This window comes from Halorussus halophilus (genome assembly GCF_008831545.1).
GTDB lineage: Archaea > Halobacteriota > Halobacteria > Halobacteriales > Haladaptataceae > Halorussus > Halorussus halophilus.
The window spans coordinates 336,051-1,232,398 of the sequence record NZ_CP044523.1 but is presented as its reverse complement, the minus strand read 5'-3'; the positions used below and the strand labels follow the sequence as shown (position 1 = coordinate 1,232,398).

General features: G+C 60.8%; 886 protein-coding genes, 12 tRNA genes and 7 pseudogenes (2 of these 905 cut by a window edge). 462 read left to right on the top strand and 443 right to left on the bottom strand.

Features of this window, described 5'->3' with window-relative positions:
• Both F7R90_RS06070 and F7R90_RS06065 read right to left on the bottom strand, forming a co-directional pair.
• A protein-coding gene (locus tag F7R90_RS06070) for an alpha/beta fold hydrolase (RefSeq protein WP_158056365.1) crosses the window boundary here: on the bottom strand, positions 1–142 show its beginning. The gene continues 815 nt to the left of window position 1, outside the view; the window shows 142 of its 957 coding nt (coding positions 1–142); its start codon is at positions 140–142; its stop codon lies off the left edge, out of view.
• A gap of 86 nt (positions 143–228) precedes the next feature.
• A complete protein-coding gene (locus F7R90_RS06065; RefSeq protein WP_158056364.1) occupies positions 229–2,277 on the bottom strand; it encodes a prolyl oligopeptidase family serine peptidase in 2,049 nt (682 codons plus the stop codon).
• A 108-nt stretch (positions 2,278–2,385) separates the two neighbouring features.
• Between F7R90_RS06065 and mvk the strand changes: the two genes are divergently transcribed.
• Together mvk and F7R90_RS06055 are read left to right on the top strand one after the other, a co-directional pair.
• Positions 2,386–3,375: a mevalonate kinase gene (gene mvk, locus F7R90_RS06060; protein ID WP_158056363.1), complete on the top strand. Its 990-nt coding sequence runs from the start codon at positions 2,386–2,388 to the stop codon at positions 3,373–3,375.
• Between the two features lie 3 nt (positions 3,376–3,378).
• The gene (locus F7R90_RS06055; RefSeq protein ID WP_158056362.1) at positions 3,379–4,125 is read left to right on the top strand and encodes an isopentenyl phosphate kinase; all 747 of its coding nucleotides are present in this window, start codon (positions 3,379–3,381) and stop codon (positions 4,123–4,125) included.
• Between the two features lie 478 nt (positions 4,126–4,603).
• On the opposite strand, the gene F7R90_RS06050 is transcribed toward F7R90_RS06055, so the two are convergent.
• Both F7R90_RS06050 and F7R90_RS06045 read right to left on the bottom strand, forming a co-directional pair.
• A complete protein-coding gene (locus F7R90_RS06050; RefSeq protein WP_158056361.1) occupies positions 4,604–4,897 on the bottom strand; it encodes a DUF7545 family protein in 294 nt (97 codons plus the stop codon).
• Between the two features lie 335 nt (positions 4,898–5,232).
• Positions 5,233–6,576, bottom strand: a complete 1,344-nt coding sequence (locus tag F7R90_RS06045) for an FAD-dependent oxidoreductase (RefSeq protein ID WP_158056360.1) — start codon at positions 6,574–6,576, stop codon at positions 5,233–5,235.
• 126 nt (positions 6,577–6,702) lie between these two features.
• Between F7R90_RS06045 and F7R90_RS06040 the strand changes: the two genes are divergently transcribed.
• The 5 genes from F7R90_RS06040 to F7R90_RS06020 all read left to right on the top strand — a co-directional run bounded on the left by F7R90_RS06040 (position 6,703) and on the right by F7R90_RS06020 (position 9,559).
• The gene (locus F7R90_RS06040) at positions 6,703–6,987 is read left to right on the top strand and encodes a DUF357 domain-containing protein (protein WP_158056359.1); all 285 of its coding nucleotides are present in this window, start codon (positions 6,703–6,705) and stop codon (positions 6,985–6,987) included.
• Positions 6,988–7,057: 70 nt separating this feature from the next.
• On the top strand, positions 7,058–7,333 hold the full coding sequence (locus F7R90_RS06035; RefSeq protein ID WP_158056358.1) for an ArsR/SmtB family transcription factor: 276 nt from the start codon (positions 7,058–7,060) through the stop codon (positions 7,331–7,333).
• Positions 7,334–7,388: 55 nt separating this feature from the next.
• A complete protein-coding gene (locus tag F7R90_RS06030; protein WP_158056357.1) occupies positions 7,389–7,694 on the top strand; it encodes a hypothetical protein in 306 nt (101 codons plus the stop codon).
• A gap of 246 nt (positions 7,695–7,940) precedes the next feature.
• Positions 7,941–8,693, top strand: coding sequence for a ferritin-like domain-containing protein (locus tag F7R90_RS06025; RefSeq protein ID WP_225741275.1), 753 nt, complete (start codon positions 7,941–7,943; stop codon positions 8,691–8,693).
• A gap of 167 nt (positions 8,694–8,860) precedes the next feature.
• The gene (locus F7R90_RS06020; RefSeq protein ID WP_158056355.1) at positions 8,861–9,559 is read left to right on the top strand and encodes a ferritin-like domain-containing protein; all 699 of its coding nucleotides are present in this window, start codon (positions 8,861–8,863) and stop codon (positions 9,557–9,559) included.
• Positions 9,560–9,767: 208 nt separating this feature from the next.
• Here the strand turns inward: F7R90_RS06020 and F7R90_RS06015 are convergent, their stop codons facing one another.
• A complete protein-coding gene (locus F7R90_RS06015) occupies positions 9,768–10,991 on the bottom strand; it encodes a putative manganese transporter (RefSeq protein WP_158056354.1) in 1,224 nt (407 codons plus the stop codon).
• Positions 10,992–11,149: 158 nt separating this feature from the next.
• Between F7R90_RS06015 and F7R90_RS06010 the strand changes: the two genes are divergently transcribed.
• Together F7R90_RS06010 and F7R90_RS06005 are read left to right on the top strand one after the other, a co-directional pair.
• Positions 11,150–11,329, top strand: coding sequence for a DUF7836 family putative zinc-binding protein (locus F7R90_RS06010; protein WP_158056353.1), 180 nt, complete (start codon positions 11,150–11,152; stop codon positions 11,327–11,329).
• Positions 11,330–11,808: 479 nt separating this feature from the next.
• Positions 11,809–12,048: a UPF0058 family protein gene (locus F7R90_RS06005; protein WP_158056352.1), complete on the top strand. Its 240-nt coding sequence runs from the start codon at positions 11,809–11,811 to the stop codon at positions 12,046–12,048.
• Between the two features lie 230 nt (positions 12,049–12,278).
• Here F7R90_RS06005 and F7R90_RS06000 read toward each other — a convergent pair whose 3' ends face one another.
• Entirely contained in the window at positions 12,279–12,725 is a 447-nt protein-coding gene (locus F7R90_RS06000) for a DUF555 domain-containing protein (RefSeq protein WP_158056351.1), read from the bottom strand.
• Between the two features lie 86 nt (positions 12,726–12,811).
• Here F7R90_RS06000 and F7R90_RS05995 point away from each other — a divergent pair, with 86 nt between their 5' ends.
• The 7 genes from F7R90_RS05995 to F7R90_RS05965 all read left to right on the top strand — a co-directional run bounded on the left by F7R90_RS05995 (position 12,812) and on the right by F7R90_RS05965 (position 19,597).
• Entirely contained in the window at positions 12,812–13,696 is an 885-nt protein-coding gene (locus F7R90_RS05995; protein ID WP_158056350.1) for a DNA-3-methyladenine glycosylase family protein, read from the top strand.
• Between the two features lie 571 nt (positions 13,697–14,267).
• Positions 14,268–14,555: an acylphosphatase gene (locus F7R90_RS05990; protein ID WP_158056349.1), complete on the top strand. Its 288-nt coding sequence runs from the start codon at positions 14,268–14,270 to the stop codon at positions 14,553–14,555.
• Between the two features lie 62 nt (positions 14,556–14,617).
• Positions 14,618–16,060: an NAD(P)H-hydrate dehydratase gene (locus tag F7R90_RS05985; protein ID WP_158056348.1), complete on the top strand. Its 1,443-nt coding sequence runs from the start codon at positions 14,618–14,620 to the stop codon at positions 16,058–16,060.
• The gene (gene moaC / locus F7R90_RS05980) at positions 16,050–16,562 is read left to right on the top strand and encodes a cyclic pyranopterin monophosphate synthase MoaC (RefSeq protein WP_158056347.1); all 513 of its coding nucleotides are present in this window, start codon (positions 16,050–16,052) and stop codon (positions 16,560–16,562) included. Before F7R90_RS05985 ends, moaC begins: the two co-directional genes overlap by 11 nt.
• Positions 16,563–16,654: 92 nt before the next feature.
• A complete protein-coding gene (locus F7R90_RS05975; RefSeq protein ID WP_158056346.1) occupies positions 16,655–17,614 on the top strand; it encodes a winged helix-turn-helix domain-containing protein in 960 nt (319 codons plus the stop codon).
• A gap of 196 nt (positions 17,615–17,810) precedes the next feature.
• A complete protein-coding gene (locus tag F7R90_RS05970; protein ID WP_158056345.1) occupies positions 17,811–18,749 on the top strand; it encodes an ABC transporter ATP-binding protein in 939 nt (312 codons plus the stop codon).
• The gene (locus tag F7R90_RS05965) at positions 18,746–19,597 is read left to right on the top strand and encodes an ABC transporter permease subunit (protein WP_158056344.1); all 852 of its coding nucleotides are present in this window, start codon (positions 18,746–18,748) and stop codon (positions 19,595–19,597) included. Before F7R90_RS05970 ends, F7R90_RS05965 begins: the two co-directional genes overlap by 4 nt.
• A gap of 16 nt (positions 19,598–19,613) precedes the next feature.
• Here the strand turns inward: F7R90_RS05965 and F7R90_RS05960 are convergent, their stop codons facing one another.
• The 5 genes from F7R90_RS05960 to F7R90_RS05940 form a co-directional block, all read right to left on the bottom strand.
• Complete coding sequence (locus F7R90_RS05960; RefSeq protein ID WP_158056343.1) at positions 19,614–20,255, bottom strand: class I SAM-dependent methyltransferase; 642 nt, start codon at positions 20,253–20,255, stop codon at positions 19,614–19,616.
• A 62-nt stretch (positions 20,256–20,317) separates the two neighbouring features.
• Positions 20,318–21,178, bottom strand: coding sequence for an ABC transporter permease subunit (locus F7R90_RS05955; RefSeq protein ID WP_158056342.1), 861 nt, complete (start codon positions 21,176–21,178; stop codon positions 20,318–20,320).
• Positions 21,179–21,215: 37 nt separating this feature from the next.
• A complete protein-coding gene (locus tag F7R90_RS05950) occupies positions 21,216–22,142 on the bottom strand; it encodes an ABC transporter ATP-binding protein (RefSeq protein WP_158056341.1) in 927 nt (308 codons plus the stop codon).
• Positions 22,143–22,207: 65 nt separating this feature from the next.
• On the bottom strand, positions 22,208–23,509 hold the full coding sequence (gene hflX, locus F7R90_RS05945; RefSeq protein WP_158056340.1) for a GTPase HflX: 1,302 nt from the start codon (positions 23,507–23,509) through the stop codon (positions 22,208–22,210).
• Positions 23,506–23,862, bottom strand: a complete 357-nt coding sequence (locus F7R90_RS05940) for a DUF2209 family protein (protein WP_158056339.1) — start codon at positions 23,860–23,862, stop codon at positions 23,506–23,508. The genes hflX and F7R90_RS05940 overlap by 4 nt, the downstream gene beginning before the upstream one ends.
• 643 nt (positions 23,863–24,505) lie before the next feature.
• Between F7R90_RS05940 and F7R90_RS05935 the strand changes: the two genes are divergently transcribed.
• Positions 24,506–24,826, top strand: coding sequence for an FUN14 domain-containing protein (locus tag F7R90_RS05935; protein WP_158056338.1), 321 nt, complete (start codon positions 24,506–24,508; stop codon positions 24,824–24,826).
• Here F7R90_RS05935 and gvpO read toward each other — a convergent pair whose 3' ends face one another.
• From gvpO to gvpA, 3 genes are read right to left on the bottom strand one after another with little or no spacing between them, the layout of a single operon-like run.
• Positions 24,827–25,363, bottom strand: a complete 537-nt coding sequence (gene gvpO, locus F7R90_RS05930) for a gas vesicle protein GvpO (RefSeq protein WP_192498416.1) — start codon at positions 25,361–25,363, stop codon at positions 24,827–24,829.
• A gap of 17 nt (positions 25,364–25,380) precedes the next feature.
• On the bottom strand, positions 25,381–26,382 hold the full coding sequence (gvpN, locus tag F7R90_RS05925; RefSeq protein ID WP_158056336.1) for a gas vesicle protein GvpN: 1,002 nt from the start codon (positions 26,380–26,382) through the stop codon (positions 25,381–25,383).
• A gap of 9 nt (positions 26,383–26,391) precedes the next feature.
• Complete coding sequence (gene gvpA / locus F7R90_RS05920) at positions 26,392–26,649, bottom strand: gas vesicle protein GvpA (RefSeq protein ID WP_158056335.1); 258 nt, start codon at positions 26,647–26,649, stop codon at positions 26,392–26,394.
• Between the two features lie 171 nt (positions 26,650–26,820).
• Here gvpA and F7R90_RS05915 point away from each other — a divergent pair, with 171 nt between their 5' ends.
• From F7R90_RS05915 to gvpM, 8 genes are read left to right on the top strand one after another with little or no spacing between them, the layout of a single operon-like run.
• Positions 26,821–27,468: a GvpL/GvpF family gas vesicle protein gene (locus F7R90_RS05915; RefSeq protein WP_158056334.1), complete on the top strand. Its 648-nt coding sequence runs from the start codon at positions 26,821–26,823 to the stop codon at positions 27,466–27,468.
• A 1-nt stretch (position 27,469) separates the two neighbouring features.
• The gene (gene gvpG, locus F7R90_RS05910) at positions 27,470–27,724 is read left to right on the top strand and encodes a gas vesicle protein GvpG (RefSeq protein ID WP_158056333.1); all 255 of its coding nucleotides are present in this window, start codon (positions 27,470–27,472) and stop codon (positions 27,722–27,724) included.
• Positions 27,724–28,239 carry a gas vesicle protein GvpH gene (gene gvpH, locus F7R90_RS05905; RefSeq protein ID WP_192498415.1) on the top strand — a complete coding sequence of 172 codons (516 nt, stop codon included), beginning with the start codon at positions 27,724–27,726 and terminating at the stop codon, positions 28,237–28,239. The genes gvpG and gvpH overlap by 1 nt, the downstream gene beginning before the upstream one ends.
• Positions 28,236–29,150: a hypothetical protein gene (locus F7R90_RS05900; RefSeq protein WP_158056331.1), complete on the top strand. Its 915-nt coding sequence runs from the start codon at positions 28,236–28,238 to the stop codon at positions 29,148–29,150. The genes gvpH and F7R90_RS05900 overlap by 4 nt, the downstream gene beginning before the upstream one ends.
• Positions 29,143–29,478 (top strand): gas vesicle protein GvpJ, encoded by a 336-nt coding sequence (gene gvpJ, locus F7R90_RS05895; RefSeq protein WP_158056330.1) that lies wholly within the window; start codon positions 29,143–29,145, stop codon positions 29,476–29,478. Before F7R90_RS05900 ends, gvpJ begins: the two co-directional genes overlap by 8 nt.
• The gene (gvpK, locus tag F7R90_RS05890; protein WP_158056329.1) at positions 29,475–29,798 is read left to right on the top strand and encodes a gas vesicle protein GvpK; all 324 of its coding nucleotides are present in this window, start codon (positions 29,475–29,477) and stop codon (positions 29,796–29,798) included. The genes gvpJ and gvpK overlap by 4 nt, the downstream gene beginning before the upstream one ends.
• Positions 29,795–30,550, top strand: coding sequence for a gas vesicle protein GvpL (gvpL, locus tag F7R90_RS05885; protein WP_192498414.1), 756 nt, complete (start codon positions 29,795–29,797; stop codon positions 30,548–30,550). The genes gvpK and gvpL overlap by 4 nt, the downstream gene beginning before the upstream one ends.
• A 19-nt stretch (positions 30,551–30,569) precedes the next feature.
• Positions 30,570–30,902, top strand: coding sequence for a gas vesicle protein GvpM (gene gvpM / locus F7R90_RS05880; RefSeq protein WP_158056328.1), 333 nt, complete (start codon positions 30,570–30,572; stop codon positions 30,900–30,902).
• Here gvpM and F7R90_RS05875 read toward each other — a convergent pair.
• Together F7R90_RS05875 and F7R90_RS05870 are read right to left on the bottom strand one after the other, a co-directional pair.
• A complete protein-coding gene (locus F7R90_RS05875) occupies positions 30,899–31,873 on the bottom strand; it encodes a hypothetical protein (RefSeq protein ID WP_158056327.1) in 975 nt (324 codons plus the stop codon). The two genes, gvpM and F7R90_RS05875, sit on opposite strands and share 4 nt — an antisense overlap.
• Positions 31,874–31,934: 61 nt before the next feature.
• On the bottom strand, positions 31,935–32,660 hold the full coding sequence (locus F7R90_RS05870) for a ribosome assembly factor SBDS (protein WP_158056326.1): 726 nt from the start codon (positions 32,658–32,660) through the stop codon (positions 31,935–31,937).
• 233 nt (positions 32,661–32,893) lie between these two features.
• Here F7R90_RS05870 and F7R90_RS05865 point away from each other — a divergent pair, with 233 nt between their 5' ends.
• Positions 32,894–34,678 carry a M3 family oligoendopeptidase gene (locus tag F7R90_RS05865; RefSeq protein WP_158056325.1) on the top strand — a complete coding sequence of 595 codons (1,785 nt, stop codon included), beginning with the start codon at positions 32,894–32,896 and terminating at the stop codon, positions 34,676–34,678.
• Between the two features lie 5 nt (positions 34,679–34,683).
• Here the strand turns inward: F7R90_RS05865 and F7R90_RS05860 are convergent, their stop codons facing one another.
• Both F7R90_RS05860 and F7R90_RS05855 read right to left on the bottom strand, forming a co-directional pair.
• Positions 34,684–35,133 (bottom strand): UPF0179 family protein, encoded by a 450-nt coding sequence (locus tag F7R90_RS05860; RefSeq protein ID WP_158056324.1) that lies wholly within the window; start codon positions 35,131–35,133, stop codon positions 34,684–34,686.
• 66 nt (positions 35,134–35,199) lie between these two features.
• On the bottom strand, positions 35,200–35,592 hold the full coding sequence (locus F7R90_RS05855) for a DUF5820 family protein (RefSeq protein WP_158056323.1): 393 nt from the start codon (positions 35,590–35,592) through the stop codon (positions 35,200–35,202).
• A 576-nt stretch (positions 35,593–36,168) separates the two neighbouring features.
• On the opposite strand from F7R90_RS05855, the gene F7R90_RS05850 reads away from it, so the two are divergent.
• From F7R90_RS05850 to F7R90_RS05830, 5 genes are all read left to right on the top strand, one after another.
• A complete protein-coding gene (locus F7R90_RS05850) occupies positions 36,169–38,232 on the top strand; it encodes a PrkA family serine protein kinase (RefSeq protein ID WP_158056322.1) in 2,064 nt (687 codons plus the stop codon).
• A 2-nt stretch (positions 38,233–38,234) separates the two neighbouring features.
• Positions 38,235–40,523, top strand: a complete 2,289-nt coding sequence (locus F7R90_RS05845) for a PrkA family serine protein kinase (RefSeq protein WP_225741274.1) — start codon at positions 38,235–38,237, stop codon at positions 40,521–40,523.
• 28 nt (positions 40,524–40,551) lie between these two features.
• Positions 40,552–41,859: a YeaH/YhbH family protein gene (locus tag F7R90_RS05840; protein ID WP_158056321.1), complete on the top strand. Its 1,308-nt coding sequence runs from the start codon at positions 40,552–40,554 to the stop codon at positions 41,857–41,859.
• A gap of 1 nt (position 41,860) precedes the next feature.
• On the top strand, positions 41,861–43,852 hold the full coding sequence (locus tag F7R90_RS05835) for a SpoVR family protein (protein WP_158056320.1): 1,992 nt from the start codon (positions 41,861–41,863) through the stop codon (positions 43,850–43,852).
• Positions 43,853–44,359: 507 nt separating this feature from the next.
• Entirely contained in the window at positions 44,360–44,749 is a 390-nt protein-coding gene (locus F7R90_RS05830) for a secondary thiamine-phosphate synthase enzyme YjbQ (protein WP_158056319.1), read from the top strand.
• 10 nt (positions 44,750–44,759) lie between these two features.
• Here the strand turns inward: F7R90_RS05830 and F7R90_RS05825 are convergent, their stop codons facing one another.
• Positions 44,760–45,743 (bottom strand): ABC transporter permease, encoded by a 984-nt coding sequence (locus tag F7R90_RS05825; protein WP_158056318.1) that lies wholly within the window; start codon positions 45,741–45,743, stop codon positions 44,760–44,762.
• A 134-nt stretch (positions 45,744–45,877) separates the two neighbouring features.
• Here F7R90_RS05825 and F7R90_RS05820 point away from each other — a divergent pair, with 134 nt between their 5' ends.
• On the top strand, positions 45,878–47,098 hold the full coding sequence (locus tag F7R90_RS05820; RefSeq protein ID WP_158056317.1) for an ABC transporter permease: 1,221 nt from the start codon (positions 45,878–45,880) through the stop codon (positions 47,096–47,098).
• Positions 47,099–47,113: 15 nt separating this feature from the next.
• Here the strand turns inward: F7R90_RS05820 and F7R90_RS05815 are convergent, their stop codons facing one another.
• On the bottom strand, positions 47,114–47,959 hold the full coding sequence (locus F7R90_RS05815) for an alpha/beta fold hydrolase (RefSeq protein ID WP_158056316.1): 846 nt from the start codon (positions 47,957–47,959) through the stop codon (positions 47,114–47,116).
• A 209-nt stretch (positions 47,960–48,168) separates the two neighbouring features.
• Here F7R90_RS05815 and F7R90_RS05810 point away from each other — a divergent pair, with 209 nt between their 5' ends.
• Positions 48,169–49,593 carry an FAD-binding oxidoreductase gene (locus tag F7R90_RS05810; protein ID WP_158056315.1) on the top strand — a complete coding sequence of 475 codons (1,425 nt, stop codon included), beginning with the start codon at positions 48,169–48,171 and terminating at the stop codon, positions 49,591–49,593.
• A 27-nt stretch (positions 49,594–49,620) separates the two neighbouring features.
• Here the strand turns inward: F7R90_RS05810 and F7R90_RS05805 are convergent, their stop codons facing one another.
• The 3 genes from F7R90_RS05805 to F7R90_RS05795 all read right to left on the bottom strand — a co-directional run bounded on the left by F7R90_RS05805 (position 49,621) and on the right by F7R90_RS05795 (position 52,509).
• The gene (locus F7R90_RS05805) at positions 49,621–50,010 is read right to left on the bottom strand and encodes a DUF5518 domain-containing protein (RefSeq protein ID WP_158056314.1); all 390 of its coding nucleotides are present in this window, start codon (positions 50,008–50,010) and stop codon (positions 49,621–49,623) included.
• Positions 50,011–50,333: 323 nt separating this feature from the next.
• Positions 50,334–50,408 (bottom strand) — tRNA-Glu (locus tag F7R90_RS05800).
• A gap of 112 nt (positions 50,409–50,520) precedes the next feature.
• Positions 50,521–52,509: a 3-hydroxyacyl-CoA dehydrogenase/enoyl-CoA hydratase family protein gene (locus F7R90_RS05795; RefSeq protein ID WP_158056313.1), complete on the bottom strand. Its 1,989-nt coding sequence runs from the start codon at positions 52,507–52,509 to the stop codon at positions 50,521–50,523.
• A 115-nt stretch (positions 52,510–52,624) separates the two neighbouring features.
• Here F7R90_RS05795 and F7R90_RS05790 point away from each other — a divergent pair, with 115 nt between their 5' ends.
• The 7 genes from F7R90_RS05790 (at position 52,625) to F7R90_RS05760 (ending at position 60,957) form a co-directional block, all read left to right on the top strand.
• Positions 52,625–53,776 (top strand): acyl-CoA dehydrogenase family protein, encoded by a 1,152-nt coding sequence (locus F7R90_RS05790; RefSeq protein ID WP_158056312.1) that lies wholly within the window; start codon positions 52,625–52,627, stop codon positions 53,774–53,776.
• Between the two features lie 206 nt (positions 53,777–53,982).
• Positions 53,983–55,614, top strand: a complete 1,632-nt coding sequence (locus F7R90_RS05785) for a S8 family serine peptidase (protein ID WP_158056311.1) — start codon at positions 53,983–53,985, stop codon at positions 55,612–55,614.
• Positions 55,615–55,854: 240 nt separating this feature from the next.
• On the top strand, positions 55,855–57,351 hold the full coding sequence (locus F7R90_RS05780; protein ID WP_158056310.1) for an ABC transporter substrate-binding protein: 1,497 nt from the start codon (positions 55,855–55,857) through the stop codon (positions 57,349–57,351).
• Between the two features lie 32 nt (positions 57,352–57,383).
• Complete coding sequence (locus F7R90_RS05775) at positions 57,384–58,331, top strand: carbohydrate ABC transporter permease (RefSeq protein ID WP_158056309.1); 948 nt, start codon at positions 57,384–57,386, stop codon at positions 58,329–58,331.
• A gap of 58 nt (positions 58,332–58,389) precedes the next feature.
• A complete protein-coding gene (locus F7R90_RS05770; protein ID WP_158056308.1) occupies positions 58,390–59,259 on the top strand; it encodes a carbohydrate ABC transporter permease in 870 nt (289 codons plus the stop codon).
• Positions 59,256–60,497, top strand: a complete 1,242-nt coding sequence (locus F7R90_RS05765; protein WP_158056307.1) for an ABC transporter ATP-binding protein — start codon at positions 59,256–59,258, stop codon at positions 60,495–60,497. The genes F7R90_RS05770 and F7R90_RS05765 overlap by 4 nt, the downstream gene beginning before the upstream one ends.
• A gap of 7 nt (positions 60,498–60,504) precedes the next feature.
• Entirely contained in the window at positions 60,505–60,957 is a 453-nt protein-coding gene (locus F7R90_RS05760) for a RidA family protein (RefSeq protein WP_158056306.1), read from the top strand.
• A gap of 25 nt (positions 60,958–60,982) precedes the next feature.
• Here the strand turns inward: F7R90_RS05760 and F7R90_RS05755 are convergent, their stop codons facing one another.
• From F7R90_RS05755 to F7R90_RS05745, 3 genes and pseudogenes are all read right to left on the bottom strand, one after another.
• Complete coding sequence (locus F7R90_RS05755) at positions 60,983–61,405, bottom strand: GtrA family protein (RefSeq protein ID WP_158056305.1); 423 nt, start codon at positions 61,403–61,405, stop codon at positions 60,983–60,985.
• Between the two features lie 101 nt (positions 61,406–61,506).
• Positions 61,507–62,594: pseudogene (locus F7R90_RS22815) on the bottom strand (dipeptidase).
• 25 nt (positions 62,595–62,619) lie between these two features.
• Positions 62,620–63,990: an NAD(P)/FAD-dependent oxidoreductase gene (locus tag F7R90_RS05745; RefSeq protein WP_158056304.1), complete on the bottom strand. Its 1,371-nt coding sequence runs from the start codon at positions 63,988–63,990 to the stop codon at positions 62,620–62,622.
• Positions 63,991–64,212: 222 nt separating this feature from the next.
• Here F7R90_RS05745 and F7R90_RS05740 point away from each other — a divergent pair, with 222 nt between their 5' ends.
• Both F7R90_RS05740 and F7R90_RS05735 read left to right on the top strand, forming a co-directional pair.
• Positions 64,213–66,165: a serine hydrolase domain-containing protein gene (locus tag F7R90_RS05740; RefSeq protein ID WP_158056303.1), complete on the top strand. Its 1,953-nt coding sequence runs from the start codon at positions 64,213–64,215 to the stop codon at positions 66,163–66,165.
• A 44-nt stretch (positions 66,166–66,209) separates the two neighbouring features.
• Positions 66,210–67,007, top strand: a complete 798-nt coding sequence (locus F7R90_RS05735) for an enoyl-CoA hydratase/isomerase family protein (protein ID WP_158056302.1) — start codon at positions 66,210–66,212, stop codon at positions 67,005–67,007.
• 15 nt (positions 67,008–67,022) lie between these two features.
• Here F7R90_RS05735 and F7R90_RS05730 read toward each other — a convergent pair whose 3' ends face one another.
• Positions 67,023–68,267 carry an MFS transporter gene (locus F7R90_RS05730; RefSeq protein WP_225741273.1) on the bottom strand — a complete coding sequence of 415 codons (1,245 nt, stop codon included), beginning with the start codon at positions 68,265–68,267 and terminating at the stop codon, positions 67,023–67,025.
• Between the two features lie 155 nt (positions 68,268–68,422).
• On the opposite strand from F7R90_RS05730, the gene F7R90_RS05725 reads away from it, so the two are divergent.
• The 3 genes from F7R90_RS05725 to F7R90_RS05715 all read left to right on the top strand — a co-directional run bounded on the left by F7R90_RS05725 (position 68,423) and on the right by F7R90_RS05715 (position 71,763).
• The gene (locus tag F7R90_RS05725) at positions 68,423–69,619 is read left to right on the top strand and encodes an amidohydrolase (RefSeq protein WP_158056301.1); all 1,197 of its coding nucleotides are present in this window, start codon (positions 68,423–68,425) and stop codon (positions 69,617–69,619) included.
• A 556-nt stretch (positions 69,620–70,175) separates the two neighbouring features.
• A complete protein-coding gene (locus F7R90_RS05720; protein ID WP_158056300.1) occupies positions 70,176–71,132 on the top strand; it encodes a D-2-hydroxyacid dehydrogenase in 957 nt (318 codons plus the stop codon).
• Between the two features lie 94 nt (positions 71,133–71,226).
• Positions 71,227–71,763 (top strand): hypothetical protein, encoded by a 537-nt coding sequence (locus F7R90_RS05715; RefSeq protein WP_158056299.1) that lies wholly within the window; start codon positions 71,227–71,229, stop codon positions 71,761–71,763.
• Here F7R90_RS05715 and F7R90_RS05710 read toward each other — a convergent pair.
• The 3 genes from F7R90_RS05710 to F7R90_RS05700 all read right to left on the bottom strand — a co-directional run bounded on the left by F7R90_RS05710 (position 71,697) and on the right by F7R90_RS05700 (position 74,157).
• Positions 71,697–72,599: a hypothetical protein gene (locus F7R90_RS05710; RefSeq protein WP_158056298.1), complete on the bottom strand. Its 903-nt coding sequence runs from the start codon at positions 72,597–72,599 to the stop codon at positions 71,697–71,699. The two genes, F7R90_RS05715 and F7R90_RS05710, sit on opposite strands and share 67 nt — an antisense overlap.
• Before the next feature lie 46 nt (positions 72,600–72,645).
• On the bottom strand, positions 72,646–73,680 hold the full coding sequence (asd, locus tag F7R90_RS05705; RefSeq protein ID WP_158056297.1) for an aspartate-semialdehyde dehydrogenase: 1,035 nt from the start codon (positions 73,678–73,680) through the stop codon (positions 72,646–72,648).
• A 303-nt stretch (positions 73,681–73,983) separates the two neighbouring features.
• Complete coding sequence (locus F7R90_RS05700) at positions 73,984–74,157, bottom strand: 30S ribosomal protein S17e (protein WP_158056296.1); 174 nt, start codon at positions 74,155–74,157, stop codon at positions 73,984–73,986.
• A gap of 138 nt (positions 74,158–74,295) precedes the next feature.
• On the opposite strand from F7R90_RS05700, the gene F7R90_RS22085 reads away from it, so the two are divergent.
• A complete protein-coding gene (locus tag F7R90_RS22085; RefSeq protein ID WP_192498413.1) occupies positions 74,296–74,463 on the top strand; it encodes a hypothetical protein in 168 nt (55 codons plus the stop codon).
• A gap of 9 nt (positions 74,464–74,472) precedes the next feature.
• On the opposite strand, the gene F7R90_RS05695 is transcribed toward F7R90_RS22085, so the two are convergent.
• Genes F7R90_RS05695 through cofD form a run of 4 tightly spaced genes read right to left on the bottom strand, consistent with a single transcriptional unit; the run spans position 74,473 to position 77,710 of the window.
• Positions 74,473–75,075, bottom strand: a complete 603-nt coding sequence (locus tag F7R90_RS05695; RefSeq protein WP_158056295.1) for a DUF447 domain-containing protein — start codon at positions 75,073–75,075, stop codon at positions 74,473–74,475.
• A complete protein-coding gene (locus F7R90_RS05690) occupies positions 75,072–75,908 on the bottom strand; it encodes a triphosphoribosyl-dephospho-CoA synthase (RefSeq protein ID WP_158056294.1) in 837 nt (278 codons plus the stop codon). The genes F7R90_RS05695 and F7R90_RS05690 overlap by 4 nt, the downstream gene beginning before the upstream one ends.
• A complete protein-coding gene (locus F7R90_RS05685; RefSeq protein ID WP_158056293.1) occupies positions 75,905–76,702 on the bottom strand; it encodes a tRNA-dihydrouridine synthase in 798 nt (265 codons plus the stop codon). Before F7R90_RS05685 ends, F7R90_RS05690 begins: the two co-directional genes overlap by 4 nt.
• A complete protein-coding gene (gene cofD / locus F7R90_RS05680) occupies positions 76,703–77,710 on the bottom strand; it encodes a 2-phospho-L-lactate transferase (RefSeq protein ID WP_158056292.1) in 1,008 nt (335 codons plus the stop codon).
• A 100-nt stretch (positions 77,711–77,810) separates the two neighbouring features.
• On the opposite strand from cofD, the gene F7R90_RS05675 reads away from it, so the two are divergent.
• The 4 genes from F7R90_RS05675 (at position 77,811) to F7R90_RS05660 (ending at position 81,578) form a co-directional block, all read left to right on the top strand.
• Positions 77,811–79,037 carry an HD domain-containing protein gene (locus F7R90_RS05675; RefSeq protein WP_158056291.1) on the top strand — a complete coding sequence of 409 codons (1,227 nt, stop codon included), beginning with the start codon at positions 77,811–77,813 and terminating at the stop codon, positions 79,035–79,037.
• Positions 79,038–79,105: 68 nt separating this feature from the next.
• Complete coding sequence (locus tag F7R90_RS05670; protein WP_158056290.1) at positions 79,106–79,957, top strand: hypothetical protein; 852 nt, start codon at positions 79,106–79,108, stop codon at positions 79,955–79,957.
• Positions 79,958–79,998: 41 nt separating this feature from the next.
• Positions 79,999–81,012 (top strand): amidohydrolase family protein, encoded by a 1,014-nt coding sequence (locus F7R90_RS05665; RefSeq protein ID WP_158056289.1) that lies wholly within the window; start codon positions 79,999–80,001, stop codon positions 81,010–81,012.
• A 65-nt stretch (positions 81,013–81,077) separates the two neighbouring features.
• Positions 81,078–81,578: a universal stress protein gene (locus tag F7R90_RS05660; RefSeq protein WP_158056288.1), complete on the top strand. Its 501-nt coding sequence runs from the start codon at positions 81,078–81,080 to the stop codon at positions 81,576–81,578.
• Positions 81,579–81,587: 9 nt separating this feature from the next.
• On the opposite strand, the gene F7R90_RS05655 is transcribed toward F7R90_RS05660, so the two are convergent.
• The 4 genes from F7R90_RS05655 to F7R90_RS05640 form a co-directional block, all read right to left on the bottom strand.
• Positions 81,588–82,538 carry a biotin--[acetyl-CoA-carboxylase] ligase gene (locus tag F7R90_RS05655; RefSeq protein WP_158056287.1) on the bottom strand — a complete coding sequence of 317 codons (951 nt, stop codon included), beginning with the start codon at positions 82,536–82,538 and terminating at the stop codon, positions 81,588–81,590.
• Positions 82,539–82,584: 46 nt separating this feature from the next.
• A complete protein-coding gene (locus tag F7R90_RS05650) occupies positions 82,585–82,926 on the bottom strand; it encodes a helix-turn-helix transcriptional regulator (RefSeq protein ID WP_158056286.1) in 342 nt (113 codons plus the stop codon).
• 200 nt (positions 82,927–83,126) lie between these two features.
• Entirely contained in the window at positions 83,127–84,959 is a 1,833-nt protein-coding gene (locus F7R90_RS05645; protein WP_158056285.1) for an acetyl-CoA carboxylase biotin carboxylase subunit, read from the bottom strand.
• Positions 84,960–85,106: 147 nt separating this feature from the next.
• On the bottom strand, positions 85,107–85,769 hold the full coding sequence (locus F7R90_RS05640; RefSeq protein ID WP_225741272.1) for a helix-turn-helix domain-containing protein: 663 nt from the start codon (positions 85,767–85,769) through the stop codon (positions 85,107–85,109).
• A gap of 81 nt (positions 85,770–85,850) precedes the next feature.
• Between F7R90_RS05640 and F7R90_RS05635 the strand changes: the two genes are divergently transcribed.
• Together F7R90_RS05635 and F7R90_RS05630 are read left to right on the top strand one after the other, a co-directional pair.
• Positions 85,851–87,257 carry a cytochrome P450 gene (locus F7R90_RS05635; RefSeq protein ID WP_158056284.1) on the top strand — a complete coding sequence of 469 codons (1,407 nt, stop codon included), beginning with the start codon at positions 85,851–85,853 and terminating at the stop codon, positions 87,255–87,257.
• 146 nt (positions 87,258–87,403) lie between these two features.
• On the top strand, positions 87,404–88,231 hold the full coding sequence (locus F7R90_RS05630) for a class I SAM-dependent methyltransferase (RefSeq protein WP_158056283.1): 828 nt from the start codon (positions 87,404–87,406) through the stop codon (positions 88,229–88,231).
• Between the two features lie 389 nt (positions 88,232–88,620).
• On the opposite strand, the gene F7R90_RS05625 is transcribed toward F7R90_RS05630, so the two are convergent.
• The 9 genes from F7R90_RS05625 to F7R90_RS05585 form a co-directional block, all read right to left on the bottom strand.
• The gene (locus F7R90_RS05625) at positions 88,621–88,947 is read right to left on the bottom strand and encodes an acc operon protein (RefSeq protein ID WP_368408543.1); all 327 of its coding nucleotides are present in this window, start codon (positions 88,945–88,947) and stop codon (positions 88,621–88,623) included.
• Entirely contained in the window at positions 88,928–90,472 is a 1,545-nt protein-coding gene (locus F7R90_RS05620) for an acyl-CoA carboxylase subunit beta (RefSeq protein WP_158058845.1), read from the bottom strand. Before F7R90_RS05620 ends, F7R90_RS05625 begins: the two co-directional genes overlap by 20 nt.
• Before the next feature lie 108 nt (positions 90,473–90,580).
• Entirely contained in the window at positions 90,581–91,939 is a 1,359-nt protein-coding gene (locus F7R90_RS05615) for a sodium-dependent transporter (RefSeq protein ID WP_158056282.1), read from the bottom strand.
• A 146-nt stretch (positions 91,940–92,085) separates the two neighbouring features.
• Positions 92,086–93,423, bottom strand: coding sequence for a sodium-dependent transporter (locus F7R90_RS05610; RefSeq protein WP_158056281.1), 1,338 nt, complete (start codon positions 93,421–93,423; stop codon positions 92,086–92,088).
• A gap of 143 nt (positions 93,424–93,566) precedes the next feature.
• Positions 93,567–94,292, bottom strand: a complete 726-nt coding sequence (locus F7R90_RS05605; RefSeq protein WP_158056280.1) for an SDR family oxidoreductase — start codon at positions 94,290–94,292, stop codon at positions 93,567–93,569.
• 689 nt (positions 94,293–94,981) lie between these two features.
• Positions 94,982–95,767, bottom strand: coding sequence for a sugar phosphate isomerase/epimerase family protein (locus F7R90_RS05600; RefSeq protein WP_158056279.1), 786 nt, complete (start codon positions 95,765–95,767; stop codon positions 94,982–94,984).
• Entirely contained in the window at positions 95,767–97,368 is a 1,602-nt protein-coding gene (locus tag F7R90_RS05595) for an HAD-IIA family hydrolase (protein WP_225741270.1), read from the bottom strand. Before F7R90_RS05595 ends, F7R90_RS05600 begins: the two co-directional genes overlap by 1 nt.
• Before the next feature lie 134 nt (positions 97,369–97,502).
• Positions 97,503–98,390: a glycerophosphodiester phosphodiesterase gene (locus F7R90_RS05590; RefSeq protein WP_192498412.1), complete on the bottom strand. Its 888-nt coding sequence runs from the start codon at positions 98,388–98,390 to the stop codon at positions 97,503–97,505.
• 145 nt (positions 98,391–98,535) lie between these two features.
• Positions 98,536–99,819, bottom strand: coding sequence for a CDP-glycerol glycerophosphotransferase family protein (locus tag F7R90_RS05585; protein ID WP_158056277.1), 1,284 nt, complete (start codon positions 99,817–99,819; stop codon positions 98,536–98,538).
• Between the two features lie 138 nt (positions 99,820–99,957).
• Here F7R90_RS05585 and F7R90_RS05580 point away from each other — a divergent pair, with 138 nt between their 5' ends.
• From F7R90_RS05580 to sucD, 4 genes are all read left to right on the top strand, one after another.
• Positions 99,958–101,151: a redox-regulated ATPase YchF gene (locus F7R90_RS05580; RefSeq protein ID WP_158056276.1), complete on the top strand. Its 1,194-nt coding sequence runs from the start codon at positions 99,958–99,960 to the stop codon at positions 101,149–101,151.
• A 102-nt stretch (positions 101,152–101,253) separates the two neighbouring features.
• On the top strand, positions 101,254–101,454 hold the full coding sequence (locus tag F7R90_RS05575) for a hypothetical protein (RefSeq protein WP_158056275.1): 201 nt from the start codon (positions 101,254–101,256) through the stop codon (positions 101,452–101,454).
• A gap of 88 nt (positions 101,455–101,542) precedes the next feature.
• A complete protein-coding gene (gene sucC, locus F7R90_RS05570) occupies positions 101,543–102,685 on the top strand; it encodes an ADP-forming succinate--CoA ligase subunit beta (protein ID WP_158056274.1) in 1,143 nt (380 codons plus the stop codon).
• Positions 102,682–103,551, top strand: a complete 870-nt coding sequence (gene sucD / locus F7R90_RS05565; protein ID WP_158056273.1) for a succinate--CoA ligase subunit alpha — start codon at positions 102,682–102,684, stop codon at positions 103,549–103,551. The genes sucC and sucD overlap by 4 nt, the downstream gene beginning before the upstream one ends.
• A gap of 37 nt (positions 103,552–103,588) precedes the next feature.
• On the opposite strand, the gene F7R90_RS05560 is transcribed toward sucD, so the two are convergent.
• The 3 genes from F7R90_RS05560 to F7R90_RS05550 all read right to left on the bottom strand — a co-directional run bounded on the left by F7R90_RS05560 (position 103,589) and on the right by F7R90_RS05550 (position 104,781).
• The gene (locus F7R90_RS05560; RefSeq protein ID WP_158056272.1) at positions 103,589–103,888 is read right to left on the bottom strand and encodes a hypothetical protein; all 300 of its coding nucleotides are present in this window, start codon (positions 103,886–103,888) and stop codon (positions 103,589–103,591) included.
• Between the two features lie 90 nt (positions 103,889–103,978).
• Positions 103,979–104,311, bottom strand: coding sequence for a DUF7344 domain-containing protein (locus tag F7R90_RS05555; RefSeq protein WP_158056271.1), 333 nt, complete (start codon positions 104,309–104,311; stop codon positions 103,979–103,981).
• A 233-nt stretch (positions 104,312–104,544) separates the two neighbouring features.
• The gene (locus F7R90_RS05550; protein WP_158056270.1) at positions 104,545–104,781 is read right to left on the bottom strand and encodes a DUF7511 domain-containing protein; all 237 of its coding nucleotides are present in this window, start codon (positions 104,779–104,781) and stop codon (positions 104,545–104,547) included.
• A gap of 325 nt (positions 104,782–105,106) precedes the next feature.
• Here F7R90_RS05550 and F7R90_RS05545 point away from each other — a divergent pair, with 325 nt between their 5' ends.
• On the top strand, positions 105,107–105,763 hold the full coding sequence (locus F7R90_RS05545; RefSeq protein WP_158056269.1) for a DUF7282 domain-containing protein: 657 nt from the start codon (positions 105,107–105,109) through the stop codon (positions 105,761–105,763).
• 107 nt (positions 105,764–105,870) lie between these two features.
• Positions 105,871–106,245 carry a CBS domain-containing protein gene (locus F7R90_RS05540; protein WP_192498411.1) on the top strand — a complete coding sequence of 125 codons (375 nt, stop codon included), beginning with the start codon at positions 105,871–105,873 and terminating at the stop codon, positions 106,243–106,245.
• A gap of 407 nt (positions 106,246–106,652) precedes the next feature.
• On the opposite strand, the gene F7R90_RS05535 is transcribed toward F7R90_RS05540, so the two are convergent.
• A tRNA-Val gene (locus F7R90_RS05535) sits at positions 106,653–106,727 on the bottom strand.
• Between the two features lie 64 nt (positions 106,728–106,791).
• On the bottom strand, positions 106,792–107,025 hold the full coding sequence (locus F7R90_RS05530) for a DUF7553 family protein (RefSeq protein ID WP_158058842.1): 234 nt from the start codon (positions 107,023–107,025) through the stop codon (positions 106,792–106,794).
• Between the two features lie 136 nt (positions 107,026–107,161).
• Between F7R90_RS05530 and F7R90_RS05525 the strand changes: the two genes are divergently transcribed.
• Entirely contained in the window at positions 107,162–108,127 is a 966-nt protein-coding gene (locus tag F7R90_RS05525; RefSeq protein WP_158056268.1) for an MBL fold metallo-hydrolase, read from the top strand.
• Positions 108,124–109,863: an adenine deaminase C-terminal domain-containing protein gene (locus F7R90_RS05520; protein ID WP_158056267.1), complete on the top strand. Its 1,740-nt coding sequence runs from the start codon at positions 108,124–108,126 to the stop codon at positions 109,861–109,863. Before F7R90_RS05525 ends, F7R90_RS05520 begins: the two co-directional genes overlap by 4 nt.
• Positions 109,864–109,887: 24 nt before the next feature.
• On the opposite strand, the gene F7R90_RS05515 is transcribed toward F7R90_RS05520, so the two are convergent.
• Positions 109,888–110,184, bottom strand: a complete 297-nt coding sequence (locus F7R90_RS05515) for a hypothetical protein (RefSeq protein ID WP_192498410.1) — start codon at positions 110,182–110,184, stop codon at positions 109,888–109,890.
• A 119-nt stretch (positions 110,185–110,303) separates the two neighbouring features.
• On the opposite strand from F7R90_RS05515, the gene F7R90_RS05510 reads away from it, so the two are divergent.
• Both F7R90_RS05510 and F7R90_RS22875 read left to right on the top strand, forming a co-directional pair.
• Complete coding sequence (locus F7R90_RS05510) at positions 110,304–111,167, top strand: NmrA/HSCARG family protein (protein WP_158056266.1); 864 nt, start codon at positions 110,304–110,306, stop codon at positions 111,165–111,167.
• Entirely contained in the window at positions 111,164–111,760 is a 597-nt protein-coding gene (locus F7R90_RS22875; RefSeq protein ID WP_394352015.1) for a hypothetical protein, read from the top strand. Before F7R90_RS05510 ends, F7R90_RS22875 begins: the two co-directional genes overlap by 4 nt.
• A 4-nt stretch (positions 111,761–111,764) precedes the next feature.
• On the opposite strand, the gene F7R90_RS05500 is transcribed toward F7R90_RS22875, so the two are convergent.
• Positions 111,765–112,079 (bottom strand): hypothetical protein, encoded by a 315-nt coding sequence (locus F7R90_RS05500; protein ID WP_158056265.1) that lies wholly within the window; start codon positions 112,077–112,079, stop codon positions 111,765–111,767.
• Positions 112,080–112,213: 134 nt separating this feature from the next.
• Here F7R90_RS05500 and F7R90_RS05495 point away from each other — a divergent pair, with 134 nt between their 5' ends.
• The 3 genes from F7R90_RS05495 to F7R90_RS05485 all read left to right on the top strand — a co-directional run bounded on the left by F7R90_RS05495 (position 112,214) and on the right by F7R90_RS05485 (position 115,259).
• The gene (locus F7R90_RS05495; RefSeq protein ID WP_158056264.1) at positions 112,214–113,278 is read left to right on the top strand and encodes a M20/M25/M40 family metallo-hydrolase; all 1,065 of its coding nucleotides are present in this window, start codon (positions 112,214–112,216) and stop codon (positions 113,276–113,278) included.
• Between the two features lie 274 nt (positions 113,279–113,552).
• Complete coding sequence (larA, locus tag F7R90_RS05490; RefSeq protein WP_158056263.1) at positions 113,553–114,791, top strand: nickel-dependent lactate racemase; 1,239 nt, start codon at positions 113,553–113,555, stop codon at positions 114,789–114,791.
• A 102-nt stretch (positions 114,792–114,893) separates the two neighbouring features.
• On the top strand, positions 114,894–115,259 hold the full coding sequence (locus tag F7R90_RS05485; RefSeq protein WP_158056262.1) for a hypothetical protein: 366 nt from the start codon (positions 114,894–114,896) through the stop codon (positions 115,257–115,259).
• A 10-nt stretch (positions 115,260–115,269) separates the two neighbouring features.
• On the opposite strand, the gene F7R90_RS05480 is transcribed toward F7R90_RS05485, so the two are convergent.
• Together F7R90_RS05480 and F7R90_RS05475 are read right to left on the bottom strand one after the other, a co-directional pair.
• On the bottom strand, positions 115,270–118,020 hold the full coding sequence (locus F7R90_RS05480) for an ATP-dependent helicase (RefSeq protein WP_158056261.1): 2,751 nt from the start codon (positions 118,018–118,020) through the stop codon (positions 115,270–115,272).
• 68 nt (positions 118,021–118,088) lie between these two features.
• Positions 118,089–118,502 (bottom strand): SRPBCC family protein, encoded by a 414-nt coding sequence (locus F7R90_RS05475; RefSeq protein WP_158056260.1) that lies wholly within the window; start codon positions 118,500–118,502, stop codon positions 118,089–118,091.
• A gap of 244 nt (positions 118,503–118,746) precedes the next feature.
• Between F7R90_RS05475 and F7R90_RS05470 the strand changes: the two genes are divergently transcribed.
• Together F7R90_RS05470 and F7R90_RS05465 are read left to right on the top strand one after the other, a co-directional pair.
• Positions 118,747–119,484, top strand: a complete 738-nt coding sequence (locus F7R90_RS05470; protein ID WP_158056259.1) for an MBL fold metallo-hydrolase — start codon at positions 118,747–118,749, stop codon at positions 119,482–119,484.
• Positions 119,485–119,602: 118 nt separating this feature from the next.
• A complete protein-coding gene (locus tag F7R90_RS05465; RefSeq protein WP_158056258.1) occupies positions 119,603–120,262 on the top strand; it encodes a helix-turn-helix domain-containing protein in 660 nt (219 codons plus the stop codon).
• A gap of 5 nt (positions 120,263–120,267) precedes the next feature.
• Here F7R90_RS05465 and F7R90_RS05460 read toward each other — a convergent pair whose 3' ends face one another.
• Together F7R90_RS05460 and F7R90_RS05455 are read right to left on the bottom strand one after the other, a co-directional pair.
• Positions 120,268–120,684 (bottom strand): hypothetical protein, encoded by a 417-nt coding sequence (locus F7R90_RS05460; protein WP_158056257.1) that lies wholly within the window; start codon positions 120,682–120,684, stop codon positions 120,268–120,270.
• Entirely contained in the window at positions 120,685–121,752 is a 1,068-nt protein-coding gene (locus tag F7R90_RS05455; protein WP_158056256.1) for an mRNA surveillance protein pelota, read from the bottom strand.
• 143 nt (positions 121,753–121,895) lie between these two features.
• On the opposite strand from F7R90_RS05455, the gene F7R90_RS05450 reads away from it, so the two are divergent.
• The 3 genes from F7R90_RS05450 to F7R90_RS05440 all read left to right on the top strand — a co-directional run bounded on the left by F7R90_RS05450 (position 121,896) and on the right by F7R90_RS05440 (position 124,628).
• Positions 121,896–122,411 carry an RDD family protein gene (locus F7R90_RS05450; RefSeq protein ID WP_158056255.1) on the top strand — a complete coding sequence of 172 codons (516 nt, stop codon included), beginning with the start codon at positions 121,896–121,898 and terminating at the stop codon, positions 122,409–122,411.
• Between the two features lie 83 nt (positions 122,412–122,494).
• A complete protein-coding gene (locus F7R90_RS05445; protein ID WP_158056254.1) occupies positions 122,495–122,812 on the top strand; it encodes a hypothetical protein in 318 nt (105 codons plus the stop codon).
• Between the two features lie 169 nt (positions 122,813–122,981).
• Positions 122,982–124,628, top strand: a complete 1,647-nt coding sequence (locus tag F7R90_RS05440; protein WP_158056253.1) for a methyl-accepting chemotaxis protein — start codon at positions 122,982–122,984, stop codon at positions 124,626–124,628.
• Positions 124,629–125,341: 713 nt separating this feature from the next.
• Here the strand turns inward: F7R90_RS05440 and F7R90_RS05435 are convergent.
• The 6 genes from F7R90_RS05435 to F7R90_RS05410 all read right to left on the bottom strand — a co-directional run bounded on the left by F7R90_RS05435 (position 125,342) and on the right by F7R90_RS05410 (position 130,997).
• A complete protein-coding gene (locus F7R90_RS05435; protein WP_158056252.1) occupies positions 125,342–126,019 on the bottom strand; it encodes a DUF4013 domain-containing protein in 678 nt (225 codons plus the stop codon).
• Positions 126,020–126,180: 161 nt separating this feature from the next.
• Entirely contained in the window at positions 126,181–126,924 is a 744-nt protein-coding gene (locus tag F7R90_RS05430; RefSeq protein WP_158056251.1) for a DUF4013 domain-containing protein, read from the bottom strand.
• Positions 126,925–127,060: 136 nt separating this feature from the next.
• Positions 127,061–127,759 (bottom strand): DUF4013 domain-containing protein, encoded by a 699-nt coding sequence (locus F7R90_RS05425; protein ID WP_158056250.1) that lies wholly within the window; start codon positions 127,757–127,759, stop codon positions 127,061–127,063.
• 162 nt (positions 127,760–127,921) lie between these two features.
• Positions 127,922–130,030 (bottom strand): ribosome rescue protein RqcH, encoded by a 2,109-nt coding sequence (gene rqcH, locus F7R90_RS05420; RefSeq protein ID WP_158056249.1) that lies wholly within the window; start codon positions 130,028–130,030, stop codon positions 127,922–127,924.
• A 90-nt stretch (positions 130,031–130,120) separates the two neighbouring features.
• A complete protein-coding gene (locus F7R90_RS05415) occupies positions 130,121–130,522 on the bottom strand; it encodes a hypothetical protein (RefSeq protein WP_158056248.1) in 402 nt (133 codons plus the stop codon).
• Positions 130,523–130,559: 37 nt separating this feature from the next.
• Positions 130,560–130,997, bottom strand: coding sequence for a hypothetical protein (locus F7R90_RS05410; RefSeq protein ID WP_158056247.1), 438 nt, complete (start codon positions 130,995–130,997; stop codon positions 130,560–130,562).
• A gap of 84 nt (positions 130,998–131,081) precedes the next feature.
• Here F7R90_RS05410 and surE point away from each other — a divergent pair, with 84 nt between their 5' ends.
• Complete coding sequence (surE, locus tag F7R90_RS05405; protein WP_158056246.1) at positions 131,082–131,912, top strand: 5'/3'-nucleotidase SurE; 831 nt, start codon at positions 131,082–131,084, stop codon at positions 131,910–131,912.
• A gap of 319 nt (positions 131,913–132,231) precedes the next feature.
• On the opposite strand, the gene F7R90_RS05400 is transcribed toward surE, so the two are convergent.
• A complete protein-coding gene (locus tag F7R90_RS05400; protein ID WP_158056245.1) occupies positions 132,232–133,887 on the bottom strand; it encodes a tRNA uridine(34) 5-carboxymethylaminomethyl modification radical SAM/GNAT enzyme Elp3 in 1,656 nt (551 codons plus the stop codon).
• A 313-nt stretch (positions 133,888–134,200) separates the two neighbouring features.
• On the opposite strand from F7R90_RS05400, the gene F7R90_RS05395 reads away from it, so the two are divergent.
• A complete protein-coding gene (locus F7R90_RS05395) occupies positions 134,201–136,126 on the top strand; it encodes a PAS domain S-box protein (RefSeq protein ID WP_158056244.1) in 1,926 nt (641 codons plus the stop codon).
• Positions 136,127–136,294: 168 nt separating this feature from the next.
• Here the strand turns inward: F7R90_RS05395 and F7R90_RS05390 are convergent, their stop codons facing one another.
• The 4 genes from F7R90_RS05390 to F7R90_RS05375 all read right to left on the bottom strand — a co-directional run bounded on the left by F7R90_RS05390 (position 136,295) and on the right by F7R90_RS05375 (position 140,033).
• A complete protein-coding gene (locus tag F7R90_RS05390) occupies positions 136,295–138,379 on the bottom strand; it encodes a DHH family phosphoesterase (RefSeq protein WP_158056243.1) in 2,085 nt (694 codons plus the stop codon).
• 57 nt (positions 138,380–138,436) lie between these two features.
• Positions 138,437–138,682 carry a hypothetical protein gene (locus F7R90_RS05385; protein WP_158056242.1) on the bottom strand — a complete coding sequence of 82 codons (246 nt, stop codon included), beginning with the start codon at positions 138,680–138,682 and terminating at the stop codon, positions 138,437–138,439.
• Between the two features lie 148 nt (positions 138,683–138,830).
• Complete coding sequence (locus tag F7R90_RS05380; protein WP_158056241.1) at positions 138,831–139,094, bottom strand: hypothetical protein; 264 nt, start codon at positions 139,092–139,094, stop codon at positions 138,831–138,833.
• A 66-nt stretch (positions 139,095–139,160) separates the two neighbouring features.
• Positions 139,161–140,033 (bottom strand): CPBP family intramembrane glutamic endopeptidase, encoded by an 873-nt coding sequence (locus F7R90_RS05375; protein ID WP_192498409.1) that lies wholly within the window; start codon positions 140,031–140,033, stop codon positions 139,161–139,163.
• A 108-nt stretch (positions 140,034–140,141) separates the two neighbouring features.
• Here F7R90_RS05375 and F7R90_RS05370 point away from each other — a divergent pair, with 108 nt between their 5' ends.
• Positions 140,142–140,978, top strand: coding sequence for a winged helix-turn-helix domain-containing protein (locus F7R90_RS05370; protein ID WP_158056239.1), 837 nt, complete (start codon positions 140,142–140,144; stop codon positions 140,976–140,978).
• Between the two features lie 214 nt (positions 140,979–141,192).
• Here the strand turns inward: F7R90_RS05370 and F7R90_RS05365 are convergent, their stop codons facing one another.
• On the bottom strand, positions 141,193–141,795 hold the full coding sequence (locus F7R90_RS05365; protein WP_158056238.1) for a YIP1 family protein: 603 nt from the start codon (positions 141,793–141,795) through the stop codon (positions 141,193–141,195).
• Positions 141,796–141,802: 7 nt separating this feature from the next.
• Entirely contained in the window at positions 141,803–142,387 is a 585-nt protein-coding gene (locus tag F7R90_RS05360; RefSeq protein WP_158056237.1) for a thymidine kinase, read from the bottom strand.
• A 473-nt stretch (positions 142,388–142,860) separates the two neighbouring features.
• On the opposite strand from F7R90_RS05360, the gene F7R90_RS22080 reads away from it, so the two are divergent.
• A complete protein-coding gene (locus F7R90_RS22080; protein ID WP_192498408.1) occupies positions 142,861–143,004 on the top strand; it encodes a hypothetical protein in 144 nt (47 codons plus the stop codon).
• A 727-nt stretch (positions 143,005–143,731) separates the two neighbouring features.
• Here F7R90_RS22080 and F7R90_RS05355 read toward each other — a convergent pair.
• A complete protein-coding gene (locus F7R90_RS05355) occupies positions 143,732–144,982 on the bottom strand; it encodes an outer membrane protein assembly factor BamB family protein (protein WP_158056236.1) in 1,251 nt (416 codons plus the stop codon).
• 57 nt (positions 144,983–145,039) lie between these two features.
• On the opposite strand from F7R90_RS05355, the gene F7R90_RS05350 reads away from it, so the two are divergent.
• The gene (locus tag F7R90_RS05350; RefSeq protein ID WP_158056235.1) at positions 145,040–145,603 is read left to right on the top strand and encodes a hypothetical protein; all 564 of its coding nucleotides are present in this window, start codon (positions 145,040–145,042) and stop codon (positions 145,601–145,603) included.
• A gap of 32 nt (positions 145,604–145,635) precedes the next feature.
• Here F7R90_RS05350 and F7R90_RS05345 read toward each other — a convergent pair whose 3' ends face one another.
• Complete coding sequence (locus tag F7R90_RS05345) at positions 145,636–146,214, bottom strand: NADPH-dependent FMN reductase (protein WP_158056234.1); 579 nt, start codon at positions 146,212–146,214, stop codon at positions 145,636–145,638.
• A 75-nt stretch (positions 146,215–146,289) separates the two neighbouring features.
• On the bottom strand, positions 146,290–147,714 hold the full coding sequence (locus F7R90_RS05340; RefSeq protein ID WP_158056233.1) for a serpin family protein: 1,425 nt from the start codon (positions 147,712–147,714) through the stop codon (positions 146,290–146,292).
• 108 nt (positions 147,715–147,822) lie between these two features.
• On the opposite strand from F7R90_RS05340, the gene F7R90_RS05335 reads away from it, so the two are divergent.
• Positions 147,823–149,580, top strand: a complete 1,758-nt coding sequence (locus tag F7R90_RS05335; protein WP_158056232.1) for an acyl-CoA dehydrogenase family protein — start codon at positions 147,823–147,825, stop codon at positions 149,578–149,580.
• A gap of 15 nt (positions 149,581–149,595) precedes the next feature.
• On the opposite strand, the gene F7R90_RS05330 is transcribed toward F7R90_RS05335, so the two are convergent.
• Entirely contained in the window at positions 149,596–150,543 is a 948-nt protein-coding gene (locus F7R90_RS05330; RefSeq protein WP_158056231.1) for an A/G-specific adenine glycosylase, read from the bottom strand.
• Positions 150,544–150,705: 162 nt separating this feature from the next.
• Here F7R90_RS05330 and F7R90_RS05325 point away from each other — a divergent pair, with 162 nt between their 5' ends.
• The 3 genes from F7R90_RS05325 (at position 150,706) to F7R90_RS05315 (ending at position 152,895) form a co-directional block, all read left to right on the top strand.
• Positions 150,706–151,041, top strand: coding sequence for a hypothetical protein (locus tag F7R90_RS05325; protein WP_158056230.1), 336 nt, complete (start codon positions 150,706–150,708; stop codon positions 151,039–151,041).
• 551 nt (positions 151,042–151,592) lie between these two features.
• On the top strand, positions 151,593–152,303 hold the full coding sequence (locus F7R90_RS05320) for an RNase P subunit p30 family protein (protein ID WP_158056229.1): 711 nt from the start codon (positions 151,593–151,595) through the stop codon (positions 152,301–152,303).
• Positions 152,287–152,895, top strand: coding sequence for a class I SAM-dependent methyltransferase (locus F7R90_RS05315; protein ID WP_158056228.1), 609 nt, complete (start codon positions 152,287–152,289; stop codon positions 152,893–152,895). The genes F7R90_RS05320 and F7R90_RS05315 overlap by 17 nt, the downstream gene beginning before the upstream one ends.
• 277 nt (positions 152,896–153,172) lie before the next feature.
• Here the strand turns inward: F7R90_RS05315 and F7R90_RS05310 are convergent, their stop codons facing one another.
• On the bottom strand, positions 153,173–153,331 hold the full coding sequence (locus F7R90_RS05310) for a ribbon-helix-helix protein, CopG family (RefSeq protein WP_158056227.1): 159 nt from the start codon (positions 153,329–153,331) through the stop codon (positions 153,173–153,175).
• Between the two features lie 211 nt (positions 153,332–153,542).
• Here F7R90_RS05310 and F7R90_RS05305 point away from each other — a divergent pair, with 211 nt between their 5' ends.
• Genes F7R90_RS05305 through psmA (F7R90_RS05295) form a run of 3 tightly spaced genes read left to right on the top strand, consistent with a single transcriptional unit; the run spans position 153,543 to position 155,085 of the window.
• On the top strand, positions 153,543–153,791 hold the full coding sequence (locus F7R90_RS05305; RefSeq protein WP_158056226.1) for a hypothetical protein: 249 nt from the start codon (positions 153,543–153,545) through the stop codon (positions 153,789–153,791).
• A gap of 48 nt (positions 153,792–153,839) precedes the next feature.
• Positions 153,840–154,319, top strand: coding sequence for an Rpp14/Pop5 family protein (locus tag F7R90_RS05300; protein ID WP_158056225.1), 480 nt, complete (start codon positions 153,840–153,842; stop codon positions 154,317–154,319).
• Positions 154,320–154,323: 4 nt separating this feature from the next.
• Positions 154,324–155,085 (top strand): archaeal proteasome endopeptidase complex subunit alpha, encoded by a 762-nt coding sequence (gene psmA / locus F7R90_RS05295; RefSeq protein WP_158056224.1) that lies wholly within the window; start codon positions 154,324–154,326, stop codon positions 155,083–155,085.
• An 85-nt stretch (positions 155,086–155,170) separates the two neighbouring features.
• Here psmA (F7R90_RS05295) and F7R90_RS05290 read toward each other — a convergent pair whose 3' ends face one another.
• The 3 genes from F7R90_RS05290 to F7R90_RS05280 all read right to left on the bottom strand — a co-directional run bounded on the left by F7R90_RS05290 (position 155,171) and on the right by F7R90_RS05280 (position 157,347).
• Positions 155,171–155,968, bottom strand: coding sequence for a M14 family metallopeptidase (locus tag F7R90_RS05290; protein ID WP_158056223.1), 798 nt, complete (start codon positions 155,966–155,968; stop codon positions 155,171–155,173).
• 42 nt (positions 155,969–156,010) lie between these two features.
• Positions 156,011–156,697 (bottom strand): DUF7344 domain-containing protein, encoded by a 687-nt coding sequence (locus tag F7R90_RS05285; protein WP_158056222.1) that lies wholly within the window; start codon positions 156,695–156,697, stop codon positions 156,011–156,013.
• A 161-nt stretch (positions 156,698–156,858) separates the two neighbouring features.
• Positions 156,859–157,347, bottom strand: coding sequence for a DUF309 domain-containing protein (locus F7R90_RS05280; protein ID WP_158056221.1), 489 nt, complete (start codon positions 157,345–157,347; stop codon positions 156,859–156,861).
• Between the two features lie 75 nt (positions 157,348–157,422).
• Between F7R90_RS05280 and F7R90_RS05275 the strand changes: the two genes are divergently transcribed.
• From F7R90_RS05275 to F7R90_RS05265, 3 genes are all read left to right on the top strand, one after another.
• Positions 157,423–158,214, top strand: coding sequence for a PHP domain-containing protein (locus F7R90_RS05275; RefSeq protein ID WP_225741269.1), 792 nt, complete (start codon positions 157,423–157,425; stop codon positions 158,212–158,214).
• Positions 158,215–158,322: 108 nt separating this feature from the next.
• A complete protein-coding gene (locus F7R90_RS05270; protein WP_225741268.1) occupies positions 158,323–158,985 on the top strand; it encodes a TetR/AcrR family transcriptional regulator in 663 nt (220 codons plus the stop codon).
• Complete coding sequence (locus F7R90_RS05265; protein ID WP_158056220.1) at positions 158,982–160,400, top strand: MATE family efflux transporter; 1,419 nt, start codon at positions 158,982–158,984, stop codon at positions 160,398–160,400. Before F7R90_RS05270 ends, F7R90_RS05265 begins: the two co-directional genes overlap by 4 nt.
• A gap of 373 nt (positions 160,401–160,773) precedes the next feature.
• Here F7R90_RS05265 and F7R90_RS05260 read toward each other — a convergent pair.
• Positions 160,774–160,857 (bottom strand) — tRNA-Leu (locus F7R90_RS05260).
• 98 nt (positions 160,858–160,955) lie between these two features.
• Here F7R90_RS05260 and F7R90_RS05255 point away from each other — a divergent pair.
• The 3 genes from F7R90_RS05255 (at position 160,956) to F7R90_RS05245 (ending at position 163,468) form a co-directional block, all read left to right on the top strand.
• Positions 160,956–161,747, top strand: coding sequence for an inositol monophosphatase family protein (locus F7R90_RS05255; protein ID WP_158056219.1), 792 nt, complete (start codon positions 160,956–160,958; stop codon positions 161,745–161,747).
• Positions 161,748–161,816: 69 nt separating this feature from the next.
• Positions 161,817–162,278 carry an Lrp/AsnC family transcriptional regulator gene (locus F7R90_RS05250; protein WP_158056218.1) on the top strand — a complete coding sequence of 154 codons (462 nt, stop codon included), beginning with the start codon at positions 161,817–161,819 and terminating at the stop codon, positions 162,276–162,278.
• A gap of 59 nt (positions 162,279–162,337) precedes the next feature.
• Entirely contained in the window at positions 162,338–163,468 is a 1,131-nt protein-coding gene (locus F7R90_RS05245) for a DUF63 family protein (protein WP_158056217.1), read from the top strand.
• Between the two features lie 17 nt (positions 163,469–163,485).
• Here the strand turns inward: F7R90_RS05245 and F7R90_RS05240 are convergent, their stop codons facing one another.
• The 5 genes from F7R90_RS05240 to F7R90_RS05220 form a co-directional block, all read right to left on the bottom strand.
• Positions 163,486–163,665: a zf-TFIIB domain-containing protein gene (locus tag F7R90_RS05240; RefSeq protein WP_225741267.1), complete on the bottom strand. Its 180-nt coding sequence runs from the start codon at positions 163,663–163,665 to the stop codon at positions 163,486–163,488.
• Between the two features lie 84 nt (positions 163,666–163,749).
• On the bottom strand, positions 163,750–164,811 hold the full coding sequence (locus F7R90_RS05235) for a DUF2332 domain-containing protein (RefSeq protein WP_158056216.1): 1,062 nt from the start codon (positions 164,809–164,811) through the stop codon (positions 163,750–163,752).
• 24 nt (positions 164,812–164,835) lie between these two features.
• Positions 164,836–166,587, bottom strand: coding sequence for a YcaO-like family protein (locus F7R90_RS05230; protein ID WP_158056215.1), 1,752 nt, complete (start codon positions 166,585–166,587; stop codon positions 164,836–164,838).
• 80 nt (positions 166,588–166,667) lie between these two features.
• Complete coding sequence (gene tbsP, locus F7R90_RS05225) at positions 166,668–167,492, bottom strand: transcriptional regulator TbsP (RefSeq protein ID WP_158056214.1); 825 nt, start codon at positions 167,490–167,492, stop codon at positions 166,668–166,670.
• A 444-nt stretch (positions 167,493–167,936) separates the two neighbouring features.
• Complete coding sequence (locus F7R90_RS05220; protein ID WP_158056213.1) at positions 167,937–170,036, bottom strand: CHAT domain-containing protein; 2,100 nt, start codon at positions 170,034–170,036, stop codon at positions 167,937–167,939.
• A 105-nt stretch (positions 170,037–170,141) separates the two neighbouring features.
• On the opposite strand from F7R90_RS05220, the gene glyA reads away from it, so the two are divergent.
• Positions 170,142–171,389: a serine hydroxymethyltransferase gene (gene glyA, locus F7R90_RS05215; RefSeq protein ID WP_158056212.1), complete on the top strand. Its 1,248-nt coding sequence runs from the start codon at positions 170,142–170,144 to the stop codon at positions 171,387–171,389.
• Positions 171,390–171,413: 24 nt separating this feature from the next.
• On the opposite strand, the gene F7R90_RS05210 is transcribed toward glyA, so the two are convergent.
• Positions 171,414–172,082 (bottom strand): PKD domain-containing protein, encoded by a 669-nt coding sequence (locus tag F7R90_RS05210; protein ID WP_158056211.1) that lies wholly within the window; start codon positions 172,080–172,082, stop codon positions 171,414–171,416.
• Positions 172,083–172,274: 192 nt separating this feature from the next.
• On the opposite strand from F7R90_RS05210, the gene F7R90_RS05205 reads away from it, so the two are divergent.
• Positions 172,275–173,168, top strand: coding sequence for a bifunctional methylenetetrahydrofolate dehydrogenase/methenyltetrahydrofolate cyclohydrolase (locus F7R90_RS05205; RefSeq protein WP_158056210.1), 894 nt, complete (start codon positions 172,275–172,277; stop codon positions 173,166–173,168).
• Positions 173,169–173,189: 21 nt separating this feature from the next.
• On the opposite strand, the gene F7R90_RS05200 is transcribed toward F7R90_RS05205, so the two are convergent.
• Together F7R90_RS05200 and F7R90_RS05195 are read right to left on the bottom strand one after the other, a co-directional pair.
• Positions 173,190–173,546, bottom strand: coding sequence for a hypothetical protein (locus F7R90_RS05200; RefSeq protein WP_158056209.1), 357 nt, complete (start codon positions 173,544–173,546; stop codon positions 173,190–173,192).
• Between the two features lie 63 nt (positions 173,547–173,609).
• Positions 173,610–174,326, bottom strand: a complete 717-nt coding sequence (locus F7R90_RS05195) for a DUF7117 family protein (protein WP_158056208.1) — start codon at positions 174,324–174,326, stop codon at positions 173,610–173,612.
• 103 nt (positions 174,327–174,429) lie between these two features.
• On the opposite strand from F7R90_RS05195, the gene F7R90_RS05190 reads away from it, so the two are divergent.
• The gene (locus F7R90_RS05190; RefSeq protein WP_158056207.1) at positions 174,430–174,681 is read left to right on the top strand and encodes a hypothetical protein; all 252 of its coding nucleotides are present in this window, start codon (positions 174,430–174,432) and stop codon (positions 174,679–174,681) included.
• A gap of 213 nt (positions 174,682–174,894) precedes the next feature.
• Entirely contained in the window at positions 174,895–175,320 is a 426-nt protein-coding gene (locus F7R90_RS05180) for a DUF7528 family protein (protein ID WP_158056205.1), read from the top strand.
• Between the two features lies 1 nt (position 175,321).
• Here the strand turns inward: F7R90_RS05180 and F7R90_RS05175 are convergent, their stop codons facing one another.
• Positions 175,322–176,050 carry a lamin tail domain-containing protein gene (locus tag F7R90_RS05175; protein ID WP_158056204.1) on the bottom strand — a complete coding sequence of 243 codons (729 nt, stop codon included), beginning with the start codon at positions 176,048–176,050 and terminating at the stop codon, positions 175,322–175,324.
• A gap of 106 nt (positions 176,051–176,156) precedes the next feature.
• Between F7R90_RS05175 and F7R90_RS05170 the strand changes: the two genes are divergently transcribed.
• A complete protein-coding gene (locus tag F7R90_RS05170) occupies positions 176,157–177,134 on the top strand; it encodes a DUF1028 domain-containing protein (protein ID WP_225741265.1) in 978 nt (325 codons plus the stop codon).
• A 9-nt stretch (positions 177,135–177,143) separates the two neighbouring features.
• Here the strand turns inward: F7R90_RS05170 and F7R90_RS05160 are convergent.
• Positions 177,144–178,454: pseudogene (locus tag F7R90_RS05160) on the bottom strand (cytochrome P450).
• Between the two features lie 127 nt (positions 178,455–178,581).
• Between F7R90_RS05160 and F7R90_RS22075 the strand changes: the two are divergent.
• Positions 178,582–178,728 (top strand): hypothetical protein, encoded by a 147-nt coding sequence (locus F7R90_RS22075; protein ID WP_192498406.1) that lies wholly within the window; start codon positions 178,582–178,584, stop codon positions 178,726–178,728.
• Between the two features lie 309 nt (positions 178,729–179,037).
• Here F7R90_RS22075 and F7R90_RS05155 read toward each other — a convergent pair whose 3' ends face one another.
• Positions 179,038–179,325, bottom strand: coding sequence for an amphi-Trp domain-containing protein (locus tag F7R90_RS05155; protein WP_158056201.1), 288 nt, complete (start codon positions 179,323–179,325; stop codon positions 179,038–179,040).
• A gap of 172 nt (positions 179,326–179,497) precedes the next feature.
• On the opposite strand from F7R90_RS05155, the gene F7R90_RS05150 reads away from it, so the two are divergent.
• Positions 179,498–179,785 (top strand): PadR family transcriptional regulator, encoded by a 288-nt coding sequence (locus tag F7R90_RS05150; protein ID WP_158056200.1) that lies wholly within the window; start codon positions 179,498–179,500, stop codon positions 179,783–179,785.
• A gap of 116 nt (positions 179,786–179,901) precedes the next feature.
• Here F7R90_RS05150 and F7R90_RS05145 read toward each other — a convergent pair whose 3' ends face one another.
• Entirely contained in the window at positions 179,902–181,212 is a 1,311-nt protein-coding gene (locus F7R90_RS05145) for an AI-2E family transporter (protein ID WP_158056199.1), read from the bottom strand.
• A 168-nt stretch (positions 181,213–181,380) separates the two neighbouring features.
• Between F7R90_RS05145 and F7R90_RS05140 the strand changes: the two genes are divergently transcribed.
• The 4 genes from F7R90_RS05140 to F7R90_RS05125 all read left to right on the top strand — a co-directional run bounded on the left by F7R90_RS05140 (position 181,381) and on the right by F7R90_RS05125 (position 186,384).
• Positions 181,381–182,637, top strand: coding sequence for an MgtC/SapB family protein (locus tag F7R90_RS05140; protein ID WP_225741264.1), 1,257 nt, complete (start codon positions 181,381–181,383; stop codon positions 182,635–182,637).
• A gap of 68 nt (positions 182,638–182,705) precedes the next feature.
• A complete protein-coding gene (locus F7R90_RS05135; RefSeq protein WP_158056198.1) occupies positions 182,706–184,037 on the top strand; it encodes an aminotransferase class III-fold pyridoxal phosphate-dependent enzyme in 1,332 nt (443 codons plus the stop codon).
• A gap of 652 nt (positions 184,038–184,689) precedes the next feature.
• Positions 184,690–185,124 (top strand): hypothetical protein, encoded by a 435-nt coding sequence (locus F7R90_RS05130; protein ID WP_158056197.1) that lies wholly within the window; start codon positions 184,690–184,692, stop codon positions 185,122–185,124.
• Between the two features lie 51 nt (positions 185,125–185,175).
• Positions 185,176–186,384 carry an alanyl-tRNA editing protein gene (locus tag F7R90_RS05125; RefSeq protein WP_158056196.1) on the top strand — a complete coding sequence of 403 codons (1,209 nt, stop codon included), beginning with the start codon at positions 185,176–185,178 and terminating at the stop codon, positions 186,382–186,384.
• A 20-nt stretch (positions 186,385–186,404) separates the two neighbouring features.
• Here F7R90_RS05125 and F7R90_RS22070 read toward each other — a convergent pair whose 3' ends face one another.
• Positions 186,405–186,542: a hypothetical protein gene (locus F7R90_RS22070; RefSeq protein WP_192498405.1), complete on the bottom strand. Its 138-nt coding sequence runs from the start codon at positions 186,540–186,542 to the stop codon at positions 186,405–186,407.
• A gap of 259 nt (positions 186,543–186,801) precedes the next feature.
• Between F7R90_RS22070 and F7R90_RS05120 the strand changes: the two genes are divergently transcribed.
• Positions 186,802–187,929 (top strand): acyl-CoA dehydrogenase family protein, encoded by a 1,128-nt coding sequence (locus F7R90_RS05120; protein ID WP_158056195.1) that lies wholly within the window; start codon positions 186,802–186,804, stop codon positions 187,927–187,929.
• Positions 187,930–187,980: 51 nt separating this feature from the next.
• Positions 187,981–188,502 carry an HAD family hydrolase gene (locus tag F7R90_RS05115; protein WP_158056194.1) on the top strand — a complete coding sequence of 174 codons (522 nt, stop codon included), beginning with the start codon at positions 187,981–187,983 and terminating at the stop codon, positions 188,500–188,502.
• Positions 188,503–188,975: 473 nt separating this feature from the next.
• On the opposite strand, the gene F7R90_RS05110 is transcribed toward F7R90_RS05115, so the two are convergent.
• Positions 188,976–189,221, bottom strand: a complete 246-nt coding sequence (locus tag F7R90_RS05110) for a DUF5822 domain-containing protein (RefSeq protein ID WP_158056193.1) — start codon at positions 189,219–189,221, stop codon at positions 188,976–188,978.
• 116 nt (positions 189,222–189,337) lie between these two features.
• On the opposite strand from F7R90_RS05110, the gene F7R90_RS05105 reads away from it, so the two are divergent.
• On the top strand, positions 189,338–190,879 hold the full coding sequence (locus F7R90_RS05105) for a gluzincin family metallopeptidase (RefSeq protein ID WP_158056192.1): 1,542 nt from the start codon (positions 189,338–189,340) through the stop codon (positions 190,877–190,879).
• A gap of 76 nt (positions 190,880–190,955) precedes the next feature.
• A complete protein-coding gene (gene panB / locus F7R90_RS05100) occupies positions 190,956–191,771 on the top strand; it encodes a 3-methyl-2-oxobutanoate hydroxymethyltransferase (protein ID WP_158056191.1) in 816 nt (271 codons plus the stop codon).
• Here panB and F7R90_RS05095 read toward each other — a convergent pair.
• From F7R90_RS05095 to F7R90_RS05085, 3 genes are all read right to left on the bottom strand, one after another.
• Positions 191,765–192,430: a DUF998 domain-containing protein gene (locus F7R90_RS05095; RefSeq protein ID WP_158056190.1), complete on the bottom strand. Its 666-nt coding sequence runs from the start codon at positions 192,428–192,430 to the stop codon at positions 191,765–191,767. The genes panB and F7R90_RS05095 overlap by 7 nt on opposite strands.
• Before the next feature lie 107 nt (positions 192,431–192,537).
• Complete coding sequence (locus tag F7R90_RS05090) at positions 192,538–193,125, bottom strand: LuxR C-terminal-related transcriptional regulator (protein WP_158056189.1); 588 nt, start codon at positions 193,123–193,125, stop codon at positions 192,538–192,540.
• A 68-nt stretch (positions 193,126–193,193) separates the two neighbouring features.
• Positions 193,194–193,970 (bottom strand): alpha/beta fold hydrolase, encoded by a 777-nt coding sequence (locus F7R90_RS05085; RefSeq protein WP_158056188.1) that lies wholly within the window; start codon positions 193,968–193,970, stop codon positions 193,194–193,196.
• 161 nt (positions 193,971–194,131) lie between these two features.
• On the opposite strand from F7R90_RS05085, the gene F7R90_RS05080 reads away from it, so the two are divergent.
• On the top strand, positions 194,132–194,377 hold the full coding sequence (locus F7R90_RS05080) for a DUF7127 family protein (protein ID WP_158056187.1): 246 nt from the start codon (positions 194,132–194,134) through the stop codon (positions 194,375–194,377).
• Positions 194,374–196,638 carry a CDC48 family AAA ATPase gene (locus F7R90_RS05075; protein WP_158056186.1) on the top strand — a complete coding sequence of 755 codons (2,265 nt, stop codon included), beginning with the start codon at positions 194,374–194,376 and terminating at the stop codon, positions 196,636–196,638. The genes F7R90_RS05080 and F7R90_RS05075 overlap by 4 nt, the downstream gene beginning before the upstream one ends.
• 207 nt (positions 196,639–196,845) lie before the next feature.
• Here the strand turns inward: F7R90_RS05075 and F7R90_RS22065 are convergent, their stop codons facing one another.
• The 5 genes from F7R90_RS22065 to F7R90_RS05055 all read right to left on the bottom strand — a co-directional run bounded on the left by F7R90_RS22065 (position 196,846) and on the right by F7R90_RS05055 (position 200,861).
• Entirely contained in the window at positions 196,846–197,007 is a 162-nt protein-coding gene (locus F7R90_RS22065) for a hypothetical protein (protein ID WP_192498404.1), read from the bottom strand.
• Between the two features lie 48 nt (positions 197,008–197,055).
• Positions 197,056–198,081 (bottom strand): sodium:calcium antiporter, encoded by a 1,026-nt coding sequence (locus F7R90_RS05070; RefSeq protein WP_158056185.1) that lies wholly within the window; start codon positions 198,079–198,081, stop codon positions 197,056–197,058.
• A 67-nt stretch (positions 198,082–198,148) separates the two neighbouring features.
• A complete protein-coding gene (locus tag F7R90_RS05065) occupies positions 198,149–199,054 on the bottom strand; it encodes a hypothetical protein (protein WP_158056184.1) in 906 nt (301 codons plus the stop codon).
• A gap of 4 nt (positions 199,055–199,058) precedes the next feature.
• A complete protein-coding gene (priS, locus tag F7R90_RS05060; protein ID WP_158056183.1) occupies positions 199,059–200,216 on the bottom strand; it encodes a DNA primase small subunit PriS in 1,158 nt (385 codons plus the stop codon).
• 78 nt (positions 200,217–200,294) lie between these two features.
• The gene (locus F7R90_RS05055; protein ID WP_158056182.1) at positions 200,295–200,861 is read right to left on the bottom strand and encodes a GNAT family N-acetyltransferase; all 567 of its coding nucleotides are present in this window, start codon (positions 200,859–200,861) and stop codon (positions 200,295–200,297) included.
• Positions 200,862–200,955: 94 nt separating this feature from the next.
• Here F7R90_RS05055 and F7R90_RS05050 point away from each other — a divergent pair, with 94 nt between their 5' ends.
• From F7R90_RS05050 to F7R90_RS05035, 4 genes are all read left to right on the top strand, one after another.
• Positions 200,956–201,387, top strand: a complete 432-nt coding sequence (locus F7R90_RS05050; protein ID WP_158056181.1) for an archease — start codon at positions 200,956–200,958, stop codon at positions 201,385–201,387.
• A gap of 81 nt (positions 201,388–201,468) precedes the next feature.
• A complete protein-coding gene (locus tag F7R90_RS05045) occupies positions 201,469–202,926 on the top strand; it encodes an RtcB family protein (protein ID WP_158056180.1) in 1,458 nt (485 codons plus the stop codon).
• A gap of 83 nt (positions 202,927–203,009) precedes the next feature.
• Entirely contained in the window at positions 203,010–205,307 is a 2,298-nt protein-coding gene (locus tag F7R90_RS05040; protein WP_158056179.1) for a hybrid sensor histidine kinase/response regulator, read from the top strand.
• Positions 205,308–205,397: 90 nt separating this feature from the next.
• Positions 205,398–205,646: a hypothetical protein gene (locus F7R90_RS05035; RefSeq protein WP_158056178.1), complete on the top strand. Its 249-nt coding sequence runs from the start codon at positions 205,398–205,400 to the stop codon at positions 205,644–205,646.
• 15 nt (positions 205,647–205,661) lie between these two features.
• On the opposite strand, the gene F7R90_RS05030 is transcribed toward F7R90_RS05035, so the two are convergent.
• Positions 205,662–206,009: a hypothetical protein gene (locus tag F7R90_RS05030; RefSeq protein ID WP_225741263.1), complete on the bottom strand. Its 348-nt coding sequence runs from the start codon at positions 206,007–206,009 to the stop codon at positions 205,662–205,664.
• 135 nt (positions 206,010–206,144) lie between these two features.
• Between F7R90_RS05030 and F7R90_RS05025 the strand changes: the two genes are divergently transcribed.
• Entirely contained in the window at positions 206,145–206,996 is an 852-nt protein-coding gene (locus F7R90_RS05025; RefSeq protein ID WP_158056177.1) for a translation initiation factor eIF-2B, read from the top strand.
• A gap of 12 nt (positions 206,997–207,008) precedes the next feature.
• Here F7R90_RS05025 and F7R90_RS05020 read toward each other — a convergent pair whose 3' ends face one another.
• From F7R90_RS05020 to F7R90_RS05000, 5 genes are all read right to left on the bottom strand, one after another.
• Positions 207,009–207,230, bottom strand: a complete 222-nt coding sequence (locus F7R90_RS05020) for a hypothetical protein (RefSeq protein WP_158056176.1) — start codon at positions 207,228–207,230, stop codon at positions 207,009–207,011.
• Positions 207,231–207,491: 261 nt separating this feature from the next.
• Positions 207,492–208,613: a Gfo/Idh/MocA family protein gene (locus F7R90_RS05015; protein WP_158056175.1), complete on the bottom strand. Its 1,122-nt coding sequence runs from the start codon at positions 208,611–208,613 to the stop codon at positions 207,492–207,494.
• A 374-nt stretch (positions 208,614–208,987) separates the two neighbouring features.
• Entirely contained in the window at positions 208,988–209,368 is a 381-nt protein-coding gene (locus F7R90_RS05010) for a DUF7522 family protein (RefSeq protein WP_158056174.1), read from the bottom strand.
• A gap of 65 nt (positions 209,369–209,433) precedes the next feature.
• Positions 209,434–210,405, bottom strand: a complete 972-nt coding sequence (locus tag F7R90_RS05005) for a sugar phosphate isomerase/epimerase family protein (RefSeq protein ID WP_158056173.1) — start codon at positions 210,403–210,405, stop codon at positions 209,434–209,436.
• A 102-nt stretch (positions 210,406–210,507) separates the two neighbouring features.
• Positions 210,508–211,005, bottom strand: coding sequence for a helix-turn-helix domain-containing protein (locus tag F7R90_RS05000; RefSeq protein ID WP_158056172.1), 498 nt, complete (start codon positions 211,003–211,005; stop codon positions 210,508–210,510).
• Positions 211,006–211,146: 141 nt separating this feature from the next.
• Between F7R90_RS05000 and F7R90_RS04995 the strand changes: the two genes are divergently transcribed.
• From F7R90_RS04995 to F7R90_RS04980, 4 genes are all read left to right on the top strand, one after another.
• Positions 211,147–211,593, top strand: coding sequence for a DUF7344 domain-containing protein (locus tag F7R90_RS04995; RefSeq protein WP_158056171.1), 447 nt, complete (start codon positions 211,147–211,149; stop codon positions 211,591–211,593).
• 7 nt (positions 211,594–211,600) lie between these two features.
• Positions 211,601–212,347, top strand: coding sequence for a DICT sensory domain-containing protein (locus F7R90_RS04990; protein ID WP_158056170.1), 747 nt, complete (start codon positions 211,601–211,603; stop codon positions 212,345–212,347).
• Between the two features lie 67 nt (positions 212,348–212,414).
• Positions 212,415–212,816 (top strand): acyl-CoA thioesterase, encoded by a 402-nt coding sequence (locus F7R90_RS04985; RefSeq protein ID WP_192498403.1) that lies wholly within the window; start codon positions 212,415–212,417, stop codon positions 212,814–212,816.
• A 132-nt stretch (positions 212,817–212,948) separates the two neighbouring features.
• Complete coding sequence (locus F7R90_RS04980; RefSeq protein WP_158056169.1) at positions 212,949–213,287, top strand: hypothetical protein; 339 nt, start codon at positions 212,949–212,951, stop codon at positions 213,285–213,287.
• Between the two features lie 131 nt (positions 213,288–213,418).
• Here F7R90_RS04980 and F7R90_RS04975 read toward each other — a convergent pair.
• A tRNA-Leu gene (locus F7R90_RS04975) sits at positions 213,419–213,503 on the bottom strand.
• A 122-nt stretch (positions 213,504–213,625) separates the two neighbouring features.
• Between F7R90_RS04975 and F7R90_RS04970 the strand changes: the two genes are divergently transcribed.
• A complete protein-coding gene (locus F7R90_RS04970) occupies positions 213,626–214,183 on the top strand; it encodes a DUF420 domain-containing protein (protein ID WP_158056168.1) in 558 nt (185 codons plus the stop codon).
• Between the two features lie 79 nt (positions 214,184–214,262).
• The gene (locus F7R90_RS04965) at positions 214,263–215,219 is read left to right on the top strand and encodes a DMT family transporter (protein ID WP_158056167.1); all 957 of its coding nucleotides are present in this window, start codon (positions 214,263–214,265) and stop codon (positions 215,217–215,219) included.
• A gap of 21 nt (positions 215,220–215,240) precedes the next feature.
• On the opposite strand, the gene purF is transcribed toward F7R90_RS04965, so the two are convergent.
• The 5 genes from purF to F7R90_RS04940 form a co-directional block, all read right to left on the bottom strand.
• A complete protein-coding gene (gene purF / locus F7R90_RS04960; RefSeq protein ID WP_158056166.1) occupies positions 215,241–216,710 on the bottom strand; it encodes an amidophosphoribosyltransferase in 1,470 nt (489 codons plus the stop codon).
• Positions 216,711–217,165: 455 nt separating this feature from the next.
• A complete protein-coding gene (locus F7R90_RS04955) occupies positions 217,166–217,339 on the bottom strand; it encodes a 50S ribosomal protein L37e (RefSeq protein ID WP_158056165.1) in 174 nt (57 codons plus the stop codon).
• Complete coding sequence (locus F7R90_RS04950) at positions 217,336–217,521, bottom strand: LSM domain-containing protein (RefSeq protein ID WP_158056164.1); 186 nt, start codon at positions 217,519–217,521, stop codon at positions 217,336–217,338. The genes F7R90_RS04955 and F7R90_RS04950 overlap by 4 nt, the downstream gene beginning before the upstream one ends.
• A gap of 288 nt (positions 217,522–217,809) precedes the next feature.
• Entirely contained in the window at positions 217,810–220,506 is a 2,697-nt protein-coding gene (locus tag F7R90_RS04945; RefSeq protein ID WP_158056163.1) for an AAA domain-containing protein, read from the bottom strand.
• Positions 220,507–220,583: 77 nt separating this feature from the next.
• Complete coding sequence (locus F7R90_RS04940) at positions 220,584–221,813, bottom strand: Cdc6/Cdc18 family protein (protein ID WP_158056162.1); 1,230 nt, start codon at positions 221,811–221,813, stop codon at positions 220,584–220,586.
• Positions 221,814–222,717: 904 nt separating this feature from the next.
• On the opposite strand from F7R90_RS04940, the gene F7R90_RS04935 reads away from it, so the two are divergent.
• Entirely contained in the window at positions 222,718–223,674 is a 957-nt protein-coding gene (locus F7R90_RS04935) for a zinc-dependent metalloprotease (RefSeq protein WP_158056161.1), read from the top strand.
• A 60-nt stretch (positions 223,675–223,734) separates the two neighbouring features.
• Here the strand turns inward: F7R90_RS04935 and F7R90_RS04930 are convergent, their stop codons facing one another.
• The 4 genes from F7R90_RS04930 to F7R90_RS04915 all read right to left on the bottom strand — a co-directional run bounded on the left by F7R90_RS04930 (position 223,735) and on the right by F7R90_RS04915 (position 225,540).
• Entirely contained in the window at positions 223,735–223,935 is a 201-nt protein-coding gene (locus F7R90_RS04930) for a hypothetical protein (RefSeq protein WP_158056160.1), read from the bottom strand.
• A 160-nt stretch (positions 223,936–224,095) separates the two neighbouring features.
• Positions 224,096–224,647 (bottom strand): hypothetical protein, encoded by a 552-nt coding sequence (locus tag F7R90_RS04925; RefSeq protein WP_158056159.1) that lies wholly within the window; start codon positions 224,645–224,647, stop codon positions 224,096–224,098.
• A 121-nt stretch (positions 224,648–224,768) separates the two neighbouring features.
• A complete protein-coding gene (locus tag F7R90_RS04920) occupies positions 224,769–225,302 on the bottom strand; it encodes a cob(I)yrinic acid a,c-diamide adenosyltransferase (protein WP_158056158.1) in 534 nt (177 codons plus the stop codon).
• A 1-nt stretch (position 225,303) separates the two neighbouring features.
• Complete coding sequence (locus F7R90_RS04915; protein ID WP_158056157.1) at positions 225,304–225,540, bottom strand: glutaredoxin family protein; 237 nt, start codon at positions 225,538–225,540, stop codon at positions 225,304–225,306.
• 273 nt (positions 225,541–225,813) lie between these two features.
• On the opposite strand from F7R90_RS04915, the gene F7R90_RS22060 reads away from it, so the two are divergent.
• Together F7R90_RS22060 and thrS are read left to right on the top strand one after the other, a co-directional pair.
• Entirely contained in the window at positions 225,814–225,981 is a 168-nt protein-coding gene (locus tag F7R90_RS22060) for a DUF7838 family putative zinc beta-ribbon protein (RefSeq protein WP_192498402.1), read from the top strand.
• A gap of 736 nt (positions 225,982–226,717) precedes the next feature.
• On the top strand, positions 226,718–228,646 hold the full coding sequence (gene thrS, locus F7R90_RS04910) for a threonine--tRNA ligase (RefSeq protein ID WP_158056156.1): 1,929 nt from the start codon (positions 226,718–226,720) through the stop codon (positions 228,644–228,646).
• Positions 228,647–228,651: 5 nt separating this feature from the next.
• Here thrS and F7R90_RS04905 read toward each other — a convergent pair whose 3' ends face one another.
• The 4 genes from F7R90_RS04905 to gcvPA form a co-directional block, all read right to left on the bottom strand.
• A complete protein-coding gene (locus tag F7R90_RS04905; RefSeq protein WP_158056155.1) occupies positions 228,652–230,667 on the bottom strand; it encodes a PQQ-dependent sugar dehydrogenase in 2,016 nt (671 codons plus the stop codon).
• A gap of 153 nt (positions 230,668–230,820) precedes the next feature.
• Positions 230,821–231,423, bottom strand: coding sequence for a cupredoxin domain-containing protein (locus F7R90_RS04900; RefSeq protein WP_158056154.1), 603 nt, complete (start codon positions 231,421–231,423; stop codon positions 230,821–230,823).
• Positions 231,424–231,554: 131 nt separating this feature from the next.
• Positions 231,555–232,973 carry an aminomethyl-transferring glycine dehydrogenase subunit GcvPB gene (gcvPB, locus tag F7R90_RS04895; RefSeq protein ID WP_158056153.1) on the bottom strand — a complete coding sequence of 473 codons (1,419 nt, stop codon included), beginning with the start codon at positions 232,971–232,973 and terminating at the stop codon, positions 231,555–231,557.
• Position 232,974: 1 nt separating this feature from the next.
• Complete coding sequence (gene gcvPA, locus F7R90_RS04890; RefSeq protein WP_158056152.1) at positions 232,975–234,318, bottom strand: aminomethyl-transferring glycine dehydrogenase subunit GcvPA; 1,344 nt, start codon at positions 234,316–234,318, stop codon at positions 232,975–232,977.
• A 211-nt stretch (positions 234,319–234,529) separates the two neighbouring features.
• Between gcvPA and F7R90_RS04885 the strand changes: the two genes are divergently transcribed.
• Entirely contained in the window at positions 234,530–235,213 is a 684-nt protein-coding gene (locus F7R90_RS04885; RefSeq protein ID WP_158056151.1) for an HAD family hydrolase, read from the top strand.
• Here the strand turns inward: F7R90_RS04885 and F7R90_RS04880 are convergent.
• The 11 genes from F7R90_RS04880 to F7R90_RS04835 form a co-directional block, all read right to left on the bottom strand.
• Entirely contained in the window at positions 235,210–235,548 is a 339-nt protein-coding gene (locus F7R90_RS04880) for a hypothetical protein (protein ID WP_158056150.1), read from the bottom strand. The genes F7R90_RS04885 and F7R90_RS04880 overlap by 4 nt on opposite strands.
• A gap of 54 nt (positions 235,549–235,602) precedes the next feature.
• Positions 235,603–237,243, bottom strand: coding sequence for a GTPBP1 family GTP-binding protein (locus tag F7R90_RS04875; RefSeq protein ID WP_158056149.1), 1,641 nt, complete (start codon positions 237,241–237,243; stop codon positions 235,603–235,605).
• Between the two features lie 120 nt (positions 237,244–237,363).
• Positions 237,364–238,431: a restriction endonuclease gene (locus F7R90_RS04870; protein WP_158056148.1), complete on the bottom strand. Its 1,068-nt coding sequence runs from the start codon at positions 238,429–238,431 to the stop codon at positions 237,364–237,366.
• A gap of 104 nt (positions 238,432–238,535) precedes the next feature.
• Positions 238,536–240,041, bottom strand: coding sequence for a BGTF surface domain-containing protein (locus F7R90_RS04865; protein ID WP_158056147.1), 1,506 nt, complete (start codon positions 240,039–240,041; stop codon positions 238,536–238,538).
• 95 nt (positions 240,042–240,136) lie between these two features.
• Positions 240,137–240,670: a J domain-containing protein gene (locus tag F7R90_RS04860; protein ID WP_158056146.1), complete on the bottom strand. Its 534-nt coding sequence runs from the start codon at positions 240,668–240,670 to the stop codon at positions 240,137–240,139.
• Positions 240,671–240,887: 217 nt separating this feature from the next.
• Positions 240,888–241,271: a glycine cleavage system protein GcvH gene (gene gcvH / locus F7R90_RS04855; RefSeq protein WP_158056145.1), complete on the bottom strand. Its 384-nt coding sequence runs from the start codon at positions 241,269–241,271 to the stop codon at positions 240,888–240,890.
• A gap of 2 nt (positions 241,272–241,273) precedes the next feature.
• On the bottom strand, positions 241,274–242,365 hold the full coding sequence (gcvT, locus tag F7R90_RS04850) for a glycine cleavage system aminomethyltransferase GcvT (protein WP_158056144.1): 1,092 nt from the start codon (positions 242,363–242,365) through the stop codon (positions 241,274–241,276).
• Between the two features lie 83 nt (positions 242,366–242,448).
• Positions 242,449–242,616, bottom strand: a complete 168-nt coding sequence (locus F7R90_RS22055) for a hypothetical protein (RefSeq protein WP_192498401.1) — start codon at positions 242,614–242,616, stop codon at positions 242,449–242,451.
• 257 nt (positions 242,617–242,873) lie between these two features.
• A complete protein-coding gene (locus F7R90_RS04845; RefSeq protein WP_158056143.1) occupies positions 242,874–243,074 on the bottom strand; it encodes a hypothetical protein in 201 nt (66 codons plus the stop codon).
• 70 nt (positions 243,075–243,144) lie between these two features.
• The gene (locus F7R90_RS04840; RefSeq protein WP_158056142.1) at positions 243,145–244,851 is read right to left on the bottom strand and encodes a Na+/H+ antiporter; all 1,707 of its coding nucleotides are present in this window, start codon (positions 244,849–244,851) and stop codon (positions 243,145–243,147) included.
• A 120-nt stretch (positions 244,852–244,971) separates the two neighbouring features.
• On the bottom strand, positions 244,972–246,549 hold the full coding sequence (locus F7R90_RS04835) for a S8 family serine peptidase (protein WP_158056141.1): 1,578 nt from the start codon (positions 246,547–246,549) through the stop codon (positions 244,972–244,974).
• A 562-nt stretch (positions 246,550–247,111) separates the two neighbouring features.
• Here F7R90_RS04835 and F7R90_RS04830 point away from each other — a divergent pair.
• Positions 247,112–247,555 (top strand): NYN domain-containing protein, encoded by a 444-nt coding sequence (locus F7R90_RS04830; protein WP_158056140.1) that lies wholly within the window; start codon positions 247,112–247,114, stop codon positions 247,553–247,555.
• A 21-nt stretch (positions 247,556–247,576) separates the two neighbouring features.
• On the opposite strand, the gene F7R90_RS04825 is transcribed toward F7R90_RS04830, so the two are convergent.
• Positions 247,577–248,029 carry a hypothetical protein gene (locus tag F7R90_RS04825; RefSeq protein WP_158056139.1) on the bottom strand — a complete coding sequence of 151 codons (453 nt, stop codon included), beginning with the start codon at positions 248,027–248,029 and terminating at the stop codon, positions 247,577–247,579.
• 342 nt (positions 248,030–248,371) lie between these two features.
• Here F7R90_RS04825 and F7R90_RS04820 point away from each other — a divergent pair, with 342 nt between their 5' ends.
• From F7R90_RS04820 to F7R90_RS04795, 6 genes are all read left to right on the top strand, one after another.
• Positions 248,372–249,601 carry a right-handed parallel beta-helix repeat-containing protein gene (locus F7R90_RS04820; protein ID WP_158056138.1) on the top strand — a complete coding sequence of 410 codons (1,230 nt, stop codon included), beginning with the start codon at positions 248,372–248,374 and terminating at the stop codon, positions 249,599–249,601.
• A gap of 261 nt (positions 249,602–249,862) precedes the next feature.
• Positions 249,863–250,714 (top strand): TatD family hydrolase, encoded by an 852-nt coding sequence (locus F7R90_RS04815; protein ID WP_158056137.1) that lies wholly within the window; start codon positions 249,863–249,865, stop codon positions 250,712–250,714.
• A gap of 194 nt (positions 250,715–250,908) precedes the next feature.
• Positions 250,909–251,493: a DUF2150 family protein gene (locus F7R90_RS04810; RefSeq protein WP_158056136.1), complete on the top strand. Its 585-nt coding sequence runs from the start codon at positions 250,909–250,911 to the stop codon at positions 251,491–251,493.
• A 53-nt stretch (positions 251,494–251,546) separates the two neighbouring features.
• Positions 251,547–253,319, top strand: coding sequence for a hypothetical protein (locus F7R90_RS04805; RefSeq protein WP_158056135.1), 1,773 nt, complete (start codon positions 251,547–251,549; stop codon positions 253,317–253,319).
• Positions 253,320–253,380: 61 nt separating this feature from the next.
• Positions 253,381–254,718 carry a hydroxymethylglutaryl-CoA synthase gene (gene hmgB / locus F7R90_RS04800; RefSeq protein WP_158056134.1) on the top strand — a complete coding sequence of 446 codons (1,338 nt, stop codon included), beginning with the start codon at positions 253,381–253,383 and terminating at the stop codon, positions 254,716–254,718.
• A 686-nt stretch (positions 254,719–255,404) separates the two neighbouring features.
• On the top strand, positions 255,405–256,397 hold the full coding sequence (locus F7R90_RS04795; protein ID WP_158056133.1) for a winged helix-turn-helix domain-containing protein: 993 nt from the start codon (positions 255,405–255,407) through the stop codon (positions 256,395–256,397).
• On the opposite strand, the gene psmA (F7R90_RS04790) is transcribed toward F7R90_RS04795, so the two are convergent.
• The 3 genes from psmA (F7R90_RS04790) to F7R90_RS04780 form a co-directional block, all read right to left on the bottom strand.
• Positions 256,394–257,134 carry an archaeal proteasome endopeptidase complex subunit alpha gene (gene psmA / locus F7R90_RS04790; protein ID WP_158056132.1) on the bottom strand — a complete coding sequence of 247 codons (741 nt, stop codon included), beginning with the start codon at positions 257,132–257,134 and terminating at the stop codon, positions 256,394–256,396. The genes F7R90_RS04795 and psmA (F7R90_RS04790) overlap by 4 nt on opposite strands.
• Positions 257,134–257,823, bottom strand: coding sequence for an Ntn hydrolase family protein (locus tag F7R90_RS04785; RefSeq protein WP_158056131.1), 690 nt, complete (start codon positions 257,821–257,823; stop codon positions 257,134–257,136). The genes psmA (F7R90_RS04790) and F7R90_RS04785 overlap by 1 nt, the downstream gene beginning before the upstream one ends.
• 112 nt (positions 257,824–257,935) lie before the next feature.
• Positions 257,936–258,649, bottom strand: coding sequence for a helix-turn-helix domain-containing protein (locus F7R90_RS04780; RefSeq protein WP_158056130.1), 714 nt, complete (start codon positions 258,647–258,649; stop codon positions 257,936–257,938).
• A gap of 106 nt (positions 258,650–258,755) precedes the next feature.
• Between F7R90_RS04780 and F7R90_RS04775 the strand changes: the two genes are divergently transcribed.
• Together F7R90_RS04775 and F7R90_RS04770 are read left to right on the top strand one after the other, a co-directional pair.
• On the top strand, positions 258,756–259,463 hold the full coding sequence (locus F7R90_RS04775) for a metal-dependent hydrolase (protein ID WP_158056129.1): 708 nt from the start codon (positions 258,756–258,758) through the stop codon (positions 259,461–259,463).
• A gap of 62 nt (positions 259,464–259,525) precedes the next feature.
• Positions 259,526–260,056 (top strand): GNAT family N-acetyltransferase, encoded by a 531-nt coding sequence (locus F7R90_RS04770; RefSeq protein ID WP_158056128.1) that lies wholly within the window; start codon positions 259,526–259,528, stop codon positions 260,054–260,056.
• A gap of 1 nt (position 260,057) precedes the next feature.
• Here F7R90_RS04770 and F7R90_RS04765 read toward each other — a convergent pair whose 3' ends face one another.
• A complete protein-coding gene (locus F7R90_RS04765; protein WP_158056127.1) occupies positions 260,058–260,630 on the bottom strand; it encodes a transporter in 573 nt (190 codons plus the stop codon).
• Positions 260,631–260,774: 144 nt separating this feature from the next.
• On the opposite strand from F7R90_RS04765, the gene F7R90_RS04760 reads away from it, so the two are divergent.
• Positions 260,775–261,974 carry a metal-dependent hydrolase family protein gene (locus F7R90_RS04760; protein ID WP_158056126.1) on the top strand — a complete coding sequence of 400 codons (1,200 nt, stop codon included), beginning with the start codon at positions 260,775–260,777 and terminating at the stop codon, positions 261,972–261,974.
• Between the two features lie 17 nt (positions 261,975–261,991).
• On the opposite strand, the gene F7R90_RS04755 is transcribed toward F7R90_RS04760, so the two are convergent.
• The 4 genes from F7R90_RS04755 to F7R90_RS04740 are packed head-to-tail and all read right to left on the bottom strand — an operon-like array spanning position 261,992 to position 263,994.
• Positions 261,992–262,225, bottom strand: a complete 234-nt coding sequence (locus tag F7R90_RS04755; protein WP_158056125.1) for a DUF7385 family protein — start codon at positions 262,223–262,225, stop codon at positions 261,992–261,994.
• Entirely contained in the window at positions 262,222–262,821 is a 600-nt protein-coding gene (locus F7R90_RS04750) for a GNAT family N-acetyltransferase (protein WP_158056124.1), read from the bottom strand. The genes F7R90_RS04755 and F7R90_RS04750 overlap by 4 nt, the downstream gene beginning before the upstream one ends.
• Positions 262,811–263,416 carry a GNAT family N-acetyltransferase gene (locus F7R90_RS04745; protein ID WP_158056123.1) on the bottom strand — a complete coding sequence of 202 codons (606 nt, stop codon included), beginning with the start codon at positions 263,414–263,416 and terminating at the stop codon, positions 262,811–262,813. The genes F7R90_RS04750 and F7R90_RS04745 overlap by 11 nt, the downstream gene beginning before the upstream one ends.
• A complete protein-coding gene (locus tag F7R90_RS04740; RefSeq protein ID WP_158056122.1) occupies positions 263,413–263,994 on the bottom strand; it encodes a GNAT family N-acetyltransferase in 582 nt (193 codons plus the stop codon). Before F7R90_RS04740 ends, F7R90_RS04745 begins: the two co-directional genes overlap by 4 nt.
• 124 nt (positions 263,995–264,118) lie before the next feature.
• Between F7R90_RS04740 and F7R90_RS04735 the strand changes: the two genes are divergently transcribed.
• A complete protein-coding gene (locus tag F7R90_RS04735; RefSeq protein ID WP_158056121.1) occupies positions 264,119–266,287 on the top strand; it encodes a glycoside hydrolase family 32 protein in 2,169 nt (722 codons plus the stop codon).
• Here the strand turns inward: F7R90_RS04735 and F7R90_RS04730 are convergent.
• The gene (locus tag F7R90_RS04730; protein ID WP_158056120.1) at positions 266,284–267,678 is read right to left on the bottom strand and encodes a glycoside hydrolase family 68 protein; all 1,395 of its coding nucleotides are present in this window, start codon (positions 267,676–267,678) and stop codon (positions 266,284–266,286) included. The genes F7R90_RS04735 and F7R90_RS04730 overlap by 4 nt on opposite strands.
• A gap of 81 nt (positions 267,679–267,759) precedes the next feature.
• On the bottom strand, positions 267,760–268,215 hold the full coding sequence (locus F7R90_RS04725; protein ID WP_158056119.1) for a pyridoxamine 5'-phosphate oxidase family protein: 456 nt from the start codon (positions 268,213–268,215) through the stop codon (positions 267,760–267,762).
• A gap of 117 nt (positions 268,216–268,332) precedes the next feature.
• Here F7R90_RS04725 and F7R90_RS04720 point away from each other — a divergent pair, with 117 nt between their 5' ends.
• Positions 268,333–269,778, top strand: coding sequence for a replication factor C large subunit (locus F7R90_RS04720; RefSeq protein ID WP_158056118.1), 1,446 nt, complete (start codon positions 268,333–268,335; stop codon positions 269,776–269,778).
• A 13-nt stretch (positions 269,779–269,791) separates the two neighbouring features.
• On the opposite strand, the gene F7R90_RS04715 is transcribed toward F7R90_RS04720, so the two are convergent.
• On the bottom strand, positions 269,792–270,100 hold the full coding sequence (locus F7R90_RS04715) for a HalOD1 output domain-containing protein (protein WP_158056117.1): 309 nt from the start codon (positions 270,098–270,100) through the stop codon (positions 269,792–269,794).
• A 253-nt stretch (positions 270,101–270,353) separates the two neighbouring features.
• On the opposite strand from F7R90_RS04715, the gene F7R90_RS04710 reads away from it, so the two are divergent.
• The gene (locus tag F7R90_RS04710; protein ID WP_158056116.1) at positions 270,354–271,478 is read left to right on the top strand and encodes a helix-turn-helix transcriptional regulator; all 1,125 of its coding nucleotides are present in this window, start codon (positions 270,354–270,356) and stop codon (positions 271,476–271,478) included.
• A gap of 101 nt (positions 271,479–271,579) precedes the next feature.
• Positions 271,580–272,230: a hypothetical protein gene (locus F7R90_RS04705; protein ID WP_158056115.1), complete on the top strand. Its 651-nt coding sequence runs from the start codon at positions 271,580–271,582 to the stop codon at positions 272,228–272,230.
• Here the strand turns inward: F7R90_RS04705 and F7R90_RS04700 are convergent.
• From F7R90_RS04700 to F7R90_RS04670, 7 genes are all read right to left on the bottom strand, one after another.
• Entirely contained in the window at positions 272,227–272,847 is a 621-nt protein-coding gene (locus F7R90_RS04700) for a hypothetical protein (protein WP_225741262.1), read from the bottom strand. The genes F7R90_RS04705 and F7R90_RS04700 overlap by 4 nt on opposite strands.
• Positions 272,848–272,954: 107 nt before the next feature.
• Positions 272,955–274,634, bottom strand: coding sequence for a Na+/H+ antiporter NhaC family protein (locus F7R90_RS04695; RefSeq protein ID WP_158056114.1), 1,680 nt, complete (start codon positions 274,632–274,634; stop codon positions 272,955–272,957).
• A 123-nt stretch (positions 274,635–274,757) separates the two neighbouring features.
• A complete protein-coding gene (locus F7R90_RS04690; RefSeq protein WP_158056113.1) occupies positions 274,758–275,495 on the bottom strand; it encodes an amino acid ABC transporter ATP-binding protein in 738 nt (245 codons plus the stop codon).
• Positions 275,488–276,327, bottom strand: coding sequence for an amino acid ABC transporter permease (locus tag F7R90_RS04685; protein ID WP_158056112.1), 840 nt, complete (start codon positions 276,325–276,327; stop codon positions 275,488–275,490). The genes F7R90_RS04690 and F7R90_RS04685 overlap by 8 nt, the downstream gene beginning before the upstream one ends.
• Positions 276,328–276,381: 54 nt before the next feature.
• On the bottom strand, positions 276,382–277,290 hold the full coding sequence (locus tag F7R90_RS04680; RefSeq protein ID WP_158056111.1) for a basic amino acid ABC transporter substrate-binding protein: 909 nt from the start codon (positions 277,288–277,290) through the stop codon (positions 276,382–276,384).
• A 141-nt stretch (positions 277,291–277,431) separates the two neighbouring features.
• Positions 277,432–278,346, bottom strand: coding sequence for a transporter substrate-binding domain-containing protein (locus tag F7R90_RS04675; RefSeq protein ID WP_192498452.1), 915 nt, complete (start codon positions 278,344–278,346; stop codon positions 277,432–277,434).
• 133 nt (positions 278,347–278,479) lie between these two features.
• The gene (locus F7R90_RS04670; protein WP_158056109.1) at positions 278,480–278,956 is read right to left on the bottom strand and encodes a COX15/CtaA family protein; all 477 of its coding nucleotides are present in this window, start codon (positions 278,954–278,956) and stop codon (positions 278,480–278,482) included.
• 714 nt (positions 278,957–279,670) lie between these two features.
• Here F7R90_RS04670 and F7R90_RS04665 point away from each other — a divergent pair.
• The 3 genes from F7R90_RS04665 (at position 279,671) to F7R90_RS04655 (ending at position 283,746) form a co-directional block, all read left to right on the top strand.
• Entirely contained in the window at positions 279,671–280,777 is a 1,107-nt protein-coding gene (locus F7R90_RS04665) for a M24 family metallopeptidase (protein ID WP_158056108.1), read from the top strand.
• 92 nt (positions 280,778–280,869) lie between these two features.
• Positions 280,870–283,128 carry an NADP-dependent malic enzyme gene (locus F7R90_RS04660; protein WP_158056107.1) on the top strand — a complete coding sequence of 753 codons (2,259 nt, stop codon included), beginning with the start codon at positions 280,870–280,872 and terminating at the stop codon, positions 283,126–283,128.
• 324 nt (positions 283,129–283,452) lie between these two features.
• The gene (locus F7R90_RS04655) at positions 283,453–283,746 is read left to right on the top strand and encodes a hypothetical protein (RefSeq protein ID WP_158056106.1); all 294 of its coding nucleotides are present in this window, start codon (positions 283,453–283,455) and stop codon (positions 283,744–283,746) included.
• 8 nt (positions 283,747–283,754) lie between these two features.
• Here F7R90_RS04655 and F7R90_RS04650 read toward each other — a convergent pair whose 3' ends face one another.
• The 8 genes from F7R90_RS04650 to F7R90_RS04615 form a co-directional block, all read right to left on the bottom strand.
• On the bottom strand, positions 283,755–284,114 hold the full coding sequence (locus F7R90_RS04650) for a hypothetical protein (protein WP_158056105.1): 360 nt from the start codon (positions 284,112–284,114) through the stop codon (positions 283,755–283,757).
• A gap of 138 nt (positions 284,115–284,252) precedes the next feature.
• The gene (locus F7R90_RS04645) at positions 284,253–285,662 is read right to left on the bottom strand and encodes a hybrid sensor histidine kinase/response regulator (RefSeq protein WP_158056104.1); all 1,410 of its coding nucleotides are present in this window, start codon (positions 285,660–285,662) and stop codon (positions 284,253–284,255) included.
• Between the two features lie 60 nt (positions 285,663–285,722).
• Positions 285,723–286,121 (bottom strand): DUF7344 domain-containing protein, encoded by a 399-nt coding sequence (locus F7R90_RS04640; RefSeq protein WP_158056103.1) that lies wholly within the window; start codon positions 286,119–286,121, stop codon positions 285,723–285,725.
• Positions 286,122–286,290: 169 nt separating this feature from the next.
• Entirely contained in the window at positions 286,291–287,355 is a 1,065-nt protein-coding gene (locus F7R90_RS04635; RefSeq protein WP_158056102.1) for an ABC transporter ATP-binding protein, read from the bottom strand.
• The gene (locus F7R90_RS04630) at positions 287,352–288,608 is read right to left on the bottom strand and encodes an ABC transporter ATP-binding protein (RefSeq protein WP_158056101.1); all 1,257 of its coding nucleotides are present in this window, start codon (positions 288,606–288,608) and stop codon (positions 287,352–287,354) included. The genes F7R90_RS04635 and F7R90_RS04630 overlap by 4 nt, the downstream gene beginning before the upstream one ends.
• Positions 288,608–289,678: an ABC transporter permease gene (locus F7R90_RS04625; protein WP_158056100.1), complete on the bottom strand. Its 1,071-nt coding sequence runs from the start codon at positions 289,676–289,678 to the stop codon at positions 288,608–288,610. The genes F7R90_RS04630 and F7R90_RS04625 overlap by 1 nt, the downstream gene beginning before the upstream one ends.
• Before the next feature lie 16 nt (positions 289,679–289,694).
• A complete protein-coding gene (locus F7R90_RS04620) occupies positions 289,695–290,681 on the bottom strand; it encodes an ABC transporter permease (RefSeq protein WP_158056099.1) in 987 nt (328 codons plus the stop codon).
• A 49-nt stretch (positions 290,682–290,730) separates the two neighbouring features.
• The gene (locus tag F7R90_RS04615) at positions 290,731–292,365 is read right to left on the bottom strand and encodes an ABC transporter substrate-binding protein (protein ID WP_158056098.1); all 1,635 of its coding nucleotides are present in this window, start codon (positions 292,363–292,365) and stop codon (positions 290,731–290,733) included.
• A 143-nt stretch (positions 292,366–292,508) separates the two neighbouring features.
• Here F7R90_RS04615 and F7R90_RS04610 point away from each other — a divergent pair, with 143 nt between their 5' ends.
• The 6 genes from F7R90_RS04610 (at position 292,509) to F7R90_RS04585 (ending at position 297,408) form a co-directional block, all read left to right on the top strand.
• Positions 292,509–293,144, top strand: a complete 636-nt coding sequence (locus F7R90_RS04610) for a reverse transcriptase-like protein (protein WP_158056097.1) — start codon at positions 292,509–292,511, stop codon at positions 293,142–293,144.
• Between the two features lie 328 nt (positions 293,145–293,472).
• Positions 293,473–293,976 carry a CBS domain-containing protein gene (locus F7R90_RS04605; protein ID WP_158056096.1) on the top strand — a complete coding sequence of 168 codons (504 nt, stop codon included), beginning with the start codon at positions 293,473–293,475 and terminating at the stop codon, positions 293,974–293,976.
• Between the two features lie 100 nt (positions 293,977–294,076).
• Positions 294,077–295,846, top strand: a complete 1,770-nt coding sequence (locus tag F7R90_RS04600; protein ID WP_158056095.1) for a purple acid phosphatase family protein — start codon at positions 294,077–294,079, stop codon at positions 295,844–295,846.
• Complete coding sequence (locus F7R90_RS04595; protein ID WP_158056094.1) at positions 295,843–296,157, top strand: DUF7545 family protein; 315 nt, start codon at positions 295,843–295,845, stop codon at positions 296,155–296,157. The genes F7R90_RS04600 and F7R90_RS04595 overlap by 4 nt, the downstream gene beginning before the upstream one ends.
• A gap of 78 nt (positions 296,158–296,235) precedes the next feature.
• On the top strand, positions 296,236–297,162 hold the full coding sequence (locus F7R90_RS04590) for a DMT family transporter (RefSeq protein ID WP_158056093.1): 927 nt from the start codon (positions 296,236–296,238) through the stop codon (positions 297,160–297,162).
• Positions 297,163–297,219: 57 nt separating this feature from the next.
• The gene (locus F7R90_RS04585; RefSeq protein WP_158056092.1) at positions 297,220–297,408 is read left to right on the top strand and encodes a hypothetical protein; all 189 of its coding nucleotides are present in this window, start codon (positions 297,220–297,222) and stop codon (positions 297,406–297,408) included.
• Positions 297,409–297,441: 33 nt separating this feature from the next.
• Here the strand turns inward: F7R90_RS04585 and F7R90_RS04580 are convergent, their stop codons facing one another.
• The 3 genes from F7R90_RS04580 to F7R90_RS04570 form a co-directional block, all read right to left on the bottom strand.
• Entirely contained in the window at positions 297,442–298,410 is a 969-nt protein-coding gene (locus F7R90_RS04580) for an aldo/keto reductase (protein WP_158056091.1), read from the bottom strand.
• Between the two features lie 303 nt (positions 298,411–298,713).
• Positions 298,714–299,010: a hypothetical protein gene (locus tag F7R90_RS04575; protein ID WP_158056090.1), complete on the bottom strand. Its 297-nt coding sequence runs from the start codon at positions 299,008–299,010 to the stop codon at positions 298,714–298,716.
• A gap of 240 nt (positions 299,011–299,250) precedes the next feature.
• Complete coding sequence (locus tag F7R90_RS04570; protein ID WP_158056089.1) at positions 299,251–300,051, bottom strand: ZIP family metal transporter; 801 nt, start codon at positions 300,049–300,051, stop codon at positions 299,251–299,253.
• Between the two features lie 112 nt (positions 300,052–300,163).
• On the opposite strand from F7R90_RS04570, the gene F7R90_RS04565 reads away from it, so the two are divergent.
• Positions 300,164–300,427 carry a hypothetical protein gene (locus tag F7R90_RS04565; RefSeq protein ID WP_158056088.1) on the top strand — a complete coding sequence of 88 codons (264 nt, stop codon included), beginning with the start codon at positions 300,164–300,166 and terminating at the stop codon, positions 300,425–300,427.
• 187 nt (positions 300,428–300,614) lie between these two features.
• Here the strand turns inward: F7R90_RS04565 and F7R90_RS04560 are convergent.
• Positions 300,615–300,766: transfer RNA gene (locus tag F7R90_RS04560), tRNA-Met, on the bottom strand.
• A 149-nt stretch (positions 300,767–300,915) separates the two neighbouring features.
• On the opposite strand from F7R90_RS04560, the gene F7R90_RS04555 reads away from it, so the two are divergent.
• Positions 300,916–302,109: a DUF7115 domain-containing protein gene (locus F7R90_RS04555; RefSeq protein WP_158056087.1), complete on the top strand. Its 1,194-nt coding sequence runs from the start codon at positions 300,916–300,918 to the stop codon at positions 302,107–302,109.
• A gap of 21 nt (positions 302,110–302,130) precedes the next feature.
• On the opposite strand, the gene F7R90_RS04550 is transcribed toward F7R90_RS04555, so the two are convergent.
• Complete coding sequence (locus F7R90_RS04550; RefSeq protein WP_158056086.1) at positions 302,131–302,535, bottom strand: DUF5830 family protein; 405 nt, start codon at positions 302,533–302,535, stop codon at positions 302,131–302,133.
• Between the two features lie 108 nt (positions 302,536–302,643).
• On the opposite strand from F7R90_RS04550, the gene F7R90_RS04545 reads away from it, so the two are divergent.
• On the top strand, positions 302,644–303,288 hold the full coding sequence (locus tag F7R90_RS04545; protein WP_158056085.1) for a TVP38/TMEM64 family protein: 645 nt from the start codon (positions 302,644–302,646) through the stop codon (positions 303,286–303,288).
• Here the strand turns inward: F7R90_RS04545 and F7R90_RS22810 are convergent, their stop codons facing one another.
• Positions 303,289–303,450, bottom strand: coding sequence for an HVO_2523 family zinc finger protein (locus tag F7R90_RS22810; protein ID WP_192498400.1), 162 nt, complete (start codon positions 303,448–303,450; stop codon positions 303,289–303,291).
• Between the two features lie 136 nt (positions 303,451–303,586).
• Between F7R90_RS22810 and F7R90_RS22505 the strand changes: the two genes are divergently transcribed.
• The 4 genes from F7R90_RS22505 to F7R90_RS04525 are packed head-to-tail and all read left to right on the top strand — an operon-like array spanning position 303,587 to position 306,224.
• Complete coding sequence (locus tag F7R90_RS22505) at positions 303,587–304,102, top strand: PGF-CTERM sorting domain-containing protein (protein WP_158056084.1); 516 nt, start codon at positions 303,587–303,589, stop codon at positions 304,100–304,102.
• 1 nt (position 304,103) lies between these two features.
• Positions 304,104–305,624 carry a molybdopterin-dependent oxidoreductase gene (locus tag F7R90_RS04535; RefSeq protein WP_158056083.1) on the top strand — a complete coding sequence of 507 codons (1,521 nt, stop codon included), beginning with the start codon at positions 304,104–304,106 and terminating at the stop codon, positions 305,622–305,624.
• A 40-nt stretch (positions 305,625–305,664) separates the two neighbouring features.
• Positions 305,665–305,940, top strand: a complete 276-nt coding sequence (locus F7R90_RS04530) for an ArsR/SmtB family transcription factor (protein ID WP_158056082.1) — start codon at positions 305,665–305,667, stop codon at positions 305,938–305,940.
• Positions 305,937–306,224, top strand: a complete 288-nt coding sequence (locus tag F7R90_RS04525; protein WP_158056081.1) for a hypothetical protein — start codon at positions 305,937–305,939, stop codon at positions 306,222–306,224. The genes F7R90_RS04530 and F7R90_RS04525 overlap by 4 nt, the downstream gene beginning before the upstream one ends.
• Before the next feature lie 22 nt (positions 306,225–306,246).
• Here the strand turns inward: F7R90_RS04525 and F7R90_RS04520 are convergent, their stop codons facing one another.
• Both F7R90_RS04520 and F7R90_RS04515 read right to left on the bottom strand, forming a co-directional pair.
• Positions 306,247–307,512 carry an aryl-sulfate sulfotransferase gene (locus tag F7R90_RS04520; protein ID WP_225741260.1) on the bottom strand — a complete coding sequence of 422 codons (1,266 nt, stop codon included), beginning with the start codon at positions 307,510–307,512 and terminating at the stop codon, positions 306,247–306,249.
• A 135-nt stretch (positions 307,513–307,647) separates the two neighbouring features.
• The gene (locus F7R90_RS04515; protein WP_158056080.1) at positions 307,648–310,749 is read right to left on the bottom strand and encodes an adenosylcobalamin-dependent ribonucleoside-diphosphate reductase; all 3,102 of its coding nucleotides are present in this window, start codon (positions 310,747–310,749) and stop codon (positions 307,648–307,650) included.
• A gap of 404 nt (positions 310,750–311,153) precedes the next feature.
• Between F7R90_RS04515 and F7R90_RS04510 the strand changes: the two genes are divergently transcribed.
• Positions 311,154–311,336 carry a hypothetical protein gene (locus tag F7R90_RS04510; RefSeq protein ID WP_158056079.1) on the top strand — a complete coding sequence of 61 codons (183 nt, stop codon included), beginning with the start codon at positions 311,154–311,156 and terminating at the stop codon, positions 311,334–311,336.
• A 178-nt stretch (positions 311,337–311,514) separates the two neighbouring features.
• On the opposite strand, the gene trpG is transcribed toward F7R90_RS04510, so the two are convergent.
• The 5 genes from trpG to F7R90_RS04485 form a co-directional block, all read right to left on the bottom strand.
• On the bottom strand, positions 311,515–312,192 hold the full coding sequence (trpG, locus tag F7R90_RS04505) for an anthranilate synthase component II (protein WP_158056078.1): 678 nt from the start codon (positions 312,190–312,192) through the stop codon (positions 311,515–311,517).
• On the bottom strand, positions 312,189–313,835 hold the full coding sequence (gene trpE, locus F7R90_RS04500) for an anthranilate synthase component I (RefSeq protein ID WP_158056077.1): 1,647 nt from the start codon (positions 313,833–313,835) through the stop codon (positions 312,189–312,191). The genes trpG and trpE overlap by 4 nt, the downstream gene beginning before the upstream one ends.
• Positions 313,832–314,548: a phosphoribosylanthranilate isomerase gene (locus tag F7R90_RS04495; RefSeq protein WP_158056076.1), complete on the bottom strand. Its 717-nt coding sequence runs from the start codon at positions 314,546–314,548 to the stop codon at positions 313,832–313,834. Before F7R90_RS04495 ends, trpE begins: the two co-directional genes overlap by 4 nt.
• Positions 314,545–315,549: an anthranilate phosphoribosyltransferase gene (gene trpD, locus F7R90_RS04490; protein ID WP_158056075.1), complete on the bottom strand. Its 1,005-nt coding sequence runs from the start codon at positions 315,547–315,549 to the stop codon at positions 314,545–314,547. Before trpD ends, F7R90_RS04495 begins: the two co-directional genes overlap by 4 nt.
• A gap of 123 nt (positions 315,550–315,672) precedes the next feature.
• Positions 315,673–316,413, bottom strand: coding sequence for a proteasome assembly chaperone family protein (locus F7R90_RS04485; RefSeq protein WP_158056074.1), 741 nt, complete (start codon positions 316,411–316,413; stop codon positions 315,673–315,675).
• 149 nt (positions 316,414–316,562) lie between these two features.
• On the opposite strand from F7R90_RS04485, the gene F7R90_RS04480 reads away from it, so the two are divergent.
• Positions 316,563–316,636 (top strand) — tRNA-Val (locus F7R90_RS04480).
• A 513-nt stretch (positions 316,637–317,149) separates the two neighbouring features.
• Here F7R90_RS04480 and F7R90_RS04475 read toward each other — a convergent pair.
• The 3 genes from F7R90_RS04475 to F7R90_RS04465 all read right to left on the bottom strand — a co-directional run bounded on the left by F7R90_RS04475 (position 317,150) and on the right by F7R90_RS04465 (position 318,871).
• Positions 317,150–317,701, bottom strand: a complete 552-nt coding sequence (locus F7R90_RS04475) for a DUF7504 family protein (RefSeq protein ID WP_158056073.1) — start codon at positions 317,699–317,701, stop codon at positions 317,150–317,152.
• A gap of 3 nt (positions 317,702–317,704) precedes the next feature.
• Positions 317,705–318,382 carry a DUF7344 domain-containing protein gene (locus F7R90_RS04470; protein WP_225741259.1) on the bottom strand — a complete coding sequence of 226 codons (678 nt, stop codon included), beginning with the start codon at positions 318,380–318,382 and terminating at the stop codon, positions 317,705–317,707.
• A gap of 150 nt (positions 318,383–318,532) precedes the next feature.
• Positions 318,533–318,871: a lycopene cyclase domain-containing protein gene (locus F7R90_RS04465; RefSeq protein ID WP_158056072.1), complete on the bottom strand. Its 339-nt coding sequence runs from the start codon at positions 318,869–318,871 to the stop codon at positions 318,533–318,535.
• Between the two features lie 87 nt (positions 318,872–318,958).
• Between F7R90_RS04465 and F7R90_RS04460 the strand changes: the two genes are divergently transcribed.
• Positions 318,959–320,101, top strand: a complete 1,143-nt coding sequence (locus F7R90_RS04460) for a CBS domain-containing protein (RefSeq protein WP_158056071.1) — start codon at positions 318,959–318,961, stop codon at positions 320,099–320,101.
• A gap of 35 nt (positions 320,102–320,136) precedes the next feature.
• On the opposite strand, the gene F7R90_RS04455 is transcribed toward F7R90_RS04460, so the two are convergent.
• On the bottom strand, positions 320,137–321,138 hold the full coding sequence (locus F7R90_RS04455) for a phosphate uptake regulator PhoU (RefSeq protein WP_158056070.1): 1,002 nt from the start codon (positions 321,136–321,138) through the stop codon (positions 320,137–320,139).
• Between the two features lie 269 nt (positions 321,139–321,407).
• On the opposite strand from F7R90_RS04455, the gene F7R90_RS04450 reads away from it, so the two are divergent.
• The 8 genes from F7R90_RS04450 (at position 321,408) to F7R90_RS04415 (ending at position 329,704) form a co-directional block, all read left to right on the top strand.
• Positions 321,408–322,499, top strand: a complete 1,092-nt coding sequence (locus F7R90_RS04450; protein WP_158056069.1) for a PstS family phosphate ABC transporter substrate-binding protein — start codon at positions 321,408–321,410, stop codon at positions 322,497–322,499.
• On the top strand, positions 322,499–323,569 hold the full coding sequence (pstC, locus tag F7R90_RS04445) for a phosphate ABC transporter permease subunit PstC (RefSeq protein WP_394352017.1): 1,071 nt from the start codon (positions 322,499–322,501) through the stop codon (positions 323,567–323,569). The genes F7R90_RS04450 and pstC overlap by 1 nt, the downstream gene beginning before the upstream one ends.
• Positions 323,566–325,188, top strand: a complete 1,623-nt coding sequence (pstA, locus tag F7R90_RS04440) for a phosphate ABC transporter permease PstA (protein WP_158056067.1) — start codon at positions 323,566–323,568, stop codon at positions 325,186–325,188. The genes pstC and pstA overlap by 4 nt, the downstream gene beginning before the upstream one ends.
• Entirely contained in the window at positions 325,185–326,093 is a 909-nt protein-coding gene (gene pstB / locus F7R90_RS04435; RefSeq protein ID WP_158056066.1) for a phosphate ABC transporter ATP-binding protein PstB, read from the top strand. The genes pstA and pstB overlap by 4 nt, the downstream gene beginning before the upstream one ends.
• Positions 326,094–326,513: 420 nt before the next feature.
• Entirely contained in the window at positions 326,514–327,194 is a 681-nt protein-coding gene (gene phoU, locus F7R90_RS04430; RefSeq protein WP_158056065.1) for a phosphate signaling complex protein PhoU, read from the top strand.
• Positions 327,195–327,248: 54 nt separating this feature from the next.
• Positions 327,249–327,926: a phosphate signaling complex protein PhoU gene (gene phoU, locus F7R90_RS04425; protein WP_158056064.1), complete on the top strand. Its 678-nt coding sequence runs from the start codon at positions 327,249–327,251 to the stop codon at positions 327,924–327,926.
• A 426-nt stretch (positions 327,927–328,352) separates the two neighbouring features.
• On the top strand, positions 328,353–329,108 hold the full coding sequence (locus F7R90_RS04420; RefSeq protein WP_158058833.1) for a DUF502 domain-containing protein: 756 nt from the start codon (positions 328,353–328,355) through the stop codon (positions 329,106–329,108).
• 221 nt (positions 329,109–329,329) lie between these two features.
• Positions 329,330–329,704 (top strand): 30S ribosomal protein S8e, encoded by a 375-nt coding sequence (locus F7R90_RS04415; RefSeq protein ID WP_158056063.1) that lies wholly within the window; start codon positions 329,330–329,332, stop codon positions 329,702–329,704.
• Positions 329,705–329,795: 91 nt separating this feature from the next.
• Here the strand turns inward: F7R90_RS04415 and radB are convergent, their stop codons facing one another.
• Positions 329,796–330,491: a DNA repair and recombination protein RadB gene (radB, locus tag F7R90_RS04410; protein ID WP_192498399.1), complete on the bottom strand. Its 696-nt coding sequence runs from the start codon at positions 330,489–330,491 to the stop codon at positions 329,796–329,798.
• A gap of 78 nt (positions 330,492–330,569) precedes the next feature.
• On the opposite strand from radB, the gene F7R90_RS04405 reads away from it, so the two are divergent.
• Entirely contained in the window at positions 330,570–331,304 is a 735-nt protein-coding gene (locus tag F7R90_RS04405) for a RuvC family protein (RefSeq protein WP_158056061.1), read from the top strand.
• 11 nt (positions 331,305–331,315) lie between these two features.
• Here F7R90_RS04405 and F7R90_RS04400 read toward each other — a convergent pair whose 3' ends face one another.
• From F7R90_RS04400 to F7R90_RS04365, 8 genes are all read right to left on the bottom strand, one after another.
• Positions 331,316–333,430 (bottom strand): CHAT domain-containing protein, encoded by a 2,115-nt coding sequence (locus F7R90_RS04400; protein ID WP_158056060.1) that lies wholly within the window; start codon positions 333,428–333,430, stop codon positions 331,316–331,318.
• Between the two features lie 62 nt (positions 333,431–333,492).
• A complete protein-coding gene (locus F7R90_RS04395; protein WP_158056059.1) occupies positions 333,493–335,550 on the bottom strand; it encodes a CHAT domain-containing protein in 2,058 nt (685 codons plus the stop codon).
• Between the two features lie 101 nt (positions 335,551–335,651).
• Entirely contained in the window at positions 335,652–336,995 is a 1,344-nt protein-coding gene (larC, locus tag F7R90_RS04390) for a nickel pincer cofactor biosynthesis protein LarC (protein WP_158056058.1), read from the bottom strand.
• 55 nt (positions 336,996–337,050) lie between these two features.
• Positions 337,051–337,863, bottom strand: coding sequence for a TrmB family transcriptional regulator (locus tag F7R90_RS04385; protein WP_158056057.1), 813 nt, complete (start codon positions 337,861–337,863; stop codon positions 337,051–337,053).
• Positions 337,864–337,947: 84 nt separating this feature from the next.
• Positions 337,948–339,609, bottom strand: coding sequence for a DUF255 domain-containing protein (locus tag F7R90_RS04380; protein ID WP_158056056.1), 1,662 nt, complete (start codon positions 339,607–339,609; stop codon positions 337,948–337,950).
• 226 nt (positions 339,610–339,835) lie between these two features.
• Positions 339,836–340,324, bottom strand: a complete 489-nt coding sequence (locus tag F7R90_RS04375) for a hypothetical protein (protein WP_158056055.1) — start codon at positions 340,322–340,324, stop codon at positions 339,836–339,838.
• 3 nt (positions 340,325–340,327) lie between these two features.
• Positions 340,328–341,260, bottom strand: coding sequence for a methenyltetrahydromethanopterin cyclohydrolase (mch, locus tag F7R90_RS04370; RefSeq protein ID WP_158056054.1), 933 nt, complete (start codon positions 341,258–341,260; stop codon positions 340,328–340,330).
• A gap of 209 nt (positions 341,261–341,469) precedes the next feature.
• Positions 341,470–341,781 (bottom strand): MTH1187 family thiamine-binding protein, encoded by a 312-nt coding sequence (locus tag F7R90_RS04365; protein ID WP_158056053.1) that lies wholly within the window; start codon positions 341,779–341,781, stop codon positions 341,470–341,472.
• Positions 341,782–341,940: 159 nt separating this feature from the next.
• On the opposite strand from F7R90_RS04365, the gene F7R90_RS04360 reads away from it, so the two are divergent.
• The 3 genes from F7R90_RS04360 to F7R90_RS04350 all read left to right on the top strand — a co-directional run bounded on the left by F7R90_RS04360 (position 341,941) and on the right by F7R90_RS04350 (position 349,335).
• Positions 341,941–347,979: a S8 family serine peptidase gene (locus F7R90_RS04360; protein WP_158056052.1), complete on the top strand. Its 6,039-nt coding sequence runs from the start codon at positions 341,941–341,943 to the stop codon at positions 347,977–347,979.
• A 96-nt stretch (positions 347,980–348,075) separates the two neighbouring features.
• On the top strand, positions 348,076–348,369 hold the full coding sequence (locus tag F7R90_RS04355) for a hypothetical protein (protein WP_192498398.1): 294 nt from the start codon (positions 348,076–348,078) through the stop codon (positions 348,367–348,369).
• Between the two features lie 30 nt (positions 348,370–348,399).
• Positions 348,400–349,335: a hypothetical protein gene (locus tag F7R90_RS04350; protein WP_158056050.1), complete on the top strand. Its 936-nt coding sequence runs from the start codon at positions 348,400–348,402 to the stop codon at positions 349,333–349,335.
• Between the two features lie 42 nt (positions 349,336–349,377).
• Here the strand turns inward: F7R90_RS04350 and F7R90_RS04345 are convergent.
• Positions 349,378–349,448: transfer RNA gene (locus tag F7R90_RS04345), tRNA-Gly, on the bottom strand.
• 247 nt (positions 349,449–349,695) lie between these two features.
• Positions 349,696–349,766, bottom strand: a tRNA-Gly gene (locus F7R90_RS04340).
• A 229-nt stretch (positions 349,767–349,995) separates the two neighbouring features.
• Between F7R90_RS04340 and F7R90_RS04335 the strand changes: the two genes are divergently transcribed.
• From F7R90_RS04335 to F7R90_RS04210, 26 genes are all read left to right on the top strand, one after another.
• Positions 349,996–350,886, top strand: a complete 891-nt coding sequence (locus tag F7R90_RS04335) for a putative RNA uridine N3 methyltransferase (protein ID WP_158056049.1) — start codon at positions 349,996–349,998, stop codon at positions 350,884–350,886.
• Positions 350,887–350,890: 4 nt separating this feature from the next.
• The gene (locus tag F7R90_RS04330; protein ID WP_158056048.1) at positions 350,891–351,907 is read left to right on the top strand and encodes a 50S ribosomal protein L3; all 1,017 of its coding nucleotides are present in this window, start codon (positions 350,891–350,893) and stop codon (positions 351,905–351,907) included.
• A gap of 3 nt (positions 351,908–351,910) precedes the next feature.
• A complete protein-coding gene (gene rpl4p, locus F7R90_RS04325; protein WP_158056047.1) occupies positions 351,911–352,657 on the top strand; it encodes a 50S ribosomal protein L4 in 747 nt (248 codons plus the stop codon).
• Positions 352,654–352,908, top strand: a complete 255-nt coding sequence (locus tag F7R90_RS04320; RefSeq protein ID WP_158056046.1) for a 50S ribosomal protein L23 — start codon at positions 352,654–352,656, stop codon at positions 352,906–352,908. Before rpl4p ends, F7R90_RS04320 begins: the two co-directional genes overlap by 4 nt.
• 3 nt (positions 352,909–352,911) lie before the next feature.
• Positions 352,912–353,631, top strand: a complete 720-nt coding sequence (locus F7R90_RS04315; protein WP_158056045.1) for a 50S ribosomal protein L2 — start codon at positions 352,912–352,914, stop codon at positions 353,629–353,631.
• A 3-nt stretch (positions 353,632–353,634) separates the two neighbouring features.
• Positions 353,635–354,060 (top strand): 30S ribosomal protein S19, encoded by a 426-nt coding sequence (locus tag F7R90_RS04310; RefSeq protein ID WP_158056044.1) that lies wholly within the window; start codon positions 353,635–353,637, stop codon positions 354,058–354,060.
• 3 nt (positions 354,061–354,063) lie between these two features.
• On the top strand, positions 354,064–354,525 hold the full coding sequence (locus F7R90_RS04305) for a 50S ribosomal protein L22 (protein ID WP_158056043.1): 462 nt from the start codon (positions 354,064–354,066) through the stop codon (positions 354,523–354,525).
• Positions 354,525–355,439 (top strand): 30S ribosomal protein S3, encoded by a 915-nt coding sequence (locus tag F7R90_RS04300; RefSeq protein ID WP_158056042.1) that lies wholly within the window; start codon positions 354,525–354,527, stop codon positions 355,437–355,439. Before F7R90_RS04305 ends, F7R90_RS04300 begins: the two co-directional genes overlap by 1 nt.
• On the top strand, positions 355,439–355,654 hold the full coding sequence (gene rpmC / locus F7R90_RS04295) for a 50S ribosomal protein L29 (RefSeq protein ID WP_158056041.1): 216 nt from the start codon (positions 355,439–355,441) through the stop codon (positions 355,652–355,654). Before F7R90_RS04300 ends, rpmC begins: the two co-directional genes overlap by 1 nt.
• A gap of 10 nt (positions 355,655–355,664) precedes the next feature.
• Positions 355,665–356,048 (top strand): ribonuclease P protein component 1, encoded by a 384-nt coding sequence (locus tag F7R90_RS04290; RefSeq protein WP_158056040.1) that lies wholly within the window; start codon positions 355,665–355,667, stop codon positions 356,046–356,048.
• Positions 356,039–356,371 carry a 30S ribosomal protein S17 gene (locus F7R90_RS04285; protein ID WP_158056039.1) on the top strand — a complete coding sequence of 111 codons (333 nt, stop codon included), beginning with the start codon at positions 356,039–356,041 and terminating at the stop codon, positions 356,369–356,371. Before F7R90_RS04290 ends, F7R90_RS04285 begins: the two co-directional genes overlap by 10 nt.
• The gene (locus F7R90_RS04280; protein WP_158056038.1) at positions 356,371–356,769 is read left to right on the top strand and encodes a 50S ribosomal protein L14; all 399 of its coding nucleotides are present in this window, start codon (positions 356,371–356,373) and stop codon (positions 356,767–356,769) included. The genes F7R90_RS04285 and F7R90_RS04280 overlap by 1 nt, the downstream gene beginning before the upstream one ends.
• On the top strand, positions 356,766–357,122 hold the full coding sequence (gene rplX, locus F7R90_RS04275) for a 50S ribosomal protein L24 (RefSeq protein ID WP_158056037.1): 357 nt from the start codon (positions 356,766–356,768) through the stop codon (positions 357,120–357,122). Before F7R90_RS04280 ends, rplX begins: the two co-directional genes overlap by 4 nt.
• Positions 357,119–357,820 (top strand): 30S ribosomal protein S4e, encoded by a 702-nt coding sequence (locus tag F7R90_RS04270; protein ID WP_158056036.1) that lies wholly within the window; start codon positions 357,119–357,121, stop codon positions 357,818–357,820. The genes rplX and F7R90_RS04270 overlap by 4 nt, the downstream gene beginning before the upstream one ends.
• Positions 357,817–358,341: a 50S ribosomal protein L5 gene (locus tag F7R90_RS04265; protein WP_158056035.1), complete on the top strand. Its 525-nt coding sequence runs from the start codon at positions 357,817–357,819 to the stop codon at positions 358,339–358,341. Before F7R90_RS04270 ends, F7R90_RS04265 begins: the two co-directional genes overlap by 4 nt.
• The gene (locus tag F7R90_RS04260; protein WP_158056034.1) at positions 358,338–358,520 is read left to right on the top strand and encodes a 30S ribosomal protein S14; all 183 of its coding nucleotides are present in this window, start codon (positions 358,338–358,340) and stop codon (positions 358,518–358,520) included. Before F7R90_RS04265 ends, F7R90_RS04260 begins: the two co-directional genes overlap by 4 nt.
• A gap of 2 nt (positions 358,521–358,522) precedes the next feature.
• Positions 358,523–358,915, top strand: coding sequence for a 30S ribosomal protein S8 (locus F7R90_RS04255; protein ID WP_158056033.1), 393 nt, complete (start codon positions 358,523–358,525; stop codon positions 358,913–358,915).
• 4 nt (positions 358,916–358,919) lie between these two features.
• Positions 358,920–359,456 (top strand): 50S ribosomal protein L6, encoded by a 537-nt coding sequence (locus F7R90_RS04250; protein ID WP_158056032.1) that lies wholly within the window; start codon positions 358,920–358,922, stop codon positions 359,454–359,456.
• Positions 359,457–359,459: 3 nt separating this feature from the next.
• Positions 359,460–360,167, top strand: a complete 708-nt coding sequence (locus F7R90_RS04245; protein WP_158056031.1) for a 50S ribosomal protein L32e — start codon at positions 359,460–359,462, stop codon at positions 360,165–360,167.
• Complete coding sequence (locus tag F7R90_RS04240; RefSeq protein ID WP_158056030.1) at positions 360,164–360,604, top strand: 50S ribosomal protein L19e; 441 nt, start codon at positions 360,164–360,166, stop codon at positions 360,602–360,604. The genes F7R90_RS04245 and F7R90_RS04240 overlap by 4 nt, the downstream gene beginning before the upstream one ends.
• A 2-nt stretch (positions 360,605–360,606) precedes the next feature.
• Positions 360,607–361,158 (top strand): 50S ribosomal protein L18, encoded by a 552-nt coding sequence (locus F7R90_RS04235; protein WP_158056029.1) that lies wholly within the window; start codon positions 360,607–360,609, stop codon positions 361,156–361,158.
• A gap of 3 nt (positions 361,159–361,161) precedes the next feature.
• The gene (locus F7R90_RS04230; RefSeq protein WP_158056028.1) at positions 361,162–361,806 is read left to right on the top strand and encodes a 30S ribosomal protein S5; all 645 of its coding nucleotides are present in this window, start codon (positions 361,162–361,164) and stop codon (positions 361,804–361,806) included.
• Positions 361,806–362,270 carry a 50S ribosomal protein L30 gene (rpmD, locus tag F7R90_RS04225; RefSeq protein WP_158056027.1) on the top strand — a complete coding sequence of 155 codons (465 nt, stop codon included), beginning with the start codon at positions 361,806–361,808 and terminating at the stop codon, positions 362,268–362,270. Before F7R90_RS04230 ends, rpmD begins: the two co-directional genes overlap by 1 nt.
• A 2-nt stretch (positions 362,271–362,272) precedes the next feature.
• Positions 362,273–362,761: an uL15m family ribosomal protein gene (locus F7R90_RS04220; protein ID WP_158056026.1), complete on the top strand. Its 489-nt coding sequence runs from the start codon at positions 362,273–362,275 to the stop codon at positions 362,759–362,761.
• A gap of 171 nt (positions 362,762–362,932) precedes the next feature.
• Positions 362,933–364,402 (top strand): preprotein translocase subunit SecY, encoded by a 1,470-nt coding sequence (secY, locus tag F7R90_RS04215; RefSeq protein ID WP_158056025.1) that lies wholly within the window; start codon positions 362,933–362,935, stop codon positions 364,400–364,402.
• 87 nt (positions 364,403–364,489) lie between these two features.
• On the top strand, positions 364,490–366,112 hold the full coding sequence (locus F7R90_RS04210; RefSeq protein WP_449272372.1) for a DUF7845 domain-containing protein: 1,623 nt from the start codon (positions 364,490–364,492) through the stop codon (positions 366,110–366,112).
• Between the two features lie 258 nt (positions 366,113–366,370).
• Here F7R90_RS04210 and F7R90_RS04205 read toward each other — a convergent pair whose 3' ends face one another.
• The 6 genes from F7R90_RS04205 to F7R90_RS04175 form a co-directional block, all read right to left on the bottom strand.
• Positions 366,371–371,863 (bottom strand): DEAD/DEAH box helicase, encoded by a 5,493-nt coding sequence (locus F7R90_RS04205; protein ID WP_158056023.1) that lies wholly within the window; start codon positions 371,861–371,863, stop codon positions 366,371–366,373.
• Positions 371,860–372,636 carry a hypothetical protein gene (locus F7R90_RS04200; protein ID WP_158056022.1) on the bottom strand — a complete coding sequence of 259 codons (777 nt, stop codon included), beginning with the start codon at positions 372,634–372,636 and terminating at the stop codon, positions 371,860–371,862. The genes F7R90_RS04205 and F7R90_RS04200 overlap by 4 nt, the downstream gene beginning before the upstream one ends.
• Complete coding sequence (locus F7R90_RS04195) at positions 372,636–375,677, bottom strand: hypothetical protein (protein WP_158056021.1); 3,042 nt, start codon at positions 375,675–375,677, stop codon at positions 372,636–372,638. The genes F7R90_RS04200 and F7R90_RS04195 overlap by 1 nt, the downstream gene beginning before the upstream one ends.
• Positions 375,674–376,573, bottom strand: coding sequence for a hypothetical protein (locus F7R90_RS04190; RefSeq protein ID WP_158056020.1), 900 nt, complete (start codon positions 376,571–376,573; stop codon positions 375,674–375,676). Before F7R90_RS04190 ends, F7R90_RS04195 begins: the two co-directional genes overlap by 4 nt.
• 966 nt (positions 376,574–377,539) lie before the next feature.
• Positions 377,540–380,686, bottom strand: coding sequence for an ATP-dependent DNA helicase (locus tag F7R90_RS04180; RefSeq protein WP_158056019.1), 3,147 nt, complete (start codon positions 380,684–380,686; stop codon positions 377,540–377,542).
• A gap of 578 nt (positions 380,687–381,264) precedes the next feature.
• Positions 381,265–383,943: an outer membrane protein assembly factor BamB family protein gene (locus F7R90_RS04175; RefSeq protein WP_192498397.1), complete on the bottom strand. Its 2,679-nt coding sequence runs from the start codon at positions 383,941–383,943 to the stop codon at positions 381,265–381,267.
• Positions 383,944–384,373: 430 nt separating this feature from the next.
• Between F7R90_RS04175 and F7R90_RS04170 the strand changes: the two genes are divergently transcribed.
• A complete protein-coding gene (locus F7R90_RS04170) occupies positions 384,374–384,637 on the top strand; it encodes a DUF7386 family protein (protein WP_158056017.1) in 264 nt (87 codons plus the stop codon).
• 23 nt (positions 384,638–384,660) lie between these two features.
• On the opposite strand, the gene F7R90_RS04165 is transcribed toward F7R90_RS04170, so the two are convergent.
• Genes F7R90_RS04165 through F7R90_RS04155 form a run of 3 tightly spaced genes read right to left on the bottom strand, consistent with a single transcriptional unit; the run spans position 384,661 to position 387,733 of the window.
• A complete protein-coding gene (locus F7R90_RS04165; RefSeq protein ID WP_158056016.1) occupies positions 384,661–385,818 on the bottom strand; it encodes a BREX system ATP-binding domain-containing protein in 1,158 nt (385 codons plus the stop codon).
• Entirely contained in the window at positions 385,815–386,702 is an 888-nt protein-coding gene (locus tag F7R90_RS04160) for a hypothetical protein (protein WP_158056015.1), read from the bottom strand. The genes F7R90_RS04165 and F7R90_RS04160 overlap by 4 nt, the downstream gene beginning before the upstream one ends.
• A complete protein-coding gene (locus tag F7R90_RS04155) occupies positions 386,699–387,733 on the bottom strand; it encodes a tRNA-guanine transglycosylase (protein WP_192498396.1) in 1,035 nt (344 codons plus the stop codon). Before F7R90_RS04155 ends, F7R90_RS04160 begins: the two co-directional genes overlap by 4 nt.
• A 440-nt stretch (positions 387,734–388,173) precedes the next feature.
• On the opposite strand from F7R90_RS04155, the gene F7R90_RS04150 reads away from it, so the two are divergent.
• Positions 388,174–389,628: a ParB N-terminal domain-containing protein gene (locus F7R90_RS04150; protein ID WP_158056014.1), complete on the top strand. Its 1,455-nt coding sequence runs from the start codon at positions 388,174–388,176 to the stop codon at positions 389,626–389,628.
• 8 nt (positions 389,629–389,636) lie between these two features.
• Positions 389,637–390,434 (top strand): HNH endonuclease, encoded by a 798-nt coding sequence (locus tag F7R90_RS04145; RefSeq protein WP_158056013.1) that lies wholly within the window; start codon positions 389,637–389,639, stop codon positions 390,432–390,434.
• Positions 390,435–390,581: 147 nt separating this feature from the next.
• On the opposite strand, the gene F7R90_RS04140 is transcribed toward F7R90_RS04145, so the two are convergent.
• Positions 390,582–391,286 carry a hypothetical protein gene (locus tag F7R90_RS04140; RefSeq protein ID WP_158056012.1) on the bottom strand — a complete coding sequence of 235 codons (705 nt, stop codon included), beginning with the start codon at positions 391,284–391,286 and terminating at the stop codon, positions 390,582–390,584.
• A gap of 2 nt (positions 391,287–391,288) precedes the next feature.
• Positions 391,289–393,490 (bottom strand): queuine tRNA-ribosyltransferase tRNA-guanine transglycosylase, encoded by a 2,202-nt coding sequence (locus tag F7R90_RS04135; RefSeq protein WP_158056011.1) that lies wholly within the window; start codon positions 393,488–393,490, stop codon positions 391,289–391,291.
• 116 nt (positions 393,491–393,606) lie between these two features.
• On the opposite strand from F7R90_RS04135, the gene F7R90_RS04130 reads away from it, so the two are divergent.
• Positions 393,607–393,870, top strand: a complete 264-nt coding sequence (locus tag F7R90_RS04130) for a hypothetical protein (RefSeq protein WP_158056010.1) — start codon at positions 393,607–393,609, stop codon at positions 393,868–393,870.
• A 21-nt stretch (positions 393,871–393,891) separates the two neighbouring features.
• Here F7R90_RS04130 and F7R90_RS04125 read toward each other — a convergent pair whose 3' ends face one another.
• The 3 genes from F7R90_RS04125 to F7R90_RS04115 form a co-directional block, all read right to left on the bottom strand.
• Positions 393,892–394,584 carry an HNH endonuclease signature motif containing protein gene (locus F7R90_RS04125; RefSeq protein WP_192498395.1) on the bottom strand — a complete coding sequence of 231 codons (693 nt, stop codon included), beginning with the start codon at positions 394,582–394,584 and terminating at the stop codon, positions 393,892–393,894.
• Between the two features lie 125 nt (positions 394,585–394,709).
• Positions 394,710–395,456, bottom strand: coding sequence for a hypothetical protein (locus tag F7R90_RS04120; protein WP_158056008.1), 747 nt, complete (start codon positions 395,454–395,456; stop codon positions 394,710–394,712).
• A 229-nt stretch (positions 395,457–395,685) separates the two neighbouring features.
• Positions 395,686–396,390 (bottom strand): hypothetical protein, encoded by a 705-nt coding sequence (locus F7R90_RS04115; RefSeq protein ID WP_158056007.1) that lies wholly within the window; start codon positions 396,388–396,390, stop codon positions 395,686–395,688.
• 80 nt (positions 396,391–396,470) lie between these two features.
• Between F7R90_RS04115 and F7R90_RS22040 the strand changes: the two genes are divergently transcribed.
• Complete coding sequence (locus F7R90_RS22040; protein WP_192498394.1) at positions 396,471–396,623, top strand: hypothetical protein; 153 nt, start codon at positions 396,471–396,473, stop codon at positions 396,621–396,623.
• 477 nt (positions 396,624–397,100) lie between these two features.
• On the opposite strand, the gene F7R90_RS04110 is transcribed toward F7R90_RS22040, so the two are convergent.
• The 5 genes from F7R90_RS04110 to F7R90_RS04100 form a co-directional block, all read right to left on the bottom strand.
• Positions 397,101–398,378 carry a site-specific integrase gene (locus F7R90_RS04110; protein WP_158056006.1) on the bottom strand — a complete coding sequence of 426 codons (1,278 nt, stop codon included), beginning with the start codon at positions 398,376–398,378 and terminating at the stop codon, positions 397,101–397,103.
• Positions 398,379–398,532: 154 nt separating this feature from the next.
• Positions 398,533–398,682 carry a hypothetical protein gene (locus F7R90_RS22035; RefSeq protein WP_192498393.1) on the bottom strand — a complete coding sequence of 50 codons (150 nt, stop codon included), beginning with the start codon at positions 398,680–398,682 and terminating at the stop codon, positions 398,533–398,535.
• Positions 398,683–398,702: 20 nt separating this feature from the next.
• Entirely contained in the window at positions 398,703–398,879 is a 177-nt protein-coding gene (locus F7R90_RS22030) for a DUF7576 family protein (protein WP_449272371.1), read from the bottom strand.
• Positions 398,880–398,887: 8 nt separating this feature from the next.
• On the bottom strand, positions 398,888–399,166 hold the full coding sequence (locus F7R90_RS04105; RefSeq protein WP_158056005.1) for a HalOD1 output domain-containing protein: 279 nt from the start codon (positions 399,164–399,166) through the stop codon (positions 398,888–398,890).
• Between the two features lie 84 nt (positions 399,167–399,250).
• Positions 399,251–404,263: a PAS domain S-box protein gene (locus tag F7R90_RS04100; RefSeq protein ID WP_158056004.1), complete on the bottom strand. Its 5,013-nt coding sequence runs from the start codon at positions 404,261–404,263 to the stop codon at positions 399,251–399,253.
• Positions 404,264–404,542: 279 nt separating this feature from the next.
• Here F7R90_RS04100 and F7R90_RS04095 point away from each other — a divergent pair, with 279 nt between their 5' ends.
• From F7R90_RS04095 to F7R90_RS04075, 5 genes are all read left to right on the top strand, one after another.
• Entirely contained in the window at positions 404,543–405,046 is a 504-nt protein-coding gene (locus F7R90_RS04095) for a hypothetical protein (RefSeq protein ID WP_225741257.1), read from the top strand.
• A gap of 248 nt (positions 405,047–405,294) precedes the next feature.
• Positions 405,295–406,152: a DUF4129 domain-containing protein gene (locus F7R90_RS04090; RefSeq protein ID WP_158056003.1), complete on the top strand. Its 858-nt coding sequence runs from the start codon at positions 405,295–405,297 to the stop codon at positions 406,150–406,152.
• Entirely contained in the window at positions 406,152–406,742 is a 591-nt protein-coding gene (locus tag F7R90_RS04085; protein ID WP_158056002.1) for a DUF7269 family protein, read from the top strand. Before F7R90_RS04090 ends, F7R90_RS04085 begins: the two co-directional genes overlap by 1 nt.
• A complete protein-coding gene (locus tag F7R90_RS04080; RefSeq protein WP_158056001.1) occupies positions 406,739–408,007 on the top strand; it encodes a DUF58 domain-containing protein in 1,269 nt (422 codons plus the stop codon). Before F7R90_RS04085 ends, F7R90_RS04080 begins: the two co-directional genes overlap by 4 nt.
• A 28-nt stretch (positions 408,008–408,035) precedes the next feature.
• Positions 408,036–408,755: a DUF7519 family protein gene (locus F7R90_RS04075; protein ID WP_158056000.1), complete on the top strand. Its 720-nt coding sequence runs from the start codon at positions 408,036–408,038 to the stop codon at positions 408,753–408,755.
• A gap of 461 nt (positions 408,756–409,216) precedes the next feature.
• On the opposite strand, the gene F7R90_RS04070 is transcribed toward F7R90_RS04075, so the two are convergent.
• On the bottom strand, positions 409,217–410,167 hold the full coding sequence (locus F7R90_RS04070) for an AAA family ATPase (RefSeq protein WP_158058829.1): 951 nt from the start codon (positions 410,165–410,167) through the stop codon (positions 409,217–409,219).
• 52 nt (positions 410,168–410,219) lie between these two features.
• A complete protein-coding gene (locus F7R90_RS04065; RefSeq protein ID WP_158055999.1) occupies positions 410,220–412,538 on the bottom strand; it encodes an amino acid permease in 2,319 nt (772 codons plus the stop codon).
• A gap of 145 nt (positions 412,539–412,683) precedes the next feature.
• On the opposite strand from F7R90_RS04065, the gene F7R90_RS04060 reads away from it, so the two are divergent.
• The 7 genes from F7R90_RS04060 (at position 412,684) to F7R90_RS04030 (ending at position 420,511) form a co-directional block, all read left to right on the top strand.
• Entirely contained in the window at positions 412,684–415,092 is a 2,409-nt protein-coding gene (locus tag F7R90_RS04060) for an amino acid permease (protein WP_158055998.1), read from the top strand.
• 183 nt (positions 415,093–415,275) lie between these two features.
• Entirely contained in the window at positions 415,276–415,908 is a 633-nt protein-coding gene (locus F7R90_RS04055) for a hypothetical protein (protein ID WP_225741256.1), read from the top strand.
• 95 nt (positions 415,909–416,003) lie between these two features.
• Positions 416,004–416,759 (top strand): twin-arginine translocation signal domain-containing protein, encoded by a 756-nt coding sequence (locus F7R90_RS04050; RefSeq protein WP_158055996.1) that lies wholly within the window; start codon positions 416,004–416,006, stop codon positions 416,757–416,759.
• 12 nt (positions 416,760–416,771) lie between these two features.
• Positions 416,772–417,125 carry a hypothetical protein gene (locus F7R90_RS04045; RefSeq protein WP_158055995.1) on the top strand — a complete coding sequence of 118 codons (354 nt, stop codon included), beginning with the start codon at positions 416,772–416,774 and terminating at the stop codon, positions 417,123–417,125.
• A 50-nt stretch (positions 417,126–417,175) separates the two neighbouring features.
• Positions 417,176–417,568 carry a hypothetical protein gene (locus F7R90_RS04040; protein ID WP_158055994.1) on the top strand — a complete coding sequence of 131 codons (393 nt, stop codon included), beginning with the start codon at positions 417,176–417,178 and terminating at the stop codon, positions 417,566–417,568.
• A gap of 256 nt (positions 417,569–417,824) precedes the next feature.
• Positions 417,825–418,262, top strand: coding sequence for a universal stress protein (locus F7R90_RS04035; RefSeq protein WP_158055993.1), 438 nt, complete (start codon positions 417,825–417,827; stop codon positions 418,260–418,262).
• The gene (locus tag F7R90_RS04030) at positions 418,259–420,511 is read left to right on the top strand and encodes an amino acid permease (RefSeq protein WP_158055992.1); all 2,253 of its coding nucleotides are present in this window, start codon (positions 418,259–418,261) and stop codon (positions 420,509–420,511) included. Before F7R90_RS04035 ends, F7R90_RS04030 begins: the two co-directional genes overlap by 4 nt.
• A gap of 26 nt (positions 420,512–420,537) precedes the next feature.
• Here the strand turns inward: F7R90_RS04030 and F7R90_RS04025 are convergent, their stop codons facing one another.
• Entirely contained in the window at positions 420,538–420,768 is a 231-nt protein-coding gene (locus tag F7R90_RS04025) for an Lrp/AsnC family transcriptional regulator (RefSeq protein ID WP_158055991.1), read from the bottom strand.
• Between the two features lie 123 nt (positions 420,769–420,891).
• Here F7R90_RS04025 and F7R90_RS04020 point away from each other — a divergent pair, with 123 nt between their 5' ends.
• From F7R90_RS04020 to F7R90_RS04010, 3 genes are all read left to right on the top strand, one after another.
• Positions 420,892–421,416, top strand: coding sequence for a hypothetical protein (locus tag F7R90_RS04020; protein ID WP_158055990.1), 525 nt, complete (start codon positions 420,892–420,894; stop codon positions 421,414–421,416).
• Positions 421,417–421,494: 78 nt separating this feature from the next.
• Entirely contained in the window at positions 421,495–422,151 is a 657-nt protein-coding gene (locus tag F7R90_RS04015; protein ID WP_158055989.1) for a helix-turn-helix domain-containing protein, read from the top strand.
• A 158-nt stretch (positions 422,152–422,309) separates the two neighbouring features.
• Complete coding sequence (locus tag F7R90_RS04010) at positions 422,310–422,972, top strand: helix-turn-helix domain-containing protein (RefSeq protein ID WP_158055988.1); 663 nt, start codon at positions 422,310–422,312, stop codon at positions 422,970–422,972.
• Between the two features lie 32 nt (positions 422,973–423,004).
• Here F7R90_RS04010 and F7R90_RS04005 read toward each other — a convergent pair whose 3' ends face one another.
• On the bottom strand, positions 423,005–424,567 hold the full coding sequence (locus F7R90_RS04005; RefSeq protein ID WP_158055987.1) for a TrkH family potassium uptake protein: 1,563 nt from the start codon (positions 424,565–424,567) through the stop codon (positions 423,005–423,007).
• Positions 424,564–425,901 (bottom strand): Trk system potassium transporter TrkA, encoded by a 1,338-nt coding sequence (gene trkA, locus F7R90_RS04000; protein WP_158055986.1) that lies wholly within the window; start codon positions 425,899–425,901, stop codon positions 424,564–424,566. The genes F7R90_RS04005 and trkA overlap by 4 nt, the downstream gene beginning before the upstream one ends.
• Before the next feature lie 720 nt (positions 425,902–426,621).
• Here trkA and F7R90_RS03995 point away from each other — a divergent pair.
• The 10 genes from F7R90_RS03995 (at position 426,622) to F7R90_RS22025 (ending at position 433,608) form a co-directional block, all read left to right on the top strand.
• Complete coding sequence (locus tag F7R90_RS03995) at positions 426,622–427,251, top strand: adenylate kinase (protein WP_158055985.1); 630 nt, start codon at positions 426,622–426,624, stop codon at positions 427,249–427,251.
• Between the two features lie 109 nt (positions 427,252–427,360).
• Positions 427,361–428,281, top strand: a complete 921-nt coding sequence (locus F7R90_RS03990; RefSeq protein WP_158055984.1) for a DUF106 domain-containing protein — start codon at positions 427,361–427,363, stop codon at positions 428,279–428,281.
• Between the two features lie 803 nt (positions 428,282–429,084).
• Entirely contained in the window at positions 429,085–429,663 is a 579-nt protein-coding gene (gene cmk / locus F7R90_RS03985) for a (d)CMP kinase (RefSeq protein WP_158055983.1), read from the top strand.
• A 4-nt stretch (positions 429,664–429,667) separates the two neighbouring features.
• A complete protein-coding gene (locus tag F7R90_RS03980) occupies positions 429,668–430,597 on the top strand; it encodes an RNA-guided pseudouridylation complex pseudouridine synthase subunit Cbf5 (protein WP_158055982.1) in 930 nt (309 codons plus the stop codon).
• A 49-nt stretch (positions 430,598–430,646) separates the two neighbouring features.
• Positions 430,647–431,711: a succinylglutamate desuccinylase/aspartoacylase family protein gene (locus F7R90_RS03975; RefSeq protein ID WP_158055981.1), complete on the top strand. Its 1,065-nt coding sequence runs from the start codon at positions 430,647–430,649 to the stop codon at positions 431,709–431,711.
• 58 nt (positions 431,712–431,769) lie between these two features.
• Positions 431,770–431,840, top strand: a tRNA-Pro gene (locus F7R90_RS03970).
• A gap of 283 nt (positions 431,841–432,123) precedes the next feature.
• On the top strand, positions 432,124–432,531 hold the full coding sequence (locus F7R90_RS03965) for a hypothetical protein (protein ID WP_158055980.1): 408 nt from the start codon (positions 432,124–432,126) through the stop codon (positions 432,529–432,531).
• Positions 432,531–432,737, top strand: a complete 207-nt coding sequence (locus tag F7R90_RS03960; protein WP_158055979.1) for a hypothetical protein — start codon at positions 432,531–432,533, stop codon at positions 432,735–432,737. Before F7R90_RS03965 ends, F7R90_RS03960 begins: the two co-directional genes overlap by 1 nt.
• A gap of 151 nt (positions 432,738–432,888) precedes the next feature.
• Positions 432,889–433,278 (top strand): hypothetical protein, encoded by a 390-nt coding sequence (locus F7R90_RS03955; RefSeq protein WP_158055978.1) that lies wholly within the window; start codon positions 432,889–432,891, stop codon positions 433,276–433,278.
• Between the two features lie 156 nt (positions 433,279–433,434).
• Positions 433,435–433,608 (top strand): DUF7563 family protein, encoded by a 174-nt coding sequence (locus F7R90_RS22025; RefSeq protein ID WP_192498391.1) that lies wholly within the window; start codon positions 433,435–433,437, stop codon positions 433,606–433,608.
• Positions 433,609–433,661: 53 nt separating this feature from the next.
• Here F7R90_RS22025 and F7R90_RS03950 read toward each other — a convergent pair whose 3' ends face one another.
• Complete coding sequence (locus tag F7R90_RS03950; RefSeq protein ID WP_158055977.1) at positions 433,662–434,270, bottom strand: hypothetical protein; 609 nt, start codon at positions 434,268–434,270, stop codon at positions 433,662–433,664.
• 155 nt (positions 434,271–434,425) lie between these two features.
• Here F7R90_RS03950 and F7R90_RS03945 point away from each other — a divergent pair, with 155 nt between their 5' ends.
• The 15 genes from F7R90_RS03945 (at position 434,426) to F7R90_RS03875 (ending at position 442,578) form a co-directional block, all read left to right on the top strand.
• Entirely contained in the window at positions 434,426–434,605 is a 180-nt protein-coding gene (locus F7R90_RS03945; RefSeq protein WP_158055976.1) for a ribbon-helix-helix domain-containing protein, read from the top strand.
• Positions 434,606–434,667: 62 nt separating this feature from the next.
• The gene (locus F7R90_RS03940; protein ID WP_158055975.1) at positions 434,668–435,747 is read left to right on the top strand and encodes a membrane-attack complex/perforin family protein; all 1,080 of its coding nucleotides are present in this window, start codon (positions 434,668–434,670) and stop codon (positions 435,745–435,747) included.
• Positions 435,744–436,214, top strand: coding sequence for a hypothetical protein (locus F7R90_RS03935; RefSeq protein WP_158055974.1), 471 nt, complete (start codon positions 435,744–435,746; stop codon positions 436,212–436,214). The genes F7R90_RS03940 and F7R90_RS03935 overlap by 4 nt, the downstream gene beginning before the upstream one ends.
• Positions 436,215–436,331: 117 nt before the next feature.
• The gene (locus tag F7R90_RS03930) at positions 436,332–436,958 is read left to right on the top strand and encodes a hypothetical protein (protein ID WP_158055973.1); all 627 of its coding nucleotides are present in this window, start codon (positions 436,332–436,334) and stop codon (positions 436,956–436,958) included.
• A gap of 200 nt (positions 436,959–437,158) precedes the next feature.
• Positions 437,159–437,461: a hypothetical protein gene (locus tag F7R90_RS03925; RefSeq protein WP_158055972.1), complete on the top strand. Its 303-nt coding sequence runs from the start codon at positions 437,159–437,161 to the stop codon at positions 437,459–437,461.
• A 7-nt stretch (positions 437,462–437,468) separates the two neighbouring features.
• Complete coding sequence (locus F7R90_RS03920) at positions 437,469–437,963, top strand: hypothetical protein (RefSeq protein ID WP_158055971.1); 495 nt, start codon at positions 437,469–437,471, stop codon at positions 437,961–437,963.
• 11 nt (positions 437,964–437,974) lie between these two features.
• Positions 437,975–438,757 (top strand): hypothetical protein, encoded by a 783-nt coding sequence (locus F7R90_RS03915; protein ID WP_158055970.1) that lies wholly within the window; start codon positions 437,975–437,977, stop codon positions 438,755–438,757.
• A 15-nt stretch (positions 438,758–438,772) separates the two neighbouring features.
• Positions 438,773–438,994 carry a hypothetical protein gene (locus F7R90_RS03910; protein ID WP_158055969.1) on the top strand — a complete coding sequence of 74 codons (222 nt, stop codon included), beginning with the start codon at positions 438,773–438,775 and terminating at the stop codon, positions 438,992–438,994.
• A 3-nt stretch (positions 438,995–438,997) separates the two neighbouring features.
• Entirely contained in the window at positions 438,998–439,432 is a 435-nt protein-coding gene (locus tag F7R90_RS03905) for a hypothetical protein (protein WP_158055968.1), read from the top strand.
• Positions 439,433–439,795, top strand: coding sequence for a hypothetical protein (locus F7R90_RS03900; protein ID WP_158055967.1), 363 nt, complete (start codon positions 439,433–439,435; stop codon positions 439,793–439,795).
• A 95-nt stretch (positions 439,796–439,890) separates the two neighbouring features.
• Positions 439,891–440,178, top strand: coding sequence for a hypothetical protein (locus tag F7R90_RS03895; protein WP_158055966.1), 288 nt, complete (start codon positions 439,891–439,893; stop codon positions 440,176–440,178).
• Positions 440,179–440,243: 65 nt separating this feature from the next.
• Entirely contained in the window at positions 440,244–440,768 is a 525-nt protein-coding gene (locus tag F7R90_RS03890) for a hypothetical protein (RefSeq protein WP_158055965.1), read from the top strand.
• A 2-nt stretch (positions 440,769–440,770) separates the two neighbouring features.
• Positions 440,771–441,550 carry a hypothetical protein gene (locus F7R90_RS03885; RefSeq protein ID WP_158055964.1) on the top strand — a complete coding sequence of 260 codons (780 nt, stop codon included), beginning with the start codon at positions 440,771–440,773 and terminating at the stop codon, positions 441,548–441,550.
• A 223-nt stretch (positions 441,551–441,773) separates the two neighbouring features.
• Positions 441,774–441,992 carry a hypothetical protein gene (locus F7R90_RS03880; protein ID WP_158055963.1) on the top strand — a complete coding sequence of 73 codons (219 nt, stop codon included), beginning with the start codon at positions 441,774–441,776 and terminating at the stop codon, positions 441,990–441,992.
• Positions 441,993–442,182: 190 nt separating this feature from the next.
• Complete coding sequence (locus tag F7R90_RS03875; protein WP_158055962.1) at positions 442,183–442,578, top strand: hypothetical protein; 396 nt, start codon at positions 442,183–442,185, stop codon at positions 442,576–442,578.
• Here F7R90_RS03875 and F7R90_RS03870 read toward each other — a convergent pair.
• Entirely contained in the window at positions 442,572–442,910 is a 339-nt protein-coding gene (locus F7R90_RS03870) for a hypothetical protein (RefSeq protein WP_158055961.1), read from the bottom strand. The genes F7R90_RS03875 and F7R90_RS03870 overlap by 7 nt on opposite strands.
• Before the next feature lie 166 nt (positions 442,911–443,076).
• Between F7R90_RS03870 and F7R90_RS03865 the strand changes: the two genes are divergently transcribed.
• Entirely contained in the window at positions 443,077–443,721 is a 645-nt protein-coding gene (locus F7R90_RS03865; protein WP_158055960.1) for a recombinase family protein, read from the top strand.
• Here the strand turns inward: F7R90_RS03865 and F7R90_RS03860 are convergent, their stop codons facing one another.
• The gene (locus F7R90_RS03860) at positions 443,722–444,987 is read right to left on the bottom strand and encodes a hypothetical protein (protein ID WP_158055959.1); all 1,266 of its coding nucleotides are present in this window, start codon (positions 444,985–444,987) and stop codon (positions 443,722–443,724) included.
• A gap of 111 nt (positions 444,988–445,098) precedes the next feature.
• Here F7R90_RS03860 and F7R90_RS03855 point away from each other — a divergent pair, with 111 nt between their 5' ends.
• Complete coding sequence (locus F7R90_RS03855; protein ID WP_225741255.1) at positions 445,099–445,869, top strand: hypothetical protein; 771 nt, start codon at positions 445,099–445,101, stop codon at positions 445,867–445,869.
• A gap of 16 nt (positions 445,870–445,885) precedes the next feature.
• Here the strand turns inward: F7R90_RS03855 and F7R90_RS03850 are convergent, their stop codons facing one another.
• The gene (locus tag F7R90_RS03850; RefSeq protein WP_158055958.1) at positions 445,886–446,425 is read right to left on the bottom strand and encodes a hypothetical protein; all 540 of its coding nucleotides are present in this window, start codon (positions 446,423–446,425) and stop codon (positions 445,886–445,888) included.
• Positions 446,426–446,512: 87 nt separating this feature from the next.
• Positions 446,513–447,070, bottom strand: coding sequence for a type II toxin-antitoxin system antitoxin SocA domain-containing protein (locus F7R90_RS03845; protein WP_158055957.1), 558 nt, complete (start codon positions 447,068–447,070; stop codon positions 446,513–446,515).
• Between the two features lie 1,101 nt (positions 447,071–448,171).
• On the opposite strand from F7R90_RS03845, the gene F7R90_RS03830 reads away from it, so the two are divergent.
• From F7R90_RS03830 to F7R90_RS03825, 3 genes are read left to right on the top strand one after another with little or no spacing between them, the layout of a single operon-like run.
• Positions 448,172–449,053, top strand: coding sequence for a beta clamp domain-containing protein (locus tag F7R90_RS03830; protein ID WP_158055955.1), 882 nt, complete (start codon positions 448,172–448,174; stop codon positions 449,051–449,053).
• On the top strand, positions 449,053–449,214 hold the full coding sequence (locus F7R90_RS22020) for a hypothetical protein (RefSeq protein WP_192498390.1): 162 nt from the start codon (positions 449,053–449,055) through the stop codon (positions 449,212–449,214). Before F7R90_RS03830 ends, F7R90_RS22020 begins: the two co-directional genes overlap by 1 nt.
• A complete protein-coding gene (locus F7R90_RS03825) occupies positions 449,211–450,242 on the top strand; it encodes a tyrosine-type recombinase/integrase (protein ID WP_158055954.1) in 1,032 nt (343 codons plus the stop codon). Before F7R90_RS22020 ends, F7R90_RS03825 begins: the two co-directional genes overlap by 4 nt.
• Before the next feature lie 213 nt (positions 450,243–450,455).
• On the opposite strand, the gene F7R90_RS03820 is transcribed toward F7R90_RS03825, so the two are convergent.
• The 7 genes from F7R90_RS03820 to F7R90_RS03790 form a co-directional block, all read right to left on the bottom strand.
• A complete protein-coding gene (locus F7R90_RS03820; RefSeq protein WP_158055953.1) occupies positions 450,456–450,983 on the bottom strand; it encodes a PH domain-containing protein in 528 nt (175 codons plus the stop codon).
• Positions 450,976–451,554, bottom strand: coding sequence for a PH domain-containing protein (locus F7R90_RS03815; RefSeq protein ID WP_158055952.1), 579 nt, complete (start codon positions 451,552–451,554; stop codon positions 450,976–450,978). Before F7R90_RS03815 ends, F7R90_RS03820 begins: the two co-directional genes overlap by 8 nt.
• A 66-nt stretch (positions 451,555–451,620) precedes the next feature.
• Positions 451,621–452,181, bottom strand: a complete 561-nt coding sequence (locus tag F7R90_RS03810) for a hypothetical protein (RefSeq protein WP_158055951.1) — start codon at positions 452,179–452,181, stop codon at positions 451,621–451,623.
• Positions 452,182–452,433: 252 nt separating this feature from the next.
• Positions 452,434–452,712 (bottom strand): HalOD1 output domain-containing protein, encoded by a 279-nt coding sequence (locus tag F7R90_RS03805; RefSeq protein WP_158055950.1) that lies wholly within the window; start codon positions 452,710–452,712, stop codon positions 452,434–452,436.
• Between the two features lie 311 nt (positions 452,713–453,023).
• Complete coding sequence (ilvD, locus tag F7R90_RS03800) at positions 453,024–454,727, bottom strand: dihydroxy-acid dehydratase (RefSeq protein ID WP_158055949.1); 1,704 nt, start codon at positions 454,725–454,727, stop codon at positions 453,024–453,026.
• A 58-nt stretch (positions 454,728–454,785) separates the two neighbouring features.
• Positions 454,786–456,897 (bottom strand): CHAT domain-containing protein, encoded by a 2,112-nt coding sequence (locus tag F7R90_RS03795; protein WP_158055948.1) that lies wholly within the window; start codon positions 456,895–456,897, stop codon positions 454,786–454,788.
• A gap of 3 nt (positions 456,898–456,900) precedes the next feature.
• Positions 456,901–457,656, bottom strand: a complete 756-nt coding sequence (locus tag F7R90_RS03790) for a DUF7504 family protein (RefSeq protein ID WP_158055947.1) — start codon at positions 457,654–457,656, stop codon at positions 456,901–456,903.
• A gap of 263 nt (positions 457,657–457,919) precedes the next feature.
• Between F7R90_RS03790 and F7R90_RS03785 the strand changes: the two genes are divergently transcribed.
• Both F7R90_RS03785 and F7R90_RS03780 read left to right on the top strand, forming a co-directional pair.
• Positions 457,920–458,879 (top strand): glycosyltransferase, encoded by a 960-nt coding sequence (locus tag F7R90_RS03785; protein ID WP_158055946.1) that lies wholly within the window; start codon positions 457,920–457,922, stop codon positions 458,877–458,879.
• An 85-nt stretch (positions 458,880–458,964) separates the two neighbouring features.
• The gene (locus tag F7R90_RS03780; RefSeq protein ID WP_158055945.1) at positions 458,965–459,927 is read left to right on the top strand and encodes a beta-ribofuranosylaminobenzene 5'-phosphate synthase family protein; all 963 of its coding nucleotides are present in this window, start codon (positions 458,965–458,967) and stop codon (positions 459,925–459,927) included.
• A gap of 171 nt (positions 459,928–460,098) precedes the next feature.
• On the opposite strand, the gene F7R90_RS03775 is transcribed toward F7R90_RS03780, so the two are convergent.
• Positions 460,099–460,935 carry an RAD55 family ATPase gene (locus F7R90_RS03775; RefSeq protein ID WP_158055944.1) on the bottom strand — a complete coding sequence of 279 codons (837 nt, stop codon included), beginning with the start codon at positions 460,933–460,935 and terminating at the stop codon, positions 460,099–460,101.
• A gap of 120 nt (positions 460,936–461,055) precedes the next feature.
• Between F7R90_RS03775 and F7R90_RS03770 the strand changes: the two genes are divergently transcribed.
• The 7 genes from F7R90_RS03770 to F7R90_RS03740 all read left to right on the top strand — a co-directional run bounded on the left by F7R90_RS03770 (position 461,056) and on the right by F7R90_RS03740 (position 468,562).
• Positions 461,056–461,967 (top strand): hypothetical protein, encoded by a 912-nt coding sequence (locus F7R90_RS03770; protein WP_158055943.1) that lies wholly within the window; start codon positions 461,056–461,058, stop codon positions 461,965–461,967.
• Positions 461,964–462,521, top strand: coding sequence for a hypothetical protein (locus tag F7R90_RS03765; RefSeq protein WP_225741254.1), 558 nt, complete (start codon positions 461,964–461,966; stop codon positions 462,519–462,521). The genes F7R90_RS03770 and F7R90_RS03765 overlap by 4 nt, the downstream gene beginning before the upstream one ends.
• Positions 462,522–462,600: 79 nt before the next feature.
• Positions 462,601–463,113: a DedA family protein gene (locus tag F7R90_RS03760; RefSeq protein ID WP_158055942.1), complete on the top strand. Its 513-nt coding sequence runs from the start codon at positions 462,601–462,603 to the stop codon at positions 463,111–463,113.
• Positions 463,114–463,180: 67 nt separating this feature from the next.
• Complete coding sequence (locus F7R90_RS03755) at positions 463,181–463,510, top strand: transcription factor S (protein ID WP_158055941.1); 330 nt, start codon at positions 463,181–463,183, stop codon at positions 463,508–463,510.
• A gap of 82 nt (positions 463,511–463,592) precedes the next feature.
• Entirely contained in the window at positions 463,593–466,286 is a 2,694-nt protein-coding gene (gene ppc / locus F7R90_RS03750; RefSeq protein ID WP_158055940.1) for a phosphoenolpyruvate carboxylase, read from the top strand.
• A gap of 81 nt (positions 466,287–466,367) precedes the next feature.
• Positions 466,368–466,928: a twin-arginine translocation signal domain-containing protein gene (locus F7R90_RS03745; RefSeq protein ID WP_158055939.1), complete on the top strand. Its 561-nt coding sequence runs from the start codon at positions 466,368–466,370 to the stop codon at positions 466,926–466,928.
• 230 nt (positions 466,929–467,158) lie between these two features.
• The gene (locus F7R90_RS03740) at positions 467,159–468,562 is read left to right on the top strand and encodes a sulfatase-like hydrolase/transferase (RefSeq protein ID WP_158055938.1); all 1,404 of its coding nucleotides are present in this window, start codon (positions 467,159–467,161) and stop codon (positions 468,560–468,562) included.
• Here the strand turns inward: F7R90_RS03740 and F7R90_RS03735 are convergent, their stop codons facing one another.
• Together F7R90_RS03735 and F7R90_RS03730 are read right to left on the bottom strand one after the other, a co-directional pair.
• Complete coding sequence (locus F7R90_RS03735; protein ID WP_158055937.1) at positions 468,563–469,939, bottom strand: sulfatase; 1,377 nt, start codon at positions 469,937–469,939, stop codon at positions 468,563–468,565.
• A 237-nt stretch (positions 469,940–470,176) separates the two neighbouring features.
• Complete coding sequence (locus tag F7R90_RS03730) at positions 470,177–471,094, bottom strand: alkaline phosphatase family protein (protein ID WP_158055936.1); 918 nt, start codon at positions 471,092–471,094, stop codon at positions 470,177–470,179.
• 112 nt (positions 471,095–471,206) lie between these two features.
• Between F7R90_RS03730 and F7R90_RS22800 the strand changes: the two are divergent.
• A pseudogene (locus F7R90_RS22800) lies at positions 471,207–471,815 on the top strand (DolP-mannose mannosyltransferase); the annotation flags it as partial.
• Between the two features lie 156 nt (positions 471,816–471,971).
• A complete protein-coding gene (locus F7R90_RS22495; RefSeq protein WP_225741332.1) occupies positions 471,972–472,475 on the top strand; it encodes a hypothetical protein in 504 nt (167 codons plus the stop codon).
• On the opposite strand, the gene F7R90_RS03720 is transcribed toward F7R90_RS22495, so the two are convergent.
• Both F7R90_RS03720 and F7R90_RS03715 read right to left on the bottom strand, forming a co-directional pair.
• Entirely contained in the window at positions 472,467–474,017 is a 1,551-nt protein-coding gene (locus F7R90_RS03720; RefSeq protein WP_158055934.1) for an alkaline phosphatase family protein, read from the bottom strand. The genes F7R90_RS22495 and F7R90_RS03720 overlap by 9 nt on opposite strands.
• A 22-nt stretch (positions 474,018–474,039) precedes the next feature.
• Positions 474,040–475,074 carry a glycosyltransferase family 4 protein gene (locus F7R90_RS03715; protein WP_158055933.1) on the bottom strand — a complete coding sequence of 345 codons (1,035 nt, stop codon included), beginning with the start codon at positions 475,072–475,074 and terminating at the stop codon, positions 474,040–474,042.
• 90 nt (positions 475,075–475,164) lie between these two features.
• Between F7R90_RS03715 and F7R90_RS03710 the strand changes: the two genes are divergently transcribed.
• From F7R90_RS03710 to F7R90_RS03685, 7 genes are all read left to right on the top strand, one after another.
• Positions 475,165–476,232, top strand: coding sequence for a sulfatase (locus tag F7R90_RS03710; RefSeq protein ID WP_225741253.1), 1,068 nt, complete (start codon positions 475,165–475,167; stop codon positions 476,230–476,232).
• Between the two features lie 67 nt (positions 476,233–476,299).
• Positions 476,300–476,626 carry a hypothetical protein gene (locus tag F7R90_RS22490; RefSeq protein WP_225741252.1) on the top strand — a complete coding sequence of 109 codons (327 nt, stop codon included), beginning with the start codon at positions 476,300–476,302 and terminating at the stop codon, positions 476,624–476,626.
• A 45-nt stretch (positions 476,627–476,671) separates the two neighbouring features.
• Positions 476,672–478,273, top strand: coding sequence for an alkaline phosphatase family protein (locus F7R90_RS03705; RefSeq protein ID WP_158055932.1), 1,602 nt, complete (start codon positions 476,672–476,674; stop codon positions 478,271–478,273).
• Positions 478,274–478,382: 109 nt separating this feature from the next.
• Entirely contained in the window at positions 478,383–479,942 is a 1,560-nt protein-coding gene (locus F7R90_RS03700) for an alkaline phosphatase family protein (RefSeq protein WP_158055931.1), read from the top strand.
• A gap of 46 nt (positions 479,943–479,988) precedes the next feature.
• Complete coding sequence (locus F7R90_RS03695; protein ID WP_158055930.1) at positions 479,989–481,455, top strand: oligosaccharide flippase family protein; 1,467 nt, start codon at positions 479,989–479,991, stop codon at positions 481,453–481,455.
• Positions 481,456–481,606: 151 nt separating this feature from the next.
• Positions 481,607–484,744 (top strand): oligosaccharyl transferase, archaeosortase A system-associated, encoded by a 3,138-nt coding sequence (locus F7R90_RS03690; RefSeq protein ID WP_158055929.1) that lies wholly within the window; start codon positions 481,607–481,609, stop codon positions 484,742–484,744.
• A 507-nt stretch (positions 484,745–485,251) separates the two neighbouring features.
• A complete protein-coding gene (locus F7R90_RS03685; RefSeq protein WP_158055928.1) occupies positions 485,252–486,223 on the top strand; it encodes a DUF368 domain-containing protein in 972 nt (323 codons plus the stop codon).
• Between the two features lie 26 nt (positions 486,224–486,249).
• Here F7R90_RS03685 and F7R90_RS03680 read toward each other — a convergent pair whose 3' ends face one another.
• Complete coding sequence (locus tag F7R90_RS03680) at positions 486,250–486,897, bottom strand: helix-turn-helix domain-containing protein (protein WP_158055927.1); 648 nt, start codon at positions 486,895–486,897, stop codon at positions 486,250–486,252.
• 86 nt (positions 486,898–486,983) lie between these two features.
• Here F7R90_RS03680 and F7R90_RS03675 point away from each other — a divergent pair, with 86 nt between their 5' ends.
• The 4 genes from F7R90_RS03675 to F7R90_RS22015 all read left to right on the top strand — a co-directional run bounded on the left by F7R90_RS03675 (position 486,984) and on the right by F7R90_RS22015 (position 489,090).
• The gene (locus F7R90_RS03675; protein ID WP_158055926.1) at positions 486,984–487,973 is read left to right on the top strand and encodes an NAD-dependent epimerase/dehydratase family protein; all 990 of its coding nucleotides are present in this window, start codon (positions 486,984–486,986) and stop codon (positions 487,971–487,973) included.
• A complete protein-coding gene (locus F7R90_RS03670) occupies positions 487,955–488,383 on the top strand; it encodes a hypothetical protein (RefSeq protein ID WP_158055925.1) in 429 nt (142 codons plus the stop codon). The genes F7R90_RS03675 and F7R90_RS03670 overlap by 19 nt, the downstream gene beginning before the upstream one ends.
• Before the next feature lie 237 nt (positions 488,384–488,620).
• Positions 488,621–488,923: a divalent-cation tolerance protein CutA gene (cutA, locus tag F7R90_RS03665; RefSeq protein WP_158055924.1), complete on the top strand. Its 303-nt coding sequence runs from the start codon at positions 488,621–488,623 to the stop codon at positions 488,921–488,923.
• The gene (locus F7R90_RS22015; protein WP_192498388.1) at positions 488,920–489,090 is read left to right on the top strand and encodes a hypothetical protein; all 171 of its coding nucleotides are present in this window, start codon (positions 488,920–488,922) and stop codon (positions 489,088–489,090) included. Before cutA ends, F7R90_RS22015 begins: the two co-directional genes overlap by 4 nt.
• Here F7R90_RS22015 and F7R90_RS03660 read toward each other — a convergent pair whose 3' ends face one another.
• Genes F7R90_RS03660 through glpK form a run of 3 tightly spaced genes read right to left on the bottom strand, consistent with a single transcriptional unit; the run spans position 489,091 to position 492,461 of the window.
• Positions 489,091–489,759, bottom strand: coding sequence for an HAD-IIB family hydrolase (locus F7R90_RS03660; RefSeq protein WP_158055923.1), 669 nt, complete (start codon positions 489,757–489,759; stop codon positions 489,091–489,093).
• Positions 489,760–489,810: 51 nt separating this feature from the next.
• Positions 489,811–490,914 carry a hypothetical protein gene (locus F7R90_RS03655; RefSeq protein WP_158055922.1) on the bottom strand — a complete coding sequence of 368 codons (1,104 nt, stop codon included), beginning with the start codon at positions 490,912–490,914 and terminating at the stop codon, positions 489,811–489,813.
• The gene (gene glpK / locus F7R90_RS03650) at positions 490,914–492,461 is read right to left on the bottom strand and encodes a glycerol kinase GlpK (protein ID WP_158055921.1); all 1,548 of its coding nucleotides are present in this window, start codon (positions 492,459–492,461) and stop codon (positions 490,914–490,916) included. Before glpK ends, F7R90_RS03655 begins: the two co-directional genes overlap by 1 nt.
• 216 nt (positions 492,462–492,677) lie before the next feature.
• Between glpK and glpA the strand changes: the two genes are divergently transcribed.
• The 7 genes from glpA (at position 492,678) to F7R90_RS03615 (ending at position 501,163) form a co-directional block, all read left to right on the top strand.
• Positions 492,678–494,396, top strand: a complete 1,719-nt coding sequence (glpA, locus tag F7R90_RS03645) for an anaerobic glycerol-3-phosphate dehydrogenase subunit GlpA (protein ID WP_158055920.1) — start codon at positions 492,678–492,680, stop codon at positions 494,394–494,396.
• On the top strand, positions 494,386–495,723 hold the full coding sequence (gene glpB / locus F7R90_RS03640; RefSeq protein ID WP_158055919.1) for a glycerol-3-phosphate dehydrogenase subunit GlpB: 1,338 nt from the start codon (positions 494,386–494,388) through the stop codon (positions 495,721–495,723). Before glpA ends, glpB begins: the two co-directional genes overlap by 11 nt.
• Positions 495,720–497,042 carry an anaerobic glycerol-3-phosphate dehydrogenase subunit C gene (locus F7R90_RS03635; protein ID WP_158055918.1) on the top strand — a complete coding sequence of 441 codons (1,323 nt, stop codon included), beginning with the start codon at positions 495,720–495,722 and terminating at the stop codon, positions 497,040–497,042. Before glpB ends, F7R90_RS03635 begins: the two co-directional genes overlap by 4 nt.
• A gap of 838 nt (positions 497,043–497,880) precedes the next feature.
• On the top strand, positions 497,881–498,795 hold the full coding sequence (gene pyrB, locus F7R90_RS03630) for an aspartate carbamoyltransferase (protein WP_158055917.1): 915 nt from the start codon (positions 497,881–497,883) through the stop codon (positions 498,793–498,795).
• A complete protein-coding gene (pyrI, locus tag F7R90_RS03625; RefSeq protein ID WP_158055916.1) occupies positions 498,792–499,253 on the top strand; it encodes an aspartate carbamoyltransferase regulatory subunit in 462 nt (153 codons plus the stop codon). Before pyrB ends, pyrI begins: the two co-directional genes overlap by 4 nt.
• Before the next feature lie 130 nt (positions 499,254–499,383).
• Positions 499,384–500,286, top strand: coding sequence for a hypothetical protein (locus tag F7R90_RS22010; RefSeq protein WP_192498387.1), 903 nt, complete (start codon positions 499,384–499,386; stop codon positions 500,284–500,286).
• A 46-nt stretch (positions 500,287–500,332) separates the two neighbouring features.
• A complete protein-coding gene (locus tag F7R90_RS03615) occupies positions 500,333–501,163 on the top strand; it encodes a hypothetical protein (protein ID WP_158055914.1) in 831 nt (276 codons plus the stop codon).
• Between the two features lie 5 nt (positions 501,164–501,168).
• Here the strand turns inward: F7R90_RS03615 and F7R90_RS03610 are convergent, their stop codons facing one another.
• Positions 501,169–501,495: a HalOD1 output domain-containing protein gene (locus F7R90_RS03610; protein WP_158055913.1), complete on the bottom strand. Its 327-nt coding sequence runs from the start codon at positions 501,493–501,495 to the stop codon at positions 501,169–501,171.
• 279 nt (positions 501,496–501,774) lie between these two features.
• On the opposite strand from F7R90_RS03610, the gene F7R90_RS03605 reads away from it, so the two are divergent.
• From F7R90_RS03605 to F7R90_RS03595, 3 genes are all read left to right on the top strand, one after another.
• Positions 501,775–501,963 (top strand): DUF1918 domain-containing protein, encoded by a 189-nt coding sequence (locus F7R90_RS03605; protein ID WP_158055912.1) that lies wholly within the window; start codon positions 501,775–501,777, stop codon positions 501,961–501,963.
• Between the two features lie 84 nt (positions 501,964–502,047).
• Positions 502,048–502,668, top strand: a complete 621-nt coding sequence (locus tag F7R90_RS03600) for an archaellin/type IV pilin N-terminal domain-containing protein (protein ID WP_158055911.1) — start codon at positions 502,048–502,050, stop codon at positions 502,666–502,668.
• 82 nt (positions 502,669–502,750) lie between these two features.
• The gene (locus F7R90_RS03595; RefSeq protein ID WP_158055910.1) at positions 502,751–503,179 is read left to right on the top strand and encodes an RNA-binding protein; all 429 of its coding nucleotides are present in this window, start codon (positions 502,751–502,753) and stop codon (positions 503,177–503,179) included.
• Positions 503,180–503,467: 288 nt separating this feature from the next.
• Here F7R90_RS03595 and F7R90_RS03590 read toward each other — a convergent pair whose 3' ends face one another.
• Both F7R90_RS03590 and F7R90_RS03585 read right to left on the bottom strand, forming a co-directional pair.
• Positions 503,468–504,073, bottom strand: coding sequence for a DUF2391 family protein (locus tag F7R90_RS03590; protein ID WP_225741251.1), 606 nt, complete (start codon positions 504,071–504,073; stop codon positions 503,468–503,470).
• 53 nt (positions 504,074–504,126) lie between these two features.
• Positions 504,127–504,480, bottom strand: coding sequence for a DUF7344 domain-containing protein (locus F7R90_RS03585; RefSeq protein WP_158055909.1), 354 nt, complete (start codon positions 504,478–504,480; stop codon positions 504,127–504,129).
• 372 nt (positions 504,481–504,852) lie between these two features.
• Between F7R90_RS03585 and F7R90_RS03580 the strand changes: the two genes are divergently transcribed.
• Entirely contained in the window at positions 504,853–505,494 is a 642-nt protein-coding gene (locus F7R90_RS03580) for a helix-turn-helix transcriptional regulator (protein WP_158055908.1), read from the top strand.
• Between the two features lie 40 nt (positions 505,495–505,534).
• Entirely contained in the window at positions 505,535–506,272 is a 738-nt protein-coding gene (locus tag F7R90_RS03575) for an SDR family oxidoreductase (protein ID WP_158055907.1), read from the top strand.
• Here the strand turns inward: F7R90_RS03575 and F7R90_RS03570 are convergent, their stop codons facing one another.
• The gene (locus F7R90_RS03570; RefSeq protein WP_158055906.1) at positions 506,273–507,115 is read right to left on the bottom strand and encodes an enoyl-CoA hydratase/isomerase family protein; all 843 of its coding nucleotides are present in this window, start codon (positions 507,113–507,115) and stop codon (positions 506,273–506,275) included.
• Positions 507,112–507,999, bottom strand: coding sequence for a 3-hydroxyacyl-CoA dehydrogenase family protein (locus tag F7R90_RS03565; RefSeq protein ID WP_158055905.1), 888 nt, complete (start codon positions 507,997–507,999; stop codon positions 507,112–507,114). Before F7R90_RS03565 ends, F7R90_RS03570 begins: the two co-directional genes overlap by 4 nt.
• A gap of 320 nt (positions 508,000–508,319) precedes the next feature.
• Here F7R90_RS03565 and F7R90_RS03560 point away from each other — a divergent pair, with 320 nt between their 5' ends.
• Together F7R90_RS03560 and F7R90_RS03555 are read left to right on the top strand one after the other, a co-directional pair.
• Positions 508,320–508,715 carry a PaaI family thioesterase gene (locus F7R90_RS03560; protein ID WP_158055904.1) on the top strand — a complete coding sequence of 132 codons (396 nt, stop codon included), beginning with the start codon at positions 508,320–508,322 and terminating at the stop codon, positions 508,713–508,715.
• 72 nt (positions 508,716–508,787) lie between these two features.
• Entirely contained in the window at positions 508,788–509,489 is a 702-nt protein-coding gene (locus F7R90_RS03555) for a LiaF transmembrane domain-containing protein (protein ID WP_158055903.1), read from the top strand.
• A gap of 11 nt (positions 509,490–509,500) precedes the next feature.
• Here F7R90_RS03555 and paaK read toward each other — a convergent pair whose 3' ends face one another.
• Together paaK and F7R90_RS03545 are read right to left on the bottom strand one after the other, a co-directional pair.
• Entirely contained in the window at positions 509,501–510,787 is a 1,287-nt protein-coding gene (gene paaK, locus F7R90_RS03550; protein WP_158055902.1) for a phenylacetate--CoA ligase PaaK, read from the bottom strand.
• A gap of 51 nt (positions 510,788–510,838) precedes the next feature.
• Positions 510,839–511,117 (bottom strand): sensor histidine kinase, encoded by a 279-nt coding sequence (locus F7R90_RS03545; protein ID WP_192498386.1) that lies wholly within the window; start codon positions 511,115–511,117, stop codon positions 510,839–510,841.
• A 9-nt stretch (positions 511,118–511,126) separates the two neighbouring features.
• On the opposite strand from F7R90_RS03545, the gene F7R90_RS03540 reads away from it, so the two are divergent.
• The 6 genes from F7R90_RS03540 to ppk1 all read left to right on the top strand — a co-directional run bounded on the left by F7R90_RS03540 (position 511,127) and on the right by ppk1 (position 518,108).
• Positions 511,127–512,311: a thiolase domain-containing protein gene (locus F7R90_RS03540; RefSeq protein ID WP_158055901.1), complete on the top strand. Its 1,185-nt coding sequence runs from the start codon at positions 511,127–511,129 to the stop codon at positions 512,309–512,311.
• The gene (locus F7R90_RS03535) at positions 512,308–513,759 is read left to right on the top strand and encodes a zinc ribbon domain-containing protein (protein WP_158055900.1); all 1,452 of its coding nucleotides are present in this window, start codon (positions 512,308–512,310) and stop codon (positions 513,757–513,759) included. The genes F7R90_RS03540 and F7R90_RS03535 overlap by 4 nt, the downstream gene beginning before the upstream one ends.
• A gap of 100 nt (positions 513,760–513,859) precedes the next feature.
• Positions 513,860–514,417 (top strand): FxsA family protein, encoded by a 558-nt coding sequence (locus F7R90_RS03530; protein WP_158055899.1) that lies wholly within the window; start codon positions 513,860–513,862, stop codon positions 514,415–514,417.
• Positions 514,418–514,554: 137 nt separating this feature from the next.
• Positions 514,555–514,628, top strand: a tRNA-Ile gene (locus tag F7R90_RS03525).
• A 292-nt stretch (positions 514,629–514,920) separates the two neighbouring features.
• A complete protein-coding gene (locus F7R90_RS03520) occupies positions 514,921–515,661 on the top strand; it encodes a metallophosphoesterase (RefSeq protein WP_158055898.1) in 741 nt (246 codons plus the stop codon).
• A gap of 2 nt (positions 515,662–515,663) precedes the next feature.
• Positions 515,664–518,108, top strand: coding sequence for a polyphosphate kinase 1 (gene ppk1 / locus F7R90_RS03515; protein ID WP_158055897.1), 2,445 nt, complete (start codon positions 515,664–515,666; stop codon positions 518,106–518,108).
• A gap of 7 nt (positions 518,109–518,115) precedes the next feature.
• Here the strand turns inward: ppk1 and F7R90_RS03510 are convergent, their stop codons facing one another.
• From F7R90_RS03510 to F7R90_RS03480, 7 genes are all read right to left on the bottom strand, one after another.
• Positions 518,116–519,507, bottom strand: coding sequence for a helix-turn-helix transcriptional regulator (locus tag F7R90_RS03510; protein ID WP_158055896.1), 1,392 nt, complete (start codon positions 519,505–519,507; stop codon positions 518,116–518,118).
• Between the two features lie 136 nt (positions 519,508–519,643).
• Positions 519,644–520,237, bottom strand: coding sequence for a DUF7344 domain-containing protein (locus tag F7R90_RS22005; RefSeq protein WP_192498385.1), 594 nt, complete (start codon positions 520,235–520,237; stop codon positions 519,644–519,646).
• 345 nt (positions 520,238–520,582) lie between these two features.
• Positions 520,583–520,897, bottom strand: a complete 315-nt coding sequence (locus F7R90_RS03500) for a hypothetical protein (protein ID WP_158055895.1) — start codon at positions 520,895–520,897, stop codon at positions 520,583–520,585.
• A complete protein-coding gene (locus F7R90_RS03495; RefSeq protein WP_158055894.1) occupies positions 520,894–521,907 on the bottom strand; it encodes a DUF7490 domain-containing protein in 1,014 nt (337 codons plus the stop codon). The genes F7R90_RS03500 and F7R90_RS03495 overlap by 4 nt, the downstream gene beginning before the upstream one ends.
• Positions 521,908–521,992: 85 nt before the next feature.
• Positions 521,993–522,373, bottom strand: a complete 381-nt coding sequence (locus F7R90_RS03490; RefSeq protein ID WP_158055893.1) for a 2Fe-2S iron-sulfur cluster-binding protein — start codon at positions 522,371–522,373, stop codon at positions 521,993–521,995.
• Positions 522,374–522,411: 38 nt separating this feature from the next.
• Positions 522,412–522,759 (bottom strand): VOC family protein, encoded by a 348-nt coding sequence (locus F7R90_RS03485; RefSeq protein WP_158055892.1) that lies wholly within the window; start codon positions 522,757–522,759, stop codon positions 522,412–522,414.
• 344 nt (positions 522,760–523,103) lie between these two features.
• Positions 523,104–525,488 (bottom strand): lamin tail domain-containing protein, encoded by a 2,385-nt coding sequence (locus tag F7R90_RS03480; RefSeq protein WP_158055891.1) that lies wholly within the window; start codon positions 525,486–525,488, stop codon positions 523,104–523,106.
• Between the two features lie 189 nt (positions 525,489–525,677).
• Here F7R90_RS03480 and F7R90_RS03475 point away from each other — a divergent pair, with 189 nt between their 5' ends.
• Both F7R90_RS03475 and F7R90_RS03470 read left to right on the top strand, forming a co-directional pair.
• The gene (locus F7R90_RS03475; protein WP_158055890.1) at positions 525,678–525,878 is read left to right on the top strand and encodes a hypothetical protein; all 201 of its coding nucleotides are present in this window, start codon (positions 525,678–525,680) and stop codon (positions 525,876–525,878) included.
• 66 nt (positions 525,879–525,944) lie between these two features.
• Positions 525,945–526,205 (top strand): hypothetical protein, encoded by a 261-nt coding sequence (locus F7R90_RS03470; RefSeq protein ID WP_158055889.1) that lies wholly within the window; start codon positions 525,945–525,947, stop codon positions 526,203–526,205.
• Positions 526,206–526,209: 4 nt separating this feature from the next.
• Here F7R90_RS03470 and F7R90_RS03465 read toward each other — a convergent pair whose 3' ends face one another.
• Entirely contained in the window at positions 526,210–527,211 is a 1,002-nt protein-coding gene (locus F7R90_RS03465; RefSeq protein WP_158055888.1) for a succinylglutamate desuccinylase/aspartoacylase family protein, read from the bottom strand.
• Positions 527,212–527,331: 120 nt separating this feature from the next.
• Here F7R90_RS03465 and F7R90_RS03460 point away from each other — a divergent pair, with 120 nt between their 5' ends.
• The 4 genes from F7R90_RS03460 (at position 527,332) to F7R90_RS03445 (ending at position 530,527) form a co-directional block, all read left to right on the top strand.
• Positions 527,332–527,877, top strand: coding sequence for a peptidylprolyl isomerase (locus F7R90_RS03460; RefSeq protein ID WP_158055887.1), 546 nt, complete (start codon positions 527,332–527,334; stop codon positions 527,875–527,877).
• 689 nt (positions 527,878–528,566) lie between these two features.
• A tRNA-Leu gene (locus F7R90_RS03455) sits at positions 528,567–528,651 on the top strand.
• Between the two features lie 164 nt (positions 528,652–528,815).
• The gene (locus F7R90_RS03450; RefSeq protein ID WP_158055886.1) at positions 528,816–529,916 is read left to right on the top strand and encodes a tyrosine-type recombinase/integrase; all 1,101 of its coding nucleotides are present in this window, start codon (positions 528,816–528,818) and stop codon (positions 529,914–529,916) included.
• 131 nt (positions 529,917–530,047) lie between these two features.
• Positions 530,048–530,527 (top strand): PDDEXK family nuclease, encoded by a 480-nt coding sequence (locus F7R90_RS03445; protein WP_158055885.1) that lies wholly within the window; start codon positions 530,048–530,050, stop codon positions 530,525–530,527.
• 41 nt (positions 530,528–530,568) lie between these two features.
• Here the strand turns inward: F7R90_RS03445 and F7R90_RS03440 are convergent.
• From F7R90_RS03440 to F7R90_RS03405, 8 genes and pseudogenes are all read right to left on the bottom strand, one after another.
• Positions 530,569–531,015, bottom strand: a pseudogene (locus tag F7R90_RS03440) (Eco57I restriction-modification methylase domain-containing protein); the annotation flags it as partial.
• A 314-nt stretch (positions 531,016–531,329) separates the two neighbouring features.
• Positions 531,330–532,325: a hypothetical protein gene (locus tag F7R90_RS03435; protein ID WP_158055884.1), complete on the bottom strand. Its 996-nt coding sequence runs from the start codon at positions 532,323–532,325 to the stop codon at positions 531,330–531,332.
• 307 nt (positions 532,326–532,632) lie between these two features.
• Positions 532,633–533,121, bottom strand: coding sequence for a hypothetical protein (locus F7R90_RS03430; RefSeq protein ID WP_158055883.1), 489 nt, complete (start codon positions 533,119–533,121; stop codon positions 532,633–532,635).
• A gap of 1,456 nt (positions 533,122–534,577) precedes the next feature.
• Entirely contained in the window at positions 534,578–535,765 is a 1,188-nt protein-coding gene (locus F7R90_RS03425; RefSeq protein ID WP_158055882.1) for a phage NrS-1 polymerase family protein, read from the bottom strand.
• Positions 535,765–536,442, bottom strand: a complete 678-nt coding sequence (locus F7R90_RS03420) for a hypothetical protein (RefSeq protein WP_158055881.1) — start codon at positions 536,440–536,442, stop codon at positions 535,765–535,767. Before F7R90_RS03420 ends, F7R90_RS03425 begins: the two co-directional genes overlap by 1 nt.
• A 59-nt stretch (positions 536,443–536,501) precedes the next feature.
• Complete coding sequence (locus F7R90_RS03415; protein ID WP_158055880.1) at positions 536,502–536,780, bottom strand: hypothetical protein; 279 nt, start codon at positions 536,778–536,780, stop codon at positions 536,502–536,504.
• Positions 536,781–536,807: 27 nt separating this feature from the next.
• A complete protein-coding gene (locus tag F7R90_RS03410) occupies positions 536,808–537,161 on the bottom strand; it encodes a hypothetical protein (RefSeq protein ID WP_158055879.1) in 354 nt (117 codons plus the stop codon).
• 664 nt (positions 537,162–537,825) lie between these two features.
• Entirely contained in the window at positions 537,826–538,209 is a 384-nt protein-coding gene (locus F7R90_RS03405) for a hypothetical protein (protein ID WP_158055878.1), read from the bottom strand.
• 328 nt (positions 538,210–538,537) lie between these two features.
• On the opposite strand from F7R90_RS03405, the gene F7R90_RS03400 reads away from it, so the two are divergent.
• Both F7R90_RS03400 and F7R90_RS03395 read left to right on the top strand, forming a co-directional pair.
• Complete coding sequence (locus F7R90_RS03400) at positions 538,538–539,566, top strand: hypothetical protein (RefSeq protein ID WP_158055877.1); 1,029 nt, start codon at positions 538,538–538,540, stop codon at positions 539,564–539,566.
• 228 nt (positions 539,567–539,794) lie between these two features.
• The gene (locus F7R90_RS03395; RefSeq protein ID WP_158055876.1) at positions 539,795–540,262 is read left to right on the top strand and encodes a hypothetical protein; all 468 of its coding nucleotides are present in this window, start codon (positions 539,795–539,797) and stop codon (positions 540,260–540,262) included.
• A 729-nt stretch (positions 540,263–540,991) separates the two neighbouring features.
• Here F7R90_RS03395 and F7R90_RS03390 read toward each other — a convergent pair.
• The 3 genes from F7R90_RS03390 to F7R90_RS03380 form a co-directional block, all read right to left on the bottom strand.
• Positions 540,992–541,462 carry a hypothetical protein gene (locus tag F7R90_RS03390; RefSeq protein WP_158055875.1) on the bottom strand — a complete coding sequence of 157 codons (471 nt, stop codon included), beginning with the start codon at positions 541,460–541,462 and terminating at the stop codon, positions 540,992–540,994.
• A gap of 153 nt (positions 541,463–541,615) precedes the next feature.
• Complete coding sequence (locus tag F7R90_RS03385; RefSeq protein WP_158055874.1) at positions 541,616–542,083, bottom strand: AlbA family DNA-binding domain-containing protein; 468 nt, start codon at positions 542,081–542,083, stop codon at positions 541,616–541,618.
• Positions 542,084–542,087: 4 nt separating this feature from the next.
• Positions 542,088–543,050 (bottom strand): hypothetical protein, encoded by a 963-nt coding sequence (locus tag F7R90_RS03380; RefSeq protein WP_158055873.1) that lies wholly within the window; start codon positions 543,048–543,050, stop codon positions 542,088–542,090.
• Positions 543,051–543,615: 565 nt separating this feature from the next.
• Here F7R90_RS03380 and F7R90_RS03375 point away from each other — a divergent pair.
• The 5 genes from F7R90_RS03375 to F7R90_RS03355 all read left to right on the top strand — a co-directional run bounded on the left by F7R90_RS03375 (position 543,616) and on the right by F7R90_RS03355 (position 547,747).
• Positions 543,616–543,954 carry a hypothetical protein gene (locus tag F7R90_RS03375; RefSeq protein ID WP_158055872.1) on the top strand — a complete coding sequence of 113 codons (339 nt, stop codon included), beginning with the start codon at positions 543,616–543,618 and terminating at the stop codon, positions 543,952–543,954.
• Positions 543,955–544,378: 424 nt separating this feature from the next.
• Complete coding sequence (locus tag F7R90_RS03370; protein ID WP_158055871.1) at positions 544,379–544,561, top strand: hypothetical protein; 183 nt, start codon at positions 544,379–544,381, stop codon at positions 544,559–544,561.
• A gap of 307 nt (positions 544,562–544,868) precedes the next feature.
• The gene (locus F7R90_RS03365) at positions 544,869–545,306 is read left to right on the top strand and encodes a zinc ribbon domain-containing protein (RefSeq protein ID WP_158055870.1); all 438 of its coding nucleotides are present in this window, start codon (positions 544,869–544,871) and stop codon (positions 545,304–545,306) included.
• Positions 545,296–545,670, top strand: a complete 375-nt coding sequence (locus tag F7R90_RS03360; protein ID WP_225741249.1) for a DUF2085 domain-containing protein — start codon at positions 545,296–545,298, stop codon at positions 545,668–545,670. Before F7R90_RS03365 ends, F7R90_RS03360 begins: the two co-directional genes overlap by 11 nt.
• Before the next feature lie 844 nt (positions 545,671–546,514).
• Complete coding sequence (locus F7R90_RS03355; protein ID WP_158055869.1) at positions 546,515–547,747, top strand: hypothetical protein; 1,233 nt, start codon at positions 546,515–546,517, stop codon at positions 547,745–547,747.
• Between the two features lie 617 nt (positions 547,748–548,364).
• Here F7R90_RS03355 and F7R90_RS03350 read toward each other — a convergent pair.
• Together F7R90_RS03350 and F7R90_RS03345 are read right to left on the bottom strand one after the other, a co-directional pair.
• Positions 548,365–548,868, bottom strand: coding sequence for a hypothetical protein (locus tag F7R90_RS03350; protein WP_158055868.1), 504 nt, complete (start codon positions 548,866–548,868; stop codon positions 548,365–548,367).
• A gap of 654 nt (positions 548,869–549,522) precedes the next feature.
• On the bottom strand, positions 549,523–549,918 hold the full coding sequence (locus tag F7R90_RS03345) for a hypothetical protein (protein WP_158055867.1): 396 nt from the start codon (positions 549,916–549,918) through the stop codon (positions 549,523–549,525).
• Positions 549,919–550,038: 120 nt separating this feature from the next.
• On the opposite strand from F7R90_RS03345, the gene F7R90_RS03340 reads away from it, so the two are divergent.
• On the top strand, positions 550,039–550,473 hold the full coding sequence (locus F7R90_RS03340; RefSeq protein WP_158055866.1) for a hypothetical protein: 435 nt from the start codon (positions 550,039–550,041) through the stop codon (positions 550,471–550,473).
• Positions 550,474–550,551: 78 nt separating this feature from the next.
• Positions 550,552–551,082, top strand: a complete 531-nt coding sequence (locus tag F7R90_RS03335) for a DUF5813 family protein (protein WP_192498384.1) — start codon at positions 550,552–550,554, stop codon at positions 551,080–551,082.
• 16 nt (positions 551,083–551,098) lie between these two features.
• On the opposite strand, the gene F7R90_RS03330 is transcribed toward F7R90_RS03335, so the two are convergent.
• Both F7R90_RS03330 and F7R90_RS03325 read right to left on the bottom strand, forming a co-directional pair.
• The gene (locus tag F7R90_RS03330) at positions 551,099–551,329 is read right to left on the bottom strand and encodes an Lrp/AsnC family transcriptional regulator (RefSeq protein ID WP_158055865.1); all 231 of its coding nucleotides are present in this window, start codon (positions 551,327–551,329) and stop codon (positions 551,099–551,101) included.
• Between the two features lie 2 nt (positions 551,330–551,331).
• Positions 551,332–552,027 carry a potassium channel family protein gene (locus F7R90_RS03325; RefSeq protein WP_158055864.1) on the bottom strand — a complete coding sequence of 232 codons (696 nt, stop codon included), beginning with the start codon at positions 552,025–552,027 and terminating at the stop codon, positions 551,332–551,334.
• Between the two features lie 80 nt (positions 552,028–552,107).
• Here F7R90_RS03325 and F7R90_RS03320 point away from each other — a divergent pair, with 80 nt between their 5' ends.
• Positions 552,108–552,338: an Lrp/AsnC family transcriptional regulator gene (locus tag F7R90_RS03320; protein ID WP_158055863.1), complete on the top strand. Its 231-nt coding sequence runs from the start codon at positions 552,108–552,110 to the stop codon at positions 552,336–552,338.
• A 67-nt stretch (positions 552,339–552,405) separates the two neighbouring features.
• Here the strand turns inward: F7R90_RS03320 and F7R90_RS03315 are convergent, their stop codons facing one another.
• Both F7R90_RS03315 and F7R90_RS03310 read right to left on the bottom strand, forming a co-directional pair.
• Positions 552,406–552,594, bottom strand: a complete 189-nt coding sequence (locus F7R90_RS03315; RefSeq protein ID WP_158055862.1) for a hypothetical protein — start codon at positions 552,592–552,594, stop codon at positions 552,406–552,408.
• A 99-nt stretch (positions 552,595–552,693) separates the two neighbouring features.
• Positions 552,694–553,770: a thiamine pyrophosphate-dependent enzyme gene (locus tag F7R90_RS03310; protein WP_158055861.1), complete on the bottom strand. Its 1,077-nt coding sequence runs from the start codon at positions 553,768–553,770 to the stop codon at positions 552,694–552,696.
• 138 nt (positions 553,771–553,908) lie between these two features.
• Here F7R90_RS03310 and F7R90_RS03305 point away from each other — a divergent pair, with 138 nt between their 5' ends.
• The 3 genes from F7R90_RS03305 to F7R90_RS03295 all read left to right on the top strand — a co-directional run bounded on the left by F7R90_RS03305 (position 553,909) and on the right by F7R90_RS03295 (position 556,598).
• Entirely contained in the window at positions 553,909–554,553 is a 645-nt protein-coding gene (locus F7R90_RS03305) for a helix-turn-helix domain-containing protein (RefSeq protein WP_158055860.1), read from the top strand.
• A 113-nt stretch (positions 554,554–554,666) separates the two neighbouring features.
• On the top strand, positions 554,667–554,963 hold the full coding sequence (locus tag F7R90_RS03300) for a HalOD1 output domain-containing protein (protein WP_225741248.1): 297 nt from the start codon (positions 554,667–554,669) through the stop codon (positions 554,961–554,963).
• A gap of 51 nt (positions 554,964–555,014) precedes the next feature.
• Positions 555,015–556,598 (top strand): amidohydrolase, encoded by a 1,584-nt coding sequence (locus F7R90_RS03295; RefSeq protein ID WP_158055859.1) that lies wholly within the window; start codon positions 555,015–555,017, stop codon positions 556,596–556,598.
• On the opposite strand, the gene F7R90_RS03290 is transcribed toward F7R90_RS03295, so the two are convergent.
• Positions 556,599–557,021, bottom strand: coding sequence for a hypothetical protein (locus F7R90_RS03290; RefSeq protein ID WP_158055858.1), 423 nt, complete (start codon positions 557,019–557,021; stop codon positions 556,599–556,601). It abuts the gene before it with no gap.
• A 246-nt stretch (positions 557,022–557,267) separates the two neighbouring features.
• Here F7R90_RS03290 and nadA point away from each other — a divergent pair, with 246 nt between their 5' ends.
• From nadA to F7R90_RS03265, 5 genes are all read left to right on the top strand, one after another.
• A complete protein-coding gene (nadA, locus tag F7R90_RS03285; RefSeq protein WP_225741247.1) occupies positions 557,268–558,392 on the top strand; it encodes a quinolinate synthase NadA in 1,125 nt (374 codons plus the stop codon).
• A gap of 6 nt (positions 558,393–558,398) precedes the next feature.
• Positions 558,399–559,961, top strand: coding sequence for an L-aspartate oxidase (locus F7R90_RS03280; RefSeq protein ID WP_158055856.1), 1,563 nt, complete (start codon positions 558,399–558,401; stop codon positions 559,959–559,961).
• Positions 559,948–560,763 (top strand): carboxylating nicotinate-nucleotide diphosphorylase, encoded by an 816-nt coding sequence (gene nadC / locus F7R90_RS03275; RefSeq protein WP_158055855.1) that lies wholly within the window; start codon positions 559,948–559,950, stop codon positions 560,761–560,763. The genes F7R90_RS03280 and nadC overlap by 14 nt, the downstream gene beginning before the upstream one ends.
• 535 nt (positions 560,764–561,298) lie before the next feature.
• On the top strand, positions 561,299–562,816 hold the full coding sequence (gene gpmI / locus F7R90_RS03270) for a 2,3-bisphosphoglycerate-independent phosphoglycerate mutase (RefSeq protein WP_158055854.1): 1,518 nt from the start codon (positions 561,299–561,301) through the stop codon (positions 562,814–562,816).
• Positions 562,817–562,859: 43 nt separating this feature from the next.
• Positions 562,860–564,359, top strand: a complete 1,500-nt coding sequence (locus F7R90_RS03265) for an HTTM domain-containing protein (RefSeq protein WP_192498383.1) — start codon at positions 562,860–562,862, stop codon at positions 564,357–564,359.
• Positions 564,360–564,382: 23 nt separating this feature from the next.
• Here F7R90_RS03265 and mptA read toward each other — a convergent pair whose 3' ends face one another.
• Together mptA and F7R90_RS03255 are read right to left on the bottom strand one after the other, a co-directional pair.
• Entirely contained in the window at positions 564,383–565,318 is a 936-nt protein-coding gene (mptA, locus tag F7R90_RS03260; protein WP_158055853.1) for a GTP cyclohydrolase MptA, read from the bottom strand.
• Between the two features lie 81 nt (positions 565,319–565,399).
• Positions 565,400–566,245: an NAD(+)/NADH kinase gene (locus F7R90_RS03255; protein WP_158055852.1), complete on the bottom strand. Its 846-nt coding sequence runs from the start codon at positions 566,243–566,245 to the stop codon at positions 565,400–565,402.
• A gap of 50 nt (positions 566,246–566,295) precedes the next feature.
• Here F7R90_RS03255 and F7R90_RS03250 point away from each other — a divergent pair, with 50 nt between their 5' ends.
• From F7R90_RS03250 to F7R90_RS03235, 4 genes are all read left to right on the top strand, one after another.
• The gene (locus tag F7R90_RS03250) at positions 566,296–567,627 is read left to right on the top strand and encodes a KaiC domain-containing protein (RefSeq protein WP_158055851.1); all 1,332 of its coding nucleotides are present in this window, start codon (positions 566,296–566,298) and stop codon (positions 567,625–567,627) included.
• Positions 567,628–567,907: 280 nt separating this feature from the next.
• Positions 567,908–569,257 carry an FAD-dependent oxidoreductase gene (locus F7R90_RS03245; RefSeq protein ID WP_158055850.1) on the top strand — a complete coding sequence of 450 codons (1,350 nt, stop codon included), beginning with the start codon at positions 567,908–567,910 and terminating at the stop codon, positions 569,255–569,257.
• 55 nt (positions 569,258–569,312) lie between these two features.
• A complete protein-coding gene (locus tag F7R90_RS03240) occupies positions 569,313–569,765 on the top strand; it encodes a DUF2240 family protein (protein ID WP_158055849.1) in 453 nt (150 codons plus the stop codon).
• A 24-nt stretch (positions 569,766–569,789) separates the two neighbouring features.
• Positions 569,790–570,185, top strand: a complete 396-nt coding sequence (locus tag F7R90_RS03235; RefSeq protein WP_158055848.1) for a hypothetical protein — start codon at positions 569,790–569,792, stop codon at positions 570,183–570,185.
• Here F7R90_RS03235 and F7R90_RS03230 read toward each other — a convergent pair.
• The gene (locus F7R90_RS03230; protein ID WP_158055847.1) at positions 570,159–570,818 is read right to left on the bottom strand and encodes an HAD family hydrolase; all 660 of its coding nucleotides are present in this window, start codon (positions 570,816–570,818) and stop codon (positions 570,159–570,161) included. The two genes, F7R90_RS03235 and F7R90_RS03230, sit on opposite strands and share 27 nt — an antisense overlap.
• An 80-nt stretch (positions 570,819–570,898) precedes the next feature.
• On the opposite strand from F7R90_RS03230, the gene pyrF reads away from it, so the two are divergent.
• Complete coding sequence (gene pyrF, locus F7R90_RS03225) at positions 570,899–571,720, top strand: orotidine-5'-phosphate decarboxylase (protein WP_158055846.1); 822 nt, start codon at positions 570,899–570,901, stop codon at positions 571,718–571,720.
• Between the two features lie 12 nt (positions 571,721–571,732).
• Here the strand turns inward: pyrF and F7R90_RS03220 are convergent, their stop codons facing one another.
• Entirely contained in the window at positions 571,733–571,939 is a 207-nt protein-coding gene (locus F7R90_RS03220) for an eL43 family ribosomal protein (protein ID WP_158055845.1), read from the bottom strand.
• A 129-nt stretch (positions 571,940–572,068) separates the two neighbouring features.
• Here F7R90_RS03220 and F7R90_RS03215 point away from each other — a divergent pair, with 129 nt between their 5' ends.
• Complete coding sequence (locus F7R90_RS03215; RefSeq protein WP_158055844.1) at positions 572,069–573,328, top strand: DNA double-strand break repair nuclease NurA; 1,260 nt, start codon at positions 572,069–572,071, stop codon at positions 573,326–573,328.
• A 9-nt stretch (positions 573,329–573,337) separates the two neighbouring features.
• On the opposite strand, the gene F7R90_RS03210 is transcribed toward F7R90_RS03215, so the two are convergent.
• Both F7R90_RS03210 and F7R90_RS03205 read right to left on the bottom strand, forming a co-directional pair.
• Positions 573,338–573,688: a DUF7113 family protein gene (locus tag F7R90_RS03210; RefSeq protein WP_158055843.1), complete on the bottom strand. Its 351-nt coding sequence runs from the start codon at positions 573,686–573,688 to the stop codon at positions 573,338–573,340.
• Positions 573,689–573,730: 42 nt separating this feature from the next.
• A complete protein-coding gene (locus F7R90_RS03205) occupies positions 573,731–574,504 on the bottom strand; it encodes an inositol monophosphatase family protein (protein ID WP_158055842.1) in 774 nt (257 codons plus the stop codon).
• An 87-nt stretch (positions 574,505–574,591) separates the two neighbouring features.
• On the opposite strand from F7R90_RS03205, the gene F7R90_RS03200 reads away from it, so the two are divergent.
• Both F7R90_RS03200 and F7R90_RS03195 read left to right on the top strand, forming a co-directional pair.
• Positions 574,592–576,472: an ATP-binding protein gene (locus F7R90_RS03200; RefSeq protein ID WP_158055841.1), complete on the top strand. Its 1,881-nt coding sequence runs from the start codon at positions 574,592–574,594 to the stop codon at positions 576,470–576,472.
• A 132-nt stretch (positions 576,473–576,604) separates the two neighbouring features.
• On the top strand, positions 576,605–577,033 hold the full coding sequence (locus tag F7R90_RS03195; protein WP_158055840.1) for a universal stress protein: 429 nt from the start codon (positions 576,605–576,607) through the stop codon (positions 577,031–577,033).
• Between the two features lie 255 nt (positions 577,034–577,288).
• Here the strand turns inward: F7R90_RS03195 and F7R90_RS03190 are convergent, their stop codons facing one another.
• Positions 577,289–579,514 carry a CDC48 family AAA ATPase gene (locus tag F7R90_RS03190; RefSeq protein WP_158055839.1) on the bottom strand — a complete coding sequence of 742 codons (2,226 nt, stop codon included), beginning with the start codon at positions 579,512–579,514 and terminating at the stop codon, positions 577,289–577,291.
• 598 nt (positions 579,515–580,112) lie between these two features.
• Here F7R90_RS03190 and F7R90_RS03185 point away from each other — a divergent pair.
• On the top strand, positions 580,113–581,948 hold the full coding sequence (locus F7R90_RS03185; protein ID WP_158055838.1) for a threonine--tRNA ligase: 1,836 nt from the start codon (positions 580,113–580,115) through the stop codon (positions 581,946–581,948).
• A gap of 127 nt (positions 581,949–582,075) precedes the next feature.
• The gene (gene arcD, locus F7R90_RS03180) at positions 582,076–583,533 is read left to right on the top strand and encodes an arginine/ornithine antiporter ArcD (protein ID WP_158055837.1); all 1,458 of its coding nucleotides are present in this window, start codon (positions 582,076–582,078) and stop codon (positions 583,531–583,533) included.
• A 23-nt stretch (positions 583,534–583,556) separates the two neighbouring features.
• Here the strand turns inward: arcD and F7R90_RS03175 are convergent, their stop codons facing one another.
• The 4 genes from F7R90_RS03175 to F7R90_RS03160 all read right to left on the bottom strand — a co-directional run bounded on the left by F7R90_RS03175 (position 583,557) and on the right by F7R90_RS03160 (position 587,049).
• Positions 583,557–584,597 carry a dipeptide epimerase gene (locus tag F7R90_RS03175; protein WP_158055836.1) on the bottom strand — a complete coding sequence of 347 codons (1,041 nt, stop codon included), beginning with the start codon at positions 584,595–584,597 and terminating at the stop codon, positions 583,557–583,559.
• Entirely contained in the window at positions 584,594–585,607 is a 1,014-nt protein-coding gene (locus tag F7R90_RS03170) for a DUF1611 domain-containing protein (protein WP_158055835.1), read from the bottom strand. The genes F7R90_RS03175 and F7R90_RS03170 overlap by 4 nt, the downstream gene beginning before the upstream one ends.
• A 75-nt stretch (positions 585,608–585,682) precedes the next feature.
• Complete coding sequence (locus F7R90_RS03165; RefSeq protein WP_158055834.1) at positions 585,683–586,138, bottom strand: hypothetical protein; 456 nt, start codon at positions 586,136–586,138, stop codon at positions 585,683–585,685.
• A 74-nt stretch (positions 586,139–586,212) separates the two neighbouring features.
• Positions 586,213–587,049, bottom strand: coding sequence for a ZIP family metal transporter (locus tag F7R90_RS03160; RefSeq protein ID WP_158055833.1), 837 nt, complete (start codon positions 587,047–587,049; stop codon positions 586,213–586,215).
• Positions 587,050–587,199: 150 nt separating this feature from the next.
• Here F7R90_RS03160 and F7R90_RS03155 point away from each other — a divergent pair, with 150 nt between their 5' ends.
• Complete coding sequence (locus F7R90_RS03155) at positions 587,200–587,958, top strand: YqjF family protein (protein WP_158055832.1); 759 nt, start codon at positions 587,200–587,202, stop codon at positions 587,956–587,958.
• A 43-nt stretch (positions 587,959–588,001) separates the two neighbouring features.
• Positions 588,002–588,415: a DUF6069 family protein gene (locus tag F7R90_RS03150; RefSeq protein WP_158055831.1), complete on the top strand. Its 414-nt coding sequence runs from the start codon at positions 588,002–588,004 to the stop codon at positions 588,413–588,415.
• On the opposite strand, the gene F7R90_RS03145 is transcribed toward F7R90_RS03150, so the two are convergent.
• Positions 588,412–589,647 (bottom strand): molybdopterin molybdotransferase MoeA, encoded by a 1,236-nt coding sequence (locus F7R90_RS03145; RefSeq protein WP_158055830.1) that lies wholly within the window; start codon positions 589,645–589,647, stop codon positions 588,412–588,414. The two genes, F7R90_RS03150 and F7R90_RS03145, sit on opposite strands and share 4 nt — an antisense overlap.
• A 200-nt stretch (positions 589,648–589,847) precedes the next feature.
• On the opposite strand from F7R90_RS03145, the gene F7R90_RS03140 reads away from it, so the two are divergent.
• Entirely contained in the window at positions 589,848–590,204 is a 357-nt protein-coding gene (locus F7R90_RS03140; RefSeq protein WP_158055829.1) for an Hsp20/alpha crystallin family protein, read from the top strand.
• An 8-nt stretch (positions 590,205–590,212) separates the two neighbouring features.
• Positions 590,213–591,883, top strand: coding sequence for an ABC1 kinase family protein (locus F7R90_RS03135; RefSeq protein WP_158055828.1), 1,671 nt, complete (start codon positions 590,213–590,215; stop codon positions 591,881–591,883).
• Between the two features lie 44 nt (positions 591,884–591,927).
• Here the strand turns inward: F7R90_RS03135 and F7R90_RS03130 are convergent, their stop codons facing one another.
• The 3 genes from F7R90_RS03130 to F7R90_RS03125 form a co-directional block, all read right to left on the bottom strand.
• A complete protein-coding gene (locus tag F7R90_RS03130; protein WP_158055827.1) occupies positions 591,928–592,770 on the bottom strand; it encodes a DUF2182 domain-containing protein in 843 nt (280 codons plus the stop codon).
• Positions 592,767–592,898: a hypothetical protein gene (locus tag F7R90_RS22670; RefSeq protein WP_267905107.1), complete on the bottom strand. Its 132-nt coding sequence runs from the start codon at positions 592,896–592,898 to the stop codon at positions 592,767–592,769. The genes F7R90_RS03130 and F7R90_RS22670 overlap by 4 nt, the downstream gene beginning before the upstream one ends.
• Before the next feature lie 67 nt (positions 592,899–592,965).
• Entirely contained in the window at positions 592,966–593,169 is a 204-nt protein-coding gene (locus F7R90_RS03125) for a heavy-metal-associated domain-containing protein (protein ID WP_158055826.1), read from the bottom strand.
• 149 nt (positions 593,170–593,318) lie between these two features.
• On the opposite strand from F7R90_RS03125, the gene F7R90_RS03120 reads away from it, so the two are divergent.
• From F7R90_RS03120 to speB, 4 genes are all read left to right on the top strand, one after another.
• Positions 593,319–594,449, top strand: coding sequence for an aminotransferase class I/II-fold pyridoxal phosphate-dependent enzyme (locus tag F7R90_RS03120; protein WP_158055825.1), 1,131 nt, complete (start codon positions 593,319–593,321; stop codon positions 594,447–594,449).
• A gap of 234 nt (positions 594,450–594,683) precedes the next feature.
• Positions 594,684–594,956 (top strand): hypothetical protein, encoded by a 273-nt coding sequence (locus F7R90_RS03115; RefSeq protein ID WP_158055824.1) that lies wholly within the window; start codon positions 594,684–594,686, stop codon positions 594,954–594,956.
• A 132-nt stretch (positions 594,957–595,088) separates the two neighbouring features.
• Positions 595,089–595,469, top strand: a complete 381-nt coding sequence (locus F7R90_RS03110; RefSeq protein ID WP_158055823.1) for a translation initiation factor IF-5A — start codon at positions 595,089–595,091, stop codon at positions 595,467–595,469.
• A 6-nt stretch (positions 595,470–595,475) separates the two neighbouring features.
• Positions 595,476–596,300, top strand: a complete 825-nt coding sequence (gene speB / locus F7R90_RS03105; RefSeq protein ID WP_158055822.1) for an agmatinase — start codon at positions 595,476–595,478, stop codon at positions 596,298–596,300.
• A 16-nt stretch (positions 596,301–596,316) separates the two neighbouring features.
• Here speB and F7R90_RS03100 read toward each other — a convergent pair whose 3' ends face one another.
• Positions 596,317–597,168, bottom strand: a complete 852-nt coding sequence (locus F7R90_RS03100; RefSeq protein ID WP_158055821.1) for a fructosamine kinase family protein — start codon at positions 597,166–597,168, stop codon at positions 596,317–596,319.
• 113 nt (positions 597,169–597,281) lie between these two features.
• On the opposite strand from F7R90_RS03100, the gene F7R90_RS03095 reads away from it, so the two are divergent.
• The 3 genes from F7R90_RS03095 to F7R90_RS03085 are packed head-to-tail and all read left to right on the top strand — an operon-like array spanning position 597,282 to position 598,489.
• Positions 597,282–597,815: a hypothetical protein gene (locus F7R90_RS03095; RefSeq protein ID WP_158055820.1), complete on the top strand. Its 534-nt coding sequence runs from the start codon at positions 597,282–597,284 to the stop codon at positions 597,813–597,815.
• Positions 597,816–597,817: 2 nt separating this feature from the next.
• Positions 597,818–598,210, top strand: a complete 393-nt coding sequence (locus F7R90_RS03090; RefSeq protein ID WP_158055819.1) for a pyridoxamine 5'-phosphate oxidase family protein — start codon at positions 597,818–597,820, stop codon at positions 598,208–598,210.
• Between the two features lie 51 nt (positions 598,211–598,261).
• Positions 598,262–598,489, top strand: a complete 228-nt coding sequence (locus F7R90_RS03085) for a hypothetical protein (RefSeq protein ID WP_158055818.1) — start codon at positions 598,262–598,264, stop codon at positions 598,487–598,489.
• A gap of 2 nt (positions 598,490–598,491) precedes the next feature.
• On the opposite strand, the gene F7R90_RS03080 is transcribed toward F7R90_RS03085, so the two are convergent.
• Positions 598,492–599,790, bottom strand: coding sequence for a WD40/YVTN/BNR-like repeat-containing protein (locus F7R90_RS03080; RefSeq protein WP_225741244.1), 1,299 nt, complete (start codon positions 599,788–599,790; stop codon positions 598,492–598,494).
• A 28-nt stretch (positions 599,791–599,818) separates the two neighbouring features.
• Between F7R90_RS03080 and F7R90_RS03075 the strand changes: the two genes are divergently transcribed.
• Positions 599,819–600,208: a rhodanese-like domain-containing protein gene (locus F7R90_RS03075; protein ID WP_158055817.1), complete on the top strand. Its 390-nt coding sequence runs from the start codon at positions 599,819–599,821 to the stop codon at positions 600,206–600,208.
• A 44-nt stretch (positions 600,209–600,252) separates the two neighbouring features.
• On the opposite strand, the gene F7R90_RS03070 is transcribed toward F7R90_RS03075, so the two are convergent.
• From F7R90_RS03070 to F7R90_RS03060, 3 genes are all read right to left on the bottom strand, one after another.
• The gene (locus F7R90_RS03070; RefSeq protein WP_158055816.1) at positions 600,253–601,776 is read right to left on the bottom strand and encodes a phosphoenolpyruvate carboxykinase (ATP); all 1,524 of its coding nucleotides are present in this window, start codon (positions 601,774–601,776) and stop codon (positions 600,253–600,255) included.
• Between the two features lie 245 nt (positions 601,777–602,021).
• The gene (locus F7R90_RS03065) at positions 602,022–602,774 is read right to left on the bottom strand and encodes an ATP-grasp domain-containing protein (RefSeq protein ID WP_158055815.1); all 753 of its coding nucleotides are present in this window, start codon (positions 602,772–602,774) and stop codon (positions 602,022–602,024) included.
• A gap of 176 nt (positions 602,775–602,950) precedes the next feature.
• Positions 602,951–603,577, bottom strand: a complete 627-nt coding sequence (locus F7R90_RS03060) for a hypothetical protein (RefSeq protein WP_158055814.1) — start codon at positions 603,575–603,577, stop codon at positions 602,951–602,953.
• A 548-nt stretch (positions 603,578–604,125) separates the two neighbouring features.
• Between F7R90_RS03060 and F7R90_RS03055 the strand changes: the two genes are divergently transcribed.
• Entirely contained in the window at positions 604,126–605,736 is a 1,611-nt protein-coding gene (locus F7R90_RS03055) for an MFS transporter (protein WP_225741243.1), read from the top strand.
• A gap of 243 nt (positions 605,737–605,979) precedes the next feature.
• Here the strand turns inward: F7R90_RS03055 and F7R90_RS03050 are convergent, their stop codons facing one another.
• The 7 genes from F7R90_RS03050 to F7R90_RS03020 form a co-directional block, all read right to left on the bottom strand.
• The gene (locus F7R90_RS03050) at positions 605,980–606,369 is read right to left on the bottom strand and encodes a hypothetical protein (protein ID WP_158055812.1); all 390 of its coding nucleotides are present in this window, start codon (positions 606,367–606,369) and stop codon (positions 605,980–605,982) included.
• Positions 606,370–606,567: 198 nt separating this feature from the next.
• A complete protein-coding gene (locus tag F7R90_RS03045; RefSeq protein ID WP_158058819.1) occupies positions 606,568–607,146 on the bottom strand; it encodes a SprT-like domain-containing protein in 579 nt (192 codons plus the stop codon).
• Between the two features lie 135 nt (positions 607,147–607,281).
• Positions 607,282–608,316 carry a hypothetical protein gene (locus F7R90_RS03040; protein WP_158055811.1) on the bottom strand — a complete coding sequence of 345 codons (1,035 nt, stop codon included), beginning with the start codon at positions 608,314–608,316 and terminating at the stop codon, positions 607,282–607,284.
• A gap of 102 nt (positions 608,317–608,418) precedes the next feature.
• Positions 608,419–609,474: a deoxyhypusine synthase gene (locus F7R90_RS03035; RefSeq protein WP_158055810.1), complete on the bottom strand. Its 1,056-nt coding sequence runs from the start codon at positions 609,472–609,474 to the stop codon at positions 608,419–608,421.
• Between the two features lie 430 nt (positions 609,475–609,904).
• Positions 609,905–610,387, bottom strand: coding sequence for a hypothetical protein (locus tag F7R90_RS03030; RefSeq protein ID WP_225741242.1), 483 nt, complete (start codon positions 610,385–610,387; stop codon positions 609,905–609,907).
• A gap of 57 nt (positions 610,388–610,444) precedes the next feature.
• On the bottom strand, positions 610,445–611,041 hold the full coding sequence (locus tag F7R90_RS03025; protein WP_158055808.1) for a hypothetical protein: 597 nt from the start codon (positions 611,039–611,041) through the stop codon (positions 610,445–610,447).
• A 121-nt stretch (positions 611,042–611,162) separates the two neighbouring features.
• Positions 611,163–611,828 carry a hypothetical protein gene (locus tag F7R90_RS03020; RefSeq protein ID WP_225741241.1) on the bottom strand — a complete coding sequence of 222 codons (666 nt, stop codon included), beginning with the start codon at positions 611,826–611,828 and terminating at the stop codon, positions 611,163–611,165.
• A gap of 303 nt (positions 611,829–612,131) precedes the next feature.
• Here F7R90_RS03020 and F7R90_RS03015 point away from each other — a divergent pair, with 303 nt between their 5' ends.
• Positions 612,132–612,743 (top strand): metal-dependent hydrolase, encoded by a 612-nt coding sequence (locus F7R90_RS03015; RefSeq protein ID WP_158055807.1) that lies wholly within the window; start codon positions 612,132–612,134, stop codon positions 612,741–612,743.
• A gap of 8 nt (positions 612,744–612,751) precedes the next feature.
• Here F7R90_RS03015 and F7R90_RS03010 read toward each other — a convergent pair whose 3' ends face one another.
• Positions 612,752–613,126, bottom strand: coding sequence for a DUF7522 family protein (locus F7R90_RS03010; RefSeq protein ID WP_158055806.1), 375 nt, complete (start codon positions 613,124–613,126; stop codon positions 612,752–612,754).
• An 83-nt stretch (positions 613,127–613,209) separates the two neighbouring features.
• Positions 613,210–613,977, bottom strand: coding sequence for a Nif3-like dinuclear metal center hexameric protein (locus F7R90_RS03005; protein WP_158055805.1), 768 nt, complete (start codon positions 613,975–613,977; stop codon positions 613,210–613,212).
• 121 nt (positions 613,978–614,098) lie between these two features.
• Here F7R90_RS03005 and F7R90_RS03000 point away from each other — a divergent pair, with 121 nt between their 5' ends.
• Positions 614,099–614,926 (top strand): hypothetical protein, encoded by an 828-nt coding sequence (locus F7R90_RS03000; RefSeq protein WP_158055804.1) that lies wholly within the window; start codon positions 614,099–614,101, stop codon positions 614,924–614,926.
• Positions 614,927–615,165: 239 nt separating this feature from the next.
• On the opposite strand, the gene msrB is transcribed toward F7R90_RS03000, so the two are convergent.
• From msrB to F7R90_RS02980, 4 genes are read right to left on the bottom strand one after another with little or no spacing between them, the layout of a single operon-like run.
• Positions 615,166–615,579, bottom strand: coding sequence for a peptide-methionine (R)-S-oxide reductase MsrB (gene msrB / locus F7R90_RS02995; RefSeq protein ID WP_158055803.1), 414 nt, complete (start codon positions 615,577–615,579; stop codon positions 615,166–615,168).
• A gap of 47 nt (positions 615,580–615,626) precedes the next feature.
• On the bottom strand, positions 615,627–616,373 hold the full coding sequence (locus F7R90_RS02990) for a DUF429 domain-containing protein (RefSeq protein WP_158055802.1): 747 nt from the start codon (positions 616,371–616,373) through the stop codon (positions 615,627–615,629).
• 33 nt (positions 616,374–616,406) lie between these two features.
• Positions 616,407–616,826 (bottom strand): pyridoxamine 5'-phosphate oxidase family protein, encoded by a 420-nt coding sequence (locus F7R90_RS02985; RefSeq protein WP_158055801.1) that lies wholly within the window; start codon positions 616,824–616,826, stop codon positions 616,407–616,409.
• 33 nt (positions 616,827–616,859) lie between these two features.
• Positions 616,860–617,717, bottom strand: a complete 858-nt coding sequence (locus F7R90_RS02980; RefSeq protein ID WP_158055800.1) for a ZIP family metal transporter — start codon at positions 617,715–617,717, stop codon at positions 616,860–616,862.
• Between the two features lie 121 nt (positions 617,718–617,838).
• Between F7R90_RS02980 and F7R90_RS22000 the strand changes: the two genes are divergently transcribed.
• Positions 617,839–617,985 (top strand): hypothetical protein, encoded by a 147-nt coding sequence (locus tag F7R90_RS22000; protein WP_192498382.1) that lies wholly within the window; start codon positions 617,839–617,841, stop codon positions 617,983–617,985.
• Positions 617,986–618,107: 122 nt separating this feature from the next.
• Entirely contained in the window at positions 618,108–618,521 is a 414-nt protein-coding gene (locus F7R90_RS02975; protein WP_158055799.1) for a DUF7344 domain-containing protein, read from the top strand.
• Between the two features lie 2 nt (positions 618,522–618,523).
• Here F7R90_RS02975 and F7R90_RS02970 read toward each other — a convergent pair whose 3' ends face one another.
• Together F7R90_RS02970 and F7R90_RS02965 are read right to left on the bottom strand one after the other, a co-directional pair.
• On the bottom strand, positions 618,524–619,057 hold the full coding sequence (locus tag F7R90_RS02970; RefSeq protein ID WP_158055798.1) for a hypothetical protein: 534 nt from the start codon (positions 619,055–619,057) through the stop codon (positions 618,524–618,526).
• Positions 619,058–619,107: 50 nt separating this feature from the next.
• Entirely contained in the window at positions 619,108–619,593 is a 486-nt protein-coding gene (locus F7R90_RS02965; protein WP_158055797.1) for a metal-dependent hydrolase, read from the bottom strand.
• A 116-nt stretch (positions 619,594–619,709) separates the two neighbouring features.
• Between F7R90_RS02965 and F7R90_RS02960 the strand changes: the two genes are divergently transcribed.
• Both F7R90_RS02960 and F7R90_RS02955 read left to right on the top strand, forming a co-directional pair.
• Positions 619,710–620,384, top strand: a complete 675-nt coding sequence (locus F7R90_RS02960; protein ID WP_158055796.1) for an SDR family oxidoreductase — start codon at positions 619,710–619,712, stop codon at positions 620,382–620,384.
• 68 nt (positions 620,385–620,452) lie between these two features.
• Positions 620,453–622,336 (top strand): molybdopterin biosynthesis protein, encoded by a 1,884-nt coding sequence (locus F7R90_RS02955; protein ID WP_158055795.1) that lies wholly within the window; start codon positions 620,453–620,455, stop codon positions 622,334–622,336.
• A gap of 24 nt (positions 622,337–622,360) precedes the next feature.
• Here the strand turns inward: F7R90_RS02955 and F7R90_RS02950 are convergent, their stop codons facing one another.
• Genes F7R90_RS02950 through F7R90_RS02935 form a run of 4 tightly spaced genes read right to left on the bottom strand, consistent with a single transcriptional unit; the run spans position 622,361 to position 624,084 of the window.
• The gene (locus F7R90_RS02950) at positions 622,361–622,684 is read right to left on the bottom strand and encodes a hypothetical protein (RefSeq protein ID WP_158055794.1); all 324 of its coding nucleotides are present in this window, start codon (positions 622,682–622,684) and stop codon (positions 622,361–622,363) included.
• 51 nt (positions 622,685–622,735) lie between these two features.
• On the bottom strand, positions 622,736–623,392 hold the full coding sequence (locus F7R90_RS02945) for an HAD family hydrolase (protein ID WP_158055793.1): 657 nt from the start codon (positions 623,390–623,392) through the stop codon (positions 622,736–622,738).
• A 46-nt stretch (positions 623,393–623,438) separates the two neighbouring features.
• Complete coding sequence (gene lwrS, locus F7R90_RS02940) at positions 623,439–623,807, bottom strand: LWR-salt protein (RefSeq protein WP_158055792.1); 369 nt, start codon at positions 623,805–623,807, stop codon at positions 623,439–623,441.
• Between the two features lies 1 nt (position 623,808).
• The gene (locus tag F7R90_RS02935) at positions 623,809–624,084 is read right to left on the bottom strand and encodes a 4a-hydroxytetrahydrobiopterin dehydratase (RefSeq protein WP_158055791.1); all 276 of its coding nucleotides are present in this window, start codon (positions 624,082–624,084) and stop codon (positions 623,809–623,811) included.
• A 140-nt stretch (positions 624,085–624,224) separates the two neighbouring features.
• On the opposite strand from F7R90_RS02935, the gene F7R90_RS02930 reads away from it, so the two are divergent.
• The gene (locus tag F7R90_RS02930; RefSeq protein ID WP_158055790.1) at positions 624,225–624,977 is read left to right on the top strand and encodes a DUF7504 family protein; all 753 of its coding nucleotides are present in this window, start codon (positions 624,225–624,227) and stop codon (positions 624,975–624,977) included.
• A 156-nt stretch (positions 624,978–625,133) separates the two neighbouring features.
• Positions 625,134–627,308 carry a CHAT domain-containing protein gene (locus F7R90_RS02925; RefSeq protein ID WP_225741240.1) on the top strand — a complete coding sequence of 725 codons (2,175 nt, stop codon included), beginning with the start codon at positions 625,134–625,136 and terminating at the stop codon, positions 627,306–627,308.
• 2 nt (positions 627,309–627,310) lie between these two features.
• Here the strand turns inward: F7R90_RS02925 and F7R90_RS22665 are convergent, their stop codons facing one another.
• The 4 genes from F7R90_RS22665 to F7R90_RS02910 all read right to left on the bottom strand — a co-directional run bounded on the left by F7R90_RS22665 (position 627,311) and on the right by F7R90_RS02910 (position 629,841).
• A complete protein-coding gene (locus tag F7R90_RS22665) occupies positions 627,311–627,442 on the bottom strand; it encodes a hypothetical protein (RefSeq protein WP_267905106.1) in 132 nt (43 codons plus the stop codon).
• A gap of 114 nt (positions 627,443–627,556) precedes the next feature.
• On the bottom strand, positions 627,557–628,951 hold the full coding sequence (gene hemA, locus F7R90_RS02920; RefSeq protein ID WP_158055788.1) for a glutamyl-tRNA reductase: 1,395 nt from the start codon (positions 628,949–628,951) through the stop codon (positions 627,557–627,559).
• Positions 628,952–629,140: 189 nt separating this feature from the next.
• The gene (locus F7R90_RS02915) at positions 629,141–629,545 is read right to left on the bottom strand and encodes a DUF5778 family protein (RefSeq protein ID WP_158055787.1); all 405 of its coding nucleotides are present in this window, start codon (positions 629,543–629,545) and stop codon (positions 629,141–629,143) included.
• A 101-nt stretch (positions 629,546–629,646) separates the two neighbouring features.
• The gene (locus F7R90_RS02910; RefSeq protein ID WP_158055786.1) at positions 629,647–629,841 is read right to left on the bottom strand and encodes a cold-shock protein; all 195 of its coding nucleotides are present in this window, start codon (positions 629,839–629,841) and stop codon (positions 629,647–629,649) included.
• Positions 629,842–629,970: 129 nt separating this feature from the next.
• On the opposite strand from F7R90_RS02910, the gene uppS reads away from it, so the two are divergent.
• Positions 629,971–630,894, top strand: coding sequence for a polyprenyl diphosphate synthase (uppS, locus tag F7R90_RS02905; RefSeq protein WP_158055785.1), 924 nt, complete (start codon positions 629,971–629,973; stop codon positions 630,892–630,894).
• Between the two features lie 84 nt (positions 630,895–630,978).
• On the opposite strand, the gene F7R90_RS02900 is transcribed toward uppS, so the two are convergent.
• Positions 630,979–631,587, bottom strand: a complete 609-nt coding sequence (locus F7R90_RS02900; RefSeq protein WP_158055784.1) for an undecaprenyl diphosphate synthase family protein — start codon at positions 631,585–631,587, stop codon at positions 630,979–630,981.
• Between the two features lie 147 nt (positions 631,588–631,734).
• Between F7R90_RS02900 and F7R90_RS02895 the strand changes: the two genes are divergently transcribed.
• Positions 631,735–633,060, top strand: a complete 1,326-nt coding sequence (locus F7R90_RS02895) for a DUF92 domain-containing protein (protein WP_158055783.1) — start codon at positions 631,735–631,737, stop codon at positions 633,058–633,060.
• Positions 633,057–633,476 (top strand): GNAT family N-acetyltransferase, encoded by a 420-nt coding sequence (locus F7R90_RS02890; protein WP_158055782.1) that lies wholly within the window; start codon positions 633,057–633,059, stop codon positions 633,474–633,476. Before F7R90_RS02895 ends, F7R90_RS02890 begins: the two co-directional genes overlap by 4 nt.
• Positions 633,477–633,712: 236 nt before the next feature.
• Here F7R90_RS02890 and dnaG read toward each other — a convergent pair whose 3' ends face one another.
• The 3 genes from dnaG to F7R90_RS02875 form a co-directional block, all read right to left on the bottom strand.
• Entirely contained in the window at positions 633,713–635,179 is a 1,467-nt protein-coding gene (gene dnaG, locus F7R90_RS02885) for a DNA primase DnaG (RefSeq protein WP_158055781.1), read from the bottom strand.
• A gap of 219 nt (positions 635,180–635,398) precedes the next feature.
• A complete protein-coding gene (locus F7R90_RS02880) occupies positions 635,399–636,007 on the bottom strand; it encodes a hypothetical protein (protein WP_158055780.1) in 609 nt (202 codons plus the stop codon).
• Positions 636,008–636,065: 58 nt separating this feature from the next.
• Entirely contained in the window at positions 636,066–636,788 is a 723-nt protein-coding gene (locus tag F7R90_RS02875; RefSeq protein WP_158055779.1) for a sugar phosphate isomerase/epimerase family protein, read from the bottom strand.
• Positions 636,789–637,073: 285 nt separating this feature from the next.
• Here F7R90_RS02875 and F7R90_RS02870 point away from each other — a divergent pair, with 285 nt between their 5' ends.
• From F7R90_RS02870 to F7R90_RS02855, 4 genes are all read left to right on the top strand, one after another.
• On the top strand, positions 637,074–638,501 hold the full coding sequence (locus tag F7R90_RS02870) for a glycosyltransferase family 1 protein (RefSeq protein ID WP_158055778.1): 1,428 nt from the start codon (positions 637,074–637,076) through the stop codon (positions 638,499–638,501).
• Between the two features lie 111 nt (positions 638,502–638,612).
• On the top strand, positions 638,613–638,834 hold the full coding sequence (locus tag F7R90_RS02865) for a DUF3311 domain-containing protein (protein ID WP_158055777.1): 222 nt from the start codon (positions 638,613–638,615) through the stop codon (positions 638,832–638,834).
• Positions 638,831–640,315, top strand: coding sequence for a sodium:solute symporter family protein (locus F7R90_RS02860; RefSeq protein WP_158055776.1), 1,485 nt, complete (start codon positions 638,831–638,833; stop codon positions 640,313–640,315). Before F7R90_RS02865 ends, F7R90_RS02860 begins: the two co-directional genes overlap by 4 nt.
• A gap of 36 nt (positions 640,316–640,351) precedes the next feature.
• Positions 640,352–641,251: an HFX_2341 family transcriptional regulator gene (locus F7R90_RS02855; RefSeq protein WP_158055775.1), complete on the top strand. Its 900-nt coding sequence runs from the start codon at positions 640,352–640,354 to the stop codon at positions 641,249–641,251.
• A gap of 173 nt (positions 641,252–641,424) precedes the next feature.
• Here the strand turns inward: F7R90_RS02855 and F7R90_RS02850 are convergent, their stop codons facing one another.
• A complete protein-coding gene (locus F7R90_RS02850) occupies positions 641,425–642,108 on the bottom strand; it encodes a potassium channel family protein (RefSeq protein WP_158055774.1) in 684 nt (227 codons plus the stop codon).
• 84 nt (positions 642,109–642,192) lie between these two features.
• On the opposite strand from F7R90_RS02850, the gene F7R90_RS02845 reads away from it, so the two are divergent.
• The gene (locus F7R90_RS02845; protein ID WP_225741239.1) at positions 642,193–642,618 is read left to right on the top strand and encodes a hypothetical protein; all 426 of its coding nucleotides are present in this window, start codon (positions 642,193–642,195) and stop codon (positions 642,616–642,618) included.
• 31 nt (positions 642,619–642,649) lie between these two features.
• Here the strand turns inward: F7R90_RS02845 and F7R90_RS02840 are convergent, their stop codons facing one another.
• On the bottom strand, positions 642,650–642,859 hold the full coding sequence (locus F7R90_RS02840) for an HVO_0649 family zinc finger protein (RefSeq protein WP_158055773.1): 210 nt from the start codon (positions 642,857–642,859) through the stop codon (positions 642,650–642,652).
• Between the two features lie 183 nt (positions 642,860–643,042).
• Here F7R90_RS02840 and F7R90_RS02835 point away from each other — a divergent pair, with 183 nt between their 5' ends.
• Complete coding sequence (locus tag F7R90_RS02835) at positions 643,043–643,786, top strand: Lrp/AsnC family transcriptional regulator (RefSeq protein WP_158055772.1); 744 nt, start codon at positions 643,043–643,045, stop codon at positions 643,784–643,786.
• Between the two features lie 32 nt (positions 643,787–643,818).
• On the opposite strand, the gene F7R90_RS02830 is transcribed toward F7R90_RS02835, so the two are convergent.
• Positions 643,819–644,529: a DUF1405 domain-containing protein gene (locus F7R90_RS02830; protein WP_158055771.1), complete on the bottom strand. Its 711-nt coding sequence runs from the start codon at positions 644,527–644,529 to the stop codon at positions 643,819–643,821.
• Between the two features lie 117 nt (positions 644,530–644,646).
• Here F7R90_RS02830 and pdxS point away from each other — a divergent pair, with 117 nt between their 5' ends.
• Both pdxS and F7R90_RS02820 read left to right on the top strand, forming a co-directional pair.
• Complete coding sequence (gene pdxS / locus F7R90_RS02825; RefSeq protein ID WP_158055770.1) at positions 644,647–645,555, top strand: pyridoxal 5'-phosphate synthase lyase subunit PdxS; 909 nt, start codon at positions 644,647–644,649, stop codon at positions 645,553–645,555.
• 64 nt (positions 645,556–645,619) lie between these two features.
• Positions 645,620–645,967, top strand: a complete 348-nt coding sequence (locus tag F7R90_RS02820) for a hypothetical protein (protein ID WP_158055769.1) — start codon at positions 645,620–645,622, stop codon at positions 645,965–645,967.
• A 16-nt stretch (positions 645,968–645,983) separates the two neighbouring features.
• Here F7R90_RS02820 and F7R90_RS02815 read toward each other — a convergent pair whose 3' ends face one another.
• Positions 645,984–646,862, bottom strand: coding sequence for a homoserine kinase (locus tag F7R90_RS02815; RefSeq protein ID WP_158055768.1), 879 nt, complete (start codon positions 646,860–646,862; stop codon positions 645,984–645,986).
• A gap of 540 nt (positions 646,863–647,402) precedes the next feature.
• On the opposite strand from F7R90_RS02815, the gene F7R90_RS02810 reads away from it, so the two are divergent.
• Positions 647,403–648,776 carry an NAD(P)/FAD-dependent oxidoreductase gene (locus F7R90_RS02810; protein ID WP_158055767.1) on the top strand — a complete coding sequence of 458 codons (1,374 nt, stop codon included), beginning with the start codon at positions 647,403–647,405 and terminating at the stop codon, positions 648,774–648,776.
• Between the two features lie 12 nt (positions 648,777–648,788).
• On the opposite strand, the gene F7R90_RS02805 is transcribed toward F7R90_RS02810, so the two are convergent.
• The gene (locus F7R90_RS02805) at positions 648,789–649,109 is read right to left on the bottom strand and encodes a DUF7344 domain-containing protein (RefSeq protein ID WP_158055766.1); all 321 of its coding nucleotides are present in this window, start codon (positions 649,107–649,109) and stop codon (positions 648,789–648,791) included.
• Between the two features lie 74 nt (positions 649,110–649,183).
• Positions 649,184–649,834, bottom strand: a complete 651-nt coding sequence (locus F7R90_RS02800) for a helix-turn-helix domain-containing protein (RefSeq protein WP_158055765.1) — start codon at positions 649,832–649,834, stop codon at positions 649,184–649,186.
• Positions 649,835–650,092: 258 nt separating this feature from the next.
• On the opposite strand from F7R90_RS02800, the gene F7R90_RS02795 reads away from it, so the two are divergent.
• Positions 650,093–650,698, top strand: coding sequence for a GNAT family N-acetyltransferase (locus F7R90_RS02795; protein ID WP_158055764.1), 606 nt, complete (start codon positions 650,093–650,095; stop codon positions 650,696–650,698).
• Between the two features lie 34 nt (positions 650,699–650,732).
• Positions 650,733–651,170 (top strand): hypothetical protein, encoded by a 438-nt coding sequence (locus tag F7R90_RS02790; RefSeq protein ID WP_158055763.1) that lies wholly within the window; start codon positions 650,733–650,735, stop codon positions 651,168–651,170.
• Here F7R90_RS02790 and F7R90_RS02785 read toward each other — a convergent pair.
• Complete coding sequence (locus F7R90_RS02785; protein WP_158055762.1) at positions 651,167–651,757, bottom strand: DUF6149 family protein; 591 nt, start codon at positions 651,755–651,757, stop codon at positions 651,167–651,169. The two genes, F7R90_RS02790 and F7R90_RS02785, sit on opposite strands and share 4 nt — an antisense overlap.
• A gap of 130 nt (positions 651,758–651,887) precedes the next feature.
• Between F7R90_RS02785 and F7R90_RS02780 the strand changes: the two genes are divergently transcribed.
• The 7 genes from F7R90_RS02780 (at position 651,888) to F7R90_RS02750 (ending at position 656,555) form a co-directional block, all read left to right on the top strand.
• A complete protein-coding gene (locus F7R90_RS02780; RefSeq protein ID WP_158055761.1) occupies positions 651,888–653,129 on the top strand; it encodes an NAD(P)/FAD-dependent oxidoreductase in 1,242 nt (413 codons plus the stop codon).
• A 108-nt stretch (positions 653,130–653,237) separates the two neighbouring features.
• The gene (locus F7R90_RS02775) at positions 653,238–653,474 is read left to right on the top strand and encodes a DUF7120 family protein (RefSeq protein WP_158055760.1); all 237 of its coding nucleotides are present in this window, start codon (positions 653,238–653,240) and stop codon (positions 653,472–653,474) included.
• Between the two features lie 103 nt (positions 653,475–653,577).
• Positions 653,578–653,820 (top strand): hypothetical protein, encoded by a 243-nt coding sequence (locus F7R90_RS02770; RefSeq protein WP_158055759.1) that lies wholly within the window; start codon positions 653,578–653,580, stop codon positions 653,818–653,820.
• A 73-nt stretch (positions 653,821–653,893) separates the two neighbouring features.
• The gene (locus F7R90_RS02765) at positions 653,894–654,307 is read left to right on the top strand and encodes a DUF7124 domain-containing protein (RefSeq protein WP_158055758.1); all 414 of its coding nucleotides are present in this window, start codon (positions 653,894–653,896) and stop codon (positions 654,305–654,307) included.
• Between the two features lie 48 nt (positions 654,308–654,355).
• Positions 654,356–655,651, top strand: coding sequence for a hypothetical protein (locus F7R90_RS02760; protein ID WP_158055757.1), 1,296 nt, complete (start codon positions 654,356–654,358; stop codon positions 655,649–655,651).
• Between the two features lie 71 nt (positions 655,652–655,722).
• Positions 655,723–656,256 carry a DUF5815 family protein gene (locus F7R90_RS02755; RefSeq protein WP_158055756.1) on the top strand — a complete coding sequence of 178 codons (534 nt, stop codon included), beginning with the start codon at positions 655,723–655,725 and terminating at the stop codon, positions 656,254–656,256.
• Positions 656,257–656,336: 80 nt separating this feature from the next.
• Positions 656,337–656,555, top strand: coding sequence for a hypothetical protein (locus F7R90_RS02750; RefSeq protein ID WP_158055755.1), 219 nt, complete (start codon positions 656,337–656,339; stop codon positions 656,553–656,555).
• Between the two features lie 7 nt (positions 656,556–656,562).
• On the opposite strand, the gene F7R90_RS02745 is transcribed toward F7R90_RS02750, so the two are convergent.
• Positions 656,563–657,546: a diacylglycerol/lipid kinase family protein gene (locus F7R90_RS02745; RefSeq protein WP_158055754.1), complete on the bottom strand. Its 984-nt coding sequence runs from the start codon at positions 657,544–657,546 to the stop codon at positions 656,563–656,565.
• Between the two features lie 55 nt (positions 657,547–657,601).
• Here F7R90_RS02745 and F7R90_RS02740 point away from each other — a divergent pair, with 55 nt between their 5' ends.
• Positions 657,602–658,324 carry a CehA/McbA family metallohydrolase gene (locus tag F7R90_RS02740; RefSeq protein ID WP_158055753.1) on the top strand — a complete coding sequence of 241 codons (723 nt, stop codon included), beginning with the start codon at positions 657,602–657,604 and terminating at the stop codon, positions 658,322–658,324.
• Positions 658,325–658,399: 75 nt separating this feature from the next.
• Here F7R90_RS02740 and F7R90_RS02735 read toward each other — a convergent pair whose 3' ends face one another.
• Both F7R90_RS02735 and F7R90_RS02730 read right to left on the bottom strand, forming a co-directional pair.
• Complete coding sequence (locus F7R90_RS02735; RefSeq protein WP_158055752.1) at positions 658,400–659,191, bottom strand: 2-oxo acid dehydrogenase subunit E2; 792 nt, start codon at positions 659,189–659,191, stop codon at positions 658,400–658,402.
• Between the two features lie 101 nt (positions 659,192–659,292).
• Entirely contained in the window at positions 659,293–659,706 is a 414-nt protein-coding gene (locus F7R90_RS02730; protein ID WP_158055751.1) for an Lrp/AsnC family transcriptional regulator, read from the bottom strand.
• A 102-nt stretch (positions 659,707–659,808) separates the two neighbouring features.
• Here F7R90_RS02730 and carA point away from each other — a divergent pair, with 102 nt between their 5' ends.
• Complete coding sequence (gene carA / locus F7R90_RS02725) at positions 659,809–660,870, top strand: glutamine-hydrolyzing carbamoyl-phosphate synthase small subunit (protein ID WP_158055750.1); 1,062 nt, start codon at positions 659,809–659,811, stop codon at positions 660,868–660,870.
• Between the two features lie 60 nt (positions 660,871–660,930).
• Here the strand turns inward: carA and F7R90_RS02720 are convergent, their stop codons facing one another.
• Together F7R90_RS02720 and F7R90_RS02715 are read right to left on the bottom strand one after the other, a co-directional pair.
• A complete protein-coding gene (locus tag F7R90_RS02720; RefSeq protein WP_158055749.1) occupies positions 660,931–661,683 on the bottom strand; it encodes an SDR family oxidoreductase in 753 nt (250 codons plus the stop codon).
• A gap of 91 nt (positions 661,684–661,774) precedes the next feature.
• Complete coding sequence (locus F7R90_RS02715; RefSeq protein WP_225741238.1) at positions 661,775–662,845, bottom strand: metallophosphoesterase family protein; 1,071 nt, start codon at positions 662,843–662,845, stop codon at positions 661,775–661,777.
• Between the two features lie 157 nt (positions 662,846–663,002).
• Between F7R90_RS02715 and F7R90_RS02710 the strand changes: the two genes are divergently transcribed.
• A complete protein-coding gene (locus F7R90_RS02710; protein WP_158055748.1) occupies positions 663,003–663,902 on the top strand; it encodes a Vms1/Ankzf1 family peptidyl-tRNA hydrolase in 900 nt (299 codons plus the stop codon).
• 2 nt (positions 663,903–663,904) lie between these two features.
• Here F7R90_RS02710 and F7R90_RS02705 read toward each other — a convergent pair whose 3' ends face one another.
• Together F7R90_RS02705 and F7R90_RS02700 are read right to left on the bottom strand one after the other, a co-directional pair.
• Positions 663,905–664,222 carry a cupin domain-containing protein gene (locus F7R90_RS02705; protein ID WP_158055747.1) on the bottom strand — a complete coding sequence of 106 codons (318 nt, stop codon included), beginning with the start codon at positions 664,220–664,222 and terminating at the stop codon, positions 663,905–663,907.
• 399 nt (positions 664,223–664,621) lie between these two features.
• Positions 664,622–664,834: a hypothetical protein gene (locus F7R90_RS02700; protein WP_158055746.1), complete on the bottom strand. Its 213-nt coding sequence runs from the start codon at positions 664,832–664,834 to the stop codon at positions 664,622–664,624.
• 129 nt (positions 664,835–664,963) lie between these two features.
• Between F7R90_RS02700 and F7R90_RS02695 the strand changes: the two genes are divergently transcribed.
• Positions 664,964–665,713, top strand: coding sequence for an MBL fold metallo-hydrolase (locus F7R90_RS02695; RefSeq protein ID WP_158055745.1), 750 nt, complete (start codon positions 664,964–664,966; stop codon positions 665,711–665,713).
• Here the strand turns inward: F7R90_RS02695 and F7R90_RS02690 are convergent.
• From F7R90_RS02690 to F7R90_RS02670, 5 genes are all read right to left on the bottom strand, one after another.
• A complete protein-coding gene (locus tag F7R90_RS02690; protein ID WP_158055744.1) occupies positions 665,658–665,978 on the bottom strand; it encodes a DUF7126 family protein in 321 nt (106 codons plus the stop codon). The genes F7R90_RS02695 and F7R90_RS02690 overlap by 56 nt on opposite strands.
• A 21-nt stretch (positions 665,979–665,999) precedes the next feature.
• Positions 666,000–666,917, bottom strand: coding sequence for a glutamine-hydrolyzing GMP synthase (gene guaA, locus F7R90_RS02685; RefSeq protein WP_158055743.1), 918 nt, complete (start codon positions 666,915–666,917; stop codon positions 666,000–666,002).
• Positions 666,917–668,566, bottom strand: coding sequence for a glutamine hydrolyzing CTP synthase (gene pyrG / locus F7R90_RS02680; protein WP_158055742.1), 1,650 nt, complete (start codon positions 668,564–668,566; stop codon positions 666,917–666,919). Before pyrG ends, guaA begins: the two co-directional genes overlap by 1 nt.
• Before the next feature lie 113 nt (positions 668,567–668,679).
• Complete coding sequence (locus tag F7R90_RS02675; protein WP_158055741.1) at positions 668,680–669,522, bottom strand: hypothetical protein; 843 nt, start codon at positions 669,520–669,522, stop codon at positions 668,680–668,682.
• A 429-nt stretch (positions 669,523–669,951) separates the two neighbouring features.
• Entirely contained in the window at positions 669,952–670,566 is a 615-nt protein-coding gene (locus F7R90_RS02670; protein ID WP_158055740.1) for an alpha/beta hydrolase, read from the bottom strand.
• 136 nt (positions 670,567–670,702) lie between these two features.
• Between F7R90_RS02670 and F7R90_RS02665 the strand changes: the two genes are divergently transcribed.
• Positions 670,703–671,569 (top strand): PspA/IM30 family protein, encoded by an 867-nt coding sequence (locus F7R90_RS02665; protein ID WP_158055739.1) that lies wholly within the window; start codon positions 670,703–670,705, stop codon positions 671,567–671,569.
• An 81-nt stretch (positions 671,570–671,650) separates the two neighbouring features.
• Here F7R90_RS02665 and F7R90_RS02660 read toward each other — a convergent pair whose 3' ends face one another.
• A complete protein-coding gene (locus F7R90_RS02660; RefSeq protein WP_158055738.1) occupies positions 671,651–673,033 on the bottom strand; it encodes a hypothetical protein in 1,383 nt (460 codons plus the stop codon).
• A 114-nt stretch (positions 673,034–673,147) separates the two neighbouring features.
• Between F7R90_RS02660 and F7R90_RS02655 the strand changes: the two genes are divergently transcribed.
• Together F7R90_RS02655 and F7R90_RS02650 are read left to right on the top strand one after the other, a co-directional pair.
• On the top strand, positions 673,148–674,215 hold the full coding sequence (locus F7R90_RS02655) for a hypothetical protein (RefSeq protein ID WP_158055737.1): 1,068 nt from the start codon (positions 673,148–673,150) through the stop codon (positions 674,213–674,215).
• A gap of 33 nt (positions 674,216–674,248) precedes the next feature.
• Complete coding sequence (locus F7R90_RS02650) at positions 674,249–674,692, top strand: desampylase (RefSeq protein WP_158055736.1); 444 nt, start codon at positions 674,249–674,251, stop codon at positions 674,690–674,692.
• 372 nt (positions 674,693–675,064) lie between these two features.
• Here F7R90_RS02650 and F7R90_RS02645 read toward each other — a convergent pair whose 3' ends face one another.
• Together F7R90_RS02645 and F7R90_RS02640 are read right to left on the bottom strand one after the other, a co-directional pair.
• Positions 675,065–675,340, bottom strand: coding sequence for a hypothetical protein (locus F7R90_RS02645; RefSeq protein ID WP_158055735.1), 276 nt, complete (start codon positions 675,338–675,340; stop codon positions 675,065–675,067).
• Between the two features lie 2 nt (positions 675,341–675,342).
• Complete coding sequence (locus tag F7R90_RS02640) at positions 675,343–676,389, bottom strand: zinc-binding dehydrogenase (protein ID WP_158055734.1); 1,047 nt, start codon at positions 676,387–676,389, stop codon at positions 675,343–675,345.
• A gap of 365 nt (positions 676,390–676,754) precedes the next feature.
• On the opposite strand from F7R90_RS02640, the gene F7R90_RS02635 reads away from it, so the two are divergent.
• Entirely contained in the window at positions 676,755–677,387 is a 633-nt protein-coding gene (locus F7R90_RS02635) for a MogA/MoaB family molybdenum cofactor biosynthesis protein (RefSeq protein ID WP_158055733.1), read from the top strand.
• 27 nt (positions 677,388–677,414) lie between these two features.
• Here F7R90_RS02635 and F7R90_RS02630 read toward each other — a convergent pair.
• Both F7R90_RS02630 and F7R90_RS02625 read right to left on the bottom strand, forming a co-directional pair.
• A pseudogene (locus F7R90_RS02630) lies at positions 677,415–678,311 on the bottom strand (PhzF family phenazine biosynthesis protein); the annotation flags it as partial.
• A gap of 45 nt (positions 678,312–678,356) precedes the next feature.
• Complete coding sequence (locus tag F7R90_RS02625; protein WP_158055732.1) at positions 678,357–678,944, bottom strand: NUDIX hydrolase; 588 nt, start codon at positions 678,942–678,944, stop codon at positions 678,357–678,359.
• A gap of 602 nt (positions 678,945–679,546) precedes the next feature.
• On the opposite strand from F7R90_RS02625, the gene carB reads away from it, so the two are divergent.
• Positions 679,547–682,690, top strand: coding sequence for a carbamoyl-phosphate synthase large subunit (gene carB, locus F7R90_RS02620; protein ID WP_158055731.1), 3,144 nt, complete (start codon positions 679,547–679,549; stop codon positions 682,688–682,690).
• A 30-nt stretch (positions 682,691–682,720) separates the two neighbouring features.
• Here carB and F7R90_RS02615 read toward each other — a convergent pair whose 3' ends face one another.
• The 3 genes from F7R90_RS02615 to F7R90_RS02605 all read right to left on the bottom strand — a co-directional run bounded on the left by F7R90_RS02615 (position 682,721) and on the right by F7R90_RS02605 (position 683,912).
• Positions 682,721–683,131 carry a hypothetical protein gene (locus F7R90_RS02615; protein WP_158055730.1) on the bottom strand — a complete coding sequence of 137 codons (411 nt, stop codon included), beginning with the start codon at positions 683,129–683,131 and terminating at the stop codon, positions 682,721–682,723.
• Between the two features lie 88 nt (positions 683,132–683,219).
• On the bottom strand, positions 683,220–683,492 hold the full coding sequence (locus F7R90_RS02610; protein ID WP_158055729.1) for a hypothetical protein: 273 nt from the start codon (positions 683,490–683,492) through the stop codon (positions 683,220–683,222).
• Between the two features lie 63 nt (positions 683,493–683,555).
• Positions 683,556–683,912, bottom strand: a complete 357-nt coding sequence (locus F7R90_RS02605) for a DUF5802 family protein (RefSeq protein WP_158055728.1) — start codon at positions 683,910–683,912, stop codon at positions 683,556–683,558.
• A gap of 198 nt (positions 683,913–684,110) precedes the next feature.
• On the opposite strand from F7R90_RS02605, the gene F7R90_RS02600 reads away from it, so the two are divergent.
• The 3 genes from F7R90_RS02600 to F7R90_RS22795 all read left to right on the top strand — a co-directional run bounded on the left by F7R90_RS02600 (position 684,111) and on the right by F7R90_RS22795 (position 686,719).
• Positions 684,111–684,764 carry a DUF1405 domain-containing protein gene (locus F7R90_RS02600; protein ID WP_158055727.1) on the top strand — a complete coding sequence of 218 codons (654 nt, stop codon included), beginning with the start codon at positions 684,111–684,113 and terminating at the stop codon, positions 684,762–684,764.
• A gap of 105 nt (positions 684,765–684,869) precedes the next feature.
• On the top strand, positions 684,870–685,823 hold the full coding sequence (locus F7R90_RS02595) for a DUF7096 domain-containing protein (RefSeq protein WP_158055726.1): 954 nt from the start codon (positions 684,870–684,872) through the stop codon (positions 685,821–685,823).
• A gap of 62 nt (positions 685,824–685,885) precedes the next feature.
• On the top strand, positions 685,886–686,719 hold the full coding sequence (locus F7R90_RS22795) for an ArsR/SmtB family transcription factor (RefSeq protein ID WP_158055725.1): 834 nt from the start codon (positions 685,886–685,888) through the stop codon (positions 686,717–686,719).
• 43 nt (positions 686,720–686,762) lie between these two features.
• Here F7R90_RS22795 and F7R90_RS02585 read toward each other — a convergent pair whose 3' ends face one another.
• A complete protein-coding gene (locus tag F7R90_RS02585; RefSeq protein WP_158055724.1) occupies positions 686,763–687,272 on the bottom strand; it encodes a hypothetical protein in 510 nt (169 codons plus the stop codon).
• A 569-nt stretch (positions 687,273–687,841) separates the two neighbouring features.
• Between F7R90_RS02585 and gatD the strand changes: the two genes are divergently transcribed.
• Together gatD and F7R90_RS02575 are read left to right on the top strand one after the other, a co-directional pair.
• Positions 687,842–689,083 carry a Glu-tRNA(Gln) amidotransferase subunit GatD gene (gatD, locus tag F7R90_RS02580; RefSeq protein ID WP_158055723.1) on the top strand — a complete coding sequence of 414 codons (1,242 nt, stop codon included), beginning with the start codon at positions 687,842–687,844 and terminating at the stop codon, positions 689,081–689,083.
• Between the two features lie 9 nt (positions 689,084–689,092).
• Positions 689,093–690,007, top strand: coding sequence for a GNAT family N-acetyltransferase (locus F7R90_RS02575; RefSeq protein ID WP_158055722.1), 915 nt, complete (start codon positions 689,093–689,095; stop codon positions 690,005–690,007).
• Between the two features lie 10 nt (positions 690,008–690,017).
• Here the strand turns inward: F7R90_RS02575 and F7R90_RS02570 are convergent, their stop codons facing one another.
• The 4 genes from F7R90_RS02570 to F7R90_RS02555 all read right to left on the bottom strand — a co-directional run bounded on the left by F7R90_RS02570 (position 690,018) and on the right by F7R90_RS02555 (position 694,088).
• Positions 690,018–691,244: a hypothetical protein gene (locus tag F7R90_RS02570; RefSeq protein WP_158055721.1), complete on the bottom strand. Its 1,227-nt coding sequence runs from the start codon at positions 691,242–691,244 to the stop codon at positions 690,018–690,020.
• Positions 691,245–691,321: 77 nt separating this feature from the next.
• Positions 691,322–691,597: a ubiquitin-like small modifier protein 1 gene (locus F7R90_RS02565; protein ID WP_158055720.1), complete on the bottom strand. Its 276-nt coding sequence runs from the start codon at positions 691,595–691,597 to the stop codon at positions 691,322–691,324.
• A 56-nt stretch (positions 691,598–691,653) separates the two neighbouring features.
• The gene (locus F7R90_RS02560; RefSeq protein WP_158055719.1) at positions 691,654–692,823 is read right to left on the bottom strand and encodes a potassium transporter TrkA; all 1,170 of its coding nucleotides are present in this window, start codon (positions 692,821–692,823) and stop codon (positions 691,654–691,656) included.
• A complete protein-coding gene (locus F7R90_RS02555) occupies positions 692,820–694,088 on the bottom strand; it encodes a potassium channel family protein (RefSeq protein ID WP_158055718.1) in 1,269 nt (422 codons plus the stop codon). The genes F7R90_RS02560 and F7R90_RS02555 overlap by 4 nt, the downstream gene beginning before the upstream one ends.
• A 124-nt stretch (positions 694,089–694,212) precedes the next feature.
• Between F7R90_RS02555 and F7R90_RS02550 the strand changes: the two genes are divergently transcribed.
• Entirely contained in the window at positions 694,213–695,370 is a 1,158-nt protein-coding gene (locus F7R90_RS02550) for an NAD-binding protein (protein ID WP_158055717.1), read from the top strand.
• 3 nt (positions 695,371–695,373) lie between these two features.
• On the opposite strand, the gene F7R90_RS02545 is transcribed toward F7R90_RS02550, so the two are convergent.
• From F7R90_RS02545 to F7R90_RS02530, 4 genes are all read right to left on the bottom strand, one after another.
• Complete coding sequence (locus tag F7R90_RS02545) at positions 695,374–696,915, bottom strand: HPP family protein (protein WP_158055716.1); 1,542 nt, start codon at positions 696,913–696,915, stop codon at positions 695,374–695,376.
• A 616-nt stretch (positions 696,916–697,531) separates the two neighbouring features.
• A complete protein-coding gene (locus F7R90_RS02540) occupies positions 697,532–698,263 on the bottom strand; it encodes a nucleoside phosphorylase (RefSeq protein WP_158055715.1) in 732 nt (243 codons plus the stop codon).
• Between the two features lie 117 nt (positions 698,264–698,380).
• Positions 698,381–699,295, bottom strand: a complete 915-nt coding sequence (locus F7R90_RS02535; protein WP_158055714.1) for a carbohydrate kinase family protein — start codon at positions 699,293–699,295, stop codon at positions 698,381–698,383.
• An 85-nt stretch (positions 699,296–699,380) separates the two neighbouring features.
• Positions 699,381–700,193 (bottom strand): DUF63 family protein, encoded by an 813-nt coding sequence (locus tag F7R90_RS02530; RefSeq protein WP_158055713.1) that lies wholly within the window; start codon positions 700,191–700,193, stop codon positions 699,381–699,383.
• Between the two features lie 146 nt (positions 700,194–700,339).
• Between F7R90_RS02530 and F7R90_RS02525 the strand changes: the two genes are divergently transcribed.
• Positions 700,340–700,750: an SPW repeat protein gene (locus F7R90_RS02525; protein WP_158055712.1), complete on the top strand. Its 411-nt coding sequence runs from the start codon at positions 700,340–700,342 to the stop codon at positions 700,748–700,750.
• A 378-nt stretch (positions 700,751–701,128) separates the two neighbouring features.
• On the opposite strand, the gene F7R90_RS02520 is transcribed toward F7R90_RS02525, so the two are convergent.
• The gene (locus tag F7R90_RS02520; protein ID WP_158055711.1) at positions 701,129–701,767 is read right to left on the bottom strand and encodes an ArsR/SmtB family transcription factor; all 639 of its coding nucleotides are present in this window, start codon (positions 701,765–701,767) and stop codon (positions 701,129–701,131) included.
• 112 nt (positions 701,768–701,879) lie between these two features.
• Between F7R90_RS02520 and F7R90_RS02515 the strand changes: the two genes are divergently transcribed.
• Together F7R90_RS02515 and F7R90_RS02510 are read left to right on the top strand one after the other, a co-directional pair.
• The gene (locus F7R90_RS02515; RefSeq protein WP_158055710.1) at positions 701,880–702,470 is read left to right on the top strand and encodes a hypothetical protein; all 591 of its coding nucleotides are present in this window, start codon (positions 701,880–701,882) and stop codon (positions 702,468–702,470) included.
• 106 nt (positions 702,471–702,576) lie between these two features.
• The gene (locus F7R90_RS02510; RefSeq protein ID WP_158055709.1) at positions 702,577–704,199 is read left to right on the top strand and encodes a transposase; all 1,623 of its coding nucleotides are present in this window, start codon (positions 702,577–702,579) and stop codon (positions 704,197–704,199) included.
• Positions 704,200–704,460: 261 nt separating this feature from the next.
• On the opposite strand, the gene F7R90_RS02505 is transcribed toward F7R90_RS02510, so the two are convergent.
• Both F7R90_RS02505 and F7R90_RS02500 read right to left on the bottom strand, forming a co-directional pair.
• On the bottom strand, positions 704,461–704,964 hold the full coding sequence (locus tag F7R90_RS02505) for a DUF302 domain-containing protein (RefSeq protein ID WP_158055708.1): 504 nt from the start codon (positions 704,962–704,964) through the stop codon (positions 704,461–704,463).
• Positions 704,965–705,091: 127 nt separating this feature from the next.
• Positions 705,092–706,060, bottom strand: a complete 969-nt coding sequence (locus F7R90_RS02500) for a ribose 1,5-bisphosphate isomerase (protein ID WP_158055707.1) — start codon at positions 706,058–706,060, stop codon at positions 705,092–705,094.
• 312 nt (positions 706,061–706,372) lie between these two features.
• Here F7R90_RS02500 and deoC point away from each other — a divergent pair, with 312 nt between their 5' ends.
• Positions 706,373–707,014, top strand: coding sequence for a deoxyribose-phosphate aldolase (gene deoC / locus F7R90_RS02495; protein ID WP_158055706.1), 642 nt, complete (start codon positions 706,373–706,375; stop codon positions 707,012–707,014).
• A gap of 12 nt (positions 707,015–707,026) precedes the next feature.
• Here deoC and F7R90_RS02490 read toward each other — a convergent pair whose 3' ends face one another.
• The 3 genes and pseudogenes from F7R90_RS02490 to F7R90_RS22895 all read right to left on the bottom strand — a co-directional run bounded on the left by F7R90_RS02490 (position 707,027) and on the right by F7R90_RS22895 (position 710,417).
• Positions 707,027–708,292 carry an outer membrane protein assembly factor BamB family protein gene (locus F7R90_RS02490; protein ID WP_158055705.1) on the bottom strand — a complete coding sequence of 422 codons (1,266 nt, stop codon included), beginning with the start codon at positions 708,290–708,292 and terminating at the stop codon, positions 707,027–707,029.
• Positions 708,293–708,348: 56 nt separating this feature from the next.
• A complete protein-coding gene (locus tag F7R90_RS02485; RefSeq protein ID WP_158055704.1) occupies positions 708,349–709,101 on the bottom strand; it encodes a mechanosensitive ion channel family protein in 753 nt (250 codons plus the stop codon).
• A 590-nt stretch (positions 709,102–709,691) separates the two neighbouring features.
• Positions 709,692–710,417 (bottom strand): annotated as a pseudogene (locus tag F7R90_RS22895) (DUF7847 domain-containing protein).
• A gap of 125 nt (positions 710,418–710,542) precedes the next feature.
• Between F7R90_RS22895 and F7R90_RS02470 the strand changes: the two are divergent.
• On the top strand, positions 710,543–711,793 hold the full coding sequence (locus F7R90_RS02470; RefSeq protein ID WP_158055701.1) for a tRNA (N(6)-L-threonylcarbamoyladenosine(37)-C(2))-methylthiotransferase: 1,251 nt from the start codon (positions 710,543–710,545) through the stop codon (positions 711,791–711,793).
• Here the strand turns inward: F7R90_RS02470 and F7R90_RS02465 are convergent.
• The 4 genes from F7R90_RS02465 to F7R90_RS02450 all read right to left on the bottom strand — a co-directional run bounded on the left by F7R90_RS02465 (position 711,790) and on the right by F7R90_RS02450 (position 717,215).
• Positions 711,790–712,635 (bottom strand): hypothetical protein, encoded by an 846-nt coding sequence (locus F7R90_RS02465; RefSeq protein ID WP_158055700.1) that lies wholly within the window; start codon positions 712,633–712,635, stop codon positions 711,790–711,792. The genes F7R90_RS02470 and F7R90_RS02465 overlap by 4 nt on opposite strands.
• A gap of 51 nt (positions 712,636–712,686) precedes the next feature.
• Complete coding sequence (locus F7R90_RS02460) at positions 712,687–713,580, bottom strand: plastocyanin/azurin family copper-binding protein (RefSeq protein ID WP_158055699.1); 894 nt, start codon at positions 713,578–713,580, stop codon at positions 712,687–712,689.
• 176 nt (positions 713,581–713,756) lie between these two features.
• The gene (locus F7R90_RS02455) at positions 713,757–716,210 is read right to left on the bottom strand and encodes a methyl-accepting chemotaxis protein (protein ID WP_158055698.1); all 2,454 of its coding nucleotides are present in this window, start codon (positions 716,208–716,210) and stop codon (positions 713,757–713,759) included.
• Positions 716,211–716,297: 87 nt separating this feature from the next.
• Positions 716,298–717,215: a cation diffusion facilitator family transporter gene (locus F7R90_RS02450; protein ID WP_158055697.1), complete on the bottom strand. Its 918-nt coding sequence runs from the start codon at positions 717,213–717,215 to the stop codon at positions 716,298–716,300.
• Positions 717,216–717,537: 322 nt separating this feature from the next.
• Here F7R90_RS02450 and F7R90_RS02445 point away from each other — a divergent pair, with 322 nt between their 5' ends.
• A complete protein-coding gene (locus tag F7R90_RS02445) occupies positions 717,538–717,993 on the top strand; it encodes a winged helix-turn-helix transcriptional regulator (RefSeq protein ID WP_158055696.1) in 456 nt (151 codons plus the stop codon).
• 15 nt (positions 717,994–718,008) lie between these two features.
• On the opposite strand, the gene F7R90_RS02440 is transcribed toward F7R90_RS02445, so the two are convergent.
• Together F7R90_RS02440 and F7R90_RS02435 are read right to left on the bottom strand one after the other, a co-directional pair.
• Positions 718,009–718,548: an HIT family protein gene (locus tag F7R90_RS02440; RefSeq protein ID WP_158055695.1), complete on the bottom strand. Its 540-nt coding sequence runs from the start codon at positions 718,546–718,548 to the stop codon at positions 718,009–718,011.
• Positions 718,549–718,604: 56 nt separating this feature from the next.
• Positions 718,605–719,180, bottom strand: a complete 576-nt coding sequence (locus F7R90_RS02435) for a hypothetical protein (RefSeq protein ID WP_158055694.1) — start codon at positions 719,178–719,180, stop codon at positions 718,605–718,607.
• Positions 719,181–719,425: 245 nt separating this feature from the next.
• Here F7R90_RS02435 and F7R90_RS02430 point away from each other — a divergent pair, with 245 nt between their 5' ends.
• The 3 genes from F7R90_RS02430 (at position 719,426) to F7R90_RS02420 (ending at position 722,152) form a co-directional block, all read left to right on the top strand.
• Entirely contained in the window at positions 719,426–720,109 is a 684-nt protein-coding gene (locus tag F7R90_RS02430; RefSeq protein WP_158055693.1) for a potassium channel family protein, read from the top strand.
• Positions 720,109–721,746: a TrkH family potassium uptake protein gene (locus F7R90_RS02425; protein WP_158055692.1), complete on the top strand. Its 1,638-nt coding sequence runs from the start codon at positions 720,109–720,111 to the stop codon at positions 721,744–721,746. The genes F7R90_RS02430 and F7R90_RS02425 overlap by 1 nt, the downstream gene beginning before the upstream one ends.
• 205 nt (positions 721,747–721,951) lie before the next feature.
• Positions 721,952–722,152 carry a DUF7835 family putative zinc beta-ribbon protein gene (locus F7R90_RS02420; protein WP_158055691.1) on the top strand — a complete coding sequence of 67 codons (201 nt, stop codon included), beginning with the start codon at positions 721,952–721,954 and terminating at the stop codon, positions 722,150–722,152.
• Between the two features lie 192 nt (positions 722,153–722,344).
• On the opposite strand, the gene map is transcribed toward F7R90_RS02420, so the two are convergent.
• Positions 722,345–723,244, bottom strand: coding sequence for a type II methionyl aminopeptidase (map, locus tag F7R90_RS02415; RefSeq protein ID WP_158055690.1), 900 nt, complete (start codon positions 723,242–723,244; stop codon positions 722,345–722,347).
• A gap of 224 nt (positions 723,245–723,468) precedes the next feature.
• Here map and F7R90_RS02410 point away from each other — a divergent pair, with 224 nt between their 5' ends.
• Entirely contained in the window at positions 723,469–724,992 is a 1,524-nt protein-coding gene (locus F7R90_RS02410) for a hypothetical protein (protein ID WP_158055689.1), read from the top strand.
• Between the two features lie 138 nt (positions 724,993–725,130).
• On the opposite strand, the gene F7R90_RS02405 is transcribed toward F7R90_RS02410, so the two are convergent.
• Positions 725,131–726,027: an isoaspartyl peptidase/L-asparaginase gene (locus F7R90_RS02405; RefSeq protein ID WP_158055688.1), complete on the bottom strand. Its 897-nt coding sequence runs from the start codon at positions 726,025–726,027 to the stop codon at positions 725,131–725,133.
• A 122-nt stretch (positions 726,028–726,149) separates the two neighbouring features.
• Here F7R90_RS02405 and F7R90_RS02400 point away from each other — a divergent pair, with 122 nt between their 5' ends.
• The 6 genes from F7R90_RS02400 to F7R90_RS02375 all read left to right on the top strand — a co-directional run bounded on the left by F7R90_RS02400 (position 726,150) and on the right by F7R90_RS02375 (position 733,326).
• Complete coding sequence (locus tag F7R90_RS02400) at positions 726,150–727,622, top strand: outer membrane protein assembly factor BamB family protein (RefSeq protein ID WP_158055687.1); 1,473 nt, start codon at positions 726,150–726,152, stop codon at positions 727,620–727,622.
• Between the two features lie 178 nt (positions 727,623–727,800).
• On the top strand, positions 727,801–729,189 hold the full coding sequence (locus tag F7R90_RS02395) for an outer membrane protein assembly factor BamB family protein (RefSeq protein ID WP_158055686.1): 1,389 nt from the start codon (positions 727,801–727,803) through the stop codon (positions 729,187–729,189).
• 88 nt (positions 729,190–729,277) lie between these two features.
• Positions 729,278–729,796 (top strand): metallophosphoesterase family protein, encoded by a 519-nt coding sequence (locus F7R90_RS02390; protein WP_158055685.1) that lies wholly within the window; start codon positions 729,278–729,280, stop codon positions 729,794–729,796.
• A 234-nt stretch (positions 729,797–730,030) separates the two neighbouring features.
• A complete protein-coding gene (gene icd, locus F7R90_RS02385; RefSeq protein ID WP_158055684.1) occupies positions 730,031–731,290 on the top strand; it encodes an isocitrate dehydrogenase (NADP(+)) in 1,260 nt (419 codons plus the stop codon).
• Between the two features lie 180 nt (positions 731,291–731,470).
• On the top strand, positions 731,471–732,361 hold the full coding sequence (locus F7R90_RS02380) for a cation diffusion facilitator family transporter (protein ID WP_158055683.1): 891 nt from the start codon (positions 731,471–731,473) through the stop codon (positions 732,359–732,361).
• Positions 732,362–732,441: 80 nt separating this feature from the next.
• Positions 732,442–733,326, top strand: coding sequence for a hypothetical protein (locus F7R90_RS02375; RefSeq protein ID WP_158055682.1), 885 nt, complete (start codon positions 732,442–732,444; stop codon positions 733,324–733,326).
• Between the two features lie 13 nt (positions 733,327–733,339).
• Here F7R90_RS02375 and F7R90_RS02370 read toward each other — a convergent pair whose 3' ends face one another.
• On the bottom strand, positions 733,340–733,678 hold the full coding sequence (locus F7R90_RS02370; RefSeq protein ID WP_158055681.1) for a cupin domain-containing protein: 339 nt from the start codon (positions 733,676–733,678) through the stop codon (positions 733,340–733,342).
• Positions 733,679–733,746: 68 nt separating this feature from the next.
• Between F7R90_RS02370 and F7R90_RS02365 the strand changes: the two genes are divergently transcribed.
• The 5 genes from F7R90_RS02365 to F7R90_RS02345 all read left to right on the top strand — a co-directional run bounded on the left by F7R90_RS02365 (position 733,747) and on the right by F7R90_RS02345 (position 738,157).
• Positions 733,747–734,160: a VOC family protein gene (locus F7R90_RS02365; RefSeq protein WP_158055680.1), complete on the top strand. Its 414-nt coding sequence runs from the start codon at positions 733,747–733,749 to the stop codon at positions 734,158–734,160.
• Positions 734,161–734,733: 573 nt separating this feature from the next.
• On the top strand, positions 734,734–735,264 hold the full coding sequence (locus F7R90_RS02360) for a DUF5817 domain-containing protein (RefSeq protein ID WP_158055679.1): 531 nt from the start codon (positions 734,734–734,736) through the stop codon (positions 735,262–735,264).
• Positions 735,265–735,612: 348 nt separating this feature from the next.
• Positions 735,613–736,833, top strand: a complete 1,221-nt coding sequence (gene hmgA / locus F7R90_RS02355) for a hydroxymethylglutaryl-CoA reductase (NADPH) (protein WP_158055678.1) — start codon at positions 735,613–735,615, stop codon at positions 736,831–736,833.
• Positions 736,834–736,877: 44 nt separating this feature from the next.
• Complete coding sequence (locus F7R90_RS02350; protein WP_158055677.1) at positions 736,878–737,354, top strand: pyruvoyl-dependent arginine decarboxylase; 477 nt, start codon at positions 736,878–736,880, stop codon at positions 737,352–737,354.
• 410 nt (positions 737,355–737,764) lie between these two features.
• Positions 737,765–738,157, top strand: coding sequence for a DUF5811 family protein (locus F7R90_RS02345; RefSeq protein ID WP_158055676.1), 393 nt, complete (start codon positions 737,765–737,767; stop codon positions 738,155–738,157).
• Here the strand turns inward: F7R90_RS02345 and F7R90_RS02340 are convergent.
• Together F7R90_RS02340 and infB are read right to left on the bottom strand one after the other, a co-directional pair.
• Complete coding sequence (locus F7R90_RS02340; protein WP_158055675.1) at positions 738,138–738,374, bottom strand: hypothetical protein; 237 nt, start codon at positions 738,372–738,374, stop codon at positions 738,138–738,140. The genes F7R90_RS02345 and F7R90_RS02340 overlap by 20 nt on opposite strands.
• A gap of 126 nt (positions 738,375–738,500) precedes the next feature.
• On the bottom strand, positions 738,501–740,300 hold the full coding sequence (gene infB / locus F7R90_RS02335; RefSeq protein WP_158055674.1) for a translation initiation factor IF-2: 1,800 nt from the start codon (positions 740,298–740,300) through the stop codon (positions 738,501–738,503).
• A gap of 171 nt (positions 740,301–740,471) precedes the next feature.
• Between infB and F7R90_RS02330 the strand changes: the two genes are divergently transcribed.
• Positions 740,472–740,954 (top strand): hypothetical protein, encoded by a 483-nt coding sequence (locus tag F7R90_RS02330; RefSeq protein ID WP_158055673.1) that lies wholly within the window; start codon positions 740,472–740,474, stop codon positions 740,952–740,954.
• A 32-nt stretch (positions 740,955–740,986) separates the two neighbouring features.
• Here F7R90_RS02330 and F7R90_RS02325 read toward each other — a convergent pair whose 3' ends face one another.
• Positions 740,987–741,181, bottom strand: a complete 195-nt coding sequence (locus tag F7R90_RS02325; RefSeq protein ID WP_158055672.1) for a hypothetical protein — start codon at positions 741,179–741,181, stop codon at positions 740,987–740,989.
• Positions 741,182–741,303: 122 nt separating this feature from the next.
• Between F7R90_RS02325 and F7R90_RS02320 the strand changes: the two genes are divergently transcribed.
• Together F7R90_RS02320 and F7R90_RS02315 are read left to right on the top strand one after the other, a co-directional pair.
• Positions 741,304–741,549: a PRC-barrel domain-containing protein gene (locus F7R90_RS02320; RefSeq protein ID WP_158055671.1), complete on the top strand. Its 246-nt coding sequence runs from the start codon at positions 741,304–741,306 to the stop codon at positions 741,547–741,549.
• Complete coding sequence (locus tag F7R90_RS02315; protein ID WP_158055670.1) at positions 741,550–742,014, top strand: NOB1 family endonuclease; 465 nt, start codon at positions 741,550–741,552, stop codon at positions 742,012–742,014.
• Between the two features lie 56 nt (positions 742,015–742,070).
• On the opposite strand, the gene F7R90_RS02310 is transcribed toward F7R90_RS02315, so the two are convergent.
• The 3 genes from F7R90_RS02310 to F7R90_RS02300 form a co-directional block, all read right to left on the bottom strand.
• On the bottom strand, positions 742,071–742,211 hold the full coding sequence (locus tag F7R90_RS02310) for a CopG family transcriptional regulator (RefSeq protein WP_158055669.1): 141 nt from the start codon (positions 742,209–742,211) through the stop codon (positions 742,071–742,073).
• A 182-nt stretch (positions 742,212–742,393) separates the two neighbouring features.
• Positions 742,394–743,506, bottom strand: a complete 1,113-nt coding sequence (locus F7R90_RS02305; RefSeq protein ID WP_158055668.1) for a CPBP family intramembrane glutamic endopeptidase — start codon at positions 743,504–743,506, stop codon at positions 742,394–742,396.
• 63 nt (positions 743,507–743,569) lie between these two features.
• Positions 743,570–744,862, bottom strand: coding sequence for a glucose-6-phosphate isomerase (locus F7R90_RS02300; RefSeq protein WP_158055667.1), 1,293 nt, complete (start codon positions 744,860–744,862; stop codon positions 743,570–743,572).
• 665 nt (positions 744,863–745,527) lie between these two features.
• Here F7R90_RS02300 and F7R90_RS02295 point away from each other — a divergent pair.
• The 3 genes from F7R90_RS02295 to F7R90_RS02285 all read left to right on the top strand — a co-directional run bounded on the left by F7R90_RS02295 (position 745,528) and on the right by F7R90_RS02285 (position 747,668).
• A complete protein-coding gene (locus F7R90_RS02295) occupies positions 745,528–746,040 on the top strand; it encodes a hypothetical protein (protein WP_158055666.1) in 513 nt (170 codons plus the stop codon).
• A gap of 71 nt (positions 746,041–746,111) precedes the next feature.
• Positions 746,112–746,591, top strand: a complete 480-nt coding sequence (locus F7R90_RS02290) for a DUF5812 family protein (protein ID WP_158055665.1) — start codon at positions 746,112–746,114, stop codon at positions 746,589–746,591.
• 87 nt (positions 746,592–746,678) lie between these two features.
• Positions 746,679–747,668: a calcium/sodium antiporter gene (locus F7R90_RS02285; protein WP_158055664.1), complete on the top strand. Its 990-nt coding sequence runs from the start codon at positions 746,679–746,681 to the stop codon at positions 747,666–747,668.
• A 24-nt stretch (positions 747,669–747,692) separates the two neighbouring features.
• On the opposite strand, the gene F7R90_RS02280 is transcribed toward F7R90_RS02285, so the two are convergent.
• Positions 747,693–748,037, bottom strand: coding sequence for a hypothetical protein (locus F7R90_RS02280; protein ID WP_158055663.1), 345 nt, complete (start codon positions 748,035–748,037; stop codon positions 747,693–747,695).
• Between the two features lie 146 nt (positions 748,038–748,183).
• Between F7R90_RS02280 and secF the strand changes: the two genes are divergently transcribed.
• From secF to F7R90_RS02265, 3 genes are all read left to right on the top strand, one after another.
• On the top strand, positions 748,184–749,068 hold the full coding sequence (secF, locus tag F7R90_RS02275) for a protein translocase subunit SecF (RefSeq protein ID WP_158055662.1): 885 nt from the start codon (positions 748,184–748,186) through the stop codon (positions 749,066–749,068).
• Positions 749,065–750,636, top strand: coding sequence for a preprotein translocase subunit SecD (locus F7R90_RS02270; RefSeq protein ID WP_158055661.1), 1,572 nt, complete (start codon positions 749,065–749,067; stop codon positions 750,634–750,636). Before secF ends, F7R90_RS02270 begins: the two co-directional genes overlap by 4 nt.
• A gap of 81 nt (positions 750,637–750,717) precedes the next feature.
• Entirely contained in the window at positions 750,718–750,993 is a 276-nt protein-coding gene (locus F7R90_RS02265; RefSeq protein ID WP_158055660.1) for a hypothetical protein, read from the top strand.
• An 11-nt stretch (positions 750,994–751,004) separates the two neighbouring features.
• On the opposite strand, the gene rnhB is transcribed toward F7R90_RS02265, so the two are convergent.
• The 4 genes and pseudogenes from rnhB to F7R90_RS02245 all read right to left on the bottom strand — a co-directional run bounded on the left by rnhB (position 751,005) and on the right by F7R90_RS02245 (position 755,458).
• A complete protein-coding gene (rnhB, locus tag F7R90_RS02260) occupies positions 751,005–751,643 on the bottom strand; it encodes a ribonuclease HII (RefSeq protein ID WP_158055659.1) in 639 nt (212 codons plus the stop codon).
• 394 nt (positions 751,644–752,037) lie between these two features.
• Positions 752,038–753,363, bottom strand: coding sequence for a tRNA pseudouridine(54/55) synthase Pus10 (locus tag F7R90_RS02255; RefSeq protein ID WP_158055658.1), 1,326 nt, complete (start codon positions 753,361–753,363; stop codon positions 752,038–752,040).
• Positions 753,364–753,978: 615 nt separating this feature from the next.
• Positions 753,979–754,743: pseudogene (locus F7R90_RS02250) on the bottom strand (SDR family NAD(P)-dependent oxidoreductase); the annotation flags it as partial.
• 364 nt (positions 754,744–755,107) lie between these two features.
• Positions 755,108–755,458 carry a hypothetical protein gene (locus tag F7R90_RS02245; RefSeq protein WP_158055656.1) on the bottom strand — a complete coding sequence of 117 codons (351 nt, stop codon included), beginning with the start codon at positions 755,456–755,458 and terminating at the stop codon, positions 755,108–755,110.
• A gap of 534 nt (positions 755,459–755,992) precedes the next feature.
• Here F7R90_RS02245 and F7R90_RS02235 point away from each other — a divergent pair.
• From F7R90_RS02235 to F7R90_RS02215, 5 genes are all read left to right on the top strand, one after another.
• Entirely contained in the window at positions 755,993–758,266 is a 2,274-nt protein-coding gene (locus F7R90_RS02235) for a glycoside hydrolase family 3 N-terminal domain-containing protein (RefSeq protein ID WP_158055655.1), read from the top strand.
• A gap of 261 nt (positions 758,267–758,527) precedes the next feature.
• A complete protein-coding gene (gene gfo6, locus F7R90_RS02230; protein WP_158055654.1) occupies positions 758,528–759,625 on the top strand; it encodes a D-xylose 1-dehydrogenase Gfo6 in 1,098 nt (365 codons plus the stop codon).
• A 141-nt stretch (positions 759,626–759,766) separates the two neighbouring features.
• A complete protein-coding gene (locus F7R90_RS02225; protein WP_158055653.1) occupies positions 759,767–760,102 on the top strand; it encodes a DsrE family protein in 336 nt (111 codons plus the stop codon).
• A gap of 40 nt (positions 760,103–760,142) precedes the next feature.
• The gene (locus F7R90_RS02220; protein ID WP_158055652.1) at positions 760,143–760,544 is read left to right on the top strand and encodes a DUF7383 domain-containing protein; all 402 of its coding nucleotides are present in this window, start codon (positions 760,143–760,145) and stop codon (positions 760,542–760,544) included.
• Positions 760,541–761,305 (top strand): creatininase family protein, encoded by a 765-nt coding sequence (locus F7R90_RS02215; protein ID WP_158055651.1) that lies wholly within the window; start codon positions 760,541–760,543, stop codon positions 761,303–761,305. The genes F7R90_RS02220 and F7R90_RS02215 overlap by 4 nt, the downstream gene beginning before the upstream one ends.
• A 195-nt stretch (positions 761,306–761,500) precedes the next feature.
• Here the strand turns inward: F7R90_RS02215 and F7R90_RS02210 are convergent, their stop codons facing one another.
• Positions 761,501–761,875, bottom strand: coding sequence for a hypothetical protein (locus F7R90_RS02210; RefSeq protein ID WP_158055650.1), 375 nt, complete (start codon positions 761,873–761,875; stop codon positions 761,501–761,503).
• Positions 761,876–761,996: 121 nt separating this feature from the next.
• Here F7R90_RS02210 and F7R90_RS02205 point away from each other — a divergent pair, with 121 nt between their 5' ends.
• Positions 761,997–762,251, top strand: a complete 255-nt coding sequence (locus F7R90_RS02205) for a helix-turn-helix domain-containing protein (protein ID WP_158055649.1) — start codon at positions 761,997–761,999, stop codon at positions 762,249–762,251.
• Here F7R90_RS02205 and F7R90_RS02200 read toward each other — a convergent pair.
• Positions 762,248–764,746, bottom strand: coding sequence for a PKD domain-containing protein (locus F7R90_RS02200; RefSeq protein ID WP_158055648.1), 2,499 nt, complete (start codon positions 764,744–764,746; stop codon positions 762,248–762,250). The genes F7R90_RS02205 and F7R90_RS02200 overlap by 4 nt on opposite strands.
• 259 nt (positions 764,747–765,005) lie before the next feature.
• On the opposite strand from F7R90_RS02200, the gene F7R90_RS02195 reads away from it, so the two are divergent.
• The 4 genes from F7R90_RS02195 to glmS all read left to right on the top strand — a co-directional run bounded on the left by F7R90_RS02195 (position 765,006) and on the right by glmS (position 769,716).
• Positions 765,006–765,827 carry an undecaprenyl-diphosphate phosphatase gene (locus tag F7R90_RS02195; RefSeq protein WP_158055647.1) on the top strand — a complete coding sequence of 274 codons (822 nt, stop codon included), beginning with the start codon at positions 765,006–765,008 and terminating at the stop codon, positions 765,825–765,827.
• 64 nt (positions 765,828–765,891) lie between these two features.
• Positions 765,892–766,686, top strand: coding sequence for a hypothetical protein (locus F7R90_RS02190; RefSeq protein WP_158055646.1), 795 nt, complete (start codon positions 765,892–765,894; stop codon positions 766,684–766,686).
• Positions 766,687–766,712: 26 nt separating this feature from the next.
• Entirely contained in the window at positions 766,713–767,915 is a 1,203-nt protein-coding gene (glmU, locus tag F7R90_RS02185) for a bifunctional sugar-1-phosphate nucleotidylyltransferase/acetyltransferase (RefSeq protein ID WP_158055645.1), read from the top strand.
• A gap of 1 nt (position 767,916) precedes the next feature.
• The gene (gene glmS, locus F7R90_RS02180) at positions 767,917–769,716 is read left to right on the top strand and encodes a glutamine--fructose-6-phosphate transaminase (isomerizing) (RefSeq protein WP_158055644.1); all 1,800 of its coding nucleotides are present in this window, start codon (positions 767,917–767,919) and stop codon (positions 769,714–769,716) included.
• Between the two features lie 117 nt (positions 769,717–769,833).
• On the opposite strand, the gene F7R90_RS02175 is transcribed toward glmS, so the two are convergent.
• Both F7R90_RS02175 and F7R90_RS02170 read right to left on the bottom strand, forming a co-directional pair.
• A complete protein-coding gene (locus F7R90_RS02175; protein WP_158055643.1) occupies positions 769,834–771,441 on the bottom strand; it encodes an ArnT family glycosyltransferase in 1,608 nt (535 codons plus the stop codon).
• A gap of 235 nt (positions 771,442–771,676) precedes the next feature.
• On the bottom strand, positions 771,677–772,858 hold the full coding sequence (locus F7R90_RS02170) for a C1q-like domain-containing protein (RefSeq protein WP_225741237.1): 1,182 nt from the start codon (positions 772,856–772,858) through the stop codon (positions 771,677–771,679).
• Between the two features lie 135 nt (positions 772,859–772,993).
• Here F7R90_RS02170 and F7R90_RS02165 point away from each other — a divergent pair, with 135 nt between their 5' ends.
• Both F7R90_RS02165 and F7R90_RS21995 read left to right on the top strand, forming a co-directional pair.
• Positions 772,994–773,461 carry a type II toxin-antitoxin system VapC family toxin gene (locus F7R90_RS02165; protein WP_192498381.1) on the top strand — a complete coding sequence of 156 codons (468 nt, stop codon included), beginning with the start codon at positions 772,994–772,996 and terminating at the stop codon, positions 773,459–773,461.
• 553 nt (positions 773,462–774,014) lie between these two features.
• The gene (locus F7R90_RS21995) at positions 774,015–774,170 is read left to right on the top strand and encodes a hypothetical protein (RefSeq protein WP_192498380.1); all 156 of its coding nucleotides are present in this window, start codon (positions 774,015–774,017) and stop codon (positions 774,168–774,170) included.
• Here the strand turns inward: F7R90_RS21995 and F7R90_RS02155 are convergent.
• Positions 774,154–774,648, bottom strand: coding sequence for a DUF4330 domain-containing protein (locus F7R90_RS02155; RefSeq protein ID WP_158055640.1), 495 nt, complete (start codon positions 774,646–774,648; stop codon positions 774,154–774,156). The two genes, F7R90_RS21995 and F7R90_RS02155, sit on opposite strands and share 17 nt — an antisense overlap.
• A gap of 754 nt (positions 774,649–775,402) precedes the next feature.
• Here F7R90_RS02155 and F7R90_RS02150 point away from each other — a divergent pair.
• Positions 775,403–776,005: a hypothetical protein gene (locus F7R90_RS02150; RefSeq protein WP_158055639.1), complete on the top strand. Its 603-nt coding sequence runs from the start codon at positions 775,403–775,405 to the stop codon at positions 776,003–776,005.
• 506 nt (positions 776,006–776,511) lie between these two features.
• Here the strand turns inward: F7R90_RS02150 and F7R90_RS02145 are convergent.
• The 3 genes from F7R90_RS02145 to F7R90_RS02135 all read right to left on the bottom strand — a co-directional run bounded on the left by F7R90_RS02145 (position 776,512) and on the right by F7R90_RS02135 (position 781,142).
• Positions 776,512–778,104, bottom strand: a complete 1,593-nt coding sequence (locus tag F7R90_RS02145) for an O-antigen polymerase (RefSeq protein WP_158055638.1) — start codon at positions 778,102–778,104, stop codon at positions 776,512–776,514.
• A 955-nt stretch (positions 778,105–779,059) separates the two neighbouring features.
• Complete coding sequence (locus F7R90_RS02140) at positions 779,060–779,707, bottom strand: class I SAM-dependent methyltransferase (RefSeq protein ID WP_158055637.1); 648 nt, start codon at positions 779,705–779,707, stop codon at positions 779,060–779,062.
• A gap of 25 nt (positions 779,708–779,732) precedes the next feature.
• Complete coding sequence (locus F7R90_RS02135) at positions 779,733–781,142, bottom strand: oligosaccharide flippase family protein (RefSeq protein WP_158055636.1); 1,410 nt, start codon at positions 781,140–781,142, stop codon at positions 779,733–779,735.
• Between the two features lie 762 nt (positions 781,143–781,904).
• Between F7R90_RS02135 and asnB the strand changes: the two genes are divergently transcribed.
• Positions 781,905–783,782, top strand: a complete 1,878-nt coding sequence (gene asnB, locus F7R90_RS02130; protein WP_158055635.1) for an asparagine synthase (glutamine-hydrolyzing) — start codon at positions 781,905–781,907, stop codon at positions 783,780–783,782.
• A complete protein-coding gene (locus F7R90_RS02125) occupies positions 783,775–784,743 on the top strand; it encodes a glycosyltransferase family 2 protein (protein ID WP_158055634.1) in 969 nt (322 codons plus the stop codon). The genes asnB and F7R90_RS02125 overlap by 8 nt, the downstream gene beginning before the upstream one ends.
• A gap of 38 nt (positions 784,744–784,781) precedes the next feature.
• On the opposite strand, the gene F7R90_RS02120 is transcribed toward F7R90_RS02125, so the two are convergent.
• Positions 784,782–785,981, bottom strand: coding sequence for a sulfatase-like hydrolase/transferase (locus tag F7R90_RS02120; RefSeq protein ID WP_158055633.1), 1,200 nt, complete (start codon positions 785,979–785,981; stop codon positions 784,782–784,784).
• A 105-nt stretch (positions 785,982–786,086) separates the two neighbouring features.
• Here F7R90_RS02120 and F7R90_RS02115 point away from each other — a divergent pair, with 105 nt between their 5' ends.
• Positions 786,087–787,298, top strand: coding sequence for a glycosyltransferase (locus F7R90_RS02115; protein WP_158055632.1), 1,212 nt, complete (start codon positions 786,087–786,089; stop codon positions 787,296–787,298).
• A gap of 9 nt (positions 787,299–787,307) precedes the next feature.
• Here F7R90_RS02115 and F7R90_RS02110 read toward each other — a convergent pair whose 3' ends face one another.
• From F7R90_RS02110 to F7R90_RS02100, 3 genes are all read right to left on the bottom strand, one after another.
• Positions 787,308–788,753: a sulfatase-like hydrolase/transferase gene (locus tag F7R90_RS02110; RefSeq protein ID WP_158055631.1), complete on the bottom strand. Its 1,446-nt coding sequence runs from the start codon at positions 788,751–788,753 to the stop codon at positions 787,308–787,310.
• 64 nt (positions 788,754–788,817) lie between these two features.
• Positions 788,818–789,834, bottom strand: a complete 1,017-nt coding sequence (locus F7R90_RS02105) for an NAD-dependent epimerase/dehydratase family protein (protein WP_158055630.1) — start codon at positions 789,832–789,834, stop codon at positions 788,818–788,820.
• The gene (locus tag F7R90_RS02100) at positions 789,831–790,841 is read right to left on the bottom strand and encodes an NAD-dependent epimerase/dehydratase family protein (protein ID WP_158055629.1); all 1,011 of its coding nucleotides are present in this window, start codon (positions 790,839–790,841) and stop codon (positions 789,831–789,833) included. The genes F7R90_RS02105 and F7R90_RS02100 overlap by 4 nt, the downstream gene beginning before the upstream one ends.
• A 136-nt stretch (positions 790,842–790,977) precedes the next feature.
• On the opposite strand from F7R90_RS02100, the gene F7R90_RS02095 reads away from it, so the two are divergent.
• Complete coding sequence (locus F7R90_RS02095; protein WP_158055628.1) at positions 790,978–792,237, top strand: glycosyltransferase family 4 protein; 1,260 nt, start codon at positions 790,978–790,980, stop codon at positions 792,235–792,237.
• A gap of 4 nt (positions 792,238–792,241) precedes the next feature.
• Here the strand turns inward: F7R90_RS02095 and F7R90_RS02090 are convergent, their stop codons facing one another.
• The 10 genes from F7R90_RS02090 to F7R90_RS22660 form a co-directional block, all read right to left on the bottom strand.
• Positions 792,242–793,633, bottom strand: coding sequence for a sulfatase-like hydrolase/transferase (locus F7R90_RS02090; RefSeq protein WP_158055627.1), 1,392 nt, complete (start codon positions 793,631–793,633; stop codon positions 792,242–792,244).
• A gap of 48 nt (positions 793,634–793,681) precedes the next feature.
• Positions 793,682–795,088, bottom strand: a complete 1,407-nt coding sequence (locus F7R90_RS02085) for a sugar transferase (protein ID WP_158055626.1) — start codon at positions 795,086–795,088, stop codon at positions 793,682–793,684.
• A 180-nt stretch (positions 795,089–795,268) separates the two neighbouring features.
• Positions 795,269–797,194, bottom strand: coding sequence for a VirB4 family type IV secretion system protein (locus F7R90_RS02080; RefSeq protein WP_158055625.1), 1,926 nt, complete (start codon positions 797,192–797,194; stop codon positions 795,269–795,271).
• Entirely contained in the window at positions 797,191–798,204 is a 1,014-nt protein-coding gene (locus F7R90_RS02075; RefSeq protein WP_158055624.1) for a hypothetical protein, read from the bottom strand. Before F7R90_RS02075 ends, F7R90_RS02080 begins: the two co-directional genes overlap by 4 nt.
• Positions 798,201–799,583 (bottom strand): hypothetical protein, encoded by a 1,383-nt coding sequence (locus tag F7R90_RS02070; RefSeq protein WP_158055623.1) that lies wholly within the window; start codon positions 799,581–799,583, stop codon positions 798,201–798,203. Before F7R90_RS02070 ends, F7R90_RS02075 begins: the two co-directional genes overlap by 4 nt.
• Positions 799,580–800,164 carry a hypothetical protein gene (locus tag F7R90_RS02065; RefSeq protein ID WP_158055622.1) on the bottom strand — a complete coding sequence of 195 codons (585 nt, stop codon included), beginning with the start codon at positions 800,162–800,164 and terminating at the stop codon, positions 799,580–799,582. Before F7R90_RS02065 ends, F7R90_RS02070 begins: the two co-directional genes overlap by 4 nt.
• 155 nt (positions 800,165–800,319) lie before the next feature.
• Entirely contained in the window at positions 800,320–800,736 is a 417-nt protein-coding gene (locus F7R90_RS02060; RefSeq protein ID WP_158055621.1) for a hypothetical protein, read from the bottom strand.
• Between the two features lie 213 nt (positions 800,737–800,949).
• Positions 800,950–801,387, bottom strand: a complete 438-nt coding sequence (locus F7R90_RS02055; RefSeq protein WP_158055620.1) for an SWIM zinc finger family protein — start codon at positions 801,385–801,387, stop codon at positions 800,950–800,952.
• Between the two features lie 74 nt (positions 801,388–801,461).
• Positions 801,462–802,082, bottom strand: a complete 621-nt coding sequence (locus tag F7R90_RS02050) for a DUF6735 family protein (RefSeq protein ID WP_158058814.1) — start codon at positions 802,080–802,082, stop codon at positions 801,462–801,464.
• A gap of 94 nt (positions 802,083–802,176) precedes the next feature.
• Complete coding sequence (locus F7R90_RS22660) at positions 802,177–802,305, bottom strand: hypothetical protein (protein WP_267905104.1); 129 nt, start codon at positions 802,303–802,305, stop codon at positions 802,177–802,179.
• Between the two features lie 386 nt (positions 802,306–802,691).
• Between F7R90_RS22660 and F7R90_RS02040 the strand changes: the two genes are divergently transcribed.
• Both F7R90_RS02040 and F7R90_RS02035 read left to right on the top strand, forming a co-directional pair.
• A complete protein-coding gene (locus F7R90_RS02040; protein ID WP_158055618.1) occupies positions 802,692–802,958 on the top strand; it encodes an AbrB/MazE/SpoVT family DNA-binding domain-containing protein in 267 nt (88 codons plus the stop codon).
• Positions 802,958–803,389: a type II toxin-antitoxin system VapC family toxin gene (locus F7R90_RS02035; protein WP_158055617.1), complete on the top strand. Its 432-nt coding sequence runs from the start codon at positions 802,958–802,960 to the stop codon at positions 803,387–803,389. Before F7R90_RS02040 ends, F7R90_RS02035 begins: the two co-directional genes overlap by 1 nt.
• A 69-nt stretch (positions 803,390–803,458) precedes the next feature.
• Here the strand turns inward: F7R90_RS02035 and F7R90_RS02030 are convergent, their stop codons facing one another.
• From F7R90_RS02030 to F7R90_RS02005, 6 genes are all read right to left on the bottom strand, one after another.
• A complete protein-coding gene (locus F7R90_RS02030) occupies positions 803,459–803,671 on the bottom strand; it encodes a hypothetical protein (RefSeq protein ID WP_158055616.1) in 213 nt (70 codons plus the stop codon).
• A gap of 142 nt (positions 803,672–803,813) precedes the next feature.
• Positions 803,814–804,086, bottom strand: coding sequence for a DUF86 domain-containing protein (locus tag F7R90_RS22790; protein WP_225741304.1), 273 nt, complete (start codon positions 804,084–804,086; stop codon positions 803,814–803,816).
• A 181-nt stretch (positions 804,087–804,267) separates the two neighbouring features.
• Positions 804,268–804,750 (bottom strand): type VII toxin-antitoxin system MntA family adenylyltransferase antitoxin, encoded by a 483-nt coding sequence (gene mntA, locus F7R90_RS02020; RefSeq protein ID WP_158055615.1) that lies wholly within the window; start codon positions 804,748–804,750, stop codon positions 804,268–804,270.
• Between the two features lie 133 nt (positions 804,751–804,883).
• Positions 804,884–805,813, bottom strand: coding sequence for a transcription initiation factor IIB (locus F7R90_RS02015; protein WP_158055614.1), 930 nt, complete (start codon positions 805,811–805,813; stop codon positions 804,884–804,886).
• Positions 805,814–806,173: 360 nt separating this feature from the next.
• Entirely contained in the window at positions 806,174–806,569 is a 396-nt protein-coding gene (locus F7R90_RS02010; protein WP_158055613.1) for a HEPN domain-containing protein, read from the bottom strand.
• Complete coding sequence (locus tag F7R90_RS02005; RefSeq protein ID WP_225741235.1) at positions 806,562–806,891, bottom strand: nucleotidyltransferase domain-containing protein; 330 nt, start codon at positions 806,889–806,891, stop codon at positions 806,562–806,564. The genes F7R90_RS02010 and F7R90_RS02005 overlap by 8 nt, the downstream gene beginning before the upstream one ends.
• Positions 806,892–807,054: 163 nt before the next feature.
• Between F7R90_RS02005 and F7R90_RS02000 the strand changes: the two genes are divergently transcribed.
• On the top strand, positions 807,055–808,131 hold the full coding sequence (locus F7R90_RS02000) for a hypothetical protein (RefSeq protein ID WP_158055611.1): 1,077 nt from the start codon (positions 807,055–807,057) through the stop codon (positions 808,129–808,131).
• A 111-nt stretch (positions 808,132–808,242) separates the two neighbouring features.
• On the opposite strand, the gene F7R90_RS22785 is transcribed toward F7R90_RS02000, so the two are convergent.
• The 6 genes from F7R90_RS22785 to F7R90_RS01965 form a co-directional block, all read right to left on the bottom strand.
• On the bottom strand, positions 808,243–808,698 hold the full coding sequence (locus F7R90_RS22785) for a hypothetical protein (RefSeq protein WP_158055610.1): 456 nt from the start codon (positions 808,696–808,698) through the stop codon (positions 808,243–808,245).
• Positions 808,698–809,225, bottom strand: coding sequence for a winged helix-turn-helix domain-containing protein (locus F7R90_RS01990; protein ID WP_158055609.1), 528 nt, complete (start codon positions 809,223–809,225; stop codon positions 808,698–808,700). The genes F7R90_RS22785 and F7R90_RS01990 overlap by 1 nt, the downstream gene beginning before the upstream one ends.
• 226 nt (positions 809,226–809,451) lie before the next feature.
• Complete coding sequence (locus tag F7R90_RS01985) at positions 809,452–810,831, bottom strand: Cdc6/Cdc18 family protein (protein WP_158055608.1); 1,380 nt, start codon at positions 810,829–810,831, stop codon at positions 809,452–809,454.
• A gap of 1,038 nt (positions 810,832–811,869) precedes the next feature.
• Positions 811,870–812,763 (bottom strand): DNA-binding protein, encoded by an 894-nt coding sequence (locus F7R90_RS01980; RefSeq protein WP_158055607.1) that lies wholly within the window; start codon positions 812,761–812,763, stop codon positions 811,870–811,872.
• A 523-nt stretch (positions 812,764–813,286) separates the two neighbouring features.
• A complete protein-coding gene (locus F7R90_RS01970; protein ID WP_225741234.1) occupies positions 813,287–813,784 on the bottom strand; it encodes a type II toxin-antitoxin system VapC family toxin in 498 nt (165 codons plus the stop codon).
• A 5-nt stretch (positions 813,785–813,789) separates the two neighbouring features.
• Positions 813,790–814,101, bottom strand: coding sequence for a hypothetical protein (locus F7R90_RS01965; protein ID WP_158055605.1), 312 nt, complete (start codon positions 814,099–814,101; stop codon positions 813,790–813,792).
• Positions 814,102–814,399: 298 nt separating this feature from the next.
• On the opposite strand from F7R90_RS01965, the gene F7R90_RS01960 reads away from it, so the two are divergent.
• Positions 814,400–818,056, top strand: coding sequence for an ATP-binding protein (locus F7R90_RS01960; RefSeq protein ID WP_225741233.1), 3,657 nt, complete (start codon positions 814,400–814,402; stop codon positions 818,054–818,056).
• A 210-nt stretch (positions 818,057–818,266) separates the two neighbouring features.
• Positions 818,267–819,427, top strand: coding sequence for a Fic family protein (locus F7R90_RS01955; protein WP_158055604.1), 1,161 nt, complete (start codon positions 818,267–818,269; stop codon positions 819,425–819,427).
• 99 nt (positions 819,428–819,526) lie between these two features.
• Here F7R90_RS01955 and F7R90_RS01950 read toward each other — a convergent pair whose 3' ends face one another.
• The 3 genes from F7R90_RS01950 to aglF form a co-directional block, all read right to left on the bottom strand.
• A complete protein-coding gene (locus tag F7R90_RS01950; protein ID WP_158055603.1) occupies positions 819,527–820,831 on the bottom strand; it encodes a phage NrS-1 polymerase family protein in 1,305 nt (434 codons plus the stop codon).
• 1,233 nt (positions 820,832–822,064) lie between these two features.
• On the bottom strand, positions 822,065–823,051 hold the full coding sequence (locus F7R90_RS01945) for a GDP-mannose 4,6-dehydratase (RefSeq protein ID WP_158055602.1): 987 nt from the start codon (positions 823,049–823,051) through the stop codon (positions 822,065–822,067).
• Between the two features lie 47 nt (positions 823,052–823,098).
• Positions 823,099–823,845, bottom strand: a complete 747-nt coding sequence (aglF, locus tag F7R90_RS01940; RefSeq protein WP_158055601.1) for a UTP--glucose-1-phosphate uridylyltransferase AglF — start codon at positions 823,843–823,845, stop codon at positions 823,099–823,101.
• A gap of 88 nt (positions 823,846–823,933) precedes the next feature.
• Here aglF and aglM point away from each other — a divergent pair, with 88 nt between their 5' ends.
• The 6 genes from aglM to F7R90_RS01910 all read left to right on the top strand — a co-directional run bounded on the left by aglM (position 823,934) and on the right by F7R90_RS01910 (position 830,876).
• Positions 823,934–825,226, top strand: coding sequence for a UDP-glucose 6-dehydrogenase AglM (aglM, locus tag F7R90_RS01935; protein ID WP_158055600.1), 1,293 nt, complete (start codon positions 823,934–823,936; stop codon positions 825,224–825,226).
• 189 nt (positions 825,227–825,415) lie between these two features.
• Positions 825,416–826,720 (top strand): ABC transporter substrate-binding protein, encoded by a 1,305-nt coding sequence (locus F7R90_RS01930; protein ID WP_158055599.1) that lies wholly within the window; start codon positions 825,416–825,418, stop codon positions 826,718–826,720.
• 6 nt (positions 826,721–826,726) lie between these two features.
• Complete coding sequence (locus F7R90_RS01925; RefSeq protein WP_158055598.1) at positions 826,727–827,647, top strand: carbohydrate ABC transporter permease; 921 nt, start codon at positions 826,727–826,729, stop codon at positions 827,645–827,647.
• Positions 827,644–828,543, top strand: a complete 900-nt coding sequence (locus tag F7R90_RS01920) for a carbohydrate ABC transporter permease (protein ID WP_225741232.1) — start codon at positions 827,644–827,646, stop codon at positions 828,541–828,543. The genes F7R90_RS01925 and F7R90_RS01920 overlap by 4 nt, the downstream gene beginning before the upstream one ends.
• A gap of 7 nt (positions 828,544–828,550) precedes the next feature.
• Positions 828,551–829,699, top strand: coding sequence for an ABC transporter ATP-binding protein (locus tag F7R90_RS01915; protein ID WP_158055597.1), 1,149 nt, complete (start codon positions 828,551–828,553; stop codon positions 829,697–829,699).
• A 46-nt stretch (positions 829,700–829,745) separates the two neighbouring features.
• Complete coding sequence (locus F7R90_RS01910) at positions 829,746–830,876, top strand: ABC transporter ATP-binding protein (protein WP_158055596.1); 1,131 nt, start codon at positions 829,746–829,748, stop codon at positions 830,874–830,876.
• A 2-nt stretch (positions 830,877–830,878) separates the two neighbouring features.
• On the opposite strand, the gene F7R90_RS01905 is transcribed toward F7R90_RS01910, so the two are convergent.
• Together F7R90_RS01905 and F7R90_RS01900 are read right to left on the bottom strand one after the other, a co-directional pair.
• Entirely contained in the window at positions 830,879–831,811 is a 933-nt protein-coding gene (locus F7R90_RS01905) for a glycoside hydrolase family protein (protein ID WP_158055595.1), read from the bottom strand.
• 156 nt (positions 831,812–831,967) lie between these two features.
• The gene (locus F7R90_RS01900) at positions 831,968–834,340 is read right to left on the bottom strand and encodes an STT3 domain-containing protein (RefSeq protein ID WP_158055594.1); all 2,373 of its coding nucleotides are present in this window, start codon (positions 834,338–834,340) and stop codon (positions 831,968–831,970) included.
• 234 nt (positions 834,341–834,574) lie between these two features.
• On the opposite strand from F7R90_RS01900, the gene F7R90_RS01895 reads away from it, so the two are divergent.
• Together F7R90_RS01895 and F7R90_RS01890 are read left to right on the top strand one after the other, a co-directional pair.
• Positions 834,575–835,291, top strand: a complete 717-nt coding sequence (locus F7R90_RS01895) for a DUF7504 family protein (protein ID WP_158055593.1) — start codon at positions 834,575–834,577, stop codon at positions 835,289–835,291.
• 106 nt (positions 835,292–835,397) lie between these two features.
• On the top strand, positions 835,398–837,521 hold the full coding sequence (locus tag F7R90_RS01890) for a hypothetical protein (RefSeq protein ID WP_225741231.1): 2,124 nt from the start codon (positions 835,398–835,400) through the stop codon (positions 837,519–837,521).
• On the opposite strand, the gene F7R90_RS22655 is transcribed toward F7R90_RS01890, so the two are convergent.
• The 3 genes from F7R90_RS22655 to F7R90_RS01880 all read right to left on the bottom strand — a co-directional run bounded on the left by F7R90_RS22655 (position 837,522) and on the right by F7R90_RS01880 (position 839,378).
• Positions 837,522–837,656 (bottom strand): DUF7503 family protein, encoded by a 135-nt coding sequence (locus tag F7R90_RS22655; protein ID WP_267905103.1) that lies wholly within the window; start codon positions 837,654–837,656, stop codon positions 837,522–837,524. It abuts the gene before it with no gap.
• A 321-nt stretch (positions 837,657–837,977) separates the two neighbouring features.
• The gene (locus F7R90_RS01885) at positions 837,978–838,898 is read right to left on the bottom strand and encodes an NAD-dependent epimerase/dehydratase family protein (protein WP_158055592.1); all 921 of its coding nucleotides are present in this window, start codon (positions 838,896–838,898) and stop codon (positions 837,978–837,980) included.
• 102 nt (positions 838,899–839,000) lie between these two features.
• Positions 839,001–839,378: a YccF domain-containing protein gene (locus tag F7R90_RS01880; RefSeq protein ID WP_158055591.1), complete on the bottom strand. Its 378-nt coding sequence runs from the start codon at positions 839,376–839,378 to the stop codon at positions 839,001–839,003.
• 150 nt (positions 839,379–839,528) lie between these two features.
• Between F7R90_RS01880 and F7R90_RS21990 the strand changes: the two genes are divergently transcribed.
• Positions 839,529–839,693, top strand: a complete 165-nt coding sequence (locus tag F7R90_RS21990; RefSeq protein ID WP_192498379.1) for an HVO_A0556 family zinc finger protein — start codon at positions 839,529–839,531, stop codon at positions 839,691–839,693.
• A 146-nt stretch (positions 839,694–839,839) separates the two neighbouring features.
• Here the strand turns inward: F7R90_RS21990 and F7R90_RS01875 are convergent, their stop codons facing one another.
• Positions 839,840–841,000, bottom strand: a complete 1,161-nt coding sequence (locus F7R90_RS01875) for a tubulin/FtsZ family protein (protein WP_158055590.1) — start codon at positions 840,998–841,000, stop codon at positions 839,840–839,842.
• A 433-nt stretch (positions 841,001–841,433) separates the two neighbouring features.
• On the opposite strand from F7R90_RS01875, the gene trmY reads away from it, so the two are divergent.
• The 3 genes from trmY to F7R90_RS01860 all read left to right on the top strand — a co-directional run bounded on the left by trmY (position 841,434) and on the right by F7R90_RS01860 (position 842,603).
• On the top strand, positions 841,434–842,030 hold the full coding sequence (gene trmY / locus F7R90_RS01870) for a tRNA (pseudouridine(54)-N(1))-methyltransferase TrmY (protein WP_158055589.1): 597 nt from the start codon (positions 841,434–841,436) through the stop codon (positions 842,028–842,030).
• Positions 842,031–842,033: 3 nt separating this feature from the next.
• Positions 842,034–842,480, top strand: coding sequence for a TIGR00725 family protein (locus tag F7R90_RS01865; RefSeq protein ID WP_158055588.1), 447 nt, complete (start codon positions 842,034–842,036; stop codon positions 842,478–842,480).
• A 50-nt stretch (positions 842,481–842,530) separates the two neighbouring features.
• A tRNA-Pro gene (locus F7R90_RS01860) sits at positions 842,531–842,603 on the top strand.
• 316 nt (positions 842,604–842,919) lie between these two features.
• Here the strand turns inward: F7R90_RS01860 and F7R90_RS01855 are convergent.
• Positions 842,920–843,972, bottom strand: a complete 1,053-nt coding sequence (locus F7R90_RS01855) for a glycosyltransferase family 2 protein (protein ID WP_158055587.1) — start codon at positions 843,970–843,972, stop codon at positions 842,920–842,922.
• Positions 843,973–844,070: 98 nt separating this feature from the next.
• On the opposite strand from F7R90_RS01855, the gene F7R90_RS01850 reads away from it, so the two are divergent.
• Positions 844,071–845,798, top strand: a complete 1,728-nt coding sequence (locus F7R90_RS01850; protein WP_158055586.1) for a glycosyltransferase family 39 protein — start codon at positions 844,071–844,073, stop codon at positions 845,796–845,798.
• A gap of 162 nt (positions 845,799–845,960) precedes the next feature.
• Entirely contained in the window at positions 845,961–847,226 is a 1,266-nt protein-coding gene (locus F7R90_RS01845) for a sulfatase (RefSeq protein WP_158055585.1), read from the top strand.
• On the opposite strand, the gene F7R90_RS01840 is transcribed toward F7R90_RS01845, so the two are convergent.
• On the bottom strand, positions 847,214–848,263 hold the full coding sequence (locus tag F7R90_RS01840; protein WP_225741230.1) for a lysylphosphatidylglycerol synthase transmembrane domain-containing protein: 1,050 nt from the start codon (positions 848,261–848,263) through the stop codon (positions 847,214–847,216). The genes F7R90_RS01845 and F7R90_RS01840 overlap by 13 nt on opposite strands.
• A gap of 419 nt (positions 848,264–848,682) precedes the next feature.
• On the opposite strand from F7R90_RS01840, the gene F7R90_RS01835 reads away from it, so the two are divergent.
• The gene (locus tag F7R90_RS01835) at positions 848,683–849,891 is read left to right on the top strand and encodes a carboxylate--amine ligase (protein WP_158055583.1); all 1,209 of its coding nucleotides are present in this window, start codon (positions 848,683–848,685) and stop codon (positions 849,889–849,891) included.
• Between the two features lie 17 nt (positions 849,892–849,908).
• Here F7R90_RS01835 and F7R90_RS01830 read toward each other — a convergent pair whose 3' ends face one another.
• The gene (locus tag F7R90_RS01830; protein WP_158055582.1) at positions 849,909–851,228 is read right to left on the bottom strand and encodes a bactofilin family protein; all 1,320 of its coding nucleotides are present in this window, start codon (positions 851,226–851,228) and stop codon (positions 849,909–849,911) included.
• A gap of 228 nt (positions 851,229–851,456) precedes the next feature.
• Between F7R90_RS01830 and F7R90_RS01825 the strand changes: the two genes are divergently transcribed.
• Both F7R90_RS01825 and F7R90_RS01820 read left to right on the top strand, forming a co-directional pair.
• Positions 851,457–852,665: a carboxylate--amine ligase gene (locus F7R90_RS01825; RefSeq protein WP_158055581.1), complete on the top strand. Its 1,209-nt coding sequence runs from the start codon at positions 851,457–851,459 to the stop codon at positions 852,663–852,665.
• Positions 852,666–852,722: 57 nt separating this feature from the next.
• Positions 852,723–853,451 (top strand): hypothetical protein, encoded by a 729-nt coding sequence (locus F7R90_RS01820; RefSeq protein ID WP_158055580.1) that lies wholly within the window; start codon positions 852,723–852,725, stop codon positions 853,449–853,451.
• Between the two features lie 20 nt (positions 853,452–853,471).
• Here F7R90_RS01820 and F7R90_RS01815 read toward each other — a convergent pair whose 3' ends face one another.
• The 3 genes from F7R90_RS01815 to F7R90_RS01805 are packed head-to-tail and all read right to left on the bottom strand — an operon-like array spanning position 853,472 to position 856,271.
• On the bottom strand, positions 853,472–853,867 hold the full coding sequence (locus tag F7R90_RS01815) for a DUF7522 family protein (protein ID WP_158055579.1): 396 nt from the start codon (positions 853,865–853,867) through the stop codon (positions 853,472–853,474).
• 55 nt (positions 853,868–853,922) lie between these two features.
• On the bottom strand, positions 853,923–855,098 hold the full coding sequence (locus tag F7R90_RS01810; protein ID WP_158055578.1) for a M20 family metallopeptidase: 1,176 nt from the start codon (positions 855,096–855,098) through the stop codon (positions 853,923–853,925).
• A gap of 3 nt (positions 855,099–855,101) precedes the next feature.
• Positions 855,102–856,271 (bottom strand): trans-sulfuration enzyme family protein, encoded by a 1,170-nt coding sequence (locus tag F7R90_RS01805; RefSeq protein ID WP_158055577.1) that lies wholly within the window; start codon positions 856,269–856,271, stop codon positions 855,102–855,104.
• Positions 856,272–856,436: 165 nt separating this feature from the next.
• Here F7R90_RS01805 and F7R90_RS01800 point away from each other — a divergent pair, with 165 nt between their 5' ends.
• From F7R90_RS01800 to F7R90_RS01780, 5 genes are all read left to right on the top strand, one after another.
• Complete coding sequence (locus F7R90_RS01800; protein ID WP_158055576.1) at positions 856,437–857,459, top strand: GNAT family N-acetyltransferase; 1,023 nt, start codon at positions 856,437–856,439, stop codon at positions 857,457–857,459.
• Positions 857,460–857,551: 92 nt separating this feature from the next.
• Positions 857,552–858,037: an AAA family ATPase gene (locus F7R90_RS01795; protein WP_158055575.1), complete on the top strand. Its 486-nt coding sequence runs from the start codon at positions 857,552–857,554 to the stop codon at positions 858,035–858,037.
• Between the two features lie 3 nt (positions 858,038–858,040).
• Positions 858,041–858,850: an endonuclease NucS gene (gene nucS / locus F7R90_RS01790; RefSeq protein ID WP_158055574.1), complete on the top strand. Its 810-nt coding sequence runs from the start codon at positions 858,041–858,043 to the stop codon at positions 858,848–858,850.
• Positions 858,851–858,975: 125 nt separating this feature from the next.
• Entirely contained in the window at positions 858,976–860,178 is a 1,203-nt protein-coding gene (locus tag F7R90_RS01785) for a DUF6498-containing protein (RefSeq protein ID WP_158055573.1), read from the top strand.
• 49 nt (positions 860,179–860,227) lie between these two features.
• Positions 860,228–861,325 carry a saccharopine dehydrogenase family protein gene (locus tag F7R90_RS01780; RefSeq protein ID WP_158055572.1) on the top strand — a complete coding sequence of 366 codons (1,098 nt, stop codon included), beginning with the start codon at positions 860,228–860,230 and terminating at the stop codon, positions 861,323–861,325.
• A gap of 26 nt (positions 861,326–861,351) precedes the next feature.
• Here the strand turns inward: F7R90_RS01780 and F7R90_RS01775 are convergent, their stop codons facing one another.
• The 4 genes from F7R90_RS01775 to F7R90_RS01760 are packed head-to-tail and all read right to left on the bottom strand — an operon-like array spanning position 861,352 to position 867,034.
• Positions 861,352–863,502 (bottom strand): dipeptide ABC transporter ATP-binding protein, encoded by a 2,151-nt coding sequence (locus tag F7R90_RS01775; protein WP_158055571.1) that lies wholly within the window; start codon positions 863,500–863,502, stop codon positions 861,352–861,354.
• Positions 863,499–864,410: an ABC transporter permease gene (locus tag F7R90_RS01770; RefSeq protein WP_158055570.1), complete on the bottom strand. Its 912-nt coding sequence runs from the start codon at positions 864,408–864,410 to the stop codon at positions 863,499–863,501. Before F7R90_RS01770 ends, F7R90_RS01775 begins: the two co-directional genes overlap by 4 nt.
• Positions 864,410–865,369 carry an ABC transporter permease gene (locus tag F7R90_RS01765; RefSeq protein WP_158055569.1) on the bottom strand — a complete coding sequence of 320 codons (960 nt, stop codon included), beginning with the start codon at positions 865,367–865,369 and terminating at the stop codon, positions 864,410–864,412. The genes F7R90_RS01770 and F7R90_RS01765 overlap by 1 nt, the downstream gene beginning before the upstream one ends.
• Positions 865,370–865,384: 15 nt before the next feature.
• Positions 865,385–867,034, bottom strand: coding sequence for an ABC transporter substrate-binding protein (locus F7R90_RS01760; protein WP_158055568.1), 1,650 nt, complete (start codon positions 867,032–867,034; stop codon positions 865,385–865,387).
• 292 nt (positions 867,035–867,326) lie between these two features.
• Between F7R90_RS01760 and F7R90_RS01755 the strand changes: the two genes are divergently transcribed.
• From F7R90_RS01755 to F7R90_RS01740, 4 genes are all read left to right on the top strand, one after another.
• Complete coding sequence (locus tag F7R90_RS01755) at positions 867,327–868,586, top strand: M20 family metallo-hydrolase (protein WP_158055567.1); 1,260 nt, start codon at positions 867,327–867,329, stop codon at positions 868,584–868,586.
• A gap of 265 nt (positions 868,587–868,851) precedes the next feature.
• Positions 868,852–869,667, top strand: coding sequence for an IclR family transcriptional regulator (locus tag F7R90_RS01750; RefSeq protein ID WP_158055566.1), 816 nt, complete (start codon positions 868,852–868,854; stop codon positions 869,665–869,667).
• An 81-nt stretch (positions 869,668–869,748) separates the two neighbouring features.
• Entirely contained in the window at positions 869,749–870,756 is a 1,008-nt protein-coding gene (locus tag F7R90_RS01745; RefSeq protein WP_158055565.1) for an ABC transporter ATP-binding protein, read from the top strand.
• The gene (locus F7R90_RS01740; RefSeq protein WP_158055564.1) at positions 870,753–871,544 is read left to right on the top strand and encodes an ABC transporter permease; all 792 of its coding nucleotides are present in this window, start codon (positions 870,753–870,755) and stop codon (positions 871,542–871,544) included. The genes F7R90_RS01745 and F7R90_RS01740 overlap by 4 nt, the downstream gene beginning before the upstream one ends.
• A 5-nt stretch (positions 871,545–871,549) precedes the next feature.
• Here F7R90_RS01740 and F7R90_RS01735 read toward each other — a convergent pair whose 3' ends face one another.
• From F7R90_RS01735 to F7R90_RS01680, 13 genes are all read right to left on the bottom strand, one after another.
• Complete coding sequence (locus F7R90_RS01735; protein ID WP_158055563.1) at positions 871,550–871,939, bottom strand: PTS fructose transporter subunit IIB; 390 nt, start codon at positions 871,937–871,939, stop codon at positions 871,550–871,552.
• Entirely contained in the window at positions 871,936–873,564 is a 1,629-nt protein-coding gene (locus F7R90_RS01730; protein WP_158055562.1) for a putative PEP-binding protein, read from the bottom strand. The genes F7R90_RS01735 and F7R90_RS01730 overlap by 4 nt, the downstream gene beginning before the upstream one ends.
• Positions 873,561–873,821 (bottom strand): HPr family phosphocarrier protein, encoded by a 261-nt coding sequence (locus F7R90_RS01725; protein ID WP_158055561.1) that lies wholly within the window; start codon positions 873,819–873,821, stop codon positions 873,561–873,563. The genes F7R90_RS01730 and F7R90_RS01725 overlap by 4 nt, the downstream gene beginning before the upstream one ends.
• Positions 873,818–874,300, bottom strand: a complete 483-nt coding sequence (locus F7R90_RS01720) for a PTS sugar transporter subunit IIA (RefSeq protein ID WP_225741229.1) — start codon at positions 874,298–874,300, stop codon at positions 873,818–873,820. The genes F7R90_RS01725 and F7R90_RS01720 overlap by 4 nt, the downstream gene beginning before the upstream one ends.
• Entirely contained in the window at positions 874,278–875,378 is a 1,101-nt protein-coding gene (locus F7R90_RS01715) for a PTS fructose transporter subunit IIC (RefSeq protein WP_158055560.1), read from the bottom strand. The genes F7R90_RS01720 and F7R90_RS01715 overlap by 23 nt, the downstream gene beginning before the upstream one ends.
• A gap of 73 nt (positions 875,379–875,451) precedes the next feature.
• Positions 875,452–876,360 carry a 1-phosphofructokinase gene (gene pfkB / locus F7R90_RS01710; RefSeq protein WP_158055559.1) on the bottom strand — a complete coding sequence of 303 codons (909 nt, stop codon included), beginning with the start codon at positions 876,358–876,360 and terminating at the stop codon, positions 875,452–875,454.
• Positions 876,357–877,124, bottom strand: a complete 768-nt coding sequence (gene glpR, locus F7R90_RS01705; RefSeq protein ID WP_158055558.1) for an HTH-type transcriptional regulator GlpR — start codon at positions 877,122–877,124, stop codon at positions 876,357–876,359. The genes pfkB and glpR overlap by 4 nt, the downstream gene beginning before the upstream one ends.
• Positions 877,125–877,193: 69 nt before the next feature.
• Positions 877,194–877,364: a hypothetical protein gene (locus tag F7R90_RS21985; protein WP_192498377.1), complete on the bottom strand. Its 171-nt coding sequence runs from the start codon at positions 877,362–877,364 to the stop codon at positions 877,194–877,196.
• 14 nt (positions 877,365–877,378) lie between these two features.
• Complete coding sequence (locus F7R90_RS01700; protein WP_158055557.1) at positions 877,379–878,521, bottom strand: ABC transporter ATP-binding protein; 1,143 nt, start codon at positions 878,519–878,521, stop codon at positions 877,379–877,381.
• Between the two features lie 33 nt (positions 878,522–878,554).
• A complete protein-coding gene (locus F7R90_RS01695) occupies positions 878,555–879,478 on the bottom strand; it encodes a carbohydrate ABC transporter permease (protein WP_158055556.1) in 924 nt (307 codons plus the stop codon).
• Positions 879,475–880,401, bottom strand: a complete 927-nt coding sequence (locus F7R90_RS01690; protein WP_158055555.1) for a carbohydrate ABC transporter permease — start codon at positions 880,399–880,401, stop codon at positions 879,475–879,477. The genes F7R90_RS01695 and F7R90_RS01690 overlap by 4 nt, the downstream gene beginning before the upstream one ends.
• 42 nt (positions 880,402–880,443) lie before the next feature.
• Positions 880,444–881,790, bottom strand: coding sequence for a sugar ABC transporter substrate-binding protein (locus F7R90_RS01685; RefSeq protein ID WP_158055554.1), 1,347 nt, complete (start codon positions 881,788–881,790; stop codon positions 880,444–880,446).
• 220 nt (positions 881,791–882,010) lie between these two features.
• Positions 882,011–882,970, bottom strand: a complete 960-nt coding sequence (locus tag F7R90_RS01680; RefSeq protein WP_158055553.1) for a hypothetical protein — start codon at positions 882,968–882,970, stop codon at positions 882,011–882,013.
• 333 nt (positions 882,971–883,303) lie between these two features.
• Here F7R90_RS01680 and F7R90_RS01675 point away from each other — a divergent pair, with 333 nt between their 5' ends.
• The 4 genes from F7R90_RS01675 (at position 883,304) to F7R90_RS22650 (ending at position 887,287) form a co-directional block, all read left to right on the top strand.
• Positions 883,304–884,530 carry a PH domain-containing protein gene (locus tag F7R90_RS01675; protein ID WP_158055552.1) on the top strand — a complete coding sequence of 409 codons (1,227 nt, stop codon included), beginning with the start codon at positions 883,304–883,306 and terminating at the stop codon, positions 884,528–884,530.
• Positions 884,531–884,578: 48 nt separating this feature from the next.
• Complete coding sequence (locus F7R90_RS01670; RefSeq protein WP_158055551.1) at positions 884,579–885,139, top strand: NUDIX hydrolase; 561 nt, start codon at positions 884,579–884,581, stop codon at positions 885,137–885,139.
• A gap of 432 nt (positions 885,140–885,571) precedes the next feature.
• Positions 885,572–887,044, top strand: coding sequence for a tRNA guanosine(15) transglycosylase TgtA (gene tgtA / locus F7R90_RS01665; RefSeq protein ID WP_158055550.1), 1,473 nt, complete (start codon positions 885,572–885,574; stop codon positions 887,042–887,044).
• A 111-nt stretch (positions 887,045–887,155) separates the two neighbouring features.
• Positions 887,156–887,287, top strand: coding sequence for a DUF7503 family protein (locus F7R90_RS22650; RefSeq protein ID WP_267905102.1), 132 nt, complete (start codon positions 887,156–887,158; stop codon positions 887,285–887,287).
• Here F7R90_RS22650 and F7R90_RS01660 read toward each other — a convergent pair.
• Together F7R90_RS01660 and F7R90_RS01655 are read right to left on the bottom strand one after the other, a co-directional pair.
• Positions 887,284–889,455: a CHAT domain-containing protein gene (locus tag F7R90_RS01660; RefSeq protein WP_158055549.1), complete on the bottom strand. Its 2,172-nt coding sequence runs from the start codon at positions 889,453–889,455 to the stop codon at positions 887,284–887,286. The two genes, F7R90_RS22650 and F7R90_RS01660, sit on opposite strands and share 4 nt — an antisense overlap.
• A gap of 175 nt (positions 889,456–889,630) precedes the next feature.
• The gene (locus F7R90_RS01655; protein WP_158055548.1) at positions 889,631–890,392 is read right to left on the bottom strand and encodes a DUF7504 family protein; all 762 of its coding nucleotides are present in this window, start codon (positions 890,390–890,392) and stop codon (positions 889,631–889,633) included.
• A gap of 208 nt (positions 890,393–890,600) precedes the next feature.
• Between F7R90_RS01655 and F7R90_RS01650 the strand changes: the two genes are divergently transcribed.
• The 6 genes from F7R90_RS01650 to F7R90_RS01625 all read left to right on the top strand — a co-directional run.
• A complete protein-coding gene (locus tag F7R90_RS01650) occupies positions 890,601–891,275 on the top strand; it encodes a helix-turn-helix domain-containing protein (RefSeq protein WP_158055547.1) in 675 nt (224 codons plus the stop codon).
• Positions 891,276–891,389: 114 nt separating this feature from the next.
• Positions 891,390–893,141: an archaeosine synthase subunit alpha gene (gene arcS, locus F7R90_RS01645; RefSeq protein ID WP_158055546.1), complete on the top strand. Its 1,752-nt coding sequence runs from the start codon at positions 891,390–891,392 to the stop codon at positions 893,139–893,141.
• A gap of 123 nt (positions 893,142–893,264) precedes the next feature.
• The gene (locus F7R90_RS01640; protein WP_158055545.1) at positions 893,265–894,062 is read left to right on the top strand and encodes a GNAT family N-acetyltransferase; all 798 of its coding nucleotides are present in this window, start codon (positions 893,265–893,267) and stop codon (positions 894,060–894,062) included.
• Positions 894,063–894,191: 129 nt separating this feature from the next.
• Positions 894,192–895,802, top strand: coding sequence for an outer membrane protein assembly factor BamB family protein (locus F7R90_RS01635; protein ID WP_158055544.1), 1,611 nt, complete (start codon positions 894,192–894,194; stop codon positions 895,800–895,802).
• Positions 895,803–895,880: 78 nt separating this feature from the next.
• Positions 895,881–896,261 carry a hypothetical protein gene (locus tag F7R90_RS01630; RefSeq protein WP_158055543.1) on the top strand — a complete coding sequence of 127 codons (381 nt, stop codon included), beginning with the start codon at positions 895,881–895,883 and terminating at the stop codon, positions 896,259–896,261.
• A protein-coding gene (locus tag F7R90_RS01625) for a hypothetical protein (protein WP_158055542.1) crosses the window boundary here: on the top strand, positions 896,262–896,348 show its 5' end (the start). Its footprint extends 432 nt past the window's final position; only the first 87 of its 519 coding nucleotides appear in the window; it begins with the start codon at positions 896,262–896,264; the stop codon falls past the right edge of the window.

The following is an 896,348-nucleotide window of genomic DNA, read 5'->3' as shown; positions in this document are numbered from 1 at the left end:
CGAACCCGCGCCAGCGGTAGGTCCGTTGCTCACCTTCCAGTGGCGGGGAGAGTTTCCCCGCTTTCCACGCGAGTAGCTTGTTGCCGAGTGCGGCCGCGCCGAGTCCGCCCACTGTCGCGGTGATGGCCCTCCGTAGCTTCATACGTGACTAGTCATCGTGGAGAGATTTAGCTTTTGTTGGCGGCCCACCCCTTTTTATCACATATTTAGAGAAGTATGAAACGGGTTTCAGTCCAGCACGCCCAACTGGTCGTAGAGGAATGCCCAGCGGTCGAGTTCTTCGGCGACCTGCATCGAGGTTGGTTTGCCGACGCCGTGGCCGGTTCCGTTCTCCGTGCGGAGCACAATCGGGGCGTCGCCCATCGTTGCCTCCTGCATCCGCGCGGTCATCTTTCGGGCGTGACACGGGTGGACCCGCGTGTCGCCAGCCGCAGTTCCGAACAGGACTGCCGGATACTCAACTCCCTCTTCGACGTTGTGGTACGGCGAGTACTCGCGGATGTACTCGAACGCTTCGGGGTCTTCCGGATGGCCGTACTCGGTAGTCCACGATTCGCCGAGCAGAAATCGGTGGAACCGGAGCATGTCGAGCAGGGGCACTTCCGAGAGGACTGCGCCGAACAGGTCGGGTCGCTGTGTCAGGGCCGCGCCGACGGTCAACCCGCCGTTCGACCGCCCTAGTGCCGCGAGTCGCTCGGAGTTGGTGTAACCCGACTCGACGAGACCCTCTGCGACCGCGATGAAGTCGTCGAAGGTGTGCTGTTTGTGTTCGCGCCGTCCGTCGTGGTTCCACTCCTTGCCGTACTCAGCACCGCCCCGCAAATTCGCCTGCACGAAGACGCCACCGTCTTCGAGGAACGGCGTTCTGAACCGGTCGAACTCCGGCGTCATGCTCTTTCGGAAGCCGCCGTAGCCGTAGAGAACCGTCGGATTGTCGCCGTCGTGCTCCACGTCCTCACGGTGGACGACGAACGCAGGGATTTCGGTTCCGTCGGCCGACTCGTAGAACTTCTGGCTGACGACGAGGTCCGCATTCCCGCTCGCGTCGAGCGCGGCTTCCCGCTCGCTGACGACTACTGTCTCGCCTGTCTCGGTGTCGCCACGAGCGACCCACGGCGGCCGGTCGAACCGTCGCGCTTGGAAGAACCACTCCGGGTCGTCCGGGTGACCGCAAAGTTCGCCCCGGTTCATGCCTGTGAACCCAACCAAGTCTACGTCGTGGCGGTGGGTTCCATCTAAGTCGTAGACCGCGAGCGACGAGTGGGCGTCCTGTTGACGATGAACCACCAGCGAGTCGTCGGCGACCACGAACTCTTCGAGGAGACTGTCGGACTCGGGGATCACTTCTCGGAGGTCCTCGGGGTCCAAGTTACGGTTGTCTACGTCGCAGGCTAGTATCCGTCGCTTCGACGCGTCGTAGTCCGAGAGGAAGTACAGCGTCCCGTCGGTGAGCGTCGGTTGGAACGACGCGTCTACGTCCGTGAGTATCGGTACGAGTTCGCCAGCGTCCGAATCTGCCAACTCGGCCGGTGTGCCATCCCAGCGGTACACGTCGCTCCGCGTCCATCCCTCCTGATACGCGACGACTAACGTCCCGTCGTCGATTTCGAGACCCGGCCACGCGTACTCGCTGATGTCGTCGGTCAACAGCGGGTCTTCGTCGGAATCGCTACCGAGTTCGTGGTAGCGAATTTCCTTGTCGAGTTGACCGCCGTCGGTTGCGGCCCCGGTCGTCACGTAGTAGAATCCGTCCTCGGTCCACGCCAGTCCTCGCGGTCCGGCGCGTCCGCAGTCGAGTAGCTCGTCTACGAGGTCGCCGGATTCGGTGTCTAGGACCCGCACGTCGTACTGCTCCTGGCCGCCCTCCGCGAAACCGTAGGCGACCAGCGAACCATCTGGAGAAGGATAGAACCAGTCGAGCGACGACGCGTCGTCCCACTCGTTCGGGTCCACGAGGACGCGAGGCTCCGCGTCGATTTCCGGGCGAACGAGCAGTCGCGCTCGGTCGTCGTCTGCGCGCTCGACGCGCTGGAAGTAGCCCGCGCTTCGCGGCACGACGACGCCGTGGTTGGGTACGTCGGCGAGCGAGCGGAATCGAGACTCTAAGGACTCGCGGGCGTCGTTTTCGAGAAACTTGTCGGCGTACTCGTTCTGGCGTTCGACCCACGCAGTTACCTCGTCGGTGTCGTCCTCTAACCAGCGATACGGGTCGCGTATCTCTTCGCCGTGGAGGGTTTCGACGACTTCGCGTCGCTCGGTCTCCGGAGGTTCGGGCATGGTTCCCAGTGTGAGTCGTGCTACAAAGTCTCTCGGGCGCAGGCAACCGTCTCGAAAGCAGGAACCGCTTCGGAAAGAGTGAAACCCCCCGAACCGGAACCTCCCCGCATGGTCGTTTCGAGCGCTCCCGGCAAGGTCTACTTGTTCGGGGAGCACGCGGTCGTCTACGGCGAACCGGCGGTCCCCTGTGCCATCGAGCGACGGGCACGGGTCACGGTGGAGAAGCGGGACGACGACCGATTGCGAGTCCACGCCGAGGACCTGAGCCTCGACGGGTTCACGGTCGAGTACAGTAGCGAGAGCGAGGAGACGCCCGACGTGAACGTCTCCGAATCGTTGGTCGCCGCAGGAGTGGGGTACATCGACGCCGCCGTCGAACAGGCCCGCGACGCGGCAGACGCGCCCGAGGTGGGCTTCGACATCACCGTCGAGAGCAAGATTCCCCTCGGTGCGGGTCTCGGCTCTTCGGCGGCAGTCGTCTGTGCGGGCATCGACGCGGCGACCCGGGAGTTGGGCGTCGAGTTGACGAGCGAGGAAATCGCCGAGCGCGCGTACCGAGCCGAACTCGAAGTACAGGACGGCGAAGCCTCTCGCGCAGACACCTTCTGCTCGGCGACAGGCGGCGCGGTCCGCGTCGAAGGCGACGACTGCCGGAGTATCGACGCACCGGACCTCCCCTTCGTCATCGGCTTCGACGGCGGTGCGGGCGACACCGGACAACTCGTCGCTGGCGTCCGCGCACTCCGCGAGGAGTACGACTTCGCGGCCGATACCGTCGCAAGCATCGGCGACATCGTGCGCTCCGGCGAAGAGGCACTCGCAGACGGTGACCTCGAAGAGTTGGGCCGACTGATGAACTTCAATCACGGACTGCTCGAAGCACTGGGCGTCTCCTCGCGCTCGCTCGACAACATGGTCTGGGCGGCCCGTGACGCCGACGCACTCGGGGCGAAACTGACCGGCGCGGGCGGCGGTGGCTGTATCGTCGCGCTGGACGAGAGCGATGGGACAGAGACGGCGCTGAAGTTCACGCCCGGTTGTGAGGCCGCGTTCCGAGCGGGGTTAGACACCGACGGCGTGCGCGTGGAGGAGGTCTGAGAGATGACTACCATCCTGAAACTCGGCGGAAGCGTCATCACCGACAAGGACCGCGCGGAAGCACTGGACGGCCCGGCGTTGGCTGACGCCGCGGACGCGATTGCGGAGTCGCCCGTCTCGGACCTCGTGGTCGTCCACGGCGGCGGAAGCTTCGGCCACCACAACGCCAGCGAACACGGCGTTTCGAAGACCGACGGCTCGAAAGATGCCGCTGCGGCGGTCGAAATCCACGGCGCGATGAAGACGCTGAACGACTTCGTCCTCTCGCGTCTGCACGAGCGCGACGTGCCAGCGGTGCCGGTGCATCCGTTCTCGGCCGCGAAGCGAGACGGAGCGGGAACGTTGGAGTTGATGACCACGCAAGTCGAGACGATGCTCGACGAGGGATTCGTCCCGGTACTGCACGGCGACGTTGTGGCCCACGAGGGGAAGGGTGTGACCATCCTCAGTGGTGACGAAGTGGTCACAGCAGTGGCTCAGGGTCTGGGTGCCGACCGGGTGGGCTTCTGCTCGACGGTGCCCGGCGTGCTGGACGACGAGGAAGCGGTGATTCCGGAGATTCGCTCCTACGACGAGGTAGCCGATTTCTTGGGTGGCAGTGAGTCTACAGATGTGACTGGTGGGATGGCCGGGAAGGTGCGCGCCCTGCTGGACTTGGGTGCGCCCGCGACGATTTTCGGTCCTGATGCTATTCGGGAGTTCTTGGGTGGCCAAGACCCCGGCACCCTCATCGACGGCGGCGAGTCGTAACTGTCGGCTTGGTGTTTTGGCTCGGCCCTTTCGGGTTAGTCGGACTGGTGGTTCCGGGGAGATTTTGGAGATACGGAACCAATACAGAACGTCCGAGATGGGTTGGTCTCGTTCTGATACTTGAACGTTCGTTTCTGCGAATACACGCGATACCGGGTTTGGTCACGGCGCGCGCTGGCGCGACCCCGCAAGGGAGTCGCGCCAACTCCGCGCGAGGGACGACTGAGCGAAGCGAAGGAGTCGGTTGGGGAGGGTGTGGCTCTCGCGGTGCTGTGCTGTGCGGAAGTGGCACCAGAAAAAGAAGATTCGAGAAATCAGCGCGCGTCGCGCGCTGATTTCTCGTATCCCTTTTTTGATCCATATTTTTTCGAGTGCCGAGAGACTCCGGCCCTCGAACCGTGCGAACGGCCTTTGGCCGTGAGCAGAGAGCGGTGCCGAGCGCCTCTATCGCGACGGCACCCGACGAGAAAAAAGGTGGTTAGTGGTCGTGACCAGTCATCTCGCCGAACGTCGTGCCGAAGCGTTCCTCGAAGAGGTCCATCGCCTTCTCCTCGTAGGCTTCGATTTGTGGGTCCGTCTCGCCGTGGGAGTGGTGAACGACGGCGTGGGCCTGCTGTGCGAGCGAGAGCATCGCCATGTCGCCCAGGACGTCCGCACCCGTCTCGCCCTCTTCTTGGAGCATCTCCACGAGGCCAGTCGGAATCGTCAGTTCGTCGCTGTCTCCGTCGGGGCTTTCGATGGTGTACGTCGTCGTCTCGACTTCGTCGGACATGCGTGGTAGTTTCAGGAGCGGACGTAAAGGTGTGCGGGTGTCGGGATAGAGAGTTGCTGTCCCGGATCTCACAGTCTATTTGCTACCAACCGCAGACAACATCCTCAGTATTACCGCTTAGAAAGCCCCCGACCGCTCCCGGTTGCTCTGCAGGATATTCGGCCTCACCGCACAGCACGGCGCGAATAGTGGCCCGCAGAGTAACCACGTCCTTCGGACGCGACCGGTCGGCCCCTTTCAGTCCACCCTTCAATTGGTCAAGCGAGCGTTCCCAGTGGCAGGTGTCACCGGACGAAACTATCGGTTGCTGAACCGCGAGAGTAGTCAGAAAGTCCTCAGTCGTCGCCTGCCGCCGCTTCCGCCGCCGGTTCCTCGGTTTCCAGTTCCACAGTTTCGAGATAGTCGTCGGCGTCGAGCGCGGCCTTACAGCCCATACCCGCGGCGGTGACAGCCTGTTGATAGTGGAAGTCCACTACGTCGCCAGCGCCGAAGATGCCGGGCACGCCTGTCTTCGTCTGGCCGCCGCCCTTGCCGCCCTCGGTCTGGATGTACCCCGCGTCGTCCATCTCGACGGCTGTGTCTTCGAAGTACTCCGTGTTCGGCGTGTGGCCGATGGCGACGAACATCGCGCCGACGTCCATCTCGAACTCCTCGGTTTCGGAGTCGTCCAGTTTCTCGCTCGGGCGACCCTCGGGATGGCGGACCATCGAGAGGTAGTCCACGCCCTCTTCGGGAGTGCCGTGGATTTCCGTGACTTCTGTGTTGCGCAGAATCTCGATTTCGCCCTCATCGACTTTCTCCTGCACGCGGTCGATCCAGTAGTCCTCGGCGCGGAACTCCTCGCGGCGGTGGACCAGATACACCTTCGAGGCGAACTTCGTGAGGAAGTTGGCCTCCTCGAAGGCGGCGTCGCCGCCGCCGACGACCACCATCTCCTCACCGCGGAAGAACGCGCCGTCGCAGGTCGCGCAGGTCGAGACGCCGTAGCCCATCAGGTTGTCCTCGCCCGGAATGCCGAGCGTGCGGGCGCTCGCACCGGACGCGGCGATGAATGCGTCGGTCGTGTAGACGTCGCCACTGGACAACTCGACGCGGTACGGTCGCTGGGAGTCGTCTACGTCTTCGATGACGCCGTGTTTGACCTCGGTACCGAACCGCTTGGCCTGCTCTTTCATGTTGTTGATGAGGTCCGGGCCACTGATGCCCTCCGGGAAGCCAGGGTAATTCTCGACCTCTGTGGTGAGGGTGAGTTGGCCCCCGGGTTCGTCACCTTCCAACACCAGCGGGTCGTTGTTCGACCGCGCGGAGTAGATGGCCGCGGTCAATCCTGCGATGCCGCTCCCGGCGACGATGAGTTTGCGGTGTTCGGTGGGGGCGTCTGCATTGGCGGACTCCTCACCACCGTCGGCACAGACAGTACCGAGTTTTTTGTCCAGTTCGCCAGCCTCGTCCAGTTCTTTGGTCTGGTCGAAGCCACCGATTAGTTCGTCGTCGATGAACACTTCGGGTGCCGTCTTCCGACCGTCGGCGCGCTCGACCATCTCCTCGAACAGGTCGTCGTCGCCGGTCACGTTGTACGTCTCGTACTCGACGCCTTTCGCGTCGAAGAGGTCCTTGGCCTTCTCGCAGTACGGACACTGCTCCTTTGTGTAAATCTCGACGTGCGGGTGTTCGCTCATAGTGCAATATTGATTCGGCCGGGCTATTTAGCTTGTGTTGTCCCCCCGACTTTCCGCTATCGGAGTCAGACTAACACCGAGTGATAACTCCGAACGCTTACCTACCGTCCACCCCACGAACCGTACATGGCCGCCGACCTCGAAGAGAAGACCGACCGCTACGAGGGCCTGCTCGCGGAGGCACTCGACGCCGCCGAAGTCGCGCCGCCCGAGGACACGCCGATGGGCGAGGCCGCCGCCGAGTGTCTGGAGATGGCCCAGTCGTATCTGGACGACGGCCGTCACTTCCGCGAGGAAGACGACCTCGTGAACGCGCTGGCCTCCTTTTCGTACGGTCACGCTTGGCTCGACGCGGGCGCACGCGTCGGTCTGTTCGACGTGCCACGCGAGGGACATCTCTTCACCGTCTGACTGTTAGAAAACCGGAAAATTGCGAGCGGTGTCGATGCGCTTACAAACCGGGCACGTGAGTGGGTAATCGATGGAGAGCGTTCTGTGGTACGTGTTGACCGGGACGCGGGGCGGTGCCAACCGCGCGCGTCTCCTGCGGGCCATAGACGAGCGTCCACGGAACGCCAACCAACTCGCGGAAGACCTCGACTTGGACTACAAGACGGTGCGCCATCATCTCGACGTGTTGATGGAAAACGACATCGTCCAGAATAGCGGCGACGACTACGGCGCGGTGTATCTCCCCACCGACCAAGCGCGCCACCACTGGGAGACGGTCGAGCAAATTATCGAGGAGGTAGAGTGATTATGGGTGAATTTGGGAAAGCGTATAACTGCCGGAACTTACAACGGAGATACGAATGGGCCTGCTAATCGACGCCGCACGCGTGGCAACGGCGCTGAACACGGTGCTGTTAGCTATGCTGACCTACGTCTGGGCCCGCAACTACCTCCAGTTCCGCTCGAAGCATACGCTGGGACTGAGCGTCTTCTCTATCCTGTTGCTCGCAGAGAACGCACTGGCGTTCTACTACTACATGCTGGACCCACTGCTCGCAGGGTGGTTCAGCACCGCCGTTCCGGCCCCCGCGTGGCGTGCGATGCTCATCCTCCACATCCTCGAATTCGGCGCGCTGGTGTTTCTGACCTGGGTGACGTGGGACTGAACTGGAATCGAGCCAGAATCGAAATTTTGGGTCGTGTCTTCTCGCGCGTGGAAAGTCGAATCAGTCGAAATAGCCGACTCCCGAGAGAGAACGCAGTGCAGACATATTCCAAATAAAAATAACGTTTTTAGCCAATTTCCAATATAATACACAAAATTCGAGATGAAATTGGGTGAGAGTTCGGGAAATCCACTTTGGTGTCTTCGGCCTCGTTCTGCCTGTGCGCTACGGCGCACGGATTCACCGATGGTAGACCGAACCCAATCCGACGACGACGCGGCCGCGAGCATCGAGGCGATAACCGAGAGCGCGCAGGAGCAGTTGACCTCCCGGCGCGGCTTCCTCGCAGGCTCGGCCACTGCACTCGGCGCGGTCGGGGTGTCGGGCACCGCCATGGGGCAACTCGCTGGTGGGCAGACCGACAAGTCCGGAGCGCCCGCGGCACAGGACGAGGACGGCGCGGAGAAGAGCGACGAGACCTCTGACATAGACATCCTCAACTACGCGCTGACCCTCGAACACCTGGAAGCGACGTTCTACCAACAAGGCGTAGAGGAGTTCGACGCCGAGGAGTTCCGAGACGCCAACTTGGGCTGTGACGTGCCCGACGCGACCCGTGAACAGATTCCGATGTGGGTCGAAACTGTCGGCGAACACGAAGCGGCCCACGTCGAGCAGATAACGAAGGTCATCGAGAAACTCGGCGGTGACCCCGTCGAGGCCGCCGAGTACGACTTCGGCTACGAGTCACCAGCCGAGTTCCTCGGCGTGGCGAAAGCCCTCGAAAACACGGGCGTCGCGGCGTACGCCGGTGCCGCGCCGTCCATCGAGAGCGACAAACTGCTCGCGGCCGCAGTGTCGATTCACAGCGTCGAAGCGCGTCACGCGGCGTCGCTCAACTACGTCAACGACGCCTCGCCGTTCCCCAACGCGTTCGACGAGGCGAAGTCGATGGAGAAGGTCAAGGAGATAGCCAGCCAGTTCATCGTGAAGTCTTGAGGCGGTAGTTCACAAGAAAGAGGGTCGGAGCCAGCCAGAGACAACCACTGCGCCCACGTTCGAACGTGCTATCCCGGGTTGTGGGACGAATTTGGGTGAGAGTTCGGAAAATCTTCTTTTAAAATACAGACTCCGTTTGAATCGTGCCGGACAGGCACAGAACGACCATGAGCGACCACGAGGGGGACGAATGGGGAACCGGGGAGCAACTACGAGAACTCGCACCGACGACTCGGCGTGCGTTTCTCGAAAGTTCGGCGAAAGTCGGCGGCGGGGCACTCGCGCTGTCGCTGGGCGGGGCGGGAGCGGTCGCCGCTACCGGCGGCCAAGAGTCCGAGGACGGCCCGAGCGACGTGGACATCCTGAACTACGCGCTGACGCTCGAACATCTGGAGTACGCCTTCTACCGCGACGGCCTCGAACAGTTCAGCGAGGGCGACCTCGCGCAGTCGAAGTCGATCCGACGACTCACGAAGGGTGTGCAGTACTCGGTGACGGACCTACTAGAAGTCGTCCGCGACCACGAGAAGGCCCACGTCGATGCACTGACCGAAGTCGTGACCGACCTCGGTGGCGAACCGGTCGGCGAAGCAGAGTACGACTTCGGATACAGCAACGCGACGGAGTTCGTGGCGATTGCACAGGCACTGGAGAACACAGGTGTCGCGGCCTACGCCGGTGCCGCACCAGCTATCCAGAACGACGAGATTCTGTCGGCTGCGCTGTCGATTCACAGCGTCGAGGCCCGACACGCTTCCATCCTGAACTTCGCCAACGGGGACTCGCCGTTCCCCGACGCCTTCGACCCAGCGCAGTCGATGGAGGAAGTCATAGAGATAGCGAGTCAGTTCATCGTCGAAGGCTGAACCACGGCGGCTCTTTTTCTTGGTCCCGGATACTTCGGCCCTTCTTCCGAAAACGAGCAGACCACCAGCTATTGGGGTGGCCCAACCGAACGCGAAAACCGACTACCCAACCGACAGGGGAAACGAAAGGGGGCTTTCGAGGTGGTCACAGCCACGTCTAATTCGTCGTCAGCACCGAAACCAGCCCGAAACTAATTCTTACGAACCGCTACCCGAGCACGCCGAAACCGAACAACGGGCCGAAGACGACGTGCAGAAGCACGCCGACGATGAGCGCCGGTATCGTGGTGTAGATGGACGCGACGATTGCGGCCGTCTTGTCCACCGCGATGAGCGGGAACAGCGCGTCGCCGTCCTGACTGATGGCGTTTGCCGTCAGTGCCGAGAACGGAATCGCACCCTCGGCGTAGACGCCAGCGAGGACGATTTGCGGGCCACAGCCCGGGATGAGGCCGACTAGCGCACCCGCGATGGGTGCGAGCAGGCCAGCGGCCGCAGCGACCGCACCGATGTCGATGCCGGTGAGGAGGATGCCGTACTCGTAGAGCAGGTACGCCGTCAGCACCCAGACGGTGACGAAACTGGTCTCCATCGCGGCGTGGACCAGTGTGTCGTATGCGTCGGCGAACGACTCGCGGGCGCGTCCGACTTCGCCGTCACCGAGATAGCGGCGACCGACGAAGTAGAGGAAAAAGGACAGTGTCGTCCCGGTGATACCGACCACCGTGAACGCACCGTCGAACGTCGGTCCGAGTTCGAGCGCGACTTCTGGGGCACCTGCGAGGAGGTACATGACCCCCAAGGCGAGTGCGGACCCGGCCGCTACCCACCACGCGGCGTGCGCGGCGTGCGAGATGGGCGTCAGGATGGCCGACTCTCTCGCTGGTTCGTGGTCGTGGTCACAGCTTGCATCGTGGTCGTAGTCACGGCTTGCGTCGAAGTCGTGGGGACCGCTACTGACGCCACCAGTGGCGACGCCGCCGTCGGTGGCCGCCCTCCGGTCGAGTTTGCTGACCGCGGCATCGACGCGACCGACGCCGAGACCGAACTTGTCGATGGCGTAACCGAAGACGACTGCCGTAGCGAACGCGATACCGTAAGCGTACAGCGCCGCCTCCGGTGCGAGCGCGAAGATGACGAACGCCGAGTCGCCAGCCGTGGCGATGAGCGTCGCCACGACGGTCCCGAAGCTAACAGAGCCACGGACGTACAGCGGCATCATCACGATTGCGCCGCCACAGCCGGGCGTGAGTCCCATCGCCGCACCAGCGAACGGTTGGAAGCGTTCGTTTTCTTCGAGTCGTTCGACCAGCGCGCCGCCGGTTCGATACTGCACGTAACTGAACAATAGGACGGTGACCGCGACGAACGCGCTGACTTGCACGTAACCGTCGCGCACCGACGCGACGAATATCTCGACTATTTCGTTCATTCGCACTCCAGACGGGGTAGCCGACTGTCCGACAGTAGATTAGACATATCTAAAAGTTATTTTAGTACACCCAAATTTATAGTTTGCGGTTCCACGTATCGCCCACCCCACATTTCTGCGACAAGTTTTTTCTACCAGTCTCGCACATACTCAGGTGTATGAACGAAACGTACGTGCGACTGTTGTGTCCAGAGTGTGGCAAGGATTGGGAGGAAGGCCCGGACGCCCTCCCGTCCACCGACGAGATGTTCCACTGCCCGAACTGTCACGCGTCACGTCGGACGGCCGAGTTCACGCGAACCGAGCGTGACTTGGAGACGCTGAAGCAGTTCAAGTAGTGAGTCGCCGGACGTGCGTCGCGTTTCGAACGCAACGTCCACGTTCTTCTCGGGCCGAGTACGTCGAAGCGAAGCGTCGACTGTCGTGAGTCGCTTCGACAGGAAGACCGTGTTCTTGCTACGGGAGCGCCCGACGCGCGACGAGCGCGCGCGAGAAAAACCGACCCATTTTCCTCCGATTTCTGCGCGGAAACGTTTCATGACACGCAGTTCCTGTCGAGTATGGGGACTTCGTTCCAAGCAGAGATATTATTCGTTCGATAGTACCTATTTTCGATATCCGTCGAATCAGACCGTGAGAAGGCTGCAAGATTCCGTATTCTCTGGAAGCGAACGGAACGGTATGGAACGATTTGGCAACGGTAGGTTATCGATTATTTCGTTCGTGAACAGTTCTCAAACGGAGGAGTAATCCGTAACCCGTGTTAACGGGACTCAAGATAATACTATAACCCTGCAACCGTTAGCCTTGGTTGTCCATGAAGAAGCAGGAACTCATTCACCTTCACGGCCTGCTCGCAGAGGTCGGAAGCTACTACGAAGACGAGAACGGCATGAACGTAGACCTCAGCGAGTACGACTCTCTCGGTGTACGACCGACATCGATCCACAAATCAAAAACTGACCACAAGGCCGCTGTTTTTGCGATGGCGAAATCAATTACGTCCGAGATGACCGAAGTCGAGAGCGGCGAGAAAGTCGCTCCCAAGGCCGACTGAAACGCAGTCGCGGTAGTCGATTCCTCACTACGGTAGCAACTCCCTACTAGCGGTGCGTAACGATGCGTTTGGTCTCGATACGTACTCGATTGACCTCGAAACGTATGCGACGCGGAGTCGTCGCTGAACGAATTTCGACTTCGCCAGATATTCGCTAGATAATCTGCAAACAGGTCAGTCGTCACAACCCGACCCGGTCGTCGCAGGCCAGTCCCGGTCGTCGAACTCCTTTACTCGATGAGGTCTTCGAATTCGGGGAGGACCTCGTCGTCCGTCCCGTCGGACGCTGTTTCGGCCTCCTCGACTTCTTCTTCCTCGTCCTCATCGTCCTCGTCGTCGTCTTCCAGCACGGTGACGTCGAGTATCGACAGGGGGATGTTTTCGAGTCGTTGACCGATCTCCTTGCGAGCGATGCGCGAGGCGTGTTCCTCGCGTTCGACGTTGAAGACCGTCATCTCTAGTTCCAGCGCGACCAGACTCTCGTCGGCGGCGATGAACGCGGGGTCCAACTCCTCACCACAGTGCGGACAGGACCGCTCGCCCATGTTAATCTCGACGTAGTTCAGGTCGGGGTTGAGCAACTCTCCGGTCTTCGAGATGGCGATTCGTACCGCCTCGTCCGAGGTCTCGACGTCGTAGACCGGGACTGCGGCCTCCACGACAACACTGCAGTTCATGGTCGCATCAAACTTGTACGGCCACCAGTATTAACGTTGGCCCTAAACCGAAAGTTTTCAAGTACCCCGGCCCTTTCTGACCGGCGATGGATTCCGGTTCGATAGCCGTCGCGGACCTGTCCGGGGGGATAGACCTCCAATCGACGCTGGAGAGTGGCCAGAGCTACCTCTGGCGGCGCGAGGACGGTCAGATGTACGAAACGGCTGCTGCCTACGGCGGGTCTGCGTGGTACTACACGGTCCTCGACGACGAAGTCCTCTGGGTGCGCCAGCGCGATGGTCTGTTGGAGTGGGAAGCCAGTACTGATGCTGAAGACCTACTGTTCGACCTCCTGCGACTGGACGACGACTTAGACGCCATCGTCGAAGCGACTCCGGGGGGCGAACTGCTCGACGAAGCGTACGACGCCTACCGCGGGATGCGAATCGTCGAAGACCCCTTCTTTCCCTGCCTGATTTCGTTCATTTGCTCGGCTCAGATGCGCGTGAGTCGCATCTACGACATGCAGGTCGCACTCGCCGAGGAGTACGGCGAGGCGGTCGAGTTCGACGGCAAGACGTACCACCAGTTTCCGACACCGGAGCGACTGGCGACGGCGAGCGAGTCGGAGCTACGCGGCTTAGGACTCGGCTATCGTGCGCCGTACGTCCAGCGAACTGCAGAGTTGGTCGCTTCGGGTGAGGCGACGGAGAGCGACGTTCGCGGACTGGAGTACGAAGCGGCCCGCGACGCGATGCAGGCGTTCGTCGGCGTCGGCGACAAGGTGGCCGACTGCGTGCTACTGTTCTCGCTGGGGTATCTGGAGGCAGTCCCGCTCGACACGTGGATTCAGACTGCGATTGCGGAGTACTACCCAGAGTGCGACTGCGGGTCCTATGCGGAAACTTCGCGGGCGATTCGCGCAGAATTTGGTGGGGAGTACGCCGGGTACGCCCAGACGTACGTGTTCCACTATCTGCGGAATCGGTAGTAGAAGTTGTTCTGAGGTACTTTCGGAGCATCGCAATGGTGGACTGAAACAACTAACGAGTCACGGAAGACAGAGGGGTAGCTACTGTCGTCACCACACGAAGAGAGGTGTCAGCAAACGGAAAATCGGACGGCGCAGTGAAGCTAGCTACTGCCGAAACCAAGGAGACCGTACCGCACCGCGAGAGCCACACACCTCCCCAGCCGATTCTCTCACTCGCACCTGCGGCGCTTCGTTCAGTCATCCCTCGCGCGGAGTTTGGTGCGACCACCCTGGGTCGCACCAGCGCGCGCCATGACCCAAGGACAGGTATCGCGCATTTTCACAGCCGGGCGGCGTGCGCTAGTCGCACCCCTCGGGCGCGACAGCATGTCTTTCGGACCCGAGGACCGCAGTCGGCTGGGGAAGCGTGTGGTTGCGGTATTCTAAGCACCGGCAGTAGCTAGCTTTTATACTATCCTGTCGTAAGTAGCAACCTCCGAGACACGACCAATCCTCACCGAAGTACTTCATCAGACGGAACCAACTAGTCGCCACACGGCATTTACCGCTCCCGAACGAACCCAAAACCATGCCAAATAACGGCGACAGAACTCGCGCACACGTCTTCGTCTCCGGCAACGTTCAGGGCGTCTTCTACCGGGCGAACACGCGCGATACGGCCCGCGAGAAGGGCATCGACGGCTGGGTGAAGAACCTCTCGGACGGCCGCGTCGAAGCCGTCTTCGAAGGCCCCGAATCGACCGTCTCCGAGATGGTCGAGTGGTGTCACTCCGGTAGTCCCGCCGCGAGCGTGGACGACGTGGAAGTCGAGTACGGTGACCCCGAGGGGGAGGACGGGTTCGAGGTTCGCCGCTGAGAGTCCACCCGACCCACCTCGTAGCGGCAGGCTTTACGAGCGTTCCCGACGAAATCCCGGACATGATTTCGTCCGACCGGATGGCGCAGGTAGACGAGAACGCCGCCGCACTCGGCGTCCCTCAGAAGCAGTTGATGGAGTCGAGCGGGAACGCCGTCGCCCGCGAAGTTCGCGCAGTCGCCGACCCCGGGGCACGGGTCGCTATCGTCGCAGGCCGCGGCAACAACGGCGGTGACGCCTTCGTCGCTGCTCGCTTCCTAGACGAGTACGACGTGTCGGTCCACCTCTTGGGGAGACCCGGAACCATCTCGACAGATATCGCCCGCGAGAACTGGGACGCGCTCGAACAGGCACGCTACGCCAGCCAAACAGTCACCGACTCCCGGAGCTTCGAGTTGCCCGACTGTGACGTGGTTGTAGACGCCATGCTCGGTACCGGCGTCACTGGCGCGCTCCGAGAACCCGAGGCAACCGTCGCGGAACGAATCAACGACGCCGACGCGGCAGTCGTCGCCGTGGACGTGCCCTCGGGAATCAACGCAGACACCGGCGAAGCACCGGGAGTCGCCGTCGAGGCAGACCGAATCGTCACGTTCCACGACGAGAAACCCGGCCTGTCGAGCCTCGACGCCGACGTGACCGTCGCCGACATCGGCATCCCCGCGGCCGCAGAACGACAGGTCGGACCGGGCGACCTTCGCCCCATCCGCTCTGGACGCAAGTCCGAGGACGCCCGCGCCTACGTCATCGGTGGCGGGCCGTTCACCGGTGCGCCCGCATTGGCCGCCCAGTCGGCGATGCGAGCGGGTGCAGACCTCGCGTTCGTCGCCGCGCCCGAGACGGTCGCCGACCAGATTCAGGGCTACGCAGAAGACCTCATCGTCCAACCGTACGAGAGCGACCGACTACGGCCCGAGCGAGTGAGCGACATTCTCGATACCGCAGAGAGTTACGACGACGTGGTCGTGTTGGGTCCGGGACTCGGGAGCGCCGACGAGACGCTCGAAGCAGTTTCGCAGTTTCTCTCCGATTTCTCCGGTCGCGCTGTAGTCGATGCAGACGCTCTCGCAGTCGTCGCCGACGTAGATACAGACGCGACACTGGTCTGTACGCCGAACCGGAGAGAGTTGGCGAAGATGGGCGGCCCGGAAGTCGAGAGCGGCGAGGAAATGGCCGACTACGCCGACGAAATCGAAGCCCTTGCCGCCGAGTTAGGCCATGTCGTGCTGGCCAAGGCGAAAGACGACGTGATAACCGACGGCGAGGAGACGCGAATCTGCCGAACGGGGACCCCCGGCATGGCCGTCGGCGGAACCGGTGACTTGCTCGCAGGCGCGACCGCCGGACTGCTCGCGGCCCACGACCCCTTCCAGTCAGCGTGCATGGCCGCCTACGCGAACGGCCGGTCTGCCGAACTGCTGGACGACTGCTACAAGGACGGACTGCTCGCTTCCGACATGCTTGAGACCCTGCCGCGGGCACTGTGGGGTAACGATGACGAGTGACGGAAGCGACGACGGCCAGACAGACGACGCCAACGACCTCACCCACACCGACGAGGAGGGCGAAGTCCAGATGGTGGACGTAGGCGACAAACCCGACTCTCGACGGCGGGCGGTCGCGGCGGGCGAAATCAACCTTCAGCCATCGACCATCGAAGCCATCCGCGACAACGCGCTCGGCAAGGGCGACGTACTCGCCACCGCGCGAGTCGGTGCAGTACAGGCGGTCAAGCACACGTGGGAGACGATTCCGATGTGCCACCAGATTCCGATTTCGAACGTCGAGACGAGTTTCGAACTCTACGACGAGCGCGTGACCGTGGAAGTCGCCGTCGAGACGACCGGGAAGACGGGCTGTGAGATGGAGGCGCTTGAGGGCGTGACGACCGGCCTGAACGTCGTCTGGGACATGGTGAAGGCCGCCGAGAAGGACGACGACGGCCAGTATCCGGACACCTCCATCGACCGAGTGCGCGTCGTCGAGAAGTCGAAGGAAGTGGTCTGACGCCCCACGACGCAGAATCGCCAGATTGGACGTCCCACAGAGTCCCCGGCGCGACCTGAAACTCCTTTAGCTACCGCCCGCATAGGCCGGGCATGAACTCGACGCCTGGGCCGAGCGAAGCCCACCGCTCTCCAGACGAAGCGTTCGCACTCCTCGGCAACGAACTCAGAGTGGAGATACTACGGACGCTCGGCGCGGCAGAGCAACCGGAGGACACGCACCGCGACACGCACGGCCGCTCGTTCTCGGAGTTGTACGAGCAGGTGGACGCACCCAACACCTCGCAGTTTTCCTACCACCTGAGCCAGTTAGAGGACGTGTTCGTCTGGCAGGCCGACGACGGTTACCGACTGACCCACGCGGGCCAGAAAGTCGTGCGAGCCATCTTCGCGGGAACGTACAACGAGCGACCGGAGTTCGAACCGGTGGAACTCGACGGCGTCTGTCCGGTCTGCGAGGCGACGACGTTCGTGGTCGCACACGAACAAGAACTGCTCACGATTCGGTGTGACGAGTGTGAGACTCGCCTCCTCTCTTATCAACTCGCGCCCGGCCAGACCGAGAATCGGACGCCGGAGGAAGTCGTCGAGAGTGCACAGCGACACGTCCGTGACGAATTCTCGATGGCTGTCGAGGGCGTCTGTTTCGAGTGTTCCGGGCGAATGCACTCGCAGGTCCAGCCGGGCAAAGAACCGCTTCCGAACGTCTTCCTCGAAGTCGCAACGTGCGAGCGATGTGGTCACAAACTCACTGCCCCGATAGCGGCCCGGGTGACGTACCATCCCGCAGTCATCTCCTTCTGCTGGGAGCGCGGCGTAGACGTTACGAACGAGGCGTTCTGGGGACTGTTCACCCGGTTCCACGTGGACTGCTGGGAGACGGAGTGTCTCTCGACTGACCCCTATCGGTTCCGCGTGACCGTCTCGCTCGACGGCGACGAACTCCGGACAGAACTCGACGCGGACCTCGAAATCGACGCCATCGAGACGGTCGAAAGTCACTCGGTCGAAGCAAGCGCGTTCGAGTCTGCGCCGGACGCCAGCCAATCGTGAGGACACGACTCGACAGAAGTGTAAGACTGTTTTCTCGAATGAGTTAAAGCGACGAGGGTGAGTCAGGCGAGCAACCGCAAGCAGTCGCGAGGGGTTTATACGCGGAGCTACAGCGCGTTTTAGTTGTCGAACCGTCAAAATGTAAAAAGATAGGAAGGAATATACGGAGGACGGCCGTGCCGACTGTTACGACAGTATGGCCGCTATCGAAACTGACGCCCTGACAAAACAGTTCGGCGACGACGTTCTCGCCGTGGACTCGCTCGACCTGGCCGTCGAACGCGGAGAGATATTCGGCTTCCTCGGCCCGAACGGGTCAGGGAAGTCCACGACCATCAACCTCCTGCTCGACTACGTTCGCCCGACCGAAGGGAGTGCGACGGTACTGGGATACGACACCCGAGACGAGACGCAGGCGATTCACCAGCGCATCGGCATCCTGCCGGACGCCTTCGACCTCTACGACCGCCTCGACGGCCGGAAACACGTCCAGTTCGCTATCGACTCGAAGGCGACCGACGACGACGCCGACGAAATCCTCGACAGAGTCGGACTCGACGCCGAGGACGCCGAGAGACCTGCTGGCGACTACTCGAAGGGGATGGGACAACGTCTCGCGCTCGGGATGGCGCTGGTCGGCGATCCCGACCTCCTGATTCTCGACGAACCATCCTCGGGATTGGACCCGCACGGAATCCGCGAGATGCGCGACATCATCCGCTCGGAAGCGGAGAACGGCACGACCGTCTTCTTCTCCAGCCACATCCTCTCGCAAGTCGAAGCGGTCTGTGACCGCGTGGGAATCATGAACCGCGGACGACTCATCGCCGTAGACACTATCGCGGGACTCCGCGAGGCCGCCGAAACCGGTTCGACGCTGGAGCTTACCGTGGACCGCGTGCCCGAACTGGACCTGTCCGACATCGAGGGCGTGAGCGGGACGACCGTCGATGGTCATCTCGTCTCCGCGACGATTACCGACACGACCGCGAAGGCGAAGCTAATCAATCGCGTCGAGGCCGCAGGCGCGACCGTCACCGACATCACCTCGAAAGAGTCGTCGCTGGAGGACCTCTTTACCTCCTACACGACCGGTGCAGACGACCAGCGAGTCGAATCGGAGGTGTCGCTATGAGTTGGCTGGTCGTCGCCCGCAAGGACTTCGAGGACGCCGTGCGCTCGAAGATGCTCTGGTCGATAATACTGTTGTTCGTGCTGGCAACTGCCGGGACGATAGCCGCCCTCGACCAAGTGCTCGAACTCGACGCCGACGGTGCGACCCAACTGCTCACCCTTCCTGCAGGCCTCATCATCCCGATATCGGCACTGGTGGCGGCGTACCTCGCCATCGCGGGCGAACGCGAATCGGGGAGTATCAAGATTCTCCTCGGACTTCCGCACACCCGTCGAGACGTCGTGGTCGGGAAGCTTCTCGGCCGTGCAGGCGTCGTCGCGGCCGCCGTGGTCGTCGCCTTCGCCGTCACGGGGGTCGTTCTCGCCGCACTGTACGGGACGGTTTCGTTCGGCCAGTTCGTCATGCTCACACTGTTGACCGTCCTGTTTGGAACGACGTTCGTCGGCATCGCGGTGGGCATTTCGGCCACGTCGGCATCGCGTTCCCGGGCCATGGCCAGTGCTGTCGGCGTATTCGTTCTCTTCCAGATACTCTGGGACTACGTTCCAGCGGCCATCTACTACGTCGCCGAAGGGACGATTCCGGGAGTCGGTAAACTTCCGGCGTGGTACTACCTTCTCGTGACGCTCAATCCGAAGAACGCCTACACGACGGCCTCAGACCTCTTCCTCACGGGCGGCGCGATGGCGGCCGCGAACGGCGGCCAAAGCATGACGATGGCCGACCGCGTTATCGGCGAGGTGCCGTTCTACCTCGAAAGCTGGTTCGGCCTCGTCGTGCTAGCCATCTGGCTCGTCGTGCCCGTCGCACTCGGCTATCTCGCCTTCGAGCGCGCAGACGTCAGCTAAGTCCGCAGTAACGAACCTACTCGGTCTTCCGCTCGACGATTGCCAAACAGCCCGGAACGGCTTCGACAGCCTCGAAGGTTGTCTCCCGAATCTCTCGAATCGCCCATTCTTCCCCGCCGAAGGCCGCTCGGACGTCCGACTCCGAGACGGGTCGTGGTCCCCCGCCTTCGGGCGCATCTTCGCCGAACGAGAGGACGAACGCCGACCCGCCGGAACGGAGGACGCGAGCGAGTTCGTCGGCGTATCGTTCTCGCTGGTCGTCCTGAAGGGCGTGGAAGAGACCGGAATCGACGACGGTGTCGAACGACCCCGCCTCGTCTCGGAGGTCGAGTACGTCCCCGACGCGGAAGGTCACGTCGAGGTCGCGCTCCCGGGACGTTGCTTTCTCGTTCGCTCGCCCGATTGCTTCTGCCGAGAAATCGACGCCCACCACTTCGTAGCCCTGCTCGGCGAGGTAGATGGCTTCCGTGCCGGTGCCACAACCCACGTCGAGGACGCGGCCCTCGATTTGGCCTGCGTCGGCGAGACGGACGAACGCCGATTGTGGTTCGCCGGTGTCCCACGGCACGCCGTCGTCGTACACGTCGCCCTCGTACGCTTCGTCCCACCACGCGGCGGGGTCTTCGGTGGCGGAGTCGTCTTCGAACTCGTCGGACATGCACCGGAATTTCAGACGGGTGAACAAAAGCCGGCCGATTAGCGGACCGCTTGAGCGACCGCTCAGAGGTCGGTACGCTGGAACCGGAGGTGGCCGAGAACGACCGGCACGACGACCCACGCGGCGAGGAGGACGAACATGAACCAGTCTTGGAGGTAGAACGGAACCGGTCCCGAGACCTGTGCCGCTATTCCGCCTGCCTGTCCTCCTGCTTGGCCGGTGGCGGCGTTCGAACCTGCCTCCAGCACCGAGTTGACGAGTTGCCCGAACGCGGCCGAGGGGTTGAGTCGCTCGACCAGCAACTGCCACGCCGGAACCGTCGCACCCGGCACCGGCAGGCTCCCAGTTCGGAGGTACGTCAACCCGAGCGAGACTAGGTCCCACAGGAGCGCGAAGACGAAGAAGACGCCGATGGCCAGCGCCATCGCCCGCGAGCGGGTACTCGTCGCCGCGGAGATGCCGACCGCGATACCGACGAACGCGACGCCGAGCAGTGCAGTGAGCGCAGTCACAGAGAGGAACTTGATTACTGGGAGTTCGCCGTAGACGAGCGCGCCGACCGCTCCGGCGACGAGGAATCCGGCGACGACGCCGACAACGACGACGCCCGAGCGACCGACCAACTTGCCGAGGGTCACGTCCGACCGCGAGTGGGGCGCGCCCAGCAGAATCTTGATGCTACCGGACTCGCGTTCGCCCGCGATGGCGAGGTACGCCGCCACCAGCGCCGTAATCGGCACGAGCGTCTTCGCGAACTCGGTGGCGACGCCGTATCCCGTGATTACCGAAAGGTCGTCCGAGAGCAGACTCGGGACGAAGACCGAGAGCGCGATGAGACCCGCGAAGAGCGCGACGATTCCCCACAGCATCCGCGAGCGCACGGCGTCCTCGAAGTCCTTGCGGGCGACGACGGCCCAACTCATCGCCGCACCTCCTGCGTCGCTGGACAGGGCACTTGCGTCATGCCTGCACCTCCTGTGGTTCCTCCAGCGTGTACGTCGTGAACAACTCCTCCAGCGAGGACTCTCTGGTCTCGATGTCCCGGACGGTCGCGCCCGCCTCCCGAACCCGGTCGATGACCGCGATTTTCGCCGCCGGGTCGAGACACGTCGCTCGGACCACGCTGTCTTCGACGGTGATACCATCGACACCCTCGATTGTGAGCGTCTCGAAGTCTGCCGGAACCCTGTCCACTGTGAGTTCGATGGTCGAACCGGTGCCTATCGAGTCGCGCAGTCCGTCGATTGTATCGACGGCGACCAGTTGGCCGTCGTTCAGGATGGCGACCCTGTCGCAGACTGCCTCGACTTGCCCGAGGATGTGGCTAGAGAAGAAGATGGTCGTCCCCGACGCCGCGAGTTCGCGGACGATGCGCCGAATCTCTCGCGCGCCGTTCGGGTCGAGCCCCGTCGATGGCTCGTCCAGAATGAGCAAGTCGGGGTCGCCGACCAGCGCCATTCCGAGGACGAGACGCTGGGCCATCCCTTTCGAATACCCGCCGACGGCTCTGTCTGCATCGTCGGCGTCGAGACCTACCAGTTCGAGAATTTCGGCTGGGTCGTCCTCGACGCCCTTCGAATCCCGCATGAACTCGACGTGCTTGCGCCCCGACAGTCGGTCGTACAGCCCGTAGCCGTCTGGCAGGATGCCGATGCGCTGGTGGATCTCGGTCGGCTCCTCCTGTGCGTCGTAGCCCAAGACGCGTGCGGTACCGCTCGTCGGCCGGACGTAGTCCAACAACATGTCGATGGTCGTGGACTTTCCCGCGCCGTTCGGCCCGAGGAAGCCGAACACTTCGCCCTCCTCGACGGTGAGGTCCAGCGAGTTCACCGCGAGTACGTCCTGCCCGAAGCGTTTCGTCAACCCCTCGGTTTCGATTACCCCCATACCGGTAGCTACGCCGTTCTCCTAATTATAGCTACGCGACAGTTACAGACGGCGAACGTGAAGAATTACGGCGACGGTGCGTCTGCATCCGCCAGTTCGCCCGCCTTCGCACGTGACTGTTGGACGATAGATGGTCGCGCTTCGAAGTCCACGACGACCTCGTCGTTGGCGTAGTTCACGTCGCCCACTCGGGCGTGGTCGTGGAGCCACGAGACGACGCTCATGGTGTCTTCCGTCATCGGGAGGACCAGTCGCTCGCGCTGCCAGTCGGGGAGTTCGTCGTCGATGCGTGCCCGAAGGCCCTCCAAGTTCAGTTGCTCCTTGCCGCTGACGGCGAGTGGGTTCGGTGCGAGCGCGGAGAGTGCCTCCTGTTTCTCGGCGAGTTCGTCGTCGCTGACGGCGTCTATCTTGTTCAGCACCGTGACGATGGGTGCCTCGTTGCGCTCGTAGAGCGTGTCGTGACAGGTGACGAGTTTGTCTCGAATCTCTTCGATGGGTTCGCTCACGTCCACGACGAGCAAGACGAGGTCGGCGTAGTACACCGCATCCAGCGTCGATTGGAACGACTCGACCAGCCAGTGCGGCAGGTCGCTGATGAACCCGACTGTATCGGTCAAGAGGACGTCGCGGCGCTCCATGTCCATCTTGCGAGTCGTCGTGCCGAGCGTCGTAAAGAGGCGGTCCTGCGCTTCGGCCGTCTTGTCGAGGTCCGGGTGCAACTCGTCGTTCTGGCCGAGTTCGAGGTCTGCCGCGAGACTCTGCATCAGCGTCGATTTCCCGGCGTTCGTGTAGCCAGCCATCGCCACGAGGTCGAAGCCAGACTCGCGGCGTCGGTCCCGGCGATTCGCCTCCGTGAGAGCGATGTTGTCGAGTTCGTCCTTGATATTGGAAATCTGGTCTTTGATGTCCTGTTCGCGGCTCTCGTCGTACTCACCGAGACCCATGAACCCAGGGCGCTCGTCGCGCTTGGCGAGACTCGTCTTCGCCTCCGCACGCGGCAGTTCGTACCGCAGTTCGGCGAGTTCGACCTGTAGTTGCGCCTTCCTCGTCTGTGCACGCTGACCGAAGATTTCGAGAATCAGCCGGAATCGGTCGATGACCCGCGTCCCTTCGGGGAATTTCTGACCGAGGTTGTACGTCTGGTACGGACCGAGTTCGTTGTCGAAGATGACGATTCCAGCACCCGACTCGACGGCTGCGGCGGCGATTTCGTCGGCTTTCCCCTCTCCGACCTGCAAGGCGGCGTCTTCCTTGCGCGACTGGGTGTACTCGCCGACGATTTCGTAGCCTGCGGCGCGGGCGAGGTCCTGTATCTCTTCGGTGTCTGGTGTGCCTGAATCGACTCGTTTGACGATTATCGCTTTCATAGGAGCAGTTTTCGGGCGGCGTACGCTGCGTGGTGTGCGGCTTGCACTGTCTCGCGTTCGGCTATGCTCTCGACGTACTTGAAATCGTGGCCGAGGAACTGTTCGACTTCCCACTCTGGTTCTTCGTAAAACTCGCCGCGTTCGGCGACGATGGGACCGTCTGGCGGGTTGGGAAGTTCGTCCGTCGCCTCCGCGACGACTGCCGTGGTCCGTTCGAGTGTCGGTTCGTTGCGACTGGTAGCAAAGCCCATCCCCACGACGCTCTGGAGACGTGCCGTGCCGACCGTGGCGTGGACGGCCGCGGCAACCATCAGATACTCACCTGCCTCCTCGTGGCGACCACTGATGTCCACGCCGACGACGTCAGCCTCGCCGGACCTGCACCTCGATTCGCACGCTCACGAGTACCGTACCCATGCCCATACGCGCCCGTACGCTCTCCGGGTTTTTATCATTACCCCCAACCTTTTGCTGCGGGGCGGGCGCTCTGCGCCCGCCCACTGGCAAAACGTTGATGAAAAGCCTTCCTCACCCCCTCACTCGCTCGGCGAGACGGCTACGCCGCCTCGCACTCGCTCGTTCGAGGGTTCGTCGCCCGCGCTCGCTTCGCTCGCGGTAGATTACAGTATCCAACCGCAGGAGTTCGGCCGAGCGAAATTAGGTCTAGTTTCGACAGTCGATAAGGGACGCACTATCAGCAGACGACACGTTCCACCTGCGGTCGAGTACAAGTGATTGTACCGGAAGCGAAGGAGGCGCGCTTCTCGCGCCGCACCGAGCGAGCGCGTCCGAGGAACCGTCGAAGGAGCGCGCTCTGCGCGCTCCGTAAGCGGTGACGACGTGTTTTCCTGAGCGGATGTGAAGGAAGGCTCGGAAGACGCGGTTTGTCTTCCGGTGATTTTCATCAACGTTTTGCCAGCGGGTGGTCGCCGTGGCGACCACCCCGCAGGAAAAGGTTGCAGAAAGTACTTAACGCTTCAACGTACGGTTAATTCTATGCCATCGCCCATTGACCCTCAACAACTCGGGCTTGAATTCGGCTCGGGTGCCCTCATCGGCGGTATCATGGGCTTCGCGGCGAAGAAGGTAGCGAAGCTCATCGCCGTCCTCGTCGGCATCGAGTTGGCTCTGTTCAAGTTCCTCGAATCGCGCGGCATCCTCACCGTCGATTGGGAGAAGTTGACCGCTGGGATGCTCAAGATAGGTGAATCGGCCCAGAACGGCACTCCGCCGTCGTGGATGATGACCATTCTCTCTACGCTCTCCATCGGGGCCGGGTTCACCGGCGGCTTCCTCGTCGGCTTCAAGAAAGGATAGTCACCCCGAGACTTCTCCCCGCCGGTATCGGTCCGTCAACCGATAGGCCGTCACCGACCCCGACGTATCGAGGTCGATTTCGTACCGACCGAGGATGTCTTGGGTGTCGGGTACCGCACTTCGTTCTACCACTTCTACGACGGCGAACCAGCCGTCGTCTCCGCGTTCGAGTTCGATGATGCTGTCGAGCGGGTCGTCGATGAGCGCGTCAGCGACTTCTTCGACGGTGTCGCGAGCGTCGAGGAGTCCGAACGATTCACCGGAATCGTCCTCGTCAAGGGTCGCTTCGGTCGCCGACACGTCCGCTGTGACGCCGCCGTCGGTTCCGACATCGTCAGGTCCCTTCTGTCGGAGTTCGTCTGTCAGTTCCGAAGCGCGCGCCTCGCCGACACCGTCGGCGTCGGTGAGTTCCTCGACGCTCGCCGTTCGGAGGTCTTCGACGGACTCGAAACCCGCCGCTCGCAGCGCCTCGGCAGTTTCAGGTCCGACCCCGGGAACGTCTTCCAACTCGTCGTAGCCGTCTTCAGCATCGGCCATAGTGGTATCTCCGTTCGTCATAGCAGGTCGGTAATTTGATCGCGCAGCGACGCTGCGTCGTCGGTAGTAGTGGCGTGTGCGGCGAGCACGTCCGCACAGAGGTCGCCTAGCGATTCGTCGTCGGGAAACGCGTCGAGACCCTTCGCGGCAGTGATAGTCGCGCGGATGCTGACTGGGACGGGTATCTCGTCGTCCTCTCGGAGTTCGCACATCGCCTCCACGACCGTCTCGACTCGCTCGCGAGGCAGTTCGGTGTGGGCCGCGACGATTTCCGTCTCGGTCTCGGGGCTGTACCGACCGAGATGGACGGCGACGAGACGGTCGAGCAGGGCGTCCTGCGGTTCGTGGACACCCGCGTACTCCGCAGAGTTCGAGGTGAGTATCGTCCGAAAATCGGGGTGGGCTTCGACCTGTCGGTCTTCACCGCGTTGGCCCGGAAGTTCGAGGACGCCCTCCTCGAATACCGACAACAGGACGTTGTTCGCCGCGGGTTTCGACCGCGAGAACTCGTTGTAGACGAGTGTCGCACCTTCTCGTACCGCGACGGTCAGCGGGTTATCGACCCATCGGTCGCGGACGACCTCCTTTTTCTTCACTACGTCGCTGACGAAGCCGTCACGTTCGGTGTACGATTCCTTGCCCGCGTACGCGCCAACGAGGTCTTCGGTGTCGAGGTCCGCGTCGCCGTTCATCCAGACGACCGGTCGGTCACGATTACGCGCGACTTCGAGTGCGAGCGCCGTCTTCCCACACCCGGACGGGCCGACGAGGTGAACCGGTTCCTCGGCCGCGAGCCAACGCTGGACCCGTTCCCGGTAGCGAGCTATCTCGTCCGTTTCCACGAACGGTTCGCCGCCAACGTCGGGTGACGGAGCGTCGTCGCTCCGGGACATTCGGTCACCAATTTTCGCCGCAGTTTCGGCGCTCGTCTCCTCGGCGACGTTTCGGGTCTCCTTCTGTTCGCGGTCTGACCGTATCTTCGTCCCGCGAACCTTTCGTTTGCGACCGGAATCACTCATCGAAGTCAGTTACGCCTCCGTTTCGACCTCTAACTCTTCGAGGTCGTCGATGTCCCCGGAGGCACTGGCTTGCTCTATCTTCGCTATCTCCTCTGCGTAGTGCAGGAACGTATCGACAGACGCGGCGACGACGCGCGCTTCGACTGTCAGCAACTCGATGCCGACCACAGATATCCGCGCCCATACGTCCACGACGACACCTTTGTCGAGGATCCGGTCGAGAACTTCCGCGAGACTCGACGCGTTCGGTTGCTGTCTGGTTGCCATTGTAGTAGCCTATCAACCTACAGGTCGAGCACGTAATAATCTTGAGGCCGTTAGTGCAGTAGAAGCCCTCAAAAGCCCGAAAATAGACGTTTCCCCTTTTTACGGGCATGATTAATACTGGCTTTCCCTTATATGGTGTCGCGTCGTATCGAATAGGAGCGAGGCACGACTGTGTCAGGAACGAATCTCTACGTCTACGGCGTCTACGAGAGCGACGAAACCGACGAGTCGGAACTGGAGTTAGATGTCGATGGGGTCGGTGGCGCGGAGCACGTCACGACCGTCTCGTTTCGGAACCTCTCGGCACTGGTGTCGGAGATAGACACGACCGACCCCGAGCAGACCGACGAGAACGCACAGGCACACGACGACGTGCTTCGGGCCGCCCTCGAGCACGAGGACGAACCGACCGTCGTTCCCATGCAGTTCGGGATGGCGTTCGAGAGCGCGCGGACGCTGAAGAACGTCCTCAGAGGAACCCGCCACTCGTTCACGAAGGCGCTCCGAGACGTGTCCGGTACCGTCGAACTCGGCGTGAAGGTCGTCAACGAGGAGGACGTGTCGATAGCCGAATCGACCGTCAGAGAAGTAATCGACGACCACCTCGAAGAGCCGAGCGTCAATCGCGTCGAGAACGACCAGTTCAGCGACCGACTGCTCGCCAACGAGGCCTACCTCGTCGAGCGTGACCGGCGCACGGAGTTCGACGAGGCGGTCGCCGACCTCGAAGACGAACTGGACGGTGACGCGATGGTACAGTACACTGGGCCGTGGGCACCCTACAACTTCGTAGACATCCACATCGGCGCGAGACAGTGATATGTTCGTACTCGATGACCTGCTCGTCCGGCCCTTCGTCGGTCTGCTCGACGTGCTGCACACGATGGCGCTGGACGAGCAGTACGACACGGCGGCTATCAAAGACAACATCAAGGAGAACAGACTGCTGTACGAACTCGGCGAGTTGAGCGAAGCGGAGTACGAACGACGAGACGAGAGACTACGCGAGGAACTCGAGTTCGCAGAACGCGTCCACGAGGAACTGACGAGCGGTAAGATAGAGGTGAAACGATAGTGAGCCACGCTCCCGACGACCCGCACGAACCGCACGACGAAACGACTCCTTCCGACCGAGGTAAATCGGCCTTCGGTCTCCGTGACGGATTCCGCGCGTTCACGGACCTCCTGCGTGTGCTGGACGACGCCGTCGAGGGAGAGAAGAAGGGGCGCGTCGAAAGTGACAGAACGACCCTCGATTACGGCGTGAGCGTCGGCGCTGCTCCGGACGACCGGACGAAACGTCGAACTCGCGGGTCGGTCAAGCGGCGAAAGCGACGGACGAACGAACGCTATCACGTCACGGCGCGACGAGAAGACGACGTGTTCGTCGTGACCGCCGACCTTCCGGGCGTCGAAGAAGACGAACTGACCGTCGGGTTCGACGACGAGCGTGAGACACTCGTCGTGGCAGTCGAGGGACGGGTCGTCGAGCGCGTCACCGTCCCGTGGTCGGACCCGACGGCAGAGCAGAGCACGCTTCGAAACGGTGTCTTGGAGGTTCGACTCGACCGGGAGGACGAGCGAGCGTGAGCGACGATTCTGACGCCGAAGAGACCGAAGAGAGCGAGACGACGCCGGAATCCCCGAAAGACGACGACTCTGGCGTCACCGAGCGCGTAGACGAACTCGTCACGCGCGCCGAAGAATCCATCGACGGGTTACAGGAGTACGTCGAAGACCCAGAGTCGGACCTCGCCGACCTCCGCGAGCAAGTTGAGGACGAAGCGTCGGTCTCCGAAGCCGCCGAATACGTCCACGACCTCTGGGAGGTCGCCGACGAAGCCGAGGATATCGCTCAGACCGTGGACCTCTCGGACCTTCCGGAGGCAGTCGAACCGAGCGAACTGCACGAGGTTATCGAGGAGGGCGAACTCCCCGACGCTATTTCGTCGGGGAATCCGGGAGATGCGGTGAAACTTCGCAAATTGCTGAAAGTCGTCAAACTAACAGAGTTGTGGGACGCCGCTGACGTGCGAGCGTTCTGGAAGCAGAAGCGCGAGTTCGAGAACGAGTTGGAGGACGTGGTAGACAACGGCGAAGAGGACGGAGACGCCGTGGACGACGCGGACGACTCGCTCGCTCCGAGTGTCGATTGGTCGCCAGACGCGTCCGGTTCCTCGGACTTCGACCCGGAGTCGATGGAGAACGCCATCCAGTCGAAGATGATGGACGGCGTCGAGGAGTTTCGGGAAGCCCTCTTGGGCGCCCACGAGAAGTTGAAAGCACTGCGCGAGGAGAATCGCGAGCGAACGAGCAGTCAGGACAGCGGCGTCAATTCGCGCAACCCGACCGCACACTCGACGATGCCGAGCGGTGGACGGTCGGACGTTGGGCACGGAACACGTCACTCGACGGTACCACGGGAGACGCGCTATTCGACTGCTCCGAACAAACGCCGAATTTACGGGACCCGATTCGAGGAGGAACGCGACGATGGATGAGACGCGACCGACCAGACGGCAGAGCGACCTCGCGGACATGCTCGAACTCCTCTTGGACAAGGGCGTGGTCATCAACGCCGACATCGCGGTGACGGTCGGCGAGACCGAACTCCTCGGCGTGAAACTCCGGGCGGCCGTCGCGTCGTTCGAGACGGCGGCGAAGTACGGCATGGAGTTCCCCGACGGCACCGACATGGAGCGCGTCGAACGGGCCGCGGGAGTGGAGGAAATCGAGAGCGACCGGCCAGAACTGGACGAACTCGAAATCGAGGCGGCCGCGAGCGAGGGAGAGAGCGAGGAGAACGACGAGGAGGCGGGACACCGATGACGACGATCGAACTGGACGGCGACGGCGAGGACGGGGACGCGAGTTCGGGGCTGACCGCGCTCGTCGTGACCGTCGTCGATCTGCTGGTCGATGCACTCGAACGCGAGGCCGTCCGTCGAATGGAACGTGACACGCTGACCGACGAGGACGTGGAGCGACTGGGCCGTCAGTTAGCCCAGTTGGAAGCGGAGTTGGAAGGCCTGAAAGAACGCGAGGGCATCGACGGCGACGTCGAAGACCTTCGGGGGCAACTCGACGGACTCGTCCACGACGCTATCGAGCGGATAGACGAAGAGCCACGAACGGAGGGACAGCGATGAGTCTGGGCCGTTCCGACAAGTCGACCGACTTCGAGACTGGACGCTACCTCTACTGCGTCGTGAGAAGCGACGACCAAGCGGAGTTCGAGGCGGACGGGGTCGAAGACGAACCAGTGTACCTCGTCCACTCCGACGGTCTCGCGGCGGTCGTCCACCACTGCGAGTCGCTGTACGACGCGGACGACATGGAACGCGTTCGGGAGTGGTTGCTAGACCACCAGGCCGTCGTGGACTCGGTCGGCGAGCAGTTCGGGACGCCGCTACCGTTCCGGTTCGACACGATACTGACCGGCGACGACGAAGCGGTCAGGGGGTGGTTAGACGAGTCGCGCGAGGACCTCGAAGCGTACCTCACGGAGTTCGCGGGCCACTGGGAGTACCGCGTCGAAATCACCCGCACCGACGACCCCGAACTCGAAGACGAGCGACTGGCCGAACTCGACGCGGAAATCGAGAACGCGGACGACGGTACGGCCTTCCTGCTCGAAAAACAGCGAGCGCGCCGTGAGACCGACCTCCACAGAGCCAGAGACGACGAGATTGCCGCGGACGCCCGCGAGCGCCTCGAACCGCTCTCCAGCGAGTTCGAGCAGGCGACCGACCCCGACGAAGTCGCGTCGTTCTCTCTGCTCGCCCACGAAGACGACGAGACGGCTATCGGCGACGAACTAGACCCCGTGGCGGCCCGCGACGGCATCGAAGTCAAATTTACGGGACCGTGGCCGCCCTACTCGTTCGCTCCCGAACTATGAGCGGGGAGGTGAGTCGAACGTGAAACCGCAGAAAGACGACCACGCCGTCGTGGACCTGCTCGACGCGCTCCTAGCGGAGGGCGCGCTCCTGCAAGCAGACGTGATACTCACCGTCGCAGACGTGCCACTGGTGGGAATAAACCTCCGTGCGGCCATCGCGGGGATGGCGACGATGCGGGAGTACGGCTTCTTCGAAGCGTGGGACGAAGAGATTCGAGCGAGCGGACGCGAGGCGGAGCGGTCCGACTGCGTGGGACTCGACAGGACCGGAGAACGAGCGAGTCGAGAACGTCGCCGCGGAGAGCCAGAGACGACCGAGCGCGGAGCAGTGTCGGAAGAACGCGACCCCTAGTTCTCGAACTGCTCTTCCGGCGGGACGAACGACCCCGCCGAGACGGTGTATCGTGAAATCGTCGCGACTCGCAGAATGTAGGAGACCAGCAACGCGAGCGGAACGACGATGATTCCGAGGCCGATACTGATGACCGGCGGAAGAAGCGAGGCGCTGAGCATCGCAGTCGAACTCGCCCCGTACACCATCGACAGGACGAACGTCGTCACGACTGCGGCAATCCCCGAGTACGCAATGAGCCGTGAGAGGCGTGCGAGGTCCTGTTGAATCGCCATCGTCTTGAGGAACTGTCGGAAGATAGCGACGCCCTTCAGCAGTTCGAGGACGCGTTCGAGTTCGTCGCTCGCCTGTTCGGAAAGGTCCGACCCGTGGCGGTCTTGGAGGTGCGGAATCGTAGACAAGCCATGGGCGTACTCCGGCCCGAGGATGGAGGTCATCACGTCCATCGTACTCGACTTTCCAGCACGAGTGTCGCTCTCGATGGTCTCGATGACCGAGTCGGCGTACGCGAGTATGTGGTCCGCGAAATCGACCACTTCCTCGGGTGCGTCGTCGAGTTCCTCTTCGAAGGCCTCGCTTCGCTCGTGGAGCGCCCGCATCATCTTCAGCAGGAAGTCCGTCGGGTGGTTCTCCGGCATCGGTTTGTCGGCCGCGTCGGCGACTCGCGCTCGGAAATCGCTCGTCCCGTCGATGCGGTCCGAGAACTCCTTTGGTGACCCGAACACCCGCGAGAGGAGAAGTTGGTTGATAGAGAGCGCGACGGTAACGAGCGTCAGCAGTCCGGACGCGATACCGCTCGACAGGAGCGACCGCACGTTACTCTTCGGTCCGACGGTGATGACGTTCGCGACGGTGAGTGCGTAGACGAGAACGGCGACGCCGACAGCGATTCCCCCCGCGATGACGAATCTGTTCCCTTCTAGAAGAACCCACTTCAGAAGGCGACGACTCTCGTCCGACTCTTCGTTCATAACGTCGAACACGACAGCACCCACAAAAGTGGCTATGGCCCGAAACGAAAACACCCCCGCCTTAGCGGGTCTTCAGGTCGTCTTCGTCTTTGACGATTCGGGTCTCGGCCTCGCCGCTCGTGTGTTCGTTCACGAGGTCGTAGAAGTCGTTCTGAAGCCCCGCGGGGAACGTCAGCACGCCGACCCACGACCCGTCGTTCTGCCACTCTTCGCGTTCGAGTTCGCCGAACTGCCGAATTCTCGCTTGGGCGCTCCCGGCGTAGTCGGCGGGCACCTGCACCGCGATAGTGACCTCCTCGAATCGAATCGGGATGACCGGCCGGAGTGCTTCGAGTGCTTCGTCCACCTGATTTTCGACCGGAACCATCGGGTCGATGCGGAAGTCCGTCTCTTCGAGCGCACTCTCGATGCGGTCCGGCGGGTGGGGCGCGTTGTCCATCTGCGGGTTGACCGCGTTGCGCGCGATGCGGTTGATGAGCTGTTTGTGCTTCTTCTCCTGCATCTCCTTGCGCTGTTCGGCGGTAATCTGTATCTCCCCGCGATCGATGACCTCCGGGATGATTTCGAGCGGGTCCGTCGTGCCGAACACCTCTTCGAGGTCTGCTTCCGCGGGTCGGTCGCCGCGACTCGCGTTCTCGAAGACGTCCTCGGCCGCGATGACGTCTTCCAGTTCGCCCTCGAACTCGCCGCGCTTCATCGCGAGCGCGGCGTCCGGGTCTACGAGTACCTCGAACCGCTCGCCGTGGGATTCCAGGCGTGCGGTCACTGCCTCATCGAGTGGTATCATACAGTACGGTAGACCCTTCCACGTAAAAGAAGTATTGGACCCTCACCGCCCGATGGCGACGCCAGACAGACACACCGCCGACTCGTTCGACGGGGCAAGAATTTTGTCGGTGTAGTATGATATTCGACCCAAGAGCAGGCGACCGATGACCCGCTAACTTCTCTCCCGACCGGTACGCCTTCGGTCAGTTACGTCGCAGTCTAGCCGTTCGACTACCTATCACACCGACAGTCATGAGTTTACCAGCAAGAGAAGCTATCGACCCCGAGTATCGATTCGACCTGACTCACATCTTCGAGACACCTGCCGAATGGGAAAACAGCGCGCAGACGCTCCGAGGAGACCTCTCCAAGCTACAGTCGCGCGCAGACCGGTCGCTCGATTCACCAGCGTCCCTCCGCACGCTCCTCGAACAGACCGAGTCGTGCTATCGCCGAAAACAGCGATTGAACCTGTACGCAACGCTCTACGAGAACGTCAACACTGACGAAGAACGGGCCGACGACTTACTTCGACAGTTTCGAGAGCTCGAATCGGAGTTCGAACCTGTCGTCTCGGGCGTTCGCCGTTGCCTCCGGGAGACCGACGACGACCGTCTCGACGCCTACGTCGCCGAATTGAACGACTACCGACGATACGCCGAGCATCTCCGAGCGCAAGCCGAGCGAGTGCGGTCACCAGACGCCGAGGACGCCATCGCGGCCCACGGCGAGGTTCGTTCCGCTCCGACTAGAATCATCGAAGCAGTCCGAAACGAGGACTTCGACCCACCGAGCGTCGAACGCCCCGATGGTGAGACGGTCGAACTCGGATACGGCAGTTACCGCGAGGAGATAACCCACTCGAATCGAGAGTATCGGCGGCGGGTGTACGAAGCCTATCGCGGCGAGTTCGACCGATTCGAACACGTCCTCTCGCGGGCGTTCGCGGAGAAGCTTGCCGCCGCAGAAACGGAGGCGGACGTTCGGGGATACGACTCCGTCCGAGACCGCGACTTCCGTGACACCTACCCCGAGAACGGTCTCGAACCGAGTTTCCCCGGCGAGGTCCACGAGGCGATGTTGAGTGCGGTGCAAGCGAATCTCGGGCCGTACCACCGCGCACAGGAGATTCGATGCGAGCGACTCGGCGTCGAGTCCCTCCAACCGTGGGACCTCAACGTCTCAATCGCGGACGCCCCGGAGCCAGAGATTCCGTACGAGGAGGCGAAATTGGACATCCTCGACGCGCTCGCACCCCTCGGTGACGACTACGTGAGTCGGACCAGCGACTTCTTCGAGGAGCGGCGCATCGACGTGTATCCCACGCAGAACAAGCGCACGGACATCCCGGCGTACTGCCCCTCGTCTTCGGCGGATGGCGCGTTCGTGTTGGCGAACTACCGCGAGGACGTGCGTACCGCGTCCTACGTCTGCCACGAACTCGGTCACGCACTCAACGTCTCGTACCACAGTGAGAAACCGACCAGAGACGCGACCTGCCCGCACGCAATCTGCGAGATTCCGTCGATTCTCCACGAGATTCTGCTGGTCGAACACTGGATGCGGGAGGGCGGTGCGCTCGCAGACTACGCCGAGAACCGACTGCTCAGTTTGCTCGGCGGAAACTTCTACAACGCCGCGATGTACTCGACGTTCGTCCACCGACTCGCGGGAGTCGTCGAAGAGAGTGACGACCTCTCCGCGGAACGCATCCGGAACACCTACGCAGAACTGTTGGGAGAGTTTCGGCCGGAAGTGGACTACGACGACCGTGCGGGCCGGAACTGGCTCGGGTGGGGGACGCGCGTGCCCTACTGTAGCTTCCAGTACGTGTTAGGCGCGACTGGCGCGCTGGTCGTCCGCGACAGACTCCGAGAGGGAAGCCTCTCGCCTGAACAGTACCACGACTTCCTCCGAAACACTGGCAGTAAAAACCTCCTCGCGCAGTTCGAGACCGTCGGCATCGACGTGACGAGTTCGGCTCCCTACGAGCGAGCGGCAGAGACGTTCGCAGGCTATCTAGCCGAGTTCGACTGAGCGCGCTACTCGTCTTTCGACGCGAACTCCACCAGCGTCAGGTCGCGGTCGAGCATGCAGTAGTCGTGGGGCGGTTCGCCCAGAATCTCGGCGATTTGGTAGTCGTCGTCGAACTCGACGCCCGTCGGTTCGCAGAACTCGTGACTCGGACACTCCGTGTGGGGGCAGGGACCCGCCAGACTCGACTTGCTCCCGGCGTATGCATTCTTCGCGGGCACGTTAGCCTTCATTCCGACCGGTTCGACTTCGACGGCAGAGACGCCCTCGTCGTGGACGTTGCACTCTAAGGTCTGTGCGTTGTCGCGTACGTCCGAGATTCGATAGCGGACCCCTTCGTCCAAGTTGAGACACTGACTCCGATACGGACAGCCTTCACAGGCGGCGGACTCGCCCCGGTAGACGAACTCCTCACCTGCGCGGGCGAGGCGGGTGCCGACGAGCGTGATGGTGGACATGCTGAGGGCTACGGAACCCGCTCGGTTAAGACTCTCGGCGCGGAGATCGGACAGGTCCTCGCCACGCTAGTCGGCACGCCCCGTCAACTCGTCCAACTCGTCTAAGTACTCCTCGCGTGGGACCTGATACGCGCCGCGGAAGTCGAGTTCGCCCGCGGCGAACTCGTCCGCCAGTTCGCGTGCGCCGTCGAGTGCTTCGTCGCGGGTGTCGAAGGTCTGTGGACTGGTCAGTTGCACGTCCGGTTCGAGAAAGAACTCCACGCGCCAGACCGTCGGCGTCCCGACTTCCGATTCCGCCGGTGGTCGATTCGGCGCACCGGGCGCGACGTAAATAGTCGGCATACACGGCGCGGGGAACTGCCCGCCGTCGAACACGTCCGGGCGGTACGCGAGGATTCGGCGACCCTCCGATTCGTCGTTCCAGACGGTCCACCCCTCGGGGAGTTCGTTGTCGCTCACGTTGTCCCCTCAGCGACCCGACGGTAAGGGCGTGCCGATAGCCGTCCGACTGTATTTAAACCCATTATATACCGAACCCCCTATTAGAAACCCGCGCACGAGTGACCCCCGTCACCCATCACAGTTGTGGGTCCCTTCGGGCCTTACGTTATCGGAAGTGGTGTGTGAATCGGGCCAACAGTTATATATTTCCGCATACTATCTACTAAACAGTATCGGTGGTAGTCACCCACACGGTACATGTCCACACATACCAAACCGTCACGCTCGCCTGTCAAGTTGCTCGTCGTCGTGTCGTCGCCGTGAACGGAGTGTGGGGTATGGCACGCACATGACATGCAAGCAACCGATTGCCCTGCGACAGCGCAGGGTTGGGAGTATCGATTGGGGTGGCGGCACGACACCGCTCCATGAAGAGCGGTGGACCCGCAAGGAGCGGTCGTGCGGGCCGTCAAAGCTATGTGGATTCCTCCCTACCAATAACTCCGGCCTGCAGTGCCGGGTCAACGGCGCTACTGTCTGCGTTCTCTGGACTCGACTACTCGCGCCTCTCCCACGAAACCAACACGTGATACAATGACGGAAACACTGGAAGAACTCAGTCAACGCTACCAAGAATCGATGCCCGAAGACCTCCGGGAGACCAAGTCGTTCGACTGGTATCTCGACGCGGTGTACGACGACCCGAAGATAACCCGCAACGCCCACCAGCGGGTCGCAGACATGTTCGACTACTACGGGACGGAGTACGACGAAGACGCTGGCGTCGTCGAGTACCGCCTCGCCTCGGAGGACCCCCTCCACGACGGAGAGAACACCTTCTACGGCCGCGAGATTCACCGCGCCATCCACGAGTTCGTGAACAAGGTGAAGTCGGGTGCGCGCGGACTCGGCCCGGAGAAGCGTATCAAACTCCTCCTCGGTCCGGTCGGGTCGGGTAAGTCCGACTTCGACCGCCAAGTGCGGAAGTACTTCGAGGACTACACCCTCCGCGACGAGGGGCGACTGTACACGTTCCGCTGGACGAACCTCTGTGACGTCATCCACGACCAAGACCCCGCGGACGACACCGTGCGGTCGCCGATGAACCAAGACCCGCTGGTCCTCCTTCCAATCGAGCAGCGCCAACGCGTCATCGACGACCTGAACGAGCGTCTCGACGCGCCCTACTCCATCCGCAACGAGCAGTCACTCGACCCCGCCTCGGAGTTCTACATGGACGAGTTGCTGGCGCACTACGACGACGACCTCCAGCAGGTGTTGGAGAACCACGTCGAGGTCATTCGCCTGACCGCAGACGAGAACAAGCGCCAAGCGGTCGAGACGTTCGAGCCGAAAGACAAGAAGAACCAAGACGAGACGGAGCTTACGGGGGACGTCAATTATAGCAAGATCGCGATTTACGGGGAATCAGACCCCAGAGCCTTCGACTACTCGGGTGCGTTCTGTAACGCGAACCGCGGTATCTTCAGTGGTGAAGAACTGCTCAAGTTGCAACGGGAGTTCTTGTACGACTTCCTCCACGCTACGCAGGAACAGACTATCAAACCGAAGAACAACCCGCGAATCGACATCGACCAGGTCATCGTCGGCCGGACGAACATGCCCGAGTACCGGGACAAGAAGGGCGACGAGAAGATGGAGGCGTTCAACGACCGCACGAAACGCATCGACTTCCCGTACGTCCTCGAATACGACGAGGAATCAGACATCTACCGGAAGATGCTCGGGAACGCCGACGTGCCGGACGTGCACATCGAACCACACACCTTGGAGATGGCTGGTCTCTTTGGAGTGCTGACCCGCATCGAAGAACCCGACACCGAGACGGTCGATTTGATGCAGAAGGTCAAGGCGTACAACGGCGAGACCGAGGACGTTGACGACGTGGACACGAAGAAACTCCGCGAAGAGGGCGAGGAGAAGGCCGACATCGGCGAAGGCATGGAAGGCGTCTCTGCCCGGTTCATCGGCGACGAAATCGCCGAAGCCATCATGAACTCCACGCACAGAGACAGAGGCTTCCTGAGTCCGCTGTCGGTGTTCAACCACTTCGAGGGCAACCTCGAAAATCACGGCTCCATTCCGGAGGAGAACTTCGAGACGTACTACCGCTACCTCGAAATGGTCCGTGAAGAGTACAAAGACCGGGCTATCGAGGACGTGCGCCACGCGCTCGCCTACGACATCGAGGAGATTCAGCGCCAAGGCGAGAAGTACATGGACCACGTGATGGCCTACATCGACGACGACACCGTCGAAGACGAGTTGACCGGCCGCGAACAGGAACCCGACGAGAGTTTCCTTCGCGCCGTCGAGGAGAAGTTGGACATCCCGCGCGACCGGAAGAACGACTTCCGTCAGGAAGTGTCGAACTGGGTCTCGCGACGCGCCCGCGAAGGGTCGCCGTTCGACCCGCAGGACAACGAGCGCCTGCGCCGCGCGCTGGAACGCAAGCTCTGGGAAGACAAGAAACACAACATCAACTTCAGCGCACTGGTGTCGGCCAACGAGATGGACGACGACGAACAGAACGCCTGGATAGACGCGCTCATCGACCAAGGCTACTCGCGCGAGGGTGCCAAGGAGGTGCTCGAATTCGCCGGAGCCGAGGTCGCTCGCGCGGAGATGGAGGACTAACCGTGCCGAGTGGCAGCGACTACATCGAACGGGCCGACCACGAGTTGCGAGAGACGTACGAAGAGCCGATGAGCCTCGACGAGTACGTCGAAGCGGCCTTCGAGAACCCGACCGTCGCTTCCCACGCCAGCAAGTATCTCCTCTCGGCCATCGAGTCGATGGGCACCCGGACCGTCATCGAAGAGGGCGAGGAGAAGGACCGCTACAAGTTCTTCGACGACCCGGCAAACGACGGCGAACACGCGATACTCGGCAATACAGAAGTTCTCAATGCGTTCGTTGACGACCTGCGCTCGATTGCGGCGGAGCGCGGGAAGGCCGAGAAGATAATCTGGTTCGACGGTCCCACGGCCACCGGTAAGTCGGAACTCAAGCGGTGTCTGGTCAACGGACTCCGCGAGTTCTCCAAGACCGACGAAGGCCGCAGATACACCGTCGAGTGGAACATCGCCTCCGCGAGCGACTCGCGGAGTCTGAGCTACGGCGACGACCCTGCGGCGGGCGACGAGGAGAACTGGTTCCCGAGTCCCGTCCAGTCGAACCCCTTGCTCGTGTTCCCGCCGGAGGTTCGGGCGGACGTGCTGGCCGAACTCCAGTCGAACACCGACGATCACATCGGCATCAAGGTCGATGGGAAACTTGACCCCTTCAGCCGAGAGGCCTACGACTACCTCGAAGAGCAGTACCGCCGACAGGGCGAGGAGAACCTGTTCTCCGCGATTACCGACCCGAACCACCTCCGCGTGAAGAACTACGTCGTGGACATCGGGAAGGGCATCGGCGTCCTGCACTCCGAAGACTCGGGGCCGCCGAAAGAGCGCCTCGTCGGGTCGTGGATGCGCGGGATGTTGCAGGAACTGGACTCGCGGGGGCGCAAGAACCCCCAAGCGTTCAGCTACGACGGTGTCCTCTCGCAGGGCAACGGCCTGCTGACAATCGTCGAAGACGCTGCCCAGCACGCAGACTTGCTCCAGAAACTGCTGAACGTTCCCGACGAACAGACGGTTAAACTCGACAAGGGTATCGGGATGGACATCGACACGCAGTTGGTCATCATCTCGAACCCCGACTTGGAGGCACAACTCAATCAGCACTCGGAGGCTGGCGGAAAGGACCCGCTGAAGGCACTGAAGCGCAGGTTGGACAGAAGACGATTCAAGTATTTGACTAACTTGAGCTTAGAGGCCGAACTCATCCGCCGCGAGTTGACCAACGAGACGGACGTGTGGATGGCGATGAGTTACGACGAGTTGGAAGGGCTCATCCGCGAACCGCTATCGGTGGACGTGCGAAGCGACCACCACGACGTGACGAAGCGCGAACTCGCACCGCACGCAGTCGAAGCGGCCGCCCTCTACAGCGTCGTCACGCGACTCGACGGCGACGACGTGCCCGCCGGATTGGACCTCGTCGATAAGGCGATGCTGTTCGACCGAGGGTACCTACTGGACGGCGACGACAGGTTGGACAAGGACGACTTCGACTTCGGCGACGACGGCGAAGACGGCGAGCAGGGGATTCCGGTGACCTACACCCGCGACACCATCGCGGACCTGCTCAACGACGAGAGCGAGCGCCACCACGTCGAACACGCCGTCGAGGAGGTCATCATGCCGCGTGACATCCTCAATGCGATGGCCGAGGGTTTGACTGCGGCCCCAGTCTTCTCGACGGCAGAGCGCACCGAGTACGAGAATCGCCTCGTGCCCGTGAAGAACTACGTCTTCCAGCGACAGGAGGAGGACGTCCTCGACGCGATGATGCGCGACAAACGCGTGGACGAGGAGACTGTCGAGGAGTACATCGAACACGTCTACGCGTGGGCGACGGACGCTCCCGTCGAGAACGACCGTGGCGAGCGCATCGAACCCGATGCCCTCAAAATGAAGATATTCGAGACCGAGCATCTGGGACGATTCTCGCCGGAGAGCTACGACGAGGGCCACGAACCCGCGCCAGCGGTCGAGGAGTTCCGGCGCAACAAGGTCATCACCGCGCTGAACCGCCACGCGTGGGAGAACCGCAGCGACGACTTCAAAGTTGGCGACATCGACCCCAAAGAGATACCCATCATCAAGACGGTCCTCGCGAGTTACGACTGGGACGACGTGCGCCGGGTGTACGAGGACTTCGACCCGAACCAGTGGGCCGACCCGCCGAGCAACACCGAGACGGAGACTGTCAAAGCAGAGACCGTGGACAACATGGTCGAGATGTTCGGCTACTCGCCCGCGTCGGCGGAGTTGACCAGTCAGCACGTCATGAGTCAGGTGAGTTATAAATGGGACTGAACGAGCGAGAAAGCGAGGTGAGTAAGAGATGGGACTGAGAGAAGACATCGAACGCTACCGGGAAGTCGGCGAGGACAAGCGCCAAGACCTCGCGGACTTCATCCAGTACGGCGACCTCGGCCAGAGTCTCCCGGACGAGATCAACATCCCCATCAAGATTATCGACCCGCCGGAGTTCGCCTACGACCGCCTCGACAGGGGCGGCATCGGACAGGGCGAACCCGACGTGGGCGACCCGGTCGGCCAGCCACAGCCACAACCCGGTGACGACGGCGAAGAAGGCGACCCCGGCGACGAATCGGGCGAACACGACTACTACGAGATGGACCCCGAGGAGTTCGCCGAGGAACTGGACGACGAGTTGGGCCTCGACTTGGAACCCAAAGGCAAGGAAGTCATCGAGGAGAAGGAAGGCGACTTCACCGACATGACCCGGACCGGCCCGAACAGCACGCTCGACTTCGAGCGGATGTTCAAGGAAGGGCTGAAACGCAAGCTGGCGATGGACTTCGACCCGAAGTTCGTTCGGGAAGCGCTCAAAATCGATGGCTGGGGTCCCGAGAAGGTGTTCGAGTGGGCGCGCGGAAGCGGCATCCGTGTCTCGAAACACTGGCTGGACGAGCAGTACAAGGCGATTCCCCAAGACGAGTTGGCGACTTACGAGAGCATCGAGGAGATGGAAGAGAGCGTTCCCCACAGGAGCGCCGCCCAGAAGATACGCGAAGAGGGCATCCGCCACGTGCCGTTCCGTCCGGAAGACGAACGCTACCGCTATCCCGAAATCATCGAGGAGCGCGAGAAGAACGTCGTCGTCGTCAACATCCGCGACGTGTCCGGGTCGATGCGCGAGAAGAAACGCGAACTGGTCGAGCGCACCTTCACGCCACTCGACTGGTACCTCACCGGCAAGTACGACAACGCCGAGTTCGTCTACATCGCCCACGACGCAGAGGCGTGGGAAGTCGAGCGCGACGAGTTCTTCGGGATTCGCTCGGGGGGTGGGACGAAAATCTCGTCGGCGTATCAGCTTGCGAGGCAAGTTCTCGAAGAACGGTACCCGTGGAGCGACTGGAACCGCTACGTGTTTGCGGCGGGCGACAGCGAGAATTCCCGCAACGACACCAGCGAGAACGTCATCCCGCTGATGGACGAGATTCCGGCGAACCTCCACGCCTACGTGGAGACCCAACCCGACGGCAAGGCCATCAACGCGACCCACGCCGAAGAGGTGGACGAACACTACGCCGAGTCGAACGAGGTGGCGGTCAGTTACGTCAACGGCCCGGAGGACGTGACGACTGCTATCTACGAAATCCTGAGTACGGAGGCCGAATAGTATGGACGAACGACCAATCACACGAAAGGCGGCATCGAAGCTCCACGAACCAGTCGTGGAGGCGAACGCACTGGCGGAAAAGCTCGGCTTAGAGCCGTACCCGGTCAACTACTGGGTGGTCGATTACGACGAGATGAACGAACTCATCGCCTACAACGGCTTCCAAGAGCGCTATCCCCACTGGCGGTGGGGCATGCAGTACGACCGCCAGCAGAAGCAAGGGCAATATACGGGCGGGAAGGCGTTCGAAATCGTCATCAACGACGACCCCTCCCACGCGTTCCTGCAGGAGTCCAACAGCGTGGCCGACCAGAAGGCGGTCATCACGCACGTCGAAGCCCACTCGGACTTCTTCGCCAACAACGAGTGGTACGCCATGTTCGCCGACGATTTGGACGCGGCGGCGATGCTGGAACGCCACGCCGCTCGCATCGGCAACTACATGGCCGACTCGGAGGTCGATAGAGAGGAAGTCGAGGAGTGGATAGACAGCGTGCTGTGTCTGGAGGACAACATCGACCAGCACGAACCGTTCAAGCGCCAACACGAGCGAGCGCGCCGCGACGACGAGGACGACGAACCCGACCCAGAGTTGGCCGACAAGTTGGACGAGATGGACCTCAGCGAAGAGGTCAAACGGCAGGTGTTCGACGAAGAGTGGATGAACGAGCAAGCAGAGGGCACGGTCGATTTAGACGAGCCAGAGATGGACGTGCTGGCGTTCCTCCGGGACCACGGGAAGGCCTTCGACAAAGAGTCAGAGAAAGCCGTCGAGATGACGGAGTGGCAGAAAGAGACCTTGGAGATGCTTCGTGCGGAGTCGTACTACTTCGCGGCCCAGAAGCTGACGAAGGTGATGAACGAAGGCTGGGCGGCCTACTGGGAGTCGATGATGATGGGCGAAGAGGGCTTCGCTGGCGACGACGAGTTCGTGCAGTACGCCGACCACCAAGCGAAGGTGCTGAACTCTCCGGGGCTGAATCCCTACAAACTCGGCAAGGAGCTGTGGGAGTACTTGGAGAACACGGAGAACCGACGGCAGGTCGCGCGACTGCTCCTCCGCGTGGACGGCATCACGTGGCGGAACTTCCACGATGTGGTGGACTTCGAGGAGGTGCAGAATCTGATGGCTTCGGACCCCGCGCTGGCGACGATTACGCCCGAGACGCTGGACGAGTTGGACGCGCTGGCTCCCGAAAAAGTGGACGAGGAAGCACTTGAAAAGGCGAAATCAGGGGAAATCGACGTGGAGAAGTACCCGTGGAAGGTGCTGACCTACGAGGGCCTCGCGGAGCGACACTTCTCGCTGTGCAAGCGCCAGAACCGCGGGTTCGTGCGCTCGATTTCGCAGACGGACTTAGAGCAGTACGCCCGCTACATCATGGACGACGCGCGGTATGGCTCTGTGGAGGAAGCTCTGAGCGAACTGGACTACACGGTTGGGTGGGACAAGATGCGGGAAGTCCGGGAGAGCCACAACGACGTGACGTTCCTCGACAGCTTCCTCACCCAGGAGTTCGTCACGGACAACAAGTACTTCACCTACGAGTTCAGCCAGACCACGGGAGACTACCGGGTCGCCAGCAAGCAGTACGAGGACGTGAAGAAGAAGCTGATGTTGCAGTTCACCAACTTCGGCAAGCCGACCATCGCGGTGTACGACGGCAACTACAACAACCGCAACGAGTTGCTGTTGGGCCACCACTACAACGGCGTGATGCTCGACATCCAGCAGGCGAAAGGCACCTTAGAGCGCGTCTTCGCCCTCTGGGGTCGCCCGGTGAATCTCAAGACAATCGTCAAAGAAGTGGACGACCGGGACGCCGAGATTGCGCGCCGGAGAGATAGGGAGCCTGAGCCTGAAGAGCAGGGCAAACTTCTGCGGTACGACGGCGAGGAGTTCACCATAGAGGACCTGGAGTGGAACGAAGTCGAGGACATCGCGGCGACGGAAGTGGACTACGACACCAAGCCCGAGGATTGGTTGGCTTAGGCGTTGTTTTATCGTCGTTCTTTTCTTCGCTGTTTTGTGTGGCGTTCGGCTTTGAATTGGTGAGAGTTGCGCTGTAGAATTGTTTTTTGGCGAGAAGCTAGCTACTCCCGGTGCCTAGGAGAAACCTCACCGCGACGGCCACACGCCTCCCCACCCGACTGCGGTCCTCAGGTCCGAAAGACGCGACTCGTCGCGTCTTTCGCGCTGCGGTCCTCATCCCTCGCGCGGAACGGTCGAATCACCGTCGGGATTCGACCGCGCGCCGGGCAGTGTTGGAAATACACGATACTACTACTCATGTGAGCGAATCGGTTGGGGAGGGCGTGGCTCTCGCGGTGCAGTGGCGGAGCTGTGCGGTCTCATCGGTTTCGGGAGTAGCTCGCTTTACTGAGAAAGACACCGCCATCCAAACAATCGACGCAGGAAGACTCAGAAAATATCTTCATCCACCCCCCTCGAACACAATCCAGACCAGCATTTACCCCGACTGGCGACGCACATCCACCCATGTTCCAAGTAGAAACCCAAGAGCGCACCCAAGTCGTGGACGTGACCGAGAAAGTCCGTGACGAACTCCAAGGTCAAAATGTCTCAGACGGCCTCTGTACCGTCTTCGTCCAGCACACCACCGCAGGGGTCGTGGTCAACGAGGCCGAATCAGGCCTCCTCGAAGACATCGAGTCGTTCCTCCAGAACATCGTCCCGGACCACGACGACTACCGACACGACCGAATCGACGACAACGCCGACTCGCATCTGCGGGCGCTCCTGCTCGGTGAATCAGCAACCGTCCCCATCGAGGACGGCGAACTCGCGCTCGGCACGTGGCAGAAACTCTTGTTCGTGGAGTGCGACGGACCCAGAACCCGTCGAGTCAGGGTCACAGTCACCGACTAACGAACCACTCCTAACGCTCGCCGTCGCCGATTCGCGGGTCCAGTGCCGCGTAGGTCACGTCCTGTAAGAAGTTCGCGGCGATGCCGACGAATCCGATGACCATCGTTACGCCGAGGACGAGCGGCATGTCTCGCTGACTGACGGCGCGGATGGTCAGCCAACTCAGCCCCCGGATGCCGAAGAACTTCTCGATGACGAAGATGTCCACGACCAGCACCGCCACCATGTCGGCGAAGAACAGCGACAGAATCGGAATCGCCGCGTTGCGGAGGACGTGACGAGCGACGCCCCCGTTCGAGACGCCCTTCGCTTTGAGCGCGGCGACGAATTCGGCGTTGACGTACTCCAGCGACTCGGCGCGGGCGTAGCGGAGTTGCCCGGCGAACAGTCCAGACGCGAGGACGAGCGTCGGGACCACGTACTGTTCGAGGTGCGATATCGACCAGAACGACCCCGCAGTCGCTAGTTCGGGATGACTCAGCAAACCGAGTTTGGTGACGACGACGAGGAGGAACACCTCCGCGAGCCAGAAGTTCGGGACGCCGAAGCCCGTGTAGGCCAGCACGCTAGCCACTCTGTCTACGAGGCCGTGTCTGTTGAACGCCGAGTAGAGGCCGACGGCGACGCCGCTGACCAGCGAGAGAAACAGGGCCGGAACGACGTACAGCGCCGTGTAGGGGAGTCGTTGCGCGATGACCGACGTGACGGGCGCGCCCATCGAGTAGGAGATGCCCCAGTCGAACGTCGAGATGTCCACGACCCAGCGGGTGTATCGCTGAAGTATCGGGTCGTCGAGATTGTGCGCCGACCGGTAGGCCGCGATGGCCGCCTTCACGTCTTCGGCGTCCCCGCCCGAGGTTTGGGTTTCGTACGCGACCGCCGCCTGATTCGGGTCCGGCGTGAGCGCGACGAAGCCGAACGAGAGCGTGACGACGAGGTAGATGGCGACCAGCGAGACGACAGCGCGGCGCGCGACGTGTCTGCCCAGACTCATCGAGACACCACGCCGGACACCACGGCGGTCGCATCAGCGTTCCGGAGGGACATTCGAACGATTCGTTCCTCGGACGAGCGGTCATTAATGTTTATGGTGTGAGGTGACGACCGGGTCGGTGTTCGACCAAACGCATGGACGGAGCAGACACCGACGACGAGACGTCACCGAAATCCGACGGAGAGACACGAACAGACGGGGCTGGCCGCTACGGAGGCGAAGCGACGGCCGAAAACGGGAAACGCGCGTCGGAAGACACGGCCGCACTCGGCACGGGGACGAAACTGTTCGCACTCGGCGTGGCGCTGTTGACTACGGCGTTCGCCTACGACCACACGGTCGTCGGCGAAGGTCGTCCGCTGTTTTTCGGTGTAAATCCCACTGGACTCGACTGGCTGTTCGCGCTGTCGTGGCTGGCGCTCGCGTCGTTCGTCCTCGTCCCACTGGCGCTCCGGCGACGGCAGACCCGAATCTACTGGCGTCGATTACGTTCGCGGCCCGCCGGAGTCGCCGCGCTCGCGTATCTCGTCGTCTTTCTGGTCGTCGGGACGGTCGGCCCGTGGTTCGTGCAACCCGACCTGAACCTCACCGTCGCCGACCAGCCGCCGTTGTTTCTTAGTATTAGCGAGAGTAACGTCTACAACTGCGTCGGCCCCGTAGTCGATGGTCGCTGTCACGGAACGCTGAAGTATCCGCTCGGCACCAACAGCACCGGCAAGAGCGTGGTAGCTCTGCTCGTCTCGGGCATGCGAGTCAGCCTCCTCGTCTCGCTCGTCTCCGCGACGATTCTGGTCCCCGTCGGGACGACCATCGGCGTCTTGGCTGGCTACGCAGGCGGGTGGACGGACGACCTGCTGATGGGCTACGTGGACGTACAGCAGACCCTCCCCGCGTTCGTCCTCTACGTCATCCTGATGTTCGTCTACGGCAAGAGCCTGCTCCTCATCGTCCTCGTCTTCGGACTGACGAGTTGGGGCGGTGCGGCCCGAATGGTCCGCAGCGAAGTCCTCCAACGCAGGGAAGAAGAGTTCGTGCAAGCCGCCGAGAACGCGGGTGCGAGTTGGAGCCACGTCGTCGGCACCCACATCTTGCCGAACGTCTCCACGACGATAATCACGGCACTGAGTCGCCAAATTCCGATTCTCATCCTGACCGAAGTTGCCATCGCGTATCTCGAACTGAACAACTTCCTGTTGATGTCGTGGGGTGAGACCATCGCGCTCGAACTGCGAAAGGCGTTCCCGAAGACGTGGTGGACCTCGACGTTCACGGTGGCTCTGCTGGCGATAACAGTCACGTCGTTCAGCGTCCTCGGGGACACGTTGCGGGACGTACTCGACCCGAAACAACAGTGAGCGGCGGCCTGTGTCTCAAATTGAATCGACGAACTCCCCGACGACGCGGTTGAAGTGGTCGGGTTCTTCGAGCGAGAGACAGTGGCCGCTCTCCTCGAAGCGTTCGAACTCCGCGTTCGGGAGCAGTCGCGCGACGTGTTCGACGGAGGCTACCGAGCGCCACTTTTCGTCTGCGCCAGCACAGACCAGTGCAGGCACGTCGAGGTTCGGAAGCACCTCGCGGTAGTCGCGCACGGTGTAGTCGAACAGAATCGCACTCTTGATGGGTGGTGGGGTACGAGTCGTCTCGTCGAACACCAGTTGCTGAATTTCGGGGGACGGCGGGTCCTTGAACGTCAACTCCATCTGCATCTCGACCAGCGACGAGTGGTCCGTCTGGACGAGTTCGAGCACGTCCGTGAGTCGTTCGAGGTCGGTGCCGCCGTACTCCGAGTCGTCCCAGTCGAACGCCGTCGCGGCCATGTCCACGACCACGAGGCCAGCGATGTCGTCGGCACCGAACTGGTCGAGATACTCCCAGGCGACGAGCGCGCCCATCGACCACCCCACGAGGACTACGTCTTCGAGGTCTCGCTGGTCGAGAAACGACCGGAGGTCGCGGGCGTACTGGGGAACCGTGTGGCCGATTTCGGTCTTCTCGGAGCGGCCGTGTCCCCGGTAGTCGAGCGCGACCGTGTGATGGTCCCCCGAGAGGCCGGACAACTGCTCGTCGAAGAACCGAATTCCGGTCGTGACACCCGGAAGGAGGACGATTGGATTGTTCGACTCCAGACCGCTGGACGCTGAACTTCCTGCCTCCGAATTGGCTGGTTGTTCGTCTTCGAAGTAGAGGTCGGCCCCGTTGCACTGTTCGTATGGCATACGCTACCGTGTCGAGAGAGGGGACGAAAACTCTGAGCGATGCGGTCCAGTGGTGCCGACGTAGTACTTACCGAATTTGCATCTGAAGCCATACTAAGAACGTCTCTTCAAAATTCGACGTTCTGACGGAACTGCGAGACGGGAATCGAAGAGTGAATTCCTGAAACTCGTAATACACGTTTTTTGCCGTCGCCAGCGACATACGGTCCATGGTGGGGGATCCCGAAGCAGGGAGAGCGACGCAAGAAACGATAGCAGAAGACGCGCTCGAAGCGTTCGCGGAACGCTTCCGAGGCGAAGTCGTCAGACCCGACGACGGCGAGTACGACAGTGCCAGGCAAGTCTGGAACGGGACGATAGACAAGTATCCCGCGATAATCGCGCGGTGTGCAGGAACCGCCGACGTAGTCGCGGCAGTCGAATTTGCCCGCGAAGAGGACCTGCGCGTGGCGGTTCGCGGCGGCGGGCACAACGTCGCCGGGACGGGGGTCTGTGACGGTGGCATCGTCATCGACCTCTCGGCGATGCGCGGCGTTCACGTCGATTTAGACGCCGGGACAGTCCGCGCGCAGGGCGGCGCGACGTGGGGCGACGTAGACAGCGAGACGCAGGTGTTCGGGCAGATGACGCCCGGAGGGGCAATCTCTTCGACAGGTATCGCCGGACTGACCCTCGGAGGGGGATATGGCTGGACGCGCCGCACGCATGGTCTGACCTGCGACAACCTCGTGTCGGCAGACGTAGTCACTGCCGACGGCAACGTCGTCACCGCGAGCGAGGACCAACACTCTGACCTCTTCTGGGCGCTCCGTGGCGGCGGCGGTAACTTCGGCGTCGTCACCTCCTTCGAGTTCGACTTGTACGAACTTGGTCCAGAGATACTCTTCTTGGGCGCGATGTATCCGCTGGACGACGCTCCGACCGTCCTCAGCGAGTGGGTAGACTACATGGAGACGGCCCCCGACGAACTCACCGCAGACGCGGACGTTTGGACGATTCCAGAAACGCCGATGTTTCCAGAAGAACTCCACGGAACGCCGTTTGTCGGCATCCTCGGCACCTACGCGGGTGACTTCGAGGAGGGTGAAGGAGTTGTCGAGCCACTTCGGACGATTACGAAGCCACTGCTGGACATGACCGGCCCGATGGACTACTTGCAGTTGCAGTCGATGCTCGACCCCTTCTTCCCGAAGGGCGCACGGTACTACTGGAAGTCCCGGTATCTGACCGATTTGAACGAGGACGCTATCGAGACGATTGTGGAGTACGGTCGCAAGCGGCCCTCGGGCCAGTCGGTGATTCCGATTCGCTCGCGTGGCGGCGCGGTCACCCGCGTCGGGAGCGACGAAACTGCGTTCCCCGACCGGAGTTCGCCGTTCATGCTGAGCATCGACGGAGCGTGGGAAGATTCCAGCGAAGACGACGAGAACGTCGAGTGGGTCCGAGAGTTCTGGGAGGCGATGGAACCGTACGCCGCCGAGCAAGGGTACCAGAACTTCTCGATGTTAGACGAGGCAGACGAGACGGCGGCGACGATGTACGGCGACAACTACGACCGACTGGTCACGGTGAAAGACGAGTACGACCCGAAGAACGTGTTCCAGTCGAACGCGAACGTCCGACCGAGTGACTGAGTAAGTCGATTTACAGTTTACGTCGAGTTACAGTTCTTTCCGGACGTAGACGCCCAGCAAGCCGCCGAGCGCACCCGCGAGAACGAGATAGCCGAGGACGAACACGAAGATCATCATCGCTAAGAGACCGCCAATCCCGAGCATCGGATCTACACCGAGGAAGAGAAATCCGACGACGAGCCACGCGACGAAGAACGCCGGGATGGCGGCGATGCCACCAGAGAGTGCGCCGACTTTCAGGCCGTCTCGCTCTTGGAGGTAGCCCGCGACGGCACCGCCGACGATGGCGGCGAACGGGAGGAGAGGCGCGGTGACGACGGTGACGACTGCCCCGATGAGCGCGTTCATCAGGGTGTTCGGTTCTGGGTCGGACCGAGATTGGCGCTCTCGGGAGACGGTCGTCGTTCGTTGGGACATGTTCGGAAGTTTGTGTGTGGACGGCAAATACTTTCGGTGGAAAAGGCGTGGCTGTTTGACGTCGAACTTGGAGAAGCGCTCCGTCAGGGAGTGAGCAGATCGAATGTCTGCAAGCGTCAAGAGAGTCGCAAAGCGAGTCTTTCAGGATTCCAATTCGCAAACGCCTCGCTGTTGCTCGACGGTTTGCTTCAGGAAAATGCTCCGTCAGGGATTTGAACCACGCCCAGACGTTCCTGCTCACTTCGTTGCGCGGGCGTGCGACTGGTTTAGTTCAAATCCCTGAGCGTGCGCTTCCTTCTTCCTCACGTTGTTCCTCAGAAGAATGCTCCGTCAGGGATTTGAACCCTGGTCATCGGCTCGAAAGGCCGAAATGATTGGCCGGACTACACCAACGGAGCGAACTCACGTTCCTGCTGAACGCATTTCTTCGTTTATCGCTGAATAGTTTAAGGCTTCCGTTATCGCACGAAGAGAAAGGTGTGAGACGGTCACACCCGACTCGCCACTCGTTTACTTCCCTTCGAACTCAGGTTCCCCGTCGCCCATGAACGCCGTGATGCCTTCCATCAGGTCGTCGGTGCTCATGAGGTGGCCGAACGCTTGCGATTCGACTTCGAGACCGGCGTCGGTGTCGTCGCGGCCCGCGAGCATCGCGCGCTTGGTGTACTTCTGGGCAACCGGCGGCCCAGCAGCCAAATCACGAGCCAATTCGCCTGCTCGGTCTTCGAACTCAGAGACTTCGACGACTTCGTTGATGAAGCCGTAGTCTGCCATCGTCTCGGCGTCGAAGCGGTCGGCGGTGAAGATGATTTCTTTCGCACGACCTTCACCGACGATGTGCTTGAGTCGCTGGGTGCCGCCCCAACCGGGGAGCAAACCGAGGTTGTGTTCTGGCTGGCCGAGTTCCGAGCGGTCGCTGGCGATGCGCATGTCCGCGCAGGTCGCCAGTTCCATGCCGCCGCCGAGGCAGTAGCCGTCGATGGCCGCCAACACTGGCATCGGGCAGGCTTCGAGTTTGCCGAAGGTGTCTTGGCCCTTCTTCGAGAGTTCGACCGCTTCGAGCGGGTCGCCGCCGCCAGCGGCCATGCTCTGTACGTCCGCACCCGCGGAGAACGCCTTGTCGCCTTCGCCGACGAGTAGGATGGCGCGCACGTCGTCGTCCTCGGTGAGTGCGTCGATGGCCTCGCCGAGTTCGCCGAGCAGTTCGCCGCTGATGGTGTTCATGCGGTGCGGGCGGTCGATGACGAGTTTCCCGAGGTAGTCCCCGGGCTTCTCGACGCGAATGGTGTCGTACTCGTACTGTCCGGACTCGTCGTCGCCGTCGCCGTCCTCGCCGCCGTAGAAGCCACCCTCCTCGGCGGCTTCACTGAGGTAGTCGGCTGGCTCGTAGCGTGGTTCGCCGGTCTCCTCGTGGAGGTCTTCGAGCGTTTCGAGTAGCGAGTCGAGACCTGCTTCGTCGGCCATCTTCGCCGGACCGTCCGGGAATCCAGTACCGAGCATCATGGCCTCGTCGATGGCGGCGGGGTCGGCCACGTCGTTGCCGACGAGTTTGGCGACTTCGTTGGCCATCACTGCGAGGAGGCGCGCCTCGACGAATTCCTTGCCCGCGTCTGTTGGTATCTGTGCACCCTCGCCGTCCTCGTAGTCGTAGAATCCCTTACCGGACTTCTTGCCGTAGTGCTCGTTCTCCAGTTTCTGTTGGGAGAGCGGGCATGGCGCGTAGGCCTCGCCGAGTACGTCGTGCATGTATTCAAGAACGTGCTGGCCCACGTCGAGGCCGACTTGGTCGGTGAGTTCGAACAGGCCCATCGGGAGACCCATGTCGAACTTCGCGGTCGAGTCCACCTCAGCGATAGTCGCCTCGTCGTCGTAGACAAGCCACGCCGCCTCGTTCATCAGCGGGACCAGCACGCGGTTGACGATGAAGCCGGGGCTGTCCTTACGGACGCGGACGGGCGTCTTGCCCATCTCCTCGGCGAGGTCTTCGGTCAGGTCGAGCACCTCGTCGTCGGTGTGTGCGCCGGAGATTACTTCGACCAACTGCATCCGAACCGGCGGGTTGAAGAAGTGCATCCCGCAGAACCGCTCGGGGCGCTCCGTGACCTCCGAGAGTTCCGTCACCGAGAGACTGGACGTGTTCGTGGCGAAGACGGCGCGGTCGGGCGCGTACTCCTCCAACTCACCGTACACGTCCTTCTTGATGTCCATCTTCTCTGGGACTGCCTCGATGACGAAGTCGGCGTCCGAGACGGCTTCCTCGAAGTCCACGATTGGCGTCACTCTGTCGAGTGCCGCGTCTGCTTCTTCCTCGGAAAGTTGGTCTTTCTCGGCGAGTTTGCCGAGACTCCACTCGATTTGGTCGTAGCCGTTCTGGACGAACTCGTCTTTGATGTCTCGCAGGTTCACGTCGAACCCCGCGATGGCCGCGACTTCCGCGATGCCGTGGCCCATGTTGCCAGCACCGAGAACCGCGATGGTGTTGATATCGTCTACCTCCATACGCGTGGCGTCGTCTGGAAGGCGTTTGAACGTTTCCCTATCCGAGATTAAAAACTATCTTCGAGTTTATTCCCGGTTACAAAGGACTTTAGGGTCGGGTGTGTAACCCCGGCCCATGGACTTCGGACTCTCCGACGAGCAGAAACAGATTCGAGAAGAAGTTCGACGCTTCGCCGAGAACGAAATCGCTCCCGTAGCGAAAGAGTACGACGTCGAAGAGAAGTACCCGTGGGACGTGATGGACAAGGCCGCCGAGATGGGACTGCTCGGCGCGCACATCCCCCTCGATTACGGCGGTGCGGGCTACAGTAACCTCGAATCCGCAATCATCACCGAGGAACTGTTCGCCGTAGACGCTGGCATTGGTCTCTGCATCACCTCCGCCGCGTTCGGCGCGGACGCCATCATGCAGTTCGGGACCGACGACCAGAAAGAGCGCTTCCTGCGGCCAATCGCGGAAGGCGAGCAAATCATGGGCGCGGCGATTTCCGAGCCTGACACCGGCTCTGACGTGTCCAGCGTCTCGACCAGCGCCGAGAAGGACGGCGACGAGTGGGTCATCAACGGCAACAAGATGTGGATTACGAACGGCTCTGTCGGCGACTTCTACGTCGTCCTCTGTCAGACCGACCCCGACGCAGACGGTCGCTACAACGGCTTCAGCCAAATCGTGGTCGAGTCCGACCGCGACGGCTTCGAGTCCGAGAAGATTACGGGCAAACTCGGTATCCGTTCGTCGGACACCGCCGAACTCATTCTGGACGACGTGCGTGTCCCCGAGGAGAACCTCATCGGGACCCGCGGCATGGGCTTCCTCCAGCAGATGCAGTTCTTCGACGAGACTCGCACGGCCGTCGCCGCCCAGGGCGTCGGTATCGCAAAGGGTGCCAGCGAGGCCGCACTCGACTACGCCGAGGAGCGCGAGCAGTTCGGCCGTCAAATCGGCGACTTCCAGGCGATTCAGCACAAACTCGCCGACATGCACACCCGAACCGAGGCCGCGCGCAACCTGACCTACAAGGCCGCGTGGAACGTGGACCAGGGCGAGGACATCACGAAACTCGCCAGCATGGCCAAGGAGTTCGCCTCCCGCGTGGCCGTGGACGTTGCCAACGAAGCCGTCCAGATTCACGGCGGCGCAGGCTACGTCAACGACTTCCCCGTCGAGCGGTTCTACCGCGACGCGAAGATCACCCAAATCTACGAGGGCACCACGGAAATTCAGAAGAACATCATCGCTCGCGAACTGCTCGGCAAAGGCTTCTAACGACCGTCTCTCCAGAAGCCACCGAGACGAGGTTTCTCTTTCTTGCCGTCGCCCGCTGATTCGCTACGCTCCCGTGCCGCTCGAACTTCCATTTGTTAACCCAATTATTGTACTTTCTTATAGTGTAGAAATTAGTGTGAGAAAATGAAACATAAGTTGTTTACTGTTTCACTAGTCTTAAGTTCAACCCATGTAGGAGAGTCCGTATGGTAGACAAACCCAATCGACGCTCGTTTCTGAAAGGGGCAGGTGCTGCAGTCGCCGGTCTCACGCTCCCGACCGCTACGGTCTCCGCGAAGTCGAGAGAGGACCGCTTCATCATCGACTTACAGAACGTCTCCGAAGGCGCGCTCGACGGCCTGACCGTCGTCCACGACCTCAGTCAAATCGACATCGCCGTCGTCGAAGGCGAGAAGGACGCGGTCGAGGGACTGCGCCACTCGAAAGACGTGGAGATGGAGTTTCAGGTGGACAGGGAGCATCGCGACGACGATGACGACGACCACGACTGGGGTGGCGACAACCACCACCACAAAGACTGGACGATACCCTCCCGCTACGAGTACCAGTGGGACAAACAGGCTCAGGACCTGCTCGGCGTGTACCAGAAGACTACGGGCGAAGGCACCCGCGTGTCGGTCATCGACTCCGGTGCGATGCGAGGCCATCCCGACCTCACCAACGCGCTCAACACCGACCTGTCGAAGAACTTCACCGGCGACGGCGGCGACTTCACGCCGTGGTACAACGACCACGGTACCCACGTCTCGGGCATCATCGCCGCGGACGGATCGAACGAGAAGGGCATTCTCGGCTCTGCACCGAATACCGACCTCGTAGAACTCCGCGTGTTCACCGGGCCGTTCGCCTTCTTCGGCGACATCATCGCGGCGATGACCTACAGCGGCGACATCGAATCCGACGTGGCGAACATGAGTCTCGGCGTCTACCCGCTCCCGAACGACGCCGACACCGCGACGCTCCGAGACTCTATCGAACGTGCCACCGACTACGCCGCCGAGAAGGGCACGCTGATGGTCGCGGCCGCGGGCAACGACGGCGTCAACCTCGACACGGACGGCGACGTGATTAGCCTGCCGAACGAGGCGGACAACGTGATGAGCGTCAGCGCGACCGGTCCAATCGGCTACCGCTGGGACGACGAGAAGTCGAACGACGACAACTCGGACGAAGACTCGGACGACGAAGACGGTTGGCACGAATACGGCGACGACGACGGCCACCGCGGACGCGGAGACGAAGACGGCTGGCACGGACACGGCGACAGAGACGGCTACGACCGCTACAGGTTCCCCTTCGACGACCCGATCTACGACCTGCAGAAGCCGACGACGACGCCCGCGACGTACACGAACTACGGCGAAGAAGCGGTTGACGTGAGCGCGGCCGGTGGAAACATTCCCCAGGACGCACCCGAGGACGCCAAGACCCAGTACGACATGGTGTTGAGCACCATCTTCGAGTGGGCCGACGACGGTAGCATGAAGCCGTCCTACGGGTGGAAGGCGGGCACTTCGATGGCCGCACCGCAGGTCACTGCGGCCGCGGCACTGGTCAAGAGCGTCAACCCAGACGCGTCGCCCAAGCAAATCCGGGAACACCTCGAAGCGACCGCTGACGACCTCCACCAGCCGTCGTACAGCGGTGAGGGCCACCTCGACCTCGCGGCGGCCGTCTTCTGGCCGATATGGGGCGGCGACCACGATTGGGGCGACGATGACGACGACGGCCACGGGCATCACGACGACGACGAACGTGACGACGACCACGGCTGGGACGGCGGTCACGACGACGAAAAGCACGGAGACGAGGACTGAGGACGTGCGCCTGTAGTTCCCTCTCAACTTCTTCCCTCGACTTCTCTCCTCAACTTCTTCGACGCTCGCGCCGCGACGGTGTCGCGCCGTGAGTAAATCACAGTTCGAGAGAGCAGTAGACGAGGAGACGACGACGGTAAATTATATCCTCCGAACGAGAAACTCTAGTCGGGAATCTGTCGGTACTCTCGCAAAGACGTTAAGCATTTTTAATGATATATATGGTCGGAGTGGGGGAGCATGCAACGGCGTCAATTCATCGAAGCGGCGGGGGCAGTCGGTCTCGCGGGACTCAGTGGGTACACGAACCGACAACAAGACACGTATCTCTCGCAAGCCCAACAACTCGGGCTGAGCGAGAACTGGCAGCAGCGACGCATCGGCGCGGCGAGTAACTGGACCGCCCAACAGCGACAGGGAGTACCGAACAGAGAGCAAGACACGACGTGGACGAACTCAGAGTCGTTCCAGACCGCGCCGTGGGAACCACCGGAAGGCTGGCAGGACACGGCCGCAGGCAACGTAGACAGCATCCAGATTCTGAACCACGGCGCGGCCAACATGGAGTTCGACCCGGCCACGCTGGCGACCCACGAACTGTTCGAGGAGAAGACGGGCATTACCGTAGACGTACTCGAAATCGGAGTGGACCAAGCGAACCTGCGCGAACAGCAGTTCCTCAGTTCTCAACAGAGTTCGCCGCACGTGATGAACGTAGACGGCCCGCTGACACCGGTATTCGTCCAGCAAGGTTATCTCGAAGCGGTGGACCCGCTGTACACCGAGGAGATGTGGGACTCGTACATCCCGGCACTGCGCAGTCTGGTCGAGTGGGACATCGATCCGAATCGACAGGGGACCCATCAGTACGGCTTCCCGAACATCGCGGAAGCGACTGTCGGAAGCCTCCGTACCGACCTCGTCCAAGAGCAGGGCATCGACCCGGCACGGTTCGACGGCGAGTGGTCGTGGGACCTGCTCGAAGAGATGATGGCCGCGTTCGAGGATACCGACGTGTTCGGGTTCGCCTACTACGCTGGGACGCCGGTCTATCTCTTCTACTCGTTCAGGCAACTGCTCTACCAGCAGGGTGGCCGCATGGTCCAAGACGACGGCACCGTGCAAATCGACACGCCACCCGCACGAACCGTACTGCGAAAGATGGCCGAGTGGCGCGACAACGGCTGGGTGCCCCAAGAGGTCATCTCCTACGGCGAGGGCGACATCATCGACCTGTTCTTGGCTGGGCGAGTAGCCTACGCGGAAGGGTTCAGCGACTTCGTGCCGCGAGCGCTCGCACAGTACGACGCCAACAGTCAATACCGTGCGGTCGTTCCGGCGGCCGCGAACACCGGGCCGAATCCGACGCAGGCCTCGCTCGTCGCGCCGAACGCGACGGCCATCAACCCGTTCGCGGACACCGGACACAAACTGGCGGGACTGCTCTACGGCGACCTGCGTCTCTCCTACCCGAGTCAGTGGTGGGAGTTCACTTTCGAGGGAAACATGTCGTTCATGGACCAAGTCTACGGCGACGCGGCCGACCAAGACGCAGTGCCGTTCAGCGACGTGCTCGGGTCGGCCATCGACCGGGGCGTCCTCGAACTGTTCCCACAGCAGCAGGCCATCTTCCAGCGATTAGCGACGACGTTCCAGCAGGCAATCGTCGGAGACATGACGCCACAGCAGGCGACACAGCAAGGCCAACAGTTCGTGGACGACGTTCTCGGCCAATAACTCTCGGCTGACTCTTCACTATCTCCTGACCGATGGCCTTCGAAGAAACCAGACGCGTTCCACAGACCACGTTCGGCCGCACGAAGCGACGCGTCTCGAAGTTGCTCAACGACCACATTCGCATCACCTTGCTCGGCCCGGCGCTCGTGAGTCTGTTGCTCATCTTCGTCTACCCCGTGGCAGTCCTCGTCTGGAGTTCGTTCCACCGGACGCTCGGTTTCGTCACGGAGTTCGACCCGACGTACAACTACGAGAAGATGCTCACGGACCCGACGTTCTGGAGCGCCGTCGAGAAGACGCTGACCTACTCGTTCGGCTCGTTTTTCTTCTCGATGGCCGCGGGCCTCGTCATCGCGCTCGCGCTCAACCGCGTCGTCAGAAAGCGACTGCGGGACACCTACACGACGCTCATCCTGCTGTCGTGGGCCGTCCCGCTCTCCATCGTCGGCGTGACGTGGCGCTGGATGTTCAACGGGCAACTCGGCGTGGTGAATCAGTTGCTAGTAGACCTCGGAATCCTATCGAGCGGCTACTCGTGGCTCGCCGACCCGCTGACCGCGATGGCACTCATCGTCGTCGCCGACTCGTGGTCGCGCATCCCGTTCGCGGCAATCGTAATGCTGGCCGGACTCCAGTCGATTCCGCAGGAGATGTACGACGCCGCGAAGGTGGACGGCGCGACCTCCTTCCAGACGTTCTGGCACGTGACGGTGCCGTACCTTCGGCCCTCCTTCTTCGTCGCGGGACTGATAAACTGGATGTTCGCGTTCCGGGCGTTCGCCATTCCGTTCTCGACTACCGGCGGCGGGCCAGCAGGCGCGACCGAAGTACTGGCCATCTACATCCACCGTTTCGGCATCGAACTGTTCGACTTCGGATTCGCTTCGGCGGTGTCGATGTTCCTCGTCGCGGTGACGCTGATAATTGCGAGCATCTACGTGACCACCATCTTAGAACAGATTTCGGAGATAGCAGAATGAGAGGACGCGAGACAGAAGCGGAAGCGAGCGAAACAGAACCTGACGAGGAGGGCGAGCGATGAGCGGCGCTCGAATCGGCATCGAGAGCTACCGCCGCAGACAGGGGTTCTGGAACGCCGTCGAGAGTCCGTTCGTCGTCCACCTCGTCCTCTTTCTGGCGGTGTTCTTCGTCACAGCACCGCTCGTCTGGGAACTGCTGACTTCGTTCAAGACGAATCAGGCGGTCTACGACCTGACGTACTTCCCGCGAAATCCGACGTTAGAGAGTTACCACATCGCGCTCGTCGAGCGAGGATTCTGGAGGGCCATCGTCAACAGCATCATCATCTCGACTGCTTCGACAGTTGCGGTGATGGCCCTCGGAACGCCCGCAGGCTACGTCTTCAGCAGGTATCGCTTCCCGTTCGACAACCTCGTGTTCACGTTCGTCCTGTTCACGCGACTGTTTCCGCCCATCGGCTTGGTCGTGCCGTACTACCGCATCATGGGACTGGCCGGGCTTCTGAACACCAGAGTCGGCATCGTCGTCGCCAACGTCTACCTCTGGTTGCCGCTAGTCGTCTACATCATGCGCAACTTCTTCATCACCATCCCGAAGGAGTTGGACGAGGCGGCCCGTGTAGACGGCTGTACCAAGCTACAGGCGTTCCGCCACGTCGTCTTCCCAGTCGTCCTGCCGGGGTTCGCGGCGGGGACGATTCTGACCTTTCTGTACTCGTGGCGCGAGTTCCTCTTCGCGTTCACGGTCAGCACCGACCTCTCATCGATGACGATTCCGGTCGCCACCTACCTCTTCGTCGGCGACACGTCCATCCAGTGGGCGTCGATGGCCGCGGCGGCGGTGGTTGCGACGATTCCGTCCGCTCTCGTCGTCTTCTTCTTCCAGCGATACATCGTCGTCGGACTCACCGGAGGCCTGAAGAGATGAGCGACACAGCACCGAGCGAATCCACCGACGGGGAAGTAACGAACGACCGAGAAACCGGTACGCAGGAACGCAATCTCAGCCTGCGACTGCTGGAGGTCAGAAAGACGTTCGAAGAAGGCGACACGCCGGTCGTCGCGGTCGATAACGTCTCCATGGACATCTACGACGGCGAGTTCGTGGTCCTCGTCGGCCCCTCTGGCTGTGGCAAGACCACGACGCTCCGGATGGTCGCAGGTCTCGAACAGCCCTCGGAGGGCCGCATCGAGATTCACGGCAAAGACGTCTCGGGGCTGGACCCACGCGAGCGTAACGTGGCGATGGTGTTCCAGAACTACGCGCTGTATCCGCACAAGACCGTCCGGGAGAACCTCGCGTTCCCGCTGACGATTCGGAAGTATCCGAAAGACGAACGGAGCGAGCGCGTGCAGAACGTCGCCGAACTGCTCGGCATCCCAGAACTGCTCGACAGAAAGCCCGGCGACCTCTCTGGCGGCCAGCAACAGCGGGTCGCGCTCGGCAGGGCAATCATCCGGGACCCGGAGCTGTTCCTGTTCGACGAGCCGCTGAGCAACTTGGACGCGAAACTCCGCATCCAGATGCGCACGGAGTTGAACAAGCTCCACGACCGGGTCGGCAAGACTTCGGTGTACGTTACGCACGACCAAGAGGAGGCGATGACGCTCGGCGACCGCGTGGCGGTCATGCGCGACGGACAACTCCAGCAGTTCGACCCGCCACAGCGCGTCTACGACGCGCCGGTCAACCGATTCGTCGCGGGATTCATCGGCGAACCGCCGATGAACTTCTTCGACGTGAGCCTCGCCGAACGGGAGGACGGTCTCTGGCTCGTCTCCGAGGCGTTCGAACTCGCAGTGCCGGACGAGATGGCCGACAAACTCGACTCGTGGGAGGGCAATCGTGACGAACTCGTCTTCGGGGTTCGGCCCGAGAACTTGCACGACGCCGCGCTTCTCGCTGGCGAGCAACGAGCGGTTCACTCGTTCCAAGCCCGCGTTCGCGTCGTCGAACCGATGGGGTCGAACAAGGACCTGACGCTGGCCCCCAGCACGGAAGCTGACGACGAACGCTTGCTGGCCGACGAGGCCGAGGAGTTCACCGCACGCGTCTCGAACGACAGCGAAGTGACGGCGGGTGACCTAATTACCCTCGCGGTAGAGATGTCGAAGGCGCACGTCTTCGACGGCGCGACCGGGGAGAATCTGACAGTGAGAGAGTGACTCGACTATGAAGAAGACTATTATCAACCCGAACGCGGGAGAGCGAATCGGCTACGCAGAGCGAACCGGGACCGAACCAGCGTACGCCGAGGGCGTCGTCGTGGAGACGCCCACCCACAAGCGCGTGTTCTTGGCGGGCCTGACTTCGCGGGACCCCGACCTCGACATGGAGGGCCAGACTCGCGACGTACTCGAACAACTGCAAGCCGACCTCGAAGCCGTCGGCGGCGAGGTGGACGACGTGGTTCGAGTCCGGGTGTACGTGCGCGAACCGCACTTGAACGAGGCGAACTTCGAGGCGATTCACGAAGCGCGCGGCGAGTTCTTCGACTCGCACCACTATCCGGCGAGTACGTTGGTCGAAGTGTCGGACCTCGTCCGCGAGGGAAAACTGGTCGAAATCGACTCGGAAGCGGTGATTCCGAACGACGAGTGGGAGGTGGAGACACTGGACGAGTGAGAAGTCGAGACGTTGGAATCGGCTACTACTGCCACGTCCACCGCGAGTCGAAGTAGTACCGATAGAGACCGCTGATGAAGATGGCGAACCCGTTGGCGACGAGATAGAGGAGTCCCGCCCAGTTGACGAACGCGTACAGCAAGCCGACTTGCAGTGGAATCGCAGACCCACGGACCACGTTCGTTCTGAGGAGTCCGGCGAGCAGGTCGTTCCGAGACGAGTTCTTCGAGTGTTGGAACGTCCACGCGTTGTTCGCGAAGTACTGGAGAATAATCGTCAGTTCGATAGCACCGGTAGCAGCGACCAGATAGTTGATGCTGACGTGTTCGACGAGGAACCACAGCACTGCAGTCTGGACGAGTGCGGCACTCGCACCGACGACGACGAACCGGTAGAGGCGGACCACAGTCGAACGGTCAACGACCGCTCCGTATCTGGAGTACCCCACGACCCGGAACTAAGGAGTTCTATCGAGGAATACGTTCGGATTTGTCTGCGCGAGTTCCACACGGTACCTCGTGAGTAACCTCGTCAGACTATTCAAACGGATTACGCCCACGTCTCTCGAAGCACGCGAAGCCAGTTGTCCCGCACAATCGCCCGAACCTCGTCCTCGTCGAACCCTCGGTCTCGAATCTCGGCGAACACGTCTGGGAGTCCCGTCACGTCGCCCACCGCATCCGGCACTGGCGCACCGTCGAAGTCAGAACCGAGCGCGACGTGTTCGACGCCCACTCTGTCTGCCACGTACTTGACGTGGTCAACGAGCGTCGAGATAGGAACGTCCGTGTCTCGCCCCCTGTCCGGACGGAGGAACGCCGGAGCGAAGGAGACGCCGACGACGCCACCGGAGTCCGCAATCTTGTCGAGTTGTTCGTCGGTCAGATTTCGGCTCACTGGACAGATGTCGTGGACGGCGGCGTGGCTAACCACGAGCGGGTCGCTCGTGGTGTCGGCAACGTCCCAGAAGCCCGCCTCGGTGATGTGTGCGAGGTCCACGACGATGCCTCGCTCGTTGCAGGCCGCGACGAGGTCACGGCCCGCCTCCGTGAGTCCGGGACCGGTGTCCGGCGTACCAGGGTTTCTGTATTGAAGACCGTCGGCGAACGCGTTCGGGCGGTTCCACGTGAGACCAATAGAGCGGACACCAGCGGCGTAGAGGAAGTCAAGGTTCGACAGGTCGGGTGCGACTGCCGCAGCACCTTCGAGGTGGGGACCGCCGCGATTGTATCCTCGGCTTCGAGGGTGCGTTCGAGGCGCTCTACCGTGGTGACGACTTCGAGCGCGCCGTCGGAGTCGGCTTCGAGTCGATAGAGTCGTTCGAGTACGTCGTACGTGAACTGCTTCGCCCGCTCGTGGGAGATGGCAGGCGGGCGAGCCACTTCGAAACCCTCCTCGGTCTCGGTGACATCGTACTCGTGGTCCTCGTTCGGCACGAAGATGGCGAAGAAGCCGCCGCCAAAGCCGCCCTCGCGCGCTCGCGGCAGGTCGATGTGACCCGCTTCGTTCAGTTTGGGGTCGCTTCCGTCAGGGTCGCCACGCTCGAAGAACGAACGTCCGCCGCCGCGGTCCGGCAGGTGGAGATGAATCAGCGTGTCGTTGTGGCCGTCGAAAACGCTCTTCTCCGGGTCGTCCATGTGTCGAACCCGAACCCGCAGGCAGTTAAATCGTGTACTCGGACTCCTCGAACTGCACGTACTTGCCGTTCTTGAACGACCGCTTTCGCTTCTGGTACGTGCCGAGGAGTTTCGCGCCCGTGACGCCAGCGGCGAACTTCGACTTGAGGCCACTACCAAGTCCGCCGTTGGCCAACAGGTTCCGCGTCGCGGCAATCGTCTTGTCCCACTTGTCCGGCCCGTAGTCGCCGACGATGTCTGCGAAGGTGACGTTACGCAGGATTTCGTCGCCGATGACGTCCTTCCAGCGGTCGTTGTAGGAAGACAGATTTCCGTTCGCCGCGAGTTCGCCAGCGATTTTGCCGGTGCGGGCCGCGACGTGATAGCCGCCCTCGTGGAACGCCGAGGTGGTGCCCATCGCGCCACCGACGACTGCGATACCGGCCTTCGTCGGCGAGTCGATAGGACGCGTCGAGGAGATGGGGTACGTCTCGGTGCCCTTGTTCTTCCCGCGGTCTTCCACGAGCGGGAAATCCGAGAGGTCGTACTCGTCGCCGTACTCGCGTTCGAGCAGTCGTTCGATGTACTCGCCGGGTCGCGGGATTCGGTCGTCTTCCGGTCGGAGGAGGTCGTACTTCTCGCGGTCTTCGACGTTCTCGATGTCCATACCGATTGGCATGGTGAGGCCGACGCGCGCAACCGTGCCGTCGTTCGGGAAGACCCACGGATACGCCGTCTCGCCGGGCATGACGCCCCACCAGAACTTGAGGTCGTCGTCCTCGAACAGTTCCTCGGGGAACTCCCGGTACTCCTGATACGCGATGTGGTTCGCCTCGTTAGGTGCCATCACCTGTGAGATTTTCCGGTCCTCGGGACTGAATCGGTCCAGCACCCGCATCGTGACCTGTCGTTGTGGGCCGTCCGCGAGGATTAGGTACTCCGACTCGATTTCTTCGCCGCCCGAGAGCGAGAGCGTGTGACTGTGTCCGCCCGTGAGGTCGGTCTCTACGTCCGTGACGCCGTCGCCGACGCGGTACTCCGCGCCCGCTCGTTCTGCCTCCTCGCGGAGCCAATCGTCCATGTGAGTCCGATTGAACGTGAACCCGAAGCCGTCGTACGACGACTCGATGCCCGTCGATTCGAGCGTGCAGGTCTCGTTCGGGCCGTAGAAGGTCGTGCTGTCCAGTTCTTGGAGGACGACGTGGTCCGGTATCTCCTCGAAGGGAATGTCCAGAATGTCCACCCAGTAGTCGAGCATCCCGGCGGCGTCTGTCGAATCCGGACCCAGTTCCTCCCGGTCTTCGCGCGGAACGCCCTTCTCTACGAGGAGGACGTCCGCTCCCGACTCGGCGGCTTGTCGCGCGGCGGTCATCCCGGCGGGGCCTCCGCCGACGATGGCGACATCGACTCGCTTCATACCTCAAGGCTTCCGCGTCGGGTTATAAATCATTGACCTTCCGATTCCGGGATAGTACGAGGCTGGGTTTTCGTGGGACAGCGTGGGAATTAGTACCGAGACGGGTTGCTATTGGCCGAACGAGCAAGAAAAGTCACTCGAAAGGAAACACGTCCACGACCGTCTCACCCAAACTAATCACCCCACCAACACGTAAGTAGAGAAGCGTCGTAGCCTGAGTGCATGGGGAGGGGAACTCGCGCGCTCGCAGTCTTCGTAGTCGCAACGCTACTACTCACACAGGTCGGACCAGTACTCGCAGTATCAGAACAAAATCAGCAATCACAGGGCGTCACGTCCCGCGAAGATGTCGAGGAGTTCGTGGACGCCGCGATGGCCGAGGACCTCGAAGAGCATCACGTCTCCGGAGCGACAGTCTCGGTGGTCAAGGACGGCGAGTTGCTGTTCGCAGAAGGGTACGGCTACGCCGACCGGCAGAACCGAACGCCCGTCGTCGCCAATCAGACCCTCTTTCGAATCGGCTCCGTCTCGAAACTGTTCGTCTGGACCGCGGCGATGCAACAGGTCGAAGCCGGAACTATCGACCCGAACGCCGACGTGAACAGGTATCTCGACGACGTTCGGATTCCACAGAAGTACGGCCAGCCGATTACGATGAACCACCTCGCCACGCACACCGCCGGATTCGAGGACAAGTACCGCGGCGTGTTCGTCGAGGACCCCGAGGACGTGCAACCACTCGGCGAGGCGCTCCAGAATCCGCCCAAGCGCGTCCGGCCACCGGGCGTCGTCACCTCCTACTCGAACTACGGCGCTGCGCTGGCGGGCCACATCGCGGCCGAGCAAGCGAACACGTCCTTCGACCAGTACGTCGAGTGCCGACTCTTCGCACCCCTCGACATGCGCCACAGCACCTTCCGCCAGCCAGTTCCTCAGCGCGTTCCCGGCGAAGTCTCGCAGGGCTACAGCTATTCAACCGGTCGGTTCCACCGCGGCGAGTTTGAGACGGTCGGCATCCCGCCCGCGGGGTCGATGAGCGCGACGGCCACCGACATGGCGAACTTCATGATTGCGCACTTAGAAGAAGGCCAGTTCCGCGACGAGCGAATTCTGTCGGAAGCCGCGACGACCCGGATGCACCGCCAGCAGTTTACCAACCACCCCGCAGTCAACGGGATGGCGTTCGGCTTCTACGAGCAGAGTCAAAACAATCAACGAATCGTCGGCCACGGCGGCGACACCCAACTGTTCCACAGCGGCCTCTGGCTCTTCCCCCAGCGAGACTTGGGGGTATTCGTCTCCTACAACAGTGTCGGCGGGGTTTCTGCTCGCGAGGAGTTCATCGACTCCTTCGTAGACCGTTTCTTCCCGGAAGAAGCCCCACCGAGCGGAGCGGTCGCCGTCGATGGAGGTCAGCAAGTCGCCAACAGCACGAACGCCTCGACGAGCGACCTCGACAAATTCACCGGCACGTACAGACCAACGCGCATGCCCGCAAGCACGATAGAGAAGTTGGGCGCACTCGGCAGCGACTTCCGCGTGCAAGCGCCCGGCGACGGCACGCTCCTGACCACGAGCGTCACGGGCGAAACACAGCGTTGGGTGCAGGTTAGACCGACCGTCTTCGAGGAGGTGGGCGGCGACGAGCGACTCGCGTTCCGCGTCGAGAACGGCCGCGCGACCTACGCCTTCTTCGACTCGTCGGCCCCGACCGGATTCGCGCGGATTCCGACGTACGAATCGACGCTGTTCCAACTCGGCTCGTTCGCGGTGACGATACTCGTTTTCCTCACGGCGATTCTGGGCTGGCCAATGCTCGCGCTCTGGCGACGGTGGAGAGGAAGCGAGCAGTCGACTAACGGCCCACGAGCGGCCCGCTGGCTCGCGGGAGTCGCCGGACTGCTCGCCCTCGCGTTCGTGGTCGGACTCGGCTACTCGCTGGTGACGGACCCGCAGGGCCTTCTGTTCGGCGGGTCGGCCGCGCTCAGTGCACTGCTCGCAGTTCCCCTCCTCGTCGCACTCGGAACGCTGGGCGTCGTCGTCTTCACCGGCGTCGCGTGGCGAAACCGCTACTGGGGCGTCTTCGGGCGACTGCACTACACCGTGCTGGCGCTCGCGTTCGTGGTCTTCTGCTGGCAGTTGTGGTACTGGAACGTCCTCGGGGCAGTGTTCTAATTCGGAAAAGCAAAATTCACGCTCCGGGGCGACCCACAACCGCCATGGACTTCGACAACGTCTCCGTCGAGCGTACCGACGGCGTCGCGCGAATCAGTATCGAGCGACCGGCGACGCACAACTCGCTGGACCGCCAGACTGCGGCCGACCTGCAAGCCGCTGTCGAGCGGGTCGTGGACGACCGAGCGGTGCGCTGTGTCGTCCTGACTGGAACCGAGAGCGTCTTCTGCACGGGTGCGGACCTCTCCGTGCTGGACGGTGACAGTAACGGCGACAGCGACGACCCGCGCCGACTGCGAGAGATTGCGACGCGCCTGCACGCCACCGTCGCGCACCTCGCAACTGCCAGAAAGCCGGTCGTCGCTGGCGTGAACGGCGTCGCCGCGGGCGGCGGTCTCGGACTCGCGCTGTGTGCCGACGTCGTGCTAGCTTCCGAGAACGCCCGCTTCGAGTTCGCGTACCCGAAACTCGGCCTCTCGGGCGACGGCGGTTCCACGTACTTCTTGCCGCGACTTGTCGGTCTGCGGAAGGCCCAAGAAATCGCGCTGTTGGACGAACCTATCCCCGCAGACGAAGCGGTCGAGATTGGACTGGCGACCGAGGTCGGCCCTTCAGGGGAGTTCGAGGACCGACTCGCCGAACTCGCCACCCGACTCGCAGACGGCCCGACGCGTGCCTATGGCGCGACCAAGCGCCTACTCTCGAAGAGCTACGGTCGAAATTTGAGCGCGCAACTCGCCGCAGAGACCGACGCCATCACGCAGTTGGCCAGAACCGGCGACTACGAACGGGGGCTGGCGGCGTTCTTCGAGAAAGAGGAAGCCGAGTTCGAGGGGCAGTAGCGAAAGAAACGAGCCTCAGTCGTCCGCCGCGACTCCGCCCGGCGCGCCGGTGCGGCTCTCAGCCAGTCGCGTGCCCGCGACGCCTGCCGCCAGAAACGCGAGGACGCTTCCGGCGAGGAACGCCGTCTCGTAGCTTGCGACGGTCGCAACGACGCCGAAGATGGGCGGCCCGAGTACGCCGCCGACGCCCTTCGCGGTCGTTCGCAGGCCCATCAGTTCAGATTCCCGCTCGTCGGGAGCCACGTCGCCGATGAACGCGACGGCACCGGTCGTCATCGCCGAGAACGCCGCCGCGATGACGACCATACCGACGCCTGCGACGAGACCCCGACCGAGGGGTGAGGCAGGTTGGGTCGCCATCCCGAGAATAACGGCGAAGAGTCCGCTTCCGGCCATACCGACGACGATGAGCGGTTTTCGTCCGGCTGCATCTGCGACCCGGCCGAACGCCAGCATGAACGCCGACTGGCCCGCTGGGTTGATGGCCAGTAGCGCGCCCATGACGAACGCCGATACCCCGACGTGGTTCGTGAGGTACGGCGGCATCAGACTCATCACGCCCAGCACGGTCATGTTGCGGAGCGCGAGCGCAATATAGAGCCAGCCGAGACCGTTCGTCGTGAGGTGGCCGCGCTCACCCGCCGCAGGGAAGAGTCGCTCTTTGATTTCTCGACGGAGTTCCGAGAGCGAGGGTTGCTTCTCGCGCGTCGGCGTCGGGTCCGCGACGAGTGCCACGGCGAGCGTAGCGACGAGGCTCACGCCCGCGATGACCAGAAAGAGACTCTCGGGCGCGAGCAGACCGAGAAGCGCGCCGACGGTGAGTTGGCCGCCTGCGAAGCCCACCGCGCGGGCGCTGTTGAAGAAGCCGACCGACTTCCCCCGACCTGTCTCGCCGCCCCGGACGCTGACGATGGCGAGCATCACCGGCGCGAACCCGGCCGCGAAGACGGCGTAGACGCCCCGGAGCGCGATTGGTGCGACGACGCCCTCAGCAATTGTGAGCGGGAGGACAGCGATTGTCGCCAGCGCCCCGGAGAGAATCAGCACCGCGCGGCGTCTGCCGGTCACGTCCGCAAGTGCGCCCCAGACCGGGGCGAACACCATCATGCCGAGGAAGTAGGCAGTGAGAACGAGACTGACCGCCAGCGGGGAGCCACGTTCGCCGACGTACACCGCGAGCGCGGTACCCATGAGGATGCCACTGGCGAACCGGGCGGCGGCCGCGAGCGCGATGACTGCCTGCTGGCGTCGCTCCGTCACTGAACGGACGTTGCTCGGCAGAGGATAAACCCTCGGTGGAACCCGACGGGGTTGCCACTACCGGCGTTCGGCAGTCTGCAGTCCCCGACCGACCGAACCGGCAAGCCGTGTTTCGAACCGAAATACTCTTGCGGGAACCGTCGTTCGTACGAGGTATGCAAGCAATCGTCAATGGAACGGTTCACACGGTCACGGAGCAGGGGACAATCGAGGGCGGAACTATCCTGTTCGAGGATGGGGAGATTCTGGAGGTCGGCCCGGACGTAGAGGTTCCGAACGACGCCGAGACGGTAGACGTAGGCGGTAAACACGTCACGCCCGGCCTCGTGGAGGCCCACAGCCACGCCGGAATGGGCGAGTGGGCACAGCCCCACGACGGGGACGTCAACGAGTTCTCGGACCCGGTGACGCCACACGTCAACGCGCTCGACGGCTTCCACCCGCGAGACGAAGAACTGAAGAACGCGTTTCAGGGCGGCGTGACGACAGTCAGCGCGCGGATGGGGAGCGCGAACGTAGTTGGCGGTATCATCTGCTCGATGAAGACCTACGGCGACGTGGCAGACCGGATGCTGATTCGCGAGGACGGCATGAAGGCCGCGTTCGGCGAGAACCCCAAGCGCGTCCACGGCGAGAACTACGACCGCGAACCGATGACCCGGCCGGGGGTCGCGGCGACGCTCCGGCAGGCACTGATGGACGCCGAAGACTACGTGGAACGCCGCGAAAACGCGGAGTCGGAGGACGAACCCTTCGAGCGGGACTTGGGCATGGAGAATCTGGCTCGGGTCGTGGAGGGCGACCTGCCCCTGCGCGTCCACGCGCACCGCGCCGACGACATCGCCACCATCTTCCGCATCACCGACGAGTTCGGCATCGACGAGCTCTCCATCGAACACGCGACGGAGGGCCACGTACTGGCCGAGGAGTTCGTCGAACGCGACGTACCTGCCATCGTCGGCCCCACGATTTCCTCCGCGAGCAAGTACGAACTGCGCAACATCACCTTCGAGACCCCCGGCATCCTCCACGACGCGGGCGTGAAGGTCGCCATCCAGACCGACGCGCCGGTGCTTCCACAGGAGCATCTGGACGTGTGCGTCGGCTTGGCGGTTCGAGAGGGCTTGCCGGAGGAAGAGGCGCTGAAGACCGTGACCCGGAACGCCGCGGAGATTCTGGGTATCGAAGATAGGGTGGGAACGTTGGAAGAAGGCACGGACGCCGACCTCGTGGTCTGGGACGGCCCAATGTTCGAACTCTCATCGGACGCCGAGCAAGTGTTCGTGGAGGGCGAGCGGATTTACAGTAGCGAGGAGGACGACGTAGACCCCCGCGAAGAGTACGCGTGGTAAGGAGTACGGAACGAATCTTTATTTGTATCTGCTGTAGGTCGAGACGACAGCGTCTGAGTGAACGGATTCGAGAAGCTAGCTACTCCCGAAACCCAGAAGGCCGTACCGCAACCGCACAGTACCACTTCAGCCACGTCCTCCCCAACCGCTCCTTCACTAGACTCAGTCGCCCTCGCGCGGTCACACCTCCGGTGCGACTTCGCGCGCCGTGAAGGGGAGTGGATTCTCGAAACTGGATTTTGGTCATGGCGCGCGGTGGTGCGACCTCGTGTCGCACCAACCCCGCGCGAGGGATGAGGACCGTAGCTCGGAAAGCGCGCGATGCCGCGCATTCCGAAAACGAGGACTGCAATCGGGTGGGGAGGCGCGTGGCTGTTGCAGTGCTGTGGGGCGCGGTGCGCTCTTCTCGGTATCGGGAGTAGCTAGCGTTTCGCTGTTCGCTGTCATCTTACTACTCACGATTCCAGAGCTTCGTACACTAGCTCCGACCAACTCCCGTCCCGAACCCGATTGCCCGTAACCCACGAATTTAGTCGGTGAACACGAAAGCAAACCCATGACCGACACACCAGACCTACTCGTCCTCCGAAAGGGAACCCACGGCATGCCCGCGGAAGACTACGCCGCAGAACTCCAAGAACGCCTGCCCGACCACGATGTCCAACTCGCTCGGACGCCCAAAGAGGAGCGCGAGCTAATCACCCACGCCCCCATCGTCGCCGGGATGGAGATCGACGAGTCGCTCCTCTCGCACGCCGAAAACCTCGAACTGTTCGCCTGCGCCTACGCCGGGACCGGCCACCTGCCGATGGACGCGTTCGAAGAGCGCGGTATCGCCGTCACCAACGCCTCCGGCGTCCACGGGCCGAACATCGGCGAACACGTCGTCGGCAATCTGCTCGTGTTCGCGCGGCGACTCCACGAGGGGTGGAAGCGCCAGCAGAAGCGGGAGTGGCGACACTTTCGCTCGCACGAACTCGAAGGGAGTACCGTCACGATAGTCGGACTCGGAGCAATCGGCCAGTCGGTGGTCGAACGCTTGCAGGGCTTCGGCGTCGATACTATCGGCGTGCGCTACACGCCAGAGAAGGGTGGTCCCACCGACGAGGTGGTCGGCTTCGACAGAGACGAGTTCCACGATGCACTCGCCCGCACTGACTACCTCGTGCTTGCCTGTCCGTTGACCGAGACGACGCGAGGCCTGATCGGCACGGACGAGATTCAGACGCTTCCACCCGAATCAGTGTTGGTCAACGTCGCCAGAGGAGCGGTCGTCGAGACGGACGACCTCGTGAACGCGCTCCGGAAGAACCACCTCCGCGGGGCCGCGCTGGACGTGACCGACCCCGAACCGCTCCCGGAGGACCACCCGCTCTGGAATCTGGGCAACTGTCTGGTGACGCCACACTGCTCGGGGCACACGCCGGAGTACTATTCTCGGTTGGCCGACATCGTAGCTGAGAACGTCGGCCGACTGGAGCGCGGTGAGGAGTTAGAGAATCGGGTGGTGTAACGAAGCTTTCAGCGCCGTAATCTAACGTACTCCAACCACCCGGCCCACAACGCAGGCCATAACAAAATGACAGAGCGCCGTGAGCGCGGTCACGATGCAACTGACGCGAACGACGCTCGCCGGAATTGTGTCGCTCCTGATTCTCGCCGCACCGGCAGGTGCGACCATCGTCGGTCCCGGACTAGTCACGACCGCTCCCAAAGACAGCCAGACCGTCGATTGTGGCGGAGTCGGCCACACAACTCAATCCCTCGCAGTTGAGGACGTGAGCGCGACGAACGGCACCGTCGGCGGCACGTCTCGAATCGAAGCGAACCTCACGAACCCGGCAGCCGTCGCGACGACCCAGCTAGTCGAAATCCGACTCGAAGGTGAACTCTTGGGCCGGGACGCGGTTCGAGTTCCCGCGAACGCGACGACTCGTATCGTCTTCGACGCGGACCTCCCACCGAGCGCGTTTTCCGAACCGAACAGTTCCGATTGGCGGTTCGTCTCGGTACTGACGTGCGAACACGGCCAAGAAGAATGGCTCTACGTGGATAATGGAACGGCGAACTCGGCGTCCTACCCCGACCGAACCGCCAACGAGAGAAAGATGAACCCGAAGACGCCAACGACGAGCGCGCCGTAGACGAGGACGATGCCCGCGTCCGAGTTCGACGAACTGGGTTCGACGGTCAACAGGAGGCCGCCGAACGCGAGACAACCGATGCCGAACGCGGCCAGCGTCGCCTGTACCGCGCGATTCGGTGGGTCGTACTCGGGCGAGTCGAGAGCGACACCAGTCTCGACGGCCTGCCGAATCGACTCGTCTACCGTGGCGGGGACGACCAGAAAGCGAGGCGTCCGCGCAGACATCGCACCGCTGACGAACGACAGTTGGTAGACCACGAGAGTCCCGAGGCCGACGCGCCGGAAACTATCGAGTGCGGAGAGGTCTACGTCGGTTCCGCAGTAGGTCAGCGCGTGGGACTCCGCGTCGAGTTCGCCCTCAGAAGTGAGCGCGGAGACTATCACTATCGGCACTGCGAGTATGCCGAACACGACGACGAAGAAGCCGACCCCACCGAACTGGAGGCCGACCCAGAGCACGCCGAGACCGAACAGCGAGGCCACGACGAAGCCCCGCCAGCCGAGTTTCTTGGTCCCCTCGTAGAACGGATTCGACTTCGACAGCCACGAACGATGAAGCGCCAAGTGCTGGGGCGCGAAGCGCGCCGCGGCGAACACGAGCGCGAGGAGGATAGCGAGGGCGACGGTGTACTGGCCAGCGAGGAGCAACTTCGCGGTGAGGAAGACGGCACCGCCGCCCACCGCGAGTGCCCCGCCACCGAAGATACCGAGCGAGAGCGCGGTAAGGCCGCGGAGGAATCGCGAGGTGGCGACTGTGTGCGTCCACTCGACGGTCTCGGAGTCGGCGGGGTGGGTCGTCGCGTTCGAGTTGTCGGTCGCTTCGCGGGCGGTCACGACCGAAGAAACACACCGTACAGAGATAAACGTCAGGAACGAGAGACTACAACCAGCCTTCGCTCGCCAGCAGTTCGCCGTTCAAGACGGCCGCACCGGCCGCGCCGCGAATCGTGTTGTGCGCGAGGCAGTTGTACTGCACGCCAGCGGGCGTCTCTTGGACGCCGCCTGCGGCAATCGCCATTCCGTCTCCGAGGGTCCTATCGAGACGCGGTTGCGGACGCATCGGGTCGTCGAACACTTCGATGAGTTGGTCGGGAGAGCTCGGCAAGTCGAGGCTCTCGACTGCGCGCAAGGCGTCTTCGACCTGTTCGGTCGTCACGTCCTCCTCCATCTCGGCCCAGACGTTTTCGAGGTGGCCGTCGATAGTCGGCACGCGGTTGCAGGACGCCGAGACTTCGACGTCGTGGTTCTGTAGCTCTGCGCCGTCGAAGGTGCCCAGAAGCTTCCGCGATTCGGTCTCCATCTTCTCCTCCTCGCCGCCGATGTGCGGGATGACGTTGTCGATGATTTCCATCGAGGAGACGCCGGAGTAGCCCGCGCCGGAGACGGCCTGAAGCGTCGAGACGTGGACGCGTTCGAGACCGAACTGCCGGAGCGCCGCCAGCGTCGGCACCATCGTGATGGTCGAGCAGTTCGGGTTCTTCAGCACGGCCCCGTCCCAGTCGCGCTCGTCGCGCTGGACTTCCAGCAGGTCGAGATGCCCCGGATTGATTTCCGGGATGACGAGCGGCACGTCCTCGGCCATTCGGTCGTTCGAAGAGTTCGAGGAGAGGACGTAGCCCGCCTCGGCGAATTTCGGTTCGACTTCCGCGGCGACGCCGGAGGGAAGCGACGAAAAGAGCAGGTCCACGTCGTCGGGGACTTCTGCTGGGTCGGTCGCCCGAACCGTGAGGTCTTCCACAGAGTCCGGAATCGGGGAATCGACCCGCCACTTTGCCGCGTCGCGGTAGGACCGTCCCGCGCTGGATTCGCTCGCCGTTACTGCCGCCAGTTCGAACTCGGAGTGGCCGTCCAGCAGTTGGATACATCGCTGGCCGACGGCACCCGTCGCACCGAGAACACCGACTCGTACGGTCATGGTAGTGGGTGTCTCGACTCTACGAGAGCAAAACGGTTTGGATACCCCCACGTGTTGCGATTCGTGGAGCTTCTGACAGCACTCCGTGTCGGCGGGTTGTAACCTCCCCTGCGGATACGGTTGCGGTTAGACGAGAGATTCTGCCGCGAGCGGAGGCGGCGCGCTCCGCGCGCCGCCAAGCGAGCGCGTCCGAGGAACCGTCGGAAGCGAGCCTACGGCTCGCTGAAGGCGGTGACGACGTGATTTTCATCGACGTTTTTATCGAGCGTTCGCCCCGCGAACGCTCGCAATAAAAAGGTCGTTTTACTTCTTCCGGGTAACGTACCCAGCGATGCGGTTGCGGACGCCCTTCGACTCGATGTTGGTCAGTTTCGTGACGCTGTCCTTGTTCTGGTCGAAGTCTTTGGTGAAGGCGTTCGGGTATCGCTCCAACAGGATGGTCCCCGTCTTCTTGACGTAGTCGGGTTTGATAGCCATACTGGACAGTTCTGGGTTGGCGGCATTAAAAGCATTCGTTCGCGCCGAGCGAGCTAGACTGCGCAAGTAGTATTCGTAAGAATGAATATCCATAGCGAATTCGACTCAGACACAGCGCAATCTACAAATCGAGGAGCTATGGAAAAGAGAACTACCGCGAATCAGGACTTCGAAGCAGAACTCGAAGAGTTGATTCTCAGTTCGTTCGGGAGCGGCGAAGAAATCGAGGGAGTCTGGGACCTCGAATTCGGTCCCGACGAGATTCCAGACTGGACAGTCACTGTCGACAGGAAGGACGGCCTGTAGTTCGGTCGTCTAGTCGAGCAACTCGTGCAAACGGTCGAACGCCGCACGAACGCGCTCGCCCCCACAGTTTCGTCCGACAGTCTCGAAGTAGTCCAATCGGTCGCGGAGTGTTTCTGTCTCGTAGGCGTCCACGTCGAGTCGTGAGGCCGCGACTGTCGCCTCCACGACGGCGGCGAATCCGCGGTTAATCGTCGGTACGACCTCGCGTTCGACCCCGGATTCGACCGGCGTGAGTGCCCACGTTTCGACGGTCGTGCCGTCCGATTCGTTCGAGTCGAGTAGTTCGACGTCTACCTCGACCCACGCGTCGGCGCTGTCGAGGACCGGCGCATCCACCTCGTAAATCGAGAGCGCGGCGTTCGTGAACGCGACGGGGTCGCGCGTGAACTGGACGTAGCCACCGCCCTGCCGGTGGAAGTTGCGCCGAGTTCGGGTGTTCCCCCACGTCTCGGCAGTGACTGCGCCTTCTGTCACACCTGCCCTCCGGCCTTCGTCGGGCGGATGCAGACCTAGTGCCGCGACGTTCCAGCGCTCGTTCGGGCCGAGCGTCGTCACCAGCGACTCGGTCACGCCGGACCACTCGATGGGCCACTCGGCGGCGTTGGCAGTCACACTTCCACGGCTCCGGTTTCGAGCGCGACGAACAACGCGGCCGCGGTGATGTCGGCGGTCGTGCCGGGGTTGATGTCGTCGTCCACGAGCGACTCCGCGAAGGCCTCTATCACGGCACCGCCGCCTTCGAGGGCCTCCTGCGCCCGCACGCGGATGCTCTCGGCTACTTTTCGGCCGTGCTGTTTCTGCACCAGCGTGTCGCGTTCGCGCGAGAGGAGTTCGAGGTACACCCGCGCACCGCGTGCCGAAATCGGCCCTTCGAAGTCGGTGAGTCTGTCGGCGGCCCAGAAGGTGCGCTCGAATCCGGACACCCACTCGTTGGCCACGCCGTCGTCGGGCGCGCTCATCTCCATCACGTCGTACAGAGTCGTCTCGCGGTCTTCGAGAGCGGGAACTGCGTCGGCTCCACGCCGCACGTCCAGTGGTTCGGCGTCTTCCGGCGGGTCGTCCACGAACACGTCCACGTGGTCGAACGCGCGGTAGAAGTTCGTGGCGTCCTCGACGGTGGTGTTCTCCACGACTGCGCGGACACTCTCCGAGACGAGGTCACTCTCGGCACTCGTGCGAACCAGCGGAACGAGGAGGAGCAAGGCCCCGAACTGCGTGTTGCCGCCGCGTTGTTGGCTCATCCCCGCGACTGCCTGTTCGAAGGCTGCGCCGACCGGCGCACCGTCTTCGGCAGTTCTGAGTCCGGACCCAGCGCCGACGGACCCCGCGAGGAAGTGTTCGAACCGGAGGTCGTCGAAGTCACGCTCGCGGTCCACGTTGCCGGGTTTGGGGGTGCCCGCCACTTCGAGGAGCAGGGCCAGTTGGGCGTTTTCTGCGGGCGTCATAGCGACACCTCCTCTCCATTCGGTTCTTCCGAGTGCTCCCCTGAGAACCACGCTTCTGTCGCCTCTCGGACGCGAGCCAGAATCACGGGGTCGTCGCTCGGCCTGCCGACGCTGACCGCGTCGGCCCCGTAGGAGAGATACTCTCGGGCGGTCGCCTCGTCGCGGACGCCGTTGTTGGCTATCACGAACAGGTTCGCGGCGTCTGCGACTTCGGCGATAACTGGCTCGGAGTCCATCGCATCGACGTGAATCGCAGACGCTCCTGCGTCGGCGATTCGGCGTGCGACTTCGGGGAGGTCGACTCCGGGGAGTTCTGCGCGGACTTTCACGCTCACGTCTGGGCATTCGTCTGCCGCGACTTCAACTTGTTCGCAGAGTCGGTCGGTGTCCCGAAGGAGCGACTCGCCAGCGCCCGCGGCGCACATTTCGTCCTGCCGACAGTGGGCGTTGAGTTCGAGGATGGCGTCGTAGTCGGCGCAGACGCTGGCGACCTCCCGAATCGGTTCGGGCGAGCTAGACCGGACGTTGAAGCCTGCCCGAAGCGGCGGGTCGGTATCGTCATCGCTCTTACTCCCGTCGAGCGCGGCGAGTTCGTCGTCCACGAACGCGACGGGGTCCCCCGGAAGAAACTCCTCGCGCTCGCGGTCGGTCATCTGGCGGGCCGCCTCTCGGGTTGGGCCGTCCAGCGCGATACCGCCGAGGAACGCCGCCCCCACGAACTCGCTCGCCGCTGTCGCCCACTCGGCGTTTGACTCGCCGCTGAGACTGGCGATGGCGACTCTCGGCTCGAACACTCAGACCACCTCCAGCGCGTCGGCGACTGCCTGCGCGACGCGCTCGGCGTCTCCATCGTCGTCCATCTTCGTATCCGTTCGGACGACCGGCCGTGAGAGTTCGGTGCCGTCGGCGTCGTCCAGTACGAAGGCGTCGGCGAACGGATAGGCGTCCGCCACGCCAGCGGTCGAGGCGTCGTAGCCGACTGCGGCCATGAGTTTCGCCGCCGGACCGGAGAACACCTCGTCCTCGACGAACGGCGAGACGGCGACGACCGTCGCTTCTTCGAGGGCGTCGCGGAGACCGTCGAGTGCGGCCATCGGCCCGATGCTCGTCACGGGGTTCGAGGGACCGACGACGACGGGCCCCTCGCTGATGGCACCGAGCGCAGCGTCGGTCGCAGTCGCGTCTGCCGCGCCGCGAAACTCCACGTCTTCGACCTCGGGTTCGCCCCGGTGGGCCACCCAGAACTCTTGGAAGTGCATCTCGTCGTCGAATCGCTCGTCTTCGGGCGTGTGGATGATGCTCGCCACAGGGTCGTCGCTCATCGGCACGACATCCACCGCCGCGTCGAAGGCGTCAGCGAGCGTGCGAGTGACTTCCGTGAGACTTTGTCCTTCGTCCAACAGACTCGTCCGCGTGACGTGGACTGCCCGGTCCCTGTCGCCCAGTTCCATGAACTCCGCGACGCCGGAGAAGCGCCGCCAGTTGGCGATGTCTCTGCCAGCAGTCTGTGCTTCCGCATCGAGATAGCGCGGCCCGTCTTCCAGTCCGGCGGCGTCGGCGAGTGCGGCGAGTTCGTCGTGAGTCTCGGTGGTGTCGTCTTCGATGCCCCACCAGTACTCGCGGTCTAGCACGCCGCCCTGCTGGAAGAGTACGGTGTCGATGTCCGGGCAGACGAGCAGGCCGCCGAGTTCCACGTCGTCGCCGGTGTTGCCGACGACGGTGGTGTCGGCCGGGTCGAAGACAGCGGGCGAACCCTCCAAGAGCTTGGGGGTGCCGGTGCCCCCGGAGAGAAACGTAACCATGTCAGAGCCTGCGAGTGCTGGGGGGTAAACGCTTACGCTGTGTGCAAGGCCTCTGCTACCGGTCCGGCGGTTTTTATACGATGGCGGCAAAACGTCGCCTATGAAGACTATCAAGGACAGCGTCCACGACCACATCGAGGTCGAGGGCGTCGCTCGCGCTCTTCTCGACACGCCTGCGGTCCAGCGACTTCGACGCATCAAGCAGCTCGGTCCGGCACATCTCGTCTACCCCTCTGCGAACCACACGCGCTTCGAACACAGTCTCGGCGTCTACCATCTGGCCTGCGAAGCACTCGACCATCTCGGTATCGAAGGCAAGCGCGCGAAACAGGTGCAGGCGGCCGCTATCCTCCACGACGTTGGCCACGGCCCCTACAGCCACACCATCGAGGAGGTCATCCACCGACACACCGGCAAGTACCACGACGACGTAGACGAACTACTCGCAGAGCGCGCGGTCGGCGACGTCCTCAGGAGCCACGACCTCGACCCGGCGACCATCGCAGATTTCGTCCGCGGTGACGCGAAACTCGGCCAAATCGTCGCCGGAGAACTCGACGTGGACCGCATGGACTACCTCGTCCGGGACGCCCACCACACGGGCGTTCCGTACGGGACCATCGACCACGCGCGACTCGTCCGCGAACTGCGACTCATCGACGGCGAGTTGGTCTTAGCCGAGGGGAACGTCCCGACCGCAGAGAGTTTGCTCCTCGCCCGGTCGCTGATGAACCCGACCGTCTACAACCACCACGTCACGCGCATCTGCCGGGGACTGCTCCAGCGAGGGAGCGAACGACTCCTAGCAGAATCGGACGTGACGCCCGAGCAACTGCGCCGGATGGACGACCACGACTTCTTCGCGGCACTGCGCGACACCCCCGAGACGGCGGAGTTCGCGCGCCGACTCGGCGACCGCGACCTCTACAAGCGGGCGGTCTGGGCGGAGATGGACGACGTGCCGGAGGAAGTCATCGATGCCGACTACGAGGCGATTCGAGAGTTCGAGGACAACATCGCCGACGCCGCCGACGTGAACCGCGAGCAGGTCATCGTGGACGTACTCAGTCGCCCGAGCATGCGCGAATCGTCCTCGCGAGTCATCGTCAACGGCGAGATTCGTCGTCTCGGCCAGCAATCGACGCTGGTGTCGGCGCTCCAGCGAGTCCAACGCGAGCAGTGGCGTCTCGGCGTGTATGCCCCTGCAGCAGTCACGGATACCGTCGGCCACGCCGCGGAGAACGTACTAGGGTTGGAGACGGATGGCGCGCTCGTCAGCGAAATTCGCTCGACCGGCCAGCGGACGACCCTGGACGAGTTCGAATAGCGGGGACTCGAACTGTAGCCACGGTCGGTCGTCGAAATTTTATATATCTCGTCTGGTAACTCGATTACGTGTCAGACCGATTGCGCTCGACGCTTCGACGGAACTGGTGGCTCGTGCTCCTGGCGACGGCGCTCGTGGTGACGATTCCGGCCGCGTACGTGCTCGCTCCGCCTTCGACGGTCGGGTTCGCCGAGTGGGTCGGCGTGTTCGGAACGGTCACTTCACTCGCGCTCTCGCTGATTCTCGCCGTCCTCTACCGGGAGATGAGCGAGACCCAGCGTCGCCAGACCGAACTGATGGAGCGCCAACAGCGACTCATCGAACGCGAGCAGGAGCCAGTCGTCGAGGTTCAGGAATACTCCATCGAGACCAGCACGAGGGAGACCCGAATCGTCGCCGAAGTCGCGAACAAAGGCGCGTCTCCTATTCGAGACCTCACACTTGGTCTCGACCTCGTGCTGTACCGGGCGGACGCTTCGAAGATTGGCGTGAGTACGGAACACCCAGTCGTGTACGAGGGCGCGGAGTGGACGATAGACCGCGCCGACGTGCCGTTTCGGAGAGAGGGCGCGACCGACGCGACAGGGAAGACCCACCTCGAAAGCGGCGAAACCGCGACGCTCGTCGCGCCGGTCACATTTCGCCGCCGGAGTAGAGACACCGAACGAGCCGTCGAGTCGCAGTTCGAGGACCTCGTCGGATTGCTCGAAAAGACGGAAGTCGGGATGGTCAAACTGCACGCCTCGTTGCTGTACACCGACTGGAGCGGCCGCCCGCGAGGCCGGCGACTGGACTCCGGGAAGGCCGAGTTGGGGTCGTTCGAGACGCTAGACGAACTGTTCGCGTCCGAGCGTCCGCACAGCGAGTTACCACCGGAGTTCCTGACGGGACGCCAACAGCAGCGGCTACCGCGGGTGTGAAATGGGGAAGTTCAAGGGGGTTCGCCGAGAGTTCACCGCACATGAAAATCGAGGGGACCGTCCTGCGCGGGCCGGAGTTCGAACCCGTCGAGGGCCGGGTCGTCGTAGAGGACGGAACGATTGCGGCCGTCGAAGAGGCGAGCGTCGATTCGGACGACGTCATCCTCCCGGCGTTCGTCAACGCCCACACGCACATCGGCGACTCCATCGCCAAGGAAGCGGGCGAGGGGTTAGACCTCGACGCGTTGGTCGCGCCACCGGACGGCCTGAAACACCAGTTGCTCCGCGAAGCCTCCCGCGAGGAGAAGGTCGAAGCCATGCGCCGCTCGATTCGGCTCATGGAGACGACCGGCACGACGTCGTTCCTCGAATTCCGCGAAGGCGGCGTCGAAGGCGTCTACATGCTCAGAGAGGCCTCCTCCGGTAGCAGCGTAGCGCCAGTGATTCTCGGCCGCGAGACGGCCGACGCGATGGAAGCGGCAGACGGGTTCGGTGCGAGCGGTGCGCGCGACGGCGACTTCTCCTACGAGCGAAACGCGACTGCCCGCGAGGAGAAACTGTTCGGTATCCACGCCGGAGAGCGCGACGCGACAGACATCAACCCGGCGCTCGACTTGGACCCGGACTTCCTCGTCCACATGGTCCACCCCGAGACACTTCACTTGGAACGCTTGGAGGACAGCGGGATTCCGGTGGTCGTCTGCCCGCGTTCGAACCTCGTGACCGGCGTCGGCACGCCACCAATCGCAGAACTGGTCGAGCGAACCACCGTCGCGCTCGGAACCGACAACGTGATGTTGAACAGTCCGTCGATGTTTCGCGAGATGGAGTTCGCCGCGAAACTCGCAGACGTAACTGCACGGGAAGTCCTCCGGATGGCGACGCTCAACGGCGCGCGAATCGCCGGGCTGAACTGCGGCGTCGTCGAGGAGGGCCACGACGCGAAACTGCTCGTACTGGACGGCGACTCGGACAACCTCGCGGGTGTGCAGAACGTGGTTCGCGCCGTGGTGCGGCGAGCGGGTGCGAGCGACGTGAAAGAAGTCCTTCTATAGCCGCGTCCGTTTTCTCGTCGGCTGTTGTCTATGCCAAATAGTTAAGAACCGTGGTGTGTTATCACATGACGAGCAACATGTACGAGCGGATTCTCGTGCCGACCGACGGTTCGACCGAGACCGAGCGCGCGGTCGCGCACGCCGCTGCGCTGGCGGCCGCGCACGACGCCGAACTACACGCCGTCTACGTCCTCAACTCCGCCAGTTACGCGGGGTTCCCGATGGAGGGGTCGTGGGACGGCGTCGGCGACACGTTGCGTCGAGAAGGCGACGCCGCTCTGGAACGAGTCGAAGCAATCGCCGCCGACCACGGCGTCGAAGTGACGACCCACGTCGAAGAGGGGTCGCCGAGCAAGCGCATCGTCACTTGCACCGAGCGCGAAGACTGCGACCTCGTGGTCATGGGCTGTCACGGCCGCGGCGGTATCGACCGCCTACTTCTCGGCAGCGTCTCGGAGGGCGTCGTCCGCGACAGTTCCGTGCCGGTGCTGACTGTGCGGGTCGGCGACGACGACGGTCCGGCGGCCGACGCCGAACCGGAAACCGACCACGTCGCCGCAGAGTAGTCCGTCTTCTTACTCGGGCCGAAGATGCTCGCAGTCGCCCGCGTGAACTCTGACTCGGCCGTCCTCGGTCTCGACAAGTAGTGCGCCCGGGAGCGCCACGTCTACGGCCTCGCCGACGACTTCGCCGTCGGCAGTTTCGACGCGCACTCGCTGGCCGAGCGTCGCGGAGCGGTCGCGCCACGCATCCAGAATCTCCTCGGGGTCGTCTCGCAACTCGTCGAACCGTTCGAGAAGTCGCTGGACGAAGCGTCTGCGGTCTACGTCGCCGTTCTCGTCCCGGAGGCTCGTCGCTCCCTCGGGCAAGTCTTCGGCGTCGAGGTTCGCGTTGACACCGATGCCGACGACGACCCAGGAGACGCGGTCCGCTTCGCCCTCCATCTCGGTGAGGATGCCTGCGAGTTTGTGGCCGCCGCGGGCGGTGGCGCTTTTGTCTTCGCCCTCTACGAGCACGTCGTTCGGCCACTTTATCTCCGCAGGCACGCCTGCCTCGCGTGCGGCGTCGGTCGTCGCGACGGCGGCGGCGAGCGTGAGTACAGGGACGTGTGCCGGCGGCAAGTCCGGCCGAAGGACCAAACTCGTCCAGACGCCGCCGCTCGGGGCCGACCACTCGCGGTCGAGTCGCCCACGACTGCCTGTCTGTTCGTCTGCTACAACTGCAACGTCTGCCGCTCCAGTTGCGGCGACCTGCCGGGCGCGGTCGTTCGTACTGCCGACCGACTCGTGGTACTCGACTTCGAACGGGGCGTCCAGTCCGAACTCGACGGCCGGGCCGCCGAACTCGGGCACGGATTCGAGGGCGTATCCGGTGTCGTCGCTACTGACTTCGAATCCGGCCCCCCGGAGCGCTTCGACGTGTTTCCAGACGGCGTTGCGCGAGACGCCCAACTCGTCGGCGAGCGCGGGTCCGGTGACGGGACCGTCGGCGAGCGCGTCGAGGACGGCCCGGCGAGTGTCGTTCATACCTCCTCGTAGGGAGGAGGAGGTCAAGAAACGCTTGTTTTTCCTCCTATTCCGCGAGCTTCCCCATCGAGTCGAGGACGACTTCGAGCGGTTCGGTGTCGGTCGTGAGGACCACGCGCTCGCTCTCTGCTTCGTACTCGACCAGCCCCGCGGCCGAGAGCATCGGAAGGTGTTTGTGATACAGCGACGTGTACGCTCGACGGGCGGCGTCTTCGCTACCGTCTGACAAATGGTCGGCGAGGTCGGTCAAGTCGGCCGTTTCGTGCCGGTCGAGATACCAGAGCGTCTTGCGGCGACGTTCGTCGGCGAGCGCGCGAAAAGTCCTGTCGAGTGATTCTACGGCACGAGTACGTTCACCGGAAGTCGATGTCGGTGTATCTTTTGACATGGTGGAGGCGTGGACGAGAAAGACGCGCGTACGTGAAGGACGCGCAGTTACAATTGTGAGTGTAATTACCGTGCGACCGGAGCCCGGTTAACTGTTCACCATGACGTGAGAGGCATCTTAAATGTAGTCGCGCCGTAGCGTCGAGAAAACGGTATGGTTGATCGATGGCCAAGACGAATCAGAAATCCGCCAATCGGCGGCTACTCGATGACGACGAGCACGTCGCCCATGTCTACGCTGTCGCCCTCTGCGACGGCGACTTGCGTCACGGTACCGCCGCGCTCGGCGACTACGTCGTTCTCCATCTTCATCGCTTCGAGGACACAGACCACGTCGCCCGAAGCGATTTCGTCGCCTTCCGAGACGTTCACGTCGAGGATGGTGCCCTGCATCTCGGCGGCGACGCTCTCGCCGTCGCCGTCCACACTCGCGTCCGAACCGCCGTCGTCGCTGCCGCCCGCAGGTTGTGGCTTCTCGCCACCGGACCCGGCGTTCCCCGCGGGAATTGCGGCCGCGCCGCGCTCTTCGAGTTCGACTTCGAAGCGTTTGCCGTTGACCTCGACGGTGAACTCGCGTTCGACGACTTCCTCGTCGCTGCTCGGCGAGGTGGTGTCGCTGCCCCACTTCTCTTGGGCCTCTTCGATTCGGTCTTGGTCGAGGTGGTGGTCGAGATACTTCGTCGTGTGCGTGCCACCGACGAACTCGTCGTCTTCGAGCATCAGGCGGTGGAACGGGATGATGGTCGGGATACCCTCGATGTCGTACTCAGCGAGCGCGCGCTGTGAGCGGACGATACACTCCTCGCGGTCGCCCCCGTAGACGATGAGCTTCGCAATCATCGAGTCGTAGTCGGTGACGAGGTCGTCGCCCTGTCGGAGCGCGTCGTCCATTCGGACGCCGATACCGCCCGGCGGGTCGTACGTCGTCAGTTGGCCACCCGTCGCGGGCGCGAAGTCGTCTGCGGCGTTCTCGGCGTTGATGCGGAACTCCATCGCGTGGCCTTCGAGGTCCACGTCGCTCTGGGCGAAGCCGAGTTCCTCGTCCTGTGCGACTCTAATCTGCCACTTCACGATGTCGATGTCCGTGAGTTCCTCGGTGACGGTGTGTTCGACCTGAATCCGCGTGTTGACTTCGAGGAAGTAGAAGTTCGCGTCCGCGCCGAGCAGTTCGTCGGGGCCGCGCGACTCGTCTTCTTCCACGAGGAACTCGAAGGTGCCGGCGTTGTAGTAGCCAGCGGCGTCGGCACCGCGACGAGCAGATTCAGCAATCTTCTCGCGCAGTTCGTCGGTGAGTGCCGGGGACGGCCCTTCCTCGATGACCTTCTGGTGGCGGCGCTGGAGCGAGCAGTCACGCTCGCCGAGGTGCCGGACGTTCCCGTGGTGGTCCGCGATAATCTGGACCTCGATGTGTCGCGGGTTTTCGAGGTAGCGTTCGAGGTAGACGTTAGCGTTGTCGAAGTACGCCTCGCCCTCGCGTTTCGCGGATTCGAGTTGGTCTTCGGCTTCTTCGGCACTGCGGACGACCTTCATGCCGCGGCCACCGCCGCCGCCTTCCGCCTTGATAGCGACCGGGTAGCCGTGTTCCTCACCGAACTTTTTGACTTCTTCAGCCTCTTCTACGGGGTCGGTCGTGCCCGGCACGATGGGCACGTCTGCCTCCCGCATCGTCTTGCGGGCGTGGGTCTTCTCGCCGAGTTGCTGCATCGAGTCGGCCGACGGGCCAATCCACTTGACGCCCTCAGTGTCTTCGACTTTGCCCGCGAACTCCGCGTTCTCGGCCAGGAAACCGTAGCCGGGGTGGATGGCGTCCGCACCGGCTTTCTGTGCGGCCTCGACGACTGCGTCGTGGTCGAGGTAGGAGTCGGCGGCGCGGGCCGGACCGACATTGTACGCTTCGTCGGCGTAGCGCACGTGGCCCGAATCCTTGTCTGCGTCGCTGTAGACGGCGACGGTACCGATATCCAACTCTTCGCAGGCCCGCATGACGCGAACTGCGATTTCACCTCGATTGGCGACCAGAACCTTGTCGAACATTCTTACGGAAGAGTATTCGAGAAGGCTACCTCATTCTGTCGGTTCGGAACAAGCGACTGGTGGTTCGTCCACTTCGAGTGGCGAGTCGGTTGACGAACCGGATCAACGACTGGCTACCTCCCCTTCAACGTGTTGCTACCGACTCCGTCAGCGACCAGCCACCAACTCCGACATCACCCGCGACTCGGCCTTCCGGAGCAGATTCGAAGCCGTACTCTCAGCACAGCCCAATTTCTCGGCCACCTCAGAGAGCGACCCTTCGCGGGGCACCTCGTAGTAGCCAACCTCCTTCGCGGCCGTCACAGCCTCGAACTGCCGGTCGGTCAGCGCGCCAGCGACGGTGCCGTGACGGTGGTCGTACTCGCCGACCTCCTCGATTTCGGCGGTGATCGAGTCTGGCATGGCGTTCACGAGCGACCGCATGTCCTCGGGGTCGCCGATGACCGTGAACCGCATGTGGCCCTCGCCGGTGTATTCGATAGGCGGCACGACGAGTAACCGGCGGCGCGCGAAGGCAGTACGGAACCGAACGTCTTCGTCGCGGGTCTCCTGAACCACGTAGGCGTAGAACGAGGAGTCGTCGATGGGAACTAACGTGTACTCGGGAACCGACTCGATCTCCGAGATGGCCTCGCGATACGGTACAATCTCGCCGTCCACGAAGAAGAGGAGGTACTCGACGCTCTCCTCGTGCAGAATATTCCACGACAGCAGTTCCTCGCGGGCCACGGCGTCTGAGTCGGCGATAAAATTCTGCATCGGGTGGCGCGTCTCGCGAGGTTGGTGGAGGGTGAGCGTGAGGTAGTTCACGCCCCCACGTTCGTAACCGTATTTAAAGAAGCTAGGGAGTTCGACGGAATCCCTATCGAGAAGCCGTCACGACACTCACATATGAACGACACGGACGTAGCCGCTGGCGACGAACAGGCCGGGAGCCACGAGAGACAGGCCGCAAGCGGTCGGGAAGCGGCCACGACCGACGAGACGCCCCCGCGTCTCGCAGGCAAACCGCTGGTCGGCAACACCTTCGAGTTCATACGCGACCCGTTCGCGTTCTACGACCGCCTCGAATCGTACGGCGATGCAGTGCGCTACAGCGTCGGCGGGTACGACTTCTGCACGTTCTTCGAACCCGAATACGTCGAAGCAGTTCTGGTCGAGAAGAGCGACAAGTTCGTGAAAGCAGAGATATTCCGCGACTCGGCCGCTGGCTTCGCCGAGCAAGGCTTGGTCATGACCGAAGGCGAGCAGTGGCGCGACCAGCGCGTCCAGATGCAACCAGCGTTCACGCTCGACCGCATCCAGAGCTACGCCGACGCGATGGTCAGATACGCCGAGCAGACGGCCGACGAGTTCGAAGACGGCGAAGTCGTGAACGTGGACGACGCGATGAGCGAGTTGACCCTCCAGATTCTGGCGAAGTCGCTATTCGACATCGACGTGGCCGAGCGTCGCGCACCCGTCCGCGAGGCGACGGCGGCGCTGAACGAACGCGGCGACGCCAGCGGCGTGTCTGCGTTCCTCCCCGACTGGGTGCCGACGCCGAAGAATCGCCGGTTCAGGCAGGGAATGGCCGACTTCGAGTCGCTCGTGGACGAGTTGCTCGCCGAACGACGCGAGAGCGACGGCGAGGAGTACGACGACCTGCTATCGTTGCTCCTCGACTCGGAAGGACCGAACGGCGAGACGATGAACGAGCGGGAAATCCGCGACCAGATGATAACCTTCCTGTTTGCAGGCCACGAGACGACGTCGCTCGCGCTGACCTACACGTGGCATCTGCTCGGCCAGAACCCCGAGAACGCAGAGCGACTTCGCGCGGAACTCGACGAGCAACTGGACGGTTCGCCGTCGATGTTCGACCTGCCAAACCTCGACTACACTGAGCAGGTGGTCAAAGAGTCGCTTCGACTGTTCCCGCCCGCCTACGTCATCTTCCGCGAACCGACCGAAGACGTACAGGTCGGCCCCTACACGATTCCGGAAGGAACGGCCCTCTCGATTCCGACGTTCAAACTCCACTGGGACGAGCGGTGGTGGGACGACCCCGACGAGTTCCGGCCTGAGAGGTTCGCCGCGGAGGACCCCGAGCGACCGGAGTACGCCTACTTCCCCTTCGGCGGTGGTCCGCGCCACTGCATCGGCATGCGATTCGCCATGACGGAACTCCAACTGACGCTGGCGACGCTGGCCCAGCGCGTCGAATTCGAACCGGTCTACGAGGGCGACCCCGAGTTGACCATGGCCGCGACGCTCCGCCCCGAGGAACCGATGGAGATGCGCGTGCGGAAGTTGTAGTCGTCTCCCTGACGCTTCGGGGCCTTCACGGTAAGTCGTCCGCTGACGCTTCTGACCCTCCACCGCACCTACGCCGAGTTCTCCCGTGCTGTTCCTTTGCACGCCACCCCAACCCCTATTATCGAGACCGATATGTTTCGAGTACGATGGCCGACTTGGACCCCCAGCAGTACTACGACGCGTTCGCCGACGGCGAGTGGGAGCGACTGGAGCGAGACCCCGTGACACGGCTGGAATTCGAGAACACGATAGACTATCTCGCGGAAAATCTCCCCGATTCAGGCAGGATTCTCGACGCTGGAGGTGGTCCGGGACGTTACTCGGTCTGGCTCGCCGAGCAGGGAGCGGAGTACGAAGTCGAACACCTCGACTTGAGCGCAGAGCAGGTCCGCATCGCCCGCGAGAAGATAAGCGAGCGCGGCGTCGAATCGCAAGTAAACTGCCAGCAGGGCGACCTTCGAACCCTTCCCTTCGAAGACGGCAAGTTCGACGCGGTCTGCTGTCTCGGCGGCCCGCTGAGCCACATCGTAGACGAGTCAGAGCGCGAGCAGGCGATGGCCGAGTTGCGGCGAGTCGCAAAATCGGGCGCGCCCGTCTTTGTCTCCGTCATCGGCCGGTTCGTCATGCTCCGAGACATCCTGAAGTTCACCCTCGATAGCTCTCACGGCCTGCTCTCGCCCATCGCCGCGGACGGCGACTACACCGCCGAACGCGTCGAGAAGTTCGCTGGCGGCGACGGCTGGGCGCAGTGCCACGGGTTCCGTGCGGCGGAGTTCGAACGGGAGTTGGAGGAGGCAGGCTTCGAAGTCGAGACGCTGGTCGGCTTGGAGAACGTCGCCAGTCGGATGAAACACGAGTTGGAAGACGCCGACGAGGAGGCTTTGGAGAGTGTTCAGGAGGTAGTCGAGATGTTACGGGAAGACCGGACGGCAGTGGACTTCTCGGAGCACATGCTGGCTGTGTGTCGGGCGTGAAAAACGGAAGAGTCGCTTCGGAACCTCGCTTTCGGAGGTCACGATACGGCCTCTTTGTTTGGCGCGCGCTGACGCGACGGCGTTCTCGTCGCGTCAAAATGCGCGAGGTCTTCGGGAACGGAGTGACCGCAGGCTCGGAAGAACTTGTTCTTCCGGTGGATGAGCGAACGGACGTGAGCGAATCGGTTGGGGAGGTGTGTGGCTGAGGCGGTGCTGTGCGGCGCAGTACGGTTTCTCCTCGGTATCGGGAGTAGCTAGCTTCTTCTCGACTCCGTGCTCACAATCAACGCATCCAGAACTTCTTCTTCGAAAGTCCCACCCCGTGGTTTGCTCAGTCAGCTATCGCGGTCCAGTTGGAAAAGTAGCTGAATCCCCCAGAAAAAGGTGGTCTAGAACCTATCCGTCCGTCCCGAAGCCGACCACGCATCAGTCGGCGCACTCGTCGGCACACGCCCAGCGCGGCCCTGAAGCCCGCGCAACTTCCCGGCGAACGCCCATCGCTTGCCGTCCCACGTCTCTTCTTCCTCACCCTCCTGCGCGGCCAGTTCTTGGTCTCGGAGATGCGCCCCGATAGCAGCAGCTATCGCCGCTGCCTCTTCCTCGCTGGCGTTGTCGGGGAGCGTGAGGTTCACGTCCGCGAGCGGGTCGGCAGTCGTGGAGTCGGCGTCGGACCCCGCCGCCCCGTCCTCACGTTCCTCAGAGCGGGATGTTGCCATGTTTCTTGTCCGGTTGCTCGTCGCGCTTGCTGGCGAGCATTTCGAGGTCGTCTATCAGTCGCGGGCGAGTCTCCGTCGGCTCGAGCACGTCGTCTACGAAGCCGCGGTCGGCGGCCGTGTAGGGGTTGGCGAACTCCTCTCGGTACTCGTCGATGAGTTCCTGTCGGCGCGCCTCGGTGTCGTCGGCCTCCTCCAGTTCGTCGCTGTAGAGGATGTTCACCGCACCCTGCGGCCCCATCACTGCGATTTCGGCGGTCGGCCACGCGTAGTTCACGTCAGCGCCGATGTGCTTGGAGGCCATCACGTCGTAGGCTCCGCCGTAGGCTTTCCGCGTGATTACGGTGAGGAGCGGGACGGTGGCTTCCGAGTACGCGTAGAGCAGTTTCGCGCCGTGTCGGATGATGCCGCCGTGTTCCTGGTCCGTGCCGGGCATGAAGCCGGGCACGTCCACGAAGGTGACGATTGGGATGTTGAACGAGTCACAGAAGCGGACGAACCGCGAGCCTTTCTCGCTGGACTCGATGTCGAGTGTGCCCGCGTTGACTCGTGGCTGGTTGGCGACGATGCCGACCGAGCGGCCGTCGAGGCGCGCGAAGCCGATGACGATGTTCTTCGCGTAGCCTTCCTGCACCTCGAAGAAGGAGTCTTCGTCTACGACGCCGTCGATGACTCGTTCCATGTCGTAGGGCTTCTTCGGCTCGTCCGGGACGATGGATTCGAGTTCCTCGTCCTGTCTCTCGGGGTCGTCCCACGGTTCGACGCGTGGCGGGTCTTCGACGTTGTTCTGCGGGAGATACGAGAGGAGTCGGCGGATGTTGTCGAGTGCGTCTTCCTCGCTGTCCTCCGCGAAGTGCGCGACGCCGGAGGTCGATTCGTGGGTCTTCGCGCCGCCCAACTCCTCGAAGGTGACCTCCTCGCCCGTGACCGTCTTGATGACGTCCGGCCCGGTGATGAACATGTGACTGGTGTCTTTCACCATGAAGGTGAAGTCCGTAATCGCGGGCGAGTAGACCGCACCGCCAGCGCACGGTCCCATGATGGCCGAAATCTGGGGTACCACGCCGCTCGCCTCTGTGTTCCGCCGGAAGATTTCGGCGTAGCCAGCCAGCGAGGAGACGCCCTCCTGAATTCTTGCTCCGGCCGAGTCGTTCAGGCCGATGACGGGCGCACCGACTTCGACGGCCTTGTCCATGACCTTCGTGACCTTCTCGGCGAACACCTCACCGAGAGAACCACCGAAGACGGTAAAGTCGTGGGCGAAGACGAACGTCTTGCGACCGTTGACCTCGCCGTAGCCCGTGACGACGCCGTCGCCGGAAATCTGCTTTTCCTCCATGCCGAAGTTGTGGCTCCGGTGGGTCCGCAGTTGGTCGAACTCGTTGAAGGTGCCGTCGTCGAGGAAGTAGTCGATGCGCTCGCGCGCGGTCATCTTGCCCTTCTCGTGCTGGGACTCGATGCGGTCCTCGCCGCCGCCCTTCAGGGCTTCCCGGCGTTTCTCGCGCAACTCCGCTAGCTTGTCTTCCATCGTCATAGTCGTCGTACCCTCCGCATGGTCGTTAGACGATTTCACGACGAGAGGCCGGAAAAGAGTTGCTAAAAATAGGTTCGACGCTCGTCGAACTTAGGGCAAAAACTACGGGACGACGAACGCCAGTAGGTCGCCCACCGAGAAGCCAGCCAGCGCGAGCAGATTCACGAGGAGCGTCCCCGCGAGGAAGACGGGCAGTACCGTTCGGATGCTCCAGAGCCACGCTGGGCCGATGGCGCGCGAGCGTCCTGCGCCTGCCGAGAACTCCGACAGGGCGTCTTTGCCGAGGACCCACCCAGCGAAGACGAGGAAACCGACGAGACCGGTAGTCAACATAAGGTCTACGAGCGTACTCGCGACGAAGTCGAACAGCGCCGGATTCAGGGCGTTCGCCGATCCGGTGAACAGAATCAGTCCCGCGAGTCCGAGCGTGGCGTTTCGACGCTCCATGTCGTGTTCGTCCACGAGGTACGCGACCGGAATTTCGAGCATGCTAATCGAGGAGGAGAGCGCGGCTAGCGTGATGACGCCGAAGAACAGCACCGACAGCACCGTGCCGAACGGCACCTGTGAGAACGCACCCGCGAGGCTGATGAACAGCGCACCAGCACCGCCCTTGGCCGCCGTGCCGGAGAGTTCGCCCAACGTCGCGAAGAGGAGCGGGAAGACGACCAGTCCCGCGAGGACGCCGACGCCGGTGTTCAGCACCGCTATGATGCTCCCGTCGAGCGCTAGGTCGTTGTCGTCGCCCAGATACGAGGCGTAGGTTATCATCGTCCCGACGCCGAGCGAGAGCGTGAACAAGGCTTGGCCCGCGGCCGCTCCGAGAACGTCGAAGAAGTTGTTCTGGAGGTACGCGGCGTCGAAGTTCAGGTAGAACTCCAGCCCTGCACCTGCGCCCGGTTGGGAAGTGGCCCAGACGGCCAGCGCCCCGAGCAGGAGGAGAATCAGAGGCATCATGACCTTCGTCGCCTTCTCGATACCGTCCCGAACGCCCCCGACCACGATGAAAGCGGTCAGCGAAAGGAAGACGACGTGGTAGAAGGCCGCGCCGATGCCGAAGTCGATACCCGAGAAGTACGCTGCTGGTGCTGCGTGGTACGACCCGATGAAACTCGACAGGAAGTACCGAACAATCCACCCGCCGACGACGCTGTAGAACGACAGTAGCACGACGGCAGTCACGACGCCGAACAGACCGACCATCCCCCACGACTTCGACCCGGAGGAGAGCCTGAACATCGCACCAGCCGGATTACGGTTCGAACGCCGTCCGATGACGAACTCCGCCAGCAAGCCGGGGACGCCGACGAGGAGAACGATTGCGAGATATACCACCAGAAAGGCACTCCCGCCGTTCTCGGCGGTCATCCACGGAAAGCGCCAGACGTTGCCGAGTCCGACGGCGCTCCCAACGGCCGCGAGGATGAAGCCGAGGCGGGTGTGCCACGATTCACGTGTCATTGATACACAATGGCCAATCGAGTCGGAAGAGTGTTTCGAGATTGAAAACCGTCAGGAGAGAAAAATCACGGTCTTCACGCGACTACGCAGGTCCCTTCAGTCTGCGTGCATTCCGAAAGAAAACGAGTGGTTACGATTCGTGAGCGTTAGAAGTACGCCCCAGATGTGAGACCAGTGTACAGCGACTCGACGCCGAGGTAGAGCGTCACGATGACGGCGATGGGAACCACGATTCGAATCCACCAGAGCCACGCCGTCGTGAACGACTCGCCGACGGAACTACCGCGACCGAGTTCGTCCACGGCCTCCCTGTTGGCAACCCAGCCAGCGAAGACGGCGAACAGCAGGACCGCGATGGGGAGGAAGATGTTGAACACGAGGTCGTTGTAGAAACCGAGCCACGACGTGCCGAACGTCGCGGGCACGCCGAGGAGCGCGATGGCGAGACCCATCACCACCGCCGTCGTCCCTCGACTGTAACCGTAGCTCTCGGTGACGTAGGACACCGGCACTTCCAGCAGGCTAATCGAACTGGACAGTGCTGCGAACAACAGGACGGCGAAGAAGACGAACCCGATGATTTGACCTGCCGGAAGACTACCGAACGCTCCGGCGAGCGCGACGAACGCGGTCCCTGCACCGCCACTTCCTGCACCTTCAGCGCCGCCAGTGGCGAAGAAGATGGGGAAGATGACGAACCCTGCGAGGAGTGCGACGAGGGTGTTGACCACGACGATTGCACCGCCGTCGGCCGGGAGGCTGTCGTCACGGCCGAGGTACGACGAGTAGGCGATCATGACGCTGAACCCGAGCGAGAGCGTGAAGAACGCCTGTCCCATCGCGGGCGGGACGATCGACGCGAAGTTGTCGGCGATGACACCGAAGTCCGGCGAAAGGTAGTACTCGTACCCCGCAGACGCACCGGAGAGCGTGGTCGCCCACGCGGCCATGCCGACCAGTAGAACGAGGATGGCGGGAATCATGACCTTCGTCGCGCGCTCGATACCGTCGGTGACGCCCGAGGCGACGATGCCGATGGTAATCGCCATGAAGACGGCGTGGGCGGCGATTGCAGTCGGGCCGGACGCGACGGACCCGAAGTACGTGCCGGGGTCACCGAAGTACGCGCCGGTGGCACTACCGACGATGTAGCTGAGGACCCACCCGCCGACGACGCTGTAGAACGACAGCGTCACCAGCGAGGAGAAGACGCCGAGTCCGCCGGTGAACGACCAGTTGCCGTAGCCGATTTTTTCGAATGCGGCGACGGGATTCTGTTCGCCGCGCCGTCCGATGACGAACTCGATCATCATCGTCGGGAAGCCGATGAGGAAGACGGCCAGTAGGTAGACGACGAGGAACGCCGCCCCGCCGTTCGCGGCGGTCTGGAACGGGAACGACCAGATATTCCCGAGTCCCACCGCGCTCCCGACAGCGGCGAAGATAAATCCGATTCTACTCGTCCAGGTCTCTCGTTGAGCCATGTGTGACTTTGGCTTCCAAATCGCCAGCCATAAACGAAACGATTCGTCGCCGTCTGGTTGTTTTTTCTTGAAGTGTTTTCGCTAACAGGTCGGGAAAGCGAAGAAACTGGACAGTCGTTCATGCGCGTCGAAGAAGATGCCGTTCACGCCTCGCCGTACACCGGAACTGCCGCGCCACTGGTGACCGACGCGGACTCCGAGCAGAGAAAGAGCATGACTTCGGCGATGTCTTCCGGGGCGACCCAGGTCTCGTGGTCTGCGTCGGGCATCATCTCACGGTTCGCGGGCGTGTCGATGACGCTCGGCATGACCGCGTTCGCCCGGACGACGCCCTCGTTTTCCTCGGCGATGGTCTCGGTGAGTAGGCGGACGCCTGCCTTGGAGGCTCGGTAGGGACCGTCGCCTTCGCCGCCCTCCAGCGAGGCGCGGGCGCTAACGCTGACGATTGCGCCCTGCTGCCCGTCCCGCTCTTTCAGGTGCGGCAGCGCGTGCTTGCTCGCCAGAAACATCGTCTTGAGATTCACGTCCAGCAGGAGGTCGAAGGTGTCCACGTCGGTGTCTTCGATTGGCGACCCTCCCTTCCACGTTCCGGCGACGTTGACGAGCGCGTCGATACCGCCGTGGTCGTCGGCCACTTCGGAGACGACCCGCTCGACTTCGGACTCGTCAGTGAAGTCGCCCTGATAGAAGTGGATTCGCTCCGATGCAGCGGGGTCGAGAGCGGCAGAGTCGTCGTCCGGTTCGACCACGTCCGTCGCGGCAACTGTCGCACCGGTATCGGCGAACGTCTGGCAGACGGCGCTCCCGAGTGCGCCGCTGGCACCCGTGACGAGGACGGTCTGGTCTGCGTACTCGAAGGTTGCGCTCATAGCAAAGAAGACGACGGCATGGGGGATATATTTCGGGGCGCGAGAGGGATGTGGAGAGACGCCGTGGCAGACTGAACAACCACCGGAAACAGCGGGCTGACGAACCGAACGGGCGGGACTGAAAGGGGCCGGACGCTCGCGCTCGCCGTGGTCGTCTCAGCGACCTCTATCTGCGCGGTCACGCGAGCGAAGCGAGTGTGATCGTTCGAAAGAGCGACGCTCTTTCGTGACTGAGCGGAACGACGTTCCGCGAGGTCGGCGGGAGCAACGCTCCCGCCTGATCCCGAAAATCTCCGATTTTCGGAGACCTCGACGGACGCGGTTTGTCCGTCGGCGGTTTGCAGATATGTCGCTGAGCGACCGCGAGCGGACGGGGGCTTTCTACGCGGCAATATCCGCTATACCGAATTCACCGTAGAGCGGACAGCAGAGTCGAAGCTAGCTACTCCCGATACCGATGGAGACCGCACCGCGACAGCCACACACCTCCCCAGCCGATTCCTTCACTCGCACCTGCGGTGCTTCGCTCAGTCATCCACCGGCAGACAAGCCCCGTCTGCCGGGCCTTTCTTCACTGCGTTCAGAAAGACCTCGCACGAAGTTGGCGCGACCACGGGGGTCGCACCAGCGCGCGCCGAAGCAAAGGACGAGACTCCGAAATAGAATTCTCGTTACTCGAACGCCAAATCCTACAGATACGTATCCAGTTTCTCCTTGCTCAGTGCCACGTAGTCGAAGTCGAAAGTGTAGACCTCTATCGAGACGGTCCCTTTCCACCCCTCCCGAAGCGGCGCGAGCGCGGTCTCGAAGTCCAGATTGCCAGACCCAGTCGGTACGTGTTCGTCCGCCGCCTGCCGCGAATCGTTGACGTGGACGTGGCTCACTCGCTCGCCGTGGCTGTCGAGGAACTCCGCGATGCCTTCGGCGTCCACGCCATCGACTCGCGCGTGACCTGTGTCGAGGGTCATCGAGGCCGACGTCTCCGCGAACACTCGCTCCATGTCGTGAATCGTGAACAGCACGCCCGGGAGGTTCTCGACGCAGATTTCGACGCCACGTTCTTCCGCGAACGCGTCCAACTGGCGCACCGACTTCAGCAGGAGTGGCGCGATATCTTCGACGTGCCACTCCGGCGGCGTGGCGTGCGAACTAGCGTGGAGGACTGCCTTCTCTGCGCCCATCTCCGCCGCCGTCTCGATGCAGGCGCGCAGTTCGTCCAGCGACCCCTCTCGAACCAGTTCCCGAGGCGACCCGATTTCGAGGTCCGCGAACGGCAGGTGGACGAGCAGGTCGATATTCGCGCCGGAGACCCGCGATTCGACCGCTTCGGCGTCGAGTTTCGCGCGCTCTGTCGCGCCGTCCATGTAGAGTTCCACGAAGTCGAAGCCGATACGGGCACCCTCGTCTACTGCCTCGCGCCACGACACGTCGCCGGTGTGGGTCTGTGTGACGTAGCCCGTCCGGACGTCGGGCACTACTCTTCACTCCGGTCGCCTGCCGGAACCGCCTCCACGGCGTCCGGGTCTACCGTGTCCCGGTCGATTCCTGCCTCCTTGGCGTCGGTGTCCGGTAAGAGTCGAGTCAGTACGCTCACGTCAGGGGCGACCAGCGACGGGTGGAGGTCGCTCTGCTCGACTTCCAGTCGGGTCGAATCGCCCGAGAGGACACAGACGGAGTCACAGCCAACGTTCTCGGCGAGTTGTACGTCCGTCTCTAACCTGTCGCCGACGACTAGCACGTCCTCGGGGTCGTAGCCCTCAGATTCGAGGACGTGCGTTAGCATCTCGGGGTTGGGCTTCCCGAAGACGCGCGCTGGCTGTTGGTCGGTAGCGCGCTCTATCATCGCGCCAATGGAGCCACAGTCCGGGACGAAGCCCTCCGCAGTGGGACAGACCGCGTCGGGATGCGCCAGTAGGAAGGTCGCGCCGTTCCGAATCGCCAACGTGGCAGTCCGGGCTTTCTCGTAGGTGAGTTCCGTGTCGAAGCCGACGACGACGGCGGCCGGGTCTTCATCGCCGAGTTCGACACCGTTGTCGGCGAGGGCCGCACGCATTCGCTCAGTGCCGAGGACGTACACCTCGTCGTCCACGTGCTCTAGATAATCGATGACGCCGTCCGTCGAGAGCAGTACTTGTTCGGTGTCTGCAGCGATACCCAAATTCGCGAGTCTCGCTGTATAGTCGTCTTTCCAGCGCGAGGAGTTGTTCGTCAGGAAGTACACATCGACGCCCGCGGCACGAAGGTGGTCGATAACAGTCTTTGCGTCGTCTACGAGTTCGTCGTCCAGATACACGGTGCCGTCGAGGTCGAAGAAGACGGCCTCTTTCTCGGTGATATCCGAGAGTTGCGAGAAGCGGAGGTCTGCCCGTTCGAGGTCCGCGAAGTCGTCGATTTCCACCCAGCGGTGGTCGCTCACGTCCACCGGTTCGAGGTCGTGAGGTTGGTTCCGGACGATTCGGTCGATAGCGGCCTCTGTCCACCCACAGTAGTCGCCCTCCTGTTCGACGGTTCGCGTAATCTCCTCGAAGAGGCTCGCAGAGAAGTCCGCAGAGAAACGGTACACGTCGTTCGAGATGGCGTGCGCGACGTTCTCGGGAACGTCCTTGGCGATGTGTGAGACGCGTCCGGCGTCGTCCACGGTGACTTTCATCGCTTCGTCGGAGTAGGTGGCCGGGTCGGCCGCCACGGCGCTCTTCGCGTCGGCGTCCACGAGGTCCGCGAGCAGTTCCGAGTCGAAGACGGCGTCGCCGTTACTGAGGACGAACGGTTCGCCCGCGACGGCCTCGCGAGCGAGGTAGAGCGAGTACATGTTGTCGGTGTTAGCGTACACCTCGCTTTCTTCGATAGATACGTCGAGTTCAGGACGTTTTCGGGCAACTTCTTCGCAGAGCGTTCGCACGTCGTCGGCCAGATACCCGGCGACGACGGTCACGTCCGTGACGCCTGCGTCGGCGTACGCTCGGAGTTGCCGAGTCAGAATCGGTGCGTCGCCGACAGTGACACAGCATTTCGGTTTGGAGAGTGTCACCGGCCGCAGTCGAGACCCGATACCAGCCGCTAAAATTATCCCCCTCATTGTATCACCGCACCATACCGCGACGTAGTCACGGTTAACGATACCGGCCACTCTGTATTCGTCTGATGCGTAGATTGAACGGCGAAAAGTCGGAAACGAACTGTTTTATTTAGATAGGAATCGGCGACCCCGACTCACTCGGCAGTGGCGTCACCGAACCGAACCACGCCGGGGTAGTCCGTGATGAGTCCGTCTACGCCTGCCTGCCGGAGATGCGTCGCCTGATACCAACTCTCGACGGTCCACGCGTTGACGGCCCGGCCCTCGCTGTGGGCGATGTCCACGAGGTCGATGTCCTCGTAGGGACCGAGCGTCCCGTACTCGCTGTTGAACAGCGGCGTCCCCGAAATCATGTTCCACGGCGGGTGGACCGCTTCGCAGTCGTACCGGCGGGCGATTTCCATCCCGTCGGTGATGGACGTGGCGAAGACGGCCGCGAGGGGGATTTCGGGGGCGACCTCTCTGACCGCCGCCAGCGCGCCCTCGGCGAACGACGAGACGAGGATTTCGTGGTCGTAGTCGGCGAGCGTCTCGGATACCTCGGCCGCAAAGTCGAGCCACAGTTCTTTCTGCGTCTCGCGCACTTCACGTGGAAGATTTTTCCGAGGTCGAACCGCCGCCGAACCAGGGTTCTTGAACTCGACGTTCAGACCGACTTCGGGCGGAATCGCGTCGAGGACGGCTTCGAGCGTCGGCACCGTCTCGCCAGTGCCCAGCACTTCCAGTTCCGACAGGGTCTCGAACGGCGTCTCCCAGACTTTCTGCTCGGCGAGGTCGGCAGGCGCGTTCGTCACGCGAGCGAGGTCAGTGTCGTGGAAGACGACGATTTCGCCGTCGGCGCTCGCCATCACGTCCACTTCGACCATCTCGGGGAGGTCTGCTTGTCTCGCCCCAGTAGTCGCTTGCTCGACGGCCGCGAGCGTGTTCTCGGGGTAGACCCCCGCGAAACCGCGGTGAGCGATGATGGAGAGTTCGTTTCGGCCCGCTACGTCCGTTGTCGTGGTTCCTGTCGTATCAGCCATGTCTTCGTGAGTACGACGCCTCGGCGACCCGATGGGGGACCAAGAGCGACGTTGCCACCCTTTGAACGTCCTTAGAATAACCTCGACTTCAATGTTTCCCTCTGGAAATAAATAGTGAGGGGAGCGAACCGGAGAGATAGGTTGTCTATCGAGCGTTCGAGAGGTGGCGTTGGACCAAGTCGTAGACGGCGGCCGACCGGCCAGTTGCTGAACGCTCGTCATCGAGTCCGGGACTATCGTCGTCCAGTAACCGCTCGCGCACTGCACGGCGCTCGCTGGCGAACTCGCCGGGAGCGTCGAGGTCGGACAACGCACCGTCGAGCGCCACGAGAAGGTCCTCGAAGTTTCGGGCGACCGGTCCCGGCGTCACCTCGTCGTAGTCGAAGTAGAGGCCGCGCTTCTCGCGGTAGCGGTCGAGGTCGAACGGATAGAAGACGAGCGGCCGGTCGAGGAGGAGGTAGTCGAGCGCGACGGAGGAGTAGTCGGTCACGAGCGCGTCTGCGTGCCGGAGAAACGGATAGACGTCGGTGTGTTCGGGGAGGACGACGACGCGCGAGAAGTCGGCCGCGTCTACGGGAAGCGGCTCACGGGGATGCATCTTCAGCACGAGATACGCGTCGCGGCGTTCGAGAAGGTCGTCGAGCGCCGCGAAGTCGAGTTGTGCGGCGACCGACCCGCCGTCCCACTCTCGGAACGTCGGCAGGTAGAACAGGACGGGGTGGTCCGCCGAAAGGCGCTCGACGTTCGCCAACGAGTCGGTGTCGGTGCCGACCGCTTCGCCCGGAATCGAGTCGAACAGGGCGTCGTTTCTCGGATAGCCAGTCGCGACCATTCGCTCGCGGTCGATTCGAAGACCCGACTCGAAGACGCGGGTCGATGCCCCGCCAGGGACCGTGAGCACGTCGAACTCCGCGGCCATGTCGGCGTGGGCTCTTTGGACGACTGTTGGTTCCTCGGCGAATCCTGCGTCCCAAGAGATTTTCTTGAGGGGAACGCCGTGCCAGAGCAGGACGGTCAGTGCGCCCGCACAGCAGGGCATCGTGAGGTCTCGGTGGCCCTGCGTGAGGAAGACGACGCCAGCGCGCAAATTGAGGAGGAGTCCGCTGGGCGAGTAGCAGTAGTACGCCTCGTAGCCTTCCTCCTGAAGCTCTCGGACGACCTCACGGTTCTTCGAGAGCCAGACAGGCCGTATATCGGCGTGTTGGGCAGCCACGTGCAGGTAGAGGTACTTCGCGTTGTCTGCGAACGCCTCGCCGCCGCGCGCGCCGAACACCCACAACGAGTCGTCGCGCTCCCAGAACTGCAGTCGCTCGACGAGACGATAGCAGAGCCACTGAGCCAGAAACGACAGCGTTCCGACCAGCGACCGTGTGCGGTCTCTCAGCCCCATCCACTGCTCCGTCTCTGCGACAGTCGGAAAATCATCCACTAGAGACACGACGAGGGACGACAAAAATCTCCGGGCGAAAACGGGGCCAGACAAGTGCCAAACTGTGCCGTGACAACGCCTCACGCCCGCTCTCGGCGATAGATGGGTTTTTAGCTATTCGTCAGTCAGACGAACCCAATGAGCTACAAAATCGGTCTCGTCGGCAAGCCCTCGGTGGGCAAATCGACGTTCTTCAACGCGGCGACGATGGACGACGTGCCGGAGGGCGCGTACCCGTTCACGACTATCGACCCCTCTGTCGGAGAAGCCTACGTGCGCGTCGAGTGTGCCGCCCCGGAGTTCGACGAGCAGTGTACGCCGAACGTCGGCTTCTGCAAGGACGAAACGCGCTTCGTACCGACCAAACTCGTTGACGTTGCGGGACTCGTCCCCGGCGCACACGAGGGTCGCGGCCTCGGCAACCAGTTCCTCACCGACCTGAACGAAGCGGACGTGCTGGTCCACGTCGTTGACTTCTCGGGCAAGACCGACATCGAAGGCGAACCGGTCGAGGACCACGACCCGCGCGAGGACATCGACTTCCTCGAAGCGGAACTCGACATGTGGTACCTCGAAATTCTGGAGAAGGGAATCAACCGCTACGAGAGCGGCTACGACGGCAACGAGGACGACATCGAAATCGAGTTGGCCGAGCAGATGAGCGCGTTCCGCATCAACAAAGACGAGATAAAACGCGAAATCCTCTCGCTCGGTTTGGAACTCGAACCCGAGACGTGGGACGACGATGACAGAGAAGATTTGGCGCGCGAGATTCGTAAGACGACGAAACCGATGGTCGTCGCCGCAAACAAGATGGACACGCCCGAGGCACAGGAAAACTTCGAGGAGATTACGTCGGACCCCGAGTACGAGCATCTGACGTTTACGCCTGCGAGCGCTCACGCCGAGAAGGCCCTGAAGAACGCCGACGAACAGGGTGCAGTCCAATACCGGCCCGGCGACACTGAGTTCGAGATAGTGGCCGACGTTTCGGACGAACAGCGCAAGGGTCTCGAAGAGATTCAGGAGTTCGTAGCGGAGTACGGCGGCACTGGCGTCCAGCAAGCGATTGAAGACGCACTCTTCGAGGAGTTGGGCGTCGTGCCAGTCTTCCCCGGCGGCGCGAACGGCCTCGGCAACGAGAACGGTGAGGTCCTGCCCGACTGCTTCCTCCTGCCGGAACAGTCCACCGCGGAGGACTTCGCGTACCACATCCACTCCGATTTGGGCGACGGGTTCCTCCACGGCATCGACTGCCGGAGCAACCGACAGGTCGGCTCCGACAGCGTGTTAGACGAGCGCGACGTCATCGACATCGTCTCGACGAACTGACTCCGGTCGGTTCGTCGGCGAATCGATTCTGGCTCTGTTCGTGGTGTCGAAGAAGTAACGATAACCGACATGTTTTTCGAGTTGCAGTGACGACAACTCGACATGGCAACGACGGGTCGCTGTCCTGATTGTGAGGTGCCGCTGGAGGAGGCCGACCTGTTCACCGGAAACGGCGAGTTTCGCGTCCGAACGGAGGAGAACGGCGACGACTTGCTGGCCGCCGTCGGTGCGAGTACCGCGCTCGACGTGGTGCCGCGGCGGTGTCCGGACTGCGGGTTAGTTCGGTTGTACGCCGAAGAGTAACATCCGGCAAGTATCGCCCGCTCTCGCTCACTCTCAGCCACGAACCGTCGGGATTTAAGCGACCGGACGACCCGTTTTCGGATGCAAAATGAGACTGCACGAGTATCAGGCGAAGAACGTCTTCGCCGATGCAGGGATTCCGACGCCAGAGGCGACGCTGGCGTCGTCCGTAGACGAGGTCGTGGAGGCCGCCGAGGACATCGGCTACCCGGTAGCCGTCAAGGCACAGGTCCACGTCGGTGGCCGTGGCAAAGCCGGTGGCATCAAACTCGCAGAGAACAAGGCGGAAGCCGAGGAGTACGCCGAAGACATCCTCGGGATGGACCTCAAGGGCTACCACGTCGAGCGCGTGCTGGTCGAAGAGGCCGTCAACTTCAAAAACGAACTGTACGTCGGTGTGACGATGGACCGCGGCGAGGGCAAGCCCGTGGCCATGGTCTCCTCGAAAGGCGGCGTGGACATCGAATCCGTCGCCGAGGAGACCCCCGAGGCAATCGCCCGCGAACACGTAGACCCCGCGTTCGGGATGCACCCGTATCAGGCCCGTAAGGCCGTCTACGAAGCGGGCGTCCCCCGCGAAGTCGCACTCGACGTGGCGTCGATTCTCCAGACGCTCTACCAACTCTGGGACGACCGCGACGCCAGCGAAATCGAGGTCAACCCGCTGATGATTACGGAGGACGACGAGGTCATCGCCGCGGACGCCGTCATGAACATCGACGACGACGCGCTGTTCCGCCAATCGGACCTCGCCGAGATGGAAGAGGAGACCTACGAGGACGAACTGGAGAAGAAGGCCGGAGAGTACGGCTTCGACTACGTCCGACTCGACGGCAACGTCGGCATCATCGGTAACGGTGCCGGTCTCGTGATGACGACGCTGGACCTCGTGGACTACTACGGCGGCACGCCCGCCAACTTCCTCGACATCGGTGGCGGCGCGAAGGCAGAACGAGTCGCCAACGCACTGGATATGGTGTTCTCCGACGAGAACGTCGATTCGGTCGTGTTCAACATCTTCGGCGGCATCACCCGCGGTGACGAGGTCGCCAAGGGTATCAACGACGCGCTCGGCCAGTTCGACGAGATTCCGAAACCCGTCGTCGTTCGTCTCGCTGGCACCCGCGCCGAAGAGGGCCGCGAGATTCTGAACGACGAACTCGTGCAGGTCGAGGAGACACTGGAAGACGCCGTGCAAGGTGCAGTCAAGAACGCGGAGGGAGGACAATGAGCGTACTCGTAGACGAAGACACTCGCGTCGTCGTACAGGGCATCACCGGCGGAGAGGGTAAGTTCCACACCGCACAGATGATGGACTACGGCACCAACGTCGTCGCTGGCGCGGTGCCCGGCAAAGGTGGTCAAGAAGTCGAAGGCGTTCCCGTCTACGACACCGTCGAAGAGGCCGCCCGCGAAGAGGACGCAGACGCGTCGGTCGTCTTCGTGCCGCCCGCGTTCGCCGCGGACGCCGTCTTCGAAGGACTCGACGCGCCGCTGGACCTCGTGGTCGCCATTACGGAAGGCATCCCGACCCAGGACATGGCGAAGGTCCACAAGCGACTCGGCGAAGTGGACACGCGACTCATCGGCCCGAACTGTCCGGGCATCATCACCCCCGGCGAAGCGAAACTCGGCATCCTGCCGGGCAACATCTTCGAGTCGGGCAACGTCGGTCTCGTCTCGCGCTCCGGGACGCTGACCTACCAAGTCGTGGATAACCTCACGTCGCGTGGCATCGGCCAGACCACCGCCATCGGCATCGGCGGCGACCCCATCATCGGGACGGACTTCATCGACGCGCTCGAACTGTTCGAACAGGACAAAGACACCCAAGCCGTCGTCATGTGCGGCGAAATCGGCGGCGAGGACGAGGAAGAGGCCGCCCAGTACATCGCCCAGAATATGGACACGCCGGTCGCTGGCTTCATCGCCGGTCGCACCGCACCGCCGGGCAAGCGCATGGGTCACGCCGGTGCGATTGTCTCCGGTAGCGGCACCGGCACTGCAGAATCGAAAATCAACGCGCTGAACGACGCTGGCGTCCCGGTCGGCGACACCCCGAACGAAGTCGCAGACCACATCGAAGACTTCCTGTAGAACTTTCGCCTTTTTCTGCTATCTCGCTCTTCTCGCGCTACTCCCGCAACGTACGCAGACACGACCGACAGTACGCCGCATCGCTTACGTTCGACGTGCCGCAGTCCGAGCAGGCGACCGACTCCGAGCGAAGAGTACGGTTACCGCTCCGAATCGGTCCGGTGTCGAGCATCTCCGCGGCCGCGTCGGTGACGCCAGAAGGTGATTTTCGGCCGCCGAACCGGTCGCTAGCGTCGCCGTCGCAAAGCCGGGCCAAACCTCGCAGCAGGCCGACGTACAGCACCATCGGCGAGAGAGCTATCGCCAGTACGAGCACTAGACGAACGCTCTGGTCCATGTAGGAACGAGCGAATCTGCGGGCAAAGGTGTGACGAATCGACACGATTCGAGAGCGATTCGCTAACGGGTCACTACGTGTCGCAGTGATTCACTGCTCGTCCAGTGCCCGTTCGACGTGTTCGCGCGCGTCCGGCGACAGTTCTGCGAGCGTGACGGATTCGTCGGCCTCGTCGTACTCCACGAGTCCGGCGTCCGCCATCACCGGGAGGTGGTGGCGCGTCAGCGAGAGTTCGAGGCTCTTCGGGTCGCCGTCTCGTTGCCGGGCGATGCGGTCTGCCAGTTCGGATGGCGTCGCCGTGTCGTGGTTCTGGAGGAACGCGATAGCAGCGACGCGCTGGCGGTCGGTCAACGCCCAGTGGAGCGCGTCGGACGATTGGTCGGCCGGTGCGTCGCCGCCCGTGGCACCGTCGTTCTTGGCCATGAGTAGTAACGTTCACGCGCCGTAGCTACATCAAACTGTCCGTGGTATTGATATATTCTCGGACGGGGTGAAACAGGGCAGAGTGATTGGGAAAACCTCACAAGGAAGAAGTCGATGGCGAACTACGTAGACCGAGGTAGCGACCGGCGACGGGAGATAGCAGAGTGGTCGAACGAGACTGAAACGGAGAGACTGAACGGATTGTATTCGAAGCGGGGAAAGAGAGGGTCCGGTCAGCGGGCGTCGTCCAGTTCGATGAAGGCGGTGGCGTCTGCGGTAAGCCACGTGGACATTCGTTCGACGCTGGAGAGGCCACCGGGGTAGACCGTTCGTCTATCTGGGCGGTCCTCGTAGTTGACGACCACCGAGCGAAGGTCGGCGAGTGTGTGGTCGGCGCGCGGCGCAGTATCGAAATCGGCGGTATCGTCGGTGTCGGTCCGGTCGCCGAGTGTGTCGGGATTCGTACTCATGATGTTCCGGCCGCATCTACCGCTCAGGCTTCGATGCTTTAAGTATTTTCTATGACGGATATATATGTCTCTGGTCGAGACTCGAATCTATCACCGCTCGTCAGTCTTCGGTCGGCGTCCGGCCCCGTCCGAATTCAAGGGTAACGCGTGATTTAATTCCGAGACGGCTTCGTGTGTGACAGGACCAAACATTCGGTTCCGTAACATAATTCATACTCCCCCTCTTACCAACAGGTCGCGTCTCAGAAATATCGACGCCGCGAGCGCCGCGGCGCGCCCTCATAAAAGTTGGAATTTTGATATTTCTGGGCACGGAGAAAACACGATGTCAGTATCAACTCGCACGCTCGTCGTCGCTGTGGCAGTGGTTCTCGCCGCGTTCGCCGGAACCGCTCTCGCCGCCCAGGAGACGACGACTACGACCGCGACGAATAGCACAGATAGTAATGCGACGGTCAACTTCCCCGACCAGAAGCTCGGTAGCAACGATACCGTGACGGTCGAATCGGCGACCCTCCCCGACGGCGGTTTCGTCGTCGTCTACAACCAGTCGGGTATCCAGGTCGGCCACAGTGAGTACCTCTCGAACGGCACTCACGAGAACGTCACCATCTCGCTGAATGCGACCCCCAGCAGTGCGCAGGTTCACACCGCCACGCTGTTCCGCAACAACGGCAGCGAGAGTTACAACGCCAGCGAAGACACGATGACCTACAACACGTCCACAAACCAGAGCGTCTCGGACGTGTCCTACGTCTACCTCGAAGAGCGTGGCGACCGCTCGGACTCCTCCGAGACGACCACGACGAGCGATTCGAACGGCGCGACCACGACCGCTGACGACATGACCACGACCGACAGCGGCTCGGACAACTCCTCCGAGACGACTGAGGGGTCGAGCGGCACCATCCCCGGCTTCACGCCGATTACCGGCGTCGTCGCCCTCGTCGGCGCACTCGCGCTCGGTCTTCGCCGTCGCTAAATCGGTCTTCGATTTGCGGTTTTCGTCATTTTTTGCGTACGTAGTAGTCTGTAGGGGTAAATTGCGCTTGGGGAACACCCATAAGGTCTCCACCCGTGGTATGCTGTATGAGTTCTGAAGAGCGGCTAACTGTCGAAGACGTGATGTCAGCACCCCTGGAGACCATCTCGAAGGACGCGACGGTAATGGAAGCCACACAGCGGATGCGAGAGAAGGACATCAATGCGCTGGTCGTACCGAACACGCCACGGGCAATCATCAGCAGTACGGACGTACTCAGCGCCGTCGCTGACGGGCGTGACACCTCCGAATTACAGGTGGCGGACGTGATGACGACCGACGTCGAGACTGCCACACCGGACTTGTACATGGAAGAAGTCGCCGCGATGATGACCAACTACGGTATCAAACACCTCCCAGTCGTCGACGACGGCTACGTGGGGATGGTCTCCTCCACCGACATCACTGCTCATCTTTCGTAACCGAGACCACGGGTAACGGAGACTGAGCGTTCGGGGGAATCGAACCCACTTGCGGTCCTCAACGTCCGACCACGCTCCTCCGATTGCGTTGCACTCGCCTCCGCAACTTCGAGCGTAGGCGAGCGAGCACCTACATTCAACGATTTGCTTCGGCGAGGAGGAATCGGCGATCTGCTCGAACGAACTGCAGAATGCGCGTCGAAAACACCCGAACTCGACGCCATCCTGTCCTTCGATACTAGCAGGGAAACGAGTGGGTCGGGGCGGATTCTCACCGGAGTCAGACGTGCTCACTTCGTTGCGCGCGACTGACAGGGTTCGAATCCGCCCTCCTGAACAGCTTCGCGGCTCACGGATTTGCGAGCGACACAGCGGTCGCTCGCAGTGTTGTTCGCCGCAAGAATCTATGGGTCGGGGCAGATTCGAACTGCCGACCTGCTCCGTGTGAAGGAGCTGTCATAACCGGACTAGACTACCGACCCGCGTACCAAACGGTTCCCCCTTGCCGGACTTAAGACTTACTTTACCACCCGAAAAAACGACCGGTCAGACTCGACTGCGGGCGCGTCGGACGGCGTCTTTCGCTCGGCGCCCGGCCCGCGTTTCGGCGTCCACTATCTCTGCGCGCCACTTCTCGGTTCGACTGACGGCTTCTTTCTCACGGCCGGTCGCCTTTCGAATTCGGTTTTCGACTGGTTCCAGTTCTTCTCGAATGCCTCGGTAGAGGTGTTGTGCGGCGCGTCGCTCGTAGTACCACGCGTCCTTGAAGTTCTTGTTCATCTGTACCACACCAATTGTGTTTCTACGTGAAGGACAAATATATACTTTGCTCCGACGACACGGCACGTTGTCGGAAGACCGGCAATCGACGCGGCATGTCAAAAACGGTTTACCCGCTGGCGGTCACAATTCGCGTATGTTCACGCGGCTCTCGATACCGACGCCGTTCCAAATCGGCCCGGTGAACGCCTACCTCTCCGGGCGAACGCTGGTCGACCCTGGACCGGGAACCGAAGAGGCGTGGGCGGCCCTGCTCGACGGCCTCGAAGCCCGCGAGTTAGGACCGACCGACGTCGAACAAGTACTGGTCACACACCCCCATCCCGACCACTTCGGACTCGCGAAGCGACTACGCGAACACGGTGCGCGCGTCGTCGCCAGTCCGACCGCCGCGGAGGGTATTCGTGACTTCGAATCCCGACTGGAGTACGAGCAGTCGTTCTTCTCGGACTTCTTCGAACGCCACGGCATGGCGGCCACGACCGCCGAGACGATTACGAACCTCCCGGAGACGTTCCTCCCCGTCGCGCCCAGCGTCGAAACCGACTACGAAGTCGCCGACGGCGACACCGTAGAAGTCGCTGGGACGACCGTCACCGCCGAGGCCGTGCAAGGCCACGCTCCTGGCGAGACCATCTTCACATTCGAAGCAGAGACGGACGACGGGGTAGAGACACGCGCCGTCGTCGGCGACCAAGTGCTGGGCGACATCACGCCGAATCCGCTCCTCCAACCGCCCGCCGAGGAAGGTGGCGACCGCCCGCGCGTTCTCCCGGCGTTCAATCGCTCGCTGAAGCGACTGCGCGAGCGCGACTTCGACCGCTTCTACCCCGGCCACCGCGAAGAGATTACCGCACCGAGGGAGCGCATCGGCGAGATTCTCGACGCCCACGAGCGACGGACCGCCGAAGTCGAGTCCATCGTGGACGGTCCGACGACCGCAGTCGAAGTGATGAACGAACTGTTCGAAGACCTCCCTGCGACGGAGTACTTCTCCGGCATGAGTGAAGCTATCGGCCACCTCGACGTTCTCGAAGCGCGCGGCAAAGTGACCCACTCCGAACAGGGCGGCGTCGTCGTCTACGAGGAGGTAGAGTCGTGAACGACCTGCAACCGGTCGCACTCGGCGAGGAAGACGCCGACCTCGTGGTCACCGGTGGCCGCGTCTGTCTGCCGGAACTCGGCGAGTTCCAAGCCCGCGACGTAGTCGTAAAGAACGGCCGAGTCGCGGCCCTGCCAGAAGACGAAGCAGTCACGAAGTCCGTCGTCGGTGAGGACACGCGAGTCGTCAACGCCAGCAACCGCGTCGTCGCACCCGGATTCGTGGACGCCCACACACACTTGGACCTCCACCAGACGTTCGAGAGTGCGTACCACTACGCCGTCGAGTCGGGGACGACGACCATCATTTCGGAGGTCACGGGCTACGGACCAGCCTTCGGTGCGGAGGGCGTCGAGCAGTTACTCGCCGCCACGTCGTACCTCCCCGTTCGAGTTCGCGTGACCGTCCCGCCGCATCCGTTGCTCGATACCTTCGAACCACAGCGCGCCAGCGAGGAGGAGGCCCAAGAACTCGCCGACCTGCTCGCAGACGACCGCGTCGTCGGCGTCGGCGAGACCGATTGGATTCACGCAGTCGGCAGAGACACGCCCGTCGAGCAACTCTACGAGCGTGCCCGCGACGAAGGCAAGACCGTCACCGGCCACGGCGCAGGCTGTACTGGCGAGAAGTTCGCCGCATTTGCCAGCATCATCGACGACGACCACGAGTCGATTTCGGGCGAAGACATCGTCCGGCGACTCGAAAACGGCGTCCACGCAATCGGACGCTACGGGTCGATTCGCGACGATATGGACGCCGTCGGCGAGGCCTATCCCGAAGTCGGCGCGAGCGACGTGTCGCTCTCGACGGACGGCATGTGGCCCCGCGAGTTGGTCCGCGAGGGCTACATGGACGTAGTAGTCCGCCGAGCCATCGAAGAAGGCGTCGAACCGGCCGACGCGATTCGGATGGCGACGCTCAACCCCGCCCAGCACTTCGGACTGGACGACGTTGGGTCGCTCGCCCCCGGCAACGTCGCCGACATCGTCCTCATCGACGACCTCGAAGACGTGACCGTTTCGACGGTCGTCAGCGGCGGCGAACTCGTCTACAACAAGGGCGAGTCGAAGGTCGCGCCGCGCAACTACGAGTACCCGAACCACTTCTACGACTCGGTGTCGGTCTCGACGGCCCCCGAGGAGTTCCGGGTCTCCGCAGAGAGCGCGAACGAGGACGGCGAAGTCCGAACAGTCGAGTATCAGGGCGGTCTCCTCTCGGGCGAAACCACTGTCTCGCCGCCCGAAGTGGAGGGCGAACTGGTCGCAGACTCCGAAAATGACGTACTGAAAGCGACCCTACTCGACCGCCATCCCGACGGAGACGGCACTGGCTTCACCGGCTTCCTCACCGGCTACGGTCTCGACACCGGTGCAGTCGCCACGAGCGTGACGTGGGAAGCGACCGGCGTGATGGCAGTCGGGACGAACGACGACGACCTCAGAACCGCCGTCGCGCACGTCGAAGAGATGGGTGGCGGGTGGGCGGTCGTCGAAGACGGCGAAGTAATCGCCGAACTGCCGACGCGCGTCGCGGGCGTCTGCTCGGACCTCGAAGTCGAGGAGACTGCGAAACTCTACAGTGCGGTCGAGAGCGCCCTACGACGACTCGGTACGGAAGTCGAGCGGCCGATGCTGGCGATTCAGACGCTCACCTTCCCCGGCGTCCCCACGCTGAAGTTCAGCTTCTCGGGCTACGCCGACATCCTGAACCGCGAAGTCGTCGGATTGGAGCCCTAACTCTCGGTTCGCCCACCTCGACCCCTAACTATCCGGGTCGGCGAGTTCCTCTTGGGTGGGGCCGTCTTCCGACGATTTTCCCACACTCATACGTTCTTCTTCCTCGTCCATCGGTTGGCCCGCGGGATGCTCTCGAATCGTTCGCACCTGTTCGTACGGGAAGAAGTTCCGCCCAGTCTCGCGTGAGAGCCAGACGCCCGAGTCGTAGAAATCGACGGCGTAGCCCTCGACCGGTGACGTGATCTCCCGCTCGCCGGGTTGGTCGTTGTCTCTGTGGACGTTCGTTCGGACCAAGTAGACGTGGTAGATATTCTCTGACATACCAGCGTCGAACTTCGACGGACTCGCGCAAAAGTGTGACGGGCGACTGAACCACTCCAGAGAAGCAGGACTCGCGACGGCCACGTCACTTATTCGCACGCTCGTCGTGAGCATCTGCGATGACGAACCGAGTACTCGTTACCGGCGCGACTGGGACGCAGGGGGGTGCAGTGGTGGACCACTTGCTGTCGGGTGACCACGGGGAGTTCGAGGTACACGCGATGACGCGGCATCCCGAGACGAGCGAAGCACACGTGCTGGCTGACAGGGGCGCGGAAGTCGTAGAGGGCGACCTGATGCAGAAGAACAATCTGCGGCCGCTCGTCGAGGACGTAGACGCCGTCTTCGGCATGACGAACTTCTGGGAGGCTGGATTCGACGACGAAATCGAGCAAGGGACGAACCTCGCGGAAGTCGCCGCCGAGGAAGAGATAGACCACTTCGTGTTCAGTTCGGTCGGCGGGGCCGAGCGCGACACCGGCATCGCGCACTTCGACTCGAAGTGGCAAATAGAACAGCGGATTCGGGAGTTAGACCCGCCCGAGACTATCGTTCGACCGGTCTTCTTCATGCAGAACTTCGAGGGGATGCGCGACGACATCGAAAGTGGGACGCTTGCGATGGGACTGGCCGAGGGCGTCTCGCTACAGATGATAGACGCCGACAACATCGGTGGCTTCGTCGCCGAGGCGTTCGCGGACCCCGACCGCTATCTCGGTGAGGCGTACGAACTGGCGAGCGACGAACTCACCGTCGAGAGTGCCGCTCAGACGTTCGCGGACGTGCTGGACAGACCTGTCGAACCAATCCACGTGTCCATAGACGACCTGCGCGAACAGATGGGCGAGGAGATGGCGGTGATGTTCGAGTGGTTCAACGAGTCGGGGTACGAAGCCGACATCGAAGCACTCCGGGCGAACCACGACGTGGCGTTCTCGACGCTGGAAGAATACCTCCGCAGGCACGACTGGGGCGACGAATGAAGGCAGTCGCCGCGTTCGTCGCTGTCGCTGTCATCCTCGGCACGCTGTTCGGCGTCTCGCAAGTGACGACCAACCCTGCCCTCGATTTGCAAGAAGCGAACGTCGTCAGCGTCGAAGTCGAAGACGCAGGCGACGGCGGCTACACCTTCGACGTGACGCTGTACCACGACGACGACGGGGAAGACGGCTACGCGAACTGGTGGCAGGTCGAGACGCTGAACGGCACGGAGTTGGGTCGCCGGGAACTACTCCACGCCCACGGCACCGAACCGTTCACGCGCTCGACGCTGGTCGAGATACCGGAAAACGTCTCGTTGGTCGTCGTCCGCGGCCACGACCAGACCCACGGCTACGGCGGGCAGGCGATGGTCGTGAATCTACGAACTGGCGCGGCCGAGGCGGTTCGACAAGGCTCCGAGCAGCGGAACTTCAGCGAGTGTGCGGTTCTCGGTGATTCGACCGCGGGCGAGAACTCGACGACTCTCGGCAATGGCACTGTCTCAGGAAAGTCGCCTGACATCGTGCGCTGTCCGTGGGAGTCCGGCGGCAACGAGACCGCCACTCCCACGGTGACGAGCGCTTCCGAAAGTTGAAGAGTTACTTCGAGCGCGACAGCGAGAACCGCCGCCCTGCCGACTTCTCTTCCGTCTCTGCCTCCTCAGCTCGTCCGCTTTTTCGGCGCGCCTTCCGGCGGTTGTAGAGTATCCCAGCCCCGATTACGAGCGCGAGGACGCCGAACGACCGCAGTTTCGGAGCCAGCGACGGTGACTCCGACTTCTCTCGCCCGCCGTTCGTCGCCGTAGTCTTCGATTCTCCCCCCGTGCCCAGCGAGAACGAGCGCTCCTCGTCCGCGCCGGGGCCGAAGTTCCACGACAGCTCCGAGTCGTGGAAGTGTAGTTCGAGTATTCCCATGCCGTATGAGGTTCGCCGAGCGCGAACTTATCGGTTTGGGCAGGAGCGCGCGGATTTGAATATCCAAACTGAGACGGAGCCTTTGCTCGGTTCGAGTCGTGACGTTGAATAAGGCCCCTTCAGAAGACGAAAGTATGGACGAGAAACACCGCAAGTTCCTCGACACACTGTTGACGACGCCCAGTCCCTCCGGATTCGAGGCAGACGGCCAACGCGCGTGGGTCGAGTACGTCTCGCAGTTCGCCGACGACGTACGGACCGACGCCTACGGCAACGCCATCGCCGTGGTCGAAGGGGACGGCCCCGAAATCGCGTTCTCTGGCCACGCCGACGAAATCGGGCTGATGGTCAGCAGCGTGGACGACGACGGCTTCGTCCATCCCTCGCGCATCGGCGGCGCAGACCGCACGGTCACGAAAGGCCAGCACGTCGAGATTCACACCGACGACGGCATCGTCACCGGCGTGGTCGGCCAGACGGCGATTCACCTCCGCGAAACCGGCGAAGAGGAGTACGAGGACGTCGCCGAACAGCACGTAGACATCGGCGCAGAGACCGAGGCCGAAGCCCGCGAACTCGTAGACGTTGGCGACCCGATGACGTTCAAAACGTCCATCACGGAACTGCAAGGCTCGCGTGTCGCCGCCCGCGGCATGGACAACCGCGTCGGTACGTGGTGTGCCGCAGAAGGTCTGCGCCGAGCGGCCGAGGCAGACGTAGACGCGACGGTCTACGCAGTCAGCACCGTGCAAGAAGAACTCGGCAAGCAGGGCGCGAAGATGGTCGGGTTCGACCTCGACGTAGACGCCGCGCTCGCGGTGGACGTGACCCACGCCGTCGATTCGCCAGATTTGAGCAAGGAAGAGGACGAACACGGCGAGGTCGAACTCGGCGGTGGACCGGTACTCGCTCGTGGGTCCTCCAACCACCCCGAAGTCGTCCGGGCCGCACGTGAGGCGGCCGCAGAGAAGGAAATCGACGTGCAGTTGCAGGCCGCTGGTCGCTCGACTGGCACCGACGCCGACGCCTTCTACACTTCTCGGGACGGCATCCCGTCGCTGAACGTCGGCGTGCCGAACCGCTACATGCACACGCCCGCAGAGGTCATCGACTTGGACGACCTCGACGCGATTGCGGACCTGCTCGCGGCGTTCGCCGCGACGAGCGAGGACCGCGACGGGTTCGAAGTCGAGATTTAAATTCGAACAGAGTTCGACACCTTCTCCCAGAAACGAAATCTTCGCAAGCACTAACCTGCGCGGCCGCCCTCGGCGGCCGCGCTCTCGCTGTCCTCGGGGGGAACGGGCGAGAGAGACGCGGAGTGGCCGGAGGCCACGAGCATCGAGCGAGGGCGTGGCGTTGTATCGGGAGTAGCTAGCTTCTCAGTTGCAGAAGTAGTTCTACCAGCCCCAAATCCACACCCTCCGTTTCCGAGCGAGAGTTTCACGGCATCGGCGACAGAATCTACAAACAATGAAAATCCCGTATTCGGACACCACACTCGACATCTCGCTCCCGGACTGCAACGTCACCGTCGCCGAACCACCCGGCGGCGAACCAGTAGACCCCCGCGAGGCCGCAGAGCGGGCGGTCGAAAACCCGCACGGCCCATCCCTGAGCGAGCGAGTCTCCCCGGACGACGAAGTCGCAATCGTCGTCACGGACGTAACCAGAGCCACTCCCGACGACATACTCCTCGACGTACTGCTCTCGGAACTCCACGCTGGCGGCGTTTCACGGGAGCAGGTCAGCGTCGTCGTCGGACTCGGGTTACATCGGCCGATGACAGCGGAGGAACTCGAAGACGCGCTCGGCGACCACGCAGACCTCGCGGAGAATCACGACGCCGCGGCGGCCCGAGAAGTCGGCACCGTCGATGGAGTCGCGGACGAGGAAGTCCCGGTCGAACTCAATCAGACCGTCGTAGACGCCGACCGCGTGGTTTCGACGGGAATGGTCGAACCGCACCAGTACGCCGGATTCTCTGGGGGTGCGAAGACAGCAGTCGTCGGCGCGGGTGGCGAGTCACTGATTCGGTACACCCACGGCCCAGAGATGCTGGCGCGGGAGGGTGTGAGGTTAGGGCGAATCGAGGGGAACCCGTTCCGCGAGATGCTCGACGAGGCAGGAGATTTGATTGGTCTCGACTTCTGTCTGAACGTCACCCACGCGCCGGTAGGCATCGTCGGCGCGAGCGCGGGCGACCACCGCGCCGTCGTGTCCGACCTCGCGGAGGTGGCGAAGGCGGCGCTGTCTGTCCCTGCCGAAGGAAGCTACGACGCAGTCGTCGCTGGCGTCGGCGCGCCGAAGGACGCGAACCTCTATCAGGCGACGCGGGCCGCGACGTACGTGGCGCTCGGTGACAATAATCCACTACGGGAGAACGGCCGCATCGTCGTCCCCGCCAGATTGCAGGAGGGCGCGGGCGAAGGCACTGGCGAGCAACGCTTCTACGACTGGCTCAGCGAAGCAGACAGTGCCGAAAAGCTGTACGAGGAGATGCGCCGCGGCTACGAACCCGGCGCACAGCGGGCCTTCGTCGTCGCTCGCGTCCTCCGAAACTACGAGGTGTACGTTACGAACAGCGAGGCCCCGGAGGTGGTCGAAGACTGCCTGATGACCGCTTGCGAGTCCGTCGAAGACGCCATCGAACCCGGAAGCGACGTGCTGGTCGTGCCGGACGCGCTGGACACGTTGCTGGTCGCGGAGTGACTGTCAGTCCTTCAGGAACAGCGACAGCGTGTCGGCGTGAGGGGACTTCTGTGGTGCCGGACCCTGCCCAAGACTTTTCTCGCATTCGCGTGAGATGAGGTCATGTTACGACACGTCGTCGCAATCGTCACCACGGTCGGGGCCGGTTTCGTCGCCGCAGGTGTCGGGTGGCGGTGTCGCTATCAGTGGGTCGCCGACCTTTCGGAGAGGGACGCCCTCACGCTGCTCGCGGTACGTGACGGCGTGACTGCCGCGCTAGTGGCCGTCGGTTTCGGTCTCGGTCTCGTCGCCCTCGGGACGCTCGAACTGCTCGGCGGGGTCGGAGACGCCGGACCGCTCGTCAAACTAGCGAGCGTCTTGCCCATTCGCGAGGCTGGTGAACTCCTCGTCACGGTCGGCTTCGATCTCCTCGCCTGCTCGTTACTCGTTCCCGTCGCCATCGAAGTCCGACGACGCGCTCGTCGCTGAGGCCTTGCGCTCACCGCGCCGCCGAGGTCCCCGTCAACGAATCCGATTCCTCACCCTCGATCTCGTCCAGCACGCGTTCGTGGAACTCCTGTAGAACCGCGCTCTCGTCTTCGGCCAGCACCACGTCGCTCGCCATCAGCGTCGCCAGTCCGAACGCCTTCGGCGAGGGCGTATCGACGCGCTGTTGGGCGATTTCGACAGTCTCGGCCTGCACGTCGGCCATCACGTCCTCGATTGCTTCGACCGCGAGTTTGTCCTCGATGATTTCCCGGTAGGTCTCCTCGATGACTGCGAAGTCCTCTAAGTCTTCTGCGAAGCCCAACAGCATCTCACTGGAGACCTGTTGTTCGCTCGCGGACTTCTCGTAGCCCTTGTAGCGTTTCAGAATCATCAGCGCCCGAGTCGCGTTGATGCGGAAGTACCGCTGGAGCAGTTCCGTGCCGTCGAGCGCGGACCGTAAGTCGGGACGTACTTCCTCGGGAGAGACGTCGCGCAGAATTTCGGCTACGTCTACCTTCCGGTTCAGTGGCATCGAGACAGTGAACCCGTGGTCGGCGACGGCCACCGAGACGTTGGTGTTCGCGGCGTTCGCACAACGGTACGCGACGACCCGCGAGAGACCGTCGTTGAACTGTCGCCCGTAGTTCGAGTGGACGTAGTAGTGGCGCTCGTACTCGTCGCGGTCGAGTTCGATTTCGACCGCGAGTCGGTCGTCGGTGCTGACGCTCGATTGACCCGCGTAGCGGACCTGCTCGTCGAACATCCGCGCGATGGCCCGGACGCTGTCGTCGTCCAGTGGGAACTGCTTGAGCCAGACTCTCACTGCGGGCTTCCCGCGCTTGGCCAGTCGTTCGAGCAGTTCGCCCTGAAATTCCAGAATCGAGCGGCCCAGGTCGTAAGAGAGCGGCAGTCGTTCGGAGAACCACGAGGGGACGGTCGGGCGGGCACTCGTCGGGTCGGCGTACACCTTCGAACCTCTTCTGTACTGGAACTCGAAGTTCTGGCCGCCGAGGACGAACACGTCGCCTTTTTCGAGGGTATCGAGATACGACTCGTCCAAGTTGCCGACCCACTCGCTGTCGGCGCGGGTGTACACGTCGCAAGTGAACGAGTCGGGAATCGTCCCGATGTTGGTCATGTAGATGACTCGTGCGAGTCGGCCGCGTTTCCCGATTAGTGGCTCTCCTACGTCGTACTCCGGATAGTGGTACTCGCCGTCCGGCGGGTCGTTCTCGTCGCGCCAAATCTTCGCGTAGACGTTCTTGTCTTCCAGACCGTCGTAGTCGGAGGTGAGGTATCTGAACAGCGTCTCGAACTGCGAACTGTCGAAGTTGCGGTACGGATACGCGCGAGTCAGAATCTCGCGGACTTCGGCTTCGGGGCGAATCGCGTTGATGGCCATGCCGTAGACGTGCTGGGCGGCCACGTCGTAGGCCTCTTCGGGGACGAACACCCGGTCTACGAAGCCCTCTTTTGCCTTCTTGAGCATGACTGCACACTCGATGAGTTCGTCGCGGTCAAGCGCGACGACTCGCCCAGTTACCGTCTGGCCGAGTTGGTGGCCCGCGCGGCCGACCCGCTGGAGCAAGGACGCCACCGATTTTGGAGAGCCGACTTGCACCACCAAGTCGATGTACGGCATGTCGATACCCAGTTCGAGGCTCGTGGAGGTCGTCACTACGTCGAGGCTCCCGTCCTTGAGCGCCTGTTCGATGGACTGACGAGACTCCTTCGAGAGACTGCCGTGGTGACATCCGGAGTTGTCCTCGTCGTAGGGGCCGTACCGCTCTCGCAGATTGTGCAGGACGCGCTCGGCACCAGAGCGCGTATTCGTGAACACCAGCGTGTTCGTGTGGTCCTGAATCAACTCGTGCAACTGGTCGTAGAACCGCTCGTTGACCACGTCAGGCGGCGTGTTGACGAGGTCGTCGGTCGGACACTGCAACTCGACGTCGAACTCCCGGACGAATCGCGTGTCCACGATTTCACAGTCCCGCGGCGAACCGCCACCAGTCTGCTGACCCACGAGAAACTCCGCGATGTCTTCGAGGGGTTCGACCGTCGCCGAACAGCCGATTCGAGTCGGCGACGATTCGGTCATCTGTTCCAGTCGCTCCAGACTGACCGAGAGGTGGGTGCCGCGCTTGCCGTCGGCCAGACTGTGAATCTCGTCTACGACGACGTACTCGACGGTCTCTAACTTTTTCTTGAACTTCGGGGAGTTGAGCAGGATGGCGAGCGTCTCGGGCGTCGTATTGAGAATGTGGGGCGTCTCTTTCAGCATTCGCTGGCGCGCTGCGTCGTCCGTGTCGCCGTGGCGAATCGCGTGGCGGACGGACACGTCGTCGTCGATTCGCTCGCCGATGCCCGAAAGCGGGACCTCCAAGTTCCGGTGGATGTCGTTCGCGAGCGACTTGAGCGGCGAGACGTACAGACAGTAGACAGAATTTGCAAGCCCCTCCTCCTTCTCGCGTTCTCTGCGAAATAGTTCGTTGACGATAGCAGTAAAGGACGCGAGCGTCTTGCCAGAACCAGTCGGCGACGCGATGAGCGCGTTCTGCTGGTCGTGGATGAGCGGGACCGCCTCGCGCTGTGGCGGGGTGAAGAAACCGCCGTTGTCGGCGACGTACTCGCCGAACTCGGAGACCCACCAGTCTTGCACCTCCGGTTCCAGCAGGTCGAAGGCAGACTCGTCGGCGATATCGACGGTCGCGGCGTCGAATCCGAACTCGTCGCGGTCCAACAACTCCCGCGCTCCCATTTGCCGGTGGTTGGGACCGGGGACGTAAGTCCGTTTGCACTGTGGGGTGAAAGTGAAATCTGGTTCGCTCAGGCCAGTCGAGCCAATCGTTCGAGTGCGAGCGCACAGACCGGTGCGTAGCCTGCCCCGAACAGTGGCAACTCGAAGACGACGCGGCAGTTTCCGTCGAGCGGTTCGACGCGGTGCCCTGTCGCCGGAATCCCAAGCACGCGCCACGTCCAGCGGTACAGTTCGCAGTCGGTCACTTCGAAGCGGACCCAGACGCCGGGAACGACTTTTACCCGGCCGGTCGTCCCTGCCCGAATCCGATGGGACGGACAATCGACGGCCATCACCGACGGTCCCCACTCGGGCCAGTAGGCGGTCTCGGTCAGCAACGTCCAGAGTCGGTCGGCGGGCGCGTCCACGACTCGCGAGACTTCGAGTCGCCGTCCGTCGGGCGTCCGACCGACATTCGTTTCGGTCGTGAGTGAGTTGGCCATCCTCGGGACTACGTGGACAACCGACAAAACTCCGGGGGAGAAAAGAATCTTAAACCTTTGGTACCCAGCGGAAGTAAAATTAGTCGTCTAGAAGGCTATCGTTTCGACTTTGGGGCGTTCGATGCATGTCGTCTCTTCATAATATTCTCGACAATAATGTGGGGTGATAGCATTCGTCGTAGTGCCTGCTAGCTCTACGTTCGGTCCCAAAGCGGTTATGAGCGTCCGGGCCGCCGATTCGAACATGCGCGTCACGTTTCTCGGCACCGGAAGCGCGATGCCGACTGGCGAGCGGTATCAGACGGGACTGTTCGTCGAAGAAGACGGTCGCAGCGTTCTGCTCGACTGTGGGAGCGGCGTCCTCCACCGACTCCAGCAGTCCGGCATCGGGTACGAGAACGTCTCGACCGTACTGTTGACGCACCACCACCTCGACCACGTGTCGGACCTGCTTCCGCTACTGAAAGCCCGCTGGCTCTCGGGCGAAGAGCATCTGGAAGTCGTCGGCCCCGACGGGACGAAGGCGTTGCTGGACGACCTGCTCGACGTTCACGATTATCTGCAAGGACGAGTCGATTTGCAAGTGCGGGAGGTCGGACCGCACGAGTTCACCGTCGGCGGGTTCGACGTGGAGGGGTTCGAAACCCGTCACTCGATGCCGTGTCTAGCCTACCGATTCGGGGACGAGTTCACCTTCAGCGCCGACAGCGAGGCGTTCGAGGGACTGGCCAACTTCGCGGATGGCTCGGAGGTACTGGTCCACGACTGCTCGTTCCCCGACGAGGTGGACGTTGCGAACCACCCGACACCGAGCCAGTTGGGCGAGGCGCTGGGAGAGTCCGGCGCAGACATCGGGAAGGTGTTTCTGACGCACCTCTACCCGCACACGGAGGGCAAACACGAGGAGATGCTGGAGTCCATCGAGCGCGAGTACGACGGGGATGTGAGTTTCGCAGAGGATTTGCGGACTGTCGAGTTGTAACTCCCGTGGTGTTGTGAGACGGGAGGATCTTCGTGTATGAAAGTGCCTAACTGGGCAATTATCGGAGTGAGAATAAGAAACGCTCAGTTTATATTCTAGGTCTCGTAACGGAGCGTCGATGACGACGATGGCGGAAATCCACGTTCCTGCGGAGACAACTGTCCTCGCCGAAGCGTTCGAGCGCCTTCCGACCCTCGACGTTCGAATGGAGAACGTCGTCGCTACCGAACAGGGTGAAGTGATGCCGTTCGTCTGGCTCTCCGGTGGGACCGAACGAGAAATCGAGAGCGCACTCACAGCGGACCCGACCGCGACCGAAATCAGAAAGGTCGATTCGAGCGAAGACGAGTACCTTTACAAAGTCACGTTCGTGGACGGCATCCACGTTCTCACCGAAATCATCTTCGAGTGCGACGGGACCATCCTCGAAGCGACGGGACGAAACCGGTCGTGGACGCTCCTGTTGCGGTTCCCGGAACGAGAACGCTTCGCTCGCGCGTACGAACAGTTCGAGCGGTACGACTTCCGCGTCGAGATACTGGACATCCACACGCCCGACGCTGATTCGAACGGCCGCGGGACGCTCACCGAGGAACAACACGAGATACTGCGCGAAGCCTACGAGTTGGGTCACTACGAGGTGCCTCGGGGGACGACCCTCGATAGTATAGCAGACGAACTCGGCATCTCACGACAAGCGGCCTCGGAACGATTACGCCGAGCGCACCGCGGCGTCGTCGGGGAATACCTCTCCGGCGAGTCCGACGGGGCGGCCTGACTGGCTCACGACCTCGACGACGCGACTCGATTCGCCAGTCCTCGAAATCCGGAGACGACACGCGGAACGATAGCCATCGCCCCAATCGAGACGACAGTCGCACCGGCCATTCCGACGCCGGGCACACCGGTCTCGGCGTGTGCGATTGCACCGACGTACGCGGCGAGCGCGATAGTCGCGCTGTAGTACGCAGACCGAAGCGGCATCGTGTAGGGGTCGCCCGCGGCGGGCCAGTCGCCCAGTTTCACGAACTCGCCCCGGAACGTGGCGGCGGCCATCGAACAGGCGGCGATGGCGGTCAGTCCGGCCAGTTTGACCTCGTTCTCGGGCGTGGCGTACATCAGCCCGATCAGTGCCGGAATCCCCAGTATCGAGATTTCCAGTCCCGCGAAGAAGACGTAGTCGAGCCAGCGTTCGAGCATCTATTCGAGCCTGTATCGGAGGAGTGCGGCGATGCCGCCGAAGCCTTCGAGTTGGTCGCCCGGAGCGAACTCGCTGGAGAAGACGGTCACGTCACCACCCTTGCGCTCGACGTCGGTGATGAGTTCGTTCACGTCGAGGTCCCACTCGCCGTCCGTGCCGCGCTCGTGTCGCAGTCGCTCGTCCAGAATCAGCAACTGCTCTATCGCGCCGTAGTCGCTGGCCTGCTTGACCTGTTCGATGCCGTAGGCGGCCCTCGCGCCCTCGCCGATGCGGGCCATCAGTTCGTCCACGAGTTCGGCTTCCTCGGCGATTCGCGTCTCCTGCTGGACTTCTTCGACCGCGCCGCGCTTGAGGACTTCGTGGACGCCCCGGTCGCCGACGGCGCTGGTATCGACCATCGAAATCTTCTCCGTGATGTCGGGCGCGTTGTCCTCGATGTACTTGTAGGCGTCCTGCTTCGTGAAGCCCGGCCCGGCGAGAACGATTGCGTCTACGTCCATTCGCGAGAGGGCGTCGGTGAGTTGGGCGAACAGTTCGTCGCGGCCGCGAGCGTACTCGCCTTTCCCTGTCGTGCCAGTGAAGTCGGCGTACTCCTCGGTACCGTACTGGGCGACGGTGTGGATGTGGGCTTCGCCTTCTTCGACAGTTGCGATGGCCACGTCGGGGTTCTCTGTCGCGGCTTCGGCCTCCTCCAAACGGTCGAGTTGGTCGGCCTTCCAGACCTTCTCGATGGTTATCTCCTTGGTCTCCTCGACGTTGAGCGTGTGGTGCTGCCCGAGTTGGTCCTCCCGGGAGCAGTCGGCGATGACGCCGCCGATTCGCAGACGGTTGGCGAACTTGTGGAACTCGCTGTCTTCGACTTCGAGCGTGATGTACATGTGTTCGCGCTCCCCGCCTGTGTCGCGCATCTGGTCGTCGTTCCGCTGGATGCGCCGTGTCGTGTCACCGGAGACCAAATCACCCGGTTCGAGGACGTAGGTGAGGTGCCACAGGTCGTCCAGACTCTCGGGGACGACCGTGATTCGCTCGCGGCCCGCGTCCGCAGGCTCGCGGCTCTTTACTTGCATGCGGGACGCTCCGTTCGCGTTCGGTAAGTGTCCTGCTATTCGGGAGTCGTTCGAAACGCCGAGTCCGAACGACACCACGTTCCACAGCGGTTCGTCGTCCGTACCACAGAACTTATGAATTATTGACTTAATGATGTAAAGACATGTCTGGATATCCACGGGAACCTACCCGAGAAGACACGGACGTCATCGGTGCGCGTATCGGAGCCCAAATCATCGACAACGTCCTCATGCTCGTCATCTTCTTTGGGGCGGTGTTCTTGTACATGGCAGTTGGCAGCGCAACCGGCAGCGAGGGCGTGTTCACCGGCTTCGGCTTCCTCCTCGGCGGCGGTGTCGCCTTGTTCTACAGGTTCTTCCTCGAAGGCTACTGGGACGGATACACCGTCGGCAAGAAACTGTTCGGAATCAAAGTCGTCAAAGAAGACGGGCGGCCCTGTAGTTACGGCGCGTCGTTCGGCCGTAACCTCCTCAGAATTATCGACGGCATGTTCTACTTTGCCGTCGGGTTCATCTTCATGGCGATGAGCGACGAGCGACAGCGACTCGGCGACCGCGTCGCCAACACGGTCGTCGTGCGCGAAGAGCCGTCGAGAGCTCCGGAGACTCAACGCGAGCGAGAGATGGAAGCTTCGCGCGAACTGTCGTTCGATAGCTAATCTGCACGGAACGGCGGTCCCCGACTCCGCGAGGACTCGAATCTGCCAGTGAACTTAACTGATTTTCCATCGTACGTCGTGGTATGTCACGCCGAAGTCCCCACAACGCAGCCTACGAAGACTACACCTTCGACGGCGAGACGAAACAGAACTCCGACTACCTCGGCACCGTCAGCGACGGCGTGGCAATGTTCTACAGCCACGACAGCAACTCCATCTTCGAAGGCGAACCGAACGACGACCAGAAGACCATCAGACCGGTCGAGGGGAGCGAACAGCAACTCGACGACGGCGACTCCCTCGGCGACGTACTTCGAAGCATCCGCGACGACGTCGGCTGGGAGTCGCTGTCCTCGTTCGCGGAGGAACACCTGGGGAGTGGCGACGACGAAGACGACTGAGACGGCGACGGCACGCGAAAATTGTGCTACTATTTCGACTTGTCGTCGTGATCTCTCCTCGTCAGTAGCTCCGAAAAGCACTCAGAACCCGTTCTGTGGCTGTGTCGGCGATTCTCAAATTCCATAATCGGAGATACCTTTATGCAATGTCGCTCTAGGACTCACAAACATGTTCAACGTGCTTTCGGGAATCCGCAGCACGACCGCGGACGCGGACGAGTCCGACGGGACTGCGGGACCCGACGCATCACCGGCGACCGGAGTCGCCGACTCCGAGAACGGAGAGATGGCAACGGGCGGGACGGTGACCGCAGAATCGATAATCGAGAGCGTTCTCGACGGACTCTGTTATCCCATCTTCACAGTGGACGCCGAGGGGAATATCGACCGCATCAACGACGAGGCGCTCGACCTCTTCGAAAAGAAACGAGGGGATCTCATCGGCGTGAACCTCTTCGAACTGGACGAAGCCGACAACAGCGTGATGCGAGAAGTGCTCGACACGGGCGAACCGGTCCAGAACTTGGAGGACACCATCGAAGTCGATAGCGGCGAGGTTCCGGTAAGTCGGAGTCTGATGCCATTCTACGACGACGCAGGCAACATCGTCGGTGCGCTCGAAATCAACCGCGACATCACCGAACGCATCGAACTCCAGCGCCGCGAGGAGTTGGTCGAGTCCTACCAACAGACCGTCGTCGAGGAACTCAAGACGTACCTCGAACGACTGAGCAAGGGCGACCTGACCATCGACCCGACGATTCCGGAACCGGACGAACAGTTCGACGCCATCGTCAGTGTCCACGAGAAGTTCGGCGGAATGGCCGACGACCTCGGGTTCGCGGTCGATTCGCTCCGCGAGACGCTCGAACGCACCCGAGCGCAGTCGGACGACCTCGCGGACATCGGATCTGAGATTCAAGCCGCGAGCGGCGAAGCGATGGACGCAATCGACGACATCAACGATTCGAGCGGGAGCGTCGCCGAGACCGCGGAACGGCAGGCCGAGCGCGCCTCGGAAGCCGAAGAGAACGTCTCGAACCTCTCTGCCTCCATCGAGGAGATTACGGCGACGGTTCAGCAAATCGACTCGCGTTCCGACGAAGCGTCCAATCGCGCGCTCGAAGGGACGACGACCGCTCACGACGCCATCGATACCATCGACGCGGCCAGTCAGGCCTCCGAGCGTAACATCGAGATGATAGAGTCGCTGGAAGACCAGATGGAGACCATCAACGCGATGACCGAGATGATCGCGGACATCGCCGACCAGACGAACCTGCTCGCGCTGAACGCCAACATCGAGGCCGCGCGCGCCGACGGCGACGGCGCTGGCTTCCAAGTCGTCGCCAACGAGGTCAAGGAACTCGCCGAGGAGTCGAAGGACGCCGTCGAGGAGATATCGGACTCGCTCGAAGAACTCAAGGGCGGCATCAACGAGACCGCAGAGACCATCGAGGCCAGCAACCAGCAGGTCGAGACGGGCGTCGATGCCGTGCGCGACGTGGTCGAGCACATCGAAGACATCGAGGCGGCGGTCACGGAGACCAGCGAAGGCATCGAGGAAATTCGACGCGCGACCGGCGACCAAGCCAGCGACGCAGAAGAGGTCTCCCGACTGGTCGAAAACGTCTCGGACGCCAGTCGAGAGGTCAGCGCCGAGATACAGGAAGTCGCGGCGGGCATCGACCAGCAGACCGATGCTGTCGGCGAACTGACACACGCGTCCTCGGAAGTCACAGACACGTCTGCGGAGATGCAACAGATGCTCGAAGACTTCCGACTCGAAGAGACGGAAGACGCGAATCTGCACTGAACTGTTGTATTTTTTATAATCCTCGTCGGGATTCTTCTCCGACGATAGTTCGGTTAACGACCGAGCAGAACCGCGCGTTAATCTCGTGTCGTCTGTGCCCCTGTTTGAGTATCTTCGCACCGAATCATTGGGTCATCGAGATGTACGGGCCGGAAATTGATTCCTTCGGGGCGGAAGTCAACACCGAGACGAATAGTCTGAATCTTCCCGTTAGCCATTTTTGATGATTCTACGTCCTCGAAGTCGAGTGTCGCCCATTGGGAGTTATCTTGCACCCGGATACTCACTTCGTATCGACCGCACCCTATCCACTCTTTGTCTGAGATTGCGATGATTCGGTCTTGGCTCTGTTTGGGCAGTTTGTAGGTATTCCAGTGGACTATCTGGCCGTTTCGTTCGACTACGAGCGAGGTCTGTTTCGGTTCATCGTAGTAGTTCGCGAGATGGATTGCATGCAGTGGAGGTGGACGATACGTTTCGGGGTCAGACTCACTGAACACCGACGAACATCCAGACAGTCCACTAAACAGACTTGCACTGCTGGCAAGGACTGCACGCCGTCGAACGTGGGCGGATAGAGACATTCGCCGTCAGTACTACATGTCAGTCGATATATCTTCTGCCGGTGCGTCGAGCCTTGGAGACGACAAGTTCGTCCCGCGCGTTTCCCGATCCAAGTCCCGTGAACTGCCAAGAAGTTCGACAGTCCCTCTTCATCCGGTCGCCACGCCAATCAGTCGCGAGACGACCAACGACGCGTAGAACGAGAGCGCCAGCGCGACGACTTCACCCAGACGACCGAGCGAAGCCAGCGCGAACGCCAGCGTGAGCGCGACGCCCCCGACCACCACGGCAACCGACCACCGATAGAAGTACGCGCCGTCGGTCGCGGTGCGCCGGAACGCAAGCCAGTCCGTGGCGGCCCGGAGACTCCCCTCGCTGGCGACTCGCTTGAGCGCGATTGGCAGGACGTAGAGCGCGAGCAGGGCGAGCAACAGCGCGACCGTTCCCGCGCCGTAGACCGACAGCGTCCGGCCGAAGTTCGGAGTGGCCTGTCCGGCCTGTGCGCCACTGAACGTCGCGAGCAAGACAGCTATCGGGACGACGAGCGCACAAACGGAGACGACCAGCGTGCGAAGGCCATCGGTCAGTAGTCTGCGAACGTCGGAGAAGGGTGGCGGCCCGTCGTCTGAGTTCGACAGGCTATCGCCAGAATCGCGGAGAACGGCGACGACGTAGCCTGCCAGTAGAACCGCGGGAACGACAGCGAGGAGCGCGAGGACGCCGAGGCGTGCGAGTATCCCGGTCGCGACGGTGAGACTCGTGCCCACGACCAACGCCCGCTCGGCGTGCTCGCCGCGCGTCGGATACGTCAGTGCCTCCCGAAGCATGGCCGAGGGTTCGGGCGCGAAAAGTTAGTTCTGGCTACTTGTGTCTGGATTCGACCGCCGGTCCGGCGGTCGAATCTAGACGAGGATAGGCATCGAACCCGACGAGAAGTGTTACAGTCCGAGCGGTCTGCGAGCGCAGACCGCTCGGACCGAAGTTCAGCTCAGACCGCAGGCCGCTGTTCCTCGTCCAGCGTGCCCTCACGGCGCTCGGTGTGGGTCGCGTCGCCGTAGGCACGCCCGTAGAGGGCGTACGCCACGACGTTGACGTAGAACGCCACGAACGGCACGAGCGCCCACCCGAAGAAGGGTATCGAGGCGAGACCACTGACCAGCGCGCCGCCGACCACGAGGACGACGAACGCGACGAGCCAGCCGGTCGCGTACGACCCGCTTCGGAGGACGGGCACGAGCTTGCTAAGCTCGAAGGCCGCGCCGAGGCGGCCTTCGACGGCCAGACGGGCCAACGCGGCGGGCACGACGTACCACGCCGCAATCGCCGCTGCGAACGTGACGAACACTGCGCCGAGCAGTGCCAACAGTCCGAGGAAGCCGATGCCGTCGGTCGCAGTCGGAGCGGTCGTCATGGGGTCCGAAACGACCTCCGCGGTCGATACCGTGAACAACACGGTGCTACCGACCAGTAACACCGCGAGTATCGCGGGTATCAGTACGTACGCGAACCCGACGACGATTGCTTTCAGTCCCTCGACGAAGAGGTCCTCCCAGTCGTCGAACGACGGTGCAGGGTCGCCTTCGCTCGTGCGGCGAAGGACGCGCTGGAAGTAGCCTGCGACGAATACCACCGGAATCAGGAGGAATCCGAGCAGGCTGAGGATGCCACCGATCAGTACAGTCTCGACTGCGTCGTCGCTGTCTTTCAGGTAAGTGAGTGCGTCTTCGAACATGATGTAGCTCCAGAGCGGACTGGCTGTGAAAAGGCGCGGTTCGCTCGAAACGTTTAGACGCTCGCTGAGAGCTTAACCGTTGCGTGACTCTCCGAGTCACGGCCGCTCGCTTCGCAGTTCGCCGAAAAAGAGTCGTTCAGACGACTGGTTGTTCGCCTTCGACTGGCGTCTCCTCGCCGGGAGCCATGCCGCTCGCCTCACCGTAGGCGCGGCCGTAGATGTAGTACGCCGCGACCTGCGCGTAGAAGGCGACGAACACGGCCCCAATCCAGCCGAGTATCGGGACGACGGCGAGCAGACTGACGACGATACCGCCGACCAAGAGGACGACGAGTGCCATCAACCAGCCAGTCGCGTACGCTTCCTTGGTGACGATAGGTCTGAGCGCGCTGAAGTGGAACGCCGCGCTCATCGACTCTTTCTCGGCGAACCGAGCGATTGCCGCCGGATAGACGTACCACACGGCGACGATGGCGAACAAGGTGAGCAGACTCCCGAAGAGGAACGTCACTCCACCGAGGAAGTCGGCGTTCCCGCCCGAGAGCATGAGTGCCCCGCTACCGGCGAATACCATCGCTATTACTGCGGGAACGAGTCCGTACACGATTCCGATGACGACTGCTTTCAGGCCGTCCACTGCCAGTCGAACCCACTTGGAGAACGTCGGTGCCTCCGTGTTCCCCCGTTCGGTTTCGTGGAGGACCCGAACCAGATAGCCCTCCACGACGAGCGCCGGGATGATGAATATCCCGAAAAGCGTCAACAGGCCACCGAGTACGACCGTGGTCATTCCCGTATCGCTGTCCGTCAGATAGTCGATGCTGTCGCGTATCATGATGTCCCCCGAGCAACCCCCGATACGCAGGTCGTCTCCCGACAGTCGGAGCGGTCACGACCCGGTCTCAGGTAGTAACCCAACTAGAGAGAACGTCGAGAGAGACCATAGCCATGTCGGACGGTGACAACCCACACGCACGTCACTGGTCCCACACGCACGTCACTCGTCTTTCATCCGACTGCCGCCCGGCGGGAGGAACTCCTGAATCAGGTCGGCACTGGCGACCTTGCGCACGAAGGAGGTGTCCTCGAATCGCTCGCGAAACACGCGATAGATGCGCTTGGCGGCGTCGTTCTGGGCGTACCGGCCGGGTTCGACCTCGACCAGCGTCTCGACCTGCGGACGAATCGCCGAGGGCGGCCCACCGACGACACGGGTGTGTGGTTCGCAGGTGATACCGACTGCGACGCCGACAGCCACGTCGCGGAAGTAGGTGCGGTCGCCGCGGATGGCGAAGCCACCCTTCTCCAAGTACTCGCCGCTCTCGGGCGTCTTGCTCACTTGGTCGGGAGTCACCATGTAGGCGTCACCCGCAAAGCGGCCGTCCTTCCACACCGACGAGTAGGAGACGGCGAACTGGGCGGCTTCCTGCTTGCTCTGTTCGGGCACGTCGATATCTCTGGACGGTTCGCTCGGGTCGGAGGTCTTGAGAATCGTGACCGGACCGCCGTGGGCCTGCGCGTGGAAGAACAGGTCGTTGCCGTCCATGTACTTGTTGACCAACTCCTCGTTCTGGTCGGCGTTGCGTCCGCCGATGACGAGGAAGTCGTCGCTGGTTCGGAACCAGCGGAACCGCTCGTACCACTGCTCTTGACTGCGGACGGGAATCGACGGCTCGGTCAGCCAATCGACTTCCTCTTGTTCGTCTTCGCCTGCGTCGTCGCTTCCCTCGTCCGGTTCTTCCTCCCACTCGTCGCGACGCTGTTTCACTGCCTCCAAATCTTCGCGGGTGTCTTCGATGGCGGCCAGCGCACCCTCTTTCTTCTCCTCAACGCGCTTGGCCTCGGTGTAGAGGCGGTCTGCGTTCTTTTCTACTCCTGTGGACGCGTCGAGTTGGATGCGCATACCGTCGATAGTGACTGTGACGGTGCCGTGTTCAGGGTTCACGCTGTGGACGGCTTCCGCGGCTTCGATGCCCTGCTCTGCGCCCTCCTCAAATTTGGCTTCGATGTCCTCCCACGGGGTGTCCTGCTCGCGGGCCTGCTGTATCGTCGTGAGAATCTCGTCCACCAGTCCGTAGTTGCCGTAGAGCAGTTCGGCCTTCTCACGTTCCTGCTCGGCCTCCTGTTCGAAGCCCTCGATTGCGCCCTCCTGCTGTTCGATGATGCGCTTCTGTTTCTCGATTTCGCCCTCGAAGTCGGGTCGCTGACTTCCGGCCGCTTCGTCGGCGTCGTCTTCGCCCGCCAAGTCGAGGTTCGCGTAGTAGTAATCGACCGCCTCGTTGAACGTGTCGAACGCCTCGGCGTCGAGGTGGTCGTACTCGTCCAGCGGGAACGGCGTCACGTCCACCAGTGTGTCGTCCTCGCGGTAGACCCGCGGGTCGAACTCCCCGGTGCGCAGGGGTATCGACATGCGCTCGATGGCGTCGAAGACGGCCTCGTAGTCGTCTTCGGTGGCGTCCGTGATGTCCGTCGTCTTCTCGACGCCCGCACGGGTGCAGACCTCCTCGGCGTAGAGGCCGCCGAAGTTGAGTTGCGTGGCGAGCGTACGAACGATGTCAGTGTCAGACTCGTCCATGTTGGCGACGAACGCCTCGTAGCTGATTTCGAGGGGATTGATGCGCTCGTCCGGGAACTCGTACTGACTGCCGGGTGCGACAGTTCGAGATTTGAGTCGTACGGTGTCGAGGCTGTCCACGACTTCGCGGTTCTCGTCCAACACAGCGACGTTGCCCTGCCCGAACAACTCTGCAACAATGGTGGTGTCTTCGTCGTCGCGCTCGAAGTGGAATTCGAGAATCCGGTCGAAGCCGTACTGCTCGACGCCCGCGAAGTCCGCGCCAGAGAGCCGATTTCGGAGCATCATGGCGAAGTTCGGCGGCCTGCCGGGCGCGTCGGGGACGTTCTCGACTGCGGCGACGTGCGCGCGTTTCTTCTCGCCGACTTCAACGATGAGTTCGACCCGCCCACGGTCGAAGTCCCGCATCTTGAGTCGCAAGAGACCGTCGCCGTAGAGGTACGCTTTGTCGAGTTTCGAACCCTCGTACGCGCCGAGTTCCGCGACGATGGCGGCGAGGTCGATACTCGACAGTTCCCGCTTTTGGTCCATGCTACTCGGTTTTTTGTTGTGGGGGAAATGGCTGTCGTTCCACCTTTTTTCTCGTCGGGTGGCCAGCGCGCGCCGATTTGTTTGCATAGATTACCGATACGAGTCCACCAGTCGCCGACCGACGTAGCCGAAGAGGAATCCACACATGCCCATCGTCGCGGCAGTCGTGACACCTATACCGACCGCCGCGAGGAGCGAGGGGGCCGATTCGGTCAGTCCGTAGTGACCCATCGGAACGAAGAACCCGAGTGCAGGCCCAAGAGCGAGCGTGAGGCTGACCAGCGCACCATCGTTGTAGAACGCCGCGAGCGTCGGAGCAGCTATCATGAAGAAGAACAGCGACCCGAAGTCGAGACCGAAGGGGACCGAGACGCCGAACGCGCGCGACGGACTCTGGGCGACGAACGTCGCGGCGAACAGCAGACCAGCGAGGCCGACGAAACGCGCGCTCACGTCTCGGTCGCGGCCGTAGAGGAGGGCGGGTCGTCCCATACATGTCGGCACGCAAAACAGTGGGAAAAAGCTTCTGTCAGGACTCGAAGAAGCGCCTGGCGAAATAGCCACAAGCGAATCCGAACAACCCTGCAAGCACCGCGACGAACACTGAAAGCCACACCACGGAGCCGAGCGTGGCACGCTGGTCGTCCAACTCGTACAGCGCCCACGACAGCTGATGCGCCAGTGCAGGTCCAAATGTGAGGAGGACGCAGACGAGCAGACCATCGTTGTAGAACGCCGCCAGCGCGGGAACGACGGCGAGGACGAGAATCAGCGAGACCGTGCCGAGGTTCTGCGAGAGCGAGAATTCGACGCCGAACGTTCCGGCGGGCGAGAAGGCGACGAGAGCGAGCGGGAACGACACCACTGCGAGTGCGACAAGACGAACGCTCGCATCTCTGTCGCGGCCGAAGAGGAGCGGAGAGTCGAGCAGGGAAGCGTCGAGGGCGTTCTCCGAAGAGGGCGACATAGCTGGCGGCACGCAGAACAGCGAGAAAAGCCTTCGGTCGGGACCGCCGACAGCTACAAGCGAGCGGTCCCCGAATCACGGTCGATGACCGACGCACCTCGCGTCCTCCTCACGAACGACGACGGCATCGACGCGCCCGGCATTCGCGCCATCTACGACGCGCTCGCAGCAGACGCAGACGTGACCGTAGTCGCGCCCGCGGACGACCAGAGCGGCACCGGCATGTCCCGCTCGTGGTCTTCGGACTCGCTGACCGTCCACGAACACGAACTGGGCTACGCCGTCGAAGGCACGCCCACGGACTGCGTCGCGGCGGGACTGACGGCCTTGGGACTGCAACCCGACGTCGTCGTCTCCGGGTGTAACGACGGGCCGAACATGGGCGCGCACATCCTCGGGCGCTCGGGGACCGTCGGCGCGGCGATGGAGGCCGCGTTCTTGGAAGTGCCAGCCATCGCAGTGTCGGTGTACGACCCCTCCGGCGAGGTGCCCGCTGGAGCGACTCCGACCAGCGAGGAGTTCACGTTCGCCAAGGCCGCGACTCGGTACCTCCTCAACGAAGTGCTCGACGAGACGTTCTCCGCTGCCGACTATCTCAACGTGAACGCACCGACGACCGGTGCGGACCCCGCGATGCGAATCACGCACCCCGCGCTCGCCTACGACGTGGTGTACGACGACGAGTCTGTCATCGAGTTCGAAGCGGGCGACCCGACCACCATCGAGTTGCACGACCGCTCGTGGCAGGTGTTCTTGGACCACGAGACGGCCGAAGCGATGGGGACCGACCGCCGCGCGATGGTCGATGGCGAGGTCAGCGTCTCGCCGCTACTGGTTCCCCGTGGCATCGCCAGCGACGAGACGAATCCCGAGGGAAGCGAGATTGAGGGGTTCGAGGCTGGGGAGTGGCTGTGAGTTAGCAGGCACTATCGTGACGCATTTTCACCGACGATTCGGCGCGCGAAGTCGTGCCCGAAGGGTACGACCGCGCGAGGGATGAGTATCACAGCTTGAAAAACGCGGCACGCCGCGTTTTTCAGAATCGAGAAACGCAATCGGGTGGGGAGGTGTGCGGCTGAGGCGGTGCGGTCTTCTCGGTATCGGCAGTAGCTAGCTTCACGCTGACTGCCACAGAAACTGTGTTCTAACTGCTGACTGCCACAGAAACCGTAATCTCACTGCTGGCGACCACAGAAACCACACAAAACCACACAGAAGCTCTTCTACGCACGCCTCACAACCGCTTGCTCACGTATGGACCGTCCTGATGGTACCCGAGTTTGTTCCGGTAGTACTCCCGCGCGCCGATGCCGGAGATGACGCTGACCTTGTCGTAGCCTGCGTCCCCAGCCATTTCCTCAGCCTTCCGCAGGAGCTTCGTCCCGTAGCCCTTGTGCTGCCAGTCGTAGCTCTCGTCGCCGACTTCGACCATCGGGCCGTAGACGTGGAGTTCCCGGACGAGCGCCGCGTTTTCCAGCTCTCGCCGAACCGGATTCCCCGGCTCTCGCAGGCGACAGAAGCCGATGAGGAGGTCCTTCTCGGGGTCCTCGTAGCTGATGAAGTGTTCCGTGCCGCCTGCGGCCTCGTAGGTCATCACGTCCAACTCGACGTTCTCCGGGTCCTCGTCGTTCATGCCGACTTCTCGACAGCGGATGCAGTCGCAGGTCCAGCCGTGGTCCTCCATCTTCTGGCGCGCGAGTTGGCGCAGGTTCGACTTCCAGACGCCAGCATCGATGAAGTCCGCCGGGATGTCCCGCTGGACACGCTGGAGGCGCGTGTACTTGGGAATCATCGACTTGATTTCGGCGACGAGTTCGGCGGCCTCTTCGTTTTGCAGGGGTTCGTACTCGTCCTTGTGCCACCAGTCGTAGGTGGCGGTGCCGCGGACGACGAGTGTGGGATAGATTTTCAGGTAGTCGGGCCGCCACTTCTCGTCCTCGAACAGGCGGCGGAAGTCCTCCAGACACATCTCTTTGCTCATTCCCGGTTGGCCGGGCATCATGTGGAAGCCGACCTTGAACGCCGAATCGCGGAGTCGCTGGTTGGCGTCGATAGAGGCCTGTGCGCCGTGGCCCCGGTGCATCTCGCGGTTGATGCGTTCGTAAGTCGTCTGGACGCCGACCTCTACTTTGGTGCCGCCCAAGTCCAGCATCCGATTTATCTGCTCGGGGTCACACCAGTCGGGCTTAGTCTCGAAGGTGGTCCCGATGTTTCGGATGTCGTTGGTCTCGTTGCGCGCGATGACGTCTTCCAGATACTCGAAGTCGTAGTTCTCTGAGTCCTCTGCGAAACTCACGCCCTCGGCGGGTTCCGGGGAGGCGTCCGTGTCGTAGTCGTTCATCGCCTGCAACGCGCGCTTGACGAACCACTCCTGATAGTCGTGGCTTCGAGCGGTCATCGTCCCGCCCATCAGGATGAGTTCGACTTTGTCCACGGGGTGGCCGATTTCCCGCAGTTGGTGCAGACGAAGCGTGACCTGTCCATACGGGTCGTAGTCGTTCTGCACGCCGCGCGCGGCGGCGGGTTCGTGACCAGTGTAGCTCTGCGAAGAGGAGAACTCGGACCCGGGACCACCGGGACAGTAGAGACACTTCCCGTGCGGGCAATTGTGCGGACTCGTCATGATGGCGACCGGCGAGACCCCGGAGGCGGTTCGAACAGGCTTCGTTTGGAGAACCTCCTGCAAGTCTTCGCGGCGTTCCTCGGGCGCGTAGTCCATCAACTCGGAGTTCTTCGGCACCTTCGGCGCGGAGTACTCCGAACACACCTTCAGCTTCTCGCTCTCTACGTCCTCGCGCTCGACCTCGCCCGCGAGGATGCGCTCGACCATCTCCTCGCAGACGCGCTCGAACGCCTCGGTCTCGGTGGCGTCCGGCGTCTCCGTACTCATTGGGTTGTATTCGTCGTGTGTCGGGGATAAGGGTGTCGTCTACACTTGTGGGTCTGGATTTGGTGGCTGTCGCTTGGGACAGATTACCAAGTGGAACTGAAGGGGGTCGGTCACGCGAACGCAGTCTTACTGAGCGTAGTCGTTCGAAAGGGCGACGCCCTTTCGTGATCACGAGAGAGCGTCGCTCTCTCGGACGACGAAGTAAGGCTCGTCAGAGTAATTTCGACGACTGGGAGATACGGTCTCTAGTCGTCTTGTCCCTTGATAAATAAGTGAAAAGATTTAGAGTGTTTCCGAAACATGACGCGGGTGTATGAATTCGCGGTCTGAGGAGGAAATCAATATACGACGCCATATTCGTCAGCAGGAGGTCGTCACCGAGATTGGACAGCAAGCACTTGAAACGGAGGACCTCGACCAATTGTTGCAGGACGCCGCAGCGGCAGTCGCCGAGACGCTGAACGCCGACTACTGTAAGGTCCTCCAGTTGCTGCCTGACAGAGAGCGACTCCGTCTGCGGCAAGGAGTGGGCTGGCAGGATGGACTCATCGGGAGTGCGACGGTTCCGACGGGCACCGATTCGCAGGCGGTCCACACGCTCCGAACCAAGGAACCGGTCGTCGTGGACGACCTTGCAACGGAAGAGCGGTTTTCCGGCCCGGATTTACTCGTCGAACACGACGTTATTAGCGGGATTAGCGTCATCATCGGTTCGTTCGAAGACCCGTGGGGAATCCTTGGAGTACACACGAAGAAGGAACGAGAGTTCACCGAATCCGACGTCACCTTCGTCCAGAACGTCGCCAATATCCTCGCGTCCAAAATCGAAAACAGACGGACCGAGCGACGCCTCGAAGCGGAAAAGCAGGTCAAGGCTCGAATCCTCGAAACGAGTCCCGTCGGCATCGTCATCGTCGGCGAGGCTGGGACGATACAGTTCGCCAACGAGCGCGCAGAGGAGATTTACGGCCGGAGCAAGGAGGAACTCGAATCGTTCTCTCACGACGACTCCCGCTGGGACCTAGTCGATATAAACGGCAATCCACTGTCCGCAGACGAGGCACCGTTCAGACAGGTTCGAGAGACTGGCGACCCCATCTTCGACATGGAACTGGGCTTACGGCGACCGGACGGCCAACGCGTCTGGGTTTCCGTGAACGGGTCGCCGTTGGACGCCGACGGCGAGGAGCGCAGCGCCATCTTCGCGTTCACCGACATCACCGAGCGGGTGCGCATCGAAGGCGAGTTCGAGGAGATACTGCGACGAATTACCGACGCGTTCTACGCGGTGGACGAAGAGTTCTGTTTCACCCACGTCAACGAGCGCGCCGAAGAACTCCTCCAACACTCCCAAGAGGAGTTGGTCGGCGAGCAACTCTGGGACGTGTTCCCCACCGCCGCCGAAATCGACGAGGTTTGGGACGCCTTCCACACGGCCCGGGACGAACAGGTCTCAACCAGCTACGAACTGTACTACGACACGCTGGACTTCTGGGTCGAGGCGAACCTCTACCCCTCCGAAACTGGAATCTCAGTCTACTTCCGAGACATCTCCGACCGTGTCGAGCGCGAGAAAAAGCTCAAAGAGACCATCGAAAAATTAGAGCAGTCGAACGAGCAACTGGAGAACTTCGCGAGTATGCTCGCCCACGAGATTCGGAATCCGGTGGCTATCGGCCAGATATACAGCCAGCAGTTGCCGGAAGCGGCGGACTCGCAGGCAGTAGACTACGTCAGCGAGGCGTTCGACCGCATCGAGGAGATGGTCGATGTCATGCTGCTGTTGACTCGCGGACAGGGGTCGGTCGGAGACCGAAAACCCATTTCGGTCGATGACGTGGTGAGAGAAGTCTGGCAAACCCTCGACACCCGGGACGCTACGCTGACCGTCGATATCGACGACGAGATACTGGCAGACGAGACGTACACCCAGCATCTGTTCAGAAATCTGTTGGAGAACGCAGTCAAACACGGCGGGGCGGACGCGTCCGTTCGGGTCGAGCGACTGCCCACCGGGTTCTACGTCGCGGACGACGGACACGGTATCCCGCCCGAAGATCGCGAGGCCGTGTTCGAAGAGGGGTTCACAACCACGTGCGACGGCGAAGGGTCCGGACTAGGACTGGCGTTCGTTCGAGAGATGAGCGACGTATACGAATGGGAGTGTACGGTTTCCGAGAGTGCTAGCGGTGGGGCACAGATAGAGTTCCGGGACGTAGAGTTCGTCTCGGGCGAGTAGATAGCGGACGTGGACCGAGACCGGCGTCTCACGGACGGTGACGTTTCCTCTCTCCGAACTCGTCGGGACGAACGGATGGGTCACGAAACACGCAACGAGACGAGTAGCCGACGCTGGTTGTCAGTCAGAAAGCGAAGAGCAGAAAGAAACCAAAGCCGCGAATCGCGTCTACAGACGGTCGCTAATCGCCGAAACAACCGCATCGACCACAGCATCGCGCTCGCCGGAGAGGAACTCGATGCTGCCGTCGCGGGTGCCTGTGGCGTTGATGCCAGCGTCCGAAACCTCGTCTTTCGCATCTGCCGCGACGTCACGAGCGTCCACGCGGCCGTCACTGCGGATGTGGAGTTCGTCCTCGCCGAGGCCGATGGTGACGTGGGTGTCACCGGGTGCTGCCTCGGCACCGAGTTCGCGCCGGTGGATGGTGTCGAGCAGGAGGCCGACCGGCGGGAAGTCGAAGCGGTGGGTGAACGCCTCCGTGTCGAGGACGGTGAACGAAACGTCGTTCGAACCGCGAATCGAGAGGTTCGGTTCGGCCGTCTCGACTTCGGTCTCCAGTTTCTCGCGGAACTGGCCGCTGACGTGTTCTGCGAGGTCACGCTTGCCGTGTTCGAACAGCAGGTCCGTGATGAGTTCGCGCTTGTCCTCGTAGGACTGGTAGAACGCTTCCAGCGCGACTGCCTCGCGGAGCGCATCCGTGTGTTCGGCCTCGTAGCCGACTTCGTCTGCGAGGTCGGTGTACACGGTCGGTGCGTCCTCCCAGTAGCTGACTGCGGGGAGGTGGCTCACGTCCTCGCGCACGTCGGTGTTGACGTGAGCCGCGAGGTTCGCGCCGAGGACGCCGCCGGTCAGTTCACTGCCTTCCGCGTCGGCGAGGTACGGGTTGACCGTCACGTCGGCCAACTCCGCAACTTCCTCGTCGGGGTACTGGGCATCGACGACGACGCGCGGCGCGTCGTAGATGTCGAGCAGTTCGAGACCGTCTTTGGATTCGACGGTGCTGCCCGCGTTGACGACGACGAACAGCGGCAGTTTCTCGTCGTGGCGCTCGCGGTTGTCGAGCATCGTCGTCACGTCCTTCGTCGCGTCGCCCATGTCGTAGTGACCGTCTTCCAGCGGGCGGCGGTCGAAGAAGTGGTACTCGGCGTCGCTCTTTGCGTGTTCGTCACGAACGAGCGGCAGGACCGCGCGCTCGATGGCGGCACCGGCGGCGTAGCCGTCTGCGGTGGCGTCGTGGCGGACGATGACCGGCCGCGACTCCATGACGGCGCGTCGAATCGTCTCGGCGGCGTCGCGGATTTCGGTGTGGACTGCGGTGACCGCGTCGTGGTCGGCCAGCAGGTCAACGTCGTCCGGTCGGGCCTCGCTGGCGAGCGCGGCTTCGAGGCGACCTTCTACAGTCGCGCGGTCCTCGCCTTCGAGTTTCGTCAGGTCTTCCGTCTCGACCTGCAACTCGTTGTGGCGGAGTTCGACCTCGCCGTCGAGTTGGACGAAGTCGCCTGTCTCGACTTCGGGGTAGGCGCGAACGCCCGCTTCCACGAAGGCCGCACAATCGACCGTCGCCGACTCGTCGCGGACCTCGAAGATGGTGGGGCCGCTGGTCTGGCGCGCGCCGACGACTTCGCCCTCGATGCGCACGTCGTCGCCGACGTGGTCGTTAAGCGTCTCGATTTCGACGCGTTCGAATTCGGTGGTCGATTCGGACTGCTGGGTCGATTCGGTCTCCTGTCGAGCAGCGGCTCCGGCACCCGCACCGTCCGTGGTGGCTTGCTGTTCGGTGTTCTCGGAGTCGCTGTCGTCGGTCGATTCTTCGGTGGCCGACGTGTCGCTCGTCGCGTCGTTCTCGGCTTCGCTCTCCTCGTCTTCGTCGTCCTCGATGAGAACTGCACCGCGCTCGGGGTCGTCGAGGAGTTGGCCGCGGAACTCGCGTTCGGACTGGCGAATGGACCAGCCGAGGTCCACGTTGCCGTTGTCGCGCACGTCGGTGACCTGCACGTAGACCTCCTGCCCTTCGTCCCAATCGAGGGAGTCGAGGCGTTGGTCGAGTTCGCTACGGTGGAGGAGACCAGTGACGCGCGAACCGATGTTTACGAAGACGCCGAACTCGGCGAATCCGTCTACTGTACCTTTGTAATACCGACCAGACGTAAGCTGCTGGGGCGAATTACCGGTAAATTCGAAGAGGACGTCCTGCTCGTGACTGGCGCAGATTGCGCCGTCGGCAGGGGTCCCACAGATGATACACGAACCCATCTTATACGCGAGGAAAATAGCCCCGGCCTAAAACTGTTGTCGAAACTCCCTTGTCGGTTACTGGTCGTCGGCGAACGCATCGGCACCCGGGAGTCCCGCTACGCCGTCGTGCGTTCCGACGTGCTCTGCGTCCGAAATAGCCCGCTCGAACGCGTCGGTATCGGGATACTCACGGATAGTGAGGACCCGACCCTCTTCGACGGCGAAGACGATTTCGTCGGTGCCGTCGTCGTGGCGATAGTGGTCGGCCTTCTGTGGGGACTCCGATTCGCGCGAATCGTTCGGACCGTCTGGTGAAACCATTTCCCAAGAATGCACGGCGCGGAGCCCCTTGAACATTCACCCCCTACTAGCGGACGAATTGTTGGGGAGACTAGCCGAATCTCGGGGAGCTACTCGAATCTGAGACTGGTCGCTCGAAGACGGACCGGTTACTCGAACGCGGGGCCGGTCACTCGAAGACGGGACTGTCGTCTTCCATCGCCTCGATGTCGTCCGCAATCTCGCGGACCTGTTCGGGGAAGAGTGCGACCTGCACCTCGTTTCCCTGGTCGTCCTCGCAGACGATTTTGACGCGCTTGTCGCCGAACTCCCGCGCTTCGGCCGTCTCCACGTCGAACAGCTTCGCGGTGCCGGACTTGTTCGAGGGGCCGACGTTCTTGATTGCGCCGTCCTTCAGCTCGACCATGAAGTCGTCGATGATGAGGTTGAGCATGCAGTGGGGTACGTCGGAGGTGCCCTTATAAGTAGGCGAGAACGGGTCGTCTGTAGTCGATTCGTTTCAGTCGTCTGCGGGTTCGCCGAGTTCTCGACCGTTTTCGGTCGAACTGCGCTCGACGGCGCCTGCTGTCGGCTTCTCACCCTTCGAGAGCGTCTCGGGACCGTAGTAGAGGACGACTACAAGCGCGAGAAGCACACCACAGCCGAGTACCACTGCGACGTTCCAACTGGCCATGGTTCCGGAACCTTGATTCGAGAGTGGTACCGGGACGAGCGCACCCATCGAATTGAACCCCGCGTGCAGAACCATCAGGACGGGGACGCTCCCCTCGGTACTGTTGTAGACCCACGTCGTGAGGACGGAGAACGTGACGACCATCGGCGCGTAGAGCGAGAACGGTTTTCCGGCGTATAGGCCGCTTGGAAGGACGAACAGCGGAAGGTGCCAGAGTGCCCAGACGAGACCGATGATGATGCTGGCAGTCAGCGCGCTGTATCGTCGCTGGAGGTTCGGCAGTGCGTACCCGCGCCAGCCGGGTTCCTCGTTGCCACCGCCGACGAGAGAAATGACGAGGAAACCGACCAGCCACATCGGAACGCGCCGTGAGAGCGTCGAAAGGTCGAGCGGTCCGACCCACGTCGCGTAGACGACCGTACTCACGACAGTGATTCCGACCGGTACCCCGACGGCGACAGCCCACCATCTGGCTCCGACGCGGAACCGTGCCATCTCGCGGAGCCACGTGCGAACGCTTCGACCGCGCGCTTTCGTTAAAATGACACCTGCTACCGCAGGGCCGAAGGACCCAACTATCACGAGGGCCGTCGAAACGTCACCGGACAGCAACAGAAACCCCGGAATCCAGAGCGCCCACGAGAGCGCCAGCGCGAGTGCGAAGAACGTCGCAACCGGGTGTTCTCGAACGAACTTCATGTTCGGTGCTTCGAATGGTACGCAGATAATCATTTCCGGTAGGCCGTTATTGTGCGTAATCTGACTGGAATTGGAAACGAATTTGTGTGCCCCACCAGAGCGCCAACTATGGACGCCGACGCGTCAGTCTTCGAGTTGGTCGGCAACGAGACCCGACTCGCTATCCTGCGATCGCTGGCCGAGTACAGGTGTCGCCACCCCGAAGAGTGGCCGACGTTCGCCGAAGTTCGGAAGGCGGCCGGTATCGACGACACCTCGAACTTCAACTATCACCTCGACAAACTCGTGGGTCGGTTCGTGCAGAAGGAAGACGGATCGTACCGCCTCACGTATCAGGGCCACTTCGTCGTGGCGACGCTACTGGCCGGAGCGTACGAAACCAGAGACAGACGCGAGATTGTTATCGAGTCCGACTGTCCGTTCTGTGCCGAATCGCAGGAAGGGTCGTTCGAAGACGGGACGGTTCGAATCACCTGCCCGAACGACCACTCGTTCACACAGGAACTACCACCGGGAACCGCCGCCGAGCGCGCGTCCGACGAGTTGCTCGCGCTCACCTCGCTCGAAATGCGTCGGGACGCCGAGTTCGTGACGATGGGCGTCTGTTCGACGTGCTACGGTCCGCTCGAGACGGAGTTGACGACTGCCGAAGGTGTCGAGGGAGTCGAGAAACTGTACGTCGGCGACTGTTCCCGCTGTGGTCAGCGACTCGGCGGTCCACCTGCTTTTCTGGCGCTCACCCATCCCGCAGTCGTGGCGTTCTACCACGACCACGGAATCGACTTCTCGGAGCGGCCCTACTGGACGATTGACTTCCCGGAAAACGAGACCACAGTCGTCTCCGAGTCGCCGACTCGGGTTCGCGTCGATGTCGAACTCGACGGCGACGAACTCCGGGTGACGATGGACGACTCTGCGGGCGTCGTCGGCACGGAGAGACTGTGAGCAGTTGTGGAAAAAGATTGCCGAGAGCGACAGCGAGTCGAAAACCAAACGGTGAAAAACTCAATTCGGCGTCAGCGTCACCTTCAGCACGTCTTCGACCTCCAACGATTCAGCAAAAGTAGATTTTTCGGGATTCGGTCCGGGTCCGATGCGACTGCCGGGGGCGCTACCGAGTCCGTTCCTAATTCGTTCCGTGCCAGCAATTCGTCTGCTCTCAGAACAAGCCAAACTGCGTGGCGAGTGCCGACAGCGCGGCGAAGCCACGGAAGGCGTAGCCGAACACGATAGCCGCCGGGAGCGCACCTGCGAGCAACGCGCGGAGGTGCGAGGTGTCGTGGACGATTCGCAGGCCACCGAGGAAGAGGACGGCCCCGTACACCGTACAGACCGCGCGAATCCACGGACTCGGGATGCCCACCAACACGCAGGGCGCAGTCGCGTAGCCGATGACCTGCACCGTCTCGCTGATACCAGCGCGCTCGGGGACAGTTACCATCAACAGCACCGTCTGGAGTGCGGCCGTGAGGTGAATCGCCGCAGGCGCGACGAACAAGACGGCGAGCGCCAAACCGAAGAGTGCCGAGAGTGTGGGACTCCCGCCGAGCGTCGGGGCCGCGCCCGAGACGAGCGCGAACCGCGAGGCTTCCTCGAAAAGCACGACGACCATAGCGAAGACAAGTCCGGGCGCTTGGTCGCCGGGCGCAATCGCTCGCTGGAAGAACCGCTGAGGGTTAGTCAGCACTTCGACCCACGCGCGAGCGAGCGCGGTCGGCCCGCGCTCTCGCCCGCCCGTCGGATTTTCGACCCACTGTGTCACAACTGAACTAGTCGGTTCGGAGAGTATGACAGTTGCGACATCGTGCTTCGTAGGACTCTTCGGCCCCGACCATGATGGTGGGGTCGTCTACGTGGGCCGGTTCGCCGTCGATGAGTCGCTGGTTGCGACTCGCGGGTTCGCCACACTGGGTGCAGATTGCCTGATACTTATCGACGTACTCGGCGAGCGTGATGAGTTGCGGGAGCGGTTCGAACGGTTCGGCGCGGAACGTTTGGTCGGTCCCAGAAATTATCACGCGTCGGCCGTCCGCGGCGAGTTCCTCACAGACTTCTACGAGTTCGTTCGTGAAGAAGTTCGCCTCGTCGATGGCGACGACCTGCTCCCCGTTGAGTTCCTCGGTGATGTCCCAGACGTTCTCCTCGGGATTGACGATAGTAGCGTCCCACTGGCGGCCGTTGTGCGAGCCGACGGTCCCCTCTCCGTAGCGGTCGTCCAACGACGGCTTGAAGACGGCGACCTCCTGTCCGGCGATTTCCGCTCTGCGAAGGCGTCGGAGTAGCTCCTCAGTCTTCCCGGAGAACATACAGCCGGTGACCACCTCGACCCACCCGCTGTTCGTAATTTTGTGCATATCCGTTGGCGCTCACAGGAGGGTCAAAAGGGTTGCCGATTCGCGCCGAGGAGTGGTCGGAGTAGCAGTTTTTGATTGGTCAGATACCTGTACCACTGGCGTTACCTTCTCGAAAGTCTCCGCCTACTCGCTACAGACAGCAACTGAGGCGTCTGCAACCGTGACTACTTAGAAAGCCCTCGGGCGTTCGCGGTCGCTCAGCGACATATCGGTGCCTCTCCGCACCGCTCGACACCGATAGGGGTCACTGAGACGACTACACGAGCGCGAACGCCCGACCCCTTTCGGTCCCACCCTGCCAGTTGGTTGGCCGACCGTAGTCGATGGTTAGTCTGGCAGGCGGTTTCGGTGGAAAGTGGCATCGAGCGTTGCGATGGGCCATATGCGCCTGTCGTGTGGGACGAAAGCCCTGCCCGACACGGCCTTGCATCAGCCACCCCCGAAGCTAACTGGATAGAAACCGTACAGAATCTATGACGTACCAGACTACCCTCGGTTGGTCACTCGTCTCCTCCGGCGTCGTCACGCTCCTGCTCGCGTACCTCCCCGGCGACTCGATATGGTGGGGTGTTGGTTTGCTCGTACTGGGAATTATGACCTTGTGGATTCGGCAGTAAGACGTGGTATTTCCAGATTAGATTCGGGTGAAACAACAGCTATTACTAACAGTCGTCTCGCATATGGCCATTTAGATAGTGATTGGCAGAATATTTGAAAGCTCTCTTTGTACAATTAGAGGGACGAAAAGTATTACCCCAACTACCGTCGGGATTAGAAACATAGCACGACCCTTCATCTGCATTTTTTTGGCCAGCAAATGGAGAGTACTTCTTGTTACCATTCACGTCTATTGCATTTCCTAAGGTGTGTTCATTACTCCCGACCATCATATCACTGACGTACGTGCATGAATCGTTAGCAAACGCGTGTTGCACTTCGTGTACTGACGCTCGCTCAAGATTTCTGTTTGGGTGCGCAGAACCGTGACAGTCAGATGGGTCTTTCCAAGCACTTTTCAAGTCTTGTGATCCGTTTTTGTCACAGGTATGAACCGCAACGTAGGCACCAGGGTCGGTGAACAGGTTTGACTCTCGCCAACTTTGCAATTGCTTCTTTATTGAATTGCTACATTCAAACGTTTTGAAGATGTCATATTGGTGGATTTCGTAGCCTTGAATCTTTCCAGCATTCCAAACGTCGTCTAACATCGTATTCATCGCTGAAGCACACGATTCACGGTCGGAAGCATCAGCACTGTTTGCTTTCATGATATATACTTTCGCAGCGCAACCGGCACTCGTCTCTCCTACCGTTTTGGATGAAATATGTTCGTATCCCATTGTTTTAATTGAAGGTTATTATCTCGGCTTTTTTAGCTTCGTAAGACTCCATCCCTGGATTGCCTTGACCCAAAGTTTGTGCAGCGATGTGAATCAGCTGATCATTCAGAAATGGCGCGCTTAGTCGGCGCTTTCCCACATCGACCGACCACAATTTTTTACCTGAGTTTCGATTCAAGGCTGAGAAGATGGCGCTGCGACCCCCAACTGTATCAGCGGTAAAGTAAACTTTGTTACCTGCAACGATTGGATGTGGGTTGTTACTACTGATTTCATGCGTCCACTTTACAGAACCTGACTCAGAGTCTATTGCCAATATTTTGAATAGCCCGCCAGCGTAAACTGTATCCTTGACAACTATAGGTGAAGCGCTACTTCCGCCGTGCGTGTGAACGCTCCAACGAGATTGACCTGTGGTAGCATCTATTGCGTGTACACTCCCTTTTGTTCGGACGTACACACCTTTTTCAGTTTTTGATAGTCCGAGTGCAGGTTGGGTAGTTCTCACTTCCCAAAGAACTTGACGTGAACTAGAGTCAACAGCTCCAACTATTCCGATATCAGGATGGTCAGTTTTCATTCCATAGCAAGAATAGTATATAATGTCATCTTGGACTTCAAGTCCGGTAACTTCTCTTGCAGGAGATGAAAGTTCCAATTTCCAGCACTTCTTCCCGGTCTGTGCATTCAGAGAACCAAGGATAGGAGTCTGACCATGAGTCCCAAATAAAACTAGCCCATTTAGCCCAGAAATTGAGGTGATTGTCTCTTCAGGAAATTCGATTTCCCAATCCTTTTTACCATTCTTGACTGTACTTGCGGCAATCGTAGAATCATCAATCACGGAGTAGATCCGGTCTTGGTCTAGAATTGGAGATGTTGGTACTCGGCCCTTTCCAGTATTCCTCCAGATTATTTCACCATTCGCTGGATTGACTGCTGTCGTTCTTGAGTTAGGTCTTGATTTGGATACATACAATATGCCATCTTTTACGATTGGAGAGTGGAGTCCACCAATCCCGTATTTAGATCGCCACTTTTCGTTAGGCTTTGAATCAAAATATCTATTCACCTCCTGGTCGAATACATCTAGACCCGTATCGTTGCGGTCTGTGGACCACGCAATGTCGTTGGATTGTTTATTCGTAATGCAATCAGAAAACTTCGTTAGTTGAACGTTGGTTTCTGCTTGGACAACATCAGTACTGGTTGGAGTACCAGAAATCGCACCTACTGTACTAGCAGACGCAGCCACTTGTAACGCTCTTCTACGGTTTATTTTATCCTTTAACTAATAAGATATTTTAATTGTATGGTCATAAAAGTTGTGGCCAGTGATATTTTTTCTTCTCAGGGAAATCTCAGTAGCATTTATGAGCCTCTAAAGCCTAATCAAAATATGGATAATAGGAGAAACTTCGCTAAATATATAATTGGTGGCAGTATCCTTTCACTTTCCGGTTGTACCAAACTGAAAGAAGCAATAGGGGATTCGGCTGATTCAAAAGAGACAACAAAGAAGCAAAGAACGGCCAAGACTTCAATCCCTGCAACTGGATCGGAAACTTCGACAGATGACGTAGTTATATATAATCTTACCAACAAAAGTCATAGTGTCAAACTGCTCGTTACCCCCGTCAGCGACTCTAAAAACACCTTCATTGAGGAATTCATGCTCCCTGCTCCCACCGAAGAGGATTCGGACAAGAAATCGTTTGCCGACATCGCACAGATGGACGAAAAGTGTCGAGTCGAGATAACGGTCGATGGCGAACGGAGCGCGGGTTACGACTGGGACGGAGACACGAAGGACTACAAAGGCCTCGAAATATATGTCGAGTACGAAGAAATAGGCTTCTCGGGGACAGTCGCGTAACACCACTCGGAAACCATCCTATTCGGCGTCTCCTACTCCGCCCCGACGTTCTCCTCACTCTCCAACGACGGCGGACACGGCGCGATGTTGGCGTACTTCACGATTTCTTCGCCTAACCTATCGACTCGCACCTCTAGCTGGTCGTCGGTGAACTCGCTATCACGAACCGCGCCGCGCGAGCGCGGAACTGCCGCCTCGTACGGCAGCACCCACGCGTCCAACGACCGGCAGACAGAGCGCAAGTGGTCGAGTGCGGTAATAGGGAAACTCCCACCAGCGACGGCGAGCAGTCCGACCGTCTTGTGTTCGAACTCGTCGAAGCCACAGTAGTCGAGCGCGGTCTTCAGCGGCGAGGAGTACGACCCGTGATAGACGGGCGTCCCGAGCAAGATTGCGTCGGCCTCGCGCACCTTTCGGGCCAGTTCCGCCGAGTCACCGGGGTCGTCTTCGTCGCCGTCGTAGAGCGGTAAGTCGTACTCGCGCAAGTCGAGGAGTTCGCCCTCGCCGCCTGCACGTTCGACGCCGACGAGCGCGCGTTCGAGTGCGACCCGAGTGACGCTGGAGTTCCGGAGACTACCACAGATAGCGGCGATGTGAGGGGTATCTTCCATAGACTCTGGACGAGTGGAAACCCCAAATAGCTACGCCGGGAGAAGGAGCGGCGAAATCGTTGAATTGCGGAGCGGTCAGTCACCGAGTTCCGTTACGCGCCCGACGAACAGCGGCGTCTCCGTAGGCCGGTCCCGAATGTAGAACAGAAACGGCCGGTCCACGGTCATCTCGACTCGCTTCGGCGGGGCACTCGTGGCGACTGCCACGGCCGTCGCGGCGGCCGCTTCCGTGCCGAGTTCGTCCACCGACACGAAGCTCTTGTGGCGGATGTCGCTGATGGAGAGGCCACCGCCGCCGTCGGCCATCCCGCTGAAGTCCGCCGCGCCTGAGAAGGCGTCTTCCATGCCCAGTTCCTGCATCGTCTTCACCAGACTGAACTCCGACTCGATTTCGAACTTCGGGAGCGCGAGGTCCACTCTGGCCTGACTCGCCTGTTCGAGCATGATGGCGAGTCGGTCCACGGTGAACTTCTGCTCGAAACTCTCGAACTCGCCCTCGGCGGGGAGAACCACGACCATGCTCGTCTCGTAGTTGGCGTACTTGAGTTCGACCAGTTGGTGCCCGTCGATTTGGGCGTGGCTCGTCTTCAGCGACTGGTGCATCGTCGGCACCTTCGTGGTCGTCCCGTCGAGCGCGGTGAACGGTTTCGGCGTCGTGTCTTCCTCGTCGAAGGTGTGTTGCCAGCGAGATTTGAAGTAGACGGCGTTGGTCAACACGAGTTTCGTCGTCTGGTCGATGGACCCCTGCGGGAGCAGGTCCTCGATTCGGTCGTTCGTCTGTTCGGCGACCCACTCGTTGATTTTCGTGCGAGCCTCCTCCGGAGAACCGCTGAAGTCCACGAGATTCAGGCCCGCCTGATAGTAGGCGTCCAACAGTTCGAGGTACGCTTCGCGGAAGGGGTACTCCTCTTGGCCCCAGACCGCGTTTCCGGTGGTGAACTCGAAGGCAGGGCCGGGGTCTTTCCCTTCTCGGGTCGTCCGGTTCGTCTCTCTCCCGTCCTCGTTTCGCTGTTCGAACTCTGTCTCCAAGGACCCGAATGCTGGATGTAGCCTCTCTTGGTCGAGGACGTAGTGCAGTGCCTCGGCCATCTCTTTCTCGGTGTTCGAGCCAGCGCCCGCGTAGGTCATTGCGAGTGCCACAGAGATGCTGTACGGCGAGAAGAACAGATTCGAATCGGCGTCCTCGCGGAGGACCGAGAGCAAGTCGAGCGTGAATTCGACGTTGCCTCGAATCTGGTCTGCGAGAAGGTCTTCGGAGAGCTCCGGGTCAGTCACCGGGTCGATTTTGGGAAATGGCGGCACTTCGATTCGCTCGAAGTCCTGTTCCTCTGTGTCGGTCGTGGTCTTCCGAGTCGTCTCGTCTTCGCTCGTGTCGTTGTTCTCGGTCATCGTTTTCGTCGGCGTGTCTGAGTTCTGATCGTCTCCGCTCCCCGTACATCCCGCCAGTCCGGCGAGGAGCGCGCCGGTCAGTCCGAGGGCTTCGCGTCGTCGGAGGGCCATACCCGAGAGTCGTCGGAGACGGGTAAACGCTTTCTGTAGAGTGAAACGGTCGCTTCAGTTACGTGGCAGGCAGAGATTTATGCCACCCTTCCCCAAAGATTCAGTCGAATGTCATCAGGGCCGATACGCTACGAACGACTGGACGCCGGACGACACTGCAACTACTGGGAACTTGACCCGACGCTCCAGTTCGAGGCACGGCGCGTCTATCCGGACGACGAGTTCGAGTGGGCACAAGAGGTCCTCGCGGAATTTGGGGAAGTACTCGGCCACCGAATGGCTGACACGGCCGACCGAATCGACAAGGACGGTCACGAACTCAAGTCGTTCGACGAGTACGGTGAGCGACTGAACGAGGTCGAGTATCACCCGCTGATGGCCGAACAGGAGGAAATCGCCTACGAGCAGTTCGGCATCACACACGACGCCTTCCACGCGCCGCCGGGCAGGGAGGAACCTGTCGGACTGAGCCACACCCTGTTGATGCAAGCACTACTGTCGTACGTCGATACCGGCTTCTGCTGTCCCGTCTCGATGACGACCGGTGCCGCAATCGTGCTGGACAAGTTCGACGATGGCGAGCTTTCTGAATACTTCGAGGGTCTGACTGCCCGCGACCTGACCGACCACATCGAGGGTGCGATGTTCCTCACCGAAGAGCAGGGCGGGTCCGATGTCGGTGCGAACGAGGTGCTCGCCGAGCGCACCGACGAGGAGGGCGTCTACGAACTCTACGGCGAGAAGTGGTTCTGCTCGAACATCGACGCCGAGGGTTCGCTGGCGCTCGCACGGACGCCCGACGCCCCGGAAGGCGTCCCGGGCCTCTCGCTCTTTCTGGTGCCCCGAACCAAGCCGAACGGCGAGGTCAACGAGTCGCACTTCCGGCGACTGAAGGACAAACTCGGGACCATCTCGGTGCCGACGGGCGAAATCGAGTTCGAGGGTGCCGAGGCGTATCTCGTCGGCGAGGAGCAGAAGGGGTTCAAGTACATGGCGGAGATGATGAACTTCGAGCGCCTGACGAACGCCACGGGTGCCGTCGGCGTGATGGGGCGCGCCCTGCTCGAAGCGAAGGTCCGGGCCGCCCAGCGGGAAGCGTTCGGCAACCCCATCGAGGAGTACCCGCTGATGCGCCGAGATTTGGTCGATATGTCGGTCGATTACGAGGCCGCGGCGGTGTTCTCCTTCGAAGCCGCGCGACTGCTAGACGAGCGCGAGCGAGTCGGCGACGACTCGACGGCGTACCAATTGATGCGACTGTTTATCCCCGTGGCGAAGTACAAAACCGCCAGAATGGTCGTAGACACCACGTCGTACGCGATGGAGATTCTTGGTGGCAACGGCTACGTCCGCGAGCATACGACCGAGCGACTGCTCCGCGACGCGCAGGTGCTTCCGATTTGGGAAGGCCCCTCGAACGTCCTCGCGCTGGACGTGCTTCGCGCGCTCGAACGGGAGAACGCCCACGAAGCGTTGGTGCCGCACGTGCAGGCAAAGTTGGATGCTGTCGAGCAGCCGGTCTTGGCGGAGTTGGCCGACGAAATCGAATCGGAGTTCCGCGACCTCCAGAATGCCTTGGGAAGACTTGCGATGGAGGACGAGGAGTATGCGCAGTACCACGCCAAACGATTGGCGGACCTGATTTTCGACGTGGTGACGGCCGCGTTGCTGGTCGAAGAAGCGCAGTGGCAACTGGACGAGGAGGAGAACGGTCGGAAAGCACTCGTCGCCCAGCGGTTCGTTCAGACGAGATTTGGGGAGGAGGAAGCGTATGGAATCAATTCGGGCGACCGATTTGCGATGGAAGACGACGTTTTTGCGTCTATCGTGAAGTACGCGCCAATCGAACCGGCGTCGCTCGATTAGTTTTCGAAGCGGCGGCTATCGCCTAAGTCGCGCGACTGTCTCTTCGTCCTCGTCGCCATCGCCGTCGCGCGTGTCGAGTTCGACCAGTTCGTCGTCGGCCAAGTCAGAGAGGATGCCTTCGAGCCACTCCCTCCCGTGTTCGCCGTCCGGCGCGTAATCGACCCGAATCCGGGGGCCGAGTTTCGATAAAGGCAGTTCGTCGTACTCCTTGAGCGTCGAGATGACCCGACCCCGGAACTGGCGGCGACTGCCTTCGAAACTCGGCTGTGTCGGCACGTCCGGCGCGGTGAAGTCGCCCGTCTCGTAGGCGTGACACCACTCGCGCCACGGACATCCCGCGGTGTCGCACGATGGAGTTTTTTCGCAGGCGACCCCGCCGAGTTCCATGATGGCGTTGTTCCAGACTCTCGACTCGCCGTCGGGCATCGCTTCGGTAGCCGCAGATTCGAACGCCGCGTCGTCGTCCGGCACGTCGAACGCGCGATGCAGGACGCGCTTGACGTTCGTATCGACCACGGCATCGCCGTTGTTGAACGCGAAGGAGGCGACAGCGTTGGCGGTGTAGGGACCGACGCCCATCAGGTTCTGGAGTTCGTCGGGGGTTTCGGGGAACTCGCCGCTGTACTCTTCTTCGACCTCTCGGGCCGCCTCGTGGAGGTACTTCGCGCGGTTGTTGTAGCCGAGGCTGTGGTCGGTCCAAAAGCCCACCACGTCGGCGCGGTCGGCCTCCTTGAGGTCGGCGGTCGTCGGCCACCGGTCCAGAAATTCCTCCCACGCCTCGACAACGCGGCCGAGTTGGGTCTGTTGGCTCATGACCTCCGAGACCAGAATTTCGTAGGCGTCGTCGGTCTCGCGCCACGGGAACGACCGGTGGTCGTCCTCGTACCACGAAATCAGGGCGTCTTGGACGGCGGGGAGGTCGTCCGGAAGGGAGTAGTCCGACTCCGTCTCCGATTCGCTCATTGACTGGCGGTAGGAGCGAAGTCGGTAAAGGGGCAGTGGTTCGGCGTGAGGAAGTCAGTAAAGGGACGGTGATTCGACGCGAGGAGTGGTGATTCGACCAGCGAGCGGTGGGCGAGTTACTGTAACGAAAGCGGTTTCCCGCCAGCACGCCACGACTCTGGCATGAGCTTAGAGGACCTACAGGACGACATCGAAGCGGAGTACGCCGATATCGGGTCGGACATCAACGTGTCGCTCGACCGCGAGACACGCAACGAACTGGCGATGCTCAACGTCGCGCTGGAACCGGACGAGACCGACGAACTGCTCCGACGCGCGGTCCACATGCTCTTCCAGACCGCAATCGAGACAGGGAATCTGGACTTCCACCTGCGGAGCGCCTACGACGTGACCTACGACGAGTACCTCTCGGGCATGACCTTCGAGGAGATGACCGGCGGCGGCGGCCAGCAGTTCCCGCAGGCCCAGCAGAACGACGACCGACGGTATCAGTTTTAGGCGGAGTTTGTGGTTGTGTGGGTGTTCTTCGAGGTGGTGTGAGTGGTTTTTGAGTTCGTGAAGGAGGAAGTTTGCAGACGTGAACGAGCTAGCTATTGCCGGTGCCCAGAAGAGACCGCACAGCACCGCGACAGCCACACCCCTCCCCAGCCGATTCCCTTCGCTTCCTACGGTCGCTCCACTCATCCCTCGCGCGGAGTTTGGCGCGACCACTCCGGGCCGCGCCAGCGCGCGCCGGAGATATGGAAAGATTCGTGATACCGATTTTGGGTCACGGAGCGCGGGAGCGACGACAGGAGCGACTCGTGCGAGGGACGAGCAACGGAGCGCGGACGACGCGACATGTCGCGTCGTCCGAAACCGAGTCGCGCAGTCGGTTGGGGAGGGCGTGGTGCGGTATTCTCGGTATCGGGAGTAGCTAGCTTCGACTTCTCTACACCAGCAGCGAAGATACTCGCATCAGAATCATCACCAGAGATTCATCGAACCAAATCACGAAACATCCAAACCACCGGACCGACAACCCCAAACCAAGAGAGCCAACATCGCAAATGAGCTTCTACGAGGGCGTTCACGCCCACCCAGACGGCGACAGCACCGTCGCGCGCATGGCCACGACTGCCAGCGAGTACGACTTTTCGGGCATCGTCGTGCGCAACCACAGCGACGCGACTGCCGACTACGACCCAGCGGAAATCTTCGCCGAGTACGACACCGACGTAGTGGACGCCATCGAAGTGCGGGCCGACAATCCACAGGAGGCCAGCGGGCACGTCGGCAACTATCGGCCGAAGTACACCGTCCTCGCGATCCACGGCGGGACGAAGAAGCTGAACCGCTTCGCAGTCGAGTCCGACCACGTGGACGTGTTGGCCCACCCGATGGCCGACCGGGGCGACTTCAATCACGTGCTGGCGAAGGCCGCCGTCGAACACGACGTGCGCGTCGAGTTCAACTTCTCGAAGGTGTTGCGCGCCGACGGTGGCCCGCGCGTGCAGGCACTGAGCGACCTACGAAAGTTGCGCGAGATAGTCGAACACTACGACGTGCCGTACGTCGTCAGCGCCGACCCCGAGAGCCACCTGCAGCTGCGCGCGCCCAGAGAACTGATTGCAGTCGGGGAGACTATCGGCTTCGACGCAGACCAGATTCGAGAGGGACTCACCGAGTGGGGCCGTATCGCCGAACGCAACCGCGAGCGCCTCTCCGACGAGTTCATTGCGCCGGGAGTCAAACGCGGCAGATATGAAGAAGACGCTTGAGGAACACGCCTCACGCTTCGACAGCATCGCGGGCGAGTACGACGATAGTCAGAACAACACCGAAGAGTACCGCGCCTGCGTCTCGCTCGTGGTGGAGTACGCCGCCCCCGACGAGGACGACACCGTCGTAGACCTCGGTACTGGCACGGGAGCTATCGCGCTGGCGCTCGCCGACGACGCCGGGAAAGTCCTCGGCCGTGACATCAGCGACGGCATGATGGAGCAGGCCCGCGAGAAAGCCGCCGAGCAGGGCTTCGAGAACGTCGAGTTCGGTGAAGGGCGATTCCGCGAACCCAACGTCGAGTCCGCCGACATCGTAGTCTCGAACTTCGCCATGCACCACCTGAGCAACGAGGAGAAGGTCGAAGCCATCGAAGCGATTGCAGAACTCGAACCGCGCCGGTTCGTGCTGGGTGACGTGATGTTCTTCGGCACACCGGACCCCGACGAGCCGTTCTACAGCCCCGAGGTAGACGACCCCTCGACGGTCGGGCATCTGGCCGACGCGCTCACCGACGCCGGGTTCTCGCTGACCGCCGTGGAGTCTGTTCACGAGCAGGTCGGCGTGTTGGTTGCCGAACGCGGAGAGTAGCGAGGCGTGAACGAGCAACGCGAGTGAAGGCCTCGAATCGGAGCGGTGTCTTGGTGAACGGAGTGACCCAAGGCTCGGGAGACGCGGTTTGTCTTCCGGCGAAATCGCGAGTAGCGAGACACGCACGACCGTAGGGAGTAGCGAGTCTCGGAAACTCGAACGGGAGCCGCGAATCTCCTGCGGAGATTCGCAACGCGGTCCGTGAGAAAGGAATAGCGAGACACGCACGACCGTAGGGAGTAGCGGGTCTCGAACAGTACCGCACAGAATATCGTTTTCAGTCGTCGCGTTTCTTCAGCCACGTGTCGAGGAGCGACCGAATCGCGGCATCGCGGTTGTCTCGGTGGTTGGCGAAGGCGATGTCGTCGAGTTCGTCTACCTCCTCGGCTTCGAGTTCGATGGAAACTTCCTCCATGTCGAGGTGGTCGAGAGTCATCTTCCGAACTCTGCGAAGGGAGGGCACATATACGTTCGTCAGACGGGTGTTTGACGCACGTTCGACTGAGCTATCCAGTAGGACACATGTGAATGGGGAGACGGCAGGCCATTCGAGACCACGTTCAGCGGCGATATTGTCCTCTCACGCGTTGCGCTCGTGTCACTCGATTGGCCGAAGAGACGAAGGCGATTCGAGCTAACAGCCCGATATGGACCCCGCGTACTTCGTCATCGGAGGCGGTCTTCTGAGTATCTACTGTGGTTTCTACGTCCGACAGTACCCAGACGGTCGGTGGAGTCGATTGGCGACCAGTCGCACAGAGCCGGTTCGAGGGCCCGATACCCAGCAGAGGATGGAGCGGAGCGCACCGCTCGTCGGTGGGGTCTTGATAGCCGTCGGCATCACTCTGATACTCGTCGCGGCGGTGGACCTCCTCAGTAGACTCCTCGGCATTTGAGAACACATCTTTCAAGCCGTCTCTCCTCCAACCCCGAGTAACTGACCGATGAAACATCTCCCCAAGCATCTCCGGCCGCGTTGGCGGTATCTCGCCGTCGCGCTCGAAGCGTGGCCCGACGCGGAGTTCTCGCGGCGCGATTTCCAGCGCAGCATCTGGTTCGCCGCGCAGAACCTGTTAGGCGACGCTGGAAGCGCGGACGCCGACCTCTCGGTGTTACAGTTCGACTTCGCGGACGGCACCGGCGAGGCAATCGTGCGCGTTCGTCACGGTCACGTCGAAGAGGCCCGCGCCGCGCTGGCCTGCATCGACGGCATACACGGCGACGAGGTGGGCCTACGCGTCAAGGGCATAAGCGGTACGGTACGTGCCTGTGAAGAAAAGTATTTACGACGAGGCGGCCAACTTTCGGACGAGAGAAAAGTCGTGTTCGAGGACGCCCAGCGCACCGCCGTCTCCCGAGACGGACTCTTCGACGTGCGAACCGACGGGGCGTTCGTAGGCGCGACGGAACTCGATTTCGAGTGATACTATGCAGGGACAAGCCCAACAACAGGCTTACGACCGTGGGATTACCATCTTCTCGCCGGACGGCCGACTCTACCAAGTCGAGTACGCCCGCGAGGCAGTCAAACGAGGGACCGCGAGCATCGGTGTTCGAACCGAGGGCGGGGTCGTCCTCGCAGTAGACAAGCGCATCCGCTCGCCGCTGATGGAGCGCACCAGCGTCGAGAAGATTCACAAGGCAGACGACCACATCGGCATCGCGTCCGCGGGTCACGTCGCCGACGCCCGCCAGCTCATCGACTTCGCGCGCCGACAAGCACAGGTCAACCGCCTGCGCTACGGCGAGCCAATCGGCGTCGAGACGCTGACGAAGGACGTCACCGACCACATCCAGCAGTACACGCAGGTCGGCGGCGCGCGCCCGTTCGGCGTCGCGCTCATCATCGGCGGCATCGAGAACGGCGAACCGCGCCTCTACGAGACGGACCCGAGCGGCACGCCCTACGAGTGGAAGGCGCTCGCAGTCGGCGCGGACCGCGGCGAGATTCAGGACTACCTCGAATCGAACTACAGCGAGTCGATGGATCTCGACGGTGGGGTCGAACTCGCACTGAAGGCACTCGGTACGGTCAACGACGACGAACTCGCCCCCGAGGGTGTCGGCGTGGCGACCGTCGATGCCGAGACCGAGTCGTTCATCGAACTCACCGACGACGAGGTCAACGACTACCTCACCGAACTCGACCTCCTCGGTGACGACGAGGACGAAGGCGAACCGGAAGAGTAACTACCTATCTTTTCCCGCGGTTTTCGGTGCGAGTAGTGTATTGTAGCTCGGTCAGAGAAATCGACGTACCGACTGGTGCTTACTCTCAGGCATCCAACACGCCGATGCGCTCGCCGCGATAGCCGAAGACGTTCTCGTAGCCGTACGGCGACATCAGAACCGGATAGAACGCTTCCTCGGCGACGAGTTCGTCGCCGTCAGCGGCGGCGAACGGTTCACCAGCATCGACGCGGCGGAAGTTCTCGACGAACACGTCGTACTCGTCGGCCTCGCGTTTCGGAATCGGTCGCCCGAGGTGGTAGACCGCCACTTCGTCGCGGTCGTCGCCCGCGACAGGCTCCTTCCCGGTGAGTGCGCCGGTAGCTTCGAGGAAAGCACGGGTCAACTCGACAGCGTTCTCCGCGGCCTGTTCGGAACCTTGCAGGCCACACTCGACTTCGACCGTGTGAGGGTACTCGATGAGTCGGCCGTCGCTCTCGGCCTCCGTCTCGACGAGTACGGAGACAGGGAGGTGGGGGCAGATAGAACGAGCGACTGCATCGACCGTATCGACCAACGCGAACGGGTCGGCGTGCGACTGCGTGGAATGGAGCGCCAGCGTGGTGCAGTCACGGATTTCGCGCGCGAGGTCCGACGCCAGTCGCTCTTCGTGGGCCTCGGCCGTCGAGTCGCCGGGGAACGCGCGGTTGAGGTCAGTGTCGGTGTACCGAACGTCCCGTTCGAGGGCCACTTCGTTCGCCACGATGAACTTCACCGGTCGCTCGACGGCGGGCGACTCGGCGAGTAACTGCTCGACTGCGTGGACGCCACAGGGTTCGTCGCCGTGGATAGCGGCCACGACCGCAATCTCCGGCGACCCGTCGCCCAACTGCTCAATTCGCATCGCCCGAATGGCGGGACGACTCGTCCTTGAGCGTTTCGAAAATTAGCCTTCGCAGAGGGTTCGAATCGGGTCGGTGAGCGCGAGTCCCAACTCGGTCGCCGCGACGAGGTCGTGTTCTTGGTCGTACACCGCGAGTCCGGCGTCGGTCAAGCGCGGGACGTGTGTGTGGTACAGCGACAGATACGTCTGGAGGACGGTTTGGGGGTCGATTTGGGTGAGCGGTCGCTCCTCTCGCTCGACGGTTACCTCGTCGGCGAGGTCCGGGAGCGTCAACTCCTCGTGGACTAACAGCGTGCGGAGCGCACAGCGCCGACTGTCGTCGGCGAGCAGTTCGAGGAGAGTATCCAGCGCGACCGGTGGGTCGCCGTCTGCGAACCGCTGGACAGCGTCGAGGGCCGTCTCAAGGTCGGCGTCGCTAGTGTAGTGGACGACGCCGCACTCGGTGTCGTGCTCGACGAACCCGGCGTCGCCGAGACGCGGGAGCAACGAGTGGTGGAGCAACGTCTCTGCACGCTCGACTTCGGCGGGGCCGTCAGGGTCTGTCGCCAAGGCCCGCGCGAGGTCTTCGAACCCGACCGAACGAGCGTCCATACCGACCAAGTGGCGAACGACCGCTCGACAGCGCCGGTCCGCGAGCGTGGTGAATATCGTGTCGAGAGAGGCGTCGGTGGTCCCGGCGAGACCGGAGTCTGCTACCGTGCAGTCGTGTCGGTTGTCGGTCGTCGTCATCGTTGTATCGTCTCCGTTTGCGTGAACGTGCACCGCGAGGTCGCCTGCGATGGCACTCTGCTGGTCCGTTGCACTTGCGTTACGTCAATAACGCCACCCCCAGACTATATAAGTTATCTATTGTCCTTGAGTAGTGAAATGGTAGCACGCCTCGTGTGGAATTACTCTAACGCTTCGGCGTACGCGAAGTCAGATTTGTCGGCAGTCGGGACGTTGCCGTCCAACTCAATCTGCCACCCCTCTAGTACCGTCGGGTCCTCTAAGGCGTTCGTCATCGTCGCTCGTACGTCCAACAAATCGACTCCGTAGAAGTCGTTCGGCACGCCAGCCAGATACTGCAAGGCCGTCTCGAACAACGAGCGCATCCCAGCGTCGTCTTCGAAGTCGAAGTGCTTGTACGCGCCTGCCGCGACCTGCACCATCCCGTGGAGGAAGGCGCTCTCGGTGGTGCCGTTGCCGTAGTTGTACCACTCGTCTTCGAAGCAGTCGTGAGACTCGTGAAACTCGCCCGAGTTGAACAGGCGGACGCCGTGGACCGTCGCTCGGCGGAGTGTGTCGTGTTCCCAGCGACCCTCGGCCGGAAGCCACCCCATCGGTTGCCGGTCTCTCGGCGGCGGACCGACGCTCGGGTCGGTCGTGTGGTCGTCCATACCGCCAATCGAGTCGCGACGAGGGTAATTCCATCGACCCAAACCACTATCACTGACCCAACAGAACCACGAAGCGTGTCCGTCACGCAGGACTCCTCCGTCAAACACGACTATCACGTCCACTCGAACTACTCGGACGGAACGATGATGACTCGGATGGTCGCCGCCGACGCCGGACTCGACGGCATTGGCTTCGCCGACCACTGCAACGTCTCCCAGCGAGACTGGTTGCAGGAAGGCAAGCGCGCCCACGGTATCAACCTCGACGCGACGTACGAACTCCGCAGGGAAGGCATCGAACTACTCCGCGAGCAGTACGACCTCGAAATCTACGACGCGGTCGAAGTGGACTACGCCCCCCGCGACGAGGACGACATCGAGGCGTTTCTCGGCCAGGCGAACTTCGACTACGCCATCGGGAGCGTGCATCGGATTGATGGGGAGAACGTCCAGCGTGGCTCTCCCTACGAAAATCTCTCGGAGCGTGAACGAAGCGCGGTCGTGGACGACTACTACGACCGACTGGTCTCGCTCGTCGAGTCTGAACTGTTCGACGTCGCCGCGCACGTCGATTTGGTCGAGCGGACGCCCGAACTTCGCGGTTACTCGACGACTGACCACTACGAACAGGTGGCCGACGCGTTCGCTCGCTCGCGAACGGTTCCCGAAATCAACGCGGGCCGGGTACTGCGGGACGGGGTCGGCGAGTTTCATCCCAGCGCGACGTTTCTGTCCACGCTTCGAGAGCGAGAGGTCGAGTTCGTCGCCGGGACGGACTCGCACGAACCGGACCAAATCTCCGAGCGTGTGTCGGCGCTTTCGGAGCGGTTCGGTTCGTTAGAGACGGAACCGGCGCAGTTGCTGTAGCGGCGACAGCCACTACGCTCGCCTTCTGTGCAGTGATGCCCACAAGTGGCTACTCGATAAGTTCTGCTTTCCGAAGCTACTTGACTGACCAGCCAGTCAGTTTCGATAGTGAGCCAACGCACCGCGGACCAAACGACCGACGATATCATGCGCGCGACGTACTGCGCGCTCTGCGAACACGGCTACGCAGGGCTGACGATGCAGGACATCGCCGACCACTCGAAGACGAGCAAGTCGTCGCTGCACTACCACTACGACACGAAACAAGACCTCTTGCTCGCCTTCTTGGACCACCTCTTCGAACGATTCCAGAACCGCGTCGATACCGACGCCGAGGACCCACTCGACAGACTGACCACGCTCCTCGACGCGACGTTGGGCGGCCCGAACCACGACGCTGACAGGGACTTCGAGACGGCGATGTTGGAGATAAAGGCACAGGCACCGTACGACGAGCAGTTCCGCGAGCGACTCGCGGAGTTCGACGCCTACTTTTCGGACCTGCTTCGTGAGGCCGTTTCTGAGGGAGTCGAGTCTGGGGTCTTCCGAGACGGCGTGGACCCCGACGAGACGGCGGACTTCCTCGTGACGGTGGTCAACGGCGCCCACACGCGTCGCGTCGCGACAAACCACTCGCTCGCGGCGGCCCGCCGAACGCTGGCGACCTACCTCGAACAGGACTTGTTGGCGGCCGATAGTGACCGAGAAGTGGGATTCGGGCGCGGACTTGAGGGTGAGTTCGAAGACGATTCGGAGGACGATTCCCAGTGAGTCTCCGCGGGCGACTGAACGGCCTCTTCAAAGGTCAAGAGGAACTGGACCTCACCGAGGGCGGTATCGGGTGGCCGCTGTTCTACCTGTCGCTGCCTATCGTCATCACGAACCTGCTCCAGACGGCCTACAACCTCGCGGACACCTTCTGGCTCGGCCAGTACAGCACGAACGCACTCGCCGCGATTAGCTTCGCGTTCCCGATGGTGTTCCTGCTCATCGCGCTCGGGATGGGACTCTCCGTCGCAGGCAGCATCCTCGTCGCCCAGCACGTCGGCGCTGGCGAGGAGGAAGAGGCCGAGTACGCCGCCTCACAGACGGTGACGTTCTCGTTCCTCGCGTCGCTAGTACTCGGTGGGTTCGGCTACTTCTTCGTCGGGAACTTCCTGTCGTTCCTCGGGGCCTCGCCGGACGTGCTACCGCGCGCGGAGGCGTACATGCAAGTCATCTCGCTGGGCATCGCGTTCATGTTTGGCTTCTTCGTGTTCGTCTCACTGATGCGAGGCTACGGCGACACCATCACCCCGATGGTCGTCATGTTCGGCACCGTCGTCCTGAACGTGATTCTGGACCCCATCCTCATCTTCGGGTGGGGTCCGTTCGCGGCCCGTGGCATCGAAGGCGCGGCCATCGCCACGGTGTTCTCGCGCGGACTCGCGATGCTCGTGGGACTCGGCATCATGCTCCGAGGCAAGCGCGGCGTCCAGATTCACCTCGACCAGATGAAGCCAGACCTCTCGTACTTCAAGAAACTGCTCACCATCGGCGTCCCGGCCTCCATAGAGGGGACGGGTCGCGCGCTCTCCATCAACCTACTGATGGTCGTTGTCGGTCTGTTCCCGACGACTGTCGTCGCCGCGTTCGGTATCGGCACGCGCGTCTTCTCGGTCATCTTCCTGCCCGCCATCGCAGTGGCACGCGGCGTGGAGACGATGGCCGGACAGAACATCGGCGCGGGCAAACCCGACCGCGCGGCCGCCGCGAGCGACTTCGCCGCGAAAGTGATGCTGACCGTCCTCTCCGTGATGGCGGTCCTCATCTGGCTGTTCGCACAACCGGTCGTAGCAGTGTTCACCGACAACCCCGAAGTCATCGAGGCGGGTGCGACGTTCCTCCGCTACGTCGCGCCGACGTTCGGCGCTATCGGCGTGATGCGAGCTTACACCGGCGCGTTCCGCGGTGCGGGGAAGACGATGGTCGCCGCGGCGCTCGCCATCCTCATGCTCGGCATCATTCGCCTGCCGGTCGCGTGGGTGAACACGCAGTACTTGGGCATGGACCAGACCGGCATCTGGTGGGCGTTCGTCGTCTCGAACGCCATCGGTGCCGTCGTCGCGGTTCTCTGGTTCAAGCGCGGCACGTGGCGGGACGCTGACGTTCGCGGGCAGAAAGCGAACGTGCCTGCTGATGATTAGAGACCACCTTTTTTCTCGTCGGGTGGCTGTGCGCGCCTCCGGCGCGCATTGCCACCCTCCTCCAAAAAATGTGGATCAAAAAAGCGACGCGGAGGAATCTGGACGCAACGCGTCCAGATTTCTCGCGTCTTCGGTGCGTTGGTGCGACTACCGCACAGCACCGCGACTACCGCTCCGCAGAGCGCGCGCCTCTGGCGCGCGCTGAGGATTGCTAAGCTAGTGTTCGTTGCTGGTGATTGTGTAGCCGGGTTCGAGACGTAGGAATAGCAGTCGCTCGAAGCCAGTTGTTCCGTCAGAAGTTTGCGAGGGCCCGCGTTGGGCCGATTGTTTGCGAGGGCAAGACGTTCCGTCTTGCGTGCACTCGATTTTCGAGTGCGAGGGAAGGGATTTGAACCCTTGGACCCCTACGGGAACGGATCTTGAGTCCGTCGCCGTTTCCAGGCTTGGCTACCCTCGCACGCACTTGACAGTGGGCCGTGGTGCGGTTAAAACGTTCCGAATGTGGACGGATTAGTTTCGACAACATTTTTCGGCTGACACCCTACTCCCCGTAAAATGACCGACGAAATCGACCGCGTCGCGCTCGCAGAGCGCGCCGCGACCGCAGGCAGCGAAGTCGCCGCCGAAGGATTCCGACAGGGGCTGGCCGTGGAGACGAAAGACGGCAAGACCGACGTGGTGACCGAAGCCGACCGAAACGCCCAACGACGCGTCATCGAGGAGATACGCGAGGAGGCCATCGAGGACGCAATCGTCGGCGAGGAGGAAGACGAACTGAAAGAAGTTCCGGACTCAGGCGACTCGTGGGTCATCGACCCCATCGACGGAACGAACAACTACGTGCGAGACCTCCCACTGTGGACGACGAGCGTCGCCGCAGTGCGCGACGGCGAGCCAGTCGCGGCGGCCAACATCTCTCCGGCACTAGACGAGGCCTTCGTCGCCGGACCAGAGGGCACGACACTGAACGGCAACTCCGTCTCGGTCAGCGAGAAGACCGACCCCGAGACGTTCGCGGTCGCGCCGACTATCTGGTGGGACTTCGACCACCGTGACGAGTACGCCGACGCCTGCGAAGCAATCGTCGAGCGGTTCGGCGACATGCGACGCTTGGGCTGTGCCCAACTGACTCTCGGGATGGTCGCCGCGGGAATGCTAGAGGGGACGCTAACGAACGTAGACCCGAACCCGTGGGACACCGTGGCGGGCGTCTACATGGTCCGGCAAGCGGGCGGGACTGTGACCGACTTGGAGGGCAACCGGTGGCGACACGACAGCACCGGTCTGGTCGCGTCGAACGGGGGGGCACACGAAGAACTGTTGGCCGCGGCGCGCAGTATCGAGTGAGTTCTCACTCCACTCCGCTGGCGAACTGAATTCTAAGGATATATAGCCTGAAAGAATCTGATGTAACGTATGGAACTCGATGATACCGACCGCGAAATTCTGAAAGCACTCCAAGAAGACGCGAGAACGCCGTTTAGCGAGATTGCGCGGCGCATAGATATGTCTAGCGCGACAGTCCACGACCGCGTCAATCGAATGGAAGACGCTGGCGTCATCGAAGGCTATCACGCGAAGGTTGACCCCAAGGCACTCGACTTCGGCATCTCCGCTATCGTCGGCCTCCAAGTCGAGCAAGGCCAAGAAGAAGACACGCTGGCGCGACTGGACGACATCGACGGCGTCCAAGAGGTTCATCTCACGACGGGCTCGTGGGACGTGCTGATGCGCGTCTACGCCGAAGACGCCGACAACCTTCGGGAACTGATGTTCGAGAATATTGCCCAGATGGACGGCTTCGCGCGCTCCCAGACGATGGTCATCCTCGGAACGCCGTACGAGACGGAGGAGTTGCCAATCGACTCCGAGGAGTAGGCAACCAGAGAAAGCCGAGACCGGAACCGTAAAACGGCCCGGTTGCGGCAACTACACACATGAGTACTGTGACGGACGACTACGACAACGAGCGACTGTGGGGTGGGGCCGTCCTCGCGCTCCTGGTCGCACTCGTCGGCGGCGCGCTGGTGTTCCCCAAGCAGGTGTACGACGGCTTCATCTGGCACTACTTCTGGGGACCGGTGCTTGCCGACGCGAAGAGTGCTGTCTGTGCGACTCGCGCGGGCGGGACGACGAAGTATCTCTACGATACAGCTGCCTGTCAAGCCGCCGCGGAGCCGGTCGCCTACCCCGGTTACACTGCTGTCTCGGAAGTCGGCTACGCGATTACGATGCTACTCGGACTGCTGGGAATCGTGTTCATGCTCCGGCGATTCGACATCGGCCAGGACAGAGGCCTGTTCTACGCGTTGTTCCCCTACATGCTGTTCGGCGGGGCACTGCGCGTCATCGAGGACGCCAACGACGAAGTTCCGCAGGGAATCGACGCGGCTATCTCGTTCCCGTGGAACACGCTCATCATCAGTCCGGTCATCTACTTCACGATGTTCTTCATCACGCTGGCCGCACTGCTAGTCAGCGTCTGGCTAGACAGAAACGGTATCATAGACAACTACTACTACCCGCTCGCGGGCATCGGCACCGCCCTGCTGGTCGGGAGTCTCGGCTATCTGAGTTACCTCGCGTTCACGACGAACTACGTCGATTTCTACCCACAGATTACGGTCGTCGTCCTCGTCGGTGCGACGCTCGTCACCGCGCTCGCGTGGTGGGGCGTCGAGCAGTTCGCGCCTGAAGTGAACTACGGGACGAAAATGATGGGCATCGTCGTCCTCTGGGCACACTCTGTGGACGGCGTCGCCAACGTGGTCGGCATCGACTGGGCGAAAGAACTCGGACTCCCGGCCGACCTCGTTCCGAAGCATCCGGTCAACCGCGCGCTCATCGGCGTCGGACAGCAGTTCCCCGAAGCGGTCCAGAACCTCATCGGAACTGCGTGGCCGTTCCTCCTCGTGAAAATCGTCGCAGCACTGTTCGTCGTCTGGGTGTTCGACGAGGAAATCTTCGACGAGAGTCCGCGCTACGCGATTCTGTTGCTCGTGGCTATCGTCGCAGTCGGTCTCGGACCGGGGACACGAGACATGCTCCGAGCGACCTTCGGCGTCTAAGCCTTACATTCGATTTTCTACGTACTCAACCGTCGCAACGTCGCGTCCGGGAAGTAGCGACCCCCACACTCCGAACATTCCGCAATCTCGACCTCGCCCGGCGCGGTGAACCCCAGCGCCTTCGCGGCGACCTCTCGTTTCGTCAGAGCGGACCCGCAGGTCGCACAGTCGAGGTCGTACTCGTTCGTCACGGACACCACGCTCCTCGTACCGAATCGAACACAAAAGATGATGTCATACGCTAACACGTAGGACGCGCCCGGTCTTAAAACCTTCCGTGGTCAGGGTTCGCTTACCCACTCGACCCATCGACCGTGTTGTTCGTAGGTGGCGAGTCGCTCCGAGTGGAAGGTTCCGTCCTCGACCGTCTGAAGTGTCAGGACGATGCCGTTCTCGGCCCAGTCTGCGGTCAAGTCGCCCGATAGGGAGTAGAGTTCTCGGTTCTCGCCCGCCGCGAGGAGCAGGTCGTCGAAGCGTTCACGCATCTCGTCGCTGAATTGATAGCGAACTTGCGTGTCGAAGACGCAGACCGGCGTCTCCGGCGGGATTTCTGCCAGCGCATCGGGGAGCAGTTCGAGGGCGTCACCTTCGCGCAACTCCGGCGGTTCGCGGCGAGCGACTTCGATAGCGCCGTCGAGAATGTCGTGGCGCTCGTCGTGTTCCGGCCAGACGAGCGACCGCAACCAGAGAGCGTCGGCGTCGTCGGTCACGTCCAGCGGATTCAGGTCGAGTCCGACCCGCGATTCGACAGGCGGAAGTCCATCGTTCTCGGGGAACGGCGGCGTCGATTCGCCACGAACCTCCGATTCGAGGACCACGGGCGAGTCCGAGTTGCCGTATCGACCGAAGGAACCGTAGTCGTAGCAGTAGCGGCCCCACAGTAGATTCAGTCCCGCGCTCGGGCCGACTTCGACCAGCGCGAGCGGACGGCGGTTCGCTCGCCGCGAAACCACCTCGAAGGCAGGCATGAGCGCGGCACACCGCCTGACGGCGTTCGTCTGGGTTCTGCGACTGGCGAGAAGGTCTCGAATCTCGTCGGCGTTTTCGAGCGCGAACTCACGGAACGCCGGGAACGGGTCCTCCTCGTCCGGGTCGGTCGCGTCTGTCGTGACAGATGGATAGAAGTCGGCCAGTTCGTGGTCACGGCGCTCGAAGAGCAGATACTGTACTCCCGCTAACAGCAGGTGCGGCGGAGACCTGCCGTCGGGCGTCTCCGCGGCGAGCGCGAGCAGTTCCGAATCGTCGGCGACGCCGCGAGCTAGACGTTCGTACAGCGGTGACGTACCGACACACCAGTCGGCAAACGACCGGAACTGCTCCCGAAGTTGTTCGGCCTCGTTCATAGCGGGACTTCGAAGTGTCGGCTCTTAGGGGTACGGATGCGGTTCGCGCTCTGGCCGGAACTCGAAGCCCAGTTCTCCGGGGACAGTTCGGGCCCTCTCGCCGAAGAAGGAGTCGCCCGTAAAGAGCGGTTGCGCCTCTGGAGCGAGGACGCGAACTGCCTCGAAGCCGACCGCCTCCACGTCGCGGGGGGTGAGCCGAGCCGCGTAGACGTCGAGGTCCGCGTCGGCGACTCTGTCGAGGACGGCGTCGAGTTCGGCTTCTCCGCTCGCGTCGTCAGCACCGACGCTCGCGCTCGGAATCTCCGTCTCGACGGCGACGAACTCGCGGGCCGTCTCGGGGAAGTCGGCGTACTCGCCGATAGCGCCGTCTGCGTCGGCGGCGTCTTCGCGGCCCATCGAGCGCAGTTCCATCCAGTTCTGGAGTGCTTCTGCGAGTGCGGAGGTAGCCGCCGCGTCCGGGTCCAAGTCGGCGTCCGACCCGACGGCGAACTGAGGCCATGAATTTTCGCGGTGGACGGCGACTGCGACGACTGGCACGTCTACGTCTTGCGTGACAAGGAGGGGCGTCACGGAGAGTTCTTCCGCTCGGGCGCGCTTTTCGAGCGTCTCGAAGGCGTCGCTCTCGACGCGCAGTCCGAGCGGGTCGAACGAGGAGTACCACGAGAGCATCGTCGCGTCGCGCTCTATGGTCTCGTAGAGTCCCGACAGCAGTGCTTCGACCGACGAATTCCCTAACCCGAGACCGGTCGTGATGGAGGGTTTGTAACGCGTCTCCGGAGGGGGGAACTGGACGAACTCGGCGGGAAGCAAGGTTCGCTCGTCAGTGTGAAGGTCCGAGCCTTCGACCCACCGAATCGACTCCGTCGGGTCGGGTTCGGGCCAGTCTTCGGGTCGCACGAACCGGTCGGGAGCGACCACCGAATCGAAGTCGGCGGGACCGCCGGATTGGAAGTCTGCGGGTCGCCCGCTCTCGAAGTCGTCGTCGCGATAGACGCCCGCGCTGTAGCGTTCGAGGGCCTCGCCGAGCGCCTTCATCAGTGCGGCGTTCCAGTCAGCCGCGACGCCTGCGGCCTGTTCGGCGGCTTGCACGTCACTAAATCCGGTCGTGTCGGCGACTTGTGCGAGGTAGTACGGTGCAGGGAACGACTCGACCTCGCCGATAGACGAGACGACGCCGACGCGGTCGTCTACGGTCTCCTCGGCGCGCGCCAACGCGTCGTCGATAGCTACGTCGGTGTACCCGCGGTCGAGCGTGGGGTCGCGATGCGTACCGGTCGCGCAACTACACCCCGGAACCGGCAAGACGTTTCGCTCTGCGTGCGGAAGTTCGAGGACACCACCGAGGACCGACGACTCGCCGCCGGAGACGAGTGTCGCGGCCTCCCGCCCGGCGAGCGCACCCGCGAAACGGGCGTTGGCTTGGTCGATATCGGGTGAGTCGGTCCCTTCCTCGGCATTGGCCGCGACGCGCGTTCGAAGACAGTCGAAACAGGCGGTCGGCGGCGCGAATCCCGAGACCGCTGCGTCCACCTCGGGGACTGCGTAGCCACCGACACCACCCAGTTCGACCGCGAGCCACGGCGTTCCGCTCTCGCGGGCGACTTCGGTCGCTCGCTCGAACGCGGTCGCGCCGACTGCGTCGGCGACGACCGCGAGGTCTGCGGCCGCGATTCGCTCTACGTCCGTCTGGACGACGTCGGCGTTCGCGTCACCGAGCGCGGCCATCGTCGCTTCGGCCGCGGGTCCGGACCCGACGAGCGCGACAGTAGGAGACATACATCGACCGAAGAAAGCGACTGGCAAAAACGCAGTGCTACCGCTGTCGAAGATTGCGTCTCGAAAAAGGTGTCTGCTCGTTAGTTCAGCATGCTCTGGGCGACCCCAGCGATCTGGTCCGTGTCCGCACTGCGAAGGTCGTCGTTAGCCAACTTCAGGCGCAGGCGCGGACGGCCGACGTCGATGGGGACCTTCTCGGTGCCGATGAGGCCCATGTCTTCGAGCTTCGTCTTCGTGCGGGAGAACGTCGCCTTGCTGGCGATACCGACATCCTCGCCCCACTTGCTGATGTCGTACAGCAGCGCTTCGTTCTTCGCCGCGACGAGCAGGCTGATGGTGACTTCGTCCAGACCGTCGCCGTCTCCACGGGCGGTCTCCATCGAGGACAGCACCTCGTCGAAGTCTTCCTGTGCGTCGGGGCTGATTTCGTCGCCGAGCGTCTCTCGAACGCGCGAGAGCGGCGGCGTGCGCAGCGAGAACTGGCTCGCGTCTTCCCACTGTGCCTCGTAGGAGTCGTACGCGTCGCCGACGAACGTCTCGTCGTCGGTGGTCAGGCCCCCGACGTGGTCGTCGGCGGTGACGAGCGCGATGACGACCTCGTCCGTGACGAGCAGGGAGTTACTCGGCACTTCGTCGGTCGTACGGAGCGAGAGTTCGCCCGCGTCGATGAGGTCCGCCGCGTTACTGGCGACGATGAAGTCCTCCATCACGTCCTTGAGAGTACCTTCCTGTGCGAGCATGCGCACGGTCGGGAGGTCACCCTCGTAGTCCGTAGCGACGTTGATCAGTTCTTCGATGGTGTCCTTCGACGGGTTGACGACGAGCATTGCGTCGGGCGCGTCGTCGACGACGGTTCGAAGGATGTCCGCGATGTCTTGGTCGAGCAGGTTCGATTCCGTGTCCATATTCCGACAAACGTCCTACCCCTACTTAATTTTAACGTTAGTAGTAACCGGAAATCACAGATTATACGAGCAGATGAAGGCGAGGATTGCATAATTCTAACCAGAATCCCGGGATGGATTTCCTTACTGTGGCCAGCACTCCGTACTGAGATTTCGAACGTCAAACCAGATGTCCGAAGAGCCTATCCACCCCTCGCTGTCGATTTTACTGAGAGTACGCCATTTTTAATGGCGGGTTTCCAGCTGTTATTCCCGCTATAACTCACGGATGAAAAGTGCGAAAGAATGAAGTGATGAGAGAGAATACCAAAGAGTAACCATGCGCGAGAAAATCCGGCAGCGAATTGTTGAGAGTCCGCGTGCGATGGATGGAGCTTACGGTCTGATGCTGTTTGGTGTTCTTCTGACAGAAGTGGGGACCAATACGATTGGAGCAGAAGGACCCTAACGTAATTTTTTAATTAATTCGTTAGACCAATAAATTTCGCCGTCGTAGATTACGGGTGCATTCATAGTTCGGATTGCCGAAATAGCCTCAGACTTCACGGCAGAGACTGCGACTTTATTTCCTTGCAAGTGAGCCTTATTTTCATCCTTAAAGTAAGTGTAGTATATTATCCCATTATTGTGTAAGGGGAGATAATCCGACTGAATTTCGTATTCTCCATCTTGTTCTTCCAGATAGAGTATGGAAGCGTTATTATGGCCAGTCTGCGTCAAAACGTGCGACCCATCACCCACTACCGCATAGTCTTTCCCCATCATAATCCGACGGCGAGCATAGCGTAACGCGAGGTCGATGTTAAATCCATTTATCAGCAATCTCGCGAACGTCACACCGACTTTGGCGGCTTGCTTGTTCAGAACTTTGGTGAACGTCACCGCGCCAGCGACGCTCCCTTTCTCCACTAGGTCGTGGCCCTCGTAGTACGACCCGCAAGCGTTCAAGAAGAATGTCTGAACGTTACACTCCTCTATGTCCGAGACAGACAAGTTCCCGTTCGAACATCTGAGGCCGCTCTCTTCGCAGTGACCGATGTAGTGGACGAAGTCGTGGTGAGACTCCAACACCTCGGCGAGTTCTTGTTTCGTGAGATACTCTTTCACTGTCACGTCGATGGGGAGTTCCTCTGCTCGCTCGCGGTAGATGTTGGCGACGTCTTCGTGTTCGTTGATCATCTCCTCGTCGTTGAGAATGACCGTCACGTCGATGTCTCCGTCGCTGTGGTCGAAGTACTTGAATTTGTTCTCGTAGGTCTCCGGAACGACTTTGAACACGTCTATCGGAACGCCGTCGGCCAGCCAGCCGTTCACTCGACCCTCGTGGAGAACTGGGTCGCGTCTATCGACCGACTTTACTGACCCAGCACCTGCACGGACGGTGGTATCCTGGGCAAGCGACTGTTTCGGGGGTTCGACGTCACCCGCCCGGTAGAAATCACCGATAGACTTGTTCAGTAGCTCTTCTTTCTCCAAATCGGACGACTCGGGAAGGTAAATGATGGCGAGGTTGTTGAGGAAATACGGCAGACACGATACGTTGTCCACTGTGGGTTCGACGTGCATAGCGAGGTGCCACTCGGGCAACTCGTCGTCGATGCGCTCGTAGGGAGCGTCGAGATACGTAGTGAGTCGTTCAGCGGGCGTCGCATCGTAGGCGCGTTCGGCGTCGATACCGACCGTATCGAGGAGTTCCATCTCGGCTAAGTCCCAACTGTAGTAGCCCTCGTTCCGGACGAGACAGTCCAAAAAGAAGACCCGCCGAAGCATATCGACGACTTCGTGTTGGAACTGCGGCAGCGACTCGAACTCGTGTTCCACGCCAGTTTCGGGTATTTTCAGGACGGGCGCGTTGCAGTCGGCGACCGTCATCTCCGCTTGCAAGTAGTACGCGAGCGGTGCCGCGACGAACGTGTACCGTAACTCGTCGGGAACGACGACTTCGATACCTGTCTCGAACCGCTCGTCACGAACCGCATCGGGAATCTCGGTGTCTTTGCCGACTTCTATTCGCGGTGGGTGACTACGGAGCGTCGGATACGAACGCATCGGCCCGTCAGTTTTGTGCGTGGCCGAGGAGTACGTAATCGCTGTCGCGACGCCTTCGGGCGTCGGGGGGACGGTGATAGTCTCGACTGGTTCTTCGTTGAAGCTCCGAAATCCGAACGTTACGAGCGTCTCGTCCGGCAAGCCGATGTGAAGTTCACTGAAATCCTCGCTCTTCGAAATCGTCGCAGGCCCCGAGAAGCGCAGGTACGTCTTGATGTTGGCTTCGATGTTGAGTAGGTAGTCGTCGGCCGAAAGCTGTAGGGTCTCTGCGTCGCCGCCGTGTTTGTACTCATCGTCGCTCGTCAGGCTAGAAGCAGTCACCAACGCAGACGGGAGTCGCAGTTCGGAGACGTATCCAGATACCGTTCCATCGACAGGTCGCTCGATTTCGTAGTCCGCATCCGACCCCACCCAGTCCTCAGCGTCAATACACACCTCCGTCTTCGTACGGTCGTAGACCCGCAACCCAGACTCCGTCTCCTCCCACTCGATCATGTCGCTGTTAGACCATGAATCTCACCGTGAGTTTATATGCTTGTCGCCAAGGTAAGGAGTCCCGCGAAAGGTACACTTATACTTCGCGCGGAAGGGGTTTCTTGCATGGACTACGACCGCGTCCGCGAGACAGACCCGCAGGTCGCAGACGCCCTCGAAGCCGAAGTCGAGCGCCAACGTGACACCTTGGAAATGATTGCGAGCGAGAACTTCGCGAGCGAAGCCGTCATGGAAGCGCAGGGGAGCGTCTTCACTAACAAGTACGCAGAAGGCTACCCCGGTTCGCGCTACTACGGTGGCTGTGAGAACATGGACACCGTCGAGAGTCTGGCAATCGAACGCGCCAAGGAGTTGTGGGGCGCGGAGTACGTCAACGTGCAGCCACACGCTGGTACGCAGGCGAACATGGCAGTCTACTTCGCGATGCTCGAACCCGGCGACAAGATTCTCTCGCTGGACCTGACCCACGGTGGCCACCTCAGCCACGGCCACCACATGAACTTCGCGGGCCAACTCTACGAAGTCGAGCAGTACGAAGTAGACACGGAGACAGGTCGTCTCGACTACGAAGCCATCCGCGACCACGCCGAGGAGTTCGACCCCGACATCGTCGTCTCGGGCTACTCCGCGTACCCACGCGAGATTCAGTGGGAGCGCATCCAGGAAGCGGCCGAGGCCGCAGACGCCTACCATCTGGCCGACATCGCGCACATCACGGGTCTCGTCGCGGCGGGCGAACACCCCTCGCCAGTCGGCATCGCCGACTTCGTCACCGGTTCGACCCACAAGACGATTCGCGCCGGACGCGGCGGCATCGTCATGGCCGACGAAGAGTACGGCGACGACATCGACTCGGCCGTGATTCCGGGCATGCAGGGCGGCCCGCTGATGCACAACATCGCCGGAAAAGCGGTCGGTTTCGAGGAGGCACTCCAACCGGAGTTCGAAGAGTACGCCGCCCAGACCGTCGAGAACGCGAAGGCGCTCGGCGAGACGTTGCAGGACGAAGGCTTCGGACTCGTCTCGGAAGGCACCGACACGCACCTCGTGCTGGTTGACCTGCGCGAATCTCACGAAGACGTGACCGGCAAAGACGCCGAGAAAGCCCTCGAAGAGGTCGGCATCGTGCTGAACGCGAACACGGTTCCGGGTGAGACGCGCTCGCCGTTCGTCACCAGCGGTATCCGTGCCGGGACGCCCGCGCTCACCTCCCGCGGATTCGACGCCGACGACTGTCGCTACGTCGGCGAACTCATCGCACGGGTCATCAACAACTACGAAGACGAAGACGTGAAAGCCGAAGTCGCCGAGGAAGTCCAGAACCTCTGCGAGGCGAACCCGCTGTACGAATAAAAATAACGAGGCGCCCCGGCGGCGTCAAACGGTGATTGTGATTACCTTTTCTGCCGTCTGCCCTTCCTCGTCGGTGACGCGAAGTCGGACGTCGAAGTCGCCGTCGGCAAAGTTTTCGAAGAAGCCAGGACCGGTGAAGTTGACGCCGTAGAAACCGTCACCGGCGGAGTTACGCGACCACTCGTACTCGACGATTTCACCGCGAGGTGAAGTCGAACGGGTGCCGTCGAACGTGATTTCTCCGTCGCCGCCCCGGACCATCTCGATGCGGGGAATGGGTGCGGTGGCTGTGCCGTCACCGTACACTTTGAACGAGAACTGACTGGTGTCGGTGTTGCCGTTACTATCGGTGACTTTGAGTTTGATACTGAAATCACCCTGTGCGAACGATTCAGAGAACGTCTCGCCCTCCTTCACGACACCGTAGAAGCCGTCGCCAGCGGAGTTTCGATACCACTCGTACTTCGTGATGTCGCCAGTCGAATTACTGCCGTCGAAGGTGACGGTCGTTCCTTCTGTCACCGGAAGCGGGTTCGTGTCGATGACGGCGGTCGGACCCGCGGCGGCCGCGTTTCCGGATGCCGCGGACGCGCCGACGAGACCGACGCCCGTCGCACCCATTACTTTCAGAGCGTCTCGTCGGTCCCACGTGTTCGTGCTGTCCGTCTCGGTCGTGTCGTTTTCTGGCGACATAATACCATCATCATTCTACTTAATTAAATAATTGACTGATTCAAAAGAATATGTTTGTGTGGTACTACGGGATACGTCCTGCGGCTATCCCGGACAGATAGAATGCAAGTTTGTGCCTATTTCTCCGAATAATCACGAAGAAATACGCACGAACCCGAGAGTTCAAGAGTCTCGACGCCGCACCTGTAGGTGATGACCGAAATCATCGACGGCAACGCCGTCGCTGAACGAATCCGTTCGGACCTCCAAGACAGCATCGAGACGCTCGCCGACGAGGGTGTCACGCCCGGACTGGCGACGGTCCTGATGAGCGACGACCCCGCCAGCGAGACGTACGTTTCGATGAAACAGCGCGACTGTGAAGAGGTCGGAATCAACGGGATTCACGTCGAACTCGACCCCGACGCGCCCGCTCAGGAGCTGTACGACACTATCGACGACCTGAACGCCGACCCCGAAGTCCACGGCATCCTCGTCCAGATGCCGGTCGTAGAGCAGGTGGACAAACGCCGCGTCCTGCGCTCCGTAGACCCCGAAAAAGACGTAGACGGCTTCCACCCGGAGAACGTCGGCCGCCTCGTCGCTGGCAACGCGCTCTACAAGCCCTGCACGCCCCACGGCATCCAGAAATTGCTCGAATCGGCCGACGTGGAGACGGAAGGCGCGGAAGCCGTCGTCGTCGGCCGCTCGGACATCGTCGGCAAACCGATGGCGAATCTCCTGGTGCAGAAGACGCCGCTCGGCAACGCGACGACGACGGTCTGTCACTCCCGAACGAAGGACCTCGAAGCGCATACCAGCGAGGCCGACATCGTGATTGCGGCCGCTGGCGTCCCCGAGTTCATCACGGGCGACATGCTGAAAGAGGGCGCGGCAGTCATCGACGTGGGGATAAATCGTGTGGACGCAGACAACGACAAAGGCTACGAACTCATCGGTGACGTGGAGTACGACTCCGCGAAGGAGAAAGCGGGCGCGATTACCCCGGTTCCCGGCGGCGTCGGTCCGATGACTCGCGCGATGTTGCTCTACAACACGGTGAAGGCCGCGGGTCGGCAGGAAGACGTTTCGGTCGAACTGCCCTGAATTACTTCTCTCTGCTCGATTTTAGCGCCGTTCGATTTTCCGGTCGAGTTCCGACAGCCGCTCGGCCTCGTTGTGGATTCGTTCGCCCTCTCGGCGCGCTGCCTGCTGTTCGTTGTAGGCGTAGTTCTCGTAGGACTCGCCGGACCCCTCGACGCGACCCTCGTTGTTGTCGATGCCTCTCGTCCGTCGTTTCTGCCAGATTAGCCAGAGCAGGACGAACACCGTGACGCCGAGGCCGACGAACCGGACGAGTTGGCCGCCGTCGAGTTCGGGGAGGAAATCCCCGTTCAGCCACGGCATCGCCACTGGAACGAGGACGAGGCCGATGACTAACAACCAGAGTAGCGTGCGGACGGGCGACGGCGCGTCGGTCCCCATGCCTAGTTAAATGGTAGCACGCACCAAAAGAGTTGCCCGGAATGCCGACTTCAAGACTTCGCGCTACGCCAATTTTCCGAATCGTTCGCGCGCGCTAGCGAGCGCGTCCACGTCGTGCTCGCGCAAGTACGCGCTCACGTCGCGGGTCGCCGCCACGAGGCTGTCGGCCGTCTCGGGGGCAACGTCGCCGTCGAGTGCGCGGATTCGTTTGACGTGGTCGCCGAGCGTCTCCAGCGCGGAGTGACCGTCGTCGTCCACGTCGTTCTCGGCCGCCCAGTCGGCCATCTCGCGACGGTACTCTTGTACGGCGTTTCCGTAGGCGAGACCGCGCACCTCGTGCATCGAGGGCGGCACGTCGCTGGCTGGCGGTCGGTCGCCGTCTTCGGCCCCGCGCAGCAGCGAGAGGAAGTAGAGTTCTTCGTCGTCGCCCACGTCCATCGCTCGCCCGACCGTGCTGGCAGCGTGGCGCAGTTCGACGGCCGCGAGGTAGGTGTCGTCGAGCGCGAGGAGGTCGCCGCCCTTGATGAACCCGCGCTGGCGGACGTAGTCGCGGGCTGACTCCTCGGCAGTCTCGGCGACCGACCGCAGTGATTCGGCGTCGGTCGCCTCCTTGGCTTCGGTCAGGTCGAGTTCGACCGGAGTCGCAGTGTGGAGCGCGCGGTCGTCGTCCACGCCGACACTCCGGACGCTCCCACAGGATGGACACTCGACACTCTCGGTCTCGTAGTAGGACCACCGCGTTCCACACTGCTTGCATTCCCGTTCGCCGCGGACTTTCATGCTCGGTCGTTGGGCGCGAACTCACAAAGGCCCGGCGGAGCGACCTCCGAAGGACTCGAAACAGTCACGAACACTTATGATTCTATACGGTAACAGTTATCGTATGACAGAGGAGGTCGAAGAGCGAGTACTTCGAGTCCGAGTGCCCGTCTCCGAGGGCTACTGGCGCGACTACGGCGCGCCGCTCGCCTTGCTGCTCGCAGTTCTGCTAGGGCTGGCGTTCCTCCTCGGCGGCCTCTCCACCGACGCGTTCTTGGTCGGCGTGCTGTTCGTCGGTCTCTCGCTGAGTGCCATCGTCGCGGGGTTGATAGCGTACAACGTCGCGGTGATGGCGCTGCTGGCGGCGAGGCGCTAACGGGACCGACCCAACCTTTTATCACCTCGCTACCACTACAGTAGCTTGCAATGTCGAGTCATAGCCTCAGTCACGAGGATAGAGTAAGTCGCCAGTCGGCGGCTGGTCGAGAAATTCTCGACCGAGACCACTAATTCTGCGTCCAGTAGCGTCGAAGCGGCCGATAGCGACGGCAACACCGAGTGCGCAGAGAAGACAGTCGATGACGTCACGCTGACTGCCGACGGCGACAGCGTCACGCTGACAGTCGGCGAAGACTGCCACGAACTCACCAGAGCCGAAGCCGACGAGTTACGGACGGCGCTGGGCGAAGCACTGACCGAGCGCCGAGAGTTCTTGCAGACGGTCGGTCAGCACCGCGACGACGGGAGTTACGTCGTCGAGCGCAAGCGCGCGAACTCCTCGGGCCACCGGAAAGTGTTCGAGAGTTTCGACGCGCTCCGACGACTCTACGAACGACTGCCCGATGAGTTCACCGCCGAGGAGGTCGGCCAAACTGGTCTCAGCGGCGGTCGTCGTCACATGCTCGTTCACCACTTCGCCGAACATCCGGCCTTCGACTGCGAACTGGCGCGGCGGCAGCCGTTGACCGGGAAGAAGACTACCAGAGAGTCGGGAGGGACCTCTGGGACGGAGTAGCCTACGCGTACTCGCGTTCGAGGACAGTCTCGCCGTCCGCGTTACGAACGACCAGTCTGTCGCCGTCGTTGTTCAGTATGGGTTCGTCGGAACCGACGACGAGCGTGTCGTGGTCGCCGAGTGCCGGGTCCTCGTTGTCGTCGTGTGCCGCGTCGTCTGTTCGGACAACGACGCGTTCGGTCGAAGCCAACGAGAAGCCGTCCGGAAACTGGAACCACTGGCCGTAATCGCCGAACCAGATGACGTATCCTGTCAGGTCGAGCGGCGAACAGCCCGGATTCTCGAAGACGACGAACTCGTCGTCGAGGTTCGCCCGTTCGTCGCCAGAGGCGTCCTCGTGGACGGCCACGAGCGCCAGTCTCGGCGGGCCGGAACAGTCGCGCGCAGGGCAGACGCGAGCGACGTCGGTGACTCGCTCGTCGCACGCGCGAGACACCTCGTCGGAACCGTCGAAATCCGGGAATTCGTCACCGCTGGCGTCGTCCAACACGACGGCGACGAGTCGGCGAGAGTCCTCTATGCGTTCGTCCAGTTCGATTCGAACGTCGTCGTACGCACCGGCTTCGAGGTAGTTCGAATGGCCCAGAATCGGTCGGAGCGAGGCGTCGGTATCCGTCGTGAGGAAGACGAAGCCACCCGCTGTGAGCGTCGCGCTCTCGACGGTTACGCGCCCTCGTTCGACCCGCTGGTCGGGGAGATTCACCGAAGCCGTCGAAGTGCAGTCGGTCACGTGTAGCTAGTTGCTCGGCGAAGCGATAAAACCGCCAAAATACCCACATTTCTACAGCGTTCCTGTGACGTGAACGCTTTTCGTCCTCGCCCCCCATGAGTCGTGCATGCCAGAGCAAGCCATGCCGACACGGTCGTCTACCGGTTCGCAATCAACGACCTCCCCGCGACCATCTACCTTCTCCATCGTCGCCCGCGACCCCGAGACCGATGCCGTGGGAATCGCCGTCCAGTCGAAGTTCGTCAGCGTCGGCTCTGTCGTCCCCTTCGCCAGTGCGGACGCTGGCGCGATAGCGACCCAGAGCTTCGCCAACGTCTCGTACGGCCCGGACGGGTTGGCGATGCTCCGCGACGGCGCGTCTGCCGAGGAAGTCGTCGAAGAACTCGTTTCTGACGACCCAGATGCGGCGAGCAGACAGATCGGAATCGTCGACCGAGACGGCTCCGTGGCAGGCTACACCGGCGAAGAGTGCTTCGAGTACGCCGACGACCGGCAAGGGGAGCACTACGCCGTGCAGGGCAACATCCTCGAAAACGCCGAGACGTTGGACGCGATGGAAGCTACCTTCGGAGAGACGGACGGGGGCCTGCCCGAGAAGCTACTCGCCGCGCTCTACGCGGCCGAGGAGGCAGGTGGCGACAAGCGCGGCAAGCAGAGCGCGGCGCTGTACGTCGTCAAACCCGAAGGCGGCTATCAGGGGAACAACGACCGCTGGATAGACGTGCGCGTAGACGACCACGAGACGCCTATCGCGGAACTCGAACGGGTGTTCAAAATCTACGACGTGACCCTACTCGAACGCGAGGAACCGGAGGAGTTCGAAGAATTGTCTGGCGAAGTCGCTAGCGAGGTGACGAGCGTGCTGAACGAACTGGGATTCTACGACGACAAATCGTCGGAGACGTTCGGCGAAGTCGAGCGTGAGGCGCTCGAAGACTTCCGCGGGCTGAACAACTTCGAGAACCACGACGTGCGACTGCTAGAAGACGCGCTCGCTCGCGGGTGGGACGACGCCACTGGTGCAGGCGAGGAACGCATGGTAGACGCGATTTGGCACGGACTGTCTCGGTTGGACCGAAAATAGGGGAACAGGTCAGCGACGACGCACCGTCGCGTGGACGTTGGTTTCCGGACGGAGCGAAAGCGAGGGCGCGAACGTCAGCGGTCCCGCTGTCGAGACGTCCAACTCGACGCGGCCGACCATCGTCGCCAGCGCCAGCACCAGTTCGAGGCGGGCGAATCGCATTCCGATACAGTGGCGTGGGCCGCCACTGAACGGGAAGTAGGCGTACTCCGGCCGTTCGATGTCGCGGTCCCACCGCGACGGGTCGAACGTCTCCGGGTCGTCTCAGAACCGGTCGTCGCGATGGAGTACCCACTGGGGAAGCATCAGTTGCGTGCCTGCCGGAATCTCGTATCCACCGAGCGTGACCGTCTCGGTCGCTTCTCGGTTCACGGCCCACGTAGGCGGATAGAGCCGAAGTATCTCGTTGACGACGTTCTGAGTCTGTTCGAGCACGTCGAAGTCGTCTACGTCGGGGAGTTCCCCCGCGAGTACTGTTTCGGCCTCTTCGACGAGCGACTCGCGGACGTCGGGGTTTCTGCTCAGTTCGTACCACGCGTAGGTGAGCGACACTGCCGTCGTGTCGTGGCCCGCGAGCAACAGCGCCGTCAGGTTGTCCTGCACCTCCGCCATCGAGAGGTCGCCGCGTTCGTGGGCCGCGAGGAGGACTGAACAGACGTCCCCATCACCAGGTGAGCGGTCGGCGAGTACGCCCGCGACGTAGCTGTCGAGGTTGCCGATGGCTCGCTCGAAGCGACGTTGCGTCGGCGTAGGCACCCAGTCGGGGAGCAACTGGCCGAACCGTCGAGGGTCTGCCCGGTCGATGAGCGCGTCGGCGGCGTCTTTCACGACGGCCTCGTCGCCCTCCATATCGACGCCGAGGAGTGTATCGCCGAGGATACGGAGCGTCAGCAGACGCATCTCCTCCAACAAGTCGAACTGGTCGCCAGCGTCCCAGCGACCGACGTGTTCGGCGGTGCGGTCGGCCATCTGACGACCGTACCCGCGAATACCGTCCCACGTGAACGCGGGTTGGAGCCCCTTGCGCAGGCGCGTCCACTCGTCGCCGGTACTGGCGGTCACTGAGTCGTCCTCGACGCCGCGGAACGTCTCGCGTTGCTGTCGGCCGACAGTAAACGTCGATTCGTTCTCCATCAGTACCTGCTCGATCAAATGTGGCTCAGTGACCAAGTACAACGATTGGCTCGGGAAGTTCAGTCGGACGACATCCCCCTGCTTCGCCCACTCCGTCATCGAACCGAACGGGTCGCGCGAAAAGTCGAGGCCGTGCCCGAGTAGTGGCACGCCGTCGGGTGTCGGTGGACGCTTCGCTTGGTTCATGTTTGGGGATTGGAAGAAGTAGGGCGAAAAGTTACGGCCTCGTATCCACGGCTCTACCATACCTACCGCTCTCTTTTCACAGGTCTACCCCACCGCACTCATAACCCCAGAACGCCAACAAGGAGATATGAGAGACGAGGAGGAGATTCGAGAGCAGTACGAGTTCCTCAAGGAGCAACTCGACAGCGAGGAGATGCGACACAAAGGTGTCGAAGAGATGTTCACCTACTACAAGCGGGCACTCGGGTGGGTACTAGAAGAAGAGCACATCTAAACAATTTAACTGCATGGAAAAATTTCGGCGAAGAGTTTCTGAAATTGGGGTACAGCGGTGCATCCGGCACTGATTTCCGTCGCCGGTACATTTATAGTCGTGGGGTGTTATGCAGTAAATGACGCTTCGCTTGGAGGGCCGAAGCGTCAGCGGGGACCAATTCAGGGCGGCAAGCGGTTCGCGGGGCTTTTTCACCCCCGCGTGTTCCGCTTTCCTTTCGATGAAAATTACACCGTGAGTGGTCGCTGTGTGCATGTCCGCTGACTACTGTTCCACCCAGCGAAATACCGACAGGAAGGCGAAACGTGGTTATTCGATTTCGAGCGTCCCGCTCGACCCGGACTGGTCTGCTCCTTCGTCCCACTCTAGCTCGAACTCGACGCTGAGTTCGGCGGGGCCGCCTCCCGAAGACGTTTCGCGCTCGGCTTTCACTTCGAACGTCGGTTGTGCAGGCACCGCGAGCGACACTGACTGGTCGCCTGCGGCCAAGGTCATCTTCTCGCCAGCTTCCAGTTTCTCCGCGACCGTTCGGAGGTACGCGGCGACGTCGGCACGGGATTGGCGGCGCTCGGTTTTGAAGAGTACTTCTTCTGGCATAGTACCACAAACGCGCTCCACTGTCATATACGCGTCGTCCATTTGATACCGAACGAGAAGATTGCGAGTCCAGACGCGAACTTCCACCGAACTGCCGTGACGGGAGGTCGTGAAGCGACTCCGATGGGCCGTTATCTTCAATTCGTTCGAAAGCTTACTCTGTACGTCACCGATGTACGACCTGACTGGATTCCAACGTGACCTGCTCTACGTCATCGCCGGACTGGACGAACCGCACGGTCTCGCCATCAAAGACGAACTCGAAGCGTACTACGAGAAAGAGATTCACCACGGCCGACTGTATCCAAACCTCGACACCTTGGTGGACAAGGGCCTCATCGAGAAAGGACAGCGCGACCGCAGGACCAACTACTACACGCTGACCCGCCGCGGCACCCGCGAAATCGAGGCCCGACGGGAGTGGGAAGCCAAGTACGTCGACTTACCGGTCGAGGCGTAGTTCCAGACCGAAGACGCAGACACGTTGGATGGGCGTGGGGGAACCGGGGAGTCAGACCGACGAACGAGCGAGAAGCACGCGCGAAAGGAGGGAGAGAAAGCGAGAGCGCCAGACCGTTACGACTCCGGCGTTCCCGGACCAGTCGGCGACCGAGGCGTGTCGTCGGCCGGTTCCGAGTCGGTTATGGCGTCGCCAGTTCCGACCTCCCCGGCGTCTGTTTCGGCGGCTTTGCGGGCCGCGTCAGTTCGTGGGGTCTCGTCGCCGGTCGTCGTCTCGTTTACACCGGCCGTCTCGGTGCCCGTCGGTTCGAAGAGATAGGTCGGGTCCACGGCCCACGGCCGAATCGGTTCGCCCGCGATTAGCTCCGGGAGGACGATGCGGACGAAGTGGACGACCAGCACCAGAATCATCGGCCCGAGGAAGATGCCGTACCACCCGAACAACAGCGGACCGAAGATGTACGCCAGCATCACCATGCCGATGTGGAGGTCTCGCCCGGAGACGTACGGCCGCAACACGAGGTCGGGAATCGTGTCCACGACGACGAACGAGACGGCCGAGAACAGCGCGGGGAACCAGAGCAGTTCCGGACTCTCGACGGCGGAACGGATGCCGAGATATGCCGCTACGGGGAAGTAGACCAACTTCATGCCGACGACCGGGATGAGGCTGGCCGCGCCAGCGAGCAAGCCGATGAGCGTCGGATACGGAATCGCCAATGCAGGCGGCGCGACGAGGTTCACGAGGTTGTACGCCACTGCACCGATAGTGCCCGTCATCAGGGCGTTCAGGATGTTGCCGAAGAAGATGCTGTTGAAGTCGCGGTCCACCGCCCGAACGTAGGCTTCGAGGACGCCCCCATCGTCGGCGAACTGTCGGCGGGCGTACCGCGAGAACCGGTGGTCGTCCCGAAGCAGGTAGAACGCGATAGCTATCATCACGAACAGGTGAAGTAGACCCGTTCCGACCAGTCCGACGTACTGAAACGCAGAGGTGGCAATCTCGCGAACGACGTCGGTACTCCCGCCGGGGTTCGTCAGTATCTCGTTGGGCGTCTGTGCGACCGACGAGGCGTTGATGAACGGTTGAACCTGCGTCCAGAGTCCGTTGATGTCCGCCAGTGCGCCCTCGTTCTGCAGTCGCCGAACGACCTTCCCGAACTCCTGTAGCGCGATTGCGCCGGTGTAAATCATCAACAACAAGACCGGGAGTGCGAGCGTGAACAGTGCCGTCGCTGCAGCGAGACTCGCTGGCCGAACCTTTCGACGCAGTCGCCGATAGACGGGGCGCGTCGCGTAGTAGATGAAGACGCCGAAGACGAACGTCCCGATGAACGAGTGGACGACGAACAAGACGGCCGCTGCCAACGCGAGTCCGAAGCACCACCAACCGACGCGCGAGCGATCTACGTTCCAGCCGTCAACCATAACGCTGTCACTGTCACCGCGCGACAAAAAGGTTCGTCTCCTGATGTCAATCGAAGTCGCTGGCGTCGGATTCTTGCACGTGACTCTGGCACGTCAATCGACATCATTTTCCGGGAGGAATCGGCGATTAGGGAGTACTATTTATGCCTACATACCGTAGGTCGAACAGTGCCGGGCTTGTTCGACTTTCTGACGAGTGCGCCGCTGAACAATCAGGTCGTCCGTATCGCCTTAGCGGGTGCGCTGGGATTGTTCCTCGGCCTCGAACGGGAGTGGTCCCACAAGCCTGCAGGGGTGCGGACGTTCACCCTCATCAGCCTGCTCGGAGCGGTCTTCACGCTGCTCGACCGTGACGTGTTGCTCGCGCTCGGCGGACTGCTCGTCATCGTCCAAGGAATCTTGCTCGCAGTGCAGGGTCTCACCGAAGACGAAGAAGGACTCTCGCTGACCACCTCCGTCTCGATGCTGGTCGCGTTCGGCGTCGGCGCGCTCGTGATGGAAGGCTACACGGTCGTGAGCGTCTCCGTCGCGGTACTGTCGTCGCTGTTGCTCGTGCTGAAGCGCGAGCTACACAGTTTCGCGTGGGGACTCTCCCGCGAGGAACTCCGCTCGGCGGTGGAGTTCGCAATCCTCGCGTTCGTCATCTATCCGCTGTTGCCCGCCGAGGAACTGGCGTTCGGCATCGAACCGCGAGTCGTCTGGCTGATGGTCGTCACAGTGGCGGGCATCGGCATCGTCAACTACGCCGTCGTCGAGACCTACGGCGGTCGCGGCATCGCAGTCACGGGCTTCTTCGGTGGTCTCGCGTCCTCGACTGCGGTCGTCGGGACGATGCTCGACCACGTGAGACAGCGCCCGCAAGCGAGTTCCTACGGCGTCGCGGCCATCCTGCTTGCGGACGCCGCGATGGCGGTGCGGAACCTCGGTATCGCGCTGGCGTTCACCGTCACGAGCGACATGCCGATTCTCTACGGCGCGGTGTTGCCGCTCGGGGCGGTCATTTTTGGGAGCGTCGCCATCGCGGCCTACACCGCTGACTGGTCCGAGAACATCGATATCGACCTCGAAAGCCCGTTCTCGATGCGCAACGCACTCGGGTTCGGTGCCATCTTCCTGTTCGTCATCGCTGGCGGCGCGGCGGCCCAACAGCAGTTCGGCTCTGCGGGGTTCTACGTGACTGCGCTGCTGTCGGGACTCGTATCGAGTGCCGGTGCGACTTCCTCGGCAGTCGTGCTGTACCGCGGTGGCTCCATCGGCCAGAGTACGGCCGTCATCGCCATCTTGTTGGCGACGGCGTCCTCCATTGCCGTGAAGGCCGCGCTGACGCTCTCTGCTCCGAACCGTTCGTTCGCCTACCGAGTCGCCGCGTGGAGCGGCGTGCTGTTGGCGGCGGCGAGCGGGGCCGCGCTCGTCGCTACCGTGTAAAGCGGTTTGACAATTTTTGCCCGAACCACAACGAACCGCTTAAAACGGGGTCTTCCATACTCGGTGACATGGACCGAGACACCGCCGAACCGACCGTCGAGCGGATGCCGGGCAAACGAGCGAGCGAGTGGTCGGAGTACCACCACCAGTTCTCCGCACCGAGTACCTACGTCTACGACTTCGTCTGGGACTACATGGAAGACGCGGAGGGGCCGTTCTGTACCGACGTGGACGGCAACGTCCTCATGGACTTCACGAGCCACGTCGCGGCCGCACCGCTGGGGTACAACAACCCCAAAATCATGGACAAGATGGACGAGTTCGAGCTTCCGGATCCCACCAAAATCGCGGGACAGGACTTCTACGCGGCGGGTGGCTGGCCGCCGGAAGAGCCCGAGTTCCCCGGCCCGACGCAACTGATGGACCGCCTGACCGATCTGACGAGTCACTACGACATGGACACTGTCTTCCTCTCTAACTCTGGCGCGGAAGCGGTCGAAAACGCCATCAAAATCTGCTACGCGAGCGGTGGCCACCGTGCGTTCACCTTCGACGGCGCGTTCCACGGCCGCACGCTCGGGGCACTCTCGCTGAACCGCTCGAAGCGGGTCCATCGACAGGGCTACCCCGAAATCGGCGGCGTCGTCTCGCTCCCCTACCCCTCGACGGAGGCGGAGTACGAAGAGAAGTGGCTGACCGACGGCCCCGGCGGCAACGTCCTCGCCGACAAGTTCGACGACAGTCAGGGAATTCTCGACCCACAAGAGGTTGCCTACGTCATCATGGAACCCGTGCAAGGCGAAGGCGGCTACCGAACCCCGCACGATGGATTCGTCAGTGACCTCGCCGATATCCGCGCGGAGTTCGACCTGAACGTCATCGCCGACGAGATTCAGGCCGGGATGGGCCGCACTGGGAAGATGTGGGCCATCGACCACCTTGACCTCGAACCGGACGTAATCACCTCTGCGAAGGGTCTGCGCGTCGGTGCGACCATCTCGCGCAAGGACGTGTTCCCGGAAGAGAAGGGCCGACTCTCCTCGACGTGGGGCGCGGGCGACATCGTCTCCGCACTACAGGGCGCGCTCACCATCGACGCAATCGAAGAGTACGACCTGCTCGACAACGTCACCGAGCGCGGCCGCCAGATGCGTGAACTGCTCGAAGACGCCGAATTGCCGAACGTCATCGACGTGCGCGGCGCGGGCCTGATGCTCGCCGTCGAGTTCGACACCAAAGACCGGCGCGAGGCAGTCGTGGACGCCGCGATGAAGCGCGGCCTGCTGACGCTGGGTTGTGGCTACAAGACGCTCCGCCTGCTCCCGCCGCTCGACGTGACCGAGCGCGAAATCGACCTCGCGTTCGACCTCTTCGCGAGTGCGGTCGAAGACGTGGCTTAGGGCGGGGAGTTTCGGGTTCCTTCTATTTCGCTGGCTTGCTCTGGAGAGACACGATACTACTCAGACCACCCGGCGCGCGCTGGCGCGACCGCAGAGCGTGTCGCGCTAACTTCGCGCGAGGGACGAGGACCACAACGCGGACGACGCGACTCGTCGCGTCGTCCGAACCTGAGGACCGCAGTCGGTTGGGGAGGGTGTGGCTGCTGCGGTTGCGGTGCGGTCTCTCCTCGGTTTCGGGAGTAGCTAGTTTCACTGCTGATTTTGCCAACTAAGCCAACTCAGCCAATTCAGCCGATTCAGCCAATTCAACATCACTTCTTCCTCGAAAGACCCCGTCCGTTCACGGCGCGAAGCGCCGTTATCTCGGGAGAGCTTTGCTCTCCCGGTGGTCGCGGTCGTTCTGCGGGATATTTTGGCCTCTCCCCACAGCACGACCAACATAGTAGCCCGTAGAAGCAACCACGTGAACGCGAGCGTCCGGCCCCTTTCAGTCTCGCGAGCGAAGTGAGTGGGAAGTCGAAAGACGCGCTCGGCGCGTCTTTCGGTAGTCCCACCCTGTTGGTTGAGTAGGCAGGCCAAAGCAGACCCCTTTCCGACCACTCCCGTCACACCTCCCTCAAGATTGATAGTGTAGAAAACACATACAGCTATCATGTACGAACTCAGCGACTCGCTTCGGGAGGACCCACCTCCCATCGCTCGCCTCCTTCGAGCAATCGAGACGCCGTACGCTGGCGCGCTCGGCATCCTCACTGTCGTCGCTGTCGTTGCACTCCCGCACCCACTGCCCGAACTCCACCCCGGCGTCTACACCGTGGTCGGTCTCGCCGAGGGCGTCGGCCTTGCAGTCGCCGCGGAGAACCTGCTGTGGCGGCCCACGAAGTCCTTCGACGCCCCGCGAGCAGTCAGAAAGATTCTCGCCGTCGTCGCCGCAATCGCCGTCTTCGTCAGTGCCATGGTCGTGCTCGGAGTCACGCTCGAACTCCGCGATTGGGCGCTTCTGGCCGGGTTCGCCGTCGCGGTGCCCGCCGCGCTGACCGGCATCGACTACCTGAAAGCACGGGTTCGGCGGGACCTGCTCACCTAATTTCGACCGCCAACGTGACCCTTTAGTCGGCGCGTCTACTTCTCACACGCTATGAGTCAACTCGCGGCACGGGACCCGTACACGACCAGTTTCGAAGCCGAGGTGACGAGCACCGACGAGCGTGCGGTTACGCTCGACGAGACCTACTTCTACGCCGAGAGCGGCGGACAACCAGCAGACCGTGGCAACCTCGCCGGAATCGAAGTCGAACACGTCGAAAAGCAGGGCAGGGGAATCGTCCACCATCTCGCAGACGCCCCCGAGTTCGAGGTGGGCGACACAGTGCAGGCCCAAATCGACCCCGAGTTCAGGACCTACGCGATGCGCGCCCATACGGCGAGTCACGTCCTCTACGGTGCAGGGAGAAGACTCCTCTCCGACCTCGGCTACGGCGGGTTCGACATCGGCGCGGAGAAGGTCCGCGTCGATTTCACCACCTCGACGGACATCGACGACGAGACGCTGGTCGAACTCGAACGACTCACGAACCGCGCAGTCTGGGACTCCCTCTCGGTCACGTGGGAGGAAATCTCCGAGGAGGCCGCCAGAGACCGCGAAGACATCGCGTTCAACACCAAGACAGAGGAGGGCGTGATGAGCGACTCCGACATGGTCCGCGTCGTGGACATCGACGGCTGGGACGTGGCGGCCTGCGGCGGCACGCACGTCGAGAACACCCGCGAAATCGGTCCCGTTACGGTTCTCTCGCGGTCTAATCCCGGTGAGGGTCTCACCCGCGTCGAGTTTGCAGTCGGTCCCGCCGCGATTCGCCGCAGAGCCGAGGACGCCCGCGCCGCCCGCGAGGCCGCCCAGACACTGGACGTTGGCGTCTCCGACCTCCCGGAAGCCGCCACGCGGGCGAGCGACGACATCGAGCGACTGGAGAGCGACCTCCAAGACGCGAAGTCGGAGGTGCTAGACGCCCGCCTCGCGGACCTCCGGAACGACCCCGTGGAGCGCGAGGACGGCAGTCACTGGCTAGTCGGCACCGTCGCCGACTTCGGACCGAACGAAGTGGGTGAGCGAGCGAAAGAACTGGTCGGTGAATCAGCGGACAGTGGCGCCACAGCGGTAGTCCTGACGGGACAAGACGGCGCGACCTTCGTCGTCGCCGCGACCGGTGGCGACCCAGAAGCAGGCGATATCGTAGACGACGTGACGGAGGAATTCGGCGGTGGAGGCGGCGGCAGTCCGACGTTCGCACAGGGCGGCGGACTTGACGCGGACCCCGAAGCGGTCGTCTCGTATCTTCGGGAGTAAGACAGGAAGAAACGAGACACTCAGACGCCGTTCTCAGAACAGACGACGTAGACGGTTCCATCGCTGTGAGAACCACCCATCGGTTGCACGACGAGACCGTGGTCGTCGGCGATTTCCTGAAGTCGCTGGGGAGGATTTCTGGGTCGGTGGGGACGCATGTGATACCGACTCGCCGGGCGAATCTACCCCTCAGCGTCTCCGGTTCGGGGTAGTCGTACTCGATTTGACCGTCGAGTATCGGATTCGCCGACTCCGGGTCCGAAATCTCGAAGTCGTAGCCAGCCTCGCGCAGGTCGTCTCGGGCGGCCTCCAAATCGGTCGGCACGCGAGAGAGTAGCGGCCGAACTGACAAAAATCCGTTCCGCGGCCGCCCGGAAAAGGGGCAACTTTTTCCACGCACTCCTCAACAACGCGAGTATGAACCTCTCCGACGAACAGCGAGCAATCCGGGACGTAGTCCGGGAGTTCGCCGTCGAGGAAATCCGCCCGACTGCCGAGGAAGCAGACCGCGAACAGTCGTTCCCCGAGGAGGTCTGGGACGGACTCGCGGAACTGGACATGACGGGGATGACCGTCCCCGAAGAGTACGGCGGTCTGGACGTAGACACGCTGACCTACAGCGTCGTCAACGAAGAAGTCGCCTACGGCATGCTGTCGGTCGCGACGGCCCTCTCGGTTCACTGCCTCGCCACCTCCTGCATCGCGGAATTCGGCGACGAAGCCCAGAAGGAACGCTGGCTTCCCGAGATGGTCGATGGCCGACCCGTCGGCGCGTTCGCGCTCTCGGAGCCACAGGCCGGGTCGAACCCCGCCGAGATGACCACTGAAGCGAAGCGGGAGGGCGACGAGTACGTCATCAACGGCAAGAAGCAGTGGATTACGAACGGCAACCGCTCCGGCGTCGTCATCCTCTTCGCCAAGACCGACCGCGACGACCCGCGCTCGATTACGCAGTTCGTCGTGCCGAAAGATACGGACGGTCTGGAGGTCGGCAAGAAAGAAGACAAACTCGGTCTGCGCGCCAGCGACACGACCTCGCTCATCTTCGACGACGCCCGGATTCCCGCCGAGAACCGACTGACGGAGGAGGGCAAAGGTCTCTCTGCCGCGCTGTCGATTCTGACAGGCGGTCGCATCGGCATCGCTTCCCAATCGGTGGGTCTCGCCCAGTCGGCACTGGACGAGGCGATGGAGTACGCACAGGACCGCGAGCAGTTCGACAAGCCGATTGCGGAGATTCAGACCATCCGGCACAAACTCGCCGACATGCAGACGCAGGTGCAGGCGTCGCGCCTGCTGACCCGCGACGCCGCGCGCACCGACGACCGCGGCGAGAACCCCGAGATGGCCGCCAGCATGGCGAAGTACTTCGCCAGCGAGGCCGCGGTGGACGTGACCAACGAAGCGGTCCAGATTCACGGCGGCTACGGCTACACCACCGACTTCGACGTGGAGCGAATGTACCGCGATTCGAAGATTACGACCATCTACGAGGGCACCAGCGAGATTCAGAAGAAGGTCATCGCGCGGAAGTTGCTCGACTGACAGACGTTTTCGACCGAAGTTCCTTTGCGCACCCTCCACCTACGCCAATTCGTGACGAGAGACGTGTCTGCGGTCGTCTACGACTTGGACGGAACGCTGGTCCGCCTCGCGGTCGATTGGGAGGCCGTCGAGCGCGGACTGACCGAACTGCTCGAATCGGAGGGCATCGACGCCGAGCCACTGGGTTCGTGGACGTTGCTCTCGGCGGCCGAAGACGCCGGAATCGGCGAGGAAGCCGACGAACTCATCGCGGAGGCAGAGCGCGAAGGCGCGCGCGAGTCCAGTAGACTACCACTCGCGGACGAGTTGGGGGAGCGTGATGTCCCCGTGGGAGTTTGTTCGCTGAACCACGAGGACGCCGTCGAAATCGCGCTGGAGAAGCACGACTTGATGGGCGAGGTCGGAAGCGTGGTCGGTCGCGGGACTGTGCCCCATCGGAAACCGCACCCGCGAGCGTTGTTGGCCGCCGTGGAGGAGCTGGGCGTGGAAGCTGAAGAGGTGCTGTTCGTTGGCGATTCGAAGAGCGACGAGACGACCGCAGAGCGGGCGGGGACGAAGTTCGAGTGGGTGTAGCGGGGAAACATAGAACAGAACGCGCTCAGTAAATCGAACCATCGGAAACGCCCGGCGACCCATTCCACAGGGTGGGACTGAAAGGGGCCGTGCGCTAAACGAACCCCGACGAAGTAAGCACCGTAACGCAGTGAGGAGCGTGGTTCGAGAGAGCATCGCTCTCTCGTCATCACGAAAGACCCGTCGGGTCTTTCGAACGACAGCAAGTCGCGGGAGTTAGCGCACGGGGGCTTTCTAGGAGGTTACTACTGTGTCATGGTTTTTGCCATCGAAGTCGGTAGAGTCGAAGCTAGCTACACCCGATACCTAGAAGACCGCCCGCACAGCACCGCGAGAGCCACACCCTCCCCAGCCGATTCGCTCACGTCCATTCGCTCATCCCTCGCACGGAGATGGCGTGACACGAGGTCACGCCAGCGCGCGCCAAACCGAAACCAGGTCTCTCGAAACAGACCAAACGTTCCCGAACACTCTCACGCCACGTTCTCTTCCTTTCGGGCGTACAGAAACACGCCCACAGCCACGATAAACCAGACGAGCGCGCCGACCCGAACCGCGAACGACACCCGAGAGGCCCATGTCGGTAGCGAGACGCCAGTCGCAACTGCGAGCAGGGCGACGATTGGCGCGCCGACGACGATGGTGAGGACGAAGGTCGTCTGCATGACCCACCCGTAATCGACGCCTTCGGGGTCGTGAGACTCGACTGGCTCTGGCACAGTTCGAAGGCAGGCCCCGCAGAGCTTAAATGTGCACGATGCGCTGTGCGGCGAGGAGTTCGGCGAGAATTCCGACAACCCGAACGTTCATCGGTCCCGCGTCCGATGGTGTGGACGTGCCCGGTCCCCGCCTCGCCCGTCTCCTCACACTGGTAGCCGTCGTCTCGGCGCTTCTCGCCCCCGTTTCGGCGGCGACGCCAGCGACGCCGACCTCCGCAACGACCGCCGAGACAGTCTCGCAGTCGAACCCGACGGTCACCGAACAGGTCCACGTCGAGCGGACAAACGGCGGCGTGACGCTCACCTACAGCTACGACTTGCCGTCGAACGTCCACGGCTTGGGCGTCCAGTTCCCGCACAACGACGCCAGTATCGTCTCTGTCACCGGCTTCGAGCGGTCCGGACAACGCCTCACGTGGGACGAGCGGACCGACGCGCCGAAGATTCGATTACAACTCTCGCCCACGAGCGAGCAGTTCGGACCCTGGAAGTCGGCGATTTCTCGCGAGAACTGGACGTTCCTCAAGATACCCCGACCGGCAGTGAGTTGGTCGTACACCGGTGGCGAGCCGAGCGTCGAACGGACGACGGCGCTCGCCAGTGAGGGCATCGCAACTGCACAGATGGCGTACTTCGGTCCGGTCGAGATGGCGACCCAGAACGCAGGCGGGACGACGTTCCGACTGGTCGTCCCCCACGAGGCGAGCGTAGACGTGAGTCGAGACACCGCACTGGAGACGCTGACCGACGCCAGCACTGCCTTCGATTCGGGAGCGAGCGAAGGGACCGTGACCGCGTTCGTCCTCCCCTCCGAGGGTATCGAGACGAGCGTCGGCGGGCAAGCGTTCGGCCAGAGTTTCTGGGTGCGTGACGACGCCGACATCGACGCCAACAACCCGTGGGTCCACGAGTTCGTCCACACTCGCCAGCAGTTCCGGACCACCTCGGAGTTCCGCTGGTTCACCGAGGCAAGCGCGACCTACTACGCGGCAGTGTTGACCATCCACGAGAAGCCCTCGCTGTACGGCGAGGCGGCGGGGACGATTCGAGACGTCGAGACGCCGACTGCGACGCTTGCCCGCCCGGAGTCGTGGCCGTCTGCCCGAACGCCGTACCAACAGGGCGCGCGCTTGCTGGCGGCACTCGACGCGAGGATTCGGACTGAAACGAACGGTTCGAAGACTCTCACTGCCGTCTTCCGGCGACTGAACGAACGAGCCGAGGACAGTAGCGGTCGGCTCTCGACCAGCGACTTCCAGCGGGCCGTCGAGGCAGTCGCCGGGCGCGACCTCTCGGCGTGGCTCCGGCCGTACCTCTACGAAGAACGACTCGCGCCGGTTCCGAACTCGCCGTACACCTACACGCTCGGGGAGACTGGCGACCCGGACGGAGACGGACTCAGAAACGACGCCGAGCGCCATCTCGGTAGTCACCCGTTCAAGAGTGACAGCGACTACGACCAACTCGACGACGGCCGCGAACGAGAGTTGGGAAGCGACCCCACGAAAATCGACACCGACGGCGACTGGATTCCCGACAGCGTCGAGGAGTTCGTCGGCACGAGTCCGGTGTCCGGTACGGGCGTCCTCGGATTCTTGGGTGCACTCGTGACGACGCTGTTCTGGGGTACTATCGACTTGTTAACCTCGCTGTTCTGAGCGGACGGGGCGTCTCGAACCGGACGATACGTCTCCGAACCGAACACGTTTAATCGCGGGCGTGAGAGAACCAGCCATGGCGACGACCGTTCAGGACCTCGCGGCGATGGCGGGCGAGGAACCGATTACGATGCTGACCGCGTACGACGCGCCGACCGCCGCAATCGTAGACGAGGCGGACGTAGACGTGATTCTCGTCGGCGACAGCATGGGCAACGCCGTGTTGGGCTACGACTCGACGCTCCCAGTCACTGTCGATGAGATGCAGAGTCGAACCGCGGCAGTCGCTCGTGCGACAGAGGACGCGATGGTCGTGGCGGACATGCCCTTCCTGAGCTACGGCGTGGACGAAGCCGATGCCATCGAACACTGCGGGACGATGCTCAAGGAAGCCGACGCGAACGCCGTCAAGTTAGAGAGCGGCCCCCACACCGTCGAGTTGACCCAACGGCTCGTAGAGCTGGGCATCCCCGTGATGGCGCACCTCGGACTGACACCTCAGCGTGTGAATCAACTCGGCGGCTACTTCCGGCAGGGCACCGACGAGGAGAGCGCGAGCGAGATGCTGGAACTGGCGAAGGCCCACGAGGAGGCCGGAGCCTTCTCGCTCGTCCTCGAACACGTCCCGGCGAACGTCGCTTCCCAGATTACCGACGCCATCGACATCCCGACCATCGGCATAGGTGCAGGCCCAGACACCGACGGGCAAGTGCTGGTCCTCAACGACATCATGGGTCTGAGCGACCGGAGTCCGTACTTCTCCGAGCAGTTCGCGGACGTGAAAAGCGAGATGGAGCGTGCGATAACGGGGTTCCGCGACGCCGTCGAGTCGGGCGAGTTCCCCGCCGAAGCGCACAGTTACAGTGAAGACGAGATAGACGACATCTACTGAGCAGTCGCGTCTTCCTTCTCGGCCACCGTAGTCTCTGGCGCACCCAACAGATACCCACCGAATGCGACCAGCCACAGCATCACCGGGTAGACTATCATCCGTTCGGTCCCGCCGTGTCCGATGGGTCCGAACGCCGCCGCGTTTCCGGCGTCACCAATTGCCATCAGGACGACGAAGACGAGACCGACCCCGCCCGCGAGTATCGACATGGCCCTCATCGCGCCGGAGAGGCGCGTCGCGCTGGCGAGCGCCTGCACGTTGAAGAACAGGAACGCGAGGAGCGCGAACAGACCGTGGAGTCCGCCGGTGTCGAGCGGGAATAGGCCAGCACCGACTGCTCCGAGACCCGCGAGCGCGAAGACGGCCAGAATCCACCGCGCGCCGTGCGTTCGGTAGAAGAAGTAGCCGCCGAGCAAGTTCAAGACGCCGACGGCGACCAGCGAGACGTTGAACAGGAGTGCAGTCTCGGGGACGACACCGAGGTCACTGATTGCGCCGCCGCCGAAGTCGTAGTTCGGAGCTATCGCCGCCGCGAGCATGAGTATCGTCATGAACTGGGCAGCGAGCGCGATAAAAAGTATTCCCGCGCGTCGCTGGTTCACCGCAGTCGTTTCGCCGAGTATCTGAGCAGTGCGGTCGTACGTTGTAGTCTCCCCCATGAATGTGTCACCGACAAAGTGAACGACACGAGTCGATATAACCAGCGAGGGTCGCTCTCGTCTCGTGAGAACGAGGGGGCGCGGGCGACGACCGAGCAACGGAATCGCTACTCGACGAGTTCGAGGAGTCGCTCCGCATTTCGAACTTTCTGGTCGATGCGACCACAGTGAGATTTGACCGTCCCGACTTGCATGCCGAGTTCGTCGCCGATTTGCTCTTGGGTGTGTCCGGCCATCCGGAGCGTCTGGACCGTGGCTTGTCGGTCCGAGAGTCCCGCCCGTACCAGTTCGGCGACCGTCCGGGAGGGCATCACGAGCGCGTGGAGCGAATCGGACTCGTCCGATTCCCGTTCGCTATCGCCGTTTTCATCGACTTCGCGGGCGTACTCGGCGTGCGCAGTCATCGCGGCTTCACGGAGTTCCTCGGAGAACTCCAACCGTTTGGCCATCTGGTCCCACTGTGCGGAATCGACGTAGATGACTTCGGTGAGTCCCTGTTCGGTGACGACCGGCGGTCGGTCGGGGTTCTCCGCGGCGTAGTGCTGGAGAATAGCGTCGCCACCGTCCAGCAGGTCCTCGTAAATCGTCGCCAGTGCGTCGGCGAGTTCTGACTGGTCGATGTCGTGCTGGTCAGAACTCTCTGCGACGACGTGTGTAGGAACGGGCGACCCAGTGGCGAGTAGTTGGCCTGTCATCGTAGCTGTCGCTACGAGTCAGGTCCGTATGTAGTTTACGTATATTGTGAACTTATCTTCTCCACTACTCACTCCAAGTCGTCCAGAAACTCCCGAATCGCCGTGTTGAACCCTTCTGGTTCTTCGAGCATGGCCAAATGAGCCGCGCCCAGTACCTCCCGATATCGGCAGTCGGGGATTTCGGCAGCGAGTCGTTCGTGGTACTCCGGCGGCGTGAGGTGGTCGTGTTCGCCGACGACGGCGAGCGTCGGCACGTCGATGTCCTCTAATTTGTCGCGCACGTCGAAGTCGTGGCACGAGACGAAGTCCCGGAGCGTTGTGCGCTGGCCGACGCGTTTCATCGACTCGGTCGATAGCTGGACGTACCGCGAGTCGGCGTCGTGGAAGAGCCTGTCCGGGCCGTGGAGGAACTCGATTGCGCGGTCGAAGTCCGACTGAAGCCACTCCAAGAGGTCGTCCAGCACCGGGAGTTTCGCGCCGGTGCCCGCCAACACGAGCGCGTCGAACTCGTGGTCGCGTTCGATGACGAGTTGCTGGGCGACCGCACCGCCGAGCGAGTTGCCGACGAGGACCCCGGCGTCTGTCTCCTCGGCGACGGCCAGCACGTCGTCCACGTAGGCGGCGCGCGTCTCGTAGCCTGCGTCGGCGTCGATGTCGTCGGACTCGCCGTGGCCACTCAAGTCGAGTGCGACGACCGGGCGGTCGCTCGACAGGCGACCGAGTTGGCCCTTCCAGACTTCGTGGGTACCGCCAGACCCGTGGACGAACAGCAACGGGGACTCCTCGCCGCCTCGGTCGGCGAGTCGGTACGCGGTCGTCCGTCCGTGGTGTGTAACCGTTTCCATGCCCTCGCGTTCGCGTGCGTGTGACAAAAAGGTCCGGTAGGTCAGGTCTGCCTCCAGCCTGAACCGCAATTTGCGTCGTTTGGTAGAACCCCACCGCAGTCACGTGATTCGCCAGGAAAAGATTTAAGTACTAGAACGCCTAACCATAGGTTAGGACAAAGATGTCATTGAAACAGGTTGGCGAGCGCGAAGACGTCTTCGCACGCCACTACAAGTACGACGAAGCGGAAGTCATCGTGGCCGACTTCGGTGCCACCGAAGAAGAGGCTTCAGTCGATATTCTCGAAGACACCGCAATCGTCGTCTTCGAGGACGAGGACTCCCGTCAGCTAGAACTGGAACTCCCCAAGGGGGAGGCGGAAGCGTTTATGACTAACGGCGTCCTTACTATTACGGTGAACCAATGAAGCTTACTGTCAAACCACTTAAACAAAAAGACGCGGGGCGCGGACTCGCCGCCATCGACCGGCGGTCGATGCAGGAACTCGGCGTCGAGAACGGCGACTACATCGTCATCGAGGGCAAAAAGCAGGGCCGCGCGGTCGCTCGCGTCTGGCCGGGCTACCCCGAGGACGAAGGTCGCGGCGTCGTGCGCATCGACGGCCAACTCCGCCAAGAGGCGGGCGTCGGTATCGACGACAAAGTGACGATTGACACCGCGGACGTGAAACCCGCGAACACGGTCACTATCGCACTGCCCCAGAATCTCCAGATTCGGGGCAACATCGCACCCCACATTCGCGACAAACTCAGTGGGCAAGCGATTACCAAAGGGCAGAACGTTCCATTTGGCTTCGGCCTGATGGGCATGGGTTCTGGCCAGTCCATCCCGCTGAGGATCGCCGAGACGAATCCCGAGGGCACGGTCGTCGTGACCGACTCGACGGACATCAACATCAGCGAACGCCCCGCCGAAGAGGTCGCATCGGGCGGTGCGACCGGTGGTGACGGCGCGCCGAGCGTCACCTACGAGGACATCGGCGGACTCGAAGGCGAACTCGAACAAGTTCGTGAGATGATCGAGTTGCCGATGCGCCACCCCGAACTGTTCAGCAGGTTGGGCATCGACCCGCCGAAGGGCGTCATGCTCCACGGGCCGCCGGGCACCGGTAAGACCCTGATGGCGAAGGCCGTCGCCAACGAAATCGACGCGCACTTCCAGACCATCTCGGGTCCCGAAATCATGAGCAAGTACTACGGGGAAAGTGAGGAGCAACTGCGCGAGGTGTTCGAGGAAGCAGAGCAGAACGCCCCCGCAATCGTCTTCATCGACGAATTGGACTCCATCGCGCCCAAACGTGAGGAGGCGGGTGGCGACGTGGAACGCCGCGTCGTCGCGCAACTGCTCTCGCTCATGGACGGCCTCGAAGAGCGCGGGGAAGTCACCGTCATCGCCGCCACGAACCGCGTGGACGCCGTGGACCCCGCACTCCGTCGGCCCGGTCGCTTCGACCGCGAAATCGAGATTGGTGTGCCAGACCGCGACGGCCGCCTCGAAATCATGCAGGTCCACACGCGCGGGATGCCCCTCGCGGACGGCATCGAACTAGAGGAGTACGCCGACAACACCCACGGCTTCGTCGGTGCCGACCTCGAAAACCTCGCCAAAGAGTCGGCGATGAACGCGCTCCGGCGCATCCGTCCCGAAATCGACCTCGATTCGGAGGAGATTCCGGCAGACGTACTCGACCAACTACAAGTCACCGAGAAGGACTTCAAAGAGGCGCTAAAGGGCATCGAACCCTCCGCGCTCCGCGAGGTGTTCGTGGAAGTCCCCGACGTGACGTGGGAGCAGGTCGGTGGCCTCGAAGACACCAAAGAGCGCCTCCGAGAGACCATCCAGTGGCCGCTGGACTACCCCGAGGTGTTCGAAGCACTCGACATGCAGGCCGCGAAGGGCGTACTGATGTACGGCCCACCGGGCACGGGCAAGACCCTGATGGCGAAGGCCGTCGCCAACGAGAGCGACAGCAACTTCATCTCGATCAAGGGTCCCGAACTGCTCAGCAAGTGGGTCGGCGAGTCCGAAAAAGGAGTCCGGGAAGTATTCAGCAAGGCCCGCGAGAACGCCCCGACGGTGGTGTTCTTCGACGAAATCGACTCTATCGCTACCGAGCGCGGCAGTGGTAGCGGCGGCGGGTCGCAGGTCGGCGAGCGCGTCGTCTCGCAACTGCTGACGGAACTCGACGGCCTCGAAGAACTCGAAGACGTGGTCGTCATCGCCACCTCGAACCGGCCGGACCTCATCGACAACGCACTCCTGCGTCCGGGTCGTCTGGACCGCCACGTCCACGTGCCGGTGCCCGACGAGGACGCCCGCAGAGCGATCTTCGAGGTTCACACCCGCAACAAGCCGCTGGCCGAGGACGTTGACCTCGACTTCCTCGCCGCGGAGACCGAGGGCTTCGTCGGTGCCGACATCGAGGCGCTTACTCGTGAGGCCGCGATGGCCGCGAGTCGGGAGTTCGTCACGAGCGTGGACCCCGAAGACATCGGCGAGAGCGTCGGGAACGTCCGCATCAGTGCCGAGCACTTCGAACAAGCACTGGACGAAATCAACGCCAGCGTGACCGAGGAGACGAAAGAACGCTACGACGAAATCGAAGAGCGCTTCGAGAGCGCCGAACCCGAGCAGGAAGAGGACCAACTGGGCAGAACCTTCCAGTGAAACTTTTGCTGCGGTCGAGCGCGTAGCGCTCTCCCTGGCAAAATTTTCATGAAATACACTGCGTCACCCGCGCCAGAGCGCGCTACGCGCGCTCTTCTGCGGGTTCCTTGCTCCACTCGCTTCGAAGCGCGCAGAGTGCGCCTCATTCGCTCGCGGTGAGTGCACTATTTTTAACCGTACGACCAACGAGTGAAGAGCCGTAATTCGTTATTCCCCGCCGTCCAGACTATTCCTGATTGCGACTAGCTCGGTGAGAATCCCCAGCAGGAGAAGCGCGACGACACCGAGTAGCAACTCGTTGGTGAAGACGCTCAGAGCGATGATGACGAGGACTGCGATGAACTGCGGCGGGGAGAGTTCAGTCGGCATACAGTTCGTTCCAATCACCCAACAAATAGATGTTTCGAGGCCGCGCCGTTAGGCACCCGGAACGAAGTGTGTAACGTCCAGCGTTTCGAGGACGAGCCACGTGACGAAGAGGCCGTAGAGGCCGAGGAGGATGTACGACTCCCGCGCGGAGAGGTGGAGTTCCGTACGGAGCATAGCGAAGACGACGACCGTCGCCACCGTCAGAAAGCCCATCATCGGGATGGCGACGGAGAAGTTGATGACCGCAGTTCCGGCGACGATGATGCCCGCGGGAACCGCGACGAGCAAGTCGAAGACGTTGCTCCCGAGGACGTTCGCGAGACTTGTGACGCCCTCGTCGTTCTTCGCCGCGCGGACGCTGACCAGCGTGTCCGGCAGACTCGTCCCGGCGGCGACGATGGTTAGCCCCCAGATGAAACTCGGGACGCCGGTCATGTCGCGGAAGCCGAGCGCCGACAGGACCAGCATCTCGACGGCGACGGCGATGAGGACGAGACTCACCGCGAGGTACGCCCACTGACGAATCGGGTTGATGTCCTCGGGCGGCGTCTCGGCCTCGTGGTCCATCGTGTCGTGGTACTGCGTGAAAATGTAGACGCCGTAGAAACACAGCGGAATCATGGCGAGCGAGCGCGTCATCTCGCCGCCGATGCTGGCGGGGCCGTCGAGACTGACGGGGTTGTAGATGACCGCCAGCGCGAAGGTGATGACCAACACAGAGACGGCGACCATGTAGAACTGCGCCTCCTTGTAGACGACCGTCCGGTCGGCCTCCACGCCATCTGCGAGAATCCCCGACAGCGCCGGGATGACGAGCAAGTTGAACGTCGCGGAACCGACGATGGCCGCGACGCCGAGACCGAAGTCGCCGTGGAGCCACGTCGAGATGACCGCGCTCGACAGTTCGGGGAAACTCGACCCGATGGCGACGACGATTGCGCCCTGCACGGCTGCCGGGAGGCCGTAGTACGCCGACAACTGCTCGCTCGCGCTTTCGAGTAGGCCGCTTCCCTTCCAGACGACCGCGGTGCCGACGATTGCGAGGACGACGTTCATCAGTACCGGAGAGACCATGCTGTCCGGGCGTTCACACGCAGGCGTCTTAAATCGGGATATCGAGCCGTACAGCGAGGAAAATAGACTACTGTAACTCTTCGGCCGCGCCCTGTTCGACCAGCGGCACGGCGTTCTCGGCGGGCAACGTCACTACGTCTTCGTCCGCGAGTTCGTAGGTCCGCTCGTCTACACCGAAGATTTCGCCGACGTCGCTCGTGATGCGCACAGTCGTCCTGTCGTCGAGTCCCGAACTCGACTCCGACTCGTCGGGAGTCTGCTGGTCGGCGACTTCGTCGTCGCTCGCTCCGTCTCCGTTTCCAACAATCGCCGCGGCCTCCGCAGACGGCCTGTCAGCGTCGTCGCTCTCAGTGTCGGGACTCTCGGTGGTGGATGTAGCGTCGGCCGCGGGCGCGTCGTCTGTTGCCGACGCGGAGTCGGCGCTGGAGTCGCCACCGCCGCCCATCACGTCCGCAGCACTCACCTCTGCATCGGTCGGAGAGGTACCTTCCGGCGTCGAGTTGGCTTCAGTTCCAGCAGGCGTCGTCTCTGCTGGCGCGGGCGCATCGGTCGAAGCATCTGCGGACTCGTTGGTGGTCGAAACCACGTCACCGCCCAGCACGTCCAGCACCTCGGCTTTGTTCTCCTCGATTCGCTCGACCAGTTCGTTAAACAGGCGCTGTTCCTCGCTGGTGAGGCCCTCCTCGTCGGCGGGCATTCCGGCAGCGGCGAGACTCGCGCGCTTGACGACCTTCCCGACGCGCCGTTCGTAGACCGCCTCCACGACCTCTTCGGCGGTGTTGATTTCGTCGGTCAGTCGGTTGACCTCGGGGTCGTCGAACGGGTCCGCGGCTTGGTCTGCCGCCCGCTCGCGCTGGTCTTTCAACTCTGCGATGTAGCGGCCGACGTCGGAGTAGAACGACTCCCGCAGGTGCTGGAGGCTATCCTTCGACCGCTCCTTGCTCTGTACCGTGCGGAGTTCGTCTAGATTCATATGTTCACTCGCGACCCTTCTCGGCTCTGCCGCGCGCCATCAGGAAGACGGCCACGTACTCAGGAAGTGATACGTCACCCTCCGAGAGCGTAAAGGTTTCGTCGTTCAGTTCGACCACACCGCTCTCTGGCAGTTCGACCATCACGTCGTTACCGACGAAGGTGTCCGGAATCGCGTCTCTCAACGGGTCGAACGATTCGATTTCGTCCCGGTCGAGTCGCTTCACTTGGAGCGCGGTCCCGCCGTGGAGACTCCCCGGCAGGCGAATGAGTCGGTGGGTGTCGGTCGTCACCGGTTCGTCTATCGCTGCGCGCTGGCCGGACACCGTCTTCTCGGAGACTATCTTCACTAGCTGGCGGAGTCCCTGCCCGCCGCGCTCGATGTTCCCAGACTGTAAGGTCTCGTAGTCGTCGTGAACCGCACTCAAAATCGTCTCGGCGCGGCCCTCGCCGATGCGGTCGAACTCCTGAAGTCGTTCGAGGGCGTCGTCCTCGTCCATCTCTCTGAGTTCGTCAGCGATGGCGAGAACCTCGCGGTGGACGCGCCGCCCCCAACCGCCCTCGGTTGGGAGAACGCGCGCCGTCGTCGTCCCGCGCTGTTCGGTCTGGACGACCGACTCGTAGCCGACGCCGTCGCCGAGGACGTAGTTGACAATTTCGCGGCGTTCGTCGCGGTCCAGCTTTCGCACGCCCTCGTCTCGGACGTGAACGTGGTAGCCGCGGCCGCCGGAGAAGACGACGGTCATGTCGTCGAACCCGAAATCGACTTCGAGAATGTCGAGCAGTTTCTGTAGCTCGTCTTTACAGTCGGCGAGCATCTGGGCGTAGGAGTCGCCCTCGGGGTCCACACCGGGCAGGTGGTCGGCGTCCAAGTCGAAGACCAAATCGGAGTCGAACCAGCCTTTGTCGTCCATGTCGTCCGCGCCGGGGTCGTCGTAGCGGCCCGCCGAGAAGTAGACGTGGCGTGGCCGCTCGCGTTGGAGGAAGTCGCCGAGTTCACCGAGTTCGAGTAGCGACTGGTGACGAACCATCGTCGTCGGTCCACTCGTCCACGGGATGTACCCCCACTCGCGGTTGTCGGGGTCCGGCGGCGGCGAGATTTCGCTCCGCCGGTAGTAGTCCCGGAACCGGCCCCGGAGGTACGCTCGGGTGCGCTCTTCCATTCGTGTTCCGGCTAATTCGGGGCGACAATAAAGCGGTTTCCATCGCGGCCGTGGGTCGCTAGCGTCCTCGTGGGCCGTCTACCCACGCATGAAATCGGAGAGCTTCTTGGCGAGGCCGCCGCCATCTCCGAGTTTCAGGTAGTAGGCGTCGCCGCTGTCCTCGTAGTAGTTCTCGATGTGGCGCTTCACTTCGAAGCCCAGATGTTCGTAGAACCCGAGCGCGTTCTCGTTAGACGCTCGCGCGTGACAAGAGACCGTCTCGTTGTCCTCGGCGACCCGACCGACGAGTCGCTTGCCGACGCCTTCGCCGCGGAAGTCCGGCGAGGTAGCGAGAAAGAGAATGTAGCCGTCCCGGCGAACGGCGGCGAATCCCATCAACTCCGTGTCCGAGGACATCGTATCCGCGAACTCCGTGTCCGGGCCGCCGTTCTCCGCTTTCGGTGTGTCCGAGCGATCGGTAGAGTTCCCAGTATCGGTGGTCAGCAGGAGATGGACCGTCGAACGGCGGTAGGCATCGACGAAGAACCCGCGGCGCTGCTTGAGAACGCCCTCGTCGCGCCGGATGCGCTCTTTGAGTTGCCACGCCGCATCGACGTAGCTTTCGTCGCCCGGTCGGGCGACTTCCGATTCGACCTTGACGCTCACTAACGTGTCCGTAGGCGCGTCGCCAATATAATTCCACCGCCATACGTTGGCACGCGTCCAAAACCCTTTGAAGAGTCCCAGCATCGACAGACGTATGAGCTACGAACTGCGCGACCACACCGCCGACGTGGGGGTCGAAGCGACGGGGGCGACGCTCGGCGAGGTGTTCGCGGCGACAGCGGACGGTCTCGCAGGTGCGATGTGCGAGGACGTTCCCGAGACGGGCGAGCGCTTCGACGTGACGGTTCGCGCGGAGAGCAAGGAAGCGCTCCTGTTCGACTATCTGGACGAACTCATCTACCAGCGTGACGTGCGGGCGGTCCTCCCGGTCGAGAACGAAGTAGAAGTTCGAGAGGAAGCCGAGGACGACGAAAACGACCAGAGCGCGTGGGCCCTCGAAGGGAGCGCCCGCGGCGTGCCACTGGCCGAGATTACCGCGCGGGAAATCAAGGCCGTGACTTACTCCGAGATGGCCCTAGAGAAAGCAGATTCGGGATGGCGCGCGTACGTCGTCTTCGACGTGTGACCTCCGACGTGTGCCAGCGTCGATTCTACGTATCACTGGGGCAGGAAAACCTATTCTGATACCGACGGCGAACCCCCTCCTATGGACACATACGAAGCGGGCGACGTCACACTCCAGAAGGTACGGGAGTACGTTTGGGAGATTCCACGGGAAGGCGGGATGAACACGCCTGCGCGCGTCCTCGCCAGCGAAAGATTACTGGACGAAATTTCTGAGGACAAGACGCTCGAACAACTGAAGAACTCGACGCACCTGCCGGGGGTGACGAAGTACGCCATCTGCATGCCGGACGGCCATCAGGGGTACGGGTTCCCGGTCGGCGGTGTCGCCGGAATCGACACCGAAGACGGCTGTATTTCACCGGGAGCGGTCGGCTACGACATAAATTGTGGGGTGAGGATGATGCGGACGAATCTCTCGTACGACGACGTGCGCGGCCAGGAGGAGGAACTGGTCGAGTCGCTGTTCGCGAACGTTCCCTCCGGTCTCGGCGGTGGTGGGGTCGTCGAGAGCGACCTGGCTACCGTCGATGCAATCTTAGACCGCGGGATGGAGTGGGCGCTCGAAGAAGGCTACGCGGTCCCGGAGGACTTGGCCCACTGCGAGGATGAGGGCGTTCGCCACGACAGCGACCCGTCGAAAGTCTCCCAGAAGGCCAAAGACAGAGGCAAGAACCAAATCGGGAGTCTGGGGTCGGGCAACCACTTCCTCGAAGTCCAGCGCGTGACCGACACGTATCTGGACGACGTGGCGGAGGCGTACGGATTGGAAGAAGACCAAATCGTGGTCCTCATCCACTGCGGGAGCAGAGGGCTGGGCCATCAGGTCTGCACCGACTACTTGCGAAAAATCGAGAAAGCTCACGGCGGGTTGCTGTCGAAGTTGCCCGACAAGGAACTCGCGGCCGCACCCGCCGGGAGCCATCTCGCCGAAGACTACTACGACGCGATGTGTGCGGCCATCAACTTCGCGTGGGTGAACCGGCAACTCGTCATGCACCGCACCCGAAAAGTGTTCGAACGCGTCTTCGACGACGACTGGGAGTCGATGGGGATGGACCTGCTGTACGACGTGGCGCACAACATCGCGAAGAAGGAGATGCACACCATCGACGGGGAGGAGAAAGAACTCTACGTCCACCGCAAAGGGGCAACCAGAGCGTTCCCCGCCGGACATCCCGAAGTTCCGGGAACCTACCTCGACGTTGGCCAACCAATCATCATCCCCGGAAGCATGGGCGCGGGGAGCTACGTCCTCCGGGGTGGCGAAGCGTCGATGGACCTAACCTTCGGTTCCACTGCCCACGGCGCAGGGAGAGTGATGAGTCGCACGCAGGCCAAGAAGGACTACTGGGGTGGTGACGTGCAGGACGAGTTAGCGCAACAGCACATCTACGTGAAAGCCCAGAGCGGCGCGACAGTCGCGGAGGAAGCGCCGGGCGTCTACAAGGACGTAGACGAAGTCGTCCGCGTCTCGGACGCGCTCGGCATCGGCGACAAAGTCGCGCGGACGTTCCCGGTCTGTAATATCAAAGGATGACCAGTCGTGCCAACAGATAACTGAACGAACCTATCAGCAGGTGGATTTTTGTAGTGTCACGTACGTGTGGCGTACGAGTGTAGATGGCGAACGTCCGAGTGTTACTTGTAGACGACGACCCCGACCTCGCGGACCTCTCTGCGACGTATCTGGAGCGCGTTCGAGACGGGTTCGACGTGACTGTCGAGACGAATCCGGCGGCCGCGCTCGGCCGACTGGCCGACGAGCGCGTCGATTGCGTCGTCAGCGACTACGACATGCCCGAAATGGACGGCCTGACGTTTCTCGACGCCGTTCGAGACGACCATCCCACGCTCCCGTTCGTCCTGTTCACGGGCAAGGGAAGCGAGGAGATAGCGAGCGAGGCCATCTCGGCAGGCGTCACCGACTACCTCCAGAAGGAGTCCGGTTCCGACCAGTACGAAGTCCTCGCAAATCGCGTCGAGAACGCCGTCGAGCGCCAGCGCGCGGAAGCCCGCGCCGCGGAGTTGTCGCGGGTCAACGACGTCATCCGAGAAGTCCAGCGCGGACTCGTCTCGGCGGAGACCCGCGAAGAGGTCGAACGATTGGCCTGCGAGCGATTGACGCAGTCCGAGCCGTACGTCTTCGCGTGGGTCGGCGACCCCGACGACGACGGCGAAGTCCGACCGCGTGCCTCGGCGGGCGTCGGACAGTCGTACCTCGACGCGATTCAGTCCGACGCGGTCGATTCGACGGTGGGATGCGGACCCGCGAGCAGGGCGGTCCAGACCGGCGACTCGCAAGTCGTTGACGACCTCGACAGGGGCGAGGGAACCGGCGAGTGGCGCGAAGCCGCGACGGCCGTCGGCTTCCACTCCGTCGTCTGCGTCCCGCTCGTCCACGCCGACAGTTCCTACGGCGTCCTCTGCATCTACGCAGACAGGACCGAGGCGTTCGACCACCGAGAAGTGACCGTCCTCACGGAACTGGGTGAGACCGTCGCCAAGGCGATACACGCCGCCGAAACGCGCCGGACGCTGGCCGCGCGCGAGCGCGAACTCGACTTCTTCGAGCAAGTCGTCGAGGGCGTCGGCGTCGGCGTCGCGGCCTACGGGTCGGACGGCCAACTCGCGTACGTCAACGAGGCGTTCGCGTCGATGCTCGGCCTCGAACGACCGGCACTGCGCGACAGCGGTATCTGGAGTCTGACTCCGGAGTTCGACCGCGAGCGCACCGACGACTACTGGCAGTCGTTCGACCTCGGCGAGACGCGCCGCCGCGAGGTCGAGATGATACGAAGCGACGGGAGTCGGGTCCCAGTCGAGACCTCGACAACCTGTGTCGAAATCGACGACGACCGGTATCACGTCGGAACCATCTCGGACATCTCCGAGCGAACCAAACGACGCGCGGAACTCACCGAGAGCGAGCGGCGGTTCTCGGCCGTCTTCGAGGACCCCTCGTCGTTCATCGGCCTGCTGGAGACCGACGGCACTGTCGTCCGGGTCAACTCGACGGCGCTGTCGTTCGCCGACGTGACGAACGAGGACGTCGCGGGCGAGCAGTTCTGGGAGACGCCGTGGTGGGACCCGTACCCGAACCAGCAGTTGCGCTCGTACCTCGAAGCGGCCGCCGACGGCGAGTTCGTCCGGTTCGAGGCGGAGAACAGTGGCCCGGACGAAACGTCGGTCACGCTGGACGTCTCGATTCGGCCAGTGACTGGCGACGACGGGGAAGTGCAGAGCCTCATCGCGGAAGGCCGGGACATCACCGACCGAAAGCGACAGAAGCGTAAACTCGAACGGCAGAACGAGCGACTGGACGAGTTCGCCAGCGTCCTCAGCCACGACCTTCGCAACCCGCTGAACGTCGCACAGGGACGCGTCGAACTCGGCAAAGAGACCGGCGACACCGAGCATCTGGTCGCGGCGAGCGACGCGATAGACCGGATGGAAGCGCTCGTCGAGAGCGTACTGGAGTTCGCCCGACAGGGCCGCGTCGTCAGCGACCCCGACCCCGTCGAGTTGACCGCCGTCGCCGACGACGCGCGGGCCACCGCCGGGACCGACTCCGGGGTGGTCACGATAGCCGACGGCCTCGGGACGGTTCGGGCCGACCGAGAGCGGGTTCGAACGCTGTTCGAGAACTTGTTCCACAACGCTGTCGAGCACGGTGGCTCCGACGTCTCGCTGGTGGTCTCCCCACTCGAAGACGACGCGGGGTTCTACGTCGCCGACGACGGCACTGGCATCCCCGAGGGGGAGAGCGACACCGTCTTCGACCGGGGCTACTCGACCGCCGCCGACGGCACCGGGTTCGGACTCCCAATCGTCCAGAGCATCGCCGACTCACACGGCTGGTCACTTCGACTCTGCGAGAGCGAGTGGGGCGGCGTCCGCGTCGAAGTTCGAACCGAATGAAGTGTGGCGTCGCTGAATCCTACGTCTAGCCGTCCGAAACTGACTGGATGCTCGATAAGTTGAAGGTCGAATCGTCCGTCGGTACGCTGGATGAGCTTCCTCACTGCCCTCGTCGTCTTCGTCGTCGGTATCGTCTCGGGAACTATCGTCCGCTGGTTCGCGGGGCTGGCCGCCATCGTCGCGCTCGTGCTGGTCGTCCTCGGTTTCGCCACGCCAGACATCGCACTAGTGAACTACGTCGTGGAGCGGTACTACGTCGGCAACGAACTGCTGTTCCTCTCGGGATTACTGTTCGGTATCGACGCGAAACAGACGAAGGAAGTCGTCGTAGAGCGATAAGTCGTTGCGGTCGAACTACGGTTTGAAGTCGAACCGCGGCCCGTCCTCTTCCTCGTGGTCGGGAATCGAGGGGCCATCGACGGTCGGCGGCACGAACGACCGGTCCTTCGGGTCTACCTCTTCGCCGTCCTCGTACTTGACGAAGCTCAGGTAGTACACCTCGCCACAGCCTTCGCCCTCGGTTTCGTACCCACCACAGACTATTTCGACGCCGTCTACGTCTTCGTACTCCTCGTACGCGGCGGCGTACTCCCAGCCGTCGAGTGGCGTGGGCGTCACGCATTTGTCGGAGAGGTAGCCCTCGCGGTCCAGTGCCGCGACGGCTCCGCAGCGGGGACAGTAGTACCGGACCGGCACGGTCATTGTTAGCACTTCGAGCTACAGCTACTTATCCACCCCGGCCGCCCGAACAAGTCCAGCCGCAGGAACAGGTAGCACGGTCTCGTGGCCACTGCTCGATGAGCAAAACCTTTGGCCCGTCCGGGAGAGCACTTTGGTATGATAGACGAGACGGTCGAGGAGATTCGAGAGATGCAGACTCATAGCTCCTCCGTCGTCGCGGTGAAGGCCGCCCGCGCGCTCGCCGACTTGCTCGAACGCGAGTTCGCCTCCGTCGAGGAGTTCGAACGTGCACTCGAACGCAACTCTTCCGCGCTCCGACGTGCGAACCCCTCCCACGCGTCGCTGGTGACGACCCAGCGCGCCATCGCTTCGATGGTCACCGACGCCGAGGCGGAGACGGTTCCGGAGGCGAAGGAGGAACTCGAACGCGCCATCGAAGAGGTCGTCCAGCAGGTCGAAACTGCCAAGCGAAAGGCCGCGGACAACGCCGTCGAGTACTTCGAAGATGGGATGACCATCTTCACGCACGACTACTCCTCGACGGTGCTGGAAGCCATCGAGCAAGCAGTCAGCGACGGGACGTTCTTAGAGGTGTACGTCTCGGAGGCACGGCCGCGCTACCTCGGTCGCAAGACCGCCCGCGTGCTGGCGGAGATGGACCGCGTGAACGCCCACCTCGTCGTAGACGGGGCGTGCGGCCACTACCTTCCGGAGTGCGACCGCGTCTTCCTCGGCATGGACTGCGTGGTCGATGACACCCTCTACAACCGAGTCGGCACCTTCCCGCTGGCCGCGACTGCCGAGGAAGTAGACGTTCCAGTCACCGTCGTCGGTTCCTCGGCGAAACTCGTCGCCGAAGGATTCCGCTTCGAGAACGACTTCCGGTCGGGAAGCGAAGTTATCCGGGAACCCGCTGAAGGATTCTCCGTGGAGAACCCGGCCTACGACGCGACGCCGACGCGACTGCTCGACACCATCGTCACCGACGAGGGCGTTCGGGAACTGTAACGTAGAAGAAAGCTAGTCGCCGTGGCCGTCCTCGTGGAAGGATTTCGCCTCCTCGGGCGTCATCGTCTTCCACTCACCGTCTACTTTCACCTGCACCATTCCCTCCGGAATCTCGGCGTCTACTTCGGTGGTGTGTTCGTCTTTCAAGTGTTCGCGGTACTGCTCGCGGGCCGCCGCGGACGAGGGGGCGATAGCCGTCCAGCGACACCCCGGCTTCTCACAACGTAGGGGCATTCTCGTTCGCCGGAAGCCAGTGGTCGTTTAAAAGAGTTGCTAAACGCATTGAAGAAGAGTGAGCGACGATAGCAACCCGCAGTATCGGCCAGCGAGACCTACCACCGAAACCGCCCGACTAACCATTCTACAGGGTGGGAATGAAAGGGGCGGCGCGCTCGCGTCAACAGAGCGACCGCGAGCGCGCCGGGGCTTTCGAAGAAGCAGCAGAGGTAACGCTGTCGGTCCGAAATGAGTCAGTAGAGGTCTTCAATCCTACTCTTATTCCACATCTACCCATTCACCACGCTCGTCGCTCTCCTCGATGGCGTCAAGGACGCGCTGAACTTCGAGGCCGTCCGCGAAGTCCGGCTGATACGCAGTGTCTCCCGATTCAACTGCACTCAAGAACTCGAAGTTCTCGTGGACGAAGGTGTGTTCCCACCCGACGACGTGGCCCGGCGGCCACCAGTGGCCGATGTAAGGGTCGCTCTCGTCGGTGACCAGAATCGTCTCGTAGCCGCGGTTGTCGTCGCGCAGGACTTCGAGTTCGTTCAGTCGTTCGAGCGAGAACTTCAGACTGCCCTCGGAGCCGTGAATCTCGATAGTGTGGTCGTTCTTGTGTCCGTTGGCGAACCGCGAGGCTTCGAAGGTGCCCATCACGCCGCCCGCCAGTTCTGCCTGCGCGGAGTAGGCGTCGTCCACGGTGACCGGTCGGGTTTCAGTCTCGCCGCTCTCGTCCTCGCTCCCTTCTACCGGGCGCTCGTCTACGAAGGTCTGTAGGTGGCCAGAGACGCGCTCTACTTCGCCGACGAGGAAGCGCGCGAGGTCGATGGTGTGCGCGCCGAGGTCCCCGAGCGCGCCGCTCCCGGCCATCTCCTCGTCGTTGCGCCACGACCATGGAGCCTCGGGGTCCACCAGCCAGTCTTGGAGGTACTGGCCTCGAAAGTGGTGAATATCGCCGAGTTCGCCCGCGTCGATGAGGTTCTTCGCGTACTGAATCGCCGGAACGAACCGGTAGTTGAACGCCGTGGCAGTCGGGACGCCCGCAGATTCGGCGGCCGCGGCCATTCGCTCTGCGCTTTCGAGGTCGTTGGAAAGGGGTTTTTCGGAGAGGACAGGAACGCCCGCTTCCAGTGCCGCGATGGAGGGTTCGGCGTGGACGTGGTTCGGCCCGAGGTTGTAGAACACGTCTACCTCCTCGATGGTGGCTTCCCAGTCGGTGCTGGTGTGAGAGAATCCGAGTCGTTCGGCGGCGTCTTCGAGGGCCTCCTCGTCTCGGCCGACGAGCGTGTGGCGTTCGACTTCGGGTGCCTCCGGGAAGAACATCGGCAGGCGCGCGAGCGCGTTCGCGTGTGCCTTGCCCATGAATCGGTAGCCGAGGACGCCGACTTTGAGTGTCATAAGTGGATTTTCTTTATGGAGCGGCTTAGTGTTTCAGGAACGCGGTACTGCTTGCGAGGGATACGCTGAACGGGAACCTGAACTAGAAGAGAGCAATCAGAGAGGGTAACTCGTACTGGGGACTGCTCAAGAGTCGTTGGCACAGCAACGCTAGCTACTCCCGAAACCAAGGAGAAACCGCACAGCACCGCTCCGCACCGCGACGGCCACGTCCTCCCCAACCGACTGCGCTTCTCGCTACGGAAAGCGCGCCGTAGCGCGCTTTCCGAGTCTGTGATGCTCATCCCTCACGCGACTTCGGCGAAACACCCTTCGGGGTTTCGCCAGCGCGCGCCGGTCGGTAGTGAAAATAGCGACGGTTTACTTCCCAAATCCTACGCGCTATGCTCTCTCAGTACCGTCTCGACCGTTTTCGCAAGCTCTTCGAAGCGAGTCATCGCCATCTCGTCGGTCGTCACGAACGCGCCGTGGTCGCCGACGATGACCCGCGTGAGAAAGCCGTGGTCGAACACGCGGATGATGAATCGGTGTTCGCCGAGTTCCGTCTGTGTGTACACCGACTGCGAGCGAAAGCCGAGGCGTTCGTTGTCGGCGAAGCCCACGAGGTCGGCGTCGGACTCGAGGTCGCCGCGTAGGTAGATTTGTTCCTCCCCCTCGTCCGTGAAGTAGGTGATGCTACGCAGTTCGTCGCCCACCGCAGTCCGGCAGGCGCTCGTCAGTTCGTCGGCTAACGTCTCCGAAATCAGGTCCCCCATAGGGCTCTAATCGGCGTCGAAGGTGAAAATACCTCCTGCGAAATCGATGGTCGGATTCGAACGCGCTATTCTGCCCAGTACGCCTCACCGGGCGTGTCCCGGAAGATGGCGCGCTGGAGCATCGCGACGGCTTTCTCCAGTCCTTCGCTCGAACTGGTTAGCGAGTCCTCGTGTTCGATAGAGAGCGCGCCGTCGTACTCGACCATGCGAAGCGTCGAGACGATGTCCTTCCAGTGTTCTTCGCCGTGGCCGTACCCCACCGAGCGGAACAGCCACGAGCGGTCCTGTTCCTCGTCGTACGGCGTCGTATCGAGGACGCCCTTGTGGCGGGCTTGGGCCTCGTACACCTTCGTGTCCTTCGCGTGGAAGTGGTGGATGGCGTCGTGTTCGCCGAGCAGTCGGATGGCGTCCGTGATGTCGATGTCCTGCCAGTAGAGGTGGCTCGGATCGAAGTTCGCGCCGATTCGCTCGTTGGTCGCCTCGCGCAGGCGGAGCATCCCCGTCGGTTCGTAGACGAGCATGTTCGGGTGCATCTCGATGGCCACGTCCACGCCGTGGTCTGCGGCGTGTTCCGCGAGGTCCTGCCAGTACGGGATGGCCACCTCTTCCCACTGGTAGCGGTGAGCCTCGGCATGTTCCGTCGGCCACGGTGCCGTAATCCAGTTGGGCACCTCGTCGTTCGGCCCGCCAGCGGGCAGTCCCGAGAAACAGGTGACTTTGTTCACGTCGAGTTCGGCCGCGAGTTCGATGGCCTCCCGGAGTTCCGTGTCGGCTTGCTCGGCCTGCTCGTCGTCGGGATGGAGCGGGTTGTTGTGCGTCGCCAGCGCACTGATGCGCATCTCGTACTCGTCGAGCATCGCCGCGAGGTCGTCTTGGGCGTCCTCGTCGCCGAGGTACGACCCGCGGTCCATGTGCGTGTCTCCCGGCCAGCCGCCGACGCCCGGTTCGATGGCGTCTACGCCGATGCCGTGGAGATATGCGACTGCGTCTTCGAGTTCCTCGCCGTACAGCGGTGGAGTGTGAACGCCGATATCCATACAGGCGTATCCACCACAGGAGTAGTCAATAACATTACGGCGAAGCGAGTACTTGCCGCCTCGAAACGAGTGAAATTAGTTACTCGTCGGCGAGTGTCGCAGTCACTCGTCGGCGAGCGTCACGTCGAGGCGGTCTTCGAGCGCGCTGATGAGGCCGCCGCCGACGCCGGCCTGATTTGCGCGGCTCTGTTCGACGGCGAGCAGATCGGTTTCGGGCACGTCCAACTCGTCGGCCAACTCCTCGCGCTGGAGTCCGGCGTCTTGTCTGGCTTCCTCTAATCGGTCGCCGTAGTCGCTCACGAGGTAGGGTAGGGGGTCGTCGTCGTAGTTCGTCCCCTCCTCTTCCCAGTGGGTCGAGTCGTCGTCGTAGACGCCGCTGGCCTTCGCCGTGTTCTGTGCGGCGCGACGCTTGCGGTCGCGTTCTTCGGCGTCTTCGTCGTCTGTCTTTGCGTTATCGTTGTGACTCGCACAGTCCGGACACACCTGCAACTGCGCGCCCGCAACGTTCGCCGCCGTCAGCGAGTCGCTGGTCTTCCCGCAGAGTTCGCACGCGCCGCCCCCGCTAGAACCGGACGACCCGCCGGTCGAATACTTAGCCATGGATAGCATTACGAAGAGGGCACATTTCAACTACGCGGTAGCGCGAGGCGGGGTCGAGTGGTAGAGAGCACCGCCATGTGACAGATAATACCTTGCAAAGACTCATAACTGCCCGTCGATTAGTTCTCTTGGGGAATTTCGATGACGAACGAGGGAAGCGGTCAGTCCTCCGAATCGAACGCAGAACGACAGCGAGACGAGGTAGATACCCTCCTCGACGTCCTCTCGGATCCGTATCGCCGTCACGTACTGTACTATCTCCGCGACCGAGGGAACGTCTCCGTCGCGGAGTTGGTCACTGTTCTCACTGGATGGCTACACGCCCGCGAGAGCGAACGCCAGATATCGACGCCGGAGATAGCGACGCCGGAATACCGCCGAGAAGTCGCCATCTCGCTCCACCATCGACACCTACCGAAACTTGCCGAGTGTGGATTCGTGGGCTACGACTCCGACACGAAGACAATCGGACTGGAGAGCGTCCCCGAGAGTCTCGCGGCGTATCTCGACCTCTCGCTCGAAATCGAGCGGGAGGAAAACGAGTCTGCTCAGACGGCCGAACGGTCGCTCCACGACGAGTCGGGGTGAGACAGCAGTGTCACTCGCGGACTTTCTCGCGGAAGTCGCCCGGCGACGAAAGACGCTGACGGTGTTCGCGCCCGAGCAGTACGAGCGACTCGGCGACCACTTCGAGACGCGAAACGTCACGGTCGAACACGAAACGCTGCCCGACGATGGGTCGGGCGGTTTCGTCGTCGTGAGCGAGAACGGCGAGTTCGTCGGCAGCGTCGGCGGTGACGCCGTTCGGGAACTCGTCGCGCCGCCGACTACCTTCGGAACCGCACCGAGCGAGGCCACGCAGGCGTTGTTGAACTTGCTCGCGGACACGACGTTCGTCTCGTTCGACAAGCGCCAGATGTTGGCCACTTCCCGAGAAATCGAAGACCGAGCGTTTCGGTGCGGTCGCGGAACGCTCCGGACGGGATTCCAGTCGCTGTCGGCCTTGCGCGCACAGGAACGAATCTACGAGTTGCTGGCGAACAAGGAGGGCCTCGACGTGCACGTCTACGGACGGCCGGACTGGAGCCCAGAGATACCCGGTGTGACGGTACATACGGACGAGACGCCAGAAATCGGGGCGTTCTGGTTCGTCGTCTTCGACGGTGGCCGAGCGAGCAAAGAGAACGAAACGGGCAGGACGAGCGAACTGGGAACGACGGACGAGCAAGCGTGTGCGCTACTCGCGGAGGAAGGTGAGCCACACACGTTTTCTGGGTTCTGGACCTACGACCCCGAACTCGTCGGGGAACTCGACGACTACCTCCACGAGACGTACGGTTGATTCCGCGTGTGGCGAACGGCTACCGGAAACTGAGGAATTAAACTGTCGAGCGCACAACTACCGGGCGATGGCCGACTACTCGCTGGCAGTAGATATCGACGTGCGATTCAACGACATCGACAGCATGGGGCACGTGAACAACGCAGTGTACGCGACCTACCTCGAAGAAGCGCGCGTGGCGTACTTCGAGGAAGTCTTCGCCGAATCGCTGTCGGAAGTCGATTCCGTACTGGCCCACCTCGAACTCGACTACCGGAAACCGATTCGACACGGAGACGACGTGACGGTCGCACTCCGCGTCCCGGAACTCGGCGAATCGTCCGTGCCGATGGAGTACGAGGTCCGCGCGAACGGCGAGGTGGCCGCGACTGGCGAGACGATTCAAGTCGTCTACGACCGCGAGACAGAGTCCTCGGTGCCGATTCCGGAACAGTGGCGCGAGCAGATTCGAGCGTTCGAAGGGCTTTAATCGCGGCTTTCTACTGGTCGTGAACTGTTTTCGTTCGGACGCGACTGTTCGACGCCGAGCAGTTCGGCGATTGACCCGCGAAACGGTGAACCGTCGCCACCGCTTTTGCCGCGTCCAGACGACTCCCGAGTAGTGACGCAACTCGACGACAGTCGCCGACGAGCGGCGCGTGGGGCGGACGAACGTAGCAAATCTGGTCCGAGTGACGACCAGTCCGTCCGCGGCTTGCTCACGCGCGAACACTGTCGAGTTGGCGCGACGGTCGAAGTAGTCGCTTCGAGGGCCGTCTCGCACACCGCCGACGAAACGCGACTCTACCGAGAACTTCCGGTTCGCGTGGACGGCGAACCGACGAAGTTGCTCGTCGGCCCGTGGCACCAGTGGCACGACGGAGAACGGGGGTGCGTCGCGTCTGTATCCGGCGACGAGTGCGCAGGAGGACTGCTGACTGTCGCAATCGAGTACGAATGAAACGAACCAGCGTTCGCTGGTCGAAGTTGTTTCAGTAGAATTTTGCGTGGGTGCAGTCCCAAGGGACTCCACCTGCATCGTCCTCGGCGGTTACACCGCCTCGGCGTAACGTGGCAAAGCCACGCATGCGATGCGTGGGACCGGATTTGAACCGGCGGACCCCTACGGGACAGCGCCCTCAACGCTGCGCCGTTGGCCTAGCTTGGCTACCCACGCTCGCTGGGTCTTTCTCGCACTCACTCGTAACCCGCCGGTAAATAAAAGGCCTTTCATTTCTCGGCGCGGGCGGTACGACGCCACACGGCAGACCTTTCCTCTCGGCGTGCCAACGACCCGCTATGCAACGGTTCGCCAAGCGGCACGTACCGGCACTGACCGGCGTCCTCAGCGTCGTCTCGCTGGCGCTGGTGTTTTCCGTCGCGCTCCAAGTCGTCCCGGCGAGTGCGCTTCCCCGCGCTCCAGACGCCGTACTGGCAGCCATCCCACACATCAACGCTGCCATCAGCGTCGTCGCCATCGGCGTCATCGCGGCGGCGTGGCGCTCGATTCGACGGGGAGACGTCGCCCGTCACCGCACGGGGATGATAGCTGGTGTCGTGTTGTTCGCCACGTTTCTCGTGCTGTACCTCTATCGAGTCGCGCTGAAAGGCCCGACGCCGTTCGACGGCCCGGACGTAGTCGAGCAGTTCGTCTACTACCCCGTCCTCGGGATTCACGTCCTGCTGGCGGTGGTCTGCATCCCACTGCTGTACTACGTGCTCCTGCTCGCGCTGACTCGACCTGTCTCTGAACTGCCCGCGACGAACCACCCCCGAGTCGGGCGAATCGCGGCGAGTCTCTGGCTCGTCTCGTTCTCGCTCGGCATCGTCGTCTACCTGATGCTCTATCTATTCTGAGCGAGGACGCTTCCGTCCCCTTCACACCCCATGTCACACCCTGACAAACTACTTTACGCGCCCACCCGAACTAACCGCCGTGACTCGCTACCGGGCTCTCGCGTCGTTTCTCCTGCTCTCGGCACTCTGGGGGACTTCGTTCGTCGCCGTCGAGGCCGGACTGCCGTACGTTCCGCCCGTACTCTTCGCGGCGCTCCGCTACGACCTCGCAGGTCTGCTGTTACTGGCGTACGTCGGGATTTCGGTGGGTAGGTCGGGGCGGTTCGGCGATGCAGAGCGTTGGCGACCCCGCGGATGGGTAGAGTGGCTTCCGGTCGCCGTCGGCGCCGCGACGTTCATCGCGGCCCACCACGCGTTCATGTTCGTCGGTCAGCAGTACACGACCAGTGCCGTCGCGGCCATCATCATCAGTCTCGACCCGATTCTGACCACGGTGTTCGCGCGGGCCTTACTCCCGAGCGAGCGCCTCGGTCGGGTCGGAACGTTCGGCTTACTCGTCGGCCTCGCCGGAGTCGCCATCGTCGCCAGTCCCGACCCAGACAGACTGCTCGCGCCGGGAGTCGTTGGAAAAGGACTCATCCTGCTCGCGGCCGCGAGTTTTGCACTCGGGGCAGTACTGCTCCGACGGACCGAGAGTAGCGACCTGCCGCCAGTTCCACAGCAAGCGTGGATGATGCTGTTGGGAGCGGGATTGCTTCACCTGACCAGTGCCGCACTGCCGGACGAATCGCTCAGCGCCGTCGAGTGGACACCGACCGCGATTCTCGCGCTGGCCTACCTCGCACCGGTCGCTGGCTGTCTAGGTTTTCTACTCTACTTTCGCTTGCTCGACTCGCTCGGCCCAGTCGAAATCAACCTCGTCGGCTACGTCGCACCCATCTTCGCGGCGTTCGGTGGATGGCTACTACTCAGTGAAACCATCGACCTCGCGACGGTCGTCGGGTTCGTGGTCATCGTCGCGGGGTTCACACTCGTCAAACGCGACGCGCTCGCAGAAGAGTGGCGGCGGATTCGGGTGACGGTTTCCGGAGATTGAAGACGCGAGCGGGAACGAGGTTCAGTCGTCCGCGCTCGCGGCGTCGGCGACCACGGGACGTTCGACCTCGCGGTCGGTCTCCTCGCCGTCGATGTCGTAGGGGTACTCGCCAGTGACACAGCCCATACAGAGGTCGAGACGGTCGGTGTCGAGGGCCTCGGCGACGGCGTCCTTCGAGAGATAGGAGAGGCTGTCGGCCGAAATCGCCTCTCGAATCTCCTCGACGGACTTGTCCGCGGCGATGAGTTCCTCGCGGGTCGCCATGTTGATGCCCATGTAGCAGGGCGCGACGATTGGCGGCGCGCCGATTCGCATGTGGACTTCGGCCGCGCCGCAGTCTTTGAGTAGTTGGACGAGTTGGGTCGAAGTCGTCCCGCGAACGATGCTGTCGTCGATGAGCGTCACGGTCTTGCCCTCGACCGTCGATTTGATGGGGTTCAACTTGAGGCGGACCGCGCGCTCGCGTTCGTCCTGAGTCGGCATGATGAAGGTGCGGCCGACGTAGCGGTTCTTCATCATCCCCTCCGCGAACTCGACTGTCGCGCCGGATTCTTGGGCCGCTTCGGCGTAGCCGGATGCGAACGCGCGTCCGGAGTCGGGGACGGGCATCACGACGTCGGTGTCGATGCCGCTCTCGTCCCAGAGTTTGCGCCCCAATTCGCGGCGAACTTCGTAGACGAGGTTGTCGTCGATGACGCTGTCGGGGCGTGCGAAGTAGACGTGTTCGAAGAAGCAGTGAGCCGTATTCTCGCGTTCGAACAGTTGATAGGAGTCGAACCCCTCGCCGTCGGGTCGCAGGACGACGAGTTCGCCGGGTTTCACGTCCCGAACGAGTTCGCCGTCGAGCGTGTCGATGGCCGCCGACTCGCTGGCGACGACGTAGCCGTCATCGAGTTTTCCGATGCAGAGCGGGCGATTTCCCTCGGGGTCGCGCGCGCCGAGGACGGTGTCGTCGTGCATAATGGTCAGCGAGTACGAGCCGTGAATTCGACCCATCGTTCGCTTCACCGCGCGCACGAGGTCGGCTTCCAGCAGGTTGCGCGCCAAATCGTGCGCGATGACCTCGGTGTCGCCGTCGGAGGTGAAGGCGTGGCCCTTCCCGGCCAGTTGGTCGCGCACCTCTTCGGCGTTGACGAGGTTGCCGTTGTGGCTCAAGCCGAGCGCGCCGCTCTTGAACGACACCGTAAATGGTTGGGCGCAGGACTTGTCCACGCTCCCCGCGGTGGGGTAGCGAACGTGGCCGATGCCCGCGCTCCCGCGCAGACTCTCGATGTCGTCCTCGTCGAAGGCGTCCCCGACGAGGCCCATCTCGACGTGGTCGTGCTGTTGGAACCCGTCGTGGGTGACGATTCCCGCGGACTCTTGGCCGCGGTGTTGGAGCGCGTACAGCGAGTAGTACAGTGGGCGAGCGGCGTCGCGGTCTGCGAGCGAGACGCCGACTACGCCGCACTTCTCAGTCGGCCCTTCGAGGGGGTCCCGGCCGTCTGGCATGGGTGGAGGTTGGCCGGGCCAGTAGTAAAAACCCTCGCTATCGTGCCGAATTTCTGGTTCGACAGGAGTAGAGTATGCACGTTCGTGTATCTGATGTCGGATCTTATTGGTTAACCGACAGATGCGCTTGATGAACCAAACCACCCGAAAAGCTCGGTGACAGTAGCCAATAGGGTGGGACTGAAAGGGGCGGCGCGCTCGCGCTTGCCATGGTCGTCTGCGCGGGCCAGTATTCGCGGCGGGCCAGTATTCGCGGCGGACTGTGTGGAGAGCCGCGAATATCCCGTGTCAGCGACCGCGAGCGGGTCGGGGATTTCGAAGAAGTAACTACTCTACAGTGATAGTCAGAAAGTCGAACAAACGTCGTTTCAAAGCAGTCGCTACTGTATATTCACCACTACCGAACTAGCCGACAGAGAGAACGCAAAGAGACCCCGTTCGGGGCAATCGACGAGTTACTCGCCAGCTTTGCTCTGCCACTCGTAGTCGCGGCGTTTGGCGGATTTGCCGAAGCCGCACGACGAGCACTGCTTCTTCTTCACGTGGTAGGACTTCTCACCACAGCGACGGCACTTCACGTGCGTCGTCTTGTTCTTCTTTCCTTGGCTCGGTGTTCCTGCACCAGTCATGGTTTGATGGAAACCAAGTTATCGCCGCGTATAATGGTTGTGTCTTCGTCGTCCTCCAATACTAGATTCATGTGCTGGTCGTAGCCAGTCAGCACGCCGACGTACTCCTCGCCACCTTTCAGTCGAACCGTGACCTCTTCTTCGAGGGAAGCTTCGAGCACGTCTAGCGGTCGCCCACTCATATCATTAATCCGCACTCGTGGAACTCTTAAACGTACCGGAAGTTGTGCCTCGTGTGTTGGCTTTCGCATGGTTTCCGGGGTGTCGCGGCAACGTTCCCCGGTTCGTGTCGGGAAAGTAACTTCGTTTCGGCGGGACTGTTTGTAAAGTTCGGGCGACTCTTGAAATTTGCTCGCGGCCAGATTGTGGGTGCGCGCTGGGAAACGACGACCGAGTTTCGAATCTCCGCATCTGCCAGTCGGCGCGCGCGTCGCAGTTCCCGGAGGCACGTCGCCGACAGATTCGACCCCCTACTTCGCCCAGTCCACCATCCGGGAGTAGAGCGGGTCCGTACAGAGCGCCGCCTCGTCACCCACGAGAACCAGGGACTTCTTCGCTCGCGTGAGCGCGACGTTCACTCGCCGGTAGTCTTCGAAGATGGGACTCTCCAAGTTCCCAGTCGCCACGAACGACACCACGATGACCTCCTTGCTGGACCCCTGGAATCTGTCCACCGTATCGACGGTGACGCCCGCAGAAACTCTCCGACCAATCTCGGCGACCTGCGCGCGGAACGGCGCGATGACGCCGACTTCATCGGGACTCAAACCAGCGTCGAGGAACGACTGAACGACCTCCGCAACGCGGTCCGCTTCGATTGGGTTCGTGTTCCCCACCGTCTCGCCGTCGGGGTCTACGAACGAGACGCCGTTCTGGAGGTCGTTGGGGAGCGCGGACGTGTCCACGTCCGGCAGTGCAGCCAATCGCTGTCCGGCGACGTCACCTGTGGCAGGGCGTAGCTCGCCGTCGTAGAACTCCCGCGAGGCGAACGCCTGGATGCGCTGGCTCATCCGGTACTGTCGGTCGAGCATCACACCAGAATCGGGGTAGGTCTCGATGAGTCGTTGGAAGAGCGAAGTCGAGAGGTCGTTTTCAGTTCTGACGACCGGCGGCAACTGCTGGTGGTCGCCCACGAGGACGAAGCGGTCGGCGAGGTTGAGCGCCGCGAGCGTGGCGGGTTCGGTGAGTTGGGAAGCCTCGTCCACCAGCGCCACGTCGAAGTGCTGTTCGCGCATGATGCGCGAGCCACAGGTCGCCGTCGTGGCGGCGACCACGCTCGCGTCCCGGAGTTCTTTCACGCGCTCGTTCGGGTCGCCACCCTGTTCGAAGCGAAGGTCCTGCATGTCCGGCCGGACACCGTTTTCCGTTCCAACTCGTACAACGTCTTCGAAGCCTTGGTCGCGGAGGGCTTCTAGGGCGTTGTCCACGGCGCGGTTGGTGAATGCGGAAAGGAGAGCGGTTTCTCCCCCTTCGGCGGTTGCACCGCCTCCGTTTCGAGGCGACTCCGTCGCCTCGCTCTGCTCGACCATCGCGCGGATGATTCTGGCGATGGTGTACGTCTTGCCCGTCCCTGGCGGACCGTGGACCAGCGCGAAGTCCTCGGCGTTCGTGGCGAGGTTCACCGCCTCGTTCTGTGCCTCGTTGTTGTCGATGTAGGTCTGGTGGTTGGCAGAGAAGTCAGGGGAGGCGCGGTCGAACAGCACGTCCTTCTGGCGCGGGTCGCCCTTCAGCACGAAGTCGTGGAGCGCGGTCAACATTCGGTCAGCCGAGAGTTCGGAGGGGTACACGTCGAGTCGCCGGAGTTCGACCGATTCGTCGGCTGTGACGACGACTTCCTCGCCCAGTTGCTTCACGCGCGCCATCTCGGCGTGGCCACCGATTGGGTCGCCGTCGCTGGCGAGGACGACGTCGCCTTCGCGAATCTTCGAGACTGCGTCGCTCGTGCGGGTGGCGCGCAGTTCCCAGCGACCGCCTTCGATTTCGACTTGAGAACCGGGCTTCAAGTCGATGAGCGCGCGGTCGTCGTCCGCGCGCTCTTCGGGCGTCTGCTCCCAGAGTTTCGCGTACTCCTCGTGGGTCGCGCCACGCTCCTCTTCCACGAGGCGGTACATCTTCTCGAAGTAGCGTTGCTCTTCCTCGGGGAGCGCGTTGCCGATTTGGCCCGCTTTCGACTCCTGGTCGAGTCGGCCCGAGACGACCATGCAGGTGTCCTGCTCGAAACAGTACTCGCAGGTCGCGTCGGCCTCGTAGCCGGTCGGCACGTCCGTCTCGTACTCCATCGCCGCGATTTCGTTGCGCGTGCGAACGACGAAGTCGAGCAGGCCATCGCCGATGGAGAACTCCTTGGCGGGCGAGAGGTCGCCGCTCTCGTCGCCGCGGTCGAGCGCGGTATTTTTCGTGTACAGGAGGGTTCCTGTGTCGGCCGGGACGCCCTTCTCCCGAAGGAGGAGCGCGTAACAGACCGCCTGAATCTTGTCCTGGAATCTGGGGTCGCGCTTGAGGTTCTTGCCGGTCTTCAGTTCGACGGGCATCCCCCGCCGCAGGGCGTCGGCACGGCCTTTGATGCCGTACTGCTGGCTGACGAGTAGTTGCTCGCTTCGCCAGTCGTCTTCTTCTGTAAGCACGCCCTGCTGTAGCCAGCCTTCGATAGCTTTGGCGTTCTGGCGCACCTCGTCGGCTACGTCGCTCGCCTCCATGCCGAGCAGGCCGAGTTGGAGGCCCGCCTCTTCGACCCGCTCCTCGATGGAGTCATCGAGTTCTCTGCCGCGGAGGAGGTCGCCGAACACCTCGTGGACGATGGTCCCCTTGACCACGGGGTAATTGAGTGGAATCCCCGAAATCTTGTTGAGGTAGTACATCCGCGGACACTGCACCCACGAGCGGATGTCGGTCACGTCCACCAGAAAACCGGGTTCCACGACGACCGACGATTCTTTGCTAGTGGAGTAGGTGGTCTCACCCTGATACTGGTCGGTCTCGACGTCTGTTACCAGCAGTTCCATCCCCTCTTCCAGCAGTGCCGCGCTCTCGGTCCACTTGCCCCAGAGCGTCACCTGCTTGGGACCGTCGTCCTCGCGGACCGTCACCTCTGCGAGGTTTCGCTCGCCGTACTGGGTGCTGACTGCGCGCGTCTCCCCCGCATCGACGACTTCTCCCCGAACGTTCACGACAGCATCGTAGCCCTCGGCGGTAAAAAAGCCTCCCTGTCCGCGGTGGAAGTGAAGTCGTTGGTCTCAACTATCGTTCAGAGCGCGAGGTCCGCGATGCGCGAGTCGCGGTTGAGGACCTTCTTCACGATTTCCGGTTCTTCGAGTAGTCGGTGCATGGTGTGGACACCACGGCCCCGGCCCCGGCCCTTCGTCTCGGAGTTGATGACGTTGAGGAAGTCCTGCTCTTGCAGGATTTCTTGGACGCGGCGCTCGGAGAGGGCGTCCATGTCGAGTTCCGACGCGATGGACTGGTACTGCTTGTAGATTTGCTGGGTCGGGAACTGCTCTTGGTGGCGATTTTCGGTGAGGAGTGTGAGAGCGAGGAGGATGGCCTTGGCTTGCGTGGGTGCGCCCTCGATGAGTTCTGCGAATCTGTCGGCTTCGGTCTTCTCCTTGGCCGCGTAGACGTGCTGTTCGGTGACAACCTTATCGTCCTGCTTGGTGGCGATTCGACCCGCGTTTCGCAGGATGTCGATAGCTTTGCGGGCGTCGCCGTGTTCCTGTGCGGCCAGCGCGGCGGTGAGCGGGACGGCGTCGTCAGAGAGGACGCCATCGCGGAACGCGTCGGCACGATTCTGGAGGATGTCGATGAGTTGGTGGGCGTCGTACGGCGGGAAGACGAGTTCGTCGTGGGCGAAACTCGACTTGACTCGTTCGTTCAGTTCGTCCGGGAAGTCAATCTTGTTCGAGATGCCGACGATGCCGATGGTCGAGTCGGTTACCCGGCGGTTCTCTCCCGCGCGCGAGAGTTTGCGGAGGACCTCGTCGTCTTCGAGCATGTCGATCTCGTCCAGGATGACGATGGTCACGTCGCTACAGGTGTCGATGATGCGCCAGAGTCGGTCGTAGTAGTCACCGGTGCCGAGGCCACGCTGTGGAACGGTGATGCCCGTCTCGTCGGGGTCGTTGAGTTCCCGTCCGACCGTCTTGATGACCGACGCTTCCGTCGTCTGCTCACCGCAGTCGATGAACGCCGTCTCGACGGTTACGTCTTCGCGCTCGGCCTCGTTCTCGACGCGTTTCGAGACGCTGCGGGAGATGAGCGATTTCCCGGTCCCAGTCTTGCCGAAAATGAACAGGTGTGTCGGTTCTTGGCCGAAGATAGCGGGGTTCAATGCCTCTGCCACCTTCTGCATGTGTTCGTCGCGGCCCACGATGCGGTTCGGGCCGGGCAGGTGGGAGATTCGAAGCAGGTCCTCGTCGGAGAAGACCGGGTCGTCGTACCGGAAAAGCGGGTCGCGGTCGTCGTCGCCTTCAGATTCCATCTGTTGACAGGGGGTTCCGCCCTTCGGTACAAAAAGGTAGGGGGTACCGTCGCGGATGTATTTCGGAACCGAGCGCGGAGTGAACGTGCTATCGAGAGTAATTCCAAGATTAGGGTTCTCAGACCACCTTCGCGGATGTTCGCGTTCGAGGCCGGGTCAGACGACTGTCCGGAAAGTGGTAGGCGACGTTCGAACGAAAACGGCTGACGGAGAACGAAACAGGACGAAGTTAGCGAAGCGGAAAACGGGGCGTTTGGGAGTACACACCCCCCTCGCGGATGTAATAGTTGGCGTAATCACGAATGAGTTGGAGATAGCGAACGACGAACCGTACACGATTGGCAACGGACGATAGCCGATGGCCGGGGATACAGTCTAGGAGATTGTGGTTGGTCGTCTTGTAGTAGACTGATTGTGTAACTTCATCTCTTCCTCTTGTCTTTCCTTCCTTTCTCCCACTCCATTAACCACTAATAAAATATTTATTATTGTTATTCCCCAGTATTGTTTGTGATTACTCATCATTTTGTGATGGTCTGTGTGTCTATATGTCGTCCCGTCCCGAAGAGAAACGACGGTTTAATATAGGTGAGGGGGACACACCACCATCGCGTCTGTAACAGTATTAGAGGGAAAGACTAGAAGACCAACACACCCCACTTTCGCGTATGTAAATCTGGCCGAATATCGACTTAGAGCGGCTATAGGGGCCAAATAGTGTTCGCGAGCCAGAAAAATCGGCTCGATTCCGATACATCCGCGACAGTAGTGTCCCGAACCCAATACCGCTCCCCACACCTCCCGAGACGTACGTTCTCCGTTACATCCGCGACAATGGTGTGTCGGGGGACTCCGACACCGCTCCGGCAGAAAGATTTTGACCGCTCCACACCAACTCGAAGACGTGAATCTGTATCGTAGTGTCCGGGCTATCGCCGAGTCGTCTGGCGAGGGGCCCATCGATTGGGATGCCGTCGGGGAGGCCGCGAAGGCGGCGACAGAGTCCGGGTCGTTGGAACTGTCGGCGGCCGAGCGAGAAGGGTACGCCAGCGACGTACGCGACGCACGGAACCGCGTCCGAGAAGTCGCAGGTGTCGATTTCGACGTACCCGACACCATCGAAGTACAGAATCGTCATCACTGGATAGACGCCAACATCGACACGTTCCGCCGCGTGATGGGCCCGGTCGAAGAACACGGCCCGGAAGTCCTGCCCGGCGTCGCCCGCACTGTTAACACGGGGACAATGTCGGTGATGCTGTCGGTCCTCGCCAAGAACGTTCTCGGGCAGTACGACCCGCTTCTACTCGCCGAAACACCCGAAGACCACGCGCTGTACTTCGTCCACCCGAACATCCACCGCGTCGCAGACATGCTCGACGTGGACTACGACCGATTTAGACGATGGATCGCCTTCCACGAAGTAACCCACGCCGCCGAGTTCGGTGCGGCCCCGTGGCTCTCGGACCACCTCGAACAGCGCATGGAATCGGGCATCGAGGCGCTCGCAAGCGGCAAACTCGACCGCGAAGCCTTCAGAGAACTTGACGCCGCGATGACCGCTGTCGAGGGGTACGCCGAGCTACTGATGGACGAGGCGTTCGACGACGAGTACGCCGACCTCCGCGAGAAGATGGACGCACGAAGACAGGGCCGAGACCCGCTCTCGAAGCTCCTGCGTCGGCTGCTCGGTCTCGGCATGAAACGCCGCCAGTACGAACGCGGCAAGACGTTCTTCGAGAGGGTCGCCACCAGTCGGGGCCTCTCCGGTGCCAGTGCGGTCTGGGACCGACCGGAGAACCTGCCGACTGACGCCGAGTTAGACGACCCACAGCAGTGGGTCGCGCGCGTGAACCCGTAGAATTCGAGTCGCGTTGTCGGCTCTTCCACAGTCCAGGTTGCGACGTTCAAACTGCGATGTTCAAGTTGCGATGTGCGTGAGATAAGCGAGCAACGCCGCACCGAGGACAAGTCCGGCGGCAACGGCTACCCCGATTTGGACGAGTGACCCGCCACCTTGGAAGGTGATGAGTCCCGCCGAGACGCCCACGAGTACGACGATGGCGATTTTGAGTCGAGTCCTCGCCGCCTGCTGGTCTTCGCTCGAAGGTGGCCCGACCATCGTTATCGTTCAACTGCGACGTCCGCGCTCGACTTCTTCGTTCGCTTCGCCGTCAGCATTCGCTCGTCCTGCCACTCAGTCGCGTCCATGCGTGTGGCGTGTCGTCGGACTCGCTTAAGCCTACTCGTCGTCGGCGAAAAGCAACGAATAGTCCGGTCACCTATTGGAAGCCGCGCCCGACTTCGTCGTCGTCAATGAGGTCGTCCAGTTCTTCGTTCAGCAACTCTTCGGCCTCCTCGAACCGCTCGGACACGTCTTCGACGGAATCCGGTCGGTCGGCGAAGTCGTAGTCGATGGGACCGAACGCCGGACTGTCGAGCGCGTCCATCAGGTCGTCGAAGAAGTCGTTCGAAGTCGTCGGAGCGTCTGCGTGGGCTTTGACGACTTCCTCGACGTGCCGGGCTTGCCGCTTGGCCTGCCCCTCGTCGCCCGGCGGACTCTGGACAGCGAAGCGACTCTCTTGCTCTTTGTCGGGGAGGAACGACCCGATTTCGTCGTCCAACTTTCGCGCCACTTGCGTCCCGACGCCGCGAACTTCGTAAGGGTTCTTCGCGTACGTCTTCAGTAGGTAGACACCACCGCGCGGGTGGCCGAGATACATATCCTCACCGACGCCGCCCGCGCGAGTTCCACCGAGCGCGCGCCAGCCCTCGGGGTCAACGTCTTTTTCGACTACGTCTTCGACGATGTCTCGCCACTCGCGTATCCGCATGCTTACAAGTACCAAACCACTGAAACAGGATTAACGTGTCGGTCTCAGCAATCAATCGCACCACGGCAGTGCGACGACTCACCTCACGGCAGTGCGACGGACTCACGCTGTCGCCGCTGACTCAGTACGACGGCGACTCTTCCGGAACGCCGTCGCGTTGGTTGACGACGCGGCCGAACACGAACAACGCGTCCGAGAGTCGGTTGAGATACTTCACCGCAACGTCGTTTATGTCCTCGTCGTTCTGCAGCGTGACCGCGCGCCGTTCGGCCCGCCGACAGACGGTTCTGGCGTGATGTAAATTCGCACCTGACTCGCTTCCGCCAGGTAAGATAAACGACTGGAGCGGCTCTAACTCCTCGTCGTAGCTATCCATCCAGTCTTCCAGCAGTTCGACGTGTTCTTCCCGCACGACGGGGGCGTCTTCGTCGGGGTCCGGGTTCGCGAAATCCGCCTGCACGACGTGGAGGTGGTTCTGTACTTCCCGAAGGTGGTCGTCCACATCGTCGTGACCGCAGGGTCGAACGCGGCCGACCAGAGCGTTCAGTTCGTCTACGGTCCCGTACGCCTCGATTCGAGGACTCGCCTTCGAGATGCGGGACATGTCTCGGAGGTCGGTCTTCCCCTCGTCGCCACGCCCGGTGTACACCTTCATGTTAGAGGGAGGCCTCGACGTACTCGACGATTTTCTCGCTCTCGGCCATCGTCACACCGCGACTCTCGTTCACGAGGACGGGCACACCGCGCTGGCCGCTCACTCGTTTGACTTCATTCCGCTTCGAGTGGAGTGCTTGGACCCACTCCGTCTCGTACTCGACGCCCTTCTCGTCCAGGGCGTCGTGGACTTTCTCGCAGTACGGGCAGCCATCGAGGGAATAGAGCGTGATGGACATACTCCGTCTTGGGGACTCTCGGGCATGAAACTACTGCACGGCAGCGTGGCATCGAACACGAGAATTCGTATCGTACTATGAAGTTTATCTCTGCTATCCGCGTAGATGTCTTCACCAAGGACACCGCTGTCCGTCCGGTAGAAGAGGTCGTCAGCGACTGTTCTCCGTACTGGCACACGACAGCAGCCGCCAAGTCGCCCCACGAACCTGTTGACGGTGTCCAGCGAGGGAGAAACCAGTATCTTAAACTTCGCCGCAACTAGATTGCCGAATATGAGCCAAGAACTTGACCATCACTGCCCTCAGTGCGAGACAGAGCGCACGTTCTACCGCACCGCGAGTACGAATCTCCACCTCGGAGAGAAGACGAAGTGGGGCTGTCCGGAGTGTGACTTCCGCCTCGTCCGCATCGACGGCGACATCGACTCGGCCGAAGCCTGACGCGGTTTCTGAACGTGTTTTCGCAGTTGCCGCTAAACTCGGGAGCGGCGCACCGATCCGATACACACCGGTCCGATTTATCGACTTCAGTATCGCCTCGACACACGTCACGTACGTGAACTGCAAACCAGAACTCACTCGACCGAGTGGCCCCTAATCTGGGAACCAATCCAGTCGAACGGTGGTTAGTCCAAAGACAGACTCGGTCGAGCGTTGAACCGGTCGAACTTCAGGGAACACCGGACCGGAGACACTCTATCGTGGTGTCTAACTATGTCTGATTTTTGTGGATGTCTCATTCTCGTGCGCGCACGCGTACAACTACCCCCACCAACCCGTATCTCCATTCCGTATCTCCGCGCTATTGCAATGGGAACAATCACTCGTCCTCGACAACTTTCACAAGCCACCCGACACTCGTCCCAGCGAAATCAAGAGAGGTCGTTGGAGTACCACCCCACTCACCTGCAATCAGGGGCTATTTTCCGGAATGACTCTCTCTTCCCACCCCAAACCGAGTTTCGACCTTCTAAGAGCGACACAACCTCCGGACGTACGCCAACGAATAAACTAAATTTCGATATATGTAATCGGGGGGTCGGCGGCAACGAAGTCGGCTAGAGACGCGCTCTCTTCGGCGTTTCGGCCAGTTGGCCCGCTACCCCCAACTCGTCTGGAAACGCTCCCAACCCGCGTGTAGAAAGCGTTATCCGTCGTCCGCGTCCGAAATAGAAACATGAGCCAGATCACCGTCACCCTCCCAGACGGCTCCGAGTTGGAGCTGTCGGAGGGCTCGTCTGTCGAGGACGTCGCGTACGAAATCGGGCCCGGACTCGGGCGAGACACCGTCGCAGGTGTCGTGAACGGCGACCTCGTAGACAAGGCGACTGAACTCCACGAGGACGTACGCATCGAAATCGTCACAGACCAGAGCGAGGAGTACCTCGACGTACTTCGCCACTCCGGCGCTCACGTCTTCGCACAAGCCCTCCAGCGACTCTACCCCGACGCGAAGTTAACCATCGGCCCGTGGACGGACGACGGCTTCTACTACGACATCTACGGTGTCGATTTGGACGAAGAAGACCTCGAAGAAATCGAAGAAGAAGCCTACGACATCATCGCGGAGGACTACGACATCGAACGGTTCGAGCGGTCTCGCGACGAGGCGTTCGAGGTCTACGAGGACAACGAGTTCAAGCGCGAGATTCTGGAGACAGAGGCCGCAGACGAGGAGACGATTTCGTTCTACGAGCAAGGCGAGTTCGAAGACCTCTGTAAGGGTCCGCACGTCGAATCGACGGGCGAAATCGGCGGGTTCGCACTCCTGAACATCTCGGGTGCCTACTGGCGCGGCGACGAAGAGAACGAGATGCTGACCCGCGTCTACGGCACCGCCTTCGAGAGCGAGGAGGAACTAGAGGAGTTCATCCAGCGACGCAAGGAAGCCGAAGAGCGCGACCACCGCAAAATCGGTCAAGAGATGGACCTGTTCTCCATCCCCGACTACTCACCGGGCTGTGTCCACTTCCATCCGAACGGCATGACGATTCGCCGCGAACTCGAAGAGTACGTCCGCACGAAGAACGACGAACTCGGCTACGAGGAAGTGTGGACGCCCGAACTCAACAAGGCCGAACTGTGGAAGCCGACCGGCCACTACGACAACTTCAAGGAAGCGGGTGAGATGTTCGCGTGGGAACAGGACGAGACCGAGTACGGTCTCAAGCCGATGAACTGCGCGAACCACGCCAACGTCTTCGACCGCAAGCAACACTCCTACCGCGACTTGCCGGTTCGGTTCTCGGAGTTCGGCACCTGCTACCGCAACGAACAGTCGGGCGAGTTGTCGGGACTGCTCCGAGTCCGAGGATTCACGCAGGACGACGGCCACGCGTTCATCCGAGAAGACCAGATTCGGGGCGAAATCGTGGACGTACTCGGCGCTATCGACGACATCTACGGCCACTTCGGTCTCGAAGTGAAGTACAAACTGGAGACGAAAGGCGACAACGCGGTCGGTAGCGACGATATCTGGGAGACCGCCACCGACGCACTGAAAGACGCCCTCGCGTCCGAGAATCTGGAATACGACGTCGAAGTTGGCGAAGCCGCCTTCTACGGTCCGAAAATCGGTATCAACGCCGTGGACGCCATCGGCCGCGAGTGGACCATCGGCACGGTCCAGTTGGACTTCAACATCCCCGAGCGCCTCGACCTGACCTACACGGGCGAGGACAACGAGGAACACCGCCCGGTGATGGTCCACCGCGCGCTGCTCGGCACGTTCGAGCGGTTCATGGGCGTCATGATAGAGCACTTCAACGGGAAGTTCCCGACGTGGCTCGCACCCGAGCAGGTTCGCATCCTGCCTGTGAGCGACGACAACATCGGCTACGCGAAGCAGTTGCAGAACCGGTATCTGGACGACTTCCGCGTCGAAATCGAGGACCGCTCGTGGACGGTCGGCAAGAAGATTCAGCAGGCCCACGACGACAACGTGCCGTACATGCTCATCGTCGGCGACGACGAGGAGGAAGACCAGACCGTCTCGGTGCGCGACCGCAAGGAGCGCGACGAGAACGACGTCGAAATCGAGCGCTTCCGCGACCACCTCGACGCTGAAGTCGAGAACAAGGAAACCGACGTTTCCTTCCTCGAATAACCGTTCTATCCGCTCTCTTCGGTCGTCTCTGGGGCAGACGTCGTTTCTTCGACAGTCGTCGCTTCCCCATCGGAAGTCGTCGTCTCACCACCGCCGGTCGTCGTCTCCCCGGCAGTAGTCGTCGCTTGGACCGGCGGCGAAATCTGGTCGCCTTCTCCCGGAGGGACGATTTTGTAGACGCTACCGGAACCGCTCACGCTCGGTGTCTCGCTCGTACAGACGTACAGGTCTCCGTTTCGGTCCCGACCGAAGGCGAGGACGAACCGGTTGACTTCGCCGTTCGGGCTGTTTTCGACGACGAGTTCTTCGAACGACCAGAGTCCGTCGCCGTCTCCCGCTTGTGCTGTGTCAGTCGTCGTTTCCTCAGCAGTTTCGGTTTCCCCCGCTTCTGGACGAGTCGCCACGAACAGCCGCCCGCGCGGTTCGCTGAACGAACGACTCCAGTCACCGAACACGTACCGACTCTGTAGCTCGCCGACGGTGTCGCTCTGCGCGACGTAGCCGCCGGTGACCGAGATGCCGACCGATTGGTTCTGGAACGTGTGTGGATACTCGATGACGGGGTCGATGAGTGGCTCTCCACCGCGCACGCCGTCCGGCGTCGAATCCGGACAGTTCTCCGGCGGTTCGTCCGGACTCGCGGGGCTGAAACAGTGCGTCGCTTCCTTGACGTTCCACCCGTAGTTGCCGCCCCGTTCGACGATGTTCACCTCTTCGAAGAGGTTCTGGCCGACGTCCGCGACGAACAGTTCGCCGTCGTTGAACGACATACGCCACGGGTTCCGAAGCCCCCACGCGTAGTGTTCGGGGAACGCGTCGGTGCCGACGAGCGGGTTGTCGTCTGGGATGGCGTACCGTCTCCCGTCTTCCTCGTTGTCTACGTCGATGCGCAGAATGCTCCCCAACAGGTTCTCGGTCACGTCTTGGCCGTTGCCGCCCTCGTTGTCGTCGTACCAGTCGGGCACGTGGCCCATGTCGGAGTCGTTCGCACCGCCACCGTCGCCGACCGCCACGTAGAGGTAGCCGTCCGGACCGAACGCGAGGTCGCCCGCGTTGTGGTTGAACTGCGGTTCCGGAATCTCCAGGAGGATTCGCTCGGAGTCCGGTCGAGCAGCACTCCCATCGTCTGTCGTTTGGTACTCAGAGAGGACGAACGTGTGGTCGAAGTCCTTCGGCGTCCCCTCTCGGTCGGGGCCGACGAAGTCCTCCGGGCGCAACGGCGCGCTGTAACGTACGAAGAACCGGCCGTTGTCTTGGAACTCCGGATGGAACGCCAACCCGAGCAGTCCGCGCTCGTCGAAGTCGCTCCGGAGCGAGACCAACTTCTCCTGCACGTCGAGGAACGGTTCGGATTCGATACCGTCCGGTCCGTGGACGTATATCTGCCCGTTCTGGTCCACGACGAACCGTCGGTCGCGGTCCTCGTCGGCGACCGCGAACCCGACTGGCTGTTGAATTGGGTCGCCAGCCACCTGTTGGAGTCCGACAGTCGGCCCCCGTGGCACGAAGCGTTCTGGTCGTTGGGTCGTCTCCTCGCCCGCGGTCGTCGTCGCCCCTCCGCCCCGAACCTCGACGCCCCCCCGCATCGAATTCGGGTGGACGACGCAGAAGTACGTCGCAATCGCTGGTTCGGCGACGAACTGGAACTCCTGTGTCGCGCCTCGTTGTGAGACTATTTCAGTCTCGGCGACCGCCCCGTCGTCGGTCTGGATGACCGGGATGCTGTTCCCGTCCGGGTCCAGAAACGCGAAGTTGTGCGGGAGGCCGTCCACGTTCTCCCAGCGAACCGTGTACGTCCGACCCGCCTCTAACTGTAGCGTCGGATTCGTTTGGCCTTCGATTGCCGCTGGCGCGCGGCCGACCCATCCCGAGCGCTGGCCGCCGAACTCTAAGGTCGTCTCCTGTGCCCGTGCGCCAGTCAGACCGATGCCCCCGGCGATGCCTCCTGCCGCGACTGCCTGTAAAAATCGTCGTCTCGTCTGAGTTGTGCTGTTCGCTCTTTCGTCTGGTGTACGTGTCATCTCCCCATTCCCCCAAAGAACCTCCACGAAGTCGCACATAAACGTTCGGCGGGTATCAGGAATACTCTCGATTTCACCGTTCGTAACGGAGATTACCGGCGCTTCTTTCGATTCTCGCCGCTGAAAATCATCGCTCGACGGGAGGTTCCCCGGTCAAATCTCACCCGTCCAGACGAAGACGTTACCTCGCATGGTGAGCGGATGGACGTTACAGATGTACGCCTCTATCCCCGGGTCAGCGGTGAATTCGAACGTCTGTGTCGCTCCGCGCTGACTGACCACTGGGGTTCGTCTGACCTCCTCGCCGTCGATCGTGATTATCGGCATCCGGAATCCTTGGTCGTCGAAGAACGAGAAGTTGTGCGGGAGTCCGTCGAGGTTCCGCCACGTGACTCGGTACGTCTGACCCTCGCGTAGCGCCAACGGCGGGTTCCGTTGCCTGCGAATCGACTCTGGCTCGCGCCCGCGCCAGCCACCCTGTCGCGCACCGAGCGCGATGTTTCGCTGGTCTACGACGGTTGTCCCAGCCTCGGCCGGTGTCGTCTCGGCGACCGTCGTTTCGGTCTGGTTCGCTGCGGTCGTCGCAGTTTCGTTGCCGACAGTGGTCGTTCCCTGTCCGGTGGTCGTCTCCTGTCCCCCTACGATAGTCCCGATACTCGCGAGGACGCCCCCCGCGGCAACTGCCCCGATGAACTTGCGGCGCGTCCGCCCGTCTGCCTCTCCGCTATTCCCGGTCTCTCCGGTCTCTCGTGTCATCGTTTGCCCCCAATCGAATCCCCACCGTCACGTCGATAAACATATCAGTTCGTTCGCTGGAGTATCGCCGTCTTGGCGGGTCTGTATCAGCGAATACGCCGAACTAACTGTTCGTTCACAGGGAGGTTGAGCTACTCCTCGTCGAGCGACTGCCACGAGAGTCGCAGGTCCCGCGCCGCGCTCGTCTGGTCGATGCGCTTGGCGCTGGTGCGTTCAGGTGCGGCTTCGAGCGTCTCGTCGTCCTCGTTGGCGACTGCGTTGAACGCGTCTGCGAGTTGGTCGAGCGTCTCGCGACCTTCGATTTCGGTCGGTTCGGTCATCAGCGCCTCCGGGACGATTTCGGGCCACTTCGTCGTCGGCGGGTGGACGCCGTAGTCGAGCATGCGCTTGGCCACGTCGGCGGCATCTTGATCGCCCGCGCTGGCGACGAATTCGTGGTGGAAGGGGCCGAACGGCACCTCGTACTCGATTTGCGTGGCGAGATAGTTGGCGTTCAGCACAGCCTTCGCCGAGGCGTCTTCGAGCCCCTCGTCGCCGAGTCGCGCGATGTAGGCGTACGCTTTCACGAGGACGAGCCAGTTGCCTTGGAAACCGTGGACCTTGCCGACGCTCTGCTCGGGGTCGAACAGTTCGTACTTGCCGTTGTCGTCGTTCACGCGCGGTGCAGGCAGGAAGTCCGCGAGTTCGTCCGTGACGCCGATTGGTCCGGCACCAGGACCGCCACCACCGTGAGGCGTGGCGAACGTCTTGTGGACGTTGTAGTGCATGATGTCGAAGCCCATGTCGCCCGGTCGCGCTTGGCCGAGCAGGGCGTTCAGATTCGCGCCGTCGTAGTAGAGCAGACCGCCAGCGTCGTGGACGATGTCGGCGATTTCCTCGATGTCGCGCTCGAAGAGGCCGAGCGTGTTCGGATTCGTCAACATGAACAGGGCCGTCGAATCGCCCGCGGCGGCTTCGAGCGCCTCCAAATCGACGCGGCCGTCCGCCGCGGAGGGGAGTTCGACTACGTCGTAGCCCGCCAGCGCGGCGCTGGCGAAGTTCGTACCGTGGGCACTGTCGGGGACGATGATTTCCTTGCGCTGGCCGTTCTCGCCGTTGGCCTCGTGGAATGCCTTGGCGACCAGAATTCCGGCGAACTCGCCCGCCGCGCCAGCAGGCGGTTGGAGGCTCACGGCGTCCATCCCGCCGATGCGGCCGAGGTAGTCCTGGAGTCCAGCCATCAGCGCGAGGCTTCCCTGCACGCTCCGGTCCGAGCGGTCGGGGTGGACCGCCGCGCCGGGGAGCGCCGCAACGTCCTCGGTGAACTTCGGGTTGTACTTCATCGTACAGCTCCCCAGCGGATAGGGACCGCTATCGACGCCGTAGTTCATCTGGGAGAGACGCGTGTAGTGGCGGGCCAACTCGGGTTCGGAGAGTTCGGGTAGCTCCACGCTGTCGCGCGTCAACTCGTCCGGAAGCGAAGATTCGACTTCGACTTCCTCGGTGTTCTTCTCCGAGAGGAGCGGTTCGTACTCGTCGTTCGTGGTCCAGCGGGCTTGGTCGTACTCCATGTTAGGCCACCTCGTCGAACGCCGCGACGAGCGCATCCGCGGCGTGTTCGTTCGCGTCGGTGATACAGACTTGTACGTGATGTTCGCCGATTTTGTGGACTGCGAAGCCCTCCGCTTCGAGGTCTTCGACCACTGCCTTCGCGGGTTGGTCGGTGTGAGCGACGAACTCCCGGAAGTGGTGGCGGTCGTGGACGGGCGCTTGGACGCCCTTCACCTCGTCCAACCTCGCGGCGAGGTCGGTGGCGAGGCTGACACAGTCGTTAGCGAGGTCCACCAGTCCGGACGGCCCGAGATACGCGGCGTGAATCGCAGTGCGGAGCGCGACCCACGCCTGATTCGTGCAGATGTTGCTCGTCGCGCGCTCTTTGCGGATGTGCTGTTCGCGGGTCTGGAGCGTCAGCGTGTAGGCACGCTGGTCGTCTGCGTCTTCGCTCGCGCCGACGAGACGGCCGGGGACCTGCCGGACGAAGTCCTCGCGCGTGGCGAACAGACCGAGACCCATTCCGTAGGCGGTCGGCAGGCCGAGCGACGCGGCGTCACCGACCACTACGTCTGCGCCGACCTGCTCGGGTTCTTGGAGGAGCGCGAGCGCCACTGGGTCGGTGCCGAGACAGAACAGCGCGTCGTGGTCGTCGGCGAGTTCGCCGACAGCCTCCAAGTTCTCTTCGATGGTCCCGAACGTCGTCGGGTTCTCTGCGTAGACCAACACGGCCTCGTCGTCGATGGCGTCTTCGAGCGCGTCGGCATCGACGTTGCCGTCTTCCGTGCCGTAGGTCTCGACGGAGAGCCCTGCGCCCTCGGTGTAGTTTCGCAGCACGTCGCGGCGTTCGGGCAGGATGTACTCCGGAACCAGCACGCGGTCGCCGGAGGTCTGGCGCACGCGGGCCGCGAGCAGTGCGGCCTCGGCCAGTGCGGTCGCGTGGTCGTACATCGAGGCGTTGACCACGCCGAGACCGGTCAACTCGACCAGCATCGACTGATACTCGAAGAGCACCTGCAAGAACCCCTGCGTGATTTCCGGTTGGTACTGCGTGTAGGAAGTCAGAAACTCGGAGCGTTGGGAGATGTGGTCCACCAGCGAGGGCACGTAGTGTTCGTAGTGGCCTCGCCCGAGGAACTCGGACAGGTCCTCGTTTCGCGCCAACATCCCTTCGACGTGGCGCTCGGTCTCCCGTTCGGTGCGGGCGTCGATACCGAACTCGCCGTCGAAGGCGACCGACTCGGGAATGTCGAACAGTTCCGTTACGTCGTCTGCGCCCACGGCGTCGAGCATCGCCGCCGTCTCGGCGGCGGTGTGTGGAGCGTACGGGCTTCCCCGTTCCCCGCGCTCGTTTCGTCCGCTCATGTGGTCTGAGGTTAGGAGTGGACCGCTTTAAGATGGCGGTATTTGCGCCGAGAGTTATTTACGACGATTCGAGTAAGTGACCGGCGTCGCGTGACGTCCCACTTTCAGACCGACCCAGTTTCGATACTCCACCAGCTAATGCACTCCCTACCGAACGGTATCGCCAAACATCTTTTCAGCGAGAACGACGAACGCTTACGTAGCGACCCAGATGCCAAATTCCGACATCGAGACCATCCTCTTCGACTTAGACGGCACGCTTGTAGACTACGAACGGCCGCCAACCGAGTTGCTCGACCACGCCTTCCGACGCGCAGGCGTAGAGCCGTTCTTCGAAATCGGCGACTACCTCGACCGATTCCACGAACACACCGGCCCGAACGTGAGCATCGACGAAGTGCGCGCCCGGTGTTTCGAAGCGATTGCAGAGTCGTACGGACGCGACCCGGAAGTCAGCCGTGAAATAGCGGAAATCTACGCCGCCGAGCGCGACCACTCGCAAGTGGCACCGCTGCCCGGGGCACACGACCTGCTCGAAACGCTCGCCAGCGAGTACCGACTCGGCCTCGTGACGAACGGTCCACCGGGGATGCAGACCACCAAACTCGAAGCTGCCGGACTCACCGACTACTTCGAGGAGTTGGTGTTCGCGGGTCACGACACCGCCGCCAAACCGGAGGCCGAACCGTTCGAAGTCGCCCTGAACGCCCTCGATTCGACGCCGGAGCGTACGCTCCACGTCGGCAACTCCATCTCTTCTGACGTTGCGGGCGCACACGCCGCGGGCGTCGGCTCTGTCTGGGTGCCAGCGGAGCGCGGTGTCGAACCGGAGCCGAAGCCGAACTACGCGTTCGACTCGCTGGCGTCACTGGAAGCGCGCCCCTGGGCGAACTAATTCTGGGTTCGAAACTCCAACGCGGTCGTCACGAGTGCGAAGACGCCGACGACGAGCAACAGGAGCGCGAGCGTGCCACCGCCCGTCGCGTAGTCGTAGCCGGCCCACGCGAGGAACCCACCGAAGAAAGCGATGCGCCAGCCACGACTCTCGGTCTGGTCCCGGAAGACGCCAACAGCCAAGGTGCCAGTTAGGTACAGCGAGAGAAGACCGACTACGAGGTCCTCGGTCGTCGCCCCGTCTCGAATCGCGAAACCGAACGCGACCAGCGTCACGAGTAACAACACGCCCACGAACGCCTTCGCGGCGAGGTCGATTGCACGAGGTCGGGTCACTGACAGGAACTTTCGCAGGACGAGTAAAAGTCGTTCCGACTACGTGCGTCGATTCTATTCGGGGGTGATATTCGTCACCGTGCCGACACCCTTGCTCTGGCCCTCGCGGAAGACGAACTTCTGGCCTTCTTCCACGAGATACGGGCGGAACTTGAACCGAACTCTGGTCTTCCCGGAGTCGCCGGGCAACAGTTGGCCGCCCTCGGGGAAGAACTTCACCGCCTCGCTCACCGTTTCGAGGTGAATCACGGGTTCGTAGCCGTCTCCGATGCGAGTCGGATGGTTCAGGACGACGACTTCGGCCTCGAACTCCCGGACCGGCTCTGGCTCGGCGTCAGCCGGTAACAGTACCATCCCGCGTTCGATGTCGGCCTCTCGCACTCCCTTCAGCGCGATGCCGACGATGCGGCCCGCCTTGGCTTCGTCCACGCGGTGGTAGTGCATCTCGATGGAGCGCACCTCCACCTCGCGGAAGTCACCGTCGGCCATCGGACCGATGAGGAGTTCGTCACCCGCTTCGACGTGGCCGGACATGATAGTCCCCGACGCAACTGCGCCGACGCCCGTCACCGAGTAGGTGCGGTCGATGTACATCCGGAAGGGACCGCTGTCGGCCGTCGTCTTCGGTAGTCGCTCGAACAACTCGTCTAACTCGTCCAAGCCGTCCATCGTGACCGCGCTGGTCGTGAGAATCGGCACGACGTTCTCGTCGATCTCCTCGATAGCGGCATCGACGCCGTGGCGTTCGACGAGCAACGGCGTCTTGCCAGCGTCCCGGAGCAGGCGCTCGACTTCGCGTTCGACCTCCAGCACGCGGTCTTCTTCCACGATGTCGGCTTTCGTGATGGCGACGATTGTCGGCAGTTCAGTAGCGAGCAAGACCCCGAGATGCTCGCGCGTCGTCTTCGTCGGGCCGTCGTCCGCGGCCACGGTCAGCAGGCCGTAGTCGAGTTTCTGACCGACCAGCCCGCGAATCGTAGTTCGGAGCCACGGTTCGTGACCGACGGTGTCAACGAACGAGACTAGGCGGTCGCTCTCCTCGACTACTCGCGCACGGTCGGACTTCCGGTGCGGGTTGTCCATCCGAACCGGCCCGTCCTCGCCGAACCCGTAGACGGCGTAGGAGAGGTCCGCCGAGAGTCCACGCTCGACTTCGTGTGGCTGCACGTCGAGATAGCCGCGGGTGCCGCCCTCACCGTCGTCGGGTTGCCCGGTCACGAGTGACCCGACGAGCGTCGATTTCCCGTGGTCCACGTGGCCTGCGGTACCGACCACGATGTGTTCGCTGTCCGTATCTAAGACTGCGCCTTCACAGATGGTCGCCACGCCGACGAGACCCTTCACGCCGCTCTTTCCACCGCGATTGGATGCGCTGCCGTCGGCGTCGATGCCCCACGTCTGTACGTCTTCGATGTGCGCGCCCGCCTCCTCGGCGAGCAGGCTCAGTACGTCCATCGATTCGGAGAAGGCTTCGTGGCTGATACCCGCGATGCCGCCGTCGTCGGTGACGCCGACGACGTACGTCGCCTCGCCGTCACCGGAGAGAACGCGGTGGCGGAGTTGCGCGGCCAGACTCTCCATCCGGCCTTCCGCGAGGTGAACCGTCCTCGTGAGACGTTCCTTGAATTCGACGCTTCCGCCCTCACGCTCGCCACGTTCGAGGGCCTGCTGTAGCACGGCCCGGTCAGGGCACATACCCGCGAGTTAGTGCGACTACGTAAAAAGCCTTCCCCGAAACCCATGTCCATATATGTCGTTGTTCGGCCGCCCACAGGGTAGTTTTATACCTCTCGAGAGTCGGAAAAAGAGCGACGATCAGGGTTCGCTGACGTTCGTCGGGAGACTCGTGTCGCGTTCGAACTCGACGTTCACCGGCGTTCCGGTCACGTTCGAGTCGTAGACGAGCGTCGCGTCAGCACCTTTCGGAATAGAGAACACGAGGGCGTTGTCCAGATACCGTTCTCCCGGACCGAGGGTGAAACCGGCAAAGAGTCGCTGTCCGGCGAGCGGTTGGTGGCCGTACGTTCGATTCTCGGTGCGGAGTTTGAACGAGGAAGCATTCAGTGGAACGTCGCTTTCGCCCTCGTTCGTGAAGTTGAACTGGACGACGACGAACTGTTCGCCCTTCGGCGGGTAGTACGCCCTGTCGTCGCTCTCGTTCGGGTCGATGGAATCGACACGTTCTGCGTTCCATCCCGCGTAGAGCGTCGTCGCGTTTTCGTCGGTCGGTGTCGCCGCCGTGGCGATGGGCGCGTCGCCCCCACCGCCGAGGAACGGGAGCGACGGCCCGAACAGCACACCGGCCGCCAGTAGTGCGACGACGAGCACCACGGCGATACCCGCCGTTCCTGAGACGGGGAGTGAAACGCCAGAGTCGCCACCCGCGAGGCCGCCGACCTTACCTGCGACCCCCTGAGCAGTCGCACGCACCTTGGCTAGCGGCGAGTCACCGTCTCCACTCGTATCTCCATCGCCACTACTGCCGCTATCGGTCCCGCCCGATTCTCCGGCGTGCTTCTTCAGTAGGTCGGTCAGACCCTGCTTCTCGACAAGCGTCTGTACGGTGTCGCCATCGAGCATGTCCACGTTCGACCCCTGTGCGACTTTCTCGGCGTGCTGCGAGAACGACCCAGCGGCGACGATGGCCGACTCCTCGACGCCGTAGTTCTGGCACAACGAGGCGAACTGCTGGACCTGTTGACCGCCGACTTCGCCAGCACTGGCAGGAACCGCCCAGAGGAGCCCCTCTTCGCCGGTCTGGGGACGTTGGACCGCGACGAAACACTTCCCGTCGTCCTGCTTGAGTTGTGTCTGCCAGCCCTGCTGGTCCCAGAGAGCCGCTACGAACTGTCCGAACGCCGTCTTATCCATACTCTGTAACATTCTAGCACCGCCAGAGACCGCCGGACGAAGTACCCGCGCCGTCCGCTTCCTCAGTCGTGTTGTTTGTCTCGTTCGCGTTCATGTCTACACTCCCCGTATAAAAATCATCGCCCCGACGACCGCCGCGCGAGAAGCACTGCGCCAGCGAGCGCAACGATGGCTAGTTCGACTCCGAAGCCCGGCACCAAGCTCTCGCCGCCTTCCTGGCTCTGACTCGCGTTTTCGAGTGGCCGCTCGGTGAGTGGCGATTCGGTCGCCCCGATGGCCGCCTGGGTGTACCCCGCCGTCGTGGCGGGTGTGGTCGGTTCTGTAGTCGTCGTCTGGACAGGCGTGTCGGTTTCGTCGGGTGTCGTTGTCGGCGGACGCGTGGTGGTCGGCGGGGTCGTCGTCTCGGGAGTCGTCGGCTCGCCACCGGCGACGACGCCGGGGACGGACTTCTTCCGGTCTGAGTCGGGAAGCCGAATCTCGAACGCTCGTCCCGGCGACACGTCACTGAAATCAAAATTCGTCGCGAACGTTCGGTCACCCCGGACCTCCACTTGCTTCGTCATGAACAACTGCGGAAGCGTCTGGTTTCGGACTGTCAAATTAATAGTCGATCCCGGAGTGAGCGTCGTCTTCCCCGATATCGTGGTCTTGCCGTCCACGACGACTTCCTCGCCGGCCCCGTTTCGATTTATCTTTGTCCGGCGCGGCACCGTCTTAAACGAAGTACTCACTCGTTCGCCCTTCTCGCTAGCGAGCGGTCTCTTCACGGAGAACGTGACGTTGTAGCGCTCCCCCGGGCCGATTCCGTGTTTGTTGGTGTCGATAAGCACGAAGAATCCTTCGCCAGACTTGTTGGCAATGAAGTACGTAGCGTCTTCGCTGGCCCAGAACTCGTTGTGTTCTTCGTTCAGTTCGCCACTGGTCTGCGTGAACTTGAGTTGGATGCCGTCGCCGTCGTGGCCGTCGAGTTTCTCTTTCGTCAGCATCCCCGAGAGACCAGATGCGTTGACGTGAATAGACACCCAATCCTCGTGCGCAACCGAACCGTTGTTCCACGGCTCAACCGTCTGTTTCGGGAGGTCGGTGATTTCCAGATTTTCGACCTGGGACTGGAGTTTCTCCGGGGCGATGCGAGTCTCGATACTGTTCGTCGCGCGCTCTTCGATGATGAGCTTCCCGATGCCGATTTCCTGCCCGTTGTCCATCGTCACGTTCATCTCGTACTGAGCAGCCCCTAACGGCTTGTCGAGCGGCGTCGGTGCCGGATTGTTGACGACGGTGCCGCCGTCGAGTGCGGCTTTCATCGCTGCTGTCGAATCTGCCATCCCGGCTTTGTACGTATTCAACTTCAGTTCAGTCGTTCCCGACCCCACTTTCACCTTGAGCCAGAATGCTGTATCTTGCGACCCGATGTTGACGTAGCCACTCTTCGGCGAATCGACGGTAATTGTGGCGATGTCACCGCGATGTTCGTGAACGACCTGCGGTGTGAACGATGCGTTAGGCGTGAGTTCGGCCGACTTCGCGCTTGGCGCACCACTCACTAGTGGCGGTGTCGTCACAGCGAGGAGGACGATGGCCACTGCGAGGGCGGTACCGAACTGGGTCTGTCTCTCGAACATGGGGGATGCGGCGGGGTCGCCGGAAAGTAACCGAGGTGTTATGAGTCATCCCTAATAAATTCGTGTGGTGACACTGCCTCGAAAATTATGTGTTCTCAGCTACGGTTCTGCAACCGCTCGTAGGCTTCTTGCACCTGCTTGAACTGCTCTTCGTCGCCATCTTCGCTGTCGGGGTGGACGGCCTTGACCTTCTGGCGGTAAGCCTGTCGCACCTGTTCGGTGTCGGCGTCGGGTGTGACACCGAGCGTGCGAGACGCCTCGGTGACGCTCGGGCCAGAATTGGGCTGGTTCGGCGGTCGGTTTCGAGTTCGTCGATTCCCCCGCTGGCGGCCTTGCTCCCTCGCGTCGAAACCACTACCGAACCGACTCCGCTCGGAGAACGACTCGCGCGGACCCGCACCGAACCCGCCAGTTTCTGTGGTTTCGTCGCGGTACTCGCCCGCTCGGCCCTGCCGTACCCGCTCGGCGAGGCGACCACTGGCGTGGTACCAGATTAGGTAGGCGGCCACGGCGAACGGTAGTGCAACCGCAAAGAAGACCGGACTGTAGACGAACCCCAAGACGAACTGCACCGTGGCGAGTCCGGCGAAGACGGAGGCGAGTCCGAACAGGAGCTTCGTCTGCTTCACTCTCGGTGAGTTGGCACCGGGGCATTGTAAGACTCTCGCCCCCCTTTTTTGTCGTCGGATGCGCTGAGGGCCTTCGGCCCTCGCGCACTACTCCTCGAAAAAATGTGCACCGTCAGAGCTACTCTCTGACGAGTCTTGCTTCGTACGGGAAAACGTGACCGGCGCTGGGGCTATCAGTGTTCGGCGAACCGTAGCTATGTAAGGAAATTTAACTATCCTACTCGATTTGCTCGCGGTACTCCCCGGCGCTGAGCAGTTCGTCGAGACCGCTGTCGTCGTCGAGTTCCACTTCCAGCATCCACCCCTCGCCGAACGGGTCGTCGTTGACCAGTTCGGGTTGGTCGTGTAGGGCCTCGTTGACTGCGACGACGGTGCCGTTGACAGGCGAGTAGAGGTCCGAGACGGCTTTGATGGACTCGACCACGCCGAACTCTTCGTCTTTGGTGAGTTCGTCGCCCTCGCTGGGGAGTTCGACGAACACCACGTCTCCGAGTTCGTCCTGCGCGAAGTCGGTGATGCCGACCTTGGCGGTGTCGTCTGCGTTAGTTGCCCACTCGTGCGATTCCATGTACTTCCGGTCGTCTGGTACTTCGAAGCTCATTGTTAGTTGTCGATAAATGGTGTGCTCGCTACCTTTGCCTTTTTGGACTGCCCGCGGACCATCACGCGAACGACCGTGCCGGGGTCTGCGTACTCCGTCGGTACGTAGCCCAGCGCAATCGGTTCGTTCAGCGTTGGACTCATCGTCCCGCTGGTCACTTCGCCGATGACGATGTTGTCGGTGTTGGTCACGTCGTAGCCGTGCCGCGGTACTCCGCGGTCTACCAGTTTGATGCCGACGAACTCGTCTTCGACGCCCTCCTCCTTGACCTGTTCGAGTGCGTCGCGGCCGACGAACTCGGTGTCGAGTTTGACGGTGAAGCCGACGCCCGCCTCGTATGGGTCTCGCGGGTCGTCCTCGTGGTCGAAGTCCTGTCCGGAGAGCAGGAAGCCCATCTCCATGCGGAGCGTGTCACGCGACCCGAGACCGCAAGGCTGGCAGTCGAGTGCTTCCCACACGGTCGTTGCCTCGGTCGAGGGAAGAATCAACTCGAAGCCGTCTTCTCCGGTGTAACCGGTACGGGCGACCCAGCACTCGACGCCAGCGACCGAGACGTACTTCGCCTCGAACTTCGAGAGGTCGGAAAGGGAGTCCTCCGCGACTTCACCGAGCAGGTCGGGGGCGTCTGGTCCCTGCAAGGCGTACATCGCATACTCGTCGGTGGCGTTGTTGACCGTCGCGTCCAGGCCCCACTCGTCGCGGTAGGTCGTCCAGCGGTCGTGCATCTGCTCGTCGTGACCCGCGTTCGGGACGAAGAGGTAGTCTGCCTCGTCGTCGTCCGGGAGTCGATAGACGACCGAGTCGTCGATGACGTGTCCGTCTTCGTCGGTTATCATCGAGTACTGGGAGTCGCCAGCGTCGAGCGCGGTCACGTCGTTGGACGTGAGCCGTTGCATCAACGCTTCTGCGTCCGGGCCGGTCACTTCGATTTCGCCCATGTGGGAGACGTCGAAGATGCCGACTGTTTCGCGGACGGCGCGGTGTTCGAGCTTTATCGAATCGAACTCGACGGGCATGTCCCACCCGCCGAACTCCGTGAACGTCGCTCCGCGCTCGTCGTGAACGTCGCGCAGTGGCGGTTTCCGAAGGGTCATACCCTGGAGTTGACCCCCCTGCAAGTAATGTTTTGTTTTCCCGGGACGGGAGACTGTACGCCAAGCCGAGTTAATCGAACAAGTTACGCTGGTTCGACGACGATTTCGCCGTCTTTGAGTTTGTAGACGAGACGGTCGCCTTCTTCGACCTCGACGCCGTCTTTCTCGAACTCCTCACGAACTGCTTTGATGAGGCTGATTCGCCATCGCTGGGTCACTGTCGTCGTGCCGAGTATCTTCTCGTCGCTCATCTACGCGTGTCTTCGATATCGGTATTGTTATGGACTCTTAGCTATTTCGACTATATCGCCTAATATATCTATAAAGTCGAAAAATCAACGCCACTCACGGCAGTCGAATTACGATTCTACTATCAAACTAGTTAGATTACTGAACGACCACGATAGCTGTCGTCTCTCGACCCACGTCGTCTTCGCAGTCACACCGACATTCGAAAGTCGCCGTTCGCCGCTCAACTGGCCTCAACGTCGCACCGAACCGTGGACCGCTACGTCGAAATAGATGCGGCGTAGCGGGCCAACAAGTCCGAACCATCTGCACCGACGTCGGTGCTCTCACAGGCTGGACACTGCGTCGAAAGCGACAGTTCGGGCGACGACGGCCCGTCCGAACCGTCGGTCGGGACCGTCACAGCGAAGTCGGCGAGCAGTACGAACGCGTCGGCGTGACCGCAGTTGTGGCAGTTCATAGCTGTTGGACCGGCAGGTGGGTTCTGCACGCCGGTCGCTCCGAGTTGGTCGCCTCTCGGTACTTGAACCTTAGTCGTCGGTTGCTTCCGCGTCGCCCCCGAGGCCGAACTCCGCCGCGCGAGCGCGCCAGAACTCCTCGAAGGCTTCCTTTTCTGGGTCGTCTCGAACCGTACTCTCGCCGGTCTGGACGTGGTCGAGTTTCAGGTCGAGTTCTTCGAGCAGACGGCGACCCACGTCGTCGCTGATAGTTCCGGTTCGCATGGCGTCCATGATTGCGCTCTTCTCCTTCTTCAGCACGCGTCGCTCGCCGACGAGCAGTTCCTCGCGGCGCAGTTCGGGGTTGTCCGCGAGCAGTTCGGAGATAGCTTCGTTGAGGTCCTCTTTCTCGCGCTCGTACTCGCCGCGGAAATCCTCGTACACCGTTCGCGAGAGGTCACCCGCGTCGTGCAGTCTGTCGGCGGCGTCGAGCGCGGCATCCACTGCGCGGGCGCGACCGATGAGCAACTCGTACAGTTCCTCGGCGTCCGACCGGGTGACGATGTCGAGTCTGTCCATCACATTCTCCATCGAGAGACCCTGCACGACGAGGCTGAACGCCGCGACGCCGAACACCATCGCGCGGAGTTCTTCGCGGAGCGGGAACGGCGTGCCGTCGGGGAGACCCAACACCAGCGCGATGGGAATCGACCCGTGGAGACCGCCCCAGACCATCACGTGGCGATAAGAGAACGGAATGTCGGGCGACGTGAGTCGGTTCGTCACCGCGGTAATCGGGTAGACGACGGCGGCGCGCGCGAAAATGACGAGCGGGATGGCCGTCAGGATGAGCGGCGCGTGTTCGACCATCTGATTGATTGGTGTCTTCGCTCCGATGAGCAGGAAGATGAGCGTGTTGACGAGGAACGCCGCGGTCTCCCACGTGTTGAAGATGGATATCTTCGTCTGGGCGCTCATCGCGTGTTCGGCGGCGGGGTTACCGATGAACAGACCCGCCGTGACCGTGGCGATGACTCCGCTGACGTGGAGGTAGTGTTCGGCGAGCAGGAAGCTCCCGTAGGCGAGAATAAGCGTCAGTACGATTTCGGTCATGTGGTCGTCCAGTCGGTACATCACCTGATAGACCGCGAGTCCGGCGACGAGACCGACCAGCAGTCCGCCGCCACTGGAGACGAGAATATCGACGGACGCCTGCCCGATAGTCGAGGGCGTGACTAGTTGTTCGAGGTTGGTTCCGCTCTCTTGGGACTGAAGCACCAGCCCCAACAGCGTCGAGAAGATGACGACGCCGACGCCGTCGTTGACCAGACTCTCGCCTTCGACGAGGACAGAGAGTCGCTCGGGCGCGCCCAGTTCCTCGAACAGCGCCAGCACCGAGACTGGGTCGGTCGGGAGGATCATCGCAGCGAACAACAGCGAGATGAGCAATGGGAACCCGAAGGCGTAGCTTCCGACCCACCCCAACAGAAGTATCGAGAGAATCAGTCCTACCACTGCGAGGACGATGATGGGCACGAGATTCGCCCGGAAGCGTTCGAGGTCGGTCGTCGCAGCCCCTTCGAACAGCAGCGGCGGGAGCAACACGAGCAGGATGAGGTCGTGAGACAACTGGATGTCGATTCCGATACCGAGTATCGACACGACGAGTCCAGCGAGCAACAGCGCGATAGTGTAGGGGAATCGCCCGACTTTGGCGACGAAGACGCCGACGCCCGCAGCGATGACGAACACCGCCAACAGGTCGATGAGTTCCGCGGCGATTCCGGTCTCTGCGGCCATGTCCCGGGGTAGGTGAGGGCGACAATTAAATGCCAAGTACATCCGACCAGCGGCGCTCTCCGGTTGAACCGCTACGGTGGTCGAAAAGAACGGAAAAAGTCGGGAGTCGAAGGGGTCCGATTAGTTCGTCTCGGTGATGGTCAGGTCGTAGCTGCCCGAACCACTGTAGGAGTCAACGTCGATCTGCATCGCCGTCGAGGTGTCCGGATTGTCGATGGTGATGGACTCCTGGCTGTTGGTGCTGTAGGAACCGTAGTCGTAGTTGCTCGGGGTCGCGTTCGACGTGGTGCCCGTGTTGATGTAGAGGTCGAAGTCGGCGTCCGACGGTCCGTCGAGGACGACTTCGACTTGGCTCGGCGAGCTGTACTCCCAGCTCCACGTGTAGTCGTCGTAGTCGTAGGAGCTACTGAGCGAGCCACTGACGGTTTCGCTGGTCGAGTCGCCGCCACCGCCGCCACCGCCGCCACCGCTGCCGGGTTCGGTGGTGACTGCGTTGAAGGCGTTGACTTGACCGGAGCCCTGCTTGTCCGAGGAGAGACCGATGTCCTTCGCCGTGTTCTTGAGGTGAGTACGAAGCTCGGAGTTCGTGAGGTCCCACTTGGCGAGGGTCAGACCGGCCACACCGGACGTGACGGGGGTTGCCATCGAGGTACCCGAGAGCCTCTCGTAGGTACCGCGGGTGTCGGTGGTCGTCGAGAGAATGTCCACACCGGGTGCGCAGAGTTCGACCGAGCTTCCGTACTGCGAGAACGAAGCGAGATTCTCGCTGTCGTCCACCGCGGAGATGGCCATACATTCGCTGTAGGCCGCCGGGTAGGAGACGGAACTGGAGCCGTCGTTACCGGCCGCACAGATGATGATGGCACCTTGGTCCTGCGCGTAGCTGACGGCGTTCTTCATCGTGTCGGTGTAGCCACCGCCACCGAGGGACATGTTGATGACGTCCGCGCCCTGGTCTGCGGCCCACTCGACACCGTCTGCGATGTCGGCCGTGGAACCGCTACCCTCTTCGCTTAGGGTTCGGGCGTTGATGAGCGAGGAGTTACCCTGTCCGGCGACGCCTGTGCCGTTGTCTACGACTGCTGCGGCACAGCCGGAGACGTGCGTCCCGTGATACTCGTCCTGCATCGAGTCGGGGTACGGGTCCGAGTCGCTGTCAACGAAGTCGTAACCCGGGTTGGACTTGTAGTTCGCCTGTAGGTCGGGGTGGTCGTACATGGCACCCTGGTCCACTACGGCGATGGTGACGTTGGAGTCACCGAGCGTCGTGTCCCACGCGTCGTCGGACTGGACCTGTTGGGGTGCGTACTGGTCGCCGAAACGCGGGTCGTTCGGCGTCAACTGCGTCGTGTGCGTCGCGTTCTTCTCGGCGTACTTGATCTCTTCTTTCTGCGTGATGGCGTCGATGAAGCGTTCGCGAGCGACTTCCGGAGCCTGGCTCGGGAACTTCACTGCGACGTAGCGGAGGTTCTCGTTCTTGTGAACGATTTCCGCGTTGCCGGGAATGTAGCTCGAGACAGTACTTTCGATGTCGCCTGCACCTGCAGAGACACCGACGAGAATTTCGTCTTCCTTCGGACCGGGAGAACGGCCGGGAGTCGCGGCCGTGACACCGCTAAATGCGGCTGCGGCACCCACCGCACCAGTTGCCTTCAGGAAGCTACGACGATCGAAACCCTGTGTGCTTTCGTCTGACATGCTGCGTCCTACACAACCTCACAGCGTTATTTAAATCTTAATCTTTAGTTGTAATAAGTTGTTGGGGCAGTATAGTTATTTATCTCACACATGAGTGAACAAGTATTATGGGAACTGATATCAACGTACTTTGAGTTTGTAACGAGTTATTCGGGTGTTGAATACAAATCACGTTGGTATATCATGGGACTACATTTATACTCCGGAGGATAGCGCAATCGGGGAACCTAGTCGAAAGTACCGAATCCACAGCTTTTCACCAAGAAAAATGTGATTTCAAATGAGTTTTCAATTATATATCAAAAATGTTTGGTTTCTGCGTCGAGAATAGACCGATGCTGTGAATTTCGCCCGGTGTATCGAACAGCGATACTTCGAAATCTCGTTTTGGTTCGCAGAAGGCGGGCCCGCTGAGGGGTCAAACAGCGACCCTCATGCTCTCAGTCTCGCAAAACGAGACTGAGAACGCCGGAGTGTCAAACCGCGACACTCCGTGTCCCGAACTTTGCAAAGAAAAATCCGGACCGCCACGGCTAAAGCGGACGATGCGCTATCGACGGTTATGAAGCCGTTACGCTCGTTTCTCTCAGGGGAGCCGTCCGTCGCGCTGTTCGTGGACGGCCCGAACGTTCTTCGCGAGGAGTTCGACGTCGATTTAGAAGACGTGCGTGCCGCTGGTGAGGAGTTGGGGCAGTTGGCGGTTACGCGGTTGTACGTGGACGAACACGCGACGCCCGGACTCATTCAGGCCGCGGAAGCCCACGGGTTCGAAGTGACAGTCACCAGCGGCGACGTGGACGTGAAACTCGCGGTCGATGCTACCGAGTTCGCGCTCGCGAACGGTCTCGACGTGCTGGCCATCGCCTCGCGGGACACGGACTTCAAGCCGGTACTTGAGAAAGCGGCTCGAAACGGAATTCGAACCGTCGCCATCGCGCCCGGCGAGTACGGACGTTCCGACGCGCTCCAGAAGGCGGCCCACGAAGCGTATACCATCGAGAAGTGACCGGTTCTCACTTTCGGAGGACTACCCCAATCGCTTCACTTCGACGCGGTGCGGTCCGTCTACTGTTCGAAGTTCGACCGACTCGACGAGTGCGTCTGCGACTGTCGCGCGCCAGTCGGCGACGGCTTCGACCTGCCGCTCGTGATGGTGCTCGACGGAGAACGACTCGTCGGGATTCGACCGAATCGCGTCTTCAGTGTCGTCCGGCGTCGGGTAGTCCGGGATTCGCGTCTCGTCTACGAGTCGGGTGGGCGAGACGTGGACTGCGCCGGTCTCCTCATCTACGTCGCTCGTTCGACGAGACTCCGAGTCGGCGACGTGCAGTCGCGCCCGCATCCGCCCGGAGAACGGCGGCGTCACTCGAAGGACGGGACTGCGCGCGCTTCGGCGGTCCGCCTCGTATGCCGTCACCACGTCGTCGGCAGTGACTGCGATTGAACGAACGTCGCGCGGGTCGGTCTCTCCCGCGACCATAGCTTTCGTCGGAACTCCACGCCCTTTAGCGTTCGTGCCGGAGAGCGGCCCAGCACGTCGTTTTCTGTCTCGTTCACAGACTCTCTACGTAGACAACCCGTCTCGTGAGAGCCAGTAACACAGTATGCCCAGAACATCGACATATATGGAGATTTATAATCTAAGCATTTGACCCCTAATAATAGCTGTCCAGTTGAATCGAACATTCTACAGAATAAGCTTCCCGCCGGTATTGTTGTGAGCGACACTGGGAATAAAGGTAACGGCCGAATTGGAAAGACACAGCAGAAAGATACTCGATCTGACAGCGATACAAATCTGACGCGTCGCGGACTGTTCGCTTTGGCAGGGGTCGCAGGCATGGGTCTCGCAGCGTCGGGGAGCGTAAGCGCCCACGGAACTACGGATACGGGCGGTACGAGCGGCTTCTCGGGCTTCGATACCGTCCACATCGTCGGCGACGGCGATGGGATGTACACGACGATTCAGGGAGCACACGACGACCTTCCGGGCGACGGCGCGGGCGCCAACGGTGCAGTCGTCATAGCCGACAGCTACGATTCGAGCGACGAGCAGTTCCCCGTCGTAGTTGACGGCTACGCCGACATTCGGGGGATGTCGAACACGGGAACCGTCATCTACAACGGCGACTCCACGAAGAACACGTTCGTGTTCACGGCGACCGAACAACACAACACCGAGTCGCCGATGCTCAGCAACGTCCGACTCGCTGGCGGTGACAATGCAGTCGTCGTCGAAGGCCACGTCGGTGCGACTGTGCAGGACGTGACTATCTGGGGAAGCAACACCGGTATCAAAGTCACCGACAACTCCTACTCTCAGACTTGCTACGACAACTACTTCCGGAATATCTGTATCTCCGGCGTCGAGGGCGACGGCGTCTACGTTGCGAACAACACCGCACCGCACTCGCTGACGTTCGACAACGTCAACGTCTATCGCGCGGGTCAACACGGTTACAACCTCCGACAGGCGGGAGCAGACACGGTGGTTCAGAACTCCACCATCCAGCACGCAGACGACTGGGGGATGCTCATCGAACGGAGCATCTCGCTGACGCTCCGAGATCTCTACTTCGAGCGCAACGCCGAGAAGTACGCCTCCGGTTCCGGCAACAAAATCGACATCTGCTTCCACAGCAACGGTCCGAACCACGACTTCCTCGTGCAGGGCTGTTACTTCAACGGCATGAACGAGACCGTCTGTGCGATTCACTTGAACTCCGGCGAAGCCGGCGAGATTCGGAACTGCCGGTTCAACCGCTACGACGACGGCTACCTCATCCAGGACGAGGAACACACGGACCTCAACGTCGCCCGCTCGACCATCACGACGGACGGTAGAGAGGCCCACTTCTACAACGACGGCGATACGTGGGGCAAGCGGACGCGCCAAGACGGCATCATCATGAGCACGGACCTCTCGACCACCGACGGGAAGTTCGAGGCGGACAAAGGCATCCACGACGGGTCCGGCAGCGCACCCCAAGGGATGGCCTTTTGGCTCGACGGTCAGTGGGTCAGTCAGGTTGACGGAAGCATCATCGGCTAACTCGGCGCGACTCTCCGAGCCGCGTCGAGGTCGATTCGCCACCGAGCTGGGTATGGCAGACCGACCGAGCTGGGAACTCGGTCACCGCGATTGGCAGTAAATCATCGCACATCTTCGCGCTGGCACGCGAGTGCGAAATCGAACACAGCACGCTCTGCGCTGGCAGGCGCAGCACGCCACCGAGCTGGCTACGGCAGTTACGTGGGGCCACGGGGAAGTGAAACCACTGCGGTTTTTGATTTTCGGCGCGTATTCTCGCACATGAGCGACGACCTCGGGACGCCGGTGTTGGACAATCACCTGCACTTAGACCCCGAACACGGCCGCGGTATCGAGGCGGTCAAGGACTTCGCGCGGAGCGGCGGCACCCATCTGCTCGTCGTGAACAAACCCTCGTGGCTGCTCGGCGTCGAACCCCAGGAGGGCGATGATTTTCGGCCCGTCTTCGAGACGACCATCGACGTGGTCGCGAGCGCAAACGAGATTTTATCTGGTCGCGCGTGGCCAGTCCTCGGCGTCCACCCGGGACTCGTCTCGAAACTCGTAGATGACCGCGACTTTGCTCCCGACGAAGCACGCGACCTGATGCAGGCAGGTCTCGACTGCGCGGCCGAGTACGTCGCAGACGGCGAGGCAGTCGCACTCAAGACTGGACGACCACACTACGACGTGACCGACGCCGTCTGGGACGCCTCGAACGAAGTCCTCCGGCACGGTCTCGAACTCGGTGCCGACGAGGACTGTGCGGTCCAACTTCACACCGAGGGGACCGACGACCTGAGCGAAGTCGCGGAGTGGGCCGAAGACGTCGGCCTCCCCGCGGAGAAGGTCGTCAAGCACTACGCAGGCGGCCGTCTGAAGGGGCCGACGCCGAGCGTGATGAGCGAGAAAGACCGCTTGGAAGTCGCGGCCGAGCGCGGCGACCCGTTCCTCATGGAGACCGACTTCGTGGACGACCCCGACCGGCCGGGCGCGGTGATGGGACCGAAGACGGTTCCCCGGCGCGTGCGATGGATGCAAGAACGGGAGTACGACGACGCGATACGAAACGCACACGTCGAGACGCCCGAGCGCGTCTACGGGTTCGACACCACTGCGACGTTGGACCGGTAGACGCGATAGCGACGTTCGAGCGGGAGGTGTCCCCCGATTTAAAACCGTCTGAATACCGAGATATCGGTGAACGCGGCTATCGCGTTTCTCAGCCGATTGAAGCGTCCTCAGTGCCGAAATCGCCGAAAAGTTCAGTTTTCGAAGCGAAAGTCAGCCTCGCAGGATTTATGAACCGCGCAACGCTCGATGATGATATGAGCGCGCCTCCCGAGGAGTTCTACTCCGACGAACGCTGGCAGAACTGGCTCGACCGCATCCGAGAGGAGGACATCGACCCAGAGAACGAAGACTCCGCTCGCCTCTTGCTCAACCTGCAAGACGACGTGGCTATCGCAATCGCAAAGATCGTCACCGCGGCCGACGACGGCGCTATCGACGACGAGGAGGCGCTTTCGGAACTCGAAGACATCCGCGAGGTCGTCCTCTCGGAAGTCGATTTCGGCAACGAAGAGAAAGCGATGCTCATCGACGGCGTCCAGACGAGTCTCGTCTGCGTCTTCTACGCCGCCGAGGAGTACGTCGCCAACGGTCCGGCCGACGACGCACCCGTCGAGGAGTACGTCATCGAGGCTGGCAAGGCCGAAGAAGCCGAGGACTTAGATTCGGCGCTCGGACTCGTGGCCGCGGGCGGCACGCGCATCATCGACGGCGACGAACTGGACATGTCCGTCACCGAAGAGTTAGAGTACGGTCTCGTCACGGAGTGGGTCAACGGTCTCGACAGCCTCCAGAGCGCCATGAGCGACCCGGAAGTCGTCGAAGAGGAAGAAGACGAATAATCGGTCGCATAACAGACGGCATTTTTATTTGTCTCCCCTGAAAGAAGTCGGTAGTGCGACTTCGAACGGACGAGCGTGGGGTGACTGTTCAGATTGGCACGGTGTTGCTGTTCGCCGTGTTGGTCGTCCTGTTATCGACGTATCAGGCCCAAGTCGTCCCTCAAGAGAACTCCCAGGTGGAGTTCAAACACAATCAACAGGTCCAGAACCAACTACAGGACCTGCGCGACGAACTCCACCGCACCGCCGCCACCGACAGTGGCGGGTCGGCCTCGATTCCGCTCGGCACGCAGTACCCCGTTCGAGCGCTGTTCGTCAATCCACCGTCGCCCTCCGGGACGCTCCGGACGACCGAACTCGGGACGGACAGCAAAGTGAGCATCGAGAACGCAGTCGCGTCCGGTGAGACCCGCGACTACTGGGACGGTTCCACGCAGGAGTTCTCGACGCGCGGACTCAGTTACGAACCGAACTACCACGTCTACCAGAACGCGCCGACCACGGTCTACGCGAACGGCGTCCTCTACAACCGCTTTGACAGTGCCAAGACCGTCGTCGCGGGCCAACGACTCGTCAAGGGCAACACGCTTTCGTTGGTGACGGTAGACGGCACGCTCTCGAAGTCCAGCAGTCAGTCGCTGTCGGTTTCGCCGACGGCCGTGAGTGCGTCTACCCGAACTATCGCGGTTCGAGAGAGCGGTGACCCCATAGAGTTGACCGTGCCGACGGAACTCTCAGCGACGATGTGGGAGGAGACGTTACTGGAAGACGAATTCGACGGCAGTGATTCGGACGAGGACGCGTACGTGCAGGCCGTCGAGAGTGTGCCGGGCGAGGATGCGGTCCGCATCGTTCTCGAACCCGGAACGTACGAATTACAGTTGGCCAAAGTCGGCGTCGGAAACGACGTGTCGGGCGTCGAACCGCATTACGTGACCGATGTGTCGGGTGACAATACGAGCGTCGCCGAGAACAGCACGCGGAAACTCGTCGTGGAAGTGCGCGATCGGTACAACAACCCCGTCACGGGTGCAAGAGTGAACCTCTCGCTGGTGTCGAACGACTTGCCGGACCGACTCCACTACCGTGGTGAGGTGGGAGAGACGCTGACGGACGTCCGAACCGACGGACAGGGCCAAGTCGAACTCCGCTACGAAGTAGACGAGTTCGACGGTGCGAATCGTCGGGTGAAAGTGCGGACGAGCATCGCCGACGTGCCACCGACGAGCGGCGAGTTCGAAGACGGTGCCCAGGAGAACCTGACGTTCAGACTTAGCGTCTACGGCGTCGGCGGTCCCGGAAACGGCAACGGACCGGGTGGACCGACACCGACTCCCGGCGGAATCGAGTACAACCGAGACGCAGTCGCCGTTGACGCCGACAACGAAGGGACGCCTGCGAGCGTCCGGTTCAGTGTCACGAACAGCTACGATCAGCAATTGACGATTACCGACGTGGAAATCGACCCGAAGCGCGGGAAAATAAAGCAACTCAGTGACCCGTCATCGAACGAAGGCCAGTGGGAGAGCGAGTTGTACGTCGATGCGGATACCCGAGACGGAATCAACGACGTTCCCGGCGGCGCCGACCTCCCGACGTCCCTCGACATGAGTGAGTTCTACTGGCAGACCACGCCATCCGTCGAGCCGGTCTTGTCCGGCGGGAGTACAGCGACCTTCTCCCTCATGCAGTTCCTCGAAGGAAACGGAAACAACCCGCAGCAAGCGGACATGACCGGCGAAACGGTGTCGGTCCGAATCACCTACCGATTGGCGAACGGAACCGTCGAAACCGAGGAGTTGACCATCGAGGCAACTGGCGCCTAGTTCGACAACCGTCGAATCCGCTATCGACAAAATCATATAGCCCACTGACCGACAAGCGCACATGACAGCCGTCGGTATCGACGCCATCGAAATCTGGACGGGGAAGCTGAAACTGGACCTGCCGAACACGTTCGCGCCCGAGAAGGGCGAGGACCCCGAGAAGTACACGAAAGGACTCGGACTAAACGCCAGTTCGTTCCCGGACGCTCACGAGGACATCGTAACGATGGGCGCGAACGCGGCCCACCGACTGATGGACCGCAAGGGACTGACGCCCGACGACATCGGCCGCATCGACGTTGCCACCGAGAGCGCGTTCGACAACTCCAAGCCCGTCTCGACGTACATCGCGGGCTGTCTCGAACAGGTGTACGACGGGGACTTCCACCACGCGAACAAGGGCGAACGCAAGTTCGCCTGCGTCGCCGGGACGCAGGCCATCGACGACGCCTACAACTGGATCAAAGCAGGCCGCAACCGTGGTCGCTCGGCGCTCGTGGTTGCGACTGATACGGCGCTCTACGCCCGCGGCGACCCCGGCGAGGCGACGCAGGGTGCGGGCGCAGTCGCCATGCTCATCTCCGAGGACCCCAGCGTGCTGGAACTCTCCACCGAGCAGGGGTACGGCTCTGCGGACGAGACGGACTTCCTCAAACCGAACCAGCAGTTCCCGAGCGTGGACGGCAAGCGCTCGATGCAGGTGTACCTCGCACGCATGCGCGAGGCAGTGGAGGACTTCGAATCCGTCTCGGGCGACACCCATCCCGACGACTTCGAGTACATCCCGTTCCACACGCCGTTCCCCGGTATGGTTCGGAAGGCTGGCCTGCTCGGTTACCGCCACATGATTCGAGACACCACCGTCGAAGAGGAACTGGCCGACGAAATCGGCTTCCAGCCCCGCGAGGACGAGTTTGAGGACCGCGAAGCCTACGAGGAAGCCATCCGGGACTACATGGACAAACTGAAAGAGACCGACCAGTACCGCGAGTGGTACGGCAACACCATCGACCCGACCCTCTCCATCTCCCGCGAGGTCGGCAACTGGTACACTGGCTCGGTCCACATCGCCCGCGCCAGCGCGCTCCGCCACGCCCTCAACGAGGGCATCGACCTCACAGGCAAGCGTCTGTTGGTCGGCTCCTACGGTTCGGGCGCACAGGCAGAAGTCCACGCCGAGACCGTGCAGGACGGCTGGAAGGACGAAATCGAGGCGAGTAACATCGACGCCCAAATCGAGGACCGCTACGACCTCTCGTTCGAAGAGTACGAGAAGGTCCACGACCGACACAACCACGACAAGACCATCGAGATCGAGGACTTCACGGTTCCCGACGGCGAGTTCGTGTTCACCGGTCGCGGGCGCATGAACGAGCGAATGTACGACTTCGTGGAATAAAGCGGGCGTTTGGTAGCGGTAGTTTCTGTTTTCTTTGTTCTTGTCTTGGGATGGCAGATGGGTTAGTTGGAGCTAGTTACTGCCATCAGCAGTTACTGCCATCAGCAGGTGGAACAGGACGGAGAGATTGACGACAACGAGAATAGCACTGATGCCGGTGCAAAGGCGAGACCGCACAGCACCGCCAACCGCATCAGCCACACGTTCGCGGCTCCACCGCTCACTAACCGAGGCCCGCTCTCCGCACCACCGGAGGACAAACCGCGTCCGCCGAGGCCACCCTCGCATTCGCTCGCGTGACCGCCCGCGCGCCTCGCGTCCCTCCCCATCCGACTGCGTTGCTCAGTACAGACGACGCGCTCCAGCGCGTCGTCTGGGCCTGCGCTACTCATCCCTCGCGCGAACAGGTCGCACACCTCGTGGTGCGACCTGTTCGCGCGAGGGATGGAGAGTTCACTATCGTTACTGCCGGTGGAACAGCCACCCGGAAACAGCCAGTGAACCAGACCACACGGGCGGGACTTTCTGGGCGGCCATGGTCACGATGACTTCTGCGGTTCGTAGCGAGCGGGCGGGGGCTTTCGAGGTGGTCACAATCACCTCTCCTTCTGCTGTTCGTCGGTCGTTTCCGGTCAATACCCCATCTAGCCATGAGTTTATAAACGAAGACGCCCGACTTCCATGGTATGAGCGATGCCGGGGCCGAGGACGTTGGCGAAGTCACTCCTGAAACGCCACCCACCGAAACCCCCGAACCCACCCCCGAAGTCGAGTCCGTCCCGGCGAGCGACGCCTTCGACGCGCTCGGCAACGAGGTCCGGATGGCAGTCCTCCGGGCGCTCGTAGACGACGCCGACGAATCCGTCTCCGGCACTACGATGACGTTCTCGGAACTCTTCGAAGAGAGTTCCGCCGACACGACTGCCGGGTTCGCCTACCACCTCCGGCAACTGACCGACCTCTATCTCCGCAAGACCGGCGAAGAGGAAGACCGCTACGCGCTGACCTACGCCGGGTTGCAGGTCGCCCGCGCCATCGTCGCCGGGACGTACACTGACCGCGTGTCGTTCGGGCCAGTCGAGATGGGCGAGGACTGTCCGCTTTGCGAGGATGGGAACTTAGCCGCGACCTGCGAAGCCAACTACGTCACGGTCGCCTGCACTGACTGCCGACAAGGAATTCTCACGCTGCCGTTCCCGCCGGGTGCCCAGCGCGACCGTGATACCGCCGACCTCCTCGAAGCCTTCGACCGCCACCATCGCCACCGCCTGTCGGTCATGTCCGACGGTATCTGTCCAGAGTGCGCGGCGAAGATGGACGCCACGCTCGCACTCGTGGGCAAACGTCAGACCGGTACCTCCACGGAAACCGACGCGGACTCTCAGCAAGCACAAGTCACACTCGACTGCCAACAGTGTGGTTGCGAACTCAACTGTCCGGTGACGCTCGCGGTCCTCGAACACCCTGCCGTGATAGCGTTCTACCACGACCACGGCGAGAACGTCCGCGACCGGCCCATCTGGAACGTCGGCGACGAGTGGCGGGAGACGGTCCTCTCGACGGACCCGTGGTGCGTGAGGGTGAGCGCGCAACTAGACGACGAGGAGTTAGGCGTCTTCGTCGCCGGAGACCTCACCGTCGCCGAGACGCGCCGCCGGAACACACAGCAGGCCAGCTAAGACGCTTGCTGACCGTCGTCCAGCAACCCGAGCGCGTCGAGTCGCTCGCGACGCTCGTCCTCGTCGAGTTGCCGGTATCCGTTCGCGTTGGTCACTGTCGCAATCCCCACGTCCGCAGTGTCGAACCCGTCCTCTGTCGGGGCCGCCAGTGCCGACAGCGCTAAATCGACGCCCGATTCGAGGTCGGCGTCCGCGACGTACTCCGCTTCGAGGTAGTCCTGAATCTCGGCGCTGTTGCGGCCCACCGCCGCGGCGTTCCACGCCGAGGGCGTGCCGCTGGGGTCGGTCTCGTAGAGTGCGGGTCCCGAGTCACCGATACCGCCCACGAGCAGTGCCGTACCGAACGGCCGCGCACCACCTTTCTGGGTGTACTCCTGCACGTGGTCGGCCAGTTCCTTGGTCAGCGTCTCGACGCCGAGCGGTTCGTCGAATCGGAGACGCTCCCGCTGGGCGGCCTCGCGCGCGAACTCGACCAGTTGGCGTGCGTCTGCCGCGTGGCCCGCGCTGGCGACGCCGAGGTGGCCGTCGATTTCGTGCAGTTTCTCGACGCTATCGGGGTCCATCAGCGACGACCGGACTCTACGGCGGGCCGCCAACACGACGCCCTCTCTGGTCTTCACGCCCACGCTGGCGCTGCCACGCTTGACCGCTTCGCGGGCGTACTCGACCTGATACAGTCGCCCGTCGGGCGAGAAGATGCTCGTCCCGCGGTCGTACGCCTGCTGGTTGTCTTGCATCAGGCCACCTCCCCGATACTATCGTCACCAGCGACGCTCGCTGGGTCCTCGTAGCTGTCGAGTTCGACGCCATCGGCAGTCACTTCTGCGAGCGTAAGGCCGTTCCCGCTCGCAGTGTCGCGTTCGCTGGCCGATTCGATGGCGCGGGCAGCGACGACTCGCGCCTCCTCGATGGTCATCTCGGCGTCGAACTCGCGTTCGAGGACGCCGTAGGCCAGTTGCATGCCACTGCCGCCAGCGGCGTATGGCGACTCGGTGACGCCACCGCCGGCGTCGAAACTGTAGACCTGTTGCCCGTCCGAATCGACGCCGCCCAGGGTCAACTGTGCGGCGCGGTACGGACCGTGTCGGAGCAGGTTTCCTGCGAACGTCGCGGTGGCGTGCATCGACGGCGGGTTACCTCGGCGCGTCTTGTAGAGGTCCACCTTCGAGCGGAGTTGCCGGACGTACTCTTGGAGTTCGCCGACAGCGCCGGAGAGCGTCAGCGCGGCGGTCGGATGCACCTGCTCGACTTTCTGCATGTCTTTGCTGCTGACGAGACGGCCACCGAGACTCGCGCGCTGGTCGGCCGCGAGGACGACGCCGTCCGCGGCCGTGAGCGCGACGGTCGTCGTACCGGTCTTGAGCACGTCGGCCCCCGCGTTCGGCGAGTCCGTCCCGAAGTTCGGGGAGTTGGTTGGGTCGGGCATCGATAGTTGGTAGACGCTACGACTCAAAAAATGTTAGCTAAAATATATTTTAGCTGGAGAGGTGTAGGCAACGTCTGACGCGAGGTGGACGACGGTCAGAAAACGAGCGAACTCAGGGTAACTCCCGCAGCGACTCCAATATCTCGTCCAGCGGGTCGTCGGTAACCGCCAGCGAGAAGCCGTCGAGTTGGGCCATCTTCGGCGCGTGGTCCCACAACGCCTCGCGGTCGATGCCGTGAAGGACGACGGCGTTCGGCGTCGGGTTGACGACGCGCATGGCGACCAGCGGCGACTCCCCGCGCGTGACGTTGGTGAACATCAACGCTCGACTCGTACTCTGGCCGTAGAGGCGGTAGAACTCCTCGCTGGACAGTCGCGTGATGGCTTGGATGCTGTCGATGACGGTGTGGCCTGTCACGTGGTCGTGGTCGCCGCTGGTGAGTTCTGTCGCGCCGATGGCGTCGTAGAAGCGCTCCAACTGGAACGTCGTCGGGTACTCGCGCAGGTCGCTGACGATGTCGCTCTCGAAACCGGCCGAGAGGACCCGAGCGTACTGGCGGATGCGGTCGCCGCCGCGCTGTTCGTCGATGTCGAGCAATGCGTTGACTATGCGCGCGACGACCCCGATGCCAGGACTCTCGCGGCGACCGCTCTCGTAGTCGCTGATGACCGACGACGACACGTCGAGGTGGTCCGCGAGGTCGGTCTGGGAGACGCCGAAGTCGGTCCGCCACTTGCGCAGGGTCGCGCCGGGGTCCTCCGAGAGCGTTATCTCTCCCGCGACGCGTTCCGCGAGGTCCGCGCGGGGGTCCGTCGATTCTGTCATACACCGGGATGTGCGGGTGTGCCGGAAAAACGTATCGAAACTGGGGTTCGGCGAACGTCGAACACTCCGGGAAACTGATATACGTCTTCCCGTCGCATGGCAGACGATGCCATCGACGCTGGTCCACGCCGCACTCGCGGGACTCGTCGGCACTGCCTTGCTCACCGACCACTTCGACTGGCGGGCGATACTCCTCGTCATGTTCGCCACCGCGGCCATCGACTTGGACGTGTTCGTCGGCATGGTGTTTCCGGGCACTCACCGAGCGGCGTTTCACACGCTATTACTTCCGCTTCTTGGGGCTCTCCTGCTGGCCTACGACCTTCGGTATCGTGAGGAATCCCTCCTTCACAAGCGGTGGGACAATCGCGGTGTGAGAGTCGCGTGGGTAAGCGTCGTCGCCGTCACCTTCGCCGGAATCGGCCCGGACCTCTTCTTCAACGGTGCGAACATCCTCTACCCGCTCCACGACCAGTTCTACGACTTCTCGGGGAAAGTCGTCTACTCGACGGAGCGCGGATTCGTCCAGACGCTCGTGGAACTCGACTTCGATTTCAGACTCGATTTCTGGGCGGACCGAGCGGCCGAGAGCAGTCCGAACGCTACCGGGAAGGCCAACGCGAGTTCCGAGCAGACCCCACCGCCACCTTCGACCAAGAATACTCACTACAGCACCGGAGTAGACCCCTCGCGAAACACCGAGAAACAGTCCGTCGAGCGCGTCTTCCACATCTTCGCCTCCGGCGAACGCTTCCTGCTCGCGCTGACTGGCTACCTCGTCGTGACGCTCCGCCTGTGGATGGAGCGCGAGTGAAGACTGCGCTACGAGTTCGCCACTCCACAACCGCTAACTCGTACGCACGCCAACGATTGCGCATGGACGACGTAGCAGTGCGACCGTACGACCTAGACCGAGACGCCGAGGACCTCTGGGAACTCAAACGCGGCTTCGAGTTGGGTCTCGGGTCGGGTACCGGCACCGACGACAAGCAGGAAGTCTACGAGGCGAAACTGGACGACGACTATCGCGAGCGGTATCTGAACTGGGCGCGCTGGTGCGTCTCTCACGACGAGCGGTGCGTGCTGGTCGCTGAGTCGGCGTCCACGAACGCCGACTCCGCATCGGCGGGAGAGAGCGAACTCCTCGGCTACGTCTTCGTCCTACCTCAGCAGTTCGCCATGATTTGGGACGCCGCCGTGTTGAACGAGATTTTCGTCCGAGCGGAAGCCAGAGGGACCGGAATCGCGGACGAGTTGATGGCCGCCGCAGTCGCGTTCGCCGAGTCACAGAATTTACCACTCGACAGACTTGTCCTCGACGTGGACCGGGAAAACGACCGTGCGCAGGCGTTCTACGAGAGACACGGCTTCGAACACTGGGGCGAGATGGTCGCCCGAGAACTGTAGGTCACTCCAAGTAACTCGGCACGACTCCGCCGAGTCCGCCGAACACGACCGGATAGACGACGCCAGCGAGCAATATCGCGGTGACGGGGTCGGGCGCGATTGCGGCGTCGGTGTCGCCAATCGCGTGACTCGTGAGGAACGCCGCCCCGATTGAGAGAGGAAGGTAGCCCAGCGCGAGCGTCGCGCCCGATTTGGCGCCTGCGATGGGGTCCTCGCTCCGAGTCAGGCCGTACGCGACGGCTATTCCGGCAAGTATCAAGACGAGTGGCGGCAGCACGAGCAGTGCCGTCGGGCCCTCTTCTGCAGTCACGAGGTTGACCGTCTGCGTGGCACCCGTGATGGTCGGTGCCTTCGCCGCGACGAAGTGCGCGTTCATGAACAGCCACGCGACGCCCTTCCACGTCGGCACTGCCTCGCCACCGAGCAGTTGCGAGATGAACCCGACGCCTTCCAACGTCTCGGCGACTGCGTTCGATTTCCATACGTACGCGACCAGATAGCCGAACAACCACGCCGCGATACCGCCGACTGCACCGCGACCGAGGGGGAGAGAACTGTCTTCGAAACCTGACATAGTCAGGCAGTCTAACCGAAGCAATGAGAATATTGCGGCCTCTGGACACTGCGATGACACGACTGTTCGCCCGAAAACTATCCGCTCGACGCGCGAGAGCGTGGTTCAGTAGATTCAAGGGATGCCAACGGAAAGTTTCAGGAAATGATTCTACGCGACGTTCGCCTGCTGGACGGGACGGGCGAACTCTACGAAGAAGCGGCGGTCCAGTTCGACCGGGAGAGCGGTCGGATTACAGCGGTCGGCGACGCGACCCCCGGTCCCGAAGAAGCAATCTACGACCTCGCTGGCAAGACCATCGTCCCCGGACTGGTGGACGCACACGTTCACTTCTCGCTCTCGGGCGAGGCCAGCGTCGCAGAGGTCGTCCAGATGAGCGAGGCCGAACTGATGCTGGTCGAAGCGCGAAACGCCCGCAAGACGCTCCAATCGGGCGTTACCGGCGTCCGTGCGATGGGTGCGAAGGACTTGGACGTACTCCTCGCAGAGCGAATCGACCGTGGTGACGTGCCCGGCCCGCGCATGGTGGCGAACTGCCGCTCGATCACGATTACGGGCGGTCACGGCCACCACCTCGGTCGAGAAGTCGATGGGCCGACCGACTGCCGACGTGCGGTCCGCGAACAGGTCAAACAGGGCGCCCAGTTCATCAAGTTCATGGCGACCGGCGGGGTGACCACGCCTGGAACCGACCCCGACACGCCCGCGTTCACGCCCGAGGAGATGGACGCACTCGTGGACGAAGCACACCGCCGCGGCGTCCACGTCGCCACGCACGCCCACGGTGCGGAAGGAGTCAAAGCCGCAGTCCGCGCTGGCGTCGATACCGTCGAACACGGGACGTATCTGGACGACGACGCCGTCGAGATGCTCGTCGCCGAAGACGTGACACTCGTGCCGACGCTTTCGGCACCGTACCGCATCGTGCGCAACGCCGACCACGCGACCGACGAGAGCCTCCAGAAGACGAACGTCGTCTACGAACGCCACATCGAGTCGTTCCAGCGCGCGGTCGAAGCGGGCGTCGAAATCGTCGGCGGCACCGACGCCGGGACGCCGTTCAACTACCACGGAGCGAACGCCACGGAAATCTCGTTCATGGTCGAACACGCGATGGACCCGATGGATGCTCTGGTCGCCATGACCGGCAAGGCGGCCGACGTAATCGGGTTGGAAGACGCCGGAACGCTCGAAGCGGAGAACTACGCGGACTTCCTCGTCCTCGATTCGAACCCACTCGAAGACACCGCCGCGATTCGAGAGCCACGAACCGTCGTCAAAGGCGGCGAAGTCGTCGCTGGCGAGCAGTTCGGTGCGGGTGGCGTCGGCGAACGCAGTGATTGAAAGTCAACGAACAAAACTCAGTGAGTAAAGACGAGGATTCGACTCTCCTCGCGGACGACGCAAAACCGACCGTCGGGTCGGTTGAAGCTGTTTTCGAGCTGTTCAGATATCAGGAGTTCGGAAAACGGATCCTCGCAGGCTGGACAGACGGCGTCCTTCTTGTTCTCCCATAGTTGTCTGTCGCCCGTGTCGTTGTGCAGTTTGAGCTTGTGTCGAATTTTGTGCACGTCGAAGGGTTCGGGGTCGCTCATCGGTTTCGTTCGAACTGTCCGCGCGAGATGATATAACGGTGGTAGTCGTCTACTCGGTCGCCCATCGGGACGTGGTTTCGGAGGAGACCCTCGTACTCCCCTCCCCACCGCTCGACGTACTTCTCGATGGCCCGTCGGGAGTTCTCGTTTCCGGCGTTACAGCCAGTCTCGACGAGTTCGAGGTCGAGTCGGTCGAAGCCGAGTTTCAAGAGCGCGCCTGCGCGTTCGCCCGAGTATCCGCGCCCCCAGAACGGCTCGCGGAGGATGCAACCGAGTCGGCCCATCCGGCGGTCCCAGTCGAAGTGGAGGTGGGCGGTTCCGGCGATTTCGCCAGCACCCTGCTCGTCCTGCGTTGGCCGAACGACGTATTCGGCGGCGTCACTGTCGTTCCAGCGTTCTTCCACGCGCTCGATTCGGTCGTGGGCTTCCTTCGGGACACACCACGGTTCTTGGGGGATGTACTCGAAGATTTCCGGGTCGGCTTCGCCGCTGGCGAAACAGTGGTGGAAATCGAGCGTATCGACGTTCTCGCGGCAGAGTCGTTCGAGGACGAGTCGCTCGGTTTCGATAGTCTCGGGAAAGAGGTCACTCGTCACGCGATTCCTCCCACTGCTCGCGGGTCACGGAGTACCGGTGGCAATCGACCGGGCCGTCGGGGCCCATCGTCCCGTTCCGGAGTAGTCCCTCGTGTTGCCCTCCCGCCTGCTCGACGTACTTCTCGATTGCGCGTCGAGAATTCTCGTTGCCGGTCTGGTGGTTCACCGTGACGACTTCCAAGTCGAGGCGCTCGAAGGCAACTTCGATGAGCGCCAGCGCGCGCTCGCCGGAGTAGCCACGACCCCAGAACGGCTTGCGGAGCCACGTACCGAGAGTCGCGGTGCGGCGGCCCCAGTGTGGGTGGAGTCCGGCCGCGCCAGCGATTTCTCCTGCACCGTCTTCTCCACCTTTCGGACGGACGACGTACGTCGCGTCCTCGCCAGCGTGCCATGCGTCTTCGCGCGACTCGACGAACTCCAGCGTCTCCTTCGGCGTCTCGTGTGGCTCCCACGAGAGGAACTCGGTTATCTCCTCGATGTGCGGGTTCTGGTGCGAGCAGAGGCGATAGTACGCCAGCACGTCCACGTTCTCGGTGGTGAGCGGTTCGAGGACGAGGCGGTCGGTCTCGATGTGCTCGGGGAAGAGGTCGCTCATCTGGTTTGCTCGTACTCGGCCTGCGAGATGGTGTAGCGATGCGCATCGGCGACCTCGGGTCCACTCCACAGGTTTCGGAACCGACCTTCGTGGCGGCCACCGAAGCGCTCTGTGAACTTCTCGGTCGCTCGCTGGGACTTCTCGTTGCCGTGCTTGTGGAGGATTTCGACCAGTTCGAGGTCGAGACGTTCGAACGCCACGCGAGTCAGTTCGGCGAACGCCTCGCCGTAGTAGCCTCGGCCCCAGAACGGCTTGCGGAGCCAGATGCCCAACTCGCCGGTGCGACGGTCCCAGTCGGGGTTCAGACCGACCGCACCCGCTATTTCGTCGTCTTCCTCCGGCCTGACGCGCACGGCGTACTCCGCGTTCTGGGCGTCGCTCCACTGCTGTCCGAGTCCGTCGAGGAACTTCTTGGTCTCCTTCGGCGTCTGGTGTGGTTCCCACGGTAGCGATTCGGTGACCTCCTCGATGTGCGCTGCGTCCGCAGAACAGAGTTCGTAGAAGTCGAGTGGGTCTACGTGGTCGGACGTGAGCGGCGTCAATGCCAACCGCTCGGTTTCGAGGCGTTCGGGGAACATGTCACCGACGACGAAGGCGGTGGGTAAAAGCGTTGTCTGAGGGTGTTAGGGTCCCCCACACGGACCAGGCAAAACTCCGCGGTCCGCGATAGCGTTTTCACTCGCGGCCGAATACGTTCGAACTATGTCCGAGTCGCCGGTTCACGTCGGGTTTATCTATCACAGGACACTTTCCGAAGAACAACACGCTGTGTTGGAGTGGCTAAGCGCGCGACGCTACGAGGTCGAGACGGTGCCGGTCAGCGAGGACGACTTCTCCGGGTACGACCTGCTGTGGTGGCACCGCGACGACCCCGTGAGCGACGTTTCTCCGGCAACCCCAGATGCAGACGCTATCCAGCAGTTCGTCGCAGACGGCGGCGGACTCCTGCTGACGCTCCGCGGAATGGCGATGGTCGAACCACTCGGTATCGACTCGGTCGGACCAGACGCCGTCGGCGAGCAATCAGTCGGCGAACCGGCGGGCGTGCTGTGGCGGTCGCTGTACGACGACCACCCCGCTGTCTCCGATTTCGACACGCTTCGTATCCCGCTCTACGAACACGGGACGGCCCCCTACGCGCGATACGAAGATGTACTCCCCGCCGAGGGTGAAGTCCTCGCTTCGACAGTCCGCTCGGGCGTTGATGTCTTAGACGAGATGCCGGTCGTCTCGTGGCAGGTCGGCGACGGCACGGTCCTCGGCGTCGGCGCACCGCTCGCGTTCCAGCAAGCGGTCGGCGACCACGTCGAAGCCCACCGCTCGACGTTCTTCGAGGGACTGCTCGACGCGCTCTCCGGCGACGCCGGACCGTCCAGCCACTACGGTCGCCCGAAAGACGCCGAGGACTTCGCGGCTATCCGTGCCAGTCTCGCCGACGACCCGTGTCGGCCGCGGTACCATCTCACCGCACCCGCGAACTGGCTGAACGACCCGAACGGTCTCATCGAGTGGAACGGCCGCTATCACGTCTTCTACCAGTACAACCCCGCGGGACCGTTCCACCACGCAATTCACTGGGGCCACGCCGTGAGCGACGATTTGGTTCACTGGGAAGACAGACCGGTCGCGTTGACGCCGTCGCCCGATGGCCCGGACAGAGACGGTTGCTGGTCCGGCTGTGCGATAGACGACGACGGCACCGCGACCCTGCTATACACCGGTGGCCGCGATAGGAAACAGCTGCCGTGTCTGGCGACCACCGACGACCCGACCCTCGATTCGTGGACGAAACACGCCGACAACCCGATTATCGAGGAGACGCCGACGGACATCGACGTCCTCGAAACGGAACACTGGCAAGCGGAGTTCCGCGACCACAACGTCTGGCGCGACGACGACCAGTGGTACCAGATTATCGGCACCGGCATCGAAGACGTCGGCGGCGCGGCACTGCTCTACACCTCGGAGGACCTCCGCAACTGGGACTACGTCGGCCCGCTCCTCGTCGGCAGTTGGGACGAGTCCGGACAGGTCTGGGAGTGTCCGGAACTGCTCGATTTGGGGGAGAAACAACTGCTCCACGTCTCGAACTACGAAGAGGTGAACTACTTCATCGGCGAGTTCGACGGCGAGCGCTTCGCCGCCGAATCGACCGACAGACTCGACCATGGCGACTACTACGCGCCCCAGTCGCTGGACGACGGCGACCGCTACGTTACGTGGGGCTGGCTGCCGGAAGCCCGCAACCCCGAGTCGCAGTGGGACGCTGGTTGGTCGGGTGCGCTCTCGATGCCGCGGGTCGTCAGTCTCGGTGACGACGGCCGACTCAGACAGCGACCCGCGGACGAAGTCGAGGAGCTTCGAGCGGAGACGCTCGTCGCCGACGAACAGGTCGCACTCGACGCCGGAGAACGACAGTCCCTGGATGCGTCGGGACGTGCGCTCGAACTCGAACTCGAAGTCAAGTTGGAAGACGCCGAAGCGTTCGAACTCGTCGTCTTCGAGTCACCAGACGGCGACGAACGGACACCGATTCGCTACACGGCGGGGAACGAACTGGTGGTCGAGCGCGGCGAGTCGAGCCTCGACCAGTCAGTAGTTGCCGAACCACAGCGCATTCGGGTGACGCCCTACGACGAACCCCTGACCCTCCGAGTGTTCCTCGACGGCTCTATCGTGGAACTGTTCGCGAACGAGCGCCACTGCCTAACGAGTCGGGTCTACCCTACCCGCGAGGACAGTACCGGTGTCTCGCTGTGGAGCGACGACGGCCGGACGACGGTCAGTTCACTGTCGGTGTGGCGTCTCGAATCGGCGTGGAAGGCAGAAGCAGGCCAAAAACAGTCGCCGACGCCCTCGCAGTCGGATTAGTAGTATCCGTACCCGCCGCGGTCGCTCGCGTCGCCCGACCCGTCGTTCGTCGCGTTCTCGTCTGACTCGATTGCACCGGTCTCGCTACTTCCCGCGTTCTCACTGCGCTTCGAGACGCCTAAGTCCCGTAGCGACAACTCCTCGTTCGCCGTCGGGATGTGCCAGTGGTCGAGGGTCCCCGTAATCCGCGTTCGGTCGCCGTCGATGCCGAGCGAAATCGTCGGGCCGAGCGTCCCGCCGAAGCGTCGCATCTGCTCTGCTTCTGGCAGGTCGCCGATGGCGTCGAGCGACGTGCCCGCGAAGTCGTAGTAGTTGAAGAAGCTCTGGACGAGCGCGTCGTCGCCGTGGGGGAACGCCATCCACGAGTAGGCCTGAAACGGCGCGTTCGCGGGGTTCGTGACGACCAGTCCCGAGTCGTTCAGCGGTTCGTACGGTCCGCGAAGCGAGTCGGCGACGAAGCCATAGAGCGCGTCGTACCCCTCTAATCCGGGTGCGAAGGTGTGCATGTGGCTGGAGATGAAGAGGTAGTACCTTTGGTCGGTGTAAACGACGTGCGGGCGTTCGAGTTCCTGATTGACACAGACAGCGTCGAGAATCGGGTCGTCGAGTTCCCACTCCATCGGGTCGCCGCTCTCCGAGATGGCGACACCGATGCTCCCGTTGAACTCGCTCTGGGCCGCGTCACCGCCACAGACGTCGCTACCTTCTGGAACGGGGGTGTTCGCCTCGAACAGGAGGCAGGTCTCGCCAGTTTCTGGGTCCTCGAAGAACCACGGGTCCCGGAAGGTGTAAATCATGCCCCGAGACTGTTCCTCGGTCTCGTACCGGTCGCCGTCGGGCGTGAGTAGCACTTGGTGGTTCCACGACCCGCCGATTTCGAGACCGTCGTCGCTCGACTCGACGTTGCCGCCTTCCGCGCCTGCGATGCGCTGGGTGTAGGTCAGTTCGTCGCCTTCGTCGTCGCCTGCGGCGGTGTAGTAGACGTAGAGGTCGCCGTCGTCGTACAGCGCGGACCCCGCCCACTGGCGCTGGCCGAGCGCACCGCCGTCGAAAACTGGGCCGCCGCCCTGCCACGATTTCCCGTCGCGCGAGTAGAAGTACCGAATCGTCGCACAGTCGTGGCGCTTGCCGGGGAGCAACTCCGACGCGGCGGTCAGCGAGAAGACGACGCGCCAGCCGTCTATTTCGGCTATTTCTCCGTTTCTATCGCGCAACAGCCACGTGTCCCAGACGTGAACGCCGTCGTCTGCGGCAGGGTCGTCTTCTGGCGGGTAGATGATGGGAGCGACGTTCATCTCGGTGCGCTCCATGGCGGCGGCCTGTTCGCGCGTCCACGAAGAGCGTGGTGAGTCCTCGCCGGAGGGGTAGTCGTCCAGCGATATATCGGGCATAGAGGCGATTGCTACTGAAGGATTAAATCCCTCTCGTTGCAGAAACTGTCACCTGACTACCAGACGGACGGGGAGAATTCGCTAGTCGTCGGCCCGGGCCTCTTTCCGTCCCGTCAACTCGTCGGGGACCAACTGGAAGAAACGGAAGGTCACTTCCTGTGGACGACGTTCGAACACGTCTACGAGTGGAATTTCGACCTGTCGCATCGCTTCGGAAATCGACTTGTCGAGTTCGTCTTCTGGAACTTCGTCCAACTTTCCGGTGGCGACGACGCTCTGCCACCCCGTCTCGGTCTGGTCGTAGGTGACGAACGAGACTGGGGTCTCCTCGTCGATCAACTCGCTTTTGTCGCTGTCGGGACCGAACGCGAGTCGGAAGTAGAAGTGGCCGTTGTCCACCTCGTAGCCGTACGAAACGGGAATCGAGTGGGGCGGTTCGTCGCTGGCTCGCGGGAACGAGACGACCCCAGTGCCGCCGCGTTCGAGGAATTCGTCGCGCTCTTCGTCGCTCATCTGGACCGAACGGATGTCCCCCATAGGAGTGAGAACAATCCGCAACCGCAAAAAGGTGTAGCGCGATTCTCGGGACTTGGTTTGGTGTCCGTGGCGTGGCGCTCCGCAACCACTAAACGCCGCTCGTTCCTACCACCAGTAATGACCGACTGGACGGAGAAGTACCGGCCTTCGACCCTCTCGGAGGTGCGCGGGAACAACAAGGCCCGCGACAAACTGAAAGAGTGGGCGGACACGTGGGACGAACACGGGGACGCCGTCATCGTCCACGGCAGTCCCGGCGTCGGCAAGACTTCGGCGGCCCACGCACTGGCGAGCGACATGGGCTGGCCGACCATCGAGTTGAACGCCAGCGACACCCGGACCAAGGACGTGGTCGAGCGAGTCGCAGGCGAGGCCGCCAAGAGCGGCACCCTCACTGGCGGTAGTTCTGGCCGCCGACTCGTCGTCATGGACGAAGCCGACAACCTCCACGGCAACGTCGATAGGGGCGGGTCCCGAGCAATCACCAGTATCGTCAAGGACGCCGGTCAACCGATGGTACTCATCGCCAACGAGTTCTACGACATGTCGAACTCGCTCCGGAACGCCTGCGAGACCATCGAGTTCCGCGACGTGTCTGCACGCTCTATCGTCCCCGTCCTCCGGGACATCTGTCGGCAGGAAGGCGTCGAGTACGAAGACGACGCACTCCGCGCTATCGCCGACAAGAACAGCGGCGACCTGCGCTCGGCGGTCAACGACCTCCAAGCAATCGCCGAGACGAACGAAACGTTGACGGAAGACGACGTGAGCGTCACTGGCGACCGCGACCGAACGAGCGGCATCTTCGACTACCTCGACAAGGTCTTCAAAGAAGCAGACGCGAAGGAGGCGTTAGAGGAGTCCTACGACGTGGACGAGACGCCGGACGACATGCTGAACTGGATAGAGGACAACGTCCCGAAAGACTACTCCGGCGCGGAACTCGCGGACGCCTACGACTTCCTCTCGAACGCCGACACGTGGCTCGGTCGCGTTCGCGCCACGCAGAACTACTCCTACTGGCGATACGCGGGCGACAACATCACCGCTGGCGTCGCCGCCTCGCGCCGCGAGAAGAAAGGTGGCTGGACCCGCTACGGCCCGCCGAGTTATTGGCGAAAGCTCGGCAGTTCGAAGGCAAATCGGAACACTCGCGACTACATCGCGCAGAAAATCGCCGAAACCGACGGCGTGAGCATGTCCACAGCGCGCCGCGAAATCATGCCGTTCCTCGCGTCGATGACCCACCACTGTAAGAACCGGGAGTTGACGACAGCGATGGCCGCCAAGTACGACTTAGAGGAAAAGCACGTCTCGTTCGTCACGGGAAGCGGCAAGACGACGAACAAAGTCGAGAACGTCGTCGCTGACGCGGCGGAACTACGGGAGAAGGCGGCGGTCGAACACTCGGGCGGTGCGTTCGAGGGAGCGACTCGCTCCGAGACTGTGGAGTCGGACGACGACACGGCGGCTACCGCGGACGCGGCGTCCGACGGCGCGGATTCGAAGGACGACGCGACGGACGACGACGACAGCCAGACCGGACTCGCGGACTTCGGGTGATGGGTCGTAGCGGCTACGTTTCCGGCCAGACGAGTATCTCACCGTCGCCCTTGACTCGAACGTCGTGACCTTCGTACTCGAACGTGACACTCGTCGCCGTCTCTCGGTCGCGCATCGACGTGACGAACTCGTGGAGTGCGTCGGGGTCCATGTACTCGTAGAGCGGCGCGAGGTCGGTAACTGCGACGCCCGTCGCCCGTGACACTGCACACGTGACCGCGGAGTCGAGCGTCTCGCTACCGGACAACTCGACGTGCATTCTGAGGGGTGTCTCGCGTTCGGTCTCTGGGGCGGCTTGCTGTTGTGTGTTTGCTTTCGACATGCTATCTCGCCGATTACGGCTTCGTCGCGTCCGGCTATCAAGCCCCCAAATTCTGAAAGCCGATTGGCGGGACTGCGGGCGGCTTGCCGTCGAATTAATTCGAGTTCAGACCGACAACGAACTGCTAACTGTTGGAAACGATTCGTTGAACGAGACCGGTCGAGGGAAACGAGCCGTGGAAGACGATGGCGGAAAGTAGGCGGAGTCAAAACGACGCAATCCCTTTTTCGGTCGGGGTTGGAAGGGTGTGTAGATGGGGCGAGGTGAGTTCTCTGCGGTCGTCGTGGTGGTCGCCGTCTGTCTGGCGACGACCGTCCCCGCGACTGCCGGTGGGGCCGGGGCGACTGCCGAGAGAGCGGGAGCGACTGCTGGTGAGTTTGGAGCGGCTGGTGGAACTACGGCGATTGCTAGTAGCTCTGCGGCAATCGCCAGTAACCCGACGACCGCAACTACCAACCTCGCGCAGGCCAACGGCGTCACGCCCGATACAATCGTCATGCGCGTGCAAGTTCACGAGAACGGGTCGGCGACGTGGGAGGTCGAGTACCGTACTCGCTTGGACGACCAAGAGACCACGGAGGCCTTTCGGAGCCTCCAATCCGACATCGAGAACGACTCGGCCGAACACAGCGAACAGTTCGTGCGCCGGATGCGCGGGACTATCTCGGGAGCGGAGCAGGCGACCGGCCGCGAGATGAACGGGACGAACTTCACGGTAGACGCCGACCTGCGGGAGTTCCCCCAGCGCTACGGCGTCGTCGTCTACTCGTTCCGCTGGACGGGGTTCGCGGCAGTCGGTGGTAGCGAGATGCACCTCGGTGACGCCCTCTCTGGGTTGGTGTTAGACGAGAAGACGCGACTGCTCATCTCCTGGCCCGAGGAGTACGAGGCGACGACGGTCCGACCGACGCCAGACGAACGGCGCGAGCGTGGCGCGCTCTGGGTCGGTCCCACCGAGTTCACGATGAACGAGCCGCGAATCGTCCTCTCGGTGCCGGGAAGCGGCCCCTTCGACTTGCCCAACTGGCTCGACTTGCCGACGTGGCTTCTCGCCGCGCTGGCGGGTGGAGTGGCCGTCGTCGGACTCGGCGGTGCGTGGTGGCTGTTCCGCCGCCGCGACGGAGCGGCCCCCGAAGAGGACGAAGGCGACACGACCGACGACAGACCGCCCGAAGACCTCCTCAGCAACGAAGAGCGCGTCCTGCGCGTCCTCGAACGGCACAACGGCCGCGTCAAGCAGAAAGCAATCGTTTCCGAGCTAGGGTGGACCGAGGCGAAGACCAGTCAAGTAGTCGGACGCCTGCGCGAGGAGGGCAAAATCGAGAGTTTCCGCCTCGGGCGCGAGAACGTCCTCGCGCTGCCCCGGCAGGAGCCATAGTTTCGGAGAAAGGAGGCTTAACCCGTGAATCGGCATTAATTCGCGTTAATCCGAGTTCAGTAACGTCGGCTTATTGCCCGTCGAGTGCGAGGTAACCAGTGATGAAACGGGTACTCTGGGTAGCGATGGGGTTGCTGGTACTGGGGTGTCTCGCCGGTGCCGCCACTGCTGACTCCGGCCCGCCGTCGGCCCCAGACGAGGGGACGACGACGGCGAACGAGAGTACGAACGCGACGACGGTGCCACCGGGTCAGCAACTCGCTGGTGTCGTCGGCGCACAGGAAGCGGCGGTCGAGGGCGAACTCTGGAATCGAACGCTCTCCGAGCGATTGGCTAACGCGAGTTCGGCCGAGGAGCGCGCCGAACTACTCGCCGAAGAAGTCGAGACCATCGAGGCGTACGTCGAAGCCCTCGAATCAGCGCGGGGGAACCTCACCGAGTCGTGGGAGGACGGCGACATTTCGAAAGGCGAGTACCGAACGTCGCTGTCGGGGTTCGTCGTGCGCGCTCGAACGGTCGAGATACGAGCGAACCGGACGACCGCCGCAGTGGCTGAGTTGCCCTCGTATCTTCGCGAAGAGGAGGAGTTGAACGTCACGGAGGTTCGCGACCTCTGTGAACGAGCGCACGCGCTCTACCAGTTCGAGGACCGGGTCGCGAGCGACGTCGTCGAACAGACGCTCGGCAACGAGAGCAGGTTAGTCGGGCACGGCGTAGCGGTGGAAACGAGCGGCGAGTCGAGCGGCGCTTAGACCGCGTACCCTTCGCTCCGAAGCGCGAGTTCGACGGCCTGCGTGAATCGCTCCCGAAGGTCGTCTTCGAACGATTCTACTTCGTTGTCGGACTTCGATAGCGTGAGTCGCCGCTCCTCGCTCGCCGTCTCGTCGTCCAGAATTCGATACGTCTGCGTGAACTTCTGGCCGTCGTTCCCGTAGGCCACCGCGACGACGGACTCGGCCGACGGTCCGGCCCCCTCGTCGTTCCACCCATCGGTTCGAGTCACGCTGACGCGCTCGAAGTCGGTCAGATTCGTGCTGAGTCCGCCGGTAACGAGCTGGCGTTCCAGCGTCTCTCGTTTCCACGTTCGACGGTCGCTCGTCTCGGTGTCGATGCCGATGACTCGGTCGGGGTCTATCTTCGCTATCTGCCACTTCGTGAGTCCGGCCGATTCGAGTTCGTTCTTCTCGCGCGAACGAACGTCTCCCTCTTGGACGATTTCGTCCTCACGGATGCGAATGTATCGCGGACTCGACGCGGGCACGTCCAGGAATATCTCGCCGGGGTCAGTGCTGACCAACACCTCTGTACTCTCGATACTTCGGGGGACCAGCGTTCGGACTGCATCTTCTTTCATTGTCGTTTCTTTCATCGTTCGTCACTGGACAGAGGTGGCGATTGGGCTGCATAAGGATGGTGCTGGACGGGTCATTCGAACGTCGTATCGTCCCCTAAACCGCCTAAAAATCAGCTTCCGGTTCAGTACGGGATGACGACGAAGCCTTCGGGGAGAACGAACCCCAGAAGGAGGAACAGTGCCCCTGCAATGCTCGCCGCGGCGACGGCGTAGGGAATCTGCGTTTTGACGTGAACCAAGTGGTCGCTCCCACTGGTCGAGGACGCCAGCACCGTCGTGTCCGAAATCGGCGAGGAGTGGTCACCGAAGATACCACCGCTGAACACCGCGCCCATCACGAGCGGCAGGTTCGCACCGGTCGTGAACGCCACGGGGATGGCGATGGGGAACATGATGCCGTAGGTGGACCACGAACTGCCGTCGGAGAAGCTGATTCCTGCCGTCGCGGCGAAGATGATGAACGGCACGACGGCCGCTGGAACGCCGGAGAACCAGTCGGTGACGAAGTTGGCGATGCCGAGCGTGGTGACGCTGTTCTGAATCGTAGAGGCGAGCATCAGGATGAGTGCCGCGAGGAAGATACCCTTGAACCCGCGCAACATCGCGTCCGTCGCGTCGTCGTTGCTCGGGATGTCGCCCTTCACGCGATACAGGACGAACGCCACGACGAGCGCCGTCGTTGCCGCGAGACCCAACTTCACGCCGCCAATGTTGAACGCCCACGGGCCTGCTGGCGGCACCATCAACTGGTAGCCGCCGAGCGAGAACAGGACGTTCTCCGGCTTGCCAGCGACGTGCACGACTGGGCTACTGCGCCAGAACATCGCCCCGAGACCGACGGCAACCATCGTGGCGATGGGAATGGCGAAGTTCCGCCAGTCGGGAGTCGCCGTCTCTGCCATCTCGTACTCGTCCATCTCCTTCGAAATCATCGGGTCGTGGTCGTCGCCGACGACCTTTCCTTCCTTGCGGGCGCGCCGTTCCTCGTCGCCCATGCCGAAGATGTTCGGGACGACCTGCCACGCGACGCCCGCCGCGATGATGAGCGCCACCCACGAGTAGAAGCCGAAGAAGAGGCTGTTGAAGAACAGCGGCCAGACCTGTGCCGTGGCCGCGCTGGCGCTCTCTCCGGTGCCCGTGACGAACTGACTCATGTCAGACGGAAGATTCCCCTGTTTCTGGGCTTCCGTGAGACCCGCGCCGATGAACCCGATAAGTGCTGCGCCCCACGTCGAGTAGAACGCGAGGCGTGCGGCCGGACTCCCGGCGCTATCGACGTAGTACGCCAACTTCGCCCGCGACACGTCGAAGCGGTCGGTCAGCGGTCGAAGCATCGACCCGACCACGAGACAGTTGAAGTAGTCGTCGATGTGAATAGCGATACCTGCGAGGAAGGCGGCCTTCTCGGCGTCTTCCGACGAGTCGGCCCAACTCGCGAGCGATTCGAGGACGCCCTGAATCGCCCCCGACCGAATCATCAAGCCGATCATGCCGCCGATAGCGAAGATAGCTATCAGGACGTTTTCGACGTACCACGCGCTACTGAACAGCGGCGCGGTGGCGACGAGCGTCGGGATTACTTTGAGACCGAACAGTGCGCCGAGCGCCTGTCCACTGATACTCCCGACGAACTCCTTCGGAACGCCGACGGTAGCGGGTTTTATCGCACCGTAAATCGGTCCGGTGCTTGCGATACCAACGAACAGTCCGATGATCGCATCTCGGGTCGTCCACGCCAGTGTAATCGCCAACAGTGCCGGAACGATGGACCAGATGCCCGCGTCGATGCTTTCTAACGCCATCTGTACCCGTGTGATAGCTAGTTTCACACGGATAGAGATTTCGGCGTCTAGTTGGACAGTTCAAACAAAATCGAGACGCCGACAGGAAACGCAAGTGAACCAGAACGGACGCTGACTCGGGCGTCACTCCACCCGCGCGAGGAACTGTTTTGCCCGGTCAGTTCCGGGATGCTCGAAGAACTGCTCGGGGGGACCAGTTTCGACGATGTTTCCATCGGCCATCAACACGATTCGGTCACCGACTTCGCGGGCGAACCCCATCTCGTGGGTGACGACCAGCATCGTCATCCCTTCCTCGGCGAGCTTCCGCATTACCGACAGCACTTCCCCGACGAGTTCGGGGTCGAGTGCGCTCGTCACTTCGTCGAACAGCATCACGCTCGGGTCCATAGCCAGCGCGCGAGCGATGGCGACACGCTGTTGCTGGCCACCGGAGAGCTGGTTGGGGTACGAATCTGCTTGGTCTCCGAGTCCGACTTCCGCGAGTAGGCTTCGACCATGTTCTTCGGCCTCCGATTTGGGCACTCCACGGACCTCCTCGGGCGCGAGCGTGACGTTCTGGAGCGCCGTCTTGTGTGGGAACAAGTTGAAGCTCTGGAACACCATGCCGATGCGCTGACGCAGGCGATTGAGGTCCGTCTCGGGGTCGGTGATGGACGTTCCTTGGATACGGATGTCACCGTCCTGAATTTCTTCGAGGCGGTTCACACAGCGAAGTAGCGTCGATTTTCCGCTCCCACTGGGACCGATGATGACGACCACTTCGCTCTCGTCGATTTCGAGGTCGACGTCTTTGAGGACGTGCGTCTCGCCGAAGTACTTGTCCACGCCGTCGAACTCCACGGCAGGCACGTTAGGCATCGCTACCACCCCAGTCAGAGCGGCGTTCGAGATAGCGCACGAGTTTTCCGAGCGGCAACGTGATGGCGAGATACGAGATGGCCACGAGGACGATCGGTGTCCACGCGTCGAAGGTGTTGCTGTTGACGTTCCGGAAGACGCTGATGATTTCGGGCACCGCGATGACCGTCAGTAGCGAGGTGTCTTTCACGAGGATGACCTGGTCGTTGCCGAGTGCCGCGAGCGCGTTTCGGGCCGCTTGGGGCAGGATGACCTCCCGCATCGAGTCGATGTAGGACATCCCGAGCGACCGGGCGGCCTCCATCTGGCCGTCCGGAACCGCCGTGATACCGCCTTTGATTGCCTCGCCGGAGTACGCGGCGTGGTTTAGCGTTAGAGCGATGATCGCAGCAGGGATATTCCAGTTCGCGATGGGAAACGGCTCTGGCGAAGCCCGCCAGAAGGCCGGGATTCCGAGGTAGATGATAAAAATCTGGAACAGCAACGGCGTTCCACGGAAGAACTCGACGTAGCCCGTCGCTATTGCTTTGGTGAACTTCGTCCGTGACACTCGTCCCAACCCGACCATCGTCCCGGCGACGAGCGAGAGTACCGCCGAAACGAGGAAGATTTTGAGGACTAGAATGTAGGCGTCCACGAACCGTGGAAACACCGCCGCCATCAGCTCGTAGTCCACGAAGTCGGTCAGAATGCGGTACAGCAAGTAGAGTACTGCCGAGGTAAACAGCCCAGCGACCGCTATGCCGAACCACTTGACTCGCTCGTCGGTCAACAGTCCGTCCGACGACCGGCGCTCCTCTACAGTCGGTTCGTCTGAGTATGTTTCCGCCATTGTGAATCGATGTGTATCAAGCGTTAGCAACGACCAAAAAGCCTCGCTCGGGCGTTAGTTCGAGCCGGAGCCGAAGTACTCGTTGTAGATTTCGTCGTACTTGCCGCTCTCTTTGATTGCCGCGAGTGCTTCGTTGACCTTCTTCTTGAAGTCGTCGTCGTCCTGTCGGAACGCGATGCCGTACTCCTCGACGGTGAGAGTGAGGTAGTCCGGCGCGTTCTTGCCTTGTTTCGCGGCCTCGCCCTCGCCTTTGAGGAAGACAACGTTGTCTTGTTCGTTGACGTACTTCGCGTTGACCGTGTTGTCGTTGATGACCGCGGAGGCCTGATTGTTCAGGAGCGCGTTGAACGCGCCCGTAATCTGGTCGTAGCTGTCGATGGTCAAGCTACCGCCAAACTGTTCTTTGAGACCTTCTGCGGCACCTTCGCCAGTCGTCCCCTTCTGGACCGCGACCGTCGTCCCCTTCAGGTCTTCGAGTTTGGAGATGTCGCCGCCTTTCCGGATTGCGACGGTCTGGTACGCCGTGAAGTACGGGTCCGAGAAGTCCACCTTCTGGGCACGTTTGTCGTTGATGGTCATCGCGGACATGATGATGCGGAAGTTCCCGTTGTTCAGGCTCGGAATGATGGTGTCGAAGCCAGTCTTCTTGAACTCGTATCCGATGCCCATCTCCTCTTCGAAGAGCGCCTTCGCGATGTCCACGTCGAATCCCTTGAGCTCGCCGCTGTTGTTGCGGTACTCGAAGGGCGGGTAGGGGATGTCCGACCCGATGACGACTGGTCCATCCATGCTCGAACTTTCGCCGGAGGTCGTCTCTTCCGCCGAAGTTCCCGACGCAGTCGTGTCCGTCGATTCGGTCGTCGTGCTCTCTCCCTCTCCGCCACCATCGCCGCCGATACAGCCTGCGAGCGTCAATCCGGTGGTGATGCCAGCACTGCCCTTGACAAAGGTTCGTCGCTTCATGTGTGTGATAGCCACTCATTTAGGCTATGTAGGTTTACTTTTTTTGATTCGGAAGAGTTCAATGTCTTCTGTTGACGCTTTGGCTTCGGCAGCCAGTTCTCCCAAACAATATGCAAAAATTACGGAATTCAGTTGAGCAACTTAGCTACCCTCGGTAGTTCCCGACTCGGTTTCATTGGTCGCGGTTCCGTTGCTCACTGTCGTGGTTCCGCCCATCGTGGTCACCTGACCACGTTCCAAGATAGACGCTGGCGGATCACCCGTGAAATACTCGCGGTAGATTTCTTCGTACCGACCGCTCTCGATGACCGCAGTTAGTGCCTCGTTGACCTGCTGGCGGAACTCGTCGTCGTCCTGCCGGAACGCGATGCCGTACTCCTCGACGGTCAGCGTTAGGTAATCCGGCGCGGCTTCACCTCGCTCTGCGGCAACACCCTCGCCCTCCAACAGCACGATATTCTCGTTGTCCTGCGTGAACTGCACGTTGACCGTGTTGTCGTTGATGACTGCGACAGCTTGGTTGTTCAGAAGCGCATTGAACGCACCCGTAATCTGGTCGTAGCTGTCGATGGTCAGGTCGCCACCGAACTGCTCTTGCAGGTCCTCCGCCGCTCCTTCGCCAGTCGTCCCTTTCTGGACGGCGACTGTCTGGCCGCGCAGGTCTTCGACCGAACTGATGTCGCTCCCCTGCAAAATCGCCACAGTCTGGTAGGCGACGAAGTACGGGTCCGAGAAATCCACTTTCTCCGCGCGCTCGTCGTTGATGGTCATCGCGGACATGATGATGCGGAAGTTCCCGTTGTTCAGACTCGGGATGATGGTGTCGAAGCCCGTCTGGACGAACTCGTAGTCCGTCCCCAGTTCCTCGAAAATCGCCCCAGCGAGGTCTACGTCGAAACCGACGATTTCACCATCCTGATTGCGATACTCGAACGGCTTGTACGGAATGTCCGACCCGATTCGAACTACTTCGCCGTCTTGTGCGCTCACGAGTCCGCCGACCGTGAGTCCGCCGATAGCTCCTGCGCTCCCCTTGACAAACGTCCGCCTGTCGATGTCCATGTGTTTCCCCCGCGGCTACGTGCAATCTGATAGTATATAGTAGTTGGCGTGAAACGTCCAAATTCGGAAGATAGACGAGCTAAAAACAGGTTCAGTCGTCGTTGGTTTGTCAGTCGCCGCTGGCCAGTCAATCGTCGCTGGGATAGCCCGCGGCCGCGTCGGCACTGGAACCACCAGTGGCAGTTTCGGCCTCGTAGGACCAGAGCGTCGTCGCCACGAGCGCCCCGAAGATTATCATCGCGGCGGCGTGGTGGGCCACCTGCACGAGCGGCGTGTAGACGAGAACGGTCGCACCACCGAGGACGATTTGCAGTGGGGTCACGGCCAGTGCGAGCGTAGCGGCCCCGCGGATGCGCTTCTCGCTGTGGTACTTCCACGCGCCGACAGTCGTGCCGATGATGAAGAAGCCGGTTATCATCGCAATCAGTCGGTGGAACCACTCGACGAAACTGGGGAACGTCTGGGGGAGGACCCCGCCGTCACAGAGGGGCCACTGGGCCGAACAGGACAGCCCGGCACCCATCGCGGCGGTGTAGACGCCGAGCAGGATGAGCGCGAACGTCAGCCCCGTAGTCACGGCGGCGAGGTGGCGATAGCGAACCATGTGTTTGCTCTTAGTGGAGCTATCGGGCGTTCGTACTTAGGTCTGTCCGACCGTCTTCAGAATCTGGGAATCGGAACTCGGGGGCGTTCGGGAGTTCGTTGGAACCTCAACTGTAACCGCAGACGAAGATAGTTCGAAGCGGACTGAAGCCGTGTAAAGCCGCGCCCTCACTCGGTGCTTACTCCCTTCGGTCGTTCCACGTCTCGCTTCGCCGCTCCCGGCTATCCGCAGGAGCGCGGCCGCTCTGCGGCCGCGCGGACTGATTCCAGTGAGAATTCGCGTTTCGGGCGGTTGGTTAGGTTCCGTTTCGTGGATTGTGACATCGGCCACAGGATGCGGTCGCGCCGGATGGCGCGAGCGGGGAGAAATGGGGAACCTGCCTTGGTGTCTTCGTGAGCGGAGCGAACGAAGGCTCGGCAGAGCAACCTCTGCCGGTGGATGAAGGGCGAGGAGTGAGTGAAGCGAGCGACGAGGGCTTCCCTTGGTGGGAGCGGGCGACCGGAACCGAGCGTTTGGACGCCACTCTGTGGCGTCCGGCGGTAAGCGAGGTGGAGCGAGGGCGCGGCTTTGTCTCGGGAGTAGATAGCGTCTCGCTGTCTGCGTTCTGTCTGCCAGCGGCCATCCCATCATCCGGTCTTCTCCGTCACAAACACCACTCCAAACTCACTTCCCGAATCCAAGTCCTTCAAGGATTTCCCGAACAATCCACGAGTAATGACCAAGCAGGAACGCCTCGACATCTACCTCGACCAACACGACCTCGAAGCCGTCTGGTTCGCGCGCCCGAACTCCTTCACGTGGTTGACCGGCGGCGACAACGTGGTAGACCGCGAGGGCGACGTGGGGGTCGCCGCAGTGGGCTACGACGGCGATGAACTCTCCGTCGTCACGAACAACATCGAAGCCGACCGACTCCGCGAGGAAGAGTTGGACGACGACGTGACAGTGACCGAGTTTCAGTGGTACGACTCGTCGCTCGCGGAAGCAGTCGCCGACCAGAGCCCCCGACCCGCGGCCGCAGACTTCGACGTGCCCAACTTCGACACTGTGGACGCCTCGCCGCTCCGCCAGCCACTCACCGAGGAGGATATCGAGAACTACCGCGATTTGGGCTACGACACTGCCGAAGCAGTCGAGGCGGTCTGCCGGGAACTCCAACCCGGCGACGTGGAGTCGGAGGTCGCCTCCGCACTACGAGTCGCGCTCTCCGCACGCGGCATCGAAGCGCCAGTCGCACTCGTCGGTGGGTCCGAGCGCGCCCAGCAGTACCGCCACTACACGCCGAAGCACCGCGAGCTGGGCGACTACGCGCTGGTGTCCGTGACCGCAGAGCGCGACGGCCTGCACGCCAGTATGACCCGGACGGTCGCCTTCGGTGAAGAGGAGAACCCCGCGCCCGAACTGAACGAACTCGGCGACAAGCACCAAGCCGCCCGCATCGTGGAGATGACCGCACTCGGCGCGACGCAAGCAGTCGCCGACCTCGGCGGCGACGCCGGAGACGTCTTCGACGCGATTCAGGCCGCCTACGAACACGTCGGCTACGCCGACGAGTGGCAGAACCACCATCAGGGTGGTGCCGCCGGGTTCGCCGGACGCGAATGGGTGGCGACACCCGAAAGCGACGCCGAGGTGACGACGCCGATGGCCTACGCGTGGAATCCCACCGTCCAGGGTGCCAAGAGCGAGGACACGGTGTTGGTGACCGAGGACGGCCTCGAAGTGCTGACGACGACCGGACAGTGGCCGACGACCGTCGTGGACGGATGGGACTACGACGTGGCGTTGGCACGCGCCGACGTACTAGTCAAAGATGTTTGACCTGACTCGACCTGACCTGATTTCGACGTTTGTCGATGTCAAATTCGACGGGTTCGGGTAGTTTTTTACTCCCTCACACGAGTGCTCCCTGCATGGGATTAGACGAGGATTCACTCGACTATCACCGGGAAGACCCACCCGGGAAGTTGGAGATTTCGACGACTAAGCCGACGAACACACAGCGCGACCTGAGTCTGGCGTACTCGCCGGGCGTGGCCGCGCCGTGCCGCGAAATCGCGGACAACGAAGACGACGCGTACAAGTACACCGCGAAGGGGAATCTCGTGGGGGTCGTCTCGAACGGCTCCGCGGTACTCGGACTCGGCGACATCGGCGCGCAGGCTTCCAAGCCGGTGATGGAGGGGAAAGGGGTACTGTTCAAGCGATTCGCCGACATCGACGTGTTCGACATCGAACTCGACCAAGCGGACCCCGAGGACCTGATTCGCTCGACGGCGGCGATGGAACCGACCTTCGGTGGCATCAATCTGGAGGACATCAAAGCGCCGGAGTGCTTCGAAATCGAGGAGTCGCTGCGCGAGCAGATGGACATTCCCGTCTTCCACGACGACCAGCACGGCACCGCCATCATCAGCGGGGCAGCCCTGCTGAACGCGGCAGAAATCAACGGGAAGGACTTAGAAGACCTCAAAATCGTCTTCTCCGGCGCAGGCGCGTCCGCCATCGCGAGCGCCCGCTTCTACGTCTCTCTCGGCGCGCGCAAGGAGAACATCATCATGTGTGACTCCTCGGGTATTATCACCGAGGACCGCGCGGAACACGGCGACCTGAACGAGTACAAGACGCAGTTCGCTCGCGACATTCCGGAAGGCGACCTCGCAGACGCGATGGAGAACGCAGACGTGTTCGTCGGCCTCTCGGTCGGTGGCATCGTCAGCCAAGAGATGGTCCAATCGATGGCCGACGACCCCATCATCTTCGCCATGGCGAACCCGGACCCCGAAATCGCTTACGAGGACGCCAAAGACGCCCGTGACGACACGGTCATCATGGCCACGGGCCGTTCGGACTACCCAAACATGGTCAACAACGTGCTCGGGTTCCCGTTCATCTTCCGCGGCGCGCTCGACGTGCGCGCCAGCGACATCAACGAGGAGATGAAAATCGCCGCCGCACGCGCCCTCGCAGACCTCGCGAAACAGGACGTGCCGGACGCCGTCGTCAAAGCCTACGGCGACCAACCCCTCCAGTTCGGCCCGGAGTACATCATTCCGAAACCGCTCGACCCTCGCGTCCTTTTCGAAGTCGCACCCGCAGTCGCGGAGGCCGCGATGGAGAGCGGCGTCGCCAGAAGCGAACTCGACACCGACGAGTACGTCGAGGAACTCGAAGCGCGACTCGGCAAGTCGAGAGAGATGATGCGCGTCGTCCTCAACAAGGCCAAGTCCGACCCCAAGCGGGTCGCACTCGCCGAGGGCGACGACGAGAAGATGATTCGCGCGGCCTACCAGATGGCCGAAGAGGGAATCGCCAACCCCATCCTCATCGGCGACCGCGAGACCATCGAGACGACCGCAGAGGACCTCGGACTCGCGTTCGACCCGGAAATCGCGGACCCCGCGAACGGCGACCACCCCGAGTACGCCGACCGACTCTACGAACTCCGCCAGCGCAAGGGAATCACGAAAAGCGAGTCCGAGGACCTGATTCGCAAGGACAGCAACTACTTCGGTAGCGTGATGGTCGAACAGGGCGACGCCGACGCGATGCTGACCGGCCTGACCCACCACTACCCGAGCGCCCTGCGCCCGCCGCTTCAGGTCATCGGCACCGCCGAGGACGCCAACTACGCCGCTGGCGTCTACATGATGACGTTCAAGAACCGCGTCGTCTTCTGTGCGGACACGACGGTCAACCAGGCACCCGACGAGGAGGTGCTGGCCGAAGTGACCAAGCACACCGCCGAACTCGCACGCCGATTCAACGTCGAACCGCGCGCGGCGATGCTCTCCTATTCGAACTTCGGGAGCGTAGACAACGAGGGCACCCGCAAGCCCCGACAGGCCGCCAAGATGCTCCGTGAGGACAAGACGGTCGATTTCCCGGTGGACGGCGAGATGCAGGCCGACACCGCAGTCGTCGAGGACATCCTGACGGGGACGTACGACTTCTCGGACCTCGAAGACCCGGCGAACGTGCTGGTCTTCCCGAACCTCGAAGCGGGGAACATCGGCTACAAACTCCTCCAGCGCCTCGGCGGCGCGGACGCGACTGGCCCGATGCTCGTCGGCATGGACAAACCGGTCCACGTCATCCAGCGCGGTGACGAGGTCAAGGACATCGTGAATTTGGCAGGCGTTGCGGTCGTGGACGCTCAGCAGGACGAGTAGTCATTGCTGAGATACCTTTTGGACGAGTCGCACCCCGTCGTAGTTTTCGGTTGAAGCGACTACCGGTCAACTATCCGTCTACTCTCTTCGATTGGAAAAATAGGCTGTTGGTCGGAAGGAACCAGTGTAGTCAACGGCATCATGGAAGAGATCGGTAACGGTTCGACGTGGTCAGTTCAGTCCGACAGTCTCGCCGGAACGATGCGCGGATATGACATCGAACAGGCGGAAGACGCTTTCCGGAACCATGGTTTCAATACGCACGTCATCGCGTCGTATCAGAATGCCGAACATACAAGTCTGTACGATTGGTCTGCAGCGTCAATGCGGCGAATCAGCAGTAGTATCGATACTGCCGACTGGCAACTTCACGTCCGGCTATTCGAGTGGTACGACTCGAACTTCAATGAATGGTGCGTCGACGTGTACACACACACCGAAGCGACCCCGATACACAAGGATGCCCATCTGGGTGGCAACTATTGGGAGTACAGTCACGCCATCAAGATGGTAAAGCACATCATGCCACAGTGGAGTTACACCTACGACGAGTTCGCTAACTACAACGAGGACGTGGAGGCCTTCGTCTCGAACTTCCAAGAATATCCGTTCACGTAGGCTTCCGACTACGGAGAGGGGAAAAATAGGTTCAACTCGCCTTCTGCCGTGAGATGGATATGGTAAGAACTGGCGGGTAGTTGATCGTCTTCCGGAACGGTGAAATCAGTACTCGCGCTCGTTCCTCCGGCCACATTCGCAGATATCGTGTACGCTCCAGCACTATCGAACACCGCCTCCTCGGAGATACGCTCTTCGCTACCTAGCGTATACGTATCGTTAAGAAGAGTTTTCGAGGTATCGTTTCGAGTTATAGTCACGCTAATCTCTTGTGAGCTACTCTGGTAGTTAACGACGATCAACCCGTAGCTCTGCGTTTCATTTGTATTGAGACAGCCTGCTATACCTGTTGCTGCAGAGACCCCCATGATGCGGAGGAAAGTTCGTCGAGGCGAACGGGTTGGGTATTTCATAGGTCCTTTTGGCTATTAGAAAGATAACTACATTATTATTCCGTATTCGGACTTAAAGTTTAATTTCTGTGCCCTGCAATCAGGGTCCGGTGTTTAAACGTACTCCACGCCTTCGAACTCGAAGCACGCCCCACCAGCGTCACTCTCCGTGATTTCGACATCCCACCCGTGAGCCTCGGCGACGCTCTGGACGATACTGAGTCCGAACCCCGTACTGTCGGCGGTGGTGTACCCCGATTCGAACACTCGTTCGCGCTCCTCCTCCGGGATACCGGGACCGTCGTCTTCGATGTAGAACCCGTCCTCTTTGGGTCCGGTGCCGACGCGGACGGAGCTTCCGGCGTGTTGGATTGCGTTGCGAAACAGATTCGCAATCAGTTCGGTCAGTCGGTCTTCGTCGGCGACGAGTTCGGTGTCGTCGTCGAACTCCACGACCAGTTCCGCGCCGTTAGTCTCGGTGCCGCGCCAGACAGTCTCGACGAGGTGGGTGATTCGCACCGGTTCGGGGTCGATGTTCTCTTCGCCAGTTCTGGCCAACTCCAACAGGTCGGACGTTATGTTCTCGATGCGATTCAGGGCGTTTTCGAGTTCGTCGAAGTGCTCGTCCTCCCCCGAATCGCGGGCCATGTTGAGATACACCGACGCGATGTTCAGCGGATTTCGGAGGTCGTGGGAGACGGTCCCCGCGAACGCGTCGAGACGTTCGTTCTGTCTTCGCAGTTCTTCTTGGCGCTCTTTTCGCTCGGTGATGTCGCTGACGACGCAGACGAGGCCGCTGACTTTCGTCTCCGAAACCGTCACGTCGGCGACGAACGTGGAACCATCGTCTCTCTTGCCGATGGTTTCGCCGGACCACTCGCCCGTCCGTTCGAGTTCGGGGAGAATCTCTTCGGTGAGTCGGCCCAGAATTCCCTCAGGATTCAACGTCTCCCATCTCTTGCCGACGAGCGACCGCTGTTCGTAGCCGAAGATTTCGGCGAACGCCTCGTTGACGTAGTTGAACTCTCCCTCTTCGTCCAACATGGCGATACCTTCTTTGGCGGTTTCTATCGCCTCGAACCCGCGGTGCATCTCCTCTTCGACGCGGCGTTGGAACACCGCTTCGTGGACCTGCTTCGACAGTACGTCGATGATATCCGTCGAACTACCTTTCTGGAGGTAGTTCGAGACGCCCGCCGAGATGGCTTGACTCGCTACGTCTTCGTTCCCGGTACCTGTGAAGAGGATGAACGGGAGATTCGGGTAGTCGCGTCGAACGGCCTCTAACAACTCGATGCCGTCGTGCTCGGATAAATTCTGGTCGGAGACGACGCAGTGTATCTCTCGTTCGTCGAGGAGTGTGAGTGCCTCGCTCGCCGTCGTCGTCGTTTCGACACAATCGATGTGGTCTGTTCGTTCGAGTGCGGTTTTCGTCGCTTCCAGCAACTTCTCGTCGTCGTCCACGTGAAGAACGCAAATGTCGGTGGCTAGTGACCTGTCGGGCGTCGGGTCGATATCCGACATAAGTTGTTATTTGAAAGTTGTCGGACAAACTTATAAACCCTTTCGCCGGGAATCGTCTCCTCAGCCAAAATCTAGCGCCTCTGCAGCTTCGAGGAACTCCCTTACCTCCGTAGAACCAGCCAATTTGACGACACCGGCTTCGTCGTCGTGTTCGACGATTCCGGCTTCGGTCAAGTTCGGGAGGTGCAGTTGTTGGAGTTCCGCTTTCGTCTTCTCGATTTCGGCCGAGGTGAGGACTGCACGGGTCTTCTCGCTCATCGAGGCGGCGACGAGTTCGGCGAGTTCGGCGACATTCAGGCCCTCTTCGCGGCGCGCGAGGTAGTGACAGACGCATCGTCGACGGTGGTCGGCCAGCGCACGAAACACTTCGTCTAACGTCTCGCTCTCGCTGTTGACTGGCAGTACGTCCTGCGCCGAGACGTGTGGGGGTGAGACGCTCCCCGATTCGTTGTGGCTCATGGTTGGTAGTCGGTGCGAGATTCTCAGTGTGACCGCGTACGGCCACGCGAATGACCCGATTGTCATCGTCCCCTCTCTCATCAGGGCGAACACGCTGAGCGTCGCGCCGGAGCCAAGGAAACGATATTCGAGGGGATAAGGGTAGTGCCGGACAGTTCAAGTCCGTCTGTTAGTCGTCTGCCGGTCGTTCCGCCTCGGCGCGCTTCTCGGCCGGTTCGAGCGACTCGCTGTCCCAGTACTCGTGGTCCTCGATGCGTCGGAAGCAGGCCGATTCGTGGTCGTCGCCGCCGTACTCGACATCGACGCGCTCCGGGTCCGATTGCCGACACGCTTCTCGGGCGTACGGACAGCGCGTGTGGAACCGACAGCCAGCGGGCGGGTTTCGGGGCGACGGCACGTCGCCCGACAGCGTCTCGACCTCGCGGCCGTGTTCGCTGGTGTCCGCGCGCGGAACGCTTTCGAGCAAGGCCTCCGTGTAGGGATGGCCCGGATTCTCGAATATCTCGTCAGTCGGCCCGATTTCGACGATTTCGCCCAGATACATCACGGCGACGCGGTCGCAGATGTGTCGAACCACGCTCAGGTCGTGGGCGATGAACAGATAGGTCAGGCCGAACTCGTCTTGGAGGTCTTCGAGCAGATTGAGGACTTGTGCCTGCACAGATACGTCGAGCGCCGACACTGGTTCGTCGCAGACGATGAAGTCCGGTTCGAGCGCCAAGGCCCGAGCGATGCCGATGCGTTGGCGCTGGCCGCCGGAGAACTCGTGGGGGTAGCGGTCGATTTGTCCCGCCGAGAGACCGACCCGTTCGAGCAGTTCCGCGACCTTCTCGCGCCGGTCTTCTTTGGTCCCGATACCGTGAACGTCGAGCGGTTCGCGGATTATCTCGCCCGCCGTCATTCGCGGGTCGAGACTGGAGAACGGGTCTTGGAAGACGACCTGCGAGCGTTTTCGGAACTGCGTCAAATCGTCCATCTCGAAGACGTTCTCGCCGTCGAAGTAGACCTCTCCGTCGGTCGCGTCGCGGAGTCGGAGCAACGTCTCGCCGGTCGTGGACTTGCCACACCCAGACTCGCCGACCAGCCCCAAGGTTTCGCCCTGTTCGACCTCGAAGCTGACGCCATCGACTGCTTGCACGCTTTCGGGCTCTTTGCCGAGAATTCGGTCCAGCAAGTCGTCCTGCTGGAAGTAGTACTTGTGCAGGTCTTCGACGCGAACGAGGGGGTCAGTCATCGGCGCTCACCCCCGTCTGTACTCGCCGTTTCCCCGCTCGTAGACGAGACGCGCTCTGTCTCGGATTCGCGCGCCTCGCTCTCGCCCTCGAAGTAATCGTCCGGAAGCGCTTGCGAGGGGTCGTAGTCGTGTTCCACGAGGTAACACTTCGCAGCGTGCTCGCCGGAGTCGCCGCCGACTTCGAACTCAGGTGGTTTCTGTAGACACTCTTCCATGGCTTTCGGACAGCGGTCGGCGAAGTAACAGCGGTTCTCCATCTCCGAATCGATGAGGTCGGGCACGTTGCCCTCGATGGGTTGCAGTCGCGGTGCGGGGTCTTCGAGGTCCGGAATCGACCCCAACAGTCCTTTCGTGTAGGGATGAACCGACTCGTCGAACACGTCTTCGAGTTCGCCGCGCTCGACCACCTCTCCCGCGTACATCACGCCGACGCGGTCGCACATGCGGGCGATGACGCCGAGGTTGTGCGTAATCATCACGATACTCATGTCGGTCTCTTCCTGGAGGTCACGGAGTAGGTCCAGAATCTGGGCCTGAATCGTCACGTCCAGCGCAGTGGTCGGTTCGTCGGCGATGAGCAGGTCCGGTTCGCCAGCGAGTGCTTGGGCAATCATCGCCCGCTGGAGCATCCCGCCGGAGAACTGATGGGGATACTCCTCGGCGCGCTCTGCGGGGTCGGGAATGCCGACCTGTTCGAGCAGTTCGACTGCGCGGGCGTGACTGTCTTCGCTGACGTACTGCTGAGACGGAAGCACGGTGCTGGTGATGAAGTTCGCCAGTCCGAATCCCTGCGTTCGCGAGCGCGTCGAACGCGGGTTCGAGCGCGCTCGTCGCTGGACTTCGACCGCCTCGGCGATTTGCTCGCCGACGGTAATCGAGGGATTTAGACTGCTCATCGGGTCTTGGAAGATGGTGCTGAACGACGGTCCGCGAAGCGCTCGACGGACGTTCTCGGGAGCGCGCCGCACGTCCACGAAGTCGCCATCGACTGCGTCGGGCGTGTCGCCGCGCAGTTCTTCGGCGAGGTCCGAGTTTCGATACCAGACTTCGCCGTTCGTCACCCGTCCGGGCGACTCCACGAGGTCGATGACAGAGAGCGCGGTGACGCTCTTGCCGGACCCCGACTCGCCGACGATGCCGAACACCTCGCCGTCGCGCACGTCGAAACTGACCTGTTCGACGGCGTTGACCTGCCCTTCTTCGGTGAAGAAGCGGGTCGAGAGGTCCCGAACGCGGAGGAGGTCTTCCGCCATCAGACGCCACCTCCTTCGCCCTCGATGCCGGGGTCCAAGGCGTCTCTCAGCCAGTCACCGACGAGGTTGATGCCGATGACCGTCAGTACGATTGCGATGCCTGGCACCGTCGAAATCCACCACGACGACGCCAGATAGTCGCGGCCCTGCGCGATGTCGAAGCCCCACGAGAGGCTCGTTCCCGAGAACCCGAGGAACGACAGCGCGCTCTCCAGCAGGATGATGGCCGCGATTTGGATGGTCGCGAGCACGAGGATTGGCGTCACGCTGTTCGGCAGGATGTGCTTGCGAAGGATGAATCCGTCGCCAGCGCCCACCGAACGTGCGGCCTTGACGTACTCCTCGCTCTCCACGGAGAGTGCTTCGCCGCGAGCGACGCGGGCGAACCACACCCAGTTCACGAGGCCGACCACGAGGATGACCGTCCCCGGCAGGGCGAACCTCGCGGGCATATTCGGGGTCACCCCCGCTATTACGAGCGGGTCCGGTAACCAGACGACCGCCCTACCGAACAGGCCGACCAACGCGACGGCCAACACCAGCGACGGGAACGCCAGCATGATGTCTGCCGACCGCATCAGCGCGTCGTCCACTTTGCCGCCGTAGTAGCCTGCAGACAGGCCAATCGTCACCCCCACTAACGCGGCGATGAGGGTGCCGAACAGGCCAACGAGTAGTGACGTTCGCGCGCCGTAGATGACCCGCGAAAGCATGTCGCGGCCGAGTGCGTCGGTTCCGAGTGGGTACTCTGCGGTCGCGTTGATGACGACTGTCTCGTTGACGACTTCGACCGACCCGTTGACCATCTCCGAACTCGTCTTCTCTGTCGTCTTGCTGAACCCAAGCGGTGGGAGTTGCGCGTCGTCTAAGTTCTGGTTCGTCGGGTTGTGCGGTGCGACCAGCGGCGCGAATATCGCCACCAGTACGATGAGGACGACGATGACGATGCCCGTCTTCGCGAGCGCGCTCTGGCGGAGTTCTTTCTTGAGATTCCGCAGCGTTCGCGGCGAAATCCCGCGACTGAGTGCGCCCCAGACGAGGTCGCCGAACTTCTCTATCGGACCAGCCATCAGTAAACTACCTCCATCAGTGAACCACCTGCGGGTTGAGTCGCGCGTACAGCGCGTCCACGAAGATGTTGATGATGACGAACCCGGCCCCGATGACGATGAGCGACCCCTGAATCAACGGCCAGTCGCGCGCGTTGATGGCGTTGATGAGCAGGGTGCCGAGTCCGGGCCACGCGAAGACGGCCTCGGTGATGACCGCACCACCGATGAGCGTCCCCAACTGGAGGCCCAGCACCGTCACGACCGGAATCAGCGTGTTTCGGAGCGCGTGCTTGTATCGAACGAGCGTTTCAGGCAGTCCCTTCGCCCGCGAGGCGCGGACGTAGGGTTTGCCTAACTCGTCCAACATCCCGCTCCGAGTCAGACGCGTGATGAGCGCGGTGAAGTACGTCCCGAGCGTAATCGCCGGGAGTGTGATGTGGGACAACCACGTGGTCAGTCCGGAAATCTTCGCTTGGGTCACGAGCATCCCGAGTGCAGGCCCGAGACCGATACCGCGCCGACTCGTCGGGAAGAAGCCGAACTGCACCGACAACAGCAACACCAGCATGATGCCGAGCCAGAAGTTCGGCGTGCTGATGCCGACCAGCGAGAACGACGTGGCCGCGTAGTCGGCCGGTTCGTGTCGGCGCGTCGCGCTGATGACGCCGAGCGGAATCGACAGGACGACCGCGACGATGCTCGCCGCGACGGCGAGTTCAAGTGTCGCGGGCAGGCGGGCGAAGATGAGGTTGCTCGCCTCGGTGCCCGAGATGTACGAGTAGCCCATGTCGCCCTGCAAGAGGTTGAACAGGTAGTCGAGGTACTGGACGTAAAACGGCTTGTTCAACCCGAGTTCGCGGGCGATTTGCTGTCGTAGCTCTTGGCTGGCGTCCAACGGCGCGACGAACGTTATCGGACTGCCCGGCGTGATGAACCGCAGGAGAAACACCGCGGTCACGACGCCCCAGATGACGAAGATACCTTGCAGTGTGCGCTTCAGAAGGAACCGTCCCATCGACATCAAACGTCACCCCATCGTGGCAAGGGAGTCATAAATCGGAGTAGTGGAGTTACTGCTTTGGTTCCATCGCGTAGGCGTCGATGCGCTCGTCGCGGCGCGCTTGCCACGCGACGCTTTGACTGACGCCGTAGACGCTGTACTGACGATTGAGGAATATCCACGGTGCCTCGTCGTGGAGCGTCTTGTTCGTCTGTTGGAGCAGACTCGAACGCTGGTCGGCGTTGCCAGTGTTCTGTGCCTCCTGTATGGTGCTGTCCACGTTCTCGTTGCTGTAGGACGTGAGTGCGCCATCGGTCGTCAGGAGCGGGATGATGGTCTGGCTCGCGTCGAACGTCGCGTTACCCCAACCGATGAGGTAGAACTTCGGACTGGTCTCTAAGTTGCCGTCCGTCAGTTGCCCGGCGAGCGCACCGAAGTCGCGCTGTTTGACCGAACAGCTGACGTTGCTCAACTGGTTGATCTGGTTCGACACTGCCTGTGCGATTTCCACGTCCTTGAGGTACCGACCGACCGGCGTGTGGAGCGTGATGGACACGCCAGCGTGGCCGCTCTCTTCGACGAGCGTCTCCGCTCTGGACTTGTTCGCCGCGTAGGCACTGACGTTCGAGTTGTAGCCCGTGAACCCTTCGAGCGTCGGTTGCCCGGTCGCGTCGCCGAACCCAGAGAGGATGTTTTCGAGGATGCTGTTCAGGTCGATGGCGTAGTTCATCGCCTGCCGGAACTTCGGACTGGAGAACGGCTCTGCGTCGTACCGCATCGCGTTGTAGATGATTCGGGTACTCGGCACCGCCGCGATGCGCGCCGACCCGGACCCCTTGACGCGGCCGATTTCCTGCGGCGGGACGTTAACGATGACGTCCGTCTCGCCTTCGAGCAACTGGTTCACGCGAGTACTCGACTCTTTGGCCGCGCGGAACGTCAGCGTCGAGACGGCTGCCGGCTCTCGCCAGTAGTCCTCGTTACGCGACAGTCGGACCTGAACGTTCTCCTGATAGTTTTCGAGTTTGAACGGTCCGGTTCCGTTCATGTCCTTCGCGACCTCCGACTTGCTCCGGTCCTGTACCCACTGCTTCTCCATGATGTCGCAGTACGTCGCGAACAGCGAGAACACGATAGGGTTCAGGCCGTCGGACTGCACTTCGACGGCCCGCTCGCCGTCTACGACGGACGCTCCAGTCACGCCCGATAGCTGGTCGGACTGCGGACTGGCGATGCTCACGTCCTCTTTCACGATGCGGTTGATGCTGAACGCCACGTCCTCCGGCGTGAGGTCGTTGCCACTGTGGAACGTGACTCCTTCGCGGAGTTGGAACTTGACGACGCCGTCGCTCGTGCGCTCCCACTCCGTGGCCAGTTCGGCCTGCGCTTTGCCTTTGCGGTCGCGGGCGAGTAGCCCTTCGTAGGCGTGAAGGACCACGTTGTCCGTCGGCGTCTCCCGGTGGTTCTGCGGGTCCAGCGTGGAGGGCATCTGACCCTGCGTAATCGTGACCGGGAAGTCACCCATGTTTTCGCCGCCACTTTCCGTCGTTCCTGTCCCGGAGTCCGTAGTCGTGTCGGACCCACTCGTCGTAGTACTCGTATCCTGTCCACCGCCGCCGGTACACCCGGCGACAGACGCGGTTGCCGCAGCCGCGCCAGCAGTTTTCAAGAACGTTCGTCGGGACGCGCTTTCGTCTTGCGCCATACCCGTTACAACGCCTATTCGCACATAAATATGCTGGGGTGTGTCACACTATTCGCCCGTCCTATCGGCGGTTCTATAGCTCGTACCCCTATGTGGCAGATATTGGCCATAAGTTTAAGTTGGAGTAAATCGATACGCGAAATATGGCCGTTCACGGCCGTCCCTCCCAACTCCGGGCACTGTTCGACGAATCACCGACGCCCCACATCGCTCATCCGCCGCGCACCCATCACCGAGACTTCTACGTCGCCACAGACGGCTCTTACAGCTTAGAGAGTGGCGGCGGCGGTCTCGGCGTCATCATCGAGACGCGGGACGGCGAGCGAGTCGCACGGTTGGCAATACCAGACGACAGCGTCGGCGACAACAACATCGCCGAGTACCGGGCGCTCCACCTCGGACTGGACGTACTGGCTGCTCGCGCACCTGCCGACGCGCGCGTCGGCGTGCTGGTAGACCACGACGACCTCGCGGCGAACGTCAACAGCGCGGCGCTGGCGACCCGACGTTCCGACCACAAACCGCCGCGGAAGCTGTCGGTCCCGCGGCCGACGCGCCACCACTGGCGAGGCATCCGGGCGCGAATCTGTGGGTTCGGTGAACTACGCGCCGCTGTACTGGACAGCGACGTCAACCCGGCGCACTCGCTGGCGAACACGCCAAGCGAGTACGCGCACGTCAACCACGAACGCGACCGATGTCTGTTGCCGACCAATCCGAGGTCGAGCCAAGCGCAGATTCCACCGCCGTCGCGGCGCGACCGTCACGCCAGCGACTGAGGTGGCTCTGGTAGGTCGGGCCGGTCTCCGGGCGGTGGCTTACTCGACCAGTCCCACGGCGTAGACATGGTCCCGTAGCTCCCGCTCGCTGTCGAACTCCTTTCCACAGGCTTCGCAGACGTACTGTTCCCCCATGTCTTCGGGTAGGTTATCTGCGGGGGTAAAGGTTGGCTGGATAGCCAGTGGTGACTCACGAACGGCAGAAGCAAGACCAACGCGACGGGCAAATACGACGACACGGAAGCAGTTGGTTGCGTCCCGGTATTCGAACGTTCGCACGAACTGTCTCGCCGGAAACCATACAACGTGTGACTGCCTTCTATCAGGTATGCACGCCCGCGACTTGATGACGACGGACGTCGAGACGGTTCATCCCGACGACGAAATTAGCGAAGTACTAACCCGCCTCGCTCGCGCGGACTTCAACGGCTATCCAGTCGTGGACGACGACGGCGAAGTCGTCGGCGTCGTCACGCAACACGACCTCGTGCATCTGTTTCAACCGAGCGACCGGACGCTGTGGATTCCCATCGGCTTCCCGCCGTTCCTCGAATCGCTGGAGTACGCCATCGACCTGTCGTGGGACGAACTCGACACCGAACTCGACCTGTTGAAACACGCCGGAAAACCGGTCAGCACCATCATGAGCGAGGACGTGGTGACGGTGACGCCCGACACCGACATCGACCGCATCCTCGACCTGCTGGTCGAAGACGAGCGCGACATCAATCGCTTGCCGGTCGTGGAGGACGGCGAACTCGTCGGTATCGTCGCTCGACAGGACGTACTTCGGGCGATTCGGGACGAGCGGCGCGGGGCGAGTTCGGCGTAGACTGTTGCATACTCGGGACGGATTCGGTCTGAACGACGGGCCACTATATTCTACGCTCCGGCCAAGAAATTTAACCCGAGTGCGCCCCCTGAGTTGGACCATGAGAGACGCGAATAGCGACGGCGAGCGTCCGGACATCGACCGCCGAAGCCTGCTGAAGGGGGCTGGCGTGGCCGCGATGGCCGGGAGCGTGCCCGTCTTCCCAACTTCGACTGGCCGGGCGAGCGACGGTCTGCTCGACGGCCCGACCGGCGTCCACGTCTCGTTCGGTACCAATCCGAAGCGGCAGGCACGAGTCGGATGGACCGGCGACGAGATACTCGGCGGGCACGTGGAGTACGGCGAGGACTTCTCGAAGACCGCAGACGCAGACAAGACCGTCGTACCGGGCGAAGGGCTGTACGCGTACACCGCGGAACTCACCGGACTCGACCCGGACACGAGCTATGAGTATCGCGTCGTCCACGGCGACACCACGTCCGAGACGTTCAGTTTCCGGACTGCACCGCCAGACAGCGAAACGAGCCTCCGAGTTACGGCAGTCGGCGACCACGGTATCGCCGACCCGGACAACGAATTCCAGCGGGCCGACGACGACAATCCAGTTCGAGTCCTCGACCGCGCGGCGTCGTTCGACCCCGACTTCCATCTGGGCGTCGGCGACATCGCGTACGCCAACGGCTACCCGTTCACGTGGGACGAGTACTTCGAGTCGTTCGAGGAGTTCTACGCGAGCAATCAGTTCCTCACGGTGCCGGGCAACCACGAGAAGGAACCCGGACAGGGGTTCGTCCAGTACGACGCCCGCCTGAACGAACTGATGCCGTTCGACGACCCTGGTCTCCCGAACCTCACCTCCAAACAACGGTGGTACGACTTCCAGTACGGAAACACACTGTTCGTCGGTCTGAACACCTCTGCGGACGCTTGTGGGGACTACGCTCGCGGCGAAGAGTTCATCCCACTGCAGGACACCCGCTGTCGGACCGAAGCGTCGTACTTCTACAACGAGCGCCAGCGCGAGTACGTCGAAGAGACGCTTAAGGAAGCCGACGCAGACGACTCGGTGAAGTGGATAGTCGTCTACATGCACAGCGGTTTCTGGACCGACGGCGACCACGACGCTCGCCAGGACCTGCGGGACCTCTGGGGACCGTACTTCGACGAGTACGACGTGGACCTCGTGTTGGCGGGCCACAACCACTCCTACGAGCGCTCGAAGCCGATTCGGGGAGAGGCGGTCGCAGAGACCGGCACGACGTACGTCGTCAACGGAACCGGCGGGTCGGGCCACTACGGCTTCCAGCACAACGAACCACCCGAGTGGACTGCCTTCCGCGACAGCGACCACTACGGCGCGGTGCAGTTGGACGTGACCGACGAGCGAATCCGCGGGGAGTACGTCGCCATCGACGGCACGGTCGTAGACGAATTCACCATCGTCAAGGAGGACGGCGAACCGACGCAACCGAATCCCGGTGACGCGGAAGCAGAGTCTCTCTCGGTGTCGGGTCAGCGCCGAGACGATGGTTCGGCGTTCGACAGCGGCGAAACGAACCGGGTTCGACTCACTGCGAGCGCGGAAGAGTCAGTGCGACTCCGAGACGAGATTCCCGAGGAGTGGAACGTAGCGAGCGGTGGCGACAGTGCCCCAGACATGGTCGATACCACCGACGCGCCCGAGGGCAGGAAGTACGTCTACTTCGACGTGGACCCGAGGACCAGTCCGGATGTGGTCTACTACGCCGAAGCACCGGACGAGACGGGGACCTACACCTTCGGACCGTTCGAAGCCCGAGAAGAGAACGGAACAGGGTGGGTCGAAGTCGCAGGCACCGCCTCGGACGAGAACGTCGTAGGGCTACTATGAACGGCGAAACCGTCACGTTCACCATCGAGAGCGCGGGCGATAGCACCGAACTGGAACTGCCCGCCGCGCTCGTGGACCTGATCGGCACCGAAGAGGACGCTCCGACGGACGTGGTCGCGGACGTAGCGATGATGGCCTGCACCCAGCAAATGTACGAGGCAGTTCGCTCCAGCGAGGGCGCGGTCGGTGAGGACGTTCGAGACATCGAAGCCGACACTCGCGCACTCTTCGAGGAGCAGTTCGGCACCTCGTTCGAGGACCTGTCCGGCTACGCGGCACGCGAGGACGGGCACGGTCACGGCCGCGACTGATACTACGACCATCACTGAACGCGAACAGTTCCTTCCGCTTTCGAAACCTTCAGGCCCACGCGAGGGCGAGTCTCCGCAGTGACCAGCTATCGGAACGTCGCGCTGTTCGTGTTGCTCGCCGCCGTGTGGGGGTCGGCGTTCATGGCCATCAAAGCCGGGTTGGCGTACTTCCCGCCCGTGCTGTTCGCGGCGGTGCGCTACGACATCGCCGGACTGCTCATGCTCGGCTACGCCGTCTACGTAACCGACCACTGGCGGCCGCGGAACCGAGGCGAGTGGGCACTCATCGCTGTGGGTGCCACGCTGATGATAGCCGCGTACCACGCCTTCCTGTTCGTCGGCGAACAGTACACGACGAGCGCCGTCGCCGCAGTCGTCGTCAGCTTGAGTCCGATTCTGACGACTGGCTTCGCGCGAGTGTTCCTCCCGAGCGAGCGGTTGACGCCGCTCGGACTCGCAGGACTTCTCCTCGGACTAGTCGGCGTCGTCGTGCTGAGCCAACCGGACCCCAACAACCTGTTGACCGAGGACGTGGTCGGGCAACTGCTCGTGTTCGCCGCCGCCGCATCGTTCGCGCTCGGGAGCGTTCTCACGCGACGCATCGACGCCCAACTGCCCATCGAGACGATGGAGGCGTGGTCGATGGTGTTCGGCGCGCTACTGATGCACGTCGTGAGCTTCGCGCGACCCAGCGAATCGATCGCCGCGATTCGGTGGACCCCGGACGCCATCCTCGCGCTCGGGTACCTCTCGATAGCCGCCAGCGCAATCGGGTTCCTCGTCTACTTCGACCTGCTCGAAAAGCTGGGTCCCATCGAAATCAACCTCGTCTCCTACGTCGCGCCCATCTTCGCCGCGCTCTCGGGGTGGTTCTTCTTGAGCGAACCGGTGACGATTTCGACGGGAACTGGCTTCCTCGTCATCTTCGCAGGTTTCTGCCTGCTGAAACGACGCGCCTTAGCCCGCGAACTGCCCAGAATCCGAGCAGTCGTCGGTGACCGGTGACTCCCGCTCCACCGCAGGCCGCAAGGGCTTTTAAGAGGTAGTGACCAGAGCATCTCGATGGACCGACTAACGCGGACTCGCCTCTCCCTCTCGAATCTTGACGACACTGCAACCTTCCTCTTCGTCGTCGGTCTGACTATCGTCGCGTGCAACAGCGCGCTGTACTTCTTCGGCGTGGAGTCGCTGAGTCACCCGGTCGTCTCGGTACTCGCGCTCGGACTGCTGGTGCCGCTGTATCGGGACTGAGACGAGCTTCGAAAAGGGGTGGATACGGAAATTCTATTTCGCCGTCGCCAACCGCTCGAACTGCTCGTCGGTCAGTTCGATGTCGGTCGCCACGAGATTCTCGTTCAACTGTTCGACCGTTCGCGCCCCGACGATAGGAGCCGAAACTTGTTCGTGGTGGGTCAACCACGCGAGACTGACCTGTGCAGGTGACGAACCGACTTCCTCCGCGACAGTTTCGACGGTTTCCAGCACGTCGAAATTCTCCGCGGTGAGATACGAGTCGCGGAACTGCTCGTCGGTTGCGCCGCGAGTGCCTTCCGGTGGTTCTTCGCCCCGACTGTACTTGCCGGTCAGGAAACCACCAGCGAGCGGACTCCACGGCACGACGCCCACGTCGTAGTCGCGACACATGTCGAGATAGTTGCCCTCGATTTCTCGGTTGGCGAGGTTGTAGCGGGGCTGTGCCAGTTTGAACGGTTCGTATCCGCGCTTGTCCGCGATTTCGTTGGCTTTGGCGACCTTCCACGCGTTGGGTTCGAGCGTCGAGGCTCCGAGGTAGTTTACCTTGCCGTCGCGGACGAACTCGTCGAGCGTGCGCATGAACTCCTCGGCGGGCGTCTCGTCGTCCCAGCGGTGGATGTAGAGTAGGTCGATGTAGTCGGTGCCGAGGCGATGGAGAATCTCTTCGAGACTGTTCCGGAGGTGTTTGCGCGAGAGACCGCTACCGTTCGGGCCGTCGCGAGTCGGCCAGTAAATCTTCGAAGCGAGGACGAAGTCTTCGCGCTCACGGTCTGCTAGCCAGTTGCCGATGTACTCCTCACTGCGCCCTTCGCCGTACATGTCGGCGGTGTCGATGAAGTTCCCACCCGCGTCGGCGTAGGCGTCGAGCAGTTCGTGTGCTTGCTTCTCACCGACTTCGACGGTTCCCTCGTCGTCTTCGCGGCCGAAGCGCCACGTCCCGAACGCGATTTCGCTCACCTTCGTTCCAGTTCGGCCGAGCGACACGGCGTCTAAATCCATACGCTAGTTTTGTCACAGCAAGCTGTTAAGCGCGTTCATCGACGGATGGAGTAGGTATAGTCGTAGCCTAAAGTCATGCCGAGAGCTGTGAGACCGAATCGGTCGAGAGAAGCGCGGTCGAGAGGGAATGTTCGAGAGAAGCGCTCAGTGAGGGAGAAAGAAGTGTAGTGGAGAATGGTGTGCGCGGGGAGTAGGTGCGTCGGAACGTGTGGTCGGATTGGGTGTGTCGCGTGGAGTCGCGTAGAGTAGCGTGCCGTAGGGCGTGACGTGCGGGGACGTGCGATAGCTGTCGAGACGTGCGCGTTACTCTCGCTTGTGGCCGTGACCGGCCATCAGGGCCGCCAGATTGAGGACGAGCAGACCGAAGAACGTCAGGAGTTCTCCGTTGCCGTCGATGCCCGTCACGAGGAGGGGAACGTAGAGGAACGGGAGCGCGACAGCGGTCCAGAAGCCAAGGACTTCGACCGGCGTCGTGAGCGTGTGTTCGTGGTAGCGGTCGAACAGTTCGGCGAGTTTGTGACGCCCTGCGGTCGCTTCACCAGCGTCAGCAGGGGAACCGATGGCGGAATTGCTTTCGTTTTGGAGGGTGGGTTCACTCATCTTCAGGGCACCTCGGCCTCGACTACTCCTTAGACCCGGGGGACTATATAAGGGGACGAGCGTTAGCGAGAGTTCAGTTTAATTCACTCTGAACATCTGTAAAGAGTTCGTTTCACGAAACGTTCAGAACGCTCTATAAAATTTAAAACCGGTTCTAAGCGTTTTTCTCCGATATTTTACGCAGTCCGAAATGCACCGTTGAAATCCGGCGCTCGGTGGTAATCAGGCGTTGCCTGAGACTCAGACGAACGCGAGGGGGACCATCAGCAGTGTCCCCGCGGCGATGCCCCCGGCGAGTTCCCGGTAGCCGTCACCGGGTAGGGACTGCCCGACTTCGAGCGCCTCGGGGACGAACTCCGAGAGAACGAGGTAAATCATCGCGCCCGCGGCGAACCCGAATCCGATAGGGAGCAAGTCACGAGCGATTCGGACGAAGTAGAACGCCAAAACTGCACCGAGTGGTTGTGGGAGACTCGAAAAGACGGCCCAGCCAACCATCCGCCACTCGCTGACGCCCAGCGACCGCAGTGGGATGGAGATGGCGACGCCCTCCGGAACGTTGTGAATCGAGATAGCTATCGTCATGAACACGGCCAGAATCGGGATAGCGAATCCGAGGAACTGGAACCCAGCGTTCTCGAAGCCTAACTCGGCGAACGAGACACCGATTGCGACGCCCTCCGGAAAACTGTGAATAGTCAAGACGCCGAGGATGAGCAGAAGTTTGTCGAAGTCCGCGCGCTCGTACTCCTTCGGGTCAACTTCGGCGTCGCTGATGAAGCGGTGGCTGACGACCACGAGCGCGACGCCTGCGGCGATTCCGACGCCGATTTGGAGGGCTGTTCCCTCGGCTAACCCCTCAAGGATGAGTCCGAAGACAGACGCCGAAATCATGATTCCGGACGCGATTCCCCAGAGGACGACGTTCCATCGGTCGCTCACCCTCTTGACTACGAAGAACGGAAGCGCCCCGAGTCCGGTTGCGAGGGCCGTTATCAACCCTGCGACGAAGACCAACATCAAGTTAGCGAGGAGGCCCATACGACGAACTTTGCACGAGAGACTGAAAAAGTTTTCTTCTAAAGAAAAATTGTTTTGGTATACCTAAAACTGCTGGGGCAAAGCATGAGTACTCACCCGCCCACGTGTTCGTATGCGACGGCGAGCAGACTGGATGCGGCCAGTGGACGACCACTTGCTCGCACTGCTTCGCGACGAGCGTAAAGACACGTTCAGCAGCGTCGCCGCACAGTTGCCCTTGCGCCGCGAACAGGTCGAACAGCGGTGTCGAGAACTCGCCGCGTACGGACTAGTCGAACACCTCGGGAGCGATATCTACACCATTAGCTCGGTCGGCAGAGCGTATCTCGCAGGTGAGGTAGACCCGGAGACGCTCGAACGAGAGAGCGAGCAGTAGCTCGACGGAGCGAGCGACGAATCGAAAATTGATGCCCGGGGAGGGCTCCGAACCACGGAAAGACTCGCTTCGCTCGCCTTTCCTGCTCTCGGCTCACTCCGTTCGCCGAGAACCTACGGGCTCTTCGCCTATTCGCGGTCATTTTTCAGCGTTATCACTCACACGAGATTCGTGATGAATGTGAAAATGCCCGGGGAGGGCTCCGAACCCTCGATCTCCGCATGTCTCAGGTACGAGGCTCGGCGGTCCTCGTAGACATGGGAGGCTTCCAAGGCCTGAAACGCACCGAATCTCAGAACCCTATGAGTGCGGCGCTATGTCCAGCTAAGCCACCCGGGCTCACTTTTCGGTAGGGAGGTGGTAGCCTTTAAAGTTCTCATCTCGGCCTGCTCCGGCACCGTTTCGCACGGGGATTTTACTCGATAAAGTGACCAGTAGCCGACCGGCCACCCGGCGGATTTATGACGGGGGGCTAAACATACCTGCACATGAGCGTTCCCGGTATCGTGCAGTCCCGACTCGACGGCGAACAGGTCGCGGCCCAAGTCTCACTCGGGGGCGAAGACGCCCTCTTCGTGACGCCCTCGCGTACGCTAATCTACCGTGCGGACGGACTCCTCAGCGACGAGTCCGTAGACGAGTACCCACACGGCGCAGAGCGCATCGAAATCTCGGAAGGCCGACGCAAGTCGTCGGTCAGCCTCGACTACGGTATCGAGGGCACCGAGAAATTCAAGATACCCTCGAACCGCCTCTACGAAGCACTCCACCCGGTACTCGCTGGCGTACTGAACGCCGCGGACGTGACCGGTCCCGACGAGACGGTCAAGCAGACCTACCAGTTCAGCGAACTCACGCTCGTCATTACGAGCGACCGCGTGGTCAAACACGTCGGCGCGGCCGTCTGGGACCAAGACTTCGAGGAGTTCCCGTTCGCCGACGTGACCGCCCTCGAAGTCGAAGAGGGGAACGTCTCCTCCCAGATTATCATCGAGTCAGACGGACGGCCCCAGCGTATCAAGACCCCGAGCGACCAGACCCGCGAGGTCCGGGAACGCATCGAGCGCGCGCTGCTCGCGTATCACGACGTCGCCTCCTACGAGGAGTTCGCCCGCGCGCACGCCGAGGCAGAAGAACACGCCGACGCCGAAGGTACCCCCGACGCGGACGACGAACCGGCTTCCGAAAACGACCCGCTCGCGGGCGGTGGCGTAGACCCCATCGAAGCGAATCCGCCAGAGTTGGACGACAACGGCGCGATAATCGACGACGACGCGGACGTAACGACCGGTGAGCGCGTCGAGGAGACGGCCGACGAGGACCCGCTCGCCGCAGACGCGGACGGCCCCGAAACTGACGCCGGAGAGAACGAGTCGGACCCAACGGCGAGTTCCGACGCCGAGCAGTCAGACGCGCAAGCGACCGAGGAGACGACCGAAACTGTCGCGCAAGGAGGGAGTGCGGCAGTCACCGAGTCGAGCGCGGAGAACACCGAAAGTGCCGACGCGGACGGTGGCTTCGCCGAGTCCGGGTTCGAACCTGCGAGTTCGAGTCTCCGTGAGGGGGACACCGAAGAGCGACTCGACGCGCTCACCGAGATGGTCGAGCGCCAGAACGAACTGCTCGAAGAGCAACAGCGCACCATAGAGACGCTCATCGAAGAACTGAGTCGCGGCCGCTGAGAGCGAGCGAGTGCCGTCGAGTCAGTCTCGACCAGTCACTTTCCGGATGCACTCCGGCCCGAACGGGCCATGCTCCCCCGCGTCGAGTTTCATGAAGTGACCCTTGGAGATGCTCGCGCCGCAACGCCGACAGTCGAAGTCGCCTTCTTTGATTACGATTTCGCTCTCGAAGCTCACGTAGCCTCCGCCGGAGGGTCGAATGATGCCGTCCTCCCGGTCGATGATGCCCCGCTTCTCAGCCTCGTCCAGAATCGTTCGGGTCGTCGCCGGATGGGTCGTCACCGTCTCGATGCGGTCTACGGCCTCAGCGACCGACAGTTCGGGGTGTTCGAGCTTCGAGAGCAGTTCGACGCCCACCTCGACCGGGTCCGAGTCGTCTTCGGCGACCGTGTCGGCGTCGGCGTTGGGAGCAGACTCGTCGGCCATCGACTTCGAAATCGGTCGCCAGTCTGATTAAAACTTCCGCGACTGTCCGTTCTCTCGCACGACCACGAGCCAAAAGGGAGTTATCACCCCGACGCGAATCACGCGCCGATGGCGGAGTTCGTGCGTCGGCAGGTAGTTGGTTTGGCTCTCCTCGCGGGCGTCGTCGCCGCGAGTTTGCTGGTGTCTCCGGACCGACTGGTCGAGACGGTTCGAACTGTCGCTGACCGGCCACTCCTGTTCGGCACGGTCCTCGTTGGCGTCTATCTCGTCCGACCGCTGTTCGCGTGGCCGACGACACTGGTGGCAATTCTGGCAGGCTACGGCTACGGTGCAGTCGCGGGATTTCCGGTCGCACTGGCCGGGACGACTGCGAGTGCCTTGTTGCCGTTTCTGTTCGCCCGCTACGTCGATGGCGGGACGGGTCTCGTGGGCCGACTCGGCGACTCCGGACAGCGCTTTTTCGACGCGACGGGTGACCTTCGGGGAATGATCGCCTCTCGACTCGCGCCAGCGCCCTCGGACCCGGTGTCGGCGGCCGCCGGACTGTCGGGCGTCTCGACCGGCGCGTTCGTCCTCGGGACCGCAATCGGCGAAATTCCGTGGACCGTCGCGGCCGTACTCGCGGGCAGTTCGCTCGAAACCCTGTCCGTCGGCGGACTGAGCGCAATCGGCTGGGAACTGATAGTCGCGGCGGGCGCGGTCGCAGTCGCACTGCTTGCTGGACCTGCATACCGAACGATGACTGCTCAGTAGCTAGTAGAACGTGTCGCTACAGTCGTAGACGACGCCGTGTTGCGGACAGACGTACTTACAGTGACGGTGGTACATCGGCTCTTCGCAGATGGGGCACGGACGACCGCCCGCAACTTCCGCGCCGTCCTCGTTTTCACTTGTACTACTGCCACCGTCGCTCATGTCAGCTGGTTCGTTTCCACTCCCCTTACGCGTACCGGAATTTGGAAGAGAATTGGAACAGAGTGCCCAGAGAGTGCCCACAGAGTGGGCGAGAGTTCGAAAAATTGCTTTTTATGCCCACGTCGAAGCTCGGAATATGCGTGTTAGAAGCGCAGTCGTGTTCGGAATAGTCGTGTCGGCTCTCTGCCTCGCCCCGATTACAGTGAGTGCCGCTAGTAGTAACACAGCCTCTGCTGGCGTCGTCTCCCTCGCTCCCATCACCGCACAGGACGGGATGAACGAGACGACCACTGGTGACGGAATGGGTAACGAGACGATGGTCGACGAAACGACGATGGGTAACGATTCCTCGATGGCGAACGAGACGAGTATGGGCAACGAGACGATGGACGACTCGATGAACGAAACCACCATGTCCGACGGTAACATGAGTGATGGTATGGACGAGACGACCATGGCGAACTCGACCGAGACCATGGACGATTCGATGGAGACCACGAGCGACGAGATGGGAGACACCACCGCAATGGATGACGACAATTCGACCGCCAACGACGGTGACGATTCGGGGGCATTCGCGCCCGGATTCGGTGTCGTGACCGTCCTCCTCGCATTCGTCGCAATCGTACTCTACGCTGCACGAGGCCGATAAGATGACCCACGACCGTCCGACGGACGACCACACGTTCGAAGTCGCTAGCGACGGCGCTCTCGCGCTGTTCGCCGGTGTCGCGGCTCTCGCGGGGTCCTACGCGGCGGTCGGATTCACCCCGGAGTGGGTCGCTGCACCGGTCAGTGCCTTCGTCGTCGCGACCACGCCCGACGCAGTCGTCGCGTGGTCTATCCAGACACTCGGTGACCTCGGTCACCAACTGAGTCTCCTGCTGGCTCTCGCGCTTACCGTCTCCCTGTTCGCGGTGGCGGCAGGTCTCGGGACGTTGCTCGCCAACAAGTTCTCGCTCCCGTCCCCGCCGTTTGCGGGACTAGCCTGCGTGGCAGTGGCCGTCGCACTTACGGGAGCAGTGACCTCCGCACTCGCCGCTGGTGTCGGTGCCGCTCTCGTCCTCACCGTCGGGCAACTCAGTGCCGGGAGCGGTGACTCGTCGTCCTCCTCGGCGCGGCGGCGCGTCTTGGGTGCCGTCGCTGGCACGCTGGCTTTTGGCGGCGTCAGTGCTGTCCTCGGCGCACAGCAGGGCAGTACTTCGCAACCGAGCAGTGCTTTGGACGGCCCGAACTCGGACCCCAGCGGTACGCAAGGCGACGAGTCGAGCGAAGTCGAGTCGCTCCTCGCGGACGCCGACTCGAAGTCGCTGTCGGTCGATGGTCTCGAACCGCTGGTCAGCGAGAAGTTCTACCAGGTAGACATTAGCAACGTGGACCCCTCGCTGGAAGCCGACTCGTGGAGCCTCAAAGTCACTGGTGCCGTCGAAGAGGAGATGGAGTTCGACTACGAGGACCTGACCAGTCTCCCCGCCGAGAACCGGTTCGTGACCCTTCGCTGCGTCGGCGACTCACTCAACGGCAAGAAGATGGACAACGCGCTCTGGACGGGCGTACCGGTCATGGACCTCCTCGACGAGGCTGGTGGCCTGCCCGACGAGTGCTGCGTGATGCTCCGTGCCGCGGACGACTACTTCGAAGAGTTCCCGCTGTCGGCCCTCCGCAACGGCTTTCTGGCCTACGGGATGAACGGCGACCCACTCCCCCGCGGCCACGGCCACCCTGTCCGGGCGCTGATACCCGGCCACTGGGGCGAAATCAACGTCAAGTGGCTCACCGAAATCGAGGTGCTGGAGAAAGAGCAGAACGGTTACTGGGAACGCCGAGGCTGGCACGGTACTGGCCCCGTCGAGACCGTCGCAAAGCTCTACGCGACGAACGTGCGCGACGACGGCACGATTCAGGTCGGCGGGCAGGCCTACGCCGGAACGCGCGGCATCGAGCGCGTCGAAGTTTCGACCGACGGTGGCAACTCGTGGTCGGACGCGACGCTCTCGGAGAAACTTCCCGGCGAGGACGTGTGGCGACAGTGGGAGTACACCTACGAAGCGAGTGACCCCCACGAAGTCGTCGTCCGGGCCACTGACGGCACGGGGACCCTACAACCGAAGGAAAAGCGCAAGTCGTTCCCGAGCGGTCCCACCGGGTGGGTCAGCAAGCGTATCGAGCCCTAAATATATCTGCCCGCATGACACACAATAGAGTGACTAGTCGATGGACAAGGCGCTCTGGTATCTACTCACGGCGACCCGTGGCGGCGAGAACCGTGCGCGGATTATTCAGGCTCTCTCCGAGCGCCCACGGAACGCGAACCAACTCGCGGACGTGCTCGACGTGCGATACAAGACGATTCGACACCACCTCGACATGCTCGCAGACCACGGCGTGGTCGAGGCCGGGAACAACGAGTACGGGAAACTGTACTTCCTCACCGACCAGTTCGAGCAGCACCGAGACGCATTCGAGGAAATCATGGAGCAGATAGAATGAGTTCGATACAGATAGCGAGTGGACTAGCGGTCGTGAACATCCTCCTGTTGACCCTGCTGACCGCGGTCTGGGTGCGCAACTACCGCAAGTTCCGCACGCCGCTGGTCCTCGGTCTCGTCGCGTTCGGTTCCGTGATGCTCGTGGAGAACGTCGTCGCCATCTACTTCTTCTTCAGCATGAAGATGCTGTACTCGGGCGACCCGACCGTTCAGCAGGCGGTGCTGGTGCTTCGCGGCCTCCAACTCGTCGCGCTCGGGTTCCTGACGTACGTGACGATGAAGTAGTTCGCTCACCTCCGCAACGTTCTCATCCCCGCAACCGACCCCGAACTATCATCACCCCACCAACCACCCACAGCACTCCCGCGACCAACACCACGAGGACGTGCAGTTCCGACACCCAGTAGGGCAGTGCGACGACGTGGCGAGCGGCCGCGAGCAACGTCGAGAGAACCGGTATCTGCTTGTCGAACAGGCCCAAGTCTGTCTGCCGGTCTCGCTCGTACCCCCTACCGACCGACTCGCCGTACGGCACTCGGTCGGCCTCGTAGGGGAGCGAGGGAACGACGTAACTCGCCACGACGCTCCCGTTCGGGTAGATTTCGACCACGCGGTTGTTTCGACTGTCGGTAATCAGCGTGTTGCCGTTGGGCAGTCTGTCGGCGTCTCGCGGCCAGTCGAGCGGAATCCCACCGACTTTTGCGATTGCCCAGCCGACCTCCCACTTCCCCGTAGACTCGTTCTCGCGCAGTTCCACAACGCGATGATTCTCCGAATCCGCAACTAGCACCGTTCCGTTACCGAGCCAGTGAGGATTGTGCTGTTTGTCCAGCACCTCTACGTCACGGTTCTCGTTGATGATATCGACGACGCCCTTCCCGCGCTCGACGATGAGCAGTTGATTGGTGTTGCGAACCGAGACGAGGTATCGACCGTCGCCGATGCGGTCCACGTCGTTGATGTGGAGCCAATCTTCGCTTCGTGGGTCCGGCGGCGCGTCGTAGTGGTCGCTGGCGTTCCACGTCCAGACCCGCTCGCGGGTCGTCATGTTCAGGACGAAGATGCTCTCCCACTCCATGTCGGCGACGAGCAAGTTGCCGGACGGGAGAATCTCTGCGTCGTGTACCTCGCTGTCCTCTCGCGTCTTGACCGGGTAGCTCCACTGGTAGACGACGTGTGGTTCGGGGTCTGGTTCGATGATGCGGACGCCAGTGCGCTTGCAGGGCGGTTCGTACGGTCCGCAGTCGAGGTAGTGACCCGCGGCGAACGTCGCCAACACGGAGCCGTTCTCCATGTGCGAGACGTCCTGATAGCTGATGATATTACCGATGGTCCAGCGCACGTCGCCCTTGCCGTCGAGCGCTGTCACGTTCCCGTTCGGTCCCGGACCCTGCACACCGACGAGTGTCGTCGTGTTGTTCACGTCCACCGAGTTCGAGACGGTCCGGGCGTCGGGCGCGAACGCCCAACTACCCCCGAACGCGACGACGACGAGGACGAGTCCGAGGGTGACGAGCGCGAGACCGCGCCGTGTTGGCGTCTTCAGTCGCCCCATCTGAATCCACTCCCCCATCTGATACCTGCTCTACACCACTTCGTGTCACTTCCACTAATCCCCCACGAACACATAGACCGACGGTTGTAAGCTATCGCCTCACGTAACTTCTCCGGCCGAACAAAAATAGAGTGACTGCTTACCGTCCGTCAGTCAGCACTCCGACCAGCCACAGGACTCGCAGGTCTTGCAGCCTTCGGAGTAGTACAGCGACAGCGAGCCACAGCTCGGACATTCGGGACTCTCGCCCGAGGCAATGATGTCCTGCTGGTCGGCTTCCTTGCCGGAGGTCGCCTCAGCGCCGCTTTCGTCGTTCGACGCCGAACCGGCGCTCGCGTCGGTCTCCTCGACTTCGGTGAGGTTCTGCTGTTGCGGATACGCCTTGTTCACCTCGCCGTCGAGGTAACGACGCATCGCCGTGCCGATTGCGTCCGGGATGGAGTTGATCTGCTCGCCCTTGTCCCACGCAACCTTCGGACTGCGGATGCCCTGTAACTCGTCGGCGATTTCCTCGGGGTCCACGCCCGAGCGGAGTGCGGTCGAAATCGTCTTCGCCAGTGCCTCGGTGAACGAGGCCGTGAAGCCACCGGAGTTGCCGATGTTGGCGAACAGTTCGAACGGACGGCCGTCGTCGTCTTCGTTGATGTTGACGTACACCTTGCCGTAGCCGGTGTCGATGCGCTGGGTGATGCCGTGGAGCACGTCCGGGCGCGGGCGCTTCTTGCCGAGTTCGACTTGGCCGTCTGCGGCGGCTAGTAGGCCCTCGACTTCGGTGTCGAGGGATGCACGAACGTCCTCGTTGTCGAGGAAGCCTTCGATGCCGCCGAACACGTCGTGAATCTGCTCGACGAGTGCCTCCGCGGCCTCGCTCTCGTCGGCGAACTCCTTGTTGTCGGCGCGGGTCGTCAGCACCTGTTTGCTGCGAGTGCCGTCGCGGTAGACGGTGACGCCCTTGCCGCCGTTATCGTAGATGTACTCGTACACTTCCTGCATGTCCGCCTTGCTAGCGGAGTTCGGGAAGTTGCAGGTCTTGCTGATTGCGGAGTCCACGCCCTCTTGGCAAGCACACTGGACTGCGGCGTGTTCCTTGCCGGTGAGGTCGGCGGTGACGACGAACAGTTCGCCGATGGCGTCCGGCACCGTCGTGAGGCCTTCGACGCCGTCGAACTCGTTTTCGGCCATCTGTTCTTGGGCTTCCTTCTTCACTTCGTCCACGTCGATGTCGTTGTCCTCCAGCACGCGGAGGAAGTAGTCGTCGAACTCCACGAGCATCTCGTCGCCCTGCACGTCGTCGGAGACGTTCTTGTAGTAGGCGACGTTGTAGATGGGTTCACAGCCACCCGTGGTGTTACCGACCATCGAAGTCGTGCCCGTCGGTGCGATGGTCGTCGTGTTGTGGTTCCGAACCGCGAAGCCTTCTTTCCACTTCTCGGGTTTCAGGCCGGTCTGCTTCTCGAACCAGTCGGGGTAGCGAGTGGGGTCGGCGTACTTGCTGTCTCCCCAGTCGTTGAACGACCCGCGCTCCTCGGCGAGTTCGTGGGACGCCCACTTGCTCTCGTGGTTGATGTGGCGCATCAACTGCCGGGCGATTTCGTTACCAGCCTCGCTACCGTACTCGACGCCCAGTTGGACGTACAGTTGCGCGAGACCCATGACGCCGAGACCGATTTTCCGCATGTCGCGGACCTTCTCTTCGATTTTCTCGACCGGGAAGTCCGACATCGTGACGACGTTCTCCAAGAAGCGGGTACCGTAGTCGATGCGGTAGTCGAACTCCTCGTAGTCGATGGCGTCGATGAGGAACGCGTCAACTGCGTCTGCGAAGCTCTCGTAATCGTCGCCGTTCTCGTCGTACCAGACGCGCCAGTCGGGGGCGTCGGTGTCGGCGAGCGTCGAGAGGTTGATGTGGCCGAGGTTGCACGCCTCGTACTCTTCGAGCGGCTGTTCGCCACACGGGTTGGTCGCCAGAATCCGGTGGTCCGGGTGTTCCTCCACGTCGAAGGAATGTTCCTTGTTCACTCGTTCGAGGTAGATGACGCCCGGTTCGCCGTTCTCGTGGGCACCGGAGACGATGCGGTCCCACAGCAGGTCTGCCGGAATCGAGAGTTCCTCGCCGACCTCGACGTGTTCGCCGAGGTCGAACATCTCGTACAGTTCTTTGGTGTGTTCGGTGGCGACGTGCGGCTCTTCCGTCCGAGGATTCGTGAAGGTGAACTCCTCGCCCGCTTTGAGAGCTTCCATGAAGTCGTCGGTGACGCCCACCGAGATGTTGAAGTTCGAGAGGTGGCCCTCCGCGGCGTTGCGGAGGTGCTTGGGCACCTTGCCGTCGTCGTCGATGAGTTCCCGTGCTTCCTCTAAGGCATCTGCGAAGGAGTTGTGCGTGTAGTCGTCCGGGTCGTTGAGTCGGAGGCTACGCGCGAGGCTCACGTCCTTGTTCTTCGCGTGGATGAACTGAATCACGTCCGGGTGCGAGACGCGCATGACGCCCATCTGGGCACCACGGCGTGCGCCACCCTGCGCGATGGTCTCGCACATCTGGTCGTACGTGCGCATGAACGTGATGGGACCGGAGGCGATACCGCCGGTCGAACCCACGGCGTCGCCGTACGGTCGGAGCTTCCAGAAGGCGTAGCCCATGCCGCCGCCGGATTGGAAGACCTCCGCGGCTTCCTTAGCGGTCTGATGGATGTCCGTGATGTCGTCGCCCGGCGAGTCCACGAAACACGCAGAGAGCTGCTGGAGTTCGTCGCCAGCGTTCATCAGCGTCGGCGAGTTCGGCATGAAGGATAGTTTCGACATCAGGTCCTCGAACTCGTCACGGGTGTCCTCGACGTGCGCGCGAACCTCGTCGGGGAGTTCCGGAACCACGGTGTCGTACGCGAACTTGTTGACGTTGTAGATGGAGAGCGTGGTCTCGGCGTCGTCCTCGGCGGTGGTGCCCTTGCCGAACACTTCGGCGGCGAGTTCGTCTCGTCGCGGGTGGTCGGGCTTGAGTTGGTCGGGCGTGACCGTAATCTCCTCGTCCTGTTTTTGGGCTTCGTAGACCGCTTCAGCCAGCGCGATGTTCTTTGCGACGCGCGGGAAGAGGTCCTCTTGTTCCTCGATGTGCTTGCCGTCGGCGTTCTTCCGGAGGTAACGCGCAGGGAGGATGTTGTGGTACGCGTTGCCGGTCAGGCGCTCTTCTAAGGTTACGCCTTCCGTTCGCTTGATAGGAAGGGTAATCTCTTCGGCCGTGAGTTCGCCCGCACCGCTCATGAGTGGGACACCTCACGCGTCTGTCTGTCGATTCCTGCTACTGGAAGTGGTGTAACGCGATTCATTCGGGACGGAGATTTCATTCTGAGGCCACCTATTAGTCTTTACTGTCTGAATTTCACTACTACAAATTTAATTGGACTGTGATGCCACTGGTCGAAATTGTTGTCGGTTGCGAACGTTTTCGTCGCCGAAACGACGGGCGCATTCGCGGCTCTTGATGTTCGCTCTGAGCTTAGATACGAGGGATAATAAGAGTATGCAGACCGGGCCGAAAGTAGTCAGGTCGCTGAACGGGACTTCAGTAATTAGCCATTACCGCGCTTGAGTCCCGCGATTCCGAAAATCCGACCAGATTAGCGTTGGCCGACACGTTTACCCACCCCGATCACCTTGATTTAAGTATGCTACTCACTCTCTTGGCTGGGCTGACGGCGACCCCGCTCGGGCAGTTGCTCGTCGCACTTGTCATCCTGCTGGGCGTCGTGTTCGTCGGCCGACTGGTCCTAAGTCTCGCGTGGCGACTACTGTTCGTGGCCGTGGTCGTCGTGGGAATCTTGTACCTACTGACGATTTTCGGACTCTGAGCCAGTCACTGAGACGACAGTGACCGAACGACGATAGCGCGAACGTTCAAGTACGAAGCCCGAACCAACTTCTCGCGGACGCACTGTATCGGTTCCGCTCTCTCTACAGTATCGACCGTCTGGAACCAGTAGTCCGAGTACCTCGAAAGAGGGGAGCCAAAACGAGCCCCAGCGACCGCTATCTCACGTCCGAGACGAAGTTCCGAATCACGTCGTGACCCACCGCAGTGAGCACGCTCTCGGGGTGGAACTGTACGCACTCGATGGGATACTCTCGGTGCCGAACGCCCATCACCAACTCTATCCCGCCGTCGGACTCGCTACGCTCGCCCGACGAGCCTCCGCTCACTTCGTTTGCGGAGACGCCGTGGTCCGTCGTCGCCGTCACCTCGAAACAGTCCGGCACTTCGGTCGCGACCAGCGAGTGATACCGTCCGGCACGGAACCCTTGGTCGAGACCTCGATAGACGCCCCGCCCGTCGTGAGACACGGGGAACGCCTTGCCGTGAACCGGTTCGGGTGCCCGGCCGACGCTCCCGCCGTATGCGTAGACCGCCGCTTCGAGACCCAAACAGACGCCGAGCGTCGGTACTTCCGGGCTGACTTCTCGAAGCACGTCGAGCGTGACACCCACGTCCCGCTCGTTCTCTGGGTGCCCCGGCCCCGGCGAGATGACGATTGCCTCGGGGTCGAACGCTCGGACCTCGTCGAGCGAGACCGTGTTTCGAAGGACTTCTGTCTCGGCGTGTTCGCTCGTGTACTCCACGAGGTTGTAGGTGAACGAGTCGAAGTTGTCCACGAACAGTACCCGAGTATCCGTCGCCGCTGTCGAACTCCGTGCCTGCTCGACCGTCATCGACTCACCTCCGGCGCGGAGGGTTCAGGAGCGACTTCTATCGCCTCCAGTGCTGTGAGGACGCCGTCCATCTTCTTTTCCGTCTCTTCGTACTCGGCGGTTGGCTCACTGTCTGCGACGATTCCTGCGCCTGCTTGGACGGTCACGCGGTCGAGTTCCTTCCCCGTCTCGTCTCTCGTTGACTCGATAGTCGCAGTGCGAATGACGATAGCGAAGTCGGCGTCTCCGGTCCACGAATAGTAGCCGACGCCGCCGCCGTAGGGGCCTCTGGGCGCACGTTCGAGGTCGTCGATTATCTCCATGGCGCGAATCTTCGGCGCGCCCGAGAGCGTTCCCGCGGGGAACGACGCCCTCGTCGCGTCGAACGCGTCGGCGTCTTCGGAGAGACGCCCCGAGACCGTACTCTCGATGTGCTGGACGTGACTGTACTTCAGCACGTTCATGAACTCCTCGACTTCGACGCTTCCCGCCTCGCAGACGCGCCGCACGTCGTTCCGAGCGAGGTCCACCAGCATGGTGTGTTCCGAGCGCTCCTTGTCGTCGGCGAGCATCTCGCCCGCAAGTCGCCGGTCTTCGACTGGACTCGCTCCGCGCGAGCAAGTGCCAGCGATTGGGTTCGACGTGACTTCGCGGTCCCGAACCGAGACGAGCGTCTCGGGACTCGACCCGACGATGGACCGGTCGCCGTAGCCGAGGACGTACATGTACGGCGACGGGTTCACCTCGCGGAGCGACTCGTAGAGACCGAGCGTGTCGATGTCGCCTCGGAGTTCGCGCTTTCGGGAGATGACGCCCTGATATATGTCGCCGTCGAGGACGTGTTCCTTAGCCTTCCGGACCGCGTCTTCGTACTCCTCGCGCGGTCCGGCCATCTCCGACTCTCGAACGAATCCACCAGTGTCTGGCTCGGTTGCGCTATCGAGCAGTTCGGCGACGCGCTCGGCTTCTCTCTCCAGTTCGTCGTACACCGATTCGGCATCGGCGTCAGGACCGACGACGGGCGTGAACACCAGCGACGCGGACTCCTCGACGTGGTCGAACGCGACCGTCTTCGTGTTCAGCACGAACTGCGCGTCCGGGAACTCCGACGCTGGTCGCTCCACGCCGACCTCGTCCAACCAGAGGTCGTACACCGCGTCGTAGGCCAAGAAGCCGACGAGACCACCTTCGAAGTGCTGGCGGTCGGGGTCCTCGGGGAATCCGCGACGCTCGACGTTCGGCAGGGCCGCCCGGAGCGTGTCGAGCGTGTCGCCCGCGTCGTTCAGGCCGGTGTCTTCGACGTACTCCGCGGCCCGGCCACCGAGCGATTCGACCGTAACTTCGTCGGGAGCGACGGTGACGACTGCTTCGGGGTCGTACCCCACGTACGAGTAGCGGGCGTGGCGCTCGCCGGATGACCCCGGTTTGAACGCGCCGTCGGGGTCGCTGGAGGCCGTCTTCTCGGCGCTTTCAAGCAAGAAGGCGTACTCTGACGCGTCCACGTCTGTCTCTCCCGACCGCCCAGTCAGCGCGGCGTACGCGGCGAGTGGCGTGGTTTCCACGTCGAGTTCGACTTCGAGGCGCGCGACGACGGGGTCGTCGCTCTCCGTGAGAGAGACGAATTTCTCGCGTGTCGGCTTCAATGCAGGCAGTTCCGGCGTCATAGCGTCGGCACGTTGAAGGCGTACTTCGCGTTCTCGACGAACTCGGAGACTGCGTCGGGGTCCTTGCGACCGTCGGCGCTCTCCGACTCGATTCCGCTTGCCACATCGACCGCGAAAGGTTCGACTGCTCGGACGGCCTCGCCGACGTTTTCGGGGGTTAACCCACCTGCAAGGACGACCGGCGAGTCGAGGCTATCTGCAACTTCGCGGGTTCGTTCCCAGTCGTGAGTTTCGCCCGTGCCACCTGCACCGTCGTCGTCTACGGAATCAACCAGCAACGCGTCGGCGACCTCGTCGTAGCGGCGCGCTGCTTCAGGGGTCGTTGCGTCCACGACTTTCACGACGCTCGCCTCCACGCTGGCAGACAGGTACGCCAAGTCGCCCACACCGAACTCGCCGTGAATCTGGATAGCGTCCGGTTCGACAGTTCGGGCGAGTTCGACCGCCCGTTCTGGCGTCCCGGGCATCGTCACCAAGACACTCGTCACGAACGGCGGGACCTCGGAAGCGAGTTCGGCGGCACGTTCGGGCGAAATTTCGCGCGGTGAATCGACCGGTACCTCTACCAGAAAGCCGACTGCGTCTGCGCCTGCGTCGATGGCGACCGCGGCATCCTCGTCGCACGCGATGCCACAAATTTTCGTTCGCGTCGTCTTGGCCTGTGTCGTCTCCGGGGTCGTCGTCTCCCGGCGCGTCGTCTTTTCCGGTGTCATGCTGTCACGGTCTGGGAGAGGTCCGCCAACTTTTCGGCGGCAGCGCCGCTGTCGATAGACTTTGCGGCTTGCTCGACTCCCTCTTCGAGCGTGTCTGCGACTCCGGCGATGTAGATTGCTGCCCCTGCGTTGGCGAGGATGATGTCGCGTTTCGCGCCGGTTACGTCGCCCTCTACGATGCCGCGGAGGTCGGCCGCGTTCGCTTCGGGGGAGCCACCTGCGACGGCTTCCACGTCGTGGCGAGAAAGTCCGAGGTCCTCGGGAGTGAGCGTGTACTCTTCGATTTCCTCGCCGCGTACCTCTGCGACGGTCGTCTCGTCGTGAACGGCGATTTCGTCCATTCCAGAACCGTGGACGACGAGTGCGCGTTCGACAGGCATGTGAGCAAGTGCGCGACCCATGACTGGCACGAGATCAGAGTCGTAAACGCCGACGATTTGGGCGTCTGCGCCAGCGGGGTTCGTAAGCGGCCCGAGGACGTTGAACAGCGTTCGCATTCCCAGTTCTTTCCGTGGGCCGATGACGGCCTTCATCGCGGGATGGAAGACGGGTGCGAGCATGAACCCGATGCCGTCGTCTTCGATTTTCGCTTCGACTGCGGGCGGTTCGGCGTCGATTTCGACACCGAGTTCGTCGAGAACGTCTGCACTTCCAGAGGAAGAAGAGACAGAGTAGTTGCCGTGCTTGGCGACGGGAACGCCAGCACCAGAAGCAACGATAGCACTCGTCGTGGAGACGTTGATACTGTCGTAGTCGTCGCCGCCGGTGCCGCAGGTATCGACCAGCGGCGTTCGGTCGGGGTCGATGGTTCGCGCGGCGTCGCGCATCCCCTGTGCGAACCCTGCGATTTCGGCCTCCGTCTCTCCTTTCGCTCGGAGCGCGGCGAGTAACGCCCCGATTTGTGCTTCTGTCGCGCCCTCGAAGACGCGCGTCGCGGCAGTCCGTGCCTCTGGGACCGTGAGGTCTGCTCCGTCGGTAACGCGTTCGATGAATTCCTGCATTTGGGAACACCAGTGTACTTCTTCGTCTTACAATGCACAAAATCGTACATCAACTTAAACGTGTCGCCGCGAAGGGAGCGGTGTCTCGGCGAATCGAGTCGAAAATCGGCCGGGAGGGAGAGGTTACTGGTACATCCCACGCGCTTCGACGCGCGAGCTGTCGTCGTTGTTCTGGCCCATCTGCTGCGCGAACTGCTGTTTCTCTTGGCGAATCTCCTCGGCGCGCTCGCGGAGTCCGCTGTCGTCTATCTCGACACCGGCAATCGGGTTGATTGCGCGATTGATGTACACACAGGCGGCTTCTGGGTCCGGGAACTGCGGGTCGCTCTCCACGATGAGACCGACGGCGTCCATATCGACTTCTCCCGCTCGGCCGAGTAGGGCACCTGTCGGGCCACTCCAGACACCGTCGGTTGCTGGCGGTTCGATGTCGTGGCCTGCTAAGCGTTCTTCGGCGTCACCAGTCGCAACGCCGTACAGTGCTCGGTCTTCGGTTCCCGAAACGTCGGTTGGAAGTCCGCTGACGTAAATCGGAAGCGCCTGCTGTTCTTCGATCCACCCCGAGACGCACGTCGCAAATTCGGACACCTCAGTCGGTGAGACGGCGACGTCGCTCCGTAGTACGACGAGGTCGTGTTCCTCGCTGGCGTACAGTCGCACCGGCGGATAGAGGTTCGAACTTCCGGAGTCGTACACCGCGACCTGCGGGAGTCCCGGACAGTGAAGGCTTCCGAAGTAGACCATCTCTAACTCGGAGATGACGTGGTCTGTCGCTATCTTCCCGACGAGACCGATGCCGGGCATTCCTTCCAACAGCGTCGGTTCGTCCAGTTCGACGTCTGCGTGTGTCTCGACGTGAGCCATGCCAACAGAGCAACGACGCGGACGCTATTAAATGGGAGTTCCGACGACGACCCGTCCTTCATCGTTAATCGCCGGACTGTATCTGAATTCGAAAGCCTCATTTATCCCCGCGGGCAACGCATGAATGCAGACGAAGCACGAGGCCGACTGGGTTTGTGGTCTAGTTGGTTATGACACCTCCTTGACATGGAGGAGGCCGGCAGTTCAAATCTGCCCAAACCCACTATTTCCTTCCGCGAACTACACTGCGAGCGCCTCGTGCGCTCGCAACTCTGTGAGCGGAGAATCGTTCGTTTGGCAGATTTGAACCAGACGAGTCGCACGCTCGCGCAGGCGAAGCCGAGCAAGAACGTCTCGGCGAGGTTCAAATCTGCCCAAACCCATCAACGTTTTACTGCACTCAGTCGCCAGAAGCCTTCGGCTTCTGGTTCCCTCGCTGGTAAAACGTTGATGAAAAGCACCGGAAGACAAACCGCGTCTTCCGAGCCTTCCTTCGCGTCCGCTCAGGAAGACACGTCGTCACCCTCTCCATTGCGCCGAAGGCGCTCCTCCAAGGGTTCCTTGGCCCGCTCGCTCCACGTGGCACGCAGAGCGCGCCACGTTTCGCTCGCGGTAGAATCACTACTTCCGACCGCAACCGCAGCAGCCACGCGACCACCATACACTCCACGAAACCCCACGACGCGAGCGCGGTCAGGCCAGCCCTGCCACCACGCAGGGCTACCAATCCAACCAATCAGGCCATGTCGCACTCGACGTCGCAGAGTCCGCGGAGTCGCTCGTACGTCTCCTCGCCAACAGCAGTCGGGTTGACGCAGTAGACGCCCTGCACACCACGCGCTCGCGCTCGTCCGGCGAGCGTCTGGAAGAACCGACACACCCGCACGTCGTCGGCGTACATGAACAGCACCGAAAGCGCGTCCACGAACACCCAGCCAGCGTTGCGCTCGACGTGTTCGATGGCGTCAGAAAACCGCATTCCGATGCCGGTCAAGTCACCCGGTTGCACGCTGTCGGTCGTCCAGAGATCGCCACCGTAGTCCGATGCCACGGGTGCGACTGGGACGACCCCAACGTTCTGGACGGCTCGCCCGTCGTCGGTCAGTCGTCGTTCGATTCGGTTCGGCTGGCTCTTCGTCGCTAGCACGAGGAGGTTCTCGTACGCACGTTCGGGGAGTGCGGAGAGCGGGTTCTCGCCGGGAGCTACTCTAACGAGCGACTGTGTGCCCGGCGAGCGACCCGCTCCACCTGCGCGTTCGCCTTCCGTCGCGGGGACCCCCTCGCTCATCGATCAGGACTCCTGAATCTCCGGCGGTGTTTCACCTCCGTCCGACGGGAGGAGTCGGGCGTGGTACGTGTGTGCGACTGCCACTGCGGCGAAGGCGACGACTACCAGCGCGGCGACGAGGACGCCGCCGACCATCGAGAACGGTGGCAGTCCGAGGAACGCGGCGGAGAGCAGTCCGATGCCACCGACCGCGAGTCCGAGATACCAGTTGTACCACTCGACGCTCGGCTTGGTGTTCATGTCCAGATACACGTCGAGTTGTTCGGCCGCCTCCGAGAGTTCGACGATGCCGCGGTTCTGGTTGTAATCCACGATACCGGCGTCGTCAAGTTTCGGGAGGTGGGACTGGTACAGTGCCGTGTACACGCGCTTTCGCTCGGCCGCGGAGATCGCTTCGATAGCGATGCCGTTCTCCCACGCCGCCACCTGCTCTGCCAGTTCGGACAGTTGGACCGACTCTTCCGCGCGACGGAGGTAGTGAAGGGCGTACCGGCGTCGGCGATTCTTCAGCACATCGAAGACCAGATCGCGCGAGAGCGGTTCCGGTTCCGCCTCGGCCTCGGGCGTCTGTTCGGTAACGTTGTCAGAGACCTGCTTGGTCGTGACAGTCTTTCCCTTCCCCTGTCCCGGCGTTTCTTCAGGCTCGGCGTTCGTCGTCGGAGAGTCACCAATGGTGCTCATTAATATGCCACCCCTTGCTCGTAACCCAGCATGGATTGAAATCATCGCTCGGATTAGCCTTTGTTATTCACCGTTTACCCAGGGGAAATCTATGCTTACGAACAGTTCGTAAAAGAGACGAGGAGGCCGTCTTACGGGAGTAACCACTCCTTACTCGCTGTTTCCGGGAGTTTTCGCGTCTTCGTCGAACATCTGGCGCAGGTTCTCGTGAAACCCGACGACGAGCGCGGGGACGACGAGCATGAAGACGTGTTCTTCGATTGGAATGCCGAGAAAGTCGATTCCGGTCCGGAGCCGAATGGCGAACACGCCGACATGCAGTGTGTACCAGTCCCAGAGGTACGCGATAGGGTACAATACCGAGACAGTGCGGGCCGCCTGTCGAAACGCGGCGGCTCGATAGAGTAACACTACTGCGAGTGCGCCCCACACGATTTCTGTTACGACATACGTGTACGGGCCGAAAGCCGCTCCGATGTCGGGTATCATCCGGTCTACTTCGACCGGTTGCAGCAAAAATCCCCCGCCGACCTGCGGTAAGTTTCAATAGCGTAGGCCGTGTCGTTCTACTCGAAGATGGACATCGCTGATATTGCAACGACGGATTACATCGAGCTTGAGGCCGAATCGAACATGGGGAAGGCCCGAGCGGTGTTCGAAGAAGAGAATCCGAAGGGCATCATCGTGACCCGAGCAGGCACGTACGAAGGCGTCGTCACGCAGAAGCAGCTTCTGCGTTCGCACGTCGAAGACCACACCAAGGTCGAGACGATGACGAAACCCGCGCCGAAAGTCGAGCGCACCGACAACGTCCGCGACGTCGCTCGCGCGCTCGTCGAGGGTGGAACGAAAGTAGCGCCCGTCTTCGAATCCGACCAACTCTGGGGCATCATCGACGGCGACCTCATCTTGGACGCTGTCATCGAACATCTCGACACGCTAACCGTCGAGCAAATCTACTCGGAGGACCCGATTAGCATCCCCGAGGACGCGACGCTCGGACAGGCAATCAACCTGTTGCGCGAACACGGCATCTCTCGACTCCCCGTCGTGGACGACGACGGTTTCCTGACTGGCGTCGTCACGACCCAAGACCTCGTGGACTTCGCGACGCGAAACGTCCAGAAGACCACGCGCGGGGACCGCTCCGGCGAAGGCGACCGGATGCTCGACCTGCCGGTGTACGACGTGATGTCCTCGGGCGTCATCACCATCTCGCGCGGCGAGACCGTCCGCGAAGCCGTCGAAGAGATGTTCGAAAACAACTTCTCCGGACTCATCGTCACGCCCGAAGACGACGACCGCGTCGTCGGTGGCGTCATCACGAAAACCGACGTGCTTCGTGCGCTCTCCTACACCGAGGAGGACGTGATGGACGTGCAGATCACGAACATCAACCTGCTGGAGACGCTCACGCGCGAGTCCGTCCGTGCAGGCGTCGAGGAAATCGCCGACAAGTACCAGAAGATGCAGGTCAAACACGCCCACGTCCGCTTCCACGAACACAAAGAGAAACTCCGTGGCACGCCGCTCATCCAGTGTAAGATTCGCCTGCGTACGAACCGCGGGCAGGTCGCTGGCTCTGGCGAGGGGTACGGTGCCGAACAGGCGTTCAACGTCGCGCGCGACAAGCTAGAGCGCAACGTCATCGAACTCAAAGGTCTGGAAAGCGACCGCGAGTACGAAGGGCAACTCCTGCGAAAACTCGGCGAACTGTAGTTGGTCGAACCCGACCGAAGCGTCCCACTTCTCGTTTAATTTTCCGGACGTGGCGCGGCCTTCTGGAGAGCCGTCTCGGCGATGTTACCGCCGTAGTCGGCGCTCCGCGACAGCGAGTCTACGATGAGACTCAGCGACTGGGCGCGCTGGGCGTCCAACTCTCGGATGAGGTCGTCCACCTTTCGCGTGTGCTTGTCCATCTCGCGGACTCGTTCGCGCGTCTCGTTGGCGAGTTCGGTGGCTTTGGTGCCGTCCTCTTCGAGCAGGGCGTCCATGCCCATCTCCACGATGTCGGCCGCCTCTTCGTGCAGGTCGGTAATCGCCTCCGACACTTCGTCTGGCACGTCTTCGATTTCGCGCGTGAACTGACCGATTTTCGCGGCGTGGTCGGCGACCCGTTCGAGTTGTCGCGCACTAGAGTGGTAGTCGAAACACGTTTCGCGGGGCAGGCCGATGTCGGCGGCCGTACTCGGGTTCCGAAGTGCCGAGCGGAACACGCGTGAAATCATGAACCAGAGGCGGTCCACGTCGTCGTCGCGCTCGATGACGTCGGTCGCGAGGTCGTCGTCGTTTTCGGTCAGCGCGGTTACGGCGTCTTGGAGCATCGTTATCGAGACGAGGCGCATCCGCGTGATGGCGTTGTGAATCGACAACTCCGAGGAGTCGAGCAGGTCTTGCAGTACCACTCGGTCGCCGGTTTCTTCGATGACTTCGAGACCGACGAGTCCCTGCGTCGCGTCTCGAATCGTCCGGCGCTGGTCGGGCGTCACCCTCGTCGCTTCGAGGTTGATGATGTCGAATCCGCTCACGTACAGGGTGAACACCGTGCGCGTGAGTTGTGGCCCTTCGAGGTCGGAGATATCGACGGTCCCCTCGACCGTCTCCTCGCCCGTCCGAGGCGAGAGCAACAGGGAGTCGCCCTCCGGGTGGAACTCGACTTTCTCACCGGCCTCGATGCCGTTTTCGGTCGCCCAGCCTTTCGGAATCGAGACGGTGAACGTCGAACCGCCGGTCACCTGCACTTTCCGTGTCTCCATGTACGAAGGTCAGCGACAGCCCACAATAAATCTATTCAAATCTATATACGTGTCGTGCCCCCCGCGCCGAGAGAACGATAATTCACGAATAATATTCGGAGAATCTGCGACGCTTCGATGGTTGAAAACGGCGATAAACTGTCCAATACCGTATTGTAGCTGTTTTTGGGTTTTCCCGTGAGCTGTCGGCGCGGAGCTACTAATGCATAAATAAACATATATAGAAATAATAGTAGGGTATTTACTTCGTCTTCGGCAACCAAATCGTAATGCGGGAGAACCCCTCTGTCGGCCGTCGAACCGTTCTCCTCGGAGGGAGCGCCGCCGTGGCATCGCTCGCTGGCTGTGTCAGCACGAGCCGGACGCCACCAGGTGGTGCCGGGAGCGAGGATACCTCGTCCGGGGAGTCTGGAAGCGGGTCGTCTGAACAACTGCGGGCGGGCGGTTCCTCGACGGTGTACCCCATCGCCAACAAAGCCGCGTCAGTGTGGACGTCGAACCCACCGGCCGAGGACAAGGAATACTGGGGGCCGAGCGAGTACGGCATCCAGACCGACAAGCGACTGGCGAACTACTGGGGCGGTCTCTACGGCTTCGAAGGCTCCGGTTCGACTCCCCCGTTCAGCGCGTCGGTCGGACTTAGCCACTCCGGGACCGGACTGGAGAAGCTGAAGAACGGCCTCGTGGACATCGGCAACGCGAGTGCGCCGGTCGATGCGGAACTCCCCGAGGCGAGCGAGGAAGAACTGAACAAGTTCAAGAACCACGTCGTCGGCGTGGACGCCCAGCCTATCGTCGTCAGCAACGAAATCAAGGAAGCAGGCGTCACGAAACTCACCGCCGACCAAGTGCGGAAAATCTACAAAGGCGAAATCGAGAACTGGTCGGAGATTCCTTCGTACAACGGTGAAGACAAGGAGATGCAGGTCGTCGGCCGTTCGGTTGGGTCGGGCACCGACACCGCCTTCCGACTGAACATGCTCGGCTCTGCGGACGCGAAGATGCCCGGCGTGGACTCGCGTAAGGGCCAGAACCAGCAAGTCAAGACGCTGGTCCAGAAGTCCAACAACGCCATCGCCTACATGGCACTCGCGTTCGTGTCGAGCGGGACCGCGACGGTCAAGTTGGAGTTCGACGGGAAAGTGTACGAACCCGGCAAGAACCTCGCGGACAAAGGCTATCCGCTGTCGCGCGACCTCCACTGCTACACGTACGAAGGCACCTCGAAGAAAGAAGCCGCCTTCCTGCGGATGGTCGTCAGCGAGTTCGGACAGGAACGCTTCGTCAAGCCCGCGGGCTACGCGAAGTTGACCAAGAAACGACGTGAGAACCAACTCGGGAAGCTCCCAGACACGAAATGATGGAGAGCATCGACGCGCACGTCCGGTCCGCTCGCACGTCCGTCGAGGAGATGGACCGTGGCGCGCGACTGGTCAACGGTGTCGCCGTCGCTGCGGTACTGGCCGCACTCGTCACGTTCCTCCTCGCGGCCGAGTTGACGGTGTTCCCACTGTTGGTCTTCGTCGGTGCTGCGGCCTACGGCTGGTTCGCCTACCAAGCCAACACCGCGAAGTTGCTGATGTTCCTGATGACCGCCTCGACGGTCCTCATCCTCGGCCTCATCACGATTTACCTGATGATTCGGTCGGTCCCAATCTTCCAGAAGATGGGGCTGGACATCGTCACGAAGACGAGCGGGCCGCTGTGGGACACGAACGCTCACATCTATTCGCTGGTCCCGATGATGTGGGGCACGCTCCTGACGACCCTGTTGGCGATGCTGATTGCAGGCCCTCTCGGCGTCGCAGGCGCACTCTTCATCAGCGAAATCGCGCCGCGCTGGGCGCGCGAAATCATCAAGCCCGGCGTCGAAATTCTCGCGGGTGTTCCGTCCATCGTCTACGGATACATCGGCTACGTCATCATCAACACGTACATGATGGAAGAGTTTCAGCTGGCGAACTTCGGGAGCCTCTTCGGGGCCGCACTCGTCATCGGAGTGATGGCGCTCCCGACGGTCGTCTCGGTGGCCGAGGACGCCATCGACAGCGTCCCGGAGTCCATGAAGAGCGGGTCGCTGGCGCTCGGTTCGACCGACTGGCAGACAATCAAGAGCGTCACCATCCCGGCGTCTTTCTCCGGCGTCTCGGCGGCAGTCCTGCTCGGTGTCGGCCGCGCAGTCGGCGAGACGATGGCCGTGACTGTGATGTTGCCCCACCAGCAGGTGCTTCCAGACCCGGTGTACGACGTGTTCGCCGGAACCGAGACGCTGACCAGCCTCATCGCGGGCCAGTACGGTAACGCGAGCGGTCTCCAGATGTCCGCGCTGTTCGCCGCGGGCGTCGTCCTGTTCGTCACCGTCCTCTTCCTCTCCGTCGGGTCGCAACTCATCGAGGCACACATGAAACGCAAACTCGGAGGGAAACAATGAGCTACGACACACACTCACTGGTCGCCGACGAGTCTTCGCTCGCCGAACGCGTCGCTGGCGGCGTCGTCGGTCTCAGCGTCGTGTCGATGATTCTCGGCTTCGCGGCCATCTTCCAGTGGACGGAAGTCGAGGGGAGCTTCTTCGGTATCGCACTGTTCGACCTCTACGGCCTGGCACTCGCCGCGAGCGGTCTGGGCGTCCTCGGACTCGGCATCGCTTCGCGGGCCGAACTTATCGAGACGACGCCCGACCGGAGCGCCGGACTGGTGACTGGTGGACTGTTCGGGTTACTCGGCGTCGTCGCGGGTGGCCTCGTCGCCTCCCAATCGCTCGGGCTGAGTGCGTTCGGCTGGCTTCCGATAGCCGTCCTCGCGGGCGTCGGCGTCGGAGCCGCGACGGTCCTCCCGCGAGAGGACGTCGGTTCGACACTCCCGGCGGGACTCCTCTCGCTGGGTCTCGGCGCGCTCCTGTTGACGAACACGCTGACGGCCGAGTGGGAGTGGGACCCCGAGGGATTCTCGGCGGCGTTCACCGGTCCCGTCGTCGTCCCTATCTTGACGATCTTCTCGGCACTGGTCGTCGGGTGGGCCGCCGCGAAAGCCCACGAAGGCTTCGGCACTCGTGGTCGGCAAGCGGGCGCGTACCTGCTCGTCGGTCTCAACGCCTTCGGGATGCTCGGCGTCCTGTTGCTCCTCGTCCTGTTCGTCGCTCGCAAGGGCTTCTCGCGCATGGTCGAGGGCATCAAACTCGGCCTGTTCACCGAACCAGCGTTCTGGTTCCACGTGCCCGGACTCGACCGGTTCGTCATCTTCGAGATGCCCGGCGTCTGGTTCTACTGGCCGTTCACGATGAACGGCTACTCGCTGTCGAACGACGTGATGAACGGCGTGATGCCCTCCATCGTCGGCACTGTCTGGCTAGTCATCGGGGCCGTGTTGTTCGCGGTGCCGCTGGGCGTCGGTGCGGCCGTCTTCCTCACCGAGTACGCCGAACAGGGTGGATTCACGCGCGTGGTCGAAATCGCCACGAACGGCCTGTGGAGTACGCCGTCCATCGTCTACGGCCTGTTCGGCTACGCCTTCTTGGTGCCCCGACTCGGCAACACCCTGTCGCTGTTGGCCGGACAACTCGTCCTCGGGTTCATGCTCCTGCCGCTGGTGCTCATCACCAGTCGGGAAGCCATCAAAACGGTACCCGACGAGTACCGTGACGCCAGCGCGGCACTCGGCGTCAGCCAGTGGGAGACCATCAAGAGCGTCGTCCTTCCAGCGGCGATGCCCGGTGTCATCACGGGAGTCATCCTCGGCGTCGGCCGCATCGCAGGCGAGACGGCTCCCCTGCTGCTCGTCGCCGCGGGGAGTCCGCAGTCGCCGACGGCACCGAAGGTACTGGCTGGCTTCCAGTTCACGTCCAACCCACCGTTCGTCGCCAACCCGGCACTGCTTGAGGGAATCAGCGCACTACCGTACAAACTGTACGCGACCATCACCGCGGGCGTCGTCAGCAGCGACCCCAAGTTCGCGTGGGCGACGGCGTTAGTACTACTCACCGTCGTGCTGTCGTTCTACGCGGTGGGAATCGTTTCGCGGATCTACTTCCGGAGGAAACTACAACAATGAGCAACGCAGAGTTCCAAGCCAGCGAGGAGGACGAACAGACCAGTCAGACGACCGTCAGCGGCGAGACCGAAGAGCAAATCCAGGACGAGTGGATCGAGTACGACTTCGACGGCGCACCGAAGCTGTCGGTCGAAGACTTGGACGTACACTACGGCGACGACCACGCGCTGAAGTCGGTTTCGATGGACATCCCGAAGAACAGCGTCACGGCACTCATCGGGCCGTCCGGCTGTGGGAAGTCCACGTACCTGCGGTGTCTGAACCGCATGAACGACCGAATCAACGTCGCCGAAATCGACGGCTCGGTCGAACTCGACGGCGAGGAAATCTATCAGGACGGCATCAATCTCGTGGAACTGCGCAAGCGCGTCGGCATGGTGTTCCAGTCGCCGAACCCGTTCCCGAAGTCGATTCGGGACAACATCTCCTACGGCCCGCGCAAACACGGCGAAATCAACGACGGCCTGCTCGACAAACTCCTCGGCCGCGCGAACAAGGAGAAAGAAGACGAACTCGTCGAGCAGTCGCTCCGCAAGGCGGCGATTTGGGACGAGGTGAGCGACCGACTGGACGACAACGCGCTCGGCCTCTCTGGGGGTCAGCAACAACGGCTGTGCATCGCCCGCGCGCTGGCGACCGACCCTGAAGTCCTCCTGATGGACGAACCGGCGTCCGCACTCGACCCCATCGCCACGGCGAAAATCGAAGACCTCATCGAACAACTCGCCGAGGACTACACGGTCATCGTCGTCACCCACAGCATGCAGCAGGCCGCTCGTATTTCGGACCAGACCGCCGTCTTCCTGACTGGTGGCGAACTGGTCGAGTACGACGACACGGACAAAATCTTCGAGAACCCGGAGAGTCAGCGCGTCGAAGACTACATCACGGGTAAATTCGGATAAAACGCTTCAACCTTTTGCTGCGCTCGGTCGGTGGAAGCCGTTGGCTTCCACACGACCTCGCTGGCAAAACGTTGATGAAAATCACGTCGTCACCGCCTCCGGAGGCCGCTTTGCGGCCTCCTTCGACGGTTCCTCGGACGCGCTCGCTCCGTGAGGCGCGCTCTGCGCCCTACTCCGCTCGCGGTACAGTAGCTTGGACAAGAACCGCGACAGACCGCACAGCAACCGCGACCACACTGCACCGCACCTCACAGCAACCGCACCTCACAGCAACCGCATCACAAACAGCACAGCAACCACCGCAAACCGCAGACAGCACTACGATGACCCACGGTCAATCACAGCCTGAACGTCGGCAGGCACCGCCTGCGGGAACAGAGTAATACCGTCAGCGACCCAACTACGTCGAAACTCCGCCACATGTCCCGACCCAGTTACCAAGACCAACTCGAAGCGCTTCGCGAGGACGTGCTCGCCATGGGAGACCTCGTGATTCGGCGTCTCCGACTCGGTCTGGAGGCGCTCGACAGAACCGACCACGAACTCGCGTGGCGGGTCATCGACGGCGACGACGCGGTCAACGACCGGTACCTCGCCGTCGAGCAGGACTGCATCGACTTGCTGGCGCTCCAACAACCGGTCGCCAGCGACCTCCGACTCGTCGCCGCCTCGTTCAAGATTATCACCGATTTGGAGCGAATTGCGGACTTGGCCGTCAATCTCGGCGAGTACGCACTGTACGCGGATGGCGACACGCTGGCGGACGTAGACGTGACCGAACTGGGCGAACGAGCAATTTCGATGGTCGAGGGCGCACTCACCGCCTACGACGAACGCGACGGCGAAGCGTGTCGTGCGGTCGCGGAGAGAGACGACGACCTCGACACCCACTGCGAACGCGCGAGCGAAACCGTCGTCCGCGATCTCATCGAAACCGAACTCGCCACAGACGCCGACGAGGAGGCAATCGAACTGCTGATGCAAGACGTGTCGCAGGTACTGCTGACGATTCGGGACTTAGAGCGGGTCGGCGACCACGCGGTCAACGTCGCGGCCCGCACCTACTACATGGTCGAGAGCGACGCCTCGCTCATCGAGTGACGAGGGAAAAGTACAACACACAGATACACATCACAGATACACAGACACCAAACTATGCCACGAGAAGACTATCAGAAACAACTGGAGGACCTCCGCGAGAACGTCCTCTACATGAGCGAAGTCGTGATGGAACGACTTCGGATGGGGCTATCGGCACTCGAACAGAAAGACGAAGAGGAAGCGTGGGAGGTCATCGACGGCGACGAGGAAGTCAACGAACTGTATCTCGAACTGGAACAGGACTGCATCGATCTGCTGGCGCTCCAGCAACCGGTCGCCAGCGACCTGCGATTCATCGCCGCCTCGTTCAAGATCATCACCGACTTAGAGCGCATCGGCGACCTCGCGACGAACCTCGGCGAGTACACGCTCGAAGCCGACCGCGACGTGTTCCCCGAGGTGGACATCCAAGAACTGGGCGGACTCACCCTCGACATGATCGAGGACGCGATGGACGCCTACGCCGAGGAAGACACCGACGGCTGTTTCCACATCGCCGAACGCGACGACGACCTCGACTCGCTCTGTGAGCGCGCGAGCGAAATCGTCGTCCGCGACCTCATAGAGACCGAACTGAAGGACAACTCCGAAGAAGAAATCGAGACCCTACTTCAGGACGTCTCTCGACTCCTGCTCACGATTCGGGACATCGAGCGCATCGGCGACCACGCGGTCAACATCGCCGCCCGAACCCTCTACATGGTCGAGAACAGCGACGAACTCATCTACTAGGAACCACCTTTTTATTGCGAGCATTCGCCTCTGGCGAATGCTCGATAAAATGTGGATCAAAATCACATCGTCACCGCCTCCGGAGGCCGCTTTGCGGCCTCCTTCGACGGTTCCTCGGACGCGCTCGCTCGGCGAGATTCCGAAGGAATCTCGCCTCCGCTCGCGGTGGAGTGACTGAACTTTCCGCGACCGCATCCGTACCGCGCCAAACCGCCCCGCAGGTAGAGTTTTCATCGGCCGACATTTTTCGGCGCGTCTTCTTCGTGCCTCGACCCAAAATCGGCAGACTGCACCGCCTTCCTTTCGAACGAAAAGCAATCGAATAGGGAAACTCGTTTTTATGAGGCCTGTGTCCGTCTATTCGTGGACGGGCCAACTGGGCGGTCGGACGACGAGACGTTGTACGAGAGCGCGCTCGACGTGCTGATGACGGGTGTCGCTATCATCCTGCCGTTAGTGGTAACGGTGTACCTCATCCAGATGGGGTTGGACTTCGTCACCGACGCACTCCAACCGTTCATCGAACTGCTCCAGTGGTTCGGCATCATCCAAGCGTTCGAGCGGGTCGAAGTCATCAACCTGCTCATCGAAATCGGCGTCTACTCCGAAGTCGTTCACTTCCTCACCGAACTCATCGCGATTTTCGTCCTTCTCGGAATTGTCATTCTCGTCGGGTTCGTCGGCCGTCACGAGTTCGGCAATCGAGTCATTCGCTTTTTCGACCTCGCAATCGCATCGATACCAGGTATCGGCACGGTGTACAAGAGCTTCCGTCGGATGGGCGACGTGATGTTGGACGAGGGCGCGGAGAACTTCCAGGAGATAAAACTCGTGCAGGCGTTGGACGAAGACATCTACGTCATCGGGTTCGAAACCGCGAGCGCGCCCGAAACCGTCGAAGAGGCGACGGGCCACGACGAGATGGTGACGATGTTCATCCCAATGGCTCCGAACCCCGTGACCGGTGGCTTTCTCACGCACGTTCCGCGAAGCAAGATTTACGATGTCGATATGACCATCGAGGAAGGTGTCCGAAGCATCCTCACGAGCGGCATCGCCTCGGGAGACGGCCCCGACCAGATACAACAACTCACGATGGGTGACCTCGACAAACTAACCGACATGGACCTCCAGAACGCCATCACGACCGAAAAGAGCGACGGCGACGAGAGCGAGGAGTGAACCGTGCGGTGCCGTGCGGTAGGGGTCGCAGTGCAGTTCTGAAGTTGTGTCTGATTTCTCCTACCGCGAGCGGGCCAAGGAACCTTCGGAGGCAGGCCGAAGGCCTGTCGGAGGAGGTGACGCAGTGCTTTTAGTCCAGGTTTTGTCGAGTGGGTCGGCGGCGGCGACCCACTCGCAATAAAAACGTGGCATTCAAGTGTGCCTGCGGCCAGTTTCCGGGTATGAAAGACCAAGGACGCTCCACGCGCAGCCGAACGGGTGGCCGACTCCGCCCGCAGCACAAGAAGAAGAAGCACGAACTGGGCCGTCAGCCGACCGAGACGACCGTCGGCGAGCCGACGTTCCGCGTCCTCGACACGCGCGGCAACACCCAGAAGACCCGCGCGCTCTCCACGGACGTCGCTAACGTCGCGACCGGCGGCGAAACCGTCGAAGCCACGATTCAGGACGTGAGCGAGAACGACGCGAACCCGAACTACGTTCGTCGTAACATCGTCACGAAGGGCGCAGTCATCGTCACGACGGAAGGCAAGGCCCGCGTCACGTCCCGCCCCGGCCAGACGGGCAACGTGAACGCAGTCCTGCTCGACGAATAACGGTTCTCGCAGACGACTCGTTTCTTCGCGCCGACCGATTCGGCGCTCTCGCACCCGTCGCAGTGTAGCGTCCAGAAATAGAATTCGACCGTCAGAGCCCGCTATCGACACTGTCGAGTCCAGTGTCGGTAATCTGGAACTGCGCGTTCTCGCCCGCGGGCTTGGCTCGGTGCTTTTCGAGTGTTGCCCGCCGATTGCCACCACGGAATCGCTCGATACGGACGACGGTGCCAGTCCAGTGTTCCAGCGTGTGGCCGCCGAGCGGTCGTGTGCGGTCGCTGTCCGGGTCGGTGTACACCTGATTGGTTAGGACGACTGCGAGGTCGTGCTTGCGCGCCAACGAGAGCAAATGCGTGACCTGCCGGGCGACGCCTCGGAGTGCCTCGCCACCTTCCGTGTCCTCGCTGCGCTTCAGTCGGTAGAATCCGGTCGCACTGTCGAGGACGACGAGGTCTGCGCGCTCGGCGAACTCGGCCGCGTCCTTGACTGCTTCTTCCTGCTCGTCGAAGTCGTAGGCCTCCTCGATGATGATGCGAGAAGTGAGCGCCTCCACGTCGTCGGCGCGTGCCGACGCGACCTGCTCGAAGCGCGTCAGCGAGAGTCCTTCCGTGTCGATGTAGACGGCCGTCCCACCTTCCGCGGCGACATCGACCGCCGCACCCAGCGCGACGTTCGTCTTGCCAGCGGCGGGCGGACCGTAGACCTGCGTGACGGTCCCGCGCTCGAAGCCACCGTCTAACAGGTCGTCCAGTGGGGCGCACCCGGTCGAGATGTGCTCTTCGTTCACGTTCGTCGCTTGGTCGTACCCCGCCAAAAACGTCTGGATTCGGCACGACTAATTAGTCTCGGCGTCGAAATCTGGATCGTGACAGTCGTCGTCGCCACAGCGGACTTCGAAGTGTACCACGGTGTCGTCAACGAATTACGTGACCGCGGCGTGACGTTCACCACCGTCGAACCCGGCGAAGAGTTGCCGGAGTCTGCGACGGTTCTCGTCCGCTCGGCGGACGACGGCGACGAATTCGAGACCGACCTGCCGACAGTCGTCGCCGACCCGGAGAACCCGAGACGAGCAGTCGAGGAGGCGTTAGTCACTCTCCGCGGCGGCGAGGGCCAACTCGTCGTCGGCATCGACCCCGGAACCAGACCAGGCGTCGCAGTGCTGTCCGGCGAAACCATCGTGGCGGCCTTCCACGTTCCACTAGGAGACGTGGCGGAGGTCGTCCGCGAGGAGGTCACCGACGCCGCGGACCCGCTCGTCCGCATCGGCGACGGCGCGCGCTTGCAAGGCGCGAAACTCATCCGAGAACTAGAAGACGTGCCCGTCGAACTCGTAGACGAGACTGGGACGACGCCGTATCTCGGCACCGGAGCACGCGGCATGGGCGACGTGCTGGCGGCGGTCAACATCGCCCAGTTAGAGGGCGAACGCGTCGAAGACCGCGACATCGAACCGACCGCAGGAGAGCTACAGGTTATCAAGAATCGGTCTCGTGAGCAGTCCGAGGAGAACCGCGAGATCGACGAGGAGTTGGCCCGGCGAGTCGCTTATGGGGAGTTGACACTGGAGGAAGCGATGGACGAGCACCGAGAAGAGTAGCTACGGCGAGGTCAGTGCCACGTGAATTCGCCGTCTTCGATGACGGGGGCGGTGTCGAGAAGCTCTGATTCGACTGCAGACCGTTTGATGTCCGTTCCTTCGATTGTCGTGGGTGGGAGATAGTGGGTCCCCTGGTCCACGAGATACGAGACGGCCACCGACCCCATCTGCACCTGAGTTTGTCGGTTCGTGTACATCTGGTGAGAGACATCGAGAGTACCGTTATCGTTCGTCGTGAGATGGAACAGTGCCGGCACCGAACTACGGATTTGAGCGACGCTTGTTCCGGGGTCGCCGACGACGATGTACTGTCTACCGATAAATGTGTGTTCAATCACCACTTCTAACGCAGCACCGACGGTGTACCCATAATTCAACAGACCGGCAAACTTTTCACCGACAGCGACGGCGCCGCCGTTCTCGACATCACCTAAACTGACGACGACCGCGTTTGCCCCACATTCGACTAACGTAACTCCCTGTTCGTACGACTGACAGGCGTTGAGGAGAACCGCTGACGCCCCAGTCGAGTTAAGCGCTTCGGCGTCGAAGACTCCGTCTGAGCATTCGAACCCTTCTCTGTTGATGTGCCCGATGTAGTGAAAGAGGTCTGTCTCCTTAGCCAGTAACTGTCGAAATTTCGCTGTCGAGACGTTCGTGTGGAAATTCACGTCAGCAGAAATCACGTCGTAACGGCCGTACCGTTCAAGCGCTTTCTCTTTCTCCTTAACCATTTCCGTGTCGTTACAGACGACAATCACGCGAAAGGTGCTGTCCTCGGAGCCTGTCTGCTGGCGTTCGAACGCTTCCGCGATCAGTTTCGAACCACGTTCCGGCGTCTCTCCCCCAACCCACGCCTGTTCTACGGCGTCTACTTCCGGAAGCGGGACGTACTGCTCAGAGCCGAGAATTCGATGCGAACGTCTGGTCTGTTCGTCGTCTCGTCTGTCTCCCTCCGCACCAGAACGTTCGTTGTTCGAGCTTTCGTTTCGTTTGAACGTGCTGATAGCCTGCTGTCTTCGTCTTTGGTTTGGTGACCACTTCGTCGATTCTCGGGGGACCTCTGGTCGGACGAGCGATAGGTCGTTGACGACGTACGGAAGCAAGTCGAGACCGTCAGCGTCTGGTCGGAGGTGGACGGAGCGGTCCCATGTTGGGACAATATCTTCGACGGCTTCGAACGGGACGGACAGATATCGCTCTATCTGATCTGGGAGTGACGCGTCGTACAGTGCCGAGAAATTGAACTCGACTTCCGCTCGGTCTTCTACCATCGTTCGCTGGTGAAGTTCGCTCTGGTCGTATCCTTCAGTTCGGACGACGCAATCGAAGAAGAAGACCTGTTTCAGCACTCGAATTATCTCCTCGACGACGCCACGCTCAGTGTCGAATCGATGGATGAAGCCGTTCTCGGTGGTGAGTCGTGGCGGGTCTCCCGACCGCACTTTGGCACCAACGTAGTGGGCAAGCGGTGCGACGGGGTAGACGTACTCGTAACAGGGTGGGACGTGTATCGTCACGCCCGTATCCGGCATCGAGATACTGTCTGGTATCGACAGCCTGTCACCACGTTCAAGACGGGGTGGATGACCGCGAAGTGTCGGCCACGAGCGTTCACAACTCGTCGTCTTCAGGACAGACCCAAACACAGAAACCGCGTCCATGAGTGCCATAGGGTCGTCGGGAACCGTTATCGTCTCGCTGGGAGAGCAGTGGTGAGACCGAGCGCCGACGGAGAGTTCGGCCAGACTATCGAAGTCGATGACCGAGCGTTTGCCTCGGTTCGTGATTTCGAAACCCGCATCGGTTCGGAGATATATCTTGATACTTGCGTCAATATCTATCAAATAATATCCCTTCGTGAATTCTCCTGTAGAGGGGACATCTACTTTTTCGAGATAACTGCCATCGTAGCCGTCCCTGACGGTCGTCACGACAGAGCGAGGAAGGCGAAGTTCTGACGCCGTGATCCGACACGCACTAGAGACAGGATAATAGAATTCGTCAGTACTCGCTTCGGTCGGCGTCACCTCCTCGGGCGTGTAGAAGACGAACCGCTTGCCCTCGATGGGGTCCACGACCTCCAATCCTGTGTCGTCGTCGAGGGAGTCGAACTGCGGTTGCATTCTCGTGGTTCTAATTTAGTGTACGTCTACGGCAAGAAAAATTCTTTCTTCACGACCACCTGTCAGTACCACGTGAATTCGCCGTCCTCGATAACCAAATTCGTATCGCTCGTCCGCTCTTTGATCGCTGCACGCTCGACGTTCGTCCCCACTATTTCTGCTGGCGAGAGGTAGTACAGTTCGTCGTCTATCACCGACGAGACGGCGATTTCACCCATCTGGCACTGGCTTCCCTGCCGAGGATAGATGCAGTGGCGCATCTCGACTGGGTCGTCGCCGCGAATCTCGACGACGGCGGGAACCGTGTTTTTGGTCTGTGTGGCACTCGCGTTCGGATTGCCGAGCGTGATGTACTGGCGGCCGATGGAGCTGTGTTCGATGACGACTTCGAGCGCGACGCCCACGCCGAACCCGTTGTTCAGCAAGCCCGCGAACTTCTCGCCGACTTCCGCGGCCGCCTGATTCTCCACGTCGCCCAAGCTCACGATGACTGCGTTCGCCCCGGATTCGATTAGTTCCATTCCCTGATCGTACGACCGACAGGCGTTGAGGAGCGCGACGGTCGCGCCAGTCGAGCGGACACTGGCCGCGTCGAACGTGCCGTCCGAACACTCGAACCCGTCGTCGTCGATGTGGCCGATGTAGTGGAAGAGGTCGGCGTCGATCGCCAGGAATCGTCCCAATTCGTCGGTGGAAACGTCGGTGTAGTAATCCACGTCGAAGGAAGCGACGTCGTTCCGACCGTATCGTTCGAGCGCTCGCTCGCCCTCGAAGAGCATCTCAGTGTCGTTGCAGACGACGACTACGTGGAAGCTGCTGTCTTCCGTCTTCGTCAGTTCGCGTTCGAATGGTCGTTCGAGGAGTTTCGTACCCCGTTCGGGAACTTCCTCGCCGACCCACGCCTGTTCGACGGCGTCAACGTCCGGTAGTGGGACGTACTCGCGGGTGGAGTGAGTGCTGCTCCGTTCCTCTCCCGGAGTGTTTCGTTTGAACTCGCGCATCGCCTTCTTCCTGTACTCCCTGCTCGCGACGTGTTCCGTCGAATCTGCCGTCGTCGTCGGCCGCACGACAGACAGGTCGTTGACGACGTGTGGGAGCAGTTCGACGCCTTCCTCGTTGGGACGGAGGTGGACGGAGCGATTCCAGGTCGGTATCGCGTCTTCGATAGTCGCGTAGGGGACCGAGAGATACCGCTCGACTTGTTCGGCGAGCGAGGCCTCGTACAGCGCTTCGAAGTCGAACGGTCGGTCGAGTCGCGATTCGACGAGAGTCCGTTCGTAGAGCGTGCTCTGGTTGTAGCCTTCCGTCCGAACGAGGCAGTCGAACGTGAACAGTTGCTTCAACACTCGAATCGCTTCCTCGACGACGCCCCGGTCCGTGTCGAGTCGGTACACGAACCCGGTCTCTGTGGTCAGTCGAGGCGGTGTGCCGCTCCGAACCTCCGCACCGAGGTAGTACGCGAGCGGAGCGACGGCGTAGACGTCGCTGTACGTGTCTGGAACGAATATCGTCACACCCGTCTGGGGCGGGGAGATTTCGGCTGGCACGTCGAGCGTCTCGCCGCGTTCGAGACGGGGTGGGTGCCCGCGGAGCGTCGGCCACGACCGCTCACAACTCGTCGCCTTGAGTGCCGACCCGAACGTCGAGACGGCGCGCATGAGGCCCTCGGGGTCGTCGGGTACCGTCACCGTCGCGTTGGGTGAGGAGTGGTACGACCGCGCTCCAATCTGTACGCGTGTCGGCTCGCCGAATCGAAGACTCGTGTACGCCGGGCGTGTTTCGATGTCGAACTCCGCACCGATTCGGACGTAGAGTTTGACGACTGCCGACAATCCAACCAGATACTCGCCCCCTCGAAACGACGCTCTGTCGGGATTCCCCAACTCTCTGCGGAACTCGCCGGTGACAGCGTCGTGAACCATAGTCGCGACGGGATGACCGAGGCGCAGTTCGGTGGTCGTGATCTCACAGGCCGACGAAACAGGGTAGAAGAACTCCTCGGTTCCGGACGCGGTCGGTGTCACGTCCTCGGATGTGTGGAAGACGAACCGCTGTCCCTCGATGGGGTCTACGACTTCGAGACCGATGTCGTCGTCGAGGGTGTTGAATTGCGGTTGCATGAGTTGTCTCCGCTGGCTCTGCATTACCGTATGTTCGTTCTAGAATAAATTCTTTCTCCGAACGTGACTGTCGAAGTTCGAAGCTTCACCGCCGTCGTTTGCTACCTCTGCCGTATCTCGCGCTCCGCCCGGCGTAGTACCTCCCGGACTGCAACCCCCGTCTCCTTCGCCACTTCCGCACAATCGTCGTACTCCGCACTCACGTCGTACACCTCGCCTTCGTCGTCACTTGCTATCTTCACCTCGACTTCGTAATGCTCTCCAGCGATTTCCACCTCGGCAGTCTCGAACTCTCTGTCCGCAATCCAGCGGTGACTCGCACCACCTTGTCGAACGCCGAGTGTCCCCGTCTCCTTGGCGAGTCGGCGCGCGACTCGTCCGGCGTCTTCGGGCTTGCAGATGACCTTCACGAGGTGGCCCGGCCGGGACTTCTTCATCGTGAGCGGGACGATAGAGACGTCTCGTGCCCCGACTTCCGTCAGACTCTCCTGCAAGCCACCGAGGATTTCGGGCGACGCGTCGTCCAGATTCGTTTCGAGGACCGCAACGTCGTCGGGCGTGAGACTGCCCTCGCTCTCGCCGACCATCGCGCGCAGAACGTTCGGATGCACAGAAAAATCGTAGCCGCCAGCACCGTAGCCCGACGACTCGACTCGCAGGGAGGGGAGCGACTCGACGCCGTCGGCGAAGTGCGCGAGGATGGCCGCTCCCGTCGGCGTCAGCAGTTCGGCTTCGACCGGGCCGCCCTGCAGTTGCCAGTCGGCGCGCTCGGCGATTTCGACCACGGCGGGCGTCGGCACGGGGTAGACGCCGTGGCTCATCTCCACGTCGCCCCCGCCCGTCGAGAGCGGCGTCGTGACCACGCGGTCGGGGTCGAGGTCGGCGACGAGCAGGGACGCGCCGACGATGTCTGCGATGGCGTCGTCCGCACCGACTTCGTGGAAGTGCGTGGATTGCAGGTCCGTGCCGTGGACGCTCGCCTCTGCTTCCCCCAGAATCTCGAAAATTGCCCTCGCGTCGGACTCGACGCTTGCTGGAAGACCCATCGACTCGACGATTTCGACCACTTCGGCGTAGGTCCGGTTCGGGCCTGACCCTTCTGCGTGAGAGTGGTCGTGCGTATGGTGGTCGTCGTGGCTGTGGCCATGGCCGCCCTCATCGTGCGAGTGGTCGGCGTGCGAATGGTCGTGGCTATGGCCATGTCCGTCTTCGTCGTGAGGATGGGCGTGTTCGATGTCCTCGCGTTCGCGGTCATCGTCGTCCAACAGTACGGACACCGTCGTCGCCGAGATGCCACACTTGGTCGTCTCGCCGACTTCGTAGCGAACCGGTAGGGCGTCCTCGACGGGAGCGAGGGCGTCGGGGTCGGCCCCCGCGGCCAGAAGTGCGGCGAGGAGCATGTCGCCGCTCGCGCCCATTCGGCCGTCGAATGCGAGCGTCTGCATATCTGGACAGAGAGAGTCGCACGGCGAAAAAGGCGATGATTGGGCGCGGAAACTGTTACGGTTCCAAGACTGACAGCGCCTCGGCGTCCTCCCAACGCGGCGCGAACTCCTCGCGCACGTCCGCCGTGAACTCGGGGTCTTTCAGGTCTATCATGGCGAACGTCTCGCCGGGACTCAGCGGATTCGCGACTTCGATACAGACCTCGACACCGTCGATGAGGTTGAAGGTGCCTTGTAGGCCTTGTGCGGTTCTGACGGTGAACCGCGGATGGTCCGCGAGCGTCTCGGTGTAGCGTTCGCCGACGCTGTCCGGGAGCGTCTCGACCACGTCGGGTGCGAGCAGAAGCGACACCTCGACGCCGCGGTCCAGCGCCGTCTCCAGATGCTCGGCGACGAGTTCGCCGACGTTCCCGAGGTCGAACTGCGCGGAGGTGCGACCGGCGACCATGACGATGCGTTCGTCGGCGGCGTCGAGTCGTTCGACCAGCAAATCGACGGACTCCTCGGGACCGACCGCGGCGGTCCAGAACTGCTCTTCGACCGGTTCCGCGGCGTCCAACTCGTCGGTCAGGTCCTCTACGATACCTTCGTACTGTTGTGCCTGCTCGCTCAGTTCGTCCAGTTTGTCGTCCAGTAGTCGGTTCAGCGCGGTCTCGGGTTCGACCGCGACGTACTTCTTGGGTCTGCTCGCGTTCTGCGAGCGTGCTAAGTTCTGCGTTTCGAGGCTCGACAGCACGTCGTAGATGCGGCCCATCGGTACGTCGCTGACGCGAGACAACTCCTTGGCTGTTGTCGGCGCGGTACTCAGTAGCGACCGGTAGGCGCGCGCTTCGTACTCAGAGAGACCGAGGTCTCGCAAACTCGCCATATCTCGGTGAAAACGCTCCCGCTACATAAACTTCCGGCCGGTTTCCCGATTTGAGGGCCGGAGGTTGACAAAGAAAGGTGGCTTCTACACTCCGTCCGCGACGAGGCTACTCAACTCGTCGGGCGTTGTTGCAGGGCTGGAACGCTCGCCGTCGCGCACGACGTAGGCACTTCCGTCTTCGATAGTGTCGTCCTCACTGGTCGCGTCGGGCACGACTACCTTCTCGTGGTCGGCCATCCGGAGTGCGGCCCGATGCAGGTCCGACCCGGCATCGTCTGCGACTTCGATGGTCAGCGGCGTCTGGCACACTCGGGCCGCGGCAGTCGCGTAGTTTGCGACCTGCACCCCGAAACGGTCGGCCGCCCCCGCGAACGCGGCGAGGGCGTCCTCGGCCGCGGTCTGGTAGTCCTCGTCCCCGGTCAGCAGGGCGAGGTCCACTAGTGCGATGGCCATCTCGGCGTTGTCGTCGAGCGGTCGCATAGGCCTGTCGAGCATCCCCGGCCCGGAATCGGGACCGTCCACGAACGCCCCACCGTCGAGTTGCAGGGTCTCGATTGCGTGGTCGGCGACCCGTTCGGCGACGTCGAGATATCGGTCGCCGCCGAGGACCTGCTGAGCGGTCGTCAGCGCTGCGAGCAGGTTCGCGTGGTCGGCCAGCAGGCCGGACTCGCTGGCTTCGTCTGATTCAGCGACTGCTTCGAAGTGGGTCACTTCGCCGTCTTCGACCAGTTCGTCCAGCAGGGAGTCCAGCGCGCGTTCGGCGTAGTTGCGGGCGCGTTCGTCGTCAGTGTAGGCAGAGAACGTCAGCAACGCATCGACGGCCATCGCGTTCCAGTCGGCGAAGACCGTCTGGTCTACAGGTGGCGATTCCGTGGTCTCGCGGTCGCTCGGGTCGCGCTCGTAGTAGTCCTCTCCGGGTGCCTGACTGCCAGCGAAGGCGTCTCGCTCGTCGTTCCAGAGAGTCGTCGTCAAATACTCGACCGTCTGTCGAGCGGCGTCGTGGTACTCCTCTTCGCCAGTGTAGAGGTAACCCTCGGCAAACGCGCGAACGAGCGCGGCGTTCGTCGAGAGCAGTTTCTCGTGGTGTACCTCCGACCAGTCTTGGCCCTCCGCGAAGCGGAAGAACCCGCCGTCGTAATCGTCCAGTAGCGCGTTCTGAATCGCCGCGAGCGTACTGCGTGCCTGCTGGCGCTCGCGTTTCAGGGCAAACTCGATGGTCCGGGGCATGGGGAACTTCTGACTGTCGCCCCACCCACCGAAGTCGGCGTCGTACTTCTCGTCCAGTTGGCCACCGACGAGACGTTCGATTTCCTCGGTGACTTCGCCCTCGGGCGGTTTTTCGCGCAGGCTCCGCGGGACGCGGGCGGCGTCCCGGCCCTTGTGCGTCCAGAGGTCACGAATGCGCTCGACTATCTGGCGCATGCCATCGGTTTCGAGGTAGGTCGCTCCGGTCAGCAGTTCGCCCTCCGGCGTCGCGAAGACGTTCGACGGAAAGCCGCCCATGTTGTATCGCTCTCGAACTCTGGGTTGGCGGTCGATGTCTACCCGAACCGGGACGAACGAGTCGTTGACGTTCGCCGCGACCATGGGGTTGCTGTACGCTTCGCGGTCCATCTGGTGACACCACGAACACCACGTCGCCGACAGCGAGAGCAGGACTGGTTTGTCTTCGTCCTGTGCCTCGGTGAAGGCGTCCGGGCCCCACTCGCGCCACTCGACTTTGGTCTGCTCGGCGCTTTCGTCCATATGTTCGGGGATTAGCAGTGGGTCCGGATGGGTCTTGCCATCCACCTTTTTGCCGTCGGGTGCGCTGAGGGTCGGAGGCCCTCGCGCACCGCTCCGGCAAAAAATCTGGACCAAAAAAAGGGACGCGACGAAATCTGGCCGCGGCGCGGCCAGATTTCACGCGTCTGCTGTGCGGTGGTGTGACCTTCGCATCGCATGTCCGCAGAAATTCGAGAACTCCCGACCGTCAGTCCGCCACGTATCCGCCGCCCGTCTTCTCAGCGAGTCCCAGAAGCACGCACCAGTCCAGAATGTACTCCACGCGTTCGCCCCAGATTTCGGCCCACGAGTTCGGATTCTTGTGGTGTTCCCACGTCGGAACCTCCTCGCGGAACTGCTCGAAGACGGCCTCTGTCGAGAGGGGTCCCTTCGCCTCTTCCAGAACTGCCAACACCACCGGAACGCCGAAGACGCGCTCCTCGAACTGCGCGGCCAGAAACTCCCGGTCGGGGTCCGCTCGCGTCCGGGTGAACCCCGACTTTCCTTCCTCCGCAAGTCCTAGCGCGCGCAGGAACGTGAGCCACGTCCGGGCTTCGTCGCGGGTCGTCAGATTCGTGCGGTCGAGCATCCGGGCACAGCAGTCGTCTTCGCTTCCCGGCACCAGCGGCACCGCGCGCTGAGCGTCCGCGACGAAGTCGAGGTCTGCTGGAGGTTCGGGAACCAGTTTGAAGCGCATGGCTTAGAGGTCGAAACTCTCGGCCAACAGGTCTTCGTCGCGTTCGCCGAGGACGTACGTATCGCCGCCCAGCACGTCCACTGTCGCCTGCGCTGGTGCGAAGACGCTCTCGTCTACGTCGTAGAAGTCCCAGTCGGCGTCGGCGAAGATGTCGGCAAACGGCGTCCCGTACTCCTCGTTTGCGGTCGAGACGATTTCGTCGAAGCGGTCGAACTCCTCGCGGACGGTTAGGTGAACTCGCCCACCGTAAGCCAGCGCGTCATTCGTGCGCGCGATGGCGGCTTCCTCACTCCCGGCGACGGGAGCGACCGGTGCCGACCCCGTGACGCTCACCACGTCCAGCGGGTCGTAGCCCAACTCGGAGAGGCGGAAGACGGCCATCTCGGCAGCGCGGGAGGCGATGCTGACGCTCCCCGCGACGCTCGCGGTCGGTACCGACGCGAGGAAGATGCTACTCGTCTCCACGCCGGTGAGGTCGGCGACGTGTTCGGCGACCGATTCGGTCGGGTAGTCGTCGCTTTCGAGCGACAGCACGGCGAAGTCGAACTCGTCGGCGTAGCCCACGCGGGCGAACTCGTCTTCCTCGGCGACGAGTGCGCGTGCGGGGCCGCTCCCGAGTCCTTCGTAGTCTTCGGTGCTGACCTCCCAGCCAGCCTTCTGCGAGCAGAGCAGTGCCAGCGCGGGGTGGTCGGCGTTCAGTTCGACGGTGGGGATGGGCGCGCCAGCGACTTCGTCCAGTCGGGACTGCACGGTCGCCAGCCCGGCAGTTTGGAGTTCTGCCAGTAGCAGGCCTGCTTCGACACCGCCGTCGAAGTCGTGGCCGAAGTCGAGGACCGTGGCTCCGTTGTCCAACTCGACTGCTCCGATGTCTAACTCCTCGGCGAAGTCGAGTGCCTCGTCGGCGAGTTCGAGCGCGTTCCGGTTGAGACTCTCCATACGCGGGGATTGGTCGCCATCCGGTAAACAGTTTATTAGTCAGTATCAGTCCGATGTGGAAGCGTTTCTGACGACACGAACGAAACTGTGACTGCTGCAACGGCTACTCTCGACGCGCAACGAATCGCAGGAGTTTCGATGACTGCGTCCACCTCGAAAGTCCCCCGTTCGGTTGGTCAGTCGGCTTTCGCTGTCGGTTGCTCGGCCTACTATCGCTCCCGTTTCGCCTCCCGACCGAGCGCCTCCTCGACGGCATCGACTTTGTCTTGCGCGCGTTGCTCGCGCGTGCGCTTGTCGTCAATCTTCAAGAACGTACTCACGCGGTCCCCGTCAACTGCTTCGTGAGCCGCCTGCGCGGCGGCGAACAGTTCGTCCACGGTGTCGGCTTCGATGACGGTGCCCATGGGGTTCGTCTCGTAGGACACGTCGAAGTCGTCCAGCGCGGCGACGGCCTTGGCGACTTCTCCGGCCATACTCTCTTCGGTGACTGGGGCGACGCTGAGCAGTGCGATTGCGGTCATGGTCGGACGTACGCTCGCCGAGACGTAAGTGCTGGTGGGTCGGTCGTACGGTTGACCGGTTGTCAGGTCCGCCTATCGTACTTACGGCTATCGTTATTCGCTGTGATAATCCGGGCTGGATTTAAATATTGTTGCTGATATCTGTCACTGAACGATAGAATGACAGGCGAACCAACTCGCAGTTCGAGTCGGGCAGTGATGGCAGTTCTCGTCTCTACACTTCTTCTCAGTGGTGCCGTCGCTCCCGCTATCGGCTTCGAAGACACGACGCCGACGGAGAGCTCGAAACTTATCGAATCTGAGACACTCGACGTGCACGGTAGTCATCCCGCGACGCTCTCAGACGCACGCGTTTCGACGCTCTCTGAGAACGGGTCACAGTCGAGTGACTCCGGCGGCGAGACGACGGCGGCGACGAACCAATCGACCATACCGGAGAACGCGACGACCGAACGAGTGACCCTCATCACGGGTCAGACCGTGACTGTCGTCGAAACCGACAACGGAACGGAGTACCGGGTCTCCAGCGACGAACAGATGCGAAAGGTCTCGACGGGCAACGCGACGTATGTCTTCCCCGTCGGTGTCGATTTCTCGAAGTTCGACAGACAGCTGTTCGACGTCGATTTCCTCCGGTCACAGAACCTCGCCGACGACGAAACCGACACTCTCCCTATCATCGTCAGTGAGGCCGAGCGCGACCACTTCTTCGTCGCTAGCAGTTCCGACACCGGCGGAATGCTCGATTCGGTCGCCGGAACCGACCGGCGCGCGACGCTCGACAGTATCGACGCCGCGGCCGGAGCCATCGACAAGGGCCACTCGAAGGCAGCGTACGCCGACCTCGCGGCCGACGACAGCATCGAGCAGGTCTCGCTCGACGTGAAGTACAAACTCGACCTCCAGTCCACCGACGAGGCAGTCTCCGCGTCGAGCGCACGCCAGACGTACGGCGTCAGCGGCAACGACATGAAAATCGCCATCGTTGACAGCGGTATCGACGAATCGCATCCCGCCATCGACCGCGTCGTGGACCAGCGAGACTTCACGGACGACACGCCGAACACGGCTCCGGACCCGCGCGGCCACGGGACGCACGTCGCAGGCATCGTCGCCAGCGACAACGAGACGTACACCGGGATGGCCCCGAACGCGAGTCTCATGGACGTTCGCGTGTTGAACTCGCAGGGTTGGGGCTACACCTCGTGGATAATCAGCGGCATCGAGTACGCGACCAACAACAACGCCGACGTCATCAGCATGAGCATCGGTGGACAGGTCAACTACGCGCGGTCCAACGACCGCTACACAGAGGCGGTGAACGCCGCCGTCGAGAACGGGACGCTGGTCGTGACTTCCGCCGGAAACAGCGGCCCGGGCTACGGAACCGTGAACACGCCCGGCATCCAATCGAAGGCGCTCACGGTCGGTGCGACCGACGCCAGTGACGGTGACGTGGCGTGGTTCTCCTCGCGCGGGCCGACGCCGTACGGCCACTATCTCAAGCCGAACGTCCTCGCGCCGGGCGTGGGCGTGATGAGTACCGCGTCGAGCGACGCAGGGTACGACCGCTCCTTCGTCGGCTACAGCGGCACGAGTATGTCCACGCCTGCGGTCAGTGGTGTCGCGGCGCTGTTGCTCGAAAAGCACCCGAACTGGTCGCCCGAGCGCGTCAAGAGCGTCCTCACGACGACCGCAGACCCGCTCGACTCGGAGGACGTGTACACGCAGGGTGCTGGCGAGATAAACGCCTCCGACGCGTTAGCGACGGACCTCGTCGTCTCGTCCGGCACGATAGACTTCGGAACGTTCGGTAACGACACGACGTCCTCTCGGAACGTGACGGTGCGAAATCTCGGAGACTCGGATGTGACGCTCTCACCCTCCGCGACCGCGACGGCTATCGAGAGCGGAGCGAACGCGCACGTGACGCTCAACGAGTCGAAACTCACCGTTCCGGCGGGCGGCAAAGCGCACCTCAACCTGACGGTGTACACGAACACGACTACCGGCGTGTACTCAGGGCGACTCTCGCTCGGCGAGGGTCACTCGACCATCTTCGGGTTCGTCCGCGCGAACGAAGTGACCGTCGAGAAGAGCGGTCTGGACGGAACGTCCACCGAGGGCGATTTCGTGTGGCTGTTCGCCGACGAACTCGGCACGTTCGACACGGTCGGTCAGCAGGGACTCGACCAACTCAACGGCTCTTCGACCACGTACCACGTCTTGGGAAGCGGCGAGTACCACGTCATCTCGGACGGCATTCAGGAGCAGACCGAACAACCGATAGTCATCTCGAAGACGGTGACCGTCGATGGCGACGAACAAGTCACGCTCGACGAGTCGAACACCGTCACCTACGAGTTGGACACCTCGAAGCTCAACGCGGCAAACGACCACAGTTCGCTTTCGACGCGAAGCGTGGAAGTGAACTACGTCGAGGAGACTTCGTACGGCGACTACGGCGCTAGCATCACGAACCCGTTCGCCGACTCCACGGCTGTTCGATTCAGTCAGAGTTCGACCCTCGACGCCGCCGTCGAACGATTGTTGGTGCCAAGTTCCGCGATGGGCACCGAGGACAACTTCAGTGCCGCGACGATGTACCACTTCGTCCACAAGGTCGATGGCGTCAGCGACAGTCGAACGACGACCGTCGATCCGACCGAACTCGTGGCCAAGAACATGACCTACTATCGAACGACTCGAGGTGAGTCGTACAACGTTACGATGACGGCCGAAGGAGTCACCTGGTTCGACTCGTCGTTCCAGTACAGCGTCACGGACGGCATCGGTGACCGCCGCCAACAGACTATCTATCTGAACGACGGTATCGCGTCGCACGGCGTCGGTGCGACTTCCGAAGTGGGGGCGACGACCCCGTGGCAACTCAGCACGTCGTACACGGGCTACTACGGGACCGAATTTGGAGGTTACGAGAGTACGCTGAACCAACATCCGTACGTCGGCGACGCGTACTTCAACGTCTTAGACGATGGCGACGTCTACTACTACGTTGCGCCGCAAGTCGGGCAAGGTTCGCGCGACTTCGAAGACGGAGCGTCCGACCGAGTTCGACTCAGTCTGAACGGCACGACGGAGATCGAGAAGACGTTCACGGACGATTCAGCGTTCGGAATCGAATCACTCGACCCTGCGCCCGACACCGAAATTGAACTCACTGCCATCGGGAACAACGGCGCGACGCAGCTCTCGACCCGGACGGTGACGACGTACACCGGGACGTACGTCCCCGGCGAAGATTATCAGCCACCGAACGTGAAGTCGGTCGAGGTCACTGGAATGTCGGCGAACAGTACTGTCGGCGAACGACTGCACGTCATCTTCTCGACGGACGGTGACGCGACCGATGCGACGATGCAGGTCGGCAACAACGCCGCCGTCGTCCCGTTCGGCAACGACACGAACAACTGGAAGTCGGCGTCCGTCGAACGCATCTACGATTCGACGGACACGAACGCCTACAAAGCGACGTTCAACGTCAGCGAGTCCTTCGGCGAACTCACTGGCACGCTCGACCTCGCTGTCCGCGCAGCTGACGAGCGAGGCAGCACGGTCGAAGCGACGACCTTCGACGCCGTTCGCGTGGACGCTCGTGACCCGACGATGGACCTCACTGGACTCGGCACGAGCGACTTCCCGGCAGCCCCAGACGGCCCTGTTTACACGAACGACACGGTGACCGCGGCGGTCACCGCAAACGGGACGCCCGGAGACGCTCGCTTCGTCGCCGTGGTGTTGTCGGCTAACTTCACCAACTACCGGGTCGGCAAACTCGCAGAGACGACGGACGGAACCGACTGGTCCGTGACCGAGAACCTGAGCGACCTCCCAGACGACGGGAACTACACCGTCGAACTCGTCGGCGTGGACCGCCACTGGAACGTCAACCGGACCACGACGAACACCACCGTCGTCCTCGACCGAACGGCCCCTGACCTCGGTGCGACCATCACGCAGGTCAATTCCTCGACCGGGAAAGTCGTCGTCTCGGCCAACGAGCGACTCGATTCCATCTCGGACGTTCGCGTCGGCAAGCCAGACGGCTCTAACGTCACGGTCACGCTGACGAAGAACGGCGACGTCTGGGAGGGAACGTTCTCGCGGACCGAGACCGGCGGGACGTACAACGCCACGGTGAACGGGACGGACCTCGCGGGCAACACCGGCACGGCCAACTCGACCGCGGAGATGCGGACGGTCTCGACGACGGACCGCGAAGTCACCGTCGTCTTGGAGAAGTCCGGCCTGTTCATCAAGTTCCGAACCAACAAGTCCATCAATGACACCGTCACCATCACCGAGAGTCGGTCGGCGCTCGCGCCGCTCTCGCGGAACCTCGCGGGATTGAACTTCCTGAACGGCGAACTCGGCTCGAAACTGGACGCGAACCTCGACAACGCGACCATCGGCATTCCGGTGGACGACGCGAGTCTCCCGCCAGGTATCGCCCGGAAGGACGTGAACATCCGCTACTACAACGAGAGCGCGAACGGGAACGCAGGTACGTGGGAAGTGCAGGACACGTCAGTTCGTAACGTCACGGTCGATGGCAAGAAGGACACCTACTGGGTGACGAACGTCACGCACTTCTCGACGTACGGTGCAGTCGTGGACGACGACGACGCGCCGACGCTCGACCGGAAGACGCTCGATGGCACCACCCTCGATTGGGGAACGTCCCACGCGAGCGTCGAGTTCAACTACAGCGACACCATCAGCGGTGTCAACACGAGCGCAGTCGAGGTGTACTTCGACGGCACCGAAGTCACCAGTGACTCGAAGACGAACGTCACCAGCGAGTTCGTGCGCTACAACGCGACTGGTCTTTCGAGTGGAACCTACACGGCGCGGGTAGAGGTCACCGACGAAGCGGGGAACGCGGTCAACTACACCTCGTCGTTCAGCGTCGAGACCGACGACGCATCACCGACCGTCCTCGGTACCGTTCCGGACGGCGAGATACCCGCCAGCGACGACCCCACCACGCTCACAGTGGACATCGCCGACGACGTTAGCGGTGTCGCCACGAGTGCAGTCCGCGTGCGATTCGACGGCGTGGACGTGACGGGCAACTCCTTCGTTTCGGACCGGCAGGTGTCCTACACCCCACCGGCCTCGCTGGCGAGCGGGAGCACACACACGCTAGAGGTGTTCCTCGAAGACGCCGCGGGTAACGGGGAGTGGCACACGTTCGAGTTCACAGTCGCGGAGAAATCTTCGGGCGGTTCTGGCGGCGGAGGTGGCGGCGGTGCTAACGTCCCGCCACCCTCGGTGCTGGTCGAAGTGACCGAACTTACGCAGGACCACGCAACTATCCGCATCGCAAGCGCCCGGTCGGGGTCACCCGCACGAGCGCAACTTCCCGACGGCTTTGGTGCTGGGACCGCGACGTTCGAGTCGCTCCGAGTCACGCCGAAGAGTTCCGAGGCACTGCCACGGTTCATCCTCGATGCGGAGACGGCGACGAGTCCGCCGGACAGTGTCACGGCGTTCGACGCTGCCAGCGAGTCACTCGGCTACGTGACCGTGACGCCGGAGTACATTGCTGACAAGGAAATAGACGAACTGCGCGTCCGATTCGCCGTCCCGACCGGCGAGACGGCCGCGCCGGAGAACGTCGCACTCTACCGGTACGACGCGGGTAGCTGGACGAAACTCGACACGACGTTCGTCGAGACGAGCGACGGTTCACACGTCTACCGAGCGGCGGCCAGTTCCACCGGGACGTACGCGGTGGGTCTCCAGACGCCGTCGTTCGAAGTTCGAGACGCGAGCCTCGACGCAACCTCGGTCGCGACGGGTGAGTCGGTGACCGTGTCCGCAACCGTCGAGAACGTCGGCGACGGAGCGGGGACGTACACCGCCGAACTCAACGTCGATGGGAACGTCGTCGCTACCAAGTCCGTCGAACTGGGAGTTGGCGAGACGACGACGGTCGAGTTCGACCGCGCGTTCGCCGCTGGCGAGCACGAAATCGTCGTCGGCGACACGAGTGCTGGCGCGCTCTCCGTCGCGGGTGAGACGAACACGACGACGGGTGATGACGACGAGAGTGCGGGCGAAGACGAATCGAACACCGGCGAGAACAACGGGTCCATCCCCGGCTTCGGCGTTCCCGTGACGCTCGGGGCACTCGTCGCGCTCGCACTGCTCGCCCGGCGTCGGTCGCCGTAACTTCTGCCCACGCGCTTTTTTTCGGTTCCCGTCGAAGTTTCCCGCATAAGCCGCGTCGAACGAGGGATTTCTGTCGGCAGAGCGGTCGTCCACGAGTTGCGCGCCGAGCAGATTACCTTCTTGGCAGGCAGCATCGCGTACCACGCGCTGGTGTCGCTACTCCCACTGTTGGTTTTGCTCGTGACAGTCGCCTCGACGGTCGGCGGGACGGCCGAAACTGCGGTCATCTCGTTCGCCGGGGCGCTGTTGACTCCGGAGGCGGGCGGCGCCTTCGTCAGTCGGTTGAAGTCTGCAACGACTTCGCGCGGCGTCTCGATACGAGGGCGGCGATTCCCTACGCCGTGTGGGTCCGAAACCCAGACGAGTTCTGTTCTCCTTCTCGATAGGTAACTATATCGTCTATTATTCTGACCTCTCCGTATGCTCGGGTACAAACGAATCTTCGCCGGAATACTAGTCGTTGCACTCCTCAGCAGTGGTGCACTCGCGTACACGCAGTTCCCGACGTACTTCCAGCGGCCCGTGGAGTTCCAAGATTCTCCCCCGTTCGTCCACTCGAAGAAACCGGTGGCCATCGACGCTGCCCCAAAGCTTACCGAACTCGCGGCGAACCGGACCGGCTACGAAATCAGCTACGAGTTCACCCGAACGCAGAATACCGACGGCGACGTGGTCCATCGCAACGGCACCGAGACGCTCTGGTTCGACCCGCAATCGAAGTCTTACGTGCTACGGTCCGTTCGAACGAGTGCGATTCCGGCGGAGCGCCAACGGTACGGTCCCGTCGATCAGCGTCGTCACTATCGGACGTTTACTGACGATGGCTCGCTCACGCGTGCGTACACACAGAAAATATACGGGACGAAGTTCGGGCCGTACCAGCAGCCTCAGCCGAAAGGCTACGAGATGACGTACCGGCAACACCACGAAGACGCCCATCGGTTCGACGCCTACGGTGAAGGTGACTACCCCTACCCCCGGCCGGGCGCGTACTCGCAACTGCGCGGGAGTATCGAGTACGTGACCGCCACGGGCGGCTTTGGTCTCGTGAAGTTCAAAGAGAATGGACGGATGCAACACGAAGGCGAGCAGATGCGGCGGTTCGAGGTCATCGTAGACCGGACCGCCTTCGAGAAGGGTGAGGGCGAACTCCTCGAAGTCGAGAACGCGAGTGGCTACCTTCTCGTGGATTCGAACGGCCGCGCCCAACTCGCCGACGTAACGTTCCACGCCCACTACCGCGATTCGGGGACGCCGTTTGTCTGGACCCACTACTTCGAGGTGGACTACACCGTCGAGAGACCCAGTAAACCGGCGTGGGCAGAAAGGATAGACGCCGCCCGCGAATCGGCGTAACTCTGGAAACGGAACAGTTGAATCGAGGGAAAACGAGAGAAGTGCGCTGGCCAGGATTTGAACCTAGGTTGCGACCATGGGAAGGTCACGTGATACCACTACACTACCAGCGCCCGTCGCGTCTGCAATTACACCAACGGGCGGTTCGGACTTTGTAATGCGGTTCGTACGCTCCTACAGGCGGCGCGTACGGTGCGTCGAACCGTCGTCAGGCACTGTATTCTTAAATAGCTACGAGCGCGAGGTGCTGTTAATTTTCATCTTCGCGTACGCGAGCGGCGCGCGCACGTGTACATGCTGTCGGCTTGCTTTCCGGTAACTGAGAGACGAAGCTCTTCGAGAAGGTGAGTTCGAGAGAAGTGCGTCGGCTGGGATTTGAACCCAGGTTGTGACCATGGCAAGGTCACGTGATACCACTACACTACCGACGCGGGCTTGCGATTGCGTCCTTCCGAACGCATTCCTACGTACTGCCGGTGTACTAAAAACACTTTCGAATCCACCTAGATTCGGGAAGCCATAACACGATTCAACCCGCGATTTCTCGACGCTCGGGGCGTGAGAACCCGCCCCACGACCGAACGAGAAAGAACATCCTTTTAAGGACCAAGCAGAAAAGATTCGCTACAGTCTAGTGACGGGGCGTCGAAGCGTCACGGGATGACTGTCAGCGTACTCGTGCCGTCTTCCCTCGTCCGGGAAGCCGAGGACAAACGTGAGGCAACTCGCAAAATCGGCTACGTCGCCCGCGCGGCGACGGTCTTCCGGGCAGACCGCCTCGGGGTCTTTCCAGACCCCGACGGCGAACGGAACTGGGGAGGCGGATTCGTAAGCACCGTGTTGGAATACGCCGCGACACCGCCCTACCTTCGAAAGGAGGTATTCGGGAAGCGCGACGAATTAGAGTACGCGGGCGTCCTCCCGCCGCTCCGCGCTCCCTCACAGACCGGCTCCGAATCCGAGGGTTCGGGGTCGTTAAGACAGGGAATCGTGACCGAGGTCGGACCTGAAGGGCGCGTTCGGGTCAATTGCGGACTGCAACACCCGATTTCGCTCGTCGTGCCTCCGAAAATGGAGGTCGCCGAGGGGAAGCGCGTAACCGTCAGGATCTCTTCGCGAAGTCCGGTCCGTGCGAAACTGGTGGACGAACCCCAGTCGGGGTTCACAGTGACGCGCACGGACCTTCCGACAGCCCTCGACCGCGACGACGCGGGCGTTCGCATAGCGACGTCCCGCCACGGGGTCGAGTTGACGACCGGGCGGCTGACTGAACTGGTCGGCCGCACCCGACAGGACGGAATGACCGTCGTGTTCGGCTCTCCCGGACGCGGGCTGCCGGAGATACTCGACCTCCCGACTGACTCACTCGCCGCCGATTGGCCGAGCGAGAAGTCGGGGGACGAGGCGGACGCGAAATCCAACGTCGAATCCGGCGCACCCGGCCGGTTTGACCTCTGGCTGAACGCGATCCCGAATCAAGGCAGTCAAGTGGTGCGAACTGAAGAAGCGATGTTCGCAACGCTCGCCTGCCTGAACCTCAAAGAGAAGTGATACGATGCCTCAAGCAAGCAGACCACGCAAAGGTTCGTTAGGGTTTGGCCCTCGAACGCGTGCGGCCAGCGAGGTCCCGCGTTTCAACTCGTGGCCCGAAGGAGACGGCAATCCGTCCCTTCAGGGCTTCGCGGGTTACAAGGCCGGCATGACCCACGTCGTGATGGTCAACGACGAATCCAACTCCCCACGCGAGGGGATGGAGGAGTCCGTACCCGTCACCATCGTGGAGACGCCGCCGATGAGAGCTGTCGCTCTGCGAGCCTACGAAGATACGCCGTACGGGAAGAAGCCGCTGACGGAAGTGTGGGGTTCGGAGTTCCACGAGGAACTCTCGCGCACGCTCGACGTGCCCGAAGACCACGATGCCGACGCGGCGGAGAATGAACTGCGAGACGCGCTCGAAAACGGTGACGTCGCGGACCTCCGCGTCGTCACCCACACCGTCCCGAGCGACATCGCCAGCGTCCCGAAGAAGAAGCCCGACGTGATGGAGACTCGCGTCGGCGGTGGGTCGCTCGGCGACCGCGCCGACTTCGCGCTCGAACTGCTCGAAGACGGCGGCGAACACGAGATGAACGACGTGTTCCGCGCGGGCGAGTACATGGACGTGAGCGGCGTCACCAAAGGGAAAGGCACGCAAGGCCCCGTCAAGCGATGGGGCGTCCAGAAGCGGAAGGGCAAACACGCCCGTCAGGGTTGGCGGCGACGTATCGGCAACCTTGGCCCGTGGAACCCATCCCGCGTGCGCTCGACCGTTCCCCAGCAGGGTCAGACCGGCTACCACCAGCGAACCGAACTCAACAAGCGCCTCATCGACCTCGGTGAGGGCGACGACATCAACGTCGATGGCGGCTTCGTCAACTACGGCGAAGTCTCCGGCCAGTACTCGCTGGTCAAAGGTTCGCTCCCCGGTCCCGACAAGCGACTCCTGCGTTTCCGACCGGCCATTCGACCGAACGACCAACCACGCCTCGACCCCGAGGTACGCTACGTCAGTAGCCAATCCAATCAGGGATAACACATGCAAGCAACAATCCGAAACCTCGACGGCGAGGAAGACGGCTCCGTGGACCTGCCGGACGTGTTCGCAGAAACCGTCCGGCCGGACCTCATCAAGCGAGCAGTCCTCGCCGCGCAGGCAAACCGTAAGCAGGACTACGGCGCTGACGACTACGCTGGCATGCGAACGTCGGCAGAGTCGCCCGGCAGCGGCCGGGGCATGGCCCACGTCCCCCGAACGAACGGTCAGGCGGCACGAGTGCCCCAGGCCGTCGGGGGCCGCAAGGCCCACCCGCCGAAAGAAGAGAAGGACCGAACGCTCGACATCAACACGAAAGAGCGAAAGAAGGCGATCCGAAGCGCCATCGCAGCGACGACGGACGCCGAACTCGTCGCAGACCGCGGTCACCGCTTCGACGACGACCTCGAACTCCCGCTCGTCGTGAGCGACGACTTCGAGGACCTCGTCAAGACGAAGGAGGTCGTCTCCTTCCTCGAAGCAGTCGGCGTGTCTGACGACATCCAGCGCGCGGAGGACAACAAGTCCATCCGCGCCGGGCAGGGTAAACTCCGTGGCCGCAAGTACCGGACGCCGAAGTCCGTGCTGTTCGTCACGAGCGAGGAACCCTCGAAGGCCGCCCGCAACCTCGCGGGTGCCGACGTGGCGACCGCCGCAGAGGTCAACGCGGAGGACCTCGCGCCCGGTGCCCACCCCGGCCGACTCACCGTCTGGACCGAGAGTGCTCTCGAAGAGGTGAGCGACCGATGAGCGGAATCATCGAGTACCCGTGGGTGACCGAGAAAGCGATGAACGAGATGGACTTCCAGAACAAGCTCCAGTTCATCGTCCACTTGGACGCCAACAAGCCCGAGATTCAAGACGCAATCGAGAACCAGTACGACGTCACCATCGAGAAGATCAACACGCAGGTCACGATGAAGGGCACGAAGAAGGCCACGGTGACGCTCTCCGAGGACGACGACGCACAGGAAGTCGCGTCCAGAATCGGGGTGTTCTGACACATGGGACGACGAATTCAAGGACAGCGACGTGGTCGCGGTAGCTCGACGTTCCGCGCTCCGTCGCACCGATACAAGGCGGACCTCACGCACAAGAAACCCGAAGACGTCGATACTGTCAGCGGGACGGTCGTCGATATCGAGCACGACCCCGCGCGTAGCGCGCCGGTCGCCGCCGTCGAGTTCGAGGACGGCGACCAGCGACTCATCCTCGTCGCCGAGGGTGTCGGGGTCGGCGAAGAGATTCAGCTCGGCGTCAGTGCCGAGATAAAAGAGGGTAACACCTTGCCGCTGGCCGAAATCCCGGAAGGGGTTCCGGTCTGCAACGTCGAGCGCCAGTCTGGCGACGGCGGCAAGTTCGCCCGTGCGTCGGGCGTCAGTGCGAACCTCATCACGCACGACCGCGATGCTGCGGTCGTCGAACTCCCCAGCGGCGAAGTCAAGCGACTCTCGCCGGACTGCCGTGCCACTATCGGCGTCGTCGCCGGTGGCGGTCGAACGGAGAAGCCGATGGTCAAGGCAGGGAACAAGCACCACAAGATGAAAGCGCGCGGCACGAAGTGGCCGAACGTTCGTGGCGTCGCGATGAACGCGGTGGACCACCCGTTCGGTGGCGGTGGCCGCCAGCACCCCGGCCGTCCGAAGTCCGTCTCGCGGGACGCCCCGCCGGGCCGGAAGGTCGGTGACATCTCGTCCCGCCGAACGGGACGGGGAGGTAACTAACCCATGAGCGGAAACGAATACCGAACCGGCCGCGAAGGTGAGTTCACCTTCCGTGGCTACGACCTCGACGAACTGCAGGACATGAGCCTGGACGAAGTCGCGGAACTGCTTCCCGCACGACAGCGGCGAACCATCGAACGCGGCCTCTCCACAGAACAGGAGAAGCTGCTTGAGGACGCCCGAGAGGCGACCGAGGAAGGGTCGGCCAACGACCCGATTCGAACGCACCTGCGCAACATGCCGATTCTGCCGGAGTTCGTAGACAAGACGTTCGCCGTCTACAACGGCGAGAGCTTCGAGCGCGTGCGAGTCGAACCGGAGATGCTCGGCCACTACCTCGGCGAGTTCCAGCTGACCCGCAAGTCGGTTGAACACGGGCAGGCCGGTATCGGTGCGACCCGGTCCTCGAAGTTCGTGCCACTCAAGTAAACCATGGGAATCAGCTACAGCGTCGATGCCGACCCGGACACCACGGCCAAGGGTATGCTCCGGGAGCGGCACATGAGCCACAAGCACAGCAAAGCCATCGCCCGCGAAATCAAGGGCAAGACCGCGGCGGACGCCCAGTCGTACCTGCAACAGGTCATCGACGGCGAACGCTCGGTCCCGTTCAAACAGCACAACAGCGGTGTCGGTCATCGGAGCGACATCGACGGTTGGGACGCCGGGCGATACCCCGAGAAAGCCAGCGAGGCGTTCCTCGACCTCATCGAGAACGTCGTCAACAACGCAGACGAGCAGGGCTTCGACGGCGAATCGATGGAAATCATGCACGTCGCCGCCCACAAAATCGGCGAAGTGCAGGGGCGCAAGCCCCGCGCGATGGGTCGTGCGTCTGCGTGGAATACCCCCGAGGTAGACGTCGAACTCATCCTGAAGGAGGTTGACGAATAATGGCAGACGAACACGAGTTCATCGAAGACGGCCTGCAACGGTCGCAGATAGACGAGTACTTCGCCGACGAACTCGGCCGCGCAGGCTACGGCGGCATGGACGTCGCCAAGACGCCGATGGGCACCCAAATCGTGCTCAAGGCCGAGAAACCCGGCATGGTCATCGGCAAGGGCGGGAAGAACATCCGGAAGATTACCACCCAGCTCGAAGAGCGGTTCGACCTCGAAGACCCGCAAATCGACGTCCAAGAGGTGGACGAGCCGGACCTGAACGCCCGCATCGTCGCGGACCGACTGGCCAACGCACTGGAGCGTGGCTGGTACTTCCGCAAGGCGGGTCACACGACCATCGACCGAATCATGGATTCGGGCGCGCTGGGCGCGGAGATCGTCCTGTCCGGCAAGGTCACGGGCGCTCGCTCGCGCGTAGAGAAGTTCAACCGCGGCTACATCAAGCACAACGGCGAACCCGCCGAGGACATCGTTGACCACGGTCAGGGCGTCGCAGTGATGAAGCTCGGTACCATCGGCGTAGACGTCAAAATCATCCCGCCGGGAGCCAACCTCCCCGACGACTTCGAAATCGAGGAGGGCGCGAGCCCCGAAGAACTCGTCCCGGAGGCCGTCGAGGCCAACGAGGAAGGTCTCGAAGAGCTCCTCGACGAGCCAACTGACGAGGAACTCGAAGAGCTTCGTACCGAGGAAGATGCCGAAGCGGAATCGGCCGAACCCGGTGCCGAAGAGGTAGACGAGGACGTCGTCGAGGAAGTCATCGAGGACGAGACCGAGACGGCCGAGGAGGACTCGGACACGTCGGTCGAAGAAGAACTGGACGAACTCGAAGAAGAGGTCGAACAGGAAGCCGAAGAACTCCTCGACGAAATGGACGACGAGTCCGAGGAGAGTGAGGAATAATGGCGATCCTGCACACCGAAGAGATTCGAGACATGACCCCCGCCGAGCGGGAGGCCGAACTCGAAGACCTCGAAAACGAACTGCTGAACGCGAAGGCCGTCAAGGCCGCCGGTGGTGCCCCCGAGGACCCCGGTCGCTTCAGCGAACTGCGTCGCACCATCGCGCGAATCAAGACGATTCAGCGCGAGGAAGGCGACCTCAGCGACGAAGAATAACCACACGACAATGCCACTCACACCCGAGACGCTGACGCGACACGAACTCAACGGACTGCCCGTCCGCGTCGTCGCGGCGACCAACGACACCCTCGTCGGAATCGAGGGAACGGTCGTCGCGGAGACGCAGGGCACGTTGAGTGTCGCGTCTGCCGACCGGGTGCGACAGGTGCCAAAGCGGGGCGCAACCTTCGAGTTCGCGCTTACAGATGAAGCTGCCGACTCGGCCAACGAGTCGGGGACTGCGTCCAAACTTGGGTCGGAAACTGCCGGAGTCCGCTCCGGTCAGTCTGGTCTTTGCGAGGGCGTGGCCTACGTTACGGTGGATGGCGGGCGTCTGCTCTCGCGCCCCGCACTGCGCACCGAAACTAACGGTGAATCACGATGGCGATAGGACTGAACGTAGAAGAACCGGAGGAGACCTGCTCCGACGAGAACTGCCCGTTCCACGGAACGCTTTCCGTGCGCGGTCAGACGCTCGAAGGTGAAGTCGCCTCCACAGACATGGACAAGACCGTGATCGTCGAACGCGAATACGACGTTCCGGTTCCGAAGTACGACCGATTCATGAAACGTCGGTCGCGCGTCCCGGCACACGCGCCGGAATGCCTGGAACTGGAAGTCGGCGACACGGTTCGTATCGCAGAGACAAGACCGCTTTCGAAGACCAAGAGCCACGTCGTCGTCGAGACGACGGCGGCCGGAGGTGACGACTGATGGAAGCACTCAAAGCTGACGTGACGCAGGGCCTCGAAAAAGGCTCCCTGCTGAACTGTGCCGACAACACCGGCGCACGAGAAGTCAAGGTCATCAGCGTCTCCGGCTACTCTGGCACGAAAAGTCGCCACCCGCTCGCGGGCATCGGCGACAAGGTGACGGTGTCGGTGACGAAGGGTACCCCCGAAATGCGTCGGCAGGTACTCGAAGCCGTCATCGTCCGCCAGCGAAAATCCATCCGTCGTCCCGACGGTCAGCGCGTCAAGTTCGAAGACAACGCTGCCGTCATCATCGACGAGATGGAGGAACCGCGCGGGACCGAAATCAAGGGTCCCATCGCGCGGGAGGTCGCAGAGCGGTTCGGAAGTATCGCGAGTACCGCGACGATGATAGTATGACTGAACAACCGAGCAAACAGCGAAACCAGAAATCGAACGCCTCGCTCCACGAGCGGCACAAGCAGGTCAGTTCGACGCTTTCCGACGACCTCCGCGAGGAGTACGACCAGCGGAGCGTCCGCGTCAACGCGGGCGACACCGTCGAAATCCTTCGCGGCGACTTCGCAGGCGAAGAAGCCGAAGTCGAGAGCGTTGACCTGCGTGACGAGGTCGTGTTCGTCGAAGATGTCACCGTCGAGAAAGCAGACGGCGAAGAAGTGCTTCGCCCGCTCGACGCGAGCAACCTTCGCGTGACCGAACTCGACCTCGAAGACGACCGCCGCGAGGCGCGACTTGAGGGTGAGAACGAATGAGCAACCACCAGAAACGACTCTCCGTACCGAAATCTTGGCCGGTCGCACGGAAGACCGAGACCTTCACCGTGAAGGCCGACGCGGGCCCCCACGGCGAAGACGGCGTCCCCCTCCTCATCGTCCTTCGGGACGTGCTGGGGTACGTCCAGTCGAAGAAGGAAGCACGCTACGCTCTCGACGAGGGTAACGTGCTGGTCAACGGCGTCGAAGGCGTCTCCGAGTCCCGACCCATCGGGATGTTCGACATTCTCGCGTTCACCGAACGCGAGGAGTACTACCGCGTCTTCCCCGACGAGGGCGGTCGGCTCGCGCTGACCCCCGTCGATGCAGACGCCGCCGGTAGCAAACTGGCCAAGATCGAGAACAAGACGCTGGTCGAAGGCGGCCAGACGCAACTCAACCTCCACGACGGCCAGAACCTGGTCATCGAGGACGGAAGCGAGTACGACACGAAAGACTCCATCGTCGTCAGCAACGACGACGACGAAATCGTCGCCCACTTCCCGTACGAAGAGGGCAGCCTCGTGACCGCCGTCCGCGGTTCCCACGCGGGCGACATCGGTGAAGTCACCGACATTCAGGTCACGCCAGGCAGCGGTTCGAACAACGTCGTCGTCGAGACCGACGACGACACGTTCGAGACCGTCGAGGAGTACGTCGTCGTCATCGACGAGAACTTCACAGGTGATGACGAATGAGCGAAGCAGAAGCTGACTTCCACGAGATGCGCGAACCCACCATCGAGAAGGTCGTCGTCCACATGGGCGTCGGCGAGGGTGGCCGCGAACTCGCGAACGCAGAGGACATCCTCGAAAGCGTGACCGGACAGCAGAGCGTCCGCACGCTGTCGAAGTCCACGAAGCCGGAGTTCGGCATCCGTCAGGGCGACCCCATCGGTGCGAAGGTCACCCTGCGCGACGAGGACGCCGAGGAGTTCCTCCAGACTGCACTGTCGGTCGCCGACGTGTCGGCTAAGCAGTTCGACGAGACGGGTAACTTCAGCTTCGGCGTCGAGGAACACACGGAGTTCCCGAGCCAGGAGTACGACCCGAACATCGGTATCTACGGGCTGGACGTCACCGTCAACCTCGTCCGCCCCGGCTACCGTATCTCGAAGCGCGATAAGGTGACGCGACAGGTTCCGTCGGGTCATAAGCTGAACGCCGAGGACGCCATCGCGTTCCTCGAAGCGAACTTCGACGTGGAGGTCAACGAATGAGCGAGAGCGAAAACGAGAGCGAAGCGACTGGCGAGCACGCCGCCAAGCGCACTGGCCAATTCGAAGAGTGCCAGCGCTGTGGCCGCAAACAGGGGCTCGTCGGCAAGTACGACATCAACCTCTGTCGCCAGTGCTTCCGAGAAATCGCCCGCAGCATGGGCTTCAAGAAGTATCGATAACTATGGCAGGAAACGATCCGCTGTCCAACGCGCTGTCGGGCATCGACAACGCCGAGAGCGTCGGACACCTGGACCACACGGTACAACCCGCCTCGAACGAAATCGGCAGCGTACTCGAAGTCTTCTACGACCGAGGGTACATCGACGGCTTCGAGTTCGTCGACGACGGCAAAGCTGGCGAGTTCGAGGTCGAACTGAAGGGCGCGATAAACGACTGTGGCGCCGTCAAGCCCCGCTACTCTGCGGGTGCCGACGACTTCGAGAAGTGGGAGAAGCGATTCCTCCCGGCCCGCGACTACGGGGCACTCGTCGTCACGACCAGCCACGGCGTCATGAGCCACTACGAAGCCCGCGACCAGGGCGTCGGTGGCCAAGTCATCGCGTACGTCTACTAGAACAATGGCACGAACAGAACTACAGATTCCGGACGACGTAAGCGCCGAGGTAGACCACCTCGACTTGACCGTCGAAGGGCCGAACGGAAGCGTCACGCGACGACTCTGGTACCCCGACGTGTCGGTGAGTGTGGACGACGGCGTTATCGTCATCGAGAGCGACGTCGAGGACGCCAAGACGAACGCGACCATCGGGACGTTCGAAAGTCACATTTCGAACATGTTCCACGGCGTGACCGAGGGCTGGGAGTACACGATGGAAGTCTTCTACTCTCACTTCCCGATGCAGGTCCGCGCCGAGGGCGACGAAGTCGTCATCGAGAACTTCCTCGGTGAGAAGGCGGCTCGACGTACCAACATCCACGGTGACACCGACGTCAACGTGGACGACGAAACGCTGCACCTGAGCGGACCCAACATCGAAGACGTCGGCCAGACGGCCGCCGACATCGAGCAGTTGACCCGCGTCAGTGGCAAGGACACGCGCGTCTTCCAGGACGGCGTGTACATCACCGAGAAACCCTCGACGGGAGGTGCCTAACGCATGGCAGACGAACCACAGGAACTCGAAGACATCAGCGGCGTCGGCGCGAGCAAGGCCGACGCACTGCGAGACGCCGGATTCGAGTCCGTCGAAGACGTCGCCGCCGCCGACCAAGACGACCTCGCGGACGTCGAAGGTATCGGCAACGCGCTCGCCGCGCGTATCAAGGCCGACGTCGGTGGACTCGAAGTCGAAGAGGACACCGAGGCAGAAATCGAAGAGGACGAGACGGAAGAGGCCGAGGAAGAACCGGCCGAAGACGTCGAGACCGAACTCCAGCCACGCGGGCTGGTCGAGAAGACGCCGGACCTCTCGGAGAACGAAGAGCGCCTGCTCAACGAGCGAAAGCGCGTGGGCAAGCCGCAGTTCAACCGGCAGGACTACCACAAGAAGAAGCGCACGCCGACCTCGTGGCGACGCCCCCGCGGCAAGCTGAGCAAGCAGCGCCGTGGCATCAAGGGCAAAGGCCCGAAGGTCGAGGCTGGCTTCCGAACGCCGACCGAGGTGCGCGGCAAGCACCCGAGCGGCTTCGAAGAAGTGTACGTCCACAATGTGGACGACCTCGAAGGCGTCGATGGCGACACGGAAGCGGTCCGCATCGCCTCGAAAGTCGGCTCTCGTAAGCGCGAGCGCATCGAAGAGGAAGCAGAAGAGCGCGACATTCGCGTTCTCAACCCGACCTACGTCGAAGTGGAGGTTGACCAATGAGCGACCTATCTGCACAGAAGCGACTCGCTGCCGACGTGTTGGACGTCGGGCAGAACCGCGTCTGGTTCGACCCAGAAGCGCAGGGGTCCATCGTGGAAGCGATTACCCGCGAGGACATCCGCGAACTCGTAGACGAAGGGTCGATCAAGGCCAAGGACAAGAAGGGCAACTCCCGAGGCCGCGCACGCGAGCGGCAGGCGAAGCGGGACTACGGTCACCAGACCGGCCCCGGTTCGCGCCGCGGCAAAGCGGGCGGCCGACAGGACAAGAAAGAACAGTGGGAAAAGACGATCCGAGCACAGCGGCGGAAGCTCAAGGAACTCCGCGCCGAAGGCGAAATCACGAGTTCGCAGTACCGCGACCTCTACGACAAGGCCAAGGGTGGAGAGTTCCGCAGCGTCCGCTACCTGCTCAACTACATCGAGAGTAACTACTAACAATGGCAACAGGACCACGATACACGGTGCCGATGCGACGTCGGCGCGAGGTCCGGACTGACTACCATCAGAGGTTGCGCCTGCTGAAATCGGGCAAGCCGCGTCTGGTCGCTCGCAAGAGCAACCAGCACACCAGGGCGCAGCTGGTCACGATGGCCCCCGACGGTGACGACACGGTCGCGGCCGCGTACTCCGGAGACCTCGAAGAGTATGGCTGGGAAGCCCCGACGGGCAACCTGCCGAGCGCGTACCTGACCGGCCTCCTGCTCGGTCAACGCGCACTCGACGCCGGATACGAGGAAGCAGTCCTCGACATCGGCCTGAACACCGCAACGCCCGGTAGCAAGGTGTTCGCAGTACAGGAAGGCGCAATCGACGCTGGCCTCGAAATTCCGCACAACGACAGCGTGCTCGCAGACTGGTCGCGCAACCGCGGCGAGCACATCGCCGAGTACGCAGAACAGCTCGACGAGTCGCTGTACAGCGGAGACTTCGACGCCACCGAACTACCCGAGCACTTCGACGAAGTGCGAGAGAACCTCATGGAGGACTAACGTATGTGTGCAAATCATAACGGCTGGGAACCCCAGACCCGTCTCGGCCGCAAGGTCGCCGAGGGCGAAATCGACACGATGGAAGACGCCCTCAACTCCGGACTCCCGCTGAAGGAGCCGGAACTCGTCGATCAACTCCTTCCGGGAATTGAAGACGAAGTGCTGGACATCAACATGGTCCAGCGCATGACCGACTCCGGCCGCCGCGTGAAGTTCCGCTGCGTCGTCGCCATCGGCAACCGCGACGGTTACGTCGGCTACGCCGAAGGCCGCGACGACCAAGTTGGCGGGGCGATTCAGAAGGCTATCGACATCGCCAAGCTCAACATGATCAGCGTGAACCGCGGCAGTGGGTCGTGGGAAGACCGAAGCGAACGACCGCACTCGCTGGCCCGCAAGACCGAAGGCAAGGCTGGCAGTGTCGAAGTCGAACTGATTCCGGCACCGACCGGCCTCGGTCTCGCGGCGACCGACACCGTCCGCAAGATTCTGGAACTGGGCGGCGTCGAAAACGCTTGGACCAAGAGCCACGGCAACACCCGGACCACGCTCAACCTCGCCAAGGCGACGTACAACGCCTTGGACAACGCCGCACAGGCGCGTGGCCCGCGTAGCCAGCGACTCGACCCCGAGGAGGTGGCCGACTGATGAAGGCAGTCGTCCAACTTCGCGGCGAGGTCGATATGGCTCAGACGACCAAGGACACCTTGGAGATGCTCAACATCCACAAGGTCAATCACTGCGCGCTGGTCCCCGACGAGGATACCTACCGCGGAATGATTACCAAGGTCAACGACTACACCGCCTACGGCGAGCCGAGCCAGGACGTACTGGAGACGCTCGTCGCAAAGCGTGCCGAACCGCTCGAAGGCTCGGAGAACGTGGACGACGAGTGGGTCGCGGACAACACCGACTACGACGACATCGCCGACCTCGCGTCGGCACTACTCGACGAGGAGACGACGCTGCGCGAGCAGGGTCTCTCCCCGGTGCTGCGACTTCACCCGCCACGTGGCGGCCACGACGGACAGAAACACCCCGTCCAAGAGGGTGGCGAAATCGGTAAGCACGACACCGAGCAAATCGATTCGCTCCTGAAGGCGATGCGATAACCATGACGGACAAGAAACGACGACAGCGCGGCTCTCGCACGCACGGCGGCGGTAGTCACAAGAACCGGCGCGGTGCCGGTCACCGCGGCGGTCGCGGACGCGCGGGACGCGCCAAACACGAGTTCCACAACTACGAACCGCTGGGCAAACACGGGTTCAAGCGCCCGGAGAAGGTGCAGGACGAAGTCCTGACCGTCGATCTCCAGAAGCTCGACGAGGACGCGGCACTGTACGCCGCAGACGACCTCGCCGAGGAGACCGACGGCGGCTACCGAATCGACGTACGCGAAATCGTCGAGGACGCCTGGGACGCCGACGCCGTGAAGGTTCTCGGCGCGAACCAACTCCACAACGAACTCGAAATCGTCGCGGACGCCTTCTCGGCCAGCGCGGTCGAGGTACTCGAAGAGAACGGCGGCGAAGCCGTCCTCAGCGAGCGCGGTGAGGAAGCAGCAGAAGACGACGAAGACGACTCGGACGACGAGGAGTAACGCGGTCTTTTCGTTTTCCGTTTCTTTTTCTGTGGGTAGCTGCGGTGCTGTCGATTGTTTCGTGTGGCCGCTGTTGGCACAGCAATTCGCTTGCCGTTCACTCACTTCGCACGGCCGACACGGCAATCAAAGCGAAGCACCTACAAGCCCCCAAGCGATGAGTTGGGATATATGAGTTGGAAAGAGGCTGCAGAACCAGTCCTCACGCGGATGCCGTCCGTACGGCGTCCGGAGGGCCACGTCCCCTTCAAGCGCAAGCTCGGGTGGACGGCAGGCGTGCTGGTTCTGTATTTCTTCCTGACGAACGTGTACTTGTACGGAGCCGCGCAAGGTTCCGACCTATTCGGCCAGTTCCGCTCGCTGTTAGCGGGTGGCCAAGGGACAGTTCTACAGCTCGGTATCGGTCCAATCGTCACCGCGAGCATCGTTCTCCAGTTGCTCGGCGGTGCCGACCTCTTGGGTCTCGACACCGACGACCCCCGCGACCAGATTCTCTATCAGGGCCTGCAGAAGGTGCTGGTCGTGTTCATGATCTTCCTGACCGGCCTGCCGATGGTGTTCGCTGGCAGTTTCCTGCCACCTAGCCAGGCGTTAGCCGCGACGTTCCCCGGCGGCACGATGGGCGTCAAGTGGCTCATCTTCGCGCAAATCGCCGTCGGCGGGATTCTCGTCCTGTTCATGGACGAAATCGTCAGCAAGTGGGGCGTCGGCTCCGGTATCGGCCTGTTCATTATCGCAGGCGTGAGCCAGAAACTAATCGGTGGTCTCTTCGCGTGGCCCAGCCTTGACGGACCGACCGGCCTCATCCCGACGTGGATCGGTATCATCACCGGTAGTGCCGAGAACGTGCCGTCGCTGCTGACCGGCAGTGGCATCCAGTACTTGGTGACTGGACCCGGAGACATCCTCGCGCTCGTCACGACGGTGCTCATCTTCGCCATCGTCGTCTACGCAGAGAGCGTTCGGGTGGAGATTCCACTCAGCCACGCCCGAGTCAAAGGCGCTCGTGGTCGCTTCCCCGTGAAGCTCATCTACGCGAGCGTCCTGCCGATGATTCTCGTGCGCGCACTGCAAGCGAACCTCCAGTTCCTCGGGCGCATCCTCTACAGCCAGCTCGGGCCGGCTACGATGCCGAACTGGTTAGGGACGTACACGGACGGGACACCCACGGGTGGGCTGTTCTACTACCTCGCGCCGATTCAGTCGCCCCAGCAGTGGATGTGGTGGCTCGCAGGCACCGGTAACGAACCCTGGCAGATCATCATCCGCGTGCTGGTTGACCTGACTTTCATGGTCATCGGCGGTGCCATCTTCGCCATCTTCTGGGTCGAGACGACCGACATGGGTCCGGAAGCAACCGCCGAGCAGATTCAGAACTCCGGGATGCAGATTCCCGGCTTCCGCCAGAACACGGGCGTCATCGAGAAGGTTATGGAACGCTACATCCCGCAAGTGACCGTCATCGGCGGCGCGCTTGTCGGCCTGCTCGCCGTCGCGGCGAACATGCTTGGCACCATCGGGAACGTCACCGGGACCGGTCTCCTGCTGACCGTCTCCATCACGTACAAGCTCTACGAGGAAATCGCAGAAGAGCAACTGATGGAGATGCACCCGATGATGCGCGAGATGTTCGGCGGATAACACCGAATATCTGACTAGCTTTTTACCGGCGTTCTCTTCCACTGTCGAGCAACTGCCATCTACACTTGCGCGCGCCGACTCCCGGAGGTGGTCGGCGTGACGCACGTCGAGACCGCACCGCACGAGTGTGCGGGTAACCTCATCTTCTGCGACCACGGCCTGAGTCCGTATTGGGCCTTTGGTAAGTTACTGGTGGATCGTTTCGATGGAGAGAGCGACGAAATTGAAACCGAAGTCAACGGCGAGACTTGGGCAGTTACGACCCAGGGTCACAGAGGTGGGATTGCCCCGCGACCGCAAGACGATATCGGTGGAGACCGATTGTACGAATATCGGGTCCATGCAGAAGGACGAGGCGAGCGAAAAGCGAATTTCCACATTCGACCACGGTTTCCGAATATGCGCAAGGCTGATGACGGAAGCCGAATACCATCGCCATTTGACCATATCGCGGAGAACGAAGGTATAAACGCTCGCTTCAGTGGTTCGAACTTGGAGCCACACGAGTACCGGGTGCTTCTTCCGAAACTCGTACAGGCACTCGCACGGGAGGGTGCCATGCTCGTCAACTCCGACTATTTCCGGGGTGACGTTCACGAGATGAGCAATATCACGACCTACGAACGATACGTCCGTATTCGGCGGTCGATGAGTTCGAAAGTCGTCGGGGCTGCCGGGATTCTCCAACGGTTACTCCAGCTGTGCGCGAACGAGCGCGGCAGCAAGTTCGAGTACAAAGTCGACAACGAGGAGATCGTTGGCAAGAACCACCGAGCGGTGCTTCCGAAACAAGACGCGAAACGACTAGTCTCCGGTCACCGCTACGGCAAGCAAATCAAGCACTATCACCCAAAGTACGTCCGAGAGAGTAACGAAAGCGACCCCCTATACCATCCGAAGATAGGGGTGCTGTTGAAGAAGTCGCTGACCGGTCACGCCTTCGATTGGGACCGACGTCGAGAAGTTCGGAGAGAGATCGACGAGACGCTCATCAATCTGCTCTATTGGGCCGACGTGCCGATTCGTGCGGACCAAACGACCTACGTCCCGGACGACCACTTCGAAGCGCGTGAGGCGGAGCGTACGGTCGGTCTCGAAGCAGACCCGACACCACAGATGGAGGCCAACCAGGAGACGCTGTTAGTGACTACCCTTCGTGATTTGCGCGATAGCGGGTTCGAAGTACTCGAGTCCCTCGTCGAAGATGGCGAACATCAGCATCCGCAAGAGTTAGCAGAGAATACGGGATGGGCAATCAGCACAATATACCGGGCGCTGGAACACCTCAATGGAATCGTCCAAAACGATGGGGCGGACGTAAGCTTCGCGAGTCGCAAGTTTCAGCAAGAAATCGCGGGTATCGTCGAGCAGACCGAACACCAAATCGAGAATGCGGCCGACCGAGCAGCCAAGATACTCAACCTAAACATTCGCGACGCGGCATCTAGCGCGTGGCAGTTGTGGTGCAACAAGTACGCGGCCAGACTCACCGACGTTCCCGACGACGGGAAGATGACGTTGCGAATCGACACTGTGCTCTCGAAACTAAAGAGTGCTCCGCAGCCCTACGTTGACGACGTATTGGACGAGGGACTAATGGCGTGGCGTAAACAAGGGCGGAACCCACGCGAACTGCGCAAATCGATTGTCAAGTGGTACGATTCCTCCGGTGATCTGCATGAAGGGACAGTAGCGGCGACCCTCCAGTAGCGGGTGACCGGATAGTGGCAACACTGTAACGCCCGCCGAGAAAGCAGCAAATTTTGCTGGTACTCTGCCGGATGAAGTTCTCACGTTGTATTTTCAGGTACTTACTACTGGATAGAATCGAGTCTATTTCCTTTGGTTTTCCCATGCAGTGGGAGACACCCCTTAGGGAGTGTGCCTAAGGGCACAAGGAAAAGAAAATACCTTCCGCCTTCCGCATTTCAGCGGAAACAGCGGAACGGGTGGTTGGACGGTTTCCCGTTAGCGGACTAGATTGATTGTTTCTGGAGTGAGTAATCGATGGATTTCTTCGGGATTCAACGATTGAGGGTCATTCCACTGATCGCAACCATACTGGTAGACACAGAGTGGACAACCACTCTCGCAGTCGCAGTCAAAGTGTTCTTTGACAAGTTCCATGGCGTCGTTGAACTGTGGATATTCCCCGTCGTCTTCTTCGACCAAGATCCGTGAAATTTCGGCCCCACCTTCCTGCGAGTCGAAGACGTAGACCGCTTCGTCTTCGACACTTTCGCTGACTTCTCGAACGTCTACGCCACCGAGATACTGAAGGCTCACTCGAAGACCATGTGCGAAGGTGTGTTCCGATATTTCGGAATTCAGTGAGACTTCCAAGCCTTCGGTGGTATACTGGTGACCGAGGCGGACGAACTCGGAGCAATTTTCGTAGCCATCCGGTTCGTGGTTCGAGTCGACGGTACATCTTGCGGAGTCCTCATCCCGCACGATCATGCCGGGACAGTTCTCAACCCCACAGCGTTCGAACAACGACTCTTGTGGGTCAACTGTTCCATTCGTGTATCGTGCCCGATACCCTGTCGCGTGTACGAGAACTTCCAATGTGCCATACCGAAGCGTACCGACTTCGTTCCCCTCGTGGTCTTCAAGGATGAATTCCTGTTCGGAGTCGAACGAGAGAATGCTCGTTTCTCGGTCGGCGTACGTACTCTGTACGTCTGCGTTGTCCTCAGAATAGATATCACGAGCGCTAAAGCCATCGTCGGTAGAAATGGCGAGGTCTTCGCGGTACGCTTCCACAGAATCCATCACCGCGAGACGGCGTCGCTTTGGTGCAACATCACGATCGCAGTTCTCACAACTGCTTTCTGGCTCGTTATAGCTGGCTCGACAAACTGGGCAAACGTACTCCACGTCGTAGTCAATATCTTCAGTCGCCGCAATCGTTTCTTCGAGCGTTTCCGAGGCGTAGTCGTCATAATCCACTCTCGAAACGACGTAGGTGTCTCCATTGTGGAGATACGCTGCTCCCGGATGGAGTTCGTTCATCGCCATTCGCATTTCCCGTCCCCCGTTTGCATCGCCAAGTCGTCGCCGTTCGTAGTTCTCACCGATCAGCGTAAGCCCGACCGAAGTCGAAATGTTCCGCATATTGAACGCATACTTGCTTTGCCTCGATCCGCGCAGGAAGTCGACGTAGCTATCGTTGCGGACTTCCGCGAGATGGTCCTGAATTACTTGCTGTCGATCACGGAGGCTCTCAAGCTCTGAACGGATGGCTGCAATCTCGTCATCGTTGGCGGCCCGACGCAGGTCTTTGTTCAGGTTGCGTTCCCGGACCGACAACTCGTCGAGAGTATCGTGTAGGTCGTCGGTATAGTTCCGATAGTGGTCGATGAACCGTTCCGAGAAATTCGTAATTGCGTCATCGATTAGGTGTCCATACTCGTCGAACGCAGATTCTATACGTCCAGTACACTCGTCCTGCGTGCAACGATCTTTCTCGTCAGGATCGTATTTTGCACCGCAGGAGACACAGAAGTCGTACTCTAAGAGACGCTTGAGATGTTTTCTGATTTCGCCTTCGTGGTCGTTAATGACCGTGGTAATGACCTGTAGCTTCGGATTCCGTGTTTCTAGTTGGAGTGTTCCGTTTTCTTGGACCATCAAATGCGTAAACTTGCTATACTGTTGGCCGTCTTCCCAACTTCGCATAAAGTTATCTCCGCCTTCTACCCGTGTCTGGTGTCCTTCGTGTTGAACATCCCAATTGATAGCAAAGTTCGCTGCGACGAAGTCGAGAATACCCCAACTGAGGGATACCCGGAGAACTTCTTCGTTATGCTCATTGAGCGGAACGTCCTTCGGGGAAGTCTCGATAAGATCCACCGGTTGTTCGTAATAGTAGTAGTCAATCGGGTTTCGTTGACTAACACTGTGGACGAGTGCAGCCTTTGACCGTCGGCCAGCGCGTCCGACTCGTTGGAGATAGGCATTCATGTTCGGCGGTGTACCAAACAGAAGAAGTGAGTCCAAGGCACCGATGTCGACTCCGACTTCCATCGTTGGTCCAGACGACAGGAAGTTGGGCTGCTTCCCTTCCTTGAACAGATACTCGATGTTCCGACGCTTCTGTTTCGGTGTCGTCCCGAGATACGTTTCACTTAATAGTAGCATCGGAGGAACATACCCGATTCGATAGGCACGATAGTTGAACCGGGGATGGTCCACGTTGCGTTGGTCGTCGAAGGTAGTTTCGAATGGGACACAACCGTCTTGGATCGCTCCGTATGCTGCCTCCAACGTGGAATATGTCGTCTGGTCGTGTGGGTCGTATCTGAGCGAGTCATCAGTGCCTGCAACCGTTACTTCTAGGACAGCAGGGTCAAACGAGACGTAGTTGTCCTCCGTCTCATAGTCCAATACAGCGCGTTCAGCGAGTGCGTCGACTGCGCGGGTGGTATTCGAGGCCCCGCTCTTTTCTCGTAGAGAATCGATTCCGATGCCGTTACCCTCTGCGACCAAAGTACGAATGACTGCTCGTTCGTCCTCGTCTAAGTCAGTAGTATCAGCCAACCGAACGTCGAGAACACCATCCCGTACAAGTGGTGGATCACGCTCATCAAACCGACCACTATACGTATGCGGGATAGTTCGTCGGAGAAGTCGATCTTGGATAGCTTCTTCGGGGTCCCATCGTCTACGTGCTCGTCCCTTGAGCTCTGCACGGAGAGATACACGTCCCCCAGAGACATCACGTACCGTCGAAAGCGTCTCCTCTAAATCATCGAGACGCTGGTTTGCTGTTTCAAGGACCGCTTCCAACGAGACCCAACTGTCCGAATCGCTATCGTAGTTGGAGACGACGCCGTCGTAGATGAGCTGATCGAGGATTGTCTCTGTCTCGGGGTCCTCGAAGTCACGCCCGAGTTCGTTCATATCCTTGTGCGAATCGGCAAAGGAGAGTATCTTCGCGGATTCGAAGTTCTCCTCCGCTGCAACGCTACGGAGGAGATATTGTGAAGTAGTAACGGCAAGGTTGTTAGGACTCCGCATGAGTTCGGAGTAACGTTGTCCGCGCCCGCTAATTGCGTACGATGTCCCGGAATGATAACACGGGACTCCTGTCCGAAAGTCCGTTGGACTCCGAAGCTCCCCGGTCGGATCGAACATCTGGTAATTACTGGGTTCGACTTCTCGCGTCGTGAGGTCTGGATTAGAACAGTTACAACTGTGTCCAGGAAGAGCCTCAGTATCGCAATTTTGGCACTCGTTCCGACGAAGTACTTCATAGAGTCCCGCTTGCGCGAACGTCCGGGAACCGCATTCACACTTCTGGGGCAGTTCCGATTCAAAGTAGAGTCGGTCGCACTCCTCTTTGCGACAGACCCACGGGAGAAGGTGTGTATTCTGTAGATTGGTTCCACATTCACACTCGATACCTTCCGAAGGAGCGTGATCGTAAGACCGCTCGCATGTCGTGCAGTCGACTTGCTCTTGACGAGTCTTCAGGCTCCGGTCCTTCGAGCCACAGTTTGAACAGTGATCGGCTATCGAGAATTCCCGCTCACAACTCGGGTTCGTACATAACGCGGTCTGACTATCGCTACGCACGGATGGAGAACTGCAAGTCGGACAGTCACGAATCGTCCCTCGTTTTTCGACGTTTCCACATTGTTCGCATTCTAGATACGGGCGAAACGTGACACGGAGCATGCTGACTTGCTCGTTTCGGACGCTAGAGCAGCGCTGACATTCACGAGAGTCCTGCTCGATTTTCCCGTGTTCGGTCGGCATGTATGGCTCGAGTTGGTCACATTGGGGACAGTACCAACTGATCAGTGATTCTTCATCGCAGTGGTTGCAGTAGGTCGACCGAGTGGTGAAATGTCCTCCGCACTCGACACACGTCTCTCTAGGTGAGCGATATACCGCGTGACAAGTTGCACAACCATAGAAACCGTCCATCGGCCAAGAAAATAGGTGGCTTCGGTTCTCGAGAAGTCCAGAGAATCCACCCAGAACGCGGAAATTATGAAGTAGCGTTTGGGATTGTTCCTCGTCTACTCCGTACTTCGTTTGAATATCTGTGAGCAACGCTTCTCGGGTTCGAGGCTCCTCTCGTAGACTCGTGTAGAGTTCTTGGATTACTTGGACTGAAGAGTTTCCAGGTTGATCTCTGGCCAGGAACTCGAAGAGGCGGTCGCTTACTGCATCTGCCAACTCGTTATTGCTGTAGGTCTCGTGCCCGTCAACGACAAATGTCTCGTCACCGAATGCCGACGGTGTTACAGTCGTATCTCGTCCCATCTCAACGAGTCCATCTTCGGTGATACGTGAATCCGTGAGTTCCTTTGGGACGGACTCGGGAGAATCGTATGACAAATCACGCGGATTCTCGCCGACGTGTTCGATGGTATCGACACCACTCACCTTACGGAAGAGTTCATCGTGGTTTCCGACCGTCGCACTACTAGCAATTACTTGGAGGTCGTCTTCACCAAATCGTGCTTCTCTGAGCGCACGGAGACGCTTAACGAGCATCGAGGTGTAGCTTCCAAATAGACCAGAGTAGGTGTGTACTTCGTCGAATACCAGAAAGTCTGGTTCGTAGATGAACGTCTCGTGCTCATCGGGTGCATTGGCATTAATCGCTTTCAGATTAATCGTGTCCGGGTTCGTAAGGACGATATCGACATCGCCGTGGCGTACGTCTTGCTTCGTTAGGTGGATGAATTCAAGCGGGACATCGTCTACGCATTGGGGCTTTTCCGGCTTCACCGTGAACCGGCCCTGATCCGGTTCGACACGGAGGCTCTTACCGCAGGAGCGGCACTTCTCTAAATCTTCGTTGTATCCGGGGCATTCGAAGTACTTGAATGACGATCGAAGGTATCCCTCTGCTCCACTTTCACTGGTATCTCGCGGTGTGTCACCATCATAGATTCCAACGGTGATTCGTTTTCGCTGGGGAAGGTGACGATTTATCTTGTAAAGATACTCGATGAGTCGTTTCAATTGGTCCTGAGCGAGTGCTTTCGTCGGATAGATGAGCATCGCTTTCACGCTCTCTCTATCGCAATCGTCGATTTCCCCTTCTCGAGCACGAAGAATATAGTCGAGAATTGGGATCAACCAAGCTTCGGTCTTACCTCGTCCAGTTGCAGCGGTAATCAGGGTGTTCTCTCCGTCTGCTATTGTCTTGGCACTGCGTTCTTGGAAGTCGTATAGCCGCTCGAATCCGAGTGACGAGAACGCATCTATGATTCGTGGATGGATGCCGAGGTCTGCTGCAAACGTTTCCCACGTTTGATCGCTCCAGTTCGGAATCTCAAGTGCTTGGAGGTACGGACCCTTCGATCCGACGAAGGGCTCGTCGGTATCCGTTTCTTCGAATCGTTGCTGGACGTTTTTAGCAGCTAATCCCAAATCGCCGACCAGATACGATTTATATGCTTCTTTTATTTCCTCGGCACGCTTGGTTGGGTCTTTCATTGTGTGTCAATCTCCAGTCTGATCGCAGATTCAAGTTCGTTTACGGCTTTCATTTCCTTAATCACGGAGACGGAAAGCTGATCGAGGCGTACGCTCCCATGGTCGGCGAACTGTTGGAGAGCCGCAACCGTTTCATCGCTCAAACCATGTTCACCTTGGAAGGAATCCCATCCGTGTTTCCCGGCGTTTTGTTCCCACTTACGTTGCAAGAGATTCCAACGAGAGGCGAGTGAAGACGGGTTTTTGTCTTCGTCCCAGATCTCTGAATCTAAGAATGATTCCATGTCGTCTAGGATACTGTCAAACCCGGTGCTACCGCCGTCAATTATCTGATTGAGATCCCGAGCAGACTCAATTTCGTCTTCCCAATACCGTTGATGTTCCCGAATCTCTTCGATTACCGTACTTCGTGCGTTCCGCACAATCTGACGGGCATCATCGACAGCCCATGTGAGACTAGATGTCTCACGGTCTTCTGCAGCGTCGAGAACATCTTCGTCGGATATCTCGGAATCATCCCGTGCTCGTCGTAGCGCTTGGTCTACCTCTTCATGACGCTCATCACCGAAGACATCGGTCAAGATTTTATCGTAGAAGAGCAGCGTACTGACTGCTGTGTCCAGGCTATCTAGTTCACGGCCTAGCTCTTGAATATTATCTCGAGCGCGATTGACTTTTGCTTCGATACTTTGCGCTTGCTCTGCTTGTTCGGCCTTCTTACCCAGTTGATTAACTTTCTCTTCAAGAGTATCGTCAAGTTGTGACTGAACCATTAGACGTCACCTCCGAGAGTCTGCTGAACAGCGTCGCGCTTCTCGCTAAACCCACTGAACTCTGAGGACTCACGAACTTGGTTGCGGAAACTCCCTACATCACGTGTCTTTGCCTCTTCGAGTTCTTCAATCATCTCTCCGAGCGCACTGTAGACGTCCCATGCCGAGTGCTCGTCGAGACTTTGTTGATACGTGTGGAGTAGGGCAATCAGCGAAATTGGACTCTTCACATCTGCATCCTCTATCGTATTGAGCGTCTTTCGAAACCCACCCAGATCTAAGTCGGCATTTTCGTCGTCTAACAGTCGACCGATCTCTCGCCATTTTTCGCGTTGCGTTACATCCAACGAGCCTAAACAACCCTCAAGTTCTGTATAGAAATCTCCGAGCTTCTGCGGATTGTGACCAATGTTGTGCAGTTCACGGTACTCTTCGAGAGATTCGTTTAACCCCTTGAGATCGACCTGTTGTTCGACTTTCTCTAACTCTCCAGCTAAATCCGACACATCTTCGATTATCGTCGAGAGCTTCTTCTCGGCATTTGTGTGAGAGGTGCCCAGGCGATAGGCGTCATCGAGACTATCGACACTGACCGTTGCCATTCTGCTAATATACTGATCCAGATTCTCAGAGACCCCTTCAACGGCCTCGGACAGTCTATCGTAGTCAACTACGTTCTCTTTCAGAAGGAAGAAACCCTGCGACAGCAGTCGGATATCTTTAGTGTGGTTCGCCACACGGTCAAACGCACCCTCGAAGCCCGAGGGTAAATTCAGGTCTACGTTAGAGTGGTGACTCAGTGGTGACGACTTTTGTAGCTCATAACTCTCGAATACGAGTTCACGGGTGATCTCTGTAGTCCCCTTTCCGATATTCATCACCAGGTAATGAGAGAGCACGATGAACTGTTCAACGGTCATCTCCTCAGGGAGACAATTTTCGATATCGTCTCGCATCCGATGACGGAAATCGACAACTTGATCGTCGGCCCAACCGCGAAGTCGATCGAAGTTCGCAGTATCTTCGAATGACTCCGCATATCCATAATGGAGCATCTGCCGGTACAAATCCTCGTGTTCTGCGCCATGTGGAACCTCGAAACTCATCGAAGAACGTGTATCCGCACCCCTGACGAACACCGGCGGTTCAGAACCGCGGGCGTAGTAAATCCCGGTCGTGCGGGCAGTTGAGTTTTCATTCGCAAGCCGAGTGGGTTCGTACCACCGTTCGAGGGTCTCTACGACGCCTTTTCGGAAGTGGTCGACACTATCATATTCAGTACCGTCTCGGAGCCAACTTTGGAACTCCCGATAGTCTTCCCCCGGTATTGCTATCTTCCCTGTTTGTTTTGAGGATGTGTCGTTGTCGTCTTCGTCGTCTTCAGAATCCTGAGATCCATCATCTTGTTCGGTGTCCTCTCCACTTTCCTTCGCTCTGTCTGGTTCATCTGGGTCGTCTTCGCCCTCTTCTATGGGTGTTGAAACTGATTCGTCCCCCGGGGAGCGCTTGATGACGTCTGTATCTGGCGCAAAACTCATTTCGAAGAAGACGTTCCCGTCTTCCACAGACTTCTCATGTGTATCGACACCGAACGCATCGAAAATGGCCTGAGGAAGCCAGATTCTCCCTTCATGGTTCATCCCGTACCACTGTGTAAGTTCCAAGCAAGCCTCAGAATACTCGTTCATGGAAATGAGGTACGGACGACTTCTGACGTAGGAATTATATTCGGGTTGTACTGTTTGGAACGGCGGAACATCCGAGGTGAGGCAATCCGCGATTACATGTACTAGAAGAATTCGAGGAGTCTGCTGTAGATTGCCATCCTCTACCAGATTTGCATACACGTGATGGATGAAGGCCTCGTTGAATGGATAGATTGTATCGAATTCCTCCTCGGGAATTTTCACGTCTACATTTGAGTCCTCCTTGATCGCTTCTAGGTATTTTCGAACGAGGACGACGGGAGCACTTCGCCCTTCAAGGAAGTAGGCCTGACCACTGTCGTCTGTAGTACTGAGGTAACCCTGTGTCCGCTGTTTCATGTACGTCAGCGAATCTTCACTGGTTGACAACGCATCCTCAATGTTCTCTCGTTCCCACCCTGTCGTCCAACCCAGAATCACGTCGAAGTGGCCGCTGGATAGTTCGAAGATGTGATCAAGGAGATCATCCTTGAGCACACTGAACGTAGTTAGATCCTCACAGATGAGGACCGGTCTTTTCCCTTCTTCGACGTATGCTTCCGATATCTCTTCCAACTCGCGTTTGAAATCCTCGATTCCGATGTTTCGCGTCAGAAGGTCATGGACTGCTCGCCGAATGAATGGATAGACATCGTCTTCGCGTTTCGTCTTGCCGAACGCGCTTAGACAGATTCGTCCGTAGTCTTCTCGAGACAGAAGATACTCCTTGATATTCTGTTCTTTCCCTTCCTGATTAACCGATTTTTGGTATTCTTTGATATTCTCAATGAGCGTCGATCGGAAGTCGTCCTTCTTGTCGTACTCATTTAGGAAGGCATCGAGGTCGAAGGAACGAAGCGAACTCTTGTCCTTGTAAAACGTCCGCAGCCCTTGGATGATGAAGTCTGCAACCTCGATTGGATCTAAAGCCGAGACATCACTAACTTCTTCGTAGTCCTTGCTGATGGGTTCGTGAAGAATCTCGAGAATTTCGTCAAGACGAGTATTGCTTCGTGAGATGTGAACCGCAACGTGAGTCTCATCGTAGCCTCCATCTTCGTAGCCATTTATTTCGTACTCTAACCACTGACAGAGGTGGCTCTTCCCACTGCCAACCTCGCCCTTGACGATGAATATCCGGTTATCATCTTCAAGTTCAGAATCAAGCACCGCGTCACGGAACTGCTTCTCTGTAACAAATGCATCATCACCGCTATGCGGGCGAAGTATCTCAGCCTGAATCTTGTCGATAGGGACGTGCGTTTTCTGGAAGACCTCGGGAGTCTTTTGCTGCGACTCAGGTTTGATATACTTCTCGACGACGTCTCGGTCCCAATTACGCTTTAGCTTCGTCATGCTTTGAGCCTCCGTTCATTGCGCTCGAGCGGATACCAGTACGACGGACGATCGGGTGAATCATCGATTGTGTAGTCTGCGGGCGTTCGTGTATTGTCGATAGAATCTGGAAGGTCGACGGTTTCCGTTCTGTCGGACATTCCGGTTAATGTGAGGAGGTTGTCCTCTACCATGCTCTCGAAGGTATCTGCAACCCCAACGTGCACAGCAGGGTCACCGCCAGTTCTGCTGAAAACCGGGAGAAATTCTGAATGAATCCATTTTAATGCGGCCAGCAGGCTATCACCATCGTCTCGATGCTGCTGGTGAAGGGCAAGAAGTTCGTGGAGAAGAGCGCGACTTGGCGAAATGAAAATTTCATCCCTGCTTGTGACATAAGACACAGCACCGACGGGTGCGAGGAGATTTGCCCACATTTCGATTTTCTCTTCGCGCCATTTGAAATCGTATTCTGTGTTGCGGCGGGATTCAGTAACTAAGTCCTCGACGGAGACTCGGCGTGTTCCATAGTGACCTTCGTCTCCTAATTTCTCAACAGCCACTTCGTGGATTTCTGCTAAGTGATACTGCCTACCAGACTGTTTCCGGATGTGATACAGCAGTCGGGATTCGAATGAGAGGTCGAAGTTCGAAAAGAGATCTTGGTTAAGCGGATTTAGAGACTCGTCATCTGTCTCCTCAATCATGTCAAGTGTCCTCAGGAACCTGAGACACTGATCGATGTGGTCCGTCTCGTATCCGCTCTCTTGCGGACGACCATATCGTTCCTCAATCTGAGAGATAGGTGTTCCTTCATCGATTCCCTCGTAAATTGTTTTGAGTTCTGCACTTCGAACACTGCCATATCCTGCCAGAAGCCGCTCGGGTTTCCCCTGGTTTTGTTGGTACTCAGGCATTATCGTATAGTTTTGCGTTTTCGTCGCGTTGGTTATCAAGGCGATCCGCTCGGTACTGACACCGGTTTAACATTCGGTCCATGTTACTTGCAATTCGTTGTACGTCGCCCCGTTCGGTCCACGAACGTAGTGCCTCACGAATACGCTCGGTATACTTGTCGAGAACTGCGTCCAAATCATGTTCCACAAAGTAGTACAATGGTTTCCACGCTGGACTTTCTGGTGGAGCATTGTTGTAATCGAAGAGTTCTGGAAGGGAACTCGCTGGAGCACCGACGGCTTTGTGATGGTGTGAGATTTGATGATAGTAGAGATTTTTCGAACCTCGATTGTTCGACACTGGAAGGGCGGAATCGAGGTTCTTCTGAATATACTCGGTGACTCGACTCTCAAAGTCGATATTCTTGTTCGGAGTGAATTCGTCAACGAATGATCTCTCAGGGGTGTATGCTGGTGTTCTGGGTGCGTTTGTATCTGTTACGACAATATAGACATCATCCTTGCCACGGCTTTTCAGAAGTGAGCGGACGAGATGCTGTTGATTATAGTCTACGAGTTGTTCCTGGCTAACGACGTGTACCAATGGAAACTCAATTGTCTCCGGGTCGATTTCCTTTGGACTCAGATGGGTGTAGGCTACTGGCTTGAAGTCGTTATCCCATAGCTCTGTATGGATCACCCGATCGAATCCATATTCGATTAGGAGTGGCAGACTTCGTAGCTGAGCCCTCTGCTCATGGCTGTGTTCTCCGACATACGAATCCCTAATCACAATCAATTTCGCGTACGATTGGTTCGTAAGAGATGTCAGACCGGATTCCACTGTCCGAATGAATGATTCAGTTTCGACATAAATCTATTGATACTCGAGATAACGACCTCTTTCCTCGATGTAGTTGAGGCGGTTCCTTAGGAGGTAGATAGATATTACATTTTAGGAAATTTTTGGTTTAGGAATTAAGTTGACTATTGATTCCCGTGGTATTCGGGACGGGCAGGGCAATTCCACCGAATATCGCACTCTGCACACGTTTGGTTCGACGGTGCATCACCAGGGGTGATATTGAACCAGTTCCGTTGCTCACGGTCATCTTCGATACTCGTAACAGTTTGTTCGAAAGCACTGAGAGAGCTCTCGACGGACCCTTGCTCGAACTCGAGTTGGAATACCGCGTCGTCTCTCGACTCTTCGCCGAGGAAGTAAATTACACCTCGATCTGGATACTCTCCCTGCTGGTACCGGTACAATTCCGCGTAGGTGTTTAGTTGAGCTTGGTAGTCATCTAATTCTCTTCCCCCATCCGGACGCTGTCCCGCTTTGTAATCCCAGATTTCGTAACCGTCGATATCGTCCCCGGCCAAAACGTCGACGACACCTTCTAACACGAAATCGTCACGGTTGCTTTGAAGTCGATGCTCCGTATCGATAACACGAGGATAGAGTCGTGCACCCTCCTTTCGGTTAAATCGCTGAATATAGTCCAAAGCGGTCTCCTCTGCTTCCTTACTCATAGGATAGATATTCCGTGCTTTCAACGCCTCAGAAACCTCAGTGAAGTACTTCTCGATGTCATCATCCGTCGGTACTTCACCCTCGGTGGCACCGTCGATATCACCGGCGTAATGACGATGCGCCCGATCCAGAGTTTCGTGAACGACTCGCCCAAAGAAGAGTTGTGTGACGTGATTTGGTGCGAAATCTAGCTCGTTGTAGTACCCATACTGACGTTTGCAACGGCGGTACGCCAATACATCGCCCGTGATGCTATATCGGCGTTTGAGACCTACCTCACGGTGAGGGCCAACGCTCCCACCCACTCGGTTGAGAAAGTCTTCAGCAGCATTGAGCTCTCGACTTCCCTTGAACCAATTTTCGGAGAGCGGTTGCCCACTCTCATGGTATCCGAGAGAAATGTTTGTAGTGGCGTTCTCGTTATCGAGGAGGAGAAGGTCCTCTTCCGCTCGTGAGTAGGCGACGTAGAAACGTCTAACTTCGTCTCGTTCTGCTCTGTCTTCGGAAGTTCCGGAAGGTTCGATCTCTGCGTATGGTGTAAGTTGGTTTTCGAGCCAGTAGGTTCCGCTCATCCAGGGCTCGCTATCGAGATCGCTGGCGAAAACGACAGGGAATTCTAATCCTTTGGCCTGATGGACGGTCATCATTTGGACGAAGCCTGTGGGAATCTGGTCGTGTGGATCCTCCGGTTCATCGAAACTCGAAGCTTCGAGATACCCACAGAAGACGTAGTAAAAGCTCCCGAGGAAGCGAGTCGATACCGATAGTGTCCGAGATGACTTCTGCATATGCTCCGGACCCGTAACGCTCGCGAAGGAGTCGAACAACTTCGTAAGTTGGCCCAGTCGCTTCCCTCGCTCGGGGTGGTCTGGATCTTCAATCCACTGTTGGAATGGGTTGAATGAGAGAATTCGATAAAGAAGTTCTAGAAGCGTATACCCCAGAGATTCCTTGCCGTCAGCTCGTTCTAGTTCACGCCGTTTCCGCCGGACGTAGTTATCGAGATCGTTCGCTGCATATTCGTCAATATAGTCCTCGAATTTATCTGACCAGCGATTGATTTGGTTACGGACACGGCCACGAACATTCGCGGCGTCCGTACCTTCCAGATCCGGATCAACACACCGAATAACCGCACTTAGAGCAAATTCGATTTCATCCTGCTTCAGAAACGCTTTGTTCCGAGGGTTATGAACAGGGATATTGCGCTCTCGGAGAGCTTCGACGTATCGTCCAGCCCAACGAGAACTCTCCTTCGTACTTTTAAATAAGAATGCAACCTGACTGTAGTCCTCGATATATCCCTCATCGTGAATTCGTTCCACCAATTCTGCAGCAGTCTCAGCCGATTGTTTGTCGCTGTTCCCAACCAGAAGAGACCGAACACTTTCTCGACCTTCAGTCTCATCACGGGCAACTATCATGGGTTCTTTGTTTGAGGCTCGGGCACCTTCCCGCTGCATCAACGGATAGTCCCCAATATATCGGTTACACCAGGAAACGATATCTTCCGTGGAGCGGTAGTTGGTTCGCAGTTGTTCCTTTGTGACAGAGGTCTCGAAGTGATCTTTAGCGCGATCAGGGAACCGAATTAGGCACTCTACGGTCCCACCGCGGAATCGATAGAGGGCTTGATCATCATCGCCCACAACGGTGATATTCGGGCTATCGAGTTTTTCAACAAGACGGAAGTAGAGTTCCTCCTGGAGTGGATTCGTGTCTTGATACTCATCTACTAACACGTGCTCTAAGGGTGGACGTTCCCGGTCAGGTTCTCCATCGATGAACCGCTGACCACTTTCGCTATCGATGAAGTCAACGAATTGTTCTAATAACCGAGCGAAGTCGCATCGATGGTTTTCACGAAGCGTCTCCCGATACCGCTCAAGTCCTTCAGCACAGACTCGCCACTCTGGTTGGGGTGACCGTCGTAGCGAATCGGTGCTGGCTCGATACTGAGAGATCCGGTTAAACAATTTTGCGGCGGTCCCAGTCGCCTGCCACTTGTTCGGACCGTACTGCGAACTAACTCCACGTGGGAGAACCTCATCGAAGAAACGCCATGCGTCCCCTGTGAGTTCTCCACCAGTAACAGTGTCCCACTCATCAGTATCGACGTTGCCGCGAAGTACAGAAACGAAATCACAGTTGTTGTACATGAAGAGTTGTTGGGCGTCCTCATCGAGCAACTCTACGTTTGCGTAGTCCGGATATCGATATTCTTGCGTGATATCGTTGCAGAGTGAATGCAACGTACCGATCCGGATATCGTTCGCATCAACTTCGTCCTCGAACCCGAGTTTCTCAAGCCGGTCGACTATTCGTTCCTCCAGATTTTGTGCTGCCTTTTCGGTAAACGTCGTGAGAAGGATACTCCCAGGCTGGACTCCATCGGCGAGTATGAGCTTCAAGGTCCGAGAAATCAAGACTTCAGTCTTTCCGCTGCCTGGACCTGCGGTAATCCAGAGTGGTCCGTTCCCGGCAAGGATAGCATTCCGTTGGCGTTCGTTAAACGACCAGTCTTCGTCCTTGAACCGCTCCCGATTGGCTTCTTCGAGTTGATGGATGAACTCGTCCTCGGAAAGCGGAAGAGATGTCATACGTAGATGTCTCCATTATGGCAAATAAATATGTGGTCTACCTGCACCTGATTCTCCACATCTGACCCGACTCGAATAATTTGAGTTGGAAGCATAATATAGAGGGGAAGCCCATACTGGAGTACTTTTGAGGGTACTCGAAACGAATGCCTACACGATGAAGACGGAGCCCAGCGGCTACGACGGACGTCAATTGATACTGCTGAGTGATGCGTCAGTATCGGGCAAGACGTGAGCCGATAGCGTCGTTGAGGGTAATACGATATGAGCGGTCGTTCAGAGACATGTCGAAACGCAGTAGAAGTTAACGTCAGCTGCTGTCGAGCGTATCCTTCTTCGCTGATTTTGTTCACAGGGAATCTAAATTTGGACCTTCCAACGACGTTAGCAGCTTTCTTGTTCAATAATTGTCTTTTTCAGTTCAATAATCCTTAGAAGATCACCCGGAATTGGGTGAGTAAGTACGTAGTGGGCATATATTCCCGAAGCAATTAACGACAAAGAGTTGGAGACTGTTAAAATACTGTGGACAGGCGCAGTTAAATTATAACAAGGTGTATATTTTCTCCGTAGCGTATTCATTCTAGCGCAATCACCCTATTTGCACCGTCTACGACAAAGATAACATCACCCGCCACTACCGGCTGTCTTACCCCTCCAATTCCCGCTTTGTAGCGCCAGCGCTCTTTACCAGTCGATACATCTATCGCAAATATGTAGGATGCTTTGCTCCCGAGATAGACCGTATCTTCCACTACCGCGGGCCAGTACGTTCCACTGGTTTCTCCCTCAAAGCGCCAGCGTTCCTCCCCAGTCGACACATTGAGCGCATATAGAATATTGTCGCGAGTTCCAACGTAGACGGTATCACCGACCACCGCAGACCCCCACAACCTGTCGGTTTCTCCTTCGAAGTGCCAGCGTTTTTTCCCTGACGATGGCTTTAGTGCGTACACACTGCCATCTTCGCTCGGAACGTAGACGGTATCACTAGCCACCGTGGGCCAATATGTTCTGTCAGTTGCTTCTTCGAAGCGCCAGCGCTCTTTGCCGGTCGACATCTCAAGCGCATACACATTCGTATCGTTACTCCCGACGTAGACCGTGTCGCCCATCACTGCGGGGGAACGTGTCATTCCAGTCGCTTCTTCGAAGCGCCAACGCTCTTTGCCGGTCGACGCCTCTAGCGCATACACATTCGTATCATCGCAACCAATATAGACCGTGTCGCCTGCTACTGCAGGCTCCCACGTTATTCTATTTGCTTTTTCGAAGCGCCAACGTTCTTTACCGGACGATGCCTCAAGCGCATACACATTCGTATCATTACTCCCGACGTAGACCGTGTCGCGCGCTACTGCTGGCCCCCTTGTATCGTGAGCCGCTCCTTCAAAGCGCCAGCGCTCTTCGCCAGTTGATGCCTCAAGCGCATACAAATTTGAATCCCGACTTGCGACATAGACAGTGTTGCCAGCCACTGCAGTGTCCCACAGGTCGTCCATTCCTTTGAAGTGCCATTTTTCCGAAATTGGCGCAATAGGTCCATTGGAACCAGGTCGGGCCCGAGTCCGGCCATGACTACCCCCCAACATTGGCCAGTCGGCCTGTCCAGACGATATATCCGATCCTACATTTTCTTTGATAGGTTCCGCCTCCAATATACCTTGGTCAACAGAGTATCGGATCAGTATCAACCGATCGTCAATTACGACTCCATCGACGATGAGAGTGAACGCGCTCACTCCGCGGAGCGCAATGCCTTCGAAGCTGTGGGGAGTGAATACAAGCGTATCAAAACCCTCGTTTACGCAGGTGCCGATCTGCTGAGTCTCGGTATCGACACTCCCTTCCCAAGAAGAGGTTGCGATTATTGGAGACCCAGCAAGGTAGCCGGCGATTGCAGACACTGTCGATGTGCTGCCATCGGACTGCACACGGAGCGTTCCCGCTTCGGTGTCAATGATGACCGTACTCGGCCCATGAGCTTGATTCTTGTTCTTGTCGCTGATGAACTGCACGGGGTCGGGCAACGTCTGGGTGAGTACGGATGGAACTGTAGAGTCTTGCTTGGCGGTACCGGTGAGCGCATAGAGTTTGTCTCCGGTGACATATACTGCACCACCAACAACGGCTGGGGCGGAGGTAACTGTGCCCCCTAGTTCGAGTTGCCAGCGTTCTTGTCCAGTTTTTGCAGCAAATGCCTGTAGGATGTCAGTTCTTTCTTTGGTCGGCACAGTGCCAGTTTCTTCGTTGCCGACTCCGACATAGACAGTCGACCCAACTACGACAGGTGAATTCCAGGCCCATCCTTCTTTTTTGAAGCGCCACGTTTCAGTACCTTGGATAGCGTCCAGCGCGTAGATTGCTCCGATAGTGCCGACATAGACGGTTCCACTCGCAACCGCTGGTGATGCCTTAATGACTGACTTGGTATGATTATTAAATCGCCACTGTTGACTGCCGGTGGCTGCATCCAGTGCATAGATGGTATTCCCGCTTCCAACGTAAACCGCTTCTTCCGTCGCGGTCGGAGACGAGATGACTCTGTCCTCCGTTTCGAACCGCCATTGTTCGGTCCCACCGCTAACGGACAAGGCATACACATACCCGTCGGCACTTCCCGCATAGATGGTGTCTCCTCGGACTGCCGGAGAGGAATTGACTGCATCGTGGGTCGTAATGTGCCACCGTTTCTCCCCATCTTTTGCCCTGAGTGCGTAGATGTTTCCATCATTACTACCGATGTAGACGGTTCCAGCCGCTACGGCCGGCGAAGAGACCACTGGGCCGTCAGTTTGAAATTTCCACTGTTCACCACCATCGTTCGCAGCCACTGCGTATATGTTTCCGTCCCAACTGCCGGCATAGACGGTGCCGTTTGCGACCGCAGGCGATGACCAGACCCTATCGTCTATCTCGGTATGCCACACCTCCTCATGCGTCGTGAGATTGAACGCGGCAATTCCTGTCTCGGTTCCGATGTAGGCCATGTTTCCAACAACGGCTGGTGATGACTGTGGAACGCTCTGAAAATCGGCTTCCCAGTCGATTTCAACTGTGCCCGTTGGGCCAGTTGCGGTTGGGTGATGGCCGGTGTTTGCGGCGTCGACTTGGAACATTGGCCACTCTGTAGTTGCCTGGATTGCGGAAGAATGCGCTCGGCCTCGGTAGTCGCGCACCTGCTGGAATGGCATGCCAAGCCCGATCCCTGTGGTGGCGAGAAACTGCCGCCGGGAAGGTGAGTAGCTCGGAGTCATTCCTAACCTAGCGATGCACGGATAGATGAATGTTACCATACCTCATGGACAGGATGGTGGAACAGGCACCATCAACAATATTCATAATATTACCTATAATTTTATTATGCATAAGAAATACGCCGATGAGTGGATGTCTGCAATAATCACAACCGGCGTGATTCTATCTGGCGTCGGGGGACCAAGAGAACCTATAGTTCCCGTACCTTCTTGATATGCGAAGTCACGGGGTCAGACGCCAATGTATGCAACTGCCGCGATGTATGCACGATATCGTATGCGCCCCACCCTACAATGTGCATAGAATCACCCCTCAATCTCGTTCTTCTGAATGCAGTTTCCCCCACCTGAGAGAGTGGTACTTAAACAGATGGCCTTCCAGTTACCTCAGCACAACGCTCTAGGACCCCCAGTGCATACATCGGTATATATGACGACGAAACGCACCACGCTCAGACTGAGCGACGAGCGCAAGCGTCTCATCGAGCAGGCCGAACAGATCGTCGCCTCCGGCCCCCACGACGAACCGCCGACGAGCGAGGTAATTGACGCTGCACTTACCCATCTCATCGAGAGTCAGGCAAACATCGACGATGCTCGAAGCGAACACCCACCGCACGTAATCCAGGACATCGCTAATACCTCTGTCATCGGTCTACGATACCGCACCAGCGTCGAAAGCAAGTGGCGATAGCCGTTACTCGTCACTGACCCATTTCAGAAAGTGATCTCGCGGACCAGATCCTTATCGATAGCCGACCGGTCTTGCTCAATCGCTTTGTCGAGGACGTTGCTACAGAGCACGAGTACCTGTCGAATATTACCCTGTGAGCGTTGCAATACTATTTCCAAGCTGTCCTCGGTGAATGGATCTGTACCACTGTCTTCCGAACCCCGGGCTGTCTCTAGGTAATGACCAACGAGATCAGTAAGGTGCTCATCGGTCAATGGTCGAAGTGCTACTTCTTGGCCAATTCGTTCCGAGAACGCGTGATATTCGCTCATCACGTCCTGCCAGACTTCTGGCGCACATCCGAACAGCATACAGAGTCCTTCACTGTTCTGGTCCATTAGATGGCGAATGCTATTCAGGATAGACTGCTCGTCTTTTGTATTCAACCGTGCTATACTCTCGAATTCGTCGACGAAAACGAAAACACCAGTATACCCGAGATCGAGGAGAACGTTCTTTATCGCGGTAAAGGCACGGACACCCATCGTATCATCGTCGAGTGCAGTGTGAATCTCCATTTCTTTGCGCTGTTCGTAGCGGATTCCTTCTGCAGTTAACCACTGCCATGCGTAGAGGTTGGTATCCTCGTACACCATATGGACGAGAGCCCGCGCAAAGTCCGCAAACTGTGTGACATCGCTCAGACGGCGAATGGCGGGGGGAACTAAGTCGGAAAGAAGTACTTCTCCCTCATCGATGAGCGACTCCATCGAACTTGATCCACTCGGATCGGTTTCGGTGACATCTCGCGCGACTGCGGCCAAGTACTCGTACGCGATTTTCTGCAGATTCTCAAAACCCAGATCGTACACGAACTCGTGATAGAGATCGACAAATCCTTCACCCGGTTGCGAAACGTACCCGACAACGATATCGTCTCGGTCCCGGAGCAACGAACGGGTGTACTTGAGCGTATGCGACTTTCCGTTCCCATATTTTCCGGTTATCACGAGATGCTTCGATTTCCCGGACGATAGCACGGTCGAGACCGTCGAGCTAACCGTATCGACTACGTGTTCCTGTCCGCAGTAAATACGTGGATTCTCTCGCGGAACCGGACTGAACGGGAACGGGTTTTCTTCTAGACCGAATCGTGAATAGTCGCGTTTCTGGTCGGTGATCGTGAAGCCTTGGTTCGTCATTGTTGGTGTAGTTTATCGGTGAGGTTGCGGTCGTAGATCGCTAGATAATAGTACTGTTTGTCGAACTGTGTCACTCCACTCATGACACGGTCCGTCGATTGCGACGTCGAAACGAGTGTATCTGCTTCTGCGAGTTCGATTTGCTTGATTCCGAGCGCAGACTTCTTCGCTTCCGTGTCGAGTGGTGCACCGGATAGTTCCAGCTTGCCAATGTTCTGCTCGCAGAGTCTAACCAAATAGTCATCAAAGACCGATCTTCGACATCGAAGGCGTTCGCATGTCCACTCTCGAAGCTTCGGAATCGAAATATAGCGTTGCCGAAGGTTCACTCCGGTAGTTTCCTCGAGTTCATCGTACACTTCGAGAAGTGTCGATTGGAACTCTGGCGTTATTTCTTCACGCTCAACGGAATAATAGTCCCCTGTAAACGCATTCCGTTGCACGGATCCGAGTCGTTCCGACCAGTCCCCGAGTACTTCGATTCCGGTTTGATTGAACGTATAGTCTGTCTTCTCGGCTGCTACCGATAGATTCTCCAGTAACTCGTCTAAGGGACACGCTCCGTCATCTTCGAGTACCCGAAGGAACAATCCGTAGTGCGGACTCTGAGTAGCCAAAACCCCGCTGACGTCTTCCCAGACTTCATCAAGTACGGCATCAAGGAACTCTCTACCAGCTGCAGATATTTCGTACGTATCCTCGGACGGTTCAAGAATCAGTCCGATGCGGAGTACTTCGAGAATCGTCTCCCGAGCACGTCTGTGTGTGACGTCTAGTGCTACTTCGACTTCGTCTGTACTCTGAGTTGAGTTCCCGCAAAGGTACACGAGTTCGACCAACCGTGGAAGCGTGACTGGCCGAACAGTCGGTCGTTCAGACGTCATACGAGTCTCCTCATCTGTTGTTTGGCAATTCGATACGCTCGTTGTGTGACCTCGTTCCCTTGAAACCGAAGATCGAGATAGGCTTCAATATCCTTGCCCGCGGCGAATACATACCGGAACCGCCGGAGTTCGGCGACAATCGACCACAGGTTATGTTTCGTCAGGAGATCCCGGTTCTCTCGTATTTCATCAAGAGTTCGGGTGCCGCAAATGGGACAGGGACAGGGCAGATACTCCAAGTGGTCGATATTTTGGAGCTCTTCGCCACCGAAACCCGGGATCAAGTAGTTTCGATTGCCTGCTGCCCGGATGAATGCTGACGAGTCAAAGCTATCCACTCCTAAATACAACAGGAGAGGTTGGTAGACGATTCCGCCTAGACCGTACACGTGCAGGTGTTTGTCTGTGGCCCGCCGCGCGGCGAGTATCAACTTCGTCGTCTTTCGGTAGTCAGTTCGGATGAGTGCGAGGCTACCGAGCGCGTACCCATCGAACTCACCGTTACGCTCTAAGTGCCGGATGCTGTTCCGAATCGTTGCGGGGTCGAAACCGTGGACACTGGCAAGAAGGAGACCTTTTCCATCGTGAGCGCTGCTTGCATCAAGCGCGTATTCGATGTTTTGTCGTATTCTTCGTTGGTTCTCTGCGTCTCGGTTTTCACGCAAGAGGGGGATATCGATAGTCCCGTAAATATCCGCGTTCAGTTGCTTTTGCACCGCAAGCATCTCTTTTGGGGCTACGTCAGGAGCATCATTTTGGAAATCGAACCCACCGCTATCTGCGAATACTATCGTGTTATCTGGTACTCCCATCTCTTCCCGAAGTGTAACTCCATCCAGTAGTCGCTCCCACATCGGGTCTCGTTGATAAATCGAGCGGGCATTCACAATCGCCGTAGATAGGTCAGGGATAGTCCCAGCGTATTCGGGAGTGTTATCGCTTGACCGTTTTCCCACGTTTCTCACCGGAAGTAAGACCGGTGTTTCGAGATTTCCGTGTGGGAGGTTGAGTGTCCGTTGTCTGTACAGCATGACTTCCAGCTCACATTCGAGAAACCAGTATTTGAATACTGTATGTGAAGCAGCGACAGGTCTGCTAGGTTAGCTAATAGAAATCAACTCCCTCGGCCCTTTTCGCAATCCAGTTCAAATATTCGAATCATGTCTTTGCCCCTCCTTAATTATCAAGAATACAATCTTTGCTTCCAGCTACTAACCAGGATTATTGATAGAAAAATGTGGTTCTACGCCGATGTACGGGATGATTCTGATGAAATCCCCAATCGGAGATAGTTTGACGAAGCAATGTTGAATACACAGCGCGTATTCAAAGTCCTCTGGTGGTCAGTCAATGAAAGCTATAGCGATAGATACCTCGTTGAACGAATATCAGCAGAAGAGGTAAACTAGACTGTGACAAGTGAGTGCGATGAGCAATGTTTTTAACTCTTTCTTGAGAAACAATCACTCAGATGACTTCCGAGGAAACGCAAACGGGCGACGACTCTACTTACTCCTATCAAGGAATAAAAGTCCAGCAAAAAACCGGAGGAAACATCTCTTCACCACCCCTCTATATGACGAATGTCAAAGCCGCTGAATTGCTTAAATGGGCAGACGTCCCAAGGAAAAAGGCTGATTTTCTTGCTGGCTATCAACGAGACTTAAATGAGAATCGGCTTGACAATATCAAAGAGTATCTAGAGAAATCGGATAATAATATCATTCCTGGAGCCATCCTTGTCGCTGCTGATTCCGATTCTGTTGAAGTCTCGGACAGAGGCGAAACCGTTGAGATTGAAATTAAGAATGAAGAGAAGAGTACAGGGAAACTTATAGAACAAACATATAACGAATTTTATGGCCGACTAGGGGTAGATGAGAAGAAATTCGTTGATGATGGGTCAGATTTGGAAGAGGATCTGGATATGGACGAAGAGGAAGGCCCACCGTCCTCATATTTGGCAGAAATCACTGCTGAGTTAAAACAAGCCAACGAAAATATCAATAATCTTGATGACACTAGGAAGGAAGCAATCATCGATTACGTAAAGGGTGTTTCTAGACCTGGTAAAATCCTCGACGGCCAACACCGAGTGTTTGGGGCAAAAGAAGTGGCTGATTTCGATGTTCAGTTCCCCATTGTCCTAATGCCGGGCATGGATGAAGCTGAGCAAGTCTACCATTTCTACGTTGTGAACAACAAAGCCAAACCTCTACGACCACGCGAACTGAGAGCGACTATCTCTACTTCTTTGTCAAATGAAGAAATCAAGGACCTATATCAACGATTCCGGACAGCAGGTGTAAGAGCGGAAGAGGCTCAACTTACTTGGCGGATGCATACTGATGAAGACTCTCCGTTTAAGGGTCTTGTCGACTTCGGTTTTGAGGAGAGCCAAGGCTTCTTAAAAGAAAACGTTGCCTTCCAACTTGTCACGAAATTCGTCAAAATGGACGTAAAATACAGGGATAATCGTTTTAGTCAACTCTATGCTGACATTGCGGAATGGGAGGAAGAAGGCGGAGAAGAAGGCTATGATTATCGTCTCTCTACATTCTATGCTTTCTGGGAAGGTGTTAAAGGCACCTACAACGATACTTGGGAAAATACTGTCAAAAGTGAAGGCGGACAACTTTTCCAAAAAGTGGCATTACTAAAACTACAAGAATTAGTATTGGAGCGATTACGGTCGACTGATCGAACGTATCGTGACTTCGATCGAGATCCATTGTTTAAGAACCACGAGAATTTGAAGGACGGCGTCGAAAGTGTTCTAGACGACCTCCCCGAACGATTCTTCACCGAAGAGTGGAAGGAATCCGGGCTGGACACATCTGATGGCCGTGAATATTTCAAAGAACAAATGGAGAAAGCGATGGCCGGTGCTCAGATAGGGAAGTTGGGCCTCTTTCGCGAATCATAATTTAAGGAATGCAAGATTCCATTGATATTCTCTTCTATCGTCTCCTTTTCGGTGATCGAAAGGATCTGAAGGAGATTGATGACCGTGATAAGGAACACGCAATTAAAAAAGCAATAGATGTAGTTGGGTCAGAAGCGCAATTAAATAAAAAGGAGATCTACGAATTTAGACTACGCCTTGCTATGCATCTGTGCCCAGCAGAAGCAATTGATTATAAAAAAACAAATCCTCTTCCTCGCCATGAGATAATTCGAGATTATCTAACTAACGAGTTAGGATATGACCGTAATATTGTTGATAGATTGTCAAGAGACCTTCATAATATACTTGACTCATGGGATGCACAGCGCGGTACAGTCGCTCATCAAAAAGACACACTCCTAACGGACCAAGAATATCGGTGCGCGAATTGTCACATATCATTCCGTGGAACAAAATTCACAGGAGATTGTATACGAGAACTTGGTCCAGATAAGCCAATACCTCACATTGATCACATCGAGCCTGTATCAAGTTTTGGCACTAATGACCCTGATAATCTTCAAATTTTATGTTCGTTTTGTAATCGTGGTAAGGGAAGGGGTTTGGGTGTAGATGTGAAGAAGGAAATGAAATATGCGGCATCAAACATCACAGATATTCCAGAGAAACATAGAATGGAAGTTTACTATTACGTCATAAATTCTAATGATAGTGAGTGTGCTATTTGCGGGGGAAAAGATTGTTTCTTAACAATAAGAAAGGTACAAGATGGTGGTGGATTCGCAAGATCGAATTTGGAAGCGATTTGTCTTGATTGTATCTAGGCCACGGTCTAGTTAGCATTGTTTGAGAAGTAAGCAGATTGTGTGGTTTGTCGGATGAAATTTGCGAACCTGCTCAGACCTTCAGACACGGCTACTGTTGAATGTTGGCAGTTCGAATGGACGGCGAGCGCCCTAATGGTCGTCGTATCAAGTGAATTCCCCAAATCCGGATTGTGACGACTGCTCTGATCTACAATACTCTGCTATTTCTGCAACGTCAGTAATCTCGTCCGAGCCTAGTTCACGTGCTAAATTCTTGAGATAGACCCCTTTCAATGCAACTACGATAGTTCCGAATCGCTCTGCATCTTCGGTCCGGGCTGGGATAGAAACTACGTTCTGGAACATCTCTGCAGTCTCTTCGTTGTTAAACACGATAGCCATGGTATCCTTGGCTAACTGCTCTAATGTAGCCTCTAGCTCGATACTCCGATAATAATCACTGCCGAGAGCGAAATACACTAGATCGTAGGAAGAGTCCGACTGTAAGAGATCACGAATATCGGATGGAATATCGAGTTGTTCTGCCCGAGAATCGATTTCGGAGTTGGACATCTCTGAGAACGTCACTTCATAGGGGGGAAGTGAATCTCGCTCGTGGACAACACCGAAGCCAGCACTAACGTAATACCGAGCTACGTCGTGACCGTTTCTCTCCAGCATTTGGACCGCTTCATCGATTTTCTGCTGTTGCCGCCCATCGTACAACTCCCGAGCTTCGATTCCGAGAGTATCATCCCGCTCCAGGAGTTCCGACAGAGAATTCTCATCGAGAACGTCTTCCCCGAACTCCGTCAGTTCGTTTGGATACTTCTTCGACCCGGAACACTGGTCAATAATCAGGATTCGCATAGTTAGAACTCTCCCAACCCAGCTTGTACTGCTCGTTTTGGCACAAATTCGGCTTCATAGCCAAGACGGTCTAGTACTGCTTTCCGAATGGCATCGCTCGATTCGTACAGATGGACCGTACAACCTCTGTCCTCTATCTGTTCGACGTCTGAATTAGAAATACGTTTCTCAGGGTCATAGAGATACAAATTCTGGTATCGAGCGCAGCGTTCGGACATGGATTCTGCCATTTCACGAGACGTGAACGATACTGTGTCTGGCGTATCTTTCCACCATTCACGGAAACCGTTGGCAGTCAACACCCCGAGTTCTGCTACCGGAAGATCGTGAGTTTCTGTCCAGAACTCAGAATGCTCTTCGGTGAGATAATCCTCGACTGTCGGCTCGTCAGTGAGTGTGTCTGTCGCGGGGGCTGCGACCAAGAGTTTCGGGAGATCATCTTCAAATTCATCGTAGAACCGTCTCGTGTTGTGGAATCCACGTCGACGATTACGGTTGTTCGCTCGGAACACCGCCACTTCGATCCCTAAATTCTCGCAAATAGGGCAATCACAGTCGTGCCACGGTTCGGTCCGGAGTAGTTCTTCGTAGGCATCTAAATACTCCTCGTCGTCAATTACATCCGCCGTGACGTAGTTCTCGACTACTCGTTGAATCTGTTCGAAGGTAGCAACTTCACCCTCATGGTCTTCCAACTCTGTGACTACGTCGAGCGATTTCGGGAACTCTTCGAAAATCGCTCTGGCTGTTTCAACCAGGGACTCATACTCTTCGAGTGGATCGTCTGTCTCGGAAGCTCGAAGTAGCTTGACGATCCGTCGCCGGAATTTTCGACTAAAGTTCGCCCGGAGTGCACGACCGAATTCGTAGTCGTCACGGAACTCGTCCTCAATGTCTCGAAGGAGTCGATAGTCGTACTTCTCACCAAGGTCGTGCTGTTCTATGTATGGTAGAAGACCATCGAGAGCCTGCTCTGCCGTCGCACGCCATTCACTAATCGCGTCGGATATTGACGCGTCAGCGTCGAATGCTCGAAGCGCGTGGAGCAACTCTTGGCCGCGAAGTGCTTTTTCGATCCCTTCTTTCAGAGTATCTCGATTCGTCCCAAAGCGGACGCGAAGTGCGTCGTATCGGTGGTCGCTGTCGAGATGGTAGTTATCTCCGCCGGTCCAAGCGGATCTGAGCATACTCGCGCTGTCAAAACTCGTCATTCCGGTTCGACCGACCGACTCGAAGGCATTGGTCTTCGCGAATCCGAAAACGTGAGTGTCAACTCGAGTCCCTCGCGAACGTTCATGCCTTTTCACGGTATTTCCCACGGCAGTGACGATGTCACGAACATCGTCAACCGGACTCCCCGCAACACCACCGATTCCGACGTACTGGTAGTCGTGTTCAAGGACTTCAAGCGTTGCTTTCGCATACGAGTCGGCGTCCCATCCTTGAATAGCTACCATCAACCGGAATGAGTAGTCTCCACTATCGTAGAGTTCCTTCATCTCTCCGGCGTTTTTCAAGGTCAAATCGTATCGGAATCGCGTATCATCGTCGCGGAAGACTGCTCGTGGGTCATCTTCCAACGCTGCGATGATCTCCGACGGACTTCCGTCGAAGACGGATTTACTAAACGGTATAACCGAATCTACATCCGAAATCGACTCTTCATAGTCGGCAACGTATTCGGGCCATTCTTCAGGCCACTCATCAACCATTACGTCAACTTCGTTGGTCAGCGATTCCGGAAGGTCAGACTGAGTGATTTTGCTGTCTTTGAAGGCTCGCTTGTCCAAGTACAGACGGCCTTCTTTTCCGGAACCGAGAACGAGATGATCAATAGTCACCCCGACAGTGACGTCCATCTTTTCGTAGAAATCCAGCATCTCGCTGTTTCCGTACGGCGGGAACGGGAGAGATTTGTACCCCCAAGCACCGCAGTCGCTGATCGTAGGGAGCCAATCGGGTATATGAAGTCGAGAATCGGGATGGTACACTCCGTACTTTGTTAGATTATCGAGCTTGCTCTGACTTTCCTCTACTTGCTCGCGTGAAATGAGAACTCCGTCAATCGGGGTCGTCTCGTAGTCGAAAATGTCCCAGATGTACTGGAGTTCGCGCTCTTCCGTCCCCAAGGTAGAGTGTTCGTCATGAATGAAATCGTAGTTGGCATCGACATTGTCGTCCCATTCAGGAACATAGAAACGCACGTATATCAGTCACCATTCCTGATTTACGCATACCACCATATCAATCTCAAGGTATTCGGTCGTCTGTGTGAGCGACCACCGTCAAACATATAGATACGGATAGAGTTCTACCCACTATGCCGCGTGTCTCCGAAGGAACAAAACTCACGCAGGTAGAACACATTCTGGCTAGTGGATCTGCGACACTCGATTTTGCGGTGAAAGGAGAGAATAATTACTACACTTGGGAAGGGCCAGAAAATGCAGATTGGACGGCGGAAAACGTACTTCGAGTCGAAAACGATGATGAAGACCGGTTGATTCTGTTTCCGGAAAACGAGTACTTCACTTGTGAAGTCGAACACGACAGCAACGGTGTGGAAATTGTTCGCTGTAAATAGCAGTCTAAGTGGGTCAATACCCTAATTATTCGCCCACTCCCAAAACTGGGCGACTGAGTCGTAGATGACTCCTCCACCTGCTGGGTTACCATCATGAGACTCTTTATGACATCGTACACATAGCGGTGCGAGATTGTCGTTATCGGACGTACCACCTTCGACTACGGTTTCGATGTGGTGAATGACGATTTCGTCTTCATTCCGGTTACCACACTTTACGCATCCGGAGTCGTACTCTTTGAGTATCTGCTCTCGGTGGGGACCCGTCACTTGAGCATCCTTCCGCTTCTGTGACCAGTTTTTCTCTCGGACCATTTCTCTCTCGTCGTCCCAGTAGAAACGATGAGTGTACTGCGATACACACCCGATGTACTCGTCAATACTACGCTTATTCCAACGGATCGCTTCGTAGAAAACGTGGATTTTCTCTTCGTATGTTGCCTCTTGAGGCGCGAGAGATACGATTTCGTAATACACGTCGTCAAGTGCCGACTTTGCGTCTTCTAATTCAGCAGTCAATTCTTGGTACTCTTGGCTTCGGCGAATCTCTTCTACGATACGGCTTTTTATACTGGAATGTTGGTCGTTATCCCAAAATTTTGCTGCTTCGAGACTGGATAGACTGAATTCCCCAGGATAGTCTGTCGCAGCGGCACTCCGCCGTCGAGTCTCCGTTGCGGTATATTCCTCAACTTCTCTTTCTAACTCTTCCACGCGAGCACGCCGTTTCCGTTCTTTACTACGAAGTTTTTCTACTTGCTGACCCGGTGCCATAACACGGGCTCGTTATCCAGTCTTGTAAACTTCGTTGCCGGTAGCGTGAAAATTCGTCGAGGCTATCAGGACAACCACTTACGATCGAGTTCGGCAAGCGGAGTGATGTCGCTCACAGCGTAGTCGTGGAGTGCTCGCTTCAGTTCTTGACACTCGGTGGACTCTCGTTTCCCGTCGCTGATCAAGTCAACGTACGTTTTACCGAAAATGGGAACCTGCTTATTCGTAAGGTACGGTTCGTCTTCCTGCCTTTTTGCTTCGAGTATCAATTCCTGATTTAAATCATAGTCATCATGGTTGATTGTGGGGTTTTCGGTGCCAGCGACATCGCAGGCGTCGTCAAGCGATACGAGGTCACGCCATTCTTCGAGTCCAAGTGGTTCTCGACATCGTTCGACGGCGGTGGGCATTAAGTCGATGTGATTGTCGAGAAGTGCCCGAACTTTCGGCGTCACCTCACTACCTTCTTCGTCGTCCTCGATTCTAACTGCCCAGTTCTCGAAGTGGATACAATCGAAGCCGTCCCCATTGTGGGTTACTACTCGATCGATTGGTCCCTGTCTATCACAGAATTCGAACAATCGTTCGTACAAGCCGAGATCGTGTTCTGACCCCCACGGGCCGTTTCGAAAGAAGGTGTCGGTGACGAGGTCTGTCTTCGAATCCTCTTCGTCCGGTCGATAACCGACTGCGAAGATGGTCGGTTCGAAGAACTTCGTTTTCTCGAAGTCACCAAATTCTTGGGGTTCTCGAAACGGACTCGCAGTTTCGATGTCGAAGTATAATGTTCCCATTACAACTCCTTTCTTCACACTCCAACACGAAAAACCTTCGTTTGAATAACACTTAGAGAAATCCAAGGAATATCTTGGATTTTATAACCCGAACCAGACCGCGAGAAGCCCAATACATTACCTGTGGTTGTTGGTCTAAGAAGCGAATTCAAGGGAAAGTCCCTATGAGATACTTCTACTGTTAGCCTGCTTGTTCTAGAAGAAATTTCGTTCCCCCAATACCAAGCCAGAGGAATCCGGTTATTATCTACGAATCTTTCTCATCTTCGTCGTTGCTGCTGGCGTTTTTACTAAATGGAGGCTGATGCCACGACCCCTCCAACGAGTTGATGTCTGCTCCGTCTAATTTGCCCTCACGAACCAAGACGCCAATTTCTGCAGGAGTGAGTTGGTGCCCTTTTCCTTCTTTGAAACGTTTGTAAATGCCCCCTACGTCGGGATTATACTCAATATCAATTGAGGCATCGACGTCTATAGCTTCACCTGCCCATCTTCCGCTTTCGTCGATGTTTGAACCGAAATAGACGCCATTCTCGATAATGTCTTCTAATCGATCTGCGTCTTGGTCTAGTCCGAGATATGTGAATGCTACCATTCCTGCGAGACTATCTTTGAGTCGATTGTCGCCCATCTCTTCGAAGATTTTCGTGCGCTCTCGCTCGTCTAGCAGCACCCACAGTAAAATGAAATCTTCAAGTCCATTCGTAATCCGCTCACGGATTTCTTGACGGCGGTTCGCCTCAGATTGTGCGTGCTTGTACTCCTTCTCTCCACACAGGTAGTCTCGGTCTGCTTCCGAGAGAATTCCGCGCGGTCGGTCGTTATCGAATGTTTCGGCTGGAGTGATTTTCTCCCCCTTTGGCAGTGATCCCTCTGCAGCATCGATTTCATCCCCTGCTTTTTGTGTGCCGGAGAACAGTTCCGTAGGGTCGATGTCATTTTCTTCATTCATGATAAGTCTAATTCTGCCTACGAGTAGTTAGTTCTTCGCTCGAAATATATTTACCGATGCGGTACGTCGGTGTAATTCGAATGGTGCAATCGACTGACTCGCGGATTCCCGTTTCGCGTTCGACGCGCCGAACGCTCAAGGCACAGAAACGCGGCGGGGAGACGTACGACGAACTGCTCCAGAAGATGGTCCGACAGTACGACCCCGACGATTCGCCGGACTGCGACGAATAGAGCAGTCGCTGTTGGAGTATTGTTCGACACCGACGACCACCCCGTCCAAAGGTAACGGTCGCCGGTGTCTGAAACAGCGGAACGGACCGAGAAAGCCCGTAAACCGCGTTCCTCTCTGGGTTCGCAGTCCTGAAAACAGTTTCGGGGAAGTAGCCTGAGGCCGTTCGCGGATTGGCTTCTCGGTGTAGATACACCAGAAGACAGATGGACAATACACAATTGCCCACCAATACTCACCGCATCGAAGAGCACGTCAAACGCCACCTCTACCTCGGGAAGAACAGTTCTTCTATCGCTGCGTCGGGGGGTGACCGACGTGACTGAAATCGACGACTACGAGACTCCGTCAGAAGCTATTGAAGAGAACCGACGTAGTCTCGAGCGACTGGCGAAATCCGATTTACCGGTTGCGAGATACGCGCGACAACTACTCGATGCAGTTGACGAAGGGGCCATCGGTGATTACGAATGACTGCGTCAGCAGTCGGTCACCGCGCTCCGAAGCGCGGGAAACTCGTGGAGCAGTTGGCGGACCTGCTGTACTTCCTCGACCAACTCGTCAGTGCGTGCCGCCGACTCGAAGAACTCGTCTTCTTGTCGCTGTACCGCATTTCGAGCGTCATCGGTGACCGGACTCCCGCACGTTGGACAGAACCGCGCCTCGGGACCGACTTTCTCCCGACAGTTCGTACACGTCTTCGGCGTAGGTGGGTTGGTTCCGACTTCCGGTTCGTCGATGAAGCCTGCTTCCGCGCGCAGTCGTTCGTTGCGCTCTTCGTCGGAAGTATGGTCGTATCGCTCGAGCATGCGCTCATCGGCCCATCCCGCGATGTGCATTATCTCTTGGGGGCTGTGACCTGCTCTCGACAAGCGGGTCAGTGCGGTATGGCGGAAAGTGTGCGGAGTCACGCGCTTGTCGATGTCCGTCCGTCTTCGACACTCTCGAAGCATGTCTCGGATTCTATCTGCAGCGACTGCACTCTCTTGTGGGTTCTCGTGGTCGTACCCACGAAGAACGTGCCAAAGCGGTGCTTCGGGGCGGGTGTCGACGTGATGCTGGTTGATATACGCTCGAAGTTCCGCTCGGCTATACAGGATAGGGTAATTCTTGTCTGGCGCGCCCTTGTGCCCGCGTCCATCGGGATTCGGCGTGAACGTCGGACGATTAGTATCGAGATCGTGGATGTCCCCGACTCGAAGCTGAGACGCCAGCGAAATGCGAGCACCGGTGTCGGCCAAGAATTGGATCAATGCTCGGTCTCTCGGGTTCCGAGCCTTTTCCTTCAACTTTTCGACCTCGGACGGTTCCAGCATCTGGTCCTCGCCAACACGATCGGTTTGTTGGGACGGCAGTTCGATACGCTCCGCGAACTCGTAGTCACCGTAGTCGGGGTCATCGTCCAACCAGTCGAAGAACACTCGAAGAGCACGTTTGTAGCCGAAAATTCCCCCACCGTCCGGGTCCAGTCCGTATCCACCCCGATTCTTTGGTGTCGTCAACGCCGAAAGCAACTTTCGGACGCCTTTCATGTCCATCTCGCGGAGTGGCGTCTCTGCACGTTTGGACGCCATTCGAAGGTTCGTGAGATCGTTAATCAGCGTATTCGGCGCACAGTTTTCGACGCTCCGGCGGTGGAGTTCGACGAATTCTCGGATCGCTTCGCGGTCCCTCTCGTCGATTTCGGCTTCTTCGAGGAGTTCCCACTGCCTTTCGAGTTTTCCCGTGACGTTGTTGGTATCGTTTATGTTCGTCATAATCGGGTTAACGCAGGCCAGATATTAGTTAGTTTTGGACGAACATGCGCGAGATGTTCGGCGGATAATTCGGGTCCGTTTTCGAAATCGTTCACGCCGTAATCCCCGTGAGCGACGGCTACCTTAGATCACAAGAACGACGCTGAAAAACCGCTCACTCCTCGACAGCTACTGACATGTCTGATTCTAACCACGCGTCGTCGTTGTCGGGGTCGAACAACAGCGTAATTCTGGCCGACCCGTGGACGTAGTCGGTCGAGAGGACGACTGATTCGGGAGTGTACTTGGTTTGTTTGGGAGTCATATTGGGGGTAGTCAGTTCGGTTATGGGGAGTCTGGGGTCCAGTCGTCGCGGCAGTCCTCGTCGCAGAACGAGTACAGTTGCACCTCGCTATCGACAGTCCGCGTGACGACCGGATACCACTGAGACGTGTCTATTTCGTCGCCGCAGTTGGTGCAACGGTCGTCGTTCGTCATGGCGAGTCGCTCCTCCGTGGGCATAGCGTCGGTCACGCGAGTTGGTTCGGCGTCGCGCTGACGGTCTCGTCGGTGACTTCGACGGTACAATCGGCAATCGAGAACGTGACCTGACCACCGACCCGTGGCGTGCCGTCGGTCTGCACGCCGAAGAGTCGGTCCAGCGCGTCGGGGTCTACGACGTCGTACAGCGTCACGCCGAGGTCTGTCGGTTCCGCACCGACACAGATGCTGATGGCTTCGACGACGAGTTCGCTCACCGTCGCGTCCGCACGGGAGAGGCGAACGGTATCGGGCGGTTTCGTGGTCATAGTCTACGTCTCTCTCAACGTACTGGTAGAGAATAGCACTTCTCTCACGGTAGCTAGCCTCCCGAACGGTGGGGGGCTAGATAACTAGCTTCCGTAGAGCAACTCGAACAGTTTCCGCTCGCCGCCCCGGAGGTGGTTGGCGAACGTCGGTTGCGTGATGCCCAGCACTGCCGCGACTTCTTCGCCGGTCGATTGTCGTGGCGTGTCGAAGTAGCCGCTCAGATAGGCCGTCTGGAGGACTTCGTGCTGGCGGTCGGTCATCGCGGCGTCCACGTCGTCGCGGAAGGTTTCGCGCGTCTGGAGCGAGCGTTCGTGGTCGCGCCGCGCCGCGAGTTCCGTCTCGGGGTATCGGACGCGGAGCGCTTCGACGAACGAGCGCACGTCCACGGCCCGCGAGAGTTCGACCACGACGCGCGTCTGGTCGCCGTCGGTCTCGATTTCGTGGGGGACGGCACCGTGGTCGCTGAGAACGGTCGCCAGCAGGGGGCCATCGACAGTCATCTCGAAGAGACTGCTCTCTTCGCGGTCGGAGACGACCCGAATCGACGAGACGACGACTGACGACTCGGCCGCCGCGATTACGCTATCGACCGAGGCATCTGCCACCGAGAAGAACAGTCGCTCGCCGTTGACGCCGGGGACCAGTCCTTCGAATCGGGTCACACCGCCGGTCTCTCGGGCGAGACGCGCAAGCGGGTCGGCCGCCCGCGGAATCCGGAGGTCGAGTTCGACCACGTCGTCGGTCAGCAGTCCCTGCTTTGCCTCGGCGGCGTCGATGGCGTGCGCGATAGTGTCGCCGAGTTCCGCGAAGACCGTTTGGAACATCGGGTCGAAGCCGTCGGCGCGAGTCGCGTAGACGCTCAGCACGCCGTACACTAACTCGTCGTAGACGAGTGGCACGCTGATGACCGACTGGAAGCCACGCGAGAGGGCCTCGCTGCGCCACGGTTCGCTCCGCAAGCCGTCGGCGACGTTCTCGACCACGGTCGGTTCGCGGGTCCGTAACGTATTGGTTGCCGGTTCGTCGGAGCAGGTCGCGCTGTCGAGGTAGCCGAGTTCGTTCCCGGCCCACGTGCGCGGTTCGACGCCGCCGTCTGTCTGTTCGCCGATCCATGCGAACGAGAAGCGGTCGCTCGCGGTAAGTTGTTCACAGACGGCCTGCTCGATGTCGGCGCGACTACTCTCGAACACGAGGACGCGCTCGACCCGGCGGAGTTGTTCCGTGATTTCGTTCAGTTGTTCGAGGCGACTGGCTTGCTGTTGTAGTTCCCACTGGTGGTCCTTGATAGCCTGCTCGCGGGCGACCCGGTCTAACGACGTCTCTGCAGTCGTCGCGAACAGGTCCACGAGTTCGGCCGTCTGCTCGTCGAAGAATCCGACTTCTGGCGAGATGACCGTCAACACGCCGTGGTTTCCGAGTGGGATGTACAGGCCGCTTCGAATCGAGGTGTTCTCGTTGGCGACGTCTTCAGAGTCGCGCACGTCGTCGAACGAGGCCGTCTCGCCCGTGACGAACGTGTTCCAAACGATGCTCGACTCCGGGCCGAACGCCGGAGGTTCGCCGACGAGTAATGGCACGTCTTCGGAGTGTGCGACCGGTCGGAGCAGAGTCTCGTCCTCGTCGAAGAGGTAGACGACGACACCGGTCAAGTCGAGGATTTCGTCGCTGCCTTCGACCACTTTGGTCGCAACGTCGTCGTCGGTTCTGGCGTGTAGCAGGTCTCTGCTGGACCGGTGGAGTGCGGCCAGTGCGTCCTCGTACTGTGCGCGCTCGGTGATGTCGAGACCGACGCCGATGACTCGGACGACTTCGTCGCCGTCGAAGATGGGCCGACACCAGTTCTCGAAGGTGAGTCCCCGCCGTTCGGCGACGGCGTGGACCGACTCCCCGCCGAGTGCCCGTTTGTGGGCGTCCACGAGTCGTTCGTCGTCCGCACAGGTCTCGAAGACGGACTGGCCGACGAATTCGCCCGTTTCGAGGCCGAGTGCGTCGAGTCCTGCACCCTCTAGGAGCGTGTACTGCCCGTCGCTGTCGAGGGCGTACACCAACAGCGGCGCGTTCTCGACCACCGATTCGAGTCGTTCGGCCCACGACGTGAGTTCGCGTTCGTGTTCGATGCGGTCGAGTGCGGCTTCCGCCGTCGCGGCCAGTAGTTCGGCCAAACGGCGGGCACTCTCGTCGAACACTCCCGGCTCCTGAGCGCCGCTTGCGAGAACGCCGTAGTCGCCGAGCGGGACGAACATGCCACTCTTCGAGGGGTACGACTCGTCGTACAACTCGGGCGAGTCGTGGATGTCCTCGAACACGGTCGGCTCCCGCGTCTCGTAGACGGTGCCGACGATGCTTCCCTCGATAGGGACCGTCGGTGGGTCTTCGAGTTCCTCGGCGACCCCTGTCGCGGCCATCGTGGGCCTGAGGACGCCCGCTTCTTCGTCGGGGACGTAGATGCAGGTGAACGGGAGGTCGGCCACGTCGTCGGCGGCGTCGAGCACCTCCTGATACACGTCCGCTCTCGTCTGGACGCCCAAGAGCTTCTGGGCGGTGCCGTGGAGTGCCGTGAGCGCGTCTTCGTATCTGCGGCGGTCGGTGATGTCGAACGCGACGCCGACCACGCGCTCGATGTCGCCGTCCTCGCCGAAGATGGGGCGAACGGTGTTGTCGAAGACGAGGTCCTGAACTGCCACGGTTCGCTGGACCGTCTCACCTGCGAGGGCGCGTTCGTGCAGGTCGGTGATTTCGGGATACGATTCGTACACGTCGAAGACCGACTGGCCGACGACTTCGCCTCGTTCGACGCCGAGTCTGTCGAGACCCGCCCCCTCCGAGAGCGTGAAGATGCCGTCCGGGTCGAGCGTGTAGACGACGAGCGGACCGCTGTCGATGAGCGACTCCAATCGCTCGGTCCTGTCCTCCAGTTCGCGCTCGTAGACGACGCGCTCGGAGACGTCGCGGGTGACCCCGACAGAGCCGACGTACTCGTCGTCGGTCTCTAGGAGCGCGATTCGTGCTTCCACGGGAAGTCGAGTCCCGCCCGCACGAAGCATCTCGTCGGCAACGACGCCGACCTCTCGGTCGCCATCGCGGAGTTGGTCGCGTAACGCCCGACCCTTCTCGAATGCACTGGAGTCGGCGACGAGCGAAAGATCGTTGCCCAGCAACTCCTCGTAGTCGTACCCCGTCATCTCGACGAACGCGTCGTTGACCATCGTGAACCGTAACTGCGGGTCGAGTGCGTAGATGCCGTCGCTCGCAGTCTCGACGATGGTCTCGTACTGTTCGAGGTCTCGTTCGCGCTCTTTCTGTTCGGTCACGTCGCGGAGAACACCGACGAATCTGTCGGAGCAACCGTCTTCGTTGTGGTGGACGTTGCCTCTCGATTCTATCCATCGCCGAGTGCCGTCTTCTCGGGTGATACGGTACTCGACCGAGAGCGTCTCGTCGGCTTCGAGTGCCTGTTCTGTCGCTCGCTGGAGCGGGGTTCGGTCCTCGGGGTGGACGTAGTCGAGAAAGGCGTCGTAGGTCTCCTCGAAGGTGCCGGGTTCCAGTCCGAAGATACGTTCTACCGTCTCGTCCCAGACGATCTCGTCCGTTCCGACGTCGCGCTCCCAGACACCGGTCTCGGTCCCTGCGAGTGCGAGTTCCAACCGCTCTTTCGTCTCCCCGAGTTCCCGCTCGCGCGCTTTCCGTTCGGTGATGTCCCGGGAGTAGATTGACAGTCCTGCTTCGGAGGGGTAGACGCTGATTTCGGTCCACTTGTCCCACCGAGGCGCGTACGACTGGAACGTACTCGCCTCTTGGGTCTCCATCGCCTCGACGAATCGGGTGTACGCGACGTTCTCGCGCAACTCTGGGAAAACGTCTAGGATGTTCTCGCCGACGATTTCGTCGCTGGAGACGCCGAGTCGGTGTTCCATCTCGTCGTTCCAGTAGACGACCCGCCAGTCGGGCGTGAGCGCGTAGAAGCCGTCCGTGATACGGTCTGTGATTTCGTCGAGTTCGGCCTCCAACTGCTTGCGCTCGCTCACGTCGCGGACGACGCCGACCGTTCCGGTCAACTCGCCATCGACCGGGAACGGGGTCAACTGTACTTCGAAGTCGAGGGCCGCCCCGCCGACTCTGTGTTCGACCTCGACGGTTTCGCTCTCGCCCGGCGACATCTCGTTTCGCATCTCCTGTGCCCGGCGCATGGTCTCGTCGCCGACGAGTAGCGAGAGGTCGGCGTCCAACAACTCCAATCTGGTGTGGCCGACCAACTTGACGAACGCGTCGTTGACGAGGACGAAGTTTGCCTCCTCGTCGAGCACGCAGACGCCGTCGGTGATGGTGTCGAGGATCCGCTCGTACTGTTCGAGTTCGGACTCGCGGCGCTTCTGTTCGGTCACGTCACGTGAGTAGATGGTCACGCCAGAGGGAGACGGATAGATTTGAGTCTCGAAACAGCGGTCGATTTTGTCGAGATGGTCGATAATTTCTACGCGCTGTTGGGTATCGAACGCACGATTCACCGCTTCGTAGACACAGAGATCAGTCGCGTCGGGAAACGCCTCCCAGACGACGGTCCCGACGAGTTCCTCCGGGTTCGAACTACCCCATTCCCGAGCTAACTCGCGTGCCCCCTGATTGAGATACGTGTATCGACACTCCTCGTCGAGCGCCCAGACGGTGTCGCTCACCCGGTCGAGCGTCGCTTCTTTCTCTCGCTCTACCGCCCGCTTGTCGGCTTCGAGCTGTTTTTGCTCGGTCACGTCGCGGACGTGGACCGACAGTCCTTCCGGAGAGGGGAAGAGCCGAACTTCGAACCACGACTCCGTGGGGTCGTACGCCTCCTCGAACGTGACCGGTTGCTGGGTCTCCATCGCCTCGTCCCCACGCTCGTACAGTTCGGTCTCTTTCAGTTCGGGGAGGACGTCCCAGAGTACCTCGCCGAGTAAGTCGTCGCTCGATAGCCCGACGTTTTGGCGACTCATCTCGTCGCCCACGGCGTTGACGTACACGTATCGCCACTCGTCGTCGAAGGCGAACACCGCGTCGGTGGTCCGGTCGAGGATGCTCGTGAGGTGGGCCGCGCCACCCCACGAAGGGTCAGAAGTTGTCATGCTGGCTGTTCACTCGAATTACAGAGCTAGAGGTGTGGAACGTATTAACGTTTCCCGGGAGACTCCCCGAATCGACAGGCTGCACGGGGTCTCTACGAGAGACAGTGTCGCTCCACGAAACCAGCTATCAGTGCAATTGCTCTAAGCAGTGTCAGTACGACCCTCACGTCCGAACGTCTCTCCTCGAAACCCTCACGAGGCGTGGGACTGTTCAATCAGCGTGGAACGTCGGCGTCTTCCTCGTTCGCCGACAACGCGATATAAGTTGGTCGCCGGCGTGTGACAGATATTCACATGACCGTCGAAGAGACTGCCACCGCACGACCGACGAAGACCCGAACGTGGACCGCCGGCGTCGTCGCGGGCCTCGTCGCTGGCGTCGGCATGGGCCTCGTCCTCCAGTTCGGTGCCGACGCGATGCCACTCGTCGGCGCGCTCTTCGGACTGCCGACGGTACTGGGCGGGTGGTTGGTCCACCTCGTGACCAGCGTCTTCTTCGCGCTCCTGTTCGCTGGCGTCGTCTCCAGTCCATTACTCTCCGGCTACACCGGAACGGTCGGCGGAACGACAGGCTTAGGCGTCCTCTACGGTGCCGGTCTCGGAGTGTTCACCGGTGGGTTCCTCTTGCCGCTCTGGCTGAACGCGGTCCGTGCGGAGGCGCTACCGGTCCCGTTGTTGCCGCTCCCGACCGGTTTCGGCGAGTTCGTCTTGCCCGTGGTCCTCGCACTCGCGCACCTCGTCTACGGACTACTGCTCGGTGCGACGTTCGCCCTCGCTCGTTGAGTTTCCGCATTCGTTCTCCGAGTTTCAGTTTCGCCCATCGATTCTCGTTTTCGCCCGCGAGTTTCGATTCCCCTTATCTCGCGAGAACAGTAAGAATTCTAACCTAAGCCCCGGCTTAAACGCCGAAAATATGGCTCTTGGCCGTTCTGTGTGGGTTTCTTCCCGCCGAATCCATTACTCGCTGAATAACTAAACGACCGAGTGGACTACCGCACAACATCGAGCGCTCTCACGCGCACACGTGACTCATGAATGATATGCTCGTCTCGGTCGCTGTCGGTCTGCTATGCATCGCCGCGGTCGGTATGTCGGCGACGACGCTCGACTCGTCCGTCTCGACCGAACCCGACGACATCATCAGCCACGAACAGTTCCCCATCAGCAGGGAGGACGCGGCGGAACTGAAAAGAGAGGTCAAGTCCGACGGGACGAACGACCAACAGGGCAACGACCAACAGAGTGAACAGAGCCAGAAGAAGGTGGCGAGCGAGAACGGCGACAAGGAGGCGAACAAGCAGACTGACGGCCAGAGTCAGACCAGAAAGCAGCCAGAGCAAAAGCAGGTGAACGAACAGGTTAGCGTGCAGAAAGAGAGTCTGATAGACCGTCTCATCGACTTCCTGAAGAAGTGGGGCCCGATACTGCTCGTCGTCGCGCTCGTCGTGGGACTGGCGTACCGCTATCGAGAGCGACTGCTCGCACTAGCCGCGGCGCTCGTGCCACAGGGCAGTGACAGCGACGACGACTCTGGTCCCGACAGACCGTGGAAAGACGTAGACCCCCGCGACGAAATCTCGCGAGCGTGGTTGGCCATCGCCCGCCGGACGAACGTCGATAGCCCACGAGCGAAGACCACGTCAGAATACGCCGACGCAGCCGTCGAACAGGGACTGGACCCCGACGCCGTCGAGACGGTCACCCGCGAGTTCGAAGAAGTTCGGTACCGCGGTGCCGAAGTCACCGAAGAGCGAGAGCGCCGCGCGAAAGAGAGTCGCCAGGAATTGGACAACACCAGCGAAGACGGAATCAGCGGCAACTCTGACGCGAGAAATCGCGACAGACGCTTCGGAGGAAATCGAGACAGCCCCGCCGGAGGTGACGACTGATGAAATTCGTTCGCTACGCACTCGGTCTGGTCGGTAGTGCCGTCGCGCTCTTAGCATTCGCGTCGGTACTGGGGACGCCAATCCCGCTTCCGGTCGATGCGGCCGTCTCGGCGGTGGGCAACGACTACCAGTTCGTCGTCGCATTCGGCATTGCGGCGGGCGTGGTCGTCCTCGGAGTACTCGGCCAGCGAACCGTCGAGGGCGTCTCTCAATCGACGCCGCCCGCTCCCGAGCGAGTCACCTCCGGACCCGCGCCCGGTGCCGAGTACGACCAGTACGCCGAGAGTGGCCTGAGCATTCGGGAGCGACTGTTCGGCGACGGCGGCGAGGAAGTCCGTGCCGAACTGCGCGAAACCGCGGTGAAGACGACGATGCGCACCGAGGACTGCGACCGTGAGACCGCAATCGAACGCGTCGAGTCGGGGTCGTGGACCGACGACGAGACTGCCGCCGCGTTCGTCGGCGGTTCGGTCAGCACCGGCGTCGGCGCGAGAATCGGTGGGGCGCTCCGCGGCGAGAGCGGGTTCCAGCGCGGAATTCGCAGGACTGCGGACGCAATCGACCGCAAGGCCGAGGAGGTGCGCCGATGACGACGACCCGAAAGACCGACCGCTGGCGGGGCGTCGTCGCGGCGGCACTGTTCGCGGGATTCGTCGGTCTCGTCGGCAAGCGCCCGCTGGCGCTCCTCTCGGCCGTCGTCGCCGTCGCGTTCGCGGTGTATCCGCGTGTCTCGCCGACGCTCCCGGTGGAGTTGGACATCGAGCGGAGCGTCGAAGAGCAACCAGACAGCGAGGGACCTGCCGACGATGGCGAAGTCGAGGTGACCGTGACGATTCGAAACGTGGGCGACCGAACCCTCCCCGACGTGCGAATCATCGACGGCGTGCCGCCGATGCTCTCTGTCGTGGACGGGACTGCGCGCCACGCAGCGACCCTGCGCCCCGGCAAGACGACCACCTTCAGCTACACCGTCAACACGAACCACGGCCGCCACCAGTTCGACCCCGCGACCGTCCTCGCCCGCGACTGGAGCGGCGCGACGGAAGTCGAGACGACGGTCGCCACGGAGACGGAAATCGACTGCACCGACGGCGTGCCGGACGTGCCGCTCCGCCAGCAGACCACCGACCGCGTCGGCCCGATGCCGACCGACTCCGGCGGTGCAGGCATCGAGTTCTACCGGACGCGCAACTACCAGCACGGCGACCCGATGAGTCGCATCGACTGGAACCGACTGGCCAGTTCGGGCGAACTGACGACCGTGGACTTCCGGAAAGAGCGGGCGACCTCGGTCGTCGTCTGTCTCGACGCCAGACGGTCGGCTTACCGGGCGAACGAGGACGAACCACACGCCGTAGCCCACGGCGTCGCGGCCGCCGAGAACATCGTCACGGCGCTGTTGGAGTCGCGCGAACAGGTCGGTCTCGCGGCAATCGGCGAGGAGTTCTGCTGGCACCCGCCGGGAGCGGGGGCCGACCACGGCACGCGAATCCGTAACTCGCTGGCGACTCATCCCGCGCTCTCGGCGATTCCGCCCGAGGAGGACCCCGCAATCGAACCACAGGTGACCGAACTGAAGAAACGACTCGCGTCGGACACGCAACTCATCGTGATTTCCCCGCTCGCCGACTCGTTCACGACGAAGACCGCGCTCGAACTGGAAGCGGCGGGGACGGCCGTCACGGTCGTCAGCCCGGACGTGACCGACGGAGAGACGCCCGGCGGGAAGATAGCCCGCGCCCAGCGGGAGAACGAGATTCACTCGCTGCGGCGTGCTGGCGTGCAGGTCGTGGACTGGAACCCCGACGAGCAACTCGGCTCTGCCATCGCGGCGACGAAACGGAGGCACGCATGACAATCGAAATTGGAGGAGGGAGCCACGCATGAGTAGCGAAGTACGAACCGTTCCGGACTCCGCGACCAAGGTGACCCACCGACCGACGGCGCTCGGGTCGATGCTGTCGGTCGTGGCGGCAGTCGCGACGGTGCGCTTGGTCGCGCCGAGTTCGTCTCAGTTCACGCCGCTGGCGGCCGTCGCAGGTGCGGCGGTCGTCTTCGCAGTCGGGTCGGCGGTCCGCGACCGCGGCAGTTCGTTCGCCGGGTGGTCGCTCGTCCTCGTCGGCGTCGTGGCCGCGCTCGGCGCGGTCGGCTACTCGGTCGTCGCACCGCCGACCTTCGCGCAGAAAATCGTCCTCCTCCCGGGCGTCCTCGGCGTCGCGTTCGTCGCGGTGTCGTTCGTTCCGCTCCGCACAGGCTGGGAGCGACGCGTGCTGGCGGTCGGCATCGGGTGGTTGCTCGCCAGCGTCATGATGGCCGCGGTAATGAACGAGGCGACCAAGATGGGGATGCTCGGAGGGATGGCCGCCGCGATTCTCTCGTGGGACGCTGGCAAGCAGGCCATTAGCCTCGGCGAGCAGGTCGGTAGGGAAGCCGAGACGAAGATGGTCTCGGTGGTTCATAGCTTGGCGAGTAGCGTCGTCGCGGCGCTGGCAGTCGGGGCGTCGATTTGGCTCTACGATTTGAACGTGACCGGCGTCTCGCTGGCGGGGTTGGCGTTGCTATTGGGTGCGGCGATTACGCTCGCGATTGCGCTGTACAATTAGAGTGTCCGTTGTTTTTGTTGTGTTCTTCTGGCGCGCGCTGGCGCGACCTCGTGTCGCGCCAAACCCGTGCGAGGTCTTGGCGAACGACTGTGAGCCAAGGCTCGAAAGACAAGCGAAGTCTCCAGGAACGAAGTGACTGAAGGCTCGATGGACGCAAAGCGTCCATCGGTGCGTAGTCTTTCGGTGGATGAACGAACGGACGTGAGCGAATCGGCTGGGGAGGGTGTGGCTGGTGCGGTGCTGTGCGGTCTCTCCTCGGTTTCGGGAGTAGCTAGCGTCACTGCGTTCGTCGTCACTAGGCGACAGTCAGGACAACCGCAGTTCCTTCTTCGAAAGTCCCACCCTTCAGATAATTCACTGGCCGTTTCCGGTGGTTTGGTTCACCGAGCGCATCCGGTCGCTTGTCGCCTGCACACAACTCCACAAAAATCACACCGGGACGAAACCCCGAGAAAAGCCGCCTAGTTCACCGTCGGCACTTCCACGTCTTCCAGCACGTTCTCGACGATAGTCTTCTTCTTCACGTTGTCCACCTTCGCGTCCGGCGTCAGCACGAGTCGGTGAGCGAGTCCCGGTTTGGCGACTCGCTTCACGTCGTCCGGCGTGACGTAGTCCCGGCCGTCGAGGGCCGCGCGGGCGCGGGCGACTTCCATCAGTCGCTCCGTGCCGCGGGGCGAGGCACCCGCCTTCACGCGCGGGTCGTCGCGGGTCGCCCGCGAGATAGACGTGATGTACTTGCGCACGTCGAGTGCGACATCGACTTCCTCGGGCGCGCTCTGCATGGATTCGACCGCCTTTGGCGTGCAGACCGTCTCGGCACTCGGCGTTCGCGCGGTTCGGGAGACGCGCCGGTTCAGGATTTCGAGTTCGCCGTCGGCGTCGGGATAGCCGAGGTTCGTCTTGATGATGAAGCGGTCTTTCTGGGCTTCCGGGAGCGGGAAGGTCCCCTCCTGCTCGACGGGGTTCTGCGTGGCGAGGACGAAGAAGGGGTCCGGCAAGTCGTGCGTCTCGCCGTCTACCGTCACCTGCCCCTCGCCCATGGCCTCCAGCAGTGCCGACTGGGTCTTCGGTGGCGCACGATTAATCTCGTCCGCGAGGACGATGTTGGCGAAGATGGGGCCTTCGTTGAACTCGAAGGAACGGTCTTGCTCGTTGAACACGTGCGTGCCGGTCACGTCCGCCGGAAGCAAGTCCGGCGTGAACTGGATACGGGAAAAGGAGAGTCCGAGCGCCGACGCGAAACTCCGCGCGGTCAGGGTCTTACCGGTGCCCGGCACGTCTTCGAGCAGGACGTGCCCACGGGCGAGAAAGCCGGTCAGAACGGTCTCCAGCACGTCTTCGTCTGCGATGACCGCGTTCGACACCTCGGTCAACACGTCGGTACAGCGACTACTCGCTTCGCTCGCCTCCATCGACATGCACGAACGAACGACCCGAACCCCCTTTTTTATGAACCGACTAACGTCAGGTGAGCAACTTCCGGGCGTATCGGTGAACTGGGAACAACGCTTCGTGGAGTCGCCCGGGAAGTCCCGTCGGGCGCGCGTAGACGAGGACCGGGACGCCGGCTTCCGCCGCCCGCTTGACGACGCGGTCCGGCGTCGAACCGAACACCCAGCGTTTGAGCAGGCGAGTCCGCGACGCGCCAACGACGAGCGGACCACCGTTGGCCAGCGCCGTCTCGACTAGTCCGTCCGCGACGTTGTCTGACTCGATTTCGTGCGTCTCGACCGAAATCCCTGCAGGAAGGCTATCGAGCGTGTCTTCGGCCGTCTCTGGCGTGCCGCCCCGGTGGCCCGGCGTCACGTCGATGACGTGGACGTTCGCACCCGCTCGGCCGAGTTCGCCGACGAGCGACAGCAGTGCCTCGTGGTGAGGGCCACCACCAGCGCCGACGTTGACCGTGTCGATGCGCTCGGCGTCGGCAGGTTCGAAGCCTTGCGAGTACACCACGTCGCAGGGCGCGTTGTACTCTACGTCCTCGGCGATTTCGTAGTGTTCCTCGGGATAGCCCATCACGACGAGGTCCGCGTCGTCGTCGCGGGCAGTCTGGACGATATCGAAGCCAACGTCGCGACAGACGTGCCCTTCGACGGTGTACTCGACGTCGAGGTCGGTCTCGACCAGCGAATCGAGCAGTCGGTCGGCCCGCTTCTCGGCGTCCTCCTCGACGCTGTCGTAGGAGGTCTGCTCGGGAATGTGCGTCACGTTGACCACTTGGAGAATCGGGTTCTCGCCGTGGACCTTCGCTAGCGCCGCCGCCAGTCGGACGTGACTGGGCGCGCGGTCGGGGCGTGCGACCGGAACGAGGACGCGGAATCGCTCTTCAGACTTCGTGTCGGCGGTTCGCTGGTCTCCACCGGTGCCGTCTCCGCTCTCGTCGCCGCCGTTCGGCCGTATCGGCTGATGGCGCGGCACGGCCTGCTGGATGAGTTCGTCTACGTCCGGCGCGCCGCCCCACGCGAGGTAGCCGCCGACGAGGACGACTTCGACTCCCAGTCCGACGGCGATGCCTTTCGGTGGGAGTCGGGAGATGAGCGCGACGTTGGCGATGATACCGAGTATCGGAATCCACGGCGAGAACGGTACCTTCAGTGGCCGTTCGATGTCGGGCAGTCGCCGCCGAGAGACAATGAGCGCGACGTTGACGACTGCCAGCGGCGCGAGCAGGTTGAGGTTGGCGAAGCCAGTGAGTGCGTTCAAGCCGAGGTGAACGACCCCGAGTCCGCCCTCTGCGGGAAACAGACCGATGAATACGGCGACGAGTGTGACGATAGTTCCCGTCGTCGCCACGACGCTCCAGAACGGCGTGCCGTACTCGGAGTGGATGCGACTGAGTCGGCGGGGCGCTTGGCCCTGTCGCCCCATCAGCGACCCGATTCCGGACGCCGCGAGGATGGAGGCGTTCGACGCCGAGACCATGCTGAAGATAGCTCCGGCGACGATGAGCCACTTGCCGAAACTACCGAGGAATGCGGCGGCGACCTTCCCCATCGCCGTCTCGCCCTGTTGGGCGACCACCTCGGGCGGAATCGGTGAGTTCACCATCGCCACGATGACGAATATGTAGAGGACGGTGACGGTGAAGATGCTGGCCGCGATGGCCTTCGGCACCGTCTCTTTCGGTTCGATAATCTCCCCGGCACTGGCGGCGATAGCCGAGAATCCGAAGAAGGTGATGAACGCTACGGCGGCGATGGAGATGATGCCGCCCGCGTCGGTTGAGAACTCCGAACTGAACGTGGTAGTAGCCTCTGTGGGTCCCGCCCACGCGAACGCGCCCCCGATGAAGACGAGGAGGACGGCGACCTTCGCGGCGGTCACGAGAACCTGAAACGTCCCGCTCTCTTCGGTCCCCTTCGCGTTGAGGTAGCCGAGCAAAATTGCGGTAATAGCCGCAATAACGCCGTGGGGAACCGACAGTCCGTGCGGGAGGATGAACTGGTGGAACCACTCGCCCATGGTCGCCAGATAGAACGCGGTCGTCGCACAGTAGCCCAAGAACAGCGAGGCTCCGACCGCGAAGAGCAGTTTGTCGTTTTCGAACGTCCGGGAGGAGAACAGATAGCCGCCGCCGTTCTCGCTGTATATCGAGGCGAACTCCGAGTACGAAGCGGCCGTGATGCCAGCGATGACGGCGGCGATGACGAACGAGATGACTGCACTGGAACCGACCGCCGCGACCGCGGTTCCAGACAGCGAGAAGATACCCGCGGCTATCATCGTGCCCAGACCGAGCGCGAACGCGACGCGGAAGCCCAACGTACGAGTGTGTTCGGCCATCCCCAGAAGCTACCAGATTCACGTTAAGAAAGGTAGTGGCCGGTCGTGTCGAATTTTCGCAGTCGTTTCAGACACTTCGTGACAGTCTACTTTTGCACCATATTTCAAGCAGTAACTTTTCCACAGTTCCGAGTCAAGGTAAACTATGTCGGCCTCAGGACCAGGGGACGCAGGCAACCAAGGCGGCGTAGCGCCAGACGGTGGGACCGGGTCGGACGTAGAGGCACAACTGGACCGCGACATCGGCATCGTCGGCGCAATCGCGCTGGGCGTCGGTACCATGATCGCCGCAGGTATCTTCGTCCTCTCCGGACTGGCCGTGAGCAACGTCGGCGCGGCGGCCATCGTCTCGTTCTTGCTGGCCGCAATCGTGGCCAGTTTCACCGCCTTCGCCTACGCGGAGTTCGCGTCGCTCTACCCCGAGAGCGGCGGCGGCTACATGTACGTCGCCAACGTCTTCGAGACGGACCTGACCTACATCGTCGGGTGGTCGATGATTCTGGGTTACCCTGCGAGTGCGGCGTTCTATCTAGCGAGTTTCTCGGACTGGTTCTATCGGTTCATGTACCCCGCGCTGGACATCTCGCAAGCGACACCGTACTGGGCGTCGGGGCTGGCGGTCCTCGGTTTGCTCGTCGCAATCAACCTGAAAGGAACCGAAGAGACCGGACTGTTCCAAATCGTCGTCACGGCACTGAAAGTCGCGCTCATCGTCCTGTTCCTCTACGGCGGCCTCCAAGGCTTCGAGTCGTCCGTCGTGATGAACTCGCTCTCGGAGAACTTGAACGACTTCCGGCAACTCGGACTGACCACCGCGCTGGTGTTCATCACGTTCTTCGGTTTCGAAGCGATTGCGACGAACGCCGAAGAGATAGAGAAACCGAGTACGAACATCCCGCGAGCCATCTTCTTCAGCATGGGGTTCGTAACGTTCGTCTACGCGCTGGTCGTCATCGTCATCGTGTTGGCAGTCAACGACACGAACTTCTTGCAGTTCCTCGCCAACCAGCAGAACCTCGCCGGACCGGAGGCCGCCAGAGCGTTCGTCGCGACGAACGGCGAAGTCTCGATGGGTCGGGCGGCCCAGTACTACCTCGGCGACGTTGGCTTCTACATCGTCATCGTTGGCGCGTTGTTCTCGATGCTGTCGGCGGCGAACGCGACGATTCTGGCCGGGTCGCGCGTGAAACTAGCGATGGCCCGCCGTCACCACCTCCCCGAGCAGTTCGAAGACCTGCATCCGAGTCTGAACACGCCGTACAAGTCGGTCCTCCTGACTGGCGGTCTCATCCTCTTCTACATCGCCGTCTTCAGCGTTCTCTTCGGGACGGCACCCGGCGTGGACCCACACAGCGTCACGTTCCCGCTCGGACTCCACCTCGGACTCCACTCCATCGCGCACTTCGCGGACTTCATGCTACTCGGCGGTCTCATCTTCGTCAACTTCGCCATCATCCAGTCCCGGCGGAAGTTTCCGAAAGTCGAACGCGGGTTCGAAGTGCCCGCCGTTCCGTGGCTTCCAATCGTTGCAATTCTGGCCAATCTCGGCCTGTTGGTCAACGTCGAACCGAAGGCGTTCGTCATCGGCGTCCTCGCGGAAGTAGTCGGCGTTGGCTTCTGGTTCGCCTGGAAGTCTCAAGCGCCCGAGTCCGAACGACTGGAGCGCGAGACGCCGACCGTCGTCTCCGAACACACGCCCGCCGACCGCGACTACCAGATAGTCGTACCGGTCGCCAACCCCGAGACAGTCGAGCAGTTGATGCGCACGGCAGTAGACATCGCGGCCGACAACGACGGCGAGATTCTGGTAATGAGCGTCGTCACCGTCCCCGAACAGACGCCACTCGAAGAGGCACGCCAGTTCGTCGGCGAGGAACGCGCGGCCATCGACCGCGCGATGGACGTGGCCGAAGAAGTCGATAGTGACGTCCCGGTCAACGGCATGGTTCGCATCGGCCACGACGCCTCCCACGGCATCCTCAACACGATTCGGCAGTACGAGAGCGACGCCGTCCTCGTCGGGTGGCGGGGGCGCGCGCACCATCGCCGCGACGTGGTGCTGGGCGGTACCGTAGACGAAGTCGTCCGCGAAGCAGAGTGCGACGTACTGGTCGAGAAAATAGGCGACACGACCACTGTCGAGTCCATCTTGGTCCCGACCGCTGGCGGCCCGCACGCGGAACTGGCCGCCGAGACCGCCCGCGCTATCGCTCGTTCGGAAGGCTCCGAAATTCGAGTCGTCCACGTCACGGAATCAGGTGCGGACCGAGAGACGCGAGAAGAAGCCGAAGCCAAGATTCGAGAGACGCTCGACGAACTGGACGACGTCGTCGCGGAAGGTGAAGTTCTCGAAGGCGACGACGTGGTCGAAACAATCGTCACCGAGACCGAGAACTACGACATGACTATCATCGGTGCGACCCGAGAGAGCGCGGTCCAGCGACTCGTCTTCGGGACGATACCCGAGAAAGTCGGGGCGAACGCACCGAACGCGGTCATCATGACTAAGCGGGACCTCGGTATCAGGTCTCGGCTTCGGCAACTGCTGGAGTGACGCGGTCGGAACACTCGAACATCCGAATTCACCGCGTATCCGGCGACCACGCGAGCTTTCTTTCTCGAAATGCGTTGTTTCTCTTCTGAACGCCAGTTGATTCGGACGAAAGCCTAGCAAATGCAGATTGAGGGCCGTGTGGGTTCAGGTCGCTCGGAGACGATTCCCGAGTGGGTGCGAACGATGGCAGACAGCAACCAACGAGAGTCCGAATCGACAGGGGACCTCGACCGCCGAACGATGCTGAAGGGGGCCGCCGCGGCCGGGATGGCCGGAACTGCGCTGAGCGGAACCGCGAGCGCACATTCGAACACGATAGACTTCCTCGCTGACGACGACGGCGCGCTCGTCTACCGATTCAGCGTCTCGGGAGAAATCGAGCGGGGCGGGCGCTTCGACACCGACGACGGCGACGAGATACTAGACGACCACACCGCCGAGGGGGCCGTCGCGAACGGCCGTGGCGACAGTTTCACGTTCTCCGGCGAACTCCGGTCGCTCCACACCGAGGGACGCGGCGCGGTGTTCGTCAACGGGAAACTCGTCCGCGACACGCGAGAGAAGTCCAAGCCGGAACCGCTCCCGAACGCGATAACGATTCGCGGCAGAGGCAAAGAAGTAGCGTACAAGTTCCGGGTGAGCGGCCGCGTCGAGAAGGGGAAGACCGCAGGCGACACCGACGAAGTAATCGGCGACGACGAGGTTCGCGGGACGGTAACGAACGACCGCGACGACTATCGGTACTCCGGGTCGATTTCGTTCGAGAGTACCGACGCCCCGCTGACGGTGGTCCTCGACCTGAACAGAGACGACTGACTGGGTTCAGCTACCCACTCACCAGATATTTCAGGGAGCCGAGAGCGTCGAACTGAGACCAAACGATATGCTGACAGGCGTGGTGGGTACGAATCATGAGCATGGGACGGGGGAGTTCGGAACGGACCGTGTCGAGACGGGGATTTCTGACAGGTGTCGGGAGCGTGGTCGGGGTGGTAGTCGTCTCGGGACTCGTGAGTAGCCAGCAGGTCGATACGTCGCTCCCACCCGGTGCAGTCCTCTTCGACTTGAACGACGACGGAAGCTTCGACGCCGAAGTCACCGCCGGTTCCGACTCGGTCCGCGACGACGCGCATCCGAACCCGGTTCACGTCACGTCGGGTGGCAACTCGACGGTCGATTACGCCGCGTCGGTGGTGGAACCTGATGGTGAGTTGCGTCTCGGCGACGTCCAGCAATTGAGCTACGACTACTACGAGGGACCGAACAACGCCGGTCCCGCGCCTGACGACACCTTTCTCGTCGTGGAGAACGGCGACGGCCGCCACGGCATGTATCTCTCCTTCGACGCGGACGCCCCCAGCGAGCAGTGGCAGACACACGACGTTGCGGCCCGAATCCGTGGCGACACCGAGGGAACGAGCGGTTGGTTCGAGTACACCGCCGTCGAAGGTGGTGACGACCGGAACTTCGACAACGTCGTAGAGCGCTTCGGCGAGGACGCCCGACTCGTACGAGTGGGCATCGGCCGAGGCGACGCCGTCGAACCGGCCACGCTCGACGTGTTCTACGACAACCTGCGGATAAACGACGCAACACGGGAGTTCCCGACCTCGATTTCGAAGCGCGTGGCGGGGCTCGACGGGCCGAATAGTTATATTTTCGGCTGAGTTGGTCAGCACATGGCCGAAAACGTATCGCTCGACGGGCGGACGCTCGTCGGGGTCGCGAACGCCTCCGCCGGAGAAGTCAGCGAAGACACCCGATTCGAATTCGAACAGGATGGCGATCGACTCTACGCGCAGTACTCGGGCGGCGACGTGGTCGATGGACACTTAGTCGGCACCTTCGACGGCACTGAGTGGGACATTCGCTACACGCAGATTAACGAGGCAGGCGACACGGCGACGGGTCACTCCGTCGGCGTCGTCACGCTCCTCGAAGACGGCCGCGTGCGAGTCGAAGACGAATGGGAGTGGGAGTCGAAGTCGGGGAGCGGCGAGAGCGTCCTCGAAGAGATCGAGTCCCCGGCGTAGCACCGCCGAAGGTGTATCCATTTTTCAGGCCCGCTCGCCAACCTGTAGCTATGACTCGATTCGACGCCGCGACGCCCGAAACGCGCCGGAAGTTGTTCGCCGAAGCCATCACGGCCCACCGCGAGCGCGGGAGTCCGTTTTGCACGTTCGAAGCAGACGATGACGCCACCGACGCCGAGGAGGCCCCGCCGTGGGTCCAGTTCGGCGACGGCGTCCTGAACGTGGACTGTACAGAAGACGAATTGGAGGCTCTGAAAGCCGTCCTCGGCGAGTTCCCGGCGTTCAAGATAGACGGCATCCAGCGACCCGAAGAGGTCGAAGGCGTGAACGTTCACGTCTCCGCGCTCGCGGACCCGAATCGCGTGGCCCAATGCATCGACAGTCTGTTCCGCGAGGTGTTCGACCAACCCGAGGAGTTTCGGGTGTGGGTCGCGGCGGTGTGACCGACTTCTCGGCAACAAACTCCGGATTCCAGCGACGTGGAGCGGCTAAACTCATCGACACCGGGCGACTTATTGTCCATGTCTGCTATCTCTCACACACGATGCAGACACCCATCAGAGAGAGATACCTTCGAGTCGCTACCGGCTCGAAATCACCGACCTACAGCCTCGTTTCCGGTCTCAAGTCCCGTATCGTCGCGTTCGACGGCTCGCCCCGTCGCCCGCAACACGTCACGATAGACGGCGGTGGTGGAACATGAGCGACCCGCTCCTGCAAACTGTCGTCGTCCCCGTCGCCAGCGTCGAAGACGCCGAATCGACCTTCGCGGCCGCGCTCGACCGAATTGCGGCGAGTGACGGTCGCGTCGTCGCGGTCCACGTCGTCGAGAAGGGCGGCGGCGTCCCCGACAAGGCGTCGGTCGAACAGCGCGAAGAAGTCGGCGAAGAGATTTTCGAAGTCGTCGAGCGGGCCTGCGAGGACGCAGGCGTCGCCGTCGAGACGCGACTCGAATACGGCACCGACGTCGCCGAGACTATTTTCGACGTCGCCGACGACGTAGACGCCACGTCTATCGCGTTCACGCCGCGCGGTGGCAGTCGTTGGGTGCGGATGCTCACCGGTGACGTGACCCTCTCGCTCGTGACCGAGACCGACCGACCGGTGGTCGTGCTTCCGGACGAGGACGACGAATGAGCGACGAAGAACTCGCGAAAGACCTCGGTCCACTCGCCGCACTGACCATCGGCGTCGGGACCATGATCGGCGCGGGTATCTTCGTGTTGCCTCGACAAGCGTACGCCACGGCAGGCCCCGCCATCGCACTCTCGTTCGCGGTCGGCGGTATCATCTCGCTGTTCACGGCACTGTCCGCGAGCGAACTCGGGACCGCAATGCCGAAGGCTGGCGGCAGTTACTACTACGTCAACCACGCACTTGGGCCGCTGTTCGGATCGATTGCGGGGATGGGTAACTGGATGGGACTGGCGTTCGCATCTGCGTTCTACGTGCTCGGATTCGGCGATTTCATCGTCCAACTCGTCACCATCCCCACCGTAAGCCTCGGAGTGGTGACGTTGACCGGGAAGAAGATAGCCGCGTTGATGGCGGGACTGCTGTTCGTCGTCATCAACTACGTCGGTGCGAAAGAGACGGGACGACTACAGAACGTCATCGTCATCACGCTCGTGGCGATTCTGACCGTCTTCTCGATTCTGGGCTTCCTGCAGTCGGATATCTCGACCCTGAAACCGTTCGCCCCGGCCGAACTCGGCGGCTACGGTGCGGTCCTCCCCGGAACGGCGCTCGTCTTCGTCTCGTTCCTCGGATTCGCCAAAATCACGACCGTCGCGGAGGAAATCAAGAATCCCGGCCGCAATCTCCCACTGGCGGTCGTCGGGTCGGTCGTCATCGTGACGATAATGTACGCAATCCTGATGGTCGTCATGGCGAGTGTGAAGAACTGGCGTCAACTCGCCGCAGAGGGCGCGGACCCCGTGGTCGAAGTCGCCGAAATCGCGTTCGGTGAGACGCTCGGCCTTGCAGGCGTCGGTGCAGGACTCATCATCTTCGGGGGACTGCTCGCCACCGCGTCCAGCGCAAACGCGTCGATTCTGGCCTCCTCGCGCATCAACTTCGCCATGGGCCGCGACAAACTCATCTCGTCGTGGCTCAACGACATCCACGAGAAATTTGCGACCCCGTACCGCTCGATAGGGGTGACGGGAGCCATCATTCTGGCGCTCATCCTCGTGGGCGAAGTGAAGGTGTTGGCCAAAGCCGGAAGCGTCCTTCACCTCATAGTCTACGGACTGCTCAACCTCGCGCTCATCGTGATGCGGGAGGCGGACGTCGCCGAGTACGAACCGGCGTTCAAGGTGCCGTTCTACCCCATCACGCCCATCCTCGGCGCGCTGTTCTCGTTCGCGCTCATCGGGTTCATGGCACCCATTGAAATCGGCCTCAGCGTCCTCTTCGTCGCCGGTGGCGTCGTCTGGTACTTCGCGTACGCCCGTGGTAAGACCGACAAACAGGGTATTCTCGGAAATTACATCCGAAACCGTCCCGAGAAGATGCCAGACTCGGCCGTCGCGGCCGCGACGTCGGTCCAACCGGACGGCGGCGAGTACAAGGTGATGGTGCCGCTGGCTAACCCTGAACACGAACAGCAACTCATCTCGCTGGCGAGCGCCATCGCCAACCAGCGCGACGGCCGCGTCGTCGCAGTCCACATCGTGCAGGTGCCCGACCAAACGCCGCTGGCGAGCGGGGCCGAACACGTCGAGCAACTGGACGCAGAGTCTGGCGAACTGCTCGCAAAAGCCCGCGAAGACGCCGAGACGCTCGGCGTCCCCATCGAAACTCACACCATCCTCTCGCACCGCTCGTTCGAGGAGGTGTTCGACGCCGCCCGGAGCCACAAGGCGGACCTCACAATCATGGGTTGGGGGCCGGACTCCCACGGGTCGCCGGGCCGAGCAGAGAGCGCGATGGACGAACTCACGCACAACTTGCCGTGTGACTTCCTCGTGCTGAAAGACCGCGGCTTCGACCCCGAGCGCGTGCTGGTGCCGACCGCTGGCGGTCCGGACTCGGACCTCAGCGCGACTATCGCCAAGTACCTCCGCTCGGAGTTCGACTCGGAGATTACGCTGTTGCACGTCGCCGACGACCAAACTGAAGGCGAGCGGTTCCTCGCCGACTGGGCCGACGACCACGGCTTGAGCGACGCCGACCTGCGCGTCGAAACCGGTGACGTGGAGACGGCCATCGAACGCGCCGCGAACGACTGTTCGCTGATGGTCGTCGGTGCGACCGAACGCGGTCTGCTGTCGCGTCTCGTCCGCGGGTCGCTGGTGCTGGACGTGGTGGACGACGTGGACTGTTCGGTGCTGCTGGCCGAACAGACCCGCAAGCGGTCGCTCCGCGAACGACTGTTCGGTTGAGCAAGTCACCACTTCTTCTCTCGCGGTCAGTCGAGTTGCACGTACGTCCGAGTCGTCCCCACGCCGTCGATGGCTTGAATCTCTTTCGTAAGCATCGTCTGGAGGTCGTGGACCGTCTCGCCCTCGATTTCGGCGACGATGTCGAAGTCGCCAGCGACGATGTGGGCCTCCGTGACGCCGGAGAGGTCCCGGACCGCGTCGAGGACTTCCTTCGAGGCTCCGCCCGCAGTGATAACGGCGACGTAGGCGCGAATCATCGGCAGTGATACGCTAGCAATCAGCAAAACATTGCCGCCGCATTACACGGCAGGCACTGCCCTTTTTGGACTCACGCTACTGTGTGTAGTCGTCCCGGAGCGGTTCTCGGGATGGGGGAAAGCATGTCTGAAGACACCGACCAGCGACTCGTCGGCGAATCGTCGCGTCGAACGTTCGTGAAACACGGTGCACTCGCGTCCGGTGCGCTCGCGCTCGGTATGGGTGGGGTTGGCAGTGCAGTCGGCCAAGACGGTGGCGACGGCGGGGACGGCGTAGACTACAGCGCGGAGTACAAGGCACTGATGTTCACCGGGCAGTTCCACCCGGCCGCGCGCATCGAAGTCATCTCGCCAGTCGTCAATTGGAGTCCGGAAGTCACCGGATTCACCGCGTGGAGCGACTACAACACCCGGTTCGCCAAGTACCAGAACACGAACGAGCGCGTGCCGTTCTTCCCGGCGAACGACGCAGAGGTACAGCAAGGGCAACTCTACTCGCTCGAACCGAACGCCTCTCTGTTCCCGGACGACGACCAGAATCTCACGGACGTGACGTTCAGTCCGGTTCGACCGGACGACGGTCAGCAGACGACTAGTAGCGGGAACCAGACAGGGGGCGGAAACCAGAGCGGCGGAGACGGAAACTAATCTGTCGAAGACCGAGGGCGATTACCCTTACACGTCCTACCATATACGATTAGTACCGGGACGACGTAGTCCGATTCGATGAGCCTCATCGCGGAGTTCTCCGTTCCCGCAGACAGTTTTGCGCTGGGTCACGCACTCGAATCGGCTCCCGGAACGCGCGTCGAAATCGAACGACTCGCGACTCACAGCAGAGAGTGGGTGATGCCCTTCTTTTGGGTGTCGGGCGACGACGTAGACCAGTTCGCCGACGCGCTCGAAGACGACCCGACCGTCGAAGCGTTCGAGACCCTCGACGCGTTCGACGGCACCTACCTCTACGAGATTCGGTGGGACGACGATATCGAACAGTTGGTAGACGAGATGGTCAACCGCCACGGTATCGTCCGACAGGCCATCGCCAACAAGAACGAGTGGTTTCTGAAACTTCGGTTCACCGACGAAGGGTTTCTCTCGGAGTTCCGCGACCACTTCGAGGCAGACGCGTTCGAACTCCACCGCAAGTACCGGACGACCGAACCGAAAGACGGCGAGTTCGGTCTGACGCCCGAACAGCGCGAGACGCTGGTGTTGGCCTCGGAGTTGGGTTACTTCTCGGTGCCGCGAAACGCGACGGTCGAGGACATCGCCGAACGACTCGACATCTCGGCGAACTCCGTCTCCCAGCGACTCCGCCGGGCACACGACACACTCATCCGGCACACGCTCGTCATCGACGGCGGCCAGTTGGACCGCTAACCGAGAGACTCTCGGCTCGCTGTTCGAACTCCATTAATATTGAACCCGTGGCCTTATGCGGGTTTCGTGGTAAAGGACGGCCACATGAACGACCCGTCGCTTGCCTCCTCAGGAAGGGCGAAAAGGTACGGAACTGACGCCCTGGTGGGGTGGCCTGTATGAGTGCAGCGACCGTCTTCGAAGTCGAAGTACCCGCGTCCTCGCTCGCGTTGCGCGACACGTTCGAGCGCGAACCGGGCGCGGAGTTCCGGATGGAACAGATGGTCGGTGGGGGAGGAGACAGAATCATGCCGTTCGTCTGGGTGTCCGGCATCGACGCCGACCGGGCCGAGGAACTGTTCGCCGCGGACTCGTCGGTGACGAAGACGACTCGATTGGGGGGGAACGGCGACGCGACGCTGTTCGAGGTGACGTTCGCGGGCGAAATCTGTTCGTTCGCCGAGACCATCTTCGAGCGCGACGGTGTCATGCTACACGCCAAGGGCAAAGACAGCGTCTGGAGCTTCCGGCTTCGGTTCACGAATCACCAAGACCTCGGAAGCGTCTTCGACGACGAGTTCTGTCGGCAGTACGAAGCGACCGTCACTCGCCTCTACAGCGACCAAGACGGTCCCGCCACGCGAAACGGACTGACCAGCAAGCAACAACAAGCACTCTCGGCGGCCCACGAGATGGGCTACTACACCGTGCCGCGCAACGTGGACCTGAGAGCGGTCGGTGACCGACTCGGCGTCTCCAGACAGGCCGTCTCAGAGCGACTGCGTCGCGCCCACGAATCGCTCATCGGTGACCACCTCGGCGAGAGCGAACTGGGGAATTAGGAAGCGGGGTCGAGAAGGAGAGAACGAGAAACTCACGACCGCCAGTAGGCGGGCGTGAGCAGCACCAGCACGGGCAGAATTTCTAACCGGCCGATCCACATCAGGAACACCATGAACAGCTTGCTCGACGCGGTGAACTTGAGGTAGTTACCCATCGGCCCGACGACGCCAAAGCCCGGCCCGACGTTGCCCAGCGTCGCCGCGACTGCGCTCATCGCTTCGAGCGTACTCAGCGGGAACACCGGGTCGGGGTTGCGAGTCGAGTTCAGGAAGAGGACCAGCGTCGCCACGAAGAAGATGACGATGTAGAGCAGGGTGAACGCGTAGATACCGCGGAGTGCGCGCTCGTCGAGCGCGCGACCACCGAGTCGAACGGGGCGAACTGCCTCGGGGTGGACCGTCGTGAACAGCTCTCGCTTGAACGATTTGAGGATGACGTACCACCGGACGATTTTGATGGCCCCGCCCGTCGAACCCGCGGAGCCACCGATGAACATCGCCGCGAAGAGGAGGTACTTCGCGGGGATACTCCACGTCGTGAAGTCCATGCTGGCGTATCCAGTCGTGGTGATGATGGAGGCGAGTTGGAACGTCGCGTGGCGGGCCGACGCTTCGAGGTTTCCGGCGATGGGACCGATGGTCGGCACCCGGGCCATACCGACGCCCGTGACGAGTAGCGCCGTCGCCACGGCCGCTAGCACCCCGATGATACCGACGTAGGATTTGAACTCTGAGTCTCTGAACAGATGCTCGGACTCGCCGTTCAAGACGTGCCAGAACAGCGCGAAGTTCGTCCCTGCCGCAACCATGAACGGGATGATGAGCCACTGGACGGCCGCCGAGAACGCCTCGATGCTCCGCGCGGCGGGCGAGAACCCGCCGGTAGACATCGTCGTGAAGCCGTGGGCGACCGACTGGTACAGCGTCATGTTCGGCGCGAGTGGCGTTCCGAGCGCGTTGCCCAACAGATGCAGGCCGTACAACAGCACGATTTCCAGCGCGGTGATACCGAGATACGCCACCCAGAGTGCGCGTGCGGTCTCGGCGATTCGCGGCGTGAGTTTCTGAATTCCGGGACCGGGCGCTTCCGCGTCCATCAGTTGGGCACCACCGACAGAGAGTTCCGGAAGAATCGCCACCGCGAGGACGACAATACCCATGCCGCCGAGCCACTGGGTCTGCTGTCGCCACATCATCAGCGCGCGACTGTGTTCCTCGAAGCCGATGTTCTGCATGACCGTCGCTCCGGTCGTCGTGAAGCCGCTCATCGACTCGAACAGTGCGTTCACGGGAACGGCGACAGAGCCCTCTCCGGCGATGACGTACGGTGCGCCCCCGACTATCGAGACGGCGAGCCACGTCAGTGCGACCATCAGGAACCCTTCGCGCGCGCCGAGGTCCGGGTCGTCGTCGAGTTGTTCGAGCGTCCACCCGACGGTTATCGACAGCGCGATAGCCGCGACGAACGTCGTGATGCCCTCGCCGTAGTAGAGCGCGACCACGAGCGGGAACAGCATCGCGGCCGCCAGCCACTTGACGACGGTCCCGACGAGACTGACGCTCGCTCGCCAATCGACGCGCAGATGGCCGTTCATAGCTTGCCGCTCACGTCGTCTAAGATGTCCATGTCTACGAACACAACCACGTGGTCGCCCGGTTCGATGATGGTGTCACCACGCGGGACGACGAACTCCCGGTCGCGGGTAATCGCGCCGACGACCAAACCGGTGGGGAGGTCTGCGACCGCTTCTCGAATCGGACGGCCGACCAGCGCGCTCTCTCTATCGACTTCGATTTCCAGCACTTCCGCGCGGTCGCTCTCGATGAGCGCGACGTTCTCCGTGTGAGTCTCGCGCGTGAACCGCGTGATTTCCTCGGCCGTGACTTCTCGGGGGTTGACTGCCACGTCCACGCCCACCGTCTCGAAGATGCCGACGTACTCCCCGCTCTCGACGACTGCGACCGACCGCTTCGCGCCGAGCTGCTTGGCGAGGACGGAGACGAGCAGGTTCTTCTCGTCGCTTTCGAGGGTGGCGACGACGGCGTCTGCCTCGTCGATGTGTTCGCGCGCGAGGAAGTCCGCGTCGGTCGCGTCGTTCTCCATCACGACCGTGTCGGGCAGTTTCTCGGCCAACTCGCGGGCGCGGTCGTGGTCCTGTTCGATGAGTCGCGGATGAAGGCCGCGGTCTTCGAGGAGTCGGGCGGTGTGGAAGCCGATTTCGCTCCCGCCGATGATGACGAGGTCTTCGTTCCCGGTCGGGGTCGCGCCGGGCGCGACCTCGCGGGCGAACCCCTGGACGCTCTCGGGCGACCCGATGACGACGACCTTGTCGCCCGCGCGAATCTTCGTCTCACCGCTGGGAATCTCTACGTCGTTCTCCCGCAGGAGCGCCGCGAACGTCAGCGACTCGAAGCGGTCTGCCTCCTGCACCGTTTGCCCGGCGACGGGACTGCCCTCGTCCACTTCGAACTCGGCCATCTGAACTTTGCCCCCTGCGAACGGGTCCACGTCGCGCGCGGCGGGCAGACCGATGACCCGGACGATGTCCTCTGCCGTGAGGAGGTTCGAACAGACCATGAAGTCCACGCCGAAGGCGTTCTCGGCGTGCTCCCACGTTTCGAGGTAATCGACGTTCTTGACCCGCGCGATGGTGAACGGGTCGTCCACGGTCTTGGCCGTGCCACAGGCGACGAGGTTCGTCTCGTCGTCGTCCGTGCTGGCGATGAGCATGTCTGTCTGCTCGATACCGGCCTCCCGAAGCGTCGAGAGCGACGTGCCGTCGCCCTCGATGGCGAGGACGTCCAGCGAGTAAGTCAGCGCGTCCACTCGCTCGCCGTCCACGTCCACCACGACGACCTCGTGGTTGTCCGCGAGGCCCGCGGCGATAGAGGAACCGACCTCACCAGCGCCGATGATGATAACTCGCATCCAAACCCTCCGTCATTCTTCTTGGGTGTTTCAAATCCCGAGCGTATGAACATTTCCTTCCACCTTTTTTCTCGTCGGGTAGCAACGGCGCGCTTCGCGCGCCTGCTACCACTTCTCCAAAAAATCTGGACCAAAAAACCGACACTCGAACTTCGTGCGCAGAGCGCACGAAATTCTCGCGTCTACTGATTACTGGTGCGACTTCAGCACCGTACCGCACAGCACCGCCTCAGCCACACGCCTCCCCAACCGACTCCTTCGCGTTGCTCAGTCGTCTCTCGCGCGAGATGGTCGAATCACCGAAAGACTTCGCTCCGCTCGTCTTTCGAGCCTTCCTTCACATTCGCTCAGGAAGACCACTTCGGGATTCGACCGCGCGCGCCGGTTCGTCCGTGGAGATGCGCGATAGTGTTCCGGGTGATGGCGCGCGCTGAGGCGGCCCGTTGGTTGGCCGCCTCAAACCCGCGCGAGGGATGAGAGAAACGACCAGAGGGAGTGAATCGAATCGGTTGGGGAGGTGTGTGGCTGTCGCGGTGCTGTGCGGTCTTCTAGGTTTCGGGGGTAACTAGCTTCATCGCGTCTCCTATGGTTAGTCTTCATCTGAGGGCGTCACCTCAATTCCCAGAAAACAGGCTACTTGCTAACTAGACACACTCTTTTCCACAATCCCCTAGCCGCTATCTTCAAACCTTTATGCGATGCTATCCCAACTCCACACACATGGAGCCGAACATTCTGATACTCGGTGCGCCGGGCGCAGGCAAAGGAACACAGAGTTCGAACATCGTCGAAGAGTTCGGCGTCGAACACGTCACGACGGGCGACGCGCTCCGTGAGAACAAGCACATGGAGACCGAGTACGGCACCCCCGCCAGTTTCATGGACGAGGGCGAACTGGTGCCGGACCCCGTGGTCAACGAAATCGTCGAGGCCGCGCTCTCGCAGGCCGACGGCTACGTGCTGGACGGCTACCCGCGGAACCTCGACCAAGCGGAGTTCCTCTCAGAAATCACGGACCTCGACGTAGTTCTGTACCTCGACGTAGACGAGGACGAACTCGTCGGTCGGCTTACCGGTCGCCGCGTCTGTTCTGAGTGTGGCGCGACGTTCCACGTCGATTTCAATCCGCCCGAGGAGGAGGGCGTCTGTGACGAATGTGGCGGCGAACTCTACCAGCGTGACGACGACACCGAGGAGACCGCCCGCGAGCGGATTCGCGTCTACGAGGAGAACACTGCGCCGGTCGTGGAGTTCTACGACGAGCGCGGCGAACTCGCCCGCATCGACGGCGAGCAATCGCTAGAGGGCGTCTGGGAAGACGTGAAAGCGGCCATCGAATCGAGCGCATAACTGCGACGTTCCACTGCTCTTCTGCGTCGCTCTTCTACGGCCCGAACATCCGTCTCTCGCTCGTCCCGAGAGCGAAAGTTGATTAACGGGGGATACCAAATTCGGGATAATGGCACGGACGGCGGACAAAATCGAGTCGCTCATCGCCGAAGATTCGGCGATGGCCGACGCGCTGGCTGTCCTCTACGACCGAACGGACGGAGGCGACGACTCCATCGCGTGGACCGACGTGAACGACGACCTCACGAGCGGTCAGTGGGGCCGCCTCATCGAGAAGGACGTGTTGGAGAGCGACGGCGACGAGTTCCGACTCTCGGACCCCGAGGCCGTCGAATCGGCGCTGGACGACGAACCGACGACGACAGTCTCGACTTCGGGTGAGAGCGGAAGCACGGACACCGACATCGACACGGGCGACTCCTCGTGGTCTACGTGGGACAAACTCGCCGGCGTCGGTGCGGTCGCACTGTTCGCGGGCTACTCCCTCAAGTCGGTGCGCGACATCGTCGGCGGCGCGGTCGATATCGTACTCGCCCCCATCGACGCGGTGTTGCCCTTCTACGTCGTGGTCCTGCTGGTCGCACTGTTGACCGGCTTGTTCACCACACTGTTGCAGGCCAACCTCATGGACATGGAGAAGATGAGCAAGTACCAACAGCGGATGAAGGACATCCAAAAGAAGCGCAAGGAGGCCCAGGAGCGCGGCGACGACGAGGCGCTGGACAAAATCCGTGAAGAGCAGATGGACGCCATGGGCGACCAGATGGGCATGTTCAAAGAGCAGTTCCGGCCGATGGTCTGGACGATGTTCTTCACCATCCCCGTCTTCCTCTGGATCTACTGGATGGTGCTGGACGGCCACATCACCGGCGGAGAGTCGAGCATCGTGGCCCCGCTCGTCGGCGAGGTCACGTGGCGCTCGAAGGTCGTCGGTCCCATGCAGATGTGGATCGTCTGGTACTTCCTCTGCTCGATGAGCTTCTCGCAACTGCTCCGGAAGTCGCTGAACATCCAGACGACGCCGACCTAGGAAACGCGGTTTTCTCGTCTTGAGACGATTCGAGTCGTAGCGATAGAGGATTCACCGTCTCGGTGACTGTCTGGAAATCGTTGGCTGGCGCGTGCTGGCGCGAGTTCATCTCGCGCCGAACGTCGCGCGAGGTCTTCCGGAGCGGAGTGACGGAAGGCTTGGAAGAGATTGCTCTTCCAGTGGACGAGTATCGGAGCTTGGAAACCGCGGCGTGCCGCGGTTTCCGAAATCGAGAAACGCAGTCGGCTGGGGAGGGACGCGAGGCGCGCGGGCGGTCACACGAGCGAATGCGAGGGTGATCTCGGAGGACGCGGTTTGTCCTCCGGCGGTGCGGAGAGCGGGCCTCGGACTGCGAGTAGCGAGGGACTCGCCGAGTCCCTCGGACCATGCGAGCGGCAAATGCCGCGAGCAGACGGCAGAGTCGCGAGCGTGTGGCCGTCGCGGTGCAGTGCGGTTTCTCATCGGTTTCGGGAGTAGCGAGTTTCACTGCGTTCGTCGGTGCTACGTAGCAGTCAGCACCACCGCATTTACCTTGTAGAAAGCCCTCGACCGCTCGCGGTCGCTGTGCAGGATATTCGGGGTTTTCCGCACCGCCCACCCCGAATAGAGCCAGCACAGACGACTACACTGTACGCGAGCGGCCGCCCCCTTTCAGTCCCTCCCGTTCGGTTGCATCACTGCACGAAACGGTGGTGAATGTCCACCTGCACGAAATCCCATCTGTGTCACACTCCACGAAACCACCCCTTTCCCCTACTGTCGAAGTTCAAAACCTCTTTCTCCCCCGCGTTCGGAGTGGGAATATGTTGATTACCGTCTCCGGACCACCGGGTAGCGGCAAGAGTACGACCGCCAAGAAACTCGCCGAGGCGCTCGGCTTGGACCACATCAGCGGCGGAGACATCTTCCGCGAACTCGCCGACGAACGGGGCTACACGCCCCTCGAATTCAACAAACTCGCCGAGGAGAACGACCAGATAGACCGCGACTTGGACCGACGGCTTCGCAACATCGCCGCCGAACGCGACGACGTCGTCCTCGAATCGCGACTCGCGGGGTGGCTGGCGGCCGACCACGCCGACTTCCGAGTGTGGCTGGACGCACCGCTCGACGTGCGAGCGGCCCGCATCGCCGACCGCGAGGAGAAGAGCGTCGAGGATGCGAGCGAAGAGACCTCAGCCCGCGAGGGGAGCGAGGCGGCGCGCTACGAGGAGTACTACGACATCGACATCACCGACCTCACCATCTACGACCTCGCAATCAACACCGCTCGGTGGGACGCCGAATCAGTCCTCGACATGCTCGTGACCGCAGTGGACGACTACGACGCCGACGCCGACGAGGGCAAGTACCCCGTCGAAGGCATCCGGTACGACTTCTAAGCTCATGCTCCGTGGACCTCCAGGCGACCGGACGCCCACCGAACTTCTCGAATTCGGTGTCGTCAACATCGACAAGCCCGCCGGACCCTCGGCTCACCAAGTCGCGGCGTGGGTGCGAGATATGGCAGAAGTCGAGCAAGCGGCTCATTCGGGAACGCTCGACCCCAAAGTCACCGGCTGTCTGCCGACGCTGACCGGCGCGGCGACCCGCCTCTCGCAGGTGTTTCTCGACGCCAAAGAGTACGTCGCCGTGTTGGAACTCCACGACGACGCGCCGGGCGACCTGGAAGCCATCGTCTCGGAGTTCGAAGGCCCGCTCTACCAGAAGCCACCGCGAAAGAGTGCGGTGTCTCGAAAACTCCGTGTCCGGGAAATCTACGAGTTAGACGTACTCGAGGTAAAAGACCGACAGGCACTGCTCCGTATTCGCTGCGAGAGCGGGACGTACATCCGAAAACTCTGTCACGACCTCGGCCTCGCGCTCGGAACCGGCGCGCACATGGGCCACCTCCGCCGGACCGCGACCGGGCCGTTCGACGACTCGACGCTCGTGACCTTGCAGGACCTCTCGGATGCGCTGGGAAGATGGCGTGAAGGCGAGGTGCGAAGCACCTCGGAATCCGCGAGCGGAGACGAACTGAGTGAGGAACCGCGAGCGAGCGAGAAAGACGACTGGCTACGCGAAGTCGTTCTTCCAGCAGAGCGCGCGCTGGAGAATTTGCCGAGAGTCACCATCGCGTACAGCGCCGCCGAGGAAGTCGCGAAGGGCGCACAGGTGTACGCACCGGGCGTGATTTCCGCAGAGGACGCCGAACAGGACGAACTGGTCGCCTGCTTCACGCCTGACGACGCCGCAGTCTGTCTGGGAACGATGTACGGGGACCCCGAGGCCGACGCCGGAATCGCGGTCGAGTTAGAGCGCGTCCTCGTCTGAGGCTGCCGCCAGACACATTCTTTTGTCGTTGCCGTGACTCGCTCGACGTATGCAAGTCGGCACCGCAGACTCAGTTCCCGGCGAACTCGTCACTGGCTGGCTCGACGTGACAGACCTTCCCACTGGAACGCCCGAACGACTGCCCGTCCTGATTGCGGAGGGCACCGAAGACGGCCCGACGCTCTGGGTGACCGCGTCGATTCACGGCAACGAGGTAACTGGCTTGGCGGCGGCGCAGGACCTGATGACCGACGAACTCCCCGAGGAAATTGCTGGCACTGTCGTCTGCCTACCGAATCTCAACCCGGCGGGACTGCGACGGAATACGCGCACGTCCTACTACGACGACGAGGATCCCAACCGCTACTTCCCCGACTCCGACGCCGAGAGTACGCGCCCGCCGAGCGTCCAGCAACTCATCGACGAGCGAGTGTACGACGAGTTCGCGGAATCGGCCGACGCGCTGGTCGATTTGCACACTGCGCACGTCGGGTCGGTACCGTTCCTGATTCGGGACCGAGTTCTGTATGGCGAGCAACGCACGGAGAACGAAGCCCACGAACTCGCCGGAGAACTGGAACGACTCTGCGAGGCCTTCGGCATGCCAGTGGTCAACGAGTACGCCGCCGAGGAGTACACCGAACAGAACCTCCAGCGTTCCACTGCGGGAGCGGCCCTGAACAACGCGGGGATTCCGGCCTTTACTGCTGAATTAGGTGGTCACGACGTGGTGGAAGAGGACGTACGCGCCGCCGCAGTGACGGGCTTACGAAACGTCATGTGCGAACTCGGGATGCTCGCTGGGGAACCCACCCCAGACGCGGTGGGCTACGACGCGCCGGTCGATTTTTCTGTCAAGCGTTGCGTCGGCCCGCACACCGAGACGCCGGGCATCGTCCGCCACCGCAAAGAGGCGGGGGATGTGGTCTCGGAAGGCGACGTAATCGCGGACGTCGTCACCCCGCACGGCGAGCCGAAGGCGACCGTCGAAGCCGAACACGACGGCTACGTGCTGGGCCGCATGCACGGCGTCGCGGCGTACGAAAACGACCCGCTGGCGAGTCTGGCAGTGCGGGACGACGGCGACCTCGTCGTGCCACGGGACGACGACTGAAACGAAGCGCTTAAACACAGGACGGTCTTTCTTCGAAACGCAGCAAACGAAACTCTGCGGGACCGTAGGGTAGTGGTATCCTCTGCCGATGGGGTCGGTAGGACCTGAGTTCGAATCTCGGCGGTCCCACTCCAAAATAAAGGATAGCGGCCTTCTTTGCCGCTATTTCACTCAACTAAGGTGGTCAGCGTGAGCCGTGCGTCCGGCTCCGACCGACCCATCTGCGAGTTCTGCGGCTTCGTCATCGATAGCCCGCAGAAAGACTGTCCTGCGCTTGATGACGGGAGGTGTCACCCGTGAGACGGTACTGCCCGACCTGCGGTGGTCGGATGACGACGAAGACCGGCTACGGGCTACCACGCCGAATCTGTGAAAACGGACCGCACGACGCAGAGGAGGCAGTTGGCGGGCTATGAGTGTCGAGAAAGCCCATACAACCATCCAGAATCGAATCGGAGGCCCACAACGACTCACATTCCCCGAAGACTGGGAGAACAGCAAGTCGTGGAAGCGAGCGCAAACCGCACCTGCCGAGTGCGGCTCCGCGACAGCGGCCGAGTTCGACGTACTCATGGGGTACACCGACAGCGACGAACTTGCCCATCATCGCGTACTGTTCACCCTACTCGACGGAAGCCTACGCGCCGAGTGCCCTTGCGACGGCTACCACTACCGCGACTGGTGCGCCCACGTCGCCTATCTCTGGTGGCGGTGGGTACGCTCCGACCTCGCTGTAACCGACCTCAGCACCGAACAGAAGCATCTCTCGCCGCCGTGGTGGCTCTCAGTCACCGACCGTGAGGTAGGTGGTTGCTCGTGATGCGCTGTATCTCCGGCGACGGAGACGGTAGCCTTGAAGCCGTCTGCTCGAAGCAATGCGGTTGGTCTACGTCACTGAACGATGCCGAACAGGACGAGGAAGGCAACTACGTTGTTCCTCTCGACTGTCCCGGTTGCGAGGAAGGGTTCACGTACCTTCCCGAGACCGTTAGCCAACCGGAGAACGAGGAGGTAGTAGAGCGATGACGGCAACGCGCACACGTGAGCGCGTGAGTCCTCGTCAGGACCACAGGGGGGTGTCCTACATACTCTCCGTCGTGGGTGTAATTCCATCCCCGTCTTGCGATTTGAACGAGTCATACGGACCTGCCTACCGTCATACGGAGGTGTCGGAATAATGGCGCAGATGGAGAGTGACGAGAGCAAGATGAAGCGCGTCACTGTTCGGGTTCCGAAGGCTCTTGTCGAAGAGTACGACGAGGTTGTCGAGAACCGGTCGGAGGGCGTTCGCACCCACATGAAGCGGATAGTCAAGAACCCGGTAACTGACGGTGGACGTGAACCTCCGCGTGACGACGACGCGCTTGCTAAGGGCTACGAGACACTGAAATCAGTCAGTTGCAACGGGCAGGCCATTCCGCTCCGCGAAGCGAAGAGCATCATCGCATCGCAAGCAAACGTCCCAAAGGAGAGCGTTTCGCGGCGTATCATCGAGCCACTTCGAGAGCGTGGTTACATCGCTCGAATCGGTGACCCGATTCAAGACCCGTGGTTGGAGGTGCGGTAGAATGGCGATTCAAAGTCGTACCTACGACTCTCAGAGAGGAAGCGCGAGCAGACGCACGGTTCTCACGGAGTGTCCGGCCTGTGGCGCGGACCTATCCGCTGTTGGTACGAAGAAGTGCGACCACATCGCCGAACACGATCCGGAGGATTTCGGCCTATGACGAACTGCGAGTCTTGCGGTGCATTCGTCACCGAACAGTTCGCCCGCACCTTCGGCGATAACACCGACACAGTACACGCCTGTCCGGATTGTACGGACATGACCTGCGTGAAGAACGGTGCAGCCGCCAGTTCGGAATTCGAACGGCGTTCTCATCCGAACGGTCAATAAGAACTCTACCGAGAGATTCTAACTCACTCACTTCTAATCTCGGCAAATCGATTTCAAGAGGTTGGATCCACTTCTTGGACGAATTTCAGACTAATTCCGCCAGCACACGCTATAAGCACCGTTACAATGAGATAAGATACCGTTAATAAATATATGTCCACAGAAGATAATATAGTTGGCCTCGACTCCCAAGTAATATATGAAAGGTAGATAGCTGCGAGATACACCAATATAGCAAGTAAGGATAATGAATGTCTGAGAATATCATCCCAACCCACTATCGATGAAGGTGACTTTCTCAAAAGTTCTGGCTCATCTCCATAGAACCCACCATATTTTTTCTCCCATCGGAATATGGGAGTTACATCAGAGAGACGATTTTCAAGAGTTATAGAGGCACTACTTTTTGCAGCCAAGTATCTCTGTGTCAGGAAAGATTGTATCATCATCAAACCTAAAATGAATGGGGTGACAGAAACAATCCAGTAGTCCTCAGCAAGTAACGCGTAACCAGTAATCAACCCCAGTGAAGCAATTCCGCTTAGAATTCTCTGATTATGTTGCCGGATATTCTCCATTGTTTCATTCCGGAGTTGTAAATATTGCTGGAGCATTACATCAATCTGTTTTTCGCTCAGACTTTCTCCATTGCTATTCTCCATGAATCACAACCAGTATTCTACACTATATGTCATTAAGCTACCTCTCCTTGCACCCTGCCCCTCAACATACAACCCGCTTCATGGTTCTTTCTGGCTTTTTTAATTCGCTCGCGGCGTACCCTTAACTAGCAACCCATCATCGGAGTGGGTATAACATGAGTATGGACCCGACAACGGTTCGGTTCCCCGACGAACTGCTATGGAAAATCGAACACGCCTACGGACCACTGGGCTACCAGAATTCAAGCGAGTTAATCCGTGCCGCGGTTCGAGACAAGCTACAGGTCAACGTGATGAACCTACCACCAGAGGTAGCAGCTAAGGTCACAAGATAGCGTAATACGCCTGTATTCTGATTCTGGTCTTTTAGACCTCATACCCGGTAAATTCGGGCGCAATGGCAGACATAGACTGCCCGGAATGTCCCGAGACTGTGGACCCGCGAGGAGCGTGGTCACATCTCGTCAACAAACACGATTGGGACTCAGATAGAGCGAGAGAATACCTCAATCAGTCGAACTCGGATGATTCCAATAACGACTCAGACGATCCGGACCCACCAGCAACGAACGAACAAGCAGAATCGACAGCTACAGAGCCTGAAGAAACCGCAGTTGTCGTTACCGAAGAAGGGAGCGAGAAGCTATCACCCGATGGTTTCGAGTCGAAGAACCGACCAGAAGTTAGCCCGCCCGACGATACGGACCTTCCCGAGAACGTTACACCGGACGACTTCGAACCAGACGAGGAGTCCGCCAGTACGTCTGGGGTGACCGAACAGCACGACGACGACGAAAGCGAACCAGAGACGGGGGATGAGGCGAACTCGGGCGGATTGATGGCCCGAATCCGGAACGACAACGCCGATAGTGACGACGAGTCGGGTACCACGTCGAAGACGCAGGAGATAATCGACGACGCACCCGACGAGGAAACCCGTCAGCGACGACAAGAACTCAAAGACGCCCTTGATTCGTCGGTCGAAGAGGGTGAATCGCGCACTCCCCCAGATTCGGAGGAAAACCCCGCCAACCCACCCGATTCGGGTGCGAGTGAGGTACAGGGCGCGATAGTGAGCGATGCCCTTCTCGGTTCCGTCTGTACGATGCCGTTCCACTCGGCAGCGAAAGCGACCGGATGGGAAGGATGGGAGTTAGACGACAGAGAACGCGAGAAGCTTCAGGAACTCATCGTAGCATGGGCCGACGAGAAGGACGTTGACCTCGGTCCAAACCTCTTGCTCGCTATGTCTCTCACCAATATCGTGGGAAGCCGCGCTGTTGGCTACGCGCGCTATCGCAAGTCGAACGATAGGGATTCTACCGATAGAGAGCGCGAGTCGGGTGAGCGAGACAGGGAGAGTACTGGCTACTCCGATTCCACCGAGAGAGCAGTCAAGTCAGGTGACGATAGCCGAGAACGCCCAGAACAGGATACCGGACAATTCAATTTCGAAGATAGCGAGACGTGGCCATGATTCAGATTCTCTTAGAAACGATAAACGGCATAGCGACGGAGACCGACGAAGAGCAATTCAACCGACTCACAGAAAGTGCAGAGAAGGCCGAATGCGACCCCGAAACTCTGTATGATATCGAGCGAGACCTTCGCCGAACGTTCGAACACGGGACCGAAGAAGCGAGCGTTGACCCGGCGGAATTCGGTGCGAGTCTGATAGACGAACTGGCTATGGAATTCGGGTTGCCCATGGATGGCCGGGCGGCGGTCGAGGCGGCAGGAGGGACTGAAGCCGCTGTTGGATTACTCGTGCAAAGTGCGACCACGGAAGCTAAAGCTGCCGCGACGGTCGTGAAGTTCCTGTACGACACCTATCGGCGGAACGGATTCTACACCGAGGCGGGTATCGACCCGGAAGCGAACTGGGCGGAGTTAGACGACCCCGTGTCAGTCGTCGGTGAGCAGATCGGGAGCGAGGAACTGTGAAATGTGCGAACCAGACGACCACCTCTTTCGATGGGACGGACACGCCGGAACGGAGCGATGTGCGCTCTGTGGCGCGGCAAAGACCGCCTGCGAGAATGCAACCGGTGAGGTAGTCGCATGAACATCGACATTGGAGAGGTGACCGCCGTTATCGGCCAGAAGAACAGCGGAAAGTCGGTCCTCACCGAGTATCTACTGACGCAGATGGACCGATTCATCGCGCTCGATCCGAACTACGAGCATGGCCCACCCGGCGCGTCGGCGGTCAAGTCGCCAGAGGGAGTCTGGCGGCACTGGATGGAGGGTGACCAGCGGCTCGTAGCCCGTGACTCACGGGGCGCACTCACCGAGGAGCGGATGGACGAATGGGTGCGAGCAGTATGCCAACTCCAAGAGGCGTACCTACTCCTTGACGAGATGCACAACTACACGAAGGCGACGTACTGTCCGACCGTTCTCAAGAAACTGGTGAAGTACGTCGTGAGTCACCAGAATATCGGGTTCGTGTTCGGTGTGCATCTGGCGAGCGACATTCCCTCGGATATCTGGTCGCAGATAGACAACTTCATCATCTTCAGTTACGGCGACAAGTGGGACTCGAAGATGCAAGACGCCAGTATCCCGGACAAGAGAGTGGTGCAGGAACTCGATCCGTCGTCGTACCAGTTCTTGACGTACAAGGACCAACTCGGTGGAGAATCGAAGGTACGCGGGCCGGTCCCGATCCCCGACCATCTCTCGTAATACTATCGTATTCTGATTCCGGCTTTCAAGACTTGTGCCGGGCGATTTCTACTTGCATGGCATCACAAAACGCCAGTAGCTCCGGCTCGTCGTCGGGGCTTCTCGATAAGTTCGTTAGTTTCGTAACTGAACCGCTTGGTATCGCCCTTCTCGTGGGTGCTATCCTCGCAATCGCAACCGGCTACGTGGTGATGTTTTAGATGACTCTCACCGCCAAAGAGACGACCGTCGCAGGCTCCTCGGTGCTTGCCGCCGGTCTCCCGACCCTGTTCTCGCTCGCCAGTGGTGGCGACCTGACTGCATCGTTCGCTAACGTCGTCTTCGAGGGTGACCGTGGTGCGGCTCGCCTTTGGGGTGGCTTCGGCTTCGGCATCATCTCTCTCGTCCTCATAGGAGCGGCAGTCTTGGGGCCACTGAACGGCACCTACGGCCATCTTTCGCTGGCTCTCGGTATTGCATCGCTGTGTCTCGGTGGCATCGTCGTCGTGGAGGGAGGTCGGTAAGATGCCGATGGCAGACGAACTCTCGTCGTCGTCCAAGCACGTGACCGGCCAAGAGAACAAAATCTCGCTCAACACGCCCACCCCGATTCTGACGTGGACGGTACCAGACGCCGAAATGTGGGAAATCAAAGAGGGAGTCTCGGCGGTCGCCGACTTCGAGACTACCACCGACAACTCTGGTCCGGCTGGTGGCGACGCGAACCCGTCGCTTGGGTCGCAGTTCGGTATGGCTTACCGGGAGAAGGACGCTCCGCTGAACGAATGGACGATGTTCGCGGTGTTCACTGTAGACGCATTCAACCAACTCAGCATCGCCCAACAGCAGGACGGTCGCGCGTCCGACCGCCGCATCATCGAATTCGATGACCGGGTTATCGACGAGGACACTACCTCGCTCACCTTCGAGACGGATGACCAAATCGCGCTGGTAACGAACTGCGACGATACGATGGACCCCAACGCGATCTACTACAACTACGACATGACCGTCTACCGGAACTGAGGTGAGTAAGAATGGCATATCCAGAAACCCTCACCGTAGACGACTTCGAGTTCACCGAGAACACGCCGGGAGAGGAGAAAGTAGTCGCTACGCACACCGTCGATGACGACAAGCTCCTGATGTGCGACCTCGACAAGCCGATCCTTCTCGCACTCACGGCGAAGCAAACAGTGACTGTCTCGGCCGACAGTACGGAGACGAAGAGCCTCGATCCCGAAGCTCCGCGGGTTCCGTTCCTGCCCGACCCGACCGAAGGTGAGTATGGTGACCAAGCGTTCTTGGTCGCGTACTACGACGACGACGGAGATGGGAGCAAAGACACGGTAGTCACGGATTCAACGGCCGTGAAGTTCGACTCATTCAGTGGCGACGAGGACTTCGTTCGGTCGGTGACGCTCACTGAGACTGCCAGCAGTCAGACCGAAGTGGATATTTACACGGTCGTTCGCGCTGGCTACGCTCGTGTCCGTCGGCGCAGCACCGGGCGGGATTCGACCAGCGACCAACTCCACCGAGAGGACGCTGTTCGATGGGCGTTCACTAATCCCGACGTTCCCGAGGGGAACCGCGAAATCAACTGGGACACTTCGAACTCGGGTATCAACGGCGTTATCGGTCCAGAACAGCACGTCGATATCCTCTACTACGACGACCACGAGACGCTGGCACTTCCGACAGAGGACACCGACACGCCGAGCAATCTCCGAATCGCACTCCCGTTCTCGAAACGGTCGCTGAGTGAGACGGAGACCGCCGAGGGTGTCCGAAAGCGCATCCGCGCGAGTATGGACTAACCCTTCTTTCCTACCATGTTTGACGGAAAACCCAACACTCAGACCGACCAGCCAGCGATAACGGCCGACGAGCCGAGCGAGGAGACCGACGGGGGTAACAACACAGACGAAACGTCGGTTCTCTCGCGGGCCGCCAGCGTAGCCCGCGCGGTCTCGGAAGTTGTCGCGCCGTTCAGCGGGCTTCTCACCAGCATCGTGCAGCTACTCACGATTCACCAACTCATCAGGAGGGTGTGACAAATGGAACGACAAGAGATCGTCAATCTCTTCGAGGACGTACCTGCCTACGACCCAGAGAGTGACGACGACGCTCACATAGTCGAAGAGACGCGAGAAATCAAGCAAGATGGGACGATAGAGAACGTCTGGCTTCGAAACTACATCGGCCACGACTTCGACTTACGGTATCAAGTCCTCATCAAGCACGACAAAGACGAACGCTCGCTATTCCATCATCTCGGAAAGGAATTCATTACCGGAGAAGACGACACCCGAAACATCGAACTGCGAGAGGAAGTTCAGAAAGGTGACGAGCTGATTGTTCGTGCGGAAAACGTCGAGACGGACTATCTCTACCACGCGAACGCGAGCGTCACCATCGACTACCAACGCGGATTGATGGGTCTCATCGAAGAAATAGCCGACTCGGTGCCGTTCATCGGAGGTGACGAGTAGATGGGTTCCGAGGAGAACAACCGCACCGTTCGCGGAAACCATGGCACGCTCCAAACGTCAACGACGGGCGTGATTCAGACGGATAACTACGCCGACGGAGCCGCACTGAAAGTCGGTCCCGGACTCACGAACACGTATCCGCACACGTTCGACCCGACCGGGTTCACCATCCAATTCCTGAAAATCCTCGAAACTGGCACCGATATTCGGATGGACGTGACGACGAAGGACGGTACGGTCATCCCCGATATCGCGCTTCGCGGCGCGGGCTTCGAGGAGGAGGCCATCGAGATGGATTCGGTCACACTCCGCGACCCGAACAGTACGGGAGATGCCACCTACGGCTACTACAGCGGGGAATAACGATGGGGAACGTCGATACTACGAAGCGAGAGGTTGAACAGCACGAAAACGACGCTTCGAACCCTCACAACGTCACTGTGGAGCAAGTTGGGGCTATGAAGCTCGCAACGAAGTCGATAACGAAGTACGTTGGTTCGAACGGAAGCAATTACTTCAACTTCGATGCGGTGACAGCCGACAATCTGCTGTCTTGTGAGGTAATCGTTCGCCCGAACCGTTCGGGCTACTACCACGTTTCGCACGGTCCTAACGCCTCTGAAGGCTTCCGCTATGAAACGAAGTTCACTAATGACGGGTGGTTCGAAGTTGACGTTTACGAGATTAGCGGATACGGCGAAGACGTAGAGGTTCGCTGTCTGTACCTCGCCGGAAGTGGGGCATGAACTCGATACATATGAAACCAGCAACTGCACTCACGATCGACGAACAGCCCGGAGGTGTCCGATAGATGGCGATGAGCGAACCGACGCTCGTCGGTGTCGATATTCCCGACGAGGCACCACCGAACAACACGTTTCGCGTCTCGGTGACCGTCAAACAGGGCGGTCCGGACCCGTGGGCCAGCGACGGCTCTTGCCCGACGAAGAAGCTCGACGTAGCCGGATGGAAGCTTCCGGTGGAACTGCACGTCGATGGTGAGGAAGTCGATTCGCGCGAACTGTGCCTCGCCAGCGGCAACAAGCGGAGTCTCACGCTCAGTACGTCCATCTCAGACCCCGGAAACCACCGAGTCGAAGTGAAAGCATACGCTGTCGGTGGCAATGCGTACGACCTCAAGCCTCGCAGGGAGCGAGTGAACGACGACGTTACCGGACAAATCACGGTCGAAGCAGACGCGAGAGACCCGAGCAAGCCCGGGCCAGTCGATTCGGTGAAGAAGATGTTGGACGGATTCGCCGACGAACTCGGTGCCACGACGACGACCCTTGGCGCTGGAATGCTCTTGATGGTCCTCCTACTGGTGGTGGTCTGACCATGATGATGGGACCGCCGAAGATGGAGCAGGGCCACGGCGGAGGCGGTGGGAGTAGCGGAGGCGGTGGAGGCAGCGGTAGTAGTGACGACGGGTGGTTCAGCGGGAACCCTCCCGGTGACAGCAACGGCAACGACGACCGCGAGCCAGTCGAGGATGAACCGACGCTGGATGACGACCCGCGGGACGACAGCAACGGAACGCCGGGCAACGCGAACGGCGACGGGCCGCGGATGGACCCCGGCTACGGAACTGGCAACCCCGGCGACATAGAGGAGCCGGGCGGCCCGCCGGTTGACCAGAAAGCCGACCCGAAGCCCGACCTGAAAGGCGTTGGGACGACGACGTACAAAATCAGCAAGGGCGGCACCGCAACGTTGGCGAGTCGCGTGGAGAACACCGGAGATAAGCCGACAGATGTTACCGTTCGATGGAGCGTCGGCGGCCAGCAGGTTGGCCGCGAATCGAAGAACATCGGGCCACGCTCTACGAAGCGGTTCACAACGACAGTCTCGTATGCAGACGTGCGAGCTATGGGCTACACGGACAGCGGTCAAGGTGGCCGAATCGAAGCGACATTGAACGGCGGGGCCACGTGGAACCGTCAGTCGGCGCGAGACAGCCGTCTGCTCGCTAAGGTGCCCACGAAGGACAAGGACAACAGCGATGACAGTGCGCCTTCAACGTGGGCAGTCCTGCCGCCTGTTGGGTCGCTCACGTCGAAGCAGACGACTGCTGGTGGCGCGCTCGCGCTCGTCGTCCTCCTCGGGGTGTTGAAGTGATGGTCGCGGAGACTCTCGGCAACCTCGTTGGCTTGCTGGCCGGGTTGGGCGGCGCGCCCCTCCTCGGTGGTGTCCTTGCCGTCCTCCTCGTCACTGTGGGAGTGCTACTGTAGATGTGCGTCTCGTGCAAGATAGGGTCGGTCGTTGAGTGGGTCGAAGAGAACGCCCTTTTCGCTGGCGGGCTGGTCCTTCTGCTCGTCGTCGTCTTCGCGGTGGTGCTTCGATGAGTGAGTTCACCGACTTGGTGATACAGGCGTTGGACGGAAACGCCGTTCTGGCGGTCCTAATCCTCGGTCTCGGGGGAATCGACGTTCTTCAAACAAAGTACATCGGTTCGCGGTTCGACCGACAGGGCCGCCGTATCGGCCGACTCGAAGACGCTCACATTCAGACTGACGGTGGCGAACCGACCAACGAACGACCGAACCCAAGCGATTCATAATGAGCATGGAAATTCCGGCTGTCGCACCCGAAAGTATCGTCGCACTACTAATCGGTCTCGTCGTGGACTTTGACTTCGCCATGAGACGTCTGCGTGGGTTCGGCCGTCACATCCTCGCCAAACTTCCGCAGTACGACCCGGCCAAAGAGGCCGAGCAGAGTACCGAGACGCAACCGGAGGACGGTAGCTAATGCCTTCGGCGGCGGCTCGGCGACAGGGCATCGACTCGGAACAGTCGGCGGCCCGCAAGTACGACTGTCGAGTCGTCGGCGAACGCAAGGAGTACGTCGATCTGATTTCTGAAGAGAACGGCACTTACTACCAGTGCAAGAGCGCGGTCTACACGGACGCTGACGAGCAACCGGGCGTCCTTCGGTTCAACCTCCACCACCTGCGGTCGCTCCGGCGAGAGAGTCACCAGTGTGGCGTCGTCGTCGTGCTGTATCCCTCGGTCGGGGCTGACGGGTGGAGTCCGCTGAAGATTACGCGCGTGTCGGTTTCGGAGGTGCTGAAGGCTGTCGATGGGCGGTGGTATCCAGAAACCGACGAGTATGAGGTTCCGTGGTCTTCCCTCGTCGTCTACTGAATCTGCTGTTTCTCCTTGATGATGGATTCGATGGCTACCTTCGTTAGCCATCCTCGACCTGTGTCTGCTTCTTTTTCGAGTCGGTCAACTTCTGCGATGACTTTCGATTCTGGGATGTGGAATGTACGCTTGTTTTTTGTGGTTCCGTCTCCCCACGAATTAGCCGTCCGGTGGATTCGCTTCTGATGATTCACTTCGATTACGTCCGTATCATCCAGAACGGAGGGCCACTCCACAACGTAGTCGTTCTGGATGGTGTCTCCGGTTTCCGTCCGGACATCATCTCTGCAGCAGATCTGTTCTTCCGGGACCTGTTCGGGACGGAGGTCCATATTCGGCTGATAGAAACTCTCCGTCTTAAGGGTTGTGGGTCGTTCACATGGCTCAGGTGACGGAAATATCTTTGTCGCATCCACCTGCTCAGAACCACCCGTTCTCGCACAGACTGTGCAAGAGGCGTACCCTTTTTATACGACACATGGTGGAGCGGAACGGAGCATGACTACAGCGATCTACGCTCGCGTTTCGACCGACGACCAGAGTATCGACCGACAACAGGAAGAGTGCTACAACTACTGCCGGAACCAACTCGACGATTCCTCGCCGGAGTTTTACAGCGACAAGGGAAGTGGTGGAGACACCGACAGAACCGAGTTCCAGAAATTACTCTCGTCTGTAAACGACGGCGAGATAGAGACAGTCGTAGTGCTGGAACTCTCTCGACTCTCGCGGTCCATGCGTGACCTCACTGCTACTCTCGAAACGTTCGAAGACTACAGTACCGGCCTACACGTCATCAGTCGCGGGCTGACGCTCGACCCCGAGAATAAGGATCCAATGACGGACGCATTCTTCTACCTCGCCGGTACATTCGCAGAACTCGAACGGGAGATGATACGCGAGCGGACGAAGAGCGGAATCAAAGCCGCGAAAGAAGCAGGCAAGCACGTCGGCGCACCACCGAAGGGATTCGACACTGACGACGACGGGTATCTTATCCCGAACGAGAATTACGACCGCTGTGTGACCGCGTTGGAGATGTTGGACGACGACGAGAGTAAGCGGTCAGTGGCGAAGCACACTGGGATTTCTCGTCGGACTCTCGGACGGATTCAGGAGCGAAGTGAGCTATACGAGAGTTAATTACAGTGCTTCTCCGAATCCAATCACTACACTCCGATCCCATTCCCAGTAGTGCTTTCCAATCTCCAAGGTATCGTTTTGATGGACGGAATCAGTACCATTACTAAGAATCCCAACATTCCATATCTGATACGAGAAATTATAGAGGGCATTTGGAGCCGCGATATCTAGTAGCTGTTCTCGAAAATGCCCGTTTTCTACTGCTAAATCTGCATTTTCCATCAAGTCTCTAAATCCTTCTTCTGCACCACTACGACAGAAGAGATTAAGAAACGCGTCAGGTGATTCAAGCGCGACCGTTGCCAAAACTCTACTAAGTTCGATTCTTGAGTCTTCGTGAGAAGCTAATACCTGCGCCAGTAACCGCACATCCGGAACTGAGAGATATCGGTTCCGAAGAAAAGCAGCAAGTTCTTTTTGAACTTCAAACAGCTTTGTGTGAGGACTTTTGAACTCGTCCAATGCACGGTATATTCGCTCATTCATATCCGATGACTCAAAGTCATCCAGTCCTAAACTTCCTTTAGGAAGGTTGCTTACTACCCCGTGTAGCAGTAGGTAGCTCATATCCCCGACATCTGTCAACTGGTATTCGTCACCGGATTTTTCAATCAGTCGTAGTGTACGCGCCAGAGGAATGGGATGGATCGAACTGTTAATTCCTTGAGGACTTCTCTCTATTAGAGAATCAATCTCGTCTTCGGTTAGTGCATTCTTGTTTTGCTCTTTGATTGCTACTACAGGCAATAAGGCGTTTACAGGCCGAGTGGTAGACGGAAATGATGTAGAAGCAGATTTGAATCTACTTTTTCTGACTGTGAGTGCCCGGCGGATTCTATTCAATTTCGTAGCTCCCACGTTTTCTACCGGTTGTTCTACTTGGCTTTCTATGACTCCTGAATCTTCAGTCGGGATTACACCAAGCCCACACGACAAGGCAGTATCCTTGAATTCACTGAGAGAGGAGATATCCGCTGCAAGGTACGATTTATGAACCCCTTGACGATAATGTGCGGCTTGTCCAATCCCTTTTCTGATTGCCTTTTCACCTTTTGCTTCGATACCAAAAATTTCCTCGTCCGATGTAAACCCAATTATATCCGGAACACGACGGCCTATAGTAATCGTTGTATTAAGTCCACAATTTTCATACTCGTTTGGAAGATCGTGAACCTTCGAAGAAGAGTATCCAGAGTCAACGAAGAATGTATACCCTTGATTGTCCAGATAACGTGCTAATTCAACGACGACCTCTGTTTCTTCCATTATCGGCAGTAGTTGAACAGGTAATATATAACTCTAATGTAGTAAGAAGACGACAAGACCTGATGAAAAACGCTTATCTCCACGCCCGAAAAGGAAGGAATAGACCGATTGATGATGCGTCATGAGTTAGGAGAGGGTCGATCCTACATTGTAGGGGATGCTATCGAGGTTTTACAAGAATATCGAGATGAGGCTGCCGCCATATTTCTTGACGACGCATGGGCGAGACCAAATCGATACGGGCACTTTGGTATTGACTACGATACGCACCCATTCAATGAAGAGCAGGATGCAGAGGGATATGTTGATACTTCTATAACCACTTGCGAGATTATTGACGAAAGCCACGACGCACTTTCCGAAGGCGGCTGGTTAATTGCAGATGCTGACGATTGGCTTCTTCCACGACTTGCTCGGTATCTACAAGACGAGTGGGGTGACGTGGCTGAATCGTACGAAGGTGGAGGATACCGGAAAGTCGGTGGAGTAACGATAACCAAGGCGGACGGGACGCCTGATCGTAGCACTGCCGGAATGTATCTATCGACTGGAGGCTATCCTGTTGTCTTCGCTCACAAAGGGGATTCTGACCGGCAAACGTCTGAATCGGCCCGCCAAATCGCTTCGAATGGATTGGACGACTATGGTTGGGGTAGCGTCAAACCAATCTCGCCTTATAAATCGTGGGTGAAAGGATTAATTGACCCCGGGGAACTGATTCTTGTTCCATGCGCAGGTACTGCGCCAGCAGCACTGGCAGCCGAGCAACTGTTTGGTGACGAGGCTCATTACGTCTGTGTTGACAATGACGAAAGAGCTTTTGAGGCATTCCAACGGCGGAGAAAGGAAGAAGTTCCAGATACTCACCAAAAAAGTCTATAAGATTTCTAGTTTCTGCTCAAATGAGGGTCTCTTGAGGGTATTCTACACGGGCACAGTCCGGCAAACTTGCTTCCAATTTCTCTTTGCCTCCTGACTGAATAGTTCCTTTCACCTCTACTCCCGTGTCGAGCCAGTTTGGCTCCTGCAAATTGACATAATCGAGATTGTAGAGTTCGTTCAGCTCTTTCCCAACATCAAACTCTTCAAAGTAAATTACGCATTCCTGTGAAACATCCGCAGGACTCCTTGATGAGAACCCGGTTTTCATATCGTCGTGATGAGTGAGACACATAAAATACACTTCTTCTATTTTCTCCATGTGGTCTCGACTGTTCACCTCCGGTCGGACTTCCCACCGTAAAACGAGATGCTCGACGTGAATCGTCCGTGAACCTTTCAAAAGCCCGGTCTTCGGGTCACCGACCAGTGGGTCCTCTTTGATCTTCTCGATTTTCTTGCAAAGATTGTCATAAAGACTTCCCTCGGACTCCTTGATTTCTTCAACGGAATCCACGAATTCGGTATCCGCCCCGATTTCCCAAGGAGAGCCTGACATTTAGACAGGATAGTGTAACATCTACCAGCATATAAATCACTAGGGCTATACCCGATAATACGAATGCGGCTCTCTCATGCGATTAATTCACATGAGGACTTCATCAATGCGCGAGTCAGAAGCAGGGGTTCTATCTTCTTTGTAGAGTCGATAGTGGGCCTGAGTCGAAGGGACAACTTGATCAATGTATTCGTCAAAGTCGATATTCTCTTCGTGGTCGAAGTTTTGCCAAAGCCAAGTGTCCTTTGCGAAGTCCACCAAACCATCTGTTCCCATATTCTTACTATCTTCGTGGATTTGGTCGATCCACTCCCGTTTGGATTCGGAGATTTCGCCTCCCTCTTCTTCGGTAGTATACTGTTGGCCTCGTCGGCGAGGATTGATCGAGATTCGTTCGTTTGAACGAAGGTTTGTAATAGCCTTAGTAACCGCGCGTGAATAGGGGCCGTGATGATATGGCATAAAGTCGGAGTTCGTCAGACGCTCCCCAAAATGTTGGGCGGTGAAAATCTCGCCATAGAACACCAGCTTTTGGATTCGCTTCTCGTACAGAGCGTCGTACTTAGACAGGAACTCAATGATGATTTCCTCAAGCTCCCGCATATCCTTTTCCTCAAGATTGACTTGCGGGTTGCTATGAGTCATACTAGTAATTAGATTACTAAGTGCACAAAGGTGTTTTGGAAGTTTAGAACTCTTAACCTTGTTCTAGAGCATCATACTTTTGTACTAGAAGTACGACCTACAATTGGTAATCTTCTTTCTAGAGTCTTAATTCTAGATTCTCCCTTATGCGTTATTTACTTTGGAAAGTGTTTGATAGAACTCTGTAATTGCCTAATTGGCTACTTTGTGGTCTCAAGTGATGCGCGTCAAGTTCCCCGTCAAGATACAGTCGCCCCCACGTCGTGATTTCGTACATCTCACCGTGGAATGGTGCAATTAGATCGGTACTTGCCAGCATTCGACACCGCTCCCGAATTCGGCTTTTGGATGCACTTAGAGATTGAAATTCAGGGAGAGAAACCATGATTCTCGGAGTAGACCAGCCGTCGTCACGCAGATGCTCAAGAATACGCTCATCTAACTGTTGCATCCACGTTGCAGGCTTTCGCATAATTGACGTTATCTCAGGCGTCGGCTTTACTCTTATCCCCGCTTAGGTCTTCTAATTCGTCAGCATCGAGTTCTTCATCAAGGTACGCCTCACCTTCGTCTGTAATCACGTAGACGCCATTTCCAAGATGTCGTAGTAGACCATGGTCTCGAAGACTTCGCATCCGACGGGAAATCTGAGAGCGAGAGACCCGTAGATATCCAGTATTGTCTAATTCAGATGGTGAAGCGGACTCGTTGTCTCGGATATACTCCAAGATACGGTCGTCCCAAATCGTCATCCAAGCACCTGATTTACGCATCTATTGTGAGGATAGACGTTCATGGCGTGTATTTGCTCCGTTCTGTGATTTAGTACACACCGAAGGTTCGAATGCCCGAAGCGTGAATTTATACTTCACCGTTGCATTTATGTGGCGGTAGTGTTTCGACCCTGATAAGGAGCCATCGAACGGTCGTAGAAGTCTCTCATCGGTCGTGAGTGACCGGGCGGCGCGCCAACGCCGCCCGAAAAGGTGGTTCCGTGGAAGAACCAATGTTTGAAACTAACATTGCGGGCACTCAGGCCCGTATCGAAACAGACGCATCGCTGTTCAAAAAACTGTCTGTCCGTCCCGCGGGGGCAATAGCATGAGCGCAGTCGAAGCGGACACCCGCAACGACGAACTCGCCCCCGAGACTGACGACGACGCGGCAGTCTCGATTCTCACCTACGGCGACCCGATTCGGTCGCTCGCACGCCTACTGAAGCCTATCGCCGAAGAGTACCGCGTAGCGTTTGACGACGACGGTATCACCGCGAGCGCGACCGACGCGGCAACCGTCTCGATGGTTGACCTCCACGCGCCCGCCGAAGGCTTCGACCAGTACGAGGTGCGCGACGGGCACACCTTCGGCCTGAATCTCGACCGCTTCCGAAACGCGGTAAAGTGGGCGCGTAAGCGCGGTGGGGAAGGCGACCCCGTTGCTATCGATGTTTTCCGAAACCCCGACCGGATGCGCGTGACTGTGGTTCGGGAAGACCAGCAAATGAAGCGCGAGACGGAGTGGTTCGGTATCTCGCCGAACAGCATTCGGGACCAGCCGGAGATGCCCGACCTCGGCCTACCACTGTCGGCGCGTCCCGGAGTCGAACCACTCCGAGAGGCAGTGAAGGCAATGAAATCCGCCGAAGACCACACCTACGTCACCTGCGACGATTCGACGTTCGTTCTCGCCAGCACCAAGGACGGGAGTACCGACCTGAGCGAGCGAGAGGGGAGCGATAGCAACGCGGAGCAGGCAATCTCGTTCCCGAACGCAGTGACGAGCGACGACACTGACGCTCGCTCTTCGATTTTCAGCATCGACTATCTCGATGCCATCACGCTGGCACTCGACAAGTCGAAGGCCGACCGCGTGACGGTTCGGTGGTCCGAGGAGTTCCCGGTTCGACTACAGTTCGAACACGATGACTGGGGATTCGAGGGGCAGTACCTGATTGCTCCCCGAATTCAGGAGGAAGAAGACTGATGCTCCCGAAAAGCCAGAAGGACAGGGCGAACTGGCGGTCTTCCTGTCCGAAGGACGGCAGTTCGTGCGGTGAAATCTTCCATCTGACGAAGGCCGACGCTGTCGGCCGAAATCGGGCGCACAAGCACGAGATCGACATAGAACGGGTGAACGAGGAGTGACCGGACCGCCAGAGCTATCACCGCGGGACGCCCGTGACCGGTATCTCGACCACCGACGCACGGAAGCGAGTCAGAAGTCCATCGAATCGTGGCACTACCGGTTGAAACGGTTCGTAGAGTGGGCCGAAGAGGAAGACATTACGTCGATGGCCGAACTCGACGGGTGGACGTTAGACGAGTTCGAGAACTACAGACGCGGGTCGGGTGTCTCGCCTTCGACGCTCAACGGTGAGATGCAGACGCTGAAGAACTGGCTTGAGTACCTCGCTCGCATCGAAGTCGTCGAAGATTCGCTTCCAGAGAAGGTTCACGTGCCGGAGATTCCAGACGGTGAGGAGTCGAACGACGAGATGCTTGACCAAGCCGACGCCTACGCACTCATCTCGTCGTTCCGAAAGGACCCGGAGCGATACGGAACGTCGAAACACGCCCTACTCGAACTGCTGTGGTTCACGGGTGCCAGAATCGGTGGCATTCGGTCTCTCGATCTACGAGACTACCACAGCGAAGAGCAGTATATCGAGTTCCGTCACCGAAACGGCACTCCGTTGAAGAACGACTCTGACGGCGAGCGAGCCGTAGGATTACCGGAATCGGTCTGCGAGGTAGTGAATACGTACATCGAAAACTATCGGAATGACGCGCATGACGGCGGTCGGAAGCCGTTACTGACGACGACGCAGGGCAGACCTTCGGAGAACACTCTTCGGGTTTGGTGCTACCTCGCTACGCAGCCGTGTCTGCACGAACCGTGCCCCCACGGTAAGGAGCGAGAGGCCTGCGAGTATCTCCACGTCCACCATGCGAGCAAGTGCCCGTCTTCGTTGTCCCCTCACCGGGTTCGGACGGGGAGTATCACGTGGCAACGCGACTGCGGCCTTCCTGCACAGATCGTTTCCGAGCGTGTCAACGCTACGCTCGAAGTTATCGAAAAGTACTACGACAAGGCGACGGCGCGCCAGCGATTGGAAGAGCGTCGTCGTCCGTACATCGAGAACCTACAACTCGACTTTGACATTGACCCATGAACGCACGAAATTTGAATTCTGGTAGCTTGTACCGGTTGGATACGGCGGTCCGAGCATGTGTCTTTGCTCGGCGGTCCCACTTAAACTTCTGACAGATGCGCGAACTCGGCAGCGTTGCGTATCGGCAATCCGATTTTCTCACTGAAGCTTTCTTGGACTGCTTCTTTTCAAATACCGATTCTTTCCCAACGGAGATAGTTCTCGTCACACCACCTACTCCACCACACTCCTCAACGTCCGCACTTCCTGTAAAACCGCACGCCACTGCTCCACACTCCCCGGAATCGAATCACCGCCGACTTGCTTGTCAACCAACTTGCGAACGTCCCGAGGTCCCTCTATGTCGTCGAATCGAATACTCCCACCACCCGCGGCTTCAATCTCCACCGCACCGTATCCAAACATCGCTCCAAGAACGCCCTGACTGAAACTGCTGTTCTGGACGTTCGACAGCGAGACGCGCTGGACGGTCCGCGACAGAATGCCCGTCTTCCGGTAGAGCGCGTAGTTCGTCACCACGAACTCCGTATTGGTCACGCGCAGATACGACCAGACTGGGGCGACCGGTCCGAGGACTGCCAGCAGACCGACCAGTGGCTGTTCCACGTACACCGCGGCGGCAACCGGTCCGACGACCAAGACGAGTCCCACGACCACTGCAGGGAGGACAGTCATGATTCGCGGGTGGCCCTCCCACAGCACCTCCTCACCGTCGGCCAACGAGAGCCAGTCGTCACTCATCGCTGGTCGGAGTGTCGAATCGTTCCTCGGAACTCTGGCCTCCTTCCATCGCCTCGCCTCCCTCCACCGACTGCCGAATCGCGCGGAGTTCCGCGAGAATTTCGTCCAACACGGCCGCCTTGCCGTCTTCGCCGCCGCTCCGTCCCTTGCCCTTCTCGCTTCGCTCGTTGATGAGCGACTGGAGTTTCTGGGGGTCAGCGACGTTGTCGAAGCTCATCTCGACACCGCTGCCGCCAGCGGTGCTGATATCGACGCTCCCGTAGCCGAACTGCGTGCCGAAGAAGCTCTGGCGATAAGTGGTGTCCTGCACCTTGTCGAATTCGACACGCTGGACGTTCCGCGAGAGGATACCCGTCTTCTTGTAGAGCGCGGCGTCGGTCACGACGTAGTTCGTGTTCTGGTGGGTGTAGTACGCACCGACGACGAGCGGGATGCCGATCAGAACGAACGAGAGTGGAATCCCGATGACGAGCACTGGGACCAGACTGTACTTGTGGGGCGTGTCGGCCCAGAGGACCTCTTCGCCCTCGTCGAGAGTGAGCCAATCGAACGACGCTTCCGACTGTTCCATGGCGGCGTCTCGAAGCGACGAGAGTTAACTGCTGTGTGTCTCAGGCGACTCGACCTCACCTTCGAACTACTGTTCGGCCTCCGGAAGTCGCACCTCGGCCTCCGGATTCTGGTCGGGATAGGCAATCAACTCGCGCGCTTGCCGACGTGTCCTGTACTGGTCGAGCGCGTCCGCGCGGTGGAGTCCACCGAGGACGACGGCAGCTTCGACCAACAGTTGTCTCGGCACACCAGCCCCAGAGCGGTGCTGACCGGTGGCCTCCCGGTACCCCGACTCCTCGCCTAAGACGAATCGGACGTACTCGCGCAGGTCGGTTTCGCCGTCGAGGTGGTCGTGCCAACGTCGGGGAAAGACGCTGACGTGACCGGGCTCGACCTCGTACAGTCCGTCATCGACCCAGATTTCCTCGTCGGTGAGTCGTTCGTCTATCCATCGAGTGATTTGCGGGGTCGATATCGTTCCGCTCGCTCCCGCGAGTTCCTCGACGTAGGCGTCGAGTACGTCCCGCGGGATACCCGGTTGGTCGTGTGGGTGGTGTCGTTCCACGAGCGAGACGAACTCCCGAGTCGCGAGCGAATCCCGTCTACGGTCTATCTCTGCGAGCGCGTCTCTGTCGAGTTCGACCATCGAACGATGCACGCCGCCGACCAGAATAAGCGACTCGCTAGCTGTCGTCGCTTCGACTGTTGGGGCCTTGGAATGTGACGACGCACCACGAAATTCACAAGATTAATTTCTCTGAAGAAATGCTGAGGTGTATCGGCCGTGTCAGTGAATTCGAAATGTCTTTCGAAGATATAGATTCGAGTTCCAACGTGGTGCCGACGAGATGCTACTGGTGGACGCGTAGCCTGGAGAAAGGTGAACGAGAACCACGTACTACACGTATTCCTCGACGACGAGGACCCGTTGGTCCCCCTCGACGATAACCGTGTAGCCGTACGCCGAGAATCGAACGGACAAGTTGCTGTCCTCGCTACTGTTACGGAAGAGACTCTCTAATGCATCGACATCGACGTAGTCGTTGAGTGGGTCCAACTCTATGGACGAGACGCCTTCAGCGTCGGCGATGGCTTCGCAGACGACGACGCCGAGCGGACCGCCTTCGGTTCGACTTTCTCGCGGTTCGTCTTTGATCTGAGTTTGTGTTTCGACCATACGCGACAGAGCGTACCCTCCGTGTCACGCTCGTCTCTATATGGGGTGCTTTCTTATGTAAACTGCCCCAACCGTGCCGACTGTTCCGACCGTTGCACGACCACTGAGAGCGCGAGCGGAACTCGTTCGGTTCGACTCTCACCGAGAACAATCTGTAGTCGATAGTCGTGGTGAATGCAGCACCGAGGCCGGTTCCTCCCGGTGTTTATCGGTCCCCGAACGTCGAGTAATCCCTCTTATTATCGGCTGTAACGACCGATTACTGCGGGGTTTTCGCTACTCGACGTCGCCGGAAATTTTTAGAATACCGACTACTTCTTTGCGCCCGGATTCGTCACCGCGCCGTTCGCGGCCGACCCGAACGTCGCTCCGTACTTCGCCAGTACGCCGTTCGTGTACGCTGGTTCGGGGTCCTCTCGGGCGTCGAGTCGCTTCTCGACTTCTTCTTCGGAGAGGTCTACCTCCAAGGTTCGGTCTGAGATGTCGATGGTGACGTGATCGCCGTCTTCGAGCGCCGCGATTGGACCGCCCACGTACGATTCGGGCGCGACGTGGCCTATCATCGGTCCCCGAGTCGCTCCCGAGAACCGGCCGTCGGTCAGGAGCGCGACGTCGTCTTCGTGGCCCGCACCGACCACGGCGGCCGTGACGCCGAGCATCTCGCGCATGCCCGGCCCGCCGCGTGGCCCTTCGTTTCGAATCGCCAGTACGTCCCCACTCTCGATGCGGCCCTCCTGGACGTACTTCATCGCGTCTTCCTCGCTCTCGAACACTCTGACTGGGCCTTCGTGGTGGAAGTTGTCCTCACCGGTTACCTTCAGCACCGCGCCGTCGGGCGCGAGGTTGCCGGTGAGAATCTTGATAGCGCCCTCTTCGTGGAACGGGTCGGAAACCGGTTTGACGAACTCGGCGTCGATGGCATCGTCTTCGGGGAGGTCGAGTCGGTTCAGTTCCTCGCTAATCGTGCGGCCCGTCACCGTCTCGGCGTCGCCGTCGAACAACCCTGCTTCGACCAGACGCCGAATCACGACCGGCACGCCGCCCTCCTCGTAGAGGTCGTTCATGACCTTCGTCCCGCCGGGTTGGAGATTCGCTATCTTCGGCGTGCGACGCGATATCTCGTCGAACTCCTCGATTGAGAGGTCGATTCCGGCTTCTGCGGCGAGCGCGAGCAGATGCAGAACGCCGTTGGTCGAACCGCCGATGGCGACTTGGAGCGCGATTGCGTTCTCGAACGACCGCTTTTCGAGGATGTCCGATGGCTTGCGGTCTTCCTCGATACATTCCAGCACGAGTTCACCCGCTCGCTCCGCGACTTCGTAGCGTTCCTCGTGTTCGGCTGGTGGGCCTGCGCTTCCGAGCGGTGCCAGCCCGAGTGCTTCCGAAATCGAGGCCATCGTGTTCGCGGTGAACATCCCGCCGCAGGAGCCTGCACCTGGACATGCGTGGCGTTCGAGGTCGTCTAACTCGCCTTCGCTCATATCGCCCTGCGCGACTGCGCCGACTCCCTCGAAGACGTTCTGGACGGTTACCTCGCGGCCGTCGTGTTCGCCCGGCATGATAGAGCCACCGTACAGAAAGACGGTCGGTAGGTCGGTCCGAATCGCCGCCATCATCATCCCCGGCAGGTTCTTGTCACAGCCAGCGACCGTGACCAGTCCGTCGAGTCGCTCGCCGAACGCCACGAGTTCGACCGAATCGGCGATGACCTCCCGCGAGATGAGCGACGCTCTCATGCCTTCGGTGCCCATCGAAATCGCGTCGGAAATCGTGATGGTGCCGAACTCGATGGGCATCCCGTCGGCCGCGTCTACGCCCTCGTAGGCCGCGGCGGCTACGTCGTCCAAATGCACGTTACAGGGTGTCACGTCGGCCGCGGGGTTCGCGAGGCCGACCATCGGCGAGTCCAAGTCCTCGTCGTCGTACCCCATCGCGCGGAACATCGCTCGGTGGGGCGCGCGTTCGACCCCCTCGGTGACCTCTCTGCTTCGGAGGTTTTCCGGTTTCTCGCTCATACTTGGAGGTGACCGTGCGACGGCTTAAGTTGTCGTGCCGGGACAGATGTTGCGTGACTCAGTCGAGAAGGTTCGACACGTCGCCGTCGAACCATCGGAGTTCGCCGTCGAGAACGACGGGCGTCCCTTCTTCGATCCGCTCTTCGATGACGGACAACTCGATTCCCTCAATGTCGATGGTCGATGGAATGAGGTAGTGGACCTCCTCCTCCACCAGGGTCGAAAAGCAGGCAGAACCCATCTTGGCGAGACTGCTCTTGTGGGCCGAATGTGTCACGTCGAATTGCCCGTCGTCCGTCGAATCGATTCGGACGATACTCGGAACGCCGTCTGCACACTGCGCCACCGTGGCCGCCGGATTCCCGAGAACGACGTACTGGCGACCGATTGCGGTTAGATTCGAGACGACGTTCCGTGCACTCCCGATAGAGAAACCGAAGTTCAGTAGCCCGGCGAACGACTCCCCGACTCTCGTGGCACCGGCGTTCTCTACGTCGCCGAGGCTGACGACTGCCGCACTCGACCCTGCTTCGACGAGGGCGGTGCCTTGGTCGTACGACCGGCACGCGTTCAACAGCACTGACGTCGCCCCTGTCTCTTCGAGGGACCTGGCGTCGAACCACCCGTCCGGACACTCGAAGCCACGGTCGTCGATGTGGCCGATGTAGTGAAACAGGTCTGTTTCGTCGGTGAGCAGTTCACGCAGATTCGCGGTCGAGACGGCTTCGTGGCGTCGCACGTTGAACGAGACCATATCGTGGACGCCGTACCGCTCCGCGACCGCGTCGTGTTCGTCGCGCATCCCCGGGTCGTTACAGACGACGGTCACGTCGATAGCGGTGGTCTTGGGTTCCAAACAGTTCCCGTCGAACGCGTCTAACAGGAGTTTCGAACCGCGTTCGGGCGTCTCGTCGCCGACCCAAGCGGCTTCCGTGGCGTCCACCTCGGGAAGTGGAACGTACTGTCTCTGCTCGAAACGACCGCTACTTCGGTCGCGTTCACTGGACTGGTCGACCGGACTCTGTCGATTGTCGCGTTTGAACGTGGCAATTGCACTCTCTCTGTGGGGTTGCTCTGGCGTCCGAGTTCCTCGCTCGTCTACGAGTTCCGTCCGGACGGTCGAGAGTTCGTTCGCGAGGTACGGAAGAAACGGGGCGTTCTGCGGGTCGGGTCGAACGTACGTCGCTTGCGACCACTCCGGGACGACATCCGCGACGGCAGAGTACGGGACGGAGAGATACTGCCGCAACTGTTCTGCTAACGGGTCTTCGTAAACCGATTCGAAATCGACGTCGATTCTCGACCGCGCTTCGAGGACCGTTCGTTCGTGGAGGTCCATGTAGAAGTACCCATAGCCGCGGGCGACACAGTCGAAGAGAAACACCTGTTTGAGTACGCGAGCGACTTCTTCGGCGAATCTGCGCTCCGTATCGAGGGTGTGGACGAAACCGGACCCACCGGTCAGTCGCGGCGTTTCACCCGGCACCACGTTCGCGCCCAGATAGTACGCCAGTGGTGTCACGGGATACACGTAGTCGTAAGCAGGCGGAACGTGTATCGTGATGTCCGTCTGTGGCGACGAGACGGTACTCGGAATTTCGAGCAACTCGCCGCGCTCTATTCGCGGCGGATGCCCTCGGAGCGTCGGCCACGACCGTTCTGGACTCGTCTCTTTCAGTCCGGACCCAAACGTCGAGACGGCACGCATCAGTGCCGCCGGGTCGTCGGGGACCGTTATCGTCGCCGCCGGTTGGCGGTGGAGCGACCGCGCACCGACGTGCATCTCGGTCACCCCTCCAAAATCAAACCGCGTTCTGTCTGTATTCGCCTCAACGGTTATCTCGCCGTCCAGATGCACGTAGAGATTGAGCTTCGTGTTGACGCCCAAGAGGTGCGTGTCAGAACTCAGCGTCCGGCTAGTCAAGTGACTGAACTGGTCGACCAGCTGGCCGTCCGTCGAGTCGTGGAGGGTAACCGCACCATCGCCGTTCACTTCCAGTCCCGACGCCGTAATCTGACACGCAGTCGAAACCGGTTGCGCGAACAGGTCGGGGTCCGACTCAACGGGTGTCACCTCCTCGGGCGTCGGTAAAACGACCCGAACCCCCTCTATCGGGTCTACAACTTCCAACCCCGTCCCATCATCGAGCGCGGAAAATTGCGGTTCCATGAGTCACAACGGCAACCAGTCGATGGTCACGTCTTTTCCCGGGATGTGCCACCGCTCTTCTGCGTCGTGGTCGTGTTTCGTGGGGTCCACGCTCCGAACTTCCACCACGGCCTCGAACTCGTTGGCGAGCGACTGCACTCGCTCGCTCTCGTACGGTTCCGGCAATATGTAGTGCGCCATCGCGTCGTACTCGCGGGAGCGCTCGGCGACGATGCGGACGAACCGACGTACGGTCGACTCCTCGTAGCGGTCGAGCAGTGGCACGAGCGAATCCACACCGACGCGAAGTTCGGTGGAACGTCGGTCCGTCGTCCGGTTGTGGAACTCCGCCATCGACTCCACGAGTTCGGTCTCTAGCTCTGCGAGACATTCGGTCGTCACCTTCGTCTCCGGAATGCCGGTCAGTCCGGGGTGATTTCCGGTGGACGCTTGGGCAGCGGTCGAACGTGCCGACAGCGGGTGTCGGACCAGTTTCGTCATCGCGGTCAGCGGTTGGGATGTTTCGACGGGGTCGGGCAACCGTTCGGCAGCGCTCTGGGTCGTCGCGTCGGTGAGCGCCAGCAGTCGAAATCGCGGGGCGTTCACGTCACCAAACAGACTGCCGCTCGCTCGCGTGAACAACTCGCGACGGGAGTCGCCGACGACGAGTAAGTTGCAACCTTCGGCTTTGAGTTCGTTGAGGAGACCTAGCAGGTCGCCGAACTCCTCACCCGCTGGTGACTCTCCGCCATCTAGCTGACGGTTGTCGTCGGGACCCATTTTCTCTACTATCGTTGGCGCGGATACAATAGTGTTTCTGAGCCAGAAAGACACGGGTGGTAACTCGTCAATCACCAGTGAGACACGGGGTTAGGCCGCCAAGTAGCAACCCAAGCAGACCCCGAACTGCCCGCTGGAGACAGGTTCGTTGGCCGACCTTAGCGCGAACGCGACGACAGTCTCGGCGGTTGGTAATCTTTCCAACGAGGAGCCGAAATTTTAGAATGAGAACATACTTTTCGCGGGGCCGTCGAACCAACGCCATGGACCGAACGGTCGCCGTCGCACACTACCCAGAAGGTGCAGGTCACGCGACGCGGATGCTCGGCGTGGCTCAAGCGTTGGAGAACGCTGGCACGAACGTGGTGCTAGCCGGCGGCGGCCCGGGGTCGCGCTTCATAGAGTGCAACGGCTACGAGGTGTTTCGCGCCGCCCCAGTCGATTACATCGGCGACTATCAGCAAGGGTCGCTCGCCCGCGTCGTGACGCGAAGCCTCCCCTACAGCGGCAAGCGGGTGTTCGACATCGCCCGATGGCTTCGCCGGGAGGACCCCGCGGCACTCGTCACCGACGACATGTTCGGAGCTATGGCTGCGTCACTCACTGGCACACCGCTGTACATCGTCACGCACAACGCCGCCTCCTACTACGACGCGGCGGTCGAGCAGGCGTTCACGTGGCTCCTCAATCGTTATCAGTTGGGCGCGGCAGAGTCGTTTCTCTACCCGGCGGTGTGGCCACCGGACAGAGGCGACCCGCCCGGTGTGACACACGTGCCACCAATCGCCCTCGACCCCGCGGGGTGTGACGGGCCGAACCGGGATATCGGTGTCCTCGTCGTACCAAGTGTCTACTCGACCCATTTCGAGGTACTCGTCGAGACGCTCCGAACGGAAGGTCACGCCGTCACTCACGTCGGTGACGCAGACTGGGAAGCAGTGCCGTCGCTTCTCCCCTGGATTCGTTCCGCCGACGTGGTGGTCTGCTCTGGCTACTCGACGGTGATGGAAGCCGCCGTGGCTGGAACACCATGCATCGTCTACCCGTTCACCGACGAACAACACGGCGTGTCACGGGTCCTCGAACGCCGCGGTGTGGAGGGGTTCCAAGTCGAACACTCCATCGCTCACGTCGCCCGCGCCGTGCGCCATCCACCGGAAGAACCGGACCACGACAACGGGACGGAACGCGTCGCAGAGCACGTCCTCGACGACCTCTCCTGATTCCCGACGAATTCTTCTGAGCGGACCCTGACCAGTTTTTGCCCCTGTCGGAACCCCCAACGACCCCCATACCGTTGGGAGTGTCATGGCACGGGTCTCCGCCAGCGGCCGACTCCACTTCGGGTTCCAGAACCTCTCGCTGGCACACGAACGACTCTACGGTTCACTCGGGGTCGCGCTCGACTCGCCACGCGTCGTCGTCGAGGCTGACCCCGCCGAGAGCGTTCGCTGTGACCACGAACGCGGCCGAGCGTACGCCGAGCGGGCGACCGAACTGCTCGGCGTGTCCGGGGTCGAACTTTCCGTGGAGCGAACGCTCCCGAGACACGTCGGTCTGGGAAGCGGGACCCAGTTGTCACTCGCCGTACTAGCCGCCGTCGCGTCGGCGCACGACCGTGACCCGCATGTACGCGAGCGTGCTCCGGGACTCGACCGCGGTGGCCGGAGTGGTATCGGCGTCGCCGCCTTCGAGTCGGGTGGGTTCGTCCTCGATGCCGGACATCCCACAGAGCGATTCACCTCTGACCGCCCCGACCGTGGTGCGTGGTCGGTCCCGTCGGTCGCTGCCCGACACGAAGTGCCAGACGATTGGCGATTCGTCGTCGCGCTCCCCGACGTCGAACCGGGTCGGAGCGGGACCGAAGAGGAAGACAGCATGCGCTCGGTGGTCGAACGAGCGGACCCGACTATCGCCGACGAGATTGCTGCGGTGGTCACTCGGCGAGTCCTCCCCGCAGTCGCCTCGGGTGACCACGAAGCCTTCGGCTCTGCAGTCGCCGAAATCGGCAGGCTCAACGGCGCGTGGTACGCCGACGAGCAGGGCGGCGTCTACCGACCACCGGTCGGCGAGATAGTCGCACGCCTCGGCGACAGCCCCGCGATTTCTGGGGCCGGACAGTCTTCGTGGGGGCCCGCAGTGTACGGCGTCACCACTCGTCGCCGGGCAGACGAAGCGCGTGACGTTGCACAGCAGGCGCTCGTCGAGACTGGTGTCGATGGCGAGGTGCTGGTCGCAGGGCCGCGAAATCGCGGTGCGCGAATCGACTGACTGAGTTGGCTCAGCCCTTTCGGGTTAGTCGGACTGGCAGTTACGAGATCGAAGACACTGCTGACTGATTTGCCAACTATCTGCTCGTAACCGGACGAAACGTCCGGGCCGAGTTAGTCTCGTCTCCGTATTTGAACGTTCGCACCGACAGAAGTACAACGAGTGTTCGCGCTACCGAATCTTCCGGACGTTACTGATGTCGAAGCCGCCGTCGTGAATTTCGGTCTCGAAGCGGATGATGTCCTCGGCTTCGAGTCGCGAGAGGACGCCGCGGAACTCTTGGACGAACATCAGGCGGTCGCGTTCGTTGCCGCCAGTCTCCCAGCGAAAGTTGATGGTTCCGTCGGCCGCCCCTGTCAAACTCCCCATCTCTTGGTCGGTGAGTGCGTCGTCGTTGACCAGCAGGAGGATGAGGCCGTTCCACTCTCTGGATGCTTTCTGAAGGCCCTTGACGAGCATGCAGACGTCGCTCCAACTCATCTGTTCGTTCGGCGCGCGGGCGAGGTCGGTCAACGAGTCGAGGAGGACGAGGTTCCCCGTTGCGTGTTCGTTCAGATACTCGCCGAGTGCGGCCAACACGCCACGCCGGTCGCTCCCATGTCCGAGGTCGGTTATCGACTGGGTTTCGCGGGTGTACCACTCGCGGGGGATGGCCGAGAGTTGGAAGTACTCTTGGCTCAGGTCCTCGAACTGGACCGTCTCGACGCCCGCTTCGACCAACTCGTCGTCCATCGTGTACTCTATCTCTTGGCTGAGTTCGTCGCCGCTGGCGGTGAACGAGACGTAGTGAATCTCGTCTGGGACTGCGGCACGCTCGTCTACGTCGCCGTAGTGGAGTTCGAACTTCTCGGAGTCGGCGTGTGCGAGTCCGTTGATGGTCGCGCTCGTGTAGCAGAACTCTCGCGCTCCGGCCCCGGCCTCGCCTGCGAGTAAGACGACACTTCCGGGTGGCGCGCCGCCGCCGACGATGGTGTCAAGCCGCGAGACGCCGAACGGGATTCGGTCCATGGGACTGACTGTTCGGGGCTACCGCTTGGATGTTTCGCCTGTGCGACGGCAATCTATCGCTGTCGCTTCGACTAGAAGAGAGGCCAAGGGTTAAGTCGGATGTGTGAGAAACGAAACTGAATGGTCGCCGAAGACGCCACCGATGCTCCAGAGGAGACTGCCGATTCACTGGAAGGGTGGCTAGACGCGAAAGCCGAAGAACTCGGCGTGAGCCGCGAGCGACTGCTGACGCAACTCGGTGCCAAAAACGGCAACGGTTCGCGCGCCTCCGCAGACGAGGAACTGGCCGCGCTCCGCAAGGAGTTCGCCGAGCGGCTTTCGGCCGCACACGACGACCTCGAAACCGAGTTCGAGAGCGAACTCGACGATGCTCGCTCGGACTTCGACGAGAAAATCGACGACGTGCGCGACAGAGTGATTCAGGTCAAACGCGAGGCCGATGGGAAAGCAGACGCGGACCACGACCATCCGGAACTGCACGAGGAGACCGAGCAGGTCGCGGCACGTGCAGAGGACCTCACAGACGAACTCGAATCGCTGTCGGCCAGCGTCGCAGAACTCGAAGAGCAGGTCGAAACCGGGTTCGACAACTACGAGGACGTACTCGAATATCTGACCGACGCGACCGACGACTTGCAGACGAAACTGACCACGCTCGCGGAGGCGACGGTGGGCCTGCGCGACCAGACGAAGACGCTCGCCGCACGCCACGCGACCCGCGCGGCCGCCGACGAACTCGCTCACCTCGCCAACCGGCGCGGCGTCGAGTCGGCAGTGTGTGGTCACTGCGACGAGACGGTCCACATCGGACTGCTCGCCGCACCGAAGTGCCCACACTGCGCGAGTCAGTTCAGCGACGTCGAGCGCAAACAGAGCTTCTTCGGCTCTCACACGCTCGTCGTCGGGGAGCCGCCCGCCTTGGAGGGCGAGCGCGCGGAGTGGGACATCAAGAGCGTGATGGAAGCCGACAGCATCGACCCCGACGGCGTGTTAGACGAGATGCTCGACGAGGACGGCGAGGGTGACGAATGACGGGCGATGGCGAGCGCGACGACTCGAACGAAGCGGCCTCCCGAAGCGACGGTCGAGAACCGCTTGGTGAGGTCGCGGCCGAGGTCCGTTCGCGCCGGGGCGAACAAGGAGAGGGAAGCGACGCCAGCGACGTTGGCGGTGCGCGCTCGTCCCGAGCGCGCGACGGCCCGCTGTCCGGTCTCGCAGACGAGGTAGACGAACGACGCCAACGGCAGTCCGACGGTAGCCCGTTCGAGAGCTTCGAATCGGTCGAAGTCGAAGAATTGGACGGGGAGAAGCTGTGGGCGCTACTGGCCGACGAAGACGGCGAGACGGTCGGCGTCGCGGCCCCGCGCGAGGAGAGCGAGGACGACCGAGACGTTCGCACGATTCCGAAGAACACCTGTCACGGCTGTCCGCACTTCGCCGACCCGCCGGAGGTCGCCTGCACGCACGAGGGAACCAGCATCCTCGAACTAGTCGAGACCGAGCGGTTTCGAGTCGCAGACTGCCCGATGGTCGTAGACGACGACCAAGTGCGGGGCATCGACGCCGAGTTGGAAGCCGAGGAGTAGGCGAACGAACAGTGAGTGACCAGAGCCGTGAGTCGGCGCGGCCGACTGGGTTATTAGTCCTGTCGTCGTAGCATCATTCGTGTTCGAGGACCTCGCCCAGACGGTACTGGACCTGGTCTCCACCTACGGCTACCTCGTCGTCGTGGTGTTCACCTTCTTGGAAGCCTCGATGTTGTTCCCCCTCTTGCCGAGCGAAGTCGTCGTCCCCGGCGCGGCGGCCCTCCTCGTCGTCGGGCCGGTCACGTTCGCACTGTTCGTCGCGGCAGTCGTAGTCGGGACGACCATCGGCAGTCTGTTTGCCTATCACACGTTCGGCGAGCGAGGCCGGAGTGCCATCGACGCGACGGAGTACGTCGGCGTCTCGGCGTCGGATTTCGAGCGCGGTGAACAGTGGTTCCGCAAGTGGGGAGAAAGTTCGGTCTGCTGGGGCCGACTGCTTCCGTTCCTGCGCTCGGTTATCTCCGTCCCTGCGGGGTTCGCCGGGATGGCGCGCTGGAAGTTCACGCTCTACTCGGCAGTCGGAGCCGCCGCGTTCGGTGCGGGAGTCGCGCTAGCGGTACGGACAGGCATGGGGTTCCTCGGGTACGGGTGACTCGACTCCCGATTCGATTTCGTCTGTGAACGTGTCGCTTATGGGGAGCGCTCGTCTATCCGTGGACATGCAATTCTGCGACGACTGTGGCTCCATGATGAAGTCCATGGGGTCGAAGATGGTCTGTACGAACGACGACTGCCAGCATACGGTGGAAAAGGACGAGGAGAAGGCCGCCGAGTTCGTCAGCACCGAAGAGCAGGGCGATTCGGAAGTCATCGAAACCTCCGAGGACGCCAACTTCGAGGGCAAGCCGACCGCCGAGGACGTAGTCTGCGACGAGTGCGGCCACCAAAAAGCGTGGTACACCATCAAGCAGACCGGCTCTGCGGACGAACCGCCGACGCGCTTCTTCAAATGTCAGGAGTGCGGGCACCGCTGGCGGGAGTACAGCTAACCTTCACCAAATTTACTCACATTCGAGTGGCAATTTTCGCATCGTCCCGACGTTTTAGCCTCTCCCCCACGAATCGTATGGTATGGGACTACACGCCAGAGACGTACGAAGAGACGTACGCGAACTCGGCGCGCTACTCGGCGACGTGCTGGCCGACCAGACCTCGACGGAGGCGTTCGACCTCGTCGAAGCCGTCCGCACGTCGTCCATCGATTACCGACGCGGCGACGCGAGTTCGCGCGACGAACTCCGAGCAGAACTCGAAGACCTCCCGCCCGAACTGGAGGGCGTCGTCGCCCGAGCGTTCACGACCTACTTCGAACTCATCAACCTCGCCGAAGAGCGCGAGCGGGTGCGAGCGATTCGGGAAGGAAGCCAAGACGGCCCGCTCGCAGACAGCGTGGCTGCGGCCGCCGCGGAACTCGCAGACTCGGGTGCCGACGAAGAGACGGTCCAGCAGGTGCTGGACGACGTATTAGTCGAACCGACCTTTACCGCACACCCGACCGAAGCCCGTAGAAAGACGGTGAAGGCAAAACTCCGCTCGGTGGCCGAGGACCTCGAAACCTTGGACGAACGGCGACTCACCGACCGCGAGGAATCGACCGTCGAGCGCGATTTGGAGGCTGAAGTGACGAGTCTCTGGCAGACGCCGCAGGTCCGGCGTCGTCGCCCCGAAGTCACGGACGAGGCGCTGAACGTCCAGTGGTACATCGAGAACGTGCTTTTCGATGTAGTCGGCGAGGTGTACGACGAACTCGAACGCGAACTCGGCGAGCAGTTCGATGACGTGGAAGTCCCGAAGCTGTTCGAGTTCCGCTCGTGGGCGGGGAGCGACCGGGACGGCAACCCATACGTCACGCCGGAAGTGACTGCCGAGACGCTCGAACGCCAGCGTGCGGTGGTCGTGGAACGCTACCGGCAGGAGTGCAAGCGACTCTCCGGCGTGCTGAGCCAAGACGAGCGGAGTCTCGCTGTCGGCGACGAACTCCGGAGCCGTCTCGAAGCAGACCGCGAGCGTCTTCCGGCAGTCGCGGAGGCCGCCGCGGAACGCTACCCCGACGAACTCTACCGCCAGAAGTTGAAGCTGATGCGCGAGCGCCTCGAACGCGTCGGCGACGTGCGCCCCGACGGCTACGAAAATAGCGACGAACTGCTCAGAGACGTGCAGGCAATCGCCGAGAGCCTCCGCGAGAACGGGGCGGAAGTCGTCGCTAAATCGAAGGTCGATTCCCTGATTCGACAGGTCGAGACGTTCGGCCTCTCGTTGGCGAGTCTCGACTTGCGCGACCACCAAGAGAACCACACGACTGCCGTCGCCGAAGCACTCGCGCGCGAGGGCATCAACTACGACCAACTAGACGAAGACGAGCGCGTCGAGGTGCTGACCGACGCGATGCTACAGGACGAGCCCATAATCAGCGTCGAGGACACCGACGACCTCTCGGACACCGCAGAGCGGGTCCTCACGCTATTCGCCAGCACGGCCGACTGGCAGGCCGAGTACGGCGTCGATGCCATCGACACATACTGCATCAGCATGACCGAAGAGCCGAGCCACGTCCTCGAAGTCCTCTTCTTGGCCGACCAAGCCGGTATCGCAGACCTACCGGGCTACTGCGGACTCGACGTGGTGCCGCTACTCGAAACCGAGTCGGCACTCTCGGGTGCCCGGCGAATCATGGGCACGCTGTTCGAGAACGAAGCCTACGCCGCCGCGCTCGAAGCGAGGGGTAATACCCAAGAAATCATGCTCGGCTACTCGGACTCGAACAAGGAGAACGGCTTTCTGGCGGCTAACTGGAGCCTCTATCGCAACCAGAAGCGACTCGCAACGATTACCGACGACTACGACGTAGAGATGCGACTGTTCCACGGCCGTGGTGGGTCAATCTCGCGTGGCGGCGGCCAGATGAACGACGCACTGCTCGCACTTCCGAACGAGACCGTCTCGGGCCAAGTCAAATTCACCGAGCAGGGCGAGGCAATCGCCGAGAAGTACGCCAATCCGCGAATCGCCGAGCGCAACGTCGAGCAGATGCTGAACGCACAGCTACGCGCTCGCCACCAAGCTATCGAGCGACCGGTCGAAGACGTTCCCGACGAGTGGTACGAAGCGATGGAAACTGCGGCCGACGCGGCCCGCGAAACGTACCGAGACCTGCTCGCCACCGACGGGTTCGTCCGCTACTTCGAACAGGCGACGCCCATCACGGTCATCGAAGAACTGAATCTCGGTTCTCGACCTGCTTCCCGCTCTGGCGAGCGAACAGTCGAGGACCTGCGAGCGATTCCGTGGGTGTTCTCGTGGACCCAAGCCCGCTGTATCCTGCCCGGTTGGTACTCGCTGGCGACCGGATTGGACGCGTACTTGGAGGCTGGTGGCGACGTCGAGACGCTTCAGGCGATGTACGAGCAGTGGCCGTTCTTCCGCACGACGCTCGACAACGCAGCGCTCGCGCTCGCCCGGACCGACTTCGAAATCGCCGCTGAGTACGCCGAATTGGCTCCCACGAACCTGCGCGAGCAGTTCTTCCCGGAACTCCAGTCGGAGTACGAGCGCACAGTCGAACTCGTGACCCAAATTTCGGGCCGCGATTCGCTGTTGACCCGCCACTGGCTCGAAGAGAGTCTGGAGCGGCGCAATCCCTACGTGGACCCGCTCAACTTGGTTCAGACGCGTCTACTTGACCAGACGCATCTCACTGACGCCGAGCAGCGGACGCTCCGCCTGACCGTGAAGGGTATCGCCGCGGGGATGAAGAACACGGGATAGAACGTGTTCCGGTGGCCCCTGGTCGCCTCCGAGTCGTCGGCGACAACCATTACGGACGTCGCGCTCGTGGCACTGGTGGCAATGAGCGACGAAGACGAGACGCTCGGTCGGCCCGTCACCGACCGAGACACGACACTCGACAGACGGTCTTTCTTGAAGCGAAGCGCGGTCGCACCGCTGGGTATCGGCGTCGGCGTAGCCGAACGAAGCCGACGGCAGAGCGCCCGTATCAATCGTCGAATCGCGTTTCGACGGCCAGAGACCCTCTCACCGGACTACACGCGGCGAATCCTCCTATTGACCGACCGGACAAACGAGAACCCAGACGTGAGCGATGTCGCTGAGTGTGCGTTCGACAACTGGCCGACCGAGAACATGACTATCTGGGAAGGTATCGTCGTCGATGCGAAGAACCCCGACGAGATAGTCGGACTTTTCGGTCAGACCCCGACGATCCGCGCGCAGAAGTTGGTCGAGCGGAAGCGAATTTTCGTAGACGAGCGTCGAACGGCGGTCGAGTTGGGGACGCCGTTCATCATCAGCCGCGTAGTGAACTGTCCGGGCGACTGGCTGGGCGTCGAGGCGGCCCAGCTTCCCGGCATCAACATCAAGACCGAGTCGGGCGTGAGTACGCAAGGCTAAGCGTGACTCGGCGAGAGGGGTGTCGAATCGAGAGTCGCGACTCTCCGAAGTGGCTCAGCCCGGATGGGTTAGTCGGACTGGTGGTCGAGTCGTATTCGGACCACGCGAAACGTCCGGGCCGAGTTGGTCCTGTCTTCGTATTTGAACCTTCGCGCGCAGTTGTGCCCTCGCTCCGCTCGCACTCGACTGCGACGAGTAGCGTTTTAACCGTCGCCCGACAGATGGCAGGTATGAACGTCCTCCTCGTCACCGTCGATTCGTTGCGCGCAGACCGGGTGAACTCGGAGGTGATGCCCGAAACTCGGTCGTTCGCCGACGAGTCGGTCGAGTTCACCGACTGCGTGGCCAACGGCCCCTCGACTCCGGCGTCGTTTCCGACCATCCACGCCAGTCGATACTTCGCCAGCATCGAAGGGTTGGGCATCCCCGAACCCGGCACCGACGACGGCATCCAGACGCTCGCCGAAACGCTCCGGGAGGCGGGCTACGCCACGGCGGGCTACACGGACAACCACTTCGCCAGCGGGTCGTACCACTACGACCGCGGGTTCGACACCATGTACGACGCCAGCGGCACCGCCGAGGCCGGGAAACTCAAGCAGTTCGTCCAGTCGAACCTCGACAAGAGCGGCGCGCTGTTCAAGACCATCGAGCGGGTGTACAACCACGCCGACGCCCTCTTTGCGAGTGCGACCGGCAACGACAGCGAGTACGAGCGCGCGAGTTCGCTCAATCGGCGAGCCTTCGAGTGGATAGACGAGCAAGAAGAAGGCGCAGACGGTGAGGATTCGGAAGGAGACTCTGAGTGGTTCACGTGGCTCCACTACATGGACGCCCACCACCCTTACGAGGCCCCCGAGGAGTTCCAGCGCCAGTTCTTGGACGAACCACTCGATTTGGCGCGCTGTCGCGGTCTCTCACGCAAGGGCACCCACCACCCCGAGGAGATGACCGACGAAGAGTGGGACCTGATTCGAAAACTCTACGACGCCGAGTGTGCCTACGTTGACGACCAGTTCGGCAAGGTGCTGAACGCGCTCGAAAACCGCGACTTGCTGGACGAGACCATCGTCCTGTTCACCGCCGACCACGGCGAACTCGTCGGCGAACACCAGCACGCTGGCCATCCGCCGGAGTTCTGGGAGGGCGTCCTCCGAGTTCCGTTCGTGGTCCACCACCCCGAGCGCGAGGCGGCGGTTGTGGACGGACAGACCCGACTCATCGACCTCCCACCGACGATTACCGACGCGCTCGAATTGGAGGCCTTCGACGGATGGGAAGGCGAGTCGGCGTGGGAATTGGCCGACGGCGAGGTCGATTCCCGCGAATACGGCTTCGCAGACGTCGGTCGTCAGGTCGATTACGCGCGCTGCTGTGCGCGTCGCTCCGACGGTTGGAAACTCATGCGCCACGCCGACGACGGCGAGTTCTGTTTCGACTACCGCGCAAATCCGGACGAAAAGCCAGAAGACGACCGCGCTGACGACGACATCCCCGAGTATCGTGAACTCTCGCAGGCGCTGGATGACCACCAAGAACGGATGAAGCAGATGCGCGAAGGCAGTTCCCACGGCATCGACGAAGACGACGAGATGGTTGAAGACCACCTGAAGGACCTGGGGTATCTGGAATAACTATTCTAAGTACCCCAACTCTGCCAACCTGTCGCGCGTGTCGTCGTCTACGTCCATGCGGTCGCCGCCGGAGACGCCCGCACCGAACGACGCGAGTGCGTCTTCGAGATGTTCCGGCACCTCCTCCAAGGTGTCGCCTTCGAGATAGCTGTCGAGGTCGAACGCGAGCGTTTCGCCGGTCTTCGGCACCGCGACGACCTTCTGGCCGCTGTGCCAGACCGCTCGCTGGTTGTAGCCGTAGGCCGTCTCCTCACAGAGAATCGGGCGCTGGTCGTCGCTCGGACTCGCGTCCCCACTCAGTGCGCGCCCACTGACCCCCTCGGGGACCTCTGCGCCGAGCGCGGAGAGAACGGTCGGGGCAACGTCAATGAGCGAGACCGGCGCGTCCGAAGTTGTCGAATCCAGCCCTGGCGCGCGAATCCACAAGGGTACCCGAGCGACTTCCTCCAATACGCTGTGGCCGTGGTCGGTCGCGTAGTAGCCCCGCGGATCGTCGTTCAGTCGGCGCTCTAACTCCGGATGTTCCCAGAACGCCTCGCCGTGGTCACCGCACACGACGACTACGGTATCGTCTGGGAGTTCGGAGAGCAGGCCAGCGAGCGCGTCGTCCGCACCGCGAATGGATGCGTCGTACGCTCGTAGCTTGGCTTCGCGGTACGCTGCGAACTCCTCACGCTCGTCCTCACTTCCACCCTCTCCCGTCGAGTCCCGAAAGCGCCAATCTTCTAGTTGCTCCATCTCCGGCACGTCGAACGTCTCGCGGTGGCGATTCGGAATATCGAGCGGCGCGTGCGGGTCGCCCAGATGTAGATGGCAGAACCAGCGGTCGCGGCCCGCTATCCACTCTCGGGCGGCCGAAACGCGCTCCTCCGCATCAGTGTACTTCACGCTCACGTGTTGGAATCGGTCGCCGACGGCCTTCGCGGCCATCGGAATCGCCGTGACGAGTCCGGTGTCGTAGCCAGCGCTTTCGAGCAAGTCGGGAAGCGTCGCAACCTCGTCACGGGGTCTCCGCGGAAACTGCTCGGAGGAGAGATTTCGCGGGTCGTTGTCGAAGCGCGCACCGTGTTCGTGGGGGTATTTCCCCGACAACAACGACGGAATCGAGGGGAACGTCCACGGACTCGCGCACTTTGCGTTCGAGAAAGCGGCGGCGTCGAAGCTATCGAGGAACGGCGTCGTCTTCCGGTCGTGGCCGAACTTGCTCACGTGGTCGGCGCGCAGGCAGTCCACGACGACGGCGAGGACGTTCTTCGGGTTCTCGACGCTCGTCTCGTGAGACACGCCACGCTCGCGCCGGGCTTGCCAGTGGACCACCCGATGTTTGAATTCCATCCACGCGTCGTTCAGCTTTGGGAACCGTTTCACCGGATTCATAGACGCTGGCTCCCGTTAGTGTCGGGATTCTGTGTCCGGTGTGTCCTCCGAAAAGCTGCTTGGCGGTCGTCCGTGCGAAGGAGAAAGCGACGCTGCACTCCGTATTCCCCTCCAGTTGCTGCCCCCATATTCGGACGAATCCGTCAGGAGAACGAATAAGTCGGGTCAATCGTTCGAGACCGTTAATCCGGGCTTATCTCGTCAGAGTCTCGATGGAACCTCTCCGCGTCTCAAAAATCAGAGATAGCCGAGTGCTTTCAGTTTCTCTTCGGTATCTCCACGTTCGGTCTGTTGCTGGAGTTCGGGTTCGTACTCTCCCGTGTCGGTCGCACTCGTGACGTACCACGGAACGTTTCGGATAGGCTTGAGTGGTATCTTCGGATGACCGTAGACGCCGAACTCACCAGCAGCATTCCCGTGGTCTGCACTGATAACGACGCGTTCGGCGTCCATGTTTTCGAGCAAGACGGCGACGTGGTCGATGACGTAGTGAAGATTCTGGCGGTAGGACGACCAAACCGTCTCCCGGTCCAGTTCCCCACGGCGAAGCAGGTCCCACGGCGACTCCCAGCCCTCCCCGTCGCCCAACGTCTCCGTGTTCATACCGTCGGTGAGCGGGTCGGGAACCGACGGGAAGTGCGGTTGCATGTAGTGGACGATGAGTCGCCCCGGATCGTGTTCGCGGGCAGTGGCGATGGCACGGTCGGTGACGTGGTCGGCCGGAATCGTTCCACTTTCGTCGTCCCAGCCGTACCGCCATACCTCGTCTAAGGCCAGTAGGTCCTCGTCAGTCAGCACTCGCTTGCTAAATGGGTTTCCCGTTACGTACGCAGTCTCTTGCATCTGCGCGGCGTACTCGTCAGTGAAGGTTCGCTCTATCCACTGAATCGAGGAGCTACCGACCGAGACGAGCGTATCTGGGTCGTCGAGAAAATCGTACTCGTCTGCGACTTCTTCCATGAGATCCATGCGGCACGCGTCGAGGAGGACGAGCACGTCCCAGTCGCGTTCGAAGACGTGTTCGCCACCAGAGTAGAACGGGTCAGTTCGCCGGAGACCACCAATGTACAACTCGTGGAAGCTGTCTTTGACGCCGTTGAAACCGTCGTTCTGGACTCGACGTTCCGTCTCCCAGAGCCAATCGCCGAAGGTCATATAACTAGTCCACGAGGAAGGACAAGAGGTACATTATTGCTTCGGAACTATCGTAACTAACTGAGTCAGTGGAACGACATATACTTAAGTGTAATATAGGAATGGTTATCAAATGGTGGAATGTCTGCCGCAACTGCGGACGAAATCTCTCCCGAGACAGTTCTTCACACTCTACTGGAGGTGGCTGCTGGTACTGCTAGTCGTCCTTCTCGAAGCGTTGCCCCTCTCGAAGAGTTTTTTCTATCGAACCCGTCCGTACGTTGGCCCAGATGCGATCTTATTCGAGTACTCTGGTTGGCTCACGTTCAACGGTGGAACGCCCTATCTGAATTTGTGGGACCCTAAACCCCCTGTCATCCACGAAATCGCGGCCGGTCTCGCATTTCTCTCGGGTGGGGACGCACCCATCCTCCACGCCCTCAGTTCGCTCCTGATGGCTCTGGCCGTCTGTGCAATCGTACTGTTGGTGTCCGAATTCGTGTATGTTTTCACGGAGAACGAACTCGCGGCCTTAGCAGCCGGCCTATCGCTTCTGACTTATCCCGTTTTCTACCTCATGCCCGTCGGTGGACTTCGTCCGAAAGTCTTCGTCGTCCTCTTTGGGTTCTCCAGCATGTTTCTCTTACGCAGGACGCGCCCGGTTCTCGCAGGCATGTTCGCGGCGCTCGCGGCAGGGTCGTGGCAGTTCGGCTTGTTCTTTCCGATTATTCTCTGTAGTCTCACCGTCAGGAACTCGCTCCGTCAGTTCAAACTGGTTCTCGTCGGTCTCGCCGCCACAACATCAGGAGTACTTTGGCCGTTCGTGGCACAAGGAGCAGTCGCCCCAATGCTATCACAGGTAGTCCTCTCAACATTCACAGCGTCGGAGGAACTCAGAATGGTCTCACGAATTATTGTCGGTGCCGGTGCACTAGATTTCGCGATTCCGGTAGTCCTCACAGGTGCTTTCGGTGCCACTCGGGTGGACAGATACGACGGAACTGGCGGGATACTCGTCGGACTGATCTGGTTCGGGCTGCAAGTCTTCTTCTTCGACCTTGACGGCGGTGCTGACCTCGTTCCCGCGTTCGCATTCGTCGCGTGCGGAGTCGGGTTGCTCGTAGATCAATTATCTGGACACACCGCGAAAGGAGTCGTTACCGGTATCGCACTCGTTGCCGTCGTCATGTTCTGGTGGCACGGTGGATTCTCGGGCTTCATTCCGGGAGCAGAACCACTTCAGTCTCGCATCGAGGTTCTCTTCTGGAACCAGTCGCTCCCGGAGACGTGTCACGTTCGGCGCTCGCAGATGGAAGTCGAGTTCGTCCAGAAGACTGGCACTCAACTCTCCGACTCGACATGTGACGGCGAAGCGTTCAGACGGTTCGGTCACTTATTCTAAGTATCCGAGTTCGCGGAGCGTGTCTTCGACCTCCTCGCCAGCGCCGACACCCCGCGCGTCTTTGGCGGTCGGCGGTCCCTGTTCGACTTCTCGGTCGGCCGCTTCACCGGTTAGCACGTCCCGGCGCACGTCGCCGTCTACGTCCTCCGGAACGGGCGCACCGAGCAGATGCAGGAGCGTGGGTGCGAGGTCGTACAGGTCGAGGTCCGAGGTGCCCGCGCTGACGTTCTTGCCCACTCCCGCGAAGATGCCCGACTGGCGGTGGGTCGCGAGCCACTCGGTCGTCTCACCGAAGACGTTGCCGCCGATAGATTCGGGGGCGTCCACGCCGGTCGTGTACTCCACCACGAGGTCGGGACCGCGTTCTCGGTCGCCAGAGTAGATGTTTGCAGGGTCGTGAACTTCAGTGGCGACCGGAATTCCATCCGGTGTTTCAAGTCGCTCTAAGTCTGCGGCGAGTTCCTCCGTAAATTCCTGTGCAGTCTCCTCGCTGGGGAAGGCGTCGTTGTTGACGTAGATAGGACCACGGCCGAGCGAAATCGCTCTGGTTCGGTCCCAGTCGATGGCGGCGTCCTGAATCGCCACGCGACCGCTCTCGCTCGGGAAGAACCGCTGGACGGACTCGGGGACGTGCGACTGGGCGAAACTGACCAGTCCGAGTTCGCCGACGAGCCACTTCAGGCGCTCTTCGGTCAGACCGAGCGACCCCAAGATGTCTCGCGAGTCCGACTCTTCGATGGCTAAATCGCCGCGTTCCAGGAGCCACTGGTTGACCAGAAATATCTCAGAAATCTCGGTGAAGCCGTGGTCGCTCATCAGGAACACCGCCTCGGCGTCGTCGCGCGTCAACAGGTCGCCGAGCAGTTCGTCCACGCGCTCGTAGGCGTCGCGTAGTTTTTCCGGCCGGTCCCAGAGACGATGTTGGAGCGTGTCGGTCGCGAACAGCGTCGTGTGAACTAGCTCGCAGTCTTTTTCGTCGGCCAGCCACGTCGCGGCGCGGAACCGCTGTGCGAACAACTCCTTCGCTTCTGCCACCAGTTCGTCGGGCGTCGCGGTGTCCAACACGAGGTCGGGTTTGACGCGATAGTCGGGAATCTCTTGTAGGAGTCCCGATTTGAGCGATTTTGGACTCGTGAACTGCTTGCGCTCGTTGGCGGGGCTTCCAGCGATGGTGAGCACGTCTTCGGGTGCGTCCGAATCCGGCGGGTGAGTCGTCGGCATGTTGACCACGCCCGCCCGTTCGTCGTGGTCGGCCAGCACGTCCCAGTACTCCTGCGAGCGGAAGTCGCTGGCGTCGTTGGCCGAGATTTCGTTCGTTGAGCGGTCGTAGGCGAACCACTCGTAGACGCCCAACTTTCCGGGCGTCTTCCCCGTCGAGTAGCACTTCCACGCGGGGAACGTCACGGGCGGGAGGGTACTCTGGAGGTCGCCCGAGACGCCCTCGTCCAAAATCTGGGCGAACGCCGGGAGATGGCCTTCCTCGGCCCACGGCCTGAGGAGCGACCAGTCGGCCCCGTCGAGGCCGACGACGTAGACAGTCATGGTTCCACTCTCGCTCTCGTGGTTAAAGTGCTTTGAGAATTTCGCGGAACGCCTCGCGGAACGCTTCCTTGCGGGACTCGGGGTCGAAACGCGACCCGCGCGCCCGTGCCATCTCCGAGAGTCGTCGTCGCTCGGCGGTACCTCTGACGAAGTACTCCCGAACGCCGCGCGCCAGTGCCTCCGGGTTCGGTTCCGTAACGAACAGCGAGTCGATTTCCCGTGCTTCCGAGCGCGTTCCTGCGGTTTTCGTCACGAGCGGAGGGAGACCGGCCCGCATCGCTTCGAGCGTGCTGACTGGGAAGGTGTCCATCCGCGACGGTTGGACGAACAGCGAGGCCTGTTCGAAGGCGTCACCGAGGTCCTCGACGTAGCCTCTGACGCGTACGCCCGCAGTCGTCTCGTAGTCGTCGGGGTGGCCTTTACCGACGACGTGCAGTTCAGCGTCCGGAAACTGTTCGCGCACGCGCGGCCACGCCTCGACCAGCATATCGACGCCCTTGTACTCCCACGGACGCGCGACGGTGACCGCGACGTTGGCGTCGAGGTCCGGTTCCACGTCACCGAGGGCGTCGTAGTTGTCCTGTTGAATGAAGGGATGTGCGATTTCGATTGGCGTGTCGGGACCGACTATCGGGCGAGTGAACTCCTCGGCGAATTCCGAGACGGCGACGACGCCGTCGATTCCTCTACTTCCGAGTGCCCGGACGACTGGCGTGCCGAACTTGCCGACGAGCGACTTGAACGCCGAGTCGCCTTCGAAGTCCGAACTACCGAGTTGGTAGAGTCCGTGGTCCGCACAGAGGTAGACGAGTTTGCCGCCGCGCGTGAACCGGCGTGCGAGCGCCCCGTAGAGCGGGCGAGAGCCTTCAACAATGTACACGTCGTAGTCGGGATACGCGAGTCCGTTGATGCCGTCTTCGAGAACCGTCCCTTCGAGCGGGCCGAGCGAGAGGCGATGGTAGTCCACGAGGTCGGCGCCGACCGCCTCCGCGAAACCGCGGTGGGCCGGGTGGGGGTCTTGGTGGAGCATCGCCACGCGGGCGGCGTCGGGGTCCATATTCGAGTGGGTGTCTGCTGACGGTTTAAACCTCCCGTTCGGAAATGCTAAATTTGAAGTGGGACTACAGGAGGGTATCTACCCACTATCATGGCAGACCGCCCGAACGTTCTTCTCCTCATTTTCGACACACTCCGTGCCGACGCGATTGCCCGCGACGACCGAGAGTTCTCGGTGGAGACACCGGCGATGGACCACATTGCTGAGCAGGGGACGGCCTTCGAGAATGCGTTCTCCGTCGGACCGTGGACGCCCCCTGCCCACGGTGCGATGTTCTCTGGCCGGTACCCCTCTGAAACGGGGTTCGACGGTGGGTGGCCGACAATGCCTGACTCCGTTCCGTTACTGGCCGAGTGGTTCGCCGACCACGGCTATCGGACCTTCGGTATCCCCGGTCCCGCGAAGATGGGGTCAGAAACCGGTCTCGCCCGTGGATTCGACGAGTACTACGAGGTGTACCAAGAGATAGCCGAACGGCCCTCAGCCGAATACGTCTGGCAACTCCTCACCGACCCGCTCATCCGTGACGACTTCCTCCGACTCTTCCGAAGCGGGAACGACTACTACACCGAGATCAAGTTCAACAAACTTCGAGAGTGGTTGGCCGACCCGATTGAACCTTTCTTCGCCATGGCGAACCTGACGACGGTCCACGCGCCATACGACCCGCCACGTCCGTACAAGCAGGAATCGACGCCCGAATTGACGCGCCCGAAAGTACCGATACTCGAAGAGTTCGTCGAGTCTGCCTGCTCGTTCGACCACCCCGAAGTAGACGAACAGCAACTGTTCGCGGCCGCCGACGGCGCCAACTCACAAAGTATTGCGATGCGATACTTCGAAGACCAGAGTACGCTCTCTGAGGCGGAGTTAGAGGTACTTCGAACGTGGTACGGCGCGTCGCTGAGGTACCTCGACGACAGGCTGGGTGCATTCCTCGATTGGTTCGAACGACGAGGACTCCTCGAAGACACTATCGTCGTCCTCACGTCTGACCATGGGGAGTTGTTCGGCGAACACGACGCGATGTACCACAACAACTTCCTCTACGACGAAGTCACTCATGTGCCACTCGTGTTCACAGGGCCCCGGAGTCCCGGCGGGCGAGAGTCGAGAAGGCCTCGCATCTCATATCGACCTGTTCGAGACCCTCTGTGACTGCTGTGACTTGCCTACTCCACGGACGGAAGGTGAGTCTCTTTTCGGTGAGTCTCATCGTGAGGCAGTGTTCGCCGCCAATGCCCCCTCGGAGCAAGGGTACCGCGACGCAGCAGACGAAGTTGCCTCGGAAATCCTTCACGAGTTCGAAGTCGGACGCAAATCGATTCGAACGGAAGCGTACCGATTCGAACTCCGTTCGGACGGCGAGGAGCGACTCTACGAACTACCGTCCGAGCGACTCGTCTCGGACCCACCCGAGCAGGTCGTTTCCGACCTCCGGGAGCAGTTGACCGCGACCTTAGGGACCGGATTCGAGCAAGTAAACGACGACGACGCGGAGTACAGCGACGCCGTCGAGCGCAATCTGCGTCAACTCGGCTACTTAGAGTGAGGACGGAAAAGCAGTTTTAAGCCGTCGGTCCCGGACAGACGAAGTATGCAAACGCTGTTGGTCGGACTCGACGCCGCCTGTCTCCCCGTCCTCCGACCGCTCTTCGAGGACGACGAGATTCCCCATCTCCAGTCCATCTTCGAGGAGGGAGCGACCGGTCCACTCGAATCGCAGATTCCGCCGTGGACAGCGAGCGCGTGGCCGTCGCTGTACACTGGCACGAACCCCGGCAAGCACGGCGTCTTCGACTTCCTACGCTTCGACGGTTACGACTGGGACATCGTCAACGCGACCGACGTGCGCAGACGAACGCTCTGGGAGTATCTGGACGAAGCAGGCCTGTCGAGCGTCGTCGTGAACGCCCCAGTGACGAGTCCACCACCCGAAATCGACGGTGCAATCGTGCCGGGATATCTCGCCTCCGAGAATCCGCAGTGTCGCCCCGAGGGAATTCTCGCCGACGTGCGCGAGGCCATCGGCGACTATCGCGTCTACGCTCGCCGCGAAACCGACGAGCGTGCTGGCGACGAGAAGTTCGACGACTACCTCGAACTCACCGAGATGCGTGGCGAGGCGTTCCGCTACCTCGCCGAGGAGTTCGACCCCGATTTCGGCTTCGTGCAGTTCCAGAAGACCGACGCGGTGTTCCACGACTTCCCTGGCGACTTGGAGAAGGTACGGCAGGTCTACCGCCGCGTAGACGAGCAGGTCGGCAAAATTCTGGACGAACAGGACCCCGATACCGTCGTCGTCGCCAGCGACCACGGCATGGGCGAGTACGACGGCCACGAGTTCCGAGTCAACCAGTTCTTCCGCGAGGCAGGTGTGGTCGAGACGACGACCGAGGGACAGGGTGTCCCTTCGTGGTTCCAAATCAAGGACGAGCAGTTGACCGACGACGGCCACGGTGACGAGTCGTCCGAACTGCTCGAACGCCTCGCAACTACGGCGGCCAACTTCGGACTGACCTATCAGCGGGGTAAGGCCGTCCTCGAACGCCTCGGCCTCGCGGAGTTCGTCGGCAAGCACGTCCCCGTGAGCGCCGTCTTCGCGGCGAGCGACGCCGTGGACTTCCGAACGTCGAAGGCGTACCTGCGCTCGCCCTCGGAGTTGGGCGTCAGGCTGAACGTCGAAGGCCGCGACCCCGACGGCGTGATTCCCCACTCGGAGTACGAAAGCACGCGCGAGGAGATAATCTCCTTGCTGACGACTGCGACCACGCCCGAAGGAACACCTGTTTTCGAATCAGTCGTTCCGCGCGAAGAGTACATCCACGGTCCGTACGCCGACGAAGCGGTCGATATTCTGGCGATTCCGACCGACTTCCAGCACTCGCTGTCGGCACTCGTCGGCGAACAGTTCGGCGACCCCGAACCGTGGAACCACAAACTGGAAGGCGTCGTGGCGGCGACGGGCGAGGGCATCAGCGCCGACGCAGACCTCGAAGGAGCGCATCTGTTCGACGTGGCTCCGACCGTGCTGGCGAGTCTGGGGGTCGCACCGGACGAGGAGATGGACGGCGAGGCGCTGTCGGCGGTGGAATCACCGGACCCGAAGTCATACCCCGACTACGAACCGGCGACGCAGGAATCGACCGAGGACGGCGACGTGGCACAGCGATTGTCGGACCTCGGCTATTTAGAGTAGTCAACACATCTCGGCGATCGCGTCCTAGCTTTTGCTTGGCTAAATTTACGTATTAGGGCCTTGAACGGCTCCCCACCGCTTTTGCTCGACTCTCGCGTTACGACGTTCCATGATAGTTTTGGGACTCGACGGCGCGACGTTCTCGCTCGTCGAGCCGTGGGTGGAGTCTGGACGCCTCCCGAACTTCGAGCGCCTGCTCGACGAGAGCGTCCACGGCGACCTCGAAAGCACGGTCCCCGAGATTACAGTCCCCGCGTGGCCCGCCTTCGCTACCGGGCGCGACCCGACGGAACTCGACATGTACGGGTTCACCCATTTCAACCGCGAGAGCCGCGAGAACGATCTGAGTCACGACGAGTTCGTCCCCGGCAAGATGTGGGACGCCGTGGACGACCAAGGCGGTCGCTCGGTCGTGTTCAACATCCCCGGGTCGTACCCGTGGCAGGCCATCGACGGGACGATAATTGCGGCGGCCCCCGAGTACAAAGACGAGTACGCTCATCCCCCAGAGCGGTGGGACGAACTCACCGACCTCGTAGACGGCTACAAACTCCGCAACGACGAATCGACGGACTCGCGGGCCTACGTGGACCTGAGCCTCGACTTGGTTGACAAGCGATTCGAGGGCTTCGAACACTTCATTCAAAAAGAAGAACCCGACCTCGCGGTCGGCCTGATTCGAGCGACAGACCGCGTCGCACACCACTTCTGGGGCGACGAGAGTACGCCGCCTGCCTCGCTGGACAACCCGCTGTTCGAAATCTACGAGCGGGTAGACGAACGCCTCGGCGAGTTTCTGGACGCTCACGAGGACGAGGACCTCGTCGTGATGAGCGATCACGGTTTCGAGAAGGTTCGCTCGAAGTTCGCGCCGAACTACGTCCTCGAACAGGCCGGTCTCGCCACGCTCACCGAGTCCGGCGACGCGAAGAAGGCCGCGATGGGGACGCTCCGGGACACTGCCAGCGACCTACTGGGCAAGGTCGGCCTGCTCACGCTCGCCAGAAAGCTGATTCCAGAGAGCGCGCTGACCGACGTCCCGACTGGCAACAACCTCGGACTCGAGAACGCCCTGAACATGAACCGCATCGACTGGGCGAAGACGAGTGCCATCGCCGACGTAGGACAGAAGACGACGATGGTCTACGCGCTGAGCGACGACCCCAGCGAGATCGAGCACATCTGTGCGGAGGCGAAATCTGCACTCGGCGGCACCGCCGAAGCGTTCGGATTATGGGTTCGCTTCGAGCACCTCGACCGTGGCGGACCACACACGCCCGACCTCGCCATGATAATCGAGACGCCGGAAGTTCACGCGTCCTCGCGGTTCGACGTGGACGAAGCGCTGTTCGAAGTCGATACTAGTGGTCACGCCCGCGAAGGTATCTTCCTCGCGCGCGGCCCCTCGTTCCGGGACGGCACCGTCGAAGGTGCACACATCACCGACATCGCGCCGACGGTGCTACACGCGCTGGGCTATCGACTGCCCGAGTCGATGACCGGAGAGGTGCTGGACATGTTCGCGGATGGTTCCGACCCGACCGAGCGTGACCCAGACACGTACGACTTCGTGGGCGCGGACGCCGTCACGGGCGGCGGTGTCTCGGGCCACGACGAGAAAGCGGACGAGGTCAAAGACCGACTCCGGAGATTAGGCTACTTAGAGTAAGTCGATACCGTAATACCGGGGGCGACACACCGTCTAGACGAACGACATGAAGATAGGCGCAGAAGTCTCCAAACGCTTCGCCACGAACATTCTGGGCACGCTCGCGGCGTTCCTCGGGACCATCTTCTTCACCCGAGAACTGGGATTCGACGGTATCGGCGTCTACGGCACGTTCCTCTCGTTCCAGATGATAGCGGCGAACGTCTCCAGTTTCGGGCTGTATCCCGTGGTCGTCAAACGCGTCAGCGAGGGGAGCGACGAAGCGCGTCACTTCGCCAGCGGCGCGGCCATCCTCTTCGGCGGGGTCGCGGCGGTGACTGTCGTCTTCTTCCTGATTCGAGACTACGTCAACGCGATTTTACACGTCGATGCCGCGATGCTCGTCCCGCTGGCGGTGCTCACGTGGGGACTGTTCCGCCTCTCGGGGTCGTTCCTCGAAGGCAAACAGCAGGTTGCGCTCGTCGGCGCGATAGAGAACTCTCGATACGCGCTCATCGTTCCGATTCAGGCCGCCCTCGTGATCTGGGGATTCGGCGTTCGCGGTCTCATCTGGGGACTCATCGCAGGACAGTTCCTCACCTTCCTAATCTCGTACGTCGGATTCGCGCGAGTCGTCCCCGCACGGCCGTCGCGTGCATTGTTCAGCGAGTTCCTCGACTACTCGAAGTACGCCTACGTCCAGAGCGTCTCAGCGCAGGCGTTCAAGCACGCCGACTACATCATCATCAACTCGTTCGTCGGCCCCGCCGCGACCGGCGTCTACAAGAACGTCTTCACGATTACCGAGGCGTCGATGCTGTTCTCCTCCGCGCTCGCACAGGTTGCACTCCCCCAGATTTCGGCCAACACGGCAGACGGCAACGACGAGGAGACGACGAAGATTCTCTCGGCCATCCTCACCTACGCTGGCCTGTTCGCCATCCCAGTCCTCGGCGGCGGCGCGATAGTCGGCAACGCCCTCTTGCTGACGCTCTATGGGGCGTCTGCGGGGACGACGACGCTCCCGATTCTGGGCGTCGTCGGACTGGCGAACGCGCTCATCCCAGTTCTCGCGCTGGCGAACCTCATGAACGGCTACCGAGAGGGCTTAGAGAAGTTCTTCCTCGGCACAGACCGGCCGCGAGTGTACGCCGTCAGCGGTCTCCTGTTGGTCGTCACGTACGGACTGACTGCCGTCCCCCTGACGATGCAGTACGACGCGTGGGGCGTCGCGTGGGCGACGGTACTGGCGTTCTGCGTGAGCGTCGGGACGCTACTGTACTTGCTCGACCAGTCGGTTTCGCTCGCCGCAGTCGCCGACGTGGGTAGACAGGTCGTCGCGATGCTCGTCATGGTCGGCGTCGTCTTCTCGCTGAAAGTGCAACTCGGCGGTGCCGACGGCGCGCTCCGACTCGCGGTGCTGTTGGGCGTCGGCGGTGTCACGTACTTCGCGGTCCTATTAGTCCTGAGCGAGCGGATTCGTCTCGACGTTCGGGGTATCGCGCAAGACTTGCGGAACCAGTTGCTCTCCTGACCTCCTGTCGCTCGCGTGAATCAGACGGGTGTTTTCGTTCGAAAGTGCCGAGACCGCTGGAATCACGAACTGAGACCCGGCGAACGGTTACAGCAACAGACATATGTCCAAGTCATAAGGCTTATGCGCGTTTTGGCAGTTTCTCAATTCAATGAGCCAGCAGACCGAGCAAGTCGAGGACTCCACCGACACTACCGAATCGGTCCTCGATGCGTTCGAAGACTGGTACCACGTCCCCGTGCTTGGCGCAGTCGTCGCGTTCATGCTCTGGGTGCGTCTCCAGTCCTACGACAACTTCACCACTGGCGGAGAGGTGTTCTTCTCCGGTAACGACGCGTGGTATCACCTCCGACAAGTACAGTACACAGTCCAGAACTGGCCTCAAACGATGCCGTACGACCCGTGGACGTACTTCCCGTTCGGCACCAGCGTCGGCCAGTTCGGCACGCTGTACGACCAACTCGTCGCCACGGCCGCGCTAATCGTCGGCTTGGGCGACCCCTCCCAACAGTTGGTCGCAAAGACACTGCTCGTCGCTCCGGCCGTCTTCGGCGCGCTGGTCGCGATTCCGACCTACCTCATCGGGAAGCGACTCGGCGGCCGTCCCGGCGGCCTCTTCGGCGTCCTCGTCCTCGCGCTCCTCCCCGGTACGTTCCTCCGGCGCGGACTCGTCGGCTTCGCCGACCACAACATCGCCGAACCACTCTTCCAATCGCTCGCAGTGCTCGCGATGATGGTCGCGCTCACCGTCGCCGAGCGCGAGAAACCGGTGTACGAACTGGTCGCCGACCGCGACTTCGATTCGCTCCGGAAACCGGTCGGCTTCGCCGTCTTGGCAGGTATCGCCACCGCGCTCTACCTCTGGACGTGGCCGCCGGGCGTCCTGCTCGTCGGTATCTTCGGCGTCTTCTACCTGCTGAAGCTCACCGCGGACTACGTGCGCGGGGTCAGCCCCGACCACCTCGCACTCGTCGGCGCAGTGAGTATGGGCGTCACGGGCCTGCTGATGTTGGTCCCGCTCGGTACGCTCGACCCGAGTCCGACGAAGTTCTCGATTCTCCAGCCACTCCTCGCGTTCGGCGTCGCCGCTGGCTGTGTGTTCATGGCGTGGCTCGCCCGAGAGTGGGACAACCGCGACCTCACGACGTGGGGGTACCCCGCCGCAATCGGCGGTATCCTCCTCGCACTCACTGGCTTCGTCTACGTCGCGTTCAACAGCCTGTTCAACCTCGTGCAGAACAACCTCGTTCGCGTCGTCGGGTTCAGTACGGGTGCGAAGACCCGAACCATCGGCGAGGCCCAACCGTTCCTCTCGCGCGCCAACCCGCAGTACGGCATTAGCTGGTTCGACGTCATCCTCCAAGAGTACGGCCTGATGCTGTTCGCCGCGGGTCTCGCGGCGGTCTGGATGGTCTGGACCACGTTCCGGACGGACGACCACCGAGCGGAGAACATGCTCGTCCTCGTCTGGGCCGCGTTCATCACGGCCGCGGCGTTCACCCAGATTCGCTTCAACTACTATCTCGTCGTTCCGGTCGCCGTCATGAACGCGTACCTCGTCGGTCGCGTCATCTCGCTGGCGAACCTTCGAAACTGGTCGTCGTACAAAGACGTCGAAGGCTACCAGGTCATCGCAGTCGTCTTCGTCGTCTTGCTGGTGATGCCAGTCCTCGTCGTTCCGGCGAGTGTCGGCACCACGGGCTACTCGTCCATCGACAAGACGAGTACGGCCGTCACGTCCGGCGACGGTGCCCGCCCCGGTGCCGTGACTAACTGGGACGGCACGCTCGACTGGATGGCCAACGAGACGCCCGCCGAGGGCAACTACGGCGGTGCGAACAACGCAGAGCAGATGGCCTACTACGGCACGTTCGACCAACAGAACGACGACTACTCGTATCCCGAAGGTGCCTACGGCGTGATGTCGTGGTGGGACTACGGCCACTGGATTACCGTCCAAGGCGAGCGGATTCCGAACGCGAACCCGTTCCAGGAAGGTGCGCGAACGGCCGCGAAGTACCTGCTCGCACCGAGCGAACAGGAGGCCAATCAGGTCATCGACTCGCTCGGCGAGGACCAGGAAGACACCCGCTACGTGATGGTGGACTGGAAGATGGTCGAGCCATCTTCGAAGTTCGGCGCTCCGACCGTCTTCAACGACGAAGTCAACCAGTACGACTTCTACACCGCGCTGTATCAGGGTATCGACAACAACCAGCCGCGCATGGTGACTCGACTGAAGAGTCAGCGCTACTACGAGAGCCAGATGGTTCGGCTCTACCTCTACCACGGGAGCGCCGTGGAACCGAACCCGAACGTCGTCGTGGACTACGACCGCATCGGCGGTGCGAACCCCGACCAGTTCGTCAAGACGCCGTCCGGGCCGAACGCGACGATAATGCGCTCGTTCGACAACATGTCTGCTGCCCGTCAGTTCGTCAGAGAGGACGGCACGGCCCAAATCGGTGGCGTCGGTCCGTTCCCGAGCGAGCGCATCCCCGCGCTCCAGCACTACCGACTTGTCAAGCAGAGCGACAGTTCCGCCTCGCAGGCCTCGCAGTGGACGCAGACGACGCGAACCCAGATGGCACTGCTCCAGCGGGCCGGCATGCGGCCGAACAGCGTCGTTCGAACCGACCCCGCGTGGGTGAAGACCTTCGAGCGCGTTCCGGGTGCAACGGTCCAAGGAACTGGCCCGGCGAACACCACCGTCACCGCACAGGTTCGGATGTCGCCGGTCGGTAAGAACACCTCGTTCGTCTACCGCCAGCAGGCCAAGACTGGTCCGAACGGGAACTTCAACATGACCCTGCCCTACTCGACGACGGGCTACGAGCAGTGGGGTACCGAACAGGGCTACACGAACGTCAGCGTGAAATCGGCTGGTCCGTACCAGTTCTACACGAGCCCTGAGTCGCAGGGTAACGGGACGTTCACCTACTACAACGCGACCTCGCAGGTCTCGGAAGGGAAGGTCATCGGCGAGGACGGAAGCGCCGTCTCCGTGGAGTTGACCGAAAACTCCTACGAACTCACCCAACCGAACCAGAACAACTCGACGGCCCCGCCCGCGAACGAGAGCGCACCGGGCAACAACACCAGTTCGCCCGTCAACGAGTCGTCGCCGGGTGACAACTCCTCGGACACTAACGGTTCGAGCGCGTCCAACAACACCTCGGCCCGAATGAGCCCCGAGGACGCGCTTCCGGACCGTGAGGAGACGACGCCCGCACGCGCCGGTCTCGTCGCCGCGTTCGTCGGTGCCGTCGCCATTGGCACGCGCGACTGAGCAGAACTGAGGTAGCTGACTTTCGTTTTCTTTCGGATTCGCTGAGTTTGACCACCGTCTCGATTTTTCACCGACAGACGGCGCGCGCGTTACAGGCGGTCACGCGACTCGCGTGACCGCCTGTAACTGTCCGTGCGAGGTCTTCAGGAGCGTAGTCGTTCGAAAGGGCAAAGCCCTTTCGTGATCACGAGAGAGCGACGCTCTCTCGGACGACGACTGAAGGCTCGGAAGACAAGCGAAGCGCAGTCTTCCGGTGGATGACCGGAGCGACTGCAAGGAGCGGAGGGAGTCGGTTGGGGAGGTGTGTGGCTGGAGCGGTCGCAGTGCGGTCTTCTCGGTTTCGGGAGTAGCTAGCTTCTCGAAGTGAACTTCTCCGTAGTCACAAATCACAGTACAACTGTCCTCACAGAACTCACTCGACTCTCGTGCCGTCCGTGAACGACCCCGCCGAATCCGTAACTCCTGAGCCGAACAGTTTTTCCGCTCCCTTACTGTATCAAACAACGAATGCGAGACTGGCTCTCCATCTACCTCAAGGGCATCTTCATGGGTGCCGCAGACGCCGTGCCCGGCGTCTCCGGCGGCACTATCGCGCTGATAACCGGTATCTACGAGCGACTCATCGGAGCCATCGCCGCCTTCGACCCGGCAGTGGTTGCGGACCTGCCGCGGGCGTACGACGCCGACGCGCGCGGTCGAATCGCGGCGATGCTCCGCGAGATGGACCTACCGTTCCTTATCGCGCTCGGACTGGGTATCTTCACCGCGGTCGTCGCCGTGACAGACGTGGTGAGTAGCGTCGAGAAGACCAACCCGGCCATCCTGTTCGCGTTCTTCTTCGGACTCATCGCCGCGTCGGCAGTCGTCCTCTGGAGCGAAGTCTCGCTGGACACGAACGGCGAGCGTGCCGCGGCAGTCGTCGGGTTCGTCGTCGCGTTCCTCATGGCAGGCGTCCCCGCTTCCGCGAACGTTCCCCACTCCCCGCTCGTGTTGTTCCTCGTCGGAGCCGTCGCGATTAGCGCGATGATTCTCCCCGGCGTCTCGGGGTCGTTCTTGCTGTTGCTCTTCGGTCAGTACATCTACCTCTCGAACACCCTCCACGGATTCATCGACAAACTGGGAGCCGTCGCGCAGGGTGCGTCGTGGGAGAGTCTGGTCGGCCCGTTCGTCAGTATCGCCTCGTTCATGGCCGGTGCGGCGGTCGGTATCCTCACCTTCTCCCGCGTAGTCGAGTGGGCGCTGTCGAACTACCACCAGATTACGCTCACCTTCCTCGTCGCGCTGATGGTCGGCGCGCTACGACTCCCCGCAATTCGAGTTCTCGGGGCCGACGGTGCATGGACCTCCACGCGCATCGCCGTCGTCCTCATCGCCGCACTTGCTGGCGCGGCCGCAGTTCTGCTGGTGGACCACTACACCGACGACTTGGACTACGTCGAGGACTCCACAGAACCCACGCCAGCGCCGCGGAACGACTGAGCGGAGAACTCACAATCACGAAACGACTACGCGAACAGCGCGCGCAACAACTTCGATTCGGCTTTCCTGAGATGTTCCGCGGCAGTACTCGGCGCACAGTCTAACTCCTCGGCGACGGCTTCGTGACTCGCAGTTCTCGGAACGTCGTAGTAGCCAACTGCCACAGCCACCTCGACTGCCTCACGCTGGCGTTTCGAGAGCCCCTGCTCGGGCATCGTCTTCACGCCTCGGCCGCCGACGCGCTCGACTTCGACGCGAATTCCTTCCGGGGCGGCGTCGATAGCTCGCTGTAACTCCTCAGAGCGTCCAGCGACGCCGAACGAAACGCCGCCGTCGTCGGTGTGGTCGAGGTCGGACGTGACGACGATGCTGTTGCGGTCGTACGCGTCGAAGAGTGCCCGTTGGACTGCCGTCGTCTCGGTACGGATGTACGTGTAGAATCGACCGTCATCAATCGTCGCGAGGTCGTACTCCAACACTTCCGGCGTGTCGGCCAAGTCCGACTCGAACTGCTCGCGGTCGCCCACGACTTCGAAAGAGTGGGTGACCGTCTCGTTGGCGTCGTTCCAGTGGACCATCCGTGCCGACTCGACGTAGGGCTGTTCCACGAACAGCGTGTGAACCGGGTGGAGTTCGACCTCGTCAGCGTAGAAGGTCAACCGGAGGTGTTGCATGGCCGACGATACGAGTGCGATTACTTATAAATTCGCCGCGTCAGTCCGGCAGAATCGCTATCGACTAGCCAGCCGAAAGCATAGCTATGAACGTCTTCATCGCCGGATCGACGGGCGTCTTAGGACACCGACTCGTGGCCAAGTTCACCGACAGCGGCCACGACGTGGTCGGACTGACCCGAGACGAATCGGGCGACCAACTAGTCGAGGCACGCGGCGGTGACCCAGTCCGCGGAGATATCTTCGACCGCGAATCGCTCGTTTCGGCCGCCGAAGGTGCAGACGTCGTCGTCCACGCCGCGACGGCTATCCCGACCAAGGAAAAACCGACCGCCGAAGACTGGAAGCTGAACGACCGAGTGCGTCGCGAGGGGGCCGAGAACTTGTCCGCCGCCGCTGCAGAAGTCGGCGCACAGCGATACCTACAGCAGAGCATCTCGTGGGTCGCGCGACAACCCGACGGTGAAACTTTCGACGAGAGCGCAACGCCGCATCCCGACCGAACGACCGAATCGGCACTCGACGCAGAGCAGATTGCAAAAGAAGCAGGCAACGAACACGGCTTCGAGACGGTCGTTCTGCGCTGTGGTTGGTTCTACGCTCCCGACGCCGCCCACACGAAAACCATCGGTGAAGGACTGCTCGCCAAAGAACTGCCGATAGTCGGAACCGGATTGCTGGGACGCAATGACGCCGAACTCTCCATCCTCCACGTCGAAGACGCGGCACGGGCGTTCGTCGCGGCCGCCGAGGGTGATGCGACCGGCCTCTACCACGTCGTGGACGACGAACCAGTCACGGTCGCCAACCTCTTTTCCGAGTTCGCCGACAAATTGGGCGCGCCCGAACCGCGCCGGGTTCCGGGATGGCTGGCGAAGTATCTCACTGGCGAGCACACGGTACGACTACTCACGAGTCCCGCGCCGACAAGCGCGGAGAAATTCAAACGTGACTTCGACTGGCAGCCGAAGTATCCGACCTATCGAGAGGGGGTAGAGGCAGTGGTCGAACAGTGGAACGCCGAGGGAACACTCACCGAACCGGCGGAGAGCAACGAATGGAAAGCCGCGGCCTGAAACTCGCAACTGCGGCCGTCGCACTTCACACCGTCGCAAACGTTTCCCACGGTGTCCCGCACGCCGAGATTCCGGTGAGGCTGGCAACTTGGCAGACCGCGTTCGTCTACGCGGTGGCGCTCGGTTTACCACTGTTCGCGCTCGGTCTGCTCGGACTAGGCAGAGATTCGTGGGGCATCCTGCTACTCACTGGGTCAATGGCGGCCTCTTTCCTCTTCGGTCTCTACTTCCACTTCCTCGTGGCGAACCCAGACCACGTTCACTCGATTCCAGCGGGACCGTGGCAGTGGCCGTTTCGAGCGACCGCGGTGCTGGTTGCGCTGACCGACGCACTCGGCGTCGTTACCGGGGTCTGGTTGCATCGCAAGTTAGACGAAGTCGGGGTGGTTCGGGACGCGGCGGAAGTGTGATACGTAGCCGAAAATGGGCGAACCTTCAAATAGCAACCCGAGACCAACTCGTCCTGGACGTTTCGCGCGGTTGCGAACAGATAGCTGGCGAGTCAGTCAGTAGTGTCGATGACCTCGTAACCGCCAGTCCGACTACCCTGAGAGGGTTGTGCCAACTAAAGCGCGTCGAGCTACGTATCACCGAACCGGACCACGGAGCGGTGCGTCTTTATCTCTCTGGAGGCCACTTCTTCGACTATGCCGACTGCCTACATTACCGCGCCACCCGACGCTGGGGCTGACCTCGCAGAACTGCTGGTCGAAGAGCAACTTGCAGCCTGCGTCAACCGATTCCCCTGTACTTCGGTCTATCGCTGGGACGGTGAAGTCCACCACGACGAGGAGGTCGTCTTGCTGGCGAAGACGACCGACGAAGCTTACGACGACCTCGTCACCCGAGTCGAGGAGAGTCATCCTTACGACGTGCCCTGCATAGAGCGATTCGAGGAGACCGACGTGCTCGACTCGTTCGCCGAGTGGCGCGACGGAGAAGTGCGATGAGTCGCACCGACGATTCGACTGCTCCCGATAGCGAGACGGCGGACAACAAGACGGAGAACCCCGACTGGGGACCGTGGGCACTCGTTGGAGGCGTCGGACTCGTGGCCGCGGCAGCCATCGTCCACGGCGCGAAAAAGCGACTCCAGAATTCGAATCAGCGCGAGTAGTTACTCTCGCAGTTCCGCCAACACCGACAACGTGCCGTCCGAGTACGACTCGTCTAGCACCACGTCAGCCGCCGCTCTGGCCTTCTCGTCGGCGTTCGCCACGGCGTAGGACTCGCCAGCGACCTCGAACGTCGAAACGTCGTTCACCGAATCGCCGATGGCGACGAACTCCGAGGGGTCGCGGTCCAGTAGCTTTGCGACCGATTTGAGGCCCGCACCTTTCTCCATGCCGGGGGATTTGACGTGGTAGGCGTAGCCCGTGTCGATGACCTCTTGGTCGTACTTGGCGGCGATTTCTTCGAGCGGTTCGCGTGGTTGGTCGCGCGCGATGGCGATTTCGGTCTCGCGCCAGCGGTTGGTCAGGTTCGACTTGCCCCACCCGAGGTCGTAGCCCGCTTCGACGTACTCCTCGGCGACCTGCCGAGCGGCATCGCCGTCGCCGTTCGTCGCAATCTCGTCTCGTGCGAGGACGACACCACCGTTCTCGGCGATGACGTTCTGCTCGATGGTCATGAAGTGGCAGAGCGCGACCGGGTACGGGAAGGATTTGCCAGTGGCGACGACGATTGGTGCCTCCCACTGGGGGAGTAGCTCGAAGAACACGGGGTCGATAGAGTCGTCTGGGCGCGTCAACGTCCCATCGATGTCGAGGACGAGTGGGGGAGCCATGCTACTGGCTTGGGAGATAAGATACAAAAAGCGGTCGTTCGATTCCCCGGTTTAGATGCCGAACGTGGCGACCCACGAACTACCGGGGAACACGCCGAGGATAGCCAGCACTGCGATGAGGGCCGTCCCGACTACGATGGCTGCTGCAGGCGGGTCGAGATGCGTGTCTGCGTGCGAGTAGAAGACGCGCTGGACGACCTCGCCAGCGAGTGCCGCGATGATGCCAAAGACACCCCCCACGAGTAGCGGCACCGTCATACTCGCCGTCGCCGGGTCTCCGGAGGTGACCGCGAGAGCGGCCGTGCTTCCGACTAACGAGATGTGGTGCGTGACCGGAATCTGTTCGACGCCACAGTTCAGGAACACAAGTGTCGCCGCGCTGATACCGAACGCGAGGAACGCACTCTCGGTCACGAGCGCGATGTACGCCGCGAGGATACCGACCACGAGCCCAATCGTCGTTACGTTCGCCCACTTGTACTGGTGAGGAAGCCACGGTTCCACCACGAACCGTGCTTCGCCGGTTCCACCGTCGGGCGCAGGTTCACTGCTTGGGTCGCCGCTAGTGGTCGCCCCTTCACTGATGATGCGGCGCTCGCCGTTCTCGAACGGTTTCATGTTCAACAGGCCAGTGCTGGTGTCACCTACAATGGAGTAGCCGAAGACGACTCGATGGGCGACCGCCGAAAGGACGACGGCCATGGCGATGGGGTCGTACGGCATCGAGAAGGTTGAGGAGAGGACAGTCAACCAGTAACCGAGGATGCCGAACGCGCCACCGACAGCGAGTACGTCTGGCTTCGTTCCGAGCGCGAACCCGATATCTTTCGCGTTGTGGTAGTCGAAGCCTGACTCCATGTAGCCTCGCTTGCCAGCGTAGGCGGCAGCGGCCGCTCCACCGGCGAAGCTGATAGCGGGCGAGAATGGCGCGCCGAACGCTATCGAGCCAGTGATGCCGACTGCGGCGAGTTCGCTCGACGACCCGACGTTGGTCGTCCCGGCGATGGTCTTGCCGACGATGTTGGCGGCCTCCCCGGCGATGACCATGAATCCCGTGAAGATGAACGCTGGGAGCGCACCGAGCGCCGCGCCGAACGCGCCGCCCGCGAACGCCGCGATGAGCATCTCGACAGACCACAGGTCTGCCACCGCCATTAGCTGTCGTCCTCGTCGCTTGCCCAGTCACGCGACCGTTCAACTGCGTCGTCCCAGCGGTTGTACATCGCGTTGGCGTCACTAGCGTCCATCTCCGGTTCGAACTCCCTATCGACTCGCCAGTTCTCTCGGAGTTCTTCGGGGTCGTCCCAGTAGCCGACTGCGAGGCCAGCGGCGTAGGCAGAGCCGAGTGCAGTCGTCTCGTCAACCTCGGGTCGGGCGATTTCCGTACCGATGATGTCCGATTGCAGTTGACAGAGGAAGTTGTTCTTGACCGCGCCGCCGTCTACTTTCAGGCTCTCGATTTCGATGCCACTGTCGGCAATCATCGCTTCGGCCACGTCGCGAGTCTGGTAGGCGATGGATTCGAGCGTCGCACGCACGACGTGTTCGCGCCGGGTTCCTCTGGTCATGCCGACTATTGTGCCGCGAGCGCGCTGGTCCCAGTGGGGTGCCCCGAGACCGGTGAACGCGGGGACGACGTAGACGCCATCCGTCGAATCGACGCTCCGGGCGAGTTGCTCCGTCTCGGAGGCGTCCTCGATGAGCGTCATGTCTTCGAGCCACTCGATTGCCGCGCCGGTGACGAAGATGGATCCTTCCAGTGCGTACTGCACCGATTCCCCGGACCGTTGGAAGCCAACGGTCGTGAGCAGGCCGTGCTCGCTATCGACCGCCTCGTTGCCGGTGTTCATCAAGAAGAAGCTCCCCGTCCCGTAGGTGTTCTTGGCGTCTCCGGCGTCGAAACAAGTTTGGCCGAACAGCGCGGCCTGCTGGTCGCCGAGCGCGCCAGCGACTGGTATCTCTGCGCCGAGGAACCCTTCGTCGTCCGTGGTGCCGTAGTAGTTCTCGTCGCTCGACGGTCGAACTTCCGGCAAACACCCTTCTGGCACGTTGAACTCTGCGAGGAGTTCGTCGTCCCAGTCCATCTCGTGGATGTCGAACAGCATCGTCCGAGAAGCGTTGGTAACGTCGGTTACGTGGTTGCCCGTCAGGTTGAATACGACCCACGAGTCGATGGTCCCGAACAAGATTTCACCGTCTGCGGCGCGCTCTTTGAGGTCTGCGGGACGCGCGCGCTGAGTCTTGATGGGTTCTGCGTTCTCCAGCAACCATTCGGCTTTCGTCGCCGAGAAGTAGGCGTCCGCTTCGAGACCCGTCTTCTTCCGGATATCGGCTACCTTCCCGTCTGCTTCGAGTTGCTCGACGCGGTCGGTCGTCCGGCGGTCCTGCCAGACGATTGCATTGTGAATCGGCTTCCCGGTCTCGGCGTCCCAGAACAGAGTCGTCTCGCGCTGGTTCGTGACGCCGATTGCGGCCAGTTGGTCCGCACCGATGCCCGCTTCCGCGAGTGACGATTGGATGACAGATTTGGTGTTCTCCCAAATTTCGAGTGGGTCGTGTTCGACCCAGCCAGGTTCGGGGTACATCTGTTCGTGGGTTTCGTACGCATTGGCGACGACGCTGCCATCGTGGTCGAAGACCATGAATCGGGTCCCTGTGGTTCCTTGGTCGATAGCACCGACGTACTGCGTTCCTGTTGACATCTTGTCTACCTCTTTGAGGGTCGATTGCCACCGACGAGCGCGTCGCTCGGACAATCATGTTACCAATAAACATAGAGTGACCGAGCATAAAACTTCTCGCCATTGTAAACAATTGATGACAAATAATTAGTGAAAGAGAAGTGTTTCTGTCGGTTTTCGCTCGATTTGTTGACGCCAGCGGTACACTCAAGTCTGCACCGTCCAATACTCGACCGAATGACCGACGCGGAAGTCCTCGTCGTCGGGGGTGGTTCGACAGGGTGTGGCATCGCCCGCGACCTCGCCATGCGAGGGGTGGACGTGACCCTCGTCGAGAAGGGAAACCTGACGAACGGGACGACCGGCCGAATGCACGGCTTGCTCCACAGCGGCGCTCGATACGCCGTCTCCGACCAACCGAGTGCGAGCGAGTGCATCGAAGAGAACCGGGTCCTCCGGGACATCGCCAGCCACTGCGTCGAGATGACCGGTGGTCAGTTCGTCCAGTTGGAGGGCGACGACGACGAGTACTTCGAGGAGAAGTTGAAGGGCTGTCGAGAGTGTGGCATCCCCGCGGACGTACTCACTGCCGAAGAGGCCCGCGAGGAGGAACCGTATCTCAGCAAGGACGTGAAACGCTCGATTCGGGTGCCGGACGGGGCTATCGACCCGTTCCGACTGTGCGTGGCGAACGCCGCCAGCGCGCAGGAACACGGCGCGCGCATCGAGACGCACACCGAGGTGACTGACGTGCTTCTGGACGAGTCGGACGACGAAGTCCGTGGTCTCGAAGTCCGCCACGACTCCGGGCCGGGCAAGCACGAACACGGACGTGCAGGTGAGACGGAGAAGATAACTGCGGAGTACGTCGTCAACGCGACGGGCGCGTGGGCCGGACAAATCGGCGAGATGGCGGGCGTTGACGTGGAAGTTCGCCCCTCGAAGGGCGTGATGGTCGTGATGAACTGTCGGCAGGTCGATACGGTCATCAACCACTGTCGGCCGAAAGGCGACGCCGACATCGTGGTGCCCCACGAGACGACCGCGATTCTGGGCACGACTGACGAGGAAGTCTCGGACCCTGAGGACTACCCTGAGGAACAGTGGGAAGTGGATATGATGATAGACCAACTGTCGAAGTTGGTCCCGATTCTGCAAGAGGCTCGGACAGTTCGCTCCTTCTGGGGCGTGCGACCGCTGTACGAACCACCGGGCACCGGCACGACGGACCCGACGGACATCACGCGGGACTACTTCCTGTTGGACCACGAGGAGCGCGACGGCCTCAGTAGCTTCACCAGCATCGTCGGGGGGAAGTTCACCACCTACCGAATGATGGCAGAGGAGATTTCCGACCACGTCTGCGAGCAGTTGGGCGTATCAGCGGAGTGCCAAACTGCCGACGAACCACTGCCGGGGAGCGAGGACTTCTCCGTCCTCCGGGACTACATGGACGAATTCGGTCTGCGCTCGCCAGTCGGCCGCCGAAGCGTCCAGCGACTCGGCAGTCGCGCCGACGACGTGCTGAAGACGGGCGAACCGAATCCCGTCCTCTGTGACTGCGAAGCCGTGACCCGCGCCGAAGTTCGGGACGCCATCGACCAGTCTGGGACGGACCTGAACGCCGTCCGCATTCGAACGCGCGCCTCCATGGGCAACTGTCAGGGCGGCTTCTGCTGTCACCGGATGGCGAACGAACTCTTTCCCGAGTACGACGAGTCCCAAGCGTACGACGCGCTGGACGAACTGTTCGAAGAACGCTGGAAGGGCGAGCGTCACGCCCTTTGGGGCGAACAGCTCTCGCAGGCCGCGCTGAACTACGCGCTCCACGCGACGACGATGAACCGCGACCGCCCTCTGAAGGGGGAGGACACTGACTTCGCGGCGTTCGACTCCGGTGTCGAGACAGAGATTCCGGAACCCGTAGCCGACGAGAGGGGCGAGCGTGGCGATTGAAGACGACGTGACGGTCGTCGGCGGTGGCCTCGCGGGATTGACCACGGCACTTTCGGCGGCCCGTGCTGGCGCGCAGGTCCGCCTGCTCTCGCACAAGGACTCGACGCTCCGAAGCGCGAGCGGACTGGTGGACGTGCTGGGGTATCGCCCCGAATCGGCCGCAGAAGCGACTGCCCCGATAGTGGACCCCTTCGAGGCGATTTCGGACCTTCCGGAGTCACATCCCTACAGCAAGGTCGGCGAATCGGGCGTCCGAGACGCACTCGCGTTGTTCGACGAGGTAGTCGGCGACGCCTATCAGGGAAGTCACACCGACCGAAACGCCTTGCTGGCGACCCACGGCGGGGAGGTGAAGCCAACCGCGCGCTACCCCGCCAGCGCGGCGGCCGGACTGACGAGCGATACCCGCGAAGCCCTACTAGTCGGTTTCGAGACGGTCGTAGACTTCGACGCGCCGCTGGTGGCTTCGCATCTCGAATCGTCCGGAGTCCCGTTCGACGTGCGCGGAGCGACTGTTCGGTTCCCCGGCGACTTCCGAGCAGACGCGAAGCTGACCAGACTCGCGGACGCGCTCGATTCGGACGAGCGCGTCGAGGTGCGCGAAGAGACCGGGAGCGCGGGATACGCCGAGTCGCTTCCCGCACGCCAAGCACTTGCGGAGGTCGTAAAGCCCCACCTCGACGGTGCCGAGCGCGTCGGCTTCCCCGCCCTTCTGGGCCAACACGACCCGGCGGAAGTCCGAGCGTCGCTCGAATCGGAACTCGGCGCGGCCGTCTTCGAGGTGCCGATGGGACCGCCGAGTCTGCCGGGGATGCGCTTGGAGGGCAAGCTACTGGGGGCCTGTCGGGAGGCTGGCGTTCGGATGACCACTGGCAATCCGGTCGTCGGCTACGAGACTGCAGGTGGCACGGACGACGACGGTGACCGAATCGCGGCCGTACGAGTCGAGCGAAACGGCGCGGCGATTCCGTTCCACGCCGAGCAGTTCGTGTTGGCGACGGGTGGTCTCGTCGGGAAGGGCATCGACTCGAATCGTTCGGGAGTTCGGGAGCCGATTTTCGACTGCTACGTCCCTCATCCAGACGACCGCTACGACTGGTTCGCCGCCGAGGCTTTCGGAGAACATCCATTCGCCCGTTTCGGGGTGGAGACCGACGACGACATGCGAGTGCTGGACGCTGGTGGAGAGAGCGACTTTTCGAACCTACGCGCCGCCGGGGCGGTCCTCGGGGGCTTCGACTTCGCCGCGACGAAATCCGGGGCTGGCGTCTCGCTGGCGACGGGACGCGCCGCCGGACTGGCCGCGGCACGGGAGGTATCCGAATGAGTGAAATAGAGGATTCGAACGACGAGAATACTGTTCGAGAGGAAGAAGCCGTCGAGAACGACGAGTTCGAACCGGTACAGGTGTTCCCCGAGAGCGAGGAGATGGACCTCCGACCGGGGTCAGACGACTGCTACAAGTGTTCTACCTGCGACACGAACTGCCCGGTCGCGCAGGTAGACGACGAGTTCCCCGGACCGAAATTTCAGGGGCCGGAACAGTGGCGACTCAAGCGAAAAGAGGACCACGACATCGACGACTCGGTCATGTCCTGTTCGAACTGCATGCGCTGTGACGACGCTTGCCCCTCGGACGTGCCGCTCTCGCAGATGCACAACACCGCCCGCGGGGAGTACGTCGAGTCACAGATGGAGAAACTGTCTCAAGAGTACATTCGCAACCGGATTTTGGCGAACTACCGCACGATGGCCGAACTGGGGAGCAAAGTCCCGCGACTGACGAACTTCGTGATGGGGTTGGGAGTCACGAAACTGTTCAACGAGAAAGTCTTGGGAATCACCTCCGAGCGGGAGTTCCCCGACTTCGCGGAGGAGACGTTTCGGGAATGGTGGTCGGATCGTGGAGGGCCAAAAGTGCGGTCAGAAGACAAGCGCGTCGCCTACTTCCACGGGTGCTACTCGAATTACAACACTCCCAAGGTCGGCAAGGCGATGGTCCGGGTCTTCGAGTCGTTCGGCTACGAAGTCGTGGTGCCGAAACAGCGGTGTTCGGGTACGCCGATGTTCGCCAACGGAATGTTGGAGGACGCCAAGCGCGCGGCGGGCATCAACGTCGAGAACTTCTCGGGACTCATCGAAGAGGGCTACGACGTGATTGCTTCCTGTACCTCCTGCTCGATGAGTCTCCGGCAGGAGTACCCCGAACTGTTCAGTTTCGACGGGACTGCCAGCGTGGCGGCCCACACCTACGAGGCACTGGAGTATCTGCGACTGCACGAAGACTTGGAGGCCGCGCTGGAAGCGGGCGAGGTTGAGGCAGGGAACTTCGCGTACCACGCGCCCTGCCACGCTCGGAATCAAGGGCTGGCGGGTCAGCCTGTAGAGTTGTTCGAGTCGCTTGACGGGGCAACTGCGGAGGACGTCGGCCCCTCGTGTTCGGGGATTTCCGGCACCTACGGCTGGAAAGAGGAGAAGTACGACGCCTCCATGCAAATCGGCGCGGAGATGTTCGACCACATGGAAGAAGCTGAGGGAGAGGTCGGGATGACGGAGTGTCCGACCTGCGCCATGCAGATGGAACACGGCACCGGCTACGAAATCCGGCATCCCCTAGAGGTGCTTGAAGCGGCTTTGGTCGAGTAGGGTATCGTCGAATTTGATGATTTCTGCGGCGTCAGCAGGAAACCGAGTTCGAGAATTCTGTCGAGTGGAGCGTTCTACGCAAGCCACACAGCAGTAGAGATTCTGTCGAACGAGGCTTCCTGCTCACACGAAACCTATGAGACCGCACAGCACCGCGACAGCCACACGCTCGCGGCTTCGCCGGAAGACAAAGCGCGTCTTCCGAGCCTTGGCTCACGTCCGTTCGTCAAGACGCCCCTCGCAATCCGAGGCCCACTCTCCGCACCACCGGAGGACAAACCGCGTCCGCCGAGGCCACCCTCACATTCGCTCGCGTAACCGCCCGCGCGCCTCGCGTTCCTCCCCAACCGACTGTGGGTTTCAGTACGAAAGACGCGCTACGGCGCGTCTTTCGGGCCTGCAATCCTCGTCCCTCGCGCGCACAGGTCGCGGCACGAGGCCGCGACCCCACGCGCCACTTAAGTTATAGGAATACATGACACGAATTTTGAGTTGCGGCGCGCGCCGTCGGACCCCTGTGGTCCGACGAGTCGCGAGAGGGATGACGGAGTGAAGTGCCCAAAGGGCACGAACGAAGGAATCGGCTGGGGAGGTGTGTGGCTGTCGCGGTGCTGTGCGGTTGCGGTTTCTCATCGGCTTCGGGAGTAGCTAGCTTCACTTCGTTTTCGATGATTCGTCGGATTCTCGACGGTATTCCCGTCGTCGTATTCGTAGCTATCACAGGACCAACTTCTAGGGACCCCGCTCGCGGATGTAACGACAGCAAAAAATAACCAAGAATACCACCCTGAAACACACTCCGAGAGATTCAAGGCCGCTCCGATACCCATACCAACCAATGCGCGAGGACCACCTCATCACCGCGAAACAGCTCTCACGGGCGGACATCGAGGCCGTACTGGACCGCGCGGCCGAGATAGACGCCGACGTGAGCGCGTTCGGGGACCGACACGAGGACGCCGTCCTCGGACTCATGTTCTTCGAGCCGAGCACGCGCACGAAGATGAGTTTCGAGACGGCCATCAAGCGACTCGGCGGCGAGACCGTGGACATGGGACCGGTCGATTCCTCCTCTGTGAAGAAAGGCGAGAGTCTGGCCGACACGATGCGCGTCGTGGAGGGCTACGCCGACGCGCTCGTGCTTCGCCACCCGAGTCAGGGCGCGGCGAAGATGGTCAGCGAGTTCGTGGACGTGCCACTGCTGAACGCGGGCGACGGCGCGGGCCATCACCCGACACAGACCTTGCTCGACCTCTACACGATTCGGGAGAACGCCGGACTGGACGACCTGAACGTCGGCATCATGGGCGACCTGAAATACGGTCGCACCGTCCATTCGCTGGCCCACGCGCTGACGAACTTCGACGCCCAGCAGCACTTCATCAGCCCCGAGAGCCTGCAACTGCCACGGAGCGTTCGCTACGACCTCCACGAGTCCGGTGCGATGGTTCGGGAGCACACGGAACTAGACGAAATCCTGCCGTCGCTCGACGTGCTATACGTCACGCGCATCCAGCGCGAGCGGTTCCCCGACGAGAACGAGTATCAGGAGATAGCGGGCGAGTACGGCATCGACCTCGAAACGCTCGACGCCGCGAAAGACGACCTGACGGTGATGCACCCGCTGCCCAGAGTAGACGAAATCGCGCCCGAAGTCGATGGCACCGAGTACGCGAACTACTTCGAGCAGGCGCACAACGGCGTCCCAGTGCGGATGGCACTGCTCGACCAGATGTTGGAGGAAGACCAATGAGCGACCACGAACTGCGCGTCAGCAAGATTCGCAACGGCACCGTCATCGACCACATTCGCGGCGGCCAGGCCTTGAACGTCCTCGCTATCCTCGGCATCGACGGTTCCGAAGGCGAGGCGGTCAGCGTCGGCATGAACGTCCCAAGCGACCGGATGAGCCACAAGGACATCGTGAAGGTAGAGGGGAGAGAGCTGAGTCAAGACGAGGTGGACGTGTTGTCGCTCATCGCGCCCGAGGCGACCATCAACATCATCCGGGAGTACGAAGTCGCGGAGAAACAGCATCTCGAACGACCCGAGCGCGTCGTCGGCGTCCTCTCGTGTCCGAACCACAACTGCATCACGAACGCTGGCGAACCTGTCGAGACGAAGTTCGACGTACTCGACGACGGCGTGCGCTGTGAGTACTGCGAGACCATCGTCCGGGACGACCTCGCGGCCCACATCAGCGTGAAGTAGCGGGAGTCGAACTTCGGCACCGCCGCGAGATAAGCGCAGGATACCGTCATCGAAACGTCGAATTACTCCGCTAAAACGGCCCGAACGGTCGTTTTCGTTTATTTTCGGTGTCGGAGTAGCCGATAGAGAGATGAAGGTACGAGTACTCGCTACGGTCATCCTCTCGACACTACTTCTGCTCGCCGGAGTCGCTCCCGTCGTCGGAGTCTCCGAAACTCCGAAGCAACGCTCGGACTCCCCCGTTCACCGTCCTGCACCGGCCACTGGTGGCGCTTCTGCCGACGCACTCCCCGAGGCGACTGCGCACTCGTCTACCGCCCAGCAGTACAAGGTCACGCTGGACAACGCCACCATCAAGCGGTGGCTCCTCCGAAACGCGACGGTTCAGAACGCGACCGTCGAGACGTTGGTCGTTCAGAACGTGACGACGCCGAACGCCACGGAAACGAACGTCACCCTCCAGAACGTCTCAGTCGGGCGTTTCTTCGTGGAGAAAGGGCGGCTGATGAACGTGACCGCCGAGAGTATCGTCGTCCGGAACAAGTCCGTGCTGAACGTCCCCGGCGCGGACCTCATCAACCCGACGGTCAAAGACAGGGTCATCGAGAGCCACACGACGAGAAACAACACCGTCGTGGGCATCGACATCGACACGGTCGTCGTCGAAGCGGCAGACCTCCGAGAGAACGCGACGATTGGTGAGCGCGCGACTGCGGCGGCGAACTCGACCAACTCGACCAACTCGACCAACTCAGCAAATTCGACCAACTCGACCAACTCGACCAACTCAGCAAATTCGACCAACTCGACCAACTCGACCAACTCAGCAAATTCGACCGCGGCTAACGGTGCCCAGCCAGACATCACGGTCCAAAACGGCACCGTCGGTCTCGCAGTCGTCAAGACCGGTGTCGCGTCGGAGTGGACGGTCGAATCGACCGAAGGAGTGAACGCGACGGCCACTGGAGCGAACGCCACGACCGCTGCCACCGCGAACGCCGCGGCAACGAACCCGACGACCGGCGGAAACTGACGAGGCGAACGAACGACTTACCCCGGTGCCGACCGAACGGCCGCATATGTTCGGCGTCGTCACGCGCAACCCCGACGAGTTAGAGTGGTCGGAGTTCGACGTAGGCTTCTACGAGGTCAAGGACGTAACCGGCCGCGCCGCAGAGCCGGTCGAAGGCGCGGTCAGCATGGTCTCCTGTTTCGGCGACAACGCCGCCGCGGAGAACACCCCGGGTCTCGTCCCCGTCAGCGAGTCCGGCGAGCGAGCGACCCGCGAGCGACCGTACTTCGACTGGGCGTACGTCTGCCCGACTCACGACGACTATCGGGCAGGACTGCTCGAAATCGTCGAAGATTGCGCCGAAGTCACGCCCGACGTGCGACTGGACGACGTCGGTTTCCCGCGCGCCGAGTACTGCTACTGCGAGCGGTGTAACCGATTATTCGAAGAGAGCGACTTCGAGGACCGTGAGGAGTGGCGCGCGAACGTCATCACGGAGTTCGTCGCAGAAGCGACCGACCGAATTCCCGGCAAGACCTACTTCACGCTGTATCCCGACCCGTATCCCGGGCACCTCTACGAGCGCGCCGGACTCGACTTAGAGGCCCTAGAGGAGTACGTAGACGAGTTCGTCGTCCCGTTGTACGACATGGCCTACGCCACGACCTACTGGCTCGAAGTCATCGCCAGCGGCTTCGAAGACGTGCTGGACACGCCGTTCAGCATCGAGTTGTACGCGGTCGATATCGACCTCGACGACCTCGTCCACGCCGCCGAGGTCGCCGACGCGTACGCAGAAGACGTGTACTTCGGCTACGACGCGAGCAACGCGCGGGCCGCACTCCGACGGAAGGAAGCAGACGCTCGTGACGGCGTTTCGCACGGCGGCCCGGAGTGAAGGAACTACTCTTTCCGACGAATTTCGATCTCGCCCTCGCCGGAGACGACGACCTGGTGGCCTGCGAGGGGGAACGTAACCTGTCCGACAGCGCGAGGCCGACCGTCAACTGTCGGTGCGAACAGTTCGTCCAGCGCGTCGGGGTCCACGCGGTCGCGGAGCGGTTCCAGTTCCAGCGGGTCCGTGTCGGTGATCGCGGCGACGAGTCGGACCACGACGGTGCTGAGCGGCTCTGGACTCGTCCAGTCGTACTGTGCGTGGTAGACGCCTGCCGACGCGTCCTGTTCGAGCTCGATGTCGAGATCGGAGAGTGCGATTGTATCTTCCATCATTTCGGGCGAATTGTACTCGACGGCCGGTCACTCGACGGTGGTGGGTCGAAGTGTCCAAACGGTGACTGAGACGGTCGAGTTTCTACTGACTGTTACCAATTGGGCCACGTAAATAAAAACAGGGGGTCGAAGGAGTGCTAATTTTTGACATAATTTAACATAGCATAATTCCAACTGGTGGCAAGATAACCGCGACGTGTCCTGCGATTCGCCAGCGACGAGTCTATTCGCGAGTGACGAACCGGGTGGTTTTTACCGCGCGCGGGGGTAGGTCGTCGTATGAGTTTCGAGGAAGACGACACCGTCATTCTGCACGACGAGCACAGCGACTACGACGGCCAAGAGGGGACGATTACGCAGGTCATGGACACGATGTTCGGCGACAGCACGTACACCATCAGCTTCGAGGACGGCCAGCAGACCGGCGTCCCCGAGGACTCGCTGGAAGCCGTCGAAGACGAAGAGTAACGTCCCTTCTGCGATTTATCGTCGTCGGCCACCCGTCGATGCGTAGTTATTTGTATCTGAACTTCGATACGTCGAACAGAAATAATGAGGGAGACGATTCGTTCCCGACTGACCGACCGTGGTCAGGTGGGTATCGGCACGCTCATCGTGTTCATCGCGATGGTGCTGGTCGCCGCAATCGCCGCAGGCGTCCTCATCAATACGGCGGGATTCCTCCAAACGAAGTCCGAACAGACCGGCCAAGAAGCCAGCGCGCAGGTGAGCAACCGCGTCGTCGTCACGAGCGCGTACGGTAACGTCGCAAACGAGCGCGTCGAGTTCGTGAACCTCACCGTCATGCGCGGTGCCGGGGCCGACGACATCAACCTCTCGACGGCCACGGTCGAGTGGATTGGACCGGATACGGCGACGACGCTCGTCGGGAGCAACGCGACCATCGTGGACGAGAAGTACCTCATCGACCCGAACGCAGACCAGTTCGAAATCAGCCCGATTCGCGACCCCGGAAACAGCGTGCCCGTGCTGGCCAGTCAAGACGACCGATTCCGTCTCTCCATCAACACGGCTCACTACGACGACGACGGGAAAGGACTCCAAGAGGGCGAGACAGCTTCGGTGAAGATAACGACGCAGTACGGCGCAGTGACGGTCTACCAAGTGACGGTGCCGCCGTCGCTCTCGCAGAAGAAGGCCGTCTCCGTTTGAGGAAGACGAACCGTCGTCGCAGTCTGACCCGACAGCGGAGAACAGAACGACTTTTTCAGGGTGGGCGTCCTACGCTCGCGTAATGGCCGAAGTTCCGTTTCACTACGTCGATCTGCGGACGTTCTGCTACGCGACGGAAGACGACAAGCGCGTCGAGCAGGCGATTCGGACGTTCCTGCCCGAGGAGTTCGAGGTCGAGCGCGCCGAGAGCAAAGGACACCACGGCGACCGAATCGTCGTCTTCTCCGCGCGCTTAGAGCGCGCCGACGAGATGCGCCACGTCCTCTCGAAACTCGCCGACCTGCCGAACATCGAGAGCGTCCTCGACGAACTCGGCAACCGCGTAGACGACAACTGCTCCTTTTTCCTGCGACTCGACAAACAGGCGGCGTACCGTGGCGACGTCGCGTTGGGCGACGGTATCACCTTCCGGGCGAAAGTCGAGGCCTACCCCGCGAAGAAGGAAGCCGCGGTGGAGAACGCTCGCGAGACGCTGGAACGCCTACGCTGAGCGACTACTGGTTTCTGCTGCAAAAAACGGGGACCGTAGAGTCGGCGATTAGTGTGCGGAGAACCCGTCGATTACGCCGTCGCAGTCCGGGCAAGACACGAGTTCCGAACCGGGAGATTTCCCGCCGAGAGGGTCGCCGTTTCGAAGCGTTTGAGAGCTGGTCCGCCGACTCAGTTCCGAGCCGCAGTGTGGACATTCTTGCATACGTCTCACCGGAATACCGTGTGAACAGCTAACAGTACACGAAGTGCATTGATATACTTTGTGCCAGTTCCAATCACATTATTGTCACGAGCCAGGCAAAATATCGCCCAGTGCCGCACCGAGCGCCATCGGCGCGAACGCGACCGTCGTCTGACAAATCGCGAGCCACGGGTCGGTCCAATCGACGCGCCCCCACGTGGTTAGCATCACGACGGCGGCGACGTAGGAGATGGTGAGCACTCCGAGAAGGCGGCGCGGGACGACGCCGAACAGTGGCTTGTAGATTTCGACCTGTTGAATCTCTGCGACGTACAGCACACCGACGACGAGTCCGAGGGTCGCAAGGAGTGTACCGACGAGTGCGAAGGGGTGTGCGGCGACGAACGCACCGGATTCGAGCGTCCCTTCCTCGACGGCCATCGGGACGCCGACGAGGACGCTCCCGACGAATGCTTCGGCGGCGTCGTGACGGTCGAATCCGCGGATGACCCGGCCGAACGCGCCGGGGCGAACCCGACGCGCGACGCGCATCGTCTCCCGAACTTGTTGGCGTTCATCGGGGTCGTCTACCGTCTCTTCGAGCGTTTCGAGTTCCCCCAACAGATCGGTCATGTCCGGGTTCTCCGGTGGTCGGGCCATGTCGGAGTCAGACTCGCTCTCGTGTGCCTCCGACTCCTCGCGGTGGTTCATGTCCACGAGATACCGCGCACCGAGGATAAAGGGTCGTGACAGTACGAACGCGCTCAGCAGTCCGTGGGGGAGTTGAGGTACGACTCTGTCCACGCGGGGAGCGTCCCGACGACGACGTTCGCTCGGTGGTCGTACTCGACGAATCCAGTGTCTGCGAGTTTCGGGAGATGGTTGTGATGCAGTTCGAGGGCAATGCGGTCACGGTTTCGTCCGTCTGCCGACTCCGCAACGGCGGCCGCGAGTGTTGCAAGTTCGACGCTCCCGTCCGTCTCGTCTAGATACTGCAGTACGTGTCGCCGAATCGAGTTCTCCATCGCGGACGACAACGAACTCCGGATGGCGTCTCGCTTGGCCGCTCTCGGCACGGACGAACCCGACAGTTCTCCCCCGTCTCGATTTCCTAACATAGTTGCCTCACGTCCCAGTGGAACGCTTCACGTTCGGCCTAGAACTGGTGGCACCTTATTGTATCCTCCCGGACGTGTTTCGGTTCGTGGCGACCGTTCGAGTGAATCCAACTCGTTTCGACAGTCGAAACATCACGAGGTGAACAAGTCAGGCCGAAACGAATACGGTGTTGTGTGTCGAATGTTGCCACAGAACGTGGGACATCTAGAAGGGGGCGTAGTATGAGCGACGAGTCCGAGCGAGAGAGTCGGGAACTCATTAAGACCGTCGTAAAGCGCGCGCCATTTCTCGACCGGCTTTCTGCGGGACCGACGAGCAAGCGTGACCTCCGAGACTAACTCGGATTCTCGCGCTCGACGGTGTACAAAGCGGTGCGTGAACTGGAGGCTCACCATCTGGCGGAAGAAATCGAAGACGGCGTTCAACTCACGCTACTTGGCCGACTACTATACGAACGGTATCAGTCGTTCGCATCTGTCGCAGACGAAGTTCGCCGGCACGCTCATCTCCTCTCGGAACTCCCCGCCGACGCGCCGATAACGCCAGATTTACTCAACAAGAGCGATATCGTGCTTCCCGAGCGTCACGCGCCGAACCGCCCAGTCCAGCGCGTGACGGAACTCGTCGAGGGGGCCGAACAGGTAGTCGCACTCGCTCCGGTCGCGCTCCCGGCGTACGTCGAACTCTTTTACGAACAAATCGTCGATGAGAACCTGACTGCCGAGTTCGTCTTCGAACCGCCAGTTATCGAATACCTCGGTACCGACTACGGTGAGATGCTCGAAGAGGCGGCCGCGACTGGGAGATTCACGGCCACGATAACGGACGCGGAGTTGCCATTTGGACTGGTCGTCTCCGAAGGAGAACGAACCGGCGTCGCGGTCATCGTCTACGCTGAAGGCGGCGAACTTCGGGGCATCATCAGCAACGAGACGCCGGAGGCACTCGACTGGGGACGCGAAGTGTACGGGTACTACCGGTCGGACGCGACGCGACCGGACGAGTCGAACTGACCGGGACAACTACCAAGCGACTCCAGACCGAATCGGGAGCATGCCAGCGGCACTCGTCACCGGGGCCTCGAGAGGTATCGGTCGCGCAATCGCCGAGCGATTCGCACACGACGGGTTCGACGTCGCGGTCAACTACGTCCAGAGCGCTCAACAGGCGCGCACCGTCGCCGACGACATCGGCACCCGAACCGACAGCGAGGCGGTCGCAGTTCGGGCAGACGTGAGCGACGCCGAAGAGGCAGAAGAACTCGTGGATGCGACTGTGGAGGCGTTCGGGTGTCTCGACCACGTCGTCAACAATGCGGGCATCGACCAGCACGTCTTCACTGAGGACCTCTCACCGGCGGACTTCGACCGGGTGATGGACACGAACGTCAACGGCGCATTCAACGTCACGAAGGCCGCGCTAGGGGAACTCCGCGAGTCAGAGATTTCGCCGACGCCCTCGGTGACGAACGTCTCCTCGATTCTGGCCTACACCGGCGCTCCCATCGAGTGTCACTACGCCGCCTCGAAAGCCGGACTGTTAGGACTCACGAAGAGCCACGCGAAGGACTTCGCCCCGAAGATACGAGTGAACGCCATCGCACCGGGTCACGTCGAGACCGATATGACCGCCGACCGTTCTGCGGAGGAAAAGGAAGAAGAGATGGAAGCCATTCCGCTCGAAGCGTTCGGCCAACCGGCGGACATCGCGAACGCCGCTGCCTACCTCCGAGACGCTGGCTTCGTCACGGGCGAGACGCTGAACGTCAACGGCGGCGAGTTGATGCGCTGACTACTGCCCCTGCCACTCCGGTTCGCGGTCCTCGAAGAAGGCGTCGATGCCTTCGTTCTTGTCTTCGGAGGCGAACAGTTGGGCGAACAGTTCGGCCTCGTGTTCGATGCCCTGTTCTAAGTCCATCCGACTGGACGCCTTGACGGCTTTCTTCGCAAATTCGAGCGCCAGCGGACTCTTCTCTGCCATTCGACCCGCGAGTTCGTAGACCCGCTCTTCGAAGTCGTCCTCGCCGAGTACCTCGTCCACGAGGCCGATTTCGTGGGCTTCATCGGCGTCGATGATTTCGCCCGAGAGAATCAACCGCATCGCTTGGCCCTCGCCGACCAGTCGCGGGAGTCGCTGGGTGCCGCCGCCGCCGGGCATGATGCCCAGGTTGATTTCTGGCTGGCCAAGCTTGGCACCCTCACGGGCGATACGGGTGTCACAGGCCTGTGCGAGTTCACAACCGCCACCCAAGGCGTGGCCGTTGATTGCCCCAATCACGGGCTGTTTCAGGTCGTCCACGTACTCGTAGACGCGGGGGCGCTTGCTGGCCTCGCGCTGTTCGAATGGCCCGCGCTCGCGCAGTTCGTTCACGTCTGCTCCGGCGACGAACGCGCCGGACTCCTCAGAGCCAGTGAGGACGACGACCCGCACGTCGCTGGCTTCGATTGCATCGAGTACATCCTTCAACTCGGCGCGAACCTGTGCGTTCAGCGCGTTTCGTGCATCTGGTCGAGAGAGCGTGACGGTGGCGACGCCTTCGACTTGGTCGCCGACTGCGACGTTCACCGTCTCGCACTCTGCGCCGACTGCTTCGGGGCTTCCGATGGAATCGGATGCTTCGTCAGAATCGCTCATTGCTCGTCACCCCAGTCGCCGCTCGTCCCCACGATTTCGCCGTCTTCCCAGACGTAGAAGCCTTCACCGGTCTTCTTGCCGAGTTTGCCAGCGCGGACCTTGCGGCGGAGAATCTGTGGCGGGCGGAACCGCTCGCCCAACTCCTCGCGGAGATGTTCGAGAATGTCGAGTCGCACGTCGAGTCCGACCACGTCGCCGAGTTCGATGGGACCCATCGGGTGGTTGTAACCCAGTTCCATCGCGTCGTCGATGTCGCTCGGACTGGCGACGCCCTCTTGGACCATCCGGACGGCTTCGACGCCCAGTGAGACGCCGAGTCGGGAGGACGCGAACCCCGGCGCGTCCTGTACCTCGACGGCAGTCTTGCCGATGTCCTCCACGAAGTTAGTGGCGAACTCGACAGTCTCGTCGCTGGTCTGTTCGCCCACGACGACTTCCACGAGCGCCATGATGTGGACCGGGTTGAAGAAGTGGAGACCGATGCCGCGTTCGGGATTGTCGAGCGTGCTCACGATTTCCGTCACCGACATCGAGGAGGTGTTCGACGCGATAACCGCGTCCTCGGGGGCGTGTTCGGCCACGTCTTCGAAGGTCTGCTTTTTGAGGTCCATCTCTTCGGGGACAGCCTCGACCACGAGGTCTGCGTCTTCGACGGCTTCTTGGAGGTCTGTCGTTCCCGAGATGTGTTCGAGCGTGGCCGCTTTCTCCGCTGGCGTCACCTTGTCGCGCTCGACGCCACCCTGCAAGTTCTCCTCGATTGCGTCGATACCGTTCTCCACGAACTCCGTCTCGATGTCTCGAATCGTTACGTCGTGGCCCGCCATCGCGGTGACCTGTGCGATACCGTGCCCCATCGTTCCGGCTCCGAGTACGCCGACGTTCATGGCAAAATTCGCGTCCGGAGGAAGGTTAAACGTTTATACACCACCTTTTTCCGCTCGGGTGGCTCAGCGCGCAGAGCGCGCTGACCACCACTCGCGCAAAAAATGTGGATCAAAAAAGGGACGCAGAGAAATCTGGCCGCCCAGCGGCCAGATTTCTCGCGTCTGCTGTGTGCTAGTACGACCTCCGCACCGCCACTGCGAAAGCCACTCCCTCCCAACCGACTCGTTCGCTGACGCTCACTCGTTTGGCGATACAACTCAAATCAGAACCCTCCGGGTGGAACGCACATTTATAAACGAACACACCACCAACCACGCCTATGCCCGAAATCTCCGACGAACAGCGCGAGCGAATCGAGTCGGACCCGTTCTGCGAGACGCTCGGCGTCGAGTTGGTAGCCCTCGGCCCTGGTGTGGCGACGACGGAACTCACCATCACTGACGACCTGTTGAACTTCCACGGGACGCCCCACGGCGGCGCGGTCTACTCGCTGGCGGATGCCGCTTTTGCGGCGGCTTCCAACGCAGAGGGCGACACCGCGCTCGCTCTGGAGACGAACATGTCGTACCTCGACGCCGTGGAAGTCGGCGAGACGCTGACTGCGGACGCCGAGCGACTGCACGAGAGCAGAGCCACTGCAAGCTACGACGTGACTATCACCGACGAAGCCTACGAGCGAATCGCCATCTTCCGCGGCCGGGTGTATATGCCGTAATTTGGGTGTAGAGATTCTCAGGTGCCGAGAATCCCAGTATAATCTTATCTCTGAATCCGACGTACTAGTTACATGGCAACTACTTCACGATACTCTGGACGCAGGCCAGCTAGCCAGACCATCCTCGGTGCGCTCGTCGTTCTACTTGGAGTGCTACTCCTGTTGAACACGACCGACCTGTACGACACCGGCTTCCTGCTCGATTATGTCCCGTCGCTGTTCGTCCTCGTGGGCGTCTACGCGCTCCTCGCCAGCGACTTCCGGAACGTCGCGGGACCGCTAGTGATAGTACTGGTCGCGGGTGCGTGGCAACTCGTCGCGCTGGACGTCGTCGCCGCGGGCGACCTCGCACAACTCTGGCCACTGTTAGTCGTCGTCTTCGGCGTCTCTATCCTACTCGGCAGAGTCCGCGCGAAGACCAAGGCAGTCGGTGACGAGTTCGTCTCGGCAGTCGCGCTGTTCGGCGGGAGCGAGAAGCGCGCGACGTCGAAGTCGTTCGCTGGTGCGGACCTCACCGCCCTGTTCGGCGGCGTCGAACTCGACCTCCGCGACGCGGCTATCGAGGGCGGCAGTGGCCCCGCACGAATCAGCGCGACCGCGGCCTTCGGCGGCGTCGAAATCGTCGTCCCCAAAGACTGGAACGTCCAGATGGACGTGCTGCCGCTGTTCGGCGCGGCCGAGGACGAGCGCCCTCGCCGCGAAGAAGAGCACGAGGACGTTGACCTCGTCGTCACCGGGTTCGCCGCCTTCGGTGCCGTGAGCGTGAACGACTGAGTTGCTCGCTTTCAGCGGTGGTCGAACACGCGCTTTACCTTCCCGACTTCTGTCCGCTCTAAGTCGCCGGGTTCGACCACGGAGAGGTCGTCTGGGGACACGTCGAGAATCTCGTCGAGTCGCGCCTCGATGCGGTCGCGTAGCTCCGCGGGACTGTCCTCGAAGTCTTCGTGGTACTCGACCGTTATCTCCATCTGGTCCAGATTGCCTTCACGCCGCAGGTCGATGCGATAGTGGGGCGCGACGGCGTCCAAGTCCAGCATGACCTCTTCGATTTGGCTCGGATACACGTTGACCCCGCGGACGATGAGTAGGTCGTCGGCGCGCCCGGTCACGTTGTCCATCCGAACCGCAGTTCTGCCGCACTCGCACTTCTCGTAGTCGAGGCGGGTCATGTCGCCGGTACGGTATCGCAGGACGGGGAGAGCCTGCTTCGTCAGCGTCGTGAGGACGAGTTCGCCGCGCTCGCCTTCCTCGACAGGTTCGCCAGTCTCGGGGTCCACCACTTCGGGGTAGAAGTGGTCCTCCCAGACGTGAAGACCCTCCTGTGCGTGCTCACACTCGATAGAGACGCCCGGGCCGATGATTTCCGAGAGGCCGTACACGTCCACCGCAGTCACGTCGAGGGCTTCCTCTATCTCCTTGCGCATCGGGTCGGTGAACGGTTCGGCACCGATGACGACCGTCGAGAGCGGGAGGTCGGTCGGGTCGATACCGCGTTCTTCGGCGACTTCCGCGAGATAGAGGCAGTACGACGGCGTGCAGGACAGCACGTCGCTCTCTAAGTCTTGGAGCATGTCGAGTTGCCTGCTGGTGTTGCCTCCGCCGGTCGGGATGACGCAAGCACCGAGTTCTTCGGCGCCATCGTGGAACCCCAGACCGCCGGTGAACAGGCCGTAACCGTAGGCGTTCTGCACCACGTCGTCCGCTCGGATTCCGGCGGCGTACAGCGAGCGCGCCATCACCTCGCGCCAGACGCCGAGGTCGTCCTCGGAGTAGGCGACGATCTTCGGCTTCCCGGTGGTTCCCGAGGAGGCGTGAATCCGCTTGACGTCCGCGTGGTCGACCGCGAACAGGCCGTCGGGGTACTCAGCACGAAAGTCCTCCTTCGTCGTGAACGGGAGTTTCGAGATGTCCTCGACGCTCTCGACGTCGGCGGGCGAGACGCCAGCCTCGTCCAACGCGTCGCGGTAGAACTCGACGTTCTCGTAGGCGTACTCGACGACGTCCGCGAGTCGTTCGTCCTGAAGCGCTCGGAGGTCGTCGCGGGAGGCAGTTTCTACCTCGTTGTAAGGCATGTCGTCTGGTGGTTTGTGAGAGAGTAGCAAAACTGTTTGGCTACTGTCCGGCTACTCGGTCCGAACGCGAGTGAACTCGAAGCGGGCACCACCGTTATCTGCGTCGGCGACCGACGTGTCCCAGCCGTTGGCCTCCGAGAGTTGCCGGACGATAGAGAGGCCGAGTCCGGCACCGCCGTCGCTCGTGGAGTAGCCCGATTCGAAGACACTCGCTTTGTTGTCGTCGTACGTCGAGACGACCAGGTGGGCTGTACAGACGAAGGGACACGAGGCATAACTACCGGAACCAAACCAGTTGACAACGGCAATTATTTCCAGAGCGGCCCCCACAGTCGAGGCATGCGCGACGCCTACCTCGTCGGTGCGGCCCAGACTGACTTCGGGTCGTTCCCCGACGAAAGCTACCGGTCGCTGTTTCGCACCGCCTTCGAGCGGGCGACGGAGTCGGTGCCGAATGGCATCGACGCCGACGACGTGGACGAGGCCGTCGTCGGCACGCTCGGAGTCGGCGGCCGACAACTCGGACTTTCGGGACCTGCCGCGACCGAACACGTCGGCCTGCACGGCATTCCTACGACTCGGGTCGAGAACGCCTGTGCGGCCTCTGGATACGCGGTCAGACAGGCCGTTCAAGCCGTTCGCTCCGGCATGGCCGACGTGGTGTTAGCGGGTGGCGTCGAAATCATGACCGACACGTCGAGCGACGCCACGAAGTACTGGCTCGGCGTTTCGGGCGAGACCGAGTGGGAGCGACTCTCGGGAACCACATTCGCTGGCGTCTACGCCCAGATGGCCGACGCACACATGGCCGAGTACGGTACGACCAGCGAGCAACTCTCCCACGTCGCGGTGAAGAACCACCGCAACGGCGCGAAGAACCCCCACGCTCAGTTGGGCTTCGAATGCTCCTTAGAGGACGCCGAATCAGCCCAGACGGTCGCAGACCCGCTCACGCTGTATCACTGCTGTCCGACTACGGACGGGGCGGCCGCCGCTCTCGTCGTTAGCGAAGACGTCGTCACAGAGTACACCGACGACCCGATTCGAATCGCGGGCGTCGGTGCCGCGAGCGACGCCGTGGGACTCTTCCAGCGCGACAGCTACACCGGCATCGAGTCCTCCCAGCGCGCCGCCGAGACCGCCTACGACCGGGCCGGAATCGAACCGGGGGACCTCGACTTCGCGGAAGTCCACGACTGTTTCTCCATCGCGGAGTTGCTGGCCTACGAAGACTTGGGCTTCTGCGAACCGGGGCAAGCAGGCGAACTCGCCGAATCGGGCGCGACCGCCCTCGACGGCGTGATACCGGTCAACACCTCCGGTGGGCTGAAATCGAAGGGACATCCAATCGGTGCGACCGGCGCGGGACAGGTCGCAGAGGCGTTCAAACAGCTCTCAGGTGAGGCAGGCGACAGACAGGTCGAGGGCGCGACTCGCGGCCTGACTCACAACGTCGGCGGGAGCGGTGGTGCGGCCGTCGTTCACGTATTCGAAAAAGAGCGGGAACAGGAGGTGGCAGAATGACTCTCCCGAAAATCGAAGCCGTCAGCGCGTACGCTCCCCAGTTCCGCATCACCGCCGAGGAGTTCGAGTCTGCGTGGGGGCAGTTCCACGCCCCCGGAGTCGAAGAGAAGGCCGTCGCCGACGCCGACGAAGACGCCGTGACGATGGCCTACGAGGCCGCGAGTCGAGCGCTCGACGCGGCAGGTCGCGACGGCGACGACGTGGCGTTCTTCGCGTTCGCGTCCACGACGCCGCCATTCGCCGAAGAAGACCTGACAGCGCGACTCGGTGGCATGTTAGACGTGCGCGACGACGCGACGCGCCACGTCTTCACCGGTAGCACGCGCGCCGGGACGAGGGCATTGGACGCCGCACTTTCGGCCGGACCGTGGGAAGACGAAAGTTCGGGGGTCGGCCTCGTCGTTGCCAGCGACTGCCCGCGCGGCGAACCGGACAGCGCGGAGGACCACGCCGCAGGTGCAGGTGCGGCCGCGTTCGTCCTCGGAGAGAACGATGGGGCCGAAATCACCCAGCGAGCAGAGTACGCCAACGAGTACCCCGGCACGCGCTTCCGGCAGTCCGGCAGTGAGGCCGTCGAAGGACTTGGCGTCACGAGCTACGACCGGCAAGCGTTCACCGAGACGCTCGGGAACGCAGCCGAACGAATCGAGATTGGAGACGACGAACTCGACGCCGCAGTCGTGCAAGCACCGAACGGCAAACTGCCCTACCGCGCGGCAGGTGCGCTCGGCGTAAGCACAGACGGAATTCAGCGCGGCGTGACAGTTCACGAACTCGGCGATACCGGTGCCGCCAGCGTTCCGCTCGGACTCGCAAAAGCCCTCGCGAGAGGCGACGAGCGCGTCCTCGCGGTCGCCTACGGGAGCGGTGCGGGCGCGGACGCGCTGGTCGTGGAGAGCGCCAGCGTGGAGATTCCCGCTTCGCTCTCACTCGAAGGCGACGACCGGATAAACTACCCCGAGTACCTCCGCAAGCGCGGCGAGGTGACTTCAGGCCCGCCTTCGGGTGGCGGCGCCTACGTCAGCGTCCCCTCGTGGCGGCGAACGTTGGACCAACGCCATCGCTTGATTGCTGGTAAATGTCCTGACTGTGGCGCGCTGAACTTCCCGCCGGAGGGAGCGTGCAACGCCTGCAAGACGCTGGTCGAGTCGTACGACGACGTGCCACTGACTGGCACCGGAACTGTCGAAGCCGCGACGACAATCTCGCAGGGTGGCGCACCGCCGGAGTTCGCCGAGCAACAGGCGCAGTCGGGTGACTTTGGCGTGGCCGTGGTCGCACTGGACGGCCCCGACGGTAGAAGCGTGAGCATCCCCGCACAGGTCGTCGGGCCGAGCGCAGAGTCGGTGGAAATCGGTGATGCTATCGAGACGACGATTCGACGAATCTACACGCAGGAGGGCGTGACGCGGTACGGGTTCAAAATCCGCCCGAAGCGAACGCAGTGAGCAAGGGTGGATTTTGAACGAGACGAGTCGCAGTTCTCCTCCGCCGAACCCCTTCGCACCTAAAGGGTTTTAGCCCCGGAACCGCTAACCAGACACGAAAATGGTGAAGCGGATACTGGCCGGACTACTGCTCATCCCCTTCCTCGACGCCCTGTTCCTCGTCTACGTGGCGACGGAACTGGGGCCAGTGCTGACCGTCGCCCTGGTCGTGCTGACTGCGCTCGTCGGGATGGTGTTCGTCCGAGCAGAGGGCCGACACACGATTCGAAAACTCCAGAAGAACCTCGGGAAAGGAGAGGTCCCGACCGACGAGTTGACCGACGGCGCGCTCCTCATCGCCGCGGGTGCGTTCCTGCTGACACCGGGTCTCGTCACCGACACGGTCGGGTTCCTGCTCGCGTTCCCGCCGTCGCGCATCGTCGTCCGCAAAGCCGTCCAGAAGTGGGTCGTCAAACCCTACGTCGAGAAGAAGACCGGCGGCTTCGCGACGGGGAACGTCTACACCTTCGGCTTCCCGAACCCCGAGGACGCGGCGTCCGGCGCGGGCGCTGGTTCGACAGGCAGTAGCGGGTCGTCCGGTGGTAGTTCTGGCGACACCTACCGGATGGACGACGACTCGTACGACATCGAGTTCGAAGACGACGACGAGCAGGCGTAGTGAGTCTCGACGAGGTACGAAATCGCGCGCAGGAACGCCGGTCTGTCACCTTCTTTCGCAACGTGAAACTCTCTCGAAGTCGCCCCGAAAAGAAACCCTTAAACCTTCGACGGCGCAACGATTAGATGCGCTCACCTGGGCCAATAGCTCAATCAGGTTGAGCGCTCGGCTGATAACCGGGAGGTTCGCGGTTCAAATCCGCGTTGGCCCATCCCAATTCCCGACGGCGCTTGTCGGAGGGAAACGGGGCAAAAATTCCTCCCCAGCCCCTTAACTTTCGGACTCAACTTCTTGCAGAGTGACTACTGTCCTCGTTGTCCCTGATTCGCATCTTTCAGCCACGGGTTGTAGTATCGGAACTGCGAGCATTCGGAGCGGAGGCGGAGTCGTTCGAGCTACCGGACTATGCCAACCCCACTCACAACCCCGCCCTGAAGCCCTATATATGTCTATTAGCAATGAGTTAATAGCGGCCCGCTCAACCTAGAGGAAACTACATTGTCATGAGCGCCCCACAGCTAAAGCGACGCGAGAGCGACGCACGACCGACCTTCGGGGAAGGCGTCGAGCCTCGACACGAGCGCATCGACGTCGAAGAGTGGGAAGAAATCTACGTCGTCGGGGACGTACACGGCTGTCGAGCGGAGTTCGAGCAGTTGCTCGACAGACTCGACTTGCGCGACGACGAACTGGTCGTCCTCGTCGGCGACCTCGTCCGAAAAGGTCCAGACAGCGCGGGTGTCCTCGAACTCGTGAAAGAGCGCGAGAACGTCAAGAGCGTGCTGGGAAACAACGAAGACAAACTCGTTCGCGGCGACAAGGACATCGGTCTCTCCGAGAAGCTATCAGAGTTCGTCCACTCGCTCCCGCTCGTCATCTCGTGGGAGGGTGCGATGGTCGTCCACGGTGGCATCGACCCGAAGCAGGAGTACGCCGACCACGACCCGCAGGAGTTGCTGAACATGCGCGCGCCGTACGCCGAGGGAAGTTCGTACGACGGCCCGTTCTGGTACGACGACTTCCAGGGACCACAACGCGTCTTCTTCGGTCACACGGTCCACGAAGCACCGATGGAGCGCGACCACGCAGTCGCGCTCGACACCGGATGCGTCTACGGCGGCCAGTTGACCGCCTACGACTACTTCGGCGACGACGTTATTACCGTTCCTGCCTTCGAAACGTACCAAGGGCGGAGTGACGACAAGATCGTCGATACCGAGAGCGACCACTCGCCCGCGTTTTAGGCATGGACGGCGAGCAACCAATTTCTGACGACGCACAGATCGACGACCACGCTTCGACTGAAGCTTCGAGCGACGAGCCAACCACTCCAGAGGACCGACTCGACCCCGACGACTCGGTCGCCGACTCGACCGACGACTCGGTCGCCGACCCGGCCGACGAGTCTAGTTCGGTTCTTTCGGACGCCACATCGGACGCCGAGACTCCTGAACCGTCGCCTGAACTTCCGAAAGAGCCGTCCGACTCTCACGACGAAATCGACCTCTTGGACCCGGAGTACTACCTCAACCGGGAACTCAGCGAACTAGAGTTCCAGAAGCGAGTCCTGAACGAAGCACTGGACGAGCGCAACCCCTTACTTGAGCGGGTGAAGTTCCTCGCCATCTTCACGAAGAACTTAGACGAGTTCTTCCGCAAGCGCGTCGGTGGGCTGAAACAGCAGATGGCCGCAGGCGTGACCGAACAGACGCCGGACGGCCGGACACCTCGCGAACAGTGGGACGAAGTGCTGGCGATGGCGCGACCGATGTTCGAGCGCCAGACGGAGTGCTACCACGAGGAGATTCGCCCGGCGCTGGCCGAACACGGCGTCGAGATACTGGACTACGACGACCTCACTGACGGCGAACGCGAGGAGCTTCGAGCGTTTTTCGAGAGTTCTATCCTGCCGACGCTGACGCCGCTGACGTTCGACCCCGCGCATCCGTTTCCGCACATCTCGAACCTGAGCCTCTCGCTCGCGGTGCTGACCCGCGAAGAGGAAGGCGCAGCGCCGAAGTTCTCGCGAGTCAAGGTGCCACAGAACCAACCGCGACTAGTTCCGGTCGGTGACGCCCACGAAGGCGAGGAGAACGACCGGAGTGGCGAGAGTAATCCACTCGAAACCGCTTCCGACCGGTTCGTCGTCCTCGAAGACGTCATCGCAGACAACCTCGACCTGCTGTTCCCGAACGTCGAAATCGTGGATTATTCGACGTTCCGCGTCACCCGGAACGCCGAAGTCGGTCGGAACGAGGAGGTCGCAGAGGACCTCATCGAGATGATAGAGGAGGTCATCGAAGAGCGGCGGTTCGCCACCGTCGTCCGACTCGAAATCGAAGACGATGCGCGGTCGGAGATGCGCGACCTGCTGACGGACAAACTCGACCTGGACGAGCGTGAGGTTTTCGAACGCCGAGGACCCCTCGACTTCCGCGAGTTCATGACCCTTCTCGACCTCGACCGACCGGACCTGAAGTTGGACGACTGGACGCCCAAGCCCCACCCGCGACTGACGAGCGATAGGCCGGACGAGGTGAACATCTTCGACGAGATTCGGTCTGGCGACATCCTCGTCCACCACCCGTACCACTCCTTCACCGGCACGGTCCAGCAGTTCCTCGAAGAAGCCGCCAACGACCCAAATGTCCTCGCCATCAAGGCGGCAATCTACCGTACTGCGAGTGACTCACAGGTCATTCAGACGCTCATCGACGCGGCCCGGAACGGCAAGCAGGTCGCGGTGATGGTCGAACTGAAAGCCCGATTCGACGAGCAGAACAACTTGGAGTGGGCCAAGAAGCTCGAAGCGGAGGGCATCCACGTCGCTTACGGGACGATTGGCTACAAGACCCACACCAAGACGTCGCTGGTCGTGCGCGACGAGTCCGACGTGGCCGATAACGACCCGAACGGCGGAGTCGCACAAGTCGGCCACCACGACGGCGTGCGAATCTACTCGCACGTCGGCACCGGCAACTACCACTCCGAGACCGCCAAGCAGTACGAAGACCTCGGACTGCTCACTGCAGACCGGGACGTGGGCCAAGACCTCGTGAAGTTGTTCAACTACTTCACGGGCCACTCGCTGCACAAGGAGTATCGCAAGCTACTGGTCGCACCGGGCAACATGCGCGAGCGGTTCGTGGAACTCATCCGGAACGAAGCAGAGAATGCCCGTAACGGCGACTCGGCGAAGATAGTCGCCAAGGCGAACCGCCTCGAAGACCCCGAAATCGTCGCGGAACTGTACGAAGCGTCGATGGCAGGCGTAGACGTTGACCTTCTCGTTCGAGACATCTGCCGGCTTCGCCCCGACTTAGAGACGGTGAGCGAGAACGTCTCGGTCTACAGCATCGTCGGTCGGTTCCTCGAACACTCCCGCATCTGGCACTTCGAGAACGACGACCCGGGCTACTACATCGGGTCGGCAGACATGATGACCAGAAACCTCGACAACCGCGTGGAAGCGGTCACGCCTATCGAGGACTCGGGGCTGCAGGACCGACTCGACCACGTCCTCGATACACTGTTCTCCGACAACACGAAGCGCTGGCGGATGAACGCCGACGGTAGCTACGAGCAGTGTCGTCCCGAGGGCAGACCGCGTCTCAGTGCCCAAGAGCAGTTCATGCACGAAGCCGCCGAGAAGGTAAACCAGCAACGAGAGACCGACCCGAGTCGTCGATAAGCGAGCCTTACTCTTCGTCGCCGTCGTTCGATTCGCTGCGACCACTCGCCTCGTCGTCGCTATTTCTCGCTTCGTCGTCGCTACCATTCGCCTCGTCTGTCTCACTCTCGTCTGCCTCGTCACGCGCCCACTGTGGATTCAGTGCCGCGTCTGGCGTCGCTTCCTCCAGATAGATGACGTTGCCGCGACCGAGGCGGACCTTGTTGACGACGCCGTTCTCCTCCATCTCTGAGAGGAGTCGGCTCACCTTGGACTTCGACCAGTCCATCTCTTCGACGATGTCGGCCTGCTTCATCCGGCCGTTGTTCTCGTAGATGAGTTCGTACAGTCTGTCTTCGTCGGTGAGCAGCACTTCGTCGTCCGGGATGGAGGGTGGCGAGCGTGACTGCGTGCTTGCGGCGTCTCCCGGCGTCTGTGTGCTGCTCGTCGGTACGTCGGCTCGGCTACTGGTCGGCATCGAGACCCCACCTTCGCTTCCACTGCCGCCGTGGTCGCTTCCACGGCCACCGTGGTCACCTTGGCCGTCTCGTTCGTCGTATCGCCACAGCAGGACGACGCTGACACCGCCGAGGACGATGAAGCCAGCGATGATGAACTCGCTTCGAATCGGGACGGACAACGCCGGTGGTTCGGTCTGATTTCTCGGTTGCGTCCGGTTGCTCGTTCGCTCTCCGAGGGTGGTCTCGGTCGCCGTCGCCGTTCCGTTCGCGTTCGTCCCGTTCTTGATTTCGGCCCCGTCGGGGATGCCGTCTCCGTCGGTGTCTCGGTCTTTCGGGTCCGTCCCGTAGACTTTGACTTCGCGACCGTCGGAGTAGCCGTCCTTGTCGATGTCGGGGTTCGTGATGTTCAGGTCGTGTTCGACCTCGTAGGCGTTCGTCAGACCGTCGCGGTCCTCGTCACCGTCTTTTCGGACGACCTCGTAATCGAGGGTGCGCGTGTCGAGCGGTTCGTCCTGGTCCGAGAACGACTTCGAGAGTTCGACGGTCACGGTCCGGTTGTTGAGTTTCCGGTTCTTTGCATCTATCGTGACGCTCTCGACGGACCCGTTTTCGGCCCTCGATACGGTTTGGCAGTCGATTTCGCGTCGATTTTCGTCGGACGCTTGCTCGTCACTCGAAGCCGTGTAGAGACAGACTGAGTAGTGGGCGTCTGACTGCTTCGCGGTGAAGTTGACCGTGATCGAGTGCGTTTCGGACTGCCAGACGTAGGCGGTTCCGTTGACAGTCTTGATTATCGAGTCGCCGGTTCGATTCGTCTCCGTAATCCAACGTTCCTCGGTAGCGGTTCCGCTTGCCGTCGCACCGACTATCGGGAGCCAGCAGACGGACAAGACGAGACACGCTGCTAGTAGTAACTCTGCGAAATGCTGTCGGGCCAGTTTCGTACTCCGTTTCTTCATTTTCTTCTTCTATGTCCGCGTGGAGTTGATGAGTGCGTGTTCCGTCGAGTTCGTTGCGAAGAGGGCGGGTCAGTGGAGGTTCGGCAAGCAACGGACTCGACGACCACCAGTCCACGCGATTGTGGAACTTGTCTGTTCACCCCCCTTTCGGAGCGTACTGGAACACTGTGAGGACGACGAGAGCGAGACTCAGGACGACGCCGAGTGCGCGGCTGTAAACGGAGCCGAACTGGAAGAGGTTCAGCCAGAACGTCGTGAACGCGCCCGCACCGAACAGCGTCGTGCCTTGTCGCCAGTTGAACCAACGACCGTCGGACGCGTCGGCGTCGTCGTCGTTCCGCTGGTCGGAGTCGGCGTATATCTCTTCTAAGTAGGCGTCGAACTCTTCGGCCAGTGGCGTCCGCTCGACGATGCCACGGCTCTGATTGTAGTCGATGACGCCCGCTTGGTCGAGTTTCGGGAGATGCGTTTGATACAACCCGATGTATACGCGCTGGCGCTGGTTCGAGTGCAGTTCGGGGACCGTCGTGTCGTACTCCCAGGCGGCGACTTGTTCGGCCATGTCGCTCATCTCGACTGGACCGTCGTGTTGTTTCAGGTACCATAGCGCGTCGCGGCGGCGCTGCGTTTGGAGGAGGTGAAACGTTTGGTCTGTCGAGAGGTCAGCAGGAGTATCGCTCTCACCGTTCGTGCGTCGTTCGCTCGGGGAGGGGGTCGCTTCGGCGCTCATTGGTCAACTGGAGACTGACACTGGGAGCATATAAAACAAGAAGGCAATACTGTTCATTTCTACTGAGTTTCATTCCGTTCACGTCTTGCGATTAAACGGTTTAAACGGAGTTGAATTACAGATGCCCTATAAGTTATAAGTGTTCGCCCAATCGACGGACTGCGACGGGGTGACGTGCGAGCGAATGACGGACGTCAGACGGTGATTATGCACCCGTTAGATTCTGCAATCCGGGGCACGAACGCGTCGCTTCGGTCTTTCTTCTCGTACTTTCTACGAAACCACACATATAATGAATCTGGAGAACTCCGGTAATTTTCGGCTGAGCGACGAAAATTCGTGCTGTCACTCGCTCAGTTCTCGCACCGTCCACGAGATGCCGATTCCGGCCGCCAGTAAGACGACGAGGTTGAACGCCGCCCGGAACACCGGCCGATACCTGCCGTCGATGAACTGGTCGATGACCGCGTTGACGCTCTGATAGAAGCCGAACAGCGCGACGACGGCGACGAGGCCTAACACCACGAGCGCGCCCCGGAATAAGTAGGTTCGGGCGTCAGAGTCGCTATTCTGTGGTGGTTCAGACGGACGTCTGCGCCTGCGAGTTCGGTCTTGTCTGTCGGTACTGTTCGCCGCGTCGTCTGCGTTTGCTTCTGTCATGGATTCCTCCGTGCTAACAACAGCGCGCCGAGTAGTGCGAGCGCGGTCACGACCACGCCGAAACCGGGCGTGCTTCCAGACCCACCATCGCCTGCCAGCGTCGTGGCTTCACCGCCACTGTTCGATTTGCCCGAATCCGTCTCGAAGTCGCTCACCTCGATGCCGACCTCGCGAACCGACTCGTTGGCTTGCAGTGTTTCGGTCGGGTCGAGGTTGGCGACGCTTCGAACGGTGCCGACGACGACGCCGTCTTTCCAAAGCACCGCGTCGAGGTAGTAGTTGTACTCGCTCGGCACCGCCAGTTCGACGCTGGGCGTTCCAGTTCGCCCCGGTTCGAGCGTCGCGACCGAGACGGCCGCTCTATCGGCGACGATGTTCGAGTCGGCCTGCCGAGCGGTGAACACGACTCGCAGGTCGCCGGACGCGTCGTCGCCCTCGTTCGTGAGGTACGTCGAGACGTTCAGCGTCGTGCGGTTGGCCTCGGCGTCCGAGACAGTATACTCGACCGGCGGGAGACCGCCGCCGTTCTGCCAGTGGAAGCGAACGCTCGTGCGAGCGTAGGCGGGCTGGAGACTGCCGACGCCTCGCACCTCCTTGCTCCCTTCGGCTATTCGTTCGCCGTCTCTGAACACGACTGTCTCGATGCGGTAACCACCGGCGCGCTCGACCGAGAGGTTCTGCACGACGGAGACCTCACGATTGTCCGAAATCGAAGCGACCGACTGCTCGGTCGTCGTTTCGACCAGTCCGGAGTCGAGGTGGACGGCCCGGACGAAGACCGTGACATTCTCTGTCTGGCCGCCCCAGTGTCTGAGTCGGGTATCGACGGTCAACGTCGCCGTGCCACCGGAGACTGTGCCGGGTGCGATGGTCATCTCTTGGATGTCGAGCGACCCCTCCCGGACGTCGTCGTCCGGGGAGGCAATCGCGCCGGGGACCACCGCGGCGGCGAGCGACGAGACCGCGACGACGAGCACGATAGCACCTGCCAGCAACGTCTCGCGGTTCATGTCACTCCCGATACGGGAATTCGGCAAATGCTTTGTGGTCCGTCCGCTCGGACAGAAGTACCGTCAGTGGCGACGTAGAGGGTTGTTACTTGTTCGGACCAGACTCGACTCGCTCGGAGGTGTCGTCACGGCCCGCCAGACTCTCGCCCCGCTCGACGTGCTGTCCCCAGAACCCCGGATGTTTTACTACCGCTACGTCGCCCAGCACCTCCGTCTGGCAGGAGAGTCGAAGTCCCGAATCTACGTCGTGTGGTGGGAACGAGAGTCGCCGTCGCTCGGCGTCGTTCATCGCGCTCACGTCGCCGTGGACTTCGACAGCACAGGTGCCACAGGTCGCGTGACCTTTGCAGTTGAGGTACTTCGCACTCCCGTTGTGCGGCGACAGGTCGGCGTCGAGCAATACGTCCCGAAGCACGTCGCCCTCTTCGCACTCGATTTCCGTGCCGCGAAAACGAACGGTCGGCATAGCTCTGGGTAGGGGCCGGAGCATGTTAATCTTTCACACTAAATTTCCTCGGTCGGATGCTGGAACGTCTGGAACTCGATGGTCCTGCCGTCGGGGTCCTCGGCGAAGAACTGGTAGATTTCGTAGCGCTCGTTCTCGTGCGGTTCCTCGTGGGCGCGTTCTCGGAGTCGTTCGTACATCGAATCGACGCCCGACTCGTCTGGGTGGACGAAGGTGACGATGCCTTCGGTGTCCGCTTCGTCGCGCTCGCAGAAGCCCAACAACTGGTTGTCGTACTTCAGAATCGTGCAGTCTGGCTGTTCGAGCCAGATAGTTGCGCCGACACGCTGGTAGAACTCCTCGATGCGGTCGAGATTCGTGGTGCCGAAGAAGGTAATCGCACTCATGGAATCGTCGTCTCGTGCCACCGTGAAAACAGTTCCCTGCGACCGGGCGAAAACGCCCCACAACGGAGCGGTATAGATAGATATATTGCACAATTAGCACCGTTTTTTATCCTCCCGACGAACACACGAAACGTGGCGTGCCGAGACCGATTCGGTCACGAAGCCCTCGAATCACCACGTCGTTCGGAACCTGTCATCCGCCGACACACGCCACGTGCGAGTTGCGTTGGAAGCTAGCCACTATCGACAGAAGCCAGCCACTGACATCACTTGACAACCGGACACTCCACCTGTCTCCGGTTTTCCACCTCGACCCAAAAATGGAACGCCGAACCAGCGGTTTCTCAGTAACTGTACGTCGTGTGTTGCGTGCCGCTACTGTCGAAGAGGTACACCGTGTCGCCGCCGTTGTTCCAGATGTACGACCCGCCCCAGTAGAGGTCCGTGCTAGAGTCGGTGCCGTCGCCCGAGTGCAGGCGAACCGTGTTGCCCGCACCGAGCGTGAAGCCGCCGGGGAATTGGTAGCTGTTGCCCGCTTCGTCTTCGACGGACCACCCGGTCATGTCGAGCGCGCTCGACCCGTCGTTTGCGATGTCCACGTACTCGTCGTTGAGCGTCGCCCCATCCTCGCTAATCGTCGGAATCGAGACGGAGTAGTCCGAGGACGTGCCGGGCGTGTAGGCGTCGAACAGCGGGAAGGAGGTGTCGAAGTTCGACGTGGCGGGCACGTCGCTACTGGACCCGACGTTGCTCGAAGAGTCGGTCACGGTATCGGCGTTGACTCGCAGGTCCGTGCCGAGTCCGCTGGCGAGCGAGTTGATGTTGCTCCGTGCCTCGCTGGTCGTCTTCCCACTGCCCATCAGCACGACTGCGCCGCCGTCCGCGACGTAGGAGTTCAGCGCGTCGATTTCGGACTGGCTGAACGACTGGGGCGGCGTCGTGACGACGACTGCGCGGGCACCCGAGAGGTTGGTCGAGGTGAACTCGTTGACGCCCTCGAAACCGGTGTCTTGACCTTCGAGGTACCGCATGTAGTAGGCCGCGTCCTCCGCAGAGAGGCCGTAGCCCGCGTTGAACTGGCCGTGACCGCCGTCGATGAGTACGTCGCCGGAGTTGTCCGAGAGGTAGTCCACGAGGTTCGTCAGGAAGACGTAGTTCTCGTAGGACGAGGTGTCGGTGCTGTAGCCTTCCGCGGACTCGTAGCCCTCGTCGATGAACGGGCCACCGACGACGGCGACGCTCGAACCTTCGTCCACGCCGACGAGCGGGATGTCGCCGCCGTAGCTGTAGCCGCCGTCGAGACTCTGAGAGGCCGAGGAAGCGGCGTACACTGGTACGCGAGAGTCCGAAACTGCGCCCGCAGTCGTCCGAACGCTCGCGGTCTGCGGGAAGAACAGGTCGTCCACGGGGTTGTCCCGGATTTCCGAAGACTTCGAGGGGTCGCTCTCCGACCAGACGTTCGTCCCGTTCGAACGAGCACTCGCCTCGGACGCGAGGAACTGGTCGTGTTTCGAGAAGCCAGAGTCGTAGACGCGGGCGTGGCCTTCCTTCACGAGTTCGTGGTTGTACAGCGTATCGCGGCTTCCGCTACCGGCGTCGTAGTAGAGGTAGCCGAGTACGCGACCGAAGGCGTCTCGAACCGGTTCGTTCGAGTCGAAGACTAGATCTACGGTCTTGCCGCTGAGTTCGTCCTTGCCGAACGTCGTCGCCTTGTCGGCCTCGGCTTCGAGGTAGGTGTTGCTCTCGATGCCTTCCCACTCTTGGACGCGCTCGTACTGGCTGTTCGCAGACTTCTCGGGCGTGTCGAGACCCAAGATTCGGATGCTCTCGACGGTACCCTCGACAGTGACTTTGACCGTGTCGCCGTCCAGCACTTCCTCGACGGGGACCGTGTAGGTCTTGTTCGGGTCGAGACCCAGTCCGTCGCGGTCCGAGAAGTAGTCGAACGAGGTGTTGAACTGCGTCGTCACCGGTTCGTAATCGTTGCCCGCGTTCTGAATCGTGTCGAGAACTTCGTCGTCGTTGAACCGGAACGCGAGGTCGAGATAGCCCGCGATGTCGTTCAGATTCGCCGTCGAGTCGTAGTTGCCGTAGTCCGACTGGTCGTGCAGGAAGAGCCAACCTCCGTTGGCGACGAAGTCACCGAGTGCGCTGAGTTCCGAGGTGGTGAAACTGTTCCCCGGCGAGGTGATAACTGCCGCGTCCGCCGACGAGAGATCCGAACTGAGCGAACTCGTGGCGGTGACGGTGTAGCCGTTGTTCTCGGCGTAGGTGGCGAACTCCGAGGACTTCGCACGCGTGTAGTACTGTCCGTGCCCTTCGTCCCATAGAACCGTACCGGAACCGCCGAGCGCGTCGTCCCACACGTTCAGGACGAACTCTTCGTTGCCCTTCTGCCAGTTCGTGTCGGAGTTGGTAACGAGCATCGACCCGAACCCAACGACGTTCCAGTCTGACGCGACGAGCGGAATCGGCGTGTCTTCGCCGTAGAGGACCGCATCGCCGGTTCCGTCACCGTCGCCGTTCGTCGCGGTGTCTTCCGCCCACGCGGCGACGTAGGAGTCGTCGGTAAGCGGCGCGCTGTTGGCGTTCAGCATGCTCGAAGTGGAGTAGAACTCGACTTCGGAAATCTGTCCGGTCGCAGCAAATGTCCGTCCGGTGAGTTCGATACCTGCGGCCGAACCGCCCGCCGTGGCCGCCAGTGCTGACAGGAAGGTACGTCTCCGCATGGGGGAATACCAGAATCCGCGCCACATGAAAGATTCTATTACGTGTATTGTTAATATATGTGCAAAGTTATCAAACAAATATAAAAGAACGTATGAAGATTACCGAATGGTTGCTCGGCGAACCGAGCGGTTCACTAACGTCGAGTTCTAACGGCCGCCCATGACCGAAAATCGCCGAGGTGGTCACTGATGGGATCCATCGACAAAGTGCGCTTCGGACTCGCACTCGCCATCGGTGTCTTCGTACCGGGTCTGCTCGACTACCTGCTGAGTACCGCGGGGTACGTCGCGCTCGGGCGCGCCGTCTGGGCGGGCGGCTATCTGACCGCCATGGTCCTCATCTGGCACATCTGGATACGACCGCTCGACCTGCACGGCGCGAGCGAGTAGAAACCCAACTGCCGACCGCCGGATTGCGGAACTTTAAAGGGTATTTCGAGGCGAGTTTCGAGTAAGATGATAGAGTTCGTTCCACTGCCCCTCATCGACGATTTCGTCATCAAATACAACGTCGGGCAGGCGATACTCCTCCTGTTCGTCCTGTCGATACTGGCGGCGATTCCGCTCGGGTCGCAGAAGGTGCTGTCGCTGAACGCAATCACGTTCGGCCTCCTCTTCGTGCTGATTCCGTCGAGTCTCGCGCCACCGCACTACAAGTACCTCGGTATCGCGCTGCTGGTCGCCGCACCACTCGTCTACACGACTGCGAGACGATAAGATGCTACTCCTCCCTGCGCAACGCGACGTTCAACAATTTCTCGCCGCCAGTCACGGTCGCTTCTCTGGTCAGCGCGTAGAGGATACCGTCTCTGTCGGCTTCGACTTCCTGTAGAACTTCGTACGTGGTTGGGTTGTAGAGCGTGCCGATTCGCTCGCCCGCTTCGACTTCGTCACCGACTGCGTAGTCGGGGTCGGGTCGAAAGAGTCCGGACTCGTCGGCGGTCACGCGCCCGAGGTGGTTCCGGGCGAGCGTGGGGTCGTTCGCTTTGTCTTCTCGCGCTCGGTCGGGAACGTCACTCAGTATCCCAAGGTGCCCACACGCGTCGAGAACGCCCGCGACGCCGGTTGCGATTGCGTCCTCGACTAGTTGCTTGTTGTGGGCCAACTCTGGCGTGACGGTCGGGATGCCTTCGCGGGTGGCCGCGACGCGGAACTTCCCGCCGAAATCGCGGTCTTGCCACTCGGCGTCGGCGTCTTCGCCTGCTTGCTCGCCCAACAGGAGGTCGGTGCCGAAAGCTTCCGCGAGTGCGCGTGACTCTCGGTGGCCTTCCATGAACACGACGTGCGTGAGCATGTCCGGGCTACCGGTGTGTAGGTCCAGAATCGCGTCGGCGTCGCTGGCGTACTCCCACAGCGTGGCGGCCATGCGCTCGTGCAGTGTGCCGGACGAATTGCCGGGCCAGACCCGGTTCATGTTCGGGTTGACGCTGTCGAGTTGCTCCGGCGTGGTGTAGGACACACGGTCGAAGGTGAGCGGGTCGGCGACAGGCACCGCGACGATTTTGCCAGCGAAGTTGGTCGTGTCCGTGTTTACGTCACTACCGAGCAGTCGCTCGTGGACGCGCCGCAGTACCTCGGTTCCGTTGACCTCGCGACCGTGCTGGGCGGCTTGGACGTACAGTGTCGGCCCGTCTGCCTCGCCCTCGTAGGTGTGAATCGTGGTTTCGAGTTCGACACCCGAGGAGAGTCGCGCGAGCGTGACTCGCTCTGCGGTGTGTTCCATACCGGGTGGTGTCGCGCTCGTAAGTTCAAGCTACCGCCGCGGTGGCGCTGTGTCCGTCCTCCGTTGACTTCGTCAGTCGCGTCCGGCAGGGTTTTCTACCCAGCGTCCCTTCTCGCAACCATGAGTGACCTGACTGCGACACTGCAGACGAACCACGGCGACATCGAAGTCGAACTGTACGACGAGCGCGCGCCGAAGACGGTCGAGAACTTCGTCAACCTCGCGGAACACGACCCCGCAGCGAACGACGAACCGGCACCGGACACCGTGACGTGGAACGACCCCGAAACCGACGAAGTACGGGGTGACGCCCTCTACAACGACGTCCTGTTCCACCGCATCATCGACGACTTCATGATTCAGGGCGGCGACCCGACCGGCACCGGCCGCGGCGGCCCCGGCTACCAGTTCGACGACGAGTTCCACGAGGAACTGCGCCACGACGACGAAGGCATCCTCTCGATGGCGAACTCCGGCCCGAACACTAACGGCTCGCAGTTCTTCATCACCCTCGGCCCACAACCGCACCTCGACGACCGCCACGCTGTCTTCGGCAAAGTCATCGATGGCATGGACGTCGTCCGCGAAATCGGCAACGTCCCGACCGGCCGGAACGACGAACCGAAAGACGACGTGATTCTCGAATCCGTGGACGTTCACCAGTAGATAGGCGGTTTTTGATTCGGTCGTTTCAGACTACGCTGACTGGCGGTCTTCGACCGCACGAAACGTCGGGCCGAATTGGCTCCGACTTCGTATTTGAATATTCGTGTCGTTAGGAGTGGGTTTGGGAATTGATCACTGAATTTCGTCTTCGACCAGAGGAAACGCGAGCGATAGCGAGCGTAGCGAGGTTCGAACGAACGTAGTGAGTGAAGACCTCGATGGCGAACGGCGAAGCCCTGAGCGGGGAGAAGTGGGGTCTGATGACCTCGGTGGATGAAGGCCGAGGAGGGCTTCTTTTTCCGTCGTGACGGGAGTAGCTAGCCTCTCTGCTCCGACGACCCCTCTATTGCAACTTAAACAGCCGATGCTTCCTCCTCGAAAGCCCCCGCCCGTTCACGGCACTTCGTGCCGTTAGCTCGGGAGAGCTTCGCTCTCCCAGTGCTCCCGATCGCTGGCGTGACATATCCGAGGCTCTCAGCACTGCCCGTCTCGGATACGGGTCACGCAGACGACCAAGCGTTGCGCGAACGGGCGGCCCCTTTCAGTCCTCCCCGTCAGTTGGTCGGGCAGTCGACTCTGGCGGCTGGTTCACCGGGCACACAGGTTGTCGTTACAGCTATCGAGTCGAACCCGCTCCCCGCCCCGCATACCGAAACCCACTTCCAGTAGAACGGACAACCCTCAGTTGCGCGAGGGTTGCCCAGCCTGGCCAACGGCGGCGGGCTTAAGACCCGCTCGTGTAGACGTCCATGGGTTCGAATCCCATCCCTCGCATCCAAATCACGGCGCACTCTTGCGGTTTTCTTGGCCGAACCAATCATGAAATCGGACCAACTAGTGCCCGTGCACATTCGACGAAACGGTGTAAGTGCAGGACGGAAGCGGGGTACAGCGCGAAACACCCCCGATACCATTCAGTGTACTCAGGGGGTACGCACATGGTAGATATCGACGCTCCGCTTATCGCGGAAGAATCCGAGCAGTACCTAAACGAAAAACAGCGCGTCGACTATGCGAACCAACGCCGGAAGTTCATCGAATGGTTGTCGACATTCGGCAAAGACCCAGGGGCAGCTGAGGGTTACACCGAAGACACAGTGTACCGGACCGCGTACCGGTGCGGGAAGTTCGACCGGTTTGTCTGGGAACTTGAGGATGGTTATACCATCCACCTGACCCACGACCATGCGGACGAGTATATGAAGTACCTCGCGCGTGGTGAATATAGCGGGTCACACAAAGCCAATACACAGGACTCGCTGAATCGGTACTTCAAGTGGCGTCACCACGAGCTCAACGAGGAGCCCTGGGAACCAGAACTAGTGTTCTCATCCAACGCGCGCGAACAGCCACCGGACTTCCTTAGTCTCGATGAGCGAAAACAGATTCGACAGGCTGCACTCGAATATGGATCGATTCCGGACTACTACAGCCTCACCCCCGACGAGCGAGAACACTGGAAGAAGTACGTCTCACAGCGACTGAGAAAACCGTTGGAGGAAGTTTCGATCGACGATTGGAAGCAGGTGAACGGATGGAAGTACACTTCGATGGTCTGGGTGTCGCTCGATGCCGGTCTACGTCCCGCCGAAGTCGGTGAGGCGTCCGTCTCGTGGGTCGATATCTCCAACCGAGTGCTTCGAATCCCCGCATCGGATTCAGTAAAGAGCTACGACAACTGGCTCGTGAGCATCTCAGAGCGTACGGCCGACGCTCTCGAGCGCTGGCTCCAGGAGAGAGACAATTACGATAGATACGATGACACGGACAAGCTGTGGCTCACTCGGGAAGGAAATCCGTACGGGTCGCAGTCACTCCAGCGTTTGTTACTGCGGTTGTGCGATCAGGCCGGAATAGACACCGAGAATCGCCGAATGAGCTGGTATGCGATCCGTCACTCGGTCGGGACGTACATGACGCGAGAAGAAGACCTGGCAGCAGCGAAAACACAGCTCCGTCACAAGAGTGTTCAAACCACGATAAAGTACGATCAGGTACCCGTCGAAGATCGACGTTCAGCTCTCGATCGTATGGGATAAATCGCATTCAATATTTTCCATATATGGAATTAGTATGCAGCCATTGTGAGCAAAAGTTCGGCAAGAGGAGTGATAGTTACGATCACTCTTGTGATGAGTTCGACGGTGATGAAGACGAGACACAGCGACCAATGTGGATCGTGCCCTGTGACAATGGTGATGGTTATCTTGAGGTCTTCGGTGGTTACTCAAAGAGTAAGGTCAGATTCTGTTGGTCTTGTGAAGAACAAGGCTTCACTCCTTGGCTTGCCGAAAACCCGGAACCGCTTGAAATAGCCCTCGATACAAATCTTCACGAGATTGAAACGGAGGTTTCCACTGGCCAATTTAGGGCGGACATCGTTGCAGAGAATTCTGACGGGGAACGTGTGGTCATCGAGAACCAGCTAGGAACCAGCGATCATGCACACCTTGGCAAACTTCTGACCTACGGCTCATTTTTCGAGGCAGAAAATCTCGTCTGGGTAGCAGAATCATTCAAGAAGGATCATATCCGGACCGGAATCAAACTCACTCAACAATTAGACAATACACGGCTTGTGCTCGTTATGTTCGTTGTCCACCCTGTTGGCGGAGGCCATTTAGCCATCACATTTGAGGCTGTCTGGTAGAGAAAAAGTCCGTAAACTACTCTCTATATCCACCAATCGGTTCATTCTGTCAGATTCATGTATTTCTCTAGTACCATGTCGAAATAGTCCTCGGTCATCCTTCGAGGACTACGAACACGGTGGAAGTCGCCAAGAATGAACTCGGTCTGTTCTCGATCCAGTCCGTATGCGTGGAAAGAGGCAGCGTCCGGCTCGGCCCGGAGCTCTTCATGTTCGTCTGGATCGGTCGCTGGCTCAATGCCACCAAGACGCTCACGCATCTCGACAAATTCGTCACCGTAGCAATTGAGCTTGGCAGCTCGCGTCCAGATGTGGTCGAACCAGTCGTCATCCTTAACGAGACGAGGTGCTTGCGACTCAGTTAGCTTGTAGAAGACTACTGTTGAGTCAATTTTAGTTCGCATGAGGTAGTCGAAGGGGATACTATTGAGGAGACCGACCGTGACGAATAGCTCTTCGTCGGTGAAGATGCGTTCGTAGACTCCGTGAGTAGTCTGCCCTAGGTACCTCGTGCCCACTCCGCCGAAAACCGAGGGGTATGTGGGCACTCAACAGATAGACGAGCACGAAACTTTACTGTGGTTTCTCCCCAAGTGAGGGTTCCCCCTCAGCGGTTTTTACGAAGTCGGCGATGATATCGGTCGGACCAGCGAGCGGTAGGTCATCGATTTCACGAAGTGGCTCTCGATCAAGAATTGACTGTCAGTTAGGGATTTTCGGCCTTGTTGAAGCACTCAAGCGACGATAGGTGTTAGTAGCCGTGCTGAATACAGGGCGCGTATCGGTCACGAAGAAAGGCCAGCTACTCCCGATCGATATCAGGCCCGGAGATAATGGGCGTGATTAATCGGTTCTGCATCGTTTCGTCTACGCCAAGCAACCGGAGAAGCACGTAGAAATCGATTTTTCTGATATCGTTCACTATGTGGGCGTTATTCATGAGTCGAGCATCGTCGTTCCGGTGTGCGATCGGGTTCCGGATGCTGCGGGCCATCTGGATGATGTCCTCAATCTCCTCGATATCGAACCCGATGTTGAGATAGTCCAAGTATATCTTGATCTTCGTCTTCGAACTTGCCCCGTAGAGATGTTTCTGACCAAGGATATACTCCATGTGAGCAACTTGATTTGGCTCCCAGCCATTCGCTTCCAGATGATTGATGACCGAGTCACTCAGTACCTCGATCTCGTCATCGGTGAAGATCGATTCACCAGGGCCTTGCAGGTAGTCGTCATAGTTGTAGTTCGCATTCGATTCGAGGACGATCCACTGCAAAAGGAACTTGATCATCCAAAACGTGTCTCCTTGCGCCTCAAGAAAGAGGCTGAGACTTCGTAGGAGTCGCGATTGTTCTGCTTCTGACCCCTCGTCTAACGTCTGCAACGCCGTATCGACGAACCCGTCAAGGCCCTGGTCTCCCGGCGGTCCCCACATCCCTTTGATAAGAGGGAGGCTGGTGTTATCCATAGAGAAGGTATATGTCGACCGGCGTGATTGGTAGTGCTCACCTTGTTCAAGAGAAGAGTAATTGAACCAAGTGACGTCACGGTTCTGGGCGAATGAATAAATGAACGTCAACCAGTCGGCGAGTTGTTCCGCACGGTCTTGTTCCGCCTCGATGTAACACTGGGCTGTGTTCCAGTATCCGTGCTGGTACTCGCTTTCACTATTACGTCGCAGTTCTTCGAATTCTTCGGCGTTCTCGCGCGGTTCGATCTGAATATTTAACTCGTCATTCTCGTAGACCGAACCCTCCGGAACGTAGATATTACAGAGATCGAATACGTAGGTTGGCATATATTTGGCTTCGGTTGTATGCTTGGAAAGACGTTTCGGAAACAGTAGGTATCATGACTATCGTTACTGCTTTGCTGAATATACCCTCTCTATTCAGCACGCTAGTTCTGTCAGTCGTGGAGGGTTTCAACAGAGCCGGATTTTCCACTTCCCTGCTGGAATTTTATATCTTAATATAGCCGTGAAAATATAGTGTTCGTCGGCGAAGTCACTGCTGTCGATTTAGCTCTGTTGAAACCATTCGGGCCTGACAGTAGATGAGGTGAGCAATGCGTGGTGCGAATTGGTTACTCGCCATACCACCAATTCAGATGATTTTCACCCCGAGGCGATGGAAGACATAGAGGTGGAGGATGAACCCGGCTATAATCGCGCCCAGAATAAGCAGGTCTGCATACTGTAAGAACACGACTGCCCACCACCCCCACAGCAGTACCGAGACCCCGAGAAGGACACCACCAACGGGGAGTGCTACAGCCCCAACCCACAGCCACCGTCGCGTCTCTTTCCAATCTTGGTATTCCGGTGGGGCGTCCCGAGAAAAGCGACGCCCAATGTCAATAAACGCAATCGCTCGAAGGAGAAAAAAGAGGACAAGGAGGAGGAAGAACACATCAACGATTGTAAGATTGAGTCGAAACAAACCGGTCTCGATGTCGATAAGAAAGGCACCGAAAAATCCGACCAGAAAGAGTGGAAGGCTAGCCCCGAGAATCAGTCCTTCAGCGAGATACAGGAGCCGTCGGACACCGGGAGACTGACTCGGAAGTGGCCACTCTGAACGCTCCGTCGCCATAACTATCTAAGACATGTTACTGACAAATAGGCGTTCTGGAGTGTTCAATACACGCTCTGTATTGCGCACCGTCGGTTCCATCTTATCTGCAGGGGAGGGTTTCAACAAGACCGTCGATTTCTCTCGGGGACATCACAGCGATTAAGAACTGTTTCGACTTCTGGTTGCTCGTACTCGTTCTGAGCGTGGATCCGTCGGTGCTCAGCCTCGTCTATTGCTTCTATGTTTTTTGGAATATCTAGATGTACTTTGGCATTAAGCCCTGATGGGATTTTGAGCCGATGGTGACACTCCGTCTCATCACTGAAAACATAGTGAGGATTGGCACCGCCAGCGATTGCTACGAGCTCATGGAGAGCAAATTGCGCTCGTTCGTCACCGACTTGAGAACTACAGTAGACATACCCCGCAGGATTTTCTGTATAACACGGTTGTGTCTTTTGATAGTTAGCAGGTCGGGAATCGATTCCACACCTGTTGAGCCATTTTCCGATAGTACTGTAATGACAGTCGAACTTCTCACCTATCTCCCGCAGGCTCAACTCTTGATCACAATAGAGCGAGCGTAGTACGGCTGGAATCTGCCAAGCGTGATTAGCAGTAGCATATGAATGACTAGAAAAATCTTTAACAACTTTTTCCATTTGCGACGGAATTAGAAACCAGACCAACCGCCAAATGGCGGAATAAGAACTCTTCTACGCACGACTGTAGATGAGTAATGAGTAGTCTCAGAGGGTGGGCAGTCTCGACAAATCGAAACCCAGTACCAAGGGGTTGTTTGTTCTATTGATGTTATAGATTACTCGTGCTCTTGGTAGCTCTCGATGAGTCGAATAATAGTCCACCATTGGGGAGCGCGGTCGTGAGGGCGAATCCGCTTGTGGAGCGTGACAAACTGTTTGTATGTCTGTTCAGGAACTGTAATCGTTTTTCGACCATCAGAAGGCATGGCGACGCTGGCGGTAAGTGGAAGTTGGATCACCTTCCTCCGCAACCAATCAGTAGTCGGAGCGCGCCTTATAAAGGCGAATCGAGGCCATAGTGACTACGAGTCGAAGGCGACAATCCAGGCAAGAATAAACCCTGAATTCTGGGAAGCCTGCTACCGCTATTCGATAGACAGAGTAAATCTCGTATAAAAAAGAAGTTTTCTAGCTAGGTCGTTTAGTTCTATGTTTACCCAACCAATGCACTGTTTCCCCATTTTGATGATTCCCACGGGTGGGGGTGCGGGGAATTCTCCGTAATTGGGGTACACTCGAACCGAACGATCAACAGAAACTACTCTTGTCATTTACCTCAGATTCTAGCTCTGTATCCGAGGTGTGTCAGTACAGTAGTTCAAATAGCGTTCCTCACTATACTATACCTTATTTGGAATCCAGGAGATCAGGCCCCGAGGATGTAAATTACATTTATACCCTATTGGAATAGAAAGGTGCGAGGATATCAACTACGCGTGTGGATCCAGGTATCGGCCATCGTATCTGTCGTTATCCTGGGTAGAATTTATTGTCGCTTCCCTGTACGAGGACCGGTCCCACTTAGGGGTGTCACGCTCTCCGTGACGAACACGAATACCGTATAACTGAGACTGACGAAACGAGCGATCAACTAGACTCGGGTCACCAGCATAATACCAGAGTCTGCTAACTAACGCGTTATCGGCCTCGCTGGTAGTCGGATACCCCGAAACGTTCCCCTCCCACAGCGCGCGAAAGTCCCCTTCAAGGGCATAGCCGGTCGCCCGTATTTGTTCGACAGTGGGCTTACCGTTTAGTTCAATCCAGTCGCCTGGAATCCATTCCTTGTTCTTATCGTCACTGGAATACCGACAGCGATGGGCCGATCTCTTACCAATGCTAGTCAAACTAAGGCCTTTTTCGGCCTTCTCACTCTCTCGGTTGTCAACGGTGGTTTCACTCTCTGACTCTCTGCAATTCTCGGTGTGATCGTAATCACTCCCTTTGGAGAGACCAGAGTCTGCAGAATTAGTTTCGATAAACTGGCCGAGATCCGAACATCCGTGGTCAATCCGGTCGAACCGCTGATTGGTGTCCGGATCAGTGAAAATGTTCGCTGTTACGGTCGTATAGTGTTTCTCAGAGTAGATTTCTAAGTGAGGCATCGCGTCAAGATCCCCGACTGTCTTCAGGTCGAGATTGATCCGGTTCCCGTAGTCGGCTAGGAGTTCTCGAAGCGAGTCATCCATATGAACGAATGTTTTCATCCCTGTACCGGATGGTGATATCTCGGTATATGAACCGAGACTAGACACCGCAGTAAGAATCGGATCCGGAATACTCATATCACCAATCTGGGGGTCGCGTACGTCATCCCAGTCAATGAATGCGAATGGGTCCCTAGAGGACATCATAAACCCGACAACGGTCGGTTCATTTGACCGTAGTCGATTCGATATTTGGGTGTTTGTTTGTGGTTCGTTAGCGAGCTGTATCGCTTCTTCGAACGTGAGCCCGTCAACAATCGAAGTCGGGTTCGTGGGTTTCAAGGGAGGTTTCTTCCCGTTTTTGTCGATCTTGGCCACGAGCCACTGCTCCCTATCTCTGATGTCGGAAGGGATATCGTCTTTATAATCCGGCCGTAGCTCCCCACCGTGGAAATTATTCGAGTCCGACATTATCTCCCCTCCCAGAATCTCTCATCAATATAGTCGATCAGATTTCGGAATTGACGTCCACTCGTGCCTCGAACTCCGAGCTCGTCAGCAGTCTCTTCGACGTCAGACCAGTACTCTGTATTTCGGATTTCGTCTAACTGTGAAAATCCGAAATACTCACAGAGAGCCAGGACACTGAATCCCAAGATTCCCGCATCAATACCGCCATGTCGATTGAAACATTTCTTATCGGTGTTTTGCACGAGATTGAAGACTCTGTTGCACACCTCGCTCGGTAGTTCTAATGACTGGCAGATAGCATCTGCTCTGCGGTGGTTTTCGCGAGCTAAAGGGTCATCACTCTCTCCCGTAGTCGCATACTTGTCACTGTAGTACCCAGCATCCACGCCGAGCTTTGGGTTTGTCGGATCAATATCGAGTCCGTTATCGAGTCGCCAAAATCTCTCGAACTTCTCTTTTCTTTGATATGAATATCCGGTCTCACGAACCTCGTTGGTCCGGAAGGACGTCACCGTCGGCTCCTGGTCGACCCAGTCTGGCGTGATGTCGGAATATCTGTAGTGCTCATCATCTGCGTCGACAGCTGCTTCGGGATTTCCAGCTCCTGCGGGATCAATCACTAGTTCGCAGACTGTATCGTCGGGGGAATGCGCCAATTGGTGGGCTTTTATCGTCATTTTTGAATATGCTGTTAGCTATTGGAAATTAAGGGCTTGATTATCGCTACTGTTTTCTTTTATCCGAGAACTGACCTGGCGGGGTTGTCGGTCCGTTTCACCCGCTCAAGAGAAACGTCGAACTTTTCGAGGAGCTCACTCACTAATGTCTGGTGTGCGAGCTGAGTATTGTTTGTGGAAACAGTTCCGTAGTGTGGGCCGATTATTCCGGCATCTCCGCTGACCGTGATGTTCGGAGTTTCACCTCCTCTTGCAATCTCCTCTAGAAGGGCAACAATTTCTGACACCCAATAGAGTCCACTAGCCAGCGCACAGTAGTCACCTACGGCTTGGGTCATCCCTGCGCCTTGTGCGATTTGACGACTCTAAGTCGCAACTCGCTGATTGTTGATCTCGGCAACACACGCAATGTCAGTTCGGCCATTATCGACGTAATCGCATACTGCGTCGAACCATACCCGAACCTCGTCCAATCTTATTTCCGGATTCTCAGCGGAGAAAACTACCTCTTCCGTGGCTTCTGTTATGTGTTCCCATCCTGACTTCGAAAGGGTCTCGAACAGCCATCCCGAGGTTTGTGGCCAGAACGGATGATCTTCCGAAAGTTCGGGATTTACATCCGCGATGAGTTCCGCATCGCCGTCTCCCGCGGGCGAGAGGAGGGAGTAGTGATCGAATCCCAGACTTCCCTCATTGTCCTCTATCAGGATGTATTCCACCCGGTTTTCTCCGTGCGTTTTACACGCACGACAGGCTGTCTCTCGTATCGAAGCTCGGTCGTCCCACTGGTTTCCACAGTTTTTGCAGACTCGACTGTACAGGATCGGGAATTGATACCCGGGATTTTCTATTCTGCTTTGCGTTTGTTTCGTCGTCATTCGCACTTGGATTGGATTCGGGACCCTTCATCAATGTGTCTAAACTAGATGGAAACAATTATAGATACGACGTTATTAACTACTATTCTAAATATAGATTAATTTAATTCCTATATTCTTAATATGCGTTCAATCAATTATATAGGGGATGTTCTCTCACAGTGTACGTAACCTACCCATGGGCTTGTATGTCGGATTCGACAAGCCCCGCATTTGAGGGATAAGTCAGAGAAGAGACGACGATCTTGAGACAAGAGGGTTGAGTCACAAGCTCAGGTCGCAGATGTCGCTCGCCTATTCACTCCCAAGAAACTCGCAGTGATCGATGCGATCATCGAGCCCGACTACCTCGATTGGGAAGGACTCGTTGAGGCGCTCGACGTTGACTGCGCGCTCAGCGAATTCTTTAATCTCGGTATCCTCAATGATTCCAACCACCCATTGCGTATGCGTTGAGCGAAATATGACGACTTTACAGTTTCCGGTCGAGCACACTCAGGGGAGTTCAATCCTTTGGTTTTACCGGTGAAATATACTTACTCTTATCGGGAGCACGTTTGCTCGACTCTGAACGCCACTGCCAATAGAAGTAGTCGTTCTCGTCAATCGTCTTCACCGTGATATACGCCCCATTCTCGGGGACATTCTCATAGTCGTCTGGCTCCATTGAGATTTCCCGTTTTTCGAGTTCTTCGCGCTGTTCGTCGTCAATTCCTCGCTCTTCTCGTTGGTGTTCGGCTTCAAGCTCGCGTATCTTGCGTTTGTGCTCTGCGAGTTCGCTCGCCCACGTCGCGATCGTCTCAAGCCGATCTGGACTTTGACGTTCGATATTCTCGACGAGATATTTTGGGAGATCGGGCGTGAGTGGTTCACTCGGTGCTGGATTCATACCTAACCCACATTCTCGAAGATATTCAAATTGTGGGTTAGGAAAAGCCAGTACTCTAACCTTTGAAACTGCGAAGCAAACTCCCTGTAGAATGTGCGACGGTCAGTTACCACTGGTAGCCGGGTAGGTCGTCGGTCTCGCGCCTGATCTTGGTGGTCACTTTCGCGTTCGTAATCTTACGGTCAGCGACGAGGTTGTCCTCGGTCGTGTCTTCGGGCCGGAAACAGCCGTGTTTGAGGTAGTAGTCGGAGCATACATTATAAACAGAATTCGTGTCACGTGTAGTTCAAAAGGTATTTACCGAAGACAGATAACATCTTATACTAAAATGAGTCTTGAACAAATAGAGGCCTTCTCGTATGAGGGACAACTTGTATTCAATGGTCTTCATATGACTGATATTCTTGATGCAAATTTTGACTTTGACCATGTCATTGAGGAAGAACTGGTCGACTACAAGAATGGATCAATAGGGCAACCCGGACGTGGCTACCAGACGTTACCATTTGCTGATTATATTGCTGATGAACCTGCGATTGACCGACGGATAGAGGAACTCCTAGGAGAAATTCATGCATTTCGGTATAAGGAGGAAAAGTGGGAATACCGAGATACGGAGGTTGATGGTGTAACGGACACACATCCGACCCTTCGTGGTTATTCGACGTTCGACGGTTATTGGGCATCACCGGACTATCTATTTATAAAGTCGGACAAATCAAAAGCCGAGACGGCGCGCCAACTGCTCTCAGAGACACTTGAAGACTATCTTTCTCTTCGAGATTTCGAATTTAATCCGGACTTCTTACTTTGGGTGTTCTCAAAAGAGAAAAATAACGAAGACCTGCCAGGGAATCTTTCGGTGAACATGCTTACTGACGCTGAAATCCGTGGTAATGAACCTGATCTGTTTGGCCAACATAGTAAGGTCGATGATTCAACAGATATTACAAAATCGGCACCTGTCTTGATTGGTGTACTAAGTCAGAAAGGGCTTGTAGCTCTAGAGGGCGTATTTGGGTTGGCTGGCAGATTCGTGCGAGTTCGAATCGCTACGGATGGTCGAGTACACATCAAAGCTGACCACGCTATCCAGGGCTCACCAGATATTGAGCGAATGGCTATCGCTTTAGCTTTCCTCCGAGAATTCACTGACCTTTATCAGTACTGGATGAACCTGGACTCTGAATATCGTTACCCTCCACTCGAATTTTTCACAGACATCTATAAAGAGTGCGAACGCCAAGGTGTAGAGGTTACATTTTCGATCGACGATGTTGTTGACGAGTATCGACAAAAGGGAAGCCCAAAAGACTACAACGAATACCAGTCAGGGCTCAGTGAGTTTGAGGAGTAATTCACGAGCTCAGCCAAAATGCTATGGTATATACACTACAATACACTAGTGTGAGATACGATGGGTGTCTCTAATCTCCGTCGTGCGGACACCGCTAAATCCTCCTTAGCGGAGCGTCTTCCGGAGTTATCGACGGCACGGCTCTCACTTCAGTCTATCACCTCTCAGTCTGTCGAGCCTCTTCATGACGACTATCCGTTTTCCCAACAGTCATATCAGGGTACAATTGTGTATGACGAGCCATCTCAGTACACTCCTGGCCGAGATATTGAACTAAATTTTGAGTACCGTGACGGCTCAGAATTATTCATTCTAGAGTTACAAACCGATGTTGAGTCTGTTGATCAAATTGCCCAGCATATTGCGGACGCTATTCCACAGGGATTCACCATCTATCGTAATCTCCATGCACCTGAGGATGCACTTTGGACGTTTCTTGGTCAGGCGGACAGCATCATAGAAATTCACGTGCTGGAGGGGGGTCAAGAAGTCCCGTATCGGGAAATTGAAGGTGTCTCTCGAGAGGCCGTGATTGGCAACTATACGATCGAGAATGCAGAAGTGGGATTCGTTGTCGACGAACACCAAATTGTTGTACGCTATCAGCAAGGAGGTCTCCAGATAGAGTCCGACTGGCCAGATGGTAGAGAATATATTATCCAACTTTTCGAACGGGAAGTCCTCACTGGAAATTAACGATTGAGTATGGCTATGAGCGATCCTTCACGATGGCAATCGCTCAAACGGATTCTCCAAAAGTTCGTAGGCCATTATCGCGAGACTAACCTCGGCTATACAGCAGTCACCGTTGCGTCGATACTATTTGGAATAAATGGCTTCGTTCCCAATTTATGGCAAAAGTTCGTCTTGGGTGGGGGAGCACTCATGTGTCTCCTTCTATCGTTGGGCTATAACTACTGGTCAGGGCGACCATTCGGGACTGATGTGAATTGTACACCCACCCACCTTGTTGAGGGTGAACGGCAGCCAGATGTAATGTCCGAGCAGCGGAATATGGCCATGATTCAGGGCGAGGAATTGGTCCTCCACGGGAGTGTTCGGCTTTCGCGCTTCACTAACAGATTCAAACTAAAATTGCAGCCGTCATCTGAGATTGGTGCTGAACTGCGAACCAAACCTCGAAGCGAACACGAGTACAATCCCGTGAATAATGTACTCAGTTGTGAATCCGTTTCTGAATACGAATTCCCACTCACTATCGAGGTATTTCCTGAACGGGATGTGGCTGATGGGGGGCGATATCATAGTTTAAAACTTATCGATGGAAGCAGTGGTCGAATACTCTCTGAGTTCGATGTCATTAATGTGAATTCCTGAGGCAATAATAAGCTCCCCTCCTACCCAACGGGCACCACGCCAACCGTTTGGTAGGAATGCTAATTGGAGAGAATACACCCAACAAATTTAGAAAGACACTGTGGTAGCTGAAGCATTTCCCGCACCCATCGAAAATAGGCTCTTGATTACCGAATCCAGACCTACAATAGCGATATAGAGCGATATCACTATTCCTGCCAGAAGTAGAACAGCCCACCCCGTTCTAGCAATCTTGTCTTTTAAATTCACCCTTCTAATCCGTTTAACCGTATCGTCTAACGCGGTTTTGACCTCGTCCATATCACTTTCAGGTATGTGGTGTTTACCGCCTTTCTTTGCCCCCTTTTCTTGGATGATCTTCTTTGTCTTCAGATGATGGTCAAAGACACTGTCTCCTAATTCATGCTGTTTCCAAGGATTTTCTGGAAAACCCATTGGGTCCCCTGCTTCTAAGTCTTTTAGTGCCTCCTGATACTGGCTCTTAAGCACGTCCCGTGATGCGATTCTACTCTCATAATCTGGGACAATCCGCTTTGCAATTTCAGCCCAAACACTCATTACTCGTCCCTTCAGACAAGACCGGTAAAGATGTTTTGAGTTATACTTTATATTGCAATAAATGAAAGACCTAATTCAGCCTGACCCGCTGCACTTCTGTCCAAACACCTGAGGTGCTGAATACTCTGGCAGTGAGTAAGAGTACCTTATTAATTACTTCTCTTTCAAAACTGGGCTCTGTCTCATAAGATCGCAAACTTCGTCAGGGGAGAGTAGTACGTCTTCATCTTGATGACGAAGATAAAATCTACCATCTGCTGTTAGAGGATATCTTTTGAAGTCACTGACCACAATTGCTAAAATTGTTTCCTTTTCCAATTCCACACTAGATGTGACATACGTCCGATCCAGTTTCCTTTCAATATCCCGGTCAAGGATATCTTTTACGTCATCCTCAACATCCCCACTTTCCAGTCCAATTACTTTCCCAGTTTTATCAACCCCTATAAGTATTTGACCACCACCATTGTTTGCTAGACTGCATGCCGTTACTGCAAGATCTTCATCCTCTTCAGGTATGGCTGCATAAAATTCTGTTTTCTCACCTCTACCTGCTTCTTTTGCTAATTTGATTTCGGCTACCCCGATAGAGGCTTCCTCTTGTTCGTATATCTCTACCATTATTCTATCTCTCCCGTTTTTTCCGATATTCTTCGATAACTGGCTCTATAGCAATCTGGACCTCTACCCCCGCGTTCTCCAAATTATCAGATATTTCTTCGAAGAATTCTATGGGTGGATAACGTTTAGAATTCTCCAACTTTTGCCAATGTTCCCGAAGTTTGCATAATCCCTGTAGGAAAACTACTGAAGTGACAATACGGCCCTCTTGATTAAGCTGGTTGATGGTATTATCTGTCTTTATATGGATTCGGCCGTCCACCTCGATATCTGCAGTTATTTTTATCCCGTCTAAAGTGAAAACTCCTCCTAACATTGAGATATTTTTTCCATTCAGAATTCCTGTCAGAACGGGTGCCGACTTACCGACATCGGTTGAACCAGAGACACGATTAAAACTACCAACCCTGTCTCGATCGCCGACAACTTTGGCATCCGTTAGTAAGTCCACTCCTAGTTCAGTAGGAAGAGATTTGTTGAGTCGATAGTGATAGAAAATCCAAAGTAAGTAATCTGAATCGAATCTTATTTCCTTGTGGTGGCGGTTAATTCCTATATCCCTGAGTCGTGAATAAAAGCGGTCGACAAACCCCTGTATTTCTGATTTTGCCCCTCTGAAAAACACATATCCCCCCGATGTTAGAAATATATCACAAGTGCGTTCTTCCGGTTTGTAAAATGTAGACAAATCTCCATCAGTGTTAATTCCCTCTTCCGCTTTGAGCTCTCTCACTGTATATCTAAACCATCTGCACTCCTCATCCAGGAAACGGAAGAAATACTTCGGTAAAGGCTCATCCAGAGTCCGAGCGGGGAGAAAAATCTCCTCTATCGACTCCTGCTTTTGTGTTGGCTCAACCTCATCCTTAATCTCCATTGTGAGCTTATTGCCAAAACTGTCGAGTTCTATAGGAGATGATAGCTGATGAATTTGGTTAAAAAGCAGTAGTCCGTTGTAATCAACCATAATTGCTAATCACTTACTGACCTATTCGGACCCGACGTATTTAATCCACTGTTATTGAAAGATACAAGCCTAGTCAGTCCGAGTCTTGGTCAAACATGAATGCCTCTTGTGCACGTCGAAGCCGTGAGCGGTCTCTACTGCGTATTTGACGGACTGCGACCTCCAACCCGGATGTCTCATTGGAGGATAACAGCGCGTCCCTCTCGGCCATGCGTGCGATTGTGGTCGCAAACAACATGAACGGACACTCCTCTTGACTGTTTTAGCACAATGTGCTAAGTACCGGGAAGCGTGTACACTCTATCAAATATAATTATAGCAATACATTTAAGCCAAATACTGCAATGGGTCAGATTAGCTTATGACTTGGATTTGTGCCAGTTGCACTGCCGAGCACGAGGCGAACCATCCCCCATGCCGAGAGTGTGGTCACGACAAGTTCGCGGATCTCGACGAGTCACAGTCACCCCAGCGAATCGAGGCGGTTACCCACGTCCAGTGGGAGTGTGTCGACTGCGGGTCGAGGCACCCTCGAAATAACCCACCCTGTGAGAACTGTGGTTCGATGCAGTATCAAAAAGTGGGAGAGAGCACTTCAACCGCTGGCACCCAATCGACTGACCAGACGAACTCGACCAACCTTAACCGCCAGAACATGTTCTATCTCGGTGCCGTCCTCGGGGTCATCGGTGTCCTCATCTTCCCGTTCTTCTTCTTCCTCGTCGCAATGCCGGAGTCTATCTACAAGATGCGTGGCTCGACGATGCAAAAATACCTGCCAAAAGACGCACAAGAGAATCCTGCTGTGTCCGGATCGCTATTGATTTTCGGCTGGTTCGGCAACTTCCTCTGGTTGATTGTCGTACTGGGAGTCCTCATCGTTCTGCTGGCAGCGATCATCTAACATCGCGCTTTTGATGGTGTTTCGCCGAGCTCAGGGAGTCGGCGCTAACAGACCGCCAACCCCAGCTACTCCTGGCGCTCCACCGACTCCAAATAAAACAATCCCTCCTGCGATTTCTGGCATACCTAATAGGGCAAACAAGAGTCCTCCCACTAACGCCGGTGGGGCAGTTATTTTGAAACACATTCCGCCGAGTGTTATACCAAGTGCCGGACCCATATCATCTACTCACTGAATATGCGCATAATTATACGCAGCTTACTGAGTCGACGACGGTCTTTACTGGCACTCAATAAGAGCCTGTCGACGCCGACTCATCCAGCCATACGACCAACAGTCGACCGTAACCAGAAGCACCACCCCGACAAGATAGGGAAGCACTACTCAGTCAAAGACTTCGACATTCGCGACATTCCCCAGATTAGTGAAGATGAAGAAGGTGATGGTGCTCGCACTCTTCCAGGTGCCGAGTGTCGATGAAGAGGCGCTCGACGATGTCCTTTCTACCACTGACCCCTCGTTGGAGGAGAACAGTGCGTCTCTCTCGTCCCGCATTGGCGACCGCCGAAAGTCGCATCCCCTGCGTCACGGACTGCTCATCATCTGACTAATATGAACCGAGTCTGGAATCACCGAAAACATAACACTTAATATCTTATAATTTTCTGTCTTTGACGTGAGCTCCATCGTAATCGAGCCGGCTTTGACACTAATTTCTCTTTTAGCAATTGGGACAATCGGATGTTGTTGTTCTGGATCTCAACAACAACAACAGCAACAACAAATCGTAGTTGATGAAGGGAGCACGGAAGACGAGCCAAAGCGCGTCTGCCCAGACTGTGGGATGGAGAATCCACGCGAAGCAACATACTGTGGTGACTGTGGTTTCTCGTTCGGTAGTGAGAGTGAGTGAAATGGCAGGCAACAAAAATAGCTTCGAGAAAGAACTTGAGAGAATACAGAACGGAGAAGATACTAACGAGAATGGTCCAGCATTACACCATAAGCTCGATGATAACCAAAAATTGGCAGCGGGAGTTATCGTAGGATTTTTAGGATTTATTGTCGGCGCATTATCTTCGCCTGAAACAGCAGGATCATCGGGAGTGACAATCGCAGCAGTGGGTGTCATCGTCACTTGGATGGTTGTCGCAGAAACAGGAGTTGCGTTTCGAAGGTCAATAAGTGACGATAGTGACGGAGCTGGATCTCAGCAACAGCAACAAGTCTCTATTGGAGGAAAGAATTCGAAAAAAGGCCCTAAACGTGTTTGCGGTAACTGTGGCTGGCAAAACTCCGTGGATAATAACTACTGCCACGACTGTGGAGAAGAGCTAACTGATGGCAATTAAGAAGGTCATAGGGAAAATATTCCGATCATCGCAGGTTTTTCGAAAGTACCCACTCTGTCATTCTCGTCCCGATCGTTCGTACTGTCATAATGGCCGATATTTCGGGCTCTGTGCAAGGTGTACGCCATTATACCTGTCGGGCTTTTTTGCCCTTCTCATCCTCCAATTAGGAATTTGGTGGCCTCCTGACCAAGTAATAGGAATACTATTTGGTATAGTTCTCATTATCCCTGGGGCTCTTGACGGGGTCACTCAGATGTTCGGCAACCGAGAAAGCAATAATCGGCTAAGAACAATCACTGGAATACTAATGGGCGTCGGAGTGCCTACACTCATACACAGCGTATTTTACATAAAGGGGTGAAAATATGGGTGAAGCATTTTCCTGTGATCGATGCGTCTGTTATTTCGATGGAAAACCATATGGAATAATGAAGTTGCAAACAGAAGATGAATCGAAGGGAGCAATACTATGTGAAAACTGTTTTACTTCGATTTCGGAGGAAATAGACACTAAGAGTATCGACGGAGAGTGTAACTGACCTACCGCTGAGAGAGTCAAGGTCATCGTCTATACAGCGTGCCATGAGAAAGCGCGTACAGCGACACAGCGCTGCCTCGACGAGTAGGGAGGCCGATACCAATCACTAGGCGTGAAGAAGCCGAGAGCGGACGTCCTCCGCTCTCTGCTCTTCAATCGTCGACCTCTCGAGGGCCAGGACGATCGTGGCCTCGGTCTTATTCTATTTTCGCAGTGTCCATGCCCAACCACCATATCCCAGTAGACACACCACCCACCGACGCGAGACACACAGCGACGCCCAGAATCCGTTGTGAGCTCGGTCAGTCCTCGATGACGCACAGTACTCAACTGCTGCTCCGATCCGGCTCCGACCCACACAGTGCCCAGACACCCCACGTCGCCACCCATACGTTAGAAATAGGAAAATCGGGCCTTGTTGAAACCCTCTCCTGCTGATAGGATTGAATCGACGGTGCACAATGGAGAGCGTCTATTGATCACGCTCATCAACAACTCATCCAAGGACTGTCAGAATTAGCGTGCTGAATACAGGGCGCGAATCGGTCACTGGCCATTCGGGTCTGGTGAGGAGTCGGAGCGGTAGATACAGAGGAACTATTTCACGTTCTGTGAACCTCACAGCATGAACAGCACTTAGGTAGGTCGATACTCAAACCAGTGACAAATGGAGATTGATACTGCTGCATTAATTCGTTATGACCTCTGCCACGATTCAAAGAGCGACTTGCTCATGAGCAGCCTCCAAAGACTGTATAATGATGAGGGGACGCAATTCGGTGAGAGTGTTCTCGGCGGGCAGCAGTGGGAGCGGTATCGATTCGAGGGAGAACTACCCACCTCTGATAACGGATTTAGCACATTCGAGTCAGTGAAGACGTTCATCAGCTTCGAGACTCGGCATCTTATCGATACAGTAACAGTCGCCGAATTGAGCGAAGGACAAGTCGAGGAGATTGAAGAGGAGGAGCCGAGCAGAACTCACTATGTCATCGACGACCTTGCTGAACAGCTAACTGGAGTAGCTCAAAGAATTCCCACAGTTGCACCGACAGATTTCAACCGTCAAACGGTCCAATTCTACGTTGAACCGGCAGAATCACAGCCGGTAACAGGAGATGATGGAGAGGTATCAGAAGAGTTGTTGGCCCAATTTCTCGAGGAAAACAGAGAAGAACTGAATAAGATTCATTACGGCGTAGATCACCCACAGTCACTACTTAACGGAGAGGACTTGGTCACATCACAAGGCACAGCATTTCCTTGGGGAAAGCTAACCGTTTTCAATTTGACTTCTCCGCCGGATTCCGAGGCAGATCTCGAGCCGATATGGCTTCGACGGCTCAGACCTCTTCACGAATACCTTCGAACATATTTGTGGTTCAACCACCGTGTAAGCCTCCTCGCTGAGTTAGATCGGGAGACGCACGGCATTGAGGGGCTTATGCGGAATGGTTCGAGCGAGTCGAGTCAGTTCCAAGAGATGCTGGAAATCGAGAGCGAGTTAGACGACATTCGGGAGACGTGGACCAACCGATACACTAAGACAGTAGACGAAGTTGCGGATTTGGAGTCGAGACCCCCTCTTCGACGCCCACACAGGCAACAACTCGAGCCGGTGAAAATTGATGAGATAACACAGGGAGCTCCTGTAAACTCACACTTGGATATTTACGACCAGCAGTTGGCTACACTGAGCGAGCAAATATCGTCGGATCTTGAGCGGATCGGTTCTAAGTTGGACGAAGTTTCGAATTATATCCAAGACAAGATTAATGTCCGCGCTACGACTGCTACGCTCCGCCAGCAGCGTGCGACCAACTACCTGACCATCGTAATATTAGTGTTGACAGCGGTCACCGTCGCGATTGCAGCGGTTGAACTGTTCTGGGTTGGGTGAGGAACAATCCCGTGCTGTCCACTCAGAGCGGTGTAACCTCTTGACCATAATGAGGAATTCACACGCTTCCCTATCGGTCTGTTCAATTCATCTAGTGTGAAACAACGACCGGAGGATTGCTGATTACACCCTCTGTATCCAGCACGTCCTCGATAATATCTTCTGTATTTGGCAGGAAGTTCCCTAATCAATTCGCACCACGCATTGAGCAAAATCACCAAATCAGTTACGGGCCGTAGACTGAATAAAGAAGCCGTACTATCAACTACTTCTATGACCAAGGTTTAGTTCAATAGATTCGATTACTTATAAAATTGGCGAGCTGGAAAATTGCACAAGACGACCCAACCCTAGTATTGTCTGATACCTACACTACACCCTAGTAACTGAGAAATTTGGGTGTCAGATTGAGTTCCTCGTAGCGAGAATTCGCTGAGAACGCCAGACTGAACCATCTCTCAAAGATATATCTGTAGTCCCTACTACATTGATAATATTTTTTATCTGCGTAGGTGGTGCTGCTTTGCGCCCTGCTCATCGCCCAACTGGACGTCGATCGAGATTGGAATCACCGAAAACATAGCACTTAGCATCCTATAATGGTATGCCCCCAGGGGCTAGATATGCGTATCTTTGTTCATATTTTTCTGTAGTAATTGTAGGGCTGCTATACGGGCTTTTTTTAAGTCCGCCATTTGCTGGTTAATTATGTCTCCCATTTGATTCTTCTTTCCTTTTTTTGAAGATCTACCCGCCGATGTATTCATGTCTTTAAAATCCTCAACTTGAGACTGGAGATTAGATAGTCCCCCATAGAAGTTTATCACAGCTACTGCTTCAGAGCGTGACAGCTGCCCAATTTGATCGCTACTATTCTCATATAGGTTTTTCCGAACAAATCCTGTTGATGGGACTCCGAGAGAACTAGGGTCAAAGGTGTCAATACTTCTCATGCTTTCTATTTCAGAAATAAGTGACGCTCGAAGGTCATCAGAACTCCTTTCCCTCCTTTTGTTGTCCACTAAAATCTGCACGAGGTAATTCCCTAAGGAACCTACAATTCCGCCGATTAATCCAGAAATAAGAGTAGCAGTTTCCGTTGTGATATTGGGAATCACCATAATGGAAAGAATGGTTCAAAAGACAAATGTTTTTTCACCTACTACATATGAGCGGAAACCGATAAATGAGAAGGGTCGATTAGACGGTGGTCAACATTTTCTCTGACAAGAAAAGAGTTCCCAGATCGGGAGTCTCGGCATAAAGAGAATCGTTAGTGGCTCACACCCGCGTTAGAAGGGATTTGATATAGTTGGGGCACATTCGACCAAGTAAGGCCAAGAAATACCGTGAATATGGGTGCTCACCGGGAAAGTGATAGCACTAGGACGCCCATGACGTTGGGCGTCATGTCAGCTCTGCGGATATGGCTGCCGGGCTTAAGACCCGCTCGTGTAGACGTCCATGGGTTCGAATCCCATCCCTCGCATACGACCTTTTTATTGCGAGCGGTCGCAGTGCGGCCGCTCGATAAAAACGTCGATGAAAATCACATCGTCACCCCCTACGGAGGCCACAAAGCGCCCTCCTCCGAGGGTTCCTTGGCCCGCTCGCTTCGCTCGCGGTGAAAAACTTCGACCCCACGAGTGTAGTCGAGCGCGACACGTAGTGAACATGGAGAACTCCCAATCTCTTCTCTCCCGAGTTCCAGCGTTTTCAGGCCCGGCTACTCCGACGTCACCGACTAGTTCGTGTCAAGAGGAGTTGATAACCGATTAGACCGCAGACACGCGGACGAAGTACCACTGACCGTCGTATTTCACGTATTCGATTCGGTCCTTGTCGTTGAACACGAACACGTCCTGTTGAACGTTACACGAGCAGTTGTGCGCCTTTCGGAAAACGACTCGTTGGTCTTCGTCGAGGTCCGAGAAGTTCGCCCGCTTGCTCTCGTTGACTTTCATCGCGGTCGAGTCTTCGGCCTGGCTGACCGAGAGTAAGTTGTCCCCCGTCTCTGGTTCGTCGCTCGTCGTCGCTGTCGCAGTCGTTTCGGTCGTGGTCGATGCAGTCGTAGAAGCCGTCGTGGTCGTTCCGCTCTGGCTACCTGCGCATCCCGCGAGTACCACACTACTGAGAACCAGAACGAACAGGAGGCCGATTCGAAGTCGCATGGCTCGGAAATATGTCGAGTATTACGAGTTCTTTGTGGGGATATAGCCGTTGACCACAGACCGTCTCAGCACAGCCCAGTCCACCCAAACATTTTTGCCTGCCGTAACTCAGTCAAATATATGCTCGTCAACAGGTCAGCGACGAAACTGAGTACCGTAATCGGGGCACTTGCCACACTGGGGGCCGTCGTCGGATTTTCCGCGTTGCGGTTCGACTCTACATCGACCGTTCCGCTCTTCGAGACGTGGAGTAGCTTCGCCGTCTGGACGACTATCTTCTCGACGCTAATCGCTCCGAATCTGCTGGCCGCGATCGGCGCGTTCTACCTCACCACCACCGACGAACGGCCGGTCAGTGCAGTCGTCGCAGGGTTCGCCCTCGGCGGACTGCTGTTCGGTGCTGGAATCGTCGGTGCCCACTGGGTCGTGACTCGGCCCTCGTTTGGAATCGTCCGTGAGTTCGCGTGGTATCCCGTCGTCTTCGTCGGCGTCGCCGCGCTCGGGGCACTCGGTGGAGATATCGTCGGGTCTCGACTACGGCAATCTCCACAGTAGCAAGAGTCCTGTTCTGACTTCACCACCCCATCTCGCAGTCGAAACCCACATTCCGCCCTGTCCCCTACCACCCCGCTAATGACCGACGAGGAAGTCGAGCGCGCGTTCCGCCAGCATCCTAACTTCGAGACGCGAGACGGAGCAGAGTTCGAGTCCACTTCGACGCCCTTCGAGAACACCACCATCGCGGATGAAAACTCCGGGTACAACGTCGAGGTCAGAGCACCGATGCTCGACGCAGTGGTCGAAGGCGAAGAGGTCGCGGACGTGGTCGAAACCGGATGGTTCGAGACGCTGGAGTTGCGTCTCGAAGACACCCACACAGTCGCGCAGAGCGACGACGCGACCCCACCAGAAATCGCGCGAATTGGCAACGAAGTCGTCGTCTCCGTGGAGTTCGAGCAGTCGAATCCCGAGGTGGCCGCGGACGACGCGCTAGCCATCGTAGAGTATATCGAGGGGACGTGGGTGCAGGGCATCATCCCCGGCTACGAGTATGGAGAACCGGCCTCGGAACTGGTCGAGCAGGCGACGCAGAACTACGACGACGGTGGCTCGGGCCAGAAATCGGGTGGTGCAGGTGGGCCGTCGGGAAGCCCACCGATGTAGAAAATCTGTTCGGTACTCAGTCCATCGCGATGTACGTCTGCGTGTCCTCGACGCCCTGAATGCCCTGAATGCCGTCGGCCGCGATGTCCTTCACCTCCGCCGGGGACTCGACGCGGAGTTTGGCGATGATGTCTACGTCGCCAGCGACGATGTGGGCGTCGTCCACGCCGTCGATGTCGAGGATTGCATTCTTGAGTCGGTCCGCCTCGCCCGTGTTCGCCTTGACCATGACGTATGCTGTGACCATTGTCAGTTGCCTCCAGAGAGTGCTTCTGCAGTGGCGCGACCGCTCTCGCCGACGAGAATCTGGCGCACGTCTTCTAACACTTTGAAGTCCGCGAGGACGGCGAGTCTGTCGCCAGTCTCCAAGGAGTCGTCCGGGAGTGGGATGTCCATCGCCCTGTCTTTCTTCCCGAACGCGAGTATTCGGGCGTTCGCCGGGAGCGACAGTTCGCTGATGGAGTAGCCCTTCACTGGCGAGTCGTCGGTAATCGTCAGTTCCACGACTTGCAAGCTCTGAGCGATGTCGGCGATGGCGCGGATATTGCCACCGAGCAGGGCGTTCTTCGCGCCGATGGCTCCTAGTCGCTCGGGGTAGACCACTTCGTCCACGTCGCTGGCGAACTTTCGGTAGATGTCTTCGCGGTAGTCCTCGTCGATTCGCAGGACCGTCCGACAGCCGTAGTGCCTGCCGACCATGCAGGCCGCGAAGTTGGTGTTCAAATCGCCAGTGAGCGCCCCGACTGCGTCGGCCGATTCGAGGTCCGCTTGCGTCAACGTCGCCTCAAGCGACCCGTCGCCTTCGATGACTTCGAAGTCGTCGTTGCGGGCGCGCTCGGCCTTGTTGGCATCGCGCTCGATGATGGTCACATCGTGTCCTTCCTCCCGAAGGACACGTGCGGTCCGCAACCCGACGCGACCTGCACCAATGATAACGAATCGCATGGTACTCCTTACGCCCGACTGGTTGAATAACTTTTCTCCACCCCAAAGGCTTTTCTCGCGTGGTAGTGAATGCCACGGTGATGGTTCACGCGTTTATCATGGTGAAGACTGCCGCCGGACGTTCCGAAGAACTCATCGAGTCCGTCCGCGAACTCGACGGCATCTCTGAAGCCCACGTCGTCGCTGGCGACTTCGACATCATCGTGGAAGCAGACGCCGGAGAGGTGTACGACGTACTTCACGCCGCCTCCTCGGACATCTCCGGCATGGACGGTGTGGCCGACACCAAGACGTACATGGCGTTAGACTGACTCACTGCTCTCGATTGACTGTTGGCGAGTGTGCCCTCCGCTCGTTTGCTGGAAATCGCTCGAACCGCTACCGTTGCCAGTAGACGAAGGCGACAGAACCGCCGACGAGAAGCATTCCCCCGAGCAACAGCGGAACGACGGTCTCCGCGAAGTTCCCGCTCAACTGACCTGTACTCGAAGTGCTAGCGAGGAGAACGATTCCCGCGACCAGCAGCACCCACCCAGCGACGTCTTTTTGCACGTCTTGATTCGACATGCGACTACCAATATATCAGGAGATGGTAAATCTAGGGGAGCACTGAAAAGCGTCCTACAGAACCGACGGCGTTCGTCTGAAACTGGTGACGACGTCCGTCTAGTGGTCCACTTCTTGCACGTCGTGGCCTTTGAGGAACGAGTCCAGCCAGTCGCGTTGGTCGCGCAGACGCGGCGGCAGGTCCGCGTACACTCTGTCGAACACGTCGTGAGGGTCTGCTTCTTCGACCGATTCGGCACGCTCGACGGCTTCGTCTAGCTCCGCGTCTGCTTCGGCTTCGACTTCCGCGACGAACTCGTCGTCCAAGACGCCCTGCTCTCGCAGGTAGGCTTCGTAGCGTTCGAGCGGGTCGGCAGTCCGCCAATCGGGCAGTTCGTTTCTGGTCTCCTCGTACTCGCTCGGGTCGTCACTGGTCGTGTGGGCACCCTGTCGGTAAGTCAGACTCTCGACCAGCACAGGGTCGCCGTCGCGTGCGCTCTCCAAGGCTTCGGAAACCGTCTCTCGAACTGCCAGCGGGTCGTTGCCGTCCACCTGTACGCCCTCGAAGCCGTAGGCTTCTGCCTTCTGTGCGATACTGTCGGCGGCCGTCTGTTTGTGTCGCGGCAGACTGATGGCCCACTCGTTGTTCTCGCAGAAGAAGACGACCGGCGCGTCGAAGACGCCCGCGAAGTTCAGTCCTTCGTGGAAGTCGCCCTCGCTGGTCGCGCCGTCACCGAAATAGCAGAGTGCGGCCCCGTCGGCGGCGTCTCCCTCTCCGTCTCCTTTCACGTCGCGCTCGTAGTTCATCGCCATCCCCGCGCCAGCGGCGTGGGGAATCTGAGTCGCAATCGGAACCGCTTGAGGGAAGTTCGGCACGTCGTGGTCGGAGGCGTACTCCGGGCGACCGCGACGGAACAGCAAGATGTCGCTTATCGGCACGTCCCGAGCCACCTGCATCGCGTTCGAGCGGTAGGTCGGGAAGAGCCAGTCCTCGTCCGCCAGTGCGGCGGCCGCACCCACCTGCGAGCCTTCCTGTCCCTTGTACGGCGGCCAACTGCTCATCCACCCGCGACGCTGGAGCGCCAGCGCCCGCTCGTCAAACGCTCGCGCTCGGACCACGTCACGGTACACGTCTCGCGCGTCCTCGGCTGAAAACGGCGTCTCGGAGAGGTCGCGCTCGCCGATGATGCGGTTCATGCGCGGGGAGTATTTTGGCGTCTCGCTTAGTGGTTCCGGAAACGCTTGCGAGCGGACCGCGACGACTCCTCGAAGTTGGCGACGGCGGCTTGACTAGAGCGGCCACAACTACTTGTCGGATGCTAGCGTACCGAATCTATGAGCGTCATCGCGGAGTTGTCAGTTCCCGTCGGTGACTTCCCACTCGGCCGAGCCCTGTCGGCGACGCCCGACATGCAGGTCGAACTCGAACGCGTCGTTCCGACCGGAGACAACGCACTGCCGTTCTTCTGGGTGTGGGGCGACGACGTCGAAACGTTCGTCTCGGCATTAAACGACCAGCGTGGTATCGAGGAAGTGACTGTCCTCGACCAGTTCGAAGACGGCGCGCTGGTCCGTGCGGTGTGGACCGAACAGCCGAGTCTCGTCGTCGGCGTCCTCGAATCGAAAGCGACGCTACTCGAAGTGCGAAGCCAAGAGAGCATCTGGCTCCTTCGAATCCGCTCCCCGGACCGCGCGGGCGTCGCCACGCTCCAACAGTACTGCGTGGACAACGACATCGACTTGCGACTGAACTGGATTCACACCCTCGAAGCCGTCGAGGCGGGAGCGCGGTACGGCCTGACCGACAGTCAGCGCGAGACTATCGTGGCCGCCTACGAGTCGGGGTACTTCGACGAGCCGCGAGACGTGACCCTCGAAGACCTCTCCGAGGAGTTCGACATCTCCTCGCGGGCCGTCTCGAAACGACTCCGACGTGGTCTCCGGAATCTCGTGGAATCGACGCTCTTCGTCGAGCGGTGACGACTACTTAAATCCGTTCAGTGGCGAACCAGCGAACGTAGGCCCGTCGCTGACCAAACAGTGGAGGTGGGACTCTCATCGAAGACCCAACTAGTGGCGAATATCGAGCACGTATGATTGGAACAGATTCAGAGGCCAGTGACTGTGGGATGGAACTAACGTACGAAGTAGACCCCTCGGAACGGGTGAGTTCGGGCGTCGTGGCGGCTGTGGCGGCGGCCTCGAACGCAGATCCGTTACAGATAGAACCGCTCGCGAAACAGATCGACCCGGAAGCACTCGACGCTCTCTTCGCCGACCAGCACGACGGCACGAAGCGAATGGGTGGCACCGTCTCGTTCCCCTTCTCGGGCTACGAAGTCACTGTCACAGGTGACGGCGTCGTTACCGTCCTCGGCCCAGACGAGTAGCGTACGGCCGCTTCCCCAACGGTTAACGCCTCTCCCCCGAACCGTTTCGATATGACAGCGGCGGCAGACCTCATCTTCACCGACGCGGCAGTCCACACGTTAGCCGACACCACAGAAGACGGGACAACGACAGCCAACGGCACGACAGCCGACGGCGAACCAACCGCAGAAGCGGTCGCGGTCCGAGACGGCGAAATCGTCCGTATCGACAGCGACGACGAAATTCGGTTCCTCGAAGGCGTCGAGACAGAAGTCGTCAGTCTCGACGGACGCGTTCTCTTACCGGGGTTCATCGACGCGCACACCCATCTCCAGCACCTCGGTCGCTCGCTCGTCTACGCAGACCTCTCCGCGGCGGACTCGCCGGGCGACTGCGTCGAACTGCTCGCAGAAAACAGACAGACAGAATCCGACTGGATTCTCGGCTTCAGCTACGACGAGAGTACGTGGACCGAGTCGCGGTATCTCACCCGCGAAGACTTAGACCAGGTGAGCGAGGACCGACCCGTCGCGGCGTTCCGAGAGGACATGCACATCGCGGCGGTCAACTCCGCCGCCTTGGAGCGACACGAAGACGAGATGCCCGCGGCGGACGTGAAACGCGAGCAGAACGAACCCACGGGCGTCATCGTCGAGGAAGCCGTGGACGTCATCTACGAAGCAATCGAACCGGGCCGAGCAGAGATGCGGAAACTCCTCGCTGCTGCCCAAGAAAACGCCCACAGCAAGGGCGTCACCGCCGTCCACGACATGGTTCGGGACTCGCGCGCTCCCGAGGTGTACCGCCAGATGGAACTATCGGGCGACCTCGCGCTCCGGGTGCGACTGAACTACTGGACCGACCACCTCGACGCCCTCGTCGAAACCGGCCTCGTCACCAACCACGGGAGCGAATTCGTGGAGGTCGGCGCAATCAAGAGCTTTACCGACGGGAGTCTCGGCGGTCGCACCGCGAAGCTATCGGAACCGTACGCCGACGCGGACGGTGAAACCGGCCAGTGGGTCGTCTCGCCGGACGAATTGGAGGAGTTCGTCCAGAGAGCCGACGAGGCTGGCCTCCAGTTTACGGCCCACGCTATCGGCGACGAAGCAGTCGATGCGGTCCTCTCGGCCTACGAGAAAACTGAGAATCCCGGAGAAGCCCGCCACCGCGTGGAACACGCGGAACTGACCGACGACGAGTCAGTCGAACGATTCGCAGAGAGCGGCGTGATTGCGTCGGTACAGCCGAACTTCCTGAAGTGGGCGCGCGAAGACGGACTGTACGAGGACCGACTCGGCACCGAACGCCGTGAGAACTCCAACCGCTTCGCGGACCTGCTGAACGCTGGCGCGCACCTCGCGTTCGGGAGCGACTGCATGCCGCTGGACCCTCTGTTCGGAATTCATCAAGCAGTCAACGCGCCTGCGGAGCCACAGCGACTCTCGGTGACTCAGGCCCTGCGAGCGTACACCGAAGGAGCCGCGTACGCCGGATTCGCCGAAGAACGACTCGGCACTATCGAGGTAGGCAAGAAAGCAGACTTCGTCGCCTTGGAGCGGTCGCCGTGGAACCATCCGGAAGACATCCAGAACATCGACGTTGCGATGACGGTGGTCGATGGCGAAGTCGTCTACGACGGCCGCGAGAACTGATTAGTCGTCCTCGTCGTCGTCTGCTTCGTCATCGTCGTCTTCCTCCGTTTCGTCGTCCCCGTCGTGCTTGTCCTTCTTTTCTTTCTTGTCGTGACCCTTCGCTTTCCCCGGTGGGTCGTTCTTCTCTTCTTCGTCGTCTTCCTCGGCCTGCTCGTTCTCAGTCTGTTCGTCGTCTTCGGCGTCGCTCTCCGGCGAGTCCGTCGGAGCATCGTCAGAAACCGCTGTCGTCGTCGTTTCCGCGCGCTCGGTCGTGGTCCCCGCGGCCCCCGCGCCCCTATTGTCGGCCGCTGTACCGTTTGCCTCGCTCACGGCGTTCGTCTGCGACTGACTACTCGGCGCGTGCGGTGCGAGTACCGCCACGCCGACGCCGGTCAGGAGGAATACGACTCCCGCCGCGGCGAGCAGTCGCTGAAAACGTTCCATGCCGCCCTGTCCAACCTCCGGCCTCTTTCCTACTCGGCGAATAACGAGACGTGTTCGTAGAAGTCAACGTTTATTGCGGGCGTAACCAGCAGATTCGAGAGTTCGAGACGCGACTCCGACGAACAATTTTACTATTTTCGTTGTAATGGAGCCGGTGGGAATGCACAGCCTGTGTATGAAGAGAAAACATTTTCAATAGAGACCCGTGTTAGCTAGATTACTCAGTGGTGTCTAACCGTGCCGGAAATGAAATCAGCAGGCTTCGAGACGGACCTCAGCCTCTTCAAGTACGACAATCTAGAGCAGTTGCCCGAAGCGTATCGGGGACTGAGCGAAGACGAGCGAACAGACCGAATCGAGGCCGCGAAAGCGGAGTTGGGCGACGACCTCGTCGTCTTAGGCCACAACTACCAGCGGAGAGAAATCGTCGAACACGCCGACTTCGTGGGCGACTCGTATCAGTTGAGCGTCGAGGCGGCCGAAGCGGACGCTCAGTACGTCGTCTTCTGCGGCGTGACGTTCATGGCCGAGTCGGCCGACATCATCACCGACGACGACCAGACGGTCGTTCTCCCCTCGATGGAGGCGTCCTGTCCGATGGCCGGGATGGCCGAAGCACTCCAAGTTGACGCCGCGTGGGAGGAGATTACGAACGCGGCCCCCGACGCCGACATCATCCCCATCACCTACATGAACTCCTACGCCGACCTGAAGGCGTTCTGCTCCCAGCAGGGCGGCGCGGTCTGTACCTCTTCGAACGCCCACGACGTGTTTAAGTGGGCCTTCGAACAAGGCGACAAGGTACTGTTCCTCCCCGACAAGCACCTCGGCGAGAACACCGCTTACCGACTCGGGATGGAGGATGAGATGGCTTCGTGGGATCCGTGGGACCCCGAAGGCAAGGATGCCGACGAAGTGGCCGACTCCGACATCATCCTCTGGGACGGCTACTGTCAGGTCCACGAACGCTTCCGCACTGACCATGTCGCGGCGATTCGAGACGAGTACCCCGACGCGAACGTCGTCGTCCACCCCGAATGTCGCCGCGAAGTCGTGGAAGCCGCGGACATCGCGGGAAGCACGGCGACCATCTGCGAGACCATCGAAAATGCCGACCCCGGCGACACGTGGGCCATCGGAACGGAAATCCACCTCACGAACCACCTCCAGCGGTGGCACCCCGAAGTGAACGTCCTGCCACTCTGTGGTGACGCGTGTATGGACTGCAACGCGATGCGACAGGTGGATCCGAACTACCTGACGTGGGTGCTAGAGGAACTGGTCGCGGGCCGCGAGCAGAACGTGATTTCGGTCGCGCCCAAGGAAGCAGAGCTAGCCAACGTTGCGCTCGAACGAATGTTGGAGATTTAGACGACGATGACGACAAATCAAACCACCGCAGACGTACTCGTCGTCGGCAGTGGAATCGCTGGTTGTGCGGCCGCGCTCGGTGCGGCCCGCGAGGGTGCGGAAGTACTCGTCGTCACCAAGGCCACGCGCCCCGAAGAGACCACCTCTCACTGGGCGCAGGGTGGCATCGCCACGACGCGGAGTGACCCCGACGCCTTCGAGCAGGACGTACTCGACGCGAGCGACGGCACTGCTAACCCTGAGGCCGTGTCTGTTCTCGTCGAAAACGCCCGCGAAGCCGTAGACGACGTTATCGTGGACACGCTCGGGGTCGAGTTCGACCGCGACGGCGACCACTTCGACTACGGCCGGGAGGCCGCCCACTCCGAGAGTCGAATCCTGCACGTGGACGCCAGTACTGGCAGACACGTCCTCGGGCCGTTCCTCTCGCACTTGGACGACCACGAACAAGTGACGGTCAGAACGGACACCGCCGCGCTGGACCTGATTACCCACGAGGGCCGGGTTCACGGCGCGATGGTCGATTGTGGAGACGAGAGCGAGAACGGGTCGGACAACCAATTCGAGCCAGTCTTCGCAGGCACCACCGTCCTCGCCACGGGCGGCATCGGCGCGCTGTACGGCACCTCTACGAACCCGGAGACGGCGACCGGCGACGGCGTTGCGATGGCTGCCCTCGCGGGCGCCGACGTAGACGACATGGCCTACGTGCAGTTCCACCCGACCGCGTACGCTGGTGAAAATCCTTTCCTGCTCAGCGAGGCAGTTCGGGGGGAAGGCGCGCTCCTGCGCAACGCGGACGGCGAACGGTTCATGCCCGACTACCATCCGGACGCCGAACTCGCGCCACGCGACGTGGTCGCCCGTGCGGTCGCCGACGAACGCGAGGCGACTGGCAAAGTCCTGCTGGACGTGAGTCCCATCGACTTCGAATCGGAGTTCCCGGACCTCGCGTCGGAGTGCGAACAGCGCGGCGTCGAGTGGGACGAGGGAATTCCAGTCGAACCCAGCGAACACTTCCTCTGTGGCGGCCTCGCGGTGGACGACGAAGGGCAGACGAGCCTCGACCGACTCTTCGCGGTCGGCGAGTGCGCTTGCACTGGTGTCCACGGCGCGAACCGTCTGGCGAGTACGAGTCTGCTTGAAGGACTCGTCTGGGGACTTCGCGCAGGCGAATCTGCGAGCGGCTACAACCCCGAAGTCGTGGAGGCTCCGGACCTGCGGGACAGCGACCCCGACCTTCCGTCCGGGTTCGCCAGCGAGAAGTTCGTCCGACTCCGCCGCGTGATGGACGAGCAGGTCGGCATCCGACGAACGCCCGACGGCCTTCAACGAGCGGCCGCGGTCCTCCGGCGACTCAAGGGCGAGGTGGACGCCTACGCCCGTACTCGAACCGCGCGAGACCTCTACGAACTGCGGAACGCGACGGTCGTGTCCCTGCTGGTCGTGCGCGACGCAATCGAAGCAGAACCGGTCGGCTGTCACGCGCTCGCAGGAGACCCCGACGAAACCGACGCCCCGAACGAAACCGACGGCACCGAGACGGAGGTCCCCAATGCCAGTGACTAATGGCCAAGTCGAGCAGTGGCTGGCCGAGGACGTGGGCCATCGCGACGTGACTAACCACGTTCCGGGGTGGACGACGGGGCGACTCGTCGCCAAGGAGTCGGGCGTCGTCGCGGGACTCGACGCCGCGAAAGCTGTCTTCGACTATCTGGACGTTTCGACCGGCGATACCCCCGTAGAGGGAGGAGACCGGGTCTCCACTGGCGAGACCATTCTGGAAGTGAACGGCCCTGCGGAGTCGGTTCTCAGGGGCGAGCGCGTCGCAGTCAACGTCGCGGCGCACGCCTCTGGCGTAGCGACAGAAACCCGGAGAGCGGTCGCGGCGGCCCACGAGGTAGACGACTCGGTCGCGGTCGCGGGCACCCGAAAGACGACACCCGGCCTGCGCGGCGTCGAGAAGCGTGCAGTTGCCGCTGGTGGCGGGGACACCCACCGACTCAATCTCTCCGGCATGGTCATGGTCAAGGACAACCACGTCGCCGAGATGGGACTGGAGGGCGCCATCGAACACTTCCGCGAGCGCAAGTCCTTCGCCACGAAACTGGAGGTCGAAGTCGAGGCGCCAGAGGACGGCGCTCGGGCGGCAGACGCCGGAGCGGACATCGTGCTGTTCGACAACCTCTCGCCGGAGGAAGTGCAATCTGGCGTCGAGTCGCTCCCCGACGACGTACTGGCAGAAGCCAGTGGCGGGATTACGGTCGGTGACGTGCCGGACTACGCCGCAACTGGCGTGGACGTGATTTCGATGGGATCGCTGACGCACTCGGCTCCGAGTCTGGACCTGTCGTTCAGAACTGGCGAGTGAGTTTTTGGGCGAATTTTGGTTTCAAAGATAACGGCGCGCGTCGGCGTGACTTCGTGTCACGCCAAATGCCGCGCGAGGGACGAGTGAGCGTCAGCGAACGAGTCGGTTGGGGAGGGTGTGGCTGGTGCGGTGCTGTGCGGGGCGGTTTCTCATCGGTTTCGGGAGTAACTAGCGTCACTGCGTTCAGGGAGGCTCAGATGTGACTCGTGCGACTACGGAACGTATTGGAAACAGCAAACTTCACTGCATTCGTCGTTGCTCCGATGCAATCGAAACAACGGATACTTCTTCTTCGAAAGCCCTCGTCCGCTCGCGGGTCGCTCAGTGACATATCCGAGTCTCTCCGCACGGCCCGACTCGGATAGGGGTCACTGAGACGACTACATAAACGCGAGCGGACGACCCCTTTCAGTCCACCCTGTGTTTGTTCAGCCTGGCGTCTCCTGTTGTATGCTCCGTCACCGCTACGCTGTTTCCTGGCTCCCCTGACCTACAAGCCAAAGAGTAGTTATCACGCCCGCTCCACATCCCATCCATGAAAGCGGCGCTCATCGTGCTCGACGGTTGGGGGCTAGGAAGCGAAGACGGCCGGCGGAACGCAATCGAAGCGGCCGAGACGCCGAACTTCGACCGGCTCGCCGAAGTGGGTGCGTACGGCACCCTAGATGTGACTGGCCGCCGAGTCGGTCTGCCAGAGGGACAGATGGGCAACAGCGAAGTCGGCCACCTCAACATCGGCGCGGGCAGAGTCGTCAAACAAGAGTACACTCGAATCGAGGACGCCATCGAAGCGGGCGAACTCGGCGACAACGAGGCCATCGCGTCGGCGTTCGACTACGCGGACGAAAACGACGGCAAGGTCCACTTCATGGGTCTCGTGAGCGAAGGCGGCGTCCACTCCGACCAGCGACACCTGTATGCACTCATCGAACTCGCGGCCAAGCAAGGAATCGAAGCCGTCACCCACGCCTTCACCGACGGCCGGGATACCCCGCCGGAGAGCGGCGCGGACTTCCTCGCGGACCTTCAAGCCGTCATCGACGAGCAGGGAACCGGCGACGTGGCGACCGTCTCGGGCCGCTACTACGCGATGGACCGCGACCAGAACTGGGAGCGGACGAAGCGCGCCTACGACGCCATCGTGAACCGCCAAGCAGAGTGGGAAGCCGACTCGGCAGTCGAAGCCGTCCAATCGTCCTACGAGCGGGGCGACACGGACGAGTTCGTAGAGCCGACCCTCGTCTCTGGTGGCCCCACTCTGGAAGATGGTGACTCCGTCGTCTTCTTCAACTTCCGGTCGGACCGCGCGCGCCAGTTGACCAGGATGCTGGTCGACATCGACCCCGTCTGGGAGTTCGACACGAATCCACCCGAAATCGAACTCACCACGATGACCGAGTACGACCAAGAGTTCGACCTCCCAGTCGCCTTTCCACCACACCAACCGGAAGACACCTTAGGAGAAGTAGTCTCAGAGGCAGGCCTCAGACAGCTCAGACTCGCCGAATCGGAGAAGTACGCCCACGTCACGTACTTCTTGAACGGCGGCCGCGAGGTCGAGTTCGACGGCGAGCGCCGAGAGATAATCGAGAGTCCGGACGTGCCGACGTACGACCAGCAACCAGAGATGAGCGCCGCAGAAGTCACGGACACCGCCATCTCTGTCGTCGAGTCCAACGACCCGGACCTGCTCGTGCTGAACTACGCGAACCCGGACATGGTGGGCCACACCGGCGATTTCGACGCCGCCGTCGAGGCAGTCGAAGCCGTAGACGAACAACTCGGGCGACTCGTGGAAGTCCTCTCGGCACACGGCGCGCACGTGTTCGTCACCGCCGACCACGGCAACGCCGACGACATGGGAACTCCAGAGAATCCACACACTGCTCACACCTACAACCCGGTTCCGCTGGTCTACCTCTCGCCGAAGGGCGACAGCGGAGGCAAGCACGTCCGGAGCGGCGGGTCACTCTGTGACCTCGCACCGAGCATTCTGGCCGTGATGGGTATCGACCAGCCAACGGCGATGACCGGCCAGAATCTGCTGGAGTAACGTTCCACAAGACCTATACTCGTATTCTGTCGAGAATGTAGCCGTGACGAGGAGTTCGAGCGACAGTAGCGACACGCCCACCGCGAGCGAGCGCCTCCGAAGCGCGCTCGCTCGTCGATTCGGCATCGACACGCGCGCGCTCGCCGCCTACCGAATCGCGCTCGGACTCCTCCTGATTATCGACCTGCTCCTCCGTTCGCGGGACCTGCGCGCCCACTACACCGACTTCGGGGTCCTGCCGCGAACCGCGCTCAGCCAACACTTGCAGAACCTCTCGGTTCACGCAATTTCGGGCGAGGCGTGGGTACAGGCGCTCCTCTTCGTTCTCGCGGGCCTCGTCGCGGCCGCGCTGACAGTCGGCTACCGGACGAGACTCGCCACACTCGTCTCGGCGCTCCTGCTCGTCTCGCTCCACGCTCGCAATCCGCTCGTGCTGAACGGTGGCGACCTCCTCCTCCGGCGACTCCTCTTCTGGAGTATCCTCCTGCCGCTCGGCGAGCGATGGTCGGTGGACGCGCTCCGAGCGGTCGAGGACGGTGACGACGAACCCAGAGCGCGAGTGTCGAACGCGGCGACCGCAATCCTCCTCTTGCAGGTGCTGGCGGTCTACGCGACCAACGCCGTCGTCAAACTCCGCGGCGACCTCTGGGTGAACGGCGAGGCAATTCGGTACGTGTTCAGCCTCGGCCAGTTTACGGTGTTCCTCGGCGACTATCTGGCGAACTATCCGCAACTGCTCGAACTGTTCGACCGCATCTGGCTCGGGTTGCTCGTCTCGTCGTTCCTCCTGATTGCGCTGACGGGATGGGCACGGGCAGCGTACGCCTCGCTGTTCGTCGGGATGCACTTCGGCATGCTCCTCACAATGCGACTGGGTCTCTTCCCACTGATTTCGATTGCGAGCATCCTTCCCTTCATGCCGCCCGTCTTCTGGGACGCGCTGGAGTCGCACGCACCGGATGGTCTCCGGCGGCGACTCGCGGCAGGCCGCGACAGACTCAACGGGATGCTTCCCGACCTGCGAGGACGAGGGCCGAACGTTCCACCCGCTCTCTGGCAGTGGAAAGGGCGTTTCGCGTCGGTCGTCACGACCGGCTTGCTGGTGGGACTCCTTCTCTGGAACTCGGTTGCGCTCGGATACGTGGACGCCCCCGGCGGCGAGGACGCGGTGGTCAATCCAGTCGAGCATCGCTGGGACATGTTCGCGCCCAGTCCGCCCCGGACCGACGGTTGGTACGTCGTCCCCGGCCAACTCGAATCGGGCGAGCGAGTCGATGCCTTCGACCGCGAACCCGTTTCGTGGGACCAACCTGACGACATCTCAGCGGAGTACCCCAACGCCCGCTGGCGAAAGTACTTGACGAACCTCCGGTGGCGCGACTCCCAACAGCACGACCGCTTCGCTGGCTATCTCTGTCGGCGCTGGAACAGCAACCACGACGACGACCTCGAATCGGTGACGGTGTACTTCATGGCACAACCGACGCGTCTGGACGGGCCGGAACCAATTCGCAAGGAGAAGTTAGGAAACTGGTCGTGTTGAGTGGGAAGTGAATAAAAACCCGCTTAGGCGTCCTGCTCGGCGACTTCCTCTCGCAAAGTCAGCATCTCCGCGACGCGCTCGGCGTGGGCGTTGTGTTGGTGAATCGACTCGTCGTTGCTCTGTTTCATCGTCACGACTGCGTCGTCCGGCAGGTCCGGGAACTCGGTGACGACGCCCTCGGCCATGTCGCGCACGCAGTCTTCGACGAACTTCGCGTTCGCGTGCGCCTCGAAGGTCATGTGGTCCTCGTCGGGGCGCTTGGCGAGGTTGTAGATGCGCGCGCTCATCGAGTCGCGGGCGACTTCGATGAGGTCTCGCAAATCGACTTCCGGCGCGCCCTTGCTCTCGACGGTAAGGGTGGCGTGGCCGCGCTGGGAGTGGCCCGCCTGCGGAACTTCCCGCAGGAATTCCGAGACTTCGGCGTCGCCGACGCCTAACTCTTCCAGTTTGTCGCGGGCCGTCTGGCTCATCATGCCCTGCGAGCAGGGACAGACCGTCATGCCCGTAACTTTCACGCCCAACTCCTCGCGGGTGCCATCGTCGGTGGCCGTCGCCCCTGCGACGATGTCTACGGTCGCCTGCGTCGGGCGCTCGCTCTCGGGCGTCTCGTCTTTCAGCATGTACTCCGCTTCCATGCTGACCTCCGCCTTAGAGGTGTACTCGTGTTTCTCCAGCAGTCGCTCGGCAACCTCGCCACACACGTCCTCGACGCGGTAGGTCGGTTCCGACACTGCGTCTTCCAGCGTCTCGTCTACGACCTCCATGTTTCGGCTCATGTCCGCGCCCTTGCGCCAACTCGGGAGGTCTACTAGCACGTCGAACTCCGCGGTCAACACGATAGGTCGCTTCTCAGGTCGTGCGATTTCGACCAGTTTCGTCACGCCGGTCACACCGACGCGATTCAGGCCCACCGTCACGTCGGGTTCGGAAGCCTGTACGTCCGGCAGTTGTCCATCCATTATCGGTTCGTAGCAAGTCCGCAGGATTAGTGCCTTCGGTTTCGGCAACGACGGCGACGCTCAGTCGAGGTCTGTCGCTCGTCAATCCAGTTTTCCGAGCGCTTGGAAGAAGTCGCTCGACGGCTCTGCGACACGCGCGGGGTCGTCGGTCGGTTCGACGGTGACGGTCTCTGGCGTCTCGAATCGCTCGCGGGTGCTGTCGGCGCTGACGAAGCCGTGGTCCGCGCCCTCGGCCCGAATCTCGACGGTGCTGTCTGCGGAGACGACCAGCGGCGGCATCGACTCGGCCGCACACATCTCCGTCACGACGAACGTGTCGGTTTCGGGGTGTACCAGTGGCCCGCCCTCGCTGAGATTGTAGGCGGTGCTCCCGGTCGGCGTCGAGACGAGGACGCCGTCGGCGTGCCCGTCGGCGTAGCAGTGACCGTCCACGAATACTTCGTAGTCGATACCGTTGCCGTGGCCGCGCTGGGCACCTTGGACGACGACTTCGTTCAGTGCCGGGGGCATCGTCCAGTCGCCGTCGCCCGCGGCGCGCAGTCGGGGAACCTCGCGGGCGAGGATGTCGCCCGTGTTTCCGAAGTAATCGACGACCGCTTCGACCGTCTCGACCGCGTCTTCTGGCCTTACGCCGTTCAGGAAGCCGACTTCGCCGAGATTCACGCCGAGTATCGGCGTCGCGCCCGCGCCGCGGGCCGCGAAGAGGAAAGTGCCGTCGCCGCCGATAGAGACGACGAGGTCGCAAGTGTGCATCTCGCCGACCGGAATCCCTTCGACTTCTGGGTCGAGTTCCGCGCCGTTCGCCAGCGACTCGGCGGTCGCCGTGTCCAGACGCAGTTCGACCGACTCCGGGAGCGTCTCCCGAATCTGTGCGGCCAGTTCGGCGGCCTTGGCGTTCCCCTTCTGGGCGACGATGCCGACTCTCATCGTTCCTCGTTCTCGCCCGCTGGGCAAAAAACCCAGCGAGTAACATTCAAATGGCGGCCCTTCGAGACGTTGCACATGACCAGTTGCGCTCGGCCGAGGAGGTGGCCCCCGTGACGGACGACGACGATTGGTTCGAGCGCGCGCTCAACGAAGACGAGGAGGCGGCGAACGACGAAGAGACGGCGAACGTCGCGGACCAAGACGACGCGTCAGCGGACGCAGACGTGACGAGCGACGACGCCGACGAAGACGAGTCGCCCGACTTCGCAGACGCCGACGCGAGTCCCAATACCAACTCGGACCCCGCTCCCGACCCGGACGCAGGGTTCGATCACGACGCGGCGGCCGAGGAGTTCGCGGGTCTTGACCAGTCCGACTCGGAGGACGCCGCGGGCGGGTTCGCCGACGCAGACCCGTACGAGGGTCCCGACGAGGACGACGACCTCTTCGAAGACGACTTCGCTAGCGCGTTCGAGAACGCCCCCGGCGGCGGTGGCGGGTTCGGTGGTGGCGGAGGCACCGACGGCGGCGGATTCGGCGGCGATTCGGGCGACGACTTCGGCATGGGTGGCGGCGACGGCGGCGCGGAGTTCGGTATGGGTGGCGGTTTCGGCGACCGCGGCGGTGACGGCGGTGCGCCATTCCAAGAGGAGTTCGCCGAGGACGAGGAGTTCGAGTCGTCCATCCCGCGTATCGACGTCGGCATCGAGGGCCTCGACAGTATGATTCAAGGTGGCGTTCCCGAGCGAACGCTGATGACTACCATCGGCTCTGCGGGGACGGGGAAGACCACCTTCGGACTACAGTTTCTCCACGAAGCACTCGAACGGGGCGAGAGCGCGGTGTACATCACGCTCGAAGAGAGTCACGACCGCATCCTCAACTCCGCGACAGAGAAGGGCTGGGAGTTCGACGAGTACGAGGAGAACGACCAACTCGCCATCATCGACTTGGACCCCATCGAGATGGCGAACAGTCTCACCTCGATTCGCAACGACCTGCCGCGACTCGTGGAGGATTTCGGTGCCACTCGCCTCGTGCTGGACTCCGTGTCGCTGTTGGAGATGATGTACGACAACCAAGCCGTGCGCCGGAACGAGGTGTACGACTTTACGAAGAGTCTGAAGGAAGCGGGCGTGACGACGATGCTCACCAGCGAAGCCAGCGAGGGCAACCCATACGCCTCCCGTCACGGCATCATCGAGTACCTCGTGGACGCGGTGTTCGTCCTGCGGTACATCCGGTCTAGCGACGACTTCCGGGAGACCCGATTGGCCGTCGAGATTCAGAAGATTCGGGACGCGAACCACTCGCGGGAGATAAAGCCCTATTCGATTACGAACGAGGGCATCAGCGTCTACCGGCAGGCGAATATCTTCTGAACCGACCCTTTTTAGACTCGGGTGCGCTGAGGGCCAGAGGCCCTCGCGCACCACTCGTCCAAAAAACGTCGATGAAAAAAGGGACACGGAGAAATCTGCGCGCACCGCGCACAGATCTCTCCGCGTCTGTGGACGCTGGTACGTCTACTGCACGCTGGTACGACGACCGCAGGTGAAAGGTCGGCTTTGGCGTGGACCCGGCCATCTGTCTGCTCGGGCGCAAGTGTGGTAAAAGATAACTCGTAACTTGGCGAACCCTGCGACATGGAGCGTGTCCGACGTGAGCCTCACAACTCTTCCGCGGTACGACAGCGACTTGGCTTCTGAGCAGAGCGGTCACGCGGTGGTGGTCGGCGCGAGCATGGCCGGACTGCTCGCGGCCCGCGTCCTCGCCGACTGGTTCGAGGCGGTGACAATTGTCGAGAAAGACTCACTGCCCGACGAGCCAATTGCGCGATGTGGCGTGCCACAGAGCCACCATCCACACGCGCTCCTCGAAGCCGGGCGAGCGACGTTGGCAGACTTGTTTCCGGGCTACGTCGAAGACCTCGTCTCGGCTGGTGCGGTCGTCACCGACTTCGCGAGCGACGTGCAGTTCTACGCCGACGGAGCATTTCTCGCTCACGGGCCAGTTCGAATGGAGACACCCTCTGCGACTCGGCCCCTCATCGAACAGGTGACACGGGAACACCTCTCGAAACTCGACGCCGTCGAGACGCGCGACGACTGCCAGTTCACCGACTACCTGCTCGACGACGCTGGGACGACGGTCGAAGGCGTACGAATCCGCGAGAACGGGACAGCGACCGAACTTCCCGCCGAGTTAGTGGTCGATGCGACCGGCCGGGCTAGTCGGACTCCGAAGTGGCTCTCGAACCACGGTTACACCCCGCCAGAAGTCGAGGAGGTTCACATCGACGTCGCCTACAGCACCACGTACATCGAGCGACCACCCGACGACCGACGGACGTTTCTGGTGCCGCCGTCGCCACCTATCACCCGCGGCGGCATGGTCGCGCCTGTCGAAGGCAATCGCTGGGTCGTGAACATGAATGGAATCCACGGCGACGACCCGCCGACGGACTTTGCTGGCTTCTCGGAGTTCGCGGGCACCTTACCGACACCCGAGGTGAAACGCCTACTCGACGGGCACCCGTTCGCCGCGGCAGACATCGAACACTACCCGTTCCCGTCGAATCGACGGAACCGCTACGAGGGTCTCGACCGATTTCCAGACGGCCTACTCGTCGTCGGCGACGCCATCGCTAGCTACAATCCGGTGTACGCGCAGGGCATCTCAGTGGCCGCACTCGAAGCCCTCGTACTCCATCAGACGCTGGCCGAGGACGGCAGCGAGAACTTCGCGCTTCGCTTCTTCGACCGCGCCGGAGCGGTCGTGGACGAAGCGTGGTTGTTGGCAGTCGGCAGTGACTTCAGATTCCCGCAGACGACCGGTCCCAAACCTCGTGGCACTGACCTCGTCGGTCGGTATCTCTCTCGGTTGACCCACAAGGCACACACCGACGGGGCACTCTCCGACGCGTTCGTCCGCGTGATGACGATGGAGCGACCGCCAACCTCGCTGTTTCGGCCCGGCATCGCGTGGCGCGTGCTCAAGCCAGCGGGGTGAACGGAGCCAGTGAGAACCGCCAGATTTAGGCGGTCCAACCGAGGCCATTCGACAGATGAGTTTACGAAGCGCGGTGGCCGCCCCGTTCCAGCAGAAGGGCAAAGAGCGGATGCCCAAGAGCGAGTACGTCGTCGCGCTCTCGCTGGACCGCGACTGGTTCTCGCCCGACCAAGCCGAACGGCTCATCGACGTGGCGAGCGGCCAAGGCCTGCTGGACCACGAGGACGGCGACGTGGTGACGACGTTCGACCCCGGCGAAGTAGAGATTCCCGAGGAGTTCGTCCCGGACGAGACCATCTTGCAGGAGCAATCGACCTTCGAGAAGGTGCTGGACAAGGTGGTCTCTGCGGGCACCGAGAAACAGACCGCAGTCGCCGAAATCAACGACTTGCAGAACCGACTCGGCGTCACTATCGAGGCCGCCGCAGTGGTCTACGCCCGCAGAGACGACATCGACGTGAGCGCGGAGGCCGCCGAGGCCCGCGAGGAACTGAAAGACCAGAGCTAATCCCCCTCCCTCCATACTTGGGGTATGGTCGAGAATCGAACCACCGACGGAAAGCGAATCGCGCAACTGCTCTCCTCGGAGGTGGACGGCCGCGAGGACTCCGGACTCGCCGCGCTGGCCGTCACCGACGCCGACCCGGACGTGGAGCCGAGCGCGGACGGAGAGTTGGCGTACAGAATCACCTACGTAGATAGCGACGACGTTCTCGCAGACGTGTTCGTCCACGACGAGCGCGTCCGCATCGAGTTCCGCGAGGGAATCGACGCGGCGGCCGAAACTGCCAGTGAGGGCGACCTGCGCGTCAGACCGAAAGCAGTCGAACCACCGAGAACACTGGTCTTCGTAGAAGACGGCGGCGAAGTCAAGCGCGCCGTCGATGCTCTCGTGGCCGCCTTAGAAGTCGGCGACGACGCGCGGTAGGTCTGCACGGAGCGTCTCGCGCTGGACGTGCGCGTCGGCGCTCGAAACGGGGTCCGGACCCCCGTCGAAGAGGACCTGCACCGTTCTGAGTCCTGCGGCGTTCCCGCCGGCTACGTCCATCTCCGGGTCGTCGCCGACGTAGACCGCTCGCTCCGGAGCGACGCCGAGGTCCGAGAGGACCGCTCCGAACGCGCGCTCGTCTGGCTTCGCGGCCGGAAGTTCGCCGGTCACTGCGGCCACGTGGAACTGCTCGACCCAATCGAACACTTCGAGTTTGCTCCGCTGGGCGAGTCGTGGGCCGTTGGTCAGTAGGCCGATTCGGTACTCTTCGCGGAGTTCGGTGAGGAGTTTCGGGACACCCTCGACGGCGAAGAGCGCGTCTACGATGGTCTCTCTGTACGCCGTGGCGAGTTCCTCCGGGTCGGTGTCGTCGTCCTCCGGAAGTGCTTGGGCGAACAGCGGCCCGCGCGTCTCGTCGGTGTGCGTGCTCCGATGAGCATCGCGGTAGGCCTCCAACGTGAGACCTTGGACGCCGCCGACCGTCTCGGTGGCGTCCGCGAGCAGTTCCTCGCGGGGACGGTCCGGCACGGCGAGCGTGTTGTCGAAGTCGAAGACGACTGCGCTGACGGGCATTCGACTCAATCTTCGCAGAGCGAGACCTTGAAACCGACGGCAAAGAAAACATCCTTGCCACCTCGTCGGGAACTGCCGGTATGACCGCGACCTTCTTCGACCGGTTGGGCGAGCGCATCCGCTCGGCCGACAGCGTTCTCTCGGTCGGACTCTCCCCCGACCTCGGTCGTCTACCCGACGCCGTCGCCGATTATGACTATCCGAGACGAGCGTTCAACCGCCGCATCATCGACGCGACCCACGACCACGTTGCGGCCTACACCGCGAATCTGGCGAGCTACGAGGATTCTGCGGGGTGGATTTCGCTCGCGGAGACAGTCGCCTACGCCGAGGGCAAGGGCGTTCCTGTCGTGCTTGACGGCAAGCGGGCGGACATCGGTAACACCTCGGAACAGTACGCGAAAGCACTCGATTCCGCAGATGCGGTGACGGTGAACCCCTACTTAGGCGAAGACGCACTCGCGCCGTTCTTCGACCGCGAGGAGCGAGGCGTCTTCGTCACCTGTCGGACGCCGAACTCGGGCGCGAGAAATATTCAGGGGCGCGAACTCGCGTCCGGAGAGACTGTGGCCGAGCGAGTGGCGGAGATGGTCGAGAAGTGGGCGGACGACGCCGCGGCCGACGTGGGCCTGCTCGTCGGAGGAGACAGCGAGACGGTCGAAATACTCCGCGAACAAGTCGAACTCCCATTCCTCGTGGTCGGCGGCGCGCGCAACGACCCCGAAGTGGCCGAATACGCACTGGCCGACGGGGTCGGCTTAGTCGATGCGAGTCGGGAAGTCATCTACGCCAGCGAGAGTGTCGGTGCGAACCGTGGTTACAGCCGCGACGACGACGCCTTCGCGGCCCCCGCCCGGCAGGCCGCTCGGCGACTCAAGCGCCAACTGAACCGGTATCGGTAGCGAGTCGCGTCGTCAGCGCAGTACGTCCTCGTCGTCGAGGTCCGGTTGCGTGGGTTGGTCCGTCTGCGGGCGCTGGCCGCCCTGAATCGTGGACGCACACTGCTCGCAAAGGTCTGTCTCCTCGTTCCAGTGTCGCTCGCAGGCGAGCGTCCCACAGTTCGGACAGGAGTGTTTTGCTTCTCGCTGTTCACAGATTTGGCAGAGACCAGTGACGCTCATAGGTACAGAAAGTACGGGCCGGACGTGCTTTACTCTGTGGACTACACGAGTTCGTTCTCACCCGTCGTCCCCGTGCACCCCTTCCAGAACCCCATCCCTTTTTCCCGATTCGAGAAAACCCCACTTCTAATGACTCTCGACCCGGTCCACTTCGACGGCATCGCCGGACTGGCAGACCACATCGACTACGACGCCGAGGACCGCGACCACCGGGAGTTGGCCGAGGAGGCGTGGGAGCGACTGGACCCGCTGTGGAACGCGGACAACGAAACCGTTCTCGAACCGATAGACGAGTTGGGACGACGCTGTGTCGGCGTCGAAGACATCGCGCTCGTGGAAGACGAGTTCTCGGTCACGCACGGTCTCGACTCCGGGACGCTCAACCCGAAGGTGTTCAAGAACGGCCTCGTCCTGGACGTTGCCCACGCCGCGATGAGTGCCTCTCCGTCTGACCTCAGCCTGCACGACTGCCGGACCGTGGTGAAGGCGGTCCACTCCAACGACAACAGCGAGAAGTTCCAGACTCCATGGGAACCGTACAACGAAGGGAGCGAGCGCCGCATCGTCCACACCGACCTCCCACGAAGTCAGTACGAGGAGGACGCGGTTCACGCCCTCGCGCTCTACCTCGCGGAGAGTCACCACGCACTGGAGAACGCCGACAGGGTGTCTGACTTCCTCTTGCTCGACGGCCCGATTTACCCGAAAGGCGTCCTGCGCTGGAACTACCGGAGTTCCGCGCTCGCGGACCTCTTCGAGGAGTCGCCCCACGTCAACCGAATCTTGGAGAACTACGTCGAACTGGTCGAGCGATTCCACGAGCGGGAGGTCCCGATGGCCGGATTCGTCAAGAACGTCTCCACGAAGTCGGTCGTTCGCACGCTCAAGCAGAAAGGCGACTTCGGGCCGGTGCCGTGGGCCCACGACGCAGCACTGTTCTCCCAGGTTCTCGAACGTCGCGAGGACGACGGCAACGGTGGCTACGACCGACTGACCGACAAACTCACGCTGACGAACTGGTTCGTTTCGCGCGCTGGCGCGGACACCTTCTTCGTGGACGAGGGCGAGGACTACGTGGATTTGGAACTCGAAACGGAGCAGTATCGCGTGACGTTCTGCTTCGTCTACGACCCGCGTCGGGACCTCATTTTCAAAATCGAAGCCCCCTACGCGGTAACCGACGACGAAGAAACCCGGCGGAAAATCGAGCGCCAACTCTGCAAGGAAGTCGCGGCGCGGCGCGGGCCGCCGCTCTCCATCTCGAAGGCCGACAGTCTCGCTGCAATCGACCGCGGGAGCGGTGACTCGCTCATCAAAGCCTTCGAAGACTCGCTGGATACCGAACTGGACGAGAACTACGACACGGTTCGGTGGGGTCGCGGCTACTGACCGAAACCCCTACTGCGATTCGGCGGCTTCCAGTTCCTCTTTCTCGACGGTTATCTCCACGTCGTCGGCGTCGATGCCGATGCGGGCGAACTGCGTGCGAATGTGTTCGCGGGCGGCCGTCTCGGCCTGTTCGCGGGTGTCGAACCCGCGGGGCATCGGCGACTCGAAGGCGACGTTGACCTCCTCGCCGTCCACGTTCTGGACCGTGCCGCCACTCTCGACCGCGTAGAATTCGTCGCAGACCCAGACGTACGGCGCGTCCTCGTCGGGTGCGCCCTTGAATCGTGGCGCGCGCTCCCCACGCTCGTACAGCGTCCCCGTCAACGCGGTTCCCCCTGCTTCGCCACGGATGAGTAGCATAGCACGAGGTACGACGCGGGCGCGTAAAAGGGGAGTGTCTGACTACAGTGCCGATTCGACTGCATCGAGAAGCACCGGACACGATGACTCCGCTGCCGTCCCGACGAAACACTCGTCCCACGACTCGATGGCGACGTCGGCCTCCGTAGCGAACAACTCGCCCGCTCGCTGTTCTTCGGGGTCTGGGTAGAATGTTACCATTCCGTCGAGGAGTCCCCGCGACAGAAGCCCCCAATGGACGCACGGAGACCAACTCTCGACGACGCGTTTGCACTGTGATTCGAGTTCGGTTCGAATCGCTTTCGACGTAGCCAGTCGGTTCTCGTCTCGTTTCACGTCGTGTCCGATGACGAACCCGACGGTCGATTGCTCGACTGAGTGGCCGGTCTCTGCGACCACCGGTTCTCCATCGTATCGAACGCCCTCGTCACGCCGGGCGACGTAGAGGTCGTCGAGCATCGGAACGTACGTGACTGCGAGTATCGGGTCGTCGTCTTCGAGTACGGTCGCGGCGGTTGCGAACGACGATATTCCAGCGGTGAAGTTGTTCGTCCCGTCGAGCGGGTCGATTATCCACCGATAGGAACTGTCGCCCGGATGGTCGCCCGACTCCTCGGCGTAGACGTGGTGGTCCGGAAACGCGTCCAGGACGGTGTCGAGCATGCGTCGCTCGGACTCCCGGTCCGCGCGGGCCTTCACGTCGTGTGCCGTGTACTCGCCGTCGCGGTCGTCTGCCCGAAACGCCTCTCTAAGGTACGCACCACCATCTCGGCACGCCTTCACGGCGGCGTTCTCGACGTGGTCGAGGTCGGTCATCGGACGAATCTTCTCGCCAACTTGCCATTTAGGTGTCGGAACGCGAGGAGGAAGACTGACAAAGGACCCTCACAATGGGCGAAAACAATGAGTGATCTCGGCGATTTCACCGGTTCCGGCGGGGACGGCGACCCGAACGATTCTGCTGGGTCTGAGACGGCCGCCACTGAGACCGGATCCCCTGACTCCGAAACAACCGAAAGGAACGAAGTCGGTGACTTCGAAACCGGCGCGTCGGGTGCCAGTAGCTCCGACGACGACCGATTCGACTCGATGGACGCCGAACCGGTCGGCACCGACCGCGGCGTCGGCACCCTGACCGCCCTCGACGGCCTGCGAATCTGCGAGGAATCGGAAGAAGCGCACCTCCAAGCGTACGTCACCGTCGCCAACCGCGACGGCATCCGCCTCGGGAAGTACCTGCTCGTGCCCTACCCCGACGGCGAGAAACTGTTCTGCCGAATCGCCGCGCTAGAGTACGTCCCCGAATTCCACACCGACGACGCCACCGAGATTCACTCCCGACAGGCGATGCGGAGCGACGGCATCGACGAACGGGACTACAAGTTCATGGCGACGCTGGAACCCGTCGCCGTGCTGTACGAGGACGACGGCGAACTCAAGCGTCGGATGACCGACCGGGTGCCGAAACCGAAGGCGGTCGTTCGCGCGGCCGACGACAAGGAAGAGATCAAAACTGGACTCAAGATGCCGAGCGACGGCGTGTTCCTCGGCCACCTCGCTGTCGGTGGCGAGAAGGTCAAGACCGCCGCCAAACCGCCCACTATCGACTATCGACTCAAAGACGACTACACCGACGGCGACCCGCTCGTCTTCCGGCACACGCTCGTGGCGGGTGGCACTGGCTCGGGGAAGACCCACGGCGCGAAGAACATCCTCCGGCAGTTCTTGGGTGAGGAACGGCGCTACGAGATGGAAGGCGGTGCGGAGCGACGCGCCGCCGTCGTCCAGTTCGACCCGCAGGACGAGTACGCCCAGATGCACGACGACAACCCGGACGTCGGGGCGGACGACGAGCGACGCTGGGAGCGCGAAGGCGTCGCCCACGGGGGCCACGAGGACACCATTGCGTTCGTCCCGAAAGTCGGGGATAGCTCCTACGGCGCGGACCACCACCGCGCCCAGCAGGTCGAGTTCACCATCTCGTTTTCGATGGTTCGGGGCAAGCCGTGGCTCGTCGCGGGGTCGAGTCTGAACGACAACCAGTACGGCGCGTTGACCTTCCTTCTCCGCAGATTCTTCGACCAACGCGGAAACTCGGGGACGTACGAGCAGTTCAAATCGTTCCTCGACGACCCGGCGCTCCGCGAGGAGTTAGACGAGTCCGGGCGCGTCCACGAAGCCACCTTCGACGCCGTGAAGCGCCGCGTGCTATCGATGCCACGCGGCGTCTTCGACCAAGACGCCCGGCCGATTACCGACCAAATCAAGCAGTTCGTTCGCGCGGGCGGACTCACTGTCGTGCCGACGTACCACATCAACGACTCGCGGGCGACAGAAGTGGTCGTGCTGGCGCTCGCCACCCTGCTCGTGGACGAGAAACTGTCGAACAATTCGACGTACGACCGCATCAAGGAGACGCCGCTCGTCGTCGGGATGGACGAGGCGCACAACTTCCTCACGGACGCCGACAACGTGCAGGCGCGCAAGGTCATCTCGAAGTTTACGGAGGCCGCCAAACAGGGCCGCAAAGAGCGACTCGGCCTCTTCCTCATCACGCAGGACCCACAGGACATCGCCGACCCAGTCTTCAAGCAGGTGAACACGACAGTCGTCCTGAATCTGGGCGACGAGGACGCCATCAAGAGCGTCAACATCCCCTCGGAACTTGAGGGGAAGGTGCCTTACATGGAGAAGGGCCAGATGGTCGTCTACTCGCCAGACAACTCAGAACCGGTCGAAGTCGTCGGCCTGCCGAAGTGCGTGACGAAACACGGGCGGGAGTAGGGAGGTTCTCGGGACGCAGTGGACAGAACCTCCAAAATCGAGCGGGGAAACGACCCGCGAGCAGGGCCGTCCCTTCGAAACAACCTCGAATTTCCCTGAATCCTTATAAGAGCTGGTGTGCTACCTCCGCGTATGACCAAACAGATCCTCGTTCCTATCGACGGGTCGCCCCAATCTGACGACGCGCTCGACTACGCGTTGGAGGAGTTCGCGGACGACGACCTCACGCTGCTCCACGTCATCGACCCGTCCGACGCGGGATACAGTACGTCTGTCGGGATGCCCGGCGGTTCCGAGGAGTGGTACGAAGGTGCCAAAGACGAGTCGGAAGCACTGTTCGAGGACGCCCAAGCAGAGGCCGACGAGTACGGCGTCGAGTTCGATACGGCCACGGAAGTCGGCCAACCGTCTCGCACAATCGTGGAGTACGCCGAGGAACACGGCTTCGACCAAATCGTGATGGGAAGCCACGGCCGGTCGGGCATGTCCCGAATCCTGCTCGGTAGCGTCGCCGAGAAGGTGGTCCGGCGCTCGCCAATCCCCGTCACTGTCGTGCGGTAGCGGTGGTTTGCGGAGGCGGTAGCGGTCGCTGTACGGTTGGGGTTGCGGTGCGGTTCGCCGTGCTGTAGTGGTGGCGGAAAACTAGTTATTCTACCGCGAACGAAGGCGGCGCGCAGAGCGCGCCGTCGAAGTGAGCGCGTCCGAGGAACCCTCGGAGGAGCGCCTTTGGCGCGACGGAGAGGGTGACGACGTGATTTTCATGAAAGTTTTGCCAGGGAGTGAGCGCCTTCGGCGCTCACGACCGCAGCAAAAGTTTCATTGGAAGCCAATCCGACCGCCGCGCCGACCCTGCTGAGGTTCGGAGCCGCCGCCCTTGAAGTCTTCCTCGATTTGCTCGTAGTAGTCGAGCAGGTCTTCCGTAATCGTCGGCCGGACGTTCTCCATCGCCGAGCGGAAGTGACGCATCTCGACTTCCGTGGCTTCGTCGTCTTCGCGGAGCGCCTCGATTGCCGCCTCGCGGGCGATGGATTCGAGGTCGCTGCCGACGTAGCCGTCCGAGATCTCGGCGAGTTCGCGGAGGCTCACGTCCGCCGAGAGCGGCGTGTCGTCGGTATGAATCTTCAGGATCTGCTCGCGGCCTTCTTCGTCAGGTTGGCCGATCATGACCAGTCGGTCGAAGCGACCCGAGCGAATCAGTGCGGGGTCTATCATGTCCGGGCGGTTGGTCGCGCCGATGACCATCACGTCGCCCTTCTCTTCTAGGCCGTCGAGTTCCGTCAGGAGTTGGTTGACCACGCGCTCGCTGACGTTGGAGCCGACTTCCTGACTCCGCGAGGGCGCGAGGCTGTCCAACTCGTCGAAGAAGATGACGGTCGGGGAGACCTGTCGCGCCTTGCGGAACGTCTGGCGGATGGCCTTCTCGGACTCGCCGACCCACTTGCTGAGGAGTTGCGGGCCTCTGACCGAGATGAAGTTGGCGTTCGTCTCGTTGGCGACGGCTTTCGCCATCAGGGTCTTCCCCGTGCCGGGCGGGCCGTAGAGCAGGACGCCGCTCGGTGGGTTGATACCCATCCGCTTGAACTTCTGAGGGTCAGACAGCGGCCACTCGACGCTCTCTTTGACCTCCTGTTGGGCCTGTTCGAGACCGCCCACGTCGTCCCACGAAATCTTTGGTAACTCGACCAAGACCTCCCGCATCGCGGAGGGTTCGACCTCGTTGAGCGCGCCGTTGAAGTCCTGGCGCTTGACTATCATCCGGTCGATGAGGCTCGGCGGGATGTCCTCCTCGTCCAAGTCGATTTCCGGGAGGTAACGCCGCAATGCCTTCATCGCGGCTTCCTTCGTCAGGCTCTCGATGTCGGCACCGACGAAGCCGTGGGTGTCGTTTGCCAGCGAGTCGAGCGCCACGTCGTCCGACAGCGGCATGCCACGGGTGTGAATCTGGAGAATCTCCTCGCGGCCCTTCTCGTCGGGGACGCCGATTTCGATTTCGCGGTCGAAGCGGCCGGGACGCCGGAGCGCGGGGTCCACCGAATCGACGCGGTTCGTCGCCGCGATGACGATGACCTGCCCGCGCGATTCGAGGCCGTCCATCATCGTCAGCAACTGGGCGACGACGCGGCGTTCGACTTCGCCGGTCACGTCCTCACGCTTGGGCGCGATGGAGTCCAGTTCGTCGATGAAGATGATGGAGGGCGACTCTTCGGTCGCGTCTTCGAAGATTTCTCTGAGCTGTTGTTCGGACTCGCCGTAGTACTTCGAGATAATCTCCGGGCCAGCGATAGAGAAGAAACTGGCAGAAGTTTCGTTGGCGACTGCCTTGGCGAGCAAGGTCTTACCCGTACCGGGCGGGCCGTGAAGCAGAACCCCTTGCGGCGGTTCGATACCCAGTTTCTTGAAAATCTGGGGATGCTTCATCGGCAACTCGACCATCTCGCGGACGCGCTGAATCTCGCTTTCGAGACCGCCGATGTCCTCGTAGGTGATGCCGCCGCCGGTCTTCTCGTAGCCCGAAATCGGCTCTTCGCGCAGTTCGACTTCGGTGTCCTCGGTGATGAGACAGACGCCTTCCGGTTCGGTCTCGACTGCGATGAGCGGAATCGCCTGTCCCGGCGAGCGCATGAACGGGTGGTTCGTGCTGGACATCACCGGCACGATGTCGCGCTCGACCACGGGGCGCTTGAGAATCTGGCGTTTGACCATGCCCGCGGCGTCCGAACCGAACTGGACGCTTGCTTCCTCCGGTGGCGCGAGGACTAGTTTGTCTGCCTTCTCGGCCTCTGCCTTCCGGATTTCGACGCGCTCGCCGATGCCCACGTCGGCGTTCTGGCGCGTGAAGCCGTCGATGCGGACCGTGTCGGTGTTCCAGTCTTGGCGGTCTGCGCGCCACACCTTCGCGGCGGTCGTGTCACTGCCTTCTATCTCGATGATGTCGCCCGGACTGAGCTTCAGATGAAGCAACGTGTCGGGGTCGAGGCGTGCGATACCGCGTCCCGAGTCGTTCGGGTACGCCTTGGCCACCTCTAGTTGAACTTCGTTCATGATTAGGGGATACGGGGATTGGTTGTCGGTGCGCGCCCACGCGGGATAAGTTCTTTGCTACCGGGGGTTTCGACTCCCGAACCGGCAGACTGCGTCGTCACCGATGAGCGCATGCTATGGATTTGCATACGGACTCGCGCTACAAAGCCGTTTGGTGTTGCAATTATACGTTTTGGCTAGACGTTCTGCTTCGGAATTGACTTGAGCGAGATTGTTAAGTGCGGATTGAACATTGTCAGTGTCGTGAATTTCGACGAGGAACCGGCGCGCGGTCGCATCCTCGTGATGCGACCAGTCCGCGCGAGGGATGAGTATCGCAGGCCCGAAAGACGCGACGAGTCGCGTCTTTCGTACCGAGAAACGCAGTCGGGTGGGGAGGGATGTGGCCCGTGCGGTGCTGTGCGGAAATCGCACTAACGTACAGAGACGCAGTAAATCTGGGCGCATTGCGCCCAGATTTTTCTGCGTCGGTTTTTTGGTCCAGATTTTTTGGAGGAGAGGTGGCAAAGCGCGCGAAGCGCGCACAGCCACCCGACGAGAAAAAAGGTGGTCTCACACTCCCGGCACGCTTTTGCCCGCCGCCACCGCCCTACCTCGTATGCGATTGTTGTTCATCCACTCCGACTACCTCGAATTCGAGACGACCACGGAGGCGGGTGAGGACCTCGCCGAGACCGAGGGCGTCCCGATGGAGGGTCGGATGGAAGACTGCGTCACCGTCTTCGTCAGCGTCGAGCGCGAGGACGAGTCGGACCTCGACGCCGTGGTGGAGAACGCTACCGACGAACTGCGGGACGTGGCCGACCAACTCAACACCCGGAACGTCGTCCTCTACCCGTACGCGCACCTGAGCGAAGACCTCGCCGGCCCCGACAGCGCGAAGACCGTCCTCCGGAATCTCGAAAGTGCGCTCGAATCGGAGTTCGAAGTCCTCCGCGCGCCGTTCGGGTGGTACAAAGCCTTCGAGGTGTCCTGCAAGGGCCATCCGCTCTCGGAACTCTCGCGGCACGTCACGCCCGAACGCGAGGAGGAAGGAGAAGCCGAATCACCCGCGCCGAGCGACTGGCAGGTTCTCTTCCCCGATGGTACCCGGAAAGACCCTCTCGACGCCAAGCCAGAGGTGAGCGAGGACCTGCGGGCGTTCATCGCCGACGAAGTAGAGGGCGAAACCGCGATCAAGGGCGAAGAACCGCCGCACGTCGAACTGATGGCGGAGAAGGAACTCGTCGGCTACGACCAACTCAGCGACGTGGGGAACCTGCGGTGGTACCCCCGCGGGAAACTCGTCCGGGACTGCTTGATGGAGTACGTCAACGACCTCGTGGTCGAGTACGGCGGGATGCCCGTCGAGACGCCCATCATGTACGACCTCGGAGTCAGAGCGGTTCGGGAACACAGCGAGAAGTTCGGCGAGCGCCAGTACCGCTTCGACTCGGGCGACCGCCGGATGATGCTCCGGTTCGCGGCCTGTTTCGGCCAGTTCTCCATCATGCGGGACATGCACATCTCGGTGAACGACTTGCCGCTCAGGATTTACGAGATGTCCACCTACTCGTTCCGCCGCGAGCAGAAGGGCGAGGTGATGGGCCTCAAGCGCCAGCGGGCGTTCACGATGCCGGACATGCACACCGCGACGGAGGACATCGCGCAGGCCCGCGAGGAACTGGAACGCCAAGCGAAGCTCTCGATGCAGACGAGCGACGATCTCGGCGTCAAGTACGTTCCCGCACTCCGCGTGACCCAAAACTTCCACGACGACAACGAAGGCTGGATAGAATCGCTCGTTTCGGACCTCGACGTGCCAGTTTTACTCGAAATCCTCCCAGAGCGCCACCACTACTGGTCTGCGAAAATCGACTTCGCCGCCATCGACGGACTCGGCCGCCCCATCGAGAACCCGACGGTGCAAATCGACGTCGAGAGCGCCGAGCGATTCGATATCACCTACAGCGATGGAGAAGAGCAACGCCATCCGCCGATTCTACACTACTCGCCCTCGGGGGGCATCGAACGCGTCGTGGCCGCCTTGCTCGAAAAAGCCGCGAAACAAGATGCGCCCCGACTGCCGACGTGGCTCTCGCCCACGCAGGTCCGATTCGTGCCGGTCGGCGAGGAGCATATCGAGTTCTGCGACGACTTGGTGTCCGAACTCGAATTGGCGGAGATTCGCGCAGACGTAGACGACCGCGACGAATCGGTCGGCAAGCGAATCGCCAAGGCAGAGACCGACTGGGTGCCCTACTACGCGGTGGTCGGCGACCGCGAAATAGAGGGAGAGACGCTGAAGGTCAACGTTCGCGGTGAGGACGACGAGCGAGAGATGGCCCTCGATACCTTGCAGAGTGAAATCGAGGAAGACGTGGGCGAGTTGCCGAAGAAGAAACGGTATCTACCGAAGTACGTGAGCAAGCATCCGCACTTTACTGGGCGGTAGTCGAAGGTCGAGTGCTCGTTCTTTCGTATTCGAATCCGTGGCCCAGGCCCACACACCACACTTTGAATATTCCCTATACGAATAAAATCGTGTCTGTTTAATACCTCAGACTAATACATCTGCGTAGATGCCTTCACTCGACTACGAACCGATTAGCTACGGCGAACTATCCGAGGAGAAGCGCCCGACGCTTCGGCAGGCGTTCGTTCCACTCCTCGGTGTCGTCGCGTTCCTCAGCGTCGGTTCCGGCTACCTCAAACTCGCGCCACACGGGCCGCTCCTCTGGAGCATCGCCCTCGCAGGTATCGTCGGCAAGTACTGGATCGGCCTCTCGTGGGAGGACCTGTACGACGGGATGGCCGACAGCCTCATGATGGGTCTACAGGCGATTCTCATCCTGTTCGTCATCTACGCGCTCATCTCGACGTGGATAAGCGCGGGCACGATACCGGGGCTGATGTACTACGGACTGTCAGTCCTGACTCCCTCGGTGTTCCTACCAGCCACGGCACTGCTCGCGGCGGCAGTCGCGTTCTCCATCGGGTCGTCGTGGACCACGGCGGGGACGCTCGGTGTCGCCTTCATCGGCATCGGGTCCGGTCTCGGCATACCCGAACCGATGACCGCGGGCGCGATTCTGACCGGCGCGTACGCTGGCGACAAGCAGTCGCCGCTCTCCGACACCACGAACCTCGCGGCGGCGGTCACGAACACCGACCTCTACGACCACATCCGAGCGATGCGCAACGGAACGGTTCTCGCGCTCGGTCTCTCGGTCGTACTGTACGGGTACCTCGGACTGCGCGTTGCGGGGGGTGCGCCGACCGGCCGAGTCGCCGAGATTCAGAGCGCGCTCGCTGGCACGTACAATCTAAGCCTGCTCGTCTTCCTGCCGTTGGTCGTCACCTTCGGACTCGCACTCTACGGCTACCCCGCGCTTCCGACGCTCGTCGCCGGCGTCTTCGCGGGAACGTTCACGACGACGCTCGTGCAAGGGAAATCCTTCACCGCCGCGTGGGAGATTTTCCTGAACGGAACCGCGCCGGAGACGGGCACTCAGATGGTCACCGACCTGCTGGCCAGCGGCGGTCTCTCCGGGTCCGCGTGGACGATTTCGGTCGTCGTGGCCGCGCTCGCGCTTGGCGGTTTGCTCGAAGGGATGGGCATTCTCGCAGTGCTGTCTCACAGCCTCGCGAAGAGCATTCGAAGCAAGTCGAGTCTCGTCGTGAGTACCGGCGCGTCGGCGTTCCTCGTGAACTTGTTCTCCGCTCAGCAGTACATGAGCATCGTCGTTCCCGGCATGTCGCTCCGGAGTCTCTACGACGACTACGACCTCGATAGTTCGAACCTCTCGCGGGCCGTCGAAGCCGCGGGAACCCCGACGGGCGCGCTCATCCCGTGGCACGCTGGCGCGGTCTACATGTCCGGCGTCTTCGGCGTGGCGACGCTGGAGTACGCGCCGTACTACTTCTTCGCGTTCCTCTCGCCAGCAATCCTGTTCGTTATGGGGCTGACTGGTCGCGGTATCACGGCGAAGGACGCCGCTGGCGGAGAGATGGCGAATGCGACAGTCGGGGACGACTGAGAGTCGAGTAGAGCGAATGCGGCTTACTTCTTCTGAGCGCCGGTCCCCGCACGGTCCATGCCCGCCAAATCGATTTCACCGTTCGGCATCGGCACGCCCTCGTAGTCGTCTTCGGCGAGGAGAAGCGCCCCGTCCACGTCTGCGTAGTCGAGCAGCGGCGCGAACTGCGCGGACGCCGCGATGGCGGCGTTCGTCTCGACCATGCACCCGAGCATGACTTCGAGGCCGTGCGCGCGGGCGGCGTGGACCATCCGCTTGGCTTCCAGCAGACCGCCGCACTTCATGAGTTTCAGGTTAGCGATGTCCGCGATTTCGGCGACCTCCGGAATGTCGCTGAGTGTGATGCAGGACTCGTCGGCCGCAATCGGCAGTGCGGCGCGTTCGCGGACGAACCGCATTCCCTCCGGATTCCCGGCTTCGACGGGTTGCTCGACGAACTCCACGCCCAGCTCCTCCAACTGGTCGATTTTGCGAACCGCTTCGCGGGGCGACCACGCTTCGTTGGCATCCACGCGAATCGTCGCGTCGGGGGCGTTCTCCCGGACTGTTTCGACTATCTCTTCGTCGCGGTCGGTCCCGACCTTGACTTTGAGGATTCCATACCCCTCCTCAACGGCGTCCTGCGTTTTCTCGGCGATTCGCTCCTTCGTGTCGATGCCGATAGTGAACGACGTTTCGAGGGTCTGCTCGGGGTCGAGTCCCCAGTAGCGATACAGCGGCACGCCGAGTTGCTTGCAGGCCAAGTCGTGGAGCGCGATGCTGACCGCGGTTCTTGCGGCCGGGTTGCGCTCGATAGTCTCGTGCATTCGGCGCTCGATTCGTTCGAGTTGGTGGGGGTCGCCGACTTCTTCGACCACCTTCAGAAGATCTGGCATCACAGTCTCGACGGTTGCCGCAGTCTCGCCGTAATGCGAAGAGGGCGCGGCCGCACCCACGCCCGTGTTGCCCTCGTCGTCGCTGATTCGCACGACGACGTTCTCCGCAGTCTCTTGCGTACCGCGCGAGATAGTGAAGGCGTTTTCGAGCGGCAGACTGAGACGCTCGAACGCCGTGTCGAGGCTCATAGTATCTCCTCCAACACGGCGTCCGCGTCGAAACGAACGGGGTCAGTTGCGGCCACGCCGAGTTCGTCTTCGAACTGCTCGACCTCTCGTCTTGCTGCTTCGTCGCTCTCGACGTGCATGGTGTTCAGCGCACCCGCAACGACTTCGGTCTCGTGAACTGGTTCGGCGAGGTCCTCGTACAGCGAGACGTACTCCGGAATTGGCGGCAGGTCGAAGCTCTCGTAGCCGTGAACCGCCTCGCGGGTCGCCTCGTGACAGAGGACGAGTTTGTCGGCCATCGACCCGTGGAGGATGCCGCAGGTCACCGCGGAGTAGGCTGGGTGAACGATGCTCCCCTGTCCCTCCACGAAGAGGTAGTCGTGGTCGTCGCCCTTCTCCAGAATCATCTCCTCGACTGCGCCCGCGGTGAAGTCCGAGACCACGCGGTCGATGGGGTTGCCCCACCCGGAAATCATGATGCCGGTCTGGCCTGTCGGGATGAATGCGGCGTCTGCACCTCGCTCGTTGGCGGCCTCGACCAGTTCGAGCGTTGCCGTCATCTTCCCGACCGAGCAGTCGGTGCCGACGGTGAGGATAATTTCGGCGTCCACTTCGCTGGCGACACCTTGGGCGACCGTCAAGTCGTCGTGGGGCTTGCGCACGTCCCAGAGTTCGCAGTCGTTCGCCGCAGCGAGTTCCGCGAACTCCTCGTCTTCTTCGAGGAAGTAGTGCAGGCCCGAAATCACGTCACACCCGCGTTCGAGCGCGTTGGTCACGTCCGAGCGCCACGACTCGTCGAAACCACCGCCGATAGGCGCGATACCGATGACGAGGGCATCGACTTCGGAAACGTCGGCCATCTCGGCGACGATAGGAGCGTCCTGCACGTCCGGGACGAAGTCAGCAACTCTCTTTCCGGCGTTGTCTCGGTCGAGGACTGCCTCGATTTCGTAGTCGGCGTACCGAAGCAGTCCGACGGCCGTCTTCGCCCGGTCCGGGAACTTCTCGTGTGCGAGTACCGCGACGTTCATACCTATGCAGTCGTCGGAGTGTGGTAAAAAGAGCCACGATGGCGGAAACGATTCGCCAGTCGTCTGAACTGTCGCTCAGAGTCGTTCGTCGGCAGTAGTCCACTGCTTCCACCGGCGACGAATCGGGGCAGTAATCGGTCTGTGCCAGCCTCGCTGGAGTCCGAACCGCGGTCGAACGCTCGCCCAAATCGTCGTCGTCGCCAGCAAGAGACGGCTCACGAGCAGCGTCACGCAGACGTTGAAGAAGACGACGAAGCGCAGGTCGGTCGTGAACAGCGCGACGAACAGTGCCGTCGCAAACGCTCGAATACCGAGCGTCACCACTCCCGCGGTCGCAAGCGCGGTGAGCAGTGCGCGGGTCCACCCGTAGTCTCGTCGCATGTCTCCGTTGGCGAAGTGGACGGGCGAGTACGCGACGAAGAGTTCTCTCGGCGACCGGTACTGGACGCTCGGTCGCAGGCTAGTCGGCAGTACTCGCTTCCCGTAACAGTGTGCTAGTGACTCAGCATCGTTCCCAGCACGCGCGGCCATACGATAGACGACAACGTTTCTGCCCTTCAAGATTCGTCAGACGCGCGGCGAACGGAGGTCAGAACAGCGACCAATCAGGGACCCGGACGGACGACCAGCCACGCCAGAAACACCGCGAGTCCGCCGATTCCGGTACTCATTACGGCCCGCGTTCGCAGTTGGTCGAGCAGGGCGTGGGCGTTGTCGGACACCGACGCGACTTCGTACACGTCGCCGCCGAGTTCGCACTTCGGGAGGAAGTCCATGGCGACGTGAAGAAAGACGCCAGCCGCGAAGCCGAAGACGACGCCGTTGACCGGACCACTACTCGGCAGTTCGAGCAGCGCCGCCGGAATCGCCGTCAACCCGACCCCCGCGGCGGGGAACAACAGAACGGAGACGGTCTTGCCCGAGCGCCGGAGTCGATGGGCGGCGGCGTACCCGGCCGGACCCTTGTGGGAGACGATTGCCAGTCCGAGCAGAACACCGAGTTCGGGCATGTTGCCGTAGACCAGACCGATGATGGCTCCGGCAGCGAGCGAGTGGGCGGTTAGCTCTGCGGCAGTGTGGTCGAGCGGCAAGTCGAAGTCCGCGTGGCTCGCCCGGTGGCCCAAGGTGTGCGCGGAGAAGCCGACAAGCACGCCGAGTGCGATGCCGAAGCCGCCGAACTTTGGATGGTGGTCGATGGCTCCGGGCACCAAGAACACCGCCGCGCTGGTTATCATCGCGCCGCTGGCTAGCCCGTAGCCCCAGACGAGATGCTTCGCACTGGCTGATTCTCCCGACTGGCCGCCGAGGTAGGCCGCGCCGCCCATCGCCGCGAACGCGACCCACGCGATGCCGACGACTTTGGTGACTCCCGAGACGAGCGCGATTGGCGTCAGCAGCGCCAGCAAGACGACACCCGCGAGACCGAACCGCGAAACGTTCATGTTGTTAACTCCTTCAGGCGCATTAATAACGATCTCGCTATTAACTCGAGTGTAATCGTTAATAAGCTCGTCGGTTGCGGTGGTGTCCACCTCGGTTCGACGCGAGCAACCGCCTAATCGCCTATATTGTCGGAACGCCTACGGCCACCCATGCGGGACTTCCCGGCAATCGAGTTGACGTGGCGCGACGGGTTGTTCGCCCACTGGTCGATGGACCCGAGTCGCGTTCGCCCGCTCGTCCCCGACGCGCTCGATTTGGACTGCCGCGACGGGTCGGCGTGGGTCTCCGCGCTCCCCTCGGTCGTGGAGGCGAGTCGCCCCCACGTCTTCCCCGACTCGGTCGGCATGGATTTCCGGCAGGTCAACCTGCGAACCTACGTCGAGTACGACGGTCGCCCCGGCGTCTACTTTCTGAGTCTCGACACCTCGTCCGGCCTCGGCGTCCGGGTCGCGCGCTCGCTGTACGGGCTTCCGTACTACCGTGCGGACATCGACTTCGAGAAGGATTACGACCTCGAAGGGTCCCAAACTACCGACGCGCCGACCTGCCGGTTTGTCTGCGAGCGCGACCACGGCGAGGACGACTCTGCGCGTGAATCCCCGTCTGCGCGTGAGTCGCCGTCCGCTCGGTTCGCGGCGACCTACCGACCGATTGGCCGACCGTCGCTCGCCGAACCGGACAGTTTGGACGACTTCCTGACCGAACGGTATCGGCTCTACGTCGTCCGCGGCGGGTCGGCCTGGTGTGCTCGCGTGGAACACGCGCCGTGGCGACTCTGCTCGGTCGAAGCTTCGGTGCACGCCGACTCGCTCTTCGAAGCGGCCGGACTGCCAGCACCCGACGGAGACCCGCTGGTTCGCTACTCGCCGCAGTCCCGGTTCACGATTCGGACGCCGCGTCGATTGTAGCGACGACGATAGAGCTTTGAGTATCGCCGTTGGGGCTGGTGCTATGGCGTCCGCAACGACCGAATCCGCGGCGGTGACGGCACCGACGCGAGAGCAACTACTGAAACGAGGTTCGGTGGCTGTCGTCGCCGCGATGGTCGCCGTCGCCGTCGTCCGAACCGTCGCCGTCTCGCTCGGTGTTCCCGAGACGGCTGACCCGATGCAACTCGACCCGATTCTCACCAGTTCGGTCGTCGGTGCGGTAGGCGCGACGGTCGTCTACGGTGTATTGACGCGCGTCGCTTCTCGACCGAATCGGACCTTCGTCGTGATTGCTGGTCTCGTGCTGTTGGTCTCGCTCGTGCCAGTAGTCACGGTCGCTCCGGGACTGCCCGGCGTGACAGGAGCGGTCTTGGTTACCCTCGCGGCGATGCATCTCGCCGTCGCCGCGGTCAGCGTCCTGATTCTCACCCGTTAGGCCGACCACTCCCAGTTCTGCACGGGGACCTGTTCACCTTCCGGGATACCCTCGCGAGATTCGGGTACTTCGACCCAACCATCTGCGAGGGCGACGCTGGATAGGACGCCGGACCCGCTCGCACGGGTCGGGGTTGCGAGGGTGTCGCCTTCGCTCTCCTCTAACTCGACGCGCGCGAAAGTCCTGATTCCGGGTTCGCTTCGAATCTTGCGCGAGAGTCGTGCTTCCGTGCTCGGGTGGTCAACCTCTGGGAGGCCACCGACGCGCTTCAGGACGGGGCGAAGGAACTGTACCGCGTTGATGATGCAGGCCACTGGGTACCCCGGCAACACGACGATAGGAGTGTCTTCGACGACGCCCGCCGCGACTGGGTGGCCGGGTTTCAGCGCGACGCCGTGGAAGACTATTTCGCCGAGGTCGGCGACGACTTCCGGAAGCAGGTCTCGCTCGCCGACAGAGGACCCACCGGTCGTGACGACGACGTCTGCGTCGAGGTTTGCTTCGATAGTTTCGCGCAGGGCGTCTTCGTCGTCGGTGACGACGTTATGATAGTCCGCGTCGCCGCCCCATCTCTCGACGTAGTTCGAAATCGTCAGGCCGTTGGTCTCGATTACCTCGCCGGGGTCGGGGTCCGACTGGACGAGTTCCTCGCCAGTCGGTATTACGGATACGGAGGGCTTTTCGTAGACCTCGACAGTTTCGACGCCGACAGCCTTGAGCATCCCCAAGTCGGAGGGCCGGAGCTGGTGGCCCGCGTCGTAGAGGTGCTGGTCTCGCTCTACGTCCTCGCCGATTGGCGCGACGTTCTCGCCCTCCGCAACGGCGTCGAAGATTTCGATTTCGTCGCCAAACTCGTCGGCCTGTTCTATCATCACCACGCTGTCGGCACCTGCCGGGAGTTCGCTCCCCGTGTGGACGCGAATGGCTCCGTTGGGAGGGACTTCTCCAGATTCTCTCTCCACTTCCCGCAGAATCTCGGGTGAACGGTCGCTCGCCCCGAAGGTGTCGGCGGCGCGCACCGCGTAGCCGTCCATCGCCGCTCGGGAGTAGTGTGGGACGTTCCGCGCGGCGACGAGTTCCTCGGCGAGCGCGCGGCCGTCGGCCGATTCGAGTGGAATCTCCTCGGTTCGGTCGTGCGTAGAAACCGTAGAGAGGAAACGCTCGCGAGCCTCGCCAAGTCTCTTTTTGTCCTTGAAGCCAGACCGTTTGCGGTCCGGCTGGTGGTCGCTCATGAGGTAGCGTTGGCGCGCTATCGTGTAAAAACGTGTGGACAGGGGTCGTTGCGGAGTCGGCGAGAACGCTTTTGACAACCTTCGTACAACTCTCGACTATGTTCGCCTCGGAGTCGCTGACTATCTGTTCGTCTAACCCCGAAGAGGCAACCCAGTCCGGACCCACACCATTTTTCGCCCCTGCGTCCCAACAGGAAGGTATGTCAGCGCTGCGTGAGGCCATGCGCGAGTTGCCCGACGCCGTCTTCGCCGACCTGCTGGAGAGCGAGGAGGAGTACCTCCTCGTCATCGACCTGCCGGGTGCCAGCGAGGAGACGATAGACGTGAGCGTCGTAGACGGCCGTCTCGAAATCGAGGCGCGCCGCGAAAAGGACGTGCCCATCGAGTTCTCCTACCTCCAAGAGGAACGCTCGCTGTTCCTCGACGCCGACCTGCCCCTGCCGCCGGACGCGACCGGGGCGGACGCGGAAGCGGTCATCGACCGGGGTGTCCTCGAACTTCGCCTCCCCAAGCGCGAAGCGGCACCCGACCGGGACGTTCCCATCACGGGTCGCTGACCGCGAGGGTGGTCACTCTGGTGAACCTCCGTGCGTACCGGCGATTCTTCGTCGTCGCGTACCACTTCCTCCCGCTGCTGTTGAGTTACGCCCGCGACCGCCGCCGGTTCCTGCTGTTCGGCGGGTCGCGGCAGGTCAGTAGCGAGACGCGCGTCGAACGAGCGAACACGCTCCTAGAGTCGTTTCTGACACTCGGTCCGACGTTCATCAAACTCGGGCAACTGCTCTCGACGCGCCCCGACATCCTGCCGCCCGAGTACGTGGACGAACTCGCACAACTCCAAGACGAGGTGCCGCCCGCGGAGTGGAGCAGGGCCGAGCAGGTCATCGAGGCCGAGTTAGGACCCGTCGAAGAGTACTTCGACGAGTTCGACACGGAGGCCATCAGCGGCGCGAGTCTCGGGCAGGTCTACACTGCCGAACTCGATGGCCGAGATGTCGCAGTGAAGGTCAGGCGGCCGGGCATCGAGGACCTCGTGGAAGCCGACCTGCGAGTCATCCGCTGGTCGCTCCCGCTTCTGATGCGGTTCATCGGGCAAGGTCGGGCCTTCTCGCTCGAAAATCTGGCCGACGAGTTCTCCAAGACCATCCGCGAGGAGATGGACTACAGTCGGGAGGCGACGATGCTCGAAGAGATTCGGGCGAACTTCGAGGGTAACGAGGACGTTGCGATTCCGGAGGTCATCGATTCCCACTCCGGGCCGCGGATATTGACGATGCAGTACATCGGCGGCACGAAGATAAACGACGTGTCGGAACTCGACGCTATGGACATCGACCGCCACGAGTTGGCCGTCACACTGCAGGAGGCGTACCTCCAGATGCTGTTGGAGGACGGTGTCTTCCACGCCGACCCGCACCCGGGCAACCTCTCAGTGCAGTCGGACGGCACCATCGTCTTCTACGACTTCGGGATGTCCGGCCGCGTGGACGAGTTCATCCAGCGCAAGATAATCGACTTCTACGTCGCCGTCGCAAATCAGGACATCGACGGAATTCTGGACGCGCTGGTCGAGATGGGCACCCTGAGCCCCGAGGCCGACCGGGCAACGATGGGGAAAGTGATGGAACTCGCCATCGAGGACGCCCGCGGCGAAGACATCGAGACCTACCGCGTCCAGCAAATCGTCTCGCAGGTCGAAGACACCATCTACGAGTTCCCGCTTCGACTCCCCTCGAATCTCGCGCTCGTGTTGCGCGTGGCGACCGTCGTAGAGGGCGTCTGCGTCACGCTCGACCCGGACTTCGACTTCATCTCGGTTGCGACCGATTACTTGACCGAGCAAGGCTACCGCGAGGAGTCCATCAAGCAGTTCGTCGGCGAAGCGGGCGACCAGGTCCAGCAGTCGATTCAGTCCTCGATTCGCGTGCCGCCGAAGTTAGAGCGCACCCTCGACAGAATCGACCGCGACGACCTTTACGTTCGCACCGACATCGAGGACGGCAACAACGTCTTCGACAAACTCGCCAAGCGACTCGTCTACGGTCTGCTGATGGCCGCGGGCATCTTCTCGACCTCGTATCTCTACGCCACGACGGGCGTCGAACCGGCCGCCGTCATGGGAGCCTTCTCGGCGACTATCGGCTTGCTTCTCTACCGGAGCTTCCGCAAGCGTCGTGGAATCCGGGCGACGCCACAGTTCACCCGCCACGAGATGCGACGACGGGACGGAGAGTAAGTCGGCGTTCGACTCCTTCTGTCGAGAGAAAAGAAACTCCCGCGCTACATCGCCATCGCGAACGACACCGGCAAACTCGGCTGTGCGAGCAAGACGAACAGTCCCGCGAGCAAGGAAACCACACCGGTCGCAGTGGCGACTTCACGACCCCAGACGGGGATGCGTTCGAGGGTGATGACGCCGGTCAGCGCGACCATCCAGAAGAAGTTCATCTCGCCGAAGAACGGCACGACGAGGAAGAAGACGCCGAAACAGATGGCGATGCATTTCACGCCGTGGTGAAGCCCCTCTTCGAAAGCTTCGACCGGCGTGTCTGCGTGCGATTCGACTCTCGAACAGCACGACCGCAAGAGCGACTGCTTGAACGACGAGAGTTGATAGAAGCCAGTCAGCACCAGTATACTTCCCAAGACGAGAGGCGCGTGCGCTTCCGTTACGCCGTAGATGCCGCCCGGAAGCACTGCATGGAAGGCGAGCGGAATGACTGCTGACAGCGCCCAGACGCCGAGATAGCTCGTCATGAACGACCCGAGAGCGGCTGCCGCGTTTCGGTCGGAGCCTTCGTGGGCGGCGGCGTAGTCTCGCGTGAACCGCGTCATCGCGGGGTGCATCATCGCCCACATCATCACGCCCCACATCGTCGTGTAGCCGACGAGCGCGCCGAGGCTTCCGACGTGGAAGACGCCGAGTTCCATCGCACCGGGCGCGGCCATCGGGATACCTTGGTTCATCAGCCACATCGTCCCGGGCATGGGGACGTGACCGTCGAACAGCAGGACCCACCAGAGCGCGTCGAACGAGAGCATCGCGACGACGACGGCGGTCGTCCTGTCGAGCGATACGTCGAACAACTCGGTCTCGAAGACCGACTCGATGGACGTGCTCATCGGCGGCCGCCTCCCACGACGTCGAACCAGAGTCGTGCCTCGCGTACCAGTTCGCTGACTGTCCGGCCGCTGGTGACGATTGGTTGCCAGTACATCCCGTCGTAGTGGTGTCGAATGCGTTGGTGCATACCGAGTTTCCTCGTCGCCGAAATGTTCGCGGAAAGTACAGCGGAGACCGCGAGCGAACTCGTGTCGCTACTCGCCGACGGCGTAGCCGATTTCTTCGATTGCCTGCCGAACCCGCGGTTCGGTGGTCGGTTCGCCCTGGACCGTCACTTCGCCGCCGGTCGCGTCCGGGTCTACCGACGCGACGCCGGAGAGCGCGGTGATTTCCTGCCGGACGACGTTCTCACAGCTCTTGCAGACCATGCCCGTAACGGGGACAGTGTATTGCTCCATGTCCACTCGGTACGACGGGCGCTATGGACTTAATTTCATATTTTAGGCTAGGAATTTACAGTGGATTTTCAGGGTATTTCGAATTATCGCTCCGCTTCGAAGGACTGCCCCTTCCCGTGGCTTTACGCTCTCGGGCGCGTACTCCCGGTATGTACATCGAACCGTTCGGTCTCGAACGCTGGTTCGCAAAGTACGAACACGAGGCCGACATCATGCTCGCCGAGAGTGGCGTCCGAAGCCTCGACGCCTCTCGGTTCGAGTTGAACCCCGGCAAGTTGGGCTACGTCATCCCGACGAACGGCGACCCCGACTTCCGCGCGGAGGTGGGCGAGCGTTACGAGCGCAGTGCCGACGAGGTACTGTTCACCTGCGGGACCCAAGAGGCGAACTTTCTGGCGTTTCTCGCGCTGATGGACGAGAATCCGGTCGGTGGCGACGCCGCGTACCGTTCACGTTCCGCGTCCAGCGGTACGTCCCGAGAGCCACACGCCGTCGTCGTCACGCCGACGTATCAGGCGCTCCACGCGGTGCCGGACGCACTCGGTAACGTCACGCGCGTCTGGCTCGAACCGCCGGACTGGAAGTTGAACGTGGACGCCGTCGCGGACGCGATACGCCCCGAGACGAGCGTCGTCGTGCTGAACAATCCGAACAATCCGACCGGGCGATACCACCCGACGGAGAAAGTCGAGGCACTCTACGACCTCGCGGCGGACGCCGGGGCGTACCTGCTCTGTGACGAAGTGTACCGACTGCTGGCCGAGGAACCAATCGACCCGGTGGCGAGCATGGGTGAGTACGGCATCAGCACCACGAGTCTGACGAAAGCCTACGGTCTCGCCGGACTGCGGTTCGGATGGCTCGCTGGCTCCGAAGCAGTAGTCGAGCGAGCGTGGCAGTGGAAAGACTACACGACCATCTCGCCGTCGAAAATCGGTCAGCACGTCGCAAGACAGGCGCTCGGTGAGCAGGAGAACGCAATTCTGCAGGAGAACCGCGAGTTGGCCGAGACCCATCGAGAGCGAGTCAGGGAGTTCGTCGTGGAGTACGACCTGACGTGGTGCGACCCGGTCGGCGTCAACGGCTTCGTCTCGGTGCCCGACGGCTTCGCAGGGAGCGAGGAGTTCTGTCGGGCAGTCGCCGAAGAGGAGAGTGTCGTCCTCGCACCCGGCGAGTTGTTCGGCTACGACGACTACTTCCGAATCGGATTCGGCCTCCCCAGCGACGAATTAGAAGGTGGACTAGCCCGCGTCGGCGACTGTATCGAGCGCCACCGGTGACACTTCGACCCCCTCCCTGAAAGTCGGAGACGAGAGACGCCTCTTAGACACCGTGTAAAGACGTTCTAGAGCATGCATAAGCGCGGCACTCGAATTTAATGCAAGTGGTAATATCGCCCACCGAGTGTATAAATAGAATGATAAGCATCTCGAAACAGTCCGAATTACTGCAACGTTCACCCGTTTATATGCTTTGTTCGACCGTTACGTTGGAGTAAGGAAGAACCCGTGACGATGTCCAACTCCCCCTCAACGCAGACACGGTCAGTCGAACGCGCCTTCGACTCCGCCACGACGTGGGTCGAAGGGGCGCAGACAGCCGCAACGAACGTAAGCGAGGTGCTGGTCGGGGCAGCCCGCGCACTGAGTTTCTGGACAGCGGTCGCCGCACCGCTCTTCTATCCGCCCCTACTCTACCGTGGCGAAGGGTGGCTATTGGTTGGACTGTTGCTACTGCACGTCGTCGCACTCCTCGGCGGTCACGGCTACGAATACGACCACGCTTGAGAACGGGGGTCGAACCACTGAGACGACTCGCTCGGCGTGGGCCGTGACGGGCGATTGACAGGGTTAGCGACTCTCGCGGGGGCGCAGGACGTTTCCAAACGGTTTATACGGTATCGGCCGCTACCTCGCCATATGGCAAAAGAGCAAAAGGAAGTACGCGACCTGCAGGAAGGAAATTACGTGATGGTAGACGACGCCGCGTGTGTCATCAACTCCTACAGCACGGCCAAACCCGGCAAACACGGCAGTGCGAAGGCGCGTATCGAGGCCAAAGGTATCTTCGACGACAAGAAGCGCAGTCTCTCCCAGCCTGTTGACGCGAAGATTTGGGTCCCTATAGTCAACCGGAAACAGGGTCAGGTCGTCTCCGTCGAGAGCGACACCGTTGCGCAGGTCATGGACCTCGAAACCTACGAGACGATTACTATCAAGACGCCGAGCGACGTTTCGCTCTCCCCCGACGACGAAATCGAGTACCTCGAAATGGAAGAGCAGCGAAAGATTCTCGAATAGTTACAGATGTTTCCCGGCGCGACTTCCGACCGCGACGACGCCGACTACGTGGTCGTGGGCGCGCCACTCGACGTTTCTACCACGTTCCAACCCGGAACGCGCTTCGGCCCGGAGCGAATTCGCCGGTTCGCGCGGACCTACGACGACTACGACGCGCGGACCGGCCAGCGGTTCTCTACACTGGGGGTTCACGACCACGGTGACGTTCGCGCGTGGGACGACGCCGCCGAGTATCTAGAGTATCTGGAGGGCGTCGCCACCGACGCAGTCTGGGACGAGGCAGTGCCGCTGATTTTGGGGGGTGAACACACCGTCACGCTCGCGGGGGTTCGGGCCGTCGAACCGGACGTGTTCGTCTGCTTGGACGCGCATCTCGACCTACGAAGTGAGTACGACGGCAACGAGTTGAGTCACGCGACCCTGACCCGTCACGCGCTCGAAGTCGCGGACGAAGCCGTCGTTCTTGGTGCGAGAACAGGAAGCGAGGACGAGTGGGAGCGGGCAAAAGAGGACGACGTGACCGTGATTGCGCCCGAGGACGTTGCCGATTGGACACCTGATTTCGGTGGGGAGGACCAATCAGTCTACTTGAGCGTGGACATCGACGCCGCAGACCCCGGTTTCGCGCCCGGAACAGGGACGATGGAACCGTTCGGATTGCATCCAAGAGAAATGCGTGACGTGGTTCGGGACGTCGCGGCGACTGAGGCAGTCGAAGGGTTCGACGTAGTAGAGGTCAACGACCGCGACGACGGGCAGTCTGCGGCGCTTGCTGGAAAACTGCTCCGGGAGTTCGTCTTCGCAGACGCGCAAATCTCAGACGACGAGTGATCAGAAGTACCGCCACTCAGTAGGTAAGTCTCCTCAGCGTCCGATCTAATTCTGCGCAGTACTGTTCACCGAAGTAGTAGACGTGGGTCAACAACGGATAGACCACGTAGGCGTCTCGTCGTTCCTCGAAGAATCCCGGCGCGATATCATGCCGCTCTCTGTACCGGTCGAAGAACGCCTCGCCGAACGTGTCGGTCCAATCGACGTAGGCCAGTTCGATTTCGGGGTGTGCGAAGTAGGTCGCAGGGTCGAGAAACGCACGAACCGAGTCGTCGCCAGCGAGGACGTTCTGAGTCCACACGTCACCGTGGACGAGTCCCGGCGAATCTGGTTCTTCGAGAATCGCGCTGAGGTCGGCCGCAAAGTCGTCCACGCGCTCCGCGAGTGCGTCTGAAAGCGCTCCACTTTCGTGAGCCAGTTCGGTCATGTACTCGACCCGATGCATTCGGTAGAATTCGACCCACGAATCTGTCCACGGATTCGGCTGGCGGACGCTTCCAGTGAGCGTGTCGAACGGAAACCCGAATGCCGAGTCTGAGACTTCATGGAGGTCTGCGAGGTAGTCGGCGGCGTCGCGTTCGACACTCTCGGAAAACGTCGAGTCACCCGAAACGAACTCCAAGACGAGCAGGTCGTAGTTGGCGTGGTAGACCGTCGGAACAGGCAGGTCGGTCTCGGCCGCGAGATAGCGGAGCATCCGGGCCTCGACGCGCAGGGGGGTGTCGCCAGTCTTGGTGACGACAGTTCTGCCGTCCGCGAGTTCGACGCGGTAGACCGTGCCGATTTCGCCGCCGTCGAGTTCGGTGGCGTCGGTCGGCGACGAGTCGAGCGCGTCGGCGAGTTCGGACTGGAAGGGCAACTCGTCCATCGTCTCCGAGAGGCGTGCGAAGCGTCGAAAGTGTTTGGAACTCCCCAAAATATCGCCTCCCTGACGCGAGTTACACTTATCATTCCACGGACGCAACGTCGAGACGAGTCCCCATGGCACAAGCCGCCAGCGAACGGCAGGCCCCGACGACGAACGAATACGAGCGCCTCCGTACCAAGAAGAAAGAGCGGCAGGGCAACACCGAGCAGGCCTCGGTGACAGACGTGTTCGTCGGCGAGGACCAAGTCGTGCTGACCGTCGGCTTCGAGTGGACCAGCGACACCGAGCGGTTCGTCTACTGCTTGGAAGACGACCGAGACGTACTCAAGCTGGAGACACTGGCCGACTCGAAGGGGTTCGAGTTCGAGCAGATTTCGTTCCTCGAAGGCGAGTCGCTGGCGGTCGTCTACACCGGGAACGAGTGGGTGCCGGAGGCACACGTCTCCTACGTCGATGGTGAGGGGTCGGCCAGCGAGACGTTCCGCACCGAGTTACGCCTGCTCGTCCGGGAGTTGGCCCGCACACCGGGCGTCCTCCGGAAACTCGTGCAGGTCACCCGGAGCATGTCCACGAAGCAGTTGGTCATCGCGGTAATTCTGGTGAAGAAGATCATCATCGTCGCGCTGGTCGCGTACATGCTGCTGTAACCATGTCCGAAGTTCCGCCAGAAGCCGAACGACTGCTCACCAGCGAACCGTTGATGGCACACTTCGCCACCTGCGCAGACGACCGTCCGCACGTCGCGCCGGTCTGGTACCACTACGAGGAGGGAGCGGGTGTCGCCGAAGTGCTGACCGGCGGCCGAAAACTGGCGAACGTCCGCGAAAATCCGAAAGTCGCGGTCTCGGTGCAGAAAGATACGGCGGGCCAAGCAGAGTGGATGGTCACGCTCCGCGGGACTGCGACCGTCATCGAAGACGACGAGGAGAGAAAAGCGGCGGCAGAGCGCATCAACCCCAAGTACGGGGCGACTGCCGACGAGTATCCCGAGAACGTATTGGTCCGAGTCGAAGTGGGGTCGGCGAGCTATCAGACGTACTGAGACGTGAGCCCGCCAAACAGCTTTTGCGGTCGAGAACGTACTTCGTCCACCATGCTTCGCGCACTCCTAACTATCGTCGGCGTCCTCGAACTGCTCTTCCCGCGGCAACTCGTGGAAGTCGGCACCAAGATGGCCTACGAGTCCCCCGAGGAGTTCGAAATCAAGCCGTGGGTGATTCCCGCGGTCAGGACTGAGGGGCTGATTTTCCTGTTCTTCGTACTCCGCGGCGTGGTACAGGACAAGTGGCCAACCGAAGTCGAGGCAGAAATCGAAGCGTAGCGTCAGGTCGTCCGCTCGACCACTGTGCCGTTCTCTCCCACCACTACCGCCCGTTCATCGCCGACTGCGACCCCACGAAGCGTCTCGCTCGCAGTCGTCAGTTTTCGTTCCCAGTCGCCCTCTCCGCGCTCGTAGACGAAGCCCTCGTCGCCGCACGCGACGCGAAGTTCGTCGCCGACTCCAACCGCCCACAGCGACTCGTCGCCGAGTCGCGTCGGCGTCCAGTTCGCTCCGTCGTAGCGGTGGGAGACGCCGCCGTCGTCCGTGACGAGGCACTCGCCGCGCTCCGGCGCGGCGAGTGCCGTGAGCGTGCCGTCCGACCCGTCGAGACCGATTTCGTCGAAGTTCTCGCCTCCGTCGGTCGTTCGAAAGACGCCGCTGTTGGTGTCACAGCAGTAGCCGTCCGTCTCCGAGACTAACGCCGCGGCGACGAGGCTCGACCCGCTACCGGGTTTACTCGGCGAAGCCAACGCCAATTCGCCGTCGAGATACTGCCCGCGAAGCACCTCTCCAGAGCTGTTCACCAGCAGTAACGTCTCCTCGCCACGCTGTCCCGCGACGGCGACGTCCGCCCACGAATCGGTGCGGTCGGCGGGAGCGGAGTGGTCGGCGTGGCGGCCGGTCTCGGTGTCGAGTCGGCCGAGCGCGCCGTCGTCGCCAGCGAACCAAACCGCGTTGCCGTCGTCGGTGGCGTCCACGCCGCGAAGTGTGCGACCGGACGCGCTGGGACCGTCGGCGAGCGCGACTTTCCAGCCTTCGCTACCGCCGTCCGTGAGGACGACGCCCGCTTCGCCGACTGCGTACGCGCCTGCGTCGGTGACGACTGCGTCGAAGAGCGTCGAATTTGTGGGCGTCTCGGCGGTCGTCCACCGAGCAGAGTTCGTGGTAGCTGGTCCGGTATCAGAATCGGTGTCGGGGTCGGAATCCTCGCGAAATTCGTCGGTTTTCCCAGTCTCCTCGTCCGCATCGACGTTCTCCGGTTCCGCTTCCCCGTCGTCTGCTCTCGGCTCCTCGCTCGCGTCCGCCTCGCGGCCGACGCCTCGCCCCGAAAAGTAGAGGACGAGCGGTGGCAGGACGTAAGCCGCCACCGCAATTATCGCAAATCCTCGGTGAACGAACGTCAGCATCCCGAACGCCGTCAGTGCCGCAGTAGCGACTGCGTGGACCCACGTCTTCGTGTAGCCCCTGAAGAACGGGCCGAACGCCGCACGGGAGTTTACCATCACCCGACGTTTGGTCGCCACGACGGTCAGGTCTTTCGCCCGCACTTCGAGCGGGGAGATACCGAGGACGCCACGCATAAATTGGTTCAGTGCAATACTGGACCAAATGAGCAAGATTACGCCGTCGGAACTCGGTGACCGAGTGGCGAGTGACGGCCCCAAGTCGAACGACGACGACATCTTCGTCCTCGACGTTCGCCCGGAAGGGAACTATCGGAGTCGTCACATCGAGGGGAGCTACAACGCACCGGTCTACCACGACCTGCGCGGCGGCGACACCGACAGCCTCGACGACCACTTGAGCGAGATTCCGGCCGACCAGACGGTCGTCACCGTCTGCAAAGCGGGCGTCGTCGCCAAGCGCGCGACGAACCATCTCGAAAGTGAAGGCTACGACTCGGTGACCCTCAGCGGCGGGATGAAGGGGTGGCGACACTACGAAGACGATACGCTGGTCTATCGGATGGCGTCGTTCGTTCGAAGCCTACTCCCCTGAAACGGGAGAGGTAGAGCAAAGCGTAGAGAGAAAACCAGAGGCGCTCAGTACACCGCGTCGCGGATGTCCTCGGAGAGTTCCTCGAACGTATCGAGGTGAACTTCTCGCTCGGTCCGGAGGTCCGCGAGTGCGCGTTCGTAGTCGTCTACGTTGTCCGCGACCGCGAACTCGTCGATGTCCATGCCCGGCACGTCGCTGGGCACGGTGAGGCCGGTCGCGTCGTCGCGGGTCCACTCGACGGTACCGCGGGCGAGTTCTCGCAAGATGGTCACCGACTCTGTCACGCCGATGTCCTTTCCGCCGATGTGGCCCGTGTTGAGGACGTAGCACTCGACGCCGAGGTCTTCGATGAGGTCACGGAAGCGGTTGCCCTCTTCGCCTTTCGACCCCATGATGAAGGGGTTCGTACCGACGACGCGGATGGACTCGCCAGCCTTCGACGGGTCGCCCGCGCTGGTCTGGATGGACTCGCCGAGCATGAACGACACGGCGGCCTCTTCCGGCGAGAGCTTCGCAACCGGCGGCATCGTCGGGTTGCGCGTGATGAAGAACACCTGGTCCACTTCGGGCAGGTCGATGTCCTCGCCAGCAGAGGCGAGTTTGTCGCGCTGGATGACCGCCCGGCCGTTCGAGGTGTGGTAGTCGCTGTCGAAATCGACCGTGCCGTCCTCGGCCACGTCTACGTTTTCGAGGACCGCCGAGTCGTCGGTCACAGCCGCGTGCATCGCTGGCTGTTCGTCGGCGTCGAGGCCGATAGTTTTGACGTAGAGCCCTTCGCCTTCGCTCCCGGCGACGGTGCCGTCGGGGAGCAGGGCACACACGTCGTCCTGTAGCATCGTCGCGTCCTCGTCGTCGTCCAGCCAGAGACCGTGGGCGGTCAAGGTGGACTTACCGGTCGCGGAGAGACCGAGGAAGAGTTGGCCGACGTCCTCGGTGTCGCCTGCTTCGTCACCCTCGGTCTGGAGCGTGACGCGCTTGCTCCCGGCGTGGAGTCCGAGGCCGCCCTGTTCTTTCGCTCGGAGCATGAACAGTCGGAGGAACGACTTCTTGGCTTCGCCCGTGTAGTCGGTGCCGAGGACGGTCGTGACGCCCTCGTCGGGGAGAATACGGACTGCAATCTCCTCGTTCTCGGGGACCTGCACCGTGAGGAAGTCCGGTTCCGCCTCGGGGTCGTCCTCGGCCGGTTCGAAGAGTTTCGCCCACGTGAGGGCGATGCGGGAGTAACGTTTCGAGACGTAGAGCCGACAGCGATAGGAGTGGTCGGGGTGGCGACCCATCTGTCGGTCCACACAGACCATCTCGTTCTGGCGCGCGCGGTCGAGCGCTTCCTCGACGTGCGCGTAGTCGCTCGGCCCGAACTCGTCGTCGATGGCGTTCTTGGTCTTGTCGGCGTTGCGCGAGCGCTCGTCGCTGACGTAGGACGGCGACCCGAACTCTGCCGTGGTCTCGAACTCCGCAGAGTACTCTCGCAGCGTCTCTAACGATGGATTGTACTCGACGTTGTCCGCGTCGGCCGGAGAGGGAAGTACCGTCTTCGGCGAGTGGACTGTCTGCCCGGAGTCTGACATCGTTCGTGTCGAGTATACCGAAGGGGATAATTATGTACCTTTTACCCGTGGCATACCGACCCCGTAACCCGATTTTTGATTTCGGATGTGAGTAAATAATATTCGTTTCAGTCCGTTCCACGGGTGGGGCGTCGGTCGCTCGGAACTGCCAGCCCTGACACGGAGCGTGCGAAACCGCAGTTCAGGGTGAACGGTGCAACGATTCAGGGAGCAACCGACCGTAGTGCAGGAGACGGATACTCCGGTCAGGCACTCCGTACTGCTTCGCGTAGGAGTGACTCGTAGATATCGACGGCGTCGTCCACGCCCGCGAGACTCACGACCGGGTTCACGTCGATGACGTACAGTCCCTTGTGCACCACTACGTCGAGTTCGAACAGTCCGAGGTCGAAGAGGTCCGCTATCTCTGCGGTCAACTCGCGGAACCGACGCGGCGTCTCGACTTCCTTGGGCGTTCCGTCTGGTGGAATGTGTCGCGTCGCGCGCGTCTGGTCGCCGACGCCGAAAATCTTGTAACTTCGCCGCGGGACGACGTACCGCTCCACGAACCGCTCGCCGTCGAATTCGAGGGACCCCGAGTAGACGACGCGAAACTCGTGGCCGCCGTCACCGAGTTCGTGACGAGGCTTGACCAGCACCGGTGGGCCGAGCGTGATTTGCTCTGCGCGGCCGAACTCGAACGGCGGCACGCGAACCCCCTCGTTTCGAAGGGTTCGACAGCGCGCCAGTCGGTCTTCGGTCGTCGCGGCCCCGTGGTAGCTGTTGAGCGTCGGAACCTCCGCTTTGCGCGCTCGCCGGAGGTCAGCGAGCGCGGCGTGTCGCCACGCGGCCATGTGGTAGAAATCGAAGCCCATCTCGGCGAGGTCAGGATGTTCGGTCTCCGGATGGAGTATTCGGAGGTCGGTCCACGACCGAAGGCGGTCGAACAACTGGTGTTTGAGGGGATTGCCTCGGTCCTCGTAGTAGGAGATAGCGATTGTTGGCTTGCTCGCTGGCATGACGTTCCTCGGAGTCGTCTGTCGGTTTAGGACCTCTGTAACGATAATACTACGCCCAGGGTAGGTCCGTCTGCGTGGGTTGCTCTGCGTATCGGAGACACCGACAAAAAAGGAATCGTGAACACAGCGACCGGCCCGTCGTCTATCGACGCACCGACAGTCGGCCGGACTTCTGACTAGCAGTCTCGCTGGTCGGTGTCGTCAGATTCCTTCGAGTCGTCCTGCGTACTGTCGTCTGTCTCGTCAGTACTGTCGTCTGTCTCGTCAGTACTGTCGTCTGTCTCGTCACCACTACTGTTGTCCGTCTCGTCGCTACTGTCGTCGTTCGACGGACCGAGGTCCGACTCGTGGTCGGTGTCGCTCTGCGCGGAGGTGGCGAGTTCGCCGTCGTAATAGACGTCGAACGTCACCGAACCGTTGTCGCTGGCGTTGACGACGACGTACTCTTGGCCTTCGACGTGGATGGTGCCGGTCTCACCCTCGCTCGTCTCGTACGTGACCGTCACGTTCTCCTGTTTGCCCTCGTTGCGGACGATGAACGAGGCGAGGTCGTCCTCTTTGTCTACGGCTTCCGGAACGACGGTAATCGAGACGTCGCAGTTCGCGGGCAGGCTATAGTTTCCGTCCCCGTCGCAGGCAGTCGTCGCGTCCGAACTCTGCGGTGCGGGGGAGCTATCCGTCGCGGTACTCTGCTCCGGTTGGAGCGCGAACGCGCCGCCGGCGAACGCGAGGGCACTGCTTGCCACGAGCGCGAGTATCACGAGGGCTGTCAGCGTCGTTTTGGAGCGGTGCTTCCCTTTCATGCGATATTCTCCGTCATGTGTAGTAGTCCGCAGACTGGCGTGGACCTGTTTCGTCACGAGGTCGTGCCGTTGCGGTGGTTAGATGGAAGACACTAACCGGTTTCACTACTTGGCAAGTAAGAATTGGGACGGACAGGTTGGTCGTCTGGTGAACTGTCCAACAAAAAAGAACGTCTATTCGACCTTTTCTGACTAGTCGTTTACAGGCCCGCTAATCGGGACTTTCGGCAGTTGTTGGCCGCGTCACTCGAACGAGCAATTAGTGTCGGCTTCCGAAACTATCTACAGAGCGAACTTGATTCACATCCAAATCGGCAGACTGTGCAGAGATAGCGACCATCGGCCGACGACGAACCGAACTGATATCATCTCTGAGTCGAAGGACGGGGCAGTAACGCTGACTCTCGGTGACTACCTTGGTCCATGCTATTTGAGCGTCAAAAGCGTTAGACCACTGTATGACCTCAGATGGGTCTAGTTCCCACGGGAGTTCTCGTCTCTCTACGGGCTTACAGACGAGAGTACGACACTGGGCCCCAGCAATCGCCGTGAGTCTGACGACGTTCATCGTAGTCGTCAACGCATCTCTGATGAACGTGGCGATTCCGACGATGGTAGACGAGTTCGAGACCACGGTCATCGTGATTCAAGGGGCGGTTGCGCTATACTCGCTGGTGATAGCTGCGCTGATTCTCCCGGCCGGTACGCTGCCGACTCGGCATAGTAGTAGGCGTCTACTGGCAGTCGCACTGATCGTCTATGCCGGAGGGACGCTGGTGGCGGCGATTAGCTGGAATACGACGATCCTCTATCTCGGCTGGTCGTTCATCCAGGGTTCCGCGGCCGCTGTGATATTTCCCCTGACGTTCACTGTACTGACAGTCAGTTACGAAGACGACGATCGGGCGAAGGCGTTCGGTCTGTTGGCTGGCGTCCACGGGGTTGGATCGACGCTCGGACCGATTATCGGTGGCGCACTAACCACGTACGCAAGTTGGCGGTGGGGATTTTCGCTCCAACTCGTCGGTGTGGGGGTTATTCTCTTCTTCGTTCAGTACGTGAGTCCGAACCCACTGTCAGAAACACGCAGTTCGTTGGATAAAGGGGGGACAGTTCTGTCCGTCGTCGGTGCGACGTCGCTCGTCACTGGATTCCTTCTTAGTGGGAAGTACGGATGGGTAGTCCAACGGCGGCCGTTCTTCGTCGGCGAGATACAGTTCAATCCGTTCGGGACGTCGCCAGCAATCTGGTTGCTCGGGGGAGGACTCCTCACGTTCGCCGCGTTCGTGCAGTACGAACGCCGACTGGAGCGTGCTGGGAGGTCACCGCTCGTTCCGTTGAACGTACTCACGAACCGCTCGTTTTTATCCGGTGTTATTACGTACAATATCCGCTCGATAGTCTCGGCTGGCTTCATGTTTATCTTCCCGGTCTATCTCCAGGCAGTACTTGGATACACCGCCTTCGAGACTGGCCTCGCGCTGTTGCCGTACTCTATCGCGTCGATCCTTTTTGCGACGTTTACGACCAGTTGGCATAAGTTCATCTCGGCGAGGACGCTCGTTCAGATCGGTATCGTGTGTATGGGCATCGGACTGATGCTGTTGTACGAGCAGACAGGCCCCGGTCAGACTATCGGCAGGATGCTTGTCCCAGTGGCGCTTTACGGGGCCGGTGTCGGACTCATAATGGCACAGATCGGCAACATGACAATGTCGGCTGTTCCTACCGCGAATTCCCCCGAGGCATCCGGAGTCCTGAACGTCAGCAGTTCGATAGGGTTTTCGCTGGGGACAGCAGTCGTTGGCTCGTATTTTCTCGGACGGTTCTATGGGAGTGTCGTCGATGGGGTGCTACGAGCAGAACACGTGACCGTTTCAGTGGAGCAGCGAAACGATCTCGTGATAGCTCTCGAAGACGCAGCAGAGACCGCGACCGAAGCCACGCAACAACAGTTCCTGCGCCAACTCACTCCTCCACAACGACAATTGCTCGAAGATATCTTTGAGACCGCGATGTTCGACGCTCAACAGGCGACCCTGCTCCTTCTTATACTGGTCGTGTTGCTCCTGCTCGTCGTATCGACGTTCTTGCCACGGCAGATACCGGAAGCCGACGAACGAACCGACGACCCCGAATCACCCCGGGATAGTCGGTGATAGTCCTAGCTCAACGATGTTGTATGCGTTTGCTGTCTACAACCTATCCTTCCCCAGAGAATGAGGGAAACGAAGAGTCGGTAATAGGGCGGCCTCGGCACTCATAGGGTTCGTCATCACCGGGTGCCGAGTCCGGTTCGGGTTGGGTGCCTCGTCATCGGCCACACCCCTCGCTACCCACCCCAGTGAAAAGACCCTTTCTGCTCGCCTCCACCCCCGAGACGACCGACTCGAACGACCGACTCAAGCGACTTTCCGGACGCGTTGGAATATCTCTTCGAACGTCGAGAGGAATTCCGGGATGTTGTCCTCGACCGTTGGTTGCGAGTGGTAGGTCCACGTTATCCAATCCTCCCCCATGTGGGTCTGAGAACTGGCGACGTCGTTGAGGAGCGATTTTTTGGCGTTAGAGAACCGATGACCAGCCTTCGAGTGAATGTCCACCCCGTGTTCTTCGATGCGGTCCTCGTAGACGTTCACCATCAACTCGCCGTCGAACTCGGTGCCTTCGATGACGAGGGGAACTCTTACTGTGAGATAGCCGAGTTTGTCTGCGATCTGGTTTTCGGCGACGGTCTCCACGACGTACCCCTCGACGGTGAGATCGTCGGCAAAACGCTGCAGTAGCGACATAGACGTCTTCGAAGACGGAAGCAGGCGGTAAACCACCCGCGACAGTTGCACCGTTCCGGTTCGTGTTGTCCACTGTCCCACTCGATAGGTACGAAATTCGAGGGAAACGTCGGTTCAAAGCGGAATCGCCGTGAACGTCCGTTCCTCTGCGAGTTATGGAGTCATTTTTCTGTTCACGTCCGTTTACCCCCGAGTGAGTCACTCCCTCCGAACGGCGTCACGACCAGACTTCGACTCGCACGACAACCTCGCCTCACAGCAGGACGACCGATACTGGTCCGGGTCGCGCACGAGGTCGCACTCTCGGTAGCGCCGCGCGACGACGCCCGAACACGACGCACACCGAAGGACGTACTTCGCGTCGGCGAACGACGGACACCGAATCGACGCCTCGACAGTCTCAGCGCGCTCTTTGAACGCCGCGCCGTGGTCGGTCGTGCCGAACCGCTGGAACTGCTCGACGTGAATCAACTCGTGGCGGAGCGTCGAAGCCCACTCTGCAGTGTCGAACGACTCGAACGCGGCCCACGTCAGCGAGACGGTACACTCGCGTTTTCGCGGGTCCAGTTCGTCCCACGCCAGCGGGTCGCCCACCGTGGCGTCCCGAATCTTCGGGCGCTTGACCGCGGCGGCGCGCCGTTTAGCCCGCGTCGAGACTTCCCAGTCCACCAGCGAGAAGTCCACGTCGAGGTCGCGCTCGCGAGCGGCCTCTCGACAGTACGCCCGCGACCCCAAAATTAGCTCCTCGTGGGTTCCGGCGCTCGCCAGCGCGCTCAGCGTCGGCGACTGGGGAGTCTCCGGTGAATTGGGTGGTTGGGACGATTCAGGTGCTTCGTTCGTCGTCACGCAGGTCTCTGAACGGGGCGATGAACGCCACCCTCTTCACGCTTTCCCGAGCGAGTCGAGGACCGCTCACTGCCAGTCGATGTCCTCGTCCCGGTTGGTTCCACGAAGGACGAACGACCCGGGCGCGAGTGTGCGTTTGAGTACGGTCAGTATCCGCAAGACGTACGCCAATAGGAGAACGAACGGAATCAGCGTCACTGCGTACGCCGCGCTCGTGAGGAGAAACAGGTGGGGAACACCGAAAAACGTCCCCGTGACCGCCGTGGCGTCGAACGCAAGGATAAGGTAGGCCGCGACGACGAGACCAGGGAGAGCGGCGTAGACCATCCCCCGTGAGACGTTGATGAGTTCCCACTGGAAGTACAGCGACTTGAAGAACCCGCGAGTCGGACCGTACAGTTCCAGCACGTCCATGAGTTCGTCGAGCGCCGCTTCGCCGGCCTCCGAGAGTTCGTCCCGGTACTCCTGTCGAAGTCGTCTCGCGTCGTTGATCTTGCGCGAGTAGTTGAAGTTCAACACTGCGACGATGACGGTGAACGTGCCGAACTCCTCGCCTGCGAGGTCCTCGTCGATGAGTTCGCACTCGTCGATGATGCTCTCGGTGAACGCCGTTACCTGCTGGAGGTCCGAGGCGGCGTCTTCGGTCTCGTCCCGAAGCACCGCCGCCTCTCGCTCGGTCGCTTGGACGAGCGCCCGAAAGAACGTCGCCGGTTCGGAAGGACTGACCTCCAACTTCACGGTGTCTTCGACGCGCTCGCGGAACTGTTTCTGTTCGTGTATCCGGTCGCTCTGTTCACCGAGCGACCCGATTTCCTGCGAGATGACGAGTTGCGTGATAGTGAGGATGAGCGTAACGCTCGTGATTATCGCGCCGACGATAGAACCGAACAGGGTCGAGAGTTCGTCGGAGGTGAGGAGTTTCTCCAGCGTGCTAGGGCCGAACACCTCGATTGTGACCAGTCCGACGAACAGGCCGACCAACCCGAGGATAGTTACGGTTCCGCGTTTGGCCTTGATGAGCAACCAGAGTTTGAGTTTGCTAGCTCGTCCCCGTCCCCACATCGTGTCTCGCGCCTCGGTCTCGACGTCTAAGTCGGCCATGTCCCGAGTACCGGAACAGCGGGGAGAACCGTGAAAATTCGCCAAGATTCCGCGAGGGACTGTACTGAATCCGCCGACTGTTCGTTACCCTCCACCTATTCACTACTCTCCGGCCTTCTCGCGGGCCGCCGCGACGACCAGCGGAAGGGTAATCGTCGCGTCGGCGTACACAGAGGCGTTCCGCGCGGCTTTCTCCAGTTTGCCCCACGAGCGCGCTTCGTCGAGCGTCGCGCCCGAGAGACCGCCGGTCTGTGGCGGGTCCATGGTCAGTTGCACCGCGTAGTCGTACGCCTGCGGGGCGACGAGCATCGTCTGGAGCGTGTAGTTCTTCGGGACACCGCCGCCGACGACCATCGCGCCGGACTTCTCTGCCTCGAACGCGAGGTCGGTGATGCCGGTCATGTCCGATAGCGCGTCGAGCGTGAAGTCGGACGTCTGGGAGTACATCCACGCCTGCAGTCCGAGGACCGAATCCTGCACTGCGGGGCAGTACACCGGTACGTCGTTCTCGTACGCCGCGGCCGCGATGCCCGCGCCCTCTTCGATGCCCTCCTCGGCGTTGACCTCGTTGTTCGCGCGACCCAATTCCTCGGTGAGGCGCTGGATGCTGACCGCGCCTTCCTCTTCGAGGACCGTGAAGACTTCTTCTCGCAGGTGGCTCTCGAACAGCGCGAAGTGTTCTTGCGGAAGATAGACGTTGTAGATGCGGTCTACCTGCTCGTCGCGCAGTTGCTCGTCGTGTTCGCGCATCGACTTCCCCTCAGATTCCTCTGCGCCGTGGTGATGTTTACCCCCAATCGCCTCGATGGCGTCGTGGGTCAAGTTCGCGCCGGTCGTCACCAGCGCGTCGATGTGGCCGTCTCGAATCAGGTCCGCGACGATGCGGCGCATACCGGTCGGCACCATCGCGCCAGCGAGTCCGAAGAAGTTCGTCACGTCGTCGTCGAGCATCTCGGCGTAGATGTCCACGGCCTCGTGGAGGTCGGCCGCGCCGATGCCTGCGTTGCCGTACTCGCCGACTAACTCGCCGACGGTCATGCCCGCCCGCGCTTCGGCGTGGGCGATGGGGTCGTGGTGGAACTCCTCGCGGTGGGGTTCGTGGTGACCCTCGTGGTCGTCTCCGGCCTGCTCTTCGTGGTTCTCGTCGTGGTCGCTCATGTGCCGACGTGCGGGTGCCAGTGGCTTGAACGCCGCGATACCGAACCGAGTGGTGACGACGAACTGAAACGGTCCATCGAAACAGACATTCTCTGCAGATGCGATTTCGAGCGCGACTCGAACGACAGTCGGCGCAACACTACCTCGCAGTCGCTCTCGCGGGTCAGGTTCTCGGAAAACGGTGTTGCCAACTACCGCAATGGCCCACGTGGCGGCGGTCGGACGCCAGCGGCGGTTCAATTAGCCGCAACCCGAAGGTTCGGCTGTCAGGGCCGGTTGGCCGCGGCCCGTGTCCGCCGAGAACCGTCGCGTGACCGATAGCTCCGGCAACCCTCCGGGTTGTTGAAACCCGACGGACACGTGATTCAAGTTGAACGGAGGGGTTTTAATACTATCTCTTTTTGGAAGCAATCTTGGCAACCTCTGCCGGTTACCCCTCGGGTCGGAACCGAACCCGATACAGTTCGTTGCCGTTCGCTTCGGGGGCGTCGGCTTCGCATTGCTGTACGTCGAGAACTCGATACGTTCCCGGCACAATTCCCCGATTTCGTGGGTCCTGCGGTCGTATCCAGATTCGCGGCTCCGTGCCGTGCAAATCGACGAACAGTTCCGACGAATCGGTCGCACACGCCGGGGAGAGTCCGGTCAGCAGAATCGTGTCACACTCCTCGTCACAGCGCGGCGTGACGGTTATCAGTTCGTCTGCCGCCGGTGCTTCTCCGAGCGTGAACCCCTCGTGGCTCTCTTCTCGCTGGTCTTGTCTTTCTGCTAGCTCACCTCGTTCCCTCTGGTCGTCTCGCTGGTCCGCACCTACGGTCCCGCTACCGAGTAGACACCCGCCAGCCACGAGTGCAGTCGTCTGTTTCAGCACGCTACGCCTCGATGTCCATGTCGCCTCGCGCTCCCCCACCATCCCTCCGATAGACAGGACACGACGCCTTAGTCCTTGTCCGCGACCGAAGACGACTGATTAGGCGACGAGCGGCCGCCTCGCGTCGCGCGAGTCGTTGCTCTGGCCGCGGGGTCTGAACCGGCACTGACACTGCACCGCGTAGTAGTTCGTGACGATTCGGTTGCGCCCCGTCCGAACCGTCTCGCGCCGCCGGAACACCTCGCGGCAGATGCCGACTTTCCCCTTCGCGGGACAGCTAAAGCTCTCCTTCGAGATGGAGATGACGCGCCGGTAGATTCGGCCCGCCTGGTTCTGCGGCGGTCGTCGCGTGTAGACGACCAACACCGACCCCGGCAGTTCGACGGTGGTGATGGACGAACTCCCGGCGGTGAAGTTCGACCCGTTCTGAGCGAACGATGCGTTTCCGGCGAACGCCGCGGCGTTCGCTCGCACGGCCTCGGCCCGGAGTACGGCCTCGTCCGATACTTGCCCGCCGCAAAGAGCGACTGTCGCGTCGGTCGCTCCCGTGTCGCTCGCTGTTGGTTCTGTGTCGCTCGCTACTGCTGTCTCCCCGTTCGCGGTCTCACCGACCGCTACGGTCGGAACCATCACCGAAAGCAGTACCACGACGGTCACGAGTACGATTCGAACTGAAAAACGGCCGCTCTGTGTCATCGATTCCCACTCCCCACCGATAGCCCGACAGCCGTGGAGAAAAAGCCGGACTACCGTTCAGTCGGCCGTCGAGGGTCCGAAATCGCGGGTTTCCGCGCGGTATTTCGGGTTTCGCCCCGTCTCAGTCGGTCTCCAACCGGCGGTCGAACCACGCGGCGTAGGTGTCAACTGCGTCGTGGAGTCGCGGTGTCCCGAACAGTGCGACGACGATAGCGCCCGCCGCGTCGAACACGAGGTCGAACATCGTATCGTGGATGCCGTACTGGACGACCACCGGGTCGGCCCCGATTGCCTCGCCGACACCGCGCGCCCCGAACTCCAGCACCTCCCAGAACACGCCGAGCGAGAGCGTAAAGAGGAGGACGAACACGACCAGAAACTGCTCGGGAAAGTGGACCGCGTCGGAGTGAACGTCGAACGCTCGCGTGACTGTGTAGCCGATGCTGGCGACGATTGTCGCCGACAGCGTGTGCGTGAGGTGGTCCCACCACCACGTCGATTCGTACAGACCGAGCATGCCGATTGCGTGGAGACAGACTGCCGTCGTGATGAGCAGGCCGAGTCGGGGGTCGAGTGGGAACTTGAAGTCACGTTGCAACACGGCTGGGAGCGCCGTGACGCCGAGTCCGGCGATGGCGTTGACGACGACCGGAACGTTCCGTCTGAGCAACCCCAGCACGAGCACGACGACGATGACGAGTTGAATAGTTCGACTGAGCGCCCGCTGTCGAGGGCTGAACGAGGGGGCTTCGGAATCTTCAGGCGAGGCGACCTCGGGACGCGTCATCGGTAGTCGGTTTCTCGTACGTGGGCAAACACATTACGCCTTGTCACGCGTGCGCTCGGTGTGACTTATTCCAGAAACAGCCGGTGACACCAACCATCGGAAGCGACCGGTGACACAAGCACAGGGTGGGACTGAAAGGGCGAGGGCTTTCGAGGCGATAGCCGTGTTGGAGTAGATTATTCTTAGCGACCAGACGAGGGATTTGTCGGGACTCTGGTCCGCGAATTCGGACCCGCGAAATTACGACACTTCTTCACACGACTCGGCACGCGTTTATACTTCGAATGCGTACTGGCGGGCTACATGATGGCGACCACCCACGCGCTGGTCGGGGTCGTTCTCGCGGCCGTCACCACGATGGTCGCCCCCGAACTGACGCCGGTCGCGCTCCCAGCGGCCGTCGCTGGAAGCGTCTTCCCGGACTTCGACTTGTACTCGGGGCATCGGCGAACGCTGCACTATCCGACCTACTACTCGGCGTTCGCGCTCCCTGTGGTCGCGCTCGCAGTCGTCGCCCCGAGTGTGCCAGCAATCGCGCTCGCGTTCTTCCTCACGGGTGCGGCGGTCCACTCGGTGATGGACATCTTCGGCGGCGGGCTCGAACTCAAGCCGTGGCAAGCCGCCTCCGAACGGGCGGTGTACGACCACTTTCAGGGGCGGTGGGTACCCCCAAAGCGGTGGATTCGCTACGACGGAGCGCCCGAGGACCTGCTCGTCGCCATCGCGCTCGCTTCGCCCGCGCTGGTACTGTACGACCAACCAGTAACGCTGTTCGTCGGCGCGGTGCTGGCCGTGTCGGCGGCCTACACCTTCCTCCGGAAGCCGCTCGCAGTGCTGGTCGAGCGCCTCGTTCCGGCGCTTCCGGTCGGCATGCAGACGCGACTGCCCGACCGCTTCCGGGACGCGAGCAAGTGACGGACCCGCTACGTATCTGTCAACCACTCCCGACAGTCGTCGATAAACGTGTTGAGTTGCGACGCGACGCTCGCGTCGAGCGAGACGAGGATGCCGTACTCCTTCGAGACGAGTAGGTTGACGATGACCGACTCGCGAAACACCCTGACCGTCGCCTCCAAGTCGCCCGCGGTGAACCACCAGACGTCGTCGTCGCACTCTGCTAGCTCTTCACGGGCACGAGCGACGAATCGGTCGATGTCTCTGTCGGAGAGTCGCTCCCGAACGTCGTCGCGGGCGTACAGCGAGCGATGAGACTGAGACGTGTAGAAGCGCACCGCGCGGAGAGAACCACTCGTGCGTTCGTGGAGAAACGCGACGAAGTTGTCCAGATTTGGAGTCATTACTACGAAGTAGGACCACTACGAGGATATATTTCGTACCTAATCAGTTAGTGAAACTGAGACAATAGGTGGTGAAAAGTAGCCTACAATCCGGTCGGCGCGTCCACGAAGGTCGTCTCTACTCCCCACTCGTCGGCGAGGCTCTGCAACGACTGGACGCCGAACGTCTCGGTGGCGTAGTGGCCGCCGAGCAAGACGGTGACACCCGCCTCGCGAGCCATGTGGTAGGCCTTCTGTTTACCCTCGCCGGTTATCAGGGCGTCCACGTCCTTCTCGATAGCTTCTTCGAGCCAATCGACACCGCTGCCGGTGACGATGGCCACGTCTTCGAGTTCGTCGGGACCGAAGTCGATGACCTGCACGCCTTCTCCGCCGTGGTCGAGTTCGGCGTCGAGTGTCTCCCTGAGTTCTTCAGTCGAGAACGCGCTTTCTGCCCGCCCGCGCTGGCCGATGTGTTCGGGCCCCATCTCGCCGAACGCTTCCTGGGAATCGAGACCGAGCAGGTCGGCGATTCCGGCGGCGTTGCCGAGTTCGGGGTGCGAATCGAGCGGCAGGTGCGAGACGTACAGCGCGAGGTCGTTTTCGACCAGTGTCGAGACGTGGTCGTACTCGCGGCCAGTCACGCGCTCGATGCCGCCCCACGAGATGCCGTGATGGACGACGAGTGCGTCTGCGCCGCGCTCGGCCGCTTGTTCGATGGTCTGACTGGCGGCGTCCACGGCGAAGGCTACGCTCTCCACCTCTCGGTGGTCCGGGCCGACTTGGAGGCCGTTGGCGCTGGCGTCCAAATCGGCGAAGTCGGCGGTTCGCAGGCGGTCGTCGTATCGCGCGGTGAGTTCGGCGAGGTCCATTGCTGGATGAACGTGACGTTCCCAGTGGCTTGATTTTGTTGAAAATCGCACCCACGGGCCGAGCTAGAAGACTCCAAATCGGCCCCTGGTCGTTAAGTCACCCGGGAGAATAGTAATTCGGGTGTCAGGATTCGAGTTGCTGTTGCTGTCCACAGAGACGACACGAGCAGTCGCGCTCGGCGCAGTCGCTGGCACGGTGTATCTGCTGGTCGTCTTCTGGATTATCAGCCGAACCACCTCGTCGGTCGATTTCTCGAAGTTCGTCCCTGATTCGGCGAACGGCGCGCTGGCAATTCTGTACTTCTACGGTGGTGTCTGGCTCACGTGGGCAGTCCCGGTTGCGCTGTTCGTCCGGTTCGGCACGATACTGCCGCTCGGTGTCGCGCTGCTTGAGTTGCTACTCTACGCGAAAATGCCCGACGCTGGCGATTTGGCCGGACCACTGTCGATGATAGCGTGGCCGATTTACGTCGCCATCTTTCTCCTGCTCGCTGGCGCGGAAGTCGTCTCGCTCCAGTTCGTCCAGCACAGCGCGACGCTCCTCCTCGCTCGCCGGGTCGTGGTCGGTGGACTCTTCGCGGGCATGCTTGGCATCGGCCTGTGGCGGGTCCTCCCGGTCTGGCGCGTCGTTCCGGTGCGCAAGACATTGCCGCTCTGGGTAGAAAACGGCGGCAGGGTGGCACATCAGGTCGCCGTCGAAATCACCGACGACGAGACGGGGGAAGTCGTGTTCGACCGAACCATCGAGGTGGGAGCGCGGGATAAGGTTTCGCTGGAGGACGTCGTCACGCAGGTCGGCCGGTATCGCGTCTTCGCCGAGTTAGACGACGGGACGACATACGAGTTCGATCTTACACCGCGGCACTTCGAACGCTTCCGAGCCATTCTGGTCTGGGTCGAGGGGGAACTCGGCAGACTGCGAGTTCTCGGTCAGGGAACTGGCCCGTGATTCCTTTCGATGACAAGCAACCTTTCGAACCGAGGCCAGCAAGAATTTTACCGTGGCCGAACTACCAGAAGTTGCCCGCTTCGGGGCGAACGGAGTGATTCACTATGAGCAAGTTCCGCAAGGCCTGGTACGCTTGGCGTCGCCTGCCGCGTGGAATGAAGCGTAGTATCACTCGCAAAGCTCGACGGCTGTTCCGGCGCGTCAAGTCCTGAACACCGTCGAACGCTTTTCGGCGTCGGCTACTCCTCGTTAGTCTCGCCTTCGAAGTCCATCGCCGCAGAGTTGATACAGTAGCGTTTCCCGGTCGGTTCCGGCCCGTCCTCGAAGACGTGGCCGAGGTGGCCGTCGCAGTTGGCACACAGCACCTCGATGCGGTCCATCCCCTTGCTCGTGTCGCGACGCGTCTCGATGCGGTCGCTGTCGGTGTCGTAGAAACTCGGCCACCCACAACCGGAATCGTACTTTGTCTCCGAGTCGAACAGTTCCGCGCCACAGCCAGCACAGACGTAGGTACCGTCGTCTTTTCGGTCTACGTGTTCGCCGGAGAACGGTCGCTCGGTGCCTGCCTCGCGGAGAATCTGGTACTCCTCGTCGGAGAGTTGCTCGCCCCACTCGGCGTCCGATTTCGGGAGGTCGTCGGTCTCTTGGCTCATGACTCCTGATTAGGGGGCGACGCGGTTAGGCGTTGTGCGCGGCGGTGTCAGTTGCCGGTTTCTGGATAGACTATTTCCATCGGTAGCCCCTCGTCTTCTGCCGATAACTCTGTGCGGTCAGTCGGCGGATGGTCTGGAAGCGTGCCGAACTCTCCATTTGCGACTCGCTTCGCGGTCAGTGCAAGGACGATTGCGTCGAGAACGTCGTCTTCGGCCGCGCGGCGTGCGTAACCCGGTTCGGTGAGAGTGGTAGCGACTGATTCACAGTCGGTGCCGAGTGCGTCGTCCAACAGTTCGCGCCGCTCTTGGAGACCGTCGTCGTCCGACTTCGGCCGCAGTAACTCGCCACCGTTCAGGTGGTGGAAACAGACCTCGGGATGCGATTCTCTGACGACCCCGCGGGCGTCGTCAGATTCTCGGAGAAACGTATCGACTTCCCGGATGCGCGGGACGATGGCCCACGTCTGATTCGAGATGCTGTAGTCAGTCGCGTCGGTCTGGCGCTCCTTCGCGGCAGGGAGTCTGTCTTCGTAGACGGCGTCCCGAATCGGGGTCCAGAAGACGCTGTTTCGCCGCTCGCCGAGGTGGACTTTGGCTTCCGCGTCGCACTCGCGGCGACTCGATTCGGGAAGGCCGACGGGAACGTCGATGCAGAGCTGGTCGGGACACTCTTTCTGTTCGTGCCAGAGGTTCCACACCGTCGGTGCGAATCCGAGCGTCAGTTCGTCTTCGCCGTCTATCTCTGCGACGACCCATCCGTTCGACGCCCAGTCTGCTCCGACGTAGCTTGCCATACGTCACTATCGGGGCGCTCTCGGAAAACGCTTTCAATCCGCCCGGCGTCCGGTCAGTTCCTCGATTTCGAGCTCGTAGACCGTCGCTTGGACGTCCTCGACTGGCTCGCGGAACAGCCGAAATTTCGAGAACCGCTGGTTGATTCGCGTCTCGTCGAAGTCCGTCCGCTCGCGGAGCGGACCGCGGGCGAGGATGCTCCAAGACCCATCTCCGGATTCGTGGACGACAAACGTCGCTGTCTCTGTCGCTTCGAGGAACTCCATCTTCGTGCTGTCTTCGTGTTGCCCGAGTCGTAGAACCAGCGAGTCGCCGTCGTAGTCGTACGACACCGGCACGGCGTAGGCGTCGTCCCCGTCGGCGAGCGAGAGGACCCCGACGTCGTGGACGCGAAGCAGTTCGTCCAGTTCCGACTCGTCCATGCCGAAGGTGTAGATGTACTCGACGTGTTCCATATAATTGGAAGCAGGAGCCGAGAAGACAAAGCTCTACCCCAGTGTAATATCCAGATACAGCATCACGACGACGCCGAGCATCGTGCCGAGCGTGGCGATTCGCTCGTGGCCGTGGGCGTGGGTCTCGGGGACGATTTCGTCGCTGATGACGAACAGCATACCGCCCGCGGCGAACCCCATCGCGTAGGGGAGTATCGGCGCGGCGACGCCGACCGCGAGCGCGCCGAAGACGGCCAGTGGAATCTCGACCAGTCCTGCTCGCACGCCAGCGAGCGTCGCGTAGAACAGCGACCCGAACCCGGCGTTCATCGCGGCGACCGACACCGCGAGGCCCTCGGGGATGTTCTGGATGCCGATAGCGAGCATCAGTGCGAGCGCGTTGCCGAGGTCGCCCGACCCGAATCCGACGCCGACAGCCAAGCCCTCCGGCATGTTGTGGAGCGTGATTGCGACGATGAACAAGAGGACGGAGGCGGTTCGAGAGTCGCTCTCGGGGACACGCTCGCGGCCGGTCGTCGAATCCTCCTCGATTCGCGGGTTCGCGGTCGAAGCGTTGTGCTGTGGTTTACCCGTGATGACGACGTGGATGTGCGGAACCCACTGGTCCGCTTGGTCGAGTACGGCGACGCCGAGGGCGAAGCCGACGAGTACGGGGAAAATGCCGCCAGCCTCGATTCCCGGCAGGATGAGACTCGTGAAACTCGCCGCGAGCATCACCCCCGCCGCGAAGCCGAGGGCCGCGTCGAGCGCTCGCTCGGTGGGATTCGACCAAACGAGGACGACGAGCGCGCCGAGCGTGTTCATGACCGCGATGACGACGCCACCGGCCAACCCCTGTACGACAGGGTTGGAGCCGACGATATCGACGAATAGTTGTTCTAAACTGGCCATTCGGCTCGTCCCCCGTCCGCGCCAGTTGGTACTTCCATCGAGTGACCTATCGAGACAGTAGCACAAAAACCTCTCCCGACGGGCGGGAGATTGAAACCCTCTCGCGGTGAATCGGGTGGGCATGGGGGTTTGTGACATCTGCGAACAGCGAAAGTCGGACGGGACCGAACTCGTCGCACGCATCGAACGCGAGATTTGGGTGTGTCACGGCTGTATGATGAAGGCAGTCACGACGAAGGCCGAGCGATTGTCGTACCAAGACTGGTAGTCCGGGAGAATCGAAGAGAGTGTCATCTCTCGGGAGTAGCCACAGGATTTATTCAACGAATGTAACAAGTCTAGGAATCTGCGTAGATTTATAATGAAGGATTGGTAACGACTGATCGAGCCATGAGTCAAGTCCCGAACGACTCGACCGGAGAACAGGGTACAGAGACGACGGTCGGCCAAGAACTTGGCTCGCGCTCGCTCGACACGATTTTCGACGTTCTCGGCGCTCGTCGTCGTCGAAACGTCTTGTACGTGCTGTCGCGCCGTTCGAGACCGGTTCCCTTCACCGAACTCGTAGACGACCTCGTCGCGCTCGAAGACGGAACTCGCGAGCGCGTGGCCGTCTCTCTCCACCACGAACACCTCCCGAAACTAGCCGATGCCGACCTACTCAACTACGACGAAGACGCCCGAATCGTCGTACTGACAGACTTGTCCGAACGGTTCACTCGCTACCTCGACCTCGCCGCAGAAGAGGAGCGACGGCGACCAGTCGGGCAGTCCGCAGAGAGTACTCGACCATCTGAGTTCTAATCCTACCCGAGACGCCACTCGCCGTCCGCGAACTCGACGCCGGGTAGTGCGTCGAACGCCGGACGGATGCACTCGTCCCACCACTCGGTCTCGTCGGAGTAGCTCGCCGACTGCTCGGGATACACTCGTTCTTTGAGCGTCGTCTCGTCTACCGGCCCGTCACTGTGGAGGAAGTGACACGCCGCGTAGATGGCCGACCGTTCACGCTCGTCTATCGATTCGAGCGTGTGAATCGCCGTCTCGACGTTCCGAGGGAGCCCGCTGGAGTCGGGGTGGGAACCAGCCATGGGAGCGCGACCCCGTTCGGTCTCCGTGTAGCCGGGCAACCACCAGACGGCGTCGTCGCCGACAGCTTTCCGTTCGATTGTCCCGGCCTCGTTCAGGCGGTCGAGGGCCTCCCGAGCGGCACCACGTCCGAACGGCACCGAATCGACTACCTCGTCGGTCGTCAACACGGGGTCGTTGCGCTCGCGGAACGGGGCCAACAGGGCGTCGTCGGCCAGTCCTGGAGCGTTGTCGTGGGGGTTGGGAGTCACAGCGGTAGAAAGACCGGGACACTGAAAAGGCTTGGCGTGACCGTGGCAAGCTACGTTACGCCGAGGAACAGCGTGGCCGCGCTCGCCGCGACGCCGAGCGCGAACAGCGAGTAGTTCGCGAGCGTGCTGTCGGCCGGTGCCACAGAGAGCGAGTATCGCTCGCCCGAGAGTGGCCACAGCACCGCGACGCCCATCGGCGTGAGCACGTCCGCGAGCAGATGGGCCGACAACGAGAGCGCGACGACGCCCGCCGCGAAGGTGCGCACGTCGGTCGGACCCAGAGCGACCGACCCGAGTCCCGCGGCGGTGCCGCCGAACCAGACGAGAGCCGCTACGCCGCCGACGAACGGCAACGTGTGGGTCGGCCCGCGGTGCGAGACGAACGGCACGCGAACGTCCAAGTCGGGGACCATCGTCAACCAGAGGACGGCCGCACCGCCGAGAATCGCCAGCGAGGGGTTGCCGGTGGTGAGTAGCCACCCACCGACGGGGGCGTACAGCAAGAGTGCGACGCCGTAGTGGCCGAGTCGGAACATGCGGACGAGTCTCTCACGGCCGGATTTAACAGCGGCGAAAGACGCAGACAGTCACGGGTCGTCGTCGTGAGCCACGAGCAGAAACCGGTTTGTGTATCCGCGCCGACGGAAGCCACATGGACGGACAGACAGTCGTCGTCACCGGCGCGAGTCGGGGCATCGGCGCGGCAGTCGCCCGAAGCTTCGCCGACGAGGGCGCGACGGTCGTCGCGTGTGCCCGCGAGCAGGACGAGTTAGACGCCCTCCCCGAGAGCATCGAGACGGTTCGCGCCGACGTGCGCGACGAGTTCGACGTGGAGCGGTTGATGGAGACGGCCGCTCGCGCTGGCGGCGACGGCATCGACGTGGTCGTCGCCTGCGCTGGCGTCTACCACGGCGCGCCGGGAGAGACGCCGCTGACCGAAGAGCCGTACGCGTCCTTCGACGACACGCTCAGAACGAACGTTCGCGGCGTCTTCGCCGCGATACAGGAGGCACTGCCGCATCTCGCCGACGACGCCCGCGTCCTCGTTCCCTCCGGTAGCGTCGCCCGCGAGACCAAGCCGGGGTACGGTTCCTACGCAGTCTCGAAGGCCGCCACGGAGGCGGTCGTACGCGGGTTCGCCACGGAACTCGACCAGTCGGTCGGGGTCGTGGACCCCGGACAGGTAGCCACCGACCTCACCGGCGGACAGGGCCGGGACCCCGAAGACGTAGCCGGACTCTTTCTCTGGGCCGCGACGAACGCCCCGACCGACGAACTCGACGGTGAAGTCGTCGGGCTGAAAGCGTGGAAGCAGGCGACAGCCTGAGACGCCAGTACGGAACGCAGTCTACCGCGGTACGGAAGTTTATCCCTGATGGCGACCAAGCGAAGGCCATGAGCGAACGCAAGGAGTTTCGGGACCTCGCGAGCCCCGAGGCCGCCCGCGAGGCCATCGCGGACTTGGACCTCGTGCCAGCGACCGAGAGCGTCCCGCTGGCGGAAGCACGCGGGCGCGTACTGGCCGAACGACTCGACGCCGACCTCGACGTGCCGGGGTTCGACCGCGCGAGCATGGACGGCTACGCGGTTCGAGCGCGCGACACCTTCGGGGCCGACGAGACAGACCCCAATCCACTGGAACTGACCGGCGTCGTCCACGCGGGCGAAGAACCCGACACCGAAGTCTCGGAAGACGAGGCCGTCGAAATCTCGACCGGCGCGGTGATGCCGCCCGGCGCGGACGCCGTGGTGATGGTCGAGCGAACCCGAGAGCAGGGCGACACCGTGTTGGTGCAGACCGCCCTCGCGCCGGGCGACCACGTGATGACTGCGGGCGCGGATATCGCGGCGGGCGAACGCGCGCTCGGACCAGGAACGAAGTTGACTCCGAGAGAAATCGGCTTACTATCGGCGCTCGGAGTCGATTCCGTCCCAGTTCGAGGTAAGCCGAAAGTCGGCATCGTCTCGACTGGCGACGAACTCGTTCGGCCCGGCGAGCAACTGAACAGCGACGCCGGACAGATTTACGACGTGAACAGCTACACGATAGCGTCTGCGGTGGCGGAAGCAGGCGGCAACGCCGAGATGTACCCTCACGCCGGAGACGACTACGACGAGATGGAGTCGATCCTTCGACAGGCCGCCGACGAGTGCGACCTCGTCCTCTCGTCCGGTTCGACCAGCGCCAGCGCGGTAGACGTGATTTACCAGGTCATCGAAGACCGTGGCGAACTCCTCCTCCACGGCGTCTCGGTCAAGCCCGGCAAGCCGATGTTGGTGGGGCGATTGGAAAACTCCGCGTACGTCGGTCTCCCCGGCTACCCCGTCTCGGCGCTCACGATTTTCAGGACCTTCGTCGCGCCCGCGATTCGCCGCGCCGCCGGAGTACCTGAGCCAACGAGTGCAACCATCGAGGCCAAGATGGCCGCCGAGGAACGCTACAGCGAGGGCCGAACGCGGATGCTCCCCGTGGGACTCGTAGAGAATGCAACTGGGGAACTGCTCGCGTACACCGTAGACAAGGGTAGTGGCGCAACGACCAGCCTCGTAGAAGCCGACGGTGTGGTGGAAGTGCACGCCGACACCAGTTACATCGCCGACGGCGAGTCCGTCGAAGTCGAGTTGTTCTCCGCAGACGTGCGAGCGCCTACAGTGCTCGGCGTCGGCGAGGACGACCCGGCGTTCGCGCGCTTGCTGGACGAGTTGGAGCGACCCAGGTATCTCGGCGTCGGCTCTCGGGAGGGGCTTCGGCGACTTCGCGACGGCGTCCCGGACTTCGCGGTTGCCAGCGCAGGCGACCGGGACGTTGACGCCGACGAACTCGGTACCTTTGAGCGCGAGTGGGGACTGGTCGTCCCTGCCGGAAATCCCGACGAGCTATCGAGTCTGGCCGACCTCGTGGAGACGGACGTGCGGTTCGTCAATCGCAGCACCGACTCGGGACTCAGAACCACGCTCAGCAACGCGCTCGCCGACCTCGCCGAAGAGCGAGACACGACCCGCCACGAACTGGTCGAAGCTATCGACGGCTTCGAGATGGCGACGAAAGCCCACGAGAGTCCTGCACGGCGGGTCGCCGCCGGGAAGGCCGACGCTGGGGTCGGCCTGCGCGCGACTGCCGAGAAGTTGGAACTCGGCTTCGTCTCGCTCGGCACGGAGCAGGTGCAAGTGCTGGCCAACTCCGAGCGGACGGAGAAGACGGGCGTGCAGGAACTCGAAACGGTACTGGAGTCGAAATTGGACGCGGTACTCGCCGACTTACCGGGATACAATCGGTAGCCGTCACCGCTCGCCTCGACCGTCTCAGCAGACGACGACGCCGCCGGTCGTCGTCCAACAGCCGACGACTGCCAGTACGGTGCCCACGAAAGCCACCACACCGCCGACTCTGAGTACCGTACTTCGGTCGTAGAAGTAACTGGTACCGACTGTCGCCGGAAGCGCGGCAGTGACGCCGGGAAGGAGGTACGTGAAAACCCCGTCCGGGACCATCGTGTCCAGTCCCGTGCTGTCGAAGACGATGACCCACGCGAAGACTGTGAGCGGAAGCGCCAGCAACGAGAGGACACAGAGGAGAGTGACGGTTATCGGTTCGAAATCGGTCCGAAACAAGTCGGTCGCAGTCACGACCGAACGTTTGCAGAAGTCGTATAAAATCGCTCTGAACCCGGCTCTTCCTCAGTCGTCCGCAGACGGATTCGCCGTCCACAACTCGTCGAACGTCTCGACGCGGTGGTCACCGAGGACGCACTGTTCGCGACGGTGGTGGCCGTGACGCTCGACGTGAATCGCGTCGAGTCCGGCGTTCCACGCCGCGCCCACGTCGCTCGCGCCGTCGCCCGCGTAGACACCCACGCCGTCGCCCCCGTGGACGCCGATGTTCTGCATCGCCAGTTCGATGGGCGCGGGGTCGGGTTTCCAGCCGAGGTCCTCGTCACAGCAGATTATCGTGTCGAACCAGTCACGGATGTCGAGGTTGTCGAGTACTGGATTCGTCAGAAATGGCTGGCAGTGGGTGACGAGTCCGACCGGACAGTCGAGGTCCGCGACGAACTCGGCGTCCTCGTAGAGGTACGTCTTACGAGCACGTTGTTGGGGGTCCTCCACGTCGTGGAAGGCGGGCCAGAAGTCGTCGGGGTCGATACCCCACGCCCGGAGTTGTTCGTTGCGACTTCCGCCGAGTCCGTGCCAGAGGATTTCTGCTTCTTTGTCGGTGAACGCTCTCCCGAGTCGGTCGCCGACACGGTCGAACACCGATCGCGGGTACGACCAGTCGATGTCGATGAGCGTCCCGTCCAAGTCGAGGAGCCAGAAATCGTAGTCGCGGGAGACCATGGGGACCCTGAACTTAGGACGCTTGAATATATTACGTTTTCCCCGACTATTCGACTTCCAGCGAACTCCCGAGGTACTTGTTCAGCACTTCCGAGACGCTATCGGCGTTGAACGACTCCAAGTCGGCGCGAATCTCCGCTTTGAGTGCTTCCAGATACTCCTCGTCGGTCTCGAACGAACGGTACTCGACCGAGACGACGGGCACACCGAGCGCGTCTTCTGTCAGCTTCCGGAAGTGGCGCTCGTCGTTCACCTCGCCGCGCCAGAGGTTGTCCCGGAAGAAGCGCCACCCGTCCTCACCCGGCGGGTCCGCCGCTCGGGTGAGTCGCGTCTCGAACTCCTCGGGAGCGACAGCAACGCCCTCAGTTCGGGGTTCGAGTCGGAACCGAACAGCGAAGACGTAGCGAGCGTCCATCTCAGCGCAGGTCGTCTGCTAGTTCCGCCATCTTCACGTCCTTGTCGGTGATGCCGCCTTCCTCGTGGCTCGTGTACCGAACTTCGACTTCCTTGTAGCCGATACGTATCTCGGGGTGATGAAACTCCTCTTCGGCGATTTCACCGACTTCGCTCGCGAATGCGACGCCCTTCAAGTAGTCGTCGAACTCGTAGACGCGGACGATTTCGTCGCCGTCGCGCGCCCAGTCGTCAGGAATCTGTGCCTGAATCTCGTCGTCGGATAGCAGGTCTGCCATGCGGGAACCAACGGTCGCCCTGAAAATAAAATCACTCGCCGAACAGACCGAACGACGACTGTTCCTTGCCCGGGTTTTAGTCACAAGATAAATTTATTACTCCGGGCGTGGGAATGCGAACGTAAGACGAGAACATGGAAATGGAGCGTCCCCGCGCTCGCGGGTCCGACGAGGGCGAACCAGAGAGCGACGGCCTCACGGAGTTTTTCAACCTGCTGAACGAGTTCAAGACGAACGGCTGCAACCTCCTGCTCGTCGGTGACGCACCACGCTCGATTTTCACTCGGGCGAGCGCACAACTGTTCGGCGACGCGGACGCGATGCGATACCGGGTTCTGGCAGTGACCGACGCCACACCCCAGAGCATCGCCGACAGACTGCCGGACCCGAACACGACCCCGCGGCCGCTGTCCGAGACGACGCACGTTCTCAACCACACCGCAGTGCCTCGCTCTGTCACGAACGCCGACGACCTGTCCACGCCGGACACACTCGCGGATATTCGCGAGACGCAAATCGCGGACCCACAACTGCACGGATTACAGTCGGCGCTCGTGGACGCACTCGCGGACGCGTCCGACGACGCGGACGTCATCCGACCGGCCGACGTACGGGTCGGCGTCGATTCGCTCGACCCACTCGTCGGACACTACGGCATCGACGTCGTTCGCAACTGCCTCCGGACGGTCGGCCGTCACGTCCACGACCACGACGCGATGGCCCACTACGCGTTACGGAAACCGCACGAGAGCGACGCCACGAAGGCGCTCGCCGAGGAGATGGACGCCGTCATCGAACTGCGAGCCGTAGACCCCGACAAGCACGACCACGACGCCGAAGAACGGTGGCACATCAGTAGCGAGGATTTACAGATGCAGTGGACGCCACTCTGACTCGCTACCGTGAGAGTGTGTGGCGTCGGCCACAGTTCGTGCGCCTTGCCCCACTCAAACGGAAGACGACGGGAACGGGACACAATGAGGATTGAATTCCACTCACTCTCCGACGCGACTGGTTTCGAAGTCTTAGACACTGTCGAGACCCGATTGGTGCAATTTTTCACCGAGGGGCCTGTGGACCCGTCCCAGACGGAGAGACGACCGTTCACCGCTCCGGTCGATGCTGCCTGCGAACTCAGCACCGAGACGCTTCGGTTCTCCTCGGAACCGGCCGAGGTTCGTGCGCCGGACGGCACTCGTCTGGGCGGTATCGACCCGCCCGAGTCCGACACCTTCCCGGCGGGCGAGTACTTGCTGGAGCTTCACACGCCTGTCAAAATCTACCTACACGTCGAGAGTCAGGTCGCCATCGACATCGACTCGAAGACTGCCCGACTGGAATTCGGCGAGAAGACGACGGTAACTGTCGGCGCGCGCTCGCACCACAGTTCTCCGGAGGCGACGATTACCGTTCCGGACGACCCCGAAGCGATGATGAAAGCAGTATCGGCGTTCTCCTCGTCGCTGAAGACGACTTCGGCCGAACGGGCGTGGCCGAGTCTCCGGGGGCATCCACCGGTCGTCGAGCGCGGCGAGGAACTGCACATTCCGGACGAACTCGACCCGCCACAGACGGGCGTCACGATTCGAATCCCACCGGAGTACGGCTACGTCTACACCGTCGCGCCCTTGGCGTACTACCTCGGAGCGCAGGTCGTGCCCGACGAGACGGCGTATTTGACGACTGACACCGGTATCTACTGGCGACTCGGCAGTACCGTCGCCGAACTGGCAGACCACGTCGAGACGTTGCTCAAGCGGACGCTCGTCCTCGACTGCGTGACGCGGACCGAGGGGCTGTATCCAGACGACCTCTACGAGCGTTCCGTCGTCGAACAACGAATCGAGTTAGATTTCGAGGCACTGTACGACGCCTCGCTCGCAGAGCGACTCGAAGCCTACCTCGCGATTCCAGCCGACGTGCTGGCCGAAGTCACGCCGACGTGGCACCGCGTGACCCACGTCCAACCGACGCCGGAATCGGTCGAACTCTTACCGTACGTCCTCAACGACCTCTCGCTCGTCCGTTCGAAAGACCCGACCCAGCCCCCGTCGCAACCGTCGGAAGCACAGGAGCAGACCGGCGAGATACTCGGCGCATTCAAGCGAACTAGCGACGGCGAAGAGAGTGAGTCCGGGAACCGGACCGCACCTGACGACGCTCCCCAATCGTCGGCGCTGACGCGCTTTATGCAGGAGAGCGACGAACAGGGAGACGACGAAGGAGCGACTGGCGAACGGGATGGCGACGCGGGAACGACCGGCGAGCAGGAGGTCTCGTCCGGCGACGACACCCCGACTCTCGGCGTCCCCGGCGAAGACGGCTACATGCCGTTGCCGGACGTAGACGCTCTCGAACAAGCGTGGATCGGCGACGAGACGCCGATTCACGGCACCAAACTGTTGCCGGAAGCGTTCGCCAACAGCGTGTCCTCGGAGAGCGACGCGGTCGAAATCGTCGTGGTCTGCAACGACGGGCAGATGCGCGAGGAGTTAGACACCGCCGCGGCGGTGTACGACAAACGGAGCGACATCCGCGTCAACGTCGAGTACGAGTTCGGCGTCTCGACGGACGAACTACGGGCGCTACTGGCCGATTCCAGCGACATGTTCCACTTCATCGGCCACATCGACGGCCGAGGCTTCGAGTGTCCGGACGGCGTCTTCGACGCAGCGACGGTCGAATCGACCGGCGCGACGATGGTACTGCTGAACGGCTGTCGGTCCCACGACCAAGGCACCGAACTGGTGCAAGCGGGGGCGCGGGCCGCAGTCGTCAGCCTCGGTGACCTCTGGAACTCCGGCGCGGGCGAGGTCGGCGAGACGTTCGCCCGACTGCTCTCCCACGGATTCACCGTCGGCAGTGCGCTCGAAATCGTCCGCGAATACACGTCTATCGGCCGCGAGTACGTCGCGCTCGGCGACCCCGGTGTCAGGGTGACGCAGAACGACAACGGCACGCCGACAGTCCACCATCTCGACGTGGGCGACGACCCTCGAACGGTCACCGTCGAGCGACGTAATTACTGGACGCGAGTGCTAGGAGCCGGTTCGATTACGAGAGCGAAAATAGACGAGATGCAACAGTATCACCTCACGATGGGTGACTACGGAGCGATACGCTTGGAGCGCGAGGCGCTCAGAGACGCACTCGAACCGTACGGTGAGCCACTCGTCGTTGACGGCGAACTACGCTGGAGCGACGAGTGGTTCGCCGAGTCGTAGTTTCACGGACCGCCTTTTCCACCGTCTGCGAGAACGGGAGCAGCCTCCACGAGCAGCAGCGTCACCAGCCAGAACGCGGTGAGTAGTTTCGGGTTCTTTGCGACCACTTCGGTTGGGTTGGCATAACGTGCCATACCAAACTATAATCAGAATTTCATGTCGATTTTTCTAAAACTTTCTAATCTAAATACGTAGGAGAGAACGACGGCTAGCGCTGTCGCTATCGAGTCGAATCGGAAAAAGGAGTCTTAGTCGTCGTCTGCCGCGATACCGGGCGGAACGTCGTCCTCGGAGATCGATTCGTCTCCGGTCAGTAGTCGTTGGACGAACTCCGGCGGACGGTCACCGTCTGGGGCCGCGCTCTCGGCAGACTGTTGACGTTTCCCGTCACTGGACCCGAAGTCGGGGTCGAACAGTTGGAGCGCGGTGTTGATGGTCGCCCAGTCGTCGTCTGCCGCGGCCTCGCGCAGGCTCTTGGTCGGCGGGGCAAGCAACTGAGAGATCAGCGCGTCGGCCATCGACTCGACGATTTCGCGCTGGTCGTCGTCGAACTCTCCGGTCGCTTCCAGCTTCGAGAGTGCCTCCGAGAGTTCGCGGCCCTTCACGCGCTCTGCGCTCTCGTACATCGTAGAGATGACGTCGTCGGCGCGCTTGCGCTTGTAGCCGTCGAGCAGGCGCTCGAACTCCCGGTCTATCATGGCTTCCACGGACTCCGCCGCGGCTTGGCGACGACGCTTGGTCTCGTCGGTCACGGACTCCAATGCGGCCATGTCGTAGATGGTGACGCCGCCGACTGCGCCCGCAGCGGGCGAGACGTCTCGCGGTTGTGCGATGTCGGCGACCAGCGTCTCGCCGCAGTCGGCCAGCGTGCCAGCGTCCAAGACGTACTCCTCGCTGCCGGTCGCGGAGACGACGACGTCGGCTGCGACGAGCGCCGACTCCAGTCCGTCGAGCGCGACTGCGCGGGCGTCGTCGGTATCGACCGCCTCGCTCACCTCCGTCGCGCGCTCGACCGAGCGGTTTGCGACGTACAGCGTCTCGACTTCGGCGTCGGCGAGCGCGTGGGCCGCGATAGTTCCCATCTCGCCCGCACCGACGACCAGCGCCGTCACGCTGTCGAGGTCGCGGTGTTCGGCGAGTAGGTTCACGGCCGCACTGCCGACAGAGACCGCGCCGTCGTTGATGGCCGTCTCGGTCCGGGCGCGTTCGCCGACGTGGAGCGCCTTCGTCACGGCGTCCGAAAGCATCGGCCCGATAGCGTCGTGGTCGCGAGCCGTCTCGTAGGCACTGCGAACTTGGCCGATTATCTGGTCCTCGCCGAGGACGAGCGATTCGAGCCCTGCCGAGACGCGCATCAGGTGGCGAAGGCTCTCTTCGTGGCCCATCTCGACGACCGCGTGGTCGCCGACCGAGGGCACGAAGTCGGTCAGCACCGCGCGACCGGTCGCCGCTTCGTCGGTCACGACGTAGGCCTCGAATCGGTTGCACGTCTGGAGCGCGAACGCTTCGCTGACGCCCGGCACGTCGAGCAATCGGTCGAGGACGACCCCAGCGTCTGCGTGGCAGGCCGCTTCGACTTCGTCTAAGTCTGCTTGGTCGTGGCTCACGCGAATGCCCGAGACGACTCCCGTACCGACCGTCACGGGTATCGACCTCCGACGAGCGTGGAAGTGAGAGAGAGTCCGAAATTCATGTGTTCACCTCGCGGACGGACCGTCCGCTTTCTTCTTAGTCGGGGCTAAGAATGGACGATACGTAAACCCTTCCAAACGCGTACACGTGCTCCCGAGTGGAAACAACAGTCTGGTGCTACGACCCCTCACGGTCTGGTACTACGACCCCTCGACGCCGGTCACGTCGAAACCCGCCTCACGGATGCCTTCCAGAATCGCCTCGTGGTCGGCGCTGGCCTCGTAGTAGAACACCACGTCGAAGGTACCCTCGCGCAGCAACTGTTGACACTCCCAGACGAACTCCTCGTCGTCTAGCGTGAGTCCCTGATGCTGGTTCGAAGAGAAGTCTGTGTCGTCGGTGCCGGAGTAGACGTAGGTGTCCTTCGGGTCGAGTCCCGCGCCCTCCGCGATTATTTCCCCGATATCGACGGTCGCCTGATGCATGGCGATGTCGTCGTCACTGCCGATATCTGTGTGGACGATAGCTCCGTTGAGTTGTATCTCTCCGGGTTCGAGCAACTGCTTAGTACGCCGGTACAGGTCCTCGTCGAGTACGTCGTTCATGCCGGGACCAAACCGACGAGCGATTAAACACCCTGCGGTTACAAGGCGATAACTCGTCGGTCAGTGTCCCAGAAAATTGTCGTTTCTACGTGCCGTACAGATTACAGACGCGTGAGGTTCGTCGCGCGCGGGCCTTTGTCGGCCTGCTCGATGTCGAACTCGACTTCCTGACCCTCTTCTAGGTCAGGGCCGCCAACGTCTTCCATGTGGAAGAAAACGTCCTCGTCCGCGTCCTCAGTTTCGATGAATCCGTAGCCGCCAGTGTCGTTGAAGAAGTCAACCGTACCTTTCGCCATTGCATTCGTCCCAAGTCGCTCCATACTTAAAAAGGTATGCAACTGTTCGTGAACCATGTTAACACAGAACGTCCACTTTCGGCGGGTCAAAACGTTCATGCCGCTCGGTCGCGTCAGTCCGACCGACCGATGCTACGGTGGATAGAGCGACGCGTGAGGGCAGCGTACGAGCGACTGCTGCGCCGCGAAATCGAAGGCGCGCCCGCGCACGTCGCGGTCATCCAAGACGGAAATCGCCGCTACGCGAGCCAACAGGGCGGAGAAGCTCACGATGGCCACCGCGCAGGGGCGAAGACGACCGAGCGCGTGCTGAACTGGTGTGAAGACCTCGGCGTCGAAGAACTCACGCTGTACGCCTTCTCGACCGAGAACTTCGACCGGCCGGACCACGAACGCGAGGCACTGTTCGACTTGCTGGAGGAGAAACTGTACGAGTTCGCCGACGCCGACCGAGTCCACGAGGGTGAAGTCTGTATCCGTGCAATCGGCGAGGTCGAGATGCTCCCCGAGCGAGTCCGTGACGCGGTGGAGTACGCCCACGAGCAAACCGCCGACTACGAACACTTCACGCTCAACATCGCACTCGCGTACGGCGGTCGCAACGAACTGCTCGGGGCTGCCCGCGACGTGGCCAAAGCGGTCGAAGATGGTGACCTCGACACCGAGGACATCGACGTGGCCGAAATCGAGCGCCGAATATACGACAGTCCGCTCCGCGACGTGGACCTCATCATTCGAACCGGAGGAGACGAGCGGACCTCGAACTTCCTGCCGTGGCACGCCAACGGCAACGAGGCCGCCGTCTTCTTCTGCACGCCCTACTGGCCGGAGTTCTCGAAAGTGGACTTCCTGCGAGGCATCCGCACCTACGAGTCCCGCGAGGAGTCGTGGCGGCAGGCGCGCGTGAAGCGCGCCGTCGCGCTAGTGAAGGCCTTCGGGGGCGTGGAGTTAGACGAAGCGCGCGCTGTGATCGATAAATTCCGAGACGCCGTGCCGGAGGGGACGCAAGTCGAGGAGTTGGAGATGGAGAACGAAGGGAAGACGACGGAATAGCACGTAACAGAAATTCTGCGGCCGAGAGTCCACTACCGTTCGAATCGCCGACGGACTCGTTTCACTCGCCCGTCGAGGTTCGTCCTACCGCCCAAACCTTCTCTGACGGTTCTTGTAATCCAACAGCGCCCGCAGATAGTCGCGCTCGCGGAAGTCCCGCCAGTTCACGTCGGTGAAGTACAGTTCCGAGTAGACCGACTGCCAAATCATGAAATCCGAGAGGCGCTCCGCACCGGTCTTGATGACCAAGTCGGGATTTTCCGGAAACACCAGATGTTCCTCCACGTCGCTCTCTGTTACTTCCTCCGCAGACAGTTCGCCGTTTTCTACGTCCTCTGCGATAGATTGTACTGCACCTGCGAACTCGTGTTTGCCGCCCAAGCCGATGGAAATCTGAATCGGGGCGTCGGCGCGCTGGGTGTCGTCTGGACCGCGCACGGCCAACGTTCGCGGCGCTTGGACCCCGTCCAGTTCGCGCTGGAGCGTCGGCACCGCGCCCGAGTCGAGGACGCTCACGTAGACGGTCACGCGTTCGGCGTCGCGCTCGAACGCCCAGCGAAAGAACTCTTCTAACGTCTCGTATGCGCCCTGTTCGAGCAGGTCGCGTTCGGTGATGACGACGGCGACGTGACTGGGCGGGTCCGCGACGTGGCGGTGGAGGCGGGCGGCGAGATACCGGTCGTACAGTCCCACGCGCAGGAGTTCGCCCGCGACTGTCCTAAACGTCACGGACCCCGGGCGAACTACTGGTTTCGTCCGCCGCGTGTCTGACGCCACGACGCCGCACACCGTCGGCCGTTCGGGAATATTAAGTAGGCGTCGGGGGAACGAGGGGATAACGTGACCACTAGAGTCCGGCGAGCGGCGGGATACGCGCTGGTCTCGACGCTGTCGCTCGCCGCGCCGCTGTTCGAGTGGGCGACCGCCGTCGGTTTCGCCGTCGTCGCCGTCGCCGCGCTGACAGTCACCGACGGGCCGCTGTTCGAGTGGTTCGCGCGGGCCTCCGAGCGGCAGGACGGCCGACTCCACGGACTCGCCGCCTTCGCCTTCGCGGCCGCAGGACTGTCGTTGATGGTCCCCGACCAGACGCTGAGCATGCCGACGCGAGTCTGCGTCGCCACCGTCCTCCTGCTGGGCTACGGAAACCTCGCACAGCAAGCCGCACGCAAGGTTAGTCCCGCGCCGATAGCCCAGACGACAGCGTTCGTCATCGGTGGGTTCCTCGCGGCCGCAATCGGACAAGCCGCGACGCTGATAGTACAGAGGCAGGGAGTGTCCTCGCTCACCGCTCAACTGCCGGAAATCGCCTTCCTCGCCGCGAGTGGTGCGCTGTTCGCTGGTCTGCTTCGCTCGGTACTATTGGTGCGCGACGACCCGCTCGTCATGCTGTCGGCGGCGTTTCTGCTGTGGTTGTTCGCGGACCTCGCCGTGGAGGTAACCCTTTCCGGGGTCGCCATCGCTATCGCCATCACGGCGCTGTTCGGCTACATCTCGTGGGCGCTCGACGCCGCGTCGATTCCGGGGATGCTCACTGGAGTCTTACTCGCGCTGTTGACCATCGTTCTCGGCGGCTACGGGTGGTTCGCCGTCCTCATCGCCTTCTTCGGCATCGGCGCACTCTCGACGAAGTTCCGCTACGACGACAAGAAGACTCGTGGCGTCGCCGAGGACAACGACGGCGCGCGCGGGAGCGGCAACGTCCTCGGCAACGCCGCCGTTGCACTCGTCGCGGTGCTGGCCTACGCCTCCAGCGACAAACTCCCGGTCGATGGCACCATCTTCCTCTTCGCGTTCACCGGGAGCATCGCAACCGCGATGTCCGACACGCTGTCGAGCGAAATCGGCGGCGTCTTCGACGACCCGCGACTCATCACGACGTTCGAACGCGTGGACCCCGGCACGGACGGCGGCATCACGTGGCAAGGCGAAGTCGCGGGCGTTCTCGGCGCTGTCATCGTCGCCGCAATCGCGGTCTTCCTGTTCGACGGCGTCGGCCTCCTCGGCGGTATCGTCATCGCTCTAGCGGGGACTGGAGGCATGACGATGGATAGTCTGCTCGGCGCGACAGTCGAAGGTGACAAGGTCGGCAACCAGAGCGTCAACTTCCTTGCTACCCTGACCGGCGCGATTCTGGGCGTCGTCCTCGCGGTGGTCGCGCTGGCGTGATTCGACCCGCCCGCTCCAGCGACCGCTCGGAGTTACGAGACATTCAGCAGTCGCTCAGAGAGCCGAATCCGCCCCTACTCGAATACGCTATCGAGGGGCCACCGCTGTTGCTCGTCTCGACCGCCGACGGGGAACCGGTCGGCTACGCGCTGGTGTTCTACGACGACGAGACTGGCTACGTCGCTGAACTGGCAGTCCTTCCGAGTCACCGACGCGAGGGCCGAGCCTCGCGTCTGCTGGCCGCAATTTTCGAACGACTGCGAGACGAGGGCTGTAAACGCGTCTCGCTCTCGGTACACCCCGACGATGAGGCCGCCCAACAGTTCTACGGATCTCTGGGGTTCGAAACGACTGGCCGGGAACCGGACTACTACGAGGACGGTAGCGAAGCAGTGGTTATGGAACACGACCTGTAGAGTATGACGGTAGCGGTGCGGCGAGGTTGCAGTCGCGGTTGCTGTGTAGTTGCGGTGCTGTGCAGGGTAGTTGCGGTGCGGAAGTGGCACCAGTACGAAGCGGACGCGAGAAATCTGGGCGCGGCGCGCCCAGATTTCTCTGCGTCCCTTTTTTGATCCACATTTTTCGAGGAGTGGTTCCGAGCGCCGCTTCGCGGCGCGTCGGAACCCGACGAGAAAAAGGTGGAAACGGTCGCTTAGAAGTCGTCTGCGGTCCGAACCCGCACGCTCGCCGGTTGCTTGACGAACTCGCCCAACTCGCGGGCGACTATTTGGTTGACGCCGCGCTGGGCCGCTACGTCGAGTACCCGCTGTTCGAGTCGCCCGTCGAGGACGACTGCGTAGGGGGTTTCGTCGGCGTCCTTCACGGTGTCGAAGGCCTCCGATTCGTCTGCTTCCGCGAGCGTCTCGAACGACGAGTCGAGCAGTCGAACGCTCGCAGTCTCCTCGCCGACGACCGCTTCGACGTGTTCGAGGAGCGTCGTCGGTTCGGCGGCGGTCGTAGACTGGTTGTCCGTCGAATCGTCTTCGCTGACCGACTCGGCGTCTGCAGACGCCGAGTCGGTATCCGTGGTCCCTTGGTCGGCAACATCCGTCGAATTCTCGTCGGTCGTCTCCGGTGTCGTCGCCGGTTCGGAGACCGTCGAGACTTCGAGGGAGTCGGACGACGCTGACATCTCGACCGACGCGGCCGACCCGCTTCCGGCAGTGTCGGACGACTCGGTTGTCTCGGTGGCGTCCACCGTATCCGTCGTTTCGGCCGTCTCGGGCGTTTCGAGACCGGAAATATCCGGGTCGGTCTCCGGCGCGGGATGTGCGCTCCCGTCGGTCGCGGCGGTCGTCGGCGCGCTATCGGATTCGACCGACGACTTCTCGAAGGGGCGCTTGCTTCGCAGGGCCGACATGACCTCGTGGCGCGCGAGGTCCTCGACGGACTTCCCGGCCGGTGCGAGCGCGACGTAGTCGATGTCGCCGACCTGTGCGAGTTCCTTGCGGATGAGGTCGCCGCCACGGTCGCCGTCGAGGAAGACGGTGACGTTGCGGTCCTGCGTGAGTTCGGCGACGGCGTCGGGGACGTTGGTTCCCTCTACCGCGATGGCGTTCTTGACGCCGTAGCGAAGGAGGTTCAGCACGTCTGCGCGACCCTCGACCACGATGATAGCGTCGCTGTCTTCGACGTGCGGACCAGCAGGTAAGCCCTCGAACTCGACGATGTCCTCGACGCGCGCGCTCTGGCGCACCTCTTCGAGTATCTCGCGACTGTTCATCACGTCCTCGTCGAAGGCGTCGGCGAGCAACTGTTTCGCGCGCTCGACGACCTTGCGGCGCTTGGCGGCGCGCACGTCCTCGATGGACGCGATAGAGATGCTCGCCCGGCAGGGACCGACGCGGGTAATCGTCTCTAAGGCGGCGGCGAGAATCGACGTCTCTACTTTGTCGAGGCTCGACGCGATGGTGACGGTACCGAACGACTGGCCGTTCTCGCTGTCGATGTCCACGTCGATGCGACCGAGTTTGGAGGACTGCTGGAGGTCGCGGAGGTCTAAGTCGTCGCCCAGCAAGCCTTCGGTCTGGCCGAAGACTGCGCCGACGACGTCACTCCGCTCTACCACCCCGTCGGCGGTAATGTCGGCGTGAATGACGTATTTCGCTGTATCGTCCATGATTGGTGAACTCCCCCCGTGAGGGGCTTGCTATGTTGTCCATGAGCGGGGTCGCGGCCATGGATGTATTAAAATCCTTCGCCACGACTGAAATACCTGTCGTCAGCGGAAGTATCTCGCCACCGAGTGGTCGGTCGGACACCGGTTTCGTGATGCGGTTTTCTCGCCGAGCGACGACAGTGAATCGAACGAGTCGAGCGGAACAAGTCGAGGGGGTACTCAGGCGAGGTCGTACCGGTCGAATCCGACCCACGTCCCCGACGCCGCAACGGCCGCCGCGAGAAGCGTGATCTTTGCAGGACCGACTGGAATCCCCGCGAGGAACAGCGTGCCGGTGAACGGCCACGCTAGATTCGCGCCGGTGGCCGCCCCGACGGCCGCAAGCGCAGTCAGTGGCGGCCGGACTGCTTCGCGCCGATACGACCACGCGCCGAGGCCGCCGAGACCGAGCGCGAACGCGACCAGCGGAACGGCGATGAAGAGCGAGAGACCGTTTATCCCGTCGGTGCTGAGCCACAGCTTGTAGACGGTTCCGTCGGCGCGGACGTACACCGCCTCGTAGACCGGGAACGTCTCTCGGAACTCGGGGTCGTTGTGGACGACGTAGCCGCCGTTGCGGGCGTTCTCGAACGCGGCTTTGGCTTCCGGCGAGAGATCCTCGACGTCTAGAACCTCCGCGTCAGCGGGCGCATCGACGGCCGTCGCCGAGAGTTGGTACGTCGGCCGGAAGTCGTCGTAGACCATCCAACCGCTCCCCGCGACGAGCGCGACGGCGAGGACGACGAGCAAGAGGGCAGGAAGACGTCTTCGCGGAGGGAACGAAGGCATGACTCGTCAGTTCAAATGACAGCGAGATAAATGTTGTTGCCCCGACGAGACGTGGTGCCTACGCCAACAGCGCCGCCAGCGTCTCCGCGCCGTGTTCGAGCGACGCCGCAGGGTCGTCCGGTTCGTCGTGTTCGTAGACGAGCCACTCTGCACCCGCATCCCGAGCGGCTTCGACACACGCCTCGGAGTCGAGAATCCCCTCCCCGAGTTCGACGGACTGCGAATCGGCCGTGTCCTTGAGGTGGACCACCGGGACTCGACCGGTCAACCGCGAGAGCAACTCGGTCGGGTCGTGGCCAGCGGCGGCGGCCCACCCGAGGTCGAGTTCGAAGTCTAAGTCGGTCTCCTGCACCAGCAACTCGAAGGCAGACCACTGGCCGAGGTCCACGAACTCGTGGTCGTGGTTGTGGTACGCCAGCGTCGAGCCCAACTCCTCGACTCTGGCGGCCAGTTCCACGAGTCGCCGACCGGTGTCGGCGACTGCCTCCTCGGTAGCGAAGTTGGCCTCGCCGAGATACGGGACGACGAGCGTGTCGCAGTCGAGTCGCTGGTAGGTCTCGACGGTCCCTTCGAGGTCGTCTTCCAGTTCCTCGATACCGACGTGGGCGGCGGCCGCGTCGAGTCCCGTTTCGTCCAGTTTCGCTGCGACTGCTTCGGGGTCGCTCTCGCCGAGTCCCGCGAATTCGACGCCCTCGAAAGCGGTCTGACCGACGCGTTCGAGGAGTTCGGGCACCGACTCGTCCAACTCGCGAAGCGTGTACAGTTGAATCGCTGGTTGCATACTCCTTGTAGGGAGAGATACTGTAAATCGGTTGTCGCCGCGGCAGAACTGCCGTTGCCGACCACCGACCACAAAGCGTATTCCGGCGACGTTCGAGACTGAACCTATGCGTTCTCCGAGGCGAATCGCGCGCAAACGACCGTTTCTCACCGTCGAGGGGGTTCGCGCTCTCGATCGTCGTCTTGGGTCGGTCCGCGGGACGAGTCATCGTGGCCGAACGAGCGTAACGCTGCCCGGCCGTAGATTCAAGGGTCGAGCCGTCGTCTTCGGTGACAATTCGATTCCATGCGCGTACTCATCGTTCCCGAACTCTACCGGCCCGACGACGCGACGGCGAACGGCACGCTCAACGACGCCACCGTCTGGGTGGACTCGTGGCTGGACATCGACCCGAACCTGCACGTCTACTGGTTGCTCGCGCCACCCGAGACGGCGAACTACGACCCCGAGTACGTCCACGCCGACCGCGAGCGCGTGACCCTCGTGGAAGCGGAACCGTACATGCACGGTCACGACCACCAGCACGCGTTCACCGAGTCGGGCTACAGCGAGGCACAACTCGAAGCGTTGCGCGAGGCAATCTACGACGAACTGGGCTACGTAGACGTGGTCGTGGACCAACTGCGGCGCGGCCGGGCAGACCTCTACAAGTGGCTGCTCGCACTCGACGGCCACCGCGCGGACAAGATAGACCCCATCGACATCATCGCCAACGTCCACGATCTACAGCTTCCGTTCAAGTACTCCGGCACGGGCTGGCGCAACGACTTCCAGCGCGAGACCGAGATAACCGAGGCAGTGCTTTCGGACGGCATGTGGTTCAAAGCGGCCGTTGACGCCGACGGCATGCGCGAGTACGGCGAACAACTACTGGACGACTCGGTGTTGGAACTCGCGCTGGACGAAGCGATTCAAACTGGCAGTCCCATCGACTTCTCCCGGTTCGAGGAGACCTACAACGACGAACCCCAATGGCTCCACGTCGCGGGGTCGGTCTGGGACAAGAAGCAGACCGGCGTCGTGATGGAAATCGCGGAGCTACTTCACGAGAAGTTCGGCATCCGGACTGTGATGACGAGTATGAGCCAGATTCCGACGGAGTACGCCGACCTGTCGTGGGTCGAGGCATACCCGAAGGCCTCCCGCGAGGAGTTCGAGGCCGCACTCCAGAAAGGCGACCTCTGCATCTCCGCGACGGAGTACGAGACGCTCGCCCGGACGTGGTTCGAGCAGGCCGGGAGCGGGCAGGTGCTGATTGCGCGCGACCAGCCGTGGATTTACGACTGCATTCCGAGCGACTACGAACTCACTGGCGACATCGACGAACTGGCCGACCTCGCGGTCTGGGTGGTCGAACACTGGTCGGAGGCCGTCGCCGAGAGCCAGCGAATGTTGGAGTACGCGAAGGACATCCGCGACCCGGTTCGGTCGGGTCAGCGAACCTACGACGACATGGCGCGGCGCGTCACCGAAAAGGTCGAATCCTACGGGCCAGACCAGAACGACGAGATAGTGGGCGAAACGTTGGGCGAGTTCGACGGCACGGTTGGGTTGGACGAACTGAACGAACGGTCGGCGAAGTTCACGGAAACGGGTGAGAAACTGCTGGATGGCGAGTGTGCGCTGAGCGAAGTCGTCTACGCGCTCCGGCGACGCGGGTACCGAGATACTGGAACTGGGAAGACACCCGTGTTCGAACAGGACGAGAGATAATAGCGTCTCGGCGATACCGGGAGCACTCTTTGAAAACGAAATCTCTTCAAACACCCCAGTCGGAGAAATACTTCAGCAACGTTTATGGATTCCTGACCGTGAGTCGATACTATGGTTTCGAGAGCGGAGGCGTACGGATGGCTGGTCGCGTTCGCGGTCGTCGTCGCGTTGGCGGTGCCGTGGTTCCTCTGGCGGACGAGTAGCGTCGTCTACGGACTTCCCGTCTGGCTCTGGTGGCACGTCGGCTGGATGGCGCTGACTGCAGTCGTCTTCTACGTCTTCAGTGAACGCGCGTGGGGCGTCGGCATCGAGGCGGAGGCGAGCGAGCCATGAGCGAGACGACACTGCAACTGGGTATCATCGGTGGCTATCTGCTGCTCGCGCTCGCCATCGGCTTGGTCGCCTATCGACTGACCGACCGGACCGCCGAGGACTACTACCTCGCGAGTCGAACGCTCGGCACAGTGGTCCTGCTGTTCACGACGTTCGCCACGCTCCTCTCTGCGTTTACCTTCTTCGGCGGACCGAACGTCGCCTACGCCGCAGGACCGGAGTGGATCCTCGTCATGGGGCTGATGGACGGCGTCCTATTCGCCATCCTGTGGTACGTCGTCGGCTACAAGCAGTGGCTCGTCGGCAAGAAACACGGCTACGTCACCCTCGGCGAGATGCTGGGCGACCGATTCGGGTCGCCGTTACTCCGGGGACTCGTCGCCGGAATCAGCCTCTTCTGGCTGTTCCCCTACGTGATGCTCCAGCAAATCGGAGCGGGGACCGCCTTGGAAGCACTCACGAACGGCGGTGTCCCCTACTGGGCGGGCGCGGGTCTCGTGACGGTGTTCATGATTGCCTACGTCGTTCTCGCCGGGATGCGCGGGGTCGCGTGGACCGACACCCTGCAAGGCGCGTTCATGCTGGTGATGGTCTGGGCCGCCGTCGCGTGGATTCTCGCCGCAGTCGGCGGTGCAGAGGAAGCGACCGCCAGCCTCGCGAGTTCGAATCCCGAGTTTCTCGCGCTCGGCGGCGGTCTCTATTCGGCCCCGTACATCATCTCGACGGCGGTGAGCATCGCGTTCGGCGTGGCGATGTTCCCGCAGGTCAATCAGCGATTCTTCGTCGCGCGCTCGAAGAAAGTCCTCAAGCAAACGTTCTCGCTTTGGCCGATTCTCGTCGTCCTCTTGTTCGTCCCGGCGTTCATGCTCGGCGCGTGGGCGAAGGGCCTCGGCGTGGCAGTCCCCGAGGGTGGCAACGTCCTTCCGATTCTGCTCAACGAGTACGCTCCGGCGTGGTTCGCCGCGCTCGTCATCGCCGGGGCGATGGCCGCGATGATGTCCTCCTCGGACTCGATGTTGCTTTCGGGGTCGTCGTACCTCACCCGCGACCTCTACCGACCGTTCGTCAACGCTCACGCGAGCGACCGCAAGGAGGACCTGCTGGCGCGTGTCGCCGTCGCCGCGTTCGCCATACTTGCGTTTGTCGCGAGTCTCTTCTCACCGCGCGCGCTCGTGGAAATCGGCGACACCGCCTTCGGTGGCTACGCACAACTTGCGCTACCGGTCATCGCGGCGCTCTATTGGTCGAAGACGACGAGAGCCGGCATGTTCGCTGGCATCGGCGGCAGTCAGACGTTCTATCTGGCGAGCGTCTTCGTCCCGTTCGTTCCCGGGAGCTACTCCGTACTCGGTTCGGCGGGGTGGAGTAGTTCCATCGTCGGGATGCTCCTCGGTCTCGTCCTGACGGTGGGCGTCTCCGCGCTGACGACGCCTGCCGCAGACGAACATCCGTCGGTGTACGAAGGACTGCGGGCGGACTAGCCAAGACTTTTCTCGCGTTCGAATCAACCGATAGCCATGCAGACGCACGTCGTTCCGGTCGGCTTCGACTACGACCGGCTCATCGCGCCGCTGGTCCGCGACCAACTCGACGTAGACCGCGTGATTTTGCTCGAAGGCGCGGTCGGGAGCGAGGCCAACGTCGAGTACTCGCGGAACCTCTCGCGGAAACTCGAACAGGACTTCCGGAACCTGCTGGGGGCGACCACCGAGCGCGTCGTCCTCGCGGACGTGTACGACTACGACGCCGCGTTCGAGCAGGCCTACGACCTCATCAACTCCGAATTAGACGCTGGCAGGGAGGTCTGGGTCAACGTCAGCGCGATGCCGCGGCCGGTCAGTTTCGCCTTCGCCACGGCGGCCCACTCCGTGATGGTCGAGCGCGAAGAGGACCGCGAGAAGATTCACACCTACTACACGGCCCCCGAGAAGTACCTCGAAACCGAACTCGCCGAGGAACTGCACGAACAGGTGGACCTGCTCGAAGACTTGCGCGAGGAGACCGACGACGAGCGCGTCACGGAGCGTCTAGAGAGCGCGCGCGAACTACTCTCGGAGTTCGACGAGCGCGGAACGACCATCGGCGCGAAGCGCATCGACGACGGCCACATCGTAGAGTTGCCCGTAGCTTCCTTCTCGAACGTCAAGCCCTTCGAGGAGTTCATCCTGTTCAAACTCGGGGAAGACGGTGAATTCGACAGCGTGAGCGAACTCGCGGAGGCCCTCTCGCGGGAACTCAACGAGGAGTACACCGACAGTTTCCGCTCGAAGGTCATCTACAACGTAGACAGGTTGGGTCCCGGTGGAAAAGGCTACATCGAGCAGGAAGAACACGGTAAATCGTATCGGACGCGCCTCTCACGCATCGGCGAGTTGTGGGTTCGAGCGCACGCGGATGGGGAGACCCGAACGGAGTGAGGGTCTCCAATTGAGCGGTGGAACCGCGAACGGCGACCCGCCACGCGGGTCGGAATAATCGAGCGGTGTCTTGGCGAACGCACGTGAGCCAAGGCTCGGAAGACGCAGTTTGTCTTCCGGCGTAGCCGCGAACCGCGACTCGACACGCTGGTCAGGATAGCGAACTGCGAAGGTCAGTACGTCGTCGCTGTTTGCTCGCCAGTGAACACCTCGATGATGGAGGGTGCGAACCCACGCTTCGAGAACACGGTCACCAAGTCACCGGCTTCGACCGTCGTATCGCCCTGCGGGAGGACGACGGACTGGTCGCGCTCGATAGCGACGACGAGGACGCCGTCCGGGAATACGCCGGTCTCGTTCGCCGATGCGAGCGTCTGTCCCGCGATGTCGCTCTCCGACTTCACGGTGATTTCGAATATCTCTGCACCGTCGGCGAGATGCATGAAGTCCTGAATCGCCGGTCGTTGGACCGCACGGAAGAGGTACTCTGCAATCAACTGCTCCGGATTTTCGAGGACGTTGACGCCCAACTGGCGGAACAGGTTCATGTGTTCGGTCTTTTGGACGACCGAGACTTGCGAGGGAATCGACACCTCCTGTGCGAGGAGCATGACCATGATGTTCGTCGCGTCCGACGCAGTCGTGCTGATGATGGCGTCGGCGTTGTCGGCTCCCGCCTCTTCTAACGTCTCCATAGTCGTCGCGTCCGCGTTCAACACGAGGCAGTCGAAGTTCTGCGCCGCTCGTTCTGCCGCGTCCTCGTCTTTCTCGACGACGACCACGTCGTGCTGTTCTCGGGTGACTAGTTCGAGCAGTTGCGTCCCGATGTCACCCGCTCCGACGACGATTATGTACATACAGAATTACGGATTGCCAGATACACTTAAAACACTAGTTTTCGAATACGAAAACGTAAGTGTGGGGCTGACAACTAGCACAGCATGGTACCCAACGGAGACGATTCAGGACGCGAGAGGCGCGACGAACCTCTCGGGACGAGCGGGGAGGAACCATCCGCGGGCGCGCCAACGGAACAATCGGACCTCACACTGCCCGATTCCCTCGAATCCCAACTCGATTCGCTCTCCGAGTCCGAACTTCATGCCGTCGTAACGTACGCTCGCTCGCGGATACCGACGCGGTCCGCACCGGAAGCGGTCTTGGAGGCCGGTCCGGGCGAAGAAATTCTCGAGGTTATCGAACGAAACGGATCTACAGAGGTCGTCAAAAAGCAACCGTGCGCCGAAGGCTGTAGCGAGTGTCCGCACGGGCCGTATCTATACCGAGTGCAACTACAACCGGCCGTCACGCTCGACGACGGCCCGTCGCTCCACTGGGAATTTCTCGGCCGCGTCTACGACCGATGACAGTGGGAACAGAGTCGTAGCGGCTTCAGACCTACTCATCTCCTAATTCGAACGTTCGTTTGCGAACTGACCCACAACTCGGGCAGAGGTGACGGTACAAGACGGTGTCTCCGTTGGTTTCGGCGGTCCAACTGCCCTCCTCGTCCTCGTACCCGCAGTCCGGGCAGACGAGGTCCGCGTCGTCCATGTGCGTCGTCATTCGCTCGAACGGACTCCTCCCTTCGTCGTCTCCACGGGACATACGATGCCGTTAGATACGTGGCTTCTTAAAACCTCTAGAAATTTTTCTGCATGAAAAATCTGGAGGCGTCTAAATTCACGATTGCCAAATAATGACAACTGGATTTTGATCACGAGGTCCGATTCGGTCGTCAGAAGCGACGGTGAGGAACGACTTTTTACCGATTCCGTAAGTAGAGAGCGTATGGACTATCGGCTGGACGAAATCGACAAACGGATTCTCTATCATCTGGCGGCGGACGCGCGCAACACGACTGCACCGACGATCGCCGAGGAGGTAGACGTGACGCCAGCGACGATTCGCCATCGAATTCGACAGTTGGAGGACCACGGCATCATCAGGGGCTATCACGCGGACATCGACTACGAACGCACCGATGGCTACGTGGTCAACCAGTTCCGATGTACCGTGCCCGTCTCGGACCGCCAGCGGTACGCCCAAGAAGTGCTCCAAATTTCCGGCGTCGTCAACGTCCAAGAGTTGATGTCGGGCCGCGAGAACCTCGTCGTGACGGCCGTCGGAACCGATACCGACGACATCACTCGCATCGCGCGCGACCTCTCGGACCACGGTCTGGAACTGGAGCGAGAGGACATCGTCCAAAACGAGCGGTTCCACCCCTACCACCCTTTCAGTCCGAACAACGGCCACCTCACCCAATCGTTGGCCGACATTCAGAATCTCGCTGGCGGTGCCGAAGTCGTCGAGTTCACCGTGGCCGAAGACGCCACGATTACCGGGAAGACGCTGCAAGAGGCCAAAGAGAATGGAATGTTAGACGACGAAACGCTCGTCATCAGCATCGAGCGCGGTGACGAGATGGTCACGCCGAGAGGCGATACGGCCGTCGAGTCCGGCGACGTCATCACGCTGTTCTCGCGGGAAGCGGTTCCGGACGGGACGTTAGAGGCGTTCAAGACTGAGTGAACGAGTGCACTGGTCGGTATCGAATCGGCCGTTCACTGTAATTCCACCTTCTTCACCCGCGTCGTCAGCGCCAGAAACGTCGCAACGAGCGTAATCGTGACCGCGCCTGCCGCCGCGATTTCGTGCGCTGGCGAAGGGTGAGTCATGAACCCGTTCGGGCCGACTACCTGCGCGGGAACGAGCGTGTGGTGTGGCGTCCCCACAATTGGAACGAAGTAGTCCACCAAGTCGTTGAAGCCGTACCAGAAGACGGCGACGGCGATAGCCCACACTGGAAACTCGCTGTAACGGTGAATCAGGAACGCTTGGACGACCATAGCGAGGTGGCTCCAGAAGAGGAAGTTGTACATCAGTACGGAGTTGTACGAGAAGCCCTCCATGAACGCGAGCAGGACGAACGGCGTCCACGCGCCGAGTTTCAGACAGCCGAAGAACGCCAGCGCGTTCACGGTTTCGTTGTTTCTTCCCAGTTTCCACAGGCCCAGACTCGCGGCGATGAAGAACGTCGCCACGGGACTGTCCGGGACGAACGGCCACATCACGGGGGGTTCGGCGGCGAACTGCCACGTAATCAGCGGGTCCGACAGCGGAAGCGGATGAAAACCGTAGTACCAGAAGCCGAAGGCAGTCCCCGCGAGGTTGATGGCGACGATGACCCATGCGAAGCGAAGACCGAAGTCTTCGACCTGCTTCGGCAGGGGTGCGACGTACCACGGGAGGTCCTCACGGCGCGGAAGCGACATGTACGGTCGGTCTCAGGACTGGCGCAAAGCTTTGGCGGTCTATCGTGGGAGCATCTCCATCCGGCAGAACGACTGCCAACCGGTATGCATTAAGCCATCGCGTAGCAACGCTAGAGTATGGCCGAAGCAACCAACATCGAGGAGCTAAAGCGTGGGAGCGAACTCGTCAAGCGCGGGTTCGCCCAGATGCAGAAGGGCGGCGTCATCATGGACGTGGTCAACCCCGAGCAGGCCCGTATCGCCGAAGACGCGGGTGCTGTCGCCGTGATGTCGCTGGAAGCAGTTCCGGCCGACATCCGAAAACGTGGCGGCGTCGCGCGGATGGCCGACCCCTCTGACGTCGAGGAGATAATCGACGAAGTGTCGATTCCGGTGATGGGTAAGTCCCGAATCGGCCACACGAAGGAAGCCCAGATTCTGGAAGCAACCGGCGTGGACATGATAGACGAGTCCGAAGTCCTAACGCCTGCCGACGACAAGTACCACATCGACAAGCGCGAGTTCACCTCGCCGTTCGTCTGCGGTGCGCGCAACCTCGGCGAAGCACTCCGCCGCATCGAGGAAGGCGCGGCGATGATTCGTACGAAGGGCGAGGCTGGCACGGGCGACGTGAACCAAGCGGTTCACCACCAGCGGACCATCAAGGGCCAGATTCGAGAGTTGGAGGGCATGAACAAGGAAGAGCGCGAGATGCTCGCCCGCGAAATCGAAGCGCCCGCAGACCTCGTCCACGAAACGGCCGAGGCAGGTCGCCTGCCCGTCGTGAACTTCGCGGCCGGTGGCATCGCCACGCCCGCTGACGCGGCGCTCATGATGCACCACGGCTGTGACGGCATCTTCGTCGGTTCGGGCATCTTCGGCGCAGAGGACCCGGAACTGATGGCCAACGCCATCGTGGAGGCGACGAACAACTGGGACGACCCCGAGCGACTCGCCGAAATCAGCAAGAACATCGGTTCGGGCATGAAGGGCGAAGCGAACGTTGACCTGCCCGAAGAAGAGAAGTTGCAGGGACGCGGGAACTGAGCCGAGATCCGTTCTTCCGCCCAGAATACTTATTTATATTACTTGTTTACCGTCACGATAAGCAATGGCGCTCTCCAAACTTGCGAAGCCACTCGCCCTCTACACCGGTTTGTTCGGTGCGGCGACGGTCGCTCTGGCGTACGTCGCAACCCACTCGGGGTTACTGATGCTCGTCCTCGCTGGACTCGGCGTCCTGCTCGTCGCCCTCGGCGGTGCGCAGGCGGGTGCAGTGAGCGGGGCCGCAATCGAGCAGTCGGGACTCTCCGGAGAGACTGAACTCGGCGAAAACATCGGTCTCATGCCGGGGCCGTCTTCGGACACGCCGGTTCGTGCGCTCATGCTGCTCTACGGCCTCGGACTGTTCGTCTGGAGCCTCGTCGCGCTGCTCGCGTTCCAGTCGGGACTACAGTAATTTCGACAGCCTCTTTCTACCGCCAAATCTCCGCGCCGTCGCCGATTTCCGTCGGGTACGCCCGTGCATCGACGTCTGCTTCGCCGAACGCCGCGACCATCGCCTTCGCCACGTCGCGGCGCGTCTCCGGGCGACAAACTGCGAGCATCGAGGGACCGGCACCAGACACAGTCACTCCGGTCGCACCTGCGTCGCGGGCCGCTTCCTCGACAGCGTCGTAACCGTCGATGAGTTTCGCGCGCGCTGGCGTGACCACCGGGTCGTCAAGTCCTCTGCCGACCAATTCGGGGTCGTCTCGGTGCATTCCGGCGACCAGCGTCGAGGCGTTGCCGACCGTCTCCACGAGGTCGTCCATGCTGGCCGAGTCGGGGACGACACCGCGAGCGTCGCGGGTCGAGACGACGGTTTCGGGGAGGCAGGCCACCACCGAGAGGTCGGCGTCGATTTGCGTGATTCCGTCGTCGGTGACGATAGTAAAGCCGCCCAGAATCGAGGGTGCGACGTTGTCCGCGTGGGCTTCCCCTGACACCGCGGCCTCGCCCTCCGCGGCGGCCCAAACCAACTCCTCGTCGGAGAATCCGCGGTCGTAGAGTTCGTTGAGCGCGACGGCCGCGCCCGCCGCGCTCGCGGCCGACGAACCGAGTCCGGAGGAGGGCCGGACGCCCTTGTCGATGTGGATGTGCGCGGGCGTGTCTAACTCTCGGGCGACGACGCCCGCCGTGTTTTCCTCGGGGTCGGTCGGGATGAACCGCCCGCCAGCGCCCGTCACGTCGATAGTCGTCTCGTCTGCACGCTCGACCCGCACCACGTCCGCAGGGCAGGCCAACGCCGCCCCGAACACGTCGAAGCCACTGCCGAGATTCGCCGTCGTCGCGGGTGCCCGCACCGTAATCATGTCCCTGCGTAATCGTACGTCACGCAAAAACCTGCCGACGATAGGCGGGGTTGGGGTGTGATTCGTTTTTATTTTTGATTCGGAGTTCGTGGATTTGTGGAATCGGAGTGTTTTACGAAAATGTAGGTAGATGATTTCGGCGCGCGCTGGCGTCTTCGTGAACAGAGTGAACGAAGGCTCGTCAGAGCTTGCTCTGACGGTGCGACCTCGTGTCGCGCCAAATTCGTGTGAGGGACGAGGACCACAACGCAGTGAGGACCGCAGTCGGTTGGGGAGGGTGTGGCGCTCGCGGTGCGGTGCTGTACGGTCTCTCCTTGGTTTCGGGAGTAGCTAGCCCCACTGCGTTCGTCGCTGCAACATCGAAGCCAGAACAACCGACAATTCCTCCTCGAAAGCCCCCGCCCGCTCGCGGTTTGTGTCGTTTGCTGTTTCCGGTGGTTTGGTTCACCGGGCGAAACCAACTACCAGCCACCAATCTCGAAACCCCCAGTCGCGCCGTCGGTAACAAGGCATTTGCCCGACCACGACGAACCAAAAGTCATGATAGGCATCGTCGGTGGGGGTATCGCCGGTCTCGCGGCCGCCCATCGCCTCCAACAGCACGGCTACGACGTGCAGATTTTCGAAGCGAGCGACGAAGTCGGCGGACTCGCCGCGGTGTACGAGACTGCTGGCGACCCAATCGAGAAGTTCTACCACCACCTCTCCGCCTCCGAAGAGACCATCATCGACCTCATCGAGGAGTTGGGCTTGGGCGACGACTTGGAGTGGCCCATCGGCAAGAACGGCTACTACTGGGACGGGACCGTCCACCCGATGGACAAACCGTGGGAAATCGCGGCCTACCCCCACATGAGCGTCTACGACAAGTTCCGGCTGACGATGCTGACACAAGAAATCGACGTTCGCGGCGGGATTCCGAAGTTCGACACCTACGAGAACTTGGAAGACTTCGAGGACGTGCCCATCAAGGACTTCCTCATCGACCACACCAGTAGAGGCGTCTACGAGGGCTTCTTCGAACCGCTCCTCGACGCGAAGTTCGGCAGTCGAGTGGACGACGTGAGCGCGGCGTGGTTGCTCGGTCGCATCAAGTTCCGAGGCGAGCGCGACCTGCTCCGCGGCGAACCGTTGGGCTACCTCGAAGGCGGATTCGGCAGACTGCTCGACGAACTCGTCTCGGAGGTCGGCGAAGAGAACATCACGACCGGCGCGCGCGTCACGGAAGTCGCTACGGAGAACGGTGCAGTCGAGAGCATGACCGTCGAGACGGCCGAAGTCCAGGAAGCAGCCAGTCAGCAGGCCGCAGACGGCGGCACCACGACCCAAACCCACGAGGTAGACGACGTAATCGTCGCAGCGATGCCCAACGTCCTCGAAGGTCTGCTGGGCTACGAGTGCGACATCGACTTCCAAGGTGCAGTTTGTGCGCTCCTCACGATGGAGGAGTCGCTGATGGACACTTACTGGCTCAACATCGGCCACGACGCGCCGTTCGGCGCGCTCATCGAACACACGAACTTCATTCCGCCCGAGAAGTACGGCGGCGACCACTTGCTGTACGTCGCCAGCTACATCCAAGACTACGAGGAGGACCTCTGGCAGATGGACGACGAGGAGATAGAAGACCTCTGGCTCGGCCACGTCGAGGAGATGTTCCCCGAGTTCGACCGCGAGTCGGTGAGGGAGTTCCGCCTCGCGAAGAACCCTCGCGCCGCGCCGGTCTACGAGCGTGGCTACCTCGACATGGTGATTCCCTACGACCTCGGTGACGACATCGCAGACGGCGTCTACTACGCGGGCATGGCCAGCAGAGCGCAGTACCCCGAGCGCAGTTTGAACGGCGGCATCGTCGCTGGCTACGAGTGCGCCGACAGAATCGCGGGTCGGAAGGAAGTCGTTCGGCCGGAGTAGTTGCTCGCTGTTCTACACCACCGGGCATTCGTCGGTCTGGGGCAGGTCCGACACCACGTCGTCCGCGTCGTCGGTGAGCCAGACCATTCGCGCACCCTCGTCGTACCGGGCCAGTCCGATCTCAGTCAACTTCGGTAGGTGGACGTGGTAGAGCGACGTTCGAATTTTGTTTGCAGGGTCACCCGATTCGTCGCGCTCGTGCGCCGCGATTTCCTCCGCTAACTCTCGCACAGTCACTGCTCGTTCCCGCTGGTCTAACACTGCCAACGTCCACCGACGGTGACGATGAGACAGGCAGTCGTACAGCGCGTCAGTCGCTTGTGTGCGGTCCATTGCGATTGCACCGTAGTGTATTGGACCAATCAGAGTTACCGCAGATTGAGCAAGGCGTTTTAAACGGGGTCGAATCACGACTCGTCGCCGGAGACGAACAGCACCTCGCCCAGTATCTTCTCGTTGCCTCGCCGGATGCGGTCCGAGAGCGCCTGCGCGGAGATACCGATTTCGTCGGCGAGGTCGGCGAGACTCGCCGCCCGCGGCGTCTCGAAGTACCCTCCCTCGTACGCCAGCACCAGTGCCTCGCGCTGTTCGGGCGTCAACTCGAAGTTGCGCTTCTGGGAGGTCTGTTCGGTCAGCGTATAGACGCGCTCGATGTTGATGCCGATGTCGTGGTCTGTACAGAAGTCGTAGAAATCGGTCAGAAACTCGTGGTCGGGAAACCGAAGCCTGAACACCCACGTCCCATCGACGGTGTGCGATTCGAGAATCGTCCCGTCGTTGCGGACGATTCCATCCACGAGGTCTTCGTACTCGCCGGTCCACGACACTCGATAGAGCGACCGGTCTTCGACGGTTTCGAGCGGTTCGAGGTTCTCGATGTACGTACTCTCCTCGACGTGCCGTTCGAGCGCGTCTAGGTCGCCCCCGCTGGCCCAGAAGAAGGGGATGACGGTGTTCGAAGTCGGAACTATCTTTTCGAGTTCGACGTCCATGCCGCGGAGGGCTTGCCCGAGTGCGAACTCCTCCCGGTCCACAGTGAATTCGACGATGACGGCCATGCACCTCTAGTGGTGAGAACACACGGTAGGTGTTACTCCGCGTGAGTCGATGCGGACGCGCTCAATTAACTCGGGCGCGAACAGAGAATATCGGCGAATTTCGACGCCTGTAGCGCTCTCAACCGAAAACCACTGAACAGAGATGTCTCTCGGGAGAGAGTCCCGATTCCTACTACCACTTTTATGCGGTTAGGCCTACCGGTGTCCCTCTCCGCCAGCGTTAGCCCTTGATACACGGGGTGTGTCTGTGCAGATAGCATGCCCGACCGAAGCTATCCCGAGCGCATCGAAACCGACCGTCTCGTGTTGGAACGACTCTCGACCGAACACACCGACCTCGACGAACTCGCCGACCGCACACTGACCGACTCGTGGCAGACCGAAGTCACTGAACACATGCCGTGGTTCCGGTTCGAAGACGAGGAACACGTCTCGAAGTATATCGACCACTGCGAACAGCAGTGGACCGACCGCGAGAAGGCCAACTACACGATTCGACTCAAAGCGAGCGAACCGGAGGCGGGCGAACTCGTCGGACTCACTGGGTACAACACCGACTGGGAGGCGCAGGTCGCAAGCACCGGTATCGTTCTCGCCAAGCCATTCTGGGGTCGGGGCTACGCTGGCGAGCGCATCGCAGCGTTGCTCGAACTGGCGTTCGAACGCCACGAGTTCTCGGCGTACGAGACCGAAATCGCCGCTGTGAACGAACGCTCGCGGCGGATGGCCGAGAAGTACGTCGTGCGATTCGGAGGCAAGCACGAAGGGCTACTGCGCCACTACAGCCAACGGCAGGGCGGCGAAGCACTGGACTACCATCGGTACACGATTCTGCGAGAAGAGTACGAGGCGGCGACGCAGTGAGTTTTTGAGTCGGAAGGCACGAACGTGTAACGAGATGTTACGCCGCCGGTACCTGCTACTAAGCACGGCCGCCGTCACGGTCCTCTCTGGGTGCCAAGCGTCCGTTCTCTCGAACGAGACAACACCGAACGGACCGACGCTGGAGGCAGTTGGTGTCGGAAATCTCCACTCGGAACCGCACACGCTCCATCTTCGCGTGGAGCGGAACGACGAACTCGTCTTGGAGAAAAAGTTAGCACTCGACAGTTTGCAAGCGGAGGGAGACAGCAATGAGGCGGAATTCCGAAGTGTGATTCCTGACGAACCGGGGCGGTACGAGGTGTCTGCTAGCTTTGACGGGAGAGAAAAACAAACCGCCGAAATCACCGACGAAAGCGTGTGTCGAGTAGACGTACTCGTCGGTGAAAACGGCCGTATCAGAATCGGTAGCGTGCGAGACTGCGAGAACGACACACCGCCGACGACTGACTAAGCCTCTACGTCGTCGTCGCTGACGCCCGGCGCATCTGCGACATCGACCTCGGCAGGCTCTTCCTGCCCGCCGACGTAAATCTCGCCGTCGTCGCCTTCGACGTACACGTCGTCGGCGAAGCCACCCTCAGCGTAGGGATGCTCTGGATTCTCCAGCTTCTCGGGCGTCGAGGGTGCTTCGGGCATCTCCTCGGGGGCGAACTCGCCGAGCGGGTCTTCGATTGCGATGCCGTGGCGCTCGAAGAACTGCTCGTAGCGGTCGTAGTGCTGGTCGAGTTCGTCGCTCGGGAACTCCATCATCTCGGTCCAGCCGTGGTTGAAGAAGTCGAAGTTCGCCTGAATGTGGGTGATTTCGCGGGCCTCGGCTTCGGGGGCACCCTCCTGTAGCGCGGCGAGGTAGGTGTCCATCGTCGCGTCGAAGAAGGCGTCCAGATGCTCGCGGCGTTCCTCGGCGTGGGCCGGGTCGGCCTTGTCGAGGAAAATTCCAGTGTGGAGGTCTACCAGCTTGTCGCTGACGAGGTCGCCGACGACCGGCAGTTCGAGTGCCTTCTTCGACGCGAAGTGACGGACGTTCTGGCGAAGTTTCATAGTCGGCGGTTGGGACGCGAGGAGTAAAAGTGCGTCTGTTCGGGAACCACTGGCACGATGCGGGACGGCAGAGATTGCGTCCGCTCCGAAGATAGCAACCCACTTTAACCCCGAAGCTGAACGTTCGGCTATGAGCGAGTCGTACGTAATCATCGGTGACGGTATCGCGGGTAGTTCCGCGGCCGAAACGATTCGGGAGGAGGCTCCCGAAGCCGACGTCACGGTCATCACCGACGAAGGTGAGGCCCTGTACAACCGTATTCTCATCAAAGAGTTCGCCAAAGGGAAACTCCCCGAAGCGCCGATTTCCATCCACGACGAGGACTGGTACGGGGAGCGCGACATCGACCTCGCGCTGAACACGTTCGTCACTGGCGTGGACCCCGACGCCCACGTTGTCCACACCCACGACAGCGGTGCCTACGAGTACGACAAACTGCTGGTCGCCACGGGCGGCACGCCGACTCAGCTCCCCGTCGATAACAGCGACGCCGAGGGCGTCCACCACTTCTGGACGTTCCAGGACGCACGCAAGATTCAGGAGAACGCAGAGACGGCCGACAAAGGCGTCGTCGTCGGTGCAGGCCTGCTCGGCATCGACCTCGCGGCCGTCTGTGCCGCACAGGACGTCGAAGCCAAGTACATCATGCGTGGCAACCGCTGGTGGCGCTACGGCCTGAGCCTCGACGGTGCGGAGATTATCCACGACGCCCTCGAAGAGAAGGGCGTCGAGTGCGTCTTCGAGAGCGGCGTCGAGAAGTTCGAGACCGACGACGGCGGCACGGTGGTCTCGACCGTGGACGCCAACGGCGAGGAGTACGACAGCGAGTTCGTCGGTGTCGCCATCGGCCTGAACTTCAACACGGAGTTCCTCCAAGGCGCAGACCTAGAAGAGGACAGCGGCATCGTCGTGGACCAGCACATGCAGACCAGCACGGAAGACATCTACGCGGCTGGTGACATCACGCGCTACTACGACACGATTCTGGACGAATACGCCCAGAACGGCTCGTGGGGCAGTGCAAAGGAGCAGGGCGTCATCGCGGGCCAGAACATGGTCGCCGACGCCGAAGAGGAAGAGTTCCGCTGGGTCTCCTCCTACTCGATTACGCACTTCGACTTCCCGTTCCTCAGCTTCGGGTTCCCGACGCTGGGCGACGACGAGTGCGAGCGCAAGTACAGCGACACCGAGTGGCGGCGTCTCTCGTTCAAGGACGGCAAGCTAGTCGGCGGCGTCCTCATCGGCGACATCGCCCCGCAGGGCAACTACAAGGACCTCATCCGGCGCGAAGTCGAAGTCGCCGACCAGAAAGAGACCCTGTTGGAGAAGGAGTTCGACCCCGAAGAACTCGCGATTCCCCAAGAGCAGTAGACCCGTCGGCGTTCGCGGTGACTGATTTTTTGCTCGTTCCCGAGTGCGCTTATAGCGGCCTTCCTTGTAAAGCCAAGACTGTTGTACGTGGAACCGTTAGGGGTCGCTATGCCTCAGGTGGAAATTTCGCTGTCGGACGACGTGGACATGCAAATCGACCAGCTCGTCACGCAGGACGAGTTCGTCGATAGGCAAGAAGCAGTCGAGGAGATGCTGGCACTCGGCATCAAGGAACATCAGGTGACGATGGAGAGTAGCGAACCCGACGAGATGGAGTTCGCAGACGAGATGATGGAGACGGGCGACCGCTCGCTCGGCGGCGACGACGAAGGCTACCGCTTCTAACTGGTTTTCCTTCCCGAGTGGAAGGTTCAACTCGGTTTGGTTTTTGGTTACGCGCCGCCAGAACGTTTAAGATACTTCGAGCTATTTGTTACCGTGTATCACGATGTCATCGAACACGACCTCACGGGCCGATGGGAAGAGCGGAACCCTACAGGTCCGGCCAACGAACACCGTCCCGGCAGGCGTCCCTGTGATTCACTACGACGAGTTACCGGAACCTGCCCAGCAACTACTGGCCGAACGCGAACACGGTACGAGCATCACCGTCACGCCAGAACTCCAGTCGCTGTTCCCAGACGATTCAGTCGTCGTGTTCTCCGAGTACCTGCGGGTCGAAGCTGTTTGAGACCCGCCCTGTTCCGCACCGATTCCCGACCCGAAGCGAAGACATTTTGCACGTCACAGTCCGAGAAGGAGGTATGAACGGAGCCGGCGAGATGACCCTCGCCTTCGAACTCTCGGCGTTACAGGAGTTGGCCGACCCGGAAGCGGTGTTCACCGACGCTCGTCGGTGGACCGAGTACGTCGGCGTCGTCTCCGACGAACCGACCTACGTCGTGACGAACTTCACCCGCAAGAACCGCATCCGGCAGGACTTCTTCTCGGGACCGAAGGGCAAGGGCGAGAGCTTAGACAGCGTCCGCGAACAGTTCGACACCGACCGCCACGTCTTCGTCGGCATTAGCGACGAGGACCGCGAGTTGGCCGAGGACCACGAGTGGGAGTACCTCTCGGTCGAGGAAGCGGCCGAAGCGGCCGAGTGGACGATGGCCGACGACGCAGCAGACGACGCGGTCGAACAGGAAGAAGACCAGCGCGACGACTGGCCCTAAGTAGACGACCAGCAGACATTTTTCCTTTCGGTGGTAGATAGTCGAGTAATGGTCCCCTCCATCTCTCGGCGTGCGCTCCTTCGAGGTGTCGCTGCCGGTGTCGCATCGACGGCAGGCGTCGGCGCTGCTCGCGCCGCCGACAGCGAACCGCCGGAACGGGCGTGGAGCCACCAGTACGGACCCGACGGCGAGAGCCTCTTCCACGACGCGGTTGCGACCCGCGACGGCGGCTATCTGTTCGTCGGCAACGTCGGATACGACGCGAGTCAGGCGCTGGCCGTCAAGACCGACCCCTGGGGCGTCACCGATTGGACGCGGACGTACGACGCCGACAACGCGTACTTCGAGACGGCGCTCGAAATCGAAGACGGCTACCTACTCGCCGGAGCCACGAACCTCTCGACCGACACGCTCGAACCGGACGAGAGCGACGGGTGGGTCGTCCGAATCGGCGAACACGGAGCGGTACGCTGGAAGGAACGATACAGCCCGAAGCCGAACACGAATTTCGCGGCGGTGACGCGAACGCCCTCCGGTTTCTTGTTCGCGGGCACGACTGGACCGAGCGACCCCGACAGCGACCGCAACGCGGGGTGGCTCTTCGCGACCAGCGAGAACGGCAGTCGTCGCTGGAGCCAGACGTACAGTCCCTCGACGTGGCACAACGTGACGTGTCTGGCTGGCCACGACGACCGGTACGTCTTCGGCGGGAGTACCGGACTCGACCACGGATCCACCGAAGACGGCTGGACGGTCGCGGTCGATTCGGAGGGCAACGAACTGTGGAACCGAACCTACGGTCGAAGTCACGGTGGCGACCGAATCGAGGACCTGCTTGCAACACCAGACGGCGGCTACCTCTTCGCTGGTGTCACTGACTTCAGCCGTGACGACCACGGCATCGCGTGGTTGGGGAGACTCCGAGCAGACGGAACCGTCGCTTGGAAACGAACCTACGACGACCACGGCGAGTGGGCGTGGATAGACGGTCTCGCTCGATTGGGCGACGGCTACGTCTTAGCTGGAGAGCGTGAGCCAAAGCAGACGGACAAACGCGGCACGTGGCTCCTCGGCCTCGATTCGAACGGGAGCGTGAACTGGCGCGAGACGTACATCGTGACGTACGAGAGCGTGGGAGCAGTAACGACGTCCGACGACGGCGGCATCGTCGTCGCCGGTTCGTCTGGCGGCGTCGGCGGGTCGGCGTGGGCGACGAAAGTCGGTGGGGAACGCGTTTCGCTCGACTGGAACGCGGCGTCTCCCAGTTCGCTGTCCGCCTCGGTCGGACTCGCCGCGCTCGGTGCTGGCGCGTTCGTTGGACTCTCTGAGCGGTTTCGACAGTAGGCTCCGTTACTGGCGTATACAACTGACCTGTAGTCGCGGCCTTTAAACGCCAGAAAACCCAACCCTCGTCTATGGCAGAACCGCGCGTTCCGGGCGGCCGCGGGGCCGAACTCGACCTCCCCTGCGGCGAGTCGGTCTACGTCCACGAACTCGACATGGGGATGCGGGAGTACGACTGTTCGTGTGGCGAGAGCCACGCCGTCGTCATGGACATCCACCCGCCGTCTCGTTTCGTTCCCGAATTTCTGGTCGCTATCTTGCAGGAGACCATCGATACCGACGACGACATGGGCGAGTTCGGCACGACCCACATCATGGGCGTCGTCTTGGAGGAGTTTCCTCAAGAAGTCGTCAGCGAGAACGTCGAAGAAGACCAAGACGTGGGCTACTCGCTGGTCTGGGTGACGGACTTCGACTCGCGCCGCCTCCACGAAATCGTCGTGGAGTTGTTGGTCGAACTGATGGAACACGCCGTCTCCCACGCCGACGACGATTCGGCGATGTCGCAGTTCGAAGACGACATGCTAGACTTCGACGTGAGCGAGTTCGTCGAGGAGTATCGGCGCGAGCGGGACTTCTCGGGACCGCACGACACGGCCGCTTGAAATCATCTTCCATCCCCCGAAACTATCGTCTGACGTTCGTCTGACTGAAGTCTAAATACTTGTATTTACGAAGTAAGGATATGATTCGCGCGAGGGAGTACGACTGCATTCGCACGGTCCTCGCCGAGGCAGACGAAGACGAACCGTTGACGGCGCGCGAAATCCTCCAGTTGCTCGAAGCCTCCGGCGAACAGTTCGAGAGTGCCCACCACGTCGCTACCATCTTAGGGCGGCGCGCTGAACGCGGCGACGTAACCGTCATCCAGTCGTCGCCGTACCGGTACCGACTCGAAACCTAATTTTCCCTTACAGAGGGTCTGACTCGTACGTTTCACCGACGCAGAGGTTCAGCGTCTTCGGCCGCGTTCCGAGCGACAGCGAACTGTAGTTCCCGATTTCGCCGTCGAAACTGAATCCGATGGGGTCTTCTTGTCGAACGTCGAGTTGTAACTTCGCGGCTTCGAGATGCGTGACGTGTTCGGTCTCGTCGCCGAACAACCGCTGGACCGCGGCCTCTTCGAGCAGATTTCTCGGCGGCATCTGCTCGACGATGGTCACGTCCAGCAAGCCGTCCTCGCAGTTGGCCTGCGAGCGACCTTCCGCCGGAAATCGACGGGCGTTGCCGACCAGTACCGTGACCGCGTCGCCCGTCCACGTATCTCCTCCCTCCGGCCCGAGTGCTTCGACCGACAGTGGCAGTCCGTCGAACTCCGTGACGGTTCGCAGGCCCGTGATGACGTACGCTAGCACGCCGAGGCGGTCTTTCATCTCCGGCGTGGTCGAAGCGCTCGCTTCGGCAGTGACGCCTGCGACGCAGGAGTTCAGGAAGAGCCAGTCGTCACCGGTCCCGAGGTCGATTCGATGGCGGTCGCCGCGTTCGAGGACTTCGAACGCGTGTTCGACGCTCTCGACGCCGACGTTCTGTGCGAAGTTGTTGCCGGTGCCGGTCGGGACGACGCCGAACGTCGTCCCCTCCAGTGCGTTTGCGGCGTCCAACCCGCGAGCGACTTCGTTGAGTGTGCCGTCGCCGCCCGCCGCCGCGACGAGGTCGGTACCAGCCTCGCCGAGTAATCGGCCGAACTCGATGGCTTCGCCCTCGCGTTGCGTTTCGAGAATCGTAAATCCGTACTCGTCTGCGAGGCCCCGGACCTGCTCTTGGTGCTTTCCGTCACCGCTGACTGGGTTGAGAACGAGTGCGCGGTCGCGCTCGCTGTCGCGAGTCGAACGCGAATCGACGCTTTCGTCGGACGCGCTCAGGTCGCCCACCGTTCCGACCCCGTCAGTAGTCATATTACGAATAATTTGGGGCAGAAAGCCAAAGGTGTACTGGCCCTTCTCTTCGCGTGTGTACGCCGTCGATCTTCACGCCCACACTAGGTTCTTCCACGGACACGACCGGGCCGCCCAGTACTTCGACCCAGTGGGCGTACGCCTGCTCGCGGGAACGGCACGCCTCCGGAACTTAGACGCAGTGGCGACGACGAACCACGACTACTATCGCGCGTTCGACGTAGAAAGTTCGCTCGCGCAGACGATTCCCGGCATCGAGGTGACGACCACGCGCGGGCACGTCCTCGTCGTCGGGCCGGACCCACCGGAACAGACCGAACCGGACGAACTCACTCCCGAGGAGACCGTCGAGATGGCTCACGACAGAGGCTGTGCGGCCATCATCGCCCATCCATACAGAAATAGCACCGTCAAGGACGTAGAAGTGGACTTCGACGCCATCGAAATCAACGGCAAGCACCCCCGGACCGAAGAGTGGGTTCGCAAGTTGGCGGAACGGCACGAACTTCCCCTCACTGGTGGGAGCGACGCCCACTACCCCGTCGAAGTCGGGCGCGCCTACACCCTGGTAGACGCCGAGGAGCTGACTCCCGAGAGCGTCGTCAGCGCGATTCGAGACGGCCGCATCGAGCCGCGGGTCCACTACGGCCCGTTCAATCGACTCCTTCGGACGTTCTACCGTCGGATTCACGAGGGGAAAGGCTACTTGCAGACGCCAGATTGGCTCGACTCGCCTGGCGTGGGTGAACCGCCGACCCAAGAGTCGAACGACGACTGACTGTATCGGCGCTGTCGAAATTCTCGATCAGTATTGATCTGACGAAGGGGTGTGTTGGCTGCGGTCGAGAGTCGTTCACTCCGTAGATGGGGCGTCGAGACCGGTACCCGCTTCCAAGTGTGCGCCGAGGCGCTGGACGAACCGCGTGGCAGGGGCGCCGTCCACGACGTCGTGGTCGAAGGTGACGGTGAGGCTCAGGTACTCCCGGGACTGGAGTTCACCGTCGATCAGGCGTGGTTTGGTTCCGATGCCGCCGACAGTGAGTTGGAGGGTGTAGTTCGTGGGACTGATGGCCCACCCGTTTCCGGTGCCGAACATACCGACGGAGGTGACTGCGACGGTGCCAGCGAGGTCCTTCCACCGTGACGGAAACCACTGTGGGAGCCGCCAGATTTGTCTGCGGATGAGTCCGGGGAGGCGGCGGGCGAGACCGGCGATTCCGGCCTCGGGACGGTTCGAAGTGTCTGCTTGGACACGTCGAATCTCGTCGTGAATGGACCGGACCCTCCGCCGATTCGCCGCCCGGACGACGTGGGGAACACCGATTCGGTCGCCGTCAACCTCCCGTTCGACGAGGACGTTTACATCCACGTCCTCGAACTCGTAGATTCTCCCTCGCCAATCGCGGTATCGATGGACGTGTGGCTGTTCCTTCACGGTGGCTGCCAAGCAGTAGACGATGAAAGCTGTAAACGAAAGGTCCGTACCGGTCGCTTCTTCGATAGCTCGGATCTGCTCCCGTGTATCGGTGACGTCTATTTCGACGAGTCCGTGGACGTTACTCCGGTGTCCCGCCATCTGCATGTAATCTACTGTCAACTGCTGTTGCGGAGACACGCGCTCGTGTTCGGGGCCCCCATTGCTCATAGACTCAAATGAACAGCGTGAACTAAAACCGTACGCACCGACCGAGGTAGTTCTGCACGCCCCGAAGCGGTCGTCCACAGCGTTATTCTAACAGAGTCAGCTCACCCCAACTTCTCGTCCAGAATCAGTCGCGTCTTCGTGTTGACGACCTCTTCGAGTTCGCGCGCACGCGTGATGAGTTGATTGACGCTCTGGGTGTCGGCGGCGTCCACCACCAGTACGATGTCTTCCTCGCCGCTGACTTGCCAGACGAAGTCTACTTCGTCCCACTCGGCGACTGTCCCGCCGAGGTTGGAAGTGTTCACGTCCACGGCCACGTCCAATTCTATCATAGCTTTGACGTTCCCGGTCTGGGTGGCGACGGTGAATCGTTCGATGATGTCGTCCTCGGTCATCCGCTCGACGCGATTGCGGACGGTGCCTTCCGAAGTTCCGACGGATTCGGCTATCTCTGTGTAGGGTTTTCGGGCGTCTCGCCGCAGGATGGAGAGGATTTGACGGTCGAGTTCGTCCATGGAGATGCGATAGTAATCGTGGGACCTACTTGATGATTACGAAATTCGTAATCTCGCTACGAAAGCAAGGTTTATGGGGCCGTGTTTCGTATGAATCTCGTAATGTCGGACGCGTACGTAGCACTGGAGGGTGGCAGCGTCGTGGAGGCACGCTGTCGCTCGCCGGGTACGGCCCGCGGAGAACTCGTATTTACAACCGCCTATACAGGGTACGAAGAGAGTCTCACCGACCCTTCCTACGAGGAGCAGATCCTCACCTTCTCGTACCCCCTCATCGGAAACTACGGCGTGCGAGAGGAACGATTCGAGAGTAGTCGCGTCCACCCCCGCGCGGTCGTCGCGCGCGAACTGACCGAGGACGTGGCCGACTGGATGACCGAGGAAGACGTGCCCGCCATCGACCACCTCGACACGCGCGACCTCGTCGGCGAGATTCGAGAGGGCGGTGCGATGAAGTGTGGCATCGCCGCCGGTCCCGACGCCACTCCAGCGGACGCGAAAGCCGAACTCGCCGACTGCAAGGGCATGAGCGAACACACCGAAATCGGTGAGCAGGTCAGCGTCACCCGCCGCAAGACGTACAACCCCGAGGGCGACACCGACGTGGCGCTCGTGGACTGCGGTGCCAAAGACAGTATCATCGAGTCGCTGGTCGAGCGCGACGCGACCGTCCACGTCCTTCCCCACGACACGTCCACCGCCGCCGTGTCGAACCTCGAACCGGACGTGCTGTTCGTCTCGAACGGCCCCGGCGACCCTGTGAACTTCGAAGCGGCCCAGCACCTCGTCTCGGAGTTCGCTGGCGAAGTCCCGCTCGCGGGCATCTGTCTCGGCCAGCAGATCATCGCCGCCGCGCTCGGCGGCACCACCGAGAAGATGGACTTCGGCCATCGCGGTGTCAACCAACCGGTGCGCGACCTCCGCACGGACAAGGTCGTCATGACGACCCAGAACCATGGCTACACGGTCGCCGACCCCGGCCGACTCGACGTGACGCAGGTCAACGTCAACGACGATACGCCGGAAGGCCTGGAGAGCGAGGAACTGGACATCATCACGCGCCAGTACCACCCCGAAGCCAACCCCGGCCCGCACGACACGCTCGACTTCTTCGACGACGTGCTCGACATGACCGGGCGTCGAACGCCAGTGGCCGCGGACTAAGTCACCGCATCTGTCCGACACTTCTCCGATTTCTCGAACCTGTACCAGCGATAGCTCGTTTCAGTTCGCTTCGTCCGCGTCTTCGACCGGTACCTCCGTCACGTCGTCTGGTCGCTCGGGATACTGCCAGTCCAACTCGACCAGTCCACGTGGCGTCCCGCGCGACCCCGACCGCGAGACAACTTCGAACGTCCGATTCGCGGTCTCGGGCGTGAACAGCGCGGCGATCATCAATCGAGCGACGTCCGCCCACGGAACCGACCCCGTAACTGTCGCGCCGCCTTCGCCGACCAGCACGTCCTCGGTCGCGGCGTCGTTCGTCAGACCACCCGGTCGAACGATGGTGTATCTGAGCCCCGAGGTTCGGAGCGTCGCTTCGGCCTCGTTCTTGGCGTTCAGGAACGGACGGAGTAGCAGACGAAAGCTGGTCGGGAGCATCCCTGCCGAGTCGCCCACGCCGATGGAACTCTCGAAGACGAACGCCTCGACTTCCGCGGCGACGGCGGCGTTGACCAGATTCTCGACTCCCTGCCCGTCTACGAGTTCTCGGCCGAGAATCGGGTCGATGGCCGCCCCGCTCCCGACCGCACAGAGAACGGCGTCACAGCCACGCACTGCGCGGGCGGCGTCTCTCGGTTCGAGCAGGTCGCCCAGAACGACTTCGTCGGCACCGTGCGCGAGCAGTTCCCCGCGTGCGTCGTCGTCGCGCGTGAGCGCGACGACTTCGAGGTCTGTGCCGCCGAGGTAGCGCAGAATTTCCCTGCCGGTGCGCCCCGTCGCCCCCGCGACGAGAACGCGTTCGATGTCCCCCATGCTAGGACCCACGCGACGAGCGTACAAAATCTTGCTCGCAGGAGAGTCGTGTCGTGCGGCTCGCACGACGCGACCGGAGAGCAACGAGGAGTCAGTCCAGTCGCGCGAGCGGCGTCTTCGCCTTTCCGAAGTCACCGGTGTGCGCCTCTCGGGGCGCGCGTTCGTCAACGAGCGGCAGGTCGGCTAACTGCTCGGCGACCACGTTCGAGACGCCCCGACTACGCGCGGAGTGACTTTGGGCGAGTCGATACGACTCCGCGACGCCCTCGCGGTCGGCGACCGGCACGATTCGAAGCGTCGTTCCGTCCGGACCGACTTCCAGCAAGGTGTACGCCTGCGGGAACGAACAGAGCGCCGGAACGACGGCCCCGCGGACGCCTCGGTTCTCGGTGACTGCTGGCAGGTGGACGTGCCCCGAGAGGTGGAGCGCGGCGTCGTGGCGCGCGAGTGTCTCGGTGAACTCCTCATCGTCACCGAGCGGCGAGTGCAGAATGGCCGGGTCAGCGTCGGTTCGGTCGGCGAGGCCCGCCATGTTGTGGTGGCTGACGACGATGGGCGTCTCGGTCTCGGGGAGCGTGTTGTCGAGCCAATCGAGTTGCGTGGGCGAAACCTCGCCGCCGTGGCAGTCGTCGAGCGACCCGTCGGGATTCGACGCGCTGTTCAGTCCGAGTACGTCCACGCCACCGATTCGCTCGTGGAAGGGGAGTTCGCCGGGCGTGAAGTCGGCTTGGAAATCCGAAATCGGAGGCGTCTCGTGGTCGTCGAAATCCTTGGGTACGTCGTGGTTGCCGGGGACGGCGACGAACGGCACGCGCAAATCCGACAGCACGTCGGCGACCAACTCGAAGTCCGCCGGTCGGCCGTCTTCGGTCAGGTCGCCAGCGAAGACGACGCCGTCCACGTCGCGTGCTTCGATGTCCGTAACGGCGGCGCGCAGTCGTCGCTCGGTCCGGTGGAACACTTTCCACGTCTCCTCCTTCGCCGTCGAAACGTGCGGGTCCGAGACGATTGCGAGCGTCGTCCTCGTCTCGGTTCGCGGGCGGGCGAAACGTGCGAGCATCGCCGGTTCGTCGGTGTGTGACGCGTCGTCCTGCGCTCGTAAGTCCCCAAATTCGGCAGGCAGTTCGTGTCTCGGTAGGTGGTCCCCACTACCCTCGTTCATTCTCGGTCGTGGCTACCTGCCTCGAAGACTTAACGCTGTCGCAAGACATATATATTTTGTACAGTGTGCTATATAGTCGCGGCAGAGTAGCGCACCGAGACTCGTCGGGCCACCGACAGGGGAAACTACAAGACGACGGCGCACACTCTTTCGCCGAATGCTGGACGCGTTGCTCGGGCGCGCAGAACTCAAAGAGCGCATCGAAGCCCTCCAAGAGGAGAAGCGACATCTCGAACGGCAACTCGACGCCGAACAGGAACGCCGGTCGGAGGCCGCGACCGCCAGACAGGAGGCCGAACAACGGGTCAATCGACTGGAAGACCGTATCGCCGAGTTGGAAGATAGGGTAGAACGCCACGAACGCGACGAGTCGGACCTTGACTTCCGTGGCGTCGAGACAGTGCGAGGCGACCGTCTCGCCGCCATTCTAAACCGCCTCGACTCCGTCGAGACCGGGCCCGAAGGTGCGCTGACGACCATGGTCGATGCCGAGGGCGGCGTTCCAGACGAAGTGACGAAAGCGTTCGGCGACCATTCGCCGCTGGTCGGCCGGGCCGCACCCTGCGTCGCTCTCGCGGACGACGCCGGACTGGTCAGTGCTGCGCTCGTTCCCCGCGTCGCACCCGACCCGTTCGTCTCGTGGAGCGACGGGTTCGAACTCGACCGCTCGTGGTTCCTTCCCACCGGAACGTCCGCGCTCGCACTCGTCCGTTCGGACCTGTTCGCGCTCGGCGTCTACGACGGTGCAGAGCGCGAGCAGTTCGAGGGCTTCGAGAGCGACGTGAAAGGCGACCACTCGAAGGGCGGGTTCTCGCAGGGCCGCTTCGAACGGCGGCGGGACGCTCAAATCGAGGAGCATCTGGAGAAGTGCGAAGACGCCATTGCAGAAGTGACGGACGAGGTCGAGCGCCTGTTCGTCGTCGGGGAGGGCACGCTACTCGGCGAGTTCGAGGACGACGCGCTCGTGACGAAATCAGTCGATGCGACAGGGAAGCCAAAAGATGCGTTGGAAGATGCGTTCCGCGAGTTCTGGACGACGCGACTCTATCGAATCTAACGCTACGACGGGAGTGGACAGAGACTCGCAGTCAGAATCGCCCGGTCGTCACTCTCGTTTCGGGCACCGTGTTCGACGCCGCGCTCGTGCAGGACGACGCCGGGCGCAGCAATCTCCTCTTCCTCGCCGTCCTGAATCACGACCACCCGTCCCTCCAAGACGTGAAACACGTTCGTCTCGTCGGCGTGTTCGTGCGCAGAGAGCTCTGCTCCGGGACCGAGCGCGAACGCTTTCACGAGTACGTCGTCGGTGACGGCCAGTTCGGCGTCTAAAATCTCTCCGTCGGCAGGGTCGAGGTCGGGATAGCGGTCGAAGCCCATGCCATCTGGGACGTGCGGCCCGGTGATAAAAACCGGCCCTGAAGGTGGCGAGCGGGGACGGGCGGCGTGTGGGTGCTGGGTGCGAACGGCGTCAGCCGTCGGATGATGCGAACAGCGTGTCCGCGAAGCGACGAGCGGCAGTCGGCGGTTGGCTGTCGCGCTGGTGAGTTCGGGTCGGCTGGGCGGGAGCCGAACCGGGGTGTGTCCGTGGCCGCTCGTCGTCGCGCCGGGATGTGTGGTGCGTGCGGTCTCTCTCGCACTACCGGGAGCGGTACGGTAGTGCGTCGGTCGGGCGACCGCATTAGATGCTTGTGGGGGAGACCACAAAAACCGACGCGACCGTACAGAACGATTCAGGCAGTTCACGGCCGAGTGAACGGTTTTGAACGGTGCAAACGGCTACCGGTCGTCGAGAAATCCGGTCGAGAAACTAATCCACGCCAGTACGCTCACGAAGAGGATGGGCGGGAGGATGGCGAACCCCCACAGCGGGTCCACGCCCCACTTCAGGAGCAATACTATGTCTGCGAGACCGAGCGCGAGGAACGGCAGGACTGCCAGCGCCGCCCGCTTCCTGTTGCGCGAGGACCCGTCCGGAAATCGAGTCTCCATACTACACCTCGCGGGCCGCGCAGACAAAAATCGTCCGTTCGAACGGGGCCAACCATCCGCTCGAACAGCACCAATCGTCCGCTCGAAGCGGCGGCTAGTTCTTTGTGCAAGACGGTCGTACCTCCCGATATGCGGGGGACCGAAACACAGACTGCGACCGAACTGAGCGAGGGGGTCTGGTGGCTCGACCTCGGGAGCGTCAACTGCTACGTGGTCGAAGACGGCGACGAACTGGTACTGGTAGACGCCGGGATGCCGTGGAATGCGACCGACATCCGCGACGGCATTCGGGACACCGGACACACCGTGCGGGACGTGTCTCGGGTCCTCGTCACCCACTTCGACCTCGACCACGTGGGCGCACTGTCGAAACTCGGACTCGACGCGCCGGTCTACGTCGGCCGGGAAGACGCCTACGTCCTCGCCGGCGAGCGAAGACCGACGTGGCAGAACCACAAAGGACTGCTCCAGCGGGTAGCCACCACCTTCGTCGCGACGCCCGATCTGCCGATTCGACTGGTAGACGACGGCGACGAAATCGGTTCGTTCACCGCCTACCACACGCCCGGCCACTCGCCGGGACACGTCGTCTACGTCGCCCAGAATCCGAGTGTCGCGCTGTTAGGCGACTTGGTCGCCGAGAGCGACGGGGCACTCGAACCGACTGCGAAGATTATCGACTACGACTACAGAGAACTGAAAGCGAGCATCCTCGACCTCGCCGACCGAGCGCCCGATTTCGCCGTGGCCGCGATGGGCCACGGGACGCCGTTCGTCCGACGAGGTGGCGAGCGACTGCAAGAAGTAGCCGCGCGAATCGACGTTAGCTCGAAAGCTCCTCGGCCACCGCGTCGGCCGACAGCAGCGACGGATCGATGATGAGGTCGGCCTGTCCGCGCGCGAAGTCCGGCACGCTGTCGTCTGCGTAGACGACGACCTGCACGTCCTCGTTCAGGTCCTTCGCAATCGAGATGGCCGTCGCACCAGCGGCGTCCGTGAGGACGAACACGTCGGCGTCGGTGATGCCAGCCTCTTCGAGCTGCGGCCGAGGAGGGATGCCCTCGACGCGCGTCACTTCGACGCCCTCGGTTTCGAGGGCCTCGCCCAGTTCGTGGTCGTCCGTACCTGCGACGATTGCCTTCATCGTTCTGTCTCGCTCGAAATCTTACTCGTACTCGATGGTCGCCGGGGGCTTGTGCGTCACGTCGTAGACGACGCGGGCGACGTTCTCGTTCTCGCCGGTGATTCGGCTCTGGATACGCTGAAGCGTCTCCCAGTCGATCTCCTGTGCGCGGGCGGTCATGCCGTCCCGGGACTCGACCGACCGAACCGAGACGACCCACCCGTGAACGCGGTTGTCACCCTTGACGCCGGTCGCCTTACCGATGACGGCCGCGAAGGCTTGCCACGGTTCGTACTCTTCGAGTTCTTCTTCCACGACGTGGCACGCTTCGCGGGCCACTTTCACCTTTTCACGAGTGACCTCGCCGATGACCCGCACCGCGAGGCCGGGACCGGGGAACGGCATGCGCTCGGCCACGATTTCCTCCAAGTCGAGCGCGCGAGCGACTTCTCGAACCTCGTCCTTGTAGAGGTCTCGCACCGGTTCGACGATGCCGTCGAAGTCCACTACTTCTGGCAGGCCACCGACGTTGTGGTGCGATTTGATTTCACCGTCGCTCTCGATTCGGTCGGGGTAGATGGTCCCCTGCACGAGGTAGTCTGCGTCCGTCTCTTTGGCCACGGTCTCGAACTCCCGAATGAACTGCTCGCCGATGATGGCGCGCTTCTCCTCTGGGTCGATAGTGCCTTCCAACGCGTCGAGGAAGCGGTCTTGGGCCTCTACGACGCGCAGGCTCTCCATGTAGGAGAACGTCTCTCGAATCTGTTCGGTCTCGCCCTTGCGCATGAGACCGGTATCGACGTAGACCGGGGTGAGTTGGTCGCCGACCGCCTCGTAGGCGAGGGCGGCCGCGACCGACGAATCGACGCCACCCGAGAGCGCGATGATGGCGTGGGCGTCGCCGATTTGCTCGCTGATTTCGTCCTTCGCTTCCTCGATGAACTCCTCTGCGTTGACCATTATGCTTCGACCTCCTCGGGGGACTGCTCGGCTTCGTTCAGTACCGCGTCGAGCAAGCCGACGAACGGCGGACTCGCGCGGGTCGGCCGGGACCGGAACTCGGGGTGGAACTGCGTCCCGAAGAAGTAGGGGTGGTCGTTTAGTTCCAGAATCTCCATTCGATTACCGGACTCGCCGGAGAAGACCAGATTCTCACCTTCGAACGCTTCGAAGTACTCGGGGTTGACCTCGTAGCGGTGGCGGTGGCGTTCCGTACAAGAGGTGCCGCCGTACACCTTCTCCGCGAGTGTTCCGGGTTCGATTTGCGTCTCGTGGGCACCGAGTCGCATCGTCCCTCCCAAATCTTCGAGGTCGTACTGCTCGGGGAGCAGGTCGATGACCGGGTGTGGCGTGTCTTCGTCGATTTCCGCAGAGTGGGCACCCTCCAGTCCGAGGACGTTCCGGGCGTACTCGATGACCGCAATCTGGAAGCCGAGACAGAGACCGAGGAACGGCACGCCGTTCTCGCGAGCGTACTTCACGGCCTCCATTTTCCCCTCGGTACCGCGAGAACCGAAGCCGCCAGGGACGACGATGCCGTCGGCCTGCTTCAGCCGCTCTTCGTGGTCCGAATCCATCTTCTCGCTGTCCACCCAGAGGACGTTCACGTCCACGTTCTTCTCCAATCCGGCGTGCTTGAGCGCCTCGTTGACCGAGAGGTATGCGTCTTCGAGGTCGTACTTGCCGACGAGAGCGATGTCTACCTCGCCGGTCTTCTCCTGTGTGACCAGTTCGCGCCACTCGTTGTCGCGTTCGTTCGCGGGGAGCGCGTCCTCGGTGAGGTCGAATCGCTCCATCACGTACTCGTCGAGGCCTTCTTCCTCGACCATCAGCGGCACGTGGTAGATGTCCTTCACGTCGGCGTTCGAGAACACGGCGTCGGTCGGTACGTCGCAGAACAGCGCGATTTTCTCCTTGGTCGAGGGGTCGAGTTCGTCTTCACAGCGCCCGACGAGAATGTCTGGTTGGAGACCGATAGAGCGCAGTTCTTTCACGGAGTGCTGTGTCGGTTTGGTCTTCTGCTCGCCGTTCTTCGAGTAGGGGACGAGCGTGACGTGCGTGAGTAAGAAATCTTCGTCGTCCTCCTCGTGGGCGAACTGGCGCAGTGCTTCGAGGAAGGGCATCCCTTCGATGTCGCCCACCGTACCGCCGACTTCCACGATGCACACGTCGTGGCCTTCCGCCGCCTCGCGGATGCGGCGCTTGATGTCGTCGGTGATGTGGGGGATAATCTGGACGGTCTTCCCGAGGTAGTCGCCAGCGCGCTCCTTCTCGATGACGTGCTGGTAGGTCTTGCCCGTCGTGACGTTGTGGTCGAAGGTCATGTCGATGTCGAGGAACCGCTCGTAGTTCCCCAAGTCGAGGTCTACTTCGCCACCGTCTTTCAGGACGTACACCTCGCCGTGCTGGTAGGGGTTCATCGTGCCAGCATCGACGTTGAGGTACGGGTCGATTTTCACCGCTGTCACGTCGAAGCCAGCGTTGGCGAGCAGTCGCCCGGTACTCGCCGCCGTGATACCCTTGCCCAGTCCGGACATGACGCCCCCGGTCACGAAAATGAACTTGTTACCGAGAGTAGGGTCGTAATCAGTTTCCGGTTCGGTCGGCATACCGAGTGTCGGCGGGCGCGCTTCAAAACGATTTCGGACCCTGATTGGTCAGTCACGGCCTGACACAGTGTAGTAGGGTTTTCGAACAGTTCGGGAACTCGTGGCGGCCGACGCTACGACCGACTCTGCAAGCCGAGTCGCCGCCCAGCGATTCGAACGGCGTACTCGCCGCCCCCAGCCAGCAGGGCGACACCTAAGAAGACGAACCAGAGGACGAAGTAGAAGATGAGCGAGTCGTCTGGCATCGGCCGAATCTGGGTCCGAACGGCGCGGTCCAGCAGCCACAGAAAGGCAAGAAACGGCGCGGCGAGACGCTTCTCGAACAACAGGAGCGTCGGCACGCCCGCGAGGACGACCAAACCCACGAACGTCCACGGCAACAGCGTGTACAAGTCGCCGGGGTCCGAAAAGTAGTGCCAGCGCGTGGAGAACCAGACGAGGACGATTGCGTGCGCGAGGCCGACGAGAAGTCCCAGAATCCTCGCCGTCCGGCGGTCAGTCGGCACCGAAATCGCGTCGAACTGCCGCGCTGGGGGAAGCCACCGAACCGCGTTCCGTATGCCGTACTCGCCGACGCCTGCGAGCAGATACACCAGCAACCACGCGTACCACGAGCGAACGTAGTGGTAGACGTGGACCTCACCGGCGACGGTGAGGAAACCGCCGAGATAGTCGAACTCCGGCTGCGCACCCGTGAGTTGTGCGTAGACTGGCGCGACTGCCCCGAGGACGAACAACAACGTCGGCGCGACCAGTCGGTGCCGAAGCGATACGAACACCGGGAGCGCGCCGAGCAAGACGAGTCCCGCGAGGAACGACCCGCTGGCGAGCGCGGTCGTGCCGAACGTCTCGACCGGATAGCCGAGGTGCGAATCGACGCTGAAGAGTGCCGCGGCGTGGAGGACGCCGACGAGAAGGGCGATTGTGATAGTGGAGAGGCGAGCGAGACGGCGCATGACTCGGAAATCGTGTCACTCTGTCATAGGTTTTGCGTGGAACTTACTCTTCGTCCCAAGGGTAAGTCTGACCGCCACCCTCGTAGGGTTCGTCTTTGGGGTGGGGCCGTCGTTGGAGTTGACAGCGCGAACGACCACACGACCGAAGATTGCGAGCGAAAGGAGCAAGCAGAGACCGATGACCGTAGAGAGCATCCGGCGATTCGCCGGGCTGATGTAAATCCCTGCACGTTCGTACAGCGTCACACCTGCACCCATCGCCACTGTCGTCAAGGCAATTGAGAATACGATTTCGTGTCTCCGTGCCGCTTGGATTCAGGACAGCTCTCCGGATAAGAGTATAAGTACTACTGGAGCCAGATCCACTCCAAGTCCCAAGAGTTGGCCAAGTTCTCCCACGGTCGTGACCCTCAACCAAACAAAATATTTCTATCGCTCGCCGAGTTCTCCGACCAGAAACCCACCCACCGCGTCAGCCACCTTTTCGTGCTGACCGATGAAGAAGTGGTCCGCGCTCATCTCCACAGTTTCGTGTCCCAACTCCTTCGCGCGCTCGACTAACGGCTCCCACTCCGCAGTCGTGTCCCGCGTTCCGTAGAGCACCTGCACTGGACTCTCGATGTCTTCCAAAACCGCCGCGGCGTCCAAATCGTCGGCCAACTTCGAGGCCGGAGCCAATAGCGACACCACCTCCGGCGGCGATTCGACGCTCGCGGCGGCGAGCGTCGCAATCGCGCCGCCGAAACTGAACCCGAAGATGCCGACACGGTCGTAGTGCTCGTGCGCCCAGCGCAGGGCATTGCGGGCGTCTTCGCGCTCGCCGTACCCCTCGTCCCAGTCACCGTAGTCGAAGCGCAGGCAGGCGATACCGTGGTCACACAGGTACTCGCTCACCGCTTTCAGGCGCGCGTCTCCGCGGTGGCCGCGGTGCTGTGGGTGCGGCGGGCAAGCCACTACAATCGTGTTCGCATCTTCGTTCTCAGGGGAATCGAGTGTCGCGCGCACGTCGCGCGCGCCGGGAATGGGAATGTCCTCAGAGTGCATACTGTCGTCTTGGAGCGTCTCGGTAAAGTGTGCTGGGCATTTCGGACGACGATACACCCCTGACACGTGTTGCCAAACTAGAGCATAGCTGTTGCAGAGGTGAGGATTTTAAGGTCCGCGGCCCGAAGGGCGGGGTATGGGAGTACTCTCACGCCTGTCGTACGTCGTCCGGTCGAAGATAAACGCCGCCCTCAATCGAGCGGAAGACCCCGCAGAGACGCTCGATTACTCCTACGAGCAACTCCGCGACGAACTCCAAGAAGTGAAACAGGGCATCGCCGACCTCACCACCCAGAAGAAGCGCTTAGAGATGCAGAAGCGCAAACTCGAAGACAACGTCGAGAAGCACAACGAGCAGGCCCGCGAGGCTGTTCGTCAGGACCGCGAGGACTTGGCGCGCCAAGCCCTCGAAAAGAAGAAGACGAAGATGAACCAAATCGAGGACCTGGAAGGCCAAATCGCTAGCCTGCAGAACACCCAAGACAACCTCGTCGAGAAGAAGGACGAACTCCAGAACCGCATCGAGGAGTTCCGCACCAAGAAGGAGAGCATGAAGGCTCGGTACGAGGCTGCCGAAGCCCAGAGTCGCGTCTCCGAGGCGATGACCGGCGCTGGCGACGAGATGGAGGACGTCGGCCGCGCCATCGAGCGCGCCGAAGAGCGCACCGAGGACATGGAAGCGCGCGCAGAAGCGATGGACGAGTTGCAGGAGAGCGGCGCGTTCGAAGACGCCATCTCGGACCAAGACAGCCTCGACCGCGAACTCGAAGAGGTCCGAACCAGCGGCGAAGTCGATGCCGAACTCGACACGCTGAAAGCCGAGATGGGCAAGGGAACCGTCGAGGAACCCGAGGAAGAGGACTCGGAGACCGAACTCGAAGCAGAGCTCGAAACCGAAGTCGAAGCGGAGTCGGGCGGCGACGCCGAGGCCGAACCGGAGAACGTCAGTAGCGAGGAAATCGACCAAGAACTCGAAGAGCTTCGCGACGAAGAAGAAGCCTGAGCGAACCGACTGCGGAAAACTTGAACGAACCGATTACGGAAGACGACAGGCGCGCTCGCGTCTGTCGTCGCTGACTTCTCACTACCACCAGCGTTCGCTAACTGCGTTTTTCGCCGATATTCGAGTGCGCTCTTCGCTCGCGTTGCTCGCGGCAGAGCGACTCGATTCGGTCGCCGACTCGGCTAGCTCTCGGGCCAACTCGGCGTTCGACGCGGCCGTCACCCGAACTGTCGAACCGTCGCGTTCGATGACGTACGCTACCGACGACGCCTCTTCGCTCGCGGGAACGACGAGCGTGTCGTCGTCCAACGTGGTGGCTTCCGTCGCCCTCGCACTGAGACCCGACAGCATCTCACGCCACGAGTCTGCGAACTCGCGCGCTTCGCTCGCGTTCTCCCACGCCGTCACCCAGTGAGTCGCCGTGGCGGCCGGTGCCGAGTAGTAGTACATCTGGTCGCCCGCCCACCCATCGGCGGCGTCAGCGGCCTCCGGGAACGACAGGCCGTTGATGCGGAGCGAGTGTCGGACGACTAACTCGCCGACTGTGTCGGTGTGGTACCCTGTCAGGTTGCTATCGAGGTCCGGGTCAGGTGCTGGCGGGAGTTCTTTTCGCGGCACGTGTTCGGCGGGGTGCAACAACGGTGCCGTCGCGTTCGGCGGGTTCCGAATCACCGCCGACCGGACGTCCGGGTCGGCGTCGATTGCCGCGTAGAACTCGTAGCCGTAGTAGTACGGCGTACCGGCGACGCTGTGTGTCCACGCCGCGCGCGGAAGTGTGCGGTTGTACGCCGTCACCGAGTAGTTCTCCCCGCCGCCGTATCGAGCGCGGTACTGCTCGGTGACCGTCATCGCGTCGCCCTCTATCAGTGACGTGACGACGAGTATCGCGTCGGTGGTCCACATCTCGAAGTCGTCGCGGAACTCGGTCCGAGAGGGAGAGATGAGGTCGTGCTGGAACTGCAAGGCGTGGACAAACTCGTGGGCGACGACGAGTTCCTGCGAGAGGTTGTACGCCTGTACGTCGGTTTCGTTCATCAGATAGATGTGGACGCCGTCGTCGCGTTCGATGGTGTACCCGAGCGGCAGTCGCTGTTCGGTCGAACCGTTCGAGTACAACTGTAACGCGCGGGCACCCGCGGGCCGAATCGCGCCGAACTGGTCGCGAACGTCGGCGACGCTCTCGTTTTCGTCGGCGTACTCGTGGAGCGTCACGTCCTCGATGGCGTTCAAGTCCCTGAGTTCCTCGACGCGAGCGAGAACTGTTTCAGGGTCGTAATCGGGGTCGAACCCTTCCGTGACGACGGTGACGTTGGTCTCGCTCTCGGCCTGCTCGGACGTTGCCTGCCCAATCGAGAGCGACTGCTGTTCCCCACCCATCTGCGACGGGTGGCCCGCGACGGTGGCCGTGCCTCCGAAGACGAGGAGGACGACCACCACGAGGATGGACCTGGTGTGTCGTCGCATACCACGACCACGGGCCGAGCGACCAAAAAGGTCCACCGACTGGCGACGATATCGCACACTCGACGACCGTCGGGGCCCACGGGTATTTCTGGCCTGCCGACGTAGTGACAGGACATGTCGAACGACGGGTCGGGGTCGGCGGGCGAAGAGTCACAACCGGGCGACACGATGCGCGAACGAGCAGACGATAGCAGTGCGAAGCTCTGGGTACTCATGGAGGCCAATCGGTGGCACGTCGCGGGCGCACTCCTGCTGGGGGTCTTCCTCTCTATGGTCATCCTCGGCGTCTTGGACCCCCGCGGCGTCCAGCAATCCGTCGCTGCATCTGACCCAGCAGAGACGCTGTTTCAGGCGTTCGTCACCGCCATCATCACCGGCGTGACGCTGGTCGTGACGCTCAACCAACTCGTCCTCTCGCAGGAATTGGGTCCGGTCGGCGACCAGCGCAGTCGCATGGAGGGTGCGATGGAGTTCCGGGAGGACGTAGAGGACGTGCTGGAGACGAAGACGAGTCCACCGGAACCCGCCTCTTTCTTGCAAGCACTCATCGACGTGACGCGCTCGCGGGCCAACGACCTCGCCGACGCAGTGGAGGAGAGTCGCGACGAAGAACTGAAAGAGCAGATCCACAGCTACGTCGATGGGTTAGAGACCAACGCCGACGAGGTGAGCGACCAACTGGACGACGCGCAGTTCGGCACCTTCCAGTTGCTCTCGGCGGTGCTGAACTTCAACTACTCGTGGAAGATATTCCTCGCGCGGCGCATCCGCAACGACCACCGCGACGCGCTGACCGACGAAGTGCGCGAGGCCTTCGACGACCTCGTCGAGGTGCTGAAGTTCTTCGGTCCCGCGCGCGAACACTTCAAGACGCTGTACTTCCAGTGGGAACTGGTCAACCTCTCGCGGGCGATGCTCTACTCGGCGGTTCCGGCGCTCATCGTCACCGCGTCGATGATTACCTACTACGACGCCCAGTCGGTTCCGGGCGCGACGCTCGGCATCAGCAACGACGTGCTGGCGATCAGCTTCGGGATGACGGTCGCCGTCGCACCGTTCATGATTCTGCTCGCGTACATCCTCCGGATTTCGACGGTCGCGAAGCGAACCCTCTCCATCGGGTCGTTCGTCCTCCGGAGAGTCGATCGGAGCGACGAGATAAACTGGGAGGAGAACGGGTGAGATGAGAGTCGCGAGTGACGCAGGTGAGACGTGATGGGACAACTCGTGATTTCCGCGGCGGTTCGGGACGAACTGGTCGCGCACGCTCGTTCGGGCGCGCCTGCGGAGGTCTGTGGAATTTTGGCTGGGAAAAGCAACGAGCAGGGTAGCGAGGACGCCGTTGGCGAGCGTTTCGTCGAGCGCCAGCATTCCGTCGAAAACACCGCTATAAACCAACAATCACGATACGAAATTGACCCACGCGAGCAATTGGCGGTCATGGAGGAAATCGAGGCGAACGGCCGCGAGGTCGTCGGATTCTACCACTCGCATCCCGCTGGCCCGCCGGAACCGAGCGCGACTGACGTTGCGGAGGCGACGTGGCCGGACAAGTCGTACGTGATTCTGTTTTGCGACGATGGAGAGTGGTCACTGGGTTCGTGGAACTGGACCGGCGATGAGTTCGTCCGGGAACAAGTCCGTGTGGTTGAGGAGTAGGGGTGAGTTGGCGTCGGTGCGAACAGGAGAAAGGTAGAACGAGAATACGACTTCTAGTGAACATCACGACGAAGTTAGCTACTCCCGATACAAAGCCGTGCAAAGACCGCACCGCTCCGCACCGCACTGCGAGAGCCACGTCCTCCCCAACCGACTCGCTTCTCATTTTAGGAGGCCGCGCATCGGCGCGTCCTCCAAGTTGCGTTGTCTGCGGAGTACATCCGCAGATCAGCGAGACGCGAAGCGTCTCGCAAGTCTCGTCCCTCGCGCGAACAGGTCGCGACCACGAGGGTCGCGCCGCGCGCGCCAGTTCGTCAGTCAAAATCCACGAAAACCAGAACGCCAAATCCACCTCCGAAAACAGTCCCGAGTTCACTCACCGCGCTGCGCCGACCAGACCGCGACTAGACCGAGCAGGACCGCCGGAATCAGCGGCAACACGAGGTAGGCAAATTTGAACGGTCGCACTGGCGGGAGTACCAGAATCGTCGCGGGGATGACGAGGAAACAGACTGCGATGAGACCGACCAGTAGCCAGTCGCGCCAGACGAACGACTCCTTGCCGCGCTCGATGGGAGCGTTCTCGGCCACGTCTTCGCGGTCGTTGTCTACCTTGCCCGGGCGATGAGTGTAGGTGTCCTCGCCCATGCTTAGCGGTCGTACTCGCTGTCAGGGACGACGACGACCTTGCCGAAGCCTTCGCGTTCTTCGAGCATCTCGTGTGCCCGGTCGGCCTCGCTCATCGGCAGGACCTCCCGGATGGCTGGTTCGAACTCGCCCTTCCAGACGAGTTCGAGTACGTCGTCGGCCTCGCCGTGGCTCGCCATCGTCGAACCGAGAATCGAGAGTTGGTTCCAGAAGATGCGGTTGAGTCCCGCGCCGGGGTTCGGGCCGGTGGTCGCGCCGCAGGTGACGAGTCGGCCGCCCTTCGCCAGACTCTTCAGCGAATCGGGGTACGTCTCCTTGCCGATGTGGTCCACCACTACGTCCACACCGCGCTTGCCGGTGAGTTCGCTAATTTTGTCGGCGAAGTCCTCCTCGGCGTAGTTGATGGCGTACTCCGCGCCCATCTCTTTCGCGTGGTCGAGCTTTTCCTGACTGCTCCCGGTGGCGTACACTTCCGCGCCGATGTAGTCCGCGATTTGTACTGCGGCGTGGCCGACGCCACCCGAGGCTCCCAACACGAGGACTTTCTCGCCGGGTTGTACGTCTGCGCGCACGACCAGCATCCGCCACGCGGTCTGGAACACGAGCGGTGCTGCGGCGGCAGTCTCCCACGAGACGCCTTCCGGTACGGGGACGAGATTAGCTTCCGGAACCGCAGCCATCTCGCTGTGGACGCCCCGGACGTGTTCGCCGATGATGTGGTAGCCCTTACAGAGGGAATGTTCGCCGTGGCGGCAGAACTCGCACTTCCCACAGGAGACGCCCGCCGAAACCGCGACGCGGTCGCCCGCTTCGAACCGAGTCACGTCTTCGCCGACTTCGAGAACGACGCCCGCGCCGTCGCTCCCCGGAACGTGTGGCATGTCGAGGTCGAGACCCGGCAGACCCTTTCGAGTCCACACGTCGAGGTGGTTGAGCGCGCCTGCCTTGATGTCCACGAGGACTTCGTCGCGGTCCGGCGTTGGGTCCGGGAACTCGCCGTACTCGATTACGTCCCGGTCGCCGTGTTCGCTGAACTGGACTGCTTTCATGGTCTGGTGGTGGGTTCGAGAGGATAAAGTAGTATTCCAAACGGCGATGTGTGCGAAAAAGTGGCATGGTTCTGTGAAGTAGTTGTGTAATCGGCTTTTATCACCAACACTACTCTGGGGATTGACAACCAAATCTGAGGACGCTATTCCGTAGCGTCGTCCATCGAGTCTGCGGACAGCACTGAAGCCGTCACAACACTGAGGAAGTAGTCAGTTCGTTCCCGTCGCACTGCTGTGCTGCTGTCCCGTCGCCTCTCGACAGTCACGTCCGAATGCCTCCCTTCCAACCAACAAGCAGTAGCTAATCCAACACAATAGAAATATAACGGCGTTGATTTTACGTGATGGCGGCCGAATTACGTTCTATGGTCGATTTCCAATCGCGTGACACCCGGCGAAGCGACGACGAGGACGAAAAGAAAGCCGAGACAGAGACCGAGGAACCCGAACCGACACACGACGAAACGCCCGAAGAGACCCACGACCACGACGCCGAGACCGACGACCACCACCATCACGACATCGAGTCGCTCGGCGTCGCGGTCGTCACCGTCTCGTCCTCGCGGTCGCTCTCGGACGACCCCTCCGGCGACGCCATCGTGGAGATACTGGAGCGCGACGGCGACCGAGTCGTGAGTCGCGACCTCGTCGCCGACGACTTCGACGGCGTCCAGAGCGCAGTGGACGGACTGGTCGGACGCTCCGACGTTGACGCGGTGGTCACGACTGGCGGCACTGGCGTCACGCCTGACGACGTGACCATCGAGGCCGTCGCGCCGCTGTTCGACAAGGAACTGCCGGGCTTCGGCGAGTTGTTCAGGCTGCTCTCGCACGACGAAATCGGCACCAAAGTCGTCGGCACGCGCGCGCGAGCGGGCATCGCCGACGGCACCCCCGTCTTCTGCCTGCCGGGCAGCGAGAACGCCGCACGTCTCGGTGCCGAGCGCATCATCGTCGAAGAGGCCGGACATCTCGCCGGATTGGCGAGCAGAGAGTAGTCAGTCGGAGCGAGTAGCCAGTTGCAGTCAGATGAGTCGTCCTTCGGCGACCGGAATCACGCGGCCACCGACCTCGACTTCGATGGTCGGAACTGCTTCGTTTTCGCCGTCCGCGTCGGTTCGAGACGCGCGCAAGTACAGGAGCGAGGGTCGGTCCATTTCGTAGCCCTGTTCGACCCTCACGTCGATTCGTTCGCCGTCGAAGTAGTCGTTCGCCACGAGATACGCCGCCAGACAGCCGTTCGATGAGCCAGTTGCAGGGTCTTCCGGAACGCCCCCGCAGTCGGCGAACACGCGAACGCTGAGGTCGTTGTCTTCAGGCGCTTCTTCGGACTGGTCCCCGTCTCCGTGTGACTCTGGCGCGAACAGCAGGATATTCAGATTGCCGTATGGTTCGATTAGCTCCTCGTAGTAGGGGTCGTGGTTCGTCTCGGCGCGCTGGAGTGCATCGAGCGATTCGAGGGGGACGACGAGCGTCGGCAGACCGGTCGAGACGAGTTGTACTGGGTAGTCGTGGTCGATGTCCGATTCGGCTAGACTCAGCACGCGCGCCGCGAGTTCGTGGTCGATTGTCCCCTTGAAGGACGGCGGAATCTGGCGCATCCAGAAGATTTCTTCCCCGCCCTCGCGCTCGACCCAGACGGGAATCTCGCCGACGCCGAGGTTCAGGGTTAGTTCGTCGGGACTGTCCTCGCAGACGTACTCCCGGAGGACGAACGCGGTGCCGAGCGTCGGATGACCGGCGAACGGCAGTTCTTCTACGGGGTCGAAGATACGCACGTCGTAGGGGTCGGTCGTAGACTCGACGAACGTCGCCTCCGAGTAGTTGGTTTCGCGCGTGAGACGCTGCATCTGCTCGTCGGTGAGCGACTCGGCGTCGTGGAAGACCGCGAGTTGGTTGCCAGCGTACTGCTCGCGGGCGTACGCGCGGCGCGGTGAAAACGTTGGAGGGCCGGAGAGGTGGAGTCGTTACTCGAAGTCGCGGCGCATCGCGATTTCGAACCACGGGCAGAGACGCAGTTGGCGATACCACTCGGGGTGGTCGTGCAGGCGCTCGTAGGGAACCCACATCAGGCCCGCGACCTCTTCTTCGTCGGGGTCGAGACTCAGGTCGTCTAGGGTCACTTTCAGCACGGCACAGACCTCGTGTTCGACGCCCGCGTTCTCGAAGTAGCGCTTGTACTCGAAGCGGTCGGTCACGCGCAGGTCGTCGTACTGGTCGGGCGTGATGCCCAACTCTTCGTCGAGTCGCTGGCGGGTGGCCGCCTCTTGGCTCTGGCCCTGCACGGGATGGGAGGCGACGGTACCGTCCCACCACGACCCCCAGAGGCGCTTGCCGGGCGCGCGCTGGGCCAACAAGATGTTGCCGTCGCCGTCGAACACGAGCGAGGTGAACGCCCGGTGGCGCGTGCCGTCGCCGGTGTGGGCGTCGAGGCGGTTCGCTAGTCCTTGCTCGTTGTCGTCTGCATCGACCACGATAACGTCCTGCTTTGCGTTCTCGTGGACTTCGTCGGTTGCGGCGGTGGTGGCGCTCGACGGCGCGTCGTCGGTACTCATTGGGACTGAATTTTGTGGGATGGGTAAAACGCTCTTCGGTTGCTAGGAGAGGGGGAAAAGTACGGAGACTGGGTTGTCAATGGTTCGGCGTGCGCTGGCGTAACCCCGAAGGGTGTTGCGCCGACCGTCGCGCGAGGGATGAGCATCGCAGACCGGAGAGTAGCGGAGGTCGAGAAGCGCAGTCGGTTGGGGAGGCGTGTGGCCCGTGCGGTGCTGTGCGGTGCGGTCTTCTAGGCACCGGGAGTAGCTAGCTTCCTCTTGGTTTGGTATTTCTACGTAGCAATCAGCACAACTGCTGTTTCTTCTTCGAAAGCCCCCGCTCGCTAAACTCCCGCGACTTGCTGCGCTCCTTGGCTAAGCCTGCGGTGCTTGCTTCGTCGGGGTTCGTTTAGCACGCGGCCCCTTTCAGTCCCACCCTCCATATGGTCCACCGGCCGTTTCCCGTGGATTGTCTCACCGGCCGTTTCCGACCACTTTCCGCCCTGTCCGACACTCACTCCCCGTGCCAACCATACCCAAATTCCGATATTCGAAATTCCATTACGGAACTCGCAATCTATCGTCGGACTTATTACGATGAACGAACTTCGAACGTATAACAGATGACCGAGGACACCAAGGCTGGCGAAGGGCAGACCATCCTGCTCATCGGGAGTGGACCGATTCAGATCGGACAGGCCGCGGAGTTCGACTACTCTGGGGCACAAGCGTGCCGCGCGCTACAGGAGGAGGGCGCGCGAGTCGTGCTGGTCAACTCGAATCCGGCGACCATCATGACCGACCCCGAGATGGCCGACGAGGTGTACATCGAGCCCATCACCACCGAAGCCATCGCGGAAATCATCGCGAAGGAGAACCCGGACGGCGTCATCGCCGGACTCGGGGGCCAGACCGGACTGAACGTCACGGCGGAACTCTCCGAGGAGGGCGTTCTCGAAGAGCACGACGTGGACATCATGGGCACTCCGTTGGACACCATCTACGCGACGGAGGACCGCGAACTGTTCCGCCAGCGGATGCACGAGTTGGACCAACCGGTGCCGCGCTCGACCACCATCGAATTGGACGACGACGAACGAGTCGCCGAACTGAGCGAAGAGGACGTACAGGGGCGCGTCGAAGACGCCGTCGATGCAGTCGGCGGCCTCCCCGTCATCTCCCGGACGACCTACACGCTCGGCGGGTCGGGGTCCGGCGTCGTCCACGAGATGGACGAACTGTACGACCGCGTCAGGAAGGGCCTACGCCTCTCGCGCAACAGCGAGGTCCTGATTACCGAATCCATCTCCGGGTGGGTCGAACTCGAATACGAGGTCATGCGCGACGCGGGCGACTCCTGTGTCATCATCTGCAACATGGAGAACATCGACCCGATGGGGATTCACACCGGGGAATCGACGGTCGTGACCCCGAGTCAAGTCATCCCGGACGACGGACACCAAGAGATGCGCGACGCCGCGCTCGAAGTGATTCGGGACTTGGGCATCCAAGGCGGTTGTAACATCCAGTTCGCGTGGCGCGACGACGGCACCCCCGGCGGCGAGTACCGCGTCGTCGAGGTCAACCCCCGCGTCTCGCGCTCCTCCGCGCTCGCCTCGAAGGCGACTGGCTACCCAATCGCCAGAGTCACGGCGAAGGTCGCGCTCGGCAAGCGTCTCCACGAAATCGAGAACGAGATTACCGGCGAGACGACCGCCGCCTTCGAACCGGCAATCGACTACGTGGTGACGAAGGTGCCGCGCTGGCCCAAGGACAAGTTCGACGACGTGGAGTTCGAACTCGGTACCGCGATGAAATCGACCGGCGAGGCGATGGCCATCGGCCGGACGTTCGAAGAGTCCATGCTGAAGGCTCTCAGGTCCTCGGAGTACGACCCGAACGTTGACTGGACGGATATTTCCGACCAGACGCTCGAAGCCGAGTACCTCGAAACCCCGACGCCCGACCGCCCGTACGCCATCTTCGAAGCCTTCGAGCGCGGTTACACCGTCTCGGACGTAGTGGACCTCACGGGCATCGAAGAGTGGTACGTCGAACGCTTCGGTAACGTCGCCGGAGCGTCTGTCGCCGCACAGAACGGCGACTTCGCCCAAGCCGCAGAAACTGGCTTCACGAACCAGCAGGTCGCCGCGAAAGCTGGCGCGGACGTGGGAACCGTCGAAGCCGCCGCACCGAAACGCGACTTCAAGCAAGTCGATACGTGCGCGGGCGAGTTCGCCGCCTCGACGCCGTACTACTACTCCTCGCGCAGACCCGGCGCGGGACTCGGCAGAGACGAAGTCCAAGTCGATAGGGACGTAGAGAGCGTCGTCGTGGTCGGCGGCGGCCCGATTCGCATCGGACAGGGCGTCGAGTTCGACTACTGCTCGGTCCACGCGGTGCGCGCCCTGCGCGAACAAGGCATCGACGCCCACGTAGTGAACAACAACCCCGAGACGGTCTCGACGGACTACGACACCTCCGACGGCCTGTTCTTCGAACCGATTACCGCCGAAGAGGTCGCGGACGTCATCGAGACGACGAACGCCGACGGCGTGATGGTCCAGTTCGGCGGCCAGACTAGCGTGGACATCGGCGACCCGCTCGAAGACGAGTTGGCACGCCGGAATTTGGACTGCGAGATTCTGGGCACCAGCGTCGAGGCGATGGACCTCGCGGAAGACCGCGACCGGTTCAACCGCCTGATGGACGACATGGGCATCAGCCAACCGATCGGTGGGTCGGCAACCAGCAAGGATGAGGCCCTCGAACTAGCCCACGACATCGGCTATCCGGTCCTCGTGCGCCCGAGTTACGTCCTCGGTGGCCGCGCGATGGACGTTGTGTCCGACGACGACGAACTGAAAGAGTACATCGAGGAAGCAGTGCGCGTCTCGCCCGACAAACCGATTCTGGTGGACGAGTTCCTCGCGGATGCAGTCGAACTAGACGTTGACGCCGTTGCCGACGGCGATGACGTACTCATCGGGGGAATCATGGAACACGTCGAGAGCGCGGGGGTTCACTCCGGCGACTCGGCTTGCCTGATTCCGACGCGCTCGCTTTCCGACGACACACTCGCCCGCGTGCGCGAAGTGGTCGAAGACATCGCCACCGCGTTGGATACGGTCGGCCTGCTGAACGTCCAACTTGCAGTGCAAGATGGCGAAGTGTACGTCCTCGAAGCCAACCCGCGTTCTTCCCGTACGGTGCCGTTCGTCTCGAAGGCGACGGATGTTCCGATTGCGAAACTCGCCGCGAAGGTGATGGCGGGCGATAGCTTGAAAGAACTCGACGCACAGGAGCAGGTCCCCGAGCAGATTAGCGTCAAAGAGGTCGTCCTGCCGTTCGACCGTCTTCCGGGAAGCGACCCGCGCCTCGGCCCGGAGATGAAGTCCACCGGCGAAGTGATGGGCACCGCAGACACCTTCGGGAAGGCCTACGACAAGGCCCAAGACTCCACGGGGTCGCCGATTCCGAAAGAGGGTGGAACCGCCGTCGTGGACTTCGACATCGACGGGTTCGGCGAGTACTACGACCTCGACTCGTTCGACGACGTGACGGAGGCCCTGAAGAGAGGGAAAATCGACCTGCTCGTCACCGACGACCGCGAGGCCCTAGAGATGGCCGTCGAAGAGGAAGTGCCGTACTTCTCGACGGAAGCGAGCGCACGCGCCGCGCTGGAAGCGCTCGCCGCGAAAGACGACCCGCTCGACGTGCAGTCGGTCGGCGACCGGCCGAAGACCCAGAGAGAGTGGGGTCAGTAGAGAGTTAGAGAGGTACTGTTTTTCGCCGCGTCAGCACTCCTTGTAGAACATCGAGGTGGTCCACAGTTCGTGCCAGTCGCCGCTACAGTTGCTGGTAAACCGGGCTTTGACTTCGTTTTCACAGATGTCTCGCCGACCCATGCTACAGTCGTAGTTTTCCATGTCACAGGTACTCGACGGTTGCATCGCGAGCGTACTCTCCCGAACCGACCCGTCACAGCGGTCTTGGACGTCCCACTTCCACTGGTTGTAGCCGTGGTACTGTGAGGACTGGTCCGTTCGCTCCATGGCTGGTTCGGTGTACCCCCAACTGTACCCGTAGGAGATGCTGGTCGTCATCCAACCGACGGTCACGCTGACAGTGTGGGTCGTACTCACGCTTCCGCCGTCGCTGGGACCCGCAGGTTTCCAGTAGCCGTCGCCGACGTCGTGCCACGCCATCTGGTTTTTGTCCCAGCGGTGCTTGTTCCACGCGAGTTCGTTCTTCCACTCGCTACCGCCTCGGTAGTGGGTGCTTCTGCGACGGGTCTCAGACGACTACGACGCCCGCAACGCCGCCCGCGAGGAACGCCGCGAGCGCGTACCACGGTTCCCGGCGAACCGTGCGTTGGGCGGCCGGAAGTTCGCCACTGCCGCCGACGCCGAGCGAGACGCCGACGAAGAAGGAGGCGAGTCCGACCGCGACCTCCGTTCGACCGGTACTGTACGCGAATCCCGACAGGACGCCGACGACGACACCGAGGATAGCCGCGTGGACTTCGGTGTACGTCAGCGAGTTGCCGCTCCCGACCTCTTTTGCCATGCAGGGGGATACGTACCGCTCTGCATATGTTGGTTTTGCCCGAGTAAGGGAGAAATGAATCGCTCAGGTCCCGACGCCCGGGTGACAGTCCTGATAGCGGAGCATCTGAGCGGCCCGGTCTGCTTTCGCCAGTAGCACTTCCTTGAGTTTCGGCGGGTTTCGGATGCCGGTGTCGTCTAACACTGAGCGGGGCAGGACGAGCGTTCGTTCCGGAACGTCGTCGGCACCTTCGACCGCGAGGTGGTGCTGGTCCACTTTCATCACGAGCGGGTTGTCGAGTCGCTCGACGCCCTCGCCCGTCGTGTAGAGTTGACGGTTGATGTGTTCGTGCTGGTCACGGCGCATCACGACGCGTTCGTCGTCGTGCGGTTGGACGTACAACCGTCCGAGGTAGTAGCCGCTGGAGAAGTCCTCGAACATGATACACGCTACCGTACCACACCGGGATAGATAAAACCTATGGATAGGATTATATAGTAGTGCAAAGGCACTACTTAATACGTTCTAAATCTGTTTTAGGAGTGTTCGAATTTCGAGAAGATTTCCCCGTCCGAAAATCGAACGCGACGTGCAATCGGTCTGGGAAGACCTTTGACGCTGGCGCGCCCGCGCCAACGTATGACGATTTCGCGCCGGTTCGTACGCCAATATCTGGAACGCGGGCCGGGCCTCGCGTGGCTACTGGCCGTGAACGTCCTCGCCATGCTGGTCGGCCTGCGGTTCTACGTCGAGACGATGCCGGACGTGCCGACGTACCTCTGGCCGCTGTACGCCGACTCACCCGCCGCGCTGTTCTTGGTGACGCTCTCGCTGGTGACGCTCCTGCCGAACCTCGGGCGCAGTGTGTCTGAATCACCCAGAAACCGACCGCTCGCGTACCTCCACACGTTCGCGTTCGCGTGGCTGGTGAAGTACGGCGTCTGGACGGCCGTCGCGCTCAACCTCGGGTTCTCCCAGTACTTCGGACTCCCGTGGGAACCCGACGCGCTCTGGGCCTACTGGTTCATCATCGTGACCCACCTGGGGTTCGTCGTGGAGGCGGGCGCGCTCCCCTCCTTCGGTGCGACGACGCGCGGCGCGCTGGCGACGGCGCTTGGCGCGCTACTGGTCAACGACGCCGTCGATTACGTGTGGGGCTACCATCCACCCCTGCGCTACGACCCAGGGTTGGTACTCCCTGCCGCGACAGTCGCTCTCTCGATTCTGTCGGTCGTGGCCGCGTCTCGGGCGTTCGACCGACTCTCTTCGCGGGACCAGAATAGCGTGCGCTAATTGCTTTTTGAACGCTCAGGGCGATGCTCCACCCTTCGATTCGCTCGGTGAACAGAACGAACGAATGTCCGTCTTTTTAAGCGGTGGGAGAAAAAAGAGCGGGTGATGAGTACCTATCGAGCCGTTTTGTTGGCGCTGGTGACAGTCGGCAGCGTCCTCGCGGTCGCCTCCCCCGCAGGTGCCATCGGGGTTACCGACGCCCCGACGCCCTCGGTCGAGCCGATACAACCTATCGAGACGCCGCCCTCCATCGAGAACGTCCAGAGCGAACAGACAGCCAACGATAGCGAGAACGCCACGCTCGGTGCGGACATCTCCTCGTTCATGCAGTCGAGTGCCGCCGAAATCGGCGGTGCGGTTGAAACGGGGATGTGGTCCGCGGCGTTCAACGGAACCAACAACCAGTCGGTGAAGACTCGACTCGTAGAGCGCCGAACGCGAGAGTTGCGCGGCGAGCTACAGACGCTCCAGCAACGCCGAGACGAACTCGTCGCCCAACACGAAGCCGGAGAGATAAGCGAGACCCGGTACAAGGCGAAGCTCAGCCACCTCCTCGGACGAATCAACGCGCTCCAGTCGGCCATCGACACGACTGCCCCGAAGGCCAGACAAGTCGGTGCGAACGTCTCGCAACTCCAATCGATGCGGGAGGAAGCGAAGAACCTGAGCGGCCCGGAAATCTCCGCCGTCGCTCGGAACACGACCGGCGTCGGTCTCGGTAACGTCGGTGGCGGTCCGCCCGCGAACGCGGCGGCAGGCACGAACGGAACTGGCGTCGGCGCGGCCAACGGGTCCACGGGCGACCTGCCGGTCGATGCGCCGGGAAACGGGAATGGCAACGGTAACGGCGACGACAACGGTGGACGACCCGCCGACGTCGGCAACGGAGACGCCTCCGCGAACGTGACCAATCCCGTGGAGGGCAACGGAACAGGAAACGGCCCCGCGGACGAGTCGGCGGACGTGACCGACTCGCCGTCGTCTGAGTTCTCATCTCGGCTCGAAGGCGTGTCCATCGGCGGCGCGCTTCCACGTACGTTCGTCGGCACGCTGTTCTAGCGGTTTTGGACTCGGACGGAGAGACACCCTTTTCCGCGCTCGTTGCCTAGCCGACACCGTGAATGGACTCCGCCGAGCTGCTCGATATACTTGGAAACGAAAATAGGCGACGCATCCTGCGTCTGCTCGCACGCAAGCCCTGTTACGTCACCGAGATTAGTGAATACCTCGGCGTCAGTCCGAAGGCCGTCATCGACCACCTGCGCAAGTTAGAAGACGCCGGACTCGTGGAGAGTCGCACGGACGACCAGCGCCGTAAGTACTTCAGCATCTCGCGCAACCTCCGGTTGGAAGTGAACGTCTCGCCGTACGAGTTCGGCATGAAGAGCGCCTATCCGGCGAGTACGAACCTCGACGTGAGTCGCTGTCGGCACATCTCGCTGAACGTCCAGTACGGAGCGAGCGACGACGCGCCCGAGGTGGAGCGCGAGCACGAAGAATCGACAGGCGGCGAAGTAGTAGACGACGCGGAGACGGTACGTGACACGGAGAGCGACGACGCGGGGATGGACGACCCGCAAGCGAACGACGAGGAAGGCGAGCGCTCGACGGCGGAAGAGCGAGTCGCCGGAACACACGCCACCGATGCCGCCGACCTCGCGGAAGAACTAGACGAGTTAGAGGACCTCCAGAGCGAACTGTCGCTCGCCCAGCGATGGGTCCACGGCCGCATCGCGGACGTGCAGGACCGCCTCTGCGACGTGTTAGACGCCAACGGCGAGCGACGACTCCACGCGGCGGTGCTGGCCGCAGTTGCAGGCGGCGCGACGAACACCGAAGAAATCAGTCGCTCGGTCGAAGCTCCGATGCCGGTCGTCGAAGAGTGTCTCTCCCTGCTCGAAACGCGCGGGGTCGTCCAGCAAGCAGGCGACGAGTGGGAACTCGCGCGTGAGTGAGTGGAAGAACAACATGGAAGAACAACAGCGAGTAGCTCCCTTTTCAGATATCCTCGGTCAGACCTTTCCGCAGGTCGCCGCCGAAGTACGCGCCGAGCGCACCCGCCAGTAGTCCGACGCCCGCGCCGAACAGCCCGATAGGCACGCCTGCGTCGCCGAACGCGGTCAGCGCGAGATTACCTAGAATCGCCACGAGACCGGACACGACCGCACCGGCGACGGCGGACTCGAAGATGGTCGAGCGTTCGAGCACGAGGCCGAGCAGGAACGCCCCGCCGAAGACCCCGAGCAAGCCGGTGAACTTGTCGAGGAGCGGAATCGGCACGAAGAACGTCCCGGCGGCCATCCCCGCACCGAGCAGGAGGACCGCGGAGAGGAACACCTTCGGCGAGAATATCCGCCCCGCGCGGGTCTTCGCGCGCTGGAAGTAGGAGGGACCGGACTCGCTGGATTGGGAGGGCTGGCGCTGGCTGCTCGACTCGTCGTCGTCCAAGAGCGAGCTAAAGTCGTCGGCGACCGTGTCGCGTTCGCGCTGGTCGGAGCGCTGAGGCATGGGTAGGTGTGAGTTCCCCGAGGTAATGGGTCTTTTCGTGGCTAGGGATGGTTCGGGTTGTATTGAAACGAAGAGGAGACCACGGAACCGAAATATGGCGCGCGCTGGCGCGACCGCGAAGCGTGTCTCGCCACTCCGTGCGAGGGACGAGCAACGGAGCGAAGTGAGTAGCGCAGTCGGCTGGGGAGGTGTGGCTGATGCGGTGCGGTTGCGGTCTCATCGGTTTCGGGAGTAGCTAGCTTCACCGCCTTCGTCGTTGCTCTGTCGCAGTCAGCACAATTCGTCGTTGTGACGTAGCAGTCAGCGACACCGCAGTTTCTTCTTCGAAAGCCCCCGCCCGGTCGCGATCGCTCGCCGACATATCCGCAAACCGCGCGGATAGTGGTCGCCGAGCAACCACGCAAGCGCGACCGCGCGGCCCCTTTCAGTCCCCCCGTGGTGTGAGTCCTCTTACTTGCCGCCATTTGTTCGCCCCGCTCTCGTCTCCCGGTTCCACAACCTCCAACCCAGCCCACAACCCCGCTGTTCGAAAAGATGGTTTCAAGTCGCGCGCGGCGGTACTCGCAGGTATGAATCCCGGCGACCGGGTCCGCGTCGAGCGGGCCGACCAGACCTTCGAGGGTGTACTGCTTCCCTCTTCGACGAGCCAGAACCTCGTCGTCAAACTCGACGGCGGCTACAACGTCGGTATCGACCGCGACGAAGCCGACGTAGACGTACTCGAAACCGAGGTGTACGACATCGAAGAGGGCGAGACCAGCGACAGTTCGGTCGTGGAGTTCGACCCCGAACTGCCGACGATTTCGCTCATCTCGACCGGTGGCACAATCGCCTCGACGGTAGACTACCGAACCGGCGCGGTGACCGCGCAGTTCGACGCCGAAGACGTGCTTCGCGCCGTGCCGGACCTCGCTGGCCGGGCGAACTACCGCGGGCGCGTCGTCGCCAACATCCTCAGCGAGAACATGACCACCGACGTGTGGGTCGATTTGGCCGAGGCCGTCTACGAGGAAATCGAGAACGGCGCGGACGGCGTCGTCGTCATGCACGGTACCGACACGATGCAGTTCACCGCGTCTGCGCTCTCGTTCATGCTCGACACGCCGGTTCCCATCGTCTTTACGGGGAGCCAGCGTTCTGCCGACCGACCGTCTTCGGACAACGTGATGAACGCCGTCTGTGCCGTCGAGGCCGCCAAGGCCGACGCCGCGGAGGTCATGGTCTGCATGCACGCCTCCGAGAGCGACGACGACTGCGCGCTACACCGTGGGACGCGGGTTCGCAAGAACCACACCTCGCGTCGCGACGCCTTCGAGACAGTGGGTGCGAAGCCCTTGGGCGAAGTGGAGTACGACAGCAAGGAAGTTAGTTTCCGCCGCGACTACTCCGAGCGCGGAAGCACCGAACTCAGCCTCGCTGCCGACCTCGAATCGGAGGTCGAACTGCTGAAGTTCACGCCCGGCATGAGCGTCGAATCGCTCGACGCCTTCGAGGGCAAGACAGGACTCGTCATCGAGGGCACCGGACTGGGTCACGTCCACTCCGACTGGGCCGACCGCATCGGCGAATTGGTCGATTCCGGCACGACCGTTGTCATGACCAGTCAGTGCATCGAGGGCCGCGTCTGTGACCGCGTCTACGACACGGGCCGCGACCTGCTCGACGCGGGCGTCGTGGAGGGCGAAGACATGCTCCCCGGCACCGCGAAGGTCAAACTGATGTGGGTGCTGGCGAACGCCGACAACCCCGAGAAGGCCGTCGCGGAGTCGCTCGCGGGGGAGATTCAAGAGCGGTCGGTGCCGTGGGAGTAAGCGAGTAGGATGGCTAGCGAGGCAATCGAGATACGCGAGGCCACCCACGACGACTACGACGACGTGGTCGCGTTCACCGAGGACACGTGGTCGGACCACGGCCGAGACGACTACCTGCCCCACATCTACCACGACTGGATAGAGGGCGACGACCAGCTAACTATCGTAGCAGACGCGGGCGACGAACTCGCTGGAGTCGTCCAGTGCGTGCTGCTCTCGGAGTGGGAAGCGTGGGGACAGGGTCTACGCGTCAACCCCGTATTCCGTGGCGAGGGCATCGCCACGCAGATGACCGAACATCTCTTCGAGTGGTCCCGCGAGCGTGGCGCACGCGTCTTCCGGAACATGGTCTTCTCGTGGAACGCCGCCGGGTTAGGCCAGTCACGGGCGAGCGGCTACGACCCGATTACGGAGTTCCGGTGGGCGCACCCGACGCCCGATGCGGACGCGAGCCCCGACCTCACGACGACGAGCGACCCAGACGCCGCGTGGAGTTTCTGGACCGACAGCGCGGCCCGCGACCACCTCCGGGGACTCGCACTCGACGACGACGAGTCGTGGGCGCTCTCGGAACTCACCCGCGAGACGCTCCACGAGGCCGCGGACGACGACCGACTGTTCGTCGTTCGAGACGGAGCCAACGGCACGCGCGGATTCGCCCACCGCGTCCGGGAGTACGAACTGCCGGACGAAGACGGCGAAATGGAGCGGTGGGCCGAGTACGGCGTCGGCGCGTGGGCCGACGCCGAAGCCGCGGCGTCACTGCTCGACACCATCGCGCGAGACGCCGCGGACTGCGACGCCGACAACACTCGCGTGCTGATTCCCGAGACGGTCGAAGTCGTCAGCGACGTTGCCTACTGTCGAACCGAAATCGCCGACGAACCGGACTTCGTGATGGGCGCAGACCTCACCAAGGACTGAAAGTTCAGTTTTAGTCGTCCGCTTCCGACTCCCGATCTGCGTGGACCTCTGCGTCGGGAGTCGGTCCGTCCTCTCCCTTCTTGCTCGCCGATTCCGCTGCAGATTCCCCGCGCTCGCTCTGTTCCGACGGCCCGTCCCAGTCGATGGACTCGACGGTGCCGTCCCAGTCGAGGCCGCCCACGTCGGTCCCTCGCTGGAGGACGAACGGCCCGGCCGAGAGCGTTCGTTGCGTGACGGTCGCGGCCCGAATCACGTACGCGGTGAAGATGAGGTACGGTCCGAGCGCGAGCGTGTACGCGATGCTGACGAACACGACGAGCGGCGAGATGCCGAACATCGACACGTCGGGAAAGAGCTTCGAGTCGAGCGCGAGCAGGACGTAGGACGTGAACACGAGCGTCGGCAGGGCGACGTACAGCAGGCGACTCGACAGTCGTGCGAGTTCCCGCTTGTAGTACAGCGACTTGAAGTACTCCCGGCCGACCGCGAAGAACTTCAGCGTGTCCGTCAAGTCGTCGATAGCTTCGTTCTCTCCGTCCGTGAGCGCGTCTCGGTACTTGCGCTTGAACCGCCGAGCGACGTGCAGTTGCCACGAGTAGTCGTAGTTCAATCCCGCCAGCAGCACGTTGAACGTGCCGAACTTGGCGTCTTCGAGGGTCTCTCCGGCGTTCTTCGTGTCTTCTGTCACTCGGTCGTAGAAGTCAGTAGCCTCATCGGCAAACGCCTCCTCGTCGCTGTCGGCCGCTCTGTCGGCCAGAACTTCGGCCTGTCGGTTGATGGTCCCCAACACGACCCGAAGGAACTCGGCAGGTCGCGCCGGACTCACGTCCGAGTCGATGAACTCCTCGATTCGGTTGCGGTAGTTTACGGTGGCGTCCACGCGCTGTTGCTGGCTCTCGATGTCGGTTATCTCCTGTGAGAGGAACACCGAGTTGATAGAGACGACGATGGAGACGAGCAGGATGATGCCGCTCAGTAGCGTATTGAACAACGTCTGGATGGTGTTCGTGTCGGTCAACAGTTGGCGCAACTCGATAGACTGCACTCTCGTCAGAAGCAGGAGGGCGACCAGGACACTGACCATCAGTGCGACCGCGACTTTCCAGCGGTCCCCACGAAGGAGGAACCACTGTTTGATGCGGTTCTCGCCGTGTACCTCCAGCATCGAACGGAGGTTCGACGCTTCCTCTCGTACGTCGTCTACCCGTGACTGTCTGTCCGTGTCGAGTGCCCCCATGATTTTTCCCACAAACTCACACGGTCCCGAAGTGCGTAATTACTTCGGCCTGAACTTGCAGGCAGAGGAGGACAGCGTTAGCCGCCACTGACTGGCGGGAACAGCGCGAGTTCGTCGCCGTCTTCGAGTTCGGTCTCCAGACCCTGCTGGCTGTAGACGTTCGTCCCGTTTCGGAGGACGTTGATGTGGTCGCGCAACTCGCCGCCGTCGTCGTAGATGCGGTCGGCCAGTCCGGGATGGTCGGCGACGAGTTCGTCTAACGCCGTCCCAACAGTATCGCCCGGTTCGGCGTCTACCTCGGCGTGTTTTCCACCGGCGACTTCGGCGAGGTCCGCGAACAACTTCCACTGCATACCCGAACTTGTGCCACCAGCGCAAAGAGGGTTACTCACCCGGCAGGGCAGAGCGGTCATCCGCCGTCGGTCAGCACGACGGACGGCGCAGCACCACTGGCACTCCCGGCCGCAGTCTCGACCTTCCGAAGCAACTCCGGTTGGGCGACGACGAAGAGCGTGTCGCCCCCGCGAAGCAGGCGTTCTCGCGGCGGAAGTGTCTCGACGCCAGCGTCGCCGCGAACCGCGACGACCGCAACGACGAGTCCTCCGACTGGGAGACCGACCAGAGGGCTATCCTCGTCCAGTTCGAGCGCGCTGACAGTCTCGTCTGCGGCCCGCAGTTGGGCGGAGAACTCTCGGTCGGCGCGCGGTTCCGTCGGCAGCGTCACCAGTCGATACTCCGTTTCGGGGTCGAGCGTCGCGTCCGCGTCGAGCGCGAGCGTCGCTACGTCGCCGACGGTTGCCCGAAGCTCTGCGGTAGCGACTCGCTCGGCGTCTCCCGTCTCACTCGGTTCCCAAACTTGCACGAGGTCGCCCGCACTCGCGCTGAACGCGGGGTCGGCGCGGACGGCCACGGCGACCGTTCCCGGCGGGAGCGTCGGACCGATTCCGGCGGCCCGACCGCCGACTGCGACGTACGACACCGTACCGTCGTCCGCGAGGTCAACGTCTACGTGGCCGATAGCGTAGTCGTCGCGGAGGCGGGCGACGAGTCGCTCGCGGAGTTCCGTGACAGTCATTCGCCGCGGGAACCGATACGTCGCCCCCGAAAGCGCGGCCTTCGTCTCGGGTGCGACTGGTTCGTAGCCCTCGATGTCTTCGATTTCCTCGGGCAGTTCGACGGTGACGAACCGGCCGACTGCCTGCACGAACCGACTCACGTCGCCTTCGAGTTCGGTCGCGGCGGAGCGGCCGAACTGGCCAGTCGCGGCCTCACCTGTTCGCGCACCGGCGACTGCGGTGGCTGCTCCGAGAGCGAACGCGGCGACGTTCACGAGCGCGGTGCCGACTGGCGGGACCGCGTTGCCGCCACCGACGTACTGACTCAGCGCAGTCGAGGTGTTCAGCCAAATGCCGATACTGCCACACCCGACGAGAACCGCGAGACCAGTCGGCATCCGTTGGCGGGCGTACCATCGGTAGCAGAATCCGACGGAGGTGGTCACTGCGCCCGAGAGCAGTGCGAGTCCGAGAATTCGGACGAGCGCCATCACCGGCCGTTCGATAGTCGCAAAGAGGTTCACGCGACCACCTCCTCGAAGCGGTCGAGCGCGGAGCGCGCGCCGACGACGTACAGTTCCTCTGTGTCCGACAGTGGGGTCGCTCCGCCCGGCGCGAACGTCCAGTCACGGCCGCGTCGAACTGCCAGCACCGCGACGCCGTACGCCGACCGGAACGTCGCGCTTCCGACCGTCTGGTCGGCCAGCGGGCCGTCGTCACGAACTTTCACTCGGCGGACTCGTTTGCCGTCTCGGCGGAGCAGCGACAGCAGTTCGAACTCCCGGCGGGTACCGCGAGCGCGAACCCGGAGACGGGGCGACTCCGCATCGAGCAACGTGGTCGCGTCCGCTGGTGAAACAGCGACGGTCACACGGCCGTCACCTCCAGTTGCCTGCTGAGCAGGTGTCGTGGCGACTGCATTCTGCGCTCTCTCGTCCCCCTCAGACTCGTCGCCGACTATTTTGGTCGGGACAGTTTGAGAGTTCGACCCCGCGTTCCCCGCGCCGTTTGACTTCGCGCTCAGTACTGTACCCGTTATTTCGTCGTCTATTTCGCCATCTTCCTCGGCGAGTGAGAGCGTCACTTCGTCCCGACGGGCAAGTCCGGTCGGCACGAGCGCCGAGACAGAGACGGCGCGCTTGTCCTGCGGGACGCGACGTGAGAGCGCCCCGACAGGTGGGGCGGCACTGACCGTCGCCCGGCCGCGCTCGTCGATGTCCACAGCGACTTCCGCGAGGTCGTAGTCGGTTCGGAGTCGCTCTTCGAGTCGCGCCGCCAACTCCGAGAGCGGGAGGTCTGCGGGGAACGTCCACTCGCGCTCCCGAATCGCCGTTCGGAGGTCGGCCGGGAGCGAGGGATACCCTTCTACGTCGCCGACTTCGCCGGTGACGCGGACGCGGACGTTGCCGAACCGCCCGACCCGCTCGACTACGTCGGCCGAGAGACTGCGCTCTCGCAGTCCGCGGAGGGTGAGTCGGCGCGGGAACTCTGCGCCCATCTTGTCGCCCTGCGCGTGGGCGTAGAGCGTCGCCATCATCACGACGAGCGCCGAGACGAGCGCGGCGGGCGAGGCGACGATTTGTGGTTCGAGCAGGCCGAGCAGACCGCCCTGCACGCCAGCGAGCGCGACGCCGAGGACGACAACACCGAATCCGGGGAGCGTGACGCCGGTGAAGTACTTGAACGTGAAACCGAGCGTCCACGCCACCAGCGCGGGCACCACCGCCGTCAGCACCCCGAGATAGATGCCGAGGAGTAGTTGCACGGGCAGCGACGAACCGAGAGCCATTGTTTCGGGGTTGCAGACGGGGCGTAAAGATGTATCGACGGGTCGCCGACTTCGTCGAGATTCGAGCGTTCAGAACCGACCGGAGTCCGACAGTTTATCACCGATGCCGAGGACAGGGACGTGTATGGAGGTGACGCGGCGCGAACGGTACGGCGTCCAGCTTACCATCTGGTTGACGTTAGCCGTCGCGCTCCTCTCCGTCGCCACGGGCGTCGCCAAAATCGGGACGAACGAAGTGTCCCAGCTAGTCGCACCGTTCGTTCCGGAGATGCTCCGCCAGATAGCCGGGTTTACGGGCGCGCTGACCGGCTTTCTGATGTTGGCGAGCGCGCTCGGGATGCGCCGAGGGCTGCGTGCGGCGTGGTATTCGACGGTCCTGCTCCTGCCGATGACGGCGATTCAGGGAGTCATGCAAGCGTCCGACTTCTCCTATCCGCTCGTCGCTCTCTCCGCAGTCGCGTTCCCGTTCGTCGTTCGGAATCGCCACCGCTTCGACCGCGAGATTCAACTCTCGACGTCACAACTCGCAGCGGGATTGGCGCTCGTCGGCGTGCAGGTGTACGCCACCGTCGGAGCGTACGCGCTCCGCGACGAGTTCGACAGCATATACACGCCGCTAGACGCCCTCTACTACGCCATCGTCACGTCCAGTACGGTCGGATACGGCGACGTGACGGCTCAAACGCCGGAGGGCCGCCTGTTCGGCATCTCCGTCGTCGTCTTGGGGACCGCGAGTTTCGCGCTCGCGCTCGGTACCTTACTCGGTCCCGCCATCGAATCACGGTTCGCGAGCGCACTCGGAAGAATGACAGACTCACAACTCGAACTGCTGGAGAACCACGTCATCGTCCTCGGCTACGGACGATTGCTGACCGAATCGATACTCGACAGACTCGGCGACGAGTCCGAGTTCCTCGTCGTCACCCGGGACGACCAGGTTCGAGCCGAACTCGACGAACGCGACATCAAAGTCCTCGACGCGGACCCGAGCGACGAGGAGACGCTGAATCGGGCGGGCATCGACCACGCACGGGCGGTCATCGCGGCGACGAGTAGCGACGCCGACGACGCGCTCGCAGTGCTGACCGCCCGGCAGCTGAATCCGGACGTTCGCATCGTCGCGGGCGCTGCCGAACAGGAGAACGTCAAGAAGTTGAAGCGCGCTGGTGCGGACACCGTCATCAGTCCGAACATCATCGGCCACCTGCTCGTGCGTTCGGCACTCGGCGACGACGAGATGGAAGACGTCGCAGACCGCTTAGCAGGCGAGCGCAGCGACTAATTCCTACGCCCGGTGGACGACCGCCACATCGCATTCTAAGTCGTGGAGTCGCTCGAACGTCGGCGGCGAGATGAACCGCGAAGCAGTCGAGCGGTCGGTACTCGCCCCCATGATTACGAGGTCATAGTGGCTGTCGTTGGCCGAGAGGAACGACTCTATTGAGGACCGCGAGACGCGCGTCTCGAACGACCCGTCGAACGTCTCGACGAGGTTCGCCAGTTTCGTCTCGGTCGCGCGGCGTTCGGCCTCCCGGTCGATGCACGTACAGACGCCGACGCTTCCCGAGAGGCCCGTCAACCGGCGCGCGAAGTCTATCATCGCGTGGGCCGTGTCGCCCGCGCGTCGAACCGGGACGAGGACTCGTTTCCACCGCTCGCGCCCGTCGCTCTCCGGTGCGGAGCGGAACGCGATGGTGTCCACGTCGCCGCGGAAGAGTCCGCGAACGAACGGGGAGAGACCGCCGTTCTGCTCTTCGTACGGCGCGACGACGAGGTCGCAGTTCGTCTCGTGGGCGGTCTTGAGAACCGTCGATGCAGTGTTGGCTCCGTCGCCCGCGACGACCACTTCGCACGGAACGCCGACACGAGTCTTGATGCGGTTGGCTTCCGCTTCGAGGCGTTTCGCCGATTCGTCTGCGACCTGCACCGCTTCGGCCGCTGCACCCTCTGCTTCGACGGTCTCGGCGTCTACGAGTTCGGGTTGGTCGTCGTCGGTGCCGTCGGACTCGTCTCCGGTCTCGGCGACCGTCTTGACTGTCTCCTCGTCCACTACGTCCAAGAGGACGACCTTGCCCGCGTCGTGGGCCGCCGCGAGTTGCGCGCCGAACATCGCGGCCGAACTCGCCCGGTCGCCCCGCATCGGCACGAGCACGTGGTCGTCGCCCTTCGTGGACTGGTAGAGGTAGCGCGAACGTTGCTCGTAGAAGTGGTCGCGCCAAAGGACGAACACGCCCGCGACGAACCCGCTGGTGAGTGCGACGCTCACCACGTAGGAGAACGCCCCCGAGACGCCGACGGTCACCGTCGAGGAGAGTATCGTCACCTCCGCAATCTCGCCGACGGCCGCGTCGGTGATAAGAACGAGCAGGGCTGTCGAGAAGGCGGTCGGCTCTTCGAGGTCGAGCGCCCACGTGACGGCACCAGTAAGGAGAATCGAGAGTGCGGCACCACTAGCATGAGGGCTGAGCTGTGAGGGCTCGACGCGGTGGAGGTTCGCCGAAATCAGCAGTGCGACCCACCCACAGACCGCTCCCGCGGTCATCCCACCGACGAACTTCGTCGGCGAGGCGTACTTTCCTTCGGGGTCCGCGAAGAGCGTGTAGGTACCGGAGGCCAACGGCGGGAACAGCAGGAACGAGACGACCGAAAGCGCCTGCGAGAACCACGTGACGACGGCGATGAGCAGTGGCACCAACAGCAGCACCGACAGGTGGATGAGGTTCGTGGTGTGTTCCAACCACCGTCGAAACTCGGCGACTTCGCGTCGCTCGAACCGTCGCGCCCGCCGCAGGACGGCGTGATACCGGTCACGCAGTCCGTCCAACATTGTCGGAATGTGGGCTACGGGGGAGTAAATGTCTGTCTATCGGTGCGAGGCGCGAGGTCTGAACGAAGTGAAGACCTCGTTTGTCCGAGCGGTGAAACCGCGAGGCGTGAGGTTCTCGGAGGGGAGAGAACCTCGATGCGAACGGCGAAGCCGCGAGCAGGCGCGAACGGAATGAGGGTCTCGGGTATGCAAACGATGCAATTTTCAGTACCAACTCGACATGCGGGAGCGACGACAGGAGTGACTCGTGCGAGGTTTCGTGTGCGGTTGCGGTGCTGTGCGGTTTCTCATAGGCACCGGCAGTAGTGTTGTTCTTCGACACCGAAGAGAGTGCAAGTCAGCGAAGTTAGACACAAGCAAGCCAGATTCTATACGCAAGAGAGAGACGCTAGCTACTCCCGAAACCGATGAGACCGCAACCGCACCGCCACGGCCACACCCTCCCCAGCCGACTGCGCGGTTCGGGTTCAGAAGACGTGACCCGAAGCGGTCACGTCTTCTGCGCTCACTGCTCATCCCTCGCGCGACTCGTCGGACCACAGGGGTCCGACGGCGCGCGCCGATGGTGAATCACTAACTCGAAAATCGCCAACTCGAAAATATCCGACTCAGGACGCTATTCCGCGAGTTCGACCACGGCGTCGAGCGTAATCAGAATCGCGCGCTCGACGTTGTTCTTGGCCTTCTCCGGCAGTTCCTCGTCTTCGGTCTCACCCTTCTGCGTGCCCGCGACGAGATTGCCGTCAACCGTGCAGATGGCTCCGGCGCGCATGCCTTTGCGGCGGGTCAGCGAGAAGACGGCCGCCGCTTCCATCTCGACCGACAGGATGTTGGCTTTCTCCCAGTCTTCGACGTACTCGTCAGTTTCTGCGTAGAAGGCGTCGTCGCTGGCGATGGGACCGACGTGGATGTCTTCGTCGTTGGCTTCCGCAGAGTCCACGAGCGAGGTCAGCACGCCGTAGTCCGGCACAGCGGGGTACTCGACGGCCTCGTAGCGCTTGCTCGTGCCCTCGTTCTTCGCCGCACCTGTTGCGACGATCATGTCGCCGATTTCGATGTCGGACTGGAGCGCGCCGGTCGTCCCGACGCGGATGACCGTCTCGACGCCGACGGCACTCAGTTCTTCGACGGCGATAGCCGCGGAGGGACAGCCGATACCGGTCGAGCAGATGGTGAGGTCGGTGCCCTCGTAGGTGGCGTTGACGACCTTGTACTCGCGGTTCTGCGCGACGACCTCCGAGTCGTCACAGAGGTTAGCGATGCGGTCCACGCGGCCGGGGTCGCCCGGAATCAGCGCGATGTCGTTTACGTCGCCCTCTTCGACGAGGAGATGGGGCTGTTTCGCCATACGGGCAGTTTCTCGGGAGCGGGAGAAAAAGCGTGCGGGTTCGAGATTCACTGTTCGGCTTCACTCGTACCTGTCGAGCGCGTCCCACTCGCCTCGAATCAGACTAGCCTACAGAGACTAACCCGAATACTGCTCGTTCAAGAACGAACCCACTTCTGCCCACGTCGGGGCGGTTCGCGCACCCTCTCGCATCGCGGCCATCGCACCGCAGGCGTTCGCAAATTCGAGCGCCCGGTCGTACTCGGCGTCCGGGCCGATGGGACCCTCCGACTCCAACAGTACTCGCAGAAATCCGGCCGCGAAGGCGTCACCGGCACCCGTCGTATCCACGACTTCCGCGTCGAAGCCGGGGTGAGCGTACGAGCAACCGGGGGTGTCAACCTGTGCGCCGTCGCCGCCGTGCTTGATGACGACGACGCGACCGTGGAGTTCCGAAGAGGGGTATTCGAGGTCCTTGTCCAGAATCTCGCGGGCCTCGCGGTCGTTGAGGAAGACGATGTCTGAGTACGCGAGTGCCTCCGAGTAGTCGCGCTCGCCGAGGCGGCGGCCGGGGTCGAAACTGACGCTCAGGCCCGCCTCGGTGGCGACTGCCGCGAGGTGGGCGGCCGTGTCCGGGCGTTGGCTCGTCAGGTGGAGGTGTCGCGCCTGCGTGACGTACTCCGGGTCCACGTCCGCTGGTTCGATGGCTTCGTTGGCACCCTCGTTGCCCAAGACCATCACCTCGCCAGCGGGGTCTACGATGAGATACTTCGTGGTCGTCTCGCCGTCCGTCACTGCAAGCAAGTGACTGCAATCGACGCCTGCGTTCTTCAGTTCGCGGCGGACGAGGTGACTGCTCTCGTCGTCGCCGACGCTCCCGACGAGTCCGGTTTCGAAGTCCATTCCGGCGAGCGCGACGGCGACGTTTGCCGCACTGCCGCCGCCGGAGCGGCGCTGAGAGTCGATTCGCGCCTCCCCGTCCGGTTGGGGGAGCGCGTCCACGCGGAGGGTCACGTCCCAGTTGACGTGCCCGGCAGTGACTACCTCGACCATGCGTGACGACGGAGGCGGCGATTGACGAGCGACATATCCTCTCCGTATGTACCCGGCGGTGAAAATACTGTGGGGTCCGATGAAATCAGCCCGCGATGGCGAACAACAGTAGATTGTGAGCGCCCGGACCGAGACCGACGGCCGCGACGGCGCCCAGTAGCAGGTAGCCTTCCGTGGGGTCCTCGCGGACGAAATCTGCGAAGAGGACGACGACGAGTTCGGCGATAGCGAGCTTCACGAGAACGAACAGCCACCCGGTGCCCAGTACGTCCGCAGTCGGCAGGTCGGCGGCGATTTCGAGGATGGCGGCAGAAAGAGGCGTTCGCTCGTCGAAGCCGAGTGCATCGACGCCCACCGCAGTCGAAGCGGCGTCGAGCGCGTGGCCGAACAGCGCGAGCGCGCCGACTGCGCCCGTCGCGGCCGCTACGTCCGGGAACTGCTGGCGAGTCGCGGCCCACGCTAGCGCGGTCAGTATAATCGCGGCCACCAACCCGACACTGGGCCAAAACAGTTGGAGTCCCGTCCCCGTACTATCGCCACGGGCGAGCGCGTAGCCGACGATAGGAACACCGACTGTGAGACCGCTCACGGCGAGCCTATGCTCGACGGGCGAATCAGACTTCAGGGCCGCCAGCCAGACGAGGCCCGCGGCGACGAACGTCGTCAGATACACCGAGGGCGTGCCCAACAGCGGAGCGACGCTCTCGGGGACCCACTCGACGACGTAGAGGACGTGCAGACTCGACCCGACGAGGACCCACGGCGCGAGTGCGAGGACGGTCCGGTCGGAGACAGTGGGGTCGCTCCGGGCGAGCGACCACCCGACCAGTGCGACCGCCGCGAGCAGGGGGACGAGGTACTGCAACGGCGGGAGTGCGAACCCCTCTGGGAGTATCATGGAAACAGTGGCGAAGCGGGAACCTGAAAGGTTTGCGGTCGCTCCTCGTCCCACGGGAACGCTAGACTCGCGGTACGCGGCCTTAGCTATCAAGTACCCGCTCTATTTATGTCGTTTCGGCCCCAACTAGAATGGGGGTTGAGAGAATGAGCGAAACAACGAACGAAACACGGCAGACGAGTAACACGCAAGGCTGGATTTCGGCCGTCGCCGCCCTGCTGGGTACGTGGCTACTCGTCAGCGTGTTCGTCTTCGACCCGATACCGGAGGCGAACTTCTGGAACGACGTCATCGTTGGGGGTGCCATCGCTACGATTGCAGGCTACAACGCCGTCAAGTCGAGTAGCCAAGGCATCAGCGCGAGTTGGTCCGGGCTCGTCGCACTGCTCGGTCTGTGGATGATAATCGCGCCGTTCCTCTTCGAGACGACCGGCGCGGCGTCGTTCTGGAGCGACGTAATCAGCGGATTGCTCGTCGCAGTCCTCGCGGGATACAACGCCTACGCGGCCCGCGAAACGGCCCGTCGCACGACGACGGCAGAACCGGAGAGCCGATAACCGACTTCGATTTTTGTTCGGGAACGCGCTTGCGTTGCTAGTTGTGCATTCCGCCAATCACGTCCTTCGTCAGTTCGTCTTCATGAGTAAGTAACGGCCGAAGAGCCGAGAATCTCCGTGCAGCGCGCCAGACAGCAGCCCTCCTCGGACCTCGTTCGCCCCACAACCTCGGAGGATGGAATTGTTGTGTGCCTTGTTTCCAAGGTATGTTCTAGTGAAGATTAGATGTTCCTCTGTGGGTTCCTACACTTCTAGGCTAGGGACGCTTCGGCACGCGACCAGCTACAAGAGATATCCAGACCAAATCGAGCGCACGAATAAGAAGATAATCTGCGAAGAGGGAGTTCAGGGCACGAGCCGGATTCTATGACACGCTCACTATCGCCAATACCACCACAGAAGTCCAACTCCGAGAGCGAATGCGCCGCCCACGAAAAATGCCATCCCTGGAGAGATCATTATGTCCATAATCTCAAACCCGATTGGATTTGTGGGGGGAGAACTACCACCAGGGGTATCGCTGGTTGGTGGTGCCCTAGGTGTTGCGGCAAGCATCTGAACAAGATAGTCAACGAAGAGACTGGCAATTCCGAGCAGAGCGACAGCACCAAGAACTCGTGATAAGCCATCACGCAAAGATGTGCTGTCTAGGTCCATGCCAGTGTATAGTACGAGCGCGTTATCTGACGGGCCATACACTTTCATTTCGGTCCCACGAGAGGAATACCAGTGATCAACGACTTTGACAAGTCCTACATCCTCGAACTTCTGTAGGTGATATTTGACGTTCTGAACGGACGTATCGACAGATTCGGCGAGATCGGACGCAGTTTGTGGTTCATCGTGGAGGCGACTCAGTAGTTGCCGTGCGGTTTCTGATGTAAGCGTGTCAAACACTGCCGTCGCACCCTCATCACTAATCTCAACCAGACGTGCCTCCTGGTCCGTACGAACGGTGACTGGCCAGCGAAGTGGGAATGCGCTCTTTGTTTCCTCCTGTTGGGTGTTCTCAGACATTGGATGGTCCTTTCTCCTCTAGTTGTAACCCGTAGTTTTGGCCCTTCCCCTCGCTAAAGTGGCCACTTGAGTCTGGCCAGTGGTCATTTAACAGGGGCTCCAACGGGGAGATATGAACCGACGAAAGTTCCTGGCTGGTGTAGGTAGTACTGCCATCGTCGCCGTGAGTGGCTGCATTAGCGCTATCACCGACGCGAGTGGCCCTAATACAAATGGCTCAGAAGAGGTGCCAATGCATTTTTCACTGACCAGTGTGGATAACGCTCCCGAACCACTGTCTTTCGAGGTCACCGTATCAAACGATCGACTGAGCACGGCAGAAGTGCCGATAGTAGAGATTACTGTGAAAAACACCGGTGATGAAACCGTTAGTTGGTCCTATGCAGGGGGAGTCAGTGATCTACCCTTTCCCCAAGGTGTTCATGATTCAGAGACCGGCGGGCTCGTGATCGGATTAGAAGAGGAAGTGCGAGCGCAATTGATAGATATATCCAGTGGGTGTGCACGAGTCGATCAGTTCGTTCGAGCTGATGGAATCAAGAATACTGTTCTCAAAGCAGGTGAGCAAACGAAGAGATCGTACGCGATTGCTGGCGTCGATGGGGAACTAAACGGCACCTGTCCAGACCCGGGCGAATATCGGATGCAACGTGATTTGGGAGATGTTGGTGTGTGGGGATTCAATTTCAAGTTGGAGCAATAACCAAATTCGCTGAACGAACCGCAGTCTCCTGTCTACATACCCTGGCTCAGTTAGTCATGCTCGAAACTCGGCCACTTTGAAACACTATTATTAGAATCGCCGTCCGATGGAAGACTCCTCCGACTTCTACCGTAAACGAGATGCCCTCAAGACTGACGCTTACAAAGCCGGGATCGAAATACGGGGATCTCTCCGAGATGGAAATCAACTCCAGACAAGCGTGACCGAGGTGACGATCCGAAGTGGAACGCTCGATGACTCGTATCCTGAGTGGCACCCAGCACCCGATTCGTTCCTTGGGATGATTCGACTGTTCATCTACCGAGAGATCACGGGCGACAGCTATCGAACCCTTGCCCAGTACCAAGAACTCGCTGATGCGTTCGGTCTGGATCACGTCCCTGACGAGTCCGTACTCTCACGGACGTGGCGTAACCGGTTTGACGGTGATGTCCGCGAGTTCGTGACCACCGCCGCCCACTTCGTCGTGAAAGAGATCCATGAATACGGCCCATCTGTCTCTGCTGTTCGCCCCAAGGAGGAGATCACTGACCGAGAAGACGAGTCACAACCTGCCGATGAGGACGATGAATCTGCCGGGCGAGAGTTTTCCGACGAGCAGATCCATCAGGCCACACGTCTCGCCCGTGACCACGGCTTCGACGGGTTCAACTCAGGGCGGGCTCAGAACGCCACCTATGAGGACACGCGGTTTTTTGAGCTCCAGACGTTCATGGGGATGGTCGGCTGTGGGACGGCTCAGGGTGCTGCTCGCTTCCAGTACAGACGGGGCGAGGAATACGGTCCCCACGGAGACACACATCTGCGGGCAGTCAAGCAGTTTGAGCCCGATTCCCTAATCAAGGGGTTCGATCGGGCCAGCGATCGCCTGCTTTCGGCTATCGCCTCCGAAGCATCCTTTCGCCGTCCAGTGACCGCTGCGATTGATATCACGACTATCCCGTACTACGGGGATGTCGAGGAGATGCCGATGGTAAGCGGCACGAAAGACGGCGAGCGTCGCGCGTTCAAGTTCGCGACGCTCTCGGTTATCGGGCAGAACATCCCGCTCGTCTTGGCTATTGAACCAGTCCGAGAGAGCTCGGCGTGGGATGAGAACCCGTCGAACCAAATCCACCGCGTTGTCCGGCGGCTCGTCCAGCGTGCGAAAGATCACGTCCCCATCGAGACAGTCCTCTGCGACCGCGAGTTCGATTCCATGCGGGTGTTCCAGACGCTCTCGAACCTAAGTGTGAACTACCTCATCCCAAAGCGCATCACCAGCTCCGAACGCGGGGTGATCGAGCGGATGGACGAGGACGACCAGGAGATCGCTGTTGAATCCGCGTCCGTCCACGTCGAGGCCGGCTCGCATCCGATGCGGTTTCTGTACGTCCCATCGACGAGTGGCGAGAGGACCACGGTGTTCGCGACGAATCTCCGAGTCGGGCCGGATGAGGCCGAGACGTTCTGTCGGCGCTATAGTCGTCGCTGGCAGATCGAGAACGAGTACAAGTCCATCAAGGGTGATTTTCTGGCGAGGACCTCCTCGAAGGACTATCGCGTGCGGCTGTTCTATTTCGTGTTCGCGGTGTTGCTCTACAATATCTGGCGACTCACTGATTTCCTGCTGAAAGCCGGCGTCGACGGCGAAATGGACTACGCGCCCGTGTTGACCGCGGGTGAGTGTGTCGAGATCGTTGCCTCGGCGTTGATTCCGCCCGATTAACCGGCTGAGCCTTCGTTGAGTCTGCTGCTCGGGAGTGGCAACACTATTCAGCAGCGCGGGAATCCACGCAATTTCTCGCGTCTATCCGACAGTTAAGCTCGTGAAGGTTCGATATTGACCCTTGGCCGGTGAGAAGAACCACGACTCGACGGAGATGTGACCCAAAGCTAGCCCATCCTCCGAAACTGTGGTTCGCCCGAAGCATTGAAGAATTGATATTGCGTTAATTGGTTTACGGAGGTGTTTGCACCGTCTCCGCTCTCAGTTCCCGCTCGTCGCCAGCGACTCTAACGCGTTCGAAATCGCGTTGAGCGTGTCTTCTTGGCCCTCGATGCCGTGACGCTCGGCCAGCCATCTCGGGTCGTTGTAGGTGACGTAGACGGACCCGTCGTCGGCCTCCCAGACGAGCATCTTCTGTGGCAAGTCGATACCCGCGGTCTGTTCGGCCTGCATCAGTTGGGTCCCCAGTCGGGGATTACCGAAAATCAGGAGCGTCGTCGGTCTGAGGTCCATCCCGAATCGCTCGGCACTCTGGGCGTGGTCCACGACCTCGATGAGCGTCAGATTCTCGTTCAGTTCGATGTTGGTCTGTACGTCGCTCAGCGTTCGGTCGAAGCTCCGGTCGCTCGAAACGGTGACGAGGCCGTTTTCCGTTTGCTCTCCGTCTGCGGTGGTCGTCTCCTGTCCCGCGACGTTCCCCGCGAATCCCATCGCTCCCATGAGTCCGGCGACTCTGAGGAACGCGCGTCGTTCCGTGTCTTGCATAGTCCGACCCACTGAACCACGGACGAGGCGTTAGTTATACGCAGAGTTACGGCGAGGAAATCGGAAAGCGTGTCCCGAACGCTCGAATACGAGTCGTCAATCGCCCGTTTCCCGGTTCTGGTTCGCGCTACTCGTCCCACGGTTCGCCGCCCTGCTGGTCGCCGAACAGTTCTCGCATCAGCGTGACGATGCTCTCCGGTGGGAACTGCCCCCGCTCGGTGACGATGGCATCGACGTAGCGCGGTGGCGTCACGTCGAACGCGGGATTCTCGACGGTGAGGCCTTCTCCCTGGGAATCGCCGTCGATTTCGGCTTCCTCCTCGGCCGTGAGGACTTCTCGCTCGTCGCGCATCTCGATTTCGACCGTGTGGCCGGTCATCGTGTCCGGGTGGAGTTTCAACGTCTGAGCCGCGACCATGATGGGGACGCCGCGCTCACGGGCGTTGACCGCCAGTCCGGAGGTGCCGATTTTGTTGATGACCGACCCGTCGGCGGCGATTGAGTCCGCGCCCACCAGCACGTGGTCAACCTCGTCGAGATACCGACGCGCGGCGTTGTCCACGACGAGCGTGACCGGCACGTCCCACTCGCGAAGTTGTCGGGCGGTGATGTGACCCTGCTTTCGCGGCCGGGTCTCTTTGACGACGGCGCTAATCTCCTTCCCCTGGTCGAGGGCCGCCTCGACGCAGGAGAGGGCGTCCGTCGAGTGGCAGTGAGTCATCACGGTGTCGCCGTCGCGCAGGCGGTTCGCGCCGATTTGGCCGAGGTTGTCCTGCGCTTGGTCGAGTTCGCGGCAGAACTCAGCCGCGCTGGCCACCACGCTCTCTCGGAGGGCTTCGACGCTCTCGCCGCTCATCCCGCCGAACACGTATCGGAGCGAGTTGGGGAGGCTGACCGCAGTCGGGCGGGTCTCGCGCAGGCGACGGGCCGCGGCGCGCATCTCCGCACGGAATGCCTCGGGGGTGTCGGCGTCGCTGTCCTGCGCTTGGGTCGCCAACGCCTCGGCCGCCGCGTCCGCGATGGTCGCCGCGCCACGTATCTCCATGCTGGCGATGTCCTCGGCGACCGAATCGACGGCGGGATGGACCTCGTTCATAAAGTGAGTGTAGGATGTCAGGGGGCAAAAGGGTAGGTGTCGGGATGATGAGACGGTGGAGTCGGGTGAGAAGGGTGTGGCTGTGCGCGGTGGCACGGTGGCGGTACGGTGGCGACACGTTCTCTCCGTGGTTTCGGGAGTAGCTAGCTTCCGGTTCTCAGAATCCACTAATCTCGCGGACTCCACAGAATCAACTCAAGCTATCGCTCTGGTTCGCACCGAGCAGAACGACTCTTTCCCACCGAATACCACGCACCCTCGCACACTGCTAGAGTCGGAGGACATTTGAAACCCCAAACACCACCTGTTAGCATGAACGACGCCGAACTCGCCGCGAGCATCGACCACACGGTCCTCGGACCCGAGACGACCTTCGCCGACGTACAGCAGGTCTTAGACGACGCCGACGAGTACGGCCTGAACGCCTGCATCCCGCCGTGCTACGTCGCCGAAGCGGCGGAGTACACTCCCGACGTGACCCTCGCTACGGTCATCGGCTTCCCGCACGGACAGCACGCCACCGCCGCCAAGCGTGAAGAAGCGGCCATCGCCTACGAGGACGGCGCGGACGAACTGGACATGGTCATCAACGTCGGCCGACTCAAGGCCGGAGAAACCGAAGCAGTCCGCCAAGACATCGAGGAAGTCGTCGCCGCGGTTCCCATCCCAGTGAAGGTCATCATCGAGACAGCCCTGCTCACCGACGAGGAGAAACACGACGCCTGTCAGGCCGCGAAAGACGCCGACGCGGCGTTCGTCAAGACCTCCACCGGATTCGCCGAGAGCGGCGCGAAAGTCGAAGACGTGGAACTGATGAGCGAGTATCTCCCTGTAAAGGCCAGCGGCGGCGTCGGTAACTACGAACAGGCCCGAGCGATGTTCGACGCAGGCGCGGAACGCATCGGCGCGAGTTCGGGCGTCGAAATCGTCGAGGACTTCCGACAGAACTACTGAGGCGACTTTCAGCTACTTCGCTTCCAGCGCGTGGACGTAGCCTTCCCCCTTCGGCGGTTTCGTGTAGGCGTAGACGCGACCACCAGAGACTGCGATTCCTTCGCGCACGCGAACCCCCAAGTCGAGTTTCCAGCGGCGCGCGCTCACGTCGATGCCACCGAACCCGACTCCGCCGCCCGTCTTGATGGCGTGGAGTCGCCCGCCCTCGTCGCCGATGTAGAGCGTGTCGCCAGCGACCGCAGGCGCGCAGTTTACGTTGTCTTTCGTGGAGACCGTCCAGTCGGTCTTCCCGGACTCGCGGTCGATAGCGACGACGCCGTCTGCGCCAGAGGCGAAGACGCGTCCGTCGGCGACTGCGAGGTGGTGGTCGGTGAACACGCGGTCGTCGCTCGTCCACTCTATTTTGCCGACTCGGCCGGTGTTCAGACAGTGGAGTTTGCCACCGAACGGGAGGACGTAGAGACGCCGACTGACGACTGCTGGAGCGGTGTTGACCATCCCCGGTAGCTTCTGTCGCCACGAACCCTCGCCGTCGAACTTCGAGAGCGCGAACACCTCGCCGCCCTCGGTGGCGACGTAGAGCAGTGGCGAAGTCTCCGACACTGCTGGCGGTGCGGCTATATGACCGAACAGTTCGGTGCGCCACTCCTCGTCGTTGTCGTTCAGGTCGAAGCAATGAACCCACCCGTCGCGCGTGACGGCGTAGATAAATCGCCCGTCGTGGTCGAATCGAGGTGCGGCCGAGACTTCGCCCTCCGTTTCGAACGCTCGAACTTCTTCGCCGGTCTTGGCGTCGAGGACGAGCAAGGCGTCCCTGTTGCCGCCGGAAATGTAGACCAGTCCGTCACGAACGGTGGGCGCGGACCACACCGACATACCCCGGCCCTCTTTGTCGAAATCGTAGCTCCAGAGCGATTCTCCGGAGTCGGCCGCGAAACAGTCGTGCGTGTCGCCCGCCGGGACGTACACCCGACCGTCTGCGACGGCAGGCGGTGCAGTCGGCGAGGAGACGGGTGTCTTCCATCGCTCCTTGACGCTCGACTCGGGGCCGCGACTTTCGGGGTTGTATCCCGTGTTCGCTCCGTCGTGAGCGAGCGTCGGCCAGTCGGTCGTTTTGCCTGCCGAATCGGCGGCCTCGTCGTAGTCGCCGCCAGTGGTACACCCTGCGAGTGCAACCGCGCCGACGGACCCGATAGTTGCGAGATACTGGCGTCTGTCGAGAGAATCGTGGGAGCGTCGCTTGTCGAGGGCCGCAAGAGAACGTCGTCTGGAGGGCATACTATCTCCTGCTCAGCCCACGGAAAAATATATTCTGGTCAACAGTTCACAGCGACTCAGTCGTCGTCCGCCGTCTCCGAGGAGGGCGTCGGCGTCCCCTGTCGAGCGCGGCCCATCCAGTCGTCGATGTGCGCTGCCACGTAGTCGTGGCCACCCCACCCGAACGCGATACCGATGGCGAGCGCGACGCCCGCGGCGAGTCCCCACGACAACGCTTGGGCGAACACGTACAGAATCTGTACGTCGATGCCCATCGTGTCGAGACCGATGACGATGGCCGCGAAGTAGAGGAAGAACCGGACGCCCGTGGCGAACCACGTCGTGTAGGCTGTCTCGGTCGCCGCCCGCGTACGCTCGATTGCGTCGCCGACGAAGTCCGAGACTATGAACCCGAGGATGATGACCAGCAGGCCCGCGACGAACGCAGGCAGGTACGACACCGCGGTCGCAATCCACTCCGACAGCGTCTCTATCGCCAGCGTGTTCGCGGCCGCGAGGATGGCCAGCGCGTAGACGAACCACGCCGTCACTTTGCCGAGGAAGTTCGAGACGGCGTTTCGGGACTCGCCGAACATGCGACCGAGCGGCGTGGAGCGTGTACGCTGGTCGAGGCCGACTCTATCCGAGAGTCGCGATACGAATCCGCCGAGTGTCCGACCGACGAGCCAACCGAGGAGGAGGATGACTATCGCTCCGATTAGTCTGGGAAGCGCCGCGACGATTTCCGAGAGTGCGTTTCCCAGCCATCCCGGTAGGTCACCGAACAGTCCACCGTCGTCCGCTTGCAGCAGTATTTGGTACGTGTTCATGATTGAGCGCCGAGCAGCGACCGAGAAAGTCGCACGGTCCCGACGCACCAACACAGAGCCACCATCCAGGGATTTTGTTATTTGCTCCAACACTGGTTCGTGGTTTCTGTGACTCCGTCGTACTCTGTACCGCCCGCGAGTAGCCATCTCGGCCGATTTATCGGTATTTCGAACAATCGTCGGTCAGGCTCGACGACTCTGACGTGGTGCCACGAAACGGACCAGTATCCTACACTTCCTCGCAGACGCTCGTAAGCGTCAGCGTCTGAGACAGTTTTCGACCGCGTCAACTGGCGATTCGCCGATGTAAGCAGCTTCGGTTGACGCGTCACGATTGCGGTAGTTCGCTGGAGGCGGGCAGTTGGTCACGTCTGACGCCGCGACCCGCCTCGAACGTGCCATCGATTCGAGAGGTGAAACGGCAGGTTGCGACGCGACCGAAACCACGCATGTGTCGGAGAACTCCTGAGACGCCGAAACTTCGGCCAGCTGAGAATCAAATTTCGGCACAGTACGGTTGGATTTAACGCTGCTCGACGCGTCGATAGCTACGCGCTCGAACCGGTTGCGGGGAGAGGTCAGGAAGTAGTTCAGGTTCGATTCGACAGCGCGCGGTAGAACGTCACGCGATACGTCTGCAACACCGTCGAACCGAGCGCGGCGACGACGAGTGCACCGACGAGAGCAGGTGTCGGTTGGACCGTCGGGGTAGCCGTCGTAAATCCGTCGTCGAACCACAAGACGAGAAACGGTGCAGTAATCAGCAAGACGAACAGCAGTTCGAAGAGAACGTAGCCGATGACTGCGCCGAGGTTGGCGATGGCGACTTCGTAGCTTCGCTCGATACCATCGACTGCTCCTGCGTCGTCCACGACGATAGCGAGGTCCACGAACTGGAGCGTGATGGCCGCCGCGATGATGAGGACGATGAAGGCGAAAACGACGACGATGCTGACGAGCGGAATCATCGCCGCGATGAAGCCGACGATGACGACGATGACAATCCCGAGGACGATGATGAGACCGGCCGCGAGAGCGGAGAACTAGTTCTGGAGTACCGACGCGGTGAACGCCCCAACGGAGACGCGGGCGTTCTCGGCCGCGTCGTTCACGAGTCCGATGACGCCGACCGTTATCGCGGGACCGACTACCAGCGAGAGCAGACTCAACAACAGCGTCCCGCCGTCGGGGAGATCGAGGTACTCGCCGCTGCCGAGGACGTTCGAGACGACGCCAGTAACGAAGAGATACACCACGAGTGTCGGATGACGACGGAGGAGCGAAAGCGCGTCACCGAACGTGTCGAGGACGACCATACCGAGCGGTTTCGCCGAACTGACAAAAATGTCACGGGCATTTCCATTCCCGGTGATACGCCGTTCGACTCCACCACCCGAATCCGTCGCGTTTTTGGCCACGTAGGCAGAAAGACCGGTAGCGAATGGCCCGCTATCACATCGAGACCTACGGCTGTACGTCGAACCGGGGTGAGAGCCGCGAGATAGAGCGGCGACTCCGCGACGCAGGCCACCACCGCGTCGAGGGTGCAGACGACGCCGACGTTGCCATCCTCAACACTTGCACGGTGGTCGAGAAGACCGAGCGCAACATGCTGACGCGGGCCAAAGAACTCGAAGACGAGACTGCCGACCTCATCGTCACCGGATGCATGGCACTCGCACAGGGCGAGGAGTTCCACGACGCTGGCGTGGACGCCGACGTACTTCACTGGGACGAGGTACCGACGGCGGTGACGAACGGCGAGTGCCCGACGACGACGCCCGACGCCGAACCGATTCTGGATGGGGTCATCGGCATCCTCCCCATCGCTCGTGGCTGCATGTCCGACTGTTCGTACTGCATTACAAAGCGCGCGACTGGCAAGATAGACTCGCCGCCGGTCGAAGAGAACGTCGAGAAGGCCCGCGCGCTCGTCCACGCCGGGGCGAAGGAGATTCGAATTACCGGCCAGGACACTGGCGTCTACGGCTGGGACAAGGGCGAGCGTGAGTTGCACACGCTACTAGACCGCATCTGCGACATCGAGGGCGAGTTCCGGGTGCGCGTCGGCATGGCGAACCCGAAGGGCGTCCACGGCATCAAGGACGAACTCGCGGAAGTCTTCGCCGAGAACGAGAAGCTATACAATTTCATCCACGCGCCAGTGCAGTCTGGCTCCGACGACGTACTGGGCGACATGCGCCGCCAACACCAAGTCTCGGAGTACGTCGAAATCGTCGAGACGTTCGACGAGGCGCTCGACCACTGGACGCTCAGCACGGACTTCATCGTCGGCTTCCCCACAGAAGAGGACGAGGACCACGCCCAGAGTCTGGCCTTGCTCAAGGAGACCCGGCCCGAGAAAATCAACGTGACGCGCTTCTCGAAGCGGCCCGGGACGGACGCCGCCGACATGAAGGGACTCGGCGGCACGCTGAAGAAGGAGCGCTCGAAGGAGATGTCCGACCTGAAGATGGATGTGGTCGGCGAGGCGTACGACGACATGGTCGGCGAGACCCACGAAGTTCTCGTCGTGGAACCCGGTACGGGCGACTCCGTGAAGTGCTACGACGAGGCCTACCGGCAGGTCATCGTCCAGAACGCCACGGAACACGGCGTCGAACCGGGCGACTTCGTGGACGTGGAGATTACCGGTCACAGTACGGTGTACGCGTTCGGCGACCCGGTCTAAGCTCTCACCCACAGCCTGAACGTGTAGCGACCGATGTTGTTCCCGCGAGACTCGATACGCAGGTACTGGAACCCCGTATTTTGAACGAGCAGTTGCGTCCGTCGGAGACCGAACGTGAGCAGTCCGAGGTTCGGCCCGAGGAACGACCAGATGAGCGGCCCGGTAACCGTCAAGGGGTCGAGAATTATCTGCTCGCCGCGCCGCGCGAAGAACTGGAAGTAGTCCACGTCGAAGGCGGGACTGATGCGACCGGAGAAGGTCACCGGCGGTCTGAGAACCTCCGCGCCGGACGGGGTATCGCCCGGTTCGAATCCGTCGTCGAAGGTGACGGTAGTTCCGCCGTATCCTCGGCGTCGCCTGCGGAAGTTCGTCGTGAACGTCCGGAACCGGCGTCTCCTGTAGCGGGTCGTCCACCGACCACGACGGCGACGACGACCCGCCGTCCGCAGAAAGTCCGTCGTGTAAGTGCCGAAGAAGTTCGTCGTGCCGTTGAAGAAGCCCGTCGTATAGGTTCTGTTCGCGCGGTCGTCGGGGTCCACGAAGAACGTCGTGCCGTTGTCGAAGAAACGCGTCGTACCGTTGTCGAAGAATCGCGTCGTGTCGTTGCCGATAGTCGTCGTCTCAGTATCTTGGTCGTCGGTCGATTGGTCTTCGTCGTCGGGTCCGGCGAATAGCGATTCGAACGTGCCGAAGCCGCCGAGCGCCAGCGCGCAGCCAGCGGCCAGTACTCCGCGGCGCGTCTTCGTCGGTGGTCCCTCCCGTTCGCCCGCGTCGTCTGCTCTCGGCGCGTCTCTCGTCTCTCCCTCTCTCCCCGAATCGGTCGTGTCGTCTGCTCCCCCCATAGCCCCGTCTCTCGACGTGCGTGTCAATAACGTTTTGCGGCGAGAAATCGGTCAGTTCCCGGTCGTCTCCGTACCGCCATGCACGACGATGGTACCCGTCGCACCGACCGACTCGTGAGGCTGACAGTGGAACTCGTAGGTGCCAACCACGTCGAAGGTGTGGTTGTACTCGTAGCCCTCGTCGTACACCTTCGACTCGGCGCCGGGCGTCCCCTGCCAGTCTGCACCATCGGGTTGGGAGTCCACGACGATGTTGTGGCTGTCCGACTCCCAGACGAACGGCACTGTCGTCCCGGCGGGAATCTTCAGCGGTTCGTCGGTACCGGGTTCGAAGCGGAGTTCGCCGTTCGGCCCGACTCGGACGGGGAGGTCGTCGGCCGTCGCCGGTTCGGTGGTCGTCGCTGCTTCGTCCTCCTCGGTCGTCTCTGGTTCGGTATCTGCTTCCTCAGTCGTCTCGTGTTCCGTCTCGGCCGCCTCAGTCGTCGCGCTCGCCGACCCGGAGACGACGACTTCGCCGTTCATCCCGGCCGCCTTGTGGGGCGTGCAGTAGTAGCCGTACGTGCCGGGCGTTTCGAACGTGTGGCTGTACTCGTGGCCCTGATTGTACACCTTCGAGTCGCCGCCGTCGGTTCCCTGCCAGTCGGCATTCTCGGGGTGGTCTTTCGAAACGACGTTGTGGTTGTTTGACTTCCAGACCCACGTCACGGTCGTTCCGGGCTCGACTTCGAGTGCTGCGGGTTCGAACGTGAGATTTCCGTCGGGACCAACCTCAACGACGTGTTCGTCGCTGTCGGAAGCGGTGGTCGAAGCAGTAGTCGTTCCGTCACCAGAGCCACCGATTCCACCGTCCGCTCCGCCGACACAGCCCGCGAGCGACCCGACTGCGAGGGCCGAAGCGCCTGATTTGATAACCGACCGCCGGTCGTAGCTTGCGTCGTCTGTCATTGGGGACCAGTGTCTACAGTGTCGGACACCTCGTAGAAAAGCCCACGACGCGGTTTTCAGTACGTGGGAATCGGTCCGGAGGAGGCAGAGAGTGAACTTCCGAAACCAGATACGCCACAATTCCGTTCGATTCAAAACAGCGAGGCTACCTAACTAACAGAAAGACGGCTGCCGAGTCAGTCGTCGGTCCGAGTCGGCGCGTGTGCGTCTTCGGCCGTGCTGGAGACCGAGACCGCCTCTTGCTCGCGGTCGTCGAAGTCGAACGCGGACTCGCTGGCGTGGTCGCCCGCCACCCCACTCGAGTCCTCCACAGCCGCGTTTGCGGTCTCGGCCGACGCCGCGTCCGCATCGACCTCGAACCGGGAGACGGCCGCTTCGAGGTGTGCCGCGCGGTCCTCCAACTCGGAGACGACGCCCGTGACTTCGTCCAATGCCGCAGTCTGTTGCTGGGCGGAGGAAGCGACTTCCTCGGTCTCTTCGGCGGCGCGCTCTGCGGCGTCGGTCACGCTATCGACCATCGCCGCGACTTCCTCAGTGCTGGCGGCCTGTTCGTCCGTCGCGGCGTTGATGTCCTGCATGCCGGTGTTCGTCTCGGCAACGAGATCTGCGACCGCGTTCAGTGCCTCACGGGCCTCTTCGACCGTGTCGGTGCCTTCCACGAGTTGCGAGCGCGACTCGCGAATCCGTCCGGCGGTCGTCTCGGTCTGGCCCTGAATCGTCTCGATTCGGGCTTCGATGTCGTCGGCGTGGCGCTGGGTCTCCTCGGCGAGGGTCTTGACTTCCTCGGCGACGACAGCGAACCCTTCGCCGCCCGCTTCGGCGCGGGCCGCCTCGATGTTCGCGTTCAGCGCGAGCAGGTTCGTCTGCTCGGCCACGTCGGAGATGATGTCCACGATTTCGCCGACTTCGTGAATCTCCTCGACCAGTTCGTCCACTTCCGACACCGCAGTTCCGGCGGTTTCGCCGACTTCTTCCATCGCTTCCACGGCATCTTCGGCGGCGTCTCGGCCACCCTCTGCACGGCGCTCGGTCTTGTTAGCCGTCGAGGCGACCGAATCGGCGGTCGAGGCGACCTCTTCGATGGTCGCCGAGAGGCCGTTCGTCTCGCTCGCCACGTCGCCGAGACGGTCTTGCTGGTCGTCGGTCCTGTCGCTTATCGTCTGGACCGACTCGCTGACGCGCTCGCCAGCGTCGTAGATTTCGGCCGCACTGTCGGTGAGTTGGTCGCTCGATTCCACGACTTCGTCGGCGACGGCCTCGACGTCCGCGACGGTCGTTTCGAGGTCGGCCAGCACGTCGTTGAGTTGCCGACCCATCTGGGCGATAACTTCGTGGTCGCTCTCGGGGTCCACTCGCGTCGTGAGGTCGCCGTCGGCGGCCGCGCTCATCGCCGTGCCGTACTCGGCGGCCTTCCGTTCGAGGTGTTCGTTGACCGCTTGGGCCTGGCGTTGGGCGGCCTCGGCTTCTTCTTGTGCGACTTCAGCCTGCTCGCGCTGGCGTTCAGCGTCTCGACGCGCCTCTTCGGCGTCAGACTCGGCCTGCTCGGCCTCGGCGATTCGCTCGCGGAGGTCCGAACGCATCCGGTCGAAGGTGTCGAAGAGGTCGCCGAACTCGTCGCGCCGGTCGCTCTCGATGCGCGATTCGAGGTCGCCCTGTCGGAGCGATTCGGCGTGAGCGGAGAGTGTCGAGACCGACCCGATGGTCGGTCGCTCGACCACGAGACCGAATCCCACGAGCAGAATTCCGACCGCACCGAGCAAGTAGAGGATGTTCTGGCCGACGGTGTGGGCGACCGAGTAGAGGGTTCCGGGCGGCGAGTAGGCGACGAGTGCCCAATTTGCGTCCTCTATCGTGTCGTAGCCGACGACGGCTTTCTCGCCCGCGCCTGCCTGCTGGGCGGAGAGCGTCGTCACGTTCGTACCGCCCGCGAGTCCGGACTCCACGGCCGGGGAGTTCACACCGGCACCTTCGACGTGCTGTTTGCCGACTGCCGAGGGGTCTTCGGTGTCGAGGACGACGACGCCCTCCGAATTCACGATTCGAGTTCGAGTACCCTCCATAATCGGTTGCACGTCGGCCGCGACGGCCGACGCCGGAACTTCCACGACCATCCACTGGGTGCTGACGGGGACGAAGAAGACCCACGACTGGTTGCCAGCGTGCGAGCGGAACGTCACGGCAGGTTCTCGGCTATAGAGTTCGTCTCTCGGCACGGAGAAGCCGAGGTTGCTGATGTTCATCCCCTCGAAGGTCTTGGTGGAACTGACTTCGACGGTCTCGTTCACCGAATCGACGTAGTGGACGCGCTTTACGTCCTCGGACTGCTGGACTTGGTCGTTGACGAGCGTCCGCAGTTTGCGTTCCTCCTCTGCGGCGGTCTGGTCTTGCATGTCGATTTCGAACGCTCTGTTGGCGAGTTGTCGCGTGTCTTCGGTTTTGTCGGTCACTATAGTGTCCACGAGGTCGTCTTGCACGTCGGCCTGTCGGCCCAGCGTGCTCATCTGGTTGTCACGAACGCGGTCGTTCGTGGTCGCGTACGTGTACGCACCCGCCGTGCCTCCGACGAGTAACACGACGAGCAACCCCGCGACGACCTTCGCGCCGTAGCTCTTCCGCGGGTCGATATCCATGACACGCCCTGTTTGCTTCACCTACGTTAATCTTCGGAAACACTGGTAGGTTCATTCGAGCGATTTATCGAGGGGAGAGAACAATTCTCACTGTCGCTCGCTGACGAGATTGTCTACCGAGTCGTCGGCCTTCCACTCCCCGAGTTCCTTGGGGTCGATGTGGACGAACACGTCGTCTACCTCGTCTATCGACCGGATAGACTCGACGACTGCCGTCTCGATGTCGTGGGCTTCCCACAGCGTTCGGTCCCCCTCGACTTCGATGTGGAGGCTTACGTCTATCTCCGGGCCGACGTAGTGGGCGACAACGTCGTGGGCACCTTTCACTTCGGGGTGGACGAGCGCACGGCGAACGATGTCCGCGCGCAGGTCGTCCGGGGGCGCGCTCCCGACGAGGTAATCGACGTTGTCTTGGACGATTTCCCACCCGGTGTAGAGGATGCCCACGGAGACGACGCCCGCCGCCAGCGGGTCGAGTATCGGGAAGCCGAAAAAACCACCGAGGACACCGACGAGCGCCGCGCCAGCGGTGAGAATGTCGTTGCGGTTGTCCAGCGCGGTGGCTTTCACTGCGGGTGAACGTGTCTCGTCGCTGACGCTCAGGCAGTATCGGTAGAGACCGAACTTCACGACAGCGGTTCCGGCCAACACGACGACTGCGGCGGGACTGGCCGTGACGGCTACGTCGCCCGAAAGCACCGTGGTCGTCGAGCGCCAGAGGACCGCGCCGCCAGCCGCGAAGACGCCGACGGCGACGAACAGCGAGACGAACGGTTCGATGCGCTCGTGGCCGTGCGGATGCGAGAAGTCGGGCGGTCGGGTCGTCAAGTAGAGGCCAGCAAGCACGACGGCGCTGTACGCGACGTCGGCGAGACTGTTGACTGCCTCGGAGCCGACCGCGAGGCTCCCGGTGGACCACCAGACGGCCCCCTTGGCGACGACCAGCAACAGATTGGCGACGAGTACGAGCAAGCCGACTCGGCGCACGGTGGTCCTCCGGGACATGGAAGTAGAGATTGGGACTCCGGGAAAAAGGGCGTATCGCTTTCGGCGGGCGTTCGCGCCCGAACAGTCACGACATTCAGCAACAGCCACTACCGCAGCAGCAGACGACGATTTGGTCGGTGTCGATGCAACAGTCGGTGTCGGTCACACAGCAGTCGTCGGACATTGCAGTCTCGACTACGCACGAGACGTAGATAAGCGAGTCAGCTTCCCGACAGAAATGCAGGGTGTGACCTGTGAGGTAGTTGCAACCCAGAAGGGCGGTTTCCGCGTGGAAACCGCCCACAGACTCTTATACGAGTGGGGAACCAACTTTCGGTGAATGAACGAGGAGTCCGTGGGGAGAACAGCTGACGAATCTGGTGGGAGAACAACCGACGAGTCCGTGGGGAGAACAGACGAGAAATCAGGAGTCGGCGATGACTGGCAACGCACGTGGCACGCCGTGCGCGACGTCCTCGGCTCGAAGTGGGCGTTTCACGTCCTCCGCGCGCTCGCCGAGGACGAACGCGGGTTCAACGAACTCAAGCGCGAACTCGACGGCGTAACCGCGAAGACGCTCTCGGAGCGGCTGACCGAACTCCGCTGTCTGGGATTCGTCGCGCGCGAAGTTCACGCTACGTCCCCACCGACCACGACGTATCGACTCACCGACCACGGTGAAGAGCTCGCCGGAATCATGGCCGACGTGGAGTCGCTAGTCGAAGTCGTGGAGTGTCAGGACGTGGATTGTGCGGTCCCGGCCGAGACGACGCCGGAGTGCGTCTGTGACTGCTGAGAGTGCATCTACAAATTAGAACGAGAACTCGACCGCACCCGACTCCGAGATTTCGGCTCCGTCCTGCTCGGCGAACGCCTCGTGAACCCGGTCGTAGGTGTCGTCCAGTGCCTCCACGATGACCTTCGTGTCGCCGACGACCGGCATGAAGTTCGTGTCGCCGCCCCAGCGCGGCACGACGTGCGTGTGGAGGTGGTCGTCTATCGAACCGCCAGCGGCCGACCCGCCGAGGTTCAAGCCAGCGTTGAAGCCGTCGGGAGCGAACGCGACTTCGAGCGCGTCGAACGTTCGTTGCTTCATGCGCGCGTGGTCCAGTAGTTCCTCCTCGTTCAACTCGCCGTAGTCGCCGGTGTGCTTTCGGGGGATGACCATCGCGTGACCGGGGTTGTACGGGTAGTTGTTCAGCATGACGACGGCGTGGTCGCTCCTGGCGACGACGAGATGCTCCCGGTCGTCGCCGCGCTCGGGGAACTCGCAGAAGACGCACTCGACGCCCTCGTTCTTGTCGTCGCGCTCGACCCACTCGATTCGCCACGGGGCGAAGATTTGGTCCATGCAGGCGAGTGGAGGTCCAGCGATTTAGCTTTCGGCGGTTCGTGGCGGGGATTTTGCTACTGCTCGGGAACTGGTCGTGCGAGGACGCGACCAGTCAGGTACACGGGCACCGCGAAGACGAGCGTCGTCGCGAAGTTCCATACGAGATAGAGACCAATCGGGCCACGAGGTGCGGACTGTAAAACCAGTCCGGTGAGCGCCACCCAGACGACGCACACGACGCCCAGCAGGAGGTACGTACTCTCCTCTTGCGAGCGGTCGTGTGCGACGCCGAGCGGGAACGCGAACGCTACCGAACCGTAGAGCAAAAATCGGCCGAGATTGCTGAAAATAGCTTCACTTGGAAGTAGAAGAATGCCACCGAGTATGACTGGGAGACTCACGATAGTAGCCACTACTGTGTAGCGAACGTCGAATTCGTGCCGAGACAGCGCGCCAACGAGTGCTACTGCTCCGATAGCGAAATACACCAGGCTGATTTTTCTAAGGAATCGAAACCCACCTGCCCACCCGAGTGCCGTGAGAATCGTGGCGTGGAAGTAGACGAGAATGCCTCCAACGAGGAGTCCTGCGGGGAGTGTCTGTGCGAACCACGTACGAGAGCAGTTGTTCGTAGATTGCTTCTCACTCATCAGGTGAATGGCACTCCCAAAATGTAAAGATTGTATTGATTTCTGCCCGTCCTCTCGTATACTCGGCTTCCAGTTCGTACGGTCCCATTTCCATTTCACGAACCACTGCAACGAACTGCAACGAATTCGCCCGGTGAACGCAACACTGACCGGGAACTGACACTCGCAACAATTGCCGGATTTTCTCGCGCACAACGAGGAGAAAGGTAACTTTTCAAAGATAGGGCGTCTCTGCGGGGACACGAATGTATCTCATCATTGTCGGTGCTGGCGACATCGGGTCGCAACTCATCGAGATAGCCACGCAGAACGACAACGACGTGGTGGTCATCGAGAAGGACTCGGCACGGGCCGAAGCGGCCGCCGCGCAGTTCGACGCGCTGGTGCTGAACGACGATGCGACCGTCATGGACACGCTCTTGGAGGCCGGTGGCGACCGCGCGGACGCGCTCATCGCCACGACCCAGCACGACGCGACCAACATCATGGTGAGTCTGCTGGGCCAAGAATTGGAGATTCCCTCTCTCGTCTCTGTCGTCCACAACCCCGAACACATGAGTATCTTCCGGCAAATCGGCATCAACGTCATCGAGAACCCCCAGCGACTCATCGCGGAGTACCTCTACCGAGCGGTCAAGCGGCCCTCCGTCAAGGACTACATGCGTGTCGGCGACCACGCCGAAGTGTTCGAAATCACTGTCGGCGAGGAAGCTCCGGTCGCTGGAAAGACGCTGGCAGACGCGGCCGAGGGCGGTCTCCTCGACGAAGGCCTGCTCGTCGTCGCTATCGAGCGCGCCGAGAGCCACGACGTCGTCACTCCGCGCGGGAACACCAAACTCCAACCGGGTGACCTCGTGACCGTCTTCTCCGAGGAAGGTGCGACACCGAACGTGACGGACGTGTTCGGCCACTACGAGGACCACGACTGATGCCACGGAGACCGACCGTCAACGGGGTGCCGAGTGACCTTGCAGTCATCCTCCGGGACGTGGGCGCGTTGGTCCTGATGCAGGCCACGATGATGGCCGCGAGCGTCGGTATCGCGGCCTTCTTCGGGGAGTGGTACCCCGCGCTGGCGTTCCTCCTCGCGGGCGGAATCACCGCCGCGTTCGGTGGCACTGCTCGCAAACTCTTCGGAGAGGCGCCCGAACCGAAGATGAAACACGGGATGGTCATCGCCGCAGGCGGGTGGTTAGCGACGGCGCTGTTCGGCGCCCTCCCGTTCTTCCTCGCGGCACACCTGACGCCCCCTGAAGTCATGTCGAGTTACGTCCCCGCGACCGCCGACACCACCGACTGGACTGCCATCCAGGTCGGAACGACGACGACGCTGTCGAGTCTCGCGTACTTCCAGAACCCGTTGCACGCCGTCTTCGAGAGCATGTCCGGGTGGACTGGAAGCGGCCTGACGATGGCGGTCCACGAACCGTCGCTTCCCCACGCGATACAGTGGTGGCGCTCGTTCATCCAGTGGGTCGGCGGCGTCGGCGTCATCGTCCTCACGACCGCTATCCTCGCTCGGCCGGGAAGCGGCAGTTACGCGCTGTACCAAGCCGAGACGCGCGAGGAGCGCATCCATCCGAGCATCATTCATACCGTTCAGACCGTTTGGAAGATATTCGTCGGCTACACGCTCCTCTCGATTGGCGTGCTGTTCGCCGCGCTCCTCTGGACGGAACCACTCTCGCCGGGAACCGCGCTCTGGCAGGCGATAAACCACGCCATGACTGCCCTCTCGACGGGTGGGTTCAGCGTGACCGACAACTCCATCGCGTCGTACGATTCGCCGCTGGTCGAGACGCTACTGTTGCCCATCATGACCCTCGGTGCCATCGCGTTTCCTATCCACTACGGCGTGCTAAAAAATCGGGACTTGAAGGTGCTGTTCGACGACCTCCAGACGAAGTGGCTGTTCGTTCTTTTCGCGGCGGGTGTCGCCGCACTTACACTGCAAAATTTCCTGACACCGGACATCGGAGCGGTGTTCGGTGGACAGTCGGGCGTGGTCCGCGATTCGACGTTCCAGTTCGTTAGCGCGCTCACCTGCACCGGCTTTCAGTCTGCGCCTATCGGTCGGTGGACCGCCGGGGGAAAACTTATAGTCAGTTTCGCCATGACCCTCGGTGGCGCGGCCGGTTCCACGGTCGGCGGCATCAAGATCATCCGCGGGTACACCATCAGCAAAGGCATCCAGTGGCAGTTCTCGCGGGTGTTCCTCCCTCCCTCGGCCGTCGTCAACGTCGATATCGGTGGACGCGTCCTCGACCGTGAGTCGATGGAACGGGAGTTCAGCGAGGCCGCCATCGTCAGCATGTTGTGGCTCATCGTGCTGATTAGCAGCAGCCTAATACTCGTAGACGTCGCTCCTGCAACGTTCGGCTACGCCGACGCCCTGTTCGAGGTGGCGAGCGCCCAGGGTAACGTCGGACTATCGACAGGCATCACCGGCCCGTCGATGCCGACTCTCGCCGAAGGTATGTTCCTCTTAAATATGTGGGTCGGCCGCCTGGAAATTATACCGGTCCTCGTCTTCTTGCGGTCTGCAATCCGCGGTTTGGAGCCGTGAACAAGTATATAAAACCTGCGGCCGTTGCGGCCAGTTTTTGTTTCATTACTCGGTCTAATACGTCGATAAACTGTTTCACCGATTCTGCTCTAATTTTGGGTGAAAATCGCAGTACGGGAACGGAATGAACGGTTCGAACTACCCCCAACAGAAAGGGGTTTTTATGCTCGTATCAGCGCAAGGAGAAAGTGAGAGGAAGGTCACAATGGCAACACAAAACCAAAGCTTTCAGGCCATCACCGAATCGTGCGACGACTGCGAACGCGACACCCCCCACGAAGTTTCCGTGGAGATCAAGACTGAGAGTCAGAAACGCGAGAACGCGGAGTTCTCGCGCGAACCCTACCGCGTCACCGAGTGTCAGGTGTGCGGTGAGACGAGCAGCCAGCGGATGAACAACGCGTAAGCCGCCGAGAGAGAGTTAGTCCCCGCGGCCCTGACCGCGGTCCCTGCTTCTTCCCCGTTGACTATCCCCAGCGAGCGACTGCTTCGGCGGACTCGTTCACTTCGTCGTCGCGCCGTCGCGCGACTGCTCGGAAGAGCTTCGCTCTTCCGGCGTTCGCTCGCTTGCAACATCTGCATCAAAAACAGCGGAGACTCAGTTCTTCGTGGTAATCTCACACCCGTCTTCGGTCACGATGACGGTGTGTTCCTTCTGGCTCACGAGACAACCCTCGTCCTCTTGCAGCACGGGATAGCCGTGGACGATGTTGTTCATCTTCAGGCGGCGGAGTGCCATCTCCGCACGGGCGACGTCTAGCCAGCGAGTAGCGAAGGGGAGCGTCTTGAACTCCTCGCTAATCTGGTCAAGTGCCTGGCGGGCCTGCCGGTCACGGACCGACCCCTCGTGTTCGAGCGCGAAAATCTGCTCGCTGTTACCCTCCGTGACCTTGCCGGTGCCGTCCGTGGCGAACGGTTCGATGGCGACCACGTCGCCGACTTCGAGTTCGACGCCCTGTGAGACGGCGCGGTTCGGGATGTTCGGCGGGACGTGCTGTTGGTACTGGTCGAGTCCGTGCCCGGTGAGATTCACGACGGGGTTGTAGCCGTAGCCGTCGATGACCGATTCGATTTCCGCGCCGATGTCGCCTGTCTCGACGCCCGGTTCGACCAGTTCGAGCGCGGCGTCGAGTGCTTCCTCGCTCGCCTCCGCGAGTTCCGGGTTCCCGGAGAGGTCCACGGTGATGGCCGTGTCGGCGAGCCAACCATCGACGTGGACGCCGATGTCGAGGTTGACCATCTCTTCGCCGAACTCCGTGTCGTCGTCTATCTCCGGCGTGGCGTGGGCGGCCTCGTGGTCGATGCTGATGTTGACCGGGAACGCCGGGTTGCCGCCGAGTTCTCGAATTCGGTCCTCGGCGTACTCCGCGACGTCCAGATGCTTGGCTCCGACTTCGACGCGGTCGGCCGCCTCCTCGCGGACCTGTGCAAGAATTTCGCCCGCCTCGCGGTGTTTCTCGTACTTCTCTGCTTCGAGGTCCAGTTCGCTGTCGCTCATGGCGACTTCTTGGGTAGAACGCCAGAAAGAGTTTGCGTTGTCTCCGAATTCCGTGGTCTACCGCTAGCAAACGGGTTCGGCGACAGATATGTCACCCACGGGTTAGGGCAGTCGTACTCGAATCTTAATTCCGCGGTAACGGCAGTAATAGGCCGTCAAAGCAAAGAACTGTCCGAAACGGTTCTCCCAGTTTATTGCCGCATCCAGAATATGATGGGCCGCATATGAAACGTGAGACCGGTGCACTGGTGATGGCTGCCCTCCTTCTGCTCGCTGGCGTTCCGCTGGCGACACTCGGGGGGACGTCGGGGGAGACTTCACAAGCGGACGGCGTACTGCTACAGAACGTACAGGTAGGGGAGTTGCAGTTGGGTAACGCGACGGTCGAGAACGCGACTGTCCAGCAGATGCGAGTCGATACTGTCGAGATAGAGAGCCAAGACGAGACGCTCACGAACGCGACGCTCCAGGACGTCTCGCTGGCGAGTCTCTCGTTCGAGAACGTCACGATGGCTGACGTACAGACCGACGACGAGACGCTCTCGCAAGCACTCAGCGGCAACGCGTCCGTCGAGTCGGTCACGGTGCAGGACCTGACCATCGAGCAGATGGACGTGAACACCCTCACCGTCGAGAACCTCAACGTCCAGACGGACGGTGAGGCGAACGTGACGACCATGGAGGAAGAGACCACCATGGCAGAGGAGACCACGACGACCGAGGAGATGGAAGAGACGACAGTGGCCGAGGAGACCACCATGGCTGAAGAGACGACCATGGCAGAGGAGACTACGACCGAGGCTGCACTCCAAGAGACCACGGAAACTGCGACCGAGGGTGGTGCGGAGACGACCGCCGCAGAGACGACAGCGGCGGAAGAGACCACCATGGCAGAAGAGACCACGACCGACATGGCTGACGACGGCGGGATGCAGGAAGTCGATTCGGTCTCCGTCGAGAGCGCGACTATCCGGCAGGTCAACGTGGACCAGATGACTATCGCGACGCTAACCGTCGAGAGCATACAGACGGGTGGCGCGGCAGAACCGGCGCAGACGACGGAAGAAGAACCCGCGACCACGACCGAAGAGATGGACGAGACGACGATGGCAGAAGAGACCACCATGGCTGAGGAAACCACGATGGCCGAGGAGACCACGACCGAAGGCGCGCTCCAAGAGGAGACGACCACCGCAGAGGAGACCGCGACCGCTCAGGAAAGCGGGACAGTCATCGACAGCGTCAGCGTCGGAAGCGTCACGGTCCAGAACGCGACGGTCGGCATGGCCTCGGCGGCCTCCTCGTCCGCCGGTGAAGGAGACGTGCAGATTCTGAGCATCCAGAACCTATCGGCTCCGTCGGAGGTCGAGCAAGGCCAGAACTACACCGTCGAGGCAGTCGTCGTCAACAACGGCGGCGAACGAGTCGTCGAGCAGGTGTCCTACCGTATCGAAGGGTCGGTCATCGACGCCGAACTGGTGGAGATTCCGGCCGGAGAATCCATGACGGTGACGTACAACATCACCAACGCCGACGTGGGCGCGTTCCCCACCGGAACGTTCGAACACGGCGTCTACACTCGTGACGCGCGTCAGACGGCCAACCTGACTATCGTGGGTGGACAGGAAACGACGATGGCAGGTGGCGAGACGACCACGGAAGGTGGCGAAGAGACGACGACCGAAGGTGGTGAAACGACGACCGAAGGCGGCGAAACGACGACCGCCGCGGAGACGACTACCGCATAAGAGCGAGCGACGACCCCGCGATTCTTTTTCTGAAACTGTCTGGCCGGGAGTGGCGACGCAACCCGCCTTTTCCTGCGCTCGCTACGCTCGCTTGCAAAACGTCGATGAAAACTACTGCCCGCTCACTCTGTGCGCTCTCTAGCCCTCCACCGCAGTCTGCATCTGTTCGCTGTTGAACGCGCTCCCCGCGGTTCCGTCGCGGTCCAGCACGATGACGCCAGCCGAAGAGCCGGTCAGTTCCGCGAACTCCTCGATAGCACGGTCTGCGGCTTCTTGGGCGCTGTGTCCGGATTCGAGGTGCCGAACTGCCCGCCGAGTGAGCGTCGTCTTGGCGATGTCCTCGCCAGCACCCGTCGCGCTCGCCGCGCCAGCGGGCGCGGCGTAGAATCCGCTCCCGATTTGGGGGACGTCGCCGACGCGACCGGCGAGCGCGAACCAGCGGCCGCCAGTCGAGGTGGCCGCGGCGAACGCCTCGCCGTCGTGCGCGACTGCACCGACCGTGTCGTGGTCCTTCGGATTCGAGCGCCCGTCGTCTCCGGAAGTCGTCGCCGCGCTCCCGCCGAACCGCTCCCGGAGCCACGCGACGTGTTCCCTTGGCGTGCCCTCCGGCGCGTCGTAATCGTTCCAGCGCTCCCGACTGTCTTCCGTCCAGAGGTCTACACCGGTTTCGACGCCGAAATCGGCGGCGAGTTCGGTGGCGTGGTCGCCGCTGACCAGTACGTGGGGCGTCTCCTCCATGACCACGCGAGCGGCACTGACGGCGTGTTCGACGCCCGGCATCGAGCAGGCCGCGCCTGCGTCGCGGTCGCTCGTCATCAATCCGGCGTCGGTGCGAATCTCGCCGTCGCTTTGGACGGCACCGCCGACTCCGGCGTTGAACCGTGGCGACGATTCGAGGACGTTGACTGCGACTTCGACAGCGTCCACGACCGACGACTCGGCTTCGCCAGCGACGGCGGCCTCGTCTAAGACTGCTTGTCTCGGTGTCGGTTCGTCTGGGGCGCTTCCAGCACCGCCGTGGACGATGACTTTCATGCACGCGATTTCTGAGTGAGGGCGCTTAGTTCACGCGGTCTCTCGCCGCGACGTTCTAGATTTTTAGAGCTTCTAACCGCCAAAATCCGTTTACAAGTGTTCGTGGTCGTTACAATCGTAACATGTCCGACGACGAAGGCATGCAGTTCAGTCGCCGTTCAGTCCTCGCAGGCACCGCTGCCCTCGGTCTCGCAGGAACCTCCACGGCTGTCGCAAAGGAGTTCGGCAAGGGAGAGTTTGCCGACCACGACGATTCGATGGTGGATTTGGGGACAGACGCGTGGCCCCAGACCGGCTTCGACAACGGCCGGACCTACTTTTACGGCGAGGGGAGCGGTCCGACTGGAGAGTTGACGGGTGACTGGTTCTTCGAAGGCAACGCCGACTTGGCCGAGTACCCACTAGTCGCGTACGACACCGTCTACACGTTCACTGGCTACCCCGAAGCAGGCACCGAGAAACTGGTCGCGCTCGACGCCGCTGACGGGAGCAAGAAGTGGTCCCGAAACCTGACGACCGACGACTCCTACGGCGGCTACGGGACGGACCAGACGGTCATCGCCGACGGAGAAGTGTATCTCACTCGGAATGGTCACACGGAGGTCTACACCGCCGTCGATGGGACCAAGCGATGGGAGGTCGAACACGGCGGCGGCTATCCGATGGTCACCGACGAGATGCTCGTCGTCGAAGGCAACAACGTAGACGACGGTGCAGTCACCACGGCAAAGATAACGGGTATCTCTCGCACGGACGGGAGCATCCAGTGGGAGTACGACTTCGACCAGCGTGGGGACGCGCTTCCCGCCGCGGCGAGCGGGTCGGTGTACGCCGCAGGGTCGAACCCAGGGAGCGAAGAGAACTCGAAAGTCGTCTCCCTCGACGCGGCGACGGGCGAGGAAGAGTGGACCACGGAAGTCGGACCGAACGGCTACACCGTCGCTACGAACACCGTGATCTTCGTGGAAACCGACGCGGCCGTGAACGCACTCGACGCGGAGACCGGCGAGAAGATGTGGTCGAAGTCAAAGACCGAGTTCTCGGACGACCAAGACCCGTCCCTCACCTTCCAAGCCGTCGGCGAGACAACGGCGTACGTCACGGTCGATTCGATGCTTTACGCGTTGGACGCCCGGTCGGGCGAACAGCAGTGGTCCGCCGAGATGCATCCGAACGCGTGGGGCGTGGTGGTCGTCGGCGACGTGCTGTACTACGCGGTGGACAAGAAAGACGACTCGGGGAGCGGCGACCCCGACGCCTACGACGAGATTCACCTCCGTAACCCGAACACCGGGGAACTCATCGCCAAGCGGACGGTGCCAGACGTGACCGGCGACCGACCTGACGGCGACTCGCAACTACAGGGCTATCTCGCACCGGTAGACGGGACGATATACACTGTCAGCGAGAACGCACTGGTCGCGTTCCGCGAAGGGGAGAACGACGCCCCCGAAGGCGGTTCCGACGACGGAACCGACGACGACTCCGATGGCAACGACGACGGTTCGAGCGGAGGTGACGGCTCCGGTAGCGACGACTCCGGTGGGTCGGACGGCGACTCGGACGGAAGTGACGACTCGAACGACGACTGCTGATAGTCGGAGTCCTTTCCTCTTTCGACGGTAACTCGCATTCCGATTCGAGTACCGTAGTGTGACGGATAGCTGGTAACTACTGACTGCGAACGCTGCCTACCGACCGATAGTTTACTTTTTTAGAGCATCTAACCGCCAAAATCAGTTTACCTGTAATCGTGGTCGTTAGAACTGTAACATGTCCGACGACGAAGGCATGCAGTTCAACCGTCGTTCCGTTCTCGCAGGCACCGCCGCCCTCGGCCTCGCAGGAACTTCGACGGCAGTCGCCAAACTGGGAGCGAATTCGAGAGTCGCCGACTACGACGACGATTCGACGGTCGATTGGGGGACGAACGCGTGGCCACAAATGGGCTCCGACAACGGGCGAACCTACTACAACGAAGATGGGAGTGGACCACGGGGAACGTTGACGGACGCGTGGACGGTCGATGCGTCTCGGAATCTGAACGAGGGACCCGCCGTCGCAGACGGCATCGTCTACACCATCTTGGGAAGTGAAAGTACAGGCGAGCAACATCTGAAGGCCCTCGATGCCGAAGACGGGAGCGAACAGTGGTCGCGGAAACTGACGAATCAGGACCCTGAAGGCTGGTACGAACCGGACGAAATCGTGGTGGCCGACGGCGACGTGTACGTCACTCGGCGCTGCTACACGGAAGTGTACGACGCCAGCGACGGCACCAAACTGTGGTCGCAGGAACGAGGCGGCATCTACCCGGTCGTCACTGACGAGTTGCTCGTCGCCGTCGGCGAGGAGACCGGAGGGGCCGACGAAGAACCCATCCTCGTTGCCCTGTCCCGCGCCGATGGAAGCGTCCAGTGGACTCACGAGTTCAAATATTACGATAAAGCGCAGCTTGCCAGCGTCGGTGGGACGCTGTACGCCGCGGCGTCTGACATTGGCACCGAAGACAACTCGAAAGTCGTCTCACTCGCGCCCGAGACGGGCGAGATAGAGTGGAGCACCAACCTCGGCGTGATGTCGCACGTCGTGGCGACCGAGACTGGAATCCTCGCCACCACCGAGGCAGCAGTCCACTGTCTCACTCCCGAAACAGGCGAACACAGGTGGTCCAAGGAAGGCAGCGAGTTGTCGGACGACGACCCGCGGTATATCGACCTCCTCGCCGTCGGTGACGGCATCGTGTACATCAGCGACGACCGGGATTTGAATGCGTTCGACTTGGCGACTGGCGAACAGCTGTGGTCCGTCGTAATCGCCAACGAAGGCAACCTCGCGTGGACTCCCGGGTCGCTGGCGGTCGCTGGCGACACGCTGTACTACGGCGAGATGAAGGTCAGAGACTACGACGAGATACACTACCGAGACGCCAAGACGGGCGACTACCTCGGGACGAGCGACGTTCCGGACACGAGTACGAACGGCGACGACGGTAATTCGGGCATACAAGCAGACCTCGTCGTCGTAGACGGGACGATATACACGACGGTCGATGAGAAAGTAGTCGCACTCCGTGAAGCGTCCAACGACGGAGACGGTGAATCCGGAGACGACGGAGGCGGTGACTCTGACGGCGACGAAGACTCGGGGTCGGACTGCTGAGTACTGTCGGGTCACCCCATTCACTTTTTGCAGTCCGGCACGGTTTCTCACCCCAATATTTTAATCGGGTACGTGACAACTCTGCCGTGTGACTGTCGCAATCATTTCCGACACTCACGTCCCCGACAGAGAAGACGAGATTCCCGAGGAGTTCCCCGACCTGATTCGGGAGGCCGACCACGTCGTCCACGCTGGCGACTTCACGACCGAAGAGACGCTGGCGGAGGTGCGAGAACTCGCCACTGAACTGACTGCCGTCCACGGGAACATGGACCCCGAAGACTTCGGCCTGCCGACGGTCGCCTCGGTCGAAGTCGAAGACGTGACCCTCGTCGTCACGCATGGGGACGTGGTTCACGAGACGGACGAACTCGTTCGCACGCGCGAAGATTGGAATGAAAGCATCTCGGGGACTGCCCGAGAGAACGGCGAGGAACCGGTGGTCGGTATCGGCGGCCACAGCCACGAACTCGTAGACCGAGTTTACGACGGGATTCGACTGCTGAATCCGGGGAGCGTGACGGGTGCCGACCCCGCAGAATCAGCGACGATGTTGACCGCGGACGTCGCGGACGGCGAACTTGACGTGACGGTTCACGAGGTCTGATATGTCCACTCAGGGCCGGTGTTCCGGAATTGTTGAGCCTCTAACCGCCAAAACAAGTTTTGTACGGCCTGAGTGGGTTAGAAACGTGATATTTCAGACGACGACGCGCAGTTCAGTCGCGGCGACCTGTAAGCGTGTTGCCCGTTGACAATCTAGGACTCTAAGGGAGTTTATCGCACACACGGAGGCAAACGGCAGGCCTTTTATCCCTCTCTCCCGCACCTTCACACGTCTATGAGCCACGACTACGAGAAAGTCGAAGTCCCGGAAGCGGGGGAGCAGATAACAGTCGAAGACGGCGAGCTCAACGTCCCGGAAAATCCAATCGTTCCGATTATCCACGGTGACGGTATCGGTAAGGACGTCGGCCCGGCCGCACAGAAGGTCCTCGAAGCCGCCGCAGAGGCCACTGGCCGCAACATCGAGTGGATGCGCGTCTTCGCGGGCGAGAGCGCACGTGAGAAGTACGACGAGAACCTGCCCGCCGACACGGTGGAGGCAATCAAAGAGTTCAACGTCGCCATCAAAGGCCCGCTCACGACGCCCGTCGGCGCTGGCTTCCGCTCGCTGAACGTCGCGCTCCGTAAGACGCTCGACCTCTACGCAAACGTTCGCCCGACCTACCACCTCGACGGCGTCCCGTCGCCGGTCAAGGACCCCGGCGCGATGGACATGGTCACGTTCCGCGAGAACACCGAAGACGTCTACGCCGGTATCGAGTGGGAAGCCGGTACCGACGAAGTCCAGCAGGTCAAGGAGTTCGTCGAGGACGACATGGGCGAAGACGACGTCATCCACGACGGTCCCGTCGGCATCGGCGTCAAGCCGATTACGGAGTTCGGCACGAAGCGACTCGTCCGTGAGTCCATCGACTACGCCCTCGAAAACGACCGCGACTCGGTCACGCTGGTCCACAAGGGCAACATCATGAAGTTCACCGAAGGTGCCTTCCGTGACTGGGGCTACGAGGTCGCCGAAGAGGAGTACGGCGAGAACGTCATCACCGAGGACACGCTCTGGGACGAGTACGACGGAGAGGCCCCCGAGGGCAAACTCGTCGTCAAGGACCGCATCGCCGACAACATGCTCCAGCAGATTCTCACCCGCACGTCGGACTACGACGTCATCGCCACGATGAACCTGAACGGCGACTACATGTCCGACGCCGCTGGCGCACAGATCGGCGGTCTCGGCATCGCGCCCGGTGCGAACTTCGGCGAGGCACGCTGTCTCGCAGAGCCGGTCCACGGTTCCGCACCGAAACACGCTGGCAAGGACAAGGCGAACCCGACCGCGATGATTCTCTCGGGTCGTCTCATGCTCGAATACATGGGCTGGAAGGACGCTGGCAAACTCGTCCGCGACGCCGTCGAGGAGACCATCTCCTCCGGTAACGTGACCTACGACCTCGAACGCCAGATCGAGGGCGGCAACAAGCTCAAAGCGAGCGAGTACGCCGACAAGGTCGTCGAGAATATCGAAAAGCTCGCATAAGCGAGCTTTTCGTGCGCTCTTTCACTGCCGAATCTTCGCTTTTATTGCCACGCGAGCGAGACGTGTCCGACTCCACCGTCTCCCCCTCGACTCAGAACCGAGAATTAGATTCAATCAAAAACTCCATTTTATGCGCCTAATGACACCTCTTATGTGTGAATAGCTGTTCGACATTGAGAGATGTCTGACCAGCGAGCGTCGTTCCTCAAGGTGTCGTGGGTGAACGTTCTCTCGAACGTCTCGAAAATCGTCGTCGAAGGCACTCTCGGCGTCGTCTCCGGGAGTCTCGCACTCACTGCTGACGCCGCTCACTCCGTCGCCGACCTCTTGGCGAGTGCGGTCGTCCTCGTCTGGGGCCGGTTCGTCTACGACGACCCCGACGAGTCGCATCCCCACGGCCACGACCGATTCGAACCCCTAAGCGCGTTGTTCGTCGGCGGCGTCCTCGTGTTGCTCGGTCTGAAACTCCTCTACGACGCTGGCACGTCACTGGTCAAAGGTCCGACGGCGGAGTACAACGCATTGCTCGTCGTCGGACTGCTGTTCGCGCTGGCGAACCGGTACGGCTGTTACTGGTACACGAAACTCGTGAACCGTGACCTCGACTCTCCGGGTCTCCGGGCACTTGCGGCCGACAGTCTGAACGACATCTACACCACGCTCGCGGCGTTCGTCGGCGTCGCGGGGATGGCACTCGGCTACCCTGTCCTCGACCCGATTGCGGGCGGAATCGTGAGTCTACTCGTCGTCCACCAGGGCGTGGAGATTTCCCGGGAGAACGTACGATACCTCGCAGACAGCGCACCACCAGAGGACGAACAGGAGAGAATCAAGGAAGCGATACGTTCGCATTCGAGCGTCCACGGCACGCACGATTTCGTCGCCTACTACTCCGGGCACGTCATCGAAGTCGAGTTTCACGCCGAAATCGACGCCGACTACACGGTCGCACAGGCGCACCAAATCGAGACCGAACTCCGCGAACGGGTTCGGGAAATCGAACCGGTTTCCGACGTACACGTCCACTTAGACCCTGCCGGACTCGGCGAGTGGAAAGACGCACATCACTGAGGGAGTGACTCAGACATCCTCACCAACACTTAATTTCCTCGATAGAGAAATTTATAAAATCTCGAGTGCGACTATAGCCCATGGTAGTAGCAAATACGAACGAAAGTCAGCGGTTCGACGCGTACCGCGACGAGTTCCGCGAGCGAAAGCAGCAACTGGAGGCGTACTACTGCGAGAAGCGCGCCGACCGTGCAGCGGCGCGCGGCAAGTTCGGAACCGCCGCCGACTACTACGACCGAGCGCTGTCGCTCCGGGGAACACTCGGCGACAGAGAGGCGTCCATCGCGCTCGGCGAGCGACTTGTCGTCACCGCCCGCGAGAACGGCGAACTCGGACGAGCGCGCAAGCACCTCCAACGACTCGCCGACCTCCACGCGCGGGATGCGAACGCTCCGGCGGCGCTCGCAGTGATGGAAGAGATCATCTCCATCGCCGAACGGCAGGGCGACGACGACGCCCTGCAAGAGTGGTGGGGCAACGCCCTGATGGCGCTCGGTCGAGCGGAACCAGACGAAATCAGCGAAGAGAAGCGCGACGAACTCGTCTCTCAGTACGCCGACCAGATTCACACACAGGATAGCGCCAGTCGTCTCTACGGCTTCGCGCTCCAGAAGCTGACGACCGGCGACGAGGAGATGGGTCTCGACCTGCTGGAAGCGACGTGGCAGCGACGCGACGTGGTTCACACGCACGCGGACGTGTACGCGCTCGTCCTCGGGGCGGGCGTGATTCTCGCGGGGTACGCGAGCGAAACAGACTATGAAGTAGACGCCGACGACCTGCTCGACAGCGTCGAAGAGGACCGCGAGTCGCTCTCGGAGCGTACCGACGCGCTGTTCGAGTATCTACGAGAGGGCGAGACTGACGCCGACCCCGCCGACTTCCGGCCGGAGGTCGAAGACGGGGAGCCGAAAGACCTCCGCGGATTGGAAGGTGAAGTCGTCGCGGACCTGCTCGAAACGTAATTCCGGGACTCGACTACTCCTGCCAGTCCGGGTTCTCTCGCGGCGGACTGAAGATGTCCACGCCTTTCACCGGCACGTCGCCGCGATTCTCCGCGGCGTGTGGTTCGTCGCCCGGAATCGAGTAGGAGTCGCCTTCACCAACGTCGATTTCCTCGCCATCGACGAGGAACGTCAAGGTGCCCTGCGTGATGAGGCCCGCCTGCTCGTGGTGGTGGCTGTGTTCCGGCACCGTCGCGCCGGGTTCGATGAAGAAGTGCTGGACGTTCATCTGTTCGCCGCCTGCCAGCATCGAGAGGTGGACGCCCTCGACTGCTTCCGTGGATTCGACCGCTTCTGTTGGAACGCGTTCCATGCCGGAGCAATGCGGGCAGGCGACCTAAATGTGGGTGTGTTTTTCACGCGTGCTTCTGGAGGAGTAGTATGGACGAAACTGGCCTCCTGCACCACGTCGAGTTGTACGCCTCGGACTTCGAGGAGTCGATGACCTTCTGGGAGTGGTTCCTCGGCGAACTCGGCTACGAGGTGTATCAGGACTGGGACGACGGGCGCTCGTGGAAGTGCGGCCCCACGTATCTGGTTCTCGTGCGTGCGCCCGAGAAGTACGAAAACGAGGAGTACCATCGTCGGCATCCGGGCCTGAACCATCTGGCTTTTCATGCGGAGTCACGGACACACGTGGACGAGTTGACCGAGAAGTTGCGTGAGCGGGGTCGGACGATTCTTTACGAAGACGAGCATCCGCATGCTGGTGGTGAGGACTACTATGCGCTGTACTTCGAGGACCCCGAGCGGATGAAAGTAGAAGTGGTCGCGCCGGAAGAAGAAGTGGAGTAGTGCGTAGAGTGGTCGAAAAGCGAAGGGCTGACTTACCAACCGCCAATAACGCTCGGTGAACCACACCACAGGGTGGGACTGAAAGGGGGCGGTCGGGCGCGTTTATGTAGTCGCCTGTGCAGGCCCTATTCTGGCCGGACGGTGCGGAAAGGCCAGAATATCCTGCACAGCAACCGCGAGCGACCGGGGACTTTCGAGAAAGAATTATCGGTTGTTTCAACTGTCACATCGCACTGACGAACGCAGTGAGGCTCGCTACTCCCGAAGCCGATGAGAGACCGCACCGCGAGGGCCACACCCTCCCCAACCGATTGCGTTACTCAGGTTCGGGAGACGACCATTTGGGTCGCGTCTCCCGCGTTCCGTTACTCATCCACCGGAAGACTTCGCACCACTCGTCTTCCGAGCCTGCATTCACTTCCGTTCGTGCAGACCTCGCACGGGTTCGGCGCGACCCCCGTGGTCGCGCCAGCGCGCGCCGACAGTTTGGCCGACAAGAGCGAGTTGTCCGACCAATCCAATTACGATGTGTAGGTCCGAACATTCAGGTACGAAGAGGACCCACCCCCACACATGTACGCCGTCGTCGGGTGTAGCGAGTGCAGCGCGCTCAAGATTCTGAAGGGGCGGCCCGACACCACGGAGTGCCCGCGCTGTGGCAAGCGCCACAAGTACGAGAAGTTGAAGAAGTTCGTGGAGACCGACGACGAGGACCACGCCCGTGAGGTCCGCTCGTCGATGCTGGCCAACCGGCAGGGCGAGGGCGAGACGTTCGCCGAGATGGATTCGTTCGCCGAGATGGAGGACCAGATAGACGACGCCGGGATGGGAGAGGCAGAATTTCTGCAAGCCTCTGGCCTCGACGACGAGGAAGTCGCGGCGGCCGGAGAGCGCGCCGAGAGCGGCCGGGCAGCGAGCGGCGCGAGCAACCGCAAAGAGACGGTGCTTGCGGCGCTCCGCGAACTCGATCAACCGACCGAAGCGGACGTAATTGCCTACGCAGACGAGCAAGGTGTCTCTGCTGAGTACGTCAGGAAAGCACTCGACAAGTTGACGCGGCGCGGCGAGGTCAGCGAGAGTCGCGGACGCTACCGGTTGCTGTGAGCAAGGAGAATCACGCCGAAAGCCGGCGGCCGCGCGGCGGCAGGGATGGCAGATGGCAGGCATGCCGCACGGCCGACCTCCGCGGAGCAGGAACTAAGTTGTCCCGCGAAGTGTCTCCGAGTGCGCGAATCCGTGGACACGGAATCGAGCGTGGGAGACCCACGCGTCTAACGTGGAGAACCCACGCGTCGCGCAAACCGAGGTGTGCTGGGCACCTCGGCGTTCTCGAAGACAATTTACCGTACACGCGGATGGGAGATAAACGTCAGCCATGGGCGGAGTGAAAGTGAAAGTGGTCCCGAAGTTCGAATGAGAACTGTTAGGGGCCGCCTACTCAATCTTCCAGATATGAGCGATTCCAGTGTCTCCAACCTCGTCGAGAAGGTGCGCGAGGGAGAGCTTCGACTGCACGAACTGGAGGACCACGCCGACGCCGAGACGGCGGTCGCGGCCCGTCGCCAGCTAATCGCGGCTGATACCGACGCCGACCTCGAAACGGTCGGCGAGTACGCACTCGACGCACAACAGGCCACCGAATCGGCCATCGAGAACATGGTCGGCGCGGCCCAGATTCCGATGGGCATCGCCGGACCCGTCGAGGTCGCTGGCGGGGCCGCGGACGGACAGTTCTATCTCCCGCTGGCGACCACCGAAGGCGCGCTACTGGCGAGCGTGAATCGTGGCTGTTCGGTCATCGCCTCGTCCGGCGGCGCTGACGCCCGCGTTACGAAGACCGGAATGACCCGCGCGCCCGTCTTCCGGGTGTCGGGCATCGCCGAGGCGCAGGAGGTCGTCTCGTGGGTGCGGGACAACCGCGATGCGCTGCGGGAAGCCGCCGAATCGACGACCAGCCACGGCGAACTGCTGGACGTGGACACCTACGTCGTCGGCGACTCCGTCTTCCTGCGGTTCGTCTACGACCCCAAGGACGCGATGGGGATGAACATGGTGACCATCGCGACTCGGGAAGCGTCGGAGTTGGTCGAGGAAGAGACGCCCGCCTCGCTGGTCGCCCTGTCGGGCAATCTCTGCACGGACAAGAAACCGGCCGCAATCAACGCCGTCGAGGGCCGCGGCCGGAGCGTCACGGCGGACGTGACGATTCCGCGCGAGACGGTCGAAGAGCGCCTGCACACCACGCCGGAGGCAATCGAGGAAGCCAACACTCGCAAGAACCTGATCGGCTCGGCGAAGGCCGGGAGTCTGGGATTCAACGCCCACGCCGCGAACGTCGTCGCGGCGGCGTTCCTCGCGACCGGGCAGGACGCCGCACAGGTCGTAGAGGGGAGCAACGCGATTACGACCGTCGAGGCGCGCGAAGAGAGTCTGTACGCCAGTGTGAGTCTGGCCAGTCTGGAGGTCGGCACGGTCGGCGGCGGGACGAAGTTGCCCACTCAGTCGGAAGCGCTCGACGTGCTGGGACTCGGCGGCGGTGGCGACCCCGCCGGAAGCAACGCCGACGCGCTCGCCGAGATTATCTCCGTCGGAGCCTTGGCTGGCGAACTCTCCTTGCTCGCCGCGCTCGCCTCGCGGCACCTCTCGTCGGCCCACGAGGACTTGGGCCGATAGGGGGAATCGCAACCCCTTAGCCTCGCCGCCGACTTTTCTCGCGCATGAGTACGATTCGGGTGGTCTGGGGAACTGGGAGCGCCCCCACCGAGATGGCCGCCTACGACGCCGCGCTGGCGGACGCGAACGTCCACAACTACAACCTCGTAGCAGTCTCTTCGGTGATTCCCGGCGACGCAGACGTGGAAGCAGTCGGCACCGCGCCGAACCTCGGGCCTGCTGGTGACCGACTGACCGTCGTGGAAGCTCGTGCGACCCGTGCGGGACCGGGCCGGGTCTCGGCCGGATTGGGGTGGACAACCAGCGAAGAAGGTCCGGGCCTGTTCTACGAGGCCGCTGGCGAGACCGACCCCGAGGACGTGGAGAATCGGGTGAACGCGGGACTGGAAGCGGGCCGCGAACTCCGAGACTGGAACTTTGTCGATGAAGCGACCAAGACGGTGACGACGGAAGCGGAGTCGGGAACCTACTCGACGGCAGTCGTGCTGGCGGTGTACGGCGACAGCGAGCCGATTTGCTGAATCTTCGTACTCGTTTGCACGAACGAAGTGAGTGCAGGCTCGGAAGATGCGCGACCGCGCGTCTTCCGTACTGAAGCCCGCCGTCCGCTGGGGAGGCGTGTGGCCCTCGCGGGGCCGTGGCGGGGCTGTGGCGGTGCGGTCTTCTAGGCTTCGGCAGTAGTTAGCCTCTCTCGAGTTCCACGTTATCCTGAACGGAACGCACGATGAGTAGTTCAGATGCGATGTTGTGCGGTCTCATTTGTGGAGTGCTACTCTGCTGCTTTGTAGCGTTAGCGTCCGTCTTCGCACCGGTTTCGAAACTCAAACCTCGACTACCATCTTCCCAGTACACCCTGATAGCGAAAGAGGAACGAAGTACCGGAGACGGGAGCTTTTATTACCTCCAAGCCCTACCATCAAGCGACAGACAGATGAACGGAAACACTCCCTACGCGGGGACCCCCGGCGTGACCCAAGCAGGCCACCGCTCGAACGCAGACGTGCCCGACCTCTCGGTCGAGCAGAAACGGGCACTGCGCGACAGCGTGGCGAGTATCGCCGCTCTGACCCGCGAGTTTCTCCCCAGCGAGTACGTCGTCGGCTCACAGGTCTCGGAAGGCTCGAACGGCCCGCAGGCCCAAATCTCGGTCCAACCGCCCATCGGTCATCCGGTGAGTGCCGGACTCCAGCCGAGCATCGAAGACTTCGACGACGAGGAGTTGCTCTCACACGAAGAGGACGAAGTGGCCCGCGGACTCGCCGCCAGCGCGGCACTCCAAGTCAAGCAGGTGATGGGCGACGACATCACACCGACGGCTCGGTAGGACCTCTCCCACCGGTCGGCGGTTTTCTGAAGAGTAGATGCCAAAGGAGCAGTGCCGACAGTAGCGCGCCTGCGTTCGTGCTCAGCTGTGGCGATATCGACGACAGTTCGCCGACGAGTACTCCGAAGAGGAGTGGCACCGGCAGGCACGCCAGCAGTATATCGTAGTAGGTCGGGAAGCCGGCGTTACCACTCTGTAGTACATTGTCTTCGAGCATGATACCACCTTCCTATCGGCTACTACGGGTTAGTTCCACTAAAAAATATTGTCTGGTGGTACTCGGGGAGACGAGTGAACCAGAAGCGTTCGTGCGCCTTTCGACGTTCGAAAAACTGCGTTTTTCTCACTTCCCCCAGAAGGGGTCGCGCTTCCGCTGTTTGTCGAGATACATCTGCAACGTCTCGACTTCGTCCATCGGGATGTCCTCTGTCAGTTCCTGCTCCAGAATCTTGGCGTGCTTCTCGGGCAGTTCTATCCAGAGTTCGTCGCCTTCCTCGATTTGACGGCCGACCGTCGGGCCGTCGATGGCGACGCTGACGCGGTTGCCGCTACGGGCCTCGTCTACGTCTTCGCCCTGTTCTTGGATACCTTTGAGTTGGCCGACGCGCGTCGGCGAGTTGCCTTCGAATTTGACCACGTGGCTGTTCTTCCGAATCGTCCCCGACAGAATCTCGACGCCGACCACGGCGGGGTCGTTCTGACGGAAGGTGTGGTCGGGGAGAATGTTGAACCGCGCCGGGCGGGTGATGTTGTCGAGGACCGTCTCCTGCTGGGCGCGTTCGCGCTCCTCGACGTACTCCTCGTATTCCTCGATAAGTCGGTAGATGACGTCGCTCTCGAAGAGTTTCACGTCGCTCTCCTCGGCGTCTCGCTCGGCGTCGGTCAACACGTCCACGTTGAACGCGAGGATGGTCTTGTGCTTGTCCTCCTCAGCAGTGGAGGCCACACTGATGTCGCGCGGAGCCACGTCGCCGACTTCCGCGCGCATGATGGGAATCTCGGCCTCTTCGAGCGCGTTGGCGATGGCCTCCAGACTACCGAGCGTGTCGGCTTTCACGACGACGCCCTGCTCTTGGCTCTCGACCTCGATTTCGGAGAGTTCGGCTTGGACTTCCGTAATTACGTCGTCGATGTCGCGGTCCCGAACGACGCGGACTGGAGCGCCAGCCATCGCGTCCTTCAGTTCGGGCGCGGCGATTTTCACACCTGCCGCGGCCGAGATTTCGTCCACCTTCTCGAAGCGGTCCTCGGTGCGAATCTCGGCGAGCGGCCGCGGTTTTAGAAGCGCGCGAACGTCCGTGACGATGGGTTCGTTCTTCCCACCGACGACGATGGTCTCGTCTTCGCGGACGGTGCCGTCGTACAGCACCACGTCGAGGGTCGTCCCGAAGCCCTTCTCTTCCTTGACTTCGAGGACGGTGCCTGCACCCGGTCCCGTCACGTCGATTTCCATGTCCTCCTTCATGTACCGCTGGGCGAGACCCATGAGGACGGTCAGCACGTCCGGGACGCCCTCGCCAGTTTTCGCGCTGACGGGGACGACGCCGATGTTGCCGCGGAAGTCCTGCACGCGCCAGTAGAGGTCGGCGGAGAACCCTTCGTCGCTGAGTTCGCCGATAATCTCGTACAGCGACTCGTCCAACTTCTGGCGCGCGCGGTCGCTCTGGGCGTCGTACGTCTGCTTGATGGGGGCGTCTTCGTTGGGCTTCCACCCCGGCGTGGTGTCTACCTTGTTCGCGGCGACGACGAACGGCGTCTGGGACTTCTTGAGGATGTTCAGCGCCTCCAGCGTCTGGGGCTGGAAGCCGTCGTTCACGTCCACGACGAGGATGGCGATGTCGGCGAGCGCGCCACCGCGCGAGCGGAGCGTCGTGAACGAGTGGTGACCGGGCGTGTCGATGAACAACAGGCCCGGCAGGTCGAAGTCCGTCGGGTCCACGAGGCTCCCGGCGACTTTCGAAACGACGTCCAGCGGGATAGCCGTCGCCCCGATGTGCTGGGTAATCGCGCCCGCCTCGCCCTCGATGACGGTCGAACCGCGTATTTTATCTAGCAAACTGGTCTTCCCGTGGTCGACGTGGCCGAGTACGGCGACTATCGGGGTTCGGAGGTCTTGGTCGTTGTCGGCGTCTCTGTCAGACATACGTACCACCCAAGCAGAAGGTTTCTTACTGTAGTGGTACTGCGCGCACCATATAACTCCATCGTCACGGGCGGCCAAGAGGGTGGAGTTCGACGGTACCCCGACCCGTGTTGAGTCCCCCACCGCTCGAAACACGACGATTTTTCCGACCCGTCACTCCTCGTACTCCCAATGGCACCCGACTACTACTCGCAGGCCCGGCGGCTTCGGGAGTCGAACGTCGTACTGCTGGTCTTCGTCGGCGCAGTGGTGACACTGATACCGACGGCCACGTCGTTCTCCAACGGTCCCCCCATAGCAGTCAGTGAGACCGTCGTAACCGTTTCGTGGTGGCTCAGTGTCGCGCTACTCTCGGCGTACGGAACGGTCCACGTGATCGCCGCTATCGCAGACACGAACCGATTCATCGACGACCTCGGAACCGAGTATGGCGGTCAAGCACTCGTGTTCTGTCACGCATTGGGCCAGCGACTGTGTTCATTGCTTGGAGCCGCGTTAGCGCTGGTCTTCCTCGCAATAACTGGTGCAGGAACCGAAGCGCCACTCGTCTTGCTTGTCGCACTCGGACTGTTCGCGGCGTCGCTGATAGGGCTTTCCGTCGGGATACCGATGAATCGGCGTATCTTCGAGCGATTAGCGGCGTATCGAGACTGAACGTTCGTCTGCCGCTGTTCGATGGCGAATGTTCAGGCCGCCGACGCGACGATGTCGAGTAGTTCGCTCGCAATCGCGGGACGAAGGACGAACAGCAGACCGACCACGACGAGTGGGACGCCGAAAATCGGGGCCGAGGTACTCAGCAGTACTCCCCCCGCAGCGATGACGACACCGACGAGGCGCGTGAACAGTTGGAGCGCGTCGAGAATACGTTCACTCGGCATACACTCGATTTCTCAGACGGTTCTAATAAATATAGACGAGAGCGAGCAGAACTCCGACGGTTCACCGAGACGACGCGCCCTCCCCGTACACTTTATGTAGGAGCAATCAGTAACGCAATCGTATGGCGGAAATCCTCGCCGAAAACCTCTCGGGGAAGGCGGTAATGGGGTCTGACGGAACAGAACTCGGGATGTTGTACAACATCACGATGGACCTCAAAACCGGCGAACTCGCAGACCTCATCATCGAACCGGACGAACAACTGGAGAACGAATCCGTCGAACTCAGCGCCGACGAAGAGGGCCGCTTCCAGGTCCCCGTCAATCGCGTGCAGGCGGTTAAAGATTACATCGTCGTTCAGCGGTAAATGTACGTCTTAGATTCCTCTGCGTTCATCAACGAGTATCACACGCAAGCAGACACGGCGACCATCCCACTGGTCCGCGAGGAGTTGGAAGACGAGAGCGCCTATCGCTTCGACGCGATGGAAGGCTCTGGGATGCACATCCACATCCCTCGCGACGACGCCGTCGAGAAGGTTCGCCGCGCCGCCGGGGAGACCGGCGACTTGGACGAACTGTCGGACACCGACATCCGACTCGTCGCCGCCGCGTTCGAACTCGACGGGACGCTCGTCACCGACGACTACGCGATGCAGAACGTCTCCGAACACTTAGACGTGAGTGTCGAAGTCATCGCCCAAGATGGCATCAGCGAACAGCGCAACTGGCGATTCCAGTGTCAGGGGTGTGGCCGGGAGTTCGACGAGAACAAAGACCGCTGTCCCATCTGCGGCAGCGAACTCACCCGAAAGAATCCCTCGAACGCGTAAGTCTTCGGACGCACACGTCTTCGAACCCGTCGGCGTCTGAGCGCGCTCGCGCGGACTCAGTTTCGCTCGATTTCTTCGAGCCCGACCGTGATGAGTTGCTGGAGTACCTCTTGGGTCGTGAGGTCGTACTCGCGTGCCAGCGCGTCGATGCGGCGGGCGAGAGTTCGGTCGCAAGTGATCGCATATCGACGCTGCATGAAATTTTCAATTGAGGTTCGGGAGGATAAAGCTTTGTCAGACGTTCGTCCGTCGAACGGCAGACGCTCACGGAGCGAGAGTAAAGAATCGTCAGACGTATCGAGTGCGTGAGAGTCTGTCGGAGGAAAACCGAGTTGCAGTTGTTGAGAACTCGAAGCACGGTCCGGAGTTCAACCTGCGACTATGGGAGAATCGCGGCGGTCGTGGTCCCCGTAATCTGGACGTACATCGCGGCGAACAGAATCGCGTCGAACGCGCCGTGGATGAGCGCCGAGACCGTGGTGTTCTCCGTCTTCAAGTAGACGGTCCCGAGAACCATCGAAAGTAGGAAGATGACAGAGAGCGTGCTGAGAAGCGCCGAAACCGACGACGCACCTGCGGCGTAGGCGGGGATGTGGGCCAGTGCGAAGACGACGCTGGCGACGACCACCGCGCCCCACTTCGAGAACGTGTCGTACAGCGACTTCTGAATGATGTTGCGGTAGAGCAGTTCCTCTCCGGGGCCGATGATGAGGAACGCCGCGGGAATCAGCCAGAGCAGAATCGTCGGGTCGCCATCGCGCGCACTCTGTTCGATGCTGTGACTCGCCGTTCCGACGCCGATTTGGGAGAGGACGAACGAGACGGCGATGTTGAGCGCGAACAGCGCGAAGATGCCCGCCACGGTCCAGCCGAAACCCTTCAGGTTCGGGATGCGGAAGTCGAGATACGAGAGCGACTTGTCCGTCGCGACGAAGTAGACGACTGCAATCGTTCCCGTGCCGAGTCCGAGCGCGATGGCGCTGACCGCGAGCATGAGCATCTGTGGGAGTCCACCCGGGACGAGCATGTTACCGACGACGACTACGATGTTCGCCCAGACGGCGATGGCGAACAGTCCCGAGAAGCCGAGTAAGAGACTCTTTCCGGTCGCCACTGCGCCAGCCTTCAAGTTCTCCGGGAAGCCGCGTCCGTCGCCGTATGCGGCGATGACGCCACCGACGCCGCCGAGGACTGCGAACGAGAGCCCCCACGGCGAGGGCGACGGCGGGCCGACAGCGACGACACCCGAGAGGACGAGGACGACGTAGCCGACGACGGCGAAGCTTGCAGTTCCGGCCAGTAACGCGCCGGGTTCGCGGTCGAGCAAGCCGTTTTTCCGGAGCGAGAACGCACCGAAGGCAGCCACTCCGAGGACGGCGAGGACCACGTTCTCGACGGGGCCGACACCGACGGTTCCCCACGGGAGCGCGGCCCCCGCGAGTGCGATTGCGGCCAGCACGACGCCGACGCTGGCGGTCGAGCGGTCTTTCATATCTCGAAAGAAGGAGGCGCAGTCTATAGTCTCTGTGCTTATCGGCGACGGAGAGAGTTCGCTCTACTCGATAGTCAACGTCGTCTTTTCCGCGACGGCGTCGGCTTCCTCGAAGTCGCCACCGCCGAGCAAGCCGCGGGCCGCGCGCTTGCCCCACTCGACTGCGGGTTGCGTGAACGTCGATATCGACGCGAGTTCGCCGTAGACGACGCAGGCGGCCTCCATGCCGTAGAGGAGTTCGCCGATGTTGCGCTCGTCCACGCGGTCGAGTTCGATTCGGACGTTCGGCTGTTCGGCCGCCGCGAGACTAGCTTCCGTCGCTTCGAATTCGGCGTCCAGGAGTTCGCCGAGCGAACTGCCGCCCAGATAGGAGAGGCCCTCCAAGTCGGTCTCGGGGATTTGGCGGTCCTCGTAGTTCTGCGGGCGAACGAGCGTGACCATCTTGTCGTGCGGGCCAGCGCGGTACAGTTGCAGTTGGGAGTGCTGGTCGGTCGCACCGAGCGCACGGGCGGGCGTCTGGCCGCGCCCCGCCTTCCCGAGACTCTCGGCCCACAGTTGGGCGAACCACTCGGCGAACGTTTCCAGCGATTCGGCGTAGGGCATCATCGCGTTGACTGCCGCACCGCGCTCTTCGAGGGCGTAGCTGACCGCGCCGTAGGCGTAGGCTGGCGAGTCGTACAGCGAGCCAGCGAGTCGGTCTGCTTCGTCGCTCGCACCTGCGAGCAGTGCGTCTAAGTCGTGGCCCTGAATCGCGGCGCAGGCGAGACCGACCGTCGAGAGCGCGGAGAACCGGCCGGGAACGCCGTCGGGCACGTCGAGCGCAGGCAGGTCGTGCTTGTCGGCGAGATTTCGGAGATTGCCTTCTTGACCGGTCGTGACGAACGTCTGGTCGGTCCAATCGACTCCTGCGGTGTCCATCGCGTCCCGGACGACGAGGAAGTTTGCCAACGTCTCCGCGGTGGTCCCCGAGCGCGAGACGACGTTGACCGCAGTCGAACCGAGGTCGATGGAGGAGAGTAGTTGGGTGACGTGTTCGGGGTCCACGTTGTCGAGAAAGTAAGCGTCTGTCTCGGAGGGGAGCGCGTGGGCGATAGTCGCCGCGCCGAGGGCGGAGCCACCGATGCCGACGGTGAGGACGTTCTGGGCGTCCGCGAACGGTTCGACTGCGGCACGGATGGCGTCGGGGTCCGCAGTCTCGGGGAGATTCAGCGCGGCGTAGCCGTGTTCGTCGTCCTCGCGACCCTGCTGGATTCGTTCGTGGGCGTCCCCGACCCGTTGGTCGAGTTGGTCGAGTTCGGCCCGCGAGACGCCGGGGTCGGCGACTTCGCTCAGTGCGTTGCCGAGGTCTACTCGCATTATCTAAGCTGGGGAGAGCGAGGGACTAAATGTTGTCTACTGCGGTCGTGGGATGGGTCGATGCTAGCTCGTTTCGTCACGGCGGCGTCAACCGGCAGGGCAAGGTGAAGCGGGGACGAGAAAACAGTCGAAAACGCAGTGGGGCTAGCTACTGCCGAAACCGAGGAGAGACCGCACCGCCCTGCACCGCGACGGCCACATCCCTCCCCAACCGATTCCCTCTGCTCCCTCCGGTCGCTCCGGTCATCCACCGGCAGACAAACCGCGTTTGCCGAGCCTTGGTTCGCTCCGCTCACCAAGACCTCGCGCGGATTTGCGCGACCACAAGCCTCGCGTCAGCGCGCGCCATGAACCGAAGGCCGTTTCCTGCACTTTCACGAGTGGTGTGGCGCGCGGGAGCGACGACAGGAGCGACTCGTGCGAGGGATGAGTATCGCAAGCCCGGAAAACGCGACTTGTCGCGTTTTCCGTCCTGAGAAACGCAATTGGTTGGGGAGGGTTTTGGCTGCGGCGTCCTTTGCACCGGGAGTAGCTAGCTTCGTCTCTACTATTCCGGAATCACTCACAGCCCTCACGTCAGTCACCTTTGTCCTTCTTTGAACAACCCCTCCAGACCCATCGTATCGCACCCCTTATCAGGGCAACCTGCCAACTCCCACGTAGCAATGTCGAACTCCGAGGAGTCCCGAAGCATCGTCGTCGGGTCGTTCCGTCGCGCGTTCGCCGACACCGACTCGCGACTCCTCAAGTCCTACGTCCTCGTCAGCGCGCTCGTCACCGGACTGCTCCTCCTCTTCCTCCTGCTCGCGTTGCCAGTGTGGATTTTCAGCACGCAGGGCGGGTCCGAACTCTCGACGTTCTCCAGAGCCTTCCTGCTCGTCTTCGCGGTCGTACTGTTAGTCCCACTACTCACGCCCATCCTCTCGTCGGCGCGGCGACACCAGCGCGGTGCGGGGAGCGCGAGCGCGGACGTTCGACTCGCCCTCTCTGGGTACCTGTTCATCGCGTCGCTGTACCTCGCGTTGGTCATCTCCGCGCCCGCCGACCAGCGCGGTGCGCCACCCGCGGCAATCGCGCCGGTCGTGGAGTACCTCTACTCGCTCCCGCCGCTGGCCGGATTAGTGCCGCCCATCGCTTCGGCCCTGCTCGTACTGGTCGTCCACAAGTTCGCGCGCTGAGGGTCCAAAACGGTCCCGCGCTGAAACGCGCAAACGCAACCCGGAAAAGCCCGGACTTCCTATCTCGCTCCATGAGCGACGACAGCGACACCGAGAAGACGAGTACCTTCCTCGTCACCCACGCCGAAGCCGAGTCGGCCGTGCTGAAAGACGTACACGACGGACAAGTCCACACGCTCTCTTCGAACCCCGGCGTCGAGGAGTACGACGCCGTCGAGGGCACCGTTGCACCCGACCCGCCGATGAACGTCACGTGGTCGGTCGTCGATGTCGAGGAACGCCGCGCGCTCTCGACGGAGCGCAGCGAGGAACCACCGACGACCCAAGAGATGGAGATGGCCGACGAACAGGAGGTCGGCGAACTCGCTCGCACCGAACGTGCCGGAACGGGCGAGATTCACGTGCTGTCGGTGCCTCCGGAAGACACCGAGGACGCCGTCTCGGACGTGCTGGACGACGAAGGCACCCTCTCGCGTGCGGCGCGGTTAGGTGTGTCGCGCGTGGAGGTTCGGAGCGAGGAGGGTGTCGTGAGCGTGCGGTACATGCCGTAGAAACTCCGGGAAAAGCCGGGCAGGGTGCTGCTGTACCCCGTTCCGCCACGTGCTATTTTATGATTCCCCGTTAAATTCCACGATAGGATGGTGTTCGGTGGTCCCGTCGGCCAATTGGGTGTCGTAGTCGTCACTGTCTGCGGTCTCTGGGTCGGAGCGCGCTTGCTCGTGGACGCGGTGGTCAAACTCGCGCGGCGCATCGGCTTCTCGGAACTCATAATCGGTCTGACAGTGGTCGCCATCGGCACGTCAACGCCGGAACTCGTCGTCACGACGGACGCCGCGCTCAAAGGACTGGGCGACATCGCGGTGGGCAACGTCCTCGGGTCGAACATATACAATCTAACGGTCGTCCTCGGTCTCGTGTCACTGCTCCGGGCCGTCCCGATTTCGGAGTCGCTCGTTCGTCGTGACGGCGTCGCGCTGCTGGCGAGTACGCTGGTCGGCGGGGCCGCTCTGGTCGATCTCAGGGTTTCGCGTCTCGAAGGCGTCCTGTTGGTCGCGCTGTTCGTTGCGTACACCGTCTATCTACTGCGAGTCGAGCGAGCAACTGCTACAGAACCGGTAGGTTTGACCCCGGCCTCGAACCCGACGGAGAGCAGCGATGAGAACGGGCGAGGGTCATTCGGTGGCCGGGACCTCCTCTTGCTGCTGGTCGGGTTAGCCGTGGTTCTCGTGAGTGGTGAGTACATGGTTCGGGCAGCGTCTGCGTTGGCGCGCGGCGTCGGTATCTCGGAGTGGGTCATCGGCGGGACGATCGTCGCGGCTGGCACGTCCACTCCGGAGGTCGCCGTCTCGGTCGTGGCGATACGGCGCGGGAGCCTCGGAATCTCGGTCGGGAACGTCTTTGGAAGCAACATCTTCAATCTCTTTGGCGCGATGGGAATCGCCGCCATCGTCCGACCGCTGTCGCTCGGGGGAGCCGTGATGGAGACCGTGGGTTGGTTGCTGGTAGTCTCGACGCTCGTGGTCGCCGCGCTGTGGACGGGCCGAACCCTCTCACAGGGCGAGGGAGCGCTGTTCGTCTGCTCCGAGTTCGGTCGGTGGGTACTGGGACTGCTCGGATTGGTCGGTTGAGTGGAGTTCGTGCAGACGCCGACCTCAAACTTCGTTCGGTCCCCCTTTGCTCTGTACTTGCCACCCGCCCGCGATGTCACAGGCTTCCCGAACCTCGAACTCGACTTCGGTGTCCGGCCCCAACGTATCCCCGCCTTCGATTCGCTCGACGCGGAGTGGCACGTCCAGCGTCGAGCCACAACAGCCGACGCCGACGAACTCTTCCCAGCCGTCGCCCTCCCTTACTTTCCCAGTTTTCGTCTTCCGCAGGTACGCCCTGAACGGACTGCCTTCGACCTGAAAGCGGCCCCAGTCGCTCAGGTCCTCGGGATACGAGACGACGACTCGCTCGGCCGGCGTCAGGTCCGTCTGTGCTGTCTCGGTTGCCATGGAAGGTGGTAGGCGCGCGCGAGGTTTAGGTCTTCTCGCGACGCGAATCGCCCCCGCTATCGACTGAACCCGACTCGTAACGTGTGACACACCCGCACACGCTCGATAAGAAGCCTTATTCGACGGCGACCCGCAACCTCTCAATCATGGTAGCGTTCGAAGTGCCGGAAGTGGACTACACCCAGTACACGAACCGGCAGTTGGCGGCCGTCCCCCTCGCAGTTCTGGCCGTCGCACTGCTGGTCATCGCTGGGTGGTTCGTCGCAACCGGCGCGCCGGTATCACTCGGCATCGAGTTTACTGGCGGGACCGAACTACGGGTCCAGACGGCCACGCCCCAAGACCAGATCTCCCAGCAGTTCGACTCGGAGGTCGTGTCCATCAGCCCCGTCCAGACCGAACCGAACACGTACATCGTGACGTTCCCGCCCGAGGCCGACAACCTCGCCACGCAAGCACAGAACGGGTTACAGCCAGTGAACGGTCAATCGAAGGCGGACATCGTCAAGTCCGTCCAAGAAACGTCCGCGAGCTTCGGCTCTAACACCCAACGACTCGCGCTTTACGGACTCGGACTGGCGTTCGCGGGCATGAGCGTCCTGGTCTTCCTGATGTTCCGCAGTTTCGTTCCCTCCATCGCCGTCGTCCTCTCGGCGTTCAGCGACATCGTCATCCCCGTCGCGCTGATGAACGTCCTCGGCATCGACCTCTCGCTGGGGACTGTCGCGGCGCTGTTGATGCTCATCGGTTACTCGGTGGACTCGGACATCCTGCTGAACAACCACATCCTGCGCCGGTCGGGTGACTTCTACGAGTCCACCTACCGCGCGATGCGAACTGGTGTGACGATGACCGTCACCTCGCTGTCGGCGATGGCAGTGATGGCGCTCGTCGCGTACATCTTCCAAATCGACCTGCTGGCGTCCATCGGCGTCGTCCTCGTCCTCGGACTGGCGACCGACCTGATGAACACCTACATGCTCAATCTCAGCCTGCTTCGCTGGTACAAGTTCGAAGGGGTGGCACGATGAATCTGCGCGAGAATTGGCGCGTCGTTCTCCTCGTCATCTTCTTGCTCGTTAGCACCGTCGCGCTGGTCGCGCCCGGAATGGGCGACAGCGGCGGAGACCGAGCAGTTGCAACGAACGACAGCGGCCCGACGAACCTCAAGTACGGCTTGGAACTGTCCGGTGGTACGCGAATCCGCGCGCCAATCAACGGCTTGACCGCCGAAGACGTGTCGATTCCGCAGGGCACCACGCCTGGTGCGGCCGAGAAGCAAATCGCTCGCAACCTCTCGAACGCCGACGCTTCGGACGTGACGGTTCGCCTGCCGACCGAGACGCGACAGAGCGTCGCGGTCGAGGTGTACAGCGACAACGTTACCAAAGAGCAGTTCGGTAGTGCGCTGAACTCTGCCGGGTACGACTACCAGCAGATTCGGCCGGGTGTGACTGCAGAGACCCGCGACACCATGGTTCGGATTCTCAACGACAAGATTTCGGAGGCTGGACTCTCCGGCGGTCGCGTCCAGCAGGTGAATACCCAGAACCAGCACTTCATCGTCATCGAGATGCCGAACACGAACCAGAGCGAGGTCGAGAGCCTCGTCACCGAGCGCGGGAAGGTCGAAATCGTCGCTGTCTTCCCCGCGGAGAACTCCTCCGGTAACGACACGGAGTACAAGCGCGTGCCGCTACTCCAGCAGGACGAACTCGCCAAGGTCGGGTCGGCACAGGAAGACGACCGACTCGGGCCACACGTGCCTATCGTCCTGAACGACAACTCCGCACAGAACTTCACGGACGCGATGAACAAGTGGGGCTTCACCCGCGAAGGCATCAGTAGCTGTCGTTGGCGGACGAATCCCGAGAATCCGGGATACTGTCTGCTGACCGTCGTGGACGGTGAACCCGTCTACGGGGCGGGAATGAGTTCGAACCTCGCACAGACGCTTCGACAGGAGAAGTTCACCCAGACGCCGAACTTCGTCATCCAGACCCAGAACATGTCCGAAGCAGGCGAACTCCAGATCCACCTGAATGCCGGTTCGCTCCCGGCCTCGCTGGACATGGAAGAGGGCACCTCCTACTACCTCGCACCGAGTCTCGCACAGGAGTTCAAGCTGACCTCGCTCATCACGGGACTGGCCGCGGTGCTGGCAGTCAGCGGCGTGGTCTTCCTGCGCTACGGGAAGCCGGAAGTCGCGCTCCCGATGATACTGACGGCGCTCTCTGAAGTCGTCATCCTCCTCGGGTTCGCCTCGGCGATACAACTGCCGCTGGACCTCAGCCACATCGCCGGGTTCATCGCAGTCATCGGGACTGGGGTGGACGACCTCATCATCATCGCCGACGAAGTGATGGCCGAAGGCAAAGTGAACTCGACGCGGGTGTTCAAGAGCCGCTTCCGCAAGGCGTTCTGGGTCATCGGCGCGGCCGCCGCGACGACCATCATCGCGATGAGTCCGCTCGCGGTGCTGAGTCTCGGTGACCTGCAAGGGTTCGCCATCATCACCATCCTCGGCGTCCTCATCGGGGTCCTCATCACCCGACCGGCGTACGGTGACATCCTTCGGGCGCTGCTGACGGACAAGTAGAGAACACACTTCCACCGTTTTTCTGGTCGAGTGCGCACACGAACGTGAACTTTCTTATAAGACTGTGAACTAGTCGAGTGTGTGCCCTCCGACACGTCCGACAACGAACTCGAACAAGTCGTTCGGCGCGCCGTGCGCGCCGAACTCGCAGTTATCGGCGAGCGTCTGTTCTGGACGCTTGTCGCCACAATCGGCGTCCTCGCCGGTTTAGGTCTCACCCTTGCGGGGTTCAACAGCGATAGTCAACTCTCCATTCCGCTCGCGGCGGCTGGTGTCTCGCTGGCGGGACTGGCAGTGTACCGACTCCTGTGGGCGTGGGACATGCCGTTGTTCGGGAAAAAGACGGTAACTCGCTGAGCTACTCGTTCTCAGAAATCGCCCAGTCCGGACTGCTCGTGAGCGGCCAGCACGTCCTCGCAGGTGGACCAACTCGCTCGCGCGCAGTCGGGGAGACACCCGTTCTCCGCGACGTAGTCGGCCAGAAAGTCGCGCGTGTTGGGGTCGCTCGGATAACCGCTCCCCACGTCGCCGTGTTTCTCGGCGAGCGTGGCGACGTGGTCGTCGCGTTCGACTTTGGCGACGATGCTGGCCGCACCGACGATTTTGTACGATTCGTCCGCGCCGTGTTCCGCGGTCAGGTCGATGTTTGCTTCGACACGCTCGGCGACGCGGCGACCAAAGCGTTCCTCGCTGGTATCGCCAGCGTCCACGACGCCCTCTGCGCCCTGCTCGGCAATTTCGGAGAGCGCGGTCGCTTGAGCCTCGACGGTCAGCGTGTTCATGTCGGTCTCGGGGGCGTCGATTCGCGAGACGGGGATTTCGGCGACGCCGACGCGGATTTCGTTATCGGCACGGAGCGTGGCGGCGATTTCCTCGCGACGCGCAGGTGCGACATTCTTCGAGTCGTCGATATCTGGTGGGAGGTCGGTGGTGTCTTCGACTGTGACCGCCGCGGCGAACATCGACCCCAAGACGGGTCCCTTGCCTGCTTCGTCTACCCCGAACACACTTCGAGCGTCAGCGAGTGGTTAGTTGGTTCTTGCGATGGAGGAACGGGGCTGTTGGATGGGTTCGGACGAGCGGTTGAAAAGATTCCGAGCAGAACGCAAGAGAACCAGAGAAGCCGAAGCTACGAGAGTAGTCCGTTAGAGAAGTCGAAGCGAGCTACTGCCGATACCTATGAGACCGCACCGCCACCGCACAGCACCGCAACAGCCACGTCCTCCCCAACCGACTGCGTTTCTCAGGTCCAGAAGACGCGCTGAAGCGCGTCTTCTGCGCTGTGATACTCGTCCCTCGCGCGACGTTTGGCGCGACCTCAAACCACGAGGCCGCGCCAGCGCGCGCCGGGTTGAACAGCCGATATCACGGACCCCCACTGAGTGGAACCGCGGAAACAGTCTACGCTTCTTCTTCGAGGAAATCCGGATGGTCGAACGGCTCGTCTTCGCCTTCCACGGCAATCACGTCGAGCGCGGTTACGACGGCTCCGACGTCGAGGATGCCCGCCAAACTCGGCTCTGTGCGCCCTTCGTCACTGCTGACGAGCTCCTTGATGTAGAGACCGCCTTCGCCGTGAATCTCCAGTTCGGCGTGGCGCGAATCAGTGAGTTCGCCGGACACGTCGTAGGCCTCTCGAATCCGGGTCTTGCTCGCGCGGCGGTGGTCCACGCGCTGGGGCGTGTCCTGCTCGACGGTCGCGCCGTCGAGTTCCTCGATGGCTTCTTGGAGTTCCTCCGCGGTCACGTCTGCGTCGAACTCCACGTCCATCCGATAGGTCTTACTTGCGTCGAGTTCCTTCACGCGCTCGACCATGTCGTGTTCGGCGACCGCGAGGTCGGTAACTTCGACGGAGTCGCCCGCGAATTCGTTGATTTCGGCTTGGAGTGCCTCGGGGTCCACGTCTCTGGTTCGGGGCTGCTTGATTTCGATGACGAAGGGGCGGCCGGTGCCGAGCATCAGCGCGTCCACGTCCTCGCGGCCCGCACCGTGGAACAGCGCCTCCTCACCGTCCATCGCTTCGAGGACGGGCGGCGTCGTCAGTTCCTCGACGCTCTCGTCGTAGAGGTAACCGGATCCACCGCAGTAGTCACAGTCCTCCTCGCCGCCGCCCTCGGCCAGTTGCTTGCCGGAGCCACCGCACTCCCGGCAGGGCCACTCGGTCTGTGGGATGTCGCGCTCCAGTTTCTTGTAGCGGCCGTAGAGAAACGCCGAGTTGATTTGGACATCGACCGCGTGCGAGGAGAGTTCCTCGTCGTCTCCGGCCTCGACGTTCAGCAGAGCCAGCACGTCTGGGCGCTCGAAATCGACTTCCGTGCCGGTGAGGACACCCACGCGCTTGCCGACTTCGCGGTTGAATTCGGATTTGAACAGTTCGCCCGCATCTTCTGGGAGGTCTGCGGACTCGCGGAGCAACACCTCGTTCTCCTCGACCAGCGGCGGGGCGCGTGTGCCGACTTGGTACGTCTCGAAGTTCCATCCTTCGAGCGCCTCCGCCACGGTCTCGGCCCACTCGTCGAAGCGGTCGCTCTCGCCTTCGCAGACCCAGCATTCCGCTTCAGGTTCTTCGAACGGTTCGTCGTCTTCGAGCACGACCGAAACCCGGAGGGCGTGGCCGCGCTCGTCGTTGGTCAACCCGAAGCTCCGGTCGGCGAAACAGCGACCGAGGCAGGCGTCACAGACGGGGCCGTTGTCGATGACTCGGCGCGCGTCTTCGAGGATGGTCATGTGTGGAGGGTGGTGGCCGGGGCCTAAACGGGTTTCTCATTCGCGTGAGTGGTGAGAAGGTTTATTGTCGAGCTATCGAAAATCAGTCGCTCCAATGAGACGAAAAGCGGTCCTTTCGAAGGTCGGTGCAGTTCTCGCGGGGGCTGGTGTGACAGCGGCGAGAGCCACGGAACGGTACACGAGGCGATACGAACCGCTCGACTGCAACCAGTAGACATCGGAACGGTGTACATTCCGTTCATGGATGACAAACGTACAACGACTGGGTAGAAGATCACCAGATAGAACCGGGGAACTTCGCTGGCGAGAGCTACGGTACTGCGTACCTAGACGTCATCGAGCAGTTCCTCCGTCGAAAGCAGGCCGAACGACTGTTCGACTGCCCACCTGACGGGACAGACTGCGCAACGGTGTCCGTCCACCCCGAACAGTGAGGGCCACCCGTAGTCGGAGTCGGAGATAATCGGAGACTCACTCGCGTGGGAGAGTTGTGCTCGGAGCGGCCGCAATTGTATCTGTATGCAGACTATCGAAAGTATAGGAGAGCGGTCGAGATGTGAAAGTGAGGGTCGCAGGGCGTTCGTCCTGTCGTCGGTTGTTATCGCTGACCTGCCGTTACTGGTCTCCACTCCCCCAACCGTAGGCCTGCCAGCCGCCGTCTGCGTGCAGGACTTCGCCCGTGACGAAGTTGTTCCGTCCGACCAGGAAGAGCGAGCATTCGGCCATCTCTTCTACGGTACCGAACCGAGCGAGCGGCGTTCGGTCCCGGATGTCGTCGTCGGTGTATCCGCCGGAACTCTGGGTCTGGTCCGTGATTTCGGTCCAGATGAACCCCGGTACGAGTGCGTTGACATAGACATCGTGTTCGGCCCACTCGACCGCGAGCGTCTGCGTGAGGTTGTTCACGCCCGCCTTCGACGCGCAGTAGGGCGACCGTAGCTGTAGCCCGCGACTCCCCAACAGCGAGGAGATATTGAGAATCGCGCCCGCTCCGTCCTGTTCTATCATCTGGCGACCGGCCGCCTGACAACCGATGAACGTCCCCACGAGGTCTACGTCCACGACGTTTCGCCACGCTTCGACGTCGAACTCTTCGGCAGGGTCGAGCGTCGTAACCCCCGCGTTGTTCACCATCACGTCGAGGCGGCCGAACTCTTCGACTGTCGTCTGAACCAGCGCCTCCAGCTCGTCTTCGTCGGTCACGTCGGCTTCGACGCCGATGGCTGTGCCGCCCTCGGCGTCGATTGCCGACGCGACTTCGTCTGCGCGCTCCTGTGACCGCGAGTTGACGACAACGTTCGCGCCTTCCTCGGCGAACCGCTCGGCGATGCCCTTCCCGATGCCTTGGCTTGACCCCGTGATAATCGCGGTCTCTCCACTGAGTCACCCGCTCATACTGTCTACCACCGGATAAACTCCCTTCATCTTGTCGGTGGCTGATGCCTGACACCCCGCTCGGACGCCGGAGAAGGTGGGTATGCCCAAAGAACGTACAGTTCCTTCGGTCGGGCGGCGGGAGCAACGCTCCCGCCCAATCCCGGAAATCTTCGATTTTCGAACGACAGCGAGTCGTACGTCCACGCCTCTTCTGCGCCTCAGAATCTGATGACGGCGGTCGAGAGACCGAGTTTCTTGGCAATCGTCCACCGCCGGTCGGGGTGCGGAGGAATCATCTTCGTCGTGTCCATGACGATACGTTCGGAAACCCCATCAAATAGCTTGGGCGCCACTCGCTCCGAGGGCTTCAGGAGTCTCGCTTGCCCTGCTGTTCGAGGAGGTCCACGAACATGTTGGCGAACTCGACGGTGCGCCGAGGCAGGCCGAATCTAGCGGTTCCCATGCCGTACTCACGCAGTTCCGAGACGAACTCCTCCGTGTGTGGGAGCGTCGTCACGGTCTCACGAACGTCGATGTCGAGTGTCCCGTCGTCGGTGTCCAGCCACGGGTTCATCCGCTGTTTCTCGTCGTACTCGATGCTGTAGGAGTCGCCGCCGACGGCATCCACGATGTCGTCGATTGCCCCGGCCTCGACGCGGTCGTCTCCAGCGACCAGAAAGAGCCTCCCGTCCACGCACTCCGGTTCGTACCGCGTCATCGATACGGTCTTTAGCCGCTCGCTCAATAATTCTGTCGTTGCAGGAGACTCGAACGCGAACGAAGAGAGGAAGCTTCAGTTCTCGACGTTTGTGACGATTACCTCGCGTCTCCGTCCAGGGGTCGCTGTCCCAGTACTCGTTGTTTCGGGACTTGACGGAAACACGCCGCCGTCCCGTCAACGTCGTCGATGTCCCGAAGTTCCGGTTTCTGCTCCCGACACACCTCACGGGCGACGGGACAGTGCGTGTGCAACCGACAGTCAGACGGCGGGCCGAGTTCGTCCGTCGATGCGGCAGGGTCGTACAACGGTGGACCTCCCGCTCGAAATAGACGACAGTCCGCTCGAAGCGATGGTCGAATCCGGCACGCTCTCTTCGAGGCCGAGCGACAGTCAGTAGTGGCGATGTTCCCGCGATAGGAACAATCGCTTGTCACTCGCGTACTACTTCGATAGTCCTGAATGTTCGCGATTCGAGAGTCCGTTTCGAGACTGTCCGAGGATTTATCGTTTGCGAGTAAATATGTCTGAGCGATGCACGAGGACGAAGACGCGCCGACGTACGAGCGCGCTGACGTCGCTACCACCGAGCGCGTCGAAGACCTGCTCGACAGGATGACCGACGCGGAGAAAGCCGGACAACTGGTGGGAACGTGGTTGGGCCACCTCGGTCCCGAACCGAAGGAGTTCGACGAGGTGGAAGCCGCCATCCGCGACCAGCACCTCGGCGTCGCCGCCCCGTTCGGGTGGGCCGGGTCGCCCGCCAAGCAGGTCGGCGAAGTCGTCGAAGCGGCCAACGACTTGCAACGCGTCGCGACGGAGGAGACCCGACTCGGGATTCCGCTGTTGTTGAACGTGGACGCCGTCCACGGGCACGCCTACGTCGCCGGTTCGACCGTCTTCCCCAACGGTCTCGGCACCGCAGCGACGTGGGACACCGACGCCGCCGAATCCGCCGCGAGCGTCACCGCCACCGAGGTGCGCCGGACCGGTGCGCACCAGAACTACTCGCCCACCTGCGACGTGGGTCGCGACCCTCGCTGGGGACGCATCTTCGAGACGTTCGGCGAGAGTCCCCGACTCTGCGCTGAGATGGCCGCGGCGAAGGTTCGAGGGTACCAGGGCCAGGGGGTCGGCGAGGAGGGCGGAGTCGGTAGCGAAGACGGAATCGGCGACGAGTCGGTCGTCGCCACCGCGAAGCACTTCCCGGCGTACAGCGACCCCGAGCGCGGCGAAGACGCCTCTCCGGTGGACGTCTCGGAGTACGAGCTTCGCAACGTCTTCGTGCCGCCGTTCGAGCAAGCTCTCGAAGCGGGCGTCGAGTCCGTGATGGCCTCCTACAGTTCTATCAACGGGGAGCCAGTCCACGGTTCGGCCTACTTTCTCACCGACCTGCTGCGCGAAGACCTTGGCTTCGACGGTCACGTCGTCTCCGACTGGGCGGGCGTCCGTCACCTGAGCGAAGACCACGGGACGGCCATCGACAACCGCGATGGCGTCCGACAGTCCCGAGAAGCAGGTCTCGATATCGAGTCGGTGGGCGACGGGGAACACGCACAGTACCTGGCCGAACTGCTCGCCGACGGCGACCTCGATTCGGAGGTAGTCGAAGCGAGCGTTCGCCGCGTCCTGCATCTCAAGTTCGAGTTGGGCCTGTTCGAAGACCCGTACGTCGAGGAGGACGAAGCCCGCGAGACGTTGGCTTGCGCCGACCACCGGGAGGCCGCAAAGGAGTGCGCACGCGACAGCATGACGCTCCTGAAGAACGACGGTGTCCTCCCCCTGTCTGGCGACGAAGATGTGTTCGTCGGCGGCCCGAACGCAGACGACCTCGTCCACCAACTCGGTGGGTGGAGCGTCACTGAACCGACGAACGTTCCCGGCGATACGGTTCGAGAGGCTATCGAAGGTCACACCGATGGAACGGTCTCCTACGAGCAGGGGACGACGCTCAACGAGGAACTGGACGTGGACGCCGCGGTAGAGAAAACGGCCGAAGCCGACGTGGCGGTCCTCGCGCTCGGCGAGGGCTGGTACCTCCACGAGTTCGGCCCGTCGATGCAGGCGGGCGTCGAGACGGGCGAGTGGCCGACCCGCTCGGAACTCCGTCTCTCCGAGGCCCAGCGCGAACTCGTCCGGGAAGTCCACGCGACCGGAACGCCGGTCGTCGGCGTCCTCGTTACTGGTCGTCCACTCGTCGTCGATTGGATGGACCAGAACATCCCCGCGATACTCATGGCCTACTACCCCGGCACCGAGGGCGGGAGCGCCGTCGCCGAGACGCTGTTCGGAGAGAACGACCCGAGCGGCCGACTGCCGGTGTCGGTTCCGAAATCCGTCGGCGACCTGCCCCAGCACTTCGACCACCTCGTCCATCCACGTCCCATCGGCGACGACGAACATCCCGGCTCCTACGACCCGCTCTACGAGTTCGGCCACGGCCTGAGCTACACCGACTTCGAGTACGACGACCTCGCCGTTTCGGTGGGCGAGGCATCGGTGATGGAGGACGACGCGGAAGTCGAGCTTTCGGTAGAAGTGACGAACGCAGGTGACCGCTCCGGGACCGAGACGGTGCAGGCGTTCGCCCGGCAGGAGACGAGTTCGCGGGTGCAACCGGCCCGGAAACTCGTCGGCTTCGAGCGAGTCGAGTTGTCCCCCGGCGAGTCCGAGGCGGTGTCGCTGACGATACCCGCCGAGAACTTCGGTTTCTACAAGCCCCGCACCGGCCACGTCGTCGAGTCGGGCACGTACAGCCTCTGGGTCGGCGACCTCGAAGCGTCGTTCGAACTGCCGTCGGCCGAATAGCCCGGGACTGAAACCGCAGAAATAGGGGACATGGTCGAGGTCGTCGGTTTCGGCGTCACGCCGCCTGCCGCGAGGGTCTCGCCCTGGTTCTCGACTTCGACGGTATCGCCGGTCTCCGATTCGACCCCCTCTCCGTTCACGTAGTTCTGCTTCGCAATCGACTACCAATTCTCCCATGCCAGTGGGACGGTTGGGCGAATGTTTGTCACGAGTTTCGAATCGTCCACTACACTTTTGCCGGTCGGCGCGGACCACGGGAGCATGACAGTGGACGAGTACCTACGCGGCGTCAGGCGGCGTGACTGGGAGGAATTGGAGTCTGGAACGCTCCGCATCGCGATGGTCGGTCTCGGCTGGTGGACGCGTGAACAGGCCATCCCCGCAGTCCGCGAATCGAAGTTCTGCGAAACGACGGTCGCCGTCAGCAGCAGTCACGAGAAAGCCGAGTCGGTCGCCGAAGAAACTGAGACGGTCACCGCGGGGGTCACGTACGACGACTTCGTCGAGGGCACGGCGACCGACGAGTACGATGCGGTCTACGTCTGTACGCCGAACGCCTACCACCTCCCGTACGTGGAGGCGGCCGCCGACCACGGGAAGGCGGTCCTCTGCGAGAAGCCAGTGGAGGCGACAGTAGAACGGGCGGAAAAACTGGTCGAATCCGCAGAGGAAGGCGACGTGCCGCTGATGGTCGCCTACCGGATGCAGACCGACCCGCAGGTTCGTCGGATGCGGGAACTCGTCCGCGAGGGCGCGATTGGTGACCCGGTCGCCGTCCACGGACACATGGGCCAGCAGATGCTCGACGTAGTTTCGGGCGACCCCGACCAGTGGCGACTCGACCCGGAACTCGCGGGCTACGGTGCGACGGTGATGGACCTCGGCATCTACCCGCTGAACACTGCTCGGTTCGTCCTCGACGCCGACCCGACGAGCGTGACCGCACAGATGCACTCCGAGAACGAGGCGTTCCGCAAGGTGCCCGACCAGCACGCGACCTTCACGATTCAGTTCGACAACGGAGCGTACGCCGCCTGCACAGCCAGCCAGCACTCCCACCTGTCTGGCCACCTCCGGATCGTCGGGACCGAGGGCGAACTCGTGCTCGAACCGGCCTTCCTCGGCCAGACACCACAGACGCTCTCACTCCGCCAACCGAACGGGCAGGAACTCGAAATAGACGACGGTCGTCGGGACCTGATGGGCGACGAGATGACCGAAGAGTTCGACTACTTCGCAGACCGCGTCCTCCGAGAGGTCCCGCCGTCTCCGAACGGCGACCACGCGCTCGTAGACATGCAGGCACTGGCGGCCATCTACGAGGCCGCCGACCGCGGCGAGCGAGTCAGCATCGAGTAACGCCGTTCGGCCGACTAGTCTGGCAATTCGCTCGACCAGGCCAACCTAACGACGGCCAACGATACCGGCGACTATCCTGACCCGCCTCTCGACGCCACCGACTAGACAGTACCAATAACCGTGAGACGAAATCCATCGCGTATGCAAACCGTCTTCCACGTCTCGACGCCCGAGGACGTTCGCGTCGTCGTCGCCAAAGTCGAGAACTTGCTCGCAGACGAGACAGTCGAGATGGAGCGCGTGGCGGTGGTGTTGGACCGCGGGGACGCCATCGCAGAATTACATGAAGAGGCGGAGCATGCCGAAGCGTTGGCCGACCTGCTCACCGGTGGGACAGAATTCAAAGCGTGTAGCAACGCCGCCCGACACCCCGCCGTCTCGACGGACGAACTGCTCTCCGGCGTCGAACTCGTCTCCTCGGGTGTCGGCGAACTCACCCGCCTCCAGCAGGATGGATTCGCCTACATCCGACTGTAGCGACCCAGGAAGATATGACGCCGGGCGACGATGGTGGCGTATGTCCTATCGTGCGAACTACGCGCTCGTCAACGTGTCGTCGCATCTCGGTCAAAAGAAAGACGCCATCGACGTGCCGTGGGCAGATTTCGTCGGTGATTCGACGCCCGAGTTCGAGTTCGAGGTGCCGACCAGCGACGCGGTCGATGCCTACGTCGGCCTGCAAGCGTTCGGCGTGGACGAGTTCGGTCACGAGTTGGTGGTGAACGACGAGGCGCTGGGCGGGTTCGACGTGCCGCCCGGAACCGGGTGGCAGTACTGGGAAGACGCGATTACCGACAGCGCGCTCGTCGCGGGCACGAACACGCTCAAGTTCGCGCGCGACACCGACACGCCGGACAGTTTCGCGGTGAACAACGTCACCGTCCACTGGCGCGAACCAATCACGGAGGGCGAAGAATGAGCCGAGACGACACCGTGGCGTTGGCCGAGCGCACGTGGCCAGAAATCGAGGACGAACTCGACTCGGGGACCCGAACCGCAGTCGTCGCCGTCGGGTCCGTCGAACAACACGGCCCTCATCTCCCGCTCATCATGGACACGCTCGCTGGCGACGCCCTCGCCGAGCGCATCGCCGAGAAACTGGGCGACGCGCTGGCCGCGCCGACGATTCGGCCCGGTTGTTCGGGCCACCACATGGAGTTCCCGGGGACGATTACGATTCCGGCAGAGACGCTGATGGACCTGATTCGGGGCTACTGTCGCTCGCTGGACGACCACGGCTTCGAACACGTCGCGTTGGTGCCGACCCACGGCGGAAACTTCGCACCCGTCAACACTGTCGCGCCGGAAATTGCCCGCGAAATCGACGCCAACGTGGTCGCCGTCGCGGACCTCCACGAACTGATGGACCTCCAGAACGCGGGACTCAGGGAAGGCGGCGTCGAGTATCAAGAGCCAGCCATCCACGCCGGGGCCGCCGAAACTGCGGTCGTGCTGGCAGTCGAGGAAGGGTTGGTACGAAAAGAGGAGTTGGAAATCGGCGTCGAAGGCGAGATTTCGACCGCGCGACTCCTCAGCGAGGGATTCAAGGCGATTACGGAGAACGGCGTCCTCGGCGACCCGCGAGAGGGCACGGCGGAAGCGGGCGAGGCAATTCTGGAGAAGGTGGCGAGCGCCTACGCGGAGCAAATCGAGGACGCGCGTGAGGCCGTTCGAGAGTAGGTGATTCGGCCGAGTTGAGGCAACCACTTCGGCGCGCGCGGTCGTGGCGAACGGACGTGAGCGAATCGGGTGGGGAGGTGTGTGGCTGAGACGGTACTGTGTGGTCTTTGCACGGCGTTGTCTCGGCAGTAGCTTGCTTCGACTCGACGTTCCAGTTAGCTGTGGTCGCCTCTATTACTATATCGGCGCTACAACTCACTTCACCGACTCCTCAGTCGCTTCGCCAGCAAATTCCCGAACCCGTTCCAAGGCGCGATACGACCGCCGTTCGCTGACCACGGTCGCCACGAACAACCCGAACAAACTCGCCGCCGCGACCGCCACCGAGTCGCCCGAGTCCGTCACGTCCAACCAGCGGTGAAACCAGAAGACGTTCGCCAGCGGCGAGTAGTGGAGCGTGGCCAGTTCGGACTGGAAGACGGGACTTAGTTTCTGGGCGTCCGGGACCATCGCCCAGATGCCGCCCAGAATCGCTATCGCGCGAGGATACGAAATATTCGGGACGAGATACGTCTCCACTAAAACCGTCAGCGTGGCCCCGACCGCAAAGTGGGTGACGCTCAGCGACATGGCGAGGAAAACGACGACAAAGACAATAAATCGTCACTCCGGGCATGACCACGACAACCAACCCCCAGACCCTCATCTTCGACCCGAAAGAATAGAGTACTCCGACTGCAGACACTCAATTATGAGACGTTCGGGGCGCTGGATGGTCCTCGTGGACGACCGAATCTTGGAGTACTTGCGGGCGGAGGGACCGTACACCCCCTCGAAACTGGTCGAGGTCGCAGACTTACCGTGGGGTGCTCAGCACGTCGGCAACCGCTGTCGGGAACTCGAAACCAAGGAGTTCGTCCGCAACGGCGGCAACGGCGTCTACGTCATCACCGAGCGCGGCGAGAAATACTTAGACGGCGAGTTCGACGCCTCGACGTTAGATTAGCTGAGCAGATAGCCCCACAGCATCGCCGCGAGCAGCGCGACGACGAACGACACGAAATAGAGACCGCCGTCGCCGATTCCGAATCCACCGTTCTGCCCACTCGAACCGTCTGCTGTATCTGCTGTCGAAGTTTGCGTGCCGTCTTCTCCATCAGTCGCTCCATCCTTGGTTACCTCGTCCTGTCCGCCGGTCGCCCCGTCGCCCCTAGAGTCGCCCGAATCGTCCCCGGTACCCGACACACCACCACTCTCGCCCGCTCCGGCAACCACCAGCGTCCCCGCCGAGGTGTTCTCGACGGCGAGTTCGTACTGCCCAGACGAGTCGAACGCGGGCGTGAACGCGACCGTTCGCGTGGCGTTCGCCGGAAGTTCGACCTGCCGTTCTGTCACCCCCGAATCGTTCGCAGACAGTGTGAGCGTCACCGAGCGTGTCACCGAGTCGCGGTTCCTGACCCGAGCGGTCACGCGCGCGTCCTCGCCCGGCGCGACACGGTTCGACGCTACCGACGCGCCGACGACATCGACCGACGGGCGAGCGACGCCCACGGCGAACACCGAGAATCCGGGACTCAGTGCTTGGAAGCGGTAGACGCCGCTGTCCTCGCCGACGAGCGTCGTCGCCAGTGTCTGCCACTGCCCGCCGGAGTAGCGGTACAGACGTACGTCCGCAGGTGCGACGCCGCGCCGATTCAACGCCGCTTCCGAGACGTGGAACCGGAACCGAGCGAACTCGATGGCCGCGTTCGTGACGTCCTGCTTCGTCACGGAGAGATACGACAGCACGGCCTCTGAGTCAGGAGCAGGCACCGCATTCGGTCGCTTCGCTGGCGCGCGCACCGACAGCGAGAACGCAGACCGGTCTGCGACGACGGTCACGGAGTCGAACGCGTGGTCGCCGCCGAGCGAGTCGGTGAGCGAGACGTTCGCCGGGTGTTCAACACCCGCTTTCGAGACCGACGCGACGAACTGGTCGGGCGTCGATTCGTCGCGCGAGACGGTCGCGGCCGACGCACTGGACGCGGAGTCGTCTTCGCTTGCGCCGTCAGTGTTGTCGCCTGAGTTTGCGCCAGCGCTCTCACTCGCGCCACCGCCAACCCTGCCACCGCCGAATCCACCACTGCTCCCACCGGTACTGGCACTGCCACCAAATCCGCTCCCACCAGAACTGCCACTACTGCCAGAGTCAGCACCCCCACCAGAGCCAGCATCACCACCAGAACTGCCACTTCCAGCATTCGAACTACCCCCGTCGTCCGAACCGGGAGCGACAGTCACCGAAGTCATCGCCGTGTCACTCCCGCCCGGTCCGGAGACGACGACGGCGAACGTCAGCGTCGTCGGGTCCGAGACGTTCGGCGCGACGAAGGCGGTCGTCGGGTCGCTCGCGTTCGAGAGTGTCGCGTCCGGCCCGTCGATTTGAGTCCACTCGTAGCCGAGGTCGCCCCCGCCGGTCGTGTTCGTCGCGTCGAGGGCGACCCGTTCGCCCGCCGTCGCGTTCGCCTGGGCGTCCGCCGCCGCAGTCGGGGCCGCGTAGACGGTGACGTTCTTCGTCACGGAGTCGCTGTGGCCGTACTCGTCGGTCACGACCAGCGTGACCTCGTGGCTTCCGCTGTCGGTGAACTCGTAGGTCGCGGTTGGGCTGTCCGGGACGCTGGTCGTCCCGTCGAACGTCCACGTGTAGTTGGTGACGTTCCCGGCCGCCACGGTCGGTTCGGCGTCTACGGCGACTGTTTCGCCGGTTGTGGGCGTCTCGGGCGCGACGGTGAAGTTCGCACTCGGCGGCGGTGTCTCGACGGTGACGTTTCGAGTCGCGTTCGCGGAGTTGCCGCTCGGGTCCACAACGGTAAGTTCGGCGGTCGCGTTCCCGCGCTCGGCGTAGGTGTACTCGACGGTTGCATTCGACGTGACGGTATCGACGGTTCCGTCGCCGTCGAGGTCCCAGCGGAACTCAGCGATGCGATGGTTGTCTGCGGACTCTGTCGCGTCGAACTGAACCGGTTCACCAACCGTAGCCGCCGACTCGTCGTCGAGGTCGAACGACGCTGTCGGTTCGGTGCGGTCTACGACGCGAATCGACACGGTCGATTCGTTGCGGTTGCCTGCCTCGTCGGCGACGACGACACCCACCGAGTAATTGCCCGGCCGCGAGAATCGGTGCGTGATTTGGACGCCGCTGACGGTGCCGTTGGGGAACCGCCAATTCGTCGTTTCGATTTCGGTGTCGTCGCTGGAGTTGCTGGCGTCGAACGTAACCGAATCGGAGACGTTCGCCGTCGGCGGATTCGTCGAGTGGTCCACGCCGCGAATCTCGTACCGGAGCGTCGGCGCAGTCGCGTCGTTCGCGCTCGTGTTGCCGACAGTAGCGGATAGTTCGCTGGCGAGACCGACTGCTCCCGATGCGGGTGCGACGCTGGCGACGATTGCCGAGACGACCAGCAGAACGACGACCGCTCGGCGAGCGCCGCCGCTATTCGTGGGTGTTTGCTCGCGTACCATAGCTCTCGCGTGCGATATCGACCGATTGTCGGTCGTTATTCGTGGGTTTCACCCATCCCTTATTAAAATACTGGAACTCAAATTGAAGGATTGATATCTAGTTATTTGGAGAATGAGGGTTCGACGGAATATGAGACGAGTAGCAAACTGGAGCGCGGTGTGAGGGTGTGGCGATTCGGGCTGAACGTTGCCTCTCCGGTGTCCCTGTTGTCACGACCGTACCGAACCACCTTTCACGGACCAACGACCCACCCGAAGCATGGACCAGTCTACGCTCGTCGCGCTCCTCGCCGGAGTATTACAGGGAATCTTCGAGTGGCTTCCCATCTCTAGCGAGGGGAACCTGACCATCTTCCTCACCGCCCTCGACAAGGACCCCGAGGCGGCAGTCGCCTTCTCGCTGTTTCTGCACGCCGGAACGGCCGTCTCGGCGGCGGCCTACTACCGCGGCGAACTTCGAGACCTCGTCGCCACGCTCCCCTCGTGGCGGCCGAACTCAGCCTTCTCTGGGGAGCGCGCGACGCTCACCTTCGTCGTCGTCGCCACGCTGGCCTCCGGCGTGGTCGGACTGGCGGCCTACGCCACGCTCGAAGCGGTCGTTGGCGCACTGACCGGCGGCGCGTTCGTCGCGCTTATCGGTCTCTTGCTCGTCGCCACGGGCGTCCTCCAGCGAGTCGCCGAGGGCTTCGACTTCGGTACGAAGGAGCGTCCCGACTTCGTGGACGCCGTCCTCGTCGGCGCGCTCCAAGGACTCGCCATCTTGCCGGGAGTCTCCCGGTCTGGAACGACCGCCAGCGCGCTCCTCTTCCGGGGCCACGACGGCCCGTCGTCGTTCCGACTCTCCTTTCTGCTGTCGATTCCCGCCGCCGCGGGTGCGGGCGTCCTCGTCCTCCTGGACGGCGGCGTCCCGGCGGTCGCACCCAAGGCCGCACTGCTCGCGCTCGTCACCGCGGCAATCGTCGGCTACCTCACCATCGACGCGCTGATGCGAGTAGTCGAGCGCGTGCCGTTCTGGAGCGTCTGCGTCGGACTCGGCGCGTTGGCGACGGTCGGTGGCGTCGTGGCTATGTTGGTCATCTAATTTTATCAGATTTCGTGCGAACTTCTCCCACAGAGATAACTCGAAAGCCGACGACTACAGTGGGGTGAACCGACGAAAGTACCTACTTGGGGTGGGTGGACTCGGCGCGCTCGCGGGGTGTACGTCGAACAGCGAGACTACGGTGAACGAGGACGTGCCGGAGAGCGTCGCGTGGCCTTCGGTCGAAACGGGAAATTCGTGGCATCGCGCTCGCCAGCGGTCGGCCCGCTACGAGCGCGAGACGTTGGGCATCAACGTCACTGCGTTCGAACGGACACGCGTCTACGAGAACGCCGCCCTCCGAAAGCGAATCGAGAAGCAGACGCTCGGCCAGTTCGAGGGGTCGCTGGCGTCCTTCTTCGCCAGCCACATCGACCTCCGTGGGTCGGCGACTGTGGCCGCCTCTTCGGGCAAGATTTCTGAACTCGTCGCGCCGAAGTTCCGCGAGCAGTTAGGAAGCCACGGCGTCGAGAACGTCGAGGAAGTCGAGGCGATCTCGCCGAAGCCAGACGTGGGTGGCTTGCAAGCCGTGTTCAAAGAGTACCGCGGCGCGTACCCGACGCCGAAGATAGAGAAGACGGTCCACATCGACGGGGTCGGCAAGCGCCGCATCTCCGCCGAGGCCAGAGAATTGCCTGTCGCGGGCTTCTACGCGGTCTGGAAGGACGGCACTGGAACTGCGTACGCCGCAGGTGGCGCGTATCCCGCAGAGAACTTCAGCGAAGAAGAGACCATCTCGCTGTCGGCGTCGAAAGGCGAAGGCGTCGATTTAGTCGTGCGAGTGAACTTGGAGTTCGGGCCAGAGCAGTTGCGCGAGGAACTCGTCTCGCTGGTCGAGGGCGTTCAAGCCGAAGGTTGATACGGGGTCTGGTTGATACACTATGCATGACAGTTCGCGCTGCCGTCGTGCTGGCCGCGGGTGAGGGAACCCGGCTGCGTCCGCTGACGCGAAACCGGCCGAAACCGATGCTCCCTGCCGCCGACCGCCCGATTCTCGAACACGTCTTCGACGCGCTCATCGGCGCGGGAATCGAGCGACTGCACGTCGTCGTCGGGTACAAACGCGACCGCGTGCAGGACCACTTCGGGCCGACCTACCGGAACATCCCTATCAATTACATCCCACAACACAAGCAGTTGGGGAGTGGCCACGCCCTGTTGCAAGCCCGAAGTGCAGTTGCGGGCGAAGACGGCCTGTTGGTCGTCAACGGCGACCAAGTGGTCGAACAGCAAATCGTTGCCGACGTTCTCGACGCCTTCGAGAGCGGCGAGGCCAGTGCGGCGCTCGCCGCCACCGAAGGAAGCGACGTGTCTCACTACGGTGCGGTCGTGATGGACGGCGACCGCGTGACGGAGCTCGTCGAGAAACCCGGGACGGACAACTACCGACTGCTCAACGCAGGCGTCTACGCCTTCGACCAATCCATCTTCGACGCTATCGAGCAGACGCCCCGCGTGCAGGGCGAACTCGCGCTGACGGATACGCTGGTGCGACTCATCGACTCCGACGAGGTGGTGCAGGGTGTTATCACCGAAGGACTCTGGGTCGATGCGACCTATCCGTGGGACCTGCTCGACGTGGCCCAAGACCTGCTTTTCCACGGACGCGTGACCGAACCCGAACGCGGCGACTCGGTCTGGGTCGCGGACACTGCACAGGTTCACGAGGACGCGACGCTGCAGGGACCGGTCGTCGTCGGACCGGACTGCGACGTGCGACCCGGGGCGGTCGTCGGGCCATATACGGCCGTAGGTCGGAACGCGACGGTCGGTGCGAACGCAGTCGTCGAACGGTCGGTGCTGGATACCGACACCCGCGTCGGTCCGAATTCGACGTTGCTCGACTGCGTGACCGGACAGGGCGTCCATCTCGGCGCGGGGGCGACGGTCGCAGATGGTCCCGGCGACGTGCGCGTCGAAGACGAGGTGTTCGTCGACCAGCGGTTAGGTGCCGTTCTCGCGGACCGTGTGCGTGCAGAGGGCGACGTGAGTTTCGCGCCCGGCACACTGGTCGGCCCGAACGCCAGACTGCACACGGGCGTCACTGTCTCCAAAAACGTCAAGGAAGGCGCGGAGGTTCTCCGCTAACATGTGCGGGATTATCGGTTGTGCGGGCCGTAACGAAGACACGCTCGACGTGCTTCTCTCGGGACTGGAGGGCTTGGAGTACCGGGGGTACGATTCGGCGGGGGTCGCCCTCTCGAACGGGTCGGTCGAAATCTGTAAACGCGAGGGAACCATCGAACGCCTCCAGGCGGCCGTCGACCGTTCGCTCGGGGGCACCGATGCCGTCGGCATCGGCCACACTCGCTGGAGTACGCACGGCCCGCCATCCGACGAGAACTCCCATCCGCACACCGACTGTACTGGTGAGGTGGCGGTCGTCCACAACGGCATCATCGAGAACTACAGCGCGCTCAAAGAGGAGTTGCAGGAGAGTGGGCACGAGTTCACGAGCGATACCGACAGCGAAGTCGTCCCGCACCTCGTCGAAGACGCGCTTTCTGAGGGTGTGTCGCCCGAGGAAGCGTTCCGGCGCGCGGTGTCGCGCGTCGAAGGAAGCTATGCGCTCGCGGCCGTCCTCGCCGACTCCGAGGCCGTACTGGCGACTCGCAACGACTCGCCGCTCGTACTGGGCGTGGGCGAGGAAGCGGCGTATCTGGCGAGCGACGTACCTGCCTTCTTGGAGTACACCGACCGAGTGGTGTACCTAGAGGATGGTGAGTTCGCGCGACTGGAGAGCGGTTCGTGGTCGGTCAGCGACGCGGACGGCGAGGTAGTGGATAAGTCCATCTCGCGCGTGGAGTGGGACGCCGAAGAGACCGCAAAAAGTGGCTACGACCACTACATGCTCAAGGAGATTCACGAGCAACCGCGCGCACTGCGGAAGTGTCTGCGGGGCCGCGTGGACGAACGGACCGGTTCGGTAGACGTGGAGGCCCTGGTGGGGTTGTCGCCGTCGTCAGTGCAGTTCGTCGCCTGTGGGACTTCGTATCACGCCGCGCTGTACGGCGCGCAACTGTTGCGTGAAGAGGGGATTCACGCGCATGCGTTCTTGGCGAGTGAGTACGCGACTGCGCCAGCGCCCGTTGACGATGGGACGCTAGTTGTGGGAATTACCCAGAGCGGCGAGACTGCCGACACGCTGTCAGCGCTTCGGGAAGCACACAGGCAGAACGTCGAAACGCTGGCCGTGACGAACGTCGTTGGCTCCACCGTGTCGCGGGAATGCGACCGGACGCTGTTCATCCGTGCTGGCCCGGAAATCGGTGTGGCGGCGAGCAAGACGTTCTCCTCGCAAGCGATTGCAGCGAACCTGCTCGCGCTCGCGCTAAGTGGCCGGGCGAGTCGAAACCAGGAGTTGATTGGTGCGCTCCGAGACCTGCCGAGTCAGGTGCAAGCGATTCTCGACGACTCTCGGGCCGAGGAGGTCGCGTCGAAGTACGTGGACAGTCCGGCGTACTTCTTCATCGGGCGGAACGAGCACGGGCCAGTCGCCTTGGAGGGTGCGCTGAAGTTGAAAGAGATATCGTACAAGCACGCCGAGGGCTTCGCGGCAGGCGAGTTGAAACACGGTCCGCTGGCGCTGGTTACCGAAGAGACGCCCGTGTTCGCCATGGTGACTGGCGACGGTGAGGCGGCGACGAAGACGATTGGGAACGTGAAGGAGGTCGAAGCGCGGGATGCCCCGGTCGTTGCGGTTACGGACGGCGTTTCGGATGTCGGGCGGTATGCGGAAGACGTGTTGCGCGTTCCGGAGACGCATCCGCGATTGGCGCCCGTGTTGGCGAACGTGCAGTTGCAGTTGGTGTCGTACTTCGTGGCGAAAGAGCTGGGGCGGTCAATTGACAAGCCGCGGAATCTTGCGAAGAGCGTTACCGTGGAGTAGGGACTCGCGAGCTTTGTTTTTCAAAGCAGTTCATCAACCGCCTGGGCAGATGCTACGTGACTACTCGCGCTAATTGCTCAATTGCTGTGCCAGATTAATGGGGATTATGCTGTCAGGCTACGACTGGTACTCAAATATCATGGCGTCCTGGTTCTTATAGACCAGTTCGAAAGTTGGTGACGTCACTGCTGCCCGGGCCAACCCGGGCTGTTTCCGTCTCGAAATATAGAGATAATCCGGTTTTGCATGCAATTTTGACACCTGTGACGTAACGCACTGCGGATTCTTACAGCTCCGAATATGATTTGTGAGTGTTAATTGTCTTCTCCATGCTTCATCTCCTTTCCACTCAACACCCCAGAATCCAATCAGAATCGTCCGATTGCTGAAATACGGGAACCATTCAATCGGACCACTCGTCACGACAAACGACGCATCCGCAGACGTCTCCGCAGCTACCCACTCCATCGCTTCTACATGGCTCTCCGACAAGAACGCGGGCGATGTGTTCACTGCCCCCGTCGCCGCTACACCTGATGAGATCAGCAGCCCGCATACTAACGCTGCCACAACGACATCGCCATACGAGATCGCGACACTGCTGAGCGACGTCGGGAGTTCATATCGCGGCCGCCGATAGTGGTGGCGAATCCACTCAAGGAGCCGTCGGAAGCCTGCGGCAGCATAGAATAAGAGAAACAGGAACGAAAACCGCGGATACAGACCTGCAAACACCAGCATCCAGGCACCAAAGAGTACCTTCCGGTGGCGAAGTTGGTCTACAATTCCGAGCAGCCCCAGATACCAGACAAACACCAGTTCGGTAGAGAACGTCGTATCAAATGTCGTTACTGCAAGTGACTTTGCTACCATCCGGAAGCTACCGAGCAACCAGTTCGCCCGATGCACAGCGCCACCGCCGTCATACATTCCGAAGAAGAGGAGAGCAGTCCGAATCAGGATATCTGGTCCATGCATTAATAGGACACTTCCCCACCACGGGAAAGAGACGGCGAGCCCGCCACCTGCAATAGTGATTCCGCGAAGAAAACCCGGAATAGTCCGGTTCTGGACGAGGAACGCGGTCAGCACGACTGCTCCATATGTAACGCCTCCGAGTGGATGAATGAGCAGTGAAAGCCCGAAGCCGAGAGCAGCATAAAGAACCCAGCGTTGATCGCTGGCTGGCGAGGCGTAGACTCTCCACGTGAGATAGCTACCGAGAATCGTTGTGAATAGAAGCCCGGCTCGCGTGGCACCGCCACCATGCCGGAAGACCCCGAACGTGCCGAACACGAGGTAGACGAACATTGCGGCGAGACTCCCGGTAGCTTTCGAGTCGAAGTACGCAGCTGCAAATCGATAGATGATCAGGATACTCGCAATCCACCAGAGTTTCGGGAGAATGCGAATGGCGAGCAGGCCGTCAATCCCTGGAAAAAGTTGTAAGCCAGCGAGAAGGTAGAATGCAAGTGGTGGATATGCATACGGGACGCCGCCAGTTGTATATCCTGGAATATGTGACGGGAGGAGTCCATTGTGGGCCAGGATTTGAGTGGTGAACTCAAGGTAGAGGCCGCCGAGGGCTGTCGGATAGGAGTTGTAGTAAAAATCTGCTAGAAAGAAAAGTCCGGCGAGTAGCAACGGCGGGCATACCAAGAGCCCATCCTCATGCCAGGTGTCCTTAAGATAAGTGTGAAGAGTGGTTACATTGGGGGTTGCCATTATTCACGTCCGAGAAGTGCAGAGGTAAAAAGATAGCCGTTGATTTGCAAGACGCCAAAGACACTATTCCCTCGGTCTGCGCGAGTATTGGTTTCTGGCTGGCAACGGGTTACGCTACGCGATTACTGAAGTTTCTAAACATGTGCGACAAACTGAATACCAATCAAATTGCAAAGCAGTTATCGCTAATTGAACGTTCCTGCACAGTAAGCACGGCCGTGCATACAAGGCGGCCTTAGAGTGCTTCTTTGAGCGAGTACGTCGCGTGCGCAGTTGGTTCAAAGTCGTTGTTGATGTTGAGGCTGCTGCCTTCGTTGTGCCGCGCCCTGACTTCGACCGTATCGCCTTTGGTGAGCGAGAGTTCGTCGGACACTTCGATGACGGGGTTAGCGTAGTTCGCCGTTCGCTTTGATTGGGTTTTCTCAGTCGACCCGTTCACGAAGAGTTTCGCCTGAATCTCCGTCCCGGACGTGACACTGAGATACTGAAGTCGAGCGGTCACGTCGTAAATGCCATTCACTGGCGCGGTATACTGGTAGTTTGACGTGTCGTAGTGACCGCCATTATCGTATACTTCTGTATCGTACTGGACTGTAGTCCCCGAGATACTGGCTACTGATTGGTCGGTCGATCCAGTGTCTTTTACGGAGGTCGGCTGCACGTATTCGACACCGTTCGGGTAATGCACTTCCTCACCGCGAAGCACGAGGAAGCAACTATGGTTGATGGCGAAGTTCTCGCCGGAGACAGTGGGCTGGAGGAACGCCCGCGACCCTTCGGTCAGCTCCACGTCGTAGGTTGGCGACCCCGATGTGTTCCGAGCTTCGACGAGTGCGCCACGCTTACCGTATATCCCGCTGTTGTGGCCGCTGCCGAGATCGCATGACCGCATGTGGAGTCGGGACGCATAGGCGAGCGCGCCGTACTTGTTGGCCCCCGTGAAGTGAACTTCATTTAGGAATCCCTCTGTAGAGCCGGAGACGGCATACGACGCCGGTTCATCCAAGTATGGGGTTTGACCGGTGAGTTCGACCCCCATGACTTGCGGCATCTCGGTGCCGACACAGCCTGTGACAGTGATGGAGTTGACGGAGACGTTTGAGGGGGCGCTGATGTCACCGACAATCTGGAGACCAGCGTTTTCGCCCGCAGAGATGGCGGTGCCATCGGCTGCAAGGAGGGTGTCGCCTTCGGTGAACCCGATGTTGTGGCTGCCGCGAATAATGACGTCCTCGTCGTAGATGCCTGCGGCCACGTCGATGAGGTATTCGTGCCGGAGGAGTTTCGGCACGGCATCCACGGCGTCCTGAATCGACGTGTAGTCCGCTCCACCACCGGCGTCTACTGTGAGGGTTTTGTCTTGGTTGCTGATAAGGTCGTATGCTGGGCCTTCAGTGGCATCGTCAACCCTTATCAATTCTTGAGCGCATGGAACGCCTCGTTGAGGAAACGTCTTCGGATCGCGGGGAGACGGCTCCGCTTGGCGAAGGACCCGGCCCAATCGTCCAGAAGCACAGAGACGCTGTTCGGAGGGGAGCGGAGAAGAACAGCGATGAGTGACGCTGGTGGCCCCTATCTTTTCGACGTCGGGGTGATTACACTCGCACATACAGACGCCCTTGTTCGTGATGCCGCGCTTTCGTACGTCCAAGATTCCATCGCTGGAGACATAGATGCCGTTGTTCCGTATCCTGCACTGGTCGGAGCGCACAACGTCCTGACGACGTACTACGGGCGTTCAAACGCAGATGCGTCCCGGCTTCTACAGAATTTTATGGACGCAAAGCGAATCCATTGGTACGACGGGATGTCCGAAGACGTAGTTCGAGGCGGACTTTCTCAGTCGAATGACGCAAATGTTGGTGGCTGGGACGGGTACTATGCGCAGGTAGCGATCGACGAAGGGGTAAATACTGTGTTGACGATCGACGACGACTTCAAACGATTCGATGGGTTCGATACCAAGATCATTCTTTCACCTGACGAATTTAACGAACTGAACAGCTTTCTTGGAAACTGATTCCATGCCTCTTTCTGGATAGAGAAGTCGTATCACCATCTGCTGCTATCGTACGTCCATCGATACACGGACAATCCCAAGCAGATGCGAGGGCTTTCGGAAGAACAGTATCTAGATGACGTGGTAACTCAGCGTGCGGTCGAGCGAACATTCATTATGATTTTGCGCCACGTGTGAGAATTAGTTTGAGTGGTCCTCGGTGTCGGAAGTCCCTCGTTCGTCCGAAGCCGACGACTCATCGGGGAGTTCCGGGGGTTCCAATGCCGCGCGGAGGAGTTGGATGGTTCGAGAGTTCGTAATCCACGCTCGTTTGGAGGAACTGCGGAGTTTTTGGCTCAGGCGGTGGGCGAAAGAGTCTTTCCACGCTCGTTCGGCGACAGGCGTGAGTCGGTCGAGAAGCGCGATGACTGGACCGACAGTGTACGTTTCCCGGAGGTCGATGACGACGACGTCGGGTTCCGATTCCTTGATGAGCCAACGGTAGAGGAAGGAGTGGCGAATCCAGTAGACGTTCGTTCGGACGCCTTCAGCGAGTAACGATGCATCGGTCGCAGTGGCGAGGGTACTCGTGATTGTCGTGCAGGTGGTGACGAGCCACGACGCGGCGACCCACGCCCGGAGCTGGGCTACGGCGGCGTGGACGAGTCAGACGAGCGTCGAGTCGTCGGCGATGCGTTGGGTCTGGTTCGTCATCAGTTCTTGGGCGTGAGCTTCGTGACGGTTCCCTTCACGGTGACCGGGCCGAAGTCGAGTGTGAGCTGGCGGCCGACTTCGAGCGGTTTGTCTCTGAAGAGGACGTCATTCTCTCTCTTCGTGGTGTTGAGCGAGAGCTGTAGAGTTACAGTTTTCTTCCGGGGATGGGGTCGATCATAGAGCGTTCCGTTCTGGTCCGTGACGATGACTTCAGTCGGTCGGACGGACTTGTTCGTGACGGCAGCGATTGCGTCTGATTTGATAGGGCCGTTGGGAATCGCGTCGGCGACGTACGGTTGAACGCCAGTGACTTGATAGGTGACTGTGGTTTTCGTTTGTTGATTGGTTTTCTGGTTGGTGGTCGTTGCTTGCTCGTCTGCTCCGAGAACGAATGCTGTGCCAGCGGCAGCGACCGCGAGGACGAGGAGGACTGCAAGCGCGTCGATGATGTTAATCTTGCCGAAGAGGCGGCCTTGGTCGTCAATAAAATCCATAGATTCGTAACTCCGTCTCCGTGATTTGAGTCGTGGTTAGTGCGGGTGCTAAACTGTTGCGCTTTGTGACTGACCAAAGCGGAGTCTACCACGGATGATTGTGAGGTCATCGGTGAAGGTGTGGACTCTTGGATGTTCTGTAGTGCTTCCATCTACTGGGTGAGGACTGTGGATTCTAATTGTCTGCACCCACAAACGACCTCCCGTGACGCATAGACGCGGAAAACAACTCTGTTCGGGGGTGAAGAAGCGCGGGTATCCGCTGCCGTAGATTACTGCGCGGCCAAGTTGGAAACTCCCCACTTAGACGACGTCGTCGCCTTCCATTCGCCGTGCACCTTGTAACAATAGTCCCTTCCAGGTCATCCCGTGTTTCTTCTTGATTCGGTGCAATTCCTCGTACTGTTTGTCATCATCAACCTCAATGTAGATAGTGTGTGGCTTGCCCATATGGAACCAGTAGCAAACCAATGTCTATAATGGTTCGGGGAGTACGTTTTAATCGGCGATGCAGCGTACCAACAGGTTCGAGGTCAAGCCGCGCTCCCTGAAGGACCGGCAGCTACTTCTCGAACTCCTTGACGCGTCGGCCGCACTCTGGAACGAAGTGAACTACGATCACGGGACCTCGTCGCCCGACTCACCGCGCTCGAACGAGAGGTTGCGACGCTTGGGGACTCAGAGGCCTGGCAGACGTATCGCCTCTGCCTGACAGACGTCTCACTTGTCGCGCTGAGTCCGCCAACGTAGGGTTGTGAGCCATGACGCAGGACGACGAGGCGGTGCAGGACGTGACTGCACGTCTAGAGGCGCTCGAATGCGAGGTCGCGGACCTGCAGGATACGGTGGCGACGGCAACGGGAGGTATCTGCCGCTGGTGACGGCGACGCTGCGGGCGCTGACGGTGGCGGACATCGACACGGTCGAGGACCTGCCGGCGGCCGGGACGCAGTTCCACCAGCAGGTCGAGGAGTTCGCCACGAGCGTGGACGCGCTCGAGGAGCGCGTGGCGGCACTTGGCGATGTCGGCACCGAGAAGACCACCAAAGAGCAGAAGTACGCCGTGGTGCTGGCGTTCCCCCAGAACAAAGGTGGGGCCGCACAGCCGAAGGTGGCAGTGACGGCCCCCGCGATTAAGGGCTGTGTCGGCGTGTCGCGGCGGTACGCCTACGACCTCATCGACGCAATGGCGGGCGATGTCGACGGCGTGCAACTGCGGGAGGCGACGAGGGTGGAGACGGCGACGGGCGTGGAGCGTAAGCCGAAGGCCCTGCTCGTCGACTGTGAAGCGGTTCACACGTTCGGCGGTAGTGTGAACACGTTCATCACGGGAGGTGGCGAGAGCAGGTCCAGGTGAGCAGTCGTCGATGCGGTACTCTGTTGGACTTTGGATGAAGTAATGGAAATGAATGGCCGAGGATTCGACTATGGGTCTATCCCCGTGGTTCTAGCAGATGCCACGGTGGATGTGGCGATTACATCACAAGTTTGCGGGAAAACTGTGAGCTACAGCAGAGAACCACAAGCATGCAATTCTTCACGTTCTATACAAAGAAGTGATTGTCAATTTTCGATAGAACCCGTAGAACATGTGAAGTCCCTGTTTCATATTTGTAAGAATATGGTAATAACCCCCCGATTTGCGATTATTAAGCTTCTAACCACCAGCCAGACTTTCGTGGAGAAAAACCCGGAAATGGTTTAGTAAATCGTTTGAAAACATGGTATCCCTGGAAAATATCTCCATCGGCGAACGTCTGCATCGCTTTTGCGGGTCACTCTTGGCGACTCCCAACGGGGGTTGACATGCAGGTTTGCAGAAAACAACTCTCGGATTTTATTAATTAATTCTAATTATATATACTATAAAAGGAATTTCTGCAAGTATTTGACACACGTTGAGTCTTGTATCGCAACAACAATTATCGAGTTCTTAACTGTTTTCGCTCCTTTCTGGTTGCTCGCCTCCCTGTTTAGAGATTGATACAACGTATCGAACTTCTCCCAGGCGTACGACTGTGCAACTGCCCGTGTTGTTAACGATGCTCGAGTATTGTTGTTCTGTGCCCGACGGATCGCCGCAATCGGTCGGGCGCCCGTAATGTAGATAATTGACAACACGAGGGGGCCACACCGTAGTACCCCGCTGATTATTGCTTTCGACACATTAGCAGGGAACATCACTGCGAATACGTAGATGGTTACACCGATATAGAGGAGAGTAACGGGCAGTACCTTCTCCGAACGGACTAAATAAACGTAAACTGCACGCAATAAAACGCCTAATATTGCCATTCCCACGACCACGCCGATAACTCCGTAGTTTAAATAGAATTCGGCAATAACTGTACCGGGCGTACCGTTACTCTTTCCATACACGACCCTCGCCAAGTATCGCGAGAGCTGAACCGGTTTTTCCCGCCAGAATACACGAGGCACAGGAAAAGTAATCCATTTGAGGAATGTGGAGCCGTATTTGAACGGTAACTGCTCGGGCGTCTGGTGGATGACGTGGCTGAGAGCAGTAATTCCACCGAAGTCTGCCCCTGCAACGACTTTCAGCGCGGTGTCAGGAGATAAATATGACAAGACGTTTTGCGGCCCGGAGATACGCCCGGCCTTTCGTATTCCACCCATCAAGCTTACGACAGTTAAGCTGATTACTCCCGTGGCTGTAACCCAGTAGAGCGGTAATCGTCGGCGAACGTAGTGATAGACGACGAGGAGGCTGATGATGAACCAAATAAGTCTGCCGCGGTTACTCGTGTAGATAGGGAACATCATTGCAACAAGGATGATGATGGCAACCGGGTACATCTCCAGCGAGCGAAGTGGGCGTCGTTGGTGTACGTGGTTGCCAAAGGCAAGGAGTGCGGCTGTCAATAGCAGGTAAACTCCGTAGCGGATGTAGACTGTGGCTCCGCTTCGTTTTTGACTGAACTCGCCAAGCGTAGTTGGTACGTCAGTCGCAACGACGAACACTATAAGGAAGACGAATCCGAGCAAGTTAAGGACGCGAATCGCGGTTCGACACCGCGCTCGGTTCCATGTAGATGGCGGAGTGGGAAGTGCGCCACCTAGTTTCTCACCGGTGGGTAAAAAGTAGCCGATGACGAGGCTTGCAAGACCAAGCTGGACTATCAAAAGCGGTTGAAGGAGGTAGTTCATGTTGTAACCGAGAAGCAGGCGGGAATGTTCTGTCATAGTCGTGGTTGCGAGGTCAATAACCGGTCCGACCACTTCGAGCAAATATAGAATACCAAGGAAAGAGACCGGATGGAATACGTCGAAATCGTTTGCAGCGATAGGGAGTCCGAGAAGAAGAACGCCATAACAGGCGAGGAAGATGGCCAAGGGTGCTGGATTGGGATGTAGAACGGCAGTACCGGCCAGAAAAACACTGCCAAGGCCGAGAGTTGTTATCCGGGGATAGCTAGTAAACCGAATAGCGACCATGTTAGAAGGAGGCTCTTGCTCGCTACATAAAAATTCTCTTATTGCTCTTGATGGTAACGGCGCGACAGATACACGCAGGACCTAAAACGAAAACCCATTCGATAGTATACCAATTCGGATTGTCATATACTTTCTGCAATGGTTCGATTGCGTACTGCTTCCGAGATGTTCACTAGTTTCAAATGACGCTCGGAATGCGAGAGGGAACCAGTCAATTCTGCCACCGGTTGTAGACGCAAAAGAAGGTCTTAAGGTTGTCCTCCCGCTGATTGACGCCGCGTTGAGCGGGGCCTATCAGGAGACGGTAGTTCTCGATAGTCGGATGATTTTCCGCGGCCGCGGCATCAAAAGCTATCTTTCCGGGAGCGGCGACCACATGGCCGCCATGGACGGCCAAGATGCCGCGATCTCAGACCTGGATAGACTACTTGACGACAGGGGAGCCTTGATATGCTCCACGTAAGTCACGGTGAGATGGTTCTCGGCCTTGCGTGTTGATATTGACGCTGCCCCCTGTAAGGTTCATTTCTCGATAGAAATCGCTATGAGACTGTACAGATTCAAATCAATGATTGGGTTATTATAGGCACCTACCTCGGTTCTGTAGGGTAAATGTGGCCTGCGATTACATTCCTTCAGTTGATGTAATCGTGGATGTAAATTCGTTCCCAGCATCAACTTGATGTGTGAAGTTTGAGTATAGGTGGTGTTCCCAACGGCAGTGCATCCCGAGCGAAGATGTTATCGGTCAACAATGGGTGCGGCCTTGATTTGCAGGGCAACTAGCGTATCATATACGTGCAGACCGGAGAACGTGATTCGTGGCTGGATCGTAGGTGAAAATTTTTTACATCCGATATACCAAGCATACGTTCGTTGGAAATGTAGGGACGAATATAAACAACGGGTTGAGGACTGCCGATGGGGCAGAAACACACCGTGGCCTGTGACAATCTCACCGCGAGAATAACATCAAGTTCTTCGGAATCCAAGTTGCCGCATCAACCGTCATTTCCTCTTGAAGTTCTCGTGTTCGCTCAGCCCGGTACTCGTAGCCGCGTTTCTCAAACAGGTCAATCCAGTATCCGTGAGGTTGTAGGTTGATATGATGAGTGCCGCTCTGGCCGGGCGTCGCTGCCGTGAACGTGACAGTCTGCCCACAGCCTGTGATAGAGTCCACCAGCGTTTCCGCTGCGGATTCTGGAAGGTGTTCGGCTACCTCGAAGCACACGACGAGGTCATAATTGTCTGACGTTGAATAAGGTGTTCGAAGATCATGGTGTTCTACCGTCGACTTTGGAACCTGCAGGTGATTGAATGCGCTGACTGCACCCTCAACACCGTGGATGCTCGCGCCACGTTTCTGGAAGCTATTGAGGTAGTGGCCGACACCACATCCTAAATCGATAACGGATGCTGGCTGGAACTCCTGGTAGAGGACGTTGACGATGTGCTCTACGTCCGCGCGTAATTGCGGGTCGTTCGCCATGCGCTCATACCAGTCTTCGTCATATATTTGGTCCGGAGAGACCAAGCGTATTTCGTTGCCGATTCGGTAAACTTCATCACGGACTGTCCGCAGGATTTTCTTTACTGACTCCATACCACGGAAAAGCGAGACGTCGTGTTTATTTCTTCCGCTCTTCTAAAACGTCACGGAGTGGCGTTGGCAACCCAGTAAGTGCAAGTCCATAGGTCACGCCTCCGGCCGCAATGATAACAGCAACGCTAACCACATCTTCCGCTGAAATGACGTGGAGGAGGCCACCAACCACGGCCGCCATCAACCCGACGGCCACCGCGAAGTGCCTTAGATCGGGGATGACAGCAGGAACTGTGATACGGGGGAGTCCCGTGAAAGCCCACGCCAGTACAACGAGTTGGCCGATAAGACTGAGTGTTGTTGCCGCGGCCGCGCCTATCGCGCCGTACCGGGGAATCAAAGCCACGTTGAGGCTGAGGTTGAGGATAAACCCGACGAGAATACCCCGGGTCGCCAGTCGTGGCTTGTTAACGGCTTCGATGCCCGGCCCGACAAATGTACTCACCGCAGCAGCAACCTGTCCCATGGCGAGAACAGTGAGGATAAGCCAAGCGTCCGCGTACTCCGGTGTGAACGCGACTGACAGTAGTGGTCCTCCCACGAAGACTGCGCCAACGGCGATAGGAATCGGTAACAGGAGGACGTAGAAGAACGCCGTTGAAAACAGGTTTCGGACAGCTATCCAGTCGCCCGCGGCCTGCCGGTTGCTCAACCGTGGGACAATTGCCGTCCGAATAGCCGCTGGGAGGAGTAATGCAACACGGGAGACGCGCCACGAAACTTCATACTCGGAGACGACTGCTGGTGTCTGGAAATGCCCTAGTAGGAGGACATCCGCCCAATTAAATGCAACGCTACTCACACTGCCAAGCCCCGCATAGAACGCGAATGTCGTCAGTGACGACACGAGTTCGCGGCGTGGAAACGAGAGACGGGTTGTCGTACGAAGCCAGCCAGCGAGGAAGACAAAGGCGAATCCGGCAAGCCAGCCCGTAGCTAGTCCGCGCGCACCCCAATCTGACAGTACGAGTGGCAGGCCGACAAGAATCCAGACGAGGTATCGGCCCGCCTCGAGCAGTGCTCGTTTGCCGGGTGTTCGCTCGCCGCTTAGAATGCTCAGCGTGGTGTAAGCAGCCTCCTGGAGGATGACGCCGGCTAGTAGGAACGGGAAGAGTGTTGGCGCGAGATAGTCAGAGACGAATGACTTCGCGGCCAGAAGGCCAACGAGTACGGCGAGAAGGGGGAATAGCTTCAACGCGAGGGCGGTCGAGAGAATGGCTTCGGGACTGTCGGTTTCACTCATCCGTTTTTTCATTGCGTCGTCTAGGCCAGCATCCGCGATGAGGCGGAGTCCTAGTAACACACCTTCGAACAAAAAGAACGTGCCAAGTGTAGACGGGGGGAGTACCCGAGTAAAGAGAGAGATTCCAGTGAACATCAGGACCGTTGAGAGACCGCGCGCGGTCGTGAGCTTCAGTGTATCAGACGACACCATTTATATATAGGACTTCAGTCAATCTGCTTTAGATTGTTGGTTCGTTGGAGAGCTCCATCGGGCAGAACCAAAAGAGTAGTCGGGGTTTTACTTCTCGGAAGATACGTTCGATGCTGTTCCGGCCCCCGTGCCGTTCATATTGGAATCAGATGCCGTGGCGGTCAAATGCCACCTGCAACCACGGTGGGGAAATGGACGTGAAAGAGTGCGTCCTTCACGGGAGGTTTCTCCACGGGGTCCCGGAAGGAAAATTCTGGTAATCGACTAGGTCTGGTCGGAGAGATTAAAACGTGGAGCAGGCGATCTGTGTCGGTGTCACCTTCGATTCAGTCGCTATCCTTACTGAGGCGTATAGTGTCAAGTATAGCGCTATCCAAAAACGCACTGCCTCATCCTTCATCTCAATTCCTCCGGGTTGAGAGGACTTCGTTAATACGTTTCCACGTACTTTCCGAACAAGTCATCGCTACAGGATTGACCGTAGTGGAGAACCGGAAACCCCCATCGAAAAGAAAATGAGGAGTTGCAGGTCGAAAACTGAATCGGACTGTTTTCGCTGGCGACATCGAACTAGACGCTACACAAACCACCACGCCAGTTCGGGCAGGTTAGGATTTCCAAAACATATCCGGCCATATTTCAAAGAGGGTTTGAATTGACTAGTTTGGGTAGATAGCAACGACTTTGCACCGAGCTAAACAGCAGTACTGTTAACCCAAGGTTGGATACGAGATATTGAAAGATTAAAAAGGGAGACCGGCTTTGGACAGAGATACAGAGATGTGTGGCATTATCGGTGAAGTGGCTAGAGACCCCCTCAACGTCCGTACCTTCCAGCAGATGCGAGACGAACTATCTCATAGGGGCCCCGATGGGGAGGGTTTATATCTAAACGACTCGGAAACGGTCGCACTCGGTCATCGACGACTCTCCATTATCGATTTAAGTTCAGCTGGCGACCAGCCGATGCCCAACGAAGACGAGTCAATCTGGCTGGTGTTCAACGGCGAAATCTACAACTACAAGGACCTTCGCTCACAGTTAGAGGACGCTGGTCATGATTTTCGAAGCGAAACGGACTCCGAGGTCATTGTCCACGGCTACGAGGAGTGGGGGACAAACTGCGTCGAACGGCTCAGGGGGATGTTCGCGTTCGGTATTTGGGACGAGTCCCGAGACCGATTGTTTCTCGCACGTGATCGGTTGGGTATCAAACCCCTGTATTACTTTCAGTGTGACGGACGATTTATTTTCGCATCCGAGTTAAAGGGGATTCTTTCGGATAAATCAATCGACCGGAATATAGATCCGGTGGGTCTCAGGCACTATCTTCGCTATCGGTACATTTCCGCGCCGTATACTATTTGGGAAAACATACGGAAATTAAAACCAGGTTGCACCCTCGTTTTTGAGAACGGTGAATCTACCATCGAACAGTACTGGAATCCATACGATTACGTAGACGATGGTGGTAACGAAGAAGTTGCACTTCGGGAAATCGAACGGAGGCTCGAAGATGCAGTCGAATCGCATCTCACAAGCGATGTGCCGATTGGAGTCCTTCTGAGTGGCGGTCTCGATTCAAGTATCGTTTCGGCGCTGGCGTCACGGGTTTCCAACGGTTTGTCGGCATTCTCACTTGGTTTCGACACTGATAGCGACGACGAACTCTCACATGCCGCGAAAGTCGCAGAGACGTTCGATTTGAACCATCACACGGAAAATCTGTCTGCGACAGGGCTCGACGAGCTACTTGACGAGATTCTATATTATTACGACGAACCGTTGTCGGACAGCTCTGTGTTCCCGACGTATCTCTTGATGCAGGAGGTGAGCGACAACGTAAAGGTCGCACTTTCCGGTGACGGTGGTGATGAGATCTTCGCAGGATACACGTGGTACGAAACGTACCTTCAGTACCAGCGTCTCAGGCCAATGGATCAGATACTCGGTATCATCGGGCAAACGACGTTCGATTTAGGGAAGCGACTCGATAGCAGTCTGTTGAACGCGGTAAGTCGCCGGTTCCTTCCGTTTTCTCGATCTAGGATAGACCGATATCAGCAGATAATGCACCCGCCCTTCGACGACGACGAACTCGATGGGTTACTCACCGACGAGTACGTAGTAGCGAACCCCGACGACGTGCCCGCCCGTCATTGTAACGGCGAGTTAGACGTAAAAGACATGCAACTGCTCGACATGAATACGTTCATGGTTGACGACATTCTGACAAAAGTCGATAGAGCGAGCATGGCGCACTCCCTCGAAGTACGTGTCCCGTTGCTTGACCATAAACTCGCACAGTATATGTTATCGTTGGACTCTAACCTCGTTTATAAAAACGGAGAAAAAAAGCACTTGCTCAAGAAAATTGGCCGAAACGTCCTCCCATCGTCCATCATCGACCGAGAGAAGTCGGGATTCGGTGCTCCACTGAGCGAACTCGGCTTTGTCGATAGATACAAGCACATCCTACACGACTCAGAGGCAGCACGGGATGGCGTCTTCGATAGCGAGGAGTTGTCAAACGTAGCCGATTCCGGGATTGCGTATCACAAACTCGTGCGATTGATCCTCTTTGAACTCTGGTACCGCCGATGGAAGCCCTCAAACGCGAAGGAGGCAAGTCATGACTAAGGTCAGTGTCGTCATTCCCTGTTACAACGACTCGGAGTACGTGACAGATGCTATCGAAAGCGTTTTAGAACAAACTCGGGTTCCAGAAGAAATATTCATCGTCGACGATGGATCGACAGACGACGTCGAAACAGCAGTTGCCGAGTACGTCAAAAACGGGGACGTTGAGTTGCTTGAACACGAGACGAATCGAGGGCTCCCGGCAGCCCGTAATACTGGCATCCGTGCTTCTACGGAGGAATTCATTGCATTACTTGATGCTGACGATAAATGGATGCCGGAAAAAACGGCGACGCAGGTAGCCGCCATGTGCGATCGCCCCTCGGTGGGGATGGTGTTTTCCGACCACTACCGCGTCACACCCAATGGAGACGACGTAATTTCGGTTCGGCGCGCTGACGACCCGCCAGCACAATTCCTCGAAAACGCGTTCGTCGGAGGCGTCGGTGGTATCCTTCCATCTACCGTGTTAATTCGGCGGGAATGCTTCGAGCAGGTCGGCTATTTCGACGAAAAACTCCGACTCGCCCAGGAATTAGACATGTGGATGCGAATCGGAGCTGAGTATCCAATCCACCGGGTTCCACGACCACTCGTCCGCCGCCGGGTCAGAAACGATAGTTTAGCTTCGAACAAACTAAAGAAGTTGGAGTACCGAGAAGAGTTCATCACTCCGAAACTCATCGAGATGTACCCGAGGTTACAACCGTTAGTCGAACGCCGGAAAGCGCACCTGAAGTATTTGCGGGGAAGCTACTATGCATCGACCGGAGACTCATCGAAGGCACGGAAACAACTCCTCGGAGCAATAAGACTCACGCCTACCAAATGGAAAGTGTACGTGAGATTATTGACGACGCTTTTCGGCGAACGGGGAATGAAGTTCTTCTTCGGCTTTCTCAAGGAGACGAAATTCAGAGCAAAGAACCTCAAGCGACGTGTCGAAAAGCGAATGTCGTGATAGAGGTCGCCGATTTCAGTTTAGATAGCCGAGCTATCTCAGCTCAAGTAGCCGAGATTCCGTAACTGTTTTTCGTTCACCTCGGTACTCTGTGTTATTGACTCGGATTTCGGAAGTGCATCAAGCTGGTCCAGGTACTTGCGGGCATCCGAAACCGTCAACTCCGGTGAATCGTACGAGCGAACGCCAGTGAGATAGAACTTTGCAACGTCCCACAGACGACTACGCATGTATTCCCGCTTCGCACTTTTTAGTAATTTCCCGGCGAGAATCACCGAACGGTTGATCTGCCCCGAGTTCGGAAACACGTATCCACCATCTGCCTCCCACACTGATTCGAACCGCAGACGCCCGCTTATGAGTGGCTGTAACTCTGGCACGACGGATTTGTCGTAGAAACATGCCCCCTGATCGGCGAGTGGTTGCGAGAAGATATCTCGTCCGGGTACTCCATCGCCGTCGGCTTGGATACCCAATAGTCTAGCGAGTGTCGGGAAGAAGTCAACGTGGCGAAGCACGCCAGATTTTACGGTTTTCTGTTTGAGGTCGGGATGGACGAACACCGTCGGAACGTACGCAAGCTCGGGTCGAATCGGAGTGTTGTGCCCGACACATCCGCCTTCTCCGAGAAGTTCGCCGTGATCGCTGGTGTAGATCACAAGCGTCTCTTCGAGCAAGCCTCGCTCGTCTAACTTCTCGACTTGCGACTCGAAGTGTTCGATGTCGCGTTCGACGCCCGTCTGATATTCTGTCCGGTAGGTTGAGGTTGACGTATCTTTTCGGTCACGATAGTACTCCCAACCGTTACCGGGATAGTCCCCGTATGGGGCGTGTCCACCGCGTCCTCGTTCGACGAAAATAAACGGCGGCTCTGCGTCATCTATGTCATCCGGTTTACTTTCTGTCGTTGCGAGGGTCTTATCAAGTATACTTTCACTTTTCGGATTATCGTTGAACTTCTCGTTGATGGTATTCGAAAAGTGGGATTTGACCCCCTCCAATGTAAAAAGAGAGGGTGTCGTATTACTCAGACAGTCACCGAACTGTCGAACGCCGTGTTGCGGTGGTTGCAGTCCAGTAACTATTGAGGAAAAACTCGTCGGCGTGTGGATGCTCGCTGCGACGGTTTTGAAAACGGTTCCTCGCTGTGACAACGACTCCGGTACTGCATCCCATCGTACTGCATCGCCGACGTAAAGAAAGACGTTTGACGCGTCTATATCCGAAATCCCGGACATCGGTTATGACTTAGTACTCTGAGTTTTAACGTCTTTGGTTCGCAAGCTGTATTTAGGGGGACTCGATTACTGTATATACGAAGTTCCTCACAGTTCGTCTTAGACATGGTCAAAGCACTCATCCTGAAACTCAACGGTTGGCCGACGACGTTCGATGAGCGGGTCGAGGCCATCGCAGAAAGCGTCGAAGAACTCGTGGTAATTCGCCCAAAGCCTCCAGCAGAAGTCGATCGACTCGCCCAACGCAAGGGGGTCATCGTCTACGATCTCCTCCCGAGTCGAGGATCGTTCGTTGAACCCGGATGGATCAAGCCGATCGTGTTTCCCCTTCACGTCGTGCAGGCTATTCTCGTGATGACGTATCTCTGGGTTCGAGGGTCTCTTCCACCAGTAATCCATGCACTTGACTACGCACTCGGGGGGATAGCTGGCGTCGTCGTCAGCCGTCTGTTTTCGGTCCCACTCGTCGTAAGCGTTCGCGGTCTCAAAGAGCCCCGATACAAGGCGATTGCAGAAAAGAGCGATTCACTTCGCCCCTCAATCAACTACCGTATCCTTCGAGCGATGACCAGCTTCGTTCTCGTGAACACCGACCACGTTATCACGAAAGCAACCTATCAGGTAGATTTCGTTAAAGAGACTTTCGGCGTCAATCCAGGATTCACGACACGCCCGACTGGTGTCGATTTCGAGTTGTTCGATCCGGAGACTACAGATAGCGGCGACAAATTAACCGAACTGTTCGGTGACTCTGCTCTCGCTGGTAACAGCATCGCGCTCTATCTCGCAAAACTTCTCCCGGAGAAAGGTCCCGACAAGGTACTGGAACTCATCGCGGCGGCAGATGACGAACTCCCGGACGACGTGATGCTTGCCTTCGTCGGAGAGTTCCGCAACGAAGCGTTTGAACGTCAGTTCCGTGAGCTTCAACGAGACGTTAGCGAACGAGTCGTCCTCCATTCCAAGCGAGTTCCCTTCGAAGACGTTCCTGACTTGCTCGCCGCCGCCAACGCCGTCGTGCTTCTTTCGGAACCCGAGAGTGAGGGTGTCCCCCGTATTTTACAAGAATCGTGTGCCATGCAGACCCCGATAGTTGCCTCGGACGTGACTGGAATCGCTGGCGCTTTCAAGGACTTGCCGGGGTGTTACCTCGTCGACCGCGAGGATTCGACGGCGTTTGCCGACGCCGTGACCAGCGCAGTTACGGACACGTCGGACATGCCGAGAGACCGGTTCGCCGAACGATTCGATATGTACAGTAATTATGCGGCGTATGCCGGTATCTACGAGACGCTAGCGAACCCCACTACCGAGTAGAACCACCAACTATTCGCTGTAGCCCAACTGCTGTAACTGTTCGAGTGTGGCGTCGTCGATCTCGACCTCGGTCCGATTTTCGGCAGACTGCTCTCGAATCCTCACACAGTCTTCATGCCACGCTTCGAGTAGGTCCTCGAATCGGGCGTGACGGTCGGGGTCGACCTCCACGAGGTTCGTCCGTTCCTCTGGATCTTCGAGGAGGTTGTACAGAAACTCCGTTTCGGAGTACCGATACCGATTGAGATAGTACCGCGGGTTCCGTAGAATGTCCGTGAGGACTCCTTTCTCGAAGACGTATTTCACGAGTTCGAGTAGATTTCGCCCGCCTTTGTCGGGCGTTTCCACGTCGATGTATTTCCACGTATCCGACCTGACGCCGTAGAACGTGTTTTGCATGTCGTACGTGTCAGTCTTGGCGAATACGTAGTCGTGTACATCGGTCGGGGTTCCGGCAAGAGCATCCGCTAGTGACGAACCTTGAACGTTCTCCAATGAGACACTCCCGTCCGTAGCGTACTCTAGTACTGTCGGATACATGTCTATCAAGCTACACAAATCCTGTGCCCGAAAGCCGTTCGCTCCGTCTGGCGCTCGTACCACGAACGGGACGTGCATTAGCTCGTCGTACGGCGCGTGCCCATGGGTGAGACGGCCGTGTTCGTTGAACGCTTCGCCGTGGTCGCCGACGACGACGACCAGTGTCTCGTCCAAGATATCGGCGTCTCGAAGGTGGTCGAGTAGTTCTCCGAGACAGGCGTCGTTGTAGGCTATTTCGCCATCGTAGAGTCCCTTCAATTGGTTCAAATCTGCCGCTGTCTCAACTTGCTTTAGGCACTCACGCTCGCCATCGACTGGCCCGTCGTAGTCCGAGGCGACGTACTCCCGGAACCCTTCGGGGGGGTCGTACGGTATGTGGGGTTCGATAGACCACGCAAACGCAAAAAAAGGATCGTCGCCGTCACGTTCGCCGAGCCATCGCTCGAAGATGTCGTTGATATCCTCGGCGCGTGGCAACGCGACTTTTTCTACGTCCTCTTCGGTGAGTTCTTCTTCGCTAACTGTGGAAGTACGTCGCTCAGCGATGACCTGTTCGTCCTTGTAGAGGTCGTAAAACTCGTCGAACCCGGCGTCGAATCCGACCGCAGACGAGACGTTACCCATCGTGGTAATCCCTACTGTCTCGAATCCTGCCGTCCGAAACTGTTCTGCGAGCGATGGAACGTGCGGGTGGAAAGTATCGTGTCTCGTTTGGGTTCCGTGTGTCGGGGGATACGACCCCGAGAGAATCGAGCCAGCAACGGGACGGGTCCAAGTCGCGGGGGTAAAACACTGCTCGAACACGATACCTTCGTCGGCTAACCTATCGATATTAGGTGACGTTTCACGCTCATACCCGTAACAGGAGAGATGATCTGCGCGGAGCGCATCCAAGACGTAGACGAGGACATTCATGTCTTACCGTCTTAGTTGCCCAAAAAAAGCTCTTATTATCTCCGTATCCGAAGTGGGCGGACCGTCACCGCTCGTGCAGCAGCGTCTGTAGATTCTCCTGGACGTACTCCTTCTCCCGGTTCTCGGCGTACCAGTCGATGGTCTCGGCCATCCCGTCCTGGAGACTGTACTCTGGTTCCCAGCCGAGTAGTTCCTCGGCCCGGGTCGTGTCGGCGGCCCGATGGCGAACCCCAACTGGCTTGTCGGTCATGCGGTTGACTTCTTCAGGTTCCCAATCGAGGTAGTCGAAGATGGCTTCGGCTACTTCGTTGATGGAGATGTACTCCGGAATCCCAGCGTTGACCGGTGTCCCGTCCGAAATGTTCTCGTTGGCGAGCATAAGCGCGCTCACGATGTCGGAGACGTAGGTGAAGTTGCGGGTTTGTTCGCCGTCGCCCCAAATCTGATACGGGTCTTGTTCCGCGTAGGCCTTAGCGATGAGCGCAACGATAGCGTGCGTCTCGTTTTCGCGTGGACCGTACGCGGTGAAAATTCGAACCGCGCTTGTGTCCACGCCGTACTGTTCGTGGAACGCCTGCAGTGAACGTTCGCCCATGAGTTTCGCCCATCCATAGGCTTCGTCTGCGTACGCCCCGCCGCGTTCGTCGAAGCTCACCATGTCTTCTTGGAGGCGTCGCTTCTCCTGCTGGATGTCGGTCGGGTAGGTACACGCACTGGATGCAAACGTGATCTTGTCGACACCGTTCTCAACTGCAGTCTCGAACACGATGTTGTCCAGCGCCATGTTGGTGGCACAGTTTGCCGGGTAGTTCGAGATGTACCCGCGACCACCGTGGTCGGCCGCGAGGTGGAAGACACGATCGATATCTTTCGTGGCTTCGTCGGCGAACTCCCATTGCTTGAGGTTGCCGTCCGCGATTTCGATTTGGTTTCGCACTGCCCCGAGGTTCTCCGTCGTCCCGCTGGAGAAGTCGTCTGCAACTCTGACGTTTGCACCCTCTGCAACGAGGTCCTCGACGAGATGACTGCCGATGAACGACGCGCCACCCGTGACGAGGACGTTCTCTCCGTCGAAGCTCATTGTGCCTCACCTGCCTTGGAAGCTGCCTTCTCGGCGTCCAGTTCGTCGGTCGCCCAGTCATAGACCTCTTTGACTCCGATTTCGAGTCTTACCGTCGGTTCCCAGTCGAGTGCGTCTTTCATTTTCGTATCGTCGGCAGCGTACTTGTCCGTACCTGTCGGTTTCGAGAGATCGTGTTCGATTGAGATGTCTTTGCCACTGATGTCGATGATGGTTTCTGCGAGTTCGTTCATACTGACCACCTCGTCGCCGTTCCCGAGGTTGATCGGTTCGCCATCGGACTTCGCTTCGATGGCACGGATCATTCCTTCGACGAGGTCGGTGACGTAGATGAATCCGCGCTCTTGAGTTCCGTCACCGAACAGTTCGATAGACCCACCATCCGGTTCCTCGATGACCTTCCGGCACAGCGACGGGATGACGTGGCTACTGTCCGGATCAAGACTCTCTCGCGTTCCATAGCAGTTGAAAATCCGGACCATCGACGTTTCAAGATCGCAGTCATCGTGATAGGCCTGACAGGCAACCTCGCCGAGGACCTTCGCCCACCCGTACGTACTATGCGGGTCGGCCGGAATCGCTTGGTCTTCACTGAATCGATTGAGGTCGTCGTGTTGCTGACGGTAAATGCACGCGCTGGACGCAAAGAGGAATCGGTCCACGTCGTTGATTCGGGCCGCTTCGAGCATGTTCTGGTTCATCAACACACTCGGAGTGAGGCCGCCGACATTTTCGCGCTTGATGTAGTGAATTCCGCCGACGGTCGCCGCAAGATGGAAGACGTGGTCGACGCCTTCGGTCGCCTCGACACAACCTTTGTGGGTCGTCAAATCGACTGTTCGGAGTTCGATGTCGTCGAGAAGATGTTCGATCTTGTCCGGAGAACCGCGCGAGAAGTCGTCTGCAACGACAACCTCACAACCGAGTTCAAGGAGGCGTTCACTGAGGTGGCTACCGATGAATCCGGCACCACCTGTTACGAGGACTCTGGCTTCTTTCCAGTCCATATATTTCCCCTCTCATTAGGGTACCTAATTCCTGTGCTTTTCTCCTAACTGCTATCGAACCGTGGTCAATAGAGTTAGCATCCACAGACCGTATTCAGTTGTTTATTATGAGGTGAGTTTCTATTGGGGAGTAACTATGACCAACGAATCCAGTAGTCCAGCAGAAAGACTTCGAGTAAGATTAGTAACGCAATTCTTTTATCCGGATACATCTGCTAATTCTGCAATATTAACTGAACTGGCAACTGGTCTCGCTGAACGTGATGTGGATGTGGATGTATTGACTGCGCAACCTGCATATTCTTCGTCAGACAGAGAGCGTACGGAACCAAGGAAAGAGGTTCACAAGGGCGTTTCAATTCGCCGAATATTGTCAACTAGGTTTAATAAAAATGAAGGGACAAAGTATCGACTTCTAAATGACATTTCATTTTTTATTAGCGCGTTTGTCTCACTCCTGCTTGATAGAGAAAAACGTCTTCTCTTACTTCCGACTGCACCACCCTTTCTGCCCATTCTCGGATGGCTAGTTAAGAATCTCCGAGGTTATCAATACGTTCCAGTCGTGTACGACCTCTATCCAGACATGGCAGTTCAATTAGGATATTTATCAGAAAGTGGATTTGTTTATCGATTCTGGGATTGGCTCAATTATCGCGCATATAGCCAAGCTGACGAAGTGATAACTATCGGTGAAACTATGGAAGAGACACTTATAGAGAAGTACGGTGAGGAGTGCGATGTGACGGTTATTCACAACTGGGAAGACGGTGAGTTTATCCAACCTCAGAAGAAGTCAAAGAATGAATTTTCAAAGGAAAACGACCTTGTAGAACCAACAACAGTTCTATACTCTGGAAACCTAGGCCTTCACCATGATTTAGAGAGTGTTATTGATGCCGCAAAAATCCTTGAGAAAATGCATCCTGATAAACTTAAATTCCTCTTTATCGGTGAAGGCGGTAAAAAACCAATATTAAAGGATATGGTCGACGACTACGGTTTGAATACGGTTTCGTTTCTCCCGTACCAGCCTAAAGACGCCCTTCCTGACTCACTAACATCCGGCGACATTGCACTCGTAACTATGGAGGAAGGCGTTGAAGGACTCTGCGTTTCGAGCAAGTTCTACACTGCACTCGCCAGCGGCCAAGCAGTTCTAGCAATCTCGAAACCAGACTCTGAGATTGGTCAGGTTGTCGAACGGACTGATTGTGGTATTCGGGTGGATCCAGAATCCCCCGATCAAATTGTATCCGCAATTATGCAGTGGCTGGATAATCCGGACTTAGTCAAGGAGATGGGAGAAAGAGCTCGAAAGGTCTTTGATCAGAAGTTCAATAAGCAGCGGTCTATCAGCCAATACCAAGACTGCCTGTCGAAGGTCAACCACTAGTAGACTATTCGACGTAACCAAGATCCCGTAGGTGATCCTCAATGGATTCGTCTGTGTCGATCTTCTCGTTGGTTCCCAAAATGCTACCACGCTCAAACTGAGATGAAAGTTCACCCCAGCGATTTCCTAAGTCGCCTTTAGGAGCGGTATTTCCAGAATAAAGTTCCTCTTCCCTTCCGTTAGTCGAACGCTGAGTGATAACTCCTGTATCGTCCCCATCGAGATGAGCACCAAATAACTTCCAATCTGTATCTGTACGAATACCACGGTACGTCTGACGAGAATCCCAGTCAGTTGCTTGCCACTCCGATACAAATTCGGCATGCTCAACGATAGCATCATCCGGCTCTTGGCGTGGAATGCCTTCTACTGAATTTGGAGATTCTATTCCGACTGCATCAAGTAGCGTTGGCATCAAGTCCAGTGTACTCACCTGACCATCAACGGTTCCGTGATCCCAGTCAGGTCTGCTGATGAGTAGTGGTACATTAACTATCTCTTCCCAGAATGCGGGAGGTACGTGTCCCATCATCCTGTACTCTTTGGGACTAAGGCACTCTCCGTGGTCTGCTGTGAAAGCGAGAACGTCTTTTTCTGGATCGAAATGGCCTTCTTGAATTAGTTGCTGGATGAATTCGTGAACTTCGTCGAAAAGGTAACGACAGCACGCCGTGTAGGCCTTTCTGACGTCATCAATCTCAGAGTCGGAGAACCCTTCTCCGTTTGACTTGATGACGGTTCGAGTGAACTCACCAAGCTTCGAACGACTCCAGTTGCCGTTGAATGACATTGATTCGAAGTAGTCGTTCGGCGGCTCATATGGATGATGTGTATCCATATAGTGAATCCAGCAGAACACCGGATGATCACTAGTTTTCTGAAGCCATTCTAGTCCTTCTGTATGTAGGTCTGCGGCAGTTCGATAGAATGACTCTTCGGATGCAATTTTCCCTTTTATGTCCGAGAAAACGTTGAAATACGCCCATTCAGCAAGACTCAGTGTAGGTTCGAATGGACTTTCACGGATAACATTTACAAGTTTTTTCTTCCAAGTCGGTGCTCCAAGATTTCCCGCTGTGAAGCCAGCAGCGTAGTTATATTCCTTCCCAAAAAGGTAGTTGTCAGTCCATAGACCGCAACTATATCCACTGTCTGAGAGTTTTTCTGCAATCGTCGTCGGCGAGTCTTCATCCGGTAGTCCCCATCCTGGGACAGTATCGGAATAAACACTTGCTGCCAATCCCGGCATTGCCGAATTAGTATCCGAAGCTGTAGCAATCGCATCGGTGAAAGCAACACCATCGACGAGGTCAGCTAACTCCGGAAGAAACTCGGAAAAATACTTTTGGCTAAGAGAGTCAGCCGAAAGAACAAACACGTTCGGTTCGTCGCTCATAACGGTGGTCTTTGAGCGGTACAATTAGTGTTTTTCTCTTTCGTTTCCCTAAATTCTCGTAAGTGAGCACAAGACCTGCCAGACTTGCCGGATTACGATTTTCACGTCAAACCAAAAAGATTGGTGCTGAATATACTCTAGGTCGTACCGGAGTTTCACTTCAGGGTCTGTACTCTTTGCACCGTGAATTTGAGCTAATCCCGTCAACCCAGGTTTGACAAACCACCGCTTACGCCACGCGTCGGCGGTTTCTTCGAGCAAAATCTCCTCGTCAGTCCAGACCGCTCGGGGACCGACGACGCTCATTTCACCGGTCAGTATCGCCCATAGTTGAGGCAGCTCGTCCAAGTGAGTTCGCCGCAGAATACTACCAATACGCGTGATTCGGTCGTTCTGGTCGTCTTCGCTTGGTACTACCGATTCGCCTTCAGGAACCATGCTCCGGAACTTGTACACTTCAAACGTCTCGCCAAATTCTGCAGTCCGCTTTTGACTATAGAATACTGGTCCAGGGCTATCGAGTTTTACTGCCACTGCGATGACAGCCAGTGCCGGTGCGAACGCGAACAACCCGACGACAGCGAACATCACGTCAAATACGCGTTTGAACACGTAATCCTGCCAGTCCCAGGGTTCAAGATCGATATCGACGAGCACCCCCTGATTACTAGTGGAGACAGTCAATACGTCATTTGTATAGTTGCGATGTACCTTTGCTTCGACACCGTGCTCATAGCAGGCGTCTAGCGCGCCAAAGAACTCCGCACGATCTGGTGTAGCGAACGCGAGCAATGCAGTATCGACATCGTGTTCGACGAGCACTTCATCCAATCGTGAAAGTCCGCCTAGACAGTCGAGATCATTCAGTGGAGACTTCCCACCACCGGCGGTGACAGCAGGCTGGCCAAGCTGAGATTCATCTGATGAGTAGTATGGGCTTGGCGGTGAGACGTATCCAACAACAGGTATGTCGGTGGCCTCGATTACTGCGAGTATCTCCTCGGGGTCGTCACCGACGACGACGGCACAACATTCACTTGATGGTCGGCGTCGAATGACGACGAACCACGCGGGAAGCGTTACCAGCAAGCCCAGCATCGTCAACACGAGCGTCGAGCGGGGCAGTCGATACGTGTAGTCAAAGTAGCCGATAGCGGCCAGCGCAACCCCAGCGAGGACGACTCGTTTGTGCGTAATAAGTATCGCGTCAAGAATCCGCCGAGGGCGAGGTTTGAACAGTGGGACGAGACTGGCACAAACAACGAATAGCGTCGTCGCAAGTGCGAGGACGTACGAATCCCCGTATAACGATGTTGCTGGAAGTCGTCGGAACACCGGCACGAGCGTGGTCAGTGTCGACTGGACGGCAGGCGTGTTGGCGACCAACAACGAGAGTGTGGTCACGCCGACCGTCCCGGCCACGCTCGTAATTCGATACCGGTGTCCCGAAACCATCTACGATACACAGAACAGTGATACAATTTAAATCCTATGACCTGATTTTCACCATTATCTATTTCTAAGAAATGATTGCGTTGTAACGGAGATGGGACGTTCCAGTGGTTACCCAACAGCTCGCAGTAGACCGAGTCCAATCGCTACATTGGATTGAGGTCGTCAAGCGAGCAGATACGATTAGTTTTCACCAATCACATCTGCTTCGAACTCACTTGCACGAACGCGAAGTGGGAACCATCCTTCCTCGTCAATACCGAGCAACGCCTCAGAGTACCCATCTTCCTCATTTCCGGCTTTAGCTGTTCGCACCCAGTTCACCTCGCGATCACTCAGATCGAACCACTCACCGAGTTTCTCGGCTTCCTCTCTTACGCGATGGATGAGCGTCACCGAACAGAGATTCGCAATTGTCCGCGCTTCGGGCGTCAACGCGAACTCGCCACCCGTTTGGGTGATGAACTGGATCGAGAGGTCGTAGTGGCGACTATGCCGTACGGCAGTCTCTAAGAACTCAAGTGAGGTTGTGTCGTTCATCAGGTAGTGTGCTTCGTCGATGACGAACACGACTCGCTTGTCAGTCTGTTTCGCCCTCTCGTAGACCGCATTGAACAACACCTGCATCATCAGGCTCGTCTCTGTCCGACCGCGCGTCCCCTCCTCCTGATGGAGGTCCAGATAGATGACCTTTGAGTCGAGGTCGAACTCAGTCTGGCGCGCAAGATTAGCGAGGTCACCACCAGCGCGGAAGGATGGCCGAAGGTCCTTCAACAGCGATTGGGCATCCCCGCGAACGCTGTCCTGTTCACCAGCAGTGACGTACCCGAACACTTCGGGGTCGTCAAGCAGGTCTTCGAGCACTTCGATGACGTCCCGCACCGTCGGCGAGTCCAGGTTGTGCGTCGCGGGGTCACGCGTGATGCCCTGGCGTTCGTAGGTTTCCTGAATCGCACGGCGAAGCGTCTGCTTGCGGTCGCCCAGCGGGTTGGTGGCGACATGTTCGAAGAACGTCTCGAAGAACGTGAGCACCCACGCAATTTGCTCGCCCCACGGGTCCAAGTCCGGAACCTCCGCAAGCACCGAATCGGGTGTCGCCTTCAGTTCAAGGGGATTGAATCCGCGCGTCCCGCCGACAGTCACGCGTTCGCCACCGAGCGTGTTGTTCACGCCAGCGAACCCAGCTAAGGGGTCAAGCATCACGATGACCGAATCCTCGTCGTACATCGCGCGCCGCGTGACGTTGAGTTTCGTCGAGAACGATTTGCCCGCCCCGAGTTTCCCGACGACCATCATACAGTAGCCTGTCTCTCGTTCGAAGCGGTCCAGAATCAGCGGGCTCTCGTTGAGCGCATACGTCCCATATTCGATGCCGGGTTCGGCGAACGCCCCGGATACGAACGGGAACATCGCGCCAACAGCACCGCTTAGCATCGGTGTTTGGGTGTCCATCGTCTCGTTCAACTTATCGACGCCCACGGGACTGCCCGAGATGAGCGTTTCCAGTTGCGACCAGCGCGGCGTCACTGGCGTCAGATTCGTTGGCGACCGCCGTGCAGTACTGCTGACTGCGTCCGTCCCGAGGTCGGTCTCTGTCCCACTGTGCGTCGCGAGATACATCGAGACGTCGAACGCCGTCGTTGGTGTGTTCCGGAGGACGTCGTACATCTCCTGATAATCTTCGAGGTCTTTTTTCACGCCACGCGCGCCTGCACGGCGTTTCTCCGAGAGGTACTCGTGGTCGGCTTCGAGGTCTTCGATTTTGTTTTCGAGCGCATCGAGGGTTGCGCGTGTCTCCCGTGGGTCGAGATGCAGCGAGAGATCGGTATTGCGGGTTTCGGGGGTGGAGTACAGCGATTCGAAGAGGCCGTCACGCGGTGCATCCGGATACTCACCAACCCACAGCGTCTGTGCCCAACTCGGTCCTGTGCGGACGGCGCTCGGTCGCTCCTCGATACTCGACGGCGACACGACGGTCTGGTGGATGTCCGGAATCGTATCGAGGTCGCTCGACTCATTCTCGTAGTCCACGGGTGGACGCTCAGAGTTCTCGATTGACTCGCTATTCGTCGTGCTATTGTTCCAGAAAGGAAGGTGTTCTCGAATCATGACTTACCTCGAACGAAGGGGTTGGTTCGGAGGGCGGACGCCATATCGCCGTACTCGCGGGCGTCGCCCGCCCAGAACTCGCCGATTAGTTGGCTGGCATCGGTGGCGTCGACGCGCCGTGCGTTACAGTCGTCTATCTCGCGCAGACCCGATTGGACTTGCCGTAGACGCTCGTCCAACGTCTCCGCCAGCTGTTCCTGTTGGACTGCAGGATGCGGGCCGAACCACACCTGGACGAGTAACCCGACAATGGGGAGGTCGGTGAGTTTTTGACTGAGACTCTCGCGTTCGAACTGCACCTCACGTGGTGCGACCGTGACCACAACGTAGTGGTCACGGATGGTCATCTGGCGCTCGTCGAGTTCCGCTTCGTACCACCCAGTATAGTGTTCGATGAGTGCCGCGAGTTGCGGATTCGATTGCACGTCGCGGTCGTTCAGTCGCGATCTATACCGGTTGAGGTACTCCTCGACAGGGAACGATTGTGTCGTCGAATAGATTTGGATGGGGAACTCGACGGTGGTGTTCAGGAAATCACGGAATGCACTGGCTTTCGCCTGCCATTCCTCGTCAGTTGCGAGTGCCATCGTCGGTGGGTTGACCTGCACCAGTCCGATGAAGGTGCCGTCAGTTCGCTCGATTGCATCACGCTCCGGGTGGACGCGCTCAACCTGTGTGTACTGTTTTGCCTGTTCGTGGTTGTGCTCGGTCGAACTCGTGTGGAACCGCGCGAACGTCTCAAGCCAATCGACACTCGACGCATAGGATGGCGTGAGGAAGACGAACAGGCCACCGAACGCGATTGCGAGGCCTGCGATGGGGAGTGTGAGTGTCTGGACGCGATAGCCCGCGATGGTGAGCGACGCAGGCAACACGACCTGCATCACGAGCAAGACGAGCACGCCGGGCAGGAGTGCGACCGACAGGTCCGTAAGGGTGTACCGGCCGAACAGTTTCGAGTCTGTGCCAAGTGATTTCGGAATTCGTTTCGTTGGATCGTGTTGACTCATTCTTTCGTATCTCTGTCTGTCGATTCAGGCGTGTTCGCAGAACGATTCGACTGCTCGTCAGACCGCAAGTTGGTGAACGTGACGTCACGACTACTAGACCCTGTCTGAGACGACTGACTCGAAGGCGAACTCCCGCCATCGGTCACTTTGTCTTGGATTGCTGTTCCCGTGGATTTGACCCGCGAACTCAGCGCGTGGGCACGGGAATTGCCTGACCCGAGCATCGTCTGCCCATCCTGATTGACGGGCGGACTGTCGCGCAGTCCACGGGCGAAGTTTCGACTGCCATGCGTGAGTTGCTGGCCGTGTTCTCGCGCCGTGCCGAGTCGGCCTTTCGCGCGGTTCACAGAGGCATGGCGGCCCATGCGGTCGGCCATGAAGAATATCGCGCCGGCCTGCCAGAACAGGACGAGCGGCGACAACACGGCGACGATAGGAATGACGAGCGCGGTCAGCCATGCGCCAAGGCCGCCCATCGAGAGGCCGAAATTCGACCCCAAGAGTTCGCCGAGGCGGAACAAGACTGCGACCGGCACGGTCATGAACAGGAACGGCACGTAGAACCCCGCCAGTCGCTTCATAAGCCGAGACACCATCGTGAATGGCCCGACGCCGGGAATCCAGAACACGATCAACAGCGGCATCACGAGCGTGAAGAGGTAGAGGACGACTTGCCGGAGGAAGTAGATGAGCGCGACGAGGACGAACAGCCCGAAGTCCACACCAAGTGAAAGGACGAGTCCGAGCACGCCCATCGAACTGAAGGACAGCGTCTGGAATAACGACACCTGCGAGAGGTCTGGCACCAAGAACACGGTGAGTTCGCTCACCAATTGGCGAGCGAGTGCATCGATCCACCACCACGACAAGATACCAAGCAAGCCCGAAAAGGCTCGTTTCTTGAGTTTCGTCTGATGGTAGTTGCTGAAGAGGTAGCTCGTCGATTCGAGGAAGATGACGAGAGCGATTGCGAGCGCGTACAGAAACAGTGAAGCCGGGATGATGGCGTTCCAGTAGTACTCGTAGAGTTGTGGCCACGCTCCGTTCGTCGGGGCGCGGAACACTGCGTTAGGATACGGTGTCTCGACGGCGATTGCAACGAGCGCGTCCGCGTGCTGTTGGATGAGGCCCTCGATTGGGCTAAACAGGACTCGCAGGGCCTCTTGAATCGCCCAGACGATGACGTCGCCGAGCGAACTTCCGCCGTCGCCACCGCCACTGCCACTGGTTCCGCCGCCCTCACTTTGGGCGAGTGCAGGGTGTACGGCGAGAGACAAGCCACTGATCACGGCGAGCGGCATCAGCAAGGCAGTCCAAGACTGAAGCGATTCCCGCAGCGTGCCCCCGCCTCTGTGGAGCGTGTCTTGGAGTCGCGTCACAGCCCCCTCCATGGTGGCCAGAGATGCCAACCGGTGAATCGACCGACAATAACCATGCCGGCGAAGTAGATGGCGACGAAGACACCGATGCGATACAGCACGGATAGGAGGTCCGAGCCTGCGCTCTGGACGTACATCGTGTCGCTGTCACCGACGTACCTCGTGGACTGTTGCCCCTGCCCGGGGTCGTAGCGCGCCGAGAGACCACCATTCGTTCGCGCGACCGTCGTGACGACCGTGCCGTTCTCAGAAGTGTTCACTCGCCTGCCGTCAAGAACGATGGAGCCACTGCGCTCCGTCGTGTTGATGGGGTCGCCCGTTGCTGTGTCTGTCAAGTGGACTTCGACAGTGACCGTTTCGTCGGTCTGGTTGACGACGCGGAGCGTGACGTTGCCCTCGTCTCGGTCGTTTGTGAGTGTCGCGTTCGTCGGCTGCTTCGACGTGTTCCCAGCGAGGTCTGAATAGGCCGTTTCGGTGCTACGATGCCGTCGTTCGACAGCCGTCGGTGACGCCGCAATCGAAACGTTGGTCCGATTTGCGAATTCACGAAGGGAAATCGTCGTCCGGTTCGACCGATTCACCGGCGGGGTGTCCGTGTCGTCAGCCCAGTGTGTGTTCTGGGTGGAGTTGTTACCAGCGTGGTCAGAATCGGGTGGTTGCCGTGCTGGAAGTGTCGTTGCTGTGGCTGGCGCTCCGGCGACGAGATTGAGGACACAGAGACTTCCGAGGAAATATCTCAGAAGCTGTAACTTGCTCCCCCAACGACGATGTTGTTGAGCGCGAACTGAATGATGGATGTGCCGAGTGGGGCGACAATGACGCCCCAAACGAACCCCTGGTTGCGGATTTCTTTCAGCTCTTTCTTGAGGTCTGCTCGGCGGACTATCGGCATGAAGACGGTGGCACCAAGTGTGAGGACGCCACCAATGAGCGGGCCGCCGAACTGAATGACTGTAAAGAGGTTCCGGACGGTGCCTGCCATGTTCGTCTGGCAAAATGCTGTACCGGAGGACTGTGCGCTTGCGGGAGCGACCGCGAGCAGGCTCACGCCCATTATCGAGAGTGCGAGCAGGCGGAGTTGTGAGTCGCGGCGTGCGATGAATGTTCGATAGTACGCTTCGACTGTTGCGGTCCAGTATTCGAGTGAATTCATGGTTTCGTACGCAGCATCCTGTCCGCTGACGCGACGCTTTTCGAACGTCGCATGACATGGCAGGCTTACTGCGACTCTGTCCAGAGCAACAACTCTATAAAAATCTTCCCGTCCACATTGAAATATTGAAGAGAGAAATCAGATACCGTTTTCAAATAGTTGCTATAGAGTAATCGAAGAAAATGAATAGTGCCATAAGTATCGGATTCACTATCAGATATTCGACGGCAATTCGCGTTCTCCCCGCCGATAACACTCCCAACACGGGAAATCGTCCGGCAGGTCCGCACAATCACAGTCCCAGTCTCTCTTCTCATCACTCTCAGTCTCTGAGCGTGTCTGTGGCCGCGTCTCGACGCCGCCGTCTGCAACCAACTGCTGTCGTGCAACCACATCGAGGATGGGCCGGCGAATCGCCACCGCAATCCGGTGTTTGCACGCACCACTGTACTGTTCGTCGGCAGGACACGTACACGACGTTGGCACGCCGTCCGTGACTTCAACGAGGTACACGTGTTCGCTGGGAGTCGCGTGACTGTTGTTCCGAACCTGAATGCCATCCGAGGCGAGACTGAACGTTAGCGCCTCGTACTGCGCTCGTTTGAGTGTGCGATTCGTTACGTCTAGCTGCTCAAGTGGATTCGTCGTCATAAGTCAGTCTGAGAAGCTCGATTGTGTCGTGGCCTCTCGGCCATCAGAGGCCGATAAAACTGGCCTGCGGGATGCTAGGGAGTTCGCACAACGAGCTCGCAGTGGTCGTTAGTCCACGCTCGGAGTTTCGCTTCTAAATACTGGATGGCTTGCTCCTGAGAAAATACGTCGCGGTCGAGCAAGTCTGCGACGACTCGTTTGAGCGCCTTGAACTCGCCGCGAGCAAAGCCGTCGCCGACAGGGTCGCCGTCGTACCAGCGAACCGTTCGAATCGCCCCGTTGCCGTGCAAGGGACTCTGTTCGGCGGTGTCGGCGACATGGTGGAGTCCAAACCAGTGCGTTCGGTACGCAGTTACGTCGAATTCGCGTGAGACGACGTAGAACGCTTCGTGGTTGGCGTAATTCAGTTGCTCCGTGAGAATTGCTTCAAGGGTCAGTTCGCTCGCAAGCGGTGTGATATCGACTGGTGTCCTCGGTCGAGTACAGTCTACGGAACCCTGGGCTACAGTGGGCCTGCGGTCACCAGTTAGTTGCGTACAGAACAGTTCCCGTCTCCGCATCGACTCCTCTCCGCCAAGGGGCGTCTCACGGGTGATGGCGTGTCTCAGTCGAAGGTTGAGTCCACCGTTGTGCGAATAGTGGAGGTTGTACAACTCGTCCGGTCGTTCGTATGCAACAAGAGCGCGATGTCCCATTGTAATCACGTACGGGACTCCGAAAGCCCCGCACCCCTCGGGGGCCAGAAAAACTTCCCCGCGGAAGAAGTGACCTGACAATCAGCGACTGTCGTCAGGGAATCTCGTACTCGACGATGTCGGCTGGGCCACAGTACGGACACTCCTCGCTCTGGGCATCGACCGTGGTGCCACAGCGGCGACACTCGTAGACGAACTCCGTATTTGAGGTACCACCGCTCATAAGCCGCTGGAGAAAGAGTGCTATCATCGTTACTTATCAGAAGTGGGCATGGACCACGTTCGCGAGATGTACCCGATGGTCTCGATGGTCGTTGCGTAATCGCGAAGCAATTCGGCCAGAACCAATTCGGGCAACCCAGCCACAGCGTGTTTTGCAAGCAATCGTTTGAGCTCTCGCTCAGTCGCCTCTCTCTGAATGCGTTTTTGGGTCATATCTGGCCTCAGCGCAGGCCCATTTCGATTGCGCCTGCACCCCTGCAGGCGCAAAATAAACCGCAGGTACACAAACGAAAGAGAGCGAGAGGAGCCGACTTGTAGAACACACTTTTCATAGGACGAGGCACATGTGGCGCAACATGTATGGTGTCGAGGTCTGTACTAGCAAACATGGCAACTGAGGACACTCCTGAGGAAACAAAAGTCAGCGACCGAGGAATGGTCACGATTCCGGCGTCACTCCGACATCGGCTTGACATCGAAGCTGGCGATAAGCTTCGCTGGGATGTTGAGGACGACGGGAAACTAAGCGTCGAGATTGTCCGACAGCGATACGGGGCGTTCGCCGAGGATGATTTGAAGGCTGACCTCGGCGAGGACAGTCTCGAAACCCACGACCTCGCAGGATATGAGCCCGAGTCTATGGAGGATAGCTGATGGCAGTTTCGGTCATCGATTCCAATATCCTCATTGATTACAAAAACACCGGGCTCGGCGAACGTCACGAACGGGCTGAAACTATCGTACAGGCCATCGATAGCGGCACTCTTCCCACTGGTCGGGTGACGAACTACGTTTTAGTCGAAACTCTGAATTGGATTCACGAGCGTCACCGTCACGACATCGCGGTAGACCTTCGACAACGACTCTCAAATTCGGCGGGATTCGAACTTGTCCACTCGGCTCAAAAGGACTTCCATCACGCTGTCGAACTATTCGAAACCTACGACAATCTTGCGTTCGGTGATGCAACCATCGCGGCATATATGGAGCGCGAGAACATCGAATATCTCTATTCGTTTGATGACGACTTCGACGTACTTGATAACGTCACACGTCTGGAAGTCGCCGATAACCCCTTCAAGTAAATCGCCTCGGACTGTACCGTCTGTCGGGTCTTTTCTTAGTTAACTCACATAGGACTCGTCTCAGTCCTCCTAGGAACGAATTGCTCTGGCCTGTTCCTCCAATTTCCGAAGTACCTGCATCCGTTGTTGGTTTGCGTTCTCGTAGGCGACGCAGGCCCGCAACGTCTCCATGTCCCGAATAGTCGTGATACCGGGTTCGATAAGTCGAATATTCGGCGGTTCAAGTCGCTGTTCGGGTGAGAGACCGTTCGATTCGTCGTCAGGATTTGGTGAGTGACCCATTACTTGTCGCCTCCACTCCTGCTGGAGGCGACCACAAACAGAACTAGTCGGTCGTGGCTTCTCATTACCGGAGGTGCAATCTATGAGACCCGACTTGACATCACACAGCTCAGTCGGTGAAACGAGCCTAACAGAATAGTGTTCAGTCCGGTATTGCGCCGATGTCGTCAAGGTAATCGCGAACTTCAAGAACGAATGTTCGATAGCGTTCAAGATCTTGAAGCGCGTTATACACCATTCCGTGATCGATGATCTGACCGTAGGTATGCGAAAGGACGTTCCGAAACCGAGCAGCCTGCGTCATCTGTTCGGCTGTTGTCGGTGAGAGAACACCAATTTCTCCTAGTATACGCATTGACTTTGGATTGCTCGGTGGCGACTGTCCTCGTTCGTGTTTCGCGAGTTCTTCGCCGATATCGATCGCTGCTTGGTCATCTTGACGAATCGACGTTCGACGATATCACGCGTTTCTGGGTCGGCTTTGTATCGGTCACGGCTGAGTTGTTGTTTGCTGGCGAGGATACCAAGGCTCTCCTCGATGGTTTCGACTGCGGCTAGAATACGATTGAGACGGTCTGCCGGAAAGCCGTTCGAAGTCATCGCTCTTTGTTCGAACCTTCGACCGCTGAAACAGCAGAGTCGCCGCTAAGATGCTGGTCGATTTTTGCGAGTGCGGCGTCGAAGCGCTCACGTGGCGACTGGCTTTTGGAAGTTGGTGTGAGAGAGTGTTGAAGATTCTCAGCATGCTCCGGATCACCAACGAGTAAGATACCATGTTCGAAGACAGACGCTACAACGTCCGGTGACGCAGTGTGGAGATCAACTAAATCTATCTGATCAGTCTCCAGTGCTTCGCTGAGCTCCGCACTCAATGCGAAGAACATGTCGTTGTATTTTGAGTCGTCGGGTTCGGCCGAATCGAACTCAACTGCGATGTCAACGTCGCTTTGGGAATGTGTAGTTGCGGTAGCGTGTGAACCGAAGAGAAGAGCAAGTTGCACAGGGTGGTCCCGAAGAACGCGCTGCAGTCTCTCCACAGGGAATCCCTTACTGAACCCAGCTGTCTCCACGGTCCTCATTAGTCGAAACCATGTTCTCGAGCCACATAAAAACTCAGTCGGAAGAACGGCAGCGGGATGAGTGGAAGGGTCAAATCTGGTGGATTCGGCATGGATAGCATGACTTTCTCGGGTCTGTCTACTCGGATCTATTTCAACCATCGACTTCTTCAAGTGACTCACAGTGCGCTCGGATCGTCACCGGGGAGGTATCAGCGACTTCAGCTACTCGCGACTGGGTGAGTAACAGCCCTCGTTCGTTGCTCGCCTTGTATAAGCACGCCGCAGCGAAGCCTGACGGTTGCACACCAACCGTAATCTCTGCGCTCTCTGCAGTGTCTGCGAACAGTAGCGCACGCCTTTGTATTTCGTCGGAAACGTCGAGCGCCGAGGCGAACCGTGGAACGAAGTCGCTCGGCGTCACCGGCTTTGTAGGCAGTCCGAGCTCCGTATTCAATACCTTGTAGGCGTTCCGGACGCTCGATTGGTCGACCCGCGACACAGCAACGACTTCCCCAAGTGTTCGAGAGAGACCGTTACAACGAGCGGTGCCGTGGACGCTCGCCGTTGCGATTGCTTCGACCGACCGGCCCTTCAGGAGGTCTTCGTTCTGTGCACGCCGGAATAGCGTACACGCTTGCTCACGGATCTGCTTAGATAGACCGAGTGCGCTCGTGATGCGACGAACCTCGCCAAGGCCGTGGGCGAGGATGCGGTCGGCTGTCGATTGAAAACGGCCGCGACTCTGTTCACGGCGCAGTCGCGCGAACCGCCCACGTTTTCGCCCGGAGAGCGCGTTTCCGTTCCCATCGGTTCCATACCCGATTGTCGTCGCAAGCCCACGGTCGTGGCGCGTCGCAGTCAACGGCGCGCCAGTCCGAGCACGAGTGTGGTCGTCGTCCTCAAACGACCGCCACTCCGGACCACGGTCTATCTGGTTCTCTTTGATCACGAGTCCGCAATCCTCACAGACCGTTTCGACTGCGTTCGTCGTGACACGGCCATCACATTCGGGACACTGGTTGGTCGATTCGCGCGGTACGTCTTCGTCGAACGTCGTCTCGTAGATATCACTCTTCGACATGGCTCTCAGAACTTCTCCGAGGACAGCGCCACCTAGACGAAGCCCTCACCCCTTGTGGGGCTCATAAAATCGCCGTGGTCGCTCTCTATCGACGAGGACTGTAACGTGAGAGAGAACGCAACACCTCTTAGCGCGACGTAGTTGTCAGAAGATACCTCGAATTAGCTGATGTAGTATTCAGTTGTCTGAACACAGTGATCTGAATATCGTACGAAACTATAGTGTGTCCAAATCCAATAATTCGCGCCAAGGGGGCAACTGGGAGGAAGGCAGAAAACATGAAGGCGCGACACCGAGAAGAGTCAGCAAGCAGAGCAACGAGACAGTATAGATTGCACTGTCGCATGATACGTCAGCAAACTACTCTTCGTCTTCGAGTTCGCCAACGAGGTCACTCATTCGGGCAACAAAGGTTTCTGTTCGAGCACGGAGTGTGGTGAGATCCACGTCAAGCGTGTCATAACCGTAGTCTGCCTGTTCGCGGTAGTCCCACAACTCGCTCAGAAATCGGCCGTCGTCTCGTGGAACCTCCTCTTTGAGCACGACTTCTTTGCCAAACAGAGTTGAAACCCCACGATGAGACGTAGGATCGAACCCTTTCGCGTAGAGTACTGCTTGTGCAGCGTGAAAGCACGCATAATACAGTCGATTCACTACCGCAGTGTCAGATCCCTTGCCGTCTTCGAGAATTTCCGCATCAGCAAGTGCTGTGCTGGCTTGTTCGAGTTCTTCAGTAACGTAGTCAGGATCAGGCATACGAGCGTCCTTCAGTCATCACATGCTTGATGAACGGATGGTCCTGTCGTTCGTTGAACCGCTCAGTCGTTTGGATATGTACTGAAACTACGACCGTATATTCAAGTTGGATGTCGTACGCGAGGTCTCGTAGGCCATCAGTGATTGTATCGTCAGTAACGACAACGAAAATATCGACATCCGAATCCATCCCACGAGTTTCATCTCGGATAGTGCTGCCGAAAACGATTAGATCCTTAATTTTGCCCCCATATTCTTCTGTAGCAGCCGTTGCAAATGCCTCAGCCGCTTGTTCGTGTATCGAGGAGTCAGAACTGGTCATACTGCTATGTACGTCGGAAGTCATCTAAAGGTTCGGCTTCCTCCAGGTCGCAGGCACAGAGACTTGGACATCAGTAGTCTCGACGAGGGGCGTCAAATTTATCGATCTAGCCACTATTGCAAATATTATTAATAAAGCCTTGCCGAGGTAGTTTAATCGAACTATGAAAGTTTATCCGAAAATTCCACGGTTTGACCATCCCGTCGTCCCGTCGACGTTCTTTGACGCAGACGACCTGACTCTTGTCGAGAAATTCGATGGGAGTGCATTTCGATTCACACTCTACGAGGACCGATACGCGGACCACTACCCAGAACAGGTCGAGACAGCTGCCAACGGGGATGGGAGTCTCGTGTTCGGGACGCGAAAGACGATTCGGGGCTCGCACCACGACCCACTCGAATCGATCGATGGTGCCCTTCACCGCGCAGTCCGGTGTCTCCGCGAGGGAATCGACACCACCGCGCTCAGAGCATTCCACGACGAATTCGACTGTCCGCTAATCGTCTATGCCGAGAACCTCGTGTACTCGACGCTCGATTACGGGTACACAGACACTGACCTTCCGGCACTCGTCGGGTTCGACGTCCTGCCATACACGGCAGTTGAGACGATGACACCACCTGGGAATCCGTACGAAGAGACGTTCGATGGGTTTCTGGACACCGACACAGCGTGGGACGTATTCGAGCGCATCCAAGTCGAGAATGCGCCGACCGAGCTTTCGTTCGTTCCAGGGTCGATTCTCAGCCGCAATGTCGAGCAATTCGATCCGGAGTCGTACACGTTTCCATCCTCGACACTGGCAGGTGACGTGCAGGTGGAGGGTGTTGTCGTGCGAAGCACTGCCCGTAACCGTCGCGTGAAAGTGGTGCGCGAGCAATTCAAAGAGTTGAACCGCGAGCAGTTCGGTCAGCGTCCCGAAGAGGCCGAGTCAGGCGCGGAATACGTCGTTGCGACCTACTGTACGCCAGCACGGATTCGCAAACAGGTCCGAACGATGGTTGTCGAAGAAGACTACGAATTCGGGCTTCATCTGAACGATGATCTCTACCCGCGAGTCGTCGAAGACATCTGGGCCGAGAACTGGCCGGCGCTTATGGGGCTTGAGGTGGCGTTCACACCTGCAGACGTGTATCCGCTAGTCGCTAAACGGTGTATCGCAGAACTCCGCAAAATGCGGACAAATGCCGAGCTGAACGAGACAAACCCCACTGAGATTTGGCAACATCTCTCCTAGTTGCGGAAACAACGATTGTTCCGGGATTCCATCGCGGATGGGTTCCACAGCAACACTGTTCGCCGTAGCGAGCGTCCGCGAGATGCGAGAATACTCCTTCGTGCAACCGGGTCATTGAGTTGACCATAGTGTCTCGATACGCTGTTCGATTGCGGTCAGGACGGTCGAGTACACGTCGAGTGGATGCAGCGAAGACAGCGAAAGGTCAGTGATTTTCTCTGCATCTGGTGGTCGGTGAAAATGGAGCCGTGCGTTGTGCGTATTCGGATGGCGGTCCCAGCGACACTCCCACGTGTCCGTACCGGCAGCATCGTGGTTCTCGATGTAGTGGATTGAGAAATCGTCGGTCGTGAACCACCGGATATCGAGTCGAGCGATAGCTATGGAGTCCGGATAGCGCTCAGCATCAAGCGTTGCATGGAGGAGTCGTGGTTCGTAGGAATCTGGATCGAATTCAGTCTCAGCAATACGTGAGTCCGAAGCTAACTGGCGTTCGAGCAGTTGCAGCGTTTGGCGGTCCGGTGGCCCGGTTGCAGGAGACGCCGACTCGTCTTCTGGCGGACTCATTACGCTGGAATTAGGTGGCCTTCGTTTTGCGAGAGTTGGCGGGCGAGTTCGTAGAGTCGGATATCTCGAATCACACCCTGCCACTCGCTGACCGCAGTCATCCGTTCGTGGATGGTCTCATGGTCTTCGTGGTCGAACACGGATACTTCCGTTGGGTCTGTCGTCTCGAACTGGGTTTCGTACTCCTTGCGTTGTTGTTCGAGAGCTTTCACACGGTCGATTATCTCTTCGATAGTGAGTTCATCGGCAATTCGACTCGCGTCTTGCCATTCGAGATAGCCCTCGTTTCGTTGGTACTGGGTGGGACGGCTGTCTCGGTCTGCCCGAACGACTCCCATCTCGGCAAGGCGGTCAAGATGCTTTTTTGCAGCGTTCGGTGAGCAGTCCGCAAGCTCTGCAATATCCGTGTACGCGGTGAGCGACGTGATTCCAAGAGCCACGTCATAGACACGACCAAACGTGTCGGTCCCTTCCGACCACTGTTGCTGAGAGGCATCGGGTTCCGGGGCTGGGTCGAAGTCAGTCATGCTTGACTATACGTAGTTATGCTCAATATATCTTCCGCCCCCGCAAATATATGTGATATAGGGGTCTTCTCACACGAATACAAGGAGGAAGCCCACGATTTCGGTCGTGGGTCACTGACACAGCTACCTATACGTGCATTCATTTAATTAGTGAAATCCCGAGTTAGATAATTGCTAGAACGAAGTCTTTTTATTTCGTCGGCTGGCGTTCGCTCTGACGAACGAGTTAGGACTCAACAAGCCGTGCGATTTCCTGTTTCATTCCACTGCCGATCGGAATCTGCTCTAATCGACTATCGAGACCAACAGACTGCAGAATCAAACTGGAATCGTCAAGCAATGAGAGTTTTAGATATGTGCCTTCACGGTATCCATCGCTCGTTCTCTCCATGTCGATGATTTTCAGCGTTTCATACTCTCGAAGCTGGTCAGTGATTCGCTTCTGGCCGAGAACGTCTGCATCAATTGACTCCGCGAACGCTCGATAGACACGATACATCTCAGTCGCACGGAAGTATGACTGGTCGGTGAACTCGTCCATCGCAGCGAGCGCGGCAATGGCAATTTTCGCCTGCGTTGGACAGCCACGGATTAAGTCCCGAATACGAGTTACTTCGGCGTCGTCGTTTGCTGATCGGACGTGTGGTTCGGTCACTTTCGCGGCGTCTTCGTCGCGGGCAATTTCACCAGCGAGCCGGAATAGGTCGATTGCCCGTCGCGCATCGCCATGTTCTTGCGCGGAGAAAGCAGAACAGAGTGGAATTACATCGTCGGCAAGTACTCCATCACGGTAGGCGTCTCGTCGACGGCGCAGAATATCGCCAAGTTGGTTCGCGTCGTAGGCTGGAAACACAATTTCGTCCGGCGAGAACGAACTTTCCACACGCGTATCGAGCCGATCACCGTATTTGAGATCGTTACTAATACCGATAACCGTCATGCCAGCGTCGATATCGACTTCCTCACCAGCACGCGAAAGTTGCATCAAGAGTTTGCTGTCGTCGGCTTCTTCTGGCGGGATCGGTTGATCCACATTCTCGTTGGGGGCAAGGCGATCAATTTCGTCGAGGACCACGATCACGGCATCGTAGAGGTCGTCTATTATCTTCCACAGTCGGTCGTAGTATGCACCAGTGGCAATGCCAGACGAGGGGACTGAAACCCCAGTTTGGCTAGGGTCGTTGAGTGATTTTGCGAGAGTAATGACTGTCTGGGTTTCCGAGCGGCGTTGGCCACAGTCAACAATTGCACGACCAATTCGAGTGTCGTTCTCTGTTGCTCGCTGGTCGACTTCTCGACTTACGTATCGTGTGACGAGCGTCTTTCCAGATCCGGACTTACCCAACAGAAGTGTTCCTTTCCCTGACCCACCATTGAGTGTCGGTTTGAGGCGGCGAGCAACCGTTTCAATTTGCTGATTTCGACCAACAATTTTGTCTTGGTTTGGAATGTGGTCGATACGGAGGAGGCTTTCATCGGCAAATATCGGGTCTTCTTCGTCAAGAACTGAGAGTGGGTCATCCCGCTGTTCAGTTCGTGAATAGGAGACGGCCCCACGGTTGGTAGCGTATTCACCGAGGGTTTGTGGGTCCGAGTCTGTGGTCATAAGCCATGTTTCAAATGAAATCGTCTTAGTTCTTTCTTATCTGCGCACGGTAGAGTGATCGAAAACGTGGAATCTTGTATATTCCCAGATGCCTAAAACGGATAATTCGCAGTCTTCGAATAGGATATACACCGTTCTTCAAATGAAATCGGTGTTGAAGAACACCATCTTTCAAATGATTTTGGAGATCGATATCGGGGTGGGCGGAGGTTCGAAGGTTCGACACCGTAGTTCAAATGAAATATCTGCAGGATGTTGTCTGGAATCGGACGTCCCCTTATGATTATACAGGAAAGTAGACGCGACCAATCTGGTAGTAAAACAGACCCACACCAGGTTTCGAATGAAATCATACTCCAGCAAAACACTGAATTCGTTCACCACCCCCACACCGGATTTCAATTGAATTGTGCCATGATTCCGAGACGAATTTTAGTCTGAAATACAACTGTCGAACTCCCCAGATGCAAAAAATTTCTCGTCTAAGCGGTTCGAACAAGGATTTCATTTGAAAACCGGTGTGTCGAAGACGATAACGTTCGGACCTTTGACTGTTTCTGTCGCGCCAACTACTCTTATAAATGCTGCAGAGATGGATGCCTTTTATCGTCGTGGAGTCGGTTGAGTGCACTTCTCCGGTAATCTATTACTACTACTTTACCGATATAGATAAATATATAATAACGCGGGTGAGCCAGCTCGTCTCAACTTGAAATGAATACTATCGTTCTAAGATACCGGATCAACGAGTCCACCGGACAAGCTTCGTGGGCTTCCAGCATTTGACTCATTTCTCCCCTTCCCGTGGAACCGATTTCATCTGAAATCCGGTGTGGGGGTGTCAGAACGAGGAGTACCTTCCAAGACGAAGCATCCTCAATGTAGAAGATAGAATACCAAGCACCGCCCATTTCCGGCGAAATATTAGCTTCTGAGGTCGTGGCTGCGCGCGCAGCAACGCGAGCACGGAGCGGAGGGTGGGGCGGCGGGGTCAGGGTCGGTCTGGCAGAAAACAAAAAAGAAGACCACTCTAGTTGACTACTCCCACCACCGACCGCGTTCGGGGAACTGGATGGTCGACCACCCTGTGACGGCCAGCGAGACACGCCCATTGTACCAGTTCCGGGCTGCGCCGCGAATGCACACTCGCTCGCCTTCCGAGACGTGCTTTGGATTCGATTTCGTCCAACTCGTGAACTTCGTTCGCCCGCTCTCGTCTTCGATGAGTCCAACCTGTGCAATGGCTGCACTGGATGGCTCCCACAACTCAACCACGGTTCCTTCGATGCTCACCTCCTTGCGACTGACCTCTTCGAGTTTCCCAATCGGAATCACGTGTCCGGGTGCCGTCTGCAGTTCTTCGAACACGCCCACGACCGCGCTCGTCAGATCCACGCCATCGACCATGCGCTCGGCCAGTCGCCGACTGATCGCCGCCCGCGACCACCCCGCAAGTTTCTCGTGCAATCGCACTGTCTGCTCGTTCACGCTCGCCAACTCACCTTGCGTCAACTCCTCGCGTGGGTCCCGTTTGTCCGGGTCCGCCCACTTGTCCACACTCGCCGCACCCTTCTGGAATTCTGCTCGCCGTTCCGCGCTCCCGTCCGCTACCTCGTCACGCGTCCGCTCTGCTCGACCATCTTGTGTTCCGAGTTTCGCCTTTGCACTGATGTACTCCAGTTCGGCTTCCCGTGCCCGAATGCGCTCTTCCTGTTCAAGGGTCACGCCCGCCATCCGTTCATCGCTCGTCTCAAGGAGTCCACCCGGATGGTTCGTATCGACTTTCGCTTGCGTCTCCATCTGCACCGTCGCCCGCAACTCCGGCGTCTCCGTCACCGTCTCGAACTCGTCCTCGCCCGCTTGTTCGTCCGTCTGTTCGAAAGCCTGTGCATCGACCGAAACGACCTTACTAGTAACGTTCGTACTTGACATTGGTAGCTCCAATTGACCTTGGATTACCGCTGAAGGCGCTCACTCGGCGTCTTCTTCCGACACCACGACTCTCCAGCCGTGGCTCTCTCTTCGACCAACTTTACCGATATGCGCTCTCGCTCGCGCCTTCGCCCAGCTTGCCTGGGCGCGAGCGAGAGCACCACAAGAGGAGCCATCCAGCACCGCGCGCCGACCCGCCTGGAGCGAGCGGCCAGCTTTAAGCAGTTTCTCGTGTCCGGCCCGCAAGGGGCGCAACCGAAAACGTGCTTAATGCTGGCGTCGAAGCCAGATGCCCGGACCGGCGCGAAGCGCCGCATGCCCGGACTGGTCGGTCGCGAGCGAAGCGAGACGCGACCCGTGGGAGCGTCTCGATGCGAACGGTGAGTGGAGCGAGCCGTGAGCAAGCGGAAGGCGGCAGCGGCGCGCGGGGCGGGCCAGTAGCTATCAGAAAAAGGTCAAACGGTATTCGAATCTGCCCTATCTATCGCTTCAGAATGTAAAATTATGCTGATACTGGGAGCAGTTAGTTCTGGCTCCGGTAGGGGAGCGTCGTGACATCGAACGCATCGTAGTGTCGGTCATACGTGAGAATATGATCAATTTCCAAGTCGGCCATATGTGATGCGACAATAAAGTCAGTGAACGAGGCATCCAGATCAGTCCAACTAATAAACGTATCCTTGGCCTCTCCAAATACCTCCACAGATACCGATTCAAACTGATAGAGACTGCTCTCGTCAAGTGTTTCCAGAAAGGCGCCTGCATTCCGAATTGAGGCCTGCTTTTTCAAGCGAGTTGCAGCCTCGTCAACAATGTGGTCATTTACCACAAGTCGACGAAAGGGGAGGTCACCGTCTCGAACAAAGTCCATGAACGCCCGTGAGACCACATGCATTTTGTCTTGGGGGTTGAATAATGCGTACAGAAACTTTGGACCGACAACTACCTGATGACGAACATGCCCTGGTCGGAAATGGTCCGCAGTAACACTCCCAATTGGTGTTTCAACTGGCTCTGCCATACAATTCAGGACTCCATGGGTGGCTCATCGGCGAGAGTAAAGGTCTCGTCACTTCCGTCCCATTCGTCCACCAAGTCGTCTTCTTCTCGTGCATCTGTTTCTGCTGTGTCCGGAAGTGACGATGCTTCAAGCTCGTCAAGAACGGTGAACGCCCGATCGTTCGGATTAGCCTGCTGTTGTCGGTCAATCCACTCGGTTACCGCTTCATGGCCTGCCTCTTTGAGCGACAAGCCATGCTCTCTGGCGAACTCACGAAACTGCTCGTACTCGTCTTTACTCAGTTCGGTTTGGACGTGTTTCGAGTTGTTGCTACTCATGCAATCCCTCGGCTTCTACTGCTCCCTATGAGTTCATGAGATATAAGATGATTGCATGACGAGATTCATGAGAACTCGGCCACAACGATTCAAATCAGTTTTACCAGTACTTCGTTCTGTTCTCTCATCACAACACGTACAGAGTCACGCTGACCTAAACTGGTGCAATACATCTTTTCTCGTTTACCCCTAATTCCTAGCAAAAAGTACGTCTCAGAGACAGAGAGCAGGGATTTATCAATCGAAGCTGAGTGGGTGGCGCTACTGTAGTAGTCATTCCGACGAACGAACGACGACTATGGCGAAGTCAACTCCCCCATCGAATTCCGACCCTGAGGCATCGACTCCCGAGACAGACACTGGCGACCCGACACGGACGTACATCCAGATCAACCCGACTGACAGCGCGCTCAACGCGAAGACGGTCGAGAGTCAGTTCCGGCGACTCCAACAACTCCGGCCCACCGACACTGGTTCTGGCCTGCTTAGTCGGTTCCGGACAGCCACGCCGCCAACGCTCGAGTTCTTACTCGTCTCCGAACACGAGCCGTACTCGACGCTCACCTACTATGTCGGCATCGAGAATGGAGATATCGACGAACTCGACCGGCTCTTACGGAGTGTCTTCCCGAACACCTACGAGTTCTCCCAGGTCGACTGGCATCCCAACCAGCTTACCCCCAGTGACGATAGCACCGAGCAAGACGATGGCGACAGCCCAGACATTGCTGGCGTCGAATTCTGGGGCGACGCGGAGCGCCGCCGTGATTGGCAGACGAAACTCACGTCGTTCGCGGAGTTCACGAACGACGACAATGACGACCACGCGCGGATTCCGCTGGCCGGGGTCATCGAGACGATGGCCGAACACGATGTCACACTGGTGTACCAGACGCTGTTGCGGCCAAAGGAAGCGTGGACGGCGGAACTTGAGGACCGCCTTTTGGATATCGAGATGAACGTCGATACGGTGGGTGGGAAGATAGCGAACGCGATTTTCGGGACGCCCGAAAACCCGTCGCTGACCTCGAGTGACGAAGACCGAATCGAGGAACTCGAAGAGAAAGACGCGCGGCGGTCGTTCGACGTGAACGCACGCGCTATCGCACTCGACAATACCGGGACGGACACGTATGCGGACCGCTCGGTGGACGCCGTTCGAGAGCTGACAGCGGCGTTCAGTGGGGTGAGTTACAACACCTACGAGATCGAGAGCAAGGTTCGCACCGATACCGAGGCCGAAGACGTATTCGAGATGATTCGAGACCGCACCTTCCACCCACCAGACTACGAGCGATGGACGACGAAGCTCCCACTGACGACGAACCGGAGTCGTGGCGTTGTTGCGGACGTCTCGGAAGCACCGAGTTTCTGCCTGCTCGATGGTGCTGCCTTGCCCACGGCAGGCAGTCGTGCGCTGGCACCATCGCGTGGTGAGCAGACGGCACTCCCTCGGCCACCAGAAGAGATTCTCGACCAGTATCGAAATGGTGGGTTTACGCTCGGCCAACCGCTCTCACAGGACGACACGCCGACACCGCTGATTGCGTTGCCGCCAGCCCTCCAACCGCTACACATGGCAATCTTTGGGAAAACGGGGTCAGGGAAGTCGACGGTCCTCACCAGAGGCATCCGCGATAATCACGCCGCGACCGATGGGCCCTCAATTCTCATCGAACCGAAAGGCGACGGCATGCCCGTCGAATACTTGCGCGCACACTACGCGAAGTACGGCAATCTCGAGAACGTCTACTACTTCGACTGTGCGGAAGTGCTGCCCGCGCTCTCGTTCTTCGACATTCGACCCGAACTAGCGGCGGGTATCGACCGTGCGACGGCGGTTCAGAACAAGGTCGACCACTACATCGAACTCTTGGTCAGCATCATGGGACGGGACCGCTTCGAGCGTGCGGTCAGGTCGCCCGACATCATTCGGTATCTCGTGAAAGCCCTGTTCGACCCCGTCCATGGATCGGACGCCTACACGCATCGCGAGTTCCAGCAGGCGGCCCGCCAGATGGCTGAAACACGGGACGCACCACCAGTCACAGACGAGGACTTGGAGGTGATGCTCGGTGGCGTTGTTACGAACAGCAAGCGGTCGTTCGACGAACTCATGCAGGGCGTGCTGAACCGCATCGAGAAGATTCCGCTCGATGACCGACTCGCCCTCTTGTTCAATCACGTCCCTCGAAACGAGACCGAGACCGAATCAGAAGACGAGCCGGACCCGCAGTTCGACTTCGCGGACGTACTCGATGAGGACGCGGTCGTCATCTTCGATACAAGTGGGTTGCGCAAGGAGAGTCGGAAGGCACTCACGACTGTCTTGCTCTCGAATCTCTGGACGTCACTGCAGCGCCGCCAGCGCCAACACGAGTCTAACGATGGTGACGACGAGATGGCGTTGGTGAATCTCTACGTCGAGGAGGCCGCAGAGGTTGCGGCGTCGGGGTTGATGACGGAATTGCTCGCGAAATCACGGAGCTTCAATCTGTCCGTGACACTCGCGATGCAGTTCCCCGCACAAGTCCGGAACGCCGACACGGAGGCGTACGCTGAAATCCTGAACAATATTTCGACGTTCCTCACGGGGAACGTCTCGGTCGACCGGGACTTGGAGAAACGGCTTGCGACCGAGGACATCCCGCCGAGTGAGGTTGGGAATCGGTTGCGTGCGCTCCGTCGTGGCCAGTGGTTCGCGAGTCTGCCAGCGGGCTTCCAAGACCGTGAACCACGGCCGTTCTTGCTGTCGTCCGCGCCCCTCCCGGCTGGGCATCCAGAGAGCGACAGTCCGTTATCTGAGACCCAGCGAATGGCGTTCGAGGCGTTGTTCGATAGTGTGAGAGATGACACGCGACTGCATCACGGTCTTGACTTCAAGCGACAGGGCCAAGCGCAGTCCAGTCCCACGTCTCGGTCTTCGAGCAGTGTGAGCGCTCACACTGGAACGAATGCGGGCGAGTCGTCCACGGGGCGCGTGGACTCTGCGTTGCCGTACACGAAGCGCCTGCCGGTCTGTATTCGCTACGACTCTGATGTACATGCCATCGTCTGTACGGGCTGTGAGAGCCGCCACGACCCATCGCCAGCGGGCGTAAAACGCGGTATCGAGTGTTGTTCGAGTCTCGACCGAATCGACCGCGACAACGTCCCAATCTCGGATATCAATCTCACGCTCTCAGCAGCGGAACGCGAAGCAAGCGAGTACTCCGACCGGCAATTGGCGTTCCTACAAGCAGTCTATGCAGCCCATCAGGGCGAGTACGACCCGGAGTGGGAGTACGACATCGGCTGGGACAGCATGCTCCGTCTGCAGGAGTACGTTGGCATCGACCCCGAGGCAGTCGAGGAACTCCTCGAGGATGGGTTGCTCGCCGTTGACTGTGACAGTCCGCACCGACTGTACACAGTTACGGCAGACGGCCGCGCGGAGATTCAGGTCGCCTACCGTGAGGGCATCGCGTACGGCCACGGCGTCGGCGACCTTGGCGAATCGAGTTTGCATCGCGTGATGGTCGACTTTGGTCGTCGATACATCGAAGCGGAGTACGCGAACAGTTCGGATTCTGATGTTGTGGAGGTCGTCCCCTACTACGAGTTGGAGGACGGCCATCGATTGGACATTGCAGGTCTCGACGCGAATGGGGAGGTTCGGGCTGTCGTCGAAGCCGAGCGCGTCAACAACGACGTGCTGCGTGCGGTGCCAGAGGACTACGATAAGATGGCGGGGGTAGACCCTGAAGACGCGATCTGGATCGTCAGAAGCCGTGATGATGCCCACAACGTTCTGGAGGCGTTAAACGATCCGCCGACCGGCGACCAACGCGTCGAAAAGACGTATAGTCGGTCTTCGCCGCCACAACGGTTCAAACTCGACGCGGCAGGCTGTTCACAGATTCACACGCTCCGGTATCTTCGAGAGTCACTGCTCGAGCTATCACCACCCGCGTAGGGAAGATAGAGAGACAAATTTGGTCGTATCCAAGAGGATACGACGGGTGGAATAGATGATTTGCCAGTTAGCTATTTAATTCCCCATAATAATAATTGGATAACAATGTTGCTTCGATACAGCGTTATCTTAGATCGAGATTCGGGATTTTTGGATAGGGAAAGTACGCTTCCGTTATCTATATTGTCGTAGGTCGTATCTTGGATAACGATGCGACCCGAAGACTTTATTGAAAACCCTCCAGGCGAAGTCGAGACGGTTGACGGTATCTTCGCCTTTAGCCCAGATCCGCTCCCACCAGATCTCGACGCGACCCATGAGCTCCTGACCGAGAACGGGAACGCGATGTATTCCATAGGCCAACTCTCTGATTTGGATACGTGGCTCGATTCCCCTGAAGTCATCCTGAGTCCGCTAATTCATCGTGAAGCCGTCGACTCCTCGAATATCGAAACCACGACGCGTCTTACACTCTCGGATATCTACCGGCGCGAAGCTGGCGAAAAACCTGGCCAAACGGAGACTGAACGGGCCGACATCGCGGAGGCCCAGAACTACGTTGAGGCGATTACAACTGGAATTCAAGCTCTGCGTGAGGGAACCGAGTTAGACAGAGATCTCTTGTGCAGACTGCACGAAATATTGCTACAGGGTGCTCGTGGAGAACAAAAGAATCCCGGAGAGTTCCGAAATGATATCGTTGGCATTGACAAACCTGGGACGCCACTCAGCGAGGCCCGTTTTGTGCCGACGCCACCGGCGAGTATCCCATATGCCTTACGGAGCCTCCTACAGTATATTCGGTCGGGACCGACGTATGCTCCGCTGATTGATTTGGCATTGATTCATTACCAGTTCGAGACAATCCATCCGTTTCAGGACGGCAACGGTCGTCTTGGTCGTCTCCTCGTGATGTTGGCACTCTACAAGTGGGACCTATTACCCGGTCCTTACCTCTACCCCTCGTCGTATTTCAACGCGAACCGCGACACGTATCTCGACAAACTCCTCGCGGTAAGCCGAGACGGCGCTTGGGCCGAGTGGGTATCGTTTTTCGTCCAGGCAATCTCTGAACAGGGGCGTGAGGCCTACACAGTCGCTCGCGAACTACTGGCCCTCCGTGACCGCTACCGAGAGCAATACCAGGGGCAGGGTGCCGTCATCCGAGAACTTATCGACTTTATGATCGAACACCCGTATCTCACCGAGTCGCAGGCGGTTGATGTGCTCAACCGGTCACAACCGGCGGTCAATCAGGCGATTCGACGATTGTGGAATGACGACATCCTGCGGGAGACGACCGGCCAGCAACGGAACCGGCAATATGAAGCGTCGGATGTGCTTGAGATTGTTGAGCCATATAATCCCTAGCCAGAGCGAGTGGTTGGTCAATCATCAGTGGAATTGTAGACGGGGAAACAGCGTGGGGCTGTCACATCGTTGGCCGCACCGACTCACTTTCCGCGCTAATCACGAGGACTGCCGAGTGAAGACACGTTTGAGGCGCGCGAGGACGCCGGACTGTGATGCGCCCCCTACTGACTCGTTCTCTTCGAGAGCCTGCCGTTTCGCGCGTTCTGCGTCTCGTTGGTCACGCAGTCGTTCGTTCTCGGCTTCGAGTTCACGAAGTCGCTGTTCGAGGGTTTGAATCGTCTCGATGCGTTCCTGCTCACGGCTATACAGACTTGCCTCAGCCGCCGACTCAGGGTGGTCGCCTATTGGGCCCTGATCGTCGCTCGATTCGCTCACATGGCTTATCTCACCGTTAGACTGCGGCTGGTCATCCTCGTCGTCGGAGTCTTCGCCGTTCGGTGAGTAGTACTCGGTCGTCACACTCACTGCACGCTCGATCGTCGTCTCGCCATACGTACTGCCGTCGGCATAATGAACTGCATCCCACTTGTCACGCAGGAGTCCAGACTGCCTGAACAGCCGATCCATACGAGTCGTGTCCCCGCCCGTCCAGAACGCGAGCAGGCACGCCAACGCCATATCCGCCTCTGAGTGACTGTCGTAGCCCTGCGTATCACCACGCCACAGTCGCTCGAACTTCGCGCTGTTCGACGCCGCCCGGGCTAACGACAACAACTCGTCATCAGAGAGCGTCGTTGACCCGCTAGAATCGGAATCAGACCGCGTCTCATTCCCGTCGCTCGATGACTCTTGGGTGTCCACACGCTTGTGGTCCTCATCGCCACCGGCATCGGAACCAGCATCAGTATCCGTGTCGTCGTGGTCGGCTGCGACGTGGTCGGCGTACACCCCAGCGAGAGCCTGTGTACGGCGCAATATTTCTTCGGGAGTCTCGTCGAGTTGATTCGCGGTGACGGTAAAGAAGCGTGCTGTCTCGTAGAGTTCTACGTCCCCACGCCGATTCCGACCCGGAGGGAGATTCCCCTCGACGAGGACGTGATATCCTGTCCCAGACGGACTGATTTCCGTATATGAATCCAAATTTTGGATAATCGATTCGGCCCACTCGGTCGGAGTTTCTGTCTCTGGGTCACGTGCATCGTCGAGGTCAACCCCCACGAACGGGTCGTTGTCAGTGAACACGAAGCCCAACCCTGATGCGGACCCATCGACCGCGTATGCACGGGCTTGCTCGAAGCTCCCCCATGTATCAGGGTCTGTCGCAGACCCATAGCGGCCAGTATGCGGGTTCACGGGAACCTTCGTCTGTTTGCCGTCCCGTGCCTGGGTGCGCCAGCACACCCACTGGTCGTACTCATGCAGCGATGCCGGTATCTCGGAAGCGGTTGGAAACGTCGTCATTGCCTCAGAGTATCGTTCGCCACCAGAGCGAGTCCAACAGCGAAGACTGTAGTCGTACTTTGGACCGAGGTACTTGATGGTTCCCGGTATCGGTATCTCAACCCCTCCAGACACGTCTTCGCACCAATAGTTCTGCACATGATTTCTACAGTGCTGTAGAGACCGATCTGCCGTCGGAGATACTCCGATAGGGTCGCTAGGCTAGCCTCCATTCGTGTACACCCCGCTAATCATCCGGGAGAACGGTTCTTGTGGCAGGGTGGACACTCAGGGTGGTGCTTGAACGAGAGACTGGGACAGATGCTACTTGGCGGAATTTGAGAGAGCGGGAGAGACGGCTTCTATCCAGTGTTCTTGATTTTGGTGGGTTCGGTTGTCTACGGTCAAACCCCGCGATTTCAACATCAGAAGTGGGTGTACACCCCCGTTCTCAAATTTTCTATTAAGCTATTGAATCGTATGCTGGGCTCTGTTCAATATCCTAATTCGCCCGAATACAGGATATAGAAGCGCCGAAGAAGAGGTCTCCAACGCATAATAAGGGCCGTCACAGACCGCTTCCGGAATTCCTGAAACCCCCGAATTCAAGTTCAAAACCAGGGATGTACCGTCAAATCCTGACTTCGTATCAGCCACCAGAGTGGAGAGCAACTACCCACACTGAACGGGGGTATACCCGAATCTCATAATTCGACCGTACAGACGCCTTAAAGCGGCCCGAAACCGGAGAGTCGTGCGCTCACCGCCTACCCCCGGAACACCCGATCGAACCGAATTACAAAACAGCAGTGTACACAACCCTATGAAGTCTATCTCCCGGATATTAGCCATTCTGTTCATTCCGGTAGCAGGGAGTGAACAGCAGATTTGCAAAGAAAACACCCCTGAGAAGTAGTGTATCATCGGTATTTGAACAGACGGGAAAGGAGGACAGGCCAGGTGCATTCGGCCACTGTTCGCTGTTCAAGATGACACCCACACCAGTTTTCCTGAGTTCTTACCTCGCGTTCTCGGTCCACCCTCACACTAGTTTTCCCGAGTTATTACAGAGTATGCATGGGTCCAACTCAGTGGTTGACCTACACCATTTTTCCTGAGTTCTTATCTCGCGTTTTCGGGGAACTCAGCAAACCAGAATCTCCACGAACGACCTACACCAAATACAATGAGACACGATAGCCGCCTCGTCAATCAGTCAGAACCCCCTCCAAGGAGAACCTCTAACGAGGCGATTTACGAGTTGCGGACGAGTGGTTCGTACCAGTCGCGGTTCTCCGCGTACCACTCCGTGAACTGTTCGACGCCTTCACGAATCGTGGTCGTCGGTTCGTATCCGATGCGTTCGTTCGCTTTCGAGATGTCGGCGTGCGTGTGTTCGGCGTCCGCATCATGTCGCTCGTCGTACTCCAAGTCTAGTTGAGGTGCGATCTGGTCTCGAATCTCTTCGGCGAGCGTCTTGATGGCGATGTTGTCTGTACTGCCGATGTTCATAATTTCGCCGTCTGCGGCGTCGGTGTCGAGCAACGTCGAGTTCGCCCGAAGCACGTCGTCGATGTACGTGAAGTCACGAGTTTGCTCGCCGTCGCCATAGATGACCGGCGGTTCGTCGTTCATGCACCGTGAGACGAAGTTACTGATCGCCATGTTCGGGCGCATCCGCGGCCCGTAGACGGTGAAGTACCGCAGTGCGACGGTCGGCAGCCCGTACACTTCGTTGTAGACGCGCGTGTACTGCTCCTCAGCGAGTTTCGACGCGCCGTAGGGGCTGACAGGCGTCGTCGGATGGTCTTCGTCGTAAGGGAGATACTCGGGCTTGCCGTACACCGACGACGAACTCGCGACGACAACGCGCTCAGTGTCAGAGTTCCGGGCGGCCTCCAGCACGTTCAACGTTCCATTGACGTTAATCTCGGTCACCTTCTCCGGCTCCTCGACGCTACTTCTGACGCCCGCTTGCGCGGCTTGATGGAAGACGTAATCAGCGTCAGTCACGTGTTCTGCGACCAAATCGTCGTCACGGATGTCACCACGAACGAGTTCGTAGCTGCCACCACCATCTTCAGCCGCGTTTCGCCCTGCTTCGACGTTGTGGTCCTTGATGCCGAGGTCGTAGAATGGCTCGAAGCTATCGAGGACCACGACGTCGTGGCCGTCACGAGCGAACCCTTCGGCGAGATGACCGCCGATGAAGCCCGCTCCACCAGTAACGAGTATTTGCATTATCTTGCTGTGGCGAACGCGGTCAGTAAAAAGTCACCGGGTTATCGTTACTCCGCAGACGCTTCGACGAGTTCGGCGGGGTCGTCGCCCTGCAGGAGTTGTTCGGCCTTCTCTTGGTCTTCCGGATACCCCACGTCGACACGCCAGCCGTCCATGCGAATCGCGTCGATGGTGCGGCCACTCTGGATGAGCAGGTCGATCGCTTCGCTGATCTCGTACTCGCCGCGGTTCGACGGTTGGACGAGATGACAGGCATGGAAGATGGCGGGCGTGAACGTATAGAAGCCGGTCATCACGAGATTCGATGGCGGGTCCTCAGGCTTCTCGACGACATCCGTGATTTCGCCGAAATGGTTCGTGTCACAGACACCGTATCGACCAGCCTCCTCGTAGGGTACTTCTTCAGTGAGGAACGCGGCATCGGCCCGGTCTTCCTGTTGGCGCGAGACCACGTCTTCTAAGTTCGCGTCGAAGATGTTGTCGCCCAGCATCAACATAAAGTCGTCATCAATGTGCTCTTCGACCGTGATGAGGGCGTGAGCCAACCCGTTCTGCTCACGCTGATGAGCGTACGTGACTGGAATCTCGTCGAACTCATCGCCGTAGTGGCTGATGATGTCTTGCTTGCGGTAGCCGACCACGACCACGAACTCGTCGGCCCCGAGGTCAGCGAGTTGCTCGAAGCAGTGGGTGAGAATCGGTTTCCCGTCGACTTCGACCATTCCCTTCGGTTTGTCTTCGGTCAGCGGCCGCAGGCGAGTTCCCTCCCCTGCAGCGAGTACGACGGCTTTCATTGTTCTGTGCCCAACACTGGAGTGTTAAATACTTTTAGTCTCGAATGTATCCGAAGTCTGAAGAACACCCCAATAGACGTGTACTGCAATGAATCTCAGCATCGTCGGCAGCGGCTACGTCGGAACGACGGTCGCCGCCTGCTTCGCCGACCTCGGCCACAACGTGACGAACGTGGACATCGACGAAAGTATCGTCGCACGAATCAACGACGGCGGGGCACCGATTCACGAACCGGGACTGGACGACCTCGTCGCGGAGTACGGCGGTGATCGTCTTCGCGCGACGACCGACTACGACACCATCCGCGAGACCGACGTGACTTTCCTTGCGCTGCCGACGCCCTCCAGAGACGACGGCAGTATCGACCTCGGCGCGATGGAAGCGGGTGCCCGCTCGCTGGGCGCGACCCTCGCCGAGAAAGACGGCGACCACGTCGTCGTCGTCAAATCCACAGTCGTCCCGGGGACGACCGAAGAGACGCTCGCGCCGATTCTCGCAGAAGAATCTGGGAAAGCACTCGGCGAGGACCTCCACGTCGCGATGAACCCGGAATTCCTCCGCGAGGGGAGCGCAGTCGAAGACTTCCTGCACCCCGACAAAGTCGTCTTCGGGACCGACTCCGAGACGGCCACCGAGCGACTACACGCCGTCTTCGAACCACTGCTCGACCACTCCGATGCCGACGTCGTCGAGACGGGTACCCGCGAAGCGGAGATGATTAAGTACGCGAACAACGCCTTTCTCGCCACGAAGGTCAGTCTCGTCAACGAACTCGGGAACGTCTGCAAGGAGTACGATGTGGACGCCTACGAAGTCGCCGACGCCATCGGTCTGGACGACCGTATCGGCGAGCAATTCCTCCGCTCGGGCGTCGGGTGGGGAGGGAGTTGCTTCCCGAAAGACGTTGCAGCACTCATTGCCGCCGCCCGTGCTGTGGAGTACGAGCCATCCCTGTTAGAGGCCGCCGTCGAAGTCAACGACAAACAGCCAAAACGCCTACTCGACCTGCTCGACTCGCACGTCGATGTCGCCGGAAAGCAAGTCGCCGTCCTCGGGCTCTCGTTCAAACCCGGCACCGACGACGTTCGTAACTCCCGAGCGATTCCCGTCATCGAGGGACTACTCGACCGCAACGCCGAGGTCGTCGCGTACGACCCCGTCGCAGCCGAAAACATGCGGGAACACTTCCCCGACATAGAATACGTGAACTCGGCAGCAGCGACACTCGAAGACGCCCATGGCGCAGTCGTCGTTACGGACTGGGACGAGTTCGCAGCTCTAGACCAAGAATTCGACGCAATGGCCGACGCCGTCGTAGTGGATGGGCGCCGAATCATCGAGCGGCGTGACGGCATCACCTACGAAGGGCTTACTTGGTAAACGACCCTGCTCCTAGCCCGAGAGACGTGGCACGAACATTCCCACGGGGTAGGCTGGCAATAGCCCGGTGGAAGCCTATTTGGTAGCTGGCGACTATATCGTTCTTCGGACCTATTACTACCAATGCCAGGTATGTGAACGCACACCAATGATTCAATAACAAAGTGTGAGAAGGTGGTGTGCCCTGTTATGTCGGAGAAATCGGTAACCAGACGGCGAGTTCTCAAAGGTGGTGCGGCGGCTGCAACGGTTGGGCTTACAGGGCACGCTGCCGGTCGTAGCAAACAGGCGAACAGTATTGATTATTGGAACATCCACAACGGTGAGGATTTCCGGCAACCCATCAACAACATCGTCTCGAATTTCCAGAATAACTCTGGAACGACAGTCAACACTCGATTCGTCGACAACGACGACATCGAATCACAGCTGTCGGCCGCAGTCGCCTCGAACACGCTGCCGAACACCGGGTTGCTCGCCATCCAGACCATCCAGCGACTCGGCGCGGACGGCTCGCTCTCGAAACAGAGTGCGACATCAGTTATCGAGAACATCGGGTCGGACGACTTCCGAGAAGGACCACTTCAGTTCATGGGCGCACCAGACGGCGGCTACTATGGCGTCCCAGCGGACGCTTGGGTGCAGGGTATCTGGTATCGAAAGAGCGTCTTCGAGGAGAACGACCTGGACCCACCGGTCACGTGGGATGCAATCAGAAAAGCAGCCGAGACACTCAACGACCCCGATAACAACACGTACGGCATCGGGTTCGGGACGAAGGCGACGGCGTACGCCAGACAGTGTTTCACCCAGATTGCGCGGTCGAACGGGGCGCTCGTCCTCGACGAGAACGCCAACGTCGTCTTCGACGAACAGCCGATGATCGAGTCACTACAGTTCGTCAAAGACCTCTCCCAATACGTCCCTGGCGCAGTCTCGTTCAACGACACGCGAAATCTCTACGGCAACCAGCAAGAACACATGTTCTTCTACTCGTCGTACCTGCTCCCAGACTTGCTGGCGAACAACGGCAAAGAAATGGTGCAGAACACGGGACTCGCACCAGCGACCGAAAACAAACGCAAGAGCACGTACGGCCAGGTGCTCGGCCACAGTATCTTCAACGGGGATGACCCCCAGCTGAACGCCTCGAAGAACCTCGTCAACCACGTCATGTCGGGTGACTCCTACATCCAGTGGTGTCACATGCAACCCGGCGGTACGATGCCAGTCCTGAAATCGACCGCCGAAAAAGAGGCGTATCTCGACAACGACATCCTGTCGGCGTGGAGCGACACCATCAACCAGATCTCGTCGGCGCTCGGGAACATGGAGCGATTCGACTTCGTGGGCGGCCAGCTCTTGCCAGAGTTCGGCCAGATTACGAGTCGGTCGCTGGTCAGCCAAGCGGTCAACCGGGTCGCCGTCAAGGGACACGACCCCGACACCGTCGCCAAGGAACAGGCTCAAAAGATGCGTAACGCCCTCCAATAACCTGCGATGTCCGTCGGCACGCGACTCGCGTCGGCCGTCGGCGCCGACCGATATCTCGAGAACCCGGTCGAGCGCCGCGAGGCCCTGCTCGGCTACCTGCTCATCCTGCCAGCAGTGCTGCTCATCGCCGCGGTCATCCTCTATCCCATCGCCTACAACATCTACCTGAGCTTCACGACGGTCCCACTGAATCCGGCCGTCCCACCGGAGTGGGTTGGCTTCGAGAACTACCAGCAGTTGCTCGGAAGCCCACGATTCTGGGGTGCGTTCCAGACGACACTCGTCTTCACTGTCGGCAGTACGATTCTCTCGACCATCGTCGGTCTCGGCGTGGCGATGCTGTTCGACCGCTCGTTCCGGGGGCGACGACTGGCACGCGGTCTCGTGCTCTTGCCGCACGTGACGCCGATCATCGCCGTGGCGTTCGTCTGGCAGTTCATGCTCAGTCCACTCTGGGGGACGATTCCGAACCTGCTGGCTGACTGGGGCATCTACACCTCACAGGTCGGCCTGCTCGAACGGAGTTCGACTGCCCTGCCGGTGGTGGTCGTGTTCTCGGCGTGGCGTAACTTCCCGTTCGCGTTCCTCTTGTTCGTCGCTCGTCTCGGCGCGATTCCGAACTCGATGTACGAGGCGGCGAAGATAGATGGGGCGGGCGCAGTCGCGCAGTTCAAAGACATCACGCTCCCAGAACTGAAAGGCACCATCGCAATCGTCGTCCTCCTGCGGTTCATCTGGGAGTTCAACACCTTCGCGCAGGTGTGGCTACTCACCCGTCAAGTCCTGACGCTCCCGATATTCGCGTATCAATCGGCGTTCGCGAACTTCGAACAGGGACTCGGCGCAGCCATCTCGCTCCTGTTGTTCATCATCCAGATCATGTTCGTCATCGGCTTCGTGAAACTGTTCGGAGAGGAGAAGGTATGATCGCACAAGTCACGCGAGAAGTTCGCTCGTCGTTCGCCGTCCTTCGTGAAGGCGTCCGCGCGGAGACGAGCACGCTCAAGCGACTGGGCTTCTACGCCAGCGTCCTGTTGACGATGGTGGTCACGCTGCTGCCGTTCTACGTGATGTTCGTGACGAGTCTCACACCCAACGGCGAAATCTACACGAACAATCCGTCGTTCGTTCCGTCCTCGCTGACGCTCGAACAGTACGTGGCAATCCTCACCGGTGGAACGTTCCCGTTCGTCACGTACTTCGTCAACAGCGCGATTGTCGCCACAGCCACGGCGACGTTCTCGATGCTCGTCGGTGTCATCGGCGCCTACAGTTTCACTCGATTGGAGTACCCGGGCAACGACATGATTCGCCGTGGCGTCATCGTCGTCTACATGCTCTCGGCCATCACCGTCATCGTCCCGTTGTTCCAACTCATCGCCAAGTTCGGACTCGTCGATACGCGACTCAGTCTGCTCATCACGTACCTCGTGAGTACGCTACCGCTCACGCTGTATATGCTCTGGAACTACTTCCAGAGCATTCCAGTCGAAATCGAAGAGGCCGCGCTGCTCGATGGTTACTCGCGGGTGGAAACTATCTTCCGGGTGGTCATCCCGCTCAGTCTCCCGGTACTTGTCGCTGCCTTCCTCTTCGCGTTCAAGATTGCCTGGAACGAGTACATCTTCGCCTCAGTCTTCTTGAAGACGCAGGCGAATCTCACCCTTCCAATCGGTATCGAGCAGATCAACAGCCAGTTCGAGAACGTGTGGGGTCAAGTGATGGCCGCCTCGTTCCTCACGACGTTACCCATCGTCGTCATGTTCCTCTACCTCGAGAAGTACATGGTCGAGGGCCTCACCGCAGGTGCAGTCGAAGGATAACGATACCATGAGCGAGACAGATACCAGTGAGACAGCAGGCGACGCTGACCACACCCCGACGCGTACTGCAGTCTCGCTAGATGACCTCACCAAGAGCTACAAGGAGACTGTCGCGGTCGATGGAGTGGACTTGGCGGTCGAAGACGGCGAGTTGCTCGTGTTGCTCGGCCCGTCTGGCTGTGGGAAGACGACGTCGCTCCGGATGGTCGCTGGCCTCGAATCCATCACTGACGGCCGAGTCACCATCGGTGGGACCGACGTCACACAGGTCACTCCCCAGAACCGTGACGTCGCGATGGTGTTCCAGAACTACGCGCTGTACCCGCACAAGTCAGTCAGTGAGAACATCCGATTCCCGCTCCGCAAGCTCGATATCGACAGCGAAGAAGCCCGCGAGCGCATCGAACAGACCGCGAACCTGCTCGACATCGACGACCTGCTGGACAAACAACCCGCCCAGCTCAGTGGCGGCCAGCGCCAACGCGTCGCGGTCGGCCGTGCCATCGCTCGTGAACCCGCCGTCCTCTTGATGGACGAACCACTGTCGAACCTCGACGCGAAACTCCGCGTCCGGACTCGCTCTGAGTTGCGTGACCTCCAGCAACGATTGGCTATCACGACCATCTACGTCACCCACGACCAGGAGGAGGCGATGAGCATCGCCGACCGCATCGCCATCATGAACAAGGGAGAAATCGAGCAGGTCGGCCCGCCCAAGGAGATATACCGCGAACCGACGAACGAGTTCGTCGCGAGCTTCCTCGGCGACCCACCGATGAACCTGCTCGAAGTCCACGAGGAAAGCGATGGTCTCTCCCCGTTTTCGGAGGTTTCGCTTCCCGTCGTGACCGAGACGCTTCCAGCCGAAACTACCCGTATCGGCGTTCGCCCGGAAGACGTGTACTTGACGGACGCCGACGGAACGGTCCGCAGTGCCGACTCACCATCGACGGTGACCGACCCAATCGAGTGCATGGTCTCGGTCATCGAACCGATCGGACGAGCCTACGAGCTCACACTCAAGACCGGCGACCAGCAGTTCATTGCTCGGCGACGGTCAGTCCCGGACGACGTTCACGAGGCAGAATCGACGACGGTCGTGTTCGACCGCGAGAAACTGTACGCATTTGACGAGGAGGGGGAGCGACTCGCATGAGAGATAACAAGCAATTCGACAGCACTCGATTCACGGGGGTGGACCGATGGTCGAACTCCACATAGACCACGTCACCAAGCGCTACGACGATGCCCAAGGCGTCGAGACAGCCGTCGAGGACCTCTCACTCACTGTTGAGAATGAACTGCTTGTCCTGCTCGGCCCCTCGGGGTGTGGGAAGACCACGACACTCCGGATGGTCGCTGGACTGGAGACAGTCACAGAGGGCACGATTCATATCGGCGACCGGGACGTGACCGAACTGCATCCCAGTCGGCGGTCCATCGCGATGGTATTCCAAGACTATGGACTCTATACGACGATGTCAGTCCAAGAGAACATGGCCTACGGACTGAAACACTCCACAGACCTCTCCGCTACGGAGCGCCGCGAACGCGTCGAGGACATGGCGGCACTGTTCGACATTAGCGAGCTACTCGACCGCGACATCGATCAGCTGTCGGGCGGGCAGAAACAACGGGTTGCACTCGGGCGAGCGATGGTGCGCGAACCAGACGTGTTCTTGCTGGACGAACCGCTTGCCAGTCTCGACGCGAAACTCCGCTCGGAGATGCGCACCGAACTCCAGCAACTCCAACGCGACCTCGACATCACGACGGTGTACGTCACGCACGACCAGAAGGAAGCGATGACGATGGCCGACAAGGTCGCGATCATGAACGATGGCGTCCTCCACCAGGTTGGCGACCCAGAGACGGTGTACTCCGACCCCGCCGACCGGTTCGTCGCGGACTTCCTCGGTAATCCCTCGATGAACCAGTTCGAGACTACGGTTCGGGAAGACGACCGCGACAGCAGATTTGAATATGGCGACGTGACCCTCGCGCGTGTCCCAACAGATGCGGTCTCGCTGAAAGATGGCGACGAGGCGGTCCTCGGACTCCGACCGGAAGACCTGTTTCTGGACGCACCCGACGAGTCGTCTGGCTTCGTGGCCCAGGTCGGCGTCACTGAATACCAGGGGAACGATAACTTCGTCCATCTTCGAATAGGAGACACAGAACTCACGGCCGTTGTTCCGCCGTCAGTTGACCCCGAACCCGGAGAGAGCGTCGCGGTTTCGGTCGCACCTGAAGACGTCTACGTCTTCGATGCCGAAACCGGTACAGCAATACTGACTGCCGGTCGCGCTGAGAAACAACGTCCAGAGCAGTAAGCTCAGTCGAACTGGACCGTCATTCGCCGCAAGTCGAAGGATCCGTCCTCGCGCGCTACCTCCGCGAACACCTCCCACTCACTCCCCTTACGAAGCACGTCTACGTAGCGAAAGGTCCCGAAAGTACCGAGGCCAGTATCTGCATCGGCGGTCGGCGCGGCGTATCGCGGACCATCCGGACTCGTATCAGTCACGCGTTTGAGGTCGGGCGAGACGGCGATACCTGTTCGAATGTTCCACGTCCGATTAGCGTCGACCATCCCGCTCCCCTCGTAGAAGACGAGCCAGACTGGCGCGTCCGGAGCGGGGACTGCACACGAAATCCGGGTGTGGTAATCGTGCCAGTACGCCCGAGAAAGGACGGGCCCCCGCTTCACGCGCTCCCACGTCTCGCCGTCGACGCTGGTGGCGAGATGTGCTTGCTCTGACTGGCCGTCGTTCCCGGCGTAGTACATGTAGTATCGGCCACCGACGGTCAGGACGTAGGGATCTTTGACGGTCGCAGCGTCGCTTTCGCCCGGCCGCGGTCGAAGCACGTCGTGAGCGGTCGCCGGGTCGAATTCTTCGGGGTGGTCGGTGTCGGCGAACTTCCGAATCACCCAGTCGTTGGAGCCACGGTCGACCGGTAAGTATAGCTGAAGTTGCCCTGTGCGCGGATTCGTCGTGAGTGCTGGACGCTCGACGCTGACGACTCCGAGGTCGTCCGCTGTGAGTTCATGGCGTTGATTCAGGGTTCCGGGTGTTGGTCGTTCGTAAATCCTCACGGCGTAGCCACGGCGCTTGGGGTCGCGAAGACGGACCGCGAGATACGTCGTCTCATCGTGGCGGTGGACACAGGGTGCCCCGACCCAGTTTCCCTCTCCCGTCTCTTGAGGTTCGAGAATCGTCTCCGCGGACGAGATGTCGAAAGTTGGTGGAGTCGCGTAATCGGTCATTCGAGTGTTAGACGCTAGCCTGACACAAATTTCCTCCGTCCCAAACACCCACATTTCGGGTCTCATTTCTCGGTAATTCACAGAGATGCAAGGAGGAAGCTCACGACATCAGTCGTGGGTCACGGACTTCGGATTTTGATCGACAAGAATGAGGCTTTACGCGCCGACACTGACGTTGCCGCCGTTCTGCACTGCCGACTCGGGCACCTTAACTGTGTTATCGCCGACGGTGTACGTGCCGGGATACGGAACCGTCACCGAATACGTACCGTCCTTGTTGACCGAAACGGTCCGTTCGTAGGTGAACGTCGCACCATCTATCTTCACGCGCTTCGAGAGCGTGACTGTCTCCCCGGCTTGTGCTTGTCCTGTAACGTTCGCGCCGGGAACGAGTGCGAACGCCTTGATTGACTTGTCGTCGCTGACGAAGATAGCTCGGTAGTGAGCGAGTGCTCGACCTGACCCGGAGCCGCCCGCGCCGAGTCGCTTGTGCAACCGAACGAACATCATCTTCTTGTCGGGAGCACGACGTAAGTTGAGGTTTTTCGTGATTACGAATCCAACACGCTTATTCAATTTCTGGTACTGCTTCTGTGGCTTCTTGGAAGCAAGGAAGGTGCGGTAGTTCTGCTCGGCATACCGGTAAGATCTCGATTCCCCATTCACGAAGTAGTTGTACACCCGGTTACGTCCCCACTTGCTCAGCACGTAGTTTTCGGGGTACTCCAGTCCACGTTCCTCGGCGTACGAATCTATCGACTGTGCAGCGTGGTACTTCTCGCCACGGATACCGACCTGTTCGTGCTTGACGCCCGTCTGAACGACGCCGACGCTAGAGACCAACAGGAACAGCACAAGTAAGGGCGCGACGGTCCCTCTGTCGAGCGTCGCGAGCGACGGAAGCGAGACGCGATTCGCCTCTTGGTCTGGACGGCCTCCGGCGTCGCGCAGGAAACCCGGCGTCTCGACCATCTCCATCTTCGCGGCGAACCATACGAAGCCGACGCCCGCACAGATAGCGAGGAACGGTGACAGCTCTCCGGAGAACCGACGCTGGAATAGCGACAGCGTAAGGAAGTATGCGGCGTAAGTCGTCACGACGAGCCATCCCGAGTGGCGGTTCTGATACCCGTAGACGAGACCCCATACGACGATTGGAAGCGCGACGAACCACGCAAAGCCGAGTTCGAGCGGTGGTCCCAGCAAAAAGCCGAGTGCGCCTTTCATCAGCGACTGCGTCTCTGCAGGACCAGTTTTCCCGACGAGGTACCCTAGTCGATCTGTGAGTCTCGCTCCATACGCCGGCAGAAACGTCTGGAGCGCCACTACCCCGACCAACACACCTGCGACCTCCGTCACACCGAGTACAGCAGGTGGCATTCCTGCGCGTCGAATTGCTTCCGCGACGAGCGAGACACCGAGTACGCCGCCGAGTAACAACGCAGGTGAGTACGCAACGACGTCGGTGTGCCAGCCGAATCCGGTGTGAGCGAGGTGGGTCAACACCGACGCCACGGCCAGACCACCGAGAATCGGTGCACTCTGCAGGAGTGCGGAGCGGTCTGCTCGAACGTCTGCTAGCGTTCGCACTGCGACGTAGAATCCGAGCGCGCCGATGAGCAGTGGTCCGGCCTCCCACGAAAGTACTTGCCCGGCGACAGCGATTCCGAGTAAGACTGCTCCGACCCACGTCTTCGGTTCTCGAAGGTCTGTCTCAGAAACGTCAGAAATCAGGACGAGTGCCAGCGCAGTCAGCGCGAGCCACGGGTAGTCGAACGCGTGGTGGTCTGCGAATCCGAGACCGGTCTTGTACGCGAAGCCAGGAATCGTCGCCAACAGCAAGACCGACGCAATTCCGATACGACGGTCGTCACTCACCTTCGTCGCTAGAACGTAGACGAGACAGCCGACGATGACCCCCGAGACGACGGGATACCACGCCAACACCGCTCCAGAAGCGTCAGCACCACCTAATAGATTCGTCCACCACCATAGTACCGCCACGGTGAGCGGTTCTCCCTTCGCAACAGCACCCGGCAAGCCAGAGAGTACACTCAAGTCGAAGATACCTGTCGCCTCGACGGCGAGTTGATCGACCCAGTAGCGGTAGTAGTAGGGGTCGTTCGAAGACAAGAGAACGCCGCCATCAGATCGGAAGATGTTGGGGTAGATGTACGACCGCATCAGGACGAGGAACGCCAGGGCCGCGCCGAGCGCGACGCCGGTCTCTCTGGATACGTCGGGGAGCGAGAACTCGAAGGTCGATTCTTTGGAACCAGTTTCGGTAGGAGATTCGCCGTTGAGACTCGCTCGAACGACACTCCGGTTCGTCACTTCGTACTCGCCGTTACCGTTTTTCGAGACGATATTCCGAGAAACCAGTTCGCCGAACGTCCCCGAATCGAGCGGCACATCGTCGAACGTCCACCCATCGGCGCGCTCGTCCACCGAGAGAACGTCCCGGAGGTCCGATTCGACCCCCGGCTTCTCCGAGAGGAGGTCGTCGGTGGCCTCACGTACGTCTGTCATGGTCGTTGGGTATCGTGAATCTCTCTTAAACCCTACGACACCTACCGCTCAATAGCTATGAAGTTTCCTAGAATGCGTTCCCCTTGAGAAAATCAGATTTCTAGTCGGTGAGCACTGTCTAGTTTACTCGATGTTGGGGTTCCGAAGGCAAGGTGAGATAGGCCAACTGCTGATGACAGTTATTTTAGATACGATACGCAACATTCATATATCCATGTGCTTTTGCCGGATATAATGGATTATCGCCGTTTTGAGGAATCTCATACTGAACAAGAACACCACGAGTTCGCTTCAGCGCTCTCTCAATTGAAGCAGCGAGGAGCATCGCTGCTTGTCGTCGGTAATCTTCCAGATCAAGAATACGCTCGGGCCTGTTCAAATCTACTCGGCGATACCACCGCAGCGCAACGTCGTCGTCTGTTCGTCACGACAGACAACGACCTCCCGTCGATAACTGACCGACTGCCAAGTCATGATCAGCTTACCCCAGAGACCGCAAGACTCGTGACCTGGACCGCACAGGAACGAAGTGCTGCTGTCGCCTCACAGACAGACCACCGCCAAATTCCCGAAGTACAGGTACCCGGCAATCAGTTGTCGGGACTCGGGATTACGATTTCAGAGGAAATTGCTGAGTTCGAGAGTATCGCTGATGGGCTTGCACCTGCAGAACTGCGTGTCTGTTTCGACTCACTGGAAGCACTTTTGAGCGAGTATCCACACGAGGACGTGTTCCGTTTTCTGCACGTGCTCATTGGTCGAATTCGTAGCGTCAACGCGATGGGGCATTTCCATCTCCCAATTGACCGGACGTCCGAGGAGGTCCAAGTCTTTGCCGACCTGTTCGACATCGTCCTCGAACTCCGGGTTGCTCATAACGAGGTCCAGCAACGATTTCACTTACAGGATGCTGAGATAACTTCTGATTGGTTATGGCTCTCCGGACTGTAGTTTCGGTTGCCGTTCGTGGTTCACTGACTAACAGTATGTAATATGAACACTACCATTTCCAAATAGCAATAGCTTTTTGCCGCTTGTCTGAAATAGGGTAAATAACATGACCGACTTTCGTTCTAACCACACTATGGATTCGGGTGACGATCACGCCCGATCTCTTTCTTTCAAAACACCGTCAGACGGGAGTGGTGTGACCGTTATAGATTCTATCGAACGCCACCGCTACTCCCTCTCTACCCCGGACTCTGTGTCGCCAACGCCAGTATCGTCTGAGAGTTTCCTGTTTCCGGTTGACGCTAGCGTTACCATCACTACTGACGCAATTACGCTCCCAACTGTGGTTGGGGTCTATATCCGTGATTCTGACACAGGGGAGATGCTTGAAGAAACAGAGCATTTTGCATATGAGGAGTTCCCAGACGGAACGTACAGTATTGAACTAGGTGCACCGATTAAACTCTACTTCAAGGTCAAAGGGCCGCTGACCGTCCGTTCGGACACTGTACAGATGCATTTTGAGTTTGAAGAGCAAACGCAGGTCTTAGTCGGCGGACGGTCCCACCATGACCGGCCCGCTGCGACAATCACGGTACCACCGGACCCCGAGGCGATGATGCAGGCTGTGTCCACGTTCGGGTCTGCACTAAAAACGACGAGTTGTGAACGCTCCTATCCCACACTCCGTGGTCACCCCCCGACGGTCGAGATAGGTGACAAGCTCGACATTCCAACTGGAATAGAAACCCCGGATACCGGAGTTCGTATCGAACTCCCCGCAGAATATGCTTCAATCTATGTTGCTGCGCCACTCGCCTACTATCTTGGAGCAACAGTCGTCGAAGGGGAGACACCTAAAATCGTCACTGAAGCAGGGTTCGAGCATCGACTTACCTCTGCCCGTGGCTTTGAACACGAAGTCGAGCGCGTTCTCAAACAAACGTTCTTCCTCGACTGCCTGACTCGAACTGAAGGCTACTACAACGTGGATTTGCACGAACGCCAGACACTCGAGTCGACAATCGATCTCGATTTCGCGGCCCTGTATGAACAACCGCTTGCTGACCAGCTCGAATCGTATCTGTCCGTTCCGTTTTCGGCCATCGAAGAGCAGTTGCCAGAGTGGAAGCTGACGACGCACGTCGAACCAACCCCCACGAGTGTTGAGACACTCCCGTTCGTGGTGAATGATCTTGCTGTCGTTCAGACACCAGCAGCGACCTCAGTGGCCGAAACGGAAGTGCAATCGACGGCTGCTGCGGACTTCCTCCGTGACGATGCATTCACGCGAAGTGCAGGTGCATCCTCGACAGCATCTCAGTCCTATGTGCAACCCGAAGCCTCCGAGTCACTTGAACAGACGTGGGTCGGGGAAGGAACGCCAATTGGAGCGAGTAAAGCGACTGCTGAGGCGTTCCAACATCGCTTAAATCGGTCACCGACGACTGGAGATATCGACATCACGGTCGTTTGTAATGATGGTGCAATGAACGAAGAGCAGGACATCGTCAACGAAGTCTATGGGTCACGTGATGAATTGCCGTTCACAGTGTCAGTCAAACATGACCTGACGAAGAGTGAACTTCGGGACGTCCTGACTACTCCGGCTGATTTCTTCCATTATATCGGCCATATCGACGACAATGGTTTCGACTGTGTGGATGGGGCATTCGACGCAACATCCCTCGAGTCGGTAAGTGTCGATGCGTTTCTGCTGAATGCGTGTCAGTCGTATACACAAGGGATGGGCCTCCTTGCGGCAGGGAGTATCGGGGGTGTGGTCACGCTTAGTGATGTCATCAACAGTGGTGCGGTGCGGATTGGTCGAACAATGGCTCGCTTGCTCAACACTGGGTTCCCGCTTCGAGCTGCGCTCAATATCGCACGACAGGAGAGTATCGTCGGTGGGAAATACATCGTCATCGGAGATGGCGGAGTGTCGATCACACAGCCAGAAAACGGCACACCGAATCTCTGTGAAATAACATCAAACGAAGGTGAATATCAAGTTGAATACAAAACGTATCCAACGACAAACCGTGGAATGGGGAGCCTGGTGATCCCAATTATCGATGGGAATAAGGATTATTACCTCTCTTCAGGCAGTCTCGACACATTTGAGATGTCGAAACAGGAGTTAGCGCAATTCCTAGGCCTTGAGAATATTCCAGTTCGGATTGATGGCCAACTCCGCTGGAGTGGCGATATCAACGTTGAAACGCTCTGATTACGGACCACTGAGAGTGCAGGCGTTCGCTGCGGCTGAATTGCCTGCTTGCGTGAGTAGGAGGCAAATCGTGAAGAGGACGCCGGCCATTCGTGGGTTCGATGCGATGTAGTCTGCGAGTTTGCTCTCGGACATTATACTATATCCTTTTACGGCATACACATTGAAACTTTTTGAATAGAACCTATAGTAATTATCTGTATTTTAGTCAGTAATAGTACTTATAGAAAGAGTTAGTCTTTGTAACACTGGGAACCATCTGCTGGTATCCCTCCCGCGGCCGGTAATAGTGTAGAATACTCGACTGTAATCCTATCTCTCGTACCCAGGAATCTCACCTTGGTCCAGAATCTGATACAGGTGCAGTTCGATACTGGCAAAAAAGTAGATTAACGAATAGTACGGAACTTGAACCGGGTCACAGTGATACTTTTCGTAGAGCAATCGAGAACCAGCCTAAAGTTGAACGAGCGTTTCGAGTCCATCTTCGAGTGAGACACTCGGAGAGTATTCGAGTTGCTCCCGGGCTTTCGTGATATCAGGACAACTGTGTCGGATATCTCCCGGTCGTGGATCGGTATGAACGATGTCCGATGCAGAATTCGTGACGTCGCGAATCGCTTCTGCAAGTTCTTGGATCGTGACGCTGGACCCAGTGCCGATATTGTAGGCGTCGCCAACGTGTGTGGTCGTTGCCGCCCGCAGGTTTGCGTGGACGATATCGTCGACATGCACGAAGTCCCGAGTCTGCCCACCATCCCCATTCACCGTGATCGGATCGCCATTCATCGCCTGTTCTTTGAAAATACTGATTACGCCACTGTAGTCACCCGCTGTTTGTCGCGGGCCATAGACGTTGAAATATCGGAGTGCAACCGTTTCGAGGTCGTAGAGGTCGTGATACAATCGGAGATAGTGATCAAGTGAGAGCTTATCGACGCCATACGGTGAGGTCGGCGTTTTCGGGTCGGATTCAGTGACTGGAACCGTCTGAGGTTCGCCATAAATCGCTGCACTCGAGGCGGCGACGACGCGTGCATCCTCTTTTCGGGCGTGTTCGAGGACTTCGATAGTTGCCTCTACGTTGATTGCATGGCTCACCTCGGGTTGTTCGACAGATTGTTGGACGCTGACGAGGGCCGCTTGGTGAAACACGAGATCGACACCATCCATCGCCGCCGCGAGCGTTTTCTCATCTCGAATGTCGCCCTCGATAGTGGTTGCAGTGGCTGGGACGTTCTCACGAGAGCCTGTCGAGAAGTTATCTAGGATTCGAATATCGTTGTGTTCAGTCAGCGCATCTGCAATGTGACTTCCAATGAACCCTGCACCTCCCGTGATGAGGACCGTCTCATCGTGAACCTCTGAGCCTGGCATCGTGCCTGCTTCTATTTCGACTCGTTAGTCTCTTTTTGTTCACTCAACACGAGAGACTCGCGATGGTCGGACAAAATATTCCCTACGCTGTCGAGCAAGTCGTTAGCCGTGAAAGCGGTACAGCGACGTCACGTACGGAAGTCGGTTGAACATCCAAAACGCGATGGGCAATCCGACAACGGTCACTGAGAGAAACGCGGCGACGTTGGCCCACGCGAAACTGAGCCACCACCCAACGAAGACGAAGTACGCCGCTCGTACGACGAGCGAGTGCTGGCCGCGGGCGGACGCTGGGTCGGAGAGTGACCGCGGTTCTGCGAGCGAGAGGACTGTCGGGACGAGATTGATCAGTTTGAACCCGATAGGGATGAGAATGATGGTGAGGTTGCAGAGCCACGCGGCGTTGACGACGATGGGCGTCGCCCACCAGCCGACGACGAGGAACCAGATCGCCCGTGTCAGTAGCGAACGTTGAGCCATAGAAGATAGACGTTTCCAGTCGTAAAATAGCTGTAGGAGAGCGAGCCTCGAATCGGAAGCGGAAACATTCCGAACAGCCTTCTCGTCCTCGTGGTAATTGCAGTTACGGTACCGACACTTTCAAGTTGAGACCAAGTCCAGTTGGAGACCATGCAAGAAGCCTCTCCACGGACTGCGGCCCACGACCCCATCTCGGCTCTCGTCGGCGACGACTGTAGCTGGTGTGCGAACGGAGCGTTGACCAGAGCCGAGTTCAAGGGCGACGACGCCGCAGTCTGCGACGATTGTGGCACACCCGCAGCTCGCGTCTGGTAGCGTGTGAAACGTACTGTCTGAAACGTACGGCCGGTCCGAAGCCGACAGAAAATCAACCCGCAATCCGACTGTTCTATCCCAATCCCGTCTTAGTCGCCCGGAAACCCACGCCCATCCCAAACCAATCCAACCGCCTCGCCAAAGTGTTAGAACAACGCTTCGAGTTCGTCGCCCTCGTCGTGGACGAGGTCGTTCAAGTTCTGCTGACTCTCAGCGCGAATCTCACCGATGTTGTCCTGTGTCTCGACGGCGACGCCTTGCAGGTCCTTGATTCGTGGCACGTCCGTGACGCCCGCCAGTAGCGTGACTGCCGCGACGTGGTCCTCGTTCAGCGGGTAGTCGCCGCCCCGAACTTCCATGCTCGCGGTTTCGTTTTCGAGCCACTGACGGCCGCGTTCGATGCCCTTACGGTTGAGGTGGTCCTGCGGTCCGGCGACGACGACCAGCGAACGGTCGGTGCTTCGGACCTCACACGGCATGGTGAGGCGGCCGAGTGCGGCCTTGCGGACGAGACTCGTCAGTCGGTTCGTCGTTTCGGTGGCGTCGAGTTCCTTGTCGGAGAAGCGACTGAGGAGTCCGCCGTTCGGGTTCTCGACTTGCTCGGTCGCGTAGCCGATAGTGGAGACACCGCCACACGCGAGCGTGTTGATGATTTCGCTGGAGTCCACGACGCTCTCGCCTACTTCGTCGCCCGCCTGCACCTCACCGGCGGCGAACAGCACGCCGAAGCGGCGGACGATTTCCTCGTTGATGCGGTCGTAGCCGCCTCGAACGGATTCGCCCGTCTCGCGCCACACGTCGTTGTCGAACACGAGCAGGTTGTCTACTTCGTCCACGAACGTCTTGAACGAGCGCGCGGCGTTCAGGGTGTAGATGCCGCCCTCGTCCTTCGCGGGGAGGACGCCCAGCCCGTAGACGGGTTCGGTGTAGATGCGCTTGAGGTGGCTGGCGATGACCGGCGCGCCGCCGGACCCAGTGCCGCCGCCCATCCCTGCAATCACGAGGAACGCATCGACTTCGTGGACCGGCACTTGGTCGATTGCGCCCTGAATCTCACCGATGTCTTCTTGGGCAATTTCGGCACCCATCTCGTTGTCCGCACCGACGCCGTGCCCCTTCACGCGTGCCTGCCCGATGAGGACGCGATTCTCCTCGGGGATGTGCTCGATTCCCGCGAGGTCGGTCTTAGCTGTGTTGACCGCGATAGCCGAGCGCACGACGTTGCTCCCGGTTCGCTGGTCGTACTCGACGAACTTGTCCACGATCTTTCCGCCGGCTTGCCCGACGCCAATCATTGCGAGCTTCATGTTTTGTGTCTCCGTAACGCCGATAGTGGTTCGTTAGCCGGACCGTTACCGCGAGTTAGTGCCCGACTTATCGGCTTCGTACGACAGGTCATCTGTTAGAGGTATAGTTATACACCGCCAAACTGGAGAGAGACCGTTTCACAGGCACTCTGTACTGACCATCGAAGTCGTTTCGAAATATGATACTATCGTTGTAGCACCGTTTCACGGGGCCGATAGTCCGTCGGTAGCGGCGACAACGGTTCGTAACCAAAAATCTGTAAAAACCGCATTGTAGTCACTCTACCCGGAAGTTAGTTTGTTTCAGGCACAACCAACTCCGTGTCAGGGTGACTGTACCAGCAGGTCGAAAGACTGTTTCGTCCTCGGTCGAGCAACGAAATACTCGGCCAAGCTTCGACGGGCGTATTATGACCCCGGCAGAACGGCAGGTATGCGACAATTCATCGTCCTCGGTCACGACGCGCCGACGACGGCCGACTTCTCGCTCGACGACCTCGCGGGCGGGGCCGGTCGCCTCGACGTCCTGTGTCGGTGTGTCAACTCCGCGTTCTTCCTCTCGCACGCGATTCGCGAGAACGTGCGCGTCTCGCTCGTCATGCAAGACGAACTGACGATTCAGTTCGAGGGAGAAGAACTCCGACGACTCAACCCCGACGAGCGAAGTACGGCCGCGCTGATTCGAAACGCCCTCGACAAGCAAGACGAAGCCATCGGACACATGGCAGTCGAGAGTTCGCCGGGCGTCTCACTCACCAAACGCGGATTCGAACCCGTACTGGAAGAGGCCGAGCGCGACGGAACCGTCGTGCAACTCCACGAAGACGGTGACCCTGTCGCCGACGTCGAACCACCCGAGAATCCGGTGTTCGTCCTCTCGGACCACCACGACTTCACCGAGGAAGAGCAAGAACTGCTCTCGGCCGCGGCGGACGAACGCGTCCGACTCGGCCCGGAACTACTCCACGCCGACCACGCAATTACAGTTGCACACAACTTTCTTGACACCGCAGGCTACACCACGTACTGAGGCATGCGAGTAAGTGTCATCGGTGGGAGTACAATTACGAGCGAAGAAGCAGCGACTGCAGAAACGGTGGGCAAACTGCTCGCCGAGCGCGGCCACACGGTCGTCTGTGGCGGCCTCGGCGGCGTCATGGAGGCCACCTGTCGCGGTGCGGACGCGGCCGGTGGCGACACCATCGGGATTCTGCCGACCGAAGACCGCACCGACGCGAACGACTACGTAGACGTAGCCATCGCCACGGGCATCGGCCACGCCCGAAACGGAATGGTCGTGCTGAACGGCGACGCCGTCATCGCCATCGACGGCGGACCCGGCACCCTCTCGGAGATCGGCTTCTCCGGCGTGTTTGCTCGGCCAATCGTCGGACTGGGGACCCACGAAGTAGACCACGTCGAGTCGGTCGAGACGCCTGCGGAGGCCGTGGAGTACGTCGAAACCGCCGTCGGAGAGTAGTGTTCTAATCCGCAACGGTTAAAGGCACTCCGGGCTTTAGTTCGAATTGCGGGCCGGTGGGGTAGCTTGGTATCCTTCGGCCTTCGGGTGGCCGTAACCGCGATTCGAATTCGCGCCGGCCCACTACCTTTCCCGCATTCAACGAACACCGAGCGACAGCGAGGAGTTCCGGATAGGGTAAGTAGGGCTCCATTTTCTACCTAACGACGCAAGCCGATGAGCGGAGCGGGTAGCCACGTTGGGACTGGAGTCAAGTAGTGCGATTCGGGTCACCAGTTCAACGTGAAACCGCAAATCACAATCTCCAGTCGGAGTCCCGTGTTCGACGAAACGTCGAACGAAGTGGTCAGTACTGTAATCGAGGAACGCGGACGTTATGGAAGGACTCACACCGGAAAGAATTCGTTGACAGACCCGCAAACAGGCAGGCGATAGTTCGTCACCGGGAGTCTCCGATAGTAAGCACCGGTCGGTCCGATTCGTTCGCAGATATCGTCTGTTGGACTCGATATCCCTTGCTGTCGTTGTCTTCGTAATATAGTTTCACCAACGTCTCCGTCAGGAGACCGAACATCAACATCTGGAAGCCGAACAGGATGAGAGCGACGGTCAGAATGAGACGTGGGGTCCGTGGAAGCAGTTCGGTACCGAACGCGTACTTGCTCACGACTGCGTGAGCACCGATGAGTCCGCCAGTGCAGACCATCAACACGCCGAGTCCGCCGAGGATGTGCAACGGTCGCGTTGAGTATCGATTCCAGAAGATGTGAAAGAGTAAATCGACGAAGCCGCGGATGAGGCGTTGGAATCCGTACTTGGTTTCACCGTGTTCCCGTGGTCGGTGGTTCACTTCCAGTTCGGTAATTCGATAGCCTTTGTTGTGGAGTTTCGCAGGGATGTACCGATGGCCTTCCCCGTAGATGTCGATAGAACGGAGAGTATCTCCGCGGTACGCTTTGAGCGTACAACCGAAGTCGTGGATATTCGGCCCGGTCAACGTTGCGAGATACGTCTGAATTTTCGAGGGGATCGTTTTCGAGAGTGGGTCGTCCCGGTCTCGTCGCCAGCCACTCACGCAGTCGTACCCCTTCCGTAACTTCGCAAGGAGACGAGGAACGTCCGCAGGGTCGTTCTGTAAATCGGCGTCCATCGTGATTATGTACTTGCCGAGAGAGTTGTCGATGCCAGCAGCGAGCGCAGCACTCTGACCGAAGTTCCGAGTTAGAAAGACAACGCGGAGAGACGAGTGTTCCTCAATCAGGTCACGTAACTGCTGTCGCGTCCCGTCCGTACTACCGTCGTCGACGATTACGACTTCGTATGGGGTATAGCGAGCCATCTCGTCGGCTTCGAATACGTCGGCTATCTCGGTTAGAAGGTCTTCGAGGTTCCCTCGCTCGTTGTAGGCGGGGATGACGACAGAAACTTGCATCGAATCGGAGGTTTCGCCCTCTGTGGAGGTACGATGCGAATCGACAGTGTCCGGGCACATTCGGTCGAGTGGTTGCTAAGCTATTAATAAAAACGTGTTGGTTATAGAACCATCGAGATAAGAAGTTACATGAAGTTCAGTTTCGGAGCGTGAATTGAATGACCTCCACGCGCTTACGAGCGATCGTTCCACTACTCGATGAGAATCGAATCTTGTCCGGAGTCGTCCTCGCTGGAATCGCGTTGCGAGTCGCGTTTTGGGCGGTCATGTACCCTATCTGGAAGCATTTTGCTACCTTCTTGGTACTCAAACAGCCACTGCTGCCGTACTTAGGGAACTTTCAGGGGTACAAACCCAGCCGAATGCCGTTCTACGACTTGTTTTCCGCACTGTTCTACGTACCAACCAGCCCATTTCTCGGCGTTCGCGCGGTGACCGTCTTCTCGCTAATCGTTTCGTGTGTGTCAGTGCTCGTGTTTTATCCCGCAGCACGGAGATTCTTCGACGAACGCGCGGCACTGTACGCGACGACGTTGTACGCGCTGTATCCGAAGCTTCTGGTATTGACTGCGAAAGGGTACCCCGAAGCGTCAGCGGTCGGTATCATCGTGATTTCGACGTACGCACTTGGAACGAGTCGTGAACGAAACGGCGCGCCTTTCTGGTCCGTAGTCGCCGGCGTCACCGCAACCTTCTCGTATCTCCTGTACGTCCCGGCAGTTCTGTACGGCATTTTGACGGCGGCGTTCGTCCAACTCGACAGTCGGATTCGAACACCGGTAGAAGGAAGTCGGCTTCGTGCCCTGAGTGTGCCGACGACGACGACAGTACTGTACGTCCTGCCTCCCTTTGTCGTCGGAGTCTTGTATCTCGTCTTCGGACCGCTGCAGAAGATACTGACGACCGCTTCCGCAGATTCTGGAACAGCCGTGTCGTCCCTCTTCGTGGATCCGGATTCGTACGGAGTTATGGAGAAGGTCGTCAGATATGTCGCCTACGAATACTTCGACTTTTGGTGGCATCTCCGTGGGTTCGACAAAGAGAAACACGTCCTCGGAACCGTCGAGAAGTTACAGAACTTTCTCGGTGACGCGTTTTGGATTTTCTTCGGTGGGTGGACCGGCATCACGCTGTTCCTCACCGTTATCATCTGCATCGGCATCGGTGCGATGGCGAAACGTCGAAAGCCCGCGGACGTGTACGTTCTCGGAATCGGTGCGGTCTACCTCGTCGCACTCACGTTCCGCAACGCTGGCTGGGTCGGTGCGTTCCAAACGCGCCACGTCTTTCCGTTGTTTTTCGCGGTCACGCTCACATTCGGAGTCGGTGCCGCGCGTCTCGTCGAGTGGGGTAAGAATGAACCGCTCGGTCAGCGGTACGCGACGGTAACGAACCGACTCAACGCGAACAAGTTGGTCCATCTTCTCGTTGTTCTCGGTTTAGTAGCCCTGGTGGCGAACGGCGGAGTCAACGCGTACCTTGCTGGACAGAATGACCGCGTCTCAAAAGAGGCCCCGATAACGGAACTAACGGCGGTGGCGGCGTCGGACGATACCGTCGCTGTAGCGAGTCTCGAAAACTACTGGTGGAGCGTCCTGTACAGTGAGGGCGAGGTTTGGCCGGTTCTCTGGGTGAACACGTCGGCAGCGGAAGATACTGCCAAGAGTAGAACCGTACGGGCCGACATTCAGGTACACGAGACGAACGAGCCACTCACGGGCACAGATCTATTGTATCTCTCTAATCCGTGTGGCCCACTGAACGAGTATCAGCAAACGTTAGCCGACACAGCGGTAGAAAGAGGCGGAAGTATCGTCATCAATCGTTCGCGCAGTAGAGGGACTCGGTGTCGGGTCACGGCCGTGTTGGTGGAATTACCGGAATGAGTCTTCGGACGGAAATTGTTCTCTGTTGGCATGGGGCCGAGAAGAACGTCGTCGGCACGGAGCGAACGGGGTAGTGTGCGACGTGAGTACGCCCGAAACCGCCACCATTCGTCTCTTTCGATAATCAACAGTTTTAACGAATGAATAAACTAGATCGCTGTAATGAGTGAAATTCAGAACGTTCTCCTGATCAGCATCGATTGTCTCCGTGCTGACCGGTTCGGAGAAGCGATAGACTCCGGACTCGTTCCGACGTTCGCCTCCCTCCAGAACTCGGGCACATCTTTCGAGTCCGCGTTCACCGTCGCGAACACGACGGACCCCAGTCTCACCTCCTTCATGACTAGCGACTATCCGTTCGCTCACGGGGTCGTGCAAAACGGATGGGGCCTCGATGAGAGCAAGCCGGTCGGTGCCGAAAAGTTCCGCGAAGCGGGCTACGACACGTTCGGCGTCGTCAGTGTCGATCACCTCAATCACGAACACTCGAAACTCGGTCGCGGGTTCGACCGCTATTTCGACGATGCCTCGTACGACACGCTGTACCCGATACTGAGCCGTATATACGACACAAAACTCTTCAACACGATATTTGGTGCGGTCAAGAACCTGGGTACTCAGCGATACAACGTCAAGAATCTGCTTCGAGACCTCGGGTTGATTCAATTACACTGTCGAACCGGACGAAGCGTCACTGACGACGCCATCGAGGGCCTCGAACGTGCCGACTCACCGTTCTTCGGGTGGGTCCACTACTTCGACATGCACGAGCCTCGTAACGCCCCGCGAAAGTGGCTCGGCGACCACGACGAGTACACCGCTGCGATGATGCACGTGGACGAACTCGTCGGTGAACTACTGAAAGCACTCGAAGCACGCGGACTACGCGAAGAGACGCTGATCGTCTTGACCGGGGACCATGGCGAAGCGCTCGACGACCACGGTTATACCGGCCACGGCCGAACACTCTACGACGAGGAGCTGCACGTCCCGCTGGTGTTCGACCACGACTCCCTCCCGGACGGGGGCGTCGAGCGTCAAGTTCGAACCATCGATATTCTACCGACACTGCTCTCGCTCGCGGACGCCGAACAATTAGAGGCCCCCGGAGAACCGCTTTTCGACGACGGACCCGTCGAGACCGACAGGCGCGTATTCGCGATGGCGTACCCGGAGTTCGCCAACGCGGTCGCCGTTCGAAAGGACGGATGGAAACTCGTTCGAAACCGCGATTCTGACGAGGAGCGACTCTACGACCTCGAAGCGGACCCGCACGAACGGGAGGACGTATCCGAGCGAGAAAGAGAACGCAGAACGGACCTCGCTGCCGACCTCGACGAATGGCTGGTTCGCTTCGAGGAGACCGGACGACAAGAGGTCGATTCGGAGACCGAAGAGATGCTCGCTGACCTCGGTTACAAGGAGTAGTCGTCTTTACCGACGTAGACGATACCGCCGATGAGGTTGTTCAACACGCCGAGTATCAGTTGCATCACTAATGCCAGCGTCAAGGCCGTTCCAGTCGCCGCACCGACCGACCCGAAGAGATAGACGTAGGACATTTCACGAACACCGAATCCCTGTATGGAGACGGGAAGAAACAACAGAACCTCGACTAGGGGAATGAACACGAGGAAGTATACCAGGGGAAGTTCCATTCCGAGACCGACGGCGACGACGTAATTATTGAAGATGAGAACAAGACGAAATAGCAACGAGAGGCCGATTACAGGGACGAGCATATGTCGTGCCGTACGATATTCGTAGACCGCATCATAGACCGACGCGAGTCGGTCGCCCACGTCAAACAGTTCGACCCGGAACAGAGTCCGTTCGAACATATCTCGGCCGAAGTCGGTGAAGAGGAGTGCGACGAGCACGGTTGCCCCCGGGATGCAGACGAGAAGGATAGCGACCACGACTACTGTAGGGATGCGATTCGAAACAAACAGCGTCGCAGTGCCGCCGATAGCCAATACGGTCAGGAGACCAGTGAGTCGCTCGACAAACACCGACGAAACCGCGTCGGGACCCGCTCCGTGATTTTGCTGCAGATAGTACGCACGGACGCCGTCACCTCCCACCATCGTCGGGAGGAATGCGTTGAAAAACTGTCCGATATAGTAGTAGACGAACAGGACCCGAAACGAGAGGTCGATTTGCTTGATCAAGAGGAGTAGTTTCCACTTGTACGCGCTGAGAGCAACGTTGAAGACCGCGAGAGTCGTCGCGATTAATAGAAAGCTAGGTCTGACGTTGGAGAGGTTCGTTACGAGTTTGTCGACGCCGACGGAATTCACAATGAAGGTAAGCAGGGCCACACTGATACCCAAGCGTAGAATCGTCGCCACTCGGTCGTCCATCGGACGGTGATTTCGATGGGAAGTATTTATATCTGAACTATTCATACTCACCGAAATTACGGTCAGTAAGTATCCCCATGGACCGATAGAGATAGAAAGCAATTGCGACGAATTCAGGCCGTTTTAGAATCAGAGGCTCGTTTTCGCGGTCGATGAAAGAGCGCACGAATCGTGCGATATCGTGAGCGAACGACGTCATGCATATGCTTGAGTATGGTATTTAATTCGGAAAGTACGAAAACGACCAAGCGAACCACGTACTTCCAATTCGTGCTGGCCTATTTCTACCTCACGACGCAAGCCGACGAGCGGAGCGTGTCGTGTACGACCTCTGCTTAAATACGTGGAACGAATGACTTCGAAACCGCCGTCTACTGTCGATTCCACTACTCCTTCGAACACTCTACTCCGAATCGATGTCGCCCCCGAAACCATAATTATCCAACTATATTCGCACATTACCTACGAAACTGTACAAAACACACGTCAAGATTCATTACTCATCAATTCAACAGACGCGTATGACTGGGGAGGACGCCCAGCGGGACGCCGTGCTGATACCGACGGGGTACCAACCCGGAAGCTATCCTTGCCTTCGCTCGCTCGGCAAGCGCGGCGTTTACACGCTCGTCGCCTCCGAGACCGAGGACGCGCCGGAGTTCAAATCTCGGTTCTGTGACGAACGAGGCGTCCTCCCGTCACCGGACGACTCGCAGGCGTACAGAGACGCTCTCCTCGGTCTCGCGGCCCGGCCGGACGTGCGGACGATACTCCCAATTCGAGAGGTGGACGTGTACCTCCTCTCGAAGTACCGCGAGCGATTCGGGAAACACGTCTCGCTGGCCGTCCCACCGGTCGCGGTTCTCGAACGCGTCCACGACCGAAAGCAGTTGTTCGACGCCGCCGCAGACGCCGGGGTCCCGATACCGGAGACGCAGTTGCTGAGCGACGTAGACGATTGGAGTCCCGAACTGATAATCAAATCCCGGTACAACCTCCTCTGTGAGGACCGAATAGACGGCTACCGACCGGGAACCGTCGAGGAGATCAAGGCAGTCGAACACGTCCGGCCGGGCGAGAAACCGGACGTGGCCGCCCTTCGAGCGCAGATGAAACACGACCCCATCGTCCAAGAATTCGTCCCCACGTCGGACGAGTACATGTTCGCCGCGATCTACGACCACGGTGAACCCCTAGCGACGTTCCAACACCGCCAGATTCGAGGGACATCCTACACCGGAGGCGGGAGCGTCTACCGCGAATCCATCTACGACGAGGAACTCGAATCAGTTGGCCGGACGCTCCTCGACCACCTCGACTGGCACGGCCTCGCCTGCATCGAGTACATGAAAGACGCACGAACGGGCGAGTTCAAACTCACCGAAATCAACCCCCGGATGTGGCAGTCGCTCCCGTTCACGGTTCGGGTGGGTGCTGACTTCCCGTACTACTACTGGCTACAGGCAACCGGTGACTCCGACCGAATCGACATCGGGCCGGAACCGGGCTACGAAGTCGGTACCGGTAGTCACCTCCTCTACGGTGAAGTCGGCTATCTGCTGAGCGTACTCCGAGACGAGTCCCCACACGTTCAGCGACCCTCACTGGTCGGCGCGGCGATGGCCGTGCTGGCGTCCTGTTACAAGCATCCGCACTTCGATTACCTCCGACTGGACGACCCTGGGCCGTTCGTCAGCGGCGTCGGTCACATGTTCTCGAAGCTCTCGTAGTTTGGTACGGCTTCACGCTACTCTCGGCCGAGCGCCTCGGCGACTGGCGACGGCCGGAGACCCTCACTCCGTTGGTACGCCTCGTACGCCACCGAGGAGAGTGCCCCTATCCCCAATGCCAGCACGACGCCATCGACCACGGTGCCGAGGTACGGAACTCGGAGTAACAGCGCGACGATGACGTAGCCCGTCAGCAACCGCGCCCAACGATTCCGAACCGTCTCGGTCTCGATGTCGGCGTAGGCGAGTGCTTGGGCGGCGGCGACGAACACCCACGTGCCGACGGCGAAGCGTCCGTAGGCGACGCCCACCCACGAGGCGACGAGATAGAGCGCGCCGCCAGCGAGCGCGAGCGGGAACCCGAAAAAGCTCAAGGCCAAGACGAGCAAGACGATAGGTGCGGCGATGAGAACTCCGACTCCGGCCAAGCCGCTCCGAATCGGGTGACGAGTGACCAGTGACGCCACGTCGGTCGAGAAGTTTGGGAGCCAGCCGACGAGTATCGCGCCGAGGAGCAGATTGACGAGAAATCCGTAGGCGTCGAAGATGCTGAGACTGTCTCCGCGGCCTAGTCCCGGCACTATCTGGAGGACCGTGCCGCCGACACCGTGGGTCGAAACCAGCGAGTCGTTAGTCACGAACTGGTTCGCGGCGGCATCTGAGAGTGAACCCTCGGCGTCAATTTCCGGCGGGTCACGGTCCTGTGCGGCGGCCGTTTGGTTACCGTCGTTCGATTCTTCGTCTCCTCCTCCGCGCTGCGTCGTCTCACCTGCGACGGTCGTCTCGTTTCCGGCGACAGTCTCGTTTCCGGTTCGTGCTGGCGTCCCGAGAACCGTCCCGTTGACCGCCGTCCGATACGCAGTCGTCTGTAGCGTGCCGACAATTCGGCCGCCCCGCTCGACTTCTGTGAAGATGCCGATAGCCTCTGTATTTCCCCCAACCGTGCCGTTGATGGCGAGTGCGCCGACGATAGCGTCCACGTCGCCTCCGACAACGCCGGAGACGCCGTAGTTAATCGCGAACGTGGTGACAGACCCACCGACCTCGCCGACGACTTCGACGTTGCCGCCGACTGCCGTCACGTCACCTGTCACTTCGCCCGTCACGACGACGTTTCCCGCGAGCGCGGTCACGTCGCCGTTTACGGTGCCGAGTATCAGCACGGACCCCGCTCCAGCGGTTAGGTCGTCGTCGAGCGTCTCGCCTCGTTCGACGACGACGGAGACGCCCACCTCGTTCGTCGCGGCGACTGTCCCCGGAACCATCGCAACCACGACGAAGAGGACGAAGGCGGCGACCAGTATGTGGTCGAGTCGGTTCGATGTTCCCCCATTCATACCCGCACTGCAATCAACCGACTGCAAAATAATGGTTCGGACCGACCCGACTCCCTGGAAACGTTGCAGTCGAGTCGGCCGCCGTTGATTTATAACGTATGCGCTCTGAACGCCGTACGGCTGTCGGGTCGGAAGAGTAGTAGCTCCGACCAGTACACAGGTCCTACTTTCGTAAAAATAGCGAAACACTCGTCCGGATTCATGTAGCTGTCAGTGCAAGGTAGGGGCATGGGTGGAGAGGACGCGAGTAGCGAGACAGTGTTGATACCGACTGGATACGACCCCGGCAGTTACCCCTGCATCCGGTCGCTTAGCAAACGCGACGTTTACACGCTCGTCGCCTCCGAGAACGAGGACGCATTAGAGTTCGATTCTCGATTCTGCGACGAACGTACCGTCCTGCCGTCGCCACACGACTTACAGGCGTACAGAGACGCACTGCTCGAACTCGCGACGCGGTCGGACGTGCGGACGATAATCCCGGTTCGAGAAGAGGACATCTACCTGCTCTCGAAGTACCGCGAGCGATTCGAGAAACACGTCTCGCTGGCCGTGCCGTCGCTCGACGCGCTCGAACGCGTCCACGACCGAAAGCAGTTGTTCGACGCCGCCGCGGACGCTGGCGTGCCGATACCCGAAACTCGACTGCTCAGCGAGGTGGACGACTGGGACCCCGAACTGATAATCAAGTCGCGGTACAATCTGTTGGCCGAAGACTGGGTAGACGGCTACGACGCGAACGCAATCGAGGAGGTGAAGACGGTCGAACACGTCCGACCGGGCGAGAAGCCAGACGTGACCGCCCTCCGCGAGGAGATGAAACACGACCCCATCGTCCAAGAGTTCGTCCCCACGTCGGACGAGTACATGGTCGCCGCGATTTACGACCACGGCGAACCGCTAGCGACGTTCCAACACCGCCAGATTCGGGGGAATTCTTACACCGGTGGCGGAAGTGTCTATCGAGAGTCTATCTACAACGAGGAACTGGAAGCAGTGGCTCGGACGCTTCTCGACCACCTCGATTGGCACGGCCTCGCCTGCATCGAGTACATGAAAGACGAGCGGACGGGCGAGTTCAAACTCACCGAAATCAACCCCCGGATGTGGCAATCACTGCCCTTCTCGGTCCGGGCGGGCGCTGACTTCCCGCACTACTACTGGCAACTGGCGACGGGGACCCCCGAGGAAATCGACACCGGGCCGGAACCGGGCTACGAAGTCGGTACCGGCAGTCACCTGCTGTACGGCGAGTTCGGCTACCTGCTGAGCGTACTCCGAGACGAATCGCCGCACGTCCCGAAACCCTCGCTGGTCGGCGCGACGATAGACCTACTGTGGTCCTGTTACGAGCATCCGAACTTCGACTACCTCCGACTGGACGACCCTCGACCGTTCGTCAGCGGCGTCAAACACATGCTTTCGCCGCGTTCGTAGCGAGAGCAAGAGCAGTGCAGAGAGACTATACCTGCCGCGTTCCTCTCTCGTACCAGCATGACCGAGGGGTTGGACGCGGAAATCGAGGAGACCGAATCCGTCACAGAACAGCGCGACGAGGTCGTCGCGCAGGTGCAGGACCACGCGGGCCAAATCGCGCGAGAACTCGCACTGTTGGACGGCGGCGACTACGGCCAACAGAACTTCGACACCGACGGTGGTGAGTGGACGCTCAAGTACGAAGCAGGCGCGATTCAGTACCTCCGCTTCGACCCGAAGTCGGGCAGCGAGACGTACGTCGTCTCTGGAAAGAGCCAACCGGACCCCGACGAACTCGCCGAAGCGATGGACGACTACGCCGCGTTCGTCGAGTCGTACAATCGCCACGTCAGGTCGCTCGACGGCGTCTTAGACGACGTGAGGACGGAGTTTCCTGCGGTCGAATCGGCCGACTCCATCGTCGAGGACCGAAACCGAATCGTCGCCAGAATTCGGGAGGTCGCGGACACGATGGCCCGCGAATTACAGCGGTTCGACGGTACCGAGTACGGTACCTTCGCGAAGCGCGCCGCCGGAAAGCGTTGGGAGTTGAAGTGGGACCAAGACGGTGTCTCGTACCTGCGTGTCGGCGGCGAGGGCGGTACGTATCTCGTCTCACAGTACGAACCGCCGTCAGCGCCCGAAGTGCGCAGACTCGCCGAGAAGTTCGGCGACTTCGTCGAGACGTTCAACGAACACGTCGAAGAACTAGACGCGGACCTCTCGCAGGTGTCGCTCGACGACTGAGTGCGACGGAGCAGTCGAGACTACGCCTCGCCGTTCCGGAGCGACTCGACCACGTCGTCGAGTATCTCCGCGAGGTCGTCGAACGCGTCGAGCGTGAGGTCGTCGGTAGTTACGAAGACGCCCGCACTGTCGGTCGCGACCCGGAGCAGGAATCCGTTCTCGAATCGGCGGAGTGTGTATGTGTGTTCGCCGAGTTCGGTCCCCTGGTACGCGTTCTCGGTGATGTCGGACTCTCGCCATTCGAGACCGATGAACGTCGTCAGGTCGGCGTCCTGTTCGAGGTCGCTTCGGAGGAATATTTGTTCGTAGTCGCTCGCCGTGAAGTACGTTATCGAGCGGAGCGCGTCGCCGACGTGTTCGCGGCAGGGTTCGACGATGCGGTCGGCGCGAGCGTCCGAGAGCAATGAGGTTTGCACACTACTTCCATAGACCCTACTACCAAAAGCCCAGTGGAGTGCGTTCGATGGGATGCTACTCGCTCAACAGTCCGCTGACGCCGCGCTCCAGAATCTCCAGACCGACTTGTGCGTCCCCGAGGTCGATGTGTTCGTCTACGGTGTGGGCTTGCGAGAGGTTGCCCGGTCCCCAGATGATGGCCGGAATCCCGTCAGCGACGAACTCCCGCGCGTCGGTCGCGGCTTCCATGCCCCACGGGCCGGCGGGCGCGTCTGCCAAATTTGTGGAGAGGTCGCGGAACTGTATCGCGAGGGAGTGGTCGTTCGGAATCGAGGCCGACGCGTAGTGCTGGACGAGCGTCCGCTCGGCTGTCACGCCCGACTCCCGCTCGACAGTTTCGAATAGGTCGTCTAACTCCTGTTCTACGGCGTCGATGGATTCGTCGGGGAGGATGCGCCGGTCGAGCAGGAGTTCGGCGCGTTCCGGCAGCACCGCCATGTTGGAGTCGGTGCCCGCTTCCAACTCGGTGACAGTGGCGAAGGCACGGCCACAGAGCGGGTCCTCGCGGCCCCGAAGGTCTGCGTCGTAGTCGTCGATGGCGTCCAATACGCGGCGTGTGAGGTCGATTGCATTCGTGCCTTGGTCGGGGTGACTCGCGTGGGAGGCCGCGCCTTCGACACTCACTCGGTACGTGGCGACTCCCTTCGCACTGGTCGCCACGCGGAAGTTCGTCGGTTCGAGGACGATTGCGCAGTCGCCGCCGTAGCCCGCGTCGATGAGCGTCCGCGTTCCCGGAATTCCGGTCTCTTCGCCAGCGGCGGCGTGAACCACCAGCGAACCGTCAAGCGCGCCGGATTCGATTTCGGACGCGAGGGACTTCGCGGTGAGCATGGCGAGCGCGAGGCCGGTCTTCATGTCGGCGCTCCCGCGGCCCCAGAGTTTTCCATCTGCAACGTCGCCCCCGTAAGGGTCGTGGCTCCACTGCTCGTGGTCGCCCGCCGGAACCACGTCTGTGTGGCCGTTCAGGACGACGGTCGGCGAATCGTCGTCTAGTTCGCCCACGACTGCGACGGCGTTCGGGCGGTCCATCTCGGGCGTCTCGACCAGTTCGGCGTCGATTCCCTCCTCTTCGAACCACTCCACGACGAACTCCACGCACGGTCGCTCGTCGCCGGGCGGGTTCTCGCTGGGAATCCGGACGAGTCGGGCGGCGAGGTCGGCGAGGTCGTTCGTCGGTTCGTCACCCGTCATCGATTACTCCACTATCGTCTGAAACGCCGCGTCGAGCGCACCCTCTACGTCCGCGAGCAGGTCCGCCTCGTGTTCGACGCCGACGCTGAGACGGACGAGCGTCTCGCTGATGCCCGCCTCGGCGAGTTCCTCGGGCGAGAGGTCCTGATGGGTCATCACTGCGGGCACTTCCACGAGGCTCTCGACGCCACCCAGACTCTCCGCGAGCGTGATGACTTCCAAATTCGCGGCGAACTCCGCGGCTTCCTCGACGCCGCCTGCGAGTTCGAAACTTACCATGCCACCGAAGTCGTCCATCTGCTTGGCGGCGACCGAATGATTCGGGTGGCTCTCTAACCCAGGGTAGTAGACCTCTTCGACTTGCGGATGTTCCACGAGGAAGTCGGCGACTGCTTGGGCGTTCTGACAGTGTCGTTCCATCCGGAACGAGAGCGTTTTCGCGCCCCGAAGGACGAGAAAGCAGTCGAACGGACTTGGAATCCCACCGCGGGCGTACTGATAGTAGTCGATTTCCTCGGCCAGATTCGCGTCTCTCGTGGCGACTGCGCCCGCGATAACGTCGGAGTGACCGCCGAGATACTTCGTCAGCGACTCCACGACAAGGTCGGCACCCTGTTCGAGCGGCCGCTGGAGGAACGGCGACGCGAAGGTGTTGTCCACGGCGAGAATAGCGTCGTTCTCGTGCGCCACGTCTGCGGCCGCTTCGATGTCGCCGACGTTCAACACGGGATTCGTCGGCGTCTCGAAGTAGACGAGCGCGGTGTCGGCGGTCACCGCCGCCGCGATTGCCTCCTCGTCGGTCACGTCCACGTGTGTCACGTCCACGCCGTAGCGGGAGTACACGTTGGTGAGCAGTTCGTGGGTCTCCGCGTAGAGGTTCTTCGCGGCGACCACGTGGTCGCCGCTCGACAGCAGCGAGAAGACGGCGTCGATAGCCGCCATCCCGCTGGCGAACGCGCTGGCGTGCTCGCCGCCTTCGAGGTCGGCGAACACCGCTTCGAGTTCGTCGCGCGTCGGTTGGCTCATCCGCGAGTAGCGATGCTCGCCCACGAGGTCGGTCGGCGACTCGTAGGCGTACGTCGAATTGGCGTAAATCGGCGTCATCAGCGCGCCGTGTTCGTCCGTGCCGTGTCCGGCGTGAACCTCCCGCGTCTCGAATCTGGGCCTGTCCATGCGTAGTGTGAACTATGCTAATACCCACGATATAAGTCCCCGTTTTTGCGGCGATACTGGGGAACGACGAGTAATTCTCGTTCCCCAGCGAACGATTCAATCTCACGATTCGGCGCGCTAAGCGGGCAATAACAATGCTCGTCGGCCTAGTTGAGTGCGTGAGAGATGCGTATCGAGAAACTCACGCTCGCCGAGTGGGAGCAGGCGCTCCCCGACGAGGGGTTCGGCGTCTTCCACACGCCCGAGGCACTCGGCGTCCTCGACGAACACACGGACGGAGAGTTGCACCTGTTCGGTGGGTTCAAAGGCCAACAACCGGTCGCACTGCTCCCGCTGGTCGTCCGCGACCGGCCGTTCGTTCGGATGGCCCTCTCCCCGCCGCTCGGGTACGGTATCCGACGACTTGGCCCGATTCTGATGCCGACGAGTCCGAAGCGCCGGAAACGAGAGCAAGTCAACAGCGAATTCGCCGAGAGCGTCCTCCGGGCGGTCGATGCCGACGACGCTCGGACGCTGTTTCGACTCTCCTGTAGCACCGAGTACGCAGACCCCCGACCGTACGGGTGGGCCGGACTCGACTTGGAGACGCGGTTCACCTACAGCGTGCCACTGGCAGAACGGAGTCCCGAGCAAGTCAAACAATCGTTCAGCAAGAGTCTGCGGCGCGACATTCGAGACGCCGAGGACCTGGACGTGTCCGTCGAGGTTCGGGGACTGGACGGCGCGCGCGACATCTATCGAACGACGAAGGAACGCTTCGAAGAGCAGGGCATCGGGTTCCCCATGTCGGCGGCGTTCATGCGGGACCTCGTGGACGCTCTGGACGACCGCGCGCGGATGTACGTCGCCGAAAGTTCGGACGGCGAGTTCCTCGGCGGCATCGCGGCGCTGTTCTCGAACGACGCCGCTTACTTCTGGAAGGGCGGCACGAAAGGTATCTACGACGGCGTGAGTCTGAACGGACTGCTCCACTGGCGAATCATCGAAGACGTTCTGACGGACCCTGAACTAGACGATATCTCACGCTACGACCTCTACACCGCCAACGACGAGCGACTCGCGCGCTACAAGGCGAAGTTCGGCGGCGAACTCAGACCGTACCACGTGGTCGAGTCGGCGGGCACACCGATGACTGCCGCGAAGAAAGGCTACCGCATGCTGGCGTTCGGCGAGAATCTGCTAGGCTGAGCGAAGAGAGTCCGTGAGGGGGAGTGACGAAGTTACTCGCGCGTTTCCCATACATTGATGTACGCCTCCCGAATGGATTAGCGCAACGCAGCATGTTGGTCGTAGTTTGTGGACTGCCGGGCGTGGGAAAGACTACCGTCGCCGAACGAATCGCCGAGGAGACCGACGGACGACTCCTCAGGACCGACGTCATTCGCAAGGAGATTATTTCGGACCCCGAGTACACCGACGAGGAGTCCCAGATGGTCTACGACGAGTTATTCCGGCGCGGCCGCGAGACGGTCGAAGCCGGGCGCACCGCGGTGTTCGACGCGACGTTTCAGGACGAAGCGGAGAGAGCGCGCGCCAGAGAACTCGCCGCCGAGTTGGAGACGGGCTTTCGCCTCGTCAAAGTCGAGTGCGCCGAGGGCGTCGTCAAAGAGCGCATCGAGAGCAGAGAAGACGACGCCAGCGACGCCGACTTCGAGATTCACGAACTCTACCGCGAGACGTTCGACGCCATCTCGGCCGACCACGTGACCGTAGACAACTCGGACAGTCCGGAAGAGACCGAGCGGCAGGTCGAGGCACACTTCTGACCGATGGTGGTCGAGCACCTCGACGCGCCGGACCCCGAGTCCGTCGTCGAAGCTACCAAAGCAGCAGTCCGCGACGGCGCGATGCTGACCGTCTCCGCGAACTGCCAAGTCGAGTACGAGGGTCGGACGAGCGGCCACCTCGGACGCGGCGACCGGATACTCGTCGCCAAACCGGACGGCACGTTTCTGGTCCACCAGCCGACGGGCCACAAGCCGGTCAACTGGATGCCGGGCGGCGGCAGCGTCTCCGCACGCGTCAGCGAGGGCGAGGCCGTCCTGCTCGCGCGCCGGACGAACCCCAGCGAGCGCGTCGAGGCGAGAGTCCACGAAGCCTACGCAGTGACTCGGTTCGACGCCACCGACGGCGCGACCTACGAAGAATCCGGCACGGAAGCGGAGATGCACGAGTACATCGAGTCGAACCCGGCCGTGCTAGAGAAGGGACTCCGCATCGTGGAACACGAGCGCGAGACGAAGTACGGCTTCGTAGACTTCTACGCAGTTGACGAAGAGGGGACTCCCGTCGTCGTGGAGGTCAAGCGGATTCAGGCGACGCTGAACCACTTCGACCAACTCCAGCGGTACGTGTCGCTGTACGAGGAATCGAATGGCGAGGTGCGCGACACGGAAGTGGAGCGGGCCTCGATTGCGAACGGCGAAGCCGCGAGCGACGTGCGCGGGATGTTGGTCGCGCCTTCTGCATCGGAACGCGTAAAGCGGGCCTTGCGCGACAACGGCTTGGAGTTCGTCGGTCTCTCGGAGTTCGAGACGGACGCGAAAGGCTCGATGGAAGCGAAGTTGAGCGACTTTTAGGTGTAGTCGTCACCACCACAGTCGAAGCCTCCCCGTGACGGCCCGCTCGGATTCGGACTCAGTGTCCTCGCGCCCCGCCGCGACGGACCGCAACCCACAAAAACTGACAGTCCAGTCACCAGACAATGAGTTCCGCCAAGCGACGACGACGCCAACTCGCGTCTGCCGTCGCCACGAATCTCCTCCCGTTGGTGGGCGTCGCTTTCTGGGGCTGGTCTATCGCCGCCCTCGTGTTGCTCTACTGGCTCGAACTCGGCAGTTTGCTCTGGTGGTCCACGGTGCGTGCGGTGTTCGCACAGCGCCCCTCGGAGAACTTCGGCGACCAACTCCTCCTCGGGGCGACCCGGTACAAGCGCGGCGGGCCGTCCATTCCCCGGACGAACCTGACGATACAGGTCCAGCACCTGCCTATCCTCACGCTCACGCTCCCAGTGCTGGTGCTGATATGGCTGTTCGCCGGGGCGTTGAGCATCGGCGCAATCGATGCGAGCGCGGCCACGAATGGTCTCGAAACGGAGCGAGCGACCCTCACGCTCGGCCTCGGAGCGGTCGGCATCTTCGTCGGCAACGGTCTTTCGACTGTCTCGAAGTACTTCTTCGGCCGCGAATACGAGGAAGTCAACGCACAGATGGCGCTCAAGACGGTGATGTCGCCGATGATGGTTCTCACGCTCGTGCTGTTCTTCACCGTGGGCATCGTCTCGGCTGGCGTGACTGGAGGCGTGTTGGTCGTCGCCATCGTCGAGGTGAAGTTCTTCTTCGACCTCGTGAACGTCTACCGCGACCGACTGCGAGCGTTCGACGAGCGGGACGCAATCGAGTTCGGGTGGGCGTACGACCCGCCGGAGTGGCCAGAAGTCGATAGCGAACTGTCCGAACCGGTCGAGACAGTGCGGCCGAAGGTACTCGCCGTCCTCGCTAACGGACCGTTCCACGGTCTCGTGCGCCCCGCACCGGCGTTCTTTCTCGGGATATTCCTGCTCGGGTCGCTGGCGATGGTCGCGCTCGGAGCGCTGGAGGCCGCACTGCTCTTCGCCACTGCCTTCGCTATCGTCTTCTGCGTTTTCTCCCTCGCCGGAGTCGCAGACGAGTCGATTCGCCACCTGACGATGGAGTATCGCCTGGCAGGTGACGTCGTCGGCTACGACCGACTGCTCGGCGAATCGCAGTGGCGCGTCTCGGAACGAGAACTCGCAGCGGCAGAGCGAGAAGCGAGTCACGTCGACCGACTCCTCGGCACCGAGACGCTGGTCGTAGAGCGAGACGACCGGACGATTCGACTGGTACATCTCGCCGACGCGGACGCCGTTCGTCCCGAAACAGGGTGAATCGATTCGGCCTATCAACCTTTCCCGTTCGAAAGAGAACGTACCAGTCATGCACGGAGACCTCCTCGTCTACGGTTCGTACGGCTACACCGGGAAGCTAATCGTCGAACGCGCCCTCGAAGAAGGCCACGAACCCACGCTCGCTGGTCGTGATGCCGAGCGAGTCGAAGCGCAAGCGACCGACCACGACCTCGACCACCGCGTGTTCAGTCTCGAACATCCCGACGTAATCGAGCGCGCGGTCGGTGAGTTCGACGCCGTACTCAACTGTGCTGGCCCGTTCTCGAAGACCGCCAGACCGCTCTACTCAGCGTGTCTCGACGCCGGAACCGACTACCTCGACATCACGGGCGAAATCGACGTACTGGAAGCAATCGCGGGCAGGCAGGACGAAGCCGACGCCCAAGACGTGACGCTCCTGCCCGCAGTTGGATTCGACGTAGTTCCGACCGACTGTTTAGCTCTTCACCTCGCCGAGCAGGTCGAATCCCCGACCCACCTCACGCTGGCTATCGACGGCCTCAGCACCTACTCGCCGGGCACCCTCAAGTCGATTATCGAGGGACTAGGACGACCGGGCGCAGTCCGAGAGCGTGGCCGCATCGAAACGGTCCCAGCGGCCTACGAAACCAGACAACTGGACTTCGGAGAAGGACCGAAGACAGCCGTCACGATTCCGTGGGGCGACGTTTCGACGGCGTATCGAACGACCGGCATCGAGAACGTCCAGACGTACGCGTCGGTGCCGGAGTACGCCGCCAAAGTGATGCGGAAGACGCGACCGCTCACGCCGATTTGGGGGTTCGGACCCGTCCAATCCATGATGAAAGCAATCGTGGACAAAGTCGTCTCCGGGCCGAGCGAGAAGGAGCGCGCCAAGCACACGATTCGAATCTGGGGCGAGGTCAGAGACGAGTCGGGCGAGCGCGAGGTCGCGCGACTCCAGACGCCAGACGGCTACGACCTGACTGCACAGACTGCAGTCGAGGCCACGCGGCGCGTCCTCGCGGACGAAGTCGAATCCGGCTTCCAGACGCCAGGGTCGGCGTTCGGTGCCGACTTCGTCACCGAGTTCGACGGCGTCGAGCGAGAGGACGTTGCGACGGGACCAACACCAACCACGGAGTCCACGGAACCGTGGTTGTGAAGGAGTCCGACTAACTTCAGTCCTCTTCAGTCGCCCGCCGCCTGCGTCTCTTCTGTCGCGAAGTCGCGCTCGCTCATCTCCTCGACCGAAAGGTGACAGGAGATGTGGTGGCCTGTGTCCGCCTGTTTTTCCTCCAGTTTCGGCTCGTCCGTTTCGCAGACATCGCCGATTTTCTTCGGACAGCGCGTCTGAAACGGACAGCCAGACGGCGGATTCAGCGGGCTCGGCACCGCACCTTCCAGGAAGATGCGCTCTGCGTCTCTGTCTGGGTCGGGATGGGGAACCGCCGACAGCAGACTCTCGGTGTAAGGGTGGTACGGCGGCGCGAACACTTGCTCGACCGTCCCGAACTCCGCGATTTTGCCGAGATACATCACAGCCACGCGGTCGCAGATGTGCTGGACGACGCCGATGTTGTGCGATATGAACAGGTACGACAGCCCCTCTTCGGCCTGAATCCGGTCGAGCAGGTTCAGAATCTGGGCCTGCACCGACACGTCGAGCGCCGAGACGGGTTCGTCGCAGACGATGAGTTTCGGTTCGGCCGCGAGTGCGTGCGCGATGGCGACCCGCTGTTGCTGGCCACCGGAGAACTCGTGAGGGTACTTCTCGGCGGCGTTCGCAGACAGGCCGACGCGTTCGAGCAGTTCACCGACGCGCTCGCGTTTCTCCTCGCCGGTCGCCACGTCGTGTTTCTCCATCGAGCGCCCGATGATTTGGCCCACCGTCTTGCGCGGGTTGAGCGAACTTTGGGGGTCTTGGAAGATCATCTGCATCTCCTCGCGCAGACTCCGAACGTCCGAACTCCCGAGTTCGTGAAGCGGTTGCCCGTCGAAGTACACCTCCCCGTCGGTCGGTTCGAGGAGTTTGAGTACTGTCCGGGCGACCGTCGATTTCCCACAGCCAGACTCGCCGACGAGACCGACCGTCTCGCCCTCGTGGATGTCGAAGCTGATGCCGTCTACTGCCTTGACGTACTGGCGTTCGAGCGTCGGCATCCCGCCGTCCGCGCGGGCGAGCGTGAGGTTGCCGAGGAAGCCGTCGCCCGCCGAGAAGTGCTTTTTCAGATTCGTTACGTCGAGCAGTGGGTCGCCGCGTCGGTCCACCTGCTTCGTCGGTTTCTCGGCGTCCGCTCGTGACGCAACTTCCGTCTCGGCGCGCGACTCACTCAGGTCCAACTCCTCGGCGTAGATGCACGCCGCCTGCGAGTCCGACCCTGCGACCGAGAGCAGTTCGGGGTCGCCGCCGACGCGACAGTCTTCGGTTGCGTACTCGCATCGAGGCGCGAAGTTACAGCCCTCAGGAAGTTCCGTGAGGTCCGGCATCGCGCCGTCGAGCGTCGGCAGTTCGCCGCCCGCCGCAGTTCCTTGGGGAATCGCGTCGATGAGGCCCCGCGTGTACGGATGTCGCGGCCTGTCGAACAGGTCGTGCAGGTCTGCGGTCTCGACGAGGTTGCCCGCGTACATGACGCCCACGCGGTCGCAGGTCTGGGCGACGACGCCGAGGTTGTGCGTAATCATCAGCACGCCCATGCCCAGTTCCTCCTGCAAGTCGTTCAGCAGGTCGAGAATCTTCGCTTGCGTGGTCACGTCCAGCGCCGTCGTCGGTTCGTCGGCGATGATAAGGTCCGGTTCGCAGGAGAGGCCGATGGCGATGAGGACGCGCTGGCGCATGCCCCCGCTGAACTCGTGGGGGTAGTCGTCGAAGCGTTCCTCGGCGTCGGGAATCTCGACTTCGCGCATCGCCTCGATGGCGCGCTGTTTGGCCTCCTCGCGGTCCACGCCTTGGTGGTGGGTAATCGTCTCCACGATTTGCTCGCCCACTTTCAGCACGGGGTTCAGCGCGGTCATCGGGTCCTGCGGGATGAGCGCGATTTCGTTGCCCCGGACCTGCTGGATTTCTTTCTCCGAGTACTCCAGCAAGTTCTCGCCGCGGAACAGGACTTCCCCGCCGATAATTTCGCCCGGCCAGTCGATGAGTTGCAGGAGCGAGCGAGCAGTCACGCTCTTGCCCGCTCCAGACTCACCGACCAGTCCCATCGTCTCGCCAGCGCGGAGCGTGAACGACACGTCGTTCGACGCGACGACTTCGCTGTGTTCGCCGTGGAAGACGGTCCGGAGGTCGCGCACGTCGAGCAGTGGTTCCGATTCGTCGTCTCGATTGGTATTCCAACTCATGATTCGATAGTGTCCACCTTCGGGTCCAGCACGTCGCGCAGGCCATCACCGAGCATGTTGAAGCCGATGACGGTGATTGCGATTGCCGCGCCGGGGAACAGCACCATCCACGGCGCGCTCTGCAGGAAGCCTCTCCCGACGTTTATCATCAGCCCCCACGACGGCGTGGGTGGCTGTGCGCCCAGTCCGAGGAAGGATAGGCTCGCCTCCGCCAGCATGGCGAACGCGATGTTAAGCGACCCCTGCACGAGCAGCGGAGCCATGCAGTTGGGCAGCACCTCGCGGAAGACGATGTAGCCGTTGCCCTCCCCGCGCGAGACGGCCGTCTCGACGTACGCCTCGTTGCTCTCCGAGAGCGCCGCAGAGCGCCCGACGCGAGCGATGTAGGGTGTGTACACGAACGCCAGTGCGAGTATGACGTTCTGTAGCTCCGGGCCGAGGACGACCATCACGGTCAGCGCGAGCAAGACCGGCGGGAACGACATCGCCGCGTCCATGAATCGCATCAACGTCTCGTCTACGAGGCCGCCGAAGTAGCCCGAGACGACGCCGATGACGGTGCCGACGACGAGCGCGGCGGTAATCGCGCCGAAGCCCACCTTGAGCGAGATGCGACTGCCCATCACGACGCGACTGAAGATGTCCCGTCCGAGGTCGTCCGTGCCGAACGGATGTTCGAGCGACGGCGCTTCCGTTCGGTCTTCGACGCTCGTCGCCGAGATGGAGTACGGCGCGATGAACGGCGCGAAGATGGCGACGAGGACGAGCGTGAGGACGATGCCGAGTCCGATCATCGCCTTCGTGTTGCGCCGGAACTTGCGGGCGAATTTTGCGTAGCGTTGCTTCTGGGCAGTCGAGATGAACCTGGAGTCCTGTTCTTGCTCGTTCGTCTGTGTTTCGGCAGCCATCAGTCGTCACCTCCGTAGCGAATTCGCGGGTCGAAGTAGGCGTACGCCACGTCGGCCGCGAGGTTCGAAATCATGTAGATGAGCGCGACGACGATGACACAGCCCTGAATCAGCGGGATGTCCCGAGACTGAATCGCAGTCAGCGTCAACCGACCGATGCCCGGCCAGAAGAACACCTCTTCGAGAACGACGACGCCGCCGAAGGCGTAGCTGAACTGGAAGGCGACGACCGTAATCACCGGGATAATCGCGTTCTGGAGCGCGTGTTTCAGCACGACGACGCGCTGGGTCATCCCCTTCGCGCGAGCGAGGTTGATGTACTCCTCACCGAGAACCTCCAGCATCGACGAGCGCGTCATCCGCATGATGTAGGCCGTCAGCGCGAACCCCATCGACGCGGCCGGGAGGACGAGGTGGGTGAACGTCGCTACTGGGTCCTCCGAAATCGGTACGTAGCCACCCGTCGGGAAGAGATTCATCCACACCGCGAAGACGAGGATGAAGACGAGTCCCCACAGGAAGATGGGAATCGAGATGCCGACGAAGCCGAACATCGACGCCAGCAGGTCTGGCGGTTCGTTCTGCTTCACGGCGGAGATGACGCCGAGCGGAATCGCCAGCACGACTGCGACCAGCGTGGCCGCCGTCGCGAGCAACAGCGAGCGCGGGAGCTTTTCGGCGATGAGTCCCATCACGGGCTCCTCGAAGCGGAGCGAGGTGCCCATGTCGAACTGCAAGAGACCGAAGACCCAATCGACGTACTGGACGTACAGGGGCTTGTCCAACCCCATCTGAGCCTGCAAGGCTTGAATCGACGACTCGCTGGCGTTCGGCCCGAGGATGAGCAACGCGACGTTGCCCGGCAGGACGTTCGTCACCGCGAACGTGATGAGGGTGACGAAGAACAGCGTCACCACCATGAACCCCAGTCGCCGGAGCATGTAGTTGGAGAGCGACATGTAGTAGTGACCCCGTTAGCTGTCGAGCCAGTTGTCGCTGAATCGAAGCGTGGAGCCGTCCGGTGCGCCGATTTTGCCCTTGTACTCCGGCTGGGCCGCGTAGAGGTTGGCCTGCCAGAACAGGAACATGTGTCCCGCCCGTTCGTTGTGGAGAATTTCGGTCGCCTTCTTGTACTTCTCGGCTCGCGGCTGTTCGTCGTACATGTGGCGTGCCTCTTCGACGAGCGTGTTGTACTCGTCGTTGGTCCAGCCAGTGAAGAAGAACGCGCCGTCCGGGTGTAGGAACTTGTAGAACGACACGTCGGGGTAGTACAGCGCGAGGTAGCTCGACGTGGTCGCTTGGAAGTTCTGCTTGCTGTACACGTCCGAGAGCCACGTACTCCACGTAATCTTCTGGATGTTCAGTTCGATGCCAGCCTCCGCGGCTTGGTCGGAGATGACCTTCGCGGCCTGCACCTGCGATGGGTACGACTGGGGAATCTTGAACGAGACGGAGTAACCGTCCGACATGCCCGCCTTGTCGAGATGCTCTTGGGCCTTGTCGAGGTTGCGCGAGCGAGGCTGGACGTTCTTGTTCACCCACGGGCTACCAGGTGCCGCTGGTGACGCAGTCGTTTGCCCAGTGCCGTACAGCGCGGCCTCCGCGACCTGTTGCTTGTCGAAGGCGTAGTCGAGCGCCAGACGGGCGTCCTTGTTGTCGAACGGTTTCTGGTTGCAGTTCATCCCGAGGTAGACCAGCGACTTCGGGAAGTTCTTCTCGAAGCGAACCGACGAGTCGTTCTCGATGGAACTCACGTCCTTCGGCGGGACGCCGTTGATGAAGTCGTACTCGCCAGCGCGGAACGACTGGAGGCGAACGCTCGGGTCGCCGATTTCGCTCTTGACGACCTTGTCGAGGTGGGGGCCGTTCTCGCCCGCGTTCCAGTAGTCCTCGAACTTCGTCATCGTGAACGACGTCTCGATTTCCCGGCTCTCGAACTTGTAGGGGCCGGTGCCGATTGGTTCCTTTATCTTCTTCGTGCTGGTCTGGCTCTCCGGGATGACGTGCATCTCGGACGTCGCCATCCGCGCGAGGAACGGCGCGAACGGTTCGGTAAGCTGGATGTTGAACTGGTAGTCGCCGGGCGCTTCCATCGAGTCCACGAAGTCGAAGAAGCCGGTGGCGAGGTACTCGCCGTTGGCGACGCGCTCGAACGACGCTTTCACGTCCGCAGAAGTCATTTCTCCCCCGTCGTGGAACTTCACGCCCTCTTGCAGGGTGAACTCCAGTTTCGTGTTGTCCTCGGACGTAGACCAGTCCTTCGCGAGATGCGGGTTCAGCGAGTAGTCGAAGTCGAGGCTGATGAGCGGTTCGGTGATGTTCTCTAACACGCGCTGACTCGCCGCCGCACTGTCGAGGTGGGGGTCGAGCCCCTGCACGGGGACTGCGCCGCCCCACTGGAGCGTGCCACCCGCCTTCGCCGACATGCTCTGGGTCGTCCCGTCGCCTCCGCCGCCACCGGAACCGCCCGAGTTGTTGTTGCTACCACCGCTATCGTTGTTGCTGGTACAGCCAGCCAGCGCGAGTGGCACCGACGCGCCGACCGCACCGACGAATTGCCGCCGATTCAGCGGACGGCCGCTACCGCGGTTACTTCCGTCACCACCATTGCTATCGTTTGGCATAGCAAGTCGTTTCGAGCTACACGGCATAAAACTTCTGGAACAGAACCTATCTGCGTGTTAATTCTATTAACGTTTCCTAAATCGCAACTAAGGCGAACATATGTACGAAATGAGAACGCGGTCGGCCCGAACGCCTGGCAACCGGCGACGCGAGGAGCATGATTACTTATAACTAACGTGCAGAAACGAGCTGAAACCGCTACAGAGCGGAGTTTCGAGCGTTTGTCGAGAATGAAAACCGTGCTAGTGAGAAACAAACAAGTGTCGCTCCCTGAAACGGAGGGTATCGACCATGGAGGTACAGCAGACGCGACTTCGAAACGACGTCGAGACGAACGGGGAGTTCGGGGCAGTGGGAGTAGACGACGGCCACGGCCGGACGGTCTTGACGGGTACCGAAGCGGACAGACGAGCACGTAGATACTTCGTGGAGCGACTGGAGGACGCAGAACTGGACGTACGTATCGACGCCGTCGGCAACGTCGTCGGCCGCTGGACGCCCGACTCCGCAGACCCCGAGGCGGCACCCGTGGCCGCCGGGAGTCACCTCGATTCTGTACCTGAAGGGGGAATCTTCGACGGCCCGCTCGGTGTCTACGCCGCCTTAGAGGCCGTTCGGGCGATGCAGGACGCCGAACAGGACGCCGATTTCGAACCCACTCGACCCGTCGAAGTCGTCTCGTTCACCGAAGAGGAGGGCCAACGGTTCGGCGGCGGTCTCGTCGGGTCGGCCGTCGCGGCGGGCGACATGAGCGTCGAGGAGGCGCTGGCAATCGAAGACGACGGCGAGTCGCTCCACGAGGCACTCGAAAGCATCGGCTTTCTGGGCGACGGACGACTCGACGCCAGCGAGTGGGACGCCTGGTTCGAACTCCACATCGAGCAAGCAGAGCGACTGGAACGAGCGACCGTCCCCGCGGGCGTCGTGACCACGATTACCGGCCTGTCGCGTTGTCACGTCGAGATACAGGGCGAAGCGAACCACGCAGGAGCCACGTCGATGGACGAGCGCACGGACGCGCTCGCGGCGGCCAGCGAGTTCGTCGGTGACGTGGAGCGCGCCGCGAACGAAGTCGTCGCCAGCGACGCAGAGAGTGCCGTCGCGACAGTCGGGAAACTGGACGTGACGCCGAACGCGCCGAACGTCATCGCCGGGAAAGTAGAGTTGACCATCGACGTGCGAGACGTGTCCCACGACGCCATTCACCGACTCATCGACCGAGCGCACGCCAGCCTCCAGCGTCTAGAGACCGACCGCGGCGTCGAGACGACCATCGAGCATCCCTGGGACCGCGCGCCGGTGCCGATGAGCGAGCGGTGCCGCGACGCGCTCCACGAGTCGGGCGCGTCTGCTGGCATCGAGACGCTGAATCTGCACTCTGGAGCGGCCCACGACACGATGCACGTCGCGGAGGCGACGGACGCCGCGCTCCTCTTTGCTCCCTCTCGGGACGGCATCTCGCACAATCCGATGGAGTGGACTGACTGGGCGAACTGTGCGGCCGCCACGCAGGTGTTGGCCGGGGCGATGGCGAGATTGGCCTCGCGGTGAGACGTCGGGGATTTTTCGAGTAATTGGCAGTAGTCGGGGGAGAACCGCACAAATTCAGAGTTGCACGAAATGCGAACGCTAGATTCGAAACTACGGGCGAGCGTCGAATGTGGCGATATCTGTATCTTCGAGCCGTCTCGGCTAGCGTTGGTAGTTCGGGCGGACGCGTCGGCGTCCCTCAAATGCCACCAAACTACCGTTTTCGGCAGTTTCGAGGATGTACGATACGCGAACAACTATGACCCTGCAATGGGTACGTTCACACATGACAGAGGAGGCGACCGGGGAATCACCGCGCATACTCAAGACCGTCTCGCGCGCACTCGAAGTCATCCGCGCGCTGGAAGAGTTGGACGGCGCGGGCGTGACCGAACTGGCGAACCACCTCGACATCTCCAAGAGCGCGGCGTACAACTACCTGATGACCCTCGAAGACCAGAAACTCGTGGTCAAAGAGGGCAGTTCCTACTCGCTGTCACTCCAGTTCCTCCTGCTCGGCGAATACGTCCGCAACAAGAACACGCTGTACGAGACCGGCAAAGAACAGATCGAGAGCCTCGCCGAGGAGACCGGCGAGTACGCGCATCTCGCGACCGTCCAGCACGGACTCAGCGTCAACCTCTACAAAGTTCGAGGCGACAAAGCGGTCGGGAGCGACTACCAGACCAGCAAACTCCAGCGACCCGACTACCTCCACTTCTCGGCGACCGGTAAGTCGATGCTCGCGCACCTGCCCGAAGAGGAAGTCGCCGACATCGTCGAGCGTTACGGCCTGACCCGCAAGACCGAGAACACCATCACCGACTCCGACGAGTTGCTCGCCGAACTCGAAGAGATACGCGAGCGAGGCTACGCCTACAACGACGAGGAGGAAATCGAAGGCCTACAGGCAATCGGCGCGCCGATTCGTGACCGCTCGGGACGAGTTCTCGGCGCGCTCAGCGTCTCTGGGCCGGTCCGGCGGATGAGCGACCCCGACTACCACGACAGCATCGTCGAGAAAGTCACGAACGCGGCCAACGTCATCGAGGTCAACATCAACATGGCCGAGTCGAGCGACGACCTGCCGGGGTTCGCCTGACGACATTCCGGAAGCTGGCGATACCACGCCCTTCTGCCGACACCAACGCCCTTTTCGCGGCCACTTTCCTACGTTCGCCCAATGACTGCCGCTATCGAAGTCGAGGACCTCCGCAAGCAGTACGCGGACGTGCAAGCGCTCGACGGCGTGGACCTCACCGTCCCGGAGGGGAGTTTCTTCGGTCTGCTCGGCCCCAACGGCGCGGGCAAGACCACGTTCATCAACATCCTCGTCGGACTGGTTCGCCGGTCTGGCGGCCGAGCGGAGGTGTTCGGCCACGACGTAGAGGACGACTACCAGCAGGCCAGAGACGCGATTGGGCTTGCCCCCCAAGAGTTCAACGTGGACCGATTCTTCCCGATTCGAGAAGTATTAGAACACAAAGCGGGCTACCACGGAATTCCAAAATCAGAAGCGCGCGAGAAGGCGGACGAAGTGCTGAAACGCGTCGGCATCTACGAGAAGCGCGACACCCGATTCAACTGGCTCTCGGGCGGGATGAAACGCCGGTTCGTCCTCGCACGGGCGCTCATCACGGAGCCAGACCTGCTGATTCTGGACGAACCCACCGCGGGGGTGGACGTGCAACTACGCCACGAACTGTGGGACCTCATCACCAAACTCAACGAGTCGGGGACGACGATTCTGTTGACGACCCACTACATCGAAGAGGCAGAGCGACTCTGCGACGAAGTGGCGATTCTGGACTCGGGCAACGTCGTGACGGTGGCGACCCCGGAAGAGTTGATGGACCGCGGCCCGGACAAGATTCGGGTCACGCTCCGGAATCCGCCAGCGAGCGCGCCGTCGCTGTCGCGCGGTTCGCTGGCCCAAGATTCGGACGCCAGCGTCCAGTCGGTCGAACTCGAAGACGACCAGTTAGTCGTCACCGCGACGAAGGGTGGTCTGGTCGCACCGGACTTGGTGCGGGAGTTGGACAAGTTGGGCCACGAAATCGTGGACCTCGACATTTCGCGGACTTCGCTCGAAGAGGTGTTCGTAGACATGACTCGTGAAGAAGACGGAGAAGCACGCGCGACAGAACCAGTTGCGGCCGATGGGGGACGACAGGGAGGCGACGACCGATGAACGTCCTCTCGAACTGGACGGGCTTTCGAACCCTCGCCAAGCGCGAGATTCTGCGATTCATCCGACGGCCCCGCAACACCTTCGTCCCGCCGTTCGTCACGAACGTGCTGTACTTCGCGGTGTTCGGGGTGATTCTGGGAGACCGCGTCGGGAGCATCTCGCTCGCGGGAAGTGAGCCAATCGAGTACATCGCGTTCATCCTCCCCGGACTCGTCGTTCTCGGAGCTATCTCGAACGCCTTCGAGAACGCCTCCTTTTCCATCTTCCACGGCAGGTGGAACGAGTACATCGAGGAGACGCTGACATCGCCGATGCCCTACTCCCGGATGGTCGCGGCGTACATCGTCGCCGGAGCCACGAGAGGATTGCTCGTCGGGTCTCTCATCGCGGTCATCGGCGCGTTCTTCGTCGAGCAAGTCGCCATTGCACAACCGTTCTACCTCGTCGCGTTCGCGCTCGTCATCACGCTCCTCTTCTCCAGTTTCGGAGTCGTGGGCGGCCTCTGGGCGGACGACTGGGACAACCTGACCATGATGAACCAATTCATCGTCAGGCCGATGGTGTTCTTCGGAGGGGTCTTCTACGCCGTTCGCGAACTGCCGTCGCCGTATCAGGAACTCTCCCTGCTGAACCCGATGGTCTACATGGTAAACGGCGTCCGCTACGGTTTCTTGGGAGTCGCGGAGGTTGACCCCACGATTTCGCTCGCGGTGCTGTCCGGACTCACGGCCGCAATCGTCGCGCTCGACGTGGTGCTGTTCCAGCGCGGTTACGGGTTGACGGACTAACTACCTTATTCGAGCAGGCCGCGAAGACGACCCAATATTCCGCCGTCTTCTGCCGTGTCGTCGCCCAAATGAACGGTTTTCGCCTCTTGCTCCTTCGCCACGGCGACCGCTCGCTCGACGAGGCCGTCGGGGTCGGTCACGGCGTTTCGAACTGGCGTCACGACGGTCGGCAGGTCCGAAAATCGAGTCTCTTCGACCCGAACGTCGGCGGCGACGATGGCGACGTCCGCTCGTTCGATGTCGGCGGCCGTGAGTTCGTTCTCCGTGCCCATCGCGCCCTGCACTTCGACTTCTATGTCGTGTCCGGCCTCGGCCGCGGCCCGCTCTAGCGACTCCGCACCCATCTGGCTGTGGGCGATGCCGGTCGGACAGGCAGTGACTGCGACGAGATTCATCGTTCCTCCGTGAGTAACGCGGCTACTTCATCGTTCGTACTCGCCGCAACGACGCGTTCTGCGAGTGCCGTCGCCGCGTCACGGTCGAGGCCGTCCAACCGTCGCGTAATTGTCTGGATGGCGTCCGGGGCGACGCTCAGTTCGGTCACGCCCAACCTGACGAGCAACGTCGCCAAGTCTGGGTCGGCCGCCATCTCCCCGCAACATCGAACCGGAACGTCGGCCTCAACCGCCGCCGCAGTCGTCCGTTCGATGGCCCGCAGGACGGCCGGTTCGGTCGGCGACGGGTCGGTGTCGCGTGCGGTCCCGAGGACGTGCCTAGCGAGGTCGTTCGTGCCCAGCGACAGCGACGAGACCCGAGCGGCGATGTCGGGTGCGAGTTCGACGGCCGCAGGCGTCTCGACCATCGCTCCAAGAGTCGGCTTCGCGTGAGAAATTCCCGCCGCGGCGAGGTCGTCTACGACCGACGCTAACTCGCTTCGAACGCTGCTCACTTGCTCGACGCGCGTGACGTGCGGGAGGACGAGAGAGAGTTCGCCTGCGCTCTGGCTTGCGGCCCGACAAACTGCGCGCAGTTGGGTCCGGAGCACGTCCGGGTTGGCGAGCGACCACGCGATGCCACGCGGGCCGTTTTCGTCCTGCCCGAGGAGCGGTTTGTCACCACCGAAGTCGAACGTGCGAACTGCGACGTGTCCTTCGGGGAACGCATCGCCTGCCTCGGTGTAGGCCGCGACCTGCTCGTCCTCTCCAGGAACCTGTCCAGTTCGGAACGCGAGGACTTCGCTCCGAAAGAGACCGACCCCGTCCGCACCTCGGTCGCTGGCAGTCGCTGCTTCGAGACCCGACCCGACGTTCGCCGTCACCGTCAGGTCGCTCCCGTCTAACATTTCTATCTGACTCAAAGGTGCTTCGGTGGGGTCCTCCCCGAGAGACACAGCATCCGGGCCGATGACGACTCGACCGTCGGTGGCGTCCACTGCGACTTCGGTCCCGCTCTCGACTGCAGTCAGTCCGTCGCCGACGCCGACCACGCACGGCACGCCGCGAGACCGGGCGATGATGGCGGCGTGAGCGATTGGACTCCCAGCGACGGTGGCCACGCCTGCCACGCGCTCGGCGTCGAGTCGAACCGCCTGCTGTGGCGTCAATCGCTCGGCGAGTATCACTGCACCGTCGGGGGTGTCTGCGACCGATGGCTCGTTCTCGCCGTCGAGTTCGCTCAGCAGTCGGCCCCGAACGTCGCGTAAGTCGTCTGCCCGCGTCGCGGTTCGGCCGCCGCGCTCTTCGAAGGTCGCTATCCACTCGTCGAGCGCGTCGCCGATTGCGCGCTCTGCGGAGTCGCCCGCCTCGATAGCGTCCTCGATTCGCTCTTCGAGCGCGGGGTCAGACAACAGCGTCTCGTGGGTCGCCAGCACGTCCGCTCCGTCGTCGTCACCCAGCGTCGAGGCGAACTCGCGCCCGGTTCGAACGACCTCGAAGACGCGTTCGCGCGCCCGTTCGAACCGAGCGCGCTCGGTCTCCGGCGAGCGGTCGGCCGTCGTTTCTGGGACCGCCGACTGACTGACCCAGAACGCGGGACCCGTTGCGCCACCGGCACCGACGCCCTCGCCGTGGAAACCGGTCACGTCTCGCCCTTCCCGGACAGTACGGCGACGACCGCTTCGACGGCCGCTTCGGCCTCTGGACCGGTCGCGCTCACTGCAATCTCCGTACCGCTCTCGACTCCGAGCGCGGTGAGTTCGAGTAAGCTAGTCGCTCGTGCAGTCTCCGAGTCGTACTCGACGGTCACGTCCGCTTCGTACTCCGAGACGGTGTTGACGACGATTCGGGCGGGCCGGGCGTGGAGTCCCGCTTCGCGTTCGACAACGCAGTGTCGGGTCACGCGACCGCCTCCCGGAGGAGTTCTACGACGGCCTGCTCCGAGTCTGCGGCCGCGAGTCGGTCGCGGAACGTCGGGTCCACGAGCGAACGCGAAAGCTGACTCAACACGGCGAGATGGTCGCCGCCGCCGTCTTCGGGAACGAGCAGACAGAACAGGAGGGTCGCAGGGTCGTCGTCTGGCGCGTCGAAATCGACGCCGTGCGAGGAGCGCGCGAACGTCACCGTCGGGCGCGTGACGGCCGCCGTCATCGCGTGGGGGACGGCGACGCCGTTTCCCATCCCCGTCGGGGCGTCCGACTCCCTGTCCAGAAGAGCAGACCGGGCCGCGTCCCGGTCGGTCACGCGGCCGGCATCGACCGCGAGGTCGAGCAGGAAGTCGATGCAGGCCCGACGTTCTGCGGGCGGTTCGGCCAACGTGACGAGGTCGAGGGTAACGAGTTGTGCCGACTGCATCGAATTACTCTCCTTGGGCAGTTCCATCGGTATCAACCCTCGGTCTTCGGAGCGTCGCAACGACGGCCGTGACGCTCGCTCCGAGCGCGATGCAACCGAGGAACGCACCGGGGTGGTTCGAAAGGGGGACGACGAGCAGGCCCCCGTGGGGTGCAGGCATCGTGACCCCGAACCCCATCGAGGCCGCCCCACCGACGACGCTACCGAGGACACACGACAACGTTGTCCTGCTGGACCCCGTCGTCGTGTACGCGAGCGCGCCCTCGGTGACGAACGAGAAGCCGCCGACTACCGCGGTCTTCGCTTGGTCCCGGTCGGCGTCCGGGTAGCGCTTCGGGGCGAGTGCGTGAGAGGCCGCCAGTCCGAGCGGCGGAATCATTCCCGCGACCATGACTGCGGCCATCGGTCTGAACAGCAGTTCGGGGAGCAGGCCGACGGCGAAGACGTACGCGACCTTGTTGAGCGGGCCGCCCATGTCGGCGGCCATCATCGCCCCGAGGACGCCGCCAAACGCGACCATCACCGGTAGTGACGCTTCTCGAAGGAGGAATTCGACGTAGTTCGTCGTCAGCGCCAACGGAACGCCGAGTATCAAAACGACCGGTGCGAGGAGGGCAGTGACCGTCACCGGCAACACGAGGACGGGCAACAGCGGTTCGATTGCGTTCGGAACGTCGAGTTCTTTCGCCCAGTTCACGGTGACGCCAGCGAGGAGGCCGACGATGAGCGCGCCGAGATACCCCGCTTGCGCGTCGCCGGTGTTCACTCCGAACAGCGTCGCCGTCGCCTGCAACAGGCGGGCGTCTTGGACGAGCGAAGCGAGGACGAATCCGGGCGCGAGTCCCGGTCGGTCTGCCACGCCGTAGGCGACGAACGCGCCGAGAATGGGGACCATCGCGCTGAGCGCAACGGTGCCGATGGTGACGAGATACCACGGTAGGGTTCCGAGGTTCCCGCCGATAGTCGTGGAGTTACCGAGTGTGTAGCCTGCCGCTTGGAAGACGCCAGCCACGGTGACGAACGGAATCATGTACGTGACACCCGTCATGAGGTCGGTCCTCACGCGACGGAGTGTGCCACTGGCTCCGGCCGGTCCGTCTCCCATGCTATACTATCTCATGTACGAAGCACGGTAAAACCTTTTCCGAAACTGTTCGTTTCTGACTGGAGTTACTCGTTCACTGGGGTTCGACCGAGAGCAGACGCGCGTCCTCGCAAACGTCCGAAAGCGACGGCACGGTCGTCCCCGGTGCTTCGACAGCGCGAGCGGCGACTGCGACGCCGTACTGGACGACCTCCCGCGGCGAATTCCCCTCCGCAGACGCTTTCAGCACGCTCGCCAGAAGTGCGTCACCCGCTCCGGCAGTATCGACTACCTCCGCGTCGGGCGCGGGGACGTACAACACGTCGTCTCGGGTCGCCAACACGGCCCCGTCGGACCCGAGCGACGCCACCACGCGCTCGAAACCGCTCGCTCGCAGTTCTCGCGCGGCCGCACAGCACTCTTCGACGCTCCCGGTCGGCATCCCAGTCGCAGTTGCGAGTTCGCTACGGTTCGGTTTACAGAGCGCGTAGGGCACCCGGAGTCGCTTCAGGAGCGCTCCCTGCAAGTCTACGACAGTGTTCCAGTTGCCCGCAGTTGCGATTCGGTCCACCGTCGTCGCGCCGAGTCCCGGCGGCAGACTCCCAGCGACGACGACCGTCTCGGGGTCGTAAGTTCGAATTTTCTCGATGATAGCTTGGACGGTCCGGCGTTTCACGCGGTGGCCCGACTGGTTTATCTTGTACTCGCCGTCGGTCGAGAGTATCGTCGTGTTCAGTCGGGTACAGCCGGACATCTCTACGAAGTCGTTGGGAATCTTCGTCCGGCGGAGTTGCCGCTCCACGAAGTCGCCGAACAGTCCGCCGACGAGACCGGTCGAAGTCGTCTCGACGCCGAGCGCGTCGAGGTACTTCGAGACGTTGATGCCCTTGCCTCCGGCGTCGTACTGGTCCAGTCCTGCACGATTCACGGACCCGGCTTCGAGCGGGCCGTCGAGTTTGATGGTGTGATCGACCGCGGGGTTCAGCGTGACCGTCAGAATCATTCGCTAACCTCGTCCACCACGTCGACGCCCGCCGCCTCGAACGCCTCCAGTAGTTGGCCGTCGAGGCTCGCGTCCGTGATGACGAGGTCGATTTCGTCGAGGCTGGCGAACTGCACGAAGCTCTTCCGACCGAACTTGGTCGCGTCGGCCACCAGCACGACTCGCTGTGCCTTCCCGCACATCAGTTGCTTCATCCGCGCCTCGTCCTCGTTCGGCGTCGTGAGTCCCGCGTCGGGCGCGACGGCGTTGGTGCCGAGGAACACTTGGTCGAAGTTCGTCCGTTCCATGAACGCCTCGCCGGTCGGGCCGACGAGGGCCCGCGTCTGCTCGCGGAGCGTCCCGCCGGTCAACTTCACGTCTTGGCCGTTGTCCGAGAGTTCGAGCGCGAGTTGTGGCGAGTTCGTCGCCGCGATGAACTGCACGTCGCTCGGTGCGAGTTTGGCGACTTCCATCGTCGTCGTCCCGGAGTCGAAGAAGACCACTTGGTCGTCCTGGATTTCTTCGCGGGCGCGAGCGGCGATTGCACGCTTCGCGTCGAGGCTCTGAACGCCGCGTTGGCTGTAGGACTGCTCGCTCGCCACGGTGCGCACCGGAAGCGCGCCGCCGTGGGAGCGTTCGAGGAGTCCTTCGTCTTCGAGGTCGCGGAGGTCGCGGCGAATCGTCGCCTTCGAGACGTCGAGCAGTTCCGCGAGTTCGGCGACGGAACAACCGTCCTGCTCCGTCACGGTTTCGACGATGTCGCGTTTGCGTTCGGCTGGAAGCATGCGTGAGTATGTTCGCTACCCTCGTTGAAGGGTTCGGGGACCTTTTTGTTTTCGCTCGCGGTTGTTCGTTCAGTGGAGGAGGACGAACGCGAACGTCAGCACGGCACCGATACCCGCGACTATCGCACCGCCGTAGACCGACGTGACGTAGTTGAAGGCGGCGACGCACGTCAGGCCGAAGGCGAGTACGGACAGGACGGCATCCGACGTCTCCACGTCCAGACCGCGTCCTAGTTTCACGTCTCGTCCCACGTTCACGCCTCACTTTGGTCTGCGACGACTTCGGCGTCGGCGCGTGCCTTCGACTCGCCTTCCTCGGCGAACGTGAGACACTCGCTGGTCGCCGCGTCGAAGTAGTGAATCGACTCGCGGTCGAACTCCACGCTCACGTGGTCGTCAGTCTCGACCGGGACGCCGGGGTCTACCGACGCCTTGATGATCTGGTCGCCGAGTCCGAGTTCGAGGACGGTCTTCTCTCCCTGCGGTTCGACCACGTTCACGGTCACGGGAACTCCATCTGGCCGGAGCGTCACGTCTTCGGGGCGGACACCGAGAACGACGCGTTCGCCCACCTTGCCCGTGAGGTCTTGGCGATACTCGGCCGAAACTTCGTGTTCGATGGGACCAGCGTCGAGGACGAGTCTGTCGTCGCGCTCTTCGAGGTCGCCTTCGAGGAAGTTCATCGATGGACTGCCGAGGAAGTCGGCGACGAACATGTTGCGCGGATTGTTGTAGACGAACGTCGGCGGCCCGACCTGCTGTATCTCGCCGCCGTCCATCACGGCGATTTGGTCGGCGAGCGTCATCGCCTCGATTTGGTCGTGGGTGACGTACACCGTCGTCGTCTTGAGTTGGTCGTGGAGTTTGTTGAGTTCCGCACGCATCTGAATCCGGAGTTTGGCGTCCAGATTCGACAACGGTTCGTCCATCAGGAACACATCTGGCTCCCGGACGATAGCCCGGCCGAGCGCAACGCGCTGTTGCTGGCCACCAGACAGTTCGGAAGGCCGACGGTCGAGCAACTCCGTAATCTGGAGCAGGTCCGCGGCGTCTTCGACGCGCTCGGTGATGACGCTCTCCGCCTCTCCTTGCTGTTCGAGTCCGAAGCGCATGTTCTCTCGCACCGTCTTGTGCGGGTAGAGCGCGTAGTTCTGGAACACCATGGCGATGTCGCGCTCGTAGGCGCGCCGGTCGTTGACTCGCTCGTCGCCGATGGAGATGTCGCCGTCCGTCGCCCGTTCGAGTCCGGCGACCAGTCGGAGCGTCGTCGTCTTCCCACAGCCAGACGGCCCGACGAGGACGGTGAAGCTCTCGTCCGGCACGTCGAGCGAGATACCGTCTACGGCGACCACGTCGTCGAACTTCTTGACGAGGTCGGTCAGGGTCACTTCAGCCATCGATACCACCGTTCGTCTGCGTGTGTTCCGAAATCATTCTTTGACCGCTCCCTGCGTGAGTCCGCTGACGATGTACCGCTGGAAGAACAGGCCGAAGAGGATGCCGGGGAGCGCGGCTATCATTCCGCCTGCAGCCAGATGCGCCCAGTCCACGAAGTCGTCTGCGACGAACAGCGACACCGCGATGGGGAGCGTCTGTGCTTGCTCCGTCGAGGTGAGAACGAGCGCGAAGACGAACTCGTTCCACGAGAAGATGAACGCCAGAATCGCGGTGGCCGCGATGCCGGGTTTGGCGACCGGAAGGACGATTTTGAAGAACCCCTCCCAGCGCGAACAGCCGTCAACTTTCGCCTGTTCGTCCAAACTCCGGGGGACGCCGTCGAAGTAGTTCTTCATTATCCAGACCGCGAACGGGAGGTTGAAGAACGTGTACGTGAGGATGAGCGCGATTCGGGTGTCGTAGAGACTCCCGGTTAGCCCACCGACGAGTGGCGGGTTGCTCATGATTTCGAAGAACGGCACGATGAGCGCGATAGGCGGAATCATCCGCGCCGCCACGATGGACAGCAACAGCGCCTTGTTCCCGAGGAACTCGTACCGCGAGAACGTGTAACCCGACAGCGTGCCGAGAACGACGCAGACGACCGTCGTCGTCGTCGCCACGACGATGCTGTTGAGCGTGTACGTCTCGAACGGCCGGTTCGAGAAGATTTCGACGTAGTTCTGTGCAGTGGCCTGTTGTGGCAGGAAGTTGATGGGGAGCGAAAGCACCTCCGAGGTCGGCTGGATGCTCGTGACGAAGATGTAGTAAATCGGGAACCACACCACGAACACGTACAGCGTCAGCAGTCCGTACGCGACGAGTCGCTCGCGGCGCACGGCGGGCCACTCGTTCGTCTCGGAACCGAAACCGAGCGCCTCACCGAGTTTGTCGAGGGGAGATTGTTTCGTACTCATGCGTACGGAGTGTCACCGAAGAGTTTGTACAGCACCGTGACGATGCCGAACGTTACTGCCAGCATGACGACGCCGAGTGCCGCGCCCTCTCCGGGTTTAGAGAAGACTTGTGCGGTCCGGTAGAGCCACGACGCCCAGACTTCCGTGCTCTTTCCGGGGCCGCCCTCGGTCATCACCCAGACGATGTCGAGCGCCCGGATGTCGAAGATGATGCGGATGGTCAACGCCACCAGAATCGACGGTTTGAGGAACGGATACGTGACGTTCCAGAACCGCGCCCAACGACTCGCGCCATCGACTTCCGCGGCGTCGTACAACTGCGCCGGGACGTTCTGGAGTCCCGCGAGCAGGATGATGATGATGAACGGCGTGAACACCCACACGTCCGCGACGATGAGAGCTATCATCGCCAGCGTCGGGTCCGAGAGGAACGCGATTTTCTCGCCGATAATTCCGGCCTGGGTGAGGACGCCATTGATGGCACCGTACTGGGTCTGGAACATCCAGCGCCACATGAGACCGCTCATCACGTAGGGGAGAATCCACGGGACGATGACCGCCGTCCGGAACCAGCCGCGTCCCTTCATGTCCTTGTTCAGTAAGATGGCGATGCCGAGTCCGAGGACGAACGAAATCGAGACGCTGAATCCAACGTACACCACGGTGTGCCACGTGTACGACACGAAGTCGGGATTGAACGTACCGAGCCAACCGCCGGACTGGAACAGCAGTCGCTCGAAGTTCCGGAGGCCGACGAACTCCTTGGCACCCGTGATGGGGTTCTGGAAGAAGAGGCTCGACCAGAACAGCTTCGCCGTCGGATAGACGATGATGCTCGCTATCCAGAGCAGCGTCGGCCCCACCGTGAGCGGGACGAACAGTCTGTCCAACAGCCGTCGCGTCGATTGTTCGGTCTGTGTCATTAGTAACCTGAGTGTTATCGAAAAACCGGTACGGCGTCCGGACTACAGCACTCCGATGTCCTGATAGAGACGCTTGATGTTGTCACGAGCCTTCGTGAGCGCCGCTTCGGGCTTCTTGTTCCCGAGGAGTGCGGGCGTAATCTGCTCGGAGAGGTAGTCATCGACCTGCGGCTGCGCGAGGTACGTCTCGCTCGTGGCGTGTTCGAGGTTGAACTTCATGTCTTCGAGGAGCCACGAGGGGTACTTCGACTGCAACTCGGAGTCCTCGTAGACTTCGGGGACGACTGCGGGGTTCCCCTCAACGAGCATGTTCGTCTTCGAGGACTTTTGGGTGGTCATGAACTTGGCGAACTTCTTCGCCGCGTTCTTGCGTTTCGAGAAGGCGGAGACGGCGATGCCGTTGGTGTCTTGGAAGGTGGCTCGCGAGCCGCCCGGTCCTTTCGGCGGTTTCGCACTGGCGAGACGGTCCTTGCTCCACCCATCTGCGTCGAGAACACGCGCGGCCAACGGCGTCCACGATTCGACGGTGGCGTACTGGCCGGCGACGAACGCGTCACCGACGCCGCCTTCGCCCAGACTCGAAACGCCGTTCGGCAAGACGCCCGCGCTCTGGAGGTCTCTGAAGAAGTTGAGTGCTTTCGTGCCGCCCTCCACGAACTTCGGTTCGTAGCTGTCGTTGAACATCTGGCCGCCCGCTTGGTAGAGGAACTGCTTGAACGAGAACACGTCCTTGTTACCCCACGTGAACGCGAAGCCGGACTTGTCCTCGCCGGACAGTTTCTTGCCCATCTGGAGCACGTCGTCCCACGTGTCCGGCGGCGAGTCGAACCCGTTCTCCGAGAGGTACTGCTGGTCGTAGAGGTACGTTCCCCACTTGCCGAACTCCGGTGCCATGTACGTCTTACCGTCGAAGGCGACGAGGGTGGAGAGGTTGTCCGGGAACTTCTTCATGTGGGAGTCTCCGAGCCCGAGCGGTTCGAGCCACCCCGAGCGGACGAAGTCCGCGAGCCACCACGTCGGCCCGTTGAACGCGTCTACTTTGCTCCCCTTGTTCCGCCAGATGGTGGTGAGACTGGTCTTGAGGTTGTTCCACGGGACTTCGTTGACCTCGACTTTGATGCCGGTCTCGTCTTCGAACCGCTGGATGTTCTTCTTCGTCCCGGGGTCGTATTTGAGACTCCCAGCGTTGTAGAAGACGATTTTGTCCGCCATCTCGCCGCTCGACTTGGTGTTTCCGACCGTCGTGCCACCGCCGGAGTTCGACCCATCGGTCGTTCCGTCCGTCGAACCGTCTCCGCTATCGCCGCTACAGCCCGCCAGTGCCGCGATACCGGTCGCCCCGGCACCAGTGATGAATCGACGCCGCGTGTGTGAGTACCTGTCTGCCATGAACATTCCAAACAGTGACGAGTAGGCACTTAAGTATTGCGCATAAACACACAAATTCAGGCAGTAACGAACACAAAGAAGACGGTGTTTTGTCGTTTGTGTTCGTGTTTGCGAGCGAAAACGGGCAATGGAAGGAAGATATGTTCGAAACCGTTCACTCAGGCGCGACAGCGAGAGGACTGGGGACGCTACGGACCGGAGACGTTACGGATTGGGGAAGCTATGCCCGTCGTTCGCCGTTCACGTACACTCGCGCACCGTTCGCCTGCAAATTCGAAAGTTCGCCGGAGAACCGATAGGCGTCCCCGCCGCCAGCGACCGTGCCGCTGACCGACGACCCGTCGATCCGGTCGTCGAAGTCGTGAGTGACGTACTGGTCGGCGATGGGCGCGTCACCACCGCTTCCGTTCTTCTCGATGTCGCCGGACACCTCGAACGAATACTCGATGACGTTGCCGCCACCGCCGCCGAAGACGACGACGTGGTTCGGCAGGTCGGCACCACCGGTTTCGAGGTTCCACGCGCCAGCGTAGGGGTTCGCGGGACTGTAGGCCGGTTCGACGCTGTCCTCGGTCTCGTAGAGCGCAACTGAGTTGAGCGAGTACGGAATCCCCTCGTTCCACGTCGGTTGCAGTGTCACCGGGCCGTCTACCGCGCCCCACCCGGAGTGGTCAGTGCCGATGCCGTCCCGGTACATCGTCGTCGTAAACCCGCGCGTACTCCCCCAATCACCTTCAATGTGGACGGTACGGCTGTCTACGAACTCGACTGGCGTGCCAGCGGGTGGACTTCGCCCGAACTCGCGCACGTCCACGCGCTCGCCGTTGTGGTAGAGTTTCGCCTTGTGTGCCGTGTCGGCAGTTACGGAGACGCCGAAGTCGAGTAGGCGGCCCGAGTACCTGTAGCCGTCACCGCCGCCAGCGACGTTCCCACGGACGTACTTTCCCTCCCGAATACGGTCGTCGCGGTCAATCGTGACGTGTCGGTCGGCGATGGCGGCCCCGCCGTTGTCACTCGTCTTCTCGACAGTTCCGTCTACGACAAACTGATACTGGATGGTCAGGTTCGGACCGCCACCCGCGAACAGGATGTGGTCCCGCGACTGTGCTGCTGCGATAGTCGAACTCCCCAGTACTCCGGCGACGCCTGCCAGAAACGCCCGGCGTGCGGTCTGTGTCATGGCTCCATCGGGAGAACGGCGAGACGCTCAATAAAGGGTCCAAACCGTCCAACGCGTAGGTTTCGGTTGTACTCGTGGAGTCGGGCAAAACGGAGGTGAAGCCGACGCAACTCGGCTAAGACGGCCGCAACTGTCTGGCCGGTACTCGGCGAGTCGCCGCTAATACTCCGGCGAACGACGAACCGAACCACAAACTCCCCCGTCACGTCGTGCGGTAGGCTTCGTCTACGCGAGAGAGTTTCGGGAAATATCTGCTTTCTTCGACAGTAACTACACGTCGAACGCACTCCTGCGAACGATTGATTACCTTCGAGTCGAAGTAGTGGCTCAAGAATGATAGGTCAGGACTCGGACGGCGAAGAGAGTGCCGACTCGAACGGAGACGTGAGCGAGATGCGAGTAGAGAAGCTACTCGCCGGAGCCAACGGCGAGTCGGTCAACGAGACGAAACTGACGCGAGTCGGGTCGGCGGTGCTGAAGACGGGGACCCTCGCCGACGCACCACTCGTGGCCCACCTCAGACCGAACGAACAGCCACATCACGTGTTCTTCTCGGAGACGAAGTCGTTCGTCTTCGACGGCGAAGAGGTCTTGTTTAGCCCACAGTTCTGGCAGGCAGTCGTCGTCACCAATCAACGACTGCTCGTACTGGTCGGCGACGACGCTGGCGACCGCGGAGAGGTAATTCCGTACGAAGCCGTCTCAGACGTGTACTTCGACAAAGTCGGAACGACGACCTACGAGTTCGCTATCGATGCAGGCGGCGTTCACTGTCGCTTCCTCGTCGAGTCGCGAGTAGACTACGACGAACTTCGGACTGCCGCCCAGTACGTCGAGGCACAGGCCAAAGGCGAAGACGACCGAACGCCCGAGACCGAGCGAGAGCGAGGGCGGATGTACGAGATTTCGAATCTGGAGGTGGACGCGACCATCTGGCGGCCCGGTGAGGACGACGCCGATGTGGACGACGAGGTCAGTGGAGACGCAGAAACCAGCGGAGACGCCGACCGCGACACCGTTCCGGAACGCCAGACCAGCGACTTGCCAGACGGCGCGGTACTTCGCGCCGTCGAAGACGACCTCGAAGTCGTCCTGTTCGAAGACCGACTCTGGTTCGACGACGGCGAGAACGACGCGGAGATTTCGCTTCACTACGTGCTGGAAGCGGACTTCGAGAGCGACGACGGCGAAGCGGAAGTCGAGTTCGAGTTCGGAGTCGCTGGCGACTCGATGACGTTCGAAGTCGAGGACGCGGAACTCGAACTGGAACCAGAAGACCACCCCCGTGACTTCGAGCGACTCTGCGGGAAGCTTTCGGCGATTCAATCCGGCGAGACCGAGACCGACGAGGCGGACGAACTCGTCCAGACACTCAAAGAGACGTACGCCCGCGGGGAGATAACGACGGAGGACTACAAGGAACGACTGGCGGTCCTGACCGGAGAGGAACCGCCCGAACCGGAGGACTCCCCCGTGACGCCACAGGACGTGATGAGCGACGGCATGCCGGACGAACTCGAAGCACAGTTCGAAGCGCTGGCGGCTATCGACCCGGAGTGAGCGGCCTTCTAGCGAAGCACCTTTTCTGGTCGCCTCCATCGTTCAGGTATGACCGATTCCGACGAGTTGGCGTGGGAGACGCTCGACGCCGAGACGGCCTACACCTGTCCCGGGTTCGAGATTCGACACGAGAACGTTCGCCTGCCCGACGACACCGAGACGGACTTCGACTACCTCTCCGAGCGACCCGCTGTCGTCGTCCTGCCGTTCACGCCCGACGGCGACGTGGTCGTCATCGAAGAGTGGCGACAGGCCGTCAAGCGCGTGAACCGCGGCCTGCCAGTCGGCGGGATGGAACCGGACGACGACGACAGAAGCGCGGCGGCCCACCGCGAACTCCGCGAGGAGACGGGCTACGAAGCGGACCGCGTGGAGTTCATGACCAGCGTCGAACCCGCGAACGGAATCGCGAACAGCCTGCTCCACTTCTTCGTCGCGCGCGACTGCACGCCGACCGCCGAGCAAGAACTAGACTTCGACGAGTCGATTCGCGTGGAGACGACTTCGATGGAGGAATTGCATCAGCACGTAGCCAGCGGCGAGATTCGGGACGGCCGGACGACGCTCGGTCTGCTCTACTACGAGACGTTCGGGACTAGGGAGGAATAGGGAATCCAGATTTTTGTCGAGTTTCGAAATCTTGTTCGTGGTCATGGCGCGTGCTGGTGCGACCTCGTTCGCACCAACCCTCGCGCGAGGGATGAGCATTGCAGTCCCGGAAAACGCGGCTTGCCGTGTTTTCCGTAGCGAGAAGCGCAATCGGTTGGGGAGGGCGTGGCTGTCGCGGTGCGGTTGCAGTGGCGGTGCGGTCTCTCCTTTGTATCGGGAGTAGCTAGCTTCACTGCTTCTTTCGTTTCTCCGTGACAGCTAACCCCACCGACGTTTCAGCCTCGAAAGTCCCACCTGTGTTAGTCTCACCTGCCATCCCCTATCGGTTGGTCAGTCTTAGAAACGAGGCGATCAGGCGAAATGCACGAACTCACTGCTCGAAACACACCGATAACGGAACCCTTACCCTCGCACTCACACAATCCCGCCACAATGACCAGAGAGCAGTTCGAGATACGCGACCAGGACGCGATGGGTCGCATCGGCGAGTTGACGGTACCCCGCGCAGGCGTGACCGTCGAGACGCCCGCGCTCCTTCCCGTCATCAACCCACACGTGCGGACCATCGAACCGTCGCGCCTCCAGTCGGAGTTCGGCGCGGACATCCTCATCACGAACTCCTACATCTTCTACGGGAGCGACGACTACCGCGAGGCGGCCCTCGAAGACGGCCTCCACGATGTGCTCGACTTCGACGGGGCCATCATGACCGACTCTGGCTCCTTCCAACTCGCGGAGTACGGCGAAATAGACGTTGACACGCCCGAGATTCTCCAGTTCCAGCACGACATCGGGAGCGACATCGGGACGCCGGTAGACATTCCGACGCCGCCGGACGTGCCGCGCGAGCAGGCAGAGGAAGAACTCGCTACCACGCAAGAGCGACTCGAAGTCGCCGAGGGCGTGGACGTGGACGACATGCTCGTCAACGCGCCAGTGCAAGGTTCGACGTATCCCGATTTGCGGGAGGAAGCCGGAAGACACGCCGACGCGACAGACCTCGACGTGTTTCCGGTGGGTGCGGTCGTCCCGCTGATGAACGAGTACCGCTACGCCGACATGGTGGACGTGGTCGCGGGCGCGAAACGAGGCTTGGGCGTCGATGCGCCGGTCCACCTCTTCGGCGCGGGGCATCCGATGATGTTCGCACTCGCCGTCGCGATGGGGTGTGACCTCTTCGATTCGGCGGCCTACGCACTCTACGCGCGCGACGACCGGTATCTGACCGTACGTGGCACGGAGCAGTTGGACGACCTCGACTACTTCCCCTGCTCGTGTCCGGTCTGTGCGGAGTACACGCCGAGCGAGATTCGGAGTCACTCGAACCGCGAGCGCGAGGAACTGCTGGCCGAACACAACCTCCACGTTACCTTCGAGGAGATTCGAACCATCAAGCAGGCCTTACGCACAGGAAACTTGCTGGAGTTGGTCGAAAATCGTGCTCGCGCCCACCCCGCCATGCTGGACGGCTACCGCCGACTCGTCCAGCACGCAGAGCAAATCGAGCGCGAAGACTCGGTGTCGAAAGACGCCTTCTTCTACCTCTCTAGCGAAAGCGCGTACCGCCCGGAAGTCCTTCGGCACCACCAGCGACTCGAACGACTGGACGCGCAGGGTGACATCTTCCTCACCGAGGGCAATCCGAGCGACCAGTACGACGAGTCGTGGAACGTCGTGCCGCCGTTCGGGCCGTTCCCGCGCGCGCTCTCGGAGAGCTACCCCCTGACTGCCGAGGTACCCGAGCAGATGGATCCCGACGGTTTCGAGTCCGCTGCCCGGGGCGTAGCGCGTTTAGTCGAGGTAAATCCGGACGCGGCGTTTACCTTAGGTCACCGCGGTTGGCCCGACGCTGCATTAGAACTTGTACCAGAAGTCGTAGACTGCGTCGATTTGAGCTCCAATTAAAATGTGCTGAGTCTTTGAACCGGCGGCCAGGCCGGAGTCTTGTTACTTGAGTGTTTATATTTGGAATATTTAGCAAGGCAGACGACGGTTCGCGTCCGAGTTGGAGGTACAATGGTTCAAACCAACGAACTCAAAGCGAAGGTCATGGATAACCCGAAACTGATGGGCGCACTCTGGGCGGCGACGTTGTTGGTCGCGCAGGCGGGGCCAGTGGTCGCTGATGGAGTAAATACGGGGCCTTAGTTGTTGAATTCCCAACCACAGAGCCAATTCAATTCCTTATCGATTACGACTGGTTCCGTGTCTGAGACAAGGAGATTATGAAATGAATCGTCTGAGACTGTGTGCTTAGAGCTTTCGCCTATAGCAAGGAATTCCTTGTTTCTTTCATCTCCGTAAGGTATTGTTAGTGAACCCACGTTATGTATCCTCGTGGGATAATCTATATTCTTGAATTCTATTTCCCTTTTATTTCCATCTGATTTTGTTATTTCGTAAACTCTTGGGACCCCGTACTCACACTGCGAAATTGCGGCCATCCAGTCTCCTAAAACGACGTACTCCCGGCCAATGAGCAGAAAATCTTCGACTATCTTCACAGCACTACCGACTGTGAATCCGTAGTTCAACAATCTCGCAAACGTCTCGCCGACTTCCACCGCAGCACTGTTCGGCAAGTCCCAGAGACTCGCTACAGTTGCACTCGCACCCTGTTTCACCAGCGCGATACCTTGGTCGTGCGAGCGACAGCCGTTCAGCAATAACGTCGTCACGCCCACGGAGAGGTCCGATTCTTCGGCGTTCAGAATTCCATCCGAACACTTGAACCCGGCACCGTCGATGTGGCCGATGAAGTGCAGTACGTCGGTCTCTCGTTCTAGCAACTCCCGTAACTCCGCTGTCGAAACGTCGAACCGCGTATCTACGTCCACCAGAATGTCGTCACGGCTCGCGTACACCTCGCTGGCGGTGTCCCACTCTTTGCGCATCTTCTCGTCGTTGCAGACGACGGTGATGTCGATGGTGCCGTCTGCGGCCTCCGGCGGGTCGCGCTCGAACGCTTCTTCGAGCAGTTTCGCGCCGTGAATCGGCGTTCCGTCGCCGACCCACGCTTGTTCGAGTGCGTCCACCTCGGGGAGCGAGATGTACTCGTCGAGGTCGGGAATACCGGGTGCCGTGGCCTCGTCACCGTCGCCACTGCGAATCGAGCGGAGGTCGTCGCCCACTGTGTTGGTCCCACCACGCGCGGAGCGGACGAGTTCCGCCTCGCTGGTAGAGCGGTGGAACTCCTCGATGGCTGCCTGCGTCTTGCGCTGGGCTTCGGTCGGCTCCCACGATTCGTCGCGTTTCGGCTTGGCGTAGACGAGCGATAGGTCGTAGACCAGATACGGGAGCAATCCGATACCGTCGGCGTTCGGCCGGACGTGGGTCGCTCGGTGCCACTCCGGCAAGGCTTCCGAAATCACGTCGTCGGGAACCGACGCGTAGGCTTCGAGCCGCTCGTCGATTGACGCCTCGTACAGCGTCGAAAAGTCGAGTTCGACGTGGGACTCGACGACTCGCCGCTCGGCGAGGTCTACGGGGTAGAATCCCTCGGTCCGAGTCACGCAGTCGAGCAGGAAGACGCGCTTGAGGAGACTGGCGACAGCGTCGTTGAACTCCTCGACGCCCTCCGGGAGCGTACGGACGAACCCGCTGTCGGTCGTCACGCCCGGCTTCTCGTCAACCAGCAGTTCCGCGCCGAGGTAGAACGCCAACGGCGCGGCAGGGTAGACGTACTCGTATTCGGCCGGGAGATGCAGCTGCACGCCGGTGTCGGGTCTCCTCAGTTCGTCGGGAATAGAGAGTCTGTCGCCACGTTCGAGTGCTGGCGGGTGCCCACGAAGCGTCGGGAAACTCCGCTCGGGACTCGTCGTCTTCAGCGTCGAGGAGAACGTCTCGACGGCCTGCAACAACGCCGCCGGGTCGTCCGGGACCGTGATAGTCGTCGCCGGAGAACTGTGGTACGACCGCGCACCGACCGAGACGACTGTCGAATCGTCGAAGCAAATCCGGACTTCGTCGGTGCCAGCCTCGATGCCGAACGCGCCGTCCACGCGGAAGTACAGTTTGATGGGTGCGTGGAGTTCGATCAGATACTCGTCGTCGGGGAACCGCTCGGAGACTGGTGGACTGATGTCGGCACAGTGGTCGCCGTCGGCTGTCCGGAGGTCCATCGGAATCGCGTACGGGAGTACGAGTCCTCGGGTTTCGATTCGACGGACCGTCTCGACGGGAAACGCGAACGCTCCGGTAGTCCCTGGCGTCGGCGAGACCGCACCCGTGGTCCGTATCGTGAACCGACGCGACTCTATCGGGTCCACGATTTCGACGCCGTGGGCGTCGTTCAGACGGGTTATCTCCGGAGACATGGCTAGTGGCGACACGGCGAAAGGTCTAGTTACTGCTGTCAGTGCAACCGTAAAATAGCTTCCCCGTCGTACTCAAGGTAGGATTGCTCAGCGGAAGAAATCGGAGAACGCGGTCGAAGAACGAGGCCGAGCGGCGAGAACGAAGCCGAGTCCGCAGAGAACGAAGCCGAGTCGGCTACAGTGGCGTCCAACCGATAGTCAACCCCTCGTCGGGCACGTGCCAGCGTTCTTCGGCGTCGTGTTCGTACTCGTCGGAGACTCGCCGGACCTCGATGACGGCGTCGAACGCGCCGAGGAGGGACTGCACTCGGTCGCTGTCGTAGGCTTCTGGGAGGACGTAGTGGGCCATCCCGTCGTACTTGCAGACGTGCCGACCGACCGTGTCGAGACACCGTCGAACGACCGCTTGGTCGTACTCGTCGAGTAGCGAACCCAGCGAGTCGATACCGACGCGCAGGTCTCCGGGTCTCAGTCGGGGCGTGGCGTCGGCGAACGTTTCGATGCCCTCCACGAGCGCCGATTGGAGTCCACAGAGTTCGGGGTCGGCGATACGGGTCTCCCTGACACTCGCGAGTTCGCGCTGGGAGTCCGAAATTTCGGACGTAGTCACGCACCGTGGGGTCTGAGCGTGCGTGAGGACGTGCGTAGTCTCCTCGACCGGTCGCGGCGTCGATTCGGCGTCTGGCAGTCTGTCGGCGACCGACTGCGGCGTCGCGTCGGTGACCGCGAGCAGTCGGTACCGCATCGCCTCGGCGTCGCCGAACAGTCGTTTGCTCGCTCGCGTGAACGTACAGCGCGGTTCGTCCCCGACGACTAGGAGGTTACAGCCAGTCGCCTTCAACTCGTTCAGCAAGTCGAGAAACTCCTGTATCGCGTCGTCTGGTGGGACGTCTCCCGAACTACGGGAGAGTGTGTCTTCCACTCGTATTTTCTGCATTGTTTGCATTTCACAATATACTTATTTATAGTTTTTTATCCAGATTAGTAACGGTTGAAAGAACCACGGTATTGCCGGAATCGTCGATTCGGGCGTGAGACGGAGGTCTGGAACGTTCGTCGTGCGAGTCTGAGCAAGACGGCCAAGGAGTTAGTCACCCAACGTCCGGCTACAACTCATATTACCGTCCTCGTCGTAGTGTGAGTGCATGAGTACTATCGCGCAGTTGGGTGTGCCGACGTCAGAGTTTGCACTCAGAGAGACGCTCCCGAATGTACCAGCGGTGGAGGTGGAAGCCGAGCGGGTCGTCGCACACGGCCGGGACCGCGTGATGCCGTTTTGCTGGGCTTCGGGCAGCGACGACGAACTCGACGCGTTCGAGGACGCGTTGGCCGAAGACCCAACAGTCGACAACGAAGAACGCCTTTCGAAACTCGTAGACGGTCGATTCTACCAGATGGAGTGGGTGGAGTCGGTAGATCTCCTCTTCCACTCGATGACCGAACACGGCGCGGCCATCCTCAAAGCGGCGGGGCAAGACAACCGGTGGCACCTTCGCATCGTCTTCCCGGACCGCGACGCGTTCTCCGCAACCTACGATTTCTGTCAAGACCAAGGCCTCGACGTGAACGTCGAGCAAGTTCACGAACTGAACCACACCAAAGGCTACGGCCAGTACGGCCTGACCGAAGAACAGTACGAAGCGCTGACGTCTGCTCTCGACAGTGGGTACTACACCGTCCCCCGAAACGCCTCTGCCCGCGACCTCGCCGACGAACTGTCGATTTCTCACCAGGCGGTCTCGGAGCGACTGCGCCGCGGTCACGAAAATTTGGTCGAGAATGCACTGACTGTGGACTTCGAGGACGACCAAAAGAGGTAAGCAACAGCGACGAACTCGTAGTCGCGGTAGCGTGAACTACAGAGTAGAAGTTCACGACTCACGCAGTCACGGCGTTACGCAAGATAGTTCCCCCTCCCGACCCGATTCCGCAGTATGACCGACTACTTCGAAGTTCACGAGCGCGACGGCCCGGCGCGCATCGCCGAACTCAGACTCGCTGAGTCGGTGACGACGCCGACCGTCGCCGACGACTTCGTTTCCGATGCGGGGAGCCTCTGGGTAGACGACCAACAGGTTCCGGAGGGCGACGGAGCGAGTCTCACTATCCTCCCACACCGCGGGTTCCCGAGTGGCACCGACGAAGAAGTGATGGACTCCTTCGCCGTCGAGTATCCTGACGTGGACTACCCGAGCGCGGCAGTTGTCGCACCAGAGACGGCCGTGGATTATGGCGCAGACGCCTACGTCCTCTCCGGTCCGCAGGGGTTCACGGGCCACGGCGCGGCGTTCAAGGACGCGATTATCGAGACGCGCGACGCCATCCCCGCAGACAGCGCGCTCTACCTGTCGGGGGTCGCCACGCCCGCGAACGTCGCCACGCTCGTTTCCGCCGGAGTGGACCTCGTTGACACCGACAAGGCGGTCGTCGCCGGATTAGAAGGCCGATATCTGACTTCGGAGGGCCATCATTTCCTCGACGACCTCTCGGAACTTCCCTGTGCCTGCCCGGCCTGCCAGCAACCGCTCTCGAAATTCGACCGCGAGGACTGCGCCGAACACAACGCCAACGCACTGCGCGCCGAACTTGGCGTCGTCCGCGAGCGAATCCGCTCGGGCCGACTTCGCGACTACATCGAAGGCCAAGCGCGCCACGAGCAGTGGCTCACCGCCGCGTTCCGGGAGTTCGACCAGCAGTGGAGCTACGTCGAAGAGCGCACGCCGGTCATCCGCGACGCCGAGTTGACCGCCGCGACCGAAGACACCCTCCGGCGCGTCGAGATTCAGCGGTTCGCCGAGCGCGTGACCACTCGGTACCAGAATCGCTTCGACAATCCGCTCGTGCTGGTGCCCTGCTCTGCGAAGAAGCCCTACAGCGAGTCCCAGAGCCACGGCCAGTACCACGACGCCATCCAGTTCCGGGGTCACACCGTGTCGATGACCTCACCGATTGGCGTCGTTCCGCAAGAACTCGAACTGACGTATCCGGCACAGCACTACGACTCCGTGGTGACTGGTCGCTGGTCCGAGGACGAAAAGCAGTTCGTCGCCAAAGTGCTCAAACGCTATCTCGAACGCAACGACTACCCCAGAGTCATCGCACACGTCCCGCCCGAAGGCTACCGAGAGGTCTGCGAGCGCGTCGAAGACGCACTCGACATGGAGTTCGAGTACACCGTCGAGGACCACCCGACGACCACCGAATCGCTCGGCAACCTCATGCGAACGCTCGACGACGAACTCAAGTACAGCAAGCGCGAGCGCGAACACAACACGGTCAAAGCCATCGCCGACTACCAGTTCGGTGACGGTGCGGGCGATGCCCTCTTCGAGAACGTCCAGACCGAGAGCCGATACCCGAAGCTTCGCGTGCGCGACCAAGACGACACGCAACTCGCCGCGATGGTGCCTCAGTACGGCGTCCTCTCCTTTACGCTCGAAGGTGCGCATCTCTGGGACGAGTCGGACGCCCCGACCAAGCGGGTCGAAATCGACAACTTCGCGCCCCACGGAAGCGTCCTCGCGCCGGGCGTGGTGGACGCAGACGACGACATCCGCGTCGGCGACGAGGTAGTCATCGAGGGACCGCAGGCGTTCGCCGTCGGCCGCGCGCAGATGACCGGCCCGGAGATGGCCGAGAGTACGCGCGGCATCGCGTCGAGCGTGCGTCACGTCGAAGAGAAGTAGCGTAGAAAGTTACTCTGGACCGAATTCCAATTTCGGTAAAACGCAGAATTCACCGGGTATCGACCGCATAATTCCGCTTTACCCGGGTAATAACCTTCTGTCGGAGACGCGTGTGTCGCTAGTATGGCAACCCGCAACTTCGAGTTCGAGACCGACGTACAGAGTCGCATCTATCGGTACGTCGAACGACGCGGTGCCGCCTCGCCGGAAGACGTACGAGACGCGGTACGAATCGAGGAGGCCGCTGGCTCGAAGCCCGCTCGGTCGGGGACCGAACCGACGGTCAGACTCCCCGTCGGCGAGTTCAACGAGGAAGTGTCGGCACTGACCGAGGCAGGCTACCTCGACCAGCGCGAAGGGCAGTTGGAGGTCTCACCCGATGCAGAACCGGAGACCCACGAAACCGATGACTTTTCCTACACCGTTCGGCCTGCGCGAGAGAGCGACCGCGAAGCGGTCGCCGACCGCATCCGGGAGGTAGCGGCGGAAGGCGCAATCGTGGTAGACGAGCAGGTAGCGGATGCAATCGAGCGCGAAGACGCGCTCGTTCGGCGGAACGACCAAGAGTCACGGATGTTCTTCGTGGCGACGAGTGAATCTGAGGAGGGCGAAGAGGAAGTATTAGGCTGGGTCCACCTCCAGAGTTCCGAACTCCCGGCACGGAGACACACCGCCGAGTTGACCGTCGGCGTCGCACCCGACTACCGCGAGCAGGGCATCGGCGGCAACCTGCTCGAACGCGGGATGGCGTGGGCCGACGAACAGGGTTACCGGAAGGTCTACCAGAGCCTCCCCGCGACCAACGACGACGCGCTCGACTTGCTCGCGGACCACGACTGGGAGATGGAGGCGACCCGCGCCGACCACTACCGGGTGGACGGCGAGTTCGTAGACGAAGTGCAGTTGGCGAAGTGGCTGTAGCCGTTCAATCGAGACAGACTCTCTTTCTGGACGTTCGAATCGGCTAGAACGTTTAGTCGCAGAATAGACGTTTTTCAGTACTCTTACTCGCCGAATAGGAAAATGTGAATTCGTACACAGACTAGTTGCATGCGAAACGTAAATCGACGGATGTTTTTGGGAGCGAGCGCGTCGGCGCTCGCGCTCGGCACTGCGGGTCTCACTACCGGAACGCCCTCCGATTCGACTGCGGACGCACTGGCACAGTTCCAGTTCGGCGCACGGAACACGGGCCACCTCGATGCTTCGCCGCCGGAGAAGTATCTAGCTCACGATTGGGACACCGGCACCTACTGGGGCGTCTTTGGTACTCCAGCGGTCGTCGATGGGACGATTTACGTGGCGATGACCGAGGGCAATTATGGTCCCGGTTCCGGGTACGCGCAAGCACTCGACGCCGAAACGGGAGAGTCACAGTGGACGACGGACCTCGCCGGAAAGTCCGAAACCGCGCCCGCGGTCGGCGACGGGACGGTCTACTTCGGCGACAAGACGGCAGTTCACGCGCTCGCCACCGCAGACGGGAGCGTCGAGTGGACCTTCGAAAAGGGGGCGACCGCTTCACCCGCACTCGTAGATGGGACGCTCTACGTCAGCGCCTACGACGGCGTCTACGCGCTCGACGCCGCCGACGGGAGCGTCGAGTGGAAGCAGACGGACGGCTACGAGGGACCGACTGTGGACTACGGAAAGAGCGTCGCTTCTGCACCGGCAGTCGCCGACGGACTGGTCTACGTCTGTAACCGAGACGGGACGGTCCTCGCACTGGACGCCGCGAGCGGCGACGTACAGTGGCGAGACAGCGTCGAAGGCATGTCGGCACCGACCGTCGCCGACGGCACCGTCTACGTCGGGTCCGGGACGGTCAAAGCACTAGACGCCGAGACGGGAACGGTTCGCTGGCAGCGCGGCTACCAAGACCCCGAGGCAGGCGACGCCCAATCGCCGAACCAGTCCGTCGCGGTCCACGACGGGGTCGTCTACAGTTCCGCTAACCAAGTCGATGCCGGGAGTACCCGCGTGCTGTTCGCGTTCGACGCGGAGACGGGCGAGAAACGTTGGAAATCCGTGGCACCGCTGGGAACGTTCAGCGGGACACCGGTCGTCTCCGGCGGTCACGTCTACGTCTGGGCGGAGACGCTGGTCGTCCTCGATACCGAAGACGGGTCGCTTGTCGGGCAGTTCGCCAGCACGCGAACGAGCAACGGTACCGGGGTGGTTCCGACGGACGATGCGCTCTACTTCGGCTTGAGTGCGTACGACGTGGAAGGCGTCGGCGGTGGCGTCCACCGACTCGTGGCAGACGAGTCGGCGTGGAACGCTCCGCCGAAGGTCGAACTCGAAGCGAGTTCGACGTCGGTCGAGACTGGCGACTCCGTGACCCTATCGGCCACTGGTTATCTGAACCAAGACGAAGAACGATACCACGACCACGACCAAGAGGGAGTCGAGTACACGTGGCTCGACTGGAACTTCGAAGGTGACTGGGAGTACGTCGAGCGAGACCGCACTGAGGAGGACGGTCTGCCCGGAATCACCGGCGAAGTCGAACTCCGGAACGGCGACGCTGGCACTTACGAGATGTCCGTGACCATCGAGGACCGTTCGGGGTGGACGGCGAGCGACAGCGTCACCGTCGAAGTCGGCGGCGGCAACGACGAGAACGGCGACAACGACGGCGACGAGAACGACGACTGCTGAGCCCTCGCCCTTCCGACGACTGATTTTTCACCACCGTTCTGCCGTAGCTATTTGAACGATGGGGCACAAGCGAGTGGTATGCAGGACATCTCGCTTTCAGTTCCCGAACCTATCGTCCAGTCGCTTCCCGGTGACGGCGACGACGCCGCCCACGACATGCAGAAGGCGGTCGCTGGCTGGGAACAGCGACTGAATCAGGCAATCGAGGACGCAGAAGACGACGACGCGGCCGCCGGCGCGGTCGTAGACGCGCTCGAACGGTTCGAGGACCGCTGGGAGCAGTACGACGACTTCGTCGCAGAGCTACGCGCGTGGGGCCAATCGCCCATCTACGCGATGGCGTGGCGCGACCTGCAGGCCGCGCTCGTCCAGCAGTTGTACGACCACGAGGAACTGGCGTCCCATATCGACCGCGAGCGAAACGCCCGCATCGTGAGCGACGGCATCCGCTTCGGGTAGATGAGTGAGGGCAACGGGCGAAGTCCGCTCGACCGCACGCGACGAGCGAAGACCGAACAGAAGGCCGAGGAGGACCGTCGCGTCCTC

Bases quoted from the DNA above. Each gene is read 5' to 3' on its own strand.
- F7R90_RS06065 (WP_158056364.1), bottom strand. From the start codon at position 2,277: ATGCCCGAACCTCCGGAGACCGAGCGACGCGAAGTCGTCGAAACCCTC.
- mvk (WP_158056363.1), top strand. From the start codon at position 2,386: ATGGTCGTTTCGAGCGCTCCCGGCAAGGTCTACTTGTTCGGGGAGCAC.
- F7R90_RS06055 (WP_158056362.1), top strand. From the start codon at position 3,379: ATGACTACCATCCTGAAACTCGGCGGAAGCGTCATCACCGACAAGGAC.
- F7R90_RS06050 (WP_158056361.1), bottom strand. From the start codon at position 4,897: ATGTCCGACGAAGTCGAGACGACGACGTACACCATCGAAAGCCCCGAC.
- F7R90_RS06045 (WP_158056360.1), bottom strand. From the start codon at position 6,576: ATGAGCGAACACCCGCACGTCGAGATTTACACAAAGGAGCAGTGTCCG.
- F7R90_RS06040 (WP_158056359.1), top strand. From the start codon at position 6,703: ATGGCCGCCGACCTCGAAGAGAAGACCGACCGCTACGAGGGCCTGCTC.
- F7R90_RS06035 (WP_158056358.1), top strand. From the start codon at position 7,058: ATGGAGAGCGTTCTGTGGTACGTGTTGACCGGGACGCGGGGCGGTGCC.
- F7R90_RS06030 (WP_158056357.1), top strand. From the start codon at position 7,389: ATGGGCCTGCTAATCGACGCCGCACGCGTGGCAACGGCGCTGAACACG.
- F7R90_RS06025 (WP_225741275.1), top strand. From the start codon at position 7,941: ATGGTAGACCGAACCCAATCCGACGACGACGCGGCCGCGAGCATCGAG.
- F7R90_RS06020 (WP_158056355.1), top strand. From the start codon at position 8,861: ATGAGCGACCACGAGGGGGACGAATGGGGAACCGGGGAGCAACTACGA.
- F7R90_RS06015 (WP_158056354.1), bottom strand. From the start codon at position 10,991: ATGAACGAAATAGTCGAGATATTCGTCGCGTCGGTGCGCGACGGTTAC.
- F7R90_RS06010 (WP_158056353.1), top strand. From the start codon at position 11,150: ATGAACGAAACGTACGTGCGACTGTTGTGTCCAGAGTGTGGCAAGGAT.
- F7R90_RS06005 (WP_158056352.1), top strand. From the start codon at position 11,809: ATGAAGAAGCAGGAACTCATTCACCTTCACGGCCTGCTCGCAGAGGTC.
- F7R90_RS06000 (WP_158056351.1), bottom strand. From the start codon at position 12,725: ATGAACTGCAGTGTTGTCGTGGAGGCCGCAGTCCCGGTCTACGACGTC.
- F7R90_RS05995 (WP_158056350.1), top strand. From the start codon at position 12,812: ATGGATTCCGGTTCGATAGCCGTCGCGGACCTGTCCGGGGGGATAGAC.
- F7R90_RS05990 (WP_158056349.1), top strand. From the start codon at position 14,268: ATGCCAAATAACGGCGACAGAACTCGCGCACACGTCTTCGTCTCCGGC.
- F7R90_RS05985 (WP_158056348.1), top strand. From the start codon at position 14,618: ATGATTTCGTCCGACCGGATGGCGCAGGTAGACGAGAACGCCGCCGCA.
- moaC (WP_158056347.1), top strand. From the start codon at position 16,050: ATGACGAGTGACGGAAGCGACGACGGCCAGACAGACGACGCCAACGAC.
- F7R90_RS05975 (WP_158056346.1), top strand. From the start codon at position 16,655: ATGAACTCGACGCCTGGGCCGAGCGAAGCCCACCGCTCTCCAGACGAA.
- F7R90_RS05970 (WP_158056345.1), top strand. From the start codon at position 17,811: ATGGCCGCTATCGAAACTGACGCCCTGACAAAACAGTTCGGCGACGAC.
- F7R90_RS05965 (WP_158056344.1), top strand. From the start codon at position 18,746: ATGAGTTGGCTGGTCGTCGCCCGCAAGGACTTCGAGGACGCCGTGCGC.
- F7R90_RS05960 (WP_158056343.1), bottom strand. From the start codon at position 20,255: ATGTCCGACGAGTTCGAAGACGACTCCGCCACCGAAGACCCCGCCGCG.
- F7R90_RS05955 (WP_158056342.1), bottom strand. From the start codon at position 21,178: ATGAGTTGGGCCGTCGTCGCCCGCAAGGACTTCGAGGACGCCGTGCGC.
- F7R90_RS05950 (WP_158056341.1), bottom strand. From the start codon at position 22,142: ATGGGGGTAATCGAAACCGAGGGGTTGACGAAACGCTTCGGGCAGGAC.
- hflX (WP_158056340.1), bottom strand. From the start codon at position 23,509: ATGAAAGCGATAATCGTCAAACGAGTCGATTCAGGCACACCAGACACC.
- F7R90_RS05935 (WP_158056338.1), top strand. From the start codon at position 24,506: ATGCCATCGCCCATTGACCCTCAACAACTCGGGCTTGAATTCGGCTCG.
- gvpO (WP_192498416.1), bottom strand. From the start codon at position 25,363: ATGGCCGATGCTGAAGACGGCTACGACGAGTTGGAAGACGTTCCCGGG.
- gvpN (WP_158056336.1), bottom strand. From the start codon at position 26,382: ATGAGTGATTCCGGTCGCAAACGAAAGGTTCGCGGGACGAAGATACGG.
- gvpA (WP_158056335.1), bottom strand. From the start codon at position 26,649: ATGGCAACCAGACAGCAACCGAACGCGTCGAGTCTCGCGGAAGTTCTC.
- gvpG (WP_158056333.1), top strand. From the start codon at position 27,470: ATGTTCGTACTCGATGACCTGCTCGTCCGGCCCTTCGTCGGTCTGCTC.
- gvpJ (WP_158056330.1), top strand. From the start codon at position 29,143: ATGGATGAGACGCGACCGACCAGACGGCAGAGCGACCTCGCGGACATG.
- gvpK (WP_158056329.1), top strand. From the start codon at position 29,475: ATGACGACGATCGAACTGGACGGCGACGGCGAGGACGGGGACGCGAGT.
- gvpL (WP_192498414.1), top strand. From the start codon at position 29,795: ATGAGTCTGGGCCGTTCCGACAAGTCGACCGACTTCGAGACTGGACGC.
- F7R90_RS05875 (WP_158056327.1), bottom strand. From the start codon at position 31,873: ATGAACGAAGAGTCGGACGAGAGTCGTCGCCTTCTGAAGTGGGTTCTT.
- F7R90_RS05870 (WP_158056326.1), bottom strand. From the start codon at position 32,660: ATGATACCACTCGATGAGGCAGTGACCGCACGCCTGGAATCCCACGGC.
- F7R90_RS05865 (WP_158056325.1), top strand. From the start codon at position 32,894: ATGAGTTTACCAGCAAGAGAAGCTATCGACCCCGAGTATCGATTCGAC.
- F7R90_RS05860 (WP_158056324.1), bottom strand. From the start codon at position 35,133: ATGTCCACCATCACGCTCGTCGGCACCCGCCTCGCCCGCGCAGGTGAG.
- F7R90_RS05850 (WP_158056322.1), top strand. From the start codon at position 36,169: ATGACGGAAACACTGGAAGAACTCAGTCAACGCTACCAAGAATCGATG.
- F7R90_RS05840 (WP_158056321.1), top strand. From the start codon at position 40,552: ATGGGACTGAGAGAAGACATCGAACGCTACCGGGAAGTCGGCGAGGAC.
- F7R90_RS05835 (WP_158056320.1), top strand. From the start codon at position 41,861: ATGGACGAACGACCAATCACACGAAAGGCGGCATCGAAGCTCCACGAA.
- F7R90_RS05830 (WP_158056319.1), top strand. From the start codon at position 44,360: ATGTTCCAAGTAGAAACCCAAGAGCGCACCCAAGTCGTGGACGTGACC.
- F7R90_RS05825 (WP_158056318.1), bottom strand. From the start codon at position 45,743: ATGAGTCTGGGCAGACACGTCGCGCGCCGCGCTGTCGTCTCGCTGGTC.
- F7R90_RS05820 (WP_158056317.1), top strand. From the start codon at position 45,878: ATGGACGGAGCAGACACCGACGACGAGACGTCACCGAAATCCGACGGA.
- F7R90_RS05815 (WP_158056316.1), bottom strand. From the start codon at position 47,959: ATGCCATACGAACAGTGCAACGGGGCCGACCTCTACTTCGAAGACGAA.
- F7R90_RS05810 (WP_158056315.1), top strand. From the start codon at position 48,169: ATGGTGGGGGATCCCGAAGCAGGGAGAGCGACGCAAGAAACGATAGCA.
- F7R90_RS05805 (WP_158056314.1), bottom strand. From the start codon at position 50,010: ATGTCCCAACGAACGACGACCGTCTCCCGAGAGCGCCAATCTCGGTCC.
- F7R90_RS05795 (WP_158056313.1), bottom strand. From the start codon at position 52,509: ATGGAGGTAGACGATATCAACACCATCGCGGTTCTCGGTGCTGGCAAC.
- F7R90_RS05790 (WP_158056312.1), top strand. From the start codon at position 52,625: ATGGACTTCGGACTCTCCGACGAGCAGAAACAGATTCGAGAAGAAGTT.
- F7R90_RS05785 (WP_158056311.1), top strand. From the start codon at position 53,983: ATGGTAGACAAACCCAATCGACGCTCGTTTCTGAAAGGGGCAGGTGCT.
- F7R90_RS05780 (WP_158056310.1), top strand. From the start codon at position 55,855: ATGCAACGGCGTCAATTCATCGAAGCGGCGGGGGCAGTCGGTCTCGCG.
- F7R90_RS05775 (WP_158056309.1), top strand. From the start codon at position 57,384: ATGGCCTTCGAAGAAACCAGACGCGTTCCACAGACCACGTTCGGCCGC.
- F7R90_RS05770 (WP_158056308.1), top strand. From the start codon at position 58,390: ATGAGCGGCGCTCGAATCGGCATCGAGAGCTACCGCCGCAGACAGGGG.
- F7R90_RS05765 (WP_158056307.1), top strand. From the start codon at position 59,256: ATGAGCGACACAGCACCGAGCGAATCCACCGACGGGGAAGTAACGAAC.
- F7R90_RS05760 (WP_158056306.1), top strand. From the start codon at position 60,505: ATGAAGAAGACTATTATCAACCCGAACGCGGGAGAGCGAATCGGCTAC.
- F7R90_RS05745 (WP_158056304.1), bottom strand. From the start codon at position 63,990: ATGAAGCGAGTCGATGTCGCCATCGTCGGCGGAGGCCCCGCCGGGATG.
- F7R90_RS05740 (WP_158056303.1), top strand. From the start codon at position 64,213: ATGGGGAGGGGAACTCGCGCGCTCGCAGTCTTCGTAGTCGCAACGCTA.
- F7R90_RS05735 (WP_158056302.1), top strand. From the start codon at position 66,210: ATGGACTTCGACAACGTCTCCGTCGAGCGTACCGACGGCGTCGCGCGA.
- F7R90_RS05725 (WP_158056301.1), top strand. From the start codon at position 68,423: ATGCAAGCAATCGTCAATGGAACGGTTCACACGGTCACGGAGCAGGGG.
- F7R90_RS05720 (WP_158056300.1), top strand. From the start codon at position 70,176: ATGACCGACACACCAGACCTACTCGTCCTCCGAAAGGGAACCCACGGC.
- F7R90_RS05715 (WP_158056299.1), top strand. From the start codon at position 71,227: ATGCAACTGACGCGAACGACGCTCGCCGGAATTGTGTCGCTCCTGATT.
- asd (WP_158056297.1), bottom strand. From the start codon at position 73,680: ATGACCGTACGAGTCGGTGTTCTCGGTGCGACGGGTGCCGTCGGCCAG.
- F7R90_RS05700 (WP_158056296.1), bottom strand. From the start codon at position 74,157: ATGGCTATCAAACCCGACTACGTCAAGAAGACGGGGACCATCCTGTTG.
- F7R90_RS22085 (WP_192498413.1), top strand. From the start codon at position 74,296: ATGGAAAAGAGAACTACCGCGAATCAGGACTTCGAAGCAGAACTCGAA.
- F7R90_RS05690 (WP_158056294.1), bottom strand. From the start codon at position 75,908: ATGACGCCCGCAGAAAACGCCCAACTGGCCCTGCTCCTCGAAGTGGCG.
- cofD (WP_158056292.1), bottom strand. From the start codon at position 77,710: ATGGTTACGTTTCTCTCCGGGGGCACCGGCACCCCCAAGCTCTTGGAG.
- F7R90_RS05675 (WP_158056291.1), top strand. From the start codon at position 77,811: ATGAAGACTATCAAGGACAGCGTCCACGACCACATCGAGGTCGAGGGC.
- F7R90_RS05665 (WP_158056289.1), top strand. From the start codon at position 79,999: ATGAAAATCGAGGGGACCGTCCTGCGCGGGCCGGAGTTCGAACCCGTC.
- F7R90_RS05660 (WP_158056288.1), top strand. From the start codon at position 81,078: ATGACGAGCAACATGTACGAGCGGATTCTCGTGCCGACCGACGGTTCG.
- F7R90_RS05655 (WP_158056287.1), bottom strand. From the start codon at position 82,538: ATGAACGACACTCGCCGGGCCGTCCTCGACGCGCTCGCCGACGGTCCC.
- F7R90_RS05650 (WP_158056286.1), bottom strand. From the start codon at position 82,926: ATGTCAAAAGATACACCGACATCGACTTCCGGTGAACGTACTCGTGCC.
- F7R90_RS05645 (WP_158056285.1), bottom strand. From the start codon at position 84,959: ATGTTCGACAAGGTTCTGGTCGCCAATCGAGGTGAAATCGCAGTTCGC.
- F7R90_RS05635 (WP_158056284.1), top strand. From the start codon at position 85,851: ATGAACGACACGGACGTAGCCGCTGGCGACGAACAGGCCGGGAGCCAC.
- F7R90_RS05630 (WP_158056283.1), top strand. From the start codon at position 87,404: ATGGCCGACTTGGACCCCCAGCAGTACTACGACGCGTTCGCCGACGGC.
- F7R90_RS05625 (WP_368408543.1), bottom strand. From the start codon at position 88,947: ATGGCAACATCCCGCTCTGAGGAACGTGAGGACGGGGCGGCGGGGTCC.
- F7R90_RS05620 (WP_158058845.1), bottom strand. From the start codon at position 90,472: ATGGAAGACAAGCTAGCGGAGTTGCGCGAGAAACGCCGGGAAGCCCTG.
- F7R90_RS05615 (WP_158056282.1), bottom strand. From the start codon at position 91,939: ATGACACGTGAATCGTGGCACACCCGCCTCGGCTTCATCCTCGCGGCC.
- F7R90_RS05610 (WP_158056281.1), bottom strand. From the start codon at position 93,423: ATGGCTCAACGAGAGACCTGGACGAGTAGAATCGGATTTATCTTCGCC.
- F7R90_RS05605 (WP_158056280.1), bottom strand. From the start codon at position 94,292: ATGAGCGCAACCTTCGAGTACGCAGACCAGACCGTCCTCGTCACGGGT.
- F7R90_RS05595 (WP_225741270.1), bottom strand. From the start codon at position 97,368: ATGAGGGGGATAATTTTAGCGGCTGGTATCGGGTCTCGACTGCGGCCG.
- F7R90_RS05590 (WP_192498412.1), bottom strand. From the start codon at position 98,390: ATGGCTGATACGACAGGAACCACGACAACGGACGTAGCGGGCCGAAAC.
- F7R90_RS05580 (WP_158056276.1), top strand. From the start codon at position 99,958: ATGAGCTACAAAATCGGTCTCGTCGGCAAGCCCTCGGTGGGCAAATCG.
- F7R90_RS05575 (WP_158056275.1), top strand. From the start codon at position 101,254: ATGGCAACGACGGGTCGCTGTCCTGATTGTGAGGTGCCGCTGGAGGAG.
- sucC (WP_158056274.1), top strand. From the start codon at position 101,543: ATGAGACTGCACGAGTATCAGGCGAAGAACGTCTTCGCCGATGCAGGG.
- sucD (WP_158056273.1), top strand. From the start codon at position 102,682: ATGAGCGTACTCGTAGACGAAGACACTCGCGTCGTCGTACAGGGCATC.
- F7R90_RS05560 (WP_158056272.1), bottom strand. From the start codon at position 103,888: ATGGACCAGAGCGTTCGTCTAGTGCTCGTACTGGCGATAGCTCTCTCG.
- F7R90_RS05555 (WP_158056271.1), bottom strand. From the start codon at position 104,311: ATGGCCAAGAACGACGGTGCCACGGGCGGCGACGCACCGGCCGACCAA.
- F7R90_RS05550 (WP_158056270.1), bottom strand. From the start codon at position 104,781: ATGAGTACGAATCCCGACACACTCGGCGACCGGACCGACACCGACGAT.
- F7R90_RS05545 (WP_158056269.1), top strand. From the start codon at position 105,107: ATGTCAGTATCAACTCGCACGCTCGTCGTCGCTGTGGCAGTGGTTCTC.
- F7R90_RS05540 (WP_192498411.1), top strand. From the start codon at position 105,871: ATGAGTTCTGAAGAGCGGCTAACTGTCGAAGACGTGATGTCAGCACCC.
- F7R90_RS05530 (WP_158058842.1), bottom strand. From the start codon at position 107,025: ATGAACAAGAACTTCAAGGACGCGTGGTACTACGAGCGACGCGCCGCA.
- F7R90_RS05525 (WP_158056268.1), top strand. From the start codon at position 107,162: ATGTTCACGCGGCTCTCGATACCGACGCCGTTCCAAATCGGCCCGGTG.
- F7R90_RS05515 (WP_192498410.1), bottom strand. From the start codon at position 110,184: ATGTCAGAGAATATCTACCACGTCTACTTGGTCCGAACGAACGTCCAC.
- F7R90_RS05510 (WP_158056266.1), top strand. From the start codon at position 110,304: ATGACGAACCGAGTACTCGTTACCGGCGCGACTGGGACGCAGGGGGGT.
- F7R90_RS22875 (WP_394352015.1), top strand. From the start codon at position 111,164: ATGAAGGCAGTCGCCGCGTTCGTCGCTGTCGCTGTCATCCTCGGCACG.
- F7R90_RS05500 (WP_158056265.1), bottom strand. From the start codon at position 112,079: ATGGGAATACTCGAACTACACTTCCACGACTCGGAGCTGTCGTGGAAC.
- F7R90_RS05495 (WP_158056264.1), top strand. From the start codon at position 112,214: ATGGACGAGAAACACCGCAAGTTCCTCGACACACTGTTGACGACGCCC.
- larA (WP_158056263.1), top strand. From the start codon at position 113,553: ATGAAAATCCCGTATTCGGACACCACACTCGACATCTCGCTCCCGGAC.
- F7R90_RS05485 (WP_158056262.1), top strand. From the start codon at position 114,894: ATGTTACGACACGTCGTCGCAATCGTCACCACGGTCGGGGCCGGTTTC.
- F7R90_RS05480 (WP_158056261.1), bottom strand. From the start codon at position 118,020: ATGGGAGCGCGGGAGTTGTTGGACCGCGACGAGTTCGGATTCGACGCC.
- F7R90_RS05475 (WP_158056260.1), bottom strand. From the start codon at position 118,502: ATGGCCAACTCACTCACGACCGAAACGAATGTCGGTCGGACGCCCGAC.
- F7R90_RS05470 (WP_158056259.1), top strand. From the start codon at position 118,747: ATGCGCGTCACGTTTCTCGGCACCGGAAGCGCGATGCCGACTGGCGAG.
- F7R90_RS05465 (WP_158056258.1), top strand. From the start codon at position 119,603: ATGACGACGATGGCGGAAATCCACGTTCCTGCGGAGACAACTGTCCTC.
- F7R90_RS05460 (WP_158056257.1), bottom strand. From the start codon at position 120,684: ATGCTCGAACGCTGGCTCGACTACGTCTTCTTCGCGGGACTGGAAATC.
- F7R90_RS05455 (WP_158056256.1), bottom strand. From the start codon at position 121,752: ATGCAAGTAAAGAGCCGCGAGCCTGCGGACGCGGGCCGCGAGCGAATC.
- F7R90_RS05450 (WP_158056255.1), top strand. From the start codon at position 121,896: ATGTCTGGATATCCACGGGAACCTACCCGAGAAGACACGGACGTCATC.
- F7R90_RS05445 (WP_158056254.1), top strand. From the start codon at position 122,495: ATGTCACGCCGAAGTCCCCACAACGCAGCCTACGAAGACTACACCTTC.
- F7R90_RS05440 (WP_158056253.1), top strand. From the start codon at position 122,982: ATGTTCAACGTGCTTTCGGGAATCCGCAGCACGACCGCGGACGCGGAC.
- F7R90_RS05435 (WP_158056252.1), bottom strand. From the start codon at position 126,019: ATGCTTCGGGAGGCACTGACGTATCCGACGCGCGGCGAGCACGCCGAG.
- F7R90_RS05430 (WP_158056251.1), bottom strand. From the start codon at position 126,924: ATGTTCGAAGACGCACTCACTTACCTGAAAGACAGCGACGACGCAGTC.
- F7R90_RS05425 (WP_158056250.1), bottom strand. From the start codon at position 127,759: ATGATACGCGACAGCATCGACTATCTGACGGACAGCGATACGGGAATG.
- rqcH (WP_158056249.1), bottom strand. From the start codon at position 130,030: ATGGACCAAAAGCGGGAACTGTCGAGTATCGACCTCGCCGCCATCGTC.
- F7R90_RS05415 (WP_158056248.1), bottom strand. From the start codon at position 130,522: ATGGGACGACCCGCCCTCCTCTACGGCCGCGACCGAGACGTGAGCGCG.
- F7R90_RS05410 (WP_158056247.1), bottom strand. From the start codon at position 130,997: ATGTCGCCCTCTTCGGAGAACGCCCTCGACGCTTCCCTGCTCGACTCT.
- surE (WP_158056246.1), top strand. From the start codon at position 131,082: ATGACCGACGCACCTCGCGTCCTCCTCACGAACGACGACGGCATCGAC.
- F7R90_RS05400 (WP_158056245.1), bottom strand. From the start codon at position 133,887: ATGAGTACGGAGACGCCGGACGCCACCGAGACCGAGGCGTTCGAGCGC.
- F7R90_RS05395 (WP_158056244.1), top strand. From the start codon at position 134,201: ATGAATTCGCGGTCTGAGGAGGAAATCAATATACGACGCCATATTCGT.
- F7R90_RS05390 (WP_158056243.1), bottom strand. From the start codon at position 138,379: ATGGGTTCGTGTATCATCTGTGGGACCCCTGCCGACGGCGCAATCTGC.
- F7R90_RS05385 (WP_158056242.1), bottom strand. From the start codon at position 138,682: ATGGTTTCACCAGACGGTCCGAACGATTCGCGCGAATCGGAGTCCCCA.
- F7R90_RS05380 (WP_158056241.1), bottom strand. From the start codon at position 139,094: ATGCTCAACCTCATCATCGACGACTTCATGGTCGAGCTGAAGGACGGC.
- F7R90_RS05375 (WP_192498409.1), bottom strand. From the start codon at position 140,033: ATGAAGTTCGTTCGAGAACACCCGGTTGCGACGTTCTTCGCACTCGCG.
- F7R90_RS05370 (WP_158056239.1), top strand. From the start codon at position 140,142: ATGGACGCCGACGCGTCAGTCTTCGAGTTGGTCGGCAACGAGACCCGA.
- F7R90_RS05360 (WP_158056237.1), bottom strand. From the start codon at position 142,387: ATGCACAAAATTACGAACAGCGGGTGGGTCGAGGTGGTCACCGGCTGT.
- F7R90_RS22080 (WP_192498408.1), top strand. From the start codon at position 142,861: ATGACGTACCAGACTACCCTCGGTTGGTCACTCGTCTCCTCCGGCGTC.
- F7R90_RS05350 (WP_158056235.1), top strand. From the start codon at position 145,040: ATGGTCATAAAAGTTGTGGCCAGTGATATTTTTTCTTCTCAGGGAAAT.
- F7R90_RS05345 (WP_158056234.1), bottom strand. From the start codon at position 146,214: ATGGAAGATACCCCTCACATCGCCGCTATCTGTGGTAGTCTCCGGAAC.
- F7R90_RS05340 (WP_158056233.1), bottom strand. From the start codon at position 147,714: ATGGCCCTCCGACGACGCGAAGCCCTCGGACTGACCGGCGCGCTCCTC.
- F7R90_RS05335 (WP_158056232.1), top strand. From the start codon at position 147,823: ATGTCATCAGGGCCGATACGCTACGAACGACTGGACGCCGGACGACAC.
- F7R90_RS05330 (WP_158056231.1), bottom strand. From the start codon at position 150,543: ATGAGCGAATCGGAGACGGAGTCGGACTACTCCCTTCCGGACGACCTC.
- F7R90_RS05325 (WP_158056230.1), top strand. From the start codon at position 150,706: ATGAGCTTAGAGGACCTACAGGACGACATCGAAGCGGAGTACGCCGAT.
- F7R90_RS05320 (WP_158056229.1), top strand. From the start codon at position 151,593: ATGAGCTTCTACGAGGGCGTTCACGCCCACCCAGACGGCGACAGCACC.
- F7R90_RS05315 (WP_158056228.1), top strand. From the start codon at position 152,287: ATGAAGAAGACGCTTGAGGAACACGCCTCACGCTTCGACAGCATCGCG.
- F7R90_RS05310 (WP_158056227.1), bottom strand. From the start codon at position 153,331: ATGACTCTCGACCACCTCGACATGGAGGAAGTTTCCATCGAACTCGAA.
- F7R90_RS05305 (WP_158056226.1), top strand. From the start codon at position 153,543: ATGGACCCCGCGTACTTCGTCATCGGAGGCGGTCTTCTGAGTATCTAC.
- F7R90_RS05300 (WP_158056225.1), top strand. From the start codon at position 153,840: ATGAAACATCTCCCCAAGCATCTCCGGCCGCGTTGGCGGTATCTCGCC.
- psmA (WP_158056224.1), top strand. From the start codon at position 154,324: ATGCAGGGACAAGCCCAACAACAGGCTTACGACCGTGGGATTACCATC.
- F7R90_RS05290 (WP_158056223.1), bottom strand. From the start codon at position 155,968: ATGCGAATTGAGCAGTTGGGCGACGGGTCGCCGGAGATTGCGGTCGTG.
- F7R90_RS05285 (WP_158056222.1), bottom strand. From the start codon at position 156,697: ATGACGACGACCGACAACCGACACGACTGCACGGTAGCAGACTCCGGT.
- F7R90_RS05280 (WP_158056221.1), bottom strand. From the start codon at position 157,347: ATGGACGACCACACGACCGACCCGAGCGTCGGTCCGCCGCCGAGAGAC.
- F7R90_RS05255 (WP_158056219.1), top strand. From the start codon at position 160,956: ATGACCGACGAAATCGACCGCGTCGCGCTCGCAGAGCGCGCCGCGACC.
- F7R90_RS05250 (WP_158056218.1), top strand. From the start codon at position 161,817: ATGGAACTCGATGATACCGACCGCGAAATTCTGAAAGCACTCCAAGAA.
- F7R90_RS05245 (WP_158056217.1), top strand. From the start codon at position 162,338: ATGAGTACTGTGACGGACGACTACGACAACGAGCGACTGTGGGGTGGG.
- F7R90_RS05235 (WP_158056216.1), bottom strand. From the start codon at position 164,811: ATGAACGAGGCCGAACAACTTCGGGAGCAGTTCCGGTCGTTTGCCGAC.
- F7R90_RS05230 (WP_158056215.1), bottom strand. From the start codon at position 166,587: ATGTCTCCTACTGTCGCGCTCGTCGGGTCCGGACCCGCGGCCGAAGCG.
- tbsP (WP_158056214.1), bottom strand. From the start codon at position 167,492: ATGGACACGGAATCGAACCTGCTCGACCAAGACATCGCGGACATCCTT.
- F7R90_RS05220 (WP_158056213.1), bottom strand. From the start codon at position 170,036: ATGATCGAGTGGGAGGAGACGGAGTCTGGGTTGCGGGTCTACGACCGT.
- glyA (WP_158056212.1), top strand. From the start codon at position 170,142: ATGGACTACGACCGCGTCCGCGAGACAGACCCGCAGGTCGCAGACGCC.
- F7R90_RS05210 (WP_158056211.1), bottom strand. From the start codon at position 172,082: ATGTCGCCAGAAAACGACACGACCGAGACGGACAGCACGAACACGTGG.
- F7R90_RS05205 (WP_158056210.1), top strand. From the start codon at position 172,275: ATGACCGAAATCATCGACGGCAACGCCGTCGCTGAACGAATCCGTTCG.
- F7R90_RS05200 (WP_158056209.1), bottom strand. From the start codon at position 173,546: ATGGGGACCGACGCGCCGTCGCCCGTCCGCACGCTACTCTGGTTGTTA.
- F7R90_RS05195 (WP_158056208.1), bottom strand. From the start codon at position 174,326: ATGAAAGTCCGCGGCGAACGGGAATGCAAGCAGTGTGGAACGCGGTGG.
- F7R90_RS05190 (WP_158056207.1), top strand. From the start codon at position 174,430: ATGACAGAGGAGGTCGAAGAGCGAGTACTTCGAGTCCGAGTGCCCGTC.
- F7R90_RS05170 (WP_225741265.1), top strand. From the start codon at position 176,157: ATGCCAGAGCAAGCCATGCCGACACGGTCGTCTACCGGTTCGCAATCA.
- F7R90_RS22075 (WP_192498406.1), top strand. From the start codon at position 178,582: ATGAGAGACGAGGAGGAGATTCGAGAGCAGTACGAGTTCCTCAAGGAG.
- F7R90_RS05155 (WP_158056201.1), bottom strand. From the start codon at position 179,325: ATGCCAGAAGAAGTACTCTTCAAAACCGAGCGCCGCCAATCCCGTGCC.
- F7R90_RS05150 (WP_158056200.1), top strand. From the start codon at position 179,498: ATGTACGACCTGACTGGATTCCAACGTGACCTGCTCTACGTCATCGCC.
- F7R90_RS05145 (WP_158056199.1), bottom strand. From the start codon at position 181,212: ATGGTTGACGGCTGGAACGTAGATCGCTCGCGCGTCGGTTGGTGGTGC.
- F7R90_RS05135 (WP_158056198.1), top strand. From the start codon at position 182,706: ATGGACCGAGACACCGCCGAACCGACCGTCGAGCGGATGCCGGGCAAA.
- F7R90_RS05130 (WP_158056197.1), top strand. From the start codon at position 184,690: ATGTACGAACTCAGCGACTCGCTTCGGGAGGACCCACCTCCCATCGCT.
- F7R90_RS05125 (WP_158056196.1), top strand. From the start codon at position 185,176: ATGAGTCAACTCGCGGCACGGGACCCGTACACGACCAGTTTCGAAGCC.
- F7R90_RS22070 (WP_192498405.1), bottom strand. From the start codon at position 186,542: ATGCGTCCCCACCGACCCAGAAATCCTCCCCAGCGACTTCAGGAAATC.
- F7R90_RS05120 (WP_158056195.1), top strand. From the start codon at position 186,802: ATGAACCTCTCCGACGAACAGCGAGCAATCCGGGACGTAGTCCGGGAG.
- panB (WP_158056191.1), top strand. From the start codon at position 190,956: ATGGCGACGACCGTTCAGGACCTCGCGGCGATGGCGGGCGAGGAACCG.
- F7R90_RS05095 (WP_158056190.1), bottom strand. From the start codon at position 192,430: ATGGGGGAGACTACAACGTACGACCGCACTGCTCAGATACTCGGCGAA.
- F7R90_RS05090 (WP_158056189.1), bottom strand. From the start codon at position 193,125: ATGACAGGCCAACTACTCGCCACTGGGTCGCCCGTTCCTACACACGTC.
- F7R90_RS05085 (WP_158056188.1), bottom strand. From the start codon at position 193,970: ATGGAAACGGTTACACACCACGGACGGACGACCGCGTACCGACTCGCC.
- F7R90_RS05080 (WP_158056187.1), top strand. From the start codon at position 194,132: ATGTCATTGAAACAGGTTGGCGAGCGCGAAGACGTCTTCGCACGCCAC.
- F7R90_RS05075 (WP_158056186.1), top strand. From the start codon at position 194,374: ATGAAGCTTACTGTCAAACCACTTAAACAAAAAGACGCGGGGCGCGGA.
- F7R90_RS22065 (WP_192498404.1), bottom strand. From the start codon at position 197,007: ATGCCGACTGAACTCTCCCCGCCGCAGTTCATCGCAGTCCTCGTCATC.
- F7R90_RS05070 (WP_158056185.1), bottom strand. From the start codon at position 198,081: ATGGTCTCTCCGGTACTGATGAACGTCGTCCTCGCAATCGTCGGCACC.
- F7R90_RS05065 (WP_158056184.1), bottom strand. From the start codon at position 199,054: ATGAATCTAGACGAACTCCGCACGGTACAGAGCAAGGAGCGGTCGAAG.
- priS (WP_158056183.1), bottom strand. From the start codon at position 200,216: ATGGAAGAGCGCACCCGAGCGTACCTCCGGGGCCGGTTCCGGGACTAC.
- F7R90_RS05050 (WP_158056181.1), top strand. From the start codon at position 200,956: ATGAGCTACGAACTGCGCGACCACACCGCCGACGTGGGGGTCGAAGCG.
- F7R90_RS05045 (WP_158056180.1), top strand. From the start codon at position 201,469: ATGGACACATACGAAGCGGGCGACGTCACACTCCAGAAGGTACGGGAG.
- F7R90_RS05040 (WP_158056179.1), top strand. From the start codon at position 203,010: ATGGCGAACGTCCGAGTGTTACTTGTAGACGACGACCCCGACCTCGCG.
- F7R90_RS05035 (WP_158056178.1), top strand. From the start codon at position 205,398: ATGAGCTTCCTCACTGCCCTCGTCGTCTTCGTCGTCGGTATCGTCTCG.
- F7R90_RS05030 (WP_225741263.1), bottom strand. From the start codon at position 206,009: ATGACCGTGCCGGTCCGGTACTACTGTCCCCGCTGCGGAGCCGTCGCG.
- F7R90_RS05025 (WP_158056177.1), top strand. From the start codon at position 206,145: ATGATAGACGAGACGGTCGAGGAGATTCGAGAGATGCAGACTCATAGC.
- F7R90_RS05020 (WP_158056176.1), bottom strand. From the start codon at position 207,230: ATGCCCCTACGTTGTGAGAAGCCGGGGTGTCGCTGGACGGCTATCGCC.
- F7R90_RS05015 (WP_158056175.1), bottom strand. From the start codon at position 208,613: ATGACACTCAAAGTCGGCGTCCTCGGCTACCGATTCATGGGCAAGGCA.
- F7R90_RS05010 (WP_158056174.1), bottom strand. From the start codon at position 209,368: ATGGGGGACCTGATTTCGGAGACGTTAGCCGACGAACTGACGAGCGCC.
- F7R90_RS05005 (WP_158056173.1), bottom strand. From the start codon at position 210,405: ATGGATATCGGCGTTCACACTCCACCGCTGTACGGCGAGGAACTCGAA.
- F7R90_RS05000 (WP_158056172.1), bottom strand. From the start codon at position 211,005: ATGGCTAAGTATTCGACCGGCGGGTCGTCCGGTTCTAGCGGGGGCGGC.
- F7R90_RS04995 (WP_158056171.1), top strand. From the start codon at position 211,147: ATGACGAACGAGGGAAGCGGTCAGTCCTCCGAATCGAACGCAGAACGA.
- F7R90_RS04985 (WP_192498403.1), top strand. From the start codon at position 212,415: ATGGCCGACTACTCGCTGGCAGTAGATATCGACGTGCGATTCAACGAC.
- F7R90_RS04970 (WP_158056168.1), top strand. From the start codon at position 213,626: ATGCAACGGTTCGCCAAGCGGCACGTACCGGCACTGACCGGCGTCCTC.
- purF (WP_158056166.1), bottom strand. From the start codon at position 216,710: ATGCCAGACGGCCGGGACCCCCTCGAAGGGCCGACTGAGAAGTGCGGC.
- F7R90_RS04955 (WP_158056165.1), bottom strand. From the start codon at position 217,339: ATGACTGGTGCAGGAACACCGAGCCAAGGAAAGAAGAACAAGACGACG.
- F7R90_RS04950 (WP_158056164.1), bottom strand. From the start codon at position 217,521: ATGAGTGGGCGACCGCTAGACGTGCTCGAAGCTTCCCTCGAAGAAGAG.
- F7R90_RS04940 (WP_158056162.1), bottom strand. From the start codon at position 221,813: ATGGAATCTGAAGGCGACGACGACCGCGACCCGCTTTTCCGGTACGAC.
- F7R90_RS04930 (WP_158056160.1), bottom strand. From the start codon at position 223,935: ATGGTCGGGCCACCTTCGAGCGAAGACCAGCAGGCGGCGAGGACTCGA.
- F7R90_RS04925 (WP_158056159.1), bottom strand. From the start codon at position 224,647: ATGCGGATACGCGAGTGGCGAGACATCGTCGAAGACGTAGTCGAAAAA.
- F7R90_RS04920 (WP_158056158.1), bottom strand. From the start codon at position 225,302: ATGAAGGTGTACACCGGGCGTGGCGACGAGGGGAAGACCGACCTCCGA.
- F7R90_RS04915 (WP_158056157.1), bottom strand. From the start codon at position 225,540: ATGTCCATCACGCTCTATTCCCTCGATGGCTGCCCGTACTGCGAGAAA.
- F7R90_RS22060 (WP_192498402.1), top strand. From the start codon at position 225,814: ATGAGCCAAGAACTTGACCATCACTGCCCTCAGTGCGAGACAGAGCGC.
- thrS (WP_158056156.1), top strand. From the start codon at position 226,718: ATGAGCCAGATCACCGTCACCCTCCCAGACGGCTCCGAGTTGGAGCTG.
- F7R90_RS04905 (WP_158056155.1), bottom strand. From the start codon at position 230,667: ATGACACGTACACCAGACGAAAGAGCGAACAGCACAACTCAGACGAGA.
- F7R90_RS04900 (WP_158056154.1), bottom strand. From the start codon at position 231,423: ATGACACGAGAGACCGGAGAGACCGGGAATAGCGGAGAGGCAGACGGG.
- gcvPB (WP_158056153.1), bottom strand. From the start codon at position 232,973: ATGGAGTACGACCAAGCCCGCTGGACCACGAACGACGAGTACGAACCG.
- gcvPA (WP_158056152.1), bottom strand. From the start codon at position 234,318: ATGAGCGGACGAAACGAGCGCGGGGAACGGGGAAGCCCGTACGCTCCA.
- F7R90_RS04885 (WP_158056151.1), top strand. From the start codon at position 234,530: ATGCCAAATTCCGACATCGAGACCATCCTCTTCGACTTAGACGGCACG.
- F7R90_RS04875 (WP_158056149.1), bottom strand. From the start codon at position 237,243: ATGTGCCCTGACCGGGCCGTGCTACAGCAGGCCCTCGAACGTGGCGAG.
- F7R90_RS04870 (WP_158056148.1), bottom strand. From the start codon at position 238,431: ATGTTACAGAGTATGGATAAGACGGCGTTCGGACAGTTCGTAGCGGCT.
- F7R90_RS04865 (WP_158056147.1), bottom strand. From the start codon at position 240,041: ATGTTCGAGAGACAGACCCAGTTCGGTACCGCCCTCGCAGTGGCCATC.
- gcvH (WP_158056145.1), bottom strand. From the start codon at position 241,271: ATGAGCTTCGAAGTACCAGACGACCGGAAGTACATGGAATCGCACGAG.
- gcvT (WP_158056144.1), bottom strand. From the start codon at position 242,365: ATGACCCTTCGGAAACCGCCACTGCGCGACGTTCACGACGAGCGCGGA.
- F7R90_RS22055 (WP_192498401.1), bottom strand. From the start codon at position 242,616: ATGAGCGACGAGAAGATACTCGGCACGACGACAGTGACCCAGCGATGG.
- F7R90_RS04845 (WP_158056143.1), bottom strand. From the start codon at position 243,074: ATGAACTGCCACAACTGCGGTCACGCCGACGCGTTCGTACTGCTCGCC.
- F7R90_RS04840 (WP_158056142.1), bottom strand. From the start codon at position 244,851: ATGGCCGCAGAGACCGGAATCGCCGCGGAACTCATCGACCTGTTGGCG.
- F7R90_RS04835 (WP_158056141.1), bottom strand. From the start codon at position 246,549: ATGTCAGACGAAAGCACACAGGGTTTCGATCGTCGTAGCTTCCTGAAG.
- F7R90_RS04830 (WP_158056140.1), top strand. From the start codon at position 247,112: ATGAAGCCGTTACGCTCGTTTCTCTCAGGGGAGCCGTCCGTCGCGCTG.
- F7R90_RS04825 (WP_158056139.1), bottom strand. From the start codon at position 248,029: ATGGTCGCGGGAGAGACCGACCCGCGCGACGTTCGTTCAATCGCAGTC.
- F7R90_RS04815 (WP_158056137.1), top strand. From the start codon at position 249,863: ATGAGCGACGACCTCGGGACGCCGGTGTTGGACAATCACCTGCACTTA.
- F7R90_RS04810 (WP_158056136.1), top strand. From the start codon at position 250,909: ATGAGCGCGCCTCCCGAGGAGTTCTACTCCGACGAACGCTGGCAGAAC.
- hmgB (WP_158056134.1), top strand. From the start codon at position 253,381: ATGACAGCCGTCGGTATCGACGCCATCGAAATCTGGACGGGGAAGCTG.
- F7R90_RS04795 (WP_158056133.1), top strand. From the start codon at position 255,405: ATGAGCGATGCCGGGGCCGAGGACGTTGGCGAAGTCACTCCTGAAACG.
- psmA (WP_158056132.1), bottom strand. From the start codon at position 257,134: ATGCAAGACAACCAGCAGGCGTACGACCGCGGGACGAGCATCTTCTCG.
- F7R90_RS04785 (WP_158056131.1), bottom strand. From the start codon at position 257,823: ATGCCCGACCCAACCAACTCCCCGAACTTCGGGACGGACTCGCCGAAC.
- F7R90_RS04780 (WP_158056130.1), bottom strand. From the start codon at position 258,649: ATGACAGAATCGACGGACCCCCGCGCGGACCTCGCGGAACGCGTCGCG.
- F7R90_RS04775 (WP_158056129.1), top strand. From the start codon at position 258,756: ATGCCATCGACGCTGGTCCACGCCGCACTCGCGGGACTCGTCGGCACT.
- F7R90_RS04770 (WP_158056128.1), top strand. From the start codon at position 259,526: ATGGACGACGTAGCAGTGCGACCGTACGACCTAGACCGAGACGCCGAG.
- F7R90_RS04765 (WP_158056127.1), bottom strand. From the start codon at position 260,630: ATGTCAGGTTTCGAAGACAGTTCTCTCCCCCTCGGTCGCGGTGCAGTC.
- F7R90_RS04760 (WP_158056126.1), top strand. From the start codon at position 260,775: ATGATTCTACGCGACGTTCGCCTGCTGGACGGGACGGGCGAACTCTAC.
- F7R90_RS04755 (WP_158056125.1), bottom strand. From the start codon at position 262,225: ATGAGCGACCCCGAACCCTTCGACGTGCACAAAATTCGACACAAGCTC.
- F7R90_RS04745 (WP_158056123.1), bottom strand. From the start codon at position 263,416: ATGAGCGACCTCTTCCCCGAGCACATCGAGACCGACCGCCTCGTCCTC.
- F7R90_RS04740 (WP_158056122.1), bottom strand. From the start codon at position 263,994: ATGTTCCCCGAACGCCTCGAAACCGAGCGGTTGGCATTGACGCCGCTC.
- F7R90_RS04735 (WP_158056121.1), top strand. From the start codon at position 264,119: ATGTCCGAGTCGCCGGTTCACGTCGGGTTTATCTATCACAGGACACTT.
- F7R90_RS04730 (WP_158056120.1), bottom strand. From the start codon at position 267,678: ATGCCCGATATATCGCTGGACGACTACCCCTCCGGCGAGGACTCACCA.
- F7R90_RS04725 (WP_158056119.1), bottom strand. From the start codon at position 268,215: ATGGGGGACATCCGTTCGGTCCAGATGAGCGACGAAGAGCGCGACGAA.
- F7R90_RS04720 (WP_158056118.1), top strand. From the start codon at position 268,333: ATGACCGACTGGACGGAGAAGTACCGGCCTTCGACCCTCTCGGAGGTG.
- F7R90_RS04715 (WP_158056117.1), bottom strand. From the start codon at position 270,100: ATGTCGAAAGCAAACACACAACAGCAAGCCGCCCCAGAGACCGAACGC.
- F7R90_RS04710 (WP_158056116.1), top strand. From the start codon at position 270,354: ATGGGGCGAGGTGAGTTCTCTGCGGTCGTCGTGGTGGTCGCCGTCTGT.
- F7R90_RS04705 (WP_158056115.1), top strand. From the start codon at position 271,580: ATGAAACGGGTACTCTGGGTAGCGATGGGGTTGCTGGTACTGGGGTGT.
- F7R90_RS04700 (WP_225741262.1), bottom strand. From the start codon at position 272,847: ATGAAAGAAACGACAATGAAAGAAGATGCAGTCCGAACGCTGGTCCCC.
- F7R90_RS04695 (WP_158056114.1), bottom strand. From the start codon at position 274,634: ATGGCGTTAGAAAGCATCGACGCGGGCATCTGGTCCATCGTTCCGGCA.
- F7R90_RS04690 (WP_158056113.1), bottom strand. From the start codon at position 275,495: ATGCCTAACGTGCCTGCCGTGGAGTTCGACGGCGTGGACAAGTACTTC.
- F7R90_RS04685 (WP_158056112.1), bottom strand. From the start codon at position 276,327: ATGGCGGAAACATACTCAGACGAACCGACTGTAGAGGAGCGCCGGTCG.
- F7R90_RS04680 (WP_158056111.1), bottom strand. From the start codon at position 277,290: ATGAAGCGACGAACCTTTGTCAAGGGCAGTGCTGGCATCACCACCGGA.
- F7R90_RS04670 (WP_158056109.1), bottom strand. From the start codon at position 278,956: ATGGTTCGCTATCGCCACCTCGCCGCCGTGACTACGGGGCTGACGTTC.
- F7R90_RS04665 (WP_158056108.1), top strand. From the start codon at position 279,671: ATGACCAAGCAGGAACGCCTCGACATCTACCTCGACCAACACGACCTC.
- F7R90_RS04660 (WP_158056107.1), top strand. From the start codon at position 280,870: ATGGGATTAGACGAGGATTCACTCGACTATCACCGGGAAGACCCACCC.
- F7R90_RS04655 (WP_158056106.1), top strand. From the start codon at position 283,453: ATGCGGCGAATCAGCAGTAGTATCGATACTGCCGACTGGCAACTTCAC.
- F7R90_RS04650 (WP_158056105.1), bottom strand. From the start codon at position 284,114: ATGGGGGTCTCTGCAGCAACAGGTATAGCAGGCTGTCTCAATACAAAT.
- F7R90_RS04645 (WP_158056104.1), bottom strand. From the start codon at position 285,662: ATGTCGGATATCGACCCGACGCCCGACAGGTCACTAGCCACCGACATT.
- F7R90_RS04640 (WP_158056103.1), bottom strand. From the start codon at position 286,121: ATGAGCCACAACGAATCGGGGAGCGTCTCACCCCCACACGTCTCGGCG.
- F7R90_RS04635 (WP_158056102.1), bottom strand. From the start codon at position 287,355: ATGACTGACCCCCTCGTTCGCGTCGAAGACCTGCACAAGTACTACTTC.
- F7R90_RS04630 (WP_158056101.1), bottom strand. From the start codon at position 288,608: ATGGCGGAAGACCTCCTCCGCGTTCGGGACCTCTCGACCCGCTTCTTC.
- F7R90_RS04625 (WP_158056100.1), bottom strand. From the start codon at position 289,678: ATGGCTGGTCCGATAGAGAAGTTCGGCGACCTCGTCTGGGGCGCACTC.
- F7R90_RS04620 (WP_158056099.1), bottom strand. From the start codon at position 290,681: ATGTCGATGGGACGGTTCCTTCTGAAGCGCACACTGCAAGGTATCTTC.
- F7R90_RS04615 (WP_158056098.1), bottom strand. From the start codon at position 292,365: ATGGCGCAAGACGAAAGCGCGTCCCGACGAACGTTCTTGAAAACTGCT.
- F7R90_RS04610 (WP_158056097.1), top strand. From the start codon at position 292,509: ATGGCCGTTCACGGCCGTCCCTCCCAACTCCGGGCACTGTTCGACGAA.
- F7R90_RS04605 (WP_158056096.1), top strand. From the start codon at position 293,473: ATGCACGCCCGCGACTTGATGACGACGGACGTCGAGACGGTTCATCCC.
- F7R90_RS04600 (WP_158056095.1), top strand. From the start codon at position 294,077: ATGAGAGACGCGAATAGCGACGGCGAGCGTCCGGACATCGACCGCCGA.
- F7R90_RS04595 (WP_158056094.1), top strand. From the start codon at position 295,843: ATGAACGGCGAAACCGTCACGTTCACCATCGAGAGCGCGGGCGATAGC.
- F7R90_RS04585 (WP_158056092.1), top strand. From the start codon at position 297,220: ATGGACCGACTAACGCGGACTCGCCTCTCCCTCTCGAATCTTGACGAC.
- F7R90_RS04580 (WP_158056091.1), bottom strand. From the start codon at position 298,410: ATGGATTTAGACGCCGTGTCGCTCGGCCGAACTGGAACGAAGGTGAGC.
- F7R90_RS04575 (WP_158056090.1), bottom strand. From the start codon at position 299,010: ATGAGTGAACCCACCCTCCAAAACGAAAGCAATTCCGCCATCGGTTCC.
- F7R90_RS04570 (WP_158056089.1), bottom strand. From the start codon at position 300,051: ATGGGCCTCCTCGCTAACTTGATGTTGGTCTTCGTCGCAGGGTTGATA.
- F7R90_RS04565 (WP_158056088.1), top strand. From the start codon at position 300,164: ATGCGACGGCGAGCAGACTGGATGCGGCCAGTGGACGACCACTTGCTC.
- F7R90_RS04555 (WP_158056087.1), top strand. From the start codon at position 300,916: ATGAGCGTTCCCGGTATCGTGCAGTCCCGACTCGACGGCGAACAGGTC.
- F7R90_RS04550 (WP_158056086.1), bottom strand. From the start codon at position 302,535: ATGGCCGACGAGTCTGCTCCCAACGCCGACGCCGACACGGTCGCCGAA.
- F7R90_RS04545 (WP_158056085.1), top strand. From the start codon at position 302,644: ATGGCGGAGTTCGTGCGTCGGCAGGTAGTTGGTTTGGCTCTCCTCGCG.
- F7R90_RS22810 (WP_192498400.1), bottom strand. From the start codon at position 303,450: ATGAGCGACGGTGGCAGTAGTACAAGTGAAAACGAGGACGGCGCGGAA.
- F7R90_RS22505 (WP_158056084.1), top strand. From the start codon at position 303,587: ATGCGTGTTAGAAGCGCAGTCGTGTTCGGAATAGTCGTGTCGGCTCTC.
- F7R90_RS04535 (WP_158056083.1), top strand. From the start codon at position 304,104: ATGACCCACGACCGTCCGACGGACGACCACACGTTCGAAGTCGCTAGC.
- F7R90_RS04530 (WP_158056082.1), top strand. From the start codon at position 305,665: ATGGACAAGGCGCTCTGGTATCTACTCACGGCGACCCGTGGCGGCGAG.
- F7R90_RS04525 (WP_158056081.1), top strand. From the start codon at position 305,937: ATGAGTTCGATACAGATAGCGAGTGGACTAGCGGTCGTGAACATCCTC.
- F7R90_RS04520 (WP_225741260.1), bottom strand. From the start codon at position 307,512: ATGGGGGAGTGGATTCAGATGGGGCGACTGAAGACGCCAACACGGCGC.
- F7R90_RS04515 (WP_158056080.1), bottom strand. From the start codon at position 310,749: ATGAGCGGTGCGGGCGAACTCACGGCCGAAGAGATTACCCTTCCTATC.
- F7R90_RS04510 (WP_158056079.1), top strand. From the start codon at position 311,154: ATGCTACTCACTCTCTTGGCTGGGCTGACGGCGACCCCGCTCGGGCAG.
- trpG (WP_158056078.1), bottom strand. From the start codon at position 312,192: ATGACGGTCGAGCAGGCACGGAGTTCGACAGCGGCGACGGATACTCGG.
- trpE (WP_158056077.1), bottom strand. From the start codon at position 313,835: ATGACGCCGGAACTGCCTGCATTGAAGCCGACACGCGAGAAATTCGTC.
- F7R90_RS04495 (WP_158056076.1), bottom strand. From the start codon at position 314,548: ATGACACCGGAAAAGACGACGCGCCGGGAGACGACGACCCCGGAGACG.
- trpD (WP_158056075.1), bottom strand. From the start codon at position 315,549: ATGCAGGAATTCATCGAACGCGTTACCGACGGAGCAGACCTCACGGTC.
- F7R90_RS04485 (WP_158056074.1), bottom strand. From the start codon at position 316,413: ATGGCTCACGTCGAGACACACGCAGACGTCGAACTGGACGAACCGACG.
- F7R90_RS04475 (WP_158056073.1), bottom strand. From the start codon at position 317,701: ATGAGCGAGGGGGTCCCCGCGACGGAAGGCGAACGCGCAGGTGGAGCG.
- F7R90_RS04470 (WP_225741259.1), bottom strand. From the start codon at position 318,382: ATGAGCACCATTGGTGACTCTCCGACGACGAACGCCGAGCCTGAAGAA.
- F7R90_RS04465 (WP_158056072.1), bottom strand. From the start codon at position 318,871: ATGATACCCGACATCGGAGCGGCTTTCGGCCCGTACACGTATGTCGTA.
- F7R90_RS04460 (WP_158056071.1), top strand. From the start codon at position 318,959: ATGGACATCGCTGATATTGCAACGACGGATTACATCGAGCTTGAGGCC.
- F7R90_RS04455 (WP_158056070.1), bottom strand. From the start codon at position 321,138: ATGGAGACACGGAAAGTGCAGGTGACCGGCGGTTCGACGTTCACCGTC.
- F7R90_RS04450 (WP_158056069.1), top strand. From the start codon at position 321,408: ATGCGGGAGAACCCCTCTGTCGGCCGTCGAACCGTTCTCCTCGGAGGG.
- pstC (WP_394352017.1), top strand. From the start codon at position 322,499: ATGGAGAGCATCGACGCGCACGTCCGGTCCGCTCGCACGTCCGTCGAG.
- pstA (WP_158056067.1), top strand. From the start codon at position 323,566: ATGAGCTACGACACACACTCACTGGTCGCCGACGAGTCTTCGCTCGCC.
- pstB (WP_158056066.1), top strand. From the start codon at position 325,185: ATGAGCAACGCAGAGTTCCAAGCCAGCGAGGAGGACGAACAGACCAGT.
- phoU (WP_158056065.1), top strand. From the start codon at position 326,514: ATGTCCCGACCCAGTTACCAAGACCAACTCGAAGCGCTTCGCGAGGAC.
- phoU (WP_158056064.1), top strand. From the start codon at position 327,249: ATGCCACGAGAAGACTATCAGAAACAACTGGAGGACCTCCGCGAGAAC.
- F7R90_RS04420 (WP_158058833.1), top strand. From the start codon at position 328,353: ATGACGGGTGTCGCTATCATCCTGCCGTTAGTGGTAACGGTGTACCTC.
- F7R90_RS04415 (WP_158056063.1), top strand. From the start codon at position 329,330: ATGAAAGACCAAGGACGCTCCACGCGCAGCCGAACGGGTGGCCGACTC.
- F7R90_RS04400 (WP_158056060.1), bottom strand. From the start codon at position 333,430: ATGCAACCGCAGTTCGACTCCCTCGACGACGACACAGGATTGGAGGTC.
- F7R90_RS04395 (WP_158056059.1), bottom strand. From the start codon at position 335,550: ATGCAACCGCAATTCAACACCCTCGACGACGACATCGGTCTCGAAGTC.
- larC (WP_158056058.1), bottom strand. From the start codon at position 336,995: ATGCAGACGCTCGCATTCGACGGCCGAATGGGCGCGAGCGGCGACATG.
- F7R90_RS04385 (WP_158056057.1), bottom strand. From the start codon at position 337,863: ATGGCGAGTTTGCGAGACCTCGGTCTCTCTGAGTACGAAGCGCGCGCC.
- F7R90_RS04380 (WP_158056056.1), bottom strand. From the start codon at position 339,609: ATGGACGAAAGCGCCGAGCAGACCAAAGTCGAGTGGCGCGAGTGGGGC.
- F7R90_RS04375 (WP_158056055.1), bottom strand. From the start codon at position 340,324: ATGCGCTTCAAACTGGTTCCCGAACCTCCAGCAGACCTCGACTTCGTC.
- mch (WP_158056054.1), bottom strand. From the start codon at position 341,260: ATGGAGAGTCTCAACCGGAACGCGCTCGAACTCGCCGACGAGGCACTC.
- F7R90_RS04365 (WP_158056053.1), bottom strand. From the start codon at position 341,781: ATGACCGCAATCGCACTGCTCAGCGTCGCCCCAGTCACCGAAGAGAGT.
- F7R90_RS04360 (WP_158056052.1), top strand. From the start codon at position 341,941: ATGACAGGCGAACCAACTCGCAGTTCGAGTCGGGCAGTGATGGCAGTT.
- F7R90_RS04350 (WP_158056050.1), top strand. From the start codon at position 348,400: ATGCTCGGGTACAAACGAATCTTCGCCGGAATACTAGTCGTTGCACTC.
- F7R90_RS04335 (WP_158056049.1), top strand. From the start codon at position 349,996: ATGACTGTCAGCGTACTCGTGCCGTCTTCCCTCGTCCGGGAAGCCGAG.
- F7R90_RS04330 (WP_158056048.1), top strand. From the start codon at position 350,891: ATGCCTCAAGCAAGCAGACCACGCAAAGGTTCGTTAGGGTTTGGCCCT.
- rpl4p (WP_158056047.1), top strand. From the start codon at position 351,911: ATGCAAGCAACAATCCGAAACCTCGACGGCGAGGAAGACGGCTCCGTG.
- F7R90_RS04320 (WP_158056046.1), top strand. From the start codon at position 352,654: ATGAGCGGAATCATCGAGTACCCGTGGGTGACCGAGAAAGCGATGAAC.
- F7R90_RS04315 (WP_158056045.1), top strand. From the start codon at position 352,912: ATGGGACGACGAATTCAAGGACAGCGACGTGGTCGCGGTAGCTCGACG.
- F7R90_RS04310 (WP_158056044.1), top strand. From the start codon at position 353,635: ATGAGCGGAAACGAATACCGAACCGGCCGCGAAGGTGAGTTCACCTTC.
- F7R90_RS04305 (WP_158056043.1), top strand. From the start codon at position 354,064: ATGGGAATCAGCTACAGCGTCGATGCCGACCCGGACACCACGGCCAAG.
- F7R90_RS04300 (WP_158056042.1), top strand. From the start codon at position 354,525: ATGGCAGACGAACACGAGTTCATCGAAGACGGCCTGCAACGGTCGCAG.
- rpmC (WP_158056041.1), top strand. From the start codon at position 355,439: ATGGCGATCCTGCACACCGAAGAGATTCGAGACATGACCCCCGCCGAG.
- F7R90_RS04290 (WP_158056040.1), top strand. From the start codon at position 355,665: ATGCCACTCACACCCGAGACGCTGACGCGACACGAACTCAACGGACTG.
- F7R90_RS04285 (WP_158056039.1), top strand. From the start codon at position 356,039: ATGGCGATAGGACTGAACGTAGAAGAACCGGAGGAGACCTGCTCCGAC.
- F7R90_RS04280 (WP_158056038.1), top strand. From the start codon at position 356,371: ATGGAAGCACTCAAAGCTGACGTGACGCAGGGCCTCGAAAAAGGCTCC.
- rplX (WP_158056037.1), top strand. From the start codon at position 356,766: ATGACTGAACAACCGAGCAAACAGCGAAACCAGAAATCGAACGCCTCG.
- F7R90_RS04270 (WP_158056036.1), top strand. From the start codon at position 357,119: ATGAGCAACCACCAGAAACGACTCTCCGTACCGAAATCTTGGCCGGTC.
- F7R90_RS04265 (WP_158056035.1), top strand. From the start codon at position 357,817: ATGAGCGAAGCAGAAGCTGACTTCCACGAGATGCGCGAACCCACCATC.
- F7R90_RS04260 (WP_158056034.1), top strand. From the start codon at position 358,338: ATGAGCGAGAGCGAAAACGAGAGCGAAGCGACTGGCGAGCACGCCGCC.
- F7R90_RS04255 (WP_158056033.1), top strand. From the start codon at position 358,523: ATGGCAGGAAACGATCCGCTGTCCAACGCGCTGTCGGGCATCGACAAC.
- F7R90_RS04250 (WP_158056032.1), top strand. From the start codon at position 358,920: ATGGCACGAACAGAACTACAGATTCCGGACGACGTAAGCGCCGAGGTA.
- F7R90_RS04245 (WP_158056031.1), top strand. From the start codon at position 359,460: ATGGCAGACGAACCACAGGAACTCGAAGACATCAGCGGCGTCGGCGCG.
- F7R90_RS04240 (WP_158056030.1), top strand. From the start codon at position 360,164: ATGAGCGACCTATCTGCACAGAAGCGACTCGCTGCCGACGTGTTGGAC.
- F7R90_RS04235 (WP_158056029.1), top strand. From the start codon at position 360,607: ATGGCAACAGGACCACGATACACGGTGCCGATGCGACGTCGGCGCGAG.
- F7R90_RS04230 (WP_158056028.1), top strand. From the start codon at position 361,162: ATGTGTGCAAATCATAACGGCTGGGAACCCCAGACCCGTCTCGGCCGC.
- rpmD (WP_158056027.1), top strand. From the start codon at position 361,806: ATGAAGGCAGTCGTCCAACTTCGCGGCGAGGTCGATATGGCTCAGACG.
- F7R90_RS04220 (WP_158056026.1), top strand. From the start codon at position 362,273: ATGACGGACAAGAAACGACGACAGCGCGGCTCTCGCACGCACGGCGGC.
- secY (WP_158056025.1), top strand. From the start codon at position 362,933: ATGAGTTGGAAAGAGGCTGCAGAACCAGTCCTCACGCGGATGCCGTCC.
- F7R90_RS04205 (WP_158056023.1), bottom strand. From the start codon at position 371,863: ATGAAAGACCCAACCAAGCGTGCCGAGGAAATAAAAGAAGCATATAAA.
- F7R90_RS04200 (WP_158056022.1), bottom strand. From the start codon at position 372,636: ATGGTTCAGTCACAACTTGACGATACTCTTGAAGAGAAAGTTAATCAA.
- F7R90_RS04195 (WP_158056021.1), bottom strand. From the start codon at position 375,677: ATGACGAAGCTAAAGCGTAATTGGGACCGAGACGTCGTCGAGAAGTAT.
- F7R90_RS04190 (WP_158056020.1), bottom strand. From the start codon at position 376,573: ATGCCTGAGTACCAACAAAACCAGGGGAAACCCGAGCGGCTTCTGGCA.
- F7R90_RS04180 (WP_158056019.1), bottom strand. From the start codon at position 380,686: ATGACATCTCTTCCGCTTTCCGAGGACGAGTTCATCCATCAACTCGAA.
- F7R90_RS04175 (WP_192498397.1), bottom strand. From the start codon at position 383,943: ATGACTCCGAGCTACTCACCTTCCCGGCGGCAGTTTCTCGCCACCACA.
- F7R90_RS04170 (WP_158056017.1), top strand. From the start codon at position 384,374: ATGACGACGAAACGCACCACGCTCAGACTGAGCGACGAGCGCAAGCGT.
- F7R90_RS04165 (WP_158056016.1), bottom strand. From the start codon at position 385,818: ATGACGAACCAAGGCTTCACGATCACCGACCAGAAACGCGACTATTCA.
- F7R90_RS04160 (WP_158056015.1), bottom strand. From the start codon at position 386,702: ATGACGTCTGAACGACCGACTGTTCGGCCAGTCACGCTTCCACGGTTG.
- F7R90_RS04155 (WP_192498396.1), bottom strand. From the start codon at position 387,733: ATGCTGTACAGACAACGGACACTCAACCTCCCACACGGAAATCTCGAA.
- F7R90_RS04150 (WP_158056014.1), top strand. From the start codon at position 388,174: ATGACTTCCGAGGAAACGCAAACGGGCGACGACTCTACTTACTCCTAT.
- F7R90_RS04145 (WP_158056013.1), top strand. From the start codon at position 389,637: ATGCAAGATTCCATTGATATTCTCTTCTATCGTCTCCTTTTCGGTGAT.
- F7R90_RS04140 (WP_158056012.1), bottom strand. From the start codon at position 391,286: ATGCGAATCCTGATTATTGACCAGTGTTCCGGGTCGAAGAAGTATCCA.
- F7R90_RS04130 (WP_158056010.1), top strand. From the start codon at position 393,607: ATGCCGCGTGTCTCCGAAGGAACAAAACTCACGCAGGTAGAACACATT.
- F7R90_RS04115 (WP_158056007.1), bottom strand. From the start codon at position 396,390: ATGAATGAAGAAAATGACATCGACCCTACGGAACTGTTCTCCGGCACA.
- F7R90_RS22040 (WP_192498394.1), top strand. From the start codon at position 396,471: ATGGTGCAATCGACTGACTCGCGGATTCCCGTTTCGCGTTCGACGCGC.
- F7R90_RS04110 (WP_158056006.1), bottom strand. From the start codon at position 398,378: ATGACGAACATAAACGATACCAACAACGTCACGGGAAAACTCGAAAGG.
- F7R90_RS22035 (WP_192498393.1), bottom strand. From the start codon at position 398,682: ATGACTCCCAAACAAACCAAGTACACTCCCGAATCAGTCGTCCTCTCG.
- F7R90_RS22030 (WP_449272371.1), bottom strand. From the start codon at position 398,879: ATGCCCACGGAGGAGCGACTCGCCATGACGAACGACGACCGTTGCACC.
- F7R90_RS04105 (WP_158056005.1), bottom strand. From the start codon at position 399,166: ATGACCACGAAACCGCCCGATACCGTTCGCCTCTCCCGTGCGGACGCG.
- F7R90_RS04100 (WP_158056004.1), bottom strand. From the start codon at position 404,263: ATGACAACTTCTGACCCTTCGTGGGGTGGCGCGGCCCACCTCACGAGC.
- F7R90_RS04090 (WP_158056003.1), top strand. From the start codon at position 405,295: ATGAATGATATGCTCGTCTCGGTCGCTGTCGGTCTGCTATGCATCGCC.
- F7R90_RS04085 (WP_158056002.1), top strand. From the start codon at position 406,152: ATGAAATTCGTTCGCTACGCACTCGGTCTGGTCGGTAGTGCCGTCGCG.
- F7R90_RS04080 (WP_158056001.1), top strand. From the start codon at position 406,739: ATGACGACGACCCGAAAGACCGACCGCTGGCGGGGCGTCGTCGCGGCG.
- F7R90_RS04075 (WP_158056000.1), top strand. From the start codon at position 408,036: ATGAGTAGCGAAGTACGAACCGTTCCGGACTCCGCGACCAAGGTGACC.
- F7R90_RS04070 (WP_158058829.1), bottom strand. From the start codon at position 410,167: ATGGAGGCGAGCGAAGCGAGTAGTCGCTGTACCGACGTGTTGACCGAG.
- F7R90_RS04065 (WP_158055999.1), bottom strand. From the start codon at position 412,538: ATGGCCGAACACACTCGTACGTTGGGCTTCCGCGTCGCGTTCGCGCTC.
- F7R90_RS04060 (WP_158055998.1), top strand. From the start codon at position 412,684: ATGTCGGCCTCAGGACCAGGGGACGCAGGCAACCAAGGCGGCGTAGCG.
- F7R90_RS04055 (WP_225741256.1), top strand. From the start codon at position 415,276: ATGGCAGACAGCAACCAACGAGAGTCCGAATCGACAGGGGACCTCGAC.
- F7R90_RS04050 (WP_158055996.1), top strand. From the start codon at position 416,004: ATGAGCATGGGACGGGGGAGTTCGGAACGGACCGTGTCGAGACGGGGA.
- F7R90_RS04045 (WP_158055995.1), top strand. From the start codon at position 416,772: ATGGCCGAAAACGTATCGCTCGACGGGCGGACGCTCGTCGGGGTCGCG.
- F7R90_RS04040 (WP_158055994.1), top strand. From the start codon at position 417,176: ATGACTCGATTCGACGCCGCGACGCCCGAAACGCGCCGGAAGTTGTTC.
- F7R90_RS04035 (WP_158055993.1), top strand. From the start codon at position 417,825: ATGAGCGACCCGCTCCTGCAAACTGTCGTCGTCCCCGTCGCCAGCGTC.
- F7R90_RS04030 (WP_158055992.1), top strand. From the start codon at position 418,259: ATGAGCGACGAAGAACTCGCGAAAGACCTCGGTCCACTCGCCGCACTG.
- F7R90_RS04025 (WP_158055991.1), bottom strand. From the start codon at position 420,768: ATGATTCGCGCCTACGTCGCCGTTATCACTGCGGGCGGAGCCTCGAAG.
- F7R90_RS04020 (WP_158055990.1), top strand. From the start codon at position 420,892: ATGTCTGAAGACACCGACCAGCGACTCGTCGGCGAATCGTCGCGTCGA.
- F7R90_RS04015 (WP_158055989.1), top strand. From the start codon at position 421,495: ATGAGCCTCATCGCGGAGTTCTCCGTTCCCGCAGACAGTTTTGCGCTG.
- F7R90_RS04010 (WP_158055988.1), top strand. From the start codon at position 422,310: ATGAGTGCAGCGACCGTCTTCGAAGTCGAAGTACCCGCGTCCTCGCTC.
- F7R90_RS04005 (WP_158055987.1), bottom strand. From the start codon at position 424,567: ATGAACGGCCATCTGCGCGTCGATTGGCGAGCGAGCGTCAGTCTCGTC.
- trkA (WP_158055986.1), bottom strand. From the start codon at position 425,901: ATGCGAGTTATCATCATCGGCGCTGGTGAGGTCGGTTCCTCTATCGCC.
- F7R90_RS03995 (WP_158055985.1), top strand. From the start codon at position 426,622: ATGGAGCCGAACATTCTGATACTCGGTGCGCCGGGCGCAGGCAAAGGA.
- F7R90_RS03990 (WP_158055984.1), top strand. From the start codon at position 427,361: ATGGCACGGACGGCGGACAAAATCGAGTCGCTCATCGCCGAAGATTCG.
- cmk (WP_158055983.1), top strand. From the start codon at position 429,085: ATGTTGATTACCGTCTCCGGACCACCGGGTAGCGGCAAGAGTACGACC.
- F7R90_RS03980 (WP_158055982.1), top strand. From the start codon at position 429,668: ATGCTCCGTGGACCTCCAGGCGACCGGACGCCCACCGAACTTCTCGAA.
- F7R90_RS03975 (WP_158055981.1), top strand. From the start codon at position 430,647: ATGCAAGTCGGCACCGCAGACTCAGTTCCCGGCGAACTCGTCACTGGC.
- F7R90_RS03965 (WP_158055980.1), top strand. From the start codon at position 432,124: ATGAGTGTCGAGAAAGCCCATACAACCATCCAGAATCGAATCGGAGGC.
- F7R90_RS03960 (WP_158055979.1), top strand. From the start codon at position 432,531: ATGCGCTGTATCTCCGGCGACGGAGACGGTAGCCTTGAAGCCGTCTGC.
- F7R90_RS03955 (WP_158055978.1), top strand. From the start codon at position 432,889: ATGGCGCAGATGGAGAGTGACGAGAGCAAGATGAAGCGCGTCACTGTT.
- F7R90_RS22025 (WP_192498391.1), top strand. From the start codon at position 433,435: ATGACGAACTGCGAGTCTTGCGGTGCATTCGTCACCGAACAGTTCGCC.
- F7R90_RS03950 (WP_158055977.1), bottom strand. From the start codon at position 434,270: ATGGAGAATAGCAATGGAGAAAGTCTGAGCGAAAAACAGATTGATGTA.
- F7R90_RS03945 (WP_158055976.1), top strand. From the start codon at position 434,426: ATGAGTATGGACCCGACAACGGTTCGGTTCCCCGACGAACTGCTATGG.
- F7R90_RS03940 (WP_158055975.1), top strand. From the start codon at position 434,668: ATGGCAGACATAGACTGCCCGGAATGTCCCGAGACTGTGGACCCGCGA.
- F7R90_RS03935 (WP_158055974.1), top strand. From the start codon at position 435,744: ATGATTCAGATTCTCTTAGAAACGATAAACGGCATAGCGACGGAGACC.
- F7R90_RS03930 (WP_158055973.1), top strand. From the start codon at position 436,332: ATGAACATCGACATTGGAGAGGTGACCGCCGTTATCGGCCAGAAGAAC.
- F7R90_RS03925 (WP_158055972.1), top strand. From the start codon at position 437,159: ATGACTCTCACCGCCAAAGAGACGACCGTCGCAGGCTCCTCGGTGCTT.
- F7R90_RS03920 (WP_158055971.1), top strand. From the start codon at position 437,469: ATGGCAGACGAACTCTCGTCGTCGTCCAAGCACGTGACCGGCCAAGAG.
- F7R90_RS03915 (WP_158055970.1), top strand. From the start codon at position 437,975: ATGGCATATCCAGAAACCCTCACCGTAGACGACTTCGAGTTCACCGAG.
- F7R90_RS03910 (WP_158055969.1), top strand. From the start codon at position 438,773: ATGTTTGACGGAAAACCCAACACTCAGACCGACCAGCCAGCGATAACG.
- F7R90_RS03905 (WP_158055968.1), top strand. From the start codon at position 438,998: ATGGAACGACAAGAGATCGTCAATCTCTTCGAGGACGTACCTGCCTAC.
- F7R90_RS03900 (WP_158055967.1), top strand. From the start codon at position 439,433: ATGGGTTCCGAGGAGAACAACCGCACCGTTCGCGGAAACCATGGCACG.
- F7R90_RS03895 (WP_158055966.1), top strand. From the start codon at position 439,891: ATGAAGCTCGCAACGAAGTCGATAACGAAGTACGTTGGTTCGAACGGA.
- F7R90_RS03890 (WP_158055965.1), top strand. From the start codon at position 440,244: ATGGCGATGAGCGAACCGACGCTCGTCGGTGTCGATATTCCCGACGAG.
- F7R90_RS03885 (WP_158055964.1), top strand. From the start codon at position 440,771: ATGATGATGGGACCGCCGAAGATGGAGCAGGGCCACGGCGGAGGCGGT.
- F7R90_RS03880 (WP_158055963.1), top strand. From the start codon at position 441,774: ATGAGTGAGTTCACCGACTTGGTGATACAGGCGTTGGACGGAAACGCC.
- F7R90_RS03875 (WP_158055962.1), top strand. From the start codon at position 442,183: ATGCCTTCGGCGGCGGCTCGGCGACAGGGCATCGACTCGGAACAGTCG.
- F7R90_RS03870 (WP_158055961.1), bottom strand. From the start codon at position 442,910: ATGGACCTCCGTCCCGAACAGGTCCCGGAAGAACAGATCTGCTGCAGA.
- F7R90_RS03865 (WP_158055960.1), top strand. From the start codon at position 443,077: ATGACTACAGCGATCTACGCTCGCGTTTCGACCGACGACCAGAGTATC.
- F7R90_RS03860 (WP_158055959.1), bottom strand. From the start codon at position 444,987: ATGGAAGAAACAGAGGTCGTCGTTGAATTAGCACGTTATCTGGACAAT.
- F7R90_RS03855 (WP_225741255.1), top strand. From the start codon at position 445,099: ATGATGCGTCATGAGTTAGGAGAGGGTCGATCCTACATTGTAGGGGAT.
- F7R90_RS03850 (WP_158055958.1), bottom strand. From the start codon at position 446,425: ATGTCAGGCTCTCCTTGGGAAATCGGGGCGGATACCGAATTCGTGGAT.
- F7R90_RS03845 (WP_158055957.1), bottom strand. From the start codon at position 447,070: ATGACTCATAGCAACCCGCAAGTCAATCTTGAGGAAAAGGATATGCGG.
- F7R90_RS03830 (WP_158055955.1), top strand. From the start codon at position 448,172: ATGAGCGCAGTCGAAGCGGACACCCGCAACGACGAACTCGCCCCCGAG.
- F7R90_RS22020 (WP_192498390.1), top strand. From the start codon at position 449,053: ATGCTCCCGAAAAGCCAGAAGGACAGGGCGAACTGGCGGTCTTCCTGT.
- F7R90_RS03820 (WP_158055953.1), bottom strand. From the start codon at position 450,983: ATGAGTGACGACTGGCTCTCGTTGGCCGACGGTGAGGAGGTGCTGTGG.
- F7R90_RS03815 (WP_158055952.1), bottom strand. From the start codon at position 451,554: ATGGAACAGTCGGAAGCGTCGTTCGATTGGCTCACTCTCGACGAGGGC.
- F7R90_RS03810 (WP_158055951.1), bottom strand. From the start codon at position 452,181: ATGGTCGAACTCGACAGAGACGCGCTCGCAGAGATAGACCGTAGACGG.
- F7R90_RS03805 (WP_158055950.1), bottom strand. From the start codon at position 452,712: ATGGTCGAAACACAAACTCAGATCAAAGACGAACCGCGAGAAAGTCGA.
- ilvD (WP_158055949.1), bottom strand. From the start codon at position 454,727: ATGAGCGAGAAACCGGAAAACCTCCGAAGCAGAGAGGTCACCGAGGGG.
- F7R90_RS03795 (WP_158055948.1), bottom strand. From the start codon at position 456,897: ATGGAACCGCAATTTTCCGCGCTCGATGATGGGACGGGGTTGGAAGTT.
- F7R90_RS03790 (WP_158055947.1), bottom strand. From the start codon at position 457,656: ATGGGTCCCGACGACAACCGTCAGCTAGATGGCGGAGAGTCACCAGCG.
- F7R90_RS03785 (WP_158055946.1), top strand. From the start codon at position 457,920: ATGGACCGAACGGTCGCCGTCGCACACTACCCAGAAGGTGCAGGTCAC.
- F7R90_RS03780 (WP_158055945.1), top strand. From the start codon at position 458,965: ATGGCACGGGTCTCCGCCAGCGGCCGACTCCACTTCGGGTTCCAGAAC.
- F7R90_RS03775 (WP_158055944.1), bottom strand. From the start codon at position 460,935: ATGGACCGAATCCCGTTCGGCGTCTCGCGGCTTGACACCATCGTCGGC.
- F7R90_RS03770 (WP_158055943.1), top strand. From the start codon at position 461,056: ATGGTCGCCGAAGACGCCACCGATGCTCCAGAGGAGACTGCCGATTCA.
- F7R90_RS03765 (WP_225741254.1), top strand. From the start codon at position 461,964: ATGACGGGCGATGGCGAGCGCGACGACTCGAACGAAGCGGCCTCCCGA.
- F7R90_RS03755 (WP_158055941.1), top strand. From the start codon at position 463,181: ATGCAATTCTGCGACGACTGTGGCTCCATGATGAAGTCCATGGGGTCG.
- ppc (WP_158055940.1), top strand. From the start codon at position 463,593: ATGGGACTACACGCCAGAGACGTACGAAGAGACGTACGCGAACTCGGC.
- F7R90_RS03745 (WP_158055939.1), top strand. From the start codon at position 466,368: ATGAGCGACGAAGACGAGACGCTCGGTCGGCCCGTCACCGACCGAGAC.
- F7R90_RS03740 (WP_158055938.1), top strand. From the start codon at position 467,159: ATGAACGTCCTCCTCGTCACCGTCGATTCGTTGCGCGCAGACCGGGTG.
- F7R90_RS03735 (WP_158055937.1), bottom strand. From the start codon at position 469,939: ATGAATCCGGTGAAACGGTTCCCAAAGCTGAACGACGCGTGGATGGAA.
- F7R90_RS03730 (WP_158055936.1), bottom strand. From the start codon at position 471,094: ATGACCTTCGGCGATTGGCTCTGGGAGACGGAACGTCGAGTCCAGAAC.
- F7R90_RS22495 (WP_225741332.1), top strand. From the start codon at position 471,972: ATGGTCTCACGAATTATTGTCGGTGCCGGTGCACTAGATTTCGCGATT.
- F7R90_RS03720 (WP_158055934.1), bottom strand. From the start codon at position 474,017: ATGACTGTCTACGTCGTCGGCCTCGACGGGGCCGACTGGTCGCTCCTC.
- F7R90_RS03715 (WP_158055933.1), bottom strand. From the start codon at position 475,074: ATGGACCCCGACGCCGCCCGCGTGGCGATGCTCCACCAAGACCCCCAC.
- F7R90_RS03710 (WP_225741253.1), top strand. From the start codon at position 475,165: ATGGCAGACCGCCCGAACGTTCTTCTCCTCATTTTCGACACACTCCGT.
- F7R90_RS03705 (WP_158055932.1), top strand. From the start codon at position 476,672: ATGCAAACGCTGTTGGTCGGACTCGACGCCGCCTGTCTCCCCGTCCTC.
- F7R90_RS03700 (WP_158055931.1), top strand. From the start codon at position 478,383: ATGATAGTTTTGGGACTCGACGGCGCGACGTTCTCGCTCGTCGAGCCG.
- F7R90_RS03695 (WP_158055930.1), top strand. From the start codon at position 479,989: ATGAAGATAGGCGCAGAAGTCTCCAAACGCTTCGCCACGAACATTCTG.
- F7R90_RS03690 (WP_158055929.1), top strand. From the start codon at position 481,607: ATGAGCCAGCAGACCGAGCAAGTCGAGGACTCCACCGACACTACCGAA.
- F7R90_RS03685 (WP_158055928.1), top strand. From the start codon at position 485,252: ATGCGAGACTGGCTCTCCATCTACCTCAAGGGCATCTTCATGGGTGCC.
- F7R90_RS03680 (WP_158055927.1), bottom strand. From the start codon at position 486,897: ATGCAACACCTCCGGTTGACCTTCTACGCTGACGAGGTCGAACTCCAC.
- F7R90_RS03675 (WP_158055926.1), top strand. From the start codon at position 486,984: ATGAACGTCTTCATCGCCGGATCGACGGGCGTCTTAGGACACCGACTC.
- F7R90_RS03670 (WP_158055925.1), top strand. From the start codon at position 487,955: ATGGAAAGCCGCGGCCTGAAACTCGCAACTGCGGCCGTCGCACTTCAC.
- cutA (WP_158055924.1), top strand. From the start codon at position 488,621: ATGCCGACTGCCTACATTACCGCGCCACCCGACGCTGGGGCTGACCTC.
- F7R90_RS22015 (WP_192498388.1), top strand. From the start codon at position 488,920: ATGAGTCGCACCGACGATTCGACTGCTCCCGATAGCGAGACGGCGGAC.
- F7R90_RS03660 (WP_158055923.1), bottom strand. From the start codon at position 489,759: ATGGCTCCCCCACTCGTCCTCGACATCGATGGGACGTTGACGCGCCCA.
- F7R90_RS03655 (WP_158055922.1), bottom strand. From the start codon at position 490,914: ATGGCGGTGGCAGACCTGTGGTCTGTCGAGATGCTCATCGCGGCGTTC.
- glpK (WP_158055921.1), bottom strand. From the start codon at position 492,461: ATGTCAACAGGAACGCAGTACGTCGGTGCTATCGACCAAGGAACCACA.
- glpA (WP_158055920.1), top strand. From the start codon at position 492,678: ATGACCGACGCGGAAGTCCTCGTCGTCGGGGGTGGTTCGACAGGGTGT.
- F7R90_RS03635 (WP_158055918.1), top strand. From the start codon at position 495,720: ATGAGTGAAATAGAGGATTCGAACGACGAGAATACTGTTCGAGAGGAA.
- pyrB (WP_158055917.1), top strand. From the start codon at position 497,881: ATGCGCGAGGACCACCTCATCACCGCGAAACAGCTCTCACGGGCGGAC.
- pyrI (WP_158055916.1), top strand. From the start codon at position 498,792: ATGAGCGACCACGAACTGCGCGTCAGCAAGATTCGCAACGGCACCGTC.
- F7R90_RS22010 (WP_192498387.1), top strand. From the start codon at position 499,384: ATGAAGGTACGAGTACTCGCTACGGTCATCCTCTCGACACTACTTCTG.
- F7R90_RS03615 (WP_158055914.1), top strand. From the start codon at position 500,333: ATGTTCGGCGTCGTCACGCGCAACCCCGACGAGTTAGAGTGGTCGGAG.
- F7R90_RS03610 (WP_158055913.1), bottom strand. From the start codon at position 501,495: ATGATGGAAGATACAATCGCACTCTCCGATCTCGACATCGAGCTCGAA.
- F7R90_RS03605 (WP_158055912.1), top strand. From the start codon at position 501,775: ATGAGTTTCGAGGAAGACGACACCGTCATTCTGCACGACGAGCACAGC.
- F7R90_RS03600 (WP_158055911.1), top strand. From the start codon at position 502,048: ATGAGGGAGACGATTCGTTCCCGACTGACCGACCGTGGTCAGGTGGGT.
- F7R90_RS03595 (WP_158055910.1), top strand. From the start codon at position 502,751: ATGGCCGAAGTTCCGTTTCACTACGTCGATCTGCGGACGTTCTGCTAC.
- F7R90_RS03590 (WP_225741251.1), bottom strand. From the start codon at position 504,073: ATGAACCACCGCGAGGAGTCGGAGGCACACGAGAGCGAGTCTGACTCC.
- F7R90_RS03585 (WP_158055909.1), bottom strand. From the start codon at position 504,480: ATGTTAGGAAATCGAGACGGGGGAGAACTGTCGGGTTCGTCCGTGCCG.
- F7R90_RS03575 (WP_158055907.1), top strand. From the start codon at position 505,535: ATGCCAGCGGCACTCGTCACCGGGGCCTCGAGAGGTATCGGTCGCGCA.
- F7R90_RS03570 (WP_158055906.1), bottom strand. From the start codon at position 507,115: ATGAGCGATTCTGACGAAGCATCCGATTCCATCGGAAGCCCCGAAGCA.
- F7R90_RS03565 (WP_158055905.1), bottom strand. From the start codon at position 507,999: ATGAACGTCGGCGTACTCGGAGCCGGAACGATGGGGCACGGTATCGCA.
- F7R90_RS03560 (WP_158055904.1), top strand. From the start codon at position 508,320: ATGCCCGAAATCTCCGACGAACAGCGCGAGCGAATCGAGTCGGACCCG.
- F7R90_RS03555 (WP_158055903.1), top strand. From the start codon at position 508,788: ATGGCAACTACTTCACGATACTCTGGACGCAGGCCAGCTAGCCAGACC.
- paaK (WP_158055902.1), bottom strand. From the start codon at position 510,787: ATGCCTTACAACGAGGTAGAAACTGCCTCCCGCGACGACCTCCGAGCG.
- F7R90_RS03540 (WP_158055901.1), top strand. From the start codon at position 511,127: ATGCGCGACGCCTACCTCGTCGGTGCGGCCCAGACTGACTTCGGGTCG.
- F7R90_RS03535 (WP_158055900.1), top strand. From the start codon at position 512,308: ATGACTCTCCCGAAAATCGAAGCCGTCAGCGCGTACGCTCCCCAGTTC.
- F7R90_RS03530 (WP_158055899.1), top strand. From the start codon at position 513,860: ATGGTGAAGCGGATACTGGCCGGACTACTGCTCATCCCCTTCCTCGAC.
- F7R90_RS03520 (WP_158055898.1), top strand. From the start codon at position 514,921: ATGAGCGCCCCACAGCTAAAGCGACGCGAGAGCGACGCACGACCGACC.
- ppk1 (WP_158055897.1), top strand. From the start codon at position 515,664: ATGGACGGCGAGCAACCAATTTCTGACGACGCACAGATCGACGACCAC.
- F7R90_RS03510 (WP_158055896.1), bottom strand. From the start codon at position 519,507: ATGAAGAAACGGAGTACGAAACTGGCCCGACAGCATTTCGCAGAGTTA.
- F7R90_RS22005 (WP_192498385.1), bottom strand. From the start codon at position 520,237: ATGAGCGCCGAAGCGACCCCCTCCCCGAGCGAACGACGCACGAACGGT.
- F7R90_RS03500 (WP_158055895.1), bottom strand. From the start codon at position 520,897: ATGACAGAAGCAAACGCAGACGACGCGGCGAACAGTACCGACAGACAA.
- F7R90_RS03495 (WP_158055894.1), bottom strand. From the start codon at position 521,907: ATGAACCGCGAGACGTTGCTGGCAGGTGCTATCGTGCTCGTCGTCGCG.
- F7R90_RS03490 (WP_158055893.1), bottom strand. From the start codon at position 522,373: ATGCCGACCGTTCGTTTTCGCGGCACGGAAATCGAGTGCGAAGAGGGC.
- F7R90_RS03485 (WP_158055892.1), bottom strand. From the start codon at position 522,759: ATGAGTGCGATTACCTTCTTCGGCACCACGAATCTCGACCGCATCGAG.
- F7R90_RS03480 (WP_158055891.1), bottom strand. From the start codon at position 525,488: ATGCGGAGACGTACCTTCCTGTCAGCACTGGCGGCCACGGCGGGCGGT.
- F7R90_RS03475 (WP_158055890.1), top strand. From the start codon at position 525,678: ATGGGATCCATCGACAAAGTGCGCTTCGGACTCGCACTCGCCATCGGT.
- F7R90_RS03470 (WP_158055889.1), top strand. From the start codon at position 525,945: ATGATAGAGTTCGTTCCACTGCCCCTCATCGACGATTTCGTCATCAAA.
- F7R90_RS03465 (WP_158055888.1), bottom strand. From the start codon at position 527,211: ATGGAACACACCGCAGAGCGAGTCACGCTCGCGCGACTCTCCTCGGGT.
- F7R90_RS03460 (WP_158055887.1), top strand. From the start codon at position 527,332: ATGAGTGACCTGACTGCGACACTGCAGACGAACCACGGCGACATCGAA.
- F7R90_RS03450 (WP_158055886.1), top strand. From the start codon at position 528,816: ATGGTAGATATCGACGCTCCGCTTATCGCGGAAGAATCCGAGCAGTAC.
- F7R90_RS03445 (WP_158055885.1), top strand. From the start codon at position 530,048: ATGTGGATCGTGCCCTGTGACAATGGTGATGGTTATCTTGAGGTCTTC.
- F7R90_RS03435 (WP_158055884.1), bottom strand. From the start codon at position 532,325: ATGCCAACCTACGTATTCGATCTCTGTAATATCTACGTTCCGGAGGGT.
- F7R90_RS03430 (WP_158055883.1), bottom strand. From the start codon at position 533,121: ATGGCGACGGAGCGTTCAGAGTGGCCACTTCCGAGTCAGTCTCCCGGT.
- F7R90_RS03425 (WP_158055882.1), bottom strand. From the start codon at position 535,765: ATGTCGGACTCGAATAATTTCCACGGTGGGGAGCTACGGCCGGATTAT.
- F7R90_RS03420 (WP_158055881.1), bottom strand. From the start codon at position 536,442: ATGACGATAAAAGCCCACCAATTGGCGCATTCCCCCGACGATACAGTC.
- F7R90_RS03415 (WP_158055880.1), bottom strand. From the start codon at position 536,780: ATGACCCAAGCCGTAGGTGACTACTGTGCGCTGGCTAGTGGACTCTAT.
- F7R90_RS03405 (WP_158055878.1), bottom strand. From the start codon at position 538,209: ATGAATCCAGCACCGAGTGAACCACTCACGCCCGATCTCCCAAAATAT.
- F7R90_RS03400 (WP_158055877.1), top strand. From the start codon at position 538,538: ATGAGTCTTGAACAAATAGAGGCCTTCTCGTATGAGGGACAACTTGTA.
- F7R90_RS03390 (WP_158055875.1), bottom strand. From the start codon at position 541,462: ATGAGTGTTTGGGCTGAAATTGCAAAGCGGATTGTCCCAGATTATGAG.
- F7R90_RS03385 (WP_158055874.1), bottom strand. From the start codon at position 542,083: ATGGTAGAGATATACGAACAAGAGGAAGCCTCTATCGGGGTAGCCGAA.
- F7R90_RS03380 (WP_158055873.1), bottom strand. From the start codon at position 543,050: ATGGTTGATTACAACGGACTACTGCTTTTTAACCAAATTCATCAGCTA.
- F7R90_RS03375 (WP_158055872.1), top strand. From the start codon at position 543,616: ATGCAGTATCAAAAAGTGGGAGAGAGCACTTCAACCGCTGGCACCCAA.
- F7R90_RS03365 (WP_158055870.1), top strand. From the start codon at position 544,869: ATGGCAGGCAACAAAAATAGCTTCGAGAAAGAACTTGAGAGAATACAG.
- F7R90_RS03360 (WP_225741249.1), top strand. From the start codon at position 545,296: ATGGCAATTAAGAAGGTCATAGGGAAAATATTCCGATCATCGCAGGTT.
- F7R90_RS03355 (WP_158055869.1), top strand. From the start codon at position 546,515: ATGGAGATTGATACTGCTGCATTAATTCGTTATGACCTCTGCCACGAT.
- F7R90_RS03350 (WP_158055868.1), bottom strand. From the start codon at position 548,868: ATGGTGATTCCCAATATCACAACGGAAACTGCTACTCTTATTTCTGGA.
- F7R90_RS03345 (WP_158055867.1), bottom strand. From the start codon at position 549,918: ATGCGACTTCGAATCGGCCTCCTGTTCGTTCTGGTTCTCAGTAGTGTG.
- F7R90_RS03340 (WP_158055866.1), top strand. From the start codon at position 550,039: ATGCTCGTCAACAGGTCAGCGACGAAACTGAGTACCGTAATCGGGGCA.
- F7R90_RS03335 (WP_192498384.1), top strand. From the start codon at position 550,552: ATGACCGACGAGGAAGTCGAGCGCGCGTTCCGCCAGCATCCTAACTTC.
- F7R90_RS03330 (WP_158055865.1), bottom strand. From the start codon at position 551,329: ATGGTCACAGCATACGTCATGGTCAAGGCGAACACGGGCGAGGCGGAC.
- F7R90_RS03325 (WP_158055864.1), bottom strand. From the start codon at position 552,027: ATGCGATTCGTTATCATTGGTGCAGGTCGCGTCGGGTTGCGGACCGCA.
- F7R90_RS03320 (WP_158055863.1), top strand. From the start codon at position 552,108: ATGGTTCACGCGTTTATCATGGTGAAGACTGCCGCCGGACGTTCCGAA.
- F7R90_RS03315 (WP_158055862.1), bottom strand. From the start codon at position 552,594: ATGTCGAATCAAGACGTGCAAAAAGACGTCGCTGGGTGGGTGCTGCTG.
- F7R90_RS03310 (WP_158055861.1), bottom strand. From the start codon at position 553,770: ATGAACCGCATCATCGGCGAGCGCGACCTCTCCGAGACGCCGTTTTCA.
- F7R90_RS03305 (WP_158055860.1), top strand. From the start codon at position 553,909: ATGAGCGTCATCGCGGAGTTGTCAGTTCCCGTCGGTGACTTCCCACTC.
- F7R90_RS03300 (WP_225741248.1), top strand. From the start codon at position 554,667: ATGATTGGAACAGATTCAGAGGCCAGTGACTGTGGGATGGAACTAACG.
- F7R90_RS03295 (WP_158055859.1), top strand. From the start codon at position 555,015: ATGACAGCGGCGGCAGACCTCATCTTCACCGACGCGGCAGTCCACACG.
- F7R90_RS03290 (WP_158055858.1), bottom strand. From the start codon at position 557,021: ATGGAACGTTTTCAGCGACTGCTCGCCGCGGCGGGAGTCGTATTCCTC.
- nadA (WP_225741247.1), top strand. From the start codon at position 557,268: ATGAAATCAGCAGGCTTCGAGACGGACCTCAGCCTCTTCAAGTACGAC.
- F7R90_RS03280 (WP_158055856.1), top strand. From the start codon at position 558,399: ATGACGACAAATCAAACCACCGCAGACGTACTCGTCGTCGGCAGTGGA.
- nadC (WP_158055855.1), top strand. From the start codon at position 559,948: ATGCCAGTGACTAATGGCCAAGTCGAGCAGTGGCTGGCCGAGGACGTG.
- gpmI (WP_158055854.1), top strand. From the start codon at position 561,299: ATGAAAGCGGCGCTCATCGTGCTCGACGGTTGGGGGCTAGGAAGCGAA.
- mptA (WP_158055853.1), bottom strand. From the start codon at position 565,318: ATGGATGGACAACTGCCGGACGTACAGGCTTCCGAACCCGACGTGACG.
- F7R90_RS03255 (WP_158055852.1), bottom strand. From the start codon at position 566,245: ATGAGAGTCGGCATCGTCGCCCAGAAGGGGAACGCCAAGGCCGCCGAA.
- F7R90_RS03250 (WP_158055851.1), top strand. From the start codon at position 566,296: ATGGCGGCCCTTCGAGACGTTGCACATGACCAGTTGCGCTCGGCCGAG.
- F7R90_RS03240 (WP_158055849.1), top strand. From the start codon at position 569,313: ATGAGTTTACGAAGCGCGGTGGCCGCCCCGTTCCAGCAGAAGGGCAAA.
- F7R90_RS03235 (WP_158055848.1), top strand. From the start codon at position 569,790: ATGGTCGAGAATCGAACCACCGACGGAAAGCGAATCGCGCAACTGCTC.
- F7R90_RS03230 (WP_158055847.1), bottom strand. From the start codon at position 570,818: ATGCCCGTCAGCGCAGTCGTCTTCGACTTCGACAACACGCTCGCCGTG.
- pyrF (WP_158055846.1), top strand. From the start codon at position 570,899: ATGACCGCGACCTTCTTCGACCGGTTGGGCGAGCGCATCCGCTCGGCC.
- F7R90_RS03220 (WP_158055845.1), bottom strand. From the start codon at position 571,939: ATGAGCGTCACTGGTCTCTGCCAAATCTGTGAACAGCGAGAAGCAAAA.
- F7R90_RS03215 (WP_158055844.1), top strand. From the start codon at position 572,069: ATGACTCTCGACCCGGTCCACTTCGACGGCATCGCCGGACTGGCAGAC.
- F7R90_RS03210 (WP_158055843.1), bottom strand. From the start codon at position 573,688: ATGCTACTCATCCGTGGCGAAGCAGGGGGAACCGCGTTGACGGGGACG.
- F7R90_RS03205 (WP_158055842.1), bottom strand. From the start codon at position 574,504: ATGACCGACCTCGACCACGTCGAGAACGCCGCCGTGAAGGCGTGCCGA.
- F7R90_RS03200 (WP_158055841.1), top strand. From the start codon at position 574,592: ATGAGTGATCTCGGCGATTTCACCGGTTCCGGCGGGGACGGCGACCCG.
- F7R90_RS03195 (WP_158055840.1), top strand. From the start codon at position 576,605: ATGACCAAACAGATCCTCGTTCCTATCGACGGGTCGCCCCAATCTGAC.
- F7R90_RS03190 (WP_158055839.1), bottom strand. From the start codon at position 579,514: ATGAACGAAGTTCAACTAGAGGTGGCCAAGGCGTACCCGAACGACTCG.
- F7R90_RS03185 (WP_158055838.1), top strand. From the start codon at position 580,113: ATGCGATTGTTGTTCATCCACTCCGACTACCTCGAATTCGAGACGACC.
- arcD (WP_158055837.1), top strand. From the start codon at position 582,076: ATGCCTTCACTCGACTACGAACCGATTAGCTACGGCGAACTATCCGAG.
- F7R90_RS03175 (WP_158055836.1), bottom strand. From the start codon at position 584,597: ATGAGCCTCGACACGGCGTTCGAGCGTCTCAGTCTGCCGCTCGAAAAC.
- F7R90_RS03170 (WP_158055835.1), bottom strand. From the start codon at position 585,607: ATGAACGTCGCGGTACTCGCACACGAGAAGTTCCCGGACCGGGCGAAG.
- F7R90_RS03165 (WP_158055834.1), bottom strand. From the start codon at position 586,138: ATGGCCGCGCGTGCTGGGAACGATGCTGAGTCACTAGCACACTGTTAC.
- F7R90_RS03160 (WP_158055833.1), bottom strand. From the start codon at position 587,049: ATGAACGTTTCGCGGTTCGGTCTCGCGGGTGTCGTCTTGCTGGCGCTG.
- F7R90_RS03155 (WP_158055832.1), top strand. From the start codon at position 587,200: ATGCGGGACTTCCCGGCAATCGAGTTGACGTGGCGCGACGGGTTGTTC.
- F7R90_RS03150 (WP_158055831.1), top strand. From the start codon at position 588,002: ATGGCGTCCGCAACGACCGAATCCGCGGCGGTGACGGCACCGACGCGA.
- F7R90_RS03145 (WP_158055830.1), bottom strand. From the start codon at position 589,647: ATGAGCGACCACCAGCCGGACCGCAAACGGTCTGGCTTCAAGGACAAA.
- F7R90_RS03140 (WP_158055829.1), top strand. From the start codon at position 589,848: ATGTCAGCGCTGCGTGAGGCCATGCGCGAGTTGCCCGACGCCGTCTTC.
- F7R90_RS03130 (WP_158055827.1), bottom strand. From the start codon at position 592,770: ATGAGCACGTCCATCGAGTCGGTCTTCGAGACCGAGTTGTTCGACGTA.
- F7R90_RS22670 (WP_267905107.1), bottom strand. From the start codon at position 592,898: ATGCACCAACGCATTCGACACCACTACGACGGGATGTACTGGCAACCA.
- F7R90_RS03125 (WP_158055826.1), bottom strand. From the start codon at position 593,169: ATGGAGCAATACACTGTCCCCGTTACGGGCATGGTCTGCAAGAGCTGT.
- F7R90_RS03120 (WP_158055825.1), top strand. From the start codon at position 593,319: ATGTACATCGAACCGTTCGGTCTCGAACGCTGGTTCGCAAAGTACGAA.
- F7R90_RS03115 (WP_158055824.1), top strand. From the start codon at position 594,684: ATGTCCAACTCCCCCTCAACGCAGACACGGTCAGTCGAACGCGCCTTC.
- F7R90_RS03110 (WP_158055823.1), top strand. From the start codon at position 595,089: ATGGCAAAAGAGCAAAAGGAAGTACGCGACCTGCAGGAAGGAAATTAC.
- speB (WP_158055822.1), top strand. From the start codon at position 595,476: ATGTTTCCCGGCGCGACTTCCGACCGCGACGACGCCGACTACGTGGTC.
- F7R90_RS03100 (WP_158055821.1), bottom strand. From the start codon at position 597,168: ATGGACGAGTTGCCCTTCCAGTCCGAACTCGCCGACGCGCTCGACTCG.
- F7R90_RS03095 (WP_158055820.1), top strand. From the start codon at position 597,282: ATGGCACAAGCCGCCAGCGAACGGCAGGCCCCGACGACGAACGAATAC.
- F7R90_RS03090 (WP_158055819.1), top strand. From the start codon at position 597,818: ATGTCCGAAGTTCCGCCAGAAGCCGAACGACTGCTCACCAGCGAACCG.
- F7R90_RS03085 (WP_158055818.1), top strand. From the start codon at position 598,262: ATGCTTCGCGCACTCCTAACTATCGTCGGCGTCCTCGAACTGCTCTTC.
- F7R90_RS03080 (WP_225741244.1), bottom strand. From the start codon at position 599,790: ATGCGTGGCGTCCTCGGTATCTCCCCGCTCGAAGTGCGGGCGAAAGAC.
- F7R90_RS03075 (WP_158055817.1), top strand. From the start codon at position 599,819: ATGAGCAAGATTACGCCGTCGGAACTCGGTGACCGAGTGGCGAGTGAC.
- F7R90_RS03070 (WP_158055816.1), bottom strand. From the start codon at position 601,776: ATGTCAGACTCCGGGCAGACAGTCCACTCGCCGAAGACGGTACTTCCC.
- F7R90_RS03065 (WP_158055815.1), bottom strand. From the start codon at position 602,774: ATGCCAGCGAGCAAGCCAACAATCGCTATCTCCTACTACGAGGACCGA.
- F7R90_RS03060 (WP_158055814.1), bottom strand. From the start codon at position 603,577: ATGAAAGGGAAGCACCGCTCCAAAACGACGCTGACAGCCCTCGTGATA.
- F7R90_RS03050 (WP_158055812.1), bottom strand. From the start codon at position 606,369: ATGTCGCTACTGCAGCGTTTTGCCGACGATCTCACCGTCGAGGGGTAC.
- F7R90_RS03040 (WP_158055811.1), bottom strand. From the start codon at position 608,316: ATGGCCGACTTAGACGTCGAGACCGAGGCGCGAGACACGATGTGGGGA.
- F7R90_RS03035 (WP_158055810.1), bottom strand. From the start codon at position 609,474: ATGAGCGACCACGACGAGAACCACGAAGAGCAGGCCGGAGACGACCAC.
- F7R90_RS03030 (WP_225741242.1), bottom strand. From the start codon at position 610,387: ATGGTGGGGGAGCGCGAGGCGACATGGACATCGAGGCGTAGCGTGCTG.
- F7R90_RS03025 (WP_158055808.1), bottom strand. From the start codon at position 611,041: ATGACACAGAGCGGCCGTTTTTCAGTTCGAATCGTACTCGTGACCGTC.
- F7R90_RS03020 (WP_225741241.1), bottom strand. From the start codon at position 611,828: ATGACGCGTCCCGAGGTCGCCTCGCCTGAAGATTCCGAAGCCCCCTCG.
- F7R90_RS03015 (WP_158055807.1), top strand. From the start codon at position 612,132: ATGATGGCGACCACCCACGCGCTGGTCGGGGTCGTTCTCGCGGCCGTC.
- F7R90_RS03010 (WP_158055806.1), bottom strand. From the start codon at position 613,126: ATGACTCCAAATCTGGACAACTTCGTCGCGTTTCTCCACGAACGCACG.
- F7R90_RS03005 (WP_158055805.1), bottom strand. From the start codon at position 613,977: ATGGACCTCGCCGAACTCACCGCGCGATACGACGACCGCCTGCGAACC.
- msrB (WP_158055803.1), bottom strand. From the start codon at position 615,579: ATGAGCCAAGAGACCGACGACCTCCCGAAATCGGACGCCGAGTGGGGC.
- F7R90_RS02990 (WP_158055802.1), bottom strand. From the start codon at position 616,373: ATGGCAAGCTACGTCGGAGCAGACTGGGCGTCGAACGGATGGGTCGTC.
- F7R90_RS02985 (WP_158055801.1), bottom strand. From the start codon at position 616,826: ATGGAACACGTCGAGTACATCTACACCTTCGGCATGGACGAGTCGGAA.
- F7R90_RS02980 (WP_158055800.1), bottom strand. From the start codon at position 617,717: ATGGCCAGTTTAGAACAACTATTCGTCGATATCGTCGGCTCCAACCCT.
- F7R90_RS22000 (WP_192498382.1), top strand. From the start codon at position 617,839: ATGGGGGTTTGTGACATCTGCGAACAGCGAAAGTCGGACGGGACCGAA.
- F7R90_RS02975 (WP_158055799.1), top strand. From the start codon at position 618,108: ATGAGTCAAGTCCCGAACGACTCGACCGGAGAACAGGGTACAGAGACG.
- F7R90_RS02965 (WP_158055797.1), bottom strand. From the start codon at position 619,593: ATGTTCCGACTCGGCCACTACGGCGTCGCACTCTTGCTGTACGCCCCC.
- F7R90_RS02960 (WP_158055796.1), top strand. From the start codon at position 619,710: ATGGACGGACAGACAGTCGTCGTCACCGGCGCGAGTCGGGGCATCGGC.
- F7R90_RS02955 (WP_158055795.1), top strand. From the start codon at position 620,453: ATGAGCGAACGCAAGGAGTTTCGGGACCTCGCGAGCCCCGAGGCCGCC.
- F7R90_RS02945 (WP_158055793.1), bottom strand. From the start codon at position 623,392: ATGGTCTCCCGCGACTACGATTTCTGGCTCCTCGACTTGGACGGGACG.
- lwrS (WP_158055792.1), bottom strand. From the start codon at position 623,807: ATGGACGCTCGCTACGTCTTCGCTGTTCGGTTCCGACTCGAACCCCGA.
- F7R90_RS02935 (WP_158055791.1), bottom strand. From the start codon at position 624,084: ATGGCAGACCTGCTATCCGACGACGAGATTCAGGCACAGATTCCTGAC.
- F7R90_RS02930 (WP_158055790.1), top strand. From the start codon at position 624,225: ATGGAGCGTCCCCGCGCTCGCGGGTCCGACGAGGGCGAACCAGAGAGC.
- F7R90_RS22665 (WP_267905106.1), bottom strand. From the start codon at position 627,442: ATGGCACGTTATGCCAACCCAACCGAAGTGGTCGCAAAGAACCCGAAA.
- F7R90_RS02915 (WP_158055787.1), bottom strand. From the start codon at position 629,545: ATGAACGACGTACTCGACGAGGACCTGTACCGGCGTACTAAGCAGTTG.
- F7R90_RS02910 (WP_158055786.1), bottom strand. From the start codon at position 629,841: ATGGCGAAAGGTACGGTTGACTTCTTCAACGACACTGGCGGCTACGGA.
- uppS (WP_158055785.1), top strand. From the start codon at position 629,971: ATGCTACGGTGGATAGAGCGACGCGTGAGGGCAGCGTACGAGCGACTG.
- dnaG (WP_158055781.1), bottom strand. From the start codon at position 635,179: ATGGACGATACAGCGAAATACGTCATTCACGCCGACATTACCGCCGAC.
- F7R90_RS02880 (WP_158055780.1), bottom strand. From the start codon at position 636,007: ATGCCTTCGTTCCCTCCGCGAAGACGTCTTCCTGCCCTCTTGCTCGTC.
- F7R90_RS02875 (WP_158055779.1), bottom strand. From the start codon at position 636,788: ATGCAACCAGCGATTCAACTGTACACGCTTCGCGAGTTGGACGAGTCG.
- F7R90_RS02870 (WP_158055778.1), top strand. From the start codon at position 637,074: ATGCGCGTACTCATCGTTCCCGAACTCTACCGGCCCGACGACGCGACG.
- F7R90_RS02865 (WP_158055777.1), top strand. From the start codon at position 638,613: ATGGTTTCGAGAGCGGAGGCGTACGGATGGCTGGTCGCGTTCGCGGTC.
- F7R90_RS02860 (WP_158055776.1), top strand. From the start codon at position 638,831: ATGAGCGAGACGACACTGCAACTGGGTATCATCGGTGGCTATCTGCTG.
- F7R90_RS02855 (WP_158055775.1), top strand. From the start codon at position 640,352: ATGCAGACGCACGTCGTTCCGGTCGGCTTCGACTACGACCGGCTCATC.
- F7R90_RS02850 (WP_158055774.1), bottom strand. From the start codon at position 642,108: ATGTACATAATCGTCGTCGGAGCGGGTGACATCGGGACGCAACTGCTC.
- F7R90_RS02845 (WP_225741239.1), top strand. From the start codon at position 642,193: ATGGTACCCAACGGAGACGATTCAGGACGCGAGAGGCGCGACGAACCT.
- F7R90_RS02840 (WP_158055773.1), bottom strand. From the start codon at position 642,859: ATGTCCCGTGGAGACGACGAAGGGAGGAGTCCGTTCGAGCGAATGACG.
- F7R90_RS02835 (WP_158055772.1), top strand. From the start codon at position 643,043: ATGGACTATCGGCTGGACGAAATCGACAAACGGATTCTCTATCATCTG.
- F7R90_RS02830 (WP_158055771.1), bottom strand. From the start codon at position 644,529: ATGTCGCTTCCGCGCCGTGAGGACCTCCCGTGGTACGTCGCACCCCTG.
- pdxS (WP_158055770.1), top strand. From the start codon at position 644,647: ATGGCCGAAGCAACCAACATCGAGGAGCTAAAGCGTGGGAGCGAACTC.
- F7R90_RS02820 (WP_158055769.1), top strand. From the start codon at position 645,620: ATGGCGCTCTCCAAACTTGCGAAGCCACTCGCCCTCTACACCGGTTTG.
- F7R90_RS02815 (WP_158055768.1), bottom strand. From the start codon at position 646,862: ATGATTACGGTGCGGGCACCCGCGACGACGGCGAATCTCGGCAGTGGC.
- F7R90_RS02810 (WP_158055767.1), top strand. From the start codon at position 647,403: ATGATAGGCATCGTCGGTGGGGGTATCGCCGGTCTCGCGGCCGCCCAT.
- F7R90_RS02805 (WP_158055766.1), bottom strand. From the start codon at position 649,109: ATGGACCGCACACAAGCGACTGACGCGCTGTACGACTGCCTGTCTCAT.
- F7R90_RS02800 (WP_158055765.1), bottom strand. From the start codon at position 649,834: ATGGCCGTCATCGTCGAATTCACTGTGGACCGGGAGGAGTTCGCACTC.
- F7R90_RS02795 (WP_158055764.1), top strand. From the start codon at position 650,093: ATGCCCGACCGAAGCTATCCCGAGCGCATCGAAACCGACCGTCTCGTG.
- F7R90_RS02790 (WP_158055763.1), top strand. From the start codon at position 650,733: ATGTTACGCCGCCGGTACCTGCTACTAAGCACGGCCGCCGTCACGGTC.
- F7R90_RS02785 (WP_158055762.1), bottom strand. From the start codon at position 651,757: ATGAAACTTCGCCAGAACGTCCGTCACTTCGCGTCGAAGAAGGCACTC.
- F7R90_RS02780 (WP_158055761.1), top strand. From the start codon at position 651,888: ATGAGCGAGTCGTACGTAATCATCGGTGACGGTATCGCGGGTAGTTCC.
- F7R90_RS02775 (WP_158055760.1), top strand. From the start codon at position 653,238: ATGCCTCAGGTGGAAATTTCGCTGTCGGACGACGTGGACATGCAAATC.
- F7R90_RS02770 (WP_158055759.1), top strand. From the start codon at position 653,578: ATGTCATCGAACACGACCTCACGGGCCGATGGGAAGAGCGGAACCCTA.
- F7R90_RS02765 (WP_158055758.1), top strand. From the start codon at position 653,894: ATGAACGGAGCCGGCGAGATGACCCTCGCCTTCGAACTCTCGGCGTTA.
- F7R90_RS02760 (WP_158055757.1), top strand. From the start codon at position 654,356: ATGGTCCCCTCCATCTCTCGGCGTGCGCTCCTTCGAGGTGTCGCTGCC.
- F7R90_RS02755 (WP_158055756.1), top strand. From the start codon at position 655,723: ATGGCAGAACCGCGCGTTCCGGGCGGCCGCGGGGCCGAACTCGACCTC.
- F7R90_RS02750 (WP_158055755.1), top strand. From the start codon at position 656,337: ATGATTCGCGCGAGGGAGTACGACTGCATTCGCACGGTCCTCGCCGAG.
- F7R90_RS02745 (WP_158055754.1), bottom strand. From the start codon at position 657,546: ATGACTACTGACGGGGTCGGAACGGTGGGCGACCTGAGCGCGTCCGAC.
- F7R90_RS02735 (WP_158055752.1), bottom strand. From the start codon at position 659,191: ATGAGCAATGGGGGCCCCGAACACGAGCGCGTGTCTCCGCAACAGCAG.
- F7R90_RS02730 (WP_158055751.1), bottom strand. From the start codon at position 659,706: ATGGACGAACTCGACCGTCAAATCCTCTCCATCCTGCGGCGAGACGCC.
- carA (WP_158055750.1), top strand. From the start codon at position 659,809: ATGTCGGACGCGTACGTAGCACTGGAGGGTGGCAGCGTCGTGGAGGCA.
- F7R90_RS02720 (WP_158055749.1), bottom strand. From the start codon at position 661,683: ATGGGGGACATCGAACGCGTTCTCGTCGCGGGGGCGACGGGGCGCACC.
- F7R90_RS02715 (WP_225741238.1), bottom strand. From the start codon at position 662,845: ATGAACGAGGGTAGTGGGGACCACCTACCGAGACACGAACTGCCTGCC.
- F7R90_RS02710 (WP_158055748.1), top strand. From the start codon at position 663,003: ATGCTGGACGCGTTGCTCGGGCGCGCAGAACTCAAAGAGCGCATCGAA.
- F7R90_RS02705 (WP_158055747.1), bottom strand. From the start codon at position 664,222: ATGGGCTTCGACCGCTATCCCGACCTCGACCCTGCCGACGGAGAGATT.
- F7R90_RS02700 (WP_158055746.1), bottom strand. From the start codon at position 664,834: ATGGAGACTCGATTTCCGGACGGGTCCTCGCGCAACAGGAAGCGGGCG.
- F7R90_RS02695 (WP_158055745.1), top strand. From the start codon at position 664,964: ATGCGGGGGACCGAAACACAGACTGCGACCGAACTGAGCGAGGGGGTC.
- F7R90_RS02690 (WP_158055744.1), bottom strand. From the start codon at position 665,978: ATGAAGGCAATCGTCGCAGGTACGGACGACCACGAACTGGGCGAGGCC.
- guaA (WP_158055743.1), bottom strand. From the start codon at position 666,917: ATGGTCAACGCAGAGGAGTTCATCGAGGAAGCGAAGGACGAAATCAGC.
- pyrG (WP_158055742.1), bottom strand. From the start codon at position 668,566: ATGCCGACCGAACCGGAAACTGATTACGACCCTACTCTCGGTAACAAG.
- F7R90_RS02675 (WP_158055741.1), bottom strand. From the start codon at position 669,522: ATGCGCCGTCTCGCTCGCCTCTCCACTATCACAATCGCCCTTCTCGTC.
- F7R90_RS02670 (WP_158055740.1), bottom strand. From the start codon at position 670,566: ATGCACTCTGAGGACATTCCCATTCCCGGCGCGCGCGACGTGCGCGCG.
- F7R90_RS02665 (WP_158055739.1), top strand. From the start codon at position 670,703: ATGGGAGTACTCTCACGCCTGTCGTACGTCGTCCGGTCGAAGATAAAC.
- F7R90_RS02660 (WP_158055738.1), bottom strand. From the start codon at position 673,033: ATGCGACGACACACCAGGTCCATCCTCGTGGTGGTCGTCCTCCTCGTC.
- F7R90_RS02655 (WP_158055737.1), top strand. From the start codon at position 673,148: ATGTCGAACGACGGGTCGGGGTCGGCGGGCGAAGAGTCACAACCGGGC.
- F7R90_RS02650 (WP_158055736.1), top strand. From the start codon at position 674,249: ATGGGACAACTCGTGATTTCCGCGGCGGTTCGGGACGAACTGGTCGCG.
- F7R90_RS02645 (WP_158055735.1), bottom strand. From the start codon at position 675,340: ATGGGCGAGGACACCTACACTCATCGCCCGGGCAAGGTAGACAACGAC.
- F7R90_RS02640 (WP_158055734.1), bottom strand. From the start codon at position 676,389: ATGAAAGCAGTCCAGTTCAGCGAACACGGCGACCGGGACGTAATCGAG.
- F7R90_RS02635 (WP_158055733.1), top strand. From the start codon at position 676,755: ATGGTCGATTTCCAATCGCGTGACACCCGGCGAAGCGACGACGAGGAC.
- F7R90_RS02625 (WP_158055732.1), bottom strand. From the start codon at position 678,944: ATGAGTACCGACGACGCGCCGTCGAGCGCCACCACCGCCGCAACCGAC.
- carB (WP_158055731.1), top strand. From the start codon at position 679,547: ATGACCGAGGACACCAAGGCTGGCGAAGGGCAGACCATCCTGCTCATC.
- F7R90_RS02615 (WP_158055730.1), bottom strand. From the start codon at position 683,131: ATGGCGTGGCACGACGTCGGCGACGGCTACTGGAAACCTGCGGGTCCC.
- F7R90_RS02610 (WP_158055729.1), bottom strand. From the start codon at position 683,492: ATGGCAAAAGAGGTCGGGAGCGGCAACTCGCTGACGTACACCGAAGTC.
- F7R90_RS02605 (WP_158055728.1), bottom strand. From the start codon at position 683,912: ATGTTCGAGGACTTCTCCAGCGGCTACTACCTCGGACGGTTGTACGTC.
- F7R90_RS02600 (WP_158055727.1), top strand. From the start codon at position 684,111: ATGACGATTTCGCGCCGGTTCGTACGCCAATATCTGGAACGCGGGCCG.
- F7R90_RS02595 (WP_158055726.1), top strand. From the start codon at position 684,870: ATGAGTACCTATCGAGCCGTTTTGTTGGCGCTGGTGACAGTCGGCAGC.
- F7R90_RS22795 (WP_158055725.1), top strand. From the start codon at position 685,886: ATGGACTCCGCCGAGCTGCTCGATATACTTGGAAACGAAAATAGGCGA.
- F7R90_RS02585 (WP_158055724.1), bottom strand. From the start codon at position 687,272: ATGCCTCAGCGCTCCGACCAGCGCGAACGCGACACGGTCGCCGACGAC.
- gatD (WP_158055723.1), top strand. From the start codon at position 687,842: ATGAATCCCGGCGACCGGGTCCGCGTCGAGCGGGCCGACCAGACCTTC.
- F7R90_RS02575 (WP_158055722.1), top strand. From the start codon at position 689,093: ATGGCTAGCGAGGCAATCGAGATACGCGAGGCCACCCACGACGACTAC.
- F7R90_RS02570 (WP_158055721.1), bottom strand. From the start codon at position 691,244: ATGGGGGCACTCGACACGGACAGACAGTCACGGGTAGACGACGTACGA.
- F7R90_RS02565 (WP_158055720.1), bottom strand. From the start codon at position 691,597: ATGCAGTGGAAGTTGTTCGCGGACCTCGCCGAAGTCGCCGGTGGAAAA.
- F7R90_RS02555 (WP_158055718.1), bottom strand. From the start codon at position 694,088: ATGGCTCTCGGTTCGTCGCTGCCCGTGCAACTACTCCTCGGCATCTAT.
- F7R90_RS02550 (WP_158055717.1), top strand. From the start codon at position 694,213: ATGGAGGTGACGCGGCGCGAACGGTACGGCGTCCAGCTTACCATCTGG.
- F7R90_RS02545 (WP_158055716.1), bottom strand. From the start codon at position 696,915: ATGTTGGACGGACTGCGTGACCGGTATCACGCCGTCCTGCGGCGGGCG.
- F7R90_RS02540 (WP_158055715.1), bottom strand. From the start codon at position 698,263: ATGGCGAAACAGCCCCATCTCCTCGTCGAAGAGGGCGACGTAAACGAC.
- F7R90_RS02535 (WP_158055714.1), bottom strand. From the start codon at position 699,295: ATGGTCGAGGTAGTCACTGCCGGGCACGTCAACTGGGACGTGACCCTC.
- F7R90_RS02530 (WP_158055713.1), bottom strand. From the start codon at position 700,193: ATGATACTCCCAGAGGGGTTCGCACTCCCGCCGTTGCAGTACCTCGTC.
- F7R90_RS02525 (WP_158055712.1), top strand. From the start codon at position 700,340: ATGAGCGAAACAACGAACGAAACACGGCAGACGAGTAACACGCAAGGC.
- F7R90_RS02520 (WP_158055711.1), bottom strand. From the start codon at position 701,767: ATGTCTGAGAACACCCAACAGGAGGAAACAAAGAGCGCATTCCCACTT.
- F7R90_RS02515 (WP_158055710.1), top strand. From the start codon at position 701,880: ATGAACCGACGAAAGTTCCTGGCTGGTGTAGGTAGTACTGCCATCGTC.
- F7R90_RS02510 (WP_158055709.1), top strand. From the start codon at position 702,577: ATGGAAGACTCCTCCGACTTCTACCGTAAACGAGATGCCCTCAAGACT.
- F7R90_RS02505 (WP_158055708.1), bottom strand. From the start codon at position 704,964: ATGCAAGACACGGAACGACGCGCGTTCCTCAGAGTCGCCGGACTCATG.
- F7R90_RS02500 (WP_158055707.1), bottom strand. From the start codon at position 706,060: ATGAACGAGGTCCATCCCGCCGTCGATTCGGTCGCCGAGGACATCGCC.
- deoC (WP_158055706.1), top strand. From the start codon at position 706,373: ATGAACGACGCCGAACTCGCCGCGAGCATCGACCACACGGTCCTCGGA.
- F7R90_RS02490 (WP_158055705.1), bottom strand. From the start codon at position 708,292: ATGCCCTCCAGACGACGTTCTCTTGCGGCCCTCGACAAGCGACGCTCC.
- F7R90_RS02485 (WP_158055704.1), bottom strand. From the start codon at position 709,101: ATGAACACGTACCAAATACTGCTGCAAGCGGACGACGGTGGACTGTTC.
- F7R90_RS02470 (WP_158055701.1), top strand. From the start codon at position 710,543: ATGGCCCGCTATCACATCGAGACCTACGGCTGTACGTCGAACCGGGGT.
- F7R90_RS02465 (WP_158055700.1), bottom strand. From the start codon at position 712,635: ATGGGGGGAGCAGACGACACGACCGATTCGGGGAGAGAGGGAGAGACG.
- F7R90_RS02460 (WP_158055699.1), bottom strand. From the start codon at position 713,580: ATGACAGACGACGCAAGCTACGACCGGCGGTCGGTTATCAAATCAGGC.
- F7R90_RS02455 (WP_158055698.1), bottom strand. From the start codon at position 716,210: ATGGATATCGACCCGCGGAAGAGCTACGGCGCGAAGGTCGTCGCGGGG.
- F7R90_RS02450 (WP_158055697.1), bottom strand. From the start codon at position 717,215: ATGTCCCGGAGGACCACCGTGCGCCGAGTCGGCTTGCTCGTACTCGTC.
- F7R90_RS02445 (WP_158055696.1), top strand. From the start codon at position 717,538: ATGAACGAGGAGTCCGTGGGGAGAACAGCTGACGAATCTGGTGGGAGA.
- F7R90_RS02440 (WP_158055695.1), bottom strand. From the start codon at position 718,548: ATGGACCAAATCTTCGCCCCGTGGCGAATCGAGTGGGTCGAGCGCGAC.
- F7R90_RS02435 (WP_158055694.1), bottom strand. From the start codon at position 719,180: ATGAGTGAGAAGCAATCTACGAACAACTGCTCTCGTACGTGGTTCGCA.
- F7R90_RS02430 (WP_158055693.1), top strand. From the start codon at position 719,426: ATGTATCTCATCATTGTCGGTGCTGGCGACATCGGGTCGCAACTCATC.
- F7R90_RS02425 (WP_158055692.1), top strand. From the start codon at position 720,109: ATGCCACGGAGACCGACCGTCAACGGGGTGCCGAGTGACCTTGCAGTC.
- F7R90_RS02420 (WP_158055691.1), top strand. From the start codon at position 721,952: ATGGCAACACAAAACCAAAGCTTTCAGGCCATCACCGAATCGTGCGAC.
- map (WP_158055690.1), bottom strand. From the start codon at position 723,244: ATGAGCGACAGCGAACTGGACCTCGAAGCAGAGAAGTACGAGAAACAC.
- F7R90_RS02410 (WP_158055689.1), top strand. From the start codon at position 723,469: ATGAAACGTGAGACCGGTGCACTGGTGATGGCTGCCCTCCTTCTGCTC.
- F7R90_RS02405 (WP_158055688.1), bottom strand. From the start codon at position 726,027: ATGAAAGTCATCGTCCACGGCGGTGCTGGAAGCGCCCCAGACGAACCG.
- F7R90_RS02400 (WP_158055687.1), top strand. From the start codon at position 726,150: ATGTCCGACGACGAAGGCATGCAGTTCAGTCGCCGTTCAGTCCTCGCA.
- F7R90_RS02395 (WP_158055686.1), top strand. From the start codon at position 727,801: ATGTCCGACGACGAAGGCATGCAGTTCAACCGTCGTTCCGTTCTCGCA.
- icd (WP_158055684.1), top strand. From the start codon at position 730,031: ATGAGCCACGACTACGAGAAAGTCGAAGTCCCGGAAGCGGGGGAGCAG.
- F7R90_RS02380 (WP_158055683.1), top strand. From the start codon at position 731,471: ATGTCTGACCAGCGAGCGTCGTTCCTCAAGGTGTCGTGGGTGAACGTT.
- F7R90_RS02375 (WP_158055682.1), top strand. From the start codon at position 732,442: ATGGTAGTAGCAAATACGAACGAAAGTCAGCGGTTCGACGCGTACCGC.
- F7R90_RS02370 (WP_158055681.1), bottom strand. From the start codon at position 733,678: ATGGAACGCGTTCCAACAGAAGCGGTCGAATCCACGGAAGCAGTCGAG.
- F7R90_RS02365 (WP_158055680.1), top strand. From the start codon at position 733,747: ATGGACGAAACTGGCCTCCTGCACCACGTCGAGTTGTACGCCTCGGAC.
- F7R90_RS02360 (WP_158055679.1), top strand. From the start codon at position 734,734: ATGTACGCCGTCGTCGGGTGTAGCGAGTGCAGCGCGCTCAAGATTCTG.
- hmgA (WP_158055678.1), top strand. From the start codon at position 735,613: ATGAGCGATTCCAGTGTCTCCAACCTCGTCGAGAAGGTGCGCGAGGGA.
- F7R90_RS02350 (WP_158055677.1), top strand. From the start codon at position 736,878: ATGAGTACGATTCGGGTGGTCTGGGGAACTGGGAGCGCCCCCACCGAG.
- F7R90_RS02345 (WP_158055676.1), top strand. From the start codon at position 737,765: ATGAACGGAAACACTCCCTACGCGGGGACCCCCGGCGTGACCCAAGCA.
- F7R90_RS02340 (WP_158055675.1), bottom strand. From the start codon at position 738,374: ATGCTCGAAGACAATGTACTACAGAGTGGTAACGCCGGCTTCCCGACC.
- infB (WP_158055674.1), bottom strand. From the start codon at position 740,300: ATGTCTGACAGAGACGCCGACAACGACCAAGACCTCCGAACCCCGATA.
- F7R90_RS02330 (WP_158055673.1), top strand. From the start codon at position 740,472: ATGGCACCCGACTACTACTCGCAGGCCCGGCGGCTTCGGGAGTCGAAC.
- F7R90_RS02325 (WP_158055672.1), bottom strand. From the start codon at position 741,181: ATGCCGAGTGAACGTATTCTCGACGCGCTCCAACTGTTCACGCGCCTC.
- F7R90_RS02320 (WP_158055671.1), top strand. From the start codon at position 741,304: ATGGCGGAAATCCTCGCCGAAAACCTCTCGGGGAAGGCGGTAATGGGG.
- F7R90_RS02315 (WP_158055670.1), top strand. From the start codon at position 741,550: ATGTACGTCTTAGATTCCTCTGCGTTCATCAACGAGTATCACACGCAA.
- F7R90_RS02310 (WP_158055669.1), bottom strand. From the start codon at position 742,211: ATGCAGCGTCGATATGCGATCACTTGCGACCGAACTCTCGCCCGCCGC.
- F7R90_RS02305 (WP_158055668.1), bottom strand. From the start codon at position 743,506: ATGAAAGACCGCTCGACCGCCAGCGTCGGCGTCGTGCTGGCCGCAATC.
- F7R90_RS02300 (WP_158055667.1), bottom strand. From the start codon at position 744,862: ATGCGAGTAGACCTCGGCAACGCACTGAGCGAAGTCGCCGACCCCGGC.
- F7R90_RS02295 (WP_158055666.1), top strand. From the start codon at position 745,528: ATGTCGAACTCCGAGGAGTCCCGAAGCATCGTCGTCGGGTCGTTCCGT.
- F7R90_RS02290 (WP_158055665.1), top strand. From the start codon at position 746,112: ATGAGCGACGACAGCGACACCGAGAAGACGAGTACCTTCCTCGTCACC.
- F7R90_RS02285 (WP_158055664.1), top strand. From the start codon at position 746,679: ATGGTGTTCGGTGGTCCCGTCGGCCAATTGGGTGTCGTAGTCGTCACT.
- F7R90_RS02280 (WP_158055663.1), bottom strand. From the start codon at position 748,037: ATGGCAACCGAGACAGCACAGACGGACCTGACGCCGGCCGAGCGAGTC.
- secF (WP_158055662.1), top strand. From the start codon at position 748,184: ATGGTAGCGTTCGAAGTGCCGGAAGTGGACTACACCCAGTACACGAAC.
- F7R90_RS02270 (WP_158055661.1), top strand. From the start codon at position 749,065: ATGAATCTGCGCGAGAATTGGCGCGTCGTTCTCCTCGTCATCTTCTTG.
- F7R90_RS02255 (WP_158055658.1), bottom strand. From the start codon at position 753,363: ATGACCATCCTCGAAGACGCGCGCCGAGTCATCGACAACGGCCCCGTC.
- F7R90_RS02245 (WP_158055656.1), bottom strand. From the start codon at position 755,458: ATGACGCGGTACGAACCGGAGTGCGTGGACGGGAGGCTCTTTCTGGTC.
- F7R90_RS02235 (WP_158055655.1), top strand. From the start codon at position 755,993: ATGCACGAGGACGAAGACGCGCCGACGTACGAGCGCGCTGACGTCGCT.
- gfo6 (WP_158055654.1), top strand. From the start codon at position 758,528: ATGACAGTGGACGAGTACCTACGCGGCGTCAGGCGGCGTGACTGGGAG.
- F7R90_RS02225 (WP_158055653.1), top strand. From the start codon at position 759,767: ATGCAAACCGTCTTCCACGTCTCGACGCCCGAGGACGTTCGCGTCGTC.
- F7R90_RS02220 (WP_158055652.1), top strand. From the start codon at position 760,143: ATGTCCTATCGTGCGAACTACGCGCTCGTCAACGTGTCGTCGCATCTC.
- F7R90_RS02215 (WP_158055651.1), top strand. From the start codon at position 760,541: ATGAGCCGAGACGACACCGTGGCGTTGGCCGAGCGCACGTGGCCAGAA.
- F7R90_RS02210 (WP_158055650.1), bottom strand. From the start codon at position 761,875: ATGTCGCTGAGCGTCACCCACTTTGCGGTCGGGGCCACGCTGACGGTT.
- F7R90_RS02205 (WP_158055649.1), top strand. From the start codon at position 761,997: ATGAGACGTTCGGGGCGCTGGATGGTCCTCGTGGACGACCGAATCTTG.
- F7R90_RS02200 (WP_158055648.1), bottom strand. From the start codon at position 764,746: ATGGTACGCGAGCAAACACCCACGAATAGCGGCGGCGCTCGCCGAGCG.
- F7R90_RS02195 (WP_158055647.1), top strand. From the start codon at position 765,006: ATGGACCAGTCTACGCTCGTCGCGCTCCTCGCCGGAGTATTACAGGGA.
- glmU (WP_158055645.1), top strand. From the start codon at position 766,713: ATGACAGTTCGCGCTGCCGTCGTGCTGGCCGCGGGTGAGGGAACCCGG.
- glmS (WP_158055644.1), top strand. From the start codon at position 767,917: ATGTGCGGGATTATCGGTTGTGCGGGCCGTAACGAAGACACGCTCGAC.
- F7R90_RS02175 (WP_158055643.1), bottom strand. From the start codon at position 771,441: ATGGCAACCCCCAATGTAACCACTCTTCACACTTATCTTAAGGACACC.
- F7R90_RS02165 (WP_192498381.1), top strand. From the start codon at position 772,994: ATGAGTGACGCTGGTGGCCCCTATCTTTTCGACGTCGGGGTGATTACA.
- F7R90_RS02155 (WP_158055640.1), bottom strand. From the start codon at position 774,648: ATGGATTTTATTGACGACCAAGGCCGCCTCTTCGGCAAGATTAACATC.
- F7R90_RS02145 (WP_158055638.1), bottom strand. From the start codon at position 778,104: ATGGTCGCTATTCGGTTTACTAGCTATCCCCGGATAACAACTCTCGGC.
- F7R90_RS02140 (WP_158055637.1), bottom strand. From the start codon at position 779,707: ATGGAGTCAGTAAAGAAAATCCTGCGGACAGTCCGTGATGAAGTTTAC.
- F7R90_RS02135 (WP_158055636.1), bottom strand. From the start codon at position 781,142: ATGGTGTCGTCTGATACACTGAAGCTCACGACCGCGCGCGGTCTCTCA.
- F7R90_RS02125 (WP_158055634.1), top strand. From the start codon at position 783,775: ATGACTAAGGTCAGTGTCGTCATTCCCTGTTACAACGACTCGGAGTAC.
- F7R90_RS02120 (WP_158055633.1), bottom strand. From the start codon at position 785,981: ATGTCCGGGATTTCGGATATAGACGCGTCAAACGTCTTTCTTTACGTC.
- F7R90_RS02115 (WP_158055632.1), top strand. From the start codon at position 786,087: ATGGTCAAAGCACTCATCCTGAAACTCAACGGTTGGCCGACGACGTTC.
- F7R90_RS02110 (WP_158055631.1), bottom strand. From the start codon at position 788,753: ATGAATGTCCTCGTCTACGTCTTGGATGCGCTCCGCGCAGATCATCTC.
- F7R90_RS02105 (WP_158055630.1), bottom strand. From the start codon at position 789,834: ATGAGCTTCGACGGAGAGAACGTCCTCGTCACGGGTGGCGCGTCGTTC.
- F7R90_RS02100 (WP_158055629.1), bottom strand. From the start codon at position 790,841: ATGGACTGGAAAGAAGCCAGAGTCCTCGTAACAGGTGGTGCCGGATTC.
- F7R90_RS02095 (WP_158055628.1), top strand. From the start codon at position 790,978: ATGACCAACGAATCCAGTAGTCCAGCAGAAAGACTTCGAGTAAGATTA.
- F7R90_RS02090 (WP_158055627.1), bottom strand. From the start codon at position 793,633: ATGAGCGACGAACCGAACGTGTTTGTTCTTTCGGCTGACTCTCTTAGC.
- F7R90_RS02085 (WP_158055626.1), bottom strand. From the start codon at position 795,088: ATGGTTTCGGGACACCGGTATCGAATTACGAGCGTGGCCGGGACGGTC.
- F7R90_RS02080 (WP_158055625.1), bottom strand. From the start codon at position 797,194: ATGATTCGAGAACACCTTCCTTTCTGGAACAATAGCACGACGAATAGC.
- F7R90_RS02075 (WP_158055624.1), bottom strand. From the start codon at position 798,204: ATGAGTCAACACGATCCAACGAAACGAATTCCGAAATCACTTGGCACA.
- F7R90_RS02060 (WP_158055621.1), bottom strand. From the start codon at position 800,736: ATGAATTCACTCGAATACTGGACCGCAACAGTCGAAGCGTACTATCGA.
- F7R90_RS02055 (WP_158055620.1), bottom strand. From the start codon at position 801,387: ATGACGACGAATCCACTTGAGCAGCTAGACGTAACGAATCGCACACTC.
- F7R90_RS02050 (WP_158058814.1), bottom strand. From the start codon at position 802,082: ATGGGACATCGCGCTCTTGTTGCATACGAACGACCGGACGAGTTGTAC.
- F7R90_RS22660 (WP_267905104.1), bottom strand. From the start codon at position 802,305: ATGAGCGGTGGTACCTCAAATACGGAGTTCGTCTACGAGTGTCGCCGC.
- F7R90_RS02040 (WP_158055618.1), top strand. From the start codon at position 802,692: ATGGCAACTGAGGACACTCCTGAGGAAACAAAAGTCAGCGACCGAGGA.
- F7R90_RS02035 (WP_158055617.1), top strand. From the start codon at position 802,958: ATGGCAGTTTCGGTCATCGATTCCAATATCCTCATTGATTACAAAAAC.
- F7R90_RS02030 (WP_158055616.1), bottom strand. From the start codon at position 803,671: ATGGGTCACTCACCAAATCCTGACGACGAATCGAACGGTCTCTCACCC.
- mntA (WP_158055615.1), bottom strand. From the start codon at position 804,750: ATGAGGACCGTGGAGACAGCTGGGTTCAGTAAGGGATTCCCTGTGGAG.
- F7R90_RS02015 (WP_158055614.1), bottom strand. From the start codon at position 805,813: ATGTCGAAGAGTGATATCTACGAGACGACGTTCGACGAAGACGTACCG.
- F7R90_RS02010 (WP_158055613.1), bottom strand. From the start codon at position 806,569: ATGCCTGATCCTGACTACGTTACTGAAGAACTCGAACAAGCCAGCACA.
- F7R90_RS02005 (WP_225741235.1), bottom strand. From the start codon at position 806,891: ATGACCAGTTCTGACTCCTCGATACACGAACAAGCGGCTGAGGCATTT.
- F7R90_RS02000 (WP_158055611.1), top strand. From the start codon at position 807,055: ATGAAAGTTTATCCGAAAATTCCACGGTTTGACCATCCCGTCGTCCCG.
- F7R90_RS22785 (WP_158055610.1), bottom strand. From the start codon at position 808,698: ATGAGTCCGCCAGAAGACGAGTCGGCGTCTCCTGCAACCGGGCCACCG.
- F7R90_RS01990 (WP_158055609.1), bottom strand. From the start codon at position 809,225: ATGACTGACTTCGACCCAGCCCCGGAACCCGATGCCTCTCAGCAACAG.
- F7R90_RS01985 (WP_158055608.1), bottom strand. From the start codon at position 810,831: ATGACCACAGACTCGGACCCACAAACCCTCGGTGAATACGCTACCAAC.
- F7R90_RS01980 (WP_158055607.1), bottom strand. From the start codon at position 812,763: ATGTCAAGTACGAACGTTACTAGTAAGGTCGTTTCGGTCGATGCACAG.
- F7R90_RS01970 (WP_225741234.1), bottom strand. From the start codon at position 813,784: ATGGCAGAGCCAGTTGAAACACCAATTGGGAGTGTTACTGCGGACCAT.
- F7R90_RS01965 (WP_158055605.1), bottom strand. From the start codon at position 814,101: ATGAGTAGCAACAACTCGAAACACGTCCAAACCGAACTGAGTAAAGAC.
- F7R90_RS01960 (WP_225741233.1), top strand. From the start codon at position 814,400: ATGGCGAAGTCAACTCCCCCATCGAATTCCGACCCTGAGGCATCGACT.
- F7R90_RS01955 (WP_158055604.1), top strand. From the start codon at position 818,267: ATGCGACCCGAAGACTTTATTGAAAACCCTCCAGGCGAAGTCGAGACG.
- F7R90_RS01950 (WP_158055603.1), bottom strand. From the start codon at position 820,831: ATGACGACGTTTCCAACCGCTTCCGAGATACCGGCATCGCTGCATGAG.
- F7R90_RS01945 (WP_158055602.1), bottom strand. From the start codon at position 823,051: ATGCAAATACTCGTTACTGGTGGAGCGGGCTTCATCGGCGGTCATCTC.
- aglF (WP_158055601.1), bottom strand. From the start codon at position 823,845: ATGAAAGCCGTCGTACTCGCTGCAGGGGAGGGAACTCGCCTGCGGCCG.
- aglM (WP_158055600.1), top strand. From the start codon at position 823,934: ATGAATCTCAGCATCGTCGGCAGCGGCTACGTCGGAACGACGGTCGCC.
- F7R90_RS01930 (WP_158055599.1), top strand. From the start codon at position 825,416: ATGTCGGAGAAATCGGTAACCAGACGGCGAGTTCTCAAAGGTGGTGCG.
- F7R90_RS01925 (WP_158055598.1), top strand. From the start codon at position 826,727: ATGTCCGTCGGCACGCGACTCGCGTCGGCCGTCGGCGCCGACCGATAT.
- F7R90_RS01920 (WP_225741232.1), top strand. From the start codon at position 827,644: ATGATCGCACAAGTCACGCGAGAAGTTCGCTCGTCGTTCGCCGTCCTT.
- F7R90_RS01915 (WP_158055597.1), top strand. From the start codon at position 828,551: ATGAGCGAGACAGATACCAGTGAGACAGCAGGCGACGCTGACCACACC.
- F7R90_RS01910 (WP_158055596.1), top strand. From the start codon at position 829,746: ATGGTCGAACTCCACATAGACCACGTCACCAAGCGCTACGACGATGCC.
- F7R90_RS01905 (WP_158055595.1), bottom strand. From the start codon at position 831,811: ATGACCGATTACGCGACTCCACCAACTTTCGACATCTCGTCCGCGGAG.
- F7R90_RS01900 (WP_158055594.1), bottom strand. From the start codon at position 834,340: ATGACAGACGTACGTGAGGCCACCGACGACCTCCTCTCGGAGAAGCCG.
- F7R90_RS01895 (WP_158055593.1), top strand. From the start codon at position 834,575: ATGGATTATCGCCGTTTTGAGGAATCTCATACTGAACAAGAACACCAC.
- F7R90_RS01890 (WP_225741231.1), top strand. From the start codon at position 835,398: ATGACCGACTTTCGTTCTAACCACACTATGGATTCGGGTGACGATCAC.
- F7R90_RS22655 (WP_267905103.1), bottom strand. From the start codon at position 837,656: ATGTCCGAGAGCAAACTCGCAGACTACATCGCATCGAACCCACGAATG.
- F7R90_RS01885 (WP_158055592.1), bottom strand. From the start codon at position 838,898: ATGCCAGGCTCAGAGGTTCACGATGAGACGGTCCTCATCACGGGAGGT.
- F7R90_RS01880 (WP_158055591.1), bottom strand. From the start codon at position 839,378: ATGGCTCAACGTTCGCTACTGACACGGGCGATCTGGTTCCTCGTCGTC.
- F7R90_RS21990 (WP_192498379.1), top strand. From the start codon at position 839,529: ATGCAAGAAGCCTCTCCACGGACTGCGGCCCACGACCCCATCTCGGCT.
- F7R90_RS01875 (WP_158055590.1), bottom strand. From the start codon at position 841,000: ATGAAGCTCGCAATGATTGGCGTCGGGCAAGCCGGCGGAAAGATCGTG.
- trmY (WP_158055589.1), top strand. From the start codon at position 841,434: ATGCGACAATTCATCGTCCTCGGTCACGACGCGCCGACGACGGCCGAC.
- F7R90_RS01865 (WP_158055588.1), top strand. From the start codon at position 842,034: ATGCGAGTAAGTGTCATCGGTGGGAGTACAATTACGAGCGAAGAAGCA.
- F7R90_RS01855 (WP_158055587.1), bottom strand. From the start codon at position 843,972: ATGTGCCCGGACACTGTCGATTCGCATCGTACCTCCACAGAGGGCGAA.
- F7R90_RS01850 (WP_158055586.1), top strand. From the start codon at position 844,071: ATGACCTCCACGCGCTTACGAGCGATCGTTCCACTACTCGATGAGAAT.
- F7R90_RS01845 (WP_158055585.1), top strand. From the start codon at position 845,961: ATGAGTGAAATTCAGAACGTTCTCCTGATCAGCATCGATTGTCTCCGT.
- F7R90_RS01835 (WP_158055583.1), top strand. From the start codon at position 848,683: ATGACTGGGGAGGACGCCCAGCGGGACGCCGTGCTGATACCGACGGGG.
- F7R90_RS01830 (WP_158055582.1), bottom strand. From the start codon at position 851,228: ATGAATGGGGGAACATCGAACCGACTCGACCACATACTGGTCGCCGCC.
- F7R90_RS01825 (WP_158055581.1), top strand. From the start codon at position 851,457: ATGGGTGGAGAGGACGCGAGTAGCGAGACAGTGTTGATACCGACTGGA.
- F7R90_RS01820 (WP_158055580.1), top strand. From the start codon at position 852,723: ATGACCGAGGGGTTGGACGCGGAAATCGAGGAGACCGAATCCGTCACA.
- F7R90_RS01810 (WP_158055578.1), bottom strand. From the start codon at position 855,098: ATGACGGGTGACGAACCGACGAACGACCTCGCCGACCTCGCCGCCCGA.
- F7R90_RS01805 (WP_158055577.1), bottom strand. From the start codon at position 856,271: ATGGACAGGCCCAGATTCGAGACGCGGGAGGTTCACGCCGGACACGGC.
- F7R90_RS01800 (WP_158055576.1), top strand. From the start codon at position 856,437: ATGCGTATCGAGAAACTCACGCTCGCCGAGTGGGAGCAGGCGCTCCCC.
- F7R90_RS01795 (WP_158055575.1), top strand. From the start codon at position 857,552: ATGTTGGTCGTAGTTTGTGGACTGCCGGGCGTGGGAAAGACTACCGTC.
- nucS (WP_158055574.1), top strand. From the start codon at position 858,041: ATGGTGGTCGAGCACCTCGACGCGCCGGACCCCGAGTCCGTCGTCGAA.
- F7R90_RS01785 (WP_158055573.1), top strand. From the start codon at position 858,976: ATGAGTTCCGCCAAGCGACGACGACGCCAACTCGCGTCTGCCGTCGCC.
- F7R90_RS01780 (WP_158055572.1), top strand. From the start codon at position 860,228: ATGCACGGAGACCTCCTCGTCTACGGTTCGTACGGCTACACCGGGAAG.
- F7R90_RS01775 (WP_158055571.1), bottom strand. From the start codon at position 863,502: ATGAGTTGGAATACCAATCGAGACGACGAATCGGAACCACTGCTCGAC.
- F7R90_RS01770 (WP_158055570.1), bottom strand. From the start codon at position 864,410: ATGGCTGCCGAAACACAGACGAACGAGCAAGAACAGGACTCCAGGTTC.
- F7R90_RS01765 (WP_158055569.1), bottom strand. From the start codon at position 865,369: ATGTCGCTCTCCAACTACATGCTCCGGCGACTGGGGTTCATGGTGGTG.
- F7R90_RS01760 (WP_158055568.1), bottom strand. From the start codon at position 867,034: ATGCCAAACGATAGCAATGGTGGTGACGGAAGTAACCGCGGTAGCGGC.
- F7R90_RS01755 (WP_158055567.1), top strand. From the start codon at position 867,327: ATGGAGGTACAGCAGACGCGACTTCGAAACGACGTCGAGACGAACGGG.
- F7R90_RS01750 (WP_158055566.1), top strand. From the start codon at position 868,852: ATGACAGAGGAGGCGACCGGGGAATCACCGCGCATACTCAAGACCGTC.
- F7R90_RS01745 (WP_158055565.1), top strand. From the start codon at position 869,749: ATGACTGCCGCTATCGAAGTCGAGGACCTCCGCAAGCAGTACGCGGAC.
- F7R90_RS01740 (WP_158055564.1), top strand. From the start codon at position 870,753: ATGAACGTCCTCTCGAACTGGACGGGCTTTCGAACCCTCGCCAAGCGC.
- F7R90_RS01735 (WP_158055563.1), bottom strand. From the start codon at position 871,939: ATGAATCTCGTCGCAGTCACTGCCTGTCCGACCGGCATCGCCCACAGC.
- F7R90_RS01720 (WP_225741229.1), bottom strand. From the start codon at position 874,300: ATGGAACTGCCCAAGGAGAGTAATTCGATGCAGTCGGCACAACTCGTT.
- F7R90_RS01715 (WP_158055560.1), bottom strand. From the start codon at position 875,378: ATGGGAGACGGACCGGCCGGAGCCAGTGGCACACTCCGTCGCGTGAGG.
- pfkB (WP_158055559.1), bottom strand. From the start codon at position 876,360: ATGATTCTGACGGTCACGCTGAACCCCGCGGTCGATCACACCATCAAA.
- glpR (WP_158055558.1), bottom strand. From the start codon at position 877,124: ATGCTTCCAGCCGAACGCAAACGCGACATCGTCGAAACCGTGACGGAG.
- F7R90_RS01700 (WP_158055557.1), bottom strand. From the start codon at position 878,521: ATGGCTGAAGTGACCCTGACCGACCTCGTCAAGAAGTTCGACGACGTG.
- F7R90_RS01695 (WP_158055556.1), bottom strand. From the start codon at position 879,478: ATGAGTACGAAACAATCTCCCCTCGACAAACTCGGTGAGGCGCTCGGT.
- F7R90_RS01690 (WP_158055555.1), bottom strand. From the start codon at position 880,401: ATGACACAGACCGAACAATCGACGCGACGGCTGTTGGACAGACTGTTC.
- F7R90_RS01685 (WP_158055554.1), bottom strand. From the start codon at position 881,790: ATGGCAGACAGGTACTCACACACGCGGCGTCGATTCATCACTGGTGCC.
- F7R90_RS01680 (WP_158055553.1), bottom strand. From the start codon at position 882,970: ATGACACAGACCGCACGCCGGGCGTTTCTGGCAGGCGTCGCCGGAGTA.
- F7R90_RS01675 (WP_158055552.1), top strand. From the start codon at position 883,304: ATGATAGGTCAGGACTCGGACGGCGAAGAGAGTGCCGACTCGAACGGA.
- F7R90_RS01670 (WP_158055551.1), top strand. From the start codon at position 884,579: ATGACCGATTCCGACGAGTTGGCGTGGGAGACGCTCGACGCCGAGACG.
- tgtA (WP_158055550.1), top strand. From the start codon at position 885,572: ATGACCAGAGAGCAGTTCGAGATACGCGACCAGGACGCGATGGGTCGC.
- F7R90_RS22650 (WP_267905102.1), top strand. From the start codon at position 887,156: ATGGTTCAAACCAACGAACTCAAAGCGAAGGTCATGGATAACCCGAAA.
- F7R90_RS01660 (WP_158055549.1), bottom strand. From the start codon at position 889,455: ATGTCTCCGGAGATAACCCGTCTGAACGACGCCCACGGCGTCGAAATC.
- F7R90_RS01655 (WP_158055548.1), bottom strand. From the start codon at position 890,392: ATGCAGAAAATACGAGTGGAAGACACACTCTCCCGTAGTTCGGGAGAC.
- F7R90_RS01650 (WP_158055547.1), top strand. From the start codon at position 890,601: ATGAGTACTATCGCGCAGTTGGGTGTGCCGACGTCAGAGTTTGCACTC.
- arcS (WP_158055546.1), top strand. From the start codon at position 891,390: ATGACCGACTACTTCGAAGTTCACGAGCGCGACGGCCCGGCGCGCATC.
- F7R90_RS01640 (WP_158055545.1), top strand. From the start codon at position 893,265: ATGGCAACCCGCAACTTCGAGTTCGAGACCGACGTACAGAGTCGCATC.
- F7R90_RS01635 (WP_158055544.1), top strand. From the start codon at position 894,192: ATGCGAAACGTAAATCGACGGATGTTTTTGGGAGCGAGCGCGTCGGCG.
- F7R90_RS01630 (WP_158055543.1), top strand. From the start codon at position 895,881: ATGCAGGACATCTCGCTTTCAGTTCCCGAACCTATCGTCCAGTCGCTT.